At 31.2% G+C, this 922,746-nt stretch carries 832 protein-coding genes, 14 tRNA genes, 3 rRNA genes and 1 riboswitch (2 of these 850 only partly in view); of the genes, 467 read left to right on the plus strand and 382 right to left on the minus strand.

Features of this window, described 5'->3' with window-relative positions; translation table 11 throughout:
- The 3 genes from KK2020170_RS02635 to KK2020170_RS02645 form a co-directional block, all read right to left on the minus strand.
- Nucleotides 1–3,890, minus strand: the 5' portion of a protein-coding gene (locus tag KK2020170_RS02635) for a hypothetical protein (RefSeq protein WP_221259257.1). Its footprint begins 190 nt before the window's first position; only the first 3,890 of its 4,080 coding nucleotides appear in the window; the start codon lies at nucleotides 3,888–3,890; its stop codon lies off the left edge, out of view.
- Between the two features lie 92 nt (nucleotides 3,891–3,982).
- A complete protein-coding gene (locus KK2020170_RS02640; RefSeq protein ID WP_221259258.1) occupies nucleotides 3,983–8,053 on the minus strand; it encodes a reprolysin-like metallopeptidase in 4,071 nt (1,356 codons plus the stop codon).
- A 141-nt stretch (nucleotides 8,054–8,194) separates the two neighbouring features.
- Nucleotides 8,195–12,784 (minus strand): choice-of-anchor D domain-containing protein, encoded by a 4,590-nt coding sequence (locus KK2020170_RS02645; protein ID WP_221259259.1) that lies wholly within the window; start codon nucleotides 12,782–12,784, stop codon nucleotides 8,195–8,197.
- Between the two features lie 141 nt (nucleotides 12,785–12,925).
- Between KK2020170_RS02645 and KK2020170_RS02650 the strand changes: the two genes are divergently transcribed.
- Both KK2020170_RS02650 and thiL read left to right on the plus strand, forming a co-directional pair.
- The gene (locus tag KK2020170_RS02650; protein ID WP_255567335.1) at nucleotides 12,926–13,396 is read left to right on the plus strand and encodes a regulatory protein RecX; all 471 of its coding nucleotides are present in this window, start codon (nucleotides 12,926–12,928) and stop codon (nucleotides 13,394–13,396) included.
- 100 nt (nucleotides 13,397–13,496) lie between these two features.
- The gene (gene thiL, locus KK2020170_RS02655; protein ID WP_221259260.1) at nucleotides 13,497–14,543 is read left to right on the plus strand and encodes a thiamine-phosphate kinase; all 1,047 of its coding nucleotides are present in this window, start codon (nucleotides 13,497–13,499) and stop codon (nucleotides 14,541–14,543) included.
- Between the two features lie 95 nt (nucleotides 14,544–14,638).
- Here the strand turns inward: thiL and KK2020170_RS02660 are convergent, their stop codons facing one another.
- Complete coding sequence (locus KK2020170_RS02660; RefSeq protein ID WP_221259261.1) at nucleotides 14,639–16,180, minus strand: glycine--tRNA ligase; 1,542 nt, start codon at nucleotides 16,178–16,180, stop codon at nucleotides 14,639–14,641.
- 58 nt (nucleotides 16,181–16,238) lie between these two features.
- On the minus strand, nucleotides 16,239–17,069 hold the full coding sequence (locus tag KK2020170_RS02665; RefSeq protein WP_221259262.1) for a hypothetical protein: 831 nt from the start codon (nucleotides 17,067–17,069) through the stop codon (nucleotides 16,239–16,241).
- Between the two features lie 292 nt (nucleotides 17,070–17,361).
- On the opposite strand from KK2020170_RS02665, the gene KK2020170_RS02670 reads away from it, so the two are divergent.
- Nucleotides 17,362–17,823 (plus strand): ComF family protein, encoded by a 462-nt coding sequence (locus KK2020170_RS02670; protein ID WP_315861811.1) that lies wholly within the window; start codon nucleotides 17,362–17,364, stop codon nucleotides 17,821–17,823.
- Nucleotides 17,824–17,885: 62 nt separating this feature from the next.
- Nucleotides 17,886–19,487: an Ig-like domain-containing domain gene (locus KK2020170_RS02675; protein WP_221259264.1), complete on the plus strand. Its 1,602-nt coding sequence runs from the start codon at nucleotides 17,886–17,888 to the stop codon at nucleotides 19,485–19,487.
- Nucleotides 19,488–19,524: 37 nt separating this feature from the next.
- Here KK2020170_RS02675 and KK2020170_RS02680 read toward each other — a convergent pair whose 3' ends face one another.
- The 5 genes from KK2020170_RS02680 to KK2020170_RS02700 all read right to left on the minus strand — a co-directional run bounded on the left by KK2020170_RS02680 (nucleotide 19,525) and on the right by KK2020170_RS02700 (nucleotide 26,898).
- Nucleotides 19,525–20,289: an amidohydrolase gene (locus tag KK2020170_RS02680; protein WP_221259265.1), complete on the minus strand. Its 765-nt coding sequence runs from the start codon at nucleotides 20,287–20,289 to the stop codon at nucleotides 19,525–19,527.
- A 108-nt stretch (nucleotides 20,290–20,397) separates the two neighbouring features.
- Nucleotides 20,398–21,159: a succinate dehydrogenase/fumarate reductase iron-sulfur subunit gene (locus KK2020170_RS02685; protein WP_221259266.1), complete on the minus strand. Its 762-nt coding sequence runs from the start codon at nucleotides 21,157–21,159 to the stop codon at nucleotides 20,398–20,400.
- 6 nt (nucleotides 21,160–21,165) lie between these two features.
- Nucleotides 21,166–23,175, minus strand: a complete 2,010-nt coding sequence (locus KK2020170_RS02690) for a fumarate reductase/succinate dehydrogenase flavoprotein subunit (protein ID WP_221259267.1) — start codon at nucleotides 23,173–23,175, stop codon at nucleotides 21,166–21,168.
- Between the two features lie 15 nt (nucleotides 23,176–23,190).
- On the minus strand, nucleotides 23,191–24,060 hold the full coding sequence (locus KK2020170_RS02695) for a succinate dehydrogenase cytochrome b subunit (RefSeq protein WP_221259268.1): 870 nt from the start codon (nucleotides 24,058–24,060) through the stop codon (nucleotides 23,191–23,193).
- Between the two features lie 246 nt (nucleotides 24,061–24,306).
- A complete protein-coding gene (locus KK2020170_RS02700; protein ID WP_221259269.1) occupies nucleotides 24,307–26,898 on the minus strand; it encodes a WD40/YVTN/BNR-like repeat-containing protein in 2,592 nt (863 codons plus the stop codon).
- Nucleotides 26,899–27,013: 115 nt separating this feature from the next.
- Here KK2020170_RS02700 and KK2020170_RS02705 point away from each other — a divergent pair, with 115 nt between their 5' ends.
- Nucleotides 27,014–28,306: an aminopeptidase P family protein gene (locus KK2020170_RS02705; RefSeq protein WP_221259270.1), complete on the plus strand. Its 1,293-nt coding sequence runs from the start codon at nucleotides 27,014–27,016 to the stop codon at nucleotides 28,304–28,306.
- A gap of 56 nt (nucleotides 28,307–28,362) precedes the next feature.
- Here KK2020170_RS02705 and KK2020170_RS02710 read toward each other — a convergent pair.
- From KK2020170_RS02710 to KK2020170_RS02725, 4 genes are all read right to left on the minus strand, one after another.
- Nucleotides 28,363–28,436, minus strand: a tRNA-Asn gene (locus KK2020170_RS02710).
- Between the two features lie 37 nt (nucleotides 28,437–28,473).
- Nucleotides 28,474–28,547 (minus strand) — tRNA-Asn (locus tag KK2020170_RS02715).
- 69 nt (nucleotides 28,548–28,616) lie between these two features.
- Nucleotides 28,617–29,945: an RIP metalloprotease RseP gene (gene rseP / locus KK2020170_RS02720; protein ID WP_221259271.1), complete on the minus strand. Its 1,329-nt coding sequence runs from the start codon at nucleotides 29,943–29,945 to the stop codon at nucleotides 28,617–28,619.
- 77 nt (nucleotides 29,946–30,022) lie between these two features.
- Nucleotides 30,023–31,951 (minus strand): M1 family metallopeptidase, encoded by a 1,929-nt coding sequence (locus tag KK2020170_RS02725; protein WP_221259272.1) that lies wholly within the window; start codon nucleotides 31,949–31,951, stop codon nucleotides 30,023–30,025.
- Between the two features lie 141 nt (nucleotides 31,952–32,092).
- Between KK2020170_RS02725 and serS the strand changes: the two genes are divergently transcribed.
- The 13 genes from serS to KK2020170_RS02790 all read left to right on the plus strand — a co-directional run bounded on the left by serS (nucleotide 32,093) and on the right by KK2020170_RS02790 (nucleotide 43,521).
- Nucleotides 32,093–33,364 (plus strand): serine--tRNA ligase, encoded by a 1,272-nt coding sequence (gene serS, locus KK2020170_RS02730; protein ID WP_221259273.1) that lies wholly within the window; start codon nucleotides 32,093–32,095, stop codon nucleotides 33,362–33,364.
- Nucleotides 33,365–33,431: 67 nt separating this feature from the next.
- Complete coding sequence (locus KK2020170_RS02735) at nucleotides 33,432–35,210, plus strand: tetratricopeptide repeat protein (protein ID WP_221259274.1); 1,779 nt, start codon at nucleotides 33,432–33,434, stop codon at nucleotides 35,208–35,210.
- Between the two features lie 34 nt (nucleotides 35,211–35,244).
- Nucleotides 35,245–35,571 (plus strand): DUF4286 family protein, encoded by a 327-nt coding sequence (locus tag KK2020170_RS02740; protein WP_221259275.1) that lies wholly within the window; start codon nucleotides 35,245–35,247, stop codon nucleotides 35,569–35,571.
- A gap of 1 nt (nucleotide 35,572) precedes the next feature.
- The gene (rsmA, locus tag KK2020170_RS02745; protein ID WP_221259276.1) at nucleotides 35,573–36,358 is read left to right on the plus strand and encodes a 16S rRNA (adenine(1518)-N(6)/adenine(1519)-N(6))-dimethyltransferase RsmA; all 786 of its coding nucleotides are present in this window, start codon (nucleotides 35,573–35,575) and stop codon (nucleotides 36,356–36,358) included.
- Nucleotides 36,339–37,691, plus strand: a complete 1,353-nt coding sequence (mgtE, locus tag KK2020170_RS02750; RefSeq protein WP_221259277.1) for a magnesium transporter — start codon at nucleotides 36,339–36,341, stop codon at nucleotides 37,689–37,691. Before rsmA ends, mgtE begins: the two co-directional genes overlap by 20 nt.
- Nucleotides 37,692–37,849: 158 nt before the next feature.
- A complete protein-coding gene (locus KK2020170_RS02755; protein WP_221259278.1) occupies nucleotides 37,850–38,050 on the plus strand; it encodes a hypothetical protein in 201 nt (66 codons plus the stop codon).
- A gap of 210 nt (nucleotides 38,051–38,260) precedes the next feature.
- Nucleotides 38,261–39,565 (plus strand): hypothetical protein, encoded by a 1,305-nt coding sequence (locus tag KK2020170_RS02760; protein WP_221259279.1) that lies wholly within the window; start codon nucleotides 38,261–38,263, stop codon nucleotides 39,563–39,565.
- A gap of 133 nt (nucleotides 39,566–39,698) precedes the next feature.
- Complete coding sequence (locus tag KK2020170_RS02765; RefSeq protein WP_221259280.1) at nucleotides 39,699–40,154, plus strand: hypothetical protein; 456 nt, start codon at nucleotides 39,699–39,701, stop codon at nucleotides 40,152–40,154.
- A gap of 193 nt (nucleotides 40,155–40,347) precedes the next feature.
- Nucleotides 40,348–40,740, plus strand: a complete 393-nt coding sequence (locus KK2020170_RS02770) for a hypothetical protein (RefSeq protein ID WP_221259281.1) — start codon at nucleotides 40,348–40,350, stop codon at nucleotides 40,738–40,740.
- Nucleotides 40,740–41,207: a hypothetical protein gene (locus tag KK2020170_RS02775; protein ID WP_221259282.1), complete on the plus strand. Its 468-nt coding sequence runs from the start codon at nucleotides 40,740–40,742 to the stop codon at nucleotides 41,205–41,207. Before KK2020170_RS02770 ends, KK2020170_RS02775 begins: the two co-directional genes overlap by 1 nt.
- Nucleotides 41,204–41,635: a hypothetical protein gene (locus KK2020170_RS02780; RefSeq protein WP_221259283.1), complete on the plus strand. Its 432-nt coding sequence runs from the start codon at nucleotides 41,204–41,206 to the stop codon at nucleotides 41,633–41,635. Before KK2020170_RS02775 ends, KK2020170_RS02780 begins: the two co-directional genes overlap by 4 nt.
- A 69-nt stretch (nucleotides 41,636–41,704) precedes the next feature.
- Entirely contained in the window at nucleotides 41,705–42,739 is a 1,035-nt protein-coding gene (locus tag KK2020170_RS02785; protein ID WP_221259284.1) for an aldo/keto reductase, read from the plus strand.
- Nucleotides 42,739–43,521 carry an alpha/beta fold hydrolase gene (locus KK2020170_RS02790; RefSeq protein ID WP_221259285.1) on the plus strand — a complete coding sequence of 261 codons (783 nt, stop codon included), beginning with the start codon at nucleotides 42,739–42,741 and terminating at the stop codon, nucleotides 43,519–43,521. The genes KK2020170_RS02785 and KK2020170_RS02790 overlap by 1 nt, the downstream gene beginning before the upstream one ends.
- Here KK2020170_RS02790 and KK2020170_RS02795 read toward each other — a convergent pair.
- From KK2020170_RS02795 to KK2020170_RS02815, 5 genes are all read right to left on the minus strand, one after another.
- Nucleotides 43,518–44,360, minus strand: coding sequence for a mechanosensitive ion channel family protein (locus KK2020170_RS02795; RefSeq protein WP_221259286.1), 843 nt, complete (start codon nucleotides 44,358–44,360; stop codon nucleotides 43,518–43,520). The two genes, KK2020170_RS02790 and KK2020170_RS02795, sit on opposite strands and share 4 nt — an antisense overlap.
- A 10-nt stretch (nucleotides 44,361–44,370) precedes the next feature.
- Nucleotides 44,371–47,139: a PD-(D/E)XK nuclease family protein gene (locus KK2020170_RS02800; RefSeq protein WP_221259287.1), complete on the minus strand. Its 2,769-nt coding sequence runs from the start codon at nucleotides 47,137–47,139 to the stop codon at nucleotides 44,371–44,373.
- 62 nt (nucleotides 47,140–47,201) lie between these two features.
- Nucleotides 47,202–48,617, minus strand: coding sequence for an OmpA family protein (locus KK2020170_RS02805; protein ID WP_221259288.1), 1,416 nt, complete (start codon nucleotides 48,615–48,617; stop codon nucleotides 47,202–47,204).
- Between the two features lie 102 nt (nucleotides 48,618–48,719).
- Entirely contained in the window at nucleotides 48,720–49,916 is a 1,197-nt protein-coding gene (gene kbl / locus KK2020170_RS02810) for a glycine C-acetyltransferase (protein WP_221259289.1), read from the minus strand.
- A gap of 12 nt (nucleotides 49,917–49,928) precedes the next feature.
- Nucleotides 49,929–53,099: a UvrD-helicase domain-containing protein gene (locus KK2020170_RS02815; protein ID WP_221259290.1), complete on the minus strand. Its 3,171-nt coding sequence runs from the start codon at nucleotides 53,097–53,099 to the stop codon at nucleotides 49,929–49,931.
- 104 nt (nucleotides 53,100–53,203) lie between these two features.
- Between KK2020170_RS02815 and KK2020170_RS02820 the strand changes: the two genes are divergently transcribed.
- Entirely contained in the window at nucleotides 53,204–53,812 is a 609-nt protein-coding gene (locus KK2020170_RS02820) for a superoxide dismutase (RefSeq protein ID WP_221259291.1), read from the plus strand.
- A 594-nt stretch (nucleotides 53,813–54,406) separates the two neighbouring features.
- Here the strand turns inward: KK2020170_RS02820 and KK2020170_RS02825 are convergent.
- The 4 genes from KK2020170_RS02825 to purN all read right to left on the minus strand — a co-directional run bounded on the left by KK2020170_RS02825 (nucleotide 54,407) and on the right by purN (nucleotide 58,429).
- Nucleotides 54,407–56,302: an amidophosphoribosyltransferase gene (locus KK2020170_RS02825; protein WP_221259292.1), complete on the minus strand. Its 1,896-nt coding sequence runs from the start codon at nucleotides 56,300–56,302 to the stop codon at nucleotides 54,407–54,409.
- A 60-nt stretch (nucleotides 56,303–56,362) separates the two neighbouring features.
- Nucleotides 56,363–57,292: a PfkB family carbohydrate kinase gene (locus KK2020170_RS02830; protein WP_221259293.1), complete on the minus strand. Its 930-nt coding sequence runs from the start codon at nucleotides 57,290–57,292 to the stop codon at nucleotides 56,363–56,365.
- 79 nt (nucleotides 57,293–57,371) lie between these two features.
- On the minus strand, nucleotides 57,372–57,851 hold the full coding sequence (rnhA, locus tag KK2020170_RS02835; protein WP_221259294.1) for a ribonuclease HI: 480 nt from the start codon (nucleotides 57,849–57,851) through the stop codon (nucleotides 57,372–57,374).
- An 11-nt stretch (nucleotides 57,852–57,862) separates the two neighbouring features.
- Entirely contained in the window at nucleotides 57,863–58,429 is a 567-nt protein-coding gene (gene purN, locus KK2020170_RS02840) for a phosphoribosylglycinamide formyltransferase (RefSeq protein ID WP_221259295.1), read from the minus strand.
- A 174-nt stretch (nucleotides 58,430–58,603) separates the two neighbouring features.
- Between purN and KK2020170_RS02845 the strand changes: the two genes are divergently transcribed.
- The 5 genes from KK2020170_RS02845 to pyk all read left to right on the plus strand — a co-directional run bounded on the left by KK2020170_RS02845 (nucleotide 58,604) and on the right by pyk (nucleotide 63,046).
- The gene (locus tag KK2020170_RS02845; protein WP_002988156.1) at nucleotides 58,604–58,840 is read left to right on the plus strand and encodes an acyl carrier protein; all 237 of its coding nucleotides are present in this window, start codon (nucleotides 58,604–58,606) and stop codon (nucleotides 58,838–58,840) included.
- A gap of 189 nt (nucleotides 58,841–59,029) precedes the next feature.
- Complete coding sequence (gene fabF / locus KK2020170_RS02850) at nucleotides 59,030–60,283, plus strand: beta-ketoacyl-ACP synthase II (RefSeq protein ID WP_221259296.1); 1,254 nt, start codon at nucleotides 59,030–59,032, stop codon at nucleotides 60,281–60,283.
- Nucleotides 60,284–60,286: 3 nt separating this feature from the next.
- The gene (gene rnc, locus KK2020170_RS02855; protein ID WP_221259297.1) at nucleotides 60,287–61,030 is read left to right on the plus strand and encodes a ribonuclease III; all 744 of its coding nucleotides are present in this window, start codon (nucleotides 60,287–60,289) and stop codon (nucleotides 61,028–61,030) included.
- A gap of 107 nt (nucleotides 61,031–61,137) precedes the next feature.
- Nucleotides 61,138–61,611 (plus strand): IPExxxVDY family protein, encoded by a 474-nt coding sequence (locus KK2020170_RS02860; RefSeq protein ID WP_221259298.1) that lies wholly within the window; start codon nucleotides 61,138–61,140, stop codon nucleotides 61,609–61,611.
- A 4-nt stretch (nucleotides 61,612–61,615) separates the two neighbouring features.
- Nucleotides 61,616–63,046, plus strand: coding sequence for a pyruvate kinase (pyk, locus tag KK2020170_RS02865; protein WP_221259299.1), 1,431 nt, complete (start codon nucleotides 61,616–61,618; stop codon nucleotides 63,044–63,046).
- A gap of 54 nt (nucleotides 63,047–63,100) precedes the next feature.
- Here the strand turns inward: pyk and dinB are convergent, their stop codons facing one another.
- Nucleotides 63,101–64,210 carry a DNA polymerase IV gene (gene dinB, locus KK2020170_RS02870; RefSeq protein ID WP_221259300.1) on the minus strand — a complete coding sequence of 370 codons (1,110 nt, stop codon included), beginning with the start codon at nucleotides 64,208–64,210 and terminating at the stop codon, nucleotides 63,101–63,103.
- A gap of 40 nt (nucleotides 64,211–64,250) precedes the next feature.
- On the opposite strand from dinB, the gene KK2020170_RS02875 reads away from it, so the two are divergent.
- A complete protein-coding gene (locus KK2020170_RS02875; protein ID WP_221259301.1) occupies nucleotides 64,251–64,712 on the plus strand; it encodes a CYTH domain-containing protein in 462 nt (153 codons plus the stop codon).
- 1 nt (nucleotide 64,713) lies between these two features.
- Nucleotides 64,714–65,154 carry a YciI family protein gene (locus tag KK2020170_RS02880; RefSeq protein ID WP_221259302.1) on the plus strand — a complete coding sequence of 147 codons (441 nt, stop codon included), beginning with the start codon at nucleotides 64,714–64,716 and terminating at the stop codon, nucleotides 65,152–65,154.
- Here KK2020170_RS02880 and KK2020170_RS02885 read toward each other — a convergent pair whose 3' ends face one another.
- From KK2020170_RS02885 to uvrC, 10 genes are all read right to left on the minus strand, one after another.
- Complete coding sequence (locus KK2020170_RS02885) at nucleotides 65,155–65,628, minus strand: septal ring lytic transglycosylase RlpA family protein (RefSeq protein WP_221259303.1); 474 nt, start codon at nucleotides 65,626–65,628, stop codon at nucleotides 65,155–65,157.
- Nucleotide 65,629: 1 nt separating this feature from the next.
- The gene (locus tag KK2020170_RS02890) at nucleotides 65,630–66,055 is read right to left on the minus strand and encodes a hypothetical protein (RefSeq protein WP_221259304.1); all 426 of its coding nucleotides are present in this window, start codon (nucleotides 66,053–66,055) and stop codon (nucleotides 65,630–65,632) included.
- 60 nt (nucleotides 66,056–66,115) lie between these two features.
- Entirely contained in the window at nucleotides 66,116–67,756 is a 1,641-nt protein-coding gene (gene pgi, locus KK2020170_RS02895; protein ID WP_221259305.1) for a glucose-6-phosphate isomerase, read from the minus strand.
- Nucleotides 67,743–68,996, minus strand: coding sequence for a M23 family metallopeptidase (locus tag KK2020170_RS02900; protein ID WP_221259306.1), 1,254 nt, complete (start codon nucleotides 68,994–68,996; stop codon nucleotides 67,743–67,745). The genes pgi and KK2020170_RS02900 overlap by 14 nt, the downstream gene beginning before the upstream one ends.
- A gap of 18 nt (nucleotides 68,997–69,014) precedes the next feature.
- Complete coding sequence (locus tag KK2020170_RS02905; RefSeq protein WP_221259307.1) at nucleotides 69,015–69,950, minus strand: tryptophan 2,3-dioxygenase family protein; 936 nt, start codon at nucleotides 69,948–69,950, stop codon at nucleotides 69,015–69,017.
- Nucleotides 69,951–70,727, minus strand: coding sequence for a DUF3108 domain-containing protein (locus KK2020170_RS02910; RefSeq protein ID WP_221259308.1), 777 nt, complete (start codon nucleotides 70,725–70,727; stop codon nucleotides 69,951–69,953). It lies immediately after the preceding gene.
- A 289-nt stretch (nucleotides 70,728–71,016) separates the two neighbouring features.
- Nucleotides 71,017–72,180, minus strand: a complete 1,164-nt coding sequence (gene hppD, locus KK2020170_RS02915) for a 4-hydroxyphenylpyruvate dioxygenase (RefSeq protein WP_221259309.1) — start codon at nucleotides 72,178–72,180, stop codon at nucleotides 71,017–71,019.
- 44 nt (nucleotides 72,181–72,224) lie between these two features.
- Complete coding sequence (locus KK2020170_RS02920; RefSeq protein ID WP_221259310.1) at nucleotides 72,225–73,385, minus strand: homogentisate 1,2-dioxygenase; 1,161 nt, start codon at nucleotides 73,383–73,385, stop codon at nucleotides 72,225–72,227.
- Nucleotides 73,386–73,559: 174 nt separating this feature from the next.
- Nucleotides 73,560–75,779 carry a patatin-like phospholipase family protein gene (locus KK2020170_RS02925; protein WP_221259311.1) on the minus strand — a complete coding sequence of 740 codons (2,220 nt, stop codon included), beginning with the start codon at nucleotides 75,777–75,779 and terminating at the stop codon, nucleotides 73,560–73,562.
- Nucleotides 75,779–77,584, minus strand: coding sequence for an excinuclease ABC subunit UvrC (uvrC, locus tag KK2020170_RS02930; RefSeq protein WP_221259312.1), 1,806 nt, complete (start codon nucleotides 77,582–77,584; stop codon nucleotides 75,779–75,781). Before uvrC ends, KK2020170_RS02925 begins: the two co-directional genes overlap by 1 nt.
- 74 nt (nucleotides 77,585–77,658) lie before the next feature.
- Here uvrC and KK2020170_RS02935 point away from each other — a divergent pair, with 74 nt between their 5' ends.
- The 3 genes from KK2020170_RS02935 to KK2020170_RS02945 are packed head-to-tail and all read left to right on the plus strand — an operon-like array spanning nucleotide 77,659 to nucleotide 80,476.
- Entirely contained in the window at nucleotides 77,659–78,627 is a 969-nt protein-coding gene (locus KK2020170_RS02935) for a succinylglutamate desuccinylase/aspartoacylase family protein (protein WP_221259313.1), read from the plus strand.
- A 54-nt stretch (nucleotides 78,628–78,681) separates the two neighbouring features.
- Entirely contained in the window at nucleotides 78,682–79,920 is a 1,239-nt protein-coding gene (locus KK2020170_RS02940) for a pyridoxal-dependent decarboxylase (protein WP_221259314.1), read from the plus strand.
- Nucleotides 79,913–80,476 carry a 5-formyltetrahydrofolate cyclo-ligase gene (locus KK2020170_RS02945; protein ID WP_221259315.1) on the plus strand — a complete coding sequence of 188 codons (564 nt, stop codon included), beginning with the start codon at nucleotides 79,913–79,915 and terminating at the stop codon, nucleotides 80,474–80,476. Before KK2020170_RS02940 ends, KK2020170_RS02945 begins: the two co-directional genes overlap by 8 nt.
- Nucleotides 80,477–80,479: 3 nt before the next feature.
- Here the strand turns inward: KK2020170_RS02945 and KK2020170_RS02950 are convergent, their stop codons facing one another.
- The 8 genes from KK2020170_RS02950 to gdhA form a co-directional block, all read right to left on the minus strand.
- On the minus strand, nucleotides 80,480–80,875 hold the full coding sequence (locus KK2020170_RS02950) for a hypothetical protein (protein ID WP_221259316.1): 396 nt from the start codon (nucleotides 80,873–80,875) through the stop codon (nucleotides 80,480–80,482).
- A gap of 7 nt (nucleotides 80,876–80,882) precedes the next feature.
- Complete coding sequence (locus KK2020170_RS02955) at nucleotides 80,883–81,506, minus strand: lipoprotein signal peptidase (RefSeq protein ID WP_221259317.1); 624 nt, start codon at nucleotides 81,504–81,506, stop codon at nucleotides 80,883–80,885.
- Nucleotides 81,507–81,589: 83 nt separating this feature from the next.
- Complete coding sequence (locus tag KK2020170_RS02960) at nucleotides 81,590–81,970, minus strand: TraR/DksA family transcriptional regulator (protein WP_221259318.1); 381 nt, start codon at nucleotides 81,968–81,970, stop codon at nucleotides 81,590–81,592.
- 8 nt (nucleotides 81,971–81,978) lie between these two features.
- A complete protein-coding gene (gene ileS / locus KK2020170_RS02965; RefSeq protein ID WP_221259319.1) occupies nucleotides 81,979–85,380 on the minus strand; it encodes an isoleucine--tRNA ligase in 3,402 nt (1,133 codons plus the stop codon).
- An 83-nt stretch (nucleotides 85,381–85,463) separates the two neighbouring features.
- Nucleotides 85,464–86,174, minus strand: coding sequence for a DNA repair protein RecO (recO, locus tag KK2020170_RS02970; protein WP_221259320.1), 711 nt, complete (start codon nucleotides 86,172–86,174; stop codon nucleotides 85,464–85,466).
- Nucleotides 86,164–87,192, minus strand: coding sequence for an acyltransferase family protein (locus KK2020170_RS02975; RefSeq protein ID WP_221259321.1), 1,029 nt, complete (start codon nucleotides 87,190–87,192; stop codon nucleotides 86,164–86,166). The genes recO and KK2020170_RS02975 overlap by 11 nt, the downstream gene beginning before the upstream one ends.
- On the minus strand, nucleotides 87,192–89,480 hold the full coding sequence (gene porZ / locus KK2020170_RS02980; protein ID WP_221259322.1) for a type IX secretion system anionic LPS delivery protein PorZ: 2,289 nt from the start codon (nucleotides 89,478–89,480) through the stop codon (nucleotides 87,192–87,194). The genes KK2020170_RS02975 and porZ overlap by 1 nt, the downstream gene beginning before the upstream one ends.
- 114 nt (nucleotides 89,481–89,594) lie before the next feature.
- Nucleotides 89,595–90,938, minus strand: coding sequence for an NADP-specific glutamate dehydrogenase (gene gdhA / locus KK2020170_RS02985; RefSeq protein WP_221259323.1), 1,344 nt, complete (start codon nucleotides 90,936–90,938; stop codon nucleotides 89,595–89,597).
- Between the two features lie 219 nt (nucleotides 90,939–91,157).
- On the opposite strand from gdhA, the gene KK2020170_RS02990 reads away from it, so the two are divergent.
- The gene (locus tag KK2020170_RS02990; RefSeq protein WP_221259324.1) at nucleotides 91,158–91,940 is read left to right on the plus strand and encodes a THC0290_0291 family protein; all 783 of its coding nucleotides are present in this window, start codon (nucleotides 91,158–91,160) and stop codon (nucleotides 91,938–91,940) included.
- 60 nt (nucleotides 91,941–92,000) lie between these two features.
- Here KK2020170_RS02990 and KK2020170_RS02995 read toward each other — a convergent pair whose 3' ends face one another.
- Together KK2020170_RS02995 and KK2020170_RS03000 are read right to left on the minus strand one after the other, a co-directional pair.
- The gene (locus tag KK2020170_RS02995; protein WP_221259325.1) at nucleotides 92,001–93,146 is read right to left on the minus strand and encodes a cystathionine gamma-synthase; all 1,146 of its coding nucleotides are present in this window, start codon (nucleotides 93,144–93,146) and stop codon (nucleotides 92,001–92,003) included.
- A 28-nt stretch (nucleotides 93,147–93,174) separates the two neighbouring features.
- Nucleotides 93,175–93,633: a DinB family protein gene (locus KK2020170_RS03000; RefSeq protein ID WP_221259326.1), complete on the minus strand. Its 459-nt coding sequence runs from the start codon at nucleotides 93,631–93,633 to the stop codon at nucleotides 93,175–93,177.
- A gap of 170 nt (nucleotides 93,634–93,803) precedes the next feature.
- Between KK2020170_RS03000 and KK2020170_RS03005 the strand changes: the two genes are divergently transcribed.
- From KK2020170_RS03005 to KK2020170_RS03040, 8 genes are all read left to right on the plus strand, one after another.
- Nucleotides 93,804–94,160 carry an arsenate reductase family protein gene (locus KK2020170_RS03005; protein ID WP_221259327.1) on the plus strand — a complete coding sequence of 119 codons (357 nt, stop codon included), beginning with the start codon at nucleotides 93,804–93,806 and terminating at the stop codon, nucleotides 94,158–94,160.
- Complete coding sequence (locus tag KK2020170_RS03010) at nucleotides 94,153–95,043, plus strand: DMT family transporter (RefSeq protein WP_221259328.1); 891 nt, start codon at nucleotides 94,153–94,155, stop codon at nucleotides 95,041–95,043. Before KK2020170_RS03005 ends, KK2020170_RS03010 begins: the two co-directional genes overlap by 8 nt.
- 63 nt (nucleotides 95,044–95,106) lie before the next feature.
- Complete coding sequence (locus KK2020170_RS03015) at nucleotides 95,107–95,967, plus strand: YicC/YloC family endoribonuclease (protein WP_255567337.1); 861 nt, start codon at nucleotides 95,107–95,109, stop codon at nucleotides 95,965–95,967.
- 18 nt (nucleotides 95,968–95,985) lie between these two features.
- Entirely contained in the window at nucleotides 95,986–96,558 is a 573-nt protein-coding gene (gene gmk / locus KK2020170_RS03020; protein WP_221259329.1) for a guanylate kinase, read from the plus strand.
- Nucleotides 96,559–96,562: 4 nt separating this feature from the next.
- On the plus strand, nucleotides 96,563–97,135 hold the full coding sequence (locus KK2020170_RS03025; RefSeq protein ID WP_221259330.1) for a hypothetical protein: 573 nt from the start codon (nucleotides 96,563–96,565) through the stop codon (nucleotides 97,133–97,135).
- A gap of 32 nt (nucleotides 97,136–97,167) precedes the next feature.
- On the plus strand, nucleotides 97,168–97,749 hold the full coding sequence (nadD, locus tag KK2020170_RS03030) for a nicotinate (nicotinamide) nucleotide adenylyltransferase (protein ID WP_221259331.1): 582 nt from the start codon (nucleotides 97,168–97,170) through the stop codon (nucleotides 97,747–97,749).
- Between the two features lie 41 nt (nucleotides 97,750–97,790).
- Complete coding sequence (locus KK2020170_RS03035; protein WP_221259332.1) at nucleotides 97,791–98,180, plus strand: putative periplasmic lipoprotein; 390 nt, start codon at nucleotides 97,791–97,793, stop codon at nucleotides 98,178–98,180.
- A gap of 91 nt (nucleotides 98,181–98,271) precedes the next feature.
- Complete coding sequence (locus KK2020170_RS03040) at nucleotides 98,272–99,432, plus strand: iron-containing alcohol dehydrogenase (RefSeq protein WP_221259333.1); 1,161 nt, start codon at nucleotides 98,272–98,274, stop codon at nucleotides 99,430–99,432.
- An 8-nt stretch (nucleotides 99,433–99,440) separates the two neighbouring features.
- On the opposite strand, the gene KK2020170_RS03045 is transcribed toward KK2020170_RS03040, so the two are convergent.
- Nucleotides 99,441–100,946, minus strand: coding sequence for a T9SS type A sorting domain-containing protein (locus KK2020170_RS03045; protein ID WP_221259334.1), 1,506 nt, complete (start codon nucleotides 100,944–100,946; stop codon nucleotides 99,441–99,443).
- Between the two features lie 294 nt (nucleotides 100,947–101,240).
- On the opposite strand from KK2020170_RS03045, the gene KK2020170_RS03050 reads away from it, so the two are divergent.
- Entirely contained in the window at nucleotides 101,241–102,236 is a 996-nt protein-coding gene (locus KK2020170_RS03050) for an NAD(P)H-dependent glycerol-3-phosphate dehydrogenase (RefSeq protein ID WP_221259335.1), read from the plus strand.
- Between the two features lie 158 nt (nucleotides 102,237–102,394).
- Nucleotides 102,395–103,372, plus strand: coding sequence for a TerC/Alx family metal homeostasis membrane protein (locus KK2020170_RS03055; RefSeq protein WP_221259336.1), 978 nt, complete (start codon nucleotides 102,395–102,397; stop codon nucleotides 103,370–103,372).
- Nucleotides 103,373–103,498: 126 nt separating this feature from the next.
- Here the strand turns inward: KK2020170_RS03055 and KK2020170_RS03060 are convergent, their stop codons facing one another.
- The 4 genes from KK2020170_RS03060 to KK2020170_RS03075 form a co-directional block, all read right to left on the minus strand.
- The gene (locus KK2020170_RS03060; RefSeq protein ID WP_221259337.1) at nucleotides 103,499–106,369 is read right to left on the minus strand and encodes a GH92 family glycosyl hydrolase; all 2,871 of its coding nucleotides are present in this window, start codon (nucleotides 106,367–106,369) and stop codon (nucleotides 103,499–103,501) included.
- A gap of 163 nt (nucleotides 106,370–106,532) precedes the next feature.
- A complete protein-coding gene (locus KK2020170_RS03065; protein WP_221259338.1) occupies nucleotides 106,533–106,940 on the minus strand; it encodes a hypothetical protein in 408 nt (135 codons plus the stop codon).
- A gap of 77 nt (nucleotides 106,941–107,017) precedes the next feature.
- Nucleotides 107,018–108,037 (minus strand): phenylalanine--tRNA ligase subunit alpha, encoded by a 1,020-nt coding sequence (gene pheS, locus KK2020170_RS03070; protein ID WP_221259339.1) that lies wholly within the window; start codon nucleotides 108,035–108,037, stop codon nucleotides 107,018–107,020.
- A gap of 121 nt (nucleotides 108,038–108,158) precedes the next feature.
- Complete coding sequence (locus KK2020170_RS03075) at nucleotides 108,159–108,515, minus strand: hypothetical protein (protein ID WP_221259340.1); 357 nt, start codon at nucleotides 108,513–108,515, stop codon at nucleotides 108,159–108,161.
- A gap of 130 nt (nucleotides 108,516–108,645) precedes the next feature.
- On the opposite strand from KK2020170_RS03075, the gene KK2020170_RS03080 reads away from it, so the two are divergent.
- Nucleotides 108,646–109,197: a CvpA family protein gene (locus tag KK2020170_RS03080; protein ID WP_221259341.1), complete on the plus strand. Its 552-nt coding sequence runs from the start codon at nucleotides 108,646–108,648 to the stop codon at nucleotides 109,195–109,197.
- A gap of 15 nt (nucleotides 109,198–109,212) precedes the next feature.
- Nucleotides 109,213–109,674, plus strand: a complete 462-nt coding sequence (locus KK2020170_RS03085) for a hypothetical protein (protein ID WP_221259342.1) — start codon at nucleotides 109,213–109,215, stop codon at nucleotides 109,672–109,674.
- On the opposite strand, the gene KK2020170_RS03090 is transcribed toward KK2020170_RS03085, so the two are convergent.
- The 10 genes from KK2020170_RS03090 to KK2020170_RS03130 form a co-directional block, all read right to left on the minus strand.
- Complete coding sequence (locus KK2020170_RS03090; RefSeq protein ID WP_221259343.1) at nucleotides 109,671–111,041, minus strand: glycine-rich domain-containing protein; 1,371 nt, start codon at nucleotides 111,039–111,041, stop codon at nucleotides 109,671–109,673. The genes KK2020170_RS03085 and KK2020170_RS03090 overlap by 4 nt on opposite strands.
- A gap of 32 nt (nucleotides 111,042–111,073) precedes the next feature.
- Nucleotides 111,074–111,838, minus strand: a complete 765-nt coding sequence (locus tag KK2020170_RS03095; protein WP_221259344.1) for a tetratricopeptide repeat protein — start codon at nucleotides 111,836–111,838, stop codon at nucleotides 111,074–111,076.
- 69 nt (nucleotides 111,839–111,907) lie between these two features.
- The gene (locus KK2020170_RS13180) at nucleotides 111,908–112,036 is read right to left on the minus strand and encodes a hypothetical protein (RefSeq protein WP_255567338.1); all 129 of its coding nucleotides are present in this window, start codon (nucleotides 112,034–112,036) and stop codon (nucleotides 111,908–111,910) included.
- A gap of 5 nt (nucleotides 112,037–112,041) precedes the next feature.
- Nucleotides 112,042–113,799: a BatD family protein gene (locus KK2020170_RS03100; RefSeq protein ID WP_221259345.1), complete on the minus strand. Its 1,758-nt coding sequence runs from the start codon at nucleotides 113,797–113,799 to the stop codon at nucleotides 112,042–112,044.
- Between the two features lie 85 nt (nucleotides 113,800–113,884).
- Entirely contained in the window at nucleotides 113,885–114,691 is an 807-nt protein-coding gene (locus KK2020170_RS03105) for a tetratricopeptide repeat protein (protein WP_221259346.1), read from the minus strand.
- A gap of 1 nt (nucleotide 114,692) precedes the next feature.
- Nucleotides 114,693–115,727 carry a vWA domain-containing protein gene (locus KK2020170_RS03110; RefSeq protein ID WP_221259347.1) on the minus strand — a complete coding sequence of 345 codons (1,035 nt, stop codon included), beginning with the start codon at nucleotides 115,725–115,727 and terminating at the stop codon, nucleotides 114,693–114,695.
- Between the two features lie 3 nt (nucleotides 115,728–115,730).
- On the minus strand, nucleotides 115,731–116,735 hold the full coding sequence (locus tag KK2020170_RS03115; RefSeq protein WP_221259348.1) for a vWA domain-containing protein: 1,005 nt from the start codon (nucleotides 116,733–116,735) through the stop codon (nucleotides 115,731–115,733).
- Nucleotides 116,728–118,413 (minus strand): BatD family protein, encoded by a 1,686-nt coding sequence (locus KK2020170_RS03120; RefSeq protein WP_221259349.1) that lies wholly within the window; start codon nucleotides 118,411–118,413, stop codon nucleotides 116,728–116,730. The genes KK2020170_RS03115 and KK2020170_RS03120 overlap by 8 nt, the downstream gene beginning before the upstream one ends.
- Nucleotides 118,414–118,447: 34 nt before the next feature.
- Nucleotides 118,448–119,314: a DUF58 domain-containing protein gene (locus KK2020170_RS03125; protein ID WP_221259350.1), complete on the minus strand. Its 867-nt coding sequence runs from the start codon at nucleotides 119,312–119,314 to the stop codon at nucleotides 118,448–118,450.
- A 78-nt stretch (nucleotides 119,315–119,392) separates the two neighbouring features.
- A complete protein-coding gene (locus KK2020170_RS03130) occupies nucleotides 119,393–120,397 on the minus strand; it encodes an AAA family ATPase (protein WP_221259351.1) in 1,005 nt (334 codons plus the stop codon).
- Nucleotides 120,398–120,576: 179 nt separating this feature from the next.
- Here KK2020170_RS03130 and KK2020170_RS03135 point away from each other — a divergent pair, with 179 nt between their 5' ends.
- Nucleotides 120,577–121,440, plus strand: a complete 864-nt coding sequence (locus KK2020170_RS03135; RefSeq protein WP_221259352.1) for an aldo/keto reductase — start codon at nucleotides 120,577–120,579, stop codon at nucleotides 121,438–121,440.
- Nucleotides 121,441–121,458: 18 nt separating this feature from the next.
- Nucleotides 121,459–122,598, plus strand: coding sequence for an ATP-binding protein (locus tag KK2020170_RS03140; RefSeq protein WP_221259353.1), 1,140 nt, complete (start codon nucleotides 121,459–121,461; stop codon nucleotides 122,596–122,598).
- Here the strand turns inward: KK2020170_RS03140 and KK2020170_RS03145 are convergent.
- The 5 genes from KK2020170_RS03145 to KK2020170_RS03165 all read right to left on the minus strand — a co-directional run bounded on the left by KK2020170_RS03145 (nucleotide 122,595) and on the right by KK2020170_RS03165 (nucleotide 126,116).
- Nucleotides 122,595–122,819 carry a hypothetical protein gene (locus KK2020170_RS03145; protein WP_221259354.1) on the minus strand — a complete coding sequence of 75 codons (225 nt, stop codon included), beginning with the start codon at nucleotides 122,817–122,819 and terminating at the stop codon, nucleotides 122,595–122,597. The genes KK2020170_RS03140 and KK2020170_RS03145 overlap by 4 nt on opposite strands.
- A gap of 114 nt (nucleotides 122,820–122,933) precedes the next feature.
- Nucleotides 122,934–123,611, minus strand: coding sequence for a response regulator (locus KK2020170_RS03150; RefSeq protein WP_221259355.1), 678 nt, complete (start codon nucleotides 123,609–123,611; stop codon nucleotides 122,934–122,936).
- A 2-nt stretch (nucleotides 123,612–123,613) separates the two neighbouring features.
- Complete coding sequence (locus KK2020170_RS03155; protein ID WP_221259356.1) at nucleotides 123,614–125,620, minus strand: tetratricopeptide repeat-containing sensor histidine kinase; 2,007 nt, start codon at nucleotides 125,618–125,620, stop codon at nucleotides 123,614–123,616.
- Between the two features lie 36 nt (nucleotides 125,621–125,656).
- Complete coding sequence (locus tag KK2020170_RS03160) at nucleotides 125,657–125,836, minus strand: hypothetical protein (protein ID WP_221259357.1); 180 nt, start codon at nucleotides 125,834–125,836, stop codon at nucleotides 125,657–125,659.
- 22 nt (nucleotides 125,837–125,858) lie between these two features.
- On the minus strand, nucleotides 125,859–126,116 hold the full coding sequence (locus tag KK2020170_RS03165; RefSeq protein ID WP_221259358.1) for a hypothetical protein: 258 nt from the start codon (nucleotides 126,114–126,116) through the stop codon (nucleotides 125,859–125,861).
- A 157-nt stretch (nucleotides 126,117–126,273) separates the two neighbouring features.
- Here KK2020170_RS03165 and KK2020170_RS03170 point away from each other — a divergent pair, with 157 nt between their 5' ends.
- Genes KK2020170_RS03170 through KK2020170_RS03185 form a run of 4 tightly spaced genes read left to right on the plus strand, consistent with a single transcriptional unit; the run spans nucleotide 126,274 to nucleotide 129,522 of the window.
- Complete coding sequence (locus KK2020170_RS03170; protein WP_221259359.1) at nucleotides 126,274–126,999, plus strand: metallophosphoesterase family protein; 726 nt, start codon at nucleotides 126,274–126,276, stop codon at nucleotides 126,997–126,999.
- Between the two features lie 34 nt (nucleotides 127,000–127,033).
- Entirely contained in the window at nucleotides 127,034–127,525 is a 492-nt protein-coding gene (locus tag KK2020170_RS03175) for a DUF6646 family protein (protein ID WP_221259360.1), read from the plus strand.
- A gap of 3 nt (nucleotides 127,526–127,528) precedes the next feature.
- Nucleotides 127,529–128,104, plus strand: coding sequence for a PhnA domain-containing protein (locus tag KK2020170_RS03180; RefSeq protein WP_221259361.1), 576 nt, complete (start codon nucleotides 127,529–127,531; stop codon nucleotides 128,102–128,104).
- Between the two features lie 5 nt (nucleotides 128,105–128,109).
- Complete coding sequence (locus KK2020170_RS03185; RefSeq protein ID WP_221259362.1) at nucleotides 128,110–129,522, plus strand: hypothetical protein; 1,413 nt, start codon at nucleotides 128,110–128,112, stop codon at nucleotides 129,520–129,522.
- Between the two features lie 69 nt (nucleotides 129,523–129,591).
- Here the strand turns inward: KK2020170_RS03185 and amaB are convergent, their stop codons facing one another.
- The 3 genes from amaB to KK2020170_RS03200 all read right to left on the minus strand — a co-directional run bounded on the left by amaB (nucleotide 129,592) and on the right by KK2020170_RS03200 (nucleotide 132,981).
- The gene (gene amaB / locus KK2020170_RS03190) at nucleotides 129,592–131,160 is read right to left on the minus strand and encodes an L-piperidine-6-carboxylate dehydrogenase (protein WP_221259363.1); all 1,569 of its coding nucleotides are present in this window, start codon (nucleotides 131,158–131,160) and stop codon (nucleotides 129,592–129,594) included.
- Between the two features lie 84 nt (nucleotides 131,161–131,244).
- The gene (locus KK2020170_RS03195; protein WP_221259364.1) at nucleotides 131,245–131,778 is read right to left on the minus strand and encodes a 3-hydroxyanthranilate 3,4-dioxygenase; all 534 of its coding nucleotides are present in this window, start codon (nucleotides 131,776–131,778) and stop codon (nucleotides 131,245–131,247) included.
- An 84-nt stretch (nucleotides 131,779–131,862) separates the two neighbouring features.
- Nucleotides 131,863–132,981: an endonuclease/exonuclease/phosphatase family protein gene (locus KK2020170_RS03200; protein WP_221259365.1), complete on the minus strand. Its 1,119-nt coding sequence runs from the start codon at nucleotides 132,979–132,981 to the stop codon at nucleotides 131,863–131,865.
- Between the two features lie 139 nt (nucleotides 132,982–133,120).
- Here KK2020170_RS03200 and KK2020170_RS03205 point away from each other — a divergent pair, with 139 nt between their 5' ends.
- The 4 genes from KK2020170_RS03205 (at nucleotide 133,121) to hflX (ending at nucleotide 139,250) form a co-directional block, all read left to right on the plus strand.
- Nucleotides 133,121–135,907 carry a carboxypeptidase-like regulatory domain-containing protein gene (locus KK2020170_RS03205; protein WP_221259366.1) on the plus strand — a complete coding sequence of 929 codons (2,787 nt, stop codon included), beginning with the start codon at nucleotides 133,121–133,123 and terminating at the stop codon, nucleotides 135,905–135,907.
- An 11-nt stretch (nucleotides 135,908–135,918) separates the two neighbouring features.
- On the plus strand, nucleotides 135,919–136,557 hold the full coding sequence (locus KK2020170_RS03210; protein WP_221259367.1) for a choice-of-anchor J domain-containing protein: 639 nt from the start codon (nucleotides 135,919–135,921) through the stop codon (nucleotides 136,555–136,557).
- Nucleotides 136,558–136,560: 3 nt separating this feature from the next.
- On the plus strand, nucleotides 136,561–137,931 hold the full coding sequence (locus KK2020170_RS03215) for a DUF5689 domain-containing protein (RefSeq protein ID WP_221259368.1): 1,371 nt from the start codon (nucleotides 136,561–136,563) through the stop codon (nucleotides 137,929–137,931).
- A gap of 89 nt (nucleotides 137,932–138,020) precedes the next feature.
- Nucleotides 138,021–139,250 (plus strand): GTPase HflX, encoded by a 1,230-nt coding sequence (hflX, locus tag KK2020170_RS03220; protein WP_221259369.1) that lies wholly within the window; start codon nucleotides 138,021–138,023, stop codon nucleotides 139,248–139,250.
- Nucleotides 139,251–139,298: 48 nt separating this feature from the next.
- Here the strand turns inward: hflX and KK2020170_RS03225 are convergent, their stop codons facing one another.
- The 14 genes from KK2020170_RS03225 to KK2020170_RS03290 all read right to left on the minus strand — a co-directional run bounded on the left by KK2020170_RS03225 (nucleotide 139,299) and on the right by KK2020170_RS03290 (nucleotide 150,297).
- Nucleotides 139,299–140,141, minus strand: a complete 843-nt coding sequence (locus tag KK2020170_RS03225) for a DUF3078 domain-containing protein (RefSeq protein WP_221259370.1) — start codon at nucleotides 140,139–140,141, stop codon at nucleotides 139,299–139,301.
- Nucleotides 140,142–140,216: 75 nt separating this feature from the next.
- Nucleotides 140,217–140,720, minus strand: a complete 504-nt coding sequence (locus KK2020170_RS03230) for a DUF2480 family protein (protein ID WP_221259371.1) — start codon at nucleotides 140,718–140,720, stop codon at nucleotides 140,217–140,219.
- A 2-nt stretch (nucleotides 140,721–140,722) separates the two neighbouring features.
- The gene (locus KK2020170_RS03235) at nucleotides 140,723–141,046 is read right to left on the minus strand and encodes an SUF system Fe-S cluster assembly protein (RefSeq protein ID WP_221259372.1); all 324 of its coding nucleotides are present in this window, start codon (nucleotides 141,044–141,046) and stop codon (nucleotides 140,723–140,725) included.
- 4 nt (nucleotides 141,047–141,050) lie between these two features.
- Nucleotides 141,051–141,470, minus strand: coding sequence for a SufE family protein (locus KK2020170_RS03240; protein ID WP_221259373.1), 420 nt, complete (start codon nucleotides 141,468–141,470; stop codon nucleotides 141,051–141,053).
- On the minus strand, nucleotides 141,467–141,943 hold the full coding sequence (locus KK2020170_RS03245; protein ID WP_221259374.1) for a hypothetical protein: 477 nt from the start codon (nucleotides 141,941–141,943) through the stop codon (nucleotides 141,467–141,469). Before KK2020170_RS03245 ends, KK2020170_RS03240 begins: the two co-directional genes overlap by 4 nt.
- 12 nt (nucleotides 141,944–141,955) lie before the next feature.
- Nucleotides 141,956–143,170, minus strand: a complete 1,215-nt coding sequence (locus KK2020170_RS03250; protein ID WP_305070124.1) for an aminotransferase class V-fold PLP-dependent enzyme — start codon at nucleotides 143,168–143,170, stop codon at nucleotides 141,956–141,958.
- Nucleotides 143,171–143,222: 52 nt separating this feature from the next.
- Nucleotides 143,223–143,687 (minus strand): hypothetical protein, encoded by a 465-nt coding sequence (locus tag KK2020170_RS03255; protein WP_221259375.1) that lies wholly within the window; start codon nucleotides 143,685–143,687, stop codon nucleotides 143,223–143,225.
- A gap of 50 nt (nucleotides 143,688–143,737) precedes the next feature.
- On the minus strand, nucleotides 143,738–144,895 hold the full coding sequence (locus KK2020170_RS03260; RefSeq protein ID WP_221259376.1) for a hypothetical protein: 1,158 nt from the start codon (nucleotides 144,893–144,895) through the stop codon (nucleotides 143,738–143,740).
- Complete coding sequence (locus KK2020170_RS03265) at nucleotides 144,879–145,883, minus strand: DUF2157 domain-containing protein (protein WP_221259377.1); 1,005 nt, start codon at nucleotides 145,881–145,883, stop codon at nucleotides 144,879–144,881. The genes KK2020170_RS03260 and KK2020170_RS03265 overlap by 17 nt, the downstream gene beginning before the upstream one ends.
- Before the next feature lie 76 nt (nucleotides 145,884–145,959).
- Nucleotides 145,960–147,276 carry a Fe-S cluster assembly protein SufD gene (gene sufD, locus KK2020170_RS03270; RefSeq protein ID WP_221259378.1) on the minus strand — a complete coding sequence of 439 codons (1,317 nt, stop codon included), beginning with the start codon at nucleotides 147,274–147,276 and terminating at the stop codon, nucleotides 145,960–145,962.
- 54 nt (nucleotides 147,277–147,330) lie between these two features.
- Nucleotides 147,331–147,693 carry a four helix bundle protein gene (locus KK2020170_RS03275; RefSeq protein WP_221259379.1) on the minus strand — a complete coding sequence of 121 codons (363 nt, stop codon included), beginning with the start codon at nucleotides 147,691–147,693 and terminating at the stop codon, nucleotides 147,331–147,333.
- Nucleotides 147,694–147,724: 31 nt separating this feature from the next.
- A complete protein-coding gene (gene sufC / locus KK2020170_RS03280; protein WP_221259380.1) occupies nucleotides 147,725–148,474 on the minus strand; it encodes a Fe-S cluster assembly ATPase SufC in 750 nt (249 codons plus the stop codon).
- Nucleotides 148,475–148,505: 31 nt separating this feature from the next.
- The gene (gene sufB, locus KK2020170_RS03285) at nucleotides 148,506–149,954 is read right to left on the minus strand and encodes a Fe-S cluster assembly protein SufB (protein ID WP_221259381.1); all 1,449 of its coding nucleotides are present in this window, start codon (nucleotides 149,952–149,954) and stop codon (nucleotides 148,506–148,508) included.
- A 13-nt stretch (nucleotides 149,955–149,967) separates the two neighbouring features.
- Entirely contained in the window at nucleotides 149,968–150,297 is a 330-nt protein-coding gene (locus KK2020170_RS03290; RefSeq protein WP_221259382.1) for a HesB/IscA family protein, read from the minus strand.
- 232 nt (nucleotides 150,298–150,529) lie between these two features.
- Between KK2020170_RS03290 and KK2020170_RS03295 the strand changes: the two genes are divergently transcribed.
- The 6 genes from KK2020170_RS03295 (at nucleotide 150,530) to KK2020170_RS03320 (ending at nucleotide 158,019) form a co-directional block, all read left to right on the plus strand.
- Entirely contained in the window at nucleotides 150,530–151,390 is an 861-nt protein-coding gene (locus KK2020170_RS03295) for an MBL fold metallo-hydrolase (RefSeq protein ID WP_221259383.1), read from the plus strand.
- 79 nt (nucleotides 151,391–151,469) lie between these two features.
- Complete coding sequence (locus tag KK2020170_RS03300) at nucleotides 151,470–153,059, plus strand: S8 family peptidase (RefSeq protein ID WP_221259384.1); 1,590 nt, start codon at nucleotides 151,470–151,472, stop codon at nucleotides 153,057–153,059.
- A gap of 77 nt (nucleotides 153,060–153,136) precedes the next feature.
- A complete protein-coding gene (locus KK2020170_RS03305) occupies nucleotides 153,137–155,014 on the plus strand; it encodes a M1 family metallopeptidase (protein ID WP_221259385.1) in 1,878 nt (625 codons plus the stop codon).
- A 62-nt stretch (nucleotides 155,015–155,076) separates the two neighbouring features.
- Nucleotides 155,077–155,448: a ribonuclease P protein component gene (gene rnpA, locus KK2020170_RS03310; RefSeq protein WP_221259386.1), complete on the plus strand. Its 372-nt coding sequence runs from the start codon at nucleotides 155,077–155,079 to the stop codon at nucleotides 155,446–155,448.
- 124 nt (nucleotides 155,449–155,572) lie between these two features.
- Nucleotides 155,573–157,195: a S41 family peptidase gene (locus KK2020170_RS03315; RefSeq protein WP_221259387.1), complete on the plus strand. Its 1,623-nt coding sequence runs from the start codon at nucleotides 155,573–155,575 to the stop codon at nucleotides 157,193–157,195.
- Nucleotides 157,196–157,197: 2 nt separating this feature from the next.
- Complete coding sequence (locus tag KK2020170_RS03320) at nucleotides 157,198–158,019, plus strand: OmpA family protein (RefSeq protein ID WP_221259388.1); 822 nt, start codon at nucleotides 157,198–157,200, stop codon at nucleotides 158,017–158,019.
- A 24-nt stretch (nucleotides 158,020–158,043) separates the two neighbouring features.
- On the opposite strand, the gene KK2020170_RS03325 is transcribed toward KK2020170_RS03320, so the two are convergent.
- From KK2020170_RS03325 to KK2020170_RS03340, 4 genes are all read right to left on the minus strand, one after another.
- Nucleotides 158,044–158,490, minus strand: a complete 447-nt coding sequence (locus KK2020170_RS03325) for a GNAT family N-acetyltransferase (RefSeq protein WP_221259389.1) — start codon at nucleotides 158,488–158,490, stop codon at nucleotides 158,044–158,046.
- Between the two features lie 122 nt (nucleotides 158,491–158,612).
- A complete protein-coding gene (locus KK2020170_RS03330; protein ID WP_221259390.1) occupies nucleotides 158,613–159,593 on the minus strand; it encodes a DUF4837 family protein in 981 nt (326 codons plus the stop codon).
- Nucleotides 159,594–159,632: 39 nt separating this feature from the next.
- Entirely contained in the window at nucleotides 159,633–161,132 is a 1,500-nt protein-coding gene (locus KK2020170_RS03335; protein WP_221259391.1) for a lytic transglycosylase domain-containing protein, read from the minus strand.
- A gap of 100 nt (nucleotides 161,133–161,232) precedes the next feature.
- Nucleotides 161,233–162,420 carry a phosphoglycerate kinase gene (locus KK2020170_RS03340; RefSeq protein WP_221259392.1) on the minus strand — a complete coding sequence of 396 codons (1,188 nt, stop codon included), beginning with the start codon at nucleotides 162,418–162,420 and terminating at the stop codon, nucleotides 161,233–161,235.
- Between the two features lie 175 nt (nucleotides 162,421–162,595).
- On the opposite strand from KK2020170_RS03340, the gene KK2020170_RS03345 reads away from it, so the two are divergent.
- Nucleotides 162,596–163,741 (plus strand): DNA polymerase III subunit, encoded by a 1,146-nt coding sequence (locus KK2020170_RS03345; RefSeq protein ID WP_221259393.1) that lies wholly within the window; start codon nucleotides 162,596–162,598, stop codon nucleotides 163,739–163,741.
- 5 nt (nucleotides 163,742–163,746) lie between these two features.
- The gene (locus KK2020170_RS03350; protein WP_221259394.1) at nucleotides 163,747–164,133 is read left to right on the plus strand and encodes a DoxX family protein; all 387 of its coding nucleotides are present in this window, start codon (nucleotides 163,747–163,749) and stop codon (nucleotides 164,131–164,133) included.
- Between the two features lie 41 nt (nucleotides 164,134–164,174).
- Here KK2020170_RS03350 and KK2020170_RS03355 read toward each other — a convergent pair whose 3' ends face one another.
- The 10 genes from KK2020170_RS03355 to KK2020170_RS03400 all read right to left on the minus strand — a co-directional run bounded on the left by KK2020170_RS03355 (nucleotide 164,175) and on the right by KK2020170_RS03400 (nucleotide 177,214).
- Nucleotides 164,175–166,838, minus strand: coding sequence for a TonB-dependent receptor family protein (locus KK2020170_RS03355; protein WP_221259395.1), 2,664 nt, complete (start codon nucleotides 166,836–166,838; stop codon nucleotides 164,175–164,177).
- A complete protein-coding gene (locus KK2020170_RS03360; protein ID WP_221259396.1) occupies nucleotides 166,838–167,524 on the minus strand; it encodes a GLPGLI family protein in 687 nt (228 codons plus the stop codon). The genes KK2020170_RS03355 and KK2020170_RS03360 overlap by 1 nt, the downstream gene beginning before the upstream one ends.
- Before the next feature lie 52 nt (nucleotides 167,525–167,576).
- Nucleotides 167,577–167,786 carry a hypothetical protein gene (locus KK2020170_RS03365; protein ID WP_221259397.1) on the minus strand — a complete coding sequence of 70 codons (210 nt, stop codon included), beginning with the start codon at nucleotides 167,784–167,786 and terminating at the stop codon, nucleotides 167,577–167,579.
- A gap of 307 nt (nucleotides 167,787–168,093) precedes the next feature.
- Entirely contained in the window at nucleotides 168,094–168,825 is a 732-nt protein-coding gene (locus KK2020170_RS03370) for a GLPGLI family protein (RefSeq protein ID WP_221259398.1), read from the minus strand.
- A 21-nt stretch (nucleotides 168,826–168,846) separates the two neighbouring features.
- Nucleotides 168,847–169,551, minus strand: coding sequence for a GLPGLI family protein (locus tag KK2020170_RS03375; protein ID WP_221259399.1), 705 nt, complete (start codon nucleotides 169,549–169,551; stop codon nucleotides 168,847–168,849).
- Between the two features lie 182 nt (nucleotides 169,552–169,733).
- Nucleotides 169,734–170,321, minus strand: a complete 588-nt coding sequence (locus tag KK2020170_RS03380) for an OmpH/Skp family outer membrane protein (RefSeq protein WP_221259400.1) — start codon at nucleotides 170,319–170,321, stop codon at nucleotides 169,734–169,736.
- A gap of 230 nt (nucleotides 170,322–170,551) precedes the next feature.
- Nucleotides 170,552–171,397, minus strand: a complete 846-nt coding sequence (locus KK2020170_RS03385) for a class I SAM-dependent methyltransferase (protein WP_221259401.1) — start codon at nucleotides 171,395–171,397, stop codon at nucleotides 170,552–170,554.
- Between the two features lie 122 nt (nucleotides 171,398–171,519).
- Nucleotides 171,520–173,397 carry a tRNA uridine-5-carboxymethylaminomethyl(34) synthesis enzyme MnmG gene (gene mnmG / locus KK2020170_RS03390; RefSeq protein ID WP_221259402.1) on the minus strand — a complete coding sequence of 626 codons (1,878 nt, stop codon included), beginning with the start codon at nucleotides 173,395–173,397 and terminating at the stop codon, nucleotides 171,520–171,522.
- A gap of 102 nt (nucleotides 173,398–173,499) precedes the next feature.
- On the minus strand, nucleotides 173,500–173,919 hold the full coding sequence (gene ybeY, locus KK2020170_RS03395; protein ID WP_221259403.1) for an rRNA maturation RNase YbeY: 420 nt from the start codon (nucleotides 173,917–173,919) through the stop codon (nucleotides 173,500–173,502).
- The gene (locus KK2020170_RS03400; RefSeq protein ID WP_221259404.1) at nucleotides 173,906–177,214 is read right to left on the minus strand and encodes a hypothetical protein; all 3,309 of its coding nucleotides are present in this window, start codon (nucleotides 177,212–177,214) and stop codon (nucleotides 173,906–173,908) included. Before KK2020170_RS03400 ends, ybeY begins: the two co-directional genes overlap by 14 nt.
- Before the next feature lie 190 nt (nucleotides 177,215–177,404).
- On the opposite strand from KK2020170_RS03400, the gene gltX reads away from it, so the two are divergent.
- Nucleotides 177,405–178,907 carry a glutamate--tRNA ligase gene (gene gltX, locus KK2020170_RS03405; RefSeq protein WP_221259405.1) on the plus strand — a complete coding sequence of 501 codons (1,503 nt, stop codon included), beginning with the start codon at nucleotides 177,405–177,407 and terminating at the stop codon, nucleotides 178,905–178,907.
- A 49-nt stretch (nucleotides 178,908–178,956) separates the two neighbouring features.
- Here gltX and KK2020170_RS03410 read toward each other — a convergent pair whose 3' ends face one another.
- Nucleotides 178,957–179,604 (minus strand): PorT family protein, encoded by a 648-nt coding sequence (locus tag KK2020170_RS03410; RefSeq protein WP_221259406.1) that lies wholly within the window; start codon nucleotides 179,602–179,604, stop codon nucleotides 178,957–178,959.
- 105 nt (nucleotides 179,605–179,709) lie between these two features.
- Here KK2020170_RS03410 and KK2020170_RS03415 point away from each other — a divergent pair, with 105 nt between their 5' ends.
- Nucleotides 179,710–180,675: an SPFH domain-containing protein gene (locus KK2020170_RS03415; RefSeq protein ID WP_221259407.1), complete on the plus strand. Its 966-nt coding sequence runs from the start codon at nucleotides 179,710–179,712 to the stop codon at nucleotides 180,673–180,675.
- A gap of 495 nt (nucleotides 180,676–181,170) precedes the next feature.
- Here KK2020170_RS03415 and KK2020170_RS03420 read toward each other — a convergent pair whose 3' ends face one another.
- Nucleotides 181,171–182,853, minus strand: a complete 1,683-nt coding sequence (locus tag KK2020170_RS03420) for a glutamine--tRNA ligase/YqeY domain fusion protein (protein WP_221259408.1) — start codon at nucleotides 182,851–182,853, stop codon at nucleotides 181,171–181,173.
- A 143-nt stretch (nucleotides 182,854–182,996) separates the two neighbouring features.
- Here KK2020170_RS03420 and folB point away from each other — a divergent pair, with 143 nt between their 5' ends.
- Complete coding sequence (gene folB / locus KK2020170_RS03425) at nucleotides 182,997–183,356, plus strand: dihydroneopterin aldolase (protein WP_221259409.1); 360 nt, start codon at nucleotides 182,997–182,999, stop codon at nucleotides 183,354–183,356.
- Nucleotides 183,357–183,497: 141 nt separating this feature from the next.
- A tRNA-Cys gene (locus tag KK2020170_RS03430) sits at nucleotides 183,498–183,568 on the plus strand.
- A gap of 36 nt (nucleotides 183,569–183,604) precedes the next feature.
- Here KK2020170_RS03430 and KK2020170_RS03435 read toward each other — a convergent pair.
- From KK2020170_RS03435 to KK2020170_RS03460, 6 genes are all read right to left on the minus strand, one after another.
- Nucleotides 183,605–184,237: a GldM family protein gene (locus KK2020170_RS03435; RefSeq protein ID WP_221259410.1), complete on the minus strand. Its 633-nt coding sequence runs from the start codon at nucleotides 184,235–184,237 to the stop codon at nucleotides 183,605–183,607.
- A 60-nt stretch (nucleotides 184,238–184,297) separates the two neighbouring features.
- On the minus strand, nucleotides 184,298–184,987 hold the full coding sequence (locus KK2020170_RS03440) for a LysE family translocator (RefSeq protein ID WP_221259411.1): 690 nt from the start codon (nucleotides 184,985–184,987) through the stop codon (nucleotides 184,298–184,300).
- Between the two features lie 98 nt (nucleotides 184,988–185,085).
- A complete protein-coding gene (locus KK2020170_RS03445; RefSeq protein WP_221259412.1) occupies nucleotides 185,086–185,754 on the minus strand; it encodes a head GIN domain-containing protein in 669 nt (222 codons plus the stop codon).
- 35 nt (nucleotides 185,755–185,789) lie between these two features.
- Nucleotides 185,790–187,967: a ribonuclease R gene (gene rnr / locus KK2020170_RS03450; protein ID WP_221259413.1), complete on the minus strand. Its 2,178-nt coding sequence runs from the start codon at nucleotides 187,965–187,967 to the stop codon at nucleotides 185,790–185,792.
- A 624-nt stretch (nucleotides 187,968–188,591) separates the two neighbouring features.
- On the minus strand, nucleotides 188,592–189,116 hold the full coding sequence (locus KK2020170_RS03455; protein WP_221259414.1) for a YdeI/OmpD-associated family protein: 525 nt from the start codon (nucleotides 189,114–189,116) through the stop codon (nucleotides 188,592–188,594).
- 59 nt (nucleotides 189,117–189,175) lie between these two features.
- Nucleotides 189,176–191,668, minus strand: a complete 2,493-nt coding sequence (locus KK2020170_RS03460; protein ID WP_221259415.1) for a T9SS type A sorting domain-containing protein — start codon at nucleotides 191,666–191,668, stop codon at nucleotides 189,176–189,178.
- Between the two features lie 56 nt (nucleotides 191,669–191,724).
- Between KK2020170_RS03460 and rpiB the strand changes: the two genes are divergently transcribed.
- Nucleotides 191,725–192,156, plus strand: coding sequence for a ribose 5-phosphate isomerase B (gene rpiB, locus KK2020170_RS03465; protein ID WP_221259416.1), 432 nt, complete (start codon nucleotides 191,725–191,727; stop codon nucleotides 192,154–192,156).
- Nucleotides 192,157–193,065, plus strand: a complete 909-nt coding sequence (locus tag KK2020170_RS03470) for a cation diffusion facilitator family transporter (RefSeq protein ID WP_221259417.1) — start codon at nucleotides 192,157–192,159, stop codon at nucleotides 193,063–193,065. It abuts the gene before it with no gap.
- Here KK2020170_RS03470 and KK2020170_RS03475 read toward each other — a convergent pair.
- The gene (locus tag KK2020170_RS03475) at nucleotides 193,062–193,337 is read right to left on the minus strand and encodes a DUF1294 domain-containing protein (protein WP_221259418.1); all 276 of its coding nucleotides are present in this window, start codon (nucleotides 193,335–193,337) and stop codon (nucleotides 193,062–193,064) included. The two genes, KK2020170_RS03470 and KK2020170_RS03475, sit on opposite strands and share 4 nt — an antisense overlap.
- A 49-nt stretch (nucleotides 193,338–193,386) precedes the next feature.
- Here KK2020170_RS03475 and KK2020170_RS03480 point away from each other — a divergent pair, with 49 nt between their 5' ends.
- Nucleotides 193,387–195,519 carry a Tex family protein gene (locus KK2020170_RS03480; protein ID WP_221259419.1) on the plus strand — a complete coding sequence of 711 codons (2,133 nt, stop codon included), beginning with the start codon at nucleotides 193,387–193,389 and terminating at the stop codon, nucleotides 195,517–195,519.
- A 50-nt stretch (nucleotides 195,520–195,569) separates the two neighbouring features.
- Here KK2020170_RS03480 and tatA read toward each other — a convergent pair whose 3' ends face one another.
- Entirely contained in the window at nucleotides 195,570–195,770 is a 201-nt protein-coding gene (gene tatA, locus KK2020170_RS03485; protein ID WP_221259420.1) for a twin-arginine translocase TatA/TatE family subunit, read from the minus strand.
- Nucleotides 195,771–195,898: 128 nt separating this feature from the next.
- Between tatA and KK2020170_RS03490 the strand changes: the two genes are divergently transcribed.
- The 14 genes from KK2020170_RS03490 to KK2020170_RS03555 are packed head-to-tail and all read left to right on the plus strand — an operon-like array spanning nucleotide 195,899 to nucleotide 209,927.
- Nucleotides 195,899–196,768: a murein hydrolase activator EnvC family protein gene (locus KK2020170_RS03490; protein ID WP_221259421.1), complete on the plus strand. Its 870-nt coding sequence runs from the start codon at nucleotides 195,899–195,901 to the stop codon at nucleotides 196,766–196,768.
- A gap of 3 nt (nucleotides 196,769–196,771) precedes the next feature.
- Nucleotides 196,772–198,259, plus strand: a complete 1,488-nt coding sequence (locus tag KK2020170_RS03495) for a GH3 auxin-responsive promoter family protein (RefSeq protein WP_221259422.1) — start codon at nucleotides 196,772–196,774, stop codon at nucleotides 198,257–198,259.
- A gap of 35 nt (nucleotides 198,260–198,294) precedes the next feature.
- Nucleotides 198,295–199,989 carry a DUF6909 family protein gene (locus KK2020170_RS03500; RefSeq protein WP_221259423.1) on the plus strand — a complete coding sequence of 565 codons (1,695 nt, stop codon included), beginning with the start codon at nucleotides 198,295–198,297 and terminating at the stop codon, nucleotides 199,987–199,989.
- Between the two features lie 7 nt (nucleotides 199,990–199,996).
- The gene (locus KK2020170_RS03505; RefSeq protein ID WP_221259424.1) at nucleotides 199,997–200,968 is read left to right on the plus strand and encodes a hypothetical protein; all 972 of its coding nucleotides are present in this window, start codon (nucleotides 199,997–199,999) and stop codon (nucleotides 200,966–200,968) included.
- Complete coding sequence (gene rfbB / locus KK2020170_RS03510) at nucleotides 200,969–201,976, plus strand: dTDP-glucose 4,6-dehydratase (protein WP_221259425.1); 1,008 nt, start codon at nucleotides 200,969–200,971, stop codon at nucleotides 201,974–201,976.
- Between the two features lie 57 nt (nucleotides 201,977–202,033).
- On the plus strand, nucleotides 202,034–202,897 hold the full coding sequence (gene rfbA / locus KK2020170_RS03515) for a glucose-1-phosphate thymidylyltransferase RfbA (protein ID WP_221259426.1): 864 nt from the start codon (nucleotides 202,034–202,036) through the stop codon (nucleotides 202,895–202,897).
- Nucleotides 202,897–203,448 carry a dTDP-4-dehydrorhamnose 3,5-epimerase gene (gene rfbC / locus KK2020170_RS03520; protein WP_221259427.1) on the plus strand — a complete coding sequence of 184 codons (552 nt, stop codon included), beginning with the start codon at nucleotides 202,897–202,899 and terminating at the stop codon, nucleotides 203,446–203,448. The genes rfbA and rfbC overlap by 1 nt, the downstream gene beginning before the upstream one ends.
- A complete protein-coding gene (gene rfbD, locus KK2020170_RS03525) occupies nucleotides 203,442–204,359 on the plus strand; it encodes a dTDP-4-dehydrorhamnose reductase (RefSeq protein WP_221259428.1) in 918 nt (305 codons plus the stop codon). The genes rfbC and rfbD overlap by 7 nt, the downstream gene beginning before the upstream one ends.
- A gap of 3 nt (nucleotides 204,360–204,362) precedes the next feature.
- On the plus strand, nucleotides 204,363–205,466 hold the full coding sequence (locus KK2020170_RS03530; protein WP_221259429.1) for an acyloxyacyl hydrolase: 1,104 nt from the start codon (nucleotides 204,363–204,365) through the stop codon (nucleotides 205,464–205,466).
- A complete protein-coding gene (locus KK2020170_RS03535) occupies nucleotides 205,466–206,212 on the plus strand; it encodes a head GIN domain-containing protein (RefSeq protein WP_221259430.1) in 747 nt (248 codons plus the stop codon). The genes KK2020170_RS03530 and KK2020170_RS03535 overlap by 1 nt, the downstream gene beginning before the upstream one ends.
- Nucleotides 206,212–207,690, plus strand: coding sequence for an oligosaccharide flippase family protein (locus tag KK2020170_RS03540; RefSeq protein WP_221259431.1), 1,479 nt, complete (start codon nucleotides 206,212–206,214; stop codon nucleotides 207,688–207,690). Before KK2020170_RS03535 ends, KK2020170_RS03540 begins: the two co-directional genes overlap by 1 nt.
- Nucleotides 207,691–207,695: 5 nt before the next feature.
- Complete coding sequence (locus KK2020170_RS03545; RefSeq protein ID WP_221259432.1) at nucleotides 207,696–208,457, plus strand: FkbM family methyltransferase; 762 nt, start codon at nucleotides 207,696–207,698, stop codon at nucleotides 208,455–208,457.
- 1 nt (nucleotide 208,458) lies between these two features.
- A complete protein-coding gene (locus KK2020170_RS03550) occupies nucleotides 208,459–209,166 on the plus strand; it encodes an FkbM family methyltransferase (RefSeq protein ID WP_221259433.1) in 708 nt (235 codons plus the stop codon).
- A 2-nt stretch (nucleotides 209,167–209,168) separates the two neighbouring features.
- Nucleotides 209,169–209,927 carry a glycosyltransferase family 2 protein gene (locus KK2020170_RS03555; protein ID WP_221259434.1) on the plus strand — a complete coding sequence of 253 codons (759 nt, stop codon included), beginning with the start codon at nucleotides 209,169–209,171 and terminating at the stop codon, nucleotides 209,925–209,927.
- On the opposite strand, the gene KK2020170_RS03560 is transcribed toward KK2020170_RS03555, so the two are convergent.
- Nucleotides 209,890–211,107, minus strand: coding sequence for an O-antigen ligase family protein (locus tag KK2020170_RS03560; RefSeq protein WP_221259435.1), 1,218 nt, complete (start codon nucleotides 211,105–211,107; stop codon nucleotides 209,890–209,892). The genes KK2020170_RS03555 and KK2020170_RS03560 overlap by 38 nt on opposite strands.
- Nucleotides 211,094–212,332, minus strand: a complete 1,239-nt coding sequence (locus KK2020170_RS03565; protein ID WP_221259436.1) for a glycosyltransferase family 4 protein — start codon at nucleotides 212,330–212,332, stop codon at nucleotides 211,094–211,096. The genes KK2020170_RS03560 and KK2020170_RS03565 overlap by 14 nt, the downstream gene beginning before the upstream one ends.
- A gap of 183 nt (nucleotides 212,333–212,515) precedes the next feature.
- Here KK2020170_RS03565 and KK2020170_RS03570 point away from each other — a divergent pair, with 183 nt between their 5' ends.
- Nucleotides 212,516–213,043 carry a hypothetical protein gene (locus KK2020170_RS03570; protein ID WP_221259437.1) on the plus strand — a complete coding sequence of 176 codons (528 nt, stop codon included), beginning with the start codon at nucleotides 212,516–212,518 and terminating at the stop codon, nucleotides 213,041–213,043.
- A 48-nt stretch (nucleotides 213,044–213,091) separates the two neighbouring features.
- Here the strand turns inward: KK2020170_RS03570 and KK2020170_RS03575 are convergent, their stop codons facing one another.
- Both KK2020170_RS03575 and KK2020170_RS03580 read right to left on the minus strand, forming a co-directional pair.
- Nucleotides 213,092–214,171, minus strand: a complete 1,080-nt coding sequence (locus tag KK2020170_RS03575; protein WP_221259438.1) for a glycosyltransferase — start codon at nucleotides 214,169–214,171, stop codon at nucleotides 213,092–213,094.
- A complete protein-coding gene (locus tag KK2020170_RS03580; RefSeq protein ID WP_221259439.1) occupies nucleotides 214,146–215,162 on the minus strand; it encodes an O-antigen ligase family protein in 1,017 nt (338 codons plus the stop codon). Before KK2020170_RS03580 ends, KK2020170_RS03575 begins: the two co-directional genes overlap by 26 nt.
- Nucleotides 215,163–215,495: 333 nt before the next feature.
- On the opposite strand from KK2020170_RS03580, the gene KK2020170_RS03585 reads away from it, so the two are divergent.
- Both KK2020170_RS03585 and KK2020170_RS03590 read left to right on the plus strand, forming a co-directional pair.
- Entirely contained in the window at nucleotides 215,496–216,044 is a 549-nt protein-coding gene (locus KK2020170_RS03585) for a WcaF family extracellular polysaccharide biosynthesis acetyltransferase (protein ID WP_221259440.1), read from the plus strand.
- Nucleotides 216,037–217,005, plus strand: a complete 969-nt coding sequence (locus KK2020170_RS03590) for an NAD-dependent epimerase/dehydratase family protein (protein WP_221259441.1) — start codon at nucleotides 216,037–216,039, stop codon at nucleotides 217,003–217,005. The genes KK2020170_RS03585 and KK2020170_RS03590 overlap by 8 nt, the downstream gene beginning before the upstream one ends.
- Before the next feature lie 39 nt (nucleotides 217,006–217,044).
- Here the strand turns inward: KK2020170_RS03590 and fcl are convergent, their stop codons facing one another.
- Both fcl and gmd read right to left on the minus strand, forming a co-directional pair.
- On the minus strand, nucleotides 217,045–217,986 hold the full coding sequence (fcl, locus tag KK2020170_RS03595; RefSeq protein ID WP_221259442.1) for a GDP-L-fucose synthase: 942 nt from the start codon (nucleotides 217,984–217,986) through the stop codon (nucleotides 217,045–217,047).
- A complete protein-coding gene (gene gmd, locus KK2020170_RS03600) occupies nucleotides 217,980–219,044 on the minus strand; it encodes a GDP-mannose 4,6-dehydratase (RefSeq protein WP_221259443.1) in 1,065 nt (354 codons plus the stop codon). Before gmd ends, fcl begins: the two co-directional genes overlap by 7 nt.
- A gap of 393 nt (nucleotides 219,045–219,437) precedes the next feature.
- On the opposite strand from gmd, the gene KK2020170_RS03605 reads away from it, so the two are divergent.
- The 4 genes from KK2020170_RS03605 to KK2020170_RS03620 all read left to right on the plus strand — a co-directional run bounded on the left by KK2020170_RS03605 (nucleotide 219,438) and on the right by KK2020170_RS03620 (nucleotide 223,567).
- Nucleotides 219,438–220,466 (plus strand): O-antigen ligase family protein, encoded by a 1,029-nt coding sequence (locus KK2020170_RS03605; protein ID WP_221259444.1) that lies wholly within the window; start codon nucleotides 219,438–219,440, stop codon nucleotides 220,464–220,466.
- Nucleotides 220,463–221,446 (plus strand): UDP-glucuronic acid decarboxylase family protein, encoded by a 984-nt coding sequence (locus KK2020170_RS03610; protein ID WP_221259445.1) that lies wholly within the window; start codon nucleotides 220,463–220,465, stop codon nucleotides 221,444–221,446. The genes KK2020170_RS03605 and KK2020170_RS03610 overlap by 4 nt, the downstream gene beginning before the upstream one ends.
- A gap of 76 nt (nucleotides 221,447–221,522) precedes the next feature.
- A complete protein-coding gene (locus KK2020170_RS03615; RefSeq protein WP_390641516.1) occupies nucleotides 221,523–222,806 on the plus strand; it encodes an exopolysaccharide biosynthesis polyprenyl glycosylphosphotransferase in 1,284 nt (427 codons plus the stop codon).
- Complete coding sequence (locus KK2020170_RS03620) at nucleotides 222,806–223,567, plus strand: glycosyltransferase family 2 protein (RefSeq protein ID WP_221259447.1); 762 nt, start codon at nucleotides 222,806–222,808, stop codon at nucleotides 223,565–223,567. The genes KK2020170_RS03615 and KK2020170_RS03620 overlap by 1 nt, the downstream gene beginning before the upstream one ends.
- Here KK2020170_RS03620 and KK2020170_RS03625 read toward each other — a convergent pair whose 3' ends face one another.
- Nucleotides 223,568–224,878 (minus strand): phenylacetate--CoA ligase family protein, encoded by a 1,311-nt coding sequence (locus KK2020170_RS03625; RefSeq protein WP_221259448.1) that lies wholly within the window; start codon nucleotides 224,876–224,878, stop codon nucleotides 223,568–223,570. It lies immediately after the preceding gene.
- Between the two features lie 100 nt (nucleotides 224,879–224,978).
- Here KK2020170_RS03625 and purD point away from each other — a divergent pair, with 100 nt between their 5' ends.
- Nucleotides 224,979–226,250, plus strand: a complete 1,272-nt coding sequence (gene purD, locus KK2020170_RS03630; protein WP_221259449.1) for a phosphoribosylamine--glycine ligase — start codon at nucleotides 224,979–224,981, stop codon at nucleotides 226,248–226,250.
- Nucleotides 226,251–226,319: 69 nt separating this feature from the next.
- Here purD and KK2020170_RS03635 read toward each other — a convergent pair whose 3' ends face one another.
- On the minus strand, nucleotides 226,320–226,550 hold the full coding sequence (locus KK2020170_RS03635; RefSeq protein ID WP_221259450.1) for a DUF6341 family protein: 231 nt from the start codon (nucleotides 226,548–226,550) through the stop codon (nucleotides 226,320–226,322).
- Nucleotides 226,551–226,597: 47 nt separating this feature from the next.
- On the opposite strand from KK2020170_RS03635, the gene KK2020170_RS03640 reads away from it, so the two are divergent.
- On the plus strand, nucleotides 226,598–227,527 hold the full coding sequence (locus KK2020170_RS03640; protein WP_221259451.1) for a DUF6427 family protein: 930 nt from the start codon (nucleotides 226,598–226,600) through the stop codon (nucleotides 227,525–227,527).
- Here the strand turns inward: KK2020170_RS03640 and upp are convergent.
- Nucleotides 227,522–228,175, minus strand: a complete 654-nt coding sequence (upp, locus tag KK2020170_RS03645) for a uracil phosphoribosyltransferase (RefSeq protein WP_221259452.1) — start codon at nucleotides 228,173–228,175, stop codon at nucleotides 227,522–227,524. The two genes, KK2020170_RS03640 and upp, sit on opposite strands and share 6 nt — an antisense overlap.
- A gap of 73 nt (nucleotides 228,176–228,248) precedes the next feature.
- Here upp and KK2020170_RS03650 point away from each other — a divergent pair, with 73 nt between their 5' ends.
- Together KK2020170_RS03650 and KK2020170_RS03655 are read left to right on the plus strand one after the other, a co-directional pair.
- On the plus strand, nucleotides 228,249–228,854 hold the full coding sequence (locus KK2020170_RS03650; RefSeq protein WP_221259453.1) for a DUF4254 domain-containing protein: 606 nt from the start codon (nucleotides 228,249–228,251) through the stop codon (nucleotides 228,852–228,854).
- Between the two features lie 11 nt (nucleotides 228,855–228,865).
- Complete coding sequence (locus KK2020170_RS03655; protein WP_221259454.1) at nucleotides 228,866–229,900, plus strand: glycosyltransferase family 9 protein; 1,035 nt, start codon at nucleotides 228,866–228,868, stop codon at nucleotides 229,898–229,900.
- A 68-nt stretch (nucleotides 229,901–229,968) separates the two neighbouring features.
- Here the strand turns inward: KK2020170_RS03655 and KK2020170_RS03660 are convergent, their stop codons facing one another.
- Nucleotides 229,969–231,678 (minus strand): autotransporter outer membrane beta-barrel domain-containing protein, encoded by a 1,710-nt coding sequence (locus tag KK2020170_RS03660; protein ID WP_221259455.1) that lies wholly within the window; start codon nucleotides 231,676–231,678, stop codon nucleotides 229,969–229,971.
- Between the two features lie 172 nt (nucleotides 231,679–231,850).
- On the opposite strand from KK2020170_RS03660, the gene KK2020170_RS03665 reads away from it, so the two are divergent.
- The gene (locus tag KK2020170_RS03665; protein ID WP_221259456.1) at nucleotides 231,851–232,909 is read left to right on the plus strand and encodes a helix-turn-helix domain-containing protein; all 1,059 of its coding nucleotides are present in this window, start codon (nucleotides 231,851–231,853) and stop codon (nucleotides 232,907–232,909) included.
- Between the two features lie 10 nt (nucleotides 232,910–232,919).
- On the opposite strand, the gene KK2020170_RS03670 is transcribed toward KK2020170_RS03665, so the two are convergent.
- The gene (locus tag KK2020170_RS03670) at nucleotides 232,920–233,966 is read right to left on the minus strand and encodes a 2Fe-2S iron-sulfur cluster-binding protein (RefSeq protein ID WP_221259457.1); all 1,047 of its coding nucleotides are present in this window, start codon (nucleotides 233,964–233,966) and stop codon (nucleotides 232,920–232,922) included.
- Nucleotides 233,967–234,100: 134 nt separating this feature from the next.
- Here KK2020170_RS03670 and KK2020170_RS03675 point away from each other — a divergent pair, with 134 nt between their 5' ends.
- Genes KK2020170_RS03675 through KK2020170_RS03690 form a run of 4 tightly spaced genes read left to right on the plus strand, consistent with a single transcriptional unit; the run spans nucleotide 234,101 to nucleotide 236,405 of the window.
- On the plus strand, nucleotides 234,101–234,436 hold the full coding sequence (locus KK2020170_RS03675) for a PadR family transcriptional regulator (protein WP_221259458.1): 336 nt from the start codon (nucleotides 234,101–234,103) through the stop codon (nucleotides 234,434–234,436).
- Nucleotide 234,437: 1 nt separating this feature from the next.
- Nucleotides 234,438–235,064 carry a hypothetical protein gene (locus tag KK2020170_RS03680; protein ID WP_221259459.1) on the plus strand — a complete coding sequence of 209 codons (627 nt, stop codon included), beginning with the start codon at nucleotides 234,438–234,440 and terminating at the stop codon, nucleotides 235,062–235,064.
- Nucleotides 235,061–235,705 carry a hypothetical protein gene (locus KK2020170_RS03685; RefSeq protein WP_221259460.1) on the plus strand — a complete coding sequence of 215 codons (645 nt, stop codon included), beginning with the start codon at nucleotides 235,061–235,063 and terminating at the stop codon, nucleotides 235,703–235,705. The genes KK2020170_RS03680 and KK2020170_RS03685 overlap by 4 nt, the downstream gene beginning before the upstream one ends.
- Nucleotides 235,692–236,405, plus strand: coding sequence for a hypothetical protein (locus KK2020170_RS03690; protein WP_255567339.1), 714 nt, complete (start codon nucleotides 235,692–235,694; stop codon nucleotides 236,403–236,405). The genes KK2020170_RS03685 and KK2020170_RS03690 overlap by 14 nt, the downstream gene beginning before the upstream one ends.
- Before the next feature lie 36 nt (nucleotides 236,406–236,441).
- Here the strand turns inward: KK2020170_RS03690 and KK2020170_RS03695 are convergent, their stop codons facing one another.
- Together KK2020170_RS03695 and KK2020170_RS03700 are read right to left on the minus strand one after the other, a co-directional pair.
- A complete protein-coding gene (locus tag KK2020170_RS03695; RefSeq protein WP_221259461.1) occupies nucleotides 236,442–236,951 on the minus strand; it encodes an acyl-CoA thioesterase in 510 nt (169 codons plus the stop codon).
- 73 nt (nucleotides 236,952–237,024) lie between these two features.
- A complete protein-coding gene (locus KK2020170_RS03700; protein ID WP_221259462.1) occupies nucleotides 237,025–237,963 on the minus strand; it encodes an HU domain-containing protein in 939 nt (312 codons plus the stop codon).
- Between the two features lie 148 nt (nucleotides 237,964–238,111).
- Between KK2020170_RS03700 and KK2020170_RS03705 the strand changes: the two genes are divergently transcribed.
- Nucleotides 238,112–238,513 (plus strand): c-type cytochrome, encoded by a 402-nt coding sequence (locus KK2020170_RS03705; protein ID WP_221259463.1) that lies wholly within the window; start codon nucleotides 238,112–238,114, stop codon nucleotides 238,511–238,513.
- A gap of 30 nt (nucleotides 238,514–238,543) precedes the next feature.
- On the opposite strand, the gene KK2020170_RS03710 is transcribed toward KK2020170_RS03705, so the two are convergent.
- From KK2020170_RS03710 to KK2020170_RS03720, 3 genes are read right to left on the minus strand one after another with little or no spacing between them, the layout of a single operon-like run.
- A complete protein-coding gene (locus tag KK2020170_RS03710) occupies nucleotides 238,544–238,786 on the minus strand; it encodes a hypothetical protein (protein ID WP_221259464.1) in 243 nt (80 codons plus the stop codon).
- Between the two features lie 36 nt (nucleotides 238,787–238,822).
- Nucleotides 238,823–239,509 (minus strand): response regulator transcription factor, encoded by a 687-nt coding sequence (locus KK2020170_RS03715; RefSeq protein ID WP_221259465.1) that lies wholly within the window; start codon nucleotides 239,507–239,509, stop codon nucleotides 238,823–238,825.
- A 6-nt stretch (nucleotides 239,510–239,515) separates the two neighbouring features.
- Entirely contained in the window at nucleotides 239,516–240,676 is a 1,161-nt protein-coding gene (locus tag KK2020170_RS03720) for a sensor histidine kinase (RefSeq protein WP_255567340.1), read from the minus strand.
- A 207-nt stretch (nucleotides 240,677–240,883) separates the two neighbouring features.
- On the opposite strand from KK2020170_RS03720, the gene KK2020170_RS03725 reads away from it, so the two are divergent.
- Together KK2020170_RS03725 and KK2020170_RS03730 are read left to right on the plus strand one after the other, a co-directional pair.
- Nucleotides 240,884–241,339: a DUF1573 domain-containing protein gene (locus KK2020170_RS03725; RefSeq protein ID WP_221259467.1), complete on the plus strand. Its 456-nt coding sequence runs from the start codon at nucleotides 240,884–240,886 to the stop codon at nucleotides 241,337–241,339.
- A gap of 60 nt (nucleotides 241,340–241,399) precedes the next feature.
- Nucleotides 241,400–241,870: a methylated-DNA--[protein]-cysteine S-methyltransferase gene (locus tag KK2020170_RS03730; RefSeq protein WP_221259468.1), complete on the plus strand. Its 471-nt coding sequence runs from the start codon at nucleotides 241,400–241,402 to the stop codon at nucleotides 241,868–241,870.
- Here KK2020170_RS03730 and KK2020170_RS03735 read toward each other — a convergent pair.
- Complete coding sequence (locus KK2020170_RS03735; protein WP_221259469.1) at nucleotides 241,867–242,493, minus strand: hypothetical protein; 627 nt, start codon at nucleotides 242,491–242,493, stop codon at nucleotides 241,867–241,869. The genes KK2020170_RS03730 and KK2020170_RS03735 overlap by 4 nt on opposite strands.
- 94 nt (nucleotides 242,494–242,587) lie before the next feature.
- Here KK2020170_RS03735 and KK2020170_RS03740 point away from each other — a divergent pair, with 94 nt between their 5' ends.
- The 8 genes from KK2020170_RS03740 to KK2020170_RS03775 all read left to right on the plus strand — a co-directional run bounded on the left by KK2020170_RS03740 (nucleotide 242,588) and on the right by KK2020170_RS03775 (nucleotide 249,996).
- Nucleotides 242,588–243,745 carry a serine hydrolase domain-containing protein gene (locus KK2020170_RS03740; RefSeq protein ID WP_221259470.1) on the plus strand — a complete coding sequence of 386 codons (1,158 nt, stop codon included), beginning with the start codon at nucleotides 242,588–242,590 and terminating at the stop codon, nucleotides 243,743–243,745.
- Between the two features lie 8 nt (nucleotides 243,746–243,753).
- Nucleotides 243,754–244,032 carry a hypothetical protein gene (locus KK2020170_RS03745; protein WP_221259471.1) on the plus strand — a complete coding sequence of 93 codons (279 nt, stop codon included), beginning with the start codon at nucleotides 243,754–243,756 and terminating at the stop codon, nucleotides 244,030–244,032.
- A 19-nt stretch (nucleotides 244,033–244,051) separates the two neighbouring features.
- The gene (locus KK2020170_RS03750; RefSeq protein WP_221259472.1) at nucleotides 244,052–244,765 is read left to right on the plus strand and encodes a 3'-5' exonuclease; all 714 of its coding nucleotides are present in this window, start codon (nucleotides 244,052–244,054) and stop codon (nucleotides 244,763–244,765) included.
- 75 nt (nucleotides 244,766–244,840) lie between these two features.
- Complete coding sequence (locus KK2020170_RS03755) at nucleotides 244,841–245,176, plus strand: GIY-YIG nuclease family protein (protein ID WP_221259473.1); 336 nt, start codon at nucleotides 244,841–244,843, stop codon at nucleotides 245,174–245,176.
- A 119-nt stretch (nucleotides 245,177–245,295) separates the two neighbouring features.
- Nucleotides 245,296–246,735, plus strand: coding sequence for a nucleoside recognition domain-containing protein (locus KK2020170_RS03760; RefSeq protein WP_221259474.1), 1,440 nt, complete (start codon nucleotides 245,296–245,298; stop codon nucleotides 246,733–246,735).
- A gap of 3 nt (nucleotides 246,736–246,738) precedes the next feature.
- A complete protein-coding gene (locus KK2020170_RS03765; RefSeq protein WP_221259475.1) occupies nucleotides 246,739–247,866 on the plus strand; it encodes a DUF6438 domain-containing protein in 1,128 nt (375 codons plus the stop codon).
- Between the two features lie 81 nt (nucleotides 247,867–247,947).
- On the plus strand, nucleotides 247,948–249,552 hold the full coding sequence (locus KK2020170_RS03770; protein WP_221259476.1) for a fumarate hydratase: 1,605 nt from the start codon (nucleotides 247,948–247,950) through the stop codon (nucleotides 249,550–249,552).
- 75 nt (nucleotides 249,553–249,627) lie between these two features.
- Nucleotides 249,628–249,996, plus strand: a complete 369-nt coding sequence (locus KK2020170_RS03775; protein WP_255567341.1) for a hypothetical protein — start codon at nucleotides 249,628–249,630, stop codon at nucleotides 249,994–249,996.
- 32 nt (nucleotides 249,997–250,028) lie between these two features.
- Here KK2020170_RS03775 and KK2020170_RS03780 read toward each other — a convergent pair whose 3' ends face one another.
- The 11 genes from KK2020170_RS03780 to trhO form a co-directional block, all read right to left on the minus strand.
- Nucleotides 250,029–250,739, minus strand: a complete 711-nt coding sequence (locus tag KK2020170_RS03780) for a hypothetical protein (RefSeq protein WP_221259478.1) — start codon at nucleotides 250,737–250,739, stop codon at nucleotides 250,029–250,031.
- A gap of 79 nt (nucleotides 250,740–250,818) precedes the next feature.
- Nucleotides 250,819–251,982: a class I SAM-dependent rRNA methyltransferase gene (locus tag KK2020170_RS03785; protein WP_221259479.1), complete on the minus strand. Its 1,164-nt coding sequence runs from the start codon at nucleotides 251,980–251,982 to the stop codon at nucleotides 250,819–250,821.
- 37 nt (nucleotides 251,983–252,019) lie between these two features.
- Entirely contained in the window at nucleotides 252,020–252,382 is a 363-nt protein-coding gene (locus KK2020170_RS03790) for a four helix bundle protein (protein ID WP_221259480.1), read from the minus strand.
- Nucleotides 252,383–252,459: 77 nt separating this feature from the next.
- Entirely contained in the window at nucleotides 252,460–253,116 is a 657-nt protein-coding gene (locus tag KK2020170_RS03795; RefSeq protein ID WP_221259481.1) for a CoA transferase subunit B, read from the minus strand.
- 113 nt (nucleotides 253,117–253,229) lie between these two features.
- Nucleotides 253,230–253,928, minus strand: coding sequence for a CoA transferase subunit A (locus KK2020170_RS03800; RefSeq protein ID WP_221259482.1), 699 nt, complete (start codon nucleotides 253,926–253,928; stop codon nucleotides 253,230–253,232).
- 31 nt (nucleotides 253,929–253,959) lie between these two features.
- Nucleotides 253,960–256,236, minus strand: a complete 2,277-nt coding sequence (locus KK2020170_RS03805; RefSeq protein ID WP_221259483.1) for a penicillin-binding protein 1A — start codon at nucleotides 256,234–256,236, stop codon at nucleotides 253,960–253,962.
- A gap of 1 nt (nucleotide 256,237) precedes the next feature.
- The gene (locus KK2020170_RS03810; RefSeq protein WP_221259484.1) at nucleotides 256,238–256,729 is read right to left on the minus strand and encodes a gliding motility lipoprotein GldH; all 492 of its coding nucleotides are present in this window, start codon (nucleotides 256,727–256,729) and stop codon (nucleotides 256,238–256,240) included.
- Nucleotides 256,710–257,948 (minus strand): PSP1 domain-containing protein, encoded by a 1,239-nt coding sequence (locus KK2020170_RS03815; RefSeq protein ID WP_221259485.1) that lies wholly within the window; start codon nucleotides 257,946–257,948, stop codon nucleotides 256,710–256,712. Before KK2020170_RS03815 ends, KK2020170_RS03810 begins: the two co-directional genes overlap by 20 nt.
- A gap of 150 nt (nucleotides 257,949–258,098) precedes the next feature.
- Nucleotides 258,099–258,329 (minus strand): ferredoxin, encoded by a 231-nt coding sequence (locus KK2020170_RS03820; RefSeq protein WP_221259486.1) that lies wholly within the window; start codon nucleotides 258,327–258,329, stop codon nucleotides 258,099–258,101.
- The gene (locus KK2020170_RS03825) at nucleotides 258,329–259,570 is read right to left on the minus strand and encodes a peptidase U32 family protein (protein ID WP_221259487.1); all 1,242 of its coding nucleotides are present in this window, start codon (nucleotides 259,568–259,570) and stop codon (nucleotides 258,329–258,331) included. Before KK2020170_RS03825 ends, KK2020170_RS03820 begins: the two co-directional genes overlap by 1 nt.
- Nucleotides 259,570–260,937 (minus strand): oxygen-dependent tRNA uridine(34) hydroxylase TrhO, encoded by a 1,368-nt coding sequence (trhO, locus tag KK2020170_RS03830; protein WP_221259488.1) that lies wholly within the window; start codon nucleotides 260,935–260,937, stop codon nucleotides 259,570–259,572. Before trhO ends, KK2020170_RS03825 begins: the two co-directional genes overlap by 1 nt.
- 205 nt (nucleotides 260,938–261,142) lie before the next feature.
- On the opposite strand from trhO, the gene recA reads away from it, so the two are divergent.
- The 4 genes from recA (at nucleotide 261,143) to KK2020170_RS03850 (ending at nucleotide 264,915) form a co-directional block, all read left to right on the plus strand.
- Nucleotides 261,143–262,144 carry a recombinase RecA gene (gene recA, locus KK2020170_RS03835; RefSeq protein ID WP_221259489.1) on the plus strand — a complete coding sequence of 334 codons (1,002 nt, stop codon included), beginning with the start codon at nucleotides 261,143–261,145 and terminating at the stop codon, nucleotides 262,142–262,144.
- Nucleotides 262,145–262,239: 95 nt separating this feature from the next.
- Nucleotides 262,240–262,647 carry a lipoprotein gene (locus KK2020170_RS03840; protein ID WP_221259490.1) on the plus strand — a complete coding sequence of 136 codons (408 nt, stop codon included), beginning with the start codon at nucleotides 262,240–262,242 and terminating at the stop codon, nucleotides 262,645–262,647.
- A gap of 10 nt (nucleotides 262,648–262,657) precedes the next feature.
- Nucleotides 262,658–263,200: an RNA polymerase sigma factor gene (locus tag KK2020170_RS03845; protein ID WP_221259491.1), complete on the plus strand. Its 543-nt coding sequence runs from the start codon at nucleotides 262,658–262,660 to the stop codon at nucleotides 263,198–263,200.
- Nucleotides 263,201–263,205: 5 nt separating this feature from the next.
- On the plus strand, nucleotides 263,206–264,915 hold the full coding sequence (locus tag KK2020170_RS03850; protein ID WP_221259492.1) for a hypothetical protein: 1,710 nt from the start codon (nucleotides 263,206–263,208) through the stop codon (nucleotides 264,913–264,915).
- A gap of 86 nt (nucleotides 264,916–265,001) precedes the next feature.
- On the opposite strand, the gene KK2020170_RS03855 is transcribed toward KK2020170_RS03850, so the two are convergent.
- Nucleotides 265,002–265,727, minus strand: coding sequence for a lysophospholipid acyltransferase family protein (locus KK2020170_RS03855; protein ID WP_221259493.1), 726 nt, complete (start codon nucleotides 265,725–265,727; stop codon nucleotides 265,002–265,004).
- Between the two features lie 90 nt (nucleotides 265,728–265,817).
- On the opposite strand from KK2020170_RS03855, the gene trpS reads away from it, so the two are divergent.
- Nucleotides 265,818–266,786 (plus strand): tryptophan--tRNA ligase, encoded by a 969-nt coding sequence (gene trpS / locus KK2020170_RS03860; protein ID WP_221259494.1) that lies wholly within the window; start codon nucleotides 265,818–265,820, stop codon nucleotides 266,784–266,786.
- A 32-nt stretch (nucleotides 266,787–266,818) separates the two neighbouring features.
- Here the strand turns inward: trpS and dprA are convergent, their stop codons facing one another.
- From dprA to hemB, 3 genes are all read right to left on the minus strand, one after another.
- Nucleotides 266,819–267,919, minus strand: a complete 1,101-nt coding sequence (dprA, locus tag KK2020170_RS03865; RefSeq protein WP_221259495.1) for a DNA-processing protein DprA — start codon at nucleotides 267,917–267,919, stop codon at nucleotides 266,819–266,821.
- 89 nt (nucleotides 267,920–268,008) lie between these two features.
- Nucleotides 268,009–269,073: a CNNM domain-containing protein gene (locus KK2020170_RS03870; protein ID WP_221259496.1), complete on the minus strand. Its 1,065-nt coding sequence runs from the start codon at nucleotides 269,071–269,073 to the stop codon at nucleotides 268,009–268,011.
- Between the two features lie 42 nt (nucleotides 269,074–269,115).
- Nucleotides 269,116–270,105 (minus strand): porphobilinogen synthase, encoded by a 990-nt coding sequence (gene hemB, locus KK2020170_RS03875; protein ID WP_221259497.1) that lies wholly within the window; start codon nucleotides 270,103–270,105, stop codon nucleotides 269,116–269,118.
- A 45-nt stretch (nucleotides 270,106–270,150) separates the two neighbouring features.
- On the opposite strand from hemB, the gene KK2020170_RS03880 reads away from it, so the two are divergent.
- Nucleotides 270,151–272,766, plus strand: coding sequence for a DEAD/DEAH box helicase family protein (locus tag KK2020170_RS03880; RefSeq protein ID WP_221259498.1), 2,616 nt, complete (start codon nucleotides 270,151–270,153; stop codon nucleotides 272,764–272,766).
- A gap of 22 nt (nucleotides 272,767–272,788) precedes the next feature.
- Here KK2020170_RS03880 and hemF read toward each other — a convergent pair whose 3' ends face one another.
- From hemF to hemA, 8 genes are read right to left on the minus strand one after another with little or no spacing between them, the layout of a single operon-like run.
- Nucleotides 272,789–273,721, minus strand: a complete 933-nt coding sequence (gene hemF / locus KK2020170_RS03885) for an oxygen-dependent coproporphyrinogen oxidase (protein WP_221259499.1) — start codon at nucleotides 273,719–273,721, stop codon at nucleotides 272,789–272,791.
- Nucleotides 273,711–274,247 carry a GNAT family N-acetyltransferase gene (locus KK2020170_RS03890; RefSeq protein ID WP_221259500.1) on the minus strand — a complete coding sequence of 179 codons (537 nt, stop codon included), beginning with the start codon at nucleotides 274,245–274,247 and terminating at the stop codon, nucleotides 273,711–273,713. Before KK2020170_RS03890 ends, hemF begins: the two co-directional genes overlap by 11 nt.
- Nucleotides 274,247–275,272 carry a uroporphyrinogen decarboxylase gene (gene hemE / locus KK2020170_RS03895; RefSeq protein ID WP_221259501.1) on the minus strand — a complete coding sequence of 342 codons (1,026 nt, stop codon included), beginning with the start codon at nucleotides 275,270–275,272 and terminating at the stop codon, nucleotides 274,247–274,249. The genes KK2020170_RS03890 and hemE overlap by 1 nt, the downstream gene beginning before the upstream one ends.
- Nucleotides 275,269–275,928, minus strand: coding sequence for a uroporphyrinogen-III synthase (locus KK2020170_RS03900; protein WP_221259502.1), 660 nt, complete (start codon nucleotides 275,926–275,928; stop codon nucleotides 275,269–275,271). The genes hemE and KK2020170_RS03900 overlap by 4 nt, the downstream gene beginning before the upstream one ends.
- Entirely contained in the window at nucleotides 275,928–276,635 is a 708-nt protein-coding gene (locus tag KK2020170_RS03905) for a potassium channel family protein (RefSeq protein WP_221259503.1), read from the minus strand. The genes KK2020170_RS03900 and KK2020170_RS03905 overlap by 1 nt, the downstream gene beginning before the upstream one ends.
- A gap of 10 nt (nucleotides 276,636–276,645) precedes the next feature.
- The gene (locus KK2020170_RS03910) at nucleotides 276,646–278,388 is read right to left on the minus strand and encodes a TrkH family potassium uptake protein (protein WP_221259504.1); all 1,743 of its coding nucleotides are present in this window, start codon (nucleotides 278,386–278,388) and stop codon (nucleotides 276,646–276,648) included.
- 11 nt (nucleotides 278,389–278,399) lie between these two features.
- Nucleotides 278,400–279,320, minus strand: a complete 921-nt coding sequence (gene hemC / locus KK2020170_RS03915; protein WP_221259985.1) for a hydroxymethylbilane synthase — start codon at nucleotides 279,318–279,320, stop codon at nucleotides 278,400–278,402.
- 4 nt (nucleotides 279,321–279,324) lie between these two features.
- Nucleotides 279,325–280,572, minus strand: a complete 1,248-nt coding sequence (gene hemA / locus KK2020170_RS03920; protein ID WP_221259505.1) for a glutamyl-tRNA reductase — start codon at nucleotides 280,570–280,572, stop codon at nucleotides 279,325–279,327.
- Nucleotides 280,573–280,797: 225 nt separating this feature from the next.
- Between hemA and KK2020170_RS03925 the strand changes: the two genes are divergently transcribed.
- A complete protein-coding gene (locus KK2020170_RS03925; RefSeq protein WP_221259506.1) occupies nucleotides 280,798–281,664 on the plus strand; it encodes an AraC family transcriptional regulator in 867 nt (288 codons plus the stop codon).
- Nucleotides 281,665–281,707: 43 nt separating this feature from the next.
- On the opposite strand, the gene KK2020170_RS03930 is transcribed toward KK2020170_RS03925, so the two are convergent.
- From KK2020170_RS03930 to KK2020170_RS03955, 6 genes are all read right to left on the minus strand, one after another.
- On the minus strand, nucleotides 281,708–282,529 hold the full coding sequence (locus KK2020170_RS03930) for a hypothetical protein (protein ID WP_221259507.1): 822 nt from the start codon (nucleotides 282,527–282,529) through the stop codon (nucleotides 281,708–281,710).
- 10 nt (nucleotides 282,530–282,539) lie between these two features.
- Nucleotides 282,540–283,310, minus strand: coding sequence for a hypothetical protein (locus tag KK2020170_RS03935; RefSeq protein WP_221259508.1), 771 nt, complete (start codon nucleotides 283,308–283,310; stop codon nucleotides 282,540–282,542).
- Between the two features lie 11 nt (nucleotides 283,311–283,321).
- The gene (locus KK2020170_RS03940; RefSeq protein ID WP_221259509.1) at nucleotides 283,322–284,074 is read right to left on the minus strand and encodes a hypothetical protein; all 753 of its coding nucleotides are present in this window, start codon (nucleotides 284,072–284,074) and stop codon (nucleotides 283,322–283,324) included.
- Nucleotides 284,075–284,163: 89 nt separating this feature from the next.
- A complete protein-coding gene (locus KK2020170_RS03945) occupies nucleotides 284,164–284,991 on the minus strand; it encodes a hypothetical protein (RefSeq protein WP_221259510.1) in 828 nt (275 codons plus the stop codon).
- Between the two features lie 13 nt (nucleotides 284,992–285,004).
- On the minus strand, nucleotides 285,005–285,787 hold the full coding sequence (locus KK2020170_RS03950; protein ID WP_221259511.1) for a hypothetical protein: 783 nt from the start codon (nucleotides 285,785–285,787) through the stop codon (nucleotides 285,005–285,007).
- Between the two features lie 18 nt (nucleotides 285,788–285,805).
- Nucleotides 285,806–286,540: a hypothetical protein gene (locus tag KK2020170_RS03955; protein ID WP_221259512.1), complete on the minus strand. Its 735-nt coding sequence runs from the start codon at nucleotides 286,538–286,540 to the stop codon at nucleotides 285,806–285,808.
- 206 nt (nucleotides 286,541–286,746) lie between these two features.
- Here KK2020170_RS03955 and hemH point away from each other — a divergent pair, with 206 nt between their 5' ends.
- Genes hemH through KK2020170_RS03990 form a run of 7 tightly spaced genes read left to right on the plus strand, consistent with a single transcriptional unit; the run spans nucleotide 286,747 to nucleotide 293,212 of the window.
- A complete protein-coding gene (gene hemH, locus KK2020170_RS03960) occupies nucleotides 286,747–287,769 on the plus strand; it encodes a ferrochelatase (RefSeq protein WP_221259513.1) in 1,023 nt (340 codons plus the stop codon).
- 3 nt (nucleotides 287,770–287,772) lie between these two features.
- Nucleotides 287,773–289,116: an MATE family efflux transporter gene (locus KK2020170_RS03965; RefSeq protein WP_221259514.1), complete on the plus strand. Its 1,344-nt coding sequence runs from the start codon at nucleotides 287,773–287,775 to the stop codon at nucleotides 289,114–289,116.
- Nucleotides 289,109–289,660, plus strand: coding sequence for a CopD family protein (locus KK2020170_RS03970; RefSeq protein ID WP_221259515.1), 552 nt, complete (start codon nucleotides 289,109–289,111; stop codon nucleotides 289,658–289,660). The genes KK2020170_RS03965 and KK2020170_RS03970 overlap by 8 nt, the downstream gene beginning before the upstream one ends.
- Nucleotides 289,661–289,717: 57 nt before the next feature.
- Entirely contained in the window at nucleotides 289,718–291,133 is a 1,416-nt protein-coding gene (locus KK2020170_RS03975) for a sensor histidine kinase (RefSeq protein ID WP_221259516.1), read from the plus strand.
- A gap of 37 nt (nucleotides 291,134–291,170) precedes the next feature.
- Nucleotides 291,171–291,737 carry a hypothetical protein gene (locus KK2020170_RS03980; protein ID WP_221259517.1) on the plus strand — a complete coding sequence of 189 codons (567 nt, stop codon included), beginning with the start codon at nucleotides 291,171–291,173 and terminating at the stop codon, nucleotides 291,735–291,737.
- A 24-nt stretch (nucleotides 291,738–291,761) separates the two neighbouring features.
- Complete coding sequence (locus KK2020170_RS03985; protein ID WP_221259518.1) at nucleotides 291,762–292,538, plus strand: enoyl-CoA hydratase/isomerase family protein; 777 nt, start codon at nucleotides 291,762–291,764, stop codon at nucleotides 292,536–292,538.
- A gap of 5 nt (nucleotides 292,539–292,543) precedes the next feature.
- Nucleotides 292,544–293,212: a hypothetical protein gene (locus KK2020170_RS03990; protein ID WP_221259519.1), complete on the plus strand. Its 669-nt coding sequence runs from the start codon at nucleotides 292,544–292,546 to the stop codon at nucleotides 293,210–293,212.
- Between the two features lie 34 nt (nucleotides 293,213–293,246).
- On the opposite strand, the gene KK2020170_RS03995 is transcribed toward KK2020170_RS03990, so the two are convergent.
- From KK2020170_RS03995 to KK2020170_RS04025, 7 genes are all read right to left on the minus strand, one after another.
- Nucleotides 293,247–294,704: a hypothetical protein gene (locus KK2020170_RS03995; protein ID WP_221259520.1), complete on the minus strand. Its 1,458-nt coding sequence runs from the start codon at nucleotides 294,702–294,704 to the stop codon at nucleotides 293,247–293,249.
- 140 nt (nucleotides 294,705–294,844) lie between these two features.
- Nucleotides 294,845–295,489 (minus strand): HD domain-containing protein, encoded by a 645-nt coding sequence (locus KK2020170_RS04000; RefSeq protein WP_221259521.1) that lies wholly within the window; start codon nucleotides 295,487–295,489, stop codon nucleotides 294,845–294,847.
- Nucleotides 295,490–295,553: 64 nt separating this feature from the next.
- On the minus strand, nucleotides 295,554–296,552 hold the full coding sequence (locus KK2020170_RS04005) for an acyl-ACP desaturase (protein ID WP_221259522.1): 999 nt from the start codon (nucleotides 296,550–296,552) through the stop codon (nucleotides 295,554–295,556).
- 2 nt (nucleotides 296,553–296,554) lie between these two features.
- Nucleotides 296,555–297,289 (minus strand): lysophospholipid acyltransferase family protein, encoded by a 735-nt coding sequence (locus KK2020170_RS04010; RefSeq protein ID WP_221259523.1) that lies wholly within the window; start codon nucleotides 297,287–297,289, stop codon nucleotides 296,555–296,557.
- A 106-nt stretch (nucleotides 297,290–297,395) separates the two neighbouring features.
- The gene (locus KK2020170_RS04015; RefSeq protein WP_221259524.1) at nucleotides 297,396–297,779 is read right to left on the minus strand and encodes a hypothetical protein; all 384 of its coding nucleotides are present in this window, start codon (nucleotides 297,777–297,779) and stop codon (nucleotides 297,396–297,398) included.
- A gap of 82 nt (nucleotides 297,780–297,861) precedes the next feature.
- On the minus strand, nucleotides 297,862–298,272 hold the full coding sequence (locus KK2020170_RS04020; RefSeq protein WP_221259525.1) for a BrxA/BrxB family bacilliredoxin: 411 nt from the start codon (nucleotides 298,270–298,272) through the stop codon (nucleotides 297,862–297,864).
- A 72-nt stretch (nucleotides 298,273–298,344) separates the two neighbouring features.
- Nucleotides 298,345–300,600, minus strand: coding sequence for a TonB-dependent receptor (locus KK2020170_RS04025; protein WP_221259526.1), 2,256 nt, complete (start codon nucleotides 300,598–300,600; stop codon nucleotides 298,345–298,347).
- Nucleotides 300,601–300,688: 88 nt separating this feature from the next.
- Between KK2020170_RS04025 and KK2020170_RS04030 the strand changes: the two genes are divergently transcribed.
- From KK2020170_RS04030 to KK2020170_RS04040, 3 genes are read left to right on the plus strand one after another with little or no spacing between them, the layout of a single operon-like run.
- Complete coding sequence (locus tag KK2020170_RS04030) at nucleotides 300,689–301,336, plus strand: metal-dependent transcriptional regulator (RefSeq protein WP_221259527.1); 648 nt, start codon at nucleotides 300,689–300,691, stop codon at nucleotides 301,334–301,336.
- 2 nt (nucleotides 301,337–301,338) lie between these two features.
- Complete coding sequence (locus KK2020170_RS04035) at nucleotides 301,339–302,157, plus strand: ZIP family metal transporter (RefSeq protein WP_221259528.1); 819 nt, start codon at nucleotides 301,339–301,341, stop codon at nucleotides 302,155–302,157.
- A 10-nt stretch (nucleotides 302,158–302,167) separates the two neighbouring features.
- Nucleotides 302,168–302,572, plus strand: coding sequence for a hypothetical protein (locus KK2020170_RS04040; protein ID WP_221259529.1), 405 nt, complete (start codon nucleotides 302,168–302,170; stop codon nucleotides 302,570–302,572).
- Here the strand turns inward: KK2020170_RS04040 and KK2020170_RS04045 are convergent.
- The 4 genes from KK2020170_RS04045 to KK2020170_RS04060 all read right to left on the minus strand — a co-directional run bounded on the left by KK2020170_RS04045 (nucleotide 302,569) and on the right by KK2020170_RS04060 (nucleotide 305,774).
- Nucleotides 302,569–302,706: a FeoB-associated Cys-rich membrane protein gene (locus KK2020170_RS04045; RefSeq protein ID WP_221259530.1), complete on the minus strand. Its 138-nt coding sequence runs from the start codon at nucleotides 302,704–302,706 to the stop codon at nucleotides 302,569–302,571. The two genes, KK2020170_RS04040 and KK2020170_RS04045, sit on opposite strands and share 4 nt — an antisense overlap.
- A complete protein-coding gene (gene feoB / locus KK2020170_RS04050) occupies nucleotides 302,703–304,796 on the minus strand; it encodes a ferrous iron transport protein B (protein ID WP_221259531.1) in 2,094 nt (697 codons plus the stop codon). Before feoB ends, KK2020170_RS04045 begins: the two co-directional genes overlap by 4 nt.
- Nucleotides 304,797–304,799: 3 nt before the next feature.
- The gene (locus KK2020170_RS04055; protein ID WP_221259532.1) at nucleotides 304,800–305,039 is read right to left on the minus strand and encodes a FeoA family protein; all 240 of its coding nucleotides are present in this window, start codon (nucleotides 305,037–305,039) and stop codon (nucleotides 304,800–304,802) included.
- A 78-nt stretch (nucleotides 305,040–305,117) separates the two neighbouring features.
- Complete coding sequence (locus tag KK2020170_RS04060) at nucleotides 305,118–305,774, minus strand: SCO family protein (RefSeq protein ID WP_221259533.1); 657 nt, start codon at nucleotides 305,772–305,774, stop codon at nucleotides 305,118–305,120.
- Nucleotides 305,775–305,897: 123 nt separating this feature from the next.
- On the opposite strand from KK2020170_RS04060, the gene KK2020170_RS04065 reads away from it, so the two are divergent.
- The 3 genes from KK2020170_RS04065 to KK2020170_RS04075 all read left to right on the plus strand — a co-directional run bounded on the left by KK2020170_RS04065 (nucleotide 305,898) and on the right by KK2020170_RS04075 (nucleotide 314,239).
- Nucleotides 305,898–309,275 carry a T9SS type A sorting domain-containing protein gene (locus KK2020170_RS04065; protein WP_221259534.1) on the plus strand — a complete coding sequence of 1,126 codons (3,378 nt, stop codon included), beginning with the start codon at nucleotides 305,898–305,900 and terminating at the stop codon, nucleotides 309,273–309,275.
- Complete coding sequence (locus KK2020170_RS04070; RefSeq protein WP_221259535.1) at nucleotides 309,275–312,094, plus strand: M4 family metallopeptidase; 2,820 nt, start codon at nucleotides 309,275–309,277, stop codon at nucleotides 312,092–312,094. The genes KK2020170_RS04065 and KK2020170_RS04070 overlap by 1 nt, the downstream gene beginning before the upstream one ends.
- Nucleotides 312,095–312,160: 66 nt before the next feature.
- Nucleotides 312,161–314,239, plus strand: coding sequence for a M13 family metallopeptidase (locus tag KK2020170_RS04075; RefSeq protein WP_221259536.1), 2,079 nt, complete (start codon nucleotides 312,161–312,163; stop codon nucleotides 314,237–314,239).
- A gap of 55 nt (nucleotides 314,240–314,294) precedes the next feature.
- Here the strand turns inward: KK2020170_RS04075 and KK2020170_RS04080 are convergent, their stop codons facing one another.
- From KK2020170_RS04080 to KK2020170_RS04095, 4 genes are read right to left on the minus strand one after another with little or no spacing between them, the layout of a single operon-like run.
- The gene (locus tag KK2020170_RS04080) at nucleotides 314,295–315,113 is read right to left on the minus strand and encodes a Rossmann-fold NAD(P)-binding domain-containing protein (RefSeq protein WP_221259537.1); all 819 of its coding nucleotides are present in this window, start codon (nucleotides 315,111–315,113) and stop codon (nucleotides 314,295–314,297) included.
- Between the two features lie 12 nt (nucleotides 315,114–315,125).
- On the minus strand, nucleotides 315,126–315,476 hold the full coding sequence (locus KK2020170_RS04085; RefSeq protein WP_221259538.1) for a hypothetical protein: 351 nt from the start codon (nucleotides 315,474–315,476) through the stop codon (nucleotides 315,126–315,128).
- 2 nt (nucleotides 315,477–315,478) lie between these two features.
- A complete protein-coding gene (locus KK2020170_RS04090; protein WP_221259539.1) occupies nucleotides 315,479–315,964 on the minus strand; it encodes a DUF6265 family protein in 486 nt (161 codons plus the stop codon).
- 5 nt (nucleotides 315,965–315,969) lie between these two features.
- Nucleotides 315,970–317,496: a bifunctional GNAT family N-acetyltransferase/carbon-nitrogen hydrolase family protein gene (locus tag KK2020170_RS04095; RefSeq protein ID WP_221259540.1), complete on the minus strand. Its 1,527-nt coding sequence runs from the start codon at nucleotides 317,494–317,496 to the stop codon at nucleotides 315,970–315,972.
- A 209-nt stretch (nucleotides 317,497–317,705) separates the two neighbouring features.
- Between KK2020170_RS04095 and KK2020170_RS04100 the strand changes: the two genes are divergently transcribed.
- Nucleotides 317,706–318,026 (plus strand): single-stranded DNA-binding protein, encoded by a 321-nt coding sequence (locus KK2020170_RS04100; RefSeq protein WP_221259541.1) that lies wholly within the window; start codon nucleotides 317,706–317,708, stop codon nucleotides 318,024–318,026.
- A gap of 45 nt (nucleotides 318,027–318,071) precedes the next feature.
- Here the strand turns inward: KK2020170_RS04100 and KK2020170_RS04105 are convergent, their stop codons facing one another.
- From KK2020170_RS04105 to metG, 4 genes are read right to left on the minus strand one after another with little or no spacing between them, the layout of a single operon-like run.
- Nucleotides 318,072–318,251, minus strand: coding sequence for a hypothetical protein (locus KK2020170_RS04105; protein WP_221259542.1), 180 nt, complete (start codon nucleotides 318,249–318,251; stop codon nucleotides 318,072–318,074).
- A gap of 56 nt (nucleotides 318,252–318,307) precedes the next feature.
- Nucleotides 318,308–318,826 carry a ferritin gene (locus KK2020170_RS04110; protein ID WP_221259543.1) on the minus strand — a complete coding sequence of 173 codons (519 nt, stop codon included), beginning with the start codon at nucleotides 318,824–318,826 and terminating at the stop codon, nucleotides 318,308–318,310.
- Between the two features lie 42 nt (nucleotides 318,827–318,868).
- The gene (locus KK2020170_RS04115) at nucleotides 318,869–320,299 is read right to left on the minus strand and encodes a hypothetical protein (RefSeq protein WP_221259544.1); all 1,431 of its coding nucleotides are present in this window, start codon (nucleotides 320,297–320,299) and stop codon (nucleotides 318,869–318,871) included.
- Nucleotide 320,300: 1 nt separating this feature from the next.
- The gene (metG, locus tag KK2020170_RS04120) at nucleotides 320,301–322,364 is read right to left on the minus strand and encodes a methionine--tRNA ligase (RefSeq protein WP_221259545.1); all 2,064 of its coding nucleotides are present in this window, start codon (nucleotides 322,362–322,364) and stop codon (nucleotides 320,301–320,303) included.
- Between the two features lie 159 nt (nucleotides 322,365–322,523).
- Here metG and KK2020170_RS04125 point away from each other — a divergent pair, with 159 nt between their 5' ends.
- The 20 genes from KK2020170_RS04125 to KK2020170_RS04220 all read left to right on the plus strand — a co-directional run bounded on the left by KK2020170_RS04125 (nucleotide 322,524) and on the right by KK2020170_RS04220 (nucleotide 342,648).
- Nucleotides 322,524–323,420, plus strand: coding sequence for a S66 peptidase family protein (locus KK2020170_RS04125; RefSeq protein ID WP_221259546.1), 897 nt, complete (start codon nucleotides 322,524–322,526; stop codon nucleotides 323,418–323,420).
- A gap of 18 nt (nucleotides 323,421–323,438) precedes the next feature.
- The gene (locus KK2020170_RS04130) at nucleotides 323,439–323,798 is read left to right on the plus strand and encodes a YraN family protein (protein ID WP_221259547.1); all 360 of its coding nucleotides are present in this window, start codon (nucleotides 323,439–323,441) and stop codon (nucleotides 323,796–323,798) included.
- 57 nt (nucleotides 323,799–323,855) lie between these two features.
- The gene (locus KK2020170_RS04135) at nucleotides 323,856–324,524 is read left to right on the plus strand and encodes an aspartate kinase (RefSeq protein WP_221259548.1); all 669 of its coding nucleotides are present in this window, start codon (nucleotides 323,856–323,858) and stop codon (nucleotides 324,522–324,524) included.
- Between the two features lie 102 nt (nucleotides 324,525–324,626).
- Nucleotides 324,627–327,212, plus strand: a complete 2,586-nt coding sequence (gene porW / locus KK2020170_RS04140) for a type IX secretion system periplasmic lipoprotein PorW/SprE (protein WP_221259549.1) — start codon at nucleotides 324,627–324,629, stop codon at nucleotides 327,210–327,212.
- A 30-nt stretch (nucleotides 327,213–327,242) separates the two neighbouring features.
- Entirely contained in the window at nucleotides 327,243–327,635 is a 393-nt protein-coding gene (locus KK2020170_RS04145) for a bactofilin family protein (protein ID WP_221259550.1), read from the plus strand.
- Nucleotides 327,610–327,828: an AtpZ/AtpI family protein gene (locus KK2020170_RS04150; RefSeq protein WP_221259551.1), complete on the plus strand. Its 219-nt coding sequence runs from the start codon at nucleotides 327,610–327,612 to the stop codon at nucleotides 327,826–327,828. The genes KK2020170_RS04145 and KK2020170_RS04150 overlap by 26 nt, the downstream gene beginning before the upstream one ends.
- A 494-nt stretch (nucleotides 327,829–328,322) precedes the next feature.
- Nucleotides 328,323–329,483, plus strand: a complete 1,161-nt coding sequence (gene atpB, locus KK2020170_RS04155; RefSeq protein WP_221259552.1) for a F0F1 ATP synthase subunit A — start codon at nucleotides 328,323–328,325, stop codon at nucleotides 329,481–329,483.
- Between the two features lie 39 nt (nucleotides 329,484–329,522).
- Nucleotides 329,523–329,720: an ATP synthase F0 subunit C gene (gene atpE, locus KK2020170_RS04160; RefSeq protein WP_014082777.1), complete on the plus strand. Its 198-nt coding sequence runs from the start codon at nucleotides 329,523–329,525 to the stop codon at nucleotides 329,718–329,720.
- 84 nt (nucleotides 329,721–329,804) lie between these two features.
- The gene (locus KK2020170_RS04165; RefSeq protein WP_221259553.1) at nucleotides 329,805–330,305 is read left to right on the plus strand and encodes a F0F1 ATP synthase subunit B; all 501 of its coding nucleotides are present in this window, start codon (nucleotides 329,805–329,807) and stop codon (nucleotides 330,303–330,305) included.
- A 2-nt stretch (nucleotides 330,306–330,307) separates the two neighbouring features.
- On the plus strand, nucleotides 330,308–330,844 hold the full coding sequence (atpH, locus tag KK2020170_RS04170; protein ID WP_221259554.1) for an ATP synthase F1 subunit delta: 537 nt from the start codon (nucleotides 330,308–330,310) through the stop codon (nucleotides 330,842–330,844).
- 36 nt (nucleotides 330,845–330,880) lie between these two features.
- A complete protein-coding gene (gene atpA / locus KK2020170_RS04175) occupies nucleotides 330,881–332,455 on the plus strand; it encodes a F0F1 ATP synthase subunit alpha (protein WP_221259555.1) in 1,575 nt (524 codons plus the stop codon).
- Between the two features lie 71 nt (nucleotides 332,456–332,526).
- Nucleotides 332,527–333,384, plus strand: coding sequence for an ATP synthase F1 subunit gamma (gene atpG, locus KK2020170_RS04180; RefSeq protein ID WP_221259556.1), 858 nt, complete (start codon nucleotides 332,527–332,529; stop codon nucleotides 333,382–333,384).
- A gap of 93 nt (nucleotides 333,385–333,477) precedes the next feature.
- Nucleotides 333,478–333,972: a hypothetical protein gene (locus KK2020170_RS04185; protein ID WP_221259557.1), complete on the plus strand. Its 495-nt coding sequence runs from the start codon at nucleotides 333,478–333,480 to the stop codon at nucleotides 333,970–333,972.
- Between the two features lie 30 nt (nucleotides 333,973–334,002).
- Nucleotides 334,003–335,457: a lipopolysaccharide biosynthesis protein gene (locus tag KK2020170_RS04190; RefSeq protein WP_221259558.1), complete on the plus strand. Its 1,455-nt coding sequence runs from the start codon at nucleotides 334,003–334,005 to the stop codon at nucleotides 335,455–335,457.
- Nucleotides 335,457–335,891, plus strand: a complete 435-nt coding sequence (gene dut, locus KK2020170_RS04195; RefSeq protein ID WP_221259559.1) for a dUTP diphosphatase — start codon at nucleotides 335,457–335,459, stop codon at nucleotides 335,889–335,891. The genes KK2020170_RS04190 and dut overlap by 1 nt, the downstream gene beginning before the upstream one ends.
- Before the next feature lie 164 nt (nucleotides 335,892–336,055).
- Nucleotides 336,056–337,069: a sugar phosphate nucleotidyltransferase gene (locus KK2020170_RS04200; RefSeq protein WP_221259560.1), complete on the plus strand. Its 1,014-nt coding sequence runs from the start codon at nucleotides 336,056–336,058 to the stop codon at nucleotides 337,067–337,069.
- Nucleotides 337,070–338,422: a tetratricopeptide repeat protein gene (locus KK2020170_RS04205; RefSeq protein ID WP_221259561.1), complete on the plus strand. Its 1,353-nt coding sequence runs from the start codon at nucleotides 337,070–337,072 to the stop codon at nucleotides 338,420–338,422. It abuts the gene before it with no gap.
- The gene (gene lolB1 / locus KK2020170_RS04210) at nucleotides 338,422–339,192 is read left to right on the plus strand and encodes a lipoprotein insertase outer membrane protein LolB1 (protein ID WP_221259562.1); all 771 of its coding nucleotides are present in this window, start codon (nucleotides 338,422–338,424) and stop codon (nucleotides 339,190–339,192) included. The genes KK2020170_RS04205 and lolB1 overlap by 1 nt, the downstream gene beginning before the upstream one ends.
- Before the next feature lie 8 nt (nucleotides 339,193–339,200).
- Entirely contained in the window at nucleotides 339,201–340,433 is a 1,233-nt protein-coding gene (locus tag KK2020170_RS04215; protein WP_221259563.1) for a murein hydrolase activator EnvC family protein, read from the plus strand.
- Nucleotides 340,434–340,941: 508 nt separating this feature from the next.
- A complete protein-coding gene (locus tag KK2020170_RS04220) occupies nucleotides 340,942–342,648 on the plus strand; it encodes an AIPR family protein (RefSeq protein ID WP_221259564.1) in 1,707 nt (568 codons plus the stop codon).
- Nucleotides 342,649–342,691: 43 nt separating this feature from the next.
- On the opposite strand, the gene mfd is transcribed toward KK2020170_RS04220, so the two are convergent.
- Nucleotides 342,692–346,000 carry a transcription-repair coupling factor gene (gene mfd, locus KK2020170_RS04225; protein WP_390641519.1) on the minus strand — a complete coding sequence of 1,103 codons (3,309 nt, stop codon included), beginning with the start codon at nucleotides 345,998–346,000 and terminating at the stop codon, nucleotides 342,692–342,694.
- Between the two features lie 47 nt (nucleotides 346,001–346,047).
- Nucleotides 346,048–346,698, minus strand: a complete 651-nt coding sequence (locus KK2020170_RS04230) for a hypothetical protein (RefSeq protein WP_221259566.1) — start codon at nucleotides 346,696–346,698, stop codon at nucleotides 346,048–346,050.
- A gap of 168 nt (nucleotides 346,699–346,866) precedes the next feature.
- Here KK2020170_RS04230 and KK2020170_RS04235 point away from each other — a divergent pair, with 168 nt between their 5' ends.
- Together KK2020170_RS04235 and KK2020170_RS04240 are read left to right on the plus strand one after the other, a co-directional pair.
- Entirely contained in the window at nucleotides 346,867–347,820 is a 954-nt protein-coding gene (locus KK2020170_RS04235; RefSeq protein ID WP_221259567.1) for an L-threonine 3-dehydrogenase, read from the plus strand.
- 15 nt (nucleotides 347,821–347,835) lie between these two features.
- Complete coding sequence (locus KK2020170_RS04240; protein ID WP_221259568.1) at nucleotides 347,836–348,330, plus strand: hypothetical protein; 495 nt, start codon at nucleotides 347,836–347,838, stop codon at nucleotides 348,328–348,330.
- A 5-nt stretch (nucleotides 348,331–348,335) separates the two neighbouring features.
- Here KK2020170_RS04240 and KK2020170_RS04245 read toward each other — a convergent pair whose 3' ends face one another.
- From KK2020170_RS04245 to KK2020170_RS04255, 3 genes are all read right to left on the minus strand, one after another.
- Nucleotides 348,336–348,830 carry a nuclear transport factor 2 family protein gene (locus KK2020170_RS04245; RefSeq protein ID WP_221259569.1) on the minus strand — a complete coding sequence of 165 codons (495 nt, stop codon included), beginning with the start codon at nucleotides 348,828–348,830 and terminating at the stop codon, nucleotides 348,336–348,338.
- A gap of 72 nt (nucleotides 348,831–348,902) precedes the next feature.
- Nucleotides 348,903–349,868, minus strand: a complete 966-nt coding sequence (locus KK2020170_RS04250; RefSeq protein ID WP_221259570.1) for an OmpA family protein — start codon at nucleotides 349,866–349,868, stop codon at nucleotides 348,903–348,905.
- 17 nt (nucleotides 349,869–349,885) lie between these two features.
- Nucleotides 349,886–350,647: an exodeoxyribonuclease III gene (locus tag KK2020170_RS04255; RefSeq protein ID WP_221259571.1), complete on the minus strand. Its 762-nt coding sequence runs from the start codon at nucleotides 350,645–350,647 to the stop codon at nucleotides 349,886–349,888.
- A gap of 193 nt (nucleotides 350,648–350,840) precedes the next feature.
- Here KK2020170_RS04255 and KK2020170_RS04260 point away from each other — a divergent pair, with 193 nt between their 5' ends.
- Entirely contained in the window at nucleotides 350,841–352,634 is a 1,794-nt protein-coding gene (locus KK2020170_RS04260; protein ID WP_221259572.1) for a GNAT family N-acyltransferase, read from the plus strand.
- Between the two features lie 27 nt (nucleotides 352,635–352,661).
- On the opposite strand, the gene KK2020170_RS04265 is transcribed toward KK2020170_RS04260, so the two are convergent.
- From KK2020170_RS04265 to panC, 8 genes are all read right to left on the minus strand, one after another.
- On the minus strand, nucleotides 352,662–352,934 hold the full coding sequence (locus KK2020170_RS04265; protein ID WP_221259573.1) for a TM2 domain-containing protein: 273 nt from the start codon (nucleotides 352,932–352,934) through the stop codon (nucleotides 352,662–352,664).
- A gap of 28 nt (nucleotides 352,935–352,962) precedes the next feature.
- Nucleotides 352,963–353,361: a VOC family protein gene (locus tag KK2020170_RS04270; RefSeq protein ID WP_221259574.1), complete on the minus strand. Its 399-nt coding sequence runs from the start codon at nucleotides 353,359–353,361 to the stop codon at nucleotides 352,963–352,965.
- The gene (locus tag KK2020170_RS04275) at nucleotides 353,358–354,308 is read right to left on the minus strand and encodes a 2-hydroxyacid dehydrogenase (RefSeq protein ID WP_221259575.1); all 951 of its coding nucleotides are present in this window, start codon (nucleotides 354,306–354,308) and stop codon (nucleotides 353,358–353,360) included. The genes KK2020170_RS04270 and KK2020170_RS04275 overlap by 4 nt, the downstream gene beginning before the upstream one ends.
- The gene (gene radA, locus KK2020170_RS04280; protein ID WP_221259576.1) at nucleotides 354,308–355,669 is read right to left on the minus strand and encodes a DNA repair protein RadA; all 1,362 of its coding nucleotides are present in this window, start codon (nucleotides 355,667–355,669) and stop codon (nucleotides 354,308–354,310) included. Before radA ends, KK2020170_RS04275 begins: the two co-directional genes overlap by 1 nt.
- 2 nt (nucleotides 355,670–355,671) lie before the next feature.
- Complete coding sequence (locus KK2020170_RS04285; protein WP_221259577.1) at nucleotides 355,672–356,922, minus strand: alpha/beta hydrolase-fold protein; 1,251 nt, start codon at nucleotides 356,920–356,922, stop codon at nucleotides 355,672–355,674.
- A gap of 38 nt (nucleotides 356,923–356,960) precedes the next feature.
- Nucleotides 356,961–357,926: a lysylphosphatidylglycerol synthase transmembrane domain-containing protein gene (locus KK2020170_RS04290; RefSeq protein ID WP_221259578.1), complete on the minus strand. Its 966-nt coding sequence runs from the start codon at nucleotides 357,924–357,926 to the stop codon at nucleotides 356,961–356,963.
- Entirely contained in the window at nucleotides 357,927–358,277 is a 351-nt protein-coding gene (panD, locus tag KK2020170_RS04295; RefSeq protein ID WP_221259579.1) for an aspartate 1-decarboxylase, read from the minus strand.
- 77 nt (nucleotides 358,278–358,354) lie between these two features.
- The gene (panC, locus tag KK2020170_RS04300) at nucleotides 358,355–359,200 is read right to left on the minus strand and encodes a pantoate--beta-alanine ligase (protein ID WP_221259580.1); all 846 of its coding nucleotides are present in this window, start codon (nucleotides 359,198–359,200) and stop codon (nucleotides 358,355–358,357) included.
- Between the two features lie 104 nt (nucleotides 359,201–359,304).
- On the opposite strand from panC, the gene KK2020170_RS04305 reads away from it, so the two are divergent.
- The 6 genes from KK2020170_RS04305 to KK2020170_RS04330 all read left to right on the plus strand — a co-directional run bounded on the left by KK2020170_RS04305 (nucleotide 359,305) and on the right by KK2020170_RS04330 (nucleotide 370,528).
- Nucleotides 359,305–360,111 (plus strand): glycogen/starch synthase, encoded by an 807-nt coding sequence (locus tag KK2020170_RS04305; protein WP_221259581.1) that lies wholly within the window; start codon nucleotides 359,305–359,307, stop codon nucleotides 360,109–360,111.
- A 3-nt stretch (nucleotides 360,112–360,114) separates the two neighbouring features.
- A complete protein-coding gene (bamH, locus tag KK2020170_RS04310) occupies nucleotides 360,115–361,914 on the plus strand; it encodes a BamH family beta-barrel-assembly machinery protein (protein WP_221259582.1) in 1,800 nt (599 codons plus the stop codon).
- 12 nt (nucleotides 361,915–361,926) lie between these two features.
- Nucleotides 361,927–363,774, plus strand: coding sequence for a glutamine--fructose-6-phosphate transaminase (isomerizing) (gene glmS, locus KK2020170_RS04315; protein WP_221259583.1), 1,848 nt, complete (start codon nucleotides 361,927–361,929; stop codon nucleotides 363,772–363,774).
- Between the two features lie 153 nt (nucleotides 363,775–363,927).
- Nucleotides 363,928–365,439, plus strand: coding sequence for a F0F1 ATP synthase subunit beta (gene atpD, locus KK2020170_RS04320; RefSeq protein WP_221259584.1), 1,512 nt, complete (start codon nucleotides 363,928–363,930; stop codon nucleotides 365,437–365,439).
- A 33-nt stretch (nucleotides 365,440–365,472) separates the two neighbouring features.
- Complete coding sequence (locus KK2020170_RS04325) at nucleotides 365,473–365,754, plus strand: F0F1 ATP synthase subunit delta/epsilon (RefSeq protein WP_221259585.1); 282 nt, start codon at nucleotides 365,473–365,475, stop codon at nucleotides 365,752–365,754.
- Between the two features lie 91 nt (nucleotides 365,755–365,845).
- The gene (locus KK2020170_RS04330; RefSeq protein WP_221259586.1) at nucleotides 365,846–370,528 is read left to right on the plus strand and encodes a T9SS sorting signal type C domain-containing protein; all 4,683 of its coding nucleotides are present in this window, start codon (nucleotides 365,846–365,848) and stop codon (nucleotides 370,526–370,528) included.
- Nucleotides 370,529–370,573: 45 nt separating this feature from the next.
- Here KK2020170_RS04330 and KK2020170_RS04335 read toward each other — a convergent pair whose 3' ends face one another.
- Nucleotides 370,574–372,061, minus strand: coding sequence for an aminotransferase-like domain-containing protein (locus tag KK2020170_RS04335; RefSeq protein ID WP_221259986.1), 1,488 nt, complete (start codon nucleotides 372,059–372,061; stop codon nucleotides 370,574–370,576).
- A 77-nt stretch (nucleotides 372,062–372,138) separates the two neighbouring features.
- On the opposite strand from KK2020170_RS04335, the gene KK2020170_RS04340 reads away from it, so the two are divergent.
- Both KK2020170_RS04340 and KK2020170_RS04345 read left to right on the plus strand, forming a co-directional pair.
- On the plus strand, nucleotides 372,139–373,956 hold the full coding sequence (locus tag KK2020170_RS04340) for a TonB-dependent receptor plug domain-containing protein (protein ID WP_221259587.1): 1,818 nt from the start codon (nucleotides 372,139–372,141) through the stop codon (nucleotides 373,954–373,956).
- A gap of 75 nt (nucleotides 373,957–374,031) precedes the next feature.
- Nucleotides 374,032–374,511, plus strand: coding sequence for a hypothetical protein (locus KK2020170_RS04345; protein ID WP_221259588.1), 480 nt, complete (start codon nucleotides 374,032–374,034; stop codon nucleotides 374,509–374,511).
- Between the two features lie 71 nt (nucleotides 374,512–374,582).
- On the opposite strand, the gene KK2020170_RS04350 is transcribed toward KK2020170_RS04345, so the two are convergent.
- The 3 genes from KK2020170_RS04350 to aspS all read right to left on the minus strand — a co-directional run bounded on the left by KK2020170_RS04350 (nucleotide 374,583) and on the right by aspS (nucleotide 376,888).
- The gene (locus KK2020170_RS04350; protein ID WP_221259589.1) at nucleotides 374,583–374,783 is read right to left on the minus strand and encodes a cold-shock protein; all 201 of its coding nucleotides are present in this window, start codon (nucleotides 374,781–374,783) and stop codon (nucleotides 374,583–374,585) included.
- Between the two features lie 75 nt (nucleotides 374,784–374,858).
- Nucleotides 374,859–375,092 carry a hypothetical protein gene (locus tag KK2020170_RS04355; RefSeq protein WP_221259590.1) on the minus strand — a complete coding sequence of 78 codons (234 nt, stop codon included), beginning with the start codon at nucleotides 375,090–375,092 and terminating at the stop codon, nucleotides 374,859–374,861.
- Between the two features lie 41 nt (nucleotides 375,093–375,133).
- On the minus strand, nucleotides 375,134–376,888 hold the full coding sequence (gene aspS, locus KK2020170_RS04360; protein WP_221259591.1) for an aspartate--tRNA ligase: 1,755 nt from the start codon (nucleotides 376,886–376,888) through the stop codon (nucleotides 375,134–375,136).
- A 122-nt stretch (nucleotides 376,889–377,010) separates the two neighbouring features.
- Between aspS and KK2020170_RS04365 the strand changes: the two genes are divergently transcribed.
- Complete coding sequence (locus KK2020170_RS04365; RefSeq protein ID WP_221259592.1) at nucleotides 377,011–378,006, plus strand: TlpA family protein disulfide reductase; 996 nt, start codon at nucleotides 377,011–377,013, stop codon at nucleotides 378,004–378,006.
- A 154-nt stretch (nucleotides 378,007–378,160) separates the two neighbouring features.
- Nucleotides 378,161–378,505, plus strand: a complete 345-nt coding sequence (locus tag KK2020170_RS04370; RefSeq protein ID WP_221259593.1) for a toxin-antitoxin system YwqK family antitoxin — start codon at nucleotides 378,161–378,163, stop codon at nucleotides 378,503–378,505.
- A gap of 56 nt (nucleotides 378,506–378,561) precedes the next feature.
- Here KK2020170_RS04370 and KK2020170_RS04375 read toward each other — a convergent pair whose 3' ends face one another.
- The 4 genes from KK2020170_RS04375 to KK2020170_RS04390 all read right to left on the minus strand — a co-directional run bounded on the left by KK2020170_RS04375 (nucleotide 378,562) and on the right by KK2020170_RS04390 (nucleotide 385,235).
- Nucleotides 378,562–382,041 carry an efflux RND transporter permease subunit gene (locus KK2020170_RS04375; RefSeq protein ID WP_221259594.1) on the minus strand — a complete coding sequence of 1,160 codons (3,480 nt, stop codon included), beginning with the start codon at nucleotides 382,039–382,041 and terminating at the stop codon, nucleotides 378,562–378,564.
- A gap of 8 nt (nucleotides 382,042–382,049) precedes the next feature.
- Entirely contained in the window at nucleotides 382,050–383,213 is a 1,164-nt protein-coding gene (locus KK2020170_RS04380) for an efflux RND transporter periplasmic adaptor subunit (RefSeq protein WP_221259595.1), read from the minus strand.
- 9 nt (nucleotides 383,214–383,222) lie between these two features.
- Complete coding sequence (locus tag KK2020170_RS04385) at nucleotides 383,223–384,563, minus strand: TolC family protein (RefSeq protein ID WP_221259596.1); 1,341 nt, start codon at nucleotides 384,561–384,563, stop codon at nucleotides 383,223–383,225.
- A gap of 72 nt (nucleotides 384,564–384,635) precedes the next feature.
- Complete coding sequence (locus KK2020170_RS04390) at nucleotides 384,636–385,235, minus strand: TetR/AcrR family transcriptional regulator (protein ID WP_221259597.1); 600 nt, start codon at nucleotides 385,233–385,235, stop codon at nucleotides 384,636–384,638.
- Nucleotides 385,236–385,393: 158 nt separating this feature from the next.
- On the opposite strand from KK2020170_RS04390, the gene KK2020170_RS04395 reads away from it, so the two are divergent.
- On the plus strand, nucleotides 385,394–386,368 hold the full coding sequence (locus KK2020170_RS04395) for a polyprenyl synthetase family protein (RefSeq protein WP_221259598.1): 975 nt from the start codon (nucleotides 385,394–385,396) through the stop codon (nucleotides 386,366–386,368).
- On the plus strand, nucleotides 386,361–386,711 hold the full coding sequence (locus tag KK2020170_RS04400; RefSeq protein WP_221259599.1) for a hypothetical protein: 351 nt from the start codon (nucleotides 386,361–386,363) through the stop codon (nucleotides 386,709–386,711). Before KK2020170_RS04395 ends, KK2020170_RS04400 begins: the two co-directional genes overlap by 8 nt.
- Here the strand turns inward: KK2020170_RS04400 and KK2020170_RS04405 are convergent.
- A complete protein-coding gene (locus KK2020170_RS04405) occupies nucleotides 386,695–387,240 on the minus strand; it encodes a hypothetical protein (protein WP_221259600.1) in 546 nt (181 codons plus the stop codon). The genes KK2020170_RS04400 and KK2020170_RS04405 overlap by 17 nt on opposite strands.
- Before the next feature lie 116 nt (nucleotides 387,241–387,356).
- On the opposite strand from KK2020170_RS04405, the gene KK2020170_RS04410 reads away from it, so the two are divergent.
- Together KK2020170_RS04410 and odhB are read left to right on the plus strand one after the other, a co-directional pair.
- Nucleotides 387,357–390,128, plus strand: coding sequence for a 2-oxoglutarate dehydrogenase E1 component (locus KK2020170_RS04410; RefSeq protein ID WP_221259601.1), 2,772 nt, complete (start codon nucleotides 387,357–387,359; stop codon nucleotides 390,126–390,128).
- Between the two features lie 59 nt (nucleotides 390,129–390,187).
- Nucleotides 390,188–391,402, plus strand: coding sequence for a 2-oxoglutarate dehydrogenase complex dihydrolipoyllysine-residue succinyltransferase (gene odhB / locus KK2020170_RS04415; protein WP_221259602.1), 1,215 nt, complete (start codon nucleotides 390,188–390,190; stop codon nucleotides 391,400–391,402).
- Between the two features lie 89 nt (nucleotides 391,403–391,491).
- Here the strand turns inward: odhB and KK2020170_RS04420 are convergent, their stop codons facing one another.
- Entirely contained in the window at nucleotides 391,492–391,929 is a 438-nt protein-coding gene (locus tag KK2020170_RS04420) for a retropepsin-like aspartic protease (RefSeq protein WP_221259603.1), read from the minus strand.
- Between the two features lie 63 nt (nucleotides 391,930–391,992).
- Between KK2020170_RS04420 and KK2020170_RS04425 the strand changes: the two genes are divergently transcribed.
- From KK2020170_RS04425 to KK2020170_RS04460, 8 genes are all read left to right on the plus strand, one after another.
- Entirely contained in the window at nucleotides 391,993–392,763 is a 771-nt protein-coding gene (locus tag KK2020170_RS04425) for a TatD family hydrolase (protein ID WP_221259604.1), read from the plus strand.
- A 58-nt stretch (nucleotides 392,764–392,821) separates the two neighbouring features.
- On the plus strand, nucleotides 392,822–393,958 hold the full coding sequence (locus tag KK2020170_RS04430; RefSeq protein ID WP_221259605.1) for a 1-acyl-sn-glycerol-3-phosphate acyltransferase: 1,137 nt from the start codon (nucleotides 392,822–392,824) through the stop codon (nucleotides 393,956–393,958).
- Entirely contained in the window at nucleotides 393,948–394,979 is a 1,032-nt protein-coding gene (locus KK2020170_RS04435; RefSeq protein WP_221259606.1) for an asparaginase, read from the plus strand. Before KK2020170_RS04430 ends, KK2020170_RS04435 begins: the two co-directional genes overlap by 11 nt.
- 118 nt (nucleotides 394,980–395,097) lie before the next feature.
- Nucleotides 395,098–395,907 carry a MotA/TolQ/ExbB proton channel family protein gene (locus KK2020170_RS04440; protein WP_221259607.1) on the plus strand — a complete coding sequence of 270 codons (810 nt, stop codon included), beginning with the start codon at nucleotides 395,098–395,100 and terminating at the stop codon, nucleotides 395,905–395,907.
- Nucleotides 395,908–395,929: 22 nt separating this feature from the next.
- On the plus strand, nucleotides 395,930–396,349 hold the full coding sequence (locus KK2020170_RS04445; RefSeq protein ID WP_221259608.1) for a hypothetical protein: 420 nt from the start codon (nucleotides 395,930–395,932) through the stop codon (nucleotides 396,347–396,349).
- 2 nt (nucleotides 396,350–396,351) lie between these two features.
- The gene (locus KK2020170_RS04450) at nucleotides 396,352–396,963 is read left to right on the plus strand and encodes an ExbD/TolR family protein (protein WP_221259609.1); all 612 of its coding nucleotides are present in this window, start codon (nucleotides 396,352–396,354) and stop codon (nucleotides 396,961–396,963) included.
- A 17-nt stretch (nucleotides 396,964–396,980) separates the two neighbouring features.
- The gene (locus KK2020170_RS04455) at nucleotides 396,981–397,454 is read left to right on the plus strand and encodes an ExbD/TolR family protein (RefSeq protein ID WP_221259610.1); all 474 of its coding nucleotides are present in this window, start codon (nucleotides 396,981–396,983) and stop codon (nucleotides 397,452–397,454) included.
- Between the two features lie 74 nt (nucleotides 397,455–397,528).
- The gene (locus KK2020170_RS04460; protein ID WP_221259611.1) at nucleotides 397,529–398,194 is read left to right on the plus strand and encodes a porin family protein; all 666 of its coding nucleotides are present in this window, start codon (nucleotides 397,529–397,531) and stop codon (nucleotides 398,192–398,194) included.
- On the opposite strand, the gene KK2020170_RS04465 is transcribed toward KK2020170_RS04460, so the two are convergent.
- From KK2020170_RS04465 to KK2020170_RS04510, 10 genes are all read right to left on the minus strand, one after another.
- A complete protein-coding gene (locus KK2020170_RS04465; RefSeq protein ID WP_221259612.1) occupies nucleotides 398,182–398,796 on the minus strand; it encodes a hypothetical protein in 615 nt (204 codons plus the stop codon). The two genes, KK2020170_RS04460 and KK2020170_RS04465, sit on opposite strands and share 13 nt — an antisense overlap.
- 5 nt (nucleotides 398,797–398,801) lie before the next feature.
- Entirely contained in the window at nucleotides 398,802–400,265 is a 1,464-nt protein-coding gene (gene rpoN, locus KK2020170_RS04470) for an RNA polymerase factor sigma-54 (protein WP_221259613.1), read from the minus strand.
- Between the two features lie 81 nt (nucleotides 400,266–400,346).
- Nucleotides 400,347–401,792, minus strand: a complete 1,446-nt coding sequence (asnS, locus tag KK2020170_RS04475; RefSeq protein WP_221259614.1) for an asparagine--tRNA ligase — start codon at nucleotides 401,790–401,792, stop codon at nucleotides 400,347–400,349.
- Nucleotides 401,793–401,823: 31 nt separating this feature from the next.
- A complete protein-coding gene (locus KK2020170_RS04480) occupies nucleotides 401,824–404,235 on the minus strand; it encodes an efflux RND transporter permease subunit (RefSeq protein WP_221259615.1) in 2,412 nt (803 codons plus the stop codon).
- A 77-nt stretch (nucleotides 404,236–404,312) separates the two neighbouring features.
- Entirely contained in the window at nucleotides 404,313–406,796 is a 2,484-nt protein-coding gene (locus KK2020170_RS04485) for a DUF5686 family protein (protein WP_221259616.1), read from the minus strand.
- A gap of 185 nt (nucleotides 406,797–406,981) precedes the next feature.
- A complete protein-coding gene (locus KK2020170_RS04490) occupies nucleotides 406,982–407,584 on the minus strand; it encodes a DUF6705 family protein (protein ID WP_221259617.1) in 603 nt (200 codons plus the stop codon).
- A gap of 15 nt (nucleotides 407,585–407,599) precedes the next feature.
- Entirely contained in the window at nucleotides 407,600–409,201 is a 1,602-nt protein-coding gene (locus KK2020170_RS04495; RefSeq protein ID WP_221259618.1) for a hypothetical protein, read from the minus strand.
- A gap of 194 nt (nucleotides 409,202–409,395) precedes the next feature.
- A complete protein-coding gene (frr, locus tag KK2020170_RS04500; protein WP_221259619.1) occupies nucleotides 409,396–409,959 on the minus strand; it encodes a ribosome recycling factor in 564 nt (187 codons plus the stop codon).
- A gap of 40 nt (nucleotides 409,960–409,999) precedes the next feature.
- Nucleotides 410,000–410,707, minus strand: coding sequence for a UMP kinase (gene pyrH, locus KK2020170_RS04505; protein ID WP_221259620.1), 708 nt, complete (start codon nucleotides 410,705–410,707; stop codon nucleotides 410,000–410,002).
- Between the two features lie 70 nt (nucleotides 410,708–410,777).
- Entirely contained in the window at nucleotides 410,778–411,560 is a 783-nt protein-coding gene (locus KK2020170_RS04510) for a patatin-like phospholipase family protein (RefSeq protein ID WP_221259621.1), read from the minus strand.
- 65 nt (nucleotides 411,561–411,625) lie between these two features.
- Between KK2020170_RS04510 and KK2020170_RS04515 the strand changes: the two genes are divergently transcribed.
- Entirely contained in the window at nucleotides 411,626–412,216 is a 591-nt protein-coding gene (locus KK2020170_RS04515; protein ID WP_221259622.1) for a thioredoxin family protein, read from the plus strand.
- Here the strand turns inward: KK2020170_RS04515 and KK2020170_RS04520 are convergent.
- From KK2020170_RS04520 to KK2020170_RS04530, 3 genes are read right to left on the minus strand one after another with little or no spacing between them, the layout of a single operon-like run.
- On the minus strand, nucleotides 412,211–412,831 hold the full coding sequence (locus KK2020170_RS04520) for a YiiX/YebB-like N1pC/P60 family cysteine hydrolase (protein ID WP_315861812.1): 621 nt from the start codon (nucleotides 412,829–412,831) through the stop codon (nucleotides 412,211–412,213). The genes KK2020170_RS04515 and KK2020170_RS04520 overlap by 6 nt on opposite strands.
- Entirely contained in the window at nucleotides 412,818–413,516 is a 699-nt protein-coding gene (truB, locus tag KK2020170_RS04525; RefSeq protein ID WP_221259623.1) for a tRNA pseudouridine(55) synthase TruB, read from the minus strand. The genes KK2020170_RS04520 and truB overlap by 14 nt, the downstream gene beginning before the upstream one ends.
- 1 nt (nucleotide 413,517) lies before the next feature.
- Nucleotides 413,518–414,303: an undecaprenyl-diphosphate phosphatase gene (locus KK2020170_RS04530; protein ID WP_221259624.1), complete on the minus strand. Its 786-nt coding sequence runs from the start codon at nucleotides 414,301–414,303 to the stop codon at nucleotides 413,518–413,520.
- A 100-nt stretch (nucleotides 414,304–414,403) separates the two neighbouring features.
- Here KK2020170_RS04530 and KK2020170_RS04535 point away from each other — a divergent pair, with 100 nt between their 5' ends.
- From KK2020170_RS04535 to KK2020170_RS04555, 5 genes are all read left to right on the plus strand, one after another.
- Nucleotides 414,404–416,284: a tetratricopeptide repeat-containing sensor histidine kinase gene (locus KK2020170_RS04535; protein WP_221259625.1), complete on the plus strand. Its 1,881-nt coding sequence runs from the start codon at nucleotides 414,404–414,406 to the stop codon at nucleotides 416,282–416,284.
- Nucleotides 416,285–416,361: 77 nt separating this feature from the next.
- Nucleotides 416,362–417,708, plus strand: coding sequence for a glycoside hydrolase family 19 protein (locus KK2020170_RS04540; RefSeq protein WP_221259626.1), 1,347 nt, complete (start codon nucleotides 416,362–416,364; stop codon nucleotides 417,706–417,708).
- Between the two features lie 48 nt (nucleotides 417,709–417,756).
- A complete protein-coding gene (locus KK2020170_RS04545) occupies nucleotides 417,757–418,383 on the plus strand; it encodes a response regulator transcription factor (protein ID WP_221259627.1) in 627 nt (208 codons plus the stop codon).
- Between the two features lie 73 nt (nucleotides 418,384–418,456).
- A complete protein-coding gene (locus KK2020170_RS04550; RefSeq protein WP_221259628.1) occupies nucleotides 418,457–419,992 on the plus strand; it encodes a tail fiber domain-containing protein in 1,536 nt (511 codons plus the stop codon).
- 59 nt (nucleotides 419,993–420,051) lie between these two features.
- A complete protein-coding gene (locus tag KK2020170_RS04555) occupies nucleotides 420,052–421,170 on the plus strand; it encodes a tail fiber domain-containing protein (RefSeq protein ID WP_221259629.1) in 1,119 nt (372 codons plus the stop codon).
- A gap of 280 nt (nucleotides 421,171–421,450) precedes the next feature.
- Here the strand turns inward: KK2020170_RS04555 and KK2020170_RS04560 are convergent, their stop codons facing one another.
- Complete coding sequence (locus KK2020170_RS04560; protein WP_221259630.1) at nucleotides 421,451–421,687, minus strand: DUF3098 domain-containing protein; 237 nt, start codon at nucleotides 421,685–421,687, stop codon at nucleotides 421,451–421,453.
- Nucleotide 421,688: 1 nt separating this feature from the next.
- Nucleotides 421,689–422,564 carry a cell division protein FtsX gene (locus KK2020170_RS04565; protein WP_221259631.1) on the minus strand — a complete coding sequence of 292 codons (876 nt, stop codon included), beginning with the start codon at nucleotides 422,562–422,564 and terminating at the stop codon, nucleotides 421,689–421,691.
- Between the two features lie 151 nt (nucleotides 422,565–422,715).
- On the opposite strand from KK2020170_RS04565, the gene KK2020170_RS04570 reads away from it, so the two are divergent.
- The 5 genes from KK2020170_RS04570 to KK2020170_RS04590 all read left to right on the plus strand — a co-directional run bounded on the left by KK2020170_RS04570 (nucleotide 422,716) and on the right by KK2020170_RS04590 (nucleotide 428,073).
- Nucleotides 422,716–425,712, plus strand: a complete 2,997-nt coding sequence (locus KK2020170_RS04570) for a leucine--tRNA ligase (protein WP_221259632.1) — start codon at nucleotides 422,716–422,718, stop codon at nucleotides 425,710–425,712.
- Nucleotides 425,713–425,982: 270 nt separating this feature from the next.
- Entirely contained in the window at nucleotides 425,983–426,600 is a 618-nt protein-coding gene (locus KK2020170_RS04575; RefSeq protein WP_221259633.1) for a hypothetical protein, read from the plus strand.
- A gap of 104 nt (nucleotides 426,601–426,704) precedes the next feature.
- The gene (locus tag KK2020170_RS04580; RefSeq protein ID WP_221259634.1) at nucleotides 426,705–427,121 is read left to right on the plus strand and encodes an SPFH domain-containing protein; all 417 of its coding nucleotides are present in this window, start codon (nucleotides 426,705–426,707) and stop codon (nucleotides 427,119–427,121) included.
- Between the two features lie 2 nt (nucleotides 427,122–427,123).
- The gene (locus KK2020170_RS04585) at nucleotides 427,124–427,309 is read left to right on the plus strand and encodes a hypothetical protein (protein WP_221259635.1); all 186 of its coding nucleotides are present in this window, start codon (nucleotides 427,124–427,126) and stop codon (nucleotides 427,307–427,309) included.
- An 83-nt stretch (nucleotides 427,310–427,392) separates the two neighbouring features.
- Nucleotides 427,393–428,073, plus strand: coding sequence for a zinc metallopeptidase (locus KK2020170_RS04590; protein WP_221259636.1), 681 nt, complete (start codon nucleotides 427,393–427,395; stop codon nucleotides 428,071–428,073).
- A gap of 95 nt (nucleotides 428,074–428,168) precedes the next feature.
- On the opposite strand, the gene KK2020170_RS04595 is transcribed toward KK2020170_RS04590, so the two are convergent.
- Nucleotides 428,169–428,639: an Lrp/AsnC family transcriptional regulator gene (locus KK2020170_RS04595; protein ID WP_221259637.1), complete on the minus strand. Its 471-nt coding sequence runs from the start codon at nucleotides 428,637–428,639 to the stop codon at nucleotides 428,169–428,171.
- Nucleotides 428,640–428,842: 203 nt separating this feature from the next.
- Nucleotides 428,843–430,210 carry a saccharopine dehydrogenase family protein gene (locus KK2020170_RS04600; protein WP_221259638.1) on the minus strand — a complete coding sequence of 456 codons (1,368 nt, stop codon included), beginning with the start codon at nucleotides 430,208–430,210 and terminating at the stop codon, nucleotides 428,843–428,845.
- Nucleotides 430,211–430,330: 120 nt separating this feature from the next.
- Between KK2020170_RS04600 and KK2020170_RS04605 the strand changes: the two genes are divergently transcribed.
- Together KK2020170_RS04605 and pckA are read left to right on the plus strand one after the other, a co-directional pair.
- On the plus strand, nucleotides 430,331–430,720 hold the full coding sequence (locus KK2020170_RS04605; RefSeq protein WP_221259639.1) for a DUF423 domain-containing protein: 390 nt from the start codon (nucleotides 430,331–430,333) through the stop codon (nucleotides 430,718–430,720).
- A 67-nt stretch (nucleotides 430,721–430,787) separates the two neighbouring features.
- A complete protein-coding gene (pckA, locus tag KK2020170_RS04610; RefSeq protein ID WP_221259640.1) occupies nucleotides 430,788–432,413 on the plus strand; it encodes a phosphoenolpyruvate carboxykinase (ATP) in 1,626 nt (541 codons plus the stop codon).
- 72 nt (nucleotides 432,414–432,485) lie between these two features.
- Here the strand turns inward: pckA and KK2020170_RS04615 are convergent, their stop codons facing one another.
- A complete protein-coding gene (locus tag KK2020170_RS04615; protein ID WP_221259988.1) occupies nucleotides 432,486–433,235 on the minus strand; it encodes a uroporphyrinogen-III synthase in 750 nt (249 codons plus the stop codon).
- 18 nt (nucleotides 433,236–433,253) lie between these two features.
- Nucleotides 433,254–433,916: a DUF4271 domain-containing protein gene (locus tag KK2020170_RS04620; protein ID WP_221259641.1), complete on the minus strand. Its 663-nt coding sequence runs from the start codon at nucleotides 433,914–433,916 to the stop codon at nucleotides 433,254–433,256.
- A gap of 105 nt (nucleotides 433,917–434,021) precedes the next feature.
- Between KK2020170_RS04620 and KK2020170_RS04625 the strand changes: the two genes are divergently transcribed.
- The 3 genes from KK2020170_RS04625 to KK2020170_RS04635 are packed head-to-tail and all read left to right on the plus strand — an operon-like array spanning nucleotide 434,022 to nucleotide 436,481.
- Complete coding sequence (locus KK2020170_RS04625) at nucleotides 434,022–434,744, plus strand: polyprenol monophosphomannose synthase (RefSeq protein WP_221259642.1); 723 nt, start codon at nucleotides 434,022–434,024, stop codon at nucleotides 434,742–434,744.
- Between the two features lie 3 nt (nucleotides 434,745–434,747).
- Entirely contained in the window at nucleotides 434,748–436,088 is a 1,341-nt protein-coding gene (locus tag KK2020170_RS04630; RefSeq protein WP_221259643.1) for a dihydroorotase, read from the plus strand.
- A 3-nt stretch (nucleotides 436,089–436,091) separates the two neighbouring features.
- Nucleotides 436,092–436,481: a DUF4296 domain-containing protein gene (locus KK2020170_RS04635; protein ID WP_221259644.1), complete on the plus strand. Its 390-nt coding sequence runs from the start codon at nucleotides 436,092–436,094 to the stop codon at nucleotides 436,479–436,481.
- 6 nt (nucleotides 436,482–436,487) lie between these two features.
- Here KK2020170_RS04635 and KK2020170_RS04640 read toward each other — a convergent pair whose 3' ends face one another.
- Nucleotides 436,488–437,480: an NAD-dependent epimerase/dehydratase family protein gene (locus KK2020170_RS04640; RefSeq protein ID WP_221259645.1), complete on the minus strand. Its 993-nt coding sequence runs from the start codon at nucleotides 437,478–437,480 to the stop codon at nucleotides 436,488–436,490.
- An 80-nt stretch (nucleotides 437,481–437,560) separates the two neighbouring features.
- Here KK2020170_RS04640 and tyrS point away from each other — a divergent pair, with 80 nt between their 5' ends.
- Nucleotides 437,561–438,865 carry a tyrosine--tRNA ligase gene (tyrS, locus tag KK2020170_RS04645; protein ID WP_221259646.1) on the plus strand — a complete coding sequence of 435 codons (1,305 nt, stop codon included), beginning with the start codon at nucleotides 437,561–437,563 and terminating at the stop codon, nucleotides 438,863–438,865.
- 29 nt (nucleotides 438,866–438,894) lie between these two features.
- Here tyrS and KK2020170_RS04650 read toward each other — a convergent pair whose 3' ends face one another.
- The 5 genes from KK2020170_RS04650 to KK2020170_RS04670 form a co-directional block, all read right to left on the minus strand.
- Nucleotides 438,895–439,875, minus strand: coding sequence for a LuxE/PaaK family acyltransferase (locus KK2020170_RS04650; RefSeq protein ID WP_221259647.1), 981 nt, complete (start codon nucleotides 439,873–439,875; stop codon nucleotides 438,895–438,897).
- Between the two features lie 107 nt (nucleotides 439,876–439,982).
- Nucleotides 439,983–442,058, minus strand: coding sequence for a T9SS type A sorting domain-containing protein (locus KK2020170_RS04655; RefSeq protein WP_221259648.1), 2,076 nt, complete (start codon nucleotides 442,056–442,058; stop codon nucleotides 439,983–439,985).
- 96 nt (nucleotides 442,059–442,154) lie between these two features.
- Entirely contained in the window at nucleotides 442,155–442,496 is a 342-nt protein-coding gene (locus tag KK2020170_RS04660; RefSeq protein ID WP_315861813.1) for a T9SS type A sorting domain-containing protein, read from the minus strand.
- Between the two features lie 102 nt (nucleotides 442,497–442,598).
- Entirely contained in the window at nucleotides 442,599–443,750 is a 1,152-nt protein-coding gene (locus tag KK2020170_RS04665) for a hypothetical protein (RefSeq protein WP_221259649.1), read from the minus strand.
- A 142-nt stretch (nucleotides 443,751–443,892) separates the two neighbouring features.
- Nucleotides 443,893–446,667 carry a TonB-dependent receptor gene (locus KK2020170_RS04670; RefSeq protein ID WP_221259650.1) on the minus strand — a complete coding sequence of 925 codons (2,775 nt, stop codon included), beginning with the start codon at nucleotides 446,665–446,667 and terminating at the stop codon, nucleotides 443,893–443,895.
- Between the two features lie 180 nt (nucleotides 446,668–446,847).
- Between KK2020170_RS04670 and KK2020170_RS04675 the strand changes: the two genes are divergently transcribed.
- A complete protein-coding gene (locus KK2020170_RS04675; RefSeq protein ID WP_221259651.1) occupies nucleotides 446,848–447,531 on the plus strand; it encodes a response regulator transcription factor in 684 nt (227 codons plus the stop codon).
- Nucleotides 447,531–448,574: a sensor histidine kinase gene (locus tag KK2020170_RS04680; protein WP_221259652.1), complete on the plus strand. Its 1,044-nt coding sequence runs from the start codon at nucleotides 447,531–447,533 to the stop codon at nucleotides 448,572–448,574. The genes KK2020170_RS04675 and KK2020170_RS04680 overlap by 1 nt, the downstream gene beginning before the upstream one ends.
- Here KK2020170_RS04680 and KK2020170_RS04685 read toward each other — a convergent pair.
- Nucleotides 448,557–449,609 (minus strand): glycosyltransferase, encoded by a 1,053-nt coding sequence (locus KK2020170_RS04685; RefSeq protein ID WP_221259653.1) that lies wholly within the window; start codon nucleotides 449,607–449,609, stop codon nucleotides 448,557–448,559. The two genes, KK2020170_RS04680 and KK2020170_RS04685, sit on opposite strands and share 18 nt — an antisense overlap.
- 97 nt (nucleotides 449,610–449,706) lie before the next feature.
- Here KK2020170_RS04685 and trmB point away from each other — a divergent pair, with 97 nt between their 5' ends.
- The 7 genes from trmB (at nucleotide 449,707) to KK2020170_RS04720 (ending at nucleotide 454,444) form a co-directional block, all read left to right on the plus strand.
- On the plus strand, nucleotides 449,707–450,381 hold the full coding sequence (gene trmB, locus KK2020170_RS04690; protein ID WP_221259654.1) for a tRNA (guanosine(46)-N7)-methyltransferase TrmB: 675 nt from the start codon (nucleotides 449,707–449,709) through the stop codon (nucleotides 450,379–450,381).
- Nucleotides 450,382–450,384: 3 nt separating this feature from the next.
- Entirely contained in the window at nucleotides 450,385–451,011 is a 627-nt protein-coding gene (locus KK2020170_RS04695; RefSeq protein WP_221259655.1) for a LysE family transporter, read from the plus strand.
- Complete coding sequence (locus KK2020170_RS04700) at nucleotides 451,008–451,343, plus strand: MGMT family protein (RefSeq protein WP_221259656.1); 336 nt, start codon at nucleotides 451,008–451,010, stop codon at nucleotides 451,341–451,343. Before KK2020170_RS04695 ends, KK2020170_RS04700 begins: the two co-directional genes overlap by 4 nt.
- A 126-nt stretch (nucleotides 451,344–451,469) precedes the next feature.
- The gene (locus KK2020170_RS04705) at nucleotides 451,470–452,612 is read left to right on the plus strand and encodes an Mrp/NBP35 family ATP-binding protein (protein WP_221259657.1); all 1,143 of its coding nucleotides are present in this window, start codon (nucleotides 451,470–451,472) and stop codon (nucleotides 452,610–452,612) included.
- Between the two features lies 1 nt (nucleotide 452,613).
- Entirely contained in the window at nucleotides 452,614–452,853 is a 240-nt protein-coding gene (locus KK2020170_RS04710; RefSeq protein WP_221259658.1) for a NifU family protein, read from the plus strand.
- Between the two features lie 200 nt (nucleotides 452,854–453,053).
- A complete protein-coding gene (locus KK2020170_RS04715; RefSeq protein ID WP_221259659.1) occupies nucleotides 453,054–454,112 on the plus strand; it encodes an NAD(P)/FAD-dependent oxidoreductase in 1,059 nt (352 codons plus the stop codon).
- Entirely contained in the window at nucleotides 454,112–454,444 is a 333-nt protein-coding gene (locus KK2020170_RS04720) for a 2Fe-2S iron-sulfur cluster-binding protein (RefSeq protein ID WP_221259660.1), read from the plus strand. Before KK2020170_RS04715 ends, KK2020170_RS04720 begins: the two co-directional genes overlap by 1 nt.
- A 30-nt stretch (nucleotides 454,445–454,474) precedes the next feature.
- Here the strand turns inward: KK2020170_RS04720 and KK2020170_RS04725 are convergent, their stop codons facing one another.
- The 6 genes from KK2020170_RS04725 to KK2020170_RS04750 form a co-directional block, all read right to left on the minus strand.
- Nucleotides 454,475–455,371 carry a metallophosphoesterase gene (locus KK2020170_RS04725; RefSeq protein ID WP_221259661.1) on the minus strand — a complete coding sequence of 299 codons (897 nt, stop codon included), beginning with the start codon at nucleotides 455,369–455,371 and terminating at the stop codon, nucleotides 454,475–454,477.
- Between the two features lie 48 nt (nucleotides 455,372–455,419).
- A complete protein-coding gene (locus tag KK2020170_RS04730; protein ID WP_221259662.1) occupies nucleotides 455,420–456,202 on the minus strand; it encodes a DUF3050 domain-containing protein in 783 nt (260 codons plus the stop codon).
- A gap of 118 nt (nucleotides 456,203–456,320) precedes the next feature.
- Nucleotides 456,321–457,499, minus strand: a complete 1,179-nt coding sequence (locus tag KK2020170_RS04735) for an acyl-CoA dehydrogenase family protein (protein WP_221259663.1) — start codon at nucleotides 457,497–457,499, stop codon at nucleotides 456,321–456,323.
- Between the two features lie 68 nt (nucleotides 457,500–457,567).
- A complete protein-coding gene (locus KK2020170_RS04740; protein WP_221259664.1) occupies nucleotides 457,568–458,287 on the minus strand; it encodes a tRNA1(Val) (adenine(37)-N6)-methyltransferase in 720 nt (239 codons plus the stop codon).
- Entirely contained in the window at nucleotides 458,287–458,814 is a 528-nt protein-coding gene (gene rimM, locus KK2020170_RS04745; protein WP_221259665.1) for a ribosome maturation factor RimM, read from the minus strand. Before rimM ends, KK2020170_RS04740 begins: the two co-directional genes overlap by 1 nt.
- 14 nt (nucleotides 458,815–458,828) lie before the next feature.
- Nucleotides 458,829–459,365: a 30S ribosomal protein S16 gene (locus tag KK2020170_RS04750; protein WP_221259666.1), complete on the minus strand. Its 537-nt coding sequence runs from the start codon at nucleotides 459,363–459,365 to the stop codon at nucleotides 458,829–458,831.
- Between the two features lie 168 nt (nucleotides 459,366–459,533).
- On the opposite strand from KK2020170_RS04750, the gene KK2020170_RS04755 reads away from it, so the two are divergent.
- The 11 genes from KK2020170_RS04755 to KK2020170_RS04805 all read left to right on the plus strand — a co-directional run bounded on the left by KK2020170_RS04755 (nucleotide 459,534) and on the right by KK2020170_RS04805 (nucleotide 471,153).
- On the plus strand, nucleotides 459,534–460,475 hold the full coding sequence (locus KK2020170_RS04755) for a DUF6252 domain-containing protein (protein ID WP_221259667.1): 942 nt from the start codon (nucleotides 459,534–459,536) through the stop codon (nucleotides 460,473–460,475).
- A 156-nt stretch (nucleotides 460,476–460,631) separates the two neighbouring features.
- Nucleotides 460,632–465,140: a DNA polymerase III subunit alpha gene (dnaE, locus tag KK2020170_RS04760; protein WP_221259668.1), complete on the plus strand. Its 4,509-nt coding sequence runs from the start codon at nucleotides 460,632–460,634 to the stop codon at nucleotides 465,138–465,140.
- Nucleotides 465,141–465,201: 61 nt separating this feature from the next.
- Nucleotides 465,202–465,789: a peroxiredoxin-like family protein gene (locus tag KK2020170_RS04765; protein WP_221259669.1), complete on the plus strand. Its 588-nt coding sequence runs from the start codon at nucleotides 465,202–465,204 to the stop codon at nucleotides 465,787–465,789.
- A 101-nt stretch (nucleotides 465,790–465,890) separates the two neighbouring features.
- Nucleotides 465,891–466,208, plus strand: a complete 318-nt coding sequence (gene trxA, locus KK2020170_RS04770) for a thioredoxin (protein WP_221259670.1) — start codon at nucleotides 465,891–465,893, stop codon at nucleotides 466,206–466,208.
- 83 nt (nucleotides 466,209–466,291) lie between these two features.
- On the plus strand, nucleotides 466,292–467,218 hold the full coding sequence (locus tag KK2020170_RS04775; protein WP_221259671.1) for a DUF58 domain-containing protein: 927 nt from the start codon (nucleotides 466,292–466,294) through the stop codon (nucleotides 467,216–467,218).
- An 86-nt stretch (nucleotides 467,219–467,304) separates the two neighbouring features.
- Nucleotides 467,305–467,378, plus strand: a tRNA-Asp gene (locus KK2020170_RS04780).
- A gap of 603 nt (nucleotides 467,379–467,981) precedes the next feature.
- Nucleotides 467,982–469,100, plus strand: coding sequence for a DEAD/DEAH box helicase (locus tag KK2020170_RS04785; protein WP_221259672.1), 1,119 nt, complete (start codon nucleotides 467,982–467,984; stop codon nucleotides 469,098–469,100).
- Nucleotides 469,101–469,112: 12 nt separating this feature from the next.
- Nucleotides 469,113–469,544: a cold-shock protein gene (locus KK2020170_RS04790; protein WP_221259673.1), complete on the plus strand. Its 432-nt coding sequence runs from the start codon at nucleotides 469,113–469,115 to the stop codon at nucleotides 469,542–469,544.
- Between the two features lie 24 nt (nucleotides 469,545–469,568).
- Nucleotides 469,569–469,763 carry a cold-shock protein gene (locus KK2020170_RS04795; RefSeq protein ID WP_221259674.1) on the plus strand — a complete coding sequence of 65 codons (195 nt, stop codon included), beginning with the start codon at nucleotides 469,569–469,571 and terminating at the stop codon, nucleotides 469,761–469,763.
- Nucleotides 469,764–469,890: 127 nt separating this feature from the next.
- Nucleotides 469,891–470,493: a hypothetical protein gene (locus tag KK2020170_RS04800; protein ID WP_221259675.1), complete on the plus strand. Its 603-nt coding sequence runs from the start codon at nucleotides 469,891–469,893 to the stop codon at nucleotides 470,491–470,493.
- A 99-nt stretch (nucleotides 470,494–470,592) separates the two neighbouring features.
- Nucleotides 470,593–471,153, plus strand: coding sequence for a DNA-3-methyladenine glycosylase I (locus tag KK2020170_RS04805; RefSeq protein ID WP_221259676.1), 561 nt, complete (start codon nucleotides 470,593–470,595; stop codon nucleotides 471,151–471,153).
- Between the two features lies 1 nt (nucleotide 471,154).
- On the opposite strand, the gene aat is transcribed toward KK2020170_RS04805, so the two are convergent.
- The 3 genes from aat to KK2020170_RS04820 form a co-directional block, all read right to left on the minus strand.
- Nucleotides 471,155–471,790, minus strand: coding sequence for a leucyl/phenylalanyl-tRNA--protein transferase (gene aat, locus KK2020170_RS04810; protein ID WP_221259677.1), 636 nt, complete (start codon nucleotides 471,788–471,790; stop codon nucleotides 471,155–471,157).
- Between the two features lie 100 nt (nucleotides 471,791–471,890).
- On the minus strand, nucleotides 471,891–472,265 hold the full coding sequence (locus tag KK2020170_RS04815) for a DUF3127 domain-containing protein (protein ID WP_221259678.1): 375 nt from the start codon (nucleotides 472,263–472,265) through the stop codon (nucleotides 471,891–471,893).
- Between the two features lie 11 nt (nucleotides 472,266–472,276).
- Nucleotides 472,277–473,152 carry a flavin reductase family protein gene (locus tag KK2020170_RS04820; RefSeq protein ID WP_221259679.1) on the minus strand — a complete coding sequence of 292 codons (876 nt, stop codon included), beginning with the start codon at nucleotides 473,150–473,152 and terminating at the stop codon, nucleotides 472,277–472,279.
- A 191-nt stretch (nucleotides 473,153–473,343) separates the two neighbouring features.
- Between KK2020170_RS04820 and KK2020170_RS04825 the strand changes: the two genes are divergently transcribed.
- Nucleotides 473,344–474,495, plus strand: coding sequence for a sensor histidine kinase (locus KK2020170_RS04825; RefSeq protein ID WP_221259680.1), 1,152 nt, complete (start codon nucleotides 473,344–473,346; stop codon nucleotides 474,493–474,495).
- A gap of 34 nt (nucleotides 474,496–474,529) precedes the next feature.
- Here the strand turns inward: KK2020170_RS04825 and KK2020170_RS04830 are convergent, their stop codons facing one another.
- On the minus strand, nucleotides 474,530–474,919 hold the full coding sequence (locus KK2020170_RS04830; RefSeq protein ID WP_221259681.1) for an HIT family protein: 390 nt from the start codon (nucleotides 474,917–474,919) through the stop codon (nucleotides 474,530–474,532).
- Between the two features lie 12 nt (nucleotides 474,920–474,931).
- Complete coding sequence (gene greA, locus KK2020170_RS04835) at nucleotides 474,932–475,408, minus strand: transcription elongation factor GreA (RefSeq protein WP_221259682.1); 477 nt, start codon at nucleotides 475,406–475,408, stop codon at nucleotides 474,932–474,934.
- 143 nt (nucleotides 475,409–475,551) lie between these two features.
- On the opposite strand from greA, the gene KK2020170_RS04840 reads away from it, so the two are divergent.
- A complete protein-coding gene (locus KK2020170_RS04840; RefSeq protein ID WP_221259683.1) occupies nucleotides 475,552–475,980 on the plus strand; it encodes a Rieske (2Fe-2S) protein in 429 nt (142 codons plus the stop codon).
- 56 nt (nucleotides 475,981–476,036) lie between these two features.
- On the opposite strand, the gene KK2020170_RS04845 is transcribed toward KK2020170_RS04840, so the two are convergent.
- The 6 genes from KK2020170_RS04845 to KK2020170_RS04870 form a co-directional block, all read right to left on the minus strand.
- Nucleotides 476,037–478,196 carry a TonB-dependent receptor gene (locus tag KK2020170_RS04845; protein WP_221259684.1) on the minus strand — a complete coding sequence of 720 codons (2,160 nt, stop codon included), beginning with the start codon at nucleotides 478,194–478,196 and terminating at the stop codon, nucleotides 476,037–476,039.
- A gap of 223 nt (nucleotides 478,197–478,419) precedes the next feature.
- On the minus strand, nucleotides 478,420–478,821 hold the full coding sequence (gene arfB / locus KK2020170_RS04850; RefSeq protein ID WP_221259685.1) for an alternative ribosome rescue aminoacyl-tRNA hydrolase ArfB: 402 nt from the start codon (nucleotides 478,819–478,821) through the stop codon (nucleotides 478,420–478,422).
- Nucleotides 478,814–480,349 (minus strand): DUF4301 family protein, encoded by a 1,536-nt coding sequence (locus KK2020170_RS04855; protein WP_221259686.1) that lies wholly within the window; start codon nucleotides 480,347–480,349, stop codon nucleotides 478,814–478,816. Before KK2020170_RS04855 ends, arfB begins: the two co-directional genes overlap by 8 nt.
- The gene (pnuC, locus tag KK2020170_RS04860; protein WP_221259687.1) at nucleotides 480,310–480,933 is read right to left on the minus strand and encodes a nicotinamide riboside transporter PnuC; all 624 of its coding nucleotides are present in this window, start codon (nucleotides 480,931–480,933) and stop codon (nucleotides 480,310–480,312) included. Before pnuC ends, KK2020170_RS04855 begins: the two co-directional genes overlap by 40 nt.
- 2 nt (nucleotides 480,934–480,935) lie before the next feature.
- Nucleotides 480,936–481,652 carry a phosphoglycerol geranylgeranyltransferase gene (locus KK2020170_RS04865; RefSeq protein ID WP_221259688.1) on the minus strand — a complete coding sequence of 239 codons (717 nt, stop codon included), beginning with the start codon at nucleotides 481,650–481,652 and terminating at the stop codon, nucleotides 480,936–480,938.
- The gene (locus tag KK2020170_RS04870; protein WP_221259689.1) at nucleotides 481,652–482,308 is read right to left on the minus strand and encodes a 4'-phosphopantetheinyl transferase family protein; all 657 of its coding nucleotides are present in this window, start codon (nucleotides 482,306–482,308) and stop codon (nucleotides 481,652–481,654) included. The genes KK2020170_RS04865 and KK2020170_RS04870 overlap by 1 nt, the downstream gene beginning before the upstream one ends.
- Nucleotides 482,309–482,437: 129 nt before the next feature.
- Between KK2020170_RS04870 and ahcY the strand changes: the two genes are divergently transcribed.
- Complete coding sequence (gene ahcY, locus KK2020170_RS04875; protein ID WP_221259690.1) at nucleotides 482,438–483,754, plus strand: adenosylhomocysteinase; 1,317 nt, start codon at nucleotides 482,438–482,440, stop codon at nucleotides 483,752–483,754.
- 163 nt (nucleotides 483,755–483,917) lie between these two features.
- On the plus strand, nucleotides 483,918–485,018 hold the full coding sequence (locus KK2020170_RS04880) for a DUF4407 domain-containing protein (protein ID WP_221259691.1): 1,101 nt from the start codon (nucleotides 483,918–483,920) through the stop codon (nucleotides 485,016–485,018).
- A 50-nt stretch (nucleotides 485,019–485,068) separates the two neighbouring features.
- Here KK2020170_RS04880 and KK2020170_RS04885 read toward each other — a convergent pair whose 3' ends face one another.
- The 7 genes from KK2020170_RS04885 to ruvC all read right to left on the minus strand — a co-directional run bounded on the left by KK2020170_RS04885 (nucleotide 485,069) and on the right by ruvC (nucleotide 490,520).
- Complete coding sequence (locus tag KK2020170_RS04885; protein WP_221259692.1) at nucleotides 485,069–486,271, minus strand: NAD(P)/FAD-dependent oxidoreductase; 1,203 nt, start codon at nucleotides 486,269–486,271, stop codon at nucleotides 485,069–485,071.
- Between the two features lie 74 nt (nucleotides 486,272–486,345).
- A complete protein-coding gene (locus tag KK2020170_RS04890) occupies nucleotides 486,346–486,711 on the minus strand; it encodes an MmcQ/YjbR family DNA-binding protein (protein WP_221259694.1) in 366 nt (121 codons plus the stop codon).
- 27 nt (nucleotides 486,712–486,738) lie between these two features.
- Complete coding sequence (locus tag KK2020170_RS04895; protein ID WP_221259695.1) at nucleotides 486,739–487,515, minus strand: cyclase family protein; 777 nt, start codon at nucleotides 487,513–487,515, stop codon at nucleotides 486,739–486,741.
- A 3-nt stretch (nucleotides 487,516–487,518) separates the two neighbouring features.
- Nucleotides 487,519–488,313, minus strand: a complete 795-nt coding sequence (locus tag KK2020170_RS04900) for a DUF3667 domain-containing protein (RefSeq protein WP_221259696.1) — start codon at nucleotides 488,311–488,313, stop codon at nucleotides 487,519–487,521.
- Nucleotides 488,314–488,328: 15 nt separating this feature from the next.
- Entirely contained in the window at nucleotides 488,329–489,492 is a 1,164-nt protein-coding gene (hemW, locus tag KK2020170_RS04905) for a radical SAM family heme chaperone HemW (protein WP_221259697.1), read from the minus strand.
- A gap of 51 nt (nucleotides 489,493–489,543) precedes the next feature.
- Nucleotides 489,544–489,915, minus strand: coding sequence for a four helix bundle protein (locus KK2020170_RS04910; RefSeq protein ID WP_221259698.1), 372 nt, complete (start codon nucleotides 489,913–489,915; stop codon nucleotides 489,544–489,546).
- 50 nt (nucleotides 489,916–489,965) lie between these two features.
- A complete protein-coding gene (gene ruvC / locus KK2020170_RS04915; protein ID WP_221259699.1) occupies nucleotides 489,966–490,520 on the minus strand; it encodes a crossover junction endodeoxyribonuclease RuvC in 555 nt (184 codons plus the stop codon).
- Between ruvC and KK2020170_RS04920 the strand changes: the two genes are divergently transcribed.
- Both KK2020170_RS04920 and KK2020170_RS04925 read left to right on the plus strand, forming a co-directional pair.
- Nucleotides 490,514–491,497 carry a lysylphosphatidylglycerol synthase domain-containing protein gene (locus KK2020170_RS04920; protein WP_221259701.1) on the plus strand — a complete coding sequence of 328 codons (984 nt, stop codon included), beginning with the start codon at nucleotides 490,514–490,516 and terminating at the stop codon, nucleotides 491,495–491,497. The two genes, ruvC and KK2020170_RS04920, sit on opposite strands and share 7 nt — an antisense overlap.
- Nucleotides 491,494–492,600, plus strand: a complete 1,107-nt coding sequence (locus tag KK2020170_RS04925; protein WP_221259702.1) for a glycosyltransferase family 2 protein — start codon at nucleotides 491,494–491,496, stop codon at nucleotides 492,598–492,600. The genes KK2020170_RS04920 and KK2020170_RS04925 overlap by 4 nt, the downstream gene beginning before the upstream one ends.
- 94 nt (nucleotides 492,601–492,694) lie before the next feature.
- Here the strand turns inward: KK2020170_RS04925 and KK2020170_RS04930 are convergent, their stop codons facing one another.
- From KK2020170_RS04930 to KK2020170_RS04940, 3 genes are all read right to left on the minus strand, one after another.
- The gene (locus KK2020170_RS04930) at nucleotides 492,695–493,177 is read right to left on the minus strand and encodes a hypothetical protein (protein ID WP_221259703.1); all 483 of its coding nucleotides are present in this window, start codon (nucleotides 493,175–493,177) and stop codon (nucleotides 492,695–492,697) included.
- A gap of 86 nt (nucleotides 493,178–493,263) precedes the next feature.
- Nucleotides 493,264–494,535: a M56 family metallopeptidase gene (locus KK2020170_RS04935; protein ID WP_221259705.1), complete on the minus strand. Its 1,272-nt coding sequence runs from the start codon at nucleotides 494,533–494,535 to the stop codon at nucleotides 493,264–493,266.
- Complete coding sequence (locus KK2020170_RS04940) at nucleotides 494,528–494,893, minus strand: BlaI/MecI/CopY family transcriptional regulator (RefSeq protein ID WP_221259706.1); 366 nt, start codon at nucleotides 494,891–494,893, stop codon at nucleotides 494,528–494,530. Before KK2020170_RS04940 ends, KK2020170_RS04935 begins: the two co-directional genes overlap by 8 nt.
- Before the next feature lie 125 nt (nucleotides 494,894–495,018).
- On the opposite strand from KK2020170_RS04940, the gene KK2020170_RS04945 reads away from it, so the two are divergent.
- From KK2020170_RS04945 to KK2020170_RS04955, 3 genes are read left to right on the plus strand one after another with little or no spacing between them, the layout of a single operon-like run.
- Complete coding sequence (locus tag KK2020170_RS04945; RefSeq protein ID WP_221259707.1) at nucleotides 495,019–495,519, plus strand: DUF456 domain-containing protein; 501 nt, start codon at nucleotides 495,019–495,021, stop codon at nucleotides 495,517–495,519.
- A complete protein-coding gene (locus tag KK2020170_RS04950) occupies nucleotides 495,519–496,781 on the plus strand; it encodes a Y-family DNA polymerase (protein WP_221259708.1) in 1,263 nt (420 codons plus the stop codon). Before KK2020170_RS04945 ends, KK2020170_RS04950 begins: the two co-directional genes overlap by 1 nt.
- Nucleotides 496,775–497,209 carry a LexA family protein gene (locus KK2020170_RS04955; RefSeq protein ID WP_221259709.1) on the plus strand — a complete coding sequence of 145 codons (435 nt, stop codon included), beginning with the start codon at nucleotides 496,775–496,777 and terminating at the stop codon, nucleotides 497,207–497,209. The genes KK2020170_RS04950 and KK2020170_RS04955 overlap by 7 nt, the downstream gene beginning before the upstream one ends.
- A gap of 49 nt (nucleotides 497,210–497,258) precedes the next feature.
- On the opposite strand, the gene tsf is transcribed toward KK2020170_RS04955, so the two are convergent.
- The 4 genes from tsf to rplM all read right to left on the minus strand — a co-directional run bounded on the left by tsf (nucleotide 497,259) and on the right by rplM (nucleotide 499,958).
- Nucleotides 497,259–498,080, minus strand: coding sequence for a translation elongation factor Ts (gene tsf / locus KK2020170_RS04960; RefSeq protein WP_221259710.1), 822 nt, complete (start codon nucleotides 498,078–498,080; stop codon nucleotides 497,259–497,261).
- A gap of 128 nt (nucleotides 498,081–498,208) precedes the next feature.
- Nucleotides 498,209–498,961: a 30S ribosomal protein S2 gene (gene rpsB / locus KK2020170_RS04965; RefSeq protein WP_221259711.1), complete on the minus strand. Its 753-nt coding sequence runs from the start codon at nucleotides 498,959–498,961 to the stop codon at nucleotides 498,209–498,211.
- A gap of 155 nt (nucleotides 498,962–499,116) precedes the next feature.
- Nucleotides 499,117–499,503, minus strand: coding sequence for a 30S ribosomal protein S9 (gene rpsI, locus KK2020170_RS04970; protein WP_072783101.1), 387 nt, complete (start codon nucleotides 499,501–499,503; stop codon nucleotides 499,117–499,119).
- The gene (rplM, locus tag KK2020170_RS04975; protein WP_221259712.1) at nucleotides 499,503–499,958 is read right to left on the minus strand and encodes a 50S ribosomal protein L13; all 456 of its coding nucleotides are present in this window, start codon (nucleotides 499,956–499,958) and stop codon (nucleotides 499,503–499,505) included. Before rplM ends, rpsI begins: the two co-directional genes overlap by 1 nt.
- Nucleotides 499,959–500,123: 165 nt before the next feature.
- On the opposite strand from rplM, the gene KK2020170_RS04980 reads away from it, so the two are divergent.
- Nucleotides 500,124–501,143 (plus strand): LacI family DNA-binding transcriptional regulator, encoded by a 1,020-nt coding sequence (locus KK2020170_RS04980; RefSeq protein WP_221259713.1) that lies wholly within the window; start codon nucleotides 500,124–500,126, stop codon nucleotides 501,141–501,143.
- Between the two features lie 36 nt (nucleotides 501,144–501,179).
- Here the strand turns inward: KK2020170_RS04980 and KK2020170_RS04985 are convergent, their stop codons facing one another.
- The 4 genes from KK2020170_RS04985 to polA all read right to left on the minus strand — a co-directional run bounded on the left by KK2020170_RS04985 (nucleotide 501,180) and on the right by polA (nucleotide 506,435).
- On the minus strand, nucleotides 501,180–502,487 hold the full coding sequence (locus tag KK2020170_RS04985; RefSeq protein WP_221259714.1) for a serine hydrolase domain-containing protein: 1,308 nt from the start codon (nucleotides 502,485–502,487) through the stop codon (nucleotides 501,180–501,182).
- Nucleotides 502,488–502,490: 3 nt separating this feature from the next.
- The gene (locus KK2020170_RS04990; protein WP_221259715.1) at nucleotides 502,491–503,132 is read right to left on the minus strand and encodes an SdpI family protein; all 642 of its coding nucleotides are present in this window, start codon (nucleotides 503,130–503,132) and stop codon (nucleotides 502,491–502,493) included.
- Nucleotides 503,129–503,389, minus strand: coding sequence for an autorepressor SdpR family transcription factor (locus KK2020170_RS04995; protein WP_221259717.1), 261 nt, complete (start codon nucleotides 503,387–503,389; stop codon nucleotides 503,129–503,131). Before KK2020170_RS04995 ends, KK2020170_RS04990 begins: the two co-directional genes overlap by 4 nt.
- 202 nt (nucleotides 503,390–503,591) lie before the next feature.
- Nucleotides 503,592–506,435 carry a DNA polymerase I gene (polA, locus tag KK2020170_RS05000; RefSeq protein WP_221259718.1) on the minus strand — a complete coding sequence of 948 codons (2,844 nt, stop codon included), beginning with the start codon at nucleotides 506,433–506,435 and terminating at the stop codon, nucleotides 503,592–503,594.
- Nucleotides 506,436–506,550: 115 nt separating this feature from the next.
- Between polA and KK2020170_RS05005 the strand changes: the two genes are divergently transcribed.
- Together KK2020170_RS05005 and KK2020170_RS05010 are read left to right on the plus strand one after the other, a co-directional pair.
- Entirely contained in the window at nucleotides 506,551–507,783 is a 1,233-nt protein-coding gene (locus KK2020170_RS05005; protein WP_221259720.1) for a metallophosphoesterase, read from the plus strand.
- Nucleotides 507,784–507,834: 51 nt separating this feature from the next.
- Nucleotides 507,835–508,131 carry a thioredoxin family protein gene (locus KK2020170_RS05010; RefSeq protein ID WP_221259721.1) on the plus strand — a complete coding sequence of 99 codons (297 nt, stop codon included), beginning with the start codon at nucleotides 507,835–507,837 and terminating at the stop codon, nucleotides 508,129–508,131.
- Here KK2020170_RS05010 and KK2020170_RS05015 read toward each other — a convergent pair.
- Both KK2020170_RS05015 and KK2020170_RS05020 read right to left on the minus strand, forming a co-directional pair.
- Entirely contained in the window at nucleotides 508,128–508,745 is a 618-nt protein-coding gene (locus tag KK2020170_RS05015; protein WP_221259722.1) for a polysaccharide deacetylase family protein, read from the minus strand. The genes KK2020170_RS05010 and KK2020170_RS05015 overlap by 4 nt on opposite strands.
- Before the next feature lie 66 nt (nucleotides 508,746–508,811).
- A complete protein-coding gene (locus KK2020170_RS05020; protein WP_221259724.1) occupies nucleotides 508,812–512,033 on the minus strand; it encodes a glycosyltransferase family 117 protein in 3,222 nt (1,073 codons plus the stop codon).
- Nucleotides 512,034–512,189: 156 nt separating this feature from the next.
- Here KK2020170_RS05020 and KK2020170_RS05025 point away from each other — a divergent pair.
- Nucleotides 512,190–512,260: transfer RNA gene (locus KK2020170_RS05025), tRNA-Gln, on the plus strand.
- Between the two features lie 45 nt (nucleotides 512,261–512,305).
- Here KK2020170_RS05025 and KK2020170_RS05030 read toward each other — a convergent pair.
- Nucleotides 512,306–513,130 (minus strand): universal stress protein, encoded by an 825-nt coding sequence (locus KK2020170_RS05030; protein WP_221259725.1) that lies wholly within the window; start codon nucleotides 513,128–513,130, stop codon nucleotides 512,306–512,308.
- A 166-nt stretch (nucleotides 513,131–513,296) separates the two neighbouring features.
- Here KK2020170_RS05030 and rimP point away from each other — a divergent pair, with 166 nt between their 5' ends.
- The 3 genes from rimP to infB are packed head-to-tail and all read left to right on the plus strand — an operon-like array spanning nucleotide 513,297 to nucleotide 517,868.
- Nucleotides 513,297–513,764, plus strand: coding sequence for a ribosome assembly cofactor RimP (gene rimP, locus KK2020170_RS05035; RefSeq protein WP_221259726.1), 468 nt, complete (start codon nucleotides 513,297–513,299; stop codon nucleotides 513,762–513,764).
- A 19-nt stretch (nucleotides 513,765–513,783) separates the two neighbouring features.
- Complete coding sequence (gene nusA, locus KK2020170_RS05040) at nucleotides 513,784–515,022, plus strand: transcription termination factor NusA (RefSeq protein WP_221259727.1); 1,239 nt, start codon at nucleotides 513,784–513,786, stop codon at nucleotides 515,020–515,022.
- Between the two features lie 56 nt (nucleotides 515,023–515,078).
- On the plus strand, nucleotides 515,079–517,868 hold the full coding sequence (infB, locus tag KK2020170_RS05045) for a translation initiation factor IF-2 (RefSeq protein WP_221259728.1): 2,790 nt from the start codon (nucleotides 515,079–515,081) through the stop codon (nucleotides 517,866–517,868).
- Nucleotides 517,869–517,914: 46 nt separating this feature from the next.
- Here the strand turns inward: infB and KK2020170_RS05050 are convergent, their stop codons facing one another.
- Nucleotides 517,915–518,298, minus strand: coding sequence for an SPOR domain-containing protein (locus KK2020170_RS05050; RefSeq protein WP_221259729.1), 384 nt, complete (start codon nucleotides 518,296–518,298; stop codon nucleotides 517,915–517,917).
- Nucleotides 518,299–518,517: 219 nt separating this feature from the next.
- On the opposite strand from KK2020170_RS05050, the gene KK2020170_RS05055 reads away from it, so the two are divergent.
- The 10 genes from KK2020170_RS05055 (at nucleotide 518,518) to queG (ending at nucleotide 531,762) form a co-directional block, all read left to right on the plus strand.
- Nucleotides 518,518–519,783: a c-type cytochrome gene (locus KK2020170_RS05055; RefSeq protein WP_221259731.1), complete on the plus strand. Its 1,266-nt coding sequence runs from the start codon at nucleotides 518,518–518,520 to the stop codon at nucleotides 519,781–519,783.
- Between the two features lie 35 nt (nucleotides 519,784–519,818).
- Nucleotides 519,819–522,854, plus strand: a complete 3,036-nt coding sequence (locus KK2020170_RS05060; protein ID WP_221259732.1) for a TAT-variant-translocated molybdopterin oxidoreductase — start codon at nucleotides 519,819–519,821, stop codon at nucleotides 522,852–522,854.
- 31 nt (nucleotides 522,855–522,885) lie between these two features.
- Nucleotides 522,886–524,295, plus strand: coding sequence for an NrfD/PsrC family molybdoenzyme membrane anchor subunit (gene nrfD, locus KK2020170_RS05065; RefSeq protein ID WP_221259734.1), 1,410 nt, complete (start codon nucleotides 522,886–522,888; stop codon nucleotides 524,293–524,295).
- Nucleotides 524,296–524,299: 4 nt separating this feature from the next.
- The gene (locus KK2020170_RS05070; protein WP_221259735.1) at nucleotides 524,300–524,824 is read left to right on the plus strand and encodes a DUF3341 domain-containing protein; all 525 of its coding nucleotides are present in this window, start codon (nucleotides 524,300–524,302) and stop codon (nucleotides 524,822–524,824) included.
- A 9-nt stretch (nucleotides 524,825–524,833) separates the two neighbouring features.
- The gene (locus KK2020170_RS05075; protein ID WP_221259736.1) at nucleotides 524,834–525,379 is read left to right on the plus strand and encodes a c-type cytochrome; all 546 of its coding nucleotides are present in this window, start codon (nucleotides 524,834–524,836) and stop codon (nucleotides 525,377–525,379) included.
- Nucleotides 525,380–525,409: 30 nt separating this feature from the next.
- On the plus strand, nucleotides 525,410–526,750 hold the full coding sequence (locus KK2020170_RS05080; RefSeq protein ID WP_221259738.1) for a quinol:cytochrome C oxidoreductase: 1,341 nt from the start codon (nucleotides 525,410–525,412) through the stop codon (nucleotides 526,748–526,750).
- A gap of 19 nt (nucleotides 526,751–526,769) precedes the next feature.
- The gene (locus tag KK2020170_RS05085) at nucleotides 526,770–527,924 is read left to right on the plus strand and encodes a cytochrome c oxidase subunit II (protein ID WP_221259739.1); all 1,155 of its coding nucleotides are present in this window, start codon (nucleotides 526,770–526,772) and stop codon (nucleotides 527,922–527,924) included.
- Nucleotides 527,925–527,952: 28 nt separating this feature from the next.
- Complete coding sequence (locus KK2020170_RS05090; protein ID WP_221259741.1) at nucleotides 527,953–529,722, plus strand: cytochrome c oxidase subunit I; 1,770 nt, start codon at nucleotides 527,953–527,955, stop codon at nucleotides 529,720–529,722.
- A 79-nt stretch (nucleotides 529,723–529,801) separates the two neighbouring features.
- Nucleotides 529,802–530,824: a Holliday junction branch migration DNA helicase RuvB gene (ruvB, locus tag KK2020170_RS05095; protein ID WP_221259742.1), complete on the plus strand. Its 1,023-nt coding sequence runs from the start codon at nucleotides 529,802–529,804 to the stop codon at nucleotides 530,822–530,824.
- An 11-nt stretch (nucleotides 530,825–530,835) separates the two neighbouring features.
- Entirely contained in the window at nucleotides 530,836–531,762 is a 927-nt protein-coding gene (queG, locus tag KK2020170_RS05100; RefSeq protein ID WP_221259743.1) for a tRNA epoxyqueuosine(34) reductase QueG, read from the plus strand.
- Here queG and KK2020170_RS05105 read toward each other — a convergent pair.
- Nucleotides 531,759–532,784: a LacI family DNA-binding transcriptional regulator gene (locus KK2020170_RS05105; protein ID WP_221259744.1), complete on the minus strand. Its 1,026-nt coding sequence runs from the start codon at nucleotides 532,782–532,784 to the stop codon at nucleotides 531,759–531,761. The genes queG and KK2020170_RS05105 overlap by 4 nt on opposite strands.
- Before the next feature lie 159 nt (nucleotides 532,785–532,943).
- Between KK2020170_RS05105 and KK2020170_RS05110 the strand changes: the two genes are divergently transcribed.
- The 22 genes from KK2020170_RS05110 (at nucleotide 532,944) to KK2020170_RS05215 (ending at nucleotide 560,938) form a co-directional block, all read left to right on the plus strand.
- Nucleotides 532,944–535,571 (plus strand): TonB-dependent receptor domain-containing protein, encoded by a 2,628-nt coding sequence (locus tag KK2020170_RS05110; protein WP_221259745.1) that lies wholly within the window; start codon nucleotides 532,944–532,946, stop codon nucleotides 535,569–535,571.
- Between the two features lie 120 nt (nucleotides 535,572–535,691).
- Nucleotides 535,692–536,999, plus strand: a complete 1,308-nt coding sequence (locus tag KK2020170_RS05115; protein WP_221259746.1) for an MFS transporter — start codon at nucleotides 535,692–535,694, stop codon at nucleotides 536,997–536,999.
- A gap of 6 nt (nucleotides 537,000–537,005) precedes the next feature.
- The gene (locus tag KK2020170_RS05120; RefSeq protein WP_221259747.1) at nucleotides 537,006–538,181 is read left to right on the plus strand and encodes a glycoside hydrolase 100 family protein; all 1,176 of its coding nucleotides are present in this window, start codon (nucleotides 537,006–537,008) and stop codon (nucleotides 538,179–538,181) included.
- 1 nt (nucleotide 538,182) lies between these two features.
- Nucleotides 538,183–539,112 carry a carbohydrate kinase family protein gene (locus KK2020170_RS05125; protein ID WP_221259748.1) on the plus strand — a complete coding sequence of 310 codons (930 nt, stop codon included), beginning with the start codon at nucleotides 538,183–538,185 and terminating at the stop codon, nucleotides 539,110–539,112.
- A 301-nt stretch (nucleotides 539,113–539,413) separates the two neighbouring features.
- Nucleotides 539,414–539,590 carry a hypothetical protein gene (locus KK2020170_RS05130; RefSeq protein WP_221259749.1) on the plus strand — a complete coding sequence of 59 codons (177 nt, stop codon included), beginning with the start codon at nucleotides 539,414–539,416 and terminating at the stop codon, nucleotides 539,588–539,590.
- A gap of 672 nt (nucleotides 539,591–540,262) precedes the next feature.
- The gene (locus KK2020170_RS05135) at nucleotides 540,263–542,548 is read left to right on the plus strand and encodes an NADP-dependent malic enzyme (RefSeq protein ID WP_221259750.1); all 2,286 of its coding nucleotides are present in this window, start codon (nucleotides 540,263–540,265) and stop codon (nucleotides 542,546–542,548) included.
- Between the two features lie 12 nt (nucleotides 542,549–542,560).
- Complete coding sequence (gene ruvA / locus KK2020170_RS05140; RefSeq protein ID WP_221259751.1) at nucleotides 542,561–543,142, plus strand: Holliday junction branch migration protein RuvA; 582 nt, start codon at nucleotides 542,561–542,563, stop codon at nucleotides 543,140–543,142.
- Between the two features lies 1 nt (nucleotide 543,143).
- On the plus strand, nucleotides 543,144–550,394 hold the full coding sequence (sov, locus tag KK2020170_RS05145; RefSeq protein ID WP_255567342.1) for a T9SS outer membrane translocon Sov/SprA: 7,251 nt from the start codon (nucleotides 543,144–543,146) through the stop codon (nucleotides 550,392–550,394).
- Between the two features lie 63 nt (nucleotides 550,395–550,457).
- On the plus strand, nucleotides 550,458–550,838 hold the full coding sequence (gene gcvH / locus KK2020170_RS05150; RefSeq protein WP_221259752.1) for a glycine cleavage system protein GcvH: 381 nt from the start codon (nucleotides 550,458–550,460) through the stop codon (nucleotides 550,836–550,838).
- Nucleotides 550,839–550,872: 34 nt separating this feature from the next.
- Nucleotides 550,873–551,175, plus strand: a complete 303-nt coding sequence (locus tag KK2020170_RS05155; protein ID WP_221259753.1) for a VanZ family protein — start codon at nucleotides 550,873–550,875, stop codon at nucleotides 551,173–551,175.
- Between the two features lie 54 nt (nucleotides 551,176–551,229).
- Entirely contained in the window at nucleotides 551,230–551,976 is a 747-nt protein-coding gene (locus KK2020170_RS05160; protein WP_221259754.1) for an energy transducer TonB, read from the plus strand.
- A 99-nt stretch (nucleotides 551,977–552,075) separates the two neighbouring features.
- Nucleotides 552,076–552,840, plus strand: a complete 765-nt coding sequence (locus KK2020170_RS05165) for an energy transducer TonB (RefSeq protein WP_221259755.1) — start codon at nucleotides 552,076–552,078, stop codon at nucleotides 552,838–552,840.
- A 75-nt stretch (nucleotides 552,841–552,915) separates the two neighbouring features.
- Nucleotides 552,916–553,659 carry a deoxyribose-phosphate aldolase gene (deoC, locus tag KK2020170_RS05170; protein WP_221259756.1) on the plus strand — a complete coding sequence of 248 codons (744 nt, stop codon included), beginning with the start codon at nucleotides 552,916–552,918 and terminating at the stop codon, nucleotides 553,657–553,659.
- A gap of 3 nt (nucleotides 553,660–553,662) precedes the next feature.
- Nucleotides 553,663–555,771 (plus strand): gliding motility protein RemB, encoded by a 2,109-nt coding sequence (locus KK2020170_RS05175; protein WP_221259757.1) that lies wholly within the window; start codon nucleotides 553,663–553,665, stop codon nucleotides 555,769–555,771.
- 93 nt (nucleotides 555,772–555,864) lie between these two features.
- Nucleotides 555,865–556,767: a heme o synthase gene (gene cyoE / locus KK2020170_RS05180; protein ID WP_221259758.1), complete on the plus strand. Its 903-nt coding sequence runs from the start codon at nucleotides 555,865–555,867 to the stop codon at nucleotides 556,765–556,767.
- Nucleotides 556,767–557,351, plus strand: a complete 585-nt coding sequence (locus KK2020170_RS05185; protein ID WP_221259759.1) for a cytochrome c oxidase subunit 3 — start codon at nucleotides 556,767–556,769, stop codon at nucleotides 557,349–557,351. The genes cyoE and KK2020170_RS05185 overlap by 1 nt, the downstream gene beginning before the upstream one ends.
- A 45-nt stretch (nucleotides 557,352–557,396) precedes the next feature.
- Entirely contained in the window at nucleotides 557,397–558,368 is a 972-nt protein-coding gene (locus tag KK2020170_RS05190) for a cytochrome c oxidase subunit 3 (RefSeq protein WP_221259760.1), read from the plus strand.
- Between the two features lie 19 nt (nucleotides 558,369–558,387).
- Entirely contained in the window at nucleotides 558,388–558,738 is a 351-nt protein-coding gene (locus tag KK2020170_RS05195) for a cytochrome C oxidase subunit IV family protein (protein ID WP_221259761.1), read from the plus strand.
- Nucleotides 558,739–558,809: 71 nt separating this feature from the next.
- Nucleotides 558,810–559,511, plus strand: a complete 702-nt coding sequence (locus KK2020170_RS05200; protein ID WP_221259762.1) for a hypothetical protein — start codon at nucleotides 558,810–558,812, stop codon at nucleotides 559,509–559,511.
- Between the two features lie 2 nt (nucleotides 559,512–559,513).
- Nucleotides 559,514–560,140 carry an SCO family protein gene (locus tag KK2020170_RS05205; protein ID WP_221259763.1) on the plus strand — a complete coding sequence of 209 codons (627 nt, stop codon included), beginning with the start codon at nucleotides 559,514–559,516 and terminating at the stop codon, nucleotides 560,138–560,140.
- The gene (locus KK2020170_RS05210; protein ID WP_221259764.1) at nucleotides 560,140–560,673 is read left to right on the plus strand and encodes a DUF420 domain-containing protein; all 534 of its coding nucleotides are present in this window, start codon (nucleotides 560,140–560,142) and stop codon (nucleotides 560,671–560,673) included. Before KK2020170_RS05205 ends, KK2020170_RS05210 begins: the two co-directional genes overlap by 1 nt.
- Entirely contained in the window at nucleotides 560,666–560,938 is a 273-nt protein-coding gene (locus KK2020170_RS05215; protein WP_221259765.1) for a hypothetical protein, read from the plus strand. Before KK2020170_RS05210 ends, KK2020170_RS05215 begins: the two co-directional genes overlap by 8 nt.
- Here KK2020170_RS05215 and KK2020170_RS05220 read toward each other — a convergent pair.
- Complete coding sequence (locus tag KK2020170_RS05220) at nucleotides 560,935–562,332, minus strand: DUF4403 family protein (protein ID WP_221259766.1); 1,398 nt, start codon at nucleotides 562,330–562,332, stop codon at nucleotides 560,935–560,937. The genes KK2020170_RS05215 and KK2020170_RS05220 overlap by 4 nt on opposite strands.
- Nucleotides 562,333–562,429: 97 nt before the next feature.
- Between KK2020170_RS05220 and KK2020170_RS05225 the strand changes: the two genes are divergently transcribed.
- The 3 genes from KK2020170_RS05225 to tsaB all read left to right on the plus strand — a co-directional run bounded on the left by KK2020170_RS05225 (nucleotide 562,430) and on the right by tsaB (nucleotide 565,816).
- Nucleotides 562,430–563,752 (plus strand): TolC family protein, encoded by a 1,323-nt coding sequence (locus KK2020170_RS05225; RefSeq protein ID WP_221259767.1) that lies wholly within the window; start codon nucleotides 562,430–562,432, stop codon nucleotides 563,750–563,752.
- A gap of 2 nt (nucleotides 563,753–563,754) precedes the next feature.
- Entirely contained in the window at nucleotides 563,755–565,059 is a 1,305-nt protein-coding gene (locus KK2020170_RS05230; protein WP_221259768.1) for an efflux RND transporter periplasmic adaptor subunit, read from the plus strand.
- 97 nt (nucleotides 565,060–565,156) lie between these two features.
- Nucleotides 565,157–565,816: a tRNA (adenosine(37)-N6)-threonylcarbamoyltransferase complex dimerization subunit type 1 TsaB gene (gene tsaB / locus KK2020170_RS05235; RefSeq protein ID WP_221259769.1), complete on the plus strand. Its 660-nt coding sequence runs from the start codon at nucleotides 565,157–565,159 to the stop codon at nucleotides 565,814–565,816.
- A gap of 1 nt (nucleotide 565,817) precedes the next feature.
- On the opposite strand, the gene KK2020170_RS05240 is transcribed toward tsaB, so the two are convergent.
- Both KK2020170_RS05240 and KK2020170_RS05245 read right to left on the minus strand, forming a co-directional pair.
- Complete coding sequence (locus tag KK2020170_RS05240; RefSeq protein ID WP_221259770.1) at nucleotides 565,818–566,636, minus strand: mechanosensitive ion channel family protein; 819 nt, start codon at nucleotides 566,634–566,636, stop codon at nucleotides 565,818–565,820.
- Nucleotides 566,637–566,714: 78 nt separating this feature from the next.
- A complete protein-coding gene (locus KK2020170_RS05245; RefSeq protein WP_221259771.1) occupies nucleotides 566,715–566,915 on the minus strand; it encodes a dodecin family protein in 201 nt (66 codons plus the stop codon).
- A 311-nt stretch (nucleotides 566,916–567,226) separates the two neighbouring features.
- Here KK2020170_RS05245 and KK2020170_RS05250 point away from each other — a divergent pair, with 311 nt between their 5' ends.
- Nucleotides 567,227–568,435 carry a porin gene (locus tag KK2020170_RS05250; protein WP_221259772.1) on the plus strand — a complete coding sequence of 403 codons (1,209 nt, stop codon included), beginning with the start codon at nucleotides 567,227–567,229 and terminating at the stop codon, nucleotides 568,433–568,435.
- Nucleotides 568,436–568,510: 75 nt separating this feature from the next.
- Nucleotides 568,511–570,754: an inorganic phosphate transporter gene (locus tag KK2020170_RS05255; RefSeq protein ID WP_221259773.1), complete on the plus strand. Its 2,244-nt coding sequence runs from the start codon at nucleotides 568,511–568,513 to the stop codon at nucleotides 570,752–570,754.
- 73 nt (nucleotides 570,755–570,827) lie between these two features.
- Here KK2020170_RS05255 and KK2020170_RS05260 read toward each other — a convergent pair whose 3' ends face one another.
- The gene (locus tag KK2020170_RS05260; protein WP_221259774.1) at nucleotides 570,828–571,721 is read right to left on the minus strand and encodes a NifU family protein; all 894 of its coding nucleotides are present in this window, start codon (nucleotides 571,719–571,721) and stop codon (nucleotides 570,828–570,830) included.
- A 101-nt stretch (nucleotides 571,722–571,822) separates the two neighbouring features.
- Between KK2020170_RS05260 and KK2020170_RS05265 the strand changes: the two genes are divergently transcribed.
- From KK2020170_RS05265 to KK2020170_RS05275, 3 genes are all read left to right on the plus strand, one after another.
- Entirely contained in the window at nucleotides 571,823–578,584 is a 6,762-nt protein-coding gene (locus KK2020170_RS05265) for a choice-of-anchor L domain-containing protein (RefSeq protein ID WP_221259775.1), read from the plus strand.
- A 91-nt stretch (nucleotides 578,585–578,675) separates the two neighbouring features.
- A complete protein-coding gene (locus KK2020170_RS05270) occupies nucleotides 578,676–579,674 on the plus strand; it encodes a PorP/SprF family type IX secretion system membrane protein (RefSeq protein ID WP_221259776.1) in 999 nt (332 codons plus the stop codon).
- Nucleotides 579,675–579,738: 64 nt separating this feature from the next.
- The gene (locus tag KK2020170_RS05275) at nucleotides 579,739–580,257 is read left to right on the plus strand and encodes a gamma carbonic anhydrase family protein (protein WP_221259777.1); all 519 of its coding nucleotides are present in this window, start codon (nucleotides 579,739–579,741) and stop codon (nucleotides 580,255–580,257) included.
- A 1-nt stretch (nucleotide 580,258) separates the two neighbouring features.
- Here KK2020170_RS05275 and murI read toward each other — a convergent pair whose 3' ends face one another.
- The 8 genes from murI to KK2020170_RS05315 form a co-directional block, all read right to left on the minus strand.
- A complete protein-coding gene (murI, locus tag KK2020170_RS05280) occupies nucleotides 580,259–581,035 on the minus strand; it encodes a glutamate racemase (RefSeq protein WP_221259778.1) in 777 nt (258 codons plus the stop codon).
- Between the two features lie 72 nt (nucleotides 581,036–581,107).
- Complete coding sequence (locus tag KK2020170_RS05285) at nucleotides 581,108–581,611, minus strand: OmpH/Skp family outer membrane protein (RefSeq protein WP_221259779.1); 504 nt, start codon at nucleotides 581,609–581,611, stop codon at nucleotides 581,108–581,110.
- Nucleotides 581,612–581,645: 34 nt separating this feature from the next.
- Nucleotides 581,646–582,650 (minus strand): OmpH family outer membrane protein, encoded by a 1,005-nt coding sequence (locus tag KK2020170_RS05290; RefSeq protein WP_221259780.1) that lies wholly within the window; start codon nucleotides 582,648–582,650, stop codon nucleotides 581,646–581,648.
- Between the two features lie 100 nt (nucleotides 582,651–582,750).
- The gene (gene bamA, locus KK2020170_RS05295; RefSeq protein ID WP_221259781.1) at nucleotides 582,751–585,450 is read right to left on the minus strand and encodes an outer membrane protein assembly factor BamA; all 2,700 of its coding nucleotides are present in this window, start codon (nucleotides 585,448–585,450) and stop codon (nucleotides 582,751–582,753) included.
- Entirely contained in the window at nucleotides 585,386–586,123 is a 738-nt protein-coding gene (gene uppS / locus KK2020170_RS05300) for an undecaprenyl pyrophosphate synthase (RefSeq protein ID WP_221259782.1), read from the minus strand. The genes bamA and uppS overlap by 65 nt, the downstream gene beginning before the upstream one ends.
- Nucleotides 586,124–586,125: 2 nt before the next feature.
- The gene (gene porG, locus KK2020170_RS05305) at nucleotides 586,126–586,809 is read right to left on the minus strand and encodes a type IX secretion system protein PorG (protein WP_221259783.1); all 684 of its coding nucleotides are present in this window, start codon (nucleotides 586,807–586,809) and stop codon (nucleotides 586,126–586,128) included.
- A gap of 103 nt (nucleotides 586,810–586,912) precedes the next feature.
- Nucleotides 586,913–587,791: an NAD kinase gene (locus tag KK2020170_RS05310; protein WP_221259784.1), complete on the minus strand. Its 879-nt coding sequence runs from the start codon at nucleotides 587,789–587,791 to the stop codon at nucleotides 586,913–586,915.
- A 10-nt stretch (nucleotides 587,792–587,801) separates the two neighbouring features.
- Nucleotides 587,802–588,461 (minus strand): CBS domain-containing protein, encoded by a 660-nt coding sequence (locus tag KK2020170_RS05315; RefSeq protein ID WP_221259785.1) that lies wholly within the window; start codon nucleotides 588,459–588,461, stop codon nucleotides 587,802–587,804.
- 88 nt (nucleotides 588,462–588,549) lie between these two features.
- Here KK2020170_RS05315 and KK2020170_RS05320 point away from each other — a divergent pair, with 88 nt between their 5' ends.
- From KK2020170_RS05320 to clpX, 8 genes are all read left to right on the plus strand, one after another.
- Nucleotides 588,550–589,263, plus strand: a complete 714-nt coding sequence (locus KK2020170_RS05320) for a pyridoxine 5'-phosphate synthase (protein WP_221259786.1) — start codon at nucleotides 588,550–588,552, stop codon at nucleotides 589,261–589,263.
- A gap of 5 nt (nucleotides 589,264–589,268) precedes the next feature.
- Nucleotides 589,269–590,033: an alpha/beta fold hydrolase gene (locus tag KK2020170_RS05325; RefSeq protein ID WP_221259991.1), complete on the plus strand. Its 765-nt coding sequence runs from the start codon at nucleotides 589,269–589,271 to the stop codon at nucleotides 590,031–590,033.
- Nucleotides 590,034–590,146: 113 nt separating this feature from the next.
- A complete protein-coding gene (locus tag KK2020170_RS05330; protein WP_221259787.1) occupies nucleotides 590,147–591,391 on the plus strand; it encodes an OmpP1/FadL family transporter in 1,245 nt (414 codons plus the stop codon).
- A gap of 16 nt (nucleotides 591,392–591,407) precedes the next feature.
- Entirely contained in the window at nucleotides 591,408–592,982 is a 1,575-nt protein-coding gene (locus KK2020170_RS05335) for an SGNH/GDSL hydrolase family protein (protein ID WP_221259788.1), read from the plus strand.
- A gap of 82 nt (nucleotides 592,983–593,064) precedes the next feature.
- Nucleotides 593,065–593,409 carry a phage holin family protein gene (locus KK2020170_RS05340; RefSeq protein ID WP_221259789.1) on the plus strand — a complete coding sequence of 115 codons (345 nt, stop codon included), beginning with the start codon at nucleotides 593,065–593,067 and terminating at the stop codon, nucleotides 593,407–593,409.
- A 100-nt stretch (nucleotides 593,410–593,509) separates the two neighbouring features.
- On the plus strand, nucleotides 593,510–594,835 hold the full coding sequence (gene tig, locus KK2020170_RS05345; RefSeq protein ID WP_221259790.1) for a trigger factor: 1,326 nt from the start codon (nucleotides 593,510–593,512) through the stop codon (nucleotides 594,833–594,835).
- 83 nt (nucleotides 594,836–594,918) lie between these two features.
- A complete protein-coding gene (gene clpP, locus KK2020170_RS05350) occupies nucleotides 594,919–595,593 on the plus strand; it encodes an ATP-dependent Clp endopeptidase proteolytic subunit ClpP (protein ID WP_221259992.1) in 675 nt (224 codons plus the stop codon).
- A 73-nt stretch (nucleotides 595,594–595,666) separates the two neighbouring features.
- On the plus strand, nucleotides 595,667–596,902 hold the full coding sequence (gene clpX / locus KK2020170_RS05355) for an ATP-dependent Clp protease ATP-binding subunit ClpX (protein WP_221259791.1): 1,236 nt from the start codon (nucleotides 595,667–595,669) through the stop codon (nucleotides 596,900–596,902).
- 36 nt (nucleotides 596,903–596,938) lie between these two features.
- Here clpX and metK read toward each other — a convergent pair whose 3' ends face one another.
- Complete coding sequence (gene metK, locus KK2020170_RS05360) at nucleotides 596,939–598,189, minus strand: methionine adenosyltransferase (RefSeq protein WP_221259792.1); 1,251 nt, start codon at nucleotides 598,187–598,189, stop codon at nucleotides 596,939–596,941.
- A 605-nt stretch (nucleotides 598,190–598,794) separates the two neighbouring features.
- Here metK and KK2020170_RS05365 point away from each other — a divergent pair.
- The 8 genes from KK2020170_RS05365 (at nucleotide 598,795) to KK2020170_RS05400 (ending at nucleotide 610,758) form a co-directional block, all read left to right on the plus strand.
- Nucleotides 598,795–600,087 carry an O-acetylhomoserine aminocarboxypropyltransferase/cysteine synthase family protein gene (locus KK2020170_RS05365; protein ID WP_221259793.1) on the plus strand — a complete coding sequence of 431 codons (1,293 nt, stop codon included), beginning with the start codon at nucleotides 598,795–598,797 and terminating at the stop codon, nucleotides 600,085–600,087.
- A gap of 64 nt (nucleotides 600,088–600,151) precedes the next feature.
- Entirely contained in the window at nucleotides 600,152–601,117 is a 966-nt protein-coding gene (locus tag KK2020170_RS05370) for an alpha/beta fold hydrolase (RefSeq protein ID WP_221259794.1), read from the plus strand.
- 91 nt (nucleotides 601,118–601,208) lie between these two features.
- Nucleotides 601,209–603,623, plus strand: a complete 2,415-nt coding sequence (gene thrA / locus KK2020170_RS05375; protein WP_221259795.1) for a bifunctional aspartate kinase/homoserine dehydrogenase I — start codon at nucleotides 601,209–601,211, stop codon at nucleotides 603,621–603,623.
- Between the two features lie 115 nt (nucleotides 603,624–603,738).
- A complete protein-coding gene (locus KK2020170_RS05380) occupies nucleotides 603,739–604,995 on the plus strand; it encodes a trans-sulfuration enzyme family protein (protein WP_221259796.1) in 1,257 nt (418 codons plus the stop codon).
- Between the two features lie 152 nt (nucleotides 604,996–605,147).
- Nucleotides 605,148–605,253: riboswitch (SAM riboswitch) on the plus strand.
- 82 nt (nucleotides 605,254–605,335) lie between these two features.
- Entirely contained in the window at nucleotides 605,336–606,334 is a 999-nt protein-coding gene (locus KK2020170_RS05385; protein WP_221259797.1) for a homocysteine S-methyltransferase family protein, read from the plus strand.
- Between the two features lie 143 nt (nucleotides 606,335–606,477).
- A complete protein-coding gene (gene metH, locus KK2020170_RS05390; protein WP_221259798.1) occupies nucleotides 606,478–609,150 on the plus strand; it encodes a methionine synthase in 2,673 nt (890 codons plus the stop codon).
- A gap of 1 nt (nucleotide 609,151) precedes the next feature.
- Nucleotides 609,152–610,108, plus strand: a complete 957-nt coding sequence (metF, locus tag KK2020170_RS05395; RefSeq protein ID WP_221259799.1) for a methylenetetrahydrofolate reductase [NAD(P)H] — start codon at nucleotides 609,152–609,154, stop codon at nucleotides 610,106–610,108.
- A gap of 260 nt (nucleotides 610,109–610,368) precedes the next feature.
- The gene (locus tag KK2020170_RS05400; RefSeq protein WP_221259800.1) at nucleotides 610,369–610,758 is read left to right on the plus strand and encodes a tetratricopeptide repeat protein; all 390 of its coding nucleotides are present in this window, start codon (nucleotides 610,369–610,371) and stop codon (nucleotides 610,756–610,758) included.
- Between the two features lie 37 nt (nucleotides 610,759–610,795).
- Here the strand turns inward: KK2020170_RS05400 and gldA are convergent, their stop codons facing one another.
- Entirely contained in the window at nucleotides 610,796–611,692 is an 897-nt protein-coding gene (gene gldA / locus KK2020170_RS05405; protein ID WP_221259801.1) for a gliding motility-associated ABC transporter ATP-binding subunit GldA, read from the minus strand.
- Nucleotides 611,693–611,810: 118 nt separating this feature from the next.
- Between gldA and KK2020170_RS05410 the strand changes: the two genes are divergently transcribed.
- The 10 genes from KK2020170_RS05410 to KK2020170_RS05455 all read left to right on the plus strand — a co-directional run bounded on the left by KK2020170_RS05410 (nucleotide 611,811) and on the right by KK2020170_RS05455 (nucleotide 620,556).
- Entirely contained in the window at nucleotides 611,811–612,467 is a 657-nt protein-coding gene (locus KK2020170_RS05410; protein ID WP_221259802.1) for a TetR family transcriptional regulator C-terminal domain-containing protein, read from the plus strand.
- Nucleotides 612,468–612,477: 10 nt separating this feature from the next.
- A complete protein-coding gene (locus KK2020170_RS05415) occupies nucleotides 612,478–613,785 on the plus strand; it encodes an ABC1 kinase family protein (RefSeq protein WP_221259803.1) in 1,308 nt (435 codons plus the stop codon).
- A gap of 16 nt (nucleotides 613,786–613,801) precedes the next feature.
- Complete coding sequence (locus tag KK2020170_RS05420) at nucleotides 613,802–613,915, plus strand: DUF2256 domain-containing protein (protein WP_315861816.1); 114 nt, start codon at nucleotides 613,802–613,804, stop codon at nucleotides 613,913–613,915.
- The gene (locus tag KK2020170_RS05425) at nucleotides 613,893–615,206 is read left to right on the plus strand and encodes a DASH family cryptochrome (protein ID WP_221259805.1); all 1,314 of its coding nucleotides are present in this window, start codon (nucleotides 613,893–613,895) and stop codon (nucleotides 615,204–615,206) included. The genes KK2020170_RS05420 and KK2020170_RS05425 overlap by 23 nt, the downstream gene beginning before the upstream one ends.
- On the plus strand, nucleotides 615,203–616,729 hold the full coding sequence (locus KK2020170_RS05430) for a cryptochrome/photolyase family protein (RefSeq protein ID WP_221259806.1): 1,527 nt from the start codon (nucleotides 615,203–615,205) through the stop codon (nucleotides 616,727–616,729). The genes KK2020170_RS05425 and KK2020170_RS05430 overlap by 4 nt, the downstream gene beginning before the upstream one ends.
- A 4-nt stretch (nucleotides 616,730–616,733) precedes the next feature.
- On the plus strand, nucleotides 616,734–617,009 hold the full coding sequence (locus KK2020170_RS05435; RefSeq protein WP_255567343.1) for a TIGR03643 family protein: 276 nt from the start codon (nucleotides 616,734–616,736) through the stop codon (nucleotides 617,007–617,009).
- Nucleotides 617,006–617,689 carry an SDR family NAD(P)-dependent oxidoreductase gene (locus KK2020170_RS05440; RefSeq protein WP_221259807.1) on the plus strand — a complete coding sequence of 228 codons (684 nt, stop codon included), beginning with the start codon at nucleotides 617,006–617,008 and terminating at the stop codon, nucleotides 617,687–617,689. The genes KK2020170_RS05435 and KK2020170_RS05440 overlap by 4 nt, the downstream gene beginning before the upstream one ends.
- A 28-nt stretch (nucleotides 617,690–617,717) precedes the next feature.
- Nucleotides 617,718–618,404 carry a GTP cyclohydrolase I FolE gene (gene folE, locus KK2020170_RS05445; RefSeq protein WP_221259808.1) on the plus strand — a complete coding sequence of 229 codons (687 nt, stop codon included), beginning with the start codon at nucleotides 617,718–617,720 and terminating at the stop codon, nucleotides 618,402–618,404.
- Between the two features lie 210 nt (nucleotides 618,405–618,614).
- Nucleotides 618,615–619,445: a prephenate dehydratase gene (locus tag KK2020170_RS05450; protein WP_221259809.1), complete on the plus strand. Its 831-nt coding sequence runs from the start codon at nucleotides 618,615–618,617 to the stop codon at nucleotides 619,443–619,445.
- 28 nt (nucleotides 619,446–619,473) lie between these two features.
- Nucleotides 619,474–620,556: a bifunctional 3-deoxy-7-phosphoheptulonate synthase/chorismate mutase type II gene (locus KK2020170_RS05455; protein WP_221259810.1), complete on the plus strand. Its 1,083-nt coding sequence runs from the start codon at nucleotides 619,474–619,476 to the stop codon at nucleotides 620,554–620,556.
- Between the two features lie 23 nt (nucleotides 620,557–620,579).
- On the opposite strand, the gene KK2020170_RS05460 is transcribed toward KK2020170_RS05455, so the two are convergent.
- Nucleotides 620,580–621,035 carry a hypothetical protein gene (locus KK2020170_RS05460; protein WP_221259811.1) on the minus strand — a complete coding sequence of 152 codons (456 nt, stop codon included), beginning with the start codon at nucleotides 621,033–621,035 and terminating at the stop codon, nucleotides 620,580–620,582.
- A gap of 142 nt (nucleotides 621,036–621,177) precedes the next feature.
- On the opposite strand from KK2020170_RS05460, the gene rsgA reads away from it, so the two are divergent.
- The 11 genes from rsgA to KK2020170_RS05515 all read left to right on the plus strand — a co-directional run bounded on the left by rsgA (nucleotide 621,178) and on the right by KK2020170_RS05515 (nucleotide 632,569).
- Complete coding sequence (gene rsgA / locus KK2020170_RS05465; RefSeq protein WP_221259812.1) at nucleotides 621,178–622,134, plus strand: ribosome small subunit-dependent GTPase A; 957 nt, start codon at nucleotides 621,178–621,180, stop codon at nucleotides 622,132–622,134.
- Entirely contained in the window at nucleotides 622,135–622,587 is a 453-nt protein-coding gene (gene dtd, locus KK2020170_RS05470) for a D-aminoacyl-tRNA deacylase (RefSeq protein WP_221259813.1), read from the plus strand.
- Nucleotides 622,588–622,914 carry a nucleotide pyrophosphohydrolase gene (locus tag KK2020170_RS05475; RefSeq protein WP_221259814.1) on the plus strand — a complete coding sequence of 109 codons (327 nt, stop codon included), beginning with the start codon at nucleotides 622,588–622,590 and terminating at the stop codon, nucleotides 622,912–622,914. It begins immediately after the preceding gene.
- 1 nt (nucleotide 622,915) lies between these two features.
- A complete protein-coding gene (locus tag KK2020170_RS05480; RefSeq protein ID WP_221259815.1) occupies nucleotides 622,916–623,242 on the plus strand; it encodes a DMT family transporter in 327 nt (108 codons plus the stop codon).
- Complete coding sequence (gene aroA / locus KK2020170_RS05485; protein ID WP_221259816.1) at nucleotides 623,242–624,507, plus strand: 3-phosphoshikimate 1-carboxyvinyltransferase; 1,266 nt, start codon at nucleotides 623,242–623,244, stop codon at nucleotides 624,505–624,507. Before KK2020170_RS05480 ends, aroA begins: the two co-directional genes overlap by 1 nt.
- Before the next feature lie 134 nt (nucleotides 624,508–624,641).
- Complete coding sequence (gene queA / locus KK2020170_RS05490) at nucleotides 624,642–625,691, plus strand: tRNA preQ1(34) S-adenosylmethionine ribosyltransferase-isomerase QueA (protein WP_221259817.1); 1,050 nt, start codon at nucleotides 624,642–624,644, stop codon at nucleotides 625,689–625,691.
- A 109-nt stretch (nucleotides 625,692–625,800) separates the two neighbouring features.
- On the plus strand, nucleotides 625,801–627,093 hold the full coding sequence (gene kynU / locus KK2020170_RS05495; RefSeq protein ID WP_221259818.1) for a kynureninase: 1,293 nt from the start codon (nucleotides 625,801–625,803) through the stop codon (nucleotides 627,091–627,093).
- Between the two features lie 88 nt (nucleotides 627,094–627,181).
- Nucleotides 627,182–629,284 carry a T9SS type A sorting domain-containing protein gene (locus KK2020170_RS05500; RefSeq protein WP_221259819.1) on the plus strand — a complete coding sequence of 701 codons (2,103 nt, stop codon included), beginning with the start codon at nucleotides 627,182–627,184 and terminating at the stop codon, nucleotides 629,282–629,284.
- 96 nt (nucleotides 629,285–629,380) lie between these two features.
- Nucleotides 629,381–630,457, plus strand: coding sequence for an agmatinase family protein (locus tag KK2020170_RS05505; RefSeq protein ID WP_221259820.1), 1,077 nt, complete (start codon nucleotides 629,381–629,383; stop codon nucleotides 630,455–630,457).
- A gap of 60 nt (nucleotides 630,458–630,517) precedes the next feature.
- Nucleotides 630,518–631,132: an NUMOD4 domain-containing protein gene (locus tag KK2020170_RS05510; RefSeq protein ID WP_221259821.1), complete on the plus strand. Its 615-nt coding sequence runs from the start codon at nucleotides 630,518–630,520 to the stop codon at nucleotides 631,130–631,132.
- Nucleotides 631,133–631,228: 96 nt separating this feature from the next.
- Entirely contained in the window at nucleotides 631,229–632,569 is a 1,341-nt protein-coding gene (locus KK2020170_RS05515) for an FAD-dependent oxidoreductase (RefSeq protein WP_221259822.1), read from the plus strand.
- Nucleotides 632,570–632,590: 21 nt separating this feature from the next.
- Here KK2020170_RS05515 and KK2020170_RS05520 read toward each other — a convergent pair whose 3' ends face one another.
- Genes KK2020170_RS05520 through KK2020170_RS05530 form a run of 3 tightly spaced genes read right to left on the minus strand, consistent with a single transcriptional unit; the run spans nucleotide 632,591 to nucleotide 634,876 of the window.
- Nucleotides 632,591–632,950 (minus strand): cupin domain-containing protein, encoded by a 360-nt coding sequence (locus tag KK2020170_RS05520; protein WP_221259823.1) that lies wholly within the window; start codon nucleotides 632,948–632,950, stop codon nucleotides 632,591–632,593.
- Nucleotides 632,947–633,342, minus strand: a complete 396-nt coding sequence (locus KK2020170_RS05525) for a hypothetical protein (RefSeq protein WP_221259824.1) — start codon at nucleotides 633,340–633,342, stop codon at nucleotides 632,947–632,949. Before KK2020170_RS05525 ends, KK2020170_RS05520 begins: the two co-directional genes overlap by 4 nt.
- 1 nt (nucleotide 633,343) lies before the next feature.
- Complete coding sequence (locus KK2020170_RS05530; RefSeq protein ID WP_221259825.1) at nucleotides 633,344–634,876, minus strand: helicase HerA-like domain-containing protein; 1,533 nt, start codon at nucleotides 634,874–634,876, stop codon at nucleotides 633,344–633,346.
- A gap of 131 nt (nucleotides 634,877–635,007) precedes the next feature.
- On the opposite strand from KK2020170_RS05530, the gene KK2020170_RS05535 reads away from it, so the two are divergent.
- Genes KK2020170_RS05535 through KK2020170_RS05545 form a run of 3 tightly spaced genes read left to right on the plus strand, consistent with a single transcriptional unit; the run spans nucleotide 635,008 to nucleotide 636,457 of the window.
- The gene (locus KK2020170_RS05535) at nucleotides 635,008–635,640 is read left to right on the plus strand and encodes a 7-carboxy-7-deazaguanine synthase QueE (RefSeq protein WP_221259826.1); all 633 of its coding nucleotides are present in this window, start codon (nucleotides 635,008–635,010) and stop codon (nucleotides 635,638–635,640) included.
- Nucleotides 635,641–635,649: 9 nt separating this feature from the next.
- Nucleotides 635,650–636,030, plus strand: a complete 381-nt coding sequence (locus tag KK2020170_RS05540; protein ID WP_221259827.1) for an energy transducer TonB — start codon at nucleotides 635,650–635,652, stop codon at nucleotides 636,028–636,030.
- 25 nt (nucleotides 636,031–636,055) lie between these two features.
- Nucleotides 636,056–636,457 carry a DUF2059 domain-containing protein gene (locus tag KK2020170_RS05545; RefSeq protein WP_221259828.1) on the plus strand — a complete coding sequence of 134 codons (402 nt, stop codon included), beginning with the start codon at nucleotides 636,056–636,058 and terminating at the stop codon, nucleotides 636,455–636,457.
- A 46-nt stretch (nucleotides 636,458–636,503) separates the two neighbouring features.
- On the opposite strand, the gene KK2020170_RS05550 is transcribed toward KK2020170_RS05545, so the two are convergent.
- Together KK2020170_RS05550 and KK2020170_RS05555 are read right to left on the minus strand one after the other, a co-directional pair.
- Nucleotides 636,504–638,213, minus strand: coding sequence for a T9SS type A sorting domain-containing protein (locus KK2020170_RS05550; RefSeq protein ID WP_221259829.1), 1,710 nt, complete (start codon nucleotides 638,211–638,213; stop codon nucleotides 636,504–636,506).
- A 7-nt stretch (nucleotides 638,214–638,220) separates the two neighbouring features.
- The gene (locus tag KK2020170_RS05555) at nucleotides 638,221–638,937 is read right to left on the minus strand and encodes a class I SAM-dependent methyltransferase (protein WP_221259830.1); all 717 of its coding nucleotides are present in this window, start codon (nucleotides 638,935–638,937) and stop codon (nucleotides 638,221–638,223) included.
- A gap of 69 nt (nucleotides 638,938–639,006) precedes the next feature.
- Between KK2020170_RS05555 and KK2020170_RS05560 the strand changes: the two genes are divergently transcribed.
- Together KK2020170_RS05560 and KK2020170_RS05565 are read left to right on the plus strand one after the other, a co-directional pair.
- Nucleotides 639,007–639,504 (plus strand): YkgJ family cysteine cluster protein, encoded by a 498-nt coding sequence (locus tag KK2020170_RS05560; RefSeq protein ID WP_221259831.1) that lies wholly within the window; start codon nucleotides 639,007–639,009, stop codon nucleotides 639,502–639,504.
- 1 nt (nucleotide 639,505) lies between these two features.
- Complete coding sequence (locus KK2020170_RS05565) at nucleotides 639,506–639,916, plus strand: PH domain-containing protein (protein ID WP_221259832.1); 411 nt, start codon at nucleotides 639,506–639,508, stop codon at nucleotides 639,914–639,916.
- Between the two features lie 76 nt (nucleotides 639,917–639,992).
- Here the strand turns inward: KK2020170_RS05565 and KK2020170_RS05570 are convergent, their stop codons facing one another.
- On the minus strand, nucleotides 639,993–641,252 hold the full coding sequence (locus KK2020170_RS05570; protein ID WP_221259833.1) for an exo-beta-N-acetylmuramidase NamZ family protein: 1,260 nt from the start codon (nucleotides 641,250–641,252) through the stop codon (nucleotides 639,993–639,995).
- Nucleotides 641,253–641,257: 5 nt separating this feature from the next.
- On the opposite strand from KK2020170_RS05570, the gene KK2020170_RS05575 reads away from it, so the two are divergent.
- The 6 genes from KK2020170_RS05575 (at nucleotide 641,258) to rrf (ending at nucleotide 648,226) form a co-directional block, all read left to right on the plus strand.
- The gene (locus KK2020170_RS05575) at nucleotides 641,258–642,493 is read left to right on the plus strand and encodes an ABC transporter permease (protein WP_221259834.1); all 1,236 of its coding nucleotides are present in this window, start codon (nucleotides 641,258–641,260) and stop codon (nucleotides 642,491–642,493) included.
- Between the two features lie 639 nt (nucleotides 642,494–643,132).
- Nucleotides 643,133–644,648 (plus strand): 16S ribosomal RNA (locus KK2020170_RS05580).
- An 87-nt stretch (nucleotides 644,649–644,735) separates the two neighbouring features.
- Nucleotides 644,736–644,809: transfer RNA gene (locus tag KK2020170_RS05585), tRNA-Ile, on the plus strand.
- An 86-nt stretch (nucleotides 644,810–644,895) separates the two neighbouring features.
- Nucleotides 644,896–644,969, plus strand: a tRNA-Ala gene (locus KK2020170_RS05590).
- A gap of 107 nt (nucleotides 644,970–645,076) precedes the next feature.
- A 23S ribosomal RNA gene (locus tag KK2020170_RS05595) occupies nucleotides 645,077–647,949 on the plus strand.
- A 167-nt stretch (nucleotides 647,950–648,116) separates the two neighbouring features.
- Nucleotides 648,117–648,226, plus strand: a 5S ribosomal RNA gene (gene rrf / locus KK2020170_RS05600).
- Together the 16S, 23S and 5S rRNA genes with 2 tRNA genes alongside form the textbook arrangement of a ribosomal RNA operon.
- A 549-nt stretch (nucleotides 648,227–648,775) precedes the next feature.
- Here the strand turns inward: rrf and KK2020170_RS05605 are convergent.
- Entirely contained in the window at nucleotides 648,776–649,915 is a 1,140-nt protein-coding gene (locus KK2020170_RS05605; protein WP_221259835.1) for an acyl-CoA dehydrogenase, read from the minus strand.
- Nucleotides 649,916–650,011: 96 nt separating this feature from the next.
- On the opposite strand from KK2020170_RS05605, the gene KK2020170_RS05610 reads away from it, so the two are divergent.
- From KK2020170_RS05610 to KK2020170_RS05645, 8 genes are all read left to right on the plus strand, one after another.
- Nucleotides 650,012–651,079: an anhydro-N-acetylmuramic acid kinase gene (locus KK2020170_RS05610; protein WP_221259836.1), complete on the plus strand. Its 1,068-nt coding sequence runs from the start codon at nucleotides 650,012–650,014 to the stop codon at nucleotides 651,077–651,079.
- 93 nt (nucleotides 651,080–651,172) lie between these two features.
- Nucleotides 651,173–652,399, plus strand: a complete 1,227-nt coding sequence (locus KK2020170_RS05615) for a Glu/Leu/Phe/Val dehydrogenase dimerization domain-containing protein (protein WP_221259837.1) — start codon at nucleotides 651,173–651,175, stop codon at nucleotides 652,397–652,399.
- Between the two features lie 7 nt (nucleotides 652,400–652,406).
- Complete coding sequence (gene nhaD / locus KK2020170_RS05620) at nucleotides 652,407–653,768, plus strand: sodium:proton antiporter NhaD (RefSeq protein ID WP_221259838.1); 1,362 nt, start codon at nucleotides 652,407–652,409, stop codon at nucleotides 653,766–653,768.
- Between the two features lie 49 nt (nucleotides 653,769–653,817).
- The gene (locus KK2020170_RS05625) at nucleotides 653,818–654,522 is read left to right on the plus strand and encodes a MotA/TolQ/ExbB proton channel family protein (RefSeq protein WP_221259839.1); all 705 of its coding nucleotides are present in this window, start codon (nucleotides 653,818–653,820) and stop codon (nucleotides 654,520–654,522) included.
- Between the two features lies 1 nt (nucleotide 654,523).
- A complete protein-coding gene (locus KK2020170_RS05630) occupies nucleotides 654,524–654,928 on the plus strand; it encodes an ExbD/TolR family protein (protein WP_221259840.1) in 405 nt (134 codons plus the stop codon).
- Between the two features lies 1 nt (nucleotide 654,929).
- Nucleotides 654,930–655,733 (plus strand): TonB C-terminal domain-containing protein, encoded by an 804-nt coding sequence (locus KK2020170_RS05635; RefSeq protein WP_221259841.1) that lies wholly within the window; start codon nucleotides 654,930–654,932, stop codon nucleotides 655,731–655,733.
- Between the two features lie 80 nt (nucleotides 655,734–655,813).
- Nucleotides 655,814–657,028, plus strand: a complete 1,215-nt coding sequence (locus KK2020170_RS05640) for a bifunctional folylpolyglutamate synthase/dihydrofolate synthase (protein ID WP_221259842.1) — start codon at nucleotides 655,814–655,816, stop codon at nucleotides 657,026–657,028.
- A gap of 110 nt (nucleotides 657,029–657,138) precedes the next feature.
- Nucleotides 657,139–657,213: transfer RNA gene (locus KK2020170_RS05645), tRNA-Val, on the plus strand.
- 43 nt (nucleotides 657,214–657,256) lie between these two features.
- On the opposite strand, the gene KK2020170_RS05650 is transcribed toward KK2020170_RS05645, so the two are convergent.
- Complete coding sequence (locus KK2020170_RS05650; protein ID WP_221259843.1) at nucleotides 657,257–658,543, minus strand: UDP-N-acetylmuramoyl-tripeptide--D-alanyl-D-alanine ligase; 1,287 nt, start codon at nucleotides 658,541–658,543, stop codon at nucleotides 657,257–657,259.
- A 65-nt stretch (nucleotides 658,544–658,608) separates the two neighbouring features.
- A complete protein-coding gene (gene gldJ / locus KK2020170_RS05655) occupies nucleotides 658,609–660,348 on the minus strand; it encodes a gliding motility lipoprotein GldJ (RefSeq protein WP_221259844.1) in 1,740 nt (579 codons plus the stop codon).
- A 210-nt stretch (nucleotides 660,349–660,558) separates the two neighbouring features.
- Between gldJ and porU the strand changes: the two genes are divergently transcribed.
- The 10 genes from porU to KK2020170_RS05705 all read left to right on the plus strand — a co-directional run bounded on the left by porU (nucleotide 660,559) and on the right by KK2020170_RS05705 (nucleotide 674,304).
- Nucleotides 660,559–664,440, plus strand: a complete 3,882-nt coding sequence (gene porU / locus KK2020170_RS05660; RefSeq protein ID WP_221259845.1) for a type IX secretion system sortase PorU — start codon at nucleotides 660,559–660,561, stop codon at nucleotides 664,438–664,440.
- A gap of 40 nt (nucleotides 664,441–664,480) precedes the next feature.
- On the plus strand, nucleotides 664,481–665,680 hold the full coding sequence (gene porV / locus KK2020170_RS05665; RefSeq protein ID WP_221259846.1) for a type IX secretion system outer membrane channel protein PorV: 1,200 nt from the start codon (nucleotides 664,481–664,483) through the stop codon (nucleotides 665,678–665,680).
- Nucleotides 665,681–665,816: 136 nt separating this feature from the next.
- The gene (locus tag KK2020170_RS05670; RefSeq protein WP_221259847.1) at nucleotides 665,817–666,299 is read left to right on the plus strand and encodes a cytidine deaminase; all 483 of its coding nucleotides are present in this window, start codon (nucleotides 665,817–665,819) and stop codon (nucleotides 666,297–666,299) included.
- 147 nt (nucleotides 666,300–666,446) lie between these two features.
- A complete protein-coding gene (pdhA, locus tag KK2020170_RS05675; protein WP_221259848.1) occupies nucleotides 666,447–667,445 on the plus strand; it encodes a pyruvate dehydrogenase (acetyl-transferring) E1 component subunit alpha in 999 nt (332 codons plus the stop codon).
- Between the two features lie 5 nt (nucleotides 667,446–667,450).
- On the plus strand, nucleotides 667,451–669,073 hold the full coding sequence (locus tag KK2020170_RS05680; RefSeq protein WP_221259849.1) for a pyruvate dehydrogenase complex dihydrolipoamide acetyltransferase: 1,623 nt from the start codon (nucleotides 667,451–667,453) through the stop codon (nucleotides 669,071–669,073).
- A 72-nt stretch (nucleotides 669,074–669,145) separates the two neighbouring features.
- Entirely contained in the window at nucleotides 669,146–670,126 is a 981-nt protein-coding gene (locus tag KK2020170_RS05685) for a M20/M25/M40 family metallo-hydrolase (protein WP_221259850.1), read from the plus strand.
- Nucleotides 670,116–670,802: an SDR family NAD(P)-dependent oxidoreductase gene (locus tag KK2020170_RS05690; protein WP_221259851.1), complete on the plus strand. Its 687-nt coding sequence runs from the start codon at nucleotides 670,116–670,118 to the stop codon at nucleotides 670,800–670,802. Before KK2020170_RS05685 ends, KK2020170_RS05690 begins: the two co-directional genes overlap by 11 nt.
- 2 nt (nucleotides 670,803–670,804) lie before the next feature.
- Entirely contained in the window at nucleotides 670,805–671,407 is a 603-nt protein-coding gene (locus KK2020170_RS05695) for a SprT-like domain-containing protein (RefSeq protein WP_221259852.1), read from the plus strand.
- A gap of 457 nt (nucleotides 671,408–671,864) precedes the next feature.
- Complete coding sequence (locus KK2020170_RS05700; protein ID WP_221259853.1) at nucleotides 671,865–672,920, plus strand: mannose-1-phosphate guanylyltransferase; 1,056 nt, start codon at nucleotides 671,865–671,867, stop codon at nucleotides 672,918–672,920.
- Nucleotide 672,921: 1 nt separating this feature from the next.
- Complete coding sequence (locus KK2020170_RS05705) at nucleotides 672,922–674,304, plus strand: DUF389 domain-containing protein (RefSeq protein WP_221259854.1); 1,383 nt, start codon at nucleotides 672,922–672,924, stop codon at nucleotides 674,302–674,304.
- Nucleotides 674,305–674,332: 28 nt separating this feature from the next.
- Here KK2020170_RS05705 and KK2020170_RS05710 read toward each other — a convergent pair whose 3' ends face one another.
- The 3 genes from KK2020170_RS05710 to KK2020170_RS05720 all read right to left on the minus strand — a co-directional run bounded on the left by KK2020170_RS05710 (nucleotide 674,333) and on the right by KK2020170_RS05720 (nucleotide 676,798).
- Complete coding sequence (locus KK2020170_RS05710; protein WP_221259855.1) at nucleotides 674,333–675,100, minus strand: ABC transporter ATP-binding protein; 768 nt, start codon at nucleotides 675,098–675,100, stop codon at nucleotides 674,333–674,335.
- Nucleotides 675,100–675,846 carry an MlaE family ABC transporter permease gene (locus KK2020170_RS05715; RefSeq protein ID WP_221259856.1) on the minus strand — a complete coding sequence of 249 codons (747 nt, stop codon included), beginning with the start codon at nucleotides 675,844–675,846 and terminating at the stop codon, nucleotides 675,100–675,102. Before KK2020170_RS05715 ends, KK2020170_RS05710 begins: the two co-directional genes overlap by 1 nt.
- Before the next feature lie 97 nt (nucleotides 675,847–675,943).
- Nucleotides 675,944–676,798 carry a glycosyltransferase family 2 protein gene (locus tag KK2020170_RS05720; protein WP_221259857.1) on the minus strand — a complete coding sequence of 285 codons (855 nt, stop codon included), beginning with the start codon at nucleotides 676,796–676,798 and terminating at the stop codon, nucleotides 675,944–675,946.
- A gap of 86 nt (nucleotides 676,799–676,884) precedes the next feature.
- On the opposite strand from KK2020170_RS05720, the gene KK2020170_RS05725 reads away from it, so the two are divergent.
- Nucleotides 676,885–677,757, plus strand: coding sequence for a glycosyltransferase family 2 protein (locus KK2020170_RS05725; RefSeq protein ID WP_221259858.1), 873 nt, complete (start codon nucleotides 676,885–676,887; stop codon nucleotides 677,755–677,757).
- Nucleotides 677,757–679,220, plus strand: a complete 1,464-nt coding sequence (locus tag KK2020170_RS05730; RefSeq protein WP_221259859.1) for a lipopolysaccharide biosynthesis protein — start codon at nucleotides 677,757–677,759, stop codon at nucleotides 679,218–679,220. Before KK2020170_RS05725 ends, KK2020170_RS05730 begins: the two co-directional genes overlap by 1 nt.
- Here the strand turns inward: KK2020170_RS05730 and KK2020170_RS05735 are convergent.
- The 3 genes from KK2020170_RS05735 to gcvP all read right to left on the minus strand — a co-directional run bounded on the left by KK2020170_RS05735 (nucleotide 679,217) and on the right by gcvP (nucleotide 683,706).
- Nucleotides 679,217–680,275 carry a 3-oxoacyl-ACP synthase III family protein gene (locus KK2020170_RS05735; RefSeq protein ID WP_221259860.1) on the minus strand — a complete coding sequence of 353 codons (1,059 nt, stop codon included), beginning with the start codon at nucleotides 680,273–680,275 and terminating at the stop codon, nucleotides 679,217–679,219. The genes KK2020170_RS05730 and KK2020170_RS05735 overlap by 4 nt on opposite strands.
- Before the next feature lie 132 nt (nucleotides 680,276–680,407).
- Nucleotides 680,408–680,782, minus strand: a complete 375-nt coding sequence (locus tag KK2020170_RS05740) for a group III truncated hemoglobin (RefSeq protein ID WP_221259861.1) — start codon at nucleotides 680,780–680,782, stop codon at nucleotides 680,408–680,410.
- A gap of 80 nt (nucleotides 680,783–680,862) precedes the next feature.
- On the minus strand, nucleotides 680,863–683,706 hold the full coding sequence (gcvP, locus tag KK2020170_RS05745; RefSeq protein WP_221259862.1) for an aminomethyl-transferring glycine dehydrogenase: 2,844 nt from the start codon (nucleotides 683,704–683,706) through the stop codon (nucleotides 680,863–680,865).
- A 149-nt stretch (nucleotides 683,707–683,855) separates the two neighbouring features.
- On the opposite strand from gcvP, the gene KK2020170_RS05750 reads away from it, so the two are divergent.
- Nucleotides 683,856–684,665 carry a UbiA prenyltransferase family protein gene (locus KK2020170_RS05750; RefSeq protein WP_221259863.1) on the plus strand — a complete coding sequence of 270 codons (810 nt, stop codon included), beginning with the start codon at nucleotides 683,856–683,858 and terminating at the stop codon, nucleotides 684,663–684,665.
- On the opposite strand, the gene KK2020170_RS05755 is transcribed toward KK2020170_RS05750, so the two are convergent.
- From KK2020170_RS05755 to KK2020170_RS05815, 13 genes are all read right to left on the minus strand, one after another.
- On the minus strand, nucleotides 684,648–685,103 hold the full coding sequence (locus KK2020170_RS05755; protein ID WP_221259864.1) for an SRPBCC family protein: 456 nt from the start codon (nucleotides 685,101–685,103) through the stop codon (nucleotides 684,648–684,650). The two genes, KK2020170_RS05750 and KK2020170_RS05755, sit on opposite strands and share 18 nt — an antisense overlap.
- A 46-nt stretch (nucleotides 685,104–685,149) precedes the next feature.
- Nucleotides 685,150–685,533 (minus strand): hypothetical protein, encoded by a 384-nt coding sequence (locus KK2020170_RS05760; RefSeq protein ID WP_221259865.1) that lies wholly within the window; start codon nucleotides 685,531–685,533, stop codon nucleotides 685,150–685,152.
- Nucleotides 685,534–685,544: 11 nt separating this feature from the next.
- Nucleotides 685,545–685,889 (minus strand): hypothetical protein, encoded by a 345-nt coding sequence (locus KK2020170_RS05765; RefSeq protein WP_221259866.1) that lies wholly within the window; start codon nucleotides 685,887–685,889, stop codon nucleotides 685,545–685,547.
- The gene (locus tag KK2020170_RS05770) at nucleotides 685,886–686,800 is read right to left on the minus strand and encodes a TIGR01777 family oxidoreductase (protein ID WP_221259867.1); all 915 of its coding nucleotides are present in this window, start codon (nucleotides 686,798–686,800) and stop codon (nucleotides 685,886–685,888) included. The genes KK2020170_RS05765 and KK2020170_RS05770 overlap by 4 nt, the downstream gene beginning before the upstream one ends.
- Nucleotides 686,787–687,137: a hypothetical protein gene (locus KK2020170_RS05775; RefSeq protein WP_221259868.1), complete on the minus strand. Its 351-nt coding sequence runs from the start codon at nucleotides 687,135–687,137 to the stop codon at nucleotides 686,787–686,789. The genes KK2020170_RS05770 and KK2020170_RS05775 overlap by 14 nt, the downstream gene beginning before the upstream one ends.
- A 59-nt stretch (nucleotides 687,138–687,196) precedes the next feature.
- Entirely contained in the window at nucleotides 687,197–687,700 is a 504-nt protein-coding gene (locus KK2020170_RS05780; protein ID WP_221259869.1) for a GbsR/MarR family transcriptional regulator, read from the minus strand.
- A 181-nt stretch (nucleotides 687,701–687,881) separates the two neighbouring features.
- Nucleotides 687,882–688,640 carry a hypothetical protein gene (locus KK2020170_RS05785; protein ID WP_221259870.1) on the minus strand — a complete coding sequence of 253 codons (759 nt, stop codon included), beginning with the start codon at nucleotides 688,638–688,640 and terminating at the stop codon, nucleotides 687,882–687,884.
- A gap of 11 nt (nucleotides 688,641–688,651) precedes the next feature.
- Entirely contained in the window at nucleotides 688,652–690,673 is a 2,022-nt protein-coding gene (locus tag KK2020170_RS05790) for a M3 family metallopeptidase (RefSeq protein ID WP_221259871.1), read from the minus strand.
- Between the two features lie 153 nt (nucleotides 690,674–690,826).
- Entirely contained in the window at nucleotides 690,827–691,315 is a 489-nt protein-coding gene (gene purE / locus KK2020170_RS05795; RefSeq protein ID WP_221259872.1) for a 5-(carboxyamino)imidazole ribonucleotide mutase, read from the minus strand.
- Nucleotides 691,308–691,610, minus strand: a complete 303-nt coding sequence (locus tag KK2020170_RS05800; protein ID WP_221259873.1) for a hypothetical protein — start codon at nucleotides 691,608–691,610, stop codon at nucleotides 691,308–691,310. The genes purE and KK2020170_RS05800 overlap by 8 nt, the downstream gene beginning before the upstream one ends.
- A 1-nt stretch (nucleotide 691,611) precedes the next feature.
- The gene (locus KK2020170_RS05805; RefSeq protein WP_221259874.1) at nucleotides 691,612–692,007 is read right to left on the minus strand and encodes a hypothetical protein; all 396 of its coding nucleotides are present in this window, start codon (nucleotides 692,005–692,007) and stop codon (nucleotides 691,612–691,614) included.
- A gap of 33 nt (nucleotides 692,008–692,040) precedes the next feature.
- Entirely contained in the window at nucleotides 692,041–693,213 is a 1,173-nt protein-coding gene (locus tag KK2020170_RS05810) for a 5-(carboxyamino)imidazole ribonucleotide synthase (RefSeq protein WP_221259875.1), read from the minus strand.
- 83 nt (nucleotides 693,214–693,296) lie between these two features.
- Nucleotides 693,297–693,842: a hypothetical protein gene (locus KK2020170_RS05815; protein WP_221259876.1), complete on the minus strand. Its 546-nt coding sequence runs from the start codon at nucleotides 693,840–693,842 to the stop codon at nucleotides 693,297–693,299.
- A 99-nt stretch (nucleotides 693,843–693,941) separates the two neighbouring features.
- Here KK2020170_RS05815 and KK2020170_RS05820 point away from each other — a divergent pair, with 99 nt between their 5' ends.
- The 3 genes from KK2020170_RS05820 to KK2020170_RS05830 all read left to right on the plus strand — a co-directional run bounded on the left by KK2020170_RS05820 (nucleotide 693,942) and on the right by KK2020170_RS05830 (nucleotide 697,491).
- Nucleotides 693,942–695,060 carry an adenylate kinase gene (locus KK2020170_RS05820; protein WP_221259877.1) on the plus strand — a complete coding sequence of 373 codons (1,119 nt, stop codon included), beginning with the start codon at nucleotides 693,942–693,944 and terminating at the stop codon, nucleotides 695,058–695,060.
- 154 nt (nucleotides 695,061–695,214) lie between these two features.
- On the plus strand, nucleotides 695,215–696,216 hold the full coding sequence (gene obgE / locus KK2020170_RS05825; protein ID WP_221259878.1) for a GTPase ObgE: 1,002 nt from the start codon (nucleotides 695,215–695,217) through the stop codon (nucleotides 696,214–696,216).
- Between the two features lie 30 nt (nucleotides 696,217–696,246).
- Nucleotides 696,247–697,491, plus strand: a complete 1,245-nt coding sequence (locus KK2020170_RS05830) for a zinc-dependent metalloprotease (RefSeq protein WP_221259879.1) — start codon at nucleotides 696,247–696,249, stop codon at nucleotides 697,489–697,491.
- Between the two features lie 51 nt (nucleotides 697,492–697,542).
- On the opposite strand, the gene KK2020170_RS05835 is transcribed toward KK2020170_RS05830, so the two are convergent.
- The 10 genes from KK2020170_RS05835 to miaB all read right to left on the minus strand — a co-directional run bounded on the left by KK2020170_RS05835 (nucleotide 697,543) and on the right by miaB (nucleotide 707,666).
- Nucleotides 697,543–699,900, minus strand: a complete 2,358-nt coding sequence (locus KK2020170_RS05835; RefSeq protein WP_221259880.1) for a hypothetical protein — start codon at nucleotides 699,898–699,900, stop codon at nucleotides 697,543–697,545.
- A gap of 75 nt (nucleotides 699,901–699,975) precedes the next feature.
- The gene (gene groL / locus KK2020170_RS05840; RefSeq protein WP_221259881.1) at nucleotides 699,976–701,601 is read right to left on the minus strand and encodes a chaperonin GroEL; all 1,626 of its coding nucleotides are present in this window, start codon (nucleotides 701,599–701,601) and stop codon (nucleotides 699,976–699,978) included.
- A 55-nt stretch (nucleotides 701,602–701,656) separates the two neighbouring features.
- Complete coding sequence (locus tag KK2020170_RS05845) at nucleotides 701,657–701,932, minus strand: co-chaperone GroES (protein WP_221259882.1); 276 nt, start codon at nucleotides 701,930–701,932, stop codon at nucleotides 701,657–701,659.
- A gap of 138 nt (nucleotides 701,933–702,070) precedes the next feature.
- The gene (secG, locus tag KK2020170_RS05850) at nucleotides 702,071–702,430 is read right to left on the minus strand and encodes a preprotein translocase subunit SecG (protein WP_221259883.1); all 360 of its coding nucleotides are present in this window, start codon (nucleotides 702,428–702,430) and stop codon (nucleotides 702,071–702,073) included.
- A gap of 3 nt (nucleotides 702,431–702,433) precedes the next feature.
- Nucleotides 702,434–703,210: a tetratricopeptide repeat protein gene (locus KK2020170_RS05855; protein WP_221259884.1), complete on the minus strand. Its 777-nt coding sequence runs from the start codon at nucleotides 703,208–703,210 to the stop codon at nucleotides 702,434–702,436.
- Nucleotide 703,211: 1 nt separating this feature from the next.
- A complete protein-coding gene (gene lptE / locus KK2020170_RS05860) occupies nucleotides 703,212–703,715 on the minus strand; it encodes an LPS assembly lipoprotein LptE (protein ID WP_221259885.1) in 504 nt (167 codons plus the stop codon).
- A gap of 2 nt (nucleotides 703,716–703,717) precedes the next feature.
- Nucleotides 703,718–704,314 carry a hypothetical protein gene (locus KK2020170_RS05865; protein WP_221259886.1) on the minus strand — a complete coding sequence of 199 codons (597 nt, stop codon included), beginning with the start codon at nucleotides 704,312–704,314 and terminating at the stop codon, nucleotides 703,718–703,720.
- An 80-nt stretch (nucleotides 704,315–704,394) separates the two neighbouring features.
- Nucleotides 704,395–705,660, minus strand: coding sequence for a sigma-54 interaction domain-containing protein (locus KK2020170_RS05870; protein ID WP_221259887.1), 1,266 nt, complete (start codon nucleotides 705,658–705,660; stop codon nucleotides 704,395–704,397).
- Nucleotides 705,661–705,710: 50 nt separating this feature from the next.
- On the minus strand, nucleotides 705,711–706,208 hold the full coding sequence (locus tag KK2020170_RS05875; RefSeq protein WP_221259888.1) for a YcxB family protein: 498 nt from the start codon (nucleotides 706,206–706,208) through the stop codon (nucleotides 705,711–705,713).
- Nucleotides 706,209–706,217: 9 nt separating this feature from the next.
- Complete coding sequence (gene miaB / locus KK2020170_RS05880) at nucleotides 706,218–707,666, minus strand: tRNA (N6-isopentenyl adenosine(37)-C2)-methylthiotransferase MiaB (RefSeq protein WP_221259889.1); 1,449 nt, start codon at nucleotides 707,664–707,666, stop codon at nucleotides 706,218–706,220.
- 170 nt (nucleotides 707,667–707,836) lie between these two features.
- Here miaB and topA point away from each other — a divergent pair, with 170 nt between their 5' ends.
- The 7 genes from topA (at nucleotide 707,837) to KK2020170_RS05915 (ending at nucleotide 717,395) form a co-directional block, all read left to right on the plus strand.
- On the plus strand, nucleotides 707,837–710,323 hold the full coding sequence (gene topA / locus KK2020170_RS05885) for a type I DNA topoisomerase (RefSeq protein ID WP_221259890.1): 2,487 nt from the start codon (nucleotides 707,837–707,839) through the stop codon (nucleotides 710,321–710,323).
- A 2-nt stretch (nucleotides 710,324–710,325) separates the two neighbouring features.
- Nucleotides 710,326–711,474, plus strand: a complete 1,149-nt coding sequence (locus KK2020170_RS05890; protein WP_221259891.1) for a formimidoylglutamase — start codon at nucleotides 710,326–710,328, stop codon at nucleotides 711,472–711,474.
- A gap of 146 nt (nucleotides 711,475–711,620) precedes the next feature.
- Nucleotides 711,621–713,021, plus strand: coding sequence for a T9SS ring complex lipoprotein PorK/GldK (porK, locus tag KK2020170_RS05895; RefSeq protein WP_221259892.1), 1,401 nt, complete (start codon nucleotides 711,621–711,623; stop codon nucleotides 713,019–713,021).
- A gap of 51 nt (nucleotides 713,022–713,072) precedes the next feature.
- Nucleotides 713,073–713,705, plus strand: a complete 633-nt coding sequence (gene porL / locus KK2020170_RS05900) for a type IX secretion system motor protein PorL/GldL (protein WP_221259893.1) — start codon at nucleotides 713,073–713,075, stop codon at nucleotides 713,703–713,705.
- A gap of 62 nt (nucleotides 713,706–713,767) precedes the next feature.
- On the plus strand, nucleotides 713,768–715,324 hold the full coding sequence (porM, locus tag KK2020170_RS05905; protein WP_221259894.1) for a type IX secretion system motor protein PorM/GldM: 1,557 nt from the start codon (nucleotides 713,768–713,770) through the stop codon (nucleotides 715,322–715,324).
- Between the two features lie 34 nt (nucleotides 715,325–715,358).
- Nucleotides 715,359–716,276 carry a type IX secretion system ring subunit PorN/GldN gene (gene porN / locus KK2020170_RS05910; RefSeq protein ID WP_221259895.1) on the plus strand — a complete coding sequence of 306 codons (918 nt, stop codon included), beginning with the start codon at nucleotides 715,359–715,361 and terminating at the stop codon, nucleotides 716,274–716,276.
- A 66-nt stretch (nucleotides 716,277–716,342) separates the two neighbouring features.
- Nucleotides 716,343–717,395 (plus strand): NAD(P)/FAD-dependent oxidoreductase, encoded by a 1,053-nt coding sequence (locus tag KK2020170_RS05915; RefSeq protein ID WP_221259896.1) that lies wholly within the window; start codon nucleotides 716,343–716,345, stop codon nucleotides 717,393–717,395.
- Here the strand turns inward: KK2020170_RS05915 and KK2020170_RS05920 are convergent.
- Entirely contained in the window at nucleotides 717,392–717,796 is a 405-nt protein-coding gene (locus KK2020170_RS05920) for a DUF983 domain-containing protein (protein ID WP_221259897.1), read from the minus strand. The genes KK2020170_RS05915 and KK2020170_RS05920 overlap by 4 nt on opposite strands.
- A gap of 68 nt (nucleotides 717,797–717,864) precedes the next feature.
- Between KK2020170_RS05920 and KK2020170_RS05925 the strand changes: the two genes are divergently transcribed.
- The gene (locus tag KK2020170_RS05925) at nucleotides 717,865–719,790 is read left to right on the plus strand and encodes an ABC-F family ATP-binding cassette domain-containing protein (RefSeq protein WP_221259898.1); all 1,926 of its coding nucleotides are present in this window, start codon (nucleotides 717,865–717,867) and stop codon (nucleotides 719,788–719,790) included.
- A gap of 106 nt (nucleotides 719,791–719,896) precedes the next feature.
- Here KK2020170_RS05925 and KK2020170_RS05930 read toward each other — a convergent pair whose 3' ends face one another.
- Together KK2020170_RS05930 and KK2020170_RS05935 are read right to left on the minus strand one after the other, a co-directional pair.
- A complete protein-coding gene (locus tag KK2020170_RS05930; protein ID WP_221259899.1) occupies nucleotides 719,897–721,042 on the minus strand; it encodes a peptidoglycan bridge formation glycyltransferase FemA/FemB family protein in 1,146 nt (381 codons plus the stop codon).
- Between the two features lie 71 nt (nucleotides 721,043–721,113).
- Nucleotides 721,114–721,590 (minus strand): DUF1761 domain-containing protein, encoded by a 477-nt coding sequence (locus KK2020170_RS05935; RefSeq protein WP_221259900.1) that lies wholly within the window; start codon nucleotides 721,588–721,590, stop codon nucleotides 721,114–721,116.
- Between the two features lie 286 nt (nucleotides 721,591–721,876).
- Here KK2020170_RS05935 and KK2020170_RS05940 point away from each other — a divergent pair, with 286 nt between their 5' ends.
- From KK2020170_RS05940 to KK2020170_RS05965, 6 genes are all read left to right on the plus strand, one after another.
- Nucleotides 721,877–722,317 carry a hypothetical protein gene (locus KK2020170_RS05940; protein WP_221259901.1) on the plus strand — a complete coding sequence of 147 codons (441 nt, stop codon included), beginning with the start codon at nucleotides 721,877–721,879 and terminating at the stop codon, nucleotides 722,315–722,317.
- Nucleotides 722,318–722,437: 120 nt separating this feature from the next.
- Complete coding sequence (locus KK2020170_RS05945; protein ID WP_221259902.1) at nucleotides 722,438–722,749, plus strand: hypothetical protein; 312 nt, start codon at nucleotides 722,438–722,440, stop codon at nucleotides 722,747–722,749.
- A 301-nt stretch (nucleotides 722,750–723,050) separates the two neighbouring features.
- Entirely contained in the window at nucleotides 723,051–723,401 is a 351-nt protein-coding gene (locus KK2020170_RS05950; RefSeq protein WP_221259903.1) for a hypothetical protein, read from the plus strand.
- 275 nt (nucleotides 723,402–723,676) lie between these two features.
- Nucleotides 723,677–724,045 (plus strand): hypothetical protein, encoded by a 369-nt coding sequence (locus tag KK2020170_RS05955; RefSeq protein WP_221259904.1) that lies wholly within the window; start codon nucleotides 723,677–723,679, stop codon nucleotides 724,043–724,045.
- Between the two features lie 102 nt (nucleotides 724,046–724,147).
- Nucleotides 724,148–724,906 (plus strand): sensor histidine kinase, encoded by a 759-nt coding sequence (locus tag KK2020170_RS05960; RefSeq protein WP_221259905.1) that lies wholly within the window; start codon nucleotides 724,148–724,150, stop codon nucleotides 724,904–724,906.
- A gap of 3 nt (nucleotides 724,907–724,909) precedes the next feature.
- On the plus strand, nucleotides 724,910–725,575 hold the full coding sequence (locus KK2020170_RS05965; protein WP_221259906.1) for a response regulator transcription factor: 666 nt from the start codon (nucleotides 724,910–724,912) through the stop codon (nucleotides 725,573–725,575).
- Here KK2020170_RS05965 and KK2020170_RS05970 read toward each other — a convergent pair whose 3' ends face one another.
- The 3 genes from KK2020170_RS05970 to KK2020170_RS05980 all read right to left on the minus strand — a co-directional run bounded on the left by KK2020170_RS05970 (nucleotide 725,576) and on the right by KK2020170_RS05980 (nucleotide 731,339).
- Nucleotides 725,576–727,372: a BamA/TamA family outer membrane protein gene (locus KK2020170_RS05970; protein WP_221259907.1), complete on the minus strand. Its 1,797-nt coding sequence runs from the start codon at nucleotides 727,370–727,372 to the stop codon at nucleotides 725,576–725,578.
- A gap of 140 nt (nucleotides 727,373–727,512) precedes the next feature.
- Nucleotides 727,513–728,286, minus strand: coding sequence for a class I SAM-dependent methyltransferase (locus KK2020170_RS05975; protein WP_221259908.1), 774 nt, complete (start codon nucleotides 728,284–728,286; stop codon nucleotides 727,513–727,515).
- Nucleotides 728,287–728,288: 2 nt separating this feature from the next.
- Nucleotides 728,289–731,339, minus strand: coding sequence for a glycosyltransferase family 117 protein (locus tag KK2020170_RS05980; RefSeq protein WP_221259909.1), 3,051 nt, complete (start codon nucleotides 731,337–731,339; stop codon nucleotides 728,289–728,291).
- A 156-nt stretch (nucleotides 731,340–731,495) separates the two neighbouring features.
- Here KK2020170_RS05980 and KK2020170_RS05985 point away from each other — a divergent pair, with 156 nt between their 5' ends.
- From KK2020170_RS05985 to KK2020170_RS05995, 3 genes are all read left to right on the plus strand, one after another.
- Nucleotides 731,496–733,589: a hemagluttinin family protein gene (locus KK2020170_RS05985; RefSeq protein WP_221259910.1), complete on the plus strand. Its 2,094-nt coding sequence runs from the start codon at nucleotides 731,496–731,498 to the stop codon at nucleotides 733,587–733,589.
- A 20-nt stretch (nucleotides 733,590–733,609) separates the two neighbouring features.
- Complete coding sequence (locus KK2020170_RS05990; protein WP_221259911.1) at nucleotides 733,610–735,397, plus strand: T9SS sorting signal type C domain-containing protein; 1,788 nt, start codon at nucleotides 733,610–733,612, stop codon at nucleotides 735,395–735,397.
- 123 nt (nucleotides 735,398–735,520) lie between these two features.
- Nucleotides 735,521–736,201 (plus strand): YceI family protein, encoded by a 681-nt coding sequence (locus KK2020170_RS05995; protein ID WP_221259912.1) that lies wholly within the window; start codon nucleotides 735,521–735,523, stop codon nucleotides 736,199–736,201.
- Nucleotides 736,202–736,256: 55 nt separating this feature from the next.
- On the opposite strand, the gene KK2020170_RS06000 is transcribed toward KK2020170_RS05995, so the two are convergent.
- Nucleotides 736,257–737,180: a LysR family transcriptional regulator gene (locus KK2020170_RS06000; RefSeq protein WP_221259913.1), complete on the minus strand. Its 924-nt coding sequence runs from the start codon at nucleotides 737,178–737,180 to the stop codon at nucleotides 736,257–736,259.
- Between the two features lie 83 nt (nucleotides 737,181–737,263).
- On the opposite strand from KK2020170_RS06000, the gene KK2020170_RS06005 reads away from it, so the two are divergent.
- The 5 genes from KK2020170_RS06005 (at nucleotide 737,264) to KK2020170_RS06025 (ending at nucleotide 741,859) form a co-directional block, all read left to right on the plus strand.
- Nucleotides 737,264–738,700 (plus strand): NADP-dependent isocitrate dehydrogenase, encoded by a 1,437-nt coding sequence (locus KK2020170_RS06005; RefSeq protein ID WP_221259914.1) that lies wholly within the window; start codon nucleotides 737,264–737,266, stop codon nucleotides 738,698–738,700.
- Between the two features lie 111 nt (nucleotides 738,701–738,811).
- Nucleotides 738,812–739,087 (plus strand): hypothetical protein, encoded by a 276-nt coding sequence (locus KK2020170_RS06010; RefSeq protein WP_221259915.1) that lies wholly within the window; start codon nucleotides 738,812–738,814, stop codon nucleotides 739,085–739,087.
- 8 nt (nucleotides 739,088–739,095) lie between these two features.
- Nucleotides 739,096–739,932, plus strand: a complete 837-nt coding sequence (locus KK2020170_RS06015) for a DUF6671 family protein (protein ID WP_221259916.1) — start codon at nucleotides 739,096–739,098, stop codon at nucleotides 739,930–739,932.
- A gap of 2 nt (nucleotides 739,933–739,934) precedes the next feature.
- Nucleotides 739,935–740,897, plus strand: a complete 963-nt coding sequence (locus KK2020170_RS06020; RefSeq protein WP_221259917.1) for an L-threonylcarbamoyladenylate synthase — start codon at nucleotides 739,935–739,937, stop codon at nucleotides 740,895–740,897.
- Nucleotides 740,898–740,899: 2 nt separating this feature from the next.
- A complete protein-coding gene (locus tag KK2020170_RS06025) occupies nucleotides 740,900–741,859 on the plus strand; it encodes a sodium-dependent bicarbonate transport family permease (RefSeq protein WP_221259918.1) in 960 nt (319 codons plus the stop codon).
- A 422-nt stretch (nucleotides 741,860–742,281) separates the two neighbouring features.
- Here the strand turns inward: KK2020170_RS06025 and KK2020170_RS06030 are convergent, their stop codons facing one another.
- From KK2020170_RS06030 to KK2020170_RS06065, 8 genes are read right to left on the minus strand one after another with little or no spacing between them, the layout of a single operon-like run.
- Nucleotides 742,282–743,400 carry an ABC transporter permease gene (locus KK2020170_RS06030; protein WP_221259919.1) on the minus strand — a complete coding sequence of 373 codons (1,119 nt, stop codon included), beginning with the start codon at nucleotides 743,398–743,400 and terminating at the stop codon, nucleotides 742,282–742,284.
- 1 nt (nucleotide 743,401) lies between these two features.
- Nucleotides 743,402–744,502 carry an ABC transporter permease gene (locus KK2020170_RS06035; RefSeq protein ID WP_221259920.1) on the minus strand — a complete coding sequence of 367 codons (1,101 nt, stop codon included), beginning with the start codon at nucleotides 744,500–744,502 and terminating at the stop codon, nucleotides 743,402–743,404.
- Nucleotides 744,503–744,512: 10 nt separating this feature from the next.
- The gene (locus KK2020170_RS06040; protein WP_072784666.1) at nucleotides 744,513–745,247 is read right to left on the minus strand and encodes an ABC transporter ATP-binding protein; all 735 of its coding nucleotides are present in this window, start codon (nucleotides 745,245–745,247) and stop codon (nucleotides 744,513–744,515) included.
- Nucleotides 745,248–745,259: 12 nt separating this feature from the next.
- Complete coding sequence (locus tag KK2020170_RS06045; protein WP_072784471.1) at nucleotides 745,260–746,156, minus strand: ABC transporter ATP-binding protein; 897 nt, start codon at nucleotides 746,154–746,156, stop codon at nucleotides 745,260–745,262.
- 3 nt (nucleotides 746,157–746,159) lie between these two features.
- The gene (locus tag KK2020170_RS06050) at nucleotides 746,160–746,528 is read right to left on the minus strand and encodes a cupin domain-containing protein (RefSeq protein ID WP_227658661.1); all 369 of its coding nucleotides are present in this window, start codon (nucleotides 746,526–746,528) and stop codon (nucleotides 746,160–746,162) included.
- A gap of 14 nt (nucleotides 746,529–746,542) precedes the next feature.
- Nucleotides 746,543–747,421 (minus strand): HlyD family secretion protein, encoded by an 879-nt coding sequence (locus KK2020170_RS06055; RefSeq protein ID WP_072784473.1) that lies wholly within the window; start codon nucleotides 747,419–747,421, stop codon nucleotides 746,543–746,545.
- Between the two features lie 11 nt (nucleotides 747,422–747,432).
- A complete protein-coding gene (locus tag KK2020170_RS06060) occupies nucleotides 747,433–748,686 on the minus strand; it encodes a TolC family protein (protein WP_227658662.1) in 1,254 nt (417 codons plus the stop codon).
- On the minus strand, nucleotides 748,673–749,275 hold the full coding sequence (locus KK2020170_RS06065) for a TetR/AcrR family transcriptional regulator (RefSeq protein ID WP_072784477.1): 603 nt from the start codon (nucleotides 749,273–749,275) through the stop codon (nucleotides 748,673–748,675). Before KK2020170_RS06065 ends, KK2020170_RS06060 begins: the two co-directional genes overlap by 14 nt.
- 163 nt (nucleotides 749,276–749,438) lie before the next feature.
- Between KK2020170_RS06065 and nirK the strand changes: the two genes are divergently transcribed.
- Genes nirK through KK2020170_RS06085 form a run of 4 tightly spaced genes read left to right on the plus strand, consistent with a single transcriptional unit; the run spans nucleotide 749,439 to nucleotide 753,592 of the window.
- Nucleotides 749,439–750,902, plus strand: coding sequence for a copper-containing nitrite reductase (nirK, locus tag KK2020170_RS06070; protein WP_221259921.1), 1,464 nt, complete (start codon nucleotides 749,439–749,441; stop codon nucleotides 750,900–750,902).
- Nucleotides 750,903–750,922: 20 nt separating this feature from the next.
- Nucleotides 750,923–751,705: a formylglycine-generating enzyme family protein gene (locus KK2020170_RS06075; RefSeq protein ID WP_072784480.1), complete on the plus strand. Its 783-nt coding sequence runs from the start codon at nucleotides 750,923–750,925 to the stop codon at nucleotides 751,703–751,705.
- Between the two features lie 9 nt (nucleotides 751,706–751,714).
- A complete protein-coding gene (locus KK2020170_RS06080; RefSeq protein WP_221259922.1) occupies nucleotides 751,715–752,317 on the plus strand; it encodes an SCO family protein in 603 nt (200 codons plus the stop codon).
- A 6-nt stretch (nucleotides 752,318–752,323) separates the two neighbouring features.
- Nucleotides 752,324–753,592, plus strand: a complete 1,269-nt coding sequence (locus KK2020170_RS06085) for an alginate export family protein (RefSeq protein ID WP_221259923.1) — start codon at nucleotides 752,324–752,326, stop codon at nucleotides 753,590–753,592.
- 85 nt (nucleotides 753,593–753,677) lie between these two features.
- Here the strand turns inward: KK2020170_RS06085 and ric are convergent, their stop codons facing one another.
- Nucleotides 753,678–754,400 carry an iron-sulfur cluster repair di-iron protein gene (ric, locus tag KK2020170_RS06090; protein ID WP_221259924.1) on the minus strand — a complete coding sequence of 241 codons (723 nt, stop codon included), beginning with the start codon at nucleotides 754,398–754,400 and terminating at the stop codon, nucleotides 753,678–753,680.
- Between the two features lie 157 nt (nucleotides 754,401–754,557).
- Here ric and KK2020170_RS06095 point away from each other — a divergent pair, with 157 nt between their 5' ends.
- From KK2020170_RS06095 to KK2020170_RS06180, 18 genes are all read left to right on the plus strand, one after another.
- Nucleotides 754,558–754,989: a c-type cytochrome gene (locus KK2020170_RS06095; protein ID WP_072784487.1), complete on the plus strand. Its 432-nt coding sequence runs from the start codon at nucleotides 754,558–754,560 to the stop codon at nucleotides 754,987–754,989.
- A gap of 21 nt (nucleotides 754,990–755,010) precedes the next feature.
- The gene (locus tag KK2020170_RS06100; RefSeq protein ID WP_072784489.1) at nucleotides 755,011–756,345 is read left to right on the plus strand and encodes a cbb3-type cytochrome c oxidase subunit I; all 1,335 of its coding nucleotides are present in this window, start codon (nucleotides 755,011–755,013) and stop codon (nucleotides 756,343–756,345) included.
- A 114-nt stretch (nucleotides 756,346–756,459) separates the two neighbouring features.
- A complete protein-coding gene (locus KK2020170_RS06105; protein WP_072784490.1) occupies nucleotides 756,460–757,245 on the plus strand; it encodes a CbbQ/NirQ/NorQ/GpvN family protein in 786 nt (261 codons plus the stop codon).
- An 11-nt stretch (nucleotides 757,246–757,256) separates the two neighbouring features.
- Nucleotides 757,257–759,023, plus strand: a complete 1,767-nt coding sequence (locus tag KK2020170_RS06110) for a nitric oxide reductase activation protein NorD (RefSeq protein WP_072784492.1) — start codon at nucleotides 757,257–757,259, stop codon at nucleotides 759,021–759,023.
- A 1-nt stretch (nucleotide 759,024) separates the two neighbouring features.
- The gene (locus KK2020170_RS06115; protein WP_221259925.1) at nucleotides 759,025–759,993 is read left to right on the plus strand and encodes a DUF438 domain-containing protein; all 969 of its coding nucleotides are present in this window, start codon (nucleotides 759,025–759,027) and stop codon (nucleotides 759,991–759,993) included.
- The gene (locus tag KK2020170_RS06120; protein ID WP_072784494.1) at nucleotides 759,984–760,556 is read left to right on the plus strand and encodes a cytochrome c oxidase subunit 3; all 573 of its coding nucleotides are present in this window, start codon (nucleotides 759,984–759,986) and stop codon (nucleotides 760,554–760,556) included. The genes KK2020170_RS06115 and KK2020170_RS06120 overlap by 10 nt, the downstream gene beginning before the upstream one ends.
- Nucleotides 760,557–760,566: 10 nt before the next feature.
- Nucleotides 760,567–760,806: a cytochrome C oxidase subunit IV family protein gene (locus KK2020170_RS06125; protein ID WP_084656955.1), complete on the plus strand. Its 240-nt coding sequence runs from the start codon at nucleotides 760,567–760,569 to the stop codon at nucleotides 760,804–760,806.
- Nucleotides 760,807–760,906: 100 nt separating this feature from the next.
- Nucleotides 760,907–762,724 carry a hypothetical protein gene (locus tag KK2020170_RS06130; protein WP_221259926.1) on the plus strand — a complete coding sequence of 606 codons (1,818 nt, stop codon included), beginning with the start codon at nucleotides 760,907–760,909 and terminating at the stop codon, nucleotides 762,722–762,724.
- On the plus strand, nucleotides 762,705–763,133 hold the full coding sequence (locus KK2020170_RS06135) for an OsmC family protein (protein WP_072784498.1): 429 nt from the start codon (nucleotides 762,705–762,707) through the stop codon (nucleotides 763,131–763,133). Before KK2020170_RS06130 ends, KK2020170_RS06135 begins: the two co-directional genes overlap by 20 nt.
- A gap of 132 nt (nucleotides 763,134–763,265) precedes the next feature.
- Nucleotides 763,266–763,751 (plus strand): c-type cytochrome, encoded by a 486-nt coding sequence (locus KK2020170_RS06140; RefSeq protein ID WP_072784500.1) that lies wholly within the window; start codon nucleotides 763,266–763,268, stop codon nucleotides 763,749–763,751.
- A 74-nt stretch (nucleotides 763,752–763,825) separates the two neighbouring features.
- The gene (gene nosZ / locus KK2020170_RS06145; RefSeq protein WP_072784673.1) at nucleotides 763,826–765,805 is read left to right on the plus strand and encodes a Sec-dependent nitrous-oxide reductase; all 1,980 of its coding nucleotides are present in this window, start codon (nucleotides 763,826–763,828) and stop codon (nucleotides 765,803–765,805) included.
- 88 nt (nucleotides 765,806–765,893) lie between these two features.
- Entirely contained in the window at nucleotides 765,894–766,472 is a 579-nt protein-coding gene (locus KK2020170_RS06150; protein ID WP_072784501.1) for a hypothetical protein, read from the plus strand.
- 5 nt (nucleotides 766,473–766,477) lie between these two features.
- Nucleotides 766,478–766,900, plus strand: coding sequence for a nitrous oxide reductase accessory protein NosL (locus KK2020170_RS06155; RefSeq protein WP_221259927.1), 423 nt, complete (start codon nucleotides 766,478–766,480; stop codon nucleotides 766,898–766,900).
- Nucleotides 766,901–766,910: 10 nt separating this feature from the next.
- Nucleotides 766,911–768,143: a nitrous oxide reductase family maturation protein NosD gene (gene nosD / locus KK2020170_RS06160; RefSeq protein ID WP_221259928.1), complete on the plus strand. Its 1,233-nt coding sequence runs from the start codon at nucleotides 766,911–766,913 to the stop codon at nucleotides 768,141–768,143.
- Nucleotides 768,140–768,862: an ABC transporter ATP-binding protein gene (locus tag KK2020170_RS06165; protein ID WP_072784513.1), complete on the plus strand. Its 723-nt coding sequence runs from the start codon at nucleotides 768,140–768,142 to the stop codon at nucleotides 768,860–768,862. The genes nosD and KK2020170_RS06165 overlap by 4 nt, the downstream gene beginning before the upstream one ends.
- Nucleotides 768,846–769,613: an ABC transporter permease subunit gene (locus KK2020170_RS06170; RefSeq protein WP_072784514.1), complete on the plus strand. Its 768-nt coding sequence runs from the start codon at nucleotides 768,846–768,848 to the stop codon at nucleotides 769,611–769,613. Before KK2020170_RS06165 ends, KK2020170_RS06170 begins: the two co-directional genes overlap by 17 nt.
- Nucleotides 769,614–769,615: 2 nt before the next feature.
- The gene (locus tag KK2020170_RS06175; RefSeq protein WP_072784515.1) at nucleotides 769,616–769,996 is read left to right on the plus strand and encodes a group III truncated hemoglobin; all 381 of its coding nucleotides are present in this window, start codon (nucleotides 769,616–769,618) and stop codon (nucleotides 769,994–769,996) included.
- Nucleotide 769,997: 1 nt separating this feature from the next.
- Entirely contained in the window at nucleotides 769,998–770,441 is a 444-nt protein-coding gene (locus tag KK2020170_RS06180; RefSeq protein ID WP_072784516.1) for a copper resistance protein CopD, read from the plus strand.
- A 59-nt stretch (nucleotides 770,442–770,500) separates the two neighbouring features.
- Here KK2020170_RS06180 and KK2020170_RS06185 read toward each other — a convergent pair whose 3' ends face one another.
- The 3 genes from KK2020170_RS06185 to KK2020170_RS06195 all read right to left on the minus strand — a co-directional run bounded on the left by KK2020170_RS06185 (nucleotide 770,501) and on the right by KK2020170_RS06195 (nucleotide 772,927).
- Nucleotides 770,501–771,070, minus strand: a complete 570-nt coding sequence (locus tag KK2020170_RS06185; protein ID WP_072784517.1) for a fasciclin domain-containing protein — start codon at nucleotides 771,068–771,070, stop codon at nucleotides 770,501–770,503.
- A gap of 61 nt (nucleotides 771,071–771,131) precedes the next feature.
- On the minus strand, nucleotides 771,132–772,340 hold the full coding sequence (locus KK2020170_RS06190) for a hypothetical protein (RefSeq protein WP_072784518.1): 1,209 nt from the start codon (nucleotides 772,338–772,340) through the stop codon (nucleotides 771,132–771,134).
- The gene (locus tag KK2020170_RS06195; RefSeq protein WP_072784519.1) at nucleotides 772,340–772,927 is read right to left on the minus strand and encodes a Crp/Fnr family transcriptional regulator; all 588 of its coding nucleotides are present in this window, start codon (nucleotides 772,925–772,927) and stop codon (nucleotides 772,340–772,342) included. The genes KK2020170_RS06190 and KK2020170_RS06195 overlap by 1 nt, the downstream gene beginning before the upstream one ends.
- A gap of 94 nt (nucleotides 772,928–773,021) precedes the next feature.
- Here KK2020170_RS06195 and KK2020170_RS06200 point away from each other — a divergent pair, with 94 nt between their 5' ends.
- The 3 genes from KK2020170_RS06200 (at nucleotide 773,022) to KK2020170_RS06210 (ending at nucleotide 776,382) form a co-directional block, all read left to right on the plus strand.
- Nucleotides 773,022–773,375 carry a hypothetical protein gene (locus KK2020170_RS06200; RefSeq protein ID WP_072784520.1) on the plus strand — a complete coding sequence of 118 codons (354 nt, stop codon included), beginning with the start codon at nucleotides 773,022–773,024 and terminating at the stop codon, nucleotides 773,373–773,375.
- Nucleotides 773,376–773,435: 60 nt separating this feature from the next.
- A complete protein-coding gene (locus KK2020170_RS06205) occupies nucleotides 773,436–774,290 on the plus strand; it encodes a hypothetical protein (RefSeq protein ID WP_227658664.1) in 855 nt (284 codons plus the stop codon).
- 103 nt (nucleotides 774,291–774,393) lie between these two features.
- A complete protein-coding gene (locus KK2020170_RS06210) occupies nucleotides 774,394–776,382 on the plus strand; it encodes a TonB-dependent receptor plug domain-containing protein (RefSeq protein ID WP_221259929.1) in 1,989 nt (662 codons plus the stop codon).
- A gap of 18 nt (nucleotides 776,383–776,400) precedes the next feature.
- Here KK2020170_RS06210 and KK2020170_RS06215 read toward each other — a convergent pair whose 3' ends face one another.
- From KK2020170_RS06215 to KK2020170_RS06260, 10 genes are all read right to left on the minus strand, one after another.
- Nucleotides 776,401–776,835: an RrF2 family transcriptional regulator gene (locus KK2020170_RS06215; RefSeq protein WP_072784523.1), complete on the minus strand. Its 435-nt coding sequence runs from the start codon at nucleotides 776,833–776,835 to the stop codon at nucleotides 776,401–776,403.
- 38 nt (nucleotides 776,836–776,873) lie between these two features.
- On the minus strand, nucleotides 776,874–778,187 hold the full coding sequence (locus tag KK2020170_RS06220; RefSeq protein WP_072784524.1) for a cbb3-type cytochrome c oxidase subunit I: 1,314 nt from the start codon (nucleotides 778,185–778,187) through the stop codon (nucleotides 776,874–776,876).
- Entirely contained in the window at nucleotides 778,184–778,648 is a 465-nt protein-coding gene (locus KK2020170_RS06225) for a c-type cytochrome (RefSeq protein WP_084656958.1), read from the minus strand. Before KK2020170_RS06225 ends, KK2020170_RS06220 begins: the two co-directional genes overlap by 4 nt.
- Nucleotides 778,626–780,122, minus strand: a complete 1,497-nt coding sequence (gene nadB / locus KK2020170_RS06230; protein ID WP_221259930.1) for an L-aspartate oxidase — start codon at nucleotides 780,120–780,122, stop codon at nucleotides 778,626–778,628. The genes KK2020170_RS06225 and nadB overlap by 23 nt, the downstream gene beginning before the upstream one ends.
- 7 nt (nucleotides 780,123–780,129) lie before the next feature.
- Entirely contained in the window at nucleotides 780,130–781,065 is a 936-nt protein-coding gene (nadA, locus tag KK2020170_RS06235) for a quinolinate synthase NadA (protein WP_221259931.1), read from the minus strand.
- A 36-nt stretch (nucleotides 781,066–781,101) separates the two neighbouring features.
- A complete protein-coding gene (locus KK2020170_RS06240) occupies nucleotides 781,102–781,563 on the minus strand; it encodes an RrF2 family transcriptional regulator (RefSeq protein ID WP_315861814.1) in 462 nt (153 codons plus the stop codon).
- A gap of 6 nt (nucleotides 781,564–781,569) precedes the next feature.
- Nucleotides 781,570–782,292: an anaerobic ribonucleoside-triphosphate reductase activating protein gene (locus tag KK2020170_RS06245; protein ID WP_315861815.1), complete on the minus strand. Its 723-nt coding sequence runs from the start codon at nucleotides 782,290–782,292 to the stop codon at nucleotides 781,570–781,572.
- Nucleotides 782,249–782,413, minus strand: coding sequence for an anaerobic ribonucleoside-triphosphate reductase (gene nrdD, locus KK2020170_RS13230; protein ID WP_111567273.1), 165 nt, complete (start codon nucleotides 782,411–782,413; stop codon nucleotides 782,249–782,251). The genes KK2020170_RS06245 and nrdD overlap by 44 nt, the downstream gene beginning before the upstream one ends.
- Nucleotides 782,394–784,511 carry a ribonucleoside triphosphate reductase gene (locus tag KK2020170_RS06255; RefSeq protein ID WP_221259932.1) on the minus strand — a complete coding sequence of 706 codons (2,118 nt, stop codon included), beginning with the start codon at nucleotides 784,509–784,511 and terminating at the stop codon, nucleotides 782,394–782,396. The genes nrdD and KK2020170_RS06255 overlap by 20 nt, the downstream gene beginning before the upstream one ends.
- Before the next feature lie 339 nt (nucleotides 784,512–784,850).
- Nucleotides 784,851–785,087 carry a helix-turn-helix domain-containing protein gene (locus KK2020170_RS06260; protein WP_072784528.1) on the minus strand — a complete coding sequence of 79 codons (237 nt, stop codon included), beginning with the start codon at nucleotides 785,085–785,087 and terminating at the stop codon, nucleotides 784,851–784,853.
- Between the two features lie 108 nt (nucleotides 785,088–785,195).
- Between KK2020170_RS06260 and KK2020170_RS06265 the strand changes: the two genes are divergently transcribed.
- The 16 genes from KK2020170_RS06265 to KK2020170_RS06340 all read left to right on the plus strand — a co-directional run bounded on the left by KK2020170_RS06265 (nucleotide 785,196) and on the right by KK2020170_RS06340 (nucleotide 798,332).
- The gene (locus tag KK2020170_RS06265; protein WP_072784529.1) at nucleotides 785,196–785,714 is read left to right on the plus strand and encodes a hypothetical protein; all 519 of its coding nucleotides are present in this window, start codon (nucleotides 785,196–785,198) and stop codon (nucleotides 785,712–785,714) included.
- Between the two features lie 16 nt (nucleotides 785,715–785,730).
- The gene (locus tag KK2020170_RS06270; RefSeq protein ID WP_221259933.1) at nucleotides 785,731–786,279 is read left to right on the plus strand and encodes a hypothetical protein; all 549 of its coding nucleotides are present in this window, start codon (nucleotides 785,731–785,733) and stop codon (nucleotides 786,277–786,279) included.
- Between the two features lie 488 nt (nucleotides 786,280–786,767).
- On the plus strand, nucleotides 786,768–787,532 hold the full coding sequence (locus tag KK2020170_RS06275; protein ID WP_221259934.1) for a hypothetical protein: 765 nt from the start codon (nucleotides 786,768–786,770) through the stop codon (nucleotides 787,530–787,532).
- A 5-nt stretch (nucleotides 787,533–787,537) separates the two neighbouring features.
- Nucleotides 787,538–788,044 carry a hypothetical protein gene (locus tag KK2020170_RS06280; RefSeq protein WP_221259935.1) on the plus strand — a complete coding sequence of 169 codons (507 nt, stop codon included), beginning with the start codon at nucleotides 787,538–787,540 and terminating at the stop codon, nucleotides 788,042–788,044.
- A 121-nt stretch (nucleotides 788,045–788,165) separates the two neighbouring features.
- A complete protein-coding gene (locus KK2020170_RS06285) occupies nucleotides 788,166–788,573 on the plus strand; it encodes a MobC family plasmid mobilization relaxosome protein (protein ID WP_221259936.1) in 408 nt (135 codons plus the stop codon).
- Complete coding sequence (locus KK2020170_RS06290; protein ID WP_221259937.1) at nucleotides 788,570–789,502, plus strand: relaxase/mobilization nuclease domain-containing protein; 933 nt, start codon at nucleotides 788,570–788,572, stop codon at nucleotides 789,500–789,502. Before KK2020170_RS06285 ends, KK2020170_RS06290 begins: the two co-directional genes overlap by 4 nt.
- 13 nt (nucleotides 789,503–789,515) lie before the next feature.
- Nucleotides 789,516–789,698 (plus strand): hypothetical protein, encoded by a 183-nt coding sequence (locus KK2020170_RS06295; RefSeq protein WP_221259938.1) that lies wholly within the window; start codon nucleotides 789,516–789,518, stop codon nucleotides 789,696–789,698.
- Nucleotides 789,699–789,956: 258 nt separating this feature from the next.
- Nucleotides 789,957–791,462 carry a hypothetical protein gene (locus KK2020170_RS06300; protein ID WP_221259939.1) on the plus strand — a complete coding sequence of 502 codons (1,506 nt, stop codon included), beginning with the start codon at nucleotides 789,957–789,959 and terminating at the stop codon, nucleotides 791,460–791,462.
- Between the two features lie 6 nt (nucleotides 791,463–791,468).
- On the plus strand, nucleotides 791,469–792,137 hold the full coding sequence (locus KK2020170_RS06305) for a hypothetical protein (protein WP_221259940.1): 669 nt from the start codon (nucleotides 791,469–791,471) through the stop codon (nucleotides 792,135–792,137).
- 426 nt (nucleotides 792,138–792,563) lie between these two features.
- Nucleotides 792,564–793,790 carry an ABC-three component system protein gene (locus KK2020170_RS06310; RefSeq protein WP_221259941.1) on the plus strand — a complete coding sequence of 409 codons (1,227 nt, stop codon included), beginning with the start codon at nucleotides 792,564–792,566 and terminating at the stop codon, nucleotides 793,788–793,790.
- Nucleotides 793,783–794,304, plus strand: a complete 522-nt coding sequence (locus KK2020170_RS06315) for a three component ABC system middle component (RefSeq protein ID WP_221259942.1) — start codon at nucleotides 793,783–793,785, stop codon at nucleotides 794,302–794,304. The genes KK2020170_RS06310 and KK2020170_RS06315 overlap by 8 nt, the downstream gene beginning before the upstream one ends.
- Nucleotides 794,304–796,283, plus strand: a complete 1,980-nt coding sequence (locus tag KK2020170_RS06320) for a DUF3732 domain-containing protein (protein WP_221259943.1) — start codon at nucleotides 794,304–794,306, stop codon at nucleotides 796,281–796,283. The genes KK2020170_RS06315 and KK2020170_RS06320 overlap by 1 nt, the downstream gene beginning before the upstream one ends.
- A gap of 74 nt (nucleotides 796,284–796,357) precedes the next feature.
- Nucleotides 796,358–796,516 (plus strand): hypothetical protein, encoded by a 159-nt coding sequence (locus tag KK2020170_RS06325; protein ID WP_221259944.1) that lies wholly within the window; start codon nucleotides 796,358–796,360, stop codon nucleotides 796,514–796,516.
- Between the two features lie 2 nt (nucleotides 796,517–796,518).
- Complete coding sequence (locus KK2020170_RS06330; RefSeq protein WP_221259945.1) at nucleotides 796,519–797,397, plus strand: hypothetical protein; 879 nt, start codon at nucleotides 796,519–796,521, stop codon at nucleotides 797,395–797,397.
- 39 nt (nucleotides 797,398–797,436) lie between these two features.
- Nucleotides 797,437–797,790, plus strand: a complete 354-nt coding sequence (locus KK2020170_RS06335; protein ID WP_221259946.1) for an STAS-like domain-containing protein — start codon at nucleotides 797,437–797,439, stop codon at nucleotides 797,788–797,790.
- Between the two features lie 2 nt (nucleotides 797,791–797,792).
- Nucleotides 797,793–798,332 carry a PIN domain-containing protein gene (locus tag KK2020170_RS06340; RefSeq protein ID WP_221259947.1) on the plus strand — a complete coding sequence of 180 codons (540 nt, stop codon included), beginning with the start codon at nucleotides 797,793–797,795 and terminating at the stop codon, nucleotides 798,330–798,332.
- 292 nt (nucleotides 798,333–798,624) lie between these two features.
- On the opposite strand, the gene KK2020170_RS06345 is transcribed toward KK2020170_RS06340, so the two are convergent.
- From KK2020170_RS06345 to KK2020170_RS06355, 3 genes are all read right to left on the minus strand, one after another.
- A complete protein-coding gene (locus tag KK2020170_RS06345; RefSeq protein WP_221259948.1) occupies nucleotides 798,625–799,917 on the minus strand; it encodes a tyrosine-type recombinase/integrase in 1,293 nt (430 codons plus the stop codon).
- 69 nt (nucleotides 799,918–799,986) lie between these two features.
- Nucleotides 799,987–800,059 (minus strand) — tRNA-Met (locus KK2020170_RS06350).
- A gap of 81 nt (nucleotides 800,060–800,140) precedes the next feature.
- Nucleotides 800,141–800,213: transfer RNA gene (locus tag KK2020170_RS06355), tRNA-Met, on the minus strand.
- Nucleotides 800,214–800,431: 218 nt separating this feature from the next.
- On the opposite strand from KK2020170_RS06355, the gene era reads away from it, so the two are divergent.
- Complete coding sequence (era, locus tag KK2020170_RS06360) at nucleotides 800,432–801,316, plus strand: GTPase Era (RefSeq protein ID WP_221259996.1); 885 nt, start codon at nucleotides 800,432–800,434, stop codon at nucleotides 801,314–801,316.
- A 73-nt stretch (nucleotides 801,317–801,389) separates the two neighbouring features.
- Here the strand turns inward: era and KK2020170_RS06365 are convergent, their stop codons facing one another.
- Both KK2020170_RS06365 and KK2020170_RS06370 read right to left on the minus strand, forming a co-directional pair.
- Nucleotides 801,390–801,791 carry a hypothetical protein gene (locus tag KK2020170_RS06365; protein WP_221259949.1) on the minus strand — a complete coding sequence of 134 codons (402 nt, stop codon included), beginning with the start codon at nucleotides 801,789–801,791 and terminating at the stop codon, nucleotides 801,390–801,392.
- 15 nt (nucleotides 801,792–801,806) lie between these two features.
- Nucleotides 801,807–802,301 (minus strand): hypothetical protein, encoded by a 495-nt coding sequence (locus tag KK2020170_RS06370; protein ID WP_221259950.1) that lies wholly within the window; start codon nucleotides 802,299–802,301, stop codon nucleotides 801,807–801,809.
- A gap of 370 nt (nucleotides 802,302–802,671) precedes the next feature.
- Between KK2020170_RS06370 and der the strand changes: the two genes are divergently transcribed.
- Together der and KK2020170_RS06380 are read left to right on the plus strand one after the other, a co-directional pair.
- Entirely contained in the window at nucleotides 802,672–803,979 is a 1,308-nt protein-coding gene (gene der, locus KK2020170_RS06375; RefSeq protein ID WP_221259951.1) for a ribosome biogenesis GTPase Der, read from the plus strand.
- A 94-nt stretch (nucleotides 803,980–804,073) separates the two neighbouring features.
- On the plus strand, nucleotides 804,074–806,851 hold the full coding sequence (locus tag KK2020170_RS06380) for an outer membrane beta-barrel protein (protein WP_221259952.1): 2,778 nt from the start codon (nucleotides 804,074–804,076) through the stop codon (nucleotides 806,849–806,851).
- 50 nt (nucleotides 806,852–806,901) lie between these two features.
- Here KK2020170_RS06380 and KK2020170_RS06385 read toward each other — a convergent pair whose 3' ends face one another.
- Genes KK2020170_RS06385 through KK2020170_RS06410 form a run of 6 tightly spaced genes read right to left on the minus strand, consistent with a single transcriptional unit; the run spans nucleotide 806,902 to nucleotide 810,962 of the window.
- The gene (locus tag KK2020170_RS06385) at nucleotides 806,902–807,762 is read right to left on the minus strand and encodes a DUF808 domain-containing protein (protein ID WP_221259953.1); all 861 of its coding nucleotides are present in this window, start codon (nucleotides 807,760–807,762) and stop codon (nucleotides 806,902–806,904) included.
- A 34-nt stretch (nucleotides 807,763–807,796) separates the two neighbouring features.
- The gene (locus KK2020170_RS06390; RefSeq protein WP_221259954.1) at nucleotides 807,797–808,591 is read right to left on the minus strand and encodes a TPM domain-containing protein; all 795 of its coding nucleotides are present in this window, start codon (nucleotides 808,589–808,591) and stop codon (nucleotides 807,797–807,799) included.
- Nucleotides 808,591–809,028 (minus strand): TPM domain-containing protein, encoded by a 438-nt coding sequence (locus tag KK2020170_RS06395; RefSeq protein ID WP_221259955.1) that lies wholly within the window; start codon nucleotides 809,026–809,028, stop codon nucleotides 808,591–808,593. The genes KK2020170_RS06390 and KK2020170_RS06395 overlap by 1 nt, the downstream gene beginning before the upstream one ends.
- Nucleotides 809,028–809,642 (minus strand): LemA family protein, encoded by a 615-nt coding sequence (locus KK2020170_RS06400; protein WP_221259956.1) that lies wholly within the window; start codon nucleotides 809,640–809,642, stop codon nucleotides 809,028–809,030. Before KK2020170_RS06400 ends, KK2020170_RS06395 begins: the two co-directional genes overlap by 1 nt.
- Before the next feature lie 10 nt (nucleotides 809,643–809,652).
- The gene (locus KK2020170_RS06405; protein ID WP_221259957.1) at nucleotides 809,653–809,985 is read right to left on the minus strand and encodes a MerR family transcriptional regulator; all 333 of its coding nucleotides are present in this window, start codon (nucleotides 809,983–809,985) and stop codon (nucleotides 809,653–809,655) included.
- Nucleotides 809,985–810,962: a M23 family metallopeptidase gene (locus KK2020170_RS06410; protein WP_221259958.1), complete on the minus strand. Its 978-nt coding sequence runs from the start codon at nucleotides 810,960–810,962 to the stop codon at nucleotides 809,985–809,987. The genes KK2020170_RS06405 and KK2020170_RS06410 overlap by 1 nt, the downstream gene beginning before the upstream one ends.
- Nucleotides 810,963–811,099: 137 nt before the next feature.
- Here KK2020170_RS06410 and alaS point away from each other — a divergent pair, with 137 nt between their 5' ends.
- The 15 genes from alaS to KK2020170_RS06485 all read left to right on the plus strand — a co-directional run bounded on the left by alaS (nucleotide 811,100) and on the right by KK2020170_RS06485 (nucleotide 833,095).
- A complete protein-coding gene (gene alaS, locus KK2020170_RS06415) occupies nucleotides 811,100–813,736 on the plus strand; it encodes an alanine--tRNA ligase (protein WP_221259959.1) in 2,637 nt (878 codons plus the stop codon).
- A 121-nt stretch (nucleotides 813,737–813,857) separates the two neighbouring features.
- Nucleotides 813,858–814,652 (plus strand): hypothetical protein, encoded by a 795-nt coding sequence (locus KK2020170_RS06420; protein WP_221257510.1) that lies wholly within the window; start codon nucleotides 813,858–813,860, stop codon nucleotides 814,650–814,652.
- A 107-nt stretch (nucleotides 814,653–814,759) separates the two neighbouring features.
- Entirely contained in the window at nucleotides 814,760–815,713 is a 954-nt protein-coding gene (locus KK2020170_RS06425) for a GSCFA domain-containing protein (protein WP_221257511.1), read from the plus strand.
- An 81-nt stretch (nucleotides 815,714–815,794) separates the two neighbouring features.
- A complete protein-coding gene (locus KK2020170_RS06430) occupies nucleotides 815,795–816,271 on the plus strand; it encodes a YbjN domain-containing protein (RefSeq protein WP_221257512.1) in 477 nt (158 codons plus the stop codon).
- A 156-nt stretch (nucleotides 816,272–816,427) separates the two neighbouring features.
- Nucleotides 816,428–818,350 carry an outer membrane protein assembly factor BamB family protein gene (locus tag KK2020170_RS06435; RefSeq protein WP_221257513.1) on the plus strand — a complete coding sequence of 641 codons (1,923 nt, stop codon included), beginning with the start codon at nucleotides 816,428–816,430 and terminating at the stop codon, nucleotides 818,348–818,350.
- 126 nt (nucleotides 818,351–818,476) lie between these two features.
- On the plus strand, nucleotides 818,477–819,442 hold the full coding sequence (locus KK2020170_RS06440; protein WP_221257514.1) for a hypothetical protein: 966 nt from the start codon (nucleotides 818,477–818,479) through the stop codon (nucleotides 819,440–819,442).
- Nucleotides 819,435–820,439, plus strand: coding sequence for a DUF4424 family protein (locus tag KK2020170_RS06445; RefSeq protein WP_221257515.1), 1,005 nt, complete (start codon nucleotides 819,435–819,437; stop codon nucleotides 820,437–820,439). Before KK2020170_RS06440 ends, KK2020170_RS06445 begins: the two co-directional genes overlap by 8 nt.
- A 97-nt stretch (nucleotides 820,440–820,536) precedes the next feature.
- Nucleotides 820,537–821,280: an MORN repeat-containing protein gene (locus tag KK2020170_RS06450; protein WP_221257516.1), complete on the plus strand. Its 744-nt coding sequence runs from the start codon at nucleotides 820,537–820,539 to the stop codon at nucleotides 821,278–821,280.
- Nucleotides 821,281–821,290: 10 nt separating this feature from the next.
- The gene (locus KK2020170_RS06455; RefSeq protein WP_221257517.1) at nucleotides 821,291–824,128 is read left to right on the plus strand and encodes a CHAT domain-containing protein; all 2,838 of its coding nucleotides are present in this window, start codon (nucleotides 821,291–821,293) and stop codon (nucleotides 824,126–824,128) included.
- A 76-nt stretch (nucleotides 824,129–824,204) separates the two neighbouring features.
- A complete protein-coding gene (locus KK2020170_RS06460; protein WP_221257518.1) occupies nucleotides 824,205–826,145 on the plus strand; it encodes a tetratricopeptide repeat-containing sensor histidine kinase in 1,941 nt (646 codons plus the stop codon).
- Nucleotides 826,146–826,222: 77 nt separating this feature from the next.
- Nucleotides 826,223–828,172, plus strand: a complete 1,950-nt coding sequence (locus KK2020170_RS06465; RefSeq protein WP_221257519.1) for a tetratricopeptide repeat-containing sensor histidine kinase — start codon at nucleotides 826,223–826,225, stop codon at nucleotides 828,170–828,172.
- Between the two features lie 63 nt (nucleotides 828,173–828,235).
- Nucleotides 828,236–830,314, plus strand: coding sequence for an OmpA family protein (locus KK2020170_RS06470; protein WP_221257520.1), 2,079 nt, complete (start codon nucleotides 828,236–828,238; stop codon nucleotides 830,312–830,314).
- Nucleotides 830,314–831,051, plus strand: coding sequence for a DUF6498-containing protein (locus KK2020170_RS06475; protein ID WP_221257521.1), 738 nt, complete (start codon nucleotides 830,314–830,316; stop codon nucleotides 831,049–831,051). The genes KK2020170_RS06470 and KK2020170_RS06475 overlap by 1 nt, the downstream gene beginning before the upstream one ends.
- On the plus strand, nucleotides 831,051–831,710 hold the full coding sequence (locus KK2020170_RS06480; RefSeq protein WP_221257522.1) for a response regulator: 660 nt from the start codon (nucleotides 831,051–831,053) through the stop codon (nucleotides 831,708–831,710). Before KK2020170_RS06475 ends, KK2020170_RS06480 begins: the two co-directional genes overlap by 1 nt.
- A gap of 86 nt (nucleotides 831,711–831,796) precedes the next feature.
- Entirely contained in the window at nucleotides 831,797–833,095 is a 1,299-nt protein-coding gene (locus KK2020170_RS06485) for a T9SS type A sorting domain-containing protein (protein ID WP_221257523.1), read from the plus strand.
- 51 nt (nucleotides 833,096–833,146) lie between these two features.
- On the opposite strand, the gene KK2020170_RS06490 is transcribed toward KK2020170_RS06485, so the two are convergent.
- The 6 genes from KK2020170_RS06490 to KK2020170_RS06515 form a co-directional block, all read right to left on the minus strand.
- Nucleotides 833,147–833,455 carry a rhodanese-like domain-containing protein gene (locus tag KK2020170_RS06490; protein ID WP_221257524.1) on the minus strand — a complete coding sequence of 103 codons (309 nt, stop codon included), beginning with the start codon at nucleotides 833,453–833,455 and terminating at the stop codon, nucleotides 833,147–833,149.
- A 64-nt stretch (nucleotides 833,456–833,519) separates the two neighbouring features.
- Nucleotides 833,520–835,280, minus strand: a complete 1,761-nt coding sequence (locus KK2020170_RS06495) for an aromatic amino acid hydroxylase (RefSeq protein ID WP_221257525.1) — start codon at nucleotides 835,278–835,280, stop codon at nucleotides 833,520–833,522.
- Nucleotides 835,281–835,354: 74 nt separating this feature from the next.
- Nucleotides 835,355–836,392 carry a DUF6340 family protein gene (locus tag KK2020170_RS06500; RefSeq protein ID WP_221257526.1) on the minus strand — a complete coding sequence of 346 codons (1,038 nt, stop codon included), beginning with the start codon at nucleotides 836,390–836,392 and terminating at the stop codon, nucleotides 835,355–835,357.
- 60 nt (nucleotides 836,393–836,452) lie between these two features.
- Nucleotides 836,453–836,971 (minus strand): DUF4136 domain-containing protein, encoded by a 519-nt coding sequence (locus KK2020170_RS06505; protein WP_221257527.1) that lies wholly within the window; start codon nucleotides 836,969–836,971, stop codon nucleotides 836,453–836,455.
- A gap of 80 nt (nucleotides 836,972–837,051) precedes the next feature.
- Nucleotides 837,052–839,037 carry a urocanate hydratase gene (gene hutU, locus KK2020170_RS06510; RefSeq protein ID WP_221257528.1) on the minus strand — a complete coding sequence of 662 codons (1,986 nt, stop codon included), beginning with the start codon at nucleotides 839,035–839,037 and terminating at the stop codon, nucleotides 837,052–837,054.
- Between the two features lie 126 nt (nucleotides 839,038–839,163).
- Nucleotides 839,164–839,355, minus strand: coding sequence for a C1orf53 family protein (locus KK2020170_RS06515; RefSeq protein ID WP_221257529.1), 192 nt, complete (start codon nucleotides 839,353–839,355; stop codon nucleotides 839,164–839,166).
- A 28-nt stretch (nucleotides 839,356–839,383) separates the two neighbouring features.
- Here KK2020170_RS06515 and KK2020170_RS06520 point away from each other — a divergent pair, with 28 nt between their 5' ends.
- Nucleotides 839,384–839,710, plus strand: coding sequence for a hypothetical protein (locus KK2020170_RS06520; protein ID WP_221257530.1), 327 nt, complete (start codon nucleotides 839,384–839,386; stop codon nucleotides 839,708–839,710).
- Here KK2020170_RS06520 and KK2020170_RS06525 read toward each other — a convergent pair.
- The 5 genes from KK2020170_RS06525 to KK2020170_RS06545 form a co-directional block, all read right to left on the minus strand.
- On the minus strand, nucleotides 839,707–841,248 hold the full coding sequence (locus KK2020170_RS06525; RefSeq protein WP_221257531.1) for a hypothetical protein: 1,542 nt from the start codon (nucleotides 841,246–841,248) through the stop codon (nucleotides 839,707–839,709). The two genes, KK2020170_RS06520 and KK2020170_RS06525, sit on opposite strands and share 4 nt — an antisense overlap.
- 163 nt (nucleotides 841,249–841,411) lie before the next feature.
- Nucleotides 841,412–842,869, minus strand: coding sequence for a hypothetical protein (locus tag KK2020170_RS06530; protein ID WP_221257532.1), 1,458 nt, complete (start codon nucleotides 842,867–842,869; stop codon nucleotides 841,412–841,414).
- Nucleotides 842,870–843,038: 169 nt separating this feature from the next.
- Nucleotides 843,039–844,298, minus strand: a complete 1,260-nt coding sequence (locus KK2020170_RS06535) for a tail fiber domain-containing protein (RefSeq protein WP_221257533.1) — start codon at nucleotides 844,296–844,298, stop codon at nucleotides 843,039–843,041.
- Between the two features lie 225 nt (nucleotides 844,299–844,523).
- The gene (locus KK2020170_RS06540) at nucleotides 844,524–849,446 is read right to left on the minus strand and encodes a hypothetical protein (RefSeq protein ID WP_221257534.1); all 4,923 of its coding nucleotides are present in this window, start codon (nucleotides 849,444–849,446) and stop codon (nucleotides 844,524–844,526) included.
- Nucleotides 849,447–849,613: 167 nt separating this feature from the next.
- Nucleotides 849,614–854,446 (minus strand): GEVED domain-containing protein, encoded by a 4,833-nt coding sequence (locus tag KK2020170_RS06545; protein WP_221257535.1) that lies wholly within the window; start codon nucleotides 854,444–854,446, stop codon nucleotides 849,614–849,616.
- A gap of 357 nt (nucleotides 854,447–854,803) precedes the next feature.
- Between KK2020170_RS06545 and KK2020170_RS06550 the strand changes: the two genes are divergently transcribed.
- Genes KK2020170_RS06550 through hemL form a run of 4 tightly spaced genes read left to right on the plus strand, consistent with a single transcriptional unit; the run spans nucleotide 854,804 to nucleotide 859,836 of the window.
- Nucleotides 854,804–856,735 (plus strand): T9SS type A sorting domain-containing protein, encoded by a 1,932-nt coding sequence (locus KK2020170_RS06550; protein ID WP_221257536.1) that lies wholly within the window; start codon nucleotides 854,804–854,806, stop codon nucleotides 856,733–856,735.
- 59 nt (nucleotides 856,736–856,794) lie between these two features.
- A complete protein-coding gene (locus KK2020170_RS06555; protein ID WP_221257537.1) occupies nucleotides 856,795–857,691 on the plus strand; it encodes a 1-aminocyclopropane-1-carboxylate deaminase/D-cysteine desulfhydrase in 897 nt (298 codons plus the stop codon).
- The gene (locus tag KK2020170_RS06560) at nucleotides 857,681–858,553 is read left to right on the plus strand and encodes a glucosaminidase domain-containing protein (protein WP_221257538.1); all 873 of its coding nucleotides are present in this window, start codon (nucleotides 857,681–857,683) and stop codon (nucleotides 858,551–858,553) included. The genes KK2020170_RS06555 and KK2020170_RS06560 overlap by 11 nt, the downstream gene beginning before the upstream one ends.
- A complete protein-coding gene (gene hemL, locus KK2020170_RS06565) occupies nucleotides 858,553–859,836 on the plus strand; it encodes a glutamate-1-semialdehyde 2,1-aminomutase (RefSeq protein ID WP_221257539.1) in 1,284 nt (427 codons plus the stop codon). The genes KK2020170_RS06560 and hemL overlap by 1 nt, the downstream gene beginning before the upstream one ends.
- A 41-nt stretch (nucleotides 859,837–859,877) precedes the next feature.
- Here hemL and KK2020170_RS06570 read toward each other — a convergent pair whose 3' ends face one another.
- The 3 genes from KK2020170_RS06570 to lysS form a co-directional block, all read right to left on the minus strand.
- The gene (locus KK2020170_RS06570; protein ID WP_221257540.1) at nucleotides 859,878–860,216 is read right to left on the minus strand and encodes a hypothetical protein; all 339 of its coding nucleotides are present in this window, start codon (nucleotides 860,214–860,216) and stop codon (nucleotides 859,878–859,880) included.
- 59 nt (nucleotides 860,217–860,275) lie between these two features.
- A complete protein-coding gene (locus KK2020170_RS06575) occupies nucleotides 860,276–860,707 on the minus strand; it encodes a DUF4890 domain-containing protein (RefSeq protein ID WP_221257541.1) in 432 nt (143 codons plus the stop codon).
- A gap of 115 nt (nucleotides 860,708–860,822) precedes the next feature.
- Nucleotides 860,823–862,511: a lysine--tRNA ligase gene (gene lysS / locus KK2020170_RS06580; RefSeq protein ID WP_221257542.1), complete on the minus strand. Its 1,689-nt coding sequence runs from the start codon at nucleotides 862,509–862,511 to the stop codon at nucleotides 860,823–860,825.
- A gap of 120 nt (nucleotides 862,512–862,631) precedes the next feature.
- Here lysS and KK2020170_RS06585 point away from each other — a divergent pair, with 120 nt between their 5' ends.
- Together KK2020170_RS06585 and lipB are read left to right on the plus strand one after the other, a co-directional pair.
- Nucleotides 862,632–863,417, plus strand: a complete 786-nt coding sequence (locus KK2020170_RS06585) for a hypothetical protein (protein ID WP_221257543.1) — start codon at nucleotides 862,632–862,634, stop codon at nucleotides 863,415–863,417.
- Nucleotides 863,417–864,121, plus strand: a complete 705-nt coding sequence (gene lipB, locus KK2020170_RS06590) for a lipoyl(octanoyl) transferase LipB (RefSeq protein ID WP_221257544.1) — start codon at nucleotides 863,417–863,419, stop codon at nucleotides 864,119–864,121. Before KK2020170_RS06585 ends, lipB begins: the two co-directional genes overlap by 1 nt.
- Here lipB and rnhB read toward each other — a convergent pair.
- Complete coding sequence (gene rnhB, locus KK2020170_RS06595; protein WP_221257545.1) at nucleotides 864,118–864,783, minus strand: ribonuclease HII; 666 nt, start codon at nucleotides 864,781–864,783, stop codon at nucleotides 864,118–864,120. The two genes, lipB and rnhB, sit on opposite strands and share 4 nt — an antisense overlap.
- A 199-nt stretch (nucleotides 864,784–864,982) precedes the next feature.
- Between rnhB and KK2020170_RS06600 the strand changes: the two genes are divergently transcribed.
- From KK2020170_RS06600 to KK2020170_RS06625, 6 genes are all read left to right on the plus strand, one after another.
- Nucleotides 864,983–868,066 (plus strand): SusC/RagA family TonB-linked outer membrane protein, encoded by a 3,084-nt coding sequence (locus tag KK2020170_RS06600; protein WP_221257546.1) that lies wholly within the window; start codon nucleotides 864,983–864,985, stop codon nucleotides 868,064–868,066.
- A 13-nt stretch (nucleotides 868,067–868,079) separates the two neighbouring features.
- The gene (locus KK2020170_RS06605) at nucleotides 868,080–869,582 is read left to right on the plus strand and encodes a SusD/RagB family nutrient-binding outer membrane lipoprotein (protein ID WP_221257547.1); all 1,503 of its coding nucleotides are present in this window, start codon (nucleotides 868,080–868,082) and stop codon (nucleotides 869,580–869,582) included.
- Nucleotides 869,583–869,598: 16 nt separating this feature from the next.
- Complete coding sequence (locus tag KK2020170_RS06610; protein ID WP_221257548.1) at nucleotides 869,599–870,462, plus strand: hypothetical protein; 864 nt, start codon at nucleotides 869,599–869,601, stop codon at nucleotides 870,460–870,462.
- An 11-nt stretch (nucleotides 870,463–870,473) separates the two neighbouring features.
- Nucleotides 870,474–871,448: a hypothetical protein gene (locus KK2020170_RS06615; RefSeq protein ID WP_221257549.1), complete on the plus strand. Its 975-nt coding sequence runs from the start codon at nucleotides 870,474–870,476 to the stop codon at nucleotides 871,446–871,448.
- Between the two features lie 75 nt (nucleotides 871,449–871,523).
- Nucleotides 871,524–873,464 (plus strand): putative porin, encoded by a 1,941-nt coding sequence (locus tag KK2020170_RS06620; RefSeq protein WP_221257550.1) that lies wholly within the window; start codon nucleotides 871,524–871,526, stop codon nucleotides 873,462–873,464.
- A 91-nt stretch (nucleotides 873,465–873,555) separates the two neighbouring features.
- Entirely contained in the window at nucleotides 873,556–874,917 is a 1,362-nt protein-coding gene (locus KK2020170_RS06625; protein WP_221257551.1) for a pyridoxal-phosphate dependent enzyme, read from the plus strand.
- A 43-nt stretch (nucleotides 874,918–874,960) separates the two neighbouring features.
- On the opposite strand, the gene KK2020170_RS06630 is transcribed toward KK2020170_RS06625, so the two are convergent.
- A complete protein-coding gene (locus KK2020170_RS06630) occupies nucleotides 874,961–876,622 on the minus strand; it encodes a GLPGLI family protein (protein ID WP_221257552.1) in 1,662 nt (553 codons plus the stop codon).
- 72 nt (nucleotides 876,623–876,694) lie between these two features.
- On the opposite strand from KK2020170_RS06630, the gene KK2020170_RS06635 reads away from it, so the two are divergent.
- The 24 genes from KK2020170_RS06635 (at nucleotide 876,695) to KK2020170_RS06750 (ending at nucleotide 898,079) form a co-directional block, all read left to right on the plus strand.
- Nucleotides 876,695–877,966 carry a DUF2851 family protein gene (locus KK2020170_RS06635; protein ID WP_221257553.1) on the plus strand — a complete coding sequence of 424 codons (1,272 nt, stop codon included), beginning with the start codon at nucleotides 876,695–876,697 and terminating at the stop codon, nucleotides 877,964–877,966.
- 21 nt (nucleotides 877,967–877,987) lie between these two features.
- Nucleotides 877,988–878,209, plus strand: coding sequence for a PspC domain-containing protein (locus tag KK2020170_RS06640; protein ID WP_221257554.1), 222 nt, complete (start codon nucleotides 877,988–877,990; stop codon nucleotides 878,207–878,209).
- An 82-nt stretch (nucleotides 878,210–878,291) separates the two neighbouring features.
- Entirely contained in the window at nucleotides 878,292–880,112 is a 1,821-nt protein-coding gene (locus KK2020170_RS06645; protein WP_255567290.1) for a sodium-dependent transporter, read from the plus strand.
- Nucleotides 880,109–880,267: a hypothetical protein gene (locus KK2020170_RS06650; protein WP_221257555.1), complete on the plus strand. Its 159-nt coding sequence runs from the start codon at nucleotides 880,109–880,111 to the stop codon at nucleotides 880,265–880,267. Before KK2020170_RS06645 ends, KK2020170_RS06650 begins: the two co-directional genes overlap by 4 nt.
- Nucleotides 880,268–880,277: 10 nt before the next feature.
- Nucleotides 880,278–881,162, plus strand: coding sequence for a ComEA family DNA-binding protein (locus tag KK2020170_RS06655; RefSeq protein WP_221257556.1), 885 nt, complete (start codon nucleotides 880,278–880,280; stop codon nucleotides 881,160–881,162).
- A gap of 27 nt (nucleotides 881,163–881,189) precedes the next feature.
- Nucleotides 881,190–882,359: an acyl-CoA dehydrogenase family protein gene (locus KK2020170_RS06660; RefSeq protein WP_221257557.1), complete on the plus strand. Its 1,170-nt coding sequence runs from the start codon at nucleotides 881,190–881,192 to the stop codon at nucleotides 882,357–882,359.
- A 171-nt stretch (nucleotides 882,360–882,530) separates the two neighbouring features.
- Nucleotides 882,531–882,725, plus strand: a complete 195-nt coding sequence (gene rpsU / locus KK2020170_RS06665) for a 30S ribosomal protein S21 (protein WP_221257558.1) — start codon at nucleotides 882,531–882,533, stop codon at nucleotides 882,723–882,725.
- An 81-nt stretch (nucleotides 882,726–882,806) separates the two neighbouring features.
- Nucleotides 882,807–883,694, plus strand: coding sequence for a tyrosine-type recombinase/integrase (locus KK2020170_RS06670; RefSeq protein ID WP_221257559.1), 888 nt, complete (start codon nucleotides 882,807–882,809; stop codon nucleotides 883,692–883,694).
- Nucleotides 883,695–883,726: 32 nt separating this feature from the next.
- Entirely contained in the window at nucleotides 883,727–884,029 is a 303-nt protein-coding gene (gene hpf, locus KK2020170_RS06675) for a ribosome hibernation-promoting factor, HPF/YfiA family (protein ID WP_221257560.1), read from the plus strand.
- A gap of 89 nt (nucleotides 884,030–884,118) precedes the next feature.
- Nucleotides 884,119–884,192: transfer RNA gene (locus tag KK2020170_RS06680), tRNA-Thr, on the plus strand.
- A gap of 33 nt (nucleotides 884,193–884,225) precedes the next feature.
- Nucleotides 884,226–884,307, plus strand: a tRNA-Tyr gene (locus tag KK2020170_RS06685).
- Between the two features lie 32 nt (nucleotides 884,308–884,339).
- Nucleotides 884,340–884,411 (plus strand) — tRNA-Thr (locus tag KK2020170_RS06690).
- A 60-nt stretch (nucleotides 884,412–884,471) separates the two neighbouring features.
- Complete coding sequence (tuf, locus tag KK2020170_RS06695) at nucleotides 884,472–885,659, plus strand: elongation factor Tu (RefSeq protein ID WP_221257561.1); 1,188 nt, start codon at nucleotides 884,472–884,474, stop codon at nucleotides 885,657–885,659.
- A gap of 60 nt (nucleotides 885,660–885,719) precedes the next feature.
- Nucleotides 885,720–885,790 (plus strand) — tRNA-Trp (locus tag KK2020170_RS06700).
- A gap of 14 nt (nucleotides 885,791–885,804) precedes the next feature.
- Nucleotides 885,805–885,999 carry a preprotein translocase subunit SecE gene (secE, locus tag KK2020170_RS06705; RefSeq protein WP_221257562.1) on the plus strand — a complete coding sequence of 65 codons (195 nt, stop codon included), beginning with the start codon at nucleotides 885,805–885,807 and terminating at the stop codon, nucleotides 885,997–885,999.
- 9 nt (nucleotides 886,000–886,008) lie between these two features.
- The gene (nusG, locus tag KK2020170_RS06710) at nucleotides 886,009–886,560 is read left to right on the plus strand and encodes a transcription termination/antitermination protein NusG (RefSeq protein WP_221257564.1); all 552 of its coding nucleotides are present in this window, start codon (nucleotides 886,009–886,011) and stop codon (nucleotides 886,558–886,560) included.
- Between the two features lie 64 nt (nucleotides 886,561–886,624).
- Nucleotides 886,625–887,062: a 50S ribosomal protein L11 gene (rplK, locus tag KK2020170_RS06715; protein WP_221257566.1), complete on the plus strand. Its 438-nt coding sequence runs from the start codon at nucleotides 886,625–886,627 to the stop codon at nucleotides 887,060–887,062.
- Between the two features lie 18 nt (nucleotides 887,063–887,080).
- Complete coding sequence (gene rplA / locus KK2020170_RS06720) at nucleotides 887,081–887,770, plus strand: 50S ribosomal protein L1 (protein WP_221257569.1); 690 nt, start codon at nucleotides 887,081–887,083, stop codon at nucleotides 887,768–887,770.
- Between the two features lie 25 nt (nucleotides 887,771–887,795).
- The gene (gene rplJ / locus KK2020170_RS06725) at nucleotides 887,796–888,290 is read left to right on the plus strand and encodes a 50S ribosomal protein L10 (protein ID WP_221257572.1); all 495 of its coding nucleotides are present in this window, start codon (nucleotides 887,796–887,798) and stop codon (nucleotides 888,288–888,290) included.
- A gap of 63 nt (nucleotides 888,291–888,353) precedes the next feature.
- A complete protein-coding gene (gene rplL / locus KK2020170_RS06730; protein WP_221257574.1) occupies nucleotides 888,354–888,725 on the plus strand; it encodes a 50S ribosomal protein L7/L12 in 372 nt (123 codons plus the stop codon).
- Nucleotides 888,726–888,970: 245 nt separating this feature from the next.
- Complete coding sequence (gene rpoB, locus KK2020170_RS06735) at nucleotides 888,971–892,783, plus strand: DNA-directed RNA polymerase subunit beta (RefSeq protein WP_221257576.1); 3,813 nt, start codon at nucleotides 888,971–888,973, stop codon at nucleotides 892,781–892,783.
- Nucleotides 892,784–892,850: 67 nt separating this feature from the next.
- Nucleotides 892,851–897,149, plus strand: a complete 4,299-nt coding sequence (gene rpoC / locus KK2020170_RS06740) for a DNA-directed RNA polymerase subunit beta' (RefSeq protein ID WP_221257577.1) — start codon at nucleotides 892,851–892,853, stop codon at nucleotides 897,147–897,149.
- Nucleotides 897,150–897,216: 67 nt separating this feature from the next.
- A complete protein-coding gene (locus KK2020170_RS06745) occupies nucleotides 897,217–897,531 on the plus strand; it encodes a DUF3467 domain-containing protein (RefSeq protein WP_221257578.1) in 315 nt (104 codons plus the stop codon).
- A 56-nt stretch (nucleotides 897,532–897,587) separates the two neighbouring features.
- Nucleotides 897,588–898,079, plus strand: a complete 492-nt coding sequence (locus KK2020170_RS06750; RefSeq protein ID WP_221257580.1) for a GNAT family N-acetyltransferase — start codon at nucleotides 897,588–897,590, stop codon at nucleotides 898,077–898,079.
- Here the strand turns inward: KK2020170_RS06750 and rluF are convergent.
- Entirely contained in the window at nucleotides 898,076–898,864 is a 789-nt protein-coding gene (gene rluF, locus KK2020170_RS06755; protein ID WP_221257581.1) for a 23S rRNA pseudouridine(2604) synthase RluF, read from the minus strand. The two genes, KK2020170_RS06750 and rluF, sit on opposite strands and share 4 nt — an antisense overlap.
- 121 nt (nucleotides 898,865–898,985) lie before the next feature.
- On the opposite strand from rluF, the gene KK2020170_RS06760 reads away from it, so the two are divergent.
- Entirely contained in the window at nucleotides 898,986–900,050 is a 1,065-nt protein-coding gene (locus tag KK2020170_RS06760) for a ligand-binding sensor domain-containing protein (protein ID WP_255567291.1), read from the plus strand.
- Between the two features lie 70 nt (nucleotides 900,051–900,120).
- On the plus strand, nucleotides 900,121–902,163 hold the full coding sequence (locus tag KK2020170_RS06765) for a ligand-binding sensor domain-containing protein (protein WP_221259998.1): 2,043 nt from the start codon (nucleotides 900,121–900,123) through the stop codon (nucleotides 902,161–902,163).
- A gap of 178 nt (nucleotides 902,164–902,341) precedes the next feature.
- On the opposite strand, the gene KK2020170_RS06770 is transcribed toward KK2020170_RS06765, so the two are convergent.
- A complete protein-coding gene (locus tag KK2020170_RS06770; RefSeq protein ID WP_221257582.1) occupies nucleotides 902,342–903,121 on the minus strand; it encodes a zinc ribbon domain-containing protein in 780 nt (259 codons plus the stop codon).
- A gap of 2 nt (nucleotides 903,122–903,123) precedes the next feature.
- Complete coding sequence (locus KK2020170_RS06775) at nucleotides 903,124–904,218, minus strand: Nif3-like dinuclear metal center hexameric protein (protein ID WP_221257583.1); 1,095 nt, start codon at nucleotides 904,216–904,218, stop codon at nucleotides 903,124–903,126.
- 267 nt (nucleotides 904,219–904,485) lie between these two features.
- Here KK2020170_RS06775 and lpxK point away from each other — a divergent pair, with 267 nt between their 5' ends.
- Nucleotides 904,486–905,475 (plus strand): tetraacyldisaccharide 4'-kinase, encoded by a 990-nt coding sequence (gene lpxK, locus KK2020170_RS06780; RefSeq protein ID WP_221257586.1) that lies wholly within the window; start codon nucleotides 904,486–904,488, stop codon nucleotides 905,473–905,475.
- Nucleotides 905,465–906,280, plus strand: a complete 816-nt coding sequence (locus KK2020170_RS06785) for a purine-nucleoside phosphorylase (RefSeq protein ID WP_221257587.1) — start codon at nucleotides 905,465–905,467, stop codon at nucleotides 906,278–906,280. The genes lpxK and KK2020170_RS06785 overlap by 11 nt, the downstream gene beginning before the upstream one ends.
- Here KK2020170_RS06785 and KK2020170_RS06790 read toward each other — a convergent pair.
- Together KK2020170_RS06790 and gap are read right to left on the minus strand one after the other, a co-directional pair.
- Nucleotides 906,277–908,487, minus strand: coding sequence for a response regulator (locus tag KK2020170_RS06790; RefSeq protein WP_255567292.1), 2,211 nt, complete (start codon nucleotides 908,485–908,487; stop codon nucleotides 906,277–906,279). The genes KK2020170_RS06785 and KK2020170_RS06790 overlap by 4 nt on opposite strands.
- Before the next feature lie 52 nt (nucleotides 908,488–908,539).
- Entirely contained in the window at nucleotides 908,540–909,541 is a 1,002-nt protein-coding gene (gene gap / locus KK2020170_RS06795) for a type I glyceraldehyde-3-phosphate dehydrogenase (RefSeq protein ID WP_221257589.1), read from the minus strand.
- 86 nt (nucleotides 909,542–909,627) lie between these two features.
- Between gap and KK2020170_RS06800 the strand changes: the two genes are divergently transcribed.
- Nucleotides 909,628–911,481, plus strand: coding sequence for a mucoidy inhibitor MuiA family protein (locus tag KK2020170_RS06800; RefSeq protein WP_221257591.1), 1,854 nt, complete (start codon nucleotides 909,628–909,630; stop codon nucleotides 911,479–911,481).
- Nucleotides 911,482–911,521: 40 nt separating this feature from the next.
- Here KK2020170_RS06800 and lipA read toward each other — a convergent pair whose 3' ends face one another.
- The 9 genes from lipA to recF all read right to left on the minus strand — a co-directional run bounded on the left by lipA (nucleotide 911,522) and on the right by recF (nucleotide 919,846).
- A complete protein-coding gene (gene lipA / locus KK2020170_RS06805) occupies nucleotides 911,522–912,397 on the minus strand; it encodes a lipoyl synthase (protein WP_221257592.1) in 876 nt (291 codons plus the stop codon).
- Nucleotides 912,398–912,597: 200 nt separating this feature from the next.
- Nucleotides 912,598–913,917, minus strand: coding sequence for a TlpA family protein disulfide reductase (locus KK2020170_RS06810; protein WP_221257594.1), 1,320 nt, complete (start codon nucleotides 913,915–913,917; stop codon nucleotides 912,598–912,600).
- 28 nt (nucleotides 913,918–913,945) lie between these two features.
- Nucleotides 913,946–915,193 carry an MFS transporter gene (locus KK2020170_RS06815; RefSeq protein WP_221257595.1) on the minus strand — a complete coding sequence of 416 codons (1,248 nt, stop codon included), beginning with the start codon at nucleotides 915,191–915,193 and terminating at the stop codon, nucleotides 913,946–913,948.
- Between the two features lie 34 nt (nucleotides 915,194–915,227).
- The gene (locus KK2020170_RS06820; RefSeq protein ID WP_221257596.1) at nucleotides 915,228–915,809 is read right to left on the minus strand and encodes an RNA polymerase sigma factor; all 582 of its coding nucleotides are present in this window, start codon (nucleotides 915,807–915,809) and stop codon (nucleotides 915,228–915,230) included.
- Nucleotides 915,800–916,909 (minus strand): glycosyltransferase, encoded by a 1,110-nt coding sequence (locus KK2020170_RS06825; protein WP_221257597.1) that lies wholly within the window; start codon nucleotides 916,907–916,909, stop codon nucleotides 915,800–915,802. Before KK2020170_RS06825 ends, KK2020170_RS06820 begins: the two co-directional genes overlap by 10 nt.
- A 13-nt stretch (nucleotides 916,910–916,922) precedes the next feature.
- Nucleotides 916,923–917,126 (minus strand): membrane or secreted protein, encoded by a 204-nt coding sequence (locus KK2020170_RS06830; RefSeq protein ID WP_221257598.1) that lies wholly within the window; start codon nucleotides 917,124–917,126, stop codon nucleotides 916,923–916,925.
- Between the two features lie 70 nt (nucleotides 917,127–917,196).
- The gene (locus tag KK2020170_RS06835) at nucleotides 917,197–917,694 is read right to left on the minus strand and encodes a hypothetical protein (RefSeq protein ID WP_221257599.1); all 498 of its coding nucleotides are present in this window, start codon (nucleotides 917,692–917,694) and stop codon (nucleotides 917,197–917,199) included.
- Nucleotides 917,695–917,698: 4 nt separating this feature from the next.
- A complete protein-coding gene (gene murB / locus KK2020170_RS06840; protein ID WP_221260000.1) occupies nucleotides 917,699–918,706 on the minus strand; it encodes a UDP-N-acetylmuramate dehydrogenase in 1,008 nt (335 codons plus the stop codon).
- Between the two features lie 60 nt (nucleotides 918,707–918,766).
- Nucleotides 918,767–919,846: a DNA replication/repair protein RecF gene (gene recF / locus KK2020170_RS06845; RefSeq protein ID WP_221257600.1), complete on the minus strand. Its 1,080-nt coding sequence runs from the start codon at nucleotides 919,844–919,846 to the stop codon at nucleotides 918,767–918,769.
- 150 nt (nucleotides 919,847–919,996) lie between these two features.
- Between recF and KK2020170_RS06850 the strand changes: the two genes are divergently transcribed.
- The 5 genes from KK2020170_RS06850 to mutL all read left to right on the plus strand — a co-directional run.
- Nucleotides 919,997–920,776 carry a tetratricopeptide repeat protein gene (locus KK2020170_RS06850; RefSeq protein ID WP_221257601.1) on the plus strand — a complete coding sequence of 260 codons (780 nt, stop codon included), beginning with the start codon at nucleotides 919,997–919,999 and terminating at the stop codon, nucleotides 920,774–920,776.
- Nucleotides 920,776–921,264, plus strand: a complete 489-nt coding sequence (gene ribH, locus KK2020170_RS06855) for a 6,7-dimethyl-8-ribityllumazine synthase (protein ID WP_221257602.1) — start codon at nucleotides 920,776–920,778, stop codon at nucleotides 921,262–921,264. The genes KK2020170_RS06850 and ribH overlap by 1 nt, the downstream gene beginning before the upstream one ends.
- Before the next feature lie 160 nt (nucleotides 921,265–921,424).
- Entirely contained in the window at nucleotides 921,425–921,649 is a 225-nt protein-coding gene (locus KK2020170_RS06860) for a hypothetical protein (RefSeq protein ID WP_221257603.1), read from the plus strand.
- 11 nt (nucleotides 921,650–921,660) lie between these two features.
- Complete coding sequence (locus KK2020170_RS06865) at nucleotides 921,661–921,948, plus strand: riboflavin synthase subunit beta (protein ID WP_221257604.1); 288 nt, start codon at nucleotides 921,661–921,663, stop codon at nucleotides 921,946–921,948.
- Nucleotides 921,949–922,746, plus strand: the start of a protein-coding gene (gene mutL, locus KK2020170_RS06870; RefSeq protein ID WP_221257605.1) for a DNA mismatch repair endonuclease MutL. It continues 1,068 nt past the right edge of the window; only the first 798 of its 1,866 coding nucleotides appear in the window; its start codon is at nucleotides 921,949–921,951; the stop codon falls past the right edge of the window.

Consider the following 922,746-nt stretch of genomic DNA (forward strand, 5'->3'; position numbering starts at 1 on the left):
AAATCGTTATTATTTTTGAAAACTAATGTTTTGCTATCAACTATTTGATCTTCCCTATTTGGAATTTTATATACTAATTCAAATCTATTTTTGAAATTACCAGCATTTGAAAGAAATGTATAAGGTCCTTCTTTAATATTATGTAGATAGTTTAATTGATTGTCTTTAAGGTAAATATTTTGGTTACCAAATAAGCCATCTACATTATCTAAATTTATAGTATATGTTCCTTTTTCTAAGGCATTAAAACCTAAATGTACTACATCATTATCATTAAATGGTAAAGCTCTACCTTGAATAACATAAGACTCATCATCAATGATATTGTAAAGAATTGTTTTTTCGGTTTGTAAAGTCTTTCCATCAATATTAGCATCGGCATTATTAGTAGCACCTAACATATAACCTACAAGAATTTGGTTGTATTTAGATTCGTCTACTCCATTTAATCCTAACCAAATTCTACTTCTGTCAAATCCAGCATTATCTTCTAAACCAGAATTTTTGAAAAATTGAGTACTAACAGAAGCATCTAACCTATATTCATTTCCAAGTTCAAAATCTACAGCTTCTCTAGCTTCAACAAAAAATCCTTGTCCAGTTTGAATGTAATCATTTGGAGTTGCTCCTCCAGCAATTGCGGCAGTTCCACCTAAAATTGTATATGAAGCATAATTTGTTTGTGCAACATATGAACCATCTTGAGGAACATTATGAGTCCAATAATATAATGCATCAATTTTTGGATTTCTTAAAAGCACCATATTTGCATTAATAGGAGATGGATAAGGGTTACCGATTAAATTGTATCCAATTCCAACAGGAGTTTTGTAAATTCCATTATTTGGCACACCAGAAAATTGTCCATTATATACTGTAGGGGTCGAAGATGACCAATTGTTAGCAACGCGAATCATATATCCTTTTCCTGCTGTAAAACTATTTGTTGGCGTAACCGATTGATAAGCAGTTGGAGTTGTTGTTCCTGTATATAAATACTCATAAAAACGAGTAGAAACTGTATTAGGTGAAAACGCTAATAATTGCTGACCAGCAACTGGTGAAGACCAAGCCGTATAATCTTTTCTAATCATAGGCGTTGAATTTCTTTTTACAATTATATTTCCTGAATTTGTTGCAGTATTAGAAAACTGAACTAAAGCTGCATTATTTTCAATTGTTAATGTTGCTGTAGGTGCAACTGTAACACTTTCACCTACTTTTAATGAATGCCCTGAATTAATAGTTACTTGAGCTGTACCATTAACCGTAAACGAACACGCTTCAATATCACTTGTTGAAGATAAATTCCCATTTATAATAGCTGCAACTCTTTTTGTAGGAGTACCATTTGACCAAGCTGAACCATTCCAAGTTGTTGAAGTACTTCCACATTGCCAAAACTCACCTGTAAACATACCTCTACCATAAGTTGCAGCTAAGATTGTATTATCTGAAGAACGATAATCAAATGATAACACTTTAACATCTTTCATTCCATTATTAGAACGATACCAATTTGGTGAAGCAGTATTAAAGTTGGTAGTATACCAAACACCAAGTTCAGTTCCTATAATAACTTCATTGCTTGCAAAAGGGTTTGCTAGGATGCATTTTACAGGTATATTAGGTAAATCACCTTCTTTATTTTGCCATGAGGTTCCACCATTATTTGTATACCATACACTTGTAATTCCATAATTATGAAAAGTTACATAAATTTCATTTTCAGATGATCCATATCGAATATCAGAAATTGCACCTAACCATGAACCATCACCAATTTGTGTCCAAATTCTAGCACCAGCATTTCCATTTGCATTGTCTAATCTTAATAATCTACCATTAGCCAATCCAATTAAAATTCTATTATTTGTAAAAGGTGATGCTTCAAAATAAGTAGGAACATCATTTAAAAGTGCGTTTGTAAGTGTAGTTCGTGTAGTTAAACTAGCTCCAGAATACCTGTAAACCTGAAACGTTCCAGTTGAACCACTAGTCCCATTTGCATATAAAATATTGGCATTACTATCTAATCCACATTGATTTACAAAATCTCCATCAGATTGATTTGAAGCGATAGCATTTAAATAATTACCATTCATATCAAAACGGTAATATACATTATAAACATAAGACCCAATCATAAAATTATCTTGCTTATCTACAAATGACCAACAGCCATCGCCTCCAGCAATTCGAGTTGCGCTTCCTATTCCAGATGGAGCATTATTTATAAATTGAGTCCCATTATCCTGAGCCCCAGCAATTAATTTATGTGCAGAACCAGTTTGATTAATTCCGGCTTTATAAAACTGCGTTACATTAAATCCGTTATTTCTAACTCCAATACTATTACCCGAATTATTCGAATAATATACTCCTCCATCATTACCAAAAACCACTCTAGATGTTAACCCTGGAGCAAATGCCATACAATGGTGATCGGAATGAACACCATCACGAACTGTAGTTGTACTTCCATTCGCTGTTGGAGTAATCGTCCAATCTGTATATTGTGTCCACATACCGGAAGCGTTTGCAGTAAAAGCTGAAGTAGTCCTGAAAATTTCTATCCCACCAACAAAAACTTCATTATCGTTAGAAGGATTCATTCCAATCATTAAATCATAAAAAGCTTGCCCTCGACAAAAATCATTTGCTGCTGGGGGTTGGTTACCTGTACTTACAGGCAAAGCAACTGTTACATCAGTTGAAACCCAAGCATCAGTGGTCCTTTTAATCACTGGCAAACCAGAACCTTCACATAGTGCAAACATTCTTCCATTAGTTTGTTGTGAAGCCACTAATCTAACTCTACTATCAACGCCTGATAATGTTCTAACTAAAGTCCAATCATTTGTGTTTAAATTATTACATCTGTATATTCTTCCTCCACCTGCTCCAGAAGCATAAGAATATTTAGTTCCCATATATAAATCACCATTGGCAGAAATTGCAAATGATTCAGGAGCAACAGAAGTAGATCCAGTAGCTATTAAATCGGCATCTGATAACCTAATAAAATCTAGACCATTTGTACTTTTATAAAGTCCTACTGTATTTAAACCTAACCAAGACCAACCAGCGCCTCCTGAGGCAGAGGTAACTTCTTCTGTGTATGCCATAGCATCTGCGCCAAAAAAAACTTCCGTTTGGTTTGTGTTTGGATTATTCCAAGCAATAATATCTTGTATGTAAACCAAATTATTATTTACATTATTTCCAGATGCACCATAAATATGTCTCCAATTCACTCCTCCATCTATAGACTTATATACTCCATTTCCATTAACTGCGCCCCAAGTATAAACTTCACCAGTACCAATATACATTATATTAGAATTGTTCGGATCAATTGTCATACACGATACCGCTAAATTTGAAGGTACACCATTTACTTGCTGCCAAACACTAGTTGAAGATGTAATATTTTCATTTACCCAAAGGCCACCACTAACACCACCAGCAAAAACTTTAGTTGTACTACCTGGGGCAAACATTAAAACACGCGTTCTTCCTCCAACATTGTCTGGTCCTCTTTCAACCCATTGATTATCCATTCCATCACCAGGAACTCTTCCAGTTTGTTCTAGCTGTTCTAACTGCATTTGAAGTTGCAATGTTACTTCAGGTGTTGGTCTTCCTAGTGATGGATCAGCTGTATATAGCCACTCTTGTTCGTAAAAAGCATTAGGTGGAATACCTAAAGCTTTACGTTCCTTCTTTGGCAAAACTTTAGTTTTAGCAAAAGGGTGATTCCTTAAAAAGTTAGAGTACTTCTCTTTTAATTCATCTACGGTTAATTCTTTTACAGAATTTTCAGTTTGAGATGTAACAAGATTACTAAAAAAAAGCAATGCTAAGCAAATAAAAAAATTCTTATTCATATTGATAAATTTGGAAAGTCAAATATAAATTATTTTTAATAAAAAAAACCCCTGATAATCAGAGGTTTTAAAATTTATTTTTACTATTCCAATTAGTAAATTATTTTTTGTGTTTTTGTGTTACCGTTAACATCTTTTACTTTAACAATCAATGCTTGATTCGTTGAAAGAATTGATTGAATTGTAAAGTTAGATTCTTGAATTTGAGAAGCTTCAAAAAGTTTTCTTCCAAGTACATCAAATACAATGATTTGATCTAATTTTTCTGAAGAATTAATTTGAATTCCAGAATTATTAGCATAAACAGAAATTGTATTTTCAAAAACATCATCTGCAGATAAAGTCCCTGATTTGAATACTAATTCAAATCTTTCTTTATAATTACCTGATTGAGTTGTAAATTGATAATCTCCTTGTTTTAAATCATGAATAATGTTTGTTTCTTTATCTTTTAAGTAGATTTCTTGCGAAGCAAATAATCCATCAACTTGTTCAATACTTAATGAGTAATTTCCGCTTTCTAATACTTGTAATCCTAAAGGAATTATATCATTATCATCGAATGGTAATCCTTTACCTTGAATTACATAAGCTTCATCATTTAAAAGATTATATACCATTGGTTTAGAACCATCTAAAACTTTTGCGTCGATTAAATTGTCAACACCATTAGAAGCTCCATTCATATATCCAACTAAGATTTGATTATATGATGTATTATCATCATTTAAGTTTAACCAAATTCTATGTTTCTCAACATCTATTGAGCTAGACGATGATTTAAAGAATTGTGTGCTTGCTGAGGCATTAACCCTTTGATCGTTTGAAAAATTAACTAATCCAAAATCAAATGATCTTACAAAAAACCCTTGACCATTTTGAATAATTCCATTAGGGACTTTTGCACTTGCAAATGCTGCTGTACCACCTAAAGTTGTATATGATGCAAAGTTATTTTGAGGATAAACACCTCCACTTGCAGGTGTTGTATTTGTCCAAAAATATAATGCTCCAACTAGTGTTTCGTTGTCTAGTAAAAATCTATCTGCGTCTATTGGAGAAGCATAAGGGTTTCCAAATAAGTTATAACCTATTCCTGCTTCAACTGAATAATCTCCATTAAAAGGAACTCCAGAAAACTGACCATTAAATACAGCAGGAGTAACACTTGACCAGTTATTTGCAGAGCGGATCATATATCCTTTTGCAGCTGAGAAATTATTAGTTGGAGTTACAGATTGATAAGCTGTAGGTGTTGTTGTGCCAGTATATAAATACTCATAAAAACGAGTTGACACTGTATTTGGCGAAAACGCTTGTAACTGTTGCCCAGATACCGGAGAAGACCAAGCTGTGTAATCTAAACGAATCATCGGAGATGAAGAACGTTTAACAATTATATTTCCAGTATTTGACACAGATCCATTAATTTGACGTAGTGCAGCATTATTCTCTATTGTTAAAGTACCGGTACCGTTAACTGTTACTTCATTTCCAACAATTAAAGTATGATTTGGATTGAAAACAACATTAGCCCCAGAATTAATAATAACAGAACATGCTTCTAAATCAGATGAAGAAGAATAGCTTCCATTAAAAATTGCTTGTACATTTCTTAAAGGAACTCCATTAGACCAAGAAGAACCATTCCAAGTTGTTGTAATTACGCCGCATGCATTTGGTGTTTCAATCAATTCTTTATAGCAAATCTCAAAAGAAAAACTGTTTAAAACCCCATCTCTAGTGTCAGCATTTACATCCGCTGCAGCAAAAATCCAGTTTCCTTGTGAAGATTCTCCATTTAAAGTTGCTAAACTTCCTACTGGTTGCATCGTTCCCGCTCCAAAATTACAACTTCCAGAAGCAGTACCTGATTGATCATCCCAAGTTCCTACTAAGTTTGCTGATGCATTATTACATCCACCTGTTTGAAATAAAGCTACAAAAGTTCCATTAGGACTCTGCATTGCCGTATATAATTGATTTCTTCTTGAATGTGTTATGTTTGTTGATACATTTACATCTGTAATAATAACATTATCTGGAATATTTAATGCCCATGCCTGATATGCTAAAGGATTTTGAGCAGTAATAACATTACCAGTAGTCAATGTTCTAGTATAGGTTTGACAAACATCATTAACAGTATAACCAATTGCAAAATCATTTGTATTTATTGCATAATAATCATTCCCTGTAGGCTCTATTAAAATTCTACAAAACGGCGCAGAAACATTAGGAATGGTTACCGTTTGAGTTCCATCATTTGGTGTATTTGCTGCTAATGTTATTGGAAAAGTTTTTCCACCATCTGTTGATAATTTAATATTAACATTATTTGAACCTGCAAGCGAAGTAGTGTTATTAACTGACCAAGTAACTGTTTGTGTTGATCCTTGAGTATAATTAATTCCAGTAGTGTTTTGAGATGTAACTAAGAAAGGTCCTGCAGAAGTTGTAAAAGTTACAGCTGTGTTCACGCTCTCATTTGTACCCCCTCCAGGTCTGTTATCTCTAACGGTCATTCTAAAATTTAAAGTTCTATTAATTGTTGGAACAATTTCCCACTGATTTCCAGCAACTCCATTTGCAACGTGGTCTTCTAATCTAGGAAAATATCTTGTACCATTATTTTTAGGTAAATATGATCTAAAGTTTGCTCCATTAGTTTTTGTTCCTGAAGGATAAGAGGCTGCTGCACCTACTGTTGTAGCATCATCAACCTGCTCCCAACAATATGATAATATATCATTTGCATCAGCATCAGTTGCAGTTCCAGTTAACTTAAAAGCCGTTCCTATTGGCAAAGTTTTTGTTGCTGGAGCCGATGGATTTGGAACTGCATTTCCAATATTTATTGTTTGCAAACAAAAACCTGAATCAGCGCCACCACAATCTTTTGTTTTAATATTGTTTGTTACTTGTTGTATAGTTCCTGCATGAAAAATAGGAATAGAATGTGCTGCAACATCAGTTGCACCAGTAATACCAGCATAACCCATAATTGTTACACCTGAACCAGGTTCCATATTAACTGAATTGTTCTCTGTACTAAATGAAAAAGTGTGATTACCTCCCATTTGGTGGCCAATTTCATGTGCTACGTAATCAACATCAAAGAAATCTCCTTCAGGGATTGCATCAGCTGGAGAAGTAATACCTCTACCCTTTGAATTATCAGCTGAACATACACAACCTATACAACCTGCATTTCCACCTCCACCATCAGCGCCAAATAGGTGACCAATATCATAATTAGCGTTACCTATAACACTCTGTAATGTATTCCCTAATTGTGTATTCCAGTTACCCATTTGAGCAGAATCTGAATATGGATCTGTTGCTGGATTATAATAAATAACAGCAGTAGTGTTAGCAATTAATTGCATAGTTGAGTTAAAATCCATTTCAAAAATTGCATTACATCTTGTATAAGTAGCATTGAAAGCTGCTAAAACAATTGCCTCATCAGCTGCTGTACCAGCAGTAGAAGCACCAAAATAATTAGCATACTCACCTGTACAAGATTGTGCCATTTGAAAAACTCTTAGTAAACCATCATCAGCATTTCTAAGAACTGAAGTATTTTCTCCTTCAATATTTCTTCCAAACTCTCTTACTGCTTCTTCAGTAGTACAAACTAATTTCCCAGTAGAATCTCCTCTTTTTGCTCTATCAAAAACAATAAACGTTTTATAATCCATTGAATAAGGATCAATAACATAAGTAGAGCCATTACTGTTTCTAACAATAGCATTTAAGCCATTGAAAGGAGAAACACTAAATCTAATGACAGATCCTGGGTCATTAACTGCTTTTCCTGCAAAAGATCTAATGTTAGGGTGTTGTTGTTGAAGCGCCTCTTCAAATGTTGATGCTTCGATAATTCTGTAATCTACTAATTCTCCTGTAGGAGAAGGAATTGATACAATTACATTTGATTGACCGAAAAACTGACCTCTTTTAGGCACATTTGTCAAATCATTGACAAAATTTTGATAATCAAATTCAAATAATTTATAATCGATTGGCAAAGAAGAACGTCTTATTTTGCCTTCTGAACCTAATCTAGGTTTTTCAACCTCTCTCCATGCATTTTCTTTCTGTCCAAAAGAAATTAAAACCGAAAAAAGTGCAACCAAACATAGTAGTGTTCTTTTCATTTTTTATGATTTGGGTTAATGATTTGGGTAATTAAATAATATTTCTAATTGACAAATATATCAATTAATTTATAAATTAAAAGATTTATAATAAAAAAGCGACTTTTTTTTAAAGTCGCTTTTTTATTGAATATGTACTAATTAATAAATTACTTTTTTAGTAATTTCTTTATTATTATCTAAAGTTATTTTTACAAGTAAAGCCTGATTATTCTTTATTAAATTTGAAATAGTAATGTTATTAGAATTAACATTTTGTTTTTGATATAAAATCTGACCTAATACATTATGAATAGTTACTGATTTAATATTTTCATAAAGAGAACTTATTGTAAATCCATCTTGTAAAGTTGCAATTGTAATATCATTCACATCAACTACTTCATTAGTATTAAGTAATTGGTTAGTATATCTTAAAACAAATCTATTTTTAAACTCTCCAGAATTAGAAATAAAACTATATGGCATTTGTTTTAAGTCATATATAATATTTAATTCTTTGTCTTCTAAATAAATATCTTGAGAACCTGCAAATAAACCATCCAAAGCACTTAATCCTATCGTATAAACTCCAGGCACAGGAATTTTAACTCCAATTTGTACTTTATCTTGATCATCAAAAGGTAAAACTCTACCTTGAATTAACATTCTTTCGTTATTTATTATAGAATAAATACTCATTTCATTAGATTGCGCATTTGTAATTGCATCGTACAATCTGTCTTTATCGTTTGTTGCATTTTCCACATACCCAACTAAAGTTCTTGTAGAATTATTTTGTGTATTTGCTAAGTCTAACCAAATTCTATGTTTCTCCTGGTCAACAGCAACTTTATTGCTGCTTGCTTGTTTGTAAAATTGCTCATTATTATGACCAATATTTCTCATTGAATTATTAAACGTTAAAGTTTCAGAAGCCGCTGCTCCATCATTCATGTTAACCATAAAACTCTGCCCACCCGCAATAAAACCATTAAATCCTCCAGGACCACTTACTGTACCGGTACCATTATATACAATATAATCATTAACTGTGTAGTTATAAACAAAATCATCGTAAACGGGATCAGATATTGAAGTTGATGGTGTAGTACCATGTGTCCAAATTCTTACCGCTCCTTCTATATTGGTATTTAATGTTAAAAAGTCTAACGCACTAATTGCTGATGGATAGGGATTACCAATTAAATTCCAGTTGTCGTCAAATCTTGTAATTGTAACATTATTATTTCCTAGGAAATCAGCTCCAGTATAATTAGCTCTTGCAATTGATGGTTGAATAACTCCATTTCTAGGAACCCCTGTAAAGTTTCTTGAAAATACATCTCGCATAATATAACCAACACCAGAAGCCATTGAAGTATTTGTAGAAAACACCCAATAACCCCAACCTGCGTTTGGATTAGCTAAAACAGGATTCCAAGAAAAAACATAACCAGTTCCAGGAGTGTTAACTCCATCAACAGGTGAAGACCAATATACATAATCTAAAGCTGCACCAGTTGTAATTCTTTCATAATTAATATTTCCTACGTTAACTCCACTATCATCAACTTGCACCAATGAACCATCATCCCATACATTAAGCGTTCCATTTACAGTTAAGTTATACTGTATTTCAACATAATCAACTGCCTGAATATCTAAAGTATAAGTTGCGTTTACTAATAAACTACAACAAGAAAAACTTCCATCAATTGCTGTATCATAATCTCCATCAATTATTGCTAACATTCCAGAGTTTGGAACACCATTAGACCAAGAAGTACCATTCCAAGTTGTTGATGCTCCTCCACCAATTTGCACAGCAGCTGATGCAATAAAACAAGTAGCAGTATCTTCCATTACTTGACAATAATACTGGTATTCTTCTAAACCTGTAATATCTGAAATATTTAATGTATCAGTAGTTGCACCAGAGTACACACCACCATTTGAAACCATTGTCCAACCTGTATCACCAGGAGCACTAAAATACCATTGATACGTTAATGGTGCACCACCTGCGACAGCTTCAGTCCCAGTAACACTTACTGATGCTGAAGTACATGAAGCACCATAGGTAGCTCCCAAAGTAGTAGCTGATGGAGGTGTTCTAATTCCTTGATAAGTATTAATTAAATCATAATTATCGCTACAACTATTAAAATCAACGATTGTCCAATCAGTTGACACGAAAGTAGTAGAAGGAATTGGTGTTGCGGTTGGGTTTCTTTTAAAATCATACCCTTGTGACCCCAAACCTAAAGCATTAATCCAAGAAGAACCGTCACAAACTCCCCATGTGTCTATAATTGTACCTAATTTATCTAAGTGAATACAATCATTATTATTAACACCACTTGAAACATCATTTTGATCGGCATATGTCCCATCTCCACCAGGAACTGCACACGCTGTACCAACACTAGTCGCTAAAACAAAAGTTCCTCCACTAACTAATGTGCCTGTTAATGGAATATCATCACCTGTTCCACTTCCATTATTTCTAATTAGTACCGAATAGTCTGTCATATCAACAGTAACACCAGTTCCATTAAAGATTTGAATATAACTTAAAGAACCCGATGAAGCATCTGTTACTTCTGAAATAAATAAATCTGTAATCCCATTTGATGTTGGATCACATGTTGAATTATCTTGAACAATTACAGTAAAAGAAGAATATGACAAATCACATGCACTTGCATCTTGAATTATTATATTACCAGTCGTTGCATTAGCAGGTACAATTGCTTCAATAACAGTATCTGAAATAATTGTAAATGAAGCTGAATACGCTCCAAAATGAACTGAAGTAGCTGTTGTTAAACCACTACCGTTTATTGTAACAACTGTTCCAACAGGACCAGAAGCTGGAGATATTGAGCTTACAGATGTTGTAGGCGTACAAGTAATAACTTCACCCGTAATATCAAAAGTATAAGGATTTTCATCACTATCATTATTTGCTATATTAACTGTAGCATTACTAATTCCTACTGTAGCTGAATTAAAAGTTATTTCAAAAGTTGTTGAACCTCCAGATGTTACAGTTGTTCCCGGAGGAATAGACACATAGAAATCAGCAGCATCAACACCTGTAATTGTTATACCAGAAATACTTAAATCATCTGGCCCTGCATTTGTAATCGTAAATGTATGCGAAACATCTACTCCTACAAGCGTTGTTCCAAAATCGGTATCATCTGTTAACGAAGGAGTTGTATCTCCATCTACAATTGAAACACTATTTCCTAAGACATCTATCTCATTATTTACATTATAACATGTCCATTGAATATCATCAACAATAACCTGGTTAGCAGTTATATTTCTAATCTCAATAATTACATTTCCAGAAATATTAATGTTATTTACTGTAAAAACGTGTGGAAGAAAATCATCAAATGGAGTAGATGTACCTTGAGAAACACCGTTTACAAAAAGCTCAACTTGTCTGTTTCCAGCACCAGTAAAACCTTTATATAGAGTAACGCTAAAATCTTGTATTCCTGTGGTAAGTGTAGAAGAAGTTACACTACTATTATCAGCAACTCTTCTTAACATTAATGCACTTCCATTTATTCCAGAACCATTAGCATCACCATTTTCATCTCTTGATTGTACATATGTCCAAGTAACACCATTATCACCAACAAATGACCCGTTAGAATATGACGCTGTTGCGTTTGAATTTGTAAAACTTTCACTTCCACAAGGCCCAGTAGTAATTGTAATTACCAAAGTTTCTGTATCTGTACCATAAGCATTAGTTGCTGAAATTGTAACATTGTAAACTCCAGCTGTTGCAACAGCTCCTGTGATTTGACCCGTTGTTGTATTTATTGACAACCCTGCAGGCAAACCTGTTGCACTATAACTTGTAGGTGAATTTGTTGCAACAATATCATAAGTATAAGCCACCCCAACAATACCAGTATCCGTTAAAGAACTTGTAATAACTGGTGGCGAAGTATTTAACCACTGTGCATATAAAGTTGTATTGGCTGTAATGTTAAAAGTATCACTCGCCACATAAGAAGTTCCACTTCCATCTGCAGCAGTATTCCAACCATTAAACGTATAACCTGTTAAACCTAAACTACCTGTATTTCCTAAAACTGTTACTGAATCACCAGAATTATATGCATTTCCATCTGTTGGAACAGAACCAGAATCATTTCCATTTCCATCATAAGTTACTGAATAAGTTGATGCACCAGAATAAACAGAACCATTTAATGTAAAGTCATCTAGCCTAAAAGTCCCTGTGCCAGAAGCTCCACTTAAAGAAATTACAACAGTTACTGTTCCTGATAAACCAGTCACAGGGCTTGCAACAACTAAATTTCCTGTATCTGCTCCTGTTGTTGGAACAGCCCCAGAACCAACATTAATCCCATTTACAGTCATTGACCAATTTTGTGCTCCAGTATTACTTCTTCTTCTCCAAAAACTAAAACTTGTTACATCAACTTGGTAAGTTGGTGCAACATCAAAAGTTAAAGTAATAGTTGGTGTCCCAAAAGAATTGCTTAAAGAAATAGCTTGACCAGCACTTCCTGCAAAAGAAACCCAAGACCCGGTACTATTTACCCATGAAGAATTTGAAAGATTAGCATCAAAAATACCAGGTGCAACTATATAAGGATGTGCCGTAATTGAAGTTGTACCAAAATCATGTTGATAAATTTGCCCCCAAGAAAGAGCTGAAAATAAAAAAGTTAAAAACAGTAATCTTAATTTCATTATTAAGTAAATTTAGGTTATGTTTATTGCTCTTTCTTTAAAAAAGAAAAAGCCTACAAATTTATGCAAAAATATTTGATATTCAGTAGCTTTGTTGAAAAGTCATTTTATTAAAAGGTTAAGAAATTGAAATCAAAAAACATGAAAAGTCTTACCATTCAAGAGATACAAAACAAAATGGAGTACTTTTGTGCATATCAGGAACGTTGCTATAAAGATGTTAATAACAAGCTCAATAGCTTCTCTTTGATTCCTGAAGCTCGTGAAAAAATTCTGACTTATTTAATTGAAAACAATTTCATAAACGAGGAACGTTTTGCTAAAAGTTTTGCTCGTGGCAAAAACAATTATAAAAATTGGGGCAAAAACAGAATTATTCAAGAATTAAAGTTTCGAGATATTTCTCAACGAATTATACAATCGGCTTTAGCTGAATTATCTGAAGACGATTACTTAGAAAAGTTTAATTCATTAGCGGAAAAGCATTGGAACACCATAAAAGAAAGGAAAGGTCCAAAAAAAAATAAAAAGTTTGTCGACTTTTTACTCCGTAAAGGTTATGAGTCAAATCTAATTTTTGAAAAGTTAAATGAATTGAACAATAATCAATGAGACAATGTGGCAATGTGTTGATGTACTAATAAAATAATTGACTCATTGGTATATCGTCAAATTAACACATTAACCCTATCTTTGCAAAAAATTTGAACGTATGTTAGAAGATAAAAATCAACCGAAAACACAACTAGAAAACTTAGGTGAATTTGGTTTAATTGAACATTTAACTAAAAACATCAAAATAAATCGTAAATCTACCGTAAAAAGTATTGGAGACGACGCTGCTGTTTTAGATTTTGGAGCAAAAAAAGCGGTTGTTTCAACTGATTTACTAATTGAAGGTGTTCATTTTGATTTAGCCTACATGCCGCTCAAACATTTGGGATATAAGGCAGTCGTAGCTAATATTTCTGACATTTGCGCTATGAATGCTACGCCAACACAAATTACTATTTCAATTGCAGTTTCCAATCGTTTTCCACTTGAAGCCGTTGAAGAATTGTATGATGGAATGAAGTTAGCTGCACAAATTTATAATGTTGATATTATTGGTGGCGATACAACTTCTTCTCAAAAAGGCTTAATAATTAGCATTACAGCTATAGGAGAAGCTAATTTAGATGAAATAGTATATCGCAATGGTGCTCAAAATAATGATTTATTAGTAGTTACTGGAGATGTTGGTGCTGCATATATGGGCTTACAAGTTTTGGAACGCGAAAAACAAGTTTTTCAAGTTAATCCAAATAATCAACCTGATTTAGATGCCTATACATATTTAATTGAAAGACAATTAAAACCCGAAGCTAGAAATGATATCAAAGAGATTTTAGAAAAATTGGAAATCAAACCGACATCTATGATTGATATTTCTGACGGGCTTTCATCGGAAATAATTCATTTGTGTAAGCAAAGTAACGTGGGTTGCAATTTATTTGAAGAGAAAATCCCTGCTGATCCTCAATTAATTAATGTTTGTGAAGAATTTAATCTTGACATAACGACTGTAGCTTTGAGTGGTGGTGAAGATTACGAATTACTGTTTACTATAAAAATGGAAGGTTTTGATAAAATAAAAGCCAATCCAAACTTTACAGTAATTGGCCACATGACTGAGGCAAAAGAAGGCATTCATTTAATCACAAGAGCTAATACAAAAATCGCATTAAAAGCTCGCGGTTGGAATGCTCTTGAAAGTTAGAATTTAGATTTCAGAATTTAGAAATAAAAAAATCCCAAATGATTAAACATTTGGGATTTTTAGATTATGTATATTTTGCAACTGTTACTTTTAAATTACATTTTCATTAACCAATTTCGCATAGAAACTTCGTTATTGATTATTCCTCTTAATTCAGAAATAGCAACACGTTGTTGTTCCATAGTATCGCGGTGGCGAATAGTAACCGTTTTGTCTTCTAATGTTTGATGATCTACAGTAATACAGAAAGGAGTTCCTAAAGCATCTTGACGACGGTAACGACGACCTACAGCATCTTTTTCATCATATGCAACATTGAAATCCCATTTTAAATCGTCCACAATTTCTCTAGCAACTTCTGGCAAACCATCTTTCTTAACTAATGGTAATACAGCTGCTTTTGTTGGTGCTAAAACTGAAGGTAAACGTAAAACTGTACGTGTAGAACCATCTTCTAAGGTTTCTTCTTGTAAAGCTTTTGAGAAAACTGCCAAGAACATTCTATCTAAACCAACCGAAGTTTCTACTACGTAAGGAACGTAGTTTCTATTTTCCTCCGTGTCGAAATATTGTAATTTTTTACCTGAGAATTGTTCGTGCGCTTTTAAATCAAAATCTGTTCTTGAGTGAATTCCTTCTAATTCTTTAAATCCGAATGGGAAGTTGAATTCGATATCTGCTGCAGCGTTTGCGTAGTGTGCTAATTTTTCATGGTCGTGGAAACGATAATTTTCAGCACCTAAACCAAGTGAATTATGCCATTTTAAACGTGTTTCTTTCCAGTATTCATACCATTTCATTTCTTCGCCTGGCTTCACAAAGAATTGCATTTCCATTTGTTCAAATTCACGCATACGGAAAATAAACTGACGTGCTACGATTTCATTACGGAAAGCCTTACCTGTTTGAGCAATACCAAAAGGAATTTTCATTCGACCCGTTTTTTGAACGTTTAAGAAGTTTACGAAAATCCCTTGAGCCGTTTCTGGACGTAAATATAAATCCATAGCCGTATCGGCAGAAGCTCCTAATTTAGTTCCAAACATTAAGTTGAACTGACGAACTTCTGTCCAATTTTTAGAACCTGATTCTGGACAAGCAATTTCTAATTCTTCAATTAACGCTTTAACATCGGCTAAATCTCCAGAATCTAAACCTTTTGCCATTCTTTGAAGAATTGCAGTTTTTTGGTCTAGATATCCTTTAACTCTTTCGTTAGTTGCAACATATTGTGCTTCATCAAAAGCATCGCCAAAACGCGCTTTTGCTTTTTCTATTTCTTTTTGTGCTTTCTGATTTAATTTTTCAGCATAATCTTCAATTAAAACATCGGCACGATATCTTTTTTTAGAATCTTTATTATCGATAAGTGGATCGTTAAAAGCATCAACGTGACCTGATGCTTTCCAAGTAGTTGGATGCATAAAAATTGCAGCGTCAATACCAACGATATTTTCGTGCATTTGCACCATTGATTTCCACCAATAGTCGCGTATATTTTTCTTTAACTCTACTCCGTTTTGTGCATAATCATAAACTGCACTTAAACCATCATAAATTTCGCTCGACGGAAAAATAAATCCGTACTCTTTTGCATGCGAAATTACATTTTTAAAAATGTCTTCTTGTTTTGCCATGCTGCAAAAGTAAAAAATAGGAAGTCAATTTAGAAAAGAATTTTAAGAATAAATTGAATTAATTGTAATCATAAGACGTTGAACCAATTTTAATTGAATTATAAAACAAGTTAACTTTATAAGTTCCTTTAATAGTTTTATTCTTTTCAAGATCTACGTAAGTACAAACATCTGTGTCTTTTTGATTGTAGGCAACATCTGTTTTTGAACTGTAAACTACTTTATTTCCTTGAGTGTCTTCAAAAAAATCTTTTTCTAATGAAACAATTTGGTTATTAGGGTTAATTATTTGAATGTATACTTTTTTGTTTCCTATACCTACAAATTCGCTTCCTTCTAAAGTGAAGCAAACTCTTAATTCTTGTATTGGTTGAACTTTATTTTTCTTATATAAGTCAGTTAAAACCCTAACCCCTCTAGCATTCACGTTTACAGCTTTTAATTGTTTTACCACTGTTTTTTCTTCAACTGAAAAATTGTGTTCTTCAATTTGGTGAATCTTAATCTTATTTCGTTCTATTTTTGTTTCTAATTCAGCTATTTGGTTTCTGAAATTCTCATTTTGAATTCTTAAATTATGAACTTTTCCTGCTGGACTTTTATCTGTAGTATATTCTAATTCGGGTGAAGCTGTCGAAGCTAGACTACTATAATTTTCAAAAATTTCTGCTTGATTTTTCTTTAGATCAACATTTTCAGCATTAACTTTATCATAACTTACTAAAATTTCTTGTAATTGGGTTTGTAAAATTTGTTTTTCAGCATTAAACAATTCTGATTTTTTTTCATTTTCTGAAACTGCAGTGAAGTATTTATATCCACAGAAAACTGAAAGAATTGTAGTGATTGCAATCCCAATTAGGAGTACATTATTTTTTATAGTTGGCATTTGGCTAGTTATTTTCTTCAAATTAAAAAAAATACTCTATTTTTAACAACTATATAGGTAATTTTTCGATGAAATGCTTAAAAATCTGATAAACTTAATTTATCCTCAAACTTGTTTTGGGTGTAAAAATTTACTTTTAAAAAACGAAAAAACACTTTGCTCTGATTGTCTGCATGAATTACCTAAAACGTATCATCATAACATTTTTGAAAACGATTTAACAAAAAAGTTTTATGGAATAATTCCTATTGAATTCGGAGCCTCCTTTTTATATTTCAAATCCTATGGAATTGTGAAAGAAATAATCCACAATTTAAAGTACAGAGACAAACAAGAAATTGGAACCTTATTAGGAAATCTTTATGCCTATGAATTAAAAGAAGTAATTGAACAAAATAATATTACCGAAATAATTCCAGTACCACTTCATCCAAAACGATTAAAAAAAAGAGGATACAACCAAGTGACTACTTTTTGTGTATCGCTTTCAGAAAATTTAAACATTCCTTTAAACGAATCACTTCTAGTTCGTAATCTATATACAGAAACTCAAACACACAAGGATAAAGTTGCAAGACAATATCAAACTAATTTATTTGAGGCTAGATTTAGCGAACAAGATTGTGGAAAACATTTTTTATTAGTTGATGATGTAATTACAACTGGTGCCACACTAGAAAAATGCGCTAATGCTTTACTTAAAATTCCAAATTCTAAAGTAAGTATTGTTACTATTGCATTTACACAATCTTAAAAAAAATTAAAAAATTGGTTCAGTAGAATTTTAGTTGTTATTTTGTACTAAATATCGTTTCAATGAAGAATATTTATTTTGTTGTTTTTGCACTTTTTTTCGCAGGATTTTTAACATTTACAAGTTGCGCTAAAAGAGGTACAATTACTGGTGGACCAAAGGACACAATTGCACCTGTTTTAGTTAACGCTTATCCTGATAATTACACAACAAATTTTGATGGAAATGAAATTAAAATTACCTTCAATGAGTTAATTAAAGTTAAAGACATTAATAAGCAATTAATTATTTCGCCTCCTTTAAAAAAGAATCCAATCATAATTCCACAAGGAAGTGCAAGTAAATTCATATCCATAAAAATTTTAGACACTTTACAGCCCAATACAACTTACAGTTTTAATTTTGGACAAAGTATAACTGACAATAATGAAGGTAATCCATATTCTCAATTTAAATATGTTCTTTCAACAGGAAGCTATATTGATTCACTAGCTATTATGGGTAAAATTAAAGATGCTTTTGAAGAAAAACCTGATAATTTTGTTTCAGTTCAATTGTATGATGCTCAAACTTTTACTGATAGTACAGTTTATAAAGAAACGCCTCTTTATGTTACCAATACGCTTGATAGTTTAAAAGTATTTGCCCTAGAGAATTTAAAAGCTGGCGAATATTACATAGTTGCTTTAAAGGATTATAATAACAATTATAAATTTGATCCAAAAAAGGATAAAATTGGTTTTCTTAAAAACAAGATTTCTGTTCCTAATGATACGTTGTTTGAATTAGAACTTTTTCAAGAAAAAACTGTTTTTAAAGCTGTAAAGCCAATCCAACAAAGTAATAACAAATTGTTTATGGGGTTTGAGGGAAATCCAAAAGACGCAAAAATTACAGCAACTGATGGAATAAATAACGTTCCTCTTACAATGACAAAATTCCCTGAAAAAAATAAAGATTCGGTTCAGTTATTTATGCCTTTAATAAAAGTAGATTCTCTTGTTATATCGGTTGAAAAAGAAAACTATAAAAAAACCTTTACTACTAAAATTAAAGAACAAAAAGAAACCGATTCTCTTTCTATAAATGCAATTCAAAAAGGCACACTTCATTTTAGAGATACATACAAACTAACAACCGCAACCCCTTTAAAAAATATTGACAAAAATTTAATCACATTATTGAATAAGGATTCTGTGAAAGTTGATTTTGATTTTGCTTACGATGAATTTGAACAAGAAATTAAAATTGATTTCAAAAAAGAAGAGGGTCAAAAATATCAAATTGAATTTTTACCAAATGCATTTGAAGATATATACAATCTTAAAAACGATACGTTAAGTTTTGTTTTCGATACAAAAGCATTAACCGATTATGGAAACTTACGTGTTAATTTAACTTCTGCAAAAAAATTTCCTTTAATACTTGAAATTATTACCACTAAAGGTGAAGTAAAAGCAAGTGCCATTTCTAATGGTGAAAGAACTTTAAATTTTGATGCATTAGAACCAAATATTTATAAGTTACGTATTATTTATGATGATAACGGAAATGGAGTTTGGGATACAGGAAGTTACTTAGAAAAACGCCAAGCCGAAGAAATTCAATATTATCCTAAAGAAATTGATGTTCGCGCCAATTGGGATGTGGAACAGGAGTTTTAGATTTAAGTCAAAAGAGAAAAGTCGAAAGTAAAAAGTTTTACTTCAAATCAAATTCATCTTTATCATTCAAGAAATTAAGTTTAGCTCGTGTTTCGTGCATTTTCTTTTTGTTTAGCGAAACTACTTGTAAATCGCTTTCTTCAAAAGGAGCGATTAATTCGTTGCCTAATTCATCAATAACTTGAGAATGACCTATATAATCGTGTCCGTTTGCATCTTTTCCAACTCGGTTAACTCCAATGACGAAACTCATATTTTCAATTGCTCTCGCTTTAAGTAAAGTATCCCAAGCTTGAGTTCTCACTTTTGGCCAATTGGCAACATAAACCAATAAATCATAATCTTCTACATTTCTAGCAAAAACAGGAAAACGCAAATCGTAACATACTTGTGGACAAATTTTCCAATCTTTATATTCAAAAATTACTTTTTCGGTTCCTTTAGTATAGACTTTTTCTTCACCAGCTAATGTGAATAAATGGCGTTTATTATAATGTTGGATTTCACCTTTTGGCGTTACAAAAACCAATCGGTTGTAATAATTTCCTTCTTCTTCAATAACCAAACTACCAATAATAGCTGTTTTCTTTTGTTTTGCTAGACTTTTTAACCATTGTATCGTTTCGCCTTGCATTGTTTCAGCAACGCGCTCAGGATTCATTGTAAAGCCAGAAGTAAACATTTCGGGCAATACTAATATATCAAACTTTTTATCGCTTGAAAGCACTTTACTTTCAATGGTTAAACGGTTATATATTGGATTTTCCCAAACTAAATCGGTTTGTAGAATAGCTACTTTCATGAATAGATTTTTTTACAAATGTAATAGAAAAAAGGAAACCTGTTAACAGTTAAGCTAACAGGTTTATATTGTAAGATTCCTTCGCTTTGCTCGGAATGACTTATCTAATTATTTTACGCTTGCTTTTAAATACTCACGATTCATACGTGCAATATTTTCAAGAGAAATTCCTTTCGGACATTCGATTTCACAAGCACCAGTATTTGTACAGTTACCAAATCCTTCTTCGTCCATTTGGCGAACCATATTTAATACACGTTGGGTTGCTTCTACTTGTCCTTGAGGCAATAATGCATATTGAGAAACTTTAGCTCCAACGAATAACATTGCAGAACCATTTTTACAACTAGCAACACAAGCTCCACACCCAATACATGCTGCAGCTTCAAAAGCTTTATCAGCATCTACCTTAGGAACTGGAATTGAATTTGCGTCAATTGTATTACCTGAAGTGTTTACAGAAACGAATCCACCTGCTTGTTGTATTCTATCAAAAGAACTTCTATCGACAACTAAATCTTTAATTACAGGGAAAGCTTTACTTCTCCATGGTTCAATGTAGATTGTATCTCCATCGTTAAATTTACGCATATGCAATTGACATGTTGTAGTACCCGTTTCTGGACCGTGTGCTCTACCATTAATATATAATGAACACATACCACAAATACCTTCACGACAATCATGATCGAAAGCTACAGGCTCTTTTCTTTCACTTACTAATTGCTCGTTTAATTGGTCCAACATTTCCAAAAACGAACTTGCTGTAGAAACATTATCTAACTTATACGTTTCTATACCACCTTTAGTTTTAGCATTTTTTTGACGCCAAATTTTTAAGGTTATATTGATGTTTTTTGCTGTACTCATAATCTCTTATTTATAGTTTCTAGCTGCAATTTTAATGAACTCGTATTTTAAATCTTCTTTGTGAAGTACCGCTTTAGTAGTATCTTGACCTTTGTATTCCCATGCACCTACGAACGACATGTTTTCGTCATCACGAAGTGTTTCTCCTTCAGCATCTTGATACTCTTCTCTAAAATGTCCACCACAAGATTCTTTACGTTGTAAAGCATCCATTGCCATTAATTGTCCTAATTCTAAGAAATCGGCAACACGAAGTGCTTTTTCTAATTCTGGGTTCATTTCATCTGCGCTACCTGGAACGTAAACATCTTTGTAGAATTCATCACGAATTTGACCTATTTCTTCAATTGCTTCTTTCAATCCTTGCTCGTTACGTGCCATACCCACTTTATTCCACATAACGTGTCCTAATCTTTTATGGAAATGGTCAACTGTTTTCGTACCATTATTGTTCAAGAACATATTGATTGAATCTTTTACGTTCTTTTCTGCTTCAAGAAATTCAGGTGCATCAGTCGAAATCTTACCTGTACGAATTTCGTCAGCTAAATAATTCGAAACCGTATAAGGTAAAACAAAATAACCATCTGCTAAACCTTGCATTAAAGCAGAAGCACCTAAACGGTTTGCTCCGTGATCAGAGAAATTCGCTTCTCCAGCTACGAAACAACCTGGAATAGTAGATTGTAAGTTATAATCAACCCAAACTCCACCCATTGTATAGTGAACCGCTGGATAAATCTTCATTGGTGTTTCATATGGATTTTCGTCTGTAATTTTTTCATACATCTCGAATAAGTTACCATACTTTTCTTCCAACCATTTTTTACCTAATGTGATAATTTCTTCTTCAGAAGGGTTGTGATTTCCTTGTGCATAAGCCACTTCCTTACCTTTACTTTTAATTTCAGAAGAGAAATCTAAGTAAACACCTTCGTTTGTATCATTTGCTTCAATACCATAACCAGCATCACAACGCTCTTTTGCAGCACGAGATGCCACGTCACGAGGTACTAAGTTACCAAAAGCTGGATATCTTCTTTCTAAGTAATAATCTCTATCTTCTTCTGCAATTTGTGTTGGCTTTAATTTACCAGCGCGAATTGCTTCAGCATCTTCTTTCTTTTTAGGAACCCAAATACGACCAGAGTTACGTAATGATTCTGACATTAACGTTAACTTTGATTGGTTTGTTCCATGAACTGGAATACATGTTGGGTGAATTTGCACATAACATGGATTTGCAAAAGCAGCCCCTTGTTTGTGAATTTTCCAAGAAGCAGTTACGTTACTACCCATTGCATTTGTAGACAAGAAATAAACGTTTCCGTAACCACCAGAAGCAATTACAACAGCGTGTGCAGAATGTCTCTCGATTTCTCCTGTAACTAAGTTACGTGCAATAATTCCACGAGCCTTTCCATCAACTTTTACCAAATCTAACATTTCGTGACGGTTGTACATTTTAACACGTCCTAAACCAATTTGACGAGATAAAGCTGAATAAGCTCCTAATAATAACTGTTGTCCCGTTTGTCCAGCAGCATAAAAAGTACGTTGTACTTGAACCCCACCAAACGAACGGTTATCTAACATTCCTCCATATTCACGAGCAAAAGGAACTCCTTGTGCCACACATTGGTCAATAATATTACCAGAAACTTCAGCTAAACGATGAACATTAGCTTCACGAGCACGATAATCTCCCCCTTTGATTGTATCATAGAATAAACGATAGATTGAATCTCCATCGTTTTGGTAATTTTTTGCTGCATTAATCCCTCCTTGTGCTGCAATAGAGTGAGCACGACGTGGAGAATCTTGAAAACAAAATGCTTTTACATTATATCCCATTTCTCCTAGAGAAGCTGCAGCCGAAGCGCCAGCTAAACCCGTTCCTACAACAATTACATCAATCTTTGGACGGTTATTAGGAGCAACTAATTTTAAATGATTTTTATGATTGGTCCATTTGTCTTTTAATGGTCCTTCAGGTATTCTAGAATCTAACTTCATACTACTATGTGTTGATTATTTTGAAAAATGAATATATAAAGGAATTATAGCAAATAATATTGGTACTATAACTGCAAAAGCTTTACCAATAAATTTAATTGTTGGTGTAAACTTATTATTAATTCCTAACGATTGAAATGCACTCTGAAAGCCGTGCCATAAGTGGAATGCCAAAACAAACATTGCTAAAACATATCCTAAAGTTGCCCATAAACCAATTTTAGGGTTTTTAAAGAAATCGAAAGTGATTTTATGTAAATCTTTATATAAACTACCTATTTTAACATTTGCTCTTGCATCAAAAACTTCAGTTCCATTAATCACTTTTAATTGTTTAGGAACCATTTGATTTACTTGATTTATAGAATCGTTTACTGTCGCCACTTGATCAACAGCAAAGTACTGTCCTACAGATGTTCCTACATAATATTCTCTAGGTTCTTGCCCTGGAGTTTGAACTGTTGTTGTCATTAAAGGCATATTTTTGTCAAAATGCATTTTTGCCCAAAAATTAACCATGTGAGTCACAATAAAAACTAAAATTAACGTTCCTAGAACTGCCATATTTCTAGATGCAATTCCGCTATTAGCTGAAGGATTTGTTTTAACATAACCTACTGGTCTTGCTTTTTTATTTTGAATGGTTAATAAAATTCCATCCACCGCATGAAAAAGAATTGAAATGTAAGTTAAGTACGATAATATTTTTACCGCCGGATTAGTAGTCATAAACAAAGCATACTCATTAAATTGTTGCTTTGTACCGAAAATTAGTTGTAAATTTCCTGCTAAGTGACCCGCTAAAAACAAGCATAAAAATAAACCTGTAAGAGCCATCCAATATTTCTTTGCAATAGATGACTTTAAAAGCGCTGATTTTGCCATAATTTTATTTGATTGTAATAGTTTTATAAAAAATCAAACAAAAATAAGGTTATTTCACTTATACTACAACCTTTTAGTTCTAATTTATAATGAATTTAAAATGTGTTTAACCTCAACAAAATCAATATATTGTAAAACCACAATCTTATGCATATATTTTTTTTTTAGACTTTTAAATATAATCCATAAAACTATTATAAAAAAAGTAGCAATTCAAAGCTCTAAAATTGTGCTTTTAAAGTAAATTTACTTTTTCTTCTCATTAATTTCAAAAACTTTGTTTTTGTCTTCAATCGCAATTTTATACTTTCCTTTTAAAAGGTAAAAATTTCCATCATCAGCTTTTATAACTTTCTCTTGACTAAAACCTTTCTCTTTCGAATAGATTAAATCGTATTGAACTTTATTTAACCCTCTCTTTAATTGAACATCCTTTTTGAAAACTAATTTATCCTTTGAATTGTATATATTCAATTGAGTTTTTCTGTAACTTTTACTGTAAATCCAAAAATCAGTCTTTGGCTGATAATAATCACCCCAAGTATACATTTTCTTACCCCAATTTTTTGAAAAAATCACATCTTCAATGTCAAACAAATGCAATTCCGAATCTAGTATTTCATTAGTTAACTTTTCTAAGTATGAAACATCTACTTTATAAATAGAGCGTCCATGAGTTCCTACAATTAATTCTCTAGCTTCAGATTGCAGTTTAATATCATGAACTGCTACATTTGGCATATTTTCAGAGAAATCGAACCATTTTTCACCTCTATTTATGCTTGCAAACAAAGAATTATCGGTTCCAACATATAAAACATTTTCATTACTATCATCTTCATAAATCACGTTAACTGGTGAATTTTCAATTCCATGAGTTATTAATTTCCAAGTATCCCCATAATCTTCCGAAACATATATATAACTTGTAAAATCATCATTTCTATAACCATTTAAGGTCGCATAAACCCTTTCCAACCTATGTGAAGAAGCAACAACTCTTGAAACCCATAAATTTTCTGGAAGATTGTTACTTATTTTTTTCCAAGTTTCACCTCCATCCTTTGTCACATGAACATATCCATCATCTGAACCAACATAAATTAATCCGAATTTAAATTGACTCTCAGATATTGTTGTAAGTGTCCCAAAAGCGACATTTCCTTCTACTTTCCCTTTGGTTAAATCTTTAGAAATTTTTTCCCAAGTTTCACCTTTGTCCATAGAACGGTGTAAAAAATTAGACCCTAGATACAAAATGTCTTGATTATGACTCGACAATAAAATAGGAGTTTGCCAATTGAAACGGTAGGGTTCTTCTTTTGAATCTTTAAGTAATTTTGGAGTGATTTTATTAAAATCATTAGTCTCTCGATTTATTCTAAAATAATTACCAAACTGATATCCTGTATAAACAATATTTGAGTTGCGATTATCAATTTGAATTTGCATCCCATCACCCCCAATTAACTCTTGATAGGGATATTTTCCTTCTTGATGCCACGCTACATTTTGCTCAAAATCATTAGGCCCAACCCAAACTCCATTATCTTGTAAACCTCCATAAACATTATACGGCTTTTGATTGTCTACTTGTACCGCATAAAACTGACCAACTGCCTCATTATTACATTTAATCCAATGTTCGCCATTATCATAAGTTATATTTACACCTCCATCGTTCCCGTTAATTATGTGTTTAGGGTTTTTTGGGTTTATCCAAGTTACATGATGATCCGCATGAACATTCTCTTTATTAATCATCTTGAAAGACTTTCCGCCATCATTTGAGTTTAATAAGGGTACACCTCCAATATAAATTTGGTTCTCATCGCTTGAATTAACGGCAATATTTGCAAAATAATAGCCGTAAGAATAAAACATATCATCGATAAAATTATCGTGTGTTTTACTCCAAGATTTACCACCATCAACAGATTTGTATAATTCACAACCAATTACTTCTGTTTCAAAAAGTGCAGCATTTGCATCTTTCGGTTTTTCTTTATTGGCATTTGGTCTTTTATTTTGATTGTCTAAAACTGCATAAATCATTTTTTCATTAACAACTGCAAGACCTATTCTACCAACCCCTTCATCATGAGGAAATCCGGAGTTTTCAGTTGAAATTAATTGCCAAGTCCCACCGCCATCTTCACTTTTATAAATAGCCGATTCTTTTCCGTTACCTGAGAAATTCCAAGCTTTTCTGTCTTTTTCCCACGATGCTGCAAACATAATTTTAGGATTTTCAGAAACGACTTGTAAATCTATAATTCCGGTTTTATCGCTTATAAAAAGTGTTTTTTTCCAAGTTTTTCCACCATCGATAGTTTTAAAAATTCCCCTTTCTTCATTTCTGGTATACAAATGACCTAAAGCCGCCACAATAATTTCATTGGAATCAATTGGATTTACCCAAACTCTCGAAATATGATGTGAATCTTTTAAACCTAAATTTTGCCAAGTTTTACCTTTATCTGATGATTTTAACAAACCTATTCCGGCATATGAAGAGCGCGAAGCATTTACTTCTCCCGTACCCACCCAAATTTCATGTGTTTTCCAATTTACAGTTACCGAACCACAATTTAAAGTTGGCGCAGTATCCATAACCGGTTGAAAACTGGTTCCGTTATTATTGGTATACCAAAGTCCACCCGAAGCATACGCAACATAAAATTCTGTTGGGTTTTCTGGATTAACAGACAAATCAACCACACGACCACTCATGATTGTTGGTCCGATATTTTTGAATTTTACTTCAGAAACATCAATGACTTGACTATTAGCGAATGCTATTAAAAAAAGAAGGAGAAAAGTGAATTTGTTTTTCATTTGTGGAAATTTTTACCAAATTAATCAAATCTTGATTTTAATTCAAATTTTTCATTTCCTTTAACAGCATTTCAATACATTCTTTTTAAATTTGGTACAGAAAAAAATCAAACCAATGAAATATCATCAAATAAACCGTGACTTGTTCATTAAAAACAGAAAAAAGTTCACGGCTCAAATGAAACCTAATAGTGTAGCCATTTTTAATTCTAACGATATTTATCCAGTAAGTGCTGATAGCACTTTACCTTTTGCGCAACATCGCGACATTTTTTATTTAAGTGGTGTTGACCAAGAAGAAAGTATTTTATTACTTTTTCCAGATGCGCCTTATGAACATTTGAAAGAAATTTTATTTCTAAAAGAAACAAACGAACATATTGCGGTTTGGGAAGGCGAAAAATTAACAAAAGAACGTGCTTTTGAAGTGAGCGGTATAAAATCGGTTATTTGGTTACAGGATTTTCATAAAACTTTGAAAGAAGTTATGGCTTATGCTGAAACCATGTACATTAATACTAATGAACATTACAGAGCTTCAATTGACACAGAAACTCGTGAAGCGCGTTTTGTAAAATGGTGGAAAAATGAATATCCAGCCCATAAAGTTGAAAAATCAAATCCAATACTTCAAAAATTACGTTCGGTTAAAGAGCAAGAAGAATTAGATTTAATCCAAAATGCATGTAACATTACAGAAAAAGGTTTCCGTAGAATTTTAAACTTTGTGAAGCCAGGCGTAATGGAATATGAAATTGAAGCTGAATTTGCACATGAATTTTTAAGAAATCGTTCAAAAGGGTTTGCTTATACGCCGATTATTGCCTCTGGAAATAATGCTAATGTTTTACATTACATTGAAAACAACCAAGAATGTAAAGCTGGAGATTTATTATTACTTGATGTTGGTGCTGAATACGCTAATTATTCAAGTGATATGAGCAGAACCATACCTGTTTCTGGAAAATTTACTGATCGACAAAAAGCGGTTTACAATGCAGTTTTAAGAGTAAAAGATGAAGCCACAAAAATGTTGGTTCCTGGAACACTTTGGAAACAATATCATGTCGAAGTTGGTAAACTAATGACTTCTGAATTATTAGATTTAGGTTTAATTGACAAAGCTGATGTTCAAAATGAAAATTCAGATTGGCCAGCCTATAAAAAATATTTCATGCACGGAACTTCTCATCACATGGGATTAGATACGCATGATTACGGCTTACTTCATTTACCAATGGAAGCCAACATGGTGTTTACTGTTGAACCTGGAATTTATATACCACAAGAAGGTTTTGGTATTCGATTAGAAGACGATGTGGTAATTCAACCAAGTGGAGAACCATTTAACTTAATGAAGAATATTCCTATCGAAGCGGAAGAGATAGAAGATTTAATGAATCGATGATAATCAAAACTTACAAATAAAAAAAAAGAGCAACACAATGTGTTGCTCTTTTTTTGCTCCCCCTCTTGGGCTCGAACCAAGGACCCTCTGATTAACAGTCAGATGCTCTAACCAACTGAGCTAAGGAGGAATAACCTTATAGGTTAATTCCGTTACAAAAAAGTTAGCTCCCCCTCTTGGGCTCGAACCAAGGACCCTCTGATTAACAGTCAGATGCTCTAACCAACTGAGCTAAGGAGGAAGGTAGTAACCTTTTTTGCGAGTGCAAATATAACTTGAAATTTTATTTTAGCAAATAAAATTCTAATTTTTATTGGAAAAATTTATCTGCTACTAATTGAAAGATGTCTTTTCCAAAAGTTAAAGCCATTAATGTTAGCAAAATAATCATTCCAGCTGTTTGTACATAACCTGCTGCTTTATCACTTAGTGTTTTTCCAGTAATCATTTCAACAATAGTAAACAAAGCATGTCCACCATCTAAACCAGGAATAGGCAGTAAGTTCATAAACGCCAAACCGATTGAGAACAAAGCGGTGAAATTCCAAATGTATTCCCAATTCCAAGTATCTGGTAAAGCTCTTGCAATTCCAACAGGGCTTTTAACTTGTTTGTAAGCACCAGTTGCGGGACGAAGAATTAATTTAAAACTCTTAACATTATACACTAATAATGACCAAGATTCTTTAATAGCTGCTGGAATTGCTTCAAAAACACTCATTTTATTTTCAACAATAAAGTCGTCTTTAATAAATGATTTGAATAGGAATCCAAGTTTTCCAACTGAATCTGTTTTAGCTTTTAAAATTTTTTCATTATTATTTCTAATAACTGCTATAGAAACTGAATCATTTTTATGTTGGCTAAGAAAACTCGTAAATTCATCCTTAAACTTAAATTTTTGTCCATTCACAGCAACTATAGAATCTCCTTTTACTAAACCCGCTTTTGCCGCTTGTGAACCTATCAAAACAGAATCAACTGAAGAACCATGAAAACGAGGTTCGATAAAACTTCTTCCTTCTTTATCTAAAATTTCGCCAATTTGTTCATCTGTTAGATTTAATTTTACTTGTTCGCCATTTCTATCTACAACAACTTCTTCACTAAATAAGATGTCCATTACCATTCGGTTGAAATTTTCTTGAAATTTCCCATCAACAGAAACAATTTTATCTCCATTTTGAAAACCAGCTTTTTGACCAACTTCTCCAAAAGCTAAACCTTCTTTTTGAATAATTTCTGTTGCAACATATTTTTTCCCAACTGTTGTATACATTACTGTATAAATTACCCACGCTAAAAGAATGTTTACAATGATTCCACCAAGCATAATAATCAAACGTTGCCAAGCAGGTTTTGAACGAAATTCCCAAGGTTGAGCTTCTTGTTTCATTTGCTCAGTATCCATACTTTCATCAATCATTCCTGAAAGTTTAACATACCCTCCTAATGGCAACCAACCAATCCCCCATTCAGTTTCTCCAATTTTTTTCTTAACTAATGAAAAGCCCGCATCCATGAATAAATAAAACTTCTCAACTCTAACTTTAAACCATTTTGCAGTGATATAATGTCCAAATTCATGAAGAATTACTAAAACTGAAAGTATAAATATTATTTGCGCTAATTGAATCATTTTTAAAACTCTATTATTTATGTAAACGACAAAAGTAAGGTTTTCACCTTACTTTTTATCAATATTTTATTTTGGAATTATTTTTTTATAAAATTTTTATGAATTAAACCTTCACTTGTTTTAATTTTTGCATGATAAACTCCATCATTTAATTTTAAAATTGAGAAACTTGTATTTTCTTCTTTCAAAACTAATTGCCCTAATCCATTATAAATCTCAATTGATTTTAAAAGAATAGTATTTGGCAACTTTACATTAAGAATGTTATTTGATGGATTCGGGTACAAGCTAATCGATTGATTTAAATCAAAAGTGTCATTCCCAAGTGTTGTTGTATTATTGTTTTTGGAAATAATGTGTTTGTTCGGATCAAATTCTGAGCTTGTAACTACAAATGGAGAAGCAACAATAAATTCTTGCCCATTAAATGTATTATTTACAACTACATCATGTGAACTTCCTCCTGAGTCGAACAATCTAATCTCTAAGGGCATTTCAAAGAAACTAACTGAGGCATGAGATTGTGTTTGGTTAACAGTAATTTTTACTTGTCCTGCTCCCCAGTTTTGTACCGTTATGTCATACGATGGATATCCTTGATTATAAACCCAATCATTAAAAAACTCGTTTAAACTTGAACCATGAACCGCTTCCACATGAGATTGAAGATCACTAGTTATGGCATAAGCATACGAAAGATTAGGATCGGTTAAATAATTTTGAAGTGCTTGAAAGAAATTTGTATCTCCCATTACCCAACGCAACATATGAGTTACCATTGATCCTTTGTTATACGACAATCTACCGCTGAAAATTCTATTTACATTCAAAGCTTCAGAATCTGTTAAATAAAGAGCACCACCCGGTTGTGAAGTAATATTGTTAATTTTAGAATTTTTCCAAGACACAAAACTTGTTGCCCCATCTAATTCTTCCACAACAATGCCTGCGGTATACTCTGTAAGCCCTTCATTTAACCAAATATCTTTCCATGTTCCGCAAGTAACTCTATTCCCAAACCATTGATGTCCTAATTCATGTGCAATTAAACTTCTTGGAAAACTTACCATTGAAGACATGGTAGCGTGCTCCATTCCTCCTCCCCAACCAAATTGAACATGACCATATTGCTCATTTCTATAAGGATAAGGTCCGAATTTATCCTCAAAAACATTCATAATAGGAACTGTTTGATCAATTTGTGCTTGAACTGAACTATTATTATTTTCGGGATATAAATAATTATTGATAGGGAAAAATGGACTTTGAGTTGTACCTAATCCCGCTTGAATGTTATAAGAAACATAATTAGTAACATTTAAACTGATTAAATAAGCTGGAATTGGATACCCGTGGTGAAAATGACGCGTTACCATTCCTCCGCTAGTAGTTTCACTTTGTAATAACCCATTAGTTACTCCTATATAACCTGTAGGACAAGTGATATAAACATCAATATTATCAATTTTATCATTTAAATCTTGTTTACAAGGCCACCAATCTCTTGCTCCAAAAGGCTCAGAAAGCGTATAAATAACAGGTGTTCCACTATGAGTACTTGTACTAAAAGCTTGTTCATCTGTATCAGGAGCTCCTGAATAGTTAATTACAACTGTAGCAGAACTACCATTGGTAATAGTTGATGGAAAATTAATTTCTAACTCTTCCGTGTTATATTGCGAAAACGTTAAAGAAGTAGCTCCCATCATTACTGAATTAACAGTTAATACATCTGTTAAATCAAAAATTATTGAGTTCATATCTTCTAAAGCAGTAAAAGTAGTTGCAACCTGACCAACAATATTGTAGACAGCAGGGTTTACTGTGAAACGCAATTCATGATAGGTAATATCATAATTTTGCGTATTAGGGTTTACTTGAAAATTTTGAATTGAAGCAGCTGATTTCATTTCAGCTTCTATCATATGTTCAAAATCTTCTTGCTCAGTTTGGGCTGCCGAAAAAAGACTTGAAACTAAAAGTAAGGTTAAGTAAATTTTTCTCATTTTTAATTAAAATTTAGCTAATATAGAAATATTCAATTAGTTACAGAAAACAATTAACGTAATATTCATTTTTTATACTTACTTTTTTGTTCTTAATACTGTTTAATTTTGTTAAATTTGCGACTTAAATTTTTTAAAATCATGTTACAGGTAGCTTACATTAGAGAAAACAAAGAAGAAGTTATCAAAGGTTTAGCAAAGAGAAATATGGATGCTAGCGAATTGGTAAACTTAGTAATTGAATTAGATGAGAAAAGAAGATCTACTCAAGTGGAACTAGACAATATTCTTGCTGAATCGAATAAGCTATCCAAAGAAATTGGCGAATTAATGCGTAATGGTGAAAAAGAAAAAGCCGAAGCAACCAAAGCAAAAACTGCCGATTTAAAAGAAAAAACAAAAGAATTAACTGATGTACTTAATGAAGCAACAGCTTCATTACAAGAAGAATTATACAAATTACCTAATATTCCAACAGCAATTGTTCCAGAAGGAAAAACTGCTGATGACAACTTAAATGTGTATCAAGATGGTGAAATCCCTACTTTACATGAAGGAGCAATGCCTCATTGGGAATTAGCAAAAAAATACGACATTATTGATTTCGATTTAGGTGCAAAAATTACGGGTGCCGGGTTTCCTGTTTACAAAGGAAAAGGAGCTCGTTTACAGCGTGCCTTAATCAATTATTTTTTAGATAAAAACACGGCTGCGGGTTATCAAGAAACTCAAGTTCCACATTTAGTGAACGAAGCTTCTGGTTTTGGAACCGGGCAATTACCAGATAAAGAAGGGCAAATGTATTTCGTAGGTGAAGATAATTTATATTTAATTCCTACTGCAGAAGTTCCAGTAACTAATATTTATCGTGATGTTTTATTAAACGAAAGCGATTTACCTATTCTTGTAACTGGCTATACGCCTTGTTTCCGTAGAGAAGCAGGTTCTTATGGAGCTCATGTAAGAGGTTTAAATCGTTTACACCAATTTGATAAAGTTGAGATTGTTCGCATTGAACATCCTGAAAAATCATACGAAGCTTTAGATGGAATGGTAGAACATGTAAAAGGAATTTTAGAGGATTTAAAATTACCTTTCCGTATTTTAAGACTTTGTGGTGGTGATATGGGATTCACTTCTGCATTAACGTATGACTTTGAAGTATTTTCAACAGCACAAGACCGTTGGTTAGAAATTTCTTCGGTTTCAAATTTTGAAACTTTTCAAGCAAACCGATTAAAACTACGTTTCAAAGACAAAGAAGGTAAAAACCAGTTAGCACATACCTTAAACGGAAGTTCATTAGCATTACCAAGAGTTTTAGCAGGAATTTTAGAAAACTATCAAACACCCGAAGGAATTGTAATTCCAGAAGTGCTTAGACCATATACAGGGTTTGACATTATCAACTAATCGTTAATCTTATTTTAATCGTGCACTATTTTAACGCAAATGTGTTAACTTAGTGCATTATTGTTTTATGCGAAAAATACTCTTCATATTTCTATTTCTATTCCAAAACGTTTTGTTGGCTCAAAACGAGCAATTGGCATTGGATTATATTGAGACAGGTCAATATGAAAAGGCTATTAGTTTGTTGGAACCAATCTTAGAAAAGCAACCATCAAATTATTATTATTTTGATAAGCTTTTAATCTGCTACCAACAAACAGAGCAATTTGAAAAAGCTTTAAGTCTAATACAAATTAGAATTAAAAAATACAATCAACCACAACTTTTAATCGAAGAAGGTTACATTTATCAATTACAAGGCAATACTCAAAAAGCGGAAAAAAAATACAATGAAGCAATTAATCGAATTTACGAACACCCTATATATTCACACAATTTAGGAGCTACTTTTCAAAACAAAACGCTTTTAAATTGGGCTTTACAAGCTTATGAGTTGGGTCAAAAAGAAAACCCAAACCTTAATTTTGATTATCAAACCGCATTGATTTATGGGCAAATGGGGAATTTAGAAGGAATGACCAATAAACTTTTAGATTATGCGTATTCTAATCCAAGTAACACACCAACCGTACAGAATTATTTTTCAAGATTTCTTTTAGAAAACACGTCAGAAACCTTTCAAAACGATTTAAAAAAAGCCTTACTAATTCGTACTCAAAAAACACCAGATATTTATTGGAACGAGTTTTTAAGTTGGTTTTACGTGCAGCAAAAAGATTTTGGCAAAGCATTCATTCAAGAAAAAGCAGTTTATAAACGCAATCCAGAAACTTTAAATAATATTATTGCTTTAGGTCAAATGTCAGTTGATGACAATCAAAAGGAAACAGCGCAATCTATTTTTAGTTTCATTTTAGAAAACACGCAAGATATTGGCCTTCAAATTAAAGCGAATGAGTTTTTAATGCGAATAAAAATTGAAGAAAGTGAAAAAACAGCATATCCAAAACTTAAAGAAGAACTAAATCTTCTATTGAAAAAATTCGGAATTTCACCTTATTCATTAGACTTACAATTATTAACTGCCAATTTTGAGTGTTTTTATTTGAACAACCCTAATGAAGCTTCACAATTATTGAACAAATCATTAGAATTGCCACTTAATCCACGACAAATTGCAACTGTTAAATTAGAATTGGCAGATATTTTATTGTACAGCGAAAAATTCAACCAAGCCATTTTATTTTATGCGCAAGTAGAAGACAACATGAAGAATGATGAAATGGCACACGAAGCAAGCATGAAAATGGCGAAAGCTAATTATTTTAAAAACGATTTCGATTGGGCTTTACAGCAAGTGAAGGTTTTGAAACAGTCGTCTAGTTTATTGATTGCTAACGATGCATTAGAGTTATTTTTGCTGATTCAAGATAATTCAGTCGAAGATAGTTTACGAAAATCATTAACTGCTTTTTCAAAGGCTGATTTAAAATTATATCAAAAGAAAAAAACAGAAGCTTTACAAGATTTCAAACAAATTTTAACCGATTACAAAGACGACTCAATTGTTGATGAAACGCTTTTAAAAATTGGAAAAATCCAACAAGATTTAAAACAATACACCGAAGCAATTACAAGTTTTAATGAAATTATCGAAAAACATACCGAAGGCGTTTTTGTAGATGAAGCTTTGTACTTTTCTGCCGAAATTTGTAGAAGATTTCTCGATAATCCCGAAAAAGCAAAAGCTTTGTATGAAAAAGTAATTTTCAATCACCAAGATAGTATTTACTTTACCGAATCGCAACGTCAATACAGATTATTACGTGGTGATACCAATATTTAAAAATCAAATTCAAATAAACGAATAACAGATAAACATGATCATATACAACGTTACCATAAATATAGAAGAAACCGTTCATGATAAATGGATTGATTGGATGCGCAACAAACATATTAACGATGTTTTAGCAACAGGTTTATTTATAAGCGCACGATTAGTTAAAGTTTTAGTGGATGAAGAAATGGGTGGCGTTACCTATTCGGTTCAATATTTAGCACCTTCACGTGAAAATTTAGAAATGTATTACAAGCATCATGCTCCTAGATTGCGCCAAGAAGGTTTAGAACTATTTGCCGATAAAATGTTAGCTTTTAGAACGGAGCTTGAAGTAATGAACGAATTTTTCCACGAAAGCAACTAAAATGAGTGTAAAAGCCAAAAAACATTTAGGTCAACATTTTCTAACCGATGAAAATATTGCTAAAAAAATTGCCGATAGTTTAACACTAAACGGTTACAAAAAGGTATTGGAAATTGGTCCAGGAATGGGTGTTTTAACCAAATACTTATTAGAAAAACCCATTGAAACTTTCGTCATTGAAATCGATACCGAATCGGTTGAATATTTAGAAGCGCATTACCTAAAGTTACGTGGAAATATCATTTCTAAAGACTTTTTAAAATACAACTTAAACGAAGTTTTCAATCACGAACCTTTCGCAATTATTGGAAATTTTCCATATAACATTTCCTCACAAATTGTTTTCAAAACACTTGAAATGCGAAACCAAATTCCTGAATTTTCAGGAATGTTTCAAAAAGAAGTAGCCGAACGCATTTGTGAAAAAGAAGGAAGCAAAACTTACGGAATTCTTTCCGTTTTAACGCAAGCTTTTTATGATGCCGAGTATTTATTTACAGTTCACGAGAATGTTTTTAATCCGCCACCAAAAGTAAAATCAGGTGTATTGCGATTAATTCGTAAGGAAAATTATAAATTACCTTGCGACGAAAAATTGTTCTTTTCGGTTGTAAAACAAGCTTTTAATCAGCGAAGAAAAACCATGCGAAATAGCTTAAAAAGCTTCATCCATTCTGATATTTTAAAAGAAGATAGTATCTTTGACCTTCGTCCGGAACAACTTTCGGTTGAAAAGTTTATCGAACTAACTCAAAAAATAGAGGCAAATGGAGTTCAAAATCAGTAGAGAGCTTATTCAAGAACTTGAATTACTAATTCAAGACAATAAGGAGCAAGATGTTTTACACTTGCTTCAGGATATGCACTATGCTGACGTGGCTGAAATTATGGAAGAACTAAGTGATGAGCATGCTATTTATGTTTTCAACACTTTAGATTCTGAAAAAACAGCCGAAATTCTACTTGAACTTGACGATGAAACTCGTGTTAAAATCTTAAAAAGCTTAACTGCTGCAGAAATTGCCGACGAGCTTGATGAGTTAGATACCGATGATGCTGCCGATATTATTGCCGAACTTCCTCAAGCTAAAAAAGAGCAAGTAATTTCGGAGCTTGAAGACGTTGAACACGCTAAAGACATTGTTGATTTATTACGTTACGATGAAGATTCTGCGGGTGGTTTAATGGCGAAAGAGTTGGTTAAAGTTAATGAAAACTGGAATGTTTTAACCTGTGTAAAAGAAATGCGTGCGCAAGCCGAAAATGTTACGCGAGTGCATTCTATTTATGTGGTTGATGATGAAAACCGATTAAAAGGCCGACTTTCACTTAAAGATTTATTAACGACTTCTACCAAAACACCTATTAGCGAGGTTTATATTCCAAAAGTAGACTATGTTAAAGTTGATACTGAAAATGTGGAAGTAGCTCGTATTATGCAGAAATATGACTTGGAAGCTATTCCTGTAATCGATGAACTTGGGAGATTAGTGGGTCGTATTACCATTGACGATATCGTAGACGTTATTAAGGAAGAAGCTGATAAAGATTACCAGTTAGCGGCAGGTATCTCACAAGACGTAGAAGCCGATGATAGTATTTTAGAACTAACAAAAGCACGTTTGCCTTGGTTGGTTTTAGCGCTTTTAGGAAGTTTCATTGCGGTAACAATTGCCAGTAATTTTCAAGAAGCTATAAATAAATTTCCGGTAATTTTCTTCTTTACACCACTTATTGCCGCAATGGCAGGAAACGTTGGTGTACAATCTTCAGCTATTATTGTGCAAGGTTTAGCTAATAACACCATAAGCGGTTCACTTTTTAATCGATTGATAAAAGAATTAAGTCTGAGTTTGCTAAACGGATTAATTTTAGCTGTTATCCTAATTCTTGGAAGTCATTTTATTATAGGAGTTGATTATGAAGTTGGTGTAACCGTTGCGGTTTCATTAGTAGCTGTAATTATTATAGCTGCGCTTGTAGGGACATTTATTCCAATTATGTTAAATCGTTTTGGAATTGACCCAGCTTTAGCAACAGGGCCTTTTATTACTACCAGTAATGACATCTTTGGGATTCTAATTTACTTTACAATTGCAAAAGTTATTTTAGGTTTTTAATTTCCTTTTTTAGCTAAAACTTTAACAAAATATACAGAAAATCTGTATCCCAATTAAGCTTTGTTTAGTTTATTTTTGTTGTTTCCCAACCTTTTGGTCCCAAATCTACTCATATTATAATGTACAACTAATTTATTAATTTAATAAACAATCAATTTATGAGTAATTATTTTAAAATTTTAATCGGTTTTCTTTTATTGTCTTTTGTTTTTATGTCCTGTGAAAATGATATTGACCATCATGATCATTCACACGATTTTCAAAAGCAAAATATTAAAGTTGTCAAGTTCAATAATATCAAAGATAATGGTGTTAAAGAAAGACTTCAAAATCCTAAATTAAATAAAAATGTCAATTGAAGAACAGTTTTTGACTCAATTAACAATTTTACTATTGATTTAGATAAAGGTGTTTTAATTGAAAAAGAAGGGTATGATAGTTATACCTTCAATATAATTAGAGAAGATAGTTTAAGCAACTATTTAGAAAATCTAGTAATAGGTGTATATCCAAATAATGAATATAAAACCTTTTTATACAGATACGAAGTAACTCCAGCTGAAAGAGAAATGATTAAGAATTTTCAATTTGTAGATGTAACACAAAAATTAAATATTTATGTTATTGAAAACACTTCAATTATTTCAGAAATGTCAAATAAGGAATTATATGAACCATGTTATGAAACGGTAATTACACAAGTGCCTTCTTATTATGTTTGTCCAGAAGGAAACCATGATATTACAAATTATAGTGCGTGTCCTTATTATCAAGATGGTAGTGCAACAATAAGGGAAGGTTATTTTACAATAAGTACTTCAATTGTTTCTTGTAATGATACAGGTGGTAGTGATACAGGTAATAATGATTCTACTGCAAGTGGAGATACGGGAACAAATTCAACTTCAGATGGCTCTTCAAATACATCTTCAGGGAGTAATACCAACAACGAAATTACAACCTTGCCTTATGAACCATGTACTGATTGTTTAGAACTGACTGAAGATTTAATTAATTTTATTGCTGAATTTGATAGTATTCAATCAAATTATTGGGATTTACTAACAGATAGAGACAAAAAGAGAATTGTAAGTTTTTTGTTTAGTGAAAATTATTCTGAAGAAGCAAAAAGTTTTTCTAAAGAAGCAATTTTAGCAATTGCAACAGGTGGAGAAGTTGATTTTGCGTTGAATATTATATATACTATTAATAAACCCTGTCAAAAAGAAATAGTTAAAAAAATAATGTCCGTTTCTTCCCCTTTAACTAACTTAATTAAAAATACATTTAATACTTCAGAAAATATCAATGTAAAGTTTTGGAATGGAGATATTTCTTCATATAATTCAAACACTAATGCATATACAAGCCCTATATATAATGGAAATTCAAGTAATTATATTATTAATATAGGCTTTGATGATGCTTTTTTAGATAATTCTACAGATTTAGCAATAGTTGCAGTAACTTTACATGAATTAACTCATGCATACTTTATTAGTCAATATTTGCAAGGTAATTTAAATGCTAATGATTCAGATTATGAAAATTTATTGAATGCTTTTATTGCATTTTATGAAAATGTTTCTCCAGATACCGCAGAACCTTTGGACAATGAAATTCATAATGCTATGAACAATTATATAGATCAAATAGCAAATGGAATTTACAATTATTCCCAACAACAAAATATTGAGAATGTAAGTGTTGATTACTGCATTTTTCTTGCATGGGGAACAATGCATAGTACCGATTTATTTGAAGAAATGTTAACACCAAGTCAACAAGCACTAGCTAATAATATATTCCTAACCGAACAAAACAATCAAGTTTATGATAATGCAATACCAGTCAAAGGAACGCCTTGCGAGTAATTTTCTAAAAATTATTCGATTTTTTACTATAATGATTCTTTTTTTTTCTTGTAATAGAAACTTTGTTAAAAATTCAAATCAAGACGATTATTTAATTGCAAATGATATATTAAAAAATAGAGTATTTAAAAAAATGAAGGAACTCAATTTATATTCCAAAAATAATAATGAATATGTAATATCTGTTTTTGAAAAATTAAATGATTTTTCAAAAAATGAAAACACCATAAAATCTGACAGTATAAAAGCGGTCATAGGTGTTCAAAATGTAAAAGATTCAATAATTGAGAAAATTTTTAATGCAAAGGACTATAAATTTTTAATATCTCAAAAATCAAATTCAAAATGGATAAACAAATATATAAATACCGAAAAAATCAAAACTTCTGATATTCTAAAAAATTCAATTTACATTTCCAAACCAATTTATACCAAAGACAAAGAGATTGCTATAATACAAACTGAAACATCAACTCAAAGTTCAATACTAATTTATATAAACAAAAATAATACTTGGCATTTTTATAAATTAATCTCACCAAGATTTAAGCAACCTAAGGCTGAATATATTAAAAACAAGATTAATTAGTAAAAAACCCGATCACGCAGATTTTTAATCTGCGCGAGTCTAAGTTGAATTTGCACGGAAAACATTTCCGCGCCATCGGATAAATTTGGAGAACATTTAAGAACCATAACATTACCTACTGGTGCAACTAGACAAACAACAACAAATAGTAGTGCTTCTTCTAACGTAAAAACCTGTTTTTAAAATGAAATATTTGAATTTTTTTAAAATAATTTTAGTTTTATTGTTTCTTTTTATTTTATTACCAAATAATAAAGCAATTATTCCAAACATTTTAATGTTATTATCCTCTTCAATGATGTTAACAGGAGAAAATTTAAGTATGTTTGAAGTTAGTATGTCTGTTTTGAGTGTTTTATCGTTAATGTCTATTTTTTTAATTTTTTTAAAAAATAAATTTTTAACCCTTTTTGGAATTTTATTTTTCTGGTTATGGATTTTTTATTTTTTTTTAAATTATGATAGTAATAGATTTATAAAATTTTCTATTCTTTCATATATAAGTTTGGGGATGTTTTTAATTTTGAGTGTATTTATAGTTAAAAGCATTTTTGATAAAAAAAATAAAGCTGGATCTAAAATTTGATGAAGATTTTTATTAAACTAATTGTTTTTTTGATGTTTTGTTTTTCTTTTGGACAAAAGAATACAAATAAAATAAAAGTGTATGTAAAATTAGAAATTGATGACACTTGTTTTAGAAAGCAAAAATTTTTTTCAGAAGAAGAACAAGGAATTATATTTAATAATCAATGCAAATCAGGTGATAGTTTTTTGTTTAAAAAAACTAGTACTTCAGATACAATTTGCATAACTAAATTGAAAAAATATAAAATTTCTTCAAGCGCAAAAATAAAGGAAATTGAGAAAAAGTGGAGAAAAGATAAATTTACTGAAGTTCAACAAAAGAATAAAAGAGAAGGAAGGCTCACTTTACCTTATCATACCTTTGATAAAAATTATATATTTGAAACCTACTTAATTGAAAAAATTTCAGATGATAAATTTGTCGTTTATCCTGTTATTTGGAGAGGTCAAAATGTTAAACAATGAAAAATTCAATTTTAATATTTATCTCATTTTTGTTTTTTACAAATTTTTTATTATCACAGGAAAATACTTATTTTCTTAAAATGGATGAAAATTTCAAAATTATAAAATCTGAAGATGGTAAAAAAGTTTTACAAGCCTCACTTTATGTTGAAAACGGAACAAATTTTGACGTTTATTATTTCATACTTGAAGATTCAAATTTTGTTGAGTTTAAAGAAAATGGAGAAGAATTGAATTTTAAAGGTGCTAAAATAATAGATAAAACTTTTTATAGTAAAATGTCTCCTTGTGAACTTCACTATTTTCTTAGTTCTAATAGAAATTTATATTTAGTTAAAGAAAGTGATAATAAATTTTTTGGCTGGTATTTGTTTTATCAATATACTTCCAAAAACACGATAATATCTGTTCAGACTACAAGAATTTAGTGTTTTATTACTATCACGATTTATTCGGGATATTTTATTTTGTAAATTTGAAACTTCAAAATTTACACCATGCAATACACGTTTTTACCCAATACCCAATTAAAAGTTAGTACGATTTGTTTAGGTACCATGACTTTTGGTAACCAAAACACCGAAGATGAAGCACACCAACAATTAGATTATGCTATAGACAGAGGCATTAATTTTATCGATACTGCTGAAATGTATCCAATAGGTGGAAATGCTCAAATTTTTGGAAGTACAGAGAGGCATATTGGAAGTTGGATAAAAAAAACAGGGAACCGTGATAAAATTGTTTTGGCTACTAAAATTGCGGGTCCAAATCGTGGGATGGAATATATTCGTCAGCCTTTAGATTTTTCTAAAAAGAGTATTACTGAAGCGGTAGAATTGAGTTTAAAAAACTTACAAACTGATTATATTGATTTGTACCAAATGCACTGGCCAGAACGGGTAATGAATATGTTTCAAAAACGTGGTGTGCAAGAATTAGATACACAATGGGAAGACAATATAGTTGACGTTTTACAAGTTTTTGATGGATTAATTAAAGATGGAAAAATTAAGCATATTGGAGTTTCTAACGAAAATCCTTGGGGCGTTATGAAGTTTTTAATGGAAAGCGAAAAACATGGTTTACCAAGAATTGCTACCATCCAAAATCCTTATTCATTATTAAATCGCTTATATGAAGTAGGTTTATCTGAAATTACAATGCGAGAAAATGTTGGTTTATTGGCTTATTCGCCACTTGGTTTTGGTGTTTTAACAGGTAAACATTTAAACGGATTTGAAAAAAACTCACGTTTAGATTTATTTCGAAACTTTGTTCGCTATACCAATGATAATTGTACAAAAGCAACCAAACTTTATAAAGATTTAGCCGAAGCGAATGGTTTATCGATTACAGAAATGGCCATTGCTTTTGTGAACCAACAACAATTTGTGACATCGACCATCATTGGAGCAACTTCAATGGAACAATTAAAAGAAAATATTGATGCATTTTCAGTTCAATTGTCACCTGAAATTATTCAGGAAATAGAAAAAATTCAAGAATTAATTCCAAATCCAGCACCGTAATGAAGTTTACGCATTACAAAAATGCTGAAATTGCATATTCAGATGAAGGAACAGGAAAAGTTGTGGTGCTTTTACACGGCTTTTTGGAAAACAGCAAGATGTGGCAATTTCTTCAACCTGAATTAGTAAAACAATATCGTGTAGTTTGCATTGATTTATTGGGACATGGAAAAAGTGAAAGCATAGGTTATGTTCATACTATGGAAGAAATGGCTGATGCTGTTTATGAAGTACTAACACATTTACAAATTGAAAAAGCTACTTTCATTGGTCATTCTATGGGCGGTTATGTTAGTTTAGCCTTTGCCGATTTATACCCTGAACATATAAATGGGCTTGTTTTACTTAATTCTACATCCTTTGCAGATAGTGATGAGCGTAAGGCAAATCGCGATAGAGCAATTAAAGCAGTCAAACATAATTACAAAGCTGCGATAAGCATGTCGATTGCAAATCTATTTAGTGAAGAAAACCGAGATAAACTTATTGATGAAATCAATTGGGCAAGAGAAGAAGCGCTAAAAACCCCATTACAAGGTATTGTAGCGGCACAAGAAGGAATGAAACTAAGAAAAGACAGAGAAAGGCTGCTTCATAATACTTCGTTCTCTAAATTGCTTATTTTAGGCCAAAAAGATCCTGTTTTAAATTACGAAGAAAATGTTACGCAAATAAATGACACTAATGTTCAACTAGAGACTTTAGCAGATGGACATATGAGTCATTTAGAAAACAAAAAAGAACTTGAAGTTATACTACTAAACTTTCTTCAATCTATTTAACCATTGTATTGTTTAATTTCAACAATATCTGACGGTAAACTAAAGCCTTCTTTTACTAATTTTTCTAATACTTGTTTCATAACTTCGGTTCTAATTCCAGAATGGTAGGTTTTAGAAGTAGAGCTAAAAGTGTCAATCCAAAATAGCACTTTCAAGTTTATTGTACTCGTTGCAAATTCGTCTAATGCAACTGTAGGCTTTTTTTCACCATCAATAACACCCTCAACACTTTTTACAGTTTCTAAAATAACATTAATTGCTTTAGATATATTACTGCCATAATCTAAACCAATTAAAAAATCGTATCGTAAAAAACCATCAATAGTAAAATTAAACAAGGGGTTTTTTAAAATTTGCCCATTGGGTATAAACACATCTTTCCCGTCAAGTGTTTTAATTCTAGTTTCTCGAACCGATAAATCTACAACATATCCTGTTATACCATTCGACTCTATTAAATCATTAATTTTAAACGGACTTTTAAAGGCCAGGATAATCCCCGCTAAAAAATTTTCTCCAATATCTTTAAATGCAAATCCAATAACAAAAGTTAAAATACCAGCACCTGCAAGTATGTTTGAAGTTAAGTCTTTAAACCCAATTATTCTAAGAAAAATCACCAAAGAAATTAACTTTATAGAGATACTAACGATTTGAGAAATTAAAGTTTTTGTTAATGCCGCTTCTGGTTTATTTTTTATTCTATTTTCAATTAAAACTTTCACTTTATTAGCAATAAAAAAACCCACAACTAGTATAATTATCCCTATTACAATTGATGTAAGATTGTTTTCAATTTTTGAAAAAATTTCGATAAAACTTTCTTTTAAATTTACCATTGTATTTGCTTTAAACTATTTCAACAATATTCTTAGATTCATCCAAAATATCATTAATTAATTTTGTTAGTTCTTCTGTAAAGTTACTCAATATTTGATTATCAATTCTTCCTTGTCCTTCAATTTGAAAAGGAAGAAATCCACATTTAAGATTTTTAAAGGATATTATTCCCGCTTCAATGCCTTCATTAGGTAATCCAAATTTATCTTGGTACATTAATGCGTAACAAAGCAGTTGAATTACTTTATCGTTCTTGATTTCGCTTGTTAAACCTTCGAAACCTGATGTTTTTAAATTACTTCCAATAACTTTACCGGTTTTGTAGTCTATAATTCGGATAATTCCATTTCTTTCTTCTATTCGGTCAACTTTACCAGCAATTTTAACAGGATAAGACAACGCTTCGTTTTGAAGAATACATTCTAAACTTGCTTCTGTTTGCAAAACTTTTATCGTCTCACCATTTTCAATTGAAGCCTTTTCCTGTTTCAAAAAATTAAAAATATTTCTTTTTGCTACTTCAAAAGCAATATAGTTTTTCCCTCTTGTAATATTACCTTCTTTATATGTTTCTTTGAATCTCTCTAAAACAACACTATTAATATTTTGAAACATCTCTTTGTTGATTTCTAAAGTCAATACGTGTCCTAAATAAGGTTCATATAGCTTTTCCAAAGAATCATGTATAATTGTTCCAAGAGTATTTACAGCAATATTTTCTTCAACATCATCAGCTTCGTTTATTCTTAAAATTCGTTGAAAATAAAATTGCATGGGATTTCTAATATAACTTGTTAATGATGAAGGAGAAAAGCCTTTTTCTGTAGCAATTTCTTTTAAACGCAAAAGTAAACTCTCAGTTTTTTGAATTTCCATTCTATCGTATGACTTCTGAGGTAAAACCGCATTATAACTTAATGTTTCAATGCTATGGCTTGACAATTTTTCAATTTCTAATTGCTGTAAAAACCTACTTTTCTCACCAGCATCAATTCCTTCACTATCCGTATTGTATAATAAGAAAATATTTTCTGCTCTAAATAATAGATGATAAAAATGGTAACTATAGATAGCGTCTTTCTCTTTATAGGTAGGCAAACCCAATTCTTTCTTTATATCATAAGGTATAAAAGATTGTTGCGATTTACCAGATGGAAACTTACCTTCATTAACTGATGTAACAATAATGTTCTTAAAATCTAAAACCCTAGATTCTAAAACACCCATTATTTGAAGTCCAGAGAGTGGTTCACCTTCAAATGAAACTTCTGAAATATCTTGAAGTTGTTTATAAAGAGCTAACAATGAATCAATTGAATCAATTCGATTGTATTTACTATTATAACTCTCAATTTTATTTACTAGACTATATACAGAAAAAATAAAGGTTTTATTTAGTTTCTCAACATCTTCATTTGGTTGCAAATAATATTTGATCTTCGATAATATTAGTTTTAACAGTTGTAGAATATCACAAGTACTATAATTTATCCAAGGTTTTAATAGTAATTCAAACAACTCTTCGTTAATGTAGCTTTCAGCTTTTTTGAGTTTGGTTAATGTGTTATAATTGAAAAAAGTAAAATTATTATTTCTAATTTTTTGAATTATGTTTTCACTTTTAAGATAAGGTTCAATTAATGGGTGATTAATAACTGAAATAACATCTTTATAATAAAAGATATAATTTGACTCGCTTCTTTTTAAAGCATTGTAATGAAGCTTTAAGATGTTTAAAACTAATAGGTTGGCTGGATTATTCTTAGTAGGATAACCCATTGTAATATTTAAACTATCCGCTTCATTAGGTAATGAGTTTAAAACGGGTAATAATAAATTTTCATCACCTAAAACAATAGCACAATTATCTAGTTTTTCTCCATTAGACAATAAATTTTCAATGGTTTTACCTACAATTTTCGCTTGTCCTATTGATTTAGGTGTACCAATAATTTGAATTGATTTTTCTTTTTGAAATTCTTGAGAAATCCATTCAAATGGTTTAGTGTAAAATGTTTTCCAATCTTTTTTATATCGTCTTATAAAAAGACCTACATCATGATATTCATTATTTAAAAAGTATTCATCAATATCCCAAAAAACATCTGCATTATTAAATTCATTTAAATGCAAAATAATCTTCTCTTCAGCATCATTCAAGGCATTAAATCCGACAAAGTAGAATTTGTTCTTGTTATTTTCTTTTGAAAATAAACTCAAGTTCTTAACAGCTTCTCTGTAAATTAACCCTTGGTATCCAATCTTCTTATCTAGTAATGATAAATATAATACTTCATAGTACTTAGGTAATAATTGCCAAAATTTCAAATGCTTATCAACTAAATCTGTTTTCTTATTTGGTTGGACATTCCATCGTTCCAATGCTTTAATTTCAGTTAAATAAGTAAAAACATTCTTTGGAGAAATTAGATATCTATCAATTTCATTAAAATCTTGAATTGCAGTTTTAGCCCATGAGGAAAAAAGATCAAATGATTGAGCTTCTTCTTTATCAGTTAATCTTAAATAAACTTCATAGAACTCAAAAAGGATTTCTATAGCATCAACAGATCGTATCTCAGAAATTTCTTGAATTAATTCTTCAATACTTATAATATTTGGAGAAAACAAGGAAACATTAGAAACTTTTCTAATTTCATTTAACAAAAAGACCTTAGCTCTTTTATTAGGTAAAACTACTGTTGTATTCTCAAGTGAATTATTGTTTCGTTTTAATAATTCAATAGCAATCTGCTCTAAAAATGAAGATTTATTCATTTTATAAAAATAAAAAAAACGTCCCGAAAATCGGGACGTTTTAAATATTTATTTAGTGTAAATTATTTTACTAATTTAACTTCAACTCTACGGTTGTTAGCTCTACCTTTAGCAGTTTTGTTAGTATCGATTGGATACTCTTCACCAAAACCTGTAGCACTTAATCTTGTAGCGTCAATACCATTTTCAATTAAATAAGCTTTAACAGCATCAGCTCTTGAAGCAGATAATTTCTTATTGAATTCTGCAGCACCTTGGCTATCAGTATGTCCTTCAATAGAGAACTTAGAAGATGGATACTCTTTTAAGATAGCAGTAATAGCTTGTAAAACTGGCATTGTTTGTTTTTGGAAAGATGATTTACCAGAATCAAACAAAATTGTTTTAGCATAATCATTTAATTTTTTCATTGCCTCTTCAGAAACTTCAGGACATCCGTTATTAGCAACTGTACCAGCAACTGTTGGACACTGATCATCTTTATCAGCTACACCGTCACCATCTGTATCAGGCCAAGGACAACCATTGTTTTCTTTTGGACCAGCAACGTCAACACAGTTATCATCTTTATCAGCTACACCGTCACCGTCAGCATCTGGACAACCATTCATGATTTTTGTACCAGCATCATCAGGACAAGCATCTTCTGAATTGATGATTCCGTCACCATCGTTATCTGGACATCCATTTAATTCTTTGCTTCCTGCCTCTTCTGGACAAGCATCATCTTTATCTGCAATTCCGTCACCATCAGAATCAGGACAACCTTGGAATTCTTCTAAACCAAATACATCTGGACAAGCATCATCTTTATCATAGATACCATCTCCATCTGTATCTTTACCTCCAAATTTGAAAGTAAGACCAGCCATGTGTTGAATATGAGTTGGAACGTCTGCATCAGGCATTCTCTCGTCATCAAATGAATATTTAAGAGTAGATTGTAATTGTAAACCAACTTGCTCAGAGAACCAGAAAGTTAAACCTAATCCACCATTTACAGTACCTGCAGAAGCATCACCAACAAATTGGTAACCTCCTCCTAAGTTTAATGAAGGATCAAACCATTTTGTTCCTATCATATCCATAAAGCTATACTTAACCATAGCATCAATACCATAGTAAGATAAATTTCCTGGATTGTAAACTGAATATTGATGTGTTGCTTTTGTTCCAAATTCTGGATTATCAAGAACAACCCATTTGTCAATTTTATTAACTGAAGCTGTTAAACCTACTGAGAAACCATCACCCATGTGTCTAGACACGTTTAGGTAAGAAACAGAAGGTAAAATATTCCAGTTTCTATCAGCGTTAACTAATTGTTCAAAAATTAATTTGTCGTTACCGTACATACTAATTTTTGTGTCGACAGCATTTACACCAAATGATACTGCCCATGGATTGTTGCTGTCTTGCGCTTGAGCTGATAAACCAGCAAACATTAAAGCAGCAGCAAAAATTTTAAGATGTTTCATACTTTACTAAATTTAATTACAATGCGTTATAATTAGCACAAATGTAGGGTTTTTTTTTAAATACAAAAAGTTTTGTTAAAAAAAAGAAAACTTTCACACTGATTAGTTGATTATGTTTAAGTCTTTTCCAACCTCCGTAAAAGCTTTAATTGCTTTATCCAAGTGTTCTTTAGAGTGAGCCGCTGATAGCTGAACTCTAATCCTAGCTTTTTCTTTTGGTACAACTGGAAAGAAAAATCCTATAACATAAACTCCTTTCTTAAGTAACTCATCTGCCATGACTTGCGAAAGCTTTGCGTCATACAACATTACTGGTACAATTGCAGAATCTCCATCTATTATGTCGAAACCTGCTTTTTTCATTCCTTCTTTAAAATAATTTGTATTCCATTCAAGTTTATCACGTAATGAAGTGTCCTTTTCTAATAATTCAAAAACTTTTAATGAAGCTCCTACAATTGAAGGTGCTAATGAATTTGAAAACAAATATGGACGTGAACGTTGGCGTAAGATTTCAATAATTTCCTTTTTTGCAGTTGTGTATCCACCCATTGCTCCACCCAATGCCTTACCTAAAGTTCCTGTGATAATATCTACACGTCCCATCACTCCTTTTGCCTCAAGCGTTCCCTTTCCTGTTGCTCCAATAAAACCTGCAGCGTGACATTCATCTACCATTACCATTGCATCATATTTGTCAGCCAAATCACAAATTTTATCTAAAGGTGCTACTAAACCGTCCATTGAGAAAACACCATCGGTTACAATTAATTTAAAACGATGCCCTTTTTCAGTTGCAACAATTAATTGTGCTTCCAAATCGGCCATATCGTTATTTTGATAACGATAACGCGCCGCTTTGCACAAACGAACGCCATCTATAATTGAAGCGTGATTTAAACTGTCCGAAATAATACAATCTTCCTCACCCAATAATGGCTCAAAAACACCTCCATTAGCATCAAATGCTGCAGCATAAAGAATTGTATCTTCAGTACCGTAAAAATTAGCAATTTTTTGTTCTAATTCTTTATGAATATCTTGAGTACCGCAAATAAAACGCACCGAAGACATTCCGAACCCATGAGAATCAAGAGCATCTTTTGCTGCTTGAACCACTTCAGGGTGAGATGACAATCCTAAATAATTATTCGCACAAAAATTCAATACTGTTTCGCCTGTTGAAATTGTAATTTCTGCTCCCTGTGGTGAAGTGATAATTCTTTCTTTTTTATAAAGACCATTTTCTTTAATGGTTTCAATTTCGTTTTGTAAGTGTTGTTTAATTTTACCGTACATGATTATTATTTTTTACAAAATTACTACTTCTACTTTATCTCCTGTATAAACTAATGCTTTTTTTATAACATTAAAGTTCATCCGCTCTAACACATTTGCATAATTATTAATTTGATAAATATGTGATTTCTTTTTATCTCCTGTTTTATAATCCAATATCATAGCACTATTTTCATAAAACACTATTTTATCTGGTTTAATATTTCCTTGTTCACTATCAATAATAGTTTGCTCATTCATCACTTTTGCTTCATCAGAAAAGAATAATTTTAAACTATTGTGATTTAAAATTTCATGAATTTTCGATTGAATAAAATCAATGTCATTTAACGAAATTAAACCTGTTTCAATCGCTTTATCAATGGCTAGATTTATATCTTTTTTTGTTTTAATGTTTGCTAATATTTCGTGAAAAACATTTCCGAAATTAATTGCTTCTTGTTGTTCTGTTCCCCATAATAGAGCCTCTTTTTGTGCAATTTTAATATTTTCGAAAGGAAATTTATTTTGAACTAATTCAATATTCTTACTTGAATTTATTTTGGGTTTAAACTCTGATATTCTCTTAGCAAGTCCAAATTCAAATTCTAAATCACCATTAAACTTTCCTTGACTGTCAAGAAAATCAATAAAATAAAAAGACAAATTATTAGTCACAATATCGCCTTTTTTGGTTTGCAATTTATTTGAAATAACGTAAAGTTGCTCTTCTGCTCTAGTTAAGGCTACATATAAGACATTTATTGTGTCTAAAAGTTCTTCTTGAGTTTTTTGTTCAAAAACAATTTTTGCACTCTCACTATAAGTTTTTACATCGTTTTTAGAGTTAACAAAAGCTTTGGGAAAATTAATTTCATCCGATTCTTCAAAATCAACCCAAAGTTTATTGCCTTTATTTCTTGAAAAATTTTCTTCTGCAAATGGAATAATTACTACTGGAAACTCTAAACCTTTCGATTTATGAATAGTCATAATTCGAATTGCATTAGAACCTTCTGGTGAGGGAATACTTTTTTGAAAACCTATTTTATCCCAATAATCAAGAAATTCAGTTATTCCCAATTGCGATTTACTATCCTTCTCCAAAACCAAGTCCATAAAATATTGGACATACGAAGTGTTTGCTTTTTCTTTTACAAATGCATTTACTAAGATTTCAACAGCATCATAAAGCGATTTTGTTCGACAATTTTTAAACGAAATCATTATACCTAATCCCTTTAATTCATCTTCAATTTCTAATTCCGATAAATTTTTATTTTTTAAAATAAAATCGTGAATTGGTAATTTGTTTTGACAATATCTTCCTACAAAATATAAAATAAAAGCCTTAGACTCTTCATCTTTGCTGTTGTTCAAATACCTTAACAATGCAATTATTAGTTTTACTTCCGTTGCATTTTGGATTAACAAAGTTTCCGATGAAAGAATCGGTATGTCGTTCTCGGTAAGATAATTTGCTAATAGAACACCTTGATCTTTTCTTCTTGTTAATAAAACAATGTCACCATAAGAAAAACCTTGTTCGACAACTTTTTGAATTGTTTCAATTGTTTTTTCTAAATATTGAATGTTTTTATATGAATATCCAATTTCGTTTTCATCAAAATCTTCATATTCTTCTTGATTAGATTCAATAAATGAAATATTTACATAGCCTCCTTCTTTTTGGTTTGTATTTTGAAAAGATGTGTTTTTATATAATTCCGAATAATTTTCATTTTCAAACTTTTGAGATAGAAACGAAAAAAACTTGTTATTAAACTCAATTACTTCACTGTAACTTCGGTAGTTAGTGTCTAAATTTTCTACCTTTTTATCCTTATTTGAAAAAGGATTCTCGTCTTTACTTAATTTAATAAATTGCTCTGCTTTTCCTCCTCGCCATCGATAAATTGATTGTTTAGGATCGCCAACAAGCATTAGTGTTCCTTTTATTCCATTTTCTTCAGAAGCTAAAGCATTATCTATTAAAGGAATTAAATTCTTCCATTGCATTTCAGATGTGTCTTGAAATTCATCTATAAAATAATGTCGGTATTTTTCTCCTAATCTTTCATAGATAAATGGAGTAGGTTCGCCTTGAATTTTATTAAAAATAATTTTATTGAAATCTGAAATAGACAAAACATTTTGCTCTTCTTGAATTCTTCTGAACTCTTTATTTACGGTATTTAATAATGAAAGTGAATTAATATTTTGTAAAAAAGCTTTGTAAAAAGCGGTTTTTCCTACTTTACTGTTTATTATTAAAATTTCATGTAATATTTTATTAGCATTTTCATCTATCCAATCTTTTTCATTTTGTGAAACTGATTTTGAATATCTTTCTTTTTCACCATCGAGATATTTAATAACAGTAGTATTAATTGCTAAATCTCCTTCGCTAATTTTTTGAATAAAATTAGTAACATAACTTCTGTAAAAAGATTTCGGATTAACATTCTTATTGATGTTTTGCAAACACATTGAAGCTATTTCAACGCAACTTGATTCTATTCTCTTTATGTTTTGTTCGAGCTTTTCCTTTATTTCTACAAAATCATCAAAGTTTTTATCCTCAAAAGCCTTTATTTCTTGAACGTTATTTTCATTGGTAATTAATTTAGACACTTCAAAAAGCTCATAAGAAATATCCCAATTCTTATCATCGTCTGTTTTGTTTTTTGTAAACTCTAAAATAAATTGAGTCAATTCTTCGTCTTCCCCTACTTGCGCAATCACACTGTCTACTGCTTCCTGCAATAAAACATCAGTATCTAAAGCAATTTCAAAATTTGAAGGTAATTCCAAATCTTGAGCAAAAGTTCTAATAATCTTGTGAGTAAACTTATCTATAGTTGAAATCCCAAAAGCCGAATAATTATGAATTATATCTTTTATTATTTTTTTTGACTTTTCTTTTATAGTATTTATTGAAAAACCTGTCTCTATAGAAAGATCTTTCAACAAAGACATGCTTTTTTCACTTGTATTGTCTTTAGAAAATTCAAACAGACTATTAACAACTCTGTTTTTCATTTCTTCAACCGCTTTATTGGTAAACGTAATAGCTAGAATTTTTTTATATGCATCATTATTCCTAGATTTTATAAGAATCTTTAAATATTCTTTTGTAAGGGTATACGTTTTACCCGAACCTGCAGAGGCATTATATATAGTAAATGAAGATGTATTTGACATATAAAATTTATAGTAGCATAAGAACAATTTATTATAACCGTTTTCAATTCGCTAGTTTAATTTGTAAATTTGGGAAAAATATTACTAATCTAAAAATTAATATTATGACATTCGAATTACCAAAATTACCTTATGCATACGATGCATTAGAACCACATATTGATGCTAGAACAATGGAAATCCACCATACTAAGCATCACAACGCTTATACTACAAACCTTAACAACGCTGTTGCCGGATCTGATTTAGAAGGAAAAACCATTGAAAACATTTTAATTAATTTAGACATGAACAATGGAGCAGTTAGAAATAACGGCGGAGGTTTTTATAACCACAATTTATTTTGGACAGTAATGTCTCCAAATGGAGGCGGAAACCCAACAGGAGATTTAGCTGCTGCTATTGAAAAAGACTTTGGCTCTTTCGATGCATTTAAGGCTGAGTTTGCAAAAGCTGCTGCTACAAGATTTGGTTCAGGGTGGGCTTGGCTTTGTGTTCATAAAGGCGGAAAATTAGAAGTTTGCTCTTCAGCAAATCAGGACAACCCATTAATGCCAGGTATCGGTTGCGGTGGAACTCCAATTTTAGGCCTTGATGTATGGGAGCATGCATACTACCTTAATTATCAAAACAGAAGACCAGATTACATTGAAGCATTCTTTAATGTAGTTAATTGGGAAGAAGTTTCTAGAAGATTTGCTACTGAAAAATAATTTACTTGCTACCAATTAAAAAAGGGATTTCTAATTGAAATCCCTTTTTGTTTTCTACATCTATATCAAAATAAAAAGGTGAAAGATTACTTTCACCCTTTTTGCCCCAAATCTACCATAAAACTTAACCTACTAATTTTCTGGTAAGGCTAAAGTAGTGCAGAACTTATATCGGTTCATAAAAAAATTGACAACTAACTAAAATACTCGACGAAATACAAAAGTTGTAAGTGTTTATTGATTTAACTTTAATAAAAATAAAAAGGTGAAAGATCACTTTCACCCTTTTTGCCCCAAATCTACCATAAAACTTAACCTACTAATTTTCTGGTAAGGCTAAAGTAGTCTAGATTCTTAATATCATCACAAAAAAATTGACGAGAAACAGAAAAAATCGATAAAAAACAAAAGTTGTAAGTATTTATTGATTTTTTTAAATAAAAAAGGTGAAAGATTACTTTCACCCTTTTTGCCCCAAATCTACCATAAAAACTTAACCTACTAATTTTTCTGGTAGGGCTAAAGTAATATAGGTAGCTTTATGTTTTTTAAAAATTAGATAAACTTCTTAAATAATCGATAAAATGCACTTTATTAGTATGCTCTTGCATCTTTTCCTTCATAAAAATTCATAAAAGCTCTGTTTACAACTCGGTTTCCTCCTGGTGTTGGATAATCACCAGTAAAATACCAATCTCCTAAATTTTTAGGACATGCTTTATGCAAATCTTCAACCGATTGATAAATTACTTTAACTTTTGCTTTTGTTCCTTCTGGAGTTAACATTTCAGCAATTTTATCTGATATTTCTTCATCAGTAAATGGTGCATATATTTCTTTTACAAAATTTACAACATCTACATCTTTATAATTTTCTTGCGCTACTGATTTCTTATAAACCTCTTCAACAATATGGTAAAGATTTCTCTCTTTCAATAATTCTAAAGCTGCTCTAAATGCTACCAAACCTTCAAGCTTAGCCATATCAATTCCATAACAATCTGGATAACGGATTTGTGGAGCCGATGAAACTACAACAATTTGTTTTGGAGAAAGACGATCCATCATTTTAATGATACTTTGTTTTAAGGTTGTACCACGAACAATACTATCATCAATAATTACTAAATTATCATTGGGTTTAACTACACCATACGTAACGTCATAAACGTGAGCGACTAAATCATCTCTGCTGCTATCTTCTGTAATAAAAGTTCTCAATTTAGCATCTTTAATAGCTACTTTTTCGGTACGAATACTTTCTCCTAAAATACTTTTAATTTTATCTTCGCTTAAGTTTTCTGTAGAAAGAATTGCCTTTGTTTTTTTATTATCTAAATACTTATGAGCTGCTTCTACCATTCCGTAAAATGAAAGTTCTGCTGTATTTGGAATATAAGAAAAAACCGTGTTTTGAGTATCATTATCAATAGATTCTAGAACCTTAGGAAATATTAATTTTCCTAGATCTTTTCTTTCCTGATAAATTTCTGCATCGCCACCTCTTGAGAAATAAATTCGTTCAAATGAACATGCTTTCTTTTCTAGTGGTGTTCTCACTTCTTGGATTGAAACACTTCCATTCTTTTTAATGATGATTGCATTTCCTGGTTCTAATTCCTGAACTTTTTCAAATGGGACATTAAAGACGGTTTGAATAACTGGTCTTTCTGAAGCTACAACAACAACTTCTTCATCTTCATAAAAGAATGCTGGACGAATTCCAGCAGGATCACGCATAACGAAAGAATCCCCATGACCGAAAAGTCCTGCCATAGCATAACCGCCATCCCAATTACGAGAAGCACGTTCTAAAATTCGCTGAATATTTAAACGCTCAGCGATAAATGCTGAAGCTTCTTTTTTAGTCATTCCTTCTTGCTTACACTGCTGATAAATATCGGCAACTTCATCATCTAAGAAATGACCTATTTTTTCCATTACAGTAACAGTATCGGCCATTTGTTTTGGATGTTGACCAAGGTTAACCAAATCTTGGAACAACTCTTTAACATTCGTCATATTAAAGTTTCCAGCAACAATTAAATTACGATGCATCCAATTGTTTTGACGTAAGAATGGATGAACACTTTCGATACTATTTTTACCAAAAGTTCCATAGCGAACATGACCAAGAAATAGTTCAGCAACATATGGAATATGCTCTTTTTGTAAAGCAACATTATTCACAAATTCTGGATTTTCTTCTAAACCGCGACTAATGCGGTTATTAATTTGAGCAAAAATATCTTTAATAGGTTGTGCATCGTTTGAACGCACTCTGCTAATATACCGTTGACCAGGCTGAACATCAAGTTTAATACTTGCTAAACCCGCACCATCTTGTCCGCGATTGTGCTGTTTTTCTAAAAGCAAATACATTTTTTGAACACCATAAAAAGCAGAACCATACTTTTCTTTGTAGTATTCTAATGGTTTTTTTAATCGTAGTAAAGCAATACCACATTCGTGTTTAATTGCGTCGCTCATATAGTTGTGTTGTTTATTGTTGTTTTTATAAAAAATGCCCCGAAAATTCGAGGCACACTTTTATTCTTCTAATTCAATTTCAAATTGTGTTAACGCTTTAAATTGTTGTAAGCGCTCTTGAACTTCCTCCTTTGCTAAATTTTCCATTCTTTCAGTACCAAATCTTTCTACACAGAAAGAAGCTAAATTAGAGCCATAAATGATTCCGTTCTTCATATTATCAAAAGAAATATTTTCACTTTGCGCAATATAACCCGCAAAACCACCTGCAAATGTATCACCAGCACCTGTTGGGTCGAATACTTCTTCTAATGGTAATGCTGGTGCAAAGAACACATCTTTATTGTGGAACAATAAAGCACCATGTTCACCTTTCTTAATTACCACATATTTAGGTCCCATTGCATGAATTTTTTCAGCAGCTTTAACTAAAGAATATTCTCCTGAAAGTTGGCGTGCTTCTTCATCATTAATAGTAATAACATCTACACGTTTAATTACATCCATTAATTCGTTCCAAGCACAATCCATCCAAAAATTCATTGTATCTAACACAACTAACTTTGGTTTTTCAGTTAATTGATCTAAAACTCCTGATTGTACAATAGGATGTAAGTTTCCTAAAAGCACCACTTCAGAATTTTTATAATTTTCAGGAACAATTGGATTAAAATCAGCTAATACATTTAATTCTGTTACTAAAGTATCGCGAGAATTTAAATCGTTATGATATTTTCCACTCCAAAAGAAAGTTTTCCCGCCTTTTACAACTTCAATTCCTTCAATATTTACACCTTTATTTTCTAATAAGTCTAAATATTCTTTTGGAAAGTCTTCACCAACTACAGAAACTATAGCCGCATCTACATTAAAAAAGTTTGAAGCTAAACCAATGTATGTTGCCGCTCCGCCTAAGATTTTATCAGTCTTTCCAAAAGGTGTTTCAATTGCATCAAAAGCAACTGTACCTACTATCAATAATTTATTCATTCTTTTTCTTTTGAAATAAGGCGCAAAGATAAGTTTTTAGTTGCAGAGTTGCAAAGTTTGAAAGTCACAAAGTTTGAAGCTATAATAACTTCCCTTCTTCTTTTTCGTAAAAAGTATCGATATTCAATTTTTCTTGTTCTGAAGCCATTACTGCTAATTGGTCACAGCGTTCATTTTGAGGATGATTGTTGTGTCCCTTAATCCATTGGAAATGTACTTCATGTTTGCGATATACTTTTAAAAAACGCATCCATAAATCAGGATTTTTTTTACCTGAAAAATACTTTTTTTCCCAGTTAAAAACCCAGCCTTTTAAAACAGCGTCTACTACATATTTAGAATCGGAAGTTACTAAAACTTTTGTATGCGGCTTTTTTAATTTTTCTAAACCTACAATTACCGCTAATAATTCCATTCTGTTATTTGTAGACAAACGAAAGCCTTCAAAAAACTCTTTCTTATAAGATGTTCTAGCCATTTCCATCACAATACCATAACCTGCAGGACCAGGATTTCCCTTTGCAGCGCCATCAGTGTATATGTAGACTTCGTAACTCAAGTAAATAGTGATTAGTTATTCGTAATTAGCTTTTCAATTACTTGGGGGAAATATTTTTGTTCTAATTCGTGAACTTTTTCAGCGATTTCATCTGCAGTTTTGCAATTTTCAATATTGGTAGCTTGCTGAAAAATAAATTCACCTTCATCATAATATTCGTTCACAAAATGAATCGTTATTCCAGTTTCTTTCTCTTTGTTTTCTAAAACGGCTTGGTGAACAAATTTTCCATACATTCCTTTTCCTCCATATTTTGGTAACAATGCAGGATGAATGTTAATTACTTTATTAGGATATTCTTTTATAATGGCTACAGGAAACATCCATAAAAATCCAGCCAAAACAATTAAATCAGGTTCAATTTTATTGAGTTCGTCTAAAACAAATCCACTATTAAGTTGTTCTTTGTCAAACAAAATCGACTTAACGTTTTGGTTTTTAGCTCGTTCAAGAACTTTGGCACGAGGATTGTTTACAAACACAGCGACTACAGTTCCTAGGCTTGAATTTTTGAAATGTGTTATAATGTTTTCAACATTGGTACCATTACCAGAAGCAAATAGCACTATTTTTTGCATTATCCTGTAATTTTTATTACGCAAAAAAAAGAATAATAATTGGTAAAAAATAGAAAATTAAAGTCTTTGTGAATTATTTTTTTTAAATTCGTAGTCACATTTAGTAACAAAAATGTTGTTTTAAAATAAAGTTTTTTATTTTTGCCAACAAATTAAATTAAAAATTAAAAGATTATGTCAGACATTGCATCAAGAGTAAAAGCGATTATCGTAGACAAATTAGGTGTTGACGAAAACGAAGTTGTAGCTGAAGCAAGCTTCACAAACGATTTAGGAGCTGATTCATTAGACACTGTTGAGCTAATCATGGAGTTCGAAAAAGAATTCGATATTCAAATTCCAGATGATCAAGCGGAAAACATTGCTACTGTTGGTCAAGCTATTTCTTACATCGAAGAAGCTAAGAAATAATATTTAAGCACCCGTAAGTTAACTTGCGGGTGTACTTATTTAGTATTTCTGCTAATTTGATTTTTTTACTAGATTTGTAGAAAACATTGATTGTATTACAATCATTAACATACACATGTAATACCCATTGTTTCTTTTGGTTTAATAAAGGCACTATGGGTTTTTTTATATAAACTTAAATTCTATTCTATGCAATTAAAGCGTGTTGTAGTTACTGGACTTGGAGCCCTAACACCTATTGGCAATAACTTACAAGAGTATTGGGATGGGTTAGTAAATGGGAAAAGTGGTGCTGCGCCTATTACATATTACGATACTGAAAAGCACAAAACTAAATTTGCTTGTGAAATTAAAAACTTCAATGTTGAAGATTTTATTGATCGCAAAGAGGTACGTCGTTTAGATAAATTTGCTCAATATGCTATAGTTGCAAGTGATGAAGCTATTAAAGATGCTGGAATTACACTTGAAAATGTAAACAAATATAGAGTTGGAGTAATTTGGGGGGCAGGTATTGGTGGTTTACAAACTTTTCAAGATGAAGTAATGAATTATGCCGCTGGAGATGGAACTCCACGTTTTAATCCATTCTTTATCCCTAAGATGATTGCTGATATCGCACCTGGTCATATTTCTATGCGTAATGGTTACATGGGACCAAACTATACTACTGTTTCTGCATGTGCATCTTCTGCTAATGCCTTAGTAGATGCGTTCAACTACATTCGTTTAGGAATGTGCGATGTTGTAGTTTCTGGTGGTTCAGAAGCTGCTGTTACAATTGCAGGAATGGGAGGTTTTAACTCAATGCAAGCATTATCTACTCGAAATGATAGTCCAGAATCTGCTTCAAGACCTTTCGACGCTACTCGTGATGGATTTGTTTTAGGTGAAGGAGCTGGAGCTCTTGTTTTAGAAGAATATGAACACGCCAAAGCGCGTGGTGCAAAAATATATTGTGAAGTTGGAGGTGGCGGATTATCATCTGATGCGTATCACTTAACGGCTCCACATCCAGAAGGAATTGGTGTTATCGCTGTAATGGAAAATTGTTTACGCGATGCTGGAATGAAACCGGAAGACGTTGACCACATCAACACTCATGGTACTTCAACGCCACTTGGAGATGTTGCTGAATTAAAAGCAATTAGTGCTGTTTTTGGAGAACACGCAAAAGACATTAATATTAATTCCACTAAATCGATGACTGGCCATTTATTGGGTGCTGCTGGTGCTATTGAAGCAATAGCTTCAATTTTAGCTATGCAAAATGGAATAATTCCTCCTACAATTAACCACACTGTTGTTGATGAAAACATTGACCCATCTTTAAACCTAACTTTAAACAAAGCTCAAAAAAGAGAGATTAAAGTAGCTATGAGTAATACTTTTGGTTTTGGTGGACACAATGCATGTGTTTTATTCAAAAAAATTGAAGATTAATTCATGCGTCGTTTTTTAAAAAAAATATCGAAAAACTCCCGTTCTAATGAAGACGGGATTTTTTTTGAAAAAATAACTAACATACTTGGGTTTAAACCTAACAACATTTATTATTACAAAAAAGCATTTACTCATAGTTCAATTAACAAAGTAGACGACAAAGGAAACCCTTTTAATTACGAACGTTTAGAGTTTTTAGGTGATTCAATGTTAGGAAGTGTAATTTCAGCTCATTTATATAATGAAGTACCAACTGGAGATGAAGGATATTTAACCAAAATGCGCTCTAAAATAGTTAGTAGGGAGCATTTGAATGAACTGGGACGAGATTTAAATTTAATTCAGTTTGTCGAAAGCAAAGTTAACCCACAGCACTTTGGTGAAAATATACATGGCAACATTTTTGAAGCGCTTATTGGAGCAATTTATCTTGATAAAGGGTTTAAGCATTGCGAAAGTTTTATTCAAAAAAAAGTTATTAAACCCTATGTAGACATCCCAAAACTTGAAGGTAAAGTTATTAGCTATAAAAGTTTAATTATTGAATGGTGTCAAAAAGAGAAAAAACCTTTTCAATTTGAAACTTTTGAAGACACAGGCAATGAAGAACAAAAATATTTTGGCGTAAAACTTCATATTGACAATAAAATTGTCACAAAAGCAAGAGCAACTTCAAAAAAGAAGGCTGAAGAAAAAGCTGCTCAAAGAGCATATTTTGTATTTCAAGACCAAATAGTTAAAAAATAAAAGTATTTTCTGCTATAACGTTTTCGTTAATAAATTAACCTTTTTTTTAAACTATTTATTAAAATCTATCTTTTTTAAACACTATATTTGAATAAATTTTTAAAGAAATGGCTGTTCATAAGATTCAAATAAATGAATTTTTAGATGTTGATTATGAGTTAATTGCTATACATTCTTCCGTTGAAGATTATAGGTTGGCTTTTTTTTTGAATAAAATATTAGGTATTGAACTCTACAGAGATAAGTTAACAGTAGAGTTACGAACTAAAAATGGTAAAAGTTGTTTCGAACATTTTCTTTTTAATGATGAAAAAAACGATGTTTGTTGGCATTTAATTTCAAACAAATCCGAGCTTAAAGCAAATGATTCACAAAACATCGGAATGTTTGACACTATTACCTCATCAACATATTTAGTTCCAGAATTTAAAACTGCAGATTATGTTTTAAAAATTGAAAATGTTGATCCGCTCTTTAATATTGACAGTGTAATCAAATTAATAAAAGAAATTCCTTTTATAACACTAGTTTACACAATTGAACAAAACAAACTAAAATCAAAAAATAATTTAATCTTTTAGGATAATGCCAATAAGCAAAAAAACTAAAATTGTTGCAACATTAGGACCTGCTAGTAATGAGAAAAGTACTATGCAAGCTATGATAGAAGCAGGTGTAAATGTATTTAGAATTAACTTTTCTCATGCTGATTATGAAGATGTAAAAACCCGAATTCAATACATTAGAGAATTAAATGAAGAATTTGGATACACAACATCTATTTTAGCTGATTTACAAGGTCCAAAATTACGCGTAGGTGTAATGAAAGAGGACGTTGTGGTTAGCAAAGGTGATAAAATTACATTTACAACTGCAGAAGATGTTTTAGGAACAGCTGAAAGAGTTTACATGAACTACAAGGAGTTTCCTAAAGATGTGAAAGCAGGAGAACGAATTTTACTAGACGATGGTAAACTAATATTTGAAGTTGTAAAAACTGATAAGAAAACTGAAGTTGAAGCAATTGTTGTTCAAGGAGGCCCTTTAAAATCAAAAAAAGGAGTTAACCTACCTAATACAAAAGTATCATTACCTGCATTAACAGAAAAAGACATACGTGATGCTATTTTTGCAATTGAAAATCAAGTAGACTGGATTGCTTTATCTTTTGTTCGTACACCAAAAGATTTAGAAGACTTACAAGATTTAATAGCAAAACACACAGATCATAAAATTCCAATCATTGCTAAAATTGAAAAACCTGAAGCGGTTGAAAACATAGATAAGATTGTTGCTTTTTGTGATGGTCTAATGGTTGCGCGTGGTGATTTAGGTGTAGAGATGCCTGCAGAAGCAGTTCCTTTAATTCAAAAGAAACTAATTCACAGGGCCAAAACTGCTCGTATTCCTGTAATTGTTGCCACACAAATGATGGAAACGATGATTACAAGTTTAACACCAACAAGAGCCGAAGTTAATGACGTCGCTAACTCTGTTATGGATGGTGCAGACGCTGTAATGCTTTCTGGAGAAACTTCTGTAGGAAATTATCCTGTTCAAGTTATCCAAACTATGTCGCGAATTGTAGAAAATGTTGAACATTCACCTTTAATTAAAGTACCGTTAAATGCTCCACATATTCGTACTAAACGTTTTGTAACAAAATCGATTTGTTATCATGCGGCAATTATGGCTGATGATATTGATGCTAAAGCAATTACAACTTTAACAAATTCTGGTTATACTGCATTTCAAATTTCAGCGTGGAGACCAAAATCTCACATCTTAGTTTTCACTTCGAATAAACGAATTTTAACACAGTTAAACTTGTTATGGGGAGTTCGTGCATTTTACTATAATAAATTTGTAAGTACTGACGATACTATTGATGATTTAAATCAAATATGTATAGATAAAGGTTATGTAAGTAAAGGAGATATGATTGTAAACCTTGCCTCTATGCCAATTATGAAAAAAGGAATGGTTAATACCTTAAGGGTATCAGAAATTGAATAGTTTTTGAATATAGTTTATGTTTAAAGAAGGCCAGCTTATTTAAGCTGGTTTTTTTTATTCTTTAAACTCAAACTTCAACTGAACGGAAATGCTTTTCTGTATTGGTTCTTTCTCTTTTTTAGATTCTGTGTTCAAATTATGCAATGAAAGTCCGAGCAATCGAACGGAATTTTTTAATCTTTCTTGGTATAATAATTCCTTCCCAACATCAATAATTAAATTTTTGTCAGCTATAAAATAAGGTAAAGTTTTACTTCGCGTTTGTAAGGTAAAATCGGAATATTTCAATTTTAAAGTAATTGTTTTTCCAGCAACTTTACTTTTTTGCAAACGCTTTTCAAGTTCGTTAGCAATACTTATAATCTTATCTTCCAAAAACACTTCCGAAGTTAAGTTTTCAAAGAAAGTGCGTTCAGCACCAACTGATTTCAAAGTTCTATTTGGTTTAACCTGACTTCTATGAATTCCGCGACAAATTTGGTAATAATAATGTCCGCTATTGCTAAAATGCTTCTCTAAGAATTCAAGAGGCTTTTGTTTTAAATCGTATCCAGTAAATATCCCTAATTGATACATTTTTTCAGCAGTGACTTTACCTACACCATAAAATTTTTTAACATCTAGTTTTTCCAAAAACTCTTCAACTTCATCAGGGTTTACAGTTTTTTGTCCGTTTGGTTTATTATAATCGGAAGCAACTTTGGCAACAAATTTATTCACAGAAATTCCTGCTGAAGCAGTTAAGCCAACTTCATCATAAATGCGTTTTCTAATTTCTCGTGCAATTAAAGTGGCGCTCAGTAAATTCTTTTTATTTTCAGTTACATCTAAGTAAGCTTCGTCTAAAGAAAGCGGTTCAACTAAATCAGTATAGTCTAAAAATATCTTTCTAATTTTCTTTGAAATTTCTTTGTAGCGATCAAATCTTGGTCGAACGAAAATTAAATCCGGACATAAACGTTTCGCTTGAGCTCCACTCATAGCACTTTTTACACCAAATTTACGAGCTTCGTAACTTGCAGCCGAAACTACACCACGAACTTCGCTTCCACCGACAGCTAAAGGTTTTCCTTTGAGTTCAGGATTATCCATTTGTTCTACAGACGCATAAAAGGCATCCATATCGATATGAATAATTTTTCTTTGTTTTTCTTCCTGACTCATATCACAAATTTAATTTATCTTTGGTTAAACTAAATCAAAAATGATTGAAATTGAACGTAAATTTTTAGTCAACAACAATTCGTTTTTAGACGATTTTAGTCGCAGTAACAGAATTGTGCAAGGTTATTTGTCGTCTCATCCAGAAAGAACCGTTAGAGTACGAATAAAAGGCGAAAACGGCTATTTAACCATAAAGGGGAAAAGTGAAGGTTTTTCTCGCTACGAATGGGAAAAAGAAATCGATATTGAAGAAGCCGAAAAATTATTGCAATTATGTGAAAGCGGTGTAATTGATAAAATTCGTTACGATGTTATTGTAGGAACACATGTTTACGAGGTTGATGTTTTTTATGGTGAAAACGAAGGTTTGGTTTTAGCAGAAATTGAGTTACAAGCAGAAGATGAAACTTTTGAAAAACCAGATTGGTTAGGAAAAGAAGTGACAGAAGACATTCGCTATTATAATTCTTATTTGAGTAAAAATCCGTTTAAAACTTGGTAAAATGAAATACTTTTTTGGAATACTAATCATTATTTTTTGTTTTTCTTGCGGTTCTAACACTGTTATTTATCCTGATAAAGCTTTAGAAAAGAAAACGAATCACGAAACTTTTTCCTATAAAGAAGGCGATACAACTTATGTAATGCAAAAATACTTTTTGGTATTATTAAAAAAAGGTCCGAATAGAAATCAGGATGAAGAAGAGACAACTGAAATTCAAAAAAAGCATATGGCTCATATTTCTTGGTTAGCCGAACAAAATTTTATTAGTATCGCTGGACCTAGTGAAAATCATGAAACTGTTTCTGGGTTTTTACTTTTTAATACTGAAACCATGAAACAAGCGGATAGTTTAGCTAAATTAGATCCTGCGGTTAAAGCAGGTCGACTTGAAGTCGAAACTTTACCTTGGTGGGCTGCAAAGGGAAGTAAATTAAAATAATTAAAGAGAATCCTGAACGATTTCAAGCTTAACTTCAAGAAACCCTCTACGAGAGTTGTGCGTAATTGCTGTAAAAGCTTTTTTTGATAAATCAATTTCACGACCTTTAACAAATGGCCCACGGTCGTTTATTCTTACTATAATAGACTTATTGTTAACAGGATTTGTTACTAAAACTTGAGTTCCAAATTTTAGTTTTTTATGCGCTGCAGTTAATTTAGAATTATCAAACCGTTCTCCTGAAGCTGTTTTTCTGCCATTAAATTTATCGTGATAATAAGAAGCATGAACGCTATCTTTAAATAGTTTAACGATTTTTCCAGAAATTGAATCTATTCGTATTGAGTCAGATTGACTATTATAACCAAAACGAGTAGCTTTTAAACTTTCTCTAACGTTAGGGAAAATTATAAAACTACTCGCAATGATAAACAATACAAAAAAAGTGGTTAGTATTGTTATATTTTTTTTCATATTAATTCATCCAATTAGACCAAGGTAATCTTGATAAAATTAGAATTAAACCTAAAGTATAAAACACAGCAATTTTTTTGAATTTGCCGTTATTACTTTCTTCTTTTTTATGCTTAGACCAACCTATTGTAATTAAAACAATAGCAATAATATTAATTAAAGGATGTTCTAATGAAGTCAATCGTAATGCACTATCACTCATTTGCCCCATTGATTTAAGTCCTAATGGAGAAATAAAATAAATAATAATTCCTAGAAGCAATTGCAAGTGCGAGACTATCAATGCAAATAGTGACAAACGTAAATCTTTGTCTTTAAATAATCTTTTTCCTGTAAGACCTGTTATGGCATTAACAGAAGCTAAAAATAACAAAGCTAAAACTATGTAGGCAAAAATAGAATGGGCGGTTTGAATTGCTGTATACATAAGTATTTTTTTTTATGTGTTTAAACAAAGATACTAAATAAATGTTTTGTTTGTAAAATCTTACGAAAGATACCTTCTAATCAAATTAGAAGTTGATGAATCATGGTTTTTAACTTCTTTAGATTCAATATCACTTAGAATCGAATTTGCAAGTTCTTTACCAAGTTCAACTCCCCATTGGTCATAACTAAAGATGTTCCAAATAATACCTTGTACAAAAATCTTATGTTCGTATAAGGCAATTAATGAGCCTAAAGTTTCTGGTGTTAAAGATTCGATTAGAATTGTATTTGTTGGTTTATTTCCTTGGAAAACTTTAAAAGGTAAAAGATAGTCAGCAAATTCGCCAGAAATACCTTTCTTCTCAAATTCTGTTTTAACTTGAGCTTCTGTTTTACCCATCAATAAAGCTTCTGTTTGTGCAAAAAAGTTTGACATTAGCTTATCGTGATGATCTTTATTTTGGTAAAGAGAATTTTTAAATCCAATAAAGTCGGTAGGAATTAATTTTGTGCCTTGATGAATTAATTGGAAAAATGCATGTTGAGAATTTGTTCCTGGTTCTCCCCAAATAATTGTACCCGTTTGATAATTTGTAATATTTCCATCCCTACCTACACTCTTACCATTACTCTCCATAATACCTTGTTGAAGATAAGGTGCTAATTTTTGTAAGTATTGTGTATAAGGAATTAAAGCTTCTGTTTCCGCTCCAAAAAAGTTATTGTACCAAATACTTAATAAAGCTAGTACAACCGGAATGTTATTTTCAAACTTCTCATTTCTAAAATGAGTATCCATTTGGTTAGCCCCAAAAAGTAATTTATCGAAATTATTAAACCCAACTGCTAATGCAATAGATAAACCAACTGCACTCCATAAAGAAAACCTTCCTCCAACCCAATCCCACATTGGAAAGATATTGTTTTCAGCAATACCAAATTCGGTAACTTTTTGAATATTTGTTGAAACAGCAACAAAGTGTTTAGCTACATCTTCTTGTTTTGCCGATTGTAAAAACCAACTTCTGATTGTTTGAGCATTTGACAAGGTTTCTTGTGTTGTAAATGTTTTAGATACAATTACAAAAAGTGTCGTTTCAGGATTTATTTTCTTTATTACTTCATTTACGTGGTCGCCATCTACATTTGATACGAAATGAACATTTAAATGATTCTTGTAAAATTGAAGTGATTCCACAACCATTGCAGGGCCTAAATCTGAGCCACCAATACCAATATTAACCACATCTGTAAATGGCTTTCCGGTAAATCCTTTTGACGAACTAGAAATAATATTGTTTGAAAAGGCTTTAATTTTATCTTTCACAGCATAAATTTCAGGTATAACATTAACACCATCAACCAAAACTACGTCTTCTTTATTTGCTCGTAAAGCTGTGTGAAGTACTGCTCTATCTTCAGTTTGATTTATTTTAGCCCCTGAAAAATACAATTCAATGGCTTCTTTTAAATTCATCTCATTTGCTAATGATAAAAGCAAATCAAGTGTTTTTTCAGAAATTTTATTTTTTGAATAGTCTACAAAGAATTTATTCCATTCTATAGAGAATTTTTCTGCACGAGTTGCGTCATTTTGAAACAATTCTTGCATTTTGACCGATTGCATCTCTTCAATGAAATGTTCACGAAGCTTTTGCCAGGCTAATGTTCCCGATGGATTTTGGTTATTTAGTTTCATCCTTGTTAAACTTTAGTTTTATTATGCTGTCTAATTCTTTCTTTAATGGCTTAATGTATTCTAAGTATCTTAACCTTTCATTTTCTGGTAATGGTTCTGCATTAGGCAAGTTTTGTCTGAAAGGATCTACTTGAACTCCATTTTTCCAAAAACGATAACATACATGAGGCCCTGTTGCTAAACCGGTACTACCAACTTTACCAATTACTTGACCTTGTGTTACATGCTGACCTTGTTTTACCAAAATTTTAGACATGTGTAGATATTGTGTAGAGTATGTTCCATTATGGCGAACTTTAACATAGTTACCATTCCCAGCTGTATAACCAGCTCTTTCAACAACTCCACTAGCCGTTGTTTTAATTGGAGTTCCTGTTGGTGCAGCATAGTCTGTACCATTATGTGCTTTCCATCTTTTTTGAACGGGATGAAACCTTCTACCAGAAAAACGAGATGAAATTCTAAAATAATCTAGTGGTGCTTTCAAAAACATGCTCTTTAATGCTTTACCTTCTTCATTATAGTATTGAGCAACTTTTTGAGAAGCATCTGATTTAAATGGAAATGCGAAGAAATCTTTACCCCGATGCTGAAAATAAGTAGATTCAACTTTTTCAATTCCAGCATAAATTGAATCATCTATAAATTTTTCATATAATGTTACGGCAAACTTGTCCCCTTTTTGAATTCGAAAGAAGTCAATTGAAAAAGCATAAACTCCGGCTAACTTCGGAGCTAAACCAGCACTAACACCTGCTTTATCTAAGGTTTCAGACAATGAACCTTCTATTTCGGCAGCAATTGTTCTTTTACGAATAGTTGTCGGTTTTGATTTATTAACAACTTGTACAGAATCTCTTAAATCAATTACAGTATAGTCGATATTGTTCTTAACGTATACAAATGCTTTAAGGTTATTTGTATTGTCTTTATCAAAAAATAAAATGTATGGTTTACCTGCTTTAATTCCCCTTAAATTGAAAGAATCTTTTACTTTTTCAGTTAGTTGATGAACATTCATGCTATCTGGCAAAATATAATTTTGTAAGATTGTCCCGAAAGTATCTCCAGATTTTATTGTATCGTTAACTACATGAAAATTATTATAAACAAACCCATAGTTTTTAAATATGGGTTCTTTAGGTAGGTCTAAATTAGTTTGTTCTTCTTTTTTGTCGGCTTTTTTATCGCAAGAGATAAAAAATATAATCGTGGTTAGTATAGCTAATAGGTATTTCAATTCAATTCGATTTTATTCTTAAACATTTTCTCCCCAATTGTCAAACTCTTCTTTTGTCCATAATTCTGGAAAAAAGATACGTTTTTGATACTTTGGCAACATGTATTTCTTCCAGTCACTTCCTCCTGTTGCTTCTCCTGTACCCGTTTTGTCACTTTCAATATACTTTTTTGCAGCATTAAAATGGCCCATTACCCAAGTTATGTTTACCGTTTTGTCATAATGACGCATTGCTTCAACTAATTCAGGATTTTTTTGATCTGATTCTGGTAATTGCTTGAATTTTCTCCAAATATTTATGGTATTATATTCTTCCATAAAATCTAGAAATTCCTTTTTGTATTTCTTTTCAAACTGTTGAATTAAATAAGACTTTTCTCCTGTTTTGTAATCTTTTCCAGCAGCTTGCCAATACAAGTGTTCAAAAGCATGTTCATAAGGAGTATTTCTATCAATTGTTGCTCTAAAACGATAATCAATAAGATTAATTAAATCTGTAGAAGCAAATTCTATTAAACGATATTGTGCACTTTGAAAACCACTAGCTGGTGTTAATGTATGACGAAATTTTAAGTATTGTTCGGTTTCCATTCCATCCATCATTATGGTGAATGAAGTAGTTAGCATGTCGAAATAACGGCTAATTCGACCTAGCTTTTCAGTAAAATATGCTGTTGAAGGAACTTCAGTATGACACAACTGATCTATTTCCCACAAAATCATTTTAAACAATAACTCATTTACCTGATGATACATGATAAAAACCATTTCATCAGGTAATGTAGTCCTTTGTATTTGTAAATTTAGTAAAGCATCTGTTTGAATATAATCCCAATAGGTAATTGGTTTTGACCATAAAAGACCCTCAAGATGAGTTTCAGTATTTTGATTTATTCCCTTGAATTTTTCTTCAAGCTTTTCGATTTGGTTTTGATACTTTACTCCGGTTTCCATTTAGTTTGCTATTACTTTAAAAGAATTCTTTAATCCTTTAAAAGCTTCAAGATCTGCCTTAAGTGAACCTACGGCTAAACTCGCTTTCAAACGTATCGGAATTCTATTATCATCATCTGATATCCAAACAGTTAAACTCTCTTCTTCTTTAAAAACTCTACCTGCTTGAACGTATGGTCTAAATACCATACATGAAATTTTACCAAATTTAGTACTTATATTTTCTCGACCAATGAATTTTAACTTAAACTTGGTAGTTTCATCATCAAAAAACATATCAATACTTACTGACTCACCAACTTGAAGTTTATCTATTCCTGGGTAATTTCTCAAATAATAAAATGAAGAAACAATATCTTGAACGTTTTCTGGGACTGAAAATGTTTTTTCTGTTTGTTTTTTATAGTCTTTAACTAAAACCGTGTTTTTGTCTTGATTAAAAAAACCTTCTTGATTTTTAGTATACCCACCTTCATCAATTTTTCTTAAAAATTGATACGGCTTACCTGTTTCTTTATCAAAAAAACTTTGATAGTCATCTTGAACTTTAAAAAACATTTTGGTCATTCCGGTTGTCCAACCTTTACCTACAACATGATGAACCTTTTTATTATTTCTAGTTGCCTCTTTAATTTCTAAAGTAGCATAACCTGCATTAACAAAACCATAATGAATTCTTAGTTTAATCCACTCACCTGTAGTAAAGGTTTCGCTTTGCTTTGAAACAAAGGAGTTTGTACTGATAAATACAATAAGAAGTAATGCTATTTTTTTCATAATAAATTCCTTTTTGAAGGTATAAGTACAATTTCCATTCCAAAAATAGTAAACAAAAAAACCCAGCCAAAATAAATGACCAGGTTTTTATGCTATTAACCAACCAAAAACTATAAATTATGAAAACTTATAAGCAAAATGAGAGAATTATTTTCCTTTCAATTTGCGAGTGCAAAAGTATTATGATTTTTGAATTATTTTCAACAAAAAATTAACTTTAACACTTTTAACACAATAAATGTTTTTTTTAAGGCAGTTTTATTAAATATTATTCAACTATTTGAGATATTTATAATGTTCCTCTCAATTCTTGTTCTCTTTCAATTGACTCAAAAAGCGCTTTAAAATTACCTGCACCAAAGCCTTTTGCACCCATTCTTTGAATAATTTCAAAGAAAAGTGTAGGACGATCTTCTACTGGTTTAGTGAAAATTTGTAATAAATAGCCTTCTTCATCAGCATCAATCATGATTCCTAATTTTTGCAATTCATTAATATCCTCTTTAAATTTAGACATGTGATCTTTCAATCTTTCAGGAATTGCATCATAATAAGCCTGAGGAGGCGTACTTAAAAATTCAACACCTCTAGCGCGCATATCTGTAACTGTTTTAATAATATCATCCGTTGCAACCGCAATGTGCTGAACACCTTCGTCTTCGTAGAAATCTAAATATTCTTCAATTTGAGAACGTTTTTTACCATTTGCAGGCTCATTAATAGGGAATTTAATACGTCCATTTCCGTTTGACATAACTTTAGACATCAATGCCGAATATTCGGTAGTAATTTGCTTATCGTCAAAAGAAAGGAAGTTTACAAATCCCATTACATCTTCAAACCATTTAACAGCTTCATTCATTCTATTCCAACCCGTGTTACCTACCATATGGTCGATAAACTTTAATCCAACAGGTTCTGGATTATAATCTGATTTCCACTCGTTATAACCTGGCATGAAAATACCGTTATAATTCTTACGTTCAACAAAAACAAAAACAGTTTCACCATAAGCGCCATAAATTCCTGCACGAACAACTTCACCATTTTCATCTTTTTCAACCATTGGTTCAAAATAAGATTTAGCTCCACGCTTTGTCGTTTCTTCGTATGATTTACATGCATCTTCTACCCAAAGTGCAATTACTTTTACACCATCACCATGCTTCTTTACATGTTCTCCAATTGGGGAATTACTATTTAAAGCAGTGGTTAAAACTAAACGAATTTTATCTTGTTTTAACACATAAGATGCTCTGTCCTTAACACCAGTTTCTAATCCTGCATAGGCTAATGATTGAAAACCAAATGCTGTTTTATAAAAATGAGCGGCTTGTTTTGCATTACCTACATAGAACTCAACATAGTCTGTTCCTAATAAAGGCAAAAAGTCTTGCGCTCCTTCAAATATTTTTTCTAAACCGTATTCTACTGATTTTATTTCTGTACTCATGATTTTATTTTTTTTGGTATAAATACCTTGTTGTGTTTGTGTAATTAATCTTCTAACCAAGATTGGTAATATTTTTCATCTGCAATTTTCATCGCTTCTTCAGTAACCATTAATGGCTTGAATGTATCTACCATTACAGCTAATTCCAAAGTTTCTTTCTTACCAATACTTCTTTCCGTTGCACCTGGATGCGGTCCATGTGGAATTCCTGCTGGATGTAACGAAATATGACCTGCTTCAATATCATTTCGACTCATAAAATCTCCATCTACATAATACAATACCTCATCGCTATCAATATTACTATGATTGTATGGTGCAGGAATCGATTCTGGATGATAATCATATAATCGAGGAACAAATGAACAAATTACAAAAGCATCTGTTTCAAATGTTTGATGAATAGGTGGTGGAAGATGGATTCTTCCTGTTATTGGTTCAAAATCGTGAATTGAAAAAGCATATGGATAGTTATAACCATCATAACCTACAACGTCAAATGGATGTGATGCATAAACCATATCGATTATTTCGTCTTTCTTTTTGATTTTAATTAAAAACTCGCCTTTTTCGTTATGTGTTTCTAATTCTTCAGGTCGACGAATATCCCTTTCACAAAATGGTGAATGTTCTAGTAACTGACCAAACCAGTTACGATATCTTTTAGGTGTATATACAGGTCTGTGTGATTCTACAATAAATAAACGATTGTCTTCTGTATCAAAATCTATCTTATAAATCATTCCTCTAGGAATAACCAAGTAATCGCCATATTTGAAGTCTAAATTTCCTAACATGGTTCTAAGTTTACCTGTTCCTTTGTGAATGAAAATTACTTCATCAGAATCTGTGTTTTTATAAAAATATTCTGTTGTTGACTTTTTTGGCGCTGCCAAAACGATATGACAATCAGAATTAGTTAAAACGATTTTTCTACTTTCTAAAAAATCATCTTGTGGTGGCACCTGAAAACCTCTTAATCGATAGGATTGAATGTTGTTTTCTTTTGCAATCTTAGGCGCAACCGAATACTGTCCCTTAATTTCCTTAACCATTGTAGGACGATATTCATGATACATATTGGTTGACATACCATCAAAACCTATTGTACCAAATAATTGCTCATAATATAAATCTCCGTTTTCTTTACGGAATTGAATATGACGCTTGTGGGGAATTTTTCCAAGTTTATGATAAATTGGCATAATTTCAATTTTTAATTAAACAATGTTAAAATGTAGCAAATGAATGTTACATTGAATAATTGACAAATTGACTTACTCACTCAGGATTTCTCTTGATGAGGAATTTAAGATGTGCTAGTAAACCTTTCCAATTGGTTTTCATACTGTACAAATATCGGAAAAAAATTTGATTTTTTAAAACCAAAAACCAATTGCAAACCAAGTAAAATGATCATGGGTTTCTGGAGACCAAGAGTGTTTGATTTCTAAAGGACCTATTAAAGATTCAATACCATATCCTACTTGATAACCTGTGTATGTAGGTTTTGAAAACCATTCCTCAGTATTAGTGAAAATTTTATCACCAACATTCGCAAAGTTTCCTGATACATTTATATGATGCTTTTTAAAGATTTCATAATCTAATGTAACATCTCCTTTCACATAGCTATCACCAACTAAACCGATAAAATCGTAACCATAAAATGGCCTTAAATTATTTACTTGTGTAAAACCGTAACCTCCCAAGGCAAAGTCAAAAAAACCTACTGTATTCTCTCCAACATGAAAACCTCCTTCACATTGTAATTTAACCGTAAATTTTTCTAAAACATTTAAAGCAATACCCATATCTGCTTTTGCAAACAGAAAATTTTCATAATCATTATTATAGTCTGATGAGTAAACAAACGATTTTATTTCTCCATTAAAATTCCAACCTTTTTTTGGAAAATACTTTTTATCAAAAGAGTCAAATTTTGCATACCCAAAAAACGAAAGGTAATCGCTATCCTCAAAAACGGGTGTAATATTGGAAATCGTTTCAGATGTTATTCTCAAATGCTTCAATTCAATACCTGCTCCAATTGAAAATTTCTGAGCAAAAATAGTTTGTAGATATGCTTGGTTTGTCCAATCTAAATAATCAACATTTATTGATTTAATACCAAGATTAGAAAGTGTGATTCCGTTATTAAAATCATTAGGTACATTTTTATTAAATCTTTGTAATTTAGAGTTAACTCCAAAACTCCAATAAAAACCATTATCTATATAATAGTTAAGATTATATCTGATATTATCTCCTACAATTCCATCAAAAGAAAAAACATCATTCTTAGCCAAAATTCTTTTTTTAGTGTAATTAATCAAAACACTACTTTTGAACAACTCATCGTAATGTAAACCGAATCGTAAAAATGCTGTGTTTTCTTTTTCAGTTAATTTAATATATAAAACATCCTCTCCTTCACGAATTTCTTCAAAAGAGTAACTAATCGAGCTAAAATTTTGAGTCGCATTTAGATTGTTAATTCCTTTTTCTAAGTCTTTAAAACTAATTTTAGAATCCGCTTTAAATTTTAGTTTACCAATCACATATGAGCGAGTGTAATTTTTCATGGAATTAATAGCGATTTCCTTTACATAGATAGAGTCCTTTTGTTTCACTATTAGAGGTTCTCTTTTATAATTAGGCTCACTTAATCTAATCAAATCATTAATTACTTTTTTCGTGGCTTGTTCTCCTTTTGGAATTATCTCTTTCCCCTGATCAAATGACAAAACCGTATAACCTTGAATTTCTGGTTTTATGTAAATTGTTGTTAAAGCTCTCTTTTTCTCCATTTTTTCAATCATGGAAAAATTTGTGATTTGTACTAAAACACTAGTTGCTCCTTTTAATTCCTCTCTGTCTTTTAATCCGTCTTGTACATCTACACCAATAATTATATCTGCCCCTAATCTTTTAATTTCCTCAATAGGGTAATTATTTACAACACCCCCATCTACTAAAAGTTTTCCGTTAATCTCAATTGGATTGTAAAGTGATGGAATAGCACCACTCGCAATCATTGCTTGGGGCAAAATCCCTTTATTTAAAACCACCTCAGTTCCTTTTTCTACATCAGTTGCAATGCAAAAAAAAGGAATTGGTAATTCATCAAAATAATTAATGTGAGCAACATGTTTTGTTAACCTCGAAAGCAAGTTAAAGTTGTACATTCCTTTTGACAATGCAGTTGGTAATCCTAGCTTAAATTTATCAAAAGGAAGCGTGAACGCATAGATTTCATCATTTCTTTTTTCGTAAAAATTTTTGGAACCTCTAGGGACGTAATCTTGAACCAAGGCATCTGTATCAATATTTTGAAATATAGAATCTAATTGTTTACCGGAATAACCAGAAGCATATAAGCCCCCAATAATAGCACCCATACTTGTACCTCCAATGTAATCAATTTTTATTCCCAAAGAATCGATGACTTTCAGCACGCCAATGTGTGCCAAGCCTTTGGCTCCACCACCACTTAGTACGAGACCAATTTTTGGTTTTTGGTTTTCTTGGATAATTTCTTGTCCTAAGCTGATTTGGGTTAAAATTAGTAGGCTTATAAACAAGAATAGTTTCTTCATTATTTTTTTTGTTGTTGTATTGTTTTGTAAAAGTCGGAAATTTTTTTTGCTTTTGACACTCCCACGACCTCAGAAATTTCATTTTCTGATGCATTTTGCAACCTTTTAACACTTTTGAAATGTTTTAATAACGTAATCATGGTTTTTTCTCCTATTCCTGGAATCGTTTCTAAAGAAGTTTGAAGTGCCGATTTACTTCTTTTATCACGATGATGTGTAATTCCAAATCGGTGTGCTTCGTTACGTAAATGCTGAATAATTTTCAAGGTTTCCGATTTTTTATCTAAATATAACGGAATTGGATCTTCGGGATAAAACAATTCTTCTAAACGTTTTGCAATTCCTATAATAGCAATTTTTCCTCGTAACCCTAAATCATCTAAACTTTTTAAAGCCGATGATAATTGCCCTTTTCCTCCGTCAATGATAATTAATTGAGGTAAAGGCTCTTTTTCGTCGAGTAATCGTTTATATCTGCGATACACTACTTCTTCCATGGAAGCAAAATCGTTTGGTCCTTCTACCGTTTTTATATTGAAATGACGATAATCTTTTTTGCTTGGTTTTCCATCTTTAAAAACCACACATGCTGCAACCGGATTTGTTCCTTGAATATTAGAATTATCAAAACATTCAATATGGCGAGGTTCAATCGAAAGTCGTAAATCTTTCTTCATCTGCGCCATGATTCGATTCGCATGACGATCTGGGTCGACTATTTTAATCTGCTTTAATTGGTCTAAACGATAATGTTTCGCATTTCGAATCGATAAATCTAAAATTTGCTTTTTATCGCCTAACTTAGGAACCGTCACTTTTATATTTTCGCCTAAATCAACTTCAAAAGGAACAATGACTTCTTTAGAAAGTAAATTAAAACGTTCTCTTAATTCGACAATGGCCAATTCTAAAAGCTCTTCATCAGTTTCCTCTAATTTCTTTTTTAATTCTAATGTATGCGAACGAATAATTGCTCCATAAGAAATTTGCAAAAAGTTTATATACGCAATGGTTTCATCTGAAACTATTGAAAACACATCAACATTTGTAATCTTAGGGTTTAGAATAGTCGATTTTGCTTGATAATTCTCTAAAATTTCAATTTTTTCTTTAACTTTTTGTGCCTCTTCAAACTTCATTTCCATTGCCAAATCTTGCATCAATTGTTTAAAATCCTTTAAACTTTCTTTGAAATTTCCTTTTAGAATTTCACGAACAGCTTGAATTTGGTCTTGATAATTTTGCAAGGTTTGAAAACCTTCACATGGTCCTTTGCAATTTCCAATATGATACTCTAAACAAACTTTATATTTTCCGGAATCAATATTTGCTTTCGATAAATCGTAATTACAGGTTCGTAACGGATACAATTCTTTAATTAAATCGAGAAGTGTGTGAACGGTTTTTCCACTGGTATATGGCCCAAAATATTCCGAACCGTCTTTTATCATTCTTCTGGTTTGAAAAATTCGAGAAAACGGTTCGTTTTTTATACATATCCACGGATAACTTTTGTCATCTTTCAACAAAACATTGTACCGTGGTTGTAATTTTTTTATCAGATTATTCTCTAAAAGTAGCGCATCTGTTTCCGTAGGAACAACAATATGTTTTATCGAAACTATTTTCTTTACTAAAACTTTTGTCTTGTAATTATCGTGACTTTTGGTAAAATACGATTGCACTCTTTTTTTTAAATTTTTAGCTTTCCCAACATATAGAATTTTCCCATCTTTATCATAATATTGATAAACACCTGGACTATCGGGTAAAGTTTGAATTTGAAGTTCGAGTGGTGATTGCATTTTTTAAAAAAAGTATATAAAACAAAGATAAGAGAATTGTTTTTTTAATTGTCTATTTTTATACTTTTGGCAATATGAATGCTATAAAACCTTTACATCTTTTTGGCGAAACCATTTTAGCTGGCGAAAGCAAAACAATTTCTATGGAAATTGCAAAATTGCATACCATGAACAAATTAAAAGTTCCAATTATTGTAGAACGCTCTAAATTAGAAGGACCAATAGTTTTATTTTGCGCTGGTTTACATGGAGATGAAATTAACGGAACGGAAACCGTACGCCAAATCATTACCAAAAAAATAAACAAACCAAAAAAAGGAACTATTATTTGTATTCCTATCATTAATATTTTCGGATTTATTAATCAAACAAGAGAATTTCCAGATAAACGTGATTTAAATCGTGTTTTTCCTGGAAGTAAGACAGGCTCGTTAGCAAGTAGATTTGCCTATTATCTTGTTCATGAAATTTTACCAAACATAGATTACGTAATAGATTTTCATGCTGGCGGCGCCCAACGATTTAATGCTCCTCAAATTCGAATCGAGCAAGGCAATTCAGAATTAAAGAAATTAGCCGAAGCCTTTCATGCACCATTTACATTATACTCAAAAAACATTTCAGGTTCTTTTAGAAGTACATGCGATAAATTAGGTGTTAAAATGTTGCTTTTTGAAGGCGGAAAATCATTGGACTTGAATGAAGATATTACTCGTGAAGCTTTAGAAGGAACCAAACGCTTTTTAGAGCATTTAGACATGTTGAACTCCCGAAAAAAAGCAAGCGAGCCTAAACACACTTCTGTTTATATTGAAAAGTCGAATTGGTTACGCGCTAAATATTCGGGAATGTTTCATGGCATTGCAAAAGCAGGTTCATTTGTAAACAAAGGCGATTTATTAGCTACCATTTCCGATCCGTATGGAAAAGTAGAGCACAATGTAAAAGCACCACACGAAGGCTATTTAATCAACGTAAATCACGCACCTTTTGTATATCAAGGTGATGCTATTTTTCATATTTCAACACAATTGGAAACCTAACAAATATCATATTTAGAGATTTTCAAAATTGTAACTTTGCAAAAAAGATTAGGTATGCAATTTTGGAAAAAACTAACCCACGAACAACGCAAAAATAGAATTCAGCAAGCATTACATGAAAACGTAAACTTTTCTAACGATGCTTCTTTAGGTTATCCCGCTTCTAAATTAGATGGAAAAGTCTTTTATGATGATGCGCCATTTTTGAAAGATGCACCCACTTTACAAACCTATGTTGCCAATCCAAATAACATTGGTTGTCACACTTTTGGCACATCCGAAAAAGCATTTAGCGGAACACAAGATATCGAACGTGAAGTTTTAAATGTTTTAGCTGTTGATGTTTTCAAATTAAATGAAAACGAGTTTGATGGCTATATTGCTCCAGGTGGAACGGAAGCTAATATTCAAGCACTTTGGGTTTTTCGTAATTATTTCTTCAATAAGTATAATGCAAAACTTGACGAAATTGCCATTTTAGCATCAGAAGATACGCATTATTCTATTCCAAAAGGTTCTAATCTATTGCAAGTCGAATGGCTTTCTATTCCTGTCGATTTTAACACACGAGAAATCAACAAAGAAAAGTTAGATGAAATTATAGCTAATGCTATTTCAAAAGGTAAAAAATACTTTATGGCGGTAGCCAATATGGGAACGACAATGTTTGGTTCAGTTGATAATCCCGATGTATATACTGATGCCTTAGAAAAACACAATGCTATTTATAAACTGCACATTGATGGCGCTTATGGCGGATTTGTATATCCATTTAGCAATAAAGAATCGAAAATTAACTTTAGCAATCCAAAAATTAGTTCGATTACTATTGATGCGCATAAAATGTTACAAGCGCCTTACGGAACTGGAATTTTCATCTGCCGAAAAGGTTTAATTGAAAACGTATTGACTAAAGAAGCCGAATATGTAGAAGGAATGGATTTAACACTTTGTGGAAGTCGTTCTGGAGCTAATGCTGTTGCCGTTTGGATGATTTTATTTACTTATGGCCCGTATAGTTGGTATGAAAAAGTAAGCATTTTACAAATGCGTACTCATTTTTTATGTCGAGAACTTGACCAATTAGGTGTTTCTTATTTCCGTGAGCCCAATATGAATATCGTTACCATTCATGCTGAAAATATTCCAGAAGCAATTGCCGAAAAATACGATTTGGTTCCACAACAACATAACGAGCACAACAAATGGTATAAAATTGTCTTGATGGATCATGTAGAAATTGATCATTTAACTACCTTTATAGACGATTTGAAATTGGCTATAAATGAATAAGAAAACGTTAAGACAAAAGTATAAAGAGAAAAGGCAAAAGTTAAGTATAGAAGAAATTGAAGAAAAGAGTTTAGCTATAGCAAATAATTTACTTCAACTCAATATTTGGAATAAAACCTATTTCCATATTTTCTTGCCAATTGTTGAACAAAAAGAAGTCGATACTGAGTTTATTCTTCAAATTTTAGCAGGAAAAGATAAAGAAATTGTGATTTCGAAAAGTGATTTTGCAACTCGAGAAATGTTGCATTTCTTATTAACTGATAACACTAAAATTGTAAAAAACGAATACAACATTCCTGAACCTGTAAATGGTTTACCCGTTCCTGTTGAAATGATTGATGTCGTTTTTGTGCCGCTTTTAACGTATGACAAACAAGGTAATCGTGTAGGTTACGGAAAAGGGTTTTACGATAAATTTTTAAGTCAATGCAAACCAGATGTTATTAAAATTGGGTTGTCATTTTTTGAACCTGAAGAACAAATTGACGATGTTTTAGAAACCGATGTAAAATTGGATTTTTGTGTGACGGGTGAGAAAATTTTACAATTTTAATTTTTATCTTATAAAATCAATATTATATTTAGGAAATACTTTTATGAGTATCCATTTTTCATTCTTTTTAACAAATATAAACTCTATTTGTTTTCCTTCTTTAACATTATAATTAATGTAATATTCTAAAAAGCCTTTTTTATAGTTACCACCTTTTAAAGTTAAATAGTTTTCTTTTTGATCAAAAAAATCTTTTGAACTTTTAAAATACTGACTTGGTTTATTTACCAAAACAGAATCCAAATAAAAATCTGTTACAGGTCTATTCTTTTCAAGTATACTATCTAAATCTTCAACTGGGCAATTAACAATATCCTCTGCTAAATCTAATGCGACCTTATTTTCATCACATGATATTAAAAAGTAAGTTGAAACAATTAATAGAAATATTTTTTTCATCTAATAATTAATCTTCAACTAAAACCTCTTCATTTTTTGGTGCTCCAAAAGCCTTTTTATTGAAAACAATTAAAATTCCAACACCTGTTGAAATGGCCATATCGGCTACATTAAAAATGGCATTAAAAAATGAAAAATGCTTTCCTCCCCAAATAGGCAACCATTCTGGTAAATTACCTTCCCAAAAAGGAAAATAAAGCATATCTACTACTTCGCCATGAAACCAAGTTCCATATGGGTCGTCTGAAAATAATGTCGCTACTTGATGGTAACTATCGTTAAAAATAACACCATAAAAAACAGAATCGATTATATTACCAACTGCACCAGCTAAAATTAAAGCAATGGCTGTAACTAAATAGCTCGATTGTTTTTTACGAACTGAATCCCATAACCACCAACCAATTCCACCAACAGCTACAATTCTGAACAAGGTTAAAAACAACTTGCCATATTCTCCTGGAATTACTGCACCCCAAGCCATTCCTTCGTTTTCAATAAAATGAATACGAAACCAATCGAAAACACGAACTTCTTCATTTATAAAAAAATTGGTTTTGATATAGATTTTCGAAACTTGGTCAACTAGTAAAACTAGAAATACTAAAATGTAAGCCTTTTTTAACGACATGTTTTAAAATTTGAGCAAAAATATAGATTTATTCCATAAAAAACGCTCCTTTCGGAGCGTTTTGGTTAATTTTTATGTAGAAATTAACGTTGTAAGTTCTTAGCTTCTATACTCATAGTTGCATGAGGAACCACTCTCAATCTTTCTTTGCTAATTAATTTCCCCGTTACTTTGCAAACACCATAAGTTTTATTTTCAATACGAATTAACGCATTTTTTAAATCGCGAATAAACTTTTCTTGACGAATCGCTAATTGCGAGTTGGCTTCTTTAGACATTGTTTCGCTTCCTTCTTCAAACGCTTTAAATGTAGGTGATGTATCATCAGTTCCATTGTTTAAGTCGTTCATATAAGCACTTTTTATCAATTCTAAATCGGCTTTTGCTTTTTCCATTTTAGCTAAAATCAATTCTTTGAATTCTGCTAAATCTGAATCTGAATATCTTAATTTTTCTTCTACCATAATTTCATTTATTTAGAAATTAATACTACCGTTTTTAAATCATCAAACTCAATTTCTGTACCATTTTCAATTTTAGACACAAAAATAAGTTCGTTTGTTAAAGTTTCCGATTTAATGTAACCTTCATTTGCTTTTACAGCCGCTTCAATTATTGGCTCACTCTCTAATTGAACTTTAATTTTATCGGTTACCTCAAACCCAGAATCTTTACGGATATTTTGAATTCTATTCACTAACTCTCTGGCAATACCTTCGTTACGTAATTCATCGGTTAAGGTAATGTCGAGAGCAACTGTTATTCCGTTTGCGTTAGCGACTAACCAACCTGGAATATCTTGTGATGAAATCTCTACATCTTCGGTTGTTAAATTAATACTTTTTCCTGAAATATCAAGTGTTAATGCACCTTCACGCTCAATTTTGTTGATTTGCTCTTGTGTAAAATTTTGTATCTCTTTGGAAATCAGACCCATATCTTTACCGAAACGAGGTCCTAAAGCTTTAAAATTAGGCTTAATTTGTTTCACTAAAACACCAGAAGCATCGTCAATTAACTGAATTTCCTTCACATTTACTTCTGCTTTAATCAAATCAGAAACAGCGTTAATTTCAGCTTTTGAAACTTCGTCAAGTACCGGAATCATTACTCTTTGCAATGGTTGACGTACTTTTATCATCTCTTTTTTACGAAGCGAAAGTACTAATGAAGACACTGTTTGTGCTTTCATCATCTTACTTTCCAATGATTTATTAACAAAGTTTTCAACCGATACTGGGAAATTTGCCAAATGTACACTCTCTACATTTTCCTTATTTGTAGCACGATTTAAGTCTTTATACAACTGTTCCATAAAGAACGGAGCAATTGGTGCTGAAAGCTTCGCAACCGTTTCTAAACACGTGTAAAGTGTTTGATACGCGGCAATTTTATCTGTTCCGTATTCACCTTTCCAGAAACGACGACGACATAAACGCACATACCAATTACTTAAATTCTCTTGAACAAAGTCGGAAATAGCACGAGCAGCTTTCGTAGGTTCATAATCAGCATAAGCTTCATCAACCAATTGAATTAATGTATGTAATTCTGATAAAATCCATCTATCAATTTCTGGTCTATCTTCTATCGCTACTTCGGCTTCACTATATTTAAACCCATCAATGTTTGCATATAACGCAAAGAATGAATAGGTATTATAAAGAGTTCCAAAGAATTTACGACGCACCTCAGCAACACCTTCGATATCAAATTTTAAGTTATCCCAAGGATTTGCATTGGAAATCATGTACCAACGCGTAGCATCTGGACCATATTCTTTTAACGTTTCAAATGGATCGACAGCATTTCCTAAACGCTTCGACATTTTTTGCCCGTTTTTATCTAAAACTAATCCGTTTGAAACTACATTTTTATAAGCAATACTATCAAAAACTAAAGTCCCGATGGCGTGTAACGTATAAAACCAACCACGCGTTTGATCAACACCTTCTGCAATAAAATCAGCAGGAAATGCTTTATTTGCATCAATTAACTCTTTGTTTTCAAAAGGATAATGCCATTGTGCATAAGGCATAGAACCTGAATCGAACCAAACGTCAATTAAATCGGTTTCACGATTCATTGGTTTACCTGATGCAGAAACTAAAACAATGTTATCTACAATATTTTTGTGTAAATCCACTAAATCGTAGTTCGATTCCTCCATATTTCCGATTTGGAAACCTTTATATGGATTATTGCTCATGAAACCAGCAGCAACTGCTTTTTCGATTTCATTATACAATTCTTCAACAGAACCAATGCAGATTTCTTCTGTTTTATCTTCCGTTCTCCAAATTGGTAATGGAATTCCCCAATAACGTGAACGTGATAAATTCCAATCGTTTGCATTTTTCAACCAATTTCCGAAACGACCTTCACCAGTTGCTTTAGGCTTCCAGTTAATCGTTTCGTTTAAATCGAACATTCTGTCTTTAACTTCCGTAATCTTGATGAACCAAGAATCTAACGGATAGTATAAAATTGGTTTATCAGTTCTCCAACAATGTGGATAACTATGCACATATTTTTCAACCTTAAAGGCTTTATTTTCTTCTTTTAAACGAATAGCGATTTCAACATCTACTGATTTTTCAGGCGCTTCATCTTCACTATAGTATTCATTTTTCACATATTTTCCAGCGAAATCACCCATTTGGCTTACAAAACGACCTTGTAAATCTACTAAAGGCACCGGATTTCCGTTTTCGTCTAAAACTAACATTGGTGGCACTTCTGGTGTAGCTTCTTTGGCTACTTTCGCATCATCAGCACCAAATGTTGGCGCGGTGTGAACAATACCTGTTCCGTCTTCTGTGGTAACGAAATCTCCAGAAATTACACGAAACGCATTTTCAGGATTTTGATACGGTAATGTGAATGGTAATAATTGCTCGTATTTGATTCCAACTAAATCAGCTCCTTTTGCTTCCGCTAAAATTTGATATGGAATCTTTTTATCTTCTGATTTATAGTTAGTAAAATCTTCTTCCGATTCTGCTACAAAATATTTACCTCCAAATTGTTTTCCAACTAAATTTTTAGCTAATACAACATTGATTGGTTCAAAAGTATATTGGTTAAATGTTTTTACTAAAACATAATCGATTTTTGGTCCAACTGTTAAGGCTGTGTTACTTGGCAATGTCCAAGGTGTTGTTGTCCAAGCTAAGAAGTGAACAGTTCCAAAACCTTGTAAAAAACTTGGCAGTGTATTTTCAATTGTTTTGAATTGCGCTACAATAGTTGTATCTGTAACATCACGATACGAACCCGGTTGGTTTACTTCGTGAGAAGACAAACCAGTTCCTGCTTTTGGAGAATACGGTTGAATTGTGTAACCCTTATACATTAAATCCTTATCGTAGATTTGTTTTAACAACCACCAAACCGATTCCATGTATTTTGATTTGTAAGTAACATATGGATCTTCCATATCTACCCAATAACCCATTTTTTCGGTAAGGTCGTTCCAAACATCCGTATAACGCATAACGGTTCTTTTACACGCTTCGTTGTATTCTGTAACCGAAATCGTTTTTCCGATATCTTCTTTAGTAATACCTAATTCTTTTTCCGTTCCTAATTCAACAGGAAGTCCGTGCGTATCCCAACCCGCTTTACGCTTAACTTGGTAACCTTTTTGGGTTTTGTAACGACAAAAAATATCTTTAATAGCACGAGCCATAACGTGGTGAATTCCAGGCAATCCATTTGCAGATGGTGGCCCTTCAAAAAACACATAAGGTTGGTTTCCTTCACGAGTGGTCACACTTTTTTCAAAGATGTTTTCTTTTTTCCAAAAATCAAGAACTTCATCAGCTACTTTTGGCAAGTCAAGTCCTTTGTATTCAGTAAATTTCGTACTCATTTTGTCGTTTTCTTTAATCAATCTGCGAAAGTAATGATTATAAGTAAAAAGGCAAAAGCAAAAAGGTAAAAGTTAATGGTTTATTAATTGAAAACTTCTTTTAAAACATCAAGCGATTTCGGTTTTTTAAAACCATCGATGTTTAAAGTATAATAATCGATAAGTATTTTGAGTAAAATTTGGCGTTGGTTTGCTGAAAAAACCTTTTGATTGTCGTCGAATTTTAGTTGTAATAATTTCTTAAATAATTGTGTTTCCTCTAGCGACAAGCTACTTAAACTTGAATATTCAGAAAAAACACCTTCCGTTAATTCAAAATAAGGCTTTTCTGAATCTTGCTCCGGGTAAAAACCTAAATATTTAGAGATTTGAATTAAAGTAATTAAGTGAAAATTAGAAACCTCTTCGTGATGATCTAACCAAGTAAGTGCAGCTTCTAAAAAAGTAAAAAGTTCTTCGTTTTTCCCTTCTTCTTTTATCGCGTTATGCAAAACTTCTGAAAGAAAAAGTACAATCGTGGTTTTAAAAATATCGGCTGAAATGGTTTGATAAGGATTTACTAATTTTAGCTCTTTAAAACGCTCTAAAGTTCCTTTGTTTTTATGATAGGCTTCAATTTCAAGTTGGTTTAATGGTTGAAAAAAAGCGTTTTTTTGTTGGTTCTTTTTCCCTGAAAATGCATTATTAACAAAATACGTTTTTAAACCGTCAGAAAAAGTAAGACATTTTACTATCAAGCTTTTTTCTTGATATTTTAATGCTGAGATAACTATGGCTTTTGTTTTAATGAGCATTTTTCAAAGTTTTATCATTAAACCTACTTATAAATCTTTTCTCAATAAAGAACCAAGATAAGATTGCAAACAGAATTGACATTAAAACAACAACAATAGCAACTAAATAAGGATTAAATCTTTCAAACAAATTCAAGCTTCTAAACAACTGAATTAAAGGAAAATGAAAAATATACAAACCATAGGTAAAGTCTCCATACTTTCCAAAATTATTCAAACTTGAAAAAGTATAGGCCGATAAAATTACTGTAAAACCAAAAGAAACAGGAAATAGAAAATAAAACGAATATATGTAAGAAACAACTGAAAGAGTTGAACAGAGTAACAAAAATTTAATTTTATGCTTTATTATTTCTGGAAAATATAAAAATATAAAAACACCTGTTCCAAAATACGTTAACACCCCTGGCATTTGTTTAGCTATAAGCGGCTTATCTAAGTAAAATTTAAAATATGAATAAAAACAATATGAAACTATGTAAACAATAATGAACCCAATCCATTTAGATTTAAACTTTTTAAAAAAATAAAAAATAACAGGTAGTATTAAATAAAAACTTTCTTCAACTTTAATTGTCCATAATGCACCATTTACAGCGCATATTAAGTTTTCTTGAAACAAACCAGGCAAACAAGGTTCCATAAAATTTAAAAAAATTAAATTCCAACCTAAATAACTGTACAATTGAAAAGATGAAAAATACTCTATAATTGATAATGTAGAAAAAAATGAAAAGATTACAACAAAAAATAAGATTACAAAAACATAAGCTGGAACTATTCTTTTTATACGTTTTACAAAATATTTTTTTATTGATTTTGAACTACTATAACTCTTTGCTACTAAAAAACCACTTATAATAAAAAAGCCATTAATTGCTAAAAAAGAATTTGAAATATTTTGTAAAAACGATAACTGTTTAGATTGTGAGAGTTCGCCTACATGTGATAATAAAACATTAAATGCGAAAAATGCTCTTAAAAAATCGAAACAATTTTTGTTTAAATCGTATTCCATTAACGTATTACCATTATCTTCTTAACTGTAGTTTCAAGACCATCTTCGGTTGCAACAAAAACCATATACACTCCTGAAGCAACTTTGTGTTTGCCAAATGCTCTTCCATCCCATTCAATAGTTCCACCAGCAGAAGTTGTTTCGAAGACTAAATTTCCTTCAATATCAGTAATCTTTACATTACATTTGTCCATTAATCCTGATATTTTTATAGTTCCAACATATTCAGGACGAACGGGATTTGGATAAACAAAAACATCTTCTAAATCTTCACTTGGTTTTGTGGATGTTCCTAGAAAAGAGACCAAGCCTTTGTCGCTTGCAAAATAAACTTCTCCTGTTTCTCCGTTAATTTCAATATCTAAAACATTATTACTAGGTAAAGGTGAATTTAACTTATCAAACCTATAAATTGTTTGTTGCCCATTTGGAGACACCAAGAAAACTCCTCCATCAGCTATAGAAACCCATTTCCTATTTGCGCCATCAACTGCAATGTCAATTATAGGTTGCTGGTAAAATAATTCTTGAGCTAAGTCGCCTTCTTGAATTATAATGTTTGTAGCTGTTAATTCATTTTCTGATAAAAACCGATTAGCACTTGAAATGATTCTCAAGCCTTGCATTGTGCCCATCCAAACTTGATTATTGTTGTCAATGGCAATACTTTGAACTATTGTAGTAGGTAGGCCATTCGTATCATCAATTACAATAAATTTATTATTTAAATCATCATTAAATGCTAAAACTCCGTCGTTACGGGTTGGCAGCCATTTAGTTCCATTTTTATCGATCGCAATTGGTGCAAAACGAACAACTTGAGCTTGCTCTAAAATATTAGCTAATTCATACGATTGCCATTGTCCATTAGAACGCAATACTTTCAATCCTTTAGTAACAAATGCGCTTGTTAACCATAAATTTCCATCTTTATCAAAAGTTGGACTATTCGTTCGTATTGAACCATCAAAAATATTGGTTACAGAGTTGGCTGGTATTTGTTCTAAACCATTGGTTCCTGTATTTGTATGATTAAATAAAGTAAAACTGTTATCTCCTTCTAATTTTAAAAGTCCGCTATTGTAAGAACTAAAATAAACTTCACTTGGATTATTGGGATTATAACCAATATCAGAAAAACACTTCACACCTAGCAAGTCATCAATTGGATAAGTAAACCATCCTGTTTCATTTTGAAAATAACTGATTCCGTAATCATTTATTATAGGATTATATGAAAGTGTATAACTTCCATAAACCGCCCATAATTTGTTTGGCGCACTTTTTACCCGAAATACATAATTCCTTTCTGGGCCATTAGGTGTAATATTTTCAAAAATAGATTGGTTAGAAATAGCACATGAAAACACGCCATCTTTTTCAGTTCCAATAAATAAATTATCATTTACTATTATTGAAGATGAAAATGTTACACTATAATCTGGTATTCCAGTTATATGAGCTACTTGTACTAAACTAGTATTTAAAACAAATACATGGTTCGGTGTTGTTATAATGATATAATCGTCTGTAGCTTTTATAAAATTTGCATTTTGAATGGTGTTTAATATTTCCACAAACGATGTTCCATTGTATCTATAAGTTCTTGAATTAGAATTTTGTGCAACAATTTGATTATTAAATGTTACTATACCTGTCCAAAAACCTGTGTCAAAAGTTTGCCATTGACTAAAATCGTAAAGAAATGGGTTGTTTAAATTCCCTTTTCTTATTCCAATATTTTCAGTAACCGCATAAATTTCATTATTAAATACTGTCGTTTGAAGAACTTTTATTTCTTCACCTGCGGTTCCAATGAAATAAGTAATTTCAAATTCTAACGTTTGTAAATTAAGAACTGAAATTCCATAATCTGTTGAGATGTAAAGTTTATCATTAAATTCATAGAAATGATTAACTTTTTTTTGATTTGGTGGTACAGGTACTTCTTCAATTATATCAACTTTAGTTACAATATCTCCATTTCCTTTAACCGCTAAAATTAATCCATTGGTATTACCAGCAAAAGTTATATTATGTTGAGAGGAATGATAAATACAAGAGATAGCTTCAGGTTTAAATCCGTTTATAGAATTCACTTGACTTACATCTCCCAAAATTAAATCTTTATAAAAAAGGCTATTTTCGGTTGCAGCAAAAACCTTATTGTTTCCATTTGCAACATCTACAATCTCTTTATAAGAAAAATAACCTTTCCACAATTGATTCTGTTGAGAAAAAACAATACTACTTAAAAAAAGCGTAAGTAATAAGTACTTAAATTTCATTCTAGCAATTTTATACAAATATAATATAAACGTTAAAAATAAAGTTTTATGCATATATAATAAAAAAAGAGCGTTCTTTTGAAACGCCCTTTTTATTTTTAGATATAGTTTTAATTAAACTACGCCTTGACCTAACATTGCATCAGCTACTTTTACGAAACCTGCAATATTTGCACCTTTAACATAATCTACAAAACCTGTACTATCTTTACCATATTTTACACAAGCCTCATGAATATCACCCATAATTCTTTGTAACTTTTCGTCTACTTCTTCTCTTGTCCAACTTAAACGTAAAGAGTTTTGTGACATTTCTAGACCAGAAGTTGCAACCCCACCAGCATTAGATGCTTTACCTGGAGCAAATAATATTTTAGCTGCAATAAAAGCTTCAACTGCTTCAGGAGTAGATGGCATATTAGCACCTTCTGCAACACAAATACAACCGTTAGCAATTAACATTTTTGCTTCCTCTCCATTTAACTCATTTTGAGTAGCACATGGTAACGCAATATCACATTCAACTTCCCATGGACGTTTTCCTTCTACAAATTTAGCATTAGGATATTTAGCAACATACTCATTAATTCTACCGTATCTTACATTCTTGATTTCCATGATATATGCTAACTTCTCAGCATCAATTCCATCAACATCATAAATATAACCTGATGAATCAGAAGCGGTAACCACCTTTCCTCCTAATTCAGTTGCTTTTTCTATTGCGTATTGCGCAACGTTTCCAGATCCTGAAACAACAACTGTTTTACCCTTAAAACTTTCTCCTTTTGTTGCTAACATGTTTTGAGCAAAATATACATCGCCATAACCTGTCGCTTCAGGACGAATTAATGAACCTCCAAAAGTAATTCCTTTACCAGTTAAAACTCCAGTAAATTCATTTCTTAATTTTTTATATTGACCGAACATATAACCAACTTCACGTCCACCTACTCCTATATCTCCAGCTGGCACATCAGTATCTGCACCTATATGTCTTTGTAACTCTGTCATAAATGCTTGACAAAAACGCATGATTTCCACATCCGATTTGCCTTTAGGATCGAAATCAGAACCACCTTTACCTCCACCCATTGGAAGAGTTGTTAAACTATTTTTAAAAACTTGTTCAAAAGCTAAGAATTTTAAAATACTTAAGTTAACTGAAGGATGGAAACGAATTCCACCTTTGTATGGCCCAATTGCTGAATTCATTTGGATTCTAAAACCTCTATTTACTTGAGTATTACCAGCATCATCAATCCAAGCCACTCTGAACATAATAACACGTTCTGGCTCCACCATTCTTTCAAGTAACATTTTCCCTTGATATTTTGGATTTTCCTCAATAAATGGAATTACTGTTTCTGCAACTTCTTGTACAGCTTGCATAAATTCAGGTTCGTTTGCATTTCTTTTAGCAACCGAATCAATAAAAGATTTTACACTTTCTTTCATTATTTTGTGGTTTAATTTCTAATTTGATAAAAACAAGGTTTATTTTCGTAGCAAATATATATATTATTAAATCATCAGTATCTTTTTTTACTATTTTTTTAACTAATATTCAGCAAATAATTTTGTTAATTTTTTTCTTTTTTAAACATAATTTTAAGATTTTTTTTTGAACTGAACTTTGTTTTTATATATTTGTCCGATAATAGAAAACTTTTAGCGATGACTAAAAAGATAAAATCCCTACTTTTTTTGTTGCTTCTAGCCCCTATTATGAGTCAAGCACAATTTGGTTTTTCTCATGAAATTGGAGCTTTTGCAGGAGGTGTTGCCTTCCAATCTGACTTTGGAGTTCGTCATGATTTTGAAACGAATGCTGGAAACACTGGTTTTGGAATTGGTCTTGTTCATTACATGAACTTCTCATATCGAGCTGAGTGTAATTGTTATACACCAGACACTTACTTTAATGATCACTTTAAGTTGCGTTCAGAATTATCTTACAACAGCACTAAACTTGAACATTTTGGTAAATGGGTAGATAAAGAAAGTGTTTATGGTGAGCAACTTAGAGCAATGAAAGGTGAGGCTAAAGTAACTGATATTGGTATGCAACTAGAATATTTCCCATGGAGTATTAGAGAATTTACTGCACGACCTGGTGCTTGGGGACCATTTGTAGCATTAGGTGCACACTATTCAATTTATGACAACAATACATATTCAACTTTACCTGGAGGTTTAGGGAATCCCGGAAATGTTTATCCTGATTATTTGCCTGATGGCTGGTCAACAGAAGGAGGGAGTACATGGTCAGTAGTTTCATCGGTTGGAACTCGATACAAGTTAACAGAACTTTCTGATTTATTTGTTGAACTAAGATGGCAATATTATGGTGATGATTGGGTTGACGGATTAAAAAAAGACCCTAAATTAAATGAAGAAAATAAAGCTAACGATTGGAACGTTTGGTTTCATTTTGGTTACATCTACTATTTAGATTAACCTTAAAAATATAATAAAAAAAGCCTTGAATATTCAAGGCTTTTTTTATTATATTAGAATTTAACTTAATGCTTGTTCCAAGTCTTGCAATAAATCTTGAATATCCTCAACACCTACACTTAATCTTACCATATCATCTGAAATTCCAATTTCTGCTCTTTTTTCTGCAGGAACTGAAGCATGTGTCATTAATGTTGGATGATTTGCAAGTGATTCTATACCGCCAAGAGATTCTGCTAATGTAAATACTTTTACTTTTTCTAGAAATGAAATAGCGTCTTCCATTTTTCCTGAATTAAACGTAAATGTAACCATTCCGCCATATCCTCCTATCATTTGTTTTTTTGCAATTTCATGATTTGGATGTGACGCTATACCTGGATAATATACTCTTTTTATTGCAGGATGTTTTTCTAAATATTCTGCTACTTTTTGCCCGTTTTCAGAATGACGTTGAACTCTTAAATGTAAGGTTTTGATTCCACGTAAAACTAAATAGGAATCCATTGGACCTAATGTTCCTCCAGTGGCGAATTGTGCAAAATGTAATTTTTCTCCTAATTCTTTGTCCTTAACAATTAAAGCACCAGCAATAACATCTGAATGTCCTCCTAAATATTTTGTAGCCGAATGCATTACGATATCAGCACCTAAATCTAATGGCTTTTGTAAGTAAGGCGTTGCAAATGTATTATCGACAGCGAATAACAAATTGTGTTTTTTTGTGATTTTTGCAACTTCAGCAATATCCGCTAATTTCATTAGTGGGTTTGTAGGTGTCTCTACCCAAACCAATTTTGTGTTTTCATTAATTAACGATTCCAATTTTTCCAAATCGGTCATGTCAACAAAATGAAATTTTATTCCAAAATCTTGATAAATACGAGCAAACATACGATACGTTCCTCCGTATAAATCATCCATTGCTATAACCTCATCATTTGGTTTTAACAATTTCATTACTGAATCGGTTGCCGCTAAACCTGATGAAAAAGCCAATCCACGTGTTCCATTTTCGATACTTGCCAAAGCATCTTCTAATGCCGTTCGCGTAGGATTTGCTGCTCTACTGTATTCATATTCACCAACAGGTTTTCCGGGAGAAACTTGTGCAAACGTCGATGTTTGAAAAACAGGTGGCATAACCGAGCCTGTTACTTTTTCATGATGCTGACCACCATGTATTACTTTTGTATTAAACTTCATTTCTTTTTATTTTTTGCAAAGGTAGTAATTAAACAAATTTTCTTAACTGCAGAATAACACCGATATGAATTCCTTCGTGAAAATTATTAAACTGCATAGCATCTTCTATATTTTTTAATGTAAAATTTGCAGTTGAAACTGTGTATTCATAATAATTTTGAAACAATCCATTATCTAAATCTTCTTGAGTTTTGGTAATGGTGCTAAACAATAAGTTTTTAATGGCATCCACTTCTTCTTGAGATACGTTCCCTTGAGGTGCGGTTCCTTTTTGATATTTTTGAACCATTTCGTCTGTAACCATCATAGATAATCCAGAAAGTTTATAAGCAAGCAATTGTTGTGTCACAACAATATGTCCAACATTCCAAATAATATTGTTTTTGAATCCCTGAGGGATTTTATTTAATTGTTCTAAAGTGCAACTTTCAATTAATTTTTTATATAACTCTCTACTTGCTATAGTAACTTGTAAACTTCTATTCATTTTTATTGTTTTTTACGAAGGTACAAAAAAGAACAGTTAAGATTTTCCTAAAGTTAACAATCTAGCCCCGATGGAAGTAGGCTACCGCGTATTACTAACAGCGGGAATAGGGGTCAAAAAAAAGCCTAAAGATTCGCTTTAAAATTTTATATTTTTGTAAAAAATTAGCCATGAGAAAAATTTACTACTTAAAGACTTGTGACACTTGTAAACGTATTTTAAAATCTTTACCTAAACTGGATACATTTATACTTCAAGACATTAAGGAAAATAATATTACTGTTAAGCAATTAGAGGGAATGTATGCATTATCTAAAAGCTACGAAGTTTTATTTAGTAAACGTGCTAAATTGTATAAAGAAATGGGGTTGAAAGACGAAAAATTACAAGAAACTGATTTTAAAAGATACATATTAGAACATTACACTTTTTTAAACCGACCAGTTATTATCATTAATGATAAAATATTTGTAGGTAATAGTGCAAAAAACGTTGATGCTGCAATCGATTTACTTAATCATGAATAGTAGAAACTGGGCCTTACTAGGCGCTACATTTGTGGCATTAATTTATGGCGCAACTTTTACCATTGCAAAAGATGTAATGCCAACTTATGTGCAGCCTTTTGGGTTAATTTTAATTAGGGTTTTAGGTGCTTGTACATTATTTTGGATTGTCTCTATTTTTCTAACTAAAGAAAAAGTTGAGAAAAAAGATTTTCCAAGAATCATGGCAGCCGCTTTTTTTGGCGTTGCTTTTAATCAGTTGACCTTTTTTAAAGGATTAAGCTACACTTCACCCATAAGTGGAGCAGTTCTTATGGTTACGGCGCCAATATTAGTGCTTATTTTATCCTCTATCTTACTCAAAGAACGTTTAGAAATTAAAAAAATTCTGGGGATTCTAATTGGTTTAACTGGAGCTTCAGTTTTAATACTTTACGGAAAATCAATTGAAAATGCACCAAATGCTAATTGGGGAAATTTTCTCGTTTTTATAAATGCTTCTTCCTATGCTGTTTATTTAATTTTAGTAAAACCAATTGCAGCTAAATATAGTCCACTTACATTTATAAAATGGATTTATACATTCGGGTTGGTTTATGTCTTGCCTTTTGGTTTTAGCGAATTTTCATTGATTGAATGGCAAGAGATTCCAACAACCATTTATTTTGAAATGGGCTATTTAGTCGTTTTTACAACATTTTTGGCTTACTTAATAAATCTTTCGGCAATTCGTATTTTAAAACCAACAACTCTTTCGGTTTTTATTTATTTACAACCGCTATTTGCAAGTATCATTGCAATCAGTTTAGGAAAAGATAGTTTAAATGAAATCAAGATAATTTCAGCATTACTCATTTTCGTTGGTGTTTATTTGGTTACCAAAAAACCTAAAACTATTACATAAAGCCTTTTTGCCTTTAATACTAAGGAAATTCTTATCTTTGAAACCTTATTTAAGAAATACTGTATGATTGTATCGATGACAGGTTTTGGTAAAGCTTCTAAGCAATTGCCAACAAAAAAAATTACCGTTGAAATAAAATCTTTAAATAGCAAAGGTCTCGATTTGAATGTTAGAATGCCTTCAGCATTTAGAGAAATGGAGTTGAGTTTGCGCAATACTATTTCACAAGAACTAGAAAGAGGAAAAGTTGATTTTTCCCTTTTTGTAGAAATATCTGGCGAAGAAACTACTGCAAAAGTAAATGCTCCTATTGTGAAAGGTTATATTTCTCAAATGAAAGAAATTCTTCCAAATGCCGATGAAACCGAATTAATGAAAATGGCGGTTCGTATGCCTGACGCGCTTAAAACGGAACGCGAAGAAATAGACAAAGAAGAATTAAAAGAAATTGAAAGTTTAGTTCGAGAAGCCTTAACAAACATTTCAACCTTTAGAAAAGATGAAGGCTTGTCTTTAGATAAAGAATTCCGTTTTCGAATTGAAAACATTCGTAACTATATGAATGAAGCGGTTGCATTAGCTCCTGAAAGAATTTCTGCTATTAAAGAGCGTTTGCAAAATGCAATTGATGAATTAAAAGTAAATGTAGATGAGAACCGATTTGAACAGGAGTTGATTTATTATCTTGAGAAATTAGATATTACTGAAGAAAAAGTTCGTTTAGGTAACCATTTGGATTATTTTGTTCAAACCATGGATGGAAAAGAAGCAAATGGTAGAAAATTAGGTTTCATTACGCAGGAAATTGGTCGAGAAATTAACACTATGGGTTCAAAATCGAATCATGCCGAAATGCAAAAATTAGTGGTAATGATGAAAGACGAATTAGAAAAAATAAAAGAACAGGTTTTAAATGTTCTGTAAATAGATACAACACAACTCATGACTAAAGGAAAATTAATAGTGTTTTCTGCTCCTTCTGGTTCTGGAAAAACAACTATAGTTAGACATTTATTAGGAAAAGAAGATTTAAACTTAGAATTTTCAATTTCGTGTACTACGCGTCAACCAAGAGGAGAAGAAGTTAATGGTAAAGATTATTATTTCATTTCTTGGGACGATTTCAAATCGCACATTAAAGCAGAAGATTTTGTAGAGTGGGAAGAAGTGTATACTGATAATTTCTACGGAACTTTAAAAGCCGAAGTGGAACGAATTTGGGCTCAAGGTAAACACGTTATTTTTGATATAGATGTAGCTGGGGGATTGCGTATAAAACGTAAATTCCCTGAAGAAACTTTAGCTGTTTTTGTAAAACCACCAAGTGTTGACGAACTAAAACGTCGTTTAAAAGAGCGTTCTACTGAAAGTGATGATAAAATTAACATGCGTATTGCAAAAGCGCACGTAGAATTAGCAACAGCCCCTCAATTTGATGTAGTGATAAAAAACTACGACTTAGATACCGCTAAGGAAGAAGCATATCAGTTAGTTAAAGAATTTTTAAATAAATAAAAAGATGAAAAAAATTATTTTACTGGTATTGCTTTCAGTTGGTTTAAATAGTAACGCCCAAAAGGAAAAAGGAACTGTTATACTTAAAGATAATACTAAACTTGAAGGATTAGTGAAAATTTCTTCTAATAAAATTATTTACAAAAAGGATAAAGCTTCTAAATCAATTAATTATGATTATAGCTCTGCACTTTCAGCTGAAATAATTAATAAAGAAAATATAACAACAATTTTTGAATTTGTTCCGGTTGAGTATAAAAAAACACCTTTATTGTTACGAGTTGAAATTGATGGATTTTTAAGATTATATTCTGAAAGCACTTCTACATTTAATGGTGTCTCAGGAGTTGGTTTTAGAAGTTCTTCTACTTATCATTTAAAAAGAAAAAAAGATAAATTTGGACAGTACTACGTAGCATTTGGATATATTCCAAAAGTGAGTTTCAATAAAGTAATTGAAGAATATTTTATCGACTGCCCAAATCTTCAAAAAAAAGTAAAAAAAGGAGAATTGAAAAAAAATGACTATGCTGAAATAGTAATGTTTTACAATGAAAATTGTGCTCCAGAAGAATAAAAATTTAAAACTAATGACTCGTTACTAAGATTATGAAAATCGGACTTTACTTCGGAACGTTTAACCCTATTCACATTGGTCATTTAATTATTGCCAATCATATGGCAGAGCATTCCGATTTAGATCAAATTTGGATGGTGGTTACACCGCATAATCCGCATAAAAAGAAAAGCTCTTTACTAGACGATTACCATCGTTTACACATGGTACATTTAGCGACCGAAGAGTATCCAAAAATTCAACCTTCCGATATTGAATTTAAATTACCGCAACCCAATTATACGGTAAATACATTAGCACATTTACAAGAAAAATTTCCAACTCATGAGTTTTCATTAATTATGGGCGAAGACAACTTGAACTCGTTTCATAAATGGAAAAACTACGAAGTCATTCTTCAAAATCATGATATTTATGTGTATCCAAGATTAAACTCTGGAGAGATGGATGAGCAATTTGTCAATCATCCTAAAATTCATCGTATAGGCGCACCAGTTGTCGAATTATCTTCAACATTTATTCGCAACAGCATTAAGGAAGGAAAAAATATAACACCTATGCTACCTTCAAAAGTTTGGGAATATGTAGAACACAATTTATTTTATAAGAAATAAGTTTTATATATTTACAAAAAACAAATTGTCACTTTTTTAAAATGAAAAAATATTTATTTCTTCTAGTTTTAATAAGCTTAGTTTATTCTTGTTCAAAACAAAAAAACAATGTTGAAATCAAAACAAAAAATTTAACAATAATTATTAATGAATCTACTTCACTAATAGAAAAAAAGTTAAATATTGAACCCACTAAAGATTCAATAATCAGCAGTGAAAATTTTAGTATTTCAAATGTTTCAGATGTTCTAAAAACTTATTATAATGCAAATTCTAAAACTGATAAAATTACTTTTACAAACGCTTCTTCAAATAAATATGACATTTATGTCATCAATCATAATAAGAATGAAGACTTCAATAATTTAATAATTGAATTTTGTGAAGTTTTGAAAAAGAAAAATCTATTAGAATATAAAATTGAACCTTAACATTCCTTTACAACCTGTTCCCAATAGCTTTTTGTAACTTTGAGTCAAAATAAACACTTCGACATGCTCAGTGTGACAAAAAAGTAATATTATGAACAATTTCGAATTATACAATCCTGTTAACTATGTCTTTGGAAAAGGACAAATCGCAAAACTTTCTGATTTAGTAACTTCAAAAAAAATTCTGCTAACGTATGGTGGTGGAAGTATTTTTAAAAATGGTGTTTACGACCAAGTTAAAGCAGCGCTTTCTGGAGTTGAAGTAATTGAATTTGGTGGAATTGAACCCAATCCACGCTTCGAAACGTTACTAAAAGCCATTGAAGTCATTCGTAAAGAAAAAATTGATTTCATTTTAGCTGTTGGCGGCGGAAGTGTGATTGATGGAACTAAATTTATTTCGGCAGCAGTTCATTTTGAAGGTAACGAAGCTGATATTTTACATAAACGCATCTTATTTAAAGATAATTCAAAAGTAGTTCCTTTTGGAACGGTTTTAACCTTACCAGCAACGGGTTCTGAAATGAATTCTGGTGCTGTAGTAACTATTGAAGCTACACAAGAAAAATTGACATTAGGCGGAAGTGCTTTGTTTCCAGTTTTCTCTATTGTGGATCCTACAGTAATTGAATCATTGCCAAAGAGACAATTGCAAAATGGTGTTGTGGATGCTTTTACACACGTAATGGAACAATATTTAACCTATAATCATGATGCGTTACTTCAAGATAGAATTGCAGAAGGCATTTTACAGACTTTAGTAGAAATTGGTCCGAAAGTAATTGAAAATCCAACCGATTATAAATTGGCTTCCAACTTTGTTTGGTGTGCAACAATGGCGTTAAATGGTTTACTGAATAAAGGTGTTCCAACCGATTGGGCGACGCACATGATTGGTCACGAATTAACCGCTTTATACGAAATCGATCATGCCAGAACATTGGCTATTATTGCTCCAAACTTATATAGAGTAATGTTTGATTCGAAAAAAGAAAAATTAGTACAATACGGAAAACGCGTTTGGAATTTAACTGGAACTGATGAAGAAATTGCACAAAAAGCGATTGAAAAAACTACAGAATTTTTCCAAAGTGTAGGCATGAAAACAAAACTATCTGAAAACACCGAAAACTATCAAGAAACAGCTTCTTTTATTGTAAATCGATTTGAAGAAAGAGGTTGGAAAGGTTTAGGCGAAAAGCAATTGGTAACCTTAGATAAGATAAAAGAAATTGTAGAAATGAGCTATTAAGCTCATTTTTACTTTTTAATTAATTGTAAAGTTTCTGTTTTAGAATCAAAATTTAGTTTTACAAAGTAAACTCCACTATTGTGATTTTTAAAATCAATTTTAGTAAATAAATCTGTTGGTTGTACTTCAACTATTTTTTGACCGAAAGTGTTATAAAAAACAACTTCCTTTGGAATTTCATTTTTAAATTCGAAAACTACATCATTCTCAAAAGGATTGGGATAAACTTTAAACGCTTTCTGCTGAAAAGAATTTGCAGACAATGTTGCAACTTCGATACTTACAATCGTTGAAGATGTTCCAAACTGATTAGAAATTGAAACCGTGTAATCCGTCATTGGGCTCAATTGTGTTGGTATCCCAGAAATTTCTCCTGTATTTTCGTTAAAGATTAAACCCACAGGTAAATTAGGTGTAACAGAGTATGTGAAATTAAAAACAGTAGTTTTTTTAATTGTATGATTACCGTAATCCGTTATAAATAACTCTCCACTGTTATTAAATGTAACGGCAGACGGTTGCTTGAATTTAGCCAACAATAATTCATCATCTCTATTCCCAATTGTTCCATCTCCAGCAAATGTTGTTACATTTCCAGAAGTGTCAATTTTTTTTATTTTATGATTTCCATAATCAGCTACAAAAATATTTCCAAAACTATCCAGCGCTGAAATTGTTGGATTTTTAAATTTAGCTAAAGTTCCAATTCCATTTTCATCACCAGCAACTGAACCTGCTATAGTTGTAACATTAGCTGATGTATCGATTTTTTTTATTTTATGGTTCCCATAATCGGTCACAAAAATATTTCCGTTCCCATCTAAACAAACTCCTGTTGGCCATTTAAATTTTGCCAAACTTGCAATACCATCCATATCACCACTCACTCCAGAACCAGCAACTGTTGAAACAATTCCTAGAGGAGTAATTTTTCTAATTCTATTATTTAAATAATCTGCAACGAAAATATTATCTAATGCATCAATTGCAATTTCATCAGGATAATAAAATCTTGCAACATTTCCTGGCCCATCTTGAAACCCTCCAACACCAGTACCTGCAAATGTTGTTACATTACCACTTGCATCAATTTTTCTAATTTTATGATTACTTTGATCACAAACAAATAAATTCCCTTGAGAATCTTCCACAATACTTGCTGGATAATTAAATGTCGCAACAGCTAACGATCCATCTAAAGCCCCTAATGCTCCGGTACCCACAAAAGTTTGTACAATTCCGCTAGCGTCAATTTTTTTTATTTTATGATTTCCTCTATCAACAATTAATAAATTATTATTACTATCAAAAATTGAAGCAGTAGGCAAATTAAATTCTGCTACTTCTAAAAATCCATTAACATCACCTTGAAGACCATTACCTACATGTCTTATTATTCCAGGTCCATTCGGGATAGCACCTCCAGAATTGCCTGGAAAAAGAGGTGTTATCGGTTGATTAATTTCAAAACTATTTGGTGTAGTATAACTGATATTAGGTTCTTGCGCTAGCACAAGACTAAAATTTAAAATAATAAAAAAATATAGTAACTTATTGATATACATACTCTTCATTAAAAAACAAATGTAAAACAAAAAACAGGATTTAAAATCTTTAAACCCTGTTTTTTTACCAACCAAAACTAAATAGACTTAACCCAAAAAAAACTATTAGTGTTAGCTTTAAACATAAAACATAGTTACAACGTTAAGTATAAAGAATAAATTGTCTTTATATTCATTAAATAAATGTTAATTTTATTTTTTTCAATAATTCAGTACCTTTGAATTTCCTAATATTCAAAACGAATGGAAAATAAACCAAAATTTGCCGTAATAGGCGGCGGAAGTTGGGCTACTGCTATAGCTAAAATGTTATGTGAAAACCAAGAAAAAATTGCTTGGTACATGCGTAGTACTTATGCTGTTGAGCATTTAAAGCATCAATACCATAATCCAAATTATTTAAGTTCTGTAGAGTTTGATATAAATCAACTTGAATTAACCACTGATATTAATGTAGCTGTAAAGTTTGCTGATTATTTAATCTTTGCCATTCCATCGGCATTCTTAAGTGGTGAATTAGAAAAACTAACGGAAAGTTTAGAAGGAAAAGTAATTTTTTCAGCAATTAAAGGAATTGTTCCAGAAACAAGTTTAATTGTTGGTGAACATTTTCACAAAGAATATAATATACCTTACGAAAATATTGGTGTTATAACTGGGCCTTGTCACGCTGAAGAAGTTGCACTTGAGCGTTTATCTTACTTAACCATTGCATGTGGAGATAGGACTAAAGCTAAATTAGTAGCTAAAAACTTAAGTAGTTATTATATTAATGCCAAAACTACAGATGATATCATAGGAACTGAATATGCTGCAATGTTGAAAAATATTTACGCTATTGCAGCAGGAATTGCTCACGGATTAGGTTATGGCGATAATTTCCAATCGGTTTTAATGAGTAATGCCATTCGTGAAATGAAGAAATTCATTAAAGAAGTTCATAAAATGAAACGTAACATAAATAATTCCGCATATTTAGGCGATTTATTAGTAACGGGTTATTCTGTGTTCTCAAGAAATAGGATGTTTGGTAACATGATTGGTAAAGGTTACACTGTAAAATCGGCACAAATGGAAATGAGTATGGTTGCTGAAGGGTATTATGCTACTAAAAGTGCATACAAATTGAACCAAAAATATGGTGCTAAAACACCAATTATTGATGCCGTTTACGAAATTTTATACGAAAATAAAGAGCCTAAAAAGGTTTTCAAAAAATTAACAGACAAATTAAATTAAGTACGTCTTTTAATTTTAAAATATATACCATTGTAATTCAATGTTTTATAAAAATTTGTGTATTTTAAAAAACACCTTTAAAGTATTGATTTACAAAAACATACACAAACCCTCTCTTGGTTAAAAATACAGACCTTATCTTTGCAAAAAAGTAATGCATGGACCATTTAGTTAATCACCCAGTAATCATAACAGTTTTTGCTGTAACAATTATAATAATGTTGTTACTAGACTTGGGGATTCTAAATAAGAAAGGACATGCAATTTCAAGTAGAGAAGCGGCTATTTGGAGCGCTATTTGGATTTCACTTGCAATGGGATTTAGTGGAATTATATACCACTACATGGGGCTTGAAAAATTCACGCAATTTCAAGGTGCCTATTGGATTGAAAAAGCACTTTCTATAGATAATTTATTCGTTTTTATTTTAGTTTTTGGCTATTTCAATGTTGCCAAAGAAGCACAACACAAAGTTTTATTTTGGGGAGTTTTAGGTGCTTTATTATTCCGAGCAATTTTCATTTTTTCAGGTGTTTGGATTTTAAATTACACCTATTTACCTGAAATGCATTTATTCGGACACGATGTTCAAATCAATTACTTATTGACCCTATTCGGTTTTATTTTAATTGTAGCAGGATTCAAATCTTGGTTCAGTCACGGAGAAGACGATGGTGATAAAGATTTTTCTAAAAGTCCAGGAGCTAAGCTAATTCATCGCATTTTTAAAGTATCTGATAAATTCGATGGAGACAAGTTTTTTACCATTCAAAACGGTATAAAAATGGCTACTCCACTTTTAGTTGTTGTAGCCATAATAGAATTTACCGATTTATTATTTGCTGTAGATAGTATCCCTGCAATTTTCGCCATTGCACCCGATGATCCTTTTATTTTATACACTTCAAATATTTTTGCCATTTTAGGGCTTCGTTCGCTTTATTTCTTGTTGGCCAACTTCATGTATATGTTTAGCCGTTTACACTTCGGATTAGCTCTAATTTTAGCTTTTATCGGAACTAAAATGTTAATAGCGCCATGGGTTCATATCTCTTCACCTATGTCATTAGCTGTTGTTGGGTCAATACTTGTTATTTCAGTGCTTTGGTCGATCTTATTTCCGTTTAAGAAATAGTCTTCAGTGTTCAGTCGCAGTGTTCAGAATAATACTTCTAGATAAATTGTGATGAAATATTATTATCTCATTTTCTGATTTCCACATTATCTAATTAATTGACACATCGCCTTATTGTCAAATTATCTAATTAACCTCAATTTCATCAATAAAGATAAACGCATTTCCATCTTTATAACCATACCCTTGATGCCATTCAGGTAATGCGCCAAAATTTTTAGCAACTACCTTCACATATCTGGCTTTTGCTGAAACTTTTGTAGTTAACTTTTGTAGTTGCACTTCATAATTTTGTGGGTCAACCTCATTGCCTACGGTTCCTACTTTTGTAAAATTCTTATTATCACTAGAAACATAAAATTCTACTTGAGTTGGCATTAAAATCCAAGCGCGGGTATCTTGTAAAAAGTTCGCCGAAAACTCATTCACTTGCATTTCTTTTTGCAAATCGATTACAGCTTCAAAATCTTGGTTTTGATAGCCATGCCATTCCCCTTTTCGCCAGTTTTCATTTCCATAAATTCCATCTAATAAAGCATCTGGACCGCCAGCGTGATATTGTGGATTGTATTTTGATTTAATATTTATTGTATAGTTGTTTGGCTTTTTGAAGAATTGAGCGGAAACTATATTGCTTTTGTAATATGTTTTTGGAGACTCTATTCTTTGAGGTTCTCCATAATTTTCTTGAATTTTTGAAAAAGCATATACCGTAGAAGATTTGTCAATTTCAAAAGGTGAAGTATATTTTTTAACGTTATTACTTATGATTAAACTATCTTTTAAATTTAAATCTGAATCTACCCAATAATATAATTCATCAATTTCGGAATTTAAATCTGAATTTATTTCAATTGTCATATGATCTTTAAAAGACTTACTATTTGCTTGAATAACTGGTACTCGAGGATAAGGAGTATGATTAATAATTTGGTCAGGACCATTAGGAAAATAATCTAAATTATGATTTATAAACTTATTTTCACTTTCATCAGTATTTAGAACTACAATTTTATTTTCATTTATTCTAATTTTTGCATTATTATAAAATGATTTACATGTGTTAAAATATTTTTGCCCTGGCGTAACTTGATAAATTCCCATCGAACTCAACACATACCAAGCGCTCATTTGCCCGCAGTCTTCGTTTCCTATTAAACCATCAGGTGAGTTGGTATAAAAATTATCTAAAATATATTTTACTTTATTGTTCGTTTTTTCAGGTTTCCCTATGTAATTGTACAAATACGCCATGTGGTGACTTGGTTCGTTTCCGTGAGCGTATTGCCCAATTAATCCTGTAACATCAACTTGTTCTCTTCCTGTTGTTTTGCTTTCACTATTAAACATTTCGTCTAATTTGGCTTCAAATTTTTCTGGTCCACCGTACGCTTCAATCATTCCTTGTATGTCTTGTGGCACAAAAAAAGTATATTGCCAAGCATTTCCTTCTGTAAAATTATTGTTTACTTCACGAGGGTCGAAAGGTTTGTCCCAACCTCCATTTTTCTTTGGTCGGATAAATCCTGTTTCCCAATCAAAAAGATTTTTCCAGTTTTGCGAACGCTTCCTGAAATAATTAAAATCTTCTGGTTTATCTAAAATATAAGCCATTTGTGCAATACACCAATCGTCATAAGCATATTCCACTGTTTTGGAAACACTTTCATGGTCGTCATCAATCGAAATAAAACCTTGTTTTTTGTAGGCTTCTAATCCTAAAACATCGCGCATAGCCGAAGCTTTACTCGCTTCATATGCTTTTTCATAATCAAACCCTTTAATGCCTTTTACCATCGCATCGGCAATTACCGAAACTGAATGATAACCAATCATACAATCGGTTTCATTGGAAGCCAATTCCCAAACAGGTAATCTTCCACCTTGTTCATATTGTTTAATGAAAGTATTGATGTAATCGGCAGTACGCTTTTTATCAATCAACGTATACAATGGGTGTGCAGCTCTAAAGGTATCCCAAAGTGAAAAAACTGTATAATAATCGAATCCTTCTGCTTGGTGAATTTGGTTGTCTCTACCGCGATATTTTCCATCGATATCTTGTGCGATGTTCGGTTGTATCATCGTATGATATAAAGCCGTATAGAAAATCGCTAATTTGTCTTTGTCATCAGAAGTGACTTCAATTTTAGATAATTCTTTGTTCCAAAGTGCAATAGCTGCTTTATGTGTTTTATCGAAATCCCAATGTTTAATTTCGGAACTATTCAATTTGGCTCCTTCATAACCCGTTGGAGAAAGCGACACTTTTACTAAAATTTTTTCGCCTTTTTTGACTTGTTTTGAAAAACTTAAAGCCAATTCAACGCCTTCATAAACTTTTCCTTCGCTTTTATAATTGGTCTTTTCTTTGTTGATTTTCATTGGAACATTAAACTCAATTCGAGCGTAAACGTATTGATTGGTTGCCCAAGCTTCGCTTCTTCGAAATACTTCAATGGTTTTATTATCAATGACTCTAATTCTTCCTTCTAATAATTTATCACGATGGTTTAAATCGAGAATAATATTCGCTTGTCCAGCTCTATTAAAAGTATATTCATGAAAACCGACACGAGTTGAAGTGGTTAAACGCACATCGATGTTGTATTTGTCTAATTTCACGCTGTAAAATCCAGTAGAGGCATTTTCATTAGCATGTGAAAATGACGAAGAATACACTTTATTATCGAACGAAGGTTCGCCCATGGTTGGCATTAACATAATATCGCCATAATCGGAAACGCCTGTTCCGTTTAAATGCGTATGAGAAAACCCATAAATCACAGTATCGGAATAATGATAACCCGAACAACCATCCCAACTACCATCTATACGTGTATCTGGAGATAATTGTACCATTCCGTAAGGCACTGTTGCGCCAGGAAACGTATGGCCGTGACCGCCTGTTCCAATAAATGGATTAACGTGTTTGGCAAAGTCTTGTGCAAAAAGAAAACTTGATGAAAAAAATAGTATATAGAAAAACTTCTTCATTTTACAGTTTTTTAGAAACTATAAAATTGGTGATTTTCTGTAAAGATTACAATTAACTGGGATAAAATAATTGTATTTGTGATGAAATGAATTCAATAATGAGACTTCTCGACTTCGCTCGAAGTGACACAAAGTATTTCAAAATTTTTGTTCGGAATGACAATTACACAGCTAAAACTCCACGACGAGCGATAACCGGCAAATCGGTTTGGGCTTTTTCGTTGATGCTATTGGTTTTGAAAAGGAATTTTTTATCGTACAATTTCCCATCAAGGAAATACGTAACCATAAATTCATTGTTCAATTGTAAAACATTGTTTTCTAGCAATTCCACTTTTACAGCTGTTTGCGGTGCAACTTCTTTAAAAGCGTGACGAAAGGTTGCTGTTTTACGATTTTCACCATTAATTAATCCGTATGCGCGTGAAACTACCATTGCCATTTCCAATGTTTGTTCGGTTTCATTCAATAAATAGGCATACCAAGAGTTTTCCTGAAAATCATCGTTCCACTCTTGTATAGCAACGATTTGAACACCTTCTACTTTAGGAATAATAATATCTTTTTTCATATATAAGTCGAAAGTCAAATGTCAAAAGTTATAAAGTAATCTTGAAACTTTAAAACTTTCAACTTTAGACTAAAAAATTATAAACTTGATTTAAATTGCTCTAAGAAACGTACATCGTTTTCATAGAACATACGAATATCACCAATTTGGTACAACAACATTGCAATACGTTCGATTCCCATACCAAAAGCAAAACCTGTATATTCATCTGGATTGATGCCGCAGTTTTTCAAAACATTAGGATCTACCATTCCACAACCCATAATTTCTAACCAACCTGTTCCTTTTGTGATTCGGTAATCGATCTCATTGTTCAATCCCCAATAAATATCCACCTCAGCACTTGGCTCCGTAAAAGGAAAATAAGACGGACGTAAACGAATTTTAGATTTACCGAACATTTCTTTAGTGAAATACAATAATGTCTGCTTTAAATCGGCAAAAGAAACGTCTTTATCAATGTATAAACCTTCTACTTGGTGGAAAATACAGTGCGAACGCGATGAAATATCTTCATTACGGAAAACTCTTCCTGGAGAAATCGTACGAATAGGCGGTTGATTATTTTCCATATAACGCACTTGTACAGATGATGTGTGTGTACGCAATAAAATATCAGGATTGGTTTGAATAAAAAACGTATCCTGCATATCTCTCGCTGGATGATATTCAGGTAAATTTAATGCGGTAAAATTGTGCCAATCGTCTTCAATTTCTGGACCTTCCGACACGTTGAAACCAACATTTGAAAAAATATCGATGATTTGATTTTTAACAATCGAAATTGGATGACGAGAACCTAAATTTAAAGGTTCACCCGGACGCGTTACATCGCCGTAAATTCCTTTAGCAACTTCTTTGCTTTCTAATTGCTCTTGCAAAGCAGAAACTTTTTCTTCAGCTGAAGTTTTTAACTGATTAATTACTTGTCCAAATTCTTTTTTCATTTCATTTGGAACATTCTTAAAGTCAGCAAAAAGATCTCTTAAAACTCCTTTGCTTCCCAAGTATTTAATACGGAATTCTTCTACTTTCTCTTTGTTGTCGGCATGAAAAGCTTTTACTTCCTCAATATGACTTTTAATCTTATCTATCATGACATTCGTTCTGAAAGGTGCAAATTTAATCTTTTTTAGTGACAAGTAAAAAGTAATTAGTGATTAGCATAAAGTGTTTAAACGAAAAGCTAATTACTTATCACTCTTCACTAATTACTTTTTACTTGATTAACTCTTTTTCAAGGAAATAATTTACAATGGCTTCTTTCATTAAAATGGTTTGTTCACCAGCTTTTAAAGGTGGTAATTCCTCTTTAACTTTGTAATGTGGCCAACCGTCGTTATCGAAAAAATCAAATTCGTAATAACCATAAGGTTCCAATAATCGGCAAATGGCAATGTGCATTAAATTGACTTTTTCGTCTTTTTTAAATGCTTGTTTGAATTTTCCTAGTTCTTGAATTCCGATTAAATAGATAATGCCATCTAAATCGAGTTCATCACCATCGGCAAATTTTTCTGAAAGTATTTTGACCACGCTTTCCCAGCGCTCTTTTAATTGTTCGTCTCTAGACATTTTATAAAATTATGAATTATGAATTATGAGTTTTGAGTTCATTATTCAAAAAATGAACTGCAAAGATACGTTTGAAATTTCAAGTTGAAAAAAACTTTTACCTTTGGACTTTTACCTTTTAACTTAATTTATGAGTTTTATCGATATCATTTTTGCTGTTTTATTGTGTATTGCCTTGTATAAAGGAATTAAAAATGGACTTTTTGTTGAACTGGCTTCTTTAGTTGCTTTAGTAGTTGGAATTTTTGTAGCGATTAAATTCTCCTATTTAATAAAAGAAATATTAGAAACCAAAGTAAGTTGGGAGCCTAAATACATTGAAATAACCGCTTTTGCTTTAACTTTTTTGATTGTGGTAGTTGTCATTCATCTTTCGGCTAAGTTATTGACTAAAATAGCTGATTTTGCGTATTTAGGCTGGTTAAACAAATTAGCTGGTGCGGTTTTTAGCTGTTTAAAAACAATTCTAATGTTGAGCATTGTGATTCTTTTTTTTGAAAAGATAAACCTCAACAATATGTTGGTAAAGAAAGAAACGCTAGACGAATCTATTTTTTATAATCCAACAAAAGAAATCTCGTCTTTTTTATATCCAAAGATTGAGGAATGGTATACGGATATAAGTGAAAAGGCAAAAGGTGAAAGTGAAAAGGATGAAGTTGAAAACACTGAAAAACTATAATTGAAAATTATCATAATGAGAACAAATAAATACTCATCTTGTCAAATAATTGTATCTGTAATCAGTATTGCTATTTTAATTTGTTCTTTTACTCAGCCCGCTTTTTATATTGATAGACAAGGGAGTCAAGATGCTTGGTCTAACAGTTTATTTTTATTTTTTTTAGGTTGGCTATTTCTACTAGGAGGAGGCTTGATACCCTTTTTAATTTGGCTTGCAAACCCTATATATTTTTTGTCATTAGCTTTATCACTTAAAGGCAAAAAAATCGGAATTTACTTAAGTTTAGTTTCGGTAATACTCGCAATAATTTTTTCTCTATTGGAATCTATAATAACAAGCGAATCTGGTGCTCATTCTAAAATAGTTTCGCTTGAATTAGGATACAAACTTTGGCTAACAAGTTTTTTGGTCTTGTCGTTTGGGACAATTATCTGTAAATATTTTAATGACGATTCTAATTCTCAAAATCTTTAATCACCGCCACAACCACCACATCCGCCGCCGCATGAACTACCGCATGAACTACAACTAGATCCGCAGGTAGAATGTTGGATGTTGTTATTTACATGCATATAGTTTTTAGCCATTTCTAAAAAAGTCACAGATAATAATGAAGTCCCTAAAAGAAAATAATTCCAATTCCATGAAGAATATTCAGATTTATTCTTTGAAATAATTTGTTTTTTATAATAATTCGGAATTAGACTTGATGTCATTTTATTTTTTAAAACTGTTAAAAAAATATATGAAATTACTACTATAATTATAGTTATCACTAAAAGTAAAATGATTTGCTTTCCTCTAGTTAAACCAATTATAATTCTTGATAATGCAAGTGAAATAAAAAAACCTAAAACACACAAATTAATTATAAATAACTTCATAAAACTAGTAGACTTTTCGACTACATCCTTTATGCTTAGCACACTTCTTGAGACACAATTTAAAATAGGCTTACTTAATAAATTATCTAACAATAACTTATAATTTATACTTCTATATTCTTTAACTGTATTTAAAACTATTTTTGCAATTATATCATTAGTCTCTAAATTATCATCTACAAATTCAATAGTTTCATTTTTTCCTGTTTTTAAGTTTTTACTCACAATCATATAATTTACATAACCATGTATTACAAATTTTAATTGATTGTAATCCATAAAAACAAGTTCGTTTGATGAAAGGTTTTGAATAATAAAATTGTCCTTTATTCTGTTTAAAATATCATCTAGTTTTTTATTATTAAATATATTTAATAGAATAATCGATATTACAAACAAACTAATAAGTACAATTAAGAAATATGGGTTGTTTATTGAGATAAATATTTTTTTAAAAAAAAGAACATTAAATACCGTTAAAATAAATATACCTAAAACACCATAAATTAAACTTAATTGAAAATTATATTTCGAAGCTTTTAAATCAAAAATCTGATCAATTGAATTATATTCCCAAAATTCTTTAGGTTGCTCTCCAAAATTTTGCTCGTAAAGCTCTTTTGTTTTTTTTCTAGCAGATGAAAATATTTCGTTTTCTTCTTTTTTATGAGTAGATGGTATATGATTTATCTGTTTTCCTAGAATTTTACAAAAGTCAGTGTATGATTCTGTAAAAATTAAATGCTGATGCCATACAATATCAACAATTTCGGAAGGAGAAACCATAACGCCTGAAGTTGCAGCCAAAAACATAAATTTCTTATATTCTTCGATTGCCTTTTTGGTGTAAGCTTCAGTCCAATAATTTTCATAAGCTAAACGAGTTGAAAAACTATATTCAGACAAAGGAAAGTCAAAATCAAATTTTTCAATTTCATGCCACAAAGTTGTGTTCATTTAGATAATTTTATTATCAAAAGTAGAAAAAATTACTCCTTCAATTCTTTAATCGCATCTTTTTTAATCCAACCTTCGGTTTTATCGGTTAGCTGAATGCGTTTCCAGTTATCGAGTTCTTCTTTTACAAACACTTTTGTTCCTTCGTGTAGTTCAAAAGCATTTTCAGCACTGTTTTTAGGTTCTGCTTTTACAAATGTGCTTTCAGCGAAAACAATAGCTGGACGAATATTGGTATCAAATCGTTTTTGTAAATATGCTGAAAATATACTTACAAGTAAAACAGTCAACAAAACAAACATTCCCACAAAAAATGTACGCTTGATATTGGTATATGATGAGAAATAATAGCCAATAAAAAACAACAAAAAAGTAATCGCGCAACCAACGCTTGTCCACGCCCAAGCATCATACGAAAGCATAGAAGTGAAATTGTAAACTAATTTCGAAAAGCCAACTTCTGGAACTACTTTAATATCGTCAATTGCCATTTTTTGAGCAAAATGTAAATTGGTTTGAATGGCTTCATCATCAGGATTTAACAACAACGCTTTTTCTAAGTTAAAGATAGCTGGAGCAACTTTTCCTAATTTGTAATAAGCGTTTCCAAGATTATAATACAATTCTGCAGAGGCTACTTTTTGATTTTCTAAAATCGATTCGTATTGAGAAGCTGCTAATTCAAATTTTTCTTGACGATAATTTTCATTTGCTTTTTCAAAAAGAATTTGTGAAGCATCTTGTGCCCAAATAATTTGGGTTATTATTAATACTATGTAAGTAACTATTTTGTTCATAATAATTTGTTTTCTTTGATGTTCGTTTTTGTCTTGACACAAAAACGAACCAAAAAAGTCAAGAAGGTTTTAAGGAAATTTTTTCGAATTAAAATTCTCAAAACCTAAGTCAAATCTGCTCTTCATGCTCTTTTCGATTTCATCGAAACGCAATTTCGATTGATTTGCTTCTATTTCTGAAAAACCTTCGTTTTTCATTATTCTTACAACTGTTTTTCTAAATCAGATATTAAAGTAACGGCTCTATCGTAATCTTTTTGCATCGCAACATCAGAAGATGGTGTATATCGAGCAAATTCGCAATCATTCATTAGTGCAATAAATTCTGAAACAATTTCACTGTTGGCATTTTTAGCTAACAATAATTCTTGAATGTTTTCTTTACTCATTTCAGAAGTTTCCAAATGCAATTTTGCCTTCAAAAAGTTGTGCATTGCTTTTTCCATTGCCATATAAAAAGGCACTTTATTACCCAATTGTTTTTTAGCTTCGGAAAGGAATTTTTTAGCCAATTTCGTATTTCTACGAATTTTGTTTCCAACCACATCGGCATCAATTGCTTCTTTTTTCTTCTTCGCTAAAATGATTATTGGAATTAACAAAAATGGAGCAAAAAGCAACATGTAAAATTTACTACTTCCAAAGAAATCTTCTTTAGCTAACGCCTGAAATTCCGAATTTAATTTGATGAATTGAAATGTATTGTACTTTTCAACTTTTTGCTTGTTAGCCGAATTATTTTCATTTGAAGCTACATTTTCTTTTCCTTGTAAAACATTAATTTCAATGGCTTCTGAAGTAATTGTTTTATATGATTTTGTAGCTATATCAAAATAGGAAAACTCGATAGGTTTTATTGTATATTTACCTTTTACTTGAGGAATAAGTGTATATGTATCTGAAATTTTTCCTGTCATTCCAGAAAGTGGTGTTTGTACTTGCTCTTGATGTTGCGGATCGAAAACTTCGAAAGCACTTGCAAATTCAGGTTTAGGTAAGTTGAATAATTTTAAGTTTCCATCACCAGAAACACTAATTTCTAAATCGAGTGACTCTCCGCTTTTTAATTCTGTTTTTGATGGTTTTACTTTGAAATCGAAATTTCCGACAGCACCTTTAAAACTTGATGGTTTTCCTTCTTCTGGTAATGGTTTTACTGTAATTGATTTAGCACCAGCAGACACTGTTTTTGAAACGTTTTCATAATCGCGAACCGTAAAAAATCCGCCCATATTTTTTTGAACTGGAACCAATACGTCCAAATCAATTTTCAATGGTTCTAGTTCTTTAACTCCAGTTTCTTGTGGATACAATAATACTTTTCGCCAAACCACCATTGCATAATCTTGTCCGTTATAGGTTCCTGGAACAGCTTCTAACTTAGCAATATCTATATGCTGACTCCAAAAGCCATTGTATTTAGGGTTTTCAACTTCACGAACATTTTGTACCGTAAATCGTGGATCGAAGTATAATTTGTAAACAACTGTAATAGGTTCGTTTAAATATGGGTTTCCTTTGGAAACCTCAGCAACTAAATGAATTCCTTCTCCGGCTTTATAATCTGGACTATTTGGATCTTTAGGCATTTCAACAGCGTTAGTAACCGTAATTTTAATAGGTTGGGTTTTATACGTTTCACCATCGTATTCTATTGTAGCCGATTTTATCGTTAACGTCCCTTTTTGTCTAGGCTGTAAAACATAAGAATAACTTCTGTTAAACGATTTTACACCGTTAACCCAAGAAAAATTGGTCGACTGAAAAGGTCCGCCAACAACTTTAAATCCTTCAAAATTTGGTGGTGAAAAATTATCTCCATCTTGATTTATAGCAAAAGAAACTTGAAGTTTTTCATTTAAACCTAAAGCAGACTTGCTAACTTTTGCTTCAAATTTTACTTCTTGAGCAAAGGTTAATGTTGTGATTAAAAATACTATGTAGAAATATATTTTATTCATTTTATTTAGACTCATCACTTCGTTTTGAGATTCCGAAATTAACGATTCAGCTTAGCTAAACGAGTTCGGAATAACAAAAAATGTGTTACCAATCTTTATCGTTTGTTGCGGGTTGTGCTTTTACTTTTTGGGCATTTATTTTATCTTGAATTTTCTTTTCGGCATTGTTTACTGCTTCCAATAAATTCTCTATTTGTTGTTTATTGGCTCCACTAGGTTTTGGTTGAGGCTTTTGTTGGTCTTCTTTGTCATCGCCTTTCCCTTTATCTTCTTTATCCTTTCCGTCTTCTTTTTTATCCTTTTCGTTATCCCCTTTGTCGTTTTCTTTTTTATCTTGATCTTTCCCTTTATCTTGCTTGTCTTTATTGTCTCCTTTATCCTTGTCTTGATTCTGTTTTTGGTTTTGTTGGTCGTTTTTATCGTTTCCACCTTTTTTGTCTTTGTCATTATTCCCTTGAGGCGGATTTTCTTTTAATTTTTGTTTCGCTAAAGCATAATTGTAACGCGTTTCTTCATCATAAGGATTATTGCGCAATGCATTTTTATAAGCCGTTACCGCATCTTGATAATTTTCTTCCAACATAAATGCATTACCTAAATTATGATACGCACGATGTTTTTCTTCTTTAGTTTTTGCAACTTCAACTGCGTTGTAAAATTTATACTTGGCTTCACCAGGATTGTTTTGGCGATAAATACTGTTTCCTAGATTATATTCTGCAGTTGCTTTTTGTTCTTTATTTTTAGATTGCGAAATTCGGAAATCAGATTCTGATTGAATGTAATTTTTTTCATCAAAAGAAACTACTCCATCATATAACTTTTGATCTTTGTTTTGTGCAAAAACCAATGATGAAATTAAAATTGCTATTCCTACTATAATCTTCTCCATACTATCTCTCGTTGAATAAATTCAATTTTTGTAACCAACTTGTTTTACGTTCTAAAAAGAATATATCTAATAACAATAACACAAAAGCTATTCCAATAAACCATTGATATTGCGTTTGATATTCTGCTATTTGTTGGGTTTCAAATTCTGTTTTTTCAATATTATCTAAGGCATTTTTAATTTGGTTTACCACGTCTTTTGTCGAATTTCCAGAAACATATCCGCCACTAGCGTTTTCAGCAATAGTTTCTAAAGTTTCTTGGTTCAACTTAGTGATAACTACTTCGCCTTCTTTATCTTTTTTATATTCAGTAACTTGACCGTTGTATCCTTTAATTGGAATTGGTCCACCATTAGGAGTTCCAACACCAATTGTAATGATTTTTATACCTAATTCTTCGGCAATTAAGCTGGCGTCTTCTGCTCCATCTCCATGATCTTCCCCATCTGAAATTAAAACAATTAGTTTGCTTGTTTCATCAGAATCGAAAAACTGAGTCGCCATACGAATCGCATCGTTTAACGCTGTTCCTTGCGATGAAACCATATCAGTATTCATGTTTTGCAAGTACATTTTTGCAATGCTGTAATCGGTCGTCATTGGTAAAACTGGATAAGCACTTCCAGCATAACCTACAATTCCAATTCGGTCGTTTCCTAAATTATTAATGATTTGGCTAACCAATTGTTTTGCTTTTTCTAAACGGTTTGGCGCAACATCTTCGGCCAACATACTTTTTGAAATATCTACTGCAAAAACAATATCTATACCTTGTCGCTTTACAGTTTCCATTTTGGTTCCGATTTTTGGATTAACCAAAGCAATAATTAAAGCAACTAAAGCTAAAGCAACGGTAACAAACTTTAAAATTGGTTTAAACGTAGAAGTATCAGGTGCTAATTTGCGCAATAAATCGTCATTAGCGAATTCGCGTTGCTTTCTTCGTTTCCAAATTAATTGAAACAAAAACAAAGCTACGAGTATGCCTACCAGCGCTAAAAGATATAAATATTTTGGTTCTTCTAATTGATACATTTCTTATAAAAATCCTCTAAAAACAGTATTTTTTAATAGTAATTCTAATGCTAATAATAACAATGCTAAACCAACAAATGGTTTAAATTTTTCGTCGTAATTAAAATACTTTTGTTCTTGAATTTCTGTTGTTTCAAGCTTATTAATTTCGTTATAAATTTCTTCCAATTTTTTATTTGTTGTTGCTCTAAAATATTTCCCTTCAGTCGTTTTTGCAATCTCTTTCATTAAAGCTTCATCAATTTCCACAGGCATATTTCGGAACAAAAACTGACCTGTTCTTGGGTCTTTTGCATAAGGAAAAGGCGCATTACCATTTGTTCCAATTCCAATCGTGTATACTTTAATTCCATACTCTTTTGCAATATCAGCCGCCATACGAGGATCGATAGTTCCTGCATTATTTACACCATCGGTTAATAAAATAACAATTCTACTCTTTGCTTTGCTATCTTTTAATCGGTTAATGGCTGTAGCTAAACCAACACCAATTCCAGTTCCATCGGCTAAAATTGAATCGTCGTACTCGATAGTCTTTAAAGATTGTAAAACCATTTCTTTATCAGAAGTAACTGGAGTTCTCGTATAACTTTCTCCTGCGTAAACAACCAATCCAATTCTATCGTTAATTCGGTCTTGAATGAAAGTGGAAGCAACTCGTTTTAGCGCTTCTAATCGATTTGGTTTTAAATCTCTAGCTAACATACTTCCGGAAACATCAATTGTCATTACAATATCGATTCCTTTGGTAACTCGAGATTTAGCTGAAACATCTACGCTTCTTGGACGAGCCAACGCAACAATTATTGAACTTAATGCTAACAATCGTAAAACAAATAAAAAGGGATATAGTTTTGATAAAAAAGTTCCATTTTTAAAGGTTTCGGTTGAACTAATTTTTAAAGTTGCATTTAGCTTGTTTCTTTTGAACCAATACCAAACTATTGCTAATGGCAAAGCCAAAAACAACCAGAAAAATTCAGGATGTAAAAAAGTTACATTATTCATTTGGTATTGCTTTTTTCAGTTCAATAGAATCTAAAACTCGTTTCATTATTTCGATTGCATATTCATCATCTTCCTTACAAACCAACCATAATTCTTGTCCACCGCCACTTTGCGCAAAAACCAATACTTGGTAAACCATTTTAGCCGTTTCTTTAGTAATTGGATTTATAGCTACAAATGTTCCTTCCGCTTTTTTACCCGTTAAACCTTTTGGGTCTTCAAAATCATCGGTTTTAACAATTAAATTGTTAGCGCCCATTAATTCCAATTGCTTTAAATTATTTTCTAAAGCAAAGTCTAAATCAACTTTAGTCGTATCTTTAAAAGCAACCGTTTTTAAAACAATTGAAAAATTATCGGTTAAACTTCCGTACATGAAGTTTGCCGTTGATTTTACGTTGGCTGGCAAATTGTTTTGAACTTTTTCGTCGATATATCTTTTTAAAACTTTAGGTGTAGAAACCGTTATTGCAGGATCTCCGTAATCGGATGTAATCCATTCTTCGTTTAATAATGATTTGGCATTGTGACCTAAAAAGTTTTCTCTGGCAAATTCAGTTCCTTTGGTAACTAAAAAGAATACACCTACAATACCTAATAACATAACTACAGTTGTAATAGGAATCCAGATTCTTTGTAATTTTTGTTTACGGTCTTTTTTGCGTTTTAATTCTTCTGCAAACAAATCTTGCGTTTCGTCTTCTGTTCTAGGAATAGCCTTATCTAAAGACATTAAGAACGTATCGATTGTTTTTTTATCGTTTTCAATTTCGAAATCAAGCGGTTTAGATTTCGCGAACTTAACTAAATCAGCATTAGACATTACTTTTTTGAATTGTTCTAATGTTTCTCTGCTCAGTTTGATTTTTTTATTTCGAATGGCAACCACTAAAGCATCGTATAATTCTGTAGAAGTACTTTCCATGGCAGGAACATCTACCGCCTCTTCGATATAAGTTCGTGTTATATCTGTTAGTTCAGAATAATATGCTTTGGTTTCACCATGTTGCCACAATTCTTTTTCCTCTAATTGCTGTAATTGTGCTAAAGCTTTTTCTATTGGTGATGCATATAAAACCGCTTCTTTTTCATTTTGTTTCGTTTGTCTTTTCTTTATAAAATAATACAAACCATAACCTAATGCGCAAGCAGCTAAGACAAATAACAACAACCATAACCACCAATAACTCGTAGGCTCTTCAACTTTAACAATTGGTTTAATATCAAACATTTGTTGTTTTATAGTATCGACTACAACATTGTTTACAACAATTGGGAATGAATCGGTTTTTATAGCTTTTTCGTTAATGATAACATTTAATGGTGGAACCACATATCGACCGGAATCGAATTGTGTTAATCCGTATTTTTTTATCAATTCGAATTTCCCTTCAAGCTTTATTGTATCTACAGGATTTGATTCTAAAACTTCTAAAGCACCAAACATTTGTCCTTCAGGAAAAACCACTCTATCGGTTGGTTTAACATTCGCTTTTATGGTTAAATTAAATTGAGAACCAATTTTAATCTCTGTTGAATCAATTGAAGATGTTATCGATTGAGAGAATGAAAATGAAGTTGCTAAGAATAATAAAATTATGAGACATCTCAACTTCGCTCGATATGACAAAATCGTGTTATTTAGAATACTACTATTGAAATCTTTATTTAGTTTCATTGTCTTTCTTCTTCTTTTTTCTATTCTCTAAAGTCTAATTTCTTGCTTTAAAATATCCTAAAAGTTTTGTTACATAACTTTCATCAACCCTTGAACTTACTGCTCCGGCGCCACACTTTGAAAAAATACTTGTAAAATAATTTACATTTGTGCGGTAATTTATCTCGTAGTTTTGGCGTAACTTTTTAGATGAAGTATCAACCAACATTGTTTTACCCGATTCGGCATCTAACATGTTTACTAAACCTAAATTGGGTAGGCTTTCCTCACGTTTGTCAAAAACTCTAATTCCTGTTACATCGTGTTTTTTTGATGCAATTTTCAAAGTATGTTCGTAATCTTTCGACATAAAATCGGAAATCATAAACACAATTGCTTTTTTCTTCATGACACTTGACAAGAATTTTAAAGCTTGAGCAATATCTGTTTTTTTACTTTTTGGTTGAAATTCTATCAATTCACGAATGATCCTCAACACATGAGATTTTCCTTTTTTAGGCGGAATAAATAATTCAATTTCATCTGAAAATAGAATTAAACCTACTTTATCATTATTTTGAGTAGAAGAAAAAGCTAAAGTTGCTGCAATTTCAGTAACCACTTCACTTTTTAATTGATTTTGCGTTCCAAAACTCTCCGAACCACTACAATCGACCATTAACATCATGGTTAATTCTCTTTCTTCTTCAAAAACTTTTATATAAGGTTCATTGTAACGAGCAGTTACATTCCAATCAATAGCTCTAACATCGTCTCCGTATTGATATTGGCGTACTTCAGAAAAAGTCATCCCGCGTCCTTTAAAAGACGTATGGTATTCTCCCGAAAAGATATGATCGCTCAATCTTCGGGTTTTTATTTCAATCTTACGTACTTTTTTAAGAATTTCTTTAGTATCCATTTTTTAGTGTTCAGTGTTCAGTTTAAAGTGTTCAGTTGGCCAAAACTTCCAACTAATTACTGTTTACTGCCAACTAGTTTATGGCACTTCTACTTGATTCACAATTTTGTTAATAATTTCAACTGAAGTGATATTTTCAGCTTCGGCTTCGTAAGTAATCCCAATTCTGTGACGTAATACATCGTGGACTACTGCACGAACATCTTCTGGAATTACATAACCTCTACGCTTGATGAATGCATAACATTTAGCAGCTGTTGCTAAATTAATACTTCCACGTGGAGAAGCTCCGAAACTAATTAATGGTTTTAGACTTTCTAAATTGTATTTTTCTGGATAACGAGTTGCGAAAATAATGTCTAAAATGTATTTTTCGATTTTTTCGTCCATGTAAACCTCTCGAACCGCTTGTTGTGCTCTTAAAATTTGTTCTAAAGAAACCACTTGGTTTACTTTTTCGAAACTTCCTGCCAAATTTTGACGAATTACTAAACGTTCGTCTTCCATTTTAGGGTAATCGATAACCACTTTCAACATAAAACGGTCAACTTGCGCTTCAGGTAACGGATAAGTTCCTTCTTGCTCAACAGGGTTTTGAGTTGCCATTACTAAAAACGGTTTATCTAACTTAAACGTTTCATCACCAATGGTTACTTGTTTTTCTTGCATGGCTTCTAACAATGCAGATTGTACTTTTGCTGGAGCACGGTTAATTTCATCGGCTAAAACGAAATTGGCAAAAATAGGTCCTTTCTTTATCGAGAAATCGTTGGCTTTAATGTTGTAAATCATCGTTCCTACAACATCGGCAGGTAATAAATCGGGTGTAAACTGAATTCGGCTAAACGTACCGTGAACCGCTTGTGATAATGTATTAATTGCTAAAGTTTTTGCCAAACCAGGAACACCTTCTAACAAAATATGTCCTTGGCCTAACAAACCAATTAATAATCTTTCTATCATTTGTTTCTGCCCAACAATAACTTTATTCATTTCCATTGTTAGCAAATCAACAAATGCACTTTCTCTTTCTATTTTTTCATTTATTGCACGAATGTCTAAAGTAGCAGTATTCTCTTCCATTTCTTAAATTTTTAGCGTGTCAAAAATTCAAAATATTTTTAACATTTCAAAATTGAAAATTTATTTAGGACTACGATGTTAACATAGCGTTAAAAAAAGCACTAAGAGAAGCCATCTTGTTATTATTTATGATTTTCTTTTTATACTTTTAAGAAAATATTTAAAAAAAGCGCAAAAAAATGAAGTTTACACCAATAATCGCTGGCGTTATGAATTGGGGGGTTTGGGATAAAAACCTAGACATAAAATCAATGGAAAAACTGATTCATACTTTTATGAATCAAAATATTACCAGTTTTGATCATGCTGATATTTATGGTGGTTATACAACTGAAGAAAGTTTCGGGAAAGCCTTTAAAAGTTCTGGAATTCAAAGAGAAGCTGTTCAATTAATTTCAAAATGTGGAATTAAATATTTATCTGAAAAACGAAGTTATCAAATAAAACATTACGATTACTCCAAAGAATATATCTTATGGAGTGTTGATGAATCGTTAAAAAATTTACAAACCGACTATTTAGATTTACTTTTATTACATAGACCTAGTCCACTTCTAAAACCTGAAGAAGTTGCGGAAGCCGTTTCAATTTTAAAAGAGAGAGGGAAAATAAAGCACTTTGGATTATCTAATTTTTTACCTCATCAAACCGACTTAGTAAAGCAATATGTTGATGTAGAAGTAAATCAAATTCAATTTTCTGCAACCCATCATTTTCCTTTAACTGATGGACAGTTAGATTATATGCTTTTAAATCAAATAAAACCGATGGCTTGGAATCCTTTAGGAAGTGTTTTTAAAGAAAATAATGAACAAACTTTATGTCTTAAAAATTTACTTGCCGATTTAATTATTAAATATGAAGTATCTGCTGACATTATTCTTTTAAGATGGATTTTACAACATCCTTCTCAAGTAATTCCGGTTATTGGTACTGCCAATCATGATAGAATTGAGAATCTAAAGAAGTTAGATTCATTTCAATTAGAGACTGAAGATTGGTTTAAAATTTGGACTACGAGTTTGGGACACAAAGTTCCCTAATTTTCAGAAGATTGGAATATGATAAACAAGCGCTTACTTATCAAAAATTTATTAGCTCACAATGATGAGAATTCCTTTTATGATAAAAAGCGTCAATTGAATCTTCACACAAAAGAAGGTAAAGCAAAGTTTTTAAAACATATTTGTGCTTTATCAAACTCTAATCCAGTAAATAATTCCTATATTTTAGTTGGCGTAGAAGATGAAACTAATGAAATTGTAGGTGATGATTTTTTTGATGATAGTCGTATTCAAAATTTAGTAAATGCTTATTTAGAAAATCCTCCAAAAATTCAATACGAAAACATTCCTTTTCCAAATTTAGACAAATCTAAAGTTGTGGGTTTAATAACCATTAAACCTAAAAGTAAAACATCTTATTTTAAAAAAGGAATTTACACTATTCCTGCAAAAACACACTTTGTTAGGGTTGGTAGTAACTCTATGCCAACAGAAGATAAAATTCCGTTTTCAAAATTAAATACAGAAACTGTTATCAGTATCGAAAATAATTCAAGAAACAGCATTGAACACACTTTAGATGGTGTATTAGATTTTATAAATAATAGACATAACGATCTACATCATAAATACAAGGTTTTTAAGGAGCTTTTTGTTGTATGTTGGGCAGGAAACAAACGAAAGGTTCGCGATAAAATTTTTTATTCTAGAGTAGATATTGAATTAATAAATGAGCAAGTAAAATTATTTTATTCGGCTCAAGACGATGTTGTAATTGAATATGATGAAACGTCTTTTACAACTATTGAATATGTTCCGCTTGGTATAAATGATAAAACCAGTTATTATCCTTTGGAAAAAGTAACCATTACATTTTTTGACAATGGTTATTATAAAATTGAAAACGAAATGCTTTTTGAACCGCCTCAATACAATAGAAAATTACTGCATCATATTTACAATGCTAATCTGAGTTTGTTAAAAAAACTTGAAAATGGTTTAAGTCTCACTCCAAGAGAAGCTTCTGACTTACTAATTTTACCTTCGACTTTGATGATTTGCTATTTAAATGGATTTGATGAAGCGAAGCAAAAACTAATTGAGGCAAAAAGAGTTTTAAAGGAATTAGAAAATCAAGAAGCTTACATTGCCTTTAAAGAGGCTATGAGAGTGTTGCGAAAAATGAAATATAACTAAAAAAAATTATTAAACTTTTGTGAAATTAACATATAGGCATAACTAACAAATAATATTATACCTGAAGCATAAATTACTTTAAACTGAATCGCTACGTTTTTAAAAAGCAACTTTGATTCATTATCAAAATCAAGATAAAAACTTGCTGCATTCATAATAATTCCTAACCAAATTAATGTAAGAACTATTAGTGCCGAAATTACAATTACAAATCGTTTCATGTCTTCTCATTATTAAAGTTAACCTCATTCCTAATAATGTAAAGTTACGGCAAGATAGTAATTGAGTGGATACAGGTTTTCTGTATATTTTGTTAAAGTTTAGATACAGAAATACTAGATGAAACCGTGCTTTTTAGCTTCTCTTACTATATCTTCATCACTTCCGCCTACGATAGAAAAGCATTCTTTTATTTGTGCTTTTCGTTTATCAACAGCACTTTGACCAAGATTTAAATACTGTGGAATATTTTTAGTTAAAACACCTTGAGATAGTAATCTAATTATTTCTCTGTTTTGCTCATCTAAAAGTACATTATTTGATCCTGTTGAAAGAATCTCATTTATACCTTCAGAAACCGTTTTACTTTCATAAATTTTACCTTGGATAATATGCTCAAATGCAGACAAAAGTTCTTCTGCAGAGAAATCACTTTTAACCAAAAGTCCGTTAGGTTTTATTTTTTTCTTTAAATCATAAAGCATAAACGCTTCAGCATGAGAAGTAAGTATTATTATTTTAGTTTCAGGAAGTTTCTGTTTTATGATTGCCGCTAAATCTTCACCCGAAAGTATTTTCTCTTCTTCATATGGTGGTAGGCTTAAATCAAGAAAGACAACATCAAAAGTAGAAATCGTAGATTTTTGAAGAACTTGATAAGCTTCTTTACAGGAAAAAGCAGTTGTGTAATTAAATGTTAACCCCATTTCATTAAAAGATAATATACTTTTATAACCCTCAATTATCATGGGGTGATCGTCAATCATAAAAATATTTAACTTGTTTTCTTCCATAACTAATATATCTTATTTAAAACTAACGAAATTTGTGTGCCTTTATTGGGTCCTGATTTTAATTTAAATTCTGCATTTATATCATCGGCTCTTTCCTGCATGTTTTTAATACCAATTCCTTTTTTCTTTTTAGAAGTATCAAAACCCTTTCCATCATCACTTATATTGACCAGTAAAGAATTTTCATTCTTAATGAATTCTATAGAAATATTTTTGGCTTCGGCATATTTGTTTGTATTAAAAAGAGCTTCTTGTAAAATTCTATATAAGTTCATTTTAATTTTAGTCTCAATAGTTTCCCATGGAATGTTTTCATCAATATTATATACTAAATTTGATTCCGTTAGTGGTTTCTGTTTTTCAAGGAAATCAACTAAAATATTTTTAAAGTTATTATTTGTATATGATTCGGCTGTTAATTCGTGAGCTATACTTCTTACTTCTTTTTCTATATTTTGAATTTCGTTAATATGTGGTAAACATTTTTGGATTGTTTCTTCGTCAGTTCTTTTATTTAAAACAAATAAATTTAGTCTTGTACTGGCTAATTTATTCATAACTCCATCATGTAATTCTCTTGCAATTCTCTTCTTCTCTGAATTTCTAGCTTCGTCTATTTTTACTTGTTGCTCAATCATCATTTGATAGATCTTCTCGTTTGCTTGTTGTTGTTGATGTGCAAAAACTAATTGCTTTTGTCTGCTTCTTAAATAAAGAACTATGTATAGTAATGATCCTATGGAAAACAACACAAGAAAAACTAGTACAATTGTAGAAAGCTTATTAGTAATCGCTTCTTTTTCAATTATAATTTGATCGGTTTCAAATTCAATTCGCGCTAATTTATTTCGAGTATTTCTCTCTTGTTCTTGTAAACTGTCGCTAAGTTTTATGTATTCTTGGGCGTATTGTAAGCCTTTTTTGGGCTCTATTTTGGTAAAAAAATCTAAAGTAGTTAAGACTTCTTTGTTGTAGTTAGATTCTTTGGCGAGTTGATAAGCCTCTTGGTTTAATTTTTTGGCATTAAGGGTATCTTTTTTTTCTAAATAATATTCTGTAAGGTGGATACGGCTGTTGATTTTTCCTGCAACATCGTTAATACTATCTCTAATTTTTAATGCTTCATTAAAGTCATTTATAGCATCTTTTTTTAATTTAAAATTTGTATAGGCATATAAACTAAGAACAGATGCATATAGTCCTGGATGTAACTCTTTTGTTTCTTTAACCTCTAAAGCCTTGTTGTATATATTCAAAGCTCTGTTATAGGATTTTGCATTTAAATATACATGACCAATATTATTATAAGCTTGAACTTCTAAAAGACCTGTATTTATGTTTTTATCTGATTTTTTTAATTCTTCAAGTGATTTAAAATAATACTCAATTGATTTTTCATAATTTTTTTGACCTTCTAGAACTCTACCTAAATTATCATAACATTGATGAATTATTTCATTGTCATTTATTTCTTGAGCAATTTTTAAAGCGTTAATTGTTTCAATTTCACTTCCTAAAAAATCTTTTTCAAATAATAAGACTCTTGCAATATGTAAGGTCGTTATTGCTAAATTGTATTTATCAGTCTTTTTTTCATATTTATCTTTAGCTCTTAGATAATAATAATATGCACTATCATTTTTAAAATTATAAAAATAATAATCTCCTATATAATATTCTGCTTTAGCAATTTGAAGAGTGTCTTTTAAGGCTTTAGATAAACTTAAAGCCTCTTTTGATACTTTAAAATAATTATCATATTCTAACAAAGTAAAATACCTGTTAGCTACTTTAAAAATATTTTTTAATTGTAAAGAATCTCTTTCATTTTTATTGTTAACAATTGAATAAGCTGAATCAACATGCTTAATTCTATCGTCTCTATTTAATTCAAGATTGTATGCTTCAATAAAATGATTTTCTAATTTACTTGAATTGGGTAAATTATTTTCATCTCTTTTACATGAAAAGAAAATTAATACTAGGGTAAAAGCTAATAAATATTTCAAATCAGATCCTTTTCACAAAGCTAAACAAAATTACCATTAATCTCTTTTTATACTGATAATTGGTAATTGCTCTCCTGAATGAATAGATGAATTTACTGTTTTAAACTCTTTTTCAAAATAAATTTCATTTTTTGGTTGTTTCATAACTTCTTTAGAAATCATTGATAATAGAGTAATTAATATTACTAATCCAAATAAAACTGTTGAATTTTTCATGTTTTTGTATTTTTATATTCTATTAATCTTTTTTTGGTGGTACTAAAACTGGTTCTGTGTTGTCTGACGAACCTGTTGTATCCTCTTCTCCATCTTTAGCTGCCCAATTAGATTCGTTGTCATCTATTGGTAAAATGTCATCATAAATAAGGTTTAATTGTTCATTCATTCTGTGAACCTTTAATTCTTCTGTGTCTGGCATGTCATAAGCATCTGTTGAACACGACACAGATACCAATACTAAGCTAACTAAGCTTAGAGCAAAAATTACTTTTTTCATAATATTTAATATTGGGTTATTTTGTATTTTTGATTTCCTTAAAACTCAAATAAATTATAATTATTTGATAATCAAATAATTCGACTAGAAACAAAGTTAAGAAAGAAAGAGTTTTAGTTGGATACAGATTTTCTGTAAAAATTGTTAAAGTTTCTCTATGCGTAAATTAGTTGTTGGTGATGTTCATGGAGGTTTAAAAGCCTTAAAACAAACTCTTGAAAGGGCAAAAGTGACTCCAAATGATCTTATTATTTTCTTAGGTGATTATGTTGATGGTTGGAGTGAGTCGTCTAAGGTGATTGATTTTTTAATCCATTTTCAGTCGACACATAATTGTATTTGTTTATTAGGAAATCACGACGAATTACTATTAGAATGGTTGGAAACTGGTGAAGAAAATTTGGTTTGGCTTCAACATGGAGGACAAGTTACTGTAAATGAATATCAACTATTAAGTCCTGATAAAATTCAGCAGCATATCAAGTTTATTAAGTCTTTGCCAACTTTTCATTTGGATGATAAAAACAGATTGTTTCTTCATGCCGGTTTTACGAGTTATAAAGGAATTGAATTCGAATATTATAAAAAGCTTTTTTATTGGGACCGAACACTTTGGGAAACAGCTTTGGCTTTAGATTCAAATCTTTCTAAAGACGATTTATTTTATCCTAAAAGATTCAATTTGTATAACGAAATTTACATTGGCCACACACCAGTTACCCAAATTAATGAAACAATTCCGGTTAACAAAGCTTGTATTTGGAATATAGATACTGGTGCTGCATTTAAAGGAAAACTAACAATTATGGATGTAGACACCAAAGAATTTTGGCAAAGTGATGTTTTACCTGAATTATATCCAAACGAAAAAGGTCGGAATTAAGCCTATTCCTTATCTTTGTTCAAAATTTACAATAATGAAAAAAATAGTTTTTATACTTACTTTTTTTTCTGCTTTTGCTCAAGGGCAAGTTTTTAGTGGAAAAGGAGATCAAAAATTTCAAATTGGCGCTAATTTTCAAGATCACGGAAATGGTATTATTGGCACTTATGATCATGGTTTAGGAAAAAACTTTTCAATTGGAGGAGTAGCATGCTATTTGTTAGGAGTTGAAGAAGTTTTAGGAGATAAACCAAATTTTGAAGATCGTTTTGATTTAAAAGCCCGTTTTAGTGCTCATATTGCAGATATATTTGATATTGAAGAAAAGTTTGATTTTTACCCTGGTTTAGATATTGGTTTAAAAAACTTTGGTGCACATTTAGGTGCTCGTTATTTCTTTACCGATGGAATAGGAATTTATTCGGAAGTACAATTCCCAATTGCGCAATATGATACCGATGTTGTGGGATTTGAAAATTATAATAATCAATTTAACTTCTCAATTGGAGCAAGTTTTAATTTATAGAAAATGAGTATAGTTACAGAAAAAAGATTAAAAGATAGAAGCGGTTCGGTTTGTGAAATTAGTGGAAGCGATGAAAACTTAGTGGTTTATTTAGTAGAACCAAAAACAGAAGATATTCCTGAAAATTGCATTTTAATTACAAAGTCGTTAAAAGAGCAAATCGAAAACAAAGAATTGATGAATCCTAATGATTGGAGAGGTTTATCAGATAGTATGTGGAATGAAAATTTACCCGTACAAATCGTTTCTTGGCGAATGTTAGCTCGTTTAAAAAATTATGATTTATTAGACATGATGTATCTTGATGAAGAGGCATTAGAATGGGCAAAAGCAACTGGGGAAGACGAAGATGAGGAAGGTAAAATTGTACATAAGGATTCTAATGGAAACATTTTACAAGATGGCGACTCGGTAGTTTTAATTAAAGATTTAGACGTAAAAGGTGCCAACTTTACCGCAAAACGAGGCGCCCCTGTTCATAACATCAAATTAGTTTGGGACAATGCCGAACAAATTGAAGGTCGTGTGGAAGGCCAACATATCGTTATTTTAACGCAATACGTAAAGAAAACGAAGTAAAAAAGATGAGGAAGTTTATATTACTATTAATCCTAATGGGTGTAAATTTTGGTTTTGCCACAGAGTTTTTTAGTGTTTCATTAAACGAAAATGAAAAGCTTGAAGGATCAATGTCTAATAATTTTAGCAATAATGAAAGTTCTCATTTTATAATTATTAGAAACACACAATCAAGTAAATATATTGTTAGATCATTTTTAATTAATAATGAGAAAAAAGTAATTCAGTTGGAGGATGCTATTTTTAATGAAATGCCTAATATTCTCTCTCAACATAAAAATGAAAACACGTTAACCTTTACTAATTATAGTAAAAGAAACAAAACACTTTTCATAATAGATTTAGATACAAAAACAGGCAAAAAGAGCTTTGATAAAATTGAAAATATTGAAAATCCAGATTTAATTTTTACTGAATCTAATTTTTCTATAGCAATAAATTTAGATCCTTCCGGAAAAAGTATAACGGTTCAAAAAATAGAATCTAGCGCGCTAAAAACAAATAAAACTATTTATGTTCCTGAAGAGTTGATTAAAGAGTTTAAAACTATTGTTAAAAATACTCCTGATGCAATTAATCAAAATGAATTTGTAAAAAATGGCTCTATAAACCCATTTAAAGCTTATTGTATAAACGAAAATATTTTTTTTACCGACAATTCAAATAGAGAATTTAGTAATGTTTTTCAATTAAATTCTAACTCACAAAATCCTATTACTAAATACAAATTCAAAACTAATTTTGACAAAGAATTAAAGGATATAAATAGTTATGTAGTAGATAACACATTTGTGGTTTTAGGAAGTGGAAAGGAAGATTTTAGTGTTAATGCTTTTAACTTAGATAATCAACAATTTATAAATAAGATTTCCTTTTTAAATGACTTAAAAGAAAACTTCAATTCAAATGAATTAGATATTTTTCTTAAAGAAGCCAAAAAATCGATTTTAAAATCGACAATTACTATTAATAAAACTTTAAACAACAACTTAAAAGTAAGAATAGATAAAGTTAATAAAAATACTTATCAATACAATTATAACTGGTGGTTTCATACATGGTTTATGCAACAACAACAAATAATGATGCAACATATGATGATACATAATCAAATTAGAGCTGGAGGTTTTGGTCCATCAGATAAATTTGATGCTTACTTCGATTTTATATTAAGTCTTAAAGATGATAAATACCAATCTTTGGAGTTTGTAGTAAATCCAACTGATTTCAAAATTATTACATCCTCTAATGAGGAAACTATATTTAAAAACGTAGATAAAGAAGCCTTATTAAGCCCTTACGAAGAAAACAACAACTTTAAAGAGTTTTCTTGTGCATTCACCGATACAGAATATCACCTTATCTACTTCAACAAGAAATCTAAAAAGGTTCATATCGAAGTAAAAAACATAAATTAAACAAAAAATCCCGCCAAAAGCGGGATTTTTTCTATTCTCTATATTCTATTTTCTTTAATCTAAAGAAAATTATAAATCAAACTTAATTCCTTGTGCTAAAGGTAATTGGTCAGAATAGTTAACCGTGTTCGTTTGTCTTCTCATGTAAACTTTCCAAGCATCTGAACCTGACTCACGTCCACCACCAGTTTCTTTTTCACCACCAAATGCACCACCAATTTCAGCACCAGAAGTTCCAATGTTTACATTGGCAATACCACAATCTGAACCGGCAAATGATAAGAATTTTTCAGCTTCTTTCATACTGTTAGTCATGATTGAAGACGATAATCCTTGCGCAACTCCATTTTGAATTTCAATTGCATTTTCAACTTCTCCGCTATATTTCATTAAGTATAAAATTGGTGCGAAAGTTTCATGTTGTACAATTTCAAAATGATTTTCAGCTTCGATAATCGCAGGTTTTACATAACAACCACTTTCGTATCCTTCGCCTTCTAAAACGCCACCTTCAACTAATACTTTTCCACCTTCAGCTTTTGCTTTTTCAATAGCCGATAAATACGTGTTTACTGCATCTTTATCGATAAGTGGACCAACATGGTTTTTCTCATCTAAAGGATTTCCTAATTTAATTTGTTTGTATGCACCAACAATTGCATCGCGAACTGTATCATAAACTGATTCATGAATAATCAAACGACGCGTTGAAGTACAACGTTGTCCGCAAGTACCTACTGCTCCGAAAACTGCTCCAGGAACAACTACTTTTAAATCTGCTGTTGGTGTAATGATAATTGCGTTGTTTCCACCTAATTCTAATAATGATTTTCCGAAACGTTCTGCAACCTTAGCACCTACAATTCTACCCATTCTTGTAGAACCTGTAGCTGATACTAAAGGAATACGAGTATCCGTAGTAATCATTTCTCCTACTCTATAATCTCCGTTAACAATACAAGAAATACCTTCTGGTAAACCGTTTGCTTTTAAGATATCAGCAATTATATTTTGACAAGCTATTGAACATAAAGGTGCTTTTTCTGAAGCTTTCCACACACAAACATCACCACAAATCCATGCTAAAGCTGTATTCCAAGACCAAACAGCAACTGGGAAGTTAAATGCAGAAATGATTCCAACAACACCAATTGGGTGCCATTGCTCACGCATTACGTGACCTGGGCGCTCAGATGGAATTACTTGTCCGTTTAACTGACGAGATAAACCAACTGCAAAATCACAGATGTCAATCATTTCTTGAACCTCTCCGTAACCTTCTTGTAAAGATTTCCCCATTTCATAAGAAACTAATTTCCCTAGAGGTTCTTTTAATTCTCTTAACTTATTTCCAAACTGACGAACAATTTCTCCACGTTGTGGCGCTGGCATAGCTCTGAAAGTTTTAAAAGCTTCAGTTGCTTTTTGCATTACTCTCTCGTAATCTTCCGCAGTTGTCGCTTTAACTTTTCCAATTAATTGTCCATCTACAGGAGAATAACTTTCGATAATTTCTCCGTTAGAAAACCACTCACTTCCTGTTGAAGTCCCTTCATTTATTTCTTTTACGCCTAAAACTTGTAATGCTTCTTTCATTCCAAATTGCTCGGCAACTGTTGATTGTGCTATTGTTGACATTTTTAACTTTTTTACGTGTTTTGGTTAAATTTTTGCAAATTTAAGAATTTAATTTGACTCTTATTTTAAAGATTATGTAATTAATTATTTTGTAAATCTTTTGTCTGATTCCATAATTGTTCCACATTTATCGCAGGTTCTTAATTTTTCTGAACCATAAAAATCTTTAAAGTGTGGCAAAAAGTCTTTTTCTATATCATGCAACTCGAAAAAAACTTCATGCAATTTATGATTACAATTATCGCAATACCATAGCAAGCCATCAGTAAACCCTTTTCCTGCTCTTTTTCGTTCAATTACTAAACCTACAGAGCCCTCTGTTCGAGCTGGCGAATGAGGAACTTTTGCAGGGTGTAAATACATATCTCCTGCCTTTAATTTCATTGCTTTTTTCTTTCCCTTTTCTTGAATAAAAACTGTAATTTCTCCCTCTAACTGATAAAACAGTTCTTCAGTCTCGTTGTAATGGTAATCTTTTCGGGCATTAGGTCCGCCAACTATCATTACAATGTAGTCCTCAGAATCTACATATAAGTTTTTATTTCCAACGGGTGGCTGAAGAAGATGTTTGTTTTCTTCAATCCACTTATTCAGATTAAAAGGTTTTGCAATTGCCATAAATTATACTTTTTGTAAAGTTACTAAAAAGAAAAAAGGTTAGTTGTAATTTTTGTTACGAACTAACCTTTCTATTAATTTAAATTATTTTGCCTGCTTAATCAAATACACATAAACTGCAAAGTGATCACTATAACCAGGGATACCATTTGAATTACGTTTAGGATAACCTTTCCATTGTCCTTCATTTTGGATTAAATAAGGTTTAATAAAACGTCCTACTTTCCAATATGTCCACGTAGAAAAATCATTTTTCTCATACTTCTCTTTTCTTACCAAGGGTTCAGAAAGAATTATTTGGTCAAATAAATTCCAAGCATCGCGATAGCCAAGGGTTCCTTCTCCATTTTTGTAAAGTTTTTCCATCGGATTATACATTCCAAATGGTTCAATATCTTCTTTATGTGAAACAGTCCCCACTTCTTTTTTAACACTTTTATTAACTGGATCGTCATTCAAGTCGCCCATAGTGATAATATTAGCATTAGGATTTAACTTGTATAAAGAATCAATAATTTTTCTATTTAGTTTTCCTGCAGCTTCACGATAAGGACTACTTCTTTTTTCTCCGCCTGAACGTGATGGCCAGTGATTAACAATAAAGCTAATTTCTTCACCATCAAGTAAACCAGTAACTAATAATTGGTCACGCGTATAAACTCTATTTGAACCTTCTTCAGCTATTGATTTGTCGTCAGTATCAATATCGTCCTCTTTTTTAGACTTTTTATTGTCCAACATATCTTTACTAATCATTAAAGGAATATTAGTATAGCTTGTTGGAGTAAAATATTTAGATTGGTATAAAAACCCAGTATCGATACCTCTTTTATCTGGAGAATCAAAATGGATGATACTATATCCTAAGTTTGCTAATTTTGGATGATTTACTAAATCTTCAAGCACTCTTCTATTCTCAATTTCACAAGTACCAATTACAACTGGCGGATTCTTTTGCATATCACTAGTACCCAATTCAGAAATCACTCTAGCTAAATTGTCTAATTTTTTGTTATAGTTTTTTGAAGTCCAACCTCTTGAAGGAGTATATTCCTCATCATAATTTACAGGATCTTTTATAGTATCAAATAAATTTTCAAAATTGTAAAAAGCGACTGTGTGTAGCTTAAATTGTTTTTGTTGAGCTATTGAATTAATCGCAATAAAAGTGGCCAAAAACAGGCATAATTGTTTAAATTTCATAATTAGAATGTTATGTTATTGTCAATTTTAAAACAAATTGGGTGCCAAAGTTATTAAATTATGTCAAAAGTTGTACATTTGTGGGCTGTTAAGTTTTTAACGCTTAACCTTTAAATTATTATTAATTATAACTTAGTTTATGAAAAAACTTTTATTTAGTGCTGTTTTGTGCTTATTAGGCTTTATTATGCATGCACAACAAAACCCTGCTCTAAAAGGTAAAGTAGTTGATTCTAAATCACAAAAACCACTACAAAATGTTGTTGCTACATTAGTTAGTACAAACGTTTCTGTTGTATCTGGTGTAGATGGTACTTTTGTTTTTCAAACTTTACCAAGTAATGAACCTGTTTTAGAAATTTCTACTACTGGTTACAAAACACAAACATTTGTTCTAGAGCCTGTTGAAGGAGAAACTTTAGATTTAGGTGTAATTGCTCTTGAAGAAGATATTACTTCTGAACTACAATTAAGTTTAGTAACAATTACAGAAAATGATTTAGGAGATGAAAATACTGGTTCTGAAAGTACTTCAGGATTATTACAAGCTTCTAGAGATACATACCAACAAGCTGCTGCCTTTAACTGGGGACAAGCTCGTTTTAGAATTCGTGGTTTAGATAATCAATATGGTACTACAATGATTAATGGTATCGTAATGAATAAATTATATGATGGTAGACCACAATGGAGTAACTGGGGAGGATTAAATGATGCTACTCGTAATCAAGAATTTACTATGGGTTCTGCTCCTTCAGATTATACTTTTGGGGGCATTTTAGGTACTCAAGAGATTAACACTCGTGCTTCACATTATAGACCAGGAACACGTTTAACTTTCTCTGGAACAAATACAAACTACAGTTGGAGAGCAATGGCTACTCACGCTTCTGGTTTGAATAAAAAAGGATGGGCTTTTGTAGTTTCTGCTTCAAGAAGATGGGCACAAGAAGGTCATTTCGAAGGAACAGATTATAGTGCAAATTCACTTTTTGCTTCAATTGAAAAGAAATTTAATGATAAGCACAGCTTAAACTTTACATCAATTTATGCTGAAAACAGTAGAGGTAAATCTTCTCCAAACACTAAAGAAGTTACCGATATTATGGGTATAAAATACAACTCTTATTGGGGTTGGCAAGATGGTCAAAAACGTAATTCAAGAGATAAAGATATTGCTGAGCCAATTAACATGTTATCGCATTATTGGAAAATTAGTGAAAAAACTTCATTAAATACTAATGTTGCCTATCAAACTGGATCAATTGGAAATTCTAGAATTGATTTCCAAAATGCAAACAATCCTGATCCTACATATTATAGAAACTTACCTAGTTACTATTTAAATCAATTTTCTGGTGATACTTGGACTCCAGATTATGTAGGTGCTGCTAACGCATTAACTTATTTTGAAGCAAACCCTCAAATAAACTGGAATGCAATGTATGTTGCAAATCAAAATTCTTCAACTCCTGGAAGAAGTGTATATGTTTTATATGAAGATAGAACTGATGATACTCAATGGAGTGCAAATTCAATATTAAATTCTAGTTTGTCTGATAATATTTCAATGAATGCTGGCGCTAGTTTCAAAAGACTAAAATCACATAATTTTCAAAACTTACTAGACTTAATGGGTGGTCAGTTTTTCTCTGACATTGATCCATTCTTCATAGGAGATACTTCTCAATCTGATTTAAATAATCCTGATCGACAAGTTGTTGAAGGAGATACTTATGGTTATAATTATAATTTATATGCTACTGTATTTGATGGTTTCACTCAATTTAAATTCAATTACAAGAAAATTAATGCATATTTAGCACAAAGTTTCTCTAGAACTGAATACCAAAGAGAAGGTTTATATAGAAACGGAATTTATGCAAATAATTCTTACGGTAAGAGCGATAAAGTTACTTATGAAAACTTTGGTTTTAAAGGTGGTTTAACTTACAGAATCAACGGAAGACACATGTTAGACTTTAATGGTTTATACATGACAAAAGCACCTATTATGAGAAATGTTTTCTCTAATGCTAGATTAAACAATAATATCACTCCAAATTTAACAGACGAAAATATTATAGCTACCGATGCAAGTTATATTATTAAAGCTCCTAAATTTAAAGCTCGTTTAACAGGTTTCTTTAATAAGATACAAAACAGTTCAGAAATTTCTTTCTATTATGCTGAAAGTATCGGAGATGCTGATGGTGAAGAAGATTCATTTGTTAGTGAAATTGTTACTGGTTTAGATAAACAATCTTTAGGGGGAGAATTAGGATTAGAATATCAAATTACTTCTACAATTAAAGTTAATGCTTCTGCTTCATATGGTCAATACATTTATTCAGATAATGCTAAACTTATAACTAACGATGATAATAGAGCAGCTGCAGGTCTTAATCCACTTCGTGATTTTGGAACTGTTTATATTAAAGATTATCGTCAACCAGGAATGCCACAACAAGCCTATTCATTTGGTTTAGAATATCGTGATCCACATTTCTGGTGGGTAGGAGCAAATATTAATTATCTTGCAGATAGTTATGTGGATGTTTCAAGTATTTTAAGAACAGATAACTTCACGATTGATCCTTCAACAGGAGTAAATTATGATGGTGCAACTGAGTCTTCAGTGAGAGATATATTAAGACAAGAAAAATTTGATAGCTTTATGTTATTGAACTTAATTGGTGGTAAATCATGGAGAATTAGCTCGAAAAACAGAAATACTTTTGGATTCTTTGCTTCAATAAATAATTTATTGGATGTTGAATATATTACTGGAGGTTTCGAACAATCTAGAAAAGCAACTTATCCTGATTTAGCAAACGACCAAATAAATGGAACGCCATCATTCGGTTCAAAATATTTCTATGGTTATGGAAGAACATATTTTGTTAACTTCTATATTAATTTCTAAAAAATTGCTTTATGAAAAAAATAGTTAAAACTTTAATCATTACCATGTCTTCAGCACTTGTGTTAACAAGTTGTGTTAAAGATGATGATTATGCAATTCCAACACTTAGAGAAGTTTTCTTTTTAGAAAACTTTGAGAGCATCCCAGATGCAAATACTGGAAACAATCAATTTATATCGCTTACTGGTTGGTCTAATGTTTCTTTAAATAGTGGAAGTGAATTATGGGAAGCAAGAATGTTTGACGGTGAAAAATATGCTCAACTTTCAGCATTTGGGACAGGTGAGCCAAACATGGATACATGGTTAATATCACCAGCTATAAACCTAGATAATACTTCAAATGAAGCATTTTCATTTAGTTATAAGGCTGCATATTATAATGGTCAAGCGGTATCTGCTTTAATATCTACAGACTATGATGGAAGTGGAACTATTACAGCAGTAAATAATGCAACATGGACAGATCTTGATGTTACATTATCTGATTATTTAACTTCAGGATATCCAAGTAACTTTTCAAACTCTGGGGCTCTTGATATTTCTGGTTATAATGGTGATGTTTATATTGCTTTAAGATACGTAGGTGGTTCATCTGGTGTTACTACTACATACCAAATTGATAATTTTAAATTATTTGAAAATAATTAAGCTATGAAAAACATAAAATTATTATTATCGACTGCTATTCTTACATCTCTTACTGCATGTGTGAATGGCGATGACTACAACACTCCAGATTTAACTGGAGAGTGTGTAACAATGACAAGCACAATTGATGTACAAGACGTTACTTCTGTCGCTTCATCAACTCCTACTCAATATATATCTAATGATGTAATTGAGGCATATGTTACTTCAAGTGATGAAGGAGGAAATTTTTACAAATCAATTTCATTGGTTTCAACTGATGAGCAACAAGGTTTCACTATTCCTGTTGATTCATATAATTTATATACAAAATTTGAGCCAGGAAGATTAGTTTATATTAATATGGAAAATTTATACTATGCATATGATTCTCAAACGAGTTCATATGAAATAGGAAATTTATACGAAGGAACTCAAATTGGTAGACTTTCAGGTGTTGAGTTTGAAAATATTATCTTAAGAAGTTGTACTAAGGTTGATGAAGAGGATATAATGGTTTCAAATATGAGTATCAATGACATTACTGCAAATAATTCTTATATGCATAAATTAATTGAATTGGACAATGTTCAATTTACGGATGCATCACTAGGAATGACATATTATGATACGGATTTAAATAGTTTTGGTGGTGCTACAAATCATGAAATAACTGATGAGTTTGGAAATACTATTATAGTTCGCGTAAGTGAATTTGCAACTTTTGCTGGAAATGAAATTCCTTCAGGAAGTGGTAAAATAAGAGGTGTTTTAACCAAATATAACAGTGATTTCCAATTTATGGTTCGTACTTTAAACGATATTGATTTAAACAATACGAGAATGGATATCGATTTTTACCCTCCTCTAGTAGGAAGTTCAGTGTCATATGTTAGTACTCTAAATGAACCTTTTACTTCTTATAGTACAAACACTCAGAATTTCCCAGCATATATTAATGACGCAGCTATTGGTAGTAGATATTGGCAAGTAAGGGCATTTAGTGGTAATCAATATATTCAAATGTCCTCTTTTGGTGGTACTCCAGAAGAAAACCGTTCTTTGTTTATTGTACCTGTTGATATGACTGCAGCAAGCACTCTTTCATTTAAAACTAAAGCTGGTTTTAACAATGGTGCTCCTCTAAAGGTATATTATTCAACCGATTATGTTATCGGAACCCAAATTACTACAGCTACTTTAGTTGATATTACTTCAAATTTCACTATTGATGCTGGCCCAACAAGTGGATATTCTACTAATTTTGTAAATAGTGGAGTTTATAATATCCCAGCTGGAATAACTGGAAATGGTGTATTTATTTTTGAATATACTGGAAATGGTAATGGTGGAGTTACTACAACAATGCAAATTGATGATATTTTAATCAATTAATGTATATAATTAAAATAAAAAAACGCCTTCAGATTGAGGGCGTTTTTTTATTTCAAATAATTGTACTTTTGTAATGATAAAGTAAGACTATGTTAGAAAAAGAAAATCACGTATTTGAAAAAACAATTGTTGTTGGTATCGTAACTCAAAATCAAGATGAAGATAAATTAAACGAATATCTTGACGAGTTAGAGTTCTTAACTTTTACTGCTGGAGGGGAAGTTGTGAAAAGGTTTTGGCAAAAAATGGACAAACCCAATCCAAAAACTTTTGTGGGAACAGGAAAACTTGACGAAATTAAATATTACGTTAAGGATAATGATATTACAACCGTAATTTTCGATGATGAATTATCTCCTTCACAACAAAAAAATATCAATAGAGAGCTTGGTGAAGATTGTAAAGTACTAGACAGAACCAACCTTATTTTAGACATTTTTGCGCAACGCGCTCAAACCTCTTATGCAAGAACTCAAGTTGAACTAGCACAATATCAATATTTATTACCACGATTAACAGGAATGTGGACACACTTAGAACGCCAAAGAGGTGGAATTGGTATGCGTGGTCCTGGTGAAACGGAAATTGAGACTGATAGACGTATAGTAAGAGATAGAATTGCCTTGTTAAAGGATAAAATCAAGACTATTGATAAGCAAATGGCAATTCAACGAAGCAATCGTGGTGCTTTAGTTCGTGTGGCTTTAGTTGGTTATACTAATGTTGGAAAATCAACATTAATGAATGCAATAGGTAAAAGTGAAGTCTTTGTTGAAAATAAACTATTTGCTACTCTTGATACTACAGTCCGAAAAGTGGTTATTAAAAACCTTCCTTTTTTATTAAGTGATACAGTAGGTTTTATTAGAAAATTACCTACCCAACTTGTTGAATCATTTAAAAGTACATTAGATGAAGTCCGTGAAGCTGATTTGTTACTTCACGTGGTTGATATATCTCATCCTGATTTTGAAGATCATATTTCTTCTGTAAATGATATTTTAAAAGAAATTAAAAGTGATGATAAACCTACAATAATGGTTTTTAATAAAATTGATGCTTATCAACCGGTTTATTTTGATGAAAATGATTTGTCAGTTGAAAAAACGTCTAAACATTTTACACTTGACGAATGGAAAGAAACTTGGATGAGTAAAATGGGTGAAAATAATGCATTATTTATTTCAGCAACAGACAAGCTAAACTTTGAAGAATTTAGAGAGAAAGTTTATGAAGCTGTTCGAGAAATTCATATTACTCGTTTCCCATATAATAACTTTTTATATCCAGAATACAAAGAAGCTCAAGATAACGAATAAAAAAACGCCTCAAATTGAGGCGTTTTTTTGATTTCTATAAAAGTTGTATTAAAAAGTGGCGTTAAATCCAACTCCAATAACTTGACGTGTTTGAAAGCCTCTAAATGCGTTATCGTCGTAAATTGTTTGGAATGCAAAATTTGTAGATAAATATTTATTGATTTTCATAACGATGTTCAATTGATAATCTAAATCAACATTTTGTGGGTCTTCTGAGTAATTAGAATATAAATTTAAAATATTCTCAACAGAAACATTTTCCATTACATTAAATTTATAGTAACCATTTAAAGCAAAACCAAGTTCATATCGAGAGGTATCTCCTTGATCTACACCAAAGGAAGGGCCAAATTCTGTAAAGTGATCGTGAACTATAATTAATTTTGAAGTTGCTGGTGCAATATTGACTTTTAAATTATCACTTTTTTTCCATAACATCCCAGGTCCAAATTGAAAATATGCTGGGGAAAAGAAATGAGAAATTTTAACTGTTTGTGTTTCGGGATCAAAACCAGAATCCATTTGGGTTTTAAAGTTGAAAAAAGCAGAGTAAAACCAATTTCCTGATGCTTTTTTACCTAATAATGAGTTAAATTCGATTCTATCATCAGTTTTTTGAGTATCTGCTCCCTTAATCTTAGTTAAACCATAAGCGGCAATTAATTTGTTATCCCAATTCCAATCGCCATTCTTATAATTAAAATCGTAGTTTATACCTGCATTTCCTGCAAAGTTATTTTGCCCACCCGCTAACCAATTGTTGAAAGAAGATTGGTTTGCTAAAACTGTAAATGTTCCTTTTTTTGTCCAGTGACTTGTAGAGTCTACCACTTGCTCTTGAGCGAAAGCACTTAAAGTAACAAAACTTAATACTAGTAAAATTCTTTTCATCTTTATTAAATTAAATTTTAACAAAGATAAAGAACTTAGTTATAATTCCACTTTAAAATAAAAACTCTAAGAAAATTATTTCCTTTTATACAATGGAACTGCGGAACAAGCTTCACCAAACATTATACTTTTAGCATGAGGCATTAATTTTTGTATGGCTAATGTATAAACTTCTTGCGGAACTTGCTTTTTTGAACAACCCTTCAAAATAACTGGTTTATCTTTATAAGTTGAATAATCTACTTTTGAAAGTATATCTTCATACCAAACAATAGTTATCGCTTCTAAATTTCCATTAATAACTTTTAAGGCTACAGGGTTTAAATATACCGCAACTAAAGAAAATGCCCAAGCAGGCAAAACCGCTTCGGTAGAACAGTATATACCAACATATTTATCTTTATAAATTGTCCAATCAAAATTCTTTAGCTGTTCTCTAAAATCTTTCTCTTTTAATAAAAATCCTTCAAACAACCATTGTGAAATATCTAATTGAACTACATGTTCATCTGGAAAGTAATCTTCTAAATCGAAAACTTCCAGAGAACTTTGTGCTACTTTATTAATAATTTCATCCATAATTAAAGCATTCCTAGCTCTAATTTAGCTTCTTCACTCATTAAATCTTTACTCCAAGGTGGATCGAATGTAATTTCAACTTCACAAGATTTTACCTCATCTATAGATTTTATTTTCTCTTCCACTTCTTGAGGCAATGTTTCAGCCACAGGACAATTTGGTGATGTTAATGTCATTAGGATTTTTACATCATTATCTTCATTAATCATTACGTCATATATTAAACCTAATTCATAGATGTCTACAGGTATTTCAGGATCAAAAATTCCTTTTAAAACCTTTACTACGTTTTCACCTAAATTTATTGTATCGTTATAATCTTCCATTTTCTTAATTTTTAGCTTGAAATGCTAAGGCATACATTTTAATTTGCTTAATCATTGAAACCAATCCATTTGCACGAGTTGGCGACAAATGCTCTTTTAATCCAATTTCATCAATAAAATCAGTATTTGCTTCTAAAATTTCTTTTGGTGAATGATTCGAAAAAGTACGAATTAAAATTGCGATAATCCCTTTTGTTAGTATAGCGTCACTATCAGCTGTAAAAACAACATTTCCATCTTTTTCTTCTGCATGCACCCAAACTTTAGATTGGCAACCTTTGATTATGTTTTCTTCTGTTTTGTATTTTTCGTCAATTAAAGGTAGAGATTTCCCCAGCTCGATAATGTATTCGTAGCGCTGCATCCAATCGTCGAACATTGAAAATTCATCTACAATTTCTTCTTGAATTTCTTCTATTCTCATTTTACTTCTTTCTGAGTAACTTCAATTACTTTTTCTACAATTTCTTTAATTTCAGCTGGTGGAAATCCTCCATCAAAATCAACTGTTTGGTATTCTTTATCTCCCTCAACAATTTTAAAATGAGCTATTGGAGCACCATCATAAAAACGTTTTTGAGTAGGATCTTTTAAGTCTTTTAAACCTTCTTTATTAACTGCAGCATATAATTTAGCTAAAATTTCAAAATCTTCTTCAGAAATATCAAAGGCTATAGGTTTAGAATCTCTACCAGCTGTTAAAACAGCTCTGTTTTTTTCAATTACAATTTTTCTATATATACCACGCGACATCTCTTCGTACTCTAAAACGGGCGCTTCTTGACTTTGTTTCATTGTTTCCGTTGTAACTAAATTTGACTTTTCTGTTGTAACTTTTTGACAATTACAACTTACTAAAGCAACTATTCCTATAAATGTATAAAATAAAGTTTTCATAATCTTCCGATTTTAGGTTAACATCATTTGAGCTTTTTTAACCGCTTCTACAAATATATCAATTTCTTCTTTGGTATTGTAAAAAGCAAAGCTTGCTCTTATAGTTCCTGGAATATTGAAATATTGCATAATAGGTTGTGCGCAGTGGTGACCTGTTCGCACTGCTATACCTAATTTATCTATAATCGTGCCAATGTCGTACGGATGAATTCCTTCTATATTAAAAGAAATTACAGAAGCTTTGTTTTCACTTGTCCCATAAATGCGTAATCCTTCAATTTGTAACAATTTTTCGGTAGCATAATCAAGTAATTCTTGCTCATAAGCGGCTATATTATCGAAGCCGATTTCATTCAAATAATCAATTGCAGTTCCTAATACAATTCCTCCAACAATATTTGGTGTTCCGGCTTCAAATTTATGTGGTAAATCGGCATAGGTTGTTTTTTCAAAAGTAACCTCAGCAATCATTTCGCCTCCACCTTGATAAGGAGGTAATTTATGTAACCATTCTTCTTTACCATATAAAATTCCAACACCTGTTGGTCCGCAAACTTTATGTCCAGAAAACACATAAAAATCGCAATCTAGTACTTGAACATCTGGCTTTAAATGCGGCGTTGCTTGTGCTCCATCTATTAAAACTGCTGCTCCTACTCCATGTGCTTTTTCAATAATCTCTTTAATTGGATTAATAGTTCCTAATGCATTCGAAATATGATTGACCGCAACTATTTTCGTTTTGCTAGAAAGTAATCGGTCAAATTCAGCCATCACCAACTCCCCTTTTTCATTCATTGGAATCACAACCAATTTTGCTCCAGTCTTTTCGCATAAAAACTGCCAAGGCACAATATTGCTATGATGTTCTAAATTTGAAACCATAACCTCATCACCTTCGTTTAATAAAGCAGTGAATCCATTAGCTACTAAATTAATCCCAAAAGTTGTACCTGAAGTAAAAATAACTTCGTGATTGTGTTTGGCGTTAATATGTTTTTGAATGGTATTACGAGATGCTTCATATGCATCTGTTGCTAATTGACTCAACGTGTGAACGCCACGGTGAATATTTGAGTTTATCTCACTGTAATATCTTGAAATAGCATCAATAACCACTTGAGGCTTTTGTGCTGTAGCTCCGTTATCGAAATATACAAGCTGCTTTCCATTTACTTTTTGGTTAAGAATTGGGAAATCAGCTCTTATTTTTTGAATATCAATCATGTTGCAAATTTACAACTTGATTGTTTATAATAAGAATAAATAAAGGTTAAAATCACTTATATTCCTTTTCTATTTTTCGTCCAAATTTTTCAGTCGCTTTTAATATTACAACCCCGCATAATCCTTTATTACCATAATATACTGCACTATCAAAATCATTTAAAATTACAACTTTATATATGTTTTTATTATTCAATTTATTGATATAGGATAAAAGATAAGGTCTTTCTTGTAAGTCTAAGTTATAATGCTTTTCCTTGCTTTCAATAACAATAATTGACTTACATATCATACTGTCGCCACGTTTATTATGTAAAAAAATCCTTTTTGGGTCTCTACAAAAAAGAGTGTCTGAATAAATTTTTCTTTTAATTAAATATAATTGATCTTGAAGAACTTTCTTACTTTTCAAATGATTTATCCATTCAAGATTTTCCTTTTTGGTTTGACAGATTTTTTCTTGACCATAAGCTGAAATTAAGAAAAGACAAAAAATAAGTTTTACATAAAATTTCATATATGCGTGTTTCTATATATAGAGTACATTTTTTGTAAAAAGGTTGGAATTTAAAACTTTTCTCCTGCTCCACCGCCACTAAAGCCTCCTCCTCCAAATTCCATTGCACTACTTTGAGTAGGGGCTGGTGTTGTTGCATTTGCTAAGGCCATCACTGCTTGTGCATTGAAAAATATGGAATTATCAGCATCTCTATCAGGTTGAAAAGTAACCCCTTCTGCTCTGCATTTTAATTTCTGAATTATTAAATATGCCATTCCAAAAAGTAAAATACCACTCACAACCATTACAAATTCAATAGGGAAAAAATGATAATAATATCGAATGGATGAAAATCCAATAATTAACGTCAAAACCCCTGTATACAAAACCAATTTATCTTTCCATTTTATTCCTAAGAACAAATAAAACAAAGGAATCAAGAAGGTGAAAACATAAAAAACTACAGCAAACGGAATATCTGAATCTTTGGTAACTGTTATTTCCATTAAAGATTCTGACAACTCTCTAACCACATAATAGTTCATTGATAGATAGCCTAAAAGTAAACTTACAATTTTAAGCGTTTCAAAAGTTTTAAAATAAGGATATAAGTTTTGATTTTTAGCCATGTTAACGACTAAAAAATAAACTAAAATTGCCAAGAGTAATCCAATAAACGGTAAATATACTTTAGATAAAAAATTGTGTTCAACAATACTATTAAATAAAAAAGCAACTAAGCCTGAATATGCGATTAAAGCCGATATTGTATGTATAAATCGAACTGCGAAATAAATTCCTAAAACAAACATAGCAAGGAAAACGGGAAAAACTGATTCTGTGAGGATTCCTATTCCTATAAAAAAAGAAACTTGAGAAGTAAGGATAAAAGCATCATCTAATCCGTGTCGGAAAAATTTCATTTTAACCAAAACCTCTGTTCCGATATATGCGACAATTGCGTACAAAAAGAAAATGATTTGATAATCGTGCGTAATAATTTGCATTAAAATAACAGCTATAGCACTTACTACAGTAGAGAATAAAAAATTTCCTAAAAGGAAAAATCCAATTCGGAAAAAAATATTAGCGTTACATTTCAATTGCACCAATTGAGAACTTATAGCACTTAATTGTTCTTTGCTCAAAAACTTCTTTTTGTAGAGATTTTTAGCTTCTTCAGCCAAGAAATAATTCTCAATATCTATTTTATCGTGTGCTTGCATTTTTTTCAGAATTAAATTGTTTAACTAAACGAATGAATAAATAGATACTTGCTATTACATAAAAGGGAGATAACACAATTAAGAGTTGTAGAAAAGTATCTATTATTCTTAATAATTCTATTACTTTTCCCATTAAAACATTAAACCCAAAATAACTATACAACAGCATAAAAGCAAAAATTGAAGTTGCCATAGCTTTATAACTAAACCTATAGAAATAATAAGCAAAACCTATTAAAATGGGAATAAAAAAGAACCAATGCTGTGAAAGTAATCCCGATAAAACACAAACGCCCAATAAATGCAAAGCGAATGTGGCAAACACAAAATGGAAGTGAGCTTTTATTTTATTTTTAAAAGTATATTCCATCCATACCAGCAAACCAATTCCTAAAACCAATCCTGAATAAGTCAATTGCATATTAGAATAAACCTCATTTTCAAATACTGTTTTTGGAGTTATTGTTATTCCAATAAAAGTTGCTAAACTGGTAATTGCTATAGAAAGTACAATTCTATTGTCGAAATAATAGGCTACAAAAAAACAAAACAATGCCGATATCAACGAAACATAAGCATACGATTCATCAAAAATGTGGTATTGAAAATTAATATATCCTAAAAAGATACAAGCCAGTAAACTACCTGTTAAGACTAAATAATCATACAATGGATTATCGAATAAAACTTCTTCATTAGAATAACCTTTCGCCTTTTTAAAACTAAAATAAAAACAAGCAATCATTAATAGAAAATTCGCTGAAATTATAGCTAAATGCCCAATTGAATCGATATTATTATAAATGATAATGCCTATTCCAGAAGTAAATACAATTACTGAAAAATAAATTACTAGAAGTAATTCACTACGTAACGAAAAAATGCCTTTCTTTTGATATTCAGCAATTTCTTCTAGGTTATTGTAATTCAAAAATTCTTTTTGATATAATTTTTGAAGCAAAATCTCTGAAAAATTCGATTTCCCCATGAATTAAAGTTTAACTAAAGGTAAGTAAATTATAATTTATCAACATAAAAAAACCGCTTAAATAGCGGTTTTTTTATTATAAATCAAATCCTAAATTAACACCAAGTTTGTTGGCGATTATCTTTGTAATTCGTTGTTTTAATTCAGGAATTTTAACGCTTTCCATAACCTCATCTGTAAAGGCATACATTAACAATGCTCGTGCTTCTTTTTTCGGAATTCCACGTTGTTGCATATAAAACATAGCACTTTCATCTAACTGACCAATCGTACAACCATGCGAACATTTTACATCATCTGCAAAGATTTCTAATTGTGGTTTTGCATTAATGGTCGCTTTTTCGCTTACTAAAATGTTATTGTTTTGTTGGAATGCATCTGTTTTTTGTGCTTCTTTTTCTACAAATATTTTCCCATTGAAAACTCCAGTTGCACTATCGCCATAAATTCCTTTGTAATTTTGGTGGCTTTCACAATTTGGCTGCGCGTGATGCACTAATGTATAATGATCTACGTGTTGTTTATCGCCAATGATTGTAATTCCTTTCAAAGTAGAATCGATACGTTCACCTTGATGATAAAAATTCAAATTATTACGTGTAATATTTCCTCCAAATGAAAACGTGTGTACCGCTACTCTACTTTCTTGCTTTTGAGCAATATATGTATTGTCGATTAAGTTTGCCGATTGCACATCGTTTTGAATTTTATAATAATCGCAAATTGCTCTTTTTTGAGCAAAAATTTCGGTAACACTATTTGTTAAAACTGGATTTTCATTCAAACTTTGATGACGCTCAATAATTTGTACGTGTGCATTTTCACCCACAACAATCAAACTTCTTGGCTGCAGCATAATAGCCGATTCATTTCCAGTAGAAAAGTGAATAATTTCAATCGGTTTGTCTGCAACTTTACCTTTAGGAATATTTACAAATGCTCCTTCTTTTGCAAAAGCTGTATTTAACGTAGTTAATGATTCTTCTTTACTTGCTACTTGGTTAAAATAAGTGTCTAATACCAATTTGTATTTTGGCTTATTTAAAACCGAAGACATTAAACAAACGTCAATACCATCATGTGTAGTTTGCGATAAAAACGAACTGAATTTTCCATCGATAAACACTAATTTATAAGTATCGACATCATGTAAAAAGTATTTTTTTACATCTTTAAATTCAATTGCATTTTCAGTCTTAGGAAAAACCGAAAAATCATTCTTTAAAACCGCATTTAAGGAAGTATATTTCCAAGCTTCCTCTTTTTTTGAAGGGAAACCTTTACTTTCAAAGTTTTTTATAGCTTGATTTCGTAATTCATGCAAGTTTGAGTTTTCATCAATCTTTTCCTCAAATGCCATGTAAGACGAAAGTAATTTATCTTTTAAATCCATATTTCAGTCGAAAGTCGAAAGTCGAAAGTCAAAAAGACAATCATGTTTCGACGTTTATTTTTGTAAATATTTTATAAATCCACTAATTAATTTAGAAATCTCTGTAATTGATGAAAGTAAATTTTCAAATTCTTTTTGAGATAAATATTCTAAATCAAATGCAATATATAATTGTGAACGAACTTCTCCAGCTGATGCTTTTGCAATGTGCAAAAAATGAATAAACTCTTTATCTGTGTTTCTTTCAAATCCTTCAGCTATATTTGAAGAAATTGAAATTGAAGCTCTTCTTATTTGTCTTGTTAAATCAATATCTTTTTTAAAAGTTTCTTTGTTGGTAATTAAATAAATGCTTTTATTGAATTCTCTTGCTTTTTGCCAAGATAAAATTTCTTCGAAAGATTTAAAACTACTCATTCTTCTACTTTCAAACTTTAGACATTTGACTTTAGACTAACTCGTTTTTTATCCAATCGTATCCTTTTTCTTCTAATTCAAGAGCAAGTTCTTTTCCTCCCGATTTAACAATTTTTCCATCCATTAAAACGTGAACGAAATCAGGCACAATATAATCTAATAAACGTTGGTAGTGCGTAATTACAACTACAGCGTTATCAGCGGATTTTAATTTGTTAACTCCGTTTGCAACAATACGTAAAGCATCAATATCTAAACCAGAATCAGTTTCGTCAAGAATAGCAACTTTTGGTTCTAACATTGCCATTTGGAAAATCTCGTTACGTTTCTTTTCGCCACCAGAAAATCCTTCGTTTAAAGAACGAGATAAGAACTTCTTATCCATTTCTAATAATTCAGACTTTTCACGAATTTTCTTCAACATCTCGTTAGCAGGCATTTCTTCTTGTCCTTTTGCTTTACGACTTTCGTTGATAGCCGTTTTAATGAAATTAGTAACCGAAACTCCTGGGATTTCAACAGGATATTGAAATGAAAGAAAAACACCAGCGTGAGCTCTTTCTTCAGGAGCTAATTCAGCAATATCTTCACCGTCAAGGATGATTTCTCCTTCAGTTACTTCGTAATTTTCATTTCCAGCGATAATTGAAGCTAATGTGCTTTTTCCAGCACCATTTGGCCCCATGATAGCATGTACTTCACCCGCTTTAATTTCTAAACTTAATCCTTTTAAAATTTCTTTATCTTCTACAGAAGCGTGTAAATTTTTTATTGTTAACATTGTTTAAATGTGTTTTTATTCTTCTTTATGATTATCCTACAGAACCTTCTAATGAAATCTCTAATAATTTTTGAGCTTCCACTGCAAATTCCATTGGTAATTTATTCAATACTTCTTTGCTGAACCCGTTTACGATTAATGCAATTGCTTTTTCCGTTGGAATTCCTCTTTGGTTACAGTAAAACACTTGATCTTCTCCAATTTTTGAAGTGGTTGCTTCGTGTTCAATTTTTGCAGATGCATTTTTACTTTCTATGTAAGGAAAAGTATGTGCACCACACTCGTTACCCATTAACAAAGAATCACATTGTGAAAAGTTACGTGCATTTTCAGCTCTTGATGAAATTTGAACCAATCCTCTATAACTGTTTTGTGATTTTCCAGCAGAAATACCTTTAGAAATGATTGTCGATTTGGTGTTTTTACCCAAATGAATCATTTTCGTTCCTGTATCGGCTTGTTGGAAATTATTGGTAACGGCAATCGAATAGAATTCACCAATTGAATTATCACCTTTCAAAACACATGAAGGATATTTCCATGTTACTGCCGAACCTGTTTCTACTTGTGTCCAAGAAATTTTTGCATTTTTCTCACACAAACCTCTTTTGGTTACAAAATTGTAAACGCCTCCTTTACCTTCTTTATTTCCTGGATACCAGTTTTGTACTGTTGAATATTTTATTTCAGCATTATCTAAAGCAATTAACTCTACAACAGCTGCGTGTAATTGGTTTTCATCGCGACTTGGAGCTGTACAACCTTCTAAATACGAAACGTAACTTCCTTCATCTGCAATTACTAAGGTTCTTTCAAACTGACCTGTTCCACCTTGATTGATTCGGAAATACGTTGATAATTCCATTGGACAACGAACGCCTTTTGGAATATAACAAAAACTTCCATCTGAAAATACTGCTGAATTTAAAGCAGCGTAAAAATTATCTTGTTGTGGCACAACAGTCCCTAAATGTTTACGAACTAATTCGGGATGATTTTGAATCGCTTCAGAAATCGAACAGAAAATAATCCCTTTTTCGGCTAAGGTTTTCTTAAAAGTAGTTGCTACAGAAACTGAATCCATTACAATATCCACAGCAACACCTGCTAATTTCTTTTGTTCATCAATAGAAATACCCAATTTTTTGAATGTTTCTAACAATTCTGGATCTACCTCATCTAAACTTTCGTACTTATCTTTTTTCTTGGGTGCAGAATAATAAGAAACCGCTTGAAAATCTGGTTTTTCATAATGAACATTTGCCCATTCTGGTTCTGTCATTTCGTTCCAAATACGGAATGCTTCTAAACGCCACTCGGTCATCCATTCGGGTTCGTTTTTCTTTTTTGAAATAGCACGAACAATTTCTTCATTTAGACCCGCAGGAAACGTCTCCGATTCTATATCAGTATAAAATCCGTATTCGTATTCTTTTGAAGCTAATTCTTCTTTTAAATGTTCTTCTGTATATTTTGACATTATAATCTAATATTTATAGTGAAAACGATTCACCGCAACCACAAGTTCTGTTCGCATTTGGGTTGTTAAAAACAAATCCTTTTCCATTTAAACCACCTGAATACTCAAGTGTGGTTCCAATCAAGTATAAAAAGCTTTTTTTGTCGACTAAAATTTTTACACCATTATCTTCAAAAAGTTTATCTTCATCTTTTTGCTGGTTATCAAACTTTAGTTCATAAGACAAGCCACTACAACCACCACTTTTAACCCCTACGCGAATAAAATCGATAGTTGCATCAAATCCATCATCCGTCATTAACTCAATGGCTTTCTTTTTTGCCGAATCTGACACTTTAATCATAACCTCTTTGTTATTTATTTTTAATCGGTGTTATGTAATTCGCAATAAAAAAATTAATTCTTCTTATTGCTAATTTCATAGCTAATTTTGATTTTGTCTAAATTAACCGCAAAGATAGTTTATAAAATACGAAATGCAATGAATCGTAACATTTTTATAACTTATTGTAGCATAAAAAGAACTTATAGTAAATGCTATACAAAATTTGTAACTTGCAGAAAATTTAATTCAAATGAAAATTTACCCTATTGAAGCTGGAAATTTTAAGTTAGATGGAGGCGCGATGTTTGGTGTTGTACCTAAATCTATTTGGAATAGAACTAATCCCGCCGACAGCAATAATTTAATTGATATTGCGGCTCGTTGCATGTTAATTGAAGATGGTAACCGATTAATTTTGATTGATACTGGAATGGGTAATAAACAATCAGATAAATTTTTTGGTTATTATTCACTTTGGGGAGATTTCTCTTTAGAAAAATCACTTAAAGAAAAAGGATTTCATCCAGATGATATAACCGATGTTTTTATGACGCACTTGCACTTCGACCATTGTGGCGGTAGTGTGAATTGGAATAAAGACAGAACGGGTTATGAAGTTGCGTTTAAAAATGCACGTTATTGGACAAATGAAAATCATTGGGAATGGGCAACTATTCCTAATGCTCGTGAAAAAGCTTCTTTTTTACATGAGAACATAATTCCTATGCAAGAAAGTGGTCATTTGCATTTTATTTCAAGACCCGAAAGTGGTTTTTCTGAAACTTCTGAACTTGATCTTGGCATTTTCTTTGCAGATGGACATACTGAAAAGCAAATGTTGCCACATGTAAACTACAAAGGTAAAACGATAGTTTTTTGTGCTGATATGTTGCCAACAGCAGGGCATATTCCTATTCCATATGTAACTGGTTATGATACAAGACCTTTATTGTCTATGTCAGAGAAAGAAATTTTTTTAAAAATCGCAGCAGATAATAATTACTATTTATGGTTAGAGCACGATGCTCACAATCAAATTATAACCGTTCAAAACAGAGAAAAAGGAGTTCGTTTAAACGAAGTATTTACTTGCGATGAAATCCTAAATTAGTGTTAAATAGTAAATATAGTGTAACAAAATAAAAGCATATTTGTCAAATTAAATTAGTTATAAACATAAAACTTTATAAATGAGAACTTTAAAACCTATTTACATTTCTGCAGTTGCTGCTTTAGTCTTATCTAGCTGTGGATCTTCAAAAATGATTTCAACACCAATTGAAAATGTTGATAATCAACCGTTAAAAATTACTCCTTTAGCTGAAAATGATTTAAAAAGATGGAGTCATTTAGATCTTGTTAAAGATACTGTTCCTGGAATGAGCGTTGATAAAGCTTATGCAGAATTATTGAAAGGAAAAAAATCAACAACGGTTATTGTTGGTATTGTAGATTCTGGAGTAGATATTCGTCATGAAGATTTACAAGGCCAGATTTGGACAAACTCTAAAGAAATTGCGAACAACGGAAAAGATGATGATAACAATGGTTACATCGATGACATTCATGGTTGGAATTTCCTTGGAGATAGTAATGATGAACAATTAGAAAAAACTCGTATTGTTGCTAAAGGACCTGGAACTCCAGATTATGATAAAGCAAAAGCAGAACTTGATGAAGATATTGCTGGGGTAATGCAAACAAAACAACAAATCGATATGATTGTTGCCGCTGACAAAGCAATCAAAGAACATTTAAAGAAAGACAACTTTACTTTAGAAGATGTTAAGGGAATTCAAACTGAAGATCCTACTTTGTCTCAATACAAAGCTATGTTTACTCAAATTTTAAGTAGTACTACAAAAGAAGCTTTCGATAAAAGAATTCAAAGTGGCGTAGATTATGTTTACGATCAATTAAACTACAACTTAAATGTTAATTTTAATGGACGTAAAATTGTAGGTGATAACCCTAACGATATTAACGATACTAAATATGGTAACAACAACGTAATTGGTCCAGATGCTGAAGATGCAAAACACGGAACTCACGTTGCTGGAATTGTTGCTCAAGTAAGAGGAAACGGAAAAGGTGGAGATGGTGTTGCTAAAAATGTTAAAATTATGGCAATTAGAGCGGTTCCAAATGGCGATGAGTATGATAAAGATATTGCATTAGGAATTCGTTATGCTGTAGATAATGGAGCAAAAGTAATTAATGGTTCATTTGGTAAATACTTCTCTCCAAATAAAGAATGGGTTCAAGACGCTTTAAAATATGCTGCTGAAAAAGATGTATTAGTAATTTTTGCAGCTGGTAACGATTCTAAAGATTTAGATGTAGTAAACAAATACCCAAGTGATTCTTACGATGGTGCTCCTGAAATTTCTAACAATGTGTTAATTGTAGGTGCATTAAATGTTGAATACGGTTCTAAAATGGTAGCTCCTTTTTCAAACTACGGAAAGAAAAACGTTGATGTTTTTGCTCCTGGTATGAAAATTTATGCTACAACACCTAATCAATCTTATGAGTATCTACAAGGAACTTCTATGGCTTCTCCTAATGTTGCTGGTGTTGCAGCTTTAATTCGTTCATATTATCCTAATTTAACTGCTGCTCAAGTGAAGCAAATCATTATGGATAGTGGTTTACCACTTAAAAATGACGTAAAAGTTGGTGAAGATCAACATAAAGCTAATTTCTCAGAAGTATCAAAAACAGGTAAAATTGTTAATGCTTACAATGCTATTATAATGGCAGAGAAAATGTCTAAATAATTCAATTTTTTACAATAAACTAACCACAAAATCGATTTATATAAAAAAAACGGTTTTGTGGTTTTTAATTTATAGCAATGAAGAAATTATTAATTATTACTTTGTTTTCGACTATAGGATTTAGTCAAAACAATCCAAATTCTGGTTATTGGCAACAACATGTCGACTACAAAATGGATGTTGATATGAATGTTAAAAATTACCAATATAAAGGACATCAAGAATTAGTTTATACTAACCATTCTCCAGATACACTAAAAAAAGTTTATTATCATTTGTACCCTAATGCCTTTCAACCTGGAAGTGCTATGGATGTTCGTTTACAAACTATTGCCGATCCTGATAAAAGAATGGTACGATCTTTTAAAAAAGGAAATGAAGATGTTACTGAAAGTAGAATTAGCACATTACAACCAAATGAAATTGGCTATTTGAAAATTTCAAACTTTACTCAAAATGGTAAACCTGCTTCTACTAAAGTTGTTGGAACTGTTATGGAAGTTGAGTTAAACGAACCTATTTTACCTCATCAAAAAACAACTTTTGTTTTAGATTTTGATGGACAAGTTCCTTTACAGGTTCGTCGTTCAGGTAGAAATTCAGAAGAAGGTGTAGCGCTTTCAATGACACAATGGTATCCTAAAATGGCTGAATATGATTTTGAAGGTTGGCATGCCGATCCATACATTGGAAGAGAATTTCATGGTGTTTGGGGAAATTTCGATGTAAAAATTACACTTGATAAAGAATATACTATTGGCGGTACAGGATATTTACAAAACAAAAATGAAATAGGTCACGGCTATCAAGATAAGAGTGTAGAAGTAAAGCTTCCTAAGAAAGCAAAAACATTAACTTGGCATTTTGTTGCGCCAAATGTTCACGATTTTGCTTGGGGTGCTGATAATGAATACCTTCACGATATGGTTTTAGGACCAAATAATGTAGAATTACATTTCTTCTATAAAAACAAGAAAGAAAATATAGAAAACTGGAAAAAACTTCAACCCAAAACTGTTGAATTATTGGCGTTTTTCAATAAAGCTGTTGGTGAATATCCTTACAAACAATATTCTATTGTACAAGGTGGCGATGGTGGAATGGAATATGCGATGTGTACATTAATAACTGGAAACAGAAGTTATGGAAGCTTAGTCGGTGTAACGGCACACGAATTTGCGCATTCTTGGTTCCAACATATTTTAGCATCAAACGAGAGTAAACATGAATGGATGGATGAAGGTTTTACTTCATTTATTTCAGATTTAGCTATGGAACAAGTTTTACCATCTAAAACTAAAGACGGCGAAGAAGTTAACCCTTTCGAAGGAGCCTACCAAGGTTATCGTTATTTAGCTAAAAGTGGTAAAGAACAACCGCTTTCTACCCATGCAGATCGTTATGATTTTAATATGACATATGGAATTGGAGCTTATAGTAAAGGTGAAATCTTTTTATCGCAATTAGGATATGTTATTGGGGTAGAAAACTTAATGAAAACTTTAAAACGTTATTACAACGATTATAAGTTTACACATCCAACTCCAAATGATATTAAAAGAACTGCCGAAAAAGTTTCTGGAGCTAATTTAGATTGGTATTTAGTAGATTGGACACAAACTACCAATACAATTGATTATGGAATAAAAAATGTTTCCGAAGAAAATAATATGAGTAAAGTAACTCTTGAAAGAATTGGAAGAATGCCTATGCCAATAGATTTATTGGTTGTTTATGAAGATGGAACTCAAGATACTTTTTACATTCCAAATACTTTAATGCGTTGGGAAAAACCAAATCCTTTTCCAATAGAAAGAACTGTTTTAGAAGGTTGGGATTGGGCATACCCTACATTTAGTTTTACAACTAAAAAAGGTATAAAAGCAATTGTTATCGACCCTAGCGGCTTAATGGCTGACGTTGATTTAAACAACAATACTTGGGAGAAAAAATAATTTAATTTCCTCATAAAAACAAAAGCCATCGTTTAGATGGCTTTTTTTATACCTTTGCCTCAATGAAATTTACGTATCCCAAACACGAAAAATTAAAAAGTCAAACGGCAATAAATTTACTTTTTTCTGAAGGTAAATCGGTTGCAAAATATCCCTTACGTTTGGTTTATGTTGAAAATCCAAATGCAGAAGAGAAACTACAAATTGGAGTTTCAGTTTCAAAAAAATATTTTAAAAAAGCTGTAGATAGAAATCTTTTTAAACGCTTACTCAGAGAATCGTATCGTTTAAATAAAAATTTATTAAAAATTGATTCAGAAAAAAAGTACAGCATGATGCTTTTGTACCAAACAAAAGACCGCTTATCATTTGAAGAAATTCAAGAAAAGATGATTCTTCTATTCGAAAAATTTCAAAAAGAAACTGAAAAGTAAAGTTTGGCTAAATTTTTGTAAACGTATAGTTTTCACAAAACAATTTTAGGTTTTAAATCAATAATACTTAAATTAGCAGTTAATATATTTAATTCTTAAAGAATTAAGAAAATTTTGGATCAAAATGAGACTACTTAAAAAACATTATATCATTACAATTTTTTCAGTTGTATTTCTATTTATTGGAGCCAGCTTTCGAAATGACTTTTTCGAAATCGCTAAGCAAATAGAAATTTTTACAGAAACCTTTAAAACGGTAAACCAAAACTATGTAGATGAAACAAATCCTGGCGAGTTAATGGATGTGGCATTGAAAAGTATGCTTTCAGAATTAGATCCGTATACTGTTTTTTTTAACGAACAAGATGTTTTGCGTTTTAAGATTAATAATACTGGAGAATATACAGGAATTGGCGCTTTAGTTCAACGTATTGATGGACATGTAATTTTAAAAGAAGTCTATAAAGGATTCTCTGCTGATAAAGCTGGACTTAAAGCTGGTGACGAAATTGTCCAAATTGATGACATCAATCTTAAAGAATACAAAGAAGACGCTTCTCAACTATTAAGAGGCTCTAAAAGTAGTAAAGTAAACATTCAATATTTACGTCTAGGAAAAAAACAAACAACTGAAATTATCTTAAACGAAGTAGAAATAAAAGCAGTTCCCTTCTTCAAATTACTAGATGATAATGTTGGGTATATTGTTTTAACTAAATTTACAGAAACAGCTAGCAAAGAAGTGCGTTCTGCACTGATAGATTTAAAAGGTAAAGGAGCAACAAAAATCATTCTTGATTTAAGAGGAAATCCAGGTGGTTTACTTCATGAAGCAGTAAATATTTGCAATTTATTTGTTCCTAAAGGGGAAATAATTGTAACTACAAAATCAAAAAATGAAAAACATAACAATACCTATCGTACACAAAATCAGCCTTTAGATTTAGATATTCCTTTGGCCGTAATTGTAGATGGTAAAAGTGCTTCGGCTTCTGAGATTGTTTCAGGTGCTTTACAAGATTTAGACAGAGCTGTTGTTTTAGGTAGTCGTAGTTTCGGAAAAGGATTAGTTCAACGTCCTTTAAACTTATCTTACGGCACTCAAGTTAAAGTTACTATTTCACGTTACTATACGCCTTCAGGACGCTGTATTCAAGCATTAGATTATTCTAGAAAAGATGAAAACGGAAAAGCTATAAAGAAAACGCAAGAAGAATTTAATGCTTTTACTACCAAAAAAGGAAGAACTGTTTATGATGGCGGAGGAATTCAACCTGATATTGTTATTGCAGAAACTAAAACAAGTTCGATAACTGATGCGTTACTAAAAAACAACGCAATTTTTGATTTTGCTACGCAAATGTACTATCAAAAGCCAAATAACACTTCAGTTTCAGAAACAGATTTTAACGCTTTTAAAAATTTTGTAAAAAATGACAAGTATAAATTAGACACGGAAACAGAACGTGCTTTAGAAGTCCTTTTAGAAAAAGCTAAAAAAGAAAAAATTGATGTGGTAATCGCTACTCAGTATGAACAACTAGAACAAAAGATTAAACAAAGCGAAGAAGCAGAAATTGTAAAGTATAAAGCTGAGATTCTTAAACAAATTGAAGAAGAATTGATTATTAGAAATCATTATAGAGAAGGGCTTTATTCTTCTTATACTGATAAAAATACTGAAATTAAAAAAGCTAAAGAAGTACTAAATAATTTAGCGCAATATAAATCTATTTTAAAACAATAATCATGCGTAAAATTCTACTATTCTTTATTGTAATAATTCCTTTTTTAGGGTTTTCACAACAAGATGAAGAAGTACACTCTATATATTTTGAATTTGATAAATACAATTTAAAGCCTGAACAAGCTGATGGAGTTGTCAATTTCGTAAAAAAATTAGATACAACCAAAGTTGAATCTATTGAAATATTTGGATATTGTGACGATAGAGGTAAAGATGCTTATAATTATAAATTATCGACAAATAGAGCTACTACAGTAAAAAACAAACTTGTTGAAAAAGGCATAAAAAATAAAATTATAATTACAATAGAGGGAAAAGGGCGTATTTTAATTGACGAAGATGTATTAGATAATGTTCCTGAAGTCCGTTCAAAAAACCGTCGTGTAGATGTTGTTGTTAATTACAAGCCTGTAGTTGTGTCGCATTTAGGCATACCACATTTGTATGAACAACTCCCTAAAAATCCTGTTGTTGGTGATCGAATTTATTTAGACGATGTGTTATTTGAACGAGGTAGTAGTAATCTAACGTTTAAAGCAAAAAAACAATTAGATTTTATTGCAAGACAATTATATCGATTTCCTAAACTTGAATTTGAAATTCAAGGCCATGTTTGTTGTACACCTTATCATACAGAAGCCATTGATCGTGCTACAAAAAAGCGTGAGTTATCTATTAACAGAGCAGAACGTGTTTTTAAATACTTTTCTTCAAAAAAAATTGCTAAATCAAGAATGAAAACTATTGGATTGGGGAACAGTCAACCTCTAGGCAAAGGTTCACAATTTGATAGAAGAGTGGAATTAGTTATTACGAAGATTTAATATAAAAAAAGGCTGAAAATATAATCAGCCTTTTTTCATTCTTATATGCGGAATATCGTCTTCTAAGTACATTTCGCTGATTTTTACAAATCCGTGAGACTCATAAAATTTTTGCAAATATTCTTGAGCTGAAATTTCAATAGTTGTTTCGTTGAAATTTTCTTTTATCGCTTCAATAGAAACTCGCATTAAATCGTGTCCGAATTTTTTATCGCGACATTTCTGTTTTACTACCACTCTTCCTATTGAGGTTTCCTCAAAATAATATCCTTTATCAAATAAACGCGAATAAGCCACCAATTCTTCGTTATAATATCCTAAAACGTGAATTGCCTTTGCGTCTTTGCCATCTACATCTTGATAAACGCAATTTTGCTCCACCACAAACACTTCTGAACGCAATTGGAGTAAATTATATAGTTCGCTTATAGAAAGCTCGTTAAATCGCTTTATTTTGAATTTAATTTCCATTGTAATAAAATTGTCATTCCGATGTTAGGAGGAAACTCATAATACATAGATTTTTCGCTTTGTTCAGACTCGAGGCGTTGCCGAACAGAGCGAAGCTGATAACAAAAAATATGAAGTTAATATTACTTCAAAAACTTAACCGACTGTATAATCGCTTCGAGTTCGAAAACTAAATCGCGTTTTGCTTTCGACGGATTGTAAGTAAATCCTTCAAGAATTAAGTAGCGATTATTTCTAGTATCTTTTATAGCGTAATTTACAAAAGGTCCAGCCATGAAATCGTTCTTCAATTCCCAGGTTCCTTTTGTTAAGAAAGTTTTTCTACCTTGAATTTTAGTATCAAACAAATACGGCGCATAAGCTTCCTCAGTAATCATCCAAGTATTTGGTAAAACTCCATGAATATTTTGTTTACCAATTGAATCACGCATTTTAATGATGTTTCCAATTACTGCACTATCATTTTCAATTTTGTTAATGGGAACCTGATAAACTAAAATACTGTTATAACCAGATGAAAATTCTTTTCTTATCCATAGAAAATCATCCTTTAACATGTCGTATTTATATCCATATCCAATTTCTAAACTAACACCAAAACGATCCTTTATGTTTTTGTCGCTTATTAGTGATTTTCTAATTCTTTTTTGGTTTTCTGTAATTTCAGAAGCTTTTAGAGATTGAATAATTTCAGGTGTTTTTTCTTCAAGAAGTTTTAAGATTTCTTCATTGTTTTTACCCGAAATAAAAAAAACTTTTTGAGGTTTTGCGTACTGATTGTCTTTTGCAACATACGAATTTTGTCCACCTTTTGAGATGTAAACAATGTTTCGACTTTTACGTGCAAAACCTTCAAAAATTTTAGTTGGATACTGATTTAGGTTGAACAATGGCTCTTCTTGAGGTAATCCATCAACTGGAGCAGCAAATTTCTTACGTATTGAATCGCCAATTTCTCCATTCCATAAATTTTCATCTATAAAAAATGAGACATTATTAATTTTCCCGTTCGAGTCAGACAAAACCGCTTTTTTATCGGCTTCGGTTTCTTGGCATGCAATTAAAATTAGGGCACAAACAAAAACTAAAAGAAATTTTTTCATCAGTAAATTGGTTTTTAAAATTCAAATTTGGGTGTGAAATTAACCATTTGTTTTTAATTTCATTCCCGGTTGAATATTATCACCACTAATATCGTTCCATTTTTTTAAATCTTCTGCAGAAATTCCTGGAAATTTTCTAGCAATTGAATATAACGAGTCCCCAGATTGAACAGTATAAGTTCCATTATTACTAGTATTTTTAGAATTTGAGACTGCCACAGGTTTACTTGAATAAATTTTTAAAGATTTACCTGCGTGTATTGTATTTCCTCTTAGATTATTCCATCTTCTCAAGTTTGCTATTGAAACATTATACTTATCTGCAATTAACCCAATACTTTCTCCTCTTCTAATTTTATGATAAATCACATTTGAAGATGATGAAGAATTACTTACAATAGCTTCTGTTTGAATACCTTCTTTTTTAGTTGCCAAATAATCTACATAAGCATAAACTTTATCTTCATTTGACACAAACAGGCCTAATTTATTTTTAGGCAAACGTAAATAATGTTGTTTCCCCTCTACAAACGGAATAATATTTAATTTGTAAATAGGATTTAAAAATTCGATTTGCTCAACGGGAATATCTAATAAATCGGAAACTTGTTGGAACGAGATTTCTCTTTTTACAGCAATTGTATCCGTTTCAAAATAAGAAGCAGTTGCTTTTTGAGGTTGTAAACCATGTTCTTTTTTGTATTCGAAAATATACATAGTTGCTAAAAATGCTGGAACGTAATTTGCTGTTTCACGTGGAAGGTTTCTGCGAATATTCCAGTAATTTTGACTTCCACCCGAACGACGGATTGCTTTTGATACATTTCCTGGTCCGGCATTATAAGAAGCTAAAACCAAACTCCAATCACCAAAAATTCCGTATAAATTTGATAAATATTGACAAGCAGCTTCTGTTGCTTTTAACGGATCGTAACGTTCGTCTACATAAGAATTTACTTCAAGATTGTATTGTTTCCCTGTTGGATACATAAATTGCCATAAACCTGTTGCGCCAACTCTTGAACGTGCTTTAGGATTTAATGCTGATTCTACAATTGCCAAATATTTAATCTCTAACGGAACATCGTATTTTGCTAAATGTTCTTCAAACATTGGAAAATAATATTCAGAAATTGCCATCAAACGCTCCATTGAACTTTTTCTGTTTTTTAAAAATGCTTTAATCACATTTTCTAAAGCCGGTGTATGTTCAATATTAAATGGAGACTGTGCGTCTAATTTTGCTAAACGTTTCTTTAGAACTTCAGTAGACAAATCATAATTAACGTTTCCTAACGAATCGATATCTATTTCGGTAACGTCGTTTTGCATTTCTTCAAAAATTTCTTCATTAGAAAGTTCTGCCATCCATCGTTCATCAATACAATTGCTTGTATTGTGATTTACAAATGTAGCTTTTAACGAATCGATATATGAAACTTTTGGAAGTTCTAAATTTGGTTCTACTTGTGCTTCTTCTTGAGCAAAGCTTGCAAAAGAATAGCTTAGTAAAATGGAAGTAATTATATGTTTTTTCATTAGTATAAAATTTAAATTTGGGGAAATTAAATTATACTATAACTTGTTTATTTTCAAATTATTGTGCTAATAGTAGCAAATATAACTTTTTATTTTTAAATTAATCTAAAATTGCAGCAATTCCAGGAAGTACTCGTCCTTCTAACATTTCTAACATTGCACCACCTCCAGTTGAAACATAACTCATTTTATCTTCAAATCCGAATTGTTTTACTGCAGCAACACTATCGCCACCACCTACAAGTGAAAAAGCACCATTTGCAGTTGATTCGGCTATGAAATCACCTAGTTTTATAGTTCCGTTTGCGAAACTTTCCATTTCAAAAACTCCTAAAGGTCCGTTCCAAAGTATCGTTTTCGAATCTAAAATTAATCTTCTGAAAATTTCTAATGATTTCGGACCTGCGTCTAAACCTTGCCATCCATCAGGAATTTGATTCACATCAATAACTTGTGTATTGGCATCGTTTGTAAAAGCATCTGCTGCGATAACATCAACAGGTAAGTGAATTTGAACTCCTTTTTCTTTGGCTTTTTTCAAGATTTCAATCGCTAAATCTAATTTATCATCTTCACAAATCGAATTTCCGATTTTTCCACCTAGCGCTTTGATAAAAGTAAAAGTCATTCCACCACCAATAATCATATGATTAACTTTATCTAAGATATTCTCGATAATAGTAATTTTTGAAGACACTTTACTTCCGCCTAAAATAGCCGTTACTGGTTTTTCAGAATCGCTCAATACTTTATTAATACTTTCAATTTCTTTGGCTAACAAATAACCAAAACACTTATCTTTTGGATAAAATTGAGCAATAATTGCAGTTGAAGCATGCGCTCTGTGTGCCGTTCCAAAAGCATCGTTAACATAAATATCACCCAATTTTGCTAATTTTTCAGCAAATGCAACATCCCCTTTTTCTTCTTCGGCATGAAAGCGAAGATTTTCTAATAATAAAATTTCACCTGCATTTAGACTAGCCGCTGCATTTTCAACTTCTGATCCAATACAATCGTTCACAAATTTTACTTTTTTACCTAAAACTTCTTCAATTTTATATACGATATGACTTAATGAATATTTTGCTTCAACACCTTTTGGTCTTCCTAAATGACTCATTAAAATAACACTTCCTCCATCATTAAGAATTTTATCTATTGTTGGTTTCGCAGCTTCAATTCTTGTAGCGTCAGTTACTTTAAAATTATCATCTAATGGTACATTAAAATCTACACGAATAATAGCTCTTTTGTTTGAAAAGTTAAAATCATTAAGGGTTTTCATGAATTCTATTTTAGGTTATATTGCAAATATAAAATATTGATGCTAATAAAATTATAACATCCCTCATATTTGCTAAAAAATTAACCGTTAACGTTTTCGTAATTGAAATTAAGCACTGATTTGTTCTCTTTACGTATATTTACAGCTCTTTTTACACATTTTTATGTATTAGCTTATGCTTTTTTCTGAGATTTTAGGACAAGAACATATTAAAAACCATTTAATTAAAAGTGCCAATGCTGGAAGAATTCCGCATGCACAATTATTTGTTGGTCCTGAAGGAAGCGGAACTTTACCTATGGCAATTGCTTATGCACAATATATTTTGTGTCAAAATTCAGCAGAAAATAATACAGGTAACGAAGCTTGTAATTTAAAATTCAATCATTTATCGCACCCTGATTTACATTTTGCTTTTCCCGTTGCTACTAATGATGAGGTTAAGAACAAACCAGTTAGTGCCAACTTTTTAACATCGTGGCGAGAATTTGTTTTGGAAAATCCGTATGCGGGATTGTTTGATTGGTACAAAAAAATAGGAGTAGAGAAGAAGCAAGGCCAAATAGGTGTTGATGAAGCCTCTGAAATAAACAAATCACTTGCCTTAAAAGCTTATGAAGGTGGTTATAAAGTTATGATTATTTGGATGGCTGATAAAATGAATACTTCAGCTTCCAATAAATTACTTAAACTAATTGAAGAACCACCTGCAAAGACAATTTTCATTCTTATTACGGAACATTTAGAAGATATTTTACAAACTATTTATTCGCGTTGTCAAGTTTTAGATTTTATTGGTTTACCTGAAAGTGAAATAGTAAAAGGATTAGTTTCACGTGAAAATTGTGAAGAAAAAATAGCGCAAAAAATAGCGCATCAAAGTGAAGGAAACTACAATAAAGCATTACACATTTTAAGAAATGATGCTACTGAATATCCTTTTGAAGAATGGTTTATTCAATGGGTGAGGAGTGCATTTAGAGCAAAAGGAAATGCAGCTGCAATTCAAGATCTTATCATATGGAGCGAAACTATTGCAGGACTGGGTAGAGAAGTGCAAAAGCAATTTTTAAACTATTGTATTTTCTTTTTTAGACAAGCGTTATTACACAATTATCAAACAAAAGAATTGGTCTATTATGAATCAAATGTTTCAAAATTTGAGCTTGAAAAATTTGCGCCATTTGTAGATGGAAATAATATTTTACCTATATTTAAGGAGCTAGAAGATGCTATTTATCACATCGAAAGAAACGGAAATAGTAAAATAGTTCTTACCGATTTATCTATTAAATTAACACGACTTATTCATAAAAAATAACTACTATGATTACACAAACGACTCCAATTTTACTTTTAGCTTTATTAGCGGTTACTTTTTTACAATCTGGTTATGATAAAATAAAAGATTGGAAAGGAAATGTAGAGTGGCTAAAAGGTCATTTTGCTGAAACTATTTTAGGAAAACAAGTGCCTATTGCACTTTTTATTATCCTAATTCTTGAGATTTTCTCTGGTGTTTTTTGCGTTGCGGGTATTATCGAATTATTCACGACTAGTGACACTATGGTAGGTTACTATGGTGCTGTTTTGTCTTGTATTACACTTATTTTCTTATTATTTGGACAACGAATTGCGAAAGATTATGATGGTGCTCGAACTATTGTTATTTACTTTGTTCCAGCAATTTTTGCGGTGTTCCTTTTAAGTTAAATATCAATTTTTAAATAGAAAGCCTCGCAAATGCGAGGCTTTTATAATTTATAACTAATCGACAACATTACTATTCTTGGTAAAATATAAGTTGTATTGTTTGAGATTAAGAAATCGGAAAAACTATTGTTTACTTTAGTTCCATTGTTGAGATAGTTTTGTGCAGACAATTCAAAACGGAATGGATTGTTTTTCTTTTGATAGCTTAAAAATGCATTGGCAATAGCAAACCTGTTATTTTGATTATTACTATTTTTATTAAACGTTACTTCGTAATCGGTTTTAAAGTTGAAATTCTTCAAGAAGTCAATATCTACATCAAATGAAATTCTATCGTTAGTAAAATTCGATTTTGTTAAACCCGAAAACTGACTAAAATCTTTATTGTAACCAATACTCGCGCTTGGCCATTTCTTGGTAGCTGTTCGCAATTTTAATCCGAAAGATTGATTGTTTCTATCGTTTGAAGTTGTAGTTCCGTTTAAGGTTTGAACATAATTAAACCAACTTAAATTGGTTGTAAACTGTAAACGAAAGCGATATATTTTCTTCGAAATATTAGCATTTACACGCCAATTCGTTTCAGGATTATCGGTTAAAATAGGAGTAGAGAATTGATTGATTCCGTCGAGTTCAATAACATTACGAATCGTTCTTATTTTTTTATTGAAGCTCGCATTTGCAAACAACATTAAACCGCGATACATACTCGATTTTGTGTAACGCAAACTTGCCGAATGAAAACGCTCATTTTTCAACAATGCATTTCCTTTGTAAACCGAATTATAACTTTGCAAAGTATAACGCTCTAACAAACGAGTAGCATCGGGAAAATCATTACTTAACTTGTAATTAAACTTTAAACTTTCCGATTGATTGAATTCGTATTCACTATTAAATTGTGGCTCAAAATAGGTTCTGTTTAACGAATAATCAGAAGTAATTTGTTTGGTTTTTAAATGATAAAAGTGCGTGTAAATAGCAGGTTTATTAATCCATTTTCCAATTTTAAATTTGTATTCCAATCCTACATAAAAATCATTTAAAACATAGTCTAAATCGTTACCAAATCCGTTAGCTGCAAAATCATTAACTGAACCATCGGTTAAAAATTGTTTTTCGGAAATCGTTAACTGCGTTGTGCCAAAGTTATTTCCAACATTCGTGTACAAATGATTGAAGTTATTCAGAATCCAATAATGTTTAAACAATGCATCAACACTATTGTTTTTTACTTTTTTAACTTGTTGAATGTTGTATTCACTATCGTTTTGCAATGGAATTAATCCCGCTAAAAATTCGGTATCGGTTAACCAAGTGTTTTGTGGTTTGTTGTTTTCAAAACTATGATTTACAACAAAAGTTGTCGTGTGGTTTTTATTTTTAAACTGCTTATGCCATTCTAAAAATTGTTTCCATTGCGAATTATCGGCATTTTGAATATTTTGGAAGTTATTTTGGCTACCATCACGCACCGAAAGTATTTGATTGGTAATATCATTACTGCTCGCTTGAAATTGGCCGTTATAAAACCATTTCGATTGATTGGTAGGCGAGAAGTTTAATTTAACGTTTCCGATTCCTAAAAGCGCTTTATTTTGCGTTGTGCTGGTTTTATCTTCGAAAGTAAAGGCACTATTTTGCAAATATTCATTTTGAGATTCACTGAATGATGCTGTAAAAAGTTTTGAAAAAATCCCGAAACCTTCGATATCGAGCTTTGAATTAATTTCTTGGCGGAAATTTAAGGCAGAAAATTGCGATTTATTTTCTACCACATCAGTATTATCGGAAGCAAAGTTATATAAATTCGTTAACGATTTTCTACCTGAAATAAAACTGCTCACACCGCCTTGAAAACGCATCATGTCTTCAAAAGAAAAGGTTCGTTTTCCGATGTTATTAATATCGCCTATATAACTCACATTGGTTTTGGGTGCGTAATAAAACAACCCTGCGTGACCCAGATAAAACCCGTTATCGTTTGCCACTTCAGCACCTGCTTCTACATCGCCAAAAATAAATTTCTTTTTGTCTTCTTTTAGTTTCACGTTCATCGCTAAATCTTCGCTATCGGAAACTTGTTTTAAAAAGCCTACTTCGTTAAAATTATCAATTACTTCAACTTTATCTAAAGCATCGGCAGGAATATTTTCGACAGCTAATTTCGTACCGCCACCAAAGAACGATTTGCCTTCGACCAGCATTTTCGTAACTTTTTTGCCTTGCACCGTAACCGAACCGTCTTTGCTTACTTCAACACCAGGCATTTTCTCGAGCACTTCTTTCATTTTACGTTCGTTGCCGTTTGCAAATGCTTTTACATCGTAAATAAGCGTGTCTTTTTTTACAATAACAGGTTGGTAATCGTAATTGATTACAATTTCTTTGAGTTCTTGCCCTGTTTCTTTGAGTTTAAAAATGTGTTCTCGTATGGTAAAATTAGCGGGAAGCTGTAAAACTTCTTCTTTAAAACCAAGATAAGAAACCTTAACCTCATAAGGTGTGTCTTTTTCAAGCTCTAACTTGTACCGACCTAGATGATCCGCAATAGAAAATTTAAGCCCTGCATTTTCTACTAACGGTTTTGCCATAACATTAGCATTTTGCAACGGATTGCCAATGCTATCTTGTACAACGCCTGTTAGGGTTTGGGAAAAAGTAAAAAATGGTAATAAAATAAATGTAAATAAGAGATTACGCATTAATTCATTTTAGTTTTTTCAACAAATTCATCTTGAGTAATTACCTTATTATTTGGAATGTAGATTTTAATTTCTTCTTTAAAAAATTCTATTTTTTTTGCAACTAACTTTGTTTTATTATATTCTAATTCTAATATTAAACCTGGTAATCCCATATAACCATTTGGTCCGTAATTAAAATTTATTTGAGGTGTATACCATGCCGTTATCTCTCTTGAACCTGCATTACCATGTCTTGTCGTAAAATTAATAGTACACATTGCTTTGTAACAAACATAATTATCTATAGTTTTTGAATCATCTAATAAAATCCAATTAAAATCATTATCAACTTTCAAATTGACATCATCAATAGTCCTAAAAAGCTCATTGTTAACCTTTGAGAAATAATAAGAGTTTATTAAATATATAGCATTTGCAAGTTTTTCTATTTTTTCTTGTTTTTCATCTTTTTGAATGGTTTTTTCTTCGTTAAAAACAAACCCCTTACTATTTGCTTGAAGTATAAATTTCTTGTCGTTAAAACTTGAATTTATTTTATCTGTTAATGCGTTAATTTTTTCATTATCAGAGTTTTTAGTCAACATAGGTTCTACCGAAGTAGAATATTCTACTTTTAAAGATTTGTAGCTCTGTGAGTAAATAGAATAGGAAATAAAAAATAAAAACAGTATAGTCTTTTTCATAATTTTATAAATAAAAATCAAGGGCATTTTTCATGCCCTTGATAATAGTTGATTAATTGTCACATAAATCGTATGCCGCCAATATAATTTGCCCTGCCTCAACGTCAGAGTATTCACAACCATGTAACGCTTCTAAATCATCTAATACTTGAAAAGAAAATGCAATACAAGGATCATTTCTTAAAACTTCAACAGATTCAATTTTTTCATTATTTGCCATACCAGCAAAAGATAAAGTCACAAGTGCAACTGCACTAAACATTAATTTCTTCATTTTTTAAAATTTTGTTTTTGAAATTGTTTCTTTTTACGATTTCAATTGTTAAACATTTCATTACTGGTGCACCGTTACAAACTTAAAAGGTTTTCTTACAAAGTTGGATACAGATTTTCTATACATTTTGTTAAAGTTTCACTTTTTGTAACTTGTTGTTTTACAAAGAAAAAAGAAAATTAAGCGTTAAAATTATATTGATTTTAATCGTTTTTTGTGTTTTTTAAAACAAAATAAAGTTCATTTTTATTGCATTTAATATTATAAATTAAGTTAAAGAAGTTGCCTTTTTGTTTTAATCTGTCAAAGTATTTTTTAAATCAGCCATTCTTGTTCTAATGATTTCTTGATATTCCTCGTGAGAAATTAATTTCCCTTCTTTACTAAATTCGACATTAATATTTTTAGAAAGAACAATTTTATTTGCTATAAACGTCGTATTTCTATCTGTTAATTCTAAAATTAAACCCGGCAAACCAAAATAGCCTTTTGGTCCAAAAGAATAAGGTAATTCAGGACAAAACCATGCTGTAATCGTTTTTGTTTGAGTTCCTTTGCTTGTTCTATATTCAATTTCTTGTATCGCTTTATAACATATAAGTTTATCTATAAGCTTAGTTTCATTTAAAAATTTCCAATTGTTTTGAAGACTAGTATAAACTAAAAACTCTTTGTCTTTAAAAACACCTAATGAACTTGCAGAATTATTATAATAGCTCTTATTTTCTTTTAAAACAGTTAAAATTTTATTTCTACAGTTTGCCCAAGCTATTGCAAATTTTACCTCTGAATCTTCAATAGACTCAACCAATGAGAACACTGATTCTTCTTTATTAAAAACTAATTTTAAATTAATTTTATCGCTTCCTGCAATAGCTTTTTGTTGCATTAAATCAACTCTAGAAGATTTTTCTTTTAAAGTAGAATCAATTGCAAAAACAACTTTATAATAAACTTCTCCGCCCATTTCTTGTGAATACGAAAGAAGTTGAAAAACTAGGAAAAATAATACAATCGTTTTTTTCATTTCTATAATACTGAATAAAAGTTAATTTCTATCAAATTCTTTCATAAAAGCTTCACCCACTTTATTTTGGTAATCTTGATCTGCAATTTTGATTCCTTTAGTTGGTAAAACAATAGGCTCATCTAGAGGTTTAAACTCGATTTTTATTGCGCCAAAAACATTATTCCACTCTTGAAGTTCTAGAATTAAACCTGGTAAACCACCATAACCTGCTGGTCCAAATGAATAGGGTAATTCTGGGCAAAACCAAGCAATTACAGGGTGATGAAACTCTCCCTTTCCATTTATTACAATGTATTCTGAAGTAGCTTTATAACACGTATAATTATCAATTTTTTTAGTTTCATTGGTTAAAACCCAATTTTTATTTAACGGCGAAGCTATTAAATATTTATTCTCAGTAAAAACACCTTCCTGATTATTATGATATAAAGTATCATTGTAAATAAACTTAGGTTTTACACATCTACTTGCCATTAATACACTGGAAATATTTTGTTCACCCATTCCCATTGTTTGTATATTCTCAAACTTTGAAATTGTATCACTAAAAACCAACTTAAATTCTAAAAATTTAGCTGCTTTAATTTGCTCGGAAAATATTTTGCCTATATATGGGCTTTCTAATAATTTTTTATCTTCTAATATTTTAAAGTTATAAGTAATTGTAGCGCTTTGTGAATAGCAAATTGTATTTAATAATAAAGCTAAAATTATTTTTTTCATTTTATTCAATCTTATATGAATTGTAAACATAAAAACTTCCTTACAAAAAGCAGATACAGAAAATATGTGTTTTTTGTTAAATTTTTATAACATTAAAAAAGTGGTTTTCGTATATTTCATAAAGAATAAAACAAAAAAAGCCCTGCAAATGCAGGGCTTTTTTTTATATCGTTTAAAGAAAATTATTTTTTCTCTTCTTCCTTAGTTTCTGTAGCTTCAGCTTTTTCTTCAACACCACCATTTGAAGCTTTAAACTCGTCGTTTAACTGTTTTAAAACTTCTTCAGTAATATCATAACCTTCTTTAGCATATAAAACTGTTGCAGCATCTCCAGTTCCGTAAATATAATCGTAACCTTGCTTTTTGCCGTAAGTTTTAATGTATTCTTTTACATCGTTGATTAATTTTGAACGAACGCTATCACTTTCAATTTGAATTTGGCGTAATAAAGCGTCTTGTTCCATCGCTAATTGTTGCTCTCTTTGTTGTAATTCGGCACCTTTTTGTTGTGCCCAAGCCATCCCTTTAATTTGTGCATTTTGTTGGAAATTAGCAGCTTCTGATTGGAATGCTTTTAATTTAGCCTCAAGCGGGCGACCCATTTCTTGAGATTTTACTTTAAATTTTGCGTCTTCATCTTTAAACTTCTCATATTTTTCCATTAATACAGCTGTATCAATATATGCAGATTTGAAAGATTCTTTTTGTTCGTTCTTGTTACAAGAAAATAAAGCTAATGCTAATCCTAAAATTAAAAGTGATTTCTTCATTTTTATCGTTCTAATTGTTTTTTTAAAATTTTGGTAAAAATAGTAATTCCCAATTATAAAATGGAGAATTTTTACAGTATAAATATAATTTATGGTTGTTTTATTTTAAAATAATTTCTGCTTATAAAAACCGACGTAAATAAATTCGATTTAAAAGACTTTCTAAAAAACGTAACCCAAATACATACTTAAGAGGTTTTTAATCAAAACTGGATTAAATAATGCGTTTTTTAGTTGTTTTTGAAGACATAAATGTGTGATGAAAACTCTTTTTTGAAAATTCCGCTCAAATTTGAGCAAAAACCAATAAAAAATCCTTTTACGAAATTCATTTTACCATTTTTATGTTTTTCAGAAAGTAAGCTCACATAAAAACTGTCAAACCACATCGGTTTAACTTTTATTAATTGCATTTTATGATTTGAAAATAATTTTTGAATACCATTTTTCGAAAAATGCCATAGATGTCTTGGCACATCATACGCAGCCCAAAATTTCTTGTAATATTTTGCATCGTACGATTTGAAATTTGGAACTGCAATAATTATCGTTCCGTTTGGCTTACAAATTCGTTTTAATTGTTGCAATTGAAAATCTAAATCGGGTACATGTTCTAAAACATGCCACATAGTAATTACGTCAAAACTATCATCAGAAATTGATTCTAAACTTTCTGTAAAATTAACACCTTTATTTTTTGCTAATTGTTTTGCACTTTCATTTGGTTCGATTCCTAAAGTTGTCCAACCTTGATTTTTTACTTCCACTAAAAAGTCTCCAGTTCCTGCTCCAATATCTAAAAGACTTCCTTTTAGAGAATAATTATTAATTAGATTTACTTTTTGACGTATTGCATTTCTCTTTACGAAGTGATACATTTTTTCAAAAAGAGATCTTTTCCCATCAGTATGCGAAATGTAATCTTCGCTTTCGTAATATGATGGTAATTTTTCTAAAGATGGAGTAGGAGTTGTTTTCAAAATTTCTCCTTCTTCATTTTGTAACAAAGAAAAAGATTCTCCAGAAACTGAAAAATCTTTTACGTTAATATATATGTTATTTTCTTTGAAAATCATTCTTGTGTTTCTTTATTTGACTTATCGACTCCGCTCGAGGTGACAAAATTTAGAATACTAATTACAATGTTTCACGTGAAACAATTTCTTTTCTCTTTATTCTTTTCTCTATTATCTAAAACCTATCTACCCATATAAATTAATAAAACAGAAATATCGCTTGGAGAAACACCACTTATACGAGAAGCTTGAGCAATTGTTTTTGGACGGATTTTATTAAGTTTCTGTTTTGCTTCAATTGAAATAGATTTAATTTTATTAAAATCAAAACTATCTGGTATGATTACATCTTCTAAACGTGTTAATTTATCTGCATGACTTTTTTCCTTCTCAATATAGCCTGAATATTTAACTTGAATTTCTGCCTGCTCAACAATTTCATCATCTAACTGATGTTCTTCTACATAATCACGGAATTGCTTGAACTTCATAAAATCGTCAAGTTCTAATTGCGGACGGGAAAATACTTTAAACATTTTATCGGGTTGACTCATTGGACTTGAACCTTTTTCTTCCAAAATAGGATTTGCATCAGCAGGTTTTACACTTGTCTCTTTAAAAAATTGAACAAAAGCTTCCGATTTACTTAACTTTTCTTCCATGCGATCCATACGATCTTGACTCGCTAAACCAATTGCATATCCTTTAGGTGTTAAGCGAATGTCGGCATTATCTTGTCGTAATAATGTTCTATATTCAGCACGAGAAGTAAACATACGATAAGGCTCTTCAGTTCCTTTCGTAATTAAGTCATCAATTAAAACTCCAATATATGCTTCATCTCTTTTTAAAATAAATGGATCTTGTTCTTTAACTTTTAACGCAGCATTAATTCCCGCCATCATTCCTTGAGAAGCAGCTTCTTCATAACCTGTAGTTCCATTTATTTGACCGGCAAAATATAAACCTTCAACTAACTTTGTTTCTAACGTATGTTTTAATTGTGTAGGTGGGAAGTAGTCATATTCAATAGCATAACCCGGACGGAAGAATTTTACATTCTCAAATCCAGGAACTGAACGTAAAGCTTTAAACTGAACATCTTCTGGTAACGATGTTGAAAATCCGTTTACGTAAATCTCTACAGTGTCCCAACCTTCCGGCTCAATAAATAATTGGTGTCTATCTTTATCTGCAAAACGATTAATCTTATCTTCAATCGACGGACAATATCTTGGACCAATACTTTTAATTCTTCCATTAAACATTGGACTACGATCGAAACCTTCACGAAGCAAATCGTGAACTTCTGGAGATGTATATGTCATCCAACACGAACGTTGTTTAGATAATGGCTTCGTTACATTAGAATAGGAAAATTTATGTGGATTTACATCACCTGGTTGTTCCACCATTTTAGAATAATCTAAAGAACGCCCATCAACTCGTGGAGGCGTTCCAGTTTTCATTCTACCAGATTCGAAACCTAATTTTATTAAATCTTCTGTTATTCCGAAAGAAGCACTTTCACCTGCACGACCACCACCAAATTGTTTATCGCCAATATGAATTAATCCATTTAAAAAAGTTCCATTCGTAAGCACTACTGTCTTGCCTTTTATTTCAATTCCAAGTGAAGTTTTTACTCCAACAAGTTTTCCGTTTTCGGTTAAAATTCCCGAAACCATTTCTTGGTAAAAATCTAAATTTGGAGTTCCTTCTAACATCAAACGCCACTCTTCAGCAAAACGCATACGATCACTTTGACAACGTGGCGACCACATTGCTGGACCTTTTGACATGTTCAACATTTTGAATTGAATGGCTGTTTTATCAGAAACAATTCCCGAATAACCACCAAGCGCATCAATCTCGCGAACGATTTGCCCTTTTGCAATTCCACCCATAGCAGGATTACAAGACATTTGTGCAATGTTTTGCAGATTCATTGTAACCAACAGAGTTGAACAACCTAAATTTGCAGCAGCAGCAGCAGCTTCACAACCGGCATGTCCAGCGCCAACAACTATAACATCATATTGATCTTGAAATAAACTCACTTTATAAAAACTTAATTCTTATATTATATAGTTCCACGTGGAACTTTTTATTTAAACAAAAACTTATTTGTTCCACGTGGAACAAATAAAACAAAAAGATATTTAATGTTTCACGTGGAACATCTTAATCTTTTCATCTTCTTTAGAGCGCATTAATTTTTCGTCACTATCAGATTTATCTTTATAACCACAATAATGAAGGATGCCATGTATCATAACTCTTTTTAGTTCTTCAACAAATGGAACATCAAAATCTGACGCATTATCAACAACTCTTTCAATAGATATAAAAATATCACCTTGTACTAAATTTCCTTCAGAATAATCAAAGCTTATTATATCAGTCAAAGTATCGTGATCTAAGTATTCTACATTGATTTTATATAGATATTCGTCATCACAAAATATATAATTTACTTCACCTAAAATTTTATCTTCAGACAAAACAACATGTTCAATCCAAGTGGAAAAAATTTCTTCGTTCTCTAATTGAAAATCTGATTCGTAATTATAAGTTATCATTTGACTTAAAATATTCTTGAACTTTTTGATTATAATTGGGATGCAAAGGTAAGCTTTGTCTGTTTAATATTTCTATACTATTCAAATAATCTTTTAATTGAGAAGGCAGAGGAGAAGAAGTGCCGTTAAAACTATCTTTATTTGTATTCGATTTACGCTTATTGTCTTCACCTTGTTGTTGGATTGCTTTTTCAAGTTTAAGCAACTCATGTTTTAAATTCATCATCTTATTTAAGGTCTCATTTTTAAAACCTTTGTTGATCAGTTGCTTTTCAATATCTTTCATTTGGTTCAAAGCATTTTGCCCAATACCGCCTAAACCTTCTTTTTTTAATTCTTTTTCTAAAGCATCTCTAAGTTGCTTTTGTTCTTTCAGAATATCGAGAATTTTTCCAGCATTTCCTTCTTGTCCATTTTCTCCTTCTGAACCACTTTGTCCAGATTGTCCAGGATTTTTTTCACCAGGCTTTTGTCCTTTTTGATCTCCATCTTGTTCTCCTGGTTGCATTCCTTTTTTCATTCCTTCACCTAATTCACCTTGCTTTTTTATAATATCTTTTAATTGCATATCTCCTTGACCTCCTCCAGGTTTAGGTTTTCCTTGGCCCATTCCAGACATTTGCATTTGCATTTGTGATTGGACATTACTTAAGAAATCAGCAAGTTTGTTGGCAGAACTTAATGCAAATTGTTGATGCGAAGTTCCTTTATAAATATTATTTTCAGCAAGAACTTCAAGTGCTTTATCAATATTATAATGTACTTCACCAACTTCTTTAAAAACTACTTCAGAAATCATAGGATTACGTAAAGCAACACTAAACAAACTATCATCAATGTGCTTGAACTGAACTTTTAAAGATTGTTGTTTTTTTAAAGCCTTATTAAACTGAAGATTTGTCTTTGAAGCTTCTTTAGTTTCTTTCATTAATTTCTCCTCGTCAAAAGAAAAGGTTAATAAATTATCTACAATTTGTCGAAGTAATTGAGCATCTTCTTGCATCGTTTCCATACCCCCAGACATCATAGAAGCAGACATTTTTTCACCTATTTCCTTCATCTTTTCACCAGCAGATTTTTGTTTAGGTGATGCTTTTTCTTTATTATTTTGTTCTAATTCTTCAGTGGCTTTATTTAAATCTTCTTCGATATTTTCTTGCTCTTTATCATCAACATCCAAGTCCATTGGCCTTTTAAGACTTTCGTTTTCTTTATCCAATTGATTTAATTCTTCCTTAATATCCTCAAACTCTTTATTAATCTTTTCTTGATTTTCTTTAGAATTGTTTTGTTTATCATCTGCAAGTTTTTCTTGCTTATCACCAAGATTTTGTAATTTATCAGCTAATTGTTGTGCTTTTTGTTCCACATAGAAACGCTTAGTCAATTCAACTAATTGCTCCAAATTCATTTTTTGAGTTTTAGCATTTTGTTTTAACTTATCGGCTTTATCAAATAGTTCTTCTTTTTGAAGCTTTTTAGATAGCTCTTCTAATTCTTTAAGAAGCTCTTCATTCTTTTCAGACTCTTTTTGAAACTCCTCTAATCGTCTTTGAAGCTCTTCTTTTTGTTCGTTGTTTTCCGTTTTAAATTCTTCTAAATTCTCTTCTAAATTTTTAGAGAATTCTTTCATCAATTCTTCTTGTTTTTTTTGACGGTCGACAAAATCTTGAATCTTCTTTTGATCTTTAAAATCTAAATTGGATTTTTCTTTATTCAACTTTTGAAGTTTATCCAATTCTGATAATTGTTTATCTTGATTTTGTAAAGACTTTTCAAGAGCATTGATATTTTCTTGCTGTTCTTGTAGTGTTTTATCTTCTTTTTCCGTTTGCGTTAACTCATAATAAGAAAAAATTGAAGATTTTGAAGATTTTGAACCATTAACTTGGTCATTATCAAACACTTCGAAGTAATAATCGTACTTTTTACCTTCTTCTAAACGTAAACCCGAAGGAAAAGTATATACAAAACGGTCTACGAATTCAGTCTTAACGGGAAGATTAGCTCTTTTTAAAATTTCACGATTATTTACATCATAATAAACGACTTGTAGTTTCGAAAGACCATAATCATCTGAAACATTTCCTATGATTACTTTTTCTTTTAACTTTAAACTATCTGGAGCAATTTGAGCAGAAATTGATGGAAATTGGTCTTTAATAGTTGTAATAGTATATCCTAACTTTTCATATTGCTTTACGGCACTATTGGAAGTTATAATTTGGTAATTAAAGTCAGAACGAATGCTTTTTGAAAAATTGAATAATCCGTTAACATTTTTGAAATCATAACTATTCTCAGCTTTTAATTGAATTTCCTCAGTAGCTTTTGTAGCAATGTTCCACGTTATAAGAGTTCCTTCCGGTACAATAGCGTTTCCGTTACCTTTAATAGTTTCCGATGCCTTTCTTAAATATGATGGAAAAGTCAATCTCATTGAAAAATCAACAATTGTAGGAACATTAACAACTTCTAAACTATAATTATTAGAAGTAATAGAGTTGGCTTCTAAATAAAAATCAGTAGAAGATTTTACACTTTCAAAAGTATATTCAAACTGACCATTAGCATTTTTCTCTAAAAAATAACTTTCGTTATTAAAATGAATTTTAACTTGTTCAGGAACAACATTACCTTTCGTAGTAACTTTTAAAGTAAATGATTTATTTTGTTCCACTTTTAAATCATCCGTTAGTAATTGAAAAGTAAATGGAGCAGGAGGCGCATATGCGGTTTCATAATGAACTACTCGATTTAAACTGTTTTCTAAAACCGAAGAATTTCCGGTAATATAAAACAAAACAAAAAGAAGAATAGGAATAATCGCAAATGGCAAATACTTTTTATTTCCTTTAAAATCTATAGCATTTGAAAATGGAATGGGTTGTAAAGCATTTGCTTTTTGATCAATGGAAGCTATAAGTAGTTCCGATTGTTCATTAGTATTAGAAAGCTGAAGAAAATTCAAAAGTTTGTCACCAACTTCAGAAAAATGATTGCCTATTATTTTAGAAGCATCAGTATAATCAATTCCTTTTTGAAGTTTAACTAATTTAAAAATTGGTAATACAATAAACTTCGCTAAAAGAAATAATTCAACAGAAATAAACAACCAAAACAAAATAGTTCTACCTAAAGTTGAAAGCCAAAGAAAATGTTCCACGAGTAATGTGAATATGAAATACAACAAACCTAAACCTATAAAAAGTAGCAATCCTTTTACGACTTCATTGGTATAAAACTTTCTTATAAAAGCTTCAAGTTTGCTATATATAACTGATTTTGACTCCAAATAACTTTAACTTTTGTTTATAACTGATAAAATTACAAATTTTTAATCCGCTAATTGTTAATAAAATTTCAAAATCTGTTAAATACGCTTTGATTTTCTAAATTCATAATTCACTCATCTAAATTCTAATTGTATCTTTGCATGATCCTTCGATAAGCTCAGGATGACAATAAGGAAAATATTTAAAATTATGACTAAACCCGTTCGCGTTAGATTTGCGCCAAGTCCAACAGGACCATTACATATTGGTGGTGTTCGTACTGCTTTGTTCAATTATTTATTTGCTAAAAAACACGGAGGAACTTTTTACTTAAGAGTTGAAGATACCGATCAAACTCGTTTTGTTCCGGGTGCTGAAGCTTATATTTTTGAAGCTTTAGAATGGTTAGGAATTGCTCCAGATGAAACTGTAGGAAAAAATGAGAAATTTGGACCATACAGACAAAGCGAACGTAAAGAATTATACAAACAATATGCTGACCAATTAGTTAATTCGGGTTGGGCGTATTATGCATTTGATACTGCCGAAGCTTTAGATGCGCATAGAAAGCAACACGAAGCCGAAGGAAAAACATTTATTTATAATTGGCACAACCGCGAAAAATTAGATACCTCTTTAGTACAATCTAAAGAAGACGTAGAAAAAAGAATTGCTAATGGTGAACATTATGTCATTCGTTTTAAAACTCCTATAAATGAAACTTTAGAAATAAATGATATCATTCGTGGAACGGTTAAGTTTGAAACGAACTTATTAGACGATAAAGTTTTATTTAAAAGTGATGGTATGCCAACCTATCATTTAGCAAATATTGTAGATGATCATTTAATGGAAACGTCTCACGTAATTCGTGGTGAAGAATGGTTACCAAGTTTACCTTTACACTTTTTGTTATACAAAGCATTTGGTTGGGAAGCACCAGAATTTGCTCATTTACCTTTAATCTTAAAACCAATAGGTAACGGAAAATTATCGAAAAGAGATGGTGATAAAATGGGATTCCCTGTATTTCCTTTAGAATGGAAAACGGAAGAAGGAACTTCAATGGGTTATAGAGAACAAGGTTATTTTCCAGAAGCTGTAGTAAACTTTTTAGCTTTACTAGGTTGGAATGATGGAACCGATAAAGAATTATTTTCATTAGACGAATTAGTAGCTTCTTTTGATTTAAATAGAGTAAACAAATCGGGAGCGAAGTTTGATCCAGAGAAAAACAAATGGTTCAATCATCAGTATTTAATACAAAAATCTGATGAAGAATTGGCGGTTTTATTTAAAGTTGAATTGGATAAAAAAGACATCTCGACTCCGCTCGATGTGACAAAAATTGTAGGTTTAGTTAAAGAACGCGCCAACTTCGTAACTGATTTATGGGATTTAGCGGATTATTTTTTTGTTGCACCAAGCAGTTATGATGAAAAAGTAACGAAAAAATGGAATGAAGAAACTAAAGAAACCTTAGCTAAAGTTGCTGAACAATTGAATGCTTATGCTGATTTTACATCACAAACTATTGAAGATAACTTAAAAGAGTGGATGACAGCAAACGAAATAGGAATGGGAAAAGTAATGCAGCCACTCCGATTAAGTTTAGTAGGTGAGTTAAAAGGACCACACTTGTTTGACATTATTGAAATGCTTGGTAAAGAAGAAACCATTAAGCGTATTGAAAAAGCAATAGCAACAGTATAAAAAAGAAAACCCTCAATAATGTTGAGGGTTTTTTTTGATAAACACTATTTTACAAATATATAGTCAACATGGCGCTTAACATACCAATATTTCCTCGAAATCGTTGGTTACCATTGGCAAGTTTTAATTCGTCTTTTTTATTTAAACTATTCATAATATTAGTAAAACCATATTGATAGTTAACATTTAAACGAAATCTAGTAACTCCTGCTGTAATTCCAGCCATAACATTTCCGCTAATTTGATTAATCTTTGTAATATCTTGTGCCATTAATCCTGGACTATCTTTAAGCAATAACAATTCGTCTGCTTCATCTAGCTTTAATTTACTATTAATCTGAAGTACTGGCCCAATTTCTAACGTTAAATGGTTTTCAATTACCATATAACTTCCCACTAAGTATACTTGTACTGCAGAAAGTTTGTATTCGATATCTTTACCAGTTACAGATTGTAATGAAAAATTACTATCGGTAAAGTTCATACCATAAACCATTTGCCAATTGTTATAGTAATTTCCGCGTAACGATAAACCTCCTATCCAACCTTGACCAGGTTTCGCATTAAATTGATCAGATAATAAATCTAAAGATGTAATACCTCCTGAAATTCCAATTCTATTGCTATCACGATAACCGTGTTGAGCGAAAGAAAAAGCACTTAATAAAACGATTAATAAAAGGGTTAATTTCTTCATTACAATAATTTTAGGGTGGCAAATGTAAGGTTATCTACAATAAATATGTAACTTTTTGTAAAAAAAAGCGTATAATCTATATAACCAATCAAATAATATACAACTATGGGGTATTATATCATTTTAGTCATCGGACTATTTATTTTTTTAAGTTCTTTTTTTACTGTTAAACAACAAACATCTGTAATAATAGAACGCTTCGGAAGGTTTAATAGTATACGCAATTCTGGATTACAATTAAAAATTCCAGTAATTGATAGAATTGCAGGTCGTGTTAATTTACGAATTCAACAATTAGATGTTATCATTGAAACTAAAACTAAAGATAACGTATTCGTTAAATTGAAAGTTTCAGTTCAGTTTAAAGTATTACAAGACAAGGTTTACGAAGCTTTTTATAAATTAGAGTATCCACACGATCAAATTACTTCGTACGTATTTGACGTTGTTCGTGCAGAAGTTCCAAAACTAAAATTGGACGACGTTTTTGAAAGAAAAGATGATATTGCAGTAGCAGTTAAAAGAGAATTAAATGATGCAATGTCTACTTACGGATACGATATCATAAATACATTAATTACTGATATTGATCCTGATATTCAAGTAAAAAATGCAATGAACCGTATTAATGCTGCTGATAGAGAAAAAACAGCTGCAGAATATGAAGCAGAAGCAGGAAGAATTAGAATTGTTGCAAAAGCAAAAGCAGAAGCAGAAAGCAAAAGATTACAAGGACAAGGTATTGCTGATCAACGTAGAGAAATTGCTCGTGGGCTTGTAGAAAGTGTTGATGTATTAAATAGAGTTGGAATTAATTCTCAAGAAGCATCGGCTTTAATTGTAGTTACACAACACTATGATACATTACAAGCAATTGGTGCTGATACGAATTCGAATTTAATTTTATTACCGAATTCACCTCAAGCTGGAAGTGAAATGTTAAATAACATGGTAGCTAGTTTTACAGCTAGTAACCAAGTAGGTGAAGCGATGAAAAAAGCAAATAGCCAAGCAAGAATTAAATCGAATAAAAAAGATGAATTTGGTGGAACAGCCGATTCTGAAGAATAAAAATTATTAGATGCTGAAGCAAAGTTCAGCATGACAAAATAGTAAATCCATCAATTTAAAATTGGTGGATTTTTTTATTTATATACAAAAACTATAGATTAAAAAAATTAAATAGTTTTTAGTAATTAAATTATGTTTTTTTAAGTAAAACGTAAAATAAACGCTTTAAAGTAACTTTTAAGTCATCATACTTAAAACCATATTAGCTAATTTTAAAAAGGTTTTAAAATAAAAATATGAAAGCCGTTTTTTAAAGTAAAAATTTATAAAAAACATTATTTTAATAATAAATATTTATTATTTACTAAAACAATGATTTATAAAATTAGTATCAAAATAAATAATTATAAAATTTAGATTCTTACAGAATGACAAATTTTATAATTCTCTTTAAATTTTAAAAAAAAAGTATAGTTTGTCATTTTGTAAAAATCTAAACTATACTTTTTAAAGACACTTCGACAAGCTCAGTGTGACAATTTTATTTTATAATAATTACTTTTCGCTAACCTTTGCCCAAGTATCTCTTAAACCAACCGTTTTATTGAAAACTAATTTTTCAGCAGTTGAATCTCTATCTACACAAAAATATCCTAAACGTTGAAACTGAAAATGATCTAATTCTTTAGATTCAGTTAAACTAGGTTCAACATAACCCGTAATAATTTCAAGAGAATTAGGATTGATAAACTCTTTAAAATCAACTTCTTTATTTCCATCTGGATTTTCATGTGTAAACAAACGATCATACACACGAACTTCTGCTTCTTTTGCATGTGGAATAGAAACCCAATGAATTGTTCCTTTAACTTTACGCTTACTAGCTTCAGTACCACTTCCAGATTTAGAATCTACATCATATGAACAATGAATTTCGGTAATATTTCCGTTTTCATCTTTTACAACTGATTCACCTTTAATGATATACGCGTTTTTCAAACGAACTTCTGTGCCTAGTGTTAATCGGAAGAATTTCTTGTGTGCTTCTTCTTGAAAATCTTCTCTTTCAATATATAATTCCTTAGAAAAAGGAACTTGACGATATGTCATTACTTCTTCTTCTGGATTATTTTCGGCTTCTAACCATTCTTCTTTCCCTTCAGGATAATTAGTAATTACTAATTTAACCGGATTTAGAACTGCCATTACACGAGGTGCAATTTTGTTCAAATCTTCACGTACACAGAATTCTAAAAGCGAAACATCGATTAAGTTTGAGCGTTTTGCAATACCAATAGTTTTAGCAAAATTACGTATGGAAGCGGGTGTATAACCTCTTCTTCTCATACCCGAAATTGTACTCATACGAGGATCATCCCAACCTGTAACATGCTTTTCTTCAACTAATTGTAATAATTTACGTTTCGAAACTACAGTATGCGATAAATTTCTACGCGCAAACTCACGTTGTTTTGGTCTTACTTTAGAAGTATCGTAAATATTATCTAAAAACCAATCGTATAATTCTCGATGTGGTAAAAACTCAAGAGTACATAAAGAGTGTGAAACTTGTTCTAAATAATCACTTTCTCCATGTGCCCAATCGTACATTGGATAAATACACCAATCGTTACCTGTTCTATGATGATACGCATGCATAATACGATACATAATAGGATCGCGCATTAACATATTAGTAGAAGCCATATCTATTTTAGCACGTAAAACGTAACTTCCGTTAGGAAATTCTCCGTTTTTCATACGTTCAAATAAATCTAAATTCTCTTCTATAGAACGATTTCTATTTGGGCTATCTGTTCCAGGTTGTGTAGGCGTACCTTTTTGTTTCGCCATTTCTTCTGAAGACTGATTGTCTACATACGCTTTACCTTTCTTAATTAATTCAACTGCCCAATCGTATAATTGTTGGAAATAATCTGAAGCAAAACATTCAGTATCCCATTGAAAACCTAACCATTCTACATCGCGCTTAATAGCATCAACGTATTCTTGTTCTTCTTTTGATGGGTTTGTATCGTCGAAACGTAAGTTTACAGGTGCATTATAATCTATTCCTAGGCCAAAATTTAAACATATGGCACTCGCATGACCAACATGCAAATATCCATTTGGTTCTGGTGGAAATCGGAAACGTAATTTATCTTTTGACAAACCATTTTTTAAATCTTCTTCAATGATTTGTTCTATAAAATTCAATGATTTTTCTTCAGTAGACATTGTTTTTCTATCTTTTATGCAAAGATAGAAAATGTTTCAAGTTTCAAGTTGTTTAAAAGTTGAAAAAACTGAGTAAATTTGATAATTAAATAATGTGGTTGAAGTCAAAAAGAAAATTAACTTGAAACCTTAAACAAAAAATTATGGGAACTATAAAATTAAATAACATACGCACCTATTCATATCATGGTTGTTTATTAGAAGAAGGAAAAATAGGTAGTGATTACAGTGTTGATTTAGAAATAAAGACGGATTTGCGTAAATCGGCTGAGACAGATGATTTGCATGATACGGTAGATTATGTAGATTTAAATAGAATTGTTGTAGAAGAAATGGCTATAAGAGCCCATTTATTAGAACATGTTGCCCATAGAATTATTACTAGAATTTTTGCGGAATTACCACAAGTTTCAAGGATTAAAGTAGCGGTTGCTAAGTTGAATCCGCCAATTGGTGGCGATGTAGAAAGCGTAACAATTGAAATGGAAGAGTTTAGAAACTAGTTTTTTAATGTTCAGTAATTAGTTGGCAGTTAAAATATTATAATATTATGATTTAAAAAAATATAACGAACTGTTAACTTTTAAACTTTAAACTTTCAAACTTTAAACTTTTTATATACATTTGCAGTCCGTTCAAGTAATGGCGTCGTGGCCGAGCGGCTAGGCAGCGGTCTGCAAAACCGTCTACCCCGGTTCGAATCCGGGCGATGCCTCTTAAACCTTCTAAGAAATTAGGAGGTTTTTTTTATTTAATCAACTAATTTAATTAATAAAGGTTCTATTTTTCTATAATCAACATTTGGAGGTTGCTTAAATTTAATATTATTAATAATTATAAAAGAATTCTTTTTAGCTTTCAATATTAAATCTAAAGCTTCTTTATTAATTTTATTTCCTTCTATATAAATTACTTTTTTCTTATAACTTACACTAAAAGAGGTAATTTCTCTTGCATTATATTCAAGGTAAAAATCAGGAATTTTTAATCTAATTGTAGCATCTTTAAAATTATCTTTAAATAAAACCAAAATTCCATTTGTTGAGTATTCATCATTAATTGTGGCAATGGGAAAAGGAATTCCTTTAATCCTAAACTCATGTTCTTCAAAAACTACAGTATCATCAATTTTAGTAATTTCTACATATACTTTTGTAGTTAAACCAGTGCCTGGAGATAAAAAATAATTTCCGTTTTCATCTTTACTAACTCCTTTTCCATAAACTTTATACGATTTTGCATCGTTTACCGCTAAAGAAATAGGATTAGCTATTCCACGATACACCACATTCATTTTATCTAAAGCAATTACACTTTTTGTTGCCGGAATGGTATCTTGAGCGTAAATAGAAAATGAAAATAAAAGGAATATGATGTATTTCATTTTAATATAGATTATGAGACATCTCCTCTCGAGATGACATGCTCGATGTGAAAAAATTTATTACTGATTGATTTCAGTATCAATTCTATTGGTTAAGTTGTTTTTCATTTTTGGAAAGAATCCTTGTAACATAAAAAACAATCCAAAAATTAAGATAATAATACTAATAACTCGTTTTATCTTATAAATATTTTCAGCAGTTAAACGATTTTTTAATTGTTTGGCTAAAAGAATTTTAGCAACATCAAACAACAAGTAAAAAATTAAAATTGCAGTAAAAAATATTGAAATACGTTGGGTATTCATATTCATTTGTGGTCCGTGAGTAATGATAATCATCATCCAAAAACCAAGAACACCAATATTGATAAAATTGAGTAAGAAACCTTTGAAAAATAATCCGAGGTAATTGTTCTTTTGAATATTATCTTCATCTTTAACTTCTTCTTGTTTCTTTTTAAAATTGCGTTTAAGTAAAATGAAAGAAATTAAACCATAAGCTAACATAATTAAACCGCCAATAATAAAAAGTGTAGGATTATCTTTTAATTGTTCTAAGAGCTTATTTGTACTTAAATATGCAATCAATATAAAAATAACATCTCCAAAAACTATTCCTAAATCAAAAGTAAAAGCAGCACGAAATCCTTTTGTAATACTAGTTTCTAATAAAACAAAAAAACCTGGGCCTATTGAAAAAGCCAATAGTAGTCCCCAGGGAATTGCCGTTAAAATATCTTCGAAATGCAATATTTAGTGAATAGCTGTTTGTAACTAGTAATTAGTACAAATTAATTTTCTTTACAAATTTAAAAAAAACTAACCACTAATTACTTTTCACTAATTACTTATTTTGCTTGTTCTATTGTTCCACCAGCAACAATTTTCTCATTTATTTGTTTTGGATTTCCATAAATAAGAATATTTCCACCTGCGCGAACTTTAGCATCTACAAAATCTAACGCTTTTATTTCAGCTTCTCCACCCGCATTTGCAGTAATTGTAGTATTAAGTGTAGTTAAATCTTTTGCTTCATATTTAGCACCTGAATTTACTAAAATATCAGTTATTCTGGCTGTTCCACTAATTTCTAAGATACTACCATTTCCTAAACGTACATTTAGATCAGAAAATTCAACTTCTTTTAATACAATTTGAGCACCTTCTTTGATAATGATTTCAAATCCGTGACTTATAATTGATTCATTAGATGCAATACGAGAACCTTCATTTGCTTCCACTGCTTCTAAATTTGTATAATACAAAGTAGCAGAAATATTATCGCCTTGTAAAAGTTTAGTAAAAGGCATTCTAATTTTTAATTCGCCATTTTTATTTACTACTTCTACATCTTTAGCACCAGAACCATTAATAATGATTTTATTTTCTGTGCCTTTAATCAATTGTAAATCAATTTGATCAAATGTGGTAACTTTTATAAAATCTCCCAATCTTTTTTCAACTTGAGAAAAAGCAACTGAGCTAACTAATAATAATGTTAAAACTATTTTTTTCATGTTGTGTATGTTTTAAATAACAGAATGTTAAATATTTATTCTTTTTTGCGAATGTACCAAAAATCTAGTTGTTTTTTAACTAAATCGGCATTTTTAACTTTAACGTATACTTCGTCTCCTAATTGTATAATATTCTTTGAAACTTCACCTACTAATGCATATTGTGTTTCATCAAAAACATAATAATCGTCTTTAATTTCACGAATACGGCACATTCCTTCACATTTATTTTCAATAATTTCAACATAAATCCCCCATTCGGTAACACCTGAAATTACACCTAAAAATTCTTGATCTTTATGATCTTGCATGTATTTCACTTGCATGTATTTCACAGAATCTCTTTCGGCATTAGCTGCTAAATTTTCCATTTGTGAAGAATGCTTACATTTTTCTTCGTAATCTTCTTCGCTTACACTTTTTCCACCATCTAAATAATGCTGTAACAAACGATGTGCCATAACATCGGGGTAACGACGAATAGGTGACGTAAAGTGACTGTAATAATCAAAAGCTAACCCGTAATGACCAATATTATGAGTTGAATATTCGGCTTTACTCATGGTACGAATAGCTAAAGTATCAACCATGTTTTGTTCTTTTTTACCTACTACATCTTCTAATAACGTATTTAAAGATTTAGAAATAGTTTCTTTTGATTTAAAGTTTAAAGAATAACCAAATTTCTTGATCAAATTTTGTAATCCCATTAACTTATCTTCATTTGGTTCGTCATGAATACGATACACAAATGTTTTCTTTTGTTTACCTATAAATTCCGCAACTTTTCGATTGGCTAAAAGCATGAATTCTTCAATTAGATGATTGGCATCTTTACTTTGTTTAAAGTAAACACCTGTTGGTTCTGCATTTTCATTTAAATGAAATTTAACTTCCACTTTATCGAATGATATAGCGCCATTAGCCATTCTTTTTTGGCGTAAAATTTTAGCTAATTCATCCATTTTAAGTGTAGCCTCGACTATTTCTTGTGGCGCTTGATATTCTTTTCCTGTTAAAGAAACTTCAGCTGGAATTAAACTCGTTTTACTTTCAATTATAGCTTGAGCTTCTTCGTAAGCAAATCGTTGATCGCTATAAATTACCGTTCTACCAAACCAAGAATTTAAAACTTCTGCTTTTTGATTTAATTGGAAAACTGCAGAAAATGTATATTTTTCTTCATGAGGTCGCAATGAACACGCAAAATTTGACAATACTTCTGGAAGCATTGGAACTACTCTATCTACTAAATAAACAGAAGTTGCTCTATTATAAGCTTCATCATCTAAAATTGTTCCTTCTTTTACATAATGGGAAACATCGGCAATGTGAATTCCTATTTCGTAATTTCCATTATCTAAAACTTCAAAAGACAAAGCATCATCAAAATCTTTGGCATCTTTTGGATCTATAGTAAACGTTAAAACATCACGCATATCGCGACGGTTTAAAATTTCTTCTTCAGTTATTGAAGTATCTAATTTTTTAGCATACGTTTCTACTTCAATAGGAAAATCATATGGTAAACCATATTCGGCAAGAATCGCATGAATTTCAGTATTGTGTTCGCCTGGTTTTCCTAAAACTTTAATAACACTACCAAATGGAGAATCGGCTTTTTTAGGCCAATCTTCCATTTTTACTAAAACAACATCGCCGTGTTCTGCATCTCCTATTTTATTTTTTGGAATAAAAATATCGGTATACATTTTAGCATTTGCAGTGGTTACAAATGCAAAATTCTTTTGTACATCGATTACTCCTACAAATTCTTCTTTTTTACGTTCTAAAATTTCTAAAACTTCTGCTTCTGGTCGGCGAGAACTTCTTCTATTATATATATACGCTTTAACTTTGTCGCCGTCTAAAGCATGATTTAAATTTATAAATGGAACAAATACATCTTCTTCTAATTCGTCACAAACAAAATAACCTGTTTTACGTGAAGTCATGTCTATATAACCTTCATAATATTCGGCTTTAGAAACCATTTGGTATTTACCACGATCGGTTTCATGAATTTTATCTTGAGCTTTTAATAGTTTTAAATCGCGAATAATTTCGTTGCGACTTTTAGTATCTGTTAACTCTAATTGAGCTGCAATTTGTTTATAGTTAAACGATTTTGAAGGTTCTTTTGCTAAAATTTTAAAAATTTGATTGGTAAAATCTTTTGCTTTTTTACCAAATTTTTTTGGTTTCTTACTCATTATATCTTTTTCAATTTTTGTTAAAATTACAAATAAGAAAATAGAAATAAGAAAATAGCGATTAGAATTAATAAAAAAGTAACAGTTTAAAAAGAAGAGTTTTCAACATTTATTAAAAACAACAAAAAAAAGATTTTTTAAAAATTTAATTTTTTGGTTATGATTATAGCTTGTTAATATGTAGAATAACTTTTTTTAGAAGTTTTGGAATTTGAAGTTTTACATTTTTATAAAATTCTATTAACAACCTATTTTAAATATAAGAACTTGATTTTAAACTCATTTTTCATCTTTTGAATTTACTTATTAACAACTGTTGAAATCTACTTTACATACTTTTTTGTAGAAAACTTCATTTGTTAAAAACTGTTAATAAGACTGAAATATAGTTTTAAAACTTCACCATAAAAAAGTAAAAATTTTACTTGATTTATCCAATCTAATTTTTGCTTATAAAATTTTAGTTATGATTTTGAAAAACTTCTTCTTTTCTATCTAAATTTATTAACAATTGTTGTTAATTTAAATTTAACTGATTATCAATGATTTATAAAAAAGAATTAACATAATAAAATTTTATCGTTGAATGTTTAAATAAATCGTTGATTTTAAATAAAATAGTTGCTAAAATTTCATTTTATTTCGATATTCTTTAAAATCTTCTTGAAGAATTTTTCCATCTACTTTCCCTTTCATCTTTTTTAAGTGTTCTAAGATTACAAAACTACGTTCGATACGTAATTGAGAACTTTTAATTTTATTTACAATATAAATAAGTGAACGTTGTACACCAGGAGTTAATTTGTCAAATAATGCTTGTCCTTCTGGATCACTGTATAAAACCTCTTCCATTTCTTCTGTTATATCAATTCCGTATTTTGATTGATCTGGTTGTAATTCTACAGAAACTTCATCACCAAAATCTATTTTTAGTTTTTTTACGATGTCTTTATTCAATAAGATATAATTAATATCACCTTTTGGCGACATAGCTCTTGAAATTGTAAGTTCATTATTAAGAGTACATTTTATACGTTTATCAGGTGCTAATTCAAGCATTTTTTCAAAAATATCATTTGGTATTACAAAATGCGGACCGTATCCTAAACTGTTTTCTTCAAATGCTTTTAAAATTCCTTTAAACTTCATACTATTAAACAAATAAGGTTGGTATAATTACCAACCTTAAATTTACACTTTTTAATTTATTAGTTTACAATAATTTGTTTAGTAGCTTTTCCTTTATTTGTAATTACTTCTATAAAATAAGTACCTTTTGCTAAACTCGATATATTGATTTCTTGTTTTTTTTCTGTTTTTATTAATTGACCTAACTGATTATAAATATTTACTTTTTCTAATTCTTTATCAGTTGTTAAACTAATTTTTAATATTTCTGAAACTGGATTTGGATACATATTAATTTTCAATTTTTGATAACTTAAATTTTCAAGATTTAATAAACTATTAAAGTTTAATCTTGTTATCCTATTTTTACCCTCACCATTATATTTAGTAAATCCTCCGCCTATTAATATCTTTACTCCATCTAACAATATAGCATTTATATTATTATTATCAAAAAGCTCATACCCTGTATTGAATGAATTATCAAGTAATCCATTGTTTTCAAGTCTTAAAAAGTTATTAATAGGAATAGAATTATAAGATTCAAATATTCCAGCTATAATTATTTTATTATCTGGCTGAATAGTTATATTATTAATAATAGCAGATCCAGGAAAATAAAATCCTGAACCAATATTAAATGAAGTATCAACAGTTCCGTTACTGTTTATTCTAATTAATTTATTTGAATTATAATTATTAAAATTTGTAAAATAACCACCTAGAATTATTTTTCCATCATTTTGAATAGCAATTTTTGTTACGGTACTATCTGGAAGATATTGAATAACTAATGAATTGTCAACTGTACCATCTTCATTTAATTTAACTAAAGTATTAGTATTAAAACCATTGAAATTAGTAAAATTACCCAAAACAAATATTTTGTTATTTGAGTCAACTTCAAAAGTAGTAATGTAACCATTTACAGAACCAATATTGAATGAATTATCAATTGTTCCATCAGAATTTAATCTAATTAGATTATTAACAGAAATACCATTATAATTTGTAAAACTTCCCGAAACTAAAATTTTCCCATTTGATAATACTTTTACTCTTTTTACAAAATCATTAAAACCTGACCCAATATTAAAAGTGTTATCAATTGTTCCGTCTTGATTAATTCTACATATATAATTTTTTGTAACACCATTGTATTTAGTAAAATTACCTACTATAATTAGCTTTTCATCATTTTGCAAGTCAGCATCAACTATCTGATTATTAGTGCCTAAACCAGAATTATAAGAAAGATCAATTGAACCATCATAATTTATTTTAGCTAGATTTCTATTTGTTTGACCATTATATTTATCAAAACGACCTAAAACATAGTATTTACTATCATTTGTTTTTAATAATTTATATACATAAGCATTACCACTGATACCTGTTCCATTATTGAACGTAGTTATATTTCCATCAACTGTTATATTCATTAACCCAGACCTATATGTTGAATTAAAGTGAGCAAAATATCCACCAACAAAAATTTCATTTGAATTTAGAGGTAGTAAAATCTTAATATGAAAAGGTATACCAATTGTTCCATCAACATCAATATTTCCTAAATTAAAATTGGTATTTAATGAACCATTACTGTTTAATTTTAAAATTAAATTTCTTTCAATACTATTAAAAAAATTAAACTCTCCTCCAACTATTATACTATTGTCTTCTAAAACATTGATTGTATAACAATTTTTATCAAAACCAGTTCCAATGTTAAAATTTGTATCTAAAATACCATTTGAATTCAATCGAACAATTTTATTAGAAATAGATGAATTGTAGTCAGTAAAGTTTCCAACAATTATTATTTCACTATTTTGAATATCTATATCCCAAACAGTTGAATTAAATCCAGATCCAATAGAAAAGGTATTATCAATTGAGCCATCACTATTTAATCGTAAGATTCTATTTTTTGTTAATGAATTAAAAGTTGTAAAACTTCCACCAATTATTATTTTATTATCTGACTGTTCTTTTATCGCTAGAACTGAATTATTAAAACCTGTACCAATAGCAAATGAAGAATCTAGACTTCCGTCAGTATTTAATTTTGCTAATTTATTTCTGCTAACTCCATTAACTGTGCTGAAAGTTCCACCAATTAATATTTTTCCATCACTAAGTATTTTAATTTTGGTAACATAACCATTTAAGTTTGGATTAAAACTAGAATCAATTGAACCATTGCTATTTAATCTTACAATTCCCCATTGATTTTGACCATTAAAATTATTGATTAATCCTCCAACTAGTATTTTTCCATCGTTTTGAATATCTAAAGACATTATTGTTCCATCAGATCCAGTTCCAACATCAAATGTTTCATCAATAGTTCCGTCAATATTATATCTACCAATTCTTCTTGGATTTATAGTGTAATAATCACCACCAACAATTATTTTTCCATCACTTTGCTTACAAGCAGTACGAACGTAATTATCTAATCCGTCTCCGAAATAATTTCCTAAATCCGTGGAGTTAAATGTGTTGTCAATACTACCATCTTGAGAAAAAGTATTTAAAGAAATAAGAAGTACAAATAATAATTTTTTCATAAAAAAGCTTTAATTTTATAACGCAAATATATTAAAAAACAACACTACTTAAACTTATGATTATCTCAATTGGTAACGACCATGCTGGTCCGGAATACAAAAAAGCAATTGTTAAGTATTTAGAACTTAACGAACACACGGTTATTAACCACGGAACTGATACTTTTGAAAGTGTAGATTATCCTGATTTTGGTCATCCAGTAGCTTATGATGTTGAAAGCGGTAAAACTGAATTAGGAATTGTGATTTGTGGTTCAGGAAATGGAATTGCAATGACCGCTAACAAACATCAGGGAGTTCGAGCGGCATTATGTTGGACTAAAGAAATTGCACAATTAGCTCGCGAGCATAACAATGCTAATGTGATTAGTATTCCAGCACGTTTTACTTCTATTGAACAAGCTGTTGAAATGGTACATACTTTTTTAACAACAGAATTTGAAGGCGGTCGTCACGATAGACGTGTTCAAAAAATTGCTTGTAAGTAAATGGGCCAAGACCACGTTCACATACATAAACATCAAGTAGAAGGAAAAAATCTTTATTATTCCATTGTATTGAATGTGGTAATAACTTTAGCTCAAATTGTTGGCGGAATTATATCTAATAGTTTAGCCTTAATTTCAGATGCGTTACATAATTTTTCCGATGTTTTATCGCTTGTTTTCAGTTTAGTTGCCCATAAATTATCAAGAAGAAAAGCTTCATTAGATCAAACATTTGGTTTTAAAAGAGCAGAATTATTAGCTGCATTTGTAAATGCAGCTACTTTAATAATTGTAGCTTGTATTTTGGTTTATGGCGCCATAGAACGATTAATAAATCCGCATCCTATTGAATCTACTTTAGTAATTTGGTTGGCGTTATTAGGAATTGTGGTAAACGGATTATCAGTAATTCTCTTAAAAAAAGATGCCGATCATAATTTGAATATGAAATCAGCGTATTTGCATTTACTAACCGATATGATGGCTTCGGTTGCGGTTTTAGTAGGCGGATTATTAATGAAGTTTTACGGTTGGTTTTGGGTAGATAGCGTCATGACTATTTTAATCGCCATTTATTTAATTGTTGTTGGTTCCGATTTAATTATAAAATCTACCAAAATGTTAATGTTGTTCACGCCAGATAATATTGATATTAAAGCTATTGTTCGTGAAGTGCATAAAATTGAAGGTGTTAATAAATTGCATCACATTCACGTTTGGCATTTAAACGAAGAGGAATTACACTTAGAAGCACATTTAGATTGTTCGGAAGATATTAAAATGAGCGAATTCAACGATTTACTTTTTAAAGTGGAAGAAGTCCTTTTTCATCAATTTGGAATCAATCACATCAACATTCAACCCGAATTTAAAAAAGAAGATCCTAAAGATTATATTGTTCAGGATTAAAAATAATTAAAAGGAATTACTTTAAAATAAAGCGCAATGATTTGCAAAATTAAAATGGCGCCAATTGCAAATTTAAATGAAGTTTTTTGTGTTTTATGACGAAAAACTAGCATTCCTAAAATACCACCAAGAATTCCACCGGCAAAACAAAATCCAAGTAATTTTTGTTCCGAAATTCGCCATTTATTCTGTTGTGCCAACCATTTATCCAACCCAAAAATCAAAAAGGTGATACAATTGATAAAAATAAGATAAATCAATACGGATGACATATTTTAAAATTTAACCAAAGATAGTATTTTAGCCAATAATTTTATTTTGATGACAAACATCCAATTCATACAAACCGCGACCCAACTTCCCGTTAAAGGAATAGAAAATACATTACAATTACTTTCCGAAGATTGTACTATTCCCTTTATTTCACGTTATCGAAAAGATAGAACCGGAAATTTAGATGAAGTTCAAATTGAAGCAATTGCAAAGCTGAGTAAACAATTCGATGAAATTGTAAAAAGAAAAGATTCAATTCTGAAATCTATTGAAGAGCAAAACGCGTTAACAAATGATTTAAAAGCTAAAATTGAAGCGAGTTTCGATTTACAAGAATTGGAAGATTTGTATTTGCCTTATAAAAAGAAGCGCAAAACGAAAGCCGATACCGCTCGTGAAAACGGTTTAGAACCGTTGGCAAAAATCATTATGAGTCAAAAAAATGACGATTTAGAGTATTTAGCTTCAAAATATATAAATGATAAAGTTGCAAATGAAGACGAAGCCTTACAAGGCGCACGAGATATTATTGCCGAATGGATGAATGAAAACATCTTTATTCGTAAAAATATGCGTCGCACGTTTCAACGAAAAGCTTTGGTTGAAACTAAAGTGGTAAAAGCCAAAAAAGACGAAGAAGAAGCACAAAAATTCAAGCAATATTTCGATTGGAGTGAAAGTTTAATGAAAGTGCCTTCACACCGATTATTAGCCATGTTACGTGCCGAAGCCGAAGGTTTTGTAAAGTTTAAAATTTCACTTTCTGATGAGGATAAAGAAGAAACACTTCGTTTTATTGATAAAACAATTATAAAAAACGAAGGAGAAAGTGCGGCTCATATCGAAAAAGCAATTGATGACAGTTACAAACGTTTGTTAGAACCAGCGATTTCAAACGAAGTTTTACAAGAAGCAAAAGAAAAAGCAGACATTAAAGCGATTGACATTTTTTCTGAGAATTTACGCCAATTATTATTAGCACCACCATTAGGTGAAAAGCGAATTCTAGCAATCGACCCAGGGTTTAAGACTGGTTGTAAAGTAGTTTGTTTGGATGAAAAAGGAGATTTATTGTATAACGAAAATATTTACCCTCATGCGCCTCAAAATGATACAGCAATGGCAATGAAAAAAATTCGTTCTATGGTAAATGCCTATAATATTGAAGCTATTTCTATAGGAAATGGAACAGCTAGTCGCGAAACGGAATTTTTCATAAAAAAGATTGCGTTCGATAAGCCAGTTCAAGTTTTTGTAGTTTCCGAAGCGGGTGCATCTGTGTATTCGGCAAGTAAAATTGCAAGAGAAGAATTTCCAAGTTATGATGTTACGGTTCGTGGAGCAGTTTCAATAGGTAGACGATTAAGCGATCCTTTAGCAGAATTGGTGAAAATTGAACCTAAGTCAATTGGAGTAGGACAATACCAACACGATGTGGACCAAACCAAATTAAAAGAAGAACTCGATTCAACGGTAATAAGCTGTGTGAATAAGGTAGGAATTAATTTGAATACGGCCAGTAAATCGTTGTTGAGTTATGTTTCGGGAATTGGTGAAAAAATGGCTGAAAACATTGTGACTTTTCGTTCTGAAAATGGTCCGTTTGAAGATAGAAGCCAATTGAAAAAAGTGCCTCGTTTAGGTGATAAAGCATTCCAACAAGCGGCAGCTTTTATCCGAATAAAAGACGGAAAAAATCCGTTAGATAATTCTGCTGTACATCCTGAATCCTATAAAATGGTTGAAAAAATGGCGAAAGATTTAGGAATTCAGGTTTCTGAACTCATAGGTAACAAAGAACAAATCAATAAAATTCAGGCGGAAAAATACATTACAGAAAATGTGGGTATTTTAGGTATTCAAGATATTATTAAAGAATTAGAAAAACCAGGATTAGATCCAAGGAAAGCCGCTAAAGTTTTTGAATTCGATCCCAATGTACGTTCAATTACGAATCTAAAACCTGGAATGATTTTACCTGGAATTGTGAACAATATTACGGCTTTTGGTTGTTTTGTCGATATCGGAATTAAAGAAAGCGGATTGGTTCACATTTCGCAATTAAAAGAAGGCTTTGTTTCCGATGTGAATGAAGTGGTGAAATTACACCAACATGTTCAAGTAAAAGTGGTTGAGGTTGACGAAGCCAGAAAACGCATTCAACTATCAATGATTATATAATAAAAAAATCCCGAATTAATTCGGGATTTTTTTATTAGAAATAATTTAAATTATTCCTTTGTATCGTCTTCTTTTTTAGAATCTTTAGTTTCTTCATCCTTCATGGCGTTTTTAAATTCTTTAACGCCTCCACCTAAACCTTTCATTAATTCAGGAATTTTTTTACCACCAAATAATAAAAGGACAATGACCACAATTAAAATTACTTGTGGAGCACCAATCATACCTAAAAATATTGCTAATGCATTCATGTTTCAATAATTAATAGCACAAAGATATAAAGATTTTACCAAAGTGTTATTTTTTAACGAATTATTATTAATTCCGTTCCAAATAGAAAAGCGTAATTACTATATTTGTAAGACCCAAAACAATAGAAATGGCTAGAAAAAAGCGAAAAAGAAAACTTTTACTTCAAAAGCTACTCAATAAAAGACGTTTAATAGTTTTAAACGAAGATACTTTCGAAGAAACCTTTTCGTTAAAATTAAACCTAATGAATGTGTTTATTGTGGTTACACTTTCTGCTATTTTTTTAATTGGAATTACCACATATATTATCGCTTTTACACCTTTACGTCAATATATTCCGGGTTATGCTTCAACAAAGTTGAAACAAGATGCTATGAATTTAGCCATTCAATCCGATTCGTTAGAAACAATTGTAAATGAAAATAAAGCCTACATCACTTCGATTAAAAAAGTTTTAACTGGCGATATTGAATATGCAAAGTTTAATAAAGATTCGATTATTGCAGCTGAAAAACAAAATATTAACGAACAAGAATTATTGGCAACACAAGCAGAAAATGAGTTGCTAAATAAAGTAAAACAGGAAGATAAATACAACGTCTTTGAAACTTCTAAACCGAAAGTAAGTTTTGTATTATTTCCACCAGCTGAAGGAAAAATTATTGAAGAATATAATGCTAAGAACAAACATTTAGCGGTAACCATTGCTTTAGCAAATAATACACCTATTAAATCAGTAGCAACAGGAACAATTGTTTTTGCCGAATGGACTCCTTCATCAGGCTATGTTGTGATTATCCGACATCAAGACGCCATTCTATCGGTTTATAAAAACGTTGGAACTTTAACTAAAAAACAAGGCGATGTAGTTAAATCAGGAGAAGTTGTAGGTTTAGCAGGGAATTCGGTTAATCCAGAATCAAGTATAACCTTACATTTTGAACTTTGGAAAGATGGTTATCCCATTGACCCAACACAATTCATCAATTTTGAATAATCTATGTCTATAAAAGCTTTTGCAGCAAAATTATTTGCAAAACATATTTACAATAAAACTCAAAAATGGGCTCAAAATCCAATTGAAACCCAACAAAAAGTTTTTAACGAATTAATTCAAAAAGCAAAAGAAACGCAATTCGGAAAAGATCACAATTTCGATAAAATTAATTCTTTCGAAGAATATCAAAAAAATGTACCTATTCGAGATTATGAACAATTGCGTTCGTATGTAGATGAAGTTGTAAAAGGGAAAGAAAATATCCTTTGGCCGGGAAAACCACTTTATTTTGCAAAAACTTCGGGAACAACTTCTGGAGCGAAATATATTCCACTAACGGCAGCATCGATGCCTTTTCATATTCAAGCGGCTCGAAATGCTATTTTGAGCTACATTCACGAAACTGGAAAAGCCGATTTTGTTGATGGGAAAATGATTTTTTTACAAGGAAGTCCTATTCTTGAAGAAAAAAATGGCGTTAAATTAGGTCGACTTTCAGGAATTGTTGCCCATTATGTGCCGGCTTATTTACAGAAAAATAGAATGCCAAGTTGGGAAACTAATTGTATTGAAGATTGGGAAACCAAAGTTGATGCGATTGTAGAGGAAACAATACAAGAAGATATGGCGGTTATTTCGGGAATTCCTTCTTGGGTACAAATGTATTTTGAAAAACTGAAAGCCAAAGCAAATCAACCTGTTGGAGAAATTTTCAAAAACTTCAATTTGTTTATTTATGGCGGAGTTAATTACGAACCATATCGCGCTAAATTTGAAAATTTAATTGGACGTAAAGTAGATGCAATAGAATTGTTTCCTGCATCTGAAGGATTTTTTGCTTATCAAGATTCTCAAAAAGAAAAAGGAATGTTATTGCTTTTGAATTCGGGAATTTTCTATGAGTTTGTAAAAGCAGATGAGTTTTTCAATGAAAACCCAAAGCGTTATACCATTGGCGAAGTGGAATTAGGAATCAATTACGTTTTAATTATTTCTACAAATGCTGGACTTTGGGCGTATAACATAGGCGATACCATACAATTTACTAGTTTAAAACCGTATAGGGTTATCGTTTCCGGAAGAATCAAACATTATATTTCTGCTTTTGGCGAACATGTTATTGGAAAAGAAGTGGAAGCGGCTTTACAAGAAGCTATGGAAGGAACAAATGTTCGGGTAAATGAATTTACAGTTGCTCCACAAATCAATCCAGAAAGCGGTTTGCCTTATCACGAATGGTTTATAGAATTTGAGAACGAACCTTCAAATTTAGATGAGTTTGCGTTAAAGATTGATAACGCAATGCGTAAACAAAATGTCTATTATGATGATTTAATTTCAGGTAATGTATTACGAAAACTTGTTATTTCTAAAGTAAAAACAAATGGTTTTCAAGAGTACATGAAATCGATAGGAAAATTAGGCGGACAAAATAAGTTGCCTCGTCTTAGTAATGAACGAAAAATTGCTGATTTGCTAAGGATAGAATAAAAACATTACCTTTGCAGGTTAGAAAAAAATATTAAATGAAAGAATTTAAAAACATTTCGCGCTCAAGAGCGCAAGAGTCCTCAGCAGCTATTGAGCGACTGTATGTAACCATGAGACATTTATTTAACAGAGGTTTTTATAAACCAATGGGTGTTTCAGGGGAAACCTTACGTGAAGCTTTATTAGAGCTTCGACCAGAAATTTATGGTTCTATTGCAGAAGAAAAAGTAGAACTAAACGGTTTATTGTATGTGATTGAGCGTCTGCCAATCGGTATTGAAGAATGTCGTTACATTAACTTAACTTCAGATGAAGGTTATGCAAATTCACATTTTAAAGCAATTGTTCCACCCAAAAGAAGAAGAAACTGTTATCGTATTGATGACGAACAAATGAATGTTGAAATCACTCGTGGACGTTCAGACATCTACGATATTTTAACACACTTAACCTTTATTTTTATCGAATCACACAAAATTAAAGACAGAGTATTAATTGATGATGAAGGTAAAGTTTCTCGTGATTGGGAAAAATTAGAAGGTGTTGTTAACCAAACGAAAAAACTAGCTTTAATCGATAGGGAAAAAGCTATTTCTCATGCTTCAAATGTTTTAGGAAGAACGTTTGCAGAAGTACAAGATATTTATGACAAATTTGCTACAACTGAAGCACCAGATCGTTTTTTACATGTTATTTATTGGTTAGGGAAATTAGCTATTGAAGAAGTGGTTGATAACAACAAACGTACAATAACATTCAGTCCAATTTTGAGAGAACGTTTAGGACATCACATTTATGGAGAAATCTGGGCAAATAATATCAAGAAAGTTCTTTTAGAAAATGGCTTAATTGAAAGACCATTACATGTTATTAGTGCTAATATGCATAGTGTGATGAACTCATTATTTGCTGAACCGGTTTTAGGTAAGAAATACAAGGAAAGTTCTGAATTTCAATTATTTGAAGATTTAAGTAAATCGGGAAATGATACTTTACGCAAGAAAGTTGAAGAATATGCGTTTAAACAAGGAATGATATCTTTACCTGATCAATCAGGAACAAATATTGATGTTCAAGTTTTTGATACAGCTAAGATAGATTTAAAGAAAACGGTTTTTGCTAAAGCAAAAGTTCAAAAAGGAAACGAACCGGTAATAATTGTAATGGATTATGCTTTTGGTGAGCAAGCTTTTGAAACGATTGATGAATTATTGAAACCGTATAAATTAGAAAAGAAAAATAAAATCTTTTTAGATGTTGATTCGGTTTCAATTATGGGTAAAGCTGGTATTCTAGAAGGAGGTAAAGGGGATATCATGATTCCATGTGCACATGTAAATGAAGGAACAGCTGATAATTATCCATTTGAGAATGAACTAACAAAAGAAATGTTTGATGGAAATGGAATTCCAGTTTTTGCTGGGCCAATGGTTACGGTTTTGGGAACATCACTTCAAAATAAAGATTTGTTGAAGTTTTTCCACGAATCTACTTGGCAAGCAATTGGATTAGAAATGGAAGGTGCGTATTATCAAAAAGCAATTCAATCGGCTGCAAAAATTAGAAAAAGTATAAATCCAGATGTTAAAGTTCGATACGCATATTATGCTTCGGATAATCCATTAGAAACAGGAAGTACATTAGCTTCAGGTGGATTAGGAACAACTGGTGTAAAGCCAACATACTTAATTACAATTAAAATTCTAGAGCAAATTTTTAATATAAATTAATCTCAAAATGAGTACAAATTCTCAAGACCAAGAAATAGATTTAGGTCAAGTTTTTAAAAAGATTGGAAGTTTTTTTCAAAGCATCGTTGATAGTCTTTTTGATGCTATTCTTTTTGTTAAAAATAATATCATAATCTTATCAATTTTATTTGTGGTTGGTGCTGGATTAGGTTATTATTTTGATAAAACTTCTAAATCCTATACGAATGAAATTATTGTAATCCCTAATTTTGGCAGTATAGATTATTTGTACTCAAAAGTTGCATTATTAGAAGCTAAAAAAAAGGAGAATGATACTGTTTTCTTTTCAAATATAGGTTTTAAAAATGTTAAAGATTTGGGTAAAATTGAAATTGAGCCAATTAATGATATCTTTAAATTTGTTAATCAAAATGGTTCTGGTTTTGAGTTGATTAAATTAATGGCTGAAGATGGTGACTTAGAAAAAATTATGGAAAGTGAAATTACTAGTAAGAATTATCCTTTCCATTTGATTAAATTTTCTACCTCTGAAAAAACAGACCTTAGTAAAACAATTCAGCCTCTGCTTAATTATTTAAATGATTCAGACCATTTCAAAACTATTCAAAAACAATATTTAGAAAATGAAAATATTAAGATGAGAGCTAACGACAGTATTATTAAACAAATTGATAAGTTAGTTGAAGGTTTTTCTAAATCTGTGGTCAGTGCTTCCAGAATAGATAAAATGGTTTATATAAGTGATAATAATCAGTTAAATGAAATTATTAACACTAAAAATGGTTTAATTGCAGAACAAGGAACTTTAAGATTAAACTTAATAAATAATGATAAAATAATTAAAGAAATAAGTACAACTATCAATAGTTTAAATTCAAAAGGTTTAAACGGGAAAAGAAAATTTATTTTACCAATAGTACTTATATTAATTTTTATCGTAATTAAATTTTTTAATAGCTTTTATAAAAAGCAAATAGCCAAAAGAAATTTAGCTTAAATGAAAAATATTTTAGTAACAGGTGGGGCCGGCTTTATAGGATCTAACTTTGTACCTTACTTTATTGAAAAAAATGAGAATTATCATTTAGTTAATCTAGACGCTTTAACTTATGCTGGAAATTTAGAAAACGTTAAAGAAGTTGAAAGTCATTTACGTTATACTTTTGTAAAAGGAGATATTGTTGATGGTGATTTTATTAGAGCTTTATTTGATCAATACCAGTTTCATGACGTGATTCACTTTGCCGCTGAAAGCCATGTAGATAATTCTATTTCAGGACCAGAAGCATTTATCAAAACTAATGTTTTAGGCACATTCAATTTATTAGAGGCCGCTCGAAAATTATGGATGAACGGGCCTAATGATTATAAATCGGAATTTCAAAACGCTCGTTTTCATCATGTTTCAACGGATGAGGTTTACGGGACATTAGGCGAAACAGGTTTGTTTGAAGAGACAACACCTTATGCTCCAAATAGTCCTTATTCTGCATCAAAAGCTGGTTCCGACATGATTGTTCGTAGTTATTTTCATACCTATGGAATGAATGTTGTTACCACAAACTGTTCTAACAATTACGGACCAAAACAGCATAATGAAAAGTTGATTCCAACAATTATCAGAAAAGCTTTAACAGGTGAAAACATTCCAATTTACGGTGATGGTAAAAACGTTCGTGATTGGTTATATGTTCTAGATCATTGCAAAGGAATTGAATTAGCTTTCAAAACTGGAAAATCGGGCGAAACTTATAATATTGGCGGAAGAAACGAAAGAAATAATCTATATATTGTAGATAAAGTTTGTGCTATTTTAGACGAAATAAAACCCAAACAAACGGGTAGCTATAAAGACCAAATAACCTTTGTTAAAGATCGTCCAGGACACGATTTGCGATATGCTATTGATGCTACTAAAATTGAAAATGAATTGGGCTGGAAAGCTGACGAAAACTTTGAAACAGGAATTGTAAAAACGATTGAATGGTATATAAATAAGTTCTAAAGTAAAGTACTATTTGTTAAATCAAACTTTTGACTTTGAACTTTTGACTTTAAAAAAATGAAAGGAATAATATTAGCAGGAGGTTCAGGAACACGTTTACATCCGTTAACAATGGCTGTAAGTAAACAGTTGATGCCTATTTATGATAAACCTATGATTTATTATCCATTATCAACTTTGATGTGGGCTGGAATTCGTGAAATATTAATTATTTCAACACCTCAAGATTTACCTTTATTTGAAAAATTGTTAGGCGATGGTTCTAAATTAGGCTGTCGATTTGAATATGCAGTGCAGGAACATCCTAATGGTTTGGCAGAAGCTTTTATCATCGGAAATAAATTCGTAGGAAAGGATAAGGTAGCCCTTATTTTAGGAGATAATATTTTTTATGGAACCGGTTTAGCTGAGTTGTTACAATCGAATAATAATCCAGATGGTGGAATTGTTTATGCCTATCACGTTCATGATCCTGAGCGTTATGGAGTAGTTGATTTTGATAAAAATGGAAAAGTATTATCAATAGAAGAAAAGCCAATACAACCAAAATCAAATTTTGCAGTACCGGGAATTTATTTTTACGATAATTCGGTTTTAGAAATTGCTGCAAATATTAAACCAAGTCCCCGAGGCGAATTAGAAATTACTGACATAAATAAAGCGTATCTAGAACAAGGAAAATTACAAGTTTCTATTTTAGATAGAGGAACTGCATGGTTAGATACGGGAACATTTCAATCTTTAATGCAAGCTGGACAATTTGTTCAAGTAATTGAAGAAAGACAGGGATTAAAAATAGGTGCTATTGAAGAAGCTGCTTATAAAATGGGTTTCATTGATGCACAACAATTACAGAAACTAGCAGAACCGTTGTTGAAAAGCGGTTACGGAACACATTTGATGAGTTTGATTAAAGAATAATGAAGTTTACAGAAACTAAATTAAAAGGCTGTTTTATTTTGGAACCAAATGTTATTGGAGACAAACGTGGTTATTTCATGGAAAGTTTCAATGAGATAACTTTCAGTAAAGGAATTGGTCAAGAAATTCATTTTGTTCAAGACAACCAATCTTTTTCTTCAAAAGGTGTTTTAAGAGGATTGCATTATCAAACCGGCGAACATGCTCAAGCTAAATTAGTTCGAGTTTTACAAGGAGAAGTCCTGGATATTGCAGTCGATTTAAGACCAAACTCGCCAACATTTGGACAATATGAATCTATTATTTTATCTGCAGAAAACCAAAAACAATTTTTTGTTCCAAAAGGATTTGCTCACGGATTTTTAGTAATAAGCGAAACGGCAACTTTCTTTTATAAATGTGATAATTTCTATAATAAAGAAAGCGAAGGAGGAATTATTTATAATGACACTAGATTAAATATCGACTGGAATTTTCATGAATCCGAATTAATTATTTCAGAAAAAGATAAAGTATTGCCTTCACTAGAAAACGCTAAGAAAGTATGGTAGTTTTAGTCACTGGCGGCAATGGCCAACTAGGACAAGCTTTACAATCGGTTGTAGGTAACTATCCTTCAATCGATTTTGTGTTTTGTAATTCATCGGAATTAGACATTACAAATCTTGAACAATGTAGAGCAGTTTTTTATCAATTTAAGCCTAATTTTTGTATAAATACAGCAGCTTATACAGCTGTTGATAAAGCTGAAAGTGAACCTGAAATAGCTTTCGATATCAATACAAATGGCGCTGAAAACTTAGCTATAATTTGTAAAGAATTTGATACGATATTATTGCATATTTCAACTGATTTTGTTTTTGACGCTTATTTTGTAAATGGAAAAGCTTTTTATGATAGAGAACTTCGTTTGCCGTTAAAAAGTGAATTAGGATTATTAGAAACTGATGTACCTTTTCCAAGTGGCGTTTACGGTTTAACTAAACTACAAGGTGAACAGGTAATACAAAATATTTGGCAAAAACACGTTATTATTAGAACCTCGTGGGTATATTCGGAATTTGCAAATAATTTCATGAAAACCATGTTGCGATTAGCTTCTGAAAGAGATTCGTTATCAATTGTTAGTGACCAAATTGGAACCCCAACTTATGCAGTTGATTTAGCAAATGCATTATTAAAAATTATTATGTATTGTAATGATGAGTCTATTGAAGAAACTCATTACGGGATCTACAATTTTAGTAATGAGGGACAATGTTCTTGGTTTGAGTTTGCAGTTGAAATATTTGCTCAAAAGGGTATTTCTATAGATTTAAAGCCAATACCTACTTCCGCTTATCCAACACCTGCTAAAAGACCTAAATACAGTGTTTTAGATAAGTCAAAAATTAAGAAAGAGTTTCATATAGAAATCAAAAACTGGAAAGAAAGTCTAACTACTTGCTTGGGAAAAATTTAATATATGAAAAGAATTCTTCCATTATTTTTACTACACTTTTATTTCTTCTTTGCACAGGATAAAGATAAAAATGCAGTTTACTTAGATGCTCAGATATTTAGAGGAAATGTTCTAAAGCATGCTGATTATGTGGGTCATTTGGTAACAGGACATCCAGATGGTTTTTTACTAAGTTTGAACTGGAAAACTTCTGGAAAGAAAGAGTGGGAACAAGTATATAATTATCCAGATTATGGAATTTCGTATCATTATTTAGATTTTAAAAATCAATTTATTGGTGTAAATCATGCGATAGGGTTACATTATAATTTTTACTTTTTCAAGAGACATTTAATGTTCCGAATCTCACAAGGTGTTGGTATTACATCTAATCCTTATGATAAAGAAACTAATAACAAGAATAACGCTTTTGGTACAAAGTTTTTAGATAACAATTATTTTTTGTTGCAATATCAAAAGCAAAATTTAATTGGAAAAGTTGGTTTCCAAGCTGGTTTTATGTTAACACATTTCTCTAATGGAAGGTTTAAAGCACCAAATAGCGGTATTAATACCTATGCTTTTAACTTAGGTCTGAACTATAACTTTGAAGAAGAAGAAATTTTTAAAAATGATAGCTTGCCTGCTAATGAAACCTATAAAGAGCGAATAAAATATAATATTGCATTCAGAACCGGACGTTCTGAAGGGCCAGTAATCAATTTAGGTCAAAGACAATTTTATCATATTGGCTTATATGCAGATAAACGTATAGGACGAAAAAGCGCAATACAATTAGGAACAGATATTTTCTTTTCGAGATATTTAAGAGATTATATAAAATTTGTCTCAATTGCCTTTCCTAAAGAACATCCTGATTATGCAGATCCAGATACTGATTACAAGAGAATTGGACTTTTTGTTGGGCACGAATTATTTATTAACAAACTATCAGTTGAAACACAATTTGGATATTATATTTATAAGCCTTTTGACTATGAAATAGATGTTTATCAGCGTGTAGGATTAAAATATTATATTTATAAAAATTATTTTACCGGAGTTGGTTTAAAAACTCATGGAGGAAGAGCAGAAGCAATTGAAGCTACATTAGGAATAAGATTATAATGAAAAATTATTTTTACATATTACTTTTAGTTTTACTCACAAGTTGTGGTATTTCTGAAGATTGTTTAAAAGGAAATGGTAGTCCTACTACCTTAATTTTTCCGGTTGATAATTTTACTAAAGTAAAAGTGTATTCAGGAGTTGGATTAGTAGTTAAAGAAGGTCCATTATATGAAGTTAAAGTTGAAACAAGAGACAACATAAAAGACAACATAGAAGTTACATTAAATGGAGATATGCTAGTTGTAAAAGACAATTCAACATGTAATATAGCTAGAGATTATGGGGTAACGACTGTTTATGTAACTGCACCTAATATTCAAGAGATCCATAGTAAAACTGAACAAGAAATAAAAAGTGATGGAATCTTAAATTTTCCTGAATTAAAGCTATATTCAATTGGTGATGATGGAGATGGCGCAGGTACTGGAGATTTTTATATAAATTTAGATTGTAATTTTTTATATATAGAAAGTAATACGTTTGCAAATTACTATTTAAATGGAGAAACTAATGATATGAATGTTTTTTTTTCTTGGGGTGATGGCCGTTTTTATGGCGAAAATTTAAGTGTAAACAATGTTCTTTCTTTAACACACAGAGGTTCAAATGATATGATACTTTATCCATTAAAAAATATTGAGGGTGTAATTTATTCAAGTGGAAATGTGATTTTAAAAAATGAACCAATTGGCACTATAAATGTTCAGGAATTGTATAGCGGGAGACTAATTTTAGATTACTGATGGAATTAAATTCAAAAAAAAGAATTTCAATTAATGTAATTTCTTCAGTCTTGCAAGTTGGGTCGGTTGGAATTATTTATTTAATAGTATATAGAATCTTATTAGATAAAATTGGAATAGAACAGTTAGGAATTTGGTCACTTATTCTAGCAAGTACATCAGTAGCCAATTTAGCGAACTTTGGAATTACATCTGGTATAGTTAAGTTTGTTGCAGAATACTTTTCGAAAAATCAAATAAAAAAAATAGAAAAAGTAGTTTTCACTTCTTTTTTCTCGTTAACGATTTTTTTTATTTTAATTTCTCTAATAATTTATCCACTTAGTAAATATTTTTTAAAACATGTTGTTGACATTAAATATTATGAACTAGCTTTAAAAATAGTCCCTATTTCTTTATCATCATTAGTTATATCTTCAACATCTGGAGTATTTACTTCTGTTTTAGAAGGAATCCAAAAGAACTATATTAAAAATTTTTTAGTGACCACTTCTTCTATTGTTTTTCTTATAGGAGTGATTTTTTTAACTGATAAGTATGGATTAGAAGGTGTTGCATATTCACAGTTATTACAATCAACTTTTTTATTCTTAATTTCATACTTATTTGTTGCTTTTGAATTTAAAAGTTTTTTAATATTATTTTCAAATTGGAGTAAAGAAATATTTAAGCAAATAATGGGATTTAGTTTGAAATTTCAACTTATTTCAATGTTAGTTTTATTCTTTGACCCTATTACAAAAGCTTTTTTGGGAAAATTTGGAGGATTAACCTTTTTAGGGTATTATGAAATGGCGAACAAATTAGTTTATCAGGTAAGAGCGCTTGTAGTTAATGCAAATCAAGTAATGATTCCAGTATTAATTCATTCAGTCCATTCAAAAATAGATAATGCAAAGAATTTATATAATACTAATTTAAAATTAACATTTTTAATAAGTCTGCTTTTAATGGGTAGTCTTGTAATATTAACCCCCTTAATTTCTTTTCTTTGGATAGGAGAATTAAAGTCGGAGTTTATATATTGTGTTCCTTTGCTTACATTAGGTGTTTTTATTAACCTCGTTAGTTCACCTGCTTATTTTGCTTCTATTGCAGATGGGGATTTAAAAATACTCTTAAAAACACATATAATTTTGACTCTATTTAATGTTTTTTTAGGATATCTTTTAGGAAGTCTTTTTGAAGGAGGATTTATTATAGTTTTTACATCTACCTTTGCATTAGTTATAAGTTCTGCTTTTTTAATTTTTAATTTTAGTAAAAAAATTAAAAAGAAAAAAATACTTAGTTTAAACAATATAATTTCATTTATAATTGCCATTTTTTTATGTATTATTTCGTTCTTTTGCATGAATTGGATACTAAAATCAAAAATAGAGTTGGTTCTTGTAATACTAACGACTATAATTGTATTAGCATTTTTTTATTTCATTCTTTTAAGAATAGATAGAAAACTCATAAAAAAAATATTTTAAAAATCATGTCAAAATTATTTTATTCACAGTTTAATCAAGATGAAATTATAAATATATTATTAAACAATAAAAAAGATGGTTTTTTTATAGATATAGGCGCTTATGACGGAATAACTTTTTCAAATTCATTATTTTTTGAAAAGCATTGTAATTGGAAAGGAATTTGTTTTGAGCCAAACCCAATTAGCTTTAAAAAACTTGAAAAAATTAGAGATTCAATTTTAATTAATGGAGGAGTAAGTGATAAAAATTCAATATTAAAGTTTGAAAAACTATCAGGAAGTCAAGAGCTTGAAATGTTAAGTGGTTTTTCCGACTTTTTTAATGAAGAACATAAGCTAAGAATTAATAATGAATTAAATGAAGTAAAAAACAGTAGTCGCGAAACAATTTTAATAGAAACATTTTCTTTAAATAAAGTTTTACAAGATAACAATATAGAAAGAGTAGATTATTGTAGTATAGATACCGAAGGTGGAGAGTTTAATATATTAAAGACAATTGATTTTAATTCAATTTATATTTCTTCTTTGACAATAGAAAATAATTTTGATTCAAAAGAAGTTATTAAATATATGAATTCAAAAGGATTCAAATTTTTGTTTATTTGGAAATGTGATTTGTTTTTTATAAATCAAAATGAAAAAATTAATATAACAACCAAAATAAAATTAATAAAATATTACATAAATTTTCATTTTAAAAATACGGGATTGTTATACGATAGTTTAAAAAGATTGTACCAACTTTTTAATAGTAAATCATAGTATGATAAAAGTTATTAACGGATTATTCAATAGAATAGGAATTGATTTAAAAAGATATCCATCGATTGATTTAAGAAGAAGAATCCTTCTTTTGAATGAGTTTAAAATAAATTGTGTTTTAGACGTTGGTGCAAATTTTGGTCAATATGGAGAGGAATTAAGAAAAACAGGTTATAAAGGGAAGATTCATTCATATGAACCTTTGAGTTTTGCTTTTAACAAATTAAAAAAGAATTCTTCAAAAGATAAAAATTGGGAAATTAATAATTTTGCTTTAGGAGCAGATAACGAGAAAAGAAATATCAATATTTCTAAAAATTATTTTTCAAGCTCATTTTTCAACCAAAAAACAGAATTAATTACTCAGGCTACAAATTCCGAATTCTTTACAACTGAAGAGGTTGAAATTAAAACAATAGATTCTATTTTTACAAAGATTTATAATGAGAATCTAAACTATTATTTAAAGATAGATACCCAAGGGTTTGAAATGGAAGTGTTAAAAGGAGCAGAAAAATCTTTGGATAAAATAACTGGTGTACAATTAGAAATGTCTTTAAATCCTTCTTATGAGCAAGTTGTAATTTTTGATGAAATTTATGACTTTATGAAACAGAAAGGTTTTAAGTTATATTCCATTGAAAATGGTTTTTATAACCCAAAAACAGGTCAGTTAAATGAAATTGAAGGTATATTTTTTAGGGTTTAAAGATGAATACTCCACTTTTTTCAATTATTACAGCAACTTTTAACAGTGAAAAAACTTTAGAAAGAACTATAATTTCTGTTTTAAATCAAAGCTTTATAGATTTTGAATTTTTAATAATTGATGGAAATTCAAAAGACACAACAGTTGAAATTGTTAAAAAATATGTCCCAATTTTTAACGAAAAAGGAATTGTTTTTAAGTATATCTCTGAACCGGATAAAGGAATTTATGATGCTTGGAATAAAGGAGTAAATTTATCTAGAGGAAAATGGATAAGTTTTTTAGGTTCCGATGATTATTATTTAGAAAACGCTTTAGAAACATATAAAAATTCAACAAAAAGCAACTGTAATTATTTACACAGCAAAGTGCAATTGATTAATGAGAAAGGTGATAACCTCAGAATACTAGGAGGTGATAATTTTAGCAAATCAAAGTTTTTTAGAAACATGAATATTGCTCACGTAGGTTCATTTCACCACAAGTCTTTATTTGAGAATGAAAAATTTAGTTTAGCATATAAATCGGCAAGTGATTATTATTTTTTCTTAGTCAACTTCGACAAGTTGAAACCATTTTTTATTAATGAAATTACAGCTGTAATGCAATTTGGAGGAATTAGTACAAATGTAGATGCTGCTCTAAAAGAAGCAATGCAAGTTAAGATAGATTCAGATAGAAGAAATAAGTTTTTATGTTATTTAGACTTTGCTGTAGATCGATTTAAGCATTTTCTTTTGAAATATATTCGTAAAACTTAAAATAACTAAATACAAATAAATTAAAGAAGAATAATCCATAATGCCTATATAGAAAATCTTCTACAAAGAAAAGGGCAATACAGCTAAATAAAATTACATTTAAAAGAACATTCTTTATTTTTAGGCAATTTCTTATGATTGTAAATAGGTAAAAAAGAAATATTGAAAACCCTAATATTCCTGATCCTAAGAAAATATACACTAAGTAATTATGTGTTAGATAATCGTGATTTTCATAAAATTTAGAATCATAATTTGCTGCATAACATTCATTAAGTTCCGCTTGAATATTTGAAAACCCTACACCTCTAACATAATTTTGTTTTAGAATTTCAAACGAGCAATTAATAATACTTTTTCTAATATTAGTTGAATTGAAATACATGCCTTTAGGCGGATTATTAAAATCATTATAAGCTTCTATAAACCTCGATTTAATTCCAGGCAAGAAAATAAGTCCAGTAAAAAATACAGCAATAATTGGAACAAAATATCTTTTTTTTATAGAAATTCCCTTTGTAACAGTATAGATGATTGAAATAAACGAAATAACAATCATTAATCTTGAAGATAAAAGCAATATCATTATTAGAGAAAAAATGAAAGTAAAGAGATTCAAATACTTGAGTTCTTTTTTAAAGTAGAGTAAAGAATGTATGATACCAACATTTAAAAAAAGAGATAAATAAGTTGGATGAATCTTAAAAATAGCGATGCTATAAACATGTTTCCTAAAAACCGATTCATTATAGCTTTCATTAAAAAAATCTAAGAAAGTATGATTTAGTAAAAATGAAATGATGTAATAACTACTAACGAACAAACAAGAAAACTTAAAAATATAAATAAACTTTGTTTCTAGATTTTTAAAAACACTTGCTGGAATATTAAAAAAAACCAAAGGAAAAATAAGAAACATTAAAGATTTACTTACATTTTTCCAGTCCATTTCAGCATTTACAGCAAAGACATTGGTGCATAAAACAATAAAAAAAGGTAATGTGTAAATTAGATGATGTTTCTTTAAAAGAATTTTTTCTTTAGCAGTTGAAAGGTAAACAATAGTTACAATTGTAGTGGCAATCAAAAAAATTGAAGAAATATTTTCTTTAAATAAAGGGAAAGTAAATAAACACCCTATTAAAAAAGTCATTATAAGTATTAGCTTATCTTTCTTCATGAAGCACATCATTAATTTTTACTATAAAGGAATCTAAAACCGCTTTATCAGAGAAGTTGTTCTTAACAAATTCGCGAGCTTGCGCACCCATATTAGATGATTTCTCAGCATTATTTTTTAAAGAAATCACTTTTTCATAAACCTCTTTTACATTATTACTAGCAATATAATAACCTCCACTAGAATTACTTAATATATTGTTGACTTCAGAATTTTTATTACCAGTTATAATTGAAGGCTTTGCACTTGCCATCATCCCTAGTAATTTTGAAGGCATAACGGAATCAATAACATCGCTTTTTTGAAATAAAAAATGACAATCTGCCGTACAAAGTAGGTTTGATAAATCACTATAAGGAACTACATCTTTAAATTTTACAAATTCAAAATTAGAAGCTCTTTCTCTTAATGTATTATAATAGCCACCGTTTCCTACAATGGTAATATTTAAATCATCTTCAGGTTTTATAAGTTTACAAAATTCTATAAAAAAGTCCCAATCTTGTTTTTCACCTATATTTCCCGAATATAAAAGATTATATTTATTAGAATTAAAATAAGGATGATGTTGCGAAGTAGTCGGATTTATGTTATCTATTGAAACCCAGTTTGGAAAATAAAAAACTTCTTTAGGATTTGATTTTTCATAAATTTTTTGAATCATAGAGGTACTTATCGAACTTATTATATCTGCCGAATTTAAAAGCAAACTTTCTGTTTTCAAAAGAATTTTAAAAAACAAACTTTTGAAAAAAGAATTTTTAGTTCCAATACCAGAATCTATTAATAAATCAAATTCAAAATCTTGTATATGAATCCAAAATTTTGTTTTGTTAAAGTAAGAATAAAATTTACCTATAATAGAATTTGTTGTGTAAGGTACAACACTTATAATTAAATCACTTTTTTTAAGCTTAAATAAGTTTATAAACAACCCAAAATTAAAACTAAGAATCATTAAAATTCTGCCCAACAAATTTACTTTTTTTGGGACAAATTGCTTAAAGCGAATAATTTTTATTTCATTATTAGTTTCTGTATAAAATGCCTTTTTTTCTTTATAATCAGTGTTAATTTCCCATTGAGGATAATAGGGAAACCCTGTCAAAACAGTAACTTCAAAACCATTAGATTTTAAATAGTCAGCAAATTGAGTCGTATAAAGGCCAATAGCCGTGTCTTCCGGATAATAATTTGCAGTAATAATGGTTATCTTCTTAGACATTTATCTAAATTTTAATTCAAAAATACTAATTAATGAACTACTAAGAATCTTTTGACTAAATCTTCTATACTATATATTATTTAAGTTGTTGTAAAACATAGAAAATCAGATGTTTAAAAAATAAAAAAAAAAACAACTTGAAATGAAAAAGTAATATATTTGCATCATAAAATTCAACAAAAAATGAAAAAATTAATTTTAGTATTTTTAACAGCTTTAACACTATTTTCTTGTGGAAAAGAGAAAAATGATAGTGAAAACAACACTCAAGAACAAAATGTTGAAATAGCTGAACCCAAAAAAGAAATTACAGTTATTTTAGACGCAATTTATGAAAAAAATGACACTGTTAAGCTTTATGTTTATGATAAAAACGATAATGTTCGTTTAGATAAAGAAGTAAAATCTGCAGTTGTAGGTTCTCCTATGAATCAAAGAATTGAATTAAAATTACCTGAAGATATTGATGCTTATAATATTGCAATTGGATTTAGTTCTAATAAATCGCAAGAATACTTTACTTTAAAAAGTATAACTATGATTATTAACGAAAAAGAGGTAATTTCACCAATTGACTACCTTTCTTATTTCGCAAACAATGATCAAATGGTTATGGATGTTGCAACAGGTAAACACCAATTATTGCATGATAAAGATTACCCACCAGCTTTTGGAGGTAACGAACAAATGAAAGCAGTTTTAGAAGACTAAAAATTTTATATATAGTTAAAAAAACAGAACCCAATAGGTTCTGTTTTTTTATAGATTTATTTTGTTATACAAGTCTAACCAAAGTTTACCTTTTTGGTCCCAGCTATAATTTTCATACACAAATTTTTGGAGTAGATTACCTCTTTCGATTCTTTCAATATCATTCCAATTTAAGCTTTCTTGTAAGGCATTTTTAATTTCTTCAATTTTTGGGTTAATAAGGGTTCCACCCATTTTTCCAAATTCTTGCTTCAATCCTGTTTGATGTGTCGTAATAACAGGGGCTTTACAGGCTGAAGCTTCTAAATTAACCATTCCTATAACTTCTGAATATGAAGGCACAACTACAGCTCTAGCATTAGTTATTAAATTATATTTTTCTTGGTTAAAAATAGGACCTAAAAACTCAACATTACTATCTAAACCTAATTTAGTTACTAGTTGTTTGAGTACAATTGTATAATCATTTTCTGGACCAACAATTTTCAGCTTTCTGTCTCTATTATTTATTTCAGCAAAAGCATAAATTAATAATTCTAAACCTTTTATCTTATCAGGCCTTCCTATAAAAAGAAAATAATCTTCTTTTGGTTCGTAATTTAAATCTTTAGGAATAGTTGAAAAATCAATTAAGTTTGGAATTTCTACAATATTTTTATGTTGGGTAAGTTTATATACATTGTCTTTTTCAATAGGTGTTATACAATGTAAAAATTCAGCGTTTTTTATTATTTTATTCAAAATAAGCTGTAAATACAATTTCTTTTTTAAACTATTCTTTGCTAGAACTCTTGGTTCTAACATTCCATGTGGACTTAGAACGTATGGAATTTTATTTTTTATAGCTATTTCCGAACTAACAAATTGTGTATAGGAATAAGTACCATGAAGATGGAAAGTACTAGAAGTATTATGTAACTTACTTAAATATTTTTTAATTTCTTTTTGATAAAACCAAGGTTTAGTTGTTTCAAAATGGATAAAATTATCAGTTTCTTCTTTTAAATTAGTTATAATATTTGAGGGTTGATGATTTTGATTCAAATAATTATTAAGAAGTAATAAAATAGTTCTTACCCCTCCACTGTTAAAAGAAACGTTTTCAGATATGTGATAAATTTTCTTCATTTTTAAACAACAATGATTTAGAATATGAGAAATAAAAAATTATTAGGAAGAAAAATAATTCTGGAGGGAAATAATGTCCATCTCTAAACAATTTTAATAAGATATAAACTCCTATACTTTGTTCTACAATTAACGATTTATCTTTAAAACTTTTAGTAATTAAATAAATAACAAATATAGTTACCAATAAGCCTATAATTCCAAACTCTGAAAGTAATCTTACAAACAATGAAGCTGCATCTTTAGAATTGATATCATCTAATTCTAATCTATATAAATAGTTAGGTGTTCGCATCAATTTTTTATATCGATCATGATACATATAATAATGACTTCCAATACCACTACCTAATGGGTGTTCAATAAAATTTTCTTTTGCTATGTAAAAATTGCTTAGTAACGCATAGGTACTAATATTAGTAGTTTCGTCAAACTTACCAGTATCTAAAACTTTTAAAGAGTTATAAGTATCATCAAATCTCATTTTTACTTTTTCATTATTGGAATATACCCAATAAAAAACGGCTATAACAAATGGAATAACTCCTACGGCATATTTAATTCTTTTGAGATTTATATTTGGCAAAATAAATATAAGTGCACAACCAATATAAGCTATAGAAGATTCAGTTAAAATAAGCGATAAAAAAATAGTAAAAAAAGAAGTGTATTGTTTTCTTTTAAAAAAATAATAACAAGCCGGTAAAACTAGTAAAGCGTAGTGAGCCGGTTCAGTAAGGAAACTGCTAAAACGTGGATCAGGATTTACATTTAAATTTATTCCTAAAAAAAAAGCAGGAAAGCCTATAATAGCTGTAAATAATGAATATTTAGTATAAATATCATAAACTTCTTCCTTTGTAAAAAGTTTTAAAACATTGTAAAAATAGGTACAGGATATTGCAATTCCAAAAATTTGCGATAACATAAAATTAGGAGGAATGCCTATCCATAAATAAGCGATACTACTATGAAAAAATAGGAAAGCCAAAAGAGTAATTAAAAAACTATTTATGGTTACTTTTTTATATTTAAATAGTAGGATTAAGTTGATGAATAAAATGAAATAAAACAGTTTTAGGTCAATTATAAATCTATATTTGAAAGCTTCAGTAAAAATTGCAAATACTGAAGAGTGTAATAAATATTTATTTAAGTTTATTTTCAAACTTTACTAATCAATTTAGTGTTTAAAATTATTAGCTGTAAAAGTAAGTATAAAAATTAATGTTTAATAAGTACATTTATACAAAATATAATTAGATTGGGACTATTTTTATATTTAAATAAACATACTTAAGTTTGTAATCACAATTTAATGAAGATGATATATCAGGATCTAAGTACATTTAGTGTTCCTAAAGAATTTAGAGGAGGGAGTAAGATTAAAGTTCAATTATGGGGAATAGTAGAATTTTTATTTTTTCGACCATCTCTTCAGTTTATGTATGGTTTTAGAAATTTTTTACTGCGATTATTTGGAGCTAAAATTGGCAAGAATGTTCTAATTAGGTCAAGTGTAAAAATAACTTATCCCTGGAAATTAGAAATTGGAGATAATTCTTGGATCGGTGAAGATTGTTATATTTATAATTTAGCATCAATTAAAATAGGATCTAATGTTTCTATTGCCCATAGAAATTTTTTTAATACTGGAGGGCATGACTATAAAAAAACAACTTTTGATATTTTTGCAAAACCAATTGTAATTGAAGATGAGGTTTGGGTTACAAGTGAGGTATATGTATCGCCTGGAGTAACAATTGCAAAAGGAGCAGTTATTGGAGTTAGAAGTGTAGTTTTTAATAATGTTCCAGAAGGTACATTATGTTATGGTAATCCAGCAAAAGTTGTCAAAAAAAGAAATGAATAAAAAACAAAAAGTTTTCATAACTGGAGGCTCAGGCTTTATTGGTTCAAATTTAATCAGACATTTTTTTAATATGGGTTTTGATGTTATTAATTATGACATTAAAGAGCCTATAGATAAATTACATAAAGATAAGTGGGTAAAAGGTGATATTTTAGATTTTAATAAATTAAATGATTCAGTTCAAGAATTTAATCCTGATTATGTTATTCATTTTGCTGCTAGGACTGATTTAGACGAAAATAAAAATATTATAGGATACGATTCTAATATTAATGGTGTAAAAAATATAGTTAGAATAATAAATAACAATAAGAATATAAAAAAGACCATTTATGCCTCAAGTAGAATGGTATGTAAAATTGATTACGTTCCTAAAAATTATCATGATTATTGCCCCCCAAATCTTTATGGTGAGAGCAAAATGATTGGTGAAAAAATTGTCAGAGAATTAGCAAATCATGATTATGTTATTGTTAGACCTACTTCAATTTGGGGTCCATTTTTTCATATTCCATATAGAACTTTTTTTGATACAATAAAAAAAGGAAAATTCTTTTTACCAAAAGGACATAACCCTAAAAAATCATTTGGATTTGTTTATAATTCTGTTTTTCAAATTGAAAAAATTTTATTTTCAGATAAAATCAATGATGAGAAAACAATTTACCTTACTGATTACCCCCCAATTGAATTAAAAACGTGGTCTGATTTAATTTCAAGAAGAATTAATAATAATAAAACAAGAGAAATACCAGTCTTTATTTTAAAGTTTATTGCATCTATTGGAGATATTTTTTCAAAGTTAGGATGGAAAAGTGTTCCACTTACAACTTTTAGATATAATAATATGATAACTAATATGGTATATGACACCTCTGAATTAGAAACTATTTGCGGACAACTTCCTTATAATTTAGAAGAAGGTGTAAATATTACTGTGGATTGGATGGAAAGTAATTAAATAAAAAAAGGCTAGAATTTTCTAGCCTTTTTTGTTTTTTTATGTAAACATTTCAAAATTATTTTCAACAACCCAATCTAAAGTTTTTTCAATGCCATGTTGCAAGTTTACTTTATGTTTCCACCCTAAGTTATTAATCTTAGAAACATCTAATAATTTTCTTGGCGTGCCATCAGGTTTTGTAGCATCAAAAACTAATTCACCTTCAAAACCAACTGTTTTTTTAATAGTTTCTGCTAGTTCTTTAATAGTAACATCTTCACCAGTACCTATATTTACCGTTTCAGCATCATTGTAGTTTTGCATTAAGAAAACACATGCCTCTGCTAAATCATCTACAAATAAAAATTCGCGCATAGGTGTTCCAGAACCCCAAACAACAACTTCTGAAGCATTGTTTTGTTTCGCTTCAATGAACTTACGAAGTAAAGCGGGTAATACGTGCGAGTTTTGTAAATTAAAATTATCGTTTATACCATACAAGTTAGTTGGCATAGCCGATATAAAATTACAACCGTATTGCTTTTTGTAAAACTCACACATTTTTAATCCAGAAATTTTTGCAATAGCATACGCTTCATTAGTAGGTTCTAAAGCTCCTGTAAGTAAATACTCTTCTTTTAAAGGTTGTGGAGCAAATTTTGGATAAATACACGAACTTCCTAAGAAAAATAATTTTTCAACTTTGTTTAAATAGGCAGCATGAATCACATTATTTTGAATCATCATGTTGTCATATATAAATTCAGCCGGATAGGTATTATTTGCATGAATTCCACCAACTTTTGCAGCGGCTAAGAAAACATATTCTGGTTTTTCCGTTTCGAAAAATTCAAAAACGGCTTGTTGGTTTCTTAAATCAAGTTCCTTAGAACTTTTAGTAATGATGTTTGTAAATCCGTTTTGTTCTAAGTTACGAACAATGGCAGAACCTACCATTCCTCTTGAGCCAGCAACAAATATTTTAGCTGTTTTTAGCATACTCTTGGTAATTTTACGTATTCTAAATCATGCTTCATCATAATTTTTACTAATTCTTCAATTGAAGTTTTACTTGGATTCCATCCTAGAACAGTTTTTGCTTTAGTAGGGTCACCTAATAAAGTTTCAACTTCAGCAGGACGATAGTAGTTTTCATCTACTTCAATTAATATATTTCCTGTAGCTTTACAATATCCTTTTTCATTTTCAGCTTCACCTTTCCATTCAATTTCAATACCAGCTTCTCTAAACGCCAATTCACAGAAATAGCGAACAGAATATTGTACACCTGTTGCAATTACAAAATCTTCAGGTGTATCTTGTTGTAACATCAACCACATACATTCTACATAATCTTTTGCATAACCCCAATCGCGAAGCGCATCTAGATTTCCTAAGTATAATTTTTCTTGGATTCCATGTTTAATACGGGAAGCGGCTAATGTGATTTTTCTGGTAACGAAAGTTTCACCTCTACGCTCTGATTCGTGATTGAATAAAATTCCGTTTACGGCATACATATTATAAGACTCACGGTAATTTTTAGTAATCCAATAGGCATACATTTTTGCTACTCCGTAAGGAGATCTTGGATAAAATGGCGTTGTTTCTTTTTGTGGAATTTCTTGAACTTTACCATATAATTCAGATGTTGATGCTTGGTAAATTCTTGTCGTTTCTGTTAGTCCACAAATACGAATAGCCTCTAACAAACGTAAGGTTCCAACAGCATCAGTTTCAGCTGTGTATTCTGGCATATCAAAAGAGACTTTAACATGTGATTGTGCCGCTAAGTTATAAATCTCATCAGGGCGAATTTGTTGAACTAAACGAATTAAATTCGTTGAATCCGTCATGTCACCATAATGTAATTTTATTTTTTTCTCTTTATGTAAATCTAATAATAAACCTTCTATATAGAGATGTTCAATTCTTTCTGTATTAAATGTAGAACTTCTTCTAATAATTCCGTGAACATCATATCCTTTTTCTAGTAAGAGTTCTGCAAGATAAGAACCATCTTGCCCATTTATTCCAGTGATTAATGCTACTTTCATTTTATATTTAAATATTATGAGGCTACAAATATAACTTTTAGATATTTAAAATGTAATTATAATAATGTAAAAAATACTTAAATTGCACAATATTGTATTAAAAATATGCTGAATAGTATTTTTCTGTTTTTACAAAATCAAAGTAAATTAAGCTTAATAGTTATTTTTTTAGCTATTTCGATTTTTTTACCAATTCCTGCAAGTAATTTAGCTGCGCTGATAGGTTTTGTATATACTATTATCTTTTTCAAAAAACCAATATGTTGGAATTTACTTTTACTTTTACCTATCTTATTGTTTATTTGGATTTTTGGATCATACTTTTGGAGTATTCAACCAAAAATAACACTGAATTCAATACCGAGAACAGTTTTTTTATTAATAATCCCCTTATTGTTTTTAGTATTCAATAATAATATAAAGAATTTTAAAGAATCTGTACTAAAAACATATTCATATGCGGCTGTTATTTTTTCATTAGTTTTCTTAATAAGAGCACTCATTAGATTTTTTCTGTATAATAATACTTCAGTTTTTTTCAGTCATGGAGAATATAATTTAGACACAGGAATAGTTCCAAAAGAGTTGAATGCTATTCACGTATCTGTTTTTATAGCGATTGCATATTTTTATTTTATAACCAAAAAAGAAAAGTTTAAACATGAAAAAATTGTAATGCTAATTCTATTACTTTTCTTAGTGTTATTATCCTCTACAAATGTTTTGATAATTTCATTTATATTGAGCTTAGTTTATTATTTTTTTTATTCAAAATTTGCAAACAAACTGCGTTTAAGAAACAGTATTCTTGTATTGACAATTTTTATTTCTTTTTTGTTTTATAAAAAAATTAAAGCATTTGTTGAACTAGAATTTAAAAATAATACAGAGAAGGGAATAGGGCATAATGTGATTTCAAAATCAGATAATTTTGAAAATAAAATTACAATGTATGAAGCGTGGAATAATAAAACTTTTTCACCAAAAGATTTTTTTCCTGGAACAGCTTTTAGAGTTTATCAATTTAGAGTGTTTTTAGAATTATTTGAAGAAAACTCTATTTTTTGGAAAGGATTCGGATTTAATGCATCTAACATTAAAATTGAACAGAAAGGAGTTGAACACAATATTTATCTTGGTGATGCTAATCATGAAGGTTATCAAAAGAAAAATTTCCACAATCAATATCTCCAAATTTTTGCCGAATTAGGCTTTATTGGCTTTTTACTTTTAATGCTTATTTTGTTCTTTTCTCTAAAAACTGCATTTAATGCAAAAGATTTTATTCACATTTCTTTCACATTTCTAATGATAAGTTTATTTTTGACGGAATCATTTTTATGGAGACAAAGAGGGATAGTTTTTTTTACTGTTTTCTTTTGTTTATTTACTACTTCAAATACTAAGAAAAATCTAAAATGAAAAGAATATTAATAACAGGTGCTGCTGGATTTTTAGGGTCTCATTTATGTGACCGTTTTATCGCTGAAGGATACTATGTAATAGGAATGGATAATCTTATTACTGGGGATTTAAAAAATATTGAACACTTATTTAAAGATAAAAATTTTGAATTTTATCATCATGATGTAACAAAGTTTGTGCATGTGCCTGGTAAATTAGATTATATCTTACACTTTGCTTCACCAGCTAGCCCAATAGATTATTTAAAAATCCCTATTCAAACTTTAAAAGTAGGAGCGATGGGAACTCATAATTTATTAGGATTGGCTAGAGTTAAAAAAGCGCGAATTTTAATTGCATCGACATCTGAAGTTTATGGCGATCCTTTAATTCATCCTCAAACAGAAGAATATTATGGTAATGTGAACACAATTGGACCGAGGGGCGTTTATGACGAGGCAAAACGTTATCAAGAAGCCATCACAATGGCTTACCATACTTTTCATGGTTTAGAAACAAGAATTTTAAGAATATTTAACACCTATGGACCAAGAATGCGACTTAATGATGGTCGTGTAATTCCTGCATTTATTGGTCAAGCTTTAAGAGGTGAAGATTTAACAGTTTTTGGTGATGGAAGCCAAACACGTTCGTTTTGTTATGTTGACGATCAAGTAGAAGGAATATGGAGACTTTTGCATTCAGATTATCATTTTCCAGTTAATATTGGAAATCCTGATGAGATAACTATAAAAGATTTTGCTGAAGAAATAATTAAATTAACGGGTACAGATCAGAAAATCATATATAAACCTTTACCTAAAGATGACCCAATGCAACGTCAACCTAATATCGACAAAGCAAAAGAAATTTTGGGATGGGAACCAAAAGTAGGAAGGGCTGAAGGTATGCGATTAACTTATGAATATTTTAAATCGTTATCTCCTGAAGAATTGGCTAAGGAAGAACATAAAGATTTTACTAAATTCATAAATTAGAATAAGTTTGTCACCAAAAGTAGGTAGATATTCAGGTTATATAAGACCTTTTTCTTACGCTTTAGATTTATTAATAATCAATAGCGTTGCGTATTTTTTTCTACCTAACGAAATAAATACATTGAGCTTTCACTTATTTAATTCTTTAACATGGATTATATTGGCGTGGAACCTTGCTTTTTATGAAGTTTATCGATTCACAAAAGAATTTCAAATTTTAGGTAAACTTTTTAGACAATATTTATTATTTTTAATTTTTAACTTCGCTTATTTAGGCTTTTTTTATAAATTTTCGGAGCCTTCTCAGATGATAAAGTATATATCTTTATCATTAGTTTTAGTTGCATTCGAAAAATTTTCTATTTATTATTTATTAAGAACGGTTAGAGTAACTTTTGGGGGAAATTATAGGAGAGTTGTAATTGTTGGAGCAGGAAAAGACATAAAACAATTAGTTAATTTTTTTAATGAAAATCCTGATTATGGATATAAATTAGAAAAGGTTTTTGATTCAAAAGTTGAAAAGAAAAATGATTTCAAAGATGTTTTTGAATATTTAACCCTTAATAAAATTGATGAGGTTTATTGTTCTTTAGTAAGTATTTCTAATCTGGATCTCACAAAATTTGTAGACTACACAGATAATAATCTAAAAAAACTAAAGCTTTTACCTGATAATACAAGCGTTCTTTCTAGAAACTTAATTTTAGATTATTATGGAATTATTCCTATAGTATCTTTGAGAAATATTCAATTAGATAAAACTACAAATCAAATAATTAAAAGAACGTTTGATATTTTATTTTCGCTATTAATAATAATTTTTATTTTGTCTTGGCTAACTCCATTAATGGCAATACTTATTAAGTTGGAATCCAAAGGGCCTGTTTTTTTTAAGCAAAAAAGAAATGGCTTAAATTACGAGGAATTTTATTGTTATAAATTTAGATCGATGCGTTTAAACCCAATTGCCGATCTTGAGCAGGTTCAAAAAAACGATCCAAGAGTAACTAGAACAGGAGCATTTATGCGCAAGACGAGTATTGATGAATTACCTCAATTTTTTAATGTTCTTCTAGGTGACATGTCTGTGGTTGGACCAAGACCACATATGGTTAGTCATACAGAAATGTATGCTAAAAGCGTAGATAAATTTATGGTTAGGCATTTTATAAAACCAGGAATCACTGGTTTAGCTCAAACAAGTGGGTATAGAGGAGAAGTTGAGAATGAAAAAGATATTATAAATAGAGTAAAATACGATATTTTTTACCTGGAAAACTGGTCAATTTTACTTGATATAAAAATAGTTGTTTTAACAATCTTAAACGCTTTAAGAGGTGAAGAAAAAGCCTACTAATGAATAAATTAGTTTCCATAATAACACCAACTTTTAATTCTGAAAAGTTCATTTTAAGTACAATTAATTCCGTTTTAAATCAAACGTATACAAATTGGGAGTTGATTTTGGTGGATGATTGTTCTACAGATTCAACTTGGGAACTAATCAATACTATTAAAGATTCTAGAATAAAATGTTTTAAACTTGACTTAAATTCTGGACCCGGAATAGCTCGAAATTTTGCAATCCAAAAAGCACAAGGAAATTACATTGCCTTTCTTGATTCAGATGATTTATGGAAACCAGAAAAACTATTTTTACAATTGCAGTTTATGAAAGAAGAGAACCTTCCAATGACTTTTTCTTTTTATGAACAAATTGACGGAGAAGGTGAAAAATTACATAAACTAATTACTTCTCCATTAGAAGTTTCTTATGAACAATTGTATTACTGTAATTGGATTGGAAATTTAACTGGCATTTACTCCGTGGATTTTTATGGCAAAATTCCTATTTCAAGTATAAAAAAACGTCAGGATTGGATATTGTGGCTAACTTTAGTAAAGAAAATTGGAAGAGTAAAACCGGTTTCAGAAAGTTTAGCGTTCTATCGCGTACGAAAAGACTCTGTTTCATCGTCTAAACTAAAATTGATTAAATATAATTACTCGGTTTATAGAGATTTTCATGGTAATAATATGCTAAAAGCGATACTTAATACTGCCTTGTTTTTAGCAAATCAAATATTGATTAAGCCACATTTTACAAAAAAAAACTAACTATAAATCTGATTGAAATTGTTTCAATTTTCCTCTAGCAGTTCTTTTTAAAACGTCTTTTCTATAATAAGAAAAAGTAAGTCCGGGCTCTAAATATTTTGAAATAGCTTTTTCGATTTCATCAATTTGTTGTTGAGTTAATTCACTTTCACTTACATAATCTATTTCAAAAGAATCTAATGTTTTCTGACGCACAATAAATTCCTTTACATTACCATCATCTTCAATTATGCTTTTAGTTACGTAATAAAAGGTTAATCCTGGCGATTTTTTCCCACTTGGTAAAATAGCAATATCGCTAGTTCTTCCTACTAATTTTTTAAGAATTGGTTTTTTCCAACAACTTTTCTCGTCTAAAATTCCAACATCTCCTATTTCATAACGAATAAATGGATGTGCTTTGTTATAAAGTGAAGTAATTACTACTTTTCCTTCTTTACCATTTTCAACAGGTTGATTGCTTTCGTCTAAAATCTCAATAAACAGCGTTTCGGCATTAACTTGCCATTCATCATTTGGGTTTTGAAAAGCAATTAAATCTAATTCTGATGCTCCGTATTCATTCACAACAGGAATACCTAAATGTTTTTCCAATAAAATTTTATCTTCTTCAAATAACATTTCAGAGGTAACCATACAAACTTTTAATGTCGGACAAATATCAGTTAAAACAATGTTTCTAGCCTGAAGGTATTTGCCGAAAAGGACAATTGAACTTGTGTAGCCATTGATATAATCAAACTTCTTGGTTTTAAAATGTTCTAAAACGCTTTCTAGAATTTTATCTGATAAATCGAAGATTGGAAAACGATACCTTCTACTAAGAAAATCTTTAAATCGTTCTTTATAATAACCCACTCTATCTAATGGAATTCCATAAAAACGAGCTTGGTACGACGAATTAAAATCAATACCATACCAACCAAATCTATAAATGTTTGACGCCCAAGTTAAAGCATGAGTATATTTATCTTTTGCAAAAACAAAAGGATCTCCACTAGAACCTGATGTTTTATTTACGAAAACTTTTTTTTCAGAATACTCTTTTGATAGTCTTTGAGCTAATGGTTTTTGAAGATTTTTTTTAGTTAAAACGGGTAAATTTTCCCATTTTTCAAATAACGAAGAACCAACGATTTCTCGATAGAAAGGGTTGTTTTGTAAGTGATATTCAACAATTTCTTTTCGTTTTTTTTCAATATAATCTTGATAGTCTTTTTCGGGAACACCTAAAATTTGTTCAAACTCTTTTTGGGCTTTGCGAATATCAAAACCATTAATTTTTAAACTTAAATCGAAAAGCTTGAACATGTAAATTCTTTTATCCAAAAATATAAAAACTGAACTAACGCACCACTTTTTTTTACCAATAAATAAAAGTATTTTTGCACTTAAATAACAACACAACAACATGAATATACTTCTTTTAGGTTCGGGAGGACGCGAACATGCTTTAGCATGGAAAATGTTACAAAGTGAAAAATGCTCAAAATTAATTGTAGCACCCGGAAATGCAGGAACATCCCAAATTGCAAAAAACGTAGTTATTAATCCTAATGATTTTAATGCTGTGAAACAATTAGTTTTAGCAGAACAAATCGATATGGTTGTGGTTGGTCCTGAAGATCCTTTAGTAAATGGGGTTTATGATTTTTTTAAAAATGATGCCGAATTAGTTTCAATTCCGGTAATTGGACCTTCAAAATACGGAGCACAATTAGAAGGAAGTAAAGAATTTGCGAAAGAATTTTTGGTAAAGCACAACATTCCAACCGCTCGTTATGAAAGTTTTACAGCCGAAACAGTTGAAAAAGGATATGCTTTTTTGGAAACTCTAAAAGCTCCTTATGTATTAAAAGCAGATGGTTTAGCAGCAGGAAAAGGCGTTTTAATTTTAAATGATTTAGCAGAAGCAAAAGCAGAATTAAAAAACATGTTAGTTGATGCTAAGTTTGGTTCAGCAAGTGCTAAAGTTGTTATTGAAGAATTCTTAAGCGGAATTGAATTAAGCTGTTTCGTTTTAACAGATGGTAAATCATATAAAATTTTACCAACAGCTAAAGATTACAAAAGAATTGGAGAAGGTGATACAGGTTTAAACACAGGGGGAATGGGAGCTGTTTCTCCAGTTCCGTTTGCAACAACTGAATTCCTATCTAAAATTGAAGAAAGAGTTGTAAAACCTACGGTTGCTGGTTTACAAAAAGATACTATTGATTATAAAGGATTTGTGTTCATTGGTTTAATTAAAGTGGGAGATGATCCATTTGTAATTGAGTATAATGTTCGTATGGGCGACCCAGAAACTGAAGTTGTAATGCCAAGGTTAAAAACGGACTTAGTCGAAATTTTTGAAGCCATGGCAAAACAAGAATTAGAGAAAATTTCAATAGAAATTGATGAAAGAGCTGCTACCACAATTATGATGGTGTCTGGCGGGTATCCTGAAGATTATGAAAAAGGAAAAGTAATTACTGGAATTGAAACTGTAAAAGATTCAATTGTTTTTCATGCAGGGACAAGTTTAAAAGAAAATAAAGTAGTAACAAATGGCGGGCGTGTTTTAGCTGTTACGTCATATGGTGCTAATTATCAAGAAGCGATTTCAAAATCGTACCAAAGTATAGAAAAAATTAGTTTCGAGAAAAGGTACTTTAGAAAAGATATTGGTTTTGATTTATAAAAAATGTAAATCGATAATACATAAAAAAAGCGCAAATTTAATTTGCGCTTTTTTTATGTTCTATTAAAACTATTTTAAAAATGAATGAGCGGTAGTGTTGTCATCATCTTCATTGTTGTTTTTAAAGATGTTTAATTGCTTTAACCAGTATAACATAGCAACACAACAAACGATAATTAAAATCCAATTAATTGTGTTTGCTGCCCACCAATTTGTTAATTCTAACTCTCTTAAAGCATCAAATGGTAAAAATAATATATCAACAAAAAGTGATTGTATTGCTTCAAAAAATGATTTCATCTTGATAAAGTGTTATATTTACAGCACAAAAATATAAAAATATCCTAATGATAACCAATATTTTTGAGAAAACTCGTCCATTAAATTACTTAATTCTAGCAATCGCATTATTGGTTTGCTTTTGTTTATACTTTTATTCTAATGGATTACTTAATGATGGTTGGTCTTCTTTAGGTTATGGAGCTTTGTATTTTGTAATTTCTGTAAGCTCATTAGCTCTAATTAATTTCATAACTTTAAAGAACACCTTAACCAAAAACAACAACTTTTCTGTACTGTTGTTTTTTCTGTTTATTCTTTTTTCCCCAAAGATATTTAGTAATGGAGAAATCTTGCTTTCTAATTTCTTTCTTTTATTGGCTTTACGAAGATTAATTTCATTAAAATCGATGAAAGAACCAAAAGAGAAACTTTTCGATGCTTCATTTTGGATTTTTATAGCTGCATTATTTCATTTTTGGAGTATTGTTTATATACTTTTGGTTTTTATCTCAATAATATTACACGTTTCTAGAGATTTTAAAAATTGGCTAATTCCTTTTATTGCTCTTTTTTCAGTAGTGGTATTATTTTTTGGAGTTAATCTGTATTTCGATAAAAGTTTAACTCAATATTTATTTGCACAGTCTTATTTAAGCTTCGATTTTACTTATTTTGAGACAGTTTATCAAAATATTGCATTAGCTTTATTTGCATCAATTTCATTATTGTTTTTTATAAGTATGATTTTAACAATAAACACCAAAGCACTTAACTTACAATCATCATATAAAAAAGTCCTTTTTTCATTTGTTTTAGGAGTTACAATTTATATTCTTTCTGCAAATAAGGATAATAGCTGTCTTATGTTTTGTTTTGCTCCACTGGCTATAATGGGAGGAAATTTTATAGAAGGACTTCAAAACAAATTATTAAAAGAAATTGTTTTAGATGTTATTATACTTTTAGGTGTTTTCTTTTTCGTAATGTCTTTATAATTTACTTCCGTAAGCTAAATCACCAGCATCACCTAAACCAGGAACAATATATTTTTTTTCATTGAGTTTTTCATCTAAAGCAGCAACCCATAAATGACAATTTTCTGGAAGATTTTCTTCAAGAAAAGCAATTCCTTCTGGAGCAGCAATTACAACTGCAATATGAATTTCTTTTGGTTTTTGTTCCAAATGCAATTGATTTAAAACAGCTACTAACGATTGACCAGTAGCTAACATTGGGTCGATTAAAATTAAGTTTTTACCTTCAAATGATGGAGCTGCTTGGTATTCAACCAAAATATCAAATTTATCATCGTTGTCGTAATGATGACGATAAGCCGAAACAAATCCGTTTTCTGCATCGTCAAAAAAATTCATAAAACCTTGGTGTAAAGCTAAACCAGCTCTAAGTATAGAACACAAAACAACAGGTTCAGCAATTGTGGTAGTTTTTTTTATTCCTAGTGGCGTTTGAACGTCAATATTTTTATAATCTAAAGTCTTACTTAATTCATAAGCCATAATTTCACCTATGCGTTCTATATTTTTACGAAAACGCATACTATCTTTTTGAATATGAATATCTCTTAATTGAGTTAAAAAATGATTCAAAATGCTGTTTTCTTCTGATATATAGTGTATGTGCATAGCTTTTATTTTTTATTTCAGGTTAAAAGTACAAAAAAACCTTATTTTTGTAGAAATTAAAAAGATTAATATCATGTTTGCTGAATTTGCTTTCCCAATTTTTGAACAAAGTATAAAAGATTATCACATTATTGACGATGTGTACCAACCTGTGAAAAATCCTTATGAAAAAGGAACAATTGAATATTTACTATATGCAAAAAATTGGGTAGATACTGTGCAATGGCATTATGAAGATATTATTCGTGATCCACAAATCGATCCAGTTGCGGCTTTAGATTTAAAACGTAAGATTGATGCTTCGAACCAGGTCCGAACAGATATGGTGGAGTATATTGATAGTTATTTTCTTCAAAAATACAAAGACGTTCAAGTAAAGTCTGATGCAAAAATTAACACAGAAAGTCCAGCTTGGGCTATTGACCGTTTGTCAATTTTAGCATTAAAAATTTACCACATGAACGAAGAAGCGACTCGTGTTGAAGCTACGGCTGAACATAGAGCGAAATGTCAAGAAAAATTAAATGTATTGCTAGAACAAAAGCAAGATATGTTTACTTCAATTTCTCAATTAATTCAAGATATTGAAGCAGGCGACAAATACATGAAAGTGTATAAACAAATGAAAATGTACAACGATGAGGAACTAAACCCAGTGTTGTATCAAAATAAAAAATAGTCATCATCTAGATGTCTAAACCAAAACATATTTTAGTTATCAGGCTCTCGGCTATGGGCGATGTCGCAATGACAGTTCCCGTGTTGAGAGCTTTTTCTTTTCAATATCCTGAAACAAAAATTACAGTAGTTTCCCGACCTTTTTTTGCCCCTTTTTTTAATGGAATTCCAAATGTTTCATTTTTTGGAGTTGATGTAAAAGAACGTCATAAAGGATTTATAGGCTTACTTAGACTGTTTTCCGATTTAAGAAAACTAAATATCGATGCCGTTGCTGATTTACATAATGTGTTGCGCTCTAAAGTAGTTCGAACGTTATTCGCTTTAAGTGGAAAACAAGTTGCCGCAACCGACAAGGGTAGAGCTGAAAAGAAAGCATTAACTCGATTAGAAAACAAAGTTTTCGCCCCTGTAAAATCGATGTTTCAAAGACACGTTGAAACGTTTGAAAAAATAGGTTTTAAAATCTCTTTAGAAAATCCAATGTTTCTAGAAAAGGCAAAACTTTCAAAAGAAATTCTTGAAATTACTGGAGAAAAAATTCAAAAATGGATTGGAATTGCCCCTTTTGCACAATACGAGAGTAAAGTGTATCCACAAGATTTAATGCAAAATGTACTAGATGGTTTAGCTGAAAACAATAATCATAAAATCTTTTTATTCGGTGGAGGTGACGCTGAAATTGAAAAACTAAATCAATTGCAAAATCAACATCACAATGTAATTGTTGTAGCTGGAAAATTGAAATTTCAAGAAGAATTAGATTTGATTTCCAATTTAGATCTAATGCTTTCAATGGATAGTGGTAATGCACATATTGCTGCTATGTTGGGTGTGAAAGTAATTACACTTTGGGGTGCAACACACCCATATGCTGGATTTAAACCTTTTAATCAACCTGATGATTTTTGTATCACTGCAGATAGACAACAATATCCTTTGTTGCCAACATCGGTTTATGGAAACAAAAAAGTGGAAGGATACGAAGATATAATGCGAAGCATTAAGCCTAATTTTATTTTAGAAAAAATAAGTGCTGCAATATAAATTACAGCACTTAAGCCCTTTAAGTATTTATAAAACACTATAGAATAAATTTTCTACATAACCTTTATTTACTCTTTATTTTTTAATGCATTAACCATTTCCTTTAAAAGGGCTATTTCTTTTTTTAATTCCTCTATTTGATTTTGTTGTTCTTGAATTGCTTTAACTGTAACAGGTATAATTTGATAAGGCATTATCCCTACAGGTTTTTCATATTCAATATATGTTCTTTTACCACTTTCATCTAAACATACCCAATCTGATTTTTTAACGGCTTCTGGAATGACAACCGATAGTTCTTGTGCATCAAAACCTAATTTATTTGCTTTTTGATTGTCTGGAATATTTATATTTCCTGTAGAAGGGGTGTTTTCTTTATATGAAATAGGGTTTAATTGCATAATTTCCGTTAAACCTCTATTTTGTAAATTTGAGTTTTTATTACTTGTTTTTGAATAAGTGTTTGTTGGTGTAATAAAATCATCGGCATATACATCATCCCAACGTCTAGTTACACCAGAAAAAGGCGAAGCTCCTAAATCGGCTCCAAAATCAGACATTGGACTGAAAGCACTACCTTCATAAAACAATTCATTAGTTCCATCAACAATATATTCTATAGAACCTAAAGCAATTGCAGTTCCACCTGAAGAACCTTTATAAAAACCAGCTACAAATTTTTTAGTAAAAGGTCCTCCGTTATAGGTATCAGAAAATGTTTGGCCTTCATCACTATCAATAAATGCACCGCCATCTCCAAAGTTTATATAGTTATCCCCAAAATTTGTTTCTAATACAGTCAATGTATTGCCTTCAAAAAATAGGTCGCCAGTATTAGTACCATTAAAATTTAAGTTTCTCGTATTTAAATCGATTGCTGTATTTTGAGTTAGTGCTCCTCCTAACCGAACTGTGCCAGATGTTTCTGTTAATGCATTTGTAAAAGTGTAACTTCCTCCACCACCTGAAGGTAAAGTAACTGTGTTACCGTTTGAAATTGTTAAATCGTTTCCAACAATACTTAGTGTTTGGCTATCAGTTCCACCTGCTGGAGTTTCCCAATAACCATTTCCATTAGCATCAGAAGTTAAAACTTTTCCTGCAGATTGTGTCCCGTCTTCTAAACGAAAAGAAAATGTACCGCCTGAAGGAGCGCTTGTTTCAGTAACTAATATATTATCAATTGAAGCACCGTAGTCGAAATTTCCTTGGTATTCAAATCGTAATGAATAGGAATTCCCAGCTACAACAGTTGCACTGCCTGAATAAGAAGTGTTGGCATCAGTTGTTAAATTAACTAAATTTCCACCAACTTGAGCATTTGTTGTATTGTTGTATAAATAAGCTCTGAAAGAATCTGGAGCGGCTCCGAAATTATTATAACGATAAGCAAATGATATTGAAATTGAAGTTGTTGTTGGAGCTGTTGTAAAATCTACTCGTGCAGTTGCATTTTGTCCGCAGCCTGATTCGTCTGAATTAATCCAGAGCCAACCTCCAGTACACGAAGAACAATTTGAGTTAGTGTTACCTGTTGTTGTTCTTACCCAACCATTTGTTCCTGGACCAGTACAACCAACCATACCATTATTAGAATGAACAACTGTATATGGAGTGTCAAAATTTTGATTTAATAAATTTATAGTTCCTCCTCCACTTGGTAAGGTTGTATTACCATAAACATGTAAAGTAGCCGTTGGGGATGTTGTGTTAATTCCAACTTGAGCAAAAGAAGTAAGTCCAAAAATTAAAAATAAAACTGTAAATACTTTTTTCATGAATATTAGATTTAGGTTATGTTGAGACAAAAGTATTTTTAGAATAATAAATTCTAAAATTTTCAATGTACAGAATTACGGAAAGCGTACTGTTTTCCATGTTTTTGTGCTTTATTTAAATGATGTTTATAAAAAATAAAATGTCTATTTTTGTTTTAATAACACACAATAAATGAAATTACAATTAATAGGCATCTCTCTTGCAGCGTTCGTTTTTTCTTTATATCGATTGATTCAAAGAAAGGAAAACGCCGTTGTTGTAGTTTTTTATTTGTCCTGGTTTTTACTATTTATAAGTTTGTTTATTGCATCAGATTATGTAGATATTTTATCTGAAAATATAGTAAGTACTTTTGCCGTTTTATTTTTTGTTTGGTTAACGTTATTGCCTCCACTTTTATATGGAATAATTCAATTTAAATTGAATAAAGTTTTACTTGATATTCGACATCTTTATATTCCAATCGTTTTATTTTTCATTAACATTTTTTCACTTCTATATTTTTCTGTTCAAAAAGATGAAAAAGTTTTTACCTATGAAGTAGTTGAAAACGTGATGACTTATAGTAATTATATTATTATTCTATTCGTTTTTCCAATTTCAACTTTTTATTATAGCTTTTTATCGTTTCGTTCGTTACAGTTTTTTCCTTCAAAAAATAATTTCAAAAAAAATATAGAAAAAGGATTGTTGTTTTGGTTTGTATTACTTTATGATGTTTATATTTTTATTTGGATTCTTACTAATTATTTAATTGACAACTCCTCAGTTAAAAGTGTTTTAAAAGTTTATTATACTGGTTATTTTATTCTTTCTATTGCTATATTATTTAAGTTAAGTGCTAAAAGAGACGAATTTGAAATTGAAGATTCTGAAAATTCAATTTTTGAAGAAATTGGTAAAAAGTTAAATCATAAAATTCACTCAGATAAGATTTTTTTGAACCCTCAAATAAATTTAAAATTATTAGCAAAAGAAATTGGAACAAATGAAAAGTATTTATCACAGTATATAAATAAAAATTATAATAAAAACTTTTCATTATTTATTAATGAGTTTAGAGTTGAATATGCTAAACAAATTCTTATAAATGGTGAATATTCAAATTATACGCTTGAAGCGATTGGTTCATTATCAGGTTTTAATTCTAAAACATCTTTTAATTCAACTTTTAAGAAATATACTGGGGAAACTCCTTCAGAGTTTAAAAATAAAAAGGAGCTTAATTAAGCTCCTTTTTTTATACGTCATCGTAATCTACTTTAATGGTTGGTGTAATAGGATGTGCTTGACACGTTAAAACCAAACCTTCTTCAATTTCATCATCAGTAAGTATTTGATTTTTCTTCATTTCAGCCTTTCCTTCAGTAACTCTTGCAATACAACTACTACAAATTCCACCTTGACAAGAATAAGGCGCATCTAAACTTTGTTTTAAAGCCGCTTCTAAAAGGGTTTGCTTTTGACTCATTTCAAATGAAGTTTCTTCATCATCGAGAAGAATAGTAATCTTTGTATGTCCTTGAGCTGAGATTTCTTTATCGTTTTCTGTTGAAGTAGAAAACAACTCAAATTTAATATCTCCTTCTTTTATGTTTTGCTCTTTTAATGTAGAAGAAACAATATTAATCATTTCTTCCGGTCCACATAAATAGAATTTTTCAAAAGTCTTTTCGTTATGTTTTGTATGCAAAACAAAATTAACAGCTGACTTATCGATACGACCAAATAATTCGCCTTTACCTGATTGACTAAACACATAATGAACAAATAAACGACCAACATATTTTTGTTGTAAATCGTGTAGTTCATCGTGGAAAATAGTTTCCTCAGGTGATTTATTTCCGTAAGTTAACACAAATGTGCTTTTTGGTTCACTTTCTAAAACCGATTTTAAAATTGACATAATTGGAGTAATTCCACTTCCAGCAGCAAAACCAGCATAGTTTTTTTGGCGTTCAGCATTAGGTTCAAACGTAAATTTTCCTTCAGGAACACCAACTTCAATTACTTTTCCAGCGGTTAATTGTTCGTTCGCAAACTTAGAAAAGAAACCGTTTTTAATAGCTTTAATTGAAATGCGTAATTCACCACTATTAGGTGAAGAACAAATGGAATACGCTCTACGGATTTCTTCTCCGTCAAGTGTTAATTTTAAAGTTACATATTGTCCAGCAGTGAATTTATAGAAATCTTGAAATTCAAGTGGAATATTAAAAGTTACCGAAATAGCCGATGGTGTTTCGCGTTTAATTTCTTTTATGCTGAGTTTATAAAATGTAGACATGATAAATCTTTTTTACAAAAATACTATTAATCAAGAAAAAAGAAGTTAGAAGAAAGAAAAAAGAGTTAAAAAATAATACCTAAGAATTTTATACATAAGAAAATTATGTATATTTGTTTTGAAATTTTACACTTATGAAAAATTCCCAATTATATAAAGGAAGTTTAAATACCATTATCATGAAGCTTTTAGAAGAAAAAGGCAGAATGTATGGTTATGAAATTACGCAGAAAGTAAAAGAAATTACAAAAGGCGAATTAAACATTACGGAAGGCGCTTTGTATCCTGCTTTGCATAAATTAGAAGCAGAAGGTTTATTAGATGTTGAGGTTGAAAAAGTAGATAATCGTTTACGAAAGTATTATAAACTAACTGAAAAAGGAACTACGGAAACCGTTAATCGATTAGCAGAATTAGAAGAGTTTATTAAGAACATGCAAACTATTGTGAATCCTAAATTGAGTTATTAAGATGAAGTTGACTTCGGAACAAATAAATAAAATCGATATAATTTTAGAAAAATTAGGATTAGATTTTCTTGATTTTAAACTAGAAATAAAAGATCATATTGCTTGTCAGGTTGAAGAGGAAATGGAATTAAACCAATCCGATTTTAATGAGGCATTACTATTGGTCTTGAAACAATGGGAACAAAAATTAGTTCTTTCAGAAAGTGTATTTATTAGCAATAAAAGAACTTTTCCTAAAATTGTAATTAACCAACTTTTTAAAAGGTTTTTGATTTACAATATTGCTTTAGTGGTTTCATTTTTATTTGGAATTCTAACTTTTAATAACTTTTTAAAAGATTTTGAAAATGAATTATTCACAAAATCTTTCAGATGGATTTTCATTTTTTGTTTTTTCATTTTCTCTGCTTTGAAATTTAAAATCTATCAAGGGAAATTTAAGACAAGTTATTCTTATATGTTTAACCAAAACTTTTGGCTTTTAACAATTTACTTTGTCTTTGTTTTCCTTTGGAATTCAAGCTTTATGAATTTTATAAGCTTTTCATTACTTATAGCAGTTTCTCCATTTTTGATTTACTCTTTTTATAAGCATCAGCATTTTATTAATAAATATCAGTTGGTATGAAACTCACCCCACAAAACATCCAATTCATAGACAATTACCTTAAAAACAGTGAAGTCATTTACTACGACATTCGCATGGAAATGCTTGACCACGTGGCAACTGCTGTAGAACAAAAAATGGAAGCTGAAAATTTAGATTTTTATGATGCTTTTAAAAACTATATGGTTTTGAATAAGAGGGATTTAATTAAAGAAAATGAGAAGACCCTTAAACATAATTATAAAGTAATTATTCCTTTTTTAAAATTTAATTTGAAGCTGTATTCGTTATTATTATATTTTTCTTTAATTGGACTTTTTTATTTCATTCATAATGATTTCGAGGCAAAAACAATTGCAAAATTTTTAGTTTTTTCTGTCTTTTTAGGAATGGGCTTGTTTTACTTTATACAAGCATTAACTTACTATTTCAAGGAGAAAAAAAGGTTTTATTATTTAGAAAAAAACTCTGTTATTCTATTTGTTTTGTATCAACCTTTATTGTTCTTAAATAATGGCTATTTGACAGGAAATAAAAACAATATTAATATAACCGTATTAATTTTTTTATTACTTTTTTTTGGATTGTTTTTAAATTTTGTAAGATATCATTTCATAAAGCAAAAACAACTTTTTAAAAGCAATCTTTATGAAATTCAATAACATGAAACTAACTCCAGAACAAATAGAGCGTTTATATCAATTCACTCGACAACATTATGTAGAATGGTATGACTTACAAACAGAATTAGTCGATCATTTAGCAAATGCAATTGAACAACAATGGCCAGATAATCCCAATCTAGATTTTGAAGAAGTCTTACAATTAGAATTTAAAAAATTTGGTGTTTTTGGCTTTATGGATGTGGTTGAAAAACGTCAATCTGCGCTTAATAAAAGATATAATAAAATTGTTTGGAAGCATTTTAAAAATTTCTTTTCTATCCCGAAGGTTGTTATTACAATCTCTTTAATAGGAAGTTTAAGTTTTCTGTTTTTTTACTTTCAATATTCTAGTATTTTATTGTCAATTTTGTTTTTTGCAACTTTAGTTTTATTTTGGATTGGTTTAGTTAAAAGAACGAAAGCGTATAAAAAAGAAGTTAAAGAAACAGGTAAAAAATGGCTTTTTAAAGAAATTATTTCAGGCTATTCTGCAATGACTGGATTAAGTTATTTACCTGTACAAATTATGCTACAATTTGATGATGTAACAGTTCGGTTTTCTATCGTAAAGTCAGTTTTTTTTGCTTCACTTATTGTCACAATGTGTTTGTTGGAATATATTATCCTTTTCGAAATTCCATCGAAAGCTCAGAAATATTTAGAAGAAACATATCCAGAATATAAGTTTGTAGCATAAAAAAAGACAAGTTCAAAACTTGTCTTTTTTATTTTATTATGAAAACAACGCTTTCAATTCGGTTGCTTCACTCGGATTCATTTTTCCAGCAAGCACTAAACTTAACTGTTTTCTTCTAAGTGCGGCATCAAAACGTTGTTGCTCTAATTCGGTTTGTGGAACAACTGCAGGAACAGGAACTGGACGTCCGGTTTCATCAACAGCTACAAAAGTGTAAATACCTTCATTAGCTTTATTTCGAATTCCAGATTCTCTATCTTCAATCCATACATCGATATAAATTTCCATAGACGAATTAAACGTTCTTGAAACTTTAGATTCAACAGTAACTACACTTCCTAATGGAATCGCTCTGTTAAACGCTACGTGATTTACCGAAGCCGTTACACAAACTCTACGCGAATGACGACGAGCGGTAATACTTGCAGCTCTATCCATACGTGCTAAAAGTTCGCCACCAAATAAATTATTTAATGGATTGGTTTCACCTGGTAAAACTAAATCGGTTAATGTTGTTAATGAATCAGAAGGAAATTTTGGTTGCATTGTCGTTTTTTTTGCAAAGATATAAAGCAACCGTAAATAGTAAGCATAAAAAAATCCCAAAAAATGGGATTTGTTAGTCTATTAAAAGCCAAGCTTCGGCATCGACTTCACTTTTAAGCTTTTGTTTTTCCATTTCTGCTTCTTCAAGTGTTGCAAAACTTCCGTAAGCAACTGGATATAAATCGTATTTATTTTTTTCTAATTTTTGTGCTTTAAAACCTTGATCGATTAACATTTGTAATGCTTTTTCAGCATTTTCTTCGCTTCTAAAAGCGCCAGCAATTAAATGATATGGTAATTTTTCTTCTACAACAGGAAGTTCAACAGCTGTTACATTTGGTGTTTCAATGAAAAAAGTAGCTTGTTGAATTTGCGCTTCTAATTTATCTTGAACATTCTTTTGAACTACTAAAGTTTGTTCGGCTACTTGTTGGTCATAATGCATTTTGTATCCAAATAAACCAACCGTTCCTAAAACCGCAATGGCAGCTGCATATTTTACAAAAGCGAAATTATTTTTCTTGCGTTCAGGTGTAAAGATAATTGGCGCTTTTTCTTCTAAAACTTCAACTTCTTGTTTTAAAACTTCACGTTTTACTTCTGGTGAAACAAATTGTGATAATCCAAACGAACTTACTAAGAAATTGGTTGTATTGGCAGGTTCGAAAACTAAATTCTTTTCTTCGCCATTTACATTAATTGTTCCAATTTTATCGAAAATAAGAGCGTTTCTTTGATCTAATTCGTAATTCCAAGACGCTACTTTTTGAGCAATCATTTCAGTTGCTTTTTCAAAACTTACGTTTTCATTAGCTGCAATATGGTTTGCCAAAAGCCCATCGTTGTTTTTAATATTGCTATTAAAAGTGATGATTTTTCGTGGTGGCAAAAAGGTTGCAGCGCTGCCATTTACTTGCGCAGGAACCGTTTCGGCAACAAAAGCACCAAAACCAGGAACCGTAACACATTGGTAACGATATAATAAGTCCGAAATGTAGTTGTCAAGCATCATAGTAACAAAAGTAAGGAAACAATAGGTTTTTCAAAATTTTATCAACAAAAATTATTAACAATCTGAATTTTTTTGAGAATGTGATAAATGTCACCAACCATTTCATATAAAGATAATACCTTTGAGAGGTCTTAAATAAATTAGTACAATGAAGAAGTTAGTTTTAAGTATAGCGATTGTTGTTTTAGCAAGTTGTGGTGGAAAAAAGGAAGAAGAACCTTTTGGTAAGAAACAAGTGGAACCCGTTTCGGTAACAGAGGAGGCAGCAACAGTAAACCCAATGCTTGAAAAAGGAAAAAAGCTTTTTGAAGGAAAAGGAACCTGTACAGCTTGCCACAAACCAGCGACTAAAGTAATTGGACCAAGTTTAAAAGAGATTTCTAAAATTTATAAAGACAAAAACGCAAGTATAGTTACATTCTTAAAAGGTGAAGGCGAACCTATTGTTGATCCATCTCAGTTTGAAGTAATGAAAGCAAACTTTGCCATTACTAAAAATATGACCGACGAAGAATTACAAGCGCTTGAAGCGTATGTGATGAGTTTTTAGTTTTTATTTAAGAAGCATACTTCATATTTATTAATCATTTTTATCATTTTTTTGTTTTTCAAACCATTCAAGCTGTGATTTAATGCGATTTATTATATCACTATCTTGATCATTGTATATATCTCTAATTCTAAAATCGTCTTTTTCAGGATCAACTTTATTTAAAAATTCATTAATACCAATGTTAAAAATTGCCTGTCCAAATCTTTGATCTGGATGTTGATTTAAGTAATCTGAAATTAAATTAATTATTTCATTATGTTCTTTTTTCATTAGTCTATTTAATTTAAATCTACACTATAGATTGATTTACTCAACCACTAATTTAAACCCAACTCTAGGGATATTTTCTATACGCACGTTGGTTTCTTCTTTAAAGATTTTGCGCAAGCGTGAAATAAAAACATCTAAACTTCTGCCTAAAAAATAATCGTCGCTTCCCCATAATTGTATTAAAATGGTTTCGCGTTTTAAAACCGTGTTCGTGTTTTCTACAAACAAATGCAACAACGCCGATTCTCTTTCGGTTAGTGTAATGCTTTCTTTGTCATTTTTCAATTGGTAATTTTCGGGTTCAAAAGTAAAAGAACCAATTGTATAGGTTTTTTGCGATTTATCAACTCCAGATTTTTGACTTCGGTTTAAGAAAATTTCAATTTTTAAAATTAATTCTTCAATCGAATAGGGTTTTACTAAATAATCATCGGCACCTAATCGTAACCCTTTAATACGATCTTCTTTCATGGTTTTTGCCGAAAGAAAAATAATAGGAATTTCAACGTCTTTTTTTCGAATTTCTTGTGCAATTTCAAAACCATCCATGTCAGGCAACATAATGTCGAGCACACACAAATCGAAATGTTCTTCGCAAAATAATTCGAATGCTTTTTTTCCGTTATTTACATGAATTACATGAAAATGTTGTTCGAGATTATCGGCTGTTAAAAAAGCAAGCGTTTCGTCGTCTTCTACGTATAAAATTCTTTTTTTAGACATTGCTGATTATTTTTTAGGAATTTCAATATCCGTTTGAAGTCCGTTATCAGTATTTTTTACTTTAATTTTCCAGTGATGAAGTTCGCATATTTTTTTCACATAGGCTAATCCAATTCCAAAACCCTCAATTTCTTCAGTGTCTTTTCGGCTCACGCGATAAAATTTATCGAAGATAAAAGGCAAATCTTTCTCAGGAATTCCGGGACCATTGTCATTTAGTTGAATGATATAATGCGAATTAGTTTCTACAACTTTTATATCAACTTTCGGATTTTCAATTCCATATTTGATAGCATTGTCAACTAAATTGTACAACAAATTATAAAAATGGAATTCATCAGCGTTTATTATAATTTTAGTAGAATTATCAATGGTAAAATCAAAATTCTTAGTATGTTTTAGTTTTAGATTTTCTATTATTAGTTCCAAATTTTTAAACAAATCTACTTCTGTTTTTTGCAAATGAATTTGATGACTATCCGTTCTGGCTAAAGATAAAATTTGCTCAATATGTTGGTTCAGTTTATTGCTTTGTTCAATAATAATTTGAACGTATTTACTAAGTTTTGCATTTTCTTTAATTTCCTTTTGTGAATTGGCAAAATTTGAAGCAATAAGAATGGACGATAAAGGCGTTTTAAACTCATGCGTCATATTATTGATAAAGTCGGTTTGCAATTCAGTATATCGTTTTTGTTTTAACAATAGAAAAACAGAATACACATATATAATAAGTACTAAGAACAAGACAAAAGTGAAAATCCAATATTGGTTTAAACTTTTAAAAAGGTTTTGTTTTAAATGTGGAAATCGAATGGCGAAATAATAAATTAAGTCTGAGTCTTTTGTAAAGCAATCCACACATTTTTTTTCTGCTTCACCAGAAGAGGAAATATAATTTCCATACATCATATCGTCGGTTCCGCAATTATAAATGGCATATTCAAAATCTTGTTCAAGCTTAACTTTGCTAAACTCGGTTTTTAAATAATGCTCCAGAACATTGTTTTCAAAAACATCATTTACGTTTACGATATAATAGTTGTCGGAAACTTTTTGAATTTGATTCGTAATTGGTAAAGAAGAGTTGTTATCGGCATAAATTTTCTTTACAACATCTTGAAGTGCGAAGTGAATTTTGTTTTCTAGCTCTTTTTTCTCAAACATAAATGCTTGATTAAGCAATAGTAATTGCATAATAATTACACCTACAATTGCAACAAAACCAAAAAGAATAAGTATGTTTAGCCGATTAAATTTCAAAACGCGATTAACAAATCATTAACAACAATTAAAAACTGATTAACAACAAAAATAGAATTTGTTTCTAAATTTGTTAAACCAAAAATAACAATAACATAAAAAATAGACAGTATGAAAACTTTAAAATTAACTTTAGTTGCTCTTTTTGTATCAGCTTTATCTTTTGCACAAAAAGTTGAAACTAAAAAATCAGTAGCTCCAGAAGCTGTAAAACCTACAAAACAATCTGAAATTAAATGGACTGAAGAGTCTCACGATTTTGGACAAATTGAAAAAGGTAAACCAGTTTCTTATGAGTTCGCTTTTACTAATACAACGAATCAAACAGTTTTATTAACTAATGTAAAAGCGTCTTGTGGTTGTACTGCAACTAACTATACTAAAACTCCTGTAAAACCAGGTGAAACAGGTACAGTAACTGCAACTTATAATGCTGCTGCTCCAGGTAATTTCCACAAAACGGTAACAGTTACTACAAATGAAGAAGGTGCTGCTCCAAAAGTTTTAATTATCAAAGGAACAGTTAAAAAAGCAGAAACAGAAGAAAAATCGATCTTATTAAAATAATAAGTAATTATAATTCTAGGAAAACCACTTCAATTGAAGTGGTTTTTTTATTTTTACAATATGGAAACGGTTTTTATAAATACGCCTTTGGGTACAGCAAAAATTAAAGGAAATGAAAACGGAGTTTCTGTGATTTCAATTTTACAAGAAGGGGAAATATCAAAAACAATTCCATTAGAACTTAAAGATGCTGTAAACCAACTACAAGAATATTTTGAAGGAAGACGTCAAACGTTTACATTTCAAACCAATCCTAAAGGAACTGACTTTCAAAAAAGAGTTTGGCAAGAATTACTTCAAATTCCTTATGGAAAAACCACTTCTTATTTAGAGCTCTCTAAAAAATTAGGAGATGTAAAAGCGATTCGCGCTGTAGCTTCCGCCAATGGTAAAAATCCACTTTGGATAGTTGTTCCCTGTCATCGTGTTATTGGTTCCGATGGTTCTTTAACAGGTTACGCTGGTGGATTGTGGCGTAAACAATGGTTGTTAGAACACGAAAAAGGAGAAAAACAACAAACTTTGTTTTAATTTTCAAAAACAATATCTATATAAACTAATGAATCTAGATATTGATTATTACTTGTACTTCCTATACTGTAAGAACTTGAACTTTCAATAGTCAAAAAGCCTGAAGTTGCTGGTAAGATGTTTGTAGTTCCTGGGTTACTTAGGTCATTAACAAAAACATACCTGCCCAAAAGATCTGACAAATCAGTTGAAATGATATTTTGAATTCTTCTTATTGAATATGAGTTATTTGCATTTAATGTAATAGGACTATTAAGCGTAACGTAGCTTGTGTTTAATTGAGAAAATAAATGTGAACCCGAATAAACAATTTGATTATTTGTATTGTCAAAAATTTCTATTGTATATGGAATAGTAGAATTAGAATGTTGACTTTGATAGCCAATTTTACATATATTTTTAGTTGAACTAAGAGAAATAGTTATTTCATGAACTTCCAAATCTATAGAAACATCATCATATGAATTTGGATCTTGAAGTATATTGTTATAAATATTTTGAAATTCTGTGTTTGATTCGTCACAGCCAATCATTAATTGTGAATCTATCTTATCATCAAAATCTGAATTACAGCTTATATTTATTACAAAACAAGAAACTATTAGGTAGAAATGTTTTTTCATAATTGATATTTTTAACAAGATTCTATTTATAAAAAAAAGTTGCGTTGATTTAGTGACTATTTTTTTATTATTTTTAGACTTTAACTAAATTACCATGAAATTTCTAAAAAACTTCTTTAAATGGTTGGCTATTTTAGTAATAACAATCATTGTTTTAGCTTATATTTTTGATGTAGATTATTTATTAAGAGCGGTACGAACGATTTATTTTCGCGGACATACAACTGCTTTCTTAGATGATTATACACATTTTCCAAATCGAGAAATAAAAAAAGGAACAGCACAACCTTGGGCAATTGCCAAAGATTATAATTCTATTCCTACAACAGAAGTTTTAGAAAAAACTCACAAAGAGCTACAAACGGTTGCTTACTTAATTATCAAAAATGATAGTATTTGGCACGAAAGCTATTTTGATGGTTACGGTAAAGATTCTAAATCCAATTCTTTTTCTATGGCAAAAAGTGTCGTTACATTAGCTTTAGGAAAAGCAATTATGGAAGGAAAAATTAAAAGTTTAGACCAAAAAGTAACCGATTTTTTCCCAGAACTTAAAGGCGAGTTTGCAAATGAAGTTGCCGTTGGCGATTTGTCGTCTATGGCATCTGGTTTAAGTTGGGACGAACGTTATTACAGTCCATTTTCAATAGTAACTAGGGCTTATTTTGATGATGATTTAAAGAAAGTAATACTTGGTTTAGAAGTAAAAGATAAACCAGGGAAATCATTCAGTTATTTAAGCGGTGCTACACAATTACTAGCGATGTGTATTGAAAAAGCAACTGGCGAATATTTATCAGATTATGTTTCAAAAAACTTTTGGCAACCTATGGGAGCCGAAAACGAAGCACTTTGGCAATTAGATCATGAACCCGATGGTATTGAAAAAGCCTATTGTTGTATTGCCAGTAATGCACGTGATTTTGCACGTTTTGGAAAACTAATGAAGCAAGACGGAAAATGGAACGGAAAGCAACTTCTCGATTCAACTTTTGTACAAAAATGTGTTACGCCGCGTTTTCCAGAAAGTCCGCAATACGGTTACGGCTGGTGGATGCATAATGTAAGCGGAAAACAATTGTATTATATGCGTGGTCATTTAGGGCAATTTGTAATTGTAATTCCAGAAGACGATTTAATTATTGTTCGTTTAGGCCATATAAAAGGTTTACAAACTGATACTGACCCGCATAGTGATGATTTGTATGTTTATGTAGATGAAGCTTATGAAATGTTAGCTCAGAGAAAATAAATTTAAATATGAATAGTCATTTCTCAGGCCTTCACAATAGAGATAAATTAGTAAAACAAAATCAGCAAAACAGAAAAGAAAGATTAGATAATAGAAAGAAAGCTTTTGAGAATCTGAAAAGTAATAATATTGGTTCTGATTCAAAATCAATTTCAAAAAATGAATTGATTAAAATCAAAAACAAAGTTTTAAAAAGTAACAGAGAGCAACTTTTTATATTTATTTTAATTTTTACGATTTTGTTTGTATTGATTTTGTTTTTTTCAATGAGATATAATATTCTTTAATTAATAACAACTATAAAAAATGATAGAAAAAATTCAACTCAACAACATTTTATTTTTAGACATTGAAACCGTTCCGCAATTCGATTCTTATATGGGAATGGATGAAGAAACCAAAAAGCTTTGGGAAAACAAAACTCAATACCAACGTCGCGATGAGGTTACCGCTGAAGATTTTTATGAACGAGCAGGAATTTGGGCCGAATTTGGAAAAATCATTTGTATTTCGGTTGGATATTTTACAAACAAAGCAGACATTAGAAATTTTAGAACGACAAGTTTTTGGGGTGAAGAAAAGAAAATATTACAAGATTTTACTAATTTATTAAACCAATATTTTAATGGCGCGGCTCATGTTTTATGCGGACATAATGCTAAAGAATTTGACATTCCATTTATTGCGCGTCGCATGATTATTCATGGAGTTGCGTTACCTGATAAGTTAAATTTATTTGGTAAAAAACCTTGGGAAGTTCCACATTTAGATACTTTAGAATTGTGGAAATTTGGCGACTACAAACATTTTACTTCATTACGCTTACTAACAAAAATATTAGACATTCCATCGCCTAAAGACGATATTGATGGCAGTGAAGTAGCACGAGTATTTTATATTGAAAAGGACATAGATAGAATTATCACCTATTGCGAAAAAGATGTTATCGCTGTTGCTCAAATCTTTCTGCGTTTTCGTAGAGATGATATTTTAATCGAAGACGAAATCACGCATGTTTAAACATATCTATTTCTTGAATGTTATAATATGAACTGAACTTTGTCAGTTCGAGCGGAGTCGAGAACACACAAAAAAATGAAGTTATATTATGTTTATATATTAAAATGTTCAGATGAAATCTATTATGTTGGTTTTAGATCTAATTTAGAACAACGAGTTATGCAACATAATATAGGAACTGATTCAGATTCATATACATTTAAAAGAAGACCAGTTGAATTATTTTGGTATCAAGATTTTGTTGAACCTTATCAAGCTATTTATTTTGAAAAGAAAATAAAAAAATGGAGTAAAGCTAAAAAGGAAGCATTAATAAATGATAACTTTGATTTGTTACCTTTGCTTTCAGAGTGTAAAAATGAAACACACTTTAAAAATAAGGCTCTCGACTCCGCTCGACCTGACAAATAAGTGAAATGAAAGAGTCTTTGTGTCACTTCAAGCGGACTCGAATATTTTAAATAAATATTAATATAAAAAGGCTTTAATCAAGTATTTAATTACTTTGAGCTAAGTCAAGAAAGGAAATTATGGTTTTAAGCAGATTTTGGTTCGTTATATTCGTTTGTTCTATCACTTTTGTAATTGCAGGATTGTTTACCAATCAGTATTATTCCATCGATTATGTATTAAATGGTAAACAAGGCGAACCTCTTTTAATAAATGAAAAATACTTAAACGAAATTCCAAAGTTTGTTCAGGATAGTCTAAAAGTTTCAGAAAATAACGAGTTTGTTTTAAATAAAGTTACTTCTGATGCTGATACTACTTATGTTTACAACAAACAAACGGTAAAAATTTATAGTGGAACTCAAAAAGCCGATGGTTTATTACCCATGGCAAAAAGTAGTTTACTCGATTTAATTCTTCCGTTAATTGCCTATTTAGCTTTTTTCTGTGGTATTATGGAATTATTGATTATTTCTGGGGCTTCCGAAAAATTAGCAGGTTATCTAAGTCCAGCATTTGCTAAGATTTTTCCTTCTATTCCTAAAAATCACGAATCGATTTCATACATGACGTTAAATTTTGCGGCCAACTTTTTAGGGTTGGATTCTGCGGCAACCCCATTCGGATTAAAAGCCATGGAAAAACTGCAAGAAATAAATCCAAGTAAAGATAAAGCCAGCGATGCGCAAATTATGTTTATGTGTTTGCATGCTGCCGGTTTAACGTTAATTCCAACGTCAATTATTGGTTATCGTGCCGCAGAAAATGCTGCGAATCCAGCCGATGTAATGTTGCCATGTATTATTACGTCTTTTGTAGGAACAATTGCAGCTTTTATTTTAGTAGGAATTAAACAACGCATCAATTTTAAAAGTGCTTCGTTATTAGTCGGGTTAATGTCTTTAATTGGAGCAATAATTGGTTTGTTGTTCTATGTAAATACTTTAGATTTAATTGGTAAAAACTATTTTACGGCAAATTTATCAGGTGTTTTATTATTAGCAATTATCGGATTTACGTTAGTTTTTTCGTTCATAAACGAGAAAAAATTTATTGAAAAGAATACTAATTTATTCGACACTTTTGTTGTTGGTGCAAATAACGGATTAAAAACTGGAGCCATGATTTTTCCTTATGTAATGGGAATGTTAGTAGCAATTTCATTGTTTAGAAACAGTGGTTTATTCGAATTAATCAGTCACGGAATGGCGTTTGTATTTTCACATTTAGGTGTTCACAAAGAAATTATCGATTCGTTACCAGTTGCGATGTTACGTCCTTTTGCATCGAGTGGTTCGCGCGGATTCATGATTGATGCGATGCGCGTTTACGGACCCGATTCTTTTGCCGGGCGTTTAAGTTGTATTTTCCAGTGTAGTGCCGAAACCACATTTTATGTTATTGCGGTTTACTTTGGTTCTGTAAATATTAAAGACACTCGTTACACACTTTGGATGATGTTATTAGTGGATTTAATTTGTGTGTTGACTGCAATTTTTGTGGCAAGTTGGTTTTTTTAAGAGATGAAAAATTTTATAGTAATAATAATTTCTATTTTTCTTTTTTCTTGTGAAAAGGAAGTAAAAATTTCTCTAAAAGGTGAGTGGACTTTAGATAGTATAATAGATTATGGAGATAGGAAAGATCATTTATTTGCTGAAGATGAATTTGATGATATCGCAAATTTTAAAATTCTAAATGATTCGATAATTGAATTTAAATCAGGTTTCTTTGATTATTTAGAACTTACAAATAGAATTGATAAATCTTCTTCAAGCGCATTGTATTATTTAGGAACTCAAACTAAATATAGCTTAAAGGATTCTTTGCTTATTTTTTATAATAAAAATGATAATAAAAAAGACACAATTAGAATTTTAAAATCTGATGTTGACAAAATATCAATTCAATTAAAGAATAAAGTTACTTTAAATTTAAAAAAAATTAATAATAAATATTTTAATAGTACAAAATATGATGCAGTTGTTGTAGATAGAAGTCCTTGTTTAGGTTATTGTCCTTTTAATTTCACATATATTGATAGACAAGGAAATTTTTATTTTAAAAACAAAGGTTATAATACTATTGACGGTAATATTGCAACTAAAGTTTCACAAGATAAAGTTGATTATTATTTTAACATTTTTGATAAAATTGACATAGAAAAGTTTGAAAAGACATATCAATTATCAGCTACAGACGGGCAATCAAATACTATTTCCTTTTTTAAAAATGGGAAAGTTGTAAAAACTATTTCAACATATTTAACTTCACCAATAGAGTTAAAAACAGTTATAAATGAACTAAGTTATGCATATCAATTCATGCTAGACGAGATTAAATATTATTCAGTCTTGGGAGATGATTATTTATTTGGAATGCAGTTTGAAAATAGCAATTTGAGGTTGCTAGATTCCGAATCAGATTTTCTTGAAGTTTCATTGAGTATGGGTAAAGAAGTTGAAATCTTCTTTGAACCCAAATATGAGATGCAAGTAAAAGCTTTTTATAGTGAAGGGCCTTTTAAAAAAATATTAACTGATGGTAGGTATTATAAATTTATAAAGAAAGATGATTCATCATTTACAATTGATTTAGGTTATAACTTTATTGAAATAAATCCAATTTTAAAAGAAGATAGATATAATTAGATATACCAAATAACCACAGAAATTTTTCATCAAAAAATTCAGAATACTTACCTTTACAACACTTAAAAAAACGAACACACAATGGATTTTATATATCAAGATCCGTATCCGATTTTAAAAGACGATACGCAATACAAAAAATTAACTTCTGATTACGTTACAGTTGAAAAATTAGGCGATAGAGAAATTTTAGTAGTAGACCCAAAAGGTTTAGAATTACTAGCCGAAGAAGCCATGTTTGACGTTTCTTTTATGCTTCGCACAAAACACTTACAAAGTTTACATAACATTTTAAATGATCCTGAAGCAACAGATAACGACCGATTTGTTGCTTACAATTTATTGCAAAATGCAAAAGTAGCTATCGACAAACAATTACCTTCTTGTCAAGATACAGGAACGGCAATCGTGATGGCAAAAAAAGGAGAAAATGTCTACACAGGCGCTGATGATGCAGAATATTTATCGCGTGGTGTTTTTAATACGTACCAAAAAAGAAATTTACGTTATTCTCAAATTGTACCGATTAGTATGTTTGAGGAGAAAAATTCGGGTTCAAACTTACCAGCTCAAATTGATATCTATGCGAAAAAAGGAAATTCATACGAGTTTTTATTCTTAGCAAAAGGTGGTGGATCGGCGAATAAAACGTTTTTGTACCAACAAACAAAATCGTTGTTGAATGAAAAATCAATGACGGAATTCATCAAAGCTAAAATTAAAGATTTAGGAACGTCGGCTTGTCCGCCTTATCACTTGGCTTTGGTAATTGGAGGAACTTCTGCGGAAGCAAATTTAGCAGCTGTTAAAAAAGCATCAGCAGGATATTATGATAATTTACCAACATCTGGAAACATGGCAGGTCAAGCTTTCCGCGATTTAGAATGGGAAGCAAAAGTGCAACAAATTTGTCACGAAAGTGGAATAGGAGCGCAATTTGGTGGAAAATATTTTGTGCATGATGTTCGAGTAATTCGTTTACCACGCCACGCAGCTTCTTGTCCTGTAGGATTAGGTGTTTCATGTTCAGCAGATAGAAATATCAAAGGAAAAATAACTAAAGATGGAATTTTCTTAGAACAATTGGAAACCAATCCAGCTCAGTTTTTACCAGAAGTAGCGCCACATTTGGAAGATCCTGTAATTGTGGATTTAAATCGTCCGATGGCTGATATTTTAGCAGAACTTTCTAAATATCCTATTAAGACACGTTTAAAACTAAACGGAACAGTAATCGTTGCTCGTGATATTGCACACGCTAAGATTAAAGAAATGTTAGATGCTGGGCAACCTATGCCAGAATATTTCAAAAACCACCCAGTTTATTATGCAGGACCTGCAAAAACCCCAGAAGGAATGCCTTCAGGAAGTTTTGGACCAACTACTGCGGGTCGTATGGATGTTTATGTAGATGAATTTCAAGCTGCAGGCGGAAGTATGGTAATGTTAGCCAAAGGAAACCGTTCGAAACAAGTTGCAGATGCTTGTGCTAAGTATGGCGGATTTTATTTAGGTTCTATTGGCGGACCAGCAGCTATTTTAGCAAAAGAGAATATTCTTTCGGTTGAAGTAGTCGATTTCCCTGAATTAGGAATGGAAGCCGTTCGTAAAATTGAAGTGAAAGATTTCCCTGCGTTCATTATTACCGATGATAAAGGAAATGATTTCTTCGCTAATTTAAAATAACTTAAAATGAATAAACTAAAATTTATATTTATAGTTAGTGTTTTTTCCTTGAATTGTTTTAGTCAAAATAAATTTTTGAAAAACAATTCTGAATCAGAAGAGTTGTCTAGAAATGTTTCAGAGCTTTTTAGTCAAAATAAGATTTCAAATGGCATTAATAATTTGTCTGAATATTGGCCTCTACCAAAAAATGAATTAGATGCTTTAGAAGAAAAGACTATTAAATATTTAAATTTAATAGAATCTAGATTTGGAAAATCAATTGGTTATTTAAAAGTAAATGAAGAGAAAATAGCGGATATTGCAATTAGAGAAACATATTTAGTTAGATATTCAATGAGTGCTATTAGACTAAAGTTTACTTATTATAAATCAACTAAAGGATGGATTCTTAATGCTTTTGAATGGGACGATTCATTTACTGAAGAATTTAAAAATAATTAATTAAAAAAACCTGCAAAATTTTGCAGGTTTTTTTAATAACCATTTACCGAAATGTCATAACAATTGTTTGTACTTAAATTAATTTTTAATTTAAAGTAACAATGACCACCATCTTTAGTATTTGTTATATAATATTTAAAAAAATCTTTGGCAATTCCTGAACAAGCACAGTTTACCCAAACTTGAACTTCTCCTTTTTTGTTAAGTGTTGCAATACATTGTTTGGAATAATTATTTGTATGTTCCATTCCTTCAAAATATTTTGTTTCATTCAGGCATTTAAGAAGTGTTGAATCAATTTTAAGTAAATCATTTTCAGTTAAATCATAAGGAATAGCTGTTTCTTCAAAATGATTATAATTCTTTGATTTATCAAACGTAAAAGTTGTATATGTTGGGAATTTTTTAAAATCAATTTTTGAATTCGAATTAATTTTTGAATTTATAATTTCATATTTTTCATATTCTTCGATAGATTCAATAAAATTATTTATTATTAAACCATTGAAATTGAAATCACCAGAACAAAACAGAGAATCATTAATCAACTTAAACGTACCTTTTAAAGTTTCATTTTTAATTGAATCAAATTCATAAATTCTTTTGAAAACGTATGTGCTATCACTGTAAAGCCTTAAATCAATTTTCATATTAAAAGACTTTATTTCAGCTTGAACCAATTCCGTTTTTTGTTTACAACTAAACAAGAAAAGTATTAAGAAGAAACTAAAAATTCTAATCATAAAAAATTTTTAAAAGTAATTCTATAAAATTCCTACGGATTGACAAACTAAACTTAAAAACTGACCACTGATTACTGAATTATTCCACATACAACACCAATCCTTTTAAATAATGTCCTTCTGGATGGTAAATATTGGTTGGATGATCTGGACCTTGTTCTAATTTGTGTAGCACACGAATATTTCTTCCAGTTTCAATTGCTGCTGCGGCTACAGTATTGTAAAACAATACATCATCGATTACTTGCGAACAAGAAAACGTGAATAAAATTCCTTTTGGTGCTAAAGCTTTTAATCCGGCAATATTTAAGCGTTTGTATGCTTGTGTGGCGGTGTGTTTGCTTTTGATGTTTTTGGCAAATGCAGGCGGATCTAAAACAATAAGATCATAAATCTGATGGTTTTCTTTCATGAAATTAAACACATCATCTGCAACTGCTTTGTGGTTTGAATTCGGGAAATTCAATTCCATATTTTGTGCGGCTAAATCAACTGCTTTTTGCGAAATATCAACAGAAGTGACTAATTCTGCTCCAGCGCTCATTGCATAAATAGAAAAACCACCTGTATAACAAAACGTATTCAATACTTTTTTACCTTTTGAAAAAGTACCTAATAATTTTCGGTTATCGCGTTGATCAAGGAAAAATCCCGTTTTTTGTCCTTCCACCCAATTCACATGAAATTGAATGTTATTTTCTTTCGCAATAGTACTTTCTTTGGTTCCAAATAAAAAATAATCGGTTCCTGTATTGGGTAAAGTGCTTGAGCTTTTACAGTAAATCGTATCGCAGTTTTTAGCAAAAGTTTTTTGAATAGCATTTGCAATTTTCTCCATTTGGAAATAAATGCCTGATGAATGTGCTTGAATTACCCAACAATTATTATAAAAATCGATGATTAATCCAGGAATGCCATCACCTTCACCATGAATCACTCGGAAAGCATCCGTTTCGTTTATATCTAATAATTTAGTTCTTAATTCCCAAGCCCATTGTAATTTTTCAACCCAAAAGTTTTCGGTAAATTGCTCTTTTCCAAAAGTCAATAATCGAACAACAATACTTCCTCTATCACTAAAAAAACCTGTGCCTAAATGTTTTTGATTATTATCGACAACATCCACTAATTGTCCGTCTTCTAGTTCTTCAGTAACGCCATATACAGCGCCACTAAAAACCCACGGATGTCTTCTTAGAATTGATTTTTCTTTACCTTGTTTTAAAATTACTTTTGGATTCATAAATTACGATATATCAATTTGAAAATGTGTCGATGTGTCAATTTTTTTTCGATGAAGAAATGATTTTATTAGTGATTTTTAGAATTTCAAAAACTTCTAATAGTAAACTTTCTGTATTTGGATAATTTTCTAATTCATTACAAAGGAATAACCAAAACTCAGTTTCTTCAGCTTCTTTCATTGCAATTTTCATCTTATGAATAAAATCTGCTTTACTTTCAGAGTTTTGAGCCTCTTTAATATTTGCGCCTATTGAAGTCCCTGATTTTAATAATTGATTTGCAATTACAAACTTTTTGTTTTCTTCTAAAGCTTCAGAATATAGAACAATCTTTTTAGCAAAATCAAACGACTTTAAAAGAATTAAATTGTCTTTGTATTTTTCTTGAAATGTTATCATGGCGTGAAAAGTTTTTATAATAAAATGTGTCAATTAATCATACAACTAATTGACACATTGGCTATTTGTCATATTGACTAATTAAGATCCATTTCAGGAATATTTCCTTCAATAATTAACGTACCTTCTGTTGCTTTTTTAACATCTTCAACAGTAACTCCTGGAGCAGTTTCTAATAATTTAAAACCTTGAGGTGTTACTTCTAAAACCGCTAATTCTGTAACGATTTTTTTTACACAACCAACACCTGTTAGAGGTAATGAACAACGTTTTAATAGTTTTGATTCTCCTGCTTTATTCACGTGCATCATCGCTACAATGATATTTTCAGCAGAAGCTACTAAATCCATAGCGCCACCCATTCCTTTTACCATTTTTCCTGGAATTTTCCAGTTGGCAATATCTCCATTTTCAGAAACTTCCATAGCTCCTAAAATTGTTAAATCTACTTTTTGAGAACGAATCATTCCGAAACTAAAAGCAGAATCGAAGAAACTTGCGCCTGGTAATGTAGTAATGGTTTGTTTTCCAGCGTTAATGATGTCTGCATCTTCTTCTCCTTCAAAAGGAAACGGACCCATGCCTAAAACACCATTTTCCGATTGAAATTCTACTGAAATATCTTCACGAACAAAGTTCGCAACCAATGTAGGAATACCGATTCCTAAATTTACGTAGTAACCGTCTTTTACTTCTTTAGCAATTCGTTTTGCTATATCTTCTTTTGTTAACATGTCTAATAATTTGTCAATTAATTAATAATTCTCGATACATTTTTTGTTTCGTAATTCTCTACAAAAAACACTCGAATTGACGTTTTTACTGAATACTAAAAACTGAAAACTGATTACTTTTTTCGAACTGTTCGTTGCTCAATTCTTTTTTCAAATTTCTCCCCTTGGAAAATTCTATTTACCATAATTCCTGGAATATGAATTTCGTTTGGATCTAAAGTTCCTGCAGGAACTAATTCTTCAACTTCTGCTATTGTAATTTTTCCAGCTCCTGCCATAGGCGCATTAAAATTACGTGCTGTTCCTTTGAAAATTAAATTTCCTGCTTCATCACCTTTCCATGCTTTTACAATTGCGAAATCAGCTTTAAAAGCATGTTCTAAAATGTGCATTTTTCCATTGAATTCTCGAACTTCTTTTCCTTCAGCAACTTCAGTTCCGTAACCAGCAGGAGTAAAGAAGGCTGGGATTCCAGCTTGTGCAGCGCGACATTTTTCGGCTAATGTTCCTTGAGGTGTTAGTTCCACTTCTAATTCACCAGAAAGCATTTGGCGTTCGAACTCAGCATTTTCTCCTACATAAGAAGAAATCATTTTTTTAATTTGTCTTTTCTGTAATAATAAACCAAGTCCGAAATCATCAACACCTGCATTGTTTGAGATGCAAGTTAGGTTGTTAACATTCATACGCACTAGCTCGGCAATACTATTTTCAGGAATACCACAAAGTCCGAAACCACCCAACATGATGGTCATTCCGCTTTCAATTCCTTGAAGCGCTTCCTGCACGGTATTAACTTTTCTAGAAATCATAATTATTATTTAGTTTGTTGTTTTTTTAATTTCAAAAGTCGAATTCTTCAATCCCAGGTTCCTCAATACTTGTTGAGTCTACAACTTTTTTATTACAATCTACACGTATTGATAAATCTTTAGGTCTTTCAAAAGCTTCTTTAGATACAGATAAATCTTTGTCTTTATAACATTTATCCATAAAAAGCCCCCAAATAGGTAATGCCATACAAGCGCCTTGACCAAATTGTGTTTGTCTAAAATGAGCCGAACGATCTTCATTTCCTACCCAAATCCCAGTAGCTAGGTTAGGGACCATTCCCATAAACCATCCATCGGAATTGTTTTGAGAAGTTCCAGTTTTTCCAGCAATTGGATTGGAAAACTTATAATCATACTGCGTTAAACCGCTAACACCACCCCATTGTAAACGTTGACCTGTACCACTTTGTGTAACACCTTCTAAAAGTTTTATAATGGCATAGGCAACGTCTTGATTCATTACGTCTTTGCTTTCTGGAATAATTTGCTCCAAAACAATACCATTTTTATCCTCAATGCGTGTAATGAAAGTTGGCTTAATATAAACACCTTTATTTGCATAAGTACTAAATGCTCCTACCATTTGTTCTACGGTAATATCAACCGCTCCTAATGCAATTGCAGGTTGTTCAGGAATTTCAGAAGTTACTCCTAAATCTCTAGCCATATTGATAACAGCTTTTGGACCTATTCTATCCATTAATTTAGCTGACACTGGGTTTAATGAATTTGCTAAACCTTGACTCAAAGTTACCATTCCTTTATATTTTCCATCGGAGTTTGTTGGAGACCAAGCAGCTGAAATACCCCATTTCCCTTTTGGCATGGTAAAAGGACCATCAATAATAGTGTCACAAGGTGACATGCCTAATTGTTCTATGGCTGTAGCGTAAACAAAGGGTTTAAAAGTAGAACCAACTTGACGTGCTCCTTGACCTACGTGATCATATTGAAAATACTTTTGATTGATACCACCAACCCAAACTTTTATATGTCCAGTTTGAGGTTCCATTGCCATCATACCAGTTTGTAAAAAATGCTTGTAATAACGAATAGAATCCAGAGGAGTCATTAGAGTGTCTTTTTCGCCTTTCCAGCTGAAGACTTTCATTTTTCGTTTTACATCGAATGATTTTATAATTTCTTCTTCTGATTTCCCTTCCTCTTTCATTAAACGCCATCTTTCAGAAGACTTCATACCACGTTTTAATATTCTGTCCGTTTCTTCATTAGAAATGTTTATGAAAGGCGCATTTTTTTTCCCTTTCGATAAATCAAAAAATTTCTTTTGAAGTATCGTCAAATGTTGTTCCACAGCTTCTTCTGCATATTGTTGCATTTTAGAGTCTATAGTTACATATATTTTTAATCCATCACGATAAATATCATATTCAGTACCATCTTCTTTAGGGTGATCTTTTACCCATTTTTTCATGTAGTCACGAAGATATTCTCTAAAATAGGTAGCAATACCATCGTTGTGACTTTCTGGCTTAAAGTCTAAAATAACTGGAAGTTTTTTTAACGAATCAAATTCTTTTTCGTTTATGATTTCATTTCGGACTAATTGACCTAATACAACATTTCTTCGAGTAGTAGATCGCTCTGGAAACCTATTAGGATTAAAACGAGATGGATTGGTTAACATTCCAATTATTACAGCACTTTCTTCAATTGTTAAATCTTTTTGATTTTTATTGAAATAAGTTTTTGCTGCTGAATTAATACCTATAGCATGATTAACGAAATCAACTTCGTTTAGATACATGGCTAAAATCTCTTTTTTGGTATATTGACGTTCTAAGCGAACTGCGATTACCCATTCTTTAATTTTTTGAGTTATTGCAACAATTTTATTTTTTGAGCGCTCTCCATGAAACAATAATTTGGCCAATTGCTGAGTAATAGTACTTGCTCCACCATCTCTACCTAACATAACAACAGCACGAAGCGTTCCTCTTGCATCAATACCAGAATGTTCATAAAAACGTTCGTCTTCAGTAGCTACTAAAGCATTTACAAGATTAGGAGATAAGTCTTCAAATTTAACCGGGACTCTATTTTCAGCATAAAATTTACCTAAAACTTCACCATCTGAAGAAATAATTTCTGTTGCTACGTTTGAATCAGGATTTTCAAGTTTTTCAAAACTTGGCATGTAGCCTAAAAGTCCCCAAGAGGCAAAAAGAAATAATAAAATTATAAAGGCAATTCCTCCTAAAAATAATTTCCAAAACCATTTAATGTATTTTGAAAAATCTTGATTCTCAACTTTTTTAGTAGCCATATTATTTTGTTTTTTCTATTCTAAAACCAACTTCAGTAACACCGTTTACTTTTTCAAGACCATTAATTTCTCTTGATTCTCTTAAAGCATGAACAATATCTACTTGATATTTACCTAATTTTTTAAACACAAAGTTTTCTTGATACCAAAGTTTACTTTCTTTTACATCACTAAATCCAGTTCCCATCAACGAACCATCTGCATTTGCCATTTGGTATTCTAGAGTATCTATCTTAACTTCGTTTTCTGGATTTTTAAGAGACACAATAACGAATAAATTATTAAACGGATATTCGTTGTTGTTTCTTATGTTTAAAAACAAATTGTACGGATTAATAGTATCGTTTTGTTCAAATTCGAAATGAAGTGTATCGTTTTTGGACCAAGAACCATCAAGTTCTTTATATTCATCGAAAACACGATTTTTATCGCAAGAAGCGAACAAAACAAAAAGGAAAACTATAAACCAATAATTATTGTTTTTTAGGACCATTGTTTCGGTTTTTATTTGAAGGTTTATTTCTGTTGTTATTGTTGTTTGTGTTTGTGTTAGGAGTGTTTGGTTTAGTTCCCTCACTTGTGTTAGGCTTACGCTTTTTACTTTTTCTTTTTTTCTTCGTTGGTTTGTCGAAACGATTTAAATCGTCTTGGCCTACTACATTTTGGAAGTTTTTTGGTTCATCTTTTTGAATGTCAACAACAAAATCTTCTAGTGCTTCTACTTTTTTCTTTTTTGCATTAAGTGCTAAAATCTCTTTTACTTGTTCTGTAGTTAGAACATGCCAAAATGAAGCTTGATTCTCATAACTAAACCACATTAATCCTTTGAAAATATCAACTTTTTGACAGTTAGCATTTCCTTTTTCAGTGTAAAGTTTAGTGTCTAAATCTGGAAAATCTTTTAAAGCGTCTAAATACGTGTCTAATTCATAATTTAAACAACATTTTAATTTTCCACATTGACCCGCTAATTTTTGAGGATTTAAAGAAAGCTGTTGGTATCTCGCTGCAGAAGTGTTTACACTTCTAAAATCGGTTAACCATGTTGAGCAACACAGTTCGCGTCCACAAGATCCAATTCCGCCTAAACGAGCAGCTTCCTGACGGAAACCAACTTGTTTCATTTCAATACGAATACTAAATTCTCTTGCGAAATCTTTAATTAGTTGACGAAAATCAACACGATCATTTGCAGTATAGTAGAAAGTTGCCTTAGACCCATCACCTTGAAATTCCACATCAGAAATTTTCATTTCAAGATTTAAAGCAATAGCAAGCTCTCGAGCTCTCATGCGAACAGGTTCTTCTTTTTTTCTGGCTTCGCTCCAAATATCAATATCCTTTTGAGAAGCTTTACGGTAGACTTTTGGAAGTTCGGCGTTAAACGCAACGTTTTTCTTCTTCATTTGTACCTTGACCAATTCACCAGCCAATGAAACAATACCAACATCGTGTCCTGGTGAGGTTTCAGTTGCAACGATATCACCCATTGAAAGCGAAAGTTTCTCAGTATTTCGATAAAAGTCTTTTCTTCCGTTTTTAAAACGGATTTCAACGACATCGAACTGTTCTTGACCTTGAGGTAAACTCATATTAGACAACCAATCGAATACTGTTAATTTATTGCAGCTTCCGGTGCCACAAGAACCTTTATTATTACATCCTTTTGGAACTCCATCTTGAGTTCCAGTGGAACAATTATTACATGCCATAATTCTTATATGTTGATCGTTCTTTCGAACTACTTGTCAAAAGTGTGTTTTGAGTGTAAAGATAATACAAATTTGTTAATGCTTAGAAAAGAAAAACCTGCTTTCATTAATAACGAAAACAGGTTGTAAAAATTATTTTTTATAACTTCTTTATGTTTCTTTAACCGAAATAATATTGACTGGACAAGCTTTTTCGGCTAATTCACAAGCTTCTACAATGGTATGATCGGGTGATTTTAGCGTATGAAATCCTTTAGTATTGACCGATTTCATCAAAACCGTTTTTCCGTCTTTTTTAGACATTTGGAATTGTTTAGGGGCAAATTCAACACAATAATTGCAACCAATACACTTATCTCGTTGTAAAGTAATGATAACCATTAAGCTTCTACAATTTTATACATTTTGTCCGACAAACGAATTCTAAATGGCAACTTAACAGTTAAACTATCACCTTTGGTTGCTTTTTCAGAAGTCTCATCATTTACCATCATATCTTCGATGACCAATTCTTGTACACCTGTTGTTGGACCTGTAATTAAAACTTTATCTCCTTTTTTAATGTCGTAAGCTTCAATTTTAAATTCAGCAATACTAGCTTTAGGAAAATAATGCATTCCTTTTCCAATGTATACTTTCTTTTGTGTGGCATTGCTTCCTGGATCTTTACTCCATTCGCCTAATTTTTGTCCTAAATAGTAACCACTCCAAAAACCTCTGTTATAAACTGTATTTAAGGCCTCCATCCATTCTGCTACTTTTTCTTGCGAAAATGTCCCATCATAGTATGAGTCAATAGCTTCTCTATAGGTTTTGATAACCGTTGCTACATATTCTGGAGCACGACCGCGACCTTCAATTTTTAAAACTTTAATTCCAGTATCAATTACTTGGTCTAAGAAATCAAGTGTACATAAATCTTTTGGCGACATCATGTATTCGTTATCGATTTCAATTTCAAAACCAGTTTCTTGATCGATAACAGTATATTTTTTACGACAATTTTGTTTGCAGGCGCCACGGTTTGCAGAAGAATTATGTGAGTGTAAACTCAAATAACATTTCCCTGAAACAGCCATACATAAAGCACCATGACCGAAAATTTCAATTTCTACTAAATTGCCACTTGGACCTTTGACTTGTTCTTTTTCAATTTGTTCAGTAATTTTTTTTACTTGTCGTAAACTTAATTCACGAGAAAGTACAATAGTATCGGCAAATAGGGCGTAAAATTTAACCGTTTCAATATTGGTTACATTAACTTGAGTAGAAATATGAACTTCCATGCCAATGCTTCTAGCTGTCATAATCACCGCTTGGTCAGAAGCAATAACTGCTGTAATATTAGCTTCTTTTGCTTTGTTTAAAAGTGTTTTTACAATCGACAAATCGTGATCGTAGATAATAGTATTTAAAGTTAAGTAAGTTCTAACGTTTTTTTCTTGGCAGCGGCGCGCTATTTCCGGTAAATCGTCTAAGACAAAATTGATAGAAGCGCGTGCACGCATATTTAATTGCTCTACACCAAAATAAACAGAATCACATCCGTTGTCTAAAGCTGCTTGTAAGGATTCAAAATTACCAGCAGGTGCCATTAATTCTATTTTTCCTGTAGTAGTCATTACTTCTTAGTGATTTTAAATAGTTTATCTGATTTTCTAATTTTAAAAGGCAACTCAATAGTGATTTTATCACCTGCTTGAGCCGTTGAATTTTCGGTTCCATTAACCAACATTTTTTCCAAAGTAAATTCAACTTCGCCTGTTGTTGGTCCTGAAATTAATAAAGAGTCACCAAGTGCAATTTCTTTATTCGAAAGTAAAAATAAGGCTACTTGCGATTTAGAATAATAATGTTCGCCATTACCAACTAAAACTTTTTTAGTAGCAATTTTTTGACGAATAGTTAAATCGTTTTCTGGTTTTGCTTTAGCTAAAGAAACATCAGATAATGCACCTGAATGTTTGAATTTTAAAGCTTCAGATTTTCCTTTTTTGAAAATTTTATTGCTGTTGCTTTGTCCTTTTCGTAAGTTAATTTGTTCCACTAATGGCATATGAATGATTTCTTGACATTCTGTAGAACAACAATGATCCATTTTGGTAGCACATTCGTCACATTGAATAAATAACAAGTGACAACCGTCGTTAGCACAATTGGTATGAGTATCGCATGGTTTTCCGCATTGGTGACATTGTGAAATGATATCGTCGGTAATTCTTTCGCCTAAACGATTATCGAAAACGAAATTTTTCCCAATGAATTTACTTTCTAAATTTTCCGCTTTTACCTGACGAGCATATTCAATTACACCACCTTCTAACTGGTATACATTTTTAAAACCTTGATGTTTGAAATAAGCTGAAGCTTTTTCGCAACGAATTCCTCCAGTGCAATACATCAATAAGTTTTTTGATTCTTTGTAGTCTTTTAGTTGGTCATTAATGATAGGTAAACTTTCACGAAATGTATCTACATCTGGAGTGATAGCGCCTTTAAAATGTCCAACTTCACTTTCATAATGGTTACGAAAATCGACTACAATGGTATTTGGATCTTCTAATAATTGATTGAATTCATTCGCTTTTAAGTGAATTCCTTTATTGGTTACATCAAAAGTAGCATCGTCTAATCCATCCGCAACGATTTTATGACGTACTTTTATGGTTAACTTTAAAAAAGAATGATCGTCTTGTTCGCGAGCCACATTTAATCGAATGCCACGCATGAAATCATATTGTTCTAAAGTATTTCTGAACGCTTCAAATTGATCGGCAGGAACACTCATTTGAGCATTAATTCCTTCATGAGCAACATAAATTCGACCAAGAGCTTCTAAAGGATTCCAAGCTAAAAATAAATCGTCGCGAAACTGTTGTGGGTTTTCAATTTTGGCATACGCATAGAACGAAAGTGTGATTCTTTCTTTTCCCGCTTCATCGATTAAACGGGCACGTTCTTCTGCGCTTAAAGTGTTGTACAGTTGCATGCTATAACTTTTAAGTGAGAAATTAATTTTGAATTTTAAATGGAAAAATTCGGTTGCAAATATACAGCTATTTTTTGAAGTAAAAAATGTAACTATTTGTAAATGAAACAACTGATTTATAATTAGTTGGTTCTATTTTTGTTGTTAATAACATTTCGATGAATTAATAAAAAAAAGAATTATTTTTACGCAAAATATATATGTTATGAGTTCAGATAAAGATGCCAAATTAAAAGCCCTTCAATTAACGTTAGACAAATTAGACAAAACTTACGGTAAAGGAACTGTAATGAAAATGGGAGATTCTGCCATAGAAGAAGTAGAAACTATTTCTTCAGGCTCTCTAGGATTAGATATTGCTCTTGGAGTAAATGGATATCCAAAAGGTAGAATCATCGAAATTTACGGACCAGAATCGTCAGGTAAAACAACGTTAACCTTACACGCCATTGCTGAAGCTCAAAAAGCCGGTGGAATTGCAGCATTTATTGATGCAGAACACGCTTTTGATCGTTTTTATGCAGAAAAATTAGGAGTTGATATTGATAACTTAATTATTTCTCAGCCTGATAATGGTGAACAAGCCTTAGAAATTGCTGAAAGTTTAATTCGTTCGGGAGCAGTTGACATTGTTGTTATTGACTCGGTTGCTGCCTTAACGCCTAAGAGTGAAATTGAAGGCGACATGGGAGATAGTAAAATGGGATTACATGCTCGTTTAATGTCGCAAGCATTACGTAAGTTAACAGGAACAATACATAAAACAAATTGTACGGTTTTCTTCATCAACCAGCTGCGTGATAAAATTGGTGTAATGTTTGGAAATCCAGAAACAACGACAGGAGGTAATGCTTTAAAATTCTATGCTTCAGTTCGTGTTGATATTCGTAAATCATCTCAAATTAAAGATGGTGACAATGTAATTGGTAACAGAGCAAAAGTAAAAATTGTTAAAAATAAGGTTGCTCCACCTTTTAGAACGGCTGAATTTGACATTATGTATGGAGAAGGCGTTTCTAAAGTGGGAGAAATCCTAGATTTAGCTGTTGATTATGAGATTATAAAGAAAAGTGGATCATGGTTTAGCTATGGAGACACTAAACTAGGTCAAGGTAGAGACGCTGTTAAATCATTGATAAAAGATAATCCAGAATTAATGGATGAACTAGAAGAAAAGATAAAAGAATACCTTAAAGCACAAGCTTAAAATTAAATCCCGAAAATTTTTTCGGGATTTTTTTATTAAATTAACGCAACCTTTTAAAGAAAAACGCATCTTAAAACTGTAAATACCCCGAAGAAATGAAAAAAATATTTTTTTTGTTAAGTTTACTTTTAGTTCTGACATCTTGTAATTTAGATGATGAACCAAAAAACGAATATGTTTTATTGCCTGTAGAGGATGTAGTTATGCCAACTGAATTTAATATTAACGAGGTAAATCCTATTCTTATTAAGTATAGAAGACCAACAACATGTCACCTTTACAATGGACTGTATTACAATGCTGAAGATTACACAAGAACAGTAGCGATTAGTTTTGTAAAACTTAATGAGAATAATTGTTTAGATGCAAGTGAGGAAGGCCCTTATGAGGTTTATTTAAATTTTAAACCAACTGAAATAACAACATATCATTTTAAGTTTTGGTTGGGTGTAAATTCTGATGGACAAGATGAATTTTTAGAATATGATGTAGAAGTAAACTAATATGTAAAGTTTGATACTAGAGCAAATCATAAATGATTGTAAGAAAGGAAATAGAAAGGCACAGGAACAAGTATATAGGCTATTAAGTCCAAAAATATTTGCTGTTTGTCTTAAATACTCTCGTAATTATGAGGAAGCTCAAGATAACTTACAAGAAGGTTTTCTGTTAATTTTTGATAAAATTGAAAAGTTTCAGTTTAAAGGCTCATTTGAAGGTTGGGCAAAAAGGGTAGTGATAAATTATATATTACAACAATACAGAGATAAAAGAATATTTGAGATTGTTTCAGAACAATTACCCGAGAATGATGAAGTAGAAATTGATGATGAAAATATATCTATGGATTTTTTAGTTAGAATTATTCAGGAACTTCCTGATAGATATAGATTAGTTTTCAATTTGTATGTAATTGACGGTTATTCACACAAAGAAATCGCAGAGATGTTAACTATAAATGAAGGCACATCTAAATCAAATTTAGCACGAGCTAAAACTATTTTAAAAGAAAAAATTGAAAGCTATAAAAATAGTTTTGGTTCAAAAGCAAAATAAAGAAGATGAAAGAAAATAAAAAAATTGAACGACTTTTTCAAGAAAAATTTAAGGATTTTGAGGCAATGCCTCCAATTGATGCTTGGGAAAATATTGAAAAACGTTTACAAAATAAGAAAAATAAAAGAAGAGTTATACCTTTTTGGTTGAAGTCTTCGGGAATAGCAGCAGTTTTAATAGTGAGTATTGGACTTTTGTTTAATAAAAATATAAACAAAAACCAAAATACACTTGAATTTAATAATGACAATTCAGTCGTTATTCAAGATAATCATATAGAAGAGAATAAAACTAATTCAATTAATTCTGAATCTAACTCATCTGAATTTGTTAAAGAAGCTAATCCTGAAGGTAATACTACTACTATAATAAGAACGAATGAAGTAGTTACTGATAACAACACAAACTCAAAAATTAAGGAATTGTCCTCTGGAAATCAAAAGATTAATTCCGATGACAATTTGGTTTTTGGTAGTACTAATTATAAATTGATTGATAAAAAAGCTAACAATAAATCAAATAAATTTAATGAAAATTCAACTGATTTGATTTCTAATTCTAAATCAGAATTTGTTGTTGCCGAAGGAAACAAATCTTCAAAAAACAAGAAAAATAATCTAGATTTTAGGAATACAGAGGTACTTATAGAAAATGAAAAAAATGCGTTATCAGCAAATGTTAAAACTCAAGAAAGCAACAACTCTATTTTTGAAAAGTTATTAGAAGAAAACAATAATAATAGTATTGTTTTAAAATCAGTAGAAAAATTAATTCCTGAGTCTACAAATTCAAATATTGTTGTTGACAACAAATCTAATCAAAATAATGTTGATTTTGCATTAATTGACACATTGAAAATTAAAGAAGTTTTGGCTGTAAATGCTGAAGAAACTGAAGATAGTAATCAAGTTGTTTCTGTCGAAACGGAAAAAGAAAATGAACTTGAAAAATTGCTGAAAGAGAAAGAAGAGGGAAAGAATGCTGATGAAAAAGAAAAAGAGAAGAGAAATAGATGGGTGGTTAGTACAAATGTAGCACCCGTTTATTTCAATTCGTTTTCTGAAGGCTCTCCTTTAGATGATGAGTTTGAATCAAGTGATAAATCCTATCAAACATCAATAAGTTATGGTGTAGGTGCTGAATATAATTTGAGTAAAAAATTCTCACTAAGATCAGGTTTAAATACTTTTAATTTAAGTTATAATGTTAACGATGTAGTTTTTTATCAAGATGTTAATGCAAAACAACTTAAAAATGTTGAAACGAATGAGGCTGGAAGAATGATAAGTGTTCAAAGTGAAGCTAAAAATGACATTGATGCTGTTACCCTTTCGGGAGATATTGTGTCTAAATATAATGGAGAATTAAATCAGCAATTGAAGTACATTGAAGTTCCATTAGAATTAAGTTATAAAGTAGTAGATAGTAAATTCGGAATAAATGTAATAGGAGGGATGAGTACTCTTTTTCTTCAAGATAATTCAGTCTCTTTAAAATCAAATGGGATTGAAATGGAGATTGGAGAAGCAAAAAATTTAAACAATGTACATTTCAGTGGAAATGTTGGTTTAGGTTTTAGATATACTTTTTGGAAATCTTTTAACGCAAACTTCCAACCTATGTTAAAATATCAGTTTAATACTTTTAGCGAAAGTTCAGGCAACTTTAAGCCATATATAGTTGGTCTTTACACAGGATTAAGTTTTAATTTTTAATTCTTATGTAAGTTTAAATTTTAGTTAAGTTGTTTCATTACTTGAAAAAGGTGAAACTGAAAAAGTCCCACTTTAGTGGGACTTTTTTAATATTTTAAATCATTTAAAATTATAGTTTTAGCTTGATCTTTTATTTGTTGTTTATGCTCTAATGTATAGCCTTCTGTTTGTATTGGAGCATGAACTTTAACTCTCATTCTTCCTGGTCTTCCACTAAAAAATCGGAAAGGAAATCGTTTTTTATTGTCAATAAAACTCATTGGAATAATAGGGATTTGATGTTCAATTGCTAAACGAAAAGCGCCATCTTTAAATTCATCTAAAATTATACTTTCATCATCAGGAACACCACCTTCAGGAAAAATACAAATACTAAGGCCTTGTTGCAAGCGCTTCTGAGCTCTTTCAAAAACTTGATATCTACTTTTACTACTACTTCTATCTACCATTATACAAACTCTCTTATAGAAGAAACCAAAAATTGGAAATTTAGACAACTCTTTTTTACCAACAAAAACAAACGGATTATGTTTTACAACTATTAACATTAACATAATATCTGTCATAGAAGTATGATTGGCAATTAACATATAACTTTTCCCTTTTTCTAAAGGTTGCTCAAATTCAATTTTGTAATAAAAGCCCATTCCCCATAAAACAAATTTACCCCAAGATCTAGCTACTTTAAAAAATTGAGGATAAGTACTTTCTGAACTCACTAAAATTAATAAAACAGGAAACATAACGATTATAGGAATCATCACCAAGATGTAAAACCAAATACGCCAAACAATCCAAAATAAATATTTCATCCAATTATGTTTAGTAATCCAAAAGTAAACAAAATTAAATTATCGTTTTTCTGAAAGCAAAATCTTATTTTTGCAAAAATATTTATAGAAATGGCAAAAATACTTACAGGAATTCAGAGTACGGGAACACCGCATTTAGGAAACTTATTGGGGGCAATTTTACCAGCTATTGAAATGACTAAAAACCCGAGTAATGAATCATTTTTATTCATTGCCGATTTACATTCAATTACTCAAATTAAAAATGGTGAATCGCTAAGAGCGAATACTTATAGTGTTGCTGCAACTTGGCTAGCGTGTGGTTTAGATACAGAAAAAGTGATTTTTTACCGCCAAAGTGATGTGCCTCAAGTAACTGAATTGTCTTGGTATTTAAGTTGTTTTTTTCCATTTCAGCGCCTAACTTTAGCACATTCGTTTAAAGATAAAGCTGATCGTTTAGATGATGTAAATGCTGGATTGTTTACGTATCCAATGTTAATGGCGGCCGATATTTTATTATATGATGCTGAATTTGTTCCTGTTGGGAAAGATCAATTACAACATTTAGAAATTACACGTGATGTAGCTTCTCGATTCAATCATCAAATGGGAGAAACGTTTGTGTTGCCTGATGCTAAAATCGATGAAAATGTGATGATTATTCCAGGTACTGATGGTGAGAAAATGAGTAAGTCTCGCAATAATTATATCAACATTTTTGAAGACGATAAAAAGTTACGCAAGCAAATCATGGCTATTCAAACAGATAGTACGCCACTTGAAGAACCTAAAAACCCTGATACTTGTAATTGCTTTGCATTATACCGATTATTGGCTTCGCCTGAACAAGTTGCTGAAATGAGAACTAATTATTTAGCTGGCGGTTATGGTTACGGTCATGCGAAACAAGCTTTATATGAGTTAATTTTAGAGCGTTTTGCAACGGAAAGAGAAAAATATAATTACTATATGAATAATCTTGAAGAATTAGATGAATTGCTTCAAGAAGGCGCTTCAAAAGCAAGTAAAATTGCAAATGGCGTTTTAGAACGTGTTCGTGTAAAATTAGGATATTAAAAAGTAAAAGGAACTCAATTGAGTTCCTTTTTTTATATAATTTCAAAAATCTTTCCAGGTAAAGGTCTTATTATTCCTTTGAGTTCCATGTTGAGTAAAATGCCCGAAAGTTTAAATATTGGAATATCGCATTCAATTGAAATAATGTCAAGTAGTTCTTTTCCATTTTGAAGAAAATTATAGATTTTTTGTTCGTTTTCATCAAGTGAAACAAATAACTGTTTTTGAATAGTTTTCGATTCTTTTTTCTTGACTTCCCAATTCAAATGATATACTAAATCAGCTGCTGATGTAATTAATTGGGCGCGTTGTGTTTTGATGAGGTTGTTACAACCTTGACTCAATTTATCATTGCTCCTTCCCGGTAAGGCAAAAACTTCCCGATTGTAATCGTTGGCTAAATTAGCTGTAATTAAGGAACCACCTTTTTCTGCACTTTCAATTACAATAGTAGCTTCACTCATCCCAGCTACAATACGATTGCGTTTCACAAAATTTTCCCTGTCAGGTTTTGAATGTGTCCAAAATTCGGTCAAGAAACCACCGTTTTGTTCCATTTTAGCCATATACTTTTTATGGTTTTTAGGATATATTTGGTTTAATCCATGTGCTAAAACACCTATTGTTTGTAAGTTGTTTTCTATAGCTGCTTGATGTGAAACAATATCAACTCCATAAGCAAAACCACTTACTATTATTGGATTTAAAGGAGCTAATTCTTCAATAAAATTTTTAGTAAATTCGGTTCCGTATGTAGTAATGTTTCGTGTACCAACAATACTAATTATTTTAGGATTTGATAAATCAATTATTCCTGATTGGAAAAGTAAAACAGGCGCATCAATACAATGTTTCAAACGTTCGGGATAATTCTCGTTTTGAAAATACAAAGAAGTTATATTTTCTTTTTCTAGAAAATCGAGTTCTGTTTCAGCAAGATTAAAAATAGTTGGATTTTTTAAGTTAGAAAGAATAGATTTACCTATTCCATCAATCTTAGCTAAATCAGTTTTTTTAGCTTTGAAAATTTCTTCAGCTGAACCAAAGTTTTTGAGTAGTTTTTTGGCAATAACATCACCTATTCCTTCCACTTGCAACAAAGCGAGTGTGAAGAACAAATCGTTCTTTTGCATGGCGTATAATAATTATTTGGCGTATAAATTTCTAAAACAAATGTACACTTTCTTTTGAAAAACTCAAATAGAAAATCGTATCAGATGATTTATTCTTCGTCTTTAGAGTATCCTAAACCTTTAGCTCGTTTTTCCCAGTTTTTACGAGCCAATTGTTGTAAATCTTCAACAGAGTCACTTTCATCCATAATTTCAAGACCTAGAAGCGTTTCTATTACATCTTCTTGTGTAACTAATCCGTTAAATGAACCATATTCATCAACAATAATGGCCATGTGATTCTTGGTTTGAATAAGTTGTTCAAATAAAATTGGAATAGGTTGTGATCGTTTTGAAAGTAAAATAGGTCTTTTAATGGTTTCCAGTTTTTCTTTACCTGTACCTGTAATAATTGCATTTAAGATATCTGTTCGTAAAACAATACCAATAATATTGTCTTGATTTTCGGAATAGATAGGAATTCTAGAATACCGAATATTTTTATTTTCACTATAAAAGTCTTGAATTGTTGAATTGGCGTCTGCGATTTTAACAACTGTCCTAGGTGTCATAATTTCTTTTGCTAAAACTTGATCTAAAGACAAAAGATTTTTTAAAATTATAGATTCTGAAGTTTTAAAAACACCTTCTTTTTCTGCAATGGTTGCCATGGTGTTGAAATCTTCCTTACTAACCATAGTAGTATGTGCCGAACCGCCAATTAATTTTGTAGTTAATTGAAGCAACCAAAGTATTCCGGTTATTTTTAACGGGAAAATTAAAATTTGTAAAGTTCTTGTAGTAAAAGGTGCTAATTGTTTCCAAAATTTTGCACCAATTGTTTTAGGAATAATTTCGGAAAGAATTAAAATTAAAAATGTCATTATTGAAGAAACGATGGCAACGGCATTATTACCATCTCCAAAAGCTTTTTCAGCCTGAACACCAACTAGTATTGCACCTACAGTATGTGCAACAGTATTCAACGTTAAAATAGTGATTAACGGCTTGTCAATATCTGACTTTAATTCTTCCAGTTGTGATGCAAAAATTCTTCCTTCTTGTTTTTTTACGTTTAAGAAAGTAGGAGTAACACTAAGCAAAACAGCTTCTAGTATTGAGCATAGAAATGAAAAGAAAATTGAAACTGTGGCGTATAAAATTAAAAGTGTCATTTAGAATTAATTAGCTAAGAACTAAAATACTCAATTTTCAAATTATTTCAAAAGCTTAACGATATCTTTCGCAAAATAACTAGCAATAATATCTGCTCCTGCTCTTTTAAATGCTGTAGTTTGTTCGAGCATGATAGCATCGTGATCAAGCCAACCTTTTTCGGCAGCAGCTTTAATCATGGCATATTCGCCAGATACTTGATAAACTGCAACAGGAACATCAACGGCATCTTTGATTTCGCGAAGGATGTCTAAATAAGAAATGCCGGGTTTTACCATTACAATGTCGGCACCTTCATTAATATCCATTTCCGTTTCACGAATGGCTTCAAAACGATTATGATAGTCCATTTGATATGTTTTCTTGTCTTTAGGGATATCAATTAAATCAACTGGAGCAGAATCTAAAGCATCACGGAACGGGCCATAATGTGCCGAAGCATATTTAGCGCTATAACTCATTATGCCTGTGTTGTAAAATCCTTCGTCTTCTAATAATTCGCGAATTGCTGAAATACGTCCATCCATCATATCACTTGGGGCAACAAAATCAGCACCAGCTTGTGCATGAGATAAGGCCATTTCAGCTAAAACAGCTGAAGTTTCATCGTTTAAAATTTGTCCGTTTCCAATAATTCCATCATGTCCAAAAGAAGAATAAGGATCTAATGCCACATCAGTCATAACAATCATTTCTGGAACAGCATTTTTTATCACTTTTACAGCGCGTTGCATTAATCCATTTGGATTTAGCGCTTCCGTGCCTTTATTGTCTTTTAAATTATCGGGAACTTTTACAAATACTAAAACTGATTTTAAACCCATTGCCCAAAGTTCTTTTACTTCTTTTTCTAGTAAATCTAAACTGTATCTAAAGTAATTTGGCATGGATGGAATTTCTTCTTTTACCCCTTTTCCTTCCACTACAAAAAGTGGCACTAAAAAATCATTTGGTGTTAAAACAGTTTCACGAACTAATGAACGAATGCTTTCGTTTGTTCTTAATCTTCTATTTCTTCGTAATGGGAACATTTTGAGTTATATTTGAAGCAAAGTTAAAAAATATAAGGGTAGTCTATGCCATTTAAAGAGCTAAAGTTTTGTTACAATTGGAGAAACTATCAGAAAATATTTCTAGATAATTTTGAAAAACATATTGATGATAACCACTTACATGTAATTGCTCCTCCAGGATCAGGGAAAACTATTTTAGGAATTGAAGTTATGCGTAGATTAAATAAAAAAACTTTAATCTTAGCACCAACACTTACCATTAAAAATCAATGGTTTGATAGATTAAAAGGGTTTTTTGATGAAAATAATAAATTTAATTCCATATCATTTGATATTAAATCACCTTCCGATGTAATTTTAGAAACATACCAAGGGTTACATTCATTTTATAAAAAATCAAAAGCTAAAGAAGATTATTTTAATTTTTTTCTTGAGAATAATATTCAAGTTATAATTTTAGATGAAGCGCATCACTTAAAAAATGAATGGTGGAAATGTTTGTATGAATTAAAGGAGTTACATAAACAAACTATAGTAGCTTTAACCGCAACGCCTCCCTATGATAGTGAGGCTATTGAAGTTAACAAATATTTTAAATTATGCGGCGATATTGATGACGAAATTGTTGTGCCAGATTTAGTAAAAGAAGGAGATTTATGTCCTCACCAAGATTTTATATACTTTTCTAAACCAAGCGATGTTGAAATAAATCACATTACTAATTATAGGTTAAAAATTTCAAAATTTATAGATTCTCTTGAAATAAACGATGGCTTAATAGGGTTTGTACAAAATCATAGATTTATAAAAAAAACAAGCTTATATTCAAATGATATTTATACTAATCCAGAATATTTTTCTTCACTTTTAATTTTTCTAAATCATTGCAAGAAAGAAGTCCCAAAGTCTCTTTTTCTTACTTTAGGTTTTGATGATAAAGAAGAATTTGAAATTCCTAGTTTTGACATAAAATGGGCTCAAGTTTTTTTGCAAAATATTTTAGTTAATGATAGAAAAAATTTAGAAGAAGATGAAGTTTTATTAGAAAGTTTAGAACAAAATTTAAAACGCGTTCATGGTTTTGAAAACAATCAAGTAGATTTTGTTGGTTCTAAGTCTTTATATCGCTATTTATCAAATAGTGTTAATAAACTGGAAAGCATAACGTCAATTTTAAAATTTGAACAAGAATGTTTACAAGACAATCTAAGAGCGGTTGTTTTAACAGATTATATTAAAAAGGAGTTTTTAGAATTAGAGAATAATAATATATCTGAAATTAATAAAATAGGAGTTGTACCAATTTTTCATTTTCTAAAAAGAAATATTCCGAAACAAGATATAGCTATTCTTACTGGTTCTCTTGTTGTTATTCATAAATCATTGAAAGAGCATCTTGAAAAAGATTTATCCGTAACATTTTCATCCATTAATTTTGAAGACGATTTTATAAAAGTTAATGAGAAATCAACATCAAATGAATTGGTAAATTACATTACAACCCTTTTTGAAAAAGGTAAGGTTAAAGTATTAATTGGAACTAAATCTTTGTTAGGAGAAGGTTGGGACGCTCCATCTATAAATACTTTAATTTTAGCTTCATTTGTTGGTTCATTTGTTTCATCAAACCAAATGCGAGGAAGAGCAATTAGAACGCAAAAAAATAATTTAGAAAAAACAGGTAATATTTGGCATTTAGTGTCTTTAGACCCGACGGATGAATCAGGAGGAAAAGACATTGAAACGCTTTCAAAAAGATTTAATTCCTATGTGGGAATATCAAATCAAAAACCAATATATATTGAAAGCGGGATTGATCGTTTACATTTACCATCAAATTTTAAAGACTTAGATATAGATGAATTTAATAAAGAAGTTTTTGAAATTGCTGGAAAAAGAAATGACCTAAAAGAAGATTGGAATAAAGCTATTTTGAGAGGTAGTTCTTTAACAAGAGAAATTAAACAATATTACCCCGGAAACTCACCCTTTAAATTTGAAAAGAAAAGAAGGTTTAAAGATGCTGTTAGAAACTCAACTATAGAACTAACAATAGGATTATCTCTTTTTTTGCCTCAATTCTTACTTAAAAACTTAAATGTTTTGCTAACAAAAGGTTTTCTGTTTTTCATTTATTCACTTTTAACTAGTTTAGGATTAACTTTTGGTTATAAATCATACAAAGCAATAAAGTCCTATATTCAATTCGGCTATTTACATAAAGACTTAGAAAAAATTAGTAAAGCGCTTTTAGATGCTATGTTAGAAAAGGAATACATACTTACTAAAAGAAATGAAATTGAATTAAGTACATTTTTAAATTCAGAAGGAGATGTTATTACTTCTATAAAAGGAGTTTCTAATTATGAAAGCACCATATTTATTAATGCACTTGAAGAATTAATTCTTCCAATTCAAAATCCAAGATATCTCTTAATCAAAACGAATGTTTTTAGAAAACAATTTAATGTAGAAAACTATTATTCTGTTCCTGAAATTTTTGGTGACAAAAAAGAAAATTGTTTGGTTTTTGAAAAGAACTGGAAAAGGTGGGTTGGTGATTCTAAAATAATTTTCACAAGAAATATCCATGGAAGAAAAGAGCTTTTAAAAGCTAGACTGTTTCATGTTAGTAATAGTGAAGAAAAAACCACAAAAAAAGCTGTAATTTGGAATTAATTACAGCTTTAGTTTATATAAATCAAACCCAATCAATCGGCTTTTCTAATATTTTAATCAATTTTTCTTCTTCACTTCCCGCTTTGGGTTGATGATTGTAAACCCATTGCACATGTGGTGGTAAACTCATCAAAATACTTTCAATTCTTCCATTAGTTTTTAATCCGAATAAAGTTCCTTTGTCGTGAACTAAATTGAATTCAACATAACGACCTCGACGAATTTCTTGCCATGTTCTGTTCGCTTCATTATAAGGTAAATCCTTTCTTCTTTCTACAATAGGAACGTAAGCTTGTAAGAAAGAGTTTCCAACTTCGGTAACAAAGTTGTACCAATCTTCCATAGACATTTTTGCTTCGGTTTGCTTCGCCAGTTCACTATTGCTCGTGTCTTTTAAATAATCGAAGAATAATCCACCTATTCCACGTGCTTCATTTCTGTGTGTATTCCAGAAATATTCATCGCATTTCTTTTTATAATTCGGATAAAATTCTGGATTGTGTTTATCGCAAGCGGTTTTACAAGTTTGATGAAAATGTTTGGCATCTTCTTCAAACAAATAGTAAGGCGTTAAATCTTGTCCACCACCAAACCATTGATTGATAATTTTACCCTTTTCATCGTACATTTCAAAGTAACGCCAATTCGCATGAACGGTTGGCACCATTGGGTTTTTAGGATGAATGACTAAACTCAATCCGCAAGCAAAAAAATCTGCTTCTCCTACACCAAACATTTTTTGCATGGTGTCTGGCAATTTCCCATGAACGGCAGAAATGTTTACGCCGCCTTTTTCAAAAACGTTTCCATTTTCAATTACACGTGTTCTTCCGCCACCACCTTCTGGACGTTGCCATAAATCTTCCACGAATTTTGATTTTCCGTCAATGTTTTCTAAACCCTTACAGATTTGATCTTGTAATTGTTGTATGTAGGCGTAAAATTTATTTTTCATGTTCTAATTCATATAATTCCATATCCAATGGAGTTTCATTTGGAGGTGTGTATTCATTTAAAAGTGTTTTTTTCCACTGGAAACCACACTTTTCTGCCACTTTACAACTTCCAACATTTGTTTTATGGGCAATAATTTGAAATTTATTGAACCCTAAAACTTCAAAGCCATATTTTGAGGTTAGTGCAATTGCTTTTGACATCCAACCTTTGTTTTCGTATTCTGAACTAATACAATAGGCAAATTCTCCTTGTTTGATATCCCAATTTATTTCTTTGATAATGATTAAACCAGCAATTTTTGAATTTAAAACATCTTTAATTCCAAAAGTAAATTCTGTTTTTGAAACGTTTTCTTTTCTTTTTTCTTGAATATATTTTAAACTATCATCAAAGGATAAATTTGTTGATAGTGTAATTGGAAAATAGCGTTTAAAGTTATCAAAATTCAAAACCATCATTTCAGATAAACTTTTTGCATCATCTGCTTGTAAAGTGATTATATGAAATGAATCGGTTGTTATCATTATTTTTTATACTCCTTAACCGCTTCAATAAACGCTTTCGCATGATCTACAGGAATGTTTGGTAAAATACCGTGACCAAGGTTTACAATGTAATTGTCTTTTCCGAATTCGTCAATCATTTCATGTACCATTTTTTTGATAATTGGAATTGGTGATAACAAACGACTTGGATCGAAATTACCTTGTAAAGTGATTTTTCCACCGGTTAAATAACGTGCATTTCTAGGAGAACATGTCCAGTCAACTCCCAATGCAGACGCTTTTGATTTAGCCATATCGCCTAAAGCAAACCAACAGCCTTTTCCGAAAACAATTACTTTGGTTTCATCTGCTAATGCTTCTACAATTTGGTTGATATACTGCCAAGAAAATTCTTGATAATCTGCTGGTGATAGCATTCCACCCCAAGAGTCGAAAATCTGCACAGCATTTACGCCGTGTTTAACTTTCTCTTTTAAGTAAGCAATAGTGGTATCAGTAATTTTTTGTAATAATAAATGAGCTGCAACAGGTTCAGAAAAACAGAAACCTTTTGCTTTATCGTAACTTTTTGATCCTTTTCCTTCAACAGCATAACAAAAAATCGTCCAAGGCGAACCAGCAAAACCTATTAAAGGCACTTCGTTGTTCAATTTCTCTTTCGTCATGTCGATAGCATCCATCACATATCCTAAACTTTCATTAATGTCTGGAATGCGAACTTGCTCCACATCCTTCATAGAACGAATAGGGTTTGGTAGAATTGGTCCGATTCCGTCTTCTAATTCCACATCTATTCCCATAGCTTGTGGAATTACTAGAATGTCTGAAAATAAAATAGCGGCATCGGGTTTTACAATACGAATAGGTTGTACTGTAATTTCCGAAGCTAGCTCAGGCGTTTTACAACGTGTGAAAAAATCGTATTTGTTTTTCAACTCCATGAACTCTGGCAAATATCTTCCGGCTTGGCGCATCATCCAAACGGGTGGACGTTCAACGGTTTCGTTATTTAAGGCTTTTAAAAATAAATCGTTTTTAATCATTTCTTTTGTTTAAAATATTTTATACAAGCTTTTAATACAGCTTCAATTTTATGTTTCTTTGCAATTATTATATTGCTTGTTTTTCCGTTTAATGTTTCTGCAGTTGTGTTACCAATACAAAAACAAGTTTCGTTTTTAATCTCGTTTTCTAGTAAATAACTTTTTATTCCTGATGGACTAAAAAACAGAATACCATCTAGTTTTATGGATATTTTATGTGATTTGAGTTTGGTTTTATAAACAACTATTTCATTTAATTCAACTTGGTTTTCTTTAAGAATATTAGGCAATGTTTCTTTTCTAATATTTCCACAAAAAAAAGTAAATCTTAAATGGTTGAAACTCTCACTAATTTTATTGGCTAAAGTTTCCGCATTTTCAGCTTGAAATATAACTTTAAACCCGTTTTTTTCTAATTGTTTTTTTGTTTTTTCTCCAACACAAAAAGCACTTTTATCTATTAATTCTTTCTTGAATGGGAGAACACTTTTAACAGCATTTTTGCTCGTAAAAATTAAATTTTCTGAAACTTCATTAAGCGAAAAAGGAATTGATTTCGTTTTGATAAAGTTTTTTTCCACAACTAAAAAACCTGAATTTTCAAGTTTAACTTTATTTTTTTCGGTTAATTTTTTAGTGGAAAGAAGTGTGTGCATTATTTACGAATTTCGTGCTCTTCTTGATCTTGACAATAAAATTCAATGTTTTTATTATTTCCATAAACTACTAAAATATCGCCTTCTTCGATAATAGTTTCAGGTAAAGGTCGTCCAATACTTTCCTTCTTAATAGTTTTTTTACCAATCAAATTACGTTTTTCACGTTTTCGAATAATTGTAATTAATGTTAAATGATATTTATCAATAGTATCTAATTCTTGTAAAGTTTTATTATAAAATTCTGGTTTTGCAAGAACTTCAGAGATTGTAAAATTATCATCTAGTTGATAGTTTTCTAAAGTAGATCTAAAATTGATTTGTTTCGTTAAACGATCCGCAGATTCTTGTTCAGGATGTATGATACTATAAATCCCCATTGCTTCTAAAACTGTATCGTGAATAGGAGATAAAGCTCTACTTATAATTTTTACATCACTTAGTTTTTTTATAATAGCAGTAGTTATAATAGCTGCTCCCTCATTTTCACCAATAGCTACAACAACTTTATCTGCATCTTTTAACGGAACAGCTTCATAAGCTAATTCATTTGTAGAATCCATACAAATAGCATGGGAAATTTTATCTTTTACTAGATTTACCTTTTCCATGTTTTTGTCAATTCCAATCACTTCATTTCCAGTTTCTGTCAAACTTAAAGAAAGCGACATGCCGAAATTTCCTAATCCAAAAACAATGACTTTCATATATAAAAAATTAGTTAATCAAAATATTTTCTTTTGGATACTCATAGAATTGATGGTTCATTTGGCGTAATAAACCAATCATTAAGTTGAGCATACCAATTCTACCTATGAACATTACAGCAATTAAGACATATTTGCTAGGCTCACTTAAAGTAGGTGTGAAATTTAAACTTAAACCAACTGTACTATAAGCCGAAAAACATTCAAAAGCAACAGTAATTAATGGAGTTCCTGCAGGCTCAAAAATTAGCAGTGCCATAATAGCAACTCCAATAACTATTAAAGATATGCATAAAATTGCAAAAGCCCTTAATGCAGACTCAGCTGTAATTCTTCTACCAAACAATTGAATTCTGCTTTTTCCTTGAGCAATTGATAAAATATTTAAAGTAGCAATTGCAAACGTGCTCGTTTTAACACCTCCACCTGTAGAGGCAGGTGAAGCACCAATCCACATCAAGAATATTATAAATAATAATGAAGGTAATGTCATTTGGCTAAAGTCTATTGTATTAAATCCTGCAGTTCTCGGCGTAACCGAATTAAAGGCTGAATTTGTTAATTTTCCAAAAAAGGAATCGTGCAATTGAAGAGTATTATTGTATTCTGAAATGAATAGAAAAATCCAACCTCCTATTAATAAAACGATTGTAGTATAAATTACAATTTTTGTATTTAAAGTAATAATTCTAATGTCTTTATGAATTAAACTTTTATCGAGAAATTCAGTAACATAGGTTTTAATATATTGATAAAAGTTGAAAACAATATTATGTCCTAAACCACCGAAAACAACTAGCACCATTATTATCCATTGAAAATAATAATTGAAGCGAATACTTTCATCAAATAAACCTGATGAAAAAATTGAAAATCCAGCGTTACAAAATGATGATATTGAATGGAAAATGGAGAAAAATATTTTATTATCAATTGACGACACATTAGATATCGAAGTATAAATAAAAAGGGCTCCTATTACTTCTACACTTAAAGTAAATATTACCACATTTAAAGCAGCTCTAAAAACGTCTTTTAAGCCTTCGTGAGCAATAAAGTCTTTTGTGTTTAATCCTTCTTTAAAACTTGAACTTCCTCTAAAGAAAAAGGCGAAGAATGAAGTAAAGGTTAATATACCAATTCCACCCAATTGAATTAATACAAGAATTATTGATTGCCCCATAAAAGTGAAGTCGTTTGCAGTGTCTACTACGGCTAAACCAGTAACACAAACAGCACTTGTTGAGGTAAATAATGCATTTGTAAATGTTATTCCATTTGTGGTTGCACTGGGGAGCATTAATAAAAATGCACCAGCAATGTCTAATATTATAAAACTTCCAACAAATACAATGGCAGGATTAAAATATACATCGTAAACGTGTCTAACTAACGTTAATAATCTAAGTAAGAAATAGAAAATTAATCCACCCTCAAGAATAGGTTTTATTTTTTGTAAAATATAATCTAAACTAAAATCATTATGATAAAAAGCATCTATACCTGATGCAATTAAAAGTGAAGTTAACAAAACAATATTTACAAGGGCAACTTTAATGTTACTCTTGTATTTGTATTTGTAATATTTAAAAATGTTGAATCCTAACAACCCAAACGTTAGAATGAATAAACCAATTACGTGTGGAGTATTGAAGTTTTCTTTGAAATCATATCCAAAATCGAAAACAATGAAGAGAAGTACAATTAAATCGAAAAACCGATAAATATAATTGAGTAAGGATTCTCGTTCCATTTGAGCGTGGTTTATTTTACCTTTAACGTTTTACGCAATTCTACCATTAATTCGTTTCCTCCGCTAGTTAGAATTTCATTTGCGCAAAGTTTTCCAAAAGTTTTATAATTATCAAAAGTACAACTTTTTTCAATACTAAACTTTTGTTTACCGTCTAAAGAAAATAAAACTCCTTGAAAATGAATTTCTTCGTCTTTAAATTGTGCAAGAGCACCAATTGGAGCAGTACAACCACCTTCTAAAGTTCTTAAAAATTGGCGCTCTATAAAAGTACAAATTTCAGATTCTTTATGATTTAATTTTGCAACAGCTTCTTTACAAAAAGTATCGCTTTCCATTGCTACAACTAGCATAGCGCCTTGAGCTGGTGCTGGAACCATCCAATCTAATTCAATAAATGTATCAGGTTTTAAATTAATTCGCTCTAAACCAGCTGCAGCAAAAATGGCTCCGTCCCAATTATTATCTTGTAGTTTTTTTAAACGAGAATTTACATTTCCCCTTAAATCAACTACGTTGTGTTTAGGATATTTGTTTAACCATTGTGCTTTTCTGCGAAGACTTCCTGTTGCGATTGTTCCTTCAGAAATTAAAAAATCTGTATTGCCTTTATGAACTAAGATGTCAAAAACAGTTGCACGTTCTAAAACAGCGCCTTGAACTATTCCTTTTGGTAAAAGAGTAGGAACATCTTTCATAGAATGAACAACAATATCTACATCGCCGTTTAACATGGCAATGTCTAGTGTTTTTGTAAAAATTCCAGTGATTCCAAGTTCATAAAGAGGTTTGTCTAGAATAATGTCTCCTTGTGATTTAACAGCTGTGATTACAGTTTTATATCCTAAGTCGTTAAGTTTTTTTTCAACTGTTTTGGCTTGCCAAAGCGCCAATTCACTATCGCGAGTTCCTATGCGTATTGTTTTCAAAATCTTTTTATTCGTTTAATTGAAAAACTTTTTCAATCCATTCTATGCTTTCATCTACAGATGTATCATCTTGTTTAAGGTGATTTGCAAAGTGGGTTGTAATTTTCTGAATGATTCTATTACTAATAATTTCAGCTTGTTCTTCGTTGAAGTTGTTCAATTTTTTTCTTTGATAATTTAGTTCAGCTTGTTTTATGTTTGCCAGTTTTTCTTTTAGAGAATGTATGGTTGGAGCAAATTTTCTCGCTTTTGTCCATGTCAGAAACTCTTCTATTATTTCTTCAATTATGTATTCCGCTGCTGGTATGTGCTCTTTTCTTTTTTCTAAAGTTTCATCTGTAATTTGAGAAAGATGATCCATGTGCACTAAAGTAACTCCTTCAACTTTTTTAACGTTTTCATCTACATTTTTAGGTATTGATAAATCTAGAATTAAAAGTGGTTTTTTTGGATTTAAAAGAGAAGCATCTATCGTAGGGTTTTGAGCGCCAGTAGCAACAATAAGTACGTCTGCACTTTGAATTTCTTCTTGAAGCTGCGAATATTCTTTAACAATTAAATGAAATTTACCTGCAATTTTTTCAGCTTTTTCTTTAGTTCTATTAATAAGAACAATATGGTCGTTTTTAGAATGCTTTACAAGGTTTTCACAAGTGTTACGTCCAATTTTTCCAATTCCGAAAAGCACTAATTTTTTCTCACCAATATTTTCAATGGTGTTCATAATGTATTGAACAGCAGCGAAAGAAACAGAAGTAGCACCAGAGCTAATTTCAGTTTCGTTTTTTACACGTTTACTTGCTTGTATTACTGCGTTAACTAATCTTTCAGTGTAAGCATTAGACAACTCCTTTTTTTTGCTTTCAACGAAGCCTTGTTTAATTTGTGAAATAATTTCAAAGTCACCTAAAATTTGACTATCTAAACCTGTTCCTACTTTAAATAGGTGTTCAATTGCTTCTTTGTTTTTATATATATAGGCATAGTTTTGAAAATCTTCCACTGTTCCTAAACTATTATCACAAAGAAGTTTAATTAATTGGAATGGATGTTGTGCAAAACCGTAAATTTCAGTTCGATTACATGTAGAAATTGAAAAAAGACTTTCAATTCCTTCTTCTTTAGCTTGATTTAGCAAATTGTTTTTGCCATTATCATCTAAACTAAACTTACCTCTTATTTCAGCATCAGCTTTTTTATAGCTCAATCCTACTACATAAAATGTAAGTTGTTTGCCATGTAATATGTTTTCCATATTGCTTACCTAATTTCAAAACAAAAGTAAATCTAACAAATTTATAAAAACAACGCTAAAAGTACTTTTTGTGTCGCTAGAAGTTATTTTAATTTAAATAGTACTAGTATTTCCTTAATTATCATAAATTTGTAGTAATTGAGATTACTATTTATTAATTAATATAGATTGATTCTAAATAAAAATCTTTACAGTTCATTTTTACTTTAATAAAAAAATATCGCTATGAGTTCTATAGATGAAATAAAAATTGAAAATGATTTTACTTTATATAAATTTCAAAATAATGAAAATGAAAGTGTTTTAATAAAACAAATTGTAAATCAGGGTTTGTTGCAGTTTCACTTTGGTATAAAAGGAAAAGGTAAATTTGTTTTTAATGAAGGAAGTTATGCTTTAGAATTAAACGAAGAAAAATCTTTTTTGTTTTATAACCCTCAAAAAGAATTGCCAATTAATTTAGAATTAAAGCCTAAAAGTTGGGTTATTTCTGTTGTCATTTCTATTAAAAAATTTCACAGCTTATTTTCTAATGAGGCTGAAATTATTCCTTTCTTAAGCAAGGATAATATTGATAAAAAGTACTACAAAGAAGATGATATTTCTCCATCTATGGCAATTGTGTTAAATCAGCTATTGCATTATAATTTAAGTCCTTCAATTAAAAAACTCTATTATAAAGGGAAAGCTTATGAATTACTAAGCTTATATTTTAATAGATCTGAAGATCCAAATGCTGAGCAATGTCCTTTTTTAATCGATGAGGAAAATGTTTTAAAAATAAGAAAAGCAAAGGATATTATTTTATCTAAGATGTCTGAACCGCCTACATTACAAGAGTTGGCAGATATGGTAGGAATTTCTTTAAAAAAATTAAAAGAAGGATTTAAAGAAATATATGGAGATACAGTTTTTGGTTTTCTATTAGATTATAAACTTGAATATGCTCGTCAATTATTAGATAGTGGTTCTTTTAATGTGAATGAAGTTGGTTTAAAAATTGGATATAGTACATCAAGTCATTTTATATCCGCTTTCAAGAAGAAGTTTGGGGTAACTCCAAAAAAATATTTACAAAATTTAAACAATTAAAAAAAGCTCCATTTGGAGCTTTTTTTATAATTTTTTATAATAATTAGTTGTAATAATGTGCAACAATAATAACTTCATCATCACCAGGGCCAATTTGCATTTTTACTGCACCAGTTCCTGCAGTGTTTGCAACGAATAAAATTCCTGAAAACATTGGACTATAAGTGCCTGGGCCTAATTTAACATAATCATGTCCCGTAGCATAAAAAACTTTATCAAATCCTTCTGTTCCACCAGCGCCACTTGAGCTTCCGTTTGTGTAGAAATTTCCACTATATCCTAAAGCACCAGGGTTCCCTGCAAAATCGATAGGATTTCCATCATAATCTGTTGTAACGATTGCACCTGTATGACTTCCGCTTCTTAAGTATACATAGAACTGGGCAGTTCTAGCATGGAAATCATCAATAGGATTACCACTTTTATATATGTTATATGATATTGAATAATTAATTTCAACAATTGCAGGTCTTGTTAAAGTAAAAGTTGAATTTCCAGGGCCAATTACTCTTGGCCATCCAGCCTGTGAATATCCAGTACCCACACCTGTTTGGTTAATTTGATTCGAGTCTGCACCACCTGTATCTAAAGGATCTTCCAAATAATTAGCAGGATTAAATAATACACCAATATCAGCAGGTACATTTGCTAATACTAAATCTCCATCAGGATCTGCATAAACCCTTGAGTTTTGTTTATCTCCTAAGTTTAAAGGGTTATTAGTTTCGTTTAGACCTTCAATACGAATAGTTGAAGTAGGTCCAGCAACATGAAGTTCTTCTGTAGGGGTGTTTGTGTTTACGCCTACTTGAGAAAAACCTAATGCGCCAATCAAAATATATGTTAATGATAATATTTTTTTCATAATCAGAAAATTAATTGTAAAGACGAATTTTTAAATAATCAGAAGAACCTCCAAAACCTACATAAGTGTTTAAATTAGTTCCATCATGTGTCTCGCCAAAAAATACTAGTGAGTGGTTTCCAGCTGGAATGTTACCATAACCAACACCATGAATAAAAGCATAACCTACTGAACCCTGTCCAAAGGAGGTGTAAGCCTCACCATGTAAACCATAAACTTTTGATAGTTCCGTAGCATCTAAACCATCACTGTTTAAATCAATATAAAAGTAACAACGTACACTTTTTGCAGAAATATCAGTAAAAGTTGATGCTGCTGGAGCGGGTAAAAGTTCGTCAGATAAATCAATTGTCATGGCATAACGTACCTCAATTAGCGCATCTTGCGGACTTGTAAATGGCACAGAAACAATTTGTGCAGTAGCTGAAGTAATTGTGTTATCATTTGCAACAACAGTTCCGTCGCCATAAGGTCCATTAGGAACAAAGTTTGGAATACTAATTAAGAAATTTAAAGGTTCGTTAGTTCCAGCTCCACCACCAGTTGTCCATCCAGAAGGATTTAAGGTTAAATCTCCATCTCCTGTTACATAAACAGGCGCTAGTTTCAAACCATCATTTAAAACAGGCTCGTTTATATTATTTAAACTTTCAATTCTGATTGTTGAAGTTGGTCCTGCAATATGCAATTCTTGTTGCGGATTTTCAGTTCCAATACCAACTTGTCCAAAAATTATATTGGAAAAAATAAGCGTAGTTATATATAAAGTAATTTTTTTCATAGACTTCTTTATTAGTGTAATTTAAGAAAAACAGCATCAGGTCCACCTGCAAAACGCACAAAAGTTGATCTATTTGCAGATCCAGAACAAACGCTTCCATAGAAACGAAGTGTATGTGTACCCGGTGTTAGAGTTACATAAGTAGTTCCACTATTATAAATGTATCCTGTAGAAGCATTTGGAAGTGATGCCGCACCATTCTCATAGTTATAATTAAAATAACATTTTGAATGAGCTGCATATCTTCTCGTAGTTGGAGTAAGTACAGGAGTGTCTAAAGTGAAAAAATTCGATATATTTCTTGCATAAGGATCACGAATTATATTTAAAAGCAAATCTTGAAAAACCTCAATACTTAAAGAGTATTTTATTTCTAAAATTGTGTTCCTGTCAACGGTGAAATCATAAGAAGTAATTTCAATGACTTCGTATCCATCATTTGCTTGAGCTAGCGTAATCGATACTTCAGAATTAATTGGGTCAGTCGATAAAAACGCATCATTACCATCACTGTTATTGTATGCAGTGGTTTGTAATGTCATATCACCATTATTGTCTACATATAACGGATATGTTTTGTCTAATTCTCCACCATTATAGTTATTGTTGGTAGCATTTAAACCATCAACCCTAATTGTTCCTGTTGAAGAACCTAGATGGAGTGACTGTTGCGGATTATCTTCATTGATTCCCACACCTGAAACTTGAGAAAATGACAACAAAGTAGCAGAGCAGGTTAATAAAAGTAGTAATTTTCTTATCATATATGATGCAGATTAGTGTATTTTTTATGAAAATAAAAAAAAAATTTTAATTCTGCAAAATTAATGCTTTATTTTTAAATAATTACTAATTAGTTGAAATAGTGTGCGATAACTTGCATTTCATCTTTATCTACCCCTAGATACATTTTAACCGCACCTGTAGCATTAGTGTCTCCAACTGCTAGTTGAGCTGCAAACATAGGTGTATAAGTTCCAGGTCCTAAAACAACATAATCAGAAGCAGAGTTTCTATAACTTTTATATTCGCCTTCAGTTTTACTTTCGTTGTTGTAAATTTGACCATTAATTGCAATTAATCCTGCTTGTTCACTACATGTAGATGTAATACACAAAGCTCCACCATTAATAGGATTTCCGAAATAGTCATTTATAACAGCAGGCCCCATATAGTTATCACGTCTAAAATACACACCTGTTTGTACGGTTCTAGCTCTATAGTCATCAATTTTTTTTGTAGCACTAAAGTTCTTACCTACGGTCCAAGAAACGGAATAATTGATTTCAACAACTGCAGGAGCCGTCAATGTAAATGAAGCAGCTATCCCAAGAGTTGGAATTCCAGCTTGACTAAAACCATCTCCTTCACCTGTTTGCAAAATAAGAGAGGTTGGATTAGCTACATCTTGTAAGTAGTTTTCAGAGTCAAAAATTAATTGAACATTATCAGTCATTTCTCCTAAAACTAAATCACCAAATTCATTTACAAAAACTCGTGAAGTAGATTGTTCGCCTAGATTATTTACATTGTTAATTTCATTTAAGCCTTCAACTCGTATTGTTGAAGTGTTTCCTGAAACATGTAATTCTTCTTGAGGATTAGTAGTGTTTATTCCAATATTTTGCGATGTCGCTAATGAAAAGAATAAAACGGTTGGATATATATAAATAAATTTCATAACATTAAAATTTTTAATAAACACGAATTCTTAAATACTCATTTGCGCCACCAAAACCGAAACTAGTAAAAGTATTAGGTGGGTCAGTAACTACTCCATAGAAATAAATAGTATGTGTACCGGGCGGCAAAACAGCATATCCTTGACTATTCATATACGTAAACCCTCTTGTGCCTCCTTTTGCAGTTCCGTAATATTGTCCTTTTCTCCCATATTGATGATTATATTCTGCAGCAGATAAGCCATCGGAGTTTAAATCAAAACAGAAAAAGGTTTCATAGCTTCTTGTTTTTTCGTCAGAAATAAAACTTGCAGTGTAAGGAGGTAAAGTTAAATCTGAACCAGAATACATAACAGACATTGCGTGTTTGATCTCTATCATAGAGGCTACAGGTACTGTAATTGAAACGGTATGTATAAGTTCGGTTACAGATTCAGTGCTTGCGTCACTAGTAATTACTCTCCCTCTGTTTGTAAATGGAGCAGGTAGTCCTTCAATATTGTCGGGTACAAAATTTGAAGAATCAATTAAAAAATTAACAGGTAGATTATTTACGCCATAACCTGGAGCAGTTAGGGTTAAATTCCCTTCGCTGGTTACGTATACAGGAGTTAGATTTCCGGCACCTCTGTTAAGAGGATTGTTAACAACGTCCAGACCTTCAATTCTAATAGTAGAATTTGTTCCGCCAGCAACATGCAGTGTCTGTTGAGGATTCATTGTTCCTATTCCAACTTGACCAAATGAGTTATAGCAACATATAACTCCTATTAAGAAGATGTAGATTTGTTTCATAATATATGGTGTTTGGGGTTAGTAAAGTTTGTACATTAAAGTATCATCTCCTCTTCCGAATTTTACACATGTGGCTAATCCTGTATTTGGAGTACCAGCCTCTAAACCTGATGAAATTTCTCCAAATACTTCAATAGTGTGAGTTCCAGCCGTTGGAATAATCATATAAGAAGAAGACATATTGTAAAACATTCCTGCAACGTTTAATCCTAAAGAGCCACCAGTATAGGATTTAGAAACGTGACAATATTTTCTTGTAGAACCATTCAATCTAAAAAAAGTATTGATTCTTCTTGCCTTTTTATCTTTTAAGGCATCTTCTTCAGTGTTTGCAAAAACCTCAAAACTCAAATTATATTTAATTAAAAGTAAAGATGGCCTGTTTACCGTTACTGTAAAAGATGAAATTTGAATGGTTTGTAGTCCGTCTGCGTCTCCATCTAAGATTACTGCATCAGAATCGTTTATATTAGCAGTAGTAAACGCGTCATATCCATCATTGTTGAAAAGTGTACCATTGTAAAGAGTCATGTCTCCTTGATAATCGACATAAAGTTGGTAAGTGTTGGATGGACCAAGGTTGTAAATGTTGTTGTTGTTGTCTAAACCTTCAACACGGATTGTTCCGTTTGAAGTGCCTAAGTGTAATGTTTGCTGAGGTACATCTTCGTTTATTCCTACACCTGAAACTTGGGCATAAGAATAATTGCAAACAAAAGCACAAAATAGGATTGGTTGGTAGATTTTTTTCATAAGCTAAAAGAATTAGATTATTACTTTTTTTTGGGTAAGACTAAATTAGTAAAAATTTAATACAACAATGTTAAAAGTTATAATAATCACAAATTTTAACATTTAGTATAGAAAAAATGTAAGAAACAATTTATTAACATTAAAAATCATCAAAATTAACGTACAAAAAAAATAGATAGATATTTAGTATTTTTGAAAAAAAAATTGTGAAAAAAGGAGTCTTATTGGTTAATCTTGGTTCGCCAGATAGTACAAGTGTAAAAGATGTTAAAAAATATTTAGACGAGTTCTTAATGGATGAACGCGTAATAGATGTTCCATATTTATTGAGAGCTTTTTTAGTTAAAGGAATAATTTTAAATACACGCCCCAAAAAATCAGCTGCAGCTTATAAAAAAATTTGGTGGGAAGATGGTTCACCACTAATAGTTTTATCTAAGCGTTTACAAGAAAAGGTTCAACAACAAGTTAGTGTTCCAGTAGAATTAGCTATGCGATATGGAAAACCTAGTATTGAATCTGGTTTGCAAGAACTTTATAACAAGGGAATAAAAGAAGTTATGTTACTTCCATTATATCCTCAGTTTGCTATGGCAACAACAGAAACAATCTTGGTTTTGGCTGAAAAAATTAGAATGGAAAAATTTCCGGATATGGAATTTACAATTTTGCCAGCATTTTACAACCAACCAGATTATATTCGAGATTTATCGAATTCAATAAAGAATTCCCTAGAAAATTTCAAAGAAGATTATATTTTATTTTCCTACCATGGAGTTCCAGAGCGTCATATTAAAAAGAGCGATGTTACTAAATCACATTGTAAAATAGATGGAAGTTGTTGTAATACACCTTCAAAAGCTCACGAATTTTGTTATAGACATCAATGTTATGAAACTACAAAGCAAGTTGCCAAATTTTTAGGATTAAAAGAAGACAAATACAGTACGTCATTTCAATCTAGATTAGGAAGGGACCCTTGGTTACAACCTTATACAGATGCAACAATAGATGAATTAGCACAAAAAGGGATTAAGAACTTAGCGGTAGTTACACCTGCATTCGTTTCAGATTGTTTAGAAACTTTAGAAGAAATTGGTATGGAAGCCGCTCATAGTTTTAAAGAGAATGGAGGAGAAAACTTCTTAGCAATTCCATGTTTGAACGATAATGAAGATTGGGTAAAAACATTGAGCCGTTGGATAGATCAATGGGCTTTACAGCAATAAAAAATGAAAGTTACTTCGGCTGAATTAGGCAATTTAGATATAAAAAAATTACTGATAAAACAATCAGTCCCAGCTTCTATAGGTATCTTATTTATGTCAGTAAATATATTGATTGATACCATTTTTGTGGGACAATGGATTGGGTCATTAGCAATAGCTGCTGTTTCAGTGGTATTGCCAATAACTTTTCTTATTTCCTCTTTAGGAATGGCAATTGGAATAGGAGGAAGCTCAATAATATCAAGAGCTTTAGGTGCTCAAGATAAGGAAAAGGCATTGTACACTTTTGGTAATCAATTAATGATGACTTTAACATTAGCCTTAGTTTCAGTCCTTATTGGATTTTGGTTTTTTGATGAGATTTTGCTTTTGTTTGGAGCAAATGGAGAAATAATGAAACCCGCAAAAGAGTTTTTCTTTCCTGTTTTATTTAGCGTTCCATTTTTAGCATTATGTATGATGGGTAATACAGTAATTCGTGCCGAAGGGAAGGCAAAATTTGCTATGTATGCCATGATTATTCCTGCGTTTGGAAACATTATCATGGATATTGTTTTTATTAAGGTATTGAATTTGGGAATGTTTGGAGCAGCTTTGGCAACTTCAATTTCGTATTTCCTATGCTTTTTGTTTATTCTTTGGTTTTTTATTGCGAAGAGCGAATTAAAGTTTCAATTTCATCATCTCAAATTAAAATCTGAATTAGTTAAAGAAATAACATCATTAGGATTTGTAACATTTTCTCGCCAAGGAGTGGTAAGTCTTTTGGCAATTATTGTAAATCATACATTATTTGTTTATGGAGGTGAACATGGAGTTACTGTTTATGGAATCATTAATAGAATGTTGATGTTTGCCTATTTCCCAATTCTTGGAATTACTCAAGGGTTTTTACCAATTGCAGGATATAATTATGGTGCTAAGAATTATAATCGTGTTAAAGAAACGATTAGTAAATCTATTGTTGCAGCTGCAATAATGGCAACATTAATCTTTCTTGTGATTTTCTTTTTTGCTGAACCTATTGTGAAAGTTTTTACTAATGATGCTGATGTTATTAGGACAACGCCTCAAGCTTTAATTTTAGTTTTTTCTGCAACTCCTATTATAGCTTTACAGTTAATAGGTGCTGCATATTTTCAAGCTGCGGGAAAAGCAACGCCTGCATTATTGTTAACTTTAACAAAACAAGGGTTTTTCTTAATACCTTTGGTTTTAATACTTCCGAATTATTTTGGTATTTTAGGAGTTTGGATAGCATTTCCTATTGCTGATTTTTTAGCAACGGTTGTAACAGCTTTTTTTTTACAAAGAGAAATGAAAATAAAATTAGTAGAGAATGATTAACGAATATTATGATTACATAAAATCGCTTCACCTTATTTTTGTTATAACGTGGTTTGCTGGTCTGTTTTATATTGTTAGGTTATTTGTATATCATGCTGAAGCTAAATTAAAACCTCAACCCGAGCAAGACATTTTAGTAAAACAGTATCAATTAATGCAATACAGACTTTGGTATATTATAACTTGGCCAAGCGCAGTTTTGGCTAGTATATTTGCATTCTTACTATTATATATAAATCCAGGTTGGTTACAAATGTCTTGGATGCATGTTAAATTGTTTTTTGTCTTTTTATTGTATTTATATCATTTAAAATGTCATCAAATTTTCAATCAATTACAAAAAGATGATGTTAGGCATTCTTCTAACTTTTTTAGGTTGTGGAATGAAGGCGCAACAATAATTTTATTTGCAGTAGTTTTCTTGGTGATTTTAAAAAATGAGTTCAATTGGATTTATGGTGTTATAGGAATTATACTTTTTTCCGTACTTTTAATGCTAGGATTTAAGTTATACAAAAGAATCCGTGAAAAGAACCAATCATAAATGTATCGAATTTTAAACTTAAAGCAGTTATCTCTTCGGTTAAGGATTTTCCTTTCCATGATATTTTTAACCTTAATTGCTTCGATACTTATTGCATTAGTTTCGGTTTACCAAATTAGAAGAGAATCTAAATTATACCATCAAGACAGATTAGAACGAAAGGAAAATGCCATTATTGAACATATTGATTATGTTCTTAGAAATACAACATATGAGTTAGAAACTGATAAAATTCCTTTAATTTTTAAAGATAGAATTGGGGAAATTTCTGACGTTCATAGTATGGAAATTAATTTTTACGATTTAAAAGGTGAATTATTAATTTCTTCCAAAAAAGGTTTCAAACTAGATAGTTTACGTCCAAAAATTAACAAGGCTACATTAAGAATTCTACAAGGAACAATTGAAAAGCGATATGTAGATTTTATTGAAATCGACAAACAACAATTCAGATCATCCTATTCATACATAAAGGACGCAAAATTTAAGCCTTTAGCAATTTTAAATTTACCTTATGAGGAAGACACAAGCTTTTATGATAATGAAGTTAAAAACTTCTTATTACGTTTTGGTCAGGTTTATGTTTTAATGTTTTTAATTGCTATTGTTTTATCATATTTTCTTTCCAGTTATATAACCAAATCCTTAAAAATTGTAAGTGATAAAATTAGAGCAACAAATTTTAGTAGTAATGAAATTCAAAAAATTGAATTACAAGAAGGAAGTAAAGAAATAAATGTTCTGATTGACTCATATAATAATATGGTCGATCAGTTAGAAGAGAGTAAATCAATGTTGGCTCAAAGCGAAAGAGAACAAGCATGGCGTGAAATGGCAAAACAAGTGGCACACGAGATTAAAAATCCGTTAACACCTATGCGATTAACAGTTCAAAGTTTTCAGCGTAGATTTGATGAAAGTGATCCAAATATCAAACAAAAATTAGATGATTTTTCTACTACATTAATTCAACAAATTGACACTATGAGTTCTGTTGCTACAGCGTTTTCAAATTTTGCTTCAATGCCAGCTCAGCAAAATGAAACGCTTAATGTTGTTAAAATAGTTCAATTAGCCTTAGATATTTTTAATGAAGATTGTATCGAATTTAAAGCATATGAAGATGAAATTATTGCAGTTTTCGACCGTACTCAATTAATAAGAGTTATAACTAATTTAGTTAAGAATGCAATTCAAGCAATTCCTGATGAACAAGAAAACAAAAAAGTTGAGGTTTTAGTTTATAGAGAAGGAAAAGAAGTTAAAATTGTAGTTAAAGATAATGGTAAAGGGATAAATGAAGAAAATCAAAGTCGTATTTTTGAGCCAAAATTTACTACAAAGACAAGTGGTATGGGCCTTGGTTTAGCAATTATAAAAAATATCATAGAAAATTATAACGGAACAATAACTTTTGAAACTGAAACAAACAAAGGAACGACTTTTTATGTTTCCTTTCCAATAACTGAATAAATTAAAGTTCATGAAATATATTTTTGTCTTATTTTTTTTGTCAATATCATTTAGTTTTGGTCAGAATATTAATTATGAAATTAATAAAACAACTCTAAAGGAATACCTACTTTTAGAAGAATCAACCGGTAGTGAATTATTTTATTCTAACTCAAGATATTATTCTTCAAATGGTGATGCGCAGCCAATGGAATATTTAAGAAAAGAAACACTGATACCAAATTTAAAAGTATACTATTTTTTCAAAGAAAAGGATTCAGTAATGTCATATGTTCTATATGAATGGGATGTTAGTAATTTTGAAGATGATGACAATAATAAACAGTCTGAAAAAGTTCAAAAGGCCTTAATACAGAAATATCAAGATTTAAAACAAGATATAAGCAACAAGTTTGGAGAACCAGTTGTCAAAAAGAATTACTCAAATATTAGTAGGCTAGACCCAGAAAATGTTTTTGAAGAAAATTCAAAATGGAATTCAAATGAGAATATAGAAATTGAATTATATTCAACTGTTTCTAACTTTTTTAAAAAAGAAGGTTTTTTGACAGTTAACCCAGTTCATAGAATAAGATTATATATCAGAAACTTAAATATAAAATAGTACAATCATAATAAAGTTCAAAAAATGGAAAATATTTTAATTGAGAAACAAGATAATATTGCGGTAGTAACGATTAATCGCCCAACAAAATTAAACGCATTAAATAAAGCTACTATTCAAGAATTACATGAAGGTTTTAAACAACTGAATGAAGATACAGCTATTAAAGTTATTATTGTAACTGGAAGTGGTGAAAAAGCATTTGTTGCAGGTGCAGATATTTCAGAGTTTGCTCATTTTTCTGTTGAAGAAGGAGGAAATCTTGCTGCAAAAGGTCAAGAATTATTATTTGATTTTGTTCAAAATTTAAGCACACCAGTTATTGCAGCTGTAAATGGTTTCGCTTTAGGTGGCGGATTAGAATTAGCAATGAGTTGTCATTTTAGAGTAGCTTCAGATAATGCAAAAATGGGATTGCCTGAAGTAACGTTAGGCGTAATTCCAGGATATGGTGGCACACAACGTTTAGCACAATTAGTTGGTAAAGGTCGTGCAATGGAAATGGTTATGACAGCCGGAATGATTGATGCTCAAACAGCTTTAAATTACGGATTGGTGAACCACGTTGTTAGTCAAGAAGAATTGTTAGAATTTGCAAAAGGAATTGCAACTAAAATTACTAGAAATTCAAGTATTGCGATTGGAAAAGCTATCGAAGCTATAAATGCAAACTATAAAGATGGTATTAACGGATTTAATGTAGAGATTAAAAACTTCGGATACTGTTTTGGAACTGAAGACTTCAAAGAAGGTACAACCGCATTTTTAGAAAAGCGTAAAGCTAATTTTCCTGGGAAATAGAAAATATGTTTAGTAAAGAAGAGCGACCTAATTACTTTGAAACTATTCTAAAATTATTCATAATTTTAGTTGTTAGTGTTTTAGTATTTGTGTCGCCTTTTTTGTTATATGCAAATTATGCAGCAACTGGACTTATAATGTATTTTGTTGCTTTAATATTGCTATCGCCTTCTGTTGCATTTACCTATAAAAATCTTATTTATTTTAAAAAAAATGAAGTTAAAAATGCATTAACTAGTAGTAAAACCTATGTTGGGACGTTAGCAATTTTGAATTGTTTTGTGTTTTTTACAATTGGATTCGACACATTGCTACCTACTTTTTGGTTAGGTGTTTTTTACTTTCTTACACATTTGTCTGTTTACTTTTTTTTCAAAGGTAAATTGAGTTTAGCTTTAACTATATTTTCTGAAGTTTTAATCAGCCTTTTCTTGCTCATTAATTATTATACTGTAGAAAAAACTACAATTGAAAAATATCGATATTATATAAATCGTTCAAATTCTACAATTTATTTAGAAAATAATCAATACGAAGCGTTTTTTGGTATTAGAGTTTTTTGGATAAATCCAGAGGTTTCAAATTTTAATAAAATATATTATGAAATAGGCGAAGGGGTTTTAGGGGTTAAAGTGGTCAAAGCCTATAATTTTAAACCAAAAAAAGCCAAGTAATTTACTTGGCTTTTTTTGATTTAATGATTTTGAATTATTTACAAGAATTATATTCATCAACAATTTTAATTAAGTTGTCTACTATTTTTAAGTCAAAAACGTTGTTGTTGATTTCTTCGGCCAGAGATTTACAATTTCCGAGGTATTCTGAAAGTTCCTTTGATAGTTTATCGTTTTTTCGACTGTCAATCATCTGCCCTTCTTTAGCATCTTTTAGTTTTATAACGAAAACATCTTCTTTTATTGGGTCAATTAGTACTTGATTGCCATTTGCCTCGTAAACTAGTTTATAAAAATATGCATTATTGAAGCCTAAAGACATTGCATTTGATAATTTTTTCATTGCATCACCTTTTACTTTCATACCTATGTAACAAGTTTCAGAACCGTCTGATTCAATTACACAAAACTTAGTATTGTCTTTAGCAGAAAAGGTAGAAATTCGTTCTTTACCCTTTTCATTATTGTATTTTACGGTTACAGATTTTCCATATTTATCAATCGCTTCAGTAACTTCTGTTTTGCCAGTTTCATAAACATCAAGTCTTTCAAATTCTGCATTTACTATACCTGAATATTTTTTTCCGTCTTCATCAATAACATATCCTTTTCTATTATAAATGCTTTCGCTTTTATCTTTGGCAACTTTTACTTTTTCTTTGTGAAGATTTGCATTGTATGTTTTTGCTTGATGCCCTAAGACATAATCTCTTGCGACTAGTTGTTCAACAACTTCTTTAAAAAATATAAATGCATCGTTGGGGTGAAAACTTCTTTTAGCATTAAAAGTAAAAGTCTCTCCATTAAATAAAGTTACTTCAGTAGTCTTCGTAGGAGCACTTGTAATTTTTGCTTTTGCAACGACAATATTGTCTAAATCCTGTATAAAAATAAAATCATTTTTATTGAAAACATCATATGTTGTATGATATGCTTTTCCAATTATATTTGTTCCTAATTCGCCGCCAGTTACAATTGTTCCATCTTTCTTAACATGTGGTCGAACGGCTGCAATTTTTTGATCATATACCAGCTTGTCACTTTTAGCATTATCTTTTGCTTCAGTTACTGTTTTAATATATTTCTCGCTTAATCGTTCTCTTTCTTGATTGAAAAGTTCTGACACTTTTAATTGATTGATGCCATTCTCATCAATTAAACCGTATTTAGAAGCCAGTAAACGAGTAATTATTTTACTTGAGTTGAATGAAGTTTGTAATATTTCGTAAGGAATTTCAGTTGTTTTACTATTGTCAGAATTTGAAACTTCTAGCCATTGGTATAGAACAGCATCGCTTTCAGCTAAGTCTCTATATTTTGCGGTAAACTGTTTTTTTCCATCTAAGCTGCTGTATATATAATCTTCACCTGATTTTTTTAAAATTGCAACTTCTTTATTGTCAAAAAGTATAACGTCTTTTTTAATCTTAATATCCTGACTATTAACACTTATAAAGGTAATTAAGAAAAAATGAATAAATAGATTTTTCATGTTTTGTTTTTACCAAATGTATCAAAAATTATTGAAAATCAGTAGAATATAAGTTTATATCGATTTAAAACTTTTTGAGTTTGGTTTTTCTATCTAGAAAATTTGATGTTAGTAGGAAGTTTTTGATACATTGAGAGCTTTTACAGTGCATCCCATTCAGTATAAAATTGAGCTAGAAACTGCTCCATAAATTTATGTCGATTTTCAGCTAATTTCTTTCCAGATTCTGTGTTCATTTTGTCTTTTAGCAGGAGTAGTTTCTCATAAAAATGATTAATAGTAGGCGCATCACTCTTTTTATATTCTTCTTTTGACATGTTTAATTTTGGAGCAATTGCAGGATTATATATACTTCTGTTTTTAAAACCACCATAATTAAATGTTCTGGCTATTCCAATGGCACCAATCGCGTCTAATCGATCGGCATCTTGAATAATTTCGAGTTCTTTTGAAGTAAAATTTTGATTGAAATTTCCACCTTTAAACGAAATATTTTGAATTATAGCGATAACATGTTCAATAATATCTTTTGTAGTACCTTCTTTTTCTAGAAATTCTTTAGCAACTTTTGGTCCAACAGTTTCGTCTCCATTATAAAATTTACTATCAGCAATATCATGTAATAAAGCACCAAGTTTTACAATTTCTAAATTACAATTACCTTCTGTTTCAGCAATTTTGATTGCGTTTTTGTAAACACGCTCAATGTGAAACCAATCGTGCCCACCTTCAGCATTTTGTAATTTATCTTTAACAAAAAGAATTGTTTTGTCAACTAGTGTCATATATAAAATAGAAATTCCAAACACAAATATATTGCATTTGGAATTTTTTAGATTTAAAAAGTTATTATTTTACCATTACTGGTTCAACCCATTTAAAAATATGTTCTTTTTCTGGTGAAACTAACCGTTCCGAAATACGAGTCATCCTTTCAGGAAGTTTCATAAGATAATCACGTGCTTTTTCGGCTTCGCTTGTAAGATTTGTCACTTTATCAATTTCCCATTTATCAATTAATTTTTTCATAATGTCAACATAATCTAAAGCCGTATAAACTCCTATTCGTTGTGCAGCATTTGAAAATTCTTCGAAAGCACTCCCGATTTTTTCGCCTGATTCACGTATTAATTGCGCGGGCATATTAATCTTATTCTTCATCATATATTGAAACGACAACATCATTTCACTTGGGTCAACTTCAAAAATGTTTTTTACAAACTGACTATAAGCTAAGTGATGACGCATTTCGTCACCAGCAATTAAGCGACACATTTTAGATAGTTTATTATCGCCAAATTTCTTTGCCATTTGTGCTACACGATTATGTGAAATGTAAGTAGCTAATTCTTGAAAGCTTGTAAAAACAAAATTTTTATATGGATCTCTTCCTGTGCCAGGATCAAATCCATCATTTATCAAATGTTGAGTGGTAACTTCAACTTCACGCATATTTACACGGCCAGATAAATAAAGATATTTGTTTAAAACATCTCCATGACGGTTTTCTTCACCTGTCCATTGTCTCAACCATTTTGCCCAACCATTATCTCCATTTTCTTCTTTTTGTTTTACTCCTTCAACATCCATTAGCCATGTTTCATATGTAGGTAATGCTTCTTCAGTTATAGTATCGCCAACTAAAACTACCCAAAAATCATAAGGTAAATCTTTAGCAATTTCTCTCAAATCTTTTAATTCGTCAAAAAAAGTTTCCTTTTCTGAGTTAGGTAATAAATCTGTTGGTTGCCAAATTTTTTCAGTTGGGATTAAAAATTCTTCTACGAAGCTGTCAATCTTTTTTTCCAAAAACTGCATTACTTCTAATCGTACATTTTGTATCGACATTATTATTGTTTTATGTTGTTTTTAATTATGTTTTCCGTTTTCTCAAAAATTTCATCAAATGAATAGTCAGAAATTTTTAAAGGTTCATGAACCTCAAAAGTTATGCGATTCCCTAATCCCATTGGAAATTGTCCGTAACGTTGCATTTTCCAAGAATTACTAATACTCACTGGAGCAAAATAAGCATCAGGAGCAAACTTGTGAAGCATTTTTAAACCATTTATTGAAAAAGTTTTTGGAACTCCGGTTCTACTTCTTGTGCCTTCAGGAAATATAACTACCGAATAATTATTGTTGTTTACTAATTCAGCTACTTTTTTAATTTCTGGTAAAGCTTGTTTTGGGTCTTTTCGATCAATTAATGCAGAACCTCCAACTCTTAAATTATAAGATACACTTGGTATTCCTTTTCCTAATTCTTTTTTACTAATAAACTTAGGGTGCCAAGCTCTCATAAACCAAATAATGGCAGGTATATCATATAAACTTTGATGATTAGCAACAATTATTAGAGGAACATTTTTAGGAAGTTTTTCTCTTCCAATAAACTTATATGTAGTTCCTAAAATTTGTGTATTTCTAACTAAAAACCAATTCAAAATGGTAACACTCCAACGATGAGCATTATAACCAAAAAGATTATAGCAAACCCATTGAATAGGATGAAAAAGAACTAACCATAAAAGAAATAGTAAGTAATATACTATAGAAATGGGATAGGAAATTATTTTTTGCATTGCTAGTTTTGAGTTTCTACAAATGTACTTCTAAAAATAAAAAAACCACCAATTTTGGTGGTCTTTCTATATGCTTGCATAACAAATAAATTCAAAGATTTATTGTTTAGTTTATTATGATACAATTACCATTAATACAATCAATTTCACTGGGCGGCATAACTATGGCACAATCAGAAACAGCATTTGTTTGTACATTTCGTGTTGAATCCATTGTATAATATTCACTTACAAGACCTTCTAATATGTCTAAATCTAAATTGTTAGGAAAAACAAGATATTCTCTAGGACCACCGCAAGGCTTAGCACCTAAAGCTATTGCATTACACGAAGTTGAAGTAGTACAAGAAAATTGTTCAATGTAATTAGTTATTTCTTCTTTTTTATTAATCAACATTTCTTCTGTAATTTGATCGTTTTGAATTTCATTTTCACATTGAAAACTTTGCAATAAAAATAGTAAAAGAATACAAGTAATAATTTTTTTCATAATCATAGTTTTCATACTAGATGCAATAAATATAATTAGGTTGCATAAAAAAGCCTTAAACATTGTTTAAGGCTCTTTATAATTAACAAAATTCGTTGTAAGCGTCTTTTAAGTTTTCTGCAATTAACTCAGCTGGACGACCTTCAATATGATGACGTTCTAACATGTGAACTAATTCTCCGTTTTTAAACAATGCCATACTTGGCGAAGATGGAGGGAAAGGGAACATATGTTCTCTTGCTTTAGTAACAGCATCTTTATCAACACCAGCAAAAGCCGTTACTAAAAAGTCGGGTTTTTTAGCGTTATCTAAACTCATTTTAGCTCCTGGGCGTGCATTACGTGCCGCACAACCACAAACAGAGTTAATAACCACTAAAGTAGTTCCTTCTTTAGCTAAAATAGTATCAACATCTTGTTCAGTATATAATTCTTGAAAACCAGCATCAGTTAATTCCGCTTTCATTGGTTTTACCATTTCTTCTGGATACATAATCTAAAAAATTTTAATTTGTACAAAGTTACAAAGTTTTTGGTTGAGAAATGTTAAACAAGTTCTAACATTCTAATACAATGTATAACGTAATCCTAAAAACATTCGAAATCCTTGATTAGGTCCGTAAACATAACCTGGGTCAAATGTTAAAGCATAAGGATTATCTGGCGTTGCAACCACATTTCCATTTCCATCATAAGAAACGTTTTCATCAAAAGGGTCATTTGCTCTTGCAATTAGAAAAGGAGAACTTTTATTTGGCGTCCAATTTAATAGGTTTTTTACGCCGCCATAGACTTCAAAATTAATCCATTTTTTATACGTCAATTGAATATTTTGAATACTCCAAAAAGGTGAATATTCGGGTCTTGGATCTAAATCACTTAATAGAGGAAGACGCATTGGGCCATAAATATTTCCAGTATAATCAATAGATAAAAACCATTTAGGAATTTCATAAGCAAGATTCCAAGTTCCTGAAAATTTTTCAGTTAAAATAGGCTGAGATGTAACGCCATCACGATTTATTTGAGAATCTAAATAGGTGATGCCAAAGGAACTCTTTAAACCAAATGGAAAAATAAAATCAGCATTAGCTGTAAGACCTAATGTTTGTGCATAGCCTTCTAAGTTGGAATAAATTATTTCATTGGGATTAGTGTCATAATCTGGAATAATTTGATTGTTGAAAAAAGTATACCAACTCGAAATATCAAAAATTCCAACCGAACCATTTTCAAAGTGAACTTTTGTTAAATAGTTTAAATTGATATTGTATGATTTTTCGGGTTTTAAATCTTCAGTGATAATAACATCTCTTGAGCCAGTTAGAGCAGCATGTTCTTCAGTAAATAAATTTACAACTCGAAAACCTGTTCCTGCATTTATTCTAAACACACTATTTTGATTTGGTTTCCATTTGTAAGCTAAACGAGGCGTAAAAATAGAACCATGATTATTGTTGTAATCGTAACGCGAACCTAAAAGCAAACTTTTGTTTTCGGTTAGTTTTATTTCGTCTTGAAGGAATACGCTATAAATTTTAGTTTTTTCAGCATCATCAGTTGCGGTTGTATTATCGTTATAATATTGATAACGAAACGCGCTCCCTAATAAAATATCGTGATTTAGAATTTTTTTGTCCCAAGTATATTGTCCGAATGCAATTTTTTGATTGGCTAAATACAATACATCTCCATACACCGAATTTTGATTGTGATAGGTATATGAAAAAGCCAAATTCATATTTTCTTTGACTGGCAATTGATAATTTCCTATTAATTCGAAACGAGAAGTGTATATGCTTTCACCATAAATTTCATTTCCACCACGATACGATTTGTTCCATTGTTTTTCACCACCCCAACGATCTTCATAGAAATAACGACCCGCTAAACTCATTTTTCGATTCTCTTTTCTGTTGAAATCGAATTTTTGAAAAATGGAAATACGTTCTTGTATCGTTAGATCAGTAAAATTATCATTGTTGTTATCAATAGGTTGGTTATAATTAAAATAGTTAATTCCAAGAAGCGCATTAGTACTTTTTCCTAATCTGTATTTTGTGCCAATATCTATATTGTTTTCTAACCAACTTGTAAAAAAAATATCTGCAGATACGATAGGAGCTGTAATCGCATTTTTTGTGATAATGTTGATTAATCCGCCAACAGCTTCGCTCCCATAAAGAGAAGAAGCCGGACCTTTTACAACTTCAATTCTGTCGATTAATGAGTTGGGAATTCCTGACAAACCGTACACGGTTGACAAACCACTAACAATAGGCATTCCGTCAATAGTAACCATAGTATAAGGTCCTTCTAAACCATTTATATGGATATCGCCAGTGTTGCAAATATTACAATTTAATTGAGGCCGTACACCATTAACATTTTGCAAGGCTTCAAAGACATTTGGTGTTGGGTTTTTCTTCAGAAATGCGGAAGTGTAAACTTCAACGGGAACTGGTGTTTCTAATCGAGAGACAGGTTTTAAAGTTCCGGTTACAGTAACTTCATTTAAAATGTTGCTTTCTTTTAAAACAATTATAATGTTTTTAATCTCGTTTTTTTTTACAGAAAGCTTTTCTGTTTTAGAAGCAAATCCTATAAATGAAATTCGAATGGTATAGTTTCCTGCTTCAATATCATTAATTTCAAATTCTCCATTAGTATTGCTATCAACTCCTTTTTTTTCTTCAATTAGTACTACAGAAGCAAATGCAAGGGGTTCACCACTTTCAGTTGTTACTCTTCCTTTTATTCCAGTTTGAGCTAAAGTTATATTGACTATTAAAATTATACTATATAAAATTATTTTTTTCACTTTTAAAAATTAAAATTTAGACAAAACTAAAAATAAAATATATAGCAACAAAAATATTGTTTTATATTTGTGAAATAATTTGCATAAAATGACAATTTCAGAAGAGAATTATTTAAAAGTTATTTATCATTTAGCACAGGTTTCTCCTAAAGGTGTTAATACAAATGCAATTGCAGGAATGTTAGACACCAAAGCTTCTTCGGTAACCGATATGATTAAGAAGCTAGATGAAAAAGGATTGGTGAGTTATGTAAAATACCAAGGCGTTTCTTTAACCGAAAAAGGATCATATTCAGCTAAAATGATAGTTAGAAAACATCGTCTTTGGGAAGTTTTCTTGGTAAAGAAATTAAATTTTTCTTGGGATGAAGTACATGAAATTGCCGAAGAATTAGAACACATTCAATCGGAAAAATTGATTAACAAATTAGACGCTTTTCTTGAATTTCCAGATTTTGACCCACATGGTGACCCAATTCCAAATGCTGATGGAGAAATAAAAAAAATGCAAAAGAAAATATTGTCTGATATTCAATTAAACGATACGGTAAAATGTGTTGGAGTTAAAGATTCATCAGCAGAGTTTCTTCAGTTTTTAGATAAAAAAGGAATTTCTTTAGGGACCAATATTACCATTTTAGAAAAAGAGAGCTTTGATGAAACCTTAAAAGTTAAAGTTCAAGAAAAAACTTTTACTATATCCAATAAAATTGCCAATAACTTATACGTTCAATAATTATGTTTGATTCGATTTTAAAATATTTAGAAGGTATTGATCCAATTTTAGCGGCTTTCTATGCCACTATGTTTACTTGGTTTTTAACAGCTTTAGGAGCGGCATTTGTGTTCTTTTTTAAAAACATGAACCGAGCACTTTTAGATGGAATGTTAGGTTTTACAGGTGGTGTTATGGTTGCTGCAAGTTATTGGAGTTTGTTAGCTCCAGCAATTGAAATGAGTGATGGGGAAGGCTTTGTAAAAGTAATTCCTGCCGCTGTTGGATTTTTATTAGGGGCTATATTTTTATTCGGTTTAGACAAAACATTACCTCATTTACACATCAATTTTAAAGAAACTGAAGGGATAAAATCGCCTTGGCAACGAACAACTTTATTGGTTTTAGCAATTACATTACATAATATTCCTGAAGGATTAGCAGTTGGTGTTTTATTTGGTGGTGTTGCTGCTGGAATTCCTGAAGCTTCAATTGCAGGTGCGGTAACTTTAGCGATTGGAATAGGAATTCAAAATTTCCCAGAGGGAATTGCTGTTGCTATGCCTTTGCGAAGAATGGGTGCTTCTCGTAGAAAAAGTTTTATGTACGGACAAGCATCGGCTATTGTTGAGCCTATTGCTGGAGTTTTAGGGGCAGTTGCCGTAACTTTCTTTACACCAGTGTTGCCTTATGCGTTAGCTTTTGCTGCCGGTGCGATGATTTATGTAGTGGTGGAAGAAGTTATTCCAGAAACGCAACAAGATAAAAATACTGATATTGCCACTTTAGGTTTTATAGGCGGATTTATTGTAATGATGAGTTTGGATGTTGCTTTAGGTTAAATTAAAGATTATGAAATATATCTTATATGTTTTATTGGCAATATTTTCAATTGGATGTGGTTCAAATAAAATTCCTGAGCCTTCTCAAAATGAGAAAGAATTTCATAAGATAAATGACAAATACACTTTCACTATAAAAGATATACTTTCAGATTCAAGATGTCCTAAAGATGTCCAATGTGTTTGGGAAGGTCAAGTTGAACTTGTTATTTCTATTTTTGAAAATGAAATTTTTCTGAAAGAAGAATTAATAATTTTAAATACTAAGAATTTTGAAAATAATAGATCAATTTTAGAACGATATACTTTGAATAAAAAAATAATTGGAATTCAAATTTTTCCGGAAAAGATTCAAAATGAAGAAATTGATTTAAAAGATTATTTTTTAGAAATTATATTAGATGGACAAGATTAATGACAACCACAATCGTCTCCACACGATTTAGAATTTTTCTTCGCTTTTTTAGTTGATTTTTTCCAAAAGAATTTCTTCAACAGAAAAAAAACTGCAGCTGCTAAAGTAATATAAGCTAAAATTTCTTGTATCATTTTAAAAACTGATAAGCTGTTAGTGCAACTAAATAGGCAAATCCGCTCATTACTACAAGTTGAATAATTGGCCACTTCCATGAATTAGTTTCTTTTTTAACAATAGCCAAAGTAGAAATACATTGCATGGCAAAAGCGTAAAAAAGCAACAACGAAATTCCTGTAGCGAAATTGAAAATCTTATTACCTGTTATAGGATGAACTTCAGCAGCCATTTTCTTTTTAATAGTTGCTTCTTCTTCACTATGACTTCCTACACTGTAAATGGTTGCAAGAGTTCCAACAAAAACTTCACGTGCAGCAAAAGAACTTACAACAGCAACACCAATTTTCCAATCGTAACCTAAAGGTTTAATTACAGGCTCAATGCTTTTCCCCATAATTCCTATGTATGAGTTTTCTAGTTGGTAAGCGTTTATTTTATCGTTCAATTCGTCTTTTGTAAGATTTTGGTTTTGTGATGTAATAACGGTTGAGGCATCATCAAAACTTTTTGGTCCGTGCGAGCCTAAAAACCACAAAATAACGGATAATGCTAAAATGATTTTTCCGGCTCCGGTTACAAAAGCTTTTGTTTTTTCAATCACATTTATCGCGACGTTTTTAAACATTGGAATTTTATACGAAGGCATTTCAACAACAAAATATGATTTGCAGTTTAATTTCAAAACCTTATTAAGAATGTAAGCCGAAAAAATTGCCATTCCGAAACCTAAAAGATACAAACTCATTAAAGTTAATCCTTGTAGACTTAAAAATCCTAAAACTCTTTTTTCCGGAATAATTAATGCAATTAAAATAGCATAAACTGGTAAACGAGCCGAACAAGTTGTAAATGGTGTAACTAAAATGGTAATTAAACGTTCTTTCCAATTTTCAATATTACGAGTTCCCATAATAGCAGGAATAGCACAAGCAGTTCCCGAAATTAATGGCACTACACTTTTACCTGAAAGTCCGAAACGGCGCATTATTTTATCCATTAAAAAAACTACGCGACTCATATAGCCACTTTCTTCCAGTACAGAAATAAACAAGAATAAAAAGGCTATTTGTGGAATAAAGATTACAATTCCACCAATTCCTGGAATCACACCATCGGAAATTAAATCGGTAAATTTTCCGGATGGTAAATTAGTTTTAGCAAACGAACTTAAATTAGCAAACGTCTCATCGATAAAATCCATTGGAATACTACTCCAATCGAATAAAAATTGGAAAATCACCATTAAAATTCCGAAGAATATTAGATATCCAAAAACTCTATGGGTTAAAATGCGATCTATTTTTGCTCGAATATCGGTTGCTTTAGATTGATCAATTTTCTGACCAATTTTTAGAGTGTCATTTATAAATTGATAGCGCTTAATCGTTTCTTTTTGCTGCAGCCTTTTTAAATCGGAATGTGATTTTGTAAATGAACTTTTAATTTCATTACGTTCCAAATTTAAAAAGTTTACATCTTGCGTAATTACCAACCAAAGTTTGTACAATAATTGGTTTGGAAAGGCTTTTCTTAATTTGTCGAAATATTCAGGATCAATACTTGAAGCATGTAAACAAGGTTCTGTAGAAAGTTCTGTATAATTTAAAATGATATTTCTTAAATTATCAATTCCTTGATTTTTTCTTGAGCTAACTAATGCAATTTTTGTTTTTAGTTCTTTTTCAAGAGATTCAATGTCAAGTTCAATTCCTTTCAATTTCATTCTATCCGCCATATTTATGACTAAAATGGTAGGAATTTCAAGATCTTTAATTTGTGTAAAAAGAAGTAAGTTTCTTTTTAAGTTTTCCACTTCGGTAACTACAACAGCCACATCTGGAAAATCTTCATCGTTTTTATTTAGTAATAATTCAATTACAACATTTTCATCAATCGAACTTGCGTTTAAGCTGTAAGTTCCCGGTAAATCAATTATTTTAGCCTTGACTTCTGATGAAAGTTTTGCAATTCCTTGTTTTTTTTCAACGGTGATTCCTGGATAGTTCCCAACTTGTTGGTTTAATCCTGTTAATTGATTAAAAACCGAAGTTTTTCCTACGTTAGGATTTCCTATTAAGGCAACTTTTATAATTGAATTTAACATGAATTAGACCAACTGATTTTCAATAACAACATTAACTTCGTTAGCGGTTTCTTTTCGAATAGCAACATGCGAATCGTTAATATTGAAATAATAAGGATCACCAAAAGGTGCAATTTGGATAAGCTCGATAGTATTGCCAGGCAAACACCCCATTTCAAGTAATTTTAATGGAATTTCGTCAAGATTTACATCTATAATTATAGCTTTATCTCCAATTTTCAACTCTGAAAGTAGAACTGACATCCTTATTTAGATTGAATTAAAATACAAATGTAGGTATTATTTATAAATTGAAGCTGATAATTGTCAATTTTGAAGAAATTATTCTTGGCAAAGGAAATTTATGTCTTCCAATAGTTTTTTTACTTCTTCTAAATTTGTTCCATCATAAAAACCGCGAATTCTCTTTTTTTGATCTACCAAAACGAAGTTTTCAGTATGAACCATATCATAAAGTTCATCTGGACTTCCAGTTTTAACCACTAAAAATGATTTTCGAGCCAAGTAGTAAATGTCTTTTTTGTCTCCAGTAAGTAAATTCCACTTAGAGTCAATAACTCCTTTTTCTTCAGCATATTTTTTAAGAACAGGAACGCTATCCATATCAGGCGTTACTGAAAAAGAAACCAATTTTATTTTATCATTATTTTTTATTTGATTTTGTAACCAAACCATATTATCTGTCATTTTAGGACAAATCGTTGGGCAAGTAGTAAAAAAGAAATCAGCAACATAAACTTTGCCTTCATAATCTTTTTGAGTAATAATTTTTCCGTTTTGATTTCTAAAAGCAAAATCTTCAATTTTATGATTATATCCTAAATGTTGAATTGTAGAGTCTACTAGCTCAGGATTAATGTCTCTAGGATTAAATATTGGTAGAGTTTTTTTAGGCTTTGTTAATGTATATATAGATAAAAAAACTAGAGTTAGTAATAATCCTAGAAAAATGATATATTTTTTGTTTTTAGTAGTCATTTTTTAATTTTTAGCAAAATTAAAGTATTTTAAAACGATAAAAATGCGATTTTTGTTAAAAAAGTTATAATGTGTTGAAAAAAATATTATTTTAGCGAAATTATTAAAAAAACAACCCAAAAAATGAAAACTAAACTACTGATTTTAAGCCTTTTAATTGGAGGTTTTTCAAGTGCTCAATTTGTGTCTTCAGCACCGTGGAATTCTGAAAGCAAGCAGCAAAAAACTATAGATCAAATGGTTGATGAGTTTAACCAATATTGGTTATCTCATGATAAAAACAAGAAAGGTTCTGGTTATAAGCCTTTTATGAGGTGGGAAAATCACTGGAGAAATTTAACAAACGAAAATGGTTTTTTAATCTCTGCAGATGAGCTTTGGGCAGCATGGCAAGAAAAGAATCAGTCTAAAGCATCTAAAAATTTATCGTCAATGTCTTTACCGCCAAGTAATTGGCAGCCGGTGGGGCCATTTACACATACAAATACAGGTTCTTGGTCTTCTGGACAAGGAAGAGTAAATTTTGTTTATCAAGATCCAAACAATAGTAATGTAGTTTATATTGGTTCTCCAGCTGGAGGAATTTGGAAATCAACAGATGCAGGAGTAAATTGGACACCACTTTCTGACTTTTTACCTCAAATAGGTGTTTCTGGAATTGTTGTAGATCATACAGATTCAAATGTAATTTACATTGCTACTGGTGATAAAGACGCTTCAGACACATATTCTGTTGGGGTTTTAAAATCAACAGATGGCGGATTAACATGGAATACTACTGGATTAAGTTTTGGAGGAAGCTCAAGTTTTGCAGGGGATTTAATTATGGATCCAACTAACAATCAAGTATTGTTTTGTGCAACAAGTAGTGGTATTTACAAAACAAGTAATGCAGGAGCCTCATGGTCAGTTGTTCAAACTGGAGATTTTTCTCAAGGATCAATTCGTTTTAAACCAAGTGACTCATCAATTATTTATGCAGTAAGTGCAAATAGATTTTATAAATCTACTAATTCTGGGTCATCATTTACAATAATCACGACCGGATTACCTTTTAATTCTGGAAGATTATTATTAGATGTAACACCTGCAAACTCCAATTATATTTATATTTTAAGTGCTACTACTGGTTATGCATTTCAAGGAATTTATAGATCGACCGACAGCGGAACAAGTTTTACTGCAAGAAATACATCAACGGATGTTTTTGAGTCTTCTCAAGCTTGGTATGATTTAGCATTAGGAGTTTCAGATACAAATGCTGAAGAAATTTTTACGGGTTGTTTAAACGTATGGAAATCTTCTAATGGAGGAACATCTTTTACTAAAATTAATAACTGGAGTTCACCTTCAGCACCATCTTATACTCATGCAGATATTCATTATTTAGGGTTTTATGGAGGAAATTTATATGCTGGAACTGATGGGGGTGTCTATGTTTCTCAAAACGGAGGAACTAATTTTACTGATTTAACAGCTACTGCACAAATTAGTCAATTTTATAAAATCGCAGTATCAAAACAATCTGCTGCAAATATGGTTGGTGGTTTACAAGATAATGGTGGTCATGCCTACAGTAGTGGTCAATGGAAAAACTATTATGGTGCTGATGGAATGGATACGGAAATTGATCCCACAAATCCTAACTTGTATTATGGTTTTATTCAAAATGGTGGTTCTTTATATATAAGTAGTACAGCAGGAAATGGAATAACAGGAAGTGTTAGTTCGCCAGGTGGTCAAAGTGGAAATTGGGTAACTCCACTAGCAACTAATAGTATTGGAGAATTGTTCTCTGGTTTTGCGGGATTATATAAATTAACTGGAGGTACATGGACACAACAAAACTCAGGAAGTATTGGATCAGGAAACCTTGAATTAATTTATGTTGATCCTACAAACGATGATATTATGTATATTTCAAATGGTTCAACTTTGTATAAAAGTACAAACCATGGCGTAAACTTTTCATCAATTTTTACTGCTTCTTCTACAATTAGATCAATAGCTGTAAATTCTAATAATAATAATATAGTTTATTTAACTACTTCTGGAACTGGAGGGCAAGTGTTAAAGTCAACAAATGGAGGAACTACATTTACAAATATCACTTCAGGCATACCGAGTATTGGAAAAAATGTTATTGTTCATCAGGGACAACATCCTGATAACCCTTTATATGTAGGAACAAGTTTAGGAGTATACTATTTAGATGATACCATGGGCTCTTGGCAAGCTTTTGATACAAATTTACCTAATGTTTCTGTTACGGATTTAGCAATTAATTTATTTGATAATAAAATAATAGCATCAACTTATGGAAGAGGAATATGGCAAACGGATATACCTGTTCAGTTAGCACCAGATGATGTTAAACTACTTGCAATCAATAATCCTGGTTCAAATGTAAATTGCGGTAATTTAACTCCAGAAATTGTAATAGAAAATAATGGAGTCAATACAATTAATTCAGTTCAAATTGATTACAGTGTTGATGGCACACCATACAATACAACTTGGAATGGAACATTAATTTCTGGAGCTACTGCAGTTGTAACACTTCCTTCATTAGTTTTAAGTAGAGGTATACATACTTTTAATGTTACTACTACAATTACAAATGATGCATTTTCAAGTAATAATAATGGTACTGTTTCTATTTATGTAAATGATCAAGGTACTGTTGGAGTGGTTAATACATTTGAAAATACAGTTGATGAATTATTAAGATATGATGAAGGTTCAACAACTGCTCTGTGGGTTAGAGGCGTTAGAAATGGAGGTGCATTAGCAAGTGGTTTTGGAAACAATGTTTTTACAACTAATCTTACAGGGAATTATCCAGATCAAACAAAATCTTATTTAGTTTCTCAATGTTATAATTTAACAGATGTGTCAAGCCCTGAGATTCATTTTGACATGAAATATGATTTGGAGCTGAATTGGGATATTGTATATGTAGAATACACTACAGATTTTGGTGCTAATTGGAATGTTTTGGGAACTATGGGTGCTAATTGGTACAATAGTGATAGAACTGTAGCAACAGCAGGAAATGATTGTTATAATTGTCCTGGTGCACAATGGACTGGTACTAATACAACAAACACAAACTATTTTTATCCGTTAAATTCTTTGATTGGTGAACCTAATGTAATATTTAGAATAGTTTTTCATTCAGATGAATCAGTAAATCAATTAGGTGTTAATATTGATAATTTTGTTATAACAGGTACGCTTTCTGAACAGAATTTTAACACAAATGAATTTTTTGTTTATCCAAATCCTTCTAAAGGAATCTTTAATATTTCATTTTCAAACGAAGTGCCTGAAAGTATAGAGATTTTTGAAGTGACCGGTAAAAAAGTTTTTAGTAGCGATAAATTAAACATTGAAGGGTCAATTGTTAAATTGGATTTAACTAATCTTTCATCTGGAATTTACTTTGTTAAGATTCAATCTAACGATAAACAATTAGTAAAACGTATTATTAAAGAATAATGAAAAAAATATTTTTTGCCCTAAGTTTTTTGGTTTTTTCTTTAAGTGTAACATCACAAAATAGAGAAGAAAAAAGCCTTACAAATCAAAAATTTTTGAGAATAAACGAAGAGATTTCGCCTGAAAAAGCATTAAAAGTTTTTTCAATGGAGTTTAAATTAAATAAAGAAGTTTCTTTCTCTAAAGTTTCTTCAAATGTTGATAAAGTAGGTTTTATTCATGAAAAATATCAACAGTTTTACAAAGGATTGAAAGTAGAATTTGGTACAGCTATTGTTCACTCAAAAGATGGAAAAGCAAGACTAGTTAATGGAGAGTTATATGCAATTGAAAATCAAAATATACAACCAAATTTAAATAGTGAGCAAGGCTTAGCTAAAGCCATACAATATATAAATGCTGAATCTTATCTTTGGGAAAATGAAGTTCAATCTAAGATAATGGATTATGTTAAACCTGACGGAGAACTGTTATTGTTGCCAAATTTAAATTCGGGCTCATTAATATTAGCTTATAAATATGATATTTATGCTACACAACCAATTTCTAGAAACGAAGTTTATATAGACGCTAATTCTGGTGAGATTTTATTAGTGAATGCAATAATTAAGCATGCTCATGAATTATTTTCAAATGAAGATTTAAAGTTTAAAAAAGAGCAGGTAGAAAGGGCAGTTTTAGCAACAGGTAATGCAGATACTCGTTACAGTGGGAGTAGACAAATTGAAACTACTTTCGACGGAACAAATTATATTTTACAAGATTATTCTAGAGGTAATGGAATTTTGACCTACAATTGTGAGGATACAGGAACATATCAAGATGTAGATTTTATTGATAATGATAACAATTGGACAAGTGCAGAACATGCTAATGTTTTTAAAGATGATGGAGCTCTTGATGCGCATTGGGGTGCAGAAATAACATATGATTTTTGGGGTAATATTTTCGGAAGAAATAGTTTCGATAATAATGGCGCTGCAATAAGAAGTTATGTTCACCATGGAAATTATAACAATGCAAGTTGGAATGGTTCAGTTATGACATATGGAGATGGAACTGCTGGAGGTTTTGATATTTTAACATCAATAGATGTGTGTGGGCATGAAATTGGGCACGCTGTGTGTACTTATACCGCTAATTTAGTTTATGCTAATGAATCAGGAGCAATGAATGAGGCTTTTTCAGATATTTGGGGAGCTTGTATTGAACATTATGGAAGAACAGGTAGTTTAACAACACCTAGGCCAGCTTCGGTTTGGTTAATTGGAGAAGATTTAGGTAATGCATTGCGCTCTATGAGCAATCCAAATTCTAAAGGGGATCCAGATACTTATGGAGGAACTTTTTGGTATACCGGAACTGCTGATAATGGTGGAGTTCATACAAATTCAGGTGTTTTAAATCATTGGTTTTATATTTTGTCTGAGGGAGAATCTGGAACTAACAATGCACCTTCTCCTGATACTTACAATGTCACTGGAATAGGTTTAGATAAAGCTGCTGAAATTGCATATCTTGCAGAAAGAGATTATTTAACGCCTAATTCTACTTATTTAGATGCCCGTAATGCTACAATTGAAGTTGTATACAATTTATATTGTGCAAATAGTCCAGAAGCAGAATCAGTAACTAATGCATGGTATGCTGTTAATGTTGGAGAATCTTATGTTGCTGTGAATTATGATGTAGCATTACAATCTATTGCACAAAATCAAACAATACCATGTACTACAAATTCCTTTGCCACAACTATAAGCTTTAAAAATCAAGGATTAAATTCATTATCAAGTGTAAATATTTCTTATAATGTTGATGGTGGTGCAAATACTAATGAAGTTTGGAATGGAACTTTAGGGCTTTGTCAAGAAACAACATATCCTATTTCAGTGACAGGTCTTTCTAGAGGTGCGCACACTTTAAACATTACAACTACAGTTACAAGTGATGCAAGACCTGAAAATAATACTAAATCGATTGTATTTTTCATAAATGATTCAGGTATTGTAAATGTTGTAAACCCTTTTAGTACTATATCTGATGAATTGATAGCTTATAATGATGAAGGTACTTCAACTTGGTTTAGAGGTGTTAGAGGTTTTGGAGCAATGTCTTCTGCTGGTAATACAGTTTATTTAATTAACGATACAGGTGATTATCCTGATGCAACTAAATCTTATTTAGTGTCACAATGTTATGACTTAACAACTTTAAGTAGCCCTCAATTAAGTTTTGATATGAAATTTGATTTAGAAGAAGACTGGGACATTGTTTATGTTGAATATTCTACAGATTTTGGAGCTAATTGGAATGTTTTAGGCACAATGGGAGCAAATTGGTACAATAGTAATAGAACGCTTGCATCATCAGGAGGAAATGATTGTTACAATTGTCCAGGTGCACAATGGACAGGGACAAACACAACTAATACAAACTATTTCTATTCCTTGAGTGCATTAAATTCTGAAACCAATATTATTTTTAGAATAGTTTTCCATTCAGATGAAGCAGTTACTCAGTTAGGAGTTAATGTAGATAATTTCTTAATTAGTGGAACTTTAAGCAATGAAAGTTTTAATACTAATGAAATCTTAGTATATCCTAATCCTTCTAAAGGAATCTATAACATATCACTAGGAACAAATCAATTAGAAAAAATTGAAGTTTATGATATTAATGGCAGATTAATTTTAAATCAAAATTCTTTCGAAAATTCTTTCGAGACAAAAATTGATTTATCAAATGCTTCAACTGGAGTTTATTTCATTAAAATTTCTGCAGAAGGAAAGAACTTCGTTAAAAGGATTGTTAAAGAATAATTTTTAATAAAGGTTTATTAAACAAAAAGTTATATTTGTAAAATAACTTTCTTTAACCAAATCAAAATGAAAAAAAATATGATTAAAGGAAGCTTAGGCTTCCTTTTTTTATTGTCTCTTTTAAATTCGTGTAAAACGAATCAAGAAGTGGCAAAAGTTGAACCTAAAAAAGCAAGCCCAGGAATTAATACAAATTACATGGATACTTCGGTAAGTCCTGCTGATAATTTTTTCCGTTATGTAAACGGGAAATGGCTAGATAAAACTGAAATTCCAGCCGATAGAACACGTTGGGGAAGTTTTGATGAACTTCGCAAGAATACCGATGACGATGTAATGGCAATCTTAAAAGAAGCTTTAGCAGACAAAACAATTGATCCTAATTCTGATCAAGGAAAAGCATTAAGTTTATACAAATCGGTTTTAGATACTGTTACACGTAATAAAATGGGAATTTCTCCATTGAAACCATACCTAGCTAAGATTGATAAAATTCAAAATACTCAAGATTTAATCGCCTTAACAACTGAATTGGAAGCAGAAGCTAGCATTGGTTTTTTCGGAAGTTATATTTATACCGATGCAAAAAATAGTAACCGAAACGTAGTTTATATTGGTAATGGAAGTTTAGGTTTACCTGATAGAGATTATTATGTTTCTGATGCAGAAGATACCAAAGAAAAAAGAGCTAAATATGTAGCTCACGTAACAAGAATGTTACAGTTTTTAGGCGACTCTGAAGCTCAAGCAAAAACTTCTGCAGAGCAAATTTTAGCACTAGAAACTAAAATGGCAGAATCGATGTTAGACAGAGTTGAACGTCGTGATAGAAGAAAAACGTATAACCCAATGACAGTTGCCGAATTAGGTAAAGTTTTACCAACAGTCAATTGGGATAATTATTTAACAGGTGTAGGAATTGGAAAAATTGATTCAGTAGTAGTTTCACAACCAAGATATTTAGAAAAAATTGAAACCATTTTTAAAGAAGGCGATTTAGCTTCTTGGAAAGCATATTTACGTTGGACTTTATTAAACGATGCTTCAGGAGTGTTATCAACTGAGATTGCTGATGCTAATTGGGATTTCTATGGTAAAACTTTAACAGGAGCTGTAAAACAACGTCCTGCAGAAGAAAGAGCTTTGGCTACTGTAAATGGTAGACTAGGTGAAGCTTTAGGAAAATTATATGTAGCTAAAAAATTCCCGCCTGAAGCTAAAGCAAAAGCACAAGCGATGATTGCTAACGTAATGAAAGCTTTTGAAAACAGAATTGATAATTTACCTTGGATGACGCCTTCAACTAAGGAAAATGCAAAATTGAAATTAAACAAATTAACAGTTAAAATTGGATATCCTGATAAATGGAAAGATTATTCTAAATTAAAGGTTACAAGCCCTGAAAATGGAGGAACTTATTTTGAAAATTCTAGACAATATGCTTTATGGTCACACCAAAAGAATTTAGATAAATTAGGAAAACCAGTGGATAAAACCGAATGGGGAATGTCACCTCAAACAGTAAATGCATATTTCAACCCATCTAATAATGAGATTGTTTTCCCTGCTGCTATCTTACAACCGCCTTTCTATGATTACAAAGCGGATGAAGCGGTAAATTATGGTGGAATTGGTGCGGTTATCGGACATGAAATTTCTCACGGATTTGATGACTCAGGTTCACGTTACGATTCAAACGGAAATTTAGTAAATTGGTGGAGTGATGAAGATTTAAAACAGTTTACTGAACTTGGAGGCGCATTAGCGGCTCAATATTCTAATTTACAACCGTTACCTGGAATTTATGTTGATGGTAAATTTACATTAGGTGAAAACATTGGTGATTTAGGAGGTGTGAATGCTGCTTATGATGGTTTACAAATTTATTTGAAAGAAAATGGAAATCCTGGATTAATTGACGGTTATACACCAGAACAACGTTTCTTTATTTCTTGGGCAACAATCTGGAGAACTAAAATGCGTGACGAAGCAATTAAAAATCAAGTAAAAACAGACCCACATTCGCCAGGAATGTATCGTGCGGCAGAACCATTGAAAAACATGGATGCTTTTTACAATACTTTTGGTGTAAAAGAAGGAAACGGAATGTATGTAAAACCAGAAGACCGAGTTAAAATTTGGTAATACATTTTAAAATTTGATATTAAAAAGCCCAACATTTGTTGGGTTTTTTAATTGTTTAAATTTCATTCAAAAACTCAAAACCATATTTTTCACGTAAATATTTACAGCTAATATATTTTCCTTTTGAAATAGCATTCGTTTTAAATTCCGGGATTTCTAAACCTAAATTAGCAGCTTTTTGAGGATAATATTCGTTGCGCTTAGGATGTTTTGGATAAACCGCATTTAATGCTTTTCCCCATAAATTATTTTCTATAATATGAAAGATAAGATTGATGCAATCTTGTTGATGAATTAAATTAACAGGAGCTTCAGGATTGTCGATATTTTTCTTTCCAGAAATATAATTAACAGGATGTCGGTTTTCCCCAATTAACCCGCCAAAGCGTAAAATGGTAGTTTCAAAATGCGTGTTGTAACGTAAACGGTTTTCAGTTTCTAGTAATTGTTTACCGCGGTCATCATTAGGTTGAGGTGGTGTATCTTCATAAATGGTTTTCATAGGAAAACTATCAGGAAAAACAGCTGTAGAGCTTACAAAAATTACTTTTTTAACCGTTGATTTTTCTAAAAAAGGTAAACAATTTTCTATCTTTTTTACTAAACTTTCTGGATTACCACCTCGCAAATTAGGCGGGAAATTGATGATTAAGAGTTCACTTTCTTCTAAAAAATTTTCAAAATCTCCAACAATTTCATTTTCATGTAACTCTACTATATAGGGTTGAATGTTTTCGGCTTTTAACTTTCGATGTTTAGAAATTGAAGTTGTAGAACCTTTTACTTCGTAACCTTTAGTTATAAATTGTTGGGCTAAAGGAAATCCTAACCAACCACAACCTAAAATAGATATCTGTTTTCTATTCTCTTTCATCTATTCTCTTTATTAACTATCCTTTTTGACTAAAACAAATCCGTCATTCTCAATTGCCATATAACCTTGGTCATATAAAAAATAATAGCGATTGCCATTTTTGGTTTCGTAAATTGAAGTTACAAATTCAAAATCGAAACCTTTTGCTAGTAGTTTAGTGCGCGTAGTTTTGGTTTTACTTTCGGGATTTAATTCACAAAGAATACGATAATTTTTACGCAATTTATTATTAATGTTGCGCATTAAATTGTTTTGGTCTTTGTTCATTTTATTGTTGTAGGAGTTTCGGCAAGCGTCACTACAAAACTTCTTGTCTTCTCTTCCTACAATTTTATCGCCACATTCTAAACAGGTTTTACTCATTACTATTTCTTAAAATTAAAAATTAATTCTTCGTTAGTTTCTTCCATCAATACATAAACAATCATGTGATTGTCATCAATTTTTTCATAGGTGATTTTGTCAAAATAGAATTTATTCCCATCTATTTTAACCAAACGGAAACTTTCTTTTTCATCTTGTTTTTCCCAACCTTTTAATTCTTTATCAAAGTGCTTTAGTTCTAAAACTAAACTTTTGTCTTTCTCTATAATGTGCCCGACTTCATAAAAGAAAACTTCATTGTCATTCCACATTTTAAAAGAAAACAACATGGATTTAGCAGAAGCTAAACTCCAGTTTTCTTCAAAATTACCCATTTCAGAAGCTCCTTTCCAATTCCCAGAAAGCCATTTTATATCATTTAAATTTGCTTTTGGCGAACCTTTTTCATCATTATAATGTAAAGTGTTTTGCGCTTTGCAAGACAATGTAATTATTGAGATTGCAATTAGAAACAGCAGTTTTTTCATATTGTTTATTTCAATTTTTTTAGTTTGTATAAATCGTGTCTTCTGTCTTTCATGGTTTGTACGCTTCCATGTTCGTGTAATTCTTTTAACAAATCTAAGTCGACATCAACAATTAAGGTCATTTCGGTATTTGGAGTTGCTTCCGCTTTAATTCCGTTACTTGGAAATGCAAAATCAGATGGTGTAAAAACAGCAGCTTGTGCATACTGAATATCCATGTTGTTCACTTTCGGTAAATTACCAACACAACCTGCTACAGCAACATAACATTCATTCTCAATGGCTCTGGCTTGCGCACAATGTTTCACTCTTGTGTACCCATTTTGGGTATCGGTAAGGAAAGGAACAAATAAGATATTCATGCCTTGATCGGCCATTATTCGCGATAATTCTGGAAACTCTACGTCATAGCAAATCACAACACCAATTTTACCACAATCGGTATCAAATGTTTGAATAGTATCGCCACCAGTAATTCCCCAATGGAAAATTTCGTTTGGTGTAATATGTATTTTGCGATACATTTCGCTTGTACCATCTCTACGACATAAAAAACCAACATTATAGACATGTCCGTTTTCTAAATGTGGCATACTTCCCGTTATAATATTGATGTTATAAGAAATGGCAAATTCTTGCATTTTTTTATGAATAGCATCTGTATATTTTGCCAATTCTTTTATGGCTTCAGCTTCAGAAAGATGATTGTAATCGGCCATTAATGGTGCTGTAAATAACTCGGGGAACAAAGCAAAATCACTTCCATAACCTGAAACAGCATCGATGAAAAATTCAGCTTGTTCAAAAAGCGCATCTAAATTTCCTAACGAACGCATTTGCCATTGAATTAAACCTAATCGAATAACACTTTTTCTGACATTAATTAATTGAATATCTTCTTCATAATAAATGTTATTCCAATCGAGGAGAACAGCAAATTCTTGTGAACTTTTATCGCCTTCCAAATAATTTCGCATTACTCTAACGGGTTGGAAGTCATTACTAAGCTGAAAAGTTAAAACAGGATCATAGATCTCCTTTTTATTCACTTTTTCAATGAATTCTTTTGGAGTTAGCTTACTTGAAAATTCTTTGTAATTGGGAATTCTACCCGCAAAAACAATGGCTCTTAAATTCAATTGTTCACACAATTCTTTACGGGCATCGTATAACCTACGACCTAAACGTAATCCACGGTACTTAGGATGTACAAAAACATCTATTCCATATAAGATATTGCCTTTACTATTATGAGTTGAAAAGCTATAATTTCCTGTAATATCTTTATAATTATGAAGTTTGTAAGCTGTAGTTTCAGAAACTATAATTGATAGAGCTGAGCCTACTACCTCACCATCTGCAACAATAACGATTTGGCCTTCAGGAAAAATTTTGAGTAATTTTTTAATATGTTTCTCATCCCAATAGGAGTTTTCCATATCGGGATAGGCTTCGATCATTGATTTTTTTAATTGTTTGTAATCTTCAATTTGTAGATTACGTAACTCTACTTTTTTAATTTCTTGGCGCATAAATATTTGATTTTCAACAAATATAATCAATATTTTTTCCGTTTACAAATGGTTACAAATATTTACAACCGAAATTAATTAGATAATAACCGAATAAAGTTTGGAAAGGGTCAAATCTTTGCATCGTCGAAATGAACGAACGAATTTGAGTTTAATCAGAAAGACAATTTCAAAAATCAATTTTATTAATTATTTAAATCTTAAACGCCATGAAAAACAGAGTACAATTAATCGGACACGTAGGACAAGAACCTGAAATTAAAAATCTTGAAGGAGGAAAAAAACTAGCTAACATTTCTATTGCTACTAATGAAGTGTATTACAAAGACAATGGAGATAAAGTTGAAAAAACAGAATGGCATCGTGTTACAGCTTGGGGAAAGACGGCTGAAATTATAGAAAAGTACGTTACAAAAGGAAAAGAAATTGCTATTGACGGTAAATTAACTACAAGAAATTATGATGATAAAGACGGAGTTAAACGTTACATCACAGAAATTGTTGCAAATGAAGTTTTACTTTTAAAATAATAAACTTTAATAAAGTAAAAAGGCGGTCAATTGACCGCCTTTTTATTATGATACATTTTTAATTAAATCAAACATGGGGCAACGTTTGCAACGTTTATGTTCGCCTTTTTTAAATTTTTCGCAACATTTCGATTTGCAATTATCTACAACCTTCATTTCAAGAAGTTTACCTTTTTTAAGTTTCTTCTTTTTCTTCTTTTCTTTTTTATCCTTGTCTTTACTCATTTGAAATAGAAATCTTTGACAAAGATATAATTATTTTTAAATGTTCTAAATAAAAATTACTGTGGATTTGTTGCAATTGAACTAGTTACAGATAATTGTTGGATGTCGCGATCAAATAAATAAAGACCGCCACGATCTTCTCCAATTAAATTTATTTTATCTAAAATTGTTTTGGCTTGCGCCTCTTCTTCAACTTGTTCAGCAACATACCATTGTAAGAAGTTATGCGTCGCATAATCTTTTTCGTGTAGTGTGATATGTACTAACTCATTAATTGAATTTGAAACAAAACATTCGTGTTTGTATAATTCATCAAACATTTCTTGAAACGTACCAAACTTCGTTTTTGGTGCTTTTAAATCAGTAATTTGAGCATGACCACCACGTTCGTTTACATATTTTACTAACTTAAGCATGTGAGCTCTTTCTTCATCCGATTGGCGATACATAAACTGAGCAATTCCTTCTAAACCTTGAATTTCTGCCCAAATAGCCATTGATAAATAAACTTGAGAAGATTCCGCTTCAATTCTAATTTGGTCGTTTAATGATTCTTCTATTCTTTGTGTTAACATAGTTGTGCTTTTTCTTTTAAAGATACAAAAAATGCAAAAAAATTAATTAATAAATTCGTAAAAGGTAAATGTTTTATCTTTTTTATTGAATCCACCAAGGATAATAGATTTTTTGTTTTTTATGATAGTTTGGTGAGTTATGTCTTTGTTTTTATGAATAAAAAATCTAAGCTTATCAAATGCAGTTTCGTTTATATTTCCCTCAATATTATTAAAGTTACTATCTAAAAGACAATTAATGTAAATTACTTTTCTGTTATTATATGAGTTTATATTGTTTAAGTTATAATCTTGAAGAAGTGATCCTATCATTGCTCCAGTAAAACCACCAATAATACCACCATAAAAAATACCACTTTTTTGTCTAACCTCGGAAACCCCACCTATAATCATTAATGTGTTTTGATTATAATCATTAAGTACAATTGATGGAAAATTATTTCCAATTTTTCTGAGTAATTGATTTGATTTTCCAAGTATCCTTTTATCTAATATATCTCCATCCTCTTGGATTATATCAGTGTTTTTAAATGAAATGTCAATATTATCTTCAATTATATAGTTTTTTAATTCATTACCTTCAAAGTCTTTAAATGAAATATTCATTAGATGGCCTACCAATTTCATTTGAACTATACTATTTTTATAATAAAATGAATTTGACTCAATATTATTAAAATCACTTTTTTTAATAAAAGGTTTTTTAATGTGGTTTACTTTATAATTATTTGATTTTAAGTCTAATTGTATGCATTGTGTAAAATCATGATTATTATCAAAAGTAAATATAAGCCTGTCTTTATCAACAAAACATTTTCTTTTATCTCTACTTAAAACCAAAGATGGTGGTGTCTCTTCTTTAATAACTTGTGTTAAAAAATCAGTTTTTGACCAATTTTCTTCAATAAAAATATCTTTAAGTGTAGCTCTTCTATTCAGAGAGCTTATGAATTTTTCATCTTTTAAGTCATAAGTGGTTTTTACAAGTTTTTCATCAAATGAATATGTATTAATTACATTTTCCTCTTCTAAACAAGTTATAATGTAAAAATTATTATCTGTTGAAAGTCTAACGATAAATTTTTCATCTTTAATGTTAAACTCAATGTCTTGAATAGATGATTTTTGAGTAGTTAAATTAATTACTTGTTTTACTAGTCCTTCAAAGCCTCTTTTGCTCCAATAAAAATGAACAGTTTCATCATCATAAAAATTATAACCTAAAATGCTTTTTCCTTTTCCTTCAGGTACTTGGATATCAAATTCTTTAATTTTAATTGTTTGGTTATCAAAAAGTTTAAAATTAAGTTTTTCTTGTTCTGAAACTATAATTAAAAAATTTTCATTGTTTGGATTTTTTAATGAAAACAAACTTGCATTTTTATCTAAATTAAATTCAAATGAACTAATGCTTTGTTGTGAATAAGAAAAAGTAAATCCAATTGTAAATAATAATAATAAAATCTTTCTCATACTAACTAATTGTTGAACCGTTTAAAACTCCATCAGCATCGGGGTTTACAAAAACTAAATTTCCTTCTGCATTGTTTGTCATTAAAATCATCCCTGCACTTTCCACACCACGAAGGGCTCTTGGAGCTAAGTTTACTAAAACCGTTACACGTTTACCAACAACTTCTTCAGGAGAAAAATGTTCAGCAATTCCAGAAACAATTGTTCTGACATCAATACCAGTATCTACTTTTAATACTAAAAGTTTGTTGGCTTTTGGCATTTTTTCTGCTTCAATAATAGTACCAACACGCAAATCTAATTTTGTAAAATCGTCGAATGTTGCTGTGTCTTTTTGTGGTTCTGCACTCATGCTTGCTGCTTTATTTGCTTTTTTACTGGCTTCTAATTTGTCTAATTGTTTTTGAATGTCTGCATCTTCAATTTGGGCGAATAAAATTTCAGCTTGACCAATTTGATGACCAGCTTTTAATAAATTACTAGTTTCTGTAATAGAATTCCAAGTCAATTCGCTATTCGAAATATTTAGAATTTGTTTTAATTTTTCAGAAGTAAATGGTAAAAATGGTCCAGAAAGAACTGCTAAAGCCGAAGCAATTTGTAACGCGACATACATTTGTGTTTTTACTCTTTCAGGATTTTCTTTTACCATTTTCCATGGTTCTTCATCAGCCAAATATTTATTTCCTAGTCGTGCCACATTCATCATTTCACCTAATGCTTCTCTAAATCTATATCTTTCAATTGAAGAAGAAATAACTGCTGGATAGGCTTTTAATTCTGCTAAAGTTTGTTCGTCAACTTCAGAGAATTCATTTGGTGCAGGAATAATTCCTTCGTAATATTTATTAGTTAATACTACAACTCGATTAATGAAGTTTCCAAAGATAGCCGCTAGCTCATTGTTGTTTCTTGCTTGGAAATCTTTCCAAGTGAAATCGTTATCTTTTGTTTCAGGAGCATTTGCTGTTAACGCATAACGCAAAGCATCTTCTTTTCCTGGGAAATCTTCTAAATATTCATGTAACCAAACCGCCCAGTTCTTAGATGTCGATAATTTATTGCCTTCTAAATTTAAAAACTCATTTGCAGGAACATTATCAGGCAAAATATAATCGCCATGTGCTTTTAACATTGCTGGGAAAATAATACAGTGGAAGACAATGTTATCTTTTCCAATAAAATGAACCAATTTAGTGTCTTTATCTTTCCAATATGGTTCCCAATCTTTTCCTTCTCGTTGTGCCCATTCTTTAGTAGATGAAATGTAGCCAATAGGCGCATCGAACCAAACGTATAATTTTTTGCCTTCTGCACCTTCAACAGGAACATCAATTCCCCAATCTAAATCACGTGTTACTGCTCTTGGTTCTAAACCTGCATCTACCCAAGATTTAACTTGACCGTATACGTTTGCTTTCCAATCGTTTTTATGACCTTCTAAAATCCATTCTTTCAAGAAAGCATCATATTCATTTAAAGGTAAAAACCAGTGTTTCGTTGCTTTTAAAATAGGTTTTGTACCTGTAATTGTCGATTTTGGATTGATTAAATCAGTTGCATTTAATGAAGTGCCACATTTTTCGCATTGGTCACCGTAGGCTTCCTCATTTCCACATTTTGGGCAAGTTCCGGTAACAAATCTATCGGCTAAAAATTGATCGGCTTGTTCATCGTATAATTGCTCTGTAGTTTCTTCAATGAATTTTCCGTCTTCGTATAGCTTTTTGAAAAAAGCTGAAGCCGTATCATGATGAATTTTACGAGATGTTCGAGAGTAATTATCAAAAGAAATTCCGAAGTCTTCAAAAGATTTACGAATAATTCCGTCGTACTTATCAATTACTTCTTGAGGTGTGATGCCTTCTTTTTTAGCTTTCATTGAAATCGCCACTCCATGCTCATCGCTTCCACAAATGTAAGCCACATCTTTCCCTTGTAATCTTAAGTAACGTGCGTAAATATCAGCAGGAACATAAACCCCAGCTAAATGACCAATATGAATAGGTCCGTTAGTGTATGGTAATGCTGCTGTAATGGTATATCTCTTCGGATTTTCTAACATTGTTTCAAAATTTGATACAAAAATAATTCTTTGTAAAGGAATTCACGAATTTTTGAACTGAAATTGTTTAAATTTGAGTAATACTTTTACTTAACAAGTATGTTTCGTTATTTTGCAATCATAATATTTTTATCAACTTTTTCATATTCCCAAAAGAAAATGATTATTCCTCCTCATTTAAAAAAAGGCGACACCGTTGCTATTGTTTGTACCGCTCGTAAATTTTTCCCAGAAGATGCAAAACCTGCTATTGAATTATTAGAATCGTGGGGATTGAAAGTAAAATTAGGAAGTACTATTGGTAAAGACAGTTGCCAGTTAGGCGGAACCGATTTTGAACGTGCTGCTGATTTACAAGAACAAATTAATAATCCTAATATTAAAGCTATTTGGTGTGCGCGTGGTGGATATGGCACGGTAAGAATAATTGATTCTATAGATTTTTCTGCGATGAAAAAACATCCTAAATGGATTATGGGATTTTCAGATGTAACGGTTTTACACAGCCATTTGAATAATTTAAGAATAGCTACATTACACAGTATAATGCCTTTTACGGTTCCAAGAGCGCCAGAAGAAGTAAAAGAAACGTTGCGAAAAGCGTTATTTGGTGAACCAATATCTTATGAAGTCCCATCGGTTTCATATAACAGAATTGGAGAAGCGAAAGGAGAATTAGTCGGCGGGAATATTTCTATTTTATACAGTTTATTAGGTTCAAAATCATCGATTAATACTAAAGATAAAATTCTGTTTATTGAAGATTTAGACGAATATCTATATCACATCGATAGAATGATGTATAATTTAAAACGTAATGGATATTTTGATAGTGTTAAAGGAATTATTGTAGGAAGTATGACCGATATGCATGATAATGAAATTCCATTTGGACAAAATGCAGTTCAAATTATAAATGAGATTACAAAGGAATACAACATTCCAATTGCATTCGATTTTCCTGCCGGACATCAAAAAGACAATCGTACTTTAATTTTAGGAAGTCAAGTTGAATTTGAAGTAAATAATAAAGAAGTAAAACTTCGTTTTAAATAACATTGACACGTTGAAACAATGGCAGAACATAACGAGTTAGGAAAATTAGGTGAAGAGCTGGCCGTTGAATTTCTAAAAAGTGATGGATATGAAATTTTAGAAACCAATTGGCGATTCGATAAAGCCGAAATTGATATTATTGCTCAAAAAGATAATATCCTTGCGATTGTTGAAGTAAAAACTCGATCGAGCATTGAATTTGGACTACCACAAGACTTTGTGAAACCTAAAAAAATTCAACTTTTAGTAAAAGCTGTAAATGAATATGTTGAAAAAAACGACTTAGATGTAGAGATTCGTTTTGATATTGTTGCAATAACAAAGATTCAATCAAAATATAACATTGAGCATATTGAAGAAGCGTTTTATTATTTTTAAGTTAAATTTATAACATTATGTGTTTTTATTTGTAGATTTGCAAAAATAAACAACACTATGAAAACAATTTCTTCGGTAGTAGAGCAATATATCAAGCACAAGCCGTTTTTATTAAATTCAATTTCGCAAGGAATTATTAATCTTACTTCATTAGCACGTATAATGATGCCAGAAATTGAAAAAGAACTAGGAAAAGAAGTTAAGCAAGGAGCTGTTGTAATGGCTCTAAAAAGACTTTCAGAAGAGTTAGATTTTCGAATTAATCACAAATTAATCAGAGTTTTAAAAAACATTGGAGAAATAACAGTTCGTTCTTCATTGGTAGATTATGCTTTTGTTGTTTCTGAAACTTTGTTAGAAAATCAGGCAAGACTTATTGCTGAAATTAATAAAAACAAAGAATTGTTTTATACTTCTTCAAGAGGTGTTAATGAATCAAATATTATTGTAAGTTCTGCTGTTTCAAATGCTTTAGAGGAAATTTTTAAAAATGAAAAAAGAACTCATAAAGTAGAAAATCTTTCTTCAATTACGGTTAAATTACCTCAAGTTAATGTAACCACACCAGGAGTTTTTTATTATATATTTCAACGTCTAGCTTGGGAAGGAGTAATTATTCATGAAGTAATTTCAACTACAAATGAATTTACGGTAATTGTTCATGATAATCAAATAGATTCGGCTTTCAAAATTATTAAAGATTTGAAAAACGTTAACGAAGAATAAAAAATAAGATATTTTTTTCACATCTAAAAAAGAAACGTATTTTTACCATTCTTTATACTAAAAATCAACATTTAAAGTTAAAGAATTAAAAACGTTTTCACATTGAAGAGTTCAATACATAAATATATTTTAGGAGCTTTTTTAGTATCCCTAGTATTTGCGTGTTCAGTTAAAAAAGATAGATTTATCAATCGTAATTTACACGCTGTATCTACCGAATACAATATTCTATACAATGGAAATATTGCACTAGATGCTGGATTAGAGGAAGTAAAATCAACCTTTCAAGATAATTTTTGGGATGTTCTTACAGTTGAAAGAATGCCAAAAAAAGACGAGAATATACTTCCTGGACAAAGTAAGAACTCAAATTTTGAAAAGGCCGAAGAAAAAGCGGTTAAAGCTATCCAAAAGCATTCCATGAATATCGATGGAACAGAAAGAAATCCGCAAATTGACGAGGCTTATCTGTTACTAGGAAAAGCACGCTATTTTGATAACAGATTTATTCCTGCTTTAGAATCGTTTAACTACATTTTATATAAATATCCTAAAAGTGATAAAATTTATCATGCTAAAGTATGGCGTGAAAAAGTGAATATTCGTTTAGATAATAATGAAGTAGCTATTAAAAATTTGAAGCAGCTTTTAAAAAGTCAAAACATTGAAGGTCAGGATTTAGCCGATGCAAATGCTATGTTAGCTCAAGCATTCATCAACATTGAAGTTTTAGATACTGCAGTAGCATCACTTAAAATTGCTAAAGAGGAAACTAAAAATAAAGAAGAACAAGCAAGATATACTTTTATTTTAGGGCAGATTTACGAAAAAATGAATTACCAAGATAGTGCTTTCGCAGCTTTTCAAGAAGTAATTGATATGAAACGTAAATCACCACGTCGTTATGTAATTCAAGCACATGCAAAGCAAGCATTGCAGTTTGATTATGAAAAAGGCGATACTATTGCTTTCCTAGAGAAATTCAACAAACTTATTGAAGATAGAGAAAACAGACCATATTTGGATATTATTTATCATCAAATGGGTATTTTTTATGATAATTTTGAAAAAGACTCAATAGCTGAAAGTTATTATAATAAATCGAATAGAAGGTTTTCTCAAGATACATATTTAACAGCTTCAAACTACAGAAATATAGGAGAAATTCATTTTAAAAATGCCGATTATAAAGTGGCGGGAATGTACTATGATAGTACATTATTAAAAATGAATGAAAGAACAAGAGAATATCGAAAAATCAAGAAGAAGAGAGAAAATTTAATTGATGTAATTAAATACGAAGATATTGCAAAACAAAATGATAGTATTTTATCACTTGTAGCAATGAATGAAGGCGATCGAAAAATTTTCTTTGAAAAATATATCGAAAAACTAAAAAAAGAGGATGAGTTGAAGGCAAAATTAGCGGCTGAAAAAGATGCTAAAGACCAACAAGACAATATGCCTGGCAAGCCTAAATTCAATCCTAATCCTGATCCAATAAATATTTCAGGAGGAAATTTACCGCCCATTGGAATGAATAGCCAGTCTACGTTTTATTTTTACAACCCTACTACTGTTGCGTATGGTATAAAGGAATTTCAAAAGAAATGGGGAAATAGAAAACCTGGAAGCAATTGGAGGCAATCAAAAGCGAAAGAAGATTTTCTTTCAGATGATTACACAAATGAAGATTTTGTTGAAGTTGAGAATGATAGTGTAAAAGAAATAAATCCGGCATATACAGTTGCTTTTTACACAGAACAATTACCAAAAGAGAAAAAAGAAATTGATAGTATATCTAAAGAAAGAAACAATGCATATTATGAGTTAGGACTTTTATACAAAGAAAAGTTTAAAGAGTATGCGCTTTCAGCCAATCGCTTCGAAAAATTATTAACCTTTAATCCTGAAGAGCGACTAATTTTACCAACAAAATATTACCTATACAAAGACTATGAAGTGATTGATCCAGATAAGGCCAAATTACTCAAAGCAGAAATATTAGCAAATTATCCTGATAGTAGATATGCGCAAATAATTTTAAATCCAAAAGAAGCAGAGCTAGATAGTGAAAATCCTGAAGCAGTTTTTAAAAATATTTACAATCAACTTGAAAAAGGACAAATTAGAGAAGCATATGCTCAAATAAACGAGCGTGTTGAGATGTATTTTGGCGATGAAATTTTACCTAAAATGGAATTGCTTAGAGCTAAAGTTATAGCAAGGACAAATGGTTTGGAAGCGTACAAAAAGGCGTTAAATGAAATTGCTGTAGCATATCAAAATATTTCTGAAGGAAAACAAGCTCAAGAACTACTTAATAAAGATATTCCTGTGTTAGAAAGCATAGCTTTTTCCGATGAAGACAAATTAAGCTGGAAAATTTTATTTCCAAAGACATTTGAAATTGGAAAAACAAATGAAAAATTAGTAGAAAAATTAGCAAAATATGTAAAAGATAGCCATAATGACGATTTGAAATTATCAGTTGATTTTTATAATCTAGATAATGATTTTATTGTTTTACATGGATTTAAATCTAAAGAAACGGCCCAAGCTGTTTTACTATATTTAAAGGAAAATAAAGAATATAAAGTTAAAGATGAAGCATTTGTGATTTCATCAGATAACTATAGAGTTGTTCAAGTAAAGAAACAGTTTCAAGAATGGCTTAATATTCAGTAATTAAATTGCCCAAATCAAACCTACATAATTATGATTAACAAAGCAAAAGCAAAAGAAAGTCCGTTAGGCAAAACAAATCGTATTGTTGAAGGAACCCTAATTAAAGGAGAGATTGAATCAAAAGCAGATTTCCGATTGGATGGTACTTTAATAGGTAATTATAATTCTACAGGAAAGCTTGTTATTGGCCCAACAGGTGAAGTGCAAGGTGATGTCAAATGCAAAAGTGTTGATATTGAAGGTAAATTTTCTGGCAAGATGGAAGCGGTAGACTTGTTGAGTGTTCGTGCAACGGCACACATTAAAGGAGATGTAGTTGTTGGAAAACTTGCAGTGGAACCAGGAGCAATCTTTGAAGCTACGTGTGTTATGAAAAGTAATTTGAAAACACTTAGTAATGAACAATCCGAAAAAACAGCCTAATAATAAATGGCTTCAATTAATAACAATCCCATTTCAAATGGGATTTGTTATTTTTATATTTAATTATTTTGGACAATATTTAGATGAAAAAAACAATTCAGATAATTATGTAAAAATACTTACCCTTGTTGGTGTTTTTCTTTCTCTATATTATGTTATAAAACAAGTAATCCAGCTAAGCAAAGACAAATGATTTCAAAGCTAAAATCGATCATTTATTTATTTATTATTTTATTGTTAATTGTATATGTGATAAGCTTTCTAGTTAATCAAATTCCATCAATTAATGAGAAATGGAATCAAACGAGTAATAGTTTTAATGAAATATTCTTATTTTTCGCATTAACAAGTTTAATGCTTTTTATAGTTCATTGTCTGGTTTATAAAAAAAATAAAGAACAGCTAGGTTTTGTTTTTTTAGTTACTTTAACGTTAAAAGTAGCAGCCTCTTTTTTCTTTATTAATAAAATAGTTTACAGCTTTGAAAAATACTATTCATTTATATATTTTTTTATATTCCTTGTAATAGATGTCTTTTTGACGGTTAGATTGTTGAACCGAAAAGATTGAAACCAAAACAAATTGAAAAAATCTCAAAAAAAATCTTTTTTGAAACTTGGAATATTAATTAAAGTTGTACTTTTGCAAAAAATTTTAACGACCATAAAAAATTATATTTAATAAAGTATGGTAATTTTTAGAAAACCACTTCAATTAGTATTAGTATTCGCATTAGCGATTTTACCTCTTTTAAGTTTTGCAAATGATGAAATTCATCAAGATGCAACTACAGAAGAAACTCACGGTGAACATGTAGATGAATCTCAGGATAAAAAAGCTAAAGTAAATGCTTTTATTGAGCATCACTTGCAGGATTCTCATGATTTTGTATTTTTTTCTGATGAAAAAGAAAATAAGCATTATGGATTTTCATTACCTGTAATTCTTTGGGATAATGGATTGAAGATTTTTTCTTCTTCAAAATTACATCATGGAGAAACAGTGGCTGAAGTTGATGGTGACTATTACAAGTTATACCATGGGAAAATCTACAAAACGGATGCTGAAGGAACAATTTCTTACGATGATGATCATCATCCTACAAATGTTAAGCCTCTAGACTTTTCAATTACAAAGAATGTGGTTTCAATGTTATTTACATCGGTATTGTTATTGATTATGTTTGTTGGATTAGCTAGATCCTATAAAAAAGGACCAATACCAACTGGATTTGGTAGAATTTTAGAGCCATTAGTGATTTTCATTAGAGATGAAATTGCAATACCTAATATTGGTGAGAAAAAATATAGAAAATTCATGGGCTTCTTGCTAACGGTGTTTTTCTTTATTTGGGTGTTGAATTTATTAGGGATGACTCCACTAGGAATTAATGTGACAGGAAATATTGCTATAACAGTTTGTTTAGCAATGTTTACTTATGTAATTACTCAATTTAGTGCGAACAAAGATTATTGGGGGCATATTTTCTGGATGCCAGGTGTGCCTCTTCCAATGAAGATTATTTTGGCGCCGATTGAGTTGCTAGGTACATTAACAAAGCCGTTCGCTTTATTAATTCGTTTATATGCAAATATTACTGCTGGTCACGTAGTTATCATGAGTTTAATTGCTATGATTTTTGTGGGGCAAAATTTAGCAGCAGATATGTCAATTTCATTAGCTTTAACTTTGTTTATTTCTGTGATTGAGATTTTAGTTGCATTTTTACAAGCATTTATCTTTACAATGTTATCGTCTTTATTTATTGGAATGGCAGTTCAAGACCACCACCATGACGAACATCATTCGGAAGATATGTTAGGTGATCATGACAATGCTGTAATTTAATATTTTAGAATTTTTGTTTAATTATTATATATATACATTATGAACATTCCAATGTTAGTAGGTGCAGGTTTAGTAGTAATCGGTGCTGGTTTAGGTTTAGGTAAAATCGGTGGTTCAGCAATGGATGCTATTGCTCGTCAACCAGAAGCTGCTGGAAAAATCCAAACAGCGATGATTATTATCGCGGCTTTATTAGAAGGTTTAGCATTCGCTGCTTTAATCTTAGGAAAAGCTTAATTAAAACAAATTAACAAAGACTTGTAACGGTTGGTTACAAGTCTTGTTTAAAAAAAAATTAAAGAATAAATATAAATTTCATCAATGGATAAGTTAATTAACGATTTTTCATTTGGACTGTTTTTTTGGCAAGCATTAATTTTATTAATACTTATTGTTTTATTAGTAAAATTTGCATGGAAACCTATCATGAGTGCCATTACTGAGCGTGAAGAAGGTATTCAAAAGGCTTTATTAGCAGCTGAAAATGCTAAAAAAGACATGCAAAACTTACAAGCGGATAACGAAAAATTATTAGCTGAAGCTAGAGCAGAGCGTGATAACATGCTTAAAGAAGCTCGTGAAATGAAAGACAAAATGGTTGCAGACGCAAGAGCTGAAGCTCAAGTTCAAGGTGAGAAAATGATTGCTCAAGCAAAAGCTACTATCGATAGTGAGAAAAACGCAGCTATGGCAGAATTAAAATCTCATGTATCTACGCTTTCAATTGAAATTGCAGAAAAATTATTAAAAGAAGAATTAGCTAACAAAGAAGCTCAATCTAAATTAGTTGAGAAAATGTTAGGTGATGCTAAATTAAATTAATTATGGCAGAAAGTAGAGCCGCTATTCGTTACGCAAAAGCTATACTTGATATTGCTCAAGCAAACAACAATGCTGATAAAGTATTAGCTGATATGAATTCAGTTACTGCTTCAGTTAAGGAATCAAAAGAGTTAAAAGACTTCTTAGATAATCCTGTTGTAAATGGACAAACAAAATTTGCAGCGTTGTCTGAAATTTTCGCATCTGTTCAAAACGAAACTAAAGGATTATTTCAATTACTTTTAGCAAATAAAAGATTTGAAATTTTACCTTCAATTGCAAAACAATTTGTTTCGTTATACAATCAAGCAAACGGAATTGAATCAGCAGTTGTTACAACGGCTGTACCGCTAACTTCTGATTTAGAAGTTAAAGTTTTAGCGAAAATTAAAGAGTTTTCAAACAAACAAGTTACGCTTACAAATGTGGTTGATCCTTCTATTATTGGAGGTTTTGTACTTCGTATGGGTGACAAACAATATAATGCATCTGTTGCTAACAGATTACAACAATTAAAAAGAGAATTTAGTAATAATTAATAGTAAGCACACATTTAGTGTATAAATAATATAGAGATGGCTGAAATTAAACCTGCTGAAATATCAGCAATATTAAAGAAACAATTATCCGATTTTCAATCGGGTGCTACTTTAGAAGAAGTTGGAACCGTACTTCAAGTAGGTGACGGTATTGCTCGTGTTTACGGATTATCTAATGCACAATATGGTGAGTTAGTACAATTCGATAACGGACTAGAAGCAATCGTATTGAACTTAGAGGAAGATAATGTTGGGGTAGTATTGTTAGGTCCTTCAACAGGTATTAAAGAAGGCTCAACTGTAAAAAGAACACAACGTATTGCGTCATTAAAAGTTGGTGAGCAAATGGTTGGTCGTGTAGTTGATACGCTAGGTAACCCAATCGATGGTAAAGGGCCAATTGGTGGTGACTTATATGAGATGCCTTTAGAGCGTAAAGCTCCTGGAGTTATCTTCCGTCAACCAGTAAACGAACCATTACAAACAGGTATTAAAGCGGTTGATGCTATGATTCCAGTAGGTAGAGGACAACGTGAGTTAGTTATTGGTGACCGTCAAACTGGTAAAACTACAGTTTGTATCGATACGATCTTAAATCAAAAAGAATTCTATGATGCTGGTAAACCAGTATTCTGTATATATGTTGCAGTAGGACAAAAAGCATCTACGGTTGCTGCTATTGCAAAAACGTTAGAAGATAAAGGGGCAATGGCTTATACAGTTATTGTTGCTGCAAATGCTTCTGACCCTGCTCCAATGCAAGTTTATGCGCCTTTCGCTGGTGCTGCTATTGGTGAGTATTTCCGTGATACAGGTCGTCCTGCATTAATTGTTTATGATGATTTATCTAAACAAGCAGTTGCTTACCGTGAGGTATCATTATTATTAAGAAGACCACCAGGACGTGAAGCATACCCTGGAGACGTTTTCTACTTACACTCAAGATTATTAGAGCGTGCTGCTAAAGTTATTGCAGATGATGAAATCGCTAAAAACATGAACGATTTACCAGAATCTTTAAAACCAATTGTTAAAGGTGGTGGTTCATTAACAGCTTTACCAATCATTGAAACTCAAGCGGGTGACGTTTCTGCATATATCCCAACAAACGTAATTTCGATTACTGATGGTCAGATTTTCTTAGAGTCAGATTTATTTAACTCAGGTGTTCGTCCAGCGATTAACGTAGGTATTTCGGTATCTCGTGTTGGAGGTTCTGCTCAAATTAAATCGATGAAAAAAGTTTCAGGTACATTAAAATTAGACCAAGCACAATACCGTGAGCTAGAAGCTTTCGCTAAATTTGGTTCTGATTTAGATGCGGCTACAATGAACGTTATTGAAAAAGGTAAACGTAACGTGGAAATCTTAAAGCAGTCAGTAAACGATCCTTACACTGTAGAAGACCAAGTTGCAATTATCTATGCTGGGTCTAAAAACTTATTAAGAAATGTTCCAGTAGAAAAAGTAAAAGAATTTGAAAAAGATTTCTTAGCCTACTTAAACGCTAAACACAGAGATACATTAGATGCTATTAAAGCTGGTAAAATCGATGAAAATGTAACTGATGTTTTAGAAAAAGTATCAAAAGAAATTTCTGCAAAATATTAATATAAGTAAAAAGTGATTAGTAAGTAGTGAAAAGCTAATTACTAATCACTAATTACTAATTACTAGATAAAATGGCAAACTTAAAGGAAATTAGAAATCGAATTAGTTCCGTTCAATCAACGATGCAAATTACATCTGCGATGAAAATGGTTTCTGCTGCAAAATTGAAAAAAGCGCAAGATGCTATTACTGCTATGCGTCCATATGCAGAAAAGTTAACGGAATTATTACAAAATTTAAGTGCTACTTTAGAAGGAGATACTGGAGGAGCTTTTGCTGATCAACGTGAAGTAAACAAAGTATTACTTGTTGCGGTTACTTCTAACCGTGGATTATGTGGAGCCTTCAATACAAATGTTATCAAAGAAATTAAAAATAGAACTCAGTTTTACCAAGGTAAAAATGTAGATGTTTTAGCAATTGGTAAAAAAGGTAACGATGTTTTACGTAAAACGAATAATGTTATTGCTAATCATAGTTCAGTTTATGACGATTTAACTTTCGATAATGTTGCTGAAATTGCTCAATTATTAATGGATAAGTTTGTTGCAGGAGAGTACGATAAAATCGAAATCGTATACAATCATTTTAAGAATGCAGCAACAACCATTGTTAAAACTGAACAATTCTTGCCTTTAGCTCCAATTTCTGGTGGTGAAGCAGTATCTTCAGATTATATTTTTGAACCTTCTAAAGAAGAAATTGTTTTAACGTTAATTCCAAAATCGTTAAAAACGCAATTATACAAATCAGTTCGTGATTCGTTTGCATCTGAGCACGGAGCTCGTATGACGGCAATGCACAAAGCAACTGATAATGCAACAGAATTGCGTAATCAATTAAAATTAACATACAATAAAGCACGTCAAGCTGCAATTACTGGAGAAATCTTAGAAATTGTAGGTGGAGCGGAAGCGTTAAACGGATAATTAAGTTAATTTTTAAAATATGAATTGAGCCAAACGATAAGTTTGGCTCTTTTTTTGTGCTATATTTTATATCTTTAAACAAAACAAAGTATTATGTATAAGTTGTGTATTCTGTTATTTAGTTTTTTTTCATTCTCATGTAATTGCGAAAAGAAGATTATTGAGCAAACTAATAAAGAATTTCTTTCGCAAGATTTCCCAATAAGTGAAATTTATTACCAATCATGGGTTGCTGGTATTCGAGGTGGCGGTAGTGGAATTAATGTACATCTTACTTTCAAAAAGAAGCTTCCTAGCAATGTTCGATTAAAAAGCATGCAATTGTTGCATTATACTACATTTGAGATTGATATTATGGAAAATTCACAATATATAGGACGAATCAAAACTGAACGCAACCAGTTGAATCTTGATGAAAATCCAGTTGATGAATATGGAAATGAAGTCCCAGTAAAAAAAGATAATTCACTTAAAGAAGGACAAGTTTTACTTACGTTTGAAAAAGATGGAAAAGAGTTTACAAGATTAATTGAAAACGTAAAACAAGTGGAAATGTTAGCGTATCCATCGGCAAAACCAAGAAATTAATTACTTTTGTTAGCGTAAAATAACTTCATTTTGAGTTTATATAAAAAGCTTTTCAAACAAACAGCGATCTATGGTATAGCAACAGTTTTACCTAGAATGTTAAGTTTTCTCTTGGTAAGATTATATACCGATTATCTTCCAAAAGAAGAATATGGTGAAGTTTCTATCATTTTTTCATACCTGATTTTTTTTAATGTAGTATTAACCTACGGAATGGAAACGGCTTTTTTTAGGTTTTACAATCAAGAAGACAATAAGAAAAGTGTTATTTCAACAGCAATGATTTCGCTATTAGGTTCAACTTTAGCATTCTTAGCTGTTGCTTTATTATTCAAAAATCAGTTGTCATCGCTAACAGAAATTAGCATTGATTATCTAATTTACACCATTTGGATTTTAGTAATCGATACTTTAACGGTGATTCCTTTTGCTAAACTTCGTGCCGAAAGCCGACCAATAAAATACGCTTTTATAAAAATTGTAAACGTTGCCATAAACTTAGGTTTAAACGTTTTTTTCTTAGCGTTTTTACCCAAATTAGCACAAGATTCAAATTCGATTTTTAGCAGTATTTATTTAGAAAATTTTCAAATCGGTTACATTTTTGTATCAAATGTAATTGCGAGTTTATTTACGTTAATAGTTCTATTGCCCGATTATTTCAAAATCAAATGGGATTTTGATAAGCAGCTATGGAAGAAAATGCTACACTATGGTTTCCCAATTTTAATTGCTGGAATTGCCTTTGCAATTAACGAACATTTTGATAAAATTCTATTAGAAAAATTAGGGATTAGTTTGTCCGATATTGGAGCTTATTCTGCTTGTTACAAAATAGGAATGTTTATGGTACTATTTCGAACAGCTTATTCATTGGGAATTGAACCTTTCTTTTTTAGTCATGCAAAAAATGAGAATGCGCCACAAACCTATGCAGAAATTACTAAATATTTTGTCATTTTCGGTTCGTTCATGTCTTTAGGAATTATTGTTTTTGCTGATGTTTTAAAACTAATTTTAGTTCCAAATGCTGATTACTGGAATGCTATGGATGTTGTGCCGATGATTGTAATTGCCAATTTCTTTTTAGGGATTTATACAAATCTTTCAGTTTGGTACAAATTGATCGATAAAACTAAAATTGGCGCTTATATTTCTTTGATTGGAGCAGCAGTTACGCTTATCATAAACTTTCTTCTAATTCCAATAATTGGATTTTTGGGTTCTGCAATTGCTACTATTTTAGCGTATGGAAGCATGATGCTAATTTCATATAAATTAGGCCAAAAAGAATATCCAATTCCTTACGACAAACAAAAAATTAGCTTTTATTTACTGTTATCAGTTATATTAAGTTGTTTGTCTTTTTACGTGCCTATTTTAAGAGAAACCTATGCTTTTGGCATCGTGAGTTTATTAATTTTTGCTTACTTTGTATATCGAAATGAGAAAGCACTTATTTTAAGAATTTTAAAACGAAATTAATGCAAATTAAAATCATCAATAAATCGCAGCACGAATTACCTAATTATGAAACTATAGCTTCGGCTGGAATGGATTTACGTGCAAATATAACCGAATCAATCACCTTAAAACCATTAGAAAGAACCATTGTTAAAACCGGACTTTTTATTGAATTACCAATTGGTTTTGAGGCGCAAGTTCGTCCAAGAAGCGGTTTAGCGGCTAAAAAAGGGATTACGGTTTTAAATTCACCAGGTACTGTAGATGCAGATTACAGAGGAGAAATCGGAGTAATTTTAGTGAATTTATCGAATGATGATTTTGTTATCGAAAACGGAGAAAGAATTGCTCAATTGGTTATTGCTAAACACGAGCGCGCTGAATGGATAGAAGTTGAAGAACTTTCAGAAACTTCACGTGGCGCAGGAGGATTTGGGAGTACAGGAACTCGATAGTGAACAGTGTTCAGCCGCAGTAAGCAGTAAAAGTAACTTCGAGCATTTGATATTAAGAGGAGTAAACAAAGTTTACGGTAAGTATCGAGAATTCACATTATTAAAATATTTAATGATTAAAAGGTTTTTTAATCTTTTAATTTTTCAATCTATAAATTAAAAAAATGAAAATAATAGTACCTATGGCGGGTCGTGGTTCTCGCCTTCGTCCACATACATTAACAGTTCCAAAACCTTTAATTCCAGTGGCTGGAAAACCAATAGTTCACCGATTAGTAGAAGACATAGCAAAAGTTTTAAATCAACCTATTGAAGAAGTAGCATTTGTTATTCATGAGAGTTTTGGTAAACAAATAGAAAACGATTTAGTTGCTATTGCAGAAAAATTAGGAGCAAAAGGAACCATTTATTATCAAAACGAGCCTTTAGGAACAGGTCACGCTATTATGTGTGCAAAAGATTCATTAAGTGGTCCGGCGGTAATTGCTTACGCGGACACTCTTATTCGTGCGAATTTTGATTTAGACACACAAGCCGATAGTGTTATTTGGGTAAAGCAAGTGGATAAACCAGAAGCTTTCGGAGTTGTTCAAATGAATGAGGCAAACGAAATTGTAGAGTTAGTTGAAAAACCCCAAACTTTCGTTTCAGATTTAGCGGTTATCGGAATATACTATTTTAAAGATGTAGGCGTTTTAAAAAATGAGCTACAATTGGTTATCGATAATAACATTATTCACGGAGGTGAATACCAAATTAATGACGGTATCAAGCAAATGATGGCAAAAGGCATGAAATTTGTTCCAGGAGAAGTAGCCGAGTGGATGGATTGTGGGAACAAAGATGTTACTGTCGATACAAATAATAGAATGTTGAAATTCATCTATGAAGATGCTGATGAAACCATGATTTCTGAAAAAGTAAGAATTGAAAACTCAGAAATTATTCAACCTTGTTATATAGCTGATGATGTAGTGTTGATTAACTCTATTGTTGGGCCAAATGTTTCTCTTGGTAAAGGAACGCATTTAACGAATGTAAAAATTAAAAATAGTTTAGTGCAAACACATGCACATCTTCGCAATGCAAAATTAGATAATGCAATGATTGGTAATCACGCAACTTTTGATGGCGATTTCAAAAGTATTAGTATCGGAGATTATTCCGTTTTAGAATAAATGAGGTATATAAAAAGCATACAAATTTTAATTTTTTTGTTTTCCATTGGAACTCAAACTACTTTTTATGCTCAAACCAATCCTGATGATATTGCATTAGTAGATGATTTTGTTGAAAATAATTTTTATGATGCGATAAAACAACGTGCCATCGAAAATTATGATAAAGCAATTATTGCTATTCAAAAATGTATCGACAAACAACCTAATACTGCAGCATTTCATTATGAACTTGGGAAAAATTATCTTGATTCTAAACAATATGCAGAAGCTGAACAAGCCTTTCAAAAAGCTACGGAACTAGATCCATCTCAGCGATGGTATTGGAATGGTTTATATGATGTTTATTATGCTACAAAAGATTATCAAAAATCTATTAAAATAGTTCAAAAGTTAATCGAGTTTGATGAACATTTAAAAGAAGATTTAGTTTCACTTTACGTTTACACCAATCAAAAAGATAAAGCGCTTCAGTTAATTGAGGAAATCGAATCAAAAGCGGTTTTAAGTGCAAATATGGAGTATTATAAGCTTCGATTATTAGAAGATTCAAAATCTAATAAAGATGAAAGAGCACTTATAACTGCTATTATAAAAAATCCAAAAAGCGAACAAAATTATATCGATTTAATGGCATTATATTCTCAGCAAAATAGAGAAGATAAAGCTATTGAAGTTGCAAAAGATTTAGCTATAGAAATTCCAAATTCTGAATGGTCGAGTATTAGTTTGTTTAAACTGTATTTAAACGAGGATAATGGAACAGCGGCAGCTAACGAGTTGTTAAAAGTTTTAGAAAACCCTAAAGTTACATTAGGATTAAAACATCGTTTTCTAAATGAGTTTTTGATTTATTCTGCAAATTCAACACAGTATGATAGCCAACTTAATCGCGCTGTAGATATTTTGTCTGATGATAAAACTATAAACGTTGCTAAAGAAGTAGCTAAGTTTTATTACAACAAGCGCAATTATGAAAAAACATCATTCTTTTTAGAGAAAGCTCTGGCAAATGAGCCAAATGATTGGGAAAGTGTTGATTTACTTTTAGATAATTTGGTCAATGCTAAAAATTATGAAGAATTAGGAAATAGAGCGGTAATTTTTATCGATTTATTTCCATCGCAACCTAAGTTGTATTATTTCGCTGGATATGCCGAAAATAAAAAGCAAAACTATAAACAAGCCATTGAATATTTAGAAACTGGTCTAGAATTTGTTGTAGAAGATATTGCATTAGAGCGTTATTTTGCGATTCAATTGGCAGAAGCCTATGCAGAATCTGGGAACAAAAAGAAAAGCGACTATTATGTTTCTAAAGTGAATGAATTAACAAATCAATTGAAAAAATAATGTTGAAAAGAATAAGTGTATTTGTTTTAATCGTTTTATTATCGGCTTGTAAAGCTAAAAAATCGGTAACCGAATTAGCAGCTAATGAAGAATTAGCAGCCACTAAAGTTATTCAAGAACATTATAAAAACGAATTAAGTTTTAAAACTATTAATATTCGTGCTAGTGCTAAATACGAAGACGATAAAAACATGCAAAGTGTTTCTGCCGACATTCGTATGATTAAGGATGAAAAAATTTGGATAAACGTAAAGTTTTTAGGATTTCCTGCAGCTAAAGCATTAATCACGCCAACCAAAGTGAGTTATTATGAGAAAGTAAACAACACTTATTTTGAAGGTGATTTTGTGGTTTTGAGTAATTGGTTAGGAACCGATTTAGATTTTCAAAAGGTCCAAAATTTATTGTTAGGAAAAGCTTTAGACGATTTATCAAAAACACCATACATCGCGTCAATAGAAGATGATTTATATAAATTAACAGAAAAAATAAAATCGCCTACAACTGAAAAAGCATATTATTTTGAAGCGGCAAATTTTCTAGTAAAAAAAGAAAAAGTAGTTCAAAAAACAGAAAATAGAAGTTTAGAAATCAATTATCCTTCATTTGGAAAGTTTAATGGAATGTTTTTACCGAATGAAATTTTCTTAAAAGCAATTCAAGACGATAAAGTAACTATTGAAATCCAATATAAGAATATTACCTTTGACGAAGATTTAAGCATGCCATTTTCAATTCCAAGTGGTTATGACGAGGTAAAAATTAACTAATTCATTTCATGAACCGATACATTTTAGTTTTAAGTTTTCTATTCTGCTCGCTTTTAGCGTTTGCTCAACCTTCTTCTAAGCAACAAAAGCTAGAAGAACAAAAAGCGCAAATTCAAAAAGAAATTGCGGCTTTTAGAACCTTGTTAAGTGATGAAAAGAAAAAGGAAAAATCGGTTTTAAGCCAATTAGCCGAACAAAAAGCTCGTATTCGCTTAAGTGAAAAATTAATCAGTACTACTGCAAAACAAAAGCGTTTACTTGAAGACGATATTTATTTAACGCAATTAGAAATCAACAAGCTTAATCGCGAATTGAAAGTTTTAAAAGACGATTATTCGAAAATGATTGTCAAATCCTACAAAAGTCGAAACGATAAAAGCCGTGTTATGTTTGTGTTGTCTTCGCAAAATTTCTTACAAGCATACAAGCGTATTCAGTACATGAAACAATATGCTAGTTATCGTAAAATGCAAGGTGATGAAATTGTTGAAAAGCAAGAAAAGTTAAATGTTGCAAAAACACGTTTAGAGAAAAATAAAGTCGAAAAAGAAAAAGTTTTAGAAGAGAATAAGAAAGAGAAAGAACTTTTAGAAGGTCAGAAAAAAGAACAAGAGAAATTAGCAAAAGAAGTTCAAAAGAACAAGAAAAAATACACGGCTGAAATTGATAAAAAGCAAAAAGCAGCAAAAGAAATCGATCGCCAAATAAAAAAATTAATCGCCGAAGAAATTGCTAAAGCCAATAAAAAGAACGAAGCCAAAACAGGTGTAAAAGCTTCATCTTCTACCTCAAAATTTATTTTAACGCCTGAAGGTAAAATAGTTTCCGATAATTTTAAAGCTAACAAAGGAAAGTTACCTTGGCCTGTAATTGAAGGTTATGTTCAACAAGGTTATGGAAACTACCAAGATCCAGTTTATAAAGGTGTAACGCACATGAATACCGGTGTTGAAATTGCGACAAAACCTGGGGCTAATGCTAGAGCGGTGTTTGGAGGAGAAGTATTGAGAGTCCAATTAATTAAAGGCTCAAATAAAAAAGCAGTTTACATTCAACATGGAGATTTTATTAGTATTTACCATAATCTAGAAACGGTTCTAGTAAAAGAAGGTCAAAAAGTTGATATTAAAGACAGTTTAGGTAGAGTTTTTGTAGATTCTTCAGGAAAAGCAATTCTTAAGTTCTATTTAACGCAAAACACAACAACCCTCGATCCAGGAACTTGGATTAATGGAATGTAGTCTTAACTTAAACTTTAACAAAATATACAGAAAATCTGTATCCAAGAAAGGTATAAATCGTCTTAACTTTGATTCAGGTTAATAGCAGTAATTTTATTTCTTAACAGACACTAAACCTCCAACTACTTCGGAGGTTTTTTGTTTTTATATACCTAAGTACATCTAAAACTTTAACAAAATATACAGAAAATCTGTATCCAAGAAAGGCATAAGTCGTCTTAACTTTGATTTAGGTTAATAGCAGTAATTTTATTTCTTAACAGACACTAAACCTCCAACTACTTCGGAGGTTTTTTGTTTTTATATACCTAAGTACATCTAAAACTTTAACAAAATGTACAGAAAATCTGTATCCAACTTAACTAAGAAACGTCTTAACTTTGGTTCAGGTTAATAGCAGTAATTTTATTTCTTAACAAGAACACTTAGCTCCGCAAACTTCATCGCGGAGCTTTTTGTTTTGGAAAAGTTGTAAAAAGTTATATATTTGGTGTTTAAATAATAATATATGGATAGAATAACACAAAGCTTTATTGATGAGCTATTGGAAACAGAAGAATTAAAATCTGAAGGAGAATCAAAAGATTTTGAAAAACTGGCAAATTATTCTGTAATTTCAAATGAATACAATAAAACTTTTGATTTAAACTTTGTTACTATTGGGGATGGAGATGATACAGGTATTGATGGTATTTCTATTATAGTTAATGGAGTATTGGTTGAATCAATTGAAGAAATAGATGATTTAATTGAAAAAAACGGCTCTATTGAAGTTGATTTTGTTTTCATTCAATCAAAAACTTCATCGAGTTTTTCAACTGCAGATTTAAATACGTTTATTTATGGGGTTAAAGATTTTTTTTCAACATCTCCGAAATTAAGACGAAATGAATCTTTACAAAAATTTTGCGATTTAGCAAATCATATTTATAAGAATGCACCTAAATTAAAAAATAACCCTTCTTGTAAGCTTTTTTATGTAACAACAGGGAAATGGGTTGGAGATGTGAACTTAACAGCAATTATTAATTCGGGTAAAGAAGATCTTGAAGCTACAAATTTGTTTGAAATAGTTGATATAATTCCACTTGGAGCTAGAGAATTAGCAAAGTATTATAGAAAGACAAAAGAAAGTGTAAGTACTACAATCAATTTTTCTAACAGAATAACAATTCCTGAAATTAATGGAATTTCAGAAGCATATATAGGATTAATACCATATGAAGAGTTTATAAAAATTGTATCAAATGAAGAACAAAATTTATTAAATGTTTTTGAAGACAATGTTAGAGATTTTCAGGGAGAAAACAATGATGTTAATAATGGAATTGCATCAACAATAACAAATTCTGGATCAGAAATCTTTAGTGTTTTGAACAATGGAATAACTATTGTTGCTAGTAAAATATCACCAACAGGTAATCAATTCACAATTACTGATTATCAAATTGTTAATGGCTGTCAAACAAGTAATGTTTTGTATAACAATAAAAATAATTCCAACATATCTAAAGTTGTAATTCCAATCAAATTGATTGCAACAGAAGATGATGAGATTAAAACAAGAATTACATTAGCGACAAATAATCAAACTCCAATTAAAAAAGAACAATTAGCCTCTTTGACACAATTTCAAAGGAGTTTAGAGCAGTATTACAACTCTTTTGAAGGAGATAAAAGATTATATTATGAAAGAAGGTCAAAACAATATAACTCAGATTCTAGTGTAATAAAATCAAGAATTATTACAGTTCCTTATCAAATTAAATCTTTTGCAGGTATGTTTTTAAATGAACCACATAACGTAACAAGTTATTTTGGTTCTATTGTCCGAAAATTAAATGATGGTAAAATTCAAATTTTTGATAATGACCATATATACATCCCATATTATACAAGTGCATATGCATATTATAAGTTAGAAAATTTATTTAAAAAAGGCTTGATTGACTCTTCATATAGAAAAGTAAAATTTCATTTATTAATGTTATTCAGACTTTTAAATGAAAAAAATGAAATGCCTAAATTTAATAGTAAAAAAATTGAAGCTTATTGTAATAATTTATTAGATATATTATCTGATGAAGAAAAAACGTTGAAGGCATTTAAAAAATGCTGTAAAGTGATTGATGAAGCAGATTTTGATAAGTCTGATAAACAAGATGTTAAGTTGGTTTCAAAAACTAAAAATTTATTAGATTATTTAAGTAAATAATTTGTTAATCGGTACAATTTTTAAATTTTGTGCCGATTATATTTTAAAACCCCTTCAACAATTCCAACGCTTTCGTTACACTTTTTACATTATCAAAAGACAACAATAAACGTAAACCATTTTTAGTTTGTTTTTCTTTTATTTTGCAAATATTTCCGTTTTGTTGGGCAAATTGCAACACTTTCATAAAACGGTTGCTTTGGTAAAAATCACTTTGTTGGTCACTAATAAAATAGCCTACCATTTTACCTTGTTTTAAAATCAATTTTTCAATTCCCATTGCGGTAGCTTTCCACTTAATGCGAACACTATTTAAAAGCGCCAATGCAGGTTTAGGCAAAGGTCCAAAACGGTCAACTAGTTTTTGTTCAAAACGTTCTAATTCTTCTTCCGTTTTAATGTTACTTAACTCGTTATAAAGATTTAAACGTTCGGTAATATTGTTAATGTATTCATCAGGAAACAACAACTCAAAATCAGAATCAATTTGTATTTCTTTTACAAATTCTTTGGTTTCAATATCGTTTTCTTCGGCATACAAATCTTTAAATTCATTTTCTTTCAATTCATCTATGGCTTCATTCATGATTTTTTGGTAGGTTTCAAAACCAATTTCATTAATAAATCCACTTTGTTCGCCACCTAATAAATCGCCAGCACCACGAATTTCTAAATCTTTCATCGCAATGTTAAAACCACTTCCTAATTCGCTAAATTGTTCCAGAGCCGTAATACGTTTTTGTGCTTCACTCGTCATCATCGAATACGGTGGCGTAATGAAATAACAAAATGCTTTTTTATTGCTTCGGCCAACACGACCTCGCATTTGGTGCAAATCGGAAAGTCCGAAATTATTCGCATTGTTTATGAAAATCGTATTTGCATTAGGTACATCTAAACCACTTTCTACAATAGTTGTTGCCACTAAAACATCAAATTCGCCTTCCATGAAAGCTAGCATTAATTCTTCTAACTTTTTCCCATCCATTTGTCCGTGACCTATGCCTACTTTTGCTCCAGGAACCAATCGCTGAATCATTCCCGCAACCTCCTTAATGTTTTCAATTCGGTTGTTGATGAAATAAACTTGTCCGCCACGTTGAATTTCATACGAAATCGCATCGCGAATAATCTCTTCATGAAAACGAACCACTTGCGTTTCGATTGGATATCTGTTTGGCGGTGGCGTGGTAATCACCGATAAATCTCGAGCCGCCATTAAAGAAAACTGAAGTGTTCTCGGAATTGGAGTTGCCGTTAAAGTTAACGTATCAACATTGGTTGCAATCGTTTTTAATTTATCTTTTACGTTTACGCCAAATTTCTGTTCTTCATCAATAATCAGTAAACCTAAATTCTTGAACTGTACATTTTTATTTACCAATTGATGCGTTCCAATGATAATATCAACTTTACCTTCTTCTAATGCTTTTAAAGTTTCCGATTTTTGTTTTGCAGTTCTAAATCGGTTTAAGTAATTCACCGTAACCGGCATATCTTTTAAACGTTCCGAAAACGTACGATAGTGTTGGTACGCCAAAATAGTAGTGGGAACTAAAATAGCGACTTGTTTGCCATTATCAACCGCTTTAAATGCCGCACGAATCGCGACTTCTGTTTTCCCAAAACCAACATCGCCACAAACCAAGCGATCCATTGGTCTTTCGCTTTCCATGTCGGCTTTTACATCAGCTGTAGCCGTAATTTGATCAGGAGTATCTTCATAAATAAATGAACTCTCTAATTCTTTTTGTAAATAGCTATCGGGCGCATATTGAAAACCTTTGTCTAATCTTCGTTTTGCATACAGCTGAATCAAATTGAAAGCAATATGTTTAACACGTGCTTTGGTTTTTTGTTTTAAGGTTTTCCAAGCACTACTTCCTAATTTGTAAATCTTAGGCGGAGTGCCATCTTTTCCGTTGTATTTTGAAATCTTGTGAAGCGAGTGGATACTTACATACACAATGTCATTATCGGCATACACTAATTTAATGGCTTCTTGTTTTTTGCCTTCGACATCTATTTTTTGTAAACCACCAAATTTCCCAATTCCGTGATCGATATGCGTTACATAATCGCCAACAGAAAGTGAAGTCAATTCTTTTAACGTAATGGTTTGCTTTTTAGAATAACCATTCTTGATATTGAACTTATGATAGCGTTCAAAAATTTGATGATCAGTATAACAAACGATGCGGTTTTCATCGTCTATAAAACCTTGGTATAAAGGTAAAACGATGGTTTTATATTGTTTACGAATGCTTTCATGTTGCTCTTCATCAATACTTTCAAATATATCATGAAAACGATTCACTTGATTTTCATTGGAACAACATAAATAATTGGTAAATCCGTTAAAGTGATTTTCACTCAAGTTGTTCAATAACAAATCAAATTGTTTGTTAAATGAAGGTTGTGGTTGTGTATGAAACTCGAATTTCTTTTCGGTTTCAAAAACAGGATTTTTATCCAATTCAATCACTGTAAAATCTAAAGCTTTCTTTAAAAACGACTTTTGATTTACAAATAATTCTTCAGGTTGACTGTGTTTGATATCAGCCGATAATTTTTCGAAAGCTTCATTGGCTTTGCCAAATAATTTATCTAATTGTTGCCCAAGAAAATCGGTATTCTGAATCAATAAAACTGTTTTCTCGTTGATGTATTCTAAGAAGCTTTCTCGGTTTTCTTCCAATAATTTATTCTCAACATTTGGAATGATATTGATTTTCTTTAGTTTTTCAACCGATAGTTGGGTTTCTACATCAAACGTTCGAATACTATCGACTTCGTCACCAAAAAATTCAATTCGATACGGATTGTCATTAGAAAACGAAAACACATCGATAATTCCACCTCGAACCGAGAATTCTCCTGGTTCGGTTACAAAATCGACACGTTTAAAATTGTATTCAAATAAAGTTTCGTTGATAAAGTCAATGGATAAATTATCGTTAACCGATATTTTCAACGTGTTTTTTTCAAGTTCTTTTCGCGTTACCACTTTTTCAAAAACCGCTTCGGCATATGAAACAATAATAGCGGGTTTTTTACGTGAATTAATTCGGTTTAAAACTTCCGCACGAAGCAAAACATTCGCATTATCAGTTTCTTCAATTTGATAAGGTCGGCGATACGAACCCGGATAGAAAAGAACATCGTCTTTGTTTACTAATAATTCTAAATCGTTTAAATAATAAGCAGCTTCTTCTTTATCATTGAACAACAATAAAAACGGCAATTCACTTTGTTTGAACAAAGCAGTTGTAACAAATGATAGAGAGGAACCCGTTAAACCATTCACTGCGATTTTTTTACGCGAAGTAAAAGCATCAGCAATTAGATTGATTTTTGGATTTTGTATATAGGAATTTAAAATATCGGTTTTACTCAAAGCTACTTTCTTTTAAAAGGAGTTTTTTTACGTTCCGTATTATTGTTTTGTTGTCCAGTAGAATCTATTTTTTCAAGATTTTCTTCAAAAAAAGAAGAACTTGCCATACGTGTAGTATCTAAAGCACGAATCATTTCTTCTTCGCCAATTTCTGTAGGTATTGCCTCTTTAATATGAATTTCTTCGATTTGAATGTATACACTTTTTATTTCTTCATTAATTGTTTTAATAAGTGATGTTACCTTTTTTTCAGGAATCACTTGTAAATGCATATATGTATTTAAAGAATTCAATTGTGTGTCTAATGTGATTAAACGGCTTCTTACTTGCGGATTGTTATATTTTTCAGGTACTGTTACATGTAAGCTATCGGCTCTTTGGGCAACATTCTTAATTTTCATTTGAAATGCTAAGAGCGACGTTTTTGGTTTTTGTTCCAATTCTTTTTGAAATTGATTCCAATTTTCCCAGTTCTTTAGAGTGTTTTCAATTTCAGGGCGCGCCTTTGGAAACACAAAATTCCATTCTTTAGAAATAGTTTTGAAAACTTGTTCGTTTCTAGCCTTTGTTTTTTCCGAATCGGCATCCAAATCGGAGAAATTATTACAAGCGGCTAAAACCAAAACGAATAGAATACTGTAAATGAATTTCATGTTTTACTGTGATAGTAATTTTAAAATGTAAATATACCGCAAAAGTATAAATCTTTAGGTTAAAAAATTCACAAATAGAAGCTTAAAACAGCATTAAATTTTATTAGATTCTCAAAAATCGCTTCTAAAAATAAGTATATTTGTAAAGGCAAACTTAACTAACTAAAAATGCAAACCAAAATATTAATTATTGGTGCTTGTGGTCAAATAGGCACTGAGCTTACTGCTAAACTTCGCGAAACCTACGGTGTTGAAAATGTAATTGCTTCAGATATACGTAAACTAGAAAATGATGTCGTAAATAATGGAATTTTTGAAGTTGTAAATGCATTAGATTTTAACCAAATTCAAAACTTAGTGGAGCAATATCAAATTACCGATGTATATTTAATGGCGGCTTTACTTTCGGCAACTGCTGAAAAGAATCCTGCATTTGCTTGGGATTTGAATATGAATTCGTTGTTTCATGTTTTGAATTTAGCAAAAGACGGAAAAATTCAAAAGATATTTTGGCCTTCAAGTATTGCTGTTTTTGGTCCAACAACACCAAGAGAAAATACACCACAATATACCGTTATGGAGCCTTCAACCGTTTACGGAATTTCGAAGCAAGCAGGAGAAAGATGGTGCGAATATTACAACAAACAATACGGAGTTGATGTAAGAAGTATTCGTTATCCAGGTTTAATTAGTTGGAGTACTGAACCAGGCGGCGGAACTACAGATTATGCGGTTGATATTTACCACAAAGCAATTACCGATGGTAAGTTTACAAGTTTCTTATCTGAAAATTCGGCGTTACCCATGATGTATATGGACGATGCTATTAAAGCAACGATAAGTATTATGCAAGCGCCAGCAGAGCAGATTAAAATTCGTTCTTCATACAATTTATCAGCGATGAGTTTTACACCAAAAGAAGTGGCTGAAGAAATTAAAAAGCATTATCCAAGTTTTACCATAGATTATGACCCAGATTTCCGCCAGAAAATTGCGGATAGTTGGCCAGCAAGTATAGATGATTCGTCGGCAAGAGAAGATTGGGGTTGGAAAAACGATTACGATTTAGAAAATATGACGGTTGAAATGTTCAAGAATTTGAAGGAGTATATTTATAGTTAATTTAATTTTTAAACTATGTTTAAAATTTCAAACTTAAAAGTATCAACTTTTCTTATTTTATTTTTCAGTTTTTTTTATTCATTTTCACAATCAAATCATAAAATTAACTACATCAGATTTAGTTATAAAATTTCTAATATTGTATTTAGTGATGTGGATGTTACAATAAATGAAGACTTTTCAAGCCGAAAAGTAAAATACCACATGGATATTGTGAATTATGATGGAATGACAAAGATTAGTAGAAGAAAAACTTTAAATGAGGAAGATTTTAAGAAAATTGTAGAAGCATTAAATAGATTAAAAATTTCTGAGATTATCGAAAATTTTGAGACAGGTTTAGATGGTACACATACAGAAATTGAGTTTGGTACTTTTTTTTATAACACAATTAATTTAAAACTTTGGGGAGTTCATAAGAGTCAAAAAGAAACTACTTTGAAAAGTTTTATTGAAGTTGTAGAATTAATTTTAGATTTTGCCAAAATTAAAATTGAAGATTATAACTAGAGTTTTTATTTCAACTTATCAATCAAAGCGTCTTCTATAGGCGCTTTTATTTTTATCACTTCATTTGTATTATCGTTAGGAATTGTCATTGATAATACATAATGTTTAATTTTCCACTTGTTGTTAATTTTTTGTATAACACCACTTCCTCTACAAATTTTCATTTGTGTATTTAACAATTCGTCAAACCAAGCGGTTTTATAATCTTTAGAAAAGTAAATATTACGTTCTAATGCTATAAAATTCCAAGCGCTGCCTTTATCAAAATAGGGTTTTGCAAATGCTATAAATTCAGCTTTATTCCAATTCTCAGTTGCATCGGTTCCAATGAAAATAGATTCTTCCGCCATGGCATTAAAATAGTTGTCAAAATTAGCTTCGGCCGCCGCTTTGTGCCAATTGTCTAATAATAAATTAATGCTGTTTTTTTCTGAAGTTAAATCTTTTGTTGACGAACAACTTGCAAGAATTATTGCGAATAGAAATACTAATTTTTTCATGGATGGATTTTATTCAAATATACAAAAAACGCTACCGAATGGGTAGCGTTTGTATTATCAAAAAAAGAAAAATTACATTTCGCTCATTAGCTTTGTAATCTCGTCTAATTTAGGTGTTAAGATAATTTCAATTCTTCTGTTTTTAGCTTTTCCTTCAGCAGTTTCATTTCCAGCTAACGGAGCAAACTCACTACGACCTGCAGCCGTTAAATTCTTCTTATCAATTCCTTTGTTTTCCGATAAGATATTTACAATTGCAGTTGCACGTTTTGTAGATAAATCCCAGTTGTTTTCAACTCCACCACCAATTGTGCCTACAATTTTGTCATTATCAGTATGTCCTTCAATTAAAACGGAGATTTCAGGATTTTCAGCCAATACGTTTCCTAGAGCTTTAACTGCTTTTTTACCTTCGGCACCAACTGTCCAACTTCCCGATTCGAATAATAATTTGTTCTCCATAGAAACGTAAACTTTACCGTTACGATTTTCTACTGTTAAACCTTTACCTTCAAATGCATTTAACGCTTTTGATAAAGATTCTTTTAATTTGTTCATAGCTGCTTCTTTGTCAGCCATCATTTTTTCTAATTCTGCTAAACGAGTTGAAGAAGCCTCTAAATCTGTTTTTAATTTATTCAAACGCTCTTGTTCAGCATTTAAAGCTTTTTGTTTCGCTTCTAATTCTGCTAACAATTCACGGTTTTTCTTCATGTTGCTTTCTAGAGCATCATTACTGTTTTTTTCAAGTGCCGCGTAAGAAGATTTTAAATTGTCAAGACTTTTCTTAGTCGCTGCATAATCATTAGCAAGTTTATCTCTTTCGGCTTTAGTTTTATCTAATTCTGTTTGAAGATTGTTTTTTTCTAATTCTAAGTTGTTTTTTTGAAACGTTAAATCTTCATTTTCATCAGCTAAAGCATTGCGCTCTTTTTTCAAATCGGCATATTTGCTTTCTAAATCTTGGTAGATTTTTTTAGAAACACATGAAGTAGTTAATCCTAAAACTACCATGGCAAGGGCAACTTTTCTTATCATAATTTAAATTTTTAATATTAAAGTAATTCTAAAACAACCGGACAATGGTCGGAATGTTTGGCTTCGGGTAAAATAAAAGCGCGGCTAATTTTATCTTTTAAAGGTTCAGCAGCTAAACAATAATCGATTCTCCAACCTTTATTGTTGTTACGAGCATTAGCACGATAACTCCACCAACTGTAATTGTGAGGTTCTTTATTTAAAAAACGAAAAGTATCGATGAATCCGCTTTTCATAAAACCATCGAGCCAAGCTCTTTCTTCAGGTAAAAATCCAGAAACTTTAGCATTGCGAATTGGATCGTGAATGTCTATTGCTTCATGGCAAATATTGTAATCACCACAAATGACTAAGTTTGGAACTTCTTTTTTCAAAGCATCAATATACTTTTGAAAATCATCCATATATTGAAACTTATGGTCAAGTCTGTCGATATTTGTGCCCGAAGGCAAGTATAAACTCATCACAGAAACATTTTCAAAATCGGCACGAAGATTTCGTCCTTCTTTGTCCATGTAATCAATTCCAGTTCCAAAAACAACATTTTTAGGTTCTGTTTTCGAAAGTATTGCAACGCCACTATATCCTTTTTTTTCAGCAGAGAAATAGTATTGGTAAGGATATCCAGCAGCTTCAATTTCCATTTTAGGAATTTGATCTTCAGTGGCTTTTATTTCTTGTAGACAAATAATATCTGGATTTGCTTGCTGTAACCAATCTAAAAATCCTTTAGAAATTGCAGCGCGAATTCCGTTTACATTGTACGATATAATTTTCATTATTGTGGCTTTGAATTCGTTCAAAAATAAGAAAAAGGAATTTAAAAAGTAAGTGTAAAAAACTATTTTTTTAAACAATTCAAATTCAATATTGTAAAGGGTTTTTAATAGGATTTACATGTCAATAACGAATAAAATAAAATTGTTTTTCATAAATATTGTTATCTTTGTTTTTCGCTCAAAAAAATTGTAAATGGGGTTAGTTACGGCCAAAGAGGTAGCAAAAGCTATTAATACAGATAAGTACGGCTTTTTAGGAACTTTTTCAGGATGGTTACTGATGAAGATTCTTAAAATATCGACACTCAATAAAATTTACAATAGGAACAAGCATTTAGGAGAATTAGAATTTTTAAATGCTATATTAGATGAGTTTCAAATTAAGTTTGAAATTCCTGAAGAAGACTTAAAAAGAATTCCAAAAGAAGGTCCGTATATTACCATTTCTAACCATCCTCTTGGAGGAATTGACGGTATTTTACTTTTAAAATTGATGCTTGAAAAAGAGCCTGATTTTAAAATTATTGCTAACTTTCTTTTGCATCGAATTGAACCCATGAAACCTTATATTATGCCGGTTAATCCTTTTGAAAATCATAAGGATGCTAAATCGAGTGTAGTAGGATTAAAGGAGACATTGCGACATCTTGCAGATGGGAAACCCTTAGGAATGTTTCCAGCTGGAGAAGTTTCCACTTATAAAGACGGAAAACTTGTTGTTGATAAAGAATGGGAAGAAGGAGCAATAAAAGTTATTAAAAAGGCTAATGTTCCTGTTGTACCAATTTATTTTCATGCAAAAAACAGCAAGTTGTTTTATTTCTTATCGAAATTAAATGATACGCTTAGAACAGCAAAATTACCAAGTGAGTTATTGACTCAGAAGCATAGAGTAATTAAAGTTAGAATTGGTAAACCAATATCAACTGCTGAACAAGCCGAATACAAAGACACCAAAGATTACGGTGAGTTTTTAAGAAGAAAAACATATATGTTAGCTAATGCTTTTGAAAAAGAGCAAAAACTAATTACCGCCCCTTCATTAAAGGTTAGTAAACAACCAAAACAAATTGCAAAGCCAGCAAATCACGATCAAATTCTACAAGAAATTAATCAAGTAAGAGAAGGTGATTTTAGATTATTGCAAAGTAAAAATTATGAAGTTTTCTTAGTTACAGCTGATAAAATTCCTAATATACTTCATGAAATTGGACGATTACGTGAAATTACCTTTAGAGAAGTTGGTGAAGGAACAAACGAATCTATAGATTTAGATCAATACGATAAGTATTATCATCATATGTTTTTGTGGGATGAAGAAGCGCAGCAAATTGCGGGAGCTTACCGAATGGGATTAGGAAATGAAATTTATGCACAGCATGGAATAGACGGTTTTTACTTGCATGAACTTTTCCGTTTTGAGCCTGAATTATACGATATGATGAGTAAATCTATCGAAATGGGTAGAGCATTTATTACTAGTGATTATCAACAAAAACCGATGCCTTTATTTTTACTTTGGAAAGGGATTGTACATACTACTTTACGTTATCCAGAGCATAAGTATTTAATTGGTGGTGTGAGTATCAGCAATCAGTTTTCAGATTTTTCAAAATCGTTGATGATTGAGTTTATGAAATCTCATTATTACGATCCTTACATAGCGCAATATGTTCATCCCAAGAAAGAATATAAGGTTAAATTGAAAGATGCCGATAAGGATTTTGTTTTTAATGAAGCTGAAGCCGATTTAAATAAGTTTGACAAGATCATCGATGAAGTTGAACCAGGTAATTTACGTTTACCTGTTTTAATTAAAAAGTATATCAAGCAAAATGCAAGAGTTGTTGCCTTTAATGTAGATCCATTGTTTAACAATTCTGTAGATGGATTAATGTACATTAAAATTGCCGACTTGCCAGAAAGTACTGTGAAGCCAGTTATGGAAGAATTCCAAGCTGAGTTAGAAAGAAAAGAAAAAGGATAATCAATATTGATTATCCTTTTTTATTTATTAAAACCAAGGTCTTTTTCCTACTTGGTAAGTGTTGTAAAAATCTTCATCAGATTTTGTTAGGTAAATAATTCCTTCAATGAAAGGAATAATACCTAATAAACCACAACTTACAACAGATAAGATAATTTGAATGATTCCTTCTTTAGAATATCCCAAAATAAATTTGTGCACACCGATTCCGCCAATTAAAATAGCACAAATTCCAGCAACAATTTTTTTATTTTCTTGTTTTGGTTGATTCCAAGTCTCATTTGTTTGATTTGTTTCCATGTTTATTTAGTTAATTGATTAGTATTAATTATTTTAAAGGTTCATCTATAGGTTCCCAAAGTTCAATTTTATTTCCTTCTGGATCTAAAATCCATGCAAACTTACCATAATCATAAGTCTCCATATTGCCAACAATTGTTACCCCCTCTTTTTTTAGTTCATCTAATAGCCATTCTAAATTCTCGACACGAAAGTTCTGCATAAACTCTTTTTCAGAAGGCTGAAAATATTTTGTATCCTCTTGAAATGGACTCCACTGTGTCATACAATCTTTTCCTTCGTTATCTTTCCACCAAAAAGATGCGCCATAGTTATCGGTGTTTAATCCTAAATGTTTGTTGTACCAGTTTCTTGTTTCTTCCGGGTTTTTACTTTTAAAGAAAAAACCACCAATGCCTGTCACTCTTTTTGGATTGTTTGAACTCATAAATTATATAAGACTTTAATTTTGTCAACTATAGTTTGTGCTAATTTTTTATGACTTTCAAATGTCCAACCACCAATGTGCGGTGTTAAAATTACATGATCACAATTACGAAGATATTCAAAATCTTCATTCTTTGAATGTTCGTCAAATAAATTTTCAAAAGAAAGTTTTTCATATTCTAAAACATCTAATCCGGCGCCTACTATTTTTTTATTTTTCAATGCTGAGACTAAATCTTTTGTTACCACACATTTTCCGCGAGCTAAGTTTAATAACCAAAAGGGTTTTTCAAACTGATTGATAAATTCTGAATTTATCATTTTATCGGTTTCAGTTGTCCATGGAACATGAAGACTTAAAACATCTGCCTTTAGTTGAAGTTCTGAAAGTGAAACTTGTTTAGCATTTTCATCACCCACATTTGGTAAAATATCATAACATAAAACTTCGACATCAAAACCACGAAGTTTTTTTGCAAATGCTTTACCCATATTTCCATAACCAATAATTCCAACGGTTTTTCCGTCTAACTCATACCCACGATTTGCCTCACGTTGCCAAATTCCTTTTTTTACCTCTTTATCGGCTTTATTGAGGTTGTTAAAAAGCGACAATAACATGCCAAGCGCATGTTCCCCAACTGCATTTCGATTGCCTTCAGGAGCAGCAATTAAATGAATGTTTTTTGAAAGAGCATAATCACAATCAATACTTTCTAAACCAGCGCCAACACGCGCAATAAACTCTAAGTTTTTTGCTTTGTCAATAAAAGTTCTATCAATCTTAAATCGACTACGAATGACAATACCATTGTAGTTTTCAATTTTGGCTTCAATTTCTTCTTTAGAAGATTTAAAATCTGCTTCATTTTGAAAGCCTAGTTTGTCTAATTGATTCCAAAGAATAGGATGATTATTGTCGATATGTAAAATTTTAATTGTTTTCATTATCCAAATAATTCAGAAACTACGTCTTCAATTTTAGAAACCAAAACGACTTTAATTTTAGTGTTTTTAAGTGAAATTTTATTGTGTTTAGAAACCAAAATTGTGGTGAAGCCTAATTTTTCAGCTTCTTGAATGCGTTGGTCAATTCTATTTACAGGACGAATTTCTCCTGATAAGCCAACCTCTCCAGCAAAACAAAAGCCTTCTTCAATGGCAATGTCTTCATTTGAAGATAAAATAGCAGCAACAACTGCTAAATCTATTGCTGTATCGTCAACTGAAATTCCGCCGGTAACATTTAGGAAAACATCTTTTGTGCCTAAACGGAAACCAGCGCGTTTTTCTAAAACGGCTAAAATCATGTTTAATCGTTTCGCATTATAGCCTGTTGTGCTTCGTTGAGGTGTTCCGTAAACGGCAGAACTAACTAACGCTTGAATTTCTATCATGAGAGGTCGCATACCTTCTAATGTACAAGCTATCGCAGTTCCTGAAAGTTCTTCTTCTTTATGAGAAATTAGTATTTCTGACGGATTTTCAACTTCTCGTAATCCGTTACCAAGCATCTCGTAAATTCCTAATTCGGCAGTTGAGCCGAAACGATTTTTGAGTGAACGTAAAATTCTGTATACATGATTTCTATCTCCTTCAAACTGAAGAACAGTATCGACCATGTGTTCTAGAATTTTTGGTCCTGCTATAGTTCCATCTTTTGTAATATGCCCAATTAAGATAACTGGAGTATTAGTTTCTTTCGCAAACTTGATTAATTCGGCAGTACATTCTCTAATTTGAGAGATGCTTCCGGCTGACGACTCAATGTAATCAGTATGTAACGTTTGAATCGAATCAATAATGACAATTTCAGGTTGCATTTCAGAAATTTGTCTGAAAATGTTTTGTGTTTTGGTTTCGGTTAGAATGTAGCAATTTTCACTATTTGGAATAATGCGTTCGGCACGCATTTTAATTTGCTTCATGCTTTCTTCACCCGAAACATATAATGTTTTGTAAGGTAATTTTAAAGAAATTTGAAGTAAAAGCGTACTTTTTCCAATACCAGGTTCGCCACCTAAAAGTGTTAACGAACCAGGAACCAATCCACCTCCAAGAACACGATTTAATTCATTATCGGTAGTATTAAGTCTGATTTCTTGAGAAGAATCTATTTCTTTTATGCGCAAAGGTTTAGCTGCTTTAGAAGTTTCTTTTTCAGAATTCTTCCAAGCTACTTTTTCTTCTTTTTGAATAATTTCTTCAGCAATAGTATTCCATTCTTTGCAAGTGTAACATTGTCCTTGCCATTTAGAATAGGATGTGCCACAATTTTGACAAAAAAAGGAAGTTTTTATTTTAGACATTTTTATTCTTCATCTTCTTTTTTCTCACCTTCTTCAGAAGTAGGCTCAATTACATTTCCGTTTTCATCATATTGTACTTCAGGATCTGAATATTCTTCAGTAATAGACTCGTCTTTTTTGTTTTTAAGTCTTTCTGCACGATTTAACATATAATCTTTTGATAATTCGCGAATGGCTTCGCGTGTAAATGCACTATTATATGTTTTGATAGCTTTTTTGTATTCGCCCATTTTTTCGTAATACAATGCTTGATGATAAACACTTAAAGTAGTCTTTGGATATTGTTTTTCAGCATATTTTGATAAATCTTGTAATTCAGGATAGGCTTTATTTTTTACAATTGCAGCTTCAATTGCTTTAAAGTCTGTTAAACGTGGAGTAACTTTTAATCCCATGTTTTTCTCTAAATTCTCATATTTATCAATTAAATATTGCGTGTAACCGCTATCTAGTTTAACGATTTTATCTTGAAATTCTACCATAGATATCGGTTGGTAACCATCAAAAATGAAATATAAAGCATGAGGGATTGCTTGAGCAACCAATGAATAATGAGACGCTCCAGGGAAATCATCATATTGGTATCTAAAATTTTTATTTCCAATGGCTTTGATGTTTTGGTCTAAAGCAGCTGTTTTATCTCTTAACTCTGGCAAGTCACCTTGACCACTTGCTTGATAATACATTACCGGTTTTTGAATTGTTGCTAAACGCTCTGCAACTCTCTTTTCCATTTCAGGAGCCATTTCAGGAGCTAGTGATATATAGCCGTTAAATACAGGATTGTCTTTGTACAAATAGAAGTTTAAAAAACCAGCTGTTGTATCGTGACCAGCAATTACTCGAAAAGGTTGTGTGCGATATTTTCCTTCCACATAAGGCAAAAGTTCCATGCCTAAAAATTCAAAAAACGCTGCGCCAGAACCAGAAGGTAGTCCCGCTTCGTCAAATTCGCTGTCTTTAAAGCGTTGTTCGCCATAATTCTGATAAACTGAAATGACAATCATCTCAGGTAAATCATCCCAGTAGTTACCATATTTTAATATTCCATTGAATGGAGCAGAAAGATATTCGCCATCTAAGATTAAAAGAGTAGGGTACTTTTTGTCTACATTTTGCTCATAGTATGGAGGTAGTGTAACTGAAAAATTTCTAGAACCACCAAGTTTTTTAGAATCTATGGTTTCTTCAAATGTTTGAGAAAAAACCATGTTAGTAACAAAAGTTAATAATAAAAGTAACGCTGATCTCATAATTTTAGGTAATTAAATTTAGAACAGCAATATACTAATTAATTTGATTTTTTAGTAAAGGTTGGAAGAATTAAAAAGGCTAAACCTCCAAAGAAAATTGTAACAATAAGTTGAGATGTCCAAACAATCCAGCCAAATGCATTTCCTGCTTCTTCGGGTATGTTATAAAGGAGTAATATTTTTGCAATTAAAACCGGAAAAAAACCAAAACCTCCATTAGTGAATGCGATAGTTAAGCTGCCTATTACAAATGCTACTATAACAGCTCCAAATGAAATTATTCTAGTCTCGTCCAAGGCATAAATAACGGAATAGAACATCAAAATATATGTAAACCAAATTAAAATCGTTTGAATTAAAAATGGAGTTTTATTTGGCATTTTAAAAACACTTAATATGCCTTGAGAAAGACCTGAAATTTTCTCTTTTATTTTCAAAATAAATGGAATTTTAGAATACAATAAGAGATAAAGACCTAAAATACCCGAAAACAAACCTAATACTGCTATAATTATTAATGTTTTTACTGGAATGTATTCTAAAAGAAAACTTTTTAGAGTAGAAAACTCTAAGATTACTGCTGTTAAAATGAAAAGAATAAGAATTATAAAATCTACAATTCTTTCGGCTATAATGGTTCCAAAACCTTTGTCAAATGGCACTTCTTTATATTGAGTGAGAATTGCGGCTCTAGAAATTTCTCCAGACCTTGGAATGGTTAAATTTAAAAAATAAGCAATGCTAATGACTGTTAGGTTAAATTTAAAATCAGAAGGGTGTCCAATATATTCAAGAGTATAACGCCAGCGGTAAGCTCTTAAAATATAGCCTAAAAAAGCTAATATTCCTGAAAGGCCAACAAAGAAATAGTTGGCGTTAACAAAATAACTCTTCATTTTATCTAGTTGCTCACCAGTGAAAGAGTTGTAAGTGTATATAATTAAAAAAACTCCCAATAAAATTGGGAGCGCTATACTTAAAGTATTTTTTAATTTTTTATTCAATTAAGTTAAAGAGTTATCTTTCTCGTTTGGAAAAACTAAAGTTGGTTTAAATTTTTTAGCTTCCTCAAAATCCATTGAAGCATAAGAAATAATAATGATAATGTCGCCACGATGAACTTTTCTAGCTGCTGGACCATTTAAGGTAATTTCTCCAGTTTCTCTCGGGCCTTTAATAGCGTAAGTTTCTAAACGCTCGCCGTTATTAATGTTAACGATTTGAACTTTTTCACCTTCAATAATATTGGCTGCTTCCATTAAAGCTTCGTCAATGGTAATACTGCCAATGTAATTTAAATCAGCCCCTGTTACGGTAACTCGGTGAAGTTTTGATTTTACTACTTGAATATGCATTGTGCAAAGTTAATTATTTTAATAATTAAATGAAGTTAAATTTTTTCTGATTTACTTTTTACCAAAATTTATGCCGATTATAAGCTTAAGTTGTCTATTAAACGAATTCCTTCAACAAAAACAGCGATAAAAGCTCTATATTTTTTCGATTTACTTTTACGCTTGCATGTAAGAAGTGTTTTTTCATCGGCAATTTCAAAATACTCTAGTTCGAAATCAGGATGTTTTGAAAATTCACGTTCTACAAATTTAATGGTCTCATTAGCTGACTTTGTTTTGAAGATTTCTTTTGATTTTTTCAAGGTTTTGTAAATCAAAGAAGCATCGTTTTTTGCTTTTTCTGAGAGTCTTTGGTTTCTTGAACTCATTGCAAGTCCGTTACTTTCTCTATGTATAGGGCAACCAATAATTTCAACTGGAATCTTGTATTTTGAAACAAGTTTTTTTACAATTTGAAGTTGTTGAAAATCTTTTTGACCAAAATAAGCTTTGTTTGGTTTAACAATCTCGAAGAGCATCTTTACTATTGTACCTACACCATCAAAATGTCCTGGCCTATGCTTGCCTTCCATTTGATTTTCAAGGCCATCAAAATTGAAGCTTAATGAAATTGTCTTTCCTTGATAAATCTCATCTACTGAGGGGCTAAAAACGATTATTTCTTTACTTAAAGATTCTATTTTTTTAACATCGTTATCTAAAGTTCGAGGGTATTTTTTTAAGTCTTCAGAATTGTTAAACTGAGTTGGATTTACAAAAATACTAATAACAGTTATTTCGTTATCTATTAAGGACTGTTCAAGTAAAGATAAATGACCTTCATGAAGGGCTCCCATCGTAGGAACGAATCCTACAGATTTATTTGTCTTATGAAAAGACTCTAGGTGTTTTTGTAAATTGACCTTTTCGGTAAAAACCAACATTTAGAAAATTGTTTAGTTGGCAAACTTACCACTTTAGTAGAAAAATCCATAAAAATTTTGTATTTTTGCATGTTTTTTAGATATAAACCGATAAACAAAATAGTATGGAAGATAAGAGGATATTGTATGTATCATCTGAAGTTGTACCTTATTTAGCTGAAAACGAAGTTTCAATTCAATCGTATGAATTCCCAAAAATGATAAATGATATGGGCGGGCAAATTAGAATTTTTATGCCTCGCTATGGGAATATTAATGAAAGAAGACATCAGTTGCACGAGGTAATTCGCTTATCGGGAATGAATTTGGTTGTAAATGATATGGATATGCCACTTATCATTAAGGTAGCGTCTATTCCTAAAGAAAGAATACAAGTTTATTTTATTGATAATGATGAATACTTTAAAAGAAAGGCTACTTTTTCTGATGAAGACGGAAATTTGTTTACAGATAATGATGAGAGAGCAATTTTCTTTGCAAAAGGTGTTGTAGAAACAGTTAAGAAATTAAATTGGGTGCCAGATGTAATTCATGTACATGGATGGATGGCTGCTTTATTGCCGGTTTACTTAAAGCATTATTATAAAGATGAAGGTATTTTTGCTGATACAAAAATTATAACTTCAGTTTATAATCTAGGTTTCGAAGGTAACTTAGATGAAAAATTACAATCAAAATTGAATTTTGATAATATTGGTGATGAAGTTGCTTCGAAAGTTTCTGAACCAACATTTGAAAATTTAATGAAGCTAACAATAGATCATTCTGATGCGGTTGTAATTGGTTCTGAAAACCTAAATCCAACTTTAACAAAATATATAGAATCTTCAGAAAAACCTTTCTTACCTTTCGCCTCAAAAGATAGTGTTCAAGAGTTATACACAAACTTTATTAAAGAAGAAGTTTTATAAAATATGAAAAAGAGTTTATTTCTTGTTTTTGCAATTTTTGCATTAATAGTGTCATGTGATAAAGATTACAATACGGTTGGATCTGATTTGGTAAATGGAGGAAACTATAATTTTCAAAAATATTTGGTTGAAGATTTAAAAGCATATTCTAAAAGTACTGGTTCAGTTCAATCTAATAATTTACCTGTTAATGCTATAGGTATTTATAATGATCCTTTTTTTGGTGTTACAAAGGCTAGTTTTGTTTCTCAAATAGAATTAACAAATGAAGGCGCAGCTATTGGATACAATCCTGAAATTGATTCTGTTTATCTTTATGTTCCTTATTTTGTTGATGCAGCTGAAACGATAACAGATGCTGATGGAAATAGAACATTTGTTTTAGATTCGGTTTACAATTTTGACGAGAATGTAAATTTTAATTTGGAGGTTTATGAAAACGGATTTACTTTAATTGATTACGACCCAACGGAGAATTACGAAGAGAGTCAAAAGTATTTTAATGACCAAACAGAAGTGGAAACTTACAAAGGTTCAGAGCTGTTAAATAACAGTGTAAACACATCTCAAAACTCTCAATTTTTTATTAGTGATGATGAGATAAGAATTTATAAAACTGATGGTAATGGTCTTTTTGTTGATGAAGATGGTAATGTATTAGCAAACCAAACAGATGAATCGTTACGAGTAGTTGAAGTTAGAAAGCAACCCGGATTATGGTTAGATTTGAAAAATAGTTTTTTTCAAACAAAAATTTTGGACCCAGCTAATCAGTTAAATTTAGGAAGTAATTCTACAAGTATTTTATTTAATAATAATACCTTCAAGAATCATTTTAAAGGACTATATTTTAAAATTACTGAAAACTCTCCAGGTGTTGGATCAATGGCAATGCTAGATTTTTCAAAAGCTGAAATTAAAATAATTTTTAAATCATCTTTTGTAGAGCCAACGACAGAAGAACCAAATCCTGAAAAATCAAGAAGAGAGTTAACTTTAAGAATGGGTTACACAGCATCAGGTCCAAATAAGTGTAATTCAATAAACTTGTTTGAATATAACCCATCGCCAGCATATGCAACTGAATTGGTTAATATGGAAACAAATAATTCTGAAACATCTGTAAATGGTGATTCTAAATTATATTTAAAAGGAGGTCAAGGTTCCATAGTATACATAGATTTATTTGGTGATTTGGATGTTGAGTCTGTTGATGAAAATGGTGATTTAGTTTCTGGCAGTAATGGAGTGCCAGATAAATTAGATCAGTTAAGAATCAAAAAATGGTTAATAAACGATGCTAAATTAACTTTTTACATAGATCAAACGGCAATGAGTGGTTCTGGTCAGGTTGAACCTGAACGCATATATTTGTTTGATGCTACTAATAATGCTCCTATTGTTGATTATTATGCTGATCCAACAACATCATCAAACCCTAAAAATAATAAAAGTGCCTTTGGAGGATTTATTGTTAGAGAAGATTCTGGTGATAAAAAGGGAATTAAGTACACAATTCGTCTTACAGAATATATCAACAGAATTATTAATAATGAAGATGAAGATTTAAATCAAAACGTTAGATTAGGTGTTTGTGTTACAGAATCAATAAATTTATCTACAAATGCTTATTTGTTAAATTCAATTGAGTTATTTCCTGGACCTAATTCAGTTTTTAATGAATTTGTTCCCGTGGCAAATGTAATGAATCCTACCGGGACTGTGCTTTTTGGAAGTAATCCAGTGCCAGGTGATGAAGATAAAAAAATGAAATTAGAAATTTATTATACTGAAAGCTATTAATTTTCTTTTATTATGTGTGGCATTGTTGGATATATTGGACATAGAGAAGCTTATCCTTTAATTATTAAAGGTCTTAAGCGTTTAGAATATAGAGGGTATGATAGTGCAGGAATTGTGCTATATGATGGTTCTGATTTGAAACTTTCTAAGACTAAAGGAAAGGTTTCTGATTTAGAAGCTAAGGCTGATGTTGAAAACACAAAGAACGGTAATATAGGTATGGGTCATACACGTTGGGCTACACATGGAGTACCAAATGATGTTAACTCTCACCCTCATTATTCAAATTCTGGTAATTTGGTTATTATTCATAATGGAATTATTGAGAATTATGAGCCAATTAAGAAAGAATTAATAAATAGAGGTTATACTTTTAAGTCAGATACAGATACTGAAGTTTTAATTAATCTAATTGAAGACGTTAAGAAGAAAGAAAATGTTGGGTTAGGAAAAGCTGTTCAAATTGCATTAAACCAAGTGGTTGGAGCTTATGCAATAGCTGTTTTTGACAAAGAGAAACCAAATGAAATAATTGTAGCTCGTTTAGGTTCGCCATTAGCTATAGGAATCGGAGAGGATGAGTTTTTTATTGCGTCTGACGCTTCACCATTTATAGAATATACTTCCAACGCTATTTATTTGGAAGATGAAGAAATGGCTATTGTTCGATTACATAAGCCAATGAAGGTTCGTAAAATTAAAGATGATACACTTGTTGACCCTTATGTTCAAGAGTTGCAAATGAATTTAGAGCAAATTGAAAAAGGGGGTTACGAGCATTTCATGTTAAAGGAAATTTTCGAACAACCTAACGCAATTAAAGATACCTATAGAGGTCGTTTGTTAGCAAATAAAGGTATTATCCAAATGGCAGGTATTGAGGATAATATTGAGAAGTTTACAAATGCAAAAAGAATTTTAATTGTTGCTTGTGGAACTTCATGGCATGCAGGATTAGTTGCAGAATATATAATTGAAGAATTTTCAAGAATTCCTGTTGAGGTTGAGTATGCCTCAGAATTTAGATATAGAAATCCAATTATCAATAAAGATGATGTAGTTATTGCAATTTCTCAGTCTGGCGAAACTGCTGATACATTAGCGGCAATCAAACTTGCAAAGGAAAATGGTGCCTTTGTATTTGGAGTATGTAATGTAGTTGGTTCCTCGATTTCTCGTGAAACTCATGCTGGAGCTTATACACATGCTGGTCCTGAAATTGGTGTGGCTTCAACAAAAGCATTTACAACTCAAATTACAATTTTAACTTTATTAGCACTTCGATTGGCAAAAGCAAAAGGGACAATGAACCACTCGGAATATCAGCGTTACCTTTTAGAGTTAGAAATGATTCCTGAAAAGGTAGAAGAAGCCTTAAAAACAGACCAGATTGCAAAAGAAATTGCTTCAATTTACAAAGGAGCAACAAATTGTTTGTACTTAGGAAGAGGTTATAATTTTCCAGTTGCTCTAGAAGGAGCTTTAAAGCTTAAAGAGATTTCGTATATACACGCAGAAGGTTATCCGGCAGCAGAAATGAAACACGGGCCAATTGCTTTAATCGATGAGCAAATGCCAGTTATAGTTATTGCTCCTAATAAAGGGCATTACGATAAAGTGGTTTCAAATATTCAAGAGATCAAATCTAGAAGTGGAAAAATAATAGCAGTTGTAACCAAAGGCGATGTGCAGGTAAAAGAGTTAGCAGACCACGTTATTGAAATACCTGAAGCTAATGAAGCACTTACTCCATTATTAACAACAATACCTTTGCAGTTGCTGTCATATCATATTGCAGTTATGCGTAGTTGTAATGTAGATCAACCAAGAAATCTAGCAAAATCTGTTACAGTTGAATAAGAAATATAAAGCGAAATTTTAAAATTTCGCTTTTTTATTATAAAAAATTCAAAAAATATATTGCAAAATTGTTTTTAAAAAAACTATCTTTGCACTCTGAAAAACCGAGATGTTTTTCATCACGTAAATAGCTATTAAATAAATACATAAGCAATGTCTAAATTCACAGGAAAAGTTGCAAAAATTATCGGACCGGTTGTAGACGTAGTGTTTGACACAACAAATGCCGAGCTTCCAAAAATTTATGATTCATTAGAAATCACTAAAGCAGACGGAACTAAATTAGTATTAGAGGTTCAATCACACATTGGTGAAGATACTGTTCGTACAATCTCTATGGACTCTACCGATGGTTTGTCTAGAGGAACTGAAGTATTAGCTACAGGTTCTGCTATTCAAATGCCGATTGGTCAAGAGGTTTTTGGTCGTTTATTCAATGTAATTGGTGATGCTATCGATGGTCTAGGTGACTTACCTAAACAAGGTGAAAACGGTTTGCCAATCCACAGAGCGGCACCAAAATTTGAAGATTTATCAACTTCAACTGAAGTTTTATTCACAGGTATTAAAGTAATCGATTTAATTGAGCCTTATGCAAAAGGAGGTAAAATTGGTTTATTCGGTGGTGCTGGTGTTGGTAAAACAGTATTAATTCAGGAGTTGATTAACAATATTGCAAAAGGTCACGGAGGTTTATCAGTATTCGCAGGGGTAGGTGAGAGAACTCGTGAAGGAAATGACCTTTTAAGAGAGATGTTAGAATCAGGTATTATTAAATATGGTGAAGATTTCATGCACTCTATGGAAAATGGTGGATGGGATTTAACTAAAGTTGACAAAAACGGAATGAAAGATTCTAAAGCTACTTTCGTTTTTGGTCAGATGAATGAGCCACCAGGAGCTCGTGCACGTGTTGCTTTATCTGGTTTAACTATTGCAGAATATTTCCGTGATGGTGCAGGTGAAGATCAAGGTAAAGATGTATTATTCTTCGTTGATAATATCTTCCGTTTTACACAAGCAGGTTCTGAGGTTTCAGCGTTATTAGGACGTATGCCATCTGCGGTAGGTTACCAACCTACATTAGCAACTGAGATGGGTGCAATGCAAGAGCGTATTACTTCAACAAAGAAAGGGTCTATTACTTCAGTACAAGCGGTATATGTGCCTGCGGATGACTTAACGGATCCAGCGCCAGCTACAACTTTCGCGCACTTAGATGCTACAACAGTATTATCTCGTAAAATTGCTGAGTTAGGTATTTATCCAGCTGTAGATCCATTAGATTCTACTTCTCGTATTTTAACTCCAGAAATTTTAGGAAAAGAGCACTATGCTTGTGCACAAAGAGTAAAAGAGATTTTACAACGTTATAAAGAATTACAAGATATTATTGCGATCTTAGGTATGGAAGAGTTGTCTGAAGAAGATAAATTAGCTGTATCAAGAGCACGTCGTGTTCAACGTTTCTTATCTCAACCTTTCCACGTAGCGGAACAGTTTACAGGTATTCCAGGTGTATTAGTAGATATTAAAGATACTATCAAAGGTTTCAATATGATTATGGACGGTGAATTAGATCACTTACCAGAAGCTGCTTTCAACCTTAAAGGAACTATCGAAGAAGCTATCGAAGCTGGAGAGAAAATGTTAGCTGAAGCATAATATAGTTTTAGCCTAAAGCTTAAATAAAAAAAAATGATTTTAGAAATAGTATCACCCGAAGCAACATTATTTAAAGGAGAAGTTACTTCTGTAGCAGTTCCCGGAGTTAATGGTGAATTCCAGATGTTAAATAATCACGCGCCAATCGTTTCTTTATTAACTAAAGGGAATGTGAAAATTAATGCCCAAAATATTAAAATTCAGAAGGAATTTGCTTCTAAATTTAATAAAGTTAATGAGCAAAATTATTGGTTGCCAATTACTTCTGGTACTATAGAAATGCAAGACAACAAAGTTATTGTTTTAGCTGATTAAATTAAAATTTACACATTTATATTAAAAAGTCCTGTTTTATTAACAGGACTTTTTTATTTTTGAAATACAATTAACTTTATTTCAGTTAGGTATGAAAAAAATTCTACATTTTACTTTAATTTTCATTTTTGCATTTTTAGGTAATGCTCAAAATATTTGGCAAAAAAAGATGTCTGATAGAAATGAAAATTTCTTTACAATTGAAAACGATTTTGAAAACTATAAAAATTCAAAACTTTTAAATTCTAAAACAATACCTAAGGGTTTAGGTATCAAACAATTTGAAAGATGGCGTTACTATTGGCAAGGCAGAGTTGATGTAAATGGTAATTTCCCACCTGAAGGACATGTTTTAAACGAAATGGAAAATTACATAAATTCACATTCCAATTTTAGATATGCTTCTGGAACAGGTAACTGGGAACAATTAGGACCAATACCTCTTCCTACTAATGGTACTGGACAACCAAATGGAAATGGTAGATTAAATTGTATTGCATTTCATCCAACTGATTCTAATGTAATTTATGTAGGAGCTCCGTCTGGAGGTCTTTGGAAATCTAATAATAATGGATTGACTTGGACAGAATATTCAAATGGACTAACAAGGTTAGGTGTTTCTAGTATTGTAATTAATCCCTCAAATCCTGATATCATCTATATTGGTACTGGAGATAGAGATGCTGGAGATGCACCTGGTTATGGTGTCTGGAGAAGTGTTGATGGAGGATTGACTTGGTCTCCGCAGAATTCAGGTATGGGTAATAGAACGGTATATGAAATATTGATGAATCCATCTGACCCAAATATTTTGATTGCTTCAACAAGTGGGAGTAGAATATATCGAAGTACAGATGGAGGTTTAAATTGGGCATTTACTGCAACAAGTTCATCAATGAAAGATATAGCATTTAAACCAGGAGATCCTAATACAATATACGCATCTGGTACTAGTTTTGATGTCTCTACAAATGGGGGCTTAACTTTTACACAAGTAACAACAGGGGTGCCTACTGGTTCTCAGCGAATTGCAATAGCAGTAACACCAAATCAGCCTAGTTATGTGTATATGATTGCTGGAAACGGTTCTGGTTTAATGGGTATTTATCGTTCTACAAATAGTGGACTAAGTTTTACAACAAGAACTTCAACTCCAAATGTTTTAGGATATGATGTTACTGGAGGTGCAGGAAGTCAAGCTTGGTATGATTTAGTAATTGCTGCTGATCCAACAAATGCTAATGTTATTTATACAGGAGGTGTAAATATTTGGAAATCAGTCGATGGAGGAACTACTATGACTTGTGTCGCACACTGGGTAGGAAGTGGAGGTGTTGCTCCTGTTCATGCTGATCAACATGCCTTAGAATTTTCTCCTCATACAAATGAAATTTTTAGTGGTAATGATGGTGGAATTCATGTTTCTTCTAATGAAGGCTCAACTTGGGATGAGTTAAGTAGCGGTTTAGCAATTGCTCAAACTTATAAAATAGGAGTTTCGCAAACAGTCACTGACTTGGTTATAAATGGTCATCAAGACAATGGAACAACTATTAGTAGGGGTTCTGAGTTTATAACTGAGATTGGAGGTGATGGAATGGAATGTATTATTGATCCAACCGATGAAAATTATATGTATGGTGCATTATATTACGGTGATATAAGAAGATCTACAAACGGCGGAACAACTTTTGCTGCTATTGCTGGAGGAATTACAGAAAATGGCCCGTGGGTTACACCCTATAAATTAGACCCTAATAATGCAAATACAATGTTCGCTGGATTTGCTAACATTTGGAAAAATACAGCAGTAAGAACGGGATCAACTTGGACTTCAATTTCAAGTTTTGGAGGCACTAGTACTATTGTAGATTTAGCCATTGCACCATCAAATAGTAATGTAATGTATGTGTCTAGAAATGGAACAAATAAATTTTATAGTACTACAAATGCTTTAGCGGCTTCTCCAACATGGACAAATTTAAATGCTAATTTACCAGTTGCATCTACTCCAAAGGATATTGAAATAGACCCAACGGATCCAACACATTTATTTATTGCACTAGGGAATGATATTTATGAATCGACAAATAGTGGAGTGAGTTGGACAAATATTGCAGGAACACTTCCTAATATTTCTTTAAATACTATTGTTATAGATAAAGATAGTTCTATTGATGCGATGTATGTTGGTATGGACGTTGGCGTTTACTATAGAGATAACACTATGTCTGATTGGTCACTTTATAGTACAGGTCTTCCTAATGTTGAAATAACAGAATTAGAAATTCATTATAATAATTTAGAATGTAGAAGTACTATTTATGCAAGTACATACGGTCAAGGTTTATGGAAAGGAGATTTAAAAGATCCAGGAAACCTAGCGCCAAATGCATGTTTTTATGCAAATACAACAAGCGGTTGTGTTGGTAATACATTCACTTTGTATGACAATTCTGATTTTTCACCTACGTCTTGGTCTTGGTCAATTACACCAGCAACATTTGTTTATGTAAATAGTACAAATTCAACTTCTCAAAACCCTCAAGTTCAATTTACTTCACCTGGAAGTTATACTATAGCATTAACAGCTACGAATAGTTTTGGAAATGATATTAAAACAAACCCTTCTTACATTCAAGTAAGTGGAGGAAGTATAGCAACTGCGTTTAATGATAATTTAGAATCATATGCTTTATGTGGTACAGGTTCTGATTGTGGGACGACAGTTTGTGGGTTAGGAGGTTTATGGTCAAACTTAACAAATGGTTCAGAAGACAATATTGATTGGAGGGTAGACGAAAATGGAACACCTTCTGCTAATACAGGACCTTCGTTAGATTACAATCCAGGAGTTTCTGGCGGAAATTATTTATACTTGGAAACTTCAGCTTGTAATGGACAAATAGCTATTTTAGAAAGCCAATGTATATTGTTAGACCAACAATATGATTTTGAGTTTGCTTATCATATGTTTGGAGCAGCAATGGGAAGCCTACATGTAGATGTTTTTGTAAACGGTATATGGAATGAAGATTTTATCCCAGCAATATCTGGAGACCAAGGAAACCAGTGGTTTGTTTCTTCAACTTCACTTTATGCATATCAAGGCGAAACAATTAAAATACGAATTAGAGGGATAACAGGAACAAGTTTCACTTCTGATATTGCAATAGATGACTTGAAATTTGTACCAAAATGTTCAACTACAACGACATGGAATGGTTCTTCTTGGTCAAATGGGGTAGCTTCGGCAACTAAAGGGGCAATTTTTACTGGTAATTATAATTCAGCTTCTAATTTAGAAGCATGTTCAGTTACCATAACCAATAACGCTCAAGTAACATTCAATTCAGGACATACTTTAATTGTAGATGGAGATATTACTATTGATAATGGATCTTTATTAACCATTGAAAACAATGCTGCATTACGTCAAATAAATGATGCGGGTATTAATACTGGAAATATAATAGTAAAAAGAGATGCTTCAGTGATGAATAGATTGGATTATACAGCTTGGTCATCGCCAGTTTCGGGTCAACAATTGCAAGCATTTTCTCCTAATACTGTAGCTACACGTTTTTATGAGTATTTATATACTGGTACAACTACACCTACAGCTTATCAGTCAGTAGACCCAACTACTAATTTTGTTAGTGGAAAAGGTTATATGATTCGTGCCGATAACACTTATACAGGTCCAACTGTATTTAATGGCCAATTTAGTGGTGTTCCTTATAATGGAATTATAAATCAAAATATTGGTACAGGGATAAATGTCTTAGGAAATCCTTATGCTTCTCCAATTGATGCAAATACATTTTTAGAGGATAATACTAGTATTGGAACCTTATATTTTTGGACGAACACAACTCCTGCTAGTGGTGGTTCTTATCCGCAAAACAACTTTGCTTCTTATACAGCAGGAGCAGGTGGTGTTGCGGCTTTTGCAAGCGCAAAGGTTCCTAATGGAACAATTCAAACAGGCCAAGGGTTTTATATTCAAACAAATGCAACAACAGTTGCCGAGTTTAATAACACGCAAAGAAGAAATGCATCAGTAAGTACACAATTCTTTAAAAATGCTAATACAACTTTAGAAAAAGACAGATTGTGGTTGAATTTAAGCAAAGACAATACACCATATAATCAAATCCTAATTGCTTATGTAGATAATGCTACTGTTGGATTTGATCACGGAATTGATGGAAAAATGTTAGATCAATCAAAAACTACATTATACAACATAGTTGAAGATAGTGAACATGTAATCCAAGGAAGACCACTACCATTTACTGATGATGATACCGTTCCTCTAGGATTAAAAGCTGTTACAGCAGGAACTTATAGTATTTCGATCGATAATCAAGAAGGTTTGTTTGATAATCAAGATATATTTATCAATGATAAGTTAATAAATATGATTCATGATTTAAAGGTAAGCCCTTATGTATTTACATCTCAAGATGGTGTTTTTAATGAGCGATTTGAAATAGTTTACAAGAATTCTTTATTAGCTAATGATGACTTTGTTGATGAAAATTCGGTTTTAGTTTTTGTTAATAATGAAGTTGTAACTATAAATTCACCTAAAGAATTTATCAAAGAAGTTTTAGTATTTGATTTATTAGGAAGAAAAATTTATCAAAGTAACAATGTAAATCAGAAAGAAATGCAAATTTCAGGTTTACATTCAAATAACCAAGCATTAATAGTCAAGATTAAACTTGTAAATGAACAAGAATTAACTAAAAAATTACTTTTTAGATAATATTTAAAAGTTAAAACTAAAAGTCCTGTAAATTGCAGGACTTTTTTATTTTAAAGCTTTAGCGTAAGCTTCCTTCAATTTTTGAATTGCAACTTCTAACTCTTCTTCGTTTAGTTGTCCATAACCAAATCGAATTGCGCAAACATTTTTATCTTGGTACAAGATCTTTTTTGGTAAATGTAAATCGAGTTTTAAAGCTTCTTCAGCAAGTTTTATTAAAGAGATTTTTTGAGTAAATTCTAACCAAATAGCAAGTCCACCATTCGGTTTTTTATAAGTGATAGTGTCTTTAAAATGTAGATTTAAAAGTTGGCATAAAAATTTCAAGCGTTTTTCGTAAATCAGAATATTCTTTTTAATCAATCGATGAATTTCGCCTTCATAAATTAATTCCGATAACATTTGTTCTTGAATTAAGTCTCCTTGTTTGTCTAGAATTTGTAAATAGTTTTTAGCTTCAAGAATTAAATTTTCTGGCGCTACTACGAAACCTGTTTGAAAACTTGGAAAAAGTGATTGTCCTAATTTTCCTAAATAAATAACTTGGCCGTTAATATCAGAACATGCTAAAGGAAGTTTAGCCGTTCCTTCAAATTGAAAGTCATAATCGAAATCGTCTTCAATAATTGCAAATTTGTATTGGTTAGCCAATTCTAACAATTGTAATCTTCTTTCAGGGCTTAAGGAATTTGTTGTTGGATAATGTCTGTTAGAACAAACATAAATACTTCGTATTTTTTCTTTTTTACAAAGGTTTTTAATTTGTTCTATGTTCAAGCCAAAATCATCTGTTTTAATGGTTTTAATTTTTGCCCCAACTTCCTGAAAAATCATGTTGGAGGCATAATTACTCAAATCACCCACCAAAACGAGATCATCTTTTTTTAATAATAATTGTGAAATAATATACAGACTCATTTCGGTACTACGTGTGTTCATAATATTGTTCGGATTTATTTTAAACCCACGAGTAGCGTTAAGATAATTGGCTAATTGTACTTCAAAGTTTGAATATGAAGTTGTTTTGTTCCATTTAGTAATTAAATTTTTCCTTTTCATGGAAGCACTATACCATTTTGAAAACTGATGTATAGGATGCAATCTTAAATCGGGTTGACCATCATTAATACTTAAACTTGCATTGTTGTGTTCATCTGTTGAAGCTAAGTGAAAAGAAGTTTGAAAGGTAAATCCAGTTGTTTTTGCATATTCATTATCTGTATTTTTACTTTCATGAATTGCTTTAATTGATGCAGTTTTAAGTTCTGGAATTAAAACATAAGTGCCTTTATTTGGAATAATTTCAACCCAACCTTGCGAGGCTAATTCTTCATAAACTGCGACTACAGTATTGCGATGAATATGTAAAGCCTGACTTAAAATTCGTGTTCCAGGTAATGCAGCTCCTTTTAATAAAATTCCGCGTTGAATTGCATTTATAATTTGTTGGGAAATCTGAATAAATACAGGATTCTCAGCTGTCTTTTCAAACTGAATGATTTTTTTTAAAACAGCAACAACCGGACTATCTATATTTTTCAAACTGGACTATTTTAGTAGTCCGGAAAGTTACGACTTTTGCACCGTTTTAAAGAAATAATTTTATACAAATGAGAAAAATTGGTGTTTTATTACCGCTTGTTTTCGCGGTTTTAAAAGGAAATGCACAGGAAGATATTCAAAAAATGGATACTTTGAAAGAAGTTGTAGTGACATCTTCTCGAATTGATTTACCATTTAAAGAAAATTCAAGAACCATTCAAATTGTTACTGCTGAAGATATAAAAAAATTAGGAGTGACAAATGTAGCCGACGCTTTACAACAAATTGCTGGAATTGATGTGCGTCGTCAAGGTGTTAACGGAATGCAATCGGATTTATACATAAGAGGTGGAAGTTTTGATCAAACCTTATTATTAATAGATGGGATTAAGGTAGATGATGCGCAAACGGGACATCATACCATGAATTTACAATTACCTATTGAAGTTATCAAAAGAATTGAAGTTATTAAAGGTCCAGCTGCTCGTATTTTTGGTCAAAATGCATATAGTGGAGCCATCAATATTGTTACTAAAGACGCACCAGATAATTCATTAGTTGCTAAGGTACAAGGAGGTTCTTTTCATCAATTTTTAGGCGAAGCAACTGGAACAATCAACATGGGGAAATCAAGCCATTTAGTTCATGTGGGCAAAAATTTCTCTGAAGGATATCGTCACAATACAGATTTTGATAATACGAATGTATTTGTAAAAAGTCAGTTTAATAAAGATAAGTTGCCAATCGATTTCATTGCTACACTTAGTGAAAGAAAATTTGGAGCAAATGGATTTTATGGAATTGCTTCGGCAACAGAACAATATGAAGAAACTCAGGCAAGTTTAATTGGTTTTTCGACTACTATCAAAAAAGGCAATTTTACTTGGAAACCAAAAGTGTATTGGAGAAGAAACCAAGATTTATATTTATATATTAGAAGCAATCCATCGGCTTACAGAAATATGCACATCACAAATAAAGTTGCTGCCGAATTAAACGGATCGTATCAATCAAAAATAGGAATTACAGGTTTTGGTGTAGAGTTTTCTAAATATTACATTGGTAGTAACCGATTAGGTGATAATCAAAGAGAAATTGCAAGTTTGTTTTTAGAACATCGTTTTCAGTTTTTCAACAATATTTTAGATGTTACACCAGGAGTTTCAGCATCATATTTTTCAGATTTCGATAACCAAGTTTTTCCAGGTTTAGATTTAGGTGTTAAAATTTCTGATAAATTTAGAGCTTACGGAAACATTGGAACGTCTTATAGAGTACCAACCTATACAAATTTATACTATACTTCGCCAACGACAATTAGTAATACCGATTTGAATACTGAAGAAGCTTTTTCGCAAGAGGTTGGATTAAAATATTTGAGTAAGAAGTTCAACATGTCGGTTGCAGTTTTTAATCGAGATGCAGACAACCTAATTGATTATGTTCGTGAAAATACTACTGATGCTTGGCAAGCACAAAATATTCAAAGTGTAAACACAAAAGGATACGAAACGCAAATGGATTATTTATTTTCATTAAATAATTTACAGCAAAAAATTCAGTTGGGTTACGCGTATTTAGATAATGATGTAAAAGAGAGTGATGCAAATTTTTCACAATATTCAATTAACTCAATGAAGCATCAGTTTACGAGTAGTTTACAATTTAATTTCTTTAAAGGGTTTAACACAACTTTTGCTTATCGCTATGTAGAACGTACTTCGGGAATTAGCTACAATGTTTATGATACCAATATTAGTTACAGAATAAAAGCAATTGAACTTTCTATGTATGCGAATAATATTTTTGATGAAGAATATGTAGAAGCAGGAATGATACCGATGCCAAAAGGAAATGTACTATTTGGGTTAAAATACTTTTTTTAGTAAGTTTTAAAAGTTTAAATTTGAAAAGAGATTGCAATTTTGTAATCTCTTTTTTTATTAATATAAATCAAGGAAATGAATATTATTAATTATCAAAAACCAATCTCATTAGTAAAAAGATTTTTTGGTTTTAGCTTTGCTTTTTTAGGAATCGTTATGTTAGTACTTACAGGAAGCTTAATGGCTTTAATATTTGTAGTTATTGGACTTGGACTTAACGTTGCTGAAGGTTCTGAAATTGATCTGTCTAGTAAGACTTATAGAACTATTCATTCATTGTTTGGAATTAAGATAGGTAAATGGAATCCAATACCGGATTTCGAATATGTTTCTGTTTTTAAAACAAAAGAAAGCCAAACGGTTAGAGTGGTTACTGCCGAAACTACTCAGTCGTATGATATCATTCATGTAAATTTATTTTACAATAAAAATAAGCATATCACTTTTTACAAAACAGATACTAAAAAAGATGCTTTTGAAGTAGCAAACCATTTTAAACTAGCACTTGGAGTTGATATCCTAGATGCTACGGAAAGAGAAAAGAAATGGTTATAAAACAAAAATCCCGAGCACTGCTCGGGATTTTTTTACTCTAGGTAATCAAAAAATAATAATCGTAATCTATATTAGTCTTCGATAACTACTACTTGAGCAGCTACTTTACCTTTTTTTCCGTCTTCTTCTTCGTAACTTACAGCTTCTCCTTGCTCTAATTTCTCAACTCTTAAACCTGTAACGTGTACGAAAATGTCTTTTCCAGTTTCATCATCAGTAATAAAACCGTAACCTTTTTCTTCATTGAAGAATTTAACTTTGCCTGTTCGCATTTTGTAATAAAAAAATATTAATAATGTTCAAAGATAGTCTTATTAATGATGTAACCAACTTTTAAAGCAAAAAAATTACTGATTTTCAGAATTTTCTGTTGATTTATTACCTTGATTTTTAAGAAATTCACCCATTTTACTCTTCTTATAGCGGCTTGCAATAAAAAGGGGCATAATTCCAAAAGCAATTAATAAAACACTAAAACCTATCCATTTATCACCAGATTTTGGAATTTGACTATTTAAATAAAAGCCATAACCGGCTAATATTAAAAAGATAATTAGTAATAGTTGTAATACGTATTTCATTTTTTTAAGAAATAAAAAGGGTTCTAAATGAACCCTTAAAATTATGCTTTTATATTTAATTGAATATGTAATTCTTCTAATTGTTTGTTGTCAATAACAGAAGGAGCGTCAATCATAACATCTCTACCGCTATTGTTTTTAGGGAAAGCAATAAAATCACGAATGGTTTCTTGTCCGCCTAAAATTGCAACTAATCTATCTAAACCAAAAGCTAAACCTCCGTGAGGTGGCGCACCATATTGGAAAGCATTCATTAAGAATCCAAATTGATTTTCTGCTTCTTCTTTTGTAAAGCCTAATAAGTCGAACATTTTAGCTTGTAATCCTTTATCGTGAATACGAATTGAACCTCCACCAATTTCATTTCCATTTAAAACCATATCATAAGCATTGGCTCTAATTGCTCCAGGTTTTGTATCTATTAAATGAATATCTTCCGGTTTTGGCGATGTAAATGGATGATGCATTGCATGATAACGTCCGCTTTCTTCATCCCATTCTAAAAGAGGGAAATCTACAACCCATAATGGCGCAAATTCGTCTGACTTACGTAAACCTAAACGATTTCCTAATTCCATACGTAATGCTGATAATTGCGTTCTCGTTTTATCTGCATTTCCAGATAATACTAAGATTAAATCACCTGGTTGTGCACCCGTAACTTCAGCCCATTTTTTCAAATCTTCTTGGTCGTAGAATTTATCTACTGAAGATTTTAAGCTTCCGTCTAATTCATATTTACAATAAACCATTCCGCTTGCACCAACTTGTGGACGTTTTACCCAGTCAATTAAAGCATCGATTTCTTTTCTGGTAAATGAAGCACATCCCGGAACGGCAATACCAACAACTAATTCAGCAGAATTGAAAACGCCAAAATCTTTATGTTGGGCAACTTCGTTTAATTCGCCAAACTTCATTCCAAAACGAATGTCTGGTTTGTCGTTTCCGTAAGTTTTCATTGCGTAGTCGTAAGTAATTCTTGGGAATTTTTCTACGTCTACACCTTTTATTTCTTTTAGTAAATGACGCGTTAAACCTTCAAACATATTTAAAATGTCTTCTTGTTCCACAAATGCCATTTCACAGTCAATTTGCGTAAATTCTGGTTGACGGTCAGCACGTAAATCTTCATCACGGAAACATTTCACAATTTGGAAATATTTATCCATTCCACCTACCATCAACAATTGTTTGAAAGTTTGTGGCGATTGTGGTAACGCATAAAACTGACCTTCATTCATTCTACTTGGTACGACGAAATCACGAGCACCTTCTGGAGTAGATTTAATTAAATAAGGCGTTTCAATATCGCAAAAACCTTGATCAGAAAGGTATTTACGAACTTCCATGCTTACTTTATGACGGAATAATAATTTTTCTTTTACTGGATTTCTACGAATATCTAAGTAGCGATATTTCATGCGTAAATCTTCACCACCATCCGTTTCATCTTCAATGGTAAAAGGAGGAAGCATTGCTTCGTTTAAGATTGTTAATTCAGAAACTAAAATTTCAATATCACCTGTAGGAATGTTTTTGTTTTTCGACTCACGTTCAATAACGGTTCCTTTTACTTGAATAACAAATTCGCGACCTAGCGTTTTTGCTTTTTCAAATACTTCTTTTGCAGTTCTTTGTTCGTCAAAAATTAATTGTGTAATACCATAACGATCTCTAAGATCAACCCAAATCATAAATCCTTTATCTCTTGATTTTTGGACCCAACCTGCTAAAGTAACTTCTTTATTAATATGTGAGGCTTTTAATTCACCACATGAATGACTTCTATACATCAGAATATTTTTTTGCAAAAATAACAACAAAAATCAAATTTTAACGTTTTATATCACTATAATCCTGAATTATTTTATTGTGGTTTTATTAAAAAAAGTATCTTTACCCAAACACTAAACTTATGAAAAAAATAACATTACTATTTGCTGCGCTAATTGCATTGTCGTTTACTTATTTTGATAATGATAAAGTAGTTTTTACAGCTAAAATTGAAAACAGAAACAGCGATTCTTTAACTATTAGATCTAGAGGGTTTTCTAAAATTATTGTTGCCGACAAAAACGGAAACTTTAAAGATGAGTTTTCTGTAACTGAAGGTTTTTATCAATTATTTGATGGTGCTGAGTATGCTCAGGTTTACTTAAAGAATGGTTATAGCTTAAGTATGACAATGGATGCCAAAGAGTTTGATGAAACTATTCAATTTTCTGGAAAGGGCTCTAACGAAAATAATTTTTTAGCTGATATGGCTAGAGACGATGAAAAATTTGATTATAGCACTTTATTACAAGCATCTGAAGAAGACTTTCCTGATCTTTTAGCTAAAAGAAAAGAATCAGTTCTAGCAAAACTTAATGGGAAAGATTTAGAAACTAGTTTTGTTGATTCTTATAAAATGCAGTTTGAACAAAGCATGACGGGATTACAAGCCTATTATAACGAATCTCTTAAAGTTAGAAAATTAAACGGTCAAAAGTCTCCTACATTTGATTATGAAAATCATAAAGGTGGAAAAACTAAATTAGAAGATTTTAGTGGTAAATATGTTTACGTTGATGTATGGGCTACATGGTGTGGACCATGTAGAGCGGAAATCCCTCATTTAAAGAAATTAGAAGAACATTATCATGGTAAGAAAAATATTGTTTTTGTAAGTATTTCAGTTGATAAAGCCAAAGACCATGAGAAATGGAAAAAGTTTGTAGATGAGAAAGAATTAGGTGGAGTTCAGCTTTTTGCTGATAATGATTGGAATTCTGATTTTGTAAAAGGATATCAAATAAATGGAATCCCAAGATTTATTATTATTGGACCAAAAGGTGAAATCGTTAATGCTGATGCACCAAGACCTTCGTCTGCTGATATTTATGAAACATTTGATAAATTACTAAAATAAATTAAGGTTATTATTCATTGAAACCGTTGGGTAATCCAACGGTTTTTTTATGTTAATTTTTTCAATGTTACCAAATTGTTAAGAAATAGTTTGTTTAGTGTAAAATAATTTTTATATTTGTTATACAATTGTTAACCAATTAAAAGGAAAGAATATGAAAAAATTAGTAATTATGTCGGTTTTATTGGCTTCGGGAATGATGTTTGCACAAGAAGTTGAGCCAAAGTTTGAAGTGGTTGACCAAATGGTAAAAGCAACATATTATCATGATAATGGACAAATAAAAGAACAAGGATTCTACTTAGATGGAAAACTTCATGGTAAATGGGTTTCATATAATGAAAACGGAACTAGACAAACAACAGGTGAATATCAAAACGGGAAAAAAGTTGGAAAATGGTTTTTCTGGAATGAAAATTCATTAAATGAAGTAGATTTTAATGACAGCCGTGTGGCAGATGTTAAAAAATGGTCTAGAGAAGCTTTAGCTAAAAACTAAACCAAATATATTTATTAAAAAAGGCTGTGAATTTTCACAGCCTTTTTTAATTGTATTTATTTATTCTTTCTGTTCTTAATCCAAATCTTTAATAGACTAACCAAGTAAAATAATACGGGTACAACTATTAAAGTAAGGAAGGTTGCAAACGTTAAACCGAATATAACAGTCCATGCTAAAGGTCCCCAGAATATAACGTTATCTCCACCTTGATAATAGTGAGGATTAAATTCTGAGAATAAACCAAAGAAATCGATGTTTAAACCTATAGCTAAAGGTATTAAACCTAAAACAGTTGTAATAGCGGTTAATAGTACTGGTCTTAAACGAGCTTTTCCTCCTTTAACAATTGCATTAAACACTTCTTCTTTCGGTAAAGTTTCGCCATCTACAAGTTGTAATTCTTTCGCTCTTCTATCTAATAATAATTGCGTATAATCTAGAAGTACAACACCATTGTTAACTACGATTCCTGCGAGTGAGATAATTCCCATCATGGTCATCATAATAACAAAAGGCCAACCTGTTACCATTAATCCTAAGAATACACCAATGAAACTTAAGAACACAGCAATCATAATGATTGAAGGTTTAGATATAGAGTTGAATTGGAAGATTAAGATGAGCATAATTAAACCTAAACCTGAAATTAAAGCCCCCATTAAGAAGCCCATTTGTTTGTTTTGTTCTTCGATTTGACCAGTGTAATCAATTTTAATATTTTTAGGAACATCAAAACCTGCCATTTCAGCTTGAATTTGTGCCACAACTGAACCAGCATCAGTATATCCAGGTGCTAATGCAGAATATAAAACAACAACTCTTTCAGTGTCGCGGTGTTTAATTGCACTAAATGAAGAGGTATTCTTTTGAGATGCAACAGTAGAAACTGGAATTTCTTTCAGTTGCCCTGATGCCATGTCTCTAAAGATAATGTTTTGGTTAAATAAAGCACTTTGATTATATCTTATATCTTCATTAAAGCGAACATAAATATCATAATCATCCCCATCTTTTTTATAGATTCCAGCTTTTTCACCAAAAATTGAACGTCTTAATTGGTTGCCAACTTGTCCTGCAGAAACGCCCATTTCGCCAGCTTTAGCTCGATCAACCACCACTTTCATTGCAGGTTTAGATTTGTTAACATCTACTTTTAATTCATCAACTCCCGGAACATTTTTATCGTTTAAGAAGTCTTTCATCTTTTCGGCAGTTACGATTAATTCATCATAATCATTACCTTTAATTTCAATGTTAACAGGATAACCAGCAGGAGGACCAACAGCATCTTTTTCTACAGATACAATTACACCTGGATAAACATCCTTTAAAGTTTCTTGAACTTTTCTACGAAGGTCTTCAGAGTCTAAACTATTTCTAAATTTATACTCTCGCATAGATATCGTAATCTTACCTTTATGTGGCATTTCAGCAGAAGAACCACCATCAGTTTGTGGATTACCGGCACCTTCGCCAACTTGGGAAACAGCACTTTCTACCAGATAGTTTGTATTGTCTTCAGGATTTATAATATCTTCTCCTTCTAATTTTTGATTTAGAACAGCATAAACTCTTTTTTCAATTGAAGATGTTATTTCGTTTGTCTTTGCAATATCAGTTCCTTGAGGATATTCAATATAAACTATAATTTGATTTGGAGTATTATCTGGAAAAAACTCCACTTTCGTTCTTCCACTTCCTACGCTCCATCCAAAGTATAATCCTAAAACCAATAGGAAAAGTATTCCCATTAATCCTGTAATAAAATATGGTTTTCTACCAGAAAGTGCAAATCGTAAACTCTTTTCGTACCAATTTTCCCATTTTGTAAGTATTCTTTTTTGGAACGATAAGGTTAAATCTTTAATGAAATATTTGTACAACCAAAACATAATTGCTGTAAAAATCATCAACGAACCAAGAGCACTCATCGAACCACCTACTAATAGAATGAAAGCACCAAAGGGAACTAATATAAGTGATAAACGTATTAATTGTTTTCTCGATAATATTTTCTCATTTACATCCATAAATTGAGAAACCATTAATGAATTAAAGAATACTGCAACGAATAGAGAGGACCCTAATACGATGGACAAAGTAATTGGGAAGAACTTCATAAATTCACCCATTACACCCGGCCATAATCCTAGAGGAACGAATGCGGCAACTGTAGTAGCAGTAGATATAATAATAGGTAATGCAATTTCACCAATACCTTTTTTAGCTGCTTCTAATCTTGACATTCCTTCTTCATCCATTAACCTGTAGACGTTTTCAACAACAACAATTCCGTTATCTACTAGCATTCCTAAGCCCATGATTAAACCAAATAAAATCATGGTATTTAATGTGTAGCCAAAAAGATTAATAATCATAAATGACATGAACATCGACATAGGAATCGCAAAACCTACGAATAATGCATTTCTAAATCCTAAAAAGAACATTAATACCCCAACCACTAATATGATACCGAAGATGATATTGTTTACTAAATCGTCAACTTGGTTTAATGTTCTTGAAGATTGATCGTTTGCAATTGTAATTTTTAGGTCACTTGGTAATACATTTTCTTTAGCGTCTTCAACAATTTTTTTGATTTTCTCAGCAGCTTCAATCATGTTTTTACCAGCACGTTTTTTAACGTCTAGCATTACAACTTCATTACCAAATTCTCTTGCATAGGTTGTTTTATCAACATCTTTAAAAGTAACCGTAGAGATATCTTTAAGATAAACAGCTCCATTTTGTGTTTTTACAACAAAATTTTCTAATTCAGAAGGTTTGTCAATTTCACCTTTAATACTTATCGTACGTCTTTGTCCATTTGCAATTAAATTCCCAGCCGACATGGTAACATTTCCATTACGAATTGCATTTATTACATCATCAAAACTTACCTTCGATGCCATCATTTTATAGATGTCTACAGCAACTTCAACTTCTTGATCTTGTGCACCACGAATATCTACTTGTTTGATTTCATTTAAACCTTCAATTTCGTCTTCTAAATATTCACCAAATTCTTTTAATTTATTTACAGGATAATCTCCAGAAATATTTATGTTAAGAATGGGCATTTCTTCCGAAAGGTTTAAATCGAAAACATTAGGTTCAACTTTTGCACCATTAAAAGTAGGCCAATCTTCTCCAGCTTTTTTCGAATCTACTTCGTCTTTAATTTTTTGTTTAGCTGCTTCAACCGAAATTTTTTCATCAAATTCTACGGTAATAATTCCATAATCTTCCTGTGAAGTTGAAACAATTTCAACAACATTGCTTACATTTTTAAGTTCGTCTTCCAGCGGGTCAATGATTAAACGCTCAATATCTTCAGCTGTGTTTCCTGGATAAACTGTACTTATATATATTTTAGTTTCTTTAACTTCTGGAAAATCTTCACGAGGCATATTATAATATGCTGACAATCCTAAAATGAAAAACAAGGCCATCATTACATATATAGTCATCTTGTTTTCTATTGCCCATGAGGATAGTCTAAATTCTTTATCTGATGTGTTATTGTTCATGTTTTTATTTATTTAATGATAGAAACTTTTTGACCATCTTTAACACTTCTTGCTCCTTCTTTTACAATTTGGTCTCCATCTTTAATTCCTTCTAAAATTTCAACAAAATTTCCTTGAGATTTTCCTGTTTTAACGATTACTTTTTTAGCTGTTGCAAGATTGTCTTTAGAAATATTTTCTACAACATATAAGTATTGCTCTCCTTCAGCATTTTCTGAAATAATACTAAGAGGAACAGTTGTTACCTTTGGATTTGTGTAATCTTTAATTTTAATTTTAGCCGTTAAATTAGGCTTAATTTGTCCGTTTTTATTTGGCACTTGAATTTGAATATTAAATGAACGGTTTCCTGGATTAATGTAGCTGCTTGCTTGTGTAATTTTGCTTTCAAGACTTTCACCAAGAATAGGAAACTCAACAATTACATCAGAGCCTTTTGTAATCGATTTTGTATATTTTTCAGGTACTTCTGCTTCTAAATACATATTTCCTAAGTTCACAATTCGAACTATTGGAGTTCCAGGAGCAACCGTTGATCCTTTTTCAGTAATTACATTGTCAATTGTTCCCGAAAATGGAGCTCTAACAATAGTTTTAGCTAATTGACTTTTCATTTGGGAAACTGCTTTAGTCTGTGCTTCATAGTTAGATTTAGCTTGCAAATATTGAATTTCAGAACCAATTTTTTGATTCCATAAATTTTGTTGACGCTCAAATGTAGTTTTTGCCAAATTAGCTTGAATTTCTAATTGCGCTAATTGTTGACTTAATCCACCATCATCAATTTTAGCTAATGTTTGACCTTTAGCAACTTTTTGTCCCTCGGTTACATATACTTGTTGTAATGTTCCACCAAACTCTGCATTTAATACTATGTTTTCTTTTGTTTGAACATCTGCTTGAAGTTCTAAATAGTGATTAAATATTGTGTCTTTAGCAGTAAACGTACTAATTAGAGCTAATTTATGATTGTCGTCTAATTTCCCTATCGCATTGTCAATTAATTCAATTTCTTTTGATAAAGCATCCGCTTGTGTAACTAATTCTGCCCTTTTTTCACGAAGTTGTTTCAAATCGCCTTTTTCAATTACAGAAGTTGTTGAATTCTTTTTGTCTCCTCCACACGAAACAATAACGAATCCTATAAGTAAACTGGTAAATATATTTTTCATTTGTATTGGTTATTTTTTGTTTATAATTTTATCTAAAGCTGTTTTTTTGTTAATCACATCAATCATAGATTGTAAATAAGTTTGTTGAGTAGCATACAACTGGCGTTGTGCTTCTGTATATTCAAAACTACTTGAAATACCTTCTTTAAATTTTACACCTTGCTTGCGTTCAATTCTTTCTGCAAGTAATAGATTGTCTTTAGAAACTTGGTACTGTTCAATACTAAATTCATAATCGTTTCTTGCTGTTTGGTATTCAAGTAAAAGTTGTTGCTCAGTTTCTTTTAATTGTGTCTTAGATTGTTCATAAGCAATTTTAGCTTGTTGAGTTCTTGCACTTCTGCCTAAACTGCTAAAAACAGGGATGTTTAACGCAACCCCTAAATTAGAGTAGTTGAACCATTTTTGATCATTTTCTAAAAAACTAAATTCATTACTAAAAGAGTTGTAACCAAAGTTTAAATTAGCTGCTAGATTTGGTAAAGCCTTACTTTTTTCTAATTTTAACAACAGTCTATTTGATTCTTGTGTGTTAAGACTTATTTTATAATCAATATTCTCTTGTACATTAAATTCTGAACTTAGGGTAGCTAAGTCTATATTTTTATTAGCTAATTCATCTAAGTTATCTTTCAAAGTTAATTCGTATTCGATATCAATTCCTAATACCAATTTTAGCATATTTAGAGCAATTTCTGAACGTCTTTTAGCATTAGAAAGCGAACTATTAATTTGACTTAATGTAATTTGAAGTTGTTCAACATTTTCCTCTTCAATAAGTCCGTTTTTGAATGTTTCCTGAGTTTCAAACAATGTTTGATCTAATATTTTTTTGTTACTTTCTAATACCTTAACGCTTTCGTTTGCTAATAAAACATTTCCATAGGCATTGGTTACTACTTCACGAATTTCAATATCTGTTTTTTCTTTAGCATTTTCAGAAATTTGTAAATAAACTTTTGCTGATTGTAAGCCAACTAAATAAGAACCATCAAAAATTAACTGACTTAAAGTGGCATTCGCCGTCATATTATGCTTAGTTCCAAATTCAACTTCTTGAAATTCTCCAGGATTACCACCAAAAAATTCCGCAGGAACAACAGATTTTTGTAAAACAAAATTGTTTTGATAATTTACATTAGCATTTATTTGTGGCAAACCAATTGTAGTTGTTTCCCATTTTCTTTTTTTAGCGGCATCAACTCCGCGTGAAGCATTTATAGCTTGATAGTTGTTTTCTAGCGCATGTGTAATCGCTTCTTCTAAAGTGAATGCATATTTACCTTCATTTTCTTGAGCATACAATAAACTTGAGAGTAAAAATGCAACTATTAATTTGATTGATTTCATCTGTAATTATTTGTTTGTTTTAAAGGTCAGATGTTATGCCTATTATTATCTAATTGGCATTTCATTTATTGATTAGTTATTGTTTATTAAATTTTCTACTATTTTTATTCCTTTAGAGGTGCAAATTCCTCTTAAATGATACTCTAAATAATGTTCTTGTGTTTCAATTGTGTTGAATTGATTTCTTGGAAAAAGTTCTTCGTCTTTTAAACTATTCATCCCAGCAAAGTAAAATCTGCCAACAATCTCAGGGTTTATTTCTTTTCGAAATAATCCATCTTCAATTCCTCTTTTTAGGTTTTCTAAAACACATTCACTCATTTTGCCAAATTGCTTCTTTTTTAGCGTTAAGTAAATTTTTGGGTAGTACTTATTCAACTGATAAAAAGGGGAAGCGGCTTCGTTTTTTAAATGTTCTAAAACAAAATTTTTAATCGTAAAAAGCTCTTCAATTGGATTTTTACCAACTGCACAAATTTGATCGATTCCACATGAAATAGTATCAAAAAGATGTAAGGTTACACTTTTAACCAATTCTGGTTTTGTAGCATAATGTTGATAGATAGTTTTCTTCGAAATTCCTAATTCAGCCGCAATGTCATCCATAGTTACACTTTTAAAACCAAGTGTAAGGAACATTTCGGTAGCCTTCTCTAAAATTTGCTCTTTCATATAATCTGAATTTGACCACAAAAATATAACGGAAACTTTTAATACAAAAAAAGTTTCCAAAGTTTTTACAATTTTTTAACATTAGAGAGATTTTCATAGTAAAAAGCTATCATTTGATAGTTTTTTTAGCGTAATTTGTCTTTTTAAAATTTCAAAAAATGCATTCCTTATCAGAATATCAAGAAATAGTAGCCCAACATTTTAGTAAGATTGAAATCAATAAAGAACCTAAAGGTTTATACCAGCCAATAGAATATATATTGAGTTTAGGAGGTAAAAGGATGCGACCTGTTTTAACTTTAATGGCTGCTGAAATTTTTAATTCTGATTATTCAAAAGCTTTAAACGCGGCAACAGCTGTTGAGGTTTTTCATAATTTTTCTTTGATTCATGATGATATAATGGACGAGGCACCTTTGAGAAGAGGTAAAGAAACCGTTCATGAAAAATGGGATTTAAACACCGGAATTCTATCTGGGGACGCTATGTTAATTTTAGCGTATCAATATTTTGAGAATTACGAGCCACAAATTTTTCAAAAATTAGCAAAATTATTTAGTAAAACTGCTCTTGAAGTTTGCGAAGGCCAACAGTATGATGTCGATTTTGAGACACGTGACGATGTTACGATTCCTGAATATTTGAAAATGATTGAATATAAAACGGCAGTTTTAGTTGGAGCTGCAATGAAAATGGGAGCATTTGTTGCTGAAACTTCAGAAAACAATGCGGATTTAATTTATGATTTCGGATTAAATTTAGGAGTGGCTTTTCAATTACAAGATGATTATTTAGATGCTTTTGGAGACCCAAAAACATTTGGAAAACAGGTTGGTGGCGACATTATTGAAAATAAAAAAACATATTTATATTTAAAAGCTCTTGAATTTGGAAACAATGAACAAAAAGAACAATTGTTGCATTTGTTTTCAATTCAACCTACAGATAATACTGATAAAATAGAATCGGTAAAACAAATTTTTGTTGAAACAAAATCTGCACAAGAAACTCAAAATGCAATTAAGGAATTTACTCAAAAGGCATTCGAAACATTAAATAAACTTGATGTAGAAGATTCTAAAAAAGAAGTATTAAGAATTTTTGGAGAAAAATTAATGAATCGTAATGTATAATCCACCTGCTAATATTGATGTTTTAATTTCGCAAGCGGAAGAAGAAAATTTATATTTTAAATTAATTGAACAAACGAATAAAGATTTTGGATTAGCAAATGAAATTTTAGATGTTCCCACGAGTATTTTTCCTTTTGATTTTAAAAATCGCGTTCAAGAAAAAATCTATTTTTTAATTCAACACAAGTTTGCTGAATATTTGAATTTATTATACATAATAGATGTTCCCGAAAATGAAGTAAAAAGCTTAAAAGGAGATGATTTAGTAGAATTATCTGAGCAAGTTACTTTTTTAATTTTAAAAAGAGAATGGCAAAAGGTATGGTTTAGAAATAAATTCTAACAAAGGGCATTAGTGCATCAACGTAAACGCCTCTGTTGTCTTTGTGTAAAACATTGTATCTTAGGCCTAAGGTAATATTATTTGTTCTATATCCAGCACCTAAGAATAGTGCAGTATTCCAAAAATTATCAGTTATAGTTCCGTTTGTAGTTTCAAAATCTGTATTCACACGAAGTTGTTCTAATTCAGCTGATAATTGAATTTCTCTGATTGGATTAAATAAACCAATAATACTCCCTCCATAAATATTTGATTGATAATATTCTTTATCTTCAACAAAAGAGTATTGTAAGCCTAATCCAGCAGATACATATTCATTAAAATTGTAAATTCCACTAGGTGCAACCATAATATTTGTGTAACCACTTCCAAATCCTAAACCAACTCCACCACCAAATTGAACATTATTCCAAAAATTAGATTTTGTGTTATGTTCATTTAGATTTTGAGAAAAAACTGAATTATTTGTGCTAATAAAAAATACAAAAACTAGGAAGAATGTTAAATTGATTGCGAAATTCTTTTGCATGAAACCCTTTATGAAAAATTAATAGCATAAAAATACAAATTTCTTTAGAAGATTATTACAAATGTTTTACTTTTGCATAATATTTTTTTAACCAAATTTGTCATTTAGACACAACTATGGATAGGTTTTCCTTTTTAAACGCTGCACATACGGCTTTTTTTGCCGATTTATACGAACAATATCTACAAAATCCAGACAGTGTTGAACCAAGCTGGAGAAGTTTTTTTCAAGGATTTGACTTTGCACAAACACATTACAATGGCGATGAAGTTGGCCAAATGATTGTTGATGGTAATGTATCTCATTCAGGAGCAACAGAAAAGCTTCAAAAAGAGTTTAATGTTCTTAAATTAATTGAAGGTTATAGAACTAGAGGACACTTGTTTACAAAAACAAATCCAGTTCGTGATAGAAGAACATATACTCCAACATTAGCCTTAGAAAATTTTGGTTTATCACAATCTGATTTAGATACGGTTTTTGATGCTGCTAAAATGGTAAATATGAAGCCAAGTACATTGGCAGAAATTATTAAACATTTAGAAAGTGTTTATTGTCAATCAATTGGTGTTGAGTTCATGTATATTCGCGATCCTAAAGTTCAAGACTGGATTAAGAATAGATTAGATATCAATGATAATCAGCCAAAATTTAATGCTGATGAAAAGAAACACATTTTAAGAAAATTAAATGAAGCCGTTTCTTTTGAAACATTCTTGCATACAAAATATGTTGGACAAAAACGATTTTCTTTAGAAGGGTGTGAGTCTGCAATTCCTGCTTTAGATGCTTTAATTGAAAAAGCTGCAGAAAAAGGTGTAGAACAATTTGTAATGGGAATGGCTCACCGTGGACGTTTAAATGTTTTAGCAAATATTTTTGGTAAAAACACTCAAAATATATTCTCAGAGTTCGATGGAAAAGATTATGACGAAGACATGAATTTTGATGGGGATGTTAAGTATCACTTAGGATTAACATCTGATAGATTAACTGATTCAGGCAGAAAAATTAATTTAAATTTAGCGCCTAATCCATCACACTTAGAAACTGTAGGTGCAGTAATTGAAGGTATTGCTAGAGCAAAACAGGATAGAAATCATCCTGATGATTTTTCAAAAGTTTTACCAATTGCCGTTCATGGAGATGCTGCAGTGGCTGGTCAAGGAATTGTATATGAAATCATACAAATGGCTAAGCTTGATGCTTATAAAACGGGAGGAACAATTCACTTGGTAATTAACAATCAAGTTGGTTTTACAACTAATTATTTAGATGCTCGTTCATCTACATATTGTACAGATATTGCTAAAGTAACTTTATCACCAGTTTTACACGTTAATGCTGATGATGCAGAAGCAGTAGTACATGCCATGTTATTTGCTTTGGATTACAGAATGGAATTTGGTGGTGATGTATTTATTGATTTATTAGGATACAGAAAGTACGGTCACAACGAAGGTGATGAACCTCGTTTTACGCAACCAAAACTATATAAAGCAATTTCAAAACATAAAAACCCTAGAGATATTTATGTAGCTAAGTTAGTTGCTGAGAATATTATCGATGCAGGTTATGTAAAAGGTTTAGAAGATGCTTACAAAGCTAAGCTTGATGAAAACTTAGAAAAATCTCGAGAGAAAGATTTAACTGTAATTACACCATTTATGCAAAATGAATGGGAAGGCTTTGAACAAGTTTCTGATGATGTAATGTTACAAAGATTTGACACGACTTTTGATCAGAAAAAATTAGATAATATAGCTTCAGTAATAACTGAACTACCTTCGGATAAAAAATTCATCAATAAAATTTCACGTCTTATTGCTGACAGAAAAGATATGTATTTCGAAAGAAATCAATTAGACTGGGCAATGGGTGAATTATTAGCATACGGTTCATTATTAACAGAAGGTTACGATGTACGTATGTCAGGTCAAGATGTTGAACGTGGAACGTTTTCACACCGTCATGCAGTAGTTAAGGTTGAAGATTCTGAAGAAGAAGTAATTCGTTTAAACGACATAAAAGATAAAAAAGGAAACTTTTATATTTATAATTCTCACTTATCAGAATATGGTGTAGTAGGTTTTGAATATGGTTATGCTTTAGCATCGCCTAAAACATTAACTATTTGGGAAGCACAATTTGGAGATTTTTCAAACGGAGCTCAAATCATGATTGATCAATACATTTCTGCGGGTGAAGACAAATGGAATAACCAAAATGGTTTAGTAATGTTGTTGCCTCATGGTTATGAAAACCAAGGAGCAGAGCATTCTTCAGCGCGTATGGAACGTTATTTACAATTATGTGCAAAACACAATATGTATGTGGCTGATTGTACTACTCCAGCAAATTTCTTCCACTTGATGAGAAGACAAATGAAAACGAAGTTTAGAAAACCATTAATTGTGTTTTCTCCTAAGAGTTTGTTACGTCATCCATTAGCGGTTTCAACAAAAGAAGAATTTGCAAATGGCCATTTCCAAGAAGTAATTGACGATCCAAATGTAAAAGACAAAAAGAAAATCAAAACATTAGTTTTCTGTACAGGAAAATTCTATTACGATATTATTGCGAAGCGAGAAGAACTAGGAAGAAACGATGTGGCTGTTGTGCGTTTAGAACAATTGTTTCCATTGGCTACCGAACAAATTCAGACAATTATTGAGAGTTACCCTAATGCAAATGATTATGTGTGGGCTCAAGAAGAACCAAAGAATATGGGAGCATATAGCTTTATGTTAATGAATTTCGATTTAGTGAAATTACGTTTAGCTTCACCTAAAGCATATAGTGCACCAGCAGCAGGAAGTTATGAGCGTTCTAAAAAACGTCATGCAAATGCTATCGCAATGGTTTTTGATAAAGATTTATTTAATTAATTTAGTATAAAAAATACGTTTTCTCATAATAGAGACAAAAATTTAAACAACTCAGAGTTATGATATTAGAAATGAAAGTCCCTTCACCGGGAGAGTCAATTACCGAAGTTGAAATTGCAACTTGGTTAGTTCAAGATGGAGATTATGTTGAAAAAGATCAAGCAATTGCTGAAGTAGATTCTGATAAAGCTACTTTAGAATTACCAGCAGAAGCAAGTGGGATTATAACACTAAAAGCAGAAGAAGGTGATGCTGTAGCAGTGGGACAAGTAGTTTGTTTAATCGATACAAGTGCAGCTAAACCAGAAGATGGGGCAGCTCCAGCAAAAGAAGTAAAGAAAGAAGAGGCACCTAAAAAAGAAGAACCAAAAGCAGCACCAGCAGCAACACAAACATACGCAAGTGGTTCAGCTTCTCCAGCAGCTAAGAAAATTTTAGCGGAGAAAAATATCCAACCTTCAGATATCGTTGGAACAGGTAAAGACGGAAGAGTAACTAAAGAAGATGCTGTTAATGCGGTACCTTCTATGGGGACACCAACAGGAGGACCTCGTGGATCAGAAAGAACAAAATTATCTATGTTGCGTCGTAAAGTAGCAGAGCGTTTAGTAGCAGCTAAAAACGAAACGGCAATGTTAACTACGTTCAACGAAGTTGATATGAGTGCAATCTATGCTTTACGTGAAGAGTACAAAGAAGATTTCAAAAACAAACATGGTGTTGGCTTAGGATTCATGTCATTTTTTACAAAAGCAGTAACAAGAGCATTACAATTATACCCAGATGTTAACTCAATGATCGATGGTCAAGAGAAAATATCTTATGATTTCTGTGATATTTCAGTAGCGGTTTCTGGTCCTAAAGGATTAATGGTGCCTGTAATGAGAAATGCAGAATTATTATCATTCCGTGGTGTAGAAGCTGAAATCAAACGTTTAGCTTTACGTGCTCGTGACGGACAAATTACTGTTGATGAAATGACTGGTGGTACATTCACAATTTCTAATGGTGGTGTTTTCGGAAGTATGTTATCAACACCAATTATTAATCCTCCACAATCAGGAATTTTAGGGATGCACAATGTAGTTGAGAGAGCTATTGTTAAAAACGGACAAATTGTAATTGCTCCGGTTATGTATGTAGCTTTATCTTATGATCACAGAATTATTGACGGTCGTGAGTCTGTTGGATTCTTAGTGGCAGTTAAAGAAGCATTAGAAAATCCAGTTGAAATTTTAATGGACAACAATCCTAAAAAAGCTTTAGAATTATAATCTAAAAATGCAGTCACTTCTAGTGGAGTCGAGAAGTTAAGCATCTAAATATAAAAAATCCCAAATTCATTGAATTTGGGATTTTTTGTTTACTTCAAATACAAATAATGATTGTAATAATCAATAATTCCTTTTCCTTGTAATAAAACATCAGCACCAATAATTCCATCAACAGGTTTCATTTTATATTGTTCTAAAGCTAAATTCACATGGAACATGTCAAAAATTATGAGGTTGAGGTTGTTAAATTTCCATCGACTTAATTGTAGTAAATTATCTTTCGAAAGTTGCGTTTCCATTCCAGTTGCTCCTGCACCAGCCGCTTTAGTTTCAGATATCTCAGAAAAAAGTTGAAATTTTTCAATACCTTCTAATCCAACACAACTATTACTTGCGCCAGTATCTAAAATAAATTTCCCTTTAACACCATTAATTTTTGCAGTAATTAAAAGATGTTGGGTTTTTAAAACTTTAAATTTTACTTTTTTATATTTTTTCTTTTGTAAAAAGTCCTGTAAATCTTCCATGTTTCAAATGTAAATTAAATTTCTTAATCAAACTTTGTAACTTTGCGACTTTAAAATAAACTAATGATACTTACCGATACACATACCCATTTGTATTCTGAAGAATTTAGTGAAGATAGAAACGAAATGATACAACGAGCGATTAATGCTGGAGTTTCTCGTTTTTTTATTCCGTCCATTGATTCTTCGTATACTGAAAAAATGTTCGATTTAGAAAAGCAATATACAGAAAATGTTTTTTTGATGATGGGTTTGCATCCTTGTTATGTAAAACTAGAAACATTTGAAGCTGAATTAGCGCATGTGGAAAAAGAATTATTTTCAAGAAAATATTATGCTGTTGGTGAAATCGGAATAGATTTATATTGGGACAAAACCACTTTAGAAATTCAGAAATTAGCTTTTAAAAAACAAATTCAATGGGCCAAACAATTGGGGTTGGCAATTAATATTCATTGTCGAGATGCTTTTGATGAAGTTTTTGAAGTTTTAGAAAGTGAATACGATGAAAAACTATATGGAATTTTCCATTGTTTTACCGGTGATTTTGAACAAGCAAAAAAAGCCATTTCTTTAGGTATGAAATTAGGAATAGGCGGAGTTGCAACTTTTAAAAATGGGAAAATAGACCAGTTTTTAAATCAAATCGATTTAAAGCATATTGTTTTAGAAACCGATTCACCTTATTTAGCACCTGTTCCATATCGTGGAAAACGAAATGAAAGTAGTTATACATTATTGGTTGCTCAAAAATTAGCCGAGATTTATCAGATTTCAGTGGAAGAAATAGCCAAAGTAACTACGGGAAACTCTAAAGCCATTTTCGGAATTTAACGAAGATTTTACGACAGATTGTTAATTTTTTTGTTCTTTTGTGAAATCAATTATAGGTATGTCAAAGTTTGATGCAATTCGCCCGTTTTATGATTCAGAAGTGAATGAAGCCATTGTTTCTTCACTCAATCATCCTATGATGAAAGCTATGATGCATTTCACTTTTCCTGATTTGCCAGAAGATGAATGGCAAAAGCAATTAAAGCATACCCATTCTATTCGCGATTTTCAAATCAATTTTGTATATCAATCAATACAAAGAGTTTTAGAAAAAAGTTCGGAAGGATTAACAACTTCTGGGTTTGAAAAATTGGAACCAAATACTTCATATTTATTTATTTCAAATCACCGAGATATTATTTTAGATACATCCTTGTTAAATGTGTCACTTCATGATAATGGTTTAGTGATGACAGCTTCTGCGATTGGTGATAATTTGGTACAAAAAGACTTTTTGCTGAAATTATCAAAGTTGAATCGTAATTTTTTAATTCAACGCGGACTTTCTCCAAGAGAATTATTGCAAAGTTCTAAGTTAGTTTCAGAATATATATACCGATTACTTTCTAAAGAAAACCGTTCGGTTTGGGTAGCTCAAAAAGAAGGAAGAACAAAAGACGGTAATGATGCTACGCATCAAGGTGTTTTGAAAATGATTGCAATGGCTTCTGATGAGAATAATTGTATGGATTATTTCAAGAAGTTGCGAGTTGTTCCAGTTTCAATTTCGTATGAATACGATCCAACAGATGCATTAAAGATGCCTCAATTACTAGCACAAGCTAAAGATGAAGTTTACAAAAAAGAGAAAAATGAAGATTTTGTAAATTTAATTAGCGGAATTATTGGCCAAAAAAAACGAATTCATATTCATGTTGGCGATATTTTAGAAAATGAAATTGAAGACATCAAAAATGAAACTAATATTACTAACAAGCAAATTCAATCCCTAGCTCAAGTTATTGATAATTCAATTTTACATTCCTATAAATTGTGGCCAACAAACTATATTGCTTTTGATATTTTGAATAATTCTAATGAATTTTCAAATGAATATTCTGAAAAAGAAAAACAATTATTTGAACGTAGATTAGAATTGAGGATTGACGCTGATAACGAAACTATGCGACAAGGTTTTTTAGCAATGTATGCAAATCCGGTAGTAAATAAACTTAAATATGCTAATGCAAAATAGTAAACCAAAAATACTACTCATTTATACAGGCGGAACCATAGGAATGGTTAAGGATAGTGAGTCTGGTGCGCTAAAAGCTTTCGATTTTAAAAAATTGCTTAAAAATATCCCTGAATTAAAACTTTTGGATTGTGAAATCGATACCGTTTCATTTAAAAGTCCGATAGATTCTTCAAATATGAATGTAGAACATTGGCAAGCAATGGCGCATTTAATTGAAGAAAATTACAATTCGTTTGATGGTTTTGTTGTTCTTCACGGTTCCGATACGATGTCATATAGTGCATCTGCATTAAGTTTTATGTTAGAAAATCTTTCAAAACCTGTAATTTTTACAGGTTCTCAATTACCAATTGGAGATTTACGAACCGATGCTAAGGAGAATTTAATAACAGCTATTCAAATTGCATCACTTCGCGAAAGAGGAAAACCTGTAATTCAAGAAGTAGGTTTGTATTTCGAGTATAAATTATATAGAGGAAACAGAACGACAAAAATTAGTGCTGAACATTTTAATGCGTTTACATCACCTAATTTTTCTGAATTAGCTGAATCGGGAGTGCATTTAAAGGTGAATAAAGATATTTTATTTCGAAAAAAAGGTAATAAAGGACTGAAAGTTAATACAGCTTTTAACGAGAATGTAGTGATTTTGAAATTGTTTCCCGGGATTACCCAGCAAACTTTAGAGGCTATAGTTAATATCCCAAATTTAAAAGGAATTGTTTTAGAGACTTATGGATCAGGAAACGCACCTTCTGAAGATTGGTTTATAAATGAATTAAGAAAGGCAATAAAACAAAATATTCACGTTATTAATGTAACGCAATGTAGTGGAGGTGAAGTAGCAATGGGAAAATATGAAACCAGTACATTGTTAAAGAAAATAGGTGTTATTTCTGGTTATGATATTACTACTGAGGCAGCTATAACAAAATTAATGTACTTATTAGGTCAAAAAGTTGCTCCAAATGTTTTTAAAACCATATTTGAAACCTCTTTACGTGGCGAAATGCATTAAAAAAACTGTTTAAAATTTTCATAGGTGAGAAATTTTACGTTATTTAGCGTCCTTGAAATAATATATTAATTTTATATTTTTAACCCAATTAACTAATTAAATTTTAAGAACAAAAGCGATGAAAAGATTATTTTCTATTTTAGCAATTACAGGGCTTATGACTTTCGGAAACGTTCAAGCTCAAGAAGAAACTGTAGATTCTACTGCAGCTGCAACTGAGCAAGTTGTTGAAGAAACTGTAGCAGAAGAAACTCCTGCTGCTGTTGAGGCAACTGATGATGCAGTAACTGAAGAAGCTTCATTTACTCAAAAAATGAAACAACGTTTTATTGAAGGTGGTCCTGCTTTCATGGGAATTGTATTAATCTGTTTAATTTTAGGTTTAGCAATTGCTATCGAAAGAATTATTTATTTAAACCTTTCTACAACTAATTCTAAAAAATTAATCGGAGATGTAGAAGATGCATTAAACTCTGGTGGAGTTGAGGCAGCTAAAGAAGTAGCTCGTAATACAGCTGGTCCAGTAGCTTCTATTTTCTATCAAGGTTTAGATCGTTATTCACACGGTTTAGATTCTGCTGAAAAATCTATCGTTGCTTACGGTGGTGTTCAAATGGGACAATTAGAGAAAAACGTTTCTTGGATTTCATTATTTATCGCTCTTGCTCCGATGTTAGGATTCATGGGTACGGTAATTGGTATGATTGAAGCGTTTGACCAAATCCAGTCTGCTGGTTCAATGGAGCCTTCATTAGTGGCGGGTGGTATTAAAGTAGCGTTATTAACAACGGTATTTGGTCTTATTGTTGCTATTATTTTACAGATTTTCTACAACTATATCATTGCAAAAATCGATTCAATCGTAAATGATATGGAAGATGCGTCAATCAGCTTGGTTGATATGTTATCTGATTATAGCAAAAAATAATAAACCAAAAAGATAAACTGTTATGCACAAATTAGTAAAAATAGCAGCTATTATCGTTTCTGTTTTAAGTGTTGTTTTTTTAGGACTTTTAATGGGAAGTAGCGATGAGCCAAAAGATAATAGTTGGATTTCACCACTAATCTACATTTCGTACTTTATTTTGGCGGCTTGTGTAGTATTAGTATTAGCATTTGTATTGAAAAATTTATTTTCAAATACAGAAAATTTAAAAAGAACATTAATTTCAATTGGATTGTTCCTTGGAGTTGTGTTAATCTCTTACATCTTAGCAGATGGTTCTGATGTTAAAGCAAACGGAGAAGTTGTATCTGGTTCTACATCAAAATGGGTTAGTGCAGGTCTTAATGTATTTTACATTTTAGCTTTAGCAGCTATCGGAGCAATGGTTTGGACTGGATTTAATAAATTAATTAAACGATAATTATGGCTAAAAGAGAAGCACCTGAGGTAAATGCCGGTTCAATGGCAGATATTGCTTTCTTGCTATTGATTTTCTTCTTGGTTACTACTACTATTGGAGTAGATCAAGGGATAAATCGTCTTTTGCCTCGTTACGAAGAGAATCCACCAGCGCCGCCAATTAATGAGCGTAATATATTACGTGTATTAGTAAATAAAGACAATCAATTACTTGTGAATGAACAATTAGTTGACATGAAAGATTTACGTCAAACGGCGATGGATTTCTTAGAAAATAATGGTGACGGTACTTGTACATATTGCCAAGGTAAGAAAAACCCAAATGCTTCTGATAATCCAGATGAGGCAGTTATTTCACTAATGAATGATGGTCAAACGAGTTATGAAACATACATAGCTGTTCAAAATGAATTAGTAGCTGCTTACTACATCTTGAGAGATAGAGAAAGTAAAAAAAGATATGGGGTGTCTTACAGAGAAATGGAATATGTTTTCAATGATCCAGCATCTAAAGCAACGGAAGGTTTAGTTGAAGAACTTGAACCTAAGGTTAAAAAAATTCAAGAGATGTTTCCTATGCGTCTTTCTGAAGCTGAACCGAAAAAGAACTTTTAATATTAAATTTTAGAAACATGTCTAAGTTTAAAAAGAAAAAAACAGCCGGTACTCCGGGTATTTCAACAGCATCATTACCTGATATTGTATTCATGCTTTTGTTCTTTTTCATGACCGCTACAACAATGAAAGATAGCGATTTGATGATTGAAAATAAATTACCAAAAGCAGATCAAACAGCAAAATTACATAAGAAGCAATATGTAATGTATATTTATGCTGGGAAACCAAGTGAGCGTTACCGTTCAACATTGGGTCAAACTGATAGACTTCAGTTGGCTGATAAAATTGCTAGTGTCTCTGAAATTAGAAGCTTTGTTATTAATGAAAGAGCAACACGCAATTCTGAAGATGAGAAATATTTAACAGCTTCGTTAAAAATTGACAAAGATGTTAAAATGGGTCTTGTTCAAGATATAAAACAAGAGTTACGTAAAGTTGACCAATTGAAAGTTAACTATACAACAACTCAGGGTAATCCTATAGATTAATCTTTTTGTCTTAAATATAAAGGGGTACGTAAAAACGTACCCCTTTTTTTATTACTTTTATAAAAAATATTAAGTTGAATAAGTTACTTTTCTTTCTATTTATTATTAATTGTTTCTGTCAATATCTATTCGCTCAAGAAACAAAAGAAACTACTGAATATAAAGTTGTTGATTCTCTTTTTAGAGAAGATCAATTTTATGTTTCTGTTAGCTATAATTTAGTGCAAAATAGGCCGAGTGGTTTCAAGCAATTTGGATTTTCTCAAGGATTTACAGCTGGGTTTTTAAGAGATTTTCCTATTTCAAAAGATAGAAATTGGGCAATTGCTCCTGGCGTTGGTTATTCGTATAATAATATAAAGCAATTTGTGAATTCAGATGCACTTTTTGATGGTTTGAATGTTTCGGAAAATATTCAAACAAGAATTGTTTCACATGGAGTTGATTTTCCTTTAGAATTGCGATGGCGTAACGCAACACCTACAAGTCATAAGTTTTGGCGAATATATGCAGGCTTTAAAGCTACGTATGTTTTTGATGCAACTATTAAAGTGGAGACAAGTGCTGGTAGTGAAAAGAGTAAAATTTTAGATGATATTAACAGATGGCAATATGGAGCCTATTTGTCATTTGGATTTAACACTTGGAATCCATATGTATATTACGGATTAAATCCAATATTTAAAGATGGATCAGAAATGAGAAATTTTAATCTAGGTTTTATGTTTTACATATTATAAAAGTAATAAAACAATCCATATTGTGATATAAATCCTATAATTGATCCAATTAATAATTCATTTACAGTATGCGACTTCATATACAATCTAGAAGAAGCAACTAGTCCTACACAAACAAAACTAAACGCAACGATATTTATAAAAGGTAATTCATACTTTAGCGACATAAGGTAAATAAAAGTTGCTAAAGAACTTATTCCAATCATGTGTAAGCTCGATTTGTATTTGAATAAAATTGAAACAAATGCCAAAACAGCACTAATAAATCCTCCTACAAAAAAAGAAAGTAAATCAGGTGTGAATTGAAATTTATTTATCGAAATCAAACTGAATAATAATACAGCCTGAATGAAAACTGGAAATCTTCTTTCTTTAATTGAAGCTTCGGTAAAAGAAGATATTTGTCCTATCGAAACCAATAAGAAGTATAAAGCTAAAGGTAAAAACAAGGTTAAAATGCTAACTTGAATTAGCGTTAAATAAACCATGTTTTCAGAATTGTAATGCGGAATCATTAAAAAATAAAATAATGTTCCGTATAATGATATAAATATAGGATGAAATATATAGGAGAATATTGGTAAGAATTGTTTTATCTTCATTTCGATTAAATTTTCTTACGTAATCTCGCTACTGGAATATCTAATTGTTCGCGATATTTTGCAACTGTTCTTCTGGCAATTGGATAGCCTTTATCTTTTAATATTTCAGCTAATTTATCATCAGGTAAAGGTTTTCTTTTGTCTTCCTCTTCAATTACATTTTGAAGTATTTTTTTAATCTCTATTGTAGAAACATCTTCTCCTTCAGTGTTTTTCATGGCTTCACTAAAGAAATCCTTAATTAATTTTGTGCCATAAGGTGTGTCAACATATTTGCTATTAGCAACACGCGAAACCGTTGAAATATCAAGGCCTACCATATCAGCAATATCTTTCAAAATCATTGGTTTTAACTTTGTTTCATCACCATCTAAGAAATATTCTTCTTGATAATGCATAATGGCATTCATTGTAACAAAAAGAGTCTCCTGGCGTTGCTTAATAGCATCGATGAACCATTTTGCAGAATCTAACTTTTGTTTGATGAATTGCACAGCATCTTTTTGAGCCGATTTGTCAGAAGAATCTTTATAGCTCTGAAGCATTTCTTGATAATCTTTAGAAACATGTAATTCTGGAGCATTTCTTCCATTCAATATCAAATCTAATTCCCCTTCAACAATTCGGATTGTAAAGTCAGGAACTACATGTTCGATTGGCTTTTGATTACCACTAAAACTACTTCCAGGCTTCGGATTTAATTTTTCAATTTCCTCTATTGCTTTTCGTAATTGTTCTTTCGTGATGTCAAATTTTTGCAATAATTTTTCGTAATGTTTTTTAGTAAAAGCATCAAACTGATCGTCTATGATAGAAATGGCCAATTCAATAGAATCAGTTGGAGTTTTATGCTTCAATTGTAAAAGCAAACATTCTTGTAAATCTCTAGCAGCTACTCCAGCAGGTTCTAATTCTTGAACAACATGTTTTAGAATTCGTTCAACCGTATTTTCATCAGTATAAATACCTTGAGTAAATGCCATGTCGTCTACCATATCTTGTATCGTTCTACGGATATAACCAGTGTCATCTATACTACCAACGATAAATTCAGCTACGTCTCTTTCTGTATCGTCTAAAACAAAAGTGTTAAGTTGATTTAGTAAGTCTTGATGAAAGGTAACGCCAGCAACAAATGGCATACTTTTGTCATCATCATCATCACTGTAATTATTTGTTTGGTATTTGTAATCGGGAGTTTCGTCGTTACTTAAATATTCATCAATATTGATGTCATCAGTGTCTATATGTTCGTTATCGTAATCGTCGAAATCATCATTTGAGTTGTCAGCATACTCATCGAAGTCTACATTATCTTCTTTACCGCTTTCTAGAGCTGGATTTTCAACCATTTCTTCTTGTAAACGTTGTTCAAATGCTTGTGTGGGCAATTGAATTAACTTCATCAACTGTATTTGTTGAGGCGATAATTTTTGAGAAAGTTTTAATTGTAGATTTTGTTTTAACATAAACTGATTATAATTAAAAAAAGTTTAGCTGTTTTACTACATAAAGTTAAACAACTAAACTTAATTATGCTAAATTTTTGATTAAAATTCTGCGTTTTGTGGTGTTCTTGGGAAAGGAATTACGTCACGAATATTAGTCATTCCAGTTACGAAAAGAACTAAACGTTCAAATCCTAAACCAAATCCTGAATGAACTGCTGAACCGAAACGACGCGTATCTAAATACCACCACATTTCTTCTTCAGGAATATTTAATGCTTTCATTTTTTCAACTAAAACATCTAAACGTTCTTCTCTTTGTGATCCCCCAACAATTTCTCCAATTCCAGGAAATAAAATGTCCATTGCACGTACAGTTTCTTTTCCAGGTTCTGTGTTTTCATTTAAACGCATGTAGAATGCTTTAATGTTTGCAGGATAATCAAATAAAATTACCGGACATTTAAAGTGTTTTTCAACTAAGAAACGTTCATGCTCACTTTGTAAATCGGCACCCCATTCTTCAATTAAATAATTAAATTTCTTTTTCTTATTAGGTGTTGAATTTCTTAAAATATCGATGGCTTCCGTATAAGAAACACGTTTGAAATTATTATCTAAAACAAAGTTTAATTTCTCTAAAAGTGACATTTCACTTCTTTCGGCTTGAGGCTTTTGTTTTTCCTCTTCTAATAAGCGCTGTTCCAAGAATTTTAAATCGTCACCACATTTATCAACTGTATATTTGATTACGTATTTAATGAAATCCTCTGCTAAATCCATATTGGCATCTAAGTCATTAAAAGCAACTTCTGGTTCAATCATCCAAAACTCAGCTAAGTGACGTGATGTATTTGAATTCTCCGCTCTAAATGTTGGTCCGAAAGTATAAACCTGACCCAAAGCCATAGCATAGGTTTCCGCTTCTAATTGACCGGAAACTGTAAGGTTAGTTTCTTTTCCAAAGAAATCTTCTTTGTAATTTACTTTTCCTTCTTCTGTTCTTGGCGTTCCGTCGAAAGGTAAAGCAGTTACCTTAAACATTTCCCCAGCGCCTTCAGCATCAGATCCTGTAATAATAGGTGTGTTTACGTAATAAAAGCCTCTTTCTTGGAAGTATTGATGAACGGCAAAAGAAAGTGTTGAACGAACACGCATAATTGCACCAAAAGCATTTGTTCTAATTCTTAAATGTGCATTTTCTCGTAAAAATTCTAAGGAATGTTTTTTAGGTTGTATTGGATATTTTTCAGCATCACTATCACCTAAAATTTCAATTTTTTTAACTTGAATCTCAACAGATTGTCCTTTTCCTTGACTTTCCATTAAAGTTCCAGAAACGCAAACAGCAGCACCAGTTGTAATTCTTTTTAAAGTATCTTCAGGTGTATTTTCAAAATCAACAACACATTGAATGTTATGGATGGTAGAACCATCGTTTAGAGCAATAAATTGGTTGTTTCTAAAAGTCCTAACCCAACCTTTTGCTGTAACTTCTTGTAATGTTTTTGTATTGTTTAAAAGATCAATTATTTTGATATGTTTCATTTTAAATTAAAATTTAATGCAAATATAAAATTTATTGTATTTCAGAAATATCTTCTTCGTTATCTTCTGCTAAAATATCGAAACTTGGTTCTGGGAATTCTTCTGCTGTTGCTACTGATTTTTCAAGCGATAACAATAATGCAGGTAGTAATATTAAATTAGAAAGCATGGCAAATAATAACGTCGTTGCTACTAAACTTCCTAAGGCTACGGTTCCACCAAAACTAGATAAGGTAAATACCGAAAATCCAAAAAATAATACAACTGATGTATAAAACATACTAATTCCTGCTTCTTTTACCGTTGCATAAACCGAACGTTTAATTCTCCAATTGTTAGCTTTTAATTCTTGTCGATATTTAGCTAAAAAGTGAATTGTGTCATCTACAGAAATACCAAAGGCAATACTAAACACTAATATTGTTGAAGGTTTAATAGGAACGCCTAAAAAGCCCATTAATCCAGCTGTCATAATTAGTGGAAGAATATTTGGTAAAAGTGAAATTATTATCATTTTGAATGAACGAAACAAATAGGCCATTAATAATGAAATTAATAGGATGGCAAATAATAATGATAAAACTAAATTGTGAACCAAATAATGTGTTCCTTTTTCAAAAACATAAGCTTTTCCGGTCATAGTTACTGTGTAACGTTCTTCAGGGAAAAGTTTATTTATTTTTTCTTGAAGTCGCTCTTCAATTTTAGCCATTTTATCGGTGCCAATATCACGCATAAATGTTGTAATTCTAGCATATTGGCCAGTGCTATCAACATAACTTTTCATCATATTTTCGTTTCCTTTTTGTGTCGAATTTTTGATGTAGGGCAAAATGAATGCTTCTTCTTGCTTGGTTGGTAATTCGTAGTATTCTGGATTTCCGTTATAGAAAGATTGCTTTGCGTATTTAACTAAATTAACAATAGAAACTGGTTTTGAAAGTTCAGGAATTTCTTCAATAGTTTCTTGTAGTTCATTTATTCTTTTAAGAGTTGCAGATTTTAAAGCGCCTTTTGGTCGCTTTGTGTCTATCATAATTTCAAGTGGCATTACACCATCGAATTCATTTTCATAAAATAAAATATCTTGATAGAAGCCTGTGCTTTTTGGCATGTCTTCTATTATACTCCCTGAAACTTTGATTTGATAAATGCCAATAATTCCTGAAACTAATAATCCAACTGCTACTGCAAAAACAGCTACTGAATGCTTACGAATGGTGTTTTCTATCCAAGTAATAAAAGTTTTAGTGTAATTTTTACCTAAATGGGCTAAATGTTTGTCTTTAGGTAATGGCATATAACTATAGAGAATTGGAATAACTAATAGACATAGCAAAAACAAGAAGATGATATTTAGAAAAGCTACAATACCAAATTCTTTAAGCAGTTCGCTTTTGGTAAAAATAAAAGTTCCAAAACCAGCAGCCGTAGTTAAATTTGTCATTAAAGTAGCATTTCCTACTTTGGAAATTACTCTTTGAAGTGATTTTGCTTTATTACCATGTTTTTTAAACTCTTGTTGGTATTTATTAATTAAGAAAATACAATTTGGAATACCAATAACAATAATTAGTGGCGGAATAATTGCTGTTAAAACAGTTATTTCATATCCTAAAAATCCAAGTGTACCAAATGACCACATTACACCAATTACAACAACTAGCATTGAAATTAGTGTTGCTCTGAAGCTTCTAAAAAAGAAGAAAAATAATAATGAAGTTATTGCTAAGGCTGCTCCAACAAATAATCCAATTTCATCAACTATACTTTGAGAATTTAATGTTCTAATATATGGCATACCAGAAACTTTTAAATCTACTCCTAATTCTTTTTCTAGTTTTGAAATTTTTTCTTGACTTAAATATTTTAAAACAAAATCTTTACGAGCAGCTGTATTTACAATTTCTTTATTCATGTAAATTGCAAATCGGACAGCACCAGATTCTTTATTGAATAAAACTCCTTCATAAAAAGGTAGCTCGTTAAAAAGTTCGTTTTCTTTAGTTTTTAAATAGGTTTCAGAAATTTTATCATTGTTGATAAAAGGGACTAATTTGAATTTTTGATGAGTAGTATCTTTTTCTAAAACTCTTAAATCTTCTATTGAAATTGTAAAATCAACAGCTTTGTCTTTTTTTATTTCTGAAATAAAATTTTCCCAAAGCGTTAAATTTTTTGGATTGAAAAAAGTACTGTCTTTAAATCCAACAACAATTAGATTTCCTTCTTCACCAAATTTGTCGAGAAAAGATTTGTATTGTTGGTTAACTTCATGGTTGTCTGGTAAAAGATTTGCTTCAGTATAAGTAAAACGCATGTTTTTCCACTGTGAACCCATAAAAATTGTGAACAGCGAAATAAGAATTAACAGTGAAATTCTATTGCGTAAAATTTTACTTGCAATATAGTCCCAAAAACTGGTGCTTAACCATTTTAACATCGTCCAAAAAATTGAACGGCAAAGGTACGTATTATTCGTTAAATACCTAGGTTACAAGCAAAAGAATTAAGATAAATTTAAAATCCTAAATCAAGATGATACGAGATTTTTATTGATATATTATCATCAAATCTTAGAAGTTGATTTGGACCATATCTATAATATGCAGTTAACCCAATTCCTTTAAAAATTTTATTTGCTTCGATACCACTTTCAATAAAGCCTTTTTCAAGAGATTTAAAAGGTAAGCCAATGTGATTTTCAGGGTTGTCAATCGCTCCAATTGCAAATCTAGTTGCAATAGAAAATTCTGGATCAATATGATACCCTAAATTTATTCGATTAAAGGTGTGTTTTAAATGCAACGAGATAAATCTATCTGAGAAGAATTCGTTGTAATACATCGTTTCGAAACTATTTTTACCTGCAAAAGTCACCCTTTTTAGTATGGCGTCTCTATTGATGCTATTTGGAGCAATACTGTATAGATGAGTTAGAGGACTATCACCAACGACTATACCTGCTTGAAATAAAACAGAACTTTTTTGTCCGGATAAATAAGGTAATTCGTAATAAGTTTTAAAATCAACTTTTGTAAATGTAAAATCATTATCAACTGCGCCTGGGATGCTTTGGGATATTTGGAATGAAAATTTAGGATGTCTTTTTTTATATTCTAATAGCCCTTTTGGCGTTTGCATAAAACTACTAAAAGGGTTCCATTGCAAGGCTAATTGTGCAGTTGTGATTGTGTATTTCGTAAAACTTTCACCTTCTAATAAATAGGTATAATCGAAAAGTGGTTGGATTTGATTATGATGAAGTCCAAAATAAGCATCTGTTTTTGGAAGAATTTTGCTTTCTAAAAATACCGAACTTGATCTTGAATTATAAAATGTAGTAATATTAATTGGTCTCGGATCGTATATTTTAAACCGTTTAGGATCTGTCACAAAATAAGTTTCTGCAATTTCATGAACATCATCAGAATAGGAACCGCTTATCCAAGTTTCGGTTTTTTTGTTTAATAGATAGGATGGAGTTATCCCATATTTAAATTCACCATCTTTAAAACCATAGGCTCCATAAGCTCCTATTTTATAATTTTCAGATAGCTTTTCATTAGTAACAAAGCCTAAACCTAATCGAAAACCTTCATATCCATTGTACTTAATTAAGCTCCTTAAATCTAAGTCGAAATATGAAATAGGAATATATCCGTTGATTATTTTTCTCCCTAAAATTAAACGGCTTTCTATTTTTTCTGCAACTGATAAACTATCAATAGAAACATAAGTGTTTAGTTTTCTTTTATCAATAGTGTCTTTAGTATAGGTTTTCCAGAAGCTTTCTTTTTTATTTAAACTCGTTTCTGGAATATCAATTTTTACAAATCGATTATCAATAACAAAATCTTTATTTATAGAAACATCATGTACTTTAGATTCTATTATTAATTCAGTATGGTCGCTCGCATTATTGCCTATTTTTTGTTCGGCTGAAGCATTAAATTTAATAGTTCCTCCTAAAAGCTTTAAATCTTCAGTATTCGTTCCTTTACGAACTTTGAATACTCTTTTTTTAGGAAACCAAATCGTATGTTCTGGAAGATAATCAAAAGTATAGGTTGCATTAATATTTACCACACCATATATTCTGTAATAAGCTTTTGCAACAGCAAAAGATTCAGCATCAATATAAAGTAATCCTCGTAATCTATTGGCACGAAGTTTTTTTGGTTGAAAATAGATACGATATGTTTTCCTACCTTCAATTGAAACGGTATCAATTATGTTGTAATTGTAAAGTAACCTACCATAATTTGAAATTGGATTTTGAAGAGGGTTTTCTAAAATTTCAAAAGGATTTTCATAAACAGAATAAGAAACCAACTTTAATCCTAAATATTCATAGATTGGTTTTTCGAAGCCTGCCATTCTTGTCCCTAGAATGGTTTCTTTGTTTCCTTTTTTATTAAACTGAATTTGGTTTACTTTTTCAGTTTGATAGATATGTTGTTTTGAGACTAATTTTTTGAATTTGTAATTTGAAGAATCTAGTTTGGTTTTTATACCACCAAATAATTTTCTTTTTTGAATTGTATCTATTTTTGAAGAAATGCTATCGGGATTAGCAGTTACATATAAATACTCGTAATTTTTATATTCAAAACTTTTTAAAGCTTCTTCTGGATTGTTTTTTTCGCGATTATCAATAACTTGCTTTACAATTTTATTTACTTTATTATCTGTGTAAAGAATACTTTTAGTGTCATTGATATTAGTTGTAGCTTTTATAAGTAGAAAACTTCCATCTTTTTTTGCATAAGCAAACTTATCATAATACCCTTTGTGTTTAATTATAATTGGCTTTTCAAATTCAGTTATGGCTAACTCAAATTTTCCTTCCCAGTCAGTTTTATGTATTTTTCCTTGGTATAAAACATCGGCAAAAGCTAATGGTATTGTCGTGTCAAAATCGATAACTTGACCTTTAATTTTGGTTTGACCAAAACTAAAAAGGCTTACAAGAAGTAATAAACTTATAAAAAGCTTTTGCATGAAAAACGATTGATGTTGTGCAAACTTACAAAAATAACAGTATGTTATAATAACTAAAGTAAAGTTTGTTTTATTGTGTTTTTAGTTTCAATAAAAAATCCCGATAAATCGGGATTCTTATTAAACTTTCATAATCTCAGCTTATTAAATAATAAAACCTGTAATTTGAATTGTATTATTATGATTTATTGTTTAATCATTAAGTATTCTCCTAAAGGAACTCTTGGTTCAGTGGGAGAATTTTCATCTGGAATAATTACTCCGTGGGTTGAAACAATTTTTGCAATAATTTTCTCAGGTTCACCTAAAGTTGGTTGTATATATCTTAATAAAAGAATTGTAGACGTCAAATATTTTCGTTGTGGGTCACTAAAATATAGCATAAGTCTTTTTTCGTTTGGATCACAAGAAACACAAGGTACAACTTCTTCACTCGTAATAAACCTTCTTCCTCCTATATTTCTTTCATCAATATTATCCCAATCGAGCAGATTTGTAGGAAGTGTATTAACAATTTCTTGGTTATTTTGAATTAACCTATATTCACCTACTATAATATCTTCATAATATTCTCCATCATATACATGTATTTTCTTTTTTAATATAATTGTTAAAGAAATATTTGAATTAGAATATACCCATGTCCCATCGAATTTATCCAACTCTCCTAATGTATCTTTAAAATAAGCTCCACTTGAAACATTATGGTAATATGTATTCAATGGCACTGTCTGAGCTTTACAAGATACAACTAAAACTATTAAGACTATTTTAAATAAATTTTTCATAATATATATATTTTATTATTCACATGGCGTAGAAACCACATTGCTGTTATCACTGTTTAATTCAAGTTTACTCCAAGTTTCTGTGACCGATGGGGTTCCAAAACCTGTTTGATTCATCTCGTATAAAGAAACACCTAAATCTTTGTTTTTTAAAAAAGTTAAAAATGTTTTCTCATAATCAAGTTTTGATCCATTATAACCATTTGCATACTCTTCATAATAATAAGATAAACTATTTGCAAATTTTGACCATTTACGTGGACTTCCATTATTATTAGGATGTACATCCCTTAACTTACCTAATTTATTTATATCATCAATCTTAATTGCATATGTATAAATAACACCATCAATATTTACAACTAAAACAGAAACAAATAAATTATTACCGCTTGTATTATAACTTGAATAAAAACCAGAATTATAAGTATCAGCTATACTAAGCAATGTATAAATATCATCATGAGAAAACATTGGGAAGTAACCAGATGTCGGATGTGTATGTATAGTCCCAAATTGATATGCAAAACCCGGAAAATGAACATGATTATCCCCTGAAGGATTAGTATATTTAGCAAAAGGCCCATATTCAAGATAATTTCCCATATTAAAAAAAGCATATCCTTTCTCAGTTGAAGCAGAAAACTCAGAACCCATATTTATAATTGCATTTCTAATTCTTTTATCGTTTGAATCCATATATGGATGAGTTGGATAATTCTTTTTTTCAGTTAACTTATTTAACTCATCACATGGCGTAGGAGGATCCTGCATACTATTATCCTCATTAAGAGTTGGGGCAGTATCTACTCCTCCATTTCCGTGAATACTTGTGTCTGAACCATCATATGTGGAATCATTAGAATCTGAAGAACCACCTCCACCTCCATTTGAACCACCAGTGTCTCCAGTTCCAATAACTTCTCCATCATCTGTTGCACAAAGTCCATATTCAACATTTATTACATATTCAAAAGTATCAGCAATACAATTTGGATATCCAGGAACTCCAGGTCTATGACCTGAAACATTATTGCTACATTTCCAATACTCGGTAGTTCCTGTAATACAAGGACTATATACAATTTTATTTGATAGTTGAGATAAAAAATTATCGTCGTTAAAAATTTCAATACTCATTTTATTATCCATATCAACAAACAGACCATTTTTTAAATTTTCAAATTCAGGTTGAGTAATATTATATGTTACTATAAAACTTTTGTATGTTCCATCTTCTTGTAAAGAAATTACCAAATTTTCTAATAATACATTTTCTAAATTACGATTTATATAAAAAGTATATGAGTGTAAACCATTTTCATTTTCAATGTAAGTAGCTGAATTCGTATTTATAAAAAAACTATTATCTGAAGCCGAAACTATTTTGTTGGCAGATTTTGCTGTCAAAGTTTCTTTATCTGTGTTTAACTTTGAAAATAAGTTTTTGTTTTTAGAAAAGATTTCAAAAGATACTTTTTCTTTTTTAAAATGGGCTTTATTCCCATCTTCATCATGATATTCTCTAGAAGAATCATCATAATTACATGCTACAAAAAATGCCCCAACAAAAAAAGAAAATAAAGCAAAGAGCAGCTTAAATTTGTGTTTGTTCATATATTAAAATTTAAAAATTAGTGTTCTTTCTTAAATATATAAGAGTATGTTTTACAGTAAAAGGTTGGGGACTTGGCAAAAATAAATTAAAAAACATTTAACTTGGATAAAGTTTTTCTGTACATTTTGTTAAAATTTAGAATAGTACATCTAAAGTTTTAAAAATAAAAAATCCCGATAAATCGGGATTCTTATTAAACTTTCATAATCTCAGCTTCTTTAACTGCTAAGACATCATCAATTTTTTTGATATATGCATCAGTAAGTTTTTGTACATCTTCTTCTGCTTTTTTACATATGTCTTCTGAAGTTCCGTCTTTTTCTTCTTTTTTAATGTCGTTGTTAGCGTCTTTACGAGCATTACGAACACTAATTTTGGCATCTTCAGCTTCAGCTTTAGCTTGTTTGGCTAAATCTTTACGTCTTTCTTCTGTTAGAGCAGGAATGTTGATAATGATGCTTTCTCCGTTGTTCATTGGATTTAGACCTAAATTAGCAATCATAATCGCTTTTTCAATAGGACCAATCATACTTTTTTCCCAAGGAGTTACCGTTAAAGTTCTTGCATCGGGTGCAGCAATATTTGCAACCTGCGAAAGTGGTGTTTGTGAACCATAATAATCTACAAATACACTTCCTAACATGGCAGGTGACGCTTTACCTGCTCTAATGTTTACAAATTCTTTTTCTAAATGCAAAACAGAATGCTCCATCGATTCTTTTGCAGTTTCTATAATTAAATTAATTTCTTCTGTCATGATTAAATTTTTTAAAATAGTATCAAAATTTGAACCAAAATTATATGGTAACAGTAGTTCCTACCGTTTGGCCTTCACAAACTTTTAATAAATTACCTTCCTTATTCATGTCAAAAACAATAATTGGTAATTTGTTTTCTTGACTTAAAGTAAATGCAGTTGTATCCATTACATTTAAACCTTTTGCTAAAACATCTTCAAATGAAATAAAATCGAATTTTACAGCATTTGCATCTTTTTCTGGGTCGGCGGTGTAAACACCATCTACACGAGTTCCTTTCAAGATAACATCTGCATTAATTTCAATTCCTCTTAAAACTGCGGCAGTGTCAGTTGTAAAATATGGATTTCCAGTTCCTGCACCAAAAATTACAATACGACCTTTTTCTAAATGACGAGTAGCTTTTCTTTTTATGTATGGTTCTGCAATGGCTTCAATTTTTAAAGCGGTTTGTAAACGTGTTGGCATACCTGCTTCTTCAAGCGCTCCTTGAAGTGCCATTCCGTTAATTACTGTAGCAAGCATGCCCATATAATCACCTTGAACACGATCCATTCCATTACTCGCACCAGCAACACCTCTAAAGATATTTCCTCCTCCAATTACAATGGCAATTTCAACACCTTTGTTGTGAATTTGTTTAATTTCATCAGCGTATTCAGCTAAGCGTTTTGGGTCAATTCCATATTGTCGTTCACCCATTAGAGCTTCACCACTTAATTTTAAAAGGATTCTTTTATATTTCATTAGAACTTTATTTGCGTGTTGTTTTGCGTTGCAAACTTACATAATTTTAACATATTCGCAAAGCGTAGTCTTATTTTGCCAACATTTCGTTATATGTTTTTTCAGCTTCTTCATATCCAATTTTAAAAATTGCTTTCATTTTTGTTTTACTTGTTTCAAACGTACTAAAGTTGGCAAGCTCTTTCGGTTCGATTACCCAATCGCATAATCCAAATTTCTGATAATTTCCTCTTGCGGTGAGCAATTCAAATGACCGGGTAGTAACTGACTTTATAGAATTAAGGTCTTTAGGCTCTACATTATGGATAGGACTTACATAAACACCAATTATGGAATCACAATCTTCTTGCAATAAATCTGTTGGGAAGTGATTTAAAATTCCACCATCACTATACATTTTATTATTTAAAATATATGGTGTAAGCATTCCCGGAAAGGCAGCAGAAGCCAAAACAGCGTCTGTTATCAAAGTATCTTCTCGGAATACTTTCAATTTACCTGTAACTAGATTAGTAGCGGTAATTTTAACAGGAATAGGCAAGTCTCCAATTTTAGTCTCTCCAAAAACTTTTTTAAAATATTTTTTAAAAGCTACAGAATCAATAATTCCAGGTTTTTTTATTGTAAAATGTTTCCAGTTGAAGAAATAAATAGATTGAAAAAAATCTAAAATTTCTGAAGGAGATTTACCATGTGCGTACATCGCAGCAATTATTGCTCCAGCACTGCTTCCAGACATTTTACTGGGTTTAACATTGTTTTCTTCTAAAAATTGCAATACCCCTGCATGTGCAATTCCTTTTGAGCCACCACCTGAGAGAGCAATCCCAATATTTTTTGAAGTTAAATCCATTTGTAACCTAGCTTACATTTTGAAACCAAAAATAAGATTAAATTTGCCAACCTAATGTTAGTAAAATGCAAAATATAATAGAAAACGCTTTAGATAATAGTTTTTCCTACTTAGAATATCGTCAATTGGTTTCAAAATTAATTTCAGAAGGTAAATCAACTGGTCATAATCAAACTGAAGCTTTATTACAATATTCAGAATTAAACGAAACTCGAATGAATCGTTTAGAGAAAACACTAAAAGTTCCACAAGAATTAACCGAAAAACTTAATAATTTGACTAAAGATTATATTTGGCTAACAATATCTGAAGGTTGGTGTGGCGATGCTGCTCAAATTATTCCTATTTTACATAAATTAGAAGAAGTATCCAATAAAGTTGAATTGAAATTGGTTTTACGAGATGATAATGATGAATTGATGCAATTGTATTTAACCAATGGTAGTAAGTCGATTCCAAAAGTTATTATTTTGGAAAAAGAAACAAAAGAAGTAATTACATCTTGGGGGCCAAGACCAGAACCTGCAAGAAAATTAATAGCGGATTACAAAGCGCAACACGGAGTTGTAGATGAACCCGTTAAAATTGAATTACAAAAATGGTATTTACACGATAAAGGTTTGACTACGATGAAAGAGTTAGTAGAACTTTTATAAAACTCCCAAAATTTTAATCTTTTTTGAAGTTGAAATCCCGCCAGGATTACAACCCGGTTTTCCCTCTGGAATTTCAATATTAAGCTTTTGATAATATTCTGCCCAAGCTTTAAAATAATCATTTGAACCTGGCGCTTTAAAAGTCATAGGATACAATTTAAAAAATGGTTTTTCATTGGCTTGAAGAAAACAATCGTAAATTAATTCGGAACAATAATAACTGTCGTTATCATATAAATAGGCATTGTCGTAAGGAGTTCCTAATTGTTTTTTTCCAAATTCAATCGCTTTTGGAATTAATTTCTGAAAACGTTTTTTCAATCGCCCAACATACATGGTTTGATTGGTATACGATTTAAAAGTTTCAAGTGAGGTTAATTTAACTTCACTTCCAGATGCTTCTAAAACAAGAATACTATCATTTTGAATTACAATCATTCCCATATGATTGAAATCAATTCCTTTATAGCCTTCGGTTACTTGATTTATAGCGTCACACAATTCACCACAATTCATCGATTGAAAGATTAAATCGCCATCCTTTAATTCGATTTTTTGAGCATAATTCAAACAAGTAAATAAAAGTAAATAAAAAAGAATTTTATGTTTCATCATTAATTTGTTTTTCAAAGTCTATAGGAGAAACCGCATCGTCAACCGAATAATTTCCAATTTTAGTTCTTCTAAGAGCGGTTAAATGTCCACCCGAATGTAACGCTTTTCCAAAATCGTATGCAAGCGAACGGATGTACGTTCCTTTACTACATTTTACTCTAAAATCGACTTCAGGAAGTTCAATTCTAGTTAACTCAAACTCGTAAATAGTAGTTTTTCTTGCTTCAATTTCTACTTCTTCACCTGCACGAGCATGTTCATATAAACGCTTTCCGTCTTTTTTTATGGCCGAAAAAACAGGTGGTTTTTGCATAATCTCACCTGTAAATTGTTCTAAAGTTTCTTGAAGTAATTCTTTTGTAATATGTTCCGTTGGAAAAGTTTTGTCTACTTCGGTTTCTAAATCGTATGAAGGTGTTGTTTCTCCTAATTTAATTGTTCCAGTGTATTCTTTTTCCTGCGCTTGGATCTCGTTTATACTTTTGGTGAATTTTCCTGTACAAATGATTAGTAAACCAGTTGCTAATGGGTCTAAAGTTCCAGCATGGCCTATTTTAAAACGTTTCGATAAATTAAATTTACGCTTTAAAACAAACTTCAACTTATTCACTGCTTGAAACGAACTCCAAGTAAGTGGTTTATCAATTAGGATAACTTTTCCATTTGTGAAATCTTCGGCTTGCATATTAGATTACCGTTAATTTTTGAATAAAGAAATGAATTAAAAGAATTGCAATTCCTGCAACAATTCGGTAATAACCAAATAATTTAAAACCGTGTTTCTGTAGAAAACCAATGAAAGATTTAATCGCAATCATGGCAACTACAAACCCAACTACATTTCCTATTATTAATAAGTTTACTTGATCGTTTGTTAATTCAAATCCGGCTTTGTAATAATCGTAAGATTTTTTAACTGTTGCGCCAAGCATTGTTGGTATGGCTAAAAAAAATGAAAATTCGGCAGCAGTTGTTCGCGATAATTTTTGTGACATTCCACCCGCAATACTTGCACCACTTCTTGAAACTCCAGGAATCATGGCCAAACATTGAAATAGTCCAATTTTAAAAGCGGTTGCGTATGAAATTTGTGTTCCTTCGGCATTGCCAAACCAATCGTCGATTTTTAAAAGTATAAATCCACCAATTATTAAAGAAATGGCAACTGTTATTGGGTTTTCTAATAAACTATCAATGAAATCACTTAATAATAATCCGAAAATAACTGCAGGAATAAAAGCAACAAATAGTTTATAATAGAAATCTAAACTTTGAAAGAATCTTTTAAAGTATAAAACAACTACAGAAAGAATAGTCCCCAATTGAATTACTATTGTAAATAATTTAGTAAAATCGTCTTGAGCAATTCCAAAAAAAGAAGATGCAATAATCATATGCCCTGTAGAAGAAACGGGAAGAAATTCAGTAATTCCTTCAATTATGGCAAGAATAATAGCTTGAAGTGTATCCATTTGGCAAAAATAATTTATTTATTAAACTAATAGTAAAATAGAGGTTATTTTTAAATTAAATTTATAATTTTAGCAACCTAAATCTTTGAATTCCATAAGGATGAAATACTGTTATTTGCTATTTACACTTCATTTTTTTCTATTTGTCAATGCACAAAATGAAAAGGAATTAACTTTTGATGAGGTTAAAAGTAAGGTTTCAGCAACTTTTTTTAGAGATCCCTCTGGAACAAGAGATAATGCATTGCTTTTAAAAAAAATAGCTAAATCAAACACAGAAATAATTATCTCGTATCAATACTTAGGATACATTTATGATTTGACAGGAAATGCAGATTCCGCAAAATACTATTTTAAAAACCGATTAGATTTAGTAAAAAAACACTTTCCAAATGAAGAACATTATTATCAAGCTGTAATAGATTTTGCCAATTGGGGATTAAATTATTTAGATGGTGAGATTATAATTGATGAGTTAACAAATGCATTAAATAATATCGATGAGGTTAAATTCAAAAAGCAAAAAGGCTTAATGCTTTTGTTATTAGGAGATGTTTTTTTAAAAGATAAAGATATTGATAAAGCCGAGTTTTACCTTGATAAATCTAAAGAGTTAATTGATGGTAAATATGTTGATGCGGATTATTACTCAAGAAAGAGCGACATTGAAATTTTGAGAAAAAACTACGCTAAAGCAAAAGAATACATGTTTTTAGCGATAAACTCATTTGATGATAAAGAAATATTTACCTATCCATTATTTTTAAGATCGCTAGGCTATATTTTTCTCAAAGAAAACGATTATAAAAATGCTAAGCAATATTTGTTTGAATCGCTTCACTACCAGAAGAAAAATAGTTTTTTTGAACTTTCTTCAAGAACCTATTTATACTTGTATTATCTGGAAAAAAGAAATGAAAAAAATGTTTCTACCGAAAAATTTTACTTAGATAATGCGCTTGAATATAATGATGGAGATATTGAACTATTACAAGAAATTTATTTAGCCTTTAAAGATTTTTATTCAAGACATGATAATGTAGTAAAAGAAAAAGAGTTTGAAGAAAAGTATAATGAAATTAATGACAGTATTTTTAATAAAGAAAAATTAAAGATTAAAAATGATTTAGAGAGCAAATATCAATTTAAAGAAAGCCAAAAAGAACTCGAGCTTAAAGAAGAAATTATCCAAAAAGAGAAGAATATTAAGGCTAGCTATTTAATAGGTTTAGTGTTATTAGTAATCTTAATTGTTGTGATTTTAGTTTTTTATGTAATGCGTTTAAAAACACAAAAAAAATTAAGATTTAATCAAAAATTACTTCACGAAGAGCAATTAAAATTGATGCTTGAAAATCAAAGAACAGAGATAATTAAAGAAAAAATTAAGGCTAAAGTTGAAGAAAGAGGAAAATTATCATTAGAACTTCACGATGGAATTGCAAGTGAAATTAGTGCCTTAAAATTATCGTTGGCAACAGAATCTAATTTAAGCAAATTTGAGATTGATGAATTAGTACAAAAGATAGATAAATTCTACACAGAAATACGAAATCTATCGCATGATTTAGATCCAGATAACATCGATTTTGTTGAATTTTCTCAATTTGTAGCTAACTTGTGTAAACAAATTGAAAAAAATGGTTTAAAGACTGCAAAAAACTTATACATAACTAAAAAAGTTGATGATTTAGAAGTTGAAACTTTAGTAAATATTTACAGAATTATTCAGGAAATTATTACAAATATTTTAAAACACGCAAATGCTACTGAAGTTATTTTTGATGTAATTGAAACAGAAGACACATTATATATTCATGTGAAAGACAATGGTGTCGGATTCGATGTAAACGAAACACAAAAAGGAATTGGGTTGAAAAATATTCAAAAAAGAGTAGATTCTTTTAAAGGGAAATTTGAAATAGTAGCTAAGAAAGGAGAAGGAACAGAGTTTAAAATTAACTTACCTATTAATAATTAATCATACTACCCCTGAAAACAGTTAGATGATTTATTTAAGTTGTTGTGATTTTTGTTTTGAATTTAAAAATAGAAATCATGCAACAAAAATTACTAACCTATTTAATCGTTTTTTTATCATTTGCGGTTCAAAAATCTTTAGCGCAAAGCAATCAAAATATTGATAATTTAATTACATCTAGTAATTGGAATTCTCTTTTTCCCCAAAGAGCAGGAACTCAATCAGGACATCCGCAAGGATACACGAGTGACTTTTATTCTTTTAACAATTTTAAACAAGCGGTTGATGAAATGGCAGATTATCTCGTTAAAATTAGAAAGAAGCAAGGTGTTTGGGGTGAATTGATTACAGTTACTAAAAAGTCTACTAATACTACTTATGTGTATTCTGATGTGGAATCGTGGTGGTATTCAAATCCAACGGCAGAAACTGTAATCGATGTAGATTTTCAGGATTTTGCAAATACATCTTCAAACGTTAATAACAAAAGAGAATTAGCTGCTTTTTTAGCAAATATTTCCAAAGAAACAACGGGCGGTTGGCAATTGCCAGTTGGAGGAGGCTCTTCAGGAGATTATGCGATTTGGGGGTTGTATTTTGTACATGAAGTTGGGTATAATAGTTCAAATGGAGCGGGAACGTATTCTCAAGCTCATGCAGATTATCCACCAAATCCAGCGGTGGGATATTATGGAAGAGGGCCGATACAGTTGTCATGGAATTACAATTATGGAGCCTTTAGTAAATTTTTATATAACGATATAAATGTTTTGTTGAATAATCCAGATTTAGTGCAGCAAGATGGTGTTTTGGCTTTTAAATCGGCTATTTGGTTTTGGATGATGCCACAATGTCCTAAACCTTCATGTCATCAAGTTATGCAAGAACTATGGGAAGCGGAAACAGGAGATTATTCTATGAATAAAATGTATAAAAAGGGATTTGCACATACAAACAATATAATAAATGGCGGATTAGAATGTAGAAATACTTCGTCCTCAGCTTTTACACAAAAAGTAGTTTTACGTTCAGAATTGTATAAATATTATTTATCAATTTTAGGTTTTTCACCCACAGAAATTGCTTCCGAAGACAGTGGAGAGTATTCAACGTTGTGCTACGAAAGTTCAACAAATACAATGCAAGATTATGTAAGTTGTAATTTAACAACTTTAACGACACAAGAATTTGATTTGAATAAAATTAAAGTCTATCCTAATCCTGTAGTTAATAGTTTAACAATTGATTATATTAACAAATTAGATAAAATTGAAGTTTATGATGTTACGGGTAAAAAATATATTGACTTGAAACCAGAAAGTAATAATCTAACTTTAGACTTTTCAAAATTTAATAATGGAATTTACTTTATTAAATTAGTTTTGAATAAAAATACTTTAACATATAAAATCGTTAAGTCCTAATTAATTTTTAATAAATTTAGAGTTTACAAAAGCTCATATTACTATTATATGTCCCTTAAAATTTTAATATTAGACGACCATAAAGTTTTTTCCGAAAGTTTAAAATTGGTTTTGGAAACCCATGATTTTGAAGTCATGAATGTTACCAACCCAAAAATGGCGCTCAGTTTAATAAAAACCCAAAACATTGATATTTTAATATCAGATATTGAAATGCCAGAAATGAATGGAGTTGATTTTATAAAACTAATCAAAGAAGATTCTCCAAATATTGAACATGAACCTAAAATAATTGTATTAACGACGTACAAAAAAATAAATCTTTTTAAAAAATTAATAGCATTAGGAATTGATGCTTACTTGAGTAAAAATGTAACCCACATAGAATTGTTAAGTGTAATTAACAAAGTAATTTCTGGTGAAAAATATTATGAAGCTTCTATTTATAATGAATACTTGAAATCTAATAAGAATAGCTCAGATATTGAGTTTACAGTAAGAGAATTAGATGTTTTAAAATTAATCATGGAAGAAAAAACTACTGCAGAAATTGCCGAAGAATTGGGGATATCTAATTATACCGTTGAAGGACATCGTAAAAATCTTCTACAAAAAACGAATTCAAAAAATGTTGTTGGCTTAATAAAATATACATTAGTAAACAATTTAATTTAAAGAATTCAGCCCCCTGAATTCAGTTGGAAGTTTTAATGCAGAAAGATCAATTTTTGCATTAAAACTTTAACACATGAAAAGATTTAGTATTTCTTTATTAACCTTTTTTTCAATCTTCAATCTTTATGCTCAAGTTGGAATTGGAACAACAAGCCCTAATGGTGCTTTAGATATTAACTCAACTACTCAAGGATTAATAATTCCAAGAGTTTCTTTATCAAACATTACAATTGCGGCTCCAGTTGTTAATCCTATTTCTGGAGGAAACCCATTAACGAGTACTTTAGTTTACAACACCAATACATCTTCAGCTGGTATAAATTCTGTATTTCCAGGTTTTTATTATTGGGATGGTTCAAAATGGGTAAGATTAATTGCAGAGCAAAGTTGGTTGCTTAGTGGAAATTCAAATACAAATCCATCAACTAATTTTTTAGGAACTTTAGATAATAATGATTTAATTTTCAAAAGAAACAATATACAAGCTGGTCGATTATCAGAAACCAATACTTCCTTTGGAGTTGAAGCATTACAATCAAATGCTACAGGAAATAACAATACTGCTTTTGGCGCTGGTGCTCTTAAAACAAATACAACCGGATTTCAAAATACAGCCATAGGTAAATCGAGTTTGATGCTTAATTCTTCAGGGAATTATAATGTTGCTCTAGGGTATAGTTCTTTAGAAAGAAACACAACAGGAATTTTAAATACTGCGATTGGACATTCGAGTTTGTATAATAATTTAAACGGAAGAAGTAATGTTGCTGTGGGTAAATCTTCAATGGAAAGAAATATTTCAGGAATGAATAATACAGCTCTTGGATATAATTCGTTATATAACAATCAAACAGGTAATGATAATATTGCTATAGGAAAAGGAGCAATGGAACGTAATATAAATGGAGGAAGAAACATTGCATTAGGTAATTCAAGTTTATATAACAGCCAAACAACTTCAAACTGTTTGTCTATTGGTCACGATTCACAAACTTCAAACCTATCAGGGCAATATAATATTTCATTTGGTAATAATAGTTTATTTGCTAATCAAAGTGGAAGCAATAATATAGCTATTGGTCACAATGCATTTAATTTGGGAAATTTTAATAACTCAATTGCGATAGGTAGTAATTCGGCAATAACTTCAGATAATCAGGTTCGTATTGGTAATAATTCTACAACAAGTATTGGCGGATTTACAAGTTGGACTAATGTTTCAGATAAAAGATTTAAAAAGAACATTAATTATGAGAATGTCCCAGGATTAGATTTTATTTTAAAATTAAAACCTGTTAGCTATAATCTAAATCAAGAAATAATAGCATCATTTTTAAAAACTGACGTTAAATCGAGCAGTAATTATTTACAAACAGGTTTCATTGCACAAGAAGTTGATGCGGCAGCTCAAGAAATAAATTTTGATTTTAGTGGAATAGATAGACCAAAAAACGAAGATGACTTTTACGGATTGCGTTATGCTGAGTTTGTAGTTCCATTAACTAAATCAATACAAGAACAACAAGAAATGATTGAAGTATTGCAAAATGAAGTCGCTTATTTAAAACAAAAAATAGAAGAAATTTTAAGCAAAAAACAAACCCCCTGAAAACCATTGTGTAAAAGTTTTTTTTCATGTCTTATTTTGAAAAATAAAATTACTTAACCATGAAAATCATAAAATTACTCTTAGTTATTTGCGTGTTTCAAATCAGTTTTGCACAAGTTGGAATTGGCACAACGAGTCCACATCCAAGTTCAATATTGCATCTTAATAGCACAACGTCAGGTTTATTAATACCTCGATTAACAGCTAGTCAAAAAGTTGCTGTTGTTTCCCCGGCAACAGGATTGTTAATTTATCAAACAGACGGAGCTGCTGGGTTTTGGTACTTTAATGGCAGTGTTTGGGTGCCTTTTGGAGGAGGAACTATTTATACATTTAATAATGGGTTAACACTAACTGGGAGTAATGCACAACTTGGAGGTAAACTAGTAAAAACAACTACACTAGATCTAGATAACTATGATTTTACCATTCGAACAAACTCTAGTTCAACTTATCCAGGAGAGTTTACCATTGAGGGTGAAAATAGAGAAATAATGCAAACTCGTTTTAAAGACAATTATGTAGAGTTTGGTGGTTGGGCTTTTTTAGGTACGAGCGTAGATGGAACTAATTTAACAACTAGTGGTGGAGATAATTATACAATTGATGTAGTTGCAGGATTTCAAAGCGATGGAGCAATAGGCGGATCTTCAATTAAAATGGGTTCTGTAGAACATATTATGGATGGAATAAGTGAGTTGTATATTGATGCGCCAGGCGGTTTTCATCCAAGAAATGATCAAACAAGTTCTTTCGGTAGCTCACTTGGAGCATCTTCAAAAAGATGGGCTTCGGTTTATGCAAATAATGGAGTTATTCAAACTTCTGATATTAGATTAAAGAAGAATATAAGTCCAATTTCCTATGGTTTAAAAGAAGTTTTAAAGCTTAATCCGATTACATACAATTGGAAAGAAAATAAAGTAGGAAATACGGTAATTCCACAAGAACAACAAGAATTAAAGCTTGGTTTTTCTGCTCAAGAGCTTTTAAATATTCTTCCAGAAGTAGTACAAACACATAGTTGGGTTCCAGCTGATGAGAAGGGTACTTTTAAACGTGTTGAAAATGAAAAATTAGGAGTTAATTATTCTGAAATAATTCCTGTTTTAGTCAATGCTATTAAAGAACAACAAAAAGAAATTGACGAATTAAAAGCCCTTATTAAGAAACAATAATGCCTCTCATTCCTAATTCTACTCTTGTTTAATATCGATTTTAATTCTTTGTAGAGGCAATTCGAGCCACAATTTGTGGCTCGATTAATTAATTTTTTTTATGAAATATTTCCAAATAATTAGAGCGGTATTGTTTTTAGGATCTACCGGCTTATTATCAATAATTTTTCTATTACAAGATAATGACTTTATTTTTAAAAGCTTAGTTAAAGCCTTTATAATTGCAATAGTTATTGTTTATGTTTTGCCTACGCTTTTTAATTCAATTAAAGAATAATTTTTATTTATCTTTTTTAAAAATTGAATAAATTACTACACCAAATCCTGCTAAAACAATAGTTGGAGCTAAACGAATTCTTCTAAAATTGAAAATTTCTTCATTAAAAACATTAGGGTCGTCACTTCCACCACCGCTCATTAAGATAAATCCTAAAGCAATTAATACAATTCCAACAATTAAGATTTTATAGTTGGTTTTTCCGAATAAAAATTCGTTGTTGTTATCGTTGTTTTTCATATTAATATAAATCGTCAGTTTTTAAATTAAGGAATCGTTGCGTTGCAAAGAACGTACTAATCCAAGTTATTATTATGCCCACAAGTAAAACTCCACCAAATACAATTCCTAATGAAAGGTAATCTTTAGCGATACCTAAGTTAGGTAGCCATTTATCGGCATAAAAAACCAATCCTAATAATGCAATAATCGCTAAAGCCGAACCAATTAAACCTAATTTTATGCTTCTCCAAATAAAAGGTTTTCTAATAAATGATTTTGTTGCGCCAACCATTTGCATGGTTTTAATAGTAAATCGGTGTGAATAAATTGATAAACGTAAAGAGCTGTTAATTAGTAACATTGCAATAACTGCTAAAAAAGCACTTATAATTAAAATCCAAAAGCTAATACGTTTAATATTGTTGTTTACTAAATCTACTAAAGCTTTATCGTAGATAATATCTGAAACAAATTCATTCTTCTTAATATCGCGTTCAATTTGTTTGATACTGTCAGCTACAACATAATCACCTTTTAAATTAATGTCGAAAGAATTTTGAAGCGGATTGAATCCTAAAAATTCCATAAAGTCTTTACCAACAATATCTACATTGTTTTTAGCAGCGCTATCTTTATGAACAAATGCATATTCTTTAATAAAACGAGCATTTTTCAACTCCGTATCAAAAGCATTCAACACGCTGTCTTTAGCTTCGTTTTTAAAATAAACCGTCATCGGGATATTTTCTTTAAAATCGTTCGTTATTTTTTTTGAGTTAATTACAAATAATCCCAAAGCACCTAATAAAAAAAGCACTAAGAAAATACTCAAAACAACTGAAAAATAAGAAGAAATTAAACGTCTTTTTTGATACTTTTCAAAAGATGAAGCCATAAATACAATTAAATTATGTGGTAAAAATAATAAGAATTTCCCTTACTACAGAATATAACGCGTAAAGTTTTGGTTTTCGTACAATAAACGTAAATTTGCACCTTAAATTTTCGGTTAAAACCGATAATGAATAATTGAAACTTTTACAGTAATGAAATATTTCCACAACGAAATAGAAGCCAAATGGCAACAATATTGGGCCAAAAACCAAACGTTTAAAGCTGAAAACAATAGCGAGTTACCTAAATATTATGTGTTAGACATGTTTCCTTATCCTTCTGGAGCAGGATTACACGTTGGGCATCCACTAGGTTACATTGCTTCAGATATTGTTGCGCGCTATAAACGCCATCAAGGTTTCAATGTGTTACATCCACAAGGTTACGATTCGTTTGGATTACCTGCAGAGCAATATGCGATTCAAACAGGGCAACATCCTGAAAAAACAACAAAAGAAAATATTGCGCGTTACCGTGAGCAATTAGATAAAATCGGATTTTCATTTGATTGGAGTAGAGAAGTACGTACTTCAAATCCAGAGTATTACAAATGGACACAATGGATTTTTATTCAATTATTCGAATCTTGGTACAACAACAAATCGAATAAGGCCGAAAGTATTTGCACTTTAATTCAAGAGTTTGAAAAAAATGGAAATAGCCAATTAGATGCAGTTTGCGATGATGAGGTAAAATCATTTTCAGCTGAAGAATGGAATGCCTTTTCGTCTGAAGAACAACAAAGAATTTTATTACAATATAGATTAACTTATTTAGCCGAAACCGAAGTAAACTGGTGTCCGGCTTTGGGTACAGTTTTAGCGAATGATGAAATCGTAAACGGTGTTTCAGAACGTGGCGGACATCCTGTGATTCGTAAAAAAATGACCCAATGGTCGATGCGAATTTCCGCTTACGCAGAACGTTTGTTACAAGGGTTAGAAACGATTGATTGGACTGAATCTTTAAAAGAATCACAACGTAACTGGATTGGAAAATCGGTTGGTGCTTCTGTATCTTTTAAGGTTAAAGAAAGCAATGCAATTATCGAAGTTTTTACCACACGTCCTGATACTATTTTCGGTGTTACGTTTATGACATTGGCTCCAGAGCACGAATTAGTTGCTCAAATTACTACTTCTGAACAAAAAGAAGCAGTTGAAGCTTATATTGAAGCAACTGCGAAACGTTCGGAAAGAGAGCGTATGGCCGATGTAAAAACTATATCAGGTGTATTTACTGGCGCTTATGCGGAACATCCATTTACTAAAGAACCAATTCCAATTTGGATTGGCGATTACGTTTTGGCAGGTTACGGAACGGGTGCTGTAATGGCAGTTCCTTGTGGAGATGAACGCGATTATGCGTTTGCGAATTTCTTCAAAGGAACTAACGGAATGCCTGAAATTAAGAATATTTTCAATCAAGATATTTCTGAAGAAGCGTTTGCTGGAAAAGAAGGTTTCGAATTAGTAAATTCTGATTTCTTAAATGGTTTAGGTTATAAAGAAGGAACTAAAAAAGCGATTGAAGCTTTAGAAAATATAGGTGCAGGAAAAGCAAAAGTAAACTATCGTTTACGTGATGCGGTTTTCTCTCGTCAAAGATATTGGGGTGAACCTTTTCCTGTGTATTACGTAAATGGTTTACCACAAATGATTGACAAAAAACATTTGCCAATTGTTTTGCCAGAAGTGGAAAAATATTTACCAACAGAAGACGGTCAGCCACCATTAGGAAACGCAACCGTTTGGGCTTGGGATACTAAAACAAATACGGTTGTCAGTTCGAGCGCAGTCGAGAACAAAACCGTGTTTCCACTTGAACTAAACACTATGCCAGGTTGGGCAGGAAGTTCTTGGTATTGGATGCGTTATATGGATGCTAACAATACGGAAGATTTTGCAAGCGAAGAAGCTTTAAATTATTGGCAAAATGTAGATTTATATATTGGAGGAAGCGAACACGCAACAGGACATTTATTGTATTCTCGTTTTTGGAACAAATTCTTGAAAGATAGAGGTATTGCACCAACAGAAGAACCATTCCAAAAATTGATTAATCAAGGGATGATTTTGGGTGAAAGTGCCTTTCTTTTTATTTTACAAACAAGATTTGGTGAGAAAAGCGGTCAAACTCAAGTCATTATTTCAAAAGAATTATATTCTGAAATAATAAATGGAGGTTCAATAAGTTTATTGCCGAAGCAGTTAGCTGATTTTCTTGAAGAAAGAATGAATTCACAAGTTGAATTTAACCAAGATTTAAATGGATTACCTTTTAACTTCATTTGTTATAAAACACCAATTGATGTTAACTATGTTAATTTGAAAAATGAAATTGTTGTTGAAGAATTAGATAAGAATAATAGATATAAAATTGATATTTTAAATTCTTCTTATTATGATGGAAATGTAATTATTGAAGGTGATGAAATTAAAGTTCTTTCTGTTTATAGAGAAGTTGAAAAAATGTCAAAATCGAAATACAACGTAGTCAATCCAGATGATATTTGTGAAGAATATGGTGCCGATACTTTACGTTTGTATGAAATGTTCTTAGGGCCATTAGAGCAAGCAAAACCTTGGAATACGGCTGGTATTACTGGTGTTTATGGTTTCTTAAAAAAATTATGGCGTTTGTATTTTGACGATAATGGTTTTATTGTAACCAACGAAGAGCCTACAAAAGACATGTACAAATCGTTACACAAAACAATTAAGAAAGTAACAGAAGATATCGAGAATTTCTCATTTAACACTTCGGTTTCTCAGTTTATGATTTGTGTGAATGAGTTGGCACAACAAAAATGTCACCACAGAGCTATTTTAGAACCTTTAGCAATTATTGTTGCTCCTTATGCGCCACATATTGCAGAAGAATTATGGAGTGCTTTAGGTTATGAAGGTTCGATTGCAAAAGTTCCATTCCCTAAATTTGAAGCCAGTCACTTAGTGGAAAGTGCAAAAGAATATCCGGTTTCATTTAATGGAAAAATGCGTTTTAAAATTGAATTGCCTTTAGATTTGTCAAAAGAACAAATTGAAGAGATTGTAATGGAAGATGAAAGAACACAAGCACAATTGCAAGGAAGAACTCCTAAAAATGTAATAATTGTACCTGGAAAGATTATTAATATAGTAGGGTAAATTTTTAAATTACATTATATAAAAGTGTCGATAAGAAATTATCGACACTTTTTTTATTTAACATTTTTCAATTAAAAGCGAATTTTTACAACATAAAATGACTAGTAATATATAATTTCGTACAGAAAAAATGTATTAAATGTTAATTTTTTAATTTTTATGCAATAAAATTTGGTAAGTGATTTTAATTATTTATATATTTAAAAATCAATTGGTTACAATTATAAGAAAAATTCTACTAGTTTCATTAATCCCCAAATCAATTAAACTATGAAGAACAAAACTACAACTTCAGTCTTAGCATTAGTTTTAATGTGTTTTAGCTTTGTTTTTGTGCAAGCACAAAATGGTAACCCAGTTTCTGAACAAAATCAGAAATTAATGAAAAACTTTTTGGCACTCATGGAAAATTCTTCCTCGTACCAAAATTACAAAGTAATAGACAAAGAAAGGATTAACGGTTTTCAAGAAAATTTAGGAAGTTATTTAGTGCAAGAACAGCGTTCTAAACAACAAGTAGTTAGTCAATTGCAACAAAAAGACCAAGCTATTAAATCACTCGAGAACCAACTCTCTAAGTTACAAACAGCTAATGAAAGTTTGTTAGGGAGTACAGAAAGTATTAGTTTTCTTGGTTTTAAAGTTAATAAAGCAACATATTCAATAATTATGTGGTTATTAGTTTTAGGTTCAATAGCTTTTTCAGGAATTTTGTTTTTAAAATACCAAAGAGCTAATGAGATTACAACAAGTTCGAAATCCATATTAAAAGACCTAGAAGATGAATACGAGTCTTTTAGGAGAGTTTGTATACAACGAGAGCAAGACTTAAAGCGAAAGCTATATGATGAAATGAAAAAGACCGATGGTTTAAGAAATGCTTCTTAAAATTGCCAAAGCCTTCAAATTGAAGGCTTTTTTTATGTTATTAATTCAAAGTGTAACTTTTTTTAAAAATTGCGTATAATAAATAAACTAAAAACATATTAAAAATGGAAAAAAGAAACGCTGGAAAACTAATTTTTGGAGTAATGATGTTTGTGGTAGTCCTAATATTTGCTTTAATGTTTGGGTTACCTAGATATAATGTTTGGCAACAAGAAATGGCAGGAAAAGCTGAAATGGCAAAAGCGGAACAAAATCGTAGAATTTTAGTAGAAGAAGCAAAAGCAAAATTAGAAGCTGAAAAATTAAATGCACAAGCGGAGATTGAAAGAGCAAAAGGTATGGCTGAAGCTATGAAATTAGAAAACGGAACCTTGACCGAGACCTACAATCAATACTTATTCATTAGAACTTTAGAGAAACTTGCCGATAAAGGGGATTTGCCTCAAATTATTTATATACCTTCAAACGGAATGGTACCTGTAATGGATGTTAGTAAAAAAGCAACAAATTCAGCGCAATAAGCATGAAAAAATATGAAATACATACTTTAAAGAAAAGTTCTGGCTTTAAAAGCATGAAAGAAGAACTTACTAAGGAAGTCGAGCAATTTCTTAATCGTAAAGCTAACGAAGGATATGAAGTTGTTAGTGTTTCTTTTGCGTATTATGAAAGTATGGAGCTAATTGCTTTTATTACGCTATGTAGATAAAAAAATGCCAAATTGACATTAACAATTTATAAAGAAACTTTGGTTCAAAATTTGATTATCTTTAAAAAATAAAAGTAAAAAATATGGGAATGAGTTATATGATATTAGCAGGAGCTATTATGTTGGCTAGTTGGTTAGTGAGTAATAGGCTTAAATCTAAATTTGAACATTATTCAAAATTGCATTTACAAAATGGTATGAGTGGCGCAGAAATTGCAGAAAAAATGTTACACGATAATGGAATTTATGATGTAAAAGTGATTTCAACGCCCGGTCGTTTAACAGATCATTACAATCCTAGTGATAAGACTGTGAATTTGTCAGAGGCAGTTTATAACCAAAGAAACGCTGCTGCTGCTGCTGTAGCGGCGCATGAGGTTGGGCACGCTGTGCAACATGCACAAGCTTACAGTTGGTTAACTATGCGTTCAAAACTAGTACCAGTTGTGCAGGTAGCTTCTAGTTTTGTGCAATGGATTTTGTTAGCAGGAATTTTATTAATTAATACATTTCCTCAATTATTATTAGTTGGAATTGTAGTTTTTTCCGCAACTACATTGTTTTCTATAATTACCTTACCAGTTGAATATGATGCTAGTAATAGAGCGTTAGCTTGGTTAGAAAACAAAAGAATGTTAACTCAACAGGAGCATAATGGGGCGAAAGATGCGCTAAAATGGGCTGCTAGAACATATGTAGTGGCTGCAATTGGTTCTATTGGAACGCTGTTATATTACATTATGATTTATATGAACAGAAGATAAGTAGTAGTTTATTTAAAAAATATTAAAACCTCAATTTCTTTTGAAATTGGGGGTTTTTGAAATTTGCACATCTGAATTCTAATCACAATTTCAATTTATAATTGTATCTGTCTTTCAATTTGTTGGTCTAAGGATATAAATGTTTCAGTTCGGGAAACACCTTCTATTTGTTGGATTTTTTTGTTCAATAATTGCATTAAGTGTTCGTTGTCTTTACAGATAACTTTTATCAAAATGCTCCAGTTACCTGTGGTATAATGGCATTCTAAAACTTCTGGAATTTTTCTAAGTTCTCGAACTGCCTCAGGATTACTCATTGCTTTATCGAGATAAATCCCTACAAATGCCATTGTACTATAACCTAAAACTTTTGTGTCAACTACAAATTTAGAACCTGAAATTACACCAGCTTGTTCTAGTTTTCGTAATCTTTGATGAATTGCAGCTCCAGAAATCCCAATTTTGTTTGCGATTTGTAAAATAGGCTTTCTAGCGTCTTCCATTAAATCGCGAAGAATTTCTTTGTCGATACCATCAATTTCTATTTGAAGTTGGTTAATTTTCATAAGATTATTATACTGGATTAAAAATGTAAATAATTACCGAATGTCCAGTGGACATTCTCCTCTTAATATCAAATCATCAATTTCTATTTGAAGTTGGTTTATTTTCATATGAAAGCAATGTGTTTGATTTTGGTTTAAAATTAAAACAAAAATTCCCAATTCTATTAAAATTGGGAATTAAATCTAGTTTTTCTATTAAAAAATTAACTACTTATATTGTTTGGGTTGTAACCCAAGTAGGGAACATCAATTTCTTTAAAAATAATTCCGTATTCTTCAAGTTCATTTAAAATAGGAGTATACACTTCTTTCGAAATAGGTAATTGAACTCCTGGAGTTTTAATTTCACCTTTTAAAATTCGAAGGGTTGCCATTGCTGCTGGTAGACCAACAGTTTTAGACATTGCGGTGTTTACTTGATCATCTCCAATACAAACCATAGTTGAATCAATTTGATGTTTTTCTCCATTTAATTCATAACCAAATTTGTGATACATTACAATCATATCTTTGTCATTTGGTTCTAGCTTCCATTTTTCTGAAAGTATTTTTTCTAAAATTTGTGCTGGAGTTGCATTTTTCAGTTCAACTTTCTTTTTACTAAATAAATCTAATTCTAAAAGTTTATCCCAAATAATATCGTCCTGATCTATCTTTTGTGCATGACGTAATTTTATTTCAACAGTATCAGTAGGATGATATGGAAGGAAAGAATTTGTAAACTCTCTGTAAGTCATGTTTTCAGAATCTTCAATAGTATACGAATCGTCTGTCATTCCTAATTGAACCAAAATATCCCAAGCGCGTGAATAGCCTACACGTCTTATGGTACCTCGATAAACGGTTAAAGCATCATCTAAACCATAAACACTTCTATATTTTAAAGAGTCTCGATTGGCATAAGCCTCAAATCGTCCATAATCTTCTACCTCTAAAAATTCAGTTCTTCTAAATAATTTGTTATAAGGAATATATTTATATGTGCCTTCTTGAATAAATTTTGCAGCCCCACCTTGGCCTGCCAAAACTACATTTCTTGGATTCCAAGTAAATTTATAATTCCAAAGATTGTTATCGCTCTCAGGTGCAACAAGTCCTCCGCAAAACGATTCGAATAAAAGAACATTTCCACCTTTTGCTCTTATCTCATCTAAAATTTTCATAGCACTCATGTGGTCAATTCCGGGATCTAATCCAATCTCATTCATTAGAATAACACCTTTTTCTTTAGCTTCTTTATCTAATTCTTGCATTTGAGAACTTATGTATGAAGCCGTTACCATGTGCTTACCAAAAGTTAAACAGTCTTTTGCGACTTCAATATGCATATGTGCAGGTAACATTGATATAACAATGTCTGCTTTTTGTATTTCTTCTTGTCTTTGAAAACTATTAAATATATCGAATGCAATTGGACGAGCATTTGGGTGCTTTTTTGCTTTTTTTTCTGCTAACTCTAGCGATAAATCACCAATTGTTATAATTAAATTTTCTTGTTCAGATTTGGTTAACAAGTATTGTATTAATGATGAAGCGGAACGACCAGCTCCAATGACTAAAATGTTTCTCATTCTGGCAAATTAAAAATCACACGAAGATAGGTAATTGTTATTTTTAGAAAAAGAAATATCTGATTATTATCATAATTTAACATTTCTAAAAATGTTATCTTTGCTACAATAAAATAAACTATGGAAAAAAAGATAATTGTTATAGCTCTTATACTAGGAATGATATCAATAATACTTGGAGCATTCGGTGCACATGCCTTAAAAAAAGTTTTACAGCCAGAACAATTAACTTCATTTGAAACAGGTGTTCGCTATCAAATGTATCATGCATTATTTTTATTGTTCGTAGCAAATACTAACATGATTGCATTAAAAGAAAAAGCAATTATATTTTATTTGGCATTAATTGGTGTGGTACTTTTTTCAGGTTCAATATACTTTTTAAGCACAAGTACAATAAGCGGTTTAAAATTCCGTTTTCTTGGTCCAATTACACCAATAGGAGGGTTTTTATTGATTGGTTCTTGGGCATATATGGTCTATTCACTTTTACTAAAAAACAACAATTAAGAATACTATCTAAAATATTATTTATACTTTTGCATTTTAAATAAAAACAACATAACAATTAAATTAAATGGAGAACTACACTCAAAATACGAAAACGATTTCGTTAGAAAAATACGGGATTACAAATGTAAGTGAGATTGTCTATAATCCTTCTTATGACGAATTGTATGATGCAGAGTTAAACTCTAATTTACAAGGTTACGAAAAGGGTCAGTTGTCTGAACTTGGAGCTGTAAATGTAATGACTGGAGAGTTCACGGGACGATCGCCTAAAGACAAATATATTGTTAAAGACGAAACTTCGAAAGATACAATTTGGTGGACATCAGAAAAAGCAGCTAATGACAACAAACCAATTTCTACTGAAACATGGAATGCTTTAAAAGAGGTTTCTGTAAACCAATTATCAGGCAAGAAGTTATATGTAGTAGATGCTTTTTGTGGCGCTAATGAAGATACACGATTAAAAGTTCGTTTCATTATGGAGGTTGCTTGGCAAGCTCATTTTGTTACAAATATGTTTATTCGTCCAACAGAGCAAGAATTAGAAAATTTTGGTGAGCCAGATTTTATTGTAATGAATGCTTCTAAAACTTCGTTTAAAGATTATGCTAAGCATGGGTTAAATTCTGAAGTATTTGTAGCATTTAATTTAACTGAAAAAATACAATTAATTGGTGGTACTTGGTATGGTGGTGAAATGAAAAAAGGTATGTTCGCAATGATGAACTACTATTTACCTTTGCAAGGTATTGCTTCGATGCACTGTTCGGCTAATAAAGGTGCCGCCGGAGATGTTGCTGTTTTCTTTGGATTATCTGGAACAGGAAAAACAACTTTATCTACAGACCCAAAACGTGAATTAATTGGAGATGATGAGCATGGATGGGATAATGATGGGGTTTTCAACTTTGAAGGAGGTTGTTATGCAAAAACAATTGATTTAAGTAAGGAAAACGAACCAGATATTTATGGTGCTATTAAAAAAGATGCTCTGTTAGAAAATGTTACACTTGATGAAAATGGTAAAATTGATTTTACTGATGGTTCTGTAACTCAAAACACAAGGGTTTCATATCCAATTTATCATATTGAAAATATTGTTAGACCTGTTTCAAAAGCAGGACATGCTACTAAAGTAATTTTCTTAACAGCTGATGCTTTTGGTGTTATGCCGCCAGTTTCAAAATTAACACCTGAACAAACGAAGTACTATTTCTTGTCAGGATTTACGGCTAAATTAGCGGGAACAGAAAGAGGAGTGACAGAACCACAACCAACTTTCTCTGCTTGTTTTGGAAAAGCGTTTTTAACTTTACACCCAACCAAATATGGAGAAGAGTTAGTTAAGAAAATGGAAGAGCACAATGCAACTGCATATATGGTTAACACAGGTTGGAACGGTACTGGAAAACGTATTTCAATTAAAGATACTCGTGCTATTATTGATAGAATTTTAGACGGTTCAATTGAAAGAGCTGAAACTAAAGTAATTCCAATCTTTAATTTTGAAGTTCCAACGAGCTTAAGTGAAGTAAATGATGAGATTTTAGATCCAAGAAATACTTATACAGACGCTTCAAAATGGAATGAAAAAGCAACGGATTTAGCATCTAAGTTTATTAAAAACTTTGATCAGTATACTGATAATGAAGAAGGTAAGGCTTTAGTTAAGGCAGGACCTCAATTATAGACTTTATTAAAATTTAAACATAAAAAAGGGTTTCCAAATGGAAACCCTTTTTGTTATTTATAAATAGAAAAATTATTTTCCTTTATTCGCTTCAACGATATATTTTTCTAAAGCTCCAGTCATTGATGGCGTTTCTGGTGTTGGTGCCATAATATCAACTCGTAAACCTCTATCTAATGCTTCTTTTTGAGTTGTAGTTCCAAAAACAGCAATTCTAGTGTTGTTTTGTTGGAAATTAGGAAAGTTTTCAAATAATGAACGAATACCTGTTGGGCTAAAAAACGCTAAAATATCATAATAAACGTCTTTTAAATCCGATAAATCACTAATTACCGTTTTGTAGAAAATTCCTTGTGTCCAAGCAACGCCAAGTTTATCTAATGTTTGTGGAACATCAGCATTTAATTGGTCGGTATTAGGTAATAAGAATTTTTCATCCTTGTATTTTTTAATTAAAGGAGCTAAATCTGTAAACTCTTTTTGTCCAACATATATTTTGCGTTTTCTGTAAACAACATAACGTTGTAGATAAAATGCAACAGCTTCAGATTGACAAAAATACTTTAAATCTTCTGGCACTTTATAACGCATTTCTTCGGCTACTCTAAAGAAGTGATCAACTGCATTTCTACTGGTTAGTATAATTGCGGTAAACTTACTTAAGTCAATTTTTTGAGCTCTCACGTCTTTAGCACTTACACCTTCAACGTGTATAAAAGGTCTAAAGTCAACTTTTACTTTAAGTTTGTTTTGTAATTCGAAATATGGCGAATTCTCTACTTTAGGCTCTGGTTGTGAAACCAAAATTGTTTTCACTTTCAAGTTTGACATATATGTAATCTAATTTTTTGTAACCCAATAATATATAAAATAATAGGGTGCTATTTCAAGGGTGCAAAGATATAAAATAAAATAAAATATTTTACGAAGAAGTAAATTTTGATAATTTCTTAATGTTATCGAGTATGTAATAAGATTTAACGCAAAGAGAATTATAGCTATACTTAAGTAAATCCACTCGTTTACAATATTATTATAATACAGCACCATGTTAATTGGTAATAATATAAAACCAAAATAGGTTCTATAACTTACTTTAAAAAGATTAAATTGTTCGGTAAAATCTTCTATGTGAAAGGTGACAGAGATTATTTTTTCAATTAAATATTTGGATAGAATAAAAACCGACAAAAACGTAAAAACTTGAATAAATAATATCATTTCTGTTTTATCTCGATTTTGAACCGAACTTATTAGAAGATGGATGAAAAAAGAGAAAGAAATTAACTGAACAATAAACATAGTAATTGTAAAACTATTCGACATGTTGCTACTGTCTTTGTAAATTTTTACATATTTGTCAGAGAATGCCAAGTTGCTAAATTCGTAAAAACGAGATGTAAAAATGTTTCGGTTTACAGCTATCAAGATAAAAGCTATGGCAAACAAAATAGTTGCCCAATCTTGGATTAAAGGAAGTCTTTCTTGAAAATTTAATTCCATACTTACAGCAAAAGTACAAAAAATACCTTCATAAAGATTATTATAACTTTATTAAGAGTTTTTATCTAATAATACATTATTTTTGCAATTAAATCCATTGTACGAGTGGCGAAAAGCATTGTTATTATACCTACTTATAATGAAATCGAAAACATAGAAGATATCATTCAAACTGTTTTCGCGTTGCCTAAACCATTTAGTATACTTGTGGTAGATGATAATTCTCCTGATGGTACAGCTGATAAAGTTTTAGAATTACAAGCTCAATTCCCCGATCAATTGTTTTTAGAAATTAGAAAGAAAAAATCAGGTCTTGGAACAGCTTATGTACATGGTTTTAAATGGGCAATAGCTAAAGAGTTTGATTATATTTTTGAAATGGATGCTGATTTTTCACACAATCCAAACGATTTGGTACACTTACAACAAGCCTGCGAAGATGGTGCAGATTTAGCAATTGGTTCACGATATTCAACGGGAGTTAATGTAGTAAATTGGCCTCTTTCAAGAGTTTTGTTGTCATATTTTGCTTCGGTGTATGTAAGGTTAATTACAGGTATGAAAATTCATGATGCAACAGCTGGATTTAAATGTTATAAAAGAAAAGTTTTGGAAACAATAAACCTAGACAAAATAAAATTTGTAGGTTATGCGTTTCAAATTGAAATGAAATATAGAGCCTTTGTAAAACAATTTAACATTGTTGAAGTACCTATTATTTTTACAGATAGAACAAAAGGGCAATCAAAAATGAGTGGAGCAATTATTAGAGAAGCAGTTTTTGGTGTAATTTTGTTACGAATTAAAAGTCTATTTAACCAACTATAAGAGATGAGCACTTTTTTAATAAAGAATGCAAAAATTGTAAATGAAGGAGAAATTTTTGAAGGAGATGTTTTAATTGAAAACGAATTCATTAAAGAGATTTCTGAAAAAATTAGCCCGAAATCTTCTGATTGTATTATCATTGATGCAGAAGGAAATTATTTAATTCCGGGAGTAATTGATGATCAAGTGCATTTTAGAGAGCCTGGATTGACTCATAAAGGTAATATTGAAACAGAAAGTAGAGCAGCAATTGCCGGCGGTATTACTTCGTTTATTGAGCAACCTAATACTGTGCCAAATGCTGTTACTCAGGAACTATTAGAGCAGAAATACGAAATTGCATCACAAACATCGTATGCCAATTACTCATTTATGATGGGAGGTACAAACGATAATTTAGAGGAAGTTTTAAAAACAAATCCAAGAAATGTTGCTGGAATTAAACTGTTTTTAGGTTCTTCAACTGGAAATATGTTGGTTGATGATCAAGACACTTTAGAAAAAATCTTCTCATCAACAAAGATGTTAATAGCAGTTCATTGTGAAGACGAAGCGACTATAAAAGCTAACTTAGAGAAATATAAAGAAGAATATGGTGATGATATTCCAGTTAAAGTACATCATTTAATTAGAAGTGCTGAAGCTTGCTATAAATCTTCTTCTAAAGCTATTGAATTAGCAAAGAAGACTGGGGCAAGATTACATGTTTTTCATTTGTCTACTGCTAAAGAAATGGAACTTTTTACAAATAAAATTCCATTAGAGGAAAAGCAAATCACTGCAGAAGTTTGTATACATCACTTATGGTTTTCTAATGAAGATTATGAAACAAAAGGGAGTTTAATAAAATGGAATCCAGCGGTAAAAACTGCTGAAGATAGAGAGGCATTGTGGGAGGCTTTATTAGATGATAGAATTGACGTTATAGCAACGGATCATGCGCCTCATACATTAGAAGAAAAAATGAATTCTTACACTTCATGTCCTTCTGGTGGGCCATTAGTTCAACATGCTTTGGTTGCGATGTTTGAAGCACAATTAAAAGGTAAAATTTCTGTCGAAAAAATTGTTGAGAAGATGTGTCATAATCCAGCAAAAATTTTTAAAATTGAGAAAAGAGGATTTATAAAAGAAGGTTTTTATGCTGATTTGGTAATTGTTAATTCTCACCAACCTTGGGTTGTTAAAAAAGAGAACATTTTGTACAAATGTGGTTGGTCACCTTTTGAAGGAACAAATTTTAAATCTCGTGTATTACATACTTTTGTTAATGGACATTTAGCTTTTACGAATGGAAAAGTTAAAGATGTAAAAGCTGGAAAAAGATTACTTTTTGAAAGATAAAATATGAAAGGTTATATATTTTTGTTATTATCAATTTTTGTTTTGGTTTCTTGTAATGAAAAACCGGTAGAAAAACCAGATCGATTAATTAATAAAGAAACAATGATTGATATTTTGTACGACATCTCTGTTTTGCAAGCATCAGTTAGTTTTAAACCAGATATTGTTAATCAAAATGTTGAGGTTGAAAAATATATTTATGAAAAATATGGAATAGATAGTTTAACACTTCATCAAAATCAACGATTTTATGCATCGGATGTTGAGGATTTCAACAAGATGTACAAAGAGCTTTCAGAGAAAATTAAGAATGAAGAAACAATTGCAGATTCTCTATCTAAATCAGAAAAAAAAGTTGAGACAAAGGAAACTGAAGTAAAAAGAGCTCCATAATCGATTTTAAAAACTCTTCAATAGTTTTTTTAAATAGTCATCTATTTCAATGAAATGATAATTTAAGGTTTCTTTAATTTTAGTATTATCAAATTCTTTTGTTGAATGTAATGCTTTTGACGTGGCTTTGGTTAGAATTCGTTTTTTTCTCATAATTAAACTCAAAAACCAGTCAAATCGCCAAGCAAAGGATAGAAAACTTTTACTAGCATAAATAAATGGTTTTTTAACTTTTAAAGTTTCAGCAACTAAATTTAAAATCTTTTCATAAGTTGGGTTTTCGGCAACTAATGTAAATCGTTCGCCGTTTATATTGTGTTTCATTAAAGTAATCATACAATTTACTACGTCTTCAACTGCAATAATTCCAAATTTTCCTTTTGTATAAAATGGATTTCCTTTTTTTATGGCTTTAATAAAGGTACTACTTCCATTATAAGGAAAACCATACCCAAAAATTACTCCAGGATTTACTATTACAACTTTTAAACCTTCTTGAAATCCACGCCAAACTTCCATTTCGGCAGCATATTTAGATATTGAGTATTCGCTATGAAGTTTTTCAGGATTATATTCAGTTTCTTCGTTTATAATAATTTGTGTATCTAAAGGGTCGCCTAGAGCAGCTACAGAACTAACATAACACAATTTCTCAATGTTAAAGTCTAAACAGCAATTTACAATATTGGCTGTTCCTTCAAGATTTACTTTCATTAACTCATCCTCATCTTTTGGATCAAATGAAATAAAAGCGGCACAATGATAAACTTTCGTCACGCCTTTAAAAGCTTCTTCTAAACTTGGAATATCAGTTATATCGGCTTTTATCCAATTAATTTTTTCAAAAAGATTATCAGCATTATAAAAACGGAATATATTTTCTACGGCAGTAAAACTTTTCTTATCACGAAAAATAGCTTTTACCTCCTCTTTTTCTTGAAGCAGTTTAACGATTAAGTGAGAACCAACAAGTCCGGTCGCGCCAGTAACTAAAATCATAAGGTAAAAATAGGAAAACTTTTATAGATACTTTCAAACTTTTATTGTAAAAACTATCTTTGCGGAAATAATTTAGACAAATGAAAAATTTAGTAGAAGAATTACGTTGGAGAGGTTTGTTTCACGATATGATGCCAGGAACTGAAGAGCAATTGGTTAAAGAAGCAACAACAGTCTATATTGGGTTTGACCCAACTGCTGATTCTTTACATATAGGAAGTATGGTTCAAATTATTTTGTTGATGCATTTACGCAGAGCAGGGCATAAGGCAATTGCTTTGGTTGGAGGTGCAACAGGAATGATTGGTGACCCTTCTGGAAAATCAGACGAGCGTAATTTATTAGACGAAGCTACTTTAAATAAAAACGTGGAAGGAATTAAACGTGTTTTATCTCGTTTTTTAGATTTTGATGCTAAAGATACTAATGCTCCTATTTTAGTAAATAACTACGATTGGATGAAAACCTTTTCTTTTATCGATTTTGCTCGTGATATTGGTAAACGTATTACGGTAAACTATATGATGAGTAAAGATTCGGTTAAAAAGCGTTTAAGCAGCGATTCTGGAGTTGGAATGAGCTTTACTGAATTTACATACCAATTAATTCAAGGGTACGATTTTTACCATTTAAATAAAGAATACAATTGTTTGTTGCAAATGGGTGGAAGCGATCAATGGGGAAACATTACAACAGGAACTGAGTTAATCAGAAGAATGAATGTTGATAATGAAGAAAGAGGAAAAGCGTTTGCGCTAACAACTCCTTTAATAACAAAAGCAGATGGTTCTAAATTTGGTAAAACCGAAGGGGGAAATGTTTGGTTAGATGCTGATAAAACTTCGGTTTATAAGTTTTACCAATTTTGGTTGAACACTACAGATGAAGATGCTGAAAAATACATCAAAATTTTTACGTTTTTAGATAAAGAAACTATTGATGCTTTAATTGAAGAACATAAACAAGCGCCTCATTTACGCGTATTACAAAAACGTTTGGCAGAAGAAGTTACTACTTTAGTGCATTCTAAAGAAGAATTAGAAAATGCTATTGCAGCTTCAGAAGCTTTGTTTAGTAACTCAATTGAGGGTTTACAAAAATTGAATGAAAAAACATTTTTAGAAGTTTTTGATGGTGTTCCAATGGCAGAATTATCAATGACTGATATTGAAGAAGGCTTAGATATGATTGCGGCTATGGCGGCGAAAACAAATTTCTTGGCTTCAAATGGAGAAGCTAGACGCGAATTGAAACAAAATGCAATTTCTTTAAACAAAGAAAAGGTAAAAGAAGACAGAATTATTACTAAAGAAGATTTAATTAATAATCAGTTTTTATTACTTCAAAAAGGAAAGAAAAATTATTACGTTATTAGAGTAAAGTAATTTTTTGTCAGTTCGAGCGGAGTCGAGAACTACAAAACCATTAGGTTACATCCTCTAATATCAGAATTATCAAAACGTCCCAACACTTCGAATGAATGGTTGGGATATTTTTTTCCCAAATCTTGAGTAGCAATAAAACTACACGAATTAATATTGGCCAAATCAATTACATTAATTCCACCATTTTTACCTTCTGGTAATAATGTTAAAGCATCTTCTGTATCACGAATTAAGATTTGCATCCAAGGTGGATATTCAAAAATGCCATTTCCTAATGAATACGCTTGCGACAAAAGTTCTGTCATACCATATTCCGAATGAATGGTTGGAACACCAAAGCCTTTACAAAGAATTTCATGAAGTTCTTCGCGAATCATTTCTTTACGTTTGCCTTTCATGCCGCCTGTTTCCATAATAATGGTATTTTTTAGATTAAATTGATGTTGTTCAACTAAATCTAACAACGCATAGGTAACGCCAATTAAAAGTACATTTTGTCCTGAATTATCTAATTCTTCTAATTTTTGAATTAATGCGTCATAATTATGAAGATAAAATCCTGAATCAGGATGATTACTCGATTCAATTAAATCTTCCACCATATAAATTAAAGAAGAGCCTTCTCGCTCTAAATAGGAAGGAAGTAAAGCCAAAACACAATAGTTTTCAATAGTTCCATAAAACTCAGAAAAACCTTTTCTATAACTTGTTTCATACATTGAAACATCCGTTACTAGGTGTTTACTGGTTTGCATACCAGTAGTTCCGCTACTTGTAAATGTTTGTTGAATCGCTTCTGTTGAACTTAAAACATCGTGACTTTTGAAAAATTGAATGGGTAAAAAGGGAATATCTAATATAGATTTAACATTTGATGGATTTCGCTTTATAAGGTTACAAAACTCTTGATATACCAAATTGTTTTCGAATTGGTAACGAAAAACTTTCATGGTAATTTTTTCAAAATCTTTTTTACCAGAAATAGAGAATATGTCTATTGAATCAATCATTTAATAGCTGTCCCATAGAGTGGACTTTAACGGTGTTCATCTTGCAAAGCTATAAAATAAAAAAGCACCAACAATTGTTGGTGCCTTAATATATTTTAAAGTGTAAATTATTTTACAACTAATTTTCTTGTAGCAGTTTTTCCAGCTTCAGTAACTTTAACAACGTAAACCCCAGCATTTAAGCCTGAAACATTTACTTGATTGTTAACAACATTAGCTTTAACAACTTCTTTACCTAAGATGTCAAAAATTTGAACATTTATTTCACCATTGTTTGTAGAAGTAAAGTATAAGTTGTTTCCAGAAACTGGATTTGGATACATTACTAAACCATCAATTGCATTGAAATTATTTGTACCTAAAGTATTAACATAAGTTCCAAGTGGATAAGGAACAGTACAAAGAGCGTTAGTAGTAGCTCCTTCTAATTGATTGATTCCGCTGAATGTCCAATTGCCAATTACAAAAGTACCGTCAGGGCCAGTGTTTGAAACTCTATAAGCCCAACCATCTAAATATTCCCAAGCTGTTCCAGTTCCGTCTGCGTTAACATCTCCAAAAGTATCTATAATAACTCCATTTTCATATAATTCAACAGAGTCATCACCATTAATGTTTAAAACACCAGTTGTGTAGTTAGGAGCAAAACCAAAGAAGTTTGTAAATTCAGTAGCTTCAGTAGAAACAAAAATACTTTGACCAGCTGTTAAAGCATCAGCAGGGAAAGTAAAACCAATAGTTCCTGCAGAAGAACCACCACCATTAGCAACAGAACTAATTCCGTATAACGATAAATCAGCAATATCAGCTAAAGCGTATAATTCAACACCTTTAGGAACACCTCCTGTATTTGGACCATCATACACACCAATAATAACTAATGAATTTGTAGGCGCACCAAAAACGTTCCCATTAAGTGCAACCATTTGGTCTGCAGCAGGGGAAGAAGAAACAGTAATGTCTCCAGCATAAGAATTAATAGCTAAACCAGCAGCTAATCTAATAAAAACTTCTGTTGAAGCTACAGTGCCACTTGAAGGTACTAAAGAAACTGAACTTGCAAAACCAGAACCGGAAGTTAAAGAAACCTCGAAGTTAGCAGGAGCAGTTACAGTAATATTTGAAGTTAAAAATAAACCTTCTACAAAAATTGAATCTTCGTTTGATGGACCAGCACCAAAAACATAATTCATTGCTGCAGGAGTTCCGCCAGAAACTGTAAATTGTGGAACAGCAGGAGAAACAACTCCAGAAACTGCTAACGTTTGATTTGTAGCGCCAGTTGATGAAGCAGTAATGTCTCCATTATACGTATTTGAAGTTAAACCAGCAGCTAATCTAATGTAAACAGTAGTTGTATTTACTGTACCACCAGATTGTGTTAGCATTACAGAAGAACCGAAACCAGCTCCTGAAGTTAAAGAAACTTCAAAGTTAGTTGGAGCGGCTACTGTAATATCTTGTGTTAAATTAATTCCCGAAACAGAAAAAGTATCTTCAGCAGAAGGACCGTTACCTTCAAAATAATCTAAACTTGCTACAGAACCTGCAATTGTAATTGTTGGAGTAGTTGAAGCGGTAGTAGAATATGTTCCGAAAGGCACTAACGTACTTAAAGCAGCGCCAGAATTACATAAACCTGTTCCGTCTAATAAATCTTGAGCTCCAAAAGTAAATTGAATCGCATTAAAAGCCCCGCCATTAGCAGGTGTTCCATCTACTCTATAATAATAAGTATCTACGTGTTCCCATGCCATACCAGTACCATCAACACCATCTTCTCCAAAACGGTCGATAATAGCAGCTAATCCGTCAATGATTTGAAAAGCGTCATCTCCGTTATCATTAATAGCTGATGATACTACAGTATTAGAAGCAGTTACAGTAATTCCAAATTCATTTGCTAAAGTAGCAGAATCATTTGTAACATAGACAAAAGCATCGCTTACTGTTCCTAACGAAGCAAGAGAAATGTTAGTAGTATAACCACCACCATTAGATTGTCTAACTAAGTTCCATCCTGCATCTGATGTAAAGTCTACAGTTCCGTCAACATAGATTTCAACTGTTCTACCTACTACAGATGGACAAGGAGAGTCAACGTAACCTGTTATTATTGCTTCTTGTGCATTAGCAAAGGTAAATGCAAAAAGCATTGAAAATAAAAAGTAAAGTTTTTTCATTTTAATAAGAATTTTAATTCGACAGCAAAGTTAGTAACTAATTCTTTTAGTTACCTAATTTATAATGTGAAATTATAGTTAACACTTAAAAAAGTGTTAATTGATAATCAGCTTTCTAGTAGCAGAAGCTTCGTTTTCTTTAACTTTAATAATGTACACACCTGGAGATAGAGAACTGATATTAACTTCTTTTCCAGAAGTTACAGTTTCTAAAACTTTTTTACCTAGTACATCAAAAATTTCGATTTTTTTCTCAGAAGTAGATTTTGAGGAAATATAAACCTTGCCAATACCTGAGGGGTTTGGGTAAATGGTTAGTCCTTCAATTGTAGGTGGATCTTGTTTTTTAATACTACCACTCTCTTGTGCAACAATGCTAAGAGAATTAAAAGAAACCATTAAAAGAAAAATATAAAAGTATTTTTTTACCATTGGCATAATCTATAATTGAGTAAAGTTACAATTTTTTTTAATACAAAAGTAATGCCAAATAAAAAATCCCTCAATTTGAGGGATTTTTAACTTTTTATTTGAATTTAATTATAAACCTAATGTCCAACCAGCAGCCCATGATGGTGATCCAGCACCATTCCCAGCTCCATTATTTGTACCTTCAGTTAAATAAGTTGTATTAGTACCAGCATATTCAGATGGTGTAGTAATTGATGCTCCAAAATAAATTGGATTAAAAGTCACGTTACCATTGTCTACATTAGTATTAGCTGCAGGATCTTCAGCAGCAGTTTTTATTTTTAATCCTTTTGTAAATCCATCAATATAAATGTTTTCACATGTCCATTTACCTGCACCTTCTTTTAAGTACATTCCGTGTTCAGAACCTGCTAAACTGCCTTTGATTATAGAAAAGTTTTTTAATAAAGCATCTGTTGTAGGGGTAGCAGCACCGTTATCGCCATTATTTGAACCTTCAACACCAGCTTTCGCTACTTCTTTAATGTAAACATAATCAAGAGAACCTGTAAATCCATCAGCAAAATCTACTGCATCATCTTCACTGTGGTATGCTACTAAATATTTAGCATTTACAGTTCCACCAAAGAATTCTATTCCGTCATCACCACTCATGTAAGCTTGAACATATTCAAAAACAGTTCCTGAACCTACACCGAAAAGTGAAACGCCATTAAATTCTTTATCTCCATTAAAAGCAGCACCTGTATATTCAACTCTTAAATAGCGAATAACACCTGAACTGTCAGTATTATCTGTACCACCATAAGTTAAATCACCTACTTCAGAAGTAGCTGTTTGCCCTGTAGAACCACCTTTGTTTGTATTTGCTCTACCACAAATTACTAAACCTCCCCAGTCTCCAGTTGCTTTAACTGTATTTCCACTTGTCATTACTACAGGGTTTGTAGCAGTTCCATTAACATATAATAAACCATCTTGCGCAATTGCAATATATGAAGCTGTACCACCTGTTGCTTCAATTTTAGTTCCAGCAGGAATCGTTAAAGTTGCTCCTCCTCTTACAATGAAAGAACCAGTTAATTTATAAGTTTGGCTTGCATCCAAAGTAGCAGACTGACCGCTTAATAATTCTCCTTTGAAATCAGCAGGATTAATAGAAACTGGACCACTACTATTAGTTGAATTGTCGTCATCTCTTGAACAAGATGCTAAAGTTAATACAGCAAATGATAAAGCTGATAATAATAATTTTTTCATTTTTGTGTTATTTAATTTCTTGAAACAAATTTAATACGGAAGTATTTTAATTACTTTATCTAAATGTTATGTGTTTATTAAATAAAAAAAAGGCAGATTTGTTAAAAATCTGCCAAAAATTAATTTAATGTTAACTAAAGATTTAGAAAGTGTATTTCATTGAAATACTGAAGTTTCTACCTTTTTTGTAAGAGTCAACAATTACATTTTGTTTGTCTTGAATTCTTTCAATAGTTGGATCCGTTAAGTTTTTAGCATTTAAACCAAAACTTATATTTTTATTTACATTAAATTTTAAAATAAAATCTAAAGTAATAACCTCACTATCTACTAAGTCTCCTTTTCCAGTAACACCAAGAGCATAAATTCTATCTGAAAAATAACCCCCAGAAAGAGTAGCTGTTAAAGATTTTTCTTTACTAAAAGTTTTATTGAAACTTATGTCTGAATTTATTAATAAATCTGAAGCACCTGTTAGTCTTGACTCTTCATTTGTAAAAGCTACACTAATTCCAGGATTTTCTTCAATTACTTTTTGAGTGTCTAAATCTTGATTTGTAAATAAATAAGAAATATTTAATCCAAATCCTAAGTTAGTTGTTTGTTCAGAGTTACTGTTTTCAATTGAAAGAATGTTTTTTCTCCATTCACCTTCAATTCCTAATCCAATTGCTTTTTCTCCAGTGTTTACCCAAGATATGTCATTTGTTGCAGAAGCTACTGTTACTTGGTTAATAGGGTTTTGTATAAGCTTTCCAAATCCAGTAAACCCTAAAACCTCACCTTTAGCTGGGAAATATTCCCATTTTAAATCTGCATTATAATCAGTAGAACTATATAAGTTTTCGTTACCAAAATAACTTTGTCCAACTTCTTCAAATAAGAAAGGAGCTCTTTCTTTAAATTGAGGTAAAGTATATGTTTTACTAGTAGCAAATTTTAAATTTTGCTTATCATTAATCTCATATTTTGCAGTTAAAGATGGTAAGTATTCCATTGTGTCGAATAATTTTTTTCCAGTCTTTAATGAAGTGTCATAAAATATATCTTGAATTATGTATTCTGATCTAAAACCTGCAATTACAAATAATTTAGGTGAAAATTGGTATTCAATAGCTCCGAATCCTGCAGAAATTATTTGTTGACCATTATAGTTTTGAGGTTTTAATGCATTAGGAGTATTTAAACCTCCACGGAATGTTTGAATAGAGTAATATCCTAAATCAATACCATTTTGATTAAAAAATCCATCAATGTTATTCAAATCTATAAAAGGTAAATTTATATTAGGTTGTAATATGTTAAAGTTAAATTGAGTAGCATCAAAATTGATTTCTTTATATCTTCCACTATACCCAGCTATTAATTTTCCTTTGTAATTATCGTCATCTGTTTTACCAAATTTATAAGTTAGAGTGAAATTTCCGGCAACTTCATCATCAGTCATATCTTGAAAAAATCTATGATTGTCAGATTGATTTAAATCAGAGACAATTAAAGGAGAAGTTAAAGGATTATCATTATCAAGTGGAACAAAAGTATTTTGCATTCTGTCTGGTATAACATTGTTCATCATGTTATAAGAAATACCCCAATCAAAGTTAGTTCTTTCTCCAAAACTATGGTTTCCTAATAATTGGTTTATAAATAAAGTTGTTCTTTCAAAAGTTGAACGTGAAAGATAACCGCCGCCATCAGGAGCAGCATCAAAAATATCAATTACTCCAGTAAATTCTTCAAATTTTTGTGATGAAGAATTTATAAACATTGAATTTAATTTTAAATTGTGGTTGTTGTTGATTTTATAATTAAGATTAGCCATTGCATTCGAACTTGTTTGATATTCGTAAGCTTTTCTGTAAAAATCTTTTTTTGCAATACCTTGACTAGCTTCAACACCACCTCTTCTAACTCCTTCTTTAAAGTTGTAACTGTTGTCAAATGAGCCATTTAAAAAGAAGCTAAACTTGCTGCTAGAACCTATACTGTAAGTGTTTCCTCCTCTTAAATATATTGAACTTCCGATTGGAGTTTTACCTTGTTTGTCCCAACTAGTAGAAAAGTTATATCCGCCAAGAGGGTCATTAGGGATTGGTTCATTACTAAATCCGTGAAAATTAGGGCCATCTTGTAAATAGAACTTACTTAAAGAAATAGCATTAGAGTTTACATTCATTCCGCTTCCAACTTCAATCATGCTAGTTCCTTTGTATGTTTTAGATATGATATCTACATTTGCTCCAGCAAAATCTCCATAATTTCTATAGTTATAAGTTTTGTCTATCCCAATATACTCTACAATGTCAGTTGAAAAAATATCCAATGAAATATTTTTGGTAGAAGGATTGTTTGATGGTAAAGGTAACCCGTTCAATGTTGTAGAGTTGTATCTATCACCTAGTCCTCTAACGAAAATATCACTAGAACCTTCTTGTTTTGAAATACCAGTTGTTTTAGCTACTGCAGCTGCTACATCACTAATTCCTTTTTTTGAAATTTCTTCTGCGCCAATAGCCTGTTTAATTTCAACTGCTTTCTGTTGTTCTTGTAATAATGCTTGTTCACTTTCTTTTGAAACAGTATGTGTTAAAACTACATCAGCTAATTGTACTCCACTTGCAGCTAGGGTGTGATTAATTACTTTTTTCTCGCCTGCTTTTAATGTAAAAGGAATTTCGGCTGTTTCATATCCTAAATAAGCGATTACTAATGTGTAGTTTCCTGGTTTTAAAGTGATAGAATATCTACCTTCGTCGTCTGTAGAAGAACCTTGTGTTGATCCTTTAACTGTTATATTTGCAAATGGTAATGGTTCGTCATTAAATTCCTTATCTAAAATTACTCCCATTACAGTTCCTGTTTGTGCTACAGAAACAAATGCAAAAAATAAAAATCCGATTAAAAACTTTAGTTTCATTTTGTGTTGTTAAATTTTGGTGCAAAGGAACTCTTATAAAATTACCACAGTGTTACGGCACCGTTATAATAAAGTTTTTGAAAGGTTACTAAATTGTTAACCGATTAAATAATTGTTAACCGCTTTGAACTATTTATATTATCTTTACCTTTACAATCGCTAACACAACGAAAATTTTAAATGAAAAAAAAGGATATTAAAATTTTATTAGTTGATGACGAACAAGATATATTAGAGATTGTTAGTTATAACTTATCACAAGAGGGTTACCAAATCGTAACAGCAACTAATGGTAGAGAAGCAATTAGTAAAGCTAAAAAGGAGCTCCCGCATTTAATAATTTTAGATGTAATGATGCCTGAAATGGATGGTATCGAAGCTTGTGAAAATATTCGTCGTATTCCGGAATTGGAAAGCACAATAATTACTTTTTTAACGGCAAGATCAGAGGACTATTCTCAAGTTGCTGGGTTTGATGCTGGTGCAGATGATTATATTGCAAAACCAATAAAACCAAAAGTACTAGTAAGTAAAGTTAAGGCATTGTTAAGAAGGCTTAAAGATGAAGATGATTCAAAAGATGTACTTAAAGTAGGCGATATCGAGATTAATAGAGAAGAATATAAAATTGTTCGCAATAACGAAGAAATTGTTTTACCTAGAAAAGAATTTGAATTATTTTATTTACTAGCTACAAAACCTGGTAAAGTTTTTACTCGTGAAGAAATTTTAGATAAAGTTTGGGGTAATGAAGTTGTTGTAGGTGGAAGAACAATAGATGTGCATATTAGAAAACTTAGAGAAAAAATAGGGGATGATTTTTTCAAAACCATAAAAGGTGTTGGTTATAAAATAGAGTTTTAATGGAAGTTAACTTTAAGAAGTCATATAAATTTGCTTTTAAATCTTCCTTATATATTTCTTTATTTACGGCAGCCGTTTTATTGTTGTTCAATTATTATTTTCATTCCGTAAATAATTGGTTTATTACACTTTTTATTTTCTTTACGTTTGTTTTTTCATTTTTTGTTATTCAGTTTAGAGTTGAAAGATTTATTTACAAAAGGGTAAAGAAAATTTATGATGATGTTTCTCTTTTAGAGAACGCTTCATTCCGAAATCAACCTATTACTACTGATATGGCAACTCTTACTAAAGAGGTTAAAAAATTTGCTCGCGATAAAAAGCTAGAGATTGAAACTTTAAAAATTCGTGAAGAATATCGTAGAGAGTTCTTAGGGAACGTTTCTCATGAATTAAAAACACCTTTATTTACAGTTCAAGGATATTTACTCACACTTTTAGATGGCGCGATGGATGATAAAAATATTCGAAAAAAGTATTTACAAAGAGCAGAAAAAGGTGTTGAGCGATTAATTTATATTGTTAAGGACTTAGATATGATTACTAAGCTTGAAGCTGGTGATATAAATATTGAGCCTTCTGAATTTGATATAGTCGAACTAATACAAAATGTTTTCGAACTTTTAGAAATGCGTGCGGCAAAAAAGAACATATCCTTAACTTTTGATTTACATTATAAAAGGCCAATTAAAGTAATTGCTGATCAAGAAAAAATTCAGCAAGTTGTAACAAATTTAATTGTAAACTCAATTAAATATGGCAAGCAAGGCGGAACTACAGAAGTTAGCATCGAAGATTTAGTAAATAATAAAGTTATTATTAGAATTACCGATAACGGTGAAGGAATTGAAAAACATCATATTCCGAGATTGTTTGAACGTTTTTATCGAGTAGATAAAAGTGGTGCTAGAAGCGAAGGTGGTTCAGGGCTTGGACTTGCAATAGTAAAGCATATTATTGAAAGTCATAGCGAGAAAATTTATGTTGAAAGTGAGTTCGGAGTAGGGTCTGAATTTTCATTTACTTTAGAAAAGGCGAAATAAATCTTTCCATCTAATTTCAGTTGAGTAGTTCTGTAATCCTCTATATAAATCTATTTTTTCAATTTTAGAAAGCTTAAACTTTTCCTGTTTGCAACTTGGTGCAATTCCTTCTTGTTTATATTTTTTAGCTAAATATTCTTGTTCATATTGCCCAGGAGTTGGTATAAAAAATGCTTTTTTACCAAGTTGCGCTAAATCCATAACTGTAGTATAACCAGAACGACAAATTATTTTATCACTTTCATTAAAAGCAATTTCAAGTTGTTCACTAGTCATGTAATTGTAATAAGTAATTTTGCCTGATTTTTCAATTATCTGTTCATTCTCTACAACTCCTTTTACAAATAAAGTAGGTTCTTCATAATTAGAAAACTCACTTGAAAGCTTTTCCTCTAAAAGTGTTCTTTGCGGTTCTAGTCCAGATAGAATTATCATTATTTCATATCTTTTAGCCAGTGATTTTTTATGTAGTCGACTGAGTGGACCTATATATTTTAAATGTTTTAGTGGATCATCGAGATGGCCTAATCTTCCCGTTAAATTAGCACTTCCTTCAGAATCTGGCACCCAACATTCATTAAATTTATTTATAAAAAAATGATGAAGTTTTGTGGTAATGTAAGAAGTGTTTCCAGTTAATACATTCAATTGATGCGTTATAAAAACAGAAGGGATTTTTTTTGATTGTACACCAAGTCTATTATCAGAAATAATTCCGTCTAATTGAAGTTCATCAACTAACTTCGAAATTGCTTTTTTCTCACTTCTTACTGCTGAGATCATGTTTGGAACTTGCTTTAATAATTCCAATTTAAAATTTTTCCCTTTTTCAGCGTAGTGAATATTATATGAAGGTAATTCGAAATGTTGTAAATGTGGGAATTCTTTTTTCAATAATGCTAAAGCAACACCATCAGAAGCAAGAATAGGTTCAAATTCATGACTTTCTAGTGCTTTAATAATAGGTATACACCTTGTGGCGTGACCTAATCCCCAATTTAAAGGTGCAACTAAAATTTTTTTTCTTTTATTCAAAAGTTTTGGTTTAATAACTTCAATTTACTAAAATGCAAAATAAATATAATTTATCTTACGGCATATTTCCTTAATTTTACCAAAAATTTAAATTTAGGTGGGAAGTAAAAATAAATTAAAGCGATTTAAAGAAAACGAAACGTTTTTAAATGTTGTTCAACCAACAAGAGAAGAAGTTGTTTCTGGTGAGTTTTCTATGAAAGGGAAATGGAGCTCAGATTTTTTCAAAAATGACAAACCAATTGTTTTAGAATTAGGATGTGGAAAAGGTGAATATACGGTTGGTTTAGCAAAACTTAACCCTGAAAAGAATTTTATTGGAATCGATATAAAAGGAGCTCGTTTTTGGCGTGGTGCTAAAACTGCTGTAGAAAGCGGCATGAATAATGTTGGGTTTCTTAGAACTCAAATTGAGCTAATTGAATATTGCTTTGCTCAAAATGAAGTTGATGAAATTTGGATTACCTTTCCTGATCCTCAAATAAAGTACAAAAGAACAAAGCATAGAATGACTAATTCTGAATTTTTACAGAACTATAAAAAGGTTCTTAAGCCTAATGGAATAATGCATTTAAAGACTGATAGTGAATTTATGCATGGCTATACACTTGGTCTTCTACATGGAGAAGGACATGAGGTGATTTACGCAAACCACAATATTTATAGAAATGAAGGGGCTCCTGAAGAAGTAACAGGGATTCAAACATTTTATGAAAGTCAATATTTAGAACAAAATAAACCTATAACGTATATTAAATTTAAACTAAAGTAAAATATGGATTTTATATTGACTTTTATTCTTGGTTTTTTTATCGCTGCTTTAGGAATTATAGCACCGGGAATGTTAAATATGACAATAGCTAAACTAAGTGTAGAAGAAAATAAAAGAAATGCTTTACTATTTGCATTTGGAGCTGTAAGTGTTGTCTTAATTCAAAGTTTTGTAGGGGCATATTTTGCAAAGTTTTTAGATGCAAATCCACATTTTAGTGATAATCTCAAAAAATTTGGCACTGTAATTTTTATATTGTTAACTGTGTTTTTTTTTTACAATGGGATTCGTGCAAAAAAACCAAAAGTTGAAGTTGATATAAAAGATAAAAGAAACCGCTTTATTTATGGTTTAACACTTTCGTCTTTAAATATGTTTGCAATTCCATATTACGCGTTTGTTAGTTTAACACTTGCTTCAAAAGATGTTTTCCATTTTAGTCTAATTGGAATAATTATTTTTTCAGTTGCGGCAACTTTAGGAACATTTTGCATTTTTTACCTATATGCGGTTTTATTTAAAAAAGTAGAACATAAAGTAGGTTTTATTACAAACAACATCAATTTTTTAATTGCAGCAATAACAGGTTTAGTTGCAGTTTCTTCTTTGTATCAAATGTTAAATGCATGAATTTAGCTAAAGAAGATAGTTTTTTTGAAAAAGTTTACGAAGTCGTTCGTCAAATCCCTTTAGGAAAAGTAACTTCTTATGGAGCTATTGCAAAAGCTATTGGATCTCCTCAATCTTCCAGAATGGTTGGATATGCTATGAATGCTTCGCATAATTTGGGAAATTTACCTGCACATAGAGTTGTTAATCGAAATGGAATGTTAACGGGTAAGCACCATTTTGATGGTACTAATTTAATGCAGCAACTTTTAGAATCTGAAGGAATTAAAGTTGTTGAAAATAAAATTGTTGATTTTGAAAAACATTTTTGGGAACCCAACCCATATAAATAAAATTTATAATACTATTATTAAACTTTTAACAATTGCTTTTTGCCTTTATGCATTTTCAAGGTATCTTTGCAATTAAAATTCAGTCTTAATAAGAATTTAGATAAAAAAATTAAATATTATCTACATATGAAATTAGATAGAAAAGAAATTCTAAAAGCTTTAGAAACAATCACGGTTGCAGGAGAAGGTAAAAATATGGTTGAGAGTGGTGCTGTACAAAATGTACTAACTTTTGGAGATGAAGTTATAGTAGATTTAGTTTTAACTACGCCAGCTTTACATATTAAGAAAAGAGCGGAAGTTGATATAATGAAAGTTATACACGAAAAAGTGTATGAGAAAGCAAAAGTTAAGGTTAATATTAAAGTTGAAACTCCAGCAAAAGAAGAGAATCCAAATCAAATAAAAGGAAAGGAAATTCCTGGAATTAGCAATATTATTGCTGTTTCTTCGGGTAAAGGTGGAGTAGGAAAATCAACAATTACTGCAAATTTAGCAGTTGCTTTAGCCAAAATGGGTTTTAAAGTTGGAGTTTTAGATGCTGATATTTACGGACCATCAATGCCAATAATGTTCGACGTTGAACAAGCAAAACCTGTTTCTGTTGAGGTAGATGGAAAATCGAAAATGCAACCTGTTCAAAGCTACGGCGTTGAAATTTTATCTATCGGATTCTTTACAAAGCCAGACCAAGCGGTAATTTGGAGAGGACCAATGGCTGCAAAAGCATTAAATCAAATGATTTTTGATGCAAATTGGGGAGAGATTGATTTCATGTTAATCGATTTACCACCAGGTACAGGAGATATTCATTTATCTATTATGCAGTCGTTGCCTATAACAGGAGCTGTTGTAGTAAGTACTCCTCAAGCTGTTGCTTTAGCCGATGCTAAAAAAGGTGTAGCAATGTTCAATAACGAAAGTATTAATGTTCCTGTTTTAGGTATTATCGAGAACATGGCATACTTTACACCAGAAGAATTGCCTAATAATAAATACTATATCTTCGGACAAGAAGGAGCAAAAAACTTAGCACAAGATTTACAAGTTCCATTCTTAGGAGAAGTTCCATTAGTTCAAAGTATCCGTGAGGCAGGAGATTACGGTCGTCCAGCAGCTTTGCAAACAGCAACTCCACTAGAGAAATCTTTCGAAGAATTAGCGCGTAATGTAGTTGAAGAAACGGTAAAAAGAAATGAAAGCTTACCACCTTCAGAAGCTATTAAAATAACTACTATGGCTGGTTGTTCAGCAGTTAAAGGAAAGTAAAATGACAACAGTAGAAATAAAAGACAACATCGAAAAAGCATTAAGTGAAATTCGCCCTTTTCTAAATTCAGATGGTGGCGACATTACACTTGTTGAAATTATCGACGACAAACATGTAAAAGTACGTTTAGAAGGTGCTTGTACAAGTTGTAGTTTAAGCATTAGTACTATGAAAGCTGGTGTAGAAACGACGATAAAAAAATATGCACCACAAATAGAAACAGTAGAAAACGTTTCTTAGTTGGGCGTTACCAAGACGAAAAACTACGTTTTTGTCTCGGTCGGGCTGTTTGCTTTATCTTTTTTGTAAGTTTAAGATTTATTGAAAACAAAAAAGGATATCACTTCCATCCCTAACGCAAAACAAAAGGTGACAAATGTCACAAAAATAAAGTTTCAAAATACAGAACTTTGTACTGTAACAATTGAAAGCATAATAGAATGATTGAAACAGATATACTAATAATTGGCGCAGGTCCTACGGGACTTTTCGCTGTTTTTGAAGCGGGTTTATTACAATTAAAATGTCATATCATTGATGCATTACCGCAACCCGGAGGACAATTAGCCGAATTATATCCAAAGAAACCTATATTCGATATTCCAGGTTATCCAGAAGTTTTAGCGGGTGATTTGGTAAATAATTTAATGGAACAAATAAAACAGTTCCAGCCAGGTTTTACTTTAGGAGAAACTGCCGAGACTATAGAAAAACAAGAAGATGGTACCTTTATTGTGACCACAAAAGAAGGGACACAACATAAAGCTAAAGCTATTGCAATTGCTGGTGGTTTAGGAACTTTTGAACCTCGTAAACCAGTTCTAAAAGATATTGAGTTCTACGAAAAAGAAGACCGTGGAGTAGATTATTTTGTAAAAGATCCAGAAAAATATCGTGGCAAAAATATTGTAATTGCTGGTGGTGGCGATTCTGCTTTAGATTGGTCAATTTTCTTATCAAATGTTGCAAATACTGTAACTCTGGTGCATAGAAGAAACGAATTCCGTGGCGCCTTAGATTCTGTTGAAAAAGTAAAAGAATTAAAAGATGCTGGAAAGATTAAATTGGTTACACCTGCTGAGGTTGTAGGCTTTAATGGAAGCGAGAGAGTTACGGCTGTAGATGTTGAAATTAATGGAGCGCGCCAAAAAGTAGAGTGTGATTATTTTATTCCTTTATTTGGTTTAACACCAAAATTAGGACCTATTGCAAACTGGGGATTAGAAATTGAAAAAAATGCAATTAAAGTAAATAACGCATTAGATTATCAAACAAATATTGACGGTATTTATGCAATTGGTGATGTTAATACTTATCCAGGTAAATTAAAATTAATACTTTGTGGTTTTCACGAAGCAACTTTAATGTGCCAAAGTGTTTATAACCGAATCAACCCAGGAAAGCGTTATGTATTAAAATACACTACAGTTTCTGGTGTAGATGGATTTGATGGAACTCGTAAAGAAGCAGAAAAAGCAGTTGTAAAAGCAATCGACTAATGGCTCAAGACGTTACTATAAAAATTACTGATCGAAATGGAGTAACTCACGAAGTTTTAGCTCCAACAGATATGAATATGAACCTTATGGAGTTGATTCGCTCTTATGAATTAGCCGAAGAAGGAACACTTGGAATTTGTGGCGGAATGGCTATGTGTGCCTCATGTCAAGTTTATGTTTTAAACGATGTGGTTCCAATTGATAGAAACCCAGATGAAGATGCTATGCTAGACGAAGCCTATCATGTTCAAGAAAATAGTAGATTAGGTTGCCAAATTCATATTTCTGAAGCATTAGAAGGGTTAGAAGTACAGATAGCGCCAGAACAATAATAAAAAAAGCGAAGATTATTCTTCGCTTTTTTATTTATAATCTTCAAGTTTAGCCGGACCTTCTAAATAATCTTTTACAATTTGAAGTGTTCCGTCTTCTTTAGTATCGATAAACCATTTTATTAATGAAATAGTTCCGTTTACAATTTCAATTCCAGTTATACTTCTTGGGTGAACGCAACTTCCATCGTTAAAATAATGCAAAGCATTTTCACTTGGACTTGGAAATCTTGGACGATGGGTATGACCTGTAATTGTAATTTTGTTTCCGTTGTCAGCTATCCATTTTTTAATTCTTCGCTCAACTTTTATAAGTTCGACATAATTTTTTGCTGGACTTGTTGGGTCTTTTATGCCCCAAACTTGTAAAGGTTTCCACAAAACCCGAACCATAAATCGGTTTATTTTCCAACCGACATAATTCATAAAATCAGCTTGATGTCCGTGTGTTAAAAATAATTCTTGCTTGGTTTCGCTATTTTCTAAAACAATTCCTTCGTAATATTTAATATTGGGAAATAATGGTACATCTTTACCTTTTCTCGCATCAAAATAGGTAGATAGTTTCTTTTTTAAAATGGTTTCATTCCTATAAACCATATCATGATTGCCATAAATCATGTGTAGTCGGTTTTCAAAATGAAATTTCTGTAGTAACAAATACACGTTTTTATTAGCCTCAAAAATGGTTTTAAAAAATAAATTTTCCCATAACTCATCGCCATCGCCTAATTCAATGTATGAAAAACCTTCTTTAAAGTAATTTTGTAAGGCATGGAAATAAATGTTGCGATTGTTTGCAAAATCATCTGCAAAACTTGCATCACCGCGATGGCAATCACTAAATAAAATAAATTTATCTTGATTGCTAAACTGAATTCGCTTGGCTTCTTTATAGGCTTTGTTTAATCTATTTTGAGATGACATTTTTATAAATTAAAACATAAAGATAAAAAAAAGAGCCAAACGGCTCTTTTAACATATTAATTCTTTTTCTTTTATCTGTTCTTCAATTGCATTCCATAATTGAATGCGGTGTTCAAGTGCTAAGATTGAAATTTCTTCCGCCTCTTGCCATTTTTTATCGTCATTTCCACATAATTCTTCTATCATTTTCATAGCCATTGGTCCATGTTCATCAGCGTCAAGTTCTATATGTCTTTCGAAGTAATAAACCAATTTTGATAAATCATTATTTGGAAAATTTTGTTCAAATTCTTTTAAAATTTCTGTAAACATAGCCGGAATTAAATCTTCACGACCAAAGGTAAATGCAGCTGCAATTTGATGTGGTTTACCTTCTTCGATTACTCTAAAAGTGAAATCTAAAAATGCTTTAACTTTAGGATGTAAATTGCTTTGTTTGATAGAAACAAATATGTTTTGGGTAGCTTCAACATCGTTTAAAAAATCAATTACTACAGACGTATTTGCACCACAAGACTGCATTGCTTCGAGATACATTTCGTAATGACTTTTATGTTTGCCATCACTATCTAAATCAGTTTCTTCAGCTAATACAATTTCATTAATTAAATAACGAACTTCAGGATTTCCAATAGGCATCCATGGGGTTGTTGTGCATGTTAAAGAGTTTTGCAAAGCTTTTAATAATGACATAAAATCCCATACTGCAAAAACGTGATTTTCAGTAAAACAACGTAAATCGTCTACAGTCTTAATTTCATTGTAAAGGCTATGTTGTAAGAGCTGTTGTTTGAATGGCTCTATTTTTTTATGTATAATTTGGGTTTTCATAACAATAATTTTTTAGTATTTGCATGTTATTATTTCAAGAATTACAAATACTATTCCAAAAGTAAAAATGCTTCGTCAAATAACGAAGCATTTTATATAAATTTTATCTATTGTTGAATTATTTAAATGCAGGGAAACCAGTAACATCCATACCTGTAATTAGTAAATGTATATCGTGAGTTCCTTCATAAGTAATTACCGATTCTAAATTCATCATGTGGCGCATGATTGAATATTCTCCAGTAATTCCCATACCTCCAAGCATTTGACGAGCTTCACGAGCAATATGAATAGCCATATCAACGTTGTTTCTTTTCGCCATTGAAATTTGAGCAGAAGTAGCTCTTCCTTCATTACGTAAAACACCCAAACGCCAAGTTAATAATTGCGCCTTAGTAATTTCTGTAATCATTTCAGCTAATTTTTTTTGTTGTAACTGCGTTGCTCCAATTGGTTTGTCAAACTGAATACGTTCTTTTGAATAACGTAAAGCCGTATCATAACAATCCATTGCTGCACCTATCGCTCCCCAAGCAATTCCATAACGAGCAGAATCTAAACATCCTAGAGGTGCGCCTAATCCAGATTTTCCTGGCAATAAATTTTCTTTTGGAACTTTTACGTTATCAAAAATTAACTCACCAGTTGCAGATGCTCTTAACGACCATTTGTTGTGTGTTTCAGGAGTTGAGAAACCTTCCATTCCTCTTTCAACGATTAAACCGTGAATTCTTCCTTCTTCGTTCTTAGCCCAAACAACTGCAATATCAGCAAAAGGAGCATTCGAAATCCACATTTTGGCACCATTTAAAAGATAATGATCTCCCATATCTTTAAAATTTGTCACCATTCCACCAGGGTTTGACCCATGATCTGGCTCAGTTAAACCAAAACAACCAATGAATTCTCCAGTGGCTAATTTAGGTAAATATTTCATTCTTTGTTCTTCGTTTCCGTATTTCCAAATTGGATACATCACCAATGATGATTGAACAGAAGAAGTTGAACGTACGCCTGAATCTCCTCTTTCAATTTCTTGCATAATTAAGCCGTATGAAATTTGGTCTAATCCAGCACCGCCATATTCTACTGGAATATACGGGCCAAAACCACCAATTTCTCCTAAACCTTTTACGATTTGTTTTGGAAATTCTGCTCTTTGAGCATATTCTTCAATAATTGGAGATACTTCTTTTTTTACCCAAGCACGTGCAGCATCACGTACCATTTTATGTTCGTCTGATAATAAATCGTCTAATTGATAATAATCTGGAGCTTGAAATAAATCTGGTTTCATGTCTGTTTTTATTTGAAAGCACAAATGTAATTAAGATTTCTAACAATTCAATGATAGGAAGTTATAAATTACATTTTTAAGTAGAAATCTTGTGTAAGAATTTTGTATTCTTCAGTGTATTGATGACGAGCAGTTTCAATTACAAGTTCATCAGTATAGGTTTTAGTTTGATTTTTAGAAAAAGCAATTAAGCTTCTTTTAATTTCAGATGTTGGTGTGCCTTTTACTCGAGTAATTTTTGAAGGGAATAATTCAAAGTGAGTAGCAATTGAAATAAAGTTTTTCTCTTCAGAATAAGGGATAATAACACAAAAAACACCATTTTCACTTAATAATAATGAAGAACCATGCAATAAATGATCGAAAGGTAATGCGTCTTCGAAGCGAGCTAAATCACGTTGTTCATTTTCAGATTTATAATGAGCAGTGTAGAAAGGTGGGTTAGAAACAATTAAATCATATTTTTCTTCTTCATACATTTCTTCTACAAATTCTTGAAAAGAGGCATGGTAGCAAAATAAACGATCACTCCAACTTGAATTTTCGAAATTTTCAACACATTGTTCGTATGCATCTTCATCGATTTCTAAAGCATCGATTTGCTCAGCATAGCTCCTTTGTGCTAACATTAAAGCGATTAATCCTGTGCCAGAACCAACATCTAATATAGAGTAAGGGTTGTTTTCTAATGTTGCCCATGCACCTAACAATACACCGTCAGTCCCCACTTTCATGGCGCATTTGTCTTGTTCTATAGAAAATTGTTTGAATTGAAATGCCATTGGCATTAGTTTATGTAAAGGTCAACTAAACCTTCTGGTGTATTTAGAATTAATTTCTTTTCTTTTCGGTTTACTTCAACAATAAAATTATCAATTACAGGAACTAAAATAGTGGCATCTTTAAATTCGATTTCAAAAAGTGGTTGGATTTGACTTTCGTTTACACGAATTAGTTTTCCGATATTTCCTAGACGAATATCTTCTACTGAAAAACCTTCAATTTCGTGGTAATAAAATTTATTGCCTTCTAATTTTGGCAACATCGAAAGCGGAAGATAAACTTCACAACCTATTACTTCATCAGCATCTTGTTCGTTGTCGATGTCTTCAAATTTAGTTCTCAAGAAATCGCCTTTGTGAATTTGGCTTTTTTCAATAAAAAATGGAACCAAGTTTCTGTTTAATTCAACAAAAACCGATTCCATATTTTCATAAACTTCAGGTTCGTCAGTATCTAAATAGATAAGTACTTCACCCTTAAAACTGAATTTTTTTGCGATTTTGCCTAAATAAAAACAATCTTTTTTACGCATTAATCGCTCTTTAATTATGCTTCAGTTTCTTCGTTGTTGTTTTCTTCAACAGCTGGAGCTTCTTCAGTAGCAGTTTCCTCAGCAACTTCTTCAGCAGCTGGTTCTTCTACTTTTGCAGCAGCACGTTTTTCGTTGTACTCTTTTTCAGCTTTTAAAGCTTTAGCTCTAGCATCTTCTTTAGATTTTGCTAAACCATCTTTTTTAGCGTCAACTTTTCCAGCTTTTTCATCTAACCAAGCAGCTAATTTAGCATCAGCTTGTTCTTGAGTTAAAGCACCTTTACGAACTCCTCCGTCTAAGTGGTGTTTTAATAAAGCACCTTTGTAAGATAAAATTGCTCTTGCAGTGTCAGTAGGTTGAGCACCATTGTGTAACCATTGTACAGCACCATCTAAATTTAAATCGATAGTTGCAGGGTTAGTGTTTGGATTGTAAGTTCCTAATTTTTCTAAGAATTTACCATCTCTTTTTGCGCGTGAATCCGCAGCTACAATCCAGAAAAAAGGTTTGCCTTTTTTACCGTGTCTTTGTAATCTAATTTTTACAGGCATAATCGTTTGATTAAATTTTGAGGTACCCGACCTCAGTTAATTAAGGGCGCAAATATACAAAACATTGTTTTACAATAAAATAAAAGTTTGAAAATATTTTTTAAAATTATTGTTACAATTCGATTAAAAAAGTTATTTTTGTTTTCCGTGAATAAAATTTACAACACAATGAAAAAAATATTTGGCCTACTAAGTTTAGCTTTAATTCTCTCATCTTGTTCAGAGGAAATTAAGAATAGTACTCCAGGATTTCAAGCAAAAAAAGATAATGTCTTTTGGAGAGCAACAGATGCTAGCGCACATGTTAATGCAGATGGTAGCTTGACTATTTCTGCATATAATTCATCAACAGCAACTGAAGAATTAATCTTAAATGCATCAAGTGCTAATCCAGGGACATACCGATTAGGGACTACAAATTTTAGCAACTTTGCATATTATTATTATGAACTTGCTGGAGAAGGATTTGAATATGAAACAAACACTGTAACTGGTCCAGCAAATGATTTGTCAAATATACTTACTCAGGGAACTAATTATGAAAACAATGGTACTGCTAGTGTTACAGGTGGTACAGGTAGCGGGGCGGTTGTCGCTGTTAGTGTAGTTAATGGAAGTGTGAGTTTTGTGACATTAATGAATAGAGGTGCTGGTTATAATGTTGGAGATGTTTTAACTGTTCATGGTGGTAATGATGATGCAACATTTATGGTTAATACAATATATAGTAATGGTGCAATACAAACGGTTGAGCTATTAACTGGAGGTAGTAGTTATGAAAATGTTGGAACTGGAGCTTTAACTGATACAGATGGTAACGGTTCTGGTTTAAGAGTTGCAATAAATGTAAATAATTTAGGTAGAGTAACTTCTATGTATATGGTCTCTAGAGGAGATGGATATCAAGCGGGAGATTTAGTTACTATATTAGGTGGTGATAATAATGCTACATTTAGAATTTTAAATGTTCAGCAAAGTAGTGGAGAAATTGTTATTGAATCAGTTGAAAATGGAACTTTTACTGGTACATTTATTATAAATGCAGTAGATATGGATGGAAATCCTGTTACTTTTTCAGAAGGAGTTTTTTACAGGATTCCGATACGATAATTAAATAGTTTTAAAATAATTTAAAGCCATCTCATTGAGGTGGCTTTTTTATTTGTGTTGATAACTTATATTGAATTTAAATTTTATAAAATGTATTTTTGAACAAAATCTTATTTTCCAAGATTTTTAATTTAACCATTTGGAATTTACTGCGTTATGTATTTGATTTTTGATACCGAAACTACTGGATTACCTAAGAGCTGGTCGGCGCCTATTACGGATAGCGATAACTGGCCTCGTTGTATACAAATTGCTTGGCAATTGCACGACGAAATGGGAAATCTAATCGAACATCAAGATTATTTAGTACAACCAGAAGGCTTTAATATTCCGTATGATGCAGAACGAATTCACGGTATTTCTACCGAATTAGCTCAAGAACAGGGAATTTCTTTAGCAGAAGTTTTAGAAAAGTTCAACATTGCGTTGTCAAAAGCAAAATATGTTGTTGGACAAAATGTAGGCTTTGATGTCAACATTATGGGTTGTGAATTCCATCGTTTGAATATTGCAACGGATTTGACGCAATTACCTGTTTTAGATACGTGTACCGAAACTACTGCTGAATTATTGAAATTACCTGGTGGTCGAGGAGGGAAATTTAAACTGCCTACATTAACCGAATTACATCAGTATCTTTTTAATCAGCCTTTTGCTGAAGCACATAATGCTACAGCCGATGTAGAAGCAACAACACGTTGCTTTTTAGAATTAATCAAGCGTGAAGTTTTTACAAAAGAAGAGCTCGATGTTACGCCCGATTATTTTACTCGATTTAGAGAAAATAATCCGAGAGAAATTCAATTAATTGGTCTTAAGCATATCAATTTAAAAGCAGCTTCTGATGAAATTAGAAGGAAACTTCAAAAAATTGAAGGTGAAAACCAACAAGCCACTGTTTCTGAATCGGATAAAAAAGATTTAGAACATGCCAAGTTTGCGCATCTCCACAATCATTCCCAATTTTCGGTTTTACAATCTACGATTTCAATTCCCGATTTAGTTACTGCAACAGCAAAACAAAAAATGCCAGCAGTTGCATTAACCGATACTGAAAATATGATGGGCGCATTTCACTTTGTAAGTGCGGTGATGAATCATAATAAAGCGGCAAAAGCTAAAAACGATGCAGCCATTGAGGCGGGTGAAGAACCAACCGAAGTTGAAATTAAGCCAATTGTAGGTTGTGAATTATATGTTTGTGATAATCACTTAGACCGAACTAAAAAAGATAATGGTTACCAAATTGTATTTTTAGCGAAGAATAAAAAAGGCTATCACAACTTGGCAAAAATGACTTCAATTGCCTATACTGATGGTTTTTATTACGTACCAAGAATAGACAGAGCAATCGTAGAGAAATACAAAGAAGATGTAATGGTTTTATCTGGGAATTTATATGGAGAAGTCCCAAGTAAAATTTTAAATATTGGCGAAAATCAAGCTGAAGAAGCTTTGCTTTGGTGGAAAGAACAGTTTGGAGAAGACTTCTATTTGGAAATCATGCGACACAACCAAGAAGATGAAAATCGTGTGAATCAAACATTGATTTCGTTTTCACAAAAGCATAATGTCAAATTAATTGCAACAAACAATACATATTACTTAGATAAAGAAGATGCTAATGCGCACGATATTTTATTGTGTGTAAAAGATGGTGAAAAACAAGCAACGCCAATTGGTCGTGGAAGAGGATATCGTTACGGTTTACCCAACCAAGAATACTATTACAAGTCGGAAGAAGAAATGAAAAAACTTTTTTCTGATTTACCAGATGCAATTATCAATATTCAAGAAATTATTGATAAAGTAGAAACGTATTCGTTGTATCGTGATGTTTTACTTCCAAAATATGATATTCCGGCCGAATTTGTAAATACTGAAGATGCTGTTGATGGTGGAGTAAGAGGTGAAAATGCCTATTTACGTCACCTAACAATGGAAGGTGCAAAGAAACGATATGGAGAAATTACGCCAGAAATTCAAGAACGATTAGATTTCGAATTATTGACGATTTCAAACTCAGGTTATCCAGGTTATTTCTTAATTGTACAAGATTTTATTGCCGAAGCCCGTAAAATGGATGTTTCGGTTGGTCCAGGACGTGGTTCTGCGGCAGGTTCTGCTGTGGCGTATTGTTTAGGAATCACGAATATCGACCCAATTAAGTACGATTTGCTTTTTGAGCGTTTCTTAAATCCTGATCGTGTGTCGATGCCCGATATTGATATCGATTTTGATGATGAAGGTCGAAGCCGAGTAATGGATTATGTAATCAATAAATACGGAGCCAATCAAGTAGCACAAATTATTACCTACGGTAAAATGGCTACCAAGTCTGCTATTCGAGATACGGCACGTGTGCTTGATTTACCATTATTTGAAGCCGATAGAATTGCGAAGTTAATTCCCGGCATGATGCCTTCAAAATGGAATTTAGCTCGATTCTTAAAAGAAGAAGAAGCTGAAGTTAAAAAAGCACTTCGTTCTGAAGAATTTGATAGAGTAAAAGAATTAATCGAAATTGCAAATACAGAAGATTTAGCTGGTGAAACTATTCAGCAGGCGAAGGTTCTAGAAGGCTCGCTTCGTAATACTGGAATTCACGCTTGTGGTGTAATTATAACGCCATCTGATATTACCAATTATGTTCCAGTTAGAACAGCAAAAGATTCTGATTTATATGTAACGCAATTTGACAACTCGGTTGCCGAAAGTGCGGGATTACTAAAAATGGACTTCTTGGGTCTGAAGACTCTAACCTTGATAAAAGATACAGTTAAACTGGTAAAATATCGCACAGGAATTGAACTCGATCCTGATAATTTTCCAATTGACGATAAAGAAACGTATGAATTATTCCAGAGAGGTGAAACGGTTGGTATTTTCCAATACGAGTCACCTGGAATGCAGAAATACATGAAGGAACTAAAGCCTACGGTTTTTGGAGACTTAATTGCGATGAATGCGCTTTATCGACCTGGTCCGTTAGAATATATTCCTTCCTTTATTCGCAGAAAAAACGGCGAAGAGCCTATTGCCTACGATTTAGATGCTTGTGAAGAATATTTAGGTGAAACTTACGGAATCACGGTTTATCAAGAGCAAGTAATGTTACTTTCTCAAAAATTAGCCGGATTTACAAAAGGTGAAGCTGATGTCTTACGTAAAGCGATGGGTAAAAAGCAAAAAGACGTTTTGGATAAAATGAAACCAAAATTTGTCGAACAAGCTTCTGCTAAAGGGCATGATGCAACGGTTTTAGAAAAAATTTGGAAAGACTGGGAAGCATTTGCAAGTTACGCTTTTAATAAATCGCACTCTACTTGTTATGCTTGGATTGCGTATCAAACAGCTTATTTAAAAGCACATTATCCTGCCGAATATATGGCGGCCGTTCTATCCAATAACATGAATGATATTAAGCAAGTTTCATTCTTTATGGAGGAATGTAAACGAATGGGATTAAAAGTTTTGGGTCCAGATGTGAACGAATCGTATTATAAATTTACGGTAAATGAGGATTACGCGGTTCGTTTTGGAATGGGAGCGATTAAGGGAGTTGGACAAGGAGCGGTTGATACCATTGTGGAAAACAGAAAAGAGGGTAAATATAAATCGATTTTTGATTTAGCAAAGCGAATCGATTTACGTGCTGCAAATAAAAAAGCTTTTGAAAACTTAGCATTGGCAGGAGGTTTTGATGGTTTCGGCGATACGCATCGTGCACAATATTTTCATGATGAAGGAGATGGAATTACCTTCTTAGAAAAAGCCATGCGCTATGGTTCTAAATTTCAAGAAAATGAAAATTCTGCTCAAGTAAGCTTGTTTGGAGATGCTTCTGAAGTTCAAATTCCAGAACCTGTAGTTCCACCTTGTGATGAGTGGAGTACTATGGAAAAATTGGCACAAGAGAAAGAAGTTGTAGGAATCTATATTTCGGGTCATCCACTAGATGATTATAAATATGAAATGAAATATTTCTGTAACACCAAATTAGAACATTTAAACGATTTAAATTCTTTTATTGGAAAGAATGTTTCAGTAGGTGGGATCATAACTAAAGTTGAGCATAGAACCGCTAAAAACGGAAAAGGTTGGGGGATGTTTACCTTAGAAGGTTATGACGAAAGTTATGAATTCAGAATTTTCGGTGAAGAATATTTAAAGTTCCGTCATTTCTTAATTCAAAATAATTTTACCTTTTTAAAATTTGTGGTAAAAGAAGGTTGGGTAAATGCCGAAGGAAAACGAAGCGATCCTAAGATTCAGTTTTTACAAGTTCAATATTTACAAGATGTTTTAGCTTCTTTTGCTAAAAAATTAGTGCTTCAATTTAATATTACTGAATTAAGTGAGAATCTAATTCAATCATTGTTTGATTTGTTCCAAAAAGAAAAAGGTGACCATCAAGTTGCTATTGAAGTAATGGAATTAGAAAAAGTAATGAAACAAGTTGTTTCAGAACCTTCGGTTGAAACTATTGAAACAGAAACAGATGAAGAAAATATTGAAGTTGAGGTTGAGCCAATGGTGACTGAAGTTGAACAAGTACAAGTAGTAACAAAATTAAGTATGCCAAGTCGTAAAATGAAGATTAAGATTTCAAACGAGTTGTTACAAGAGCTTGAAAACCGTCAAGTTTCGTTTAAATTGAATTAATGTAATCCAGCTAACAGTTTTCTAATCACTTAATTCTGAAATTTGCTATAAATTAATATTTATGAAGAAGTTTATAGTAATACTTACGTTTTTATTTGTAGGTTTTTTAAATGCTCAAGTGGCTGATAAGCCTAATGATGTTTCTCCATTACTAATTGGGGAAAAAATTCAAAACACAAAATTGTTTGATGTAGAAGGGAAATTAATTCAAACGGATGATGTGTTGAATCAAAAGACAGTTTTAATTGTTTACAGAGGAGGTTGGTGCCCATATTGTAATTCACAATTAGCAGATATTCAAGAAATTGAGTCAGAAATTGTAAAATTAGGTTATACAATAATTGCAGTTAGTCCTGATGCTCCAGAGTTTTTAAAAGAAACTCAAATCGATAAAAAATTGCATTATAACTTGTATTCAGATAGTGAAGGTTTATTCATGAAAGAATTAGGTATAGCTTTTAAAGCACCTGAAAAATATGGTAAAATGCTTGGTAAATATTCTGAAAACAAAAACACTAAGTTTTTACCTGTTCCAACGGTTTATGTTTTAAATAAAAATAGAGAAATTGAATTTTTATACATTAATCCTGATTATAAGTTCAGACTTAAAGGAGAAGTTTTAATGGGAGTGTTAAAAGCGTTAAATTAATTTTCGATATATAAGTATAGAGAAAACCAATTTTATTATGGTTACTTTCCAAAAATAAATAGTTACTTTTGTGTTAGATAAATAAATTAAAAAATAAAGATATGGCATTAGCAATAACAGATGCTACTTTTGAAGATGTAGTATTAAAATCAGATAAACCTGTAGTAGTAGATTTTTGGGCAGCTTGGTGTGGTCCATGTAGAATGGTTGGTCCAGTTATCGACGAAATTTCTTCAGAATATGAAGGAAAAGCAGTTGTTGGTAAAGTAGACGTAGATGCGAACCAAGAATTTGCTGCAAAATACGGAGTTCGTAACATTCCTACAGTATTAGTTTTTCAAAACGGAGAAGTAGTAGGACGCCAAGTAGGTGTTGCGCCTAAAAAGACTTATACAGATGCAATTGACGCATTATTGTAATATAATTTTTGAAAAAGAAAGTACAAAGGATAAACGAAAGTTTATCCTTTTTCTTTTGTATATTTAGCGTTTAAACTAAATTCATGAATTTATATTCTCAAATTGAAAAAATATCGAGTTTTCAGCATTTAGAACTTTTGGCAAACCAAATTGTTGAAGGTTTTATTTCGGGAATGCACAAATCGCCTTTTCACGGATTTTCTGCCGAATTTGCCGAACATAAAATTTACAATCAAGGAGAAAGTACAAAACATATCGATTGGAAGCTTTTTGCGAAAACTGATAGATTGTACACGAAACGATTTGAGGAAGAAACCAATTTACGTTGCCATTTAATTATCGATAATTCTTCTTCGATGCATTATCCTGAATTAAAGACAGAACAGCAATTTTACGAGAATAAAATAGGTTTTTCAGTATTGGCTTCGGCTTGTTTGATGAATTTGCTTAAAAAACAGCGTGATGCAGTTGGTTTGAGTTTATACTCCGACGAATACGAATATTATGCTCCTGAAAAAGGTAGTAATCGCCATCATCGCATGATTTTGGACAAGTTGGAAGAAACTCTTCAAAATTATAAAAAATCTAAACAAACCGACACAGTAACTTTTCTACATCAAATAGCAGAAAATATTCATCGTCGATCTATGGTGATTTTGTTTACCGATATGTTTCAGCGCGATAATGAAGATGCTATTTTTAAAGCGTTACAGCATTTAAAACATAACAAGCATAAAGTTGTAGTTTTTCATGTCTATGATAAAAAAACAGAGTTTTCATTTGATTTTGACGCTTCGCCAAAGAAATTTATCGATGTAGAAACCGGAGAAACTATTAATTTGTTTGCTGAAAACTTAAAAGAAGATTATGAAAAACTAGTTTCAGCTTATTTTGAAAAGATAAAAACAAAGTGTTTACAATACAGAATTCAATATGTGCCAGTTGAAACGAGTAAAAATTTTGAAAAAATTTTATTGACGTATTTGACTGAAAAACAAAAGTTTGGATAATAGGCTAAAAAATATTTTAATTTTTTTTACAAAAACATTTGGAGAATTGAAAAAGCGTTGTATATTTGCAACCGCAATTAAGCACTGGTTTGGTAGTTCAGTTGGTTAGAATACATGCCTGTCACGCATGGGGTCGCGGGTTCGAGTCCCGTCCAGACCGCTAAAATTGGGAAATTTTCAAAAAGCGTTTCTTTTTAGAAGCGCTTTTTTGCCCAAAAAAGGTATTGATTTTTACATTTGTTTATGGCAAAATAAAAATCTAAAAATAGTTGTGTTGTTTATTCCTGAGTAAAATCAGGATAGGTTTAGTAGTTAGACCAATGAAAAGCTGTTCCGTTTCTACGGAAGGGCTTTTTTGTTTTTATAGACTTTATTAAAGTCATGGTTTTTAAAATAAAAACATAAAAACACTCATTACTAAATATTTAAGTGTATCTTTGTCAGATATTTATAATAGGTCTCTGCCTTTGCTTTTCTGATGTAGTCAAGATTTTTCTCAGTTATCGCTTCCCAGTTACCCAATATTTAAAACTTGAATTTTACCAAAGCTTTTAACTTTATAACAGTAAGTTTCAAGAACATTTTTTGACTGAAATTATTAAAATCATTTTATTAAACCAATTTTATAACCAATAAGGTTTACACTTTAAAGACTAATATTTCTTTTTAATATGTTATTAATAGCATAAATATAACTGCATTTTTTGATTGTATTCAAAGAATGAATTATTAATGAAATCCGATTATCGGAGCAAAAGAAATTATGAAATTTAAAGAATTATGCCTGAGTGCCGAAATACTCAGAGCAATCGATGTCATGGGACATTCTCAAGCAACGCAAATTCAACAACAAGCCATTCCTTTTATTGTACAAGGATTTGATGTTATTGGTTGTGCACAAACAGGCACAGGTAAAACGGGTGCCTTCTCTATTCCAATCTTAGAACTATTAAGTAAATCCAATAAATCTTCAAGAAATGTGATTAAAGCTTTGGTTTTAGCACCAACTCGCGAACTGGCTATTCAAATTGATGAAAGTTTTAAAATGTATGGCAAGTTTATGCCGATAAAGCATACGGCCATTTTTGGAGGAGTTTCTCAAACCAATCAATTAAAAGTTTTAAAAAATGGTGTTGAAGTTTTAATAGCGACTCCTGGTCGATTATTGGATCTTATTCATCAAGGTTTTGTTGACCTATCGAAAATTGAAATTTTAGTGTTAGATGAAGCAGATCATATGTTAGATATGGGCTTTATAAATGATATTAAAAAAATCCTAAAATTTTTACCTATAAAAAAACAAGCGTTGCTATTTTCTGCAACCATGCCTACAGAAATTAAAAAATTTGCTAGTAGTATTTTACATCAGCCAAAAGAAATTTCGGTTGCGCCGGTATCTTCAACTGCAGATACGGTAAAGCAAGAATTATACATGGTAGATAAAATAGATAAATCGAAACTGCTAATAGAGCTTTTAAATAAGAAAAAACATAATCAGTCACTTGTTTTTACACGTACAAAACATGGCGCTGATAAATTAGTTAAAAAGCTTCTAAAAGTTGGTATAAAAGCCTCAGCGATTCACGGTAATAAATCCCAAGGCAACAGACAACGTGTTTTAAGTGATTTTAAGCGAAATAATATTTCAGTCTTAATTGCAACGGATATTGCTGCAAGAGGTATTGATATAAATGAATTGCCTTACGTAATTAATTATGAATTACCTAGTGTTCCAGAGACATATGTTCATAGAATAGGCAGAACAGGAAGGGCTGGCAATAATGGCGTTGCAGTATCATTCTGTGATAAAGACGAGAGAAAAGATTTAATAGGAATTCAAAAATTATTAGGATTTACTATTCCTGTTATTATAAACAATTAAAAACATTATGAGATGGGTGATTCATTTTTCAAAAAAGAAAACAATAAGAAGAAAGTAAAAAAAAGACAGGATAAAGTTCAAAAAAGAGAAGATAGAAAGGTAAATAATAACAAAGGGAAAACCTTAGAAGAAATGATTATTTATGTTGATGTAAATGGAAACTTCACAGAAATTCCACCACATCTTCAAAAAAAAGAAGACGATTTTTCAAATTTTGACAACTCAATTAAAAATTCAGGACAAAAAGAAAATTTTGATTATACCGGAATTATTAAATTCTTAAGTGATAAAGGCTATGGTTTTATAACGGAAGACAAAACTCAAGAAAACGTATTTTTTCATAGTAATCAATTAGCCCAAACGGTTGTTAAAAATGATAAGGTAAAATTTAGAAAGGAAGATTCTTTAAAAGGATTTAGAGCAGTAAGTATTAAAAAAATATAAAGTAATTAATTTAAATAAATAAGAATGCAAGAAGGTAAAGTAAAGTTTTACAACGAGAGTAAAGGTTTTGGTTTTATAGCCATAAACGAAGGTAGTGATGATGTTTTTGTACATAGTACAGGATTATTAGACAATATTAAAGAAAACGACAATGTTTCGTTTGAAGTACAACGAGGACCAAAAGGACTTAACGCAATCAATGTTAAGCGTTTAAAGTAAATTATATTAAAAGCATTATGCTTTTGTAAACTTAGTTAGGTTTGGTTAAAAAAGAAACCACTTCATTAATTTGAAGTGGTTTTTTTGTTGTATAGGGTTTTGTATATTTGAAATCATAGAAAAACAAATGAAATATATATTTTCCATATTACTTTTACTAACGTTGATTTCTTGTTATATTAACAAGAATATAAATGATCAAATCTTTGGAAAATATCAGACAAATTTTGATGGATTATTTGGAGAAATTATCCTTAAAAAGGATTACACTTTTGAATATCAATATCATGCAGGTTTAATTAATACCAAAAGTAAAGGGGTTTGGAAGATGTCAAATAATGAGGTAGTTTTGAATAGCTATAAAGATTATTTAAACAATGCAATTGAAGTAAAAGAAGGATTAGATAAAGGAGAAATTATTATTTCAGATTCATATGGAAGTCCTATTTTAGGAGCTTTTGTTGTTTTAGATAATAATGAAATTTTTGAAACCAACCAGAATGGTAAAATTAGTTTTTATCAAAATAGAGATTTTAAATATTTCGAAGTTCATTATTTAGGAGAAACTTACAGGTATGATATTAAAAATAAAGAAACAAACAGTTATCAAGTTACAATTTACCTAGATGATTTAAGTAAAACGTATTTTAAAAGTCAAAAATTTAAATTTAAGAATAATACTATCAGTGATAATAAACTGTATAAGTATTTCAAAGTTGTTTCTCAATAAAACAAAACAGCTTTTTTATTTCTTTTTAAAGAGTGAGAATTAGAAAAATTAAAAATTTATTTTAAAAAAAAGTATTTAAAAAATATATAAAATAAAGTCATGCAAACAAAAAACCGTTGTGCTTGGTGCGAAAAAGACGATTTGTATCGTGATTATCACGATAACGAATGGGGAAAACCTATTTATGACGATGCGACTATTTTTGAGTTTTTGATTTTAGAAACATTTCAAGCGGGCTTAAGTTGGTACACCGTTTTAGCTAAAAGAGAGAATTTCCGAAATGCATTTGAAGGGTTTGATGTGCAAAAAGTTGCCAATTTCTCTGAAAGTAAGATTGCATCACTTTGTGAAGATGCCGGAATTATTCGCAACAAATTAAAAATTAAAGCCGCAGTTACCAATGCACAAGCATTTATTAAAGTTAAAGAAGAGTTTGGAAGTTTTTCAAAATACATTTGGGATTTTGTTGACGGAAAACCAATAGACAATAAACCAAAAAGCTTAGCAAATGTTCCCGCCACAACTGAAATATCAGACAAACTAAGCAAGGATTTAAAAAAAAGAGGCTTTAAGTTTGTAGGTTCAACTGTAGTTTACGCACACATGCAAGCAACTGGAATGGTAAATGATCATGTAATGGATTGTTGGACGAGAAAGTAAATTATTGATTTAAAATGATCATAAAATCTTCGCGTTCAATTTCTACACAACCTAAAGAGGCTAAATGTTCATTATAAACTTGGCAATCTAACAATTTGTAATTAGCAAGTTCTAATTGCTTTGCTAAATGAATAAAGGCAACTTTACTAGCATTTGAAACTTTAGAAAACATACTTTCCCCACAAAAAATATGACCTAAATCTATTCCGTATAAACCACCAACAAGTTCTTCGTTTTCCCAAACTTCAACACTTTTTGCGAATCCTAATTTGTTTAGTTGGCAATAGGCTTCAACCATCTCATCAGTAATCCAAGTATCGGGTTGGTCTTTGCGCTTTATTTTTTTACAGTTGGTTATTACTTCACGAAATGCAGTGTTGAAAGTCACTTTAAATTTATTTTGATTTAATACATTTCGCATACTTTTCGAAATCTTTAAATCTTCAAAAAATAAAACCATTCGTTCTGGTGGTGCCCACCATAAAATGGGTTCGTCGTCATTAAACCAAGGGAAAATCCCGCTTCTGTATGCTAAGATTAATCGTTCTGAAGATAAATCACCACCAATAGCTATTACGCCTTCTGGTGAAGCTTCTTCAACGGGTGGAAAAAATAATTCTTGGCTAAGGAAATACATGTATTGAGAGAAAAGATGAAAGAAAAAAGAGAAAAGAAAAAACCATTCTTACTATATTCTGAATGGTTTCTTTCTTCTTGTCTCTTTCTTCTATTTTCTATTAAAAAGGTAAATCGTCGTGCTCTTCCTCATTAAAATTAGTTGCTGGTTCAAAAGCATCAGCAGCTGGCATTTGAGGCATTTGATTTGAAGGAGCTTCAGCTTGAATTCTTTCAATTCTCCAGCCCTGAATAGAATTGAAATATTTTGTTTCACCTTGTGGGTTTGTCCATTCTCTACCTCTTAAATTGATTGAAACACGAACTTGTTCCCCAACATTGTATTGGTTTAACAAGTCAGTTTTGTCTTGTGTAAATTCAATCATAATATGTTGTGGATATTGCTCTTCCGTAGTTACTACCATTTCTCTTTTTTTGAATGTAGCACTTACTTGTTGCACATTTCCAATCATTTTAACTCTTCCTAAAACTTCCATCTTCTATTTTTTTATTGTTTTGCTAATAATACTTTCCACGCTTTAAGCGTTTCGTTTTTATCTAAAAAATCTTTTGCCAATTGCATTTTCTTTTGCTCATCATCTGAACTTAAAACTGCTTTAACTGCAAAATTTTCTGCTACAAATATAGCAATTTCTTCTTCTGTTGGAATAGCTTCGATGTTTCCTAATTTGCCTAAATCATTTCCATTAAAAATGGTACTTTCTTTTACAAATTCTGGAACATTGTCAACACCAATTCCTAATGTTGTTAATGGTTTTTCAACTTCAAATAATGCTAAGTTGGAACGGCTGTACCAATTGCCACCACATCGAGCAACTAAATCAATTTTATGTTGATCAATAGCTCCATTTTCATCTAATACAGCTTCGTTTATATGGATTTTAACCACTTCGCAAATCACTAAATTACCTGCGCCACCTTTATCGCCAAGTGCTACTACATCATTTATTTTGCATTCAAACTGAACCGGACTTTCAGCGACACGAAACGGTTTTACGATATCTGATTTTACCATTGTTAAACCTGCTTTTTCAAACTCGTTTACGCCATCAGGATATTCTGTACTTGATAAAGACATTTGTTGCACAATATCATAATTCACAACGTTAATAACAACTTCACGCGTGTTTTTCGAATTTATTAAAGTGTGTTTTATGGTATTATCACGAACTCTTCTCGCTGGAGAAAAAATTAATATGGGCGGATTTGAACTAAATACATTGAAAAAACTAAATGGCGATAAATTCGGATTTCCATTTTCGTCTAAAGTACTTGCAAAAGCTATAGGTCTTGGCGCAACTGCACTTTGTAAATACCCTTGAAGTTTTGCTGGTGCAATTTCTTTTGGATCTATTGTTAACATGTGTTGTAGTATTTTCACAAAGATAAAAATTTGAAGCGAATCGAATAGTAACTTTTGTATTCCTTTTTCCCGCTGTCCGTGCAACAGGGTTGCTAACTACCATCGGGGCTATTTTTTAGTGTTTAGTAACTTTTGCCTTTTTACTTTTAGCTTATTACTTAAATTATTATTTTTACTAACAAATCTTGTTTATGCAGTTTTCAGATAAGCGAACTTTAACGCGATGGTTAATCATACTTACTTCATTTTTAATAGTTGTTCTTATTGTTTGGAATACCTATAATTTTTTCCAAATTTTTAAAAATGAAGAGCGTGTTAAAATGGAGTTGTGGTCTACAGCACAAACAACAATTAATAATGCGAATGAATTTACCGATTTAGAATTGGCTTTAAAAATTATGGGAAATAATACTTCAATTCCCATGATTTTAACAATGCCAAATGATTCCATTATCAATCATAATAATATTGAGGAAGAAGTTGCTTCAAATTCTAAATTACTTCAAAAAGAACTAAACCGATTAAAGTCGGAAAATACTCCCATAAAAATGGAACTTTCCCAATCTGATTATCGATTGGTTTATTACGGAAATTCACCTTTGCTAAATAAACTGAAATATTATCCAATTGCTCTTTTACTAATCATTATTTTGTTTGCAGCGGTTGTATATAATTTTTATCGCGCAACAAAGATGGCTACTCAAAATAAATTGTGGGCTGGTATGGCCAAGGAAACAGCTCATCAAATTGGCACGCCATTGTCGTCATTAATTGGTTGGTTAGAATTGCTAAAAATTGAAAATGTAGATGAAGTCACATTGTCAGAAATTGAAAAAGATATAAACCGATTACAAACAATTGCGGATAGATTTTCAAAAATAGGAAGTGAACCAGTTCTTGAAAAAATGAATATAATTGATGAAACTAGGAATGCTTACGAATATTTAAAAAGCAGAAGTTCTAAGCAAGTTCATTTTAGTTTTACGGCACCAGATCATCCAATTTTTGTAGAAATTAATCCTGCTTTACATAGTTGGACTATTGAGAACTTGGTAAAAAATGCAATTGATGCGATGAAAGGAAAGGGCGAATTAAAAGTTGTGGTTGAAGAAATTGAAAATACTGTAAAAATTAAAGTTTCAGATACTGGAAAAGGAATTGCAAAAAAAGAATTTAGTAAAGTTTTTGAACCAGGTTTTACAACAAAAAAGCGAGGTTGGGGCTTAGGTTTATCTTTAACAAAGCGTATTGTTGAAGATTATCATAAAGGAAAAATAAAAGTTTTAAATTCTGAAATAGGAAAAGGAACCACTTTTCAATTGATGTTTCAAAAGTATTTTTAAATTAAAAAAACCGACTTTCAAAGTCGGTTTTTTATTATATGTTTTCAGAAATTTGTTTGGCTAAACTTTCGAATTCTTCCTTGGTTAAAGAAGTCTTTCGTTGAAAACGCATGTCATCCATATCATGTAATGGAATTAAATGTACGTGAACGTGAGGAACTTCAAGTCCTACAACTGCAACGCCTACGCGTTTACAAGGAACAACTTTTTCGACAGCTTTAGCGACTTTTCTAGAGAATTTCATCAATCCTAAATAATGCTCTTCTTCCATGTCGAAGATTTTATTAATTTCTTGCTTAGGAATACATAATGTATGGCCTTTAGCATTCGGATTAATATCTAAAAAAGCGAAGTAATTTTCATCTTCAGCAATTTTGTAACAAGGAATTTCTCCGTTAATTATTTTTGTGAAAATACTAGCCATAACAATGTGTTTTTAGTCTCTTGTGATTTCTAAAATTTCAAAATTCATAGTTCCGTTTGGAACTTTAACTTCAGCAATTTCGCCAACCTTCTTTCCTAATAAACCTTTTCCAATTGGAGATGTAACTGATATTTTTCCTGTTTTTAAATCGGCTTCACTTTCAGCTACTAAAGTATATTTCATTTCCATACCGTTAGTTTGATTTTTAATCTTAACAGTAGAAAGTACTAATACTTTTGAAACATCTAATTGAGATTCGTCTATTAATCGTGCGTTAGCAACAACTTCTTCCATTTTGGCAATTTTCATTTCTAAAAGACCTTGCGCTTCTTTTGCAGCGTCATATTCAGCATTTTCAGACAAATCTCCTTTATCACGAGCGTCAGCAATAGCTTGAGAGGCTTTTGGGCGCTCAACAGCTTTTAAATGATCTAATTCGTCTTTTAATTTTTTTAAACCTTCTGCGGTGTAATAAGATACGTTACTCATAACTTCATCGTTTATATAAATAGAAAAAATCCCATAGCTTCATGGGATTCTTTCCAACAAATATACTAATTTTTTGAACATTTATATAATTTTTTTAGTTCTTAAAACATAAATAATTTAATTTTGAAGAATAATATGATGTTATGAAAAAAGTATTTTCAATAGTTTTATTACTATTAATATCGCTAAGTTGTACTAAAGATTCTGTTTCAAATAATAATCCTTATTTACCCACTTATAGGTTTAGTACTGTTGTTGATTTAACTTTGCCTTTAAACATTCAACTTCAGTTTCCAGGAAATGCAATTGAATACAATCAAGTGGGTGTTGGTATTTTAAATAAGATTTTTATTATAAATACAGGTACAGGTTTTTTTGCTTTTGATGCAGCGTGTCCAAATCAAGGGGTGAGTAGTTGTTCTGAAATGAGTTTAGTTGGTATAAAAGCAGTATGCCCTTGTGATGGAGCTCAATATAGTCTTTATAATGGGCAAGCACAAGATAAAGAGTATCCAATGCTCCAATATAGAGTTGAAATTTTAAGTCAAACCTCAATAAGAGTTTATAATTAAAAAAAGCTATCCAAAATCGGATAGCTTTTTTACTTTAAAAATATTAATAAACGTAATTAAAATTTCAATGTTGCGCCTAACAAGAAGTTGATTCCAGCTTGGGGATAATAACCGGCACCTTCAATAGTTGTTGTATTTGGACCTGACCAAGTATCGTCGTAAGTATAAAAATATCCATTTGATTCATATTCTAGATTTAAAATATTATTTACTAATCCACTGAATACAATTGATTTTATTCCCTTATTAATTTTCCATTCATAATTTGCATTGAAATCTAAAATGCCATAAGCTTCTAAAACTGAATTTTCTGAATCAATATTTCCCATATATTGTTTCCCAACATACTTGCCTAAAAGTGATAATTGTAAATCTTTTACAGGGTAAAAATTTAATGAAGTGGCACCAATGAAATTAGGAGAGTAGGCTATATTTGTGTTACCTAAATTTTGTAATTCTCCGTCTCGTTGAAAGTAAAAATCTTTATTTTTGTTTTGACTTAACGTTGCATTGGCTTGGATATTAAATATTTCACTTAATTTAATAACTGATTCAACTTCAAGTCCTACTCGATAGCTCTTTCCAGAATTTGTAAACACTGGTGCTCCAACATCATTTAAAGCTCCTGTTAATACTAATTGATCATTGTAAAGCATATAAAAAGCGTTAGCATTAATTCTGAAATTTGACGAATTATACTTCCAACCCCCTTCAAAATCATATAGTCTTTCTGGTTTATTTGCGCCACTTTCATAATCGTCTCTTCTAGGTTCTTTATTAGCTACTCCTGCAAATCCATAAAAAGCATTTTTTGAATTTAATTGATAGTTAAAACCTACTTTAGGATTGAAAAATCTAAAAGTATCATTAACATCATCAAATTTGGTACTGTTTGCTTTATAGAAAACCATTCTGTATTGTAAATCAGCAAAAACATTTAGTTTTCCAATTTTATGACTAGCTTTTATATAGGCGTTAATATCATCTTTATTTCCAAAGTTGTCATAATACAAGTTGTCTTCAGGGATATAATTTGTAGTCCAAATAACTTCTCCATAATGTAACCCTAAATATCTATTGGCAGCACCTCCGAATAAAATATCAGTTTTTGAGGTTTTGTAATTTAATGCGAAAGTTGTTCCAAAGAAATCATTATCTAGCCATCTTTTTCTAACTAAATCTGAAATAAAATTTCCTTGAAAACTAGGCAAATTGTATTCGGATAAATCTTCATCTTCTTTATATTGTTCAAAATAACCTTTACCTATTGTATAGTGTAAGGCTACATTTGAATTCCATTTTTTAGACCATTTTTCAGACCAATGCAATTGAAAATGATTTTGCCAATAGTTATCGGTCTCATTACCATAAAATTGTTCGTTTCCGAATTCATCATAATATAATCCTGCATAATTATAGGTTCTATCATTTTCTAATTTATCTAAATCTTCAAGTCCATACCAAGCTTGATATGTTTTTTCTTTTCCTCCAAATGCCAAGAATTTAATTAGAGTAGATTCTTTTACATAGTTTACATTAAATAAATAACCAAACATATCAGAAGTAGCTCTATCAATAAATCCATCAGAATGAATTTGAGAAACACGACCATTTATTTCAAAATTGTTATGTAACCCCGTCCCAAATGATAGGGTGTGCTTTCGAGTGCCAAAACTACCAAATGAATTAGAAACTTCTGCATGAGCTTTTTCTTCATATGATTTCGTTTGCATGTTTAAACTAGCCCCAAAAGCACCTGCACCATTGGTTGAAGAGCCAACACCTCTTTGTAGTTGAATACTTTGTAATGAAGAAGCAAAATCGGGTAAGTTTACAAAAAAAGTACCTTGACTTTCACTATCATTAAATGGAATTCCATTTAAAGTTACGTTTATTCTTGATCCGTCTGAACCTCTAACTCGCATATACGTGTAACCAACGCCATTTCCAGCATCAGTAGTTGTAACAACTGAAGGTAAATAGTTTAACAAAACCGGAATGTCTTGCCCCAAATTTCTTGGCGCAATTTCTTCAGCTTTAACATTAGTAAATGTAATAGGATCTTTTTCTTTTGCTCTAACAGCAGAAACAGTTACTTCTTTTAATTCGGTAACTTTAGTAGTGTCTTGCACAATTTCTTGTGCATTTGAAGTTAATGAAAAAGCAATAATTGCAAATAGTAATGCAACTTTACTTTTTTTGAATAATAATTTCATTCGTAAAATAATTTGTACGAATAAAAGGGGTAATTATTCTTATTAATAAAAAATTTGATTAGCTCGACTCGCTAAAGTGCACTTTAGCTTGTCTTGTTCCTTGGCAGCATTACCTGCCCAGGTTCTACGGGTATAATCTCAGCTCGTTATTTAGAGCACCCCTTTGAGACGGCGCAAAGATAAAATAAAGTTAGAATTTAGAAATCAGATTTTCAAAGTTTTTTTAAAACTTTGGTTTTTTTCTGCTCTCTTTCATTTCAGAAGACTTCTTTTTCTCCTGAAGCCTTTTTTCTTTAACCTTTTTTGGAATTTTTGTTTCTTTTCTAATTTTTGGTTTTTTTAAACTTTTAGAAAGTAGTTCAAAAAATCGCTTAGTGACAATTTCTTTGTTTTTAAGCTGACTTCTATCTTCGTCTGAAGAAAGTTGTAGTATTCCTTCTTGTGAAATTCTATTAGCTAATTTTTCAAGCAGTAACATTTTTTCTTCCTCACTCAAACCAGATGAGTTTGCAATATTAAATGATAAAATAACCTTTGAAGAAACTTTATTTACATTTTGTCCACCAGCGCCAGAACTTCTGACTGCTTTAAATTGCAATTCGGAAACAATAGTATCTTTATTCATTATTAGGTTGGTGAGACGGTTTTAATAAATCATTTACAGTTTTTACTGGATTAAATGTTATTAATGGAACTTCAACGAAAATAGTATTCCAATGTGCCATAGCACCATTCCATAAACCAGGTAATTCAAATGCTTTTATTGGTTTTCCGTTTTTTGTTTTTTCAACAATGAATCCAGAATTATGATCAACAAAATCTAATAAATTAAACTTTTCTCTTCTGTGGTTTTTGATACCACAAACGATGTCTACAGGATTAAAGTGTGTAGCATTTTTAAAGATTTCTTTTTGTTGAGGGTTTTCAATATTTATTTGTGAACTTTCTACAATTTGAAGCGAAATTTGTCCATTAGAATCTTTTACCCAAAAAGGTCCGCCACCAGGCTCTCCTTCATTTTTAACCATTCCACAAATGCGAATAGGACGATCAAGAAGTTTTACCAGGTATTCTATTTTGAAATCGTCTTTGTATTTTTCAAAATCATGAGGTAAATCCTGAAACATTTTCTCTTTAACAAAAGTTGTTACTTCTTCGATAAGATTACTAGTAATTTCATTTTTTGTTAGTTCTTGTAAATAGTTGAATATTTTGTTTTGATAATCAATTAAAATGCCACCAAGTAATTTTTTGTTCTCAACTATTTCTACAATATGATTTTGAGAAACATTATCTATATTTTTAATAAAGATTATGTCACTTTGTAATAAATTTAAGTTTTCGATTAACGCACCATGTCCGCCAGGCCTAAAAAATAAACTTCCATCATCTAGACGAAAAGGCGTATTGTTAAGATTTACTGCTAAAGTATCGGTGTAATCTTTTTGATTGGAATACGTTACTAAAACATCATTGAAGCTTGAGGCAATTTTATCAAAATCAGATTGAAATTCATTTGAAATTGTGAAATGTACTTTTGATTTTTTATTCGGAATTTGATAAAAAATAGTTTCCGTTAAATGTTCTTCAACAGGAGTAACTACTTTATTATTTTTAAAATGAAAAGGTAATATTCCTTTTGGTTTTTCTGAAAAATTCAGGTGGGTTTTTTCTAGTAATGTTTTTACAAATAATAATAACTTTTCATCTCTTTCTAAAGAAGAAAAATTCGGATGAATCTCTTTTGTTTTAGATAAAAGCTCTTGATAAAAAGGGAAATTTTTTAACCCAACGGAGAATACTTCAAGTTCTTTGTTTCCTGTTCTATTTATGTAGGCATTGATAGTTTCGTTTTCTGAATCAAAATTGTTTAAAAATTCTTGTAAAAATTTAAACATTCGACTTGCAGCACCAGAAGCAGGAACAAATTTCTTGATTTCAAAATTTTGTTTTTGAGAATCAAAAATATTAATGTAATTATTCTTTTCGTTAGATTGAATTTTTAAAATTCCATCACCTATTATTGCGGGTTTTTGTAATTCTATTTTAGGAATTCCATTTTGATAAAAAAAGAGTTGTTGTTCTATTTTTTCGATTGAAATTCCTTTTTCTTTTATTTGCTTAAAGTCTCTTTCTGTAAATATGTTTTCCATTCTCTATATCCAAAATAAGCAATTATAGTAAATACTAAATATTGTAAGCTAGTTAAAGTATATCCTTTATAAAAGTACAAAGGAATAGAAATTAAGTCTGCAATTATCCATACAATCCAATTTTCAATTTTTCGTTGTGCCATTAGCCACATTCCAACGAAAAATAACCCAGTAGTGAAAGTATCTACATATGCTGTCCAAGAAGTAAATTTATCAAAATAAATATAAATTATAATAACAAATACTGTTGTTAATGTAAATAAAATGATACTTTTCTTAAAGTCAACAGTTTTCATTGTTGCTACAGGGAATTCAAAAGCTTCATTTTTCCTTTTGCTCCAGAGAATCCAACCATAAATACTCATAATGGTGTAGTAAATATTAATGATAAAATCACCAATTAAGCTCCATTGAAATAACAAATAAATAAAGATTAGCGTGCTTATAATCCCTGTTGGGTAAACCAAAATATTATTTACACGAGCAAATAAAACACTAATTAATCCAAATATAACAGCAATAAATTCTAACCAAATAGAAAATGTGTCGTAGTTTTTATATTGACTAAAGAGAAAATCCCACATAATTATAACAATTCAAAAAAGTTAGGATTTTCTTCGAAAGCAGTTCCAATCACCACCATATCGGCACCAGCTGTAAAAGCATTTTCAATTTCAAGCGCGGATTTAATACCGCCGCCAACAATTAAAGGGATGTTTATTTTTTGTTTTACAGCCTCAATAATTTCTTTTGATACTCCAATTTTAGCACCACTTCCCGCTTCAAGATAAACGAGTTTCATGCCTAAATATTCAGATGCTTTAGCAGTATTTTTAATTATTTTCAAGTCTTTTCTATCTAAAGGTTTAGTTTGACTAACTCGTTCTACAGCAGTTTTAACTCCACTTTCAATAAGTAAATAGGCTGTAGGAATAATTTCTAAAGAAGAATGTTCTAATTTTTTTACGGCTTTAATTTGTTGTTCAATTAAATATTCTGGATTTCTACCTGAAACTAAACTTAAAAAAAGTAAAGCATTAGCCGCTTCAGAGATTTGATTATAATCGCCAGGAAATAAAAATACAGGTAAGTCAAGTTTTTGTTTTATTCTTTTTACAATTTCATCAAAATCATTTCCATCATAAGTACTTCCACCAAAAAAAATATGTGTGGCAGGCGATTTTTTAATTTTATCACACAAAGTTGGAATAGCATCAAATTCAATTTTCTCAGGATCAATTAAGATGGCTAAAAGTTTCCTTTTTGATTGGATAGCTTGTAAAATATAGTGATAAAAATTCATTATTTATTAGGTAAAGCGACTACAAAGATATATTCTTCTACTTTATAAAATTGTATAAAGAATTTTTCTATTGTATTATTAAAACGTAATTCGGCATTGCAATTAGAGTCTGAAAGGAAAAATGGGGCTTCAAAAATATGATTAGGAAAACTAATCCCTTTTTCATTTTTTATTTTAAAAATAGATTCTTTAGCGCCCCAAATAACAGTTGCTTTTTCAATTCTATCGTTCTCGGATAAATTTTCTAAATGCGAAAGATCCATAAATCGAGGTGCGATTTTCAAAATTTTAGGTTTAATTATTTCTATATCGATTCCCACAATTTTATCGCTACTAATACAAATACAAGAAAAGTCAAAAGAATGCGAAATAGAAATATGTAAGTCTTTTTTCTTTTCTCTTTCTTCTTTTTTCTCTAAATGCGGTTTCCCACTTTCATCATAAAACAAATCAAAATCAGAATAACCTAAATGTTGTAATAGCATACGTACCGCTAAAAATCCTTTTTGATGACTTTCGGATTTCATTTTCTCTAAACGAGCTAATGATAAATCTTTTAATTGTACTGCTCTAAAGAGTTCATTGAAATCTTCAGTAATCTTCCAAAAGTAAGCAGTGGTAAAGTTGTTAATTACTATCGATTTATGAAACGGCATTCTTATTTGTTGTTTTTCAATTGTTTAACATATTAAACAATTCACAAATTACGTGAATTAATTTAGGAATTAAAAAGGAATTGCCTAACTTTGCACTCCAAAATTTTAATAAAAGTAAAATTAATATAAATGAGTACAAAAACTGTTCCTTACGTACCTTACAAAGTTAAAGACATTTCTTTAGCTGCTTGGGGAAGAAAAGAAATTGAATTAGCAGAAGCTGAAATGCCAGGTTTAATGGCTTTACGTGCAGAATATGCAGAAAGTCAACCTTTAAAAGGTGCGAGAATTGCTGGATGTTTACACATGACGATTCAAACAGCTGTTTTAATTGAAACTTTAGTAGCTTTAGGTGCTGATGTAACTTGGAGTTCTTGTAATATTTTTTCAACTCAAGATCATGCTGCTGCTGCTATTGCTGCTGCAGGAATTCCAGTTTACGCTTGGAAAGGTATGAACGAAGAAGAATTCGATTGGTGTATTGAGCAAACGTTATTCTTTGGTGAAGATCGTCAACCGTTAAACATGATTTTAGATGATGGTGGAGATTTAACTAATATGGTTTTCGACCGTTACCCTGAATTAATCAAAGGAATTAAAGGTTTATCAGAAGAAACTACAACTGGAGTTCACCGTTTATATGAAAGAATGGAAAATGGAACATTACACATTCCTGCCATTAACGTAAACGATTCGGTTACTAAATCGAAATTCGATAACAAATACGGATGTAAAGAATCTGCTGTAGATGCTATTCGTCGTGCTACTGACGTTATGTTAGCTGGTAAAAGAGTGGTTGTTTGTGGATATGGTGACGTAGGTAAAGGTACTGCTGCATCATTCCGTGGAGCTGGTTCTATTGTAACCGTAACTGAAATTGATCCAATTTGTGCTTTACAAGCTGCAATGGATGGTTTCGAAGTTAAAAAATTAGATACTGTTGTTGGTAATGCTGATATCGTAATTACTACTACAGGAAATAAAGATATCGTTGTGGGTCGTCATTTTGAAGCGATGAAAGATAAAACTATCGTGTGTAACATCGGACACTTCGATAATGAAATTGACATGGCATGGTTAAATAAAAACCACGGTGCTACTAAAAACGAAATCAAACCTCAAGTTGATAAATATACAATCAACGGAAATGACATTATCATTTTAGCGGAAGGTCGTTTAGTAAACTTAGGATGCGCTACAGGTCACCCAAGTTTTGTAATGAGTAACTCATTTACAAACCAAACCTTAGCTCAATTAGAGTTATGGACAAATACTGATGCTTACGAAAACAAAGTGTATATGTTACCAAAGCATTTAGATGAAAAAGTTGCTGCTTTACACTTAGCTAAAATAGGTGTTGAATTAGAAACTTTATCTCCAGACCAGGCTAAATATATTGGTGTAACGGTTGAAGGTCCATACAAACCAGAATATTATAGATACTAATTGTCATGCTGAACTTGTTTCAGCATCTCAACTATACAGACCTGCAAGAATTTCTTGCAGGTTTTTTTATTCTAAAAATTTAATTATCAACATTTTAACAACAATTTGAAACATTTGGCGTTACATTTGTACTAATAAATCATCATCATCAAAAAACAAAATCATGTTAAAAAAATTCTTTATCCTTTGTTCGGGGGCCGACAAAGATGTTGTTGCTAGTTGTAGCAATGGCGAACAAAACAAATATGCTGGAATAGGTGCTACCGTTTTCTTTACTGCAGTAATGGCTTTCTTGGCTTCGAGCTATGCGCTTTACACAGTTTTTGATAATTATTATATGGCTATGGGTTTTGGTCTGGTTTGGGGTTTGCTTATTTTCAATCTCGACCGATTCATTGTTTCTACTATTAAAAAGCGAGATAGTTTTAAAAGTGAATTTATTCAGGCAACACCGCGTATAATTTTAGCTTTAATTATAGCAGTTGTTATTTCAAAACCTCTAGAAATTAAGATTTTTGAAAAGGAAATCAATTCGGTTTTACTGAAAGAAAAAAATGAATTAGCACTCCAAAATAAAAATCAGGTAACTAATTTCTTTAAAAAAGATATAGACCAAAATCAAGCTAAAATTGACAGTTTAAAATCGGATATTATTAAAAAAGAAACAGAAGTAAACGATTTGTATTCTGTTTACATTACTGAAGCCGAAGGAACTGCCGGTACAAAAAAGTTAGGAAAAGGTCCGGTTTACAAAGAAAAAAGAGAAAAGCACGATGCAGCTCTAAAAGAACTGGATACTTTAAAAGCAATCAATGCGGCAAAAATTAAAGATTTAGAAAGTAATGCTAAAACATTACAAGCTAACTTGGATAATAAAGTAACCGAAACCCAACCAATAATTGACAATTTTGATGGTTTAATGGCGCGAATTAATGCGTTAAGCAAGCTACCGTTTATGCCTTCATTTTTTATCATGTTGTTGTTTTTTGCTATTGAAACAGCTCCAATTATTGCGAAGTTATTAGCTCCAAAAGGCGAATACGATTTTAAAATTGAAGATGCTGAAATGGCTACTATAAATGTCTTGTCTCAAAATAAATACCAAAGCGAATTACAACGTAAAACGGATGCCGAAATTTACGACCAAGTTTATAACGATATTAAAACGGATAAAGAATTATACGATTACAAAAAGCAAAAAGCAACTGAGTTATTAAAACTTCAAGCGGATGGTTTTGTAGAAAAACAGAAAAAAGCTTTATAAATAAAAATCCCAACTTTAAGTTGGGATTTTTTCATTAGTATAGGTTTTATTTACGGCAAATTAGAATAACCATTTTTAGATTTCCACAAGAAATACTTCTCGAGAATTACTTTGTTAATATCGTAGATGACATTTGGAATCATAATCGCGAATGTTCTTGGTTTAAATAAACTTGAAGAAACTAAAAGTACTTCTTTTTTACCAGCATCCATCACACATAATCCTGGAATTCTTCCCCAAGCTTTTTCTTTTAGTTTTGCTTCACCTTTGGTTACTCTTATAATATTTTCGGCAACAATTTTACCTGTTTCATCACTTGGATAACCTGTTTTTGGAGAAGAAAATGGTACTTTTCCTGGTGTAAAAGGTAATGGAACATTTACTGCAATTCCCGCCGCCCATACATTTGGATAATCCACGTGTTGGTAACTGTCTTTTACAGGAACATAGCCTGTAGTTGTAGCATGTAATTCTGGTGAATTACTTACAAAATCAACCCCAATAAACGGAGGCATTAACATTGAGAATTTATAAGGTAAAACTTCTCCGTTTGATAGTTTAATAGTTTCTGATGTCACTTCGTCAACACCAACTTGTGTTTTGTAATGGATGTTAAACATTTTCATAAATGACTTTAACATTGTTTCACCCATTGGCATACCATCAATTCCAAAATGTCCTAAATAGTCTTCAGGGGTAATCCAATATAAATCTACTTTTTTACGGATATTTTGCTCACGTAACCATTTTTCTATATTAAATAAAAATTCATAAGCAGCACCCATACAACCCGCATTTTGAGTAGCTCCAATAACAATTGGACCAGGATTTTTCTTGAATTCTTCTAAGGCTTTTCGAGTTTTCATTGCACCATTAGGTGTACCGATATAATGTGTATATTCAGCAACGCCAGGAGCAACATCATATTTTACTTTTGGGCCGGTTGCTACTACCAAATGATCATATTTAAAATCACCTTTGTCTGTTTTAACAGTTTGATTTTTAACATCTACATTTAAAGCCTCTGCATTTACAAATTCGACTCCTTTTTTGGTTAAAATAGCATCTTTTCTAAAAGAAATGTCTTTAATATCGCGTCTTCCAAATGGAACCCAAATCAAAGAGGGAATAAACATAAAAACAGGTGATTTGTCGATTAAAACAACCTTATGTTGATCTTTACCTTTTCTTTTAATTTCCAGTGCAGCGGTCATTCCTGCAAAGCTTCCGCCTATTACTACCGTTGTTGTCATAATTCTTTAGTTTTATCACTATAAAGTTCCGATTTTACACCAAAAATGACAGCAACTTTTGTTACATAAAAAGCTTAAGAATTTTGAATTTCAGCTTGAAGTTTTTTGGTTAAACTACTAAACACCAAATCATAAGAATAGTTGATTAATTCGATTAATAGTTTTTGGGAAACATCACTATTAACGGCAAGTGTATTCCAATGAATTTTACTCATATGCCAACCTGGTTTTACGCCATCATATTGTTCGCGAAGTTCAATTGCACGTTCTGGATTGCATTTTAAATTGAGCGAAGGATTTCCTTTTTCCCAATCTTGTAAAGAAGTTAAACAAAACATTTTTCCGCCAACTTTAAACACCAGAGTATCTTCATCAAATGGAAAATGTTCGGTTACACCTTTTTTTGACAAGCAGAATTCGTATAGTTGTTGGATATTCATTTTTTTAGAGTGATTAGTGAAAAGTAATTAGTGATTAGCAATAATTTTATATAAAATTGGCTTTGAAGGCGAAGCATCATTCTCAAACGAAGCGATTTGTAAATTCAGTAAATAACTTCCGTCTTTGATACTATTATCAACGAAAATCATTTCAGTAATCGTACAATTAAAACGAGCATCCTCATTCACTTGGTTTACGTCTTTTACATTCCAAAATGCTTTATGAGCTAATAATTTTCCTTCGTCATGCTCTTTGTCTACACTTGGTAAATCAATCAATAGGTGCTTAATACCAATTTCTCTTAAGTATGTTGCTGCTTTATCTGATAAATACGGCGGATTTGAATGGGAATAATTTTTATGTTTTTTACTTTCAATATTCGGAAGTGTTCTAATCACAATTGCTTCAGGATTCGTTCCATTAAGCCCTTTTTCAACTTGTTCTTTTGTAATGATAAAATCATCACCAACTTCAACTGGTTCAATTGAAATTAAATTAGCTAAAAAGAAAAACGTTTTCAAATGTTGGTTAACACTGTAAAAATCTTTGGTAATATGTCCTAAACATTCGGTGTGTGTTCCGTGTGCATGCGGATTGAAGAAAATATTATTGAAATTAGTCCATGATTTTCCTTCAGAAACTTTTCCAATCCAATCGCCCATAGTTACGGGTTCAATTTTGGGTTCATCTTGATACCACGCAATAGGATTTTGATTATCGTTAGTTAAGGGTAAAGAAATATCTAAAGGTTGAGAAAAATCAACGGTTAAAGTTTTATCGTTATGTTTAATAGTAGCTATCATAAATTATTTATGCATTAAATAAAGTGTAAACTGGCTTATTTGTTCTCTATACAAAAAGATTAAAGCAAAAAAGACTATAACTATAGTAAATGTTTTTAATAAAGTTATTTTCCAATTGTCATTATAAAACCTTTTTAAGGCAAATGTTAAGTATAAAAAATTAAAGCTAAAAATAGTTAATTGTGTTACTCGTGGCGAAAACCATTCTCTTGGAAGAATGACTAATGTTACACAAAATAACATAAAAAATGACAAATAATGTATCGCAAATATGGCATGAATTCCAAATTGTAGTTTCTTTTTGAAATTAACTAACCATATAATAAAACTTAAAAAAGGAATGAGAATAAAAATATACAATTTCGAATTCGTTAAAGACTCAGAATCATAGATTTGTTTCAAAAATTCAACAGATTCTTGTTTAGTGTTGGCAATTGCTTCTAAAGCTTTTAGATTACTTTCAATTGAGAAAAAATAACCCGACGGAATTCTGAAAATGTCTGCTCCAGATAAAATGAAAAAGAATAAAACGTTTACAACGATAAACAATTGAAAAGGTTTCATAAATGGTTTACGAACTCCATTTACATAGTTTTCAGTTAGTTGACCGGGTTTAAATAATAAAAACCAAAAGCTTTTAATAAACTTAGAATCAAAATTGGTAAACCCATCAACAAATTGCTGTAGAATAGTTTTAATAGAAAAATCGGATTTTTCCACTACTTTTTCACCACAATTATAGCAGAATTTCCCTATTAAAGGTTCGTTACAATTGATGCAATTTTTAGCTTCTTCCACAAAATGAAATTTGGTTTACTCCAAATTTAACAAAAATAAGTCGGATGCAATTCCGTCGGATAAAAATTTACCTTTTTGCGTTGCTTTTAAAATTCCATTTTCAACAAAAAGTAATTCGTCTTCAATAAATTTCTGACTTTGTAGGTTGAGGTATTCTAAATATTTTGGTCCAAATTCTTTTTCTATTCGTTCCAATGAAACACCCCATATGGTTCGCAAACCGGTCATGATATATTCGTTATATTGGTCTACTGTTGTTAATGTTTCCTTTTCGGATGGCAATTGATTTTCTTGAATCGATTTGATGTAAAGTGTATTGTTAGCAACATTCCAACTTCTATTTGTTCCATCATAACTATGTGCTGAAGGTCCAATGCCGATGTATTTTTTGCCTAACCAATACGCAGAATTGTTTTTGGAAAAATAATCAGGCTTCCCAAAATTGGATAATTCATAATGCACAAACCCTTCTTCTTGTAATCGGTTTACGAGAATATGAAAATGTTCTTGCGCCACTTCATCATCGGGTTGATTTACCAGACCTTTTTTGATGAATTTATCCAAAGCGGTTTTGGGTTCAACCGTTAAGGCGTAACTCGAAATATGCGGAATGCAAAATGACAAAGCGGTTTCAATATTTTGTAACCAACGTTCGTTGCTCATATTGGGAATTCCGTAAATTAAATCGATAGTAATATTGTCAAAATACTGCGTCGCGGTTTCCAAACATTTTTTAGCTTCTTCGGCATTATGTGCACGATTCATGAGTTTTAAATCGTCTTCAAAAAAAGATTGAATTCCAATACTTAATCTGTTGATTTGGGTATTTGATAATTTAATAATTTGTTCATCCGACAAATCATCTGGATTGGCTTCTAAAGTTATTTCAGGATTTTCAACGACATCAAAATTTTTATATACAGTATCAATCAACAACTGAATTTCCTCAACAGAAAGTATACTTGGTGTTCCTCCTCCAAAATAAATGGTTTCTATTTTACTTTTTGTCACACTAAGCTTGTCGAAGTGATTTTCGAGAAGTTCACCTTTCCGCATTTCAATTTCTTTGGCTAATGCCAAAACCATTTCTTCTTTTTTCTTCAATGAAGTAGAAAAATGGAAATCGCAATAGTGACAAGCCTGTTTGCAAAAAGGAATATGGATGTAGATACCGCTCATTTTTCTAGAGGTCAGTGTTCAGGTTTTAGTATTCAGTGGATTTATAAATAATTATTCTTTTTTTACTCCAAATTTTTCTGGGTTTAAAATCATATAATTTATTAATTTCCCAACTTCAATACTTAGATTAATAAATTCTGAATATTTATCTTCAGTTAAATATCCACAAGCCAAAGCATATTCTAACCATCCTTGTGTTTCAGAATTTTCAGAATCAGCGTCAGTTAGTTTACTATGAAAATGTTTAGGATATTCTCTTTTTCTATATGCTTCAGAAATTGTTATTGTTACACTTCTTGAACTTCTTCTTATTTGATCAGTTAATGAATACATTTCCTCTTTTGGAAAACCTTTAGTTGTCTCAAAAATATTCATCGCTAAATCAAATCCTTTTTTATAAGCTAATAAATCTTGAAATCTCATATAAATTTTAATACAAATTATACTGAACACTAAAAGCTGAACACTGAACACTATTTTTTAACACGATTTTCATTTTGTTTCACAAATGCATCCCAACCCGAATAACTTTTTCCAATTTCCACTCTACCAGAATTAAAGAAATGACAAACGGCTGCAGCCAACCCATCGGTGGAGTCAAGATTTTTGGGTAGCGTTTTTAAACCTAATAATTGTTGAAGCATTTTAGCAACTTGTTCTTTACTTGCATTTCCGTTACCTGTAATTGCCATTTTTATTTTCTTAGGTTCGTATTCCGTAATAGGAATTTGACGCGATAAACCTGCCGCCATGGCAACGCCTTGTGCGCGACCTAATTTTAACATCGATTGGACATTTTTACCAAAGAAAGGCGCTTCAATCGCAATTTCATCGGGATGATGCGTTTCGATTAACTCAATCGTTCTTTCAAATATCACTTTCAATTTGGTGTAATGATCATCATATTTATTCAGAATTAATTCATTCAACTGAAGAAACTCCATTTTTTTATTAACGACTTTTATCAATCCGAAACCCATAATCGTGGTTCCCGGGTCAATTCCTAATATGATGCGTTCGTTTGCCAAATTTTCTTTTCTTTGTAGTAATGATTGCAATTCCTCACAAAGCTAAACAATTCTTATTAGTTCTCGTCAAAGTTTTGATTGTAGGATTGGCATTTTTCTATATCTACCAGCATTTACAAGCCGATAAAGCGATTTCTATTGAAAGTATTATTCAGTATTTATCAATCAAAGAAGTTCTAATTTTACTATTGTTTACAATAGCGAATTGGTTTTTTGAAGTTTTGAAGTGGCGGAATTTAGTTGGCAGTTTCAAAAAGATTAGTTTTTTTGAAGCAACTCAACAAACATTTGGTTCTCTTACTGCTTCTATTTTTACACCGAATAGAATAGGAGAGTACGGAGCCAAAATGCTGTATTTTAAACCGGAAAATTCGAAACGAATTGTATTGTTAAACTTTATACACAATGGCAGTCAAATGTTGGTAACAACATTGTTTGGCGTTTTTGGATTCTTATTACTGACTTTTTCTAAAACGGAAACAATGTTTTGGATTGGAATCAAGCTTAATTTTATTTCAATTATTCTATTTTTAATTATTCTTACGATTGCTATTTTGATTCTAATTTTTTTCAGAGAAATTGAAATTTATGGTTTTTCCATACAAAAGATAATAGATAAAATCAGAAAGTTAGATAGGACTATTCTTTTGAAAACATTTAGTTTTTCGATGTTTCGTTATTTGATTTTTTCAACCCAGTTTTTAGTCTTGTTGTTGTTTTTTGAAGTTGATATTGAAATTTCAATTGCATTAGCAACCATTTTTACAATGTATCTTTTAGCTTCCATTTTGCCAAGTATTCATTTGATGGACGTTGCTATAAAAGGAAGTGTTGCTTTATTTTTATTTTCGAAATTAGGTGTTGAAGATTGGAAAATTTTAACCATTACTTCGTTAATGTGGCTTTTTAATTTGGTTTTACCAGTTATTTTAGGAAGTTATTTTGTAATAAGATTCAAACCAAAAACTGCCGAATGATTATAGCCTTTGTCATATTAGGAATGTATGTTGTTTTGATTGCTTCGCTGTATTACGGATTTCAAAAAATGAAACCGTTATCTGATTTTTCTATTGAACCTAAAACTAGTTTTTCAATTGTGGTTCCGTTTCGAAATGAAGCAGAAAACTTACCAAAACTGTTACATTCGATTTCTTTGTTAAATTATCCGAATGATTTGTTTGAAGTTATTTTAGTGGATGATGAATCGGATGATAAATTTAGACTTCTCGACTCCGCTCGAAGTGACATAAATGTTAAGGTTATTAAGAGTATAAGAAAATCAAATTCGCCTAAAAAGGATGCTATTGAAACGGCTATTCAAGTAGCGAAAAACAATTGGATTATTACAACGGATGCTGATTGTTTGGTTCAGAAGAATTGGTTAAAAGCAATTGACTCTTATATTCAAAATGAAAACAAACGAATGGCTGCAGCTGGTGTTTGTTATTTGCCAAAATCAGGTTTTTTACATGCGTTTCAAAATTTAGATTTTTTAAGTTTACAAGGAGCAACTATTGGAAGTTTTGGTTTGAACCAACCTTTTATGTGCAATGGCGCAAATTTTGCTTACGAAAAGGAGTTCTTTTTAGAGTTAAATGGTTTTGAAGGGAATTCAAACATGGCAAGTGGCGATGATGTTTTCTTGTTGCAAAAAGCGGTTTTAAAGAATAAAACTGCTGTTGGATTTTGTATGCATAATCAAAGTGTTGTGGCTACACAAAGTGAAAATTCTTGGGACGCTTTATTTCAACAACGTGTGAGGTGGGCTGCTAAAAGTACAGGTTATTCTTCTTGGTTTGGAAAGTTAACGGCATTACTCGTTTTTGGTACAAACGTAACTTGGATTGCGGTTTTTGTTTTGTGGTTATCAGGAAACTTAAATCAGAACTGGTTTGCACTATTTATTGCCTTAAAGTTTATTATTGATTTAGTATTACTGCAAAAAACAGCTTCTTTTTTTAGAACGAAATTACAATGGTTGTTTTTAGCTTCGTTATTATATCCTTTTTTTAGTAGTGTAGTGGCGATTTATAGTTTGTTCAGTAATTTCACTTGGAAGGGAAGGGAGTTTAGGAAATAGCCCTGATGGAAGCGACATCCTTTTTGTCATTGCGAGGAGGAACGACGTGGCAATCTAAAAAGATATAGCGTACAGCAGGATTGGCTTCAAAAAATTACTCCGTAACCTTTAAAATAACCGGTAACACAAATTGCGATTTTACTTTGATACCTTGTTTAATGGCTGGTTCAACTTTTGGAAAATTCGCTAATCTATTTTGCAAAATGCTATCGATTACTTCAATATCATACGAAATAGAATCGGTTGGTTTTTGTGTTTCAAATATAAGAGAAGCATCAGGATTTATGGTGACTTTAACCGAAATCGTATCTAGTTCAGGATATAAAATATGAATAGTATCAGTGCTTATTCTATTTTGAATGGTTTCGGTTAAAAACTGAAACAAACATGCTTTTTGTGTTTCTTTATCAAGAATGGTATCACATGAAGAAACACTTGGATATTGATCAACTTGTTTCCAGTTTACTTTTTGTAATTCTTCCTGTAATAAAGCATTTTCATCTGGCACTTTTTTATCGAAAAGTTGGCAAGAAAATGTTAAGCTTATTAGTAATATGAATAAAATGATTTTTTTCAAAACCGATTGTTTTCCACAAAAATAGCTTTTTTAATTAAAAAATGGTCGATAATCTAAACTATTACCGACCATTTATGTTTATCCTCTTATTTGTCTTGTAATTTAAAAGTTAAAGGCAAACCATACTTAATATTAACCGTTTTTCCTTTATGTTTTGCAGGGATAAGTTTTGGTAATAGTGAAATTATTCTTCTAGCTTCTTTTTCTAATAGCTCTCCATTTACAGGGCCGTGAGTAACTATATCTTTTATATTTCCTTCTTTGTCGATTATAAATTGAATACTCACTTGGCCTTGTATATTCTTTTTCGCGGCTTCTTTGGGATAATTGAAATTTTTAGTGATATGTTCCATCATTTTTTCATTGAAGCATTTCATAGCATCTTCTTTTGAAACATTTTCACATTGTAAAAACCTCGGGACTTCATCAACTTCTGAAAATGAAATTTCATTTTTCTCTTTAGAAGTTGTTTTTTCATTTGTTTCTGTTTGTGCGTAAATCTTATTTGAAAATAAACTTACACTAATTAAAATTGCAGGAATTACGATTCCGTACTTTAGCAACATAGCTTTTTTTGATTTTGATTTTTGTAACATAACGATTCGTTTTTTGATTAATGATTCATTGAAAAAATTATTGGTGAACGCAAAGTTTTCAACTTGAAAAACTTGGTTAATAATACTTTTGTAATACGTTGCCGCATTTTTTTTAACTGCAATCGCATCGGCTTCATATTCATGAACTTCGGCTAGTTTCTTTTGATAATGCCATAACAACGGATTGAACCAAAAAATAGTTTTAGCGATTTCTAATAGAAACAAATCAACAGAATGCCATTTGTTTTTATGTGTTAATTCATGTTGTAAAACAGTTGTTATTTCGGTATTGTTTTGCCCTATGAAGATTAAATTCAAAAATGAAAAAGCCTCATTAGAATTTTGAATGCGATATATTTTTATATTTTCATGAAATTCAATTTGAGAATTATCGATTCTTTCTTTAATCTTTTTTAGTTTATAAATCAGAAGAGTTATAAATAGAACAAAACCAATTATGTATATTGTTTCAACTGTCTTTAAAAGATTGATTGAATTATTGCTTGCTAATTGAATTTCTGATGTTTTTTCACCGTTTACCAATAAAATTTCTTTTAGATTAAAAACATTTTCTATTGTAGAATTACTATCAATTGATTTTATATTTATTAATGGAATAATCAAAGAAGCTATAAAGCTTCCTATTAAGTAAAAACGATTGGCGTTAAAAAACGTTTCTTTACTTAATAATATTTGATAGGCTATTAAGAATAGTAATTGAATACCTATTGTTTTTAAAGTGTACAATAAAAAATCAATCATGCTGTTCAGTTTTAATTTCTTTTAATAATGCTTCTACATCTTTTATATCGACATCGTTCTGTTTTACAAAAAACGAAACCATGTTTTTAAAAGAGCCTTGAAAGTAGTTTTCGACTAATTTGTTAATAGACGAATTACTATAGGTTTCCTTTTCTACAATTGGGAAATAGATATAGCCTTTTCCTTCTTGTTTGTGATCTACAAATTCTTTTGTTTCTAAAATTCTAACTATGGTAGAAACGGTATTATAAGCAGGTTTAGGTTCAGGAAATTCAGCGATAATATCTTTTACATTTCCTTCTTTCAAATCCCAAAGAATTTGCATAATTTCTTCTTCTGCTTTGGTTAGTTGTTTCATAATTATTCATTTAAACTAAAAACTTAGTTGAACAAATATACAAACTAAAAGTTTAGTTGCAACTAATTTTTTAGTTTTTTTATAATACGCTTTTATTTTAGTAATTTTAGGCAATAGAATTAAATATGGAATACTTTCTTTTACTTGCGGGTTTTTGTTGCATGTTTCTTGGAATTTTAGGGAGTTTGTTGCCCGCTTTACCTGGACCGCCTATTAGTTGGATAGGCTTATTGTTATTGTATTTATGCCCAGGAATGGAAAAAAATTATTGGGTTTTAGGAATTACATTTGTAATTGCTATTGTAATTGCAGTTTTAGATTATGTGATTCCAGCCAAAGGGACGAAACGATTTGGAGGGAGTAAATACGGTATTTGGGGAACCAATATTGGTTTAATTGTTGGAATTTTTGCACCCATTCCTTTCGGATTTATTATCGGACCATTTGTTGGTGCTTTGATTGGAGAATTGCTTTATGATAGAAAAGATTCTACTCGTGCTACAAAAGCGGCTATTGGTTCTTTTTTTGGATTTTTAGCAGGAACTTTTATCAAGTTTGTTGTTAGTATTGCTTATTTGGGTTTGTTTATTTCTATAGTTATCAGTAACCGAAACATTTGGTTTTAATGTATGCCTTAGTCGATTGTAATAATTTTTACGCTTCATGCGAAAGGGTGTTTCAACCTTACCTTAATGGAGTTCCTATCGTTGTTTTAAGTAATAACGATGGTTGCATTATTTCGCGTAGTGAAGAAGCTAAACAATTAGGTATTGCCATGGGAGCTCCTGAGTTTAAGGTTAGAAAAGAATTAGAGCAAAATAAAGTAAAAGTATTTTCATCTAATTATCCATTGTATGGCGATATGAGTAAACGGGTAATGACATTGCTCGGAAACTTTACGCCCGATGTTGAGGTTTATAGTATAGATGAAGCTTTTTTAAATTTTGATAAAGTTAAAATAGACGATTATACCCATTATGGCTTACAAATAAAAAATCAAATCTATAAATGTTTGAGTTTGCCTATTTGTGTTGGGATTGCACCTACAAAAGCCTTGTCTAAAGTTGCCAATAGAGTTGCGAAAAAGTTTCCTACACAAACCAATGGTATTTGGGTTATAGATACTGATGAAAAACGAGTAAAAGCCTTAAAATGGTTAGCTGTTGAAGATATTTGGGGAATTGGTCGTCGATTATCGAAGAAAATGAAGCTGAAAAATATTAATACGGCTTACGATTTCACTTTGCTACACAATGAAGCCTATATCAAATCGGTAATGGGAGTTGTAGGCATAAGGTTGAGAATGGAATTGTTAGGCAAACCAGTTTTAGAAACGGAAGAAATTTCAGCAAAAAAATCGATCGCTGTAACTCGTAGCTTTGAGCATAATATTTCGGCGTATGATGATTTAAAAGAAAGAGTGCTAACCTTTGCTACAGTATGTTCCGAAAAGCTGAGGTTACAAAAATCTTCGTGTAGCACAATTGTTTTGTTCTTGCAGAAAGATAGATTTGACAAGAATAACCAAAAATATCATTATACAAGACAAATTACGTTGTCCTTCCCATCCAATGCATCGCTTACAATAAATAATGCTGTATTGAAGATGTTAGATGATTTATATGAACCTAATTCCGTTTATAAAAAAGCGGGTGTAATTGTAACGCAACTGGTAAAGGATGATGAAATTCAGTTGAATTTGTTTGAAGCCGAAAACCCAAAGTATCGTCATTTGATGCATGCAATAGATTCATGTAATCGCAAATTAGGAAGTCGGAAAATACGTTTGGCATCACAAGATTTAAAACGAACTTGGAAAATGAAGCAGAATCATTTATCCAATCAATATACTACAAAAATTAGTGAAGTAATAATGGTAAAATGCTAAAGAAGAAACTACATTTTTTTAATCCCGATTTTTCTCAACCTAAGAAAATATCATTTATAGATGCTGGAATTAAAGCAGGATTTCCGTCACCAGCTGCCGATTTTGAAGAGGAAAGAATCAGTTTAGATCAGTTTTTAATTAAAAATCCTGAAGCTACTTTTTTCGCAAAAGCGAGTGGCGATTCTATGATTAAAGCCGGAATAAATGATGGAGATTTGTTGGTTATAGATAGAAGTTTAGAGGCTAAAAACAACACTATAGCGGTATGCTATATTGATGGAGAATTTACAGTTAAAAGAATAAAAGCAGAAAATAACAAAGTATTTCTTTTGCCGGAGAATGACAAGTATAAGCCTATTGAAATAACCAAAGAAAACGAGTTGATTATTTGGGGCGTAGTGATATATGTGGTAAAAAAAATGGTATAAAAAAACCTCATTCGAAGAATGAGGTTTTTTTATTTATTGTTGAGGAAAATTATCCTAAAGCAACTCTTTTGAAACCTGTAACAGTTAAACCACCGTCAACAGATTTAATATAAGCAGCAACACTCATAGAACCATCTTTAATATAATCTTGGTTAACTAAAGTATTGTCTTTGTAGAAACGTTGGATTTTACCTTTAGAGATATTATCTAACATTGCTTCTGGTTTTCCTTCAGCTCTTAATTGCTCTTTTGCAATTTCGATTTCTTTTTCAATGATTGCAGCATCAACACCAGCTTCGTTTAAAGCAATTGGGTTCATAGCAGCAGCTTGCATTGCAACGTTTTTAGCAGCTTCTTCAGCGCCAGCAACGTTTGCAGATAAAGAAACTAAAGTAGCAATTTTACCAGCGTGAATATAAGAACCTACGAAAGCACCTTCTAAACGCTCAAAAGCACCGATTTCAATTTTCTCACCGATAACTCCAGTTTGCTCGATTAATTTCTCAGCAACTGTAATTCCGTTGAAATCAGAAGCTAATAATTCTTCTTTAGTAGCAAAGTTTAAAGCTTGGTTTGCTAAATCTGTAGCTAATTTTACGAAAGATTCGTTTTTACCTACGAAGTCAGTTTCACAGTTTAATGTGATCGCTACACCAGCAGTGTTATCTGCATTGATGATTGCAACAGCAGCACCTTCAGTAGATTCTCTATCTGAACGGTTAGCAGCAACTTTTTGACCTTTTTTACGAAGGTTTTCGATAGCTAAATCAAAATCTCCATCAGCTTCTACTAAAGCTTTTTTACAGTCCATCATTCCAGCACCAGTAGCTGTTCTTAATTTATTTACGTCTGCAGCAGTAATATTTGCCATAACTTTTTTTTGTTTAAATGTAAAAATTCCAAAATCCAAAACCCAAATTCCATTTTTAAATTATCGTCAACTTTTTGTTTCTAATAAGTATGGAATTTGGCGTTTTGTTTTTGGAATTAAATAATTATTTATTCGTTTGTTGTAGCTTCTTCTTGTTTTACATCAGCTTCTTTAACGTCGTCTTTTTCAGCTTTTCTATCAGCTAAACCTTCAACGATAGCACCAGAAACTAATCCAAGAACTTTTTCAATTGATTTTGAAGCATCATCATTTGCAGGGATAACGAAATCGATCGGACGAGGATCAGAGTTTGTATCTACCATTGCAAAAACTGGAATGTTTAATTTTTGAGCTTCTTTTATTGCGATATGTTCTGCTTTCACATCAACTACAAATAATGCCGCTGGCAACCTTGTCATGTCTGCAATAGAACCTAAGTTTTTCTCTAATTTAGCACGTAAACGATCAACTTGTAAACGCTCTTTTTTAGATAATGTGTTAAATGTTCCGTCTTTCTTCATTCTGTCAATCGAAGCCATTTTCTTAACGGCTTTACGAATCGTAACGAAGTTTGTTAACATACCACCTGGCCATCTTTCAGTGATGTAAGGCATGTTACATGCAGTCGCTTTTTCAGCAACAATGTCTTTAGCTTGTTTTTTGGTAGCTACGAAAAGTACTTTTCTACCAGAAGCAGCGATTTTCTTTAAAGCTTCATTAGCTTCTTCGATTTTAGCTGCAGTTTTGTATAAGTTGATAATATGGATACCATTACGCTCCATATAGATGTAAGGAGCCATGTTTGGATCCCACTTACGAGTCATGTGTCCAAAATGAACACCTGCTTCTAATAATTCTTTAACTTCTATTTTGTTTGCCATTTTTGTAATAGTTTACGTTCCGTTGATTAGCAATGTTCCATTAGCTTTCGCTCGTGGCTTCATTTAGATGCTAAACTAATTTCCTTTTTAAAAAAAGAAATAACGACAACTGTGTTTTTAATTTCAATAATAAATGAACAAGAAATTGTTGTAGATTAACGTTTCGAGAATTGGAATCTCTTACGTGCTTTCTTCTGACCAAATTTCTTACGTTCAACCATACGAGGATCTCTTGTTAATAATCCTTCTGGTTTTAAAACTAATCTGTTTTCAGCATCTACTTCACACATTGCTCTAGCAATAGCCATACGTACAGCTTCTGCTTGACCAGTTGAACCACCACCATATACATTAATTTTAACGTCAAAGTTTTCTGCATTTTCAGTCATTGCTAAAGGTTGCATTACTTTGTACTGTAATGTTGGTGTAGGGAAGTAGTTTGCAAATTCTCTTTTGTTTACAGTGATTTTACCTGTACCTTCAGTTAGATAAACACGTGCAACAGCACATTTTCTTCTACCGATTTTGTGAATAACTCCCATTACTTAAGATCGTTTAAGTTTACAGTTTTAGGTTTTTGAGCGTCATGTTTGTGCTCAGAACCTACATATACATTTAAATTTCGGAATAACTCAGCACCTAATTTGTTTTTAGGTAACATTCCTTTTACAGCTTTTTCTACTATAACAGCAGGATTCTTTTGCTGTTGTACTCTAGCAGTTAAAGTTCTTTGCCCTCCTGGGTAACCTGTGTGACGTACGTAAGTTTTGTCGTCTAACTTGTTACCAGTAAGGTTGATTTTTTCTGCGTTGATAACAATTACGTTATCTCCACAATCAACGTGCGGCGTATAATTTGGCTTGTATTTACCTCTTAATAGCATTGCTACTTTTGAAGCAAAGCGACCCAAATTATGCCCTTCAGCGTCCACAACAATCCACTGCTTGTCTGCAGTAGCCTTGTTTGCTGATACTGTTTTGTAGCTTAATGTGTTCACAATAATTAATTTAAATTAAACATTCCATTCCCAATTAAGGGAGTGCAAAAGTACAACTATTTATTTATTATGCAAACAGCATTTTAAGAAATATTTTTATTAAGTAATGTTCCAAAAATTGTTTTTCCTAAAATAAATAGTATTTTTATTGTTCAAAAGAAGATTATGAAGTCAAAAATAACACTAAAACAAATAGCTAAAGAACTTGGAGTTTCTGTTTCAACCGTTTCTAAAGCTTTGAGTGATAGTCCAGAAATAGGTACAGTTACTAAAACAAGAATTTTAGAGTTTGCTGAACTAAATAATTACAAACCTAATGCTCTTGCTAGGAATCTTAAAAATCAAAGAACAAATACAATAGGTGTTATTATACCTAATATATTAAATCCATTCTTTGCAAAGGTATTTAGTGGCATTGAAGAAAAAGCAATTCAATTAGGATATAACGTAATTACTGCAATTTCAAATGAGTCACTAGTTAAAGAGAAACAAATGATGGATATGCTAAATAATGGTTCTATTGATGGGTTTATTTTATCTATTGCAGAAGAAACTCAAAAGAATCAAGATTTTAAGCATCTTAAAAGTATTATGGATAGTGGAACTCCAATTGTAATGTTTGATAGAGTTGCTGAAAGTTTAAAATGTGATAAAGTAGTTGTGGATGACTTAGATTCTGCAATAGATGCGACTGAGTATCTAATTAAACAAGGTGCAAAAAAAATTGCAATGCTTTCTACTATTGATAATCTAAGTGTAGGTAAACTAAGGTTTGAAGGATATAAAGAGGCTATGTCTAGAGCGGGTTTAAATCTAGATACTACTTTACTTGTTGTAGAAAGTGATACAGATAAGTTTGACAAGAAATTAGAAAGTTTAATCCAAAAACATAAAGTTGATGCAATTTTTGCAGTTGATGAACATGCATCAACAATGGGAATGAAATATGCTATTAAATCAGGTTATAAAATTCCAGAAGATATTTTAGTTATTGGTTTTGCCGATGGAGTTTGGTCTAAAAGATTAACGCCAAGTCTATCAACAGTTAGTCAACATGCTCCAGAAATTGGTATGAGAGCAGCTGAATTGTTAATTGATAAAATTCAGAACGAAGACGAGTTTTACCAGCCCCAAACAATTGTTGTTAAAACAGAATTAAGACATAGAGATTCAACTAAACGATAAAAAAAGGCTCACAATTGTGAGCCTTTTTTGTTTTTATTAATCTTTTTTGAATTTAAAATTCATTCCACCTTGTTTTAAGGTAAATGCATTTTCTTCAAAAACCATTTCAATTCCTGCACCTGCAAAAACAAATGTTTTCTCATCTTTTAATGTTAATGGAAAAGAAGTTTGACCAGTAGCTTGTGCTAAAAGCTCGCCATCTTTTTCAAATACACTTATTTTCATAGGTAACTGATCTGAAGAATAGGTGCCAGAATATTTTTCGATTAATTCACGACTAATTTTTTCAAAACTAGGAAATGGAAAAGGAAGTTTATAATAGATGCTTAAAACGCCAATCATTATATCGTTTCTACTGTAATTATCTCCATTAACAATTAAACCAATTCCCATTTTTTCGGGTATATTGTATCCAACAACTGAGCGAAAATTTTCAATTCCACCAGTATGAGTAAAGAATTTACGATCACCAAAAGGGGCTTGTAATAGACCTGCACCATAACCTTCTTTTAAAGTTGTCATTATTTCTAATGATTTTTTATTTAAAAGATTGCCTTCAAAAAGATTTGACATAAATCGAGTAAGGTCTGCAGGTGTTGAAATAATTGCTCCTGCCGCAAAAGCAACTTCATTTTTCCATTCCGGCATTTGCTCCCAATTTGTTCCATTATAAATAAAGGAGTAACTTTCTTTAACCGACGTATCGGTATTTGAAGGTTTGTAATATGTATTAAGTAATTCAGCTTTTTTTACTATTCTGTCTTGAAGGTTTTCGCCAAAAGACTTACCTGTAATTTTTTCAATAATACCTCCAAGTAGATAATAGTTAGAGTTACTATATTCAAATTTACTTCCAGGTGAAAACCTTAATTGATAGTTTTCAATTTTCTTATAAATTGCCTCTTTTAAGTTTGGTGCACTTAATTCTGCAGTTGTTAAACTATCATGATTGATGTAATCCGGAATTCCAGTTCTTTGATACAATAAATCGGAAATAGAAATACTGTCAGCTTTAGCTACTTTAGGAAAATACCTTTTTAGTTTAGTGTCTAAGCGTAGTTTACGCTCTTCGATTAATTGTAAAATCATAACCGAAGTAAATGTTTTGGTTATGGAACCAATTTTATATTTCGTAGTTCTATCAGCTTCAATATTTTTATTTACATCAGTATAACCGTACGCTTTGTTAAAAACAACATTTTCTCCTTCACGAATACATAAGCTACCCATAAACTTATTGTTTTCGTATAGGTAATTTAAATATTCATCGATTTTTTCAAAGCGATCTTGTGAAAAGATTACTGTTGAAAAAAGTACACTAAGAAGTAATACAAGTTTTTTCATGATTTATGTTTTTAATTTTTTAAATTTTAAATACGAATATATAATTGGTATAATTGATATAATTACTGTTACAGTCATTAATACATAAAACGAATAAACATTTGGAATTATTAGGCTTAAAATAAAAATTAACAATCCGCCAGCAAACCATAATTTACCACCAAATAAATGTGTTTTTTTCCAAACTTCTTCATTTTCTAATGTCCAAGGGGTTTTAATTCCAATAAAATAATTTGGTTTAATGGTTTTAAAATAATTTCCTAAACCTGCAAAAAGTAAGCCAATTAATGCAAAAATAAATGTTGGTTTCGATTCTGCTTGTTGAACACTGTAAATTATAAACATAGATAATGCCGACATAAATAGAGCCATCATTAATCTTAAATTATCTAATTTATTTCCCATTTTAGAAAGTTTTCCTTTTGGGTCAATTTTTGGAATAATCAAAAACAAAAAGTAGCCTAAGCCAGATAACATAGAAGTCATACTCCATAATTCATTTTTTGAACCATAGCGATCAATTTCTCCTTTTCCATTCCAGTGCATAGGAACAGTTTCCGGTAAATTATTCCAAATAAATGCCAAATAGATAAATGGGATTAAAGCAATTAAAATGTACGGAAGTTCTTTTCTTAGAGTTGTCATTTTTGTTTTTTTAATGTTAGTAACCATTTTAAAATGTCGTCTACAATTGTAGTGTTGAGTGAGTAGATAATAAATTGTCCTTGTTTGTCGCTCGTTACTAAATCAGCTTGTTTTAATAAATCTAAATGATGAGAAATACTAGGTTTTGAAATATTAAAATGATCTGCAATTTCGCCAGCAGTCATATCGCTTTTACGAAGGAGTTCTAAAATTTCCCTTCGTGTTTCGTCGTTTAATGCTTTAAAAATGGTATTCATTTTAATTATATATTTAGACAAATATCTAAATATTATTTTGAATTTGCAAAATTTTTTTAAAGTAAACCCGAAAGTGTTAAAGCTTTCGGGTTTTGTGATCTAATATTTTTATGAGATTTAGCTTTTCTAAACTTGTGTTTTTCGATTTTGATAGAAATAACAAAAAAAACTTTGAACCGCGACTGAATACTGAACACTAAAATCAATGCGCTTCCAGCCAGTTTTTGCCTTCTCCCATATCAACTACTAAAGGAACTTCAAGTTTAAAAGCATTTTCCATTTCGTGTTGAATCATTGGTTTTATTTTTTCTAATTCACTATTATGAACGTCAAAAACAAGCTCATCGTGTACTTGTAGTAACATTTTCGATTTCCAATTTTCAGTTTTCAATCGTTTGTGAATGTTAATCATCGCAATTTTGATAATATCAGCAGCACTTCCTTGAATAGGTGCGTTTACAGCATTTCGTTCAGCAGCGCCACGAACTACAGCATTTGCTGAATTGATATCTTTTAAATAACGACGTCTACCCGAAACCGTTTCCACATAACCATGTTCACGAGCAAATTCAATTTGTTCTTGAATGTAGGCTTTCAATCTTGGATAGGTTTTGTAATACGCATCAATTAAAGCCGCACTTTCGCTTCTTGTTAAATCAGTTTGATTACTCAATCCGAAAGCTGATACACCATAAATAATTCCGAAGTTTACTGTTTTGGCATTGCTACGTTGTTCTTTGGTAACTTCTTCTAAAGCCACATTGAAAACTTTTGCAGCGGTGCTTCGGTGAATATCCTCATGATTTTGAAAGGCTTTAATCATATTTTCTTCACCCGATAAAGCGGCAATAATGCGTAATTCAATTTGAGAATAATCGGCCGCTAACAAGGTGTAATTTTCGTCACGAGCTATAAAAGCTTTACGAATTTGACGACCACGTTCGGTACGAATCGGAATATTCTGTAAGTTTGGATTATTAGAACTCAAACGACCTGTTGCAGCAACCGTTTGCATATAATCGGTATGAACGCGTTTGGTTTTAGCATCTACTTGGTTGGGTAGCGCTTCTACATAGGTGTTCTGTAATTTCACCATTTGGCGCCATTCTAAAATATGTTGCACAATTTCATTGTCTTTGGCTAAATAACTTAGTACTTCTTCTCCCGTTGCATATTGACCTGTTTTCGTTTTTTTTGGTTTGCTTCCGCCAATTTTAAGTTTGTCAAATAAAATATCACCTAATTGTTTTGGTGAAGCCAAGTTGAACGTTTCACCGGCTTCTTCATATATTTTTTGTTCAAAAGCGGTAATTTCTTTCGCCATATCGGTTGACATTGCTTTTAAGAAATCGACATCTAAACGAATACCTTCACGCTCCATGGCAGCTAAAACTTCAACCAATGGAATTTCAATTTCGTCAAATAATTTTTTGGTGCCTACGCGTTCTAAAATAGGGTGAAAGTGTTGTTTTAATTGCAAGGTTATATCGGCATCTTCAACCGCATATTCTTTTACAGCTTCTATTTCAACCTGACGCATGGATAACTGATTCTTTCCTTTTTTACCAATTAAGGTTTCGATAGGTTTAGGTGAATATTTCAAGTACGTTTCGCTCAACACATCCATATTATGACGCATATCGGGATTAATCAAATAATGCGCAATCATGGTGTCGAACAAATTTCCTTTGATTTCAATTCCGTAATTGGCCATGATTTTAATATCATACTTCATGTTTTGACCAATTTTCTCAATATTTTCATTAGAGAAAAACGGAGCAAATTTTTCAGCTAAAGCTTTTGCTTCTTCTTGGTTTTCTGGGAACGGAACGTAAAACCCTTTTCCTTTTTCCCATGAAAATGCAATTCCAACCAATTCTGCATTTAAAGCGTCAATTCCTGTAGTTTCCGTATCAAAACAAACGGAAGTTTGCTTTTCTAAATTTTGAAGAAATAATTTCAAACCTAAATCACCTTGCACGATTTGGTAAAAATGTTCGGTTGATTCTAAAGTTGCATAAAAAGAATTTGTTGGTGTTTCTTCTTCATCACTAAAACCAAATAAGTCCATTTGATTTTCTGCTGATTTTTTTGGAGTTCCTTTTTTAGCTGGTTCGGCGGTATTCCCATTACCATTAGTGTCAATTTCATCATATTCTTTACCCGAACCAAAAAGTTTGTCGAATTGAGTTTTCATTTGACGGAATTCCAATTCTTGGAAAATCGCATCGGTTTTCTCTACATCGGGTTTAGAAAGTTCAAAATCTTTCTCATCAAATTCAACTGGACAATCGAGTAAGATAGTAGCCAGTTTTTTAGAAAGAATTCCTTTTTCTTTATTGGCTTCAATATTCTCCTTCATTTTCCCTTTTAGTTCGTGTGTGCTTTCTAAAAGTTTTTCGATGGAACCATATTGCGCTAGGAATTTCTTGGCTGTTTTTTCACCAACTCCAGGTAAGCCAGGAATGTTATCGACAGCATCACCCATCATCGCTAAAAAGTCGATTACTTGTAATGGATTTTCAACTTCAAATTTTGCTTGAACTTCAGGAATTCCCCAAATTTCAATATCATTGCCCATTCGAGCTGGGCGATACATAAAAATATTTTCGGAAACTAACTGAGCAAAATCTTTATCAGGAGTTACCATAAAAACTTGGTAACCTTGTTTTTCAGCTTGTTTAGCAAGTGTTCCAATCAAGTCGTCAGCTTCAAAACCTGCTTTTTCCATAATAGGAATATGCATGGCTTTTAATAATTCTTGAATATATGGAACGGCAATTTTGATTGCTTCAGGTGTTTCGTCACGATTGGCTTTATATTCTTGAAACATTTCTAAACGATAATCACTTCCACCTTTGTCGAATGCAACCGCTAAATGATCTGGTTTTTCACGGCGAATTACGTCCATCAAAGAATTCATAAACCCCATAATAGCAGATGTGTCCATTCCTTTTGAGTTGATTCTTGGGTTTTTGATAAAAGCGTAATATCCTCTAAAAATTAAAGCGTAAGCATCGAGTAGAAATAATCGTTTTTGTGACATGAAATTGAGTTTAAAACGTAAAAATACAATTCTTTACGAAATCATAAGGTGTTAAAAATATATAAATTTATAGCGAATTGATTTCATGTTATTTACATTTGCTTAAAAAAGTAAAATGCTCCGTTGGATTATTCCCATTCTATTATTTGGATTAGTTGAATACTACTCTTTTCAAACCATAAAAACGGTAACACGTTCAAAATGGATTTTGGCAATTTATGTCACAACTTCAATGGTTTTTATTGTGTACTTGTTGTATTTTTTCATGACTCATGAAAGAGGTCAAGGCCAAAATAAGCAAACACTTTGGACAATGGGATTCTTTCTATTAATTTACTTGCCCAAGATAATTTTGACATTAGTTTTGGTTACTGAAGATATTTTTAGAGTAATCCAAGGAACTATTTCTCATTTTATGGGTTATACAGATAAAAGTGAGTTTTTACCTGCAAGAAGAAAATTTATCAGTCAAGTTGCTTTAGGATTAGCAGCCATTCCTTTTACTTCTTTATTGTATGGGATAACCCTAGGAAAATACAATTTCAAAGTAAAAAATAAAACACTTTTCTTTCCTGATTTACCTGAAAGTTTTGATGGAACAACAATTACTCAGATTTCGGATATTCACAGTGGTAGTTTTGATGACCGCGAAAAAATTGAATATGCAATTAATTTAATAAACGAACAACAATCAGATTTGGTTTTGTTTACTGGAGATATTGTGAATACACATGCAAAAGAAATGCTCCCTTGGATAGATGTTTTTAAAAAAATTCACAATCCTGTTTTAGGTAAATATTCGGTTCTAGGAAATCATGACTATGGAGAATATTTTCATTGGGATTCGCAGAGTGATAAAGATAAAAATTTTGATGAAATAAAGGGTTTACACACTCAAATTGATTTTAAGTTGTTACTTAATGAAAATGTTGAATTGAAAAAGGGTAATGATTCAATCAAGTTGATTGGTGTTGAGAATTGGGGAATACATTTTAAAAAAGTAGGTGATTTAGTAAAAGCATCAGAAGGCGTGGCTAAAGAAGATTTTAAAATTTTAATGAGTCATGACCCTAGTCATTGGGAAAATGAAATAAAACATCATGAAAATAATTACCATTTAACACTTTCGGGGCATACCCATGGTTTTCAATTTGGTATTGAAATTCCAGGTTGGTTAAAATGGAGTCCAGTTCAATATGTTTACAAGCAGTGGGCAGGGTTGTATGAAAATATGGGTAGATACGTTTATGTTAATAGAGGTTTTGGTTTTCATGCTTATCCTGGTAGGGTTGGAATTATGCCTGAAATTACCGTAATTGAACTAAAAAAGGGTGAAAAAGTAGTTTAATTAATTAAAAATGCTACATTTGTATAGTATTCCGAATAAAATTTGCTATATATGTCAAAATTTGGAGAGTTAATCAATGCACAAGTTCCTGTTCTAATTGACTTTTTTACAGAATGGGATTCGCCTTCTACGGCAATGAATGATGTTATTCGTGATGTTGCTGCTGCTTTAGGTGATAAAGCTCGTGTTATAAAAATTGATGTTGATAAAAACCGAGAACTTGCAGAAGCACTTCGTGTAAAAGGGTTACCAACATTAATGATTTATAAATCGGGTCAAATGGTTTGGCGTCAAAGTGGTGAGATGGATGCAAATACTTTAATTGCATTAGTTCAAGATCAGGCCTAAGAAATTACGTCAAATTCAAATCCTTTTTCTTTTAAATAAGTTATTGCCTTAGGTAGAGCATAACGTAAGTTTTGTTCAGCTTTAATGCTGTCATGAAATACTATTATACTACCTGATTCGGTATTTTTCACAACATTATTTAAACATTTCTCTGAGCTTATTTTGTTACCAAAATCATAGCTCAAAACATCCCACATTATTATTTTATGTTTTTTTTGAAGTATTTTTTTTGCTTGTAAAGGAGATATTTTGCCATAAGGCGGGCGAAATATATTTGAAGTTTTTATTAATTGTTTGCACATGTCAAAATTATCCAAATACGTTTCGTTTTTTGTCTCCCACCCATTTAAATGATTATATGTATGATTTCCAATGTTATGACCTTCATTCACTATTCTTTTAAAAACTTCAGGATGTTTTTGTATATTTTCTCCAATACAGAAAAAAGTAGCTTTTATATTTTCAGTTTTTAAAACATCTAGTACCCATTCAGTTACAATTGGAATTGGTCCATCATCAAAAGTTAAGTATACTTTGTTAGTAGAATTGTTTATTTTCCAAATATACTTTGGAAATAAAAAAGGAATGAATTTATGTGTTTTAACCCAATTCATAAATTAAAAGTAAATAAAAAAGCCATTTCAAAAAAATTGAAATGGCTTTTTGTTATTTTTTGAGGTTTATTCTAATTCTAAACCAAATCGTTCTAACATCCTATCATTCTTGTTTATTAGTGTAAAGTAATTGTTGAATTTTACTTTTTCTTGTTTATAGAAATCGACATCGTTAGCTTCTTTCATATAATTTAATAAACTTCTATATCTCTGAATAGTACTTGCTATATCATGTCTATAATCATAAATATCATTGGCTGACATGCCATTATAGAAAGTTAATTCTTCTTGGTATTTTGTAGCTAATTTGGTTAAAATATTTCTTGCTTTATCTTTCTTACCTATTTCGTAATAACCTTGTGCAAAAGGTTCAACTAAAGTATAATAATCGAATTTGTCAATTGGCATTTTTTCCATAGCTAATTCAATAATTTTTTCAGCTTTATCTTTTTTGTCTTCTTGAATTAGTGTTTCCATTAAACGCGCTAAATTTGTTCTAAATGAAATTCCATTTTTACGAGTTTCTGGATCATAATAGATTTTATCAGTTCCACTATTACCCCATTGCCAATTCATAACAATGTTATACATTTTGTCGCTATCAATTTGTCCCATTTCAAGAGGATTTGGACTTCCTTTTTGCGATGTTTTTATAGGAACTAATTTAAAACACATTCCATCTAACTCTAAATAGTCTTTCATCCATAAGTAATCGTCCTCGCCAAAGCTTCCTCCTGTAAAATACATTGGGCGTTCCCAATTGTTTTGGTTTACTATGTCTAGCATCATTAGACGATTTTTGTATAATGCATCACCTTTAATTTTAAATTCTATTGCAGGAACTATAGAGTCATAATACTTTGGAGAAACAACTTTATTTTTGATGATGTTATTTTTATCAATTGGAATGTAAATTTTATTAGTTGGGAAATAGTTTAGCCATCTTCCATTTCTCATTTCAACTTTTGCGCGTTCGTCATCTAATGACATGAACTGAATTAATTCATTAAGTGAAATTGAGTCTTTTGTACGTTCAATTAAGAAACTATAATCTCTGTTGCTTCCTTTGTATTGATCTCTTGTAAAAGAAATTGGCACTGGTTCTGAATCCCAAGCTTTGCGTTTCATTTGGTCAATATACCAATCAGTCATAAACAAACTTGTGTTTACAATTCTAACATCAGTTCTGTAGCGTTCAACTTCTTGTAAATACCATAAAGGGAAAGTATCGTTGTCTCCAATTGTGAATAAAATTGCATTTTTCTCACAAGAATCTAAATAAGCTTTTGCTACATTAAGAGCTGTATATTTATTTGAACGATCATGATCGTCCCAATTTTCTTTAGCTAGTAGTACTGGAGCTGTTAACATCGATATTGTTAATACTATTGGTACAGTAACTTTAGGTTGTAAATATCTTTTAATGCCTTCATATAATGAATACACTCCAAAACCTATCCACATTGCAAAAGCAAAGAAAGAACCTACTAAAGCATAATCACGTTCTCTTGGTTCAAAAGGACGTTCGTTTAAGTAAACTTTTAATGCTAAACCAGTAAATAAGAATAATATTAAAAGCACATAAAAACTCTTTACGTCTCTTTTAATATGAAAAATAATTCCGATAATGGCCAAGATAAAAGGCAAGAAGAAATAAGTGTTCCTACCTTTGTTGTTTAACATATCGGATGTTAAGTTGTCTTGTGAACCTAATCTAGCTTCGTCGAAAAGTTTAATTCCACTAATCCAATTTCCGTCAAGATTATCACCTTTCCATTGGTTGTCGCTTTGTCTTCCAACAAAATTCCACATTAAGTAACGCCAATACATGCTTCCAAACTGATATTGAAACATGAATTTTATATTGTTAACAAATGAAGGTTTTTCAACAATTAAGTAATCACTATATGTTTTTAAAAAACTATCGTAATCTTCTAAATCTAATTTACCTTGTTTGAAAGCGCTTCTAAATTGAGAAACAATTTCGACTAACTCTTGTTCGTCTGCATAATCTGGGTGGATTCTGAAATCTAGAGCTTCAGTAAATTTCATGTAATTTACATTATGATCATTGCTCCACATTCTAGGTAAAAATCCTTTATGATTATCATCGGTATTTTGTACAGCGTTTTTAAAGTTGTTGGTTACTATATACTTACCTAGTTTGTAGTCTCTTTCATAGATTGGTTTTGCGTCTAAATAAGGATTTTTTTCATCTAATCCAGAATAAGTGTCTGAAAATTGAGGTCCATATAATAGGCTATTGTTTCCGTATTGTTCACGGTTATAATATGCTAAAATTGCAGCTGCATCCGAAGGTTTGTTTTCATTAATTGGAGGATTGGCATTGGCACGAATTGGTAACATCATCCAGTTTGAAAAACCAATTAAAATAAAAGCAATACAAAGTATTAAAGTATTTAGTTTTACATAGCCTTTCTTTCTTGTATAATTTAATCCAAAATAGAACATTCCTATCAAAATGATTAGTGCTAATATCTCGCCAGAATTAAAAGGAAGGCCTAATGTATTGACAGCGAATATTTCAGTGCGTCCAAACAATTCTAAAACGAATGGAATTAACATTCCATAGATTATTAAGAGAATTCCAACACTAATTCCTGTAAAAATTACACCCTTTTTAAGTGTAATATTCTCAGATGTTTTAAATAAATACAAAAGAATTATAGAAGGTATTGTTAATAAGGCCATTAAGTGAACGCCAAATGCTAATCCGCTAACAAAAGAGATTAGTAATAGCCATCTATTTCCTTTTGGAGTGTTGATTGCTTGTTCCCAGCGTAAGCCAAGCCAAAACAATAATGCAATAAAAAATGTTGCCATTGCATATACTTCTGCTTCAACAGCACTATACCAAAAAGTGTCAGTAAATGTAAAAGCTAAAGAAGCTATAAAAGCCCCAGATAATATCATAATTTGACTTTCTTTTGAATTATCATTTGAGGCTACAACACGTTTTAAAAGAAGTGTTAGTGACCAAAACATAAATAAAATTGTAAAAGCACTAGAGAGAACTGACATCATGTTTACCATTAGGGCTACTTGAGTAACATCTGTGGTAAACATCGAAAAGAATGCTCCAATCATTTGAAATAGAGGAGCTCCTGGAGGGTGACCTAATTCTAAGTTTGATGAAGTAGCAATATATTCGCTGCAGTCCCAAAAACTGATGGTAGGTTCCACCGTTAAAGAAAAAGTTATTAAAGCAATAGCAAAAGATATCCACCCTAGAATGGTATTCCATTTGTTAAAGTTAAATGATGTCATATAAAATGTGCTTTTTATGAATGTTTATACAAAGAAACTACTTTTTTACATATAGAAACGTAGAAAAAGATTTTTTAATATTTTTTTTAGAAAAATTTGCAGAATAAAAAATATGTTTTACATTTGCACTCGCAATCGAAAAGGTTGTATGGGAATTGGCCCATGGTGTAATGGTAACACTCCGGTTTTTGGTACCGTCATTCAAGGTTCGAGTCCTTGTGGGCCAACAAAAAAATCCGCTCAACGAGCGGATTTTTTTTTAATATGTCAAGTTATATTTTAAAAGTTATAACTGGTCGCTTGGCATGGTTAACTAAATCTTCACTGATACTTCCATTAAAGAAATGAGAAAGACCTTTTCTTCCGTGTGTACTCATTCCTATTAAATCAGCATTTATGCTTTTAGCAAAATGTAAAATTCCTTTTTCTACATTAATGTCGTTATAGATGTGAGTTGAGAAGTTTTTAAACTCAAAGCTAGACATAAATTCATCCATAGTTTTTTGAGCTACTCTTGTTGACTTAAAGTTATTAGGAGTATTGATATTTACTAAATGAACATGAGAGTTAAATTTATTAGCAAAGTTTATCACTTTTTCAAAAGGCTTTTTAATTTCATCTGAAAAATCAGAAGCAAAAACAAAGTGATCAGCTGAGAAGCTTTCGTCTTCATGTTTGATTACTAAAACAGGAACATTTGAATTTCTTACAACTTTCTCAGTGTTGGAGCCTATAAACATTTCTTGGAAGCCGCTTGCTCCATGAGATCCCATAACTATTAAGTCTACATTGTGAGCTTCTCCGTTTTTAATGATTCCATCAAAAGCCATTTCAAATTGAATGATTTTAGAAACATTTATACCGTCTAGGTAAGATGCATTCATCATATCATCTAATTTTTGAACAGCTGCATTTTTGAAGAAAATCAATTCTGGCATGTCATGCGAAGATGATAAAGCATCGTTTCCAGAAGTTGGAAGTTCAAGCATATGTAATAGAAAAATCTCTCCGTTATTTTTTTTTGCAATTTGTGCTGCAACTTTTAAAGCGTACTCAGAGTGTTTAGAAAAATCGGTTGGTACTAAAATTCGTTTCATAAAATTATTTTAAGGTTTTGGTAGTAAAATTTTTACACTATAAAGTTAGTGATTAATTAACAAACCTACAATTTTTTTAAATTAAAAAAAAATAATTATATTTGCGCTGTAATTATTTAAATCAGAAAATAATGAGGCACGCAGAGCGTGCCTCTTTTTATACAAAATGAATTTTAAAGGAAGAGTTGAAGAGTTATTAAATGAGGCATTGAATGTGCGTTCTGATTTGTTTTTAATTGAATTAAAAATATCGGATGATCGTAAAATTTTAGTAACTTTAGATGGTGATAATGGAGTAAATTTGCAAGATTGTATTGATGTTAGTCGAGCAATAGAGCATAATTTAGATAGAGAAGAGTTTGATTTTGCATTAGAAGTAGCTTCTGCTGGAGCTTACAGTCCAATGACTTTGCCAAGGCAGTATAAAAAAAACATTGGTAGAAAAGTAAAAGTGAAAACTATTTCTGGGAATGTAATTGAGGCTGATATTACTGAAGCTAGTGAAGAAAATATTACGCTTGAGTGGAAAGCTAGAGAGCCTAAAAAAATAGGAAAAGGTAAAGAAACTGTAGAAAAGAAAGTTGTATTGCCTTTTGAAGAAATAAAAGAAGCAACAGTTATTATATCGTTTTAAATACAAATAAAAGAGTAACATGGAGAATATTGCGTTAATTGATTCGTTTTCAGAGTTTAAAGATGATAAACTTATAGATAGAGTTACCTTAATGGCGATTTTAGAAGATGTATTTCGCAATGCATTAAAAAAGAAATATGGTTCTGATGATAATTTCGATATCATTATAAATCCTGATAAAGGAGATATGGAAATTTGGAGAAATAGAACGGTAGTAGAAGATGGTGAGGTAGAAGATGATAATTCTGAAATTTCATTGTCAGATGCAAGAAAAATTGAGCCAGATTTTGAGGTAGGTGAAGAAGTTTCTGAAGAGGTGAAATTAATTCAATTAGGTCGTCGTGCAATTTTAGCATTGAGACAAAATTTAATTTCTAAAATTCATGAGCACGATAATACAAATCTTTACAAACAATTTAAAGATTTAATTGGTGATATTTACACTGCAGAAGTACATCATGTTCGTCCTAAAATGGTTGTTTTAATGGATGATGATGGAAATGAAATTATTTTGCCTAAAGAAAAACAAATTCCAAATGATTATTTCAAAAAAGGGGAAAATGTTAGAGGTATCATCGAAAGTGTAGAGTTAAAAGGAAATAAGCCTCAAATTATTATGTCAAGAACTTCGCCTGATTTCTTGGAAAAATTATTTGAACAAGAAATACCAGAGGTTTTCGACGGATTAATCAATATTAAAAAAGTGGCGCGTATTCCTGGTGAAAAAGCTAAAGTTGCAGTAGATTCTTATGATGACAGAATTGATCCAGTTGGAGCTTGTGTAGGAATGAAAGGTTCACGTATTCATGGAATTGTTCGTGAATTAAACAATGAAAATATTGACGTGATTAACTTTACAAACAATGCTCAATTATATATTACTAGGGCTTTAAGTCCTGCTAAAGTTTCTTCTGTTAAGATTGACGAAGAAACTAAGAAGGCTGAAGTTTTCTTAAAAATCGAAGAAGTTTCAAAAGCAATTGGTCGTGGAGGTCATAACATTCGTCTAGCAAGCATGCTTACAGGTTACGAATTAGATGTGATTCGTGAAGGTGTTGAAGAAATCGACGATGTTGAATTAAGAGAGTTTTCGGATGAAATCGAAGAATGGGTAATTCAAGAATTTGAAAAAATTGGTTTAGACACTGCAAGGAGTGTGTTAGATCAAGATGTTGAAGATTTAGTTAGAAGAACTGATTTAGAAGAAGAAACTATTTTAGATGTTGTTCGCATCTTAAAAGAGGAATTAGAAGACTAATTTTATTAGTCTAAACAACACAACACACGCATAAATATAGAATTTAAATACATTATATGTCTGAAAAGAGAGTAATAAGAATCAACAAAGTTTTAAGGGAATTAAATATTTCTCTAGATAGAGCCGTGGACTTTTTGAAAGAAAAAGGGCATGAAATTGAGTCGAGTCCAAACGCTAAAATTTCTGATGAGGAATACGTTGTCTTATGCAATCAATTTTCTGCTGATAAAGGAAAAAAAGAAGCTTCTTTAGAAGTAAGTGAAGAGAAGAAGAAGGAAAAAGAAGCATTAAAACGTGAACTTGAAAAAGAGCAAGAATTGAAACGTCTTCAAGAAGAAAAATTAAGACGCGAACAAGAAGTAATAAAAGCGAAAGCTAATATTATAGCTCCAAAAGCCGTTGGGAAAATTGATTTGAATCCTGAAAAAGCGGAAGAAAGTAAAAAAGCAGAAGAAAAACCTGCAACTGAAGTTGTTGCTGAAAGACCTGAAGTTGTTGAACCTTCTACTCCTAAGGCAGATGTTCCTGAAGAAAAACCTACAAAAGAGGTTAAAAAGGAACAAGTAGTAAAATCTCAAGATAAAGAGAGTGTTGAGGAGGGTGGAGAACCTGAAAAAATTACTACGCAATATCAAAAGCTTTCTGGAGCTACTTTTACAGGTCAAAAAATTGATTTATCCCAATTCGAAAAGTCTAAAAAGAAAAAAGACGATAAGAAAGATAATAAAAAACCGGGGCAAGGAAATCAAAACCAACAAGGTGGTGCTAAGAAAGATGGTGATAATAAAAAGAAACGTCAAAGAATAACAAAACCTGTTCAAGGTCAAGGTGGTGGAGCAAACCAAGGAGGTAATAACAGATCTCAAGGTCCAGGCGCTAAAAAAGACTTTGTGAAGAAAGATTTCGGAAAAGGTAAAAGACCAGTTATTCAAAAGGTTGAGCCTACAGAAGAAGAAGTTAAAAACCAAATTAAGGAAACTTTAGAGCGCTTACAAGGTAAAGGAAGTAAGTCTAAAGCTGCAAAATATCGTAGAGATAAAAGAGAATCTCACCGTCAAAGAATTGATGAAGAACAACAACAACAAGATTTAGAAAGCAAAATCTTAAAAGTGACAGAGTTTGTTACTGTTGGTGAAATCGCAACAATGATGGATGTGCCTATTACTAAAGTTATCGGTACATGTATGTCTCTTGGGATTATGGTAACAATGAATCAGCGTTTAGATGCAGAAACTTTATCAATTGTAGCTGATGAATTTGGTTATGAAGTAGAATTTATTTCAACAGATATTGAAGAAGCAGCTGAAGAAGTTCTAGATGCGCCAGAAGATTTACAAGAAAGAGCACCTATTGTTACGGTAATGGGTCACGTAGATCACGGTAAAACATCATTCCTAGATTACGTTCGTGATACAAATGTTATCGCAGGTGAGTCAGGAGGAATTACACAGCATATTGGGGCTTATTCAGTGGAGTTAGAAAGCGGACAAAGAATAGCATTCTTAGATACACCTGGTCACGAGGCCTTTACGGCGATGCGTGCTCGTGGTGCACAAGTTACCGATATAGCAATTATTGTAATCGCTGCCGATGACGATATTATGCCGCAAACAAAAGAGGCTATCAGTCACGCTCAAGCCGCTGGTGTTCCAATGATTTTTGCAATAAATAAGGTTGATAAGCCTACAGCTAATCCTGATAAAATTAAAGAGAAACTTGCTGCAATGAACTTGTTAGTTGAAGAATGGGGAGGTAAATATCAATCTCATGATGTTTCAGCAAAAACGGGTCTTGGGGTTAAAGAGCTTTTAGAGAAAGTTTTATTAGAAGCTGAATTATTAGAACTTAAAGCTAATCCAGCTCGTTTAGCACAAGGTACTGTTGTTGAAGCTCAATTAGATAAAGGACGTGGATACGTAGCAACAATTTTAGTTCAAAACGGAACATTAAGAATTGGTGATTATGTATTGGCGGGTAAAAATCATGGTAAAATTAAGGCGATGTTCGATGAGCGTGGTCATAATATAGAAGAAGCAGGTCCGTCAACTCCGGTATCTGTATTAGGTTTAGATGGTGCACCTACAGCAGGTGATAAGTTTAATGTATATGAAGACGAAAGAGAAGCAAAACAAATTGCTGCAAAACGTACTCAATTAATGAGAGAGCAATCGGTTCGTACACAAAAACACATTACACTTGCAGAGATTGGTCGTCGTATTGCTTTAGGAGATTTCAAAGAGTTAAATATTATCTTAAAAGGAGATGTGGATGGTTCTGTTGAGGCATTATCAGATTCATTCTCTAAACTATCTACTGAAGAAATTCAAATTAATATCATTCACAAAGGTGTTGGGGCGATTACAGAATCTGATGTGTTATTAGCATCTGCTTCAGATGCAATTATAATCGGATTTAACGTTCGTCCTCAAGGAAGTGCAAAACAATTAGCGGAGAAAGAAGAAATCGATATCCGTAACTATTCAATCATCTATGATGCAATTGATGATGTTAAAGACGCGATGGAAGGAATGTTGTCTCCAGTGATGAAAGAAGAGATTACAGGTTCTGCTGAAATTAGAGAAATCTTCAAAATTTCTAAAGTTGGAAGTATTGCAGGATGTATGGTGACAGATGGTAAAATCTTCCGTAATTCTAAGATTCGTTTAATCCGTGAAGGAGTTGTTATTTACACAGGTGAATTAGCTGCTTTAAAACGTTTTAAAGACGATGTTAAAGAGGTTTCAAAAGGATATGATTGTGGTATGCAAATTAAAAACTACAATGATATTAAAGAATACGATACAATTGAAGCGTTCCAAGAAGTGGAAGTTAAAAAGAAACTTTAATATAAGTTTATATATAAAAAAGCCCAACATTTGTTGGGCTTTTTTATTATGGTTTTATAAGTAAAGATGCAGGAAATTTGTCTTTAATTTTTTCTAACGCGCCTTCTGCATGCAATCTAGATTTGAATGGACCAACATATACTTTGTAAACTGGACTTGAGTAAAAAATTGTGCCATCGTACTCTTTAAATTCTTTTCTAAAGTCAGATAGTTTTTGTCTGCATTCCGAACTAGTTCCGTTATAAATTTGAATTTTATAGCCTTCATTTAGAGCAATTGAATTGGCTATTTTTTGCTTTTCTTTTAACAATTCTTCAAATTTTGGATTCTGTTCAACAGTAGTTTTTCCTTCTTGGCCAAAAAAAGTTTGGCTTCCAAAAAGAGCAAAAAATAAACTTAAAAATCCTAATCTATTTTGTAATTTTCTCATTTTGAATATTTATTTAAACAAAAATACAATTATTTATAACACTAATATTTCTTCCAATTATTTAGAATAAATATAAATTACATTTTAAGATAAAATTAAGGTTTTGATAATAGTTCTAATATCGTATTTTTGTCGGAGTTTAAATCAAAGTGTTTTAGTTTTTATGTTTGAATTAATAGCTAAAACCATACCAAAAAGACACGTTAACCATAAATTAATATGAAAAAGGTGGGTAACCATAAATCGTTTTTAAAGATTTTCTTCAGTTTAGCGCTTTCGCTATCTTTTTCTTTATCAATTTTCGCTCAAGATCCTGCTAAAGGCAAAGAGTTGTTCAATGCTAATTGTGCGGCATGTCACAAGTTAGATAAAAAAATGACTGGTCCTGCACTACGTGGTGTTGCAGATAAGTATGATAAAGAATGGTTGTATAAGTGGATTAAAAACAGTGGAGAGTTAGTTAAGTCTGGCGACGCTCAGGCGGTTAAGATTTTTGAGGAATATGCTGGAGTTGCAATGACTGCTTTCCCTCAATTGTCTAATGAAGATATCGATAATATCTTAGCTTATACTTCAGAGCCAGCTCCTTCTAAACCTGATGAGGTTGTAATAGGTGCTCCTCCGGTAAATGAAGATCCAGGCTTGTCAAATAATGTTATTTTAGGAGCTTTGTCATTGGTTTTAGTGATGTTGATTGTTATGTTGTTCTTGGTGAACAATGTATTAACTAAAATTGCTAAAGCTAACGGATTAGAAGTTGAAGCGAAAGAAAAATCATTACCAATCTGGAAAGCGTTTGCTAAAAATCAATTCTTAGTATTGGTTTCTGTAATCATGTTCTTGTTGTTTGCTGCTTACTTTGCTTATGGTTATTTAATGCAAGTAGGTGTGGATCAGGGGTATGAGCCAGTTCAGCCAATTCATTATTCTCACAGAATTCACGCAGGAGATAATGGTATTGATTGTAAATATTGTCACTCTGCTGCAAGAGTAAGTAAGCATTCGAATATCCCTTCATTAAATGTTTGTATGAATTGTCATAAAAATATTTCTGAAGTTGCTGAGTCTACTTTAAAAGAAGGTCAAGAATATGGTGTTGATTATAATGCAGAGATTCAAAAATTATATACAGCTGTAGGTTGGGATGCGACTAAACAAGCATATACTGGTAAAACTGAACCTGTAAAATGGGTTAGAATTCACAACTTACCTGATTTTGTGTATTTTAATCACTCACAACACGTTACTGTTGCTGGTGTAGAATGTCAAAAATGTCACGGACCAGTTGAAGAGATGGAAATCATGAAACAGTTCTCACCTCTTACAATGGGATGGTGTATTGACTGTCACAGAGAAACTAATGTAAAAGTACAAGATAACGAGTACTATAAAAAAATTCACGAAGAACTTTCTAAGAAATATGGTGTAGATCAGTTAACTGCTGCACAAATGGGAGGTTTAGAATGTGGTAAGTGCCACTATTAATAAAATAATTTTAGAAGCTAATATCAAGATACAATATGGCATCAAACAAAAAATACTGGAAAAGTGTTGAGGAGCTAAACGAAAATAGCTCTATTGTTGAGACGCTAAGAAACAATGAGTTTGTGGAAGAAATTCCTGTAAATGACTTCTTAGGTAATGATGAAACATTATCAAATTCGTCAACAACTCGTCGTGACTTCTTAAAATATGTTGGATTTAGTACTGCTGCTGCATCGTTAGCGGCGTGTGAAGGTCCAGTTGTAAAATCAATTCCTTATGTAGTTCAGCCGGAAGAAATTATTCCTGGTGTTGCAGATTATTATGCTACAACGATTGCTGATGGTTTTGATTTTGCTAACATTTTAATTAAAACAAGAGAAGGTCGTCCAATCAAAGTTGAAAATAACAATTTAGAAGGTGCAATTACTGGAGCTAATGCTAGAGTACATGCTTCTGTTCTTTCTCTTTATGATAATTTACGCTTAAAACAACCTAAGATAGCTGGTAAAGATGCAACTTGGGCTGAAGTTAATACAAAAGTTAAAGCGAGTTTACAAGACGCTGCTTCAAAAGGTGGAAATGTTGTTTTATTAACAGGAACAATGGCTAGTCCATCTACTGATGCTTTAATTTCTGAATTAAAATCTAAATATCCAACAGTAAAGCATGTTGTTTATGATGCAATTTCAGAAAGTAATGCGTTAGATGCTTTTGAAGCTGTTTACGGTGAAAGAGCTTTGTCTGGATATGATTTTTCTCAAGCTGATGTTATTGTGTCTGTTGGTGCTGATTTCTTAGGAGATTGGCAAGGTGGTGGATATGATGCGGGTTATGCTAAAGGACGTATTCCTAAAAATGGTAAAATGTCTAAGCATTTCCAATTTGAAGCTAATATGTCTTTGGCTGGAGCTAACGCTGATAAAAGAGTGCCTTTGACGGTTGCTCAACAAAAGCAAGCTCTTGCTGATTTATATAATGCAATTGTTGGAGGTTCTACTCCGAAAAATGCTGAAGTTGCAAAAGCGGCTAAACAATTAAAATCTGCAGGTAATAAAGGTGTTGTTGTAACAGGTTTAGATGATTTTGATGCTCAATTAGTTGCAATCGGAATTAATCAAGCGTTACAATCTGCTGCATTCAATCCTAATGGTGCTAAATTAACACGTAAGGGTGATGCAAAAGCAGTTGCTCAATTAGTCGCTGATATGAAAGCTGGTTCGGTTCATACATTAATTATGAATGGAGTTAATCCAGTTTACACTTTACCAAATTCAAAAGATTTTGCTGAAGGATTGAAAAAAGTAAAACTTTCTGTTGCTTTCTCAATGAAAGAAGATGAAACGGCAAGTTTAACTTCAATAGCTGCAGCAGCGCCTCATTATTTAGAGTCTTGGGGTGATGTTTCACTACAAAGAGGTCATTACAGTGTAATGCAACCTACAATCCGTCCTTTATTTGATACTAAACAATTCCAAGATGCATTATTGTCTTGGACAGATAATAGTTCAGAATATTTTGATTACTTAAAGAATTTTGCTTCAACTAAATTGGTTGGTAAGTCTTGGAATCAAGCTGTTCATGATGGTTTTGCTTCAACTGATACTTTTGCTTTAAACGCAAATCCAGTTGATCTAAGCTCTTCTGTTTCTAAGTTAGCTAATGCTAAATCAAATGGTTTAGAGTTAGTATTATATTCTAAAACAGGAATGGGTGACGGGCAACAAGCAAATAATCCATGGTTGCAAGAGTTTCCAGATCCAATTACAAGAGTTTCTTGGGACAACTACGTAACGGTTTCTAAGAAAGATGCAGAAAAACTTGGATTAGAAAACTGGAATGTTGCTAATGGTGGTTTAAATGGTAGTTATGCAACTTTAAAAGTTGGTAAAGCTACTTTAAACAATGTACCAGTAGTAATTCAGCCAGGTCAAGCCGTTGGAACTGTTGGTCTTGCTTTTGGTTATGGTAAGAAAGCAGCTATGAAGCAAGAAATGCAGGTTGGTGTTAATGCTTATGCATTATACAATGATTTAAATGCAAACCAATCAGTTGCTATTTCAAATGAAGAGGGTGAGCATGAGTTTGCTTGCGTACAATTACAAAAAACTTTAATGGGTCGTGGTGATATCATCAAAGAAACGACTCTTGAAATATTTAACACTAAAGATGCTAAAGAATGGAATCCAATTCCTGTAGTATCACTTGATCATAAAGAAACTCCTGCTACTGAAGTAGATTTATGGGATTCTTTTGATAGAAGTGTTGCCCACCACTTTAATTTATCAATTGACTTAAACGCTTGTACAGGATGTGGGGCATGTGTTATCGCATGTCATGCAGAAAACAACGTCCCAGTTGTAGGTAAATCTGAAGTGAGAAGAAGTCGTGATATGCATTGGTTACGTATCGATAGATATTATTCTTCTCAAGACACTTTTGGTGGTGATGTTGAATTGAAAGATAGTACATCTGGTTTAATGAATTCTAGAGAGACATTCATTGGAATGGAAGATCCAAATGAAAATCCTCAAGTTGCATTCCAACCAGTTATGTGTCAGCACTGTAACCACGCTCCTTGTGAAACTGTTTGCCCGGTTGCGGCAACTTCACATGGTAGAGAAGGTCAAAACCACATGGCTTATAACCGTTGTGTTGGTACTCGTTACTGTGCAAACAACTGTCCATACAAAGTACGTCGTTTCAACTGGTTCTTATACAATAAGAATAGTGAGTTTGATTATCATATGAATGATGATTTAGGTCGTATGGTATTAAATCCAGATGTGAATGTACGTTCTCGTGGTGTAATGGAGAAATGTTCAATGTGTATCCAAATGACGCAAGCTACTAAGCTAAAAGCTAAACGTGAAGGAAGAGCTGTTAAAGATGGTGAATTCCAAACTGCATGTTCTGCTGCATGTACTAGTGGTGCAATGATTTTTGGAGATGTAAATGATAAAGAAAGTAAAGTTGCTGAATTAGCAGACTCTGAAAGAATGTATCATTTATTAGAGCACATTGGTACAAAACCTAATGTATTCTATCACGTTAAAGTTAGAAACGAAAAATAATTATTAATTAACAGAAACAATATAAAGGATTATGTCGTCTCATTACGAAGCACCCATTAGAAAACCTTTAGTAGTAGGAAATAAATCTTACCACGATGTTACGGTAGATGTGGCTCGCCCAGTTGAAGGTAGAGCTAATAAGCAATGGTGGATTGTTTTTTCAATCGCTTTAGTTGCTTTCCTATACGGTTTAGGTTGTATGGTTTACACCGTTGCAACTGGTATTGGAACATGGGGATTAAATAAAACAGTTGGTTGGGCTTGGGATATTACCAATTTCGTTTGGTGGGTAGGTATTGGTCACGCCGGTACTCTTATCTCAGCAGTATTATTGTTATTCCGTCAAAAATGGAGAATGGCTATTAACCGTTCTGCAGAAGCGATGACAATTTTCTCTGTAATGCAAGCAGGTTTATTCCCAATTATTCACATGGGTCGTCCATGGTTAGGTTACTGGGTATTACCTATTCCAAATCAATTCGGTTCATTATGGGTTAACTTTAACTCACCATTATTATGGGACGTATTTGCAATTTCTACGTATTTATCTGTTTCATTAGTTTTCTGGTGGACTGGTTTATTACCTGACTTTGCAATGTTACGTGATAGAGCTGTAACGCCTTTTACAAAGAAAATTTATTCAACTTTATCTTTCGGATGGAGTGGTAGAGCTAAAGACTGGCAGCGTTTTGAAGAAGTTTCATTGGTATTAGCTGGTTTAGCAACTCCTCTTGTACTTTCTGTACATACAATTGTATCTTTTGACTTCGCAACTTCGGTTATTCCAGGATGGCATACTACAATTTTACCTCCTTACTTCGTTGCAGGAGCAATTTTCTCAGGATTCGCAATGGTACAAACATTGTTAATCATTATGAGAAAGGTATCAAACTTAGAAGATTATATTACATTACAACACATTGAGTTAATGAACTTAGTAATTATGATTACTGGTTCGATAGTAGGATGTGCTTATATTACTGAATTATTTATTGCTTGGTATTCAGGTGTTGAATACGAACAATATGCTTTCTTGAATAGAGCAACAGGTCCTTACTGGTGGTCTTACTGGTTAATGATGACTTGTAACGTAATTTCTCCACAAGTTATGTGGTTCAAGAAAATTAGAACAAGTATCATGGCTTCATTTATCATCTCAATTGTGGTAAACGTAGGTATGTGGTTTGAGCGTTTCGTAATTATCGTTACTTCATTACACAGAGATTATTTACCTTCTTCATGGACTATGTTCCAACCAACATTTGTTGATGCAGGTATTTATATTGGAACTATTGGATTCTTCTTTGTATTATTCTTATTGTATTCAAGAAGTTTCCCTGTAATTGCACAAGCTGAAGTTAAAACTATTTTAAAATCATCTGGTGATAATTATAAAAGAGAGAGAGAATTAAACGGTCACAATCATTCAGATAATCATTAATATCATGAGTAATAAAGTTATACACGCTATATATAATGATGATGATGTGTTAATGGATGCTGTTAAGAAAACTAGAGCAGCTCATCATCATATTGAAGAAGTTTACACACCTTTTCCTGTTCATGGTCTTGATAAAGCAATGGGTCTAGCGCCTACGCGTATAGCAATTGCTTCATTTCTTTATGGATTAACAGGGTTAGCTATCTATACTGCCTTGATTAATTATATTATGATTAATGATTGGCCTCAAGATATTGGTGGTAAACCAAGTTTCGCATTTTATCAAAACATGCCTGCTTTTGTGCCGATTATGTTTGAAGGAACGGTTTTCTTTGCTGCCCATTTAATGGTTATTACTTTTTACATGAGAAGTAAATTATGGCCATTTAAACAAGCCGAAAACCCAGATGTTAGAACTACAGATGACCACTTTTTAATGGAAGTTGGAGTTCATAATAATGAGGAAGAATTAGTTTCTTTCTTTAAAGAAACTGGAGCTGTAGAAGTTAAAGTAATTGAAAAGCATTAATATTTAGATATGAAAAGCTTATATAAAATAGTAGCAGTAGTAGGTTTATCGATGTTAGCGACATCTTGTTTTGATAAATCGAAGCCTAACTACCAATTCATGCCAAACATGTATGAAGCTGTTCCTTACGAAACATATTCAGAACATGAAGTATTTAAAGATGGTAAAGAAGGTCAATTACCTGCAGAAGGAAGTATTAAAAGAGGTTTTGTTCCTTTTGAAATTCCTAATACAACCGAAGGTTATGAATTAGCTAAAGCAACATTAAAATCGCCTTTAGATTCTATTTCTAGAAATCCTGAAAATGGGAAAGAGTTATTCAATATTTACTGTGCAATTTGTCATGGTGAAAAGGGTGACGGTAAAGGTAATCTTGTAAAAAGAGAAAAATTCCTTGGGGTTCCTAGTTATAAAGACAGAGAAATAACAGAAGGAAGTATTTATTTCGTAGTTACTTATGGTTTGAACTCTATGGGTTCTCATGCGAACCAACTATCACAAGATGAGAGATGGCAAGTAACAGATTACGTTTTAAAGCTTAAGTCAGAATTATAATTGTAAAACACTTTTTTGAAAATAATAGATATGTACACGTTTTCAAGTAAATTAAAAACTTTTTCATTGATTTTAATGGTTTTAGGAGCTGTTGGAATTGGAATTGGTTTTTGGAGTGCACCAAAAACAACTGAAGAAGTTGAAAAAATCCTTTCAGAAGACACTCACGGGCATCACGCTCAAGTAGCTCATGATGCACATGATACACACGCTGTTCACGCTGAAGATGTACACCACGACGATGCTCATAAGGAGCATGTTGAACATGTGTTACATCAATTGCAAAACAAACCTTGGTCTGCATTTTATGTAGCATGTATCTTCTTTATGTTAATAAGTGTTGGTGTACTTGCATTCTATGCTATCCAATATGCTGCACAAGCAGGTTGGTCACCAATATTATTTAGAGTAATGGAAGGTATTACGAGTTATTTATTACCAGGTTCTATTATTTTCTTTATTGTTTTAGTTTTATCGGGTATGCATATGAATCATATGTTTACTTGGATGGGTGAAGGTGTTACTGATCCTACTAGTGAGCATTACGATAAATTAATAGCTGGTAAATCTGGATATTTAAATGTTACTGCTTTTTTAATTAGAGCTGCTATTTATTTAGTTATTTGGAATTTATACCGTTATTTTTCAAGAAGAAACTCAATTGCACAAGATTCTTCTGAAGATAATTCGTATCACAAGAAAAACTTCAAGTTATCTGCTACTTTCTTAGTTTTATTCCTTGTTACTGAATCAATGATGTCTTGGGATTGGATTATGTCTTTAGATCCTCACTGGTATAGTACATTATTTGGTTGGTATGTATTCGCAAGTTTCTTCGTAAGTGGTATTACTGCTATAGCAATGATTACTATCTACTTAAAATCAAAAGGATACTTAGAGCAAGTTAATACAAGTCATATCCATGATTTAGCTAAATTTATGTTTGGTATTAGTATTTTCTGGACATATTTATGGTTCTCTCAATTTATGTTGATTTGGTATTCAGATATACCTGAAGAAGTAACTTACTTTGTTACTAGAATTGAAAACTATAATTTACCTTTCTTCGGAATGTTAGTGATGAACTTTGTTTTCCCATTGTTAATATTAATTAACACTGATTTCAAACGTTTGTCTTGGATTATTGTTTTAGCGGGAAGTGTTATTTTATTTGGACATTATATTGATTTCTATAACATGATTATGCCTGCAACAGTTGGTGACCAATGGTTTATTGGAGTGCCTGAAATTGGAGCAATTGCATTTTTCTTAGGGTTGTTTATTTTTGTTGTATTTACTGCATTAACTAAAGCACCACTAGTTTCTAAAGGGAATCCTTTAATGGAAGAAAGTAAACATTTTCATTATTAATATTTAAAGAAATAAACAAATGACAGGTTTATTGATATTTATAGTTTTAGTTTTAATTGGAATTGCAATTTGGCAATTAACTAAAATTTTCGATTTAACTCAAATTGGAGCATCTCAAGACCATGGTGTTGCTGATGATAACGATAATAAAGTTAACGGATACTTAATGTTTGCTTTTTTAGGCTTCCTTTATGTATTTATGATTTATGGATTGTTTGCATGGGGTGATTTAGCATTAGGTACTCCAGCTTCAGAACATGGTATTGATTATGATAACTTAATGTCTATTTCATTAATTATTATATTCATAGTCCAAGCAATTACTCAAGTATTGTTACACTATTTTGCTTTCAAATATACTGGAGTTAAAGGAGGTAAAGCTTTATACTTTTCCGACAGTAATAAATTAGAGATGATTTGGACAATTATTCCTGTAGTTGTATTATCAGGTTTGATTTTATACGGTTTATATACTTGGAACAACATTATGTATTTCGATGATGAAGAAGACGTAATGTACGTAGAGGTATATGCTAAACAATTTGGTTGGGAAGTTCGTTATTCAGGTGAAGATAATACTTTAGGTAAGGCTAATGTTCGCTATATTGAAGGAATTAACACAATGGGTGTTGATTTAGCAGATCCTGCAGCTCAAGATGATAAAATGGCTAATGAATTACATTTGCCTAAAGGGAAAAAAGTTGTTTTCAAATTCAGATCTCAAGATGTATTACACTCAGCTTATATGCCTCACTTTAGAGCGCAAATGAACTGTGTTCCTGGAATGGTTACATCTTTTAATTTTGTACCTACTTTAACAACAGCTGAAATGCGTCAAGATGAAGCAATTGTTGCTAAGGTGAACAAAATAAACAAAATTAGAGCTGAAAAAAGTAAAGAATTAGTTGCTAATGGAGAAGAAGCTTTAGCGCCTTATGAATTTGATTACTTATTATTATGTAATAAAATTTGTGGAGCATCACACTATAACATGCAATTGAAAATTGTTGTTGATACTCCTGAAGAATTCAAAACATGGTTAGCAGAGAGGCCTACTTTAGCAGCTCAATGGAAAGAAGCTAATGCTCCAGCAGTTGAGCCAGTTGTTGCTCAGCCAGAAGTAATTGAAACTGTAGTTGATTCTACTCAAGTTTTAGCTCAAGTTGTAGAATAATTAAGATACTAAAATAACAATATAGATTATGTCAGCACACGCACACGGTCATCACAAAGAAACTTTCATTACTAAATATATCTTTAGTATTGACCATAAGATGATTGCTAAGCAATATTTAATTTCAGGTTTAATTATGGGTATTATTGGTGTTACTATGTCAATTTTATTCCGTATGCAAATTGCTTGGCCTGAAGAGTCTTTTGGGATTTTTAAATTTTTATTAGGTGAAAAATTTGCTCCTGATGGAGTAATGCGTAACGATATTTATTTAGCGTTAGTTACAATTCACGGTACTATTATGGTATTCTTTGTACTTACTGCTGGATTAAGTGGTACATTCAGTAACTTATTAATTCCTTTACAAATTGGTGCACGTGATATGGCATCTGGTTTCATGAATATGTTGTCTTACTGGATGTTCTTTATTTCTTGTGTTATCATGATTTCTTCATTATTTGTAGAATCAGGACCAGCATCTGCAGGTTGGACAATTTATCCTCCTTTGAGTGCCTTACCACAAGCAATTCCAGGTTCTGGATTAGGTATGACTCTATGGTTAGTTTCAATGGCTATTTTCATTGCATCTTCGTTAATGGGGTCATTAAACTATATCGTTACTGTTATCAACTTAAGAACAAAAGGAATGTCAATGACTCGTTTGCCATTAACAGTTTGGACGTTCTTCGTGACTGCTATCATTGGGGTTGTTTCTTTCCCAGTATTATTCTCAGCAGCGTTATTGTTGATTTTTGATAGAAGTTTCGGAACTTCATTCTATTTATCTGATATTTTCATCTCTGGTGAAGTTTTACATTATCAAGGTGGTTCACCAGTTTTATTTGAACACTTATTCTGGTTCTTAGGTCACCCTGAAGTATATATCGTAATTTTACCTGCAATGGGATTAGTATCTGAAATTATGGCAACAAACTCTAGAAAACCTATCTTTGGTTATAGAGCGATGATTGCTTCAGTATTAGCAATTGCATTCTTATCTACAATTGTATGGGCTCACCATATGTTCGTTTCTGGTATGAATCCTTTCTTAGGTTCTGTATTTACATTTACTACATTGTTAATTGCAATTCCATCTGCTGTAAAAGCATTCAACTGGATTACAACTTTATGGAAGGGTAACTTACAGTTAAATCCTGCAATGTTGTTTTCAATTGGTATGGTTTCAACTTTTATTTCTGGAGGTTTAACAGGTATTATATTAGGTGATTCAACTTTAGATATTAATGTTCACGATACATATTTCGTAGTGGCTCACTTCCACTTAGTAATGGGTATTTCTGCCCTATATGGTTTCTTTGCTGGTGTTTACCACTGGTTTCCTAAAATGTATGGTAGAATGATGAATAAAAACTTAGGTTATGTTCATTTTTGGGTAACAGCTGTTTGTGCATATGGTGTATTCTATCCAATGCATTTCATTGGAATGGCTGGTTTACCAAGACGTTATTATACGAATTCAAATTTCCCATTATTTGATGAATTAGCTGATGTTAACGTATTAATTACAATGTTTGCAATCATCGGAGCAATTTTCCAAATTGTTTTCTTCTGGAACTTTTTCTATAGTATGTTCTATGGTAAAAAAGCAACTCAAAACCCTTGGAAGTCTACAACTTTAGAATGGACTACACCAGTAGAGCATATTCATGGTAACTGGCCAGGTGAAATTCCTGAAGTTCACCGTTGGGCTTATGATTACAACAAACCAGGTCATGAAGATGACTTTGTACCTCAAACGGTTCCAATGAAAGAAGGTGAAGAAGAGTTACACCATTAAAAAATTTTATTTCTTACATATAAAAAAACCTTTCCAATTGGAAAGGTTTTTTATTTTACCTTTGCTTATATTTGCTATTATGAACGAAAATCTAAATCCAAATAAAGATAATTTTTCTCAGCAAGATATAGACATTGAAAAGGCTTTACGACCGCTTTCATTTGATGACTTTGCTGGTCAAGAACAAGTTTTAGAAAACTTGAAGATTTTTGTTCAAGCGGCAAATCTAAGAGACGAAGCTTTGGATCATACATTGTTCCATGGTCCGCCAGGTTTAGGAAAAACTACTCTAGCAAATATTTTAGCTAATGAACTTGGCGTTGGAATAAAAATCACTTCTGGTCCAGTTCTAGATAAACCTGGTGACTTAGCTGGTTTGTTGACAAATTTAGAAGATAGAGATATTTTATTTATTGATGAAATTCATCGCTTAAGTCCAGTTGTTGAAGAATATTTGTATTCAGCAATGGAAGATTATAAAATTGATATTATGATTGAATCTGGGCCAAATGCAAGAACAGTACAAATTAATTTAAATCCTTTCACCCTTGTTGGTGCTACTACCCGTTCTGGTCTTCTTACAGCGCCCATGCGTGCGCGTTTTGGGATTCAAAGTAGATTACAATACTATAATAAAGAATTACTTTCTACTATTGTAGAAAGAAGCGCATCAATTTTAAATGTTCCTATTGATTTTGAAGCTGCAATAGAGATAGCTGGAAGAAGTAGAGGGACGCCTCGTATTGCCAATGCATTATTGCGTAGAGTTAGAGATTTTGCGCAAATTAAAGGTAATGGTAGAATAGATATTGAAATTTCTCAATTTGCATTAAAGTCTTTAAATGTTGATGCTCATGGATTAGATGAAATGGATAATAAGATTCTAACCACTATCATTGATAAGTTTAAAGGGGGTCCTGTAGGTTTAACAACATTAGCAACTGCGGTTTCTGAAAGTGGAGAAACTATTGAAGAAGTTTACGAGCCATTTTTAATTCAAGAAGGATTTATTGTTAGAACGCCTAGAGGAAGAGAAGTAACAGAGTTAGCTTATAAGCATCTTGGTAGAATGAAATCTGGTAATCAAGGAGAATTGTTTTAATTTCTTATATTTTGATTAATAATAAAGAAAAATATGCTCATTTAATAAAAGCCGAATCTAAAAGACTCGGCTTTCTTTCTTGTGGTATATCTAAAGCCGACTTTTTAGAAGTTGAAGCTCCTCGATTAGAAAATTGGCTTAATAATAATTTTAACGGTCAAATGTCTTATATGGAAAATCATTTCGATAAGAGACTTGATCCAAGATTGTTAGTTGATGGTGCTAAAAGTGTTGTTTCTTTATTATTGAATTATTATCCAAATGAAATTCAAAATGTAGATTCCTATAAGATTTCTAAATATGCTTATGGTCAAGATTATCATCATGTTATAAAGGATAAATTAAAAGACCTCTTGCAATTTATTCAAAATGAGATTGGTGAGGTTAATGGACGCGTTTTTGTAGACTCAGCTCCAGTTCTAGACAAAGCTTGGGCGGCAAAATCTGGTTTAGGATGGATTGGAAAAAATTCAAACCTACTTACTCAAAAAGTTGGTTCATTTTATTTTATAGCAGAACTTATTTTAGATATTGAATTAGACTATGATTTGCCAACAACAGATCATTGCGGTACCTGTACAGCATGTATTGATGCTTGTCCTACGCAAGCAATAGTATCGCCTTATGTTGTTGATGGAAGTAAATGTATTTCCTATTTTACAATCGAGTTAAAAGATAATATACCAAATGAATTTAAAAATAAATTTGATGATTGGATGTTCGGTTGTGATGTTTGTCAAGATGTGTGTCCTTGGAATCGATTCTCTAAACCAAATTCTGAGCCATTTTTTACACCAAATCCTGAACTATTAGTTTTTAATAAAAAAGATTGGGAAGAAATAACTCATGATGTTTTTCAAAAAGTTTTTCAAAAATCTGCAGTAAAACGAACAAAGTTAGAAGGTCTTAAGAGAAATATTGATTTTTTAAAAAGTTAAGGTTTTTTTGTAGACTCTCTTTCAATAACACTTGTTTCTAGTAAAATGGTTCTTGGAGTAAATGGAGTTTCATTTTTTTTATGAGACATTTCTTCAAACAATAATTGAAATGATTGAACACCCATTTCATGGCTAGGTTGATCTACGGTGCTTAATTTTGGTGCAATAACTTGTGACATAAACCAATTGCTAAAACCAATTACTTTAACTTGTTGGGGAACTTTAATTTGAACTTCATTGAAATAGGCTAAAACTCCAACAGCTACGAGATCAGTTATTACAAATATACCATCAACGTCTTTATGAGTTTCAATAATTTGTTTAGCAAAACTTTTTCCTTCATCAAATGTAACATGTAAGCAAGGGTATACTAAGGTAGGATCAAAAGGGATGTTATAGTGTTCCAGAGCTTTTTTATAGCCCAAAAAGCGATCTATTGCATTTTGAGGATTTATTGGTCCTCGAATGTGTGCTATTTTCTTGCATCCTTTTAAAATCAAATGTTCCACTGCTTCAAAAGCTGCTTTTTGGTCATCAATAATAACTTTGGAGCAATTTATAAGTTTCGATATTTTATCAAATAAAACAAGTGGAATTCCTCTAGCAATGATTTCTTTGATATGATTGTCAAAATTAGATTGATTTGAAAGCGACATGATGATTCCGTCAACTCTTTTGTTAAGTAATAAATCAACTTGTTTTTTTTCTAACGCTAAAGATTCGTTGGATTGAAGTATGATTACTAAATATCCATTTTTTTCTGCTTCATCAATGATGCCATTTATAACACTTGAAAAAAAATGGTGTACTACTTCTGGAATAATTAACCCAATGGTTTTCGATTCTTTAGTCCTTAAATTAACAGCAAAACTATTTGGGGTGTAATGCAACTCTTCTGCAAGATCTAAAACAGCTTTTTTTGTTTTTTTACTTACATCTGGATAGTTTTTCAAAGCCTTAGATACTGTAGTTATAGAAATCCCTAGAATCTCAGCAATTTTTTTTAGCGTTACATCATTCATAATACAAATATGATAAAAAAATAACAGAAACAAAATCGAAAACGTTTTCGGTTTAACGAAAACGTTTTCGATAATTAAAACGCAATTTTTATATAAAAAAAATGATAATTTCGAATTAATAAAACTAAAAAATTAAACTAACTTAAATAATTGTACATCATGAAAGTAAAATTTAGCTTAAGAAACATTTTCTATTTCATTGTACTTTTTTCAACTAGTTCTTCATTTTCTCAAAATGGAAAACTTTCTGGGAAAGTAACAGATGATTTTGGAAATCCATTATTTGGGGTTAATCTAACTATTGAAAACACAAACAAAGGTTCGTCTACAGATTTTGAAGGTAATTATTCAATTAATGATGTACCATCTGGAAACGTAACAGTCGTTGCAAGATATCTTGGATTTAAAACTTTAAAAAAAGAAGTTGTTGTTAATGGTAATACTACGTTAGATTTTGTTTTACAAGAAGATGCCACACAATTACAAGATATTATCGTTACTGGAGTTGTAAATAAAGCTACAAAGTTAAAATCGAGTGTTTCTATTACCTCTGTAAATGTGGAACAAGTGGAACAAACTGTTCCTAGATCTACTGCAGAGATTTTTAGAACTATTCCAGGTATTCGTTCAGAATCTTCTGGTGGTGAAGGAAATTCGAATATTTCAGTTCGTGGTGTACCTATTTCTTCTGGTGGTTCTAAATATTTACAATTACAAGAGGATGGTTTGCCAGTGCTTTTATATGGTGATATATCTTTTGCAACGGCAGATATTTTTACAAGATTTGATAGAAATGTTGCAAAAATTGAAGCCATAAGAGGTGGTTCTGCTTCTACATTGTCTTCTAATTCACCTGGGGGAATTATCAATTTTATAAGTAAAACTGGAAAAACAGAAGGAGGAAGCTTAGCAACAACATTTGGAGTAGATTATAATTCTTTTAGAACAGATATAGAATATGGTACTAAAATAGGAGAAGGTTTATATTTTCATACAGGTGGTTTTTACAGATTGGGTGAAGGAGTAAGAAGTCCTGGTTTTACTGCTAATAATGGTGGTCAAATGAAGTTTAATATTACTAAAGAATTTGAAAAAGGTTCTATAACTATTTATACCAAATTTTTAAATGATAGAGCAGCGGCTTACATGCCAATGCCTATTCAAGTGACAGGGACAAATGCAAATCCTGATTGGGGAAGTGTTTCTGGCTATGATGCTACTTCTGGAACACAACAATCCATTTATCTAAATCATAATGTAGGTTTAGGGCCAGATGGACAATTAAATAGAACTGCTGTAAGTGACGGAATGCATCCTGTTTCAAAATCTATAGGAGCTAATTTAGATTTCGATTTAGGGGAAGGTTGGAAAGTGAATAATAATGGTCGTTTTTCAGCAAATAGTGGACAGTTTATTGCTCCTTTTCCAGCTCAGGTAGCAACTGCTTCAGAAATAGCTGATTCATTTGGAGTAGGTGCTACTTTAACTTATGCTAATGACGGTTCTCCTTTTAATAATCCTAATGGCTTAGTTTCAAGAATCCATATGTTTGATGCTAAATTAAATAACTTAAATAATTTCATGAATGATTTAAGAGTATCAAAGCGATTTGATGAAATTGGTTTAGGGATTACAGCTGGGTATTTTAAATCAATTCAAAATGTATCTATCTCATGGTTATGGAATTCTTATCTTCAAGAAGTGTCTGATAACAATCCTCGCTTAATTAATGTTACTGATGCTGGAGGGAATTTATTGTCTGAAAATGGATTATATGCTTATGGAACACCATTTTGGGGTAATTTAGCTAGAAATTATGATACACAATACAACGTTTCGGCTCCTTATTTAAATGTAGCTTTTGATGTAAATGAGGATTTAATTGTTGAAGGTGGAATTCGTTATGATAAAGGGAGAGTGAATGGTTCATTTGCTGGAGGAACTAGTACTATTTATGATGTTAATAATGATGGATCAATTTCTGCTCCTGAACAAAATGTGTTTGCCATTGATAATGCTAATGCTACTGCTGTTGATTACGATTATAGTTATGCCTCTTATACTTTTGGAGCTAATTATTTATTAAACGAACAATCGTCTGTTTTTGCAAGATATAGTAAAGGTGCTTCTGCTAAAGCAGATAGAATTCTGTTCTCAGGGTTAAATTATCTAGATGGAGATAAAATTAATGCAAGAGATTTCTTAGCACAATTAGAAATTGGTTATAAAAGAAAATTTAAAGATGGCTATATATTTGTAACAGCTTTCCAATCAACAACAAATGAAGAAGGAGGTTTTGAGGCAACTTCAAATAGTATCATTGAGAATGATTATAAATCTTTAGGTTTAGAATTAGAATCTTCTTACAATGTTACAGAAGACTTAAACCTTAGAGGGGCTTTTACATACACAAATGCAGAAATCACATCTGGACCAAATGACGGTAATCAAGCTAGAAGACAACCAAAACTAATGTATAATTTTATTCCAACATATAGTTTTTCTAAAAAGAAAAATACTTTTGGATTAAGTTTTATAGGGCAAACAAAAGCATTTGCACAAGATTCTAATGAATTAGTAATGAATGGATTTGTTATTGTAAATGGCTTTTTAGAATTCACTTTAGTTAAAGATTTAGCCTTAAATATTTCTGGAAATAATTTATTTAATACACTAGCAATTACAGAAGCAGAAGAAGGAAGTATAACAGAGAATGCAACAAATATTGTAAGAGCTAGACCTTTACCAGGCAGATCATTATCAATGGCTTTGTCATATCGATTTTAAATTTTAGTTAGATTATGATGAGATAAATCCCTATACCTAAAGCGTGCGTATTTAGGTATGGGATTTATTGTAATATTTTTGTTTAAAAGGGTCGGATAGCAAACCTTATATTTACGAATAATGATAAGAAAAGTAAAACTGAATTTTTGGCAAATCCTAAACATGAATGTTGGTTTTTTAGGTATTCAATATAGTTTTGGTTTGCAACAAAGTGCAGTAAATCCTATCTATGATTTTTTAGGAGCTAGTCCAGATGAAATTCCTTTGTTAAATCTTGCTGGTCCAGTTACAGGGTTATTAGTACAGCCTATAATTGGAGCTTTAAGTGATAAAACTTGGCATCCAAAATGGGGCCGAAGAAAACCTTATTTTTTGATTGGTGCTTTGTTATGTAGTTTAAGTTTAATAGCTTTTCCTTTTAGTAGTTCTTTGTGGGTGGCAGCTAGCTTACTTTGGATTTTAGATGCAGGAAACAATATGGCTATGGAACCTTATAGGGCTTTTGTAGCGGATAAATTAATTGAAGAGCAACAACCGTTGGGCTTTCAAATGCAAAGCTTTTTTACTGGTTTGGGACAAACCTTGGCTAATTTATCCTTATTTATTTTTCCGTTAATTATTGTTGGGAAAACAGGTTCATTACCAACTTGGGTTTATGCTTCTTTTTTCTTAGGTGCAGTTTGTTCGATAGGTTCAATTTGGTGGAGTATGAAAACAACTCCTGAGATTCCTCCCACTCAAGAAGAACTGTCTCTGATAAAAAATAAAAAGAATGTTTTTTTAGAACCTTTAATTGAAATTTTCTCAGCCATTGGTGCTATGCCTAAAGTAATGTGGCAATTAGCCATAGTTTATTTGTTTCAATGGTATGCGCTGTTTTGTTACTGGCAAAATTCTTCAAAAAGTATAGCTTTGTCGGTTTGGAACGCTACTCCAAAAACAAATCCTGAAGCCTATGAAAAAGCGGTAAGTTGGACAGGTTTGGTAAATGGTTGGTACAATGTAGTAACATTTTTAATTGCCTTTGCTTTAGTTGGTTTTGCAAAAAAATATGGAGCAAAAAGGGTACACTTTATTTGTTTATTATTAGCAGCTTTAGGCTTTCTAGCTTTTCCACATATTGAAAATAAAAACTGGCTATTTTTTGCTACAACTGGCTTTGGTATAGGATGGGCAAGTATGATGGGAATTCCTTATTTAATGGTAGTTTCAGACATACCAAAAGAACGTTATGGAGTTTATATGGGAATCATTAATATGATGATTGTAATTCCAATGATTATTCAAAATCTTTCATTTGGTTATATTTTAAAAAACTTTTTGGATAATGATCCTAGAAATGCAATAACATTTGCAGGTGTTTTGTTAATGTTGGCTGCAATTTATACGCTTTTAATTAAGAATAAAAGAGAAATTAGGAAAGTTTAAATAATTATGGAAACTATATATTATGATAAAGCAATAGAATTATTGCATAAAGTATCAACGCCAAATGGGTTTTTAGCAAGTGCCGAAAACACGTCTAACTATCAAAGAGTATGGGCACGTGACGGTGTAATTTGTGGTTTGGCAGCTTTGGCTTCGGATGATATAAAATTAATAGAGACATTTAAAAGTACTCTTGAAACATTAGCTAAATACCAACATGAAATAGGAACTATTCCATCTAATGTGTTAATTGGTGTGGATAAAGTAGATGTAAGCTATGGTGGATTAGCAGGTAGAGTAGATGCTGTAACTTGGTTTATTATTGGTGTTTGCCAATACGCTTTTCACACAAAAGATGATTCCTTTGTTAAGAAATATGAAAATGAAATAGAAAAAGCATTACGATTATTAGAAGCTTGGGAATTTAATAATAAGCATCTTATATATGTGCCTTTATCTGGTAATTGGGCAGATGAATATATAACAGACGGTTATGTTTTATACGATCAATTACTTCGTGTTTGGGCTTTAAAAAGTTATAATCATTTTAAAAAAAATAAAGCAATTACTATTAAAATAGATAAAATTATTAAGCAAATACAAGTTAATTTTCTCCCTAATGCAGAAGGTCAAAAATTTCATGAAAGAGCTTATTATGAATTGGATTTTAAAGAGTATTTACCCTGTTCTTTTTCTCCGTCTGGATATAAAAATCAGTTTGATGCTTTTGCCAATTCATTAGTGTTATTGCTAAATATTGGTACAGAGAAAATTCAAAATAAAATTATTAATCATTCCTATGATTTAGCTTTAAGTACAAAGTTAGGATTACTTCCAGCATTTTGGCCTCCTATTTTTGAAAATGAAGAATATTGGAACTTACTTAAAGATAATTGTAAATATGAGTTTAGAAATTATCCTTATGAATTTCATAACGGGGGAAGCTGGCCGATGGTAAATGGTTTCTTTGGAATGGCATTACTATTTAAATCTCAAAAAAACATGGCTAAAGCAATTCTAGATCGAATAAATGAAGCTAATTCGTTAAATAATTTTTCATTTTTTGAAAATTTTAATTCAAACTCTTCAATGCCAAACGGCGTTGCTTTTTGTGCTTGGAGTGCAGCTGCCACTATTCTAGTAAATCAATCTTTATATACTAATTTTAAAATTTTACTGTAAATTGAAAACAATAGATATAATATGTATAGGTGAGGTTTTAATTGATTTTATTGGTCACGAAATAAATACTTCAATAAATAGAACTAAAGATTACCATCGTTTTTTAGGAGGTTCCCCTACTAATGTTGCTGTTAATGCAGCAAGAATAGGGTTGAATCCCTTACTAGTAGCTTCCTGTGGACAAGATGGATTAGGCGATTATATCATTAGAAAATTAAAAGCAAATAAGATTGATGTATCGAGTATTAAAAAAGTTGAAACAGAACCAACTTCGGTAATTTTTGTTTCAAAATCAACTGATACACCAGATTTTATTCCCTACAGACAAGCGGATTGTAATATTACCATTGAACAATTAACAAATGAAAGTATTGCAAAAGCAAAAATTTTTCATACTACTTGTTTTGCATTAAGTAAAAACCCAGCAAGAGAAACTATTTTAAATAGAGCTAAGAAAGCAAAGGAGTTAGGGGTTCAACTAAGTATAGATATCAATTTTTCTGAAAAAATTTGGCCAGACAGGGAAGAAGCTAAACGGGTTTTAAGCGATTATTTGTCAAATGATCCACTGGTTAAATTGAGTGAAGACGATTGTTACAGACTTTTTGCTGAAGTAAAATCAGAAGAATTTATTTTTGATTATTTTCATAATCTAGGAGTTACTACAATTTGCTTAACAAAAGGAAAAAAAGGAGTTGTGGTCTCAGATGTAAAAGAAGGAGTATTCTTTCAAGAAGTAATATCTATAAAAGAAGTAAAAGATACAACTGGTGCTGGTGATGCTTTTTGGACTGGTTTTTTATATGCACAAATTAATACAAAATCATTAGAAGAATCTGTTACAATCGCTCAAAAACTAGCAGCTATTAAACTTCAAAATGTGGGAAGGCTTCCAGACGATATTAATTTAGAGCAAATTTTAAATGTCTAAGTTATAATTTCTTAAATTTTGGGTCAGTTATATGAAATGTTATAAAAAAAATGCTTTTAGTTTAGCTTTTTTATTTTTTTGTTTTTCATTTAGTTAAAATTTGTCAAATGATTGTCGAAACTATATACAGCTTTGCCAAATCCATTTCCTTTGGGTTCACAAATAATAACGGTTACATTTACGAATGTTACTACTAATGGTTGTAGTTTTTTCAATGACATTAGAATTTATAATGGATGAAACTCCAGTATTTAATTCTATTGATTCAAAATTATTAGTGATTTGAGAAGAGAGTACCCCATTGACGCAAGATGAAATTAAAGTTTTTAATACATCTTCATTTGAAAATATAATGATTTGTACAGATGTTTCAAATTCTTCCGTTTTCTTGAATGCAGGGTTAGTTGATGAAACGATTATTCCCAATCTTGCCTATCAATGGAATCTAGATAGTCAAGCTATTACTAAAGCAAATTAACATACTTATCAAGCGACAACTATTAGAGATTATAGTGTAGAAGTTACGAATAGTTTAGGATGCACTAGTATAAGGGAAATACAAGTGAATCTATCTAATGTTATTATTAATACTTTCAATATCATAGACTTAGAGGAGATGAATACAGTTGCTGTTATGGTTAACGGGTGATGGTTTATATCTATACAGTATAGATAGCGAAAACTATCAAGATAGTCCTGTTTTTTATGATGTATTACTGGGATTGTTCACCGTTTATAAGTATGATTTAAATAGATGTGGAATTTCAAAAGAATCGATAAGTTGTTGTGTTAGGGATTAGAAAATTTTTCACACCAAATTGGTAATGAAATCAACGATTTTTGGAGTGTAAAAGGATTTGATAGTCGTTTTGGAAGTCAAACCACGATTTCCATATTTAATCGATATGGTAAATAAAATAAATTTCCTCTTCTTCTCAAGGCTGAGATGAAACCTTTAATAATGTTAATTTACCTGCTTCGGATTATTGGTGTTCTATTAATATGTTAGATGGAAGTGTTTAAAAAGGGCATTTTTCATTAAAAATATAATAGAAATAATATTTTTTTTCATTTTCATAAAAGAGTAGCTATAAAATTTTTTTCTTTCGTTGCTTATTTTAACTTTGTAAGTTCATATAAATCTGATTATATGCATAGGGATACGAAACGTAGAGAAGCTCTATTATATCACGCAAAACCAACACCTGGAAAAATTCAGGTTATACCTACAAAAAAATATGCAACTCAAAGAGATTTATCTTTGGCATATTCGCCGGGAGTTGCTGAACCATGTTTAGAAATTGCTAAAGATGTAAATAACGTTTATAAATATACGGCTAAAGGTAATTTGGTCGCTGTAATTTCAAACGGAACTGCTGTATTAGGATTGGGCGATATTGGGGCAGAAGCTTCAAAGCCTGTTATGGAAGGTAAAGGATTGCTATTTAAAATTTTCGCCGATATTGATGTGTTTGATATTGAAGTTGGAACAAAAGACATTGAAGAATTTATAGCTACTGTAAAAAATATCGCACCAACTTTTGGTGGAATTAACCTAGAAGATATTAAAGCTCCAGAATCTTTTGAAATAGAAAGACGATTAGTAGAAGAGCTTAATATTCCTGTAATGCATGACGATCAACACGGAACGGCAATTATTTCATCAGCAGCTTTATTAAACGCATTAGAATTAGCAGAAAAAAAACCTGAAGATGTAAAAGTAGTAGTTTCTGGAGCTGGTTCAGCGGCTTTGGCTTGTGCTAATTTATATTTACTTCTTGGTGTTAAAGTAGAAAACATATTCATGTTTGATAAAGACGGGATGTTAACTACATGCCGTGAGGATTTATCTGAACTTCAAAAAAAATATGCAAAATCTTGTGAACCTCAGACCCTTAAGGAAGCTATTATAGATGCTGATGTTTTTTTAGGATTATCTGTTGGGAATGTGTTAACTCCAGAAATGTTGTTAACCATGAGAAGTAACCCTATAGTTTTTGCTATGGCAAATCCAGTTCCTGAGATTGATTATCAGTTGGCAATAGATACTAGAGAAGATATTATAATGGCAACCGGTCGTTCAGATCATCCAAACCAAGTAAATAATGTTCTTGGATTTCCATACATTTTCCGTGGTGCGTTAGATGTTCGTGCTACTAAGATTAACGAAGAAATGAAAATGGCTGCTGTTCGTGCTTTGGCCGAATTAGCTAAAACTCCAGTTCCAGAACAAGTAAATATTGCATACGGTGAAACCAAATTAAATTTTGGTCGCGATTATATTATTCCAAAACCTTTTGATCCTAGATTAATTGGTGTCGTTGCTCCAGCGGTTGCTAAAGCCGCGATGGAATCTGGAGTGGCACAAATTGAAATTCAAGATTGGGAAAAATACGAATTAGAGTTGTTAGACCGATTAGGTTCTGACAATAAGATGATTCGTATGCTAATGAATCGAGCCAAAACAAATCCAAAACGTGTTGTATTTGCTGAAGCTGATCATTTAGACGTGCTAAAAGCGGCTCAAATTGTTCATGAAGAAGGCATTGGGTATCCTATACTATTGGGTAACAAAGAAATTATCCAAGAGTTAAAAGAAGAAATTGGTTTTGATGCAGATGTAGTTATTATTGATCCAAAAACTAAGGAAGAATCAGAAAGAAGAAAACAATACGCAAAAGTTTTCTGGAAGTCTCGTCAAAGAAGAGGTATGACATTTCTTGAAGCTGAAAAATGGATGCGTGAGCGTAATTATTTTGCTTTAATGATGGTAAATGAAGGTGAGGCTGATGCTTTGGTTACTGGTTATTCTAGAAGCTATCCTTCGGTGGTTAAGCCAGTGATGGAATTAATCGAAAAGCAACAAGGCGTAACTAGAATCGCAACTACGAATATGATGATGACAAGTCGAGGACCAATGTTTTTATCAGATACTGCGATTAATCCTAACCCAACTGCAGAAGATTTAGCTAAAATTGCATTAATGACGGCTAAAACGGTAAGAATGTTTGGTATTGAGCCTGTTATGGCAATGGTTTCTTTTTCAAACTTTGGATCATCTAATAATGAAAGTGCTAAGAAAATTAGAGAAGCAGTTTCTTATTTACATAAATATTATCCAGATTTAATCGTAGATGGTGAAGTACAAGCCGATTTTGCTTTAAATCCTGAAATGTTACAGAGTAAATTTCCTTTTTCAAAAATTGGAAATAAAAAGGTTAATGTTTTGATTTTTCCTAATCTTGATGCTGCTAATATAACCTATAAGTTAATGAAGGAATTGAATAAATCAGATTCTATTGGACCAATAATGTTAGGCTTAGATAAGCCTGTTCATATTTTTCAATTAGGAGCAAGTGTTGAAGAAATGGTAAGTATGGCTTCTGTAGCTGTTGTTGATGCACAAGAAAAAGAAAGAAGAGCTAAAAAAAATTAAATAATAAATTAAATGATAGCACATATTCAAGGTAGATTAGTTGAAAAAACTCCAACAGATGTTGTAATTGAGTGTAATGGTGTGGGTTATCATATTAATATTTCTTTGCATACCTATTCTTTAATTCCAGATGGTGAAAATTTAAAACTTTTTACGTTCTTACAAGTTCGTGAAGATGCACATACGCTTTACGGATTTATTGAGAAACAGGAAAGAGAGCTTTTCAAATTGTTAATTTCAGTTTCGGGTGTAGGAGCAAATACAGCGAGAACTATGTTGTCGTCACTTCAGCCAACTCAAATTATTCAGGCAATTGCATCAAATGATGTTGGAACAATTCAAGGAGTAAAAGGAATTGGCGCAAAAACAGCACAAAGAGTAATTTTAGATTTAAAAGACAAAGTGTTAAAAGTCTACGATTTGGAAGATGTTTCTGTTGTGCAAAACAATACAAATAAAGATGAAGCGTTATCTGCATTAGAGGTTTTAGGTTTTAATAGAAAAGCCGCAGAAAAAGTTATAGATAAAATTGTTAAAGATGCCCCAAATGCTTCTGTAGAACAATTGATAAAACAGGCGTTAAAAAATTTATAGTTTGGATCAGAAAAATAAAAATATAGCTTTTAAAAAAGCAATTAAAATATTTAAAGTATTATTCTTTTTTATTCCTGCTTTAGCTTTGGCTCAGGTTGAAGAAGAGCAAGATACCATAAAAAATGGTGTTGATTTAGGAAAAGTTGAGATTCCAAATCCAACAAGTATTGTAGAAGCATATACATACGATCCTGTTACTGATCGTTATATCTATACCAATACTTTTGATGGTTTTAATATTAATTATCCTGTAGTATTAACTCCTGATCAATATCAAGAATTAGTACTTCGTGAAGAGATGCGAAAGTATTACCAACAGAAATCAGCGGCAATTGATAATAAATCAGATGATGAAGATGCAAAGAAAAATTTATTACCTCGTTATTATGTGAATTCTAAGTTTTTTGAAGCTATTTTTGGAAGCAATACAATTGATATAAAGCCTACAGGTTCTGTTGAAATTGACTTAGGAGTTCGATTTACGAAACAAGATAATCCATCTTTTTCGCCTCGAAATAGAAGAACTACAACTTTTGATTTTAACCAAAGAATTAGTGTTGGTTTACAAGGTAAAGTTGGAACACGATTAAATGTAAATGTAAATTATGATACGCAATCAACATTTGCATTTCAAAATTTAATTAAATTAGAATATGGATCTAATGAAGACGATATTCTACAAAAATTAGAAGTCGGAAATGTAAATTTTCCACTATCAAATTCATTAATTAGAGGTGCGCAAAGTTTATTCGGGGTAAAAGCACAATTTCAGTTTGGTAAGACAACTATTACTGGAGTTTTCTCTGAACAAAAATCTCAAACAAAAACAGTAACTTCTCAAGGTGGAGGTACTTTACAAGATTTTAGCTTTTTTGCGCAAGAATACGATGCTGATAGACACTTTTTTCTTTCTCAATATTTCAGAGATAAATATGACAAAGCCTTAGAAAATTATCCTTACATAAATAGTCGTGTTCAAATTACTAGAATTGAAGTTTGGGTAACAAACAAACAAAATAGAGTTAATACAACTGAAAATAACATAAGAAATGTTGTTGCTCTTCAAGATTTAGGAGAAGGTCCTCTTTCAACATTATTGCCACAAGAAGTGGTTGCAATTGATTTAGGCGCAAATCCTACTTTTTTTGGTTCTACTATAACAGATACACCAACTGATAATAAGAACAACCGATTCAATCCTAATAATATTGGAAGTAACTTTTTAAATAGTCAAATTCGTGAAGTTGCCACTGCTAATAATGGTTTTAATATTAGCGGAATGGAAGAAGGAACAGACTATGCTAAGTTAGAGAATGCCAGAAAATTAATGGCGTCTGAATTTACGTACCATCCACAATTAGGATATTTGTCGTTAAACCAAAAATTACAAAACGATGAAGTCTTAGCTGTTGCCTTTCAATATACGATTGGGGATGATGTATATCAAGTAGGTGAATTTGGTACAGATGGTGTTGATGCTACAAATGTTGATAATAATGGTGTACCAACTTCTCAAGCTTTAATTTTGAAGTTATTAAAAAGTAATCTGACTATTGTTAAAAACACGGTCGCAACTATAGATTATACAATGCCAATTTGGAACTTGATGATGAAAAATATTTATCAAATTCCTGGGGCTTATCAGTTGCAACAAGAGGATTTTAAATTAAATATTTTTTACACAGATCCTTCTCCGTTAAATTATATAACAGCATTTGAAGATAATACAGGAACTATTCCACTTCCTTTACCTGCTGATGTTCAAGATACTCCTTTGTTAAGGGTTTTTAAAGTGGACGAATTAAATTACACGAATGACCGTCAAAATGGTGGAGATGGATTTTTTGATTTCATTCCAGGAATTACAGTTGACCCTCAATATGGTAGAGTTATTTTTACTACAAAAGAGCCGTTTGGAGAACATTTATTCAAAAAGTTAAATAACCTTCCAACAGAGGATTATGATGACGAGGCTTCATATAATGTAAATCAAGATAAATACGTATTTAGAAATTTATATAAGCTAACCCAAGCAGCTGCTTTACAGGATAGTGAGAAAAATAAATTTCAATTAAAAGGACGTTTTAAATCTTCTGGTGGTGATGGTATTTCTATAGGTGCGTTTAATGTCCCTCAAGGTTCTGTTGTTGTAACTGCAGGAGGTAGAGTTTTGGTTGAAGGTATCGATTATACTGTAAACTATCAATTAGGGAAAGTGCAAATTTTAGATCCGGCTTTACAAGCTTCTAATACTCCAATTGAAATTTCGGTTGAGAATAATTCAGTTTTTGGACAACAAACAAGACGTTTTTGGGGAGTTAATGTAGAACATCAGTTTAATAAGAACTTTATGTTAGGTGCAACTTTGTTACGATTAAGTGAAAGACCTTTTACGAACAAATCAAACTATGGACAAGAGTCTACCAATAATACTATTTTTGGTGTAAATACTAATTACTCTACCGAAGCTCCTTTCTTAACTCGATTAGTAAATAAACTGCCTAATATTGATACAGATGTGCCTTCAAATATTTCATTTAGAGGTGAAATAGCTTATTTGCTCCCAGGTGCATCAAAGGCCGACCAATTTAATGGAGAAGCAACTACATATGTTGACGATTTTGAAGGTTCACAAACAACTATCGATTTAAGAACGCCTTCTGCTTGGTTTTTATCGAGTGTACCTTTAGAGAATAATTTTGATGGAATTCCAAATAGTGATGAACCTCCTACAGACGCTCCTTCGATTGGAGATAAAAGGGCTAAATTATCTTGGTATTCTATTGATCCAGTGTTTTATACGCAAACTCCTGGTGGTATAAGTAATAGCGATTTGTCATTGAATAAAACTAGAAGGATTTATTATGACGAAATTTATCCAAATTTAGATATAGCTCAAGGTCAACAAACAGTTATTAATACTTTAGATTTAACTTATTATCCTAAAGAAAGAGGGCCCTATAATTTTAATTCTTCAATTGCTGGGAATGGCGGTATTTTTAACGATGTAGATGCTCCCGACAACTGGGGCGGAATTATGAGAGCTATTACTTCAACAAATTTTGAACAAGCTAACGTTGAGTATGTTCAGTTTTGGGTAATGAACCCTTATTATAATGCTCCAAATATAAATCCTGTTGATATCCAAGATCCTACAAATACAGGAAAAATTGTTTTCAACTTAGGTGAGATTTCTGAAGATATTTTAAAAGACGGAAGAAAGCTATATGAGAACGGTCTTCCTGAGGCAGGTTCATCAAGTCCAACAATACAAACCAATTGGGGGCAAGTGCCAGCTTCCCAATCTTTGATTTATGCTTTTGATACAAATGAAGGAAATAGAGACGTACAAGACGCTGGTTTTGATGGTTTATTAGACGCTGAAGAGGCTGTTAAATTTCCAACTTATGCTTCTTTTCCGGATCCAGCTGGTGATAATTATGAATTTTATTTGAATACTACTGGTGACGTATTAAATCGTTATAAAAATTATAATGGTAACCAAGGTAACTCACCAGTTAATGTGACTGATAACAATAGAGGTAATACAACTTACCCAGATGTTGAAGATATTAATAGAGATAATACTATGAATACTATTAATTCATATTTTATCTATGAAGTTAATATGGGGCCTAATCCTGTAGTAGGACAAAATTATGTTTCCGATATTCGAACAACTACGGAATCTAGTTTGCCAAATGGTGGTTCTACAGATGTTCAATGGGTGCAATATAAAATTCCAATTCAAGATTTAACCGGAGTTACAAAAGTAGGTCCAATTGAAGATTTACGTTCTGTTCGATTTATTAGAATGTACATGACAGGGTTTAGAGATGAAATTACTCTACGTTTCGGAGCTTTAGACCTAGTTAGAGGTGAATGGAGAAGATTTTTAGGAAGTCTAGATGATAATGTTGGCGATAATGATGATGATGATAATACAGGTTTTGATGTAGTGTCTCTAAACATTCAAGAAAATAATAATAGAACTCCAATTCGTTATGTTACTCCTCCTGGAGTAACAAGAGAACAATTGTATAATAATAATACAGTTATCAATCAAAACGAACAATCTTTATCATTAAGAGTTTATGATAAATTTGGAGGGACTACATTCGGATTAGAGTCAGGTGATTCACGTGCTGTTTTTAAAAATGTAAACATAGACATGCGTCAATTTAAAAAATTAAGGATGTTTATGCATGCTGAAGCTGTTCAAGTTTCAGATAATGTTCCAGATCCGAATTTAGCTGACGATGATTTAGTAGCATTCATCCGTTTTGGTAACGATTTTACAGAAAACTTTTATCAAGTTGAAATGCCTTTACAGTTGACTAATTTTGGAGCAAGTTCTGCTGAAGATATTTGGCCTGCTGATAACGAAATGGAATTAGCACTAGATTTATTGACAAAAATAAAATCTAGAAAAATTGGTGATAATTTAGGTGTGCCTGATGCAAATGGAATTTATTTCTTAAACGAAAGTGATTTAGGTTCCTCAAACAATAAAATGACTATTGGTATTAAAGGTAATCCGAACTTTGGATTAGTTAGAACCATTATGTTAGGTATTAAAAATAAATCAGGAGATGTAAAAAGAGGAGAAGTTTGGTTTAACGAACTTCGTTTGTCTGACATGGACAATCAAGGAGGTTATGCAGCAGTTGCTAATCTAGATGCTAATTTAGCTGATTTTGCAAATATTTCTGCTACAACTCGACTTAGTACTATAGGTTTTGGTGGAATTGAAGATGGACCTAACGAAAGAAGTCGTGAAGATATGTTTCAATATGATATTGTAACAAATGTTAATTTAGGACAATTATTACCGAAGAAATGGGGAATTAATGTTCCTTTTAATTATGCAGTTGGCGAACAAACTATTACACCAAAATATGATCCGTTTTATCAAGATATTGAGCTAGAGCAATTGCTGGATGAGACACCAGATGCTTCAGAGCGTGAAAATATAAGAACGAGGGCGGAAGATTATACTAAAAGAACAAGTATAAATTTTATAGGTGTAAAAAAGGAAAGAGCTCCTGAACAAAAGCAACATTTTTATGATATTGAAAACGTTACTCTCTCTTATTCATTCAATGAAACTTTCCATAGGGATTATGAGATTGAAAATTCAATTGACCAGCAGAATAGAACTTCTGTAGATTATGCTTACAGTTTTAAACCAAAATCTATAGAGCCATTTAAGAAATCAAAAAAATTTAAGAGTAGATATTATCAATTGTTGAAAGATTTTAACTTCAACTTTTTACCTAATAATATTTCATTTAGCTCTAATATTATTCGTCAATATAACCGTCAGCAATTCCGTTTGGTAGACGTGCAAGGTATTGGCCTTGAAGCATTGTATAGAAGAAATTATTTCTTCAATTATAACTATGGGTTTAATTATAGTTTGACTAAGTCGCTAAAATTAAATTACACTGCTTCTTCGAGTAACATTGTTAAGAATTATATTGACCCATTTGGTGAAGTTAACAATGAGCTAGATATTTGGGATCAATATTGGGATATTGGTGATCCTAATCAGCATAACCAACAAATTGTAGTTAATTATGAGTTGCCTTTAAATAAACTTCCGTTCTTAAGTTTTCTAAAAACTACATATACTTATACGGGTGATTACAATTGGCAAAGAGCTTCAACTGCTTTTTCAACAGTAACAGCAGAAAATGGTGATGTATATGAATTAGGAAATACTATTCAAAATGCAAATTCTCATAAGATAAATGCAAACTTTAATATGGATGCATTTTATCGATATGTTGGTTTGGTTGGGAATAAAAAGAATAAAAATAAGAAAGGAAATAATACAAAAGGTAAAGGGAATACCCAGCCAGTTCCAGGTCAAAAGATTTCGGCTAAAAAGAATGAAAAAGAATCAGATGGGAATGTTTTTGTAGAAGGCTTAAAAGGTGTTTTAATGAGTGTTAAAAACATCCAAGTTAATTATACAGAAACAAATGGTACAGTACTTCCAGGTTATTTACCAAGTCTTGGGTTCTTTGGAACTTCTAGACCTACTTTAGGTTTTGTATTCGGTAGTCAGTCAGATGTTCGTTATAAAGCAGCTCAAAATGGTTGGTTAACTACTTTCCCTGAATTCAATCAGAATTTTACACAAGTTACAAACAAGCAATTAAATGTAACAGCTCAAGTTGAACCATTTAAAGATTTGAAGATCGATGTTAATGCAGAGCGAATGATGATGGAGAATTATTCTGAGCAATATGATGTTACAAACGGACAGTATAATTCAAGATCTCCTTATAATACAGGTAATTTTAATATTTCAACAATTTTGATAAAAACATCATTTGCTCAAAGCGATGAAAATTTTTCAGAAGCATTTCAAGCATTCAGAGATAATAGAATTAAAGTTGCCGATAAACTTGCTGAACAATATTATGGTAATTCTACATTTCCAAGAGATGTTGAAGGGTATCCAGTTGGTTTTGGTAAAAACAGTCAACAAGTATTATTGCCTTCATTTGTTGCAGCATATTCAGGTAGAGATGTGGATAAAGTGTCTACAGGTATTTTTAGAGATGTTCCTTTACCAAATTGGAATGTTAAATATACTGGATTGATGCGTTATAAATTCTTCAAGGATACATTTAAACGTTTTTCATTACAACATGGATATAGAGCAAGTTATAATGTGAATGGTTTTACTTCAAACCTAAACAATACACCAATAGATGCTAATGGTAATTTCTATGCTAAAACATTAGTTACAAATGTTAACCTTACGGAGCAATTTAATCCATTAATGAAGGTTGATTTTGAAATGAAAAATTCGATTCGAATTTTGGCAGAAATGAAAAAAGACCGTTCATTAAATATGAGTTTTGCTAATAACTTATTAACTGAAGTAAGCGGTAACGAATATACATTAGGATTAGGATATCGTATTAAAGATGTTACAATTAATACTGCACTAGCAGATAACCCAATGGGTGTTATTAAAAGTGATATTAATTTGAAAGCAGATTTTACTTTAAGAAAGAATAAAACTATTGTTCGTTATTTAGATTATGATAATAATGAATTGGGAGGCGGACAAGATATGTGGTCTATTAAATTTACAGCCGATTATTCCTTCAGTAAAAATTTAACAGCTATTTTATTTTATGATCATCAATTTACACAAGCTGTTATCTCTACATCATTTCCAATAACTAATATTAGGGCCGGATTTACGTTACGATATAACTTTGGAAATTAATATTTGAAAAATATTTTAGATTTAAAATTTTAAAATTACATTTGCTCAATAAAAATAAAAAACATGAACATCCCAACTAACTTAAAGTACACAAAAGACCACGAATGGGTTTTAATTGAAGGCGATACTGCTACTGTAGGAATTACTGATTTTGCACAGAAAGAATTAGGAGATATCGTTTATGTAGAGGTTGAAACGTTAGATCAAACTTTGTCTAAAGATGAGGTTTTTGGTACTGTTGAAGCTGTAAAAACAGTTTCTGATTTGTTTTTGCCTTTATCAGGTGAGATTGTTGAATTTAATGATTCATTAGAATCGGAACCAGAAAAAGTAAACTCTGATCCTTATGGAGACGGTTGGATGGTGAAAGTGAAATTTGAAAATGAATCAGAAATCGAAGAACTTTTGTCAAGTGATGATTATAAAGCGCTTATTGGAGCGTAAATATTTAATAGCAGCAATTTTTTGGACAATAACAATGACTATTTTAAGTTTAGTTAGTTTAAAAGGACTGCCTTCAATTACAACATTAAAATTCAAGGACAAAATAATTCATTTTATGTTTTATTTTGTTTTTGTTTTTTTGTGGTCAATTGCTCTAAAAGGAAAAAATATTAAAATTTTAAAGATTGTACTTTTTGCAATACTGTATGGCATAGTTATTGAGATTTTACAGTCAGCAATAACTTTAAATAGACAAGCAGATGTTTTTGATGCACTAGCCAATTCATTTGGAGCATGTACAGCAGTGTTGTTTTTAAAGTTTAAAAATAATGCTTAATTTTTTTTAAAAGAAATCTATTATTAACTATATTAGCACCTCAAAATTATAATTATGGAACTAAAGAAAAATCCAAAAGTAGATCCAAGGAGAAATAGCTTATTGTTTTTTCAGATAGGCTTAGTTGCAATTTTATTGCTTTCTTATCTTGGTATTGAGTTAAAATCTGAAGACCCAAGAGAGGAAACAGAATTAGGATTTGTAACTGATAATTTAATTGTTGATGATGAAGAAACAATTATTACTTTACCACCAGTTCAGAAATTACCACCACCACCACCACCAGCTCCTGAAGTTATTGAGGTAGTGAAAGATGAAATTAAATTAGAAGAAAAGAAAATAGAAACTACTGAGGTAGAGGAGAATAAACCTGTTGTTGTTGTAAAGGCATCTGATGTTGGTAGCACAGGAGGAGATATGGATTTTGATGAAGAGTTACCATTTGCGGTAATCGAAGATATTCCTTTGTTTCCAGGTTGTGAAACAGTTCCAAAAGCACAAAGAATGGATTGTTTCAATGAAAAAATGAATAAGCATATAAAGAAATATTTTAATTACCCAGAGAGAGCTGCTGAAAGTGAAACACAAGGTAGAGTCTCAGTTCAGTTTGTAATTGATAAGCAAGGTAATATTACTAATATTCTAACTAGATTTGCTGGAAAAGGTTCAGATGGAGCACAATTAGAACAAGAAGCGAAACGTATTATCGAAAAGCTTCCTAAATTTACTCCAGGTAAGCAACGTGGAAAACCTGTAAAAGTAAAATACGGTTTACCTATCACATTTAGACTTCAAAACTAAATATAATTCAAATCCCAACTTTAAGTTGGGATTTTTTTTGGCACATAAATTGTATATAAATATTTGTTAAAGGGTTGTTAATATTTAAACTATACAATTATGAAAAAAGATGTCAAATTAAAATCAAAAACTAGAAACAGTTTTATTTATTTTCAATTAGGATTAATTGGAACAATGTTGATTGTTTTATTTGTTTTAGAGTTTCAATTTAAAGAAGCAGTAAAAGAAATTAAAACCTTTACTTTGAACGAACCAATCGATGAGCCATTTGATGGTGTTTTTACAATTATTGAGAACAACGATACAGAAGTAAAACCTGAAAAAGTTGTTAAACCCCAAGTTAAAGTGCCTTTAGATGTTACTGAAGTTGAGGTTAAAGATAATGATGAGCAAATTAAGGAAACAGATATCAATACCCAAGATAATGTTTCGTCTAATGAAGGTTCTGAAATAAAAAATGATGAAACAAATAACACTTCAGGGAATGTTGTTTCGAAGCCAGTTAATCCAACTATATTTAATGTTGAAAGATTGCCAATGTTTCCTGAATGCGCTGGATTAAGTAGAACGGAGCAAAAAGCTTGTTTTGATGAACAGCTAATGAAAGCTGTAATGCGTAACCTTAGTTATCCTGATGTAGATTTGGAAAATGGAAAGCAAGGTACTGCTTTAATTGAGTTTGTAATTGATGAGAAAGGTAATATAACTAATGTTAAAGCTTTAGATAATAAAAGAGCAACTGTAACTATGCAAAAAGCAGCTGAAAAAGCAGTAAAAAAATTACCAAAATTAATTCCTGCTAAAATGGGAGAAGATAATGTTAGAATTAAATATTCAATTCCTATTTCGTTTAGAATACAATAAAAAATAAAATTATTTCACAAAAGAATCCCAATTCGTTGGGATTTTTTTATTTTTACCAAGCATAAAATTAATTTAATGGATGTTAGGCAATATTTAGATTCTACGTATCTTAAAACCGCTGAACAAGCAGGTTTAACTTTGGCTAAAAATAAAGAAGTTGTTGTTAATGCAATTCAAGAGGCAATTGATAATAATTTCAAACTTATTATGATTCGACCTGAGTTTGTAAAACTTGCAAAGCAAATGATTAAAGAAGCTAGTTCAAAAGTTACTGTTGGGACTGTTATTGACTTCCCAAAAGGCGATAATTCAATAGAGTTTAAATTAGCTGAAGCTACAAAAGCAATTAAAGATAAAGTAGACGATTTAGATTTTGTTCTAGATTATGAAGCCTTTAAAAGAGGTGAAATTGACCTAGTAAAAGATCAGGTATTAGCATGCACAAGACTAGGTTTAGAAAACAATAAAATAGTAAAGTGGATAATTGAAATTGCAGCATTAGATAATGCTCAAATTATTCAACTTTCAGCGTTAATAAAAAATATTGTTGTTGCAAATTTTAAAGAAAATGAATACGAACATGTTTTTGTAAAATCGTCAACAGGATTTTATCCTACAAAAGATGGAAAACCAAATGGTGCAACTTTTGAAGCGGTTAAAATTATGCTTGAAAATTCATGTCCATTACCGGTTAAGGCTGCTGGAGGTGTTCGTACATATGAAGAAGCAATGGAAATGATTAAATTAGGAGTTAAAAGAATAGGGACTTCATCTGCAAAAGCAATTGTTAATGGAGAAGTTTCACAATCTGAATATTAAATAATGAAGAAAGTAGTTTTACTAGCATTTTTGTTTTTTGCTGTTTTATCTTGGAGTCAGGTGTCTAATGAAAAGTTGCCTGTTTTTAAAGAGTGTGAAAGCGCCCCAAACGAAGAGCAAGAATCATGTTTTTACAATACGATTCAAACTTTTGTTTACAATAATTTTAAGGTGTCTTCTAACGATTCTATTACAAAAGGAACAATTTATGCCGTTTTTGAAGTTGATACAATAGGCAATTTTAAGCCTTTGTACATTGATGCTCCTTCAAAAGAATTAAAAAGCGAAACGGAAGCTGTTTTTTCAAAATTACCGAAAATACAACCTGCAACATATTCAGGTAGAAAAGTTTATGCAAAATTCAATTTAAAAATTGCAATACCTCTAGTAGAGCCGACTCCCTATGAGGCCAAGTCAAATAACGATAACTCTCAAGATAAAACAAATAAAGAGTTAATTGATAACTCAAAAGAATTAACCGAATTTGAAGAGGTTTCTAATAATTATAAAGATTACGAAAATGATCAATTTAAGAGTGATTTAAATATTGCTTTTACACACATGAATTACGCCGTTTTTGAATCTTTACTCAACCAAGTAGGAAGTAACAATCACACGGCAACTAAACCATATTCATTTTCAGAAGTTGCTAAATATTACGATTTTCAAGCGGTATATGAGTCTTTAGCTAAACAGAAAGAAGGTTGGTGGGGAAGAAAACTTTGGAACGAACACACGGTTTCAATTAAAGGAGATAATTATTGGTTTATTGCGGATCCAATTTTAGACTTGCGTTTAGGTAAGGATACTGAAAGTGAATTGTCTAATACATTTGTAAACACAAGAGGAATAAATATTCAAGGAGGATTAGGAAAGCAAATTACTTTTTCTGCTTCAGTTTATGAAAGTCAGGGTCGTTTTGCTGATTATTACAATGCATATGCTGTTAGCATTCGCCCATCGGGTGGAAATCCTGCTATTATTCCAGGAATTGGAATTGCTAAAGAATTTAAAACAGATGCATTTGATTTCCCTATGGCAGAAGCTAATATAAAATTTAAGCCTAATGAAATTTTTGATTTGCAATTAGGGTATGGACGTAATTTTATAGGTGATGGATATCGCTCTTTATTACAAAGTGATGGAGTTAGTCCTTATCCTTATTTTAAAATTAATACTCAATTCTGGAAAATTAAATACACAAATACTTACATGTGGTTAAAGGATGTTCGACCTGATGTAACAATTGATGGAGCATACGCAACAAAATATATGGCTAGCCACTATTTAAGTTATAATGTGTCAAAAAGAATAAATATAGGTTTGTTTGAAAATGTAGTTTGGTCAAACAACAACCAAAGAGGCTTTGATATGAATTTTGTCAATCCAATTATATTTTATAGAGCTGTTGAGTTTGGTTCTTCATCTCGAGCAGGAAACGCTGTTATGGGTGCAACAGCAAAATATAAATGGAATAATCAAATTAATTTTTATGGGCAATTCTTATTGGATGAATTTGCAATAGGCGATGTTAAAGAAGGAAATAAAAGCTGGAGAAATAAATTTGGTTACCAGCTTGGAGCAAAATACTATGATGCTTTTAAGGTCAAAAACTTAATGTTACAACTAGAATACAATCATGTCCGTCCTTATGTGTATTCACACAGTAATCCATTAACAAATTATTCGCATAATAATTTAAGCATGGGGCATCAATGGGGTGGAAATTTTAGAGAATTAGTCGCGATTGCAAGATATTTTAAAGGAAGATATTTTGGAGAGGCAAAACTTACTTACGGGCAAAAAGGTTTTGATTTTAATGACGGAACAGATAATTTTAATTACGGTGGAAATATTTTCTTAAGTTATAATGATGATCGACCAAGAGATACTGGTGTAGTAATAGCTCAAGGAAATAAAACCAATATTATGATTGGAGAGTTACAAGTAGGTTATTTGGTAAATCCATCTTCAAATTTGAAAGTATTCGGAAATGTTTTAGTTCGTAATTTTGACCCTACAGCCGAAACGCCAACAACTATTCAAAATAATACAACTTGGTTTTCTATAGGTTTGCGAAGCGATTTGTTTAATTGGTATTTTGATTATTAAAATATAGTTTTCAAAAAACTAATCACTAATCACTAATTACTAATCACTAATTTAGTATCTTTGCGCGCAGTAAAATAAAGCATACGCTACGTTTTGAGCTCAGAAAATCAAACTATAACTAAACCAACACTTTATTCGAACTTTGTTGCGATAACTAAAGCTCGTTTATCTATTAGTGTTGTTGTTTCAACAATTGCAGGCTTTTTATTAGGTGTTGAGCAATGGGAGGCTAACCATTGGTTTGTCTTGTTGCTTTTAGTTATTGGCGGTTATTGTATGGTGGGCGCATCAAATGTTTTCAATCAAATTATTGAAAAGGATATCGACTCTTTAATGGAGCGCACAAAAAATAGACCACTTCCTTCTGGTCAAATGACCAATCAGTCGGCTTTAATTTTGGGAATTGCTTTAACATTAGTTGGGTTGATAATTTTGTTTACAATTAATCCAAAGACAGCAATGTTTGCTGCAATTTCTATTTTCATGTATGTGTTTTTATACACACCAATGAAATCAAAAACACCTTTATCTGTTTTTGTTGGGGCTTTTCCAGGGGCAATCCCTTTTATGTTAGGTTGGGTAGCAGCTACAGGCGATTTTGGAATTGAAGCAGGAACCCTTTTTATTATCCAGTTTTTTTGGCAATTTCCTCATTTTTGGGCTATAGGATGGTTTTTATATGACGATTATAAAAAAGCAGGTTTTTGTATGTTACCTACAGGGGAACGTGATAAAAAAACTGCATTTCAAACAATATTTTATACAATTTGGACAGTGTTAGCTTCTATAATTCCAGCATTTGGTTTTACAGGCAGGTTGTATTTAACAAAAATTTCTGCAGGTATTGTTTTATTGTTAGGAATTTGGATGCTATTTTATGCATTAAAATTATATAAAGAAATGGATAAAGCTGCGGCAAGAAAGCTTATGATTGTAAGTGTGTCTTACATTTCTTTGTTGCAATTAATATATGTTTTAGATAAGTTTATACGATAATGGAAGAGAATAAATTACAAGAAGAATATCTTCAAAAATCAAAAACATACAAAATGTTTATGATTTTTGGAATGATTAGCATTGTGATGATTTTTGCTGGTTTAACAAGTGCTTTTATTGTTAGTAAATCAAGAAAGGATTGGTTGCAAGATTTTGAAATTCCTGATACTTTTTTGATTAGTACAATTTTACTTTTAATTAGTAGTTTGACTTTTTGGTTGGCAAAAAAAACGATCCAAAAAGGTAAGAATTCACAAGGGATGATAATGTTATTATTTACACTTGTGTTAGGGGTACTTTTTGTGATTTTCCAATTCAAAGGGTTTAATTTTCTTTTTGATAAAGGTTTAGTTCCAGTTGGACCATCAGGATCGGTTACAATTTCATTTTTATATGCCTTTGTAATTGTGCATATCGCACACCTTTTTGGAGGTTTTATTTCGCTTTTAGTTGTAATTTATAATCATTATAAACAAAAGTACAAAACAGGTCAAACCCTTGGTATTGAACTAAGTGCGATGTATTGGCACTTTATGGATTTTATCTGGTTAGGGTTGTTTTTATTTTTCTATTTTTTCAAATAGAAAAAAAATAATAAATTTGGGAACTTTTTAACAATTAAAAAATTTATGGGAGCAGCAGTTACTACTCATGATGAACACGCTTTATTAGACGGCGGTCCAGGCCCATTAGGAGCTACCTATGGTAAAATGATGATGTGGTATTTCATTTTATCAGATGCTTTAACTTTTTCGGGATTCCTTGCCGCTTACGGTTTTTCTAGATTTAAATTTATTGAAACTTGGCCAATTGCCGATGAAGTGTTTACGCACTTTCCTTTTTTACATGGTGTAGATGCGCCAATGTATTATGTAGCATTAATGACATTTATCCTTATCTTTTCTTCTGTTACTATGGTACTTGCAGTAGATGCAGGACATCATATGAAACAAAAGAAAGTTGCTTTGTATATGGCATTAACTATTGTTGGAGGTTTTATTTTCTTAGGCTCTCAAGCTTGGGAATGGAAAAACTTCATCAAAGGAGAGTTTGGAGCGATCGAAACTCAAGGTGGTGCAATGTTACAATTCGTTAACAAAGAAGGTGAGAGAGTTGCTTTAGCTGAATTTGCAAAAGTATTACCTGAAGATAGAGAACAATTAGAAAGAAAAGACGGTGTTTGGTTCATGGGTGAAGGTAGTCTTCCAAGTTATTCTGTAAATGAAGTGGTTGAAGGTTTCAAAGCAAATCCTGATTTATTAATAAGAACAGAGCAAATTGTTGATAAGAAAAAAGTTGTTTTGTCAAGAGAAGAATCTATCAAAAGATTAGCTGATGCTCAATATGTAGTAGAAGGTGCTAATTTAGTTCGTAATGAATACGGTCATAAATTGTTTGCTGATTTCTTTTTCTTTATTACTGGTTTCCACGGATTTCACGTTTTCTCTGGTGTTGTAATCAATATCATTATTTTCTTTAATGTATTATTAGGTACTTACGAGAAGAGAAAAAGCTACGAAATGGTTGAAAAAGTAGGTTTATACTGGCACTTTGTCGATTTAGTATGGGTGTTTGTATTTACATTCTTCTACTTAGTTTAATTTTTTAAGAATTATCGTTATGGCACACGCACACGAATCAAATATTAAAAGAATCTGGACAGTTTTCGGAATCTTATCTGTAATTACTATTGTTGAAGTTGCTTTAGGTATTGTTAAACCTGATAGCTTACATTTAACATCAGTATTAGGAACAAGTCCTTTAAACTGGATCTTCATCATTTTAACGTTAGTTAAAGCATATTATATTACATGGGCTTTCATGCACATGGAAGGTGAAAAAAAATGGTTTAGAAGATCAATCGTTTGGACGGTAGTTTTCCTTATCATCTATTTAGTAACAATGTTACTTATTGAAGGTGATTATATTTATCAAGTTTTCAAAAGCGGTCATTTAAAATGGTTGTTTTAACATAAGTTTACAATTTGAATCCCGATAATTATCGGGATTTTTTTTTGTATTTTTGTTTCAAATTCTCAGTGATGAATAAAAATAAAATTATCCTACTTTTTCTTTTTGTTTTCCCTATTATAACGTATCTAATTTTTGCGTCTGCAAAACACAATTCTCTTTTTTTAAAGACGATATCCGAAAATAATTTAGAAATTCCTTCAACTTGGAAATCTTTAAATGGTGAGGACGTTAAATTACAAGATAAAATTACTGTTTTAGGATTTGTAGGAGAAGATGTTACTGCAAATAAGAGTAATCTATTTAATTTGAATCAGAAAGTTTATAACAAATATTTCGGGTTTAAAGATTTTCAATTTGTAATGATTGCCCCTAAAGGAACTGAGCAAGACTGCCTTGATATTTTAGATCAATTTAAAATGTTTTCAACAGATTTATCAGGCTGGCATTTTGTTTTTGCTTCAAATGAAGAAATTGAAAATTATTACAAAAGTTTCAATTTGGTTGGACAACTTGATGACAAAGAAGGTACAGCAGAAGTGATTCTAGTTGATAAAGAGCGTAATCATAGAGGTAGAAAAGGAGTGAATAAAAAAGGAGAACAAGAATATCGAGAAAGTTACAACACTATATCTGCTGCAGATTTACACAATGAAATGTCTGATGATGTAAAGATTCTTTTAAGAGAATACCGATTAGCTTTGAAGAAGAATAAGAGAAAAGATGATTTTAGAGATAAAATCACTGAAGAAGTTGAAAAAAATAATAAGTAATTATGAAAAAGTCATATATAGGATTAGCTTTCATTATTTTAATTTTTGGAATTTGGGTAGTCAAAGAAATTAATGCACGTTATTATTCAAAATCGGATTTATTTGAAATTGGTTCAGCACCCAGATTCGAATTAACAAATCAAGACGGAAAAATAGTAACTGATCAAGATTATCTGGGAAAAGTTTATGTGTTAGAATTTTTCTTTTCTACTTGCCCAACTATTTGTCCAAAAATGAATCAAAACATGTTGAAGTTACAAGATGAGTTTGGTGGTAATGAAAACTTTGGAATTGCTTCAATTACAATTAATCCTGAAAATGATTCTCCAGAAGTTTTAAAAGAGCATGCTAAACATTTAGGAGTAACCATGAATTCTTGGAATATGTTAACGGGAGATAGAAATTATATTTATGATTTGTCAAACAAAGGCTTTAATTTGTATGCGAAAGAAAATAAAAATGTTTCTGGCGGATTTGAGCATTCTGGTTTGTTTGCCCTAATCGACAAAGAGGGGAATATTCGTTGCAGAAAAGACGAGTTTGGAAACCCTATTTTGTATTACGACGGAATTGAAGAAAGTGGCATTAAAGCGATTAAAGAAGATATTAAAATTTTATTAGAGGAATAATGGAAAATAATACAGTTGAAACAAAATATAATAAATGGATAACTATTTTATCTATAGCAATCCCAATTGCTGTGGCTGCTCTTTTTGGAGTAAGCTTCAAAAGATTAGGAATCGATGTAGAACCTTTTACTTTCTTGCCTCCTATTTACGCAACAATAAACGGATTAACAGCTGTAATTTTAGTTGTAGCAGTACTTGCTATTAAAAACGGAAATAGAAAATTACATGAAAACTTAATGAAAATAGCCATAGGTTGTTCTATTGCGTTTTTGTTAATGTATGTGGCATATCACATGTCGGCAGAATCTACAAAGTATTTGGGCGATTATAAAGCTTTGTATTTCTTTATTTTAATTTCACATATTGTATTTTCGATTGCGATTATTCCTTTGGTTTTAATTACGTATGTAAAAGCATTAGCACAACGATTCGACAAACACAAAAAGATTGCAAAAATTACATTTCCTATTTGGTTATACATTGCAGTTACTGGTGTTATAGTTTATTTAATGATTTCTCCTTATTATGCATAATTTAGAAAATAGAGAAAAGAACATAGAATATAGAAAATCTAGATATTTAAGGCGAGTTTTGCTTCTTTTTTCTTTTTTCTATTCTCTATATTCTTCTTCTCAATGTGCTATGTGTAGAGCGGCTTTAGAAAGCGAAGAAAGTACAGCGCAAGCAGAAGGTATAAATAATGGTATTATTTTTTTAATGGTTCTACCTTATATCTTGGTTGCAATTGCAGGATTTGCAATTTATAAGATTAAGTATGGGAAGAAGAAAGATTATTAATCCAATCCATCAATCTTAACACTTACTCTCCCAGAAGTGGTTAAGAAAGCAATAATTGCTTTATCGGTTAATTCTACTTTTTCAAATTCTATAGAAGTAAAAGCGCCATTTATAAAAACGCCTTTTGTTGGTGAGTAATTATTTAGATAACCAGCCAAAGTAGTTTCGCCTTCTGCAAGATTTTCTTTAATAGAGTAACGACAATTTTCCTGAATTTTTCTCAAAACAGTTCCTTGCGCTAACCAGTTTGCAGATTTTAATAAAACACTTTTTGTGTTTAAAACATAATCGAGTTGGTCAAAATAGATTTCTTTTGTAATGGCATTGTAATTTGGATAACCCGACAAGTAAATGGTTCCATTTACACTACCTGTTAAATCTAATGCAATAATTAATTTACTGTCTTTTTGCCAAATTTCAACATTTTGAACGGTTACTTTTTTACTTCCAGAACCAAACTCTTGACCTTTAAAATTCTTAGTAATAACTTTAGATGCACTTGCATAAGTAGAAACTGTAGCAAGTGAAAGTTCAACTTTATCTGGCATACTTAAAACTGGTTTAAGTATAATTTTATTTCGGTCAAAATTATTTTTAGGTTCATCGCCTACCATTGTTTGTAAAGTGCATTTTAAACCCATATCCATTTTAATAGATTTGTTGTTTAATTTTGCATTGGTTGTGTAAAGTTCTACAGGAATTAATTTAAACCAAGTTTCATATTCATCATTTACCTTTGTTGGTTTACTAATGGTTTCTAAGGCATCTAATACGTAAGGTTTAAAATCACATGTTTCGTCTATTGCTTTATCAATTTCGGTAGCAATTGTCTTTTTAAAATAACTAATAGTTGGATTTACTAAATATGTTATAGGTACAAGTTTACCAGCAATAACAATTGATGGGCTTTCATTCCACTTTAAATCAATAATTTTTGATTTTGTTGTTAATTTCCAATTCGATAAATGTGGTTTGCTTTCCAAATATAAAACACCATCCATATAAATTTCCTTTGTATCGTTAAGTCCTAAAAATTTTGTTCCATAACGAACTTTGGTCCAAATTTTTAATGGAATTTCTGAAAGTATAGTGCCATTCTCTTCTATAAGTTCAATAGGTCTAGATTTCCATATTTTCATTTGAGTGTCATCATCATCTAAAATAGAATCATGGTAAATTAAACCATCCATATTTTTATTCAATTGCTTTTGAATGTCTTTTAATGAAATCTCAACAGGTAATGAAACAAAAGATGTTTTGTTTTTATAGAGAATAATATTTTCATTTGTAGGTTCTGGTTTTAACGCATCTATTCTTTTGGTAGATGAAGCTCCACAACTACTAAGTGTAATTAATAAAAGTAAAAAAGCACTAAAAATGGTTAACCCCTTCATAAGATTGAATTTTGTGTAAAAATAAAATTTTAAAAGATAGCTGTAACAATTTTCTTAAAAATTGGTCTTATAGTTAAATCGAAAATTTAAAACGATAATGTTACTAAAAAAGATAGTTTTCTTTCTGTTAATTTCGAGTTGTTCTCTTTATGCTCAAGAGAAAAAATGGACACTAGAAGAATGCGTAAACTATGCATTAGAGAATAATGTTTCAGTAAAACAATCAATGTTGGATTGGGAAAGTTCTAAAATTGATAAGTTAGAAGCGTTAGGGAGCTTTTTACCTAATTTAAATGCAAGTTCAAGTTACAATGTAAATACGGGAGCAAATATTAATCCGACTACAAATCAATTTGAGAACTCAACATTTAAATCATTCTCGGCTAATGCTAATTCTTCAATGAATTTATTTAGTGGATTTTCTAATTGGAAAAGATTGCAGAGGTCAAAGCTAAATGCTTTAGCTTCTCAATACAGATTAGAAAAAATGAATGACGATATTGCATTAAATGTCGCAAATAGTTTTCTTCAAATATTATTGCAAAAAGAACAGATTAAAGTTTTAGAAAATCAATTAGAAGTTTCAATTGAAAATAAGAATAGAACCTCTGATTTAATTGAAGCAGGTCAATTGCCCGCAGGAGATATTTTTGAAATTGAAGCAACAATAGCGACTCAAGAGCAACAATTAATAACTGCGAAAAACAATGAATTATTTGCAAAACTAGGATTGGCGCAACTTTTATTAATAGAAGATTATGCAAATTTTGATATTGCTGAGGAAACTTTTTCTCCAGAATTATCACAAGTTTATTCGCAAACACCTGAAGTTATATTTGAAAAATCAAAAGATATTGTAAAAGATATTAAGATTTCTCAATCTAATTTAGATTTATCAAAAAAAGATTTAGGTATAGCTCGTTCAGCATATTATCCAAGATTATCTGGATTTGTAGGTTACAATACTCGTTGGTCAGAAAGTCAAATTTTAACTTTTCATGAACAATTATATTTGTTAGATGGTACAGCGATAGGTTTGCAATTACAAGTACCAATATTTAATGGGTTTTCAACAAGAGCTAGTGTCAAAAGAGCAAAGATAAACGTTAAAAGAAATGAGTTGTTAGTAAAGCAGTCAGAGCTAGATTTAGAGCGTAATGTCTTTCAAGCATATAATGATGCCATTAATGCGCAAAAAGCATTTTTTGCTTCCCAGAAAACAGTAAATGCCAGAAAGCAATCTTATGATTTTTCAAAAGAAAGATATGATGTTGGATTAATGAACAGCTTTGACTATATGCAGGCAAAAAATAATTACGAAAATGCTGAAGCTGATTTAATTCGAGCAAAATACGATTATATATTTAGAACAAAAATTTTAGAATTTTATTTCGGAATTCCTTTAATACAAAATAATTAAACATGTCGAAAAAAACGTTATACATAATAGGTGGAAGTGTAATAGTTCTTATTGCAGCATTGATTGGATTGAAAAAAACAGGTGCGATTGGTAATAATGAAGACGGTAAAGTTGTCGAGATATCAAATGCAAATGAAATGACAATCATTGAAACAGTTTCAGCAACTGGAAAAATTCAGCCTGAAATTGAAGTAAAAATTTCATCTGAAGTTTCTGGAGAAATTATTGAATTGCCTATTCAAGAAGGGCAACAAGTTAAGAAAGGAGATTTATTAGTAAAAATCAACCCAGATATTTATGTTTCTGGAGTTAATCGTACGGCTGCTTCACTTTCTACAACTAAAGCAGGTTTAAGTCAAGCAGAAGCTCAAGTAAAAGAAGCTAAAGCAAATTACGATAGAAATAAAACTCTTTTTGAAAAAGGAATTATTTCAAAATCAGAATGGGATAGAGTAGTATCTGCTTATGAAGTGGCAGTAGCAAATAAGCAATCGGCATATTATAATGTTCAAAGCGCTAGTGCTACCTTAACAGAAGCAAAAGATAACTTAGGAAGAACAACTATTTATGCTCCAGCAGATGGTACAATCTCTTTGCTTTCAGTAGAATTAGGAGAACGTGTTTTAGGTACCCAACAAATGGCTGGAACAGAATTACTTCGTGTTGCAAATTTGAACAATATGGAAGTTGAAGTTGATGTGAATGAGAATGATATTGTTAAAGTAAGTATTGGTGATTCAGCAAAAATTGAAGTAGATGCATATTTGAAAAAGGAATTTAAAGGAATTGTAACAAGTATCTCAAATTCAGCAAGTACTCAGTTAACTGCTGATCAGGTTACCAACTTTAAAGTTAAAGTTCGTATTTTGAAAGAGTCTTATCAAGATTTACTAGAAGGTAAGCCTGCTAATTATTCACCATTCAGACCAGGTATGACGGCAACAGTAGATATCATTACAAAACGAAAAGAAAAAGTTATTGGTGTTCCTATCAGTGCAGTTGTAATTAAAGAAGATACAACTTCTGTTAAAAAGGATATTATTGCTGAACTTGAAAAAGAAGAAAAACAAAATAAAGGAACTTACAATCCCGATAAAAAGTTTGAATGTGTTTTTGTAAAAGTTGGAGATAAAGCAAAACTTAGAGTTGTAAAAACAGGAATTCAAGACGATACAAATATCGAAATTTTAGAAGGACTTAAAAAAGGTGAGGAAGTTATAACCGGACCTTATACAACAGTTTCAAAAGAATTATCATCAAACGATAAAGTTAGAATTGAAGATAAATCTAAAGAGAAGAAAGAATAATTAAGTTGATTTGGGTTAAAAGAGGCACGAAGTAATTCGTGTCTTTTTTGTTTTAATAACTATCAAAGTTTGTATTTTTGCAACTTAAATTGTTAAGATGACATATATTTTAAACATAGAAACAGCTACAAAAAATTGCTCGGTATCTTTAAGTGAAAATGGAGAAACTATCGCATTTAAAGAATTAGCCACTGAAAGTTTTTCGCATGCAGAAAAATTACATGTTTTTATAGCTGATGTTTTAAAAGAAGTTAATCTTAATTTTAAGGATTTAAATGCAATTGCTGTAAGTCAAGGTCCTGGTTCTTATACAGGTTTACGTATAGGGGTTTCAACTGTAAAAGGTCTGTGTTACGCTTTAAGTTTACCAATGATTTCAATTGATACTTTAGCACTTTTAGCTAATCAAATTTCGATTGAGGATGGAATTATTGTTCCTATGATTGATGCAAGGAGACTTGAAGTTTATGCAGCGTTTTATGACAAAAATGGTAATCAAATAAGAGAAATTAAGGCTGAAATTATTGGTGAAAATTCGTATTCTGATATTGCTGAGAAAATACACTTAGTTGGAGATGGTGCACTAAAATTGAAATCTATTTTAACGGATGATAAATTTATTTTTCATGAAAATGTACTATACCCTTCCGCAAAAGAAATGAGCAGCTTAGCGTTTGATAAATACAAAAAAAGCGACTTTGTAGATGTCGCTTATTTTGAACCATTTTACTTGAAAGACTTTGTCTTAAACAAATAAATTATTTTTGTTTTTGAATTTCAACTTGATGTGGATATGGAATTTCAATTCCAGCTGCATCAAGCGCTAATTTAACTTTTTCAGTTGTTTCAAAGTATACATCCCAATAGTGTTCGCCTTTACTCCATGGCCTTACTGCAAAGTTTACTGAGCTATCGGCTAAAGTTAATACATTAACACTTGGTGCTGGTTCTTTTAGAACTTTAGGGTTTGAAGTTAAAACATCCATTATAACTTCTTTTACTTGTTTTATGTCAGAATCATAACTTACGCCAAAAACTAAATCTACTCTTCTTGTACCTTCAGTAGAGTAATTAATGATATTACCATTTGAAAGTGCTCCATTCGGTATAATAATTTCTTTATTTGATAAGCCAGTAAGTTTTGTAGTAAAAATTTCGATTTCTTTTACTGTGCCCATTTCGCCTTGTGCTTCAATTAAGTCACCAATTTTAAATGGTTTGAATATCATAATTAGAACACCACCTGCAAAATTACTTAACGATCCTTGTAATGCCATTCCTACTGCTAAACCTGCAGCGGCTAATACAGCGGCAAAAGAAGTGGTTTCTACCCCTAATTTTGCTAAAATCGCAATAATTAAAAAGATTTTAAGTGCCCAACCAAGAAGATCTAATAAGAATTTTTGTAAACTCTCTTCAATTTCCCGCTTGATCATTAACTTTTTAGCAGCAACCATTAAATATTTTATAATCCAATTTCCGATAAACCAAATTGCAATTGCTCCTAATAAACGTAAACCATAATCAGTAATTAATTCAATAAGTTTTGGTGATAATTCTAAATTTTTTAAATCCATTAATTTTAATTTTTGTTATTATTTGAAAAAATAAAACCTACTAAAAGTAGGCTTAGTTTGTTATGTTAATTGATAATTTTAGTCTATTTCAAATGTAATTTTTACATTTACTCTAAAATCTGTAACTTCTCCATCTGTAACCGAAGCACTCTGTTCTTGTACGTATACAGAACGGATGTTTTTTAATGATTTTGAAGCTTGTGAAACAGCTTTTCTTGTTGCGTCTTCCCAACTTTTATCGGAATTAGCTAAAACCTCTATTACTTTTAATACTGCCATGACTATATATTATTAGTTAATAAAGCTTAAATTTATTCAAAATTTAACTTTTCACAAAATTTATAGGTTTTTGAGTTGTTTATATAATAATTATATAACATCGATTTTACATTAAATTAATAAAATTTGTTCAATTTTGTTAAACATTTTAAAATGCATATTTCATGTAATCTTTGTTTGTTTTTGTCAAAAGATTTATGAAAGAAGCTGTCTTGGCCAGGCAGCTTTCATTTAATGTTTTAGTTATTTCCAGTTAACATTAAATTAACATTGTGTTGTTTTCTTTGCAGCGACAAAAACAACAACACAACATGAAATTTTACAAATGGATAATAGCTAGTGCGCTATTGTTTGCGCTATCTTCATATGCTCAAACAGAAGGTATTAAACCTACACCTTTTGGTAAGGGTATTCTTAATGTAATTGGTAAGGATAGTACTTGGAGCATGAATTTTTCTGCTCGTTTTCAATTTTTATCTGACACACGTTGGGAGGCAACTGATGATAAATTGGTTAATCCTACTCAAGATTTCTTAATCCGTAGATCTCGTTTAAAGTTTGGTGGATTTGTTTATGATAAGCGATTGACATATAAAATTGAATTAGGTTTGTCTAATAGGGATATGTCTGGTACTTCTCAGTTTACAAGTAATACTCCACGATACATTATGGATGCAGTAGCAATGTGGAATTTTTATAAAAATTTTTCACTTTGGGTTGGACAAACAAAACTGCCAGGAAATGTTGAACGAGTAATTTCATCTGCAAATTTACAATTGGTTGATCGTTCGTTATTAAATGGAGCGTTCAATTTAGATCGCGATATTGGAATTCAATTACGACATCATTTTACTTTAGGAAAGAATTTTTTAATACGTGAAAAGCTGGCATTTTCTCAAGGTGAAGGTAGAAATATTACTACCGGAAACTTAGGAGGACACGAGTATACAGCAAGAGTTGAATTGTTGCCATTTGGTGAGTTTAAAAGTGATGGAGATTATTCGGGTTCGGATTTAAAAAGAGAGTCAAAACCGAAATTATCAATCGCTTCAACTTTTGATTTTAATAATAACGCAGTTAGAAATAAATCAAACCAAGGGTCGTATATGGTAAACGATATAGGTTTCTATGAAACTAATGTGAAAACATTGTTTTTGGATGCTATGTTTAAATTTAAAGGGTTTTCTATCATGGGAGAATTTGCAAAAAGAGAAGCTTCTGATCCAATTGCTAAAAATTCTGATGGAACTTTAACGGGTGATATTGTGCAAGTTGGAAATGCATTAAATTTGCAAAGTGGTTATTTATTTAAAAATAATTATGAAGTTGCGTTTCGATATACCAATTTAGATTTGGATAAAAAAATAACTGGAAAAGGCATGCAAGATCAGTATACACTTGGGTTGTCAAAATATATTGTAGGACATAAATTAAAAGTTCAGACTGATTTTAGTTATTTATCCGACGAGGTAAAAACGGATAAAGTTATGTGGCGCCTTCAATTGGATATTCATTTTTAAAATTGATAACATTAATTTAACGTAGAATTCTTTATAAAGATGGAATTTTGCACCGTTTTAAATTAGATAAAAATTATGGAACAAATTTATGGGATAATGCTTGTTGCATTAGCTGTTTTAGCAATAGTTGATTTATTTGTAGGTGTTAGTAATGACGCTGTTAACTTCTTAAATTCCGCTATTGGGTCGAAATCCGTTTCACTTAGAACAATATTGATAGTTGCTAGTATTGGTATTGCAGTTGGAGCTATTTTTTCAAGTGGAATGATGGAAGTTGCAAGAAAGGGGATTTTTGTTCCTGGTGAGTTTTATTTCGATGAAATCATGATTATTTTTATGGCAGTAATGATTACGGATATCTTATTGCTTGATTTTTTTAACACCATTGGCTTACCTACGTCAACAACTGTTTCGGTAGTGTTTGAACTTTTAGGAGCAGCCGTAATTATGGCAGCTATTAAAGTATATAATAGTGGCGATGGGATTGAAACAATTGTTAATTATATTAATACTTCCAAAGCAACTGAAATTATAGTTGGAATTTTACTTTCGGTAGTTATTTCATTTACAGTAGGAGCTATTGTGCAGTATTTTTCGCGTTTAATGCTTACGTTTAATTTTGAGAAAAAAGCAAAATGGGTTGGTGCTGTTTTTGGTGGAATTGCCTTAGCTTCAATTTCGTATTTCATTATTATAAAAGGTCTTAAAGGAACTCCAGTTTATAAAATGGTAAAACCAATACTTGAAGAAAATATTTCTTTAGTATTATTAGGTAGTGGTGTTTTCTGGACAATAGTGTCATTAATTATAGTATCAGTATTAAAAAAGAATATTTATAAAATTATTATTATTGTTGGAACTTTTGCTTTGGCACTAGCTTTCGCAGGGAATGATTTGGTTAACTTTATAGGTGTGCCTATTGCGGCTTGGCAGTCGTATGAAGCTTGGATTGCATCAGGTGCTCCAGCATCAGGTTTTGCCATGTCAGTATTGGCTGAAAAGGTAGATACACCAACAATGTTGTTGATTTTAGCTGGAGCTATAATGGTTGCAACATTATGGTTGTCTAAAAAATCAATGACAGTTTTAGAAACTGAACAAAATTTATCAAGACAATCAGAAGGTGCTGAAAAATATTCATCTAACACAATTTCAAGACTTTTGGTTAGAGGTTCGGTTTATTTAGGTAATGGATTAAGTTTTTTACTACCAAAATCGATTCACCAAAAAATTGATCAGCGATTTGAAGCAATAGAATATAAAGGTAAAAGAAGCGAACAGCCAATGTTTGATATGGTTAGAGCTTCTGTTAACTTGGTGGTGGCAGCAGTTTTGATTTCAGTAGCAACTTCTATGAAATTACCTTTATCAACTACATATGTAACATTTATGGTAGCTATGGGTACTTCTTTTGCTGATAGAGCTTGGGACAGAGAAAGTGCTGTTTATAGAATTGCAGGTGTATTAAATGTAATTGGAGGATGGTTTTTTACTGCAATTGCAGCCTTTATCGCATCAGCAACAGTAGCTTATTTACTATATATAGGTGAGGTTTATGCGTTCTTCGGTTTAATGATTCTAATTGCGATTTTGTTCTACAGAAGTAACCAGATTCACAAGGCAAAACAAATTGAAAAAGATGAAATGAAACAATTGAACAGAGAAGATATTGTAACTATTAATGAAGTTATTAATGAAAGTTCTGATCAAATTGCTAAAATTGTAAGTAAAACAAATTCTATCTATAGCGGAATTGTAGCAGGTTTAAGTTTGCAAGATTTACCATCGCTTAAAGATAACAAGAAGGCGGTTAAGAAATTAGAAAAACAAGTAGACGAACTAAAAAGTAATGTGTACTACTTTATCAAAAATTTAGATGAAACTTCTGTTGAAGGAAGTAAGTTCTATATTTTAACCTTAGGATATTTGCAAGATATTGTACAGTCTATTAGTTATATTTCTAATAATGCATATTCACATATCAACAACAATCATAAACAATTAAAATTTAATCAATTAAGAGATTTAAAGACTATTGAGTTGGAAATTTTAGAATTGTTTAAAGACATTGAAACGGTATTTGGATCTAAGAAATTTGATAATTTAGATAAAGCCTTGTCTGAGAAAGGAAAGGTTTTAGATACTATTTCTGATTTAATTCAGAAACAAATTACACGAATCAGAACAACTGAAAATAGTCCTAAAAACAGTAAATTGTATTTCGGGTTGTTGTTAGAAACAAATGATTTGGTTAAAGCAACGATGAGTTTGTTAGAACTTTTTCAAGAGTTTAACAATCATGTTGAAAGTAAAAAATAATTCTAAATTAACTAAATAACAAAAAGGGTTGCCATTTGGCAACCCTTTTTGTTGTTCTATAATTTTATTTTGGTTAACCATTGATAGCTTCAACTCTCAGTTCATTATCGTTAAGCATTTGTTTAAGCATATTTTCTATTCCATTTTTTAAGGTAAATGTAGATGATGGACAGCCACTACATGCCCCTTGTAAGACAACTTTAACCGTTTTGTCATTGCTATCAAAGGATTCAAACATAATGTTACCGCCATCACTTTGTACTGCAGGTTTTACATATTCTTCAATAATATTTATAATCTGTTGTGATGTAGCGTCTAAATTGTCAAAATAAGATTCTTGTTGCTTAACATGGTTTTTTGTTTCAACAATTAGAGATTCATCTATAACAGTGTTGCCATTTTCAATAAATTCTTTGATAAATGTTCTTATTTCTAAAGTAATTTCGTCCCAATCAGCAATTTCAAATTTGGTAATTGAAATATAATTTTCATCAATGAAAACTTCTTTTATAAAAGGGAACTTAAAAAGTTCTTGAGCAAGAGGCGAAGCTTTTGTTTCATCTATATTCTTACATTCAAGAGGAACTTTTGTTAATAATTTATTTGAAACAAACTTCATTACCGAAGGATTAGGAGTTGTTTCTCCATAAATTGTTACTGGTAACTTTTTAGAGTTGGGCTCTTCAAGTATAACACCTCCGTTTTTAATGAACTCTTCAATTTGATTAGCAACTTCATTTTGTACATCTTCCCATTCAACAATTGAAAATTTTTCGATTGCAATAAAATTACTTGAAATAAATACCGTTTTAACAAAAGGTAAATAGAAAAGTTGTTTGGCTAAAGGTGAGTTTTTTGTCTCGTCAATGTTCTTAAATTCAAAACTTTGTCCTTTTGTGATGAAATTTTCTAGTTCAAATTTAACAATCGACGGATTATTTGTGACTTTTATCGAAATTTTGTGCATTTTGTAACTTGTTTCTACAAAGGTATAAAAGTTTAAAAGGTATTCGTTTTATATTTGCATTTAGACAACATAAATTTAACATTTCATTAAATACAGCTATAATGAAAAAAATAACTACTATTCTTTTTTTATTTTGTTTGAGTTTTTCTATTGGTCAAGTAACAATTGATAACACATTCAATCCATTTCAATTAGCTACTCAAAAATTGGGTGGTGCAGGTGTAACAATTTCAAATGTTAGATTTAATGGAGTTCTAATGAATAATGGAAGCCCTGTTAGAGATCAAGCTGCTTTTTTTGAAAATGGACTTTCTGCAAACATAGGTATTGATGAAGGAGTAATACTTTCAACAGGTAATTCTTTAGTTGCTCAAATTGGTTCTGGATCTCAAGTTGGAAACGCAAGTTCTGCATCAGCAACTCCTCAAGTTGGCGATGTAGATTTAGCAATGTTGATTTCTCAGACTATTAGAAACACTGCAGTATTAGAATTTGACTTTGTGCCGTCAAGTACATCTGTAGAATTTGAATATGTATTTGCTTCTGAGGAATATCCAGAATTTAGTTGCTCATCATTTAATGATGTTTTTGGATTTTTTATTTCTGGCCCTGGAATTTCAGGTCCTTTTTCTAATAGTGCTCAAAATATTGCATTAATTCCCGGAACTACATTGCCAGTTTCAATAAATAATATTAATCCTGGAACTTGTTCTTCTTATCCACAATATTATGTGAGTAATGCTGGATCAACTTTGATTCAATACGATGGGATGACAACTGTACTAACCGCTCAATCTCCTGTGCAATGTGGTCAAACTTATCATTTTAAATTGGCTATTGCTAATGTTGGTGATAATGCTTATGATTCTGCGGTTTTCTTAAAAGCTAATAGTTTACAAAGTTTGCAAGTAGATTTGGGGCCAGATCAATTTTTCTGTAGCTCTACAATTTCATGTTACACTATGACTGCAAATACAAATATTTCAACTGCTGGTTTAGGAACATTAACTTATAATTGGTATTTGGAAGGTGTATTACAAGCAACTACAACAACAAATCAGTATACTGCTTGTACAGCAGGTACTTGGACTGTTGAAATTGTAGGGTATTGTACAACAGATGATATCGAGATTTTCTTCGATTCCGAGCCGATATTAAATTCACCACCTCCGATTTCTGGATGTGCTCCTTTTGATTTAACGTCAATTATACCGGGATTATTATCACCTGCAAATCCAGCGGATTATGTTGTTTATTTTTATGAGGATATAAATGATGCTTTTACAGGGAGTTCTAATTATATAGCAACACCTACGAGTTATACTCCAGGTTTTACAGATATTTTTATTCGTGTAGAGAATAATGGTAATCCTACATGTTATAATGTTGATGAGATTTTACAATTGATAATAGATTGCGCATCACCGTGTAGTTTAACACTAACTTCTGCTGTTTCTTCAGATGCTCAAACAATTTGTTTAACAGATGCACTTGATGATATTATCTTCACTGCAGGAGGAGATGCGACAGATGTTGTTGTTACAAGTGGTTCATTTCCAACAGGAGTGACTGGAGTTTATAATGCTGGGACTTATACTGTATCGGGTACACCTACTCAAACGGGTAGTTTTGCTGTAACCATTTCTACAGTTGGTTGTGCAACAAACATAACACACGATATTACTATTGTAGTAAATGAGCCTTCAGATGCAGGGTTAGATGGAAACACTACAGTATGTGATAATGACACTAATGTTATTGATTTGTATGCATTAATATCAGGAGAACAAACAGGTGGTGTTTGGACACAAACATCAGGTGTAGGAGGTACTTTTGATGCTACTGCTGGGACATATACACCGGCTTTAGGAGCAACGACTTCAACTTTTGAATATACGATTACTGGAGCTGCACCATGTCCAGATGATGTGAGTGTTGCAACAATAACAATAGTACCTCAAGCAAATGCTGGTACAGATGGCGCTACCACAACGTGTGAGAGTAGTTCAACAGCAATAGATTTATTTTCATTGCTTACAGGAGCACAAACAGGTGGAACTTGGACCCAAACTTCTGGAACAGGAGGTACATTTAATGCTGGGGCAGGAACGTATACACCAGCGTTAGGCGCCACGACTTCTACATTTGAGTATACTATTACAGGTACGCCACCGTGTGTGGATGATGTGAGTGTAGTTACAGTTACTATTACAGCAACACCAGATGCAGGTAATGATAATTCAATAACATTATGTAGCACTAGTTCTTCTGTAGATTTATTTACAGTATTATTAGGTTCACCAGATTTAGGCGGGACTTGGTCGCCAGCCTTAGCAAGTGGAACAGGAGTTTTTGATCCGGCAGTAGACACAGCAGGTGTTTATACATATACGATAGATATTCCAGGATGTACCATTGCATCAGCAGCTATAACTGTTACAATTAATGCGCAACCCGACGCGGGATTAGATGGGGCTACCACAGTTTGTGATAGTGATACAACAGCCATAGATTTGTTTGCTTTACTTACAGGAGCGCAAACAGGAGGAGTTTGGACACAGACTTCAGGAACAGGTGGAGTGTTTAATGCAGCAGCAGGAACTTATACACCAGCTTCAGGAGCAACTACATCTACTTTTGAATACACACTAACAGGTGTAGCACCATGTGTAGATGATATGAGTGTGGTTACCGTAAACATCAACGCACAACCTGATGCAGGGTTAGATGGCGGAGTTACCATATGTGATAACGATACGAATGTTATTGATTTATTCTCGTTAATCACAGGAGAACAAACAGGTGGCGTTTGGACACAAACTTCAGGTACTGGTGGGACGTTTGATGCAGCAGCAGGAACTTATACGCCAGCTTCAGGGGCAACGACATCAACATTTGAATATACACTAACAGGAGTAGCACCATGTATTGATGATGTAAGTGTAGCTACTATAACAATAAATGCACAACCCGATGCTGGATTAGACGGAAATACAACGATTTGTGATAACGATACAGCAGCAGTTGATTTATTTGCTTTACTTACAGGAGCGCAAACAGGTGGAGTTTGGACACAGACTTCAGGAACAGGTGGAGTGTTTAATGCAGCAGCAGGAACATATACACCAGCACCTGGAGCGACGACATCAACATTTGAATACACACTAACAGGTGTAGCACCATGTGTAGATGATATGAGTGTGGTTACCGTAAACATCAACGCACAACCTGATGCAGGGTTAGATGGCGGAGTTACCATATGTGATAACGATACGAATGTTATTGATTTATTCTCGTTAATCACAGGAGAACAATCAGGAGGAGTTTGGACACAGACCTCAGGAACTGGTGGAGTATTTAATGCAGTAGCAGGAACGTACACACCAGCACCAGGAGCAACAACATCTACATTTGAATATACACTAACAGGAGTAGCGCCTTGTGTTGATGATGTAAGTGTAGCTACTATAACAATAAATGCACAACCTGATGCGGGATTAGATGGTTCAACATCGGTTTGTGATAGTGATACAACAACAATAGATTTATTTGCTTTACTTACAGGAGCGCAAACAGGTGGCGTTTGGACACAGACATCAGGAACAGGAGGAGTATTTGATGCAGCAGCAGGAACTTATACACCAGCCTCAGGGGCAACGACATCAACATTTGAATATACACTAACAGGAGTAGCACCATGTGTTGATGATACAAGTATAGTAACAGTTACTATTACAGCACAACCCGACGCAGGATTAGACGGAAACACAACGGTTTGTGATAATGATACAACAACAGTTGATTTATTTACTTTACTTACAGGAGCGCAAACAGGAGGAGTTTGGACACAGACCTCAGGAACAGGTGGAGTATTTAATGCAGCAGCAGGAACTTATACTCCAGCTTCAGGAGCAACGACATCTACATTTGAGTATACTCTAACAGGTGTAGCACCGTGTATAGATGATACAAGCGTAGTGACGATAAATATCAACGCACAACCTGATGCAGGGTTAGATGGAGCAACAACAGTTTGTGATAACGATACGAATGTTATTGATTTATTCTCGTTAATCACAGGAGAACAATCAGGTGGCGTTTGGACACAAACATCAGGAACAGGCGGAGTATTTGATGCAGTAGCAGGAACGTACACACCAGCACCTGGAGCAACATCATCTACATTTGAATATACACTAACAGGAGTAGCGCCTTGTATTGACGATGTAAGTGTAGCTACTATAACAATAAATGCACAACCCGATGCTGGATTAGACGGAAACACAACAGTTTGTGATAACGATACAACAACAATTAATTTATTTGCTTTACTTACAGGAGCGCAAACAGGAGGAGTTTGGACACAGACCTCAGGAACAGGAGGAGTGTTCGATGCAGCAGCAGGAACTTATACGCCAGCTTCAGGGGCAACGACATCAACATTTGAATATACACTAACAGGTGTAGCGCCATGTATAGATGATACAAGCGTAGTTACGATAAACATTAACGCACAGCCCGATGCAGGATTAGATGGGGCTATCACAGTTTGTGAGAGTGATACAGCAGTGATTGATTTATATGCTTTAATATCAGGTGAGCAAGCAGGAGGTGTTTGGACACAAACTTCAGGAACAGGAGGAGTATTTGATGCAGTAGCAGGAACGTATACACCAGCACCTGGAGCAACGACTTCAACATTTGAGTATACACTAACAGGCGTAGCGCCATGTATAGATGATACGAGTGTGGTTACAATTACAGTCAATCCTGATGCTGAAATAACTTTAATGACTGATATTACAACAACAGATCAAGAGTTATGTCAAGGTACAGCTATCTCAACTATAGAGTATGAATTATCTAATGGAGCCACTGGAGTTATTGTTGCAGGTTTACCAGCAGGTATAACTTACACCATCAACGGTAATATAGTTACTATTTCAGGAACGCCTACAGATTTAGTTGGCGTATATAATTATTCAGTTACTACAACAGGAGGTTGTTCGAGTGATATGGAAAGCGGTAGTATTGAAATAACAAATGGAGTATTACCGACTTTTGATCCAATGCCAGATATTTGTGAAGGAAGTGGATATTCATTACCGACAACATCAACAAATGGTATTACAGGAAGTTGGTCTCCAGCTTTTGATAATACACAAACAATGATGTATACTTTCACTCCTGATGCTGGACAATGTGCAATACCAACAACAGCTACAGTAACTATTATTGAAAAACCTGTATTAACAATAAATAATCCATTGCCAATAACTTTATGTGATGGAGAGTTTTTACATGTAGACTGGACAAGTAATGTAGCGGGTACTACCTTAACGTATACGGCTTCTAGCAATAATGTTACTTATCCTAGTAATGGAGATCAAAGTACATTAGATCAAGTTTTATCATTAATAAATTCGGATCAGATAGGCGATATTACGATAACAATTACCCCTTTTGCTAATGGCTGTTCAGGAGATGCGATACAAGTACCAGTTCGAATCAATCCAAATCCGGTTATAAGTTCTGTTTCAGTAGATCAGAATACGATTTGTTCAGGCAATGAAGTTACTTTTACTGTAACGAGTAATTTAGGAGGAACGACTTACGATTGGTCGGTAATAAATAATACCGGAGTTACTGTTGTGGGAGGCGTTACAAGTGGAACGATAACTACAGGTACATTAATGTTAGTATTAGAGAACTCTACACCTGGATTATCAGGAACAATAGAAGTTGAGTTTACACCTTATAGAGATGGATGTCCAGGAGCGACAGTAGTGAGTGAAGTAATTACTGTTAATCCTATTCCGGGAGTTCCAAACGGATTACCAGAATATTACATATGTGATGGAGAAGCTACGCCGATGAGTATCACTTCAGATCCATTTGTAGCGGGGACAGAATTGATATATGATGTTGTAGATTATTATAATGTAACGGGATATAGTTCAGGCGGACCATTACCGGAGCCATTATTAATAGAGGATGTTTTAACATTAACAGATTCCTATGTTCAAGGTTATGTGGTTTACCGCATTTGGGCTACATTAAATGGATGTGATGGAGAGTATAGAGACTTTACGGTTTATGTAAATCCTAATCCACAACCGGTTTTAACAGATGGTGCGATATGTGTTAATGATATAGGAACAGTTTTCCAAACGTATTGGTTAACAGTTGAAGGATTACCAGGGACAAATTATCAGTATACATGGTATGAGTCATCAGATCCAGTTAATCCTATTGCAATAACAGGAGTTCCAAGTTTAGAGGTAGCTGTAGCGGGTAGTTATTATGTAGTGGTAAGAGATTTAAGTTCAACGGACACTTCATGTGAGGGTACTTCAAACACAGTAAGTGTAATAGAGACCAATCCAGCGACAAGTTTTATCACAACGGTAACTGATGCATTTAATGATAACGCAACAGTTGTTGTTACGGTAACAGGAGGAAATGGTATGTTATTGTATCAGATAGATGGTGGAGCATTCCAAGAATCGAATGTGTTTACAGGAGTAAGTGCAGGAGAACATGTTATTACGGTTATCGATTCACAAGGGTGTACTTATTTACAAGAGACAGTATTGGTGATAGATTATCCAAACTTCTTTACACCAAATGGAGATGGATATAATGATACATGGAATATAATAGGTTTAAACCAACCAGAGGCGAAGTTGTACATTTTTGATAGATACGGTAAGTTAATCAAGCAATTAAGTACAGTAGGACCGGGTTGGGATGGAACGTATAATGGTGAGCAATTACCATCGACAGATTACTGGTTTAGTTTAGAATATATGGAAAACGGAGTAGCTAAAGAGTTTAAAGCACACTTCGCAATGAAGAGATAAATTTTTAAAGAAAGATGGTTGTAAAGTAAAAATTTATATCTTTGAGAAATTTCCAAAAAAAGGTCCTGAATTTAAAATATAAAATTTAAGAATGAAGTTTTTAAAAATTAGTTTAGTTTTAGCGTTTATTCAGTTTCAATTCACTTTTGCACAAGAAGGTATTGCTGTGTATACGGATTATTTATCAGATAATTATTATTTAATACACCCTTCAATGGCCGGAGCTGCAAATTGTGGTAAAGTAAGATTAACAGCTCGTCAACAATGGTTAGGGCAAGAAGATGCTCCCGCTTTACAAACTTTAAGCTTTAATACTTCTGTAGGAGAAGATGGTGTTTCAGGATTGGGGATTATTGCCTTTAATGATAAAAATGGTTATCATTCACAAAAAGGAGCAAAAATAACTTATGCACATCATATTCGTTTTTCAAGGAATACGATTGATTTAAATCAATTGTCATTTGGTTTAAGTGCAGGATTTGTTCAAAGCCAATTAGATGAAACCGAATTTACTACATTTGACCCAGTTGTATTTGGGGGTATTTATCAAAAATATAATTATTTTAATGTTGATTTAGGAGCTTCATATCATTATATGGACTTTTTTACTCATGTAACAATTAAAAACTTTTTAGCTAACCGTAGAGAGATTTATACTGAAGGTTTTGAATCTGACAACTTAAGAAAAATTCTTTGGAGTGCTGGTGCTGTTTTTGGTGATGCTGATAGATTATTATTTGAACCTTCATTAATGTTTCAATACACTCAAGAAACCACTGAAAAAGCTATTGACTTAAACTTAAAAGTATATAAAGCAATGGATTTTGGCCGTTTATGGGGAGGTATATCATACAGAAGAAGTTTTGATGGTGCTGAATATTTGAATGGTGAAGAAGTAAAGGAGCAAAAATTACAATGGATTTCTCCAATAGTTGGTTTAAATTATAAAAAGTTTATGTTTGCATATACTTATTCTCATATTTTAGGAGATATTAAGTTTGACAATGGAGGGTTTCATCAATTGACTTTAGGTATTGACGTATTTTGTAAAGATAATGCATGGGATTGTAATTGTCCTGCTGTTAACTAAGAAAATAATTTATTATTATACTTTGTCCCGATTTTTTTCGGGACATTTTTTTTAAATATTTATTATGATCATAAAGAAAGTAAATGGTAGTTCCCCAAAAATACCATCAGATTGTTATGTAGCTGAAAATGCAACAATTGTTGGGAATGTATCTCTAGGAGAAAATTGTAGTGTTTGGTTTAATGCAGTAGTAAGAGGAGATGTAAATAAAATTACAATAGGAAATAAAGTTAACATTCAAGATGGTGCAGTAATTCATTGTACGTATCTAAAGCATGCAACAATAATAGGAAATAATGTGTCTATTGGACATAATGCAATAGTTCATGGTTGTACAATTCATAATAACGTTTTGATTGGTATGGGTGCAATTGTTATGGATGGATGTATTGTAGAAAGTAATTCAATTGTTGCAGCTGGATCAGTTGTTACTCAAAATACTATTGTAGAGAGTGGAACAATTTATGCAGGAATACCAGCCAAAAAAGTAAAAGAGTTAAACGCAAGTGATTTTGCAGGTGAAATTGAACGAATTTCAAACAATTATATTATGTATTCTTCCTGGTTTAAAAATGAAGATTAATCTAGAAATCTAAATAATTTACATTTTTATTTGAACCAAGGATATTTTGTAATACAGTAGGGTTAACATTTGTATAAAAGAATTGAGTACTATTAGTAGAATTTTTTAATAATCCCTTTTGATCTAAAATACTTTTTGTTTGTTTTGCAACTGCTTCTCCCGAATCAATAATTTTAATGTTTTGAGGTAAGATTTTTTCAATTTGTGGAATTAAGTAAGGATAATGACTGCAACCTAATACTAAATAGTCAATATTTTGTTTGATCATGGGCTCAAGGTAACTTTCAAGTAATTCAGTCATCTCTGGTGAATTGATGCTTCCTTCTTCAATGAGTTGAACTAATCCATGTCCAATTTGCTCAATAATATTTACATCTGTAAAGTTTTTAGCTTTTTCATGAAAAAGTTCACTGTTTAAAGTACCTTTAGTAGCGAGTATTCCGATTTTATGTGTTTTTGATTGATTTGCAGCTGGTTTAATAGCTGGTTCAATCCCTATAAATGGAACATTGTATTTTTGTCGTAATTCTTGAATAGCATTTGTAGTAGCTGTATTACAAGCTACTACTATAATTTTACAATTTTGTTCTAAAAGAAATTCTGTATTTTTGAAAGACAATTCAATTATTTCATCTTTTGATTTAACGCCATAAGGAGCGTTTTTACTATCAGCCAAGTAAATTGTATTTTCATTTGGTAAAAGAGTGTGTATCTCTCTCCAAATTGATGTACCTCCTACACCAGAATCGAATAGTCCAATTGGATTTTCATTTGACATACACAAATGTAAAAAAAAACTGTCCAATTTATATGTATAAACTGGACAGCTCTAAAATGTTTTTTTAAAATATTAGAATCCTAATTCTTTTTTAACGTCAGCTAATAAATCAGTTCCATTTGCAACAAGAACTCCGCTTCCTGTAGTTGCGTCTAATACATAATTAAAACCTTTTGCCGCAGCAACTTTTTGAATAGCAGCTTGAGCTTTTTCTAAAATAGGTTTTAATAAATCCATTTCTTTTTGTTGTAACTCTTTTGCAGCACTTTGTTGGTATTGCTGAATACGATTACCCATATCTTGCATTTCTTTTGAACGAGATTCATTTACAGCTTCGCCTGCTGTTGGAGCTTCTTGCTCGTATTTTTGCAATTTAGTTTGGTACTCTTGTACCATAGTTTTATATTCTTTGTCGTAATTGTCTTGAATCGTTTTTAACTGCGATTGTGCAGTCTTCATCTCTGGCATATTCGACATTAAAGCTTGAACATCAATATGTGCTACTTTTGTTTGAGCTGACATTTGCGATCCTACAAATAAAACTAATGCAATAACTAAAGTTTTTAATTGTTTCATGTTTATTAAATAATTAATTGGGTTTTAAAAAAATTTATTCACTCTCTTTTTCTTCTTCTTTGGCTTTTTTTGCAGCTTCTCTTTCTTCAAGAATTTTTTTTCTTTTTTCTTCTAATGCTTTTTTGCGTTCTTCTAATTTTTTCTTACGCTCTTCTTCTATTTGCTTTCTTTTTTCTTCAACTGAAAGTTCTTTAGAACCACTTTCTAAATCATTATTATCCTTTTTATCTGATTCTTTAATTTCAGTTTCTTTAGTATCATTTTCAATTACCGTGCCATTTTTTTTAGCTTCCCTTTCTTCAAGAGTTTTCTTTCTTTTTTCTTCAGCTGCTCTTTTACGTTGTGCTACTAAACTATCGCGTTGTGCTTTTTTTTCAGCCATTAACTTTTCTCTTGCAGCTTTTCTTTCATCTAAAATACGTTGTCTCTCTGCTAAATCTGGATTTTCATCTTGCATATCTTCCAAAGCTTCTTTGGCATCTTGCTCTTTTAACTGTTTTTTAGATAATTGTTCTCTCTTTTCAGCTCTAGTTAAAGCACGTATGACTTGATCGCTAATATCATGTCTTTGTGCTGCGAATAGCATAGTTAAATCTGAAGATTTGTCAAAGATAAAATCGTATTTTTTCTTATCAGCAATATCTTGTATGATTGTGAAAATTTGATCTTGAATTGGCTTAACTAAAGTGCTTTTTTGAATAATTAAGTCACCTTTTGGCCCAAATCTTTTTTCTTGGTAGTCTAACAATTCTTTTTCTTCAAAAGCAATCTCTTCTTCTCTTTCTTCTATAAGCTCTTTTGTTAAAAGGGAACGTTCAGCTTGTAAAGCGTCTTTTAGTTTTGTGATTTCACCTTTTTTAATTTCAATTTCTTGTCTCCATTTAACAACTTTTTGATCAAGTTGATTTTTAGCTTCAGCATAATCAGGTACTTTGTCTAAAATATAATTCATGTCAATATACCCAATACGTACTCCTCTACTTTGAGAAAAGGATAAAGTAGTTACCAATAGAATAATAGAAAGAAGAATTTTTCTCATGTGTATGTTTTTAAAATTGGGTGGAACAAAATCTTTCCAAAATTTTCGAAAGATAATAAATATTTATGAGTTCCTTGTGCATATTAAAAACGGATATTTTTTAAAATTGTTGTCCTATAATAAAGTGTGTTTGCCATCCACTTTTAATTCCAGTTCCTGGAACATTATCAAATCCATGAGCAAAATCTATTCCTAGTAATCCAAAAGCAGGCATAAATACACGTAATCCGAATCCTGCAGAACGTTGTAAATTAAATGGGTTGAATTCTTGAAAATCATTAAAAGCAGCTCCTGCCTCTAAAAATGATAATCCATAAATAGATGCAGCTGGAGCAAGCGTGATAGGGTATCTAAGCTCAACTGAAAACTTATTGTAAATTGTACCACCATCAGTAGTAGACAATGAATTGTTAGGATAACCTCTTAACTGAACATTTTCTCTACCATCTAAAGAAAAGTTTGCTAAACCATCTCCACCAACATAAAAACGTTCAAATGGAACAACTCCTCTTTCACTATTGTAAGCCCCCATGAAGCCGAATTCTCCTAAAGTTCTTAGTACAAATTTATCATAAACTCTTGTATACCAATCTGCTTTGAATTTTACTTTGTAATATTCTAACCAATTAAATCTTTTTTGGTCGTATTTTGCTCTATTTAATGCGGCATCATTTGGGTCTGCCACTGCATCTCCATTTTCAGCTAAATAAGAATTATTTGGAACCCAGTTATTATTTGAATTAAAATATCCAGGTCCTTGATAGAACACTTTATAACTAGGATCATTTTTTAAATCCCCATAATCAATTCCATTAAATAATGAATAAGGTAAAGTAAATTTAGTTGTTATACTGAACTCAGACCCATAAGTTGGGTAAATAGGATTGCTACCTTTACTGTTTCTGCTTAAACCAACTGTAAATGCTAAGTTTCTTGAGGCACCATCACCAAAAGTGAATAGACCAGTATTATAATTATTTAAATCATAATATTGAAAAGATGCACTTGTAGAAAGTGTAAAATAATCATCTGGAACTTTTAATCTTTTGGCAACACCTGCTGATAGTGATGTAATATTAAAACTTTGATCTCTTGTTACATCTCTTGTAGAATAATTATATAAAAACTGCTTACTGTGAGATAATGAAGCAAAAAAGTTTATTGGTTTTTTACCTCCCAACCAAGGTTCAGTAAATGATAAACTGTACGTTTGGAAGTATGAACTTCCTTGTAGTTGTAGAGCTAATTTTTGACCATCTCCCATAGGAAGAGGTTTATAAGCATCCTTGTTAAATATATTTCTTGCTGAAAAGTTATTAAAAGAAAGCCCTAATGTTCCAATAAAGCCTCCTCCACCGTAACCACCTTGAAGTTGAATTTGACTTGAACCTTTTTCAACAACATTATATTCAATATCGACTGTCCCAGCTTGAGGGTCTACATTTTTAAAATCAGGTTTAATGTTTTCTGCATCGAAAAATCCTAGTTGACCAATTTCTCTGATTGAACGAACTAAAAGCTCTTTACTATATTTTTGACCTGGTTTTGTTCTTAACTCACGATAAATTACATGGTCATTAGTTCTGTCATTTCCTACAACGGTTATTTTATTAAAATAAGCAATTGGACCTTCTGTAATTCTTATTTCAAAGTCAATTGTATCGTTGTAAGTTTTAACTTCAACTGGGTTTATTGTTGAAAATAAATAGCCATTGTTTTGATATAAATTCGTGATATCTTCACCATCTGGCTTAGAATTGTCGGCAATTCTTTTTTGAAGTAAAACGCCATTATAAACATCACCTTTTTTAATTCCTAAAAGCTGATTTAATTGCCTTTCGTTGTATACAGTATTTCCTATAAAACGAATATTTCCGAAATAATATTTTTTACCTTCTTCTAAGTTTACTTTAATAGCAATTGTATTATTTTTATTGTCATAAGTCACAGAGTCAGATGTTACTCTAGCATCTCTGTATCCATTTTCTTTATATTTTTCAATAACGGCTGTTAAGTCTTCTTTGTACTTATCCTTAATGTATTTTGAGCGTTTAAAAATTCTGAAAACACTGCGTTCTTTTGTGTTTTTAAAAGCTTTCTTGAGTTTAGAATCTGAAAGTTGCTCATTACCATTAAAATGAATCGATTTAACTTTTACTTTATCACCTCTGTCAATGCTAACAAGCATTTTAACTTCTGTGTCTGTAGAGTCAGGAATGGTAGTTATCATAACTTTAGAGTTGTAATAACCATCCTTTCTATATTTGTTTTCGATATAATTTTTTGTGGTGGTAATTAAATTTTCATTTACAATTTTACCTTTTTTAAGATCTGTTTCTTTAAGTAAATCTTCTGCTTTTCCTTTTTTAATTCCTTGGATTTTTACATCAGAAAGTTTAGGTAATTCATGAAGATTTAATTCCAAGAAAATACTATCACCTTGGATTTTATTTACATAAAAGTTTACGTCTCTAAATAATCCTAACTTCCATAGCTTTTTAATAGCCGCACTAATATCAGAGCCAGGAACAATTATTTTTTGCCCTTTTTCAAGTCCAGTAAATGTTACTACTGTTTGTTCACTATATTGAAACTTTCCGGTTACTTCAACGTCGGCTAAAATATATTGCTTACCGTTTTCAAGTTTTATGTCTTGGGCTATTATTGTATTGCTATATCCTAAAATTAATAAGGCTAATAGTAATTTTAAACTATTTTTAAACATTCTGTAAATACTAAAGTTGTTCACTTGTTTTTCCAAATCTTCTCTCTCTATTTTGATAGCTAATGATGGCTTCATATAAATTATTTTCATCAAAATCTGGCCATAACACATCTGTAAAATAAAATTCTGCATATGCTATTTGCCATAATAAAAAATTGCTAATCCTATGCTCACCACTTGTTCTAATTACTAAGTCTACATCTGGTAAGTTATGGGTGTAAAGATGCTGATTAATAATTGTATCGTCAATAGCTTCAATAGAAATTATATTATTTTTAACTTTATCACTAATTTTTTTAACAGCTTTAACGATTTCATCTCTAGAGCCGTAGCTTAAGGCTAAAGTTAATGTCATCCTTTTGTTTTCGGCTGTTTTTGAAATTACTTCTTCTAATTCTTGTTGAACTTTTGCAGGTAAATTTGTTAAATTCCCTATTGCATTTAAACGGATATCATTATCCTTTAATGTCTTTAATTCTTTCTTTAAAGAGGAAATTAAAAGCTTCATTAAAGTATCGACTTCAAACTTTGGTCTGTTCCAATTCTCCGTAGAAAAAGCATATAATGTCAAATTTTCAATACCTAATCTTGCACAAGTCTCAACAACAACTCGTACAGATTTTGTCCCTTTTTCATGGCCTAATGTTCGTAATAAGCCTTGTTTTTTTGCCCAACGACCATTTCCGTCCATTATTATGGCAAGGTGCTTGGGTAAGGTTTTAATATTTATTTGACTTTTTAATTCCATTTTTATTCTGCGCAGAAACAAGGATTTTGTCCAAATGTATAAGTAAGGGTTAGCCCAGTAAATACATACCAATCATTACTATTAAGGTTTCCAAAGCGTAATGATTCGAAATCATCATTTTTTGGATTACTTCCATCAAGGTTATCAGTAAGAGTCCATCGAACTCCAATTTCTGCACCTAAAATTAAATTGTTTACGATTCTTGATTTTAATCCTACAATCATAGGAATTGCAAAATTACTATGCCTATAATCAATTTCACTCTCTTTATTTATTATGTATAATTCGTTATAAATAAAATAACTTACTCCTGTGTAAACATAAGGGGTAAATTGAGTTCCCGACTCATGCAAGTTATATTCAAAAAAATTAAACTCTAAACCAGCAGAAAAATCATGTATGGTGTTTTCAAAAGAAAAACCTCTGAGATTTCTACTTGGTACATCGCTATCTATATCTCTTGATGATAATTTTCCAAACGTATAAGAAAAACGCCAAGCATGCCTGGTGCTTCGATTCCATTTGTATATAAAACCTATGGCTGGTTCATTAGGTTTTATGTAATCTGTCGGACCAATATCTCCTATGTAATTTGCGCCTCCAGCAAAAAGACCTAATTCATGTATTTGTGACTTAGCGCTAAAGACGTTAACAACCAGTAATATGTAAAGGAAAAAATACCTCATTTTTAAAATAGTTTGCAAATATAATAATATAGATTTCTTATCCATATTTTATAATGATTTTATTTTAAAAACGCAAAAATGAAAAGTGTGGTATAAAATGGGCTTAATTTCTTCTATCTTCTCCCCAAAGTAATTTTTTTCTTATCGTAGGTAAAAAGCCTTCTTTGTTAAATTCAATTAGATTAATTTGAAAATTAGATTTTTTAATAAATAAGGTTGTTTCGTTATTTACAGATGTTATTCTGGAGTCTAAAGAAACTAAATATTCATTTTCTCTACCTGATACCGTTAACTTTATCTCAGTATTGTCTGGAATAACTAAAGGTCTTGCATTTAAATTATGAGGAGCTATTGGTGTAATAACTAAACTATTTACTTCAGGTGTTAAAATAGGTCCGCCACAACTTAATGAATAACCTGTTGAACCTGTGGGTGTTGAAATAATTAAACCGTCAGCCCAATAAGAAGATAAATATTCGTTGTCAAGAAACGTTTCAATTGTAATCATAGAAGTTGTATCTTTTCTAGAAACAGTAACTTCATTAAGTGCAAAATTTAAATCAATCAAATCAGGGTTTTTAGGTTCACATCTTAGACTTAATAATGAACGTTTGGAAATTTTATAATTTCCATTTATTACTTCATTTAAAAACTCTTCAATGTTTTCAATTTGAACGGTTGCTAAAAAACCTAATCTTCCTGCATTAATACCTACAATGGGTATGTTTTTGTCTCGAACATACGTAACAGCCCTTAAAATTGTTCCATCACCTCCAATACTTATTAAAGCAATAATTCCTTCTTCAAGTTCTTTATGATTACTAAAAGTATCTGCAGGAAATTTATCCTTTATTTTCAGATGACAATAGAATTGTTTTTCCACAACAACTTCAAAACCTTTGTTGTTCAGAAAAGTAATTACTTTTTCAACAATCTCATCTGTATTGTTCTGATAATATTGACCAAAAATGGCGAACTTCATAAGAGCGAAATTAAATGTTGAGATATTTATCTAAATAATCAGATCTTTCTTTTAAATTTTGAAGATAAGAATCTTCTTGGTGTTCTGAAATTATTTCGTATTCGTATCGTCTAAATGTTTGAATAATATCATTTAAGCTGCTTTGGCTAGTTTTAACAGTTACTTCAACATAATCTCCATCTACTTTTGAAACAAATAATCCTAAAAGTCGAGCGTTGTTGCTTTCAACAATTTGCGTGATTTGCCCCATTGAGTAATTTGTGATGTCTTTGCGAATAATTAAAATTCCACCATCCTCTTTTAAGAAAGGGGTTTCGTGAAAAAAGCGAACTACATCTTCTAGTTCATAATATCCAAGGTAAGAATTTTTATCACTTAAAACAGGGACAATGTTAGTTTCATTTTGAGCAAATACCTCTAAAACATCAAGCCATATCATAGATGAGCGTACATAAAACCTTTCAAGTTCATATTTGTTGTCTTGAATTAAAGTCCTAGAGTCTAATAATTCAGCATCGTCTTTACTTAAGCTTCCAATGAAAACACCTTTTTCGACAACAGGGAAATGACTGTAATTTAAATCCAAAAAGAAATCTTGTGCGTTTGCAATTGTCTCGCTAGCATCTAAGGGTTTAATATCTTTGTTAATATAATCGAAAAGTGTGTGCATGTAAGCTTGTAATTTTTATGCAAAATAATCAAAATTCGTCTATTTATGCTAGTTTTACTTTGTATTTTTGTAAAGAAATCTAATTAAAATGACAAAATTATCAGTTAATATCAATAAAATTGCTACCCTTAGAAATGCTCGTGGCGGTAATGTACCTAATTTATTAAAAGTTGCAGAAGATGTTCAAAAATTTGGAGCTCAAGGAGTTACGGTTCATCCAAGGCCAGATGAAAGACATATTCGTTATCAAGATGCTCGTGATTTAACATCGGTAGTATATACAGAATATAATATTGAAGGAAATCCACAACATAATTTTATTGATTTGGTGCTAGAATGTAAACCAACACAAGTTACTTTAGTACCTGATGCTATTGGAGCATTAACTTCAAATGCGGGTTGGGATACTATTAAAAATAAAGCATATTTAAAGGAAGTAATTTCAGAGTTTAAACGAAATAATATTAGGACATCAATTTTTGTTGATCCAATAACTCAAATGGTTGAAGGAGCAAAAGAAACAGGTACAGATAGAATTGAATTGTATACTGAAAGTTTTGCTCATGAATTTGGATTAGGAAACCAAAAGGGAATTCAGCCATATATTGATGCTGCTATTAGAGCAAACGAATTAGACTTAGGAATAAATGCAGGACACGATTTAAGCTTAGATAATATTAAATTCTTTAAAGATAATATTCCGGGTTTGTTGGAAGTTTCAATTGGTCATGCACTTATTTCCGAAGCTATATATTTAGGTTTAGAAAATGTGGTGAATATGTATTTGCAAAAATTAAAATAATGGAGTTGCTGTATTCTAAAATTGAAGGCAAAGGAAAGCCTTTTTTAATTCTTCATGGTTTTTTAGGTATGTCTGATAACTGGAAAACTTTAGGTGGTCAATTTGCTGAGGAAGGATTTGAAGTTCATATGTTAGATATGCGTAATCACGGTAGAAGTTTTCATTCAGAAGATTTTTCATATGAAGTAATGGCACAAGATGTTGTTTATTATTGTGAACAAAATAATTTAAATGACATTATTCTTTTGGGACATTCTATGGGTGGAAAAATTGCAATGCAAGTTGTAAGCGAAAAACCCGAATTAGTAAATAAATTAATTGTAGCCGATATTGGTCCGAAATATTACGCACCTCATCATCAGTTAATTTTAAAAGCATTAAATAGTGTTGATTTTTCAAAAAAGCCATCCCGAAAAGAGATTGAAGAGATTTTAAAAGAAAGTATAAAAGATTTTGGAACGCGCCAATTTTTATTGAAAAGTTTGTACTGGAAGAATTCTGACGAATTAGCTTTTAGATTTAATTTAGAAGTTTTTAATGAAAAAATACAAGAAGTAGGTAAGGCATTGTCTTCTGAAAGTAAATTTCTTAAACCTGCATTGTTTTTGAGAGGTGAAAAGTCAAATTATATTTTAGATGAAGACTTTTTGGTAATTCAACATCATTTTCCAAATGTAAAAATAAAGACAATTTCAAATGCGGGGCATTGGTTACATGCTGAAAATCCTGACGATTTCTACAAAGAAGTAATTGTATTTTTAAAAAAATAACTAAAATTTATTATGAATGCATAATAAATTAGGTCAAAAAATTGTTAATTCCATATTTTATTATAAATTTGGGTAAATTTTAACAAAGAAATAAACTAACATTTTAAACTATTATGAGAAAATTACTTTCTTTAACGCTTATGGCATTGGCAGGAAGTTCTATGTTTGCAGGAGGATATAGAGTAGCTATTCAAGGTCAAAAGCAATTAGCTATGGGGCATACTGGTGTTGCTGTAGTAAATAGTGCTGAGGTTGCTTTTTTTAATCCAGCAGGTATGGCTTACTTAGACAAGAAGTTTAATGTGTCTATTGGTGCTAATGGACTATTTGCTAAAACTAAATTTCAAAATTCTCAATATAATTGGGAGGCAACGACTGAAAATTTTGGTACACCATTTAGTGTTTATGCAACATATAGATTGACAGATTGGTTAACAGCTGGTTTAGCTGTATATACACCTTATGGTAGTGCTGTTGAATGGGATAAAGGTTGGGAAGGTTCTCACTTAGTTAATAATATCGATTTAAAAGCAATATTTGTTCAGCCAACAGTTTCTGTTAGATTAGGAGAGCATTTTAGTGTTGGTGGTGGTCCAATTTACGCTACTGGAAGTGTAGAATTCAATAGAAATTTACAATACCAAGGAGGAGTTTTACAAAACTCAAATGTAACTTTAGATGCTAAAGGAATTAATGCATGGGGGTATAACATCGGTATGATGGTTAATCCATGTAAGTCTGTTCGTTTAGGTATGAACTATCGTTCTGAGATTACAATGGAAGCTCGTGGAGGTGAAGCTACATACAGTGATGTGCCTGATTATGCGCAAGCTTTATTGCAAGATACTCAATTTGATGCTGATTTACCATTACCAGCGGAGTTAACTACTGGATTGTCTGTTCAGTTAACCGATAAATGGTTAGTTGCTTTTGATTATAACTATACTATGTGGAATGCTTATAAGTCTTTAGATATTGCTTTTGCAAATGGAAGTTCTTCTTCAAATCCAAGAAATTATAAAAATTCTTCTACATATAGAGTAGGTACACAATATAAAGCAAACGATAAATTTACTTTCAGAGCTGGATATTATTTTGACGAGAGTCCGGTTCAAGATGGTTATTTTGCACCTGAAACTCCTAGAAATGATTCAAATGCATTTACTGGAGGTTTAACTTATCAGTTAAGTGATAAATTAGGAATAGATGCATCATTCTTGTATATCCATTTTGATGAAATTGACAATTCTTATAATCATTCAACAGATCCTATTACAGGGCAAGCAAATCCTGATTTTGGAGGAACATACAAATCTGTTGTATTTTCACCAGGTATAGGTATAACTTACGGTTTCTAATTTAAAAAAAAGGAAAATGAAAAATAAATTTATATACTTAGCGGTTTTAGCAGCTGGATTCGCTTCATGTGAACCAGAATTTGAAAATTCAGTAGACGCTAATTACTCATCAGGAGAAGCTAACTTTACGTCATATGTTGCAATTGGGAATTCATTGACTGCTGGTTATATGGACGGAACTGTTTATAAGTCTGGCCAAATGAATTCATACCCTAATATGTTAGCACAACAGTTTTCATTAGTTGGTGGTGGAAGTTTTACACAACCTTCATATGCAGATGATGTTGATAATTTAGGAGGATTAACTTTAGGAGGTATACCAATTGGTTCTACCAGATTAGTAATTGATGCTTCACAAGGTGGTCCGGAAAATTTAGTAGGTTCGTCATCAATTGAAGTTTCAAATATTACAGCTGGTGCTGTAAATAATATGGGTGTTCCAGGAGCAAAGTCTTTTCACTTGCTTTCTAATACGTATGGTAATGTTGGTGGAGTTGCTGTAGGGACGGCAAACCCTTATTTTGTTCGTCATGCTTCATCTTCATCTGCTACTGTTTTAGGAGATGCAATGTCTTTAAATCCTACATTTTTTACTTGTTGGATTGGAGCAAATGATGTTTTATCGTATGCAACATCTGGAGGTTCTGGTGTAGATAGAACTGGTGATGCTAATGTTGCTGGTTATGGACCAAACGATATTACTGATCCTACAGCATTTGCAGGTGTTTACTCTACAATTATCGGAACGTTAACTTCAGGAGGTGCAAAAGGTGTTGTTGCTACAATTCCAAGTGTTACGTCAATTCCCTATTTTACAACTGTTCCTTTCGCACCATTGTCTCCTACGGCTTTAGGTGGTCAGGCTAATATTGATATGATTAATGCATCTTTATATAATAATTTAGATGCAATTTTTACCGCATTTGGAGAGCCTAATAGAGTTAATCCATTGTCTGCGACATCGGCAAACCCAATATTAATCTATGATGCTGATGCAATCGATAGATCTGCTCAAATTTCAGGAGCATTGCAAATGCAAGGTGTACCTATGGCTCAAGCTGATGTTTTAGGTGCTACATTTGGAAAAGCTAGACAAACAACAGCTGCTGACTTAGTAGTGTTGCCAGCTTCATCTGTTATTGGAACAAATAATAGTACTGCTGTAGCAAACCCAGTTTTGGTTGGATTTGGAGCGGTAGTAAATGGTGTTACATATCCAATGGAAAATCAATGGGTTTTAACAGATGCTGAAAAAACAAAAGTTGCTAATGCTACAGCTGCTTATAATAACAGCATTGTTAGTATTGCTAATATTAATGATATTGCTGTTATAGATGCAAATGCATTAATGAATCAATTAGTAACTGGATTAAGAATTGAAACGGGTCAGTTATATACGGCAAATTATTTTAGTGGTATCGCAACTGAAGGAGCTGTATTGTTCTCTTTAGATGGTGTTCATCCAAATGCTAGAGGATATGCTGTTATAGCAAATGCTTTTATTAATACAATTAATGGTTACTATAAAGCTAATTTGCCATTAAAATATGTTAATGATTATCCAGGAACTCAAATTGTTGGTTCTAACTAATCATGTTGAATATAAAAATTATAAAAAGACACCAAATTTGGTGTCTTTTTTATTATATTTAAATAAATAAAAAATATTTGATATGAATATGTTGATTAAACTTTTAATTACAACGGTACTGGTTGTCGTTATTTCACATTTTTTACCAGGAATATCAGTTGATAATTTTACCACAGCTTTAATTGTTGCTGTTGTTTTAGGATTGTTAAATGTGTTTGTAAAGCCAATTTTGGTTTTTTTAACTATACCAGCAACTATAATTACTTTAGGGTTATTTCTTTTGGTAATTAATGCTGTGATAATTATGTTGGGGGATTACTTTGTAGATGGATTTAGAGTTTCAGGATTTTGGAGTGCTTTGATTTTTAGTATAATACTTTCAATTGCACAATCAATTTTAAATAAAATGTTGGTTGATGAGAAATAAATTTTAGTATTCTGAACATCAATAAATTAAAAACTTGTTTGGGTTGTAAAAATTGTATAATTTTGCAACCCAAATTTTATGACATTAAATTAAATATATAATGAACATTTCAAGAGAGCAGGTTGATGCATTGAATGCAGTAGTAACAGTTGCAATTTCTAAAAAGGATTATGCTGATAATGTAGAAAAAGTATTAGCAGATTATAGAAAAAATGCTAATATTCCAGGTTTTAGAAAAGGTCAAGTTCCTATGAGCTTAATTCAAAAACAATACGGAAAAGCGGTTTTAGTAGATGAGGTAAACAAATTATTACAAACGTCTTTAAACGATTACTTAGTAGAAGAGAAATTAGATATTTTAGGAAATCCTCTTCCAAAAATTACAGAAGATTTTAACTGGGATAAAGACGATTTTACTTTCGAATTTGAATTAGGTTTAGCTCCCGAATTTTCAGTTGATTTAGCAGCTAAAAGTAAAGTAACTAAATTTGAAATCGAAGCTGATGATAAAATGTTAAACGAACAAGTTGAGCGTATTCAAAAGCAATATGGTAAAATGATTCCTCAAGATAAAGTTTCTGAAGATGATAATATTCGTGGAACTTTTACAAATGAAGAAAAAGGAATTAACAATTCAACTGTAATTACTTTAGATATTTTTAACGACAAAAAAGTTGCAAAGAAATTTATCGGAAAAAAAGTAGGGGATGTTGTATCTTTAGATACAAAAGGTTTATTTGATGATGATCACAAGTTAATGGATTATTTGAAAGTAGATCACGATGATGTTCACGGATTAGATGTCGAAGTTGCTTTCACGATTGAAGAAATTAATGCAATTGAAAAAGCTGAATTGAATCAAGAATTATTTGACAAGTTGTTTGGTGAAGGTGTTGTAACTTCAATTGATGAGGTTAAAGCTAAAATCAAAGAAGATGCTGAAGCACAATTTGCACAACAAGCGGATCAAAAATTCTTAAATGATGTAATCGAAAATTTAATCGAAAACACAAAATTTGAATTACCTGCAACTTTTTTAAAGAAATGGATTCAAAATGTAGGTGAAAATCCATTATCTATTGAGCAAGCGGAAGAAGAATATGCAAAATCTGAAAAAGGATTACGTTACCAGTTAATTGAAAATAAAATAATTGCTGATAATAATTTACAAATTCAATTTGAGGATTTAAAATCGCATACAGCTGAATTAATCAAAAAGCAAATGGCTCAATTTGGTCAATTAAACCCTTCTGATGAAGAAGTGGAAGGAATTGTTGCTAGAGTACTTTCTAATCAAGAAGAAGTGAAACGCTTATCGGAGCAAGTTATGAGCGAGAAAATGTTAGACTTGTTTAAAGAGAAAGTAAACGCTAAAGTAAAAAAAGTAAACTACCAAGAGTTTATTAAAGAAATGTACGGAGAATAAATTTTCGTAAAAAATAATTATCTTTGAACGTCAAACTTTTTGGTTTGGCGTTTTTAGTTTTAATCCTAATAATCAATTACGATATGAATTTTGGTAAAGAATTTCAAAAGTATGCAACTAAGCATCATAAAATAAACAGTTTATATTACGATAAAATTGTTAGTCAAGTTACTCCTCCAGTTGGTATGACTCCATATATTATGGAAGAACGTCAATTGAATGTGACGCAATTAGATGTTTTTTCTCGTTTAATGATGGACAGAATTATTTTTTTAGGAACGGGAATAGATGACCAAATTGCTAATATTGTTCAGGCTCAGTTATTATTCTTGGAAAGTTTAGACGCCTCAAAAGATATTCAAATTTATGTGAATTCCCCAGGTGGTGGAGTTTATGCTGGTTTAGGGATATATGACACTATGCAGTTCATTAAACCTGATGTTGCAACTATTTGTACAGGTATGGCGGCTTCAATGGGAGCAGTTTTATTATGTGCTGGAGCTGCTGGGAAAAGAAGTGCTTTACCACATTCAAGGGTTATGATTCATCAACCTTTAGGTGGTGCTTCAGGTCAAGCCTCAGATATCGAAATTACAGCTCGTGAGATTTTAAAATTAAAAGGAGAGTTGTATGAAATTATCGCAAAACATTCAGGACAGCCTATTGATAAAGTTCACGACGATAGTGATAGAGATTACTGGATGATCGCAAGTGAAGCGAAAGAATATGGAATGATTGATGAAGTTTTAACAAGATAAATTATAAAAGTGATTAGTGTTAGTAAAAATTGAAGAACTAATTACTAATTGCTAATTGCTAATTGCTAAAATAATGGCTAAAGAAGAAATATTAGAATGCTCGTTTTGTGGTAGGAAAAAGCCAGAAACTAATTTATTAATTGCAGGTATCAATGCGCATATTTGTGATCGTTGTATTGAGCAAGCTCACGGAATTGTTTTAGAAGAATTAAAACAAAGCGGAAAAAGTGAATTACTTGCTGATTTAATTTTGCTTAAACCTAAAGAAATAAAATCTTTCTTGGATGAATATGTGATTGGTCAAGAAGAAACGAAGAAAGTAATGAGTGTGGCTGTTTACAATCATTACAAGCGTTTAATGCAAAAGCAACTTGAAGATGAAGTAGAGATTGAAAAAAGTAACATCATCATGGTTGGACAAACAGGTACAGGAAAAACCTTGATAGCAAAAACTATTGCTAAAATGTTAAATGTGCCTTTGGCTATCGTTGATGCAACGGTTTTAACGGAGGCTGGTTATGTTGGGGAAGATGTTGAAAGTATTTTAACGCGTCTACTTCAAGCAGCTGATTATGATGTTTCTAAAGCTGAAAGAGGAATTGTATTTATTGATGAAATTGATAAAATTGCTCGTAAAAGTGATAATCCTTCAATAACTAGAGATGTATCTGGTGAAGGAGTACAACAAGCTTTATTGAAATTGTTAGAAGGTACTGTTGTAAATGTTCCGCCAAAAGGAGGAAGAAAACATCCGGATCAGAAATTTGTTGAGGTTAATACTCAAAATATATTATTTATTGCTGGTGGAGCCTTTGATGGTATTGAAAGAATTATTTCAAGAAGATTAAATCGTCAGGCTATTGGTTTCGACTCTCTTAAAAATGGAGATGTAATTGATAAAGATAATTTAGTTAAATATGTAATACCAAAAGACTTAAAAGATTTTGGTTTAATACCTGAAATTATTGGTCGTTTACCAGTTCTAACTCACATGAATCCTTTAGATGCTAAAACATTGCGTGCTATTTTAACAGAACCTAAAAATGCTTTAGTAAAACAATATAAAAAACTGTTTAAAATGGACGATGTAGAGTTGGATTTTGAAGAAGAAGCATTAGAGTTCATAGTAGATAAAGCAATGGAGTATAAATTAGGTGCTCGTGGATTACGTTCACTTTGTGAAGCTATTTTAACTGATGCGATGTTTGAAATGCCAAGCTCTTCAGAAGAACATTTAAGTGTTACTAAAGATTTTGCAGAACAAAGTTTAAATAAAAATTTATTGCAGCGTTTAAAGTCTGCATCATAAATAAAAAAAGCGACCATTTGGTCGCTTTTTTTATGCTTATAAATTAAATGCTGATTTTACTTTGTCAACATAATCAAGTTTTTCCCAAGTAAACAATTCAACAGTTACAGTTTTTTCATTTCCTCCTGGAGCATTAAAAGTTTTAGTAACAACCTCTGGTGTTCTTCCCATATGTCCATAAGCAGCAGTTTCACTATAAATAGGATTACGAAGTTTTAAACGTTGTTCAATAAAGTATGGGCGCATATCAAAAAGGTTTTCCACAACCTTACTGATTTCACCATCAGTCATATTGACTTTAGCTGTTCCATATGTGTTAACGTTTATAGATGTTGGTTCTGCAACACCAATTGCATAAGAAACTTGTACTAATATTTCATCTGCTAAACCAGCAGCAACTAAGTTTTTAGCAATATGTCGAGTTGCATATGCGGCAGAACGATCAACTTTACTAGGGTCTTTTCCGGAAAAAGCTCCTCCACCATGAGCACCTTTTCCACCATAAGTGTCAACAATAATTTTTCTTCCTGTTAATCCAGTGTCTCCGTGAGGTCCGCCGATTACGAATTTACCTGTAGGATTGATGTGGTATTTAATAGCATCATTGAATAAATGAGCATATTGAGGATTTTTAGCAATCACTCTAGGAATTAAAACCTCAATAATATCTTTTTTAATCTTAGCTAACATTTTTGGTTCATCAGCAAAATCATCATGTTGTGTAGAAACTACTATAGCATCAATACGAACAGGCTTATTGTCATCAGAATATTCTAACGTAACTTGAGATTTAGCATCTGGGCGTAAATATGTAATTTCAGAATTTTCTCTTCTTAATGCTGCTAATTCTTGTAAAATTTGATGTGAAAGTTTTAATGCTAAAGGCATAAACTCTTCTGTTTCGTTAGTCGCATAACCAAACATCATTCCTTGATCACCAGCACCTTGTTCTTCTTTACTAGCTCTATCAACACCTTGATTTATGTCTTGAGATTGTTCGTGTATAGCTGAAAGAACGCCACAAGAATTTGCTTCAAACATATACTCACTTTTTGTATATCCAATTTTTTGAATAACATCACGAGCTATTTGTTGAACATCTAAATATGTGTTTGATTTTACCTCTCCGGCTAAAATAACCTGACCGGTAGTAACTAACGTTTCACAAGCAACTTTAGATTCTGGGTCAAAAGCTAAAAAGTTATCAATTAAAGCATCTGAAATTTGATCGGCAACTTTGTCTGGGTGCCCTTCGCTAACAGATTCTGACGTAAATAAATAAGCCATAATTCTTTGTTTTTTTATTAATTAAGCGAGGAAAATATTGCAAGACGTGCGTAAAGAAGTAGTTTTTACTGCTTTAGCATTTTTTAATGAGGTTGCAATCAGTTCAAATTTTTCCTCTAAATATTTCGGTGCAAATTTATGAAATCAATTTTTAATGACAAACATAAAAGGGAGTTAAAAATTAAATTTTAGTAATTAATCGTTTTTTAGTTTATTTTAAAGATAAAGTTAATTAAAAAAGATTTTATTTCTATTTAAGGTTTTTTAAAAAGTAAAATTTAGAAAATTAGACTAATAATTTTTATATTTTAGAAATTAATTCTAATTTTGTCCTGAAAATAAAAAGTAAAATGAAAACTACAATGTGCAATATGTGTATGATGATGTGGAACTTTCCGCAGAGGTACTTTATTGCTTATTGATAACCAAATCTACCAAAAAGTATATAGTGAGCCTCTGCAATTGCAGAGGTTTTTTTTGTAATCTAATTTAATAATGATGAAAGCGTATTTACCAAGACGATGTTGTCGAATGTGTAGCTGAATCAAACTCAGTAAAATCTAAAACATTTAATAATACAACAACATCAAAAAATAAAAAATATCATGAGTACAAATAAATTTGCAACAAACGCTTTACACGCAGGACACGACACAACTAAAAACGCTGGAACGAGAGCCGTTCCAATTTACCAAACTACATCCTACGTTTTCAATAATTCAGACCACGCAGCCAATCTTTTTGGTTTAGCCGAAGCCGGTTTTATTTACACAAGATTAAATAATCCAACAAATGATATCTTAGAACAACGTTTAGCCAAACTAGAAGGCGGAATCGGAGCTGTTGTAACCGCTTCAGGAACAGCAGCAATCTCAACTGCTTTATTAACCTTGTTGAAAGCTGGCGACCATATCGTAGCTTCCAATAGTTTATATGGTGGAACTTATAATTTGTTAAACGTGACTTTGCCAAGATTAGGCATTACGACAACATTCGTAGATCCATCAAATCCTGTGAATTTCTTAAACGCAGCAAAAGAAAATACAAGAGTTTTCTTCGCAGAAAGTTTAGGAAATCCAAAATTAGATGTACTCGATTTAAAAGCCATTTCAAAAGCAGCACAAACCTACAAAGTGCCTTTTATTGTGGATAATACAGTGGCAACACCCTTTTTGCTTAGCCCAATCGAACACGGAGCCAACATTGTAATTCATTCGCTAACCAAATACATCGGTGGAAACGGAACTTCTCTTGGAGGCGTTATCATTGATGCAGGAAATTTCGATTGGAGCAACGGAAAATTTCCAGAATTCACAGAACCTTCAGCTGGTTATCACGGATTAAAATATTACGAAGTGTTAGGTGCTGCATCTTTCATTGCAAAAGTAAGAATCGAAGGGTTGCGCGATTTAGGTGCTTCTTTGAGTCCATTCAACGCATTTCAAATTATTCAAGGTTTGGAAACTTTAGCCATTCGAATCAAAAAACACAGTGAAAATGCTTTAGAATTAGCAAAATGGTTACAAAAACGTCAAGAAGTGGCATGGGTAAATTATCCTGGATTGATTTCGTCAAAATATTATGATTTAGCTCAAGAATATTTACCGGAAGGACAAAGCGGCATCGTAACTTTTGGATTAAAAGGCGGTTATGAAGCCGCTAAAAAAGTAGCCGATGAAACCCAATTTTTCTCATTACTGGCGAATATTGGTGATACAAAATCATTAATTATTCATCCAGCAAGTACAACGCACCAACAATTATCAGAAGAGCAACAAATCACAACTGGAGTAACGAAAGATTTAATTCGTTTGTCGGTTGGATTAGAAGATATTGAAGATTTGAAAGCCGATTTACAAAGTGTTTTCGAAAAATTGCCAGTTCAAAATTTAGTTTAGGTTTTTGTTTGTTTGAAGGCTACCGATAGACCTACCTAAAGGCAGTCTTTTTTTTTAAAGAAAGATGAGTACAATTCAAAAAATAGTGTTCCAAAATGTTCTATTGCAAAATGGAGTAGTGCAATCCAAAGTGATTTTGTCCTATCAATTGTTTGGACAAGCGATTGGTTCAGCGCCTTTGGTGATAGTGAATCATGCTTTGACCGGAAATTCGCAAGTTCTGGGTGAAAACGGTTGGTGGAAATCGTTAATTGATGATGATAAAATTATCGATACAAAAAAATACGCAGTTTTGGCTTTCAATATTCCTGGAAACGGCTATCAAGATGAAGAAAATTTAATTGAAAATTATCAAGATTTTACTACTTACGATATTGCTAGTTTATTTTGGAAAGGAATTGATTCGTTCAAAGTAAATCAAGTTTTTGCAGTGATTGGCGGAAGTTTAGGTGGAGCAATTGCTTGGGAAATGGCGGCTATTCGACCAAAAGCGATTGCGAATTTAATTCCGGTTGCGACAAATTGGAAAGCTTCTGATTGGTTGATTGGAAATGTATTAATTCAAGATTTAATTCTGAATAATTCCAAAAATCCAATTCATGATGCTAGAATTCAAGCCATGTTATTGTATCGAACACCCGAATCATTGCAAGAAAAATTCCAGACCAAATTGCAAAATTCAGATGGATTGTTTCAAGTGGAAAGTTGGTTGTTGCATCATGGCGAAAAATTGCAAAATCGATTCCAACTTTCGGCATACAAACTCATGAATCATTTATTGAAAACTACGGATATTTTTAAAAACAATAATAAATCGGAAGTCATCAAAAGCATCTCATCAAACATTCATCTCATCAGCGTAGATACCGATTACTTTTTTACGGCAAACGAAATCAAAATAACTTTTCAAGAAGTCAAAAACTACAATAACAATGCATTTTATCACGAAATCAAATCCATTCACGGACACGATGCTTTCTTGATAGAATTTAAACAACTAAACAACATACTAAAACCTATATTTAATTAAGATGAAATCGCTCACTAAACTTTTTGCGAAAGCAAAGTCCAATAAAAAAAGCGATACCATTTTTTACCACTGAAAAATAAAATCTAAAAAAATGAAAATATTAAAATTTGGAGGAAAATCATTAGCAAACGGAGAAGGATTGCAAAAAGTAATTCAAACGATTGCTCAAAAATATTTCAATAACGAACCTATCGCAGTCGTAGTTTCGGCAAGAGGAAATGCTACGGATGAATTGGTAATTTTACTAAAAAAAGCACAAGCCAACATCAATTTTCAAGCGGACTTTGAGCAATTCAAAAAGTATCAATTGGAAGGTTTGAAAGAAAATATCTTCGAAGAAGAATTCTCGGTTTTACAGAAATTACTAGAAGGCGTTTCGCTATTAGGAGATTACAGCGAAAAAATCAAAGATCAAGTTATTGCGTATGGCGAAATTTTATCTGCAAAATACGTGGCTTATGTTTTAAACGAAAACAGCATCAAAGCACAATTCACGGATTCTCGTCAATTAATAAAAACGGATACTAATTTTGGGAATGCCCAACCAATTGACGCTGTTTCAAAACGAAATGTGTTAGATTATTTCGAAAAAAATACAGATAAAGTCAATATTGTAACGGGTTTTATTGGTTCAACGTTACATAATGAAACTACTACTTTGGGAAGAAATGGAAGTAATTACACCGCTTCCTTATTAGCGAATTATTTAAACGCCGAAGAATTTCAAAATTATACACACGTTGACGGAATTTTCACGGCTAATCCCGATTTAGTTGCCGATGCGAAAAAAATCGAGCGTTTGTCATTTAACGAAGCGAATGAGTTGGCAAACTTCGGAGCGCAAATTTTACATGCTAAAACGATTATTCCTTTGGTAGAAAAAAATATTCCGTTACGTATTTTAAACACGTTCAATCCTGAAAATGATGGAACTTTAATCACTTCGGAACAAACCAATGAAGGAATCAAATCACTTTCGGTTTTAACCAATGTGTCACTGATTAATTTAGAAGGAAGAGGTTTGTTAGGAAAAACAGGTGTTGATGCACGAATTTTCCGCGTAATGGCTGAAAACGATATTAGCGTGAGCATTATTTCGCAAGGTTCTTCAGAAAGGGGAATTGGTTTAGTTGTGAGTTCTGACAAAGCTTCGAAAGCTTTAGTGGGTTTAGAAAAAGAATTTGAAACCGATTTTTACACGAAAGATGTCAATAAAATTTCGGTAAACGATAACATTGCAGTGATTTCGATTATTGGACAAGATTTAACCAATTTCCACAAACCTTACACGGCTTTAATCCGAAATAAAATCACACCGATTTTGTTGAACAATACCGTTACGGGAAGAAACATCAGTTTGGTGATTAGTCAAGATGAATTCAAACGTGCTTTAAATGTAATTCACGGCGAAATTTTTGGAGTAGCTAAAAAAATCAACATCGCTATTTTCGGTCACGGAACGGTTGGCGGCACTTTGATTGCTCAAATTTTAGAATCGGCAAAAAGTATTGAAAATAGAAAAGGAATTAAGTTGAATGTCTTTGCAATTGCAAATTCTAAAAAAGTGTTGCTGAATAAATTTGGAATTAGCGAAAATTGGAAAGTAACTTTAGAAGATAAAGGTCAGGAATATAAAGTAGAAGATATTATCACTTTCGCTAAAGAGCACCATTTGGAAAATTTAATCGCAATTGACAACACGGCAAGTTCGACTTTTATTGAAAATTACATTTCGTTAGCAGAAAATAGTTTCGATTTGATTTCGTCTAACAAAGTCGCGAATACTGTAAGTTTTGATTTCTATAAAAAGCTTCGAAAAGTCTTAAAGGATAATCAAAAAGAATATTTGTATGAAACCAATGTTGGTGCAGGTTTACCGTTAATTGATACGATAAAATTACTGCATTTATCAGGTGAAAACATCACCAAAATAAAAGGTGTTTTCTCTGGAACTTTGAGTTATTTATTCAATAACTTTTCGATACAAGACAAGAAATTTAGCGAAGTGTTGCAAGAAGCTATCGACAAAGGTTTTACCGAACCCGACCCAAGAGAAGATTTAAATGGAAATGATGTGGGTCGCAAATTATTAATCTTAGCACGAGAATTAGATTTACAAAACGAATTTGAAGAGATTGAAATTCAAAATTTAATTCCAGAAGCTTTACGCGAAGGAAGCGCTTCAGATTTTCTAAAACGAATATTAGAATTGGACGGAATTTACCAAAACATCAAAGACGCTCAAGGTCCAAACGAAGTGTTGCGTTACATCGGCGAATTATCTGGCGATTTACAACAAGACAAAGGAAAATTAGAAGTAAAATTGATTTCGGTTCCAGCCAATTCTGCTTTAGGTTCCTTAAAAGGTTCGGATTCCATTTTCGAAATTTATACCGAATCTTATGGCGAGCAACCTATCGTGATTCAAGGCGCTGGAGCAGGAGCATCTGTTACTGCAAGAGGTGTTTTTGGAGATATTTTACGTTTATCCGAAAAAAAAATATAAACTCAACCTGCAAGGTTTTCATAACCTTGTAGGTTTTTAAACTTAAATCAACTTTAACTATTCTTCATAAGTCAAGTAAAACTTATATGACTTATATGTTTAAAAAAACAAAACCATGAGCAATCAAAATTTAGGATTAGAAACCCAAGCCATCAGAACGCAATTAGAACGCACACAATATTTAGAACATTCCGTTCCATTATATTTAACATCTAGTTTTATTTTTGAAAATGCTGAAGATATGCGCGCTTCATTTGCGGAAGAAATCCCAAACAATAAAATTAATTCCGCTGAAAATAAAAATGGGGTTCTTGGAATCCCTGGGCAAATAACTGAACTTTTTCCAAAAAAAGAACGTAATATTTATAGCCGATTTTCCAATCCTAACACATCTGAATTTGTTGAGAAAATTTGTCAAATGGAAGGAGCAGAGGACGGCTACGCTTTCGCAACCGGAATGGCTGCTGTGTATTCAACTTTTGCCGCTTTGTTGAATTCGGGAGATCATATTGTTTCGGCAAGTAGTGTTTTTGGTTCGACACATACGTTGTTTACCAAATATTTTCCAAAATGGAACATCACGACTTCCTATTTCGATGTCAATAAACCGGAAACGATTGAAAATTATATCAACCCAAATACAAAAATTCTTTACGCAGAATCACCAACGAATCCAGCAGTTGATATTTTAGATTTAGAATTGTTGGGGCAAATTGCAAAAAAACACAACTTAATTTTAATCATTGATAACTGTTTTGCAACGCCATACATTCAAAACCCAATTCAATTCGGTGCCGATTTAGTGATTCATTCTGCCACCAAATTAATCGATGGTCAAGGGCGTGTTTTAGGTGGAGTAACCGTTGGTCGTTCGGATTTAATTCGTGAGATTTATTTATTTTCCCGAAACACTGGACCCGCTTTATCGCCCTTCAATGCTTGGGTGTTGTCCAAAAGTTTAGAAACCTTGCCGGTTCGTATCGAAAAACATTGTGAAAACGCTCTAAAAGTAGCTGAGTTTTTAGAAAATAATCCGAATGTAGCTTCTGTGAAATATCCATTTTTGAAATCACATCCGCAATATGATGTCGCAAAAAAGCAAATGAAATTAGGTGGAAACATCGTAGCTTTCGAAATCAAAGGCGGAATTGAATCGGGAAGAAAGTTTTTGGATAAAATCAAATTGTGTTCGTTGTCTGCTAATTTAGGTGACACACGTTCGATTGTAACGCATCCAGCTTCCACAACTCATAGTAAATTGACAGAAGGAGAACGATTAGCGGTTAGTATTACTGATGGTTTGGTGCGTGTTTCTGTAGGTTTGGAAACGGTTCAAGATGTAATTAACGACTTAAAACAAGCGTTAGAATAAAAGTTTTTAAATTATTTTATAGATTTATATTCTTTTTTTAAGTATTAATTTGGAATATAAATCTATAAATATTATTTTTTTAATGAAATTTTAGAAAATATTTCATTATTTAAATTTTGTCACTACATTTGAAGTGTTTATAATTATAGTGTTTGTTATCACGAAAGCTGGAGGGAATAGACCCTGTGAAAGCTTAGCAACCCTACACTTGTAGAAGGTGCTACATTCTATTCCGATTTTATCGGAAGCAGATAACGTTAGAATTGCTCTCCAACTTTCTACGATAACAAATTAAGTTAATCAAGAAAAATTAGGCAATTGGCCTTTGCGAGAGAATACAATGTCAAAAATTCAAGAAGAAATCAAAAAACGAATTCTCGTGCTCGATGGAGCTATGGGAACGATGTTGCAACGTTATAAATTTGAAGAGGAAGATTTTAGAGGCGAACGTTTCAAAGATTTTCCACATCCATTAAAAGGAAATAACGATTTACTTTCCATTACCCAACCCGAAGCTGTAAAATCTGTCCATCGCGCTTATTTTGAAGCCGGTGCCGATATTGTAGAAACCAATACTTTTTCAGGAACGACAATAGGAATGGCGGATTATCACATGGAAGATTTAGTCTATGAGTTGAATTTTCAATCGGCGAAAATAGCTAGAGAAGTTGCAGATGAATTTACAGCCAAAAACACTGAGCGGCCAAGATTTGTAGCAGGTTCAATCGGACCAACCAACAGAACAGCCTCAATGTCTCCCGATGTAAACGACCCAGGATTTCGCGCCGTGAATTTCGACGACTTAAAAATTGCTTATAAACAACAAGTCGAAGCTTTAATTGATGGTGGAAGTGATTTACTTTTGGTAGAAACGATTTTCGATACGTTAAATGCAAAAGCCGCTTTGTTTGCCATTGAAGAAGTGAAAGAAGAGCGTAATATCAATATTCCAGTAATGGTTTCAGGTACAATCACCGATGCTTCTGGAAGAACACTTTCGGGACAAACCGTGGAAGCTTTTTTGATTTCGATTTCACATATTCCTTTGTTGAGTGTTGGATTTAATTGTGCTTTAGGAGCAGACCAATTGAAACCGTATTTAAAACGTTTAGGCAATAATACCTCATTAAATATTTCTGCGCATCCCAATGCAGGTTTACCAAACGCTTTTGGACAATACGACCAAACACCAGAAGAAATGCAACAGTTAATTCGCGAATATTTACAAGAAAATTTAGTGAATATAATCGGTGGATGTTGCGGAACGACTCCTGAACATATTAAATTAATTGCTGAGGTAGCAAAAGAATTCAAGCCAAGAGAAAGTGTTTTGGTTTAAGCAAAGAATTACAATGAAAAACAATACCATAAAAATACAATTCGAAACATTTTTACAGTCGCAACGATGTTGGGTTTGCCAATACGTAAGCAACAGTAAATCCTTTTGGAAGGATGTTGCGAAACATTATAAAAGAATAAATAATGAGTTATAATTCCGATAAATATTTAAAATTATCAGGTTTAGAACCTTTGATTGTAACTCCAGAAACCAATTTTGTAAACGTTGGAGAACGAACAAACGTAACCGGTTCTAGAAAATTTCTTCGATTAATCAAAGAAGAAAAATACGATGAAGCTTTAGAAATTGCGCGTGCTCAAGTTGAAGGTGGCGCGCAAATCATCGATGTTAATATGGACGAAGGAATGTTGGATGGTGTTTATGCGATGACCAAATTCCTAAATCTAATCGCAGCCGAACCCGATATTGCCAGAGTTCCAGTAATGATTGATTCTTCCAAATGGGAAATAATCGAAGCGGGTTTAAAGGTAATTCAAGGAAAAGGTGTGGTGAATTCGATTTCTTTAAAAGAAGGAGAAGCAACTTTTATTCATCATGCCAAATTAATCAAGCGATACGGAGCTGCAGTAATTGTAATGGCTTTTGATGAAAACGGTCAAGCGGATACTTACGAAAGACGTATTGAAATCTGTGAAAGAAGTTACAATATTTTGGTTAACCAAGTTGGTTTTCCTGCAGAAGATATCATTTTTGACCCTAATATTTTTCCAGTCGCAACCGGAATGGAAGAGCACAAACTAAATGCTTTAGATTTTTTCCGAGCTACCAAATGGATTCGAGAAAATCTTCCTTATGCACATATTTCGGGCGGAGTTAGTAATGTTTCTTTTTCCTTCCGTGGAAACGATAAAGTGCGTGAAGCGATGCATTCAGCGTTCTTGTACCATGCGATTCAAAACGGAATGACGTTGGGAATTGTAAATCCAGAAATGTTGGAGATTTACGATGAAATTGATCCTATTTTGTTGGAACATGTGGAAGACGTTTTGCTGAACAGAAGAGAAGATGCTACAGAACGTTTGTTGGATTTAGCCGAAAGTTTTAAAGATGATGTAAAATCAAATGAAAAAGCAGTTCAAGAATGGAGAAACGCTTCTGTTCAAGAAAGATTAACACATTCTTTAGTTAAAGGGATTGATGAATTTATCGAAATTGATGTAGAAGAAGCGCGTCAGTTAGTTGAAAAACCCATCGAAGTTATCGAAATCAACTTGATGGCTGGAATGAATGTGGTTGGCGATTTATTCGGAAGTGGAAAAATGTTCTTGCCTCAAGTGGTAAAATCGGCTCGCGTAATGAAAAAAGCAGTGGCATATTTACTTCCTTATATTGAAGCTTCAAAAGATGGAAAATCTTCATCGGCAGGAAAAGTGTTGATGGCAACTGTAAAAGGCGATGTTCACGATATTGGTAAAAACATTGTTTCAGTTGTTTTAGCTTGTAATAATTTTGAAATCATCGATTTAGGAGTGATGGTTCCGCCTGAAAAAATCATTGAAACTGCGGTTAAAGAAAATGTAGATATTATCGGTTTGAGTGGTTTGATTACGCCTTCGTTGGACGAAATGGTGTATTTGGCTAAAGAAATGGATAAATTGAATATCAAAATTCCAATAATGATTGGTGGCGCCACAACTTCACGAGCGCATACTGCTGTGAAAATTGCACCAGAATATAAGGAAACGGTAGTTCATGTGAACGATGCTTCTCGTGCGGTAACGGTTGCAACTAATTTATTACAACCCGATACAAAAATTACTTATGCAAAATCGCTTCGTGAAGAATACGATTCACTTCGAGAAGGATATCTAAACAGAAGTCGTGAGAAAAACTTTTTATCAATAGAAGAAGCTCGGAAAAATAAATTCAAAATCGATTGGGATAATTACGAACCTGTAAAACCTAATTTCATCGGAACTAAAACTGTTGAAGTCGAACTCTCTGAATTACTAGATTTTATCGATTGGACACCGTTTTTTCAATCATGGGAATTGCACGGGAAATTTCCAGCTATTTTAACTGATGAAATTGTAGGCGAACAAGCAACTAATCTTTTTGAAGATGCACAAAAAATGTTATCACAAATTGTTTCGGAAAAGTGGTTCACGGCAAAAGGAATTTTAGGAATTTTTCCTGCTAACACCATAAATCACGATGATATTGAGCTTGTGACTTCAAGTGGAGTTGAGAAGTTTCTAAGTTTGAGGCAGCAATCACAAAAAACAGCAGGAGCTCCAAACATTGCTTTAGCGGATTTCATCGCCCCCAAAGAAACTGGTAAACAAGATTTCATTGGATGTTTTTGTGTTACCACAGGTTTTGGAGTTGATGAAAAAGCTTCAGAATTCGAAAAACAATTAGATGATTATAATTCCATTTTAGTTAAAGCCTTAGGCGATAGATTAGCAGAGGCTTTTGCAGAGTATCTGCATTTAAGAGTCCGAAAAGAAATTTGGGGTTACGCTTCTGAAGAGATTTTGTCAAATGAGGAATTAATTAAAGAAAAATATAAAGGAATTCGCCCTGCTCCAGGTTATCCTGCTTGTCCAGACCATTTAGAAAAAGTCACATTGTGGCAGTTATTAGATGTAGAGAACCAAATAGGTGTTAAGTTAACTGAAAGTATTGCAATGTGGCCAGCAGCTTCAGTTTCCGGATATTATTTTGCCAATCCAGAAAGTAAATATTTTGGCTTAGGAAAAATAAAAAAAGACCAATTAGAAGATTACGCCAAAAGAAGAAATATAAGTGTAGAATTAGCCGAAAAATGGCTATCACCCAATTTAGCAGATTAAAATGAAAGTAACTGAACATATACAAAACGCTAAAGGAAAACCTTTGTTCTCCTTCGAAATTTTACCTCCTTTAAAAGGACAAAATATTCAATCAATATTTGATAATATAGATCCTTTAATGGAATTTAAACCTCCTTTTATTGATGTTACTTATCATAGGGAGGAATATGAATATAAAGAAAGGGAAAATGGGCTACTTGAAAAGAAAATTGTTAAAAAAAGGCCAGGAACTGTTGGTATCTGTGCAGCTATTCAAAATAAATTTAAAGTAGATGCCATTCCACATATTTTATGTGGAGGTTTTACAAAAGAAGACACTGAGAATTTTTTGATTGATTTAGATTTTCTTGGAATTGAGAATGTTGTAGCTTTAAGAGGAGATGCTGTTAAAAATGAGATTTATTTTAAACCAGAAAGAGAAGGACATCGATATGCATCTGAGTTAGTTAAACAAATATCAAGTTTAAATAATGCAATTTATCTTGATGATGAATTGCAAAATTCCACAGCAACGAATTTTTGTATAGGAGTTGCAGGTTATCCAGAAAAGCATATGGAAGCACCAAGTTTAGACAGTGATATTCATTTTTTGAAACAAAAAATTGCAAATGGAGCAAATTATATAATAACCCAAATGTTTTTTGATAATCAAAAATATTTTGATTTTGTTGAAAAATGTAGAGAGGAAGGTATAACGGTACCAATAATTCCTGGATTAAAACCTATTGCAACAAAAAATCAATTAAATTTAATTCCACATCGTTTTAAAGTAGATTTACCAGATTGTTTAATTATGGATATTGTTAAAGCAAAAGACAATGAAGCGGTAAGCCAAATTGGAATTGAATGGTGCATAAAGCAAAGTGAAGAATTAATTAAAAATGGAGTCCCTGTTTTACATTACTATTCAATGGGAAAATCTAATAATATATATAAGATTGCTCAAAGTTTATTTTAGGTAAATAAATTGTTTTTTACGATTAAATGCACTTTTTTCAGATGAAGTGCATTTTTTTTGATTATTTAAAAAGATGCTTAAAATGACTAATTATATTTAATTATTTCTTGAATAAAATTCAATTTATTGTAAATTAAATAAAAAAAATGTTAAAAAATTAAATGAATATATAATATATGAAAAAATAATTGATAAAAAAATTTTTTTAAAAGGAATTAATGAGTTAACTTTAGAATGTTAAACTTTTAAATCAATCTGCCATGAAGAAAATTATACTTACACTAGTTTTTGTAATGGTTGCACAGTTAAACTTTGCAAGCGTAAATGATTCAATACTTTCTCAAGCTAGAAAATATTTTGAAGAAGGAAATTATACAGAAGCAATTAAAACGTATAGGCAGTTTATAAAGACTTCTACAGATTCTGATTTAAAAAGCGTTTACATTGAGTTAGCTAACTCATACTATAAAAGTAATGACAAGAAAAATGCTGTAGGCGCTATTAAAGAGGCTATAACGAAATATGGTTTCAATGAGGCTGATTTTATTTACAATCAAACAATATTACCTAAATTATCAGATTATGCTTTATCAGTATTGTATGATGATTTAGATGGATTGCACAGGAAGTATCTTGCAACCTTAGATTAAATAAAAAAAGCGCCCTCAAGGCGCTTTTTTAATGTTATTAATTTGTCTTCTCTCTAAAGATGTCTTCCAATTTCTTACTCTTTTTAGACATTTGTAAAATCTTTAAGTTGTTTGATTGAGCAAAATCAAATACTTTAGGTCTCATATCATCTGTAGATTCAAAAGTTAATTCCCAGCTAATATTATCCTTGGTTTGTATATTTATAAGGTTTTCAAATTCAATCTTAGCTTCATCAATGATAATATCAAATTCAACTTGAATAATTTGATGTTCAATTTCATTTTTAGTTAGAGATTGAAGAGATTTATCTTCAACTAGTTCACCTTTATTAATAATTATAATTCGATCGCAAATAGCTTCAACTTCTTGCATAATATGAGTCGAAAGAAAAACGGTTTTATTTTTTCCAACATTTTTAATTAATTCTCTGATTTCAACCAATTGATTTGGATCTAATCCTGTTGTAGGTTCATCTAAAATTAAAACTTCTGGATCATGTAACAAAGCACATGCTAAACCTACTCTTTGTCTATATCCTTTTGAGAGTTGACTAATTTTCTTATGACTTTCAGGAGTTAGTCCAGTTAATGCAATTACTTCATCAATTCTTGAAGATGAAACTTTATAAACATCTGCATTAAAAGCTAAGTATTCTCTAATGTATAAATCTAAATATAATGGATTGTGTTCAGGTAAATAACCAACTGATTTTTGAACATCTTTTGATTGAGTCAAAACATCAAAGCCATTAACTTCTGCTTTTCCTTCGTCGGGAGTTAAATAAGTAGTCAAAATTTTCATAAGGGTCGATTTTCCAGCTCCATTTGGCCCAAGAAAACCAACGATTTCTCCTTTTTTAACAGAAAAACTTACTGAATTAAGGGCTTTTTGTTCACCATAAAACTTGGAAATATTTTCAACTACTATCGACATATAGGTTTCTTTTTAGCAAATGTAAAAAAATAACTAACATATCTAGAATATTAAACTATGTTAAAAAATCTATTTTGTTTAATAAAAATACTAAATTTGTTAAACAAAATCATTTATCATGGCAACAAAAAAGAAAAAATTGACAGCAGAAACAATTTCAGATAGTTATATAGAATTTGTTTTATTAAATGGAAAAATGCCAAATTCTGTATACGAGTTTTCAAAAAGTAATGGTTTCGAAGAAGCTGAATTTTATCAGTTTTTCACTTCTTTCGAACAAATTGAACAAGATTTTTTCAAGCAAATGTTTGATTATACTTTATCAATGATTCATAAATCAGACAACTATGAAACGTATGATGCAAAACAGAAATTATCAGTCTTCTACTTTACGTTTTTTGAAGTTGCAACTGCTAATAGAAGTTTTGCAAACTATTTATTGGTTCAAGAAAAGAATAAATTAAAATCATTATCTAAACTGAAATCACTTCGAAATTCCTATTTAGAATTTGTTAAAGCGATTCTTGAAAATCCAATTAAATCTGATATTGAAAAATTCAATAAAGTTCAAAGTAAGGTTTTAGTTGAAGGGGCTTGGGCACAGTTTTTATCTATTTTAAAATATTGGCTAGATGATACTTCTCCAAATTTTGAAAAAACTGATGTTTTCATTGAAAAATCAATTAAAGCAAGTTTTGATGTTTTGTATAGTGTCCCTTTTGAAAGCGTTTTAGACTTTGGAAAATTTCTTTGGAAAGAGAAAATGAATATGTAATTAGTAACAAATGAAAAAAATTGATTCCATTCCAACCAATAAAATTGAGCGTGTTGCTAAATTAGTTACAACAGGTGCAAAAGTTGGTGGAAATTACCTAAAATATTATGGCGAAAAAGTCATAAACCCCTCGTTAACCAAAGATAAACTGCACGAAGAAAACGCAACTGACATTTACGATGGATTAAAAGAACTCAAAGGAAGTGCGCTGAAAGTTGCTCAAATGCTAAGCATGGAAAAAAACCTTTTGCCCAAATCGTATGTAGAAAAATTTTCATTATCGCAATTTTCGGTGCCTCCTTTATCAGCGCCCTTAGTTCGTAAAACATTTAAAAATTACTTCAAACAGTATCCTGAGGATTTATTTGATTCGTTTTCACCAGATTCTATCAATGCTGCAAGTATTGGTCAAGTTCACCAAGCGGAGATGGACGGGAAAAAGTTAGCGGTTAAAATTCAATATCCAGGAGTTCGAGACAGTATTAAAACGGATATTGCTTTGGTAAAACCAGTAGCAGTTAGAATGTTTAATTTACAAGGAACTTCTGATGAATATTTTCAAGAAGTAGAAGATAAATTAACAGAAGAAACCGATTATCAGTTAGAATTGTTTCAAAGTGAACAAACGAGAAAAGATTGTTCAGTTATTGAAAATTTAAAGTTTCCTAAATATTATCCTGAATATTCTTGCGAAAGAATTATTACCATGGATTGGATGAAAGGTGTGCATCTTTCTGAATTTTGTGAAAAGGAAACTTCGCAAGAAAAAAGAGATAAAATAGGACAAACATTATGGAATTTTTACATGTACCAAATTCATAAATTGAAAAAATTTCATGCCGACCCGCATCCTGGAAACTTTTTAGTTGATGAAGAAGCCAATTTAATCGCGATTGATTTTGGTTGTATGAAAGAAATTCCAGATTCGTTTTACAAACCCTATTTTGAAGTAGCTACTCCAGAAGCGCTTGCGGATAAAGATTATTTCGAAGCAAAATTATATGAATTAGAAATTTTAAAAGAAACCGATTCAGTTAAAGAGAAGGAGTTTTTCTCTAAAATGTTTCATGAATTATTATCGGTTTTTACGCAACCCGTCCAAGCGGAAGAATTTGATTTTTCAAACCCAACATTTTTTGCTCAAATCGCAGCATTAAGTGAGAAGTTTTCAAATGATAAAACACTCCGAAAAATGAATGGAAGTAGAGGTTCGAAACACTTTATATATGTAAACCGAACATTTTTTGGTTTGTACAACCTAATGTTTGATATAAAAGCAAAAATAAAAGTAAACGATTTTGAAAGATACCTTTCATAAAGGCAATAAATCCTATTTGCCGACAAAGGTTTGTTTAGCTTGTAAGCAACCTTTTTCATGGCGAAAAAAATGGGCGAAGAATTGGGAGGAAGTCAAATATTGTAGCGATGCATGTAGAAAAAGGAAATAAAAAAATACTTTGGTTTCGAAATAATCTTCGAACACACGATGCTTCTTATTGGAAATATATGGCTCCAAATGATGAAGTAATTGCGGTGTATTGCATTGAACCAAATTGGTTTGAAGTAACTAACCATGGTTGGAAGAAAATGGAAGTTTTTCGAGCCAAATTTTTATTGGAATCACTACAAGTTTTACAACAAAATCTTTCCAAATTTGGTATTCAACTGTATGTTTTTCAGAAATCAGCATCAGAAGCCTTTCAAGATATTTATAGTGAATTTCCATTCGATACAATTATTTCTCAAAATGAATGGAATTCTGAAGAATTTTTAATTGAAAATGCAATAAAGACAACATTTCCAAATGTAAAATGGAATACATTTTATGATCAATTTCTAATTCATCCTGAAGATTTACTTTTTTCAATACAAGATTTGCCAAATGTTTTCACAGCTTATCGTAAAAAAGTGGAGCAAAATTGGGATGTTAAAAATTGTGTTGAACTTCCAAATGAAAAATTTACTTCAGTCGAGTTATCTTTTTCAAAAGAAATACTAACATTAGAAGATTTAGGTTATGAATCGATGTCAATAGATCATCGTTCTGCATTTCCTTTTGAGGGAGGAGAAAATGCGGCTTTAAAACATTTGAAAGAATATATTTGGGATTACCAACAAATAAAAACGTATAAAGAAACTCGCAACGAATTAGTAGGAGTAAATTATAGTACAAAATTTTCGGCTTGGTTAGCAAATGGTTCGCTTTCTCCTAGAATAATTTATCAGGAAATCAGAAAATTTGAACAAGAAGTTATAGCAAACGAATCAACCTATTGGGTTTTGTTTGAATTATTGTGGCGCGATTTTTTCAAATGTGTAAGTTTAAAATTTGGCGATGCATTGTTTTACCAAAGTGGGATTTTAAATAGAAAGTATCATTGGAAGCAAAATCCGACCGTTATTCAAAATTGGATTGATGGTAAAACCGAATATGATTTCGTAAATGCTAATATGCTCGAATTGAAATTAACGGGTTGGATGAGTAATCGTGGCCGACAAAATGTAGCGAGCTATTTTGCTAAAGAAAAAGAACAAGATTGGCGCATCGGTGCGAGTTATTTTGAAGCTTTTTTAATTGATTATGATGTGCATTCTAATTATGGCAATTGGAATTATTTAGCAGGTGTAGGAAACGATCCTCGAGATAGAAAATTCAATATCGAGTTGCAAGCAAAAAATTATGATGCGTTTCACGTTTTTCGCAATTTATGGTTAACTAAAAATAAAGTAGAAGTATGATTTTACGAGTTATTTTAGGTGACCAACTCAATCCAAATCACTCTTGGTTTAAAGAAAAAAATCAAGAAAATTATCTATATGTGATGATGGAAATGTATTCGGAAACGAATTATGTAATGCATCATCACAAGAAAATGGTGGCGTTTTTCGATGCGATGCGAAATTTTCACCATTGGTTACAAAATCAAAAACTAAACACAGTTTATTATAAGCTCACTGATAAGGAAAATAAACAAACTTTTACTGAAAACATTCCGTTTATAATTGAAAAATACAATATTCAAGAAGTTCATTTTCAATTTCCAGATGAAAAACGTTTGTATGATGAATTCAAAAAATTAAAAAAAGAACTTTCTATTCCTGTAAAAGCTTTTGATAGCGAACATTTTTATTGTTCATTACAAGAGCTTGCAGAATTGGGAAAAGAAAAGAAATACGAATTGCTTGAAAATTTTTATCGTCATGTAAGAAAAAAGCATCATGTTTTGCTTGAAAATGAAAAGCCTTTGGGTGGAAAATGGAATTATGATGCCGAAAACCGCAACAAATGGAAAGAAGAATTTTCGGTTCCAAAAGTGTTGACTTTTGATAATTTAGTTGATGAAATTATTTCCGATTTAGAGGCAACAAAAATTAAAACGTTCGGACAAAATGCTAAAGTTTCTCAGTTTCCTAATTCAAGAGAGCAAGCTTTAGCGCAATTTGATTATTTTTTAAAACAATTATTGCCGCATTTTGGAACGTATCAAGATGCTATGCATACGAATGAAGTGATGCTTTTTCATTCCAATTTATCTTTTGCTTTGAATGTAAAAATGATAAGTCCAAAAGAAATCGTTGATAAAACCGAAGCTTATTTTTATGATAATCAAGATACAATTGAATTAGCACAAGTAGAAGGTTTTATTCGTCAAATCATAGGTTGGCGCGAATATGTACGAATGATGTATTGGAATCATTTCGATACAATGAAAAAAGGGAACTTCTTCCATCATAAACGTTCACTTTCGGAAGTGTTTTGGACAGGGAAATCAAAAATGAATTGTGTAGCATATTGTGCGCAAAACTCTTTAGATAATGCCTATGCGCATCATATTCAACGATTAATGGTTTTAGGAAACTTTGCTTTACTAATGGAAACTCATCCTGATGAGGTTGATGCATGGTATTTAGGGGTTTATGCTGATGCAATTGAATGGGTACAATTACCGAACACGCGTGGCATGAGTCAGTTTGCCGATGGTGGAAAAATAGCAACAAAACCTTATGTTTCTTCTGGAAATTATATTGACAAAATGAGTAATTATTGCTCGGATTGTAGTTATGATAAAAAAAAGAAGTATGAAGAAAATAGTTGTCCGTTTAATAGTTTATACTGGAATTTTTTAGATAGAAACAGAGAAAAATTAGAAGATAACAGAAGAATGAAAATGATGTATGCCTTGTTGAATAAAATGGATAAAACGGAATTATCAAAAACCTTAAATCGAGCAAACCATTTATTAGAAACTAGAAATTTTTAAGATTTTGGAACTAAATATTGAGCAAATAGATAGAATTATTGAAATGGCTTGGGAAGATAGAACACCTTTTGAAGCTATCGAATTTCAGTTTGGATTACCTGAAAAGGAAGTCATTAAATTAATGCGTACAGAATTGAAACGATCTTCTTTCAATCGTTGGCGCAAAAGAGTAAATTCTGGAGTAAGTCAAAAGCATTTACACAAACGCAATCCAGAAATTAATCGATTCAAATGTGCCTTACAAAGACAAATAACAGGAAATAAAATAAGCAAAAGATGAAAACTTATTTAATAATTGGCGGAAGCAAAGGAATTACAAAAGAAGTAGTAAAACTACTTTCAGCAAATGGTGACTTTTGCTACATGATTTCGCAAACTAAACCCGATTTTGATTACAACGGCGAACATTTTTCTTTAAATGTATTACAAGATGAATTACCGCAATTGCCTCAATTAGACGGAATCGTTTATGGAGTTGGTACTATTAATTTAAAACCATTTAACAGATTGACGAATGAAGATTACAAGCTCGATATGGAAGTCAATTTTTTTGGCGCAGTAAAAGTTATCCAAAATTATTTGCCTAATATAAAAGCTTCTGAAAGCGCAAGTTTAGTTTTATTTAGTTCTGTAGCAGCTCAACGAGGAATGCCTTTTCATGCAAGTATTGCTGCTGCAAAAGGAGCAGTAGAAGGTTTTACAAAAAGTTTAGCAGCCGAATTAGCGCCAAAAATTAGAGTAAATGCCATTGCGCCATCTTTAGTAAATACGCCTTTAGCTTCGGGAATTTTACGAAATGAAAAAATAGTAGAAAACATGGAAGTAAAACATCCTTTAAAAAGAATTTTACAACCCGAAGACGTTGCGCAAACTGTTAAGTTTCTATTAGGAGATAATTCAAAAGGAATAACAGGGCAAATATTCATTCAAGATAACGGATTAATTTCTCTGAGTTATTGATCTTTTAGTAATCCAAAAAACAAATGCTATGACAAAGAATCCGAATACCAAAAATCTGAATTTAGTTCAATTTTCATCAGATGAAATTGGAGACAATCACATGTTCACATCTGTTGAAACACCTTTAAAAAAAGATGCGTTTTTAATGTCTGATGAAGAAAAGAAACAAAAAATTTCTTTTCACTTTAGAGAGATAATGGAAGTTTTAGGCCTCGATTTAACCGATGATTCCTTAAAAGGAACTCCAGATAGAGTAGCTAAAATGTATGTAGAAGAAATCTTCTCGGGCTTAAAACCAGATAATAAACCTAAGGTTGCTCTTTTTGAAAATAAATACCAATACAATCAAATGTTGGTTGAAAAAGACATCACGTTTTATTCAAATTGTGAACATCATTTTGTGCCTATTTATGGTAAAGTACACGTGGCTTATATTTCAAATGGAACTGTAATCGGATTATCAAAAATTAATAGAATTGTGCAGTATTTTGCGAAACGACCACAGGTTCAAGAGCGCTTAACTATGCAAATTGCAAACGAATTAAAATTTATTTTAGGAACCGAAGATATAGCAGTAATAATTGATGCAAAACACCTCTGTGTTTCTTCAAGAGGAATTCAAGATGACACTTCCGCAACGGTAACCAATTATTTTGGAGGCGCATTTGAAGAACCACACAAAGTGGAAACATTATTAAAATTTATAAAAAAATAGATTTGAAATTCAATTTAATTTCTATATTTGCTGCTACTGAAAATAACAGATGAAAAATTTCGTAACATATTTTAACAACTTATATTATTTCTTTTTCTGGAACGAAAAGGGATTGTTGTTATGTTATGTAAAAAAGTAAAAGATTTAAATTTATATAATTAGATATACAACAATCCCGGAGTTTAGACTTCGGGATTTTTTTTTGAATGTATGGTAAGTAAAATTGCAATTCAAGGGATTAAAGGATCATTTCACCACCAAGTGGCAACAGAATATTTTCAAAATAATGATATTGTTATTGAGTGTAGTTCTTTTAAAAAGGTGATGGAAACATTACGTTTAGGTTTAGCAAAATATGGAGTTATTGCATTAGAAAATTCTATTGCTGGTACTATTTTACCTAATTATGCATTAATGGACAAATACAATACATTTATTGTTGGCGAACATTATGTAAATATCAATATGAATTTATTGGCCTTAAAGGGTCAAAAAATAGAAGATTTAAAAGAAGTTCATTCGCATCCCATTGCGCTTTTACAATGTGCCGATTTTTTTGATCAATATCCAAATATTAAATTAGTGGAAAGTAGCGATACAGCTAATGCTGCAAAAAAAATTCAAGAAAATCAATTAAACGGAATTGGTGCTTTGGCTGGAGACATTGCAGCCGAATTGTATAAATTAGAAATTTTAAAACCAAGTGTTCATACGGTTAAAAGTAATAAAACACGATTTGTAGTTTTAGAAGCAAGTAATACTCGAAAAATAGAAAAGAAGATTAACAAAGCTTCATTAAAATTTGAACTAGATGATACACCTGGAAATTTAGCTACGGTATTAAATGTTATTAATAATTGCAAATTGAACTTAACAAAAATTCAATCCTTACCGATTATAGAAAAACCTTTTAGTTATTCGTTTTTTATAGATGTGGTTTTTGAAAAAAGGAAACATTACGAAAAAGCGAAATCACTTTTAGATATAATGACTTTAGATTTTAAAGTGTTAGGAGAATATCAATCAGGAAATCAAAATTAATAGTAATTTTACAATATATTTTTTTAAAATGGAGAACAGAAAAGACATCCGAAAATGGTTAGACGATTTTAATTTATCTCATCCACTAGTAATTGCTGGTCCATGTAGTGCAGAAACAGAAGAACAAGTTTTAAAAATAGCTCATGAATTAAAAGATTCAGATGTTTCTATTTTCAGAGCAGGAATATGGAAACCAAGAACAAGACCAGGAGGTTTTGAAGGCGTAGGCGCAATCGGTTTAAAATGGTTGCAAAAAGCTAAAGCAGAAACAGGAATGTTAATGGCAACAGAAGTTGCTACGGCTGCACATGTGCAACTAGCTTTAGAACACGATATTGATGTTTTATGGATAGGAGCGCGTACAACTGTAAATCCATTTGCGGTGCAAGAAGTTGCAGATGCGTTGAAAGGAACTGATAAGATTGTTCTATTGAAAAATCCAGTAAACCCAGATTTATCTCTATGGTTAGGCGGATTAGAACGCTTGTACAATGCCGATATTAAAAAATTAGGGGTTATTCATAGAGGTTTCTCTACCTATGAAAAAACGAAATATCGTAACAATCCGGAATGGCAAATTGCCATTGAATTACAAAGTCGTTTCCCAGATTTACCTCTTATTTGTGATCCTTCACATATTACAGGTAAAAGAGATATGATTAAAGATGTTTCGCAACAAGCGTTAGATTTAAACTTTGATGGATTAATTATTGAAACACATATAGATCCTGATAATGCTTGGAGTGATGCTGCACAGCAAGTAACTCCTGCTGCTTTAAAGCAAATGTTTATTGATTTAAAAGTCAGAAAAGAAACGGATGAAGCAGACGATTACAATTTAAGATTAGCTAAATTGAGAACGCAAATTGATGAGTATGACGAAAAAATCTTAGAGATTTTGGGAGGAAGAATGAAAATTGCAGATCAAATTGGGGTGTTAAAAAAAGAGAAAAACGTAGCCATTTTGCAAAATAAACGTTGGAACGAAATATTAGGAAAAATGATTTTAGATGGTGAAAAAAAAGGACTTAGTGAAGAATTTGTACTTCAACTATTTAAAGCCATACATCAAGAAAGTATAAATCACCAAGAAAAAGTTTATAAAAAATAAAAAAAAGCCCAAATGGGCTTTTTTTATTGTTTAATTCTTTTAAAAATATATCGAGTAATAAAAATTCCGTTTCCATCTCCTTTTCCAGCTTCACTCTCAACTGCACTTGTTACAAAGGCTAAATCCCAACCTTCTTCAATCATAGTGTTGATTTTTGATGTAATCACAGCATCGTTAGCTGCAATATTTTGAAAACGAATACCTCCAATATTATAGAAGTTTAATAATTTCGTTTCATCAAAGTTTTTTACTCTGATTTCACCTCTATCACTTTTATTCCTTTCGTCGTCGTCTTCAGATCGTGTTGAGGTAAATTCCTTATAATTTCTTTCTTCATTAGCAGAAATTAATCTTGATCTACCTAGACCGTTTGGAACAATCGATTCGACACTAGTAATTACTTTGTACTCAAAAACTTGAGCTTCTCCCGATAAAAATCCTAAAAACGCAATTAGGATGAATAAAAATTTTTTCTTCATATTTAAAATGGTTTGTTTTCAAACTTAAAAAAAAATATAAAAAATAAGAAGCTAATTGATAAAAAAAAGAAATCTAAAATGATTTATATTTGCAAATAGAGGAGGTAAGAATGTCCTCAAAATAATTTGAGTTAATTTATTAATGACAGGAATAGTTTACAAATCTACGGGTAGTTGGTACTTGGTAAAAGACAAAAACGGTGTTTTTTTTAACTGCCGCATTAAAGGGAAATTTCGTATTCAAGGAATTAAGAGTACAAATCCAATTGCTGTTGGTGATTTGGTTGATTTTTCAATTGATAAAAATGGAGATGAAGAAATTGGTGTAATAAATACAATACATGAAAGAAAGAATTATATAATTCGTAAATCTGTTAATTTATCGAAACAAACCCACATTATCGCCTCAAATATCGATGTAGTTTTTTTGTTGGTAACCATAAACAACCCTATAACTACTACTAGTTTTATTGATCGTTTTTTAGTTACAGCTGAGGCTTATGGGATAGAAGCAATTCTTGTCTTCAATAAAATTGATACTCTAGATGAAACTTCGATGGAAGAACAGCTTTACTTACAAGCTATTTATTCAGAAATTGGTTACCAATGTTTACGTGTTTCCGCAAAAGAAGGAAAAGGAATTGAAACCTTAAAAGATTTGATGCGAAATCGAGTTTCTATGTTTTCTGGACATTCCGGTGTTGGGAAATCAACATTAGTTAATGCATTAGATTCAAATTTAAATTTAAAAACAGCCGAAATTTCAGAGCAACATCAGCAAGGTCAACACACTACTACGTTTGCCGAAATGTTCGATTTAGAGTTCGGGGCAAAAATAATTGATACACCTGGAATTAGAGGTTTTGGAATTGTTGATATGGAGCCTGAAGAAATTGGCGATTATTTTCCTGAATTTTTTGCTTTAAAAGACCAGTGTAAATTTAATAATTGTTTGCATAAAGAAGAACCAAAATGTGCAGTAAAAGAAGCTTTAGATAATGATGAAATTCCTTGGTCAAGATATCAAAGCTATTTACAAATTTTAGAAGGAGACGAAGAAACCTATCGAAATGATATACATAAAAAAGAAGATTTATAAATGAGAGTCGTTATTCAAAGAGTTTTAGAAGCTTCTGTTACTATTTCTAAAGAAAAAGTTGCCGAAATTAGAAAAGGACTTTTAATTTTAATTGGAATTGAAGACTCAGATACAAGTGAAGATATAAATTGGTTAGTCGGAAAAATTTCTAATTTGAGAATCTTTCCAGATGAAAATGATGTAATGAATTTATCGATAAAAGATATCAATGGAGAGATAATTTTAGTTAGTCAATTTACCTTACACGCTTCAACTAAAAAAGGAAACCGACCAAGTTATATAAAAGCGGCAAAACCTGATTTTGCCATTCCAATGTATGAAAAATTTGTTTCTCACCTTGAAATAGAATTAGGAAAGAAAATACAAACCGGACAATTCGGCGCTGATATGAAAGTGGCTTTAGTGAATGATGGTCCGGTTACTATAATTATTGATACAAAAAACAAAGACTAAATGAATATCAAAAACGCTCAACTAGACGTAGATAATTGGATTAAAGAACACGGCGTTCGTTATTTTAATGAATTAACCAATATGGCGCAATTAACTGAAGAAGTTGGTGAAGTTGCCCGAATTATCGCGCGTCGTTATGGTGAACAATCTGAAAAAGAAAGCGACAAAAACAAAGATTTAGGAGAAGAACTTGCCGATGTTGTCTTTGTAGTTTTATGTTTGGCCAATCAAACAGGTGTTGACTTACAAGCGGCTTTTGATAAGAAAATGGATTTGAAAACTAAACGTGATCATGATCGTCATCACAATAATGAAAAATTAAAATAAATTGAATTGGATTTTACTAGTCGTAGCTGGGATTTTTGAAGTTGCTTTTGCTAGTTGTTTAGGGAAAGCTAAAGAATCTTCAGGTCAAACCATGTGGTTTTGGTATGTTGGCTTTTTAATTTGTCTAACTATCAGCATGGTATTATTAGTAAAAGTAACCAAAGACATTCCAATAGGGACAGCATATGCCGTTTGGACAGGAATCGGAGCCGTAGGAAGTGTTTTCGTAGGGATTTTTATTTTTCATGAACCAGCAACTTTCTGGCGAATGTTCTTTTTGATGACATTAATTGCTTCAATTGTTGGATTAAAATACGTATCTGAATAATGAATTTGCAAATACAAAAATCGAAAGTCAAAAATCAAGAGTTACAAGTTACAATAACAGGAAGTAAATCTGAAACTAATAGATTATTGCTTCTACAAGCGTTGTATCCTAATTTGACTATAGATAATATATCCAATTCAGATGATTCAGAAGTGATGCAAAAAGCGTTGAATGAATTGTCAGTTCGAGCGGAGTCGAGAACAGTCGACGTACATCACGCAGGAACCGCTATGCGTTTTCTTACGGCTTTTTTTGCAATTCAAGAAATTAAGGAAGTAGTTTTGACAGGTTCTTCACGAATGAAAGAACGTCCGATAAAAATTTTGGTTGAAGCCTTACAACAATTAGGTGCTGAGATTTCATATATCGAAAATGAAGGTTTTCCTCCAATTCGAATCAAAGGGAAAAAACTAACACAGAATAAAGTTTCTTTACCCGCAAATGTAAGTAGCCAATACATTTCCGCTTTGCTGTTAATTGCACCAAAATTAGAAAATGGTTTAGAATTAACTCTCGAAGGTGAAATTACTTCGGTTCCATATATCAAAATGACGTTGGCTTTGCTTAATGAAATTGGTGTAAAAACTTCTTTCGAAAATAACAAAATAACAGTTTGTCATGCTAAACTTGTAGAAGCAAATCTATTAACTGTAGAATCTGATTGGAGCTCTGCATCGTATTGGTATTCTATTGTAGCTTTATCCGAAATTGGAACGCAAATAACTTTATCGAGTTACAAGAAAAACAGTTTACAAGGCGATGCTGCTTTAGCTGAAATTTATCAAGATTTTGGAGTTGAAACTGTATTCAATGAAAACAATACAATCACAATTTCCAAAACTAAGAATTGTCACTCGAACAATAGTGAACAGGTGAAGCAATTATCAATTGTCAATTATCAATTAAACAATTGTCCCGACATTGCCCAAACTATTGCAGTTACCTGTTTTGGTTTAGGAATTGGATGTGATTTATTTGGATTACACACTTTAAAAATTAAAGAAACCGATCGTTTGGAAGCGTTAAAAACTGAGTTGACCAAATTAGGAGCAGCTATTTCAGTTACAAACGAATCATTGCATTTAAAACCCTCGAATTCAATCAACGAAAATATCGTGATTAAAACCTATCAGGATCACAGAATGGCAATGGCTTTTGGGCCATTAGCGCTTCGTGTTCCAATTAATATTGAAGAGGCTGAAGTAGTTTCAAAATCGTATCCTGATTTTTGGAATGACTTAAAAACAGTAGGTTTTCAATTTTAAAATTGGGATTCATCATTAATCTAGAAAAATAATTCGAGTTTTACTTGACAACCCCTATTTGCAGATTGTATATTTGCAGCCGTTTCGATTTCAGAAAAAGTCTGATTTCTAAATTCTAATTTCAAAATTTAACTATGAAGTTATCTAATTTTAATTTTAATCTTCCAGCTGAATTATTGGCTGAATTCCCTGCTGAAAACAGAGATGAGTCAAGATTAATGGTTGTTCATCGCAAAACAGGTGAAATTGAGCATAAAATGTTTAAAGATATTATCGACTATTTCGACGATGGTGATGTAATGGTTTTAAACAATACAAAAGTTTTTCCTGCTCGTTTATATGGTAACAAAGAAAAAACAGGAGCTCGTATTGAAGTTTTCTTATTAAGAGAATTAAACGCGGAACAACGTTTGTGGGATGTATTAGTAGATCCTGCTCGTAAAATTAGAATTGGAAACAAGTTATACTTTGGTGATGACGATTCTTTAGTTGCTGAAGTTATCGATAATACAACATCTAGAGGTAGAACATTACGTTTTCTATATGATGGTTCTTATGAAGAATTTCGTCAAAAATTAGTTGAGTTAGGGGAAACCCCAATTCCTAAATACATAAATAGAGAAGTAACACCTGAAGATGCAGAACGTTACCAAACGATTTATGCTAAAGAAGAAGGAGCTGTAGCGGCTCCAACCGCTGGTTTACACTTTTCTAAACACTTAATGAAACGTTTGGAAATTAAAGGAATTAACTTTGCAGAAGTTACATTACATGTTGGTTTAGGTACTTTTAATCCAGTTGAGGTTGAAGATTTATCAAAACACAAAATGGATTCTGAAGAAATGGTTGTAACGCAAGAAGCTTGTGATGTAGTAAATAACGCTAAAGCAAACAAGAAAAAAGTTTGTTGTATTGGTACAACTTCTATGCGTGCAATGGAAAGTTCAGTTTCTTCTATGAAAACGTTAAACCCATATACGGGTTGGACAAATAAGTTTATTTATCCACCTTACGATTTCAGTATTGCTGATTGTATGGTAACAAATTTCCATACGCCAAAATCAACTTTGTTAATGATGATTTCAGCATTTTGCGGTCATGATTTAATGAAAAAAGCCTATGAAGAAGCTGTTAAAGAAAAATATAAGTTTTATTCTTACGGTGATGCAATGTTAATAATATAACGAATTTTGTTTGAAAATTTATAAAAAAGCTGTCTTTTTTGACAGCTTTTTTGATTATATTGTATTTCTTTGGTTAAATTTATAGAATTAAAACAATTATTTAAGGTTTATGAACTTTAAAAACACACGTGAGTTTTCTCAAGAACTTGATAAAGAAGACAATTTAGCGAAATATAGAGATGAGTTTATTTTTCCAAAAGTAAATGGCAGAGAAGTAATTTACTTTGTTGGAAATTCTTTGGGATTACAACCTAAAAGGGCTCGTAAATACGTTGATGAAGTAATGGATGACTGGGCTAATTTAGCTGTGGAAGGTCATTTTTATGCAGAAAAACCATGGTGGGATTACCACGAACGATTTTGTCAACCATTAAGTGAAATTGTTGGAGCAAAACCTACAGAAGTTGGTGTGATGAACACATTAACAGTGAATCTTCATTTATTAATGGTTTCTTTTTATCAACCTACTCAGAAGAAATTCAAGATTATTTGCGAGGAAAAGGCATTTCCATCCGATCAATATTTAATTAGAAGTCAAGTTGAATTTCATTCGAAATCAGTTGGTTTTGATGTAAATGAAGCAGTAGTAGAAATTAATAGAAGAGAAGGTGAAGCTAATATTAGAATTGAAGATGTTTTGTCAAAAATTGAAGAAGTTGGAGATGAATTAGCATTGGTTTTAATTGGTGGGGTTAATTATTATACAGGTCAAGTTTTTGATATGGAAACAATCACAAAAGCCGGACAAAAAGTTGGTGCTTATGTGGGTTGGGATTTAGCACATGCAGCAGGGAATATTGAATTGAAACTAAATGAGTGGGGTGCAGATTTTGCGGCTTGGTGTAGTTATAAATATATGAATTCAGGTCCCGGAAATGTTTCAGGTTATTTTGTGCATGAAAAACATCATAATGATAAAGAATTGAGCCGTTTTGCAGGGTGGTATGGTCATAATAAAGAAAGACGTTTTTTAATGGAGCCTAAATTTGATCCTGTTCATGGTGCAAATGGTTGGCAAATCAGTAATTTACCTATTCTATCAATGGCGCCTTACTTAGCATCAATCGAGTTGTTTTCAGAAGTGGGTATGTCCAATTTAATTGCTAAAAGGAATTTGTTAACTGCATATTTGGAATTTGTTTTACATGAAATTGATAAAGAAACTCCAAATGCTCAGTTTGAAATAATAACTCCTGAAAATCAAAAAGAAAGAGGAGCTCAGTTGTCGGTATATTTACATGGACAAGGAAAAGAACTTTTCCATTATTTAATGAAAAATGGTGTTATAACAGATTGGAGAGAGCCAAATGTTATTCGATTAGCTCCAGTTCCATTATATTGTTCTTTTGAGGATATGTATGAATTTGGACAAATTTTAAAATCAGGTATTCTAGGAAAATAGAGATTTATAAAAAAAATCGCATATTTTGTTATAAAAAAATTTTAGTTTGGGTTATTTTTCTATTTTTACGTAACCTAAACTAAAAATTATGAAACTTAAAACTACTTTAATCCCATTTTTACTACTTGGTTTTAGTTCTTTAATAAAGGCTCAAGAAAGTAAAAATGAACAAAATGCTTTAAATTATATAAAAGAGCATTCTAAAGAATTTAATTTAATTCAAGATCATTCTTTAAAACTACGATTTGTTAGAAATGGTTTAGCTGGTGAAACGTTACGTTTTCAGCATACAATTAATAATGTGCCAGTTTATAATTCGGAAATTGTAGTTAATTTTAATAAAAAAAATGAAGTAGCTTTTACTTCGACTAGTTATAAAAATAACATTTCAACAGTTTCAACTATTCCATCGATTACTGTAGAAAATGCTATAGATTTAGCGGATTCAAAATTAAATTATCAAGGTGTTGTAACTTTTCAAGAATCTAAACTTTATATAGTTGATTTCCAAAATACAACAAAATTAGTTTACAGAGTTGTTACAAGTGCTGAAGATTTAGCTGGAAGTTGGGAAGTCTTAGTTGATGCAAATACTTCAGAAATTCTAAGTGTAAAAGATATTGCAATTTACTGTGGTGCTGAGTGTAGTGAAGGTCACAACCATTTAAATCAAAATACACCATTTGTAAAGTCAAATAAGAAGTTTGCTAAAACTGAATCAAATACAGCTCTAGCTTATGAGCCTGGTTCTGCCATGGTGTTTTTATCAGATCCACTTTCAAGTGCTCAAGCAACTTATGGAGATACTGGATTTACTGATGGTAACGGACAAGGCGATACCGATACTGCCCAATTAAATGCACAGCGTGTTTCTGTTGTTTTACCTCAAATTGAAAATACAGGCGGTACTTATAAGCTTAAAAGTCCTTATGTAGAAATTAAAAACATTGAAAATCCAAATAAGGGTTTATTTACTCAAGCAACAACAAATTTCGATTTCACGAGAAACGCTGATGGATTTGAAGCTGCTAACGTTTTTTATCATACAGATAATAGTTTGCGATATATAAATGAAACTTTAGGGGTAAATTGTGTGCAAAATGTGAATGGTTCACATGCTGGAGTTTTATGGTATGACCCTTCTGGTTTAAATGGTGCTGACAATTCATATTATTCAAACGGAGCTTTAGTTTTTGGAGAAGGATGTGTTGATGATGGTGAGGACGGAGATGTTATTTGGCATGAGTTAGGTCATGGTTTACATGATTGGTTAACAGGAGGTTCATTATCTCAAGTAAATGGTTTGAGTGAAGGAAGTGGAGATTATTGGGCACAATCACATAGTAGAGCATTAAATCAATGGCCTTCTAGTGCACCACAATATCACTGGATGTTTAGTTGGGATGGACACAATGTATGTTGGGGAGGTAGAACTACAAATTATGGGGCAACTTATCCAGGTGGTTTAGTTGGGCAAATTCATACAGATGGTCAAATTTGGGCTACTGTAAATATGAAAATTTGGGATATTATTGGAAGAGAAAAAACTGATAGAGCTTTTTTAGAAGGATTAGCTCTTACCAATAGTTCAACAAATCAACAAAATGCTGCAATTGCTGTTCGTCAAGCTGCAATAAATATGAATTATAGTTGTGCAGACATTAAAGTAATGACAGATAAATATACAGCGGCAGGTTATATTTTACCTGCAATTCCTTTAACAATTAATTGCCCAGGAGACCAAACAGCTATAGCAGATGGTGCAGGAAACTATTCTTTACCTGACTTTTCAAGTTTAGCAAATGCGATCAATGGGAATTGTGATGCAGTTGTAACTCAGAGTCCTGCAATAGGTTCGGTTGTTGGAGTAGGTGATCATACGATAACGATGTTTGCAAATGGTTCTGTTTCGTGTAACTTTACTTTAACAGTAGAACAAAATTTAAGTGCTGAAGATTTTTCAACTACAGTTGTTTCTTTATATCCTAATCCAACAAATGGACTTTTAACAATAAAAGGACAATTCGACAATTTAGAAAAATATACTATTCACAATTTACTTGGACAATCTGTGCAAAACGGTATAATTACTGGAAATGAAACAAGTATTAATGTTTCTGATTTGTCAAATGGAGTTTATTTTATTGAAATTGGAAACTCAAGTAAAACATATAAGTTTATAAAGGAGTAATTCATATTTTACAATATTTTAAAAGGATAAAAAGTTTTTCTTTTTATCCTTTTTCTTTTTTGTAATTTTATACTGTTTATTTTTAACAATTTGAAAATGTCAAAAGAAGAGATTTTAAAGGATTTTGATCCAAGTCAACCAGGTTTAGAAGATGGAACTGTTTTCGGTTTACCTTTTAGTGCAGATGATAGTGAAATTATTGTAATTCCTGTACCTTGGGAAGTTACAGTGAGTTATGGTTCAGGTGCTTCTAAAGGTCCTGACGCAATTCTAGAGGCATCCTATCAAATTGATTTACTTCATCAAGATTTTCCTGATTTATGGAAATTAGGAATTTACATGGATGAAGCTCCTAAAAAACTCAAAAAGTATTCAAAAAAATATAAAAAACTTGCAAAGCCTATCATTGAAGCTTTAGAAAAAGGAAAAGTAATAGACCATCATCCATCATTACAAAGTGATTTAGATAAGATAAATTACGCATGTTCTGACATGGTCGAAGCGGTTAAGCAACAAACTTTACATTGGATTGAAAAGGGTAAAAAAGTTGTTTTGTTAGGGGGAGATCATAGTACACCACTTGGTTATTATCAGGCCCTTGCAGAAAAACACAAAAAATTTGGTTTGTTACATCTTGATGCACATATGGATTTACGTATTGCATATGAAGGGTTTACCTATTCGCATGCTTCAGTAATGTACAATACTTTACAAATTCCAAATATTTCAAAAATTGTACAAGTAGGAATTCGTGATTTTTGTCAACAAGAATTAGATGTTGTTAAAAACGAAAAGGGTAGAGTTATTGTTCATACCGATATGGATATGAAAAAAGATGCTTTTGAAGGAAAAACTTGGCAACAGAAATGTGACGAGATAATAGAACAATTACCTGATAAGGTTTGTATTTCCTTTGATATTGATGGAATGTATCCTTGGTATTGTCCAAATACAGGTACGCCAGTTCCTGGTGGATTTTCTTTTGAGCAAGCTACATATTTATTCAATAAATTAGCCGAAACGAATAAAGAAATTATAGGTTTTGACCTTGTAGAAGTTGCTCCGGGTAAAGATGATTGGGATGGAAATGTTGGAGCAAGAATGTTATTTCACATGTGTGGTGTATTTGCAAAATCTCAAAAACTTCCTGTTGGTAGTAAGATTGTTTTTTAGTTTAGAAAAAAAGTGTACCTTTACACCTAACTAGCTGAATGTTAACCAATTTTTTACACAATGAAACACTTTTTAAAAGAAGAGTGGAGAGAGTTTGTGCCGCCATTTGAAGCAAATAAAAAGTATTTTGTTTCTAATCATGGTAATATTAAGACTAGAAGAACCAATAAGGAAGGTAAGATAATCGAAAAAGAACTTAAAGGGAGTTTAATTGATGGCTATCGTTATCTTGGTTTCTCTAGAATTGTAGATGGTAATAAAACAAACTATCACTATTCTTTTCACTATCTTGTAGGGCTCTTGTTTTTAGAACACGACCCAAAAAAACATACACATGTAATACATCTTGATTATAAAAGAAGTAATAACATTGTATCAAATTTGCAATGGGCAACAAAAGAAGAAATGTTAGCACACGCAAAAAGAAGTCCTTATGTAATTCAGGCTAAAAAGAACTTAGTAGAGTTCAATAAAAAGCGAGACGGACATAAACTTACAGTAAACGATGTTATTCGTTTAAAGAAAAAACTTCTAGATCCAAATAAAAAGACTAGAAACAAAATCTTAGCTAAGCAATTTAATATTTCTGAAATGCAATTGTACCGAATTAAATCGGGTGAGAATTGGGGACATATTAAAGTTGAATTTAATGCAAACGAACAAGAAGCTGATTAATTTCAGCTTTTTTTATTTTCATTATATTTATTGATTAAAAACCTAATTCCTTCTAAATATTCAGTATTTTTGTAATTCAAATTTAGAACTACATTCATGCAAAGCCAAAAAAAAATTGCTGTAGTAGGAGCCGGATTAGTAGGTTCATTATTGGCAATTTATTTAAAAAGAGCTGGACATAGAGTTGATGTTTACGATAGAAGTCCAGATATTAGAACTGTTGAATTTTCAGGACGTTCCATCAATTTAGTTATGTCTGATAGAGGTTGGAAAGCCCTTGAAAATCTTGGATTAGAACAAGAGATAAAAAAGATTGGGATTCCAGTAGATAAAAGAGCAATTCACTTGGGTAGTGAATCTTTAAATTACCAATATTATGGTAAAGAAGGCGAAGCTATTTTTTCACTTTCACGAGGGATTTTAAACCGAAAAATGATTGATTTGGCTGAAGCTGAAGGTGTAAAATTTATTTTCGAAAGTAAGATTTGGGATGTTACTTTATCAACAGCTACTTTACATGAAGGAGAAACAGAAAGAGGAGAGTGGCACGATTTGGATTATGATATTGTTTTTGGTGCCGATGGCGCTTTTTCAAGAGTTCGTCATAGAATGCAACGCCAGAGTATGTTTGATTACTCGCAAGATTTCTTAAAAATTGGCTACAAAGAACTTCATATTCCTGCAAATGCAGATGGAACTCATAAATTAGATAAAAACTCCTTACATATATGGCCAAGAGGCGAGTTTATGTTGATGGCTTTAGCTAATCTAAATGGTAGTTTTACTTGTACTTTATTTATGCCACATGAAGGCTTAAATTCTTTTGAACAATTAAAAGATCAGGAAACTTTAGAAGCCTTTTTCGCAAAACATTTTCCCGATACGAAAGAAGTTATTCCAAATTTAGTTCAAGATTTCTTCAAAAACCCAACGAGTTATTTAGTAACTATGCGTTGTTATCCGTGGGCATTTAAAGATAAAGTTGCTTTAATTGGTGATGCTTGTCATGCGATTGTTCCTTTTTACGGACATGGAATGAATGCAGGTTTTGAAGATATTACTGTTTTGGTTGAAATGATGGAAAAATATGGTGACGATTGGGAAACTATTTTCGATGAATACCAAAAATCACGTAAACCAAATGCTGATGCAATTGCAGAGCTTTCGTATCGCAATTTTATGGAAATGAGTTCTAAAACTGCTGATGAAAAATTTCATTTACAGAAGAAAATTGAAAAGTGGTTTGCGGCGAAACATCCTGAAAAATGGAAACCATTATATAGTAGAGTAACGTTTAGTCATCAACCTTATTCAGAAGCATTAGCTGAAGGCGATAAACAAAATGCGATTATGCAAGAAATTTTAGCAATTGATAATATTGAACAAATTTGGGACACAGAACCAATCGAACATAGAATTTTAGAATTATTAAAATAAAAAGAGGCAATTGCCTCTTTTTTATTCTTCTCTATTTACAGTTTCCATACTAAAAGCAGGTTTACAAATTGCGAGGTATTCGCAAGGTTCATCAAATGGATTAGAATATTGAACTCGAGTGTTTTTTTCTATTTTTATCGATTGGCCTGCTTCAAGAACTACAATATCATTCTCTATGATAAATTGTTTTTTACCTTTTATGATGTAAGTATATTCATCAAATTCTGGAGTTTGAAAAGGTTCGCTCCATTTTGGAGGAGCAACCATATGTGCAATTGAAATTTCCGAATTACTTGTAGTTAGTCCGTGATGTTCTTCAATTAATTTCCCATCTGTTGTTGGAACGACAAAAGGTGATTTTTGTATAAAATATTTTTTCATTTTTTTAATATTAAAAGTAAGTAGTTCAAATCATCAGGATTAATATCTTTAGTGGAAAACTCTTTTATAGAACCATTTTTTAAATCTAAAAATAGTTTATCATTATTAATTTCTACTTCTTTAATAGTGTCAAATTGAAATGAGTATGATTTAGAGTTTAATTTCATACTTCCACCTCTTTTGTTCCAAAAGATATAATTTTTGTAAAAAAAGTTTTTAAATTGAGGATAAAGAACAAGAGTTGTTGAAAGACCAGCTAAACCAGATAGTTTTTGGTTTAAAAAACCAAAAACGGCAATAAGACCAATTACTAAAAAGATTAACCCAACACATACAACTAAAGTGTCTAAATTTTTCTTAAATCCTAATTCTGTAAATTTTATTCTTTTCATTTTACTTTTTCATCATTTTTAATAATAATCCCATAGCACCACGAATAAATGTAGCACTTGTCAACATTTTTACAATTCCTTTTGTTACCGTATTGGAAGTTGAACTTGAGGTTCTCGTATTTTTTTTAGCTTCTTTTTCTTTTTGTTTCTTTTCTTCTTCTTTGGTAGCAATAACTTGTGCTTGCTCAATTTTTTTGGTTAAAATTTCATAAGCACTTTCTCTGTCAATCACTTCATTGTATTTTTTAGCCAATTTCGATTTAGATATGCTTTCCGAAATTTCTGCTGGATTTAAAATATCCATTCGGCTCATTGGAGCTCTAAGCATAGTAGCAACCAATGGTGTTGGAATTCCTTTTTCATTTAAAACGGTAACAAATGCTTCACCAATTCCTAACGAAGTTAAAACTTCATCAGTTTTATAATATTCTGAAATTGGATAATTTTCAGCACTCATCTTTATAGCTTTTCTATCGTTTGCAGTAAAAGCACGTAATGCATGTTGAATTTTTAAACCTAATTGCGCTAAAACACTACTAGGAACATCCATGGGGTTTTGTGTAATAAAAAAAACGCCAATTCCTTTTGAACGAATTAATTTTACAATGGTTTCAATTTGATCTAATAAAGCTTTACTCGCTTGGTCAAAAATTAAATGAGCCTCATCAATAAAGATTACTAATTCAGGTTGTTCGGCATCGCCTTTTTCAGGCATCGTATTATAGATTTCGGCTAATAAACTCAACATAAAAGTTGAAAATAACTTTGGCTTATCTTGAAGATCGGTTAAGCGTATTACATTTACGTAACCATTTCCGTTTTCGTCAAAACGCATTAAATCATCAATTTCAAATGATTTTTCGCCAAAAAACAAATCGCCACCTTGCTGTTCTAATTCAATAACTTTTCTAAAAATTGCTCCAGTTGAAGCGGTTGAAATTCTTCCATAATCGGAAGTAAATTCTGCTTTACCTTCTTCGGTAATATATTGTAGTACCTTTTTGAAGTCTTTAATATCCAAAAGCGGAATGCTATTGTCATCACAATATTTAAAAACAACCGAAACAACGCCCGATTGTGTATCGTTTAAATCTAAAATTCTTGAAAAAAAAACCGGACCAAATTCTGAAATAGTAGCACGAAGACGAACTCCATTTTGTTCTGAAATCGTCATTAATTCAACAGGGAAACCTTTAGTTTGGTATTCTAAACCAATTTTCTGATGACGCTCTGTAATAAACGATTTTTCTTCTCCAGGTTGTGCAATTCCAGAAAAATCACCTTTAATGTCCATCATTAAAACCGGAATTCCTTTTAAAGAAAGCTGTTCCGATAACACTTGAATTGTCTTTGTTTTTCCCGTTCCTGTTGCTCCAGCAATTAAGCCGTGTCGGTTTAAAGTTTTTAAAGGAATATTTACATATGTGTTTGGCAAAACTTCGTTATCTAAAATTGCACCACCAATTGTTATAAAATCTCCTTTAAAAGTATAACCTTCATTTATTTGATTTGAAAAGTCTTCTTTTCTATTCATTTTTCCAATATTAAAACTCAAAAGTAACTAAATTCAAGAGTAATGTCAATTATGTCCAATTGAATATTTCTGAAATCTAAACTCTAAATTCTAAATTCAATGTTGTAACTTTGCCCACTATTACAAAGAGAATGCTTACAAAAGAAATTCAATTAGCGGTCGATAAAGGTGAAATGCTACCTTTAATGGAAGAGTTTTATACTATTCAGGGTGAAGGATATCACACTGGAACTGCTGCTTATTTTATCAGAATTGGAGGTTGCGATGTGGGTTGCCATTGGTGTGACGTTAAAGAAAGCTGGAATGCCGATTTACATCCGCCTACAGAAACCGATATTATTGTTTCCAATGCTAAAAAATATGCGGAAACAGTTGTTGTAACTGGAGGAGAGCCATTAACTTGGGATATGTCGATTTTGACTTCAAAATTAAAAGCAGAAGGGTTACGTGTTCATATTGAAACTTCTGGAGCTTACAAAGTTTCTGGAGATTGGGATTGGTTTTGTTTATCACCCAAAAAAGTAAAACTACCTGTTCAAAGCGCTTATGATATTGCAGATGAATTAAAAGTAATTATTTACAATAAGCACGATTTTCAATTTGCTGAAGAACAAGCTGCTAAAGTAAACCCAAATGCCATTCTTTTTTTACAACCCGAATGGAGTAAGAAAGAAGAAATGACACCGTTAATTATAGATTATGTAATGAATAATCCAAAATGGCGTATATCTTTACAAACGCATAAATATTTAAACATCCCTTAATTTTTAAAAATGACTTTTAGAGTTTTATTGTTTCTCTTATTTACAAATCTGGGTTTTTCCCAAATTGGAGGTAGTGATGAAGTATATTTAGGTGGAGATTTTATTGATCCGACTTTCAATTATGGAGGATTAAAAGAGTTTTATAGTTATTTTTACGATAATTTCGATACAAGTAAGGTTGAAAAGGAAGGGCAAATTATAGTTTCCTTTACCATAGATGTTGATGGAAAAATGAAGAACATCAGAATTGTTCAGGATTTAGGAAGTCCATCTGTTATTGAAACCATAAGAGTTTTTAAAAAAGCCCCAAACTGGGAACCTGCAAAACGAGGAGGAAAACCAGTGAGTGTCTCATTAAAAGTTCCTTTTACTTTTGAATTTAAAAAATAAACTATTCAATATTAAATTATAAATTATGAAAAAATTGTTATTCGTTTTTGCTTTTGCATTAGTAAGTCAGTTAGGTTTTTCACAAGAAGACTTTAAAGCAGATGTAATGAAAGTAATTGAAATGTCAGGTTCAAATGCTACAATGGATGCTGCAAAAGCTCAAGTTTTAGCTATGGTTCCATCTGATAAACAAGCTGAATTTATTAAAGAATTTGATGTAATTATTAATTCTATTACTGAACAACAAGCTAAAAACTTTATGGAAGTGTATACACACGATGATATTAAAGCAATGATGAAGTTTTATGAGTCACCTGTTGGAAAAAAAATGCAAGAAAAAGCACCAATCTTAGCGGAGAAAGCAATAGCTATGCAACAAGCAAACATGATGCAAATACAAGGCTTAGTAATGAAGTATATGCAATAAGAAATTGTATTTAAAAATAAAAAAACCGACTCATAAGTCGGTTTTTTTATTCCTTAATAATCTTAAAGTATTTTACTGAGTTTTCAGAGTTAATTAATTTAATATAATATGTGTTATTAATTAAATGGCTTAAGTCAAGCTCTATGTTCTTTTCATTTAAAATACGTTTAATAAGTTTTAGCTTTCCTGAACTATCATATATTTCAACTTTTTCTAAATCAAAAGCATCTATGTTAATTATAGAAGAAAAAGGATTTGGGTATATTTTTCTTTCAGATAAATTAAAAGATGTATTAGTTAACAAAGTTAAAGAGTACTTTGAAATGAATGAATCATAGCTGCTAAGTGGATTTAAAGTACTTGAACCTCCTAATAAATCAAAATTTGTTTCTCCATTATAAGCGCCTGTAATGTAAAGTTTTTCATTTTTTAAAGAAACACCACCGAAAATTTCATTTCCATTTCCACTTATTTTTTTAGCATTTAAAAAATTCAAATTAAGGTCAAGATTTAAAATGTAAATATCTTCTTGACCTGAAGATGTTAGTGAATAATTATTTGTTGAGTTATCAAAATCTACAGTGTTTGAAAATTTACCGCAAAATATAATCTGATTTTGACTTAAAAAGCCTTTTAAGCAAGGTGTGGAAGTTCCATTTGGCCCAATTCTTATTGCATCTTGAAAAATACCATTAAAATTTAATTTTAAAATAAATCCGCAATTAGAGCCACTTGATAAATAAAATGTATCTGATGGATCATCATTGAAATCAACAGAATTTGAATATTTACCATTTACATAAATATTGCTATTATTATTATCAACAATAATATTACCATAAGAATAATCATTATTAAAAGAACCATAACTTTTAGCCCAGATCAAGTTTCCAAAATCATTAGTTTTAAGTATTAATATATCGTCTGAACCAAAATATTGGACACTTGTTGTCCCATCTATAAGTGTTGAACCAGTACCATAACCTCTAATATATCCATTTAAATATATGTTGTTATCAGAATCAAAATTTATGCCCCATAATGTCTCACCAACAGTTGTGCCACCATACTTTTTAGCCCAAATGAAGTCCCCATTTAGACTGTATTTTGCTAAAAAACCATCAGTTTGTGTACTATTGGAGCTTAGAATGAAGTTGTTTGAAGAAAAATCAAAATCAGAATTCCCATAAAAACTGCCAACTAAATATATATGATTATTATAATATTTAACTGAACGTCCAATTGATGAAGCGCTACTAACTATATGCTTAGCCCATATAAAATTACCATTGTAGTCTAATTTTAATAGATACGCATGGGGAGAACCATTAACTATAATATTATAGGAAGCGCTTGGAGATGGATTAAAATCAACATTTTGACTAAAATACCCAGTCATATATAAATTGTTATTCGTGTCAATATCAATGCTAAGTCCAAAATCAGCTACTCCTGTTCCTATCAGTTGTTTTGCCCAAATTAAAGTTCCGTCATTACTATACTTAGCTATGAAAATGTCATTGTTGTTATTATAGGTACTACTTGGGCTTGTAAGTATATAGTCGTTTGCACTTGGGTCAAAATCAACTGATCCAATAAAATATCCAGTTATATAAATGTTTTCATTTGAATCAACAACATGCTCGCTTATAATTACATCTGAATTTCCATTAAGAGGATTAGCCCACTCTAAATTGTAGTCTTGAGACAGAAGATTTGCTGAAAAAAAAAGCAAAAATAGTTTAATTACTTTCATAAAATTTTTAAAATGTAAATGTAATTAATTTTGCTAAATAATCGTAATGTTCACCTTCTAGAACTAGTTCACATTTTAATCCATTTGCAATTGCCGCATTTTGAAGTGTATTGTAGTCGATATACATCCAATCAAAAGGTTCTTCTTTTTCACCTTTATAAGAAATATCAAAAACTACTTCGCCATAATAATCAACGTCAGTTGGAATCCATTTTCCGCCGTCTTCATCTTCGTCAAACATATAGATTATATCAGATGAATCGACTAAAATTTGTCCGCCATCATTTAATAATGATTTTAATTGTATTAGGAATTTTGAAACATTTTTCAGTTTGCCACACATTCCAGCGCCATTCATTAATAACAATATAGTGTCGAAAGTTTCATTTTCCAACTTCATTACATCTTGAACAAAAGCTTTTTTCATACCGCGAAGTTTACAAGCTTCAATCGCATTTGCTGAAATATCAATAGAAGTAACATCAAGATTTCGTTCGTTTTGTAAATACAAACTATGACTTCCAGCACCACAACCTACATCAAGTACTTTTCCTTTTGCCAATTGTAACGCTTTTTGTTCCATTTTTGGCATTTCATTATAATCACGAAACAAATAAGCGACACTCATTTCATCGGCTTCACTAATAGAAGTTTCTGTAATTAAATCTTCAGGATTATTATGGGTTTGGAAATCTAAAATGGCTTTTCCGAATAAATCTTTCATTTCAAGTTTATGTGTTTATGTGGTAATTTATTAAGACGTTTTTTTAATTTTACATTTAAATAAAACAAATTGACAAATCCACGAATTGACATATTACAAAAGTTAGCCAAAGATAAGCATAACGAAAACAAAAAGTATTTTACAAAGCTAAAAAAGAAGCCACCAAAGAATCTCGATTATGTAATGCAAGATTTACATGAAGCGGAATTCAAAAGAACCGATTGTTTAGATTGCGCAAATTGTTGTAAAACTACCGGTCCGCTTTTTACTTCGGCAGATATTGAGCGAATTGCAAAACATTTGCGAATGAAACAGCAACAATTTATCGATCAATACCTTCGCATAGATGAAGATAAAGATTATGTGTTGCAAAGTGTGCCTTGTGCTTTTCTAGATAGTGATAATAAATGTTTTATTTATGATGTTCGACCAAAAGCTTGCCGCGAATTTCCTCATACCGACAAAAAAAAGTTCCAACAAATTTCAAATTTAACGTTGAAGAATGTCGCTATTTGTCCAGCTGCATTCAATATAGTTGAAGAAATGAAAAAGAAATTGCCTTTGTAGAATGAAAAAAGTATTTCCATCAAAAGTTGATAAGTTTATACCAATTTTATTTTGGGTAACTTCAATCCCGCCAATTGTTATAGGTTTTAGAGAAAAAGATTGGGTAATTTTTGCCATTATGATTATTGTTTTTGCATTAATCATGTATTTGTTATACGATACAAACTATATAATTACAAAAGGAAGTTTGAAAGTGCATTCTGGATTTATAGTGAATAAAAACATTCCAATTACTGAGATAAGATTAATAAAGAAAACCGATAGTATTTTAAGCGCACCTGCTGCTTCACTAACCGATAGAATTGAAGTTTTTTACGGCAATTCAAAATCTATAGTCATTTCACCAAAAGAGAAACAAGGTTTTGTAGATGAATTGTTGCAACAGAATTCAGGGATAAAAGTTGAAATATAGAAAGTGTTCAGCATACAGTTAATAGTATTCAGCTTTTTCTGCCAACTGAAAACTGTTTACTGATTACTCAAAATGACTAATCGTAGATTAGGTATTTTTTTCTCATTTCCTTAAACTTATCCAAACCTTCTTGCCAAGAAGCTCTAATATCATCTTCAAAAGCGCCACTTTCAATTTGTTGTTGTAATTTTTTGGTTCCAGCCAATTTGGTAAAAAACGAATTAAAGAATTTCGATTTATTTTCTGTGTGGTCGTATGCAATAATTAACCAAAACAATTCAAGATGTTTTGTTTTTCTAAAATTAGATAAATCATGACCATAACAAGTAATTCCATTATATAATGGGTCTTTAGCGCCTTCATTTGGTTTAGGTGTGAATTCAAATAATTCTGAACCATCTTTACCCATTTGAAGGTATCCTATGTTTTTTAAATAAGGCGAACCATAAACTTGAAATTGTTTTTCCGTACCTCGGCCAACACTTACATTCGTGCCTTCAAAAAAGCATAAACTTGCGTATAGATTTATCGCTTGGTCGTTTGGTAAATTAGGTGAAGGTTTCACAGGTAAACTATAACTCATATTTCGAGTATAATTTTCACAAGGAATTACAGTTAATTTACATTGAATTCCTTTATCTAGCCATTTTTCACCATTAATCATTTTAGCATATTCACCTATTGTCATTCCGTGTAAAACTGGAATTTGATGCATGCCCACAAAACTTTTAAATTCTTCCTCAAGAATGGGTCCGTCAACAATATCAATATTAGGATTTGGTCGGTCTAAAACTAATAAAGGAATATTTTGCTCGGCACAAGCTTCCATTACATAATGTAGTGTAGATATATAAGTGTAGAATCTCGCACCAACATCTTGAATGTCGAAAATCATTACATCAATTCCTACTAATTGTTCAGGTTTTGGTTTTTTATTGTTTCCGTAAAGCGAAATAATAGGCAAGCCAGTTTTGCTGTCTTTTCCATTCGCAACATGTTCACCAGCATCGGCAGTTCCTCTAAAACCATGTTCTGGAGCGAAGATTTTAGTGACTTCAACTTTTTGTTCCAATAAAAAGTCAACTAAATGTGTTCCATTTGAAAGAATTCCAGTTTGATTGGTAACAACTCCAATTTTTTTATTTTTTAGAAAGGGTAAATATTTTACAGAATTATCAGCGCCTAAAATTATTTTTTTCTCAGATTTTATAGAGTCAAGAACTTTTCCCTTTTCCCTTTTCCCTTCTCCCTTTACCTTAGAAACTGAATTTCCACAAGAAAAAACAAGCAAAACAAATAATAAAAATGTATTTTTGAACAATAATTTCGGAATCATAACCATTGAATTTAGAATATTTCATAGCCAAACGACTAACCGCTGCTAAGAACCATAAAAGTAGTGTTTCTTCTCCAATAATTAAAATTGCTACGGTTGCTATTGCATTAAGTATTTTAATGATGGTAATTTCTGTGGCAACAGGAATTGGCTTACAAAAGAAGATTCGCGAAAAAGTATCAGCGTTTAATGGACAAGTTATAATTTCTAACTTTGATGATAACCAATCACAAGTTAACACGGTTCCAATTTCTACCAATCAAGATTTTTATCCAAAATTTACTTCAGTCGAAGGAATAAAGCATATTCAAGCTGTTGCAAATAAAGCTGGATTGATTCGAACGGAAGAAACAGTTGAAGGTGTTGTTTTTAAAGGTGTGGGTAAAGATTATGACTGGAATAATATTAAAGAATATTTATCTGAAGGTAATTTACCCGATTTAAGTAAGTCAAATTATACTGATGATATTTTAATTTCTCAATATTTAGTCGATAGATTACATTTAAAGTTAGGAGATGTTTGCAGAACGTATTTTTTGAAAGAAGGAGGAAAAGGATATAATATTCGAAGTTTTAAAATTGTTGGAATATTTAATTCAGGTTTTCAAGAATTTGATGCCAACTATATAATAGGAGATATTCGTCATATTCAAAAAATCAATAAATGGAAAAATGATGAAGTTGGTCAGTTTGAAGTTTTTCTTAATGATTTTGACGAAATGGATGCAAAAGGAAAGGAAATCTATAAGCAAACGCCTTCTAATTATAATGTAATAACAATTTCAGAAAAGTATTATAGTATTTTCGAGTGGTTAAAACTTTTCGACTTTAATATTGTTATCATTCTTTCCATTATGATTTGGGTAGCAGTAATTAATATGATAGTTGCGCTTTTGGTTTTAATATTAGAACGAACACAAATGATAGGTATTCTAAAATCTTTAGGTGCAACCAATTGGAACATTCGTAAAATCTTTTTGTATAACGCATTTTATTTAATTGCAAAAGGATTGATTTGGGGAAATGGAATTGCCTTGTTATTATTGTTTATACAAAAGTATTTCGGAATCATTTCTTTAAACCCACAAAATTATTATGTTAACCAAGCTCCAGTAGATATTAATTTTCTATTTATTCTGCTTATTAATATAGGAGTAATCATAATTTGTCTATTAGTTTTATTAATTCCTTCTTATATAATTACCAAAATTTCTCCAGTTAAAGCCATTCGTTTTAATTAGTAGCACTACATTTTCAATTCAGTTCGCTAATATTCCCGCTGTCCACTATATCTTTTTTTCAAAAAGGATGTTGTTACCATCGGGGCTATTCAAGGCGTTTTGTTGTTAACGATTCGTAATTCGTAATTTTTAATTCGTAATTGATTAATTGTAACTAATTGATATTTAGGTTTAAGAAAAAAACTTTATAAAAAAGGGTAAAAAAAGTTTGGAAGTTGAGAAAAGAGTTCTACTTTTGCACCCGCTTTGATAAGGCAAGTTCATTGGATTTATAGAGAAGTTTGAATAAATAAAAAAGTTTTAAAAAAACTTAAAAATTTATTTGGATTGTAAGAAATAAAGATAGTATCTTTGCCGTCCCTAAATAAGGGAAGAGTGAGTAAGAGTTCTTAATTTTTTTAGTGTTTGGTAAGGTTTTAAAATTTTTTCAAAAAAAGTTTCAAAAACATTTGCGAGATAAAAAAAAGGTTGTACTTTTGCACCCGCTAATCGAGAGAGAGGCGAAAAGAATAGAAGACACGTTCATAGACATATTGGATTGACAGCACGACTTACAGAGATGTAAGTTGTAAAAATTAAGAGAGTAAGGCGAATTGAAATTAAATAAACCTAGCACTTATCGTACAATATTTAAAAACTACGATGAAGAGTTTGATCCTGGCTCAGGATGAACGCTAGCGGCAGGCCTAACACATGCAAGTCGAGGGGTAGAGTTAGCTTGCTAACTTGAGACCGGCGCACGGGTGCGTAACGCGTATGCAATCTACCTTGTACAGAGGGATAGCCCAGAGAAATTTGGATTAATACCTCATAGTATCTTTTGAAGGCATCTTCAAATTATTAAAGTTCCAACGGTACAAGATGAGCATGCGTCCCATTAGTTAGTTGGTGTGGTAACGGCACACCAAGACGATGATGGGTAGGGGTCCTGAGAGGGAGATCCCCCACACTGGTACTGAGACACGGACCAGACTCCTACGGGAGGCAGCAGTGAGGAATATTGGGCAATGGAGGCAACTCTGACCCAGCCATGCCGCGTGCAGGAAGACGGCCCTATGGGTTGTAAACTGCTTTTGTACGGGAAGAAACACTCCTACGTGTAGGAGCTTGACGGTACCGTAAGAATAAGGATCGGCTAACTCCGTGCCAGCAGCCGCGGTAATACGGAGGATCCAAGCGTTATCCGGAATCATTGGGTTTAAAGGGTCCGTAGGCGGCCTTATAAGTCAGTGGTGAAATCTCCTAGCTCAACTAGGAAACTGCCATTGATACTGTAGGGCTTGAATTTTTGTGAAGTAACTAGAATATGTAGTGTAGCGGTGAAATGCTTAGATATTACATGGAATACCAATTGCGAAGGCAGGTTACTAACAAACGATTGACGCTGATGGACGAAAGCGTGGGGAGCGAACAGGATTAGATACCCTGGTAGTCCACGCCGTAAACGATGGATACTAGCTGTTCGGTGCAAACTGAGTGGCTAAGCGAAAGTGATAAGTATCCCACCTGGGGAGTACGCACGCAAGTGTGAAACTCAAAGGAATTGACGGGGGCCCGCACAAGCGGTGGAGCATGTGGTTTAATTCGATGATACGCGAGGAACCTTACCAGGGCTTAAATGGGAGACGACAGTTTAGGAAACTAGACTTTCTTCGGACGTCTTTCAAGGTGCTGCATGGTTGTCGTCAGCTCGTGCCGTGAGGTGTCAGGTTAAGTCCTATAACGAGCGCAACCCCTGTTGTTAGTTGCCAGCGAGTAATGTCGGGAACTCTAGCAAGACTGCCGGTGTAAACCGTGAGGAAGGTGGGGATGACGTCAAATCATCACGGCCCTTACGTCCTGGGCCACACACGTGCTACAATGGCAGGTACAGAGAGCAGCCACTTAGCGATAAGGAGCGAATCTATAAAACCTGTCTCAGTTCGGATTGGAGTCTGCAACTCGACTCTATGAAGCTGGAATCGCTAGTAATCGGATATCAGCCATGATCCGGTGAATACGTTCCCGGGCCTTGTACACACCGCCCGTCAAGCCATGGAAGCTGGGGGTACCTGAAGTCGGTGACCGCAAGGAGCTGCCTAGGGTAAAACTGGTAACTGGGGCTAAGTCGTAACAAGGTAGCCGTACCGGAAGGTGCGGCTGGAACACCTCCTTTCTAGAGAAATGATAAGATGGTTTGTTTGGAGATGAGTTTTACTCTCGCTGTTAGTTCAAAAATTTAATGAAAAAGCTAAAAATACAGAGTCTCGTAGCTCAGCTGGTTAGAGTACTACACTGATAATGTAGGGGTCGGCAGTTCGAGTCTGCCCGGGACTACTATTTTTGAGTTTTTTTTAAGGAAATTCTGGAAGTTGAGAATTCAAAATTCGTAATTCTGAATTCATAATTCTGAATTTAAGAATGGGGGATTAGCTCAGCTGGCTAGAGCGCCTGCCTTGCACGCAGGAGGTCATCGGTTCGACTCCGATATTCTCCACATATCCGAAAGGATAACCGTTCATTGACATATTGAGAAAAGAAAAAATATAATAAGTAGAATAGAAAGCACAGTTTTGCATTTTATAATGTAAAGCTAAATAAGTACAATAAGCAAAATAAGGGCGTATGGGGGATGCCTAGGCTCTCAGAGGCGAAGAAGGACGTGATAAGCTGCGAAAAGCTACGGGGAGGAGCACATATCCGTTATATCCGTAGATATCCGAATGGGGCAACCCAATGCATTGAAGATGCATTACTCCGATAGGAGGGCGAACCCGCTGAACTGAAACATCTAAGTAGGCGGAGGAGAAGAAAACAAAAGTGATTCCGTAAGTAGTGGCGAGCGAACGCGGATTAGCCCAAACCAGTGTTGTTACGGCAATGCTGGGGTTGTAGGACCACGATATTTCTTGCGGATTGAATTAGAATAACCTGGAAAGGTTAACCATAGAGGGTGATAGTCCCGTACAAGTAAGAAAAGATAAGAATAGTGGTATCCTGAGTAGCGCGGGGCACGTGAAACCCTGTGTGAATCTGGCGGGACCATCCGCTAAGGCTAAATACTCCTGAGAGACCGATAGTGAACCAGTACCGTGAGGGAAAGGTGAAAAGAACCGTGAATAACGGAGTGAAATAGATCCTGAAACCATACGCTTACAAGCGGTCGGAGCCCTTTTGGGGTGACGGCGTGCCTTTTGCATAATGAGCCTACGAGTTACCGTTGCTGGCAAGGATAAGGTATTAAGTACTGGATCCGTAGCGAAAGCGAGTCTGAATAGGGCGCTTTAGTCAGTAGTGGTAGACGCGAAACCGTGTGATCTACCCATGGGCAGGTTGAAGCTGTGGTAACACATAGTGGAGGACCGAACCGGTTGACGTTGAAAAGTCTTCGGATGACCTGTGGGTAGGGGTGAAAGGCCAATCAAACTCGGAAATAGCTCGTACTCCCCGAAATGCCTTTAGGGGCAGCGCTTATTTAGTTTACTAGAGGTAGAGCTACTGATTGGATGCGGGGGTTTCACCACCTACCAATTCCTGACAAACTCCGAATGCTAGTAAATGATTGTAAGCAGTGAGGGCATGGGTGCTAAGGTCCATGTCCGAGAGGGAAAGAACCCAGACCATCAGCTAAGGTCCCCAAATGTATGCTAAGTTGAAAAAACGCGGTTTGCCTGCTTAGACAGCTAGGATGTTGGCTTGGAAGCAGCCATTCATTTAAAGAGTGCGTAACAGCTCACTAGTCGAGCGGGCGAGCATGGATAATAATCGGGCATAAGTATACTACCGAAGCTATGGACAGGAAACTGTGGTAGGGGAGCATTCTAAACTGGGTTGAAGGTTGACTGTGAGGTTGGCTGGACTGTTTAGAAAAGCAAATGTAGGCATAAGTAACGATAATGCGGGCGAGAAACCCGCACACCGAAAAACTAAGGTTTCCTCAGCTATGCTAATCAGCTGAGGGTTAGTCGGGTCCTAAGGCGAATCCGAAAGGAGTAGTCGATGGCCAACGGGTTAATATTCCCGTACTACTTATCATTGTGATGGAATGACGGAGTGATGAAAGCACCGCGAACTGACGGAATAGTTCGTTGAAGTATGTAGCTATAAGATCTATAGGCAAATCCGTAGATTTTGGTGAGATACGATAGTACTCGGAGTCTTCGGACAAAGGGATAGTGTGCCTAAGGGCTTCCAAGAAAAGTTTCTAAACTTAGATGATAAGTACCCGTACCGTAAACCGACACAGGTAGTTGAGGAGAGAATCCTAAGGTGCTCGAGAGATTCATGGCTAAGGAATTAGGCAAAATAGACCTGTAACTTCGGGAGAAAGGTCGCCAGCAGCAATGCTGGCCGCAGTGAAAAGGTCCAGGCGACTGTTTATCAAAAACACAGGGCTCTGCTAAATCGTAAGATGATGTATAGGGCCTGACACCTGCCCGGTGCTGGAAGGTTAAGAGGAGATGTTATCTTCGGAGAAGCATTGAATTGAAGCCCCAGTAAACGGCGGCCGTAACTATAACGGTCCTAAGGTAGCGAAATTCCTTGTCGGGTAAGTTCCGACCTGCACGAATGGTGTAACGATCTGGACACTGTCTCAGCCATGAGCTCGGTGAAATTGTAGTATCGGTGAAGATGCCGATTACCCGCAGTGGGACGAAAAGACCCTGTGCACCTTTACTATAGCTTAGTATTGACCTTGGACACGTGATGTGTAGGATAGGTGGGAGACTTTGAAGTGGCGTCGCTAGGCGTTGTGGAGTCATTGTTGAAATACCACCCTTTGCTTGTCTGAGGCCTAACCCCGATGATTCGGGGGACATTGCTTGGTGGGTAGTTTGACTGGGGTGGTCGCCTCCAAAAGAGTAACGGAGGCTTCTAAAGGTTCCCTCAGCACGCTTGGTAACCGTGCGTAGAGTGCAATGGTATAAGGGAGCTTGACTGAGAGACATACAGGTCGATCAGGTACGAAAGTAGAGCATAGTGATCCGGTGGTTCCGCATGGAAGGGCCATCGCTCAAAGGATAAAAGGTACGCCGGGGATAACAGGCTGATCTCCCCCAAGAGCTCACATCGACGGGGGGGTTTGGCACCTCGATGTCGGCTCGTCACATCCTGGGGCTGGAGAAGGTCCCAAGGGTTGGGCTGTTCGCCCATTAAAGTGGCACGCGAGCTGGGTTCAGAACGTCGTGAGACAGTTCGGTCTCTATCTACTGCGGGCGTTAGAAATTTGAGTGGATCTGATTCTAGTACGAGAGGACCGAATTGGACTAACCGCTGGTGTATCAGTTGTCTCGCCAGGGGCACTGCTGAGTAGCTACGTTGGGAAGGGATAAGCGCTGAAAGCATATAAGCGCGAAACCCACCACAAGATGAGATTTCTTTTAAGGGTCCTAGAAGATGACTAGGTTGATAGGCTATAGATGTAAAGGCAGTAATGTCATAGTCGAGTAGTACTAATAACCCGTAAGCTTATGTACGCGTCTCCCCGCTTTAGGGCGGGGACACTTTCTTTCTGAATCAAATAGATTCTTTTCTCAGTATGTTAAGATATTGGCAACCATGGTTGCAGTCAAAAGTCGAAAGACAAAAGTCCAAAGTAAGATATACTTTTTGACTTGTAACTTTTAACTTTAGACTTAAAACTTAAGGTGGTTATTGCGTCGGGGCTCACCTCTTCCCATTCCGAACAGAGAAGTTAAGCCCGATTGCGCAGATGGTACTGCCATCAGGTGGGAGAGTATGTCGCCGCCTTTCTTTTGAAAATCCTCATCAGTAATGATGGGGATTTTTTGTTTTTAGAAGGTTTTGAATAACTAAACAAGTGTTATTTAATTTTACATTTACTACATTTTACAATTTCAACATAATCAAATCCTTGATTAATAATATATTTTCTTCTAAATAAATTGTTTAAGCTAAAACGCATTTTTTCAATTTCAAGAAAATATATTTCAGTTGGATTTATATAAAACTCTAAGCATTTATTTCTAAATCTAGCAATCATCTTTAGTTCTCTTTCAGAATTATATTCAAAATATAGCCTAGAATTAGTTAATTTTAATGTATCAATTTTATTTTTTGATATTTTATAAAAAACAACTTCATTATTTTTAATGTTATTATTCAGAAAAGTAACATCTACTTCTTTTTTTGTGCAAAAATGAAATTAGCTAGTAATAAAGGAATAATATATAATGATTTCAGAGACATTTTTTATTTTATAAAATTTAATGTTGTTAAAAGTATAAAAAAAAGAGTCCAACTTTCGTTGAACTCTTAAATTATATGTTTTTGAAAAAAAAATTATTTTACTAATCCTCTCGAAATTACAATACGTTGAATTTCTGAAGTACCTTCGTAAATCTGTGTAATTTTAGAATCACGCATCATACGTTCTACATGATATTCGGCAACGTAACCATTTCCACCGTGAATTTGAACAGCATCATTAGCTACTTCTAAAGCTACTTCTGAGGCATATAATTTAGCCATAGCTCCAGAATGTGCTATATCTAAGCCTTGATCTTTTTCAGAAGCTGCTTTATGCACTAATAATCTCGCTGCAGTAGTTTTTACATGCATATCAGCTAATTTGAAAGCAATTGCTTGATGTTGGAAGATTGGTTTACCGAAAGCAACTCTTTCTTGAGCATATTTTAAAGCTAATTCATAAGAACCTTGAGCAATCCCTAATGCTTGAGAAGCAATTCCAATTCGTCCTCCATTCAATGTTGACATTGCAAACGCGAAACCAAATCCGTCAGCACCGATTCTATTTTCTTTTGGAACTTTTACATCGTTGAATAATAACGTATGTGTATCAGAACCACGAATTCCCATTTTCTTTTCTTTTGGACCTACTTCAAAACCAGGCATTCCTTTTTCTACAATAAGAACATTAATTCCTTTGTGTCCTTTTGAAGCATCTGTTTGCGCGATTACTAAATAAGTAGAAGCTGTTCCTCCGTTTGTAATCCAGTTTTTTGTACCATTTAATAAATAATGGTCACCCATGTCTATTGCAGTAGTTCGCTGAGAAGTAGCGTCTGAACCTGCTTCAGGCTCTGATAAACAGAAAGCACCTATAACTTCACCTTTAGCAAGTGGCGTTAAATATTTTACTTTTTGTTCTTCAGAACCATATTTTTCTAAACCAGCACAAACCAAAGAGTTGTTAACCGACATAATTACAGCAGCTGAAGCATCTACTTTTGCAATTTCTTCCATTGCTAAAACATAAGATAAACTATCTAATCCTGCACCACCATATTTTGGATCAACCATCATTCCTAAAAATCCTAGCTCCGCCATTTTTTTAACTTGCTCAGCTGGGAATATTGAATGTTCATCTCTTTCGATAACTCCAGGTAATAATTCAGTTTGAGCGAAGTCTCTCGCTGCTTGTTGAATCATTAAATGTTCTTCGCTTAATTTAAAATCCATAGTATTTGAATAAAAATTTTGTGTTATGTTTAAAAATAGTTCCCAAATGTAGTCATTTACTATTAAATTTTCAATACGAATTTGTAATTTTAACCCATGTTAAACAACAATTTTAAGGTTATTGGTGTCATGTCTGGAACTTCTCTAGACGGACTTGATTTTGCTTATATTCACTTTCATAGAAAAAATGAGTCGTGGGATTTTAAAATTCTTAAAGCTGAAACTTTTGGATACGATGATAAATGGAGATCAAAACTTAACAATGCTTTTCTTTTTAACAAAGAAGAATTAGATGTTTTAAATAAAGAATACACTTCATTTTTAGCTACACAAATCAAACTTTTTATTGCAAAAAATGAAATCCAAGATATTGATGCTATTTGTAGTCATGGTCATACAATTTTACATGAGCCAGAAGAGGGTTTTACATTACAAATAGGAAATTTACCTGAAATAGCATTATTGCTTAAGGAAACAGTTGTTTGTGATTTTAGAGTACAAGATGTTCAATTAGGGGGGCAAGGCGCACCTTTGGTTCCTATTGGTGATGAATTGTTGTTTTCTAATTATAGTTACTGTTTGAATTTGGGAGGATTTTCGAATATCTCATTTAATGAAAAAGGAAAACGTATTGCTTTTGATATTTCACCAGTTAATATAGTGCTGAATCATTACACTGAAAGTGTTGGTTATCACTATGACGACAAAGGAAAATTTGCAAAATCAGGAGTTGTAAATAAGCAATTATTAGAAGAACTAAATGCTTTAGATTTTTATAAGAAATCGTTTCCTAAATCGTTGGGAAAAGAGTTTATACAAAAAGAGATTTTACCTTTAATAAGTAAATATGAAATATCGGTTAATGATATTTTAAGGACTTTTGTTGAACATATAGCCATTCAAATTACAAATGTTGTAACCTCTAATACGAGTGTGTTGGTTACAGGAGGTGGAGCTTACAATGTTTTCTTAATTGAACGATTAAGGTTTTTTAAATCAAATGTTGATTGGGTAATTCCAAATGATGATTTAATACAATTTAAAGAAGCTTTACTATTTGGTTTTTTAGGAATTCTTCGTTTAAGAAATGAAGTTAATGTATTAAGCTCAGTAACAGGTGCTTCTAAAAATCATTCTTCGGGAATAGTTTATAACTATCCTTAAAAAGATTGTTAGGAAATAGGTAAATTTCCATTTTTCAATTACTAGAACAATATAGAATATGTATATTTGTGAAACTAAAATTTAACCAATCTAATGAAAGATTTACTTAATAAATTTGAAAATAAAGAACCAGAAATTGTATTTAATTGGAAAGACCCTGAAACTGAAGCCGAAGGATGGACAGTAATTAACTCTTTAAGAGGCGGAGCTGCAGGTGGAGGAACTCGTATGCGTAAAGGATTGGATATGAATGAAGTATTGTCTTTAGCTAAGACTATGGAAGTTAAATTTTCGGTATCTGGACCGGCTATTGGTGGTGCTAAATCAGGTATTAATTTTGATCCAAATGACCCTCGTAAAAAAGGCGTTTTAGAAAGATGGTACAAAGCAGTTTCTCCTCTTTTGAAAAATTATTATGGAACTGGTGGTGATTTAAATGTTGATGAAATTCATGAAGTTATCCCTATTACTGAAGATTGTGGTGTTTGGCATCCGCAAGAAGGTGTTTTTAATGGACATTTCAAACCAACTGAAGCTGATAAAATAAATAGAATAGGACAGTTACGTCAAGGTGTTATAAAAGTAATTGAAAACCCAACTTTTTCTCCTGATGTAAATAGAAAATATACTGTAGCTGATATGATTACAGGTTATGGAGTTGCTGAAGCTGTTCGTCATTATTATGATATTTTTGGTGGAGAAGTTAAAGATAAAAAAGCAATCGTTCAAGGTTTTGGAAATGTAGGTTCTGCTGCAGCTTACTATTTAGCACAAATGGGAGCTAAAGTTGTTGGAATAATTGACAGAGACGGTGGTTTGATAAATGAAAACGGATTTACATTCGAAGACATTAAAGAATTATTTTTAAATAAAGATGGAAATAAGTTAGTGGCTGCTAACATGATTTCATTTGAAGAAATCAACCAAAAAATTTGGTCTATTGAAGCTCAAATTTTTGCACCTTGTGCGGCTTCACGTTTAGTGACTAAAGAGCAAGTTGATCAAATGATTGCATCTGGTTTAGAAGTAATTTCAAGTGGAGCAAATGTTCCTTTTGCAGACAAAGAAATTTTCTTTGGGCCTATTATGGAAGCAACTGATAAGAAAGTAAGTTTAGTGCCAGATTTTATTGCAAACTGTGGTATGGCACGTGTGTTTGCTTACTTTATGGAGAAAAAAGTTCAAATGACTGACGAGGCTATTTTCTCAGATACCTCAAATACTATTAAAAAAGCAATAGAAAAAGTACACCAATTAAATTCTGATAAGAAAAACATTAGTGCAACTGCTTTCGAAATTGCTTTAAAACAATTAATCTAAATTTTTAATGGAAACTGTATTAATCGTAATTTTTATTCTAGGATACTTAGGTATTGCTATGGAGCATACCTTCAAAATAGATAAATTAATTCCTGCTTTAGGTATGATGGCTATTTTATGGGCTATTATTGCTGTAAATCACATGCAGGTTTATGAAATTTTACCAGGAGTTGGTAAAGAAGCGCATCATGTAGAAGGTGTGTTGTTACATCATTTGGGTAAAACAGCTGAAATTTTGTTTTTCTTAATGGGAGCAATGACAATTGTAGAAATTGTTGACTATTTTGATGGTTTTTCAACTATCAAGTCGTTTATTAAAACGAAAAGCAAATCAAAATTACTTTGGTTGTTTACAACTTTAGCTTTTGTTTTATCAGCAATTATTGATAATCTTACTGCAACGATCGTGTTAATTACGATTTTACAAAAAATCATTAAAGACAAAGAAGTAAGGCTTTGGTTTGCAGGTTTAATTGTTATTGCTGCTAATGCTGGTGGTGCTTGGTCTCCAATAGGTGATGTTACTACCACAATGCTTTGGATTGCAAATAAAGTTTCAGCTGCTTCTTTAATTGAACACGTATTAATTCCTTCAATTCTTTGTTATGCAGTTCCTGTAGTAATTGCTTCACGTATGGCAATTTTTAAAGGTAAAGTAGAGGAAGATACAACTGAAGAAGAAGAAAGTTCGTCAAAATATAGTTCAGTAATGTTTTACCTTGGATTAGGCGCAATTATGTTCGTTCCTATCTTTAAAACAATTACACATTTACCGCCATATGTTGGTATGATGTTGTCATTAGCTATTGTTGCTGCTATTGCAGAATTTTTGAGTAACCGTGAATTTAGTATGGGTGGAGCAACAGCTGGTGAAGGTTCTCATAATCATAGTCCAGTTCATAAGTCACTTTCTAAAATTGAGATGCCAAGTATTTTATTTTTCCTAGGTATTTTAATGGCAGTTGCTGCTTTAGAATCTTTAGGAATGTTATTTGATTTTGCTGGAATTTTAGAAGCAAATGTGCCTAATTTAGGAACAGAGCACCATTCTACAAAGATTTCTGATTTAGTTGTATTGTTATTAGGTGCTGGTTCAGCAGTTATTGATAACGTGCCTTTAGTTGCAGCAAGTATTGGAATGTTTCAAATTGGAATGGATGAGCCAGCATGGCATTTTATCGCGTATGCAGCAGGTACAGGAGGAAGTATTTTGATTATTGGTTCTGCAGCAGGAGTTGTAGCAATGGGTATGGAAAAAATTGACTTCTTTTGGTATTTGAAAAAAATTGGTTGGCTAGCCTTAATTGGATTTTTAGCAGGATCAGCTGGTTTTATTGTAATTAGAGATTTAATTCTAAATGCAGCTTAAGAATATAATTTTTTAAAAGAATTTTCGTTACTATATAAAAAATAAAAGTATGAGTTTATTTCTTCAAGCGGATAGTTTAGCAGTTGCTAACGAAGTTTTAACAGAAGATCAACCAGTAGAAAAAACCTTATCAATTTGGGAGCTTTTAACTAGTGGAGGAATTGGTGGGCAAGCCATTATTTTAGTGCTTTTTATCTTGATGTTTTTTGCTTTGTTCTTGTATTTCGAACGCTTAATGGCAATTAATAAAGCAAGTAAAATTGATGCAAATTTCATGAATAATATTAAAATGAATATTATGTCAGGAAAAATTGATAGCGCTAAAATGTTGTGTGCGCAAACAAATTCACCAGTGGCTCGTTTAATTGAGAAAGGGATTTCAAGAATTGGTAAACCTCTTGAAGATATAAACACAGCTATTGAGAATGCTGGAAATCTTGAATTATATAAACTAGAGAAAAATACCAGTATGTTAGCAACAATATCGGGAGCTGGACCAATGATTGGTTTCCTTGGAACGGTTTTAGGTATGATTCTTGCATTTCATAAAATGGCAAGTGGTGGCGGACAAATTGAAGTTGGTGCTCTTGCTGAAGGTATTTATACTGCAATGACAACTACTGTCGTAGGATTAATTGTTGGTATTGTGGCATATATTGGATACAATCACTTAGTTGTTAAAACAAATAAAGTGGTAAACCAAATGGAAGCAAACGCTGTAGAGTTTCTAGATTTATTAAACGAGCCAGTATAATATGCGAATAGGTAAGAATAAAAATAAAGTATCTACGGAGTTCAATATGTCTTCAATGACAGATATTGTATTCTTATTATTGATATTTTTCATGCTTACTTCAACTATGGTTACGACCAATGCCTTAGATTTAGTTTTACCAAAAGGCAAAGGGAAAACGGATAGTAATAAGAGCACTGCGGTAAATATTACTAATGAATTAAAGTTTTACATTGATAAGACTGAAGTTTCTAAAGAAGATTTAGAAAAGAGATTGTTAGAAATTTTGCCCGAAGACGAAAATGATAAAGGTAGAGCAATTGTATTAAGAGCCGAAGAAGATGTGCCATACAAAGAAGTCGTTTTTGTAATGGATGTTGCAAATAGAAATAGAATTAAAACAGTAGCTGCTGTTAATCCAAAATAAAATGAAGTTTTTAGAGACAAAAGAGGAAAAAGATTCTTTTATTATCACAAGTGGAATATTTGTGTTAATATTTCTTTTATGCTTTTTTGTTTTTGGTTTGACTGAATTTGATCCGCCACCTGAAAATGGTATTGCCATCAATTTTGGTACGAGTGATGTTGGGCAAGGAGAAATTCAACCAACTGAACCTATAAAAAGTGCGCCAACACCATCAGTTAGTGAGCCAGTTTCTTCGCAAGAGGAAAATACGTTAACACAAGATGAAGATTCGCCAGTTGTTGTTACGCCTAAAAACGAAACAAAGCCTAAGACGAATACGCCAAAAGAAACACCTAAACCAAAAACAGAAACTCCAAAACCATCTACAAATACAACAAATGCATTAGATGCTTTAATTAATGGACCTAAATCTGATGGGCAAACAACAGGAGGTCATGGCGATGATGGTTTACCAGGGGATAAAGGAGATCCAAACGGTAGTATTTATGCTAACAGTTTTTATGGTAGTGGCAGTGGTAATGGTTCTGGAAACGGGACTGGTTGGGGTTTAGCTGGACGTAAATTAGCAAGTAATAGTAAAAAGGTTCAAGATTGTAACGAAGAAGGTAGAGTTGTTGTCAAAGTTTGGGTAAATAGAAATGGGAATGTAATTAAAGCGGAGAGAACACAAGGTACTACTAATACAAATCCATGTTTAGTGAATCCAGCTATTGAGACAGCTAAAAGTTTTAAATGGCAAGCTGATAGTAAAGCGCCAGAAACTCAAATTGGGTTTGTGGTTGTGAATTTTAAATTAGGAGAATAATATTTTAAGCAACCTAATTAGGTTGCTTTTTTTTGCTCTTTTTATTAATTTTAGATAATAAGTTTAATTAATTCGCTATAATGAATTATAAAGAAACTACAGAATGGATGTTTGGTCAACTTCCAATGTACCAAAATCAAGGAGCAAAAGCATATAAAGCTGACTTAACCAATACTCTTGCGCTTGTAAATCATTTAAATAATCCCCAAAAATATTTTAAATCGGTTCATGTTGCAGGAACCAACGGGAAAGGTTCTGTAAGTTCAATGTTGGCATCAATTCTGCAAGAGGCTGGATATAAAGTGGGTTTGTTTACTTCGCCACACTTTAAAGATTTTCGTGAAAGAATTAAGATAAATGGTAATGAAATCAAAGAACAATTTGTTGTTGATTTTGTTGAAAAAAACAAGGATTTTTTCGATGCGAATAGCCTTAGTTTTTTTGAAATGACAACTGGTATGGCTTTTTCTTATTTCGCGAAAGAGAAAGTTGATGTTGCAATTATTGAAGTTGGTTTAGGAGGAAGATTAGATTCTACAAATGTTATTGATCCTTTAGTTTCAGTAATTACAAATATTGGTTTTGATCATAAACAATTTTTGGGAAATACTTTAGGAAGAATTGCTTATGAAAAAGCGGGAATTATAAAGCATAGAACACCTGTTGTAGTAGGTGAAACCATTGAAGAAACGAAAACTGTGTTTCGTACTATTGCAAAATTAAATAGCTCTGAATTGCATATTGCTGAAAATATTAATTTCCCAGATTATAAATGTGAATTAAAAGGCGATTATCAAAAAAAGAATTTAAAGACTGTTTTGACGGTTGTTTCTTTGTTGCAAGTTCATTTTTCAATTAGTAAAAAAGATGTTGAAAGAGGCTTGTTAAATGTCTCTAAAAACACAGGTTTAAAAGGAAGATGGCAGGTTTTAAATGAAAAACCTTTTGTGGTTTGTGATACAGCTCATAATGAACACGGATTAAGGTTGGTTTTAGAACAACTTGTCGGTTTAAAATATAATACGCTTCATATTGTTCTTGGTGTAGTAAATGATAAAGATTTAGATGAAATTTTACCACTATTTCCTAAAGTTGCTAAATATTATTTTTGCTCACCAAATTTATCTAGAGGATTAGATGAAGAAGTTTTAGAAAAAAAAGCTGAAGTATTTGGTCTTAAAGGAAAAAAATTTAATTCAGTTAGGAAAGCTTATGAAAATGCATTGCAAAATGCTGGCAATGAAGATGTTGTTTTTATAGGTGGAAGTACATTCACAGTAGCTGAAGTTGTATAGGTTTTACGATGTATTTAAAAAGTAAAATTTATTTTTAAAATCGTTTGGAATAATAAAAAACTGTATTATATTTGCACCCGCATTACAGTAGTAGTGCAGTTGAAATTTTAGGGCAATTAGCTCAGTTGGTTCAGAGCACCTCGTTTACACCGAGGGGGTCAGGGGTTCGAATCCCTTATTGCCCACGAATAAATTGAAAAGCAAGCTTATAAGGCTTGCTTTTTTTGTTTATAGAATTTCTAAGGTTCTTTCCAAGCTCATTCCTCTTGAGCCTTTAATTAAAAGTAAACTATCCTTTGGCAAATTATTTTGCAATGAATTTTTAAAGTTATCAAAGTCTTCAAAAAAGGCAATATTGTTTTTTGCTAGATTTTTGCAGCCATAAAAATGTTTTCCGATAAAGTAAAATTGTATTTCGGACTGATTTAAGCAAGTTTTTACCAGATTTTCATGTTCTCTATGGCTTTCTTTTCCAAGTTCAAACATATCGCCTAATATTGCCATTTTAGGGCTTTCTGATAATTGAAAGAAATTGGTTAGAGCTGCATTCATACTACTTGGGTTAGCATTATAAGCATCTAAAATTATCTTATTAGAATTTTTTTCAACAATTTGAGATCGATTATTGTTAGGGAAATATTCTTCAATAGCATTCTTTATTGCTTCGTTAGGGATCTTAAAATATTTACCAAGAGCAATTGCAGCATTTATGTTGTTTGCATTATAAAGACCAATTAAATTTGATTGAATGGATGTATTATCAAACGTAATCTTCACCATTGGATTGGCTTCAATGGAATGTATTTTAACATCACAATTTCCATCAGTACAAAATGTAAATCGTTCAATGTTTTTTGTTTTTTCAACTTGAATATTATCTTGTAGATTTACGATTGCAACTTTTGAATTTAAATCAAGATATTGATACATCTCGCTTTTGCCTTTTATTATTCCCTCAACACCTCCAAAACCTTCTAAATGTGCTTTACCAAAATTTGTTATATAACCAAAATCTGGTTCTGCTATAGAACATAAAAATTCTATTTCTTTTTGATGATTGGCTCCCATTTCAACAATTCCAATCTCAGTTTCATTATCAAAGGATAGTAATGTTAAAGGTACACCAATATGGTTGTTTAGGTTTCCAGTTGTTGCTTTAGTGTTAAATTTTTTTGATAATACTACATTAAAAAGTTCTTTTGTGGTTGTCTTACCATTACTGCCTGTAAGACCAATAACTTTTATATTTAAAAGATGTTTTCTATGATAATTAGCAAGTTCTTGCAGCGTTGTTAGAGAATCTTCTACTAGAATAGTTTTACCTTCTATATAATATTTTGGATTATCAATTATAGCATATTTTGATCCTTTTTCTAAAGCTTCCTTAGCAAATTCGTTTGCGTCAAAACGTTCTCCTTTTAAAGCTATAAATAAACTATTTTGAGAAATGTTTCTTGTGTCGGTTGTAACTTTAGTACACTCTAAGAATTTTTTATGTAGTTGGTCTATTTTCATAAAACGAATATATAAAAAAAGCCCTTTCAAACGAAAGGACTTTTTTATAAAGTATGAAACTAAATTTATTGTTTTGGATTTCCTCTAGGAGATTTCTTGTTAGATTTTGGTCCAACTTTAGACATTGCACATCTAAATCCGATGTAATCAGTTGCCATATCTTGTGGGAAATATCTTCTTTGAGCTGGATCTAACCAATAAGCTCTATCTCTCCAAGAACCACCTTTGTAAACTCTTACGTTGTCATCTACTAAACTTGTTCTTGTATCAGATTTATCATATTCTTTAACAAATTTCTCTTCACCAATTGGATTACCTAAGCTATCTTGCTCTTGAGTCATTCCAATTTTGTGTTGAGGAGCATCATACATGATGTATTTGTTTTCACCTTCACCTTCTTCACCTTCTTCTTCATCAGAACCACCAAAACGGAAGTAACGAGTTGAAGGCATATCACCATCTCTGTAATTTCTATTATCAGAAGTAGAGAATTGAGTTCTTAAGTAAGTCTCATTTTCATCAACTGGAATTTGAGCAATTTGACCAGGGAAATTTCTAGCCATAATCTTACCATTACTTAAAGTGTCGTAAGTGATATTATCTGCAGTAACGATTTCAGTTGTTCCATCGTCACCAATTTTGTTTTTCATGTAAACGTTACCTCTGAAGTAGTTGAAATCATTAACTTCGTCGTCAACCATTGGTCTGTATACGTCAGCAACCCATTCAGCAACGTTACCAGCCATGTCATATAAACCAAAGTCATTTGGAGGATAAGATTTTACTTTGTTTGTAATGTCAGCTCCGTCATCAGACCATCCTGCTACTCCGCCGTAATCACCTTTTCCTTGTTTAAAGTTTGCTAATTGGTCACCTCTGTAAGCTCTTTTTCCAGAACGAGTATATTGACCACTCCAAGGATATTTCTTTTGTCCTTTGTAGATGTTATATTCTCTGTTTCCTACTAAAGCAGTTGCAGCATATTCCCATTCAGCTTCTGTTGGTAAACGGAATTCTGGTAAAATTAATCCAGAACTTCTTTGAGCATAAACGTTTTTCTCTTCTTCAGATGCTTCACCTTTACGACCATTTGTTCCTTTTCTTAAAACTACCTCTTCTTTACCACCATAAGTTTGTTTTGGAGTTGCTAAATAGGTTTCAGTGCTAAATGTAGACTCAGCAGTTACATCTTCACCAAAATTAATTTTAGCATCTTCTTTTAAATATCCATTTTTTTCTAAGATATTTTCATTTACACGGTCAGTTCTCCATTTGCTGAATTCAACGGCTTGAATCCAGTTAACACCTACTACTGGATACTCAGCATAAGCAGGGTGTCTTAAGTAGTTGTTAGTCATAGTTTCGTTGTAACCTAAACGGTTTCTCCAAACTAACGTATCAGGAATAGCTCCTGTATAAATATTTTTATAGTTATCTTCAGTTGGAGGGAATACAGTTTTTAACCAAAATAAGTACTCAGTGTACATTAAGTTAGTTACCTCTGTTTCATCCATAAAGAAAGATTGTACGTGTTGTTGAGAAGGAGTATTGTTCCAATCGTGCATTGGATCATCTGCAACCTTACCCATAGTGAATGTACCACCTTCAACAGGTACCATTCCTGGAGGAGTTTCTTGTTTTTTGTACTTGGTGTTGTACTGAAACCCACCATTCTTATCATTGATTTTCCATCCCGTTGCTCTTGAGCCTCCTTTTGAGCTTGAGCCTTTACTACAGCTTGAAAGACCTATTGCTACTGCAAATGCAAGTAACAAATTTAAAGCCATCATTTTCTTAATTTTCATACTTTAGTAGGTAATAAATTTAGTGTCGCAAGATAATAATTCTCTACTAAAATGCAACATGTTTTTCAAAAAATAAAAAAAAAATTAAATTTTTGTTAAAATATACTGTCTTAACGGCTTAAAGATGTTTTTATTGTGTTTGATTTAGCTAAAGTGAAAATATTTTTTTCTATTTGTAATATTAAAACGAAAAAAACGTTTACTAAATTGATGAAAAAGCTTTTTTATTTATTTTTATTATTTGCCAGTACATTGGTTTATTCACAATTTGAAAGGGAAGTTGTGCTAAATTGGGAGGGTTCTTCTGATGCAAAAACCTCTGAAGTAGAGGTCTTTAAGTTTCCTTTTTTTAGTAATAAAGAACTAGATGTTGATATAGCGAATAGGGTTTTACTCTATAGTGAGGTTTTTAATACAGTAAATTTTGTTAATCCGTCGAGTTTAATTACTAATGTTGAGTATCAATCAATTACTGAATCTGAATTGTATGGTCTAAATAAAAATTTAATACCATCATCGATTAGTGCTAATATTAAATCTGTAAATGCGAGAGATAAAATAATTTCAGTATTTACTTTTTCTCCAATAATTAAAGATGGTGTAGGTTATAAAAAAGTAATAAAAATTAACTATTCATTTGGTTTTGATTTATTAAATAAGAATACGAATAGTAGTTTTTCAGTTAATGCTATTCAAAATTCTGTTTTAGCGACTGGTAATTGGTATCGATTCTATGTTGAAAAATCTGGTGTTTACAGAATCTCAAAATCTTTTTTACAAAGTTTGGGACTTAACACAAATGTTGATCCTCGTACTATAAAGATATATGGTAATGGCGGAAGAATGTTGCCATTGCAAAATCAGCCAACATTTTCTATAGATTTAGAGGAAAATGCCATACAGTTTATTGGTGAAAATGATGGTGTGTTCGATGATAGTGATTATATATTGTTTTATGCTGAAGGAGTTGATACTTGGAATAACGAGAGTTTAACGAGTGTTAATTTATTTGCAGATAAATCGTATTATTATGTTACTTCAGGTGCTGGCAATGGAAAACGTATTCAAGATGCTGTTGAGCCAACTAATTCACCTAATTTAACTTTTACAAATTACGATGCTGTAAAAATTTATGAAAAGGATTTGGTTAATGTTGCAAAACTAGGGAGAAGATGGTTTGGGGAACAATTTAATGTTGATAATAGTCAAACTTTTCAAATTTCATTTTCAAATTTAGACACTTCAGTTCCGTTGGAATTGAAAATTAATTTGGCTTCAAAATCTCCTAATCCATCATCTTTTTCAATTTCTGCAAATAACCAAAATTTAGGAACAATAAATTTTGTAGGTGTTCCTAATGGTGCAACTTTTGAAGCTTTTGAAAATACCTTAAATACAAACTTTACTTCTACAAATGATAATATTACATTTCAGATTGATTACGATAATGGCGGAGTTCCGTTTTCCAATGGATATCTCGATTTTATTCGTGTAAAAGGAAAATGTAATTTGGAAGCAAACGGTCAGCAGTTTTTCTTTTTTAATGATCAACAAGCTACTAATATTGGAATCGGTCAGTATGCATTGTCGAACGCAAATTCAATAGAGCAAGTTTGGGACGTTACCGATATTTTAAATGTAGAAAGGTTTGTTAATACATCTGGAGGAAATTTTGCCTTTAAAGTAAATTTAGGGCAAGAAAGAAAATATTTAGTAGTAGATCCGTCAAATTATTTTGCACCGTTAAAAGAATCAAATTCTGTAGTTCAAAATCAAAATTTAAAAGGAACAATATTTTTAAATAATTCAGGTGCTTTTGAGGATGTTGATTACCTTATAATAACGCCTAATTTTTTAAGAAATCAAGCGGAAAATTTAGCTAATTTTCATAGACAATACTCAGGATTAAATGTAAAAGTTGTGACTACTGAATCAATTTATCATGAATTTGGTTCTGGTAAACAAGATGTGGCGGCTATTCGAAATTTTATTAGATATGTTTATCTAAATGGTTCTAGTCTAAGTGAAAGAGTTAATTATGTAAATCTCTTCGGTGATGCATCTTATGATTATAAAAATAGAGTTGCTAACAACTCTAATATTGTACCCATTTTTCATGGATTTAATCCTGGGACTTCTGAGGTTAATAATACTTCAAATATGTCCTTAGTTTCGACTTTTATGTCGGATGATTTTTATGGGTTAATGGATGATGGAGAGGGCAGAATGTTGCCAGCCGAACCAGATGGTATTGATATAGCAGTTGGAAGGATGCTGGTTAATAATGTTCAGGAAGCTAACGAAATGGTTAATAAAGTTATTGAATATCATGCTGAAGATTCATATGGTAGATGGAGAAATACTTACACAATATATTCTGATGATGCAGATACTACGGGTGATGCTCAATTACAAGTATACATTAATGATATTGCCGATGTTTTAGTTAATGAGAAACCTTTTGTGAATGTAAAAAAGATCCATAGTGATGCTTATATTCAAGAAGTAACAGCAGGTGGTGAAAAATATCCAGAAGCGAAAAATGACTTTTTAAATGTTATAGAACTTGGAAGTTTGGTTATAAATTATTTTGGCCACGGTAATGAAGAATTTTTAGCAAATGAAAGACTTTTTGAAAGGTTGGATGCGCAAACTTTAAACAATCGGTACCGTTATCCTTTGTTTATTACAATTACTTGTGACTTTACCAGATTTGATGACCCGAACAGATTAACTGGTGGTGAATTTATGTATTGGAACACGGATGGTGGTGCAATAGCGCTTGTGGCAACCACACGAGAGATTTTTGTTAATACAGGTGTTACAATGAATAGTTATTTAACTGAGTTTCTTTATGCTTATGGATCTTATGATTATCCGACAATTGGTGAAGCTGTAAGATTAACTAAGATTCAATCGGGGTCTAATAATAGAAGGGTAGTTTCTTTTATTGGGGATCCAGCAATGTATTTAGCGATTCCAAAACCAAAAGTGGTTTTAACTGAGGTTAATGATATTCCTGTAAGCCAACCTTTGCCTATTTTTCAAGCTTTAAGCCCTATGAAAATTGAAGGAGAAATTGTAGATGAAGGGAATGCTTTGCTTGCTAATTATATTGGAGATGTTGCTATTCAAATTTTTGATAAACCGATAAATAGAAGTACATTAGGAAATAATGGTGTTACAAATGGTACGGGACAATTAATCACAATGAACTTTGTTACCCTCGGGGAAACGATTGTTAGAGGTAATGCATCAGTTACTGATGGTAAGTTTGAGTTTAATTTTGTAGTACCTCAGGACATAAGGATTCCTTTAGGTAATGGTAAAATTAGTTTTTATGCGAAACGTAATAGTCCACAACTTGAAGATCAAACAGGTTATAATTTAGATATTCAGGTAGGAGGCGTTAATACTTCAGCTGGAGCAGATACAACTCCACCATCAGTTCAATTGTTTATGAATGATGAGAGTTTTGTTTCTGGTGGTATAACAAATTGTTCTCCTATTTTAATAGCAAAATTACAGGACGAAAATGGTATTAATACAGCTAGTGGTATTGGTCACGATATTGTTGCAATTTTAGATGGTGATGAATCAAATCCGTATGTGTTAAATGATTACTATGAAACAGCATTAGATGATTTTACTAATGGGATTGTAAGATTTCCATTCAGGGATTTGGAACCTGGAATGCATACTATTTTATTCAAAGCTTGGGATGTTTATAATAACTTAATAACTATGGAGATTCAGTTTAATGCTATCTGTTCAGATGAAGGTTTAAAAATTGATAAAGTATTAAATTATCCTAATCCATTCTCAACATATACTGAATTTTGGTTCACGCATAACTCACCTTTTGAAGCTTTAGATGTACAGGTTCAAATCTTTACAATTACAGGTAAGGTTGTGAAAACAATTAATCAACAAGTAGTAACAGATGGATTTCTTTGCAGAGAAGTAAAATGGGATGGAAGAGATGATTTTGGAGATCGAATTGGAAAAGGAGTGTATGTTTATAAATTAACCGTTAAATCGGCGAGAACTGGTAATCAAACAGAAAAACACGAGAAACTTGTAATACTATAATAAAATAGTATATTTGTCAACTTAAATTTTTTTAAATGCTATGAAAAAAATTGCAGTTTTATTTTTAATAGTACTAATCAATCAATCAATAAAAGCGCAGGAAAGAGTTGTAACGACTGGAGTTCCCTTTTTATTAATTGCTGCTGATGCAAGATCTGCAGGAATGGGAGATATGGGTGTTGCTTCATCTGCTGATGCTTTTTCACAACAATTCAACCCGGCGAAATATGCCTTTTCATTACAGAAACAAGGTTTTTCTGTTAGTTATACACCTTATTTAAGTAGTATAGCAAATGATATTTCTTTGGCACAATTAACGTATTACAATAGAATAAACGAAAGAAGTGCTTTTGCAGGTTCTTTTCGTTATTTCGGTCTTGGCGATATTCAGTTAACAAATGATATTGGAGAAGAACAAGCTGTAGTAAGTCCAAATGAATTTGCTATTGATGGTTCATATTCCTTAAAATTAAGTGAGCAATTCTCAATGGCTGTTGCAGGTAGATATATTCGTTCAAATTTAAGAATTCCAAGTTCTGATGGAGATGCATCTTCGGCTTCAAGTTTTGCAGTTGATATTGCAGGATTTTATCAGTCTGAAGAAATTGCTTTTAGTGATTTTAATGGACGTTGGAGAGCAGGTTTCAATTTGCAAAATATGGGGCCAAAAATCAACTATAATAATGACAATATTGATGAAAATGCTAACTTTTTACCAGCTAACCTTCGTTTAGGTGGTGGTTTTGATTTTATTTTAGATGATTATAATAAAGTAAGTGTTTTAGGAGAAGTAACTAAGTTAATGGTTCCAACACCACCAGCTAGAATTACAGAAGTTGATGAAGATTTAAATGGAGATACTGTAATTGATCAGGACGATGTTGCAATTGCAAATGATAAAGCAATTTCAGATTATAGAAAAACGGGTTGGGTTAGCGGAATTTTCCAATCGTTTAACGATGCGCCTGATGGTTTTTCAGAAGAGTTAAAAGAGTTTACATGGGCATTAGGTGCTGAATATTCTTACCAAGATTCATTTTCATTACGTACTGGATATTTTCATGAAAGTGAAGATAAAGGAGCGAGAAAGTTTTTTACACTTGGTGCTGGATTCAAATATAACATTGTAAAAATTGATGTTTCGTATTTATTCTCAGCGTCTAAAGTTAAGAACCCATTAGAAAATACATTACGTTTTTCACTAACGTTCAACTTTGGTGAAACATACGATGAACTATAATAGTTAAGAATAGTTAAAATATAATCCAAATTCATTTGAATTTGGATTTTTTTTCCCTTGTTATGAAAGTAAATTAGCATAATAAGGTTTTTGGAAGTTGAATATTACAGTTTTTATAATATAAATTTTTGTTAGGATGAAACAAATTTCACTTACAACAAACTTCACAGTTTTTGATTCTTTAAGCGAATTGAGCGCTAACGATAAAGAATTAATGCTACAAGCAGTCGAAATAAGAAAGCAAGCCTATGCGCCATATTCGAAGTTTCAAGTTGGAGTTGCGCTTTTTTTAGATAATGGTAAAATTGTCAAAGGAACCAATCAGGAAAATGCAGCATATCCTTCTGGATTATGTGCAGAACGTGTTGCGATTTTTTATGCAGGAGCAAATTATCCTGATGCAAAAATTAAAAAAATATTTATTTCAGCTTCACCTATAGATAGAGAATTAGATAAACCAATACCTCCTTGTGGAGCTTGCAGACAATCTATTGCTGAATACGAAATTAAACAAGAGTCGCCAATAGAAGTTTTTTTTATGGGGGCAAAAGGTGAAGTATTTAAATCAGATTCGCTTAAAAATTTGTTGCCACTTTTATTTGATAAGAATTACCTATAACGATTTCGTTAAAAAAAATATTAAATTAACACAAAAAATAGCAAATTTCATTCAAATTAATTTTTTCAATATAGCGTGAAATAGTATTTTTGCTAATTATAAATTTTCTGAAGTTTTTCAGCGGGATTTAATTTAACAAACTAGACAATGAAACCGATAACAAAAGAAGTTTACCTAAAGTGGTATGAAGAAATGCAGTTTTGGAGAAAATTCGAAGACAAATTAGCTGCATTATATATCCAACAAAAAGTAAGAGGATTTCTTCACTTATATAATGGTCAAGAAGCAGTGTTAGCTGGGGCTTTACACGCTATGGATTTATCGAAAGATAAAATGATTACTGCTTACCGTAATCACGTTCAGCCAATAGGTATGGGAGTAGATCCTCGTCGTGTTATGGCAGAGTTGTTAGGTAAAGCAACAGGTACTTCTCAAGGTTTAGGAGGGTCAATGCATATTTTCTCTAAAGAACATGGTTTCTATGGTGGTCATGGTATTGTTGGAGGTCAAATTCCTTTAGGTGCTGGTTTAGCTTTTGCTGATAAGTATTTTGAAACTGGAGGTGTTACACTAACATATTTTGGTGATGGTGCTGCACGTCAAGGTTCATTACATGAAACTTTCAATATGGCAATGAACTGGAAATTACCAGTTGTATTTATTGTTGAAAATAACGGTTATGCAATGGGAACTTCTGTTGAAAGAACTGCAAACCATACGGATATTTGGAAACTTGGTTTAGGATACGAAATGCCTTGTGGACCGGTAGATGGAATGAATCCAATCAAAGTTGCTGAAGCTATGCATGAAGCTATAGAAAGAGCTCGTCGTGGTGACGGACCTACTTTCTTAGAAATGAAAACATACCGTTATAGAGGTCACTCAATGTCGGATGCACAGCATTATAGAACAAAAGAAGAGGTAGAAGAGTACAAAAAAATCGACCCTATTACGCAAGTTTTAGATATTATTAAAGAAAATAACTACGCTACAGAAACTGAAATTGAAGCTATCGATCAGAGAGTTTCTGATTTAGTTGCGGAATGTGAGCAATTTGCTGAAGATTCTCCATATCCAGAATTAAATGTAATGTATGACGTAGTTTACGAACAAGAAGATTATCCATTTTTACCTCATAAATTATAAGTAATATGGCAACAGTTATTACAATGCCTCGCCTAAGCGATACTATGACGGAAGGAACCGTAGCAACATGGTTGAAGAAAGTAGGCGACAAAGTAAAAGAAGGAGATATTTTAGCTGAAATTGAAACGGATAAGGCAACCATGGAGTTCGAGTCGTTTAACTCAGGAACTTTATTGCACATTGGTATTCAAGAGGGAGAAACTGCTCCAGTTGATTCATTGTTAGCTATAATTGGTAATGAAGGAGAAGATATTTCTGAATTGTTAAAAGGAGGAACAACTCCTGCTGAAACTAAAGAAGAAAAAGCAGAAGTTAAAGAAGATAAGCCAGCTGCAAGTTCAGATTTTAAAATGCCTGAAGGTGTAAAAGTAGTTACAATGCCACGTTTAAGTGATACTATGACTACTGGAACTGTTGCAACTTGGTTAAAGAAAGTTGGAGATACAGTTAAAGAAGGTGATATTTTGGCTGAAATCGAAACAGATAAGGCTACAATGGAATTCGAATCGTTCAATGCAGGTACATTATTGTATATCGGTGTTGAAGAAGGGGGCTCTGCTCCTGTGGATACTATTTTAGCAGTTTTAGGACCTGCAGGAACGGATGTTTCTGGTGTGGTTGAAAACTTTAAAGTAGGTGGTTCAGCTGAAGAATCTATAAGAGAAGAAGTAAAATCAGAAACTCCATCTGCTGTCATGACGAGCGGAGCCGAGACATCTCAAAACACAAATACTGGCGGAAGAATTTTTGCTTCACCTTTGGCAAAGAAAATCGCTGAAGAAAAAGGAATTAATCTTGCTCAAGTTAAAGGAACGGGTGAAAACGGAAGAATTGTAAAAAGTGATGTAGAGAACTTTACACCTTCTTCTGTTGCAAGTCCTGCGCAAGCAGTTGCAGAAGCATCTCAAACAGTTGCTGCAGTGAAACCATTTGTTCCAGCTGGAGAAGTTTACCAAGAGGAAATTAAGAATTCACAAATGCGTAAAACGATTGCACGTCGTTTAGCAGAATCTAAATTCACAGCACCGCATTACTATTTAACTATTGAGTTAGATATGGATAATGCAATTGCTTCTCGTGGAATGATTAATTCTTTACCAGATACTAAAGTCTCTTTCAACGATATGGTGATTAAAGCCTCAGCAATGGCGTTGAAAAAACACCCACAAGTTAATTCGCAATGGAGAGAAGATGCTATGGTGTTAAATCATCATGTGAATATTGGAGTTGCAGTTGCAGTTGAAGATGGTTTAATGGTTCCTGTGTTGAAATTTACTGACCAAATGAGTTTATCTCAAATCGGTGCTAATGTAAAAGATTTAGCTGGTAAAGCAAAGTCTAAAAAAATTACACCTGCTGAAATGGAAGGAAGCACATTTACAATTTCAAATTTAGGAATGTTCGGAATACAATCTTTCACGTCTATTATCAATCAACCAAATTCTGCAATTTTATCTGTTGGTGCAATTATTGAAAAACCAGTGGTTAAAAACGGACAAATCGTTGTGGGTAACACAATGACAGTTACTTTAGCTTGCGATCACAGAACGGTTGATGGAGCAACTGGAGCTCAATTCTTACAAACGTTTAAAGCGTTTATGGAAAATCCAGTAACAATGTTAGCATAAAAAAAGTTAATATTTATATATAGAATCCCAACAATTGTTGGGATTTTTTTATTTTTACAAAAACACATTCAGATGAAATTTATTCAATTAATTGCTATAGCTTTAGTATTAGTATCGTGTAAAACAGCTCAAGTTTCTAATGAAAATGTAGCTCAAGGAACGTCAACGGTAAAACCGATTTCATTCTCAACTACAGAGAGTGTCGCTAAAACACTATCTTTTTTAGCTTCTGACGATTTAGAAGGAAGAGATTCAGGTAGTGAAGGAATTGAAAAAGCGGCTGTTTTTCTTGAAAATTTAATGAAACAAAACGATTTAAAACCCTATTTTAAAACCTTTCGCGATACTTTGTCCAATTTTGATAAACCAGCGTATAATATTGTAGGTTATTTAGAAGGAAATGATCCAAAATTGAAAAATGAATTTGTCATTATTGGTGCTCATTATGATCATATTGGTAGAATTAAAGCGGTTAATGGAGATGATATTGGAAACGGAGCTAATGATAATGCTTCGGGTTCTACAGCAGTAACGGAATTGGTGAAATACTTCGGAAAAAATAAATCAAATAAAAGGAGTTTGTTATTTGTGTTTTTCTCTGCTGAAGAAAAAGGACTTTTGGGGTCAAAACATTTAGCGAAAAAATTGCATGATGAAAAAATGGATTTGTATTTCATGTTCAATTTTGAAATGATTGGTGTTCCAATGAAAAGAGATGATATGTTGATGTATATTACAGGTTTTGGAAAAAGTAATATGGCAGATAGAATCAATGAAATTTCTGGAGAAAAATTAGTTGGGTATATTCCAATGCAAACGCAGTATCAATTATTCAGAGCTTCTGATAATTATCCTTTTTACACTGAATTTAATGTGCCAGCACAAACAGTATCGACTTTTGATTTTGAAAATTTTGATTTCTATCACCAACCCGATGATGAGTTTGAATTAATGAAACCAGAACATATGGCAAACGTGATTAATAAAATGATTCCGGTTTTAGAGCAAATGATGAATGCTTCCACTAAAGAAATTCAATTAAATGGAAAATAAGAAAATCATTATTACAGGAACTTCAAGAGGAATTGGTTTTGAACTAGCTTTATTGTTTGCTAATGCTGGACATCAAGTACTAGCTATATCAAGAAAAACAAAAAATGAATTGATCGAACATCAAAATATTACATGTTTAACTATTGATATATCCAATTCAAATGAAATAAAGCAGGTTGAGAAGTTTATCAACGAATCATGGCAAAACAAAGTAGATATTGTGATTCATAATGCGGGCTTATTAGTAAACCGTCCTTTTGAACATCTAACTACAGAAGATTTTGAAAAAGTATATAAAGTAAATGTTTTTGCTGTAGCCGAATTAACCCAAATTTGTATTCCGTTTATGCAAAAAGGAAGTCATGTGGTAACAATTAGTTCGATGGGAGGTATTCAAGGTAGCATGAAATTTCCGGGTTTAGCGGCGTATTCATCAAGTAAAGGAGCTGTAATTACATTGTCAGAACTATTAGCGGAAGAATATAAAGAAAAAGGAATTGCTTTTAATGTTTTGGCTTTAGGAGCGGTTAATACCGAAATGTTGCAAGAAGCTTTTCCAGGTTATGAAGCTCCACTTTCACCCAAAGAAATGGCAGACTATATTTTCGATTTCAGCTTAAATGGGAATAAATATTACAACGGGAAAGTTTTACAAGTAAGTTCTTCAACTCCATAAAATTGAGCGACGTTTTACAAAAATATCTACCTGAACACGCAGTTCAACCTTGTTTTGAATTAATCAAAGCGAATCACGTACATCTTAAAATTGTGAATGAACGTGTAACCCGTCATGGCGATTATCGTAAAGATGCACAAGGCTATCATTTGATTACGGTTAATGCAAGTTTAAATAAATACCGATTTTTGATTACGTTAATACACGAGATTGCACATTTAGTGGCTTTTGAAAAGTTTGGACGACATATAAAACCGCATGGTAATGAATGGAAATATACATTCCAACAATTGATGGTTCCATTTATCCGACCAGAAATTTTTCCTAACCAATTATTACCACTTTTAGCGCGACATTTTAGAAATCCAAAAGCGAGTAGTGATACAGATGCCACTTTGTCTATTGCGCTAAAAGAATACGACGTAAAAGAAACCGATAAAAATTATATCTTTGAAATACCGATTGGCGCTAAGTTTCGTATTCACAACGGAAGAGTTTTTAAAAAAATAGCACTTCGAGTAAAACGTTATGAGTGTGTCGAATTACAATCAGGCAGAATTTATTTATTTCAACCCAATGCTGAAGTAGAATTATTACCAAGTTAATTATGTTTACTAAAAATCTAAAGCAAAATTATATACATCTTTTTTTTATTTTTTCGATAGTAATATTATTGATCGGACTTCAATATAAAGGAGATGATACAACTTTAGATATAAATGTTCATGATACATATTATGTAATAGCTCATTTTCATGTTGATGTTGTAATTTCAATTTTTAGTTTCATTATCTGGCTTGTCTATTTTTTATTGTCATTATCAAAATTTAAACTAAATAAAAGACTAATAACTTTTCAGTTTTTTATTTATGCATTGTCGATTATAGGGATAAAATTTCCTATGATTTTTATTTTTGACAAGAACAATTTCAAACCAAGTTTATTTCAGAATTCTGACTTTTTGATTTTTATTTTCTTTGCGTTATTCCTAATTTCAATTATACTTTTTGTTATTATAGTTGCAAAGAGTATCTTTAATAAGTTAAAAAAACAACATTTTTGATGAACAAAAAATATTACGCAATTATAATGGCTGGCGGAGTTGGTTCTCGCTTTTGGCCTGTAAGTACAACCGACTTTCCTAAGCAATTTCACGATATGTTGGGAACAGGCGATACTTTAATACAGAAAACATTTACAAGGCTTTCTCAAATTATACCAAAAGAGAATATTTTGATTTTAACCAATGAAGTTTACAATGATATTGTTCTAAAGCAATTACCTATGGTAAAACAAGAGCAAATCATTTTAGAGCCAGCAATGCGAAATACCGCACCTTGTATTTTATATGCTTCATTAAAAATAAAAAAACAAAACCCAGATGCGGTTATGGTTGTTGCACCTTCTGATCATTGGATTGAAGATGAAGTACAATTTTGTGCCAATTTGCAACATGCCTTTGATTTTTGTGAACGAGAAGATAATTTAATGACATTAGGTATTTTACCAACATTTCCAAACACTGGTTACGGATATATTGAATTCGACAAATTAGATTCGAGGCCCGTAAAAAAAGTCAAACAGTTTAGGGAAAAGCCTGATTATGCTACAGCTCGAAAATTTATTCAAAGTCGAAACTTTTTATGGAATGCTGGAATTTTTGTTTGGAGTGTAAAATCGGTTTTGAATGCTTTTCAAGAATTTCAACCTGTTATGTTTGATCATTTTATGAAGGGTTATGACGATTATAATACGTCAAAAGAATCTGATTTTATAAAAGAAAATTACCCATTAGCAGAAAATATTTCGGTTGACTATGCTATTTTAGAAAAAGCGCAAAATGTTTTTGTCTTGCCAGCCACTTTCGATTGGAATGATTTGGGAACTTGGGGGTCATTACATGAAAAACTTGATAAAGATGAAAACAATAATGCTGTTGTAAATGCAAGAGTACTTTTGGAAAATGCCTCAAACAACATTATTCGTGCAGAAGGTAAAAAATTAGTTGTAATAGATGGATTGGATGATTATATCATTGTAGATAAAGACGATACATTGTTGATATATCCAAAAAGTAAAGAACAAGAAATCAAGACAATTGTTTCTAAATTGAAATAATATGGAAAATGAAAACAAAAGTGCTTTTTCGGAAGCAGTTGCTAATTTTAAAATTTTTCTAAAGGAAACTTTTGATATATATCATGATACAGACCGACATGCCACTATAGAAGATATTAAAGCAGGTGTTGATATGCGTGGGCAAAATGCGTGGGTATTAGTGTTTTCTATTTTAATTGCTTCCACAGGTCTTAACACAAGTTCAACGGCAGTTGTTATTGGAGCCATGTTAATATCACCTTTAATGGGGCCTATTTTAGGGATGGGATTGTCATTAGGAATTTATGATACTGATTTACTTCGTAAATCCATCAAAAACTTTGGAGTGATGGTCGTGTTGAGTTTGGCGACATCTTTCATATTCTTTAGTGTTCCCTTATTTCAAAATGAAACTCCAGAGATTATTGCTCGAACTTCTCCAAGTGTTTTAGATATTATAATAGCGCTTTCGGGTGGATTAGCTTTAATAGTTGCTTTAAGTAGAAGGAATCGTTCTACTAATACGATTGCAGGGGTTGCAATTGCCACAGCTTTAATGCCTCCATTGTGTACCGCAGGTTATGGATTAGCAACGGGGAAATGGACATTTTTTGGTGGCGCCATGTTTTTGTTTACAATTAATACAATTTTTATTGCAACAGCTACATATATTGTGGTTAAATTCTTGCGTTTTCCATTAAAAGAATATGCAGATGCAAATAGAAAGAAAAGGATTTCACAAATTTTAAGTTTTATCGCTTTAGCAATTTTTATTCCTAGTGTTTATTTCTTTTATAAGTTATATAAAAAATCTGATTTCGAACAAAAGGTTACTTCAGTTCTTCTCGACTTAAAAGAAGATAAGGGAATTGGAGTATTTGATGTAAATCCAGATTTTGAGGAAAAAACGATTTCTTTTGCTGTAATTGGTACAAATTTAGATGCAAAGGAAATAAAAACTATTCAAGATAAAATTGCAAAATTGGGTTATGAAAACGTGAAAGTACAAGTTTTACAAGATTTACAGAGCAAACAAACACTTTCAAGATTATCTGAAATTGAAAATTCTTACTTAACAACGCAACAATTGTTAATGAAAAAAGAAGAGCAAATTTTAGAGAAAGACAAAGAAATATTCAGTTTGAAAAATCAAATTAATCACGGTACTAATGTTTCTTTTGTAGACGTTTCAGATGAAATAAAAAGTCTTAATGACAAAGTAGAAGAAGTTTCTTTCTATAATGTATTAAGGACTAATTTTAAAACCATAGATACGATTCCACATTTTGTAATTCAATTTAAAAAAGAAGTTGATAATGCTGAAGTAAAATCTCAGATTGAAAAATATAAGAAGTGGCTTCAAGCCAAACTTAAAAATGAAAAAGTAATTGTTGAATCTAAATAAAAAAAGCACCTAAAGAGGTGCTTTTTTATTATTTATCGTCATCTAAGTACATTTTTCTAACTCGTTTGAATAATTCTGATGAGTAAACAAAATCGGTTACAGCTTCATTATTGGTTTTGAAAATTTCTTTGTTAGAACCTTCCCATTCCAGTAAACCATTTTTAAGGAATACAATCTTCTCGCCAATTTCCATCACCGAGTTCATATCGTGGGTATTAATTACGGTTGTAATGTTGTATTCTTTTGTGATTTCTTGAATTAAATTATCTATTACAATAGCTGTTTTAGGATCTAATCCAGAGTTGGGTTCGTCACAAAATAAATATTTTGGATTGTTTACAATGGCTCTTGCAATGGCAACACGCTTTTGCATTCCACCTGAAATTTCAGAAGGTTTTTTATGGTGGGCTTCCACAAGATTAACGCGTTCAATTACAAAGTCAACTCGTTCTTTTATTTCTTTCGGCGTTTTTTTAGAAAACATTTTCAAAGGGAAGCCAATATTCTCTTCAACCGTCATGCTGTCAAACAAAGCACTTCCTTGAAAAACCATTCCAATTTCGGTACGTAAGTCTTGTTTTTCATCTTTCAACATCTTGGAATAAATTCTTCCATCAAAAGAAATAGTACCGCTTTCTGGAGTATGAATACCTAATAAAGATTTTAAAAAAACAGTTTTACCAGAACCACTTTGACCGATAACTAAACTTGTTTCTCCAGCTTCAAACCTTGTGCTTATACCTTTTAATACTTTTTGTGTTCCAAAAGATTTTTCGATGTCTTTAACTTCAATCATTAGCTTAATAACATTTGGGTTAACACATAATTCATTAAAATAATCACTACTGATGTCCAAACAAAAGAAACAGTACTCGCTTTACCTACTTCAAGTGCACCACCTTTCATGTAAAAGCCATGAAATGAAGGAATTGTTGCTAGAATTAAAGCAAATACGATTGTTTTAATAAAGGCATAAGCAATATGAAACGGAATAAAATCTTCTTGTATTCCTGTAATGAATTCATTACTAGAGGCAAATCCTCCGTAAACAGCAGCTAAATAACCGCCAACAACACCTAGAAACATACTCAATCCAATTACGAATGGAAAAAGTAACAAGGCAATAATTTTAGGAAATACCAAATAGTTTAATGCATTTACACCCATTACTTCTAAGGCATCAATTTGTTCAGTTACACGCATAGTTCCAATACTCGACGTAATAAAAGAACCCATTTTTCCTGCCATAATGATGGAAATGAATGTTGGGGCGAACTCTAAAATTACCGATTGTCGCGTTGCAAAACCAATTAAGTATTTTGGAATTAACGGATTGGTTAAATTTAATGCTGTTTGAATGGCTACAACACCACCTACGAAAAAGGAAATAAAAGATACAATTCCCAATGAATCGATTATTAAATCATCTATTTCTTTAAAAATTAGTTGTCGCATCACACTCCATTTTACAGGTCGGTTAAAAACCTCTTTGAGCATGATAAAATATTTTCCGGTTTGCGATAAAATTCTCGTTACAAACATTTCTTGTGTAAATATTGGCTAAAATACTAAATTAATGTGTCAATTTGAAAATGTGTCAATTTGAAAATGGAAAAGTTTCTAAATGAGAACTAAAAAATTAAAATCTGAAGATTTTTTCTTTCATTTTTTTCCAGCGATAATTTCTAATAAACTTGGCTTGTACTTCGTTTACTAAAAGTGTTTTTTTATTGGATTTTGCTTTCCAATAACCCTTAATGTAATCAATAAATAAAAGTGGTTTTCCTTTGCGTAAAGCTAATTTTAAAGAAGCTATTGCAGTAATCCAAAATCCGTAACCTAAAGTATAAAAGGCTTCTCCCTGCTTATAACGGGAAGCTTTATTGTAATTGGCACCAGTTGGTTTTAAATGTTTTACATGAAGGTTTTCATCAGTTTTAATTTTCCAATTGTAAAATTTACACAATAATTCATCAACAGTATCCCAACCCATAGCGGTTCGTAAACCGCCAATTTGTTCAAAACATTCTTTTCGATAAGCTTTCAATGCGCCACGAATATGATCTTTATCGGTTAAGTTTTCTAAAACCCAATTTCCGTTTTTCTCGATGTAGCAAAATCCGCCAGCCATTCCAATTTTTTCATCTGTTTGAAAATGTTTGATAATTGTTTCGAAGTAGTTTTTTGGAAATATTAAATCGGCATCAGCTTTTACTATAAAATCATAGTTTTCATCTAGAGCTTCTAACCCTTTGTTAAAGGCTAAAATAACTTTACTTCCTGGTAAATGCTTAGCTACAGATGAATTATTGACTAATGAAATAAAGTTGTGTTTTTCAATGAATGATTTTACAATTACTTCAGTTTCATCGGTAGAATTATCATTCACCACCACAATTTTTGCAGGTAAAACAGTTTGGTTAACCAAAGATTCTAATGTTAAACTTATAAATTGAGCTTCGTTGTGTGCTGGTATTACGATGTAATATCTCATAGACGTTGATAATTCGCTAACAAAAATAAGCAAAACCCGAGTTAGATGATAAATATCCTTATTTTTGTTTGATAATTTTATTTTTCGTGCAACAAAAAGTAGTCGTAATTATTGTTACTTACAACGGAAGTAAATGGTTGAATAAATGTTTACAATCGTTGCAACAATCGGTTTTGCCAGTTTCGGTAATTGCGATTGATAATGCTTCTACGGATAATTCGGTTGCAATTTTAAAGCAGTTTTCGTTTGTTGAGGTTATACAGTCGGAAACCAATTTAGGTTTTGGGAAAGCGAATAATATTGTAATTTATAAGGCTTTAGAGCAAAATTTTGATTATTATTTTTTATTGAATCAAGATACTTGGATTGAACCTGATACCATTCAAAAATTAGTAGAAACTGCTGAACAAAATCATAAATTTGGAATTGTTAGTCCGATGCATTTTTCTGCTCATGAAACAAGTTTAGATACTAATTTTGAGATGTATTGGAAAAGGAAAACAAATTCAATTACTCATCAAGTTGATGAGGTTCCTTTCGTAAATGCAGCGGCTTGGTTATTATCTAAAGAGGTAATTAAAAAAGTTGGCTATTTTGAGCCTATGTTCAATCATTATGGTGAAGATAGAAATTATGCCGATAGAGTTCATTATCATGGTTATTCTATTGTAATTGTAAAGGAATCAAAAATTTATCACGACAGAACAATTACCAGAAATTTTCAAAAGGATGTTAAGCAATCGAAATACAAAATGCTTGCAGAAGTTTTAAATGTGAATCATAATTATATTGTTGGTTTATTAAAAGCTTTTCGAAATGTAATTGGTTTACCTAAATATTTTTCGAAGTTTTATTCAGCTTCAAAAGTTTTTTCCATGTTTTGGCAATTGTTAGGTTATTATATACTTTTAAAGCTTCATTTTATGACCATTTTAAAAGCAAGGCGAAGCTATAAATAATGCAAGACACACAATCACATAAACAAGCTTTTTGGTTTACCCTAATTAATTATTTAGGGATAGTAATTGGTGTTTTGTCAACAGTTTTTATTTATCCAAATGATAAAGATTTTTTAGGAAAAGTTGGTTTTGTAGATAGTATTGCCCAAATGTTATTTCCAATTCTTGTTTTTGGAGGAGCACAAGCGCTGATTCATTTTTATCCAAACCTTTCAGAAGAGAATAAAAGAAAACTTTTCAAATATGGAATTGTCACAATTTTAAGTGTTGCAATTGGAGTTTTAATCTTGTTGTTTATTGGTCAGTTTACTTCTAATTGGGACAAATACAATTATTTGTTTTTTGCTTTTCCTTTAGCTTTAATGTTAGCTTTTATTGAATTGTTTAAACGACAATCCGCTAACATTCAAAAAATTTCGGTGCCTACTTTTTACGAAAAGATAATTCCAAAAATAGCTTTGCCTATAGTTTTTATTTTAGTCTTAGCTCATGTTTTTTCGGAAAAGATTGGTATTGTTGTTTTTATCGTTTTTTACTTTTTACTACTGATTTTAATTGCACAATATTTATTCCGATATTTTTCCATTAATGGAAATTGGTCTTTTCAAGATTTATTTTCGCAAATTTCAAAAAAAGAATATTACAACTATTGTTTTTATTCTTTCTTGGGAAGTTTTGGTTCTTTTTTAGCGTTTAGAATCGACGGGTTTATGATTCCATTATTTTTGGAGTTTGATGATAATGGAGCGTATCGAATTGCTGTGAATTTAGCTTCGGCTTTGGCAATTCCAGCAACGGGATTGTTTACTATTTATGCGCCTCAAGTTTCTTTTTGGATAAAAAATCAAGAATTTGAAGTTTTAAAAATGAAATATATTGAAACTTCAAAGTTATTATTTTTTGTTGGAGCTTTAGTTTTTGGATGTATCATTGTAGGAATAGAACCTTTTTTCAGTTTGTTACCAACAGCTGATAAATTAGTCGCTTCTGTTCCAGTTATTTATATTTTAGGAGCCAATGTTTTATTTAATATGGCAACCGGTTTTAATTCTGAAATTATTTCCTATTCGCAATATTACCGATTTAATATAGTCGCTGTTTTACTCCTTGTGGTTTTAAATATTTTCTTGAATTATTATTTTTTAACTCAAACTGATTTTGGAATATCAGGTGTAGCCATTGCATCATTAGTTTCAATGGTTCTTTTTAATCTATCTAAATTGGTTTTTATTTATCAAAAGTTTAAAATCATACCTTTTGATAAGAGTTATTTAAAATTAATAGTGGTTATGTTTTTGATTACTTGTTTAAGTTATTTTTTGCCCAAAAGTCAAAATTCAGTATTTGACTTATTATCAAAATTAGTTGTGTTAACAGTGCTTTCGATGTTTTTTGTGTATAAATTAAAACTCTTGTCTGTGTTCAATTTTTGGGTAGATAAACTTTTGAAGAAAATCAATTAAACTACATAAACAAAGGCATTAATGTTCATTCCAGCTCCAACAGAAGCAAATATTAGAACATCGCCTTTTGAAATAGATTGGTTTTCAATTTCACCTTTTAAAATTAGATCATATAGAGTAGGAACTGTTGCCACACTTGAGTTTCCAAGTTTATGAATACTCATTGGCATAATGTCTTTTGGTACTTCTTTATTGTAAATTTTATAAAGACGATTAATTATAGCTTCATCCATTTTTTCATTGGCTTGATGAATCAATATTTTTTTAACATCATCTATACTATAACCACTTTTGTCGAGGCAAGAAGCAATAGCATTTGGAACATTATTTAAGGCAAACTCATAGATTTTTCGACCATACATTTTTATGTAACGAATGTTTTCATCTTCTTCTTTGTTAAAAGAGTTTCCAAAAAACAAGTATTTAGCTTCTTCATAAGAATATGTTGCCGATTCGGTTGCAATAATTCCTCCGTTCTCGTCTTTTACTTCAACGATTGCTGCTCCAGCACCATCGGAATAAATCATGCTATCTCTGTCGTGTTTATCTACAACTCTTGATAAGGTTTCAGAGCCAATAACTAAACATCGCTTTGCCATTCCAGCTTTAATAAAAGCTTTTGCTTGAATAACTCCTTCAATCCAACCCGGACAACCAAAAAGAACATCATAAGCAACACATTTAGGATTTTTTATTTGAAGTAAATATTTTACGCGAGTAGCTAAACTTGGAACAGTATCCGATTGAATAGTATTTGATTTAATGTCACCGTAATTATGAGCGAAAATAATATAATCTAAAGTTTCAGGGTCTAAATTAGCGTCTTCAATTGCTTTTTTGGCTGCTATAAAACCTAAGTCAGAATTGACTAAATTATCAGAAGCATATCTTCTTTCTTGAATTCCAGTAATCTCAACAAATTTTTCTGCAATAATTTCGTTTGAAGACTTAAAGTTTGAACCGTCTTCATTTAAAAATTTATGATTTAAAAAATCTAAATTGGTAACTATTTCTGTTGGAACATAACTTCCTGTTCCAGTTATTTTTATATTCATTTTCACTAGGTTTCACTACGAAGTTAGCAAATTAAGATGATAGGAAATGTTTGAAAATGAATTATTTTAATAAAAATGCTAATTATTCAGTCAAAAGGTTAAATATTATTAAATATGTGTTTTTAAGCATTTTTATTGCGAAAACTTAATTTGCATTATTGTAGCCATACTTTGTGTCATTGTTTTCATTTGTTCAGCATTTTCGCCTTTAAAATTTTCGTCAATAGTTGTATGTAGATGTTGCAACCAAGTTTGGTAATGTTCTTGATTAAATGGAGATTTTTGATGAACATCTAAATGTTTTTGAAACATATTGTTTTTGTAACCACCCTTTAAAAATAAAGCCTGTTCCCAAAAAGTTGCTAAAGTTTCAAAATGTTCTTCCAAATGATTTGAAACATCAGTTGTTTTTGTAAAGAAATGATTTATTGAATTATCAGTTAAAAGTTTGTCGTAAAACTTTCGCATGATTAAGATGATATTTTCTCTAGTTTGAATGTCTTCCATGTTTTTAAATTAAAAAGGCTTCAAAATTAATTGAAGCCTTTACATTATTGCTAATCACTAAGGACTAATTACTTGTAAAATTACATATATGCCTCAATAGGAGCACAAGAACAAACCAAGTTTCTGTCGCCATAAGCATCGTCAACTCTGCGTACTGAAGGCCAGAATTTATTTTCAGCAATATATTCTAATGGATAAGCGGCAGTTTCTCTTGTATAAGGGAAATCCCAAGTATTAGAAGTCAACATAGCTAATGTATGAGGAGCATTTTTTAATACATTGTTAGCGTCTTCTTTAGTGCAACTTTCAATTTCTTTTCTAATAGAAATCATTGCATCACAAAAACGATCTAATTCAGCTAAATCTTCAGATTCTGTTGGTTCAACCATTAATGTTCCAGCAACAGGGAAAGATACTGTTGGAGCATGGAAACCGTAATCCATTAATCGTTTTGCAATATCACCAACTTCAATTCCTTTTTCTTTAAATGCACGACAATCTAAAATCATTTCGTGAGCCGCTCTTCCCATTTCTCCAGAGTATAAAACTGGATAATGTTCTTGTAAACGAGCTTTCATGTAGTTAGCATTTAAAATAGCAAATTCAGTTGCACTTCTTAACCCTTCAGCTCCCATCATAGTAATGTATCCGTAAGAAATTAAACATACTAATGCTGATCCATAAGGTGCAGATGAAATAGCGGTGATTGCTTGTTCTCCACCAACTTTTAAGATTGGGTTTGTAGGTAAGAATGGAACTAATTTTTCATTCACACAAATTGGTCCAACTCCAGGTCCACCACCACCGTGAGGAATTGCAAATGTTTTATGTAAATTTAAGTGACAAACATCGGCACCAATTGTAGCAGGATTTGTTAATCCTACTTGAGCGTTCATGTTTGCCCCATCCATATAAACTAATCCGCCATTATCGTGGATTAATTGTGTGATTTCAATAATGGTTGATTCGTAAACTCCGTGCGTTGAAGGATAAGTTACCATCAAACAAGATAAATCATCTTTGTGCTCGATAGCTCTGGCTCTTAAATCTTCTACATCAATATTTCCTTCAGGAGTTGTTTTAGTAACTATAATTTTCATTCCAGCCATTGCAGCAGATGCAGGATTTGTTCCGTGTGCTGATGATGGAATCAAACATACATTTCTATGACCTTCTCCACGAGACATATGATAGGCACGAATCGCCATTAAACCAGCATACTCTCCTTGAGCGCCAGAGTTTGGTTGTAACGTTGTACCAGCAAATCCTGTGATTACGTTTAATTGTTGCTCTAATTTTTTAAGCATTGTGATATAACCTTCCGCTTGATCAATTGGAGCAAATGGATGAATACTGTTCCAATATGGCATTGATAATGGCAACATTTCAGAAGCAGCATTTAATTTCATGGTACAAGAACCTAAAGAAATCATAGAATGATTTAATGATAAATCTTTACGCTCTAATTTTTTAATATAACGCATCAACTGACTTTCAGAATGATGGTTGTTAAATACATCGTGCGTTAAGAAAGAAGAGGTTCTTTCTAAAGAAGCTGGTAATTGACTTGCAGTTGATAATTGAGTAACTGTGAAAGTATCTTTACCAGTAGCTTCAGCAAAAATCGTGATGATTTGATTAATATCGTTAATTGATGTTGTTTCGTTGAATGAGATCGAAATAGTTTCTGCATCTACATAGAAGAAATTAACTTCATTTCTTTCAGCAACAGCTTTAACTTTTTGAGCATCTGCTTTTACTAAAATAGTATCAAAAAATGCTGTGTTGGTTTGGTAAACACCTAATTTGTTTAAAGCATCTGCAGTTGTTACAGCCGAAGCATGTACTTTGTTTGCGATGTATTTCAATCCTTTAGGCCCGTGGTAAACTGCATACATGCCCGCCATTACTGCTAGTAATACTTGAGCCGTACAGATGTTTGAAGTTGCTTTTTCACGTTTGATATGTTGTTCACGAGTTCCTAAAGCCATACGTAATGCACGATTTCCATTAGCATCGATAGAAACACCAATGATACGACCTGGCATAGAACGTTTGTACTCTTCTTTAGTAGCGAAATATGCGGCGTGTGGCCCACCATAGCCCATTGGGATACCGAAACGTTGTGTGGTACCTACAACCACTGAAGCTCCCATTTCACCTGGAGAAGTTAAAGTAGCTAATGATAAAATATCAGCGGCAACAGCAACTTTGATTTCATTTTCAGTAGCTTTAGCTATAAAAGCACTGTAATCATTTACTTGTCCAAATTTACCAGGATATTGTAAGATTGCTCCGAAAAATTCGTTTGAAAAATCGAAAGTTTCGTGGTTTCCTACTACTAATTCAATTCCAATTGGAGTAGAACGAGTTTGTAAAACCGATAAAGTTTGCGGTAATATTTCTTCAGAAACGAAGAATTTATTTACATTGTTTTTCTTTTGATCTCTTGTTCTTACATCGAAAAGTAATGTCATTGCTTCTGCAGCAGCAGTTCCTTCGTCAAGTAAAGAAGCATTTGCAATTTCCATTCCTGATAATTCAGTAACTACCGTTTGGAAGTTTAAGATAGCTTCTAATCTACCTTGCGCAATTTCAGCTTGGTAAGGCGTGTAAGCAGTATACCAACCTGGATTTTCAAAAATATTTCTTTGAATAGGTGCAGGAACTATTGTTGGATGATATCCTAATCCGATATACGATTTAAAAACTTTATTTTTTCTTCCCAATTCTCTAATATGAGCGGCATACTCATATTCTGTCATTGCGGGATCTAATTTTAAATCTTCTTTTAAACGAATTCCATCAGGAAAAGTTTCATAAAGTAGTTGGTCCATGTTTGAAACACCAATTGTTTTAAACATGTTTTCTAGGTCAGTTTCTCTTGGCCCAATGTGTCTTAAAGCAAAAGCATCTGTTCTCATTTACAAATAAATAGGGTGTAAAATGTGTTGTTTTTTATGGTACGCAAATGTAATTATTAATCTTGTAATAATTTCCTTTTAAAGCTCTTATTTTTGTTATTTTTTGAACAAAATCGACTTGTTATTAACACATTCGTTATTTTTGTTGAATGAAATTGTTTTATAGGATTTTTGACTTTTACATCGAAAGTAGTTTACACGTTGCCTTGGCAGTTTATGCCTTAATACGAATAACCTTTTTGTCGTTAAACATTCTATATGATGAACCAGTAGCTTATTTTGGCTTTTATGGAACAATTATAGGTTATAATTTTATAAAATATGACGAATTAGCAAGAGTAAAGCGTGTAAAGCTTACTAAAAGATTTAAATCAATTATAGGTTTGAGTTTTGTGTGTTTTTGGATTTCGCTCTATTATTTTTGGCAGTTGGAACCCATTACTAAGTACATTGGAATTGGCGCTTTACTTTTAACGATTTTATATACAATTCCTTTTATTCCGAACAAATCCAATTTGCGAAATTGGAGTGGAATTAAAATATATTTGGTTGCATTGGTTTGGGTTGCAGTAACCGTTTGGCTTCCGGTAATAAATGCACATTATCCAATTGATTTATTAGTGATTTTAAAAAGTTTACAACGATTTATTTTAGTCTTTGTTTTGATGTTGATTTTTGAAATTGTGGATTTACAGTTTGATGGTTTGTATTTAAAAACGATTCCTCAACAACTAGGAGAGAAGAAGACTAAATTTTTAGCTTATGGCTTACTTATTGTTTTTATTTTATTAGATTTATTGAAACCTAATTTTACTCTAAAATCATTTTTAATAAATTCAGTTTTTACTATAATATTAGTTGTTTTTACTTTTTTTACATCTAAAAAAAGAAACAAATATTATACTTCTTTTTGGGGTGAAGCATTGCCAATTGTTTGGTTGTTATTGCTTAGCTTCTGAAATTGATTTAATGAATTTATTTCTTTGAATTATAAATTGAGTCAAGTGATTTTTAAGTAATAATTTATCAAATAACTTTCCAATAATTCCAAATGGAACTTCGTATACAAGTTCATTAATCATTAGAATAGAATTATTTTCTTTTTTGAATGTATGTTTGTGTTTGAATTTTTTGAATTTTCCATTTAATTGTTCGTCTACAAAATATGATGGATATTGCATTTCAGAAATGATACTTTGATGTTTAACATAAAAGCCAAAGTGTTTGCCTTTCCAAGTAACGGTTTCGCCTTTTTTAATTAAACCTGAAGTTTTTCCATCTATTGCTTTTTCATCAGTTTGGTAAGCGGATTTTGTATGTAAATCTATATTTCTACAATTGTTAAACACTGTTTCAATTGGAGCGTTAATGGTTGTATGGAGTTTTATGGTAGTCATTTGTATGTTTCCTGCCAGACTTAAATCTGACAGGAATTTTAATTGTTTAGTTTGTAATTATCTCTTTCTTTATTTGAGATTCACTAGCTTTTCTTTTTCCTCTAAAGAAAAGATATAGGTTTAAAAAAAGCATGATTCCAAGATATATTGAAAAACCACCTATTTTATAACTCAACTCTTCAATTAAAGATTGGTATGAATTATTATAAACATTCATTTCAAGTATTCTTAAAGCAAAACCAAGATTTAAAAGATAGAATCCAGTTTCAAAAAGTTTGTTAGTCGCTAATGCAATTTCCTCTCGGCCTTTAAATATATCAAGCATGTAAATTTTACTGTTTTTAAATAAAGTTTTTGACACATAAAAGGTTAAGAAAATTGCAATAGGAAGATAAATTGCGTAGCCGATTAAAATTTTTGATGTTTCCATGATATTTAGATTTATATTAATTTTTTAATGTATTTAGTTAAAAGAATGATGTTGATATAGTGCATTATAGCTATAGTAATAATGATAATTGCTGATTTGTAACTAACTATTTCTATGAGTTGAGAAAATGTCGCAATTTTTTGCCAAGAGATAATGGTAATGGCGCAATAACCAATATTAAGTAGATAGTATCCAAGCAATAGTATTTGGTTTGTTTTATGGCATAACTCCATATGATTTGGAATTAGTTCTGAAACATAAATGTTCCCGTTGTCATAAAATATTTTTCCAACTTTAATAATTATAAATGCTGTTATAGAAAAATAAATAATGTATGCAATTATGTTGAGGTTCATTTTAGTAAACTTTTAAATGTTTTCTCAATGGTTGAATATTCAAATTGAAATCCATTTTCTAATAATATTTCTGGAATTACATTTCTGCTTTTTAAAACTAATTCTGGTTCAGTTCCAATTATTTTGGCCCCAATTTTTAATAGAATAGTCGGAGTTGATAAACCGAAAGGACTTCTTATTGATTTGCGTAATTCAAACATAAAGTCTTTATTCCGAATTGGTTTTGGAGAGACAATATTTACTTTTCCTACGAGTTCTTTATCGATAACAAAATCAATGGCTCTTGCAAAATCAAGTTCATGAATCCAACTGATAAATTGGTTTCCATTTCCTTGTTTTCCGCCTAAACCAAACTCGGCTAACCTTTTTAAAGGAATAAATGCACCACCATTTTTCCCTAAAACAATTGAAGTTCTCAAAGCTGTTTTATTTGTTTTTGGAGTATTTATTTCAAAAAAAGTTTTTTCCCATTCTTTTGCGACATTCATGGAGAAATCATTTCCAATTTCTCCGTTTCTTTCAGTCATTTCTTTATCTTCTGAATGGCGATAAATAGTTGCAGTTGAAGAATTAATAAAATGTTTTGGAGGATTTTCACATTGTAAAATAGCTGCATTCAAAATTTTGGTACTATCAATTCTTGAAGCTAATATTTCAGCTTTATTCTTTTCAGTATATCTACAGTCAACCGATTTTCCTGCTAAATTTATTAACACATCTGCATTTTCTAATTCTTTTTCCCAACCAGTTAATGTTTTTGCATTCCATTGAACATATTTTATATTATTTTTAGATTCAGTTTTTCTTCTTGTTAATATAATTATTGTATCACATGAATTTTCAAAATAATTGATTAAAACGTTTCCCAGAAAACCTGTTCCAGCTACTATTATGATTTTATTTTTTTTCATAAGTTTTTGCGATTTTGTTTAGAGTAATTGTAAAGTAAGTAGCTATACTCATTGGAATTATAAGCATTACTGATATTTGTATGAAATCATTATTAGTTTTAAAAATTTGATTTAAAAAATAAATTGCTGTTAAGCTTATTGTTGCTGAAATCCAGTATTTTAGTAAGAAGTTTTTAAATTTTGCGTAAAATTTGTAAGTCAGTATTAATGCTAAAAGTACCTGATAGATTCCTAAAACAACCTGCAACATCATTGCAATAAAAATTGTAAAGAACATAATATAGAATGTCAATGTAATTCCATAAAGAAGAATATTAATATAATTTACTTGTTTCATAATTATTATAAATTTTAAACTTTCAGAAAAAAATGAAAGTTTGAATTAAAAAAATATATTTATTTCATTATTTTGATAACTAATTTCGTTAACCAGTTGTCTTTATATTCGGTTATCTTATCTAAAACATTATCGGCTTTTAAAACAAAATCGTATAATTTTTGTGTTTGATCTACGAAGTGTTTTTCTTCTTCGGTTGCTTTAGCTTCAATTGAAGAAACTTCTTTTAAAACTTTTAAAGCAGGTTTAATTTCTCTTTTGCTTCTTTCTCTTGAAATTTTTACTGCCAATTCATCCAAATCCTTTTCGGCAGTAAAAAACTCTCTTCTTTCGCCAGCTTTATATTCTTTGTAAACGATTCCCCAATCCATTAAAGCTCGTAAGTTCATTGAAGCATTTCCACGAGAAATTTGTAATTCTTCCATTATGTCTTCCATAGAAACAGGTTCGTTACTCACCATTAATAAAGCATGAATTTGTGCCATGGTTTTATTAATGCCCCATTGCGAACCTAATGCTCCCCAAGTTTGAACGAATTTATTTTTTGCTTCTTTGAATTCCATTAGTGGTTTTCTAATTTGATAGTACAAATGTATAACAAAGTTTTTAAACTTTCAAAAAAAAATGAAAGTTTGTGTAAAAATAAAAACCGAAGTTTAATTTGCTTCGGTTTTTAAATATATAAAAGATTGCTTCATTTTTTTCGCAATTACTTTGTTTTAATTAATTGAATGTCATTAAATCTTATTGTAATTTACTAAAAAAATCAAATTTTTCTTTTAAAATAATTTTTTGTTTTTCAACATCTTCTTGAAATAATTTCTTTTTGAAATGATTTTTCATGTGTTTTAAAGTATTTTGATAATCCTTTTTTTTCAAGGCATATATAAAACTAACTATGAAATCATTTGAAATACTTCTTTGGATATGATCATATTCGAATTCAGGATTTTCAATTTTAATTAATATGTTTTGTAAATTTTTATCAATTGTATTATTGGCAATAAACCAATTTTTAATAATTGGTAAATTGTAATTTAAAACTGATTGAATACTATTTCTGAGCTTCATTTCATTTACAGTACTTATTTTATATGGTTGGTTAGTGTAATTTTTTTCATACTCTTCTTGCCAACCATCTATTTTTTTATAATCTAATATAGAGATACTACTTTTGGATTTATGGTATCTTAATTCATTTTTATTATTGAAAGTCGGAATAAAATCATAACAATTTCCATAAGAAAAGGAACCTCCAAAATATCTAAACACTTCATATTTTATTACATTTCTAATTCCATCAGAATTGAAATCGCTATACCAGATATACTTTCCATCCCAATTATTTAAGCCAATTTCTGCAAATTTTGGAGTTATAAGTTCTTTAAAAATTTCTAACCTTTTTTCTAAAAGAACTTCATCCAAAGTATTAATGTCATCATAAATTTCATTTAATGTTTTTCTTCTATAGAAAAACTCTTTGATTTTATTTATAATTTTCATTTTAAAATTATTTAAATCAACCCAGCTCTTTTTAGCAAAGCTTCAGGAGTCGGTTCTTGTCCACGGAATTTTTTATACAATTCCATTGGGTGTTCAGTTCCGCCCTTAGAAAGTACATATTCTTTAAACTTAGTAGCTATTTCTTTATTAAAAATTCCTTTCTCTTCAAAATAAGCAAAAGCATCAGCATCTAAAACTTCCGCCCATTTGTAACTGTAATAACCTGAAGAATATCCACCTTGAAAAATATGTGAGAAAGAAGTGCTCATGCAATTTTCAGCAACATCGGGATATAATTTAGTGTTTTCAAATGCATTTTCTTCAAAATCTTTCACATCATCAATAGTTTGTGCTTTTCCATGATATGCCATATCCAACATTCCGAAACTCAACTGACGCAACGTTGCCATACCTTCTAAAAAGTTTGAACTTTCCTTAATTTTATCTACATATTCTTGTGGAATAATTTCACCTGTTTCGTAATGTTTTGCAAATAACGCCAAAGCTTCGGGTTGGTAACACCAGTTTTCCATTATCTGACTTGGTAATTCAACAAAATCCCAATACACAGAAGTTCCCGATAAACTTGGATAGGTTGTATTTGCTAACATGCCGTGTAAACCGTGTCCGAATTCGTGGAACAAAGTCGTAACTTCGTTGAAGGTTAGGAGAGAAGGTTTGGTTTTTGTTGGTGGGGTAAAGTTACACACATTTGAAATATGCGGACGCTCATTTATTCCGTTTTTAATGTATTGCGATTTGTAAGATGTCATCCAAGCGCCATTTCGTTTTCCTTTTCTAGGGAAGAAATCGGCATAGAAAACAGCTACTAAATTGTTTTCAAAATCTAAAACCTCATACGTTTTTACATCTTCATGGTACTTATCGATATCGAAAACTTCTTTAAAGGTAATGCCATACAATTTCTCAGCAATAGTAAATGCACCATTTAAAACATTTTCTAATTTGAAATAGGGTTTTAGTTTTTCATCATCCAAATTGAATTTCTTTTGTTTTAATTTTTCAGAATAATAAGCACTATCCCATTTTTCCAAATGATCAATTCCGTCAAGTTCTTTTGCGAAAGTTGTTAATTCAGCAAATTCTTTTTCGGCAGCTGGTTTTGCTTTTTCCAACAAATCATGCAAGAATGATTTTACCTTTTCTGGATTTTTTGCCATTCTTTCTTCCAAAACAAAATCGGCGTGAGATTTATAACCTAATAAATTAGCACGCTCATGACGTAAACGAACAATATCTTTTACATTTTGTTGGTTGTCAAATTCATTGTTTTGAAACGCTTTTTTTCCGTAAGCAATGGAAATTTCTTTTCGTAATTCACGATTGTCAATATAAGTAACGAATGGCAAATAGCTTGGGAAGTCTAAAGTAAAAACCCAACCTTCTAAATTTTTACTTTCTGCTAAATGCGCTGCAGCTTCTTTTGCACCTTCTGGTAAACCTTTTAAATCGGCTTCATTTGTTATGTGAAGTTGGTAATTATTAGTTTCTGCTAATACATTTTCACCAAAAGTCAGTTTTAATTTTGCTAATTGCGTGTCAATTTCACGAAGCTTTTGTTTTTGTTCTTCATTTAACAAAGCACCATTTCTAACAAAACCTTTATATTTTTTATTCAAAAGTGTTTGTTGTTCAGTTGTTAAATTTAAACTGTCTTTTTTGTCGTAGACAATTTTAATCTTTTGGAATAAATCTTCGTTAAGTGTAATGTCGTTACTGAACTCAGTTAACCAAGGCGAAACTTCTTGCGCAATCTTTTGCATTTCATCTGAAGTTTCAGCTGAATTTAAATTAAAAAAAGTACTTGATAATCGATCTAATTCTTGACCTGCAAAATCTAAGGCTGTAATGCAATTTTCGAAATTAGGCTCTTCTGTATTTTGAATAATTTCATCAATTTCAGTTTTTGCCTTTTCAATACATGCTTTAAAATTGTCTTTATATTCTGACAACTTAATTAACGAAAACGGTGTAGTTTGATATTTTGTGTTAAAATTTTCTAAAAAAATCATAAAAAAACTTGTTTATATCGATAAAGTGTATAATTTTGTCGATGAAATGATGTGAAAGTCATTCCTTTTTGTCCCTAAAGAGTAGAATTTTTTTTATAGTTGTCACTTAATTGTGAATAGAATGACCCCAACCTTGGTTGGGGTTTTCTGTTTTTAAGACTTTTTCAAATCTTCAGCAGCTTTTAAAACCGCAAGTTTTAATCCTTCTTTATAGGCGATAATTTTATCTAAAACACATTTGTCGTTTGATCCAATTATTTGTGCGGCTAAAATTCCTGCGTTTTTTGCTCCATTTAATGCAACAGTTGCTACAGGAACGCCACCTGGCATTTGTAAAATAGATAGGACTGAATCCCAACCATCGATTGAATTACTCGATTTTACTGGGACACCAATTACAGGAAGCGGACTCATAGAAGCTACCATTCCTGGTAAATGTGCCGCGCCACCAGCACCAGCAATAATTACTGAAATTCCACGGTTGTGTGCATTTGAACTAAAATCTACTAATTTTTCAGGTGTTCTATGTGCTGAAACGATATCAACTTCAACTTCAATATCGAATCCTTTTAATATTTCAATGGCATCTTGCATTACCGGCATATCCGAAATGCTTCCCATTACTATAGCTACTTTACTCATTGTTGTTATTTATAGTTTGTTGTTTATAGTTTTTGAAAGTGAAATATAAAAATACGATAATCCAATAGAAAAATATGTCATAAATAAAATTCCATAATTCTGCTCCGTGAAGTAAATTGTTAATATCTTGCCATAATATAGAATAAAATCTCCATGGAAAACCAATATTTATCTTAGGAGTTTCTTTTATATGAATATTAAAATAGATTTGAAGTAAAAGCAATGAAAAATTTACTACACAAAATGTAACAAACGAATAAAAACTAATTTTAAAAAACTGTTTTACTATTTTCAAATTATTTATCTTTTAACTTTCTTACTGCTATTCCGTTAAAGACTATCGATGTATACTTTTTATCAGGAACATCAGTAAAAAGTAATTTTTCATCTCTATCGATATAACTTTTTTTGAGATTAATTACAGCATCACAACATTTACTTGATGCTATTTTTTTTACTTCTTCAATTAATTCAGCATCTTTGGAAGAATAATTTCCTTGTATTTCTATCAAACCAATTTTTTCATATTCAAAATCAATTTTTTCGCCATCAAAATAAAGATCAATTTTTGTTGATATGGTGTCACAATTTAAAGTTCTTAATGGAGTGAAGGTTTTGCTAACCTCATAACCTACTGAACATGAATTGCTTAAAATAAGTGCTATTATTATTGGGACTATTATTTTTTTCATTTTTTAGTTTAAACTAATTGTTTTAAGATGACTTTAAATTATCTCATTTTTTAAAATTGAAATCACTCGAATAGAATTCTTCACTTCTTCGGCAACTTTTCGTGCTTCATTCATATCTGGATTTACAATGGTAACGTGTCCCATTTTACGAAAAGGTCGTGTTTCACGTTTTCCATAAATATGTGGCGTTACACCATCGATTGCCATAATCTTATCGATATTTTCGTAATAAACTTGTCCGGTATAGCCTTCTTCACCTACAAGGTTTACCATGATTCCCGCTACTTTACTATTGGTATTACCTAATGGTAACCCTAAAATCGCACGAATATGATTTTCAAATTGCGATGTATAACTCGCTTCAATACTGTAATGTCCAGAATTATGTGGTCTTGGCGCTACTTCGTTTACTAAAATTTCGTCGTTCATAGTTTGGAACATTTCAACAGCTAAAAGACCAACATGATTAAATGCTTCCGAAACTTTTAAAGCAACTTCTTGTACTTTTTGCGCAACAGCATCATCAATACGAGCCGGACAAATTACATATTCAACTTGGTTGGCTTCTGGATGAAATTCCATTTCAACAACTGGATAAGTTGCAACTTCACCATTAGCACTTCTTGAAACAATTACCGCTAATTCATTTTTAAACGGAATTAAATCTTCAATGACACATTCAACATCAGGAAGTTTAACTAAATCTAATGCAGATTGACAAATTTTAACGCCATTTCCATCATAACCTCCAGTTGCACTTTTCCATACAAAAGGGAAGTCTAGTTCATCCTCTGCTAAAGCTTCGCGTAAATCATCTAAACCAACAAACCGTAAATGTTTTGATGTTGGAATATTGTTTTTTACATAAAAATCTTTCTGTTTTCCTTTATTTTGAATTAAACGTAGCGTTTTTGGTGAAGGAAAAATTGGTAAACCTTCTTCTTCTAATTTATCTAAAGCATCGAGGTTTACGTTTTCAATTTCGATAGTTAAAAGATGGACCATTTTACCAAATTGGTAAACGGTATCATAATCTAAAAGACTTCCTTTGTAAAATGCATTGCAACCGAAACGCGCTGGCGCTTCTTCACTTGGATCTAAAACAAAAGTTTGAATGTCAAATTTACGTGTGTCAGTCAATAACATTTTACCTAATTGACCGCCGCCTAAAATTCCAAGTCTAAATTCAGATGAAAAGAAATTCATTGTATTGTATGTAGTTATATTTAGTTGTGAACGACAAAGATACTTAGACAATTGATAATTAACAATTGATAATTGACAATTTGTTATTTGTTAAGTTTTTTCAAGATATGTTTTGATGCCGATTTGTAAGCAGCCGAATGATTTGGAAAATCCTGAACTAAAATTTCTTTCAATTCATTATTAATCCAATCGTATTTTTTTCCAAAAACAAAAAGTGCCTTCATAGCATAAACTTTAGCAGCTACTTTTTCTTCTTGAATTAATCTATCGATAAGTGCTTCAATTATATTATGTTCTTGTTCGTGTGAAAGTGTAATTCCATTTTTCCGATGATTACTTTTGGCTAAAAAGTAACAAATTTTTGTAGCAGGTCGAATTGCGGAATCATCTGTAAGTTTGGGTAAAACTTCACAAAGTGAATCTATAAAAGGCACAAACATCTTCAGTTTTTTCTCACAAACAAACTCGAGTGTCCAAAATGCCATTACATGACTTTTATGAGAAATATTAAAAGCAATCTGTGCTAATTCTTCAATTTTTTCTTTACGAATTACAAAGTTGCAAGCGCTCATTCGGCTTGTTCTATGCGCATCGCTTTCTAATAACTTTAATTCTAATTCGGTTAACATGTTGTAAATATACCTAATTTGCAAAAAAAGTATAATGAGTTACAAATAAATACATTGTACTTCCTTAAATTTGTTGTTTATTTTTAAAAACAACACACCGTGATTCAACTTCATGATAAACATTTCGAGGCTTTTATAGTTGAAAAAGAACTCGATTATGCAATTCAAAACTTAGCGAAACAAATTGAAGACGATTTTTACGATGAAGTTCCAATTTTTGTTGGAATTTTAAATGGCTCTTTTATGTTTTTGTCGGATTTGATGAAATATTACAGTCGTCCATGCGAAATAGAATTTGTGAAATTATCTTCATATGAAGGAACACAATCGACTAACAACGTAAAACAATTAATTGGTCTAAATCAAAATTTAGATGGAAGAAGTGTTATTATTGTTGAAGACATTGTTGATACTGGAAATACAGTTGAAGAATTAAAAAATATTTTTAAATCGAAAGGTGTTAAACATTTTAAAATAGCCACTTTATTTTTTAAACCAGAAGCCTACACAAAAGATATTAAATTAGATTATGTGGCCATACGAATTCCAAATAAATTTATTGTTGGTTACGGATTAGATTATGATGGTTTAGGAAGAAATTTAAAAAAAGTATATCAATTAGCAACACAAAATATAAATAACGACATGATTAATATTGTACTTTTTGGAAAGCCAGGAGCAGGAAAAGGAACACAAGCTGAATTTTTAAAAGAGAAATACAATTTAGTACACTTATCAACAGGTGATATTTTTCGATTCAACATGAAAAATGATACGGATTTGGGAAAATTAGCTAAATCCTATATCGAAAAAGGAGATTTAGTTCCTGATGAAGTAACGATAAAAATGTTACAAGATGAAGTTGAGAAAAACCCTAATGCAAAAGGATTTTTATTTGACGGATTTCCTAGAACCATTCCACAAGCAGATGCTTTAGATGCATTTTTAAAAACTAAAAATTGGGAAGTAACTGGAACAGTTGCATTAGAAGCAGATGATGAAATATTAGTGCAACGTTTATTAGAAAGAGGAAAAACTTCTGGTAGAGCAGACGATCAAGATGAAGAGAAAATTCGTAATCGTTACCAAGAGTACAATGAAAAAACCGCTCCACTAATCGATTATTACAAAGCTCAAGGAAAATTCTATTCAGTAAATGGAATTGGTTCAGTTGCTGAAGTAACCGAGCGTTTGTCTTTGATTATTGATAAATTATAAGAATAAAATCAATGTATATTTAAGCGTCCAATTGGACGCTTTTTTTATGAATGAAATCAAAATTTCAAAATCAAGTAAATACACTATCTTTGCAAAATGTTTAATTATAGTTAAAGTTACTTATAACTTATAACTCATAACTCAAAACTTCAAAATGACTGAAGGGAATTTCGTAGACTACGTAAAAATATATGTTGCTTCGGGTAAAGGAGGAAAAGGTTCAACTCACTTACACCGTGAAAAATTCATTGAAAAAGGAGGTCCAGATGGCGGCGACGGTGGTCGTGGTGGTCACGTGATTTTGCGTGGAAACAAAAATCTTTGGACATTGTATCATTTAAAATTCACCAAGCACGTAAAAGCGGGTCATGGTGGAGATGGTGGTAGTAGTAGAAGTACAGGAGCCGATGGTGAAGATAAATATTTAGAAGTGCCACTTGGAACGGTAATTAAAGACAAAGAAACGGAAGAAGTATTATTTGAAATTACAGAAGACGGTGAAGAAAAAGTATTAGCAAAAGGCGGAAAAGGGGGTTTAGGAAACTGGCATTTTAGAAGTGCAACAAATCAAACACCTCGTTATGCGCAACCAGGTTTACCTGGAGAAGAAGTTGATGTAATTTTAGAGTTAAAAGTATTAGCTGATGTTGGTTTAGTTGGATTTCCAAATGCAGGAAAATCAACTTTACTATCAGTATTAACAGCTGCAAAACCAAAAATTGCTGATTATCCGTTTACAACTTTAAAACCAAACTTAGGGATTGTAGCGTATCGCGATTTTCAATCTTTTGTAATAGCCGATATTCCGGGTATCATTGAAGGAGCCGCTGAAGGTAAAGGATTAGGACACTACTTTTTGCGCCATATTGAGCGTAATTCGACCTTGTTGTTTTTAGTTCCTGCCGATGCTCCAGATATTAAAAGAGAATACGATATTTTGTTAGATGAATTACGTCGATACAATCCTGAAATGCTCGATAAAGATAGACTGATTGTAATCTCAAAATCGGATATGTTAGACGGTGAATTAAAAGCCGAAATGAAAGCCGAATTAGATGTGGCTTTTAAAGGTCACGATTATATGTTTATTTCTTCTATTGCCCATCAAGGCTTACAAGAATTGAAAGACAAACTTTGGAGAATGTTAAATTCATAAAATAATATTTATCTTAAAACTAACCTATTTATGAAAAAAATTACTTTATTTTTTATTTCAATGTCTATTTCTTTTTTGAGTGCACAAGAAAGGAATTGTGGTCAAGAGCATGCAATGCAACAATTGCAATTTAATCCTCTTATGTTAGCTAAGTATCAACAACAGATGCAATTGTCTGAACAGGCTTACAATAGTTTATTAAATTCTCAGACATTAGTGAATAATGTTAATACAACATTGACAATACCTGTAGCAATTCATTATCCGGATGCTGGTTCAGCAAATGCAACTTTAAGAAATTGTATGCGTCTTTTAGCTCAAGATCAGGTTGATATTTTGAATGAAGATTATAATGCGTATAATTCTGATATTTCAACTTGGGATAATACTACAAGTTCTTTTTTTCCAGGAGTTAATAAAGGAATAATGAATGTGGAATTTGAAATTGCAACATTAAACCATCCAGCGGGTTCTGGATTAGTAAATGGCGAACCTGCAATTACTTTTGGTTACGATTTTGGTGGGCCTGGAAATAGTGATTGGGACTCTAATTGGGCTGGATATTTAAATATTGTTGTTAAAAATCTTTCAGGAGGAACTCTTGGGTATGCATATTTGGCATCAAACCCACAAGATGGAGCTGCAGTTTTTATAGATAATGGTGCTTTCGGAAGCGGTTCAGGTTGTACCGGTTACGTACCAGGAGCTCCTTATAACTTAGGAAGAACACTAACACATGAGTTAGGGCATTACATGAACTTAAATCATATTTGGGGAAATGGAACTTGTGGGAATGATTTTGTTGCTGACACTCCTCAACATAATACATCTAATGGGGGGTGCCCTCCAATTACTCATTTATCAACTTGTACTGGGACACCAAGAGAATTAACTATGAATTATATGGATTATACAAATGATGCATGTATGTACATGTTTACTGCAGGTCAAGCTACAAGAATGTTAGCCCATATAAGTACAATTGAATCAAACTTTAATTACAATACTTTAGTAAATGAATCTTTTGATTTAAGAGCAGATAGAATAGTTTTATATCCAAATCCAAATAATGGTATTTTTGAAATTACGTTATCAAATAATAATATTTTTGAAAGTGTATCTATTTTTGACATTACGGGGAGATTGGTTTTTAAACAAAACAATATAAATAATGATTCTTTAACAGTAAATCTTACTTCTTCAAATTCTGGAATCTATACAGTTGTGGTTAAATCTGAAATAGGAAATTTTAATACCAAAATTGTTATTAAGTAATAATATACTTGAATTAAAAAAAATCCCGATTAAATTTAATCGGGATTTTTTTTAATTCATTATTTGAATAATTGTATCAGTAAAATGAAGTTCTCCATCTTGATCGATACCTTGAATATTAATTTTTATCTTTTCTTGATAATAGTGAGGTAGCGTAACTTCAAAATTTCCTTCGGAGTTTGTATAAATATCAGGAATCCAGCCAATAGTTCCATATTCTTTAAAGGCATCTCCATTTACCTCTAAGTATTTTAAATTTTCAAAAGACTTCAATTTCTGAAAACCATTAGTTACAATTAAATTTTTTGATTTTACTATATTATTGATTTGACTATTTCCAAAAGTTTTTTTGGTAAAAATTCGAATCACTCCATTTGAGCCATAAGTACCTGCTCCAAAACCATTTTTATTAATATAGATCTCATCAACATTATCTAATGTTAATCTATATAACTGACTTAGGTCACTTAATGGCATATTGTCAAGATAAATTATAGGTGAATTACTTCCAGAAAAACCTGTTACCCTTCTTCCAGTAATGACAATTTCTCCACCTATTTGAGATACATTAAAACCATGACTCTGAATAAATGACAATATATCTAAATATGAACGAGCTGTTTCTTCATCTATTTTGTAGCCTGTTGAACCAAATCTTCCTTCAAATCTTGTGTTTTCTAGTTTTTTTGAAAATTTTGCCTCAAGGTTTATAGTGTCTAAAGAAATTACGTTTTCTAGTTTTGGGAAATCATTTGAAAATGAGACATTGTTCTGTTTTGTTGTTTCAACTGAAGAACATGTATAATTGTTAATTTTAAAAGGAATTTTAAACTTACTATTGTTACCTTCAATTTTTGAATAAATATTTAAAGTTTTAAGTTTATCTTCTTTTTTGAACAAAGAAAAATAAAATGATGTTGAATCTTCTGCTAGTAGGTTTTTAAAAATAAATTCATTCTTTTCATTTAAATCAGCAATCTCTTTAATGCCATTGTAGGAAAATAATTGGAGTTTCATTTTTTCTTTATCACTTGTAGATAGATTTTGATTTAGCTTTCCTGAAACATTTAAACCTATTTGAAATTCGTATTTATTCGAAGGTTTTTCAGCTAAAACATCTTTTAAATCATATTTGTATTTATTAAAAGACATAAATAGATCTAATTCATATTTCTTTTTTCTATCTAAATTATTGAAATAATAATTCAGATTTGATATTTTGTTTTCAAAATAGTTGTCAATCAATAAACTCGATTGAATGTTAACATTATTAAAGTTTGTTTTTGAATTTGATGGAACAGCACTTAAAGATAAATCAGCAAATTTGTTAGTTATTTGACCTTTTATTTTTATACTGTCTTTAATCCTTTCTACAGATTTAATTTCAATCTTATTTTCAGATTTTTTTTTGTTAAAAAAGGCTCTCTGTGATAAGACATTATTTTCTTTATCTACTAAAATCAAATTATTAATACCTTCAAAAAAAGATTCGTTAGAAATTAAAAATTCTTTGAACGTTTTTCCTTCCAAATCAACATTAACAATGCTAAATAGTTCATTTTGATTTATTATAAGTCTTAATTTGTCCGTTTCTAGATCTTTAAGAGTCTCTTCGTTAGTTGAGATTTTTAAGAAAGTTTTGTCAGGAACCCCATAATTATTTACTGTAAGATTTATAGCAATAATTTTAGGATTATCCATATTAACTGATTTAGATGAATTATAGTTTTCAGCTAAAATTTTATATTTTATATTCTTTGGATTTTTAATAGTGAATTTTCCAAAGCCCATTATGTTGGTTGAAAATGTGTTGACTACTTTGTTGTTCTCGTCAAGTACTTTTACATTTTCAATTTCAATTCCATTGCCTAAGCAATCTTTAATTAATACAGTAATACTATTGTCTGAATTGTACACAAAATTTCCGCCTTCAAAAACATAATCTATATGTTCAATAGTTTTGTTTTCATCATCAATTTTATATGTGTCAGGGTTAATAATTTTAATTTGAAAAAGTGAAGATTCATTTTCTTTAAAATTATTCATAAAGTTTGTAAACGCATGAAGATAGTAGTTTCCAGTCTGTAACTTTTTATCTAGAGGTATATGTCCAATTAGCCTTCCATTTGAACAATAAAAAAGTTTTGTTGAAATTTCTTTTTTATTAGAGTCATATAGAGTGATAAAAACATTTGTTGTGTTAGGATGTAGTTTTTTTGTTTTTTTATCTAAAACATAGCCTTTGAACCAGATAGTTTCATTGTTTACATAAATAGTTTTGTTTAAATGTAAATGAATGTTTTCTCTATCAAGAGCAAAATAGGAATTAAAATTATCTGAAATAAAATTATCCTCTTTTGTTTGACTGAAAAGAAATAAAGGAAAAATAAGAAAGATTAATTTTTTCATTTCGTTTTTTTTGCAAAAATAAAAAACCGTTCTAATCTAGAACGGTTTTTTTGTTAAATGTTTGTAACTTTTTGATTACATCATTCCAGGCATTCCTCCGCCCATTGGCATTGCAGGAGTGTCCTCTTTAATATCTACTAAAGCACATTCAGTTGTTAAAATCATTCCCGAAACAGATGCTGCATTTTCAAGAGCAACACGTGTCACTTTTTTAGGGTCAATAATTCCTGCTTTTAGCATTTCAACATATTCTCCAGTTTTAGCGTTAAATCCGAAATCTCCTTTTCCGTCTAAAACTTTAGCGATTACAACAGAACCTTCTCCACCTGCATTTTCAACAATAGTTCTAAGTGGAGCTTCAATTGCTCTGTTTACAATTTGAATTCCAGTAGCTTCATCTGCATTTTCAGATTTTAACTTACCTAAAACTGATTTGGCTCTTACCAAAGCAACTCCACCACCAGCAACAATTCCTTCTTCAACTGCAGCTCTTGTAGCATGTAAAGCATCATCTACGCGATCTTTTTTCTCTTTCATTTCTACTTCAGAAGCTGCTCCAACATAAAGAACTGCAACACCACCCGCTAACTTTGCTAAACGTTCTTGAAGTTTTTCTCTATCATAATCAGAAGTGGTAGTTTCAATTTGAGCTTTAATTTGATTCACCCTAGCTTTGATGTTTTCAGCATCTCCATTCCCATTAACAATTGTTGTATTGTCTTTGTCAATAGTTACGGTTTCAGCTGTTCCTAACATTGCTAATGTTGCATTTTCTAATGAAAATCCGCTTTCTTCAGCGATTACTGTTCCACCTGTTAAGATTGCAATATCTTCTAACATTGCTTTTCTTCGGTCTCCAAATCCAGGAGCTTTAACTGCTGCAATTTTTAATCCACCACGTAATTTGTTTACTACTAAAGTAGCTAGGGCTTGTCCGTCTACATCTTCTGCAATAATTAATAATGGACGACCCGATTGTGCTACTGGTTCTAAAACAGGTAATAACTCCTGTAAATTAGAAATCTTTTTATCGTATAGTAGAATGTATGGATTATCTAATTCAGCTATCATTTTATCTGCATTTGTAACGAAGTAAGGTGATAAATAACCTCTATCAAACTGCATTCCTTCAACAACATCTACGTAAGTATCTGTACCTTTTGCTTCCTCAACAGTAATAACTCCTTCTTTTCCAACTTTCGAAAAAGCTGTAGCAATAAGCTCTCCAATTGTATCGTCATTATTAGCAGAAATAGAAGCTACTTGTTTGATTTTTTCAGAAGAATCACCCACAGCTTTTGCTTGTTTACCTAAATCTTCTACTAAAGCTTCAACCGCTTTATCAATACCGCGTTTTAAATCCATAGGATTTGCTCCCGCAGCTACGTTTTTCAATCCTTCTTTAACAATTGCTTGTGCCAAAACAGTAGCAGTTGTTGTTCCGTCACCTGCTAAATCATTAGTTTTTGAAGCAACTTCTTTAACCATTTGAGCTCCCATGTTTTCAAGAGCATCTTCTAATTCGATTTCTTTAGCTACAGAAACCCCATCTTTAGTAACTGTTGGTCCGCCAAATGATTTTGAAATAATTACATTTCTACCTTTTGGTCCTAATGTTACTTTTACTGCATTAGCCAATGCATCTACACCACGTTTTAATCCGTCACGTGCTTCAATATCAAATTTTATATCTTTTGCCATAGTATTTAATGTTTAAATTGTTTAAAGTTTAATGTTGTTTTTATTCATTTAACTTTTAAAGAATCGCATAAATTTCATCTTCACGCATGATAAGGTAATCTTTACCTTCATACTTGAACTCTGTTCCTGAGTATTTGCCATACAATACCACATCTCCTGTTTTAACTGTCATGTTGTGGTCTTTTTTACCGTTTCCTACAGCTACTACAGTTCCTTTTTGTGGTTTCTCTTTTGCTGTGTCAGGTATAATAATTCCTGAAGCTGTTGTAGTTTCAGCAGCCATTGGCTCTATAACTACGCGATCTGAAATTGGTTTAATGTTTAATGACATATTTTTAAATTTTAATTTAAGTTTTACGTATCTCTTTTTTTCAGAAATTATGCCAAAGCAATTTTCTGACATTTTTGCTTAAAATAAAAATGCCAGCACTGACAGGCTGGCATTTTTATAATGTGTTTTTGACTCTTATTATTGAGCAGCTTCTTCAGTAGCTGTTTCTCCAGTTGTTTCTGTAGCAGGCTGAGCTGCTTCAGGAGTTGGAGTTACAGGCATCTGCATAGTAGTATTTTCTTCTCCGCCTAAAATTTTAGAACCTTGACTTCCTGAATCGAAAGAAATAGAAGATAATAAAATTAAAGCAATTAAAATACCACCTAAAGTCCAAGTACTTTTATCTAAAAAGTCTGTTGTTTTTTGTACTCCACCTAATTGTTGTGTTCCAGCTCCAAATGTTGAAGATAATCCACCACCTTTAGGATTTTGAACCATGATAGCTAAAATCAATAAAAAACAAACAATTGTGATTGCGATTAAAAATCCTGTAAACATAATCTAGTTATTATTTTGTTGTAATTTTTTTATATTTTCAATTCGGTCTGCAAAGAAACTACTTTTTTCTGGATATTTCAAAATTAATATTTCATATGCTTGAATTGCACGTTGATATTTTTTTTGTTCCAAGTATATTTTTGCCAAAGTTTCTGTCATTAAATGTGTTGGTTCTTCTGCACTTTTCGCAATATTGCTGGGCGCAGTAGTACTTTCTTTTGTTGGAGAAATTTTTGGATTATTTTCAATAAATTTATCGATTAAATCGAATTTTTTACTCTTATCATCTTCAAATTCTACTTCTTTTTCTTCTTCATTGCGATCAATTGGTGCAAATTGTGTAAGTTGAAGCCATTCGCTAAACGAATGTTTTTCATTATTTTCGAATGAAAGAGGTTTGCCAATTTCTAATTCTTCTTCAATTTTAGTTGGTATTCCAACTTCTGCTTGCGAAGAAGCTATTTCAACAAATTCAACTTCGTTTACCTTAATATTACTAATAATTTCTTCTTGTGCTTCAATATTATTTTTTTGAAGCGTTGTAAATTCATCAGAAGTAATAAACTCAAAAAGGATTGTCCTGTCTTGAGTGTGAGCCGCAGTTTTCTTTAACTCGTAATTATAACGATAGCTCTCTTGATTAAACAAACCTTTTAAATACAAAGCACGAGCACTTTGAAAAAACGGAAATTCTTGCAAAATGCTTTCTAAAACTTGCGTTTGCTTCTCGTTTATAGTTTGCGGTTTGTTTAATAAATATGTGAAATCGTTTGTATTCAAATTACCATTTTGCTAAAGATGCATTAAAAACATCTTGAGTGATTCGTGTAAATATTTCGTCTAATGCTGTTGTTAAAGTATTCCCCGACATTTGTTCGTTTGCTGGATAATCATAAAAGAATGAAAAACGTTTTTCAAAATCGTCTTCTTCTTTATTTTTATTGGTAAAACGAACCAAAACACCAATTGTTAATCGGTTTTGTGCAGCACGTTGATCGGCAGTTGCGGTCATTGGTGTGATGCGATATTCTACAATTTCGCCTTCGTATAATAAATCACCCCCTTGATTCACAAGATTTAAACTCGTTTGGTTTTGTATGATTTCTTGTAAAGCTAATGTAAACGTTCTTTCAATTCCAGGTTCAACTAAATCAGCGGTATTTTGGAAGTAATTGACTTGATAAGTGTCCGCGTCAATTGGTTTCGCTCCTGTAAAGTTGTAGTATTTGCAACTGTTTAAAGAGAAGCAAATGATGATAATTAATATATATGTTGTTTTTCTCATTTTTATTCTTGAACCAAGCGATTTGTATTTTTCAAAGCTTTTATAAATTCTTTTTCTTTAATTGTGTCTAAAGGTCTGAAATCTTTTCCATAATGCAAAAATGAAGTTACTTTATCATTTTCGTGTAAATTTTTAAACTTTGTATTTGATATGTCTAAAAAATAGTTTTCAGAATAATAATTTTCAAAACTATTTAAAATATATCCAAACATAATTGGTTTTTTATTTATACAAACTGCAAATTGCTTACCAATGTAGTTAGTGTTTAGTTCAATTTTTGATAATTTTTCCAAAACTGAATTATCAAATTTAAAAGCTGATTTTTTTGTGTTAAAATTTATTATTTCAGAATCATTAATAATTGGATTTCTTTCTAATTCTTCAAAATTTGCTTTAAAATTTCCGCAATAAATAATGTTTCTGTATTCTCTTAAAGTGTCAATCCTTACGTTTTTATTAATTAGATTATTAATTCGTTCTATTGAATAATCTGGTAGATTTTGTAATTTTTCTTCAGTGTAAAAATCTTTAATAGATACGCCATCATTTGATTCTATTCGTTCTTTAGTTAAATAAATTTCAATTTTATCTTCTTTCATTTTACAAGAAGAAAATAACAAGATGAAACTAAATATTACCAAAAAAACCTTTTCCCTTTTCACTTTTGCCTTTAACCTTATTACAAATCGTATTGTTTAATTTTTCGGTATAATGTTCTTTCAGAAATTCCTAATTCATCAGCCGCCGCTTTCCTCTTTCCTTTGTTGCGTTCTAATGCTTTTTTAATTAATTCTATTTCTTTTGCCTCTAAACTCAAAGTTTCTTCTTCTTCAACGGTTTCTGCAAATAAGAAATTATCATCGTCTAAATCGTCATCATGAATTTCTTCTTGAACAATTTCTGGTCGAACCGGATATAATTCTGCTTTAGGTTCTTCATCAAAGATAACATTATCTTCTTTTTGACCGTAAATGCGTTGAATTAAATTTTTATTGGTTTCTTGAACTTTAGAACTTCCGTTTTGCATCAATTCTAATGTCAGCTTTTTCAAATCATTCAAGTCAGCTTTCATGTCGAAAAGCACTTTGTACAAAATTTCTCTTTCGTTGCTAAAATCACTATCCTTTTTAGTATGATTAATTACCGAAGGTAAATTACTTCCTTCTTTTGGTAAATAGCCTTGTAAAGTAGCCACCGAAATTTCTCTATTGGTTTCTAAAACCGAAATTTGTTCGGCAATATTTCGCAACTGACGAACATTTCCACTCCAACGGTGACGAATTAAATACTGCACAGCATCATCAGTTAAGCGAATTGGCGGCATTTTGTATTTATGTGCAAAATCGGAAGCAAACTTTCTAAATAGAATATGAATATCGTCTTTTCTATCGCGTAAAGGCGGCAATAAAATTTCAACCGTACTTAAACGATAGAATAAATCTTCACGAAATTTTCCTTTTTCAATCGCTTCCATCATATTAACGTTGGTTGCAGCCACAATACGAACATTCGTTTTTTGAACTTGTGAAGAACCTACTTTTATAAATTCACCATTTTCTAAAACACGCAATAAACGAACTTGTGTAGTTAAAGGTAACTCACCAACTTCATCTAAGAATATAGTTCCACCATCGGCTACTTCAAAATAACCTTCGCGAGTAGAAGTTGCTCCTGTAAAAGCACCTTTTTCGTGTCCGAAAAGTTCACTATCAATAGTCCCTTCTGGAATGGCGCCACAGTTTACCGCAATATACTTACCATGTTTACGATGTGATAGTGCATGTATAATTTTTGGAATACTTTCTTTACCAACACCACTTTCTCCTGTAACTAAAACTGAAATATCTGTTGGCGCTACTTGGATAGCTTTTTCTATGGCACGATTTAATTTTGGGTCGTTACCTATAATTTCAAAGCGTTGTTTTATATTTTGAATGCTTTCCATTCTAATTGTTTCAAGTTGTTTTTTGTTGTAGTGTTATAAAAAAAGCATAGTTATTTTAAACTCTTTTTAATGTTTAAAGAATTGAATAATTCTTTTAAGTCATTCAATTGATTATTTCTTAAATCGGACTTTTTAATAAAATTAGCTCTATTCTTATAAGTGTAAATTAAGAAAAACTCATTTTTTTCCACAACTTTAAAAATGTCTTTCCAAAAATGCTTTACTTCAAATGTTTCTCCTTTTTCTTGAAAATAATCCTCATTTAAAATGTAAATTATCTTTTCTTTTAATCTTGGGTTTTCCTGAATTTGTCTTTTTGAAGTCTTATATATAGAATAAATTGTAAAGGAAATAAATAAGATAAAAACTAATAATGGAACCCAAAGATTAATTAAATCCAAAGCATCTTTTAAATAAAAGTTTAGAATTAAAAACAAAAGTATTGCTATTCCATAAAGCGCTATTTTTTGATTTTTAAAAACAAGTAATGACGCTTTAAAGGTACTTTTAATATCAAAAGTTGGAGTTACAATAATGTCTTGATTCATCTTATTAATTTATTGCATAATTTCTGAATATCCTACTGCTTCTCCAATAAGTGTAGCAGCAGTACAATCTGAAATTTTTACGTTAACAAAATCGCCAGGTTTGTAATTTTCTTTAGGGAAAACCACCACTGTATTTTGAGAGTTTCTTCCACTCCAATGTTGGTCTGAACGTTTTGAATCTTTTTCAATTAAAACTTCAACAGTTTGACCTACGAAACGTTGTGTTCTTTCTAAAGCAATACGTTGTTGTAAATCGATAATTTCATTTAAACGTCGCTTTTTAACTTCTTCAGGAACATCATCTTCCATTTTTCTAGCAGCTAAAGTTCCAGGTCTTTCAGAATAAGCAAACATAAAACCGAAATCGTAACGAACATGTTCCATTAACGATAAAGTATCTTGATGGTCTTCTTCAGTTTCTGTTGGGAAACCAGAAATCATATCTTGTGATAATGAAATGTCTGGAATAATTTCATAGATTTTATCAACTAAAGCAATATATTCTTCACGAGTATGTTGACGATTCATTTCTTTTAAAATACGCGTACTTCCCGATTGAACTGGTAAGTGTATGTATTTACAAATATTATGGTGTTTTGCCATCACTTCAATAACTTCCACATGCATATCTTGTGGGTTTGAAGTTGAAAAACGAAAACGCATTTTTGGAAATTGCGTAGCACACATATCTAATAACTGAGCAAAGTCAACCGCAGTTGCTTTTTGCATTTCGCTAGCTTTGTCGTAATCTTTCTTAAGTCCGCCACCATACCATAAAAAGCTATCTACATTTTGACCAAGTAAAGTAACTTCTTTAAAACCTTTACTCCATAAATCTTGTATTTCTTCTAAAATACTTTGCGGGTCACGACTTCGTTCTCTTCCTCTTGTAAAAGGAACTACACAAAACGTGCACATATTATCACATCCACGTGTAATGGAAACAAAAGCGGTAACACCGTTGCTACTTAAACGAACCGGTTGAATATCGCCATACGTTTCTTCTTTAGATAAGATTACGTTAATTGCATCACGACCTTCGTCTACTTCTTTTAAAAGATTCGGAATGTCTTTATATGCATCTGGTCCTACAACCATATCTACAATTTTCTCTTCGTCTAAAAATTTTTCTTTTAAACGTTCTGCCATACAACCTAAAACCCCAACTTTCATCGAAGGATTTATTTTCTTTATAGCATTATATTGTTCCAAACGCTTACGAACCGTTTGTTCTGCTTTATCGCGTATAGAACAAGTGTTTACCAAAACTAAATCGGCTTCTTCTAAGTTTTGAGTAGTGTTATACCCTTGATTAGCTAAAATAGAAGCAACTATTTCACTGTCTGAAAAATTCATTTGGCAACCATAACTTTCAATAAAAAGTTTTTTAGTATTGCCTTCCTTTTGTTCTTGAACTAAACTTGTTCCTTGTTTGTTTTCTTCAATTACCTTTTCCATATAATCAAATTCCGAATGCGATTTTATATAATTCGGGTTGCAAAGATAATACTAAAATGTAAAATATGACAACTTGTCAGATTTTCTTTAACAAAATATTTTGCTGAAAAACGTCTAAAAAATTGAAATTGAAAAAAAACTTATACTTTTGCCACAAAGAAAAAGTTGAAATGGCAAAGAATTTAGTTATCGTTGAGTCGCCAGCTAAGGCAAAAACAATCGAGAAATTTCTGGGGAAAGACTTTCAGGTGGAATCAAGTTTTGGACATATAGCCGACTTACCATCAAGAGAAATAGGAGTTGATGTAGAGAATGGTTTTAAACCAAAATATGAAGTTTCAAGCGATAAAAAAGCTTTGGTTAAAAAACTTAAGGATTTAGCTAAAAGTGCCGAAATGGTTTGGTTAGCTTCCGATGAAGACCGAGAGGGAGAAGCAATTTCTTGGCATTTAGCCGAAGAATTAAAGTTAAAACCAGAAAAAACAAAGCGAATTGTTTTTCACGAAATTACTAAAACTGCCATTCTAAAGGCAATTGAAAATCCAAGAGGAATTAATTACGATTTAGTAAATGCACAACAAGCAAGAAGAGTTTTAGATAGATTGGTGGGTTACGAGCTTTCTCCAGTTTTATGGAAAAAAGTAAAAGGCGGACTTTCAGCTGGTCGTGTGCAATCAGTTTCTGTGCGTTTAATTGTAGAACGTGAAAGAGAAATTTTAGATTTTAATGCTGAAGCTTCATATAGTATTGTCGCAGAATTTGTAAATGAAAAAGGGAAATCGTTTAAAGCGAAATTGCCTAAAAACTTTACATCTAAAAAAGAAGCGGAAGATTTTCTACAGAAAAATATTGGTTCACAATATAAAGTAGCCGATTTAGAAACGAAGCCAACTAAAAAATCTCCAGCGGCACCATTTACAACTTCTACGTTACAACAGGAAGCTGCGAGAAAATTATATTTACCAGTTGGGATTACGATGCAAGTAGCTCAGCGTTTATATGAAGCCGGTTTGATTACCTATATGAGAACCGATAGTGTGAACTTGTCTAATGATGCTTTAGATGCTGCTAAAGCAGAAATTGAAAGTTACTACGGAAAAGAGTTTTCGCAAACACGAAATTATGCTACGAAAGCTAAAGGAGCACAAGAGGCTCACGAGGCTATTCGTCCAACAGATATGAGTCGTCATTCGGTTAATTTAGATAGAAATGAATCGAGATTATACGATTTAATTTGGAAAAGAACAATTGCTTCTCAAATGAGTGATGCTCAATTAGAACGTACAAATGTAAAAGTAGAAGCGTCAAATCATAAAGAACTTTTCGCTGCAACAGGTGAAGTAATTAAGTTTGAAGGTTTCTTAAAAGTATATTTAGAAGGTCATGACGAGGATGAAGAAGAACAAGAAGGAATGTTGCCTCAAATGGTTATTGGTGAAAAGCTTTCTAATACAAATATTGTTGCTACGGAACGTTTTTCTCGTCCACCAAGTCGTTATACTGAAGCTTCTTTAGTTAAAAAATTAGAAGAATTAGGAATTGGTCGTCCTTCAACATATGCGCCAACTATTTCTACTATTATTGCTCGTAATTATGTTGAAAAAGGAGCAAGTGAAGGTGTGGAGAGAAAATACAATCAAATTACATTAGAAGGTTCAGATATAAAATCGGTTGTTTTAAAAGAAACGACAGGTTCTGATAAAGGGAAATTGGTACCAACAGATATTGGAATGATTGTAAATGATTTCTTGGTTTCTAATTTTGAAACGATATTGGATTACAATTTTACAGCCAAAGTAGAGCAAGATTTCGACGAAATTGCAGAAGGAAAAGAAGATTGGGTAAAAATGATGAAAGATTTCTACTCTCATTTTCATCCTAATGTTGTTGATGTTGAAAAAAATGCTGATAGAGAAACTGGAGAACGTATTTTAGGAAATCATCCAGAATCTGGAAGACAGGTTTCTGTTCGTTTAGGAAAATTTGGCCCAATGGCTCAAATTGGAAGTATTGATGATGAAGAAAAACAATTTGCGAGCTTGTTGCCAGAACAAAATATATCTACTATAACTCTTGATGAAGCACTTTCTTTGTTTATGTTGCCAAAATCTTTAGGTAATTATGATGGGGAAGAAGTAGAAGTAAATAATGGTCGTTTTGGACCGTATGTTCGTTTTGGTAAAACTTTTATTTCGTTACCAAAAGGAGAAGAACCACTTGATGTTTCTTTAGAAAGAGCAATTGAACTTATTAAAGAAAAACGACAAGCAGATGCGCCAATAGCAACTCATGATGGATTGCCTGTGCAAAAAGGTGTTGGGCGTTTCGGACCGTTTATTAAATGGAACGGGATGTTTATCAATGTAAACAAAAAATATGATTTTGATAATTTATCGCAAGCTGATGTTATAGAGTTGATTGAAGATAAATTGCAAAAAGAAAAAGATAAACTTATTCATAACTGGGAAGATGAAGGAATTCGTGTTGAAAAAGCACGTTGGGGACGCTCAGTTATATTAAAAGGTAAAACTAAGATTGAGTTAAGTAAAGATGTTAATGCTGAAAAGTTGACTTTAGAAGAAGTTAAAGAGTTAATTGAGAAAAAAGCGCCAGCAAAAAAGTCTACATCAAAAAAAGCAACAGCTAAAAAGAAATAATTATGGTGTTTGATTTTCTGCAACCTATTAATGAGGGATTACTCAAGTTTGTCAATGGATTATCAAAACAAGCATTAGGAAATAAAATTATACTTCATACTGAAGACGAATTTCCTAATTTAGAGGAAATAAAAATTGCTTTAATTACGGTTAATGAATATAGAGGTGCTGAAGTTGATAATCCTGATGAAGATTTTGTAAATTTTAGAAAGTATCTTTATTCACTTTTTCCGGGAAATTGGAATTTTACTATTGCTGATTTAGGAAATATACAAGCTGGAGCATCAATAGAAGATACTTATTTTTTAGTAAAAACCATTTCGGAAGATTTAATCCGAAAAAAAATCACACCTATAATAATAGGAGGGACGCAAGATTTAACGTATCCTTTGTATAGGTCTTACGACAGTCTTGATCAAATGGTGAATTTGGTTGTTGTAGACAACGCTTTTGATTTTGCTAAAGAAGTTGGTTTGCCATTTAATTCTTATTTATCAAGGATTGTAGTAGAAGAGCCTTGTAATTTATTCAATTATGCAAATATTGGCTATCAAACTTATTTTAATTCTCAAGAAGAAATAGATTTAGTTGAGAAATTATTTTTTGAATCATATAGGCTTGGAGAAGTGTCTAATAATATTCCTATTGCAGAACCAGTTTTAAGAGATGCAGATGTAGTGAGTTTTGATTTGTGTTCTGTGCAGTCTTCATATTCGGGTAATTTTCATCAGTTTAATCCAAATGGCTTTACAGGTAAAGAAATATGTGCGTTGGCTCGTTATGCTGGAATAAGTGATAAAGTTTCAAGTTTCGGAATTTTTAACTTTTATAATTCGATAAAAGAAGTATCTTTGGTGGCCCAAGTATTATGGTATTTTTTAGAAGGTTATGCATTTCGTTCTAATGAATATCCTTATGGTAGTAAAGAAAGTTACTATAAATATATAGTGCCGATTGATGATGAAGAATTGATTTTTTATAAGAGCGATAAAACAGGAAGATGGTGGATTGAAATTCCATTTATTTTAAACGAGAATAATAAAATAAAAAGAAATACGTTATTACCTTGCACACATGAAGATTATTTAGCGGCATGTGAGCAAGAACGACCAGAAAGATGGTGGAAAGCACAAAGGCGAAATCTGTTGTAAAAAGTCTTAATAAGTGAGTATTTTGTTAAACAATATGGTTACTTTAAGATTTTTTTAAGGTTTTTTTTGAAAAAAAATTGTTTTTCTCAAATTTATTGAATAGGTTTACGCCCTTAAAAGTAAAAATACATTTAACCCAAATTTATATGAAGAAGTTAGTTGCATTTTCAGCAATTTTATCATTATTAGTTAGCTGTAGCAAGGGTGACAGAGGTGAATTAGTAGGAGCCAAAAGTAGAAAATGGCATCCAGAAAAGCCTTATGGGATGACTTTAGTTCCTGGTGGTGCTTTTGTAATGGGTAAATCAGATGATGATTTGGCAAACATTCAAGACGCTCCAACTAAAACAGTTACGGTTCGTTCGTTTTATATGGATGAAACTGAAATTACCAATGCGGAGTATCGTCAATTTGTTAATTGGGTAAAAGACTCAATTGTTAGAACAAGATTGGCAGTATTGGCAGATGAAGTAGGTGAAACTGGTTCAGATGGTGCTAGAAGTGGAAAAGAAGGTGGAAGTATTGGGGATTATGCTTTTGCAGATCAAAATGTAGAGGAAATGTCGCCTTATGATAAATATATGTATGAAAACTACTATAGTGTTGGGACTGATGAAGATCCTTATGCTGGTAGAAGATTAAAAAGAGGTAAAGGTGAGCCTAAATTAATTCAAGACCCTCAAAAATACCCAGATGAGTATTATGTTGAGGTTATGGATTCAATGTACTTACCAGAATCTGAGTCTTATAATGGGTTAAAGACTATGGATGTTTCTAAATTACAATTTAGATATAGAGAGGTAGATTGGAATAAGGCTGTAAAGAAAAAAGGAAGAAAAGGATTGTATGATGATAATCCGCCAATTGAAATTTATCCAGATACTACTGTTTGGATTACAGATTTCGCTTATTCATATAATGAACCAATGCATAATGATTATTTCTGGCATTCGGCATATGATGAGTATCCTGTAGTGGGTGTGAGCTGGAATCAAGCTAAAGCGTTTTGTGCTTGGAGAACAATGTATAAAAACTCTTATATTAAAAAGAAAAAAGGTAGAGATCAAATTAACTCTTTCCGTTTACCAACTGAAGCTGAATGGGAATATGCGGCAAGAGGTGGTATTGAGTCAGCTACTTATCCATGGGGTGGTCCATATGCTAAAAATGATAGAGGTTGTTTTATGGCAAACTTCAAACCTAATAGAGGTGATTATGCTGCGGATGGTGCTTTATATACTGTAGAAGCTAAATCTTATGAGCCAAATGATTATAATTTATATAATATGGCTGGTAATGTTTCTGAGTGGACTCAGTCGGCTTATAGCCCTTCTTCTTATGAGTTTGTTTCTACAATGAATCCAAATGTGCCAGATAGAAAAAATCAACGTAAAGTTGTTAGAGGTGGTTCTTGGAAAGATGTTGGGTATTTCCTAGCTGTTGGAACAAGAGATTATGAATATGCAGATTCATCAAGAAGTTACATTGGTTTCAGAACTGTTCAAGATTATATGGGAACAGCTGCAACTGGAACTAGACCAAAATAGTATTTAACCAATTTAAATTATATTAACTTAACTAACTAAAATTTATTTATTATGGCAATTTTAAGTAAAAAAGTAATGAATTTCCTTTATGGAATGGGTGCGGCAGTAGTAATCGTTGGAGCATTATTCAAATTAATGCACTGGCCAGGCGCAGGTCCAATGCTTATTATCGGATTATTAACGGAGGCTTTTATCTTTGGTTTGTCAGCTTTTGAAGCTCCAGAAAAAGATTTAGATTGGTCTTTAGTTTATCCAGAACTTGCTGGTGGTGATGCTAAGCCAAAAGGTAAAAATGAGAAGCCAGAAGATGCTCAAGGTTTATTATCTCAAAAATTAGATAATATGTTAAAAGAAGCTAAAATTGATGGTGCTTTAATGGAAAGTTTAGGTAACTCTATCAAAAATTTTGAAGGTGCTGCTAAAAACATCGCTCCAACTGTAGATTCTATTGCTTCTCAAAAACAATATGCTACTGAAATGGTTGCAGCTGCTGATAATTTAAAATCTTTAAACAGTTTATATCAAGCACAATTAGAAGGAGCTCAGAAAAATGCTGCTGCTAATGCTGAAATCGCTGAAAATGCTGCTAAATTAAAAGAGCAAATGCAATCAATGACTTCAAATATTGCTTCATTGAATGCTGTGTACGGTGGTATGCTTTCTGCTATGAGTAACAGAGGATAATTTATTATCAATTGTTAATCACTTAAATTATATTTAATAATAAAAAACAAAATTTTTAAGAAATGGCAGGAGGAAAGTTAACCCCTAGACAGAAGATGATTAACCTAATGTACTTGGTTTTCATCGCGATGCTAGCTTTAAATATGTCGAAAGAGGTATTAACCGCTTTCGGTTTGATGAATGAAAAATTTGATGCGGCTAATGCAACAATGGATCAAAGTAACCAAGGTTTATTAGGTTCATTAGAGACTAAAGCTTCTGATACTCCAGATCAATTTGGGGAAGCTAATAGAAAAGCGCAACAAATTAAATCTATTTCAAATGAGTTCTTTAATTATTTAGGGAAATTAAAATCTGAAGTAGAAGGTGGTTTTGAAAAAGAAGAAGGTAAATTACCTTACGAGGCAATGGATAAGTCTACAATTGATGAGGCTTGGTTTGCTGGAGATGGTTATTCTCCAAAAGGTAAAGAAATTATCGCTGCTTTTGACAAATACAAAAACGGTGTTCAAAGTGTTTTAGGAAATGTTGCTAAATACCAAGTTATTATGGATAACTTGAAAAAGAAATTTTCTACTGAGAACGTTAAAGATAAAGAAGGTGTTTCTAAATTATATTTAGATTATCATTTTAAAGGTTTCCCTGCTATTGCAACTGTTGCTAAGTTAGGAGCTTTACAAAATGATGTTAAAACAATCGAGGCTGACATCTATAATGCTTTCTTAGGTAACGCATTAACAACTGTTGCTTCTTTTAGAAACTATAAAGCAATTGTTATTCCTGAAAAATCAGCTTTCTTTGCTGGTGAGAAATTTGCAGGTAAAGTTGTATTAGGTCGTTATGACAAATCTACAGTACCAACTAAAGTTGTTGTTAATGGTTCAGAAGTTAATCTTAACGAGGCTTTAGAAGATGGTCAAGTTAACTTAAACTTTACTACAGGTAATGTAGGTGAGCATGAAATTAAAGGTAAATTTACTTTCATGGAAGACGGTAAACCAGTTGATATCGATATCGATGGAAACTATGTGGTAGTACCTAAGCCAAATTCAGCTACTGTATCTGCTGATAAGATGAATGTTGTATACCGTGGTGTTCCTAACCCTATGTCAATTTCATTTGCTGGTATTTCAGCTGATAAAGTTAACGCTACTGCTGCAGGAGCTACTTTATCTAAAGCTAGTAAGCCAGGACAATATACTTTGACTGCTGGTTCTGGTACTGAAACTACAATCAATGTTACAGGTACGTTGCCTGATGGTCAAAAAGTTTCTGATAAAAAAGTTTTCCGTATTAAAGGAATTCCTTCACCAACAGGTAAAATCCGTGGAGAAGATGCTGCAAAAGGTCCTAAATCAAGTTTAGAAAACTCTCAAGTATCTGCAGTATTAGAAGACTTTGATTTCCCAGTTACTGTTAATGTAACTCAGTTTAATATTAAAGTTCCAGGTCAACCTACAATTGTTGTAAATGGAAGCCGTTTAGACGGTAGAGCTAAAGCAGCTGTTAAGAAAGCAATGAAAGGTGATGTTATCATTATTTCTGATATTAAAGTTAAATATCAAGGAATTAATCAGGTAGCTAAAAAAGTATCGCCTTGTACATTTGAAATTTTATAATAATTTCTTATACCATAAAATAAAGACTTAGAAAATGAATTGGAGAAAGTTTATAGTAGTAGTAGCATTAGGTTTAAGTTCAACTTTTACTTATGCACAATCTAATCTTTTAAATGCAAAAACTCCTGATCAAATCGGGAAAAAAACGGATGCTGAATTAGTAGCCGAAAATGATATGCCTCTTCCTTACGGTTATGTAATGGATAGAGATATCTTAATGGGAAAAAGAGTTTGGGAAATCATCGACTTAGATGAGCGTGTAAACTTCCCTCTTTACTATCCTGTTGAAAAGAACCTTGGTCCTGACAGAAAGCCATTGTATGATGTTTTGAAGAAAGCTATCAGAGATAGTTTAATTACGGAAGTTTACGATGATAGTTATTTTACTACAAAGAAAACTTTAAAAGACATCGAGCAATCTTTATTTGCAATTGATACTACTGATGGAGGTAGAGAGCAAATGAATGAGGATTATGATGCATACTTAGCAGGTGAGAAAAAAATCGATGAACAATATATCATCAAAACTGAGATTGAAGCTGATTTAGTGAAATCTTACAAAGTTGTTGGATATTGGTATTTCGATAAAAGACAAGGTGAGTTAAAATACAGAATGTTAGGAATTTGTCCAGTTGTACCAGACGTACAAATTTATAAAGACAATCCTGATACTGATGAGATGGTTGAGTTATTCTGGGTATATTTTCCAGCTGCAAGAGAAGTTTTACACAAAGCTAAAGCTTTCAACAACAGAAACTCAGCAATGCCTTTTAGTTTCGATCATTTGTTAAATGCTAGACGTTTTAACGGTGTAATCTACATTGAAGAGAATGTTTATGCGGATAGACAAATTAAAGAATACATGAAAGAAAACGCTCAAATGCAATTATTAGAATCAGAGCGTGTTAAAGAGAAAATTAGAGATTTCGAACAAGATATGTGGAATTACTAGTATAAATTTTACTCCAATTCATTTTAATCCCGACAAGTAATTGTCGGGATTTCTTATTTTTGTACTATGATAGATTATATTATTGTCGGTGCTGGTTTAGCTGGAGTTTGTTTTTCTGAATTTGCCTTAAGTGCAGGTAAAAAAGTTTTAGTATACGAAAACAGTTCTCAGCCTTCTTCTACAGTTGCTGGTGGAATGTACAATCCTGTTGTATTAAAGCGTTTTACTGAAATTTGGAATGCTCAAATGCAATTAGACATCATTCAAGATTTCTATCCTAAGATAGAAGATAAATTAGATGTTAAATTCGATTTTCCGATGCCTCTTTGGCGCAAGTTTGCCAGCATTGAAGAACAAAATAATTGGTTTGTTGCCTCAGATAAACCTTCTCTTACAAATTTTCTAAATCCTAACTTGTTATTTGATAAAATTAACGGTGTAGATTCTCCTTTTGGCTTTGGTGAAGTCTTATATTCAGGTTATTTAGATATTAAGACATTAATAACCAATTATCAAAACTATTTAGAATCAAACAATATCCTTTTAAGAGAATCATTTCAATATGAAATAATTAGTTTTTATGAAGATTATGTTGAATATAAAGGTATAAAAACAAGACATATTGTCTTTTCAGAAGGTTTTGGTTTACACCAAAACCCTTTTTTCTATGATTTACCTTTAGACGGAACTAAAGGTGAATTATTACACATTAAATGTGCTGATTTAAATCTAGATAAAATTGTAAAATCAAATATTTTTATATTGCCAATTGGTAATGATATTTATAAAGTAGGTGCAACTTACAATTGGGAAGATAAAACCAATCAACCAACTATTCAAGGTAAGCAAGAACTTTTAGATAAATTAGATGAACTTATAGATTGTAAATACGAGATAGTAGAACATTTGGCTGGTGTTCGACCAACAGTTAAAGATAGAAGACCTCTTGTAGGAACACATTATAAATATAAAAACGTACATCTTCTAAATGGTTTAGGAACTAGAGGAGTTATGCTTGGACCATTTTTAGCTAAAAGCTTGTTGGAATACATAGAAAAAGAAGTTCCTTTAGATAAAGAAATTGATATTAATAGATATTACAAAAAAAGAGCTAATTAATTAGCTCTTTTTTCATGTTTATGTTCTTTCCAATCTTCATCGTAATCGACAAAGAAGTTTATCCATATATTTCTAGAAAGTCTAATTATAATTGGCAAAAAGAGAATTAATGTCCCTATAATAGCACCAAATGCAATTTTTAAACTTGTACCAATAAATACAAACGAAATTATAAATGCAGCAACGCCAAAAGCAATACCTACAGCATAGCTTACATACATTGCTCCATAAAAAAATGAAGGTTCGATTTGATATCTTAAGTTACAATGACTACAAGTTTCATGCATATCAGCAACTTTACCAAAATTATAAGGGTTTTTATCCTTATACATGCTCTCTTCTTGACATTTTGGACAACTTCCTGTTAAAATGCTATTGAGTTTCGTTCCTTTTTCTAACATTTGCATTAATTTTACACAAAGATACTACAAGGTAACTTTTTATAAGTAACAATTGTAACAAAAATACTATGCTTAATATACATAATTTATCCGTTTCATTTGGTGGAACTTATTTGTTTGAGGAAGTTACTTTTCGTTTAGGCGCTGGCGATAGAGTAGGTTTGGTTGGAAAAAATGGAGCCGGAAAATCAACAATGCTTAAAATTCTTGCAGGCGATATTCAACCTGATTCTGGAGTTATAGCGACTGAAAAGGAAGTGCGTTTAGGTTTTCTTCGTCAAGATATCGATTTTGAACAAGGAAGAACTGTTTTAGAAGAAGCGTATCAAGCTTTTGAAGATATTAAGCGTGCCGAATTTCGAATGGATGAAATTAATCATCAATTAGCGAATAGAACGGATTATGAAAGTCAAGGTTATCATGATTTAATTGATGAATTAAGCGAAGTTACACATCAGTATGAAATTCTTGGTGGTTATAATTACGTTGGTGAAACCGAAAAAATACTATTGGGCTTAGGCTTTAAAAGAGAAGAATTTAATAATCCTACGGATTCTTTCTCAGGTGGATGGAGAATGCGTATCGAATTGGCAAAATTATTATTGCAAAACAACGATGTTTTGCTTCTAGATGAGCCTACGAACCATTTAGATATAGAAAGTATCATTTGGTTAGAAAGCTTCTTAAAAAGCTTTCCTGGAGCTGTAGTAATTGTTTCTCACGATAAAATGTTTTTAGATAATGTTACCAATAGAACAATTGAGATTTCACTTGGTAAAATTTATGATTACAACAAGCCATATTCAAAATATTTAGTTTTACGTGAAGAAATTCGCGAAAAACAATTAGCAACGCAAAAGAATCAACAAAAGAAAATTGAAGAAACTGAAAAACTAATTGAAAAGTTTAGAGCAAAAGCATCTAAAGCTTCAATGGCGCAATCTTTAATTAAAAAATTAGATAGAGTAGAACGAATTGAAGTTGATGAAGATGATAATTCGGTAATGAATATTTCATTTTCCGTTTCGCAAACACCGGGTAGAGTAGTTATTGAAGCGGAACACGTTTCAAAGAATTTTGGAGAAAAGAAAGTATTAACCGATATTTCTCTTTTAGTGGAACGTGGAAGCAAAATTGCTTTCGTTGGGCAAAACGGACAAGGAAAATCGACTTTTATTAAGGCAATAGTTGATGAATTTGAGTATAATGGAATTATAAAACTCGGACATAATGTGCAGTTGGGTTATTTTGCTCAAAATCAAGCTGAATATTTAGATGGTGAAAAAACATTATTAGATACCATGCTCGACGCTGCAAACGATGGCAATCGACCAAAAGTTCGCGATATGTTAGGAGCATTTTTATTTAGAGGTGATGATGTTGAGAAAAAAGTAAAAGTGTTATCGGGTGGAGAAAGAAATCGTTTAGCTCTATGTAAATTGTTGCTTCAGCCTATCAATGTTTTGCTAATGGATGAGCCTACGAATCACTTAGATATAAAATCGAAAAACGTTTTAAAAGCGGCACTGAAAAATTATGAAGGTACTTTGCTTTTAGTTTCTCACGATCGTGATTTCTTACAAGGTTTAACCAATACGGTTTACGAATTTAAAGACCAAAAAATAAAAGAATACTTAGGAGACATTAATTTCTTCTTAGAGCAACGAAACGCAAATGATATGCGTGCTTTTGAAATTAAAGATCAAGTAAAATCACAAAACAATTTGAAACTTGAAACAAAAGAAGCGAAAACATTATCTTACGAAGAACAAAAGAAACAAAAGTCGCTTCAAAATAGATTGAGTAAAATTGAAAGTCAGATTAATGAATTAGAAAAAGCGATTCAAAAAGACGATGAAGATTTAGCGAGAAACTACGAAAAGTTGATGGAAGATACTAATTTCTTTTCGGCATATGAGAAGAAGAAAAAAGATTTAGATCAATTAATGGAAGATTGGGAAAGCGTTCAGTTTGAGATTGAAGATTTTAATTAGAAGCTATTTCCTGCTTTCACCTGCACACGGTGCTTGGCTCTATCAGGGCTATTTATAAAAATAAGTAATTTAGAATTAACAAATTAACGAATAACAAATTAACATATTACTTAAAAGGATGACGTTGGTGCCAAGAAACTTCAGGTTCTAAGCTGTCAAATATTTTTCCAATGTATTTGTTGATGAATTTATTAGTATGAAAAATGAATCCAGACATTTTTATAGGTTCAGCACCTATTGAACTCTTAATCTCTAAAGCAGTTCTTCCAAAAATTATTTTTTTGAAACCGTTTTCAATACCAAATTCGGTCATATTATAAAGCATGTTTAAATACAACATGTTTTCTTTTTGAAGCATTTCGTCGTAACCTAAGAAATAAGTTTCGAGAACCTCTCCATTTAAAAGTAAAGTATGAAAACCAACTAATTTTCCTTCCAGAAAATAACCACAAATTCTAAATCGATTGCCGCATTGTTTCTTAAAAGTAGAAAAGTGATGTTTGTCTAAAAAGAATGTATTAAACGGAGCATTTTTGGCAACATAATAATACAATTGATACAACTCGCTCTCAAAATGAATTACTTCTTCAGTAGAAAGTTCGCGAACTTCAATTCCATCAAACTTTTTATGCGCTCTTTTGTATTGGTCGCGATATTTTTTTGAAAAAGATTGAAAATAATCATCTTTTGTCTTCCAGTTTTTATCTAGATAAAAAATCATGTTTGGTTGCGCAGTAAATTCATACATTTTACCAAAATCAAACTTTTTTAATTCAGCAGAACATTCATTATAAAAGTCTTTATAGCTAACAATATGAATACGAATTTTTTTCTTTTTAAAATATTCAATGATAGCTTCAGTACATTGCATCATCACATTATTTACACTTTCAAAATCAATTTCTTTATTAAATGTATATCCATTTTGACCAGTAATCATATTGTTTCCTAAAAACAAAACGTGCGATGCAAAATTTTTAAAAACGAAATTTCTAATTTTTGTTTTAAAGCAATTATCACGTTCACCAAAAGATTCTAATTTGTTTAAATCAAGATATTGCGCTAATGAAGTTCCTATAAGTTCATGATCTTCAAAAATGCCAATAAAAAAACACTCCATATTTGTAGGAGCCGATTTTTCTAACACATTTAAATAAGGTGTTTGTAAAAAATGATTGGGATGCGAAACCTCATCCCAATTACGTGGAAGCTCGCTAACCGAATTATATATTTTAAAAGAGATGTTTTTCAATGCAAAAAATAATCGCTCTACAAAAATAGAGCGATTTATATTTAATTAAATGTTAAGAAACTAACTTTTTATTATTTCCATCCACAAATAATAGAACCCATAATTGTTAGTGATACAATCCAGTATCCTCCAGTTACAAGCATATATTTCCAAGATTTTTGTTCAAAAAGCCCATTTATAGCTGTTATTGGTAAAATAAATAGTAACCCTAGCATAAAACCGTGTAAGGCTCCATGTTTAAAAGTTCTAAAAACATCTTGTTTATCTTTTAAATACTCAATAAAAGAAGGATCTTCTAAGTTTCCACCCACTAATTGTAAAGCGCCTACTTGATGAATTACAAATTGAGGCATCATAAAAGCAATTAATACGGAGTAAATAAGAGTTAGTCCAAAAATCTTAGCCATATTTCCTTGTTTGGCTTTTTCTTCAGTCATTCCTGATTCTTGCATCCAAATAGTACCAAATACTTTCGGATTGTACCAAATAAATCCGACTAGAAAAGTCGATAAAGCAGCTACGAAAACTGCAATTGGATTAAATAACATAATTATTAGTTTAATTGGTTAGTATATCAAATATAGGAAAAAAAAAGATAGGAAAATTAGTCGTTTTTTATCACTTTTTATTCGATAAAAAGACTGTTCTAGAAGATAAAATTTCATATAAAGGTAAAAAATACGTATTTATACGTATAAAAATACGTATTTCTACGTATAGGAAAATACTTTGAAGTGCTATACTTTAGAATCGTAGAAATGGCATGATAAAATATTTTATTGGTATGGGTTATTTTCGTTTACATGTCATTTCTACTTTTTTAAATTATAAAAGATGAAAGCAGAAAATAAAATAGAATGGTTTAGTATCGACTCAAAGGCGGTATTGTTCTCTGTTTTCGGGTTGTCGTATTATTTCTTAATTGCAATAGTGCTTTTTAAACCATCTTTTGTAGATAGAATAAATAATAGATTATTATTAGATGTAAATTTCTATTACATTTTATTTTTTAGCATTTGTTTGTCGTTTGCTTGGTTAATAATGAATGTTGTTTTGACACGTTTTTTATTGTTGTTCAATCAAGAGAAAAAGGTAAATAATTTAACAGATGTTTTTATTAATTCGATGTTCTATTCAGTAGGGTACTTGTCTTGTGCTTTGCTACTAAACTATATACTGGATTATGATTTTAGGTACTTTGTTGCCTATGCCTATTTGTTTCTATCCTTAAGAATCATTTGGGTAATTTTAAAATTTGCATTTAGAAAAGTGTAGGTTAAAAATATTCGCTAGTTATGTATAGCTTAATTCTAAGCTTTTTTTCATAATCCAGTTTTTTTTATATTAAATTCTTATTACTTTTATAACTCTATTAACCTTTAAAAAATTATTTTTATGGCAATTAGTCCTAATTCAGGTGCAGAAATTTCTTTAGCAGATGCACAAAAATTAATTCAAAATTTTCAAGCAAAATTTCCAGGAGAAATCAAAGCAAGTTTCGTAGGAATAGACACACTTAACCTTGTTTTAAATCAAGAAGGTGTTATGGGAGTTCGTATTTATTATGGCTACGATACTGATGCAAAACAAATTTCTCCGGTTTTAGTTGGAGTTGATGAAGAAGGTAGAGATATGACTGCCGTTATATTAGATCATTTTGACCCTTGTCCAACAGAATGTGACTCTTCAAGTCCGTTAAACAATTAATTAAGCTTTGGCTTTTAGACAAATATTTATTCTTTTTTTGGTGATAATTGGATGTTTTCCAATAATTATTTATTTAATAAAAGGGAGTAAAAAAATAGATTATATTAATTTTTTACTCCCTTATTGTTTATTGATGGTTATTGGAGGGATTTATGAATCAATTGTAACGGGAATTTTTAAAGTTGGTACTACCCCATGGTTTAGAATTTATACTTTATTAGAATTTTTTGCTTTACTATATTTTTATAATAAGCTCTTAGGAAGGAATAAACTTTTTTTACTTTTTAGCATCTTATACATTATGACTTATTTATATCAAATTTATGAATGGGTTTATTTCCCAAGGATAGGATTTAATTTTATAAGTTTAAAGGTTGAGATGGTCTCTTTAGTTCTTATTAGTAGTTTAATTTGGTTTGTTGATGCATTTAAAAAAATGGAAGAAACTTCTTTTTATGTAAATCCTGTTTTCTATATTATTGCAGCTTTTCTATTGTATTTTTGTTCAACTTTTATTGTTTTTGTTGTGACAGATTACATGAAGCAATATAAAATGAATATTAGAGGTTTTTATATGATAATTTTGTATGCCGCATTAGTTTTGAGAATTACGTTATTGGTTGTTTTTTGGAAAGCGAGTAGGATTAAATAGTAATGGAATTTTTTATTTTAAAACAACTTTATTATTTCTTTGGTTTTATACTTATAGTGATTTTTTACTTTAAGTATAAAAAAAAGTTACTTACAAAAAGTTGTTATTATCTTTCTCCTTATCTATATGTTGTTTTTTTTGCAACTTTTTTTGAACTATTTTTTTTAAGAAACAACAAAGGGTTTTCACTCTATTGGATACGTTTTTATGATTTTATAGAGTACTATTCTATACTATATTTCTTTTATAAAGAGTTACGATTTAAAAAGTTTTATATGTTTCTTAGCATTGTATATTTAATTCTTTATGTTTATTTATCTTTTAGTTGGAATTATAAAACTGTAGGCGATTTGCCAATTATTATTTTTACAACTTTAATGGTTTTAATAAGTTGTGTTTTGTGGTTTGTTAGAGTGTTTCAAAATTTTGAAGAAACACCACTTTACAAGCGCTCAAGTTTTTATTTTGTTTCCGCCTTATTGATTTATGTTTTAGGTACTTCAGTTTCATTTATTTCAACTGATTATATTTGGAAAAATAGTGCTCGAAATTTAAAAATTCTATCATACTTAATTTTGTCTTTTAATTTGTTGAATAGATTAATAATTTCAATTACTTTGTTGAGAGTGTCAAACAAGAAATAATTTTTTGAATTTATTAATATTTGGCAAAAACAATTTTTCTACCTTTACGTTGTAAAACCTATGTGCGATAACTAGCGATATCTACATTTAATTTTATAATGTTTGGAAAATAATCAAGTTGGATCATTAATCATTATTGGTACCGCGCTAATTGTTATATTAGTGTTGGTGCTTTTGTTTTTAGCGGTTTTCTATCAAACCTACGTTTTAAAAATGAAGCGCAAAGAAGCCGAATTGCTTTTAAAAACTTCCTTAGAAAGTGAAAAAAATGAACGCCAACGTATTGCTGCAGATATTCACGATGGTGTTTCGGGCGATTTAAATGCGGTTAGAAATTTTATTTCTATTCTTCTTCGCACAGAAACTGATGCCGATAAAAAAGAAATGTTTACAGAAATTAATAATGGAGTAGAAGCAGCATTAGAAAACACACGTTTGGTTTCGTATAAATTAATGCCACCACTTTTAGAAAAAGCTGGTTTTGTTCCAGCAGTTCAAGATTATTTAGATAGAATTAATAAAACTAGTGAAGCTAATTTTAACTTACATGTAAACGGATTTGCTTATGAAATTCCACAAGATAAAGCTTATGAATTGTTTCGAATAACTCAAGAATTTACATCAAACATGATGAAATACGGAAAAATTTCACAATGTACAATTGGCTTAAATGATCATGCTGAAAGTTTTTCACTCCTAATCGAAGACGACGGAATTCCGTATAATTTTAAAGATTTATATGCTACTTCTAAAGGTGCTGGTTTAAAGAATATTAGCTCGAGAATTAAAGTTATTGAGGCAAATTTTGAACAAATTCCGCAAGAAAAGGGAAATAAATTTGTACTTTCGGTTAAAAAGTAACCCATGAATATTGCCATAGTTGATGACCATCAATTATTTAGAAAAAGTTTAGCACTTTTAGTAAATTCTTTTGAAGGAATTAATGTTGCCTATCAAGCCGAAAACGGAAAAGAGTTTTTAGAAAAATTAGCTACAAACCCTATCGATTTAGTTTTACTAGATATTCAAATGCCAGAAATGGACGGTTTTGAAACGAGTAAAATTCTTCGCGAAAAATATCCCGATTTATATATTATCATCATTTCGCAACTAACAACAAAAGAAAGTATTCATAAAGTTATGGAATTGGGCGCTCATGGATTTTTTACTAAAAATTCAAACCCTGAACAATTAGAAGAGGCCATAAAAAGTGTTCGCGATAAAGGGTATTATTTTGGTAACGAATTGGGGTCAATTTTGCGTGAAGCCTTACTTTGGGAAAAAAGCGCTAATCAATCTACAACAGAATATATGAATCCTGATGTTTCGTTTACGGCTCGAGAGATTGATATTATAAAATTAGCTGCAAAGGAATATAGTAGTAGAGAAATAGCTGATGAATTAAATATTGCCCAGCGAACTGTTGAAACACATCGACGTCATTTAATGGAGAAGACAGAATCTAAAAACATCATTGGAGTTGTGGTTTATGCCCTAAAATATAATTTAGTAAAACTAAACGAAATTTAACTACTCGTAATTAATGTAATAAGGTTTACTGATTTGAAAGTCCGAAATGGATAAATCAGAATTTTCAAAAGAATTTGTTTTAAAAATATTATTTCCGTCAAAAGGAATACTTGGATAGTAAGAGAAAGAAATTTGGAAACTATTAAAAACCAAGTAATCATTATTAATAAGAAATCCAATACTAAATTTTGAAAAAATAGGTGTCTTTAAAAATGAAACGTCATTGTTTATTAACGAACCAAATGTTGCGTTAAAATAAGGACTAAATCTAAAGCCATTCCAATTTCCAGGTGTATAAGTTTGTGTTTGTAAATTTAACACCCATTTTTGAGTTCCTGTAATAGGGCTGCTAAAGCCTTCTATTCCCATATTGTTGTTTAGCGTTAACAAATCTTTTTCAGAATTTAAACGATTGTTGCCCCAAGTAAAACTTGGCTTGACAAATTGACGCATTTTCCATCTTCCTAATGGAATTAAATTAGTAAAATAATTGAATTCAAATTTTATTGCTGATTGTTCTGCTTTTCCGCTGTTAAAATATGAACCAAATTCAGTAGACCCACTTAAATAACCAAAAGAATATTTCCTGCCATAAGCAATTTTTGAACCTAGATATAATCGGTTAATTCCGAATTTTTCTTGATTTCCAAATGTTAATGCGTAGGTTTCTCCATAAGGAATATCTTCTATGATGTCGTAATTGAAAAGAAATTTATCTTGATAATATTGACGCGAAGAAACACCAATTAACCCAATAATATTCTTCTCATTCGAATAATAATTATATAAATCAATTGTAGGTTCTGGTTTTCTTTTATAAATCCTCTTGTTGAATGTTAATGAAGTAATCAAACGTGTTGTTCGACTTTTATATGAGTTGTCATTATGAATTTTAAAAGAACGACCTATCCAATAATCCTCATATTGTGATTTTGTGTCTTGTACTACAATACTATCAGCAATAACTTGATCAAATGAATATTTTTGTGTTGCATTTTGAAAATTAGCACCAAAAGCCCACTTTGTTAATGGCGAATAAAACCCTCTGTTAATACCAACTGTTCTGTTGCTATTTTTATCGAAATCATTATTGTAACGAAGATCAATTGAAATAAAAGTATTCTTAATATTGTTAATAGAATATCGAGATGAAATTGTTTTTTGATGATCTTCAAAACGATATTTATATGTTCCGCTTATTTGATGACCAAGACCTAATAGATTTCTTTCGGTTAGCTTAACATCTCCTTGGTTAGTAGATAAGTTTCCGTTTGGTAATAAGCTCCAAGAGTCTAAAACTTTCACAGAAACATCAACAGTATCAGCTGAGTTTGTTGGTAAAATTTCAATTTGGGTTCGTCGTGTATACCTCTGGCGTCTAATTAAACGTTCAGATTCAACAATTTTTAAAGAATCATACTCTTCATATTCTTTAAATAATAACAAATTCTTTATTGTAAATTTTCGAGTTTTAATATGTGTCGAATTGCCAATTTTCTCGATTTTTTTCCTTGGTTTTTTCAAAGTGTCATTTAATGAATAACCAAAGGGATCATAACTATCTATATAAATATTACGAATAATTTTCCCTTTGTGTTTTATATGATTAATTTCGGGTTTAGTATTTTTAGGAGAAACTTGAGAACTCGGCTTTTTTTGTAAAGCTCTCTTATTAAAAAACAAATGATAAAAGAATTCTGATGTTTTCGACTTTCTTGAAAAATCGTAAATATTACGATATACTTTTGTAGAATCTTTTATCTCTTCACTATTTTGACTGTAAGAAATAGTATTCATTAAAAGTAAAAGAATAAGGGGTAGAATTAAATTATATATTTTTTTGATTTTCATTCAAAAAATGACATTCTAGTTGAAACGCTAAAATACTATAATAAAGTATTCCCTAATAAATAAAATACTATCAAATTATTAGTGTTTCATTTTGTTAGCTTACAAAATAAATCTAATGTGTTTTTTGAATAAGGTTGTAAAGAATAATCTTGTGTAGTTATTGTATTTACTAATTGATTGTTGTTTTTTAAAAGCTTCTTTCTGTTTAATCTATTTGCAAACTCATATGGGATTTTTAATAATCCCGATGGTAAATTTTGCTCCAAATTAAAAATATCAAATTTTAAAAACTTCTTAACAGATAAACTGTTTTTTAAATAATATTGATCTGTTTTAGGGTTTCCCTCTATGCCATTAATCGAATAAACTTCAAAGTGATTTTTTACCAAATCCTCTAATTCGGAAAAATTAAACTCTTTAAAATGCCAGGGGTTTCTAGCTAAAGTTTTAATCTTATTTGGAGTTGATATAAATGCGATTCCATTTGGTTTTAACAAGCGATGAATTTCTTTAATAAACAAATTTACATCCTTAATATGCTCAATTACTTGAAACGATATAATACAATCAAAACTGTTAGATTCTAATTCGGTTAAAGGCGGAATTTTTAATTTTAATGTTTTTACTTTAGGATATTGTTTAGCAATATATTTTAATGAAATCTTTGATTTATCAACTACTGTTAAAGTATTTACTTTATCTATAATGCGATTTATTCCATAACCTTCTCCACAGCCAATTTCTAGTACATCGCCGTATAATTGACTAGAAACAATTTCATAAGCCTTAACCGTCCTTTGGTATAAAGGATTGTCAGATTTTATGGAAGATGATGTTACTTCTGTTGAGAATAAAAACATAATTAATACGGCCAGTTTTTAATTTTCCAGTGATTAAAATAAGTCATAAAATTAGTAAACTCCAAGGGATTTATCTCTAATGAATTTGCGTCTCCAGGATATTGTTGAAGCATTTGTGAATACATATTCATTAATTTTTCACCTTGTTTAACATTAATGATTGGGTTTTTTGGATTAAAAGAAGTAATCCAGTTTAATTCGTTCCAAATATTGTTAATGGCCAGGTTACAAATTTGCATTCCTTTTTCTTTTTCTCCAATTCTAAAGTATAATCTTCCTAAAGCAAAAGCATATTGTTTGTAAAGAACTTTCTCATTTGGCAATAAGTTGATACAATTATCTAAAATTGTTTTTGCTTCATTTATTTTTCCTTCTTCAGCTAAAGCTTGTGCTAAAAAGTAATAGTTTCGTCTAATTATTGATTGCGAATATTCAATTGTTTCACTTTCAATAATTTCATTTTGATTAAAAATTCCGTTAAATGTAATTTCATTATTTAAAAGCGGAAACATATTTTCAGTGTCAACTATTTTAGGATTTAATCCTTTTTCTTTTCGTATTATTGGATATAATATCTCAACAAATCCATTTTGAATAGTATGATTTTGTAAGCCAATATAATGATCGGTTTTACCATTTACACTAAAACAGATTGGTCTTTGCGTTAGGTTGTTTTGAATAATATCAAGTAATATTAATTCATTTATTTGATAGAATTCTTTTGTAAATCGCCATTCTATATTGGTGATGAATTTTGCATTTAGCTTCTCTGTGTTAATGAGGTTGCTATATGCAATTTTTGAAGAGTCAATTTGAATGTTAAATATATCATTTGGAATATAGTGTTGTTGTTTTCCATTCCAATTTATAGTTGATTTTTCATTGTTTAGAAATCCGATTAAATCATTTACATTAATAGATTGGTTCGTTTCCTTTTGAAAAGGAATTAATTTTGATTTACCTTCAATATAAATGTTTTTAGTTAAGGAATGATTTACAGGTAAAGCATTAAAATTTTTAGAATTTAATTTATCAATGAAAAATTCTAAATTTAGTTGGTCAAAGTTAATTATTCTTACATCAGTTCTAAAATTTTCAACCTCTTGTAAATACCATAATGAAAATGAAAAATTGTCACCATTTGTAATTAATATAGCATTTTGTGGGCATGATTGTAAATAAGCTTTTCCTAAATCATAAGCAAAAGTATCTTTTGAACGTTGATGATTGTCAAAATTTTTTGCCAATAATTGAATTGGTGCAAAAAGTGAAACAATAATTGTTGCAAAAGCTAATTTGATTTTTTTATTCTTAAAGAACGTCAACCATTTTATTATTTGAATAAGAGAAAGTCCAACCCATAATGAAAAAATGATAAAAGAGCCTAAAAAGATATAATCACGTTCTCGTATTAAAATACTTTCGGGTAATGGATTAACGTAAATTATAATTCCAATTCCAAAAGTTAGAAAGAACAATAATGTTACTAATAAAAATGTTCTACTTTTTCGAATTGCAAATAAACCTATTAAGCCTAATATAAATGGTAAGAAATAATATCCATCATTACTTTTATCTTTTTTGTAAGCTTCGGGTGTGATAATTTCTTCGCCAATTCTAAATTTATCAAATGTATTAATTCCACTTTTCCAATTTCCATTAAAAATGTCTCCTGTACCTTTAATTGTGTTTTGTCGACCTATAAAGTTCCATCCTAAATATCTAAAGTAAAGCCAGTTGATTTGATAATTATAAAAAAAAGCCAAATTCTCAGAAAAAGTAGGCTTTAAAATTTCTTGTATTTTACCTTTAATTGAATAATTAAATTTTTCTCCATTAATGGTAGCCCAGTTTCTGTAACCTATCGAACTAACAGAATTTTGACTGTACATTCTTGGAAACAACATTTTAAATTCATCTGCATAATTTGGGATGCTATAATACCCATCATCTACAACTTCGTATTTCTTTGTTATATCATTATAAGAGGTTATTTTTCTTCCATCAACAAAAGGAGTAATCTTGTCTAAAGGAGCATTGAAGGATGTTCCGTAAAGTAATGGAATTTTATCAACGCCAAATTGTTTAGCTTGTATATAATTTAATAAATCATTGCTTGATTTTATTTGGTATGAAAAGGGAGTTGAAACATTATTTCTTAAAATGGGTAGCAAATAAGAGCTTCCTCCAATAAAAAAAAGTAATGTTGATAAAACAATAAATTTTAATTTGTTGTTTTTAACTTTTAAAAGAAGAACAAAGCAAATAGATAAAAGTCCTAGAATAGAAATTAATAAGCCTGAATTTACTGGGAAGCTGAATCTATTCACTAAGAAAATATCTAAAACGGAAGATGTTTTTAAAAAACCCTGAATTCCAAAAAGATAAATACAAAAAAATAAAATAACCGATGCGAGTAAATAAATCCCAATGAATTTCCAATTTTCGTTTTTCTTTTTATGAGCATAAAGTACTGATAAAGGAACAATCACAGAAAGATTTATTAAATGGACACCTACTGAAATACCTAATAAAAAACTGAAAAATAAAATTAATCTTTTAGATTTTTTTTCATCTTTTGACTGACTCCACAATAAAGCAATATAAAAAGATAGTAACAATAAAAAACTTGAAAGTGTATAAACTTCGGTTTCGGTTGAAGCTGTCCAAAAACTAGTTGAAAAGGCAAGGGTTAAAGCACTAATCGTTCCTGAGCTGATTGAAATCCATTTTGAATATAAACTATCATTCTGCATTTTACTGCAAACCATATACGATATTTTGAATAAGAAAACTACTGTAAGTGAACCAAATAAAGAAGAAATTAAATTACAAATTAAAGCACTCCATGTGACCGGGAAAAAAAGTAAAATAAAGCTACTTAATAAGGTATAAAAAGGCGCTCCGGGTGAATGTGTTGCCTCTAGATTTAGGTTAGTAGTTATAAACTCAGAACTGTCCCAAAAATTTATTGTCCTAGAAGCTGTGAATGTATAGACCGAAAATGTAAATATAAAAATTAATAAAGAAGTAAAGTTTTCGGTTTTTTTCATAATGAATAAAAATATGGTGGTGCAATTTAATAGAAAATTATCAAAAAAGTTGTTGTATTTAATCGGAAAAAAAAGCATTTGATAGATAAAAGCGCTTTCTGTTGTTAAAAAAGTTAACTTTGCAACAATCTAACCGCATATTTTAACTTAAAAACAATGAAAAAAATTTTACTAGTTTCATGTTTACTAACAACCTTTTTAGGTCTATCGCAAACATTAAATGAAGTTCAAGGAACAGGTTCTGGAGTTAGTATAACTTCAGGAGATTACAACACTTTCTACGGAGATAGCTCTGGTGCTTTAACAACTTCTGGTTCACAAAATACTTTTGTAGGGTATCAATCAGGTAGAAGTAATACTACTTCTGAAGGTGTATTTATAGGATATACAGCTGGTTATAATAATACAACTGGTTTTGACAATACTTTTATTGGTCATCAAGCAGGATATTCAAATGTTACTGCTGGGGATAATGTATTTATTGGAACGGAGTCTGGTGAAATGAATACTACAGGCTACGATAATACTTTCGTAGGTGAAGAGTCAGGTACTAGTAATACAACAGGTTATGAAAATACTTTTATTGGTGAAGATGCTGGATTTAGTAATACTACAGGTTATAAAAACGTATTTGTAGGTAATGAGGCAGGTATTTCAGCAAATGTAGGGTATAGAAATGTTGCAGTAGGTAGTGAGGCAATGAGTGATGTAGATGATGGTCATCATAATACGTCTATTGGAGATTCTTCTGCAATTGATGTTGGAGATGGTATTTATAATACAATGGTAGGTGCAGCATCTGGTGTTGCTACTGAATGGGCAGATTTTAACACTTTTGTTGGGGCAATGTCAGGTTGGGACAATAATAGAACAAACTCTCTTACTAATGCAAATAGAAATACATATGTAGGAATGTTGTCAGGTGCTTCAAATAGAGAAGGTGAAGATAATGTTGGAATGGGAGCTTTTTCAGGATATGGTAGAGCATCTGGAGTAACATCTAATAGTAATTTTACTAGTTGGAGTGGAAATACTAATAGAAACAGAACTACGTTTATTGGTTCTCAAGCTATAGCTGCTCAAAATGATGCAATAACTATGGGCTATTATTCTTATAATGAAGGTCAGTATGCTATCGGTATAGGAAATGAAGGAAATATGCAAAATGCTGTTGGAGCTATTGGGATGGGATATCAGTTTCAAACTACAGACAATTCAGATTATTCAATCGCAATTGGAAATCAAGTAAATGTTGCACAATCTAACGCTGTTGGTATTGGTTCAGGAGTGATTGTAGAAAATGTAGGTGCTATAGCTATAGGTAATGGAGCTTCATCTACAAATCCAAGTGCATTGAATCCAACATATAATATTGCTATAGGTTATAACGCAAATGTTCAAGGTTTCAATTCAGTAGCTATTGGTAATGCTGCAACAGCAGTTAACGATAATACAATGGTTTTAGGTGGAGTTACAAATCCTTTAAGTGTAGGTGTTGGTACAGACACACCTAATGCAAATGCATCATTAGATTTAGCAGATACAAATAAAGGATTTCAAGTAAACCGTATGCCAACAGCCAATAGAACAACGCTTGAAGGTGGTCTAACAACAACAGATGCAGGTTTAATGGTTTTTGATACAGATGATAAGATTTTATATGTTTGGGATGGAGCTGCTTGGTCTACTTCAACAATTGATATTCAAGCTTTATCTGATTTAGAAGATAGAGTTGAAGCGTTAGAAGATGCAGCAGACGGTTCGGGAACTGATATGACTCCAGAAATGTTCAATTATCAAACAGCTATTAAAGACACAAATGGAGATGCAATTGCGAACCAAAGTGTTTCTTTTAGAATTAGTATTCTAGAAACTACAAATTCGGGTACAGTAATTTATGAAGAAACACATTCAACTACTACATCTCAATATGGTATAGTGAATTTTCAAATCGGTAGTGGTTCAGTTACAAGTGGTGACTTTACAACAATTGATTGGGCGGGAGATTTACACTTTGTTAAAGTAGAGGCAGATGTAACAGGAGGTTCTAGTTATACTACACTTGGAACAACACAATTAATTAGTGTTCCTTATGCGTTACACTCTAAAACAGCAGATAGATTGTCTGGTTATTCTGGAAGTACTTTAAAAACAAGTTTAGATGATAAAGACAACAGAATTAAGACTCTTGAAGATGAAGTTAAAGAATTGAAAAAATTAGTAAATCAATTAATTCAATCTAAAAACTAACTTGCCAAAATAATTTTATAATGAATAAATTTTATTACTTAATTATTTCAATACTTCTTAGCTCGTTCTGTTTCTCGCAAACTATCGAAAGGGAAGTTGTGGCAAGTTCTGGAAACACTTTAACAACAGGTTCATATATGTTTGATTATACCATTGGAGAAGTTGTTATAAATGTTTCTACTGATGGAACCAACACATATAATCAAGGTTTTCAACAACCTAGAGATTTTATTTGTGGTGATAAGTCTAGTACTTGGGATGGTTTAGCTTGGAGTAATGGAGTTCCTGATTCAAAAACAAAAGTCGTATTTACTGGTAATTACAATTCATCAGGAGATTTAGAAGCTTGTTCAGTTACAGTATCAAACGCTGCTTTAGTAACTTTTTCTAGTAACCATACTTTGATAGTTGAAGGTAGTGTTACTGTTGATTTAGGGGCGTTACTTACTATTGAAAATAATGCTGCTTTAAGACAAATTAATGATGATGCCAATTCTGGAGATATAGTTTTGAATAGAGATTCAGCGCCAATGATTCGTTTAGATTATACTGCTTGGTCTTCTCCAGTATCGGGTCAACAATTATTAGCCTTTTCTCCAAATACTATTTTTACTCGTTTTTATGAGTATTTATATACAGGAACAACAACACCTACAGCCTATCAATCTGTTGATGCTACTTCAAATTTTGAAGTAGGAAAAGGATATATGATTCGTGTTGCAAATACCTGGTCGTCAACTGTTCCTACTGCATATAATGGGGTTTTTCAAGGTGTCCCTACTAATGGAGACGTAGTGCAAACCGTTGGTATGGGATATAATTTAATAGGTAATCCATATCCTTCTCCTGTAGATGCAGATATATTTTTAACAGATAATCCAAGTGTAGGAACGCTATATTTTTGGACGCATACAGTACCTGCAAGTGGAGGTGTTTATCCGGTTAATAATTTTGCATCTTATACAACTTTAGGAGGAACAGCATCTGCTGCAGGCGGAGAAGTTCCTAATGGAATTATACAAAATGCTCAAGGATTTTATGTGCAAGCAACTTCCGCAGGAGATTTAAATTTTTTTAATACTCAAAGGGTTAACGCATCATTGAGTTCACAATTTTTTAAAGCTACTGTTGAAAAACATAGATTTTGGTTAAATTTAAACGACAATGTTAATAATTATAATCAAATTCTTATTGGTTATGCTCAGAATGCGACAAATGGATTTGATAATTTAATTGATGGAAAAACTTTAGATAAATCAAATTCGATGATATATAACCTTATTGATAATGAGGAGTATGTTATTCAAGGTAAAGCTTTGCCATTTAATGATAACGATGTTGTAGAATTAGGTTTTAAAGCGATAAATGATGGTGTTTATAATATTTCCTTTGAAACACAAGATGGTTTGTTTGAAACACAAAGCATTTATATACATGACAAGTATGAAGGAATCATTCACGATGTTAAATTAACCCCATATATTTTTACAAGTCAGTCAGGAGTTTTTAATGATCGATTTGAAGTTGTTTATAAAGATGGGTTGATTGATAATGATTTAGAGGATAATTCTAATGTTTTAAATGTTTTTTCGAATGATAACGGATTAAATATTACTTCTTCTTTAATTAATTTAAATGAAGTAATTGTTTTTGATATTTTAGGGAGAAAATTATTTGAAAAGAAAAATATTAATAGTAATACGCTTCAGATAAAAAGTATTTTAACAAACAATATGACTTTGATAGTTAAAACAAAATTGACATCAGGTAAGATTGATACGAGGAAAATTATTTATCAAATAAAATAAAAAAAAGCCAGTCATTAATGACTGGCTTTTTTTTATTTCTTAATCTAGATTAACTTCTGTTTATTTTTTAAATGTCAAATTTGCAATTGTAAAACGTGAAAAAAACAATTTAATATTTATACTATGAAAAAAAAGGGTTTATTAGCTTTATTAGCAGCCGGATTTATTTTAGCATCTTGTGGAGGTAAGTCTTCAGAAAGTACAACAACTGCAGAAGAACAAGAAGTTGCAGAAACTACAGAAAATGTATTTGCAGTAGATACAACTAGTTCAGTAGTTAAATGGAAAGCATTTCACAAAGGTGATTTTGCTCCACGTTGGGGAACTTTAAGAGTACAAACAGGAGAAATTTCTGTTTCTGGTGATGCTGTAAATGCTGGGAATTTTGTAATAGATATGCAATCGTTAAAGGTTGATCCGGCATCTGTTACAGAAGAAGGTAAAAAAGCCACAGATTTAGAAGCTCACTTAAAGAATGCAGATTTCTTTGATGTTGAAAATAATAAAACTGCGGAATTTAAAATTACTAAAATTGAAGATTTAACTGCACCATTAGCTGAAGGAGAAGGTGTAAAAGATGCGAACAAAATGTTAAGCGGAAACTTAACTTTATTAGGGAATACATTAAATGTTTCTTTTCCTGCTAAAATTGATGTAGTTAACAATACGGTTACTATTCTTGCAGATTTTACTGTAAATCGTGCTGAATGGGGAATTAAATTTGGTACTTCAGATGCAGATCCAGCTGAATGGATGATTAGTAAAGATATCGAAATTAGTGTTGATGTAAAAGCAACAAAATAAGTTTTTAAAACAACTTTTTCTTACTTAAAAAGGTGCTATAATGCACCTTTTTTAATTAAAACTCATTGAACCATTGAAAATTTGATTCAATTATTAAAGATTTATTTTGTTTTAAATGTTCTAAAAAAGCTTTTGTTACAGGAGATAGTGATTTATGACTATTCCAAATTAAATTCCAATTTGTAATAAGTGGTAATTGTTTAAGGTTAATTATTTTTAAATCACCATTAAGAATTTCGTTTTTTATACCAATTAATGGCATTATCGAAATTCCTAAACCAGCAATAACAGCTTGTTTAACAGCTTCGTTTGAAGTAAGTTCCAATCGTTTGGTTATTTTAATTTTGTTGGCTTCAAAAAAGCGTTCCATTTTAAATCTGGTACCTGAACCTTCTTCTCTAAAAATTATAGGTAAATTTTCTAAATCCTTTAATTTAAGTTTTTTTAAATTATTGTAAATATCGTTATTACAAACAAGAAAAATTTTGTTGAGTAGAAGTTCTTCATTAAATACTAATAGATTTTCTGGAATAATTGAAACAAAGCCAAAATCAACTTCATTCTTTTCTATACTATCAATAACTTTTGACTTGTTTGTTACATCTAATATTAGTTCTATACCCGGGTTTTCATTAATGAATTTACTAAGAAAGTATGGGATTACATATTTCCCTGTAGATACTGATGCAATTTTTAATTTACCGGTAATTAATCCTTTATAAGAATTGGTTTTGTTTTTGATGTCTTCTGTCTTTTCAAATATTTCTTTAGCAACTGTGGCAATTTCATTTCCGAAATCAGTTACAAATAATTGTTTTCCAATTATTTCAGTTAATGGAATTTCAAACTGATCTTGAAAATTTTTCAACTGAATTGAAACCGCAGGTTGTGTCAAGTTTAGTTCATCTGCAGCCTTTGTTATATTCTTAGTTTCAACAATTTTTAAAAAAATGCTAAGTTGATGTAATGTGTAATTCATAAAATATTTTTATGATAAAAATATAAAATATAAATAAAAATATATGATTATTTGATTAGATATTTGTCAAAAAATAAATCACAATGAAAAAAGTAACTATTGCAAAAGGAGATGGAATTGGTCCTGAAATAATGGAAGCAGTTCTAAAAATTATTAAATCGACAAAAGCTAGTATCGAATTTGAAGAAATTGAAATTGGTGAAAAAGTTTACTTATCTGGAAATAGTTCTGGGATTTCGGATGATTCTTGGAATATTATTAGGACAAATAAAGTTTTATTAAAAGCTCCAATTACAACTCCACAGGGAGGTGGCTACAAAAGCTTGAATGTTACGATGAGGAAAGCATTAGGATTGTATGCAAATATTCGCCCATGTGTAGCGCTTCATCCTTATGTGAAAACTAAGTTTCCAAATTTAGATGTGGTAATAGTTCGAGAAAACGAAGAAGATTTATACGCTGGTATTGAACACCAACAAACCGATGAAGTTGTTCAATGTTTAAAATTAATTAGCAGACCAGGCTGTGAAAAAATTATTCGCTATGCATTTGAATATGCCAAAAATTATGGAAGAAAAAAAGTTACATGCTTTAGCAAGGATAATATAATGAAACAAACTGACGGATTATTTCATAAAGTATTCAAGGAAATTGCGGTTGAATATCCTGATATTGAGGCAAATCATATGATTATTGATATAGGTACGGCTTATTTAGCTGATCATCCTGAAAAGTTTGATGTAATCGTAACTTCAAATCTTTATGGAGATATTATTTCAGATGTTGCAGCTCAAATTGCTGGCTCGGTAGGTCTAGCAGGTTCGGTAAATATTGGAAATGAATGTGCAATGTTTGAAGCTATTCATGGTTCAGCGCCTGATATTGCTGGACAAAACATAGCAAATCCATCAGGTTTACTTCAAGCAGGAATAGCTATGTTAAATCACTTAGGATTTTCTAATGAGGCAACTAAGATTCAAAATGCATGGTTAAAAACAATAGAAGAAGGCATACATACTGCTGATATTTACGATGAAAATATAAGCACAAAGCTTGCAGGGACTAAAGAATTTGCTGAAGCAGTAATTAAAAATTTAGGAACTGTACCTGTTCAATTAAAACCAGTTTTTTCTCCGAAACAGAGTTTAATTCAATTGCCTAAATATGAAAGAAAAAAACGATTACAAAAAGATCTATTAGGAGTTGATTTATTTGTTCATTGGGATGGTTACAAAGCGGATGAGCTTGCAACTATTTTACAAAAAATTGAGCAGGAAAATTTAAAATTGGTTATGATTACAAACCGTGGTGTTAAAGTATGGCCAAATGGATTTGATGAAACATTTTGTACAGACCATTGGAGATGTAGATTTCAAACATTAGATGAAACTAAAATTACCTCTTTATCAGTTGTAAGGTTGTTGACTAGCGCAATAGATTTTGGTTTAGATGTCATAAAAACTGAAAATCTATATCAATTTGATGGTGTAAAAGGCTTTTCAATGGGACAGGGACAATAAATCTAATTTAATATAAATGAGTTATGAGTATTATAATTGAGCAACTTGCATTATCAGGAATGATTATTTTGAATCTACTAATATTTATGTTTTTATCAAAAAATAAAGGTTATGAAAGAAAATAATTTTAATCTATTAAATGGTACTTTTTCAGTTAAAGATGCTTTAACAATACTAATGGAATTATATTCTAATAAAATAAATTTTCATCAAAAAGATATTTTTAGCAAAGAAGAAAGAAACCATGGAGATATTACACATTCAAAAAATAGAATAATTGAATTAAATGAAGAAAGGAATAAGATTCGAAGAATTTTAACAGCTTCAGAAAATTTAAACAAAAATGTCAAAATTAATGGTGGAATTTTTTTAGAAATAATTGACTAAAAAGCAAGATGTTTAAAGGGAGAAAGTTATTAATTGCAACGATTCATGGTAAAGAAAAAGTAATGCAACCAATACTTGAGAGTAAATTAAAAGTAAAGGTTGTTAAAAATAAATTTTTTAACACTGATGAGTTGGGAACTTTTTCTGGTGAAATAGAGAGGGAAGGAAGCGCCATTGAAACTTTAAGAAAGAAGTGTTTTATAGCTATGAAAAAGAATCAGGTTGATTTGATATTAGCTTCTGAAGGTTCATTTGGCGCCCATCCTTTTTATTTTTTTACATCAGCTAATGAAGAGTTTGTGATGCTTAAAGATTTTAAAAATGATATTGAGATAGTAGTAAAAGTGTTGAGCACAAAAACAAATTTTTTAACTGAAGAGATTATTGACTTTCATTCACTTCTAAATTTTGCTGAAAAAATTAAATTTCCTTCGCATGCTTTAATATTAAAATCGGATTATAAAAATTTTAAGCATTGTTGTAAAGGAATTACTAATCAAAAAACTCTTATTGAAAAATATGAGTTTTTTCAATCTGTTAGTGAAAAAGTAATTGCAGAAACTGATATGAGAGCAATGTTTAATCCAACAAGAATGCAAGTGATTGAAGAAGTGACAAAGAAGCTAATAGAAAAATGTAAATCACTTTGCCCAAATTGTAAAATTCCCGGTTTTGATGTAAAAGAAGTTATTTCAGGTTTGCCATGTAAATGGTGTGGAAATCCAACAGAAAGTACTTTGAAATACATATATGAATGTCAAAAATGCAATTTTAAATTGGAAAAGAAATATCCACATAAAAAAGAAAACGAAGACCCCATGTATTGTAATAATTGTAATCCTTAATTATGAGAATAGGTAATGATATTTTTGAAGCTTCATATTGGCTTCGAAAAGGGGAAGTAGTTGCTATTCCAACAGAGACTGTTTATGGATTAGCAGCAAATATTTTTAACGAAAAGGCTGTTGAAAAAATATATCATTTAAAAAATAGACCTAAGAATAATCCATTAATTGTTCATTTAAAATCGGAAAAAGAATTATTTAAGTACGCAATTAATATTCCTGTTAAGGCAAAAATTTTAGCCAATGCATTCTGGCCTGGTCCATTAACACTAGTTTTGGAAAAATCTGGATTAATTCCAAATCATATTACTTCAGGAAAAGAAACGGTTGCATTAAGAGTGCCTGCAAAAAAAATTCTATTAGAACTATTAAATGAACTTGATTTTCCTCTTGCAGCACCAAGTGCAAATCCTTCTAATAGGACTAGTGCTACATCTACACATCATATAAATAACTATTTTAATGACAAACCTCTTCATTATGTTCTAGAAGGCGGAGAATGTGAAAAAGGTCTAGAGTCAACAATAATAGGTTTTGAAAGAGGAGAGCCAATTATTTATAGATTAGGTGCATTATCAAAAGAATTAGTTGAAAAAGTTGTAGGCAAAGTTAAAGTATTAAATGAGCCCACAAATTTGATTCTTGCACCAGGAATGTTTTCTAAACATTATGCGCCAAAGACCAGTATGCAAAACATTAATAATTGGGAAGAGTTTTGCGAGAAAAATCAGGATAAGAAAATAGCGTTTTTGACTGCAGGAATTATTTCGGAAACAATTCCAAACAATTTAACAATCTTTAATCTTTCAGAACAGAATGATTTAGATGAAGTTGCCAGAAAACTATACAATACACTTTTTGAAATAGATAATTTAAATTTCGATGAAATAATATTTAAATATTTTCCTGAAAGTCAATTAGGAAGTACAATAAATGATCGTTTAACCAGAGCTTCAAATAAATAACTATGAATACAGACTTATTAATAGAAAACCTTAAAAATCCTGCATTATTATTTTTTATTTTAGGATTTATAGCAATAAGACTAAATAGTGATTTACGAATACCAGAAAATTCTTCAAAATTCATATCTATTTATTTGCTTTTCTCCATTGGGTTTAAAGGAGGTCAAGAATTAGCGCACAGTGAACTTGATATGGGAATTATTTGGAGTGTTATTTTAGGAATCTTTTCTGCAATTGTAATTCCTGTTTATTCTTTTTTCTTCTTGAAAAGAAAATTATCAATTGAGAATTCTGGTGCGATTGCAGCAGCTTATGGATCTGTAAGTGCAGTAACATTTGTGACTACAATCTCTTTTTTAGAACTGCAAAATATTTCATTTAGTGGACATATGGTCGCTGTTATGGCATTAATGGAAGCTCCAGCAATCATTGTAGGTGTTATTTTGATTCGTTTGTTTACAAAACAAAAAGAAATTGAAAACCATTCTATTTTTAAAATTTTAAAGCATTCTGTTACAAATGGTAGTGTTTTGTTAATTATTGGGAGTTTAATAATAGGTTTTGTGGCAAGCGAACAACAAGCAATGGGAATAAAACCTTTTACGACAGATATTTTTAAAGGATTTTTAGCAATTTTTTTATTGGATATGGGGATATCTAGTGGAAAAAAATTAAAAGACTTAACAAAATTTGGAAGATTTACATTTTTATTTGCAATTATTATCCCGCTGCTAAATGGGTGTTTAATGGCTTTTTTAAGTCAATTTTTCCTTTCTGAAATAGGTGATAGATTATTGCTTTCAATTCTAGCTGCAAGTGCATCTTATATCGCAGTGCCTGCAGCTATGAAAATAAGTGTTCCTTCTGCAAACCCTGGCTTATACATACCTATGGCTATAGCAATTACTTTTCCTATCAACATAACTATTGGAATACCTATATATTTTCAAATTATAATTTGATTTAGTAATAAATAAAAGAGAGAATCAATTTCTTGATTCTCTCTTTTTAGTAGCGGGAACTGGACTCGAACCAGTGACCTTCGGGTTATGAGTTTAAAACTCATCAATTGTTAATTTTTAAAAACCTGAAAATCAATAACCTAATATTTTATTTTCCACTATAAAAAGTAAAAACGTTTACGTTTTTGTTTACTTTTATTTGTGCAAATATAGTTTTTTATTTCTAATTTCAAAAAAACGACTCACTTTTATGCTAGTTTTTTTTAAAAAAAGAGCTCTTTTTTGTAGCTCTTTTTCTTTAAAAATTAGCACCTTTTGCACACCTTTACCTCTTTAACCCTTATAAATAAAGAGAAGTAAAATATTGTATCAGCAAAATAGAAAGGTTTTCTTACAAAAAAGTTTATAATACAAATGTTATATCAGTTTGTTTTTCTATAACTCCAAACTGCTAATCCATTTATAGTAATAGCAAATGCAGTAATTATTGATAAATTTATCAAAACCTCTTGTAAACCTGCTCCTTTAAGGAGAACCATTCGAATAAATTCAACAAAATAACGAATTGGATTAAAGAGTGTTATATTTTGAGCCCATTTAGGCATACTTTCAATCGGTGTAAATAAACCGCTCATTAGAATAAAAATCACCATAAAAAACCAAGCAATAAACATAGCTTGCTGTTGTGTTTCGGTATGGTTAGAAATAAACAAACCAATTCCTAAAATGAGTAATAAATAAATTGCAGTAAATAAATACACTAAAAATATATTTCCTAACATAGGAACGTTAAAAACTAATTTTGCAATTAACAACCCAATTGTTAAAATAACCAATCCTAATACCCAAAAAGGAAATAATTTACCAATTATGAATTGATGTTTTTTTATTGGTGTAACGTTGATTTGTTCTAAAGTTCCTAATTCCTTCTCTCTAACAATATTCATTGAAGAAAGGAATAAAGTAAGCATGGTAACTAATAATACTAAAATACCTGGAACCATAAACGTCTTATAATTTAACGTATTATTATACCAAAATGATGGAATTAGTTCTATTCTACTCAAGTTTTGTTGACTAGATAGGTTTTTATTTTCAAGCGTTATATTCTGATTGTATTGTTGAACAATTTGAGCAATATACACATTTTGAACACCTGCTGTAGCTCCATCAATTGCATTAATAAGAACTTGAATTGACGTTTTGTTATTGTTTTTTAGTTGCTTTTCAAATTTATTCGGAATTTCAATAACTGCATCTGTTTTTCCTTTATTTATGTATTCAATTCCTTCATTTGAACTGTTTAAAAGTTTCGTTTCAGCAAAATAAGAGTTCATTTGAAACTTTTCAATTAAAGCTCTTGATTGCATTGAATGACTATTATCTACAATTGCAACTTTAATGTTTTTAACATCAAATGTAGCTGCATTGGATAATACCAAAAGTTGAAAAATTGGTAAAATAAAAATTAAACGAAGCATACCTTTATCTCTAAAAATTTGCTTGAATTCTTTTTGAACTATGTATAAAATAATTTTCATTTTATTCTAATCTCATTTTGTAATTTTTAATACTTAAACCAATAAAAACTGTCGTCATCAGAATTAAAATCATTGTTTCTTTTACAATATATTGTAAGCCAACTCCTTTTAACATTATCGATTTTACTATAATAATAAACCATTTTGCGGGGATAATATTACTCATAACTTGCATAGGTATTGGCATAGATGCAATGGGAAATATAAAGCCAGAAAGAATGATAACAGGAAGCATTAAACCCATTAAAGAAATCATCATGGCAGTTTGTTGCGTTTTAGAAATCGTAGAAATAAAAATGCCTAATGAAAGAGCCGTAATAATAAATAATATACTTTCAAAAGCTAACAAAAAGAGACTTCCGTTTATTGGCATTCCAAAAATAAAATAGCCCATACTTACAATTACAATTGCATTGATAATTGACAAAAACACATACGGAAAAACCTTTCCTATGATTACTTGAAATGGTTTTAAAGGTGAAACCAATAAGACTTCCATTGTACCCAGTTCTTTCTCTCTTGTAATAGAAATTGAAGTCATCATTGCAGATACTAACATCAAAATTACGGTCATAACTCCAGGAACAAAATTGAAAACACTTTTTAATTCTGGATTATACAACATTCGGGTTTGAATATTTATCCCAATATTGTTAGCACTAGAATTTTGATTTTGATAATTTGATAGTATAGATTGTGTATAATTAGCTATTGTATTAGCAATATTTGGCTCGGTAGCATCTGTTATTACTTGTATTGTTGCCTTATTTTCGGTTTGAAGTTTTTTTGAAAAATCTTTTTCAAATAGTAAAATGGCTTTTATTTTTCCTTTTTTAAATTCAGAAGCAATTGCTTTCTCGTTTGTTATTTCAGTTTCAATATTGAAATATTCTGAAGCTTTTAACTTTTGAATAATTTTTTCAGATTCTGAATCTTTCGCATAATCTAAAATGGCTACTTCTACATTATTAATTTCATTAGTAATGGCAAATCCAAATAATAAAATTTGAGCAATAGGCATTCCGAAGAGAATAAAAAGTGAACGTTTATCTCTAAAAATGTGAAAGAATTCTTTTTTTACAAAACCTCTAAATCGCTTCATTACTATTTAATTATTCTATGTTACGAGCCAACTTTAAAAACACTTCATTCATAGATTCAACACCAAATTGTTTTTTCAAATTCTTTGGCGAATCTAAAGCTTCAATAACACCTTCAACCATTATCGAAACTCGATTACAATATTCGGCTTCATCCATGTAATGTGTTGTAACAAAAATGGTTGTTCCTTTATGAGCTTCGGCATAAATTAATTCCCAAAATTGTCTTCTCGTAATTGGATCAACGCCTCCTGTAGGTTCATCTAAAAAAACAATTTTAGGTTCGTGTAATAGTGCAACCGAAAACGCTAATTTCTGTTTCCAACCTAATGGCAAATCGCCAACTTTAGTTTTTGTGATATTTCCCAATTGGAGATTTTCAATTAAAGTTTCTGTTTTTAATTTAATTTGATTTTTTGATAAACCATAAATACCACCAAAAAATGTAATGTTTTCTTGTACCGATAAATCGTCATAAAGTGAAAATTTCTGGCTCATATAACCAATACTTTTTTTCACCAATTCACTTTGTGATTGCACATTATAACCTGCAACAATTGCGTTACCACTTGTAGGATTTGAAATACCAATTAGCATTTTCATAGCCGTAGTTTTTCCAGCACCATTTGCACCTAAAAATCCAAATATTTCGCCTTTGTTTACGTGAAAAGAAATACTTTTTACAGCTGTAAAATCTCCAAACTTTTTGGTTAGGTTTTCTACTTCTATGATTTTTTGTTGGTTCATTGTCTGTTCCATTTATAAATCCATAAAAACATCTTCAATACTTGTTTTTGCTTTTTGAATGGTAATATTTTGATGCCCTTTTTCGGCTAAATAACTCATTAAGTTTTCAATTTTAAATAAATCGCCTTTATCAGTATAATGAACAAATTCACCAAAAGCATACACGCTATAACTTGATGGAAATGCTTTTAAATCTTCAATTAATTGATACATCGTATCTGATTTTACTTCGTAAATTGCTTTTTCATACGAATTCACAATGTTTTCAGGCGAATCTATTTTTAATATTTTTCCTTCTTGAATTAAAGCAATTCTATCACACAAAGCGGCTTCATCCATATAAGGAGTAGATACTAAAATTGTAATTCCTTTTTGTTTTAATCGCTTGAGCATTTCCCAAAATTCCTTTCTCGAAACAGGATCAACTCCAGTTGTAGGTTCGTCTAAAAACAAAACTTTAGGTTTATGAATCAAGGCGCAGCATAATGCCAATTTTTGTTTCATTCCACCTGATAAGGCTCCAGCTCTTCTATTTTTAAAAGGTTCAATCTGCACATAAATATCTTCGATTAAATCGTAATTTTCTTCTACAGTTGTACCAAAAATGGTTGCAAAAAACTCTAAATTTTCTGCTATGGTTAAATCTTGATATAAAGAGAATTTACCTGGCATATAACCTACAGCATTTCTAATTTCTTTTACATTTTTTATAATGTCATATTCGGCTACTGTTGCATTTCCTTCATTAGGAATAAGTAAAGTAGTGAGTAAACGAAAAAGAGTAGTTTTGCCCGCTCCATCTGGACCAATTAATCCAAAGAGTTCCCCTTCATTTACTTCAAAACTAATGTTTTGTAGCGCCTGAACCTCTTTGTAACTTTTGGATATATTTTGAACCGAAATACTCATAAATTATTTTATCAATAAAAAATTACTTTTTTCATGTGCATCTACCCAATGTTTTACATTTACAGGAATATTGAAATAATCTCCCGATTGTAATTGAACAGATGTTCCATTTTCGTCATTATAAGTAGCATTTCCATTTACACATACTAACAAAGCTGGAACTTTTGTTATGTGTTCTTTTAATTGTTCGTTTTTAGCAATTTGCAATGAAATCACTTTAGCTTCACTTGGTTGAAACAATAGGTTTGTTTGAACAGCTTTATCTTCGGTATGTAAGTTGTTTAAGTTCATAGTTGTTGATTTTGAATTTGTTTTGGTTGATTTGCATCCAATTGCAATAGATAACATTGCGATAAATAATACTTTTTTCATTCTGAATCTAATTATTAATTAAGCCATACTTCAGCTGGCATTCCTATTTTTAAACTTCCGTCGTTTTTTACTTTTACTTTTACAGCGTAAACTAAATTGGTTCTTTCTTCTTTGGTTTGAATTACTTTTGGTGTAAACTCGGCTTGCGAACTTATCCAAGAGATTGTTCCGTTGTAGGATTTTGTGCTATCATTAGAATCGATAACAATTTTTACATGCTGACCAATTTTTATTTGTGGTAACTGTGTCTCTGAAAAATACACACGAAGCTCCATTTCATTAAGATTGGCAATTTTATAAAGTGGTTTTCCAAAGGCCGTAATTTCTGATGCTTCGGCATATTTTGTTAAAACTGTTCCGTCAATTGGATTAATAACTTGCGATTTTTTTATCTGGTCTTCTAATTTTGCAATTTGAACTTCAATAGATTTGACTTCATTTAAAATAGGTGCATTTTGCGTTTGAACACTATTAATTTGTTTGTTGATTACATTAACTTTTCCTTCAATTTCATCTACTTGTCTTTTTGTTGCTGCATTTTCGTTGAACATGTTTAAAATTCTATTCTGTTCAATTTTAGCGGTTTTTAATTGTTCGTTTAAAACAGATATTTGTGATAAAACCGAAGCTGATTTGGATTGAACCGTTGCTATAGAAGCTTTAAGTTGTTCTTTATTAAAATGCAATTGAAGCGTATCGATTAAAGCTACAACTTGACCTTTTTTGATTTCATTTCCTTCTTCAATATTTAAAAACTCAATTTTACCGTTTGCTTCAGAGGAAACGGTAACTTCGGTAGTTTCAAAATTTCCGTATGCATCAGCATTTTCGTTGTTTTTATTACAACTTGACAATACTATTGAAACAAAAATTATTTTTATGAATGTTTTCATTTTATGTCGATTTAATTTCCTTTAATAATTTGATAATTCGCTTTTGCCAATTCTAATTGAACTTTATGTGTTTGTTCGTTGATTTTAGCTTCAAAAAGTTGAGTAACTTCATTCAAATAATCTGATGAAGTAATAACACCATTTTTCATTTGCGCTTCGGCTGAAAGAACAATTTTTTCTCGTAATTGAATAATCTCAGCATCACTTATAATTTGTTGCTCAATTCGCTCTATTTCAAAATTAACTTCTTGTAATTGGCTATTGATATTTAATTCAAAAGTTTCTTTTTCGGTTTCAATTAGTTGTTTTGAAATCTCTAAAGCCTCTTTTTCTTTTTTGGTTTTATTCCAATCGAATAATGTCCAGTTTAATCGAATTCCAGCCATGTAAAAAGTTTCAAATGAATTATTCAACATATTTAAAGCAGGATTTCCATAGCCACCTTGTGCAAAAGCATTCACTTTTGGGTAATTAGTTTTAGAAATAAGGCTTTTATTCGCATCTATTTGTTGATTTTGCAATTCAAATAATTTGTATTCTGGACGACTACCTTCTTGACTTATAATTGATTTTTCTACTACTAATACAGTATCTTCATTAAAGTTTGAATCAGTTAATTTATTTAGATAATTGAAGAGTTTTAATTTTTCGTATCGAATATCGTTAGATTGCTGATTAATTTTAATAATCTCAGCTTCAATTACTTGTTCAGAAGAAGGCAAAACGGCATCAAACTTAACAGCCGCTTGAATTTCTTTAATTTTCTCGAGAAGTAATACTTTTTTTGCCGTTACTAATTCTTGTTTTTTCTGTAACAATAAGATTCCAAAATAATATTGATTTACAACACTTTTCAATTGATATAATGTAACTTTTACCTGTTGCTGTTGCGTTTTGGTTTGTGCTGTTTTTAAATTAGTTTGCGCTTCTATAACATTTCCGTTATAAATAAGTTGGTTCACATCTAAAGTTGCACGATATTGATCTTTGTTTAGTGGTTCAATTGTAGCGTTGGGTAAAGAAAAAGGAACTTGAGTAACTTCCGATTGATAAGTAGCTTGAGCATTTAACGAAATTTTTGGTAATTTATCTTTATTAAAAGCTTCTGTTTGAACTTCAAGCTGATTTGCTAAAATTGAATTTTGTTTCGCTAATGGATAATTAGTTTCCACCAATTGATAACATTTTTCTAATGTCAATTGCTCTTGAGCAGTAACTATTTGGAAAAGAAAAAAACTTATTATTACTATTTTATACTTCATCATTTTTAATTGCCATAATTATTTGATTACTTATATGTTTTTTACGTTCAATCATTAGATATTTAAAATCTTCTTCTGTTAGCTGTAACATGCCTTTTACTAAACCTTGTGCTGCAAATGAGAAAATTGTCATGGAGAAAATATCTAATAATAATTGTTTAGGATTGATTGGTTTTATTATTCCCAATTCAATTTCTTTTTCAATTTGAGCGATAAGTTTAATAGGATTAGGTCGGTTTTCAACATTTAAAAACTTAGATACAAATTCACTATTATTATTCATTTCTTGGACAATGAATTGTGGTAAAAATGGATATTCAAGAACAAAATTGATGTAGCTTTGTGTAAACTTTTCAATCTTAGCAAAAACTGAATCTTCAGAGTTAAAAATAATATTAACCTGTGGTGCCAATTTTCCAAAAGCATTTAAGAATACGGCTTCAAATAGTTTTTCTTTGCTTCGAAAGAAATAATGAAGCATGGCTTTATTAATCTCAGCTTCATCAGCTATTTCTTGCATTCTTGCACCACTAAACCCTTTTCTTTGAAAAACTTTAAATGCAGCTTCGAATATTTTTTCTTCAGTTGACATAAATTAACTTTTTAGATTAACCAAATGGTTAACAAAGATAGGAACTTTATTATAAAACTTTTTTTATTTAGAAAAGTTTAACATTTTTTTTCAAAAATGATATAAATCATATTAAAAGACATTTTTGTCCTTTAAATTTGTTGTATCAATAATTCTAAAAAAAATGAAATCAAATTTAAAATTTTTCGTAATGAGTGCATTGTTAGCATTTGTTGTTTCGTGCAAGAAGGATCAAACATTAAAATTGACTCCTGTAGATATGAAAGTAAACGGAGAGATGGTAGCAGAATTAACAGCCCCACCATTTGTACCTAAACCTGTGGGAAACAGACCTGCTAAAAAGCTAATTGTTAAAATGGAAATTAAAGAGCAAGAAGGTGAAATGTCAGACGGTGTTAAGTATGTTTACTGGACTTTCGGCGGAAGCGTTCCTGGTAGCTTTATTAGAACAAGAGTTGGTGACGAGGTAGAGTTTACACTAAGTAATCATCCTGATAATAAGTTACCGCACAATATCGATTTACACGCAGTAACAGGTCCTGGTGGTGGAGCAACATCTTCATTAGTAGCGCCAGGTCAAGAAAAAACATTTAATTTTAAATGTATTAATCCTGGTTTATATGTGTATCATTGTGCCACAGCTCCAGTTGGAATGCACATAGCAAATGGTATGTATGGTTTAATTTTAGTTGAACCAGAAGGTGGTTTACCTCCTGTAGATAAAGAATATTATGTAATGCAAGGAGATTTTTACACTAAAGGAAAGTATGGAGAACCAGGTATGCAACCTTTTGACATGACAAAAGCGGTTGATGAACACCCAGATTATGTTGTATTTAATGGTAAAGTTGGGGCTTTAACAGGTGATGGGGCTTTAACAGCAAAAAAAGGAGAAACGGTTAGGCTATACATGGGTAATGGTGGTCCAAATATTGTGTCTTCGTTCCACGTTATTGGAGAAATATTTGATAAAGTACATGTTGAAGGAGGTGATTTAATTAATGAAAACGTTCAAACCACTTTAATTCCTGCAGGAGGCGCTACAATAGTTGAGTTTAAGGTAGATGTACCTGGTACTTTTATATTAGTTGATCATTCAATTTTCAGAGCATTTAATAAAGGTGCTTTAGGAATGTTAAAAGTTGAAGGTGATGAAGACAAAAAAATCTATTCAGGAACAACTCAGGAAGGTATATATCATCCAGAAGGAGGAACTATTCAAAATATGCCTTCGGTTAATGGTAAAGAAATTATTGTAGCCAAAACTTTAGAACAACAAATTGCAGATGGTAAAAATATTTATGGCAGAACTTGTTTTGCTTGTCACCAATCTGAAGGACAAGGAATACCAGGTGCTTTCCCTCCTTTAGCAAAATCAGATTATTTAAATTCTGATTCCAATCGAGCAATTAGTGCTGTTTTACACGGATTAACAGGAGAAATAACTGTAAATGGAAACAAATTTAATTCGGTAATGACTAGTCAAAATTTAACTGACCAAGAAATTTCCGATGTATTAACTTATGTGTATAATAGTTGGGGTAATAATAAAACGAATGTAACTCCAGAAATGGTTAAAACTGAAAGAGCGAAACCAGTTAAAAAAGCTAAAGATATTCACGAATAATGAACTAAAATTATAGAGAGATGGAATTACATAATTTAAAAAAATATCTTTACGCCCTTTTATTATTCTGTTCTTCTGTCTCTTTTTCTCAAAAAAACAACAATAAAATGGTACAAATAAATGAAGGCACATTTATACCATTATATGGTTCAACAGAAGACAAAACAGTTAAGGTAAATACTTTTTTAATTGATATTTATCCAGTTACCAACAAAGATTATTTAGAATTTGTAAAAACTAATCCAACTTATTCGAAATCCCAAATAAAACGATTATTTGCAGATTCAAATTATTTGTATCAATGGAAAAATGATTTTGATTTTGGAGTTTTAAATCCAAATGCACCGGTTACAAATATTTCGTGGTTTGCAGCAAAAAAATATTGCGAATGTCAAGATAAAAGATTGGTTACACTAGACGAATGGGAATATGTTGCCATGGCAGATGAAAAACGAAAAGACGCTCGCCCACGAGAAGAATTTAATGAATACATTTTAAGTTGGTACGAAAAAAACAACTCTTCAAATCAAGCTGTAGGAAGTACTTTTAAAAATTACTGGGGCGTTTATGATATGCACGGACTAATTTGGGAATGGACATTTGATTTTAATAGCATTTTTCTTTCGGGAGAATCTAGAAAAGATAAAGATACCGACAAAAATTTGTTTTGCGGCAGCGGTTCTGTAAATGCAACTGATTTAATGAATTATGCCGCATTTATGCGCTATGCTTTTAGAGGCAGCATAAAAGCAAATTATACCACAAAAAACTTAGGTTTTAGGTGCGCTAAAACAATAAATTAACTATTAACAATGAGAAAAATTATCATATTACTCGTTACTTTTTGCATTTTTGTAAGTTGTAAAAAAGACCATCAATCTCAAGAAATAAAAAATGGTGTTGAAATTGAAAAACAAATCTCAGATATGTCTATTTACAATTTACCCGAAAACTGGACAAATCAAAATGGCGAAAATATAGAATTAAAAGATTATAAAGGAAACGTTCTTGTAATGGTAATGATATATACATCATGCAAAGCAGCTTGTCCAAGATTAGTAGCCGATATGCGAAACATTGAAGAGCAAATTAGTACTGAACTAAAACAAAATGTAAAGTTTATTTTAGTAAGTATTGATCCAGAAGTTGACACTCCAGAGCGTTTAAAAGAATTTTCAATTGAGAATAAAATGACAGATGATCATTGGGTTTTTCTTAGTTCAAATGAAAATCAAACTAGAGAATTTGCAGCTGTTTTAGCGGTGAATTATAAAAAAATTTCACCTATAGATTTTTCTCATTCAAATATTATAAGTGTATTTAATAAAGAAGGAGAAATGGTTTATCAACAAGAAGGATTAGGCGTTAGCTATGATAAAACTGTTGAAACAATAATAGCAGAAGCTAAAAAATAATTTAATATGAAGAACATATATAGAATTGTATTCAGTTTATTCTTTTTAAATATGTCTATGATTTCATTTGCCCAAGAATTTGACGCAAGTATACAATTTAGACCAAGATATGAATACAGAAATGGATATAAAGAATTAATACCAGATAATGAATTACCCACATCTTTTATCTCGCAACGTTCTAGATTAAACTTAAATTTTAAGCACGAAAAATTATCGGCAAATATAAAACTTCAAAATGTTAGAGTTTGGGGCGATGTTAAAACTACCACTACTTCCGATAAAAACGGTGTTATGCTATTTGAAGCTTGGGGACAATACGATTTCAATTCAAATTGGAGCGCACGTTTTGGTAGACAAGTTATAAGTTACGACAATCAAAGAATTTTAGGCGAAATAGATTGGGCTCAACAAGGACAAAGTCATGATGCACTTGTGGTTTCATACAAAAAAAATAAAATGAAATTAGATATAGGTACGGCGCTAAATGCCGATGCCGAAAATTTGTATCGCGATTTGTACACTACTAATTATAAAAACTTGCAATATGCTTGGTTTCATACAGTTGTAAAAGATTTTCAAGTAAGTCTTTTAGCTTTAAACACAGGTTTTCAATATGAAGATGCTGTAACCAATGAATTAGAAACTGATTATTTGCAAACTTTTGGAACATTTTTAAAATATAAAAAGAGTAAGTTTAATACCGATTTAAGTTTCTATACACAAACAGGAAAATCGTCAAGTAATACTGTATTTGCTTACAATGTTGACTTAAATATGAAATATAATTTTACAGCAAAGTTTAGCACTAGTTTAGGTTATGAAATACTTTCTGGAAAAGCTCAAAACGATTCTAGCAACAAAGTAAAATCGTTCGCACCACTTTTTGGAACAAACCACGGATTTAATGGATATATGGATTATTTTTATGTAGGAAATCATAAAAATTCTGTAGGATTGCAAGACCTTTATTTGAAATTGAATTATACAGCTAAAAATTGGAAATTTAGTTTAATTCCACATGTATTTATGACGGCGGCAGATGCTATTGAACCTTTAAATGTAACTCAAACTATGGATTCTTATTTGGGAACCGAAATAGATTTTACAACATCATATCAATTGCATAAAAACGTTGGATTAACTGCGGGATATTCACATATGTTTGCAACCAAAACTATGGAAGTTTTAAAATCAGGAAATAGAAACAATAATAATAATTGGGCTTGGGTAATGCTTTCATTTAACCCTCAAATTCTATCATTTTCTAAATAATTCAATGTTTTATTAATTCAAAAAGGAGATTATTTTCATAATCTCCTTTTCTTTTTTGACAACATAGTTGTCACCAACCTAAAAACTAATTAAACTTTGATTGTAAATCAATCGCCTTTGGAAATAAAATGTTATTTTCAAGATGAATATGAGTATGTAAATCTTGTTCAAACTCTTCTAACATTTGGAAAGTAACTTTATATGTGCTGCAAGCATCTGCAGGTGGATTATAATTATTTGATAGAGCTTTAATTTTTTCATAACGCTCCCCTTCATTTTCATGTTCATGTTTCATCATAGCAATTGGATTTTCAACAGAACCAAAACCAGGCATTTCAAGCGTAGTATTTTTTTTATTTGCTGAAACCATATTCTTTATAAATGGGAAAAGAATTAATTCTTCTTTTTTCATATGTTGAGCTAATTCTCCTGCTCCTTGATAAAAAAGTTTATTAATTTCAAATAATTCAGGATGTTTTGTACCATGCACTTTTGTAAGTTTGTCTAAAAACGCTAACAATACAGGCGTTTTTTCTTCTACATAACGATGGTGTTTTTTCTCAATATAATCAATTAACAAATCTAATTCCCATGATTTAAAATCAATTTCTTGATTGTTAATGTTTGCCGTCACACGTTCTAATTCGTCCAAAAGCGCATATTTATCGATCCCTTTTTTTGTACATACTTCATCTATTGTTCTATTTCCTTTACAGCAAAAATCAATACCTAATTGACTAAAAACACCTGCTGTTCTAAAATCATTAGCTACAATATCTCCTATAGTTTTATTATTATCTATTACCATATTTTTTATTTATATAAGATTAAAGGACAAAATTATCTTTAATTATTTTGTTTATCTATGATTCAAATCATATTAAAAATTATTTAATGATGTTTATTTTGCAATAAATAAAAAAGGATAAAAATATCCTTCATAATTTCTAACTAACACCTAAAATATGTTATCAAAATCACAAGCACGAGCATTTTTTTTAGGAGGAACTGTAGTAACCTTTTTAGTCTTTATAGGCTTAACCGTTTATTCGTTCATGCCTAAAAATGATCAAACTTATCATGATAAGATTGATGCAAAAGTTATTCGAGGAAAGGAAATTTGGGAATCGAATAATTGTATGGGTTGTCATACCATACTTGGGGAAGGAGGCTATTATGCTCCTGAACTTACAAAAGTAATCGAACGTCGAGGCGAAGGTTATGTAAAAGCAGTTTTACAATCACCTGTACCGTGGGCACCGAAAGGACGAAAAATGGTAAAATATCAAATGAACGATGCCGATGCAGAAGCTATGATTGCTTACTTTAAATGGATTGGTAATATAGATTTGAATGGTTTCGACCGTGTAGTATCACCTTTAGCGAAAGATAAATAATAATCCAAAAAATATAGAAAGATGAAATATAAATCACAAAAAGTAGCGTATTGGTTCTTTGGATTGTGTATGTTATTATTTGCATTACAAATTATCTACGGTTTTATAATGGGCTTTGCCCGTATTGGAATGGATGGTCTTCACGATTTTATACCGTTCAATACAGCGAGAGCCGTTCACACAAATTTATTAGTAGTTTGGTTGTTAACTGGTTTTATGGGGGCAGCTTATTACATTATTCCTGAAGAAGCACAACGCGAATTAATCAGCGTAAAATGGGCGTATGTTCAGTTAATTTCCTTAGCTGTTGTTGGTGTTTTAGCCATCGTTGGCTATCATTTTAATATTTGGGAAGGAAGAAAATTTCTTGAGATTCCAAGAGAATTAGACTTTTTAGTTGTCGTAAATGTACTATTGTTTTTAGGACTAATTTTAGGGACACTCTTTAAAGCAGAAAGACGAACAACAACTGCTTTAGTACTCTCAATGGGATTGCTTTTTGCAGCCTTGTTGTATTTACCAGGAATGATTTGGTTCGATAGCCAAGTAACCGATTCATTTTTTCGTTGGTGGGTAGTTCACTTGTGGGTAGAAGGTGTATGGGAATTGATTATGGGCGGTATTTTATCGTACTTATTAATCAAATTAACCGGAGTTGACCGTGAGGTTATTGAAAAATGGTTATATGTAATTGTAGGTTTAACTTTCCTTTCAGGTTTATTAGGAACAGGACATCACTATTATTATATCGGAGTAAACAAAATTTGGTTAATTGTCGGTGGAATCTTTTCGGCATTAGAACCGTTAGCATTCTTAGCAATGGCATTATTTGCAGTATATATGTATAGAAAAGGTGAAAAATCGCATCCAAATAAAATTGCTTTATTCTGGACAATTGGTGCTTCAATTGTATCTTTCATTGGAGCTGGATTATTAGGATTTGCGCATACTTTACCACAAACAAATATTTATACACACGGAACATTAGTAACCGCTATGCACGGACACTATGCGTTTTGGGGAGCTTATGCTATGATTGTTTTAGCAATTATTAGTTATGCACTTCCAAATATAACAGGGCGTAAATTATACGATAGCACAAGAGGTCATATGGCATTTTGGTTGTCAAATATCGGAATGTTAGGAATGACTGTAGCCTTTGGTGTTGCTGGTGTTGCTCAAGTATACATGGAACGTAAAATGAAAATGGATTTCATGGATGTACAAAACGAAATCAGTATTCACTTTGTAGTATTGTTGCTTTGTGCCACATTATTTACAACCGGAATTACCTTATACATCTTAGAGTTTATCAAATATGGTAAACCTACAGATGAAGCTCTAGTAAAAGAATAGTAAAGGTTAGTTTTTAATCTTTGATTAGCGTTTAATAACTAACCCTGCCGAAACCAATTGCCCAGAGTTGTCACTGCCCGCTTTTGGTTTCGGTTTTTTTAAAAATAAATTGCCATGAAAGTAGCTGAAAAAACCATTTTTTACAAAGCAGTTTGCTCTGAAATTGAAATTTTTAATCAAATCAACCAATTGCGATTGCCTTTATTATTGAAAGGACCAACAGGCTCTGGAAAATCTCGATTTATCGAATATATGGCAAATGAAGTTAACAAAACATTAGTCACTGTAAGTTGTCACGAGGAAACTTCTGCAACCGATTTAATAGGACGTTTTATTATTAAAGGAAGTGAAACGGTTTGGATTGACGGACCATTATCTATCGCTGTAAAAAACGGTTATATTTTATATCTAGATGAAGTTGCCGAAGCACGTCCAGATGTTATTGTAGCCATTCACTCTTTAACCGATCATAGAAGGGAACTTTTTATTGATAAATTAGGTGAAACCATTAGGGCACATTCTGATTTTCTACTAGTAGCCTCTTTCAATCCAGGATATCAAAAAGGTTTTAAAGAATTAAAACCTTCAACACGTCAGCGTTTTGTTGCGCTTTCATTCGATTATCCAAAGCCTAAAATTGAAGCAGAAATTTTAGTGAATGAAACAGGAATTCAAGCAGATATTGCTCAAAAATTAGTCGCAATCGGAACTAAAATCAGAAATCTTACCGAATTAGGGCTAACCGAAACCGTTTCCACTCGATTATTAGTGGACGCCGCGAAACTTATCAATAACGGATTACCAAAACGATTAGCCGTTCACGTTGCCGTTGTTGAACCTTTAACAGATGAGCAAGAAACCATTCAAGCTTTAAACGATTTGTGCGATTTAATGATTTAAAGATTTGAGATATGGGCTTAGAATTAGACGAGATTATCTATAAAAGAGTACTCAAGTACTTTAAAAATAAACGACTCAATGATGCCGAAATTCTGAGCCGTCAAATCAACTTATCTGATATCAAACCGCGATTGACTCTTTTTGCAAGAGCGATTTGTGGTGCGCCAATCGAAATTTTTCCAGCCGAACGAGAAGGTGGTTATAAAAACAAAAACTTCTTTCTTCCAATAAATTGTTCGCTTTTTCCAACAAAAGAGGAAAATCTGAAATTTTATTTTTTCAGAACGGTGTATTTGAGTATTCAGAAACAACTGAATTTGAATTGGGATAACCAAGATAATTCACCAGAACTTTCTTTGGAAAAAGCCTTTGAAACAGCGCCATTAGTCATTGGTGAAATGTTTGAAAAATATCCATCCATGCAAGAGTTTTATTATGATGCGGTTCCAAAATTACCCGTTAATAAAAAAGACCAATCCATTGATTATTCTTGGCTGTACGGAAAATGGATGAAAAACACTCAAGAAATTGAAGATGAAAATGTGTTACAAAACTTTGATGACAATACTAAGAAAATAAAAAATAATGTTGTAGCCGAAACTACGCTTCATGCAAAAGCTGTTGAAGAAATTGAGTCGCTTACTATTGACAAAAAACAACAAGAAGATTATGTGCTTATGCACAGTTTCGAGAAAATTGAAACTGCAGAAGAATTCAACGGAAATTGGCGCGATTTTGATGGAAAAGATGATTTAAAAGATCATCAAGAAGCCTTGGAAGAAATGAACATGAAGTTTACGGTTCGGGTTGATGATATGGTGCATTCTGTATATCAAGCAGATTTTGTTGAAAACACTTCTATAGCCGAAAGTGCTGAAATAGATGAAAAGGGTTTTCATTTAAAATACGACGAGTGGGATTTTAAAAAACGAAAATACTTAACAGATTTCTGTAAAGTATATCCGAAAACCCAACTTAAAACACATTCGCCTTATTATAAAAACACGATGGCGAAGTACAAAACCACTTTAAATGGTTTACGAAAAATGCTGACCAGTGTCAATAATAAAATGCAGCAACAACGAAGACAATCACAAGGTGACGCTTTCGATTTAGATGCATTAACCGATTTATATACCGACATTCATTCTGGAAAATCGCCAGACGAACGCATTTATTTATCTCAAAGAAAGAAAGATAAAGACCTTACTATTTTGGTTTTGCTAGATATTAGTCTTTCAAGCGATGGTTATGCCGCAGGAAATCGTGTGATTGATGTAGAAAAAGAAGTTTCCATTTTATTTGGGGAAATCCTGCACGAGTTCGATATCGATTTTGCTATTGACGGATTTTATTCCAAAACTAGAAATTTCACAACTTATCTCACTTTGAAAGATTTCAACGAAAGTTGGAACAAAGCCAAACATAAAATCGGAGCTGTTGAGCCTAATGGATATACTCGAATTGGTCCCGCTTTACGTCACGCTGGAGCAAGAATGGATCAATTGGATGCTAAAAATAAATGGATTATCGTGCTTTCCGATGGAAAACCAAACGATTACGATAAATACGAAGGACAACATGGCATTCAAGATATTAAACAAGCATTACGAGAATTGAACGAGCGAAAAATTAATTCGTATGCCTTAGCTATTGAAGCACAAGCCAAATATTATTTACCGCAAATGTTCGGTCAAAATCATTATCAAATACTAACATCTCCCGTAGCTTTACTAAAATCATTAGTAAAACTATATGAGAAAATCAAACATCAATAAAATGTCAACATCAGAAACACATACAAAAGTGATTGAAGGACATCCTATTCATACTTATTTTGTAGAAACCGATTTGATTCATCAATTATTAGAAGAATTAAATAGTATTAATCCAAAAGAAGAATTTCAGAAATTTTATAACATTTTCAATCATTTAGCAACTGTTGAAAGACGATTTGAACGAAAAGAAAATCAATTATTTCCGTTTTTAGAACAAAAAGGCTGGACAGGACCTTCTCGAAATATGTGGTCGTTTCACGATACGATTAGAGAAATGTTTCGAATTGTTAGAAAAAATTTAGAAGACCAAGATTTTACTTCAGCCAAGCATAATACCAATTTGATTTCTCAAAATTTATATCGTCTATTAGAAGTAGAAGAAAACGTTTTATTTCCGAATGCTTTAGAAATGTTATCAGATGAAGATTGGATAAAAATGCGAAAAGGTGAAGACGAAATTGGTTGGATGTTGACAGAAACTCCACCAAAATTTCCAAAAGAATCAGAATACATTCATCCTTCTCAAAATACAGAATGCAGAACCGATGTGGTTTTCAACGAAAACGCAACGCATTACGATGAAGGCTTTATGACTGTTGAACAAGTGAACTTACTATTCAAAACATTACCAATTGATTTAACGTATGTAGATGAAAACGATAAAGTAATTTTCTACAATCGCGGTGAAGAACGTGTTTTTCCGAGAAGTGCTGGAATTATTGGTAGAGAAGTTCGTTTTTGTCATCCGCCTAAAAGTGTGGATACTGTTTTGCAAATTTTAGAAGCGTTTAGAAAAGGCGAACAAAACGAAGCTTCTTTCTGGATTAACTACAAAGAGCGTCTGATTTACATTCGTTATTTCGCAGTTCATGATGCTCAGAAACATTACAAAGGCGTAATCGAAATGTCACAAGATATTACCGACATCAAGCAAATTAATGGAGAAAAAAGATTGTTAGAATGGAGATAAAAGAAAAATCAATATACTATCCGCCAGGGGGCATTTTAATTTGGATTATTACTTATTTGGAGCTTATCACTTTCGGAATGGCAATTTTAGCATTAGCGTATTACGGTTCAGAAGAGCGTGAATTATTTCATAACAGTAGTTTAAAACTGAATAAAAAAATTGGAACAATAAATACGATTTTGTTGTTAACTAGTGGTTTTTTTGTAGCCAAAGGAATTCATTTTTTTAAAGCCGCTAATATCAAAAAGACGTTGTTTTATTTCAATTGTGCAATGGTTGGAGGTCTTGGATTTTTAGTTTTAAAATCATTTGAATATTACGAAAAATTAGACGCCGGATTACACATGGATTACAATTCGTTTTTTAGATTTTATTGGCTATTAACGGGTTTTCATTTTATACATGTAGTTGTTGGATTGGTAATTTTATTAGTAATTACGTTTTCCATTAGAAAAAAACAAACAGAAGCAACCTTTGAAAACATCGAAGCTAGCGCCAGTTTTTGGCACATGTGCGATTTAATTTGGTTGCTTTTATTTCCAGTACTTTATTTACTTTTTTAAATGATAGATTATGAAAGATACAATTTCTTCTACGTTTATTTTGTTGTTGGCACTAACTGTAATTGCTGCTTTTTTAGCATTAAATGTAAGTGCAGAGATTATGGCAACAACGGTTGTGACTTTAGCTTTAATTAAGTTTTGGTTGGTAGCTTTTCAATTTATGGAATTAAAAAAAGCGCATCCTTTTTGGAAATATATGATTTTAGGTTTTGGTAGTTTAATGATGATAATTTTGATCATTTTACTTTAATGTTTTGAGTGATGATAATAATCATATATCAAACTAACTAATTTAATTCTATTTGTAATTGGTTTTTATTAAGTAGATAGAAATTAACAATTAAAACAATATGACTTTACAACAAAACGTACACACTTTTCACATTCCTGTTATGGGATTGGCTTTTACTATTGATAGTCCAATACGTGTGGCACAATACGGAATTGATTCTGTAATTTCGATTATGGATGACGATTTGATTGAAAAAATGACTGCTTTTTATGCTAAAAAATTCAAGCAACCTTATGAAGAAATCTCGCAAAAAGTAGAAGATTTTAGAGCGATAAGAATTACCAATTATTTGAATTTACTCGATACAGTTGTTACTCAAAAGTTCGAAAGTTTCAAATCTGAATTAATTGAAAAAAGAACCCAATTAGAAGATTTCATCGCCATTTTGCCAACAACATCAGAATTGAAACTCAAATTAGAACATTTAATCGATTCAAGAAAAAACAATATGGTGGAATTAAAAACAATTCTTGACCATCATTTTGCACCAGGAAGTATCGATGTGAATATCATGACTAAAATTGATAAAGATAATTTTAGTGAAGACGAACAATTGCCAGTAATTTATAACGATGCGCATGCCGCTTTACGAGGTTTTGTAAACAGTACCACAAATTCATCGATAGTTTTTTCTGCCGGAATGAACCCAAGATTGTATAGTTACATGGAAACTTTCGATGCATTTTACCCCAATGCAAACGGACAATTTCAAAAGAAAATCATTTTGAAAGTAAGCGATTTTCGTTCGGCAATGATTCAAGGAAATTTTCTAGCTAAAAAAGGACTTTGGGTTTCTGAATATCGAATCGAATCGGGACTAAATTGTGGTGGTCACGCTTTTGCCACGGATGGATTTTTATTAGGTCCAATTTTAGAAGAATTCAAAAACAAAAAAGACGAGTTGATTCAATCGGCTTATTTGCTATTGATAAATGCTTTAACTTCAAAAAATAAGGAAGTACCAAACGAACCACCTATTTTAAAAATTACAGTTCAAGGTGGCGTAGGAACAGCAGAGGAACATCAGTTTTTATTAGACCATTATCAAGTGGATGCTGTAGGTTGGGGCTCACCATTTCTTTTAGTTCCAGAAGCTACTTCAGTTGATGCTGAAACTAGAAAATTATTGGCTGATGCGAAAGAAAAAGATTTGTATTTGAGTAACATTTCGCCTTTGGGAGTTCCGTTCAATACGATTAAAGGCATGACAAATGATTTCTTTAAAAGCCAACGCATCGCTTCGGGAAAAGCAGGAAGTTCTTGTCCAAAGAAGTATTTAGCGTTAAGTAAAGAATACAAAAAAGAAGGCACTTGTACCGCATCTAAAAAACATCAAGATAAGAAAATAGAAGAATTAGAAGCAAAACGCAATAGCATTACGTTCGAAGTTTACAACAAAGAATATAATTCAATTACAGAAAAATCATGTTTGTGTGTGGGATTAGCAAATGCAAGTCTTATCGAATTAGGAATTCCAATTAAGGGTCAAGCACAAGGCGTTGTGATTTGTCCTGGTCCAAATATGGCTTATTTTTCTAGAGAATTTTCATTGAAAGAGATGATTCAGCACATTTACGGCAAGAAGGAAATCGAAAAAAATACCAATAGACCTAATATGTTTGTGAAAGAATTAGGTTTGTATGTTTCCTATTTGTCCAACCAAATTAATGATGCTTTCGAAATAACACCCCAACAAATAAAAAAATGGGAGGCTTTTCAAAATAATTTAATTCAAGGGATTTCGTATTATGAAAGCTTGTTCAAAAATAAATTCATTCAAAGCGCAAACGAGATACAGAATGATCTTTTGGTTTTAAAAGAGAAATTAAATAATTTACAATTAAACACATTTAAATATGGAAAAGCATCAATATAATTTAGATTTAGAGTGGATTGGAGAGCGCAAAGGAGTACTTTCATCTCCTGAATTTTCATCTACAATTGAAGTAGTAACACCGCCAGAATTCGATAAAGGAATTGCTGGATTTTGGTCGCCAGAACATTTATTTACTGCAGCAGTTCAAAGTTGTTTTATGACTACTTTTTTAGCAATTGCCGATTTTTCAAAATTAGAAGTTTTAAATTTTAACTGTAAAGCAACAGGTATTCTAGAAAAAGTTGAAGATAAATTTCTCATGACAGAAGTAATTTTAGAGCCTTCACTAAAATTAAAAAACAATGAAGAAAAAGAAAAGGCTAATAAAATCATCGCAAAAGCAGAAAAGGCATGTCTTATTTCTAATTCAATATTAACAAATGTTATTTTAAAAGAAACAAAATTCTAAATTCAATTTCTTTTACTGTTTTAAACCTTCAATAATTACATTGAAGGTTTTTGTGTTTATGATTGTAATCATACCACAATTTGTTTAATTAAAGGAACTTTGTATTATAATTTATTAAAATCAAATTCAATTATGAACAAATTAGTATTATTAGCATTAACGTTTGCAATGTTTATTGCTTGTGGTAAAAAAGAAAATCAAGATGATTTTTCAAAACCAGCTGCATCAGAATCTAATGAAACAACTACTGAGACAAATTCTTCTTCTGATTATGATCCACATCGAGGAGAAGGGAAATTTGAAAATGTAGACTTAGGCACTGGTTTAAATGGTGCAATGGCAGATGCTGGACAAAAAGTGGCTGAAGTTAAATGTACTTCATGTCATAAATTAACAGAAGAGAAATTAGTTGGACCAGGTTGGAAAGGAGTAACTGAAAGAAGAAAACCAGAATGGATTATGAACTTTATCACAAACCCCGACCCAATGATAGACAAAGATCCAGAATTACAAGCTCAATTAGAAATTTGTTTAGTAAGAATGCCTAATCAAGGTGTTGGTGATGATGAAGCAAGACAAATTTTAGAATTTATGCGTAAAAATGATGGCGTAAATTAAAACTAACAATTTATTGTAATTGTAAATTGGGTGAAAGCGGTTTACAATTAAATAAAAAAATAAATTTTATAAGTATGAAAAATAGTTTTATTAAATTAAGTATGTTTTCCTTGCTTACACTAGCTTTTCTAGATTCTTGTAAGCCAAAAAACACAAGTGATGCAGTTACAGGAGATGCCGCTTCAAAAGTATATGTGGCTCCTGGGAAATATGATGAATTTTACAATTTTGTATCGGGTGGATTTAGTGGACAAATGAGTGTTTACGGTTTGCCTAGTGGAAGAATGTTAAAAGTTATTCCAGTTTTTTCACAAGATGCGGAAACAGGTTGGGGATATAGTGAAGAAACCAAAGCGATGTTAAATACTTCTTATGGCTATATTCCTTGGGATGATGCTCACCATCCGGAATTATCTCAAACAAATGGAGAGGTTGATGGGCGTTGGGTATTCATCAATGGAAATAATACGCCACGTATTGCAAGAATTGATTTAAAAAGATTCAAAACTGCTGAAATAATAGAATTACCGAATTCAGCAGGTAATCACTCTTCTCCTTTTATAACAGAGAACACAGAATATGTGGTTGCTGGAACTCGTTTTGGAGTCCCAGGTGATTATGAAAATGGTGATGTGCCTATTAATACGTATAAAGAAAATTATAAAGCACACGTAAGTTTTGTAAAAGTTGAAGACGACGGGAAAATGGATATTGCTTTTCAATTACGCTTGCCAGCCGTTAATTTCGACTTGTCACATGCTGGTAAAGGTAAATCTCATGGTTGGTTCTTTTTCTCTTGTTACAACTCTGAGCAAGCAAACACTTTATTAGAAGTTAACGCTTCTCAAAAAGATAAAGACTTTATCATGGCAGTTAACTGGAAAAAAGCCGAGGAATATATTAAAGCAGGTAAGGGTAAAAAAGAAAAAGCTAAATATGCGGTTAATAGATGGAATGATGAAACTCATTCTGCAACATCTACTATAAAAGAAGAAGTTCTAGTTTTAGATGCAACTGAGTTTGAAGATATTTGTTACATGATTCCTTGTCCAAAATCTCCACATGGTTGTGATGTTGACCCTACTGGTGAATATATTTGTGGAAGTGGAAAACTTGCTGCATTAATTCCTGTTTTCAGTTATACTAAAATGTTGAGTGCAATTGAAAACAAAAATTATGAAGGTGATTATTTTGGATTACCAGTTCTTAAATATGACGCAGTTCTACATGGTGAAGTACAAAAACCAGGTCTAGGACCTCTACATACTGAATTTGACGGAAAAGGTAACGCTTATACAACAATGTTTGTTTCTTCAGAAGTTGTTAAATGGGATATTAAAACACTTAAAGTATTAGATAGAGTGCCTACTTATTATTCAGTTGGTCACTTAACTATACCAGGTGGTGATACAAAAAAACCATTCGGTAAATATTTAATTGCTTATAACAAAATAACTAAAGATAGATATCTGCCAACTGGCCCGGAATTAACTCAATCCGCTCAATTATATGATATAAGTGGTGATAAAATGCAGTTGCTTTTAGATTTCCCTACTATTGGAGAACCACATTATGCACAAGCTGCCCCTGCCGATTTAATCAGAAATAATGGACAATTAAAATTCTATAAATTAGAAGAAAACAAACATCCATTTGTAACTAAAGGCGAAAAAGAATCTAAAGTTGTTAGAGAAGGTAATAAAGTTCATGTTTACATGACCTCAGTTCGTTCTCACTTTGCTCCTGATAACATTGAAGGAATTAGAGTTGGAGACGAAGTTTATTTCCACGTAACAAATTTAGAGCAGGATTGGGATGTACCTCATGGTTTCTCAGTAAGAGGAGCTAAAAATGCTGAGTTACTAATTATGCCAGGTGAAACATCTACTTTAAAATGGATTCCAGAACGTGTAGGAACTTCTGTATTCTATTGTACAGATTTTTGTAGCGCTTTACACCAAGAAATGCAAGGTTACATTAGAGTATCTCCTGCTGGCAGTAATGTGCCACTAACGTATAGTGTTGGGACTAACCTTCCTAAAGCTTCAGAATAGATTAAATAAGATTTAAAGGGAGCTAGTGCTCCCTTTTTTAAACCAATAAAACAAACGATTTCATTTAAAAAAATAAATTTAAAAAATTATGAAAAAAAATAGTTTATCAATAATTACAAAAGTTGTATTAGTAATTATTGCCTTATTGTTTGTTGGCTCTCTCTTTTATCCAATGTGGCGAATTGAATTAGATGCGCCTCAATATCCTGAAGGGTTGGTTCTTCAACTTCATGCTAATAAAATTGCAGGAGATGTAGAAATAATTAATGGTTTAAATCATTATATTGGAATGGCAACTTTGCATACAGAAAACTTTTTTGAATTTAAAATTATACCATATATAATGGGCTTTTTTTCTTTACTGTCTTTAGTAATAGCTTTTCTTAATAAGAAAAAAGGGTTAATTGTTTTTGGAGTTGTGTTTGTACTGTTTGTAATTTTAGCTGGAATTGATTTTTACAGATGGAATTATGAATATGGACATAATTTAGATCCAAATGCGGCTATAAAAGTTCCAGGAATGGCATATCAACCTCCAGTTTTAGGATATAAAGAGTTATTAAATTTTGGTGCGTACTCTATACCAGATACAGGTGGTTGGCTTTTGGTTACGGCTGGTTTCCTCTTATCTTTAATTATAATTAAAGAATATAAATTTTCAAAATAATTAATATGCGATATTTAATTTTATCATTTTTTTTAATTACTATTGGTTGTTCTAAAAAAGAAGCCGAACCAATAAAACTTAATGTTGATCAATGCGAATTTTGTAAGATGAAGATTTCTGATGGAAAATTCGCTTCGGAAATTATCACATCTAAAGGAAGAGTTTATAAATTCGACGATATAAGATGTATGGTTTCTTATAATCATGAAAATAACATTTCCATTGATAAATCTTATGTAAACGACTTTTCAAAAGAAAACTCTCTGATTTCAATTGATGAAGCTTTTTTTTTAAAAGGAGGAAATATTTCAAGTCCCATGAGAGGAAACATTGCTGCATTTAAAGATGAGTTAGAGTTTGAAGAACATAAAATTAAATTAAATGCCATTATGACTAATTGGAATGAAATTAATAATCTCTTTAAATAAAGTAATTTAAATGACACGCTTTATTATTTTAATACTATATATTAATCTAACTTTTACTTATGGTAATACTATTAATGTAGGTTCAAATCATGCCATAAAATCATTAACTAAAGCTATTTCAATTGCAAAAGATGGTGATACAATATTTGTCCATAAAGGAATTTACAGAGAAGGGAATATTATTATTAATAAAAGACTCATTTTAATTGGTAAAGACTATCCTACATTTGATGGCGAAAAAAAAGTTGAAGTTTTTTCTATAAAACATGATAGTGTTATTTTTAAAGGTTTTAAAGTAATTAATGGTGCTTATGGAACTATTACAGATCCTGCGGCAATAAAAACTTATACTGTTAATAATGTAGTTATTGAAAATAACATCCTCGACAATAACTTTTTTGGCATATATATTCAAAATGGAGACAAATGCATTATTAAAGACAACCAATTAAAAGCTTATGGAAAAGAAGAACAACAATTAGGAAATGGAATTCATTGTTGGAAGAGTACTAATATTCAAGTAATAAATAATAAAGTACAAGGTCATAGAGACGGAATTTATTTTGAATTTGTTTCTGAGTCGGTAATTTGGAGAAACATAGTTGAAAATAATATTAGATATGGATTACATTTTATGTTTTCACACAACAATTCTTACATTACAAATGTATTTAGAAATAATGGAGCTGGAGTGGCAGTTATGTACACAAGAAATGTGACAATGATGAATAATTTATTCGACGAAAATTGGGGGCAATCAGCTTATGGTCTTTTGTTAAAAGAAATAACCGATAGTAATATTTTAAATAATTATTTTGTAAAAAATACTACAGCGGTATATATGGAAGGATCAAGTCGAATAAAATTCAAAAATAACGATTTTAAAGATAATGGTTGGGCTGTAAAAATTCAAGCTAGTTGTGATGATAATACTTTCAATCACAATAATTTCATTAATAATACTTTTGATATGGGGACTAATGGAAGTTTGGTGCTTAATAACTTTAATTATAATTTTTGGGATAAATATGAAGGTTATGATCTAAATAAAGATAATTTAGGTGATGTCCCTTTTCATCCTTTAAGTTTATTTTCTGTTTTAACCGAAAACACCCCTTCAGCAATGTTACTTTACAGAAGTTTTATGATTACCTTATTAGACAAATCAGAAAAAGTATTACCAAGTATAACCCCAGATAATTTTGCTGACAATTATCCATTAATGAAGCCAATAAAAAGATGATAGAAATTCGACAATTGAATAAAAGTTTTGGAAAATTTCAAGTTCTAAATAATATAAATTTAAGCTGCCATTCAGGCGAATGTATTGCTCTTATTGGGCCTAATGGTTGTGGGAAAACCACAATAATTAAATCTATTTTAGGAATGGTTTTACCTAATTCGGGTACAATTACAGTTGATGGAATCAATATTAAAGGTCAAAATGAGTATAGAAACGATATTGGATATATGCCACAGATAGGTAGATATCCTGAAAATATGACTATTGGACAAGTTATAGAAATGGTAAAGACTATTCGTAATCAAAATGATAATTTAGATACAGATTTGTTAAAAGCATTTAATCTTGAAAATATGTTTCAAAAACAAATGCGTACACTTTCTGGTGGAACTACTCAAAAAGTAAGTGCTGTTTTAGCTTTTTTATTTAATCCTAAAATATTAATCTTAGATGAACCAACAGCAGGATTAGATCCTTTAGCTTCTGAAATTTTAAAAGAGAAAATAATTAAGGAAAAGCAAAATGGTAAATTAATTTTAATTACATCTCATTTACTTAGTGAATTAGACGATTTAATTACTGAAATTATTTTTATGCAAGATGGGAATTTACATTTTCATAAAAAAATTCATGAATTAAAAGAGCTTACAAATGAAGATAAAATATCAAAAGCAATAGCTAAAATTTTAAAAGAAAATAACAATGAAAAAGCTCATTAAAATAATTTTAATAGACATTCTTAAGAATAAAATTGTTATTGCTTATACATTTATTATTGCAATATTAGCATGGAGTTCTTTTTTATTAGAAGATAATAGCTCAAAAGGACTGTTAACTATTTTAAATATTATATTATTTACAGTTCCTTTAGTTACTATTCTTTTTGCTACTATTTACATTTATAATAGTTCAGAATTTATAGAATTAGTTGTAAGTCAGCCCGTTAAAAGAAGTAAAATTTGGACAAGTTTATTTATTGCTGTAACAACTGCACTTGTAATATCATTTCTAATAGGTGCGGGTTTACCTTTACTAATATATTCATCTAATTTTGTAGGTTTTATGATGCTCATTGTTGGAACTTTAATCACATTAGTTTTTACAGCATTAGCGTTTTTATCATCTATATTAACTAGGGATAAAGCAAGAGGAATTGGTTTAGCTATTTTAACCTGGTTATTTTTTGCTTTAATTTTTGATGGCATCGTTCTATTTTTACTCTTCCAATTTTCAGATTATCCAATAGAAAATGCAATGGTAGGAATTACAGCTCTTAACCCTATAGATTTAGCTCGAATACAAATCTTACTTCATTTAGATGTTTCTGCAATGATGGGATATACTGGGGCTATTTTTAAAAATTCTTTTGGAACACAAACAGGATTATTTATATCTTTTTTCTTATTGATTCTTTGGGCTATAATTCCTTTTCTTATTTCTCTTAAAAAGTTTAATTCTAAAGATTTATAATTATGAATAATAAAACAGATATTGCTAATAGAGATGATATTATTTTATTAGTAAATACTTTTTACGATAAAATTAAAAAAGATGATGTAATAGGTCATTTTTTTACTGATGTTGCAAAAGTAGATTGGAATAAACATTTGCCAATAATGTATAATTTTTGGGAGAATATTCTGTTTTATACTGGAAATTATTCAGGTAATCCCATGCAAGCACATAAAAAAGTTCACAACTTAAGTCCTATGAACCAAAAAGATTTTAATCATTGGGTTAAAGTCTTTACTAAAACTGTCGATGAACTATTTGAAGGAAAAAAAGCTGAAGAAATTAAAGAAAGAGCCACAAATATTGCACAAGTAATGATGTTTAAAACGCTTTCTCATTAAAATGAGGCATCATATATTATTAATAATTCATTTAATTACTGCAACTATTTGGGTTGGCGGCCATTTAATTTTATTAATTAGATATGTTCCAAAATCATTAAAATTAAAAAAAATCTATCCTATAAATAATTTTAGAAAAAACTTTGAACCTATTGGTATGCCTTCATTAATTATATTGTTTTTTACTGGAGTTTTATTGGCAAATGATTATGATATTACATATACAAAATGGTTCAGTTTTAATGGTGGAATTGAAACTATTATTAGTCTTAAATTATTTTTATTTCTTATAACTATAATTTTAGCCTTAAGTGCAGTCAAATTTATTTTTCCAAATTTAAAAGGAAAACCAACATTTTTGCTAATTGTTTTTATAACAATTGTAACTCTTATCGCAACTACAATGTTAATTTTAGGTTCATTTGTAAGACTAGGTGGTTTTTAAAAAAAAGAGATTATTTTTTAAAACAATCTCTTTTTCGAATTAAAAATCAACCTCAACTTTTATTTTGGAAGCAATACATCGTTAATTACTAGTATTAACCCATTTGAAGTTTCTATTGTTGCTGTTATTTCAGAACCATTAACAAAAGTTTTGTCTCCATCTTTTGTGATTTTTACTTTTTTAGGCGTTACCATTTCGTATTCTCCTCCATCTTGCATATATTCTGGTTTCAATACACCTACATAAGTATGGTATCCTAAAATATCTACTAATTTATCTTTGTTTTCAGGCTTTAATAAATCTTCTACCGTACCTGCTGGAAGTTTGTCAAAAGCTGAATTTGTTGGAGCAAAAACGGTAAACGGACCAGCATTACTTAATGAAGTTACTAATCCAGCTGCTTTAACTGCAGCAACTAATGTAGTATGATCAGGGCTTCCAGATGCCACTTGAACAATATTTGGATTAGAAACCTCATCTTGAACGCCTTCTTGCCCAACACTTAAATCGACTGATTCTTCAGTTGTATTAGAATTTTGGTTTTCTGTACTTGAATCAGTTTCACTTTGTTTACAACTAATTTGAAATAATAGTAACAAAGCAACTAAAGTTTTAATGGTTACTTTCATAAAAATCTATTTAAATTAACTATAACAAAGTACTTGAAAATCAAACATTGTTTTTATGAGTTCAATCATAAGCTATACTTTTTTTTGAAAAAAAGTATAATAAAAATGCACCGACAACTAATATTATAGCTGCAATTAATAGAAATTCATTTATAAATGGAATTGAAATGTATTCTATAGATGCAAAACCTTGAGTAGCAAGTAAAGTTTCATTTAATAAAACTCCAGATGAAAAAATTGTTAGGCTAATTTTTATTTTCTTTTGATTATTTAATAAAAATTCATCAGCTAGTAAAAATAATAATGAGAGTGTAATAATTGCTAATAAAACTAAATGTAAATAAGCAATAATTACGGGTCTTGTACCAAAAGCAAATTTACTTAAAGCAGGTATAGTTGAAAGTGTCTGTAAAATGAATTTTATACTTATTGAAAACAAAACGAATTTTAAAATAAGATTTAGAAAATGTTTTTTTAAAGAGATGTTCTTTTTTACTTTAAATAGAAATAGGAACCAAAAAATAGTTTGAATTGAAATAGCTATAATTGAAATAAAATATATACTTGAAGGAATTTTTAACCACAATAATGAAAGCACATAGATTGGGATGCAAGTCCAAATCGTAATTTTCTGGAATAAAACTAAAAATTTTGAACTGGAGATTTTAAAATAATCAAAAAACAAACCAAAACACGCTAGTATAAACCAACCATTGTATTGAAAATGGAGATAATAGTAAATGGAGGATAGATATAAATCTTGATTGAAATTTTTACTTGCCATCATGTAAGCTAAATAAAAAGTACCAAAAGAAGAAATTATATTATAGAATAAGGCTGCCTTAAACCAGTTAGTTACAATTTTGTTTGTATTGAGAACTTTTAAATCTTTATAAAAATAAATTGCAAAAAAGAAAGAAATAAAAATTGAAGCAGTTGAAAAAAATATTGATATAAAATCATAACCATTAGTTGTAAAGGATATTAACATTCCATAAGCGCAAATTAAATTTAATAGTAGTAATTTTTTATACCGTTTAAAAACATTTATTTTTAAGTTTCTTTTATCTAAATAATTAACTAAAAGAAAGAAAAGAGTTTGAGTAACCCAGCCAGCAAATGCAAAGTGTGAATGAGCATGTTGAATATTTTTTTGATGCAATAGCGGGAATTCAAAACTAATTTTATATCGCATTAAAACCCCTAAAAAAGCAACAATAAATAAATTAAATAATGAAATTCTTATCCAAGACTGTTTTGTAATTAACATTAATAATATAATTTATGATCAATAATATCTACAATTTTGTTTTTTTTCATTTTAGACAATTCTCGAATTACTGTTTCAACTCTCAACCCTGTAAAATTTGCGATTTCTTGTCGAGTATAAGGGACAAGTTTCTTTTCAATAGAATTTTCATCTTTCTTAGATTCTAAAAAGCAAATGATTCTATGCTCGGGTGATTGATTAATAATGTCGCGAGATGTTTTTGCTTTGGCTAAATTTCTTTGCGCCATCAAATTCAAAAACTTTTTTTGATACGAAGGATATTCTTCTAAAATTTTTAAAAATTTATCTTTAGATAGCTTAATAATTTTTGAAGATGTACATGTTTGGGCTGTCGATGGATAGAAGTCATCAACAAAAAGAGGAGGCTCTCCAAAGCTTTGGCCATCAAAAAAAACACCTTGTGTAAATTCTTTCCCTTCTTCATTCAAATTAAACATTTTTACACTACCTTCTATTAATTGATAATAAAAATTGGCATGCTCCCCAGCTTCAAATATAATTTCATTTTTTTCATATTCTTTAGCTATTGCGCCCCAAGTAAAAAGCAAATCGATGTCTAAAAACATATCTTTAAATCTTAAACAAAATTATTTTTATAAAAATATAAAAAATATGACTACAATCATATTCAATCAATTTAAGCTATTGTAAATTTACACCATGAAAAGTTTTGTATTCATAATTGCTTTTTTATTCTTGGTAAGACCACTTATTCCAGTGATTGACTATGTAGTTAATTATGAATATATATCAACTAAATTATGTGAAAATAAAGATAAACCAGAGTTAAATTGTAACGGTAAATGTCATGTAGCTAAAAAAATTAGTGAAAGTACAAATTCTGATAATACAAATAAATTAAAATCTAATTCTGAAGTTGAAATATTATTTTTTCAGACAGATAATTTTGATTTTAGAAAGTTTATTTTTCATACTAAATCTATTACAAAATTTCACTACGAAAACCTATACTTTCACATGAGTAGTAGTGATTATTTTCATCCTCCTTGTTAATTCGATTAATTTCAATTTTATACAACTAATAAATTAAATCGAATAATCAAAATTTTAAAAATGAAAAATATATTAAAATTGCTCTTATTAGGGCTAGGAATTCTTATGTCTTTAACATTGGGTTCATGTTCAAACGATGATAATGAAACAACTATTAACGAGTTAGACAGTCTTGTTAAATTTAAAGAGATTGTTAATAATAATCATACCATTGAATTATTTTCTGTCAAAGGAACTTTAGAACAAGGATATAATGAAATTAATTTAAGAATTAAAAACAATACTTCAAACGAATATTTTAAAAATGCTGAAATTTCTTGGACACCAATTATGCACATGACTTCAATGTCACACTCTTGTCCATTTTCTTCAGTAAATAAAATTACTAATGAAGGGACATTGTATAAGGGTTATATAATGTTTCAAATGGCTCAAAATGATACGGAATATTGGGATTTAAAAATAGATTATACTATTGATGAAATTGATTATTCGGTAACATCTGTTATAGATGTGCCTGCTTCAGAAAAGCGAGTTGTAAATACTTTCATGGGAACTGATGGAACAAAATATCTTTTAGCTTTGATTGAACCATCCAATCCTAAAGTTGCAATTAACGACATCAAAATTGGAGTATGGAAAATGCAAAATATGATGACTTTCCCTATAGTTGATGGTTACACGGTTAAAATTGATCCAAGAATGCCTAGTATGGGTAATCATAGTTCTCCTAATAATGTTAATGCAACGCAAATGAACTCAAATTCATTTTATGATGGTAAATTATCATTAACTATGACAGGTTATTGGAAAATTAATTTACAACTAGCTAATACAAATGGAGATATTTTAAAAGGAGAAGAAATTTCTGATACCGTAGAATCGAGCAGTATCTTTTTTGAAATTGAATTTTAAATTATCTTAAAAAGGTCGTTATGAAAAAAAAACGACCTTTTTAAAACTTACATGAGTTGAATTTTGCATTCAACAAAAATCCTGTATACTTAATAGAAACCAAATGAAAAATAATATTGTCATAATACTATTAGTATTTTGTTTTGGAAATTTATTAGCTCAAGAACAAGATTCTATTATAAAAAAAGAATTAAAGGAAGTAATTTTAATAGGCACAAAATCTCAATTACACGAAAAAGAATCTAAAACATTAGCTACAGTTGATGAGTTTTTACAAAAAGCATCTAAAGTAGATTTAATTAAAAGAGGAGCTTACGCCTGGGAGCCAATTATAAATGGAATGGCTACAGAACGAACTGTAATTACAATAGATGGAATGCGAATCTTTGGTGCTTGTACAGATAAAATGGACCCAGTTACGTCTTATGTTGAAATTTCAAATTTATCAGAAGCTACCATTTCTTCTGGTCAACAAGGTAGTTGTCATGGAAATACTATTGGAGGTACTTTGAATTTAAAAAGAAACCAGCAAAATTCTGCTAACAAAGGTTGGAATTTTGGAATAAATTCAGGATACGAAACAAATAATAAGCAAAAAATAGCAGGTTCTTCAATAAATTATGCGGATAGTTTGTTTTATGTAGATACTGATGTTATGTTTCGAGATGCTGAAAATTTTAAAGCAGGAAATGATAAAGAAATTCAGTTTTCCCAATTCAGAAAACTTAACCTTTCCACTACATCTGGTTTTCAATTAACATCAAATAAAAATTTTGAAGCTTCTATTATTTATGATAAAGCAACAGACGTTGGTTACCCAGCATTACCTATGGATGTTTCGTTGGCGGAAGCTTTGATTACTTCAGTAAAATTTAATTACAAATCAAGTTTTGAATCAATCGATAACTGGGAAACAAAATTATATTTCAATACCATTACACACATTATGGACGATACAAAACGTCCAAATGTTCCAATACATATGGATATGCCAGGTTGGAGTGATACTTATGGTTTTTACTCAAAAATTAATGGAAAATTAAATGAACATCATTTTTTGGCTAATATAAACGGATTTTATAATCGTTCACTAGCTGAAATGACGATGTATCCTTCTGATCCAAGCGAAAACTTAATGTTCATGTATACTTGGCCTGATGTTCGTACGTTGTATTCTGGAATTTATTTTGAAGATAACGTGTCATTAAATTGCCACTCTGGTTTAAAAATTACTACTACTTTAGGAATGCATAATAATAAAGTTGCGAGTAATTTTGGATTAGAAAGTTTGCAAATATTTTATCCAGAATTGGGATCTATTAAAAACCGATTTTTAAAAAGTTTCTCCGCAACTTATTCATCAGATAAAAACGGATTTCAATATGGCCTTGGAATTGGATATGGAGAAAGAGCACCATCAGTTTCTGAAGGTTACGGATTTTATTTATTTAATAGCTTTGATAATTTTGATTATATCGGAAATCCTAATTTAAATAATGAACAATCGCTTGAGGCAAATGCGAATTTGGGCTTAAAAAAAGATAAATGGAAAGTGCAGTTTACTACATCATACTTTCATATATCAAATTATATCATAGGAATTCCAGACGAAACAATTGCTCCTATGACAATTGGAGCTAATGGAATTAAAATTTATACAGCTTTAGATTATGCAACAATTTGGTCTAATGATGTATCTGTAAATTATAAATTCCACGCTAATTGGAGCTGGGATGGAAAATTTGGATACAATTTAGGAAAAGATAATAAAAATGATGGCTTACCATTTATGAGCCCAATGCGATATTTATCTAGCATACGTTTTAATCAAAGAAAATTAAATGCTGAATTAACAATTAAAGGGAATACTACTCAGACTGAATTTAATTCTTTCTATGGCGAAGACAAAACACCTAGTTATGCAATCTTAAATCTTAATTTGGGATATAAATGGAATCTTGAAAAAACCAAGATATTGTTCAATTGTGGAGTAGAAAATGTATTAGATGCTACCTATTCAACTTATACTGATTGGAATAATTTACCACGAATGGGAAGAAATGTATTTTTGAATGTATTATTTAAAATATAATTAAAAAGGTTTTAGGAATTAATATTTGAGAAAAGTTTCTCCAGATTTAATTCCTAAAGCCAATTCTTCTAAATTAGTGGTTTCAAGCATATTTGATAATGCATTTCTGATATCTTTAAATTTATCATGAACAGGGCAAGGATGATCTTCCGAGCAATGAGAAAGTCCAATACCACATCCTTTAAAAACAGCATCGCCATCTATCGCACTTACAATTTGAGATAAATAAATGTTTGAAATTCTTTTTTTAGGAATATAAAATCCTCCATTTACTCCTTTAGCCGAATCTATAATTCCTTCTTTTACAACTAATTGCAAAATTTTTGCAGTAAACGCTTGTGGAGAATCTATTTCTTTTGAAATATCAATAAAACCTACTTTTTTATCTTCTAAAGATTGTTTAGCAATAAAAATACATGCTTTTATAGCATAATTACAAGATTTTGAAAACATAAATTTTATTACTTTTTATCTATTGTTATTTCGTAAAATTAAGAATTTATCTTTTTCCAAGATTTAATAAATAGATAAATAACAAAATATCCTAAAGTAAACATTAAAATTGTTCCAAATAGAATAAACAATGTTGTCCAAAAACTGTTCTCATTCATCATTTCTGAAAAAGTATTATCATCTAATCCAGCTTGCCATAATGCTTTTTTTATTCCCATAGCTACTAAAGAAATTAAAAAGAATAATAATGTATATTGTACTATCCAGAATATTAAAGAATTAAAATTTAAAACTTTATTGGAAATAAAAGATGGCTTTATAAAATAGAAACAAGCTGCTAAAATTATCATAGTGTTAATTCCAATTGTGGTTCCCATTGCGTGAGCAACAGTAATATGTGTTCCGTGTGTATATAAATTTATAGCAGGAATAGATATTAATAAAGCCAATCCTAAATTTAGCATAACCCAATAATCTGCTGCCATTAAAAAGCGATACGGGAAAAAATTATAATACGTTGTATTTTCTTTAAGTTGATTATTCCAATTGTAAAATATTTTGATGAATATTATCCATTCAGTCATGCTCACTGCATAAGCTATATAATGAATTACTTTTTCTGTTGGAAGTAAATAAATATGATGTCCCCAATTGAATATTAGATTAAATAAACCTAAAAAATACATCGCAAATGATAGTTTATGGAAAGACGTTTTAGTGTCTTTGCTAATTTTTTCCATTAAGTAAAAAGCAATACCATATATAATTTGATTAACAGCTCCTACCAAAGCACCGTTTGCTTTCCATTGAATGGTCATATCTGTTATAAAATGAGAACGAAAGTATGAGAAAATCCATAAATAATTTTCAATGAAAGTAAAGATGAAAAAGAGAATTCCTGTGAGCCACATCCAATAATATACTGGCCATTTTTCTTTAAATCCCATTTGGTGTAAATAATAAATAAGATATACAATAAATGAAATGAGAATAGGTAATGCCCAAAATGGGTTAAATTCCCAATATTCTCTTCCTCCGAAATCACCTGTTAAATAACTATAAAAAATACCAAATAAAGCAATTATCCAAAGTGAAAAATGAAGATATTGTAAAAGTGTCCCAAATAGAGTAGTCTTCCTCTTCGCAATAATCAAAGTTAGAAAACCAAGACCAGCAGTAATAATACTTAAATAAACGCTGCTTACATGAAGCGGACGAAGTGATAAAAATCCCATGACGCCCGATTTGGGTTCGGTAATACGATAACTTTCGGAAGCTAAATGACCAAAAAACAAGCCTAAGAGAAGAAGAATTAATGCAATTCGTATTAAATATATTCCGTGATTCTTCATTTTGTTTCTAAATTAAAAGTTCCAGTAATTTCAGGAGAATATTTTTTAACATCAGCCGTTCCAGAAGTATCTATGTTTTTTAGAAAAGAGATTAGTGCTTTCATTTCTTTTTCATTTAAATTAAAAGCGGGCATTTGTTTAACACCAGATGTTATTATGCCTTTTATGTATGATTCATTTTTACCTGTCCTAGAAAACACATTAGTTAAATCGGGGCCTAAATATCCACCTAAACCATATAATTGATGACAAGTATGACAATTGTTTTGTTGCCAAACTAATCGACCTTTATTACTTAGTTCAATATCTTGATTATTCGTATGATTGTTAGAAAATAAAGGCAATAAATAAATTGATAGACTATATAAGATGAAACTTAGGATTAAGCCTATAAAGACATATTTAGGATAGTTAAAAATATTTAATATTGAACTTAATTTATTTTTTAGTAGTTGTTTCATTCATTTTATCCTTTAAAATAATTAATGCTGTTTGAATTAAATTATAGGTTTCACATAAGTATGGATGGAAATTATAATCTTTAAATTTTTTTAAAAATCTATTTTCAATTTCGATTATTGATTGATATTTACTTTCAAGATTTTCAGTTGTTCTAAAGATTGTATCATACGTCATAAACTTTTGAATTAGATTTCTAAACTCTAATATATCTTCATGACGAATGTACTTATTAACTATTTTAATATTGTTAGTTGTTTTTATTCTTGTTTTGTGAATGTTATTTGTTAAATAATTTGCCAAACTATGGGAATAAACCATTGCTTCTAATAATGAATTCGATGCCAATCTGTTTGAGCCATGAAGTCCAGTATGCGAACATTCTCCAATGGCAAACAATTGTTTAACTGATGTTTTTCCATTACTATCTACATCAATTCCTCCGCATTGATAATGTGCTGCTGGAGCAATTGGTATTAAATCTTTAGAAATATTAATCCCATTTTCAAGGCAATAATTATAAACCTTTGGAAACTTCATTTTAAAAGTTTGTATTGGTAAATGCCTTACATCGAGCCAAACGTGATTTGAATGTTCCTTTTTCATTTGATCAGAAATGGCTTTCGAAACAACATCTCGTGTGGCTAATTCACCATCAGGATGGTATTGAGATACAAAACGTTCCATTTTATTATTCAAAATATGAGCTCCAAATCCTCGAATTGCTTCAGTGATTAAAAAAGCCTGACTTTTATTTGGTTCGTATAGAGCTGTAGGATGAAATTGAATATATTTCATATTAACTAATTTAGCTCCTGCTCTAAATGCCATAGCGACTCCATCACCTGTAGAAACAAAGGGATTGGAAGTTACACCAAATACTTGTCCCGAACCTCCTGTTGCTAAAACTACTGCTTTTGTATAAATTGTTGTAGGTTCATTTTTATCATCAAAGCCTACAACTCCAATGCAAGTATTGTTTTTAATTAATAAATCTGTTGCAAAAAAAGAAGTCTTAATTGATATATTAGGAAGATTTTTTATTAATGGAACTAATTTGGTTTCGATTTCATATCCTGTTTTATCTTTATAATGGACAATGCGGTTTTGAGAATGACCGCCCTCTAATCCCAAATCTAATTCACCACTTTGATTTTTATCTAATTCAATTCCCCATGAAAGTAATTCTTTTAATCTATCAGGAGCTTGTTTAACCACACTATTAACCACATCAACATCGCAAAATCCTTTTCCAGCTTTTAGAGTGTCTTCAATATGTTTTTCATAACTATCCTTAATAAAATTATGTACTACAGCAATTCCGCCTTGAGCATAAAAGGTATTACATTTATCAATTGATGTTTTAGTAAGTAAAGTAATTTTAATTTTAGGATTTATTTCATTTGTATATTTTGCTAATGATAAACCTGCTAGTCCGGTTCCTAAAATAAGTATATCGGTTTTTAAAATTTGCATTCTTATTTTATTTTAAATCCAACATTTTATAAATTGGTATTCTTGCTTTTTCAATTATTTCATTATTTAGTTTTACTTCTGGACTTTCATCTTGTAAACATTGATAGAGTTTTTCTAAGGTGTTGACTTTCATAAACGCACATTCGCTGCACGCACAAGTATTGTCTTCTTTTGAAGGCGCTGGAATTAATGTTTTGGTTGGATTATCCAATTGCATTTGGTGTAAAATTCCCGCCTCTGTGGCTACGATAAAAGTGTCTTTTGGACTGTTTTTTACATGATTCAACATGCCTGAAGTCGAACCTATGTAGTGTGCTACTTTCAAAATATGCGTTTCCGATTCAGGATGAGCAATAATGGTAGCGGTTGGATGTTTTTTATATAAATCGATTAATTTTTCTAATGAAAATGCTTCGTGAACAATGCAAGAGCCTTCCCATAAAACCATATCTCTTCCCGTTTCAGCAATTAAATATTTGCCTAAATTTTTATCAGGAGCAAAAACAATGGGCTGATCTTCTGGAATAGATGAAATTACTTTTTTTGCATTGGAAGAAGTACAAACAATATCGGTTAAGGTTTTAACTTCTGCTGTGCAATTGATGTAAGTAACAACGGTATGATTCGAATATTTTTCTAAGAAAGCTTTGAATTCATCTGGTGGACAACCATCGGCAAGGGAACAACCTGCTTTTACATCGGGAACGATTACTTTTTTATTTGGATTGACAATTTTAGCGGTTTCTGCCATGAAATAAACGCCAGCAAAAATGATGATATCAGCATCAACTTGCGATGCTTTTCTCGATAATTCTAAACTATCACCCACAAAATCAGCAATTTCTTGAATGGCTTCTTCTTGATAATAATGCGCCAGAATTACCGCATTTTTTCTTTTCTTCAATTCAAGAATTTTCTCTTTTAAATCCGAAGTCGTTTTCATTAGAGGACGTTTTTATCTTTTATTTAATTAAATTTTTTAAAGCTTAAGGAAAGTATCTCCCGTATTGAATTCACTAATCAAATCCAAAAGAGAGGTTTCTTTCAGCGTTTTCTTTAAATTTTCACGCAATGGCTTGTACTTATGATGAAAAGGACAAGGTTGTTTGTCGGAACAATCATGAAGTCCTAAACTGCATCGGTCAAATAAGTCATTTCCGTCGATAGCTTTTACGAGCTGTTCTAATTTAATGTGTTTCAATTGTACCTTATCTATTTCAAATCCTCCGCCATTTCCTTTAATCGATTTTATGATGTCGACTCTTACTAAACGTTGTAAAATTTTGGCAGTAAAAGGCTCTGGCGATTCAATTTTTCTGGCAATGTCTCGAATACCGCAACGCTTGCCAGCAAACGATTCTGAGGCAATGTAAATAGTAGCTCGTATGGCATATTCACAAGTTTTTGAAAACATAGTTAAAATTTGCACAAAGTTAGTCATTTTAAATCATCGAAATATGATTTTAGTCATATTGTGATGGATATCCTTTTCAGAAATTAATTGCGAATCCGGTAGTGGTTCAATCGTGTTTTGATAATTTCTAAAATTTTGAATGTAATAGTTTTTTTCGTAACCTAATTCTAATAAAACGTTTAGCATTGCAGCAATATCTTCTGGATTCAATAAAGAGGAATGATAAGTAGTTCGAACTTCAAACGGAATGGAACTCGATTGAAGCAATTCAAAACAATTTAAAAATTGAGCATAAAAATCCGATTTTGTAATCGTAAAGAATTTTTCTTTAGGACCTTTAAAATCCAAAGCCACATAATCGATTAGCTGTTCTTCTATTAGTTTTTCGAGTACTTTTGGTTGACTTCCATTGGTGTCCACTTTGATTAAAAAGCCTAAACTTTTTACGAATTTGATGAATGGAATAACGTCTTTGTGAATCAAACATTCTCCCCCGCTAAAAACTAAGGCATCCAACAAATTTCTTCTCGATTTTAAAAATGAAACAATTTCGGAAAAGTAAAAAGAGCCTTTTCCGAAAACTATTTCGGGATTGTAACAATAATCACATTTCATATTACACCCTGCAAACCATAAGATACAAGCCGATTTATCGGGATAATCTAGTAGAGTGAAGGGTGTAAAACTATGAATGGCTTTTTTGTTTAGAAAATCAAGATTTACATTCTCTAAAGTGGGTTCGTTGTTTGTGTTCACCTTTTTTTCCAATATTAAAACTTTCTACGGGTCTGTGATAGCCCATTACTCGTGTATACACCAAACATTTGGTTCTTTTTTCATTGTGTTGAAGCAAAGCTTCAGTGGTTTGTGTTTGCATAGGATGTTGTTTTTAAGGTTGCTAATAATTCTTCATCGCATTTTGGACAATATTCGTGTTCGCCATTCAAATAGCCGTGTTTCGGACAAACGCTGAAAACTGGGGTTACCGTGATGTAAGGCAATTTAAAATTCGTAATCACTTTTTTAATGAAATTACGACACGCTTCTACCGAACTCAATTTTTCATTCATATACAAGTGTAAAACTGTTCCTCCAGTGTATTGACATTGTAAATTGTCTTGTAATAACAAAGCTTCGAAAGGATCCTCGGTGTAATCAACTGGCAATTGCGAACTGTTTGTATAGTAAATATTTTCGCCTTCTCCCGCTTGAATAATATCGGAATAACGTTTTTTATCTTCTTTAGCAAAACGATATGTAGTTCCTTCTGCTGGAGTTGCTTCTAAGTTGTATAAATTGCCTGTTTCTTCTTGATAATTTCTCATTTTGGTTCGAATGTGTTCCAAAATTTCGGTTGCGAATGCCATTCCGTAATCCGAAACGATATCTTCTTTTCCATCGGTGAAATTTTGAATCATTTCGTTAATTCCGTTCACACCAATTGTAGAAAAGTGATTTCTGAAATGAGGCAAATAACGTTTGGTATACGGAAATAATCCTCTATCATACATTTCCTGAATGAAAACGCGTTTTTTCTCTAAAGTTGCTTTCGAAATTTCTAACAAACGATCTAAATCGGAATATAATTTGGCTTTATTGCCTTTGTTCAAATAACCCAAACGCGCCATATTAATAGTTACGACACCGATACTTCCGGTCATTTCTGCACTTCCGAATAAACCGTTTCCTCTTTTTAATAATTCGCGTAAATCGAGTTGGAGACGGCAGCACATGCTTCGTACGGCATTCGGTTTGTAAGCATTTGGATTTTCAACTTTATTGCCGTTTTCATCATATGTATATTGACTTCCGATGAAATTCTGGAAATAAGACGAACCAATTTTCGCTGTATTTTCAAAAAGAATATCGGTGTTTTCTCCGTACCAATCAAACTCTTCAGTAATATTAACTGTTGGTATAGGGAAGGTAAACGGTTGTCCATGCGCATCGCCTTCGGTCATAACCGTATAATAGGCTTTGTTGATGAGATTCATTTCTTTTTGAAAATGTTCGTAACGCATTTCGGTTATGTCTGAAACGCCTCTTTCTTTGGCTCTTTTTATAAAATCTTCTGAAGTATTGCCCTTGAAAAGATGCTGTTCGTTTCGAGTTGGGATTTGCTCTTTTAAGTCGTCAGGAACTACCCAATCTAAAGTAATATTCGTAAACGGCGATTGTCCCCAACGTGCTGGGACATTCAAATTGTAAACAAAACTTCGAATCGCTTTTAAAACATCCTCATACGATAAATTATCTTTGAAAACATAAGGCGCCAAATACGTATCAAATGAACTAAACGCTTGAGCTCCGGCCCATTCGCTTTGTAAAATTCCAAGGAAATTCGCCATCTGTCCTAATGCTTCTCTAAAATGATTAGGAGGACGACTTTCCACTCGGCCACGAACACCGTTAAAACCTTCATTTAATAAAACGCGCAAACTCCAACCCGCACAATAACCTGTCAAGCAATCTAAATCGTGAATGTGAATATCGCCATTACGATGCGCATAGCCTTCCTCTTTCGAATAAACTTTGTCTAACCAATAATTCGCAATGATTTTTCCAGCGACATTATTGACTAAACCTGCGTTGGAATACGAAGTATTAGCGTTGGCATTGATGCGCCAATCGGTTTGGTTGGTGTATTCTTCTATGGTTTGAGTGCTACCGACATAAGTGGTATCGTCATTTAATCCTAAAACGTGTTCGCGCTGCAGTTTTCGAGTATGACGGAACAACATGAAAGAACGCATCACTTCATAATGACTGTATTCGTAAAGCGTTTTTTCAATCTTATCTTGAATATCTTCAACTGCCCAAGTGTCCTCATGCGATAACAGTTGGAACACCGTTTCAATAACTTTTAGATTTAAAGTTTCGCTTACACTGGCAAAAGCTTTTGTGATGGCTTCTTCTATTTTGAAAGGTTCAAATGGTAAATACGTGCCATTTCTTTTGATTACAAATTTGTTCATACTGCTGAATTTTAATTGTGGTATTTAACAAATTTAAATATTAAAAAGACTTTTTAGTCTTGTTTGAATAAATAGTAATCAACAATTTAAACTTAAATTTTGTTAATAAATATATTTAATACGATTTTAATTAGTAAATTATTTATTCAAAAGCTATAAACTTGTTATTTTGAATTAAATAAATTAGCTTCAAAATTTAAATAGTTGTAAAGCTAAGTAGTCAGTATGAAATTATTTAGGAGATTTTTTAACTTATTTTATCAAAAACTTAGGAAAAAATATAACTTTATAAGAAGTGATTGCTAATAGGTATTATGATTTTATTTAAAAATATAATTATTAACTATTTGAAACCAATTTTTCAAAATCTACTTCAAATAATTCCGCAAATTTTATAATAGTAGATAATTTTGGCTCCTGAAGCCCCTTTTCATATTTTCTAATATTTTCCCTATCAATTCCTAAAGCAGCTCCCACATCCATCTGTGACATCTTCCTTTCTAAGCGTAATTCTTTTATTCGTTTGCCAAATAAAACTACAATTTCAGGTATTGGATTTTTTCTTGTTCTAGACATAGAACAAAAATCAACAAAAAACATTGTTTACAAGTGATTGTATTTTAGGGGTTGTTTGCAAGGCATTTTTTATTATATTTGAAAATATAAACTTCAAATATTTTCATCATGTTAGAATTTATTCACATTAATTACAAAATAGTAGAACCCATAATTAATCAAATCTTATTTGACAAATTTGATGAACCAAAATTTGAAAATGGAAAAGCAGATTTATGTAAAGGTTTTCTAGATACAAAGAAGAATACTAAAGCTGATTTTACATTGGTTGAAACATATATAAATGATCATTCAGAAAGTATTTTAAAGGATTTTGATCTAAACGATCGATATACAGTAATCCAAATTATTTTAAGTAATGATGCATTTATTGGAACTATGATTTATGATGTACAGCATGGAGTTTCTAATTATGATATCAATTATATTTCAGCAATTAGAAATGGTATAATGGATAAAATTGCAGAATATTATACTCAAAATGATGTCAATTATTTCGTTAAAAAGTTTTTCGCTATCTTTTTATCAGACCTATTTTTAACTAATTTTATAAATGATAGCGAAATCACTGAGAATGAATATTTAGATATACTTTCCCAGTGCACAAGAGACAAAACTTTGGTTTAATATTAAGTTGAAACATATGATTACGGTAGATGAAAAATTAATTGTTACTAAACAGATTAATGAAGTATTATCTAGATACGCAAAAAGAAATTTAATAAAAGAGTTTCTATTCACTTTTTCATTTCCCAATTGTTCTAAAGAAAATTCAAAACTTAAAGCAAAACATATTAATCCATTACTAGAAACAATATATTATTACCAAGGAGATATTTATCCAGACACTTTAGTAGAAGTTGAAAATTATATTAATACATTTTTAAATGAATTAGATGAAAATGATTTAACAGCACTTCAGTTTTTAACTTTAAATGAAAACTACCTAATTCATATTGATGATTTTGAAAATGAAGATGGCTCTAAATACACTAAAGAAGAGTTCGAAGAAAAGCTAGGAAGATATTTTGCTCATAAGTTATATGAGCCTGAAAAAAACGGTTTGAATGAAGAGCTACAAGAAATGTTACAAAATCAAATTTCAAGATTAGCAAACGAAATTGATTTAAGCGTTCTAAACAAAGAAACTATTTCAGAAATCTTAGATGCAATAGAACTAATTACAGAGTAATTTCCTATTCGTTTTAAATACAATCAAATGACCAAAACTGAGGAACTCCAAACTTTCGGGTTGTCATGAAGCAAGCCATGTTTTCGCTAGCGAAAACGTGCTCCCTTCAGTCGCAGGCTTGGCAGGGTTGCACCCCACACCCCAATATTTTTAACTTCTATAAATTCAAAACAAGTAGATATTGAATTTTCACTGTTTACAATTTGAAATTAGATGCTATTTTCTTTTCAATCAGAAAAAAAATCAGAAAAAAAATAAAAAAATGTTTCATTTTACAAGGTTTTATTTACACACTTTTATCTAGTGTTTATTCCTAAATAATTGATGCTTAATTCATTATTTAAAAAGTATGTCTTTATGCTTTTAAAAGACATATAAATAATATTTATATTTTAATTTTTTTATAAATATTTTATATGTAAGTAATTGAATATCAGATTTTTATATTTAAAATATTTGTTTATTTTTGAACAAAAAATAAATTTTTCATGCAAATAAAAGCACTTGAATATAAATATTTTAACCATATTCCTTTTTCAAAAATTGAAAAAAAGTACAATACATATAACAGTAAGAAAACAGTTAATTTAACAGAAGATGAATTCAAATCCATTTTGTCAAATCTATTTACAATTAAATACCTTTTCCCAGAATTCGCTGGGCAAATTAATTTAAAAGGATTTCAAATGCTTAATCACGTTTATTTTTCATCAAACATTACTATAGAATTTGGATGGCTAATGATTGAGAATTTGGATCGAAGCTATTTGAATTGGTACAATGAGTTATTAAATAATAGTTATGATATATCAAACATACTGCTAGATAATGAATTACATGATTTTGTTGAACAAGCTCTTATTGATTATATGGCTTATAGAAAAATAGAGTATGGAAAGTTTTTTTTACAGCGGTATACAAAAGTAATTCTTGATGTGAACAATATTTTTAACTATGAAAAAATTAAAAAAAGAATTGAAAACACTCCAAAGCCATTGAAATTAATTGCTGATAATATAAAAATGGTAAATCCAGATTTATCAGTAGATGAATATCTTTTTTTAATGTTCATTATAAAAAATGCTATCTTAAAATCTGACAATGCAGCTATAGATTACGCATTTGTAAATTCTATCGTAAAAAATGATTTTTTTAAAATTGATAATAATCGAGAAATATATAGAGTTACAATAAATAAAACCTTAAATATGAATTGGGAAATAAACAAAGGTCGAGGAGGGCATAAACTATGATTAATTTGAATTTATATCTAAATTTAGATGAAGCAATTGATGCTTTAGAAGGTATTTCTTTAAAAAATTATCTGATTATTCGTAAAAATAGGATATATGATTTGGAAGAATTAAAGTCATTTCAAGAAGATTTAAGAGAGTGTTCTAATAAATTAAAGGGGTTTAAAATTATTTTAAGGGAATCACTTTCAATGCGAAGAGCTTTAATTGTAATTCTTCAAGAAAAATATTATCATATTGATTCTTATAACAAAGTTGAAATAGATTTAAAAAAATTAATAAATCACGCTAATTCTAGATTTAAGATTGAAAATAGAACATTTGAAGGATTAAACAATGCACAAAAAATCCATCCGAAAAACCCCTGTAGTCACTTTGAGTATAATCCTTATGCAAAGAAACATTATAAACTGTCATTGAAAATTTTAATGGATCCAGCAAAGATTTTTTTTCATGATGATGAAGCACTTGAAAATCTGATTGAAATATATGATGAAGTTTTATTTTGTTAATTAAAGAATTTTTAAAATAGATTTATTGAAATAGAAACAGTTAGATAATTTTATCGTACATTTTTTCTTGTACGATAAACCATTTTTTTCATTTTTTACCCATTTAAATTTGTTCCAACGAATGAATTTAGATGGGTTTTCTTTTTTATGTTATTGCTATCGAAAACCTGAAATTTTTAAAATAGAAATTATGGCACGACCAAAATCAGAAATATTTAAGCTAAAGATTTTTCAGGTTAATATACGGTTAACTGCTGAAGAACAGGTTTTTGTAGAAAATCAGGCAAACTCTTATGGAATATCGGTTGTAGAGTATGTTCGAAAAAGAGCATTGAATAAACAGTTACCCAAACATGCTTTGTCTCCAATTAATCGTGAGTTATTGATTGAGCTTAGTCGCATTGGAAATAATGTAAATCAGCTAGCGAAACGAAATAACCAAAACTTTCTTGAGAAATACGTATTCAATCGAGATTTAAGAGAATTGAAAGAAATTTTAAATCAAATTAAAACAGAACTTTTAGGATGATTGCAAATAAAAAAATCGGTAGGGACTTCTATGGCGTTTTGAAATACAATCAAGGTAAAGTAGATAAAGGAGAAGCTATTGTCTTGGACACTAATTTGGCTTCCCGTAAAGTGGTTATGCAAACAAAAGAATTTAATGTAGTTCGACAATTACGACCAAATTTATCGAAAGCAGTTTATCATACATCGCTTAGTTTACCCTATACCGATTCGCTTTCAGATAAGGAATTTACAGACCTAGCTCGAGAGTATTTAGAAGGAATGAAGTTCACTGATACCAATTATATAATTTATAAACACTTAGATCGAGATCATTCTCATATACACATAGTTGCGAATCGCGTGAAGTTCTCTGGTGATGTTGTTAGCGATTCACATGATTATAAACGAAGTGAAGCAATAGTTAGAAAATTAGAATTAAAATATAATCTAACCGTTTTGAAAGAAGGTAAAGTAACAAATGTACTTTCTAAAGGCGAAATTGAAAAATGTTTACGAACAGGTGAAGCTCCAGAAAGATTAGAACTTCAAAGAATCATAAATGAAATTATAAAGCATAATCTATCCATTTTTGAATTTGAGAAGAAGCTTAAAGAGAAAAAAGTTAATATAAAACTTAATGCGAGCCAAGAGGGAAAGATATCGGGTATTTCCTTTGAGTACAAAGGAAAAACTTATAAAGGAAGTCAAGTAAACAGAAACCATCTTTCATGGAATAAACTTAAAATTAAATTATATGAACAAAACAGAATCGATCCAGTTATTCTCAAAAATACTGGAAGAATTAAAGAAAATCAACGAGAAACAACAAGACTTGTCCAATCAATTAACAGAAACAGCCAAAGTTTTAATCAAGAATCAACACATACTTTTAAAGAAAATCGAGGAAATGAAATAAAGAAAAATCCTAGACCAAGACTGAGACGATAATTAAACAAAAACAATGAAAGCCGAAACAGCATACAACGTAATACAAGCCCTTCCTCAACAGGAAGTCGAAAGGCTGTATAAAATGTTGGGTGTTGTTTCAGCTTCTATTACTACTACAAAAAAATCTAAAAAGAAACCGCTAATCTCCGATGCGGAAGCTACTGAATATCTTTTTAGGAAATTAAGGAAACTTTAACTATTTAAAAATGACTTTAGACAACAGTTATTATCAATTCATATTTTATTTTCAATAATTACAACAACAATTACAATAATTTATTTTTTTTTCGTTTTTAGTTTTTATGGGAAACTAAAATTTAAAAACTTTAACATTTTTTACAGAAAATCTGTATCCAAGTTAGGTGTAGTCTTATTTATTTTTGATGTTTCCAACCTTTTAATCCTTAATCTACTCATAGTATATGTAACTAATTTATTAATTTAATAAATACTAATGATGAGAAACAAATTTAAAATTATTGCAAGCCTACTAGTTTTTTTAGTAGCATTCTTTTATTCATGTGAAAAAGATCTTTATGAAGATCAAAATTATCAAAGTAAAATACAACAACAAGTTAGTGTAAAAAAAATTAGCTATAAAAAATTTAAGTCTAACAGAAAAGCAGTTGAAGAACTGAAAAGTGCTTTAGCTAAGAAAAATCCTTTAGCTTTAAATAGTAGAGTTGTTTATGACGAAGAATTTGAAATGTATGTTGATACAACTAATATAATTGTAAATGAAACTCCTGAATCTGAGACAATAACTATGAGCGTATTAAGTGAAGAGGATTTAACAAAAGTTGAAAATTTAATTTTAGTTCTTACAGATGACGGAAGTTACAAAGCATTTATTTCTGAATACACTTTAACACAAACTCAAATTGATATTTTAGCAAGCGGAGGAACTCTAGATAATGTTATTCCCACATCAATTACTGATTTAGACACTTCTTCAAAAATGAGTGTTTCTAGTAATTGCGTTGATGTAAGCTCAGTAACTTACAGTACTTGTACAGATGCAAATGGTAATACAATTATTCATCAAGGAGACAATAATCCAGATGAGTGTGTCGCTGATTTTGGAGGTTCAATAACTTATGAAGTTGTTAATATTAATATGAGTTGTTTAGCTGATGGTGGAGGTGGAGGAAGTACCACTACTTCTGGAGATTCAGGTAGTACTGGAACATCTACAGGAACATCAGGGACAACTGGCTCTGGTCCTACAGGAGGTTCAACATCTACTGGCAGTAACTCAACTATTTATGATTCTGTTATTGAATTGTTAAATACTACATTTGTTTCACCTTGTATTGACTGTATAGAGTTTTCGTCTGAATTATCAGAATTTATTTCAAATTTATCATTGGTACAATTAAGCTGGTGGGATGGTTTAGATACAACAGATAAAAAGAAAATTGTAAATTATTTTATTCAAAACAATTACTCTGAAGATAGTATCGCTTTTTTTAATTTAGCTTTTGTAGCTATTATGAATAATGAAGTAGAAAACTTTCAAGAGTTTCTATTTGATTTTACTAGTGATACATGGGATGAGGATGATAATATAGCACATAAAAATAAATTATGCGGATCTTATAATTTCGTTACAGTTGGAAATGCATCAGTTGCAAATATTTCTGGATTAGGGATGAGTGTTAGAAGAGGGCATGTAGGAATGAATATTGAGTTTTTAAATTCTCTTTGTGTAACAATTCCATATACAGCACCTTCCCAAGCTTCTTCAGTTTTTAATACTGCTTGGAATGTAACAATTAATGAGGTTTTTTCTTTTTTAAATGCGACTTACACAATTACATCTCCATCTTATCAAGAATTAAAAAGTTTGCTAATTGAGTTTCTAAGTATTAATATTGCATTAATGCAGCCAGGTTCAACAATTTCTACAAACCCATGTATTGGAAGTATACCTCATACTCCAGCAGTCTATTGCCCATAATAAATAATGAAATTTACTGAAATCGAAATATCAAGCATTAAGAACAAATTTCCATTAATATTTAATGTTTTGAATATATATTATGAATCAAACAATGGGATAGATCTAATAAATGATAAAATTGAAAAGAATATTTTAAATTTAGAAAATTTTAATAAAATTTGGAAAAATGATTGCTTTGATAAAATTGAAGATTTATTAAAACTAAAAGTAATAAATGCAACTCATGGTCTTGTACCAAATGTTGGAGGTAAAATTATTTTAAAGAATACTATTGAAGAATCATTTGAACTCCATTTTTTTTATAGTCTATTAGATAATTTTTATTCAATTCAAATAGTTAAAATTGGTAAAATTAATGTATATCATCCTTATTTAAATATTTTCAAAAAAGGGATAGGTATTAAAGAAATTATTGTTTCGCCTCATGAAAATGAATTTATTGATATATTTAATAAGGTTGATTTGTTTTTAAAAAATAAATTTAAAGACTCGTATTTTGTCCCTTTTTACTTTGATTTATTAAGAATTAAAGATTTCAAAGTTTTTTATAAGGATGAAATTAATTTTAGTACAATTTCTGATTGTTTTTTTCATAAAGGCTTTGTTTTTGATTTTGAATGTAAAATTATAGGAGATTTCAATTATAAGAAGAATTTATTGTTAAGTAGTTAATTTTAATATAAAAAGAAACATCCCGATAATTCGGGATGTTTCTTTTTATTAGGTTGTAAAATTTATTAAACAAAATAAAAATGTTGGGTGTTGTATCGGCTTCTTTTACTACTACAAAAAAAGCTAAAAAGAAACCGCTTATCTCTGATGCTGAAGCTACAGAATATCTTTTGAGGAAGTTGAGGAAGAATTAGAATTATAAAGTTTGAGGATTATGGATATTAATAATGTAAATTTTTTGCTTTTATAAAAACTTTATTGAACAATAAATTCACTATTGTAGTTTTATAAATTTATTTTTTAACTCAATATTAATTTAGAAGTTTATTTACATCTTTATTCTAATGTTTAAAAAAAAATCCTATAAAATCCTAGCTAATAATCCATAAAATGTTATATTTTTGTTTTTAATCACAATTCATTACTATGAATGATTCAGCAAAAGGCTCAATTTCTGGATTTATTTTTCAATTTCAAAGAGCATTACTACTCCTTTGTGATATAACAGAAAAAGACAATTATATAACAATAGAAAAAGTTGATGATGTAGCAGTACACTCTGATTGTTCTGTATTAATCAGTGAACAGGATAAACATAGTTTTTTAGAAAAAAAATCCGCATATGAAGACACTAGTATTGACTTATGGAGAACACTAGAAATATGGGTTTTAAAATTGAAAAATAATACTTTTAATGACAAAACAAAGTTTATATGTACCACAAACAACTCAATTAGGAAAAATGGAGCTTTAATAGAAATCTTATCAAACAAAAATTATGAGGTTTCAAAAAATAAAATAATTGAAATATTATCAAATCAAGAAAAAAAGCTATCGAATTATAAAAATAAAGGCTCAAAAAAAGGGACATACATAAGTAAAGTGATTACAAAAATTTCCTTTTGTTTAGAGAATGAAAATGAATTCAAACAAATACTAAATAATATAGAAGTAAATGAATGCTTAGAAATAAAAGACACTGTAATATCAAAATTGAATATAACTTCATTCGATAGAATTCAACAAGATAGAATTTTTGATGATTTAATTGGATGGCTAATAAACTCATCATATTCCAAATGGAAAAACAATAATGAAGCCGAATTTAAAAAAACTGAATTAGACAAAAGGTTCAAACTTTGTATTCAAAGTCCTGATATAGTAAATGCTATTTTTAGAGCTAAAAAAGAAATACAATTTGACAACACAGAAATTGACAACAAAAAGGATGAACTTTTTGTTAAACAAATTGATGTTCTAAAAATTAGAAGGGAATCAAAGGAACACTTTATTAATACAGCAATTGAAGATTTTATCAAATATGAAATTGAGCTTTTGTATGTTATAGACAAAGGAAATTTTACAGAAGAAGATTTTTTAGAGTTTATGGATAAATGTAAAGAAGACTGGAAATTAACTTTTAATTCAAAGCTGATAAAAGAAATTGAGGATTATTCTGAAGATGAATTGAATGATATTGCTATAGAAGTTTATAAGGAAGTTATGCAGAATTATGAAACTACATTTAAGTTAGGTTATGCTTTTAATTCTGAAAATAAGTATATAAAGAATGGGAGTTTATTAAGATTGTCTAATATTCCTGAAATTGGGTGGCATCCAAAATGGAAAGAATATTTTCTGAATAATGATTGAAAAAGCAACGAATAGTGAACTAAATCCATACAATGTTTTTCAAAATGTTGCAATTGGAGCATTGGCATGTCATAGCTTCACTCAAGGATATTATAAAGTAGCATCAACAAAAAAATCTAAATCAAATTACCCAAAAATAGAATATTTATTTTTTGTTCTTCCACTTGTTTATCACAAAGACACTATGAAAACCTTTAAGTCATCAAGAGAACTTTACAATGCAATTCTAAAAAATAAAAGTATTGTTCTTGGCTTACATGAAAGAGCTAATAAAATGTCATCACAAACTCTTGATTCATTGAATTTAGCATTTAGTAAAAATTTACTTAGCATAAATAAGGACAATGAAATTATTTTAAATGAAGAATTTATAAATAAAAAAATAAGTATTCCTGCAAATAAAGACAGAGAAAACATCATAAAAAACATTCAGGATTCAGCAACGAAAATTGGAAACATTTTTGCTAAAACTGACGAAAAAAATATTCAAATTGAACTTAATATTCGATTCTAATGAATTTACATATAAAGAACATTATACTTTACCCGAAAAACCATGAATTAACTCCTCAAATTTTGACTTTCAAAGAGGATAAAATTAATATCATAACTGGGACAAGTCAGAAAGGAAAATCAGCCATAATAACCATAATAGATTATTGCTTGGGAAGTGGGGACTGCAATATTCCAATTGGACTTATTAGAAAAACAACAGAAGTTTTTGCTCTTTATGTAAATATAAATGGAAGAAACTATTTTATAGGTAGAGAAAATTATGATTCTCATAAATCAAAGATGTATTTTTATCCTGAAGAAGATGGTAATGATAAAAAAAACGAGTTAAGAACTAATGAATGGTTAATAAACAAAGAGAATTATTCAACAAATGTTGAACATTTTAAAATTGTTATGAACAATTTATCTGGTTTTAAAAACATTGAAACAACTATAAAAGAATCTAATTTTAATTCAACTGCTAGTTTTAGAGATACTGCAGCATTTCATTTTCAAACACAAAACATTATTGCCAATCCTGCAACTATGTTTTTTAAAACTGATTCTTGGGAACATTTACAAAAGTTAAGAACAATATTTCCTTTACTACTTGGCTACAAATCATATGAGATTATTGAAATTGAAAATGAGATTGATGTAATTGATAAAGAAAGAAAGGAAAAAATAAACAAGCTTCAAAACATTAAAGACCAATATAAAACTTGGCAATCTGATGTTTATAATTATTACGCAAAGGCTGTATCTTATGGTTTGACAAAATCTGATTTAGACATAAATAATTCTTCTGTAGATGCAATAAAAAGTGAGCTAAACTCAATTGTGTCCTCTGTAAATAAAGGAAATGTATACGAAGTTGGTTCTGCATTTAGATTTTCTGAAAAAGCAATTGAATTGAACAATCAAAGAAATGAATTAACCAGAGAACTTGATAATTTAAAATTCAAATTCAATAAAATAAACGAAATTGATTCTTCAAAGAACAACTATATTAATGAAGTTGCAATTGAAAAAGATATAAGGTTAAGACCTATTGAGTGGTTTTTAGAAAGAAATGGAACAAATAATTGTGTTTTTTGTGGTTCAGAAAACAACAAAGCAGTTGACACCCTATTAAAGCTAAATCATGAAAAACAGAAGAATTTACAAATTTTAAGTAAATCAAAATCAAATGAATTAAGTTTTGAAAAAGAAAAACAAGACTTAAGTAAAGAAATTAAAAGAATTGAAAAGAAAATATTTGATATTGACTTAAACTTAAATCTTTTACTATCAAACAAAAAAAACAATACCTCAATTAGAGATATTTATGAATTCATTGGTAAAATAGAACATGTAATTGAAAACTTAGAGAAAATATCTCCATCAAGCGAACTTGATTTAGAAATAAGAAAGCTTGAAGAAAATATTGCGTCTAAAAAACAAAGGCTAGCAATTCTACAAAAGAAATTTGATAAAAAGCATTCATTAGAAAAGCTAAGTAAAACAATTACAGATTATTTAAAACACTTACCTATTGAAGATAACTACAAAAGAAAAGTTTATTTTGATCCAACTGAAAGTTTGGGAATCAAAATTGAAGACACAGTAGATAAAAATAAGTTTTTCTTATCAAGAATTGGTTCAGGAGCAAACTATATGGGTTATCATTTAGCCACAATTTTTGGTATGCATGAATTTTTTTATAAGTTAAAAGAAGTAAACAAACATAACTTTATACCTAGCTTTCTTGTTTTAGACCAGCCAAGTCAAGTATATTATCCAAAAGAATTTGATGATACTTCAAAAGACATTGAAGACACAAAAATGATATTTAAGGCAGTATATGAGTTTATGAAAAGAACTGAATTCAAAATTCAATTAATAATTTTGGAACATGTTCCTAAGAAAATATGGCACGATATAAATGATGAGAGTTTTAACATTGTTGGAGAATGGGACAACGAAGATGAAGCATTAATACCAAATGAGTGGTATTAGTATTAAAGTGTATTTTTCATAACTTTATATTCTCTCAATTATACCTTAAAGAATAATTTTTTAATAAATTATATATGTCAACATTAAACTGGATAGGTAAAGAAAAAGTATTCAACCATCACCAAGAAGTACCCTATAAAGTACTTGAAAAGGATTGTACTTATAGTGTTGGTCAAGAAGTAAGAAACTGCAATACGGCAAAAAATATTATTGAAGTTTTAAAAATGTTTTAAAAATGATTATTGAATTACCCATTAACATTAAAAGTGAGTTTGAGGGCTATAATTATTTTTCTAGATTATGGTCAGAGCTGAAAGATCATAATTATACTGATATTGTTTTTGATTTTAAAAATGTAAAATTTTTTGAAGCTAACTTATGTGCTATGTTTGGTGCCATTTTTGAAAGTTTAGAAACAAATAACAATTTTATAAGTGTAATTAATATTCATAGTAGAATACTCAATGTACTTAGAAAAAATGAATTTGTATTACCTTACGGATTTACAAAAGTTACTGATACTTATGATACTACTGTAGTTTATAAAAAATTTAACCCAAATGCAGATAAAGATTTTTATAATTATATAAATACTCAACTTTTAAGTAAAGAAGAATTTCCATCCCATAGTGAACTTTTAGGTAAAAGAATTATAGAAAATATCTTTGAATTATATGAAAATGCGAGAACACATGGACTTTGTAACTACATCCATACTTGTGGACAGATTTTTCCTAACAAACTAAGTAAACCTCTTCACTTTACGATTGTTGATAAAGGTAAAAATATCAAAGAAAATGTTTCAATTTTTTTTGGCAAGGAAATTGAAGCTAAAGAAGCTATAGCATGGGCTATGGAAAAAGGTAATACGACAAAAACAGGTAGCAATCCTGGGGGATTAGGTTTATCAATTATATTTGAATTCATTAAAATTAACGGAGGTAAGATTCAAGTTATTTCCTCTAATGGATTTTATGAGTTTTCTAATAATAAGATATTAACTAAGAAATTGAACTACACATTTGACGGAACTTTAGTTAATTTAAGGTTTAATTTAAATGATAATAACTATTATAGTCTAATTGAAGAAGAAGATTTTGAAAATATTTTTTAAATCTTTGTACATTTGCACAAATTATTTTAATATATTTAGATGTTAAACAACCAAATTAATATGCATTTATTAGTTAAAGAAATTATTGATTCTGAAATAGCTGTTTCTACTGATGATGGAAATAAAGTTTTCGAACAAATAAATTCTGCTTTTGTAAAAAAAGAAAATGTAGATTTGGATTTTCAAGGAATTAACATTCTTATAACTGCTTTTTTAAATTCCGCTATTGGGAGGTTATATGAAAGTTATGATAGTGAATTTTTGAATTCTTATCTTAAATTATCTAATGTTGCACCAGAGGATAGGATTCTATTTAAAAAAGTTGTAAAAAGAGCTCAAGAATATTTTTCTAATAAAAAAGGATTTGAAGATTCTGCAAACTCTGCATTCTAATTATGCCTAATATTATAATACCTTTTGACAACTACGAGTTTAAAGCAAACAAAACTTATTTTTTTGACAATAATATTTGGATTTCACTTTTTGCACCACTAATTAATACTAATTCAAGTCAACAAGCCAAATCAAGTAGTTTTCTTAAACAAATTTACAGTTATAATTCTCAAATTGTTACTTCAAGCTTAATTCTTAGTGAATTTTCAAATAGATATTTAAGATTTGATTTTGAACAATGGAAAAAACAAACTGGAAATTATTCTGCTAATTTTAAATCAGATTACAAAACAACTAGTCAGTATAAATTAGCTTTAAGTGAAGTCAAATTACTTGTAAAAAAAATAATATCTCTAGATTTAGTTGAAAGATATCCTGATAGTTTTAATTCTGTTAATTTTGATAATATATTAGATAATTTTGAGATTGATTTTAACGATGCCTATTATCTAGAACAATGCTCAAATAATAATTGGATTTTAGTAACTTCAGACAATGATTTTGACAATACAAATTCAAATATAATAATTGTAAAAATTTAAAAAAAACAGCCAAAACCCCGTTTTTTTTACTCAAAAACCAAGTAAAGTCAGAATTGTTATATCATAATTCATTTGAGAAGCTTTTTGTAAAGACATTATAAGTTGATCAAAGATTTTATATCTTTAAAATTTATGTAGATTAATCTTTAATAATTATATATTTAAGACTTCTGGAAAGTTTAAATTAAAAATTAATACTTTATCCTTGTAAAATAGATAATTACATGAACTATTTTCCAATAATTTTAATATTAAGCATTTAATTAGAATGAATTAAATCATTAATATTTTCTTATTTAAGCAAATTAGAATAATCCTCAGGCAATTCAGCATCAATATCACGTAAATATTGTTCTAGAGCAACCATAGTATTGTGTCCAGTTATATGAAGTAGTTTGCTTTTTGTTTCAAATGGAGAAAGTGTTTTCCTCATTTCGCGGTAAATTTTAGTAATGTAGGTGTGACGAAATGAATAAATCCCATAATTACTGTCCAAAATAAAAAAATCTTTATCGCCCTCTTTTGCTTTTTGCGTGAAGAAATCTTTTACTTCTTTAAAACGTTTAGTAAAGTAATCTCTTCTGTTATCATCTGTTGCCTCCCAATTATCAGGCTTTCCACTTGGAGTAAATATGTAATTATCAATTTGGTAATCTGATAAAAAAGAAAGTTCATCGGCTAGAATAGAAGGTATAATCTTTTCTTTAACCAATTTGTTTTTAGCTTTTACAGTTAGTTTGTTTTCTCTAAGATTAATATCTTCCACTTTTAAGCGACACACTTCAATTGGGCGCAAGAAATTATACGATACAAATTTTATAAAGAGTAAAAGATTTGGATCGTTTTCTTTTAGATACTCCAGTATTCTTTCGAGTTTAAAATCCGAATACGTTTTGTTTCGTTTAGGTGGTGCTTTTAAAACTTTTATTTTCGAGATAAAATTTGAAAGAATAATTCCATTATCCTCAAACACTTGAAACAGCGTACTAATATCGGTTCTAGTATTGTTGCGATTACGGGGAGAAGAGGAGAGGAGTACCTCGTTTAAATAATCTAATACTATAGTTTTATCAACAGATGTAATGAATCTATAACTAAAACCTCTACTTTCTAAATATTTTTCAAAACGTTTAATTCTAGATTTAAAACGAATATATGAGTTTTCTGTAATGGAGCTTTTTTTAATATTTAAACCAAATTCAAAAGCGTCTTTAACCGACATAGTCTCTTTTTGTGATTCCCCATTTTCGTATGGGTTATAGCCTTCTTTTAAAATTCTAGAAAGATTTCGACGATAGGTTTCCAAAATCTCTAATCGTTCCCCTTTGGTTTTATAGTAATTAACGCCACCTTTTATGAAAGGTTGTTTTTCTAAAAGTCCAGTTTTAGGATTGCGAAAAGAAAAATACACAAACCACTCTTTTTTAAGGGCATTTTCTTGTTCTTCTTTAGTGTATTTGTGCCAAGCAGCTATATTTACACCGCCAGTATAGATCTTAGGTTCGGAATATTTTCGTTTTGGCTTCAACTGAAAATCGTTTACGTTTTGGTTTACGATTTCTAAAATACGGAGAATTTTGGACATAAAAAAACGGCTTTGAAAAGTATTCAAAACCGTTAATTTACTGACCTTGATGGTCTTTTTTCTACTTAGTAGCGGGAACTGGACTCGAACCAGTGACCTTCGGGTTATGAGCCCGACGAGCTACCTACTGCTCTATCCCGCGATGTGCGTTTCAGTGAAGTTTAAAATACTTTCAAAATACTACTTCTATAATCTCTTGAAAGGGTTGAAGTGACCAACTTAGTAGCGGGAACTGGACTCGAACCAGTGACCTTCGGGTTATGAGCCCGACGAGCTACCTACTGCTCTATCCCGCGCTGTTTTGGATTGCAAAAATACAACCATTTTGCAAACCTACAAGGGTTTTGCTAAAAAACTTTTATTTTTTCTACTATTCAATTGATATGACTACCTTTGTAACCTAAAATTTTAAGCATGAATCACAAAGCAGGTTTTGTAAATATCATTGATTTGATATTAAGAGGAGAATGTCCAGTGGACATTCGGCTTAAAATGTTAATTTTAAAAAATGATTATTATGCATAAGGCTGGTTTTGTAAATATTATTGGTAACCCAAACGTAGGAAAGTCAACGCTAATGAATGCCTTAGTGGGTGAACGCTTGTCTATCATCACCAGTAAAGCACAAACTACGCGTCACAGAATCCTTGGGATAGTTAATGGTGATGATTTCCAAATTGTATTTTCAGACACTCCTGGAATTATAAAACCAGCGTATCAATTGCAAAGTTCTATGATGGATTTTGTAAAAAATGCTTTTGAAGATGCTGATGTTTTAATCTATATGGTTGAGATAGGCGAGAAGGAATTGAAAGATGAAGCTTTCTTCAAAAGAATTATTCACTCTAACATTCCAGTTTTATTATTGTTGAATAAAATTGATAAATCGAACCAAGAACAGTTAGAAGAACAAATCAACCTTTGGAAAGAAAAAGTGCCAAATGCTGAAATTATTCCTATTTCGGCTTTAGAAAATTTTAATGTGCAAACCGTTTTCGACAGAATTATTGCATTATTGCCAGAATCAGAACCTTTTTATCCAAAGGACGCTTTAACGGATAAACCTGAACGTTTTTTTGTTAACGAAATCATTCGTGAGAAAATTTTATTAAATTACGATAAGGAAATTCCATATGCAGTAGAAATTGAAACGGAAGAGTTTAAAGAAGAAGACGATATTATTCGCATTCGAGCCGTAATTATGGTAGAACGCGACACACAAAAAGGAATTATTATTGGTCACAAAGGTACTGCTATTAAAAAAGTAGGCATGCAAGCACGCGAAGATTTAGAAAAATTCTTTGGCAAAAAAATCTTTATCGAAACCTATGTAAAAGTCAATAAAGATTGGAGAAGTAACGATCGTCAGTTAAGACGTTTCGGGTATAATCAGAAATAGGGTTCAGTTTACAGTCGCAGTATTCAGTTATTTTGTCACTTCGAGCGGAGTCGAGAAGTCTAATAATCAAATTTTAATTGAATAGTAAATTCATATCACTAATATGCTGAAAACTACATCCAGTATTCATAATTATTGTTGTTGAATTTTGTAATACAAAATCTTCACTAAATACAATTGGAATTAAAAAATCATTTATTTTTAAAAATCTATTTGACTTTTTTGCAATTTGATTAATTTTAGAATCATCATAATCTCTAAAACATAAATGTAATTTTTCATCATCAGAAATATCTATAGAAACTACTAATTTATCTAAATCTAAACTCGAAATCCCATTTTGAATATCTATTTTAGTATTTTCAGGAACTTCGTAAATTATCTTATTTTCATTTGAATTAGTACAACTCAAAATAAATAAAATACTAATTAAAAGAGTAATTATTTTTGCTTGTTTTTTATAAATATTTATCATATCAATTTTATTGATCTAATCTAATATCCTATCCATCACTTCCTCTAATTCTTTCATTTGCGGAATTCCTCTTTTACGAATGGTTCTTGCAATGTAATACAGTGCAATCCACAAACCAATCATTAAAGTCATAATAACAATCTCAAATCCAAAATTTTCTTTTAAAGTCCATTTTGAATAGGCAATCATTCCAAAAATGATAAAAATTCCAGCTACTATAAAATGTAAAAACATAAACATTGTCCACAAAACCGGATCTGGACCATATAAACCATTTACTGAAGTGTTTCCATCTTCCATTTTTTCTAGTTCAACGTGTAAATGAGGTGAGTGTTTTTCTCTTCGGCGAACACCAATGTTAATCCAAACATGATTATCAACCGATTTAATATGAAAATCCGGAGCCAATTCTTCCTTAAGTTGGTTACTCTTTTCAATAATTTCCGCAATAGTTCTAGGAGTCGTTTTATAAAAACGTAAACGCAAATTCAGTTCCTTTTCCGGTTCCATAGTAAAAGATTTACTACTAAAATAGTAATTTTTTTTAATCATGGGCATTCCCCAAACGAAAAGTGAAACTTTTGTCTGGGTCACGCTTTCGCCTGTACGAGGTACTTGGCTCAATCGTTAATGCGAATTTTTCGTCAGTTCGAGTATCAAACTACTTAGTTTGATGTATCGAGAACAAGAAAATAAAAAAGAGATTCTTTCGCTTCGCTCAGAATGACAATAAAACAAGCAAATCAACAAGTAAAAGCATTAACAAATTCACAAATTAATGCATAAACAACTCCACAACTTAATGAATCTTCAAATTCTAAAATCTAAATTCTAAAATCTAACTTCATAATTGTATCTTTGCAAACTCAAAATTATTGAAATGAACAATATTGTAGCCATTGTAGGAAGACCAAATGTAGGAAAATCTACTTTTTTTAACCGTTTAATTCAACGTCGTGATGCCATTGTAGACTCAGTGAGCGGAGTTACGCGTGATAGAAATTACGGAAAAAGTGAGTGGAACGGAAAATCCTTTTCAGTAATTGATACAGGTGGATATATTAAAGGTTCTGAAGATATTTTTGAAGCTGAAATCCGTCGCCAAGTTGAATTAGCAATCGACGAAGCCGATGCTATTTTGTTTGTAGTAGATGTAGAAGAGGGGATTACACCAATGGATGACGAAGTGGCAAAATTATTGCGTAAAGTAGAAAAACCAGTTTTATTGGTTATCAATAAAGTAGATAATGCGATGCGTGCTGCTGATGCTGTTGAGTTTTATTCGTTAGGTTTAGGCGAATATTTCACAATTTCGGGTATGAACGGAAGTGGAACAGGTGAGTTGTTAGACAAGCTAGTTGAGGTGCTGCCAGAATTACCAGAAGTAGAAGAAGAAAATCCATTACCGAAATTTACTGTTGTTGGTCGTCCAAATGCTGGAAAATCATCATTCATCAACGCATTAATTGGTGAAGATCGTTTTGTGGTTACTGATATTGCAGGAACAACACGTGATGCTATTGATACAACTTATAACCGTTTCGGATTTGAATTCAAATTAGTCGATACTGCCGGAATTCGTAGAAAAGCAAAAGTTAAAGAAGATTTAGAATTTTATTCAGTAATGCGTTCAGTGCGTGCCATTGAGCATTCTGATGTTTGTATTCTAATGATTGACGCTACTCGCGGATTTGAAAGTCAAGATCAAAATATCTTTTGGTTAGCGCAAAAAAATAGAAAAGGAGTGGTTATCTTAGTTAACAAATGGGATTTGATTGAGAAAGATACCATGACATCGAAACAATACGAAGCCATTATTCGTAAAGAAATTGAACCGTTTACTGATGTGCCTATTTTATTTGTTTCTGCTTTAACTAAACAGCGTTTATTAAAAGCCTTAGAAGCAGCTGTAAAAGTGTATGAAAATAGAAGTCAGCGTATTGCTACGTCTAAGTTCAACGAAATGATGTTGCCAATTATTGAGCATACGCCACCACCAGCAATTAAAGGAAAGTATATTAAAATTAAATATTGTATGCAATTGCCAACACCAACGCCTCAGTTTGTGTTTTTTGCTAATTTACCGCAATACGTTAAAGAACCATACAAACGCTTTATTGAAAATAAATTGAGAGAGAATTACGATTTTTCTGGAGTTCCTATCGATATTTATTTCCGTCAGAAGTAAATGTTAAATAAATGTAAGAATTTTTCTATTTCAATAATAAATTGAGTAATTCGCAGTTTTATAAATCTTAAAGACCTAGTTTATTAAGTTCAAAATGCGAAAATTACTTTCATTACTATTGGTTATCGTTTCTTCAATAGCCATCAGCCAAAACAAAATTTCAATATCTGGAAAAATTCTTGAAAAAGGACCTAACGTTCCTTTAGAATCAGCAACTATTTATTTTGCTAAAGTTTCAGATTCCACTGTTGTAGATTATACTATATCAAGTTCTAATGGTGATTTTAAATTTGATATTCCAGCTATAAAGTATCCTGTAGAATTAAAAATTTCTTATGCAGGTTTTAAAGAATACAAAAAACGCTTCAATGAATTACAAGAAACTACTAATCTAGGAACTATTCTTTTAGAGGAGAATGTCGCTTCTTTAAATGAAGTTATAGTTAAGGGTGAAGCACCGCCCATTACAATTAAGAGCGATACCTTAGAATTTAATGCATCATCTTTCAAAGTAAGACCAGATGCTAATGTTGAAGCTTTATTGAAACAATTACCAGGTGTAGAAATCGATGAAGATGGAAAAATTACAGTTAATGGTAAAGAGGTAAATCAGGTTTTGGTAAATGGTAAACCTTTCTTTGATAAAGACGGAAAAATTGCTTTACAAAATTTGCCATCCGATATTATAAATAAAGTTCAAGTTTCTGATACAAAAACAAAAAAAGAAGAGCAGACTGGTGCAGCGGCATCTTCCAACAATGCAAGTATTAACTTAACTATAGACGAAGATAAGAACAAAGGTTTGTTTGGAAAAGCAATGGCAGGTTATGGTTCAGATGATCGTTATGAATCAAGTTTGCTACTAAATTATTTTAAAAACAAAAGAAAGTTTAGTGTTTTAGCATCTTCAAATAATATCAATTCTACCGGATTTTCAATGGATGAAATTTTTGATAATATGGGCGGTGGAAGAAGTAGAAGTATATGGGTAGGAGATAATGGAGCTTTTGGGATTAATGGAAGGAGTTTTGGCGGAAACAATGGTATTACACAAACTAATTTAATGGGATTGAATTATTCTGATGAATGGGTAAAAGATTCAGAGCAATCAATGAGTTATTTTTTATCAAATTCATCTACCGAAAATACGAACAGAAGAGATCAAACGAGTTTTCTACCTGATGGAGATTTTAGAACGATTTCTCAAGCAATTACTAAAAATGATAACACCGTACATGATTTTTCTACTGATTTTGAGTTTAAAATTGATTCTACAACAACAATAAACTTTTCACCAAGCTTTAATAGTGTAAAGACAATTTTTAAAAATAATTCAAGCCAATTGTCGTATGATGAAAACGAAGATTTGTTAAACGAGAATACTTCAGATGATTACACTGAAAACATATCAAATTCTTTCAAGAATAATTTAACTGTAACGAAGCGATTCAAAAGAAATTCTCACTTTCTAAGTTTTGAATTTAATAATCAAAATTCAAAAAATACAGATGATGATTTTACAAATTCTTCAACCATTTTTTATCAAAGTGGTGATCCAGATGATATTCGTAATCAATACAACAATACAAAAAATAAAACGAATAGGTATGATGCTGAGTTATCATTTTCAAAACCAATAACTGATTCTATGCAAATCGTATTGAGTGCCTATTATGAATTCGAAAATTTTGATAAGTCTAGATTGTCATTAGATTATGATGATTTAGCAAATGATTACACTATTGTAAATGATAATTTGACGAACCATTTTGAGTCTTTACAAAAAACTTTTAATCCTAAAGCGGGTATTAATGTGTTTAAGAAAAAATATAATTTTAATGCAACTTTAGGTACATCAGTAATAAGTTTTAATGGTTCAGCAGATTATTTAGGAGTTAATACTAATGTTAAAAAGAATTATATTTTGCCATCTGCAAGAATGTATGCTAATTATAAATTCTCAAAGACTCAAAACATTTGGGTTAGCTATAGTTTTAATAATAATTTGCCGACAGTTAATCAAATTATACCAATTGAAGATTTAGCAAATCCATTAAATACTTTTATCGGTAATAAAGATTTGGGTTTAAATAAGTATCACGAAGGTTATTTCTCTTTTAGAGATTATGATTATAGTACGCGTTCTGGGTATGGATTTTATTCAGGAGGTAGTATCTATGAACAACAAGTGATTTCTGCTGTTTCATTTGATGAAAACAGAAAAAGAACAACTACCTATGAAAATACTTCAGGAACCTATAACGGTTGGGCAGGGTTTTATTACAATAAAACCTTTAAAAAAGATGAGCATAAATTAAGACTTTCATTACGCTTTAATAGTGATTTTAGTAAGTCTAAAGGTATAACTGACGATATTGAATATGAAGCAAATCGTTTACAGTTTTCACCTAGAATTAGCTTAAATTATGATTACGGTGAATTGTTTAACATTAATCCTTCTTATCGTGTTAATTTGAATACAACAAACTACAAGAATTATATAATAGATAATGCTAAAAACACGGTTCATAGATTTAATATACAAACAACGAATTATTGGCCTAAAAATTGGGTTTTTGGAAATGATTTCGGGTATACTTATAATTCAAATATATCTGATGGATTTAAAAAAGATTTTTATTTATGGAACACTAGTTTGTCTTATAGTTTTTTCGACAAGATGTTTACAGCAAAAATTAAAGTCTATGATATCTTAAATCAAAATCAAAGTAATACAAGAAACATTACTGCTACGACAATTATTGATGAAGAAAATATAGTTTTAAAACGATATGTAATGTTTTCTTTAACTTATAAATTAACTAAGTTTGGAGGAAAAGAAACTAAAAGAAATAGGTTTTGGTTAGATTAAAAAAAAGCTCGAGTTTAACTCGAGCTTTTTTTAAATTATTTTTTTGGTCTTTATTTTTTTGAAAAAACTTTCTTTATAACCGTTACTAAAAGCACAGTTATAAAACCCATAACTAAACCAATTATTGCATCTTTTAGTGTAGGATTTAAGGTTGTAAATAAATGATGGAAATAATCAATATTATGAGTAAAAATTCCACCAGCAACTAGTATTAATGCAATTGTTCCTACAAAACTCAAAGTTTTTATAACTATTGGTAAAGCTTTAACAAGCAGGTTACCAAGCGAGAATAAAAAACCTTTATTGTCTGATTTTTTGATTAATTTAAAACCTGTATCATCCATACGGACTATTAGTGCTACAATTCCATACACACCTACTGTTGCTAAAATTGCTACAATTGAAACGGTAATTATTTGTATGCTTAAGCTTTTATCTAAAACAGTTCCTAAAGCAATAATTACAATTTCAATTGATAAAATAAAGTCTGTAGTAACTGCTGATTTTATTTTTGCTTTTTCATCATTAAAATTATTAGAAGTATTTTCAATAATCACTTCCTCTACTTTTTTTACTTTCTGAAAGATAAATTCTATAATTTTTTCGACACCTTCGTAAGCTAAGAATGCACCTCCAAAAAGCAAAATAATTTTTATAACTATTGGTAGATAAAAATTTAATAATAAGGCTAAAGGAATTATAATAAGTTTGTTTAAAAAAGAACTTTTTGTAATTTTCCAAAGCACGGGTAATTCCCTTGAAGCTAAAAATCCTGTTGCTTTTTCTGCATTTACAGCTAAATCATCACCTAAAATTCCTGCTGTTTTTTCTGTAGCCATTTTACTTGCAGAGGCTACATCGTCCATCAATGCAGAAATATCATCTAATACGGCAAAAAAACCTGAAGCCATTTTTTTATGAAAATATATAATTGATTAATAAAAATTACCAGCTACCGCCAGCGCCACCACCAGAGAATCCGCCACCACCGAAGCCACCGCCAAATCCGCCGCCAAAACTACCACCTCCAGAAGAACCGAATCCGCCTGAACGACCGAGACTACTTAGAATAATAATATCAGCTAAATCAGGGCCTCTAAAGCTACCTGGTCCAGAGCCGCCGTTTCTATTGTTTTTATTTCTAGATGCTAATATTAAAATAAGAATAAAAATTCCGAAAAATATTACGATGGGTAAAATTCCTCCATCATTATTGCTTTTTCTAGCGCCTTTGTATTTTCCTTGTAATACCTCAAAGATAGCATCGCTACCTTTATCTAAACCATTGTAATAGCTACCTGCTTTAAATTCAGGAATAATAACATTTCGAACTAATTCTCCTGTAATTCCAGCAGTCAATCTGTCTTCAACACCATAACCCGGTGAGATCCAAATTTCTCTATCGTTTTTGGCTAATAAAATCAAGACCCCATTATCCTCTTCCGCTTGACCAATTCCCCATTCATGAGCCCATTTTGGAGTTAAAATTCCAATATCTTCACCTTTTAAATCATTGATGGAAATAAAAACTATCTGGGTAGAAGTGCTATCAGAGTAATTAATAAGTTTTTGTTCGAGCTGAAATTTTTCCGACGAACTTAAAACTTCCGCATAATCATAAACTGAAGTTTGGAAACTTGGCTTTTTTGGAATGTCATATTGTGCCCATCCAAGATTTTGCATTAGTATTATGATTGCAAATAATAGAACGTGCACTATTTTTAAGATAAGTTTTGTCATTATCCTTTTGAAATTTCGTTAGGAAGTTCGTTTGCATCATCAGATTGGTATGGGAAATATTTTTTTAATTGTTTCCCAGCTCTTAAAACACCTTCAACCAACCCTTTTTTGTAGTTTCCTTCTTTAAAATTTGCAATAATTACATCTTTAGTACAATCCCAAAAGTCATTTTCAACAACTTTGTTTATGCCTTCATCACCTATTATTGCTAAGTGTTTGTCGCTTACTCCAACATAAATTAACACCCCATTTCTTGCTTTGGTACTTTGCATGTTAAGTTCGATGAATACCTCTTGTGCACGCACAAGAGGATCTTTGTTGGAATGTTCTTCTAAATGCACACGAATTTCGCCCGAAGTGTTTTTTTCGGCTTCCACAATAGCTTGAACAATTTCTTGTTCTTCTTCTTTTGTAAGAAAGTCTTCAGTTTGTGACATTATTCTGCAGCTTCTTTTTCTTTATTACCAAAGTCAAATTCAACTTCAACAGGTTTTTCCGCTCCTTTTTCCGCTTCAAAGTAAGGCTTCTCTTTGTATTCTGCTAAGAACCAATTGTTCGGAATTCTAAGAATATAATTGTTGTAGATTTCTACTTTTTCATTAAAACGAGTACGAGCAGTTAAAATTTGATTTTCAGTACTAGCAAGTTCATCTTGTAATTTTAAGAAATTTTGATTCGCTTTTAGGTCAGGATAACGCTCAACAGAAACTAATAATCTAGATAAGGCACTGTTTAAACCACCCTGTGCTTGTTGAAATTGTTGCAATTGATCTGGTGTAATATTTGTTGGGTCAATTGTAACCGATGTCGCTTTAGCTCTTGCATTGATTACAGCCTCTAGAGTAGATTTTTCAAAATCTGCAGCACCTTGAACTGTTTTTACTAAATTACCAATAAGGTCATTTCTTCTTTGATATGCTGTTTCAACATTACCCCATTCTTTAGATACAGCTTGGCTTACTCCTAAAGCTCCGTTTTTAATGTTTATATACCAAAAACCAGCTAAGGCAATAAATCCTAAAATAATTAATAATGGTGCAAATTTTCTCATAGTTATAAATTTAAAGTTGTTTTTTTAATTCAGTTAATTGTGATTTAATTAATTCTAATTTTTGTACGATTTCAAATTTGTCTAAAGTTTTCTTTTGATTTTCTTTAAGGTGTGTTTTGGCGCCATCAAGTGTAAAACCTCTTTCTTTAACTAAATGAAATATTAGTTTTAAGTTTTTTACATCTTCAGGTGTAAACTTTCGATTACCCTTTGCATTTTTTTTAGGTTTTAAGATTTCAAATTCCTTTTCCCAAAAACGAATTAATGAAGCGTTTACTCCAAATGCTTTCGAAATTTCGCCTATACTATAATAAAGTTTGCCTTCTGGTAAATCGATGTGCATTAGTCTAAAGATTGATTTTCTTGTGTTGCTAATTGTGAAATGGCTACATATTCCTCTGCCGAAATACTTCCGTAATAAAAATTAATCGGATTTATTTTTTCACCATTTTTAATCACTTCATAATGTAAATGTGGTGCTTCGCTTCGGCCTGTACTTCCTACATATCCAATTATGTCTCCTCGTTTAACTTTTTGACCTTTTCTACAATTGTATTTACTTAGATGAGCATATAAAGTTACATAGCCATATCCGTGATTAATCTCGATATGATTTCCATAACCCGAAAGTGAATTGTCAGCTTTTAAAACAACGCCATCACCAGTCGCATATATTGGAGTTCCTGTTGGCGATGTAAAATCCATTCCGTAATGGAATTTTCTAATTTTTGTAAACGGGTCACTTCTATAGCCATAACCAGAAGCCATACGTTTTAAATCTTCATTTTTAACGGGTTGAATTGCTGGAATTGCCGCTAATAGTTTCTCTTTTTGCTTGCCTAGTTTGACAATTTCATTCATCGATTCCGACTGAATAGCTAATTCTTTCATTAAACGATCCACTTTTTTGGACGTGTTAATTACTAATTCAGAATTATTGAAACCTTCCAAATCTTTGTATCGATTCACACCACCAAAACCTGCTTTGCGTTCTTCATCACTAATAGGTTTGGTGTTAAAGTAAACTCTATATATATTATTGTCACGTTCTTCAATTGCCGAAAGTGCCTCTTCCATTACATCAACTTTCTTATTTAAAAGTTTGTAGTTGATTTTCATGTTTTCGAGCTCACTTGTCAAGATTTTGTCCTTGGGAGTTTCAAAATAAGGAGTGTTAATCAACAAAATCAGACATAGAAATCCGAAAAGAGCCGATGAAAGTAAAAAAAGTAAAATATAAGCAAACTTTTTACGACGCTTTGTTTCGATTTTTTTATACGCTAAATTTTCAGAATCGTAATAATATTTTACCTTCGACATGTTTTAAAATTACTATTTTTGCACCAAAATTTGTTGGTTAACATTAATTATACGAACAAATTTAAAAAATGTTTCATTCTATTCCATTTTTATTTGAAAGGATTTTGGTTTGAAGCGAATAAAATAAATTTATAAAGATGAAATCACAAGACATTCGCAAAGCGTTTTTACAATTCTTTGAAAGTAAAGGGCATTTAATTGTTCCTTCGGCACCTATTGTTTTAAAAGACGACCCTACATTAATGTTCAATAACTCGGGTATGGCTCAGTTTAAAGAATATTTTTTAGGAAACGCCACACCAAAGAGCAATCGTATTGCCGATACGCAAAAATGTCTTCGTGTTTCAGGTAAACACAATGATTTAGAAGATGTAGGTTTCGATACCTATCATCATACGATGTTTGAAATGTTAGGAAACTGGTCTTTTGGCGATTATTTCAAGAAAGAAGCAATTGCTTGGGCTTGGGAATTCTTAACAGAAGTTTTAAAATTAGATAAAGACCGTTTATACGTTTCGGTTTTCGAGGGAAATCCTGCAGAAAATGTTCCGTTTGACCAAGAAGCTTGGGATTTATGGAAACAATATGTAAGTGAAGACCGAATCATTAAAGGAAATAAAAAAGACAACTTTTGGGAAATGGGAGATCAAGGACCATGCGGACCTTGTTCGGAAATTCATATCGATTTACGTTCAAATGAAGAACGTGCAAAAGTTTCAGGATTTAGTTTGGTAAATGCAGATCATCCACAAGTAGTGGAAATTTGGAACAATGTATTTATGGAATTCAACCGTAAAGCAGATGGTTCTCTTGAAAAATTACCAGCACAACACGTAGATACAGGAATGGGGTTTGAGCGTTTGTGTATGGCAATGCAAAATGTAACATCAAATTATGATACTGATGTTTTCACGCCGCTAATTGAAAAAATTGAAAAAATTTCTGGATTAAAGTATACATCAAATGATGTTCAAAATATTTCAGAAGAACAAAATAAAATCAATATCGCAATTCGAGTAATTGTAGATCATGTTAGAGCGGTTGCTTTTGCAATTGCAGATGGTCAATTACCTTCAAATACTGGTGCAGGTTATGTAATTCGTAGAATTTTACGTCGTGCTATTCGTTACGGATTTACATTTTTAAATTTAAAAGAACCTTTTATCTATCAATTGGTTGAGGTTTTAGCAAATCAAATGGGTGAGTTCTTCCCAGAGATAAAATCACAACAAAACTTAGTAACTCAAGTTATTAAAGAGGAAGAAACATCTTTCTTAAGAACTTTAGAGCAAGGTTTACAATTATTAGAAAAAGTAGTTGCTGAAACTTCTGGTAAAGAAGTAAAAGGTGAAAAAGTATTTGAATTGTATGATACTTTTGGTTTCCCTAAAGATTTAACGGCTTTAATTTTAAAAGAAAAAGGTTATTCGTTTAGTGAAAGCGAATTTGAAGCTGAATTAGCGAAACAAAAAGCACGTTCTCGAGCAGCTTCTGAAGTTTCTACGGATGATTGGAATGTTTTAGTTCAAGGAAATGTAGAGCAATTTGTGGGTTACGACCAAACAGAAAATGAAGTAAAAATTACACGTTTCAGAAAAGTAGATTCTAAGAAAGATGGTGTGATGTATCAAATTGTTTTAGATGCAACACCATTTTATCCAGAAGGTGGAGGACAAGTTGGCGATAAAGGAGTTTTGGTTTCTGCAAATGAAACTATTGAAATTATCGATACTAAAAAAGAGAACAACTTAATCTTACATTTTGCGAAGCGTTTACCAGAAAACGTAAATGCAACTTTCCAAGCAAAAGTAAATACAGAACTACGTGATTTATGTGCGAGTAACCACACGGCAACGCATTTATTACATCAAGCGTTACGTACCATTTTAGGAACTCATGTGGAACAAAAAGGTTCGTTAGTAGCGCCAAATTACTTGCGTTTCGATTTCTCACATTTTGCTAAAGTCACTGAAGAAGAACTTAAGCAAGTAGAAGATTTTGTAAATGCACGTATTCAAGAGCATTTACCTTTAATCGAAAGAAGAAGTATTCCGTTTGCTCAAGCAATTGAAGAAGGAGCAATGGCATTGTTCGGAGAAAAGTATGGCGATAATGTTCGTGCGATTAAGTTTGGTAAAAGTATGGAATTATGTGGAGGAATTCACGTAAACAATACGGCAGATATTTGGTATTTCAAGATTGTATCGGAAGGAGCTGTTGCAGCAGGAATTCGTCGAATTGAGGCAATAACTAACCAAGCAGCTAAAGATTTCTTTACCAATCAAGAGAACTTATTGGCTGAAATCAAGGAAATGCTGAAAAATCCGCAAGATATTACTAAATCGGTAGCTTCTTTACAAGATGAAAATGCGAAGTTGAAAAAACAAGTAGAGCAATTATTAAAAGATAAAGCGAAAAACTTAAAAGGTGAATTAGTTTCACAAATTCAAAATGTAAATGGAGTTGATTTCTTAGCGGTTCAAGTTGATTTAGATGCTAATGGAGCAAAAGATTTGGCTTACGAATTAGGAAATAATAAAGATAATTTATTTGTAGTTTTAGCTACTGTAAATGAAGACAAACCAATGTTAACTTGTTATGTTTCTAAAGAATTAGTAGAAGCTAAAGGACTAAATGCCGGACAAGTAGTTCGCGAATTAGGTAAATACATTCAAGGTGGAGGTGGAGGACAACCTTTCTTTGCAACGGCTGGTGGTAAAAATACTGGCGGAATTAAAGAAGCGTTAGAGAAAGCGAAGGATTTTTTAAATTAAAAGAGTAGTCTAAAGGAGGTTGTAAAAACCTCCTTTTTTTTTGCAACAATTTTATTGTTAAAATATGTTTTTATAACAGGTATTTTCCTTTAATTTGTGAAAAATTAACTTTTAATAAATTATGAAACAATTATTAACCTTTGTAAGTGTATTAGCACTAATTCTAACTTCTTGTTCTTCTGAAAGTTCTTCAAGCAGTTCTACAACAGGAACAAAACTAACCCAAATTATCGAAACTTTTAATGATGGAAGTACAGAAACAATAAATTTTGAGTATAACGGAGATAAAATTTTAAGTTACACATGGGATTGGGATTCAAGTATTCAAGAGGAAGCTTTTTTTACATATACAGGAGATTTAATTACTAAAGAAGAATATTTTTTTGATGATAATGACCCATTAGAAGCTTTTAGTGAAGTTACAGATTATGAATACGACACTAGTGGTAGATTAACTAAATCCACAAGAACTGAAAATGATTCTTTTGGTACTACTATCACAGTGGATAATTTTACCTACAATTCAAACGGAACAGTTTCGTTTACAACTACTGAAAATTCAGTTTTATACGCAACTGGTACAATTTATTTTAATGGTAATCAACCATTCAAAAAAGTAGTAACTGAAGATATAGGCACAATTGATGAGTTTACTTATACTGAGGAAAATTTCTATGACGATAAAGTTAATCCTTTTAATAATGTAACTGGTTTTTCAAAAATCGAAATTGCTTGTCCAACGTATCATTATGGTTTTTATGGAATGCCAAATAATGTTATTGAAATAAAACAAGATGGTGTTTCTAAAGAAACATCAACATATACTTATAATAGTAACAATATGCCTGCAACTGAATTATATATTGATAATGATAATAACGATAATAATTCGACCTCTCAATATATTTATAATTAAAAATATTTTAAAATCAATAAAAACCCGATAACTTAAAATTATCGGGTTTTCTTTTTTATCACTATTTTTGAAGTCTAATATCTAGAATCTAATATCTAAAAGCAAAGATGCTATTCCGAACCGAAATACCAATAACCAAAAGTGATTTTTTAATCGATTATCATTCGAAAGTGTTGTTGTTAGGTTCTTGTTTTGCGGAGAATATTGGAAAAAAATTCAATTATTATAAATTTCAAACTTCTGTAAATCCTTTCGGAATTATATTTAATACTGTTTCTTTAGAAAAACTTATTAAAAGAGTTGTTGAAAAGAATTACTTTACCGAAAATGATTTATTCTATCACAATGATTTATGGCATTGTTATGAAGTTCATTCGGAATTATCAAATACAAATAAAGAAGAATTTTTGAATAATCTAAATTCGATTATCGACTTAACAAATAAACAAATAACCGAATTAACACATTGCTTTATTACATTAGGCACAAGTTGGGTTTACAGAAATAATGAATCAAGCGAAATTGTAGCCAATTGTCATAAAGTTCCACAAAAAGAATTTACTAAAGAATTACTTTCAACCAAGCAAATTGAGGAAAGTTTGCAAAATATAGTTACGTTAATTCATTCCATTAATCCGAATGTAAAATTTGTATTTACAGTTTCACCAGTTCGTCATATTAAGGATGGTTTTTTTGAAAATAATGTAAGTAAAGGAAATTTGTTTTCAGCAATTCAAAACATCTTGTCACATCGAGCGGAGTCGAGATGTTATTTCCCAAGCTACGAAATTGTAATGGATGAGCTTCGAGATTACCGATTTTTCGAAAAAGATATGTTACATCCTAATCAATTAGCAATAGATTATATCTGGGAAAAACTATCCTTTGCTTATTTCTCTTCAGAAACTGTAAAGATTACACATGAGATAGATTCGATTCAAAAAGGGCTTGCACATAAACCTTTTAACCCAAATACAGAATCTCATCTAAAGTTTGTAAATAACTTACAATCAAAGATTAAAGAATTAAATAAGAAATACCATTTCTTAAACTTTTCTTAAAAATACGACAATTGCCCTATTTTTTTGTTTCACCATTTTTGTGACTTTTGAAATATCAAATTAATATTAAAATTCACAATTATGAAAATGTTCAAATTATCTACCGTTTTATGTTTATTTATGTTGTTTGCTTCAATTGGAAGTTTTGCGCAACGTGTTGTTTCTCCTGAAGATTTAACTTCTCAACTTTTGAAAGAAACTTTTGATAACGCTTATATTGAAGTTTTAGAAGTTAAAGATACTTATGTAAAAGTTAAAGATGTATTTAATGTTTACATGGATATTGATAAGAGTAAAAGATATATAGCTTTTAACTCGACTTATAATTTAGTTGAAGGTACATCTCCAGCAAAAGCTTTAGCTTTAATGAATAAATTAAATGCCGAAGTTGCTCTAATTAAAGCATATTATACAGAATCTTCAAACACAATTACTTATTATTATTATTTCTGGACTGATGGAGGTTTTACTCAAAAGTCTTTAGTTAGTGCTTTAAAATTATATAAAACAGCTTTAAATCTAAGTTTAGATAAAGATACAGAAAAGCTAATTAAATAATTATGTTGTTTAAAAACATTAAATATCCCAACAAATTTTTCTGGAAATTCATTTTAGTGATTCTTGTTGGGGTATTATTGTTATTAAACATTATAATATACTTCAAGTTAGGATTTTAAATCCTTTAAAAATCAAACTTTAATATTTTTATAAATTATGAAAGCTATAATTAAAACATTATGGACAGCCATACTTATGCTTTGTTGTGTTAGTAATGGATATGCACAAAAAGCTGAAGCTCCCGAAAACACTTATGATTTAGGGGCGAAAATTAATGAAATGACGCTAACTGTTGGAGGTATCTTAGTTGTAGCTACTAACGATGGATTAGCAGGTATAAAACCGAATGAATCTAAACCTATATTCACATTCAATAATTTTGGTCAATTAAAACCAGAAGAAACAGATTTTATTCCGATGACTCCTTACATCGTGGTTTCACAAGGAGCTACTGGTGGTTTTTCTGGAATTGGGAAAACAAAAAGAGCAGTTATCGATTATGTAAAAGGAAAAGTTTTATTCAATTCTGAAGATTTAAAGTGGACTCAAATTTATACTTGCAATGTGATGTTGCCACAGAATAAATTAGTCGTAAGTGGACTGCAAAAAAGTGATGCAAAGTTTGAAAGCCAAGTTCCTAAAGTAGCGGTTTATGATTTAGATAGTGGTAAAAATGATTTTTCATTTTTCTTAGATAAACCTGGTCGTGTAGGAATGGCTAAAGATTTTAGCGTAACAGGAACTCCATTATTGTTAAAAAACGCTGTATTAGTACCTACAGCACAAGGTATAATTGCTATGTCAAATTCTGGTACAGAATTATGGAAAAGCAAAATAAAAGATGTCACTTGGATGGTTGCTGATGATTCAGGTAAAGAAATCTATGCTTTTGAAAGTGTAAATAACGGAAATAATACAAGAATTCATAAAATTGGAGATAAAGATGGTGCAGCTTTATGGGCAGATGATAGAAAAGTAAAAGGAATTGTTTCTAACTTTGAAATTTTACCACAAGGAATCGCAGTTGTTAGTAATGTTAAGCCTTCTGGAGAGAAAGGATTAGGAAAGTTAATGGCTGCAAAAGAGCAAAGTCATATTGCTTTTTTAAGTGCATCTTCAGGTGAGGATTTATGGGAAAAAGCTCCAAAAACTAATGGATATGTTCAACATTTTTACATAATGGAAGACGGAATTTTATTTGGTCTTTTTGAAGGAGGAATTAATAAAATTGCTTTTGACGGAAAACCATTATTTAAAAAGCCTTTAAAAACAGGGGAAAACATTATGGTAATGGCTCACACACCACAAGGACTACTCTACATAACTGGTGAAGATGCTAACATTGTTAATTTAGAATCAGGTGACCAGATATGGTCAAAACCATTAAAATATAAAAGAGCAACTTCAGTAGCATCTACATTTGATAGTAAAAACAATCGTTATATGATTGCAGCAGATGGTAAAATAATGGCAATTGATGCAAATTCTGGAGATGTTAATGATTTTGCACAATGTAATTTTGAGGAAAAAGAAGACCCGAGTAGTATGCAAATTAGAGATGGAGGAATTTTCTTATCATCAAGTCAAAATATGGCGATGTACGATTTCAACGGTTCAGAAAGCTATAAAGTATACCACAAATCTCCTGGAAGAAGTACTTTTGGAAAAATTATGGGAGGGGTTATGGCTGTTGCTTCAACAACTATGGCTGTTTCTATGAGTGCAGTTGCTGGAGCAAATCGTTCAGCTTTTGGAAGCATGAATGACTTAGATTCATATAACGATTATGGTAAGGACGCTAAAAGAGCTGCGGATATGTTCTCAGGAATTGCAGGGGCATCTTTTGATTATTTATCAAAACGTTTTAAAGCAACAGCTGCTACAGAAAATTCACAATTCATTTTAACTAAATTAAGTAACGGTGTAGGCTTAGTTAAAGTAAATAAAGATTCTGGAGTTGTAGAAAAGGAAATCATTTTAAATGATAAAAAACCAGAGTATGAAGTTGATGAAATGGGTGGTTATTTATTCTATAAAGCAAACGATAAAACAATTTATACTTATAATTTAAAAAAGTAGTTTCATACAATTATAAATAGTTATAGGTGGTTTGGGCTTACAATTTTAATTGTAGGTTTTTAAAAATAGGGCATGTGCCCTATTTTTTTTGTTTTATGGTTTATAGAAATTTGAAAAAAAGATATTATGAAACTAATTTTTAGTGTTTACACTTTATTGGTAGCGACTTTTATTTATGCTCAAGAACCTGAAGTTTCTTATAAAGACTTGGGTTTTACCAAAAAAATCAAAAAAGTTGAAACTTTCACATATTCTATGGAAGATAAAATGGTACTAGATAGGTCGAGTGATAGTTATATTTTTGATAAAAATGGTAATATTACACATCATGAGTATCATATTTATGGAAAATATGCGAGTTCAACTTCTGAAAATTCAACCTATGAAAATGGACTTCTTGTAAAAAGGGAAATTTTGGTTAAAGATCGGCCAAATTTCGATGCAATAATTACATTTCAATACGATAAAAAGAAAAACTTAGTCAAAAAAACATATCAATCAAAGCTGTATAAAAACGATTTTACATTTTCCTATGATGATAAAAGTCAACTTTTTGAAATAAAAGGTAATTACGCCAATAATTATTCGGTTGAAAGATTTTATTATGAAAAGGAAAGATTAGTAAAATCAATAAATCAATATTTTTCTCGAGATAGTATCCAGTCAGAGACTATAAAATTGTATATTCATGATGAAGTGGTTATTGAATGCAATCCAAAAAACAAGCTTTTTATAGTCTATTTGAATGAAAATTTGCAAAATATGGTTTTAAAAATGAAATATCCAGAACCTATTCAAAACTTAAATGGTATTGAAACAGAAATTACATTTGAAGAATTATCGGTTCTTAAATTAAAAGAAGGTTTGCTAAATGATCGAAACAAACCTTTTCGATTAATTGAAGCTAATGAAGTCAAAAAGCAGAATGAACATAAGGATTGGATTGCTCAAGCTGGAATATATTTTAGACATAAGAAAAATGAAAATTATATTTCGTTTAGAAAAATCACCTATGCTGATGGTTCAGTAAGTGGTTCAACAGATTTTGATATATTTACTGTAAATGAACTAAATTCTAAACTACATGAATAAAAAAATAGTTTATTTATTTTATTTATTAATTCTTTTACTTTTTTGTTCTAATGTTTCCCAACCTGGAATTTACAACGCAGGTGGAACCGCTTTTACCATGTTGTTTCCACAAGATTCGTTGACGTATAAAAAGGTTCAGATGCAAGAAGAAGCTATTTATATCCAACTTTATAAAGGCTTTGCTGTTGTTAAAGGAAAATATAAAATGGTAAATACAACTTCTGAAAAACTGAATTTTACTATGGGGTATCCCATAAACGGAATTTACAATGGAGGAGAAGGGGATTTAAACCAAGTTCAATTAGATTCGCTATATAAATTTAAGATCAAAGCAAATGGTAAAGAATTGTCAATCAATGAAATGCAAATTGGCGATTCTGGTCATGCAAGAACTTTTCAAAATGAAAATTGGTTAACTTGGAAGATTGATTTTAAACCAACAGAAAGCAAAGAGATCGAAGTATATTTTTTAGTTAATACAAATGATGGAGGAATTACGAAAGGTTATTCTCACGAACAAAAAAATGCATTTATTTATTTACTTGAATCGGGAAGTGTTTGGAAACAACCGATAGAAGATGGAAAGTTTGTAATTGAATTAAAAGACGGATTGAAAGTTGAAGATATTGCTGGAATTTCTTCTCATTTCGATTTTCATGTCAATGAAAAAGAAAATATTTTAATAGGATCTAAAACTAATTTTTCACCCACTCCAAATGATAACTTAATTGTTACGTATGGAGAAACCATTTCAAATTTTGAATTTTCATTTTTTTTAGAACAATCACACATCTTGTTTGAGAAGATAGAGATTTTTTCAAAACAAGGTAATCATGGGGTTTTACATTCTTTTGAAGCTAAAAATCCTTATGAAGTTAAGACTAGTTTTTTGTCTTTTCTACCAGGATTAATAATTTTTTTAGGTATAGCGGCACCTTTTTTAATTATTAGTATAGTAGTATTTATTGTTGTTAAGTTGGTTCGAAACAGAAAATAAATCAATTTCTAATACATAGTTTTAAATACGGCAATTGCCCTATTTTTTTTGGACGAATGTTAAGCTAGTTTTATACTCAATTAAAAAAATAATAAAAATGAAAAATTTTGCTCAATTAGTGTTTTTAGTTTTTACATCAATTTGTTTTTCCCAACAAAATTTTGGGAATCAAGCAGGTAAAAAAGAAGTTAAAAAAGGTTTAGTAAGTTTTGAAACTTTTACAGCCGATAATGGTGATGTTTCTTATGGTTTTAGAATGAATGGTTTAATTGTTGGTCCCAATATGGTGCTTCATGCCGATGGGAGAACAACGTATGTAAATTATAATAAAGATCATCAAAAAGACGGTACTTTAATTCTAATGAATAAACAGCAAGGAACAATAGAACTATACACTTATAGAAAAGATAAAAAAGAAGGGCCAGCTTTTAAAATGGCAAACGGGAATGTAGAGTGGAAAAAACAATTCGCAAATGATAAAGAAGATATAGGAGGTTACAAAGCGAATGTAGCTGATTATGGTTACGGTCAAAATTCGAATGGGTTTAACGGTTTTAATATGGAAAAGTATGACAACGATTCCTATGCAATTGGATACTTTTTGTTTTCAAATAAATCATTTCCTGCAATTCAAGTTTGGAAAGATGGCGAGCAATATATGGGTCAACATATTCAGGGTTTAAGAAAACAGTTTGGCGTATATTTTTATGAAAATGGTACAAAATATGTAGGTTTTTGGCATAAAAACTACAAAGAAGGGTTGGGTTTTAAAATCGATAAAAATGGAAATATTATCGAAAAAGGATATTATGAAAGTAATGTAATTAAAACGCCATTTTAATTCTTAAAGTATGAAATCAGTAGTAGTAATAATAATGTTATTTGTTGGGTTGTGCAGTTTTGCGCAACCTAATAATTTTAACGATTATTATGCGGTTTTTATGGAAGGTTACAATAATAAAAACCTTACTAAAATGAAAGAAGGAAGCGAATTGTTAATGCTTAACTTTCCTGATGAATTTGCGGGTTATTATTTAAGTTCATATTATCATATCTGTTCTGGAAATTTAAAACAAGCACAAATAGAGTCGAATAAAGCGTTAAGCATTCAACCGTTATTGCCATATTCATATTTTACTCAAGCTTATATTTATTTTCTTAGTAATAACATTGCAGAAGCTGAAAAAAACTTAAACTTTGCTGTTCAGTTTAATACTGAAAAATCTCCTGATGCGATTTTTAAAGATATGGATGTAATAGGCTATTTTCTGGGTAAAGATATTTCGTCTTTAAAAGGAAAATACAGCAAAATATTTCATACCCATAATAATCCGGATTTAGCCTTACAATTCGATCAATGTTTTAATGGAGCTATAAAAGGAACAGCTTGTGATAAAATTGACCAATTAGCCGCGAAATATAACGCTATGCAAACGGTAAATCCGTTAATTTTAAAATTAGTTCCATTAGCAAAAGCTACTAGTTTTTATTCTAAAGGAAACATCACAGAGTGTAAAAAACAATTTGAAACTTTTTTAACACTCTCTAAAGGGAATTCAGCTTTATACTGGCAGCGTAGTTATGCTTATTGGTTTTTATCAATATTAAAAAAGAAAAGTTACGATGAAAGAGGTGCACTTTTAGAAATTAATTCAGCATTAGAAGAATATAAAAATTTAGGTTTTGTTTCTTATCAATTAGCAAATATGCAATTACATAAAATTCATGTTTTAGATAATTTTGGCGATAAAGAACAAGAAAAACTTCAAATGGCATTTCAATTAGAGCAAACGGCAAATAGCTTAAATAATGACTATTATAAAGCTAAAGCTTACAATTCTATTGGTGCATATTATTTAATGAGTGGTTCTCAATCTGAAATTAGTAAAAGTGGTGAATATTTAACTAAAGCCTATAATTTAGCTCAAAAAGTAAAAGATGTTTACTTAACTAGAGAAGTAAATTCAAATTATATTATTATTAAAGCAAGACAAGGTTTGTATTCAGATGCGCAACGAATTACCGAAGAAACAGCGCAAGGTTATATTAAAGATAAGATTTATGATCAAGCTCAAAACTTGTATAATAATTTAGCGTTTATTTATTACAATCGAAAAGATTATGGAAATGCCATAATTCAGTTTGAAAAAAGTATTGCACTTGCCGAAAAAGTAAAAAGCAATCTTAATGCTAAGCAAAAGTTAGAATACATGAATGACATTTCTGGAGTATATACTGGTTTGATAATGAGTTATAAGCAAACTAATAACATTCAAAAATTATTTCAACTACAAGAGCAAAGCAGAAGTGGTTATTTAAAAGACCAATTAAATTCAACTACTTCAATTGCTTCCATTTCTGATGCTCAAAAATTATTGAAACCAGATGAAGTATTATTAACCTATACTATTGGTGAACCTGGTGAAGTAATAATAACTGCAATTACTAAAGATAAGGCGGAAATTAGATATAATTATCCTATAAATGAACTACTTCGTTTAAAGAAAACTTACACCAATAGAGTAAAAAAAATACCTGCTAAACTAAATCCGTACATGAATGATTTACAAGTAGATTATCAAGACGGACAATTAGTAAGATATGCAACAAAACAAGCGGCTTATAAAAAAGAAGATTTTGTTACACTTGTTGAGTGGACACGCCAATTATTAGAATCGGCTAATCCGCAATTACAAAATGTACAAAACGATTTTCTACGTTTTTGGTACGATTTAACGCTACAACCAGTTCAGGATATATTAGCAAAATATCCGAAAGTAATCATTAGCTCATCTTCAGAATTAAATTATTTACCATTTGAAGCGTTTTTATCACCTAAAAATCAATACTTTGTTTCTTCACACGATGTTAGATACATTCCTAATACAACTATTTGGAAAATTATCGCTAATAGAAATTATACGACTAATAGAAAATCGGTTTTAGCGTTTGGTGGAGCAAAATACCAACCATCTGGAAATGTAAAACCAACAGTTAGAGGAATTGAAGATTTTTATAAAGTTTCTGATGCGGTAAACAAAAAAATAAGCCAAGGAATTTACAACTTTAAACCTGAATTAGAAGCACTAGGTTTTGGAGGTGCTAATTACTTAGAAGGAACCTTGAAAGAAGTTGAATTTGTAGGAACACTTTCCAGCGATATTAAAGTTTATAAAGGTTTTGATATGAGCGAAAGCAACTTTAAGAAAGCAAATGCTTCTGGTGAATTAAAAGAATATAAAAATCTTTTAATTTCCACACACGGATTTACAAGTGATATTATTCCTGAGTTTAGCGGTGTAATGTTTTCCCAACCTAATGGTGGCGACGGAAGAGAAGATGCTTTTTTATTGGCGCCTGAAATTGCAAATTTAAACTTAAATGCCGATTTGGTGATTTTAAGTGCTTGCGATACTGGAATTGGTAAGTTGTATGGGGGCGAAGGAATAAACGGCTTAAACTCTGCTTTTTTAGTGGCTGGATCAAATGCAACAATGCTGTCTTTATGGCCTGTAAGTGATGCTGGAACAGCTTTAACTATGCAAAATTTGTTTAAAAAAGTGGTGCAAAAAAATGCTAATACTGTAGAAACTTTAAATCAAATTAAACGTTCGTTTATAAATGGCGATTTTGGTGAAGTATATAAGCATCCACAATTTTGGGCACCATTTCTTTATAATGGACGATAAGATTAAAATACGGCAATTGCCGTATTTTTTTTGCTTTATAGGTAAGGTAATTTTACGAGATAAATAAAGGTAACATATGAAGGTTTTAAGAATATTAGTTTTAATGATTTTGTTTTTCTCAACTAAAACATTTTCTCAATCAATTGAAGATATTATTTCTGAAACTAAACTAAAATTTCAAAATGAAACAGAAACTGAACTAAAAGCAAAATTATCAGCTGATTTAGCTTGGTATTATGTGCAAGTTAATATTGATTCTGCAAAGTTTTATGGAGAAAAATCTTTAAGCCTTTCTAAACTATCTAAAAACCAAACATTGATTGCACAATCTTATAATGATTTAGCAACAGTTTATTTTGTAAAAGGTGATTATAAAAAATCATTAGCATTTACAGATGAATCATTAAAATTGAGAAAACTTTTAAATGATGAAGCAGGAATTGCATCACTCTATTTTAAAAAAGGAAATGCTTATAATAAAATGAGTAAATATGATAGTACAATGTATTATTATTTTAAAGCAAATAAGTATTATGAAAGTGTTGGAGATAGTGCGGTTTTCATGAATCTTGAATCCAATATATCATCGACTTACTTCTCAATGGGAAATTATTCGAAAGCATTAAAATATTTAAGTAAACCTTTAAAATATTATAAGGATACAAAACAGTTCTTATTGTTGTCAAATTCAACAATGAATCTTGGTAATATTCAATTGAGTTTAAAAGATACTATAAATGCTTTACAATCTTTTAATAAAGCAATAGATTATGCTGAACAATCAAATAACTTTTCGACTTTGGCATCTACTTATAATAATATTGCAAATATTTATACGGCTCAAAATAAGTTTGAATTAGCATCACAATTCATAGAGAAGTCAATTGAAATTCGTGAAAAAATGGGACTAGATGCTGACTTAGAAAGTTCTAAATTAACATTAGCCAATAATGAATTAAGAATAGGAAATTATAATGAGGCCAAAAAAAGATATTTAAGCGTAAAATCTGCATTTGAGAAGAACAATTCTAAAGATAAATTAAGAGAAATTTATTTAGGACTTTCTTATATCTATGCTTCTGAAAAAAAAGCAGATAGTTTAAGTTATTATCATAAAAAATATTTAGAAGTTTTAAATACAATCTATAAAGATGAAACTTTAAAAGCATCTCAAGAAATAGAAGTAAAATACCAAACTGAAAAAAAAGAAAGAGAAATTTTACTTCAAAAAGCTAAAATTGCCGAGAAAAACACCATTATAATTAGTGTGATTTCTCTATTGTTGTTGAGCGTACTTTTAGGTTATTTTCTCTATAGTAAACAAAAAATGAAAACAGTTCAACTTTTAAAAGAACGTGAATTACAAGATGCTTTATTAAAAATTGAAACTCAAAATAAATTACAAGAACAACGTCTTCAAATTTCAAGAGATTTACATGATAATATTGGTTCGCAATTAACTTTTATAATTTCTTCAATAGATAATTTAAAATTCGCACTTGGAAATCAAAACCCAAAAATTGATGAAAAGCTAACCAATATAAGTTCATTTACACGTGAAACTATTGTAGAACTTCGCGATACCATTTGGGCCATGAATAAAGAAGAGATTACAGTAGAAGATTTAGAAACGCGAATTTCAAATTTTATAGAGAATGCTAAAATTTCATTAAGTGGTACACAGTTTATTTTTTCGAGCAACTTAAAGTCTACACAATTAAAACCTTTTTCTTCTCGAGACGGAATGAATATTTACCGAATTATTCAAGAGAGTGTAAATAATGCCATTAAACATGCGAAGGCTACTAAAATTGAAGTCATGATTCAAGAATTAGAAAATCAAATTTGTATCGAAATTATAGACAATGGCTCAGGTTTTAATCTTCAGGAAACCGAAAAAGGAAACGGACTAAACTCTATTGAAAAAAGAGCTTCTGAATTAAACAGTAAGCTAACTGTAAAATCAGATAGTAATGGAACTAATATTACTTTAGACTTAAAAAAAGAATTGTTATAAAAATAAATTTCAACAATGATTTGTTGAAAAAAATAACTATTTTAACTTCGTTAAATACTATTTTAATAAAATTACTAATGAAGTTTCGCTTTTTATTTCTAGCTATATTCAGTTTTGTATTAAGTTTTTCTCAACAAACTAAAATTGATAGTTTATATCAAATTATCAATTCTACTAAAAATGATTCCACCAAAGTAGCGGTTTACAATCAAATCGTTTGGAAATATCTCTTTAGCGATAAAGATAAAGCAAAAGAATTACTTGAAACTTCCGAGAAGATTGCATTAGCTGCAAATGAAAAGTTTGGCTATAATTCTGTATTAGGAATTAAAGGTATTTATTATGACATCAACGGAAACTCAGATTCTGCTCGTTATTTTTTCAATAAATCGTTAGATTATAGTCGAAAAAATAAGTTTTTAGTCCACGAAGAACATACACTAAATAATCTTGGAATGTTTCATTGGAACAAAGGTGAAAATGAGAAAGCCTTAAATTATTTCTTCAATTCTATTAAAGTTCATCATAGAAATGAAAAGGCAACCGAAAGAGGTTTAGCTTCAAGTTATAATAATATTGGGTTAATCTATCAAGAAATGGAGTTGTTTGAAAAAGCAATTCCATACCATTTAAAAGCACTTAAAATTAGAATTGATAATAAAGACAAACAAGGTCAAATTGCTAGTTATAATAATTTAGGTGTTTGTTATAACAATTCAAACGAACACCATGAAGCAAAAGAATCTTTTCAAAATGGATTTGAATTAGCCAAAGAAATTGACAATAAACACGAATATTATAATGCCATTAAAGGATTAGCCGATACGGAGTTTTACTTGAAAAATTATACAGAAGCATTGCGTCTTAATTTGCAGACGCTTAATAGACCGACTGAGGTTCCTTTTAATTCAAAAGCAAAAGTTCATGTATATAGTAGTTTGGCACAAATCTATGTAAAACTTAAAAACCCGAAAGAAGCTATAAAATATGGGGAATTAGGTTTACAAGAATTGCAAAACGATGATTCTGATTCTGAATATGAAGTCGAAATTTACAAGCCTTTAGCAGAAGCTAATTACATGATTGGAAATATAGAAAAAGGCGAGTTTTACAATACAAAATTTTACAATTCTACAATTGAAAAGTTCAAAGAATCTAGTGCAAAATCTTTAAACGAGTTAGAAGTTAAATACGAAACAGAGAAGAAGGAAAAAGATTTGGCTAAAGAAAAAGTCAAGGTTGCAGAACGCGAATTAAAAATTAAGAATAAAAACAATTTACTTTTAATATTGGGAGCATTTATCCTTTCAATAGTTTTAGTTTCGTTATTAATTTTTAACAAACAGAAATTTAAAAACAAACAACTTCAAAAAGAAAAAGAATTATCAGAAGCTCTTTTGAAAATAGAAACGAATAATCGTTTACAAGAGCAACGTTTGGCTATTTCGCGTGATTTGCACGACAATATTGGTTCACAATTAACATTTATAATTTCTTCTATTGATAGTTTGAAAATGTATATGTCTAACACTGAAGAGAAAGTTGAAAAGAAATTAACTACAATAAGCCAATTTACAAGGGAAACAATTCAAGAACTTCGTGATACCATTTGGGCGATGAATAAAGAGGAAATTTCAGTTGAGGATTTAAAAAGCCGAATTTCAAACTTTATAGAACAAGCAAAAGCTTCTCTTCAAGGCATTCATTTCGAATTTAATTGTAACGTTTCTAAAGATTTTACGTTCAATTCAAAAGATGGAATTAATATTTATAGAATTATACAAGAGGCAGTTAACAATGCTATTAAACACGCAAGCGCTACTTCGATAATCGTTAATGTTAATCAAACCAATCAAGATTTTGAAATTAGTATTAAAGATAATGGTAAAGGGTTCGATGTTAATAGTTTATCCTTTAATGGAAATGGTCTGCAAACGATTCAAAACAGAGCAAAAGAACTAAATGCTTCAATTGATTTTATTTCTGATAATAATGGAACTAAAGTTAATTTGACTTTCAATAAATAGGGCATTTGACGTATTGAAATGAATTTATAATTCTAGCATTTTTGTTTTATAAAATCTAGAATTATGAAAAACTTAATCCTACTTACTTTTTTAGTATTTTTTAATATGTCTTTATTAGCTCAAAAAGTAATTTATCACGATACTTTTGATGATAATAAAGGAAACTGGGAAAATACATATACCAATTTTAAAGTATACATTGAAAAGGGTAAACTTATTTTAGAAAATTCAGATCCATCTGCAACAAAATGGAGTTTATTTTCAGCATTAAATAAACCAGATGAAATTGATTTTGATGTTGAAGCTTCAATAAGTGTTTTAGAATCTAAAGCTGATAATTCTACTTATGGATTAGTTTGGTCATGTTATAATAATAATAAATATTACGATGTTGTAAGAATAACACCAGATAAGCAATCACAATTATATCAATATCAAGATGGAAAATTTGATTATTATGAAGCTTGGGCAACACACAAGTTTATTAACGGATACAAAAGGGAAAATAAATTTTTGGTTCAAAAAAGAGCTAATATTGTAAAAGTTTATATCAATGACAAACTAATACATCAATCTGGTTGGCACTCATATTATGGATCTAAAGTTGGTTTTATTTTAGACGCAAATATGAAAATAGCTATCGATGAGTTAACAATTAAAGAATATCCACTTTCTATTGATGTTGTTGAATCATTTAACCCTAATTTAAAAATGGTAAAATTGCCAACAACAGTTTCTACAGAAGAGTATGAAGAGACTAACCCTGTAATTTCAGCGGATGGGAAAACACTTTTTGTTACAAAAAAAGATTGTCCTTTAAATATAGATGGTAACAAAGATGATATTTGGTATTCAACAAAAGACAGAAATGGAAACTGGACCTCTTCTAAAAATATGGGACGACCATTAAATAATAAAGATTTCAACTTTGTTATTTCAGTTTCGCCAGATAATAACACGTTGCTTTTAGGTAATAAATACAAACCAGATGGGATTAATCCTGATGGAGCTGGTGTTTCTATTTCTAAGCGAACTGAAAATGGTTGGTCAATTCCTACAGCAGTTACTATTAAAGATTATACAAATAAGAATAAATATGTGGCTTATTTTTTAACTAATGACAATCAAAATTTGATAATGTCAGTAGAAAGAGAAGAAGGTTTTGGGATAAAAGATTTATATGTTAGTAGTTTAGAAAGTGACGGAAGCTGGTCTAAGCCTAAAAATCTTGGAAATGTAATTAATACATTTGAAGATGAAACAAACCCCTTTTTAGCTTCCGATGGAAAAACGTTATATTTTTCTTCAAAAGGTCATCCGGGTTATGGGGGTTACGATCTGTTTGTTTCAAAACGATTAGACGATACTTGGCAAAATTGGTCTAAACCTCAAAACCTTGGAAATGTTATCAATTCAGTAAAAACAGAATTAAGTATATTTTTATCGGCAAAAGGAGATAAAGCTTATGTAGGTAGAGCAAAAGATATTTGGGAAATAGATAACACTGTTAAACAAGATCCAGTTGTTTTAATTAAAGGAAAAGTGTATGATAGTAAAACTAATAAAACACTTTCGGCTCCAATAGTTTACAACGATTTATTAACCGATAAAGAATTAGGAACAGCAATTTCTGATCCTACAACTGGAAGTTATAGTATTGTTTTACCTTACGGAAAGCGTTATAGCTTTATGGCGCAAAAAGAAGGGTATTATGCAGTAACTCAAAATGTAGATGTTGCCAACCTAACAGAGTATAAAGAAATTGTTGTCGATTTGTATTTGAATCCTATCGAAAAAGGACAAACCATTCGATTGAATAATATCTTCTTCGATTCAGGAAAATATGATTTATTGCCTGAATCTTATGCAGAATTAGACCGATTATTTAAAGTTTTAAAAGAAAATAAAGGTTTGCAAATTGAAATTGGCGGGCATACAGATGCTGTGGGTTCAGATGCTAATAATATGACGCTTTCAAATAATAGAGCAACTGCAGTTATGAATTATTTGGTAAATAAAGGTATTTCAGTTTCAAGATTATCAGCTAAAGGATATGGTGAAACAAAATTTATTGCTACAAACGATACCGAAGAAGGAAAACAATTAAACAGAAGAGTTGAATTTAAAATTTTAGAGTTGTAATGAATTTAAAAGAATTATTTTCATTAGAATATAAAAATGTTTGGTTAACGGCATTATTTTATATTGCATTAATTTTAATTGGTAGACTAAGTGCAACTGAGTTTGTTATCGTATACGCCTTAGAAACTATTATAATTGGTGTTTTTCACGCGATAAAGATGCTAACCATAACTTTTTTATCCAATTCTATGAAAAATGAAAAAGATTCAGGACTTGGATTAACACTTTTCTTTTTAGTTCATTACGGTTTTTTTGTTTTTATTCAAACGACTTTCTTTTTTGTTTTTCTGTCTATGGGTGATGATAGAATTTCAGATGGTTTAGGCATGGGCAATTTTTTAACTGTTTTACAATTTGAAGGCGTTCAGGCAGCTTTGGTTTTAATGTTATTTTCTCATATATTTAAATATTGGTTTAATTTTTATAAGAACAAACGATACGAAGAAACAAATTTAGCTTTGTTTATGTTTCAGCCATATGTTAGAATAATCATTCAACAATTTGTTGCAATTGTTCCAGGATTTTTTATCATATTTGGAAATGGAGGTTATGCCGCTGCAATTGTTTTAATTTTAATTCGTACAGGTGTAGATTTGTTTTTAGCAAGAATTAAATCGAATGAAAAAGCTTTTCAAAAGGCAGTTGATTTTTTCATGAAAGATTACAAAAAAAATGACGACGAAAGACTAGAAGAAGAAAAAGTAATAGCGTTTTTAAAAATGGTAACCGAAGAATAATGAGCAACGTAATCAAAATAGCAATCGTAGATGATAATAGTTTTTTAATTAATGCAATTAAAGAAAAGTTGTCTTTTTTTGAAGATATTCAGTTCAAATATTCAGCGGGTAATGGAAAAGAGATTATTCAAAAGTTAGAACAAGACAAAAACATAGATGTTATTCTTATGGATATAGAAATGCCAGTTATGAATGGTATTGAAGCAACTTTAGAAATAAAGAAACGTTATCCTCAAATTAAAATTATAATGCTAACGGTTTTCGATAATGATGAAAATATTTTCAATGCTATTAAAGCTGGAGCAGATGGTTATTTACTGAAAGAAGTAGACCCTAATGGTTTATATCAAGGGATTTTAGAAACGCTTTCAGGAGGTGCGGCTATGACTCCTTCAATTGCGCTTAAAACATTAAAGTTACTGCGAAATCCTATAGATTTTGAAATAGTAGATAAAGAAGTTGAAGAAGTAAAGCTAACTACAAGAGAAATAGAAGTTTTAGAGCAATTGAGTAAAGGCTTGAGTTATAGTGTCATTGCAGAAAATTTATTTTTGTCACCTTCAACAGTTCGTAAGCATATTGAAAATATCTATAGTAAGCTACAAGTACATTCTAAGTTAGAAGCAGTGCAAAAGGCAAAACGAAATAATTTGATTTGATTTGTAAATTATATTTTTTAAGAATAAGGCAAATGCCTTATTTTTTTGTGTGTTTTTGAAAAGTAAATTTGAAAAAAAATATAATAATGGAATTTAATAAACTAAACTTCAAAGTTAATCTTGTTTTTATTGTAACACTTTTTGTAAACGTTTTTAGTTTTGCACAAATTACTGTTAGTACTCTTGCTGGTAGTACTGGAGGTAATACAGACGGAACTGGTGGTGCAGCACAATTTGGAGGGCTATACGACATTGCAACAGATGCATCAGGTAATTTGTATGTAACTGATGATTTGTATCATAATATTCGAAAAATTACGCCAACTGGAGTAGTAACTACACTTGCTGGAGGAACTTATGGATATGCCGATGGAACTGGTTCAGCTGCTCAGTTTGCGCAACCAAAAGGTATTGTATTGGACTCATCTGGCAACATTTTTGTTGTCGATCAAATTAACCTCAGAATTCGTAAAATTACTCCAACAGGGGTTGTAACTACTTTTGCTGGAAATGGTGTTTCTGATGTTATCGACGGTACTGGAACTGCTGCATCATTTGCAACTCCAACTGGACTTGCAATAGATATTTCAGACAATTTGTATGTTGCAGATGGTTGGACAATTCGTAAAATTACACCTGGAGGAGTTGTAACTACTTTAGCAGGATCGTTACCACTTGGTTATGAAGATGGTACTGGCGCTGCAGCAAAATTCCGTAATCCAGAAGGTTTAGCTGTGGATGCTTCAGGTAATGTTTATGTAGCTGATTATGGTAATAACAAAATTCGTAAAATTACACCAGCAGGTGTTGTAACTACTTTTGCAGGTCAATATTATGGAAATTATGGTTACCAAGACGGGACTAATGCATTGTTTTATGGACCTCATGATGTTGAGGTCGACAACTCAGGAAATGTGTATGTTACTGATTATAACAACAGCAGAATAAGAAAAATTACTTCTACAGGAGAAACTAGTACTTTTGCAGGTATTGGGCCAGGTTATGCAGATGGTTTAGCTCTTACAGAAGCAATGTTTTATTATCCTACGGGAATTACTTTAGATGCTTCAGGGATTGTTTATGTCGCTGATAAAAGTAATACTAAAATACGTAAAATAGGGGATGTGTCTTTAAGTACTTCATCATACAATGTTTCAGAGTTAGAAATTTACCCAAATCCTTCTAATGGAGTATTTTATATTAAAAATGTACCAAGTGGAGCAGTAATTACCGTTTATGACATTTTTGGTAAACAGATAGTTTCTAAAAATGCAACTTTTGATCTAATACAGTTTGATTTAAGTGATTATTCAAAAGGTTTTTATATTGTTAAAATTTTTAGTGAAGATAAACAAATTTGTAATTTTAAATTAATAAAAGAATAGTCAGAACACAATGAATAAATTATAAAAAAAGCTCCTGTAAAGGAGCTTTTTTTATAATTTATTTTGAAGACTAGTCCAGCCACCGCCGTTTATACAATCAATTCCGTTTTGTTTTAAAATTGAAGTCGCTTGTGCGCTTCTCATTCCGCTACGGCAACAAGCAATTACTGGTTTATTCCATTTTTTAATTTCGCTAATTTTCCCGTTCAAAACTTGCAAAGCAATGTTTTTTGAACCTTCGATATGACCGTCTCTAAATTCTTCAGGAGTTCTAACATCTAAAATTATAGCTCCTTTTGCAACATATTCTTGAACATCATTTGTTTTGTTGCCAAAACCTAAAATATCTAAAATTCCCATAGTTTTAATTTTTTAACAAATTTAAGTAAGGAATACAACTCTTTCTGTAACAAAAGTTACGCGATTAAACAGCTTCATTTTCGCGCATTATTAATTCAATACCATTTGTAATTAAATGAACAACTTCAGGTCTTTTTTGCTTAATACTTTCTAAATGTAATAAAGCTTTTTCAAGAAGGTCTTCATTGCCTTCTGCATTAGCTAATTCTGCAATTTCAACTGTTAGCAACCAATCATTAGGATGATTTCCACTAACTGCACCAAAGGCTTCTTTAAGTGTAATTTCTGCGGGCTTATTTTCTCTTATTAATCGAACGTTTCTATATAATGTTTCTAATTCTTCTCTTTCAGGAGATTTTTTTTGTTTTATCGTTTGACTCGAAGGTACGTGATTAATCATATCAAAACTATTCACATCGGCTGGTCCAGAAAATGCAGAAACAATTTCTTTACCAACAGCCATATCATAAATTCCCCATTCTGGCATAAATAATATGGTATCACCATGAGTAACGGTACAATCTTTAAACTTAATAGTTAAAATTTTACCTTGAATATTTCGAGTCCCAGTTATAATTTCTCCAGAAACTTTAATGTCTCCTTCAAATTCAAGTGTAACTCTTTGTCCTTCATGAATGTCGTAAGCCGCCAAATCACGCGGACTCATATCTTCTATAGCAAGATTGATTCCTTTTAATTTACCAATTGGTGAACCGAAACCTTCAGCATGATATTCCGTTCCATGACCAACTAATTCTTTTTCACGATATGCTAATGCAGTTTTTCCAGTGCATTGAATGTAAACTGGTTTTCCTTCATTTTCAATGACATTAGTAAATTCTCCCGAAATTTGTAAACCTGTACTCAATTCAATGGTACCTAATGCATTTGATTCAATAAGTTTTTTAATTCCTGAAAGGCCTCCTTTACGTAAAGCCATTTTATTCGCAAACTCTTCCAAGACCATATTCAAATATGCAAAATCAGGTGTTACAAAAAGTTGAGGTTGAGGTTTTGTAATATCAAAGCTAACATCAGCAGCACTAATATCATAAGGTAGTTTTTTTACTTTATCCGTCATACACCACTCACTTTCCCCAATAGATGATAAAAGTCCAGCGCCATAAATTTTTGGATCTTCAACTGTTCCAATTAAACCATATTCAACCGTCCACCAATGAAGATTTCTAATTCTAGCCATTTCAGAAGCTTCTCCCATATTATTTTGAAGAAAATCAACTTGGTCCTCAGCCTTTTTTATTTCTTCTTCTGGAGTGTCTTCTGCCTCTTTTAAAATAGATAATAATCGAATAGCTTCATATAATTCATAATCACGTGCCGATGAAATAGCTTTACAACCTATTTCACCAAAACGTCGTAAATATTCTGCATATTCAGGATTGGCAATAATAGGAGCGTGGCCAGCGCCTTCGTGAATAATATCTGGAGCAGGTGTGTATTCAATATGTTCTAATTGACGAATATCGGAAGCAATTACCAAAACATTGTAAGCTTGGAATTCCATAAAAGCATTAGGTGGAATAAATCCATCTACTGCTACTGCAGCCCAACCAATTTCCTTTAGAATACGATTCATTCCGTACATACTTGGAATTGATTCGATATCAATTCCAGTTTTACGTAAGCCTTCTAAATAGGAATCGTGAGCAACTTTTGAAAGATAATCTACATTTTTACGCATTACATAGCGCCAAACCGCTTGATTAATTGGAGTGTAATCTTCATAATCTTGTGGTTTTATAAATTGTTTTAAATGAGCAGGTAGTCTGTCAATCAAAGGGTTGCTTTCAAAATTTGCTTCCATCTTATGGCTGTGTTTGTTTTTTGTAAAAATACAAAATGTTTGGCGACAAAGCAATCTAGATGAACCGAAGTTGATTATAATTTTTCAGCTTCTAAAATTTGTTTTTTCTGGATACGTGATTTTAATATTCTAGTATATTGAAGTGCTTCTTTTATTCCATAATCTGAATAGGATTGAGAAGCCCAATTTAGTGCTTCATCTAGGTTTCCGTTTATTTCGCTTATAATTGCCATATTATAATAGGCTCTACCTGCTAGTTTTGAATCAGCGTTTGTAGTTTCAATTTTCCAAAGTTCGCCAGCGCCATTCCAATCTCCGGTTTGTGCTCTTCTTTGTGCTTTTTCAAAATTTGAATTTCCCTTTACAAAATAAAGTCTACTTTCTCTAATAGTATAAGGCACAATTTCATAAGCATAATTTTGTCCTATTTTTTTACTAATTCTATAGACTTCGTTTTTTCTATTTTTTATAGTTTCGTATGCTTTAATAGGGTTTATTCCACTTCCGGAAACTACAACTTTATCATTTCTGCTATATTGATCAGAAAGTTTTTTGGAAACATTATCATAAATTCGCCAACCCGATTTTATCATGGTATTAATTGTGACATGATGAACAAGTGTTGGGATTTTAATTCCAAAAGAATTTGGAAGCATATCATTTGTGGTTTTATAACTTACCAATGCATCTGTATCATAAAACGATAGTTCATAAATTGCATCTAAATTATTTTGCGCACAAAGTTTTTCGATTTCTTCTTGCTTTAATTCAGGTGAGAAAATATCAATACCATAATCTTTAAGTAATAGACTGTCAATTACTAATACATTTTCAAATCTCTTATTTTCTTTTAAGGCACTTTGTAAACCTAATATAGATTCATTAGCAGCATTAATATCTAAATTTTTTTCTTCTGCAGTTAATATTTTATCAATTGCATCAAGTTTGTTGTATTTAACGTTTGGAACGCTTCTGTTAATGATTCCAACATTTTTAACCTCTTTAGAAAGATATACATTAGAAGGTTGAGGGACGCTAAGTGTTAATGTGCTTGTAGAACTGCAAGAAGCAACAAAAAGGCTTATTGCTATTAATTGTAAAAGTCTTTTCATAATCTAAATAAAAAACCGTAACAAGTTACTTGTTACGGTTATAAATGTATAAAATTTATATTATTTTTTTTGAGGAGGATATTGAGCCAATATTTTTGAAACAAATTCTTTAGTTCGCTGATCTTTTTTGTCAACATTTTCAGTTAAATATCCCGTTCCTTGACCTTGCCAAATTAACTCCTTATTCTTAGCGTCGATGAAGTCTATGAATAATGTTCCTTCTGGGGTAGATGTAACATTGTTAAAGCCAATACCCCCCCAAGGACCCCATCCCCATCCAAATCCGTAGTTTTGGTAAACGTTAACACGTTCTCTTTCTTGAGTAAAAATGCTAACAAGTATATCAGGATTGTCTGATTTAGTGAATCCTTTAGATACCATAACTTCATCAATAGAATGTAAAATTCTCTTTTTATCTAAATCAGAAATTTCTGCCTTGTCAACACCGCTTTTCAAATACGCATAAGTTTTATACGAATCAAAGTTTGCTTTTTTATCATAATCTGCATTAACTCTTACCGAACTACAAGAAGTTAAAGTTACAATAAATAGTAACGAAAGTAATTTAATTGTTTTCATAATTATGTTTGTTAAAAGTTTCAGATTTCAGGTTTAGAGTTTTTCTTTATTTGAAATAACTTGAAACTTTAAACTTGAAACTACAATAAATTTTCATCAACTATATTAGGGATGGTAACTTTTAATAAAGGTTGCGTCTCCATAGCTCTTTTTATAGCAAAAATTGCTCCTTCATTACGTGCCCAACTTCTTCTTGAAATACCATTATTTACATCCCAAAAAAGCATCAACTCTAATCGTTTAGATGCTTCTTTACTACCATCAAGAAGCATGCCAAAACCTCCATTAATTACTTCTCCCCAGCCAACGCCTCCACCATTGTGAATAGAAACCCAAGTTGCACCTCTGAAACTATCTCCAATTACGTTGTGAATAGCCATATCTGAAGTAAAACGAGAACCATCATAAATGTTTGAAGTTTCTCTATATGGAGAATCAGTTCCAGATACGTCATGATGATCGCGACCTAATACAACTGGACCAATTTCACCTTTAGAAATAGCTTGATTGAAAGCTTCTGCAATTTTAATTCGTCCTTCGGCATCAGCATATAAAATACGAGCTTGTGAACCAACAACCAATTTGTTTTGTTGCGCTCCTTTAATCCATTGAATGTTATCTGCCATTTGTTGCTGAATTTCAGCTGGAGAATTTTTCATCATTTCTTCTAAAACCGCACATGCAATGTCATCTGTTTTTTGTAAATCTTCAGGATTGTTTGATGCACAAACCCAACGGAATGGTCCAAATCCATAATCGAAGCACATTGGACCCATAATATCTTGCACATAAGATGGGTATTTGAACTCTCTACCTAAAGTTGGATTCGGGTTCATAACATCTGCACCAGCACGAGAAGCTTCTAATAAGAAAGCATTTCCATAATCGAAGAAATACGTTCCTTTTGCGGTATGTTTATTGATTGCATCTGCATGACGGCGTAATGTTTTTTGAACTTCAATTTTAAATTGCTCAGGATTATTGGCCATCATTTCATTAGCAGCTTCAAATGAAATGCCAACAGGGTAGTAGCCACCTGCCCAAGGATTGTGCAGTGAAGTTTGATCTGAACCTAAATCGATGTGTAAACTTTCTTGGTCAAATTTTTCCCAAACGTCAACAATATTTCCTAAATATGAGATGGAAACGACTTCTTTGTTTTCTAAAGCTTTTTTAGTTCTAATTACTAATTCGTCGATGTTTTCAATTACTTCATGAATCCAACCTTGTTCGTGACGAATTTTTGTAATTTTTGGGTTTACTTCAGCACAAACGGTAACACATCCTGCTATGGTTCCTGCTTTTGGTTGTGCGCCACTCATACCGCCTAAACCAGAAGTAACAAATAGACTTCCACTTGGACTTTTCTTGATTTTTCTAAATCCGTTTAATACCGTGATAGTTGTACCGTGAACAATTCCTTGTGGGCCTATGTACATATAACTTCCCGCTGTCATTTGTCCGTATTGTGTTACGCCTAAGGCATTAAATTTTTCCCAATCGTCTGGTTTAGAATAGTTAGGAATCATCATTCCGTTTGTAACTACAACTCTTGGCGCATTTTCGTGCGAAGGATATAATCCCATGGGATGACCCGAATACATGACTAATGTTTGTTCATCAGTCATTTCAGCCAAATATTTCATAGTTAGTCGATACTGAGCCCAATTTTGAAATACAGCTCCGTTTCCACCATACGTTATAAGTTCATGTGGGTGTTGAGCCACAGCATAATCTAAGTTGTTTTGAATCATTAACATAATGGCTTTAGCTTGTAAGCTTTTACCTGGATAATCGTTAATGTTTCTTGCTTTCATTTCGTAATCTGGACGAAGACGATACATGTAAATACGACCGTATTTTTCTAATTCTTCTTTAAATTCAGGAATTAGTGTAGCATGATGTTGAGGTTCGAAATAGCGCAAAGCATTTTTGATTGCTAATTTCTTTTCTTCGTCAGTTAAAATTTCTTTACGTTTTGGCGCATGATTAATTTGCGGTTCGTAAACTTTTGGCTGTGGTAAAACTGAAGGTATTCCTTCTAATATTTGTTCTTGAAATGTCATGATTTTTGTTTTTCGTTATTTCTTTATCTGTTTATTTTTAAAAAAACAAACTAAGGATAACGAATGTCTGACCTATGGTAAGACTTAAATATTTTGATTCGGTAATTTTGTAAATGGATATCCATTTTATTTGTTGGTTGTTGGTTTTTTATTAGTTCCCGTATTTTTATCAAACCCGTAGGGACAATGACGACATCCACTTTTACAACAATATCCTCTTTTTAGATGATAGTTGGAGGTAAAGCATTTATATCCTTCAGGAGTATAATAAAAATCTTCGCCTTCTTTTAAATTATTCGGATTTAAATCGTTATTCATAACGACAAATTTAGCAACTTTGCAGTAAATGTTTATAATTGTTTTCAAATATTTATTGCCGAAAGGTTACAGAGGTATCACTTTGTTTCCGTTTATTTTCTTGTTACGAAAAGAAGATAAGCGAAATGAAGTTTTAGTAAATCATGAGAGAATTCATATTAGACAACAATTAGAATTATTGATTCTTCCTTTTTTTGTTTGGTATGGGGTTGAATTTTTGGTTCGATTTGTGCAATATAGAAATAGGAGAGAAGCATATCATAACATTTCATTCGAAAGAGAAGCGTATGCGGAAGAAAAAGACCTCGACTATTTAAAGAAGAGGTCTTTTTGGTATTTTTTGAAGTTTATTTAGTTCTTATCTTCAATTCTTATTTCTTTATCTTCAATTATTTTAGTTTGAATATTTTTTTGTTCAATTTTTGGAAGTGCGCCTGGAGCGATTGGAAGTCTTACATCTGCATTTTTAGATAAAACATTTCCATTGTTATCTTTTCTATCAATTCTTGTAGCTACAATTTGATAGCTAAAGTTTACATTGCTAGTTCCGTTTTGTAATTCTTTTACAGTAAAACCTTTTGCACTTTTGTTAGTTACAAATACGCCATTACAATCACCTTCTAATTGAATGAAAACTTTAAGCGGGTGTTTTTCATTAACAACTATGTTTTTTGCTAAAATTGGATCAATTTCTATTTTAGCAACTCCATTGTTTAGCTTTCCAACTCCATAATCTTGAAAAACAATTTCTGGTGATTCAGGAGCAAACATAACATGTTGTTTTTCATCAATTCCGTCTATTATGGTTGAAACAACTCCATTTCCTAAAATTTTATAATTTGTACCTCCCCATCTAGCTCCAACATATGCAAAATCTCCAGTGTTTCCATTCCCATTATCATCTGGATTTGTATTTGGAGTTGAAGCAGTATTATCTTGCCCACCTTCAAAGTAACCACCAAAATAAATATTGCCGCCTAAAAAATTACTGCCGCGACCAGCCAGAATAGCATGCGGACTATTCGCGTCGCTAGTAGCTAAGTTGTTATCCATATCGTAAGTAAAATAACCGCCATATCTTTGTGTAGCAGCTGTTCCTGTAGACATACCATAAACACCTATTTGTCCAGTTCCGGCAACTCCTTGTGCGTAACCCACTAAAGTAGAATAAGTTGTTCCATTTGCTAAACCAACAACTCCAGTTCCAGTGCTTCCTGCTGATTGACCTACTGTGCCTACACCAGAAGTAGTGTTGCTATTGTAACCATAAGCACCCCAACCACCAGTGGCATTATTTGAGGCGTATAGTCCAACACCTCCAGTACCTTGAGATCTTGCATAAATACCCGTACCACCATCAATTGCTGAGTATCCAACTATTGCATCAATTGTGTTAACATTTGAGTAGGAAATAGTTTGAGCAAAAGTTTGTGGACCAATATTAATTCCAAATCTTCCAGAATTTTCAAAAGTAGCAACAACATTATTATTTGTTCTAAAGTCTAAACCAACATTATCGGTTGTTCCAAGAAAATTTGTTCCAGCCGTGGTACCCGAATTTCCTGTTAATGACCAATCTAATCCACCGGGAGAACCTGCAAAGGCTACCCATCTTGTTCCATTCCAATAGTATAACCCTGGGGCAACATTAGTTGGAGATACACCAGCAGTAGCGGTATTCCAAACAATAGTTCCAGCTGGAATAGCTCCACCTTGCGGGTTAACAACAGGAGCTTGTACATTTGTAGCTGATAAAGAAACTCTGGGAGGTACAAAACCGTTTGTACTTGAATTAACATCTAAAGCACCAGCAGGAGTAGTTGTTCCAACTCCAACTTGAGCACTAGTAAATAAAGTTACACATAGTGCAATTGATAGGTATAAGTTTTTCATTAGTAAAAGGTTATGTTAATTTCACCTAAAATAAAAATTAACATGTAATTTTTAATTAAAAACAGCTTAATATCGACAAAATGTTAAAAAAAATCGATATATAGCATAAAAAAGACCTTTCTTTTAGAAAAGGTCTTTTTATAAAAATATTTTATAAATCTTTTTAGTTTTTTAAACTTTTAGATATACCTGGTTTAGGGAAAGATAATCTCTCTGGTCCTACAGGGAATCTTAGCTCATCAAACTCAGAGGATACATTGCCATTTTTGTCTAATGCATCGGCTCTGTTTCCAATTATCTGCCAAGAAAATTTAATATTAGACTTGCCTTTATTTAATTCAATTACAGTAAATCCTTTATTGGATTTTTCAGTTACATAAACTCCATTACAATCACCTTCTAATTGTATGAAAACTTTTACAGGTTTTTTATCTGAAATGTTTTTTGATAAAACCTCATCAAGAACTATTGTTGCTCTACCATTAACAAGTTGTGCTTCACCAAAATCTTGAAATAATACTTCTGGAGCTTCTGTACAAAACATAATTCTATTTTTTCCTTCATCATCTCTTACCATTGTTGACTTAGTACCTGCTGATAGAATACCGTAGTCAGCATTTGGTAGTGGTCCTGGTGGATTATATCTTAAACCTATGTATGCATAATCATTTGTACTTTGATTACTATCAAAATATCCACCATAATAAACATCTGAATATGTTCCAGCTCCTCTACCAGCAATACTAGCTATAGATTGAACAGTATTACCAGTATCTGTTAAAGAAAAATATCCTCCTTGTCTAGCGTCGTTATTATTCGAAGGGTTTGTTGCAGTACCCATTACACCTGCTTCTGTTCCTGTTCCTACAACACCTACGTTCCACCCTGGTTGAGTTGTAAAACCATTTCCAGCACCATCAAATGCGCCACCCGCATTCATATTCGTTCCAGTTGCATTAGTAGTATGTTGACCATAAACAGCAGCATTACTCTGACCTGAGGCATATCCATTAATTGGATAATCGTTTGCTGGTCCTACTGATGTAAACATATCAATTGTAGGGAAAGGAGATGAAGCTCTAATGTGTACGTGATTTGTACTTGCGTCTACAAAAAACATCTCAGGTTCACCTATACCTTCAACTCTGAAGTCATAGTTTTGAGAATCTTCATTCACAACAGTTTCAGTTGTTCCCATTCTTATTCTTTCTATGCTGTTTGCTCTTAAGATTAGAGGAACATTATCAGTAGTTCCTACATAATTTGTTGCTGGGTTAGTACCAGTGTTTCCTGAAAGAGACCAGTCTAAGCCTCCTGGAGAACCTGCAAGAGATATCCATCTGGTTCCGTCCCAATAATACATTCCAGGAATAACATTGTTAGGTATAGTCCCTGCTGTTGCAGTGTTCCAAACTAAAGTTCCAGCTACTAAAGCTCCTCCTTGTGGATTTACCACTGGAGCTGCAACATTTGTAGCAGTTAAAGCAACTCTAGGGGGTATTAAACCATTAGTAGTTGATTCAATATCAAGAGCACCTTTAGGTGCTGTTGTTCCCACACCAACTTGCGCAAAACAAGTTACGCTTAACAGTGTTAATAAACTTAAATAAATATTTTTCATTTTGAGTAGATATAGGTTATATGGGCGCAAATATATAATTATGTTATATAAATGGCAAAAAAAAATTTATTTATCTTGATTTTTAACATTTTGGCAAATTTCGATGGTTTTACAACATTAATAAAAAAAGCCTCTAATTAGAGGCTTTTTTGTAAAGTTTAAAAAAGGATTATTTTTCTAAATTCTGAATTTTTAATTTTAATTCATCTATTTGATCTTGTTGCTCTTGAATTGCTTTTATTAAAACAGGAACTAGATTAATGTATGAAACTTTAATTTCTTTTAATTCTTCTGTTTTAATTTCACCTTTTTCATTTTTCTTTTGATTATGCGTTTTAGTTGCTTCTGGGATAAATTGATTAACTTCTTGAGCAATTAATCCTATCTTTTGGTCTTGATAAGGATCGTCGATTAATTTATAGGAAATTGTTTTTAATTTCATTAGTTCATTTAAACCATATTTCATTGGTTCTACTTCTTTTTTTGCACGTAAGTCAGATATGTTCCAATAATCATCAGCATATATATCATCCCACATGTTTTCATATCCTAAATCATAAGTGATATGTGAGATTGGAGAAAAGTTGTCACTAATAAAAAGTTCTGCTTCACCGTCTACCAAATATTCTATTGAACCAAGTCCCATTGTTGTTCCTCTTGACGTTCCTCTATCAAAATCAGCAACATAATCTATTGTTGTAGAATAAAAAGATGTGTATGTAGAAAAAGAATTTCCATCGTCAAATAATGTTCCTGTAGAACCAAATATTACTGCATCTAGACTTGCATCTGAAAATAAAGCATTCGTTCTATTGTCTGATTCAATTCTAAAGTCATAATTTGTGCTTCCATCGTTTACAACAGTTTCTGTATTGTTCATTTTCACTCTCTCAACTCCATTAGTAGAAAATCCTAAAACATCTGAGCCTCCTTGGAAAACACCTGTATTTGCATCACCATTCCATGAGAATGCGGGTGTTCCAGCTGCACCAGAGTAATAAGATTGAATTTGACCATTTGTATTAGAAATGTTCATTCTGTTTATTCCGTTTGTTTTGAACCTTAAATCTTGAGCATCTGTTGTTCCTATGAAATTTGTGCCTGCAGTTGTTCCAGAATTACCTGTTAAAGCCCAATCGTTACTTGCAGTATTAAGTCTAACCCATAATGTTCCATTCCAATAATAAAAACCTGGAGTTACTTGGTTGGGTCCTACTGCAGAAGTATTTGTGTTGTAGACTAATTCAGAAGTTGTAGGTGTGATCACTGTAGCAACGTTTGTAGCTGATAACGATATTCTTGGAATAAGTAAACCATCAGTATTTGAGGATACATCTAATGCACCCTGCGGGGCTGTAGTTCCAATACCAACTTGAGAAAAAATTAAACAACTGAAAAAGAGTAAGGTTAAAAGCAAAATTTTTTTCATTTTTTTATAGTTTTTAGAGATTATGTAGAAATTTTGCTCAAAAATATAATTTACATTATATTATCCTTTATTTAATGTTAAAAAATCGACAATATGGAAATAAAATCGATTAGATGTACTTTTTGTCAGTTTTTTTTCGATAATTGTCTTTTAATCAGTTATTTGTTGGTTATAAAAAAAGCCTTCAAAATTTTGAAGGCTTTTGTTTTTGAGTTGTTATTTAATTTAAAAAATTGTTTTCTTGTAAATAACCTTATTGTTTTCAAGAGTAATTTCAAGAATTAACCCACTATTTGTTTTAAGTAATTCATTTAATTCAACTGTTTTATTTGAAATATTGGTTTTGTTTGTTAAAACTCTGCCAAGAATATCAAATACTTTAACTGAAATAATATTTTGATTGTTTGAATTTACAACTAAATTGTCAAAAGCAGAGACCCAAACGTTATTTTCATTATTAATAGTTTCTTCAGTACTTAATGAGTTTTTATAAATTAAATTAAATCTAGTATTGTTTTCACCTTGATTTGCATTAAATGTATAAGGCATGCTTCTCAAGTCGTGTATTATGTTTAATTCTAAATCTTGTATAAAGATTGCTTGATTTGTATTTTCAAATAATCCATCTAATGCTGCAATTCCAATTGAATAAATTCCTGTAGAAGGCACTTTGAATCCTAAAGGCACAATATCATTTTCATCAAAAGGAGTAGGTCTACCTTGAATAGTAAATGTTTCGTCGCTAATTAATGAATATAGATTTAAATCAATTTTATTATCAGTTTTAGCATCAAACAATCTGTCTTTATCATAAGTGGCGTCACTTACGTAACCAACTAATGCTCTTGTAGAGTTATTGTTTGGTGCAATTATATCTAACCAAATCCTATGTTTTTCATTTGTTGAATTTTTAAAGAATTGACTATTATCGTAGGTGTTACTTCTAAAAGAATTTGTAAAATTTAAATTTTTAGTTGACGGACCGCCATCTAACATTGATACAAAAAACCCTTGACCTGCCGCAATATATCCGTTAAACATACCAGGCCCAGATGATGTTCCAGTACTGTTGTAGGTAATGTAGTCACCAACGGTATAGTTGTATACATAGCTTTCATAAAATGGGTCAACAGTTGCTGAACTTGGTAGTGTTCCATGTGTCCAAACTTTAATATAACCATCAATTGTTGTATTGGCAGTTAAGAAATCAATGGCATCGATAGAAGATGGGTAAGGATTTCCAACTAAATTCCAGTTGTCATCTAAATTTGTAGCAGGTGTACAAGTAGCACAAATTTGATAAGTTGCTCCAGAAGTATAACTACCTCTTGTAATTGGAATAGAGATATCTCCATTATTAGGTGTTCCTACGAATGTAGCAGTATAATTTTGTAAAGTTGATGTGTAAGTGTTAGGGCCTCTAACTATATATCCTTTACCAACAGTCATAGCTTCATTTCCATTTACCCAATTACCTGCATTGCCGGTGCCATTTCCAGAAACAGTTGGTGTCCACTTCCAAATAAGACCAGTTGAAGTACCTGGAGAAATTGAGCTTGATAAGAATGAAGTTACAGGAGAAGACCAATAAACATAATCAAGTTTTCTAATATTTACATCTCTATCCATAAGCATATTTCCAGCACCTGAATTCGCTATATTATTAGTTTGGATTAAACTAGCAGAATTATCTAAAACTAATTCGCCTGTAGTGCTTATGTTAACCCAATCTGTTATACTTACCGAGTTATCTGAATTTACAGTTAAAGTTGCATCGTTTTGTATACTCATATTTAAACCTAAGCCATTGTAACCTGTTCCTGAAATTACAGGGTCATTTGAAGTAGGTGGAATAACAACACAGTCTAAAGCAGTAGGTCTACCTGTAGGAGTCCAGTTATTGTTATTATTCCAATCATTATTAACTGTACCATTCCAAACTTTTGCTCCGTTTACAGTTACTGTAGTTTCATCAGTTTCTGTTAAAGTAGTGCCGTCACATAGAGTATAAGTGATTTCAGCTGTATATGTTGTAGTTGAACTTGGACAAACGTTTAATACAGGAGTGGTTCCAACAACTGGACCTGTAACACCTGATCCTTCATACCAAGTCAATGTTGCTATTGAGGTTCCGTTTGGAACGAATCGCCATGCTTCATTTGTTGTAGTCCAATCTGTATCTAGTCCGTTACGACCAGGAGGAACAGTTGCAAGAGTTCCAGTTGAATTTTGAATACCAACCACTGCATTTCCACCATTCCAAGTTCCATCAATTTCTTTATTCTCAATATATACTTCAATAATATTTGAGTTTTCATATAAAACCATCATTCCAGTATATAAAATTGAATTGTTTGAAAACATAGGTACATCATGCCAAGATGCGACTAGTGCTCTACATCCAGTTGGTAATGTAATTAATTCCCAACCAACTTCTCCGCCAACTCCAGGATCAATATCGTGGAAAACACCAAATATTGAATTTTCTACTAATCTTGGGTCTCCACTAATAGGAATATTATTGCTAAAACTATATCCACTAGATGTTCCTGCTAAAGCTGTATTGAAGGAAAGAATTCCATTAGATCCTATAGTACATTGATTATAAGTGTTACCGTAGAAGCAAAAGTCAAAAGGTAAGTTAATAAGTGGCGACCAAACATCGTCTGTATTAACACTTACAGGATTTGCTAAACCATCAAAAGCAAATGGTGGATTGTATAAAATTGGTTCAACTATATAATCAGTAGTTTCACCTAAATCAAGATAAGTTGCTTCTAAATCAACACAAGTTGAAGTATCGGTACAGTTGAAAGGAGCTGGATCAGCACCACTTAAACCGAGTCCTCCTGAAACAACATTAGGACATCCTGTAGCAACATCACTTACGGACATTGTTACAAAAACACCTGTAGTAGAAGTAGCCGACTGACTGCTATTTGTACATGTAACTATTAATTGCCAATGAACATCTCCACTCGCAGGTGCGGTTGCAGTATAATCTGCATAACTAGTAGTAGAAGCACCAGCATTTGTCCAGGTTGAACCACCGTCAGTACTATATTGCCATTGATAGGTCATGTTCAATGCTAGTGTCATTCCAGTTGCAGAAACTGTATAACTACTGCCAGGCCAACCTGTATTTGGATTGGTTGAAACTGTTCCTCCAGTTGGTGTGCCAGAGCAAGGTGTGTAGCAAGAACCGCTATATGTTACTGTTAGATTAAAACCAGAATAAGTAGTTGAACCATCAGAAGTGAATTCAACAGTAAGAGTTTGACCAGCTGCGCCAGTATAGTTTATAGTGCCACTGCCAGAATATGAGGCTAATAATGTGCCGCCTGTTCCAGAACCACTATAAATGTTGATATAGTCAAAACTACTTTCAGTACTGTAGCTTCCATTAATGTTAATTGTTGCGCCAACACCTGCATCTAGTATAGTATAACCATCTGAACTGTTTGAATAGTTGCTTGTAGATCCGCCATTATCATAAAGCGCAATATTGGTTCCACAAGTTACGCTGTTGTTTCCAGATGCAGGAACGTTTATGGTATTAACGGACGTGAAACTTCCATTTGATGAGGTTGCACTTAAACCACTATTTGTACATGTAACTATAAGTTGCCATAAAACTGTTGTACCTAATGCTGGAGCAGTTGCTGTATAGTTTGAGTAAGAAGTTGTTGCTCCGCCTGCATTTGTCCATGTAGTTCCTCCGTTTGTACTATATTGCCATTGAAATGTTAGTCCTGTTACATTGCTTGTGAATCCAGTTGCTGAAACTATGTAACTTGAACCAGGATTACCTGATCCAGGAGAAGTGGTTGCTGTACCTGCTACTGGTGTTCCTGAGCAAGGAGGGTCAGTAGAAACACATAAATCAAATGTTGTGTTTTGTCCTGATGTGCTAGTCCAAGAATATACTTGAATATAATAAGTATTCCCTGGCGTAAGTCCAGTTACAGTACTTGTGTTAGGGTCAGAACAAACTAAGGCAGTTCCTAAAGAACCACAACTTCCGCCGTAAACTGCATGGTATAAATCTGTTGTGCTTCCAGCTACATTTAATAGTTCAATATAATGAGTTGAAGCAGTTGCTACAAAACTATACCATACATCATCATCATCAGTACCTCCACAACCACTTCCAGTAACGCCTGAATCTGAAGCTCCAAAAATTGTTCCATTAACAGTTGAAGCACAAGTTCTTGTAGGATTTACTGGTACACTAATTGCGCCAGCACAATTGTCGTTTGAAATAGGAGCACTACAACTTCTAGATATTGTAAAAGTGCCAGTAGTTGTTCCAGTATCTGAATAATGAGCAATATAAACGTAGTAAGTTACCCCATTAGTAGTGCTAAAAGTATGGCTTTCAGTTCCACCCGTAAAACCTGAATCCCTACACGTAATGTTGGTTAAACTTCCACAACTACCAGATGATATTGACATTTCATGATCGAATCCAGAACCTGCAACTGAAGTAATGGTTGTTAATTGTCCATCTCCTACAAATGTATACCATGCGCCGTAATTACTCATTGTGCATCCACTTCCATGTGCAGTGCTTCCTGTAGATCCAACTGTTGTGCCTGCTAAGTTTGAAGTGCCACAAGGGAGGCTGGTTGCTGTTGCACATGTGAAGTTAGTTAAAATTGTTGTGTCAAAGATACAAATGGTACCCGTCATATCGTTTGAGTTTGGTCCATTAGTTCTCATTAATCTTAATCGATATGTTGTATTCGGAGATACAGTTATGTTTGTAAGATTGGCATTCGCAGCATTTGGTATTGTACAAGCTGAAGGGACTTCTGTAAGTGAACCACAAGCACCAGAGTATACTGCCAAGCCTAATCTTCTGTTAGATGTACCCTGAATACTTATTGAAGTAGTGCTAGCGCCTGTAGTAAATGTATACCAACCATCTCTTAAAGATGTTCCACAAGAAACCGAAACTCCTGACTCAGTAAATGTGCCAGGAACATTGTAATTTGTTGTGCTACATGATGCTCCAACAGTTAAAGTTGGTGTTGCTGCACAATTATTACTTTGAGAAAAACTATTAGTTGGAAATAGAGTAAAGAAAACCAATAGTGTACAACTATACCATAGATGGTTTAGTTTTAGAGTAGTTTTAGGTTGCATTTTTATGAGTAATTTTTATTTATAGTTACGATTTGTTTAAATAAACGTTTACAAAAATATACTTTTTAGAGTTTTATGCAAATTTATTTACATAAAAAATAAATTTTGTCTATAAAAAAAGTCGTACATTTTTGTACGACTTTTTAAGTGTTTTTTGTAAAAATTGACTAAAATACAGACTTAAACGTTTTAATAGTTCCATCTTCTAAAGTTACATTTATAATTATGCCGCTTTGAGATTTATTAATTTCATCAATTGTTAAGTTGTTAGTATTTAAGTCTTTTTTATTTAATAGTATTCTTCCAATTAAATCAAAAATAACTACATCTTTAATTTTTAAATTACTTGAATTAACATTTATAAATTCATTAGTAAATACATAAACCGAATTATTTACTTCAAATGAATCATTTCCAAGAGCATTAGTTGTATAACGAATCTTAAACCTTGTGTTGTTTCTTCCTGTATTTGAAGTAAAAGTATAAGGAGCTGATTTTAAATCGTGAATAATACCAAGTTCTACATCTTCTAAATAAATATCTTGACCTGCTTCAAATAGTCCATCGATATTTGAAATCGCAATAGTGTATATACCATTTTGTGGAACAACTACACCAATTGAAATAATGTCATTAGTATTAAAAGGTAAGCTTCTTCCTTGGATAGCATAAGTTTCATTTTCAATAAGTGAATACAATTCAAAAGTAGCTTTTTCTCTTCCAGATATTGCGTCGTACTTGTTGTCATATTCATCAGATGCATCGGTTGCGTAACCTACAAGAATGTCGCTAGAACTACCTGAAGGCGCTATTAGTTTTAACCAAATTCTATGTTTCTCAATACTTTCAATACTACTGTTTTTGAAAAATTGGTAATTAGCATAAGTATTTGAACGCATTGTATTATTAAATACAGCATTTTCAGTAGTGGCTCCCGAATCATTCATAAGTGTGAAGAATCCTTGTCCAGCGCCAATATATCCTAAATAACCAAATTGAGTTCCTCCTAATGCATTGTATGTTAAATAATCAGCAACACTATAATTAAGTTGAAAATCTTGATAAAATGGATCAGCAGTCGCTCCAGAAGGATCGATACCATGTGTCCATAATTTTACAAATTGATTTAAATTAGCACTATTTGCTGTTAAGAATGCATCGGCACTTATTGCTGAAGGATACGGGTTTCCTAATAAATTCCAGTTGTCATCATCATTCGTTACTAAAGTGGCAGTAGGTCCAGCATAAGGAGCGCCTGTGTAGGTACTTCTAGAAATAGGTATACTAATATCACCATTATTTGGTACTCCTGTAAATGTAGTCATACCTGCTAACCCTCTTTTAATATAACCTTTTCCTGTTGTCATAGCTCCACTCGCCGCTGCCCAATTACCAAAATTACCTGCATATGTCCCTCCGTTATTTACAGTTGGAATCCACTGGTATCTAAAAGCACTTGTCGAAGGAGTAACATTATTAATACTGAAACCTGCTACGGGTGTAGACCAATATACATAATCTAGATTACTATCTGTAAAAGCAAATCTATCCATGTTAATGTTACCTGTGTTTGCAACATTATCAATTTGAATTAAACTAGCAGTGTTACCAACATTGAAAGTTCCTAATGCACCTACTTCAATAAAATTTTGAATTGTTAAAGTATTTCCAGTAACTAAATTTAATACACCATCATCTTTTACTTGTAAAGTTTTTCCATATGCATCATAACTACCTACATTAATATTTGAAGGATTTGTTGCAGTAACATCTGGAATGATTACACAAGTATTTATGTCTGGTACGCCAACAGGTAGCCAGTTATTTGGATCGCTCCAATCTGAACTATTTGTTCCTTTCCATACACTAGTTTTGTTATTAATAGATACGTTTTGACTTACCGAACAGCCATTAGATAAAATTGCAGTTGCTGTAAAACTGTAAGTAGGATTTTCTAACTGAGATAAATTTGGTCTAATGTATACCGTAACAATAGGTGTTCCTGATACATAAGGAATGGTACATGCTGCATCTTGGAATGCATCAACTGGAGCTCCAGCTGTCCAGTCAAAAGCAGTATTTAATGGGACATTTCCATATAGTTGGAAATTATCAATAGCTAAGCCATCACACCATTCTGCATAGTAACGAATTCTAACTCTAAAGTTTGGTTGGTTAATGTATGCGCTTAAATCGTAAGTTTTGTTTACAAAACGTGTTCCGTAACCTTGGTCAGTTGTATATCTGTCAATCTCAGTCCATGCAGCACCTCCATTTGTTGAAACGTCTACAGTTATATATTCTAATGCTGTATTTGTTCCATCTACATAATATCTAGAATGGAAAATATCAAAAGATAATGTTAAATCTAAATAAGTACTTGTATCAACAACTGGAGATAATATTGCATTATGAGTAGTTACTGCTCCAACGTCTGATGTAGCCATTGCAAAATTATTTCCACTTAAACCTGATGCAATTGCAGGATACCAAGTCTGTTGCGCCGGTACGAATGTACTCGTTTGAGTTTGCCATTGCGTTAATGCATCTGTAGGAGCTCCATTTGTTACAATGTTTTGGTTTGACATCACTCCAAGTCCAGATTCAAAATCTTCATCAATCAAGTAAGTTTCTTGAACATCTCCAGATGCTGTAAGAGAAAGTACATTGTTTTCTCCACATACTTCAGGTACAGAAGGGGTGAATGTTATTGTTGCAACTGGGTTTACATGAGCAGTAACTTTTGTTCTTACGTGAGATTCACATCCATTAAAACAAGTTACCCAATAATCAGTTGTTACTCCAATTGAAGGAGTAGTCCAACTACCAGTTGCAGTTGTTGCTAATGGTGTACCGCCCGTTTCATTTGCATACCATCTATATTCTGAAGGTCCTCCAGAGCCTACTGCTGATAAATTAACTGTTCCTGGTCCACAAGTTACACCATCAGTCACATCAGTTATTACCGCATTACAACTAGCAATGACTGTGAATAAATAATCTTCAGTTTCACCATAGTAAGCAACATTTGTTGTACATGAATCCCAGCCAAAACCTGCATCTGTACCCATGAAAGCGGCATTTCTTCCACTCATTCTTAAACGAACTCTATAGTTTCCAGGTGGTGTAGCAGGAGGTATTACAAAACCAAATGTTGTTGATGATTGAGCAATACCACCTACATCATAAACTGCTTCACCTGCATCTGCAAAATCACCATCTTTATTCCAGTCGACCCAAGCCTTATAATATCCAGAAGCAACAGTTTCAAAATAAATATTAACTCCTTCCCCTTGTGCTTGAATGCTTTTAGTAGCTAAACCAGTAAAATCTTCATAACCATAAGGAGCAGTAGTGTCATACGAACTTGGGTTGTCAACATCTTGTAGTGTACCTACAAAACTAATTCTTCTGATGTAGTTTGTAGGAGGATAATAGGTGTTGCTTATGCTTGGAGTGCAATAATTAGCGACAAGAGTTGTAGTGTTTCCAGTTAGTGGACCAGTGGTTAAATACAAAGGCCCTCCTGTACAAGCAGAGTTAAATGAATATATAAAAAAGTAATAAGTTGTTAATGGAGTTAATCCAGTTGCGGTAAAAGCGGTATTAGTGTCGTTGTCTACAACTGTATTACCAGCGCCTAAAGTTGCACCGATTGCATAACTAGTACCATTTACTGGATTAGTTGGTGGTGTTCCAGTTGTGTTTATTACTACTAAATAATTATCAGCAGCTGGAACTGCAGCTGTAAAACTTCCTGAGATTGTGTTTCCTGTTGGAGTAAGAATCAAGGCTGTTGGTTGTGCTGTTGGAGCTACACAAGGTAGGGGTGCATAAACATTAACTGTGTAGTCTTCAGCTTGTCCAAATGTATTTGTTACACAAGGACCTGTAACATACGCATTGAAGTTTTTTATTATACGCATTCTCGTATTTCCGATAACTGCTGTTGCTGGCACAGCGATGTTCGATGTTAATGTTACAGCATCAATACCTGTTGAGTTTACAATAGACCCAAGGTCATAAATTTCATTTGCGTTGTTGCCAAAAACTCCATTTTGATCCCAATCAAAGTAAGCTCTTATGAAGTTGGTGTAATTACCATTTGTATTGCCTTTTATTGAAATTGGATTAACAGCTGAACCTTGCATAACAGATGCTATGCTACAAAAACTTTCCAATGCAGGTGTTCCGTTAACCGTATTTGAAGTGGTATTGTTAATGCCTGCAAAAGTTACATTAGTAATTGGTTCTACAGTAGTAAAGTTAGGATTGCAGTACGTGTTTAAAGAAGAAGTGTATGTAATTCTTATTTCTCCATTTCCACCATTACCTCCTGAATGATTTGTATTGTCAGGTAAATAAGCGCCGCCGCCGCCGCCGCCAGGAGCTGTTCCATTATTTCCGTTACCTTCTGTTAATCGTGCCGCACCTCCTGCGCCACCTGCATTCGCTCCATTTCCGCCTGCACCGCCTGTAAGGATTGTGCCATTGCCTCCATTAGCTCCAGCAATTAGTGTTGTTCCAAAACTAGCTGCAGTAGAACCGGTTCCTCCGGCAACAGTACCTCCGTTAGGAGCTGCACCGCCTTGTCCGCCTTGAGCATAAACTGTTGTTACAGTACCAAACCATGACGCTTGGCCACTTGCTCCTGCAGAATTTGCTCCTGTGCCACCAGCTCCAACAGTTAAATTGTAAATAGTTCCTGGAGTTACAGTTAAAACTGAAGAGGCATAAGACCCACCAGCGCCGCCGCCGCCGCCGCGAGAGTTATTCGCTGTGGTTCCACCACCAGCGCCACCAGCGCCCCATGCTTGCACAGTGATGGAAGTTACATCACAAGGAACTGTAAAGGTGTAATTTCCGGGAGTAGTTACTGTTGTTGTAGTTTGTGAATGTAAATCTTCACAAGTGAAAAAAAATGTTAAGATTACAAAAAAATGAAAAATTAATTTTTTTTGATTTTTGGTTAAAACAGTAAGTAAGTAATTTTTTATCATATCTTAAATGATTTAATGATTTTTGAAATAAAAAATTAATCTTTTCTAGGTTAGATTTAGATTATTACAGTAAAAATAATAATTTTTATGAATATATGTTAATAAATGCTAAATATTTTTTTAGCACTTATTTTGCAATTGTTTACAATGCTTGATTTTTAGGAGAATCGTTTAATTTTCAAAACCTTACGAAATTAAATTATAACAATTTTATATAAAATTGTTATAAAATTTAAGTATACGTTGATGATTAAAAAATGCTTGTTAAAAAAAATGTAAAATTATTCTTTGAAAATTTTGTTTCAAATAAGTTTTTTATCATATATTTGAAAATTAAACGCTTTAAATCACGTGGTTATGAAAAAAGCATTACTCTTATCTATTAGTTTATTTTTTGCTTCTCAAGTAGAAGCGCAGATGTATGTGAGTCCAAGCAGCTATGTTTACGTAAATGATCAATTCGTTTATGTAACACAAGATGTTAATTTGGATAATAACGGTAATTTTTATCTAAGAAATCAATCTCAATTGTTGCAGGGTACAAGTGCGGCAGGAGCTAATTCAGGCTTAGGGAATCTATCTGTTTATCAAGAAGGAACAACGAATAACTTTCAATATAATTATTGGTGTTCTCCGGTAGGCGTGCCTGCTGCGGGTGCAGGTAATTCGAATTTTGGTATAACAAGGTTATTTAGGCCATCTGTAGCTGATAAGGTAACAAGTACAGCTGCTTCAATTGTTTCTTCATATGACGGTGTTGCGACAAACTCATCTTTATCTATTTCAAATCAATGGATTTGGAAGTACACTGCGCAGAATGTATATGCTCCAGGAGGTGGTGGATGGGTTTATGTTGGTTCAGGTTCAACAGTTTTGCCTGGTCAAGGATTCACTATGAAAGGAACAAGTGGTAGTGATAATTTAGTTTCTGATAGTAATGAAGGAATACAAAATAATGTTGGAAGTGCTCAGCGTTATGATTTTAGAGGTAAACCTTATGATGGAAATATGTCTGCTACTGTTTCTAATGTTAATGGCGCAAATTACATTAATTTAACTCTAGTCGGAAATCCTTACCCTTCAGCGATAAATTTAAATTATTACTTGTTAGAAAATAGTGGTTACATTGTTAACCCTTCAACTGGTGCGGTAAGTGGGACTGGTGCAGGAGCTCAAATAGATAATACAGCATATTTTTGGGAACATGATAAGTCTGCAAATACTCATCTTGTAGGAGGATATGTTGGAGGGTATGGAACTTATGTCCCTAATATGACTAATATTGCAAACAATGGAACTTATGTTGCTGCTCCAATGAATACTTATTCTGCTGATGGAGAATCTCAAACAGGGAGTACTGCAGGGAGTAATGTTTTTGAAAGACAGTTTACTCCAGTAGGTCAAGGTTTCATGGTTCATGGTGCTGTTCCTGCTGGAACTGTAACGGTAAGAAACAGATATAGAGTTTTTGTTAAAGAAGGTGTGATTAATAACTCACAATTTGAAAGAAATTCTCAAGTAGAGTTAAGTGATGAATATTGGGGAGAAATTCCAAATGTTGCAGGTACTGATTATACGAAAATTAAGAAGAATGGTTTTGATCCAAACTTTAAAATTCATACTAGAATTAATGATGAAGTAATTTACGAGGATGCTTTAGTTTTTGGAGATATTGCTGAGGAAAATTTTGATTACTTTGATGCGTTGTGTGCTTATGCGAATGCTTCAAAAGTTGCTTACTTAACAACACCTGATGGTGCTGAAAAATTAGTAATTTCTTCACAGCCTTTCAATATAGATAGTAAATTTCCTTTAACTTTTGTTACAAACGAACAATCTACATTCAAAGTTAAAGTTAGTGATTATTCTCAATTTGATTTAGCTGAGAACATTTATTTACATGACAAAGAGACGGGTATTTATTACGATATAAAAAATAGTGAATATAGTGCAAACTTTCAAGCTGGAAATTATTCAAACAGATTTGAAATTACTTTCAAAAATTTAGCTGTTGATTTAAGTAATGAAAATGCTATAGTTGCTGATTCTTTCCAAGTATTCCAAAATAATGGATCAGGAATGTTAACTGTATTTAACTCAATGAATAAAGATGTTTTAGAACTATCTTTGTATGATGTTACTGGTAAATTAGTGATTTCTAAAGCTAATTTAGGGAAAGGTCAAACAATTGAAGTTTCAACTGCTGGTTTAAGTGATGGTGTTTACATTGTTAAATTAAATACAAGAGATAATTTTTCAGTTGATAAAAAAGTTCAAATCGCAAGATAATTTTTTAAATTAGATATTATTAATCCCGGCTTGTAGTCGGGATTTTTTTATTTTTAATCATGAATCAAAGAGTCGATATAGATTTTTCCAATAACATTGAACTTAGTATTAAAAGAGAAGATTTATTACACCCTTTTATTTCAGGAAATAAGTTTAGAAAGTTAAAGTACAATTTAAAAGAAGCAAAGCAACTTCGCTTAAAAACTTTGGTGACTTTTGGGGGAGCTTTTTCAAATCATATCCTTGCAACTGCCTCAGCTGGTAAGGAATATGGTTTTGAAACGATTGGTATTATTCGTGGTAATGAATTAGAAAATAATTATTGTAAAAATCCAACTTTAGTTAAGGCTGAAGAGTTTGGAATGAAATTTTATTTTGTAGATAGAGAATCATATCGCTTAAAAGATAAAAGTGATTTTTTTTTAAATTTAAAAAATGAATTAAATGATTTTTATTTGGTTCCTGAAGGAGGAACAAATGATTTAGCTATAAAAGGTTGTGAAGAAATTCTTTTAGAAGAAGATAAGCAATTTGATTTTGTTTGTTGCGCTGTTGGTACAGGAGGAACAATTACTGGTTTAATTAATAGTTCACGTGAAAATCAAAAAATAATTGGATTTCCTGCATTAAAAGGAGATTTTTTATTTAATGATATTCGTAAATTTGCAAAGAAAGCCAATTGGGATTTAAATTTAAATTATCACTTCAGTGGATATGGTAAAGTAAATTCTGAATTGATAGCTTTTTTAAACGATTTTTACAATAAAACAAATATTCCTTTAGACCCTATATATACAGGTAAAATGATGTTTGGGGTTGTCGAATTGATTAATAAAGGATATTTTCCCGAAGATTCTAAAATACTTGTAATTCATACAGGTGGCTTACAAGGATTAAAAGGAATTAATAATATGTTAAAAGAAAAGAATAGCGAATTTTTGATTTATGAAGAATAAAATTTTAATTGGAGTATTATCTATTTTAATTTACAGTTGTGGTTCTACAAATAAGGTTCGAACTACAACTCAAAAAAAGGATCCTAGGAAAGTAAATAAGACTGAGACTGTAGTTGAAAAACCTCAAGCTCAAGTAAAAACTGAAGTTCCTAAAAAGGAAGAAAGTCTTGAAGCTACTTCAAATGTTACTACAACTGCTACTACAGTTTATGATTATATAAACCAGTTTAAAGAGGTTGCAAAAGGTAATATGAAAGATTATAAAATTCCTGCAAGTATTACATTGGCGCAAGGAATATTAGAATCTGGAGCTGGTAAAGGAAGATTATGTTTAGAAGCAAATAATCATTTCGGTATTAAATGTCATACTGGATGGACTGGGCCAAGTATAACACATGATGATGATGCTTTACAGGAATGTTTTAGAAAATATTCTGATCCTGCAGATTCCTATAGAGATCATTCTAAATTTTTAACTTCTAGAAGTCGTTATAATGATTTGTTTCAACTAGATATTTTAGATTATAAAGGATGGGCAAATGGGTTGAAAAAAGCTGGTTATGCTACGGATCCAAAGTACCCTTCTAAATTAATAGGAATTATAGAAAGATATCAATTGTTTATTTATGATCATGAAGTAGTTGCTCCAAATCAGGTAAAATCAAAAGTTGAAGAAACGGTTGCTGAGATTGAATTGTTGGAAAGTAAGAATTCAAATAAAGCAGAAGTCTATGTTGTTCAAAAAGGAGATACTCTTTATTCTTTATCAAAGCGATTTAATACAACTGTTGAAAATATAAAAGAAGTTAATAATTTAAAAGATAATTCATTGTCTATTGGACAAGAAATTAAAATAAAATAATGGAATACAAAAGAAGCAGTGCTCTTTTTGCTGAAGCTAGTAAAGTAATTCCTGGAGGTGTTAACTCTCCAGTTAGAGCATTTAAAGGGGTAGGAGGAACGCCAATATTTGTTAAAGAAGCCAAAGGTGCTTATTTATTTGATGAAGATGGCAATAAGTATATAGATTATATAAACTCTTGGGGACCAATGATTTTAGGTCACGCTTACGAACCTGTTGTAAATGCAGTGATTGAAAGAGCTAAAAAAGGAACTTCATTTGGTACACCAACAGAATTAGAAACTAAAATTGCAGAATTGGCAGTTTCTATGGTTCCTAATATTGATAAAATTCGTTTTGTAAATTCAGGAACAGAAGCGTGTATGAGTGCAATACGATTGGCTAGAGGTTATACAAAACGAGATAAAATAATAAAATTTTCAGGGTGTTATCATGGGCATTCTGATTCGTTCTTAATTGCTGCTGGAAGTGGTTTAAGTACATTTGGTGTGCCAAATAGTCCAGGTGTTACACAAGGTACTGCTAAAGATACTTTATTGGCTCGATTTAATGATATTGATAATGTAAAATCAATTTTCGAAGCGAATAAAAATGAAATCGCAGCGATTATTGTGGAACCTGTGCCAGGTAATATGGGCTGTATTCCTCCAAAAAGCGGTTTTTTAAACGAATTAAGAGAGGTTTGTATAGCAAATGAAACTCTGTTAATATTTGATGAAGTTATGACGGGATTTCGTCTTGCTAAAGGTGGAGTCCAAGAATTATATGGAGTAGAGGCGGATTTAGTGTGTTTTGGAAAAGTAATTGGAGGAGGACTTCCTGTAGGAGCATTTGCTGGTAAGGAAGAAATAATGGATTATTTAGCTCCCTTAGGTCCTGTATACCAAGCAGGTACTTTATCTGGAAATCCTTTGGCTATGGCTGCAGGATATGAAATGTTGAAAGCATTAAATGCTGATGTTGAAATATATAATAGATTAGAAGAAAAGACTGCTTATTTAGAAAAAGGTATTCGAAATGTTTTGACTAAAAACAATGTGTTGTATACTGTAAATAGAGTAGGTTCAATGATCTCAATTCATTTTGATAAAAATCCTGTGATTGATTTCGATACAGCTAAAAACGGAGATAATCAACAGTTTAAAGATTTCTTTCACAACTTGTTAAAGGAAGGGATTTATATTGCTCCATCAGCTTACGAAACTTGGTTTATTACTGATGCATTGAGTTATGAAGATTTAGATAAGACTATACTTGCAATTGATAAGGTGACACAAAATTAAAACTATAAAAAAATCCCGATTAAATCGGGATTTTTATTTTATTAACCTTTTTGAAACTCGTTAAATAAGCTTTTATTAGATTGAAGTTTTTTAAATTCTTGTGAAGATAAAGTTCCTTCAAGTTTTTTTGTGAATTTGTTGATTATCAATTGCCTTCTTTCTTCAATTAAATTGGGTTCATTGCTAATCATTGTATTTTTGTGTTCAATAATTTCAAAAACAGCTTTTGTTTTTTCATTATCAAGGTTTAAATAATCTTTAATTTTTATCGCTAAAGTTTTAGCTTGAGATTGAGAATTGTTTTCAGAAGATATCTCTTGAGCAGAACTTGTAAAAGAGATGCCTAAAACAAAAACAAAAAGTGCAATAATTTTTTTCATTGTGTTATCATTTGTTTAAACATCAAATCTAATTTAAAAAAATTAGTTGTACAAATTTTTTAACGCTTATCTCTGTGTTCCATCATTCTCTCTTTTCGCTCTTTCATTTTCTCTTCTCTCTTCTCTTGCTTTTCTTCCCATTTTTTCATTTGTTCTTCAGAAAGAATTGACTTAAATTTTTTCTTCATCTCAATTTGATTATCTAATCGTTCATTTTGCATTTTTAAACGTTCTTCTTTAGATAGTTTTTCGCCACTTTCTTTGCGTTTTTTCATTTCAACAGACTTTGCTTCTCTTATTTTTGCATTTTCCATTAAAATGGTTTTAATTTCCTTTTGTTGTTTTTCAGAAAGATCTAAATCTAGTGTCATTTTTTTTACTTGAAGCTCAGTTTGCTCTTCAGTAGATAAATCATTATGCTTCATTCTTTTCCCTTGTGCAAATACAGTCATCCCAACTGTTAATAATGCTAATACGAATACTTTTTTCATTTTATTTAACTTTATTGTTTAGATATTTATTTAAGGAAAAGGTTTAATTAGAATAGTTAAATAAAATAAAAAAGGAATGCGAGCGCATTCCTTTTTAAAATCTATAATTATTTAATTAATTCAAAATCACTGTTTTAGAATCACCTTCAACTATTACTTTAGTAAGGTTTTGCTTTCCTAATTCTTTCATTGCAGCATCCCATTTTTTTCCACTTAATCCCGTTTTTTCTTTTAACTGAGCTAATGGTTGATTGTCTTCTGCTTTTAAAAGCTCGATAATGATTTTTGCATCATCACTAATGGCTAATGGTTTTGCTTCTGGTTTCATTTGCGGGAAGAATAAAACTTCTTGGATTGATTGATTATTCGTTAAAAACATTATTAATCTATCCATTCCAATTCCTAACCCAGAAGTTGGTGGCATTCCGTACTCTAAAGCTCTCAAGAAATCTTGGTCAATAAACATAGCTTCATCATCACCTCTTTCAGAAAGTGCTAATTGAGCTTCAAATCTTTCTCTTTGGTCAATTGGGTCATTTAATTCAGAATAGGCATTAGCTATTTCTTTTCCACAAACCATTAATTCAAAACGTTCAGTCAAGTCTGGATTGTCTCTGTGTTCTTTACATAAAGGAGACATCTCTTTTGGGTAATCAGTAATAAATGTAGGTTGGATAAAATTTCCTTCACATTTTGCTCCAAAAATCTCATCAATTAACTTTCCTTTACCCATAGTATCATCAACTTCTATTCCCATTGATTTTGCAGCGTCATATAATTCTGCTTCTGTTTTACCAGTGATGTCAAATCCAGTAAATTGTTTTATAGCATCCGTCATCGTTACACGAGCATAAGGAGCTTTGAAGTTTACTTTATGTTCTCCAAAAGTAGCCTCTGTAGTTCCATTTACTTGTAAAGCACAATATTCCAAAAGGTTTTCGGTAAATTCCATCATCCAGTTGTAGTCTTTGTAAGCTACATAAATTTCCATTGCTGTAAATTCTGGATTATGCGTTCTATCCATTCCTTCGTTACGAAAATTTTTAGAAAACTCGTAAACACCATCAAAACCACCTACAATTAGGCGTTTTAAATATAATTCATTTGCAATTCTCATGTATAGTGGAATATTTAATGAATTATGATGTGTAATAAATGGTCTTGCAGACGCGCCACCAGGGATAGATTGTAGTATAGGTGTTTCAACTTCCATATAACCTTTCTCGTTGAAGAAAGTTCGCATAGCGTTGAATAATTTAGTTCTTTTTACAAAAACATCTTTTACTTGCGGATTTACAACTAAATCTACATAGCGCATTCTATAACGTAATTCAGGATCAGTAAATGCGTCAAAGACATGTCCTTCTTCATCAGTTTTTGGTAATGGAAGCGGACGCAATACTTTACTTAATAAAGAAAAGTTAGTTACACGAATACATTTTGCCCCAACTTGAGTTGTGAAAAGTTCTCCTTCTATGCCCAAAAAATCGCCTAAATCGACTAATTTTCTAAAAACTGTATTATACAAGGTCTTATCTTCACCTTCACAAATTACATCACGGTTGAAGTATAATTGAATTCTTCCTTCACTATCTTGTAATTCAGCAAAAGCTGCTTTTCCTTGATCGCGAACACTCATTAATCGTCCAGCAACTGTTGTTTTTTTACCTTCAGCGAAATTTTCCTTTATTTGTTTTGATGTGTGGTTAACAGGATACAAATTGGCAGGATAAGGATTAATACCAAGTTCTCTCAACTTGGTTAATTTTTCTCTTCTAATAATTTCTTGTTCTGAAAGTTGCATACTTTTATATTTTAAGCGTGCAAAGATAAAATTTTTGTTTCAAGTTTAAAAGATGAAATGTTTAAAAGTTCAGAAGGTTTAAAAGTTGTAAAGATTGTATATTTGTGAAAAATTAAAAACATGAAATCAGTAAAATATATAGTCTTATTGTTGAACTTTTTTTTGTTAGCAAGTTGTACTATTACAGAAAGTTTGGTTATGAATGAAGATGGTTCTGGTAAATATGCTTTTGAAATTGATGCGTCTCAATTAATGGCAATGGGAGGAAAGAGTCAATTTTCAAAAAAAGATTCCGATAAAGAAAGTAAAGATATTGATAGTATAGTTTCTTTTAAACAAATGTTTGCAGAAAAACAAGATAGTATTTCTCAACTTCCAAAAGAAGAGCAAGAACGATTAAAAAAGTTGGAAAATTTCAAAATGCATTTATTGGTTAATGAAAAATCTGAAAAGATTAACTATTCTTTATTTACTGACTTTAATTCTATTTCTGAATTAGATAATCTAATGTCGCCATTAAAAAGTTTAACAACTTTTGGAGGTTCTCAAGATAAGATGATTTCTGATATGACTGAAGCTTCAGCTGGAACTAATGCAATACAGCAATTTTTTTATGATGGAAAGGTTTTTAAGAAAAAACTTATTGCTGATAAAAAAATGGAATTTAAGAAAAAAGAAAATTTAGAGGGAGATGAATTAGGAAATCAAATAAATGAATCGATGGAAATGCTGTTTGCTCAATCTAATTTTAAAGTAAAATATACTTTTCCTAAATCAGTAAAAAAAGTTAAAAGTGATTATAACGTAATGTATAGTGAGGATAGAAAAACTATAATTATTGAAGTTCCTTTTAAGGATTATATGGAGAATGTTGAAAAGTCGAATCTAGAAGTTGAGTTTAAATAATGAAACAGAATAAAAAAGTTTATCTACAAGATTTAGGAAATAAAGATTATAAAGAAACTTGGGATTTTCAAGAAAATATATTTGCTAAAGTTGTTGAGCAAAAAAAGCAAAAGAGGGAAAACTCAAACATTGAAACATCAAATTATTTTTTATTTGTAGAGCATCCACATGTTTATACTTTGGGTAAAAGTGGTGATGTGTCTAATCTTTTATTAAACGAAAAACAGCTTCAAGATAAAGGGGCGACATTTTATAAGATAAATAGAGGTGGAGATATTACTTATCACGGACCAGGACAAATTGTGGGTTATCCTATTTTAGATTTAGAGAATTTTTTTACAGATATTCATAAATATCTTAGATTACTTGAGGAGACAATTATTCTAACATTAGCCGAGTATGGTCTTAAAGGAACTCGTAGTGAAGGGGAAACAGGAGTTTGGTTAGATGTAGGTACACCTTTTGCAAGAAAAGTTTGTGCTATGGGTGTGCGAGCAAGTCGCTGGGTAACTATGCATGGGTTTGCTTTAAATGTAAATGCCGATTTAGGTTATTTTGATAATATTATTCCTTGTGGAATTAGAGGTAAAGGGGTTACTTCACTTCATGTTGAATTAGGAAAAGAAATCGATGTAGAAGAAGTGAAACAAAAAATTCTAAAACACTTTACAAATCTTTTTGAAGCTACTCTTTTATTAGGTTAAATATCAAAATTAAGTTCAAGTTGTTCTGGTAAAAGTTTAAAGCTTTTTCTGTGATATGGACTTGGTCCATATTTTGCAATTGCTTCACGATGCTCTTTTGTGGGGTAGCCTTTGTTTTTTTTCCAGTAATACATAGGATATTCTTCATGAATTTTATCCATGTAATCGTCACGATATGTTTTGGCTAATACAGATGCCGCTGCGATACTTAAGTATTTTGCATCACCTTTTATAATGCTTTTGTTTGGAATGTCTTTCAAATAATCAATTTCTTCTTGAGTAAATATTTTTCCAAGTGAATTTTTAATTTCTAATTTTCTAAAAATGGGTCTATTTCCGTCTACAATTATAAATTCAGGTTTCTTAGAAAGCTTTAAAATACTTTCTTGCATGGCTTTCATGGATGCATTTAAAATATTTATTTCATCAATTTCATTACTATATATGTGTGTAAATGCAAAGCAAACTGCTTTGTCTTCAATTTCAGGACGAATTTGAAATCTTTTTTTTTCTGAAAGTTGCTTAGAATCATTTAAAGTGCTGTTAGAAAAAGATTCAGGTAGGATAATAGCAGCTGCGGTTACTGGGCCTGCAAGGCAACCTCTACCGGCTTCGTCAGTACCGCATTCTAAAAATAAGTCGCTATAACTTTTAATTAACATAATTCTTTTTTGACAAAAGTATATTTTTTGACGCAACCTATTAATAAAATTAACATCTTTTAAAAGAGAATATTTCGTAAAAAGCAATTATTTGGCCAAAACTTTAACATAAATAAATTAGTAATATTCCGAAGTATTATTTGTTTATTTAAGAAATTATTAAGAAGTTTGCGGAATAACTAACTCAAATAAATTTAATATGAGATCAAAGTTTAAATGGATTTTTACGCTTTTAGTGGCGTTGACAATGCAGTTTTCCTTTGCGCAAGAGAAAACTGTTACGGGTGTTGTGTCTGATGAGATAGGCCCAATTGCTGGTGCTAACGTTGTTGTTAAAGGTACAACTCGTGGTACTACTACAGATTTTGATGGTAACTTTACTATTAGCGCTGCTCAAGGAGATGTTTTAGTTTTCTCTTATGTAGGGTATGCTAATGCTGAAGTTGCTATAACTGCTGCTAGCACTTATGAAGTTAAGATGTCGGCAACTCAATTAGAAGAAGTTGTGGTAACAGCTTTAGGTATTAAACGTAAAGTTGATGCGGTTACTTCATCTAATCAAGTGGTGAAAGGTGAAGAAATCACTCAAGCTGCTAACCCTAACGTTGTTCAGTCATTAACTGGTAAAGTATCTGGTTTAACTATCAATACTACTAATAATGGTGTTAATGCGACAACTCGTATTGTTTTACGTGGTAACAGATCTATTTCTGGTAACAACCAAGCTTTAGTTGTTATTGATAACGTAATTTCAACTGCTGGTACTTTACAATCGTTGGCTCCTGAGTTAATTGAGTCAACTAACATTTTAAAAGGTGCTCAAGGGGCGGCTCTTTATGGTGAGCAAGGTGTGAACGGTGTTATTATTGTTACTACTAAAAGAGGTAGTAAAGGTGATAAGTTAAAAGTATCGTTAAACTCATCTGTTGACTTTGAAACTATCAGTTTTATTGCTCAAAGACAAGAGCGTTATGGTCAAGGTTGGAATGGTACTCACGTTTCTTATGAAAACGGAGGATGGGGTGCTGAAATGGATGGTGTTGTTCGTCCAGTTGGTTTAGCGCAAGCTGATGGGTCTTATATTATGGCTCCATATTCACCAATTGAAGATAATATTAAAGAGTTTTTTGAAACTGGTACAGTTTTTCAAAATGGTGTTTCATTATCAGCAGGTAATGTTGAGAACGGGTATTTTACTTTATCAGCTAATAAACAAAGTACAAACTTTGTTGTAGATGGTGATAACTTGGTGAGAAATTCATTCTTATTTAGAGCAGGTAAAAAATTTGGTAAATGGACAATAGATGGTAATGCGACTTATATTACTCAAAAAGCCGAAACTACATCTTCAAATTTATTTACAGACTTATTACAGACAGCGACTAATATTCCAATCGAAAGATTTGAAAATTCTGGACAAGATGGTCACTGGACTTCATATTATAACAATCCTTATTGGTTAAGAGATAATGTTAGAAATACTAACAGAAGTGATCAATTTAGAGGTATTGCTACTTTAAATTATGAATTAAACAAAAATATCAATTTTAACTACACAGCTGGTATTACTACTGTGGCGTCTAACGGATTGTCATATACTAATGGTTTTGTTGATCAGTTACAAGTTGGTGGTGGTAACCATACTGTAGTTTCTTCTTTTGATTCATCTAACTCAAATAGTAGAAGTTTTTATGGTGACTTTATGGTTAACTTTGATTATAAGTTAACTGATAAATTAAGATTTGCTGCTAATATTGGAAACAATATGCAGGATAGTTACTCACAATCTACGTCTGTTGGTGGTGATAATTTAACTATTCCTGGTTTATATAATATTTCTAATATTACTGGAGATCCAAGAAGAAGTAATTCTTTCTTTAGAACAAGACGTATGTCGTTGTTCGCAAATTTAGATTTTGCATTAGGTAAAGGTGATGAGTATTCTGAGTTTTTATTCTTAAACTTAACAGCTCGTAATGACTGGGATTCAAGATTTAAAGGTTTTGAAAAAGACAATTATTTCTACCCATCAGTTGGTTTGTCATTTATTCCTACAAAAGCATTTGAAGGTTTAAAATCAGATAAATTTAACTATTGGAAATTAGCGTTAAGTGGTGTAAGAGTAGGTAATGCTTCTATTTTAGGTGCTTATCAATCAGAATTAGCTTATTTCACTGCTTCTGGTTATCCATTTGGGGATTTGAACTCATTTACGCCTGATACAACTCCTACTAATCCTGAGTTAACTCCGGAGTTTATGACTACTTTAGAAGCTACAACAAGTTTAGGTTTCTTTAAAGATAGATTAACTTTAGATGCTTCAGTTTTCCAAACTACTACTACTGATTTAATTACTAATCAGCAATTGTCTGCTGGTACTGGTTTAGTATCTCAGTTAACAAATATTGGAGAGTTAACAAATAAAGGTTTTGAAATTGATTTAGGGTTTACTCCAATCAAAACTGATAATTGGAAATGGGAAAACAGATTGTCTTACTACAGTGCAAAAACTACAGTAGATAAGGTTTCTGATCAAGCAAGTGAAATTCCATTAGTAAACTTTACAGGTTCTGGTGTTGGTATCTTTGCTACTGAAGGTGAAGAATTTCCTTTAATTAAAGGTATTGGTTATGCTAGAGATGATCAAGGAAGAGTTTTAATTGATCCGGTTTCTGGAAATCCAGTTAGAACTGATGAATATATAGTTTTAGGTAAATCTACGCCAGATTACATTATTAACTACAATACTTCAGTAGAATACAAAGGATTTAGATTAGCTGCTGTAATGGATTATAGAACTGGTCACCAATTCTGGGCTGGTACTAAAGATTGGTTATCTTGGTCAGGTCATTTATACGAGTCTGCAATTAATGGAAGAAGTGGATTTATTTTTCCTAATTCAGCAATTGAAACATCTCCAGGTGTTTACACTGCTAATACTTCTGTTGTTACAGGTGGTAATTCTTATACTTCATACTTAAACTATTTCTCTAACGAGTATAGAGCTGTTACTGAAAATATGGTATTAGATGCTACTGCATTTAAAGTAAGAGAGTTGTCATTAAGCTATTCATTTAACCCTGAGTTAATTAAGAAAACTGGTTTGACTTCTTTACGTTTAGGTATCAATGCGAGAAATCCTTTTATTGTATTACCTAAAGAAAACAGAGGTTATCATGATCCAGAGCAATCAAGATCATCAGGTAACGATCAAGGTTTAGCTGTTACTGGTCAATACCCAGCAACAAGAACTTTTGGATTCGCACTTAATGCTTCATTCTAAAAAATAAATTAATATGAAAAAAATAAAATATTTAATTCCAGCTTTAGCATTAGCATTTTTTTCTTGTGATAACTATTTAGATATCAATGAGAATCCTAATGCTGCAACGGCAAGTCAGGTAACACCTAATTTAACGCTTTCAGCTGTACAAACTGCATCTTATTCACCTCTAGTTAGAAGAATGAATGAGATTGGTAATGTATTTATGAATAACTGGGGGCCTAATGTTAATTCATTTACAGGGGGTTATGCTGAAGAGTTTGGTATCACTATGAGTGCAAATTTCTATGAAGATATTTGGAATAGTGTTTACAGAAATACAGGTGAATATTCTAATATAATCAATTTTAATTCAAGTGATTATGATCATCATAAAGCAATTGCTAAAATTATGAAGTCATTTTACTTTCAATATTTAGTTGACTTGTATGGCGATATTCCTTATTTTGGTGCTCACCAAGGTACTGCAAATCCATTTCCTACTTATGATGATGATCAAGCAATTTATAGAGATTTAATTGTACAATTAGATGAGGCGATTGCAATGATAGATAATGCTCCTTCTACTACTGTTGCAGTGGGTGCAGAGGATGTTATGTTAGGTGGAGATATGATTACTTGGAAAAGATTCGCAAACACTTTAAAATTGAGAATTTTATTAAGAGAGGCTACATTAGCTGAAACAGATGCTGCTTCTGCAACTTATTTAAATGATCAATTTGCATTGTTAGATAATGATTTTATTGTTCAAGATGTAACTATAAACCCAGGTTATTCTAACGCAAAAGATTCTCAGCAAAATCCTTGGATAAACTTAATGTGGGAATTAAATTTAGATACTAATGGTAATAGAGTATTAAGAAATACTTACCGTTTTAGAAGAGCTTCTAAATTTATTGCTGATCAGTTAAACGCATTGCCACCAGATCCAAGAAAGAACAGATTATTTGCAACATCACCTGCAACAACTGGTCCAGTAGTTGGTGTTGAGCAGGGTTCTGCAACAGCATCTACAGATATTTCTGCTTTTGGTCCAGGCTTAATGGTGGAGCATAGTCAAGACGGTTATGTAATGTTAGCAGCAGAGTCTTATTTGTTACAAGCTGAAGCTGTAGAAAGAGGTTATATTGCTGGTAATGCACAAGCTTTGTTTGACATGGCTATTCAAGCTTCTTGCGATATGTTAGGTGTGTCTTCAGGTGATGCAGCTACTTATATTGCATCAGTTAATGGACAAGATGGTAAAGGTTATGCTGCAAGTACAAATAAAATTCAAGCAATTATGTACCAAAAATCTATTGCTTTAAATAGTATTAATGGTGCTGAGATTTGGATTGAATATACTCGTACAGGTTTTATTAATAACATTCCTATGCCTTTAGGTGCAACTTCTCCTACTGGTCAAAAGCCTATGCGTTTAATGTATCCAACGTCAGAATTGGCGAGTAATTCTGCAAACGTACCTTCGCAATCTGCTAATGATTCGTTTACAACTGCGCCATTCTGGAAAAACTAACTAAAAAAATATAATTATGAAAAAGCTTTTAATTTTAGCATTATCAGCAGCTACTATAATCAGTTGTACAGATGATGATATTAGAACAGAACATCAATTAGATTCTGGTCCAAAAGTAGTTGGATTTAATACAAACATTCAAACAGTTTCTTATTTTGAAGATTTAGGAACTATTGATAGAGAGTTTCCAATTAATTTAATTGGTAATGGTAATGGTCAATTTTCAGAAACTGATATAGTAGTTGAGTATGAAGTTGACTTGGTTCAAAGTACTGCTGTTGAAGGTGTTGAATTTGATTTTATTGATACTTCAGGTACTATGACAATTCCGGCGGGTTCGTCTTTTGGTATGTTTCCTTTAGCAGTTCACACTGGAAACTTTGATCCATTACAAAAGACGGAGTTAATCGTTAAATTAACTTCTTCTACTGCTGGTTCAACAGTTGCAGGTCAAGTTAAATACAATACATTAAGAATTGTATTTGTTGGATGTTTATCTAACATAGTTTCTTCTATGGCTGGTTCTGATAGTTTTACATGTACAATTGTTAGAGATGATGGTGGTACTTGGTTGCGTACAAATGAGATTGTTGAGTTAGTTGATATTAACACTTATAAAACTACAACGACAGGAGGATGGGCAGCAGGTACTATTGCACCTGATCAAGGTTATAACTTTATGGATATATGTGGTGATATTTCAGTTGCTAATCAAGGTTTATGTCAAGGTTACTATTCAAACGAAGTATATGGTTTAACAGACGACGGAACTGATGGAACTGTTGTAGATTTCTCAACTGGTGATGATTTTGAAATTACTTATGAGATTACGTTTGCAGCTGGTAATAGACAATATACTAATACTTACGTTAGAAACTAAAAACTATATTTATGAAAAAAATTAAATTATTAAATTTTGCATTTTTCGCATTATTAGGAGCTTTAGTTTCTTGTAATGACGATGAGGATGCTACTACACAAAGAACAGTTAAGCCTGTTATTACTGCTGGTATAGTTGATTTTACGCTTACTGAAGGTGAAACAGTTACTATAAATTTAACAACTGACAAGGCATATCAAGAAGATATGGATATGAAACTTGAATTAGTTGGAGGTACTGGTTCATTTAGAGATTATGTTTCATCAGGAGATGAGACTATTATTGATGATGGATATGGAGTAATTGGTCACAAAATCACTTTTCCTGCATACACTACTTCAATGTCATTTGATATCTCTGCATTAATTGATTTATATGCTGAAGGTACTGAAGTATTTGAGTTTAGATTATATAGTATGGGTAATTCAAATGGTGTTGTTAGTCCAGCTTCAGAGATGATTACCTTGACTGTTAATGACTTTGTTTCTGATAATGTAGGTATTCAATTAGAGTGGGGACAAACTACAGCAGATGCTTTTGGTACCTTACATGATGGTGAATATCTTGGTGTTGATGATGAAATGCACCCATTCACTGATTGGGATTTCGATTTTTGGATTGAAAATTCTTCTGGAGCTGTTGTAGATGGTTTTGCTGCAGCAACGGGAAATCACCCAGAAATGTCAATGTTATCTGCAAGTGCACCTGATGATGACTATTATGTTTATGTTGATTTATGGTCAGCTGGTGAAGATCCTGTTGAAAGATTTGATCACGATTTAAAAATAAACATTGGTAAATATGGTACATGGTTTACTACTGTCAACATACCAACTTCTAGTGATGATGTGTTTTCTGACTATGTGATTGGTATTACTAAATCTGGTACTACTTATACAGTTTTTGATGCTTATGATCCAGGTACTATTTTTGCTTCTGGAAGATCTGTTAAAAGAACAAGAATAGAAAAGAATAAATTTTTATAATTTATTAACCCTCTCAATTGAGAGGGTTTTTTTATAACTAAATTCTCATTACATTTGCCAATATCAAAAAATGTAATGAGAATTTTTTTTCTTTTGTTTTTTCTTTCTTTGAATCTTTTTTCTCAAAAGAGAGAATTAGATGCTAATAGTGAAAATAATCCTCAACAGTTTCAAAGTTTTCAAGATACAACCAAAGCTTTTAAAGGCAGAGCTGTTGATGATAAAATAAAGCCACCAATTGATCTTTATAAAATTTATACTTTAACTAAGGATACTACTTACATTGATACAACTTTAAGTATTCAAAAAGAATATAAATATAATTTACTTCGTAAAGATATTTTTGGACTTCAGCCTTTTGCAAATGAAGGTCACACCTATAATACTTTAGACTTTAATTTTAATGTTAAATCTACTTTTCCGAAAATGGGATTCACTGCTAAACATTTTAATTATCTTGAAGTTAATGATATTAAGTATTATCAAGTTCCAACACCATTAACAGATTTGTATTTTAAAACAGTTATGGAACAAGGGCAATCACTTGATGCATTTTTAACTGTAAATACAAAACCAAATTTAAATTTTTCTATAGCTTACAAAGGCTTAAGGTCTATTGGAAAATATATTAACAATATTTCAAGTTCTGGTAACTTCAGGTTTACAACAAGTTATTTTACAAAAGATAAAAGATATTTCGTTAATGCACATTTTACAGGTCAAGATATTTCAAATCAAGAGAATGGTGGTATTACAGACGTCTCTCTTTTTGAGACAAGTGAAACTCCTTTTGATGAAAGAGATCGTTTAGAGGTGTATTTTACAAATTCAACATCATTACTTAAAGGTAATCGTTTTCTTGTTGATCATAGTTTTAAGCTTAGTAAAAATAACCCTAACAGTTTAATGTTATACCATCAGTTTAACCATGAATATAAGTTTTTTCAATATACACAACCTACATTAAGTGATCGTTTTGGAACAGCATTTACTGGTAGTGTAAATAATAAAACGAGGTATAATCATTTGTATAATAAAATTGGAGTTGGATTTACGACTCAAAAGTATGGAGACATAATTGCCTATTTGGAAAACAATACTTATAATTATTTTTACAATAATGTGATTTATGATAATTTGGGTAATGTAGCGGTGCCTAATGCAATAAATGATAGATTAACAATTTTTGGTGCAAATTATAATTATAATTTGAATAAAGTTAAGCTATTTTTAAACGTTTCAAATGCTATTACTGATCAATCTATCTCAAATATTGAAGCCATTGCTAAATACAAGATAAGTGATGATTATCAGTTTGAATTCAAATATCAAAAATTAAATACATTACCTAACTTAAACTATACGCTTTATCAAAGTGATTATGTTTCTTACAATTGGTTTAATAATTTCAAGAATGAAAAACGAAATCAGTTACAAGCAAAAGCAAATACTAAATGGTTAAATCTTGAAGTTAATTATACGGTTTTAGATGATTATTTGTTTTTTTATAATATAGCAGAGGATATCGATAATTTACAGGTTAAGCCATTTCAATACGATCAAACAATTAACCATTTATCTGTGAAAGCTAAGAAAGAATTTAAATTTTGGAAATTAGCATTAGATAACACTATTTTATATCAAAATGTTACACAATCTAATGATGTATTAAATGTGCCTCAAATCGTTACTAGAAATTCGTTGTATTTTTCAGAACATGTATTCAAAAAAGCTATGTTTATACAAACGGGTATAACATTCAATTATTTTACAGAATATTACATGAATGATTACAATCCGCTAATTGGAGAGTTTTATGTTCAAAATCAGACTAAAATTGGAGGTTTCCCCATGTTAGATTTTTTTATAAATGCAAAAGTTAGACAAACCAGAATATTCTTAAAAGCGGAACATTTTAACTCAGCTTGGACAGGTTATGATTATTACTCGGCGCCAAATTATCCTTACAGAGATTTTATTGTTCGTTTTGGTCTGGTTTGGAATTTCTTTAAATAAATCATTTTTTCAAATATTTAAAATTGATTTAAAATGAATTTGTTTGGAATACTTTAATATATAAAATAGCTTTGTATAATATTTAATTGAAATGAAGTACGCAAAAAACATACTTGAAACTATTGGAAATACGCCACTAGTTAAGATAAATAAATTAACTCAAGAAGTTGACGCTTTAGTTTTAGCTAAAGTTGAGACTTTTAACCCAGGAAATTCTGTAAAAGATAGAATGGCATTGAAGATGATTGAAGATGCTGAAGCAGATGGACGTTTAAAACCCGGAGGGACTATTATTGAAGGAACTTCTGGAAATACAGGAATGGGATTAGCATTAGCCGCTATTGTTAAAGGATACAAATTAGTTTGTGTTATTTCTGATAAACAATCTAAGGAAAAAATGGACATTTTGAGAGCTGTAGGTGCAAAAGTAGTTGTTTGTCCAACAGACGTTGAGCCAGATGATCCTCGTTCTTATTATTCAGTTTCTAAAAGATTGGCCACTGAAACGCCTAATTCTTGGTATGTAAATCAATATGACAATCCTAGTAACTCAATAGCTCATTACGAGCAAACTGGACCAGAAATTTGGGAACAAACAGAAGGTAAAATTACTCATTTTGTTGTCGGTGTAGGAACAGGTGGAACCATTTCTGGTGTGGCGAAATATTTGAAAGAGAAGAATCCAAATATTAAGATTTGGGGAATAGATACATATGGTTCTGTTTTTAAAAAATATCACGAAACAGGTATTTTTGATGAGAATGAAATTTATTCATACATAACAGAAGGTATTGGTGAAGATATTTTACCTAAAAATGTTGATTTTTCACTTATTGATGGTTTTACTAAAGTAACTGATAAAGATGCTGCCGTTTATACAAGAAAATTAGCTTTAGAAGAAGGTATTTTTGTAGGTAATTCTGCTGGTGCAGCAATTAAAGGTTTATTGCAATTAAAAGAGCATTTTAAGCCTGAAGATGTTGTGGTTGTTTTGTTTCACGATTCAGGAAGCCGTTATGTGGGTAAAATGTTTAATGATGATTGGATGCGTGAGCGAGGTTTCTTAGAGGAAGAAATTACTAAGGCAGAAGACTTAATTAAAGAACATATTGATAAACCATTGGTAATTGTTCGTACAGAGGAGTTAGTTTCTCATGCAATTGAAAGAATGAGAAAATATAAAATTTCTCAAATCCCCGTTATAGATGTAAATGGTTTTGTAGGTTCTGTTGATGAATCAGATTTATTTCAAAGTTACATTTCTGATAAGAATACAGCAGATAAACCTATTAGAGAAGTAATGGGAGAGCCATTTCCAATAGTTAAATTAGGAACTCCAATTGAAGAAGTTTCAAAATTAATTACCAAAGAAAATCAAGCAGTATTGATTGATTTAGGAGATGGAAAGCATCATATCATTACAAAACACGATATTATAAATTCTATTAAATAATAAAAAAAGCCTACTTAATTAAGTAGGCTTTTTATTTTGTTTTTTATTTTCCAATTAAAACTCCTGAAACATTCCAAGCGCTAAAACTTCCACCTTCTGGTTTTCCCTGAGGGATTTTGATTTGAATGGTATGTTTTCCTTCTTTTAATTCTCCTAAATCTATATAAGTTGGGTAAGTTACCATCCCTGGACACCAATTTGAACGGCTATAATCTGAAGAAGACAATCCGTTATTGAAATTTCCAGATGCAGGATTGAATAATCGATACGAACCGCAATCTTCCCTCCAAGGCGTAAATTCATGAACAATTTTATTGTCGAGTATAATAGTGTTTTTCTTTGGCACAAATTCATCACCATTTTCCCAACCTCCATGGCCTGTACTTGTGTAGCGTAAAAATACGTTTTTAAAATCTTTTTCTAATTCAAAATTAACAACCAAACCTTCTTTGCTATCAAACATAGTTGCATAGTTTTGACCAGCCATTTCCATTACGTTAGTAGTGTTAAACAAGGGTAAAACAAACTCACTTTCTTTAGTTTTAGTTCCTTCGTTATGTATTGTTATATTCATTGAAATTTTATGTCCACCTTTATCATAATTCCCAATAAAAGCTCCAACCCAAAATTCATTATTGCTTAAAAAAGTATTATAGTCGGAAATATCTTGTCTATACATCACCTTATCGTGCCATTCTTTATCTTTAAGTGTTATGTGGTTATATTTATCAATTCCAAAGGGCGTAAAAAATCGCATTAATTCTAATAAAGGTGTGAAATTGTAAGTATTTGCAACTCCTTGGTATTTTTTACCATTCCCGTTTTCATAAATTGGTAAAACAGAAACATCTTTTTGTAATGCTTCTAAAAAACTTATTTGTTTGTCTTCTGGAATTATAAATAAACTTCCTGTTCTGTCATAAGCGTCTCCGTTAGATTGTAATGTTAAATCAATAAATGATAAATTATTAGATTTTATTTTTGGAAACTTAACCTTCTTTAAAATTATGGTTCCGTTTGCAAATCGTAAAATGCTATCATTTGAGGTTGATTCACTAGAAAAATTGATAATTTCATTTGAAAATACAGGTAAAGTTCTAAATCTGCTTTTCCATACCAAATCTTGGTAAGTTAAATTGTCAAATGTTTGAATTTTATCTGTAGAAGGGAAATTAAATTTTATTTTTTCTACTTTATTTGCTTTAATAATAAAATTGTTATTTCTATTAATTTCTAAAACTAAACCTAAATTTTGTCCAATAACATTTGGTCCAGCGTTAACATTCAAGCCGGTTGTGTACCAAAGAGTATAATGATTTGAGTTAATTATTGTGGTTGCTTTCTTACAAACGTAACCACATATTTTTTTGGTGTCATTAAATAATTCAAAGTTATATGAAGAAATTGTTGAAGTGTCTTTAGTCTTAATTAAACTTTCTTCGGATAGTTGTGTGATTTTTTCAAAACTAACTTTACTTTGATTGGAAACTATATATTCAAAAGGAGATTCACTTGTTTTATCTTCTATAGCTTTTGAGGTGATGTAGGTTTTATCATTTGAGGCAAATGTAATAATTGGGTTTTCAGTACCTATTAATTTATCGTTATAAAACTTTTCGTAAGTAATCTTAATAGTTTTCTCTGTTTGTGAAAAAATTAATATAGAAAAAAAAGAAAATAGTAGTGTGATAGATTTTTTAAACATGTTTTTATTTAAGTTAAAAAAGCAAAGATAAAATTTATTAATTTAGCTAAATATACGCCATACAAATTTAATATGAGAGAAAATGTTTTGCACTACTTGTGGTTGCATAAGTGTTATGATGTAACCAATATTTATACTACAAATAACGAAAAAGTAGAAGTTTTAAATTCTGGACAATATTTACAATCTTCTGGTCCAGATTTTTTTAATGCTCAATTAATTATAAACAACCAAAAATGGGCTGGAAATGTAGAATTACATGTAAAGTCTTCAGATTGGTATTTACATCATCATGAAAAAGATGAAAATTATGATAATGTAATTCTACATGTAGTTTGGGAACATGATGTTGAAGTCTACAGGAAAGATAAAACGGAAATTCCTGTATTGGAATTAAAAAATTTTATTGAATTAGAAACACTTAGCAAGATTAAAAGGCTATTCAGTAAAAAATCATGGATTAATTGTGAAGATTCATTAAGTAAAGTTTCTGATTTTACTTGGTTTTCATGGAAAGAAGGTCTTTTTTTAGAACGGCTGGAAATAAAATCAAAATTAATCTATCAAGTTTTCGAAAATTGTGACAAAGACTGGGAAGCAACATTTTTTATTTTATTGGCTAAAAATTTTGGATTAAATATAAATGGAAATACTTTTTTTGAAATTGCCAGAAGTATTCCGTTTACTATTGTAAGAAAAGAATCTTTTGAAATAAAACAACTCGAGTCTCTGTTTTTGGGTAGAGCTAATTTATTAAATAAAGATTTTCAAGATGAATATGCTAATGAGCTCAAAAAGATTTGGGAATATCAAAAAAGTAAATACAATTTAACTGAATTAAAAACAATTCAAGTTCAGTTTTATAAATTGCGCCCTGATAATTTTCCAACAATTAGATTAGCACAATTAGCATCTCTTTATGTCGTTTCAAAAAATCTATTTGATAGAATTACTAGAATATCGACTTTTGAAGAATTAAAAGAAATTTTTAATATACAAGTTTCTACTTATTGGCAAAGTCATTATAATTTTGATAAGGTTTCAAAGAAAAGGCATGTGAAATTGACGAATAGTTTTATTGAATTAATTGCTATAAATTCTGTAGTGCCCATTCAATTTGCTTATGGTAAGTATAATGGTAAAGAAAATTTGGATGAATATTTAAAACTAATGTATAGTTTAAATGCAGAAAGTAATATTATAATAAAAAGGTTTGAAGAATTTGGCATTGAAGTTAAAGATGCATTTGACTCTCAAGCATTACTTCAATTAAAAAATGAATACTGTAATTTTCAGAAATGTTTAAAGTGTAAAATAGGTGTTGAACTTCTTCAAAAAAGTTAATACATTTGAATAAATTAAATTATGATAACTAATCTACTTCATTTTTTTGAAAAACATGGCTTTTTTGTAGCACAACGTTTTGCGGAAAGACTTGGTATGCGTGCCACAAATGTTCGTTTGTTTTTTATATATATATCTTTCATTACAGTAGGTTTAGGTTTTGGGTTTTACTTAACTTTAGCTTTCTTGTTGCGTTTAAAAGACATGATTTACACAAAGCGAAGTTCGGTTTTTGATTTATAGTGTCTGATTACTATAGTGTTAAGTTTTCTTTGTTTTTTAGTTTGTTTTATTATCTTTGGGGAATTAACAACCAATCAAACGTATGTCTACAAAAACTGATTCTTGGGGCTCTCGAGTAGGTCTCATTTTAGCAATGGCAGGAAATGCTGTTGGACTTGGAAACTTTTTGCGTTTTCCAGTACAAGCAGTACAAAATGGAGGAGGAGCTTTTATTATTCCTTATTTAGTTTGTTTTTTAGTAATGGGTATTCCATTATTATTTATAGAATGGTCAACAGGTCGTTACGGTGGTAAATATGGGAACCACAGTACACCTTATATTCTAGATACAATGGCAAAAGGAAGAATTTGGAAATACATAGGTGTTTTCGGAATTTTTACAAATATTGCTGTTGCTGCTTATTATTGTTACATTGAATCTTGGACAATGTCTTATGTGTATCATTCTATAGTTGGTACATTTAACGGAATGTCACAAGCTGATGTGGCTGGTTTTTTTAATTCGTATGTAGATGTAGCGCACTCAACAACTGGAATTCCTTATGAAGCAGTTGTTTTTTATGTGATATGTTTATTATTAAACACTTATATTTTATCTAAAGGTTTAGGTGGAATTGAAAAAGTGGCTAAAATTGGTATGCCATTGTTAATTTTATTTGGTGTAATTTTAGCTGTAAGAGGTTTAACTTTAGGTACCTCAGGAGCTTCTGATATTTTCCCAGAGGCGAATGCTTGGGATGGTCTTAACTTCTTATGGACGCCTCAATTCGATTCATTAAGTAATCCTAAAGTTTGGTTAGCTGCTGCTGGACAAATCTTCTTTACCCTTTCTGTAGGTATGGGAACAATTCATTGTTATGCTGCTTACTTGAAAGAAAGAGATGATATTGCTTTAAATGCTGTTTCAGCAGGATTTATGAACGAGTTTGTAGAAGTGGTGTTAGGTAGTTTAATAGTAATTCCAATTGCTGCAGGATATTTAGGTTTAGACTGGGTAATTCAAAATGCAGGTTTTGGAATGGCTTTCCAAACTATGCCATATTTATTTCAACAATGGGGAGATGTTATTGCTATTTTTGCTGGCGTTTTCTGGTTCGGGTTATTATTCTTTGCAGGAATTACATCGTCATTAGCAATGGGAACTCCTTGGATGGGCTTTATGCGTGATGAATTTAATTGGAGTAAAAACAAAGGAGCATGGTCATTTGGTTTACTTGCATTAACAATGGGATTGCCTACTGTTGTTTTTTATAATGAAGGTTTGTTTGATCAATATGATTATTGGGCAGGAACTGTAAGTTTAGTAGTTTTTGCATTCCTAGAAACTATATTGTTTTCATATATTTTTGGTATTAAAAAAGGTTGGTCTGAAATTAACAAGGGAGCTGATATTAAACTTCCAGGAATTTATAAATATGTAATTTTAATTGTTACTCCTGCTTTATTAGGTTGGGTTTTAATTTCTAGTATTCCAGATTGGATTGATAAAGTAAAAGATAGCGATACACACAACAAGGAATGGTTTGCTAATACTTACTATGCTGAAAATTTTGATGCTTCCGGAAATACAAAGGGTAAAGTTGTAGAGGTTTCTCCTCAGCATGTAAAACTTGCTTTTGATAACGAGAAAAAAGTTTTCGACAAAGCAACTGGAGAAGTAATAAAAGTGCCGTTTACAGATTATAAAGTATATAATTTTGATGCTGATAAAAATCAGCAAGTTACTGTAAAAATGGATCAGGTGGTTTCACCAAAAGACGAAATAGCAACAGGCGATTTCACTAATAATACTTTATATAAATTTATGGGAAGGATGTTATTATTAGCATTGTTTTTATTTATTTCGTTAGTAGTATTTTTTGCATATAAAAAACGAGTTAAAGAAGGGAGAGCTACAATATGAATACAACAGCAATAATAACAATGGTTTGCGCACAAGGAATTGTAATTGCTTTTGCGTCTTATTTCTTTTATAAAGTATTAACTACTCCACCAAAGCAAGAGCCAGATTCGTTCAGCGAAAATGATGATGTTTTAGTGCGACAAGAGGAAGAGTAATATTTATTATATGAACAAATTAAAATCCTATTTCATGTTTTCTTCAGGACAGCGAAATGGGATTTTTGTTTTAATTCTGATCGTATTAGTTTTACAACTGGTAATTTTTAATTTCAATAAATTAATACCTAAAGCGGAGCATCAAGAACGAAGCTATTCTAATCTAAAATGGTTGTCTTTTCAGTCTAAAATAGATAGCTTAAAGTCGACTTCTAAAAATCAAGAATATAAATTACAGCCATTTAATCCTAATTATATTTCCGATTATAAGGGTTATATGTTAGGAATGTCTTTAGAAGAAATAGATAGGCTCCACAAATTCAGAGAAGAAGGTAGATTTATAAACTCAATTTCTGATTTTAAGAAAGTTACTAATGTTTCTGATTCTTTATTAAATAAAATATCACCGTATTTTAAGTTTCCAGATTGGGTTGTAGCAAAATCTACTTCCAAAAAAGATCAACATCAATTTTTTGAGAAAAATAAAATCGAAAGAAAGAATATAAATGAAGCTTCTAAAGAAGAATTGATGAAAGTTTATGGAATAGGTGATAAACTTTCGGATATAATTCTGAAGGATAAAGAAAAGTTTGGTGAGTTTGTTACAATTGAGCAATTAAAATATGTTTGGGGTATTACTCCGGAGACATTTGAGAATATCACTAAAAGTTTTTTTGTAGAAAGAACACAAACTCCAATAACAAAATTGAAAATTAATGAAGCTTCAACAAAAGAGCTCTCTCAATTCCCGTATTTCAATTATAAAATTGCTAAAGAGATTGTAACTCAAAGAAGTATGAATGGGAGTTTTGCTAAAGTTGAGGATTTAACAAAAATTAATAATTTTCCAGTTGAAAAAATAGAAATAATAGTTTTATATTTGGAAATAAATTAGAAATACATAAAAATAATCCAAAATAATATGAATTCTATATATTTCACTGAAGAACATCAGCTGTTTAGAGAAAGTTTGCGAGATTTTCTGAATAAAGAAGTTGTGCCCCATATTGAGAAATGGGAAAATACTGGAACTATTGAACGCTTTATTTGGAAAAAATTTGGTGAAATGGGTTTCTTTGGTATTCGTTATCCAGAGGCTTATGGCGGAATGAATCTAGATTTATTTTACACTGTAATATTTTTAGAAGAACTTCAAAAAATTAAATCTGCAGGTTTTGCAGCGGCTATGTGGGCGCATTCTTATTTGGCTATGACGCATTTAAATGCTGAAGGAGATGAGCGAATCAAACAAGAATATTTAGCACCAAGTATTTCAGGTGAATTAATTGGAGCATTATGTATTACAGAGCCTTTTGGTGGCAGTGATGTTGCAGGAATGCGAACAATTGCTGTTAAAAAAGGAGATAAGTATGTAATTAATGGCTCAAAAACTTTTATTACTAATGGTGTATATGCAGACTATTATGTTGTTGCTGCTAAAACAAATCCCGATTTAGGAAATAAAGGAATTAGTATTTTTTTAGTTGATGCAAAATTAAATGGTGTTTCTGCTACTAAATTAGATAAATTAGGTTGGAGAGCGTCTGATACAGGCGAAATAGCTTTTGATAATGTTGAGATTCCACTAGAAAACTTAATGGGTGAAGAAGGGAAAGGATTTGCTTACATTATGCAACACTTTGCTTTAGAAAGACTAATCATGGCAATTAATGCACACGCAAGAGCTGAATATGCTATCGATTATACATTAGAATATATGTCGCAACGCGAAGCTTTTGGTAAAACAATTGATAAGTTTCAAGCACTTCGTCATAAAATTGTAGAACACGCAACAGAGGTTGAGCATTGTAAAATATTTAACTATGCAGCTGTGGCAAATTTAGATAAAGGAGAATATGTTGTTAAAGAAGCAACTATGGCAAAATTAAAATCTACTAAAGTTGCTGATGATACCATATATGATTGTTTACAAATGTTAGGTGGTTATGGTTATATGGAAGAATACCCTTTAGCACGTTTATTTAGAGATAGTCGTTTAGGACCAATTGGAGGAGGAACTTCTGAAATTTTAAAAGAGATTCTTTCAAAAATGATTATCGATAATAAAAATTACGAACCAGCAGTTAAATAATTTTTAGAAGCTATTCCTGCTGTTTGCTTTATCTTTTTTGTCAATTCATACTTTTAGTCGAACAAAAAAGGATGTCGCTTACATCAGGGTTATAAAAAAATATAATTATTTATTTGTAATTAAAAATAAATTTTTAGTTTTGCAGTCTAAATGAAAGGGGGTGCCTAGATTATGTTAATTATACCTATTAAAGACGGAGAAAATATCGATAAAGCATTAAAACGCTACAAACGTAAATTCGACAAAACTGGAACTGTTCGTCAATTAAGATCACGTCAACAGTTTACAAAACCGTCAGTTTCAAGAAGAGCTGAAATTCAAAAAGCGCAATACATTCAAAGATTAAAAGATTCTGTTGAATCATAGTCTTCGAATTAAGTTTATATAAAACCACCAGATTTCTGGTGGTTTTTTTTGTTATATTTGACTTGAGTTAACTAATTGGTAATGGAAAATAACATAATCTCATTTGTGGAATATCTTTCTAAAGAAAAAAAATATTCTAGTCATACCATTACAGCTTATGAAAATGATCTATTAGAGTTTAAAGATTTTATTGAAGTAGAGTTTAAGTGTTCTTTAAACGAAGTGCAATATAATTTAATAAGAGCTTGGATCGTTTCTCTAGTAGAAGGCGGCGTTTCAAATAAAACAATTAATCGAAAAATTTCTTCTCTAAAATCGTATTATAAGTTTTTATTGAAAATCAAAAAGATTGCAATTAATCCATTACTAAAACATAAATCCTTAAAAGTTCCTAAAAAAGTTCAAATTCCGTTTTCTGAAAAAGAACTTGAACAAGTTTTTGAGTTGAATGATTTTTCTAATAATTTTGAAGGAATAAGAAATAGACTTGTAATAGAGTTGTTTTATGCAACTGGTATTCGTAAAAGTGAACTCATAGAATTAAAAATAAAAAATGTTGATTTAAAAAACAAAACATTAAAAGTTTTAGGGAAAAGAAATAAAGAGCGAATCTTGCCATTGTTAGATTGTACTATTAGTATTATTGAATCGTATTTAGTATATAGGTTTGATTTAGAAATGGATAAAGATTCGGATGTGTTAATTTTGTCAAAAACTGGTAATAAATTAAGTCAATCGTTTGTTTATCGTTTAATAAATGTTTACTTTAGTAGTGTGTCTCAAAAGACGAAAAAGAGTCCGCACGTTCTTAGGCATTCATTTGCAACACATTTGTTAAATAATGGTGCTGATTTAAATTCTGTTAAAGAACTATTAGGGCATGCGAGCTTATCGTCAACTCAAATATATACACACAGTAGTCTTGCTGAACTTCAAAAAGTATATAAAGATTCGCATCCTAGAGGTTAATAGTTTATTGTATAATTCTAAACATTTTTAATATGAAGGTAAATGTTCAGGCAGTTAACTTTAATGTTGACAAAAAATTAGTAGCGTTTATTGATGAGAAATTATCAAAGCTAGAAAAGTATTTTGATAAGATTGTTTCGGTTGATGTTTTTTTAAGGACCGAAAATACTAGTGATAAAGAGAACAAAACAGCAGAGATTAAGGTTCATGTTCCAGGGGAAGAATTAGTGATAAAAAAAACTTGTAAAACTTTTGAAGAAGCGGTTGATATTTCAGAACAATCCTTGGAAAGAATGCTAACAAAATATAAGGAAAAAATAAGAGCACATGCTTAATAAAAAAAAACTTAAAAAAAGTTTTGATTAAAAAATAAAATACATACATTTGCAGTCCGTTAGAAATAGCGGACTTTTTTATTGAAGCCGCCGGTGTAGCTCAGCTGGCTAGAGCAGCTGATTTGTAATCAGCAGGTCGTGGGTTCGAGTCCCTCCATCGGCTCAAGTTCTGTAAAATATTGAAAATTAATGGTTTGGGGAGATACTCAAGCGGCCAACGAGGGCAGACTGTAAATCTGCTGACTATGTCTTCGCAGGTTCGAATCCTGCTCTCCCCACTATTATTTTTTCCTGTCAGTGACAGGTTTAAGCCGGTGTAGCTCAGGGGTAGAGTACTTCCTTGGTAAGGAAGGGGTCACGGGTTCAAATCCCGTCATTGGCTCTTTAAAGTTGTATTAAATTTGAACACTAATATATATTACTAAGATTAAATTATTAAGTCATGGCAAAAGAAACCTTTGATCGTTCGAAGCCCCATTTAAATATTGGTACTATCGGACACGTTGACCACGGTAAAACAACTTTGACAGCTGCTATTACTAAAGTATTAGCTGATGCTGGTTTATCAGAAGCAAAATCATTCGATCAGATTGATAACGCTCCAGAAGAAAAAGAAAGAGGTATTACAATTAATACTTCTCACGTAGAGTATTCAACAGCTAATCGTCACTACGCTCACGTTGACTGTCCAGGTCACGCGGATTACGTTAAGAACATGGTTACTGGTGCTGCTCAAATGGACGGTGCTATTTTAGTAGTTGCTGCTACTGATGGTCCAATGCCTCAAACTCGTGAGCACATCCTTTTAGGTCGCCAAGTAGGTGTTCCAAGAATGGTTGTATTCATGAATAAAGTGGATATGGTTGATGATGCTGAGTTATTAGAGCTTGTTGAAATGGAAATCAGAGATTTATTATCTTTCTATCAATATGATGGTGATAATGGTCCTGTTGTTCAAGGTTCTGCTTTAGGTGCATTAAACGGTGAGCCAAAATGGGTTGATACTGTAATGCAGTTAATGGAAGCTGTTGATAACTGGATTGAATTACCAGCTCGTGATGTTGATAAGCCTTTCTTAATGCCGGTTGAGGATGTGTTTACAATTACAGGTCGTGGAACTGTTGCTACAGGTCGTATCGAAACTGGAGTTGCTAATACAGGAGATGCTGTTGAAATCATTGGTATGGGAGCTGATAAATTAACTTCTACAATTACAGGAGTTGAGATGTTCCGTAAAATCCTTGATAGAGGTGAAGCTGGAGATAACGTTGGTTTATTATTACGTGGTATCGATAAAGCTGATATCAAACGTGGTATGGTAATCGTTAAGCCAGGATCTGTTAAGCCACACGCTCACTTTAAAGCTGAGGTTTATATCTTGAAAAAAGAAGAAGGTGGACGTCACACTCCATTCCACAATAACTATCGTCCACAGTTTTACGTTCGTACAACTGACGTAACTGGTACTATTTCTTTACCAGCTGGTGTTGAGATGGTTATGCCTGGTGATAACTTAACTATTGAAGTTCAATTATTAAGTCCAATCGCTTTATCAGTAGGTTTACGTTTCGCTGTTCGTGAGGGTGGTAGAACTGTAGGTGCTGGTCAGGTTACTGAAATTTTAGACTAATTAAGTTTAAATAGATAAATAAAATCAGTGTTGTTGCACGCAACACTGATTTTTTAACAAACGGGCATAGTTTAAGGGTAGAATCGCGGTCTCCAAAACCGCTGGTGGGAGTTCGAATCTCTCTGCCCGTGCAAATAAAAATAAGATGACAAAATTTGTTAATTATATTTCGGAAGCTTTTCATGAATTGAAAGCAAACGTTACTTGGCCAGAATGGTCAGAAGTACAGCGATTAACTATAATAGTTGCTGTTTTTTCTGTTATTTTTGCTTTGTTTACTTATGGAGTAGATCAATTGTTTGTGAAAGCGTTAGAAGGATTTTTTAACATTATAAAATAAGCTCTTGTAATGGCAGATAACAATGTTAAAAAGTGGTATGTAGTAAGAGCCGTAAGCGGTCAAGAGAATAAAGTTAAAAATTATATCGAAACTGAGGCTTCTCGTTTAGGTATGTCAGATTATATTTCTCAAGTTCTTGTGCCTACTGAAAAAGTAGTTCAAGTTAGGGATGGTAAAAAATTGACAAAAGAAAGAGTTTATTTTCCTGGTTATGTTATGATTGAAGCTAACTTAACAGGGGAAATTCCTCATATAATTAAATCGATTCCTGGGGTTATTGGTTTCTTAGGAGAAACTAAAGGAGGGGATGCGGTACCGTTAAGACAGTCGGAAGTTAACAGAATGTTAGGTAAGGTAGATGAATTATCTGTTAAAGTGGATAATGTTGCTATACCTTATTCTGTTGGTGAAACTGTTAAAGTAATTGATGGTCCTTTTAACGGTTTCAATGGAACTATTGAAAAGGTTAATGAAGAAAAGCGTAAGCTTGAAGTAATGGTGAAGATTTTTGGAAGAAAGACACCATTAGAATTGAGTTTTATGCAGGTTGAAAAAGTATAATTATTGTTACAATTATAATCACGTCTTCGCTTCCAACTGTAAGATGTGCTAAATTTTTTTAAAAATGGCAAAAGAAGTTAGTAAAGTAGTTAAACTACAAGTTAAGGGAGGTGCTGCGAATCCATCGCCACCGGTTGGACCTGCTTTGGGGGCTGCTGGGGTTAACATCATGGAGTTCTGTAAGCAATTTAATGCTAGAACACAAGATAAACCTGGCAAAGTTTTACCAGTACAAATTACTGTGTATAAAGACAAGTCTTTTGACTTTGTTGTTAAAACGCCACCAGCTGCTATTCAATTATTAGAAGCAGCTAAGCTTAAGTCTGGTTCAGGACAACCAAATCGTAAAAAAGTAGCGAACGTTACTTGGGATCAAATTAGAACTATTGCTGAAGACAAAATGGCTGACTTAAATGCTTTCGAAATTGAGAAAGCTATGAGTATGGTTGCTGGAACAGCTAGATCTATGGGTATAACAGTATCAGGAGATGCTCCTTTTTAATCGTTAAAAGAATTAGACATGGCAAAATTGACTAAAAAGCAAAAAGAGGCTGCATCAAAAATTGAGAAAAACAGATTATACACTTTAAAAGATGCTTCTGCATTACTTAAAACTGTAGCTTCTGCAAAATTTGATGAGTCTGTAGACATCGCTGTACGTCTTGGTGTTGATCCAAGAAAAGCGAATCAAATGGTAAGAGGGGTTGTAACATTACCTCATGGAACTGGTAAAGATACTCGCGTATTGGCATTAGTAACTCCAGATAAGGAGGAAGAAGCAAAAGCTGCTGGTGCTGACTATGTAGGTTTAGATGAATATTTACAAAAAATTAAAGACGGTTGGACAGATGTTGATGTAATCATCACTATGCCTGCTGTTATGGGTAAATTAGGTCCATTAGGACGAGTGTTAGGTCCTCGTGGTTTAATGCCAAACCCTAAAACAGGTACTGTTACTATGGATGTTGCTAAAGCTGTAACTGAAGTTAAAGCTGGTAAAATCGACTTTAAAGTAGATAAAACAGGAATCGTTCACGCTGGAATAGGTAAAGTTTCTTTCGAAGCTGACAAAATCTATGACAATGCTCACGAAATTATTCAAACATTAATCAAATTAAAACCAACTGCGGCTAAAGGTACTTATATTAAGTCTATTCACTTATCAAGTACTATGAGTCCTGCTATCGCTTTAGATCCTAAAGCTGTATAATTGGTAGTTAAAAATATTTAGTATTATGACTAGAGAAGAAAAAGCAATTGCTATTCAGGATTTAACTGCACAGTTAGCGGGAGTGGATGTTTTATACTTAGCAGACATTTCAGGACTAGATGCAGACACTACTTCAAACTTAAGAAGAGCTTGTTTTAAAGCTGGTATTAAATTAGAAGTTGTTAAGAACACATTGTTAGAAAAAGCAATGGAAGCTTCTGAGGCTAATTATGGTGAATTACCTTCAACTTTAAAAGGAAACACTGCAATTATGATTTCTGATGTGGCAAATTCGCCTGCAAAAATCATTAAAGATTTCCGTAAGAAAGGTCAAAAACCAGTTTTAAAAGGAGCTTATATTACTGAGGATATTTACATTGGAGATGATAAGTTAGATTCATTAGCGGCTATCAAATCTAGAGTTGAAGTTATTGCAGAAATCATTGGATTACTTCAATCACCAGCTCAAAGAGTTATTGGTGCTCTTCAAAACAAAGGCGGAGAAGAAAGCGCTGAGTAATTCCTCATACAAAAAGAACGCACAAATAAATATTATATTTTACAAAAATTAAAGGTAGAAAAAATGGCAGATTTAAAACAATTCGCAGAACAATTAGTTAACTTAACAGTTAAAGAAGTTAACGAATTAGCAACAATATTAAAAGATGAGTATGGTATCGAGCCTGCTGCTGCTGCAGTAGTTGTATCTGGTGGTGGTGACGCTGCTGGTGGTGCTGAAGAAAAATCAGAATTTGATGTTGTATTAAAAGACGCTGGTGCTTCTAAATTAGCAGTAGTTAAAGCTGTTAAAGAATTAACTGGTTTAGGTCTTAAAGAAGCTAAAGATATCGTAGACTCTGCTCCTACAAATGTTAAAGAAGGAGTTTCTAAAGATGAGGCTGAAGGTCTTAAGAAAGCTTTAGAAGAAGCAGGAGCTGTAGTAGAGTTAAAATAATTTAAACTCAGCAAAAAGCTAGGTTTAGGCCTTGAGAATTACTCTCAAAGGCCTAAACCATTTTGCGTATAAAGAAATTACGTTTTTTTAAACGCAAAAAAGTAATCAATAACGAAGAAAAAAAACAAACTATCTTTCCTGGTTTATTTTTAAAGATGTATTGATTATTTATAAAAGGAAGTATAAAATGAATGGTGTTTTTAACACAAAAAATTACTTTTTTTAAATCAAAATTTTGTCCATTGATGATAACAAATCAGACTGAAAGATTAAATTTTGCTTCAACGAAGAACATTCCTAATTATCCAGATTTTTTGGATATTCAGGTAAAATCGTTTAAAGATTTTTTTCAATTAGAAACAAAATCAGACGAAAGAGGCAATGAAGGATTATATAATACCTTCATGGAAAATTTTCCAATTACAGATACAAGAAACCAATTTGTATTAGAATTTCTTGATTATTTTATTGATCCACCACGATATACAATTGAAGAGTGTATAGATAGAGGTTTAACATACAGTGTGCCTTTAAAAGCTCGTTTAAAATTGTATTGTACTGACCCAGAACACGAAGATTTTGAAACTATTGTTCAAGATGTTTATTTAGGAACTATTCCTTATATGACTCCTAGTGGTACTTTCGTTATCAACGGAGCTGAACGTGTTGTGGTTTCTCAGTTACACAGATCGCCTGGTGTATTCTTTGGACAGTCTTTCCATGCAAATGGAACTAAGTTATACTCTGCTAGAATTATACCTTTCAAAGGATCTTGGATAGAGTTTGCAACTGATATCAATAGCGTTATGTACGCTTACATTGATAGAAAGAAAAAATTACCAGTAACAACTTTATTCCGTGCAATTGGTTTTGAACGTGATAAGGATATTTTAGAAATTTTCGACCTTGCAGAGGAAGTAAAAGTTTCTAAATCTGGAATAAAAAAATTCATTGGTCGTAGATTAGCGGCTCGTGTTTTAAATACATGGCATGAAGATTTCGTAGATGAAGATACAGGAGAAGTTGTTTCTATTGAGCGTAACGAAATCATTTTAGATCGTGATACTATTTTAGATAAAGACAATGTTGAGGAAATAATCGAAGCAGACGTTAAAACTATCTTATTACACAAAGAAGATAATAATGCTGCAGATTATACAATCATTCACAATACATTACAAAAAGACCCTACAAACTCTGAAAAAGAAGCTGTAGAACACATTTACCGACAATTACGTAATGCTGAACCGCCTGATGAAGAAACGGCTCGTGGAATTATCGATAAGTTATTCTTCTCAGATCAACGTTATAATTTAGGTGATGTAGGTCGTTACAGAATGAATAAAAAGTTAGGCTTAGATATCCCTATGGATAAACAAGTTTTGACTAAAGAAGATATCATTACTATCGTTAAGTATTTAATTGAGTTAATCAATTCAAAAGCTGAGATTGATGATATTGACCACTTATCAAACCGTCGTGTAAGAACAGTTGGTGAACAACTTTCTGCTCAGTTTGGTGTTGGTTTAGCTCGTATGGCTAGAACTATTCGTGAAAGAATGAATGTTCGTGATAACGAGGTATTTACACCAATCGATTTGATTAATGCTAAGACATTATCATCGGTTATCAATTCATTCTTCGGAACAAACCAGTTATCTCAATTCATGGATCAAACAAATCCATTAGCTGAGATTACACACAAACGTCGTTTATCAGCTTTAGGACCTGGTGGTTTATCTAGAGAAAGAGCAGGTTTCGAGGTTCGTGACGTTCACTATACGCACTACGGACGTTTATGTCCAATTGAAACTCCAGAGGGACCAAATATTGGTTTGATTTCATCTTTAGGAGTTTATGCTAAAGTAAATAGTATGGGATTCATCGAAACTCCTTATCGTAAAGTAGAAAACGGTGTGGTTGATTTGAAAAATGAACCTATTTACTTAAGTGCTGAAGAAGAAGAAGGCAAGTTAATTGCTCAAGCAAATATTGAAATGGATGAAAAAGGGAAAATCAGCGCTGAGCGTATTATTGCTCGTGAAGAAGGTGATTTTCCAGTGGTTGAACCAACAGTTGTACATTATACAGACGTTGCGCCAAACCAAATTGCATCGATTTCTGCTTCATTAATTCCGTTCTTAGAGCATGATGATGCGAACCGTGCCTTGATGGGATCAAACATGATGCGTCAAGCCGTTCCATTATTACGTCCTGAAGCACCAATTGTTGGTACTGGTTTAGAGCGTCAAGTAGCATCTGATTCAAGAGTGTTGATTAATGCTGAAGGAGATGGAGTTGTTACTTATGTTGATGCAAATCAGATTACAATTCAGTACGACAGAACAGAAGAAGAAAGAATGGTAAGTTTTGATTCTGATGAAAAAACATACCAATTAATCAAATTTAGAAAAACGAATCAGAGTACATCTATTAACTTAAAACCTATTGTAAGAAGAGGTGATAAAGTTAAAAAAGGACAAGTGCTTTGTGAGGGATATGCAACGCAAAATGGAGAGTTAGCTTTAGGTAGAAACTTACAAGTAGCTTTCATGCCTTGGAAGGGTTACAACTTCGAGGATGCGATTGTAATTTCTGAGAAAGTAGTTCGTGACGATATCTTTACTTCAATTCACGTAGATGATTATACATTAGAAGTTCGTGATACGAAGTTAGGTAATGAAGAATTAACGAATGATATTCCAAACGTTTCTGAAGAGGCTACTAAAGACTTAGATGAAAACGGTATGATTCGTATTGGTGCGGAAGTTAAGCCTGGTGATATTTTAATTGGTAAAATTACTCCTAAAGGAGAATCAGATCCTACACCAGAAGAAAAATTATTACGCGCTATCTTCGGAGATAAAGCTGGTGATGTGAAAGATGCATCATTAAAAGCGTCTCCTTCATTACATGGAGTTGTTTTAGATAAAAAATTATTTGCTAAAGCAGTTAAAGATAAACGTAAGCGTTCTAAAGATAAAGAAGATTTAGATCGTCTTGAAATGGAGTTTGACGTTAAATTCAATGAATTAAAAGACAGATTAATTGAAAAATTATTTGTTATCGTTGATGGAAAAACTTCTCAAGGTGTAATGAACGATTTAGGAGAAGAAGTTTTACCTAAAGGGAAGAAATTTACTAAGAAAATGTTACAATCAGTTGATGATTTTGCTCACTTAACAAAAGGGCAATGGACAACTGACGATCACACTAATAAATTAGTAAATGACTTAGTTCATAACTATAAGATTAAATTAAACGACTTACAAGGATGGTTAAGAAGAGAAAAATTCACCATCACTGTAGGAGATGAGTTACCATCAGGTATTTTAAAATTAGCTAAAGTTTATATCGCTAAGAAACGTAAACTTAAAGTTGGTGATAAAATGGCAGGTCGTCACGGTAATAAAGGTATCGTTGCGAAAATTGTTCGTCAAGAAGATATGCCATTCCTTGAAGATGGAACTCCAGTTGATATCGTATTGAACCCACTTGGGGTACCTTCTCGTATGAATATCGGTCAGATTTATGAAACGGTATTAGGATGGGCAGGTAAGAAATTAGGTAAGAAGTTTGCTACGCCAATCTTTGATGGTGCATCTTTAGATGAAATCAATGCATTGACAGATGAAGCTGGTGTACCTCGTTTCGGACATACATATTTATATGATGGTGGAACAGGAGAGCGTTTCCATCAACCAGCGACAGTAGGTGTAATCTACATGTTAAAATTAGGTCACATGGTTGATGATAAGATGCACGCACGTTCTATCGGACCTTACTCTTTAATTACGCAACAACCATTAGGAGGTAAAGCTCAATTCGGAGGTCAGCGTTTTGGAGAGATGGAGGTTTGGGCTCTTGAGGCTTATGGAGCTTCAAGTACCTTGAGAGAAATCTTAACGGTGAAATCTGATGATGTAATGGGTAGAGCGAAAACTTACGAGTCTATCGTTAAGGGTGAAACTATGCCAGAACCAGGATTACCGGAGTCATTCAATGTATTAATGCATGAATTAAAAGGTCTTGGATTAGACATCAGATTAGAGGAATAATATAACGGGAGTAATTTCGGTTACTCCCTTTTCAAAGTTTTTACAAAAATCGATAGTATTTCATATCATGACAAGATTAAAAGATAAAAATACCGTTAAAAGATTCAATAGAATTACGATAGGTTTAGCATCTCCAGAGTCTATTTTAGCAGAGTCTAGAGGAGAGGTTTTAAAGCCTGAAACAATTAACTATCGTACACATAAACCTGAGCGTGATGGTCTTTTCTGTGAGCGAATTTTCGGTCCAGTTAAAGATTACGAGTGTGCTTGTGGTAAATATAAAAGAATTCGTTACAAAGGAATCGTGTGTGACCGATGTGGTGTTGAAGTAACGGAGAAAAAAGTTCGTAGAGATAGAGTAGGACACATTAATTTAGTGGTGCCTATCGCTCATATTTGGTATTTCCGTTCGTTACCAAACAAAATTGGTTACTTATTAGGATTACCGTCTAAGAAATTAGATATGATTATTTACTACGAAAGATACGTAGTAATTCAGCCAGGTATTGCAAAAAATGCTGAAGGTGACGACTTAAAAGCAATGGATTTCTTAACAGAAGAAGAGTATTTAAATATTTTAGATACACTTCCTATGGAAAACCAATATTTAGATGATACAGATCCAAACAAATTCATCGCTAAAATGGGTGCTGAATGTATAATGGATTTATTGTCTAGAATTGATTTAGACCAATTGTCTTATGATTTACGTCACGCTGCAAACAACGAAACGTCTAAACAACGTAAAACTGAAGCGTTAAAACGTTTACAAGTTGTTGAGTCGTTCCGTGAAGCAAACCAAAACAGAGAAAATAATCCTGAGTGGATGATTTTAAAAGTAATTCCGGTTATTCCACCTGAATTACGTCCGTTAGTGCCCCTTGATGGTGGTCGTTTCGCAACGTCTGATTTAAATGATTTATACAGAAGAGTTATCATCCGTAATAATCGTTTAAAGCGTTTAATGGAAATTAAAGCTCCTGAAGTAATCTTACGTAATGAAAAACGTATGTTACAAGAAGCTGTAGATTCATTATTCGATAACACTAGAAAAGCTTCTGCTGTTAAAACAGAATCTAACAGACCTTTAAAATCATTATCAGATTCATTAAAAGGTAAACAAGGTCGTTTCCGTCAAAACTTATTAGGTAAGCGTGTTGATTATTCTGCTCGTTCTGTAATTGTTGTAGGACCAGAATTGAAAATGTATGAGTGTGGTTTACCAAAAGATATGGCAGCTGAACTTTACAAACCATTCGTTATTCGTAAGTTAATCGAAAGAGGTATTGTAAAAACAGTTAAATCGGCTAAGAAAATTATCGATAAAAAAGAGCCAGTAGTATGGGATATCTTAGAAAATGTAATTAAAGGACATCCAGTATTACTAAACCGTGCTCCTACGCTTCACCGTTTGGGTATCCAAGCATTCCAACCTAAGTTAATTGAAGGAAAAGCAATCCAGTTACACCCATTGACGTGTACGGCTTTCAACGCCGATTTCGATGGTGACCAGATGGCGGTTCACTTACCTTTAGGTCCTGAGGCAATATTAGAAGCGCAATTATTAATGTTAGCTTCACATAATATCTTGAACCCTGCAAATGGTGCTCCTATTACAGTACCATCTCAAGACATGGTTCTTGGTTTATACTATATGACTAAAGAGCGTTTATCTACTCCTGAAGTTAAAATTAAAGGAGAAGGGCAAACTTTTTATTCTGTAGAAGAAACTCACATTGCTTTAAACGAAGGTCGTTTAGACTTAAATGCTCGTGTAAAAGTTAGAGCAAAAGACTTTAACGAAAACGGAGAATTAGTTTATCAAATTATTCAAACTACTGCGGGTAGAGTATTATTTAATGAAGTAGTACCTGAAGCAGCTGGATATATTAATGAGGTATTAACGAAGAAATCACTTCGTGATATTATTGGTAGAATTTTAGGTGCTACAGATGTTCCTACAACTGCTGCATTCTTAGATGATATCAAAAACATGGGATACAAATTTGCATTCCAAGGAGGTCTTTCTTTCAGCTTAGGTGATATTATTATTCCTGAGAAAAAACAGGCTTTAATTGCTGATGCAAATGAGCAAGTTGAAAGTATTACTATGAATTATAACATGGGTCTTATTACAAATAATGAGCGTTATAATCAGGTAATCGATGTTTGGACATCAACTAATGCATTGTTAACTGAATTAGCAATGAAAAACATTAGAGAAGACCAACAAGGATTCAACTCTGTATTCATGATGTTAGACTCTGGAGCAAGGGGATCAAAAGAACAGATTCGTCAGTTAACTGGTATGCGTGGTTTGATGGCTAAGCCGAAAAAATCAACTGCTGGTGGTGGTGAAATTATTGAAAACCCGATCTTATCTAACTTTAAAGAAGGTTTATCAATTTTAGAATACTTTATTTCTACACACGGTGCTCGTAAAGGTCTTGCCGATACGGCTCTTAAAACTGCCGATGCAGGTTACTTAACTAGAAGGTTACACGATGTTTCTCAAGATGTTATTGTTAACTCTGTAGATTGTGGTACTTTAAGAGGAATTGAAGTTACTCCATTAAAGAAAAACGAAGAAATCGTAGAATCTTTAGGAGAAAGAATCTTAGGACGTGTTGCTTTACACGATGTTATAGATCCTTTAACTTCAGAAGTTTTAGTTCATGCTGGTGAAGAAATTACAGAAGCTATTGTTAAGAGAATCGAAAACTCTCCATTAGAGAAAGTAGAAGTTCGTTCGCCATTAACATGTGAAGCTACAAAAGGAATTTGTGCTAAATGTTATGGTAGAAACTTAGCAACTGCTAAGATGACTCAAAAAGGTGAGGCTGTAGGTGTAATTGCTGCACAGTCTATTGGTGAGCCAGGTACACAGTTAACACTTCGTACGTTCCACGTTGGAGGGGTTGCTGGAGGTTTATCAGAAGAGTCAAGTATCGTTACTAAATTCGCTGGACGTTTAGAAATTGAAGAATTAAAAACTGTAAAAGGGGAAGATAATGAAGGAAACGCAGTTGATATCGTTATTTCTCGTTCAACAGAATTAAAATTAATTGATGTTAAAACAGGAATCGTATTAAATACACATAATATCCCTTATGGTTCTTACATCTACATTAAAGATGGTGATACTGTAGAAAAAGGTACAACTATCTGTAAATGGGATCCATATAATGGTGTAATTATTTCTGAATTTACTGGTAAAATTGAATTCGAAGATATTAAGCAAGGTGAATCTTTCTTAGTAGAAATCGATGAGCAAACAGGATTCCAAGAAAAAGTAATCTCTGAAGCTCGTAATAAGAAATTAATCCCAACTTTACATATTTATGGTAAAGATGGTCAATTAGAGCGTTCTTATAATTTACCAGTTGGTGCACACTTAATGGTTGAAGACGGAGAGAAAATTAAAGCTGGAAAAATCTTAGTTAAGATTCCTCGTCGTTCTTCTAAAGCGGGAGATATTACAGGAGGTTTACCACGTATTACAGAGTTATTAGAAGCTCGTAATCCTTCAAACCCAGCTGTAGTTTCTGAAATTGATGGTGTAGTTACTTTCGGAAAAATTAAGAGAGGTAACCGTGAAATTTCTATCGAATCTAGATTCGGAGAAGTAAAAAAATACTTAGTTAAACTTTCGAACCAAATCTTAGTTCAAGAGAATGACTTCGTAAAAGCGGGAACTCCACTTTCTGATGGTGCTATTACTCCAGAAGATATCTTAAGAATTAAAGGACCTTCTGCTGTTCAACAGTACTTAGTAAATGAAATTCAAGAGGTATACCGTTTACAAGGGGTAAAAATTAACGATAAGCACTTTGAAGTTGTAATTCGTCAAATGATGCGTAAAGTTAAAATTGAAGATCCAGGAGATACTTTATTCTTAGAAGATCAATTGGCTCACACATCTGACTTTATCGTTGAAAATGATAAATTATACGGAATGAAAGTAGTTGAAGATGCTGGTGATTCTGATAGCTTAAAAGCTGGTCAAATCATTTCGCCTCGTCAATTAAGAGATGAAAATTCGTTATTAAAACGTGAAGATAAAAACTTAGTAGTAGCTCGTGATGTAGTTCCTGCAACTGCAACTCCAGTTCTACAAGGTATCACAAGAGCGTCGTTACAAACGAAATCATTCATTTCTGCGGCATCGTTCCAGGAAACAACTAAAGTATTAAATGAAGCAGCTGTTGCTGGTAAGATCGATACTTTAGAAGGACTTAAAGAAAACGTTATTGTTGGTCACAGAATTCCAGCTGGTACAGGGATGAGAGATTACGATAACACAATCGTAGGTTCTAAAGAAGAATACAATGAATTAATGGCAGCAAAAGAAGAATTTAATTTCTAATTTTCTTCCTAAACATAAATCTAAAAACCTAACAGCTTGCTGTTAGGTTTTTTTAACTCTAACAACTATGGAAAATAATAACAATAACCAACAAGGTCAAATCAACATCGAGTTAGACGAGAAAACGGCTGAAGGCATCTATTCTAACTTAGCAATTATCAACCATTCGCACAGTGAATTCGTTTTAGATTTTTTAGCAATTATGCCAGGTGTTCCTAAAGCAAAAGTAAAATCAAGAATTGTGTTAACGCCTCAACATGCAAAACGCTTGTTAAATGCTATGGCTGAAAATGTAAGACGTTTTGAAGCACAACATGGTGAAATTAAAGAAGGTGATGCACCAAATATTCCTTTAAATTTCGGACCAACAGGCCAAGCTTAATAAAAATTAAAGTCTCACATTTGTGGGACTTTTTTATTTTTGTAAAAACTTTTGCCATGCAGTTAATAAAAGTCGATTCTTCTCATCTTAACATCATCGAACAACTTGCTCGAAAAATTTGGCCAGTTGCATATGCCGAAATTTTGAGCCAAGAGCAATTAGATTACATGTTAGATATGTTTTATTCGGAAGAAGCTTTACTAGCGCAATTAGAAAAAGGACACGTTTTTTACTTGGTAAAAAATACTTCTGGAGATTATTTAGGTTTTGTTTCGTTTGAATTGAATTGCGAACCGCATAAAACCAAAATCCATAAAATATATGTATTACCCGAAACTCAAGGTTTAGGTTTAGGAAAATTATTGTTTGAAAAGGTTAGGGAAGAAGCACTAAAAGCCAATCAAGAAGCGATTTTCTTAAATGTAAACAAATACAACAACGCCCAACATTTCTACACCAAACTCAATTTTGAAATCGTAAAAGAAGAGGTAATCGATATTGGTCACGGTTATGTAATGGACGATTACGTAATGGAAGTCAAACTCTAACGATTCCTCGTTCCGTAATTACGTTTACCCGAAAATCCTTTTTTATTGCTTGGTAAACTCGCTTCTTCAGTTTTGCTTGAAGGTTCGATTAAACTATTCAAATCGTCGAGTTCTTTTTTCGTTAGTTCACGGTATTTTCCAACTGGAACATCCAGCGAAATATTAATAATACGAATACGCTTTAAAGCTGTTACTTCGTAATCTAAATATTCACACATTCTACGAATTTGACGATTCAAACCTTGCGTTAAAATAATACGAAACGTAAACTTACTAATTGGCTCTACTTTGCATTTACGCGTAACCGTATCTAAAATAGGAATACCACTACTCATACGCTGAATAAAACGTTCGGTAATAGGTTTGCTCACCGTAACTATATATTCTTTTTCGTGATTGTTACGAGCACGCAAAATTTTATTCACAATATCACCATCGTTTGTCATTAACAACAAACCTTCACTGGCTTTATCTAAACGCCCAATAGGGAAAATACGCTCAGGATAATTGATGTAATCGACAACGTTGTTTTTTACACTTTGGTTGGTCGTACATTCAATCCCAACAGGTTTATGGAAAAGCAAATACACAAAACCTTCTTTTTTCTCATTAATAAGCTTGCCGTTGACACGCACTTCATCATTTGGACCCACTTTTGTGCCCATTTCAGGAATTTGTCCGTTAATCGTTACGCGACCTTGCTCGATTAATTTATCGGCTTCGCGACGCGAACAAAAACCACTTTCCGAGAGAAATTTATTAATACGTGTTTTGTTGTCTTCCATAGCGCAAAGATAAACTTTTTAATAGTTATACATAACTTTAACTTTAACACAAACAACAAGTAGTTAAACTTTTGTTTTGATTATCTTAGTAACGCTAATTTGAATGCCAAACCAACTATAAATGAATCCACTTTTTTCTATGTTTGTATTAATGCTATTGCTTACGCTTAATTTTTCTTGTGCCGATAAAAAACCAACAGAAACCTCAATTACCAACCAAGAAGTTTTACAAACAAACAAATCAGATACTTTACAATTTACCTCTGGAATTCGTGCTATTTTACAAGATAGCAAAGGCAATTATTGGTTGGGAAGTCATACCGAAGGCGTTTGCAAGTTCGATGGAAAAACATTTGAATATTTTACCACAAACGAAGGATTAGCAAGCAATCAAGTTCGTGCGATACAAGAAGATGCAAAAGGTATTATTTGGTTTGAAACCGCAAATGGACCTTGTAGTTACGATGGAAAAACTATTACAAATCATTCAATTGCATTAAAAAGCTATCCCGAAAGTAATTGGCAAAAAGCCGAAAACGACCTTTGGTTTACAAGAGGTGATAGCGAAGGCGTGTATCGTTACGACGGACAAAACATTCATTTTTTAGCATTTCCTAAACCTGTAAAGGCTGATTCTATGAACAATTATATGGTAACCAATATGTCTAAAGGAAAAACTACACAATGGTTTGCTACCTATCCTGCGGTTTTTGGTTACGATGGAAAAAATACTATTGTGATAGACAATGAATCGTTAGGATTAAAAGTAGAAACTGGCGGTTTGCATGTGCGAAGTATTTTTGAAGACTCGAAAGGTAGAGTTTGGATAGGCAACAATGGTATTGGCGTTTTGTTGAAAGAAGGCGATAGCATTATAAATTTCTCTGAAAAGTACCATTTAATACATCCTGAAAGCAAAAGAAGAGGCGCAAAATCTCCAGTGGGAACCTTAGAACATGTTTTTGCGATTGCCGAAGATAACGAAGGCAACATGTGGTTTGGAGATAGAGATACCGGCGCTTGGAAATTTGATGGCACAAACTTTACCCATTACACCATAGATAATAAATTAGCCACACCTATGATTTGGTGTATTTATAAAGATAACACTAATAATTTGCTATTTGGTTTGGCAAATGGTGGCGTGTATAAGTTTAACGAAAAGACTTTTGAGAAAGTTTTTTGATGAAGTAAGCATATTATTTTATTTTTTCAATAATTATAAATTGCAGGTTTAATGTAAGTTAATTTTCAAAATGATAGAGTTTAAAAAAAATAAAAATAATTGTAGGGGATTTTATTATAAAACTTTACTTGGAGTTTACAATTTTATTATATTATTATTAGTTTTTTCTTCAATCAGTTGTGTAAATGAAAAAGCAAATGATTCATCAGATTTAATTATTAAATCTGAAACTTTTACAAGTAAATCCGTTTATTGTCAGACGATTGTTCAAAATGATAATTTTGTTTGGGTAGGATCTAAAGATAAAGGCTTAATTCGCTTAAATATTTTAACAAAAAAATTAGAATATTTTACACCTTATAATAGTGATTTACAAAGTACGGATATCCTTAAACTAACTTTAGATAATAAGAATAATTTATGGATTTTAGGAAGTTTAAATACTATTTCAATCTACTCTGATAAAAAGTTTCTAAAATTAGACTTAAAAAAAATAAATTTAAAAAACAGACAAATAGTTGATGTGAATTTTGATAATAATAACAATGTTTTTTTATCAATTATTGATGAAAAGGATGTTTTAAATCCAGAAAAAATTATAAGATATGTTCCTGAAGAGAATTCTTTAAAAGAAATAATTGAATCTAAATCAATTGTATTTGATACTGATAATACCATTTGGACTTTAGCATCTCCTTCTTGGCTTGAAGGAGGATTAGAAAAATATAAACCAGAGGGAAATTCTTTTTTTAAAATGGAAAAAACATTTTATCTTGATAGTTGTGAAAGAAAATATGGTATACTTTCAAAATTACTTTTAGATAAACAGAATAGAAAATGGATTTCTACAACTAGTAAATCTTATATGTCTTATGTTGATACAACACTATCAGGGTTAATGGTGTTTAAAGACTCTAAATATTTTATTTTCAAACAAAAAGATACCAAACTTTCAAAGGACGGTATAAAAGATATGGTATTAGACAAAAATAATAATTTATGGATTATTGAATCAGATTATTCAACAAATCGAGTTGTAAAATTTAATGGGAAAGATTGGAGATTTTTTAATCAAAAAGAGATGAATTTGCCAAATTCAAAAAGAATTACTTGTCTTTTTGCAAGTAAAAACACTGGAATTTGGGTAGGGACAATTGATGGAGGCATTGCTCAATATCATAATAACAAGTGGGTTTCATATAGTCTAGGTAATTCTGAAATCACATCTAATGACATAAATTGTATAAACCTTTTTAATAATAATATTTTGATAGGTGGGCAAAAAGGTATTACTGAATGTTCAAATGTTAACAACCAAGTTAAATTTAATGAAATTGATACTAATCATAAGTTTTCAAATAAAATTAGACCTCTTACAATATTTAGAGATTCAGATAATTTTATTTGGTTAGGTTTACAAAATAATTTGTTCTCTTCATACAGCCAAGCTGGAGTAATGGAACATAATGGAAATGAATGGATTTATCATTTTAGATATCCAGAAATTAATTCAATAACTCAGACAAAAGATAAATCTATGTATATGGGAGGATACAATGCTTTTTATAGATATTCTGAAAACAATAAAGTTCTTGATACCATAGATCTAAAAATTGAAAAAAAATATTTTATAAACTCTATTGCAGCTGATTTAAAAGATAATTTATGGATTAGTTTAAATTTAATTGAAAGTATGCAAAATTATATATATGTATTTGACGGGAAAACAGTCAATAAAAAGTATGATTCTTTAAAATTTGAATTTAAGGCTAACCAAGTAAATTCTATTTTTATTGATAATGAAAACACGAAATGGTTCGCAACAGATACAGGTCTTGTTAAATATAATGAGAAATGGGAAAAATTTACATTAGAAAATTCAAATATTCCTTCTAATAAAATTAATTGCATTACTATGGATAAAAGTAAAAATATTTGGATAGGAACTGATAATGGAATTTCAACCTTAAAAAATGGTCATTTTAGGACTTTTAATACGAGTAATACTAACTTGATAAGTAATAAAATAATGTCAATGTTTATTGATAAAGACAACAATGTCTGGGTGGGAACTATGGCAGGTGGAGTAACTAAAATATTACTCAAAAAATAAATTATTTAAAAAAATGCTACCAATCGCAATAATCATAATCATTTTAATTCTCTACTTTGTTTCGCCAGGAAAAGATGGAACAAAGAAGAAACGAATTACGTTTAAAAAACTTAACGAAAGAAAATAAAAATCCCAACTCAATGAGTTGGGATTTTTTGTATCTATAATTTACCAGTTCTTACAACTTAGCAAATAATTTTTCCATTTCTTCTTTTACTTCGTCAGCTAAAACGTTATCTACTAAAATACGTCCACTGTGCTCGTCAGTAAGAATTTTTTTGCGTCCCGCAATTTCCATTTGCGTTTGCGGTGGAATGGTAAAGAAAGAACCTGCAGAAGCACCACGCTCAATAGAAACTACCGCTAAACCGTTTCTTACACTTCCTCTAATTCTCTTATAAGCAGCTAATAAACGCTCTTCAATTTGCTTTTCATACTCAGCTGATTTGTCCATCAAAAGATTTTCTTCTTTTTCTGTTTCAGCCATAATATCTTTTAATTCCGCTTTTTTGTGCTTTAAGTGCGATTGTTTAGAATCTAATTTCTCTTTTGTTTGAGAAACCACTTCTTTTTTGTGCTCAATAGAAGCTTTCATTTCTTTAATGTGCTTTTCAGCCAATTGAATTTCTAATTCTTGAAACTCAACTTCTTTCGTTAAAGAGTTGTATTCTCTATTGTTACGAACATTTTTTTGTTGCTCTAAGTATTTTTTAATTGCCGCTTTGTGATCGTCAATAGCATTTTTCTTCTCCTTAATTTGAGCGTCAATCGAGTCTAAATCCGCTTTATATTTCTCTAAACGCTTAGTAAGACCTGCAACTTCATCTTCTAAATCTTCAACTTCTAAAGGTAATTCTCCTCTTACATTTCTAATCTCATCGATTTTTGAATCAATTAATTGTAAGCTGTAAAGTGCTCTTAACTTGTCTTCTACGCTTAGTTCTTTCGTTTTTGCCATATTTAAAAATATTGAACCGGGTTTGTATTTTCTTCTGATAAAATGATTGCAAAATTAGTGATTTTTTCTTTAAGATAATCAACAATATAATTTTTTGTAAATCTTTCACTTTCAAAGTGTCCAATATCGGCCAAAAGTAGTTTTCCTTCGGCTTCATAAAATTGGTGATATTTTAAATCAGCAGTCAAAAAAGCATCGGCTCCAGAAGCTATCGCTTGCTTAATCGCAAAACTTCCCGAACCACCTAAAACCGCTACTTTTTTTACTAATTTTCCGGTATAAGTACTATGACGAATGCCACCGCATTGCATCTTTTCTTTTACAAATTGTAGGAACTCTACTTCGGGTAAAGCGTGATCTAATTCGCCAACCATTCCTAAGCCAATATTTTGATGTAAATTATCTAAAGAATAGATTTCGTACGCCACTTCTTCGTAAACATGATTCTTGAAAAGCGCTTTTAAGATTTTACTTTCCAAATGTTTTTCAAACGTAACTTCAATTTTAATTTCGGTATTTTCTACAAATTCAAATCGGTTTCCTACTTCCGGATTGCTGTCTTCATTTCCTAAATAGGTTCCAATACCTTGCGAATTGAAACTACAATCTTCATAATTGCCAATTTTCCCTGCGCCAGCTTCAAACAAAGCATTGCGAAGTTGAGTAGCATTTTCTGGAATCGTATAGGTAACCAGTTTTTTAATAAAATTTGCTTTTGGCACTAAAACTTTGGTGTTTTTCAAACCTAAAGCATCACAGAAAATTTTATTCACGCCTTTTTTGTGATTGTCCAGCGCCGTGTGCACCGCATAAATGGCAATATCATTTTTAATAGCTTTTACAATGGCGCGTTCCACATAGTTTTTGCCTGTAATTTTCTTCAATCCGCTAAATAGAATAGGATGGAAGCAAACCACCAAATTGCATTTCTTAGCAATAGCTTCGTCAATTACGTTTTCTAAAGCATCGTGGCAAACCAAAACGCCAGTAATATCTTGATTGTGATTACCAACTAATAACCCAACATTGTCGAAATCTTCGGCGTATTGTAGTGGCGCCATTTCTTCTAAAACCGAAAGAATTTTTTGTAATTCCATTTTTACTAAAATTTCTATTTGAAAACCGTCAGTTCGAGTGAAATTCTGAAAGAATTTTGTATCGAGAACTTGGTTTTATATTCTAAATTCTTGTTCTCGATAAGATTTTCTATTCTCGACTTCGCTCGAATTGACAAAAATCACTCGAACTGACGAATTTAAATTTAAATTCAAAAGACAAATCAAATATACCATTTTAATAGTGATTTTCTGTATTTAATTCGACCAAATCGTTAGAATTTAAGGTAAAATAGCTACTTTCGTGGTATGAACTTTTTGCGAAAATTACTTTTTCCGTTAGGCTTTATATATTGGATTGTGACGTATTTACGAAACCTTTTTTACGATTTGGGTTTCCTAAAGAGTTATACAATTCCAATGAAAAGCATTGTGGTTGGAAATTTGAGTGTTGGCGGAACCGGAAAAACGCCACATATTGAATATTTAATTCGATTGCTTCGCGATAAGAAAGTGGCTACTTTAAGTCGCGGTTACGGACGAACAACCAAGGGTTTTATTTTAGCCGATGCAACGGTTGATGCGACAACAATTGGTGATGAACCTTTTCAGTTTTTTTCAAAATTTAAAAATATTGCCGTTGCGGTTGATGGCAATCGTACTAATGGTATTCAACAATTAGAAAAATTAGTCAATCCGGAAGTAGTTTTGTTAGACGATGCGTTTCAACACCGAAAAGTAACCGCTGGTTTTTATGTTTTGTTGACTGATTATAATCATTTATTTGCCGACGATTTTATTTTGCCTTTTGGAAACCTTCGCGAACCTTCGATGGGAAAAAAAAGAGCTGACCTGATAATTGTCACTAAATGTCCGAATGATATTACCGACCTTGCCAAAGAAAAAATAAAGCAGAAGCTTAAAGTTGATGTTCCGGTTTATTTCAGTCATATTGTGTATGATGAAATGGTGTACAATGCAAATTCGCAATTGAGATTAGCTGAAATGAACCAATCGAAATTAATTATTGCGGGAATTGCTAATCCAACGAGTTTTATAGAAAAACTTAAGAATGAAGGCGATGAGGTTTTAATTTATTCTGATCATCATGAATTTTCGGCTCAAGAAATTGAAACGATTAAAGCGAGAGCGACCAATAAAATTATAATTACGACAGAGAAAGATTACATGCGTTTACAAGGCAAGATTGATGATGCGATTTTATATTATTTGCCTATAAAAGTTGCGCTTGATAACACTTCTCAATTCGACAAAACGATTTTAGACTATGTGGGATAAAGTTCAAGAAACAGTACAATTTTTAAAAGATAAAACACAAGATTTTTCACCCGAATATGGTGTAATATTAGGTTCAGGTCTAGGTGGATTTGCCGATGACATTTCAATGGAATACTCCATTGACTATCACGATATTCCCAATTTTCCGGTTTCAACTGTTCAAGGTCATAAAGGCGCTTTATTATTCGGAACAATTGGAAACAAGAAAGTAGTTGCGATGCAAGGGCGTTTTCATTATTACGAAGGCTACAACATGCAAGAAGTTACGTTTCCAGTTCGTGTGATGAAATACATAGGTGTAGACAAATTAATTGTATCCAATGCATCGGGTGGTGTAAATCCAAGTTTTAAAGTTGGCGATGTAATGATGATTACTGATCATATTAACTTTATGCCAGAGCATCCGCTTCGTGGGAAAAATGACGAACGTTTTGGTCCACGATTTTTAAACATGAGCGAACCATATTCTCGCGCTTTGATGCAAAAAGGAAGAGAACTTGCAAAAGAAATAGGTTTTAACTTACAAGAAGGCGTTTATTTAGCCTTACAAGGTCCGACTTTTGAAACCTTAGCCGAATATCGTATGGTTAGAAACTTGGGTGCTGATTGCGTAGGAATGTCAACCGTTCCTGAAGTAATTGTAGCAAGACACATGGATATGAATTGTTTCGGTGTTTCAGTCATTACCGATATGGGTGACGAAGAAAGCATACAAGATGTAAATCACGAAGAAGTTTTAGAAGCGGCAAAAACTGCAGAACCAAAGGTTAGGGCTTTAATTCAAAATCTTATTTTAAACTATTAAGCTTTGGTAAGATATTTTGCCATTGTATCGTAGAAATTCTCAGGTATAAATGGTTTGGTAACTACATCGTTCATTCCAAACGATAACAACATTTCACGGTTTTCATTTAACGAAATTGCAGTTAGCGCAATAATAGTAATCTCCGAATTAAATTTACGTATTTCAGTAGTAGCTTCCGTTCCGTTTATTCCTGGAAGGTGCACATCCATTAGAACTAAATCATATGAATTTGATTTTAGATGTTCGATGGCATCTTCACCATTGTCAATTATTTCACAAGTCATTCCTTTTTTCTCAACCATTTTCTTAGTAATCATTTGGTTGATTTTATTGTCTTCAACCAGTAAGATTGATTTGCCTACAAAAACCGAATCAGAGTTGGTTACTTCGGTTTCTACTTTTGGTAAATTATTTCCTTTTTCAAAGATAAGTGAGAAGTTGAATTGTGTTCCTTTGCCTTCTTCACTCGTCAACTCGATATCACTTTTTAAAACGCTCAATAATTTTTTTACAATTGATAACCCAAGTCCAGTTCCGCCATAGGTTCTATTAATTTCTACAGAACCTTGACTAAAACTTTCGAAAATATCTTTTTGTTTTTCAGATGGAATTCCAATTCCAGTATCTTTTATTTCAAAATCTAGAGTTACTAAATTGTCTTCTGCTTTTTGCTGTTTTACACTAAAAATAACTTCACCATTTTTGGAGAATTTAATGGCATTGTTGATTAAGTTTATCAAGATTTGTGAAAGTTTTGTAGGGTCGCCAATAATATTGTAATCTATTGATTTGTCAATATTTTGAACATAAGAAATATTATTAGTTACTATAAATTCATTAAATGAAACTTTTATGTTTTCTATTAATTCATTTAAATTGAAACTGATTTTTTCTACTACAACTTTATCCGATTCTAAACGGTTAATTTCTAGAATATCATTAATGAAGTTTAGAAGATATTTTCCGGAAAACTCTAAAGAATTTAGATAATTTAACTGACTCTTTTTCGGTTTTTCTTGAAGTAATAAATACGTAATTCCATTAATAGCATTTAATGGCGTTCTTAATTCGTGACTTACTGTTGCTAAGAATTCAGCTCTTGCTTTGGATGCTTTTTCTACTTTTTCCTTTTCTTTTGTTAATTCTCGGTTTTTGTCTTTAAGAAGTTTATTGGTTGTAATTCTAATTTTATTGTTTTTGTATAACGACAAACTTAATAACGATAGAATTGAAATTAAAGCAATACTCAAAATACTGATTAGTTTAGAAAAACGAAGCGTTTTTTGTTGGTTTTTCTTCTCTTTATCTAAGTTTTCAATAGTTTCTAATTGCTTGTCAAATTCAACTTTTTCAAAAGTATTTTCCGATAAATATTTAGAATAAAATTGGCTAATCGAATCACTTATTTTTACATAGCGCTCTAAATACTCATTCGATTTTTTGAAATCACTATTTTTATTATGTGCACGACTTAATTTCTTTAAAATTTTCTTTTCTAAAGCTATATTGTAAATGCTTTGTTCATTTAATTTTAAAGCATCATTATAATGTTCTATTGCTGCAGAAAAATTATTATTTAAAAATTGTATCTCACCTAGTTGAAAAAAGGCCTCAACTTTAGTGTCAGCAAGGGCGTCTTGGTTTGAGATGTTATTGATAGCTTTTTTGAAGATAGCTTCTGCTTCTAAGAAATTTCCTTTATTTTTTTGAATAATTCCTTTCTGAACATTAATTAATTCAATGGCGTCATAAAATTCAAATTCCTGATAAATAGACGCTGCTTTTTTAAAATATATTTCAGATAACTCTTGCTTATCTTGTTCTAAATAACATTTTCCTAAATTATAATAGGAAAGTGCCAGATTAGGATTAGGATTTTCTTTGGTGTAAATATTTATACTTCTAATGAAGTGTTCGATTGCCTTTTCAGGTTTTTGTAAATCGTAATAAATGCCACCTAAGATAAGGTAACAATCCGCTAATTTGGGTTCTAAATCATTTGCTTTAGCAAACAAGATTGCCTTTTCTGTATAAATAATTGCTTTGTTAAAGGAATTTTTATCTTCTTTATTAAAAAGAGCAATTTCTAAGTAATAATCAACACTGTCATTTATTTTCGTCGTTTCTTTATACAAAGCTTGTCCGAAACTAGAAATAGTTACGAGAAATAAAATAAAAGCGAATATTCCTTTTGTTTTTAAAAGCAATAGAAGTTAAGTTGTTTATTTGATTAGTTTCGTTTATAAAAATAATAAAAAATTATTTAGTATGAAGATATAAAATTAAATCGATTATTCGAGAAGAATAACCAATTTCATTATCATACCAACCTACAACTTTTATCATTTTATCAATTACAGAAGTTAATTGGGCGTCAAATAAGCAAGAGTTTGTGTTTCCAATAATATCAACTGAAACAATTGGGTCTTCAGTGTAAGCCAAAATTCCTTTTAAGTTAGTTTCAGAAGCTTTTTTAAATGCTTGGTTAATTTCTTCGATAGAAACTTCCTTTTTTACATTTAAAGTTATATCAGTCAACGAACCATCAGGAACAGGAACACGAATACCACAACCACCAATTTTTCCATCGAGTTCAGGAAATATTTTCGTTAAAGCTTTTGCAGCTCCAGTTGTTGTAGGAACAATAGATTGTGCTGCACCACGGGCGCGACGTAAATCTTTATGCGGTTGATCGTGTAAACTTTGGTCTGTAGTGTAGGAATGAACTGTTGTAATGTATGCTTGTTCAATTTCGCAAAGTTCTTGTAGAACCTTCAACATTGGCGCTGCATTGTTAGTCGTACAACTTGCATTCGAAACTATTTTTTCGGATCCATCTAAAATAGCTTCGTTTACGCCTAAAACAACAGTTTTAATAGTTTCATCTTCTGGTGGAACAGATAAAATTACTTTTTTCGCACCAGCCAAAATATGTTGGTTAACTGATTCAAATGTTTTGAATTTTCCTGTCGATTCTATTACAAAATCGATGTCTAAATTTTTCCAGTTGAGGTTTTGAATTTCTTTCTCGTGGAAAAATAGAAAGTGTTTATCGTTGACAGAAATTCCTCTTTCAGTTGCTAAAACATTTTCTCTTAAAATACCATGAATACTATCGTATTTTAAAAGATGCGCCATAGTTTTTTTATCGGCTATGTCGTTTATTGAAACAACCTCAATGTTTGGATGGTTGAGTAAAAGACGAAATACATTACGTCCAATTCTTCCAAAACCGTTTATGGCAACTTTTATTTTTGTCATTATAATTAAATTGTTTTCAAAATTAAAAAAAATAGACTTTAAAACTCTTAATTACTTACTTTTGTTTTTAAGATTAAATTTACAACATGAATATTTTAAAGTTTTTACCCATTTTTATTTTTTCGATTTCAATTGCTCAAATTAAAACTAAAACTGTTGAATCGAAAATTGAAAAGATTATAGTTTTTACTGAAGGCGCTCAAGTAAGTAGAAAAGCTACTGCGAATTTTGAGAAAGGTAAAACCGAGTTAGTTTTTCAAGGAATTTCTCCTTTTCTTGATAAAGAAAGTCTTAAAGTAAAAGGTAAAGGAGATTTCACAATTTTATCTGTAATAAATCAAAGTAACTTTTTACTATCACAAGAAAAGAGAGATGAAGTTCAAAAAATTGAAAAGAAAAAGAGAGACTTTTTAGCTCAAAAAAGTTTAGAAAATAATGTTTTGAAAATTTTGAACAATGAAGAAACGATATTATCTAAAAATCAAGAAATTGGAGGCAATAATAATGGACTGAAAACAGTTGATTTAAAAGATGCTGTAAATTTTCATAGAGAAAGATTAATAAGTTTAGTCAAAGAACGAACAATTGCAGAAGATAAAATTGTTAAAATTGATAGTGTAATTAATACATTAGATTTACAATTAAAAGCTTTAAATAATTCGTTAGAAAATGCAACGAGTGAAATTATCGTTACAATTTCAAGTTCAAAATTTATCAGTAATGCTGAATTTAATATAGATTATTATGTTTCAAAAGCTGGTTGGTTCGCCAATTATGATTTGAGAGTAAAGGATATTAACTCACCAGTTGATTTACAATTTAGAGCAAATGTTTTTCAGCAAACAGGAGAAAATTGGAAAGATGTAGCAATGTCAATTTCTAATGGAAATCCTACTGAAAATAGTATAGCACCTGAATTGTCTCCGTGGTATTTAAAATATGGTTATCAAGCTTTAGCAACTAATAATTATTATAATCAAGAGTCAGGTATTAAAACATATGGGCCATTAGTTGGAAACAAGGTAACAGGAATAGTATCGGATGAACTAGGACCAATTGCTGGAGCTAATGTAGTTGTTAAAGGAACAACTATTGGAACAACTACTGATTTTGATGGCCAGTATTCTTTGTCAGTTCCTAAAAATGCAATTCTTGAGATTTCTTATGTGGGTAGTAAAAAAGAAGTTTATGTAAATTCTAATAGAATAGATGTAGTGCTTGAATCAGCTAAATTGGAAGAAGTAGTTGTAGTTGCTTATAGTGCAAAAAGAAAGAAAAGAAATAAAGGTGAAGGAGATTCTATAGAATTAGAAACAGAAATTAATTATCAACCTACAACAGTAACGTATGATATTAAAAATCCATTTACTGTAATGAGTGATGGGAAGATTTACACTGCTGAAATTATTAATTATGAAATTCCAGCTACTTATGAATATTTAAGTGTGCCTAAAATTGATCCATCAGCTTATCTAACGGCAAAAATTACGGATTGGCAAGAGCTTAATCTTTCGAGTGGAGAAATGAATTTATATTTTGAAGATGCTTATTTAGGGAAATCTTTGTTGGATTTGAATAGTGCCACAGATACGCTTTCAGTTTCATTAGGCAAAGACAAAGGAATTTATGTTGGAAGGAAAAAACTTAAAGAATTTTCTTCTAAAAAGTTCTTGAGCAATGCAAAAAGAGAAGCTAGAGCATTTGAAACTATTGTAAAAAATAATAAACCCTATCCAATTGAAATCAAAATTTTAGATCAATTACCTATTTCAACAAACAAAGAAATAGTAATCGAAGATGAAGAATACAGTGGAGGAAAATTAGAAGAAAAAACTAAGATAATTACTTGGGATTTAAAACTCGATAGTAAAGAAAGTAGAAATCTTCAAACTAAATACATAGTTAAATATCCAAAAGGGAAATACATACATTTGGAATAAATGAAAATAAAAAAAGCTGTTCTAAAACAGCTTTTTTTATTTAATGAATATGTTTCTCTGCATGATAAGAAGAACGTACTAGAGCACCGCTCTCCACATGACGGAAGCCTAATTCTTTTCCTATTTTTTCATACTTTTCAAACTGCTCTGGACGAATGAATTCTTTTACTGGTAAATGCTTTTTACTTGGCTGTAAATATTGACCAATAGTTACAATATCTACGTTAGCATTTTTTAAATCATGTAAGGTTTCAATTACTTCTTCTTCTGTTTCACCTAAACCAAGCATAATACCCGATTTTGTTCTTTTAATGCCTTGTTCTTTTAAGTATTTTAAAACCTCTAAACTTCTGTCGTATTTTGCTTGAATTCTTACTTCACGAGTTAAACGACGAACGGTTTCCATATTGTGCGAAACAACTTCTGGAGCTACTTCAACAATTCGGTCTAACATTTTATGGTTACCTTGAAAATCTGGAATTAAGGTTTCCAGAGTAGTTTCAGGATTCATTCGACGAATAGCTTTTACCGTTTCCGCCCAAATAATTGAACCCATATCTTTTAAATCATCTCTATCAACCGATGTAATTACAGCGTGTTTAATTTTCATAATTTTAATAGAACGCGCCACTTTTTCTGGTTCATCCCAATCAACACTTTCAGGACGTCCCGTTTTTACACCACAAAATCCGCACGAACGCGTACAAACGTTTCCTAAAATCATAAATGTAGCTGTTCCTTCACCCCAACATTCACCCATATTTGGACAACTACCAGAGGTACAAATTGTATTTAATTTGTATTTGTCAACCAATCCTCTTAATTCGGTGTAATTTTTACCTGTTGGTAATTTTACACGTAACCATTTTGGTTTGGGTTCTCTTGGCGGGAATACATTTTCAACTACATTTTCCATTTGAAGCAAATTTTGTTAGGCAAAGATACAATATGAAAATCAGAATTTAGAATTTAGAATTTAGAAATTTAAAACATGGGTTTGGACGTGCCCCATGACGAAAAGTTAAAACTTTTGTCAGGGTCGGGCTATTCGCACTCGCTTTTTGCAAAGCAAAAGAACTCAAACAAATGCTACTATCCCTCACGTTTTTAATGATGTTAATTATCTAAAATTCTTTTAATTTCTTCGATATCATCTCTAGATATGATTTTTCCATTTTCATCGATTAAAAATAAAGAAGGGATAGAGTGTATATCTAATTGATTTGAGATTGTCATACCTTGAAAGTTTCTCCAACTTAAATTGTATTTTTCAACAGCTTTTTTTGCTTTTTGAAAATCATTTTCTGTTGAGAGACCAATCACAGTTAGTTTATCACTATGTAAATTTTGAAGTTCTTCTATTTCAGGGAATTTTTCTATACATGGTCCACACCAACTGGCCCAAAAGTCGAGTAAAGTATATTTCTTTTCTTTTAAAACTTCATGAAGTTTAGTTTTTTTATTTTCAAAATCAACTAAATAAAAATCTCTTATAAAGGATCCAGGATAATTACTGTAATTTTTTTCTAGAGTTTTAATTTTTGTGATGTAGATATTTTTCAAGTCAGAACTAATACTATCAATTTTTAAAATATTTTTATTAAAAATTAAAGTGTCTCCTCGGTATTTTTCAAATTTACTCTTAAACCAAATATCCTTATCTTCAAAGGAGATGTTGTTTGGTTTAAAAAAAAATGCTCCTCTCTCACTAGATATTCCTTGATAATAAAAAGTTAATTCCTTGTTGTCTATTAAAGTTTTTCCTTTCCAAAAATCAGTGAAATTATTATGAATTACAGTTTCTGTATAATTATCAAATTGTTGAGTTTCTGGGTAAAAAAATATGTTTCTTTTAAATGTAACTTGATTTTGAGTATTATAAGAATAGTTCAAAATTTTAGTAGTTTTTAAAGGTTGGTCTTTCTCAAAGTTTAGATTAAACTTTTGTGTAACATTATTTTTGAAGTTTTTATCTCTATCAACATCTGCTAAAAGTTTAAATTCATTTTTATCCTTTTTTAATAAGATTAAACAAAAATCACTAAAATCAGTTTTAGTTTTTTGAAGACGAAGAGTATCTATATAATTATTTTGAATGTAATTATAGAATTCACTTTTTCTAATTCTATTTTCTCTGTAAAGTTGATAAATAAATTCCCTAAGTTTTAATGTGTTTTCTGTTTTAAAGTAAAATGAAATGTTGTTATTATTAGGAATCCCTTTAAATTCTTTTTTTATTAATTCGTTTAAAGAAGGAATTTCGCTTATAGCTGTTAGTCTATAATGTTGATGTAGTAATCTTACATTAAAGATGTCATTTTTATCTCCGTAAATATGTTCTAATGGTATCTCAATTTGATTTTGAGAAAAAGTGAAAATTGGAAATAAAAATAGAATTAAGTAAAATTTAGTATATTTTAATCTGATATGAATCATAATCTTTTAATTAATTGTAAAATACAATTTATTCTTCCACAAAATCTAAATCGGTGTTATGTGTTTCTGGAATGGAAAGCGTAGAGTAAATGGCAATGGCAAAAACAACTATTCCAACAACTGCTGAAGCATAAATTACACCTAAATTGGGTTTTAAAAAGTCAAAACTAATTAACATTACTGGTAGCATTCCTCTAACCATATTAGGAATCGTAGTTGCTGCTGTACTTCTAATATTCGTTCCAAATTGTTCAGCACCAACGGTTACAAACATAGCCCAATAACCAGTGCCTAAACCTAACCAAGCACAATAAAAGTAATACCAACCTTCCGATTTTGTGCCGCCAAATAGCATTAAAGCAACGCCTATTATAGTAAACAGCATCATGTGAAAAATGGCTTTTTTGCGAGAATGTAAAGCATGAGAAATAAAGCCGCTGGTAAAATCACCAATTGAAATTCCAATATAAGCCCACATAATAGCCTTTCCAGGATCAATATTTTTAATGCCGAAAGCAGGTGCAAATTGATTGCCCATTACCGCTAAAATTCCAATGCAAAACCATGTGGGTAATCCAATAGCGATACATTTTAAGTATTTTATAAATCGGTTTGTGTTTGAAAAAAGTAAGAAGAAATTTCCTTTTTGAATGTTGCTATCCGTTTCAATTTCTTTATAAATTCCCGATTCAACTACCCCAATTCTAAGGAATAAAAGTAACAATCCAAGTCCGCCACCAACAAAATAAGCAATTGTCCAGTCACCAGCCAATTCAACCGTTAAATTGGCAACTACAGCTCCTAATAAACCAAAACCTGCTACTATTGAAGTTCCAATGGCGCGAAGCTCTTTTGGTAATGATTCGGAAACTAATGTAATTCCCGCACCTAACTCGCCTGCCAGACCAATTCCGGCTATAAAACGAAGTAATGCGTATGTAGTAACGATGTTTTCTTGTTGAAAATGAGGTAAAAATCCGCACGCTATATTCGCTAATGAATACACTAAAATGGAACCAAATAAAACAGAAAGGCGGCCTTTTTTGTCGCCAAAAATTCCCCAAAGTATTCCACCTAAAAGCAATCCTACCATTTGATAGTTTAAGATTGTCGAACCCGCTACATCTACATCAACGCCTAATGATTTTAAACTCGGAACACGAACAATTCCAAATAATAATAAATCGTAAATATCAACAAAATAGCCTAGAGCGGCTACTATTACAGGTAAAGAAAATAAGTGTTTTAATTTTTCTTGGGTAGTAAATGTTTTCATGAAATTTGGTTTGGTTATTCCAAATATATAAAAACTATTTCTTCTTCTTTTGTCCTTTTTGAGTGATAACTTCTGCTAGTAGTTTTTTGGCGCGAAGTAATTTTACTTTGATATTGTTAAGCGGTTCTTCTAATGCTTCGGCCATTTCTTGATAACTCATTTCTTGGAAATAACGCATTTGAATAACTTCTTGGTAAGCAGGTTTTAATTGCTTAATGCATTGCAGTAATTCAGAAAGATTTTGCTCAGTAATGATCTCATCTTCTACTGTTGGTGTTTCATCGGCAACACCAAATGCACGTTCGTCATCATCTTCCGAATAATCAACAAAAAGAGATGATTTCTTTTTGCGTAGCATATCTATATGAACGTTTTTAGCAATTGCAATTAGCCAAGTATTAAATCCATATTCTGAATTGTACGAATGTAATTTGTCAAATGCTTTGGCAAAAGTTTCAATTACAATATCATCAGTATCGTGTTCATTTTCCGTTCTTTTTAGCATAAAACCATACACTTCATTCCAAAAAAAATCGAGCAAAAAAGTAAACGCAACTTGGTCACCATTTTTTGCTTTTTCAATATTAAGTTGGATAATTTCTGAAGTTATTTCCAATGTGCAGGTTTTGAGAAAAGATTAGTAATGAAAACATTCAATTGTGTGAAGATAAGAAATATTTCAAATATTGGGAACCAATACATTACATCTTTTTCTTTTAATTTTCCGGCAGCAAAACCAAGTGAAAACCAAGCAAAAATATAGCGCAATACTACAATTCCAGCAACTATCATCCATTGGTATTGAAAAGCTAACAAAACTATAGCTAACAATAAAAAGGCTAATTGCGAAAAGTAAAATAAACTTAATTGGAAGCGGTTAAATACTTTATAGTGTTTTGCAGTTGAAACGTGTCGGCGTTTTTGATTGAACCATTCTTTGAATGACTTTTTAGCCTCTGAATACGTAAAACTGTCTTCTGAATAACAAATAGTAGTGTTTTTAGAAGTCGCCGCTTGGTTAATAAACAAATCGTCATCGCCAGAACGTACTTTCATGTGATCCATAAAACCGCGAACGTTGAAAAATTCTTCTTTTTTGTATGCTAGATTCCGACCAACAGCCATGTACGGTTTACCAATTTTGGCCCAACCAAAATATTGTGTAGCGGTTAAAAGTGTTTCAAAACGGATAATTTTATTTAAAAGGGAATTTTTAACTTTAATGTAAGCTCCATAACCCAAAACAATAGTTTTTTGTTGGGTAAAATGCGAGGTCATTTCGCTAATCCAGTTTTTAGAATTTGGATAACAATCACCATCTGTAAACAATAAATATTCGTATTTAGCAGCTTTAATACCTAAGGTTAAAGCATATTTTTTGTTACCCCAAAAAGCTTCGTTGTTATCAACTTTAACCAATTTTACTCTCGAATCTTGCTTTTCAAATTCTTCAAATAATTCGCGAGTTTCGTCACTTGAAGCATCATCTATTAAAACCAATTCGAATGTTGGGTAATTTTGCTCTAAAAGTAGCGGAACAAATTGCTTAATATTTTCGGCTTCATTTTTAGCACAAACAATTACCGAAACTGGAATGTTTTTAGGTTTGCCTGAAACAGGTTTTCCGAAAGAAAATTTACCAAAAATAAAAATGTAATAAATGAATTGTATAAACGCAACTGCGCCTAAAGCATAGAGTAGAATTTCAAAAACCATAAATTAGGATAGCTTATGAATGTGAAGTTTCGTTACAATCTTTATACTCTTCTGGAGTTCTTCCGCAAAAACTACAATTTTCGCCTTCTTTGTTTAAAAACGGACTTTGGCTAGCACAAGTTCCGGCAAATTTACCATCTTTTTTACCCCAAATTTTAATGGCAATTCCGGCAACTGCTAATAATAATAATCCTATGGTAATAAATGCTAATTTCATCTTGTTCTATTTTGATGCAAATTTACAAAAGAAAAATTAGTTTTATTAGTCTTTCAATAAGAATATCTTTTTAATCTGTTTTTAAATTCACTCCAATTTTTACACCAGTGTAAGCAATTAATGAGGATAGAATTACTTGGGAAACTAAAAATAATTTAGGAAAAAAAATGTTTTCAGATTCATCAATAAAACTTCCATTTTCAGGTTCTAGAGCACTTAATGGAGGATAAATTGTCCAGCCATTAAATTGTCCTAAAAATGAATCATAAATAGAATTGAATATTGTTATTGTTAAAATTAGGAATATAGAAGTAATAATAAAAATCACATTAGTTTGATTGTTATTGAACTTAGAAATGATAACTCTTATTAAGTAGATACTGTAAAATAGAATGCTACTATTAAGTAAAATTATATAATAATTTTTAATAGTAAAAAACGTTTCATGATTTTTTAAATCGATGCTTGTATCACCATTAACCCCATTTATTCCAAATATAAATAGGTTTAAAATGAATATTAAAATCAAAGTAACAATAAACCAGAATACTTCGTTTTTTTTTATCATAGTTTTAAATAATATTCACTTCCGCTTCAATTGCAATTCCGAACTTCTCTAAAACTGTTTTTTGAATCAATTTCGATAAATCATAAATTTCTTTTCCAGTCGCTTCACCATAATTCACTAAAACTAAAGCCTGATTTTTATGAATGCCCGCATCGCCGAAACGCTTTCCTTTAAAACCAGCTTGTTCAATTAGCCAACCCGCTGGAACTTTAACTTCGGTTTCGGAAACTTTATAGTGTGGCATTTCTGAAAATTGTTGCACTGCTTTTTCGTAAAGTTCTTTTGAAATAATAGGATTTTTGAAGAAACTTCCACTGTTTCCTAATTCTTTCGGATTGGGTAGTTTACTACTACGAATCGCAATTACTGCTTCGCTAATATTTTTTATTGTTGGATTTTCAATATTCATTTTTGCTAATTCAGCATCAATTGCGCCATACGAAGTGTTGAGGTTGTGATTTTTCTTTGTCAGTTTATAGATAACCGAAGTAATGATGAATTGTCCTTTTAATTCGTTTTTAAAAATACTTTCACGATACGCAAACTCACATTCAGCATTGGTGAAAGTTTGCATTTGTTGGGTTTCAATATTCATGGCTTCGCACCTATACATCGTATCTTTAATTTCTACGCCATACGCACCAATATTTTGAATAGGTGTTGTACCAACATTTCCAGGAATCAGCGATAAGTTTTCAATACCACCGAAATCTTTTGCAATACACCATTGTACAAATTCGTGCCAATTTTCGCCTGCATTTCCTTTTACCCAAACGAAATTATCGTCTTCTTTTACAACTTCAATGCCTTTTAAGTTAACATGAACGACTAATTTTTCAATGTTTTGCGTCAATAGCATATTACTTCCGCCACCCAAAATAAAAATATCTTGATTATCTTTTAAAACTTGTGTCAATTCCTCAGTTGAAGTAACTTCAACAAATGATTTTGCTAGTGCTTTAATGCCGAAAGTATTGTAGTTTTTTAGAGAAAAATTATGTTGGTAGTTCATATTGTTGTTTAATAGTGTCATTTTTTTTTATCTCAATTCCTTTTGCCTGAAACCCCTTGCCTATAACCTAAATATCTTATACGATTGATGCGTTTGTTTTACTATAGCTTCGGTTCGTTCTTCATGTGTATCGGAAATAAAAATTTGTCCGAAAACATCATTATTTACCATAGTTACAATTTTTTCTACTCTTGAAGCATCTAATTTATCAAAAATATCATCAAAAAGTAGAATAGGAGCCGAACCACTTTTTTGTTTTAAAAATTCGAATTGCGCCAATTTCAATGCAATTAAGAACGATTTTTGTTGACCTTGTGAACCAAATTTCTTCACTGGATATCCTTCAATTTCAAAAGACAAATCATCTTTATGAATGCCCGAGCTTGTGTATTGAATGATTCTATCTTTACTAAGGTTTTCAATTAATAAATCCTCGAAAGACTTTTCTAATAACTGACTTTGGTAAACCAAATCAACACTTTCTGCTTCATTTGAAATTTCGGCGTAATACTTTTTGAAAATCGGAATAAACTGCGCTAAAAATTGTTGGCGTTTCTCAAAAATAATGTTTCCAAGCGGAACAATTTGTTCGTCGTAAATGGCTAAATTATCTTTATCAAAAGTTTGGTTAAGTGCAAAGTATTTCAATAAAGCATTGCGTTGCGAAACTAGTTTTTGATACTGAATTAACTCGTTCAAATACAAACTATCTTGAGTAGAAATTACGCTGTCTATAAAACGTCTGCGCGTTTCACTTCCTTCTGAAATTAAATCACTATCGGAAGGTGAAATAATAACGAGAGGAATAAAGCCAATGTGTTCCGATAGTTTTTCGTATACTTTATTGTTGCGCTTAACAACTTTCTTCTGTCCTTTTTTTAGACTACAAGCTATTTTTTCTTCGCGATTTTCTTTGTCAAAAACAGCATCCAATAAGAAAAAATCTTCATCGTGTTTGATGTTTTGTATTGCTAGCGGGTTGAAGTAACTTTTTGTGTATGCCAAGTGATAGATAGCATCTAAAATATTAGTTTTTCCAACACCATTTTTACCTACAAAACAATTGATTTTACTATCAAAAGTAAAATCTTTCTGACTGATATTTTTGTAGTTAAGTAAGCTTAGTTGTTTTAAAAACACAATAGTTAAATTTAGGTGCAAAAGTAGTAGTTATTCTACAATTTTGCTTTTAATATATATAATTTTAGTTTTATTGTCATTTTTGAATTAATTTTTTGTGCGAGTTTCAATAAAAATTATATTTTTGCACCTCTAATAAATTTAAAATAAATGGCAACATATAACAAAAGAGGATATAAAGCTCCGAAACCGCAAGAAGAAAAAGTTGAAAATGAGTTTGAAGAAGTTTTAGAAACTGGCGATAGTACAACGGCTGAGGTTTTTGATACTCTTGATGAAACAGCTAATAAAACGGAAGAATGGGTTGCTAGAAATCAAAAACCTATCTTAGGTGTAGTGGTAGCGATTGCTGTTGTAACTTTAGGTTACTTCTTTTATAATAAATTTATGGTAGAGCCAAAAGAAGAAGAGGCTTTAAGTGGAATGTATCAAGCGCAAACTTATTTTAATGATGCATTAGCAAATGCAGAAGCAAAAGATTCATTGTTTAATTTAGCGTTAAATGGTGGTGAAGGAAAATTAGGTTTTATTGGTATTGCTGAACAATATTCAGGTACTGATTCAGGAAACTTAGCAAATTACTATGCTGGAATGTCTTATTTACAAATGGGAGATTTCAAAAATGCTGAAACATACTTGTTAAAATTTAAATCTGACGATGCAATTTTAAATGCAATGGCATTAGGAGCATTAGGAGATGTGTATTCAGAATTAAATAAAGTTGATGATGCAATTGCTTCTTACAAGAAAGCAGCTGCTTCAAACGAAAACGATTATACAGCGCCAAGATTTTTATACAAAGCGGCTCAATTAGCTTTATTAAACAACAAGAAAGCAGAAGCTCACGAATTGTTTACTCAAATTAAAGATAAGTACGAAGATTCTAGAGAAGCGATGAATGTTGAGACTTATGTTGAAATGACAAAATAATGGCTACAGAAAATAAAAATTTATCTCAATACGATAAAAACACAATCCCAAACGCGAAAGATTTTCGGTTTGGGATTGTTGTTTCAGAGTGGAATGATACAATCACTGAAGGGTTGTTTAATGGTGCGAAAGCTGCATTATTAGATTGTGGAACTTTAGAAGAAAATATCATTCGTTGGAATGTTCCAGGTAGTTTCGAATTAACTTTTGGTGCCAAACAAATGCACGAAACACAAGAAGTAGATTGTGTCATTGTAATTGGAAGTGTGATTAAAGGAGAAACGATGCATTTCGAATTTGTTTGTGAAGGCGTTACACAAGGAATTAAAGATTTAAACATTGTTTACGATGTGCCAACAATCTTTTGTGTTTTAACGGATAATAATATGCAGCAATCACTTGATAGAAGTGGAGGAAAACACGGAAACAAAGGAACAGAAGCTGCAATAGCTGCTATTAAAATGGTAGCGTTGAACCGCTCAATTTAATCATTTTGTCATTCCGAGCGGAGTCGAGGAATCTCATAAAGAATCAAAAATATCAAATCCCGACTTGTTCGGGATTTTTTGTTAACAAAAAATTGCGAGATAAACGCTCAAAAATCCTTATTTTTGAAAATCTATTATCAATTGCTAGTTCATCCTTGAAATGAAATTACTAAAGCCTTCAAAAAACAGATCTTTTAATTATCAACCTAGGTTTTCTGGGGAAAATAAAGACGTTTTGGCAGATGAAGATTTTGTTTCAAAATGGAAAAGTGCTCAAGGTAAAAGTAGAAAAGTAAAATCGGCTTTACCTTTAAGTGTTTTGGTAATTTTATTGGTATTATTATTGATTGGTATGTATTATCTTAATACTTTCAGTAATAACTAAAATAATACGATATGGGACTTTTAGCCAAAAGAAAAAACAAAAAATTTAGTTATCAACCTCGTTTTTATGATGATAAAGGCGAAGGGAATCCGTTTGAAATCAAGCATAAGTTTGACGAATTTCGTGTAACCGTAGGTTCTGATAAAGGATTGAAAACTAAATTAATTAAAGCCTTAAACGATTATAAACATAACGAAAACAAAGAAGCTAATAGACGAATATTAATAATAGTTGGTGTTTTATTACTGCTATTTTTATTCATTATTGACTTCGATTTATCGATCTTCAAAATCAAATAAATGTCGAGTATCATTCAGTTATTACCGGATCATGTAGCGAATCAAATTGCAGCCGGAGAAGTGGTACAACGACCTGCTTCTGTGGTTAAGGAATTAATGGAAAACAGTATCGATGCGAAAGCAACCGATATTAAATTGGTTATTAAGGATGCTGGAAAAACCTTAATTCAAGTGATTGATAATGGTGCCGGAATGAGCGTAACTGATGCGCGTTTGTGTTTCGAGCGTCATGCTACTTCTAAAATCCGTCATGCTGAAGATTTATTCGATTTACACACCAAAGGTTTCCGTGGTGAAGCTTTAGCTTCCATTGCTGCAATTGCTCATGTTGAGCTTAAAACCAAACAGGATCAAGAAGAGTTAGGTACGCACATTATTATTGAAGGCAGTAAGTTTGTCTCACAAGAAGTAGCTGTTTTACCGAAAGGAACCTCTTTTTTGGTTAAAAATTTATTTTTTAATATTCCTGCAAGACGAAATTTCTTAAAATCAGATTCGGTCGAAATGCGTCACATTGTTGATGAATTTCAGCGAGTAGCTTTAGCGCATCCTACTATTTATTTTACGTTAATTCATAACGGAAGTGAAGTGTTTAATTTGCCGGCTTCTAATTATCGCCAGCGTATCGTAAATATTTTAGGAGGAAAAACGAATGAGAAATTAGTTCCAGTAACTGAAGAAACGGAAATTGTAAAAATTAGCGGATTCATTGGTAAACCTGAGTTTGCTAAGAAGAATAGAGGCGAGCAATTTTTCTTTGTGAACAACCGATTTATTAAAAGTGGTTATTTGCATCAT

Source organism: Flavobacterium okayamense (assembly GCF_019702945.1).
Lineage (GTDB): Bacteria > Bacteroidota > Bacteroidia > Flavobacteriales > Flavobacteriaceae > Flavobacterium > Flavobacterium okayamense.

What these genes read in the sequence shown, in the direction of transcription:
- KK2020170_RS02640 (WP_221259258.1), bottom strand. Translation starts at nt 8,053, where the DNA reads ATGAAAAGAACACTACTATGTTTGGTTGCACTTTTTTCGGTTTTAATT.
- KK2020170_RS02645 (WP_221259259.1), bottom strand. Translation starts at nt 12,784, where the DNA reads ATGAAATTAAGATTACTGTTTTTAACTTTTTTATTTTCAGCTCTTTCT.
- KK2020170_RS02650 (WP_255567335.1), top strand. Translation starts at nt 12,926, where the DNA reads ATGAAAAGTCTTACCATTCAAGAGATACAAAACAAAATGGAGTACTTT.
- thiL (WP_221259260.1), top strand. Translation starts at nt 13,497, where the DNA reads ATGTTAGAAGATAAAAATCAACCGAAAACACAACTAGAAAACTTAGGT.
- KK2020170_RS02660 (WP_221259261.1), bottom strand. Translation starts at nt 16,180, where the DNA reads ATGGCAAAACAAGAAGACATTTTTAAAAATGTAATTTCGCATGCAAAA.
- KK2020170_RS02665 (WP_221259262.1), bottom strand. Translation starts at nt 17,069, where the DNA reads ATGCCAACTATAAAAAATAATGTACTCCTAATTGGGATTGCAATCACT.
- KK2020170_RS02675 (WP_221259264.1), top strand. Translation starts at nt 17,886, where the DNA reads ATGAAGAATATTTATTTTGTTGTTTTTGCACTTTTTTTCGCAGGATTT.
- KK2020170_RS02680 (WP_221259265.1), bottom strand. Translation starts at nt 20,289, where the DNA reads ATGAAAGTAGCTATTCTACAAACCGATTTAGTTTGGGAAAATCCAATA.
- KK2020170_RS02685 (WP_221259266.1), bottom strand. Translation starts at nt 21,159, where the DNA reads ATGAGTACAGCAAAAAACATCAATATAACCTTAAAAATTTGGCGTCAA.
- KK2020170_RS02690 (WP_221259267.1), bottom strand. Translation starts at nt 23,175, where the DNA reads ATGAAGTTAGATTCTAGAATACCTGAAGGACCATTAAAAGACAAATGG.
- KK2020170_RS02695 (WP_221259268.1), bottom strand. Translation starts at nt 24,060, where the DNA reads ATGGCAAAATCAGCGCTTTTAAAGTCATCTATTGCAAAGAAATATTGG.
- KK2020170_RS02700 (WP_221259269.1), bottom strand. Translation starts at nt 26,898, where the DNA reads ATGAAAAACAAATTCACTTTTCTCCTTCTTTTTTTAATAGCATTCGCT.
- KK2020170_RS02705 (WP_221259270.1), top strand. Translation starts at nt 27,014, where the DNA reads ATGAAATATCATCAAATAAACCGTGACTTGTTCATTAAAAACAGAAAA.
- rseP (WP_221259271.1), bottom strand. Translation starts at nt 29,945, where the DNA reads ATGATTCAATTAGCGCAAATAATATTTATACTTTCAGTTTTAGTAATT.
- KK2020170_RS02725 (WP_221259272.1), bottom strand. Translation starts at nt 31,951, where the DNA reads ATGAGAAAAATTTACTTAACCTTACTTTTAGTTTCAAGTCTTTTTTCG.
- serS (WP_221259273.1), top strand. Translation starts at nt 32,093, where the DNA reads ATGTTACAGGTAGCTTACATTAGAGAAAACAAAGAAGAAGTTATCAAA.
- KK2020170_RS02735 (WP_221259274.1), top strand. Translation starts at nt 33,432, where the DNA reads ATGCGAAAAATACTCTTCATATTTCTATTTCTATTCCAAAACGTTTTG.
- KK2020170_RS02740 (WP_221259275.1), top strand. Translation starts at nt 35,245, where the DNA reads ATGATCATATACAACGTTACCATAAATATAGAAGAAACCGTTCATGAT.
- rsmA (WP_221259276.1), top strand. Translation starts at nt 35,573, where the DNA reads ATGAGTGTAAAAGCCAAAAAACATTTAGGTCAACATTTTCTAACCGAT.
- mgtE (WP_221259277.1), top strand. Translation starts at nt 36,339, where the DNA reads ATGGAGTTCAAAATCAGTAGAGAGCTTATTCAAGAACTTGAATTACTA.
- KK2020170_RS02755 (WP_221259278.1), top strand. Translation starts at nt 37,850, where the DNA reads ATGAGTAATTATTTTAAAATTTTAATCGGTTTTCTTTTATTGTCTTTT.
- KK2020170_RS02760 (WP_221259279.1), top strand. Translation starts at nt 38,261, where the DNA reads ATGATTAAGAATTTTCAATTTGTAGATGTAACACAAAAATTAAATATT.
- KK2020170_RS02765 (WP_221259280.1), top strand. Translation starts at nt 39,699, where the DNA reads ATGAAGGAACTCAATTTATATTCCAAAAATAATAATGAATATGTAATA.
- KK2020170_RS02775 (WP_221259282.1), top strand. Translation starts at nt 40,740, where the DNA reads ATGAAGATTTTTATTAAACTAATTGTTTTTTTGATGTTTTGTTTTTCT.
- KK2020170_RS02780 (WP_221259283.1), top strand. Translation starts at nt 41,204, where the DNA reads ATGAAAAATTCAATTTTAATATTTATCTCATTTTTGTTTTTTACAAAT.
- KK2020170_RS02785 (WP_221259284.1), top strand. Translation starts at nt 41,705, where the DNA reads ATGCAATACACGTTTTTACCCAATACCCAATTAAAAGTTAGTACGATT.
- KK2020170_RS02790 (WP_221259285.1), top strand. Translation starts at nt 42,739, where the DNA reads ATGAAGTTTACGCATTACAAAAATGCTGAAATTGCATATTCAGATGAA.
- KK2020170_RS02795 (WP_221259286.1), bottom strand. Translation starts at nt 44,360, where the DNA reads ATGGTAAATTTAAAAGAAAGTTTTATCGAAATTTTTTCAAAAATTGAA.
- KK2020170_RS02800 (WP_221259287.1), bottom strand. Translation starts at nt 47,139, where the DNA reads ATGAATAAATCTTCATTTTTAGAGCAGATTGCTATTGAATTATTAAAA.
- KK2020170_RS02805 (WP_221259288.1), bottom strand. Translation starts at nt 48,617, where the DNA reads ATGAAACATCTTAAAATTTTTGCTGCTGCTTTAATGTTTGCTGGTTTA.
- kbl (WP_221259289.1), bottom strand. Translation starts at nt 49,916, where the DNA reads ATGTACGGTAAAATTAAACAACACTTACAAAACGAAATTGAAACCATT.
- KK2020170_RS02815 (WP_221259290.1), bottom strand. Translation starts at nt 53,099, where the DNA reads ATGTCAAATACATCTTCATTTACTATATATAATGCCTCTGCAGGTTCG.
- KK2020170_RS02820 (WP_221259291.1), top strand. Translation starts at nt 53,204, where the DNA reads ATGACATTCGAATTACCAAAATTACCTTATGCATACGATGCATTAGAA.
- KK2020170_RS02825 (WP_221259292.1), bottom strand. Translation starts at nt 56,302, where the DNA reads ATGAGCGACGCAATTAAACACGAATGTGGTATTGCTTTACTACGATTA.
- KK2020170_RS02830 (WP_221259293.1), bottom strand. Translation starts at nt 57,292, where the DNA reads ATGAATAAATTATTGATAGTAGGTACAGTTGCTTTTGATGCAATTGAA.
- purN (WP_221259295.1), bottom strand. Translation starts at nt 58,429, where the DNA reads ATGCAAAAAATAGTGCTATTTGCTTCTGGTAATGGTACCAATGTTGAA.
- KK2020170_RS02845 (WP_002988156.1), top strand. Translation starts at nt 58,604, where the DNA reads ATGTCAGACATTGCATCAAGAGTAAAAGCGATTATCGTAGACAAATTA.
- fabF (WP_221259296.1), top strand. Translation starts at nt 59,030, where the DNA reads ATGCAATTAAAGCGTGTTGTAGTTACTGGACTTGGAGCCCTAACACCT.
- rnc (WP_221259297.1), top strand. Translation starts at nt 60,287, where the DNA reads ATGCGTCGTTTTTTAAAAAAAATATCGAAAAACTCCCGTTCTAATGAA.
- KK2020170_RS02860 (WP_221259298.1), top strand. Translation starts at nt 61,138, where the DNA reads ATGGCTGTTCATAAGATTCAAATAAATGAATTTTTAGATGTTGATTAT.
- pyk (WP_221259299.1), top strand. Translation starts at nt 61,616, where the DNA reads ATGCCAATAAGCAAAAAAACTAAAATTGTTGCAACATTAGGACCTGCT.
- dinB (WP_221259300.1), bottom strand. Translation starts at nt 64,210, where the DNA reads ATGAGTCAGGAAGAAAAACAAAGAAAAATTATTCATATCGATATGGAT.
- KK2020170_RS02875 (WP_221259301.1), top strand. Translation starts at nt 64,251, where the DNA reads ATGATTGAAATTGAACGTAAATTTTTAGTCAACAACAATTCGTTTTTA.
- KK2020170_RS02880 (WP_221259302.1), top strand. Translation starts at nt 64,714, where the DNA reads ATGAAATACTTTTTTGGAATACTAATCATTATTTTTTGTTTTTCTTGC.
- KK2020170_RS02885 (WP_221259303.1), bottom strand. Translation starts at nt 65,628, where the DNA reads ATGAAAAAAAATATAACAATACTAACCACTTTTTTTGTATTGTTTATC.
- KK2020170_RS02890 (WP_221259304.1), bottom strand. Translation starts at nt 66,055, where the DNA reads ATGTATACAGCAATTCAAACCGCCCATTCTATTTTTGCCTACATAGTT.
- pgi (WP_221259305.1), bottom strand. Translation starts at nt 67,756, where the DNA reads ATGAAACTAAATAACCAAAATCCATCGGGAACATTAGCCTGGCAAAAG.
- KK2020170_RS02905 (WP_221259307.1), bottom strand. Translation starts at nt 69,950, where the DNA reads ATGGAAACCGGAGTAAAGTATCAAAACCAAATCGAAAAGCTTGAAGAA.
- KK2020170_RS02910 (WP_221259308.1), bottom strand. Translation starts at nt 70,727, where the DNA reads ATGAAAAAAATAGCATTACTTCTTATTGTATTTATCAGTACAAACTCC.
- hppD (WP_221259309.1), bottom strand. Translation starts at nt 72,180, where the DNA reads ATGAGTACAGAAATAAAATCAGTAGAATACGGTTTAGAAAAAATATTT.
- KK2020170_RS02920 (WP_221259310.1), bottom strand. Translation starts at nt 73,385, where the DNA reads ATGCCAATTTATCATAAACTTGGAAAAATTCCCCACAAGCGTCATATT.
- KK2020170_RS02925 (WP_221259311.1), bottom strand. Translation starts at nt 75,779, where the DNA reads ATGAAGAAACTATTCTTGTTTATAAGCCTACTAATTTTAACCCAAATC.
- uvrC (WP_221259312.1), bottom strand. Translation starts at nt 77,584, where the DNA reads ATGCAATCACCACTCGAACTTCAAATTCAAACTTTACCCGATAGTCCA.
- KK2020170_RS02935 (WP_221259313.1), top strand. Translation starts at nt 77,659, where the DNA reads ATGAATGCTATAAAACCTTTACATCTTTTTGGCGAAACCATTTTAGCT.
- KK2020170_RS02940 (WP_221259314.1), top strand. Translation starts at nt 78,682, where the DNA reads ATGCAATTTTGGAAAAAACTAACCCACGAACAACGCAAAAATAGAATT.
- KK2020170_RS02945 (WP_221259315.1), top strand. Translation starts at nt 79,913, where the DNA reads ATGAATAAGAAAACGTTAAGACAAAAGTATAAAGAGAAAAGGCAAAAG.
- KK2020170_RS02950 (WP_221259316.1), bottom strand. Translation starts at nt 80,875, where the DNA reads ATGAAAAAAATATTTCTATTAATTGTTTCAACTTACTTTTTAATATCA.
- KK2020170_RS02955 (WP_221259317.1), bottom strand. Translation starts at nt 81,506, where the DNA reads ATGTCGTTAAAAAAGGCTTACATTTTAGTATTTCTAGTTTTACTAGTT.
- KK2020170_RS02960 (WP_221259318.1), bottom strand. Translation starts at nt 81,970, where the DNA reads ATGGTAGAAGAAAAATTAAGATATTCAGATTCAGATTTAGCAGAATTC.
- ileS (WP_221259319.1), bottom strand. Translation starts at nt 85,380, where the DNA reads ATGAGTACGAAATTTACTGAATACAAAGGACTTGACTTGCCAAAAGTA.
- recO (WP_221259320.1), bottom strand. Translation starts at nt 86,174, where the DNA reads ATGCTCATTAAAACAAAAGCCATAGTTATCTCAGCATTAAAATATCAA.
- KK2020170_RS02975 (WP_221259321.1), bottom strand. Translation starts at nt 87,192, where the DNA reads ATGGAATACGATTTAAACAAAAATTGTTTCGATTTTTTAAGAGCATTT.
- porZ (WP_221259322.1), bottom strand. Translation starts at nt 89,480, where the DNA reads ATGAAATTTAAGTACTTATTACTTACGCTTTTTTTAAGTAGTATTGTT.
- gdhA (WP_221259323.1), bottom strand. Translation starts at nt 90,938, where the DNA reads ATGAAAGAAAGTGTAAAATCTTTTATTGATTCGGTTGCTAAAAGAAAT.
- KK2020170_RS02990 (WP_221259324.1), top strand. Translation starts at nt 91,158, where the DNA reads ATGACTAAAAAGATAAAATCCCTACTTTTTTTGTTGCTTCTAGCCCCT.
- KK2020170_RS02995 (WP_221259325.1), bottom strand. Translation starts at nt 93,146, where the DNA reads ATGAAGTTTAATACAAAAGTAATACATGGTGGTCAGCATCATGAAAAA.
- KK2020170_RS03000 (WP_221259326.1), bottom strand. Translation starts at nt 93,633, where the DNA reads ATGAATAGAAGTTTACAAGTTACTATAGCAAGTAGAGAGTTATATAAA.
- KK2020170_RS03005 (WP_221259327.1), top strand. Translation starts at nt 93,804, where the DNA reads ATGAGAAAAATTTACTACTTAAAGACTTGTGACACTTGTAAACGTATT.
- KK2020170_RS03010 (WP_221259328.1), top strand. Translation starts at nt 94,153, where the DNA reads ATGAATAGTAGAAACTGGGCCTTACTAGGCGCTACATTTGTGGCATTA.
- KK2020170_RS03015 (WP_255567337.1), top strand. Translation starts at nt 95,107, where the DNA reads ATGATTGTATCGATGACAGGTTTTGGTAAAGCTTCTAAGCAATTGCCA.
- gmk (WP_221259329.1), top strand. Translation starts at nt 95,986, where the DNA reads ATGACTAAAGGAAAATTAATAGTGTTTTCTGCTCCTTCTGGTTCTGGA.
- KK2020170_RS03025 (WP_221259330.1), top strand. Translation starts at nt 96,563, where the DNA reads ATGAAAAAAATTATTTTACTGGTATTGCTTTCAGTTGGTTTAAATAGT.
- nadD (WP_221259331.1), top strand. Translation starts at nt 97,168, where the DNA reads ATGAAAATCGGACTTTACTTCGGAACGTTTAACCCTATTCACATTGGT.
- KK2020170_RS03035 (WP_221259332.1), top strand. Translation starts at nt 97,791, where the DNA reads ATGAAAAAATATTTATTTCTTCTAGTTTTAATAAGCTTAGTTTATTCT.
- KK2020170_RS03040 (WP_221259333.1), top strand. Translation starts at nt 98,272, where the DNA reads ATGAACAATTTCGAATTATACAATCCTGTTAACTATGTCTTTGGAAAA.
- KK2020170_RS03050 (WP_221259335.1), top strand. Translation starts at nt 101,241, where the DNA reads ATGGAAAATAAACCAAAATTTGCCGTAATAGGCGGCGGAAGTTGGGCT.
- KK2020170_RS03055 (WP_221259336.1), top strand. Translation starts at nt 102,395, where the DNA reads ATGGACCATTTAGTTAATCACCCAGTAATCATAACAGTTTTTGCTGTA.
- KK2020170_RS03060 (WP_221259337.1), bottom strand. Translation starts at nt 106,369, where the DNA reads ATGAAGAAGTTTTTCTATATACTATTTTTTTCATCAAGTTTTCTTTTT.
- KK2020170_RS03065 (WP_221259338.1), bottom strand. Translation starts at nt 106,940, where the DNA reads ATGAAAAAAGATATTATTATTCCTAAAGTAGAAGGTGTTCAAATCGTT.
- pheS (WP_221259339.1), bottom strand. Translation starts at nt 108,037, where the DNA reads ATGATAGATAAGATTAAAAGTCATATTGAGGAAGTAAAAGCTTTTCAT.
- KK2020170_RS03075 (WP_221259340.1), bottom strand. Translation starts at nt 108,515, where the DNA reads ATGTCTAGAGACGAACAATTAAAAGAGCGCTGGGAAAGCGTGGTCAAA.
- KK2020170_RS03080 (WP_221259341.1), top strand. Translation starts at nt 108,646, where the DNA reads ATGAGTTTTATCGATATCATTTTTGCTGTTTTATTGTGTATTGCCTTG.
- KK2020170_RS03085 (WP_221259342.1), top strand. Translation starts at nt 109,213, where the DNA reads ATGAGAACAAATAAATACTCATCTTGTCAAATAATTGTATCTGTAATC.
- KK2020170_RS03090 (WP_221259343.1), bottom strand. Translation starts at nt 111,041, where the DNA reads ATGAACACAACTTTGTGGCATGAAATTGAAAAATTTGATTTTGACTTT.
- KK2020170_RS03095 (WP_221259344.1), bottom strand. Translation starts at nt 111,838, where the DNA reads ATGAACAAAATAGTTACTTACATAGTATTAATAATAACCCAAATTATT.
- KK2020170_RS13180 (WP_255567338.1), bottom strand. Translation starts at nt 112,036, where the DNA reads ATGAAAAACGAAGGTTTTTCAGAAATAGAAGCAAATCAATCGAAATTG.
- KK2020170_RS03100 (WP_221259345.1), bottom strand. Translation starts at nt 113,799, where the DNA reads ATGAATAAAATATATTTCTACATAGTATTTTTAATCACAACATTAACC.
- KK2020170_RS03105 (WP_221259346.1), bottom strand. Translation starts at nt 114,691, where the DNA reads ATGGAGAAGATTATAGTAGGAATAGCAATTTTAATTTCATCATTGGTT.
- KK2020170_RS03110 (WP_221259347.1), bottom strand. Translation starts at nt 115,727, where the DNA reads ATGTATCAATTAGAAGAACCAAAATATTTATATCTTTTAGCGCTGGTA.
- KK2020170_RS03115 (WP_221259348.1), bottom strand. Translation starts at nt 116,735, where the DNA reads ATGAATAATGTAACTTTTTTACATCCTGAATTTTTCTGGTTGTTTTTG.
- KK2020170_RS03120 (WP_221259349.1), bottom strand. Translation starts at nt 118,413, where the DNA reads ATGAAACTAAATAAAGATTTCAATAGTAGTATTCTAAATAACACGATT.
- KK2020170_RS03125 (WP_221259350.1), bottom strand. Translation starts at nt 119,314, where the DNA reads ATGGATACTAAAGAAATTCTTAAAAAAGTACGTAAGATTGAAATAAAA.
- KK2020170_RS03130 (WP_221259351.1), bottom strand. Translation starts at nt 120,397, where the DNA reads ATGGAAGAGAATACTGCTACTTTAGACATTCGTGCAATAAATGAAAAA.
- KK2020170_RS03135 (WP_221259352.1), top strand. Translation starts at nt 120,577, where the DNA reads ATGAAGTTTACACCAATAATCGCTGGCGTTATGAATTGGGGGGTTTGG.
- KK2020170_RS03140 (WP_221259353.1), top strand. Translation starts at nt 121,459, where the DNA reads ATGATAAACAAGCGCTTACTTATCAAAAATTTATTAGCTCACAATGAT.
- KK2020170_RS03145 (WP_221259354.1), bottom strand. Translation starts at nt 122,819, where the DNA reads ATGAAACGATTTGTAATTGTAATTTCGGCACTAATAGTTCTTACATTA.
- KK2020170_RS03150 (WP_221259355.1), bottom strand. Translation starts at nt 123,611, where the DNA reads ATGGAAGAAAACAAGTTAAATATTTTTATGATTGACGATCACCCCATG.
- KK2020170_RS03160 (WP_221259357.1), bottom strand. Translation starts at nt 125,836, where the DNA reads ATGAAAAATTCAACAGTTTTATTTGGATTAGTAATATTAATTACTCTA.
- KK2020170_RS03165 (WP_221259358.1), bottom strand. Translation starts at nt 126,116, where the DNA reads ATGAAAAAAGTAATTTTTGCTCTAAGCTTAGTTAGCTTAGTATTGGTA.
- KK2020170_RS03170 (WP_221259359.1), top strand. Translation starts at nt 126,274, where the DNA reads ATGCGTAAATTAGTTGTTGGTGATGTTCATGGAGGTTTAAAAGCCTTA.
- KK2020170_RS03175 (WP_221259360.1), top strand. Translation starts at nt 127,034, where the DNA reads ATGAAAAAAATAGTTTTTATACTTACTTTTTTTTCTGCTTTTGCTCAA.
- KK2020170_RS03180 (WP_221259361.1), top strand. Translation starts at nt 127,529, where the DNA reads ATGAGTATAGTTACAGAAAAAAGATTAAAAGATAGAAGCGGTTCGGTT.
- KK2020170_RS03185 (WP_221259362.1), top strand. Translation starts at nt 128,110, where the DNA reads ATGAGGAAGTTTATATTACTATTAATCCTAATGGGTGTAAATTTTGGT.
- amaB (WP_221259363.1), bottom strand. Translation starts at nt 131,160, where the DNA reads ATGTCAACAATAGCACAATCAACAGTTGCCGAGCAATTTGGAATGAAA.
- KK2020170_RS03195 (WP_221259364.1), bottom strand. Translation starts at nt 131,778, where the DNA reads ATGGCAATTGCAAAACCTTTTAATCTGAATAAGTGGATTGAAGAAAAC.
- KK2020170_RS03200 (WP_221259365.1), bottom strand. Translation starts at nt 132,981, where the DNA reads ATGAAATTTAAACAATTATGCCTGTTTTTGGCCACTTTTATTGCGATT.
- KK2020170_RS03205 (WP_221259366.1), top strand. Translation starts at nt 133,121, where the DNA reads ATGAAAAAACTTTTATTTAGTGCTGTTTTGTGCTTATTAGGCTTTATT.
- KK2020170_RS03210 (WP_221259367.1), top strand. Translation starts at nt 135,919, where the DNA reads ATGAAAAAAATAGTTAAAACTTTAATCATTACCATGTCTTCAGCACTT.
- KK2020170_RS03215 (WP_221259368.1), top strand. Translation starts at nt 136,561, where the DNA reads ATGAAAAACATAAAATTATTATTATCGACTGCTATTCTTACATCTCTT.
- hflX (WP_221259369.1), top strand. Translation starts at nt 138,021, where the DNA reads ATGTTAGAAAAAGAAAATCACGTATTTGAAAAAACAATTGTTGTTGGT.
- KK2020170_RS03225 (WP_221259370.1), bottom strand. Translation starts at nt 140,141, where the DNA reads ATGAAAAGAATTTTACTAGTATTAAGTTTTGTTACTTTAAGTGCTTTC.
- KK2020170_RS03230 (WP_221259371.1), bottom strand. Translation starts at nt 140,720, where the DNA reads ATGGATGAAATTATTAATAAAGTAGCACAAAGTTCTCTGGAAGTTTTC.
- KK2020170_RS03235 (WP_221259372.1), bottom strand. Translation starts at nt 141,046, where the DNA reads ATGGAAGATTATAACGATACAATAAATTTAGGTGAAAACGTAGTAAAG.
- KK2020170_RS03240 (WP_221259373.1), bottom strand. Translation starts at nt 141,470, where the DNA reads ATGAGAATAGAAGAAATTCAAGAAGAAATTGTAGATGAATTTTCAATG.
- KK2020170_RS03245 (WP_221259374.1), bottom strand. Translation starts at nt 141,943, where the DNA reads ATGAAAACTTTATTTTATACATTTATAGGAATAGTTGCTTTAGTAAGT.
- KK2020170_RS03250 (WP_305070124.1), bottom strand. Translation starts at nt 143,170, where the DNA reads ATGATTGATATTCAAAAAATAAGAGCTGATTTCCCAATTCTTAACCAA.
- KK2020170_RS03255 (WP_221259375.1), bottom strand. Translation starts at nt 143,687, where the DNA reads ATGAAATTTTATGTAAAACTTATTTTTTGTCTTTTCTTAATTTCAGCT.
- KK2020170_RS03260 (WP_221259376.1), bottom strand. Translation starts at nt 144,895, where the DNA reads ATGCAAGCACACGATAAAATAGATATTGAGAATTATTTCTTGGCTGAA.
- KK2020170_RS03265 (WP_221259377.1), bottom strand. Translation starts at nt 145,883, where the DNA reads ATGGGGAAATCGAATTTTTCAGAGATTTTGCTTCAAAAATTATATCAA.
- sufD (WP_221259378.1), bottom strand. Translation starts at nt 147,276, where the DNA reads ATGGATTTAAAAGATAAATTACTTTCGTCTTACATGGCATTTGAGGAA.
- KK2020170_RS03275 (WP_221259379.1), bottom strand. Translation starts at nt 147,693, where the DNA reads ATGAGTAGTTTTAAATCTTTCGAAGAAATTTTATCTTGGCAAAAAGCA.
- sufC (WP_221259380.1), bottom strand. Translation starts at nt 148,474, where the DNA reads ATGTTAACAATAAAAAATTTACACGCTTCTGTAGAAGATAAAGAAATT.
- sufB (WP_221259381.1), bottom strand. Translation starts at nt 149,954, where the DNA reads ATGTCAAAATATACAGAAGAACATTTAAAAGAAGAATTAGCTTCAAAA.
- KK2020170_RS03290 (WP_221259382.1), bottom strand. Translation starts at nt 150,297, where the DNA reads ATGATTAAAGTGTCAGATTCGGCAAAAAAGAAAGCCATTGAGTTAATG.
- KK2020170_RS03295 (WP_221259383.1), top strand. Translation starts at nt 150,530, where the DNA reads ATGAAAATTTACCCTATTGAAGCTGGAAATTTTAAGTTAGATGGAGGC.
- KK2020170_RS03300 (WP_221259384.1), top strand. Translation starts at nt 151,470, where the DNA reads ATGAGAACTTTAAAACCTATTTACATTTCTGCAGTTGCTGCTTTAGTC.
- KK2020170_RS03305 (WP_221259385.1), top strand. Translation starts at nt 153,137, where the DNA reads ATGAAGAAATTATTAATTATTACTTTGTTTTCGACTATAGGATTTAGT.
- rnpA (WP_221259386.1), top strand. Translation starts at nt 155,077, where the DNA reads ATGAAATTTACGTATCCCAAACACGAAAAATTAAAAAGTCAAACGGCA.
- KK2020170_RS03315 (WP_221259387.1), top strand. Translation starts at nt 155,573, where the DNA reads ATGAGACTACTTAAAAAACATTATATCATTACAATTTTTTCAGTTGTA.
- KK2020170_RS03320 (WP_221259388.1), top strand. Translation starts at nt 157,198, where the DNA reads ATGCGTAAAATTCTACTATTCTTTATTGTAATAATTCCTTTTTTAGGG.
- KK2020170_RS03325 (WP_221259389.1), bottom strand. Translation starts at nt 158,490, where the DNA reads ATGGAAATTAAATTCAAAATAAAGCGATTTAACGAGCTTTCTATAAGC.
- KK2020170_RS03330 (WP_221259390.1), bottom strand. Translation starts at nt 159,593, where the DNA reads ATGAAAAAATTTCTTTTAGTTTTTGTTTGTGCCCTAATTTTAATTGCA.
- KK2020170_RS03335 (WP_221259391.1), bottom strand. Translation starts at nt 161,132, where the DNA reads ATGAAAAAACATATAATTACTTCCATTTTACTAAGCTATTCTTTTGCA.
- KK2020170_RS03340 (WP_221259392.1), bottom strand. Translation starts at nt 162,420, where the DNA reads ATGAAAACCCTTAATGATTTTAACTTTTCAAACAAAAGAGCTATTATT.
- KK2020170_RS03345 (WP_221259393.1), top strand. Translation starts at nt 162,596, where the DNA reads ATGCTTTTTTCTGAGATTTTAGGACAAGAACATATTAAAAACCATTTA.
- KK2020170_RS03350 (WP_221259394.1), top strand. Translation starts at nt 163,747, where the DNA reads ATGATTACACAAACGACTCCAATTTTACTTTTAGCTTTATTAGCGGTT.
- KK2020170_RS03355 (WP_221259395.1), bottom strand. Translation starts at nt 166,838, where the DNA reads ATGCGTAATCTCTTATTTACATTTATTTTATTACCATTTTTTACTTTT.
- KK2020170_RS03360 (WP_221259396.1), bottom strand. Translation starts at nt 167,524, where the DNA reads ATGAAAAAGACTATACTGTTTTTATTTTTTATTTCCTATTCTATTTAC.
- KK2020170_RS03365 (WP_221259397.1), bottom strand. Translation starts at nt 167,786, where the DNA reads ATGTTTAGTGCAGTTGCACTTGTGACTTTATCTTTTGCTGGTATGGCA.
- KK2020170_RS03370 (WP_221259398.1), bottom strand. Translation starts at nt 168,825, where the DNA reads ATGAAAAAAACGATTGTATTATTTTTCCTAGTTTTTCAACTTCTTTCG.
- KK2020170_RS03375 (WP_221259399.1), bottom strand. Translation starts at nt 169,551, where the DNA reads ATGAAAAAAATAATTTTAGCTTTATTATTAAATACAATTTGCTATTCA.
- KK2020170_RS03380 (WP_221259400.1), bottom strand. Translation starts at nt 170,321, where the DNA reads ATGAAGAAATCACTTTTAATTTTAGGATTAGCATTAGCTTTATTTTCT.
- KK2020170_RS03385 (WP_221259401.1), bottom strand. Translation starts at nt 171,397, where the DNA reads ATGATTTTCAAAGAAAATAACATATATATTAACGTAAAAGATTTTTCA.
- ybeY (WP_221259403.1), bottom strand. Translation starts at nt 173,919, where the DNA reads ATGATAACTTATAATTACGAATCAGATTTTCAATTAGAGAACGAAGAA.
- gltX (WP_221259405.1), top strand. Translation starts at nt 177,405, where the DNA reads ATGACTAAACCCGTTCGCGTTAGATTTGCGCCAAGTCCAACAGGACCA.
- KK2020170_RS03410 (WP_221259406.1), bottom strand. Translation starts at nt 179,604, where the DNA reads ATGAAGAAATTAACCCTTTTATTAATCGTTTTATTAAGTGCTTTTTCT.
- KK2020170_RS03415 (WP_221259407.1), top strand. Translation starts at nt 179,710, where the DNA reads ATGGGGTATTATATCATTTTAGTCATCGGACTATTTATTTTTTTAAGT.
- KK2020170_RS03420 (WP_221259408.1), bottom strand. Translation starts at nt 182,853, where the DNA reads ATGTCTACTGAAGAAAAATCATTGAATTTTATAGAACAAATCATTGAA.
- folB (WP_221259409.1), top strand. Translation starts at nt 182,997, where the DNA reads ATGGGAACTATAAAATTAAATAACATACGCACCTATTCATATCATGGT.
- KK2020170_RS03435 (WP_221259410.1), bottom strand. Translation starts at nt 184,237, where the DNA reads ATGAAATACATCATATTCCTTTTATTTTCATTTTCTATTTACGCTCAA.
- KK2020170_RS03445 (WP_221259412.1), bottom strand. Translation starts at nt 185,754, where the DNA reads ATGAAAAAAATAGTTTTAACATTATTATTAGTTAGCTCAGTTGCTTTT.
- rnr (WP_221259413.1), bottom strand. Translation starts at nt 187,967, where the DNA reads ATGAGTAAGAAACCAAAAAAATTTGGTAAAAAAGCAAAAGATTTTACC.
- KK2020170_RS03455 (WP_221259414.1), bottom strand. Translation starts at nt 189,116, where the DNA reads ATGAAGTTTAAAGGAATTTTAAAAGCATTTGAAGAAAACAGTTTAGGA.
- KK2020170_RS03460 (WP_221259415.1), bottom strand. Translation starts at nt 191,668, where the DNA reads ATGAAAAAATTATTATTTGTACTTCTTATTTCTTTAAATACTTTTTCT.
- rpiB (WP_221259416.1), top strand. Translation starts at nt 191,725, where the DNA reads ATGATTATCTCAATTGGTAACGACCATGCTGGTCCGGAATACAAAAAA.
- KK2020170_RS03470 (WP_221259417.1), top strand. Translation starts at nt 192,157, where the DNA reads ATGGGCCAAGACCACGTTCACATACATAAACATCAAGTAGAAGGAAAA.
- KK2020170_RS03475 (WP_221259418.1), bottom strand. Translation starts at nt 193,337, where the DNA reads ATGTCATCCGTATTGATTTATCTTATTTTTATCAATTGTATCACCTTT.
- KK2020170_RS03480 (WP_221259419.1), top strand. Translation starts at nt 193,387, where the DNA reads ATGACAAACATCCAATTCATACAAACCGCGACCCAACTTCCCGTTAAA.
- tatA (WP_221259420.1), bottom strand. Translation starts at nt 195,770, where the DNA reads ATGAATGCATTAGCAATATTTTTAGGTATGATTGGTGCTCCACAAGTA.
- KK2020170_RS03490 (WP_221259421.1), top strand. Translation starts at nt 195,899, where the DNA reads ATGGCTAGAAAAAAGCGAAAAAGAAAACTTTTACTTCAAAAGCTACTC.
- KK2020170_RS03495 (WP_221259422.1), top strand. Translation starts at nt 196,772, where the DNA reads ATGTCTATAAAAGCTTTTGCAGCAAAATTATTTGCAAAACATATTTAC.
- KK2020170_RS03500 (WP_221259423.1), top strand. Translation starts at nt 198,295, where the DNA reads ATGAAAGAATTTAAAAACATTTCGCGCTCAAGAGCGCAAGAGTCCTCA.
- KK2020170_RS03505 (WP_221259424.1), top strand. Translation starts at nt 199,997, where the DNA reads ATGAGTACAAATTCTCAAGACCAAGAAATAGATTTAGGTCAAGTTTTT.
- rfbB (WP_221259425.1), top strand. Translation starts at nt 200,969, where the DNA reads ATGAAAAATATTTTAGTAACAGGTGGGGCCGGCTTTATAGGATCTAAC.
- rfbA (WP_221259426.1), top strand. Translation starts at nt 202,034, where the DNA reads ATGAAAGGAATAATATTAGCAGGAGGTTCAGGAACACGTTTACATCCG.
- rfbC (WP_221259427.1), top strand. Translation starts at nt 202,897, where the DNA reads ATGAAGTTTACAGAAACTAAATTAAAAGGCTGTTTTATTTTGGAACCA.
- rfbD (WP_221259428.1), top strand. Translation starts at nt 203,442, where the DNA reads ATGGTAGTTTTAGTCACTGGCGGCAATGGCCAACTAGGACAAGCTTTA.
- KK2020170_RS03530 (WP_221259429.1), top strand. Translation starts at nt 204,363, where the DNA reads ATGAAAAGAATTCTTCCATTATTTTTACTACACTTTTATTTCTTCTTT.
- KK2020170_RS03535 (WP_221259430.1), top strand. Translation starts at nt 205,466, where the DNA reads ATGAAAAATTATTTTTACATATTACTTTTAGTTTTACTCACAAGTTGT.
- KK2020170_RS03540 (WP_221259431.1), top strand. Translation starts at nt 206,212, where the DNA reads ATGGAATTAAATTCAAAAAAAAGAATTTCAATTAATGTAATTTCTTCA.
- KK2020170_RS03545 (WP_221259432.1), top strand. Translation starts at nt 207,696, where the DNA reads ATGTCAAAATTATTTTATTCACAGTTTAATCAAGATGAAATTATAAAT.
- KK2020170_RS03550 (WP_221259433.1), top strand. Translation starts at nt 208,459, where the DNA reads ATGATAAAAGTTATTAACGGATTATTCAATAGAATAGGAATTGATTTA.
- KK2020170_RS03555 (WP_221259434.1), top strand. Translation starts at nt 209,169, where the DNA reads ATGAATACTCCACTTTTTTCAATTATTACAGCAACTTTTAACAGTGAA.
- KK2020170_RS03560 (WP_221259435.1), bottom strand. Translation starts at nt 211,107, where the DNA reads ATGAAGAAAGATAAGCTAATACTTATAATGACTTTTTTAATAGGGTGT.
- KK2020170_RS03565 (WP_221259436.1), bottom strand. Translation starts at nt 212,332, where the DNA reads ATGTCTAAGAAGATAACCATTATTACTGCAAATTATTATCCGGAAGAC.
- KK2020170_RS03570 (WP_221259437.1), top strand. Translation starts at nt 212,516, where the DNA reads ATGAAAAAATTAATTTTAGTATTTTTAACAGCTTTAACACTATTTTCT.
- KK2020170_RS03575 (WP_221259438.1), bottom strand. Translation starts at nt 214,171, where the DNA reads ATGAAGAAAATTTATCACATATCTGAAAACGTTTCTTTTAACAGTGGA.
- KK2020170_RS03585 (WP_221259440.1), top strand. Translation starts at nt 215,496, where the DNA reads ATGATATATCAGGATCTAAGTACATTTAGTGTTCCTAAAGAATTTAGA.
- KK2020170_RS03590 (WP_221259441.1), top strand. Translation starts at nt 216,037, where the DNA reads ATGAATAAAAAACAAAAAGTTTTCATAACTGGAGGCTCAGGCTTTATT.
- fcl (WP_221259442.1), bottom strand. Translation starts at nt 217,986, where the DNA reads ATGCTAAAAACAGCTAAAATATTTGTTGCTGGCTCAAGAGGAATGGTA.
- gmd (WP_221259443.1), bottom strand. Translation starts at nt 219,044, where the DNA reads ATGAAAGTAGCATTAATCACTGGAATAAATGGGCAAGATGGTTCTTAT.
- KK2020170_RS03610 (WP_221259445.1), top strand. Translation starts at nt 220,463, where the DNA reads ATGAAAAGAATATTAATAACAGGTGCTGCTGGATTTTTAGGGTCTCAT.
- KK2020170_RS03620 (WP_221259447.1), top strand. Translation starts at nt 222,806, where the DNA reads ATGAATAAATTAGTTTCCATAATAACACCAACTTTTAATTCTGAAAAG.
- KK2020170_RS03625 (WP_221259448.1), bottom strand. Translation starts at nt 224,878, where the DNA reads ATGTTCAAGCTTTTCGATTTAAGTTTAAAAATTAATGGTTTTGATATT.
- purD (WP_221259449.1), top strand. Translation starts at nt 224,979, where the DNA reads ATGAATATACTTCTTTTAGGTTCGGGAGGACGCGAACATGCTTTAGCA.
- KK2020170_RS03635 (WP_221259450.1), bottom strand. Translation starts at nt 226,550, where the DNA reads ATGAAATCATTTTTTGAAGCAATACAATCACTTTTTGTTGATATATTA.
- KK2020170_RS03640 (WP_221259451.1), top strand. Translation starts at nt 226,598, where the DNA reads ATGATAACCAATATTTTTGAGAAAACTCGTCCATTAAATTACTTAATT.
- upp (WP_221259452.1), bottom strand. Translation starts at nt 228,175, where the DNA reads ATGCACATACACTATATATCAGAAGAAAACAGCATTTTGAATCATTTT.
- KK2020170_RS03650 (WP_221259453.1), top strand. Translation starts at nt 228,249, where the DNA reads ATGTTTGCTGAATTTGCTTTCCCAATTTTTGAACAAAGTATAAAAGAT.
- KK2020170_RS03655 (WP_221259454.1), top strand. Translation starts at nt 228,866, where the DNA reads ATGTCTAAACCAAAACATATTTTAGTTATCAGGCTCTCGGCTATGGGC.
- KK2020170_RS03660 (WP_221259455.1), bottom strand. Translation starts at nt 231,678, where the DNA reads ATGAAAAAAGTATTTACAGTTTTATTTTTAATTTTTGGACTTACTTCT.
- KK2020170_RS03665 (WP_221259456.1), top strand. Translation starts at nt 231,851, where the DNA reads ATGAAATTACAATTAATAGGCATCTCTCTTGCAGCGTTCGTTTTTTCT.
- KK2020170_RS03670 (WP_221259457.1), bottom strand. Translation starts at nt 233,966, where the DNA reads ATGTCTACATTTTATAAACTCAGCATAAAAGAAATTAAACGCGAAACA.
- KK2020170_RS03675 (WP_221259458.1), top strand. Translation starts at nt 234,101, where the DNA reads ATGAAAAATTCCCAATTATATAAAGGAAGTTTAAATACCATTATCATG.
- KK2020170_RS03680 (WP_221259459.1), top strand. Translation starts at nt 234,438, where the DNA reads ATGAAGTTGACTTCGGAACAAATAAATAAAATCGATATAATTTTAGAA.
- KK2020170_RS03685 (WP_221259460.1), top strand. Translation starts at nt 235,061, where the DNA reads ATGAAACTCACCCCACAAAACATCCAATTCATAGACAATTACCTTAAA.
- KK2020170_RS03690 (WP_255567339.1), top strand. Translation starts at nt 235,692, where the DNA reads ATGAAATTCAATAACATGAAACTAACTCCAGAACAAATAGAGCGTTTA.
- KK2020170_RS03695 (WP_221259461.1), bottom strand. Translation starts at nt 236,951, where the DNA reads ATGCAACCAAAATTTCCTTCTGATTCATTAACAACATTAACCGATTTA.
- KK2020170_RS03700 (WP_221259462.1), bottom strand. Translation starts at nt 237,963, where the DNA reads ATGATGCTTGACAACTACATTTCGGACTTATTATATCGTTACCAATGT.
- KK2020170_RS03705 (WP_221259463.1), top strand. Translation starts at nt 238,112, where the DNA reads ATGAAGAAGTTAGTTTTAAGTATAGCGATTGTTGTTTTAGCAAGTTGT.
- KK2020170_RS03710 (WP_221259464.1), bottom strand. Translation starts at nt 238,786, where the DNA reads ATGAAAAAAGAACATAATGAAATAATTAATTTAATTTCAGATTACTTA.
- KK2020170_RS03715 (WP_221259465.1), bottom strand. Translation starts at nt 239,509, where the DNA reads ATGTCTAAAAAAAGAATTTTATACGTAGAAGACGACGAAACGCTTGCT.
- KK2020170_RS03720 (WP_255567340.1), bottom strand. Translation starts at nt 240,676, where the DNA reads ATGTTTGAGAAAAAAGAGCTAGAAAACAAAATTCACTTCGCACTTCAA.
- KK2020170_RS03725 (WP_221259467.1), top strand. Translation starts at nt 240,884, where the DNA reads ATGAAAACTTTAAAATTAACTTTAGTTGCTCTTTTTGTATCAGCTTTA.
- KK2020170_RS03730 (WP_221259468.1), top strand. Translation starts at nt 241,400, where the DNA reads ATGGAAACGGTTTTTATAAATACGCCTTTGGGTACAGCAAAAATTAAA.
- KK2020170_RS03735 (WP_221259469.1), bottom strand. Translation starts at nt 242,493, where the DNA reads ATGAAAAAACATTTCTACCTAATAGTTTCTTGTTTTGTAATAAATATA.
- KK2020170_RS03740 (WP_221259470.1), top strand. Translation starts at nt 242,588, where the DNA reads ATGAAATTTCTAAAAAACTTCTTTAAATGGTTGGCTATTTTAGTAATA.
- KK2020170_RS03745 (WP_221259471.1), top strand. Translation starts at nt 243,754, where the DNA reads ATGAATAGTCATTTCTCAGGCCTTCACAATAGAGATAAATTAGTAAAA.
- KK2020170_RS03750 (WP_221259472.1), top strand. Translation starts at nt 244,052, where the DNA reads ATGATAGAAAAAATTCAACTCAACAACATTTTATTTTTAGACATTGAA.
- KK2020170_RS03755 (WP_221259473.1), top strand. Translation starts at nt 244,841, where the DNA reads ATGAAGTTATATTATGTTTATATATTAAAATGTTCAGATGAAATCTAT.
- KK2020170_RS03760 (WP_221259474.1), top strand. Translation starts at nt 245,296, where the DNA reads ATGGTTTTAAGCAGATTTTGGTTCGTTATATTCGTTTGTTCTATCACT.
- KK2020170_RS03765 (WP_221259475.1), top strand. Translation starts at nt 246,739, where the DNA reads ATGAAAAATTTTATAGTAATAATAATTTCTATTTTTCTTTTTTCTTGT.
- KK2020170_RS03770 (WP_221259476.1), top strand. Translation starts at nt 247,948, where the DNA reads ATGGATTTTATATATCAAGATCCGTATCCGATTTTAAAAGACGATACG.
- KK2020170_RS03780 (WP_221259478.1), bottom strand. Translation starts at nt 250,739, where the DNA reads ATGATTAGAATTTTTAGTTTCTTCTTAATACTTTTCTTGTTTAGTTGT.
- KK2020170_RS03785 (WP_221259479.1), bottom strand. Translation starts at nt 251,982, where the DNA reads ATGAATCCAAAAGTAATTTTAAAACAAGGTAAAGAAAAATCAATTCTA.
- KK2020170_RS03790 (WP_221259480.1), bottom strand. Translation starts at nt 252,382, where the DNA reads ATGATAACATTTCAAGAAAAATACAAAGACAATTTAATTCTTTTAAAG.
- KK2020170_RS03795 (WP_221259481.1), bottom strand. Translation starts at nt 253,116, where the DNA reads ATGTTAACAAAAGAAGATATAGCAAAACGAATTGCTAAAGAAGTAAAA.
- KK2020170_RS03800 (WP_221259482.1), bottom strand. Translation starts at nt 253,928, where the DNA reads ATGATTTCTAGAAAAGTTAATACCGTGCAGGAAGCGCTTCAAGGAATT.
- KK2020170_RS03805 (WP_221259483.1), bottom strand. Translation starts at nt 256,236, where the DNA reads ATGGCTACTAAAAAAGTTGAGAATCAAGATTTTTCAAAATACATTAAA.
- KK2020170_RS03810 (WP_221259484.1), bottom strand. Translation starts at nt 256,729, where the DNA reads ATGGTCCTAAAAAACAATAATTATTGGTTTATAGTTTTCCTTTTTGTT.
- KK2020170_RS03815 (WP_221259485.1), bottom strand. Translation starts at nt 257,948, where the DNA reads ATGGCATGTAATAATTGTTCCACTGGAACTCAAGATGGAGTTCCAAAA.
- KK2020170_RS03820 (WP_221259486.1), bottom strand. Translation starts at nt 258,329, where the DNA reads ATGGTTATCATTACTTTACAACGAGATAAGTGTATTGGTTGCAATTAT.
- KK2020170_RS03825 (WP_221259487.1), bottom strand. Translation starts at nt 259,570, where the DNA reads ATGACTACTACAGGAAAAATAGAATTAATGGCACCTGCTGGTAATTTT.
- trhO (WP_221259488.1), bottom strand. Translation starts at nt 260,937, where the DNA reads ATGCAACTGTACAACACTTTAAGCGCAGAAGAACGTGCCCGTTTAATC.
- recA (WP_221259489.1), top strand. Translation starts at nt 261,143, where the DNA reads ATGAGTTCAGATAAAGATGCCAAATTAAAAGCCCTTCAATTAACGTTA.
- KK2020170_RS03840 (WP_221259490.1), top strand. Translation starts at nt 262,240, where the DNA reads ATGAAAAAAATATTTTTTTTGTTAAGTTTACTTTTAGTTCTGACATCT.
- KK2020170_RS03850 (WP_221259492.1), top strand. Translation starts at nt 263,206, where the DNA reads ATGAAAGAAAATAAAAAAATTGAACGACTTTTTCAAGAAAAATTTAAG.
- KK2020170_RS03855 (WP_221259493.1), bottom strand. Translation starts at nt 265,727, where the DNA reads ATGAAATATTTATTTTGGATTGTTTGGCGTATTTGGTTTTACATCTTG.
- trpS (WP_221259494.1), top strand. Translation starts at nt 265,818, where the DNA reads ATGGCAAAAATACTTACAGGAATTCAGAGTACGGGAACACCGCATTTA.
- dprA (WP_221259495.1), bottom strand. Translation starts at nt 267,919, where the DNA reads ATGCAAAAGAACGATTTGTTCTTCACACTCGCTTTGTTGCAAGTGGAA.
- KK2020170_RS03870 (WP_221259496.1), bottom strand. Translation starts at nt 269,073, where the DNA reads ATGACACTTTTAATTTTATACGCCACAGTTTCAATTTTCTTTTCATTT.
- hemB (WP_221259497.1), bottom strand. Translation starts at nt 270,105, where the DNA reads ATGTTCCCATTACGAAGAAATAGAAGATTAAGAACAAACGAAAGCATT.
- KK2020170_RS03880 (WP_221259498.1), top strand. Translation starts at nt 270,151, where the DNA reads ATGCCATTTAAAGAGCTAAAGTTTTGTTACAATTGGAGAAACTATCAG.
- hemF (WP_221259499.1), bottom strand. Translation starts at nt 273,721, where the DNA reads ATGAAAAATAAATTTTACGCCTACATACAACAATTACAAGATCAAATC.
- KK2020170_RS03890 (WP_221259500.1), bottom strand. Translation starts at nt 274,247, where the DNA reads ATGATAACAACCGATTCATTTCATATAATCACTTTACAAGCAGATGAT.
- hemE (WP_221259501.1), bottom strand. Translation starts at nt 275,272, where the DNA reads ATGATTAAAAACGATTTATTTTTAAAAGCCTTAAATAACGAAACCGTT.
- KK2020170_RS03900 (WP_221259502.1), bottom strand. Translation starts at nt 275,928, where the DNA reads ATGCACACACTTCTTTCCACTAAAAAATTAACCGAAAAAAATAAAGTT.
- KK2020170_RS03905 (WP_221259503.1), bottom strand. Translation starts at nt 276,635, where the DNA reads ATGAAAGTCATTGTTTTTGGATTAGGAAATTTCGGCATGTCGCTTTCT.
- KK2020170_RS03910 (WP_221259504.1), bottom strand. Translation starts at nt 278,388, where the DNA reads ATGGAACGAGAATCCTTACTCAATTATATTTATCGGTTTTTCGATTTA.
- hemA (WP_221259505.1), bottom strand. Translation starts at nt 280,572, where the DNA reads ATGGAAAACATATTACATGGCAAACAACTTACATTTTATGTAGTAGGA.
- KK2020170_RS03925 (WP_221259506.1), top strand. Translation starts at nt 280,798, where the DNA reads ATGAGTTCTATAGATGAAATAAAAATTGAAAATGATTTTACTTTATAT.
- KK2020170_RS03930 (WP_221259507.1), bottom strand. Translation starts at nt 282,529, where the DNA reads ATGAAAAAAATATTATCATTAACATATATTTTGATTGGCGCATTAGGT.
- KK2020170_RS03935 (WP_221259508.1), bottom strand. Translation starts at nt 283,310, where the DNA reads ATGAAAAAAATTACTTTATATATAACTACGCTTATTTTTTCCAATATA.
- KK2020170_RS03940 (WP_221259509.1), bottom strand. Translation starts at nt 284,074, where the DNA reads ATGATAAGAAAATTACTACTTTTATTAACCTGCTCTGCTACTTTGTTG.
- KK2020170_RS03945 (WP_221259510.1), bottom strand. Translation starts at nt 284,991, where the DNA reads ATGAAATTTATTTATATATATCCAACCGTTTTATTCTTTTCATTAGCG.
- KK2020170_RS03950 (WP_221259511.1), bottom strand. Translation starts at nt 285,787, where the DNA reads ATGAAACAAATCTACATCTTCTTAATAGGAGTTATATGTTGCTATAAC.
- KK2020170_RS03955 (WP_221259512.1), bottom strand. Translation starts at nt 286,540, where the DNA reads ATGAAAAAAATCTACCAACCAATCCTATTTTGTGCTTTTGTTTGCAAT.
- KK2020170_RS03965 (WP_221259514.1), top strand. Translation starts at nt 287,773, where the DNA reads ATGAAAGTTACTTCGGCTGAATTAGGCAATTTAGATATAAAAAAATTA.
- KK2020170_RS03970 (WP_221259515.1), top strand. Translation starts at nt 289,109, where the DNA reads ATGATTAACGAATATTATGATTACATAAAATCGCTTCACCTTATTTTT.
- KK2020170_RS03975 (WP_221259516.1), top strand. Translation starts at nt 289,718, where the DNA reads ATGATATTTTTAACCTTAATTGCTTCGATACTTATTGCATTAGTTTCG.
- KK2020170_RS03985 (WP_221259518.1), top strand. Translation starts at nt 291,762, where the DNA reads ATGGAAAATATTTTAATTGAGAAACAAGATAATATTGCGGTAGTAACG.
- KK2020170_RS03990 (WP_221259519.1), top strand. Translation starts at nt 292,544, where the DNA reads ATGTTTAGTAAAGAAGAGCGACCTAATTACTTTGAAACTATTCTAAAA.
- KK2020170_RS03995 (WP_221259520.1), bottom strand. Translation starts at nt 294,704, where the DNA reads ATGAAAAATCTATTTATTCATTTTTTCTTAATTACCTTTATAAGTGTT.
- KK2020170_RS04000 (WP_221259521.1), bottom strand. Translation starts at nt 295,489, where the DNA reads ATGACACTAGTTGACAAAACAATTCTTTTTGTTAAAGATAAATTACAA.
- KK2020170_RS04005 (WP_221259522.1), bottom strand. Translation starts at nt 296,552, where the DNA reads ATGTCGATACAAAATGTACGATTAGAAGTAATGCAGTTTTTGGAAAAA.
- KK2020170_RS04010 (WP_221259523.1), bottom strand. Translation starts at nt 297,289, where the DNA reads ATGCAAAAAATAATTTCCTATCCCATTTCTATAGTATATTACTTACTA.
- KK2020170_RS04015 (WP_221259524.1), bottom strand. Translation starts at nt 297,779, where the DNA reads ATGAAAAAAATTATTACTTGTATTCTTTTACTATTTTTATTGCAAAGT.
- KK2020170_RS04020 (WP_221259525.1), bottom strand. Translation starts at nt 298,272, where the DNA reads ATGTATCCAGAAGAAATGGTAAAACCAATGAAAGCGGAATTAACTGAT.
- KK2020170_RS04030 (WP_221259527.1), top strand. Translation starts at nt 300,689, where the DNA reads ATGACAATTTCAGAAGAGAATTATTTAAAAGTTATTTATCATTTAGCA.
- KK2020170_RS04035 (WP_221259528.1), top strand. Translation starts at nt 301,339, where the DNA reads ATGTTTGATTCGATTTTAAAATATTTAGAAGGTATTGATCCAATTTTA.
- KK2020170_RS04040 (WP_221259529.1), top strand. Translation starts at nt 302,168, where the DNA reads ATGAAATATATCTTATATGTTTTATTGGCAATATTTTCAATTGGATGT.
- KK2020170_RS04045 (WP_221259530.1), bottom strand. Translation starts at nt 302,706, where the DNA reads ATGATACAAGAAATTTTAGCTTATATTACTTTAGCAGCTGCAGTTTTT.
- feoB (WP_221259531.1), bottom strand. Translation starts at nt 304,796, where the DNA reads ATGTTAAATTCAATTATAAAAGTTGCCTTAATAGGAAATCCTAACGTA.
- KK2020170_RS04055 (WP_221259532.1), bottom strand. Translation starts at nt 305,039, where the DNA reads ATGTCAGTTCTACTTTCAGAGTTGAAAATTGGAGATAAAGCTATAATT.
- KK2020170_RS04060 (WP_221259533.1), bottom strand. Translation starts at nt 305,774, where the DNA reads ATGACTACTAAAAACAAAAAATATATCATTTTTCTAGGATTATTACTA.
- KK2020170_RS04065 (WP_221259534.1), top strand. Translation starts at nt 305,898, where the DNA reads ATGAAAACTAAACTACTGATTTTAAGCCTTTTAATTGGAGGTTTTTCA.
- KK2020170_RS04070 (WP_221259535.1), top strand. Translation starts at nt 309,275, where the DNA reads ATGAAAAAAATATTTTTTGCCCTAAGTTTTTTGGTTTTTTCTTTAAGT.
- KK2020170_RS04075 (WP_221259536.1), top strand. Translation starts at nt 312,161, where the DNA reads ATGAAAAAAAATATGATTAAAGGAAGCTTAGGCTTCCTTTTTTTATTG.
- KK2020170_RS04080 (WP_221259537.1), bottom strand. Translation starts at nt 315,113, where the DNA reads ATGAAAGAGAATAGAAAACAGATATCTATTTTAGGTTGTGGTTGGTTA.
- KK2020170_RS04085 (WP_221259538.1), bottom strand. Translation starts at nt 315,476, where the DNA reads ATGAGTAAAACCTGTTTAGAATGTGGCGATAAAATTGTAGGAAGAGAA.
- KK2020170_RS04090 (WP_221259539.1), bottom strand. Translation starts at nt 315,964, where the DNA reads ATGAAAAAACTGCTGTTTCTAATTGCAATCTCAATAATTACATTGTCT.
- KK2020170_RS04095 (WP_221259540.1), bottom strand. Translation starts at nt 317,496, where the DNA reads ATGCGCCAAGAAATTAAAAAAGTAGAGTTACGTAATCTACAAATTGAA.
- KK2020170_RS04100 (WP_221259541.1), top strand. Translation starts at nt 317,706, where the DNA reads ATGAAAAACAGAGTACAATTAATCGGACACGTAGGACAAGAACCTGAA.
- KK2020170_RS04105 (WP_221259542.1), bottom strand. Translation starts at nt 318,251, where the DNA reads ATGAGTAAAGACAAGGATAAAAAAGAAAAGAAGAAAAAGAAGAAACTT.
- KK2020170_RS04110 (WP_221259543.1), bottom strand. Translation starts at nt 318,826, where the DNA reads ATGTTAACACAAAGAATAGAAGAATCATTAAACGACCAAATTAGAATT.
- KK2020170_RS04115 (WP_221259544.1), bottom strand. Translation starts at nt 320,299, where the DNA reads ATGAGAAAGATTTTATTATTATTATTTACAATTGGATTTACTTTTTCT.
- metG (WP_221259545.1), bottom strand. Translation starts at nt 322,364, where the DNA reads ATGTTAGAAAATCCGAAGAGATATACCATTACAGCAGCATTACCATAC.
- KK2020170_RS04125 (WP_221259546.1), top strand. Translation starts at nt 322,524, where the DNA reads ATGATTATTCCTCCTCATTTAAAAAAAGGCGACACCGTTGCTATTGTT.
- KK2020170_RS04130 (WP_221259547.1), top strand. Translation starts at nt 323,439, where the DNA reads ATGGCAGAACATAACGAGTTAGGAAAATTAGGTGAAGAGCTGGCCGTT.
- KK2020170_RS04135 (WP_221259548.1), top strand. Translation starts at nt 323,856, where the DNA reads ATGAAAACAATTTCTTCGGTAGTAGAGCAATATATCAAGCACAAGCCG.
- KK2020170_RS04145 (WP_221259550.1), top strand. Translation starts at nt 327,243, where the DNA reads ATGATTAACAAAGCAAAAGCAAAAGAAAGTCCGTTAGGCAAAACAAAT.
- KK2020170_RS04150 (WP_221259551.1), top strand. Translation starts at nt 327,610, where the DNA reads ATGAACAATCCGAAAAAACAGCCTAATAATAAATGGCTTCAATTAATA.
- atpB (WP_221259552.1), top strand. Translation starts at nt 328,323, where the DNA reads ATGGTAATTTTTAGAAAACCACTTCAATTAGTATTAGTATTCGCATTA.
- atpE (WP_014082777.1), top strand. Translation starts at nt 329,523, where the DNA reads ATGAACATTCCAATGTTAGTAGGTGCAGGTTTAGTAGTAATCGGTGCT.
- KK2020170_RS04165 (WP_221259553.1), top strand. Translation starts at nt 329,805, where the DNA reads ATGGATAAGTTAATTAACGATTTTTCATTTGGACTGTTTTTTTGGCAA.
- atpH (WP_221259554.1), top strand. Translation starts at nt 330,308, where the DNA reads ATGGCAGAAAGTAGAGCCGCTATTCGTTACGCAAAAGCTATACTTGAT.
- atpA (WP_221259555.1), top strand. Translation starts at nt 330,881, where the DNA reads ATGGCTGAAATTAAACCTGCTGAAATATCAGCAATATTAAAGAAACAA.
- atpG (WP_221259556.1), top strand. Translation starts at nt 332,527, where the DNA reads ATGGCAAACTTAAAGGAAATTAGAAATCGAATTAGTTCCGTTCAATCA.
- KK2020170_RS04185 (WP_221259557.1), top strand. Translation starts at nt 333,478, where the DNA reads ATGTATAAGTTGTGTATTCTGTTATTTAGTTTTTTTTCATTCTCATGT.
- dut (WP_221259559.1), top strand. Translation starts at nt 335,457, where the DNA reads ATGCAAATTAAAATCATCAATAAATCGCAGCACGAATTACCTAATTAT.
- KK2020170_RS04200 (WP_221259560.1), top strand. Translation starts at nt 336,056, where the DNA reads ATGAAAATAATAGTACCTATGGCGGGTCGTGGTTCTCGCCTTCGTCCA.
- KK2020170_RS04205 (WP_221259561.1), top strand. Translation starts at nt 337,070, where the DNA reads ATGAGGTATATAAAAAGCATACAAATTTTAATTTTTTTGTTTTCCATT.
- lolB1 (WP_221259562.1), top strand. Translation starts at nt 338,422, where the DNA reads ATGTTGAAAAGAATAAGTGTATTTGTTTTAATCGTTTTATTATCGGCT.
- KK2020170_RS04215 (WP_221259563.1), top strand. Translation starts at nt 339,201, where the DNA reads ATGAACCGATACATTTTAGTTTTAAGTTTTCTATTCTGCTCGCTTTTA.
- KK2020170_RS04220 (WP_221259564.1), top strand. Translation starts at nt 340,942, where the DNA reads ATGGATAGAATAACACAAAGCTTTATTGATGAGCTATTGGAAACAGAA.
- KK2020170_RS04230 (WP_221259566.1), bottom strand. Translation starts at nt 346,698, where the DNA reads ATGAAATTCATTTACAGTATTCTATTCGTTTTGGTTTTAGCCGCTTGT.
- KK2020170_RS04235 (WP_221259567.1), top strand. Translation starts at nt 346,867, where the DNA reads ATGCAAACCAAAATATTAATTATTGGTGCTTGTGGTCAAATAGGCACT.
- KK2020170_RS04240 (WP_221259568.1), top strand. Translation starts at nt 347,836, where the DNA reads ATGTTTAAAATTTCAAACTTAAAAGTATCAACTTTTCTTATTTTATTT.
- KK2020170_RS04245 (WP_221259569.1), bottom strand. Translation starts at nt 348,830, where the DNA reads ATGAAAAAATTAGTATTTCTATTCGCAATAATTCTTGCAAGTTGTTCG.
- KK2020170_RS04250 (WP_221259570.1), bottom strand. Translation starts at nt 349,868, where the DNA reads ATGATAAGAAAAGTTGCCCTTGCCATGGTAGTTTTAGGATTAACTACT.
- KK2020170_RS04255 (WP_221259571.1), bottom strand. Translation starts at nt 350,647, where the DNA reads ATGAAAATTATATCGTACAATGTAAACGGAATTCGCGCTGCAATTTCT.
- KK2020170_RS04260 (WP_221259572.1), top strand. Translation starts at nt 350,841, where the DNA reads ATGGGGTTAGTTACGGCCAAAGAGGTAGCAAAAGCTATTAATACAGAT.
- KK2020170_RS04265 (WP_221259573.1), bottom strand. Translation starts at nt 352,934, where the DNA reads ATGGAAACAAATCAAACAAATGAGACTTGGAATCAACCAAAACAAGAA.
- KK2020170_RS04270 (WP_221259574.1), bottom strand. Translation starts at nt 353,361, where the DNA reads ATGAGTTCAAACAATCCAAAAAGAGTGACAGGCATTGGTGGTTTTTTC.
- KK2020170_RS04275 (WP_221259575.1), bottom strand. Translation starts at nt 354,308, where the DNA reads ATGAAAACAATTAAAATTTTACATATCGACAATAATCATCCTATTCTT.
- radA (WP_221259576.1), bottom strand. Translation starts at nt 355,669, where the DNA reads ATGTCTAAAATAAAAACTTCCTTTTTTTGTCAAAATTGTGGCACATCC.
- KK2020170_RS04285 (WP_221259577.1), bottom strand. Translation starts at nt 356,922, where the DNA reads ATGAGATCAGCGTTACTTTTATTATTAACTTTTGTTACTAACATGGTT.
- panD (WP_221259579.1), bottom strand. Translation starts at nt 358,277, where the DNA reads ATGCATATTCAAGTAGTAAAATCAAAACTTCACCGAGTTACCGTAACA.
- panC (WP_221259580.1), bottom strand. Translation starts at nt 359,200, where the DNA reads ATGTTGGTTTTTACCGAAAAGGTCAATTTACAAAAACACCTAGAGTCT.
- KK2020170_RS04305 (WP_221259581.1), top strand. Translation starts at nt 359,305, where the DNA reads ATGGAAGATAAGAGGATATTGTATGTATCATCTGAAGTTGTACCTTAT.
- bamH (WP_221259582.1), top strand. Translation starts at nt 360,115, where the DNA reads ATGAAAAAGAGTTTATTTCTTGTTTTTGCAATTTTTGCATTAATAGTG.
- glmS (WP_221259583.1), top strand. Translation starts at nt 361,927, where the DNA reads ATGTGTGGCATTGTTGGATATATTGGACATAGAGAAGCTTATCCTTTA.
- atpD (WP_221259584.1), top strand. Translation starts at nt 363,928, where the DNA reads ATGTCTAAATTCACAGGAAAAGTTGCAAAAATTATCGGACCGGTTGTA.
- KK2020170_RS04325 (WP_221259585.1), top strand. Translation starts at nt 365,473, where the DNA reads ATGATTTTAGAAATAGTATCACCCGAAGCAACATTATTTAAAGGAGAA.
- KK2020170_RS04330 (WP_221259586.1), top strand. Translation starts at nt 365,846, where the DNA reads ATGAAAAAAATTCTACATTTTACTTTAATTTTCATTTTTGCATTTTTA.
- KK2020170_RS04340 (WP_221259587.1), top strand. Translation starts at nt 372,139, where the DNA reads ATGAGAAAAATTGGTGTTTTATTACCGCTTGTTTTCGCGGTTTTAAAA.
- KK2020170_RS04345 (WP_221259588.1), top strand. Translation starts at nt 374,032, where the DNA reads ATGAATATTATTAATTATCAAAAACCAATCTCATTAGTAAAAAGATTT.
- KK2020170_RS04350 (WP_221259589.1), bottom strand. Translation starts at nt 374,783, where the DNA reads ATGCGAACAGGCAAAGTTAAATTCTTCAATGAAGAAAAAGGTTACGGT.
- KK2020170_RS04355 (WP_221259590.1), bottom strand. Translation starts at nt 375,092, where the DNA reads ATGAAATACGTATTACAACTATTACTAATTATCTTTTTAATATTAGCC.
- aspS (WP_221259591.1), bottom strand. Translation starts at nt 376,888, where the DNA reads ATGTATAGAAGTCATTCATGTGGTGAATTAAAAGCCTCACATATTAAT.
- KK2020170_RS04365 (WP_221259592.1), top strand. Translation starts at nt 377,011, where the DNA reads ATGAAAAAAATAACATTACTATTTGCTGCGCTAATTGCATTGTCGTTT.
- KK2020170_RS04370 (WP_221259593.1), top strand. Translation starts at nt 378,161, where the DNA reads ATGAAAAAATTAGTAATTATGTCGGTTTTATTGGCTTCGGGAATGATG.
- KK2020170_RS04375 (WP_221259594.1), bottom strand. Translation starts at nt 382,041, where the DNA reads ATGAACAATAACACATCAGATAAAGAATTTAGACTATCCTCATGGGCA.
- KK2020170_RS04380 (WP_221259595.1), bottom strand. Translation starts at nt 383,213, where the DNA reads ATGAAAAATATATTTACCAGTTTACTTATAGGATTCGTTATTGTTTCG.
- KK2020170_RS04385 (WP_221259596.1), bottom strand. Translation starts at nt 384,563, where the DNA reads ATGAAATCAATCAAATTAATAGTTGCATTTTTACTCTCAAGTTTATTG.
- KK2020170_RS04390 (WP_221259597.1), bottom strand. Translation starts at nt 385,235, where the DNA reads ATGAAAGAGCAAATTTTAGAGAAGGCTACCGAAATGTTCCTTACACTT.
- KK2020170_RS04395 (WP_221259598.1), top strand. Translation starts at nt 385,394, where the DNA reads ATGCATTCCTTATCAGAATATCAAGAAATAGTAGCCCAACATTTTAGT.
- KK2020170_RS04400 (WP_221259599.1), top strand. Translation starts at nt 386,361, where the DNA reads ATGTATAATCCACCTGCTAATATTGATGTTTTAATTTCGCAAGCGGAA.
- KK2020170_RS04405 (WP_221259600.1), bottom strand. Translation starts at nt 387,240, where the DNA reads ATGCAAAAGAATTTCGCAATCAATTTAACATTCTTCCTAGTTTTTGTA.
- KK2020170_RS04410 (WP_221259601.1), top strand. Translation starts at nt 387,357, where the DNA reads ATGGATAGGTTTTCCTTTTTAAACGCTGCACATACGGCTTTTTTTGCC.
- odhB (WP_221259602.1), top strand. Translation starts at nt 390,188, where the DNA reads ATGATATTAGAAATGAAAGTCCCTTCACCGGGAGAGTCAATTACCGAA.
- KK2020170_RS04420 (WP_221259603.1), bottom strand. Translation starts at nt 391,929, where the DNA reads ATGGAAGATTTACAGGACTTTTTACAAAAGAAAAAATATAAAAAAGTA.
- KK2020170_RS04425 (WP_221259604.1), top strand. Translation starts at nt 391,993, where the DNA reads ATGATACTTACCGATACACATACCCATTTGTATTCTGAAGAATTTAGT.
- KK2020170_RS04430 (WP_221259605.1), top strand. Translation starts at nt 392,822, where the DNA reads ATGTCAAAGTTTGATGCAATTCGCCCGTTTTATGATTCAGAAGTGAAT.
- KK2020170_RS04435 (WP_221259606.1), top strand. Translation starts at nt 393,948, where the DNA reads ATGCAAAATAGTAAACCAAAAATACTACTCATTTATACAGGCGGAACC.
- KK2020170_RS04440 (WP_221259607.1), top strand. Translation starts at nt 395,098, where the DNA reads ATGAAAAGATTATTTTCTATTTTAGCAATTACAGGGCTTATGACTTTC.
- KK2020170_RS04445 (WP_221259608.1), top strand. Translation starts at nt 395,930, where the DNA reads ATGCACAAATTAGTAAAAATAGCAGCTATTATCGTTTCTGTTTTAAGT.
- KK2020170_RS04450 (WP_221259609.1), top strand. Translation starts at nt 396,352, where the DNA reads ATGGCTAAAAGAGAAGCACCTGAGGTAAATGCCGGTTCAATGGCAGAT.
- KK2020170_RS04455 (WP_221259610.1), top strand. Translation starts at nt 396,981, where the DNA reads ATGTCTAAGTTTAAAAAGAAAAAAACAGCCGGTACTCCGGGTATTTCA.
- KK2020170_RS04465 (WP_221259612.1), bottom strand. Translation starts at nt 398,796, where the DNA reads ATGAAGATAAAACAATTCTTACCAATATTCTCCTATATATTTCATCCT.
- rpoN (WP_221259613.1), bottom strand. Translation starts at nt 400,265, where the DNA reads ATGTTAAAACAAAATCTACAATTAAAACTTTCTCAAAAATTATCGCCT.
- asnS (WP_221259614.1), bottom strand. Translation starts at nt 401,792, where the DNA reads ATGAAACATATCAAAATAATTGATCTTTTAAACAATACAAAAACATTA.
- KK2020170_RS04480 (WP_221259615.1), bottom strand. Translation starts at nt 404,235, where the DNA reads ATGTTAAAATGGTTAAGCACCAGTTTTTGGGACTATATTGCAAGTAAA.
- KK2020170_RS04485 (WP_221259616.1), bottom strand. Translation starts at nt 406,796, where the DNA reads ATGCAAAAGCTTTTTATAAGTTTATTACTTCTTGTAAGCCTTTTTAGT.
- KK2020170_RS04490 (WP_221259617.1), bottom strand. Translation starts at nt 407,584, where the DNA reads ATGAAAAATTTATTTAAAATAGTCTTAATAGTTTTAGTTGTATCTTGT.
- KK2020170_RS04495 (WP_221259618.1), bottom strand. Translation starts at nt 409,201, where the DNA reads ATGAACAAACACAAATTTAAGCTGCTCTTTGCTTTATTTTCTTTTTTT.
- frr (WP_221259619.1), bottom strand. Translation starts at nt 409,959, where the DNA reads ATGACAGAAGAAATTAATTTAATTATAGAAACTGCAAAAGAATCGATG.
- pyrH (WP_221259620.1), bottom strand. Translation starts at nt 410,707, where the DNA reads ATGAAATATAAAAGAATCCTTTTAAAATTAAGTGGTGAAGCTCTAATG.
- KK2020170_RS04510 (WP_221259621.1), bottom strand. Translation starts at nt 411,560, where the DNA reads ATGGATTTAACTTCAAAAAATATTGGGATTGCTCTCTCAGGTGGTGGC.
- KK2020170_RS04515 (WP_221259622.1), top strand. Translation starts at nt 411,626, where the DNA reads ATGCAAAATATAATAGAAAACGCTTTAGATAATAGTTTTTCCTACTTA.
- KK2020170_RS04520 (WP_315861812.1), bottom strand. Translation starts at nt 412,831, where the DNA reads ATGATGAAACATAAAATTCTTTTTTATTTACTTTTATTTACTTGTTTG.
- truB (WP_221259623.1), bottom strand. Translation starts at nt 413,516, where the DNA reads ATGCAAGCCGAAGATTTCACAAATGGAAAAGTTATCCTAATTGATAAA.
- KK2020170_RS04530 (WP_221259624.1), bottom strand. Translation starts at nt 414,303, where the DNA reads ATGGATACACTTCAAGCTATTATTCTTGCCATAATTGAAGGAATTACT.
- KK2020170_RS04535 (WP_221259625.1), top strand. Translation starts at nt 414,404, where the DNA reads ATGAAATACTGTTATTTGCTATTTACACTTCATTTTTTTCTATTTGTC.
- KK2020170_RS04540 (WP_221259626.1), top strand. Translation starts at nt 416,362, where the DNA reads ATGCAACAAAAATTACTAACCTATTTAATCGTTTTTTTATCATTTGCG.
- KK2020170_RS04545 (WP_221259627.1), top strand. Translation starts at nt 417,757, where the DNA reads ATGTCCCTTAAAATTTTAATATTAGACGACCATAAAGTTTTTTCCGAA.
- KK2020170_RS04550 (WP_221259628.1), top strand. Translation starts at nt 418,457, where the DNA reads ATGAAAAGATTTAGTATTTCTTTATTAACCTTTTTTTCAATCTTCAAT.
- KK2020170_RS04555 (WP_221259629.1), top strand. Translation starts at nt 420,052, where the DNA reads ATGAAAATCATAAAATTACTCTTAGTTATTTGCGTGTTTCAAATCAGT.
- KK2020170_RS04560 (WP_221259630.1), bottom strand. Translation starts at nt 421,687, where the DNA reads ATGAAAAACAACGATAACAACAACGAATTTTTATTCGGAAAAACCAAC.
- KK2020170_RS04565 (WP_221259631.1), bottom strand. Translation starts at nt 422,564, where the DNA reads ATGGCTTCATCTTTTGAAAAGTATCAAAAAAGACGTTTAATTTCTTCT.
- KK2020170_RS04570 (WP_221259632.1), top strand. Translation starts at nt 422,716, where the DNA reads ATGAAATATTTCCACAACGAAATAGAAGCCAAATGGCAACAATATTGG.
- KK2020170_RS04575 (WP_221259633.1), top strand. Translation starts at nt 425,983, where the DNA reads ATGAAGAACAAAACTACAACTTCAGTCTTAGCATTAGTTTTAATGTGT.
- KK2020170_RS04580 (WP_221259634.1), top strand. Translation starts at nt 426,705, where the DNA reads ATGGAAAAAAGAAACGCTGGAAAACTAATTTTTGGAGTAATGATGTTT.
- KK2020170_RS04585 (WP_221259635.1), top strand. Translation starts at nt 427,124, where the DNA reads ATGAAAAAATATGAAATACATACTTTAAAGAAAAGTTCTGGCTTTAAA.
- KK2020170_RS04590 (WP_221259636.1), top strand. Translation starts at nt 427,393, where the DNA reads ATGGGAATGAGTTATATGATATTAGCAGGAGCTATTATGTTGGCTAGT.
- KK2020170_RS04595 (WP_221259637.1), bottom strand. Translation starts at nt 428,639, where the DNA reads ATGAAAATTAACCAACTTCAAATAGAAATTGATGGTATCGACAAAGAA.
- KK2020170_RS04600 (WP_221259638.1), bottom strand. Translation starts at nt 430,210, where the DNA reads ATGAGAAACATTTTAGTCATTGGAGCTGGTCGTTCCGCTTCATCATTA.
- KK2020170_RS04605 (WP_221259639.1), top strand. Translation starts at nt 430,331, where the DNA reads ATGGAAAAAAAGATAATTGTTATAGCTCTTATACTAGGAATGATATCA.
- pckA (WP_221259640.1), top strand. Translation starts at nt 430,788, where the DNA reads ATGGAGAACTACACTCAAAATACGAAAACGATTTCGTTAGAAAAATAC.
- KK2020170_RS04620 (WP_221259641.1), bottom strand. Translation starts at nt 433,916, where the DNA reads ATGGAATTAAATTTTCAAGAAAGACTTCCTTTAATCCAAGATTGGGCA.
- KK2020170_RS04630 (WP_221259643.1), top strand. Translation starts at nt 434,748, where the DNA reads ATGAGCACTTTTTTAATAAAGAATGCAAAAATTGTAAATGAAGGAGAA.
- KK2020170_RS04635 (WP_221259644.1), top strand. Translation starts at nt 436,092, where the DNA reads ATGAAAGGTTATATATTTTTGTTATTATCAATTTTTGTTTTGGTTTCT.
- KK2020170_RS04640 (WP_221259645.1), bottom strand. Translation starts at nt 437,480, where the DNA reads ATGATTTTAGTTACTGGCGCGACCGGACTTGTTGGTTCTCACTTAATC.
- tyrS (WP_221259646.1), top strand. Translation starts at nt 437,561, where the DNA reads ATGAAAAATTTAGTAGAAGAATTACGTTGGAGAGGTTTGTTTCACGAT.
- KK2020170_RS04650 (WP_221259647.1), bottom strand. Translation starts at nt 439,875, where the DNA reads ATGATTGATTCAATAGACATATTCTCTATTTCTGGTAAAAAAGATTTT.
- KK2020170_RS04655 (WP_221259648.1), bottom strand. Translation starts at nt 442,058, where the DNA reads ATGAAAAAACTTTACTTTTTATTTTCAATGCTTTTTGCATTTACCTTT.
- KK2020170_RS04660 (WP_315861813.1), bottom strand. Translation starts at nt 442,496, where the DNA reads ATGCCAATGGTAAAAAAATACTTTTATATTTTTCTTTTAATGGTTTCT.
- KK2020170_RS04665 (WP_221259649.1), bottom strand. Translation starts at nt 443,750, where the DNA reads ATGAAAAAATTATTATTATCAGCTTTATCATTTGCTGTATTAACTTTA.
- KK2020170_RS04670 (WP_221259650.1), bottom strand. Translation starts at nt 446,667, where the DNA reads ATGAAACTAAAGTTTTTAATCGGATTTTTATTTTTTGCATTTGTTTCT.
- KK2020170_RS04675 (WP_221259651.1), top strand. Translation starts at nt 446,848, where the DNA reads ATGAAAAAAAAGGATATTAAAATTTTATTAGTTGATGACGAACAAGAT.
- KK2020170_RS04680 (WP_221259652.1), top strand. Translation starts at nt 447,531, where the DNA reads ATGGAAGTTAACTTTAAGAAGTCATATAAATTTGCTTTTAAATCTTCC.
- KK2020170_RS04695 (WP_221259655.1), top strand. Translation starts at nt 450,385, where the DNA reads ATGGATTTTATATTGACTTTTATTCTTGGTTTTTTTATCGCTGCTTTA.
- KK2020170_RS04700 (WP_221259656.1), top strand. Translation starts at nt 451,008, where the DNA reads ATGAATTTAGCTAAAGAAGATAGTTTTTTTGAAAAAGTTTACGAAGTC.
- KK2020170_RS04705 (WP_221259657.1), top strand. Translation starts at nt 451,470, where the DNA reads ATGAAATTAGATAGAAAAGAAATTCTAAAAGCTTTAGAAACAATCACG.
- KK2020170_RS04710 (WP_221259658.1), top strand. Translation starts at nt 452,614, where the DNA reads ATGACAACAGTAGAAATAAAAGACAACATCGAAAAAGCATTAAGTGAA.
- KK2020170_RS04715 (WP_221259659.1), top strand. Translation starts at nt 453,054, where the DNA reads ATGATTGAAACAGATATACTAATAATTGGCGCAGGTCCTACGGGACTT.
- KK2020170_RS04720 (WP_221259660.1), top strand. Translation starts at nt 454,112, where the DNA reads ATGGCTCAAGACGTTACTATAAAAATTACTGATCGAAATGGAGTAACT.
- KK2020170_RS04725 (WP_221259661.1), bottom strand. Translation starts at nt 455,371, where the DNA reads ATGTCATCTCAAAATAGATTAAACAAAGCCTATAAAGAAGCCAAGCGA.
- KK2020170_RS04730 (WP_221259662.1), bottom strand. Translation starts at nt 456,202, where the DNA reads ATGAAAACCCAAATTATACATAAAAAAATAGAGCCATTCAAACAACAG.
- KK2020170_RS04735 (WP_221259663.1), bottom strand. Translation starts at nt 457,499, where the DNA reads ATGAAACCAGATTTATTTCAAGCTCCAGATTATTATCAATTAGACGAT.
- KK2020170_RS04740 (WP_221259664.1), bottom strand. Translation starts at nt 458,287, where the DNA reads ATGCCAATGGCATTTCAATTCAAACAATTTTCTATAGAACAAGACAAA.
- rimM (WP_221259665.1), bottom strand. Translation starts at nt 458,814, where the DNA reads ATGCGTAAAAAAGATTGTTTTTATTTAGGCAAAATCGCAAAAAAATTC.
- KK2020170_RS04750 (WP_221259666.1), bottom strand. Translation starts at nt 459,365, where the DNA reads ATGCCTGTAAAAATTAGATTACAAAGACACGGTAAAAAAGGCAAACCT.
- KK2020170_RS04755 (WP_221259667.1), top strand. Translation starts at nt 459,534, where the DNA reads ATGAAAAAAATATTTGGCCTACTAAGTTTAGCTTTAATTCTCTCATCT.
- dnaE (WP_221259668.1), top strand. Translation starts at nt 460,632, where the DNA reads ATGTATTTGATTTTTGATACCGAAACTACTGGATTACCTAAGAGCTGG.
- KK2020170_RS04765 (WP_221259669.1), top strand. Translation starts at nt 465,202, where the DNA reads ATGAAGAAGTTTATAGTAATACTTACGTTTTTATTTGTAGGTTTTTTA.
- trxA (WP_221259670.1), top strand. Translation starts at nt 465,891, where the DNA reads ATGGCATTAGCAATAACAGATGCTACTTTTGAAGATGTAGTATTAAAA.
- KK2020170_RS04775 (WP_221259671.1), top strand. Translation starts at nt 466,292, where the DNA reads ATGAATTTATATTCTCAAATTGAAAAAATATCGAGTTTTCAGCATTTA.
- KK2020170_RS04785 (WP_221259672.1), top strand. Translation starts at nt 467,982, where the DNA reads ATGAAATTTAAAGAATTATGCCTGAGTGCCGAAATACTCAGAGCAATC.
- KK2020170_RS04790 (WP_221259673.1), top strand. Translation starts at nt 469,113, where the DNA reads ATGGGTGATTCATTTTTCAAAAAAGAAAACAATAAGAAGAAAGTAAAA.
- KK2020170_RS04795 (WP_221259674.1), top strand. Translation starts at nt 469,569, where the DNA reads ATGCAAGAAGGTAAAGTAAAGTTTTACAACGAGAGTAAAGGTTTTGGT.
- KK2020170_RS04800 (WP_221259675.1), top strand. Translation starts at nt 469,891, where the DNA reads ATGAAATATATATTTTCCATATTACTTTTACTAACGTTGATTTCTTGT.
- KK2020170_RS04805 (WP_221259676.1), top strand. Translation starts at nt 470,593, where the DNA reads ATGCAAACAAAAAACCGTTGTGCTTGGTGCGAAAAAGACGATTTGTAT.
- aat (WP_221259677.1), bottom strand. Translation starts at nt 471,790, where the DNA reads ATGTATTTCCTTAGCCAAGAATTATTTTTTCCACCCGTTGAAGAAGCT.
- KK2020170_RS04815 (WP_221259678.1), bottom strand. Translation starts at nt 472,265, where the DNA reads ATGGAAGTTTTAGGAAGAGTTAAAATGATTGGAAATGTGCAACAAGTA.
- KK2020170_RS04820 (WP_221259679.1), bottom strand. Translation starts at nt 473,152, where the DNA reads ATGTTAACAATAGATCCAAAAGAAATTGCACCAGCAAAACTTCAAGGG.
- KK2020170_RS04825 (WP_221259680.1), top strand. Translation starts at nt 473,344, where the DNA reads ATGCAGTTTTCAGATAAGCGAACTTTAACGCGATGGTTAATCATACTT.
- KK2020170_RS04830 (WP_221259681.1), bottom strand. Translation starts at nt 474,919, where the DNA reads ATGGCTAGTATTTTCACAAAAATAATTAACGGAGAAATTCCTTGTTAC.
- greA (WP_221259682.1), bottom strand. Translation starts at nt 475,408, where the DNA reads ATGAGTAACGTATCTTATTACACCGCAGAAGGTTTAAAAAAATTAAAA.
- KK2020170_RS04840 (WP_221259683.1), top strand. Translation starts at nt 475,552, where the DNA reads ATGAAAAAAGTATTTTCAATAGTTTTATTACTATTAATATCGCTAAGT.
- KK2020170_RS04845 (WP_221259684.1), bottom strand. Translation starts at nt 478,196, where the DNA reads ATGAAATTATTATTCAAAAAAAGTAAAGTTGCATTACTATTTGCAATT.
- arfB (WP_221259685.1), bottom strand. Translation starts at nt 478,821, where the DNA reads ATGAATAAAGATACTATTGTTTCCGAATTGCAATTTAAAGCAGTCAGA.
- KK2020170_RS04855 (WP_221259686.1), bottom strand. Translation starts at nt 480,349, where the DNA reads ATGGAAAACATATTTACAGAAAGAGACTTTAAGCAAATAAAAGAAAAA.
- pnuC (WP_221259687.1), bottom strand. Translation starts at nt 480,933, where the DNA reads ATGTGGGATTTTCTCTTTAGTCAATATAAAAACTACGACACATTTTCT.
- KK2020170_RS04865 (WP_221259688.1), bottom strand. Translation starts at nt 481,652, where the DNA reads ATGAATTTTTATCACTATATTTTACAAGCTATCCAATCAAAAAGGAAA.
- KK2020170_RS04870 (WP_221259689.1), bottom strand. Translation starts at nt 482,308, where the DNA reads ATGCCGTTTCATAAATCGATAGTAATTAACAACTTTACCACTGCTTAC.
- ahcY (WP_221259690.1), top strand. Translation starts at nt 482,438, where the DNA reads ATGAGTACAAAAACTGTTCCTTACGTACCTTACAAAGTTAAAGACATT.
- KK2020170_RS04880 (WP_221259691.1), top strand. Translation starts at nt 483,918, where the DNA reads ATGTTAAAAAAATTCTTTATCCTTTGTTCGGGGGCCGACAAAGATGTT.
- KK2020170_RS04885 (WP_221259692.1), bottom strand. Translation starts at nt 486,271, where the DNA reads ATGACAACAACGGTAGTAATAGGCGGAAGCTTTGCAGGAATGACCGCT.
- KK2020170_RS04890 (WP_221259694.1), bottom strand. Translation starts at nt 486,711, where the DNA reads ATGAATATCCAACAACTATACGAATTCTGCTTGTCAAAAAAAGGTGTA.
- KK2020170_RS04895 (WP_221259695.1), bottom strand. Translation starts at nt 487,515, where the DNA reads ATGATAGCTACTATTAAACATAACGATAAAACTTTAACCGTTGATTTT.
- hemW (WP_221259697.1), bottom strand. Translation starts at nt 489,492, where the DNA reads ATGAGCGGTATCTACATCCATATTCCTTTTTGCAAACAGGCTTGTCAC.
- KK2020170_RS04910 (WP_221259698.1), bottom strand. Translation starts at nt 489,915, where the DNA reads ATGAGATTTCAAGATTTATTAGCTTATAAAAAAGGATTTGATTTAGCG.
- KK2020170_RS04925 (WP_221259702.1), top strand. Translation starts at nt 491,494, where the DNA reads ATGATTATAGCCTTTGTCATATTAGGAATGTATGTTGTTTTGATTGCT.
- KK2020170_RS04935 (WP_221259705.1), bottom strand. Translation starts at nt 494,535, where the DNA reads ATGATTGATTTTTTATTGTACACTTTAAAAACAATAGGTATTCAATTA.
- KK2020170_RS04940 (WP_221259706.1), bottom strand. Translation starts at nt 494,893, where the DNA reads ATGAAACAACTAACCAAAGCAGAAGAAGAAATTATGCAAATTCTTTGG.
- KK2020170_RS04945 (WP_221259707.1), top strand. Translation starts at nt 495,019, where the DNA reads ATGGAATACTTTCTTTTACTTGCGGGTTTTTGTTGCATGTTTCTTGGA.
- KK2020170_RS04950 (WP_221259708.1), top strand. Translation starts at nt 495,519, where the DNA reads ATGTATGCCTTAGTCGATTGTAATAATTTTTACGCTTCATGCGAAAGG.
- KK2020170_RS04955 (WP_221259709.1), top strand. Translation starts at nt 496,775, where the DNA reads ATGCTAAAGAAGAAACTACATTTTTTTAATCCCGATTTTTCTCAACCT.
- tsf (WP_221259710.1), bottom strand. Translation starts at nt 498,080, where the DNA reads ATGGCAAATATTACTGCTGCAGACGTAAATAAATTAAGAACAGCTACT.
- rpsB (WP_221259711.1), bottom strand. Translation starts at nt 498,961, where the DNA reads ATGGCAAACAAAATAGAAGTTAAAGAATTATTAGAAGCAGGTGTTCAT.
- rpsI (WP_072783101.1), bottom strand. Translation starts at nt 499,503, where the DNA reads ATGGGAGTTATTCACAAAATCGGTAGAAGAAAATGTGCTGTTGCACGT.
- KK2020170_RS04980 (WP_221259713.1), top strand. Translation starts at nt 500,124, where the DNA reads ATGAAGTCAAAAATAACACTAAAACAAATAGCTAAAGAACTTGGAGTT.
- KK2020170_RS04985 (WP_221259714.1), bottom strand. Translation starts at nt 502,487, where the DNA reads ATGAAAAAACTTGTATTACTTCTTAGTGTACTTTTTTCAACAGTAATC.
- KK2020170_RS04990 (WP_221259715.1), bottom strand. Translation starts at nt 503,132, where the DNA reads ATGACAACTCTAAGAAAAGAACTTCCGTACATTTTAATTGCTTTAATC.
- KK2020170_RS04995 (WP_221259717.1), bottom strand. Translation starts at nt 503,389, where the DNA reads ATGAATACCATTTTTAAAGCATTAAACGACGAAACACGAAGGGAAATT.
- polA (WP_221259718.1), bottom strand. Translation starts at nt 506,435, where the DNA reads ATGTCACAAAAACGATTATTTCTACTCGATGCTTACGCTTTAATTTTT.
- KK2020170_RS05005 (WP_221259720.1), top strand. Translation starts at nt 506,551, where the DNA reads ATGCTCCGTTGGATTATTCCCATTCTATTATTTGGATTAGTTGAATAC.
- KK2020170_RS05010 (WP_221259721.1), top strand. Translation starts at nt 507,835, where the DNA reads ATGTCAAAATTTGGAGAGTTAATCAATGCACAAGTTCCTGTTCTAATT.
- KK2020170_RS05015 (WP_221259722.1), bottom strand. Translation starts at nt 508,745, where the DNA reads ATGAATTGGGTTAAAACACATAAATTCATTCCTTTTTTATTTCCAAAG.
- KK2020170_RS05020 (WP_221259724.1), bottom strand. Translation starts at nt 512,033, where the DNA reads ATGACATCATTTAACTTTAACAAATGGAATACCATTCTAGGGTGGATA.
- KK2020170_RS05030 (WP_221259725.1), bottom strand. Translation starts at nt 513,130, where the DNA reads ATGAAACGAATTTTAGTACCAACCGATTTTTCTAAACACTCTGAGTAC.
- rimP (WP_221259726.1), top strand. Translation starts at nt 513,297, where the DNA reads ATGAATTTTAAAGGAAGAGTTGAAGAGTTATTAAATGAGGCATTGAAT.
- nusA (WP_221259727.1), top strand. Translation starts at nt 513,784, where the DNA reads ATGGAGAATATTGCGTTAATTGATTCGTTTTCAGAGTTTAAAGATGAT.
- infB (WP_221259728.1), top strand. Translation starts at nt 515,079, where the DNA reads ATGTCTGAAAAGAGAGTAATAAGAATCAACAAAGTTTTAAGGGAATTA.
- KK2020170_RS05050 (WP_221259729.1), bottom strand. Translation starts at nt 518,298, where the DNA reads ATGAGAAAATTACAAAATAGATTAGGATTTTTAAGTTTATTTTTTGCT.
- KK2020170_RS05055 (WP_221259731.1), top strand. Translation starts at nt 518,518, where the DNA reads ATGAAAAAGGTGGGTAACCATAAATCGTTTTTAAAGATTTTCTTCAGT.
- KK2020170_RS05060 (WP_221259732.1), top strand. Translation starts at nt 519,819, where the DNA reads ATGGCATCAAACAAAAAATACTGGAAAAGTGTTGAGGAGCTAAACGAA.
- nrfD (WP_221259734.1), top strand. Translation starts at nt 522,886, where the DNA reads ATGTCGTCTCATTACGAAGCACCCATTAGAAAACCTTTAGTAGTAGGA.
- KK2020170_RS05070 (WP_221259735.1), top strand. Translation starts at nt 524,300, where the DNA reads ATGAGTAATAAAGTTATACACGCTATATATAATGATGATGATGTGTTA.
- KK2020170_RS05075 (WP_221259736.1), top strand. Translation starts at nt 524,834, where the DNA reads ATGAAAAGCTTATATAAAATAGTAGCAGTAGTAGGTTTATCGATGTTA.
- KK2020170_RS05080 (WP_221259738.1), top strand. Translation starts at nt 525,410, where the DNA reads ATGTACACGTTTTCAAGTAAATTAAAAACTTTTTCATTGATTTTAATG.
- KK2020170_RS05085 (WP_221259739.1), top strand. Translation starts at nt 526,770, where the DNA reads ATGACAGGTTTATTGATATTTATAGTTTTAGTTTTAATTGGAATTGCA.
- KK2020170_RS05090 (WP_221259741.1), top strand. Translation starts at nt 527,953, where the DNA reads ATGTCAGCACACGCACACGGTCATCACAAAGAAACTTTCATTACTAAA.
- ruvB (WP_221259742.1), top strand. Translation starts at nt 529,802, where the DNA reads ATGAACGAAAATCTAAATCCAAATAAAGATAATTTTTCTCAGCAAGAT.
- KK2020170_RS05105 (WP_221259744.1), bottom strand. Translation starts at nt 532,784, where the DNA reads ATGAATGATGTAACGCTAAAAAAAATTGCTGAGATTCTAGGGATTTCT.
- KK2020170_RS05110 (WP_221259745.1), top strand. Translation starts at nt 532,944, where the DNA reads ATGAAAGTAAAATTTAGCTTAAGAAACATTTTCTATTTCATTGTACTT.
- KK2020170_RS05115 (WP_221259746.1), top strand. Translation starts at nt 535,692, where the DNA reads ATGATAAGAAAAGTAAAACTGAATTTTTGGCAAATCCTAAACATGAAT.
- KK2020170_RS05120 (WP_221259747.1), top strand. Translation starts at nt 537,006, where the DNA reads ATGGAAACTATATATTATGATAAAGCAATAGAATTATTGCATAAAGTA.
- KK2020170_RS05135 (WP_221259750.1), top strand. Translation starts at nt 540,263, where the DNA reads ATGCATAGGGATACGAAACGTAGAGAAGCTCTATTATATCACGCAAAA.
- ruvA (WP_221259751.1), top strand. Translation starts at nt 542,561, where the DNA reads ATGATAGCACATATTCAAGGTAGATTAGTTGAAAAAACTCCAACAGAT.
- gcvH (WP_221259752.1), top strand. Translation starts at nt 550,458, where the DNA reads ATGAACATCCCAACTAACTTAAAGTACACAAAAGACCACGAATGGGTT.
- KK2020170_RS05155 (WP_221259753.1), top strand. Translation starts at nt 550,873, where the DNA reads ATGACTATTTTAAGTTTAGTTAGTTTAAAAGGACTGCCTTCAATTACA.
- KK2020170_RS05160 (WP_221259754.1), top strand. Translation starts at nt 551,230, where the DNA reads ATGGAACTAAAGAAAAATCCAAAAGTAGATCCAAGGAGAAATAGCTTA.
- KK2020170_RS05165 (WP_221259755.1), top strand. Translation starts at nt 552,076, where the DNA reads ATGAAAAAAGATGTCAAATTAAAATCAAAAACTAGAAACAGTTTTATT.
- deoC (WP_221259756.1), top strand. Translation starts at nt 552,916, where the DNA reads ATGGATGTTAGGCAATATTTAGATTCTACGTATCTTAAAACCGCTGAA.
- KK2020170_RS05175 (WP_221259757.1), top strand. Translation starts at nt 553,663, where the DNA reads ATGAAGAAAGTAGTTTTACTAGCATTTTTGTTTTTTGCTGTTTTATCT.
- KK2020170_RS05185 (WP_221259759.1), top strand. Translation starts at nt 556,767, where the DNA reads ATGGAAGAGAATAAATTACAAGAAGAATATCTTCAAAAATCAAAAACA.
- KK2020170_RS05190 (WP_221259760.1), top strand. Translation starts at nt 557,397, where the DNA reads ATGGGAGCAGCAGTTACTACTCATGATGAACACGCTTTATTAGACGGC.
- KK2020170_RS05195 (WP_221259761.1), top strand. Translation starts at nt 558,388, where the DNA reads ATGGCACACGCACACGAATCAAATATTAAAAGAATCTGGACAGTTTTC.
- KK2020170_RS05200 (WP_221259762.1), top strand. Translation starts at nt 558,810, where the DNA reads ATGAATAAAAATAAAATTATCCTACTTTTTCTTTTTGTTTTCCCTATT.
- KK2020170_RS05205 (WP_221259763.1), top strand. Translation starts at nt 559,514, where the DNA reads ATGAAAAAGTCATATATAGGATTAGCTTTCATTATTTTAATTTTTGGA.
- KK2020170_RS05210 (WP_221259764.1), top strand. Translation starts at nt 560,140, where the DNA reads ATGGAAAATAATACAGTTGAAACAAAATATAATAAATGGATAACTATT.
- KK2020170_RS05215 (WP_221259765.1), top strand. Translation starts at nt 560,666, where the DNA reads ATGCATAATTTAGAAAATAGAGAAAAGAACATAGAATATAGAAAATCT.
- KK2020170_RS05220 (WP_221259766.1), bottom strand. Translation starts at nt 562,332, where the DNA reads ATGAAGGGGTTAACCATTTTTAGTGCTTTTTTACTTTTATTAATTACA.
- KK2020170_RS05225 (WP_221259767.1), top strand. Translation starts at nt 562,430, where the DNA reads ATGTTACTAAAAAAGATAGTTTTCTTTCTGTTAATTTCGAGTTGTTCT.
- KK2020170_RS05230 (WP_221259768.1), top strand. Translation starts at nt 563,755, where the DNA reads ATGTCGAAAAAAACGTTATACATAATAGGTGGAAGTGTAATAGTTCTT.
- tsaB (WP_221259769.1), top strand. Translation starts at nt 565,157, where the DNA reads ATGACATATATTTTAAACATAGAAACAGCTACAAAAAATTGCTCGGTA.
- KK2020170_RS05240 (WP_221259770.1), bottom strand. Translation starts at nt 566,636, where the DNA reads ATGGATTTAAAAAATTTAGAATTATCACCAAAACTTATTGAATTAATT.
- KK2020170_RS05245 (WP_221259771.1), bottom strand. Translation starts at nt 566,915, where the DNA reads ATGGCAGTATTAAAAGTAATAGAGGTTTTAGCTAATTCCGATAAAAGT.
- KK2020170_RS05250 (WP_221259772.1), top strand. Translation starts at nt 567,227, where the DNA reads ATGAAATTTTACAAATGGATAATAGCTAGTGCGCTATTGTTTGCGCTA.
- KK2020170_RS05255 (WP_221259773.1), top strand. Translation starts at nt 568,511, where the DNA reads ATGGAACAAATTTATGGGATAATGCTTGTTGCATTAGCTGTTTTAGCA.
- KK2020170_RS05260 (WP_221259774.1), bottom strand. Translation starts at nt 571,721, where the DNA reads ATGCACAAAATTTCGATAAAAGTCACAAATAATCCGTCGATTGTTAAA.
- KK2020170_RS05265 (WP_221259775.1), top strand. Translation starts at nt 571,823, where the DNA reads ATGAAAAAAATAACTACTATTCTTTTTTTATTTTGTTTGAGTTTTTCT.
- KK2020170_RS05270 (WP_221259776.1), top strand. Translation starts at nt 578,676, where the DNA reads ATGAAGTTTTTAAAAATTAGTTTAGTTTTAGCGTTTATTCAGTTTCAA.
- KK2020170_RS05275 (WP_221259777.1), top strand. Translation starts at nt 579,739, where the DNA reads ATGATCATAAAGAAAGTAAATGGTAGTTCCCCAAAAATACCATCAGAT.
- murI (WP_221259778.1), bottom strand. Translation starts at nt 581,035, where the DNA reads ATGTCAAATGAAAATCCAATTGGACTATTCGATTCTGGTGTAGGAGGT.
- KK2020170_RS05285 (WP_221259779.1), bottom strand. Translation starts at nt 581,611, where the DNA reads ATGAAACAATTAAAAACTTTAGTTATTGCATTAGTTTTATTTGTAGGA.
- KK2020170_RS05290 (WP_221259780.1), bottom strand. Translation starts at nt 582,650, where the DNA reads ATGAGAAAAATTCTTCTTTCTATTATTCTATTGGTAACTACTTTATCC.
- bamA (WP_221259781.1), bottom strand. Translation starts at nt 585,450, where the DNA reads ATGAAGCCATCATTAGCTATCAAAATAGAGAGAGAAGATTTGGAAAAA.
- uppS (WP_221259782.1), bottom strand. Translation starts at nt 586,123, where the DNA reads ATGGAATTAAAAAGTCAAATAAATATTAAAACCTTACCCAAGCACCTT.
- porG (WP_221259783.1), bottom strand. Translation starts at nt 586,809, where the DNA reads ATGAGGTATTTTTTCCTTTACATATTACTGGTTGTTAACGTCTTTAGC.
- KK2020170_RS05310 (WP_221259784.1), bottom strand. Translation starts at nt 587,791, where the DNA reads ATGAAGTTCGCCATTTTTGGTCAATATTATCAGAACAATACAGATGAG.
- KK2020170_RS05315 (WP_221259785.1), bottom strand. Translation starts at nt 588,461, where the DNA reads ATGCACACACTTTTCGATTATATTAACAAAGATATTAAACCCTTAGAT.
- KK2020170_RS05320 (WP_221259786.1), top strand. Translation starts at nt 588,550, where the DNA reads ATGACAAAATTATCAGTTAATATCAATAAAATTGCTACCCTTAGAAAT.
- KK2020170_RS05330 (WP_221259787.1), top strand. Translation starts at nt 590,147, where the DNA reads ATGAGAAAATTACTTTCTTTAACGCTTATGGCATTGGCAGGAAGTTCT.
- KK2020170_RS05335 (WP_221259788.1), top strand. Translation starts at nt 591,408, where the DNA reads ATGAAAAATAAATTTATATACTTAGCGGTTTTAGCAGCTGGATTCGCT.
- KK2020170_RS05340 (WP_221259789.1), top strand. Translation starts at nt 593,065, where the DNA reads ATGAATATGTTGATTAAACTTTTAATTACAACGGTACTGGTTGTCGTT.
- tig (WP_221259790.1), top strand. Translation starts at nt 593,510, where the DNA reads ATGAACATTTCAAGAGAGCAGGTTGATGCATTGAATGCAGTAGTAACA.
- clpP (WP_221259992.1), top strand. Translation starts at nt 594,919, where the DNA reads ATGAATTTTGGTAAAGAATTTCAAAAGTATGCAACTAAGCATCATAAA.
- clpX (WP_221259791.1), top strand. Translation starts at nt 595,667, where the DNA reads ATGGCTAAAGAAGAAATATTAGAATGCTCGTTTTGTGGTAGGAAAAAG.
- metK (WP_221259792.1), bottom strand. Translation starts at nt 598,189, where the DNA reads ATGGCTTATTTATTTACGTCAGAATCTGTTAGCGAAGGGCACCCAGAC.
- KK2020170_RS05365 (WP_221259793.1), top strand. Translation starts at nt 598,795, where the DNA reads ATGAGTACAAATAAATTTGCAACAAACGCTTTACACGCAGGACACGAC.
- KK2020170_RS05370 (WP_221259794.1), top strand. Translation starts at nt 600,152, where the DNA reads ATGAGTACAATTCAAAAAATAGTGTTCCAAAATGTTCTATTGCAAAAT.
- thrA (WP_221259795.1), top strand. Translation starts at nt 601,209, where the DNA reads ATGAAAATATTAAAATTTGGAGGAAAATCATTAGCAAACGGAGAAGGA.
- KK2020170_RS05380 (WP_221259796.1), top strand. Translation starts at nt 603,739, where the DNA reads ATGAGCAATCAAAATTTAGGATTAGAAACCCAAGCCATCAGAACGCAA.
- KK2020170_RS05385 (WP_221259797.1), top strand. Translation starts at nt 605,336, where the DNA reads ATGTCAAAAATTCAAGAAGAAATCAAAAAACGAATTCTCGTGCTCGAT.
- metH (WP_221259798.1), top strand. Translation starts at nt 606,478, where the DNA reads ATGAGTTATAATTCCGATAAATATTTAAAATTATCAGGTTTAGAACCT.
- metF (WP_221259799.1), top strand. Translation starts at nt 609,152, where the DNA reads ATGAAAGTAACTGAACATATACAAAACGCTAAAGGAAAACCTTTGTTC.
- KK2020170_RS05400 (WP_221259800.1), top strand. Translation starts at nt 610,369, where the DNA reads ATGAAGAAAATTATACTTACACTAGTTTTTGTAATGGTTGCACAGTTA.
- gldA (WP_221259801.1), bottom strand. Translation starts at nt 611,692, where the DNA reads ATGTCGATAGTAGTTGAAAATATTTCCAAGTTTTATGGTGAACAAAAA.
- KK2020170_RS05410 (WP_221259802.1), top strand. Translation starts at nt 611,811, where the DNA reads ATGGCAACAAAAAAGAAAAAATTGACAGCAGAAACAATTTCAGATAGT.
- KK2020170_RS05415 (WP_221259803.1), top strand. Translation starts at nt 612,478, where the DNA reads ATGAAAAAAATTGATTCCATTCCAACCAATAAAATTGAGCGTGTTGCT.
- KK2020170_RS05425 (WP_221259805.1), top strand. Translation starts at nt 613,893, where the DNA reads ATGCATGTAGAAAAAGGAAATAAAAAAATACTTTGGTTTCGAAATAAT.
- KK2020170_RS05430 (WP_221259806.1), top strand. Translation starts at nt 615,203, where the DNA reads ATGATTTTACGAGTTATTTTAGGTGACCAACTCAATCCAAATCACTCT.
- KK2020170_RS05440 (WP_221259807.1), top strand. Translation starts at nt 617,006, where the DNA reads ATGAAAACTTATTTAATAATTGGCGGAAGCAAAGGAATTACAAAAGAA.
- folE (WP_221259808.1), top strand. Translation starts at nt 617,718, where the DNA reads ATGACAAAGAATCCGAATACCAAAAATCTGAATTTAGTTCAATTTTCA.
- KK2020170_RS05450 (WP_221259809.1), top strand. Translation starts at nt 618,615, where the DNA reads ATGGTAAGTAAAATTGCAATTCAAGGGATTAAAGGATCATTTCACCAC.
- KK2020170_RS05455 (WP_221259810.1), top strand. Translation starts at nt 619,474, where the DNA reads ATGGAGAACAGAAAAGACATCCGAAAATGGTTAGACGATTTTAATTTA.
- KK2020170_RS05460 (WP_221259811.1), bottom strand. Translation starts at nt 621,035, where the DNA reads ATGAAGAAAAAATTTTTATTCATCCTAATTGCGTTTTTAGGATTTTTA.
- rsgA (WP_221259812.1), top strand. Translation starts at nt 621,178, where the DNA reads ATGACAGGAATAGTTTACAAATCTACGGGTAGTTGGTACTTGGTAAAA.
- dtd (WP_221259813.1), top strand. Translation starts at nt 622,135, where the DNA reads ATGAGAGTCGTTATTCAAAGAGTTTTAGAAGCTTCTGTTACTATTTCT.
- KK2020170_RS05475 (WP_221259814.1), top strand. Translation starts at nt 622,588, where the DNA reads ATGAATATCAAAAACGCTCAACTAGACGTAGATAATTGGATTAAAGAA.
- aroA (WP_221259816.1), top strand. Translation starts at nt 623,242, where the DNA reads ATGAATTTGCAAATACAAAAATCGAAAGTCAAAAATCAAGAGTTACAA.
- queA (WP_221259817.1), top strand. Translation starts at nt 624,642, where the DNA reads ATGAAGTTATCTAATTTTAATTTTAATCTTCCAGCTGAATTATTGGCT.
- kynU (WP_221259818.1), top strand. Translation starts at nt 625,801, where the DNA reads ATGAACTTTAAAAACACACGTGAGTTTTCTCAAGAACTTGATAAAGAA.
- KK2020170_RS05500 (WP_221259819.1), top strand. Translation starts at nt 627,182, where the DNA reads ATGAAACTTAAAACTACTTTAATCCCATTTTTACTACTTGGTTTTAGT.
- KK2020170_RS05505 (WP_221259820.1), top strand. Translation starts at nt 629,381, where the DNA reads ATGTCAAAAGAAGAGATTTTAAAGGATTTTGATCCAAGTCAACCAGGT.
- KK2020170_RS05510 (WP_221259821.1), top strand. Translation starts at nt 630,518, where the DNA reads ATGAAACACTTTTTAAAAGAAGAGTGGAGAGAGTTTGTGCCGCCATTT.
- KK2020170_RS05515 (WP_221259822.1), top strand. Translation starts at nt 631,229, where the DNA reads ATGCAAAGCCAAAAAAAAATTGCTGTAGTAGGAGCCGGATTAGTAGGT.
- KK2020170_RS05520 (WP_221259823.1), bottom strand. Translation starts at nt 632,950, where the DNA reads ATGAAAAAATATTTTATACAAAAATCACCTTTTGTCGTTCCAACAACA.
- KK2020170_RS05525 (WP_221259824.1), bottom strand. Translation starts at nt 633,342, where the DNA reads ATGAAAAGAATAAAATTTACAGAATTAGGATTTAAGAAAAATTTAGAC.
- KK2020170_RS05530 (WP_221259825.1), bottom strand. Translation starts at nt 634,876, where the DNA reads ATGAATAGAAAAGAAGACTTTTCAAATCAAATAAATGAAGGTTATACT.
- KK2020170_RS05535 (WP_221259826.1), top strand. Translation starts at nt 635,008, where the DNA reads ATGCTTACAAAAGAAATTCAATTAGCGGTCGATAAAGGTGAAATGCTA.
- KK2020170_RS05540 (WP_221259827.1), top strand. Translation starts at nt 635,650, where the DNA reads ATGACTTTTAGAGTTTTATTGTTTCTCTTATTTACAAATCTGGGTTTT.
- KK2020170_RS05545 (WP_221259828.1), top strand. Translation starts at nt 636,056, where the DNA reads ATGAAAAAATTGTTATTCGTTTTTGCTTTTGCATTAGTAAGTCAGTTA.
- KK2020170_RS05550 (WP_221259829.1), bottom strand. Translation starts at nt 638,213, where the DNA reads ATGAAAGTAATTAAACTATTTTTGCTTTTTTTTTCAGCAAATCTTCTG.
- KK2020170_RS05555 (WP_221259830.1), bottom strand. Translation starts at nt 638,937, where the DNA reads ATGAAAGATTTATTCGGAAAAGCCATTTTAGATTTCCAAACCCATAAT.
- KK2020170_RS05565 (WP_221259832.1), top strand. Translation starts at nt 639,506, where the DNA reads ATGAAAAAAGTATTTCCATCAAAAGTTGATAAGTTTATACCAATTTTA.
- KK2020170_RS05570 (WP_221259833.1), bottom strand. Translation starts at nt 641,252, where the DNA reads ATGATTCCGAAATTATTGTTCAAAAATACATTTTTATTATTTGTTTTG.
- KK2020170_RS05605 (WP_221259835.1), bottom strand. Translation starts at nt 649,915, where the DNA reads ATGGATTTTAAATTAAGCGAAGAACATTTAATGATTCAACAAGCAGCG.
- KK2020170_RS05610 (WP_221259836.1), top strand. Translation starts at nt 650,012, where the DNA reads ATGTTAAACAACAATTTTAAGGTTATTGGTGTCATGTCTGGAACTTCT.
- KK2020170_RS05615 (WP_221259837.1), top strand. Translation starts at nt 651,173, where the DNA reads ATGAAAGATTTACTTAATAAATTTGAAAATAAAGAACCAGAAATTGTA.
- nhaD (WP_221259838.1), top strand. Translation starts at nt 652,407, where the DNA reads ATGGAAACTGTATTAATCGTAATTTTTATTCTAGGATACTTAGGTATT.
- KK2020170_RS05625 (WP_221259839.1), top strand. Translation starts at nt 653,818, where the DNA reads ATGAGTTTATTTCTTCAAGCGGATAGTTTAGCAGTTGCTAACGAAGTT.
- KK2020170_RS05630 (WP_221259840.1), top strand. Translation starts at nt 654,524, where the DNA reads ATGCGAATAGGTAAGAATAAAAATAAAGTATCTACGGAGTTCAATATG.
- KK2020170_RS05635 (WP_221259841.1), top strand. Translation starts at nt 654,930, where the DNA reads ATGAAGTTTTTAGAGACAAAAGAGGAAAAAGATTCTTTTATTATCACA.
- KK2020170_RS05640 (WP_221259842.1), top strand. Translation starts at nt 655,814, where the DNA reads ATGAATTATAAAGAAACTACAGAATGGATGTTTGGTCAACTTCCAATG.
- KK2020170_RS05650 (WP_221259843.1), bottom strand. Translation starts at nt 658,543, where the DNA reads ATGAAAATAGACCAACTACATAAAAAATTCTTAGAGTGTACTAAAGTT.
- gldJ (WP_221259844.1), bottom strand. Translation starts at nt 660,348, where the DNA reads ATGAAAATTAAGAAAATGATGGCTTTAAATTTGTTACTTGCATTTGCA.
- porU (WP_221259845.1), top strand. Translation starts at nt 660,559, where the DNA reads ATGAAAAAGCTTTTTTATTTATTTTTATTATTTGCCAGTACATTGGTT.
- porV (WP_221259846.1), top strand. Translation starts at nt 664,481, where the DNA reads ATGAAAAAAATTGCAGTTTTATTTTTAATAGTACTAATCAATCAATCA.
- KK2020170_RS05670 (WP_221259847.1), top strand. Translation starts at nt 665,817, where the DNA reads ATGAAACAAATTTCACTTACAACAAACTTCACAGTTTTTGATTCTTTA.
- pdhA (WP_221259848.1), top strand. Translation starts at nt 666,447, where the DNA reads ATGAAACCGATAACAAAAGAAGTTTACCTAAAGTGGTATGAAGAAATG.
- KK2020170_RS05680 (WP_221259849.1), top strand. Translation starts at nt 667,451, where the DNA reads ATGGCAACAGTTATTACAATGCCTCGCCTAAGCGATACTATGACGGAA.
- KK2020170_RS05685 (WP_221259850.1), top strand. Translation starts at nt 669,146, where the DNA reads ATGAAATTTATTCAATTAATTGCTATAGCTTTAGTATTAGTATCGTGT.
- KK2020170_RS05690 (WP_221259851.1), top strand. Translation starts at nt 670,116, where the DNA reads ATGGAAAATAAGAAAATCATTATTACAGGAACTTCAAGAGGAATTGGT.
- KK2020170_RS05700 (WP_221259853.1), top strand. Translation starts at nt 671,865, where the DNA reads ATGAACAAAAAATATTACGCAATTATAATGGCTGGCGGAGTTGGTTCT.
- KK2020170_RS05705 (WP_221259854.1), top strand. Translation starts at nt 672,922, where the DNA reads ATGGAAAATGAAAACAAAAGTGCTTTTTCGGAAGCAGTTGCTAATTTT.
- KK2020170_RS05710 (WP_221259855.1), bottom strand. Translation starts at nt 675,100, where the DNA reads ATGATTGAAGTTAAAGACATCGAAAAATCTTTTGGAACACAAAAAGTA.
- KK2020170_RS05715 (WP_221259856.1), bottom strand. Translation starts at nt 675,846, where the DNA reads ATGTTTGTAACGAGAATTTTATCGCAAACCGGAAAATATTTTATCATG.
- KK2020170_RS05720 (WP_221259857.1), bottom strand. Translation starts at nt 676,798, where the DNA reads ATGAGATATTACATCGTAATACCAGCACACAACGAAGCTCAATTTATA.
- KK2020170_RS05730 (WP_221259859.1), top strand. Translation starts at nt 677,757, where the DNA reads ATGCAAGACACACAATCACATAAACAAGCTTTTTGGTTTACCCTAATT.
- KK2020170_RS05735 (WP_221259860.1), bottom strand. Translation starts at nt 680,275, where the DNA reads ATGAATATAAAAATAACTGGAACAGGAAGTTATGTTCCAACAGAAATA.
- KK2020170_RS05740 (WP_221259861.1), bottom strand. Translation starts at nt 680,782, where the DNA reads ATGGAAGACATTCAAACTAGAGAAAATATCATCTTAATCATGCGAAAG.
- gcvP (WP_221259862.1), bottom strand. Translation starts at nt 683,706, where the DNA reads ATGAGAACAGATGCTTTTGCTTTAAGACACATTGGGCCAAGAGAAACT.
- KK2020170_RS05750 (WP_221259863.1), top strand. Translation starts at nt 683,856, where the DNA reads ATGAAATTGTTTTATAGGATTTTTGACTTTTACATCGAAAGTAGTTTA.
- KK2020170_RS05755 (WP_221259864.1), bottom strand. Translation starts at nt 685,103, where the DNA reads ATGACTACCATAAAACTCCATACAACCATTAACGCTCCAATTGAAACA.
- KK2020170_RS05760 (WP_221259865.1), bottom strand. Translation starts at nt 685,533, where the DNA reads ATGGAAACATCAAAAATTTTAATCGGCTACGCAATTTATCTTCCTATT.
- KK2020170_RS05765 (WP_221259866.1), bottom strand. Translation starts at nt 685,889, where the DNA reads ATGAACCTCAACATAATTGCATACATTATTTATTTTTCTATAACAGCA.
- KK2020170_RS05770 (WP_221259867.1), bottom strand. Translation starts at nt 686,800, where the DNA reads ATGAAAAAAAATAAAATCATAATAGTAGCTGGAACAGGTTTTCTGGGA.
- KK2020170_RS05775 (WP_221259868.1), bottom strand. Translation starts at nt 687,137, where the DNA reads ATGAAACAAGTAAATTATATTAATATTCTTCTTTATGGAATTACATTG.
- KK2020170_RS05780 (WP_221259869.1), bottom strand. Translation starts at nt 687,700, where the DNA reads ATGGAATTCAAAGAAGCAAAAAATAAATTCGTTCAAACTTGGGGAGCA.
- KK2020170_RS05785 (WP_221259870.1), bottom strand. Translation starts at nt 688,640, where the DNA reads ATGAAAATTATAAATAAAATCAAAGAGTTTTTCTATAGAAGAAAAACA.
- KK2020170_RS05790 (WP_221259871.1), bottom strand. Translation starts at nt 690,673, where the DNA reads ATGATTTTTTTAGAAAATTTTAACACAAAATATCAAACTACACCGTTT.
- purE (WP_221259872.1), bottom strand. Translation starts at nt 691,315, where the DNA reads ATGAGTAAAGTAGCTATAGTAATGGGAAGCATTTCGGATATGCCGGTA.
- KK2020170_RS05805 (WP_221259874.1), bottom strand. Translation starts at nt 692,007, where the DNA reads ATGAAAAAAATAATAGTCCCAATAATAATAGCACTTATTTTAAGCAAT.
- KK2020170_RS05810 (WP_221259875.1), bottom strand. Translation starts at nt 693,213, where the DNA reads ATGAATTTCTTTTCATCTGAATTTAGACTTGGAATTTTAGGCGGCGGT.
- KK2020170_RS05815 (WP_221259876.1), bottom strand. Translation starts at nt 693,842, where the DNA reads ATGTTAACCGAATTAGAATTAAAGTTATTAGAAAGCGATGCGCATAGA.
- obgE (WP_221259878.1), top strand. Translation starts at nt 695,215, where the DNA reads ATGACTGAAGGGAATTTCGTAGACTACGTAAAAATATATGTTGCTTCG.
- KK2020170_RS05830 (WP_221259879.1), top strand. Translation starts at nt 696,247, where the DNA reads ATGAAAAAAATTACTTTATTTTTTATTTCAATGTCTATTTCTTTTTTG.
- KK2020170_RS05835 (WP_221259880.1), bottom strand. Translation starts at nt 699,900, where the DNA reads ATGAAAAAATTAATCTTTCTTATTTTTCCTTTATTTCTTTTCAGTCAA.
- groL (WP_221259881.1), bottom strand. Translation starts at nt 701,601, where the DNA reads ATGGCAAAAGATATAAAATTTGATATTGAAGCACGTGACGGATTAAAA.
- KK2020170_RS05845 (WP_221259882.1), bottom strand. Translation starts at nt 701,932, where the DNA reads ATGTCATTAAACATTAAACCAATTTCAGATCGCGTAGTTATAGAGCCA.
- secG (WP_221259883.1), bottom strand. Translation starts at nt 702,430, where the DNA reads ATGTTTACAGGATTTTTAATCGCAATCACAATTGTTTGTTTTTTATTG.
- lptE (WP_221259885.1), bottom strand. Translation starts at nt 703,715, where the DNA reads ATGAGAAAAACAACATATATATTAATTATCATCATTTGCTTCTCTTTA.
- KK2020170_RS05865 (WP_221259886.1), bottom strand. Translation starts at nt 704,314, where the DNA reads ATGAAAGAAGATAAAATTGAAATTTATTTAACTAAAGAACGAATAGAA.
- KK2020170_RS05870 (WP_221259887.1), bottom strand. Translation starts at nt 705,660, where the DNA reads ATGGAAAGCATTCAAAATATAAAACAACGCTTTGAAATTATAGGTAAC.
- KK2020170_RS05875 (WP_221259888.1), bottom strand. Translation starts at nt 706,208, where the DNA reads ATGAATCAAGACATTATTGTAACTCCAACTTTTGATATTAAAAGTACC.
- miaB (WP_221259889.1), bottom strand. Translation starts at nt 707,666, where the DNA reads ATGGAAAAGGTAATTGAAGAAAACAAACAAGGAACAAGTTTAGTTCAA.
- topA (WP_221259890.1), top strand. Translation starts at nt 707,837, where the DNA reads ATGGCAAAGAATTTAGTTATCGTTGAGTCGCCAGCTAAGGCAAAAACA.
- KK2020170_RS05890 (WP_221259891.1), top strand. Translation starts at nt 710,326, where the DNA reads ATGGTGTTTGATTTTCTGCAACCTATTAATGAGGGATTACTCAAGTTT.
- porK (WP_221259892.1), top strand. Translation starts at nt 711,621, where the DNA reads ATGAAGAAGTTAGTTGCATTTTCAGCAATTTTATCATTATTAGTTAGC.
- porL (WP_221259893.1), top strand. Translation starts at nt 713,073, where the DNA reads ATGGCAATTTTAAGTAAAAAAGTAATGAATTTCCTTTATGGAATGGGT.
- porM (WP_221259894.1), top strand. Translation starts at nt 713,768, where the DNA reads ATGGCAGGAGGAAAGTTAACCCCTAGACAGAAGATGATTAACCTAATG.
- porN (WP_221259895.1), top strand. Translation starts at nt 715,359, where the DNA reads ATGAATTGGAGAAAGTTTATAGTAGTAGTAGCATTAGGTTTAAGTTCA.
- KK2020170_RS05915 (WP_221259896.1), top strand. Translation starts at nt 716,343, where the DNA reads ATGATAGATTATATTATTGTCGGTGCTGGTTTAGCTGGAGTTTGTTTT.
- KK2020170_RS05920 (WP_221259897.1), bottom strand. Translation starts at nt 717,796, where the DNA reads ATGTTAGAAAAAGGAACGAAACTCAATAGCATTTTAACAGGAAGTTGT.
- KK2020170_RS05925 (WP_221259898.1), top strand. Translation starts at nt 717,865, where the DNA reads ATGCTTAATATACATAATTTATCCGTTTCATTTGGTGGAACTTATTTG.
- KK2020170_RS05935 (WP_221259900.1), bottom strand. Translation starts at nt 721,590, where the DNA reads ATGTTATTTAATCCAATTGCAGTTTTCGTAGCTGCTTTATCGACTTTT.
- KK2020170_RS05940 (WP_221259901.1), top strand. Translation starts at nt 721,877, where the DNA reads ATGAAAGCAGAAAATAAAATAGAATGGTTTAGTATCGACTCAAAGGCG.
- KK2020170_RS05945 (WP_221259902.1), top strand. Translation starts at nt 722,438, where the DNA reads ATGGCAATTAGTCCTAATTCAGGTGCAGAAATTTCTTTAGCAGATGCA.
- KK2020170_RS05950 (WP_221259903.1), top strand. Translation starts at nt 723,051, where the DNA reads ATGACTTATTTATATCAAATTTATGAATGGGTTTATTTCCCAAGGATA.
- KK2020170_RS05955 (WP_221259904.1), top strand. Translation starts at nt 723,677, where the DNA reads ATGTTTCTTAGCATTGTATATTTAATTCTTTATGTTTATTTATCTTTT.
- KK2020170_RS05965 (WP_221259906.1), top strand. Translation starts at nt 724,910, where the DNA reads ATGAATATTGCCATAGTTGATGACCATCAATTATTTAGAAAAAGTTTA.
- KK2020170_RS05970 (WP_221259907.1), bottom strand. Translation starts at nt 727,372, where the DNA reads ATGAATACTATTTCTTACAGTCAAAATAGTGAAGAGATAAAAGATTCT.
- KK2020170_RS05975 (WP_221259908.1), bottom strand. Translation starts at nt 728,286, where the DNA reads ATGTTTTTATTCTCAACAGAAGTAACATCATCTTCCATAAAATCTGAC.
- KK2020170_RS05980 (WP_221259909.1), bottom strand. Translation starts at nt 731,339, where the DNA reads ATGAAAAAAACCGAAAACTTTACTTCTTTATTAATTTTTATATTTACA.
- KK2020170_RS05985 (WP_221259910.1), top strand. Translation starts at nt 731,496, where the DNA reads ATGAAAAAAATTTTACTAGTTTCATGTTTACTAACAACCTTTTTAGGT.
- KK2020170_RS05990 (WP_221259911.1), top strand. Translation starts at nt 733,610, where the DNA reads ATGAATAAATTTTATTACTTAATTATTTCAATACTTCTTAGCTCGTTC.
- KK2020170_RS05995 (WP_221259912.1), top strand. Translation starts at nt 735,521, where the DNA reads ATGAAAAAAAAGGGTTTATTAGCTTTATTAGCAGCCGGATTTATTTTA.
- KK2020170_RS06000 (WP_221259913.1), bottom strand. Translation starts at nt 737,180, where the DNA reads ATGAATTACACATTACATCAACTTAGCATTTTTTTAAAAATTGTTGAA.
- KK2020170_RS06005 (WP_221259914.1), top strand. Translation starts at nt 737,264, where the DNA reads ATGAAAAAAGTAACTATTGCAAAAGGAGATGGAATTGGTCCTGAAATA.
- KK2020170_RS06010 (WP_221259915.1), top strand. Translation starts at nt 738,812, where the DNA reads ATGAAAGAAAATAATTTTAATCTATTAAATGGTACTTTTTCAGTTAAA.
- KK2020170_RS06015 (WP_221259916.1), top strand. Translation starts at nt 739,096, where the DNA reads ATGTTTAAAGGGAGAAAGTTATTAATTGCAACGATTCATGGTAAAGAA.
- KK2020170_RS06020 (WP_221259917.1), top strand. Translation starts at nt 739,935, where the DNA reads ATGAGAATAGGTAATGATATTTTTGAAGCTTCATATTGGCTTCGAAAA.
- KK2020170_RS06025 (WP_221259918.1), top strand. Translation starts at nt 740,900, where the DNA reads ATGAATACAGACTTATTAATAGAAAACCTTAAAAATCCTGCATTATTA.
- KK2020170_RS06030 (WP_221259919.1), bottom strand. Translation starts at nt 743,400, where the DNA reads ATGAAAATTATTTTATACATAGTTCAAAAAGAATTCAAGCAAATTTTT.
- KK2020170_RS06035 (WP_221259920.1), bottom strand. Translation starts at nt 744,502, where the DNA reads ATGAAGCGATTTAGAGGTTTTGTAAAAAAAGAATTCTTTCACATTTTT.
- KK2020170_RS06040 (WP_072784666.1), bottom strand. Translation starts at nt 745,247, where the DNA reads ATGAACCAACAAAAAATCATAGAAGTAGAAAACCTAACCAAAAAGTTT.
- KK2020170_RS06045 (WP_072784471.1), bottom strand. Translation starts at nt 746,156, where the DNA reads ATGAGTATTTCGGTTCAAAATATATCCAAAAGTTACAAAGAGGTTCAG.
- KK2020170_RS06050 (WP_227658661.1), bottom strand. Translation starts at nt 746,528, where the DNA reads ATGAAAAAAGTATTATTTATCGCAATGTTATCTATTGCAATTGGATGC.
- KK2020170_RS06055 (WP_072784473.1), bottom strand. Translation starts at nt 747,421, where the DNA reads ATGAAAACATTCATAAAAATAATTTTTGTTTCAATAGTATTGTCAAGT.
- KK2020170_RS06060 (WP_227658662.1), bottom strand. Translation starts at nt 748,686, where the DNA reads ATGATGAAGTATAAAATAGTAATAATAAGTTTTTTTCTTTTCCAAATA.
- KK2020170_RS06065 (WP_072784477.1), bottom strand. Translation starts at nt 749,275, where the DNA reads ATGTCAACTGAAGAAAAAATATTCGAAGCTGCATTTAAAGTTTTTCAA.
- nirK (WP_221259921.1), top strand. Translation starts at nt 749,439, where the DNA reads ATGAAATCAAATTTAAAATTTTTCGTAATGAGTGCATTGTTAGCATTT.
- KK2020170_RS06075 (WP_072784480.1), top strand. Translation starts at nt 750,923, where the DNA reads ATGGAATTACATAATTTAAAAAAATATCTTTACGCCCTTTTATTATTC.
- KK2020170_RS06080 (WP_221259922.1), top strand. Translation starts at nt 751,715, where the DNA reads ATGAGAAAAATTATCATATTACTCGTTACTTTTTGCATTTTTGTAAGT.
- KK2020170_RS06085 (WP_221259923.1), top strand. Translation starts at nt 752,324, where the DNA reads ATGAAGAACATATATAGAATTGTATTCAGTTTATTCTTTTTAAATATG.
- ric (WP_221259924.1), bottom strand. Translation starts at nt 754,400, where the DNA reads ATGGTAATAGATAATAATAAAACTATAGGAGATATTGTAGCTAATGAT.
- KK2020170_RS06095 (WP_072784487.1), top strand. Translation starts at nt 754,558, where the DNA reads ATGTTATCAAAATCACAAGCACGAGCATTTTTTTTAGGAGGAACTGTA.
- KK2020170_RS06100 (WP_072784489.1), top strand. Translation starts at nt 755,011, where the DNA reads ATGAAATATAAATCACAAAAAGTAGCGTATTGGTTCTTTGGATTGTGT.
- KK2020170_RS06105 (WP_072784490.1), top strand. Translation starts at nt 756,460, where the DNA reads ATGAAAGTAGCTGAAAAAACCATTTTTTACAAAGCAGTTTGCTCTGAA.
- KK2020170_RS06110 (WP_072784492.1), top strand. Translation starts at nt 757,257, where the DNA reads ATGGGCTTAGAATTAGACGAGATTATCTATAAAAGAGTACTCAAGTAC.
- KK2020170_RS06115 (WP_221259925.1), top strand. Translation starts at nt 759,025, where the DNA reads ATGTCAACATCAGAAACACATACAAAAGTGATTGAAGGACATCCTATT.
- KK2020170_RS06120 (WP_072784494.1), top strand. Translation starts at nt 759,984, where the DNA reads ATGGAGATAAAAGAAAAATCAATATACTATCCGCCAGGGGGCATTTTA.
- KK2020170_RS06125 (WP_084656955.1), top strand. Translation starts at nt 760,567, where the DNA reads ATGAAAGATACAATTTCTTCTACGTTTATTTTGTTGTTGGCACTAACT.
- KK2020170_RS06130 (WP_221259926.1), top strand. Translation starts at nt 760,907, where the DNA reads ATGACTTTACAACAAAACGTACACACTTTTCACATTCCTGTTATGGGA.
- KK2020170_RS06135 (WP_072784498.1), top strand. Translation starts at nt 762,705, where the DNA reads ATGGAAAAGCATCAATATAATTTAGATTTAGAGTGGATTGGAGAGCGC.
- KK2020170_RS06140 (WP_072784500.1), top strand. Translation starts at nt 763,266, where the DNA reads ATGAACAAATTAGTATTATTAGCATTAACGTTTGCAATGTTTATTGCT.
- nosZ (WP_072784673.1), top strand. Translation starts at nt 763,826, where the DNA reads ATGAAAAATAGTTTTATTAAATTAAGTATGTTTTCCTTGCTTACACTA.
- KK2020170_RS06150 (WP_072784501.1), top strand. Translation starts at nt 765,894, where the DNA reads ATGAAAAAAAATAGTTTATCAATAATTACAAAAGTTGTATTAGTAATT.
- KK2020170_RS06155 (WP_221259927.1), top strand. Translation starts at nt 766,478, where the DNA reads ATGCGATATTTAATTTTATCATTTTTTTTAATTACTATTGGTTGTTCT.
- nosD (WP_221259928.1), top strand. Translation starts at nt 766,911, where the DNA reads ATGACACGCTTTATTATTTTAATACTATATATTAATCTAACTTTTACT.
- KK2020170_RS06165 (WP_072784513.1), top strand. Translation starts at nt 768,140, where the DNA reads ATGATAGAAATTCGACAATTGAATAAAAGTTTTGGAAAATTTCAAGTT.
- KK2020170_RS06170 (WP_072784514.1), top strand. Translation starts at nt 768,846, where the DNA reads ATGAAAAAGCTCATTAAAATAATTTTAATAGACATTCTTAAGAATAAA.
- KK2020170_RS06175 (WP_072784515.1), top strand. Translation starts at nt 769,616, where the DNA reads ATGAATAATAAAACAGATATTGCTAATAGAGATGATATTATTTTATTA.
- KK2020170_RS06180 (WP_072784516.1), top strand. Translation starts at nt 769,998, where the DNA reads ATGAGGCATCATATATTATTAATAATTCATTTAATTACTGCAACTATT.
- KK2020170_RS06185 (WP_072784517.1), bottom strand. Translation starts at nt 771,070, where the DNA reads ATGAAAGTAACCATTAAAACTTTAGTTGCTTTGTTACTATTATTTCAA.
- KK2020170_RS06190 (WP_072784518.1), bottom strand. Translation starts at nt 772,340, where the DNA reads ATGTTAATTACAAAACAGTCTTGGATAAGAATTTCATTATTTAATTTA.
- KK2020170_RS06195 (WP_072784519.1), bottom strand. Translation starts at nt 772,927, where the DNA reads ATGTTTTTAGACATCGATTTGCTTTTTACTTGGGGCGCAATAGCTAAA.
- KK2020170_RS06200 (WP_072784520.1), top strand. Translation starts at nt 773,022, where the DNA reads ATGAAAAGTTTTGTATTCATAATTGCTTTTTTATTCTTGGTAAGACCA.
- KK2020170_RS06205 (WP_227658664.1), top strand. Translation starts at nt 773,436, where the DNA reads ATGAAAAATATATTAAAATTGCTCTTATTAGGGCTAGGAATTCTTATG.
- KK2020170_RS06210 (WP_221259929.1), top strand. Translation starts at nt 774,394, where the DNA reads ATGAAAAATAATATTGTCATAATACTATTAGTATTTTGTTTTGGAAAT.
- KK2020170_RS06215 (WP_072784523.1), bottom strand. Translation starts at nt 776,835, where the DNA reads ATGTTTTCAAAATCTTGTAATTATGCTATAAAAGCATGTATTTTTATT.
- KK2020170_RS06220 (WP_072784524.1), bottom strand. Translation starts at nt 778,187, where the DNA reads ATGAAGAATCACGGAATATATTTAATACGAATTGCATTAATTCTTCTT.
- KK2020170_RS06225 (WP_084656958.1), bottom strand. Translation starts at nt 778,648, where the DNA reads ATGAAACAACTACTAAAAAATAAATTAAGTTCAATATTAAATATTTTT.
- nadB (WP_221259930.1), bottom strand. Translation starts at nt 780,122, where the DNA reads ATGCAAATTTTAAAAACCGATATACTTATTTTAGGAACCGGACTAGCA.
- nadA (WP_221259931.1), bottom strand. Translation starts at nt 781,065, where the DNA reads ATGAAAACGACTTCGGATTTAAAAGAGAAAATTCTTGAATTGAAGAAA.
- KK2020170_RS06240 (WP_315861814.1), bottom strand. Translation starts at nt 781,563, where the DNA reads ATGACTAACTTTGTGCAAATTTTAACTATGTTTTCAAAAACTTGTGAA.
- nrdD (WP_111567273.1), bottom strand. Translation starts at nt 782,413, where the DNA reads ATGCAAACACAAACCACTGAAGCTTTGCTTCAACACAATGAAAAAAGA.
- KK2020170_RS06255 (WP_221259932.1), bottom strand. Translation starts at nt 784,511, where the DNA reads ATGAACAAATTTGTAATCAAAAGAAATGGCACGTATTTACCATTTGAA.
- KK2020170_RS06260 (WP_072784528.1), bottom strand. Translation starts at nt 785,087, where the DNA reads ATGTCTAGAACAAGAAAAAATCCAATACCTGAAATTGTAGTTTTATTT.
- KK2020170_RS06265 (WP_072784529.1), top strand. Translation starts at nt 785,196, where the DNA reads ATGTTAGAATTTATTCACATTAATTACAAAATAGTAGAACCCATAATT.
- KK2020170_RS06270 (WP_221259933.1), top strand. Translation starts at nt 785,731, where the DNA reads ATGATTACGGTAGATGAAAAATTAATTGTTACTAAACAGATTAATGAA.
- KK2020170_RS06275 (WP_221259934.1), top strand. Translation starts at nt 786,768, where the DNA reads ATGCAAATAAAAGCACTTGAATATAAATATTTTAACCATATTCCTTTT.
- KK2020170_RS06285 (WP_221259936.1), top strand. Translation starts at nt 788,166, where the DNA reads ATGAATTTAGATGGGTTTTCTTTTTTATGTTATTGCTATCGAAAACCT.
- KK2020170_RS06290 (WP_221259937.1), top strand. Translation starts at nt 788,570, where the DNA reads ATGATTGCAAATAAAAAAATCGGTAGGGACTTCTATGGCGTTTTGAAA.
- KK2020170_RS06295 (WP_221259938.1), top strand. Translation starts at nt 789,516, where the DNA reads ATGAAAGCCGAAACAGCATACAACGTAATACAAGCCCTTCCTCAACAG.
- KK2020170_RS06300 (WP_221259939.1), top strand. Translation starts at nt 789,957, where the DNA reads ATGATGAGAAACAAATTTAAAATTATTGCAAGCCTACTAGTTTTTTTA.
- KK2020170_RS06305 (WP_221259940.1), top strand. Translation starts at nt 791,469, where the DNA reads ATGAAATTTACTGAAATCGAAATATCAAGCATTAAGAACAAATTTCCA.
- KK2020170_RS06310 (WP_221259941.1), top strand. Translation starts at nt 792,564, where the DNA reads ATGAATGATTCAGCAAAAGGCTCAATTTCTGGATTTATTTTTCAATTT.
- KK2020170_RS06315 (WP_221259942.1), top strand. Translation starts at nt 793,783, where the DNA reads ATGATTGAAAAAGCAACGAATAGTGAACTAAATCCATACAATGTTTTT.
- KK2020170_RS06320 (WP_221259943.1), top strand. Translation starts at nt 794,304, where the DNA reads ATGAATTTACATATAAAGAACATTATACTTTACCCGAAAAACCATGAA.
- KK2020170_RS06325 (WP_221259944.1), top strand. Translation starts at nt 796,358, where the DNA reads ATGTCAACATTAAACTGGATAGGTAAAGAAAAAGTATTCAACCATCAC.
- KK2020170_RS06330 (WP_221259945.1), top strand. Translation starts at nt 796,519, where the DNA reads ATGATTATTGAATTACCCATTAACATTAAAAGTGAGTTTGAGGGCTAT.
- KK2020170_RS06335 (WP_221259946.1), top strand. Translation starts at nt 797,437, where the DNA reads ATGTTAAACAACCAAATTAATATGCATTTATTAGTTAAAGAAATTATT.
- KK2020170_RS06340 (WP_221259947.1), top strand. Translation starts at nt 797,793, where the DNA reads ATGCCTAATATTATAATACCTTTTGACAACTACGAGTTTAAAGCAAAC.
- KK2020170_RS06345 (WP_221259948.1), bottom strand. Translation starts at nt 799,917, where the DNA reads ATGTCCAAAATTCTCCGTATTTTAGAAATCGTAAACCAAAACGTAAAC.
- KK2020170_RS06365 (WP_221259949.1), bottom strand. Translation starts at nt 801,791, where the DNA reads ATGATAAATATTTATAAAAAACAAGCAAAAATAATTACTCTTTTAATT.
- KK2020170_RS06370 (WP_221259950.1), bottom strand. Translation starts at nt 802,301, where the DNA reads ATGGAACCGGAAAAGGAACTGAATTTGCGTTTACGTTTTTATAAAACG.
- der (WP_221259951.1), top strand. Translation starts at nt 802,672, where the DNA reads ATGAACAATATTGTAGCCATTGTAGGAAGACCAAATGTAGGAAAATCT.
- KK2020170_RS06380 (WP_221259952.1), top strand. Translation starts at nt 804,074, where the DNA reads ATGCGAAAATTACTTTCATTACTATTGGTTATCGTTTCTTCAATAGCC.
- KK2020170_RS06385 (WP_221259953.1), bottom strand. Translation starts at nt 807,762, where the DNA reads ATGGCTTCAGGTTTTTTTGCCGTATTAGATGATATTTCTGCATTGATG.
- KK2020170_RS06390 (WP_221259954.1), bottom strand. Translation starts at nt 808,591, where the DNA reads ATGACAAAACTTATCTTAAAAATAGTGCACGTTCTATTATTTGCAATC.
- KK2020170_RS06395 (WP_221259955.1), bottom strand. Translation starts at nt 809,028, where the DNA reads ATGTCACAAACTGAAGACTTTCTTACAAAAGAAGAAGAACAAGAAATT.
- KK2020170_RS06400 (WP_221259956.1), bottom strand. Translation starts at nt 809,642, where the DNA reads ATGAGAAAATTTGCACCATTATTAATTATTTTAGGATTTATTGCCTTA.
- KK2020170_RS06405 (WP_221259957.1), bottom strand. Translation starts at nt 809,985, where the DNA reads ATGCACATCGATTTACCAGAAGGCAAACTTTATTATAGTATAGGCGAA.
- KK2020170_RS06410 (WP_221259958.1), bottom strand. Translation starts at nt 810,962, where the DNA reads ATGTCGAAGGTAAAATATTATTACGATTCTGAAAATTTAGCGTATAAA.
- alaS (WP_221259959.1), top strand. Translation starts at nt 811,100, where the DNA reads ATGAAATCACAAGACATTCGCAAAGCGTTTTTACAATTCTTTGAAAGT.
- KK2020170_RS06420 (WP_221257510.1), top strand. Translation starts at nt 813,858, where the DNA reads ATGAAACAATTATTAACCTTTGTAAGTGTATTAGCACTAATTCTAACT.
- KK2020170_RS06425 (WP_221257511.1), top strand. Translation starts at nt 814,760, where the DNA reads ATGCTATTCCGAACCGAAATACCAATAACCAAAAGTGATTTTTTAATC.
- KK2020170_RS06430 (WP_221257512.1), top strand. Translation starts at nt 815,795, where the DNA reads ATGAAAATGTTCAAATTATCTACCGTTTTATGTTTATTTATGTTGTTT.
- KK2020170_RS06435 (WP_221257513.1), top strand. Translation starts at nt 816,428, where the DNA reads ATGAAAGCTATAATTAAAACATTATGGACAGCCATACTTATGCTTTGT.
- KK2020170_RS06440 (WP_221257514.1), top strand. Translation starts at nt 818,477, where the DNA reads ATGAAACTAATTTTTAGTGTTTACACTTTATTGGTAGCGACTTTTATT.
- KK2020170_RS06445 (WP_221257515.1), top strand. Translation starts at nt 819,435, where the DNA reads ATGAATAAAAAAATAGTTTATTTATTTTATTTATTAATTCTTTTACTT.
- KK2020170_RS06450 (WP_221257516.1), top strand. Translation starts at nt 820,537, where the DNA reads ATGAAAAATTTTGCTCAATTAGTGTTTTTAGTTTTTACATCAATTTGT.
- KK2020170_RS06455 (WP_221257517.1), top strand. Translation starts at nt 821,291, where the DNA reads ATGAAATCAGTAGTAGTAATAATAATGTTATTTGTTGGGTTGTGCAGT.
- KK2020170_RS06460 (WP_221257518.1), top strand. Translation starts at nt 824,205, where the DNA reads ATGAAGGTTTTAAGAATATTAGTTTTAATGATTTTGTTTTTCTCAACT.
- KK2020170_RS06465 (WP_221257519.1), top strand. Translation starts at nt 826,223, where the DNA reads ATGAAGTTTCGCTTTTTATTTCTAGCTATATTCAGTTTTGTATTAAGT.
- KK2020170_RS06470 (WP_221257520.1), top strand. Translation starts at nt 828,236, where the DNA reads ATGAAAAACTTAATCCTACTTACTTTTTTAGTATTTTTTAATATGTCT.
- KK2020170_RS06475 (WP_221257521.1), top strand. Translation starts at nt 830,314, where the DNA reads ATGAATTTAAAAGAATTATTTTCATTAGAATATAAAAATGTTTGGTTA.
- KK2020170_RS06480 (WP_221257522.1), top strand. Translation starts at nt 831,051, where the DNA reads ATGAGCAACGTAATCAAAATAGCAATCGTAGATGATAATAGTTTTTTA.
- KK2020170_RS06485 (WP_221257523.1), top strand. Translation starts at nt 831,797, where the DNA reads ATGGAATTTAATAAACTAAACTTCAAAGTTAATCTTGTTTTTATTGTA.
- KK2020170_RS06490 (WP_221257524.1), bottom strand. Translation starts at nt 833,455, where the DNA reads ATGGGAATTTTAGATATTTTAGGTTTTGGCAACAAAACAAATGATGTT.
- KK2020170_RS06495 (WP_221257525.1), bottom strand. Translation starts at nt 835,280, where the DNA reads ATGGAAGCAAATTTTGAAAGCAACCCTTTGATTGACAGACTACCTGCT.
- KK2020170_RS06500 (WP_221257526.1), bottom strand. Translation starts at nt 836,392, where the DNA reads ATGAAAAGACTTTTACAATTAATAGCAATAAGCCTTTTTGTTGCTTCT.
- KK2020170_RS06505 (WP_221257527.1), bottom strand. Translation starts at nt 836,971, where the DNA reads ATGAAAACAATTAAATTACTTTCGTTACTATTTATTGTAACTTTAACT.
- hutU (WP_221257528.1), bottom strand. Translation starts at nt 839,037, where the DNA reads ATGACATTTCAAGAACAAATATTAGAAGGAATACCTTCAGTTTTACCA.
- KK2020170_RS06515 (WP_221257529.1), bottom strand. Translation starts at nt 839,355, where the DNA reads ATGAATAACGATTTAAATCCGAATAATTTAAAAGAAGGCGAAGATTTT.
- KK2020170_RS06520 (WP_221257530.1), top strand. Translation starts at nt 839,384, where the DNA reads ATGTTTATAATTGTTTTCAAATATTTATTGCCGAAAGGTTACAGAGGT.
- KK2020170_RS06525 (WP_221257531.1), bottom strand. Translation starts at nt 841,248, where the DNA reads ATGAAAAACTTATACCTATCAATTGCACTATGTGTAACTTTATTTACT.
- KK2020170_RS06530 (WP_221257532.1), bottom strand. Translation starts at nt 842,869, where the DNA reads ATGAAAAATATTTATTTAAGTTTATTAACACTGTTAAGCGTAACTTGT.
- KK2020170_RS06535 (WP_221257533.1), bottom strand. Translation starts at nt 844,298, where the DNA reads ATGAAAAAAATTTTGCTTTTAACCTTACTCTTTTTCAGTTGTTTAATT.
- KK2020170_RS06540 (WP_221257534.1), bottom strand. Translation starts at nt 849,446, where the DNA reads ATGCAACCTAAAACTACTCTAAAACTAAACCATCTATGGTATAGTTGT.
- KK2020170_RS06545 (WP_221257535.1), bottom strand. Translation starts at nt 854,446, where the DNA reads ATGATAAAAAATTACTTACTTACTGTTTTAACCAAAAATCAAAAAAAA.
- KK2020170_RS06550 (WP_221257536.1), top strand. Translation starts at nt 854,804, where the DNA reads ATGAAAAAAGCATTACTCTTATCTATTAGTTTATTTTTTGCTTCTCAA.
- KK2020170_RS06555 (WP_221257537.1), top strand. Translation starts at nt 856,795, where the DNA reads ATGAATCAAAGAGTCGATATAGATTTTTCCAATAACATTGAACTTAGT.
- KK2020170_RS06560 (WP_221257538.1), top strand. Translation starts at nt 857,681, where the DNA reads ATGAAGAATAAAATTTTAATTGGAGTATTATCTATTTTAATTTACAGT.
- hemL (WP_221257539.1), top strand. Translation starts at nt 858,553, where the DNA reads ATGGAATACAAAAGAAGCAGTGCTCTTTTTGCTGAAGCTAGTAAAGTA.
- KK2020170_RS06570 (WP_221257540.1), bottom strand. Translation starts at nt 860,216, where the DNA reads ATGAAAAAAATTATTGCACTTTTTGTTTTTGTTTTAGGCATCTCTTTT.
- KK2020170_RS06575 (WP_221257541.1), bottom strand. Translation starts at nt 860,707, where the DNA reads ATGAAAAAAGTATTCGTATTAGCATTATTAACAGTTGGGATGACTGTA.
- lysS (WP_221257542.1), bottom strand. Translation starts at nt 862,511, where the DNA reads ATGCAACTTTCAGAACAAGAAATTATTAGAAGAGAAAAATTAACCAAG.
- KK2020170_RS06585 (WP_221257543.1), top strand. Translation starts at nt 862,632, where the DNA reads ATGAAATCAGTAAAATATATAGTCTTATTGTTGAACTTTTTTTTGTTA.
- lipB (WP_221257544.1), top strand. Translation starts at nt 863,417, where the DNA reads ATGAAACAGAATAAAAAAGTTTATCTACAAGATTTAGGAAATAAAGAT.
- rnhB (WP_221257545.1), bottom strand. Translation starts at nt 864,783, where the DNA reads ATGTTAATTAAAAGTTATAGCGACTTATTTTTAGAATGCGGTACTGAC.
- KK2020170_RS06600 (WP_221257546.1), top strand. Translation starts at nt 864,983, where the DNA reads ATGAGATCAAAGTTTAAATGGATTTTTACGCTTTTAGTGGCGTTGACA.
- KK2020170_RS06605 (WP_221257547.1), top strand. Translation starts at nt 868,080, where the DNA reads ATGAAAAAAATAAAATATTTAATTCCAGCTTTAGCATTAGCATTTTTT.
- KK2020170_RS06610 (WP_221257548.1), top strand. Translation starts at nt 869,599, where the DNA reads ATGAAAAAGCTTTTAATTTTAGCATTATCAGCAGCTACTATAATCAGT.
- KK2020170_RS06615 (WP_221257549.1), top strand. Translation starts at nt 870,474, where the DNA reads ATGAAAAAAATTAAATTATTAAATTTTGCATTTTTCGCATTATTAGGA.
- KK2020170_RS06620 (WP_221257550.1), top strand. Translation starts at nt 871,524, where the DNA reads ATGAGAATTTTTTTTCTTTTGTTTTTTCTTTCTTTGAATCTTTTTTCT.
- KK2020170_RS06625 (WP_221257551.1), top strand. Translation starts at nt 873,556, where the DNA reads ATGAAGTACGCAAAAAACATACTTGAAACTATTGGAAATACGCCACTA.
- KK2020170_RS06630 (WP_221257552.1), bottom strand. Translation starts at nt 876,622, where the DNA reads ATGTTTAAAAAATCTATCACACTACTATTTTCTTTTTTTTCTATATTA.
- KK2020170_RS06635 (WP_221257553.1), top strand. Translation starts at nt 876,695, where the DNA reads ATGAGAGAAAATGTTTTGCACTACTTGTGGTTGCATAAGTGTTATGAT.
- KK2020170_RS06640 (WP_221257554.1), top strand. Translation starts at nt 877,988, where the DNA reads ATGATAACTAATCTACTTCATTTTTTTGAAAAACATGGCTTTTTTGTA.
- KK2020170_RS06645 (WP_255567290.1), top strand. Translation starts at nt 878,292, where the DNA reads ATGTCTACAAAAACTGATTCTTGGGGCTCTCGAGTAGGTCTCATTTTA.
- KK2020170_RS06650 (WP_221257555.1), top strand. Translation starts at nt 880,109, where the DNA reads ATGAATACAACAGCAATAATAACAATGGTTTGCGCACAAGGAATTGTA.
- KK2020170_RS06655 (WP_221257556.1), top strand. Translation starts at nt 880,278, where the DNA reads ATGAACAAATTAAAATCCTATTTCATGTTTTCTTCAGGACAGCGAAAT.
- KK2020170_RS06660 (WP_221257557.1), top strand. Translation starts at nt 881,190, where the DNA reads ATGAATTCTATATATTTCACTGAAGAACATCAGCTGTTTAGAGAAAGT.
- rpsU (WP_221257558.1), top strand. Translation starts at nt 882,531, where the DNA reads ATGTTAATTATACCTATTAAAGACGGAGAAAATATCGATAAAGCATTA.
- KK2020170_RS06670 (WP_221257559.1), top strand. Translation starts at nt 882,807, where the DNA reads ATGGAAAATAACATAATCTCATTTGTGGAATATCTTTCTAAAGAAAAA.
- hpf (WP_221257560.1), top strand. Translation starts at nt 883,727, where the DNA reads ATGAAGGTAAATGTTCAGGCAGTTAACTTTAATGTTGACAAAAAATTA.
- tuf (WP_221257561.1), top strand. Translation starts at nt 884,472, where the DNA reads ATGGCAAAAGAAACCTTTGATCGTTCGAAGCCCCATTTAAATATTGGT.
- secE (WP_221257562.1), top strand. Translation starts at nt 885,805, where the DNA reads ATGACAAAATTTGTTAATTATATTTCGGAAGCTTTTCATGAATTGAAA.
- nusG (WP_221257564.1), top strand. Translation starts at nt 886,009, where the DNA reads ATGGCAGATAACAATGTTAAAAAGTGGTATGTAGTAAGAGCCGTAAGC.
- rplK (WP_221257566.1), top strand. Translation starts at nt 886,625, where the DNA reads ATGGCAAAAGAAGTTAGTAAAGTAGTTAAACTACAAGTTAAGGGAGGT.
- rplA (WP_221257569.1), top strand. Translation starts at nt 887,081, where the DNA reads ATGGCAAAATTGACTAAAAAGCAAAAAGAGGCTGCATCAAAAATTGAG.
- rplJ (WP_221257572.1), top strand. Translation starts at nt 887,796, where the DNA reads ATGACTAGAGAAGAAAAAGCAATTGCTATTCAGGATTTAACTGCACAG.
- rplL (WP_221257574.1), top strand. Translation starts at nt 888,354, where the DNA reads ATGGCAGATTTAAAACAATTCGCAGAACAATTAGTTAACTTAACAGTT.
- rpoB (WP_221257576.1), top strand. Translation starts at nt 888,971, where the DNA reads ATGATAACAAATCAGACTGAAAGATTAAATTTTGCTTCAACGAAGAAC.
- rpoC (WP_221257577.1), top strand. Translation starts at nt 892,851, where the DNA reads ATGACAAGATTAAAAGATAAAAATACCGTTAAAAGATTCAATAGAATT.
- KK2020170_RS06745 (WP_221257578.1), top strand. Translation starts at nt 897,217, where the DNA reads ATGGAAAATAATAACAATAACCAACAAGGTCAAATCAACATCGAGTTA.
- KK2020170_RS06750 (WP_221257580.1), top strand. Translation starts at nt 897,588, where the DNA reads ATGCAGTTAATAAAAGTCGATTCTTCTCATCTTAACATCATCGAACAA.
- rluF (WP_221257581.1), bottom strand. Translation starts at nt 898,864, where the DNA reads ATGGAAGACAACAAAACACGTATTAATAAATTTCTCTCGGAAAGTGGT.
- KK2020170_RS06760 (WP_255567291.1), top strand. Translation starts at nt 898,986, where the DNA reads ATGAATCCACTTTTTTCTATGTTTGTATTAATGCTATTGCTTACGCTT.
- KK2020170_RS06765 (WP_221259998.1), top strand. Translation starts at nt 900,121, where the DNA reads ATGATAGAGTTTAAAAAAAATAAAAATAATTGTAGGGGATTTTATTAT.
- KK2020170_RS06770 (WP_221257582.1), bottom strand. Translation starts at nt 903,121, where the DNA reads ATGGCAAAAACGAAAGAACTAAGCGTAGAAGACAAGTTAAGAGCACTT.
- KK2020170_RS06775 (WP_221257583.1), bottom strand. Translation starts at nt 904,218, where the DNA reads ATGGAATTACAAAAAATTCTTTCGGTTTTAGAAGAAATGGCGCCACTA.
- lpxK (WP_221257586.1), top strand. Translation starts at nt 904,486, where the DNA reads ATGAACTTTTTGCGAAAATTACTTTTTCCGTTAGGCTTTATATATTGG.
- KK2020170_RS06785 (WP_221257587.1), top strand. Translation starts at nt 905,465, where the DNA reads ATGTGGGATAAAGTTCAAGAAACAGTACAATTTTTAAAAGATAAAACA.
- gap (WP_221257589.1), bottom strand. Translation starts at nt 909,541, where the DNA reads ATGACAAAAATAAAAGTTGCCATAAACGGTTTTGGAAGAATTGGACGT.
- KK2020170_RS06800 (WP_221257591.1), top strand. Translation starts at nt 909,628, where the DNA reads ATGAATATTTTAAAGTTTTTACCCATTTTTATTTTTTCGATTTCAATT.
- lipA (WP_221257592.1), bottom strand. Translation starts at nt 912,397, where the DNA reads ATGGAAAATGTAGTTGAAAATGTATTCCCGCCAAGAGAACCCAAACCA.
- KK2020170_RS06810 (WP_221257594.1), bottom strand. Translation starts at nt 913,917, where the DNA reads ATGATTCATATCAGATTAAAATATACTAAATTTTACTTAATTCTATTT.
- KK2020170_RS06815 (WP_221257595.1), bottom strand. Translation starts at nt 915,193, where the DNA reads ATGAAAACATTTACTACCCAAGAAAAATTAAAACACTTATTTTCTTTA.
- KK2020170_RS06825 (WP_221257597.1), bottom strand. Translation starts at nt 916,909, where the DNA reads ATGGTTTTTGAAATTCTACTCTATGCTTTAGGCGCAGTTGCGTTTATA.
- KK2020170_RS06830 (WP_221257598.1), bottom strand. Translation starts at nt 917,126, where the DNA reads ATGAAATTAGCATTTATTACCATAGGATTATTATTATTAGCAGTTGCC.
- KK2020170_RS06835 (WP_221257599.1), bottom strand. Translation starts at nt 917,694, where the DNA reads ATGATAAAAAAAAACGAAGTATTCTGGTTTATTGTTACTTTGATTTTA.
- murB (WP_221260000.1), bottom strand. Translation starts at nt 918,706, where the DNA reads ATGAACTACCAACATAATTTTTCTCTAAAAAACTACAATACTTTCGGC.
- KK2020170_RS06850 (WP_221257601.1), top strand. Translation starts at nt 919,997, where the DNA reads ATGGCAACATATAACAAAAGAGGATATAAAGCTCCGAAACCGCAAGAA.
- ribH (WP_221257602.1), top strand. Translation starts at nt 920,776, where the DNA reads ATGGCTACAGAAAATAAAAATTTATCTCAATACGATAAAAACACAATC.
- KK2020170_RS06860 (WP_221257603.1), top strand. Translation starts at nt 921,425, where the DNA reads ATGAAATTACTAAAGCCTTCAAAAAACAGATCTTTTAATTATCAACCT.
- KK2020170_RS06865 (WP_221257604.1), top strand. Translation starts at nt 921,661, where the DNA reads ATGGGACTTTTAGCCAAAAGAAAAAACAAAAAATTTAGTTATCAACCT.